Source organism: Stenotrophomonas sp. S4 (genome assembly GCF_054187805.2).
The window spans coordinates 3,373,362-4,270,219 of sequence record NZ_CM196188.1 but is presented as its reverse complement, the minus strand read 5'-3'; the positions used below and the strand labels follow the sequence as shown (position 1 = coordinate 4,270,219).

The following is an 896,858-nucleotide window of genomic DNA, read 5'->3' as shown; positions in this document are numbered from 1 at the left end:
GATCTACTGGACGGGGCGGGGCGGTTGATCGCCGGGGTGGCATCCACGCATGGCGTGGATCTACTGGAGCCGGTAGTGCCGGCCGCTGGCCGGCAACGGCAACATCCTGCCATCGTTCATGGGGTTGCCGGCCAGCGGCCGGCACTACCCGCGCGCGCTTACGCGCTGATGCCGTATTCCTTCAGCTTCTTGCGCAGGGTGGCGCGGTGGATGCCCAGCATCGCGGCGGCACGGCTCTGGTTGCCTTCGCAGTGGTTGAGCACTTCCACGAACAACGGGATTTCCATCTCGCGCAGAACGATCTCGTAGACATCGTCCGCGTCGCAGCCATCGAGGTCACGCAGGTAGCGGCGCACGGACTGGGCGACGTGTTCACGCAGCGGTGGCCGGGGAGCGCCACGACTGTTGTCAGGACGAGAGAGGACAGCGTTCAAGGGGGTTCCCGATCTGGTTGGCCCGTGCGCGCGGAGCGCGCGGCCGGACGAGGTGGTGGCGGCCAGTCTAGCGCGAGCGTGCCCGACCTGCCACGGCTGGTCGCCTCTACCCTGGTCAGAGGAAGTCGAAGGTGAATGCGACGGTGGACGCGGCAGGCTCCTGCACGCGGAACGCGATGCGCGCACTCTGGCCCGGTTCCAGCAGGGCCGCGCCGGGGGCCTCGCCGAGGTACTGCGCCGGTGCGAACACGCCGCTGCCGATCACCCGGCCATCGGCATCGGACAGCGACAGGCGCAGGTCCGGCCAGGCCTGTGCCCAGCGCGCATCGTTGCGGATGCTGGCCTGCACCTGCAGCACGCCGGCCTGGCCCGGCAGCGGTCGGATTTCGCGGCTGGTCATGGTGAACGCGGTGGGCTCGTGCCAGGCCGGCAGGCTGCAGCGCAGTGCGCCGCACAACGCGCCCAGCCAGGCGCGGTTGCCGGCGTCGGCGGCCAGTCGCGCACGATCGGCCAGCACGCTCTGCAGTACCAGCAACAGTGCCAGCCCGGCGACCAGCACCCAGTGCCAGCGCGGCGTCGGCAGCGTGCGCGGCCGCGAAGTGCCCAGGAAGCTCGGCGCATCGCCGGCCACGGCCTGCGCGGCCGGGACGGCAAGGGCGGGTTCGATCACGGCCGCTTTGTCGAGGATGACGGTGTCATCGATCTGTCGCGTCTCCGCCATTGGCGGCAACGCCGCGTCGATCGGATCGCCCGGATCGCCGCTCTCCGCGGCAGGGATGTCATGCACCGCCGGGTCGGGCGTGCGTGCATCGGTCGCAGGTGCGGCCTCGCCTTCCGACGCGGGGCGCAGGAAGGTGGCCAAAGGGCGGCGCGGCGGGTTCGGCTCGGACATGCTCAGGGCGCGGGCTCGGATCCAGCGGTCATTCAATCACGATCAGGCGCGGCGCACGCCGGTGATGCGCATCCAATCGCCATCCTGGGTGGCCTGCAGATCGTCGAACCACGCGGCATAGCGCTGCAGCAGTTCGCCTTCCTGGCCATGCAGGATGCCCGACAGGGCGATGCAACCGCCGGTGGCGACGCGTGCGGCCAGCAGCTCGGCCAGCGCATCCAGCGCCGAGGCAAGGATGTTGGCGACCACGATCGGATAGGTGGCGACCGGTTCGTCCTGCGGCAGGTACACGTGCATGCGGGCCTGCTCGCCATTGCGCTCGGCATTGTCGGCGGTGGCGACCAGCGCCTGCGGGTCGTTGTCCACGCCGATCGCTTCGGCGGCGCCCAGCTTCAGCGCGGCAAGCGCGAGGATGCCCGAGCCGCAACCGAAGTCGAGCACGCGCTGGCCCTGCAGCCGGCCGTCCACGGCCAGCTGGTCCAGCCAGCGCAGGCACAGGGCGGTGGTCGGGTGGGTGCCCGAGCCGAACGCCAGGCCCGGGTCCAGCCGCACCACGGCGGCATCGGCGGCCTGCGCAGCGTCCGGCAGTTCATGGTTCCACGGCACGATCCAGGTGCGGCTGCCGAAATCCATCGGCTGGAACTGGTCCAGCCAGGCGCGTTCCCAGTCTTCGTCTTCGACCGCGCGGAAGCTGCCATTGCTCCAGTCCAGCTCCGGGTCGAAGGATTCCAGTGCGGCCAGCAGCAGCAGCGCATTGCTGTCGGCGGGGAACAGCGCGCTCAGCACCAGAGTGTCCCACAGCGGCGTTTCACCCACGCCGGGTTCGAGGATGGCCTGTTCGTTGCTGGTGTCGGCTTCGGCATCGAGCAGGGTCACGGCCAGTGCGCCGACGTCCTCCAGCGCATTTTCATAGCGGGGCTGGGTGGCTTCGGTGCAGCGCAGGGTCAGTTCCAGGAACGGCATGGCGGTGGGGACAGTCGCGGGAAAGGGGGCCATGCTAGACCATCGGGGCGTCTCCGTATTGCCTGAGATGCTGCCTTGAGATGAACGGGGGCAGTTCAGACAGGCCTGTCAGGCCTTGCTAAACTCGGCGCTTTCCTGTGTGCCGTGAACGCTCACACCCGCCGATGGCCTTCGCTCCGACCCTGAAAACCTGGTTGCTCGTACTGCCGGCGGTGGCCGTGCTGGGCGTGGCCGGGTATCGGGCCAGCGGCCATGCTGCGGGCGAGGCATCGCCGTCGGCGTCGCCGGACCTGCCGCTGGCCGTGGCCAGCCATGACAGCGGAGCGCCGCTGCCGGTGGTGCCGGAAGCACTGGCGCGGCGGCTTGCGGCCTTCGAGCGCGGCAACACGCTGCCGTCGGGCCTGCCGCTGGACCTGCGCGCCGACATCGAAGATGCCAGCGACCTGTATGCCTACGCCCAGCGCCTGCGCGCACAGGCCGACAACGGCAATCACGAGGCGCGCTGGATGCTCAGCCGCGTCTATGACTATTGCGCGCAGTACGCACTCGATCCGGGCGGCTACCGCCTGGACAACAACGTACTGAGTGGGTTGGGCCTGACGGCGGCGCCGGCGATGATCGAGGCGCGTGAGCGCGTGGCGCAGCGCTGCGGCGGATTCGTGCCGGGCGACAAGCTGGGTGCGGCGCTGGTGCTGTCCGAGCGCCGCAAAGCGGCCGCACAGGGCAACCTGGCCGCGGAAGCAGCGCTGTTCGCCGAAGGTGAGCCGCTGAAAGACAGTGCCGAATACCGTCGCGACCTGGTCGAGCGCGTGCGCACCTCGCGCGACCCGGAGGCCTACATGGCCATCGCGCCGGCCATGGGCGTGCGTGCTGCCGGTGACCGCGCGCTTGACGGCCTGGTGGCGGGCGAGCAGCTCAGTGAACTTGCATGGCGGCTTGCGGCCTGTGAACTCGGTCTAGCCTGTGGAGCGGACAGCGTGCTGGTCAACAATTTTTGTGCGAACGGAGGGATCTGTTCGCAGGATGGAGCGCAGGATTTCCGGGATTTCGTGTATGACGCTGCGGTATCGCGGCAAGGTGCTGGGAAAATGAAGGAATGGATCAAGCGATTGGTTGGAAAGAGGGACGGGCGATGAATTACCGTCGATTCCTGCATGGGGCCAAGTTCTGGTTCTGGGTGGCGCTGTTCGTGGCCTACTCGGCCGGCGCGGTCGGCCTGCTGATGATCGATACCTACGAGGACCGCTACCGGCATCTGTCGAAGGTGGAGCTGACCACGGTGAAGGCGCAGGAAGACGTGCGCCGTGCCGGTGCCAGCCAGGTCGCTGCGGTCTATCGCGCGCAGAGTGGCATGCCATTCGCTTCACTGCCGGCCGGCAGCACCTTCCAGGTGGTGTGGCCCGATGGTTCCACCGAAACCATGGTGATCGTCGACCCCACTTCGCCCAATGGCGTGCGGCCGCTGGCCAACTCGCAGATCCCGGCGACGGCGGCGGACGCGCGCTGAGCCTGCCTGGGTAGAGCCGGGCAGGCCCCGGCTGTGCTTTCCGGCAAGCCGGGCATGGGCTCGGCTCTACAGAAACAGAAAAGGGCGGGGAGATCCCCGCCCTTTTCATGTCCAGCACCTGGCGCCGATCAGGTCAGTGCGATCGGCTTGTTCTTGCGCTCGGCAAGGCGCTTTTCCAGGTAGTGGATGTTCTGGCCACCGGCCTGGAAGCCCTTGTCACGCATGATCCGCTGCTGCAGGGCGATGTTGGTCTTGATGCCATCGACCACCATTTCGCTCAGTGCCACCCGCATGCGGGCGATGGCGGTTTCGCGGTCCGGGCCGTGCACGATCAGCTTGCCGATCATCGAGTCGTAGTTCGACGGCACGCGGTAGCCACTGTAGATGTGGGTATCCACGCGCACGCCGGGGCCACCCGGCGGATGGAAGCCGGTGATGGTGCCCGGGCTCGGCACGAAGGTCTCGGCGTCTTCGGCGTTGATGCGGCATTCGATGGCATGGCCGGTCAGCACCACGTCGCTCTGCTTGATCGACAGCTTCTGGCCGGCGGCGATCTTCAGCTGCTCGGCCACCAGGTCGATGCCGGTGACCATTTCGGTGACCGGATGCTCCACCTGGATGCGGGTGTTCATTTCGATGAAGTAGAAGCGGCCGTCCTCGTACAGGAACTCGAACGTGCCGGCACCGCGGTAACCGATGCGCACGCAGGCTTCGGTGCACACCTTGCCGATCTGCTCGCGCTGCTCTGCGCTGATGCCCGGTGCCGGTGCTTCTTCCACCACCTTCTGGTGGCGGCGCTGCATCGAGCAGTCACGCTCACCCAGGTGGATGGCGTTGCCCTGGCCGTCGGCCAGGACCTGGATCTCCACGTGGCGCGGATTCTCCAGGAACTTCTCCATGTAGACCTCGCCATTGCCGAACGCGGCCTTGGCCTCGCTCTTGGTGGTTTCGATCGAGGTCTTCAGCGAGGCTTCGGCGTGCACCACGCGCATGCCGCGGCCACCGCCGCCACCGGCCGCCTTGATGATGACCGGGTAGCCGATCTCACGGGCGATCTTGGTGTTGGCGACGATGTCCTCGCCCAGCGGGCCGCCCGAGCCGGGCACGCACGGCACGCCGGCGGACTTCATCGCGCGGATGGCTTCGACCTTGTCACCCATCATGCGGATGGTGTCGGCCTTGGGGCCGATGAAGATGAAGCCGGACTCTTCCACGCGTTCGGCGAAGTCGGCGTTCTCCGACAGGAAGCCGTAACCCGGGTGGATGGCCTGGGCGTCGGTGACTTCCGCCGCGGCGATCAGCGCCGGGATGTTGAGGTAGCTCTGCGGCGACGGCGCCGGACCGATGCAGACCGACTCGTCGGCCATGGCCACGTGCTTGAGGTTGCGGTCGACCGTGGAGTGCACGGCCACCGTGCGGATGCCGAGGGTATGGCACGCGCGCAGGATGCGCAGCGCGATTTCCCCTCGGTTGGCGATGACGACTTTGTCGAGCATGGCGTGCCCCTCAGCCGATCACGAACAGCGGCTGGTCGAATTCCACCGGCTGGCCGTTCTCGCCGAGGATGGCGACGATGGTGCCGGACTTGTCGGCTTCGATCGGGTTGAACATCTTCATCGCTTCGATGATGGCCAGGGTTTCGCCTTCCTTGACCTGCTGGCCAACGGTGACGAAGGCCGGCTTGTCCGGGGCGGACGAGGCGTAGAAGGTGCCGACCATCGGCGAGCGCAGCACGTGGCCTTCCGGCAGCGCCGGGCCCGGCTTGGCGGTGCCGCCGGTGGAGGCTTCGGTCGGCGACTGCATCGGCATCGCCTGCGGCGCCGGAGCGGCCGGAGCGGCATACACCGGGGCCGCAATCGGGGCGGCATAGCCGGCCACCGGGGCGCGCGACAGGCGCACCGACTCTTCGCCTTCCTTGATTTCGATTTCAGCCAGGTTCGACTCTTCCAGCAGGTCGATCAGCTTCTTGATTTTGCGGAGATCCATGGTGGCCTCTTTGCTCGTGATGTCAGTGTGGTGGGAAGCGCATCGCGCTCGGGTCAAAGCAGTTCGTAGAACTCGCGCAGCTGCCGCGTACGGTCGCGCGCGAGGGTGGTCAGGCAGCGCATCTGTGCGCCGTTGCGTGCCGTGCCATCGGAATTGAGGGCATAGACCGCGTTGCAGTCGTGGTCGCGCAGCTGGATCCAGGCACGCTGGGCCAGTACCAGCTCCTGCTCGGCATCGCCGCAATAGCTGCAGGTGCCACCGCGGGCCGGGGTACGCAGCTGGCGACGCGCCTGTGCATAGACGGTATTGAGTTCGGCATCAGCGGCGGCGGCCACGTCCGAGGCGCACAGGTCGCTCTCCATCGTGGTACCCGGATGGGCGCAGTCGATGCCTTCGTCCTTGCGGTCGAACGCGGCGGCGGCACCGCAGATGCCGGCCCACGCCACAACGCCGGCGAGCACGCGCGGCAGCATCTTCACGCGCTGGCCGCCTGCACGCGCAGCAGTGCCGCGTCCATCGCGTAGCGGTAGCTGTCGGCACCGAAGCCGCATACCACGCCCACGGCCTTGTCACTGAAGTAGCTGTGCTGGCGGAACGGCTCGCGGGTATGCGGGTTGGACAGGTGGATCTCGATGAACGGCACCGCCACCGCCGCCAGCGCATCGCGCAGGGCCACCGAGGTGTGGGTGAAGGCGGCGGGGTTGATCAGGATGAAAGCGGTTCCGTCACTGCGCGCGGCCTGCACGCGGTCCACCAGCACATGCTCGGCGTTGGACTGCAGGCTGTCCACGGTGTGCCCGGCGGCCGATGCCTGGGCAGCCAGGGCCTGGTCGATGTCGGCCAGCGTGGTGTGGCCGTAGACCTCCGGCTCGCGGGTGCCGAGCAGGTTGAGGTTGGGGCCGTGCAGGACCAGCAGCTTCGCCATGGGATCCGGAAGACGGGAAAGGGCGGCAGTCTGGCGGAACCGGCGGATGCTGTCCAGTTCGGCGAAGTTTGCAGCGTTTCAATCGATCGTTTGAAATCTGCCGGAGTGCTTGTGGCCGTATGGCGGGCGCTGGATCAAGGCGCGCTGAACGTGGTGCTGGCCGGGGATGCTGGCACGTAGGCCGACGATGCCGGCAAGGCTGGGCGCTGACCGATGCCGCAATGGGCCGTGATGCGGCGGATCCACGCCATGCGTGGATGAAGGAAGTTCGGTGCGCAGCAAGCTACGCACCCACCGAGGGGCAGCCCGAGGCGCGCTGCACGCCACCCACCGCCCCCGCCACGCACCCGCTCAGGTCTCCAGCGGCACCGTCGGCACCACGTTCGGGAACACCTCCTCCAGCGGCTCCCGTTCCCCCGGCTTCGGCGTCGGCCAGTTGTAGGCGTTCACCGGCTGCGCGCGATTCACCCATAACGCGTAATACAGATGGTCGGCGCGGCCATCACCGGTGTTGGGGTGGATCAGGATGGTCAGCCCCAGGCTGTTGAGCTGCAGCCAGGGCACCAGCACCGGCAGCAGGTCGTTGGTGAAGCCGAAATAGAACGAGGGAGTGACGTGCGGTCCGCGCGGCTCAAGGTTCCAGTTGCCCAGCTCGACCGGGAAGCGCTCGGCGGCCCAGTGCCGCAGCAGCGCGGCCTTCTCGAAGCTGTCCTCGTCGAAGTAGATATGCGCGTGGTAGCTCTTGATGGCGGTGTAGGCGCGTGGCCGGGTGGGCAGCGTGGCCTCGCCGGGGCGCACGCTGGCCGGGCGCGGGGTCGGTTCGCTGGCGGTGGCCTGGCCCCAGGGGCTGCGGCCCTCCGGCGCCGGCGGGATGATGGTGCGGAAGCCAGGGCGCCCGGGTTCGGTGGTGTTCACCGTGCTGTCGCTGCGCGCGGCTGCGGTGGCGGTCGACGCGCTGGCCAGCCCACCGGCGGCCAGTCCGGCCGAGGCGATCAGGCGACGCCGTGCGGGCGAGAGCAGGTCGGCCCAGTGGGCGTCATCGTCGCCGGCGTCGATGAGGGTCGGCGGGTCCGGGTGCATGAAGGGCTCCGTGGCGGCATTGTGTGGGCAGGCAAGCACGCTCGGGCACCTGCATCCACAGCGTCCAATAAGCAGGCGGCATCACCTCATGCACGGCTGCCTTCATCGCCATTGAGCGCGACCGGGCGGCGGGCTAGGGTGCAGGTCTGCCGCCCCGGAGCCCGCCATGACCTCGTCCGATGCCGATACCCAACGCAAGCGCGCGGCCTTCCGCCAGCTGCATGCAGCAGGGTGCTTCGTCCTGCCCAATCCGTGGGACGTGGGCAGTGCACGCTACCTGCAGCGGCAGGGCTTCCAGGCACTGGCCACGACCAGTGCCGGCTGCGCCTGGAGTGAAGGGCGGCCGGATGGGGCGGTTTCGCTGCAGGCCACGCTGGAACATCTGCGGCTGATGGCGGCAGCGACACCGCTGCCGTTGAACGCCGATTTCGGTGATGGCTTCGGCGCCACGCCACAGGCAGTGGGGGAGGCGGTGGCGGCGGCGATCGATACCGGCATCGCGGCGTTGTCGATCGAGGATGCCAGTGGCGTAGCTGATGCGCCGCTGCGGCCGATCGGGCAGGCGGTCGAGCGACTGCGCGCGGCACGTGCGGCCATCGACCACGCGGGTGGCGATGTGCTGCTGGTCGGGCGGGCCGAGAACTTCTTCGTCGGCGTGCCGGATCTGCAGGACACCCTGCAGCGCCTGCGCGCCTACGCCGAGGCCGGCGCCGATGTGCTGTATGCACCGGGCATCAGCACGCGTGAACAGATCAGCGCGGTGGTCGCCGCTGCGGGGCCGAAGCCAGTGAACCTGCTGGTCGGTGGACCGACACCGCTGAGCCTGCAGGACATCGCCGCACTCGGCGTGCGCCGGGTCAGCCTGGGCGGTGCGCTGGCGCGTGCGGCGTGGGGTGGGCTGATGCAGGCGACCCAGCCGATCGCGCAGGACGGCCGCTTCGATGGCCTGCAGCAGGCGGCCTCGGGTGCGGCGTTGAACGCGCTGTTCCGTTGACGGAAACCCCGGTGCGGACTCTGGCCAGCAGGGACAGTGGATCCACGCCATGCGTGGATGGATGCGCCTACGCCTACAGCGCTTCCGTCTCACTCTCCGGCAGGACCACGCCCGGTTCCAGGTCGGGCAGCAGCTGCTGCAACAGCCCGGGGTTGTCCGGCAGCGCGGCGCCATCCAGATAGCGCCATTGCGTGGTACCGACGCTCCGCACAGCGACCATGAATGACGTGCTGCGCATCGGCGCCTCGCGCACGCGCAGCAGCGACTGGCGCGGCACGAAGCAGACTTCCTCGTCACCGGCCGCATAAGTGCGGCCCGGCACGCCCGCTTCGTCGCTGATGATGGTGACGCCGGCCTTGCGCAGCGCCTTCACCGTGTCGCGGGTCGCCCGCGCATAGGCCTCGTCGCCGCCGGCCAGCTGCTTCAGGCTGGGATGGGTGCGCGCGATGATCAGCTCGGTATCGCCCCGGGCGAAGGCGTCCATCATCGCCTGCACCTCCTTGCGCAATGCGGCCGAGTCTTCCGGACTGAGCTCACCGGCCAGCGCTGGCGCAACGGCCATTGCCACGGGCAGGGCCAGCAGAAGGGCAAGCAGATATCGGTACATCGTCGGGTATCTCAGCGGGAACCGCCGCACTATACGGTGGATGCGGAAACAGCGTCCCACGCATGGCGCTGGTATCCCGGCCGCCACTACTTACTATTAGTAGTTAGTGAATTCCGGACATCCCCCATGCACACCCTCATCGTTACCGCCCATCCTGAATCCGGCGCGTTGACCCATGCCATTGCCAGGCGCATCGGCGAAGCCATCACCGCGTCGGACGCCGCCAACCGCGTGACCCACGCCGATCTGATGGCCGAAGACTTCGATCCGCGCTTCAACATGCAGGACCAGGCGCTGTTCCGTGGCACCGGCGCAACGCCGGCCGACGTCGCCGCCGAGCAGGCGCGGCTGGAGGCTGCCGACACACTGGTACTGGTCTACCCGCTGTACTGGTGGTCGTTCCCCGCGCTGCTGAAGGGCTGGATCGATCGTGTGTTCACCCAGGGCTGGGCCTACCAGGACGGTGCCGACGGCAAGGTGCAGAAAAAGCTGCAGTGGTTGCGCGTGCACCTGGTCGGCATCGGCGGGGCCGGCGCGGACATGATCGAACGGCGCGGCTACGGTGCGGCGATGAAGACCCAGATCGACATGGGCATCTTCGACTACTGCGGCGCGCGCGTGCTGTCGTCCGACCTGCTGCTGGACGCCGATTCTGGTGCAGCTGAAGCGCATCTGCAGACCGCGCTGGCGATCGGCCGTAAAATCGGTACTCCGATGCGCTGACCGCCGTGCTCCACCGATGCCTGCCAACGCCGCACCCACGCGCCGCCGATTGACCCGTGAGCAACGCGCCCGCCAGTTGCTGGACGTGGCCTGGGCGCTGGTCGGCGACGAAGGTACCGATGCGCTGACGCTGGGGCGGCTGGCCGAGGCTGCGGGTGTGACCAAGCCGGTGGCCTACGATCACTTCGTGACCCGCAATGGGCTGCTGGCCGCGCTCTACGATGACTACGACGGCCGCCAGACGATGGTCTTCAACGAGCGCATCGGCCGCGCCCGGGCGCAGTTGGCCGATCGTGCGGCGGCCATTGCCTCCGGCTACATCGACTGCATCCTCAGCCAGGGCAGCGAAGTGCAGGGCATCCTTGCCGCGCTGGTCGGTGCACCCGAACTGCGCGAGGTGAGGCGGCGCTACCAGCAGGATTTCATCGACAACTGCGACATCTGGCTGGGCCCATTTGCGGCCGACGGCACGGTGCCACTGGCCGGGTGCTGGGCGATTCTCGGTGCGGCCGAGGCCCTGTCCGAAGCCGTGGCAGCAGGCGCGCTGGACAAGGCCGACGCCGAGGCCGAGCTGCAGCACTTGATCGTGGCGACGGTCAAGCGACGCTGAGCCGCTCAGGCGTCGGCGGTGTTGCCGGCCAGCGCTGTGAACCCGGCGGCCAGACGCTCGCGCACAAGGGCATCGCGTGCGTCACGGCTTTCAGAACCCAGCACCACGGTGATCAAGCGTACCGGCTGATCCCGCCCGGGCACTGACCGGCATGCGGTGGCGGCCAGGCAGAAGCCTGCTGCCTGGGTGTAGCCGGTCTTCAATCCATCCACGCCGTTTTCGCCAAGCAGGGCGTTCTGGTTGCTGCGGCTGAAGCTGCCATGCGCGAACGCGCGCTGCGCGGTGATTGCCAGTATCTGCGGATGGTCATTCAGCAGGCAGGCGGCGAGTACCGCCATGTCGCGCGCGCTGGAGGCATGGTGCGCGGTGGTGATGCCGGACACGCTGGCGAACCACGTGCTGCGCAGGCCGAGCTGGCGCGCGTGCCGGTTCATGCGGTCCAGGAATGCGGGCTGTGATCCGTCCAGATGGCGCGCGATGGCCAGCGCCGCATCATTGCCGGAGACGATCATCAACCCTTCCAGCAGGCGTGCCAGGCTGACCGTTTCGCCGGGCGCCAGGCCCATGCGCGTTTCATCCTCGGCCACCGCGTGCACATCTTCGGCGGCGATGGTGACCACTTCGTCCCACGCACGACCGTTCTCTTCGACGCATTCGTAAGCGGCGTAGGCGGTCATCAGCTTGGTCAGCGAGGCCGGTTGCCGCGCGATGTCCGCGTTGTGCTGGTGGATCACCGCGAAGGTGCTGGCTTCGATGGTGATCGAGGAGTGCGCAGTCGGCGATGGCGACATGTCGGAAAGGCTGTGCTGGGATGCCGCACGAGGATAGCGGATCGCGGGTGTGCAGACCGGCTTCCGGCATGAATCTTGCCTCTGCATCGACCCGTACGAATGTGCCGGCAAGTACGCTAACGTTGCGCCTCCGCCGGGCCGGAAAGCCCGATTTTTCAGTAGCGAAGGGACATCCATGAAGAAGCGTCTGATCGTCACCGGCCTGGCCTGCCTGATGCTGGTGGCATGCGCCAACCCGAAGAACACCGTGATTCCGCAGGACGTGGACCAGTTGGCCACGATCAAGCCCGAGCTGGAGAAGCTCACCCCTGAAGAACAGCAGTTGGCTGCAGCCTACATCGTGCGTGTGACCCTGACGTCGAAGATGGCCGGAGTGTTCGGTGGCAAGGAAGGCCAGGGCATTCCGCCGGGCATGACGCTGGGCAAGGCCGTGGAAGAGCAGCGCCGCTTTGTCGAAGAGCGGAAGGCCGAGGAAGCGCGCCAGGCCGCGTTGAAGGCGGAACTTGAAGCACGTCGCGAAGCGGCGATGAAGCCGCTGCGCGAGGCGGTCACCGTCACCGTGGTGTCCAAGGACATCGAAGTGCAGCGTTCGCACGGCATCACCACCGACGAACTGCTGGTCGTGGATTTTGGGTACCAGAACAACACCGGCAAGGACATCGCCGGCGTGAAGGGCTATGTGTCGGTACGCGATCTGTTTGGCGAGGAGATTTCTGGATTCGCCATCACCAATGACGTGACCATTCCGGCTGGCCAGAGCGTGATCTGGCAGGGCAGTCGCTCGGTGCGCTTCTCGCAGACCAAGAGTAATGACCGCAAGCTGGCCAGCCTGGATGAGAGCAAGTACACGGTGGTGTGGACGCCGGAAGCCGTGGTGTTCGTTGATGGCAGCTCGCTGACGTTGCCGCAGGACGCGGCGTCCTGAGGCCGTCGGCCGGACCTGATGGCGGGTCCGGCCCCTTGGGCGCTGCCGCCCGCACACTCCTGCAATATAGCAATGCTATAACGTTGCAAAAGCGGCGCGATCCGCCGCTGAGCCGTCTGCAGGAGCCCATGACCCGACCCGTTGCGCGACGTTGGCTGTGCCCGTCGATCCTGGCCGTACTGGCCGCGCTGAGCGGCTGCCAGCCGAATCTGCGCACCGATGCTGTTCCCACCGCCGAAGCGCGCCCGCACAACGTGATCGTGATGATCAACGACGGTGCCGGCTGGGGCACCTGGGACGCCGCCGCCTACTGGCAATACGGCAGCCGCGAAGGCGCGCCGTATGCGGATTTCCCACAGCGCCTGGCGGTAACCACCTTCCCGTTGAACGCCAGCAGCCAGCCGACCCGCGACAACGCACAGACCCTGGGCTACGACGCGGGCAAGGCCTGGGACAGCGAACCGGTGCCGGCGCAGGACCTGCCGTTCGTCGGCTACCAGTATCTGGCGGCGGTCGCGACCGACAGTGCTGCGGCCGGTACGGCGTTGTCCTCGGGCATCAAGACCTACAACAACGCCATCAATTACAACAACGATGGCAATCCGGTCGAGTTCAATACGCTGCGCGCCAAGCGCCTGGGCATGGCGACCGGCGTGGTGACCTCGGTGCCGTTCGCGCATGCAACGCCGGCGGCGTTCGCGGCGCAGAACGAATCGCGCAACAACTATCACGCGATTGCGCACCAGATGCTGGCGCAGGGCCACATGGACCTGGTGATGGGCACCGGCGGTCCCGGCTACAGCGTTGATGGTCACGCCTGTGACGAGGGGGCCGGCTCGGCGAAGGCCGAGGGCTGCGCGAACCCGTGGGAATGGGTCTCCCCGCAGGATTGGCAGCAGCTGGAAGCGGGCAGCACCATTGCCGGCAATCCGGCGGGGCCGTGGCGCCTGATCCGCAGCAAGGAAGAGTTCACTGCATTGGCGCAGGGTCGGTTGCCGGCCGACCGGCCGCTGATCGGCGTGCCGCACGTGGCCAATACGCTCCAGCAGGCGCGCCAGCTGCAGGTGCTGGACAAGGATGCGGCCACGCCTTCCGGTGTGAGGAAGATCGACAGCGTGCCCGATCTTGCGACCATGACGCGTGGCGCGCTGCGGTTCCTGCAGCAGCGTTCGGCCAAGGGCCTGTTCCTGATGGTGGAAGGCGGTGCCACCGACTGGGCCGCGCACACCAGCGCCTGCGGCACCGAATGGCACTACGGCCAATGCAGCGACCAGCCGCAGTACGGCCGCCTGATCGAGGAAACCGTGGAGTTCAACGACGCAGTGGCAGCAGTGGTTGAATGGATCGAGCGCAACGGCGGTTGGGAGCGCAACCTGCTGATCGTCACCACTGACCATGACAACAGCATGCCGATGGGCCCGGATGCACAGAACGTTGCCTTCGCGCCGGTACGCAACAACGGCCGTGGACGCATGCCGGGGATGAGCTTCCGGCCCACCGGCAACCACTCCAATGCGCTGGTGCCGCTGTGGGCCAAGGGCGCAGGTGCGGAGCTGCTTGGAAAGCGCGTACGGGGCGTCGATGCCGGTTACCGCCAGCACGTGCGCTGGAATGACGGCAGCTACATCGACAACACCGACGTGGCTGCGGCGGTGCAGGAGGCACTGCAGCGTCCACGGTAACGCCCGGTTGCACCCGGGCTGTCGTCGAGGCAGCCTGCGCACATGCAGTCGGATATCCGCATCGACGGTCGTGTCTTCGCCTACGTCTTCCCCTGTGCGTGGGAAGACTACGCGAAGATCGGTTTCTCGCGTGATCCGCTCGGACGCATCAGCGCATTGCACCGGCGTTGGTTCGAGTTCTTCGATCTCGACGCCGGTGCACTGGTGGAAGCGGAAAGCGAGCGCGATGCAAGAGATCTGGAACTGCAGCTGCGTTCGCCGTTCAAGGCGCACCGCGCGCCGGCGCCGATGACGGTCCAGGACAAGGCTGGGGGGCGCACCGAATGGGTACGTGGTGCCAACCAGGCTTTGTCGCTTGCGATTGCCGCGTTGGGCGAACAAGGCTATCGCTGTTATCCATTGAAGGCGTGGCTGCGGGCCGCCCTGCGCCTGCGCCTGGATCGGCTGCACGACTGGGCTGCGGTGCAGCTTCCGGAAGAGGAGGGCCTGCGGATGCCCGGTGGCCCCGGCGAGGGCGTGCTGCGTGACACCCTCGACGGTTGTCGGGCATTGGATATCGATCCGACCCCGTGGCTGCCTGAACACGTCCAGCGCTGGTATGCAGGCTGAGGGGCGCTCAACGGGCTCGCGGCGGCTGAACCGGCGCAGCCGGTTGCCGCGGGCACTGCGGGGCAGGTGTGGACGGGCTGGCCAGCTGCCGTGCCAGCTCGGCGTTGGCCACGTGGCCGTGCAGGAACAACAGGCTGCCGTAGATGTTCATGAGCGTGCCTCCACTTGAGTGGATTGCACGATACGGGCAGCATGGACGGGCAAAAAGCGACATTTCCGCAAGGTGGCCTTGAGAGGAATTCAAGCCTTATGTCCCGTCCGCCCCTTCATGCCCTGCAAGGTTTCGTGGCTGCCGCCCGGCTCGGCAACCTGTCGCGCGCGGCGGCGTCGATGAACCTGACCGTCAGTGCGCTCAGCCATCAGATGCGCCAGCTTGAAGAGCGGCTGGGGCAGCCGCTGCTGGTCCGCCAGCCGCGTGGCGTCACCCTCACTCTGGAAGGGCAGCGCCTGCTCGACCAGGTCGGCCCGCATCTGGATGCGATCAACGAAGCCTTCCAACCCTATGCGGCACGCGCCGAGCACGTGCTGACGATCAGCGCGGTACCGTCGATGGCGTCGGCGTGGCTGGTGCCGCGGCTGGGGCACTTCGTGGCTGAGCACCCGCAGATCGAGATCAACCTGCAGTCGAGTGAACGCCTGGTTGATTTCGAGCGGCAGCGCCAGTTCGATGCCGCGCTGCGGCTGGGCAGCGGGCAGTGGCCGGGCCTGGTGGTGGAGCCGCTGTTCGACGAGTGGCTGCTGCCGATGGCCAGCCCGGCGTTGATCGAACGCATGGGAGGGATCGACCGCGTGCCGCTGAACCAGTGGCCGCTGTTGGGTGATCCCGATGGTGCGTGGGGCGCCTGGTTCGCGCTGAGTGGGCAGAACCCGCCGCCACGCTTCGTGGCGGTGCTGGATGATTCGGAGGCGCATCACCGCGCGGCGCTGGACGGGGTAGGCGTGGCGCTGGGACGGGTGACGCGGGCGCGCCTGCTGCTGGATTCCGGCCAGCTGGTGGCGCTGTCCAGCCTGCGATTGAAAACCGCCTGGCCGCATTGGCTGGTCTACCCGCAGCGCTCGGCCCGCCATCGCGGCTTCCTGGCCTTCCGCGACTGGCTGCACGCTCAGGCCGCCGAGCACGTGCGGCACATGGCAGACGCACATCTTTAGCGTTGAGCCATGCTCGACTGCTTGTGCTCGACTCTACAGTCATCGCACCAGCGTGACGTCCTGCCCGGCACGGGCGAAGGCTTCGCCCAGCAACGAGCCTGCCTTGATCGCCTCCACGTCCTCGAACAGCGCCTGCAATGCATCGGCCGGGCGCGAGGCCGGCGCCGCGACCGCCTGCTGGATCGCGGTGAAGCGGTCGGCCAGTACGCGGTGGCCGGGATGGGCCTGTGCCCATGCCGCCAACGGTTGGCGCACGCCGGCGGCGGCATCCAGGCGCTGCTGCTCGAACAGGGTGATCGCCGCCGCCGACGTCTCGGTCCGCTCGATCACGGCGTGGCGCAGTTCGCGGCTGAGGAACAGATCGTAGGCCGCGCCACGACCGACCGCGATGCGCAGGCCATCGCGGTCCAGGTCGGCCACCTGCTGCGCAGGGCTGTCCTCGCGCACCAGGTAGGTGCCTTCGATCTCCACATAGGGGGCACTGAAGGCAATGCGGTCGGCGCGTGCAGGATCGATGGCCAGGAAGGCCAGGTCCCAACCGTCTTCGCCTGCCGCGGCGACCACCGAGGCTGCGGCATCGTGGCAGGTGAAGCGTGCCTGCACCCCCATCCGTTGCGCCAACGCTGTGGCCAGTTCCAGCGAGGGGCCGCGCGGTGAGCGCGCATCGCCCTGCGCCAGTACCGGATTGCCCAGGTTGATGGCCACGCGCAGGAAACCCAGCGGTGCCAGCGCACTACGATGATCGGCCAGGGACATGCAGGACTCCGCGGGGAAAGGGCGGTCCAGCATGCCAGTGCCGCCCTGCAAGGCCGTGTCAGTATCGGGTTATCCTGCGGACATGAACCCCATCCTGCATGTCGAGATCCCGGCCACTGACCTGGCCCGGGCCATCACGTTCTACCAGCAATGGCTGCAGGTGGCGGTGGACGAACCGATCCTGCTGCACGACTGCAGGATGGCGTACCTGCCGTTTGCCGATGCGGCCGCCGGCGCCAGCATGTCGCTGGTGCAGGGTGCGGATTACCGGCCCTCCGAACAGGGCGCGCGCATCTACATCGGTGTCGATGACCTGGACGCCAGCCTCGAGCGTGCCCTGCAGGCCGGGGCCGAGCTGCGCTTCGGCCCGGCCGATGCCGGTGACTGGCGCGTGGCCGAGATCCGCGACAGCGAAGGCAACCGGATCGCATTGCAGGCGCGCACGGTTCTGTAGCGTCGAGCGATGCTCGACTGACGCGTTCCCCGCGCCGCCAACAGCAGTCGAGCATGGCTCGACGCTACACGTGGGTCGCGGCACGCGAGCGCTGCAGCCAGTCGTTGATCGCCGGATCCAGCCGTGGATCGTCCGGCAACTGCATGCCGAAGCGTTGCTGCAACACTTCGCGCACGTCGCCAACATCATGCAGCGGGCGCTTGTCCGGTGCCTGGCCAGGGCGGTACTCGGTGTAGTTGCCGCTGCCGATGGTGCGTCGCCAGTCCGGCCCGGTCAGTGACGCGCGCAGCTGGCCGGGGAAACTGGAATCGGGATGGGTGCACACGTACCAGTTGCCCACCACGTTGTCGATCGGTGCCGGCGCGTGCAGGTCGAAGCGATACATCGCCCGCCAGCCATCGCTGGACTCGGCGGACAGCACGAAATCCCCCTCGCCGGGCAGGCGCTGCAGCAGGAAGCGCTCGTGAGGCGTGGCCTGCGGCTGTGGATCACGCAGGCGCAGCGGCACGGTCGGGGTCAGGCTGCCGAAACCGGCATCCACCAGCCAGTCATCGCCGTCCACCTGCACGCGCAGCAGCAGGTGGGTCCGTGCGGTCAGTTCGCCGTCCTGGGCGGCCAGCAGCACGCGCGCGCTCAACGGCTGCGCATCGAAGCCCAGCGCCTGCAGCAGCGCCAGCAGGCCGCCATTGAGTTCGAAGCAGTAGCCGCCACGGTGGTCGTCGAGCAGCTTGCGCTGCACGCTGTCCAGGTCGATCGGCACTGCATCGCGCAGCAGGCAGCTGAGGGTTTCGAACGGCAGCAGTGCGTTGTGGCGCTGCTGCAGCAGCGTCAGGCCCGCCAGCGTCAGCGGTGGCGGTGCATCCAGCTGCAGGCGTTGCAGGTAGCGGGGGACATCGAGCGTCGTCATGGGGGCACCGGGCGGGGAGGGAGGTCCACTGTGCTCCCCCAACCGGGGTTGAGGTCAAGCACTGCGCGGGTGTCATCCCCCCGTCGCCTGTGCCGGGTACAAAGGCCGCGTCCGCCAGCAATCGGTGGAACTGCACCAAGAACGCCCTAAAGTTGCTCCATTTCCAGCCGATACAGGTGCGTCCTTCCGCCTGGAGTCTGTCATGTCGGCCGTTGCCCCCCACCTCCGGTCCCTGCGCATGCGGCTTGCCGCGCTGCGCTCGGCGTCCCCCGGCCTGCTGCTGTGGCTGCAGCCGCACCGGCTCAGCGTAGCCAACAAGCTCAAGGCGACCCTGTGGGTCTGTGGCCTGGGCCTGATCGCGATCGCTGCGGTCTACGCCTGGACCGGCCATGCCAGCACGCAGGCGGCACGCAGCCAGGCCAGCTACCAGCACGGCAGCGATCTGGCCGCGAGCCTGGCGACACGGGTGGCCGAGGCGCGTCGTCTGCAGACCCAGTATGCACGCAGTTTCGACGATGCCGACCGCGCGCAGCTGCTGGCGACGCAGAAGGCGCTGCAGGCCGATCTTCAGGCGCTGCGCGCGATGCCGATGGATGCCGGCCGGCGCAAGGCGCTGCAGGCGCTGACCGAAGCTGCCGGTGCATTCTCGCAGGGTGTGGCCGCCCTGTTCGAACGCGTCGATGAGATGGGTCGTGGCGATGCCGGCCTCGCCGCGCAGCTGCAGCAGGCCGCCGACACCCTGCAGGCGCAGGTGGATGCGCTGCAGCGGCCTTCGTTGGCGTTGTCCCTGCAGAAGATGCGCCGACAGGAGGCGCTGCTGCTGCTCGATGGCGATTCCACCCATGCCGACCGTGCGAGCGAAGAGAAACTGCCGTTCGATCTCGCGCTGGTGGGCCTGCCGACCGATGCGCAGGATGCCCTTCGCAACGGCATGGAGGCCTATCAGGTCGCGTTGCTGGGCTATACCGCCGCCCGCGTTGGCCTGGATGTGGAGGCGCAATCGTTGCTGGATACCGCCGCAGGCGTGGCGCCGGCGCTGGCCGCCTTCCAGCAGGCCCAGATGGCGGTGCTGGCCGAGGCACAGGCGCGCCAGCAGGCCGGCACGCGCACCATGAGCGTGCTGTTCGCAGTGACCCTGCTGCTGGTCGCCGGCGTGTTGATCACCAGCCTGGTGCTGGTGCTGCGTGCGGTGCGCCAGCCGATCCAGGACACCCTGCGTTTCGCCAGCGATATCGCCGACGACCGCCTGGATACCACCCTGCGCGTGTACAACGCCAACGACGAGATCGGACAGCTGGCACAGCGCCTGGTCGACATGCAGCAGCGCCTGCGTGCGCGCATCGAGACCGAGCGTGCCGGTGCGCGCGGCAATACCCGCGTGCGCCAGGCGCTGGACAGCGCGCAGACCGGGCTGATGGTGATCGATGCCGAGGGCCAGGTGGCCTACGTCAATCCGGCACTGCTGCAGCAACTCGAACGCCAGCTCGAAGACCTGGTGGGCAGCGATGCAGTGCGCCTGCATCCGGCGTTGGCCAGCCTGGCCGGCGTGCGTCAGCGCGAGGAGCGCGAGATCGGTCATGTCGGTGTGCGCTACCAGCTGATTGCCAACCCCATCATCGACGAAGGGCAGTTCCTCGGCGTAGCGGTGGAATGGCGCAGTCGTGCGCTGGAGACGCTGCTGGAAACCGAAGTGGCTGCCCTGGTCGATGCGGCGGCACACGGTGACCTGCATGGCCGTATCGCGCTGGAGGGCAAGCAGGGCTTCGTGCGCACGTTGTCGACCAGCATCAATCGCCTGCTGGCCACCTTTGAAACCAACCTCGGTGACCTGCAGGCACTGCTCGCTGCACTGGCCCGCGGCGACCTCAGCGTGCGCATGGAGGGGGACCTGCAGGGCGTGTTCGCGCGCATGCGGGACGATGCCAATGCCACCGTCGCGCAGCTGGGCCGCATCGTCACCCGCATCCAGCAGGCCACGTCCAGCCTCGATACCGGTGTCGGTGAGATCGTTGCCGGTCATCACGATCTGTCGCAGCGCACCGAGCAACAGGCCGCCAACCTGGAAGAGACCGCAGCGTCGATGCATGAGCTGACCGACACCGTTGGCCGCAACGCCGATGCCGCCGGTCGCGCCGATGCCCTGGTGCAGGGCGCGGCAGCAGTGGCGCAGCGCGGCGGTGAGGCTGTTGGCCAGGTGGTGGCAACCATGCATGGCATCAGTGAAGCGTCACGGCGGATCGGTGACATCACCCAGCTGATTGATGGCATCGCCTTCCAGACCAACATCCTTGCGCTCAACGCGGCGGTGGAAGCGGCGCGCGCCGGCGAGCAGGGCCGCAGCTTCGCCGTGGTGGCTGCCGAAGTACGCCTGCTGGCGCAGCGCAGTGCCGAGGCGGCCAAGCAGATCAAGGGCCTGATCGAGGATTCGGTGGCGCGCGTCGGGCAGGGCAACCGGCAGGCCGAGCAGGCCGGCACCACGATGGGCGAGATCGTCGGCAGCGTGCAGCAGCTGGCCGACCTGCTGGCTGGCATCCGCAGTGCGTCGCAGGACCAGCATGCCGGCATCGCCCAGGTGAACCAGACCATCGTGCAGATGGAAGCCAGCACCCAGCGCAACGCCAGCCTGGTGGAAGAGGCCGGTGCCTCGACTGCGCAGATGCAGGCGCAGGTACATGCCCTGGCCGAAGCAGTGGGCGCGTTCCGTCTGCAGTCGATACCGCAGGCGCGTGCGGCGGCCTGAAGCTGCCCCGGTAGTGCCGGCCGCTGGCCGGCACCACCCTTGTGGCTCAATACACGTCGCGGCGGTAGCGCCCGTTTTCCAGCAGCGTTTCCACCACTTCATCACCCAGCGCGGTACGCAGCACCTGGTCCACGCCTTCGGCCATGCCCTGCAGCGAGCCGCAGACATGGATCACCGCACCGCGCTGCATCCACTCGCGCAGCGCATCGGTGGCCGCCCGCAGGTAATCCTGCACGTAACTACCCTTGCCATCGCGTGAGAACGCCAGGTCCACCCGCGTGAGATGGCCCTGGGCCCGCCAGGCCTCGATCTCGTCGGCGAACAGGAAGTCGTGTGCGCGCTGGCGCTCACCGAACAGCAGCCAGTGCCCGTGCTCGCCTGCGTGGGCGGCTTCGCGCAACAGGCTGCGCAGCCCAGCGATGCCGGTGCCGTTGCCGATCAGCACCATCGGGGCGCCACTGACACGATGGAAACCGGGGTTGCGATGCACACGGGCAACGATGCTGGCACCGATCGGCGCATGCAACGACAGCCAGCCCGAGCCCAGCCCGGCTCGACCGGAGGCGTCATGCACCAGCCGCACCACCAGCTCCACCACGCCATCATCCGTGCAGGAGGCGACCGAATACTCGCGGCTGGGCAGCAGCGGCAGCCCGGCCAGCCACAGGCAGGCATCCTGCACCGCCAGCGCAGCATCGGCCTCGGGCAGCTCGCGTTCGCTGGCCAGCGCCAGCAGCGTGCGCGGATGGCCGTCGACCAGTAGTGGCTGCAGCGGGTCCAGCCCATGTGCCTTCAACACGGCACCGGCATGCCGCGCGTTGTGGCGGGGCGCGATGTGCAGGATGTCACCCGCCTGCCACTGCATGTCGGCCGGTGTGGCAAGACGGATACGCCAGATGGCTCCGCCGATGCTGCCCGGGTTGAGGCGGTCGCGGCCGAGCAGCCGCCACTCATGCATCTGCGTCGCCGCAGGCAGCACGCTGTCATCGGTGGGGATGCCGGTCAGCGCACCCAGCTGCTGCTGCCACTGGCGCAGCGCCGGCACCGAAGCGGCATCGACATCGATGCGCTCGAACAGCGGACGCGCGCCGTTGTCGATCAGCCAGCCATCGAACTGGCGGCCGAAGCCGCAGTAATGCGGGTACTGGCGGTCACCCAGCGCGAGCAGGCCGAACTGCAGGCGCGACAGGTCCAGACGTTGCGCGAGCAGCAGCCGTACCGCGCGGCGCGCTGCATCCGGTGGCTCGCCGTCGCCGAAGGTGCTCAGCACGAGCAGGGCCTGGGAGGTGGCCTGCAGCCTCGCGGCATCGACGCGGGCCAGCGGCAGTACCTGCACCGCATGACCGGACGCCTGCAGCTGCGCGGCCGCACGCCACGCCAGTTGTTCGCCCAGTCCGCTCTGGCTGGCATGCACCACCAGCCACGGCAAACCACCGCCATCGGTGGTCGTTGTCGGCAGCGACCGGCGCAGCCCTCGCGCTGCACGCTGGCTGCGGCGGCGGTCCAGGTACAGCATCCAGCCGGTGATGAAGAACAGGCTCATGCCCAGGCTGCTGAGCATCACCACCACGCGCCCGGGCACACCGAAGTAGCTGCCAGAATGCAGCGCGAACACGCTGGTGGCCAGCTGTCCGCCCGCGCCCTGGCGTGCGTACGGGCGGGCATCGAGAACCGCACCGCTGGCCGGATCGAGCTGCAGCAGGTCATGTGCACGATCGTGGTGGCCACCGCGCTGCGACGGATCACCGGCCATCACCCGCACGTTCAGCGCCTGCCCCGGCTTCTCCGGAAGGCGCAGGTCGATGAAGCCGGTGCGCACGCCGGGCAGCGCGTACAGCGTGGCCTCGATGCGATCCAGGTCCAGTGCAGCGTCGGCGGCCACCTTGTGCTTTGCCGCCGGCGCCACGCCCAGCAGCGTGTTGGCCGCGTTGCGGTACCAGTCGAACGACCACCACAGGCCGGTCAGTGCACTCATCAGGTAGATCAGCAGCACCCAGGTGCCGATCACCGAGTGCAGGCTCCACAGGAAGCCACGGCCGCTGCGCGTCCACTCCACCGCCAGCCAGCTGCGCCAGTGCCACCAGCGGCGTGGCCAGCGCAGGTAAAGGCCGGACAGGGTGAAGAACAGCAGCGCGATCGCACAGCTGCCGGTGATCCACTTGCCGCGCTCACCGGCGGCGAGGTGGCGATGCAGGTCTTCGACGAAGTCGAAGAACGCCTGCCCGCGCAGGGCGCTGAAGCGCTCGCCGCTGTACGGATCGAAGTACACCCAGTGGTCCTTGCCGCCGGCAAATCGCGCAACCGACGGCCGCTGTCCCGTGGCGTCCACGCGCAGGCGTTGCAGGGGCCGCTCGCTGCCGGCCTGCAGCAACGGCACCAGTTCACTGAGTGCGAGGGGATGCTGGCCGTCCGCATGGTGCTCGGCGATTTCGGCGAAGCCGGGATTGGCCGCGCGCAGCAGCTCGTCCTCGAAGGACAGCACGGCGCCGCTGAGGCCCATCACGGCCAGGACGGCACCGGCGGTGATGCCCAGCAGCCAATGCAGTTGGAACAGGACGTTCTTGAACATCGAAGGAGAGGGGCCCGGGAGGCTGCCGCCCGCATCCTGCGCAACAGCAAATGAGAATTAGTCGCGGAATTCTCCGTGGCGCCCTGCCTGCGGTCAAGCGGAGGGATCGGCCGGGCGGCGCCCGGCACCTGCGGTAGTGGCCGGCCGCTGGCCGGCAACAGCAACAGCAGGTTGCCACTCCACCATGGACAGATTTCCGCGATCTGGTGGAACGGCAGTGGGGTCAGATCCGTTTTCCGCAGGAAAACGGATCTGACCCCGGATTTATTTCGATATCTGACAGATGTGTCGACCAAGGTCGACACCTACCAACAGCTGCGGGAGTCTGTCAGAGGCGGGGCGGTGTGGGTGGTCAGGACCGTTGGCGCCATGGATGGCGCCATCGAGCCCCCATGGATGGGTTTACGGCGTGTCCTGCCCAGCCACACCGCCCCGCCAGGCCATCAGCAATCCGGAGCCGCATTGGCTTTGGCTTTGGCTGTTGCCGTGGCTTGAAGGCCTCTGCAGGTGCAGGGTGCAACCCTGCCGGACCCTCACTTCACCCAGCCGTCGATCTCACCGTGCTCGAACGGCCCCAGCTTTGCCTTCACCAGCCGCCCCTGTGCATCGAACAGCACGCTGTAGGGCAGCAGGCCCTGCGTATTGCCCAACTGCACGCTGGCATCGCGTGGCCCCGGCGTCTCGACCACGATCGGGTAGTCCACCGGCACCCGCAGCAGGAAAGCGCGCACGTCGTCCGGGGTATCCAGCGCAATGCCCAGCACCTGCACGCCGTTGTCGCCCTGGGCATCGGCGAAGCGCGCCAGTTCGGGCATCTCTTCCACACAGGGCGCACACCAGCTGGCCCAGACGTTGATCAGCAGCGGGCGACCGGCGAAGCGAGCGCGCAGGTCCAGCGGCTGTCCCGCCAGGTCCGGCAGCGTCAGCGCCGGCAAGGGATCACCTACCTGCAGCGTGGGGGTCACGGCCGTCGCTGGCGCGGCCGGTGCAGACGGGCCAGGTGACAATCGATGCCCGGCCCACAGGCCGAGGCCGGCGGCCAGCACCGCTGTCCACAGCAGCGCTGGCCGTTGCCACTTCATCGTGCGGTGCGCAGCAGTGCTTCCTCGACCACCGCCTGGGTCAGCAGGGTCGGCAGCACGGTCGGTGGCGCGCCGGGGCCGTACACCACGTACAGCGGCACGCCCACGGCCTTGTGTTCTTCCAGGAACGTGGTGATCTGCGGGTCGACATTGGTGTAGTCACCACGCATGTACACCGCATTGGTGCGCTTGAGCAGTTCCTTGAACTCCGGCCGCGACAGCACGGCGCGTTCATTGGCCTTGCAGCTCACGCACCAGTCGGCGGTCATGTTGACGAACACCACGCGGTTGTCGGCGCGCAGGCGGTCCAGCAACTGCGGCGAATACTCGACCACGTTCTCGCTGGCCGCCTGTGCGGCCCGTGCCGGCGGTGCCAGCTGGGTGACGCCCCAGGCGGGAACCAGTGCACCGATCGCCAGCAACACGCCGAGCAGGGTCACCGCGCGCGAGCCGGTCCAGCGGTTGCGCTCGAACAGCCACAGGCCGAAGGCGAACAGCAGCAGGCCACCCAGCACCAGCGCCATGCCGTCCACGCCGCGCTGCTTGCCCAGCACCCACAGCAGCCACAGCGCGGTGGCATACATCGGGAAGGCCAGCACGTGCTTGAGCGTTTCCATCCACGGGCCGGGCTTGGGCAGGCGGCGTGCCAGCGCCGGCACGAAGCCGATCAGCAGGAACGGCAGCGCCAGGCCCAGGCCGAGGAACAGGAACACGGTCATCGCCTTCAACGGCGGGGCGATGAAGGCATAGGCAATCGCCCCGCCCATGAACGGGCCGACACAGGCGCTGCCGACCAGGCAGGCCAGCGCACCGGTGAAGAAATCACCGGCCGGGCCGCTGCGGCTGGCCAGCGACTGGCCGAGGTTGCCGATGCCACCGCCGAGGGTGAACACGCCCGACAGGCTCAGGCCCACCGCGAACATGATGTACGCCAGCGCCGCCACCACGCCCGGGTGCTGCAGCTGGAAGCCGATGCCGACCGCGTTGCCGATCGCGCGCAGGCCCACCATCAGCGCGCCGATCACCGCGAAGGCGACCAGCACGCCCAGCGTGTACCAGAGGGCATGGCTGCGCGCACGCTCGGGGCTTTCGCCACTCTGCGCCAGGCTCAGCACCTTCAGCGAGAGGATCGGCAGCACGCAGGGCATCAGATTCAGCACCAGGCCACCGGCCAGCGCCAGCAGCAGTACCCAGACGAACGAGCGGTCCGGATTCGGCGTGGTCACCGGTGGCCGCGTGCGCAGGGCGTTGCCATCGCGCGCGTCGGCGGCGAACTCATTGCGTGCGCCCTCACTGCCACTGGCGGCGGGAGCGGCGCTGCCGTCGTTGGGCACGGTCGGCAGCAGGCGCAGCGGTGCGCCGTTGGCGGATTCACGTGGCGCGCCGGCGGCGCGCAGCGGGCTGATCACCTCATTGCGCGCTGGCGCCTGGTCAGTGCTGGCGGAGAGCTTGCCCGCCGGAATCGACAGCTTCACCCGGCGGGTCATCGGCGGGTAGCAGATGCCATCGGTCTGGCAGCCCTGGAAGGTCACCACCAGGGTGCTGTCGACTGCATCAGTGACAGTGCGGCGCAGCGGCAGCGGCACTTCCACCTGGTTGAAATAGACCGAGACATCGCCGAAGTGCTCGTCGCGATGCGATTGCGCGGCCGGCCAGCGCGGCTTGTCGGCCAGCACGCCTGCGCTGCCTTCCAGCTTCAGCGAAGTGCGGTCGCGATACAGGTAATAGCCTGGCGCTGGGCTGAAGCGCAGCAGCAGGGTGTTGCCGTCACTGGCGATGGCATCGAAGCCGAACGCCTGTTCCGACGGCAGCGGCAGGGCCTGGCTGTTGTTGGCCGCGCCCGGCAGGCGCAGGCCACCGCTGTTGCCGGCACCGGCCAGCGGGTTGTTGAACGGGCTTGCCGCACCGGCACGCGCGGCAGGCACCGCGGCCGCCGCACCGGCGCCCGGCAGGGTGACCTGCACCACGCGCTTCTGCGGCGGGTAGCAGACACCGGCATCGGCGCAGCCCTGGTAACGCACTTCCAGGCTGATGGTGCCGGCGGCGTCGGTCGGCGTGCCGGGCAGGGTGGCCTGCAGGCGCTCGCGATAGGTCTCGACCTCGCCGAAGAAATCGTCGTGATGCCTGTCGCCCTTGGGCATCTGCAGCGCGCCGGCATTGAAGGCCGGGTCGGCCTTGACGCTGGTGCGGTGGCGATACAGGTAATAGCCCGGTGCGATCTTGAACTGCAGTTGCACCTGGCCCCGTTCGGGGGCACTGGCGGTCAGCGCGAACGCCTGGTCCACCGGCAGCAGGTCCTTCTCATCCAGCGCGAAGGCCGGCAGCGAGAGCCACAACAGGGCGCACAAGGCGGCGCCGCGCGCAAACAGAGTCTTCAATCAGTGTCCTCCCGGGTCTGTGCCCGGATCCAGTCCAGATACGCCGGCAGGCCGGCCCGGGTTTCGACCGCGATGCACTCCGGGAGTTCATACGGATGCAGTGCGACGATCCGGGCAATCGCGTCATCGACGCGGCTCGCGGTGGTTTTCACCAGCAGCTGCAGTTCGGCGTCGGTGGTCACCTCGCCCTGCCAGCGGTAGGTCGACTGCGCGCCATCGAGGCGGGTTACGCACGCCGCCAGGCGCTCGCCGACCAGCGCGTGCGCGATGCGCTCGGCACTGGCCCGGTCCGGGCAGGTGGTCAACAGCAGCAGGACGGGATCGACGGTCGACATGACCGTCGAGTATAGGGCCGCCGCCGGGTCAGGGCCCGGCGGCGGCAGTGGACCGCTGCGTTGCGTGATCAGTTGGCCAGCTGGCAGGTGGCCGGCTTGGCCGAGGTGAACAGGGCCGGGGTTGCCCACTCGGGGTGGTCGATGAACGGGTTGCGGTTGCCCTGGAAGCTGTAGACCACGTCATTGCGCGCACGCTCGGCATCATCCGGCGGATCGGACAGGTGCCAGTCGATCAGCGTCGACAGCAGGCCCATGTAGGCGGGCGAACTGCTGGTCTTGACGATCTTGCTGCGGTCGTCGGTCAGCTCCAGATCCGGCTCGGACTGGCCGGTGGCCGCATCCTTGCCACCCTCGTAGCGGATCGCCATGTACATCACCGCACGCGCCATGTCGCCCTTGCGCTTGCCCCACACCTCGAAGGTGCCGGTGTTGCCGTCCGGCGTGCGCACCCAGTTGGAGTTGCCGGGATAGCCACCGCTGCCGCCGCCCTGGCCGTTGTTGGCCTCGGTGGCGCGCTCGCCGCAATTGGCGTCGCACTTGCCGAACGGCTTGTTGCCACGGTCGGCGTTCCACTGCGCGTCGGTCAGGTACAGCATGTGGGTGTCGGTGTACGGCGCGTAGGGCAGGCCCTTGTCGCCGGTGGTGCTGGCAAAGCCCAGCGAGTTCGGCCAGGTGTGCTCGCGGTTGTACTTCAGGCCACTGCCGCTGCCGGCGCGATCGGTCACCTTGGCGTAGCTGTGGTTGCGATACGCATCCAGGATCCTGCCGGAATTGTTCGGATCCTCGTCGGCGATTTCCAGGATGGTCCAGGTACTGGTGCCCGAGCCACTGTACGGATAGGCGGTGTGGCCCTTGATGGTGGCGTGCAGCGAGCAGCGCAGCTGGCTGGGGCTGCTGGTGTTGACCTTGGAGTAGTAGCCGGCCGGCACGCCCGGGTTGCCCGGGTCCGGATTGCCGCCGGTGCTGGCCACGGTGAAGGCGATGCGGCTGTCGGCGGCCGGGTGCGCGCCCTGCAGGTCGGTGATGCGCGCGGCACGGATATCGAAGCGGCAGGCTTCACCGGCCACCAGCGCGGTGTTGGTGGACAGCTTCACGCTGCGGCCGCTGGCCGGGAAAGTCAGCGGCACGCTGCCGGAGGTGCCGCAGCTCAGGGCGAAGGCGCCACTGGCCAGGTTCACCGTCTCGCTGAACACCACTTCCAGGTCGGCGGCGGCCGGGAAGGTGCTGCTGCCCTGCGCCGGGGTGGTGGTGGAGACCGACGGCGGCGTGTTCGGGCCCGGGGTGCCACCGCCGCTGAAGGTCTGGCCGTTGTTGCAGCTGCCAAACGTCTGCTTGGCCGACTCGGCCCAAGTGAAGTGGGCGTACTGGCTGCCGCTGCCGGTCAGCTGCAGCGAGGTGCCCGGCGCCGTGCTGTTGGTCTCGGCCACCGGGATGTTCTGGCTGGTCATGCCGGCGGCAGGGCCGCCGGAGGCGGTGATGGCGCCCTCGTAGCTGAGGAACTGGACCACCTTGCCGCTGGCATCGACCAGGGCGATGCCGTCGTTGGGGCCGTTCTGGATGCCGTTGGTCGGGTAGTTGACCACGGCGATCGTGGCGCTGCCGCAGCCGGCGGCGCTGCCAGCCGGCACCGGCTTGTTGTCGTACACCACGGCGGCCGAGGCGTTGGCGCCGTTGTACAGGTACAGGCGGTAGCCGGACAGGTCCTCACCGGCGGTGGCCACGACCTCGATCGCTTCGCCGACGTCACCGGCGGCGGTGCTGTCGTCGTAGTGCAGTTCATTGATGAAGACCTCGGCCTGGGCCGGCGCGGCGGCCAGGGCCAGCAGGCAGGCGGCGGCAAGCGGGGACAGCAATCGCATCGACTACTCCTTGTGATTGGGAATGCGCGGCCGAGCCTAAGGCCGATCCAGTGACACTTTGTCGTAAATGAACGTCAGATATCTGACAGTGCGACGCGGGTCACCAAATGTCGAGGGTTTTGGGCACGGGGTTGTCGCGTTGCACCGGCCTGAATGCCTTCACGCAGGGCGGGAATCCGCGCATCCCGGGGCGGCGAAAATTTTTCCTCGCCCGGCCTTGAAAGGTCCGGGCGCAGCTCCATCTCTGTCCTGCTCCCGATTCATCGGGCTTTTTCGCGAGCAATGCTGGCAGTCACCTGGGGTGAGTGCTAACATCGCCAGACTTTTTCAGACCAATCAATAACTTAAGAGGTCTCTCATGAGCATCAAGCCGCTGCACGACCGCGTTGTGGTCAAGCCGATCGAAGCCGACGAAATCTCCGCCGGTGGCATCGTCATTCCGGATTCGGCCAAGGAAAAGTCCACCAAGGGTGAAGTCGTGGCCGTCGGCCCGGGCAAGCCGCTGGACAACGGCAGCGTGCGCGCTCCGTCGCTGAAGGTCGGCGACAAGGTCATCTACGGCCAGTACGCCGGCAGCTCGTACAAGAGCGAAGGCGTCGAGTACAAGGTCCTGCGCGAAGACGACGTGCTCGCCGTCATCGGCTGAGCCCCGGCGCGACCTGTTTCAACCTGATCCCCAAATCCCAGCCGCCGGGCCTCGTCCGGCGCTACCAATGAGGTAAATGCAATGGCTGCCAAGGATATTCGTTTCGGTGAAGACGCCCGTTCGCGCATGGTGCGCGGCGTCAACGTTCTCGCCAATGCCGTCAAGGCCACCCTGGGCCCGAAGGGCCGCAACGTCGTGCTGGAAAAGAGCTTCGGCGCGCCGACCATCACCAAGGACGGCGTCTCCGTCGCCAAGGAAATCGAACTGGCTGACAAGTTCGAGAACATGGGCGCGCAGATGGTGAAGGAAGTTGCTTCGCGCACCAACGATGACGCGGGCGACGGCACCACCACCGCCACCGTGCTGGCCCAGGCCCTGATCCGCGAAGGTGCCAAGGCGGTTGCCGCCGGCATGAACCCGATGGACCTGAAGCGTGGTATCGACAAGGCCGTCGTGGCCGCCGTTGCCGAACTGAAGACCATCTCCAAGCCGACCGCCGACGACAAGGCGATTGCCCAGGTCGGTACCATCTCGGCCAACTCGGACGAGTCGATCGGCCAGATCATCGCCGACGCGATGAAGGAAGTCGGCAAGGAAGGCGTGATCACCGTTGAAGAAGGCTCGGGCCTGGACAACGAGCTGGACGTGGTCAAGGGCATGCAGTTCGACCGCGGCTACCTGTCCCCGTACTTCATCAACAACCAGCAGTCGCAGACCGCTGATCTGGATGACCCGTTCATCCTGCTGCACGACAAGAAGATCTCCAACGTCCGTGACCTGCTGCCGGTGCTGGAAGGCGTCGCCAAGGCCGGCAAGCCGCTGCTGATCGTGGCCGAAGAAGTTGAAGGCGAAGCGCTGGCGACCCTGGTGGTCAACACCATCCGTGGCATCGTCAAGGTCGTGGCCGTCAAGGCTCCGGGCTTCGGCGACCGTCGCAAGGCGATGCTGGAAGACATGGCCGTGCTGACCGGCGGCACCGTGATCTCCGAAGAAGTCGGCCTGTCGCTGGAAAAGGCCACCATCAAGGACCTGGGCCGCGCCAAGAAGGTGCAGGTTTCCAAGGAAAACACCACCATCATCGATGGCGTGGGTGACAAGGCTGCCGTCGATGCACGCGTCGGCCAGATCAAGACCCAGATCCAGGACACCTCCTCGGATTACGACCGCGAGAAGCTGCAGGAACGCGTGGCCAAGCTGGCCGGCGGCGTTGCCGTGATCAAGGTCGGCGCGTCGACCGAAATCGAAATGAAGGAAAAGAAGGATCGCGTCGACGACGCCCTGCACGCCACCCGTGCAGCCGTTGAAGAAGGCGTGGTCCCGGGCGGCGGCGTGGCCCTGGTCCGTGCGGTCACCGCACTGGCCGGCCTGAAGGGTGCCAACGAAGACCAGAACCACGGCATCCAGATCGCCCTGCGCGCGATGGAAGCCCCGCTGCGCGAAATCGTGGCCAACGCCGGCGAAGAGCCGTCGGTCATCATCAACAAGGTCAAGGAAGGCACCGGCAGCTTCGGCTACAACGCCGCCACCGGCGAGTTCGGCGACATGCTGCAGTTCGGCATCCTGGACCCGACCAAGGTGACCCGTTCGGCGCTGCAGAACGCCGCTTCGATTGCTGGCCTGATGATCACCACCGAAGCCATGGTTGCCGAAGCTCCGAAGAAGGACGAGCCGGCCATGGGTGGCGCCGGTGGCATGGGCGGCATGGGTGGCATGGGCGGCATGGACTTCTAAGTCCACGTCCCCGGCGGTCGTTGCCGACCCTGGTCGGCACGCCTTCCCGATGCAAGGAAGAACCCCGCCGCGAGGCGGGGTTTTTCGTTGCCCGGTTGCTGCCGCCGCAGCGCATCGCTACGCTCGGTGGCCATGCCTACCTCGTTCATCATCGTTGACGACTTCCTTTCTCCTGCCGATGCGCAGGGGTTGCGCCAGGCGGCGCTGGGCCTGACCTATCCCGTGCAGGAGGGCGCGTTTCCCGGCCGCAATTCGCAGCAGCGGCTGGATCTGGATGGACTGTCCGGCGCGGTCTCGCGGCTGGTCAACGAACCGCTGCGGCCGGTCAACCCGCTGCAGTCGCACGGCAAGTTCCGGATCACCCTGGCCGGTGATACCGGCCGCGCCAAGGTGCACGCCGACCACTCGCACTGGTCGGGCATCCTCTACCTGAGTGCACCGGAGCACTGCGAGGGCGGCACCGAGTTCTTCCGCCACCGCCGCACCGGCACCGAGCGCATGGCCCTGGATGCAGCGGAGCTGGCCGCATTAGGCTATGCCAACGGCGGCGACATGCATCGCGACATCATCGAGCGCGACAGCAACGACGACAGCCAGTGGGAAATGACCATGCGCATCCCGATGCGCTTCAACCGGCTGGTGCTGCTGCGCCCCTGGTTCTGGCACACCGCCGGGCCCGCGTTCGGCGACTGCCTGGAGAATGGCCGGCTGGTGTACCTGATGTTCTTCGAACAGGCGCGCTGAGCGGGGCAGGCATCCACGCATGGCGTGGATCTACAGGTGCACGGTTTCGCTGGTAGATCCGCGCCATGCGTGGATGCACCCGTCCAGCCGCACTTGCCATGCAGGCGTCAACGCGCCCTCATTCGACGAATGCCTTCGCCACGCCGTACTCCCACTGCCATGGCACGCCGGTATCGCCCAGCACGAACGCCACCAGTGCCGGGAACGTAGCCTCCGCCCGTACATCGTTGCCCAGGATCACCACGCAGCGTTTGTGCCGCTCGATGCACACCAGGGTGTTGCCGACCGCATCGTCGTGGCCGCCCTTGTAGAAGCCTGCACCCTGGGGACCACGGAAGGTCACTACGCCCAGGCCCGCGGCCAGATCCCTGTGCTGCTGCGCAACGGGCAGCTCCGGCTGCAGTGTTGGGAACTGGCTGGCGGTGGTGATCGGTAGCTGTGGCCGCACCAGCTCCCTGCGCATTGCCGGGGACAGCCCATCGCCGCGCACATAGCCGGCGGCGAAGTGGGCCATGTCGGTGATGGTGGTATCCATCGACCCCGCCGCCCGCACACGGCTGCGTTCATCGTGCGGCTCTGAATTGCCTTCGGCCGTCCAGCCATCGGCCAGGTTGCCGGCGAAATCCGCGCGCCACACCATGCTGGTGCGCGCCATGCCGAAGCGATCGAACACGCACTGCTGCATCAACGCACCCACATCCTCGCCCAGTCGCCCGCGTTCGATCACGAACTGCAGCAGGATCAGGCCCTCACCGGAATAGGCGTAGCGGCTGCCGGGCTCGAAGTGGAACTTCAACCGGCCATCCGGTTCGAGAAAGCCGAAATTGGCAAAGCCGCTGGCGTGGTTGAGCAGCAGGCGTGGCGTGAGCTGGCGCCAGCGGGCATCGCTGGCCAGCACGCTGTAGTCGGCGTACTTCTTCGGTTCCGGTGGATAGTCCGGCAGCGGTTTGTCCAGGGCGGTAGCAATGCTGGCGTCCAGATCGATACGCGCGTCCTGCACCAGTTGTGCGACCAGGTACCCGAACGCCATCTTGGTCAGCGATGCGGCGTACATCACAGTGTCGGTGCGCAGCGGCTCGCCCGCGGCGTTGCGTTCACCGTAGGCGGCCACGTGCACCACCTTGCCGTCGTCGATCACCGCCAGCGCCATCCCGCGCGCATGGGCCGCCTGCATCAGCCGCTGTGCTTCGGCATCGATGCGAGCCGGCGTGGGCACGGGTGGCGGCGCGGCCAGTACCGCCAGCGGGAGCAGCGTCAGCAACATCAGGGTGGCACGGCACATGCGTGGAACTCCTGGTGGGGCGCACGGCGATGCTACGCCAGGCTGCCGCTGGCGTCATTGCCAGATGTCAGCTGGCCTGCGGCCGGCGCAGGCAGATCCGGGCCGCGCCGGCACCGAAGTCCACCTGGCCTCCGCGCATTGCATCGGCACCGAGGATCAGCGCCGGCCGCGCCTCCAGGCCGATCGCCTTGAACACCGGTAGTTCGCTGATGCGGACCTCCATCGACGGGTGCTTCCAGCCGCTGCCGGTCATCCCGGGCAGGGTGTACAGCCAGGTGGCCTGCGCGCCGCCGCCCAGCCCCTCGGTGCCCTTTTCGCGCATGCTTACCCGTGCGTCGCTGCCGTCGGTGCGCAACCCCAGTGCGCGGGCCGCTTCAGCGTTGAGAACAGTCTGCGCCGCGCCGGTGTCGACCACGGCAATGGCCTCCACACCCGGCGTGCCCAGTGCCAGTGTGATGAAGCCGAACTGGCGCAGGCTGGCAGTGCGCTCGGGCAGCGCATTGGGCTGGCAACCCGGTCCTTCCAGGTTCAATCGGCCAGGCGTCCATAGCGCCAGGCGATTGCCGCCGAAGTCCCAGCGCGTGTCCCAGCGTCCGGTCAGGTCATTGCCGATCAAACCGTCGATGGCCGGATCATCGTCCTTGGCCAGGGAGGACAGGTCGACCTGCATGCCACGGGCCTGCAGCTGCCAGCTGCCCAGCTGCCAGGACGTGCTGCGCGTGCGCTGCAACCGGGCCGCCTTCGCACTTGCGCCCTGGGCGTGCGATACCGCCGCATCCGCATCCTCCAGGCCATAGCGCCTCGCCACACGGGCATCGACCAGCGTTGCCCCGGCGGCACTGTCGACCACGAAGCGCAGCGGTTCGGCGCGTCCGTCCAGCAGGACGGCCACCGCCGGATGACCACCCTGCATCCACATTGGCAGCACGTGTTCGGGGGCATCGGACGCCAACGCAAGCAGCGGCGCAGCAAGCAGGGACAGGAGGATGAGGCGCAAGGGAAATCTCCGCAGTGATCATGGGCGCCCATTGGCGCGCAGCGGCGTATCGCGGGAATATCGCTGTTGATACCGTCCTGATACAGACCGGCCCGATACTGCCCGCATGACGACTCCCGCCCGTGTCATCGTTGTCGATGACGACGCCAGCATCCGCGATGCCATCGCCGATTGCCTGTTGCTGCATGGCTACCAGGTGCGGGTGGCCGCGGACGCGACGGCGCTCGACATGGTGCTGCAGAGCGAACGGCCCGACCTGATCATCCTTGACTGGATGATGCCCGGCGAGGACGGGCTTTCGGTCTGCCGCCGGCTGCAGGCACGCGCCATCCCGATCCTGATGCTGTCGGCGATGGGCAGCGCGCCGGATCGGGTGATCGGACTGGAGATGGGTGCGGACGACTACCTGGCCAAGCCGTTCGATCCGCGGGAGCTGCTGGCACGGGTACGCGCGCTGCTGCGCCGCCAGCACAAGCTGCGCGCGCAGGTGGCCAGCGAACTGCGCTTTGCCGGTTGGCGGCTGCTGCCTGATCAACGTCGCCTGTTCGCGCCGGACGGAAACGAACTGATGCTCAGCCGCGGTGAGTTCAGCCTGCTGCTGGCGCTGGCCGAACGTCCCGGGCGGGTGCTGGGGCGTGAGCAGCTGCTGCAGCTGAGCCGCGGTGAACCCACCGACAGCGTCGATCGTGCGGTCGACCTGGCGATCAGTCGGCTGCGACGCAAGCTGGGGCAGGCCTCACCCGGTGCTGAAGCCCTGGTGCAGACCTTGCGCGGTGAAGGCTACCGCTTCGACGCCGAGGTACAGGTGTTGTGAGCAGCCGGTGGCCGACCGCGCGCTGGATCGCGATGCTGGCCCTGGCCAGCCTGCTGCTGGCGACATTGGTCAGCGTGGCCGTGGTTGGCTGGATGCCCCGGCCCGCGCCTCCGCCGATGCGGTTGGACCAGGCCGTGCAGGTGCTGCGCGGCGAACAGGCCGCAGCGCCATTGGGCCTGCATCTGGCGACACAGGACGCACCACCACAGGGCAGCGCCAGCGACTGGCTCACCCAGTTGGCGGCGCTGCAGATGGGTTTGCCGGCGAAGGAGGTACGCCTGGTCTGGAGTGGGCAGGGCAAGGCGCCGGACGTGCAGGTCATCGAGGGGGGTACCGTGCTCGATGCCACGGCGCGGGCCGGTGTACTGAAGGCGCAGGCGGCGGTACTGACCGCCATGCAATGGCCGCCGTTTGAACTGGGCGTACGCCAGGCCGATGGCCGTTGGCAGGTGGTCGGCAGCGATCACAGCGATCTGGCGGCCTGGCGCCGCCAGGTGGTGCTTGCGCTGCTGGGTGGTGCGGTCCTGCTGGCGCCGCTGGCGGCGTGGGCATCGATCCGGCTGGGACGCCCGCTGCACCGCCTGGCCGAAGCCAGCGCACGGGTGGACCTGCAGGCCGCAGCGCCCTTGCCGGATGACGGCCCACGCGAGGTACAGATGCTGGCCGCTGCGATCAGCACCGGTCGCGATCGCCTGCATGCGCAGGCACAGGACATGACCCACATGCTGGCCGCAGTGGCGCATGATCTGCGCACGCCGTTGACCGGCCTGCGCCTACGCGCCGAGTTTGCGCCTGCGCCACAGGCGGCACGGATGGTGGCGGACATCGAACGCATGGATACGATGATCGAGCAGGTGCTCGACTACGCACGTGGTGAACTGCAGCCGTTGCAGATGCACTCGCTGGATCTGGCTGCGCTGCTGGAGGAGTGCGTGCAGGCGGCGCTGCTGCGCGGAGCCGGCATCTCCATCCAGGGGCCGGACACGCTGCGCTGGAACGGCGATGCGCTGCTGATCCGGCGCGCGGTCGACAATCTCATCGACAACGCCGAGCGCTACGCCGGGGCCGTGGAGCTGCAGCTCGCCATGGCCGGCCACAGGGTGCAGCTGGATGTGATGGACCGCGGCCCGGGCATCGCCGAGGCCGACCGTGCACGCCTGCTGCAACCGTTCCAGCGCAGCGAGAGCTCGCGCAGCCGCGCCACCGGTGGCGCCGGGTTGGGGTTGGCTGTGGCCGCCAATGTGGCCAGGCGGCACGCAGGCGAACTGCAGCTGCTGCACCGTGAGGGCGGCGGGCTGATCGCACGCCTGTTGCTGGGGACGTTCTCCTGAAAATCGGTGTAGTTCATGGATGACTTATTTTTATAATATGATTAGGCGGCTAATCATATTGGAGGGGTGCCATGATCGAAGCCAAGCACCATGCCCTGATGGATGAGGCGCAGCGACGCGGCCACGCCAACGTCGCGCAGCTGCGCCTGTGTTTCCAGCTGCTCTCGCTGGCCTCGTCGATCGATCGCGACTGCGCTGCCCGGCTTGCACCGCACGGGCTCAGCGAGGGCCGCTTCATCGTGCTGTTCCTGCTACACGGGGCGGGCGGCACGCTGCCGCCCCATGAACTGGCAGAGCGTGCCGGCGTGACCCGTGCCACCATCAGCGGCCTGCTCGACGGCATGCAACGCGAAGGCCTGCTGCAGCGTCGCAGCGATGCCGAGGATGGCCGCCGCCTGCAGATCGTGTTGACCGCAAAGGGGGCGCGCCTGGCCGAAGCGCTGTTCGAGCAGCACACACAGTGGATCGGCGGCCTGTTCAACGGCCTGGATGCGGATGAACAGCAACAGCTGTCACGGCTGCTGCACAAGGTCTGGCAGCACACGGACGCCGGGCGGGAATCCGCAGCATGAGCACGCCCATTCCAGCGGAACGGCGGCGCGCACTCAACAGCGGCAACGCCGCCGCTACCCATCTGGCCGAATGCCTGGCAGTGGATTTCGCCGAGCTGTTGCAAGGGGTAGCGCCTGCGCTTGAACCCGAAGCGCTGCACCGCATGCACGAAGCCTCAGGCAAGGGCATCACCCAGCGCATGGCCTTGGCCGCGCAGTTGCTGCGCGGGGCGGGGCAGGGCGCGCCTGCACTCTGGCAGCATCACAGCTCCGATACCGTGCGCGGCTGGGCCTGTTATCTGATCGGCAGCGATGCTCGCGCAACGTTGGCAGAGAAGCTGCAGCAGATGCGCACGCTGGCCGACGACCCACACTTCGGAGTGCGCGAATGGGCGTGGCTGGCGCTACGCACGGACATTGTTTCCGCGCCGGTGCAGGCGCTCGGGTACCTGCAACCGTGGACACAGGAAACATCGCCGTACCTGCGCCGCTTCGCCTGCGAAGCACTGCGCCCGCGTGGTGTCTGGGCCACGCACATCGCCCTGTTCAAGCAACATCCGGAACATGCAGTGGCGCTGCTGGAAGCACTGGCCGATGACCCGGAACGCTATGTGCAGGATTCCGTCGGCAACTGGCTCAATGATGCCGGAAAGACAAAGCCGCAGTGGCTGCGCGAACTCTGCGCGCGCTGGCAGCGCGAGCACGACAGCACCGCCAACGCCTACATCCGCAAACGCGCGATGCGCTCGCTTCGGTAGTGCCGGCCGCTGGCCGGCAACCCCAGGCCATTCAAGCGAGCATGGCACATGCGCCTGTCACCCGGACGCGGTAAACAGTGCATTGCCCATGTCCATCCGCAGGGAAGTTGATCATGCAGAGCACGCTCCAGGTCACGCTGTTCGGCCCGCTTGGCGACAGCCCGGCATTGCAGTTGCCGGGGCTGGAAGGGCCGTCGGTCGCCATCCCGGAAGCGGCCCTGCGGCGGTTGGTCTCCGACCTCTACACCGCCCGTTCCCTGCTCAACCCCGAGCAGCTGGACGAGGCCAGGCAGGAGCTGGATCGCGTGCTGGAACGCTGGGCCGACATCCACGAAGGCCTGCTGCTGGACGTGGAAGTGCATGGCAAATGAGCGACTCTGCGTGGCTGCTGCCAGGTAGGCAGCGCTGGCGCGCACCTCGCTGAACCGGGTCCCCAGTTGCGGATGAAACATTTTGCACTGCGCAAAAGCTGTGCTATCAATACACCCCATGAACGCAGCCGCTACCCGCTTTTACTGGTATTACTTTCCGAAGCCACTGGCGGAGGAAGGACTGCGCTCACCCTGAAGAAAGCTTCAGACGCATTCCCGAAAGCCGCCAGCGAACCTGGCGGCTTTTTTCATGCCGCCACGCTGGGGACCCCCAACGTTCCGGAGATCTCCTGCAATGCCCCCGCACACCGACGACCTGCGTATCCGCACCATCGAACCGCTGACACCGCCCGCCCAGCTGCTGGCGATGCTGCCCTGTGACGATGAAGCCTCCGACACCGTCAGCGCCTCGCGCGCGGCCCTGCACCAGATCCTGCATGGCCGTGACGATCGCCTTGCGGTGGTGGTGGGCCCGTGCTCGATCCACGACCCGAAGGCCGCCATCGAATACGCCCAGCGCCTCAAGCCGCTGCGCGACGCGCTGGCCGGCGAACTGGAAATCGTCATGCGCGTGTACTTCGAGAAGCCGCGCACCACGGTGGGCTGGAAGGGCCTGATCAACGATCCGGACCTGGATGGCAGCTTCAGGATCGACAAGGGCCTGCGCATCGCCCGCGGCCTGCTGCGCGACATCAACAAGCTCGGCCTGCCAGCCGGTGTCGAGTTCCTTGACGTGATCTCGCCGCAGTACATCGCCGACCTGGTGGCGTGGGGCGCGATCGGTGCACGCACCACCGAAAGCCAGGTGCATCGCGAGCTGGCGTCGGGGCTGTCGTGCCCGGTCGGCTTCAAGAACGGCACCGATGGCAACGTGAAGATCGCCGCCGACGCGGTGGGTGCAGCGTCCAATCCGCACCACTTCCTGTCGGTCACCAAGCAGGGCGGTACCGCCATCGTATCGACCGCCGGCAATCCGGATTGCCATGTGATCCTGCGCGGCGGCAAGCAGCCGAACTACGACGCAGGCAGCGTCGCCGACGCCTGCCAGGTGCTGGCCAAGGCCAGGCTGCCGACGCGCCTGATGATCGACGCCAGCCATGCCAACAGCCTGAAGAATCCGGAAAACCAGCCGAAGGTGATCGAGGACATCGCCGTTCAGTTGGAAGACGGCGAACAGCGCATCGTTGGTGTGATGATCGAGAGCCATCTGGTTGGTGGCCGCCAGGAACTGGTGGAAGGCCAGCCGCTGGTCTACGGGCAGAGCATCACCGATGGCTGCATCGACTGGGACACCACCGTGACGGTGTTGCAGCGACTGGCTGCGGCCGTGCGCGCCCGTCGCGACGTGAAGGTGTCCGAAGCCGCTTGAGTGCGGCACGTGTGTGGATGGCGGCCAGCGCCTGCGGGGGTGCGGCCGCGATCAGGGCCGGCCGGAGTTGGAGACCGGCCCATCTGCACCGGCGATGCGCCTGGCGCTGCGCATGAGCGACAGCGCCAGGTACATCGCCGGGGTGGTGCAGTAGATCCGCGCCAAGCCTGGAACCCCATGCTCGGCGAACGCGAACCTCAATGCACTTCGTCGTGGTACACGAACTTCGGCATTTCCCAGCGGTAGTGGATCGCCAGCAGGCGCAGCGCGAAGCCGCCGCCCAGGCAGCACAGGATCGCAGTGGCATCGGCCACGCCCCAATGCAGCAGCAACAGATAGGCCGCGCCGGTCAGCAGCGCGATGATCGCGTACAGCTCCTTCTGGAAGATCAGCGGCACCTCGTTGCAGAGGATGTCGCGCAGCACGCCGCCGAACGCGCCGGTCAGCATGCCGGCGATCAGCACGATCGGCATCGCATGGCCGGCCTCGCGCGCGATCGAGCAGCCGATCAGGGTGAAGGCGATCAGGCCCAGGCCATCGAGCACCAGGAAGGTGCGGCGGAAGTGGTGCATCCAGCGTGCGACCCAGGTGGCGATCAGCGCCGCGCATACGGTGAAGCCCAGGTACTCGGGATGCTTCACCCAGCCCAGCGGGTAATGGCCGAGCAGGATGTCGCGCAGCGAGCCGCCGCCGAGGGCGGTGACGCAGGCGATCATGACCACGCCGAACAGGTCCATGCGGCGGCGGCCGGCGGACAGCGCGCCGGTCATGGCTTCGGCGGAAATGGCGATCAGGTAGATGATGGACAGCAGCATGGGGCAGGCTCCGGGCGCGGTGGGGCCGGCCATGCGCGTATACCGCCACTGCCTGCGCAATGACGGGATGACGATGACCGGTGCCGCTCCCGCTGTCCTTTTGCCTGAGAGTTCAGCGGCGTGGGCCGCGTGCCCCTTCGGCGGATCGTCCCGGGCGTGCCCGGTGACCTCTCTCCAGCTCGGCGAGTCGAATGCATGGTTGGTGGGATTCCACCCCACCGGCCTGAGCGATCATGGGAGCCTGCGCCTTCGGCGGGCGCCAGCGCGGCGCCTCTCTCCTGCATTCGGGCGCCAGTATATCCGCTGCAGTGCAGCACGGCATAATCCGGGCATGGCCCCGTCCCTCCGCCCGTGGTTCCTGTACCTGCTCGAATGCCGCGATGGCAGCTATTACGCCGGCATCAGCACCGATGTGGAGGCGCGTTTCGCCGCCCACCAGGCCGGCAAGGGCGCGCGCTACACCCGGGCACGGCCACCGCTGCGCGTGCTGGCCGTGCGCGAGTACCCGGACCGGGCCGCCGCCTCACGCGCCGAGTGGCAACTCAAGCAGCAGCCGCGCGAACGCAAGCTGGCCTGGCTGCAGGCACCAGCCGAGACGCTTCTGTAGATCCACGCCCACGCTCGGCTCCGGCCTGCCGACATCGCCGGTCCCAGTAGAGCCACGCCATGCGTGGATGGGCTGCCCGGCCCATGCGATGATCGCCCCGCGCCCAGCCCTGGAGACCCGGATGTCCACGATCGCCCTGCTGTTCGCTCTCTCCGCATCAACAAGTCCCGCCGCAGACCCGGCCACCATCGCGGCCATCGAAGCTACCTGCCACGATTACGTCGACGGCCAGCTGGAGGCCGACCCGCAGCGCGTCGCCCGCTCCCTGCATCCGGATCTGGCCAAGCGCGCGGTCCTCGGCGATACACCCGATGAACGCCTGGGCCTGCGCCGGATGTCGAAGGAAGAGCTGGTCTCGCTGACGAAGCAGGGCGCGTTGAAGACGCCGAAGGATCAATGGGACCGCCGCTGCACGGTGCTGGACGTGACCGGCAACGCGGCCTCGGTGCGGCTGGAAACCCCGTGGTTCGTCGACTACTTCCACATGGGGCGCTTCGACCAGCGCTGGGTCATCGTCAACGCACTGTGGTATCCAAAACCAAAGGCGAAGTGAGCGCGATGCGCGCTGCTGGCAAGGCATTGATCTCCGTCGTCGTAGTGGTCGCCGGTATCGCGCTGCTGCCTGGCCTGCTGTACCTGCTCGGACTGGCGCTGGTGGAAGGCCGGCCGAAGCCGGCGGACCGCGCGCCCAGTGGTGTGGCTGCGTGCAGTAGTGAACCACGGGCGGGATACCAGCCGATGAACCCCTGGCGCTTCGCCGCGCAGTTCTTCGACAAGGACGTGATGCAGAAGAAGGTGCCGGAAGTGGAGCGGGAGGCCTTCTGGATTGCCCGACGCCATCTGTGGCGACAGCCTCGGCACGGCATGCTGCGCTGGCATCTGAGCAGCACCGCGTTGACGATCTGGATCACCCGGCATTGGAGTACCGCGCAGATTGCCGATACCGCAAGGAAGGAGGACTTCTGCCGCACCTGGTCGAAACGGCGGGTGCCAGGTGGCCCGATGAGGCAGTAGAGCCACGCCATGCGTGGCTGAGCTCGATGCGTCCTGCACAGACATTCATCCACGCATGGCGTGGATCTACTCCCAGGCAGAGAACCCGTGTCCGTCTTCGGCCCTAGCGCTTCGGCCGCCGGTCATCCTGGTCATCACCGAAGATGATGCGCGCGCTGCGCTGGTAACTCCAGTACGCGACCGCCCAGTTCAGCAGCACCACGATGCGGTTGCGGAAGCCGATCAGGAAGAACACGTGCGCGGCCAGCCAGAACCACCAGGCCAGGATGCCCGACAGCTGCAGCCGGCCCAGGTGCACGATCGCGGCCATGCGGCCGATGGTGGCCAGGTTGCCGTAGTCGGCGTACTTGAACGGCCCCGGTGCCGCCTTGGCATGCAGCCGCGCGCGGATCACCTCGGCCACGTACTTGCCCATCTGCTTGGCGGCAGGCGCCACGCCGGGCACCGGCTTGCCGTTGGCCTGGTTCAGTGCGGCCAGATCGCCGGCCACGAACAGCTCCGGGTGGTCGGGCAGGGTCAGGTCCGGTTGCACCTGCACGCGGCCGGCGCGGTCCAGCGGCACGTCCAGCGTGCGCGCCAGCGGCGAAGCAGCCACGCCGGCGGCCCAGACCACGGTGCGTGCCGGCACGAACTGGTCACCGAGCTTGAAGCCCTGGCTGTCGATGTCGCTCACCGGGGTACCGGTCAGCACTTCCACGCCCAGCTTTTCAAGCTGCCGGCGCGCCTTCAGCGAAAGCACTTCCGGGAACGAGGACAGCACGCGCGGGCCGGCCTCGACCAGCCGCACCTTGGCGCTGGCCGGGTCGATGTGGCGGAATTCGTTGCGCAGCGTATGCCGCGCGATCTCGGCCAGGGTGCCGGCCAGTTCGACGCCGGTGGGACCGCCGCCGACCACCGCGAAGCTCAGCCATGCCGCCTTCTTCGCCGGGTCCGGTTCGGCCTCGGCGCGCTCGAATGCCAGCAGCAGCTTGCGGCGCAGCGCGATGGCATCGTCCAGCGTCTTCAGGCCGGGCGCATCATCGGCCCACTGGTCGTTGCCGAAGTAGGCGTGGGTGGCGCCGGTGGCCAGCAGCAGGCTGTCGTAGTCCAGCGTGCTGCCATCGGCCATGCGGATCTGCCGGGCCTGCTTGTCGATGGCGGTCACTTCGCCCAGGCGTACTTCCACGTTGCGCTGGTGGCCGAGGATGTGGCGCAGCGGCGCGGCGATGTCCGGCGCGGACAGGCCGGCAGTGGCCACCTGGTACAGCAGTGGCTGGAACAGGTGATGGTTGCGGCGGTCGACCAGGGTGATGCGTATGCGCTCGCGGGCCAGGGCACGGGTGGCCCAGAGGCCGGCAAAACCGCCGCCGACAACGACCAGGTGGGGAACGCGCTCGCGACTCATCGACTCACTCCAGTGGGGGCATTGGGGGAAGCGCCTGGCATCTTCGCACGGCGGCCACCTGTCACGTCAGCGCCCGCGTGGATCGGCGATACTCGGGTTCAGGCAACCGCCCGCGAGGAATCCATGAGCGAACCGGAAAAGCGCATCGCCCTGTTGATCGACGCCGACAATGCGCCGGCCTCGAAGATCGACGAGGTCCTGGCCGAAGTCGCCCGCTACGGCGTGGCCAACGTGCGCCGCGCCTATGGCAACTGGAAGAGCCCGCGGCTGAAGGGCTGGGAAGCGGTGCTGCACGAATACGCGATCCGCCCGATCCAGCAGTTCGCCTACAGCAAGGGCAAGAATGCCTCCGACATGGCGATGGTGATCGATGCCATGGACCTGCTGTACGCGCGCAACCTTGATGGGTTCGCCATCGTGTCCAGCGATGCCGATTTCACCCCGATGGTGATGCGCCTGCTGACCGATGGCGTGAAGGTGTATGGCTTCGGCGAAAAGAAGACGCCCGAACCGTTCGTCAACGCGTGCTCGAAGTTCACCTATCTGGAAGCGTTGGGCCAGACCCATGCCAGCGTGCCGGATGCGGAGCAGGCATCGAGCGAACAGGCGTCGAACGAGCCCGTCGCTAATGATGATGCACGCCCGCGCAAGAGCGGTGCGGAGATGCGCAGCGACACCCGGCTGGTGAAGATGTTGCGCCGTGCGGTGTCCTCCGCCGAGGGCGAGGATGGCTGGTCGCACCTGGGGCCGGTCGGCAGCCAGATCGGCAACCAGGCCTCGTTCGATCCGCGCAACTACGGCTACGGCAAGCTCAGTGATCTGCTGGCAGCAATCGGGCTGTTCGAGCTGAAGAAGGACGGCAAGTCGTCCTACGTGCGCGCGCTGCCAAAGAAGAACAGGTAGTGCCGGCCGCTGGCCGGCAAGCCCCAGATGCCTGGTCCCGCATCCGGCACGCACATCTCCACTCCGATCAGGCGTATCGTTGCCGCTCGCATTGCCAGCAAGGAAAACCCGCATGTTGAAGATCTGGGGCCGCCGCAATTCCAGCAACGTCCGCAAGGTACTGTGGTGCGCCGAGGAGATCGGCCTGCCGTATGAGTCCATCGAGGTCGGCGGCAGCCATGGTGGTACGCAGACGCCGGAGTACCAGGCGATGAATCCCAACAGCCTGGTGCCGGTGATCGAAGACCACGGCCTGCCGCTGTGGGAATCGAATGCCATCGTGCGCTACCTCAGTGCGCGCTACGCGCTGGGTACCCTGTACGCCGAAGATCCGATGGAACGCGCCCAGGCCGAGAAGTGGATGGACTGGAGCACGTCGCGGATGGCGCCGCTGTACAGCGACCTGGTCTGGGGCATCATGCGCACCGCGCCGGCCGACCGCGACGAAGCGCGCATCAGCGCCGCCATCGTCCGCGCCGGTGACTACCTGGCAATGGCCGATGCCACCCTGGCGAAACAGCCATGGCTGTCGGGCGAGAAATTCGCGATGGGTGACATTCCACTGGGCTCGCTGATCTACGCCTGGTTCGAACTGCCGATCCAGCGCCCGGAGCTGCCGCATCTGGCTGACTGGTATGCGCGGCTGCGGGAGCGGCCGGCCTACCAGCGCGGCGTGATGTCGCCGCTGACGTAAGCGGTGGCGTTCGGGGTCAGAGCCCTTTTCTGCGAAAAGGGATCCGACCCCCTGGCCATCGGGGTCGGATCCCACCCAGCGGGTGGGCTCCGACCCCTCAATACAGATCCGTCGGATCCACATCCAGCGACCAGCGCACCTTGCGTGCTTCCGGCAGTGCATACAGCTGCGGCACCAACTGCGAAAGCACACCATGCAGCGGCGGCCGCTGCATGGCCGACAGCAGCAGCTGCGTGCGCTGGTAGCCAGCACGCCGTGGCATCGGTGCCGGCATCGGGCCGTAGGCTTCGACCACGTTCTGCTCGCCCAGCAACTGCCGAGCGGCCAGCAGGAACGCGTTGGCATGCTCCACCTGCTGCGCTTCGGCGCGCATCAGCGCCAGATGCGCGAACGGCGGGAATCCGGCCGCCTGGCGCTGGTTCAACTCGGCCTGCGCGAACGGCTGGTAGCCACCGCTCACCAGGGTTTCCAGCAGCGGGTGCCCGGGGTGATGAGTCTGCAGCCAGACCTCGCCGGGGTCACGTGCACGTCCGGCGCGACCGGCCACCTGGATCAGCTGCTGGGCCAGTTTCTCGCTGGCGCGGAAGTCGGCGGAGAACAGACCTTCGTCGATGCCGACCACCACCACCAGCGTCAGCTTGGGCAGGTCGTGGCCCTTGGCCAGGATCTGCGTGCCGACCAGGATGCCGGGCTGGTCGCCCAGTTTCGCCAGCTGCTGTTCCAGCGCGTCGCGCCGTGAGGTGGTGCCGCGGTCGATGCGTACCACGGGGAAGTCGGCGAAGGCGGCGGTGAGGTGTTCTTCCAGGCGTTCGGTGCCGATGCCCTGCGGCTGCAGCGCCAGGCTGCCGCAGGCCGGGCACGCGAGCGGCGCCGGTTGCCGCGCACCGCAGTGGTGGCACTGCAGGCGACGACCGCCACCATGCACCGTCATCGGCGCATCGCAGCGCTGGCATGGCGCGGTCCAGCCGCAGTCGTGGCAAAGCAGCACCGGCGCATAGCCGCGGCGGTTCTTGAAGACCAGTACCTGCTGGCCGCGCTGCAGGTGCTCGCCGATGCCGGCCAGCACATCGGCGGAGAGACCGTCATGCAGCGGGCGCTTGCGTACGTCCAGGATGCGCACGCGCGGTGGCCGCGCATCGCCGGCGCGCTGTTTCAGGCGCAGGTGGGTGTAACGCCCGGCGTAGGCGTTGTGCAGGGTTTCCAGCGAGGGCGTGGCACTGCCCAGCAGAACCGGAATGCCCAGCGACTTGGCCCGGACCAGGGCGAAATCGCGCGCGTGGTAACGGATGCCGTCCTGCTGCTTGTAGCTGCCGTCGTGTTCCTCGTCGACGATCAGCAGGCCGGCCTGGGGCAGCGGCGTGAACACTGCCGAGCGGGTGCCGACGATGACGCGTGCTTCGCCGCGTGAGGCCGCTGCCCAGACGCGCGCGCGCTCGTTGTCGTTCAACCCCGAATGCAGCGCATGCACGGCGATGCCGAGGCGGCCGCGGAAGCGTGCCAGGGTCTGCGGGGTCAGGCCGATTTCCGGCACCAGCACCAGCGCCTGCTTGCCCTGTGCCAGGCAATGGATGATCGCCTGCAGATAGACCTCGGTCTTGCCGCTGCCGGTCACGCCATCCAGCAGGAACGGCTGGAAGCCGTCGGCGGCATTGATCGCGGCCACGGCCTCGGCCTGGTCCGGGTTGAGCGTGGGGCCGGGCAGTGGCTGCGCGTGCTGGGGAGCCACGCTCAGCGCAACGCGCTCGGCCAGCCCGCGCTTGGCCAGGCTGCGGGCGGCGGTGCGCCAGTCCTCCATGCGTTCGCCCAGCACGTCCTCATCCACGATGGCCTCGGCCAGCAGTTCGGCCAGTTGCCGCGGGCGGCTGCCGGCGCGCAGCCTGTCGCGCTGATCGCGGCCTTCCGGGGTCAGCTGCCAGCCCCAGTGGTGGGTGTCCGGCAGGGGCTCGCCATGGCGCAGCGGGCCGGGAAGGGCGGTGCTCAGCACCTCGCCCAGGGGGGCGTGGGTGTAGCGCGCCAGCCATTGCAGGCTCTGCCACAGCTCACCCTGCAGCAGCGGCTGCGGGTCGCACCAGGCCAGGGCCTGGCGCAGTCCCTGGCCGTCGTCGATCTGGCCGTGACCGACCACCACACCGACCAGCTCCCGGTTGCCGAATGGCACCTTCAGGCGGCAGCCGACCGCGACCGCCGGGCCATCACCCTCAGGCGACAGGTAGTCGAACAGGCGGGGCAGGGGGACGGGCAGGGCGACCTGCAGGGTCGGAATCGGTGAAAGCATCGGGCCAGTGTAACGGGCCATGCGCGCGCGAATGGCAGAAGAGGGAGCGGCCGGGCGGCGCCCGTTGAATCATAAATGTCACCTAAATATCGGTGTCCATTGGAGATTCAGTCTTATCCACATGTTCTGTGGATAACGTTGTGCGTTAACGGTCAGCGGAAACGCAGAAGGCCGATGGCGACGGCCTCACGCTTGGGTTGGTCAAAAAATCGCCACATAGTAAAAACATTCAAAATCAACAACTTAAGTGTGAAACAATGCTGAAACAGAGTGAATTCAGCTGGATGCCCCAGTTTTCCGCTGCGGGGGCGTGGTGCTGTGCACAACCTGCAGCACGAAGTGCCTGTGGGCGCAAGTCCTACGGGCGTCGATGGCCTGCCGCTATCATGCCGGCAGACCTTTGGAGTGACCGATGACGGCTGTGCCCGCCCCTGTTTCCTCGACCGCGGCCGGCGCGCTGTCGGCGTTCCTGCGTGGCGTCGAGCGCCGTGCCCTGGTGGTCGCTGAACTGCAGTGCGGCGATGCCGCGCGCGCCGAGCAGACCCTGGTGGCGGTGATGCGCGCCTTTGCCGCCGTCGCCAGCGACCTGCCGATGGCGCAGTGGCCGACCCGCTTCTGGACCCTGCTGGGCCAGCGCCAGGCGTTGCGCGAGCCGGCGGGCGGGCAGTGGGGGCCGCCGTTGGCCGCGCTGGGCGCGATGCCACCGCTGCCGCGCCTGGCGCTGCTGCTGCGGGTGGGCGGCAGCCTGGATGAGGGCATCGCCATGCGCGTGCTCGACCAGGACGAGGCCGGCTACCAGCACCTGCTGGCCGACGCCTGCCCGCGTGATGCCCACGGCCAGCCGGATGCCTCGGCCTGGCGCCAGCTGGCCGAACAGGTGCAGGCGCGCATCCGTGAGCTGCCGGCCGCGCGCCTGCAGCAGTTGCAGCAGCCGGCTGCACCTACCGCCCACAATGAAGCCCCGTCTTCCAGCTGGCGCGCACCGCAGCGGGACGAGCGTGCGGCCGCCAACGGCAAGCGCCGTCGTGCGAATGCCAAACCGCGCTGGCGCGGTCCGCTGATCCTGCTGGTGACCGTGGCGGTACTGCTGGCCGCTGCGCTGGGCTGGCGCTACTGGCAGGGGCATTCCTTCGGCAGTGATGCACCGCTGCCGGAGGGTGTGGTGGGCGAAGCCGGTCCGGTGACGGTGGAAGCCCTGCCACCAAGCAAGGTCAACGCCACGCCGGATGCGACCACGGCCCAGGCCACGGACGACGCCACGATGCTGGCCGACCGCGACTACCCGCTGGTGGCCGATGCCGACCTGTACGCGTGGACTGCCGCGGGCGGTCCGCTGCCGGTAGACGAATCGCAATCCAAGCCGAGCCGGCCGGAGCCGGCCAGCGCCACGCTGGAAACCGCTGCTGCCGATGAATAAGTCCTGGTTCGCCAGCCTGTTGCTGGCCCTGCCGTTGTCGCTGTCTGCGGCACCGCAATCGTTGAACGTGCCGTTGCCGCCACCGTCGTCGCCGGCCACGCCGGTGGCTTCGCCGGCATCGACGACGGCAGCACCCGCTGCCTTCGCCCAGCTCGATGCGCAGCAGCAGCGCCAACGCCGCGCCGACTACGCCGCGTGGCGCGCGTTGCCGGAAGGAGAGCGCGAGCGCATCCGCCAGGCAGCTGCGCGATTCAATGCGCTGCCTGCGGACCAGCAGCAGCGCCTGCGCCAACAGTTCCGCGACCAGGACCAGGCGTTCCGCGACGGGTGGCGGCTGGGCCCGCAACTGGGCCTGGAATTCCCCAAGCTGCATGGCTTGTTCGGCTTCGTGCCCCCGGAACAGCGCGAGACCGCGCTGGCCGTACTGCGCCAGCTCAGCCCGGCGCAGCTGGCCCAGCTGACCCTGGTCGCGCAGCGCACGCCACCGCAGGAACGCGACACCGTGCGCAGCGCCTTCCTCGCCGTGCCCGCCGCCGAGCGCGACAGCTGGCTCAAGCGCCAGGCCGGCCAGTAAAAAAGGGGACGGAGGGGATTAAGTCGTTTCAGGCCCGCTAGTGCCGGATGCGACTTAATCCCCTCCGTCCCCTTTTTGTGTGGGGCGGCTGAAACCCAGCATTCACGCCATGTCATGGGAATGCACGCGCCGCCCGCGTAAGATGGGCGCCCGCAACCCGGTGCCTGTGCCCTTCGCGCGCAACCGCAGTTCGCGTCAAGCACCTTATGTCTACTGCAACCTCCACGCCGCGCTTCAGCAAGGAAGTCGGCGCCACCGGTCTGCTCGCCCTGCCGCTCGTGCTGGGTCATGTGTCCACCGGTCTGATCTCCTTCGTCGACAACGTGATTGCCGGCCACCACGCCACGGCCACGCTGGCCGCCGTCACCATCGGTACGGCGCTGCTGTGGCTGCCGATGCTGATTCCGATCGGCACCCTGATCTCGCTCACCGCCTCGGTGTCGCAGCTGCATGGCGCCGGCCGCGAGCGCGAGATCGGCCCGCTGTTCCGCCAGGCACTGTGGCTGGCGCTGGGGCTGGGGCTGATCATGTTCACCTTCCTCACCGTGGTGCCACCGCTGCTGCCGGCATTCGGCATTGCGCCGGACATCGTGCCGGGGGCCACCGCGTTCCTGCATGCGGTGCGCTGGGGCGGACCTGCGCTGACCCTGTATTTCTGCATGCGCTATCTCAGCGAGGGCATGCACTGGACGCTGCCGACCATGCTGCTCGGCTTCGGTGGCCTGCTGGTGCTGGCACCGATGGGCTATGTGCTGGCCAACGGCAAGCTCGGCTTCCCGGAAATGGGCGCCGAAGGCCTGGGCATCGCCTCGGCGGTGATGATGTGGCTGCAGGCGATCGCCTTCGCCACCTACCTGTGGTTCACCAAGCGCTTCGCCCACCTGCAGCTGTTCTCGCACTTCGAAGGACCGCGCTGGAAGGCGATCTGGGAGCTGCTGCGCACCGGCCTGCCGATCGGCATCACCGTGCTGATGGAAGGCGGCCTGTTCATCGTCACCGCGCTGCTGATCGGCCGCCTCGGTGCCAATGAAGCGGCCGCGCACCAGATCGCGATCAATGTCGCCCAGCTGTGCTTCATGATCCCGATGGGCGTGGCCGAGGCCACCACCGTCCGCGTCGGCCATGCGGTCGGCCGTGGTGACGGCTTCGGCGTGCGGCGCGCGGCCTGGGCCGGCTACGCGATCATCATGGGCACGCAGACGTTGTCGGCGGCGGTGCTGCTGTTCGGCCACGATGCCATCGTCGGTGTGTACACCAACGACCTGGCGGTGGCCGGGCTGGCCTCGACCCTGCTGCTGTACGCGGCCACCTTCCAGTTCCCGGACGGCATCCAGGTGTTGTCGGCCGGCGCGCTGCGTGGCCTGAAGGACACCCGCGTGCCGATGTTCATCGCCATGTTCGCGTACTGGGGCCTGGGCATGCCGCTCGGCGCCGGGCTCGGCCTGGGGCTGGGCATGGGCCCGCAGGGCATGTGGATCGGCCTGATCGTCGGCCTGACCGCCGCTGCCATCCTGATGGGCTGGCGCCTGCGCCGCAGCAGCCTGCGCATCGGCCAGTCGATGTTGTCCTGATCGTCCTGCCCGCCCTGCCGACCCATGGCGGGCGATCCCCTGACTTGTGTCCGATGCCGCATCACGCGGCACCGGCTATGCTGGTACCACGGCAAGAAGCCATCCGGAGCGTTCCATGAATCAACCCGTGCCCCCGCTGCCCCCGGCGCGTCGCAATCCCGTCGCCAGCTTCTTCATCGGGCTGTGGGACGTCATGAACTTCACCCGCCGGTTGATCCTCAACCTGGTGTTCTTCGGCCTGCTGTTCCTGCTGCTGGTGATGTTCGTCATCGCTGCCGGCATGGGCGCCGGTGCCAGCAAGTCGCTACAGGACCGCACGACGCTCGTGATCGCGCCGGAAGGCCGCCTGGTCGAGCAGTTCAGTGCCGATCCGGTCAGCCGCGCGCTGGCCAAGGCGGTGGGTGACAACGGTGCCGAAGAGATCCAGCTGCGCGACCTGCTGCGGGTGATCGAGTCGGCCAAGGAAGACAAGAAGATCGAACGCGTGGTGCTGGAGCTGGACAAGCTGCAGCCGTCCGGCTTCGCCTCGCTGCGTGAAGTGGCCGCCGCACTGCAGGACCTGCGCGCCTCCGGCAAGCAGCTGGTGGCCTACAGCGAGAGCATGGGCCAGTCGCAGTACCTGCTGGCCGCGCAGGCCGACGAGGTGTACCTGGACCCGATGGGTTCGGTCGTGCTCGAAGGCCTGGGCCGCTACCGCCAGTACTTCCGCACCGGCCTGCAGGACAAGCTGGGCGTGGACGTGCACCTGTTCAAGGTGGGCGAGTACAAGTCCGCGGCCGAGCCGTACGTGCTCGATGCTGCGTCGCCGGCCTCCAAGGAAGCCGACCTGTTCTGGATGAACGATGTGTGGCAGCGCTACCTGGGCGACATCGCCAAGGCCCGCCGCCTGGATCCGGCACAGCTGGCCGCCGGCATCGACACGCTGCCGGAAGGCATCGCTGCCGCCGGTGGCGACCTGGCCAAGTTCGCCCTGCAGCAGAAGCTGGTGACCGCGCTGAAGACCCGCGAGGAATTCGAGGATCTGATGATCGAGCGCGGCGTGGCCGACGAGGATGCCGATGGCGGTTTCCGCAACGTCGACTTCGGCCGCTACCTGGCCCTGCTCGACGCGCGCCGCAACCCGGTGGACTCGCGTCCGCAGGTGGCCGTGGTGGTGGCCGCCGGCGAAATCAGTGGCGGTGACCTGCCGGCCGGTCGCATCGGTGGCGAGTCGACCTCGGCGCTGCTGCGCGCCGCGCGCGACGACGACAACGTGAAGTCGGTGGTGCTGCGCGTGGATTCGCCGGGCGGTGAAGTGTTCGCCTCCGAGCAGATCCGCCGCGAAGTGGTGGCGCTGCAGGCCGCCGGCAAGCCGGTGGTGGTGTCGATGGGTGACCTGGCCGCCTCCGGTGGCTACTGGATCAGCATGAATGCCGATCGCATCTATGCCGATCCGTCGACCATCACCGGTTCGATCGGCATCTTCGGCATGGTGCCGAACTTCAGCCGCGCGCTGGACAAGATCGGCGTGCACACCGACGGCGTCGGCACCACCCGTTTTGCCGGTGCCTTCGACGTCACCCGCCCGATGGACCCGGCCGTGGGCCAGGTCATCCAGACGGTGATCAACAAGGGCTACGCCGACTTCACCGGTCGCGTCGCCGACGCCCGCAAGAAGCCGGTCGAGGCCGTGGACGAGGTGGCCCGCGGCCGCGTGTGGAGCGGTGCACAGGCCAAGGAACGCGGCCTGGTCGATGCCTTCGGTGGCCTGAAGGATGCGGTGGCCGATGCGGCCAGCCGCGCCAAGCTGGGCAAGGCCGATGCCTATCGCGTGCGCTACATCGAGAAGGCAGCCACGCCGTTCGCGCAGTTCGTCAGCGGTTTCGCCGGCAGTCGCGCCGGTGCCTGGATGCTGTCCGATTCGGGCATGGCGCGGATGATGCTGGCGCGCACGATGCCGGAAGTGGATACGCAGCTGCGCTTCGTCGAGAACGCGGCCCGCGAGAAGGGCAATGGCGCACCGGTGAAGGCGCTGGCGTACTGCTTCTGCGGGTTCTGACCGGCAACGGTATCGAATGAAAACGCCCGGCTCAGGCCGGGCGTTTTCGTTCATGGGGCCGGATCCCTTTGCAGCGCAAAGGGCTCTGACCCCACCGGTCATTGCGTCGCGTCGGCCTCGGCCTTGCGCTCACGCGCGGCGGCATCATCGACGGTTTTCTGCACGTCCTTGGCGCGGTCCAGCGGTTCGTTGATCGCACGCGACATCGCTCGTGGCACCGGTGGCTTCTCCGGGTTCGGCGTCGGCGGACGCTGGCAGGCCGCCAGCAGCAGGCTGGCCAGCAGCGACGTGGACAGGATCAGGATGCGCATGGCAGCTCTCCGCGGTGGGCGTATGGGCAAGTGTCGCATCCCCGGCCGAGCGCCGCCGTGAGCGCGTATCCTTGCGGCATTGAAATGCAGTGGGCACGGCCCCGGAGGACACATGACCCAGCAACGGTGGCGCCTGGACGGCCAGACGGCCCTGATCACCGGCGCCAGCGCCGGCATCGGCCTGGCCATCGCGCATGAACTGGCGGGGCTCGGCGCCGATCTGATGATCGTCGGCCGCGATATCGACATGCTGGAGACCGCGCGCGACGAACTGCTGGATGTGTATCCGCAGCACCAGGTGCATGCGCTGGCCGCCGACGTCTCCGATGACGAGGACCGCCGCCAGATCCTGGACTGGGTGGAAGACCACAGTGATGGCCTGCACATCCTGGTCAACAATGCCGGTGGCAACGTCACCAAGGCGGCCACGGAGTATTCCGAGGACGAGTGGCGCAAGATCTTCGAGACCAACCTGTTCTCGGCCTTCGAGCTGTCGCGCTACGCGCATCCGCTGCTGGCCCGGCACGCGTCGTCGTCGATCGTCAATGTCGGCAGCGTGTCCGGGCTGACCCACGTACGCAGTGGTGTGGTCTACGGCATGACCAAGGCCGCGATGCACCAGATGACCCGCAACCTGGCCGTCGAGTGGGCCGAGGATGGCATCCGGGTCAACGCGGTGGCGCCCTGGTACATCCGCACGCGGCGCACGTCCGGTCCATTGTCGGACCCGGACTACTACGAAGAAGTGATCAACCGCACGCCGATGCGCCGCATCGGCGAGCCGGAGGAAGTGGCCGCGGCCGTGGGCTTCCTGTGCCTGCCGGCGGCCAGCTATGTCACCGGCGAATGCATCGCAGTGGATGGCGGTTTCCTGCGTTACGGCTTCTGATCATGCGGTGGTAGTGCCGGCCGCTGGCCGGCAACCACAGGATCTTCAGATGATTGCAGTTGCCGGCCAGCGGCCGGCACTACCGGTGGCTGTCACCCCGGTACCGGGCAGTTGCTGGCCTCCAGCACGCCCTGCAGCCGTTCGCGTTCCCCACGGGCGTTGTCGCGGTTTTCCGGCGAGGCGAACCGTTCACGGCCGCGCGCGTCGCGGAAGCGTTGCTGCCAGCTGCTGCAGCGCTGCGCCTCCGGCAGTTCCTCGCAGCGGTCGCGCACCACTTCGCAGCCGGCGGCGTTGACCGGGGTGGCGCCGCCCAGACCCTGCACGGTCATCAGTTCGCAGCGGCCGGGAGCAGCTTCGTATTCGTGCAGATAGCCCCCGCCCTGGCTGTCGGTGCACTGGAAGATCGGTGGCAGCGGCGGTTTCGGCGGCGCATTGCTGTCCGGCGCGGCATCGGCCTGGCGTGGCAGCGATGCACTGTCGAGTATCAGATCGCCGCCTTCGCGTTCGACCATGCCGGCTTCCATGATCGTGCGTCCTTCGCCGGGGCGGCGGGGGCTGGGCGCCGAAGCGGGCGATGTACCCGCCGTCGCCGGTTCGGGTGGCGGCGGCACCGGGGCTGGTGTGGCCGGCGCAGGTGGCGCACTGGTGGCCGCCGGAATCCGCACCACCTGCTGCTTGCTGCCGGCAGGGCAGGGCGTACGTTGCAGGGTGGGCACATCGCTGCTGCTGGAAGTACAGCGGTAGATCACCCCGTCGTCGGCCACTGCGTTGCCGGCGAACAGGCCCATGGCCAGCCAGATCAGGTTCTTCATGTGCACAGCGTACATGCCACGGCAGGCGCTGCGCTCAGCGTTCGCAGTCCCGCGACAGTCGTGCGTCGATGCCACGCTGTTCGTTGCTGATGGCAGTGCGCTCGCTCTGCAGCGCACTGTTGTAGCGACGATCGAGTTCCCAGCGGCGGTCACGCAGGCGCGCACAGACTTCCTGCGGCGGCAGGGCATGACAGCTGTCGCGGACCAGCACGCTGCCGGCCGGGACCTGCACACCGACACCCACCGCGGGCGGCCGGTAGCCGGTTCCTTCACCGATGGGGGTGCCGACCGGCGTGCCGAAGGCCGGGCGTGGGCCGGGATGGACCGGGCCGTGGTGCCCGTGCGGAAGCCAGACGCTGGTCCACAACGGTACCCAGCGCGGATTGCCCTCGTTGTTGTCGCTGGTGTAGCGACGACCGTCGTCGCTCACGCACTCGTACAACGGCTGCGGCGGCTGGATGTAGACGTGACGGACCTCGCGATCACGCATCACCGGCGCCTCATCCGGCGGCGCGGCTGTCGCGTCGCTGCGCACCACCCGTGGTGCCGGGTCGCGCGGGCGCTGCAGGTCACGCACTTCCTGCCGACCACTGCTGCATGGCTTGTCCTGCAGGGCCACGGCGCCGTTGCTGGCGACACAGCGGTACACGCGCACGTCCTCGGCGGCCGGTGCGGTCCATGGCAGCAACAGGCACAGGCCCAGGGCGGTGCGCAGCAGGTTCATGGCGGCAGGGTGCGCGATTGTACGCGGCAGTGCAATCGTCGGTTCAGGAGCGCAGCACGTTGCCGCTGAGCGCGTCGCGGATCGGGGTTGGCTGGGCCAGGCCGCCGGTCTCGCCATCAAGGATGCCATCGAGCAGGCGCAACAGGCGCGGATCCAGCTCGGCACGGCTGCGTGCCGGTGGTTCACCGGCCAGGTTGGCGCTGGTGGAGACCAGGGGGCCACCCCAGGCGCGGCACAGGGCGGCGACCAGTGGGTGGGCGCTGATGCGTACGGCGATGCCGCTGTGTTCACCGGTGACCCACGGTTGGGCGCGCGGACCGGCCGGCAGGATCCAGGTGTTGGCGCCCGGCCAGCTGGCCAGAACCGCACGCTGGCGGGCGTCGGGCAGCGCCTGCAGGCGCACCCAGCCCTCCAGCTGCGACAGTTCGGCGGCGACCAGGATCATGCCCTTCTCGATCGGGCGCTGCTTCAGCCGCAGCACCATGTGCACCGCCGCCTCATGCGACGGATCGCAGCCCAGGCCCCAGACCGCTTCGGTCGGATAGGCGATCACGCCGCCGGCGCGGAGCGTGGCGACAGCAGAGTCCAGGGTGAGTTCTTTCATGGCGGCGACCGGCCCGACGTGGGCCTTCATTATCCCCCTGCCGCGTGCAGAAGGGGTGGTGGGTGCGGACGGTAGGTGCGGACCGTAGGTGCGGACCGTTGGTCCGCACACCTTGACCCTCATCCACGCATGGCGTGGATCTACTTCTTGGCAGCGGCCTTCTTCGCCGGGGCCTTCTTTGCGGCCGCCTTCTTTACTGCTTTCTTGGCCGGGGCCTTCTTGGCAGGCGCTTTCTTTGCGGCGGCCTTCTTCGGCGCGGCTTCCTTCTTCACCGCCGCCTTCTTGGCCGGTGCCTTCTTCGCAGCGGCCTTCTTGGCGCCGAAGCCCTTGCGCACCGGCTTGCCGGTTTCTTCCATCAGCTGCTGCACTTCGGCCAGGGTCAGCGAGGCCGGCTCACGATCCTTGGGGATCTTGCCGTTCATCCTGCCGTCGCTGATGTACGGGCCGAAGCGGCCGTTCAGCACCTGGATGTCGCTGCCCTCGAACTCCTTGATGATCCGGTTGCGCGCGATCTCTTCCTTCTCTTCGATCAGGAACACGGCGCGGGCCAGGTCGATGGTGTACGGGTTGTCTTCCTTCTTCAGCGAGGCATAGGTGCTGCCGCGCTTGGCGAACGGGCCGAAGCGGCCGATGCCGACGCTGACCGGCTCGCCGTTGTCCTCGCCCAGCGCGCGTGGCATCAGGAACAGTTCCAGCGCGTCTTCCAGCGAGATGGTGTGCATCGACTGGCCGGGGCGCAGCGAGGCGAACTTCGGCTTCTCCTCGGCGTCCTCGGCGGTGCTGCCGATGGCGGCGTAAGGCCCGAAGCGGCCCAGCCGCACGCTGACCGGCTTGCCGGTCTTCGGGTCGGTGCCGAGCTCGCGCGCGCCACTGGCCTCGGCACGGTCCACCGATTCCTTCTTGTCTTCCACCAGCTCCTTGAACGGCTCCCAGAAGCGGGCCATCAGCGGGATCCACTCTTCTTCGCCACGCGAGACGGCGTCGAGCTCGTCTTCGAGCTTGGCGGTGAAGTCGTAGTCCACGTACCGGGTGAAGTGGCTGGACAGGAACTTGGACACCGCGCGGCCGACGTCGGACGGACGGAAGCTGCGGCCTTCCATTTCCACGTACTTGCGGAACAGCAGGGTCTGGATGATCGAGGCGTAGGTCGAGGGACGGCCGATGCCGTACTCTTCCAGCGCCTTCACCAGCGCCGCTTCGGTGTAGCGCGGCGGCGGCTGGGTGAAATGCTGCTCGGCCTGGATGCGTTCCAGCGGCACGCGGTCGCCAGGCTTCATCGCCGGCAGCTTGCGGCCTTCGTCTTCGTCTTCGGCGCTCTTGTTGTCCTTGCCTTCCTCGTATACGGCGAGGAAGCCGGGCACCACCACGGTGGTGCCGCTGGCACGGAACACGTGCTCGCTGCCAGCCGACAGGTCGACGCTGACCGTGTTGAGCGTGGCCGGAATCATCTGGCAGGCGACTGCGCGCTTCCAGATCAGTTCGTACAGGCGGCGCTCGTCTTCGGTCAGGAAGCGCGCCACCTGGGCCGGGGTGCGCAGGGCCGAGGTCGGGCGCACCGCTTCGTGCGCTTCCTGGGCGTTCTTCGACTTGGTCTGGTAGGTGTTCGGCTGGTCAGGCAGCGAGGCGATGCCGTAATCACGGGCGATCACGTCGCGGATTTCGGCCAGCGCGTCCTGCGACAGGTTCACCGAGTCGGTACGCATGTACGAGATCAGGCCGACGGTGCCTTCGTCACCGATCGCCACGCCTTCGTACAGCTTCTGCGCCACCTGCATGGTCTTGCGGGTGGTGAAGCCGAGCTTGCGCGAGGCTTCCTGCTGCAGGGTGGAGGTGGTGAACGGCGGTGCCGGGCGGCGCTTGCGCTCCTTGCTGGCCACGTCGGTGACATGCAGCGAGCCCTGCGCGGCCTGCTGGATGCGCAGGCGGGCGGCCTCGGCGGTGTCGCCGTCGGTGATGGTGAACTGTTCGAACTTCTGCCCGTCCAGCTTGATCAGCTTGGCGTTGAAGTGCTGCGACGGGTGTGCGCACTCGGCGGCGATCGACCAGTACTCGCGGGCGATGAAGGCTTCGATCTCTTCCTCGCGCTCGACGATCATGCGCAGCGCCGGGCTCTGCACGCGGCCGGCGGACAGGCCGCGCTGGACCTTGCGCCACAGCACCGGCGACAGGTTGAAGCCGACCAGGTAGTCCAGCGCGCGGCGCGCCTGCTGGGCATCGACCAGGTCGCTGGCGATCGCGCGCGGCTGGCTGATCGCTTCCTTGATGGCGCGCGGGGTGATCTCGGTGAACACCACGCGCTGCATCGGCTTGTCCTTGACCAGCCCGCGTTCCTTCAGGATCTCGGCGATATGCCAGCTGATCGCTTCACCCTCGCGATCCGGGTCGGTTGCCAGCAGGATGTCGTCGGCGCCCTTGGCGGCCTTGGCGATCGCGTCGACATGCTTTTCGTTCTTGTCGATCACGTCGTAGTGCATGGCGAACCCGTTGTCCGGGTCGACCGCGCCTTCCTTCGGAATCAGGTCACGCACATGCCCATACGAGGCCAGGACGGTGTAGTCCTTGCCGAGGTATTTGTTGATCGTCTTGGCCTTGGCCGGCGATTCGACGATGAGCAGGTGCTTGGGCATGGCAGCAGTGTCTGTGGGGCGAGCCGCAGGGGAGGGGCCGCTAGGGTGGAGCAAACGGCCGCATTAGTGAAGCGGCCACGGACAAATCAATACGCTGAACGCCCGGTAGTGTGCCGGGCGTTCAGGTTTCACCTTATTAGAGGAATCACGCCCGGCCAGCCCGTGTCAAGCAGCCAGACGTGAGGATGGCCGTTCATGAGGCCATCTTGGCGATGAAGCCGACCGCGGCCACCAGCAGCACCAGGCCCGCCAGCGACAGCAGGCCGGTCAGCACCAGGATCACGATGGTGACCGTACCCAGCTCATGGCGCTGCAGGTGCGGCTGGTCGGTGTAGGCCCAGCGATCGACCACCAGGGTGTCGCAGATCATGTCGTGCAGGCCCTGCTTGCGCTCGGTGAAGGCGGCCATCAGGAAGCCGATGCCGAGGGTGAAGCTGCTCAGCAGCATGGCCCAGTAGCGACCGAAGGCGCGGCCCTTGGTCAGGCGGTCACCGTTGCTGCGCACGACCTTGATGCCGACCGCCATCTTGCCCAGCGTGGCGCCACCCTGCGAGGAATGGAACCAGGTGTAGTAGGCAACGCCGATGGCCATGTTGATCAGCGCGCTGGCCACCTGCGCGACGATTTCGATGGAGGTCTCGCCACTGCCCACCGCGCCCATGCTGGCGCCAAGCACCACGCCGATGATGGCGCCGATGATGCCGCCCGGAATGGCCAGCACGAAGTAGTCGATCATGTACGCCGCTACGCGCTTCCAGAAGCCGGCATAGACCACCTCGCCGCCGATCACCGGCTGCGGGCCACCGGCACCGGCAGCGGCCGGCGCGCTGTAGGGCGAGCTGCTGAGCGCACCCGTGCCAGGCAGCGGTGCGGTGCCGTTGTCGATGGCGGCGTAGTCGCTGCGCAGGTCGAAGCCGCCACTGGCGGTGGCCGTGCTGGCGTCGGCCAGCGTCTGCAGGCCAAGCTCATCGACCACCTGGCGCAGTGCAGCCCACTGGGCCATGCCTTCGCGCCAGACCAGGGTGTCCAGGTTCAGTTCGCCGCGCTGGAAGCGCTGGCGGATTTCCTGGACCGGCAGCGGGCCCTGGCGTTGCTGTCCTTCGGCGTAGTACCACTCAGTCATTGCATGTTCCCTGTTGGATCGTCCTTGGAGGTGCTGCCGTGCGCGTGGCTCAGCCGCGGCACGACGGCGGCAGGTACTTGTCGTCGCTTTCACCGCTGCATTCCCAGCGGCCGCTGTCGCGATCATATTCCAGCCACAGCAGGTCGCCATCGAGGCTCTTGCCAGGCACGGCCAGCGTTGCTTCGATGCCACAGTGGCCGTTGTTGAAGCGGCCGATGTTCACCGCCGACAGGCCGGCCTGGGTGAAATCACCCGGGGCCGGGAAACCGGCATCGTTGGCACCGGGGCAGCGGCCTTCGTCGTCGGCGAAGTGCTGCACCTGCTGTTTCAGCGGCTGCAGGGCATTGACCGCGGTGGCGACCTTGGCACGCACGGTGTAGTCGTTGTACGCGGGCAGGGCGATCGCCGCGAGGATGGCCACGATCGGCACCAGCACCAGCAGCAGGCCGCCGCCGATGATCGCGGTCAGGGCGCAACCGGAGAGCTTCTTTTTCGGGGGCGGTAGCACCCCGGCCGGGGTCTGCGTGGCATAGGGCGTGGACGGTGGCAGCACCGGTGGCTGCGGCGGAGGCGGCGCCACCGGTTCCGGTTCGGGTTCCGGCTCGGGTTCCACGGCCGGCGCGGCGACGTCCAGTGCCGGCACGATCAGGCCCAGCTCGTCGACGACGCTGCGCAACGGCTGCCATTGCGGCAGGCCGTCGCGCCAGACCAGGGTGTCCAGGGAGATCTGGTTGTTGCGGAACAACTCGACCAACTGTTCCGCCGGCAGCGGGCCTTGCTGCCGGTTGCCTTCTGCGTGGAACCACTCGCTCACGGGGACGCTCCTGAATGCGCTATGCCCCCAAGTGTACGGTCAGTGCAGGGGTTCTGGCTCGTCCATGAACATCTGCGTCTCCATCCAGGCATAGGCCGCTTCGGAGCCGGGCTGGTTGAACAGCACCATCAGCACGACCCACTTCAGGTCGTCCAGGTCCAGTTCGTCCTGGTCCAGGGCCATCGCCCGGTCCAGCACCAGCTCGCGCTGATCGGCGTCGAGGATGCCGTGCTGTTCCAGGTACAGCAGGAAGCCGCGGCATTCCACGTCCAGCTTGTCCAGCTCGGGGCCATGGTAGATGCGCACGGGGCCATCGACCCGCGCCTGGGCCACGCTCGGCCGCTGCGCAGCCAGGGCATCGAGCCAGTCGAACGCCTTGTTGATCTCGGTGGGGCTGAAACCGGCCTGGATCAGGCCGTTCTGGAGCGAATCGCGGTCACGGATCAGGTCCGCATCTTCGCTGAAATAGTGTTCAAACAGGTACAGCAGTACGTCCAGGATGCTCTCTTTCATTGCCCCTCGGCCTGCGTCGCGCGACGCTGTGGAGGTGAAGAAACTAGGGAGTTCGACAGTAGCGGCCGTGTACGCACACCACGATTCCCGCCAGTTCCATGGCCAGCAGCATGGAGGACACCTGTGACGCCGTCAATCCACAGCGCGTGATCAGTGAATCCATACCGCTTGGGTTGTGGTCCAGGGCCCGCCACAAGCACTGGTAGTCAGGGTTGTCGGCCCAGCGCGCCGGCAGGAGCGCCGGCGGTGCCTGTTCAGTGGGGGTGGCCAACCGCGATTGCAAGCCCGGCAGTTGCTGGCGAAGGGCGGGGGCGAGCAGTTCCAGGACCTCCTCGGGACGCTCGACCAGCGCCGCGCCCTCACGGATCAGGCGGTGGCAGCCGGCCGCACGTGGGTTGAGCACCGACCCGGGCAGGGCACAGACCTCGCGGCCCGCCTCGGCGGCCAGGCGCGCGGTGATCAGCGCGCCCGAGCGCTGGGCGGCCTCGACCACCACCGTGGCCAGCGCCAGCCCGGCCACCAGCCGGTTGCGCGCGGGGAAGTGGCCGGGGCGGGCAGCCGTGCCCGGCAGGTACTCGCTGAGCACCACGCCTTCGGCGGCGATCCGCGCCTGCAGCCGGGCGTGGCTGTCCGGATAGGCCCGGTCAGGGCCGGTGCCGATCACCGCCACGGTGCAGCCGCCGGCCTCCAGCGTGGCCTGGTGCGCGGCCGCATCGATGCCTGCGGCCAGGCCACTGGTCACCGCCAGGCCCGCCTCGACGAAGCAGCCGGCAAAACGTGCGGCCAGTGCGCGCCCGCCCGGGGTGGGTGAGCGGCTGCCGACCAGCGCCACCGAGGGGCGCCAGGCCAGGCTGGGGTCGCCGGCCACGAACAGGGCCAGCGGCGGATTGGGTACCTCCAGCAGTGATGGCGGAAAGGCCGGATCGGTGCAGGGCAGCAGGTGATGGTTGTCCTGTTCCAGCCAGCGCCGGGCGGCTGTCCAGGCCCGGGTATCGGGGCGGTCCAGCGCGGCGCACTGCTCCGGCGTGCAACCGTGCGCGCGCCAGGTCGCAGTGCCTTGCGCGATGGCGGCTTCCGCATCGCCCGCGGCCTGCAGCAGGGCCCGTCGGGGCGCCAGTGCGCCTCCCGCCATCAGCAGGCGCAGCAGCGCCTCATATGCATGCGTGGTCATCCCCCACTATCGGCCGCACGCAACAAAGGCGCCCTAGGGCGCCTTCGCGTGTGGCTGTCAGGTTTTGCCGGAGGTGCCTGCCGGTCCGCGGCCGGCACTCCCTGCGGTGGCCGGGGCAGCCCGGCAACCGTTACTTCGCATCCGGGTGCAGCGCGTTGTAGCCCACCCGCACCGGCTTCACGCCCTGCATCACCAGCGCGTAGCTGACGTTGTCGAAGGTGCGGAACACCATCGCATGCGCGGCGTATTCGTCCGGCAGCGAGACCCGGCCCGCGCCGGTGCTGAGCGAGTCGTCCATGCGCGAGGAGGTCGGATACTTCATGCGGTGCGCCACATGGCGGCCCGGGCGCCACAGCGAGAACACGGTGCCGTTGTCCACGCCCTGGGCGCGGCCGGCCGAGATCGCGATCACGTCGCGCGGACCACCGGCGGTGAACATGTCGGTGACGGCCAGCACGCGCACGTCCACGCCCTCGACACCCGCGGCGGGCACGTGGGGCACGAACTGCAGGTCGTACGGCCTGGCTTCGACCGGCACCAGGCGGTCGCCGGCGCGCACTTCGCGGCCGCCGACGTTCTTGTCCAGCACCAGCGTGGAGGCCTCGACCTTGCCGCCGGCGATCTGGGTGATGGTGCCGGTGGCGACCTGGGCCAGCTCGTAGCCGAGCACGCCACGGCGGGCGTTGGGCGCGTTGTAGGCCTTCCACAGGTTGCCGCTGCCCGGGGTGACGTCGCCATTGGCGGTAAGGTCCTCGGTCGGCTTGGGCTGGGCGTAACGCACGGTCGGGCGTACCACGGCCCAGCGCTGGCCCACCTGGGCATCAGCCAGGCGCACGTAGACGGTGTCGCCGCCGGACACGCGCAGGCGGCTGTCCTCCAGGCCGACCACGTAGGGCAGCTGCTTGACGCTGTCGACAACGCTCAGCTGCTTCAGGAACGGCTCGACCTGGGCCAGCGGAATGGCGTCGATCGGGGCCTCCTGGCGCGGACCGGCCTGGGACACGGTCACCCGGTCCAGGTAGGCCAGGCTCAGCACGTCACCTGGATAGATCAGGTGCGGGTTGGCGATCTGCGGATTGGCTTGCCAGATCTCCGGCCACAGCCAAGGCTTCTGCAGGAAACGTGCGGCGATATCCCACAACGTATCCCCTTTTCGGACCACATAGGTGTCCGGGTGCCCGCCATTCACTTCCACGGCGGTAGCATAGGCAGCCACGGTCAGCATCGCCGCGGCGACGACCGTACGAAAACGAAGCAACATAGGTGTGAAGCCCTGATTCCCCAACAGGTCCGCGCACTATAGTCCAGAAACCGGGGCGCAAGGCAAGCGTTGGAGCTAGAATCTGCGACGTATGCCGGCGTGCCGGCCCCCTATCCGGAAACAGCCATGGCCCTTCTCCCCATTCTCGAGTTCCCCGATCCGCGCCTGCGTACCAAGGCTGCGTTGATCGAAGCCGCCGAAGTCACCACGCCGGCCTTCCAGGAACTGATCGACAACATGTTCCTGACCATGTACGACGCCCCGGGCATCGGCCTGGCCGCCACCCAGGTGGACGTGCACAAGCGCTTCATGGTCATCGATGTCAGCGAAGAGAAGAATGAACCGCATGTGTTCATCAACCCGGAAATCGTCGCCAAGGACGGGGGGCGGGTGTACCAGGAGGGCTGCCTGTCGGTCCCGGGCATCTTCGCCGACGTGACCCGCGCCGATACCATCACCGTGAAGTACCTGGACCGCAACGGCCAGGAGCAGCAGCTGGAGGCCGGCGAAGTGCTGGCCACCTGCATCCAGCACGAGATGGACCACCTGGACGGCAAGCTGTTCATCGACTATCTGTCGCCGCTCAAGCGCGAGATGGTCCGCAAGAAGCTGGCCAAGCAGCGCAAGCACGTGGCGTGATCGCCAATCCGGGCCGCCCTTCGGGTGGCCCGTGCCTGCGCGACGCGCGCGGGCTGTACGGCGCCGGCCGACGGCGCCGTTTTCTTTCCTGCACGAATCCATCCTGCAAGTGGGGTAGCCATGAGGATTGTCTTTGCCGGTACGCCGGAATTCGCGGTGTCGTCGCTGCGCGCTGCGGCGCGCCACCATGAGGTCGTGGCCGTCTATACCCAGCCTGATCGCCCGGCCGGCCGCGGCCGTGGCCTGGCGCCGTCGCCGGTCAAGCTCGAGGCCGTGGCCCGTGGCATTCCGGTCTACCAGCCCGAATCGCTGAAGGATGAGGCTGCCCAGCAGCAGCTGCGCGACCTGCAGCCGGACCTGATGGTGGTGGTGGCCTACGGTCTGATCCTGCCCAAGGCGGTACTGGCGATCCCGACCCACGGCTGCTGGAACGTGCATGCCTCGCTGCTGCCGCGCTGGCGCGGTGCCGCGCCGATCCAGCGCGCGATCCAGGCCGGTGATGCAAAGACCGGCGTGTGCCTGATGCAGATGGAAGCCGGCCTGGATACCGGCCCGGTGCTGCTGCACCAGGAGCTGCCGATCGCGGCCACCGATACCGGCGGCCAGCTGCATGACAAGCTGGCCGAACTGGGCGCACAGGTGCTGTCCGACGGCCTGGGCCTGCTGCGTGCCGGCATCAAGCCGATCGCGCGGCCGCAGCCCGAGCAGGGCGTGACCTACGCGCACAAGCTGGACAAGGCCGAAGCCCGCCTGGACTGGGCGCAGGACGCCGATGCACTGGCGCGCACCGTGCGTGCCTTCAATCCGTGGCCGATCGCCGAGGCCACGCTGGCCGGCGAGCGCGTGCGCATCCACGGCGCGGTCGCCCTTGACCTGGCCCATGGCCAGGCGCCGGGGACGGTGCTGGCGGCCAGCCGCGATGGCATCGACATCGCCTGCGGCCAGGGCGCGCTGCGCCTGCGCACGCTGCAGCGCGAAGGCGGCAAGGCGATCACCGCCGCCGACTACCTCAATGCCCGCCGCGACCTGCACGTGGGGGCATAAGCGGTGTCGAAGCAGAATGATTTCTCCGTCGCCAAGGCGGCGCCGGGCGCGGCCACCCGCATGCTGGCCGCACGCGTGCTGGCGCAGGTGTTCACCCGTGGCCGCTCGCTGAAGGCGGAACTGGCCTGGGCGCTGCCCAAGCTGGCCGACAGCCGCGATCGTGCGCTGCTGGAAGCGCTGTGCTTTGCAGTCCTGCGCCGTCGTAGTACCTATGACGCGGCCTTGCAGTCGTGGATGCAGAAGCCGCTGTCGGCACGCGACGCCGACCTGCGCACCCTGTTGATGGTGGGCTTCGCCCAGCTGGACGTGCTGGAACTGCCGGCGCATGCGGCGCTGTCGGCCACGGTCGACGCCGCCCGCGCGCTGGGCCGTGAGCGCCAGGCCGGCCTGGTCAACGCGATCCTGCGCCGCGCGCAGCGTGAGGGATTCCCGGAACAGCCGGCGCGCGATGCCTTCCCGGAGTGGCTGGCCGATGCCGTCGAGCGCGACTGGCCGGCCCAGGCCGAGGCGATCTTCGCCGCCAGCCTGCAGCCGGCGCCGTTGTGGCTGCGGGCCAACCGCCAACAGGGGGGGCGTGACAAGGCGCTGGCCACGCTGGCCGAGGCCGGCATTGCCGCCGAAGCCAGCCCGCTCAGCGCCGACGCGCTGCGCCTGGCGGCGCCGATCGCGGTGAACCAGCTGCCGGGGTTCGCCGACGGTGCGCTGTCGGTGCAGGACCTGTCGGCGCAATGTGCGGCGGACGCGCTGGCACCGGCGTCCGGCGCCCGCGTGCTGGACGCCTGCGCGGCACCGGGTGGCAAGTCGGCGCACCTGCTGGAACGTGACCCGAGCCTGCGCCTGCTGGCGCTGGATATCGATGCGCGCCGCCTGGCGCGTGCCCGCGATACCTACACCCGCACCGGTGTGGGTGACGGGGCGCAGACCCGGGTGGCCGATGCCAGCGACCCCGGTGCCTGGTGGGATGGCACCCCGTTCGACGCCATCCTGCTGGATGCGCCGTGTTCGGCCACCGGCGTGATCCGCCGCCAGCCGGACGTGATGTTCCACCGCCGCGCCGAGGATATCGATGCGCTGGTCGGCGTGCAGGCCCGCCTGCTGGAGGCCTGCTGGTCGATGCTGCGCCCGGGCGGCGTGCTTTTGTACGCCACCTGTTCGATCCTGCGCGCCGAGAACGTCGATCAGGTGCGGGCCTTCCTGAAGTGGCATCCGGACGCGGTGGCACAGCCTCTGGATGACACATTCGGCCTGGACTGCGAGGGGATCGCGCGCCAGCGACTGCCGGGTGACAGCGATGCTGACGGTTTCTTTTACGCGCGTCTGCTAAAAACAGCCTGACCCCCGCTGACGTTCCGAGTCCCATGCTGAAATCCCGCGCGTCGCGCGAGACGTGGTTGTTCGTGGTGATGGCCCTGCTGGTGCTGGGGGCCGGGCTGGGCCTTCGTGATCCGTGGCCGTCGGACGAACCGCGCTTCGCGCTGGTGGCCAAGCAGATGTTCGACAGCGGCCATTGGCTGTTCCCGCACCGCGGGACCGAGCTGTACTCGGACAAGCCGCCGATGCTGATGTGGTGGCAGGCCACGCTGTACAGCCTGATCGGGCAGTGGCGCGTGGCCTTCCTGCTGCCCTCGCTGCTGGCGGCACTGGGCACGCTGTGGTGCGTGGTCGACCTGGGGCGGCGGCTGTGGACGCGGCGGGTGGGACTGTATGCCGGCTGGGCGCTGCTGTTCGCGCTGCAGTTCACCTTCCAGGCGAAGAAGGCGCAGATCGATCCACTGCTGCTGCTGTTCATCACCCTGGCCAACTACGGCCTGCTGCGTCACCTGCTGCTGGGGCCCGCCTGGCGCTGGTGGTGGCTGGGCTGGTTCTTCGCCGGCATCGGCGTGATCACCAAGGGCGTGGGCATGCTGGCGCTGCTGATGATCGTACCCGCGGCAATCGCCGCGGCACTGCAGTGGCCACGGGTGGGCCTGCACGCGCGCGATGCGCGCTTCTGGCTGGCGCCGCTGGCCTTCCTGCTGGCGGTGTCGTTGTGGCTGGCGCCGATGCTGCTGGCCGGCTTTGCCACCGGCTCGGACGAGTACCGCGCCTACATGGACGACATCCTGTTCCAGCAGACGGCGCAGCGCTACACCCATTCCTGGGACCACCACCAGCCCGCCTGGTACTTCCTGGCGACGATGCCGCTGATGTGGATCCCGGCGTTCCTGGCCCTGCCCTGGGCGATTCCGGCCTGGCGCCGCCGGCTGCAACGCCGCGACCCGCGCTATCTGCTGCCGCTGGCCTGGTGGCTGATGGTGGTGCTGTTCTTCTCGATTCCCGCCGGCAAGCGCGACGTCTACATCCTGCCGGCGCTGCCGATGTTCTGCCTGGTGCTGGCACCGCTGTTGCCGGGGTTGCTGAAGCGGCGCGATGTGCAGGCCGTGGTGGGGCTGTTCACCGGCCTGCTGTCACTGGGCCTGGCGGTGGCCGGCGCGATGGCGGTGCTGGGTGACCCGGCCTTCGAGCTGCGCCTGACCCACAGCCGCGGGCTGGCCCCCGGGGCCGTCGACGCGCTGGCGTGGACGATCCTGGCGATGGGCCTGTGGGGCGGATTGAGTCTGCTGGCCTGCGGCCGTCGCCGACAGCTTGCGCTGGTGTCGACCCTGGCGATGGTCTGGGTGCTGTACAGCCTGGTCGGCTACCCGCTGCTGAACGATTCCAGTTCCGCCCGTGGCCTGATGCGCACGGTCGGTACCCGTCTGGGCCCCGATGCCGAGCTGGGGCTGGTGGCCTGGAAGGAGCAGCACCTGCTGCTGGCCGACCGACCCGCGGCGACCTTCGGTTTCGAGACTGACTGGGACGAGCAGCTGGTGGCGGCCACGCGCTGGCAGCGGCTGGTTCCCGGACGTCGTTGGCTGCTGGTCCACGAGTACGCGATGCTGTCGTGCGTCGACCGCAACCGCTCTGAACTGGCCGGCGTGGCCAACCGGCGGCGCTGGTGGCTGGTGCCGGCGGCGGCGGTGACGGTGCCCTGCGTGGTCACTGCCGAGGAGCGGGAACGTGAACGGCGTTTGCAGGAACATGACTAGCCAGCACGATTTCCGCTTGTCCAGTCTGCCCAAGCGGGCCCAAAGGCAGTAAAACAGCAGGCTGGGACGGCCCCCGTTGGTCCTTCCCGTTCTTCCAGCAGATTGCAGCGATACTTCCCGACGTGCCAGCTTCACCGGACAACCTGAACTTCATGGCCGGCGACCCGCTGGGCGTTCCCGTCGGTGGGCGCCAGGGGGTTGCACACGGGCTGGCCCAGCTGGGCCTGTTCTGCCTGCCGGCACTGGTGCTGACCGTGCCGATCAACCTGTTGCCGTACGGTCTCCTGCTGCTGCTCAGCACCCTGCTGGCGCCGGAGCTGCTGTGGCGCGCGCGCGGCATGGCCGGCCAGCCAGTGAAGGTACTGGCCTGGCTGATGCTGGCGGTGCTGGCGCTCGGCGTACTGTCGGTGGTGCTGTTCGAACAGGGCCTGCGTGACGTCGACAACCGTTCGCGGTTCGTGGTGATCCCATGGATCGCGCTGTGGGTCTGCGCGCTGCGTCCCAACCTGCGGTGGCTCTGGTACGGATCATTGACCGGCCTGCTCGCCACCTTTGCGATGTCGCTGTGGCAGGTGCTGGGCGGCGCCCCGCGCGCGGAGCTGTTCACCAACGCCATCGTGCTGGCCGACATCGTGATGGTGTTGATGGTGCTGCTGGTGTTCTGCCGCCCATCGCGGCGCTGGTCGCTGGTGATCCTCGGCATGGCCGCCGGCTGCGGCACCATCGTGCTGACCGGCAGCCGCGGTGTGTTCGCCGCCTTGCTGGCGCTGCTGGTGGTGCTGGCGCTGAGCCTGCGCTGGCGCACCGGTGCGGCGCGCCTGTCGGTGCTGGCCGGCATGCTGGCGATCGGTGCGACGCTGCTGCTGTCGGTACCGGAGCTGCGCCACCAGGTCCGCCTGAGCGAGCTGCACAGCGACGTGCAGCGGATGGAGCTGGGCGACAGTGATTCTTCCGCCGGCGCCCGCGTCGAGCGCCTGCAGGTGGCCTGGCAGACCTTCCTCGATCATCCGCTGGTGGGTGTTGGCATCGGTCATTTCGACAGTGCGATGCAGCGCGTGCCGGTCTGCCGGGAGAACCCGGCAGAATTGCGCTGCCACCTGGGGCATGCACACAACGACGTGGCCGAATGGGCGGCGACCCAGGGCGTACCGGGCCTGCTGCTGTTGCTGGCGGTGTATGGCATCCCGCTGTGGTTGTTCGTGCGCCTGCATCGCCGCAGTGGACGGGCGACCTTCCGGGGGCCGGCCGCAGCCGGCGTCATGCTGGTGATCACCTACGCGCTGTGCGGGCTGACCCAGTCGATGTTCGCGCACCAGATGACGGCCAGTTTCTACGTGACCCTGGTCGGCCTGCTGACCGGCCTGTCGATCGTCGAAGGCACGCGCCACCGGGCGATCACCGGGTCGTGATGCCGCGTCGCGCCGGGCAGGGCCCGGCGATCAGCGGTTCGGCGGGTCGGCCACGGCCTGGCCGTTGCCCAGCATCCACAGCATGATGGTCTTCTGGCGCACGTAGTTGGCGCGCACATAGGCGTAGACCAGACCGTGCCAGCCGTCGCGGAAGCCACCGCGGAACACGAAGCCGCGCCAGAACCGCCAGGCCGGGGCCAGCACCAGCTTGCCCAGCGTGGCCCGCTTGCCGCGTGCGAACTCGTGCTCGGCCATCATCCGCGCGTACTTCTCGGTCTTGGCCAGCTGCTGCTGCAGGGAGCGGTACGGGTAATGGACCAGATCGCCGCGCAGGGTGCCGACACTGCCGTCGACGCTGGCCGCCTCGTGGATCTCGCGCTTGCCGCGCCAGCCGCCGCGGCGGCGGTCGAACAGGCGCATCACCCGGTCCGGGTAGGCGTTGCCATGGCGCAGGAACTTGCCGAAGTACTCCGACAGGCGCGCGAAGCGATAGCCGGCATGGCCGGCGAAGCCACCGTCGCGGGCCTGTTCGATGGCCGCGCGCAGTTCCGGGCTGATCCGCTCATCGGCATCCAGGCACAGCACCCAGTCGTGGCGGGCCTGCTCCACACAGAATGCCTTCTGGCTGCGGAAACCATCGAACGCGCGCTGCAGCACGCGGGCGCCTGCGGCCTCGGCGATGGCCACGGTGGCATCGGTGGAGCACGAGTCCACGACGATGATCTCGTCGCAGAAGGCCAGCGAGGCCAGGCAGTCGCCGATGCGGCCGGCCTCGTTGAACGCGATAATGCAGGCCGAGATGCGAGGCCGTTCGATGGGAGCGGTCGTGGAGGACATGATGGCCGGGTACCTGTTGTTTGCGACGGAGCGCTATGCGCTGCCTATTCTCGCCCCGTTGGCGCAGGCCTTGCACGCCTCCGGGCAGGAGGTGGCGGCCTGGTTCGAGGACGGCGCGGCCGGCAGCAGCCTGCCGGGTGTGCCCAACATTGGCCTGAAACAGGCCCTGGCGATGCGGCCGCGTGCCGTGTTCAGCGCCGCCAACTGGGTGCCGACCTTCCTGTCCGGCGCCAAGGTGCAGCTGTTCCATGGCTTCAACGTGGAGAAGCGGGACAGTGCGCGCGGCCACTTCCGGGTGCGCGGCATGTTCGACCTGTACTGCACGCAGGGGCCGGCCACCACCGGGCCGTTCCGTGAGATCGCCGCCCTGCAGGGCCACTTCGCGGTGGCCGAGACCGGCTGGCCGAAGCTGGACCCGTTGTTCCGCGACGACGGTGGCGAGAGCGCCGCGTTGCGCGCAGCGGCGGGCGGGCGTCCGGTGATCCTGTTCGGTTCGACCTTCACCGAGCGCCTGAGTGCAGCGCCACACCTGCATGCGCAGATCGCCGCTGACATCGCCGAGGGCAACCGCTACTGGCTGCTGACCCTGCACCCGAAGTGCCCACCGGAACTGTTCGAGCGCTACCGCGCGCTGGCCGGTGCCAATGCCCGCTTCATCGAGCCCGAGCAGGTGATGGCCGCGCAACGCGCCGCCGATGTGCTGGTGTCGGACACCTCGTCGATCGTTTCGGAGTTCATCGTCCAGCACAAGCCGGTGGTGACCTTCCGCAACCGCGTGCCCAAGCCGCACATGATCGACTTCGACGACCCGGCGCAGCTGCCGGTGATGCTGCAGCGTGCGCTGCATCCGGACGCCGCGCTGCAGGCGGAGATCGTGCGCTACGCCGACGCCATCCATCCATACCGCGATGGCCTGTCCAGCGAGCGGGTGATCGCGGCCACCGAGGATTTCCTGTCCGGTGAAATGGGTGTGTTGCGGCGCAAGCCATTCGGCAGCTGGGTGCGCGACCTGCAGATCCGCAAGGACCTGGGGTACTGGGGCCCGTCGCAGCGCTGATCGGGTTGATGTGGATCCACGCCATGCGTGGATGCACGGCCCCGCTCGCGGTAGTGCCGGCCGCTGGCCGGCAACCTCGGGAATGTCTCCGGTTGCCGGCCAGCGGCCGGCACTACCTGTATTGCTTACCAGCGCAGCTTGCGCCGTGCCAGCGCCGCCGCCAGCTGCTCCATCACGTGTTGCGCCTGCGCCTGCGGCAGGTAGTGAAGGGTCAACGCCACATCACCGTGTGCACCGGCGGTATCCAGCTGCAGGCTGCTGGTGCCGAGCAGCTTGTCCAGCGGTGAACGCTGCAGGCGCAGGCCCTGCACCTTGTCCAGCTCGGCCCAGCGCCACCAGCGCTTCCACCAGCCGCCGCGCACGGCCACGTAGTGGTCATCCAGGTACCAGCCCATGCGCGCCATCTGCCGATGTGCCACCAGCAGCGCCACCGGCAGCCATGCGAGCACGACCAGCCCCCACGATCCCCAGCGCCAGTACGCGGCCGCTGCCAGCAACGGCACCAGCACCAGCGCGCCCAGGCACAGCCGCCACCAGCCACGCTGCGGGATGGACTGCCACTGCGCCGGTGGCCACTGCAGTTGTGGCAGCAGGTGCTGCACCAGCTGCGTGCAGCGCTCCTGGGTTGCCAGCGGCGCCAGCTCGCGCAGGGCGCGATCCTCATCGCGCGAAGGGCCGCCGGCAGCGCTGTCGATGCGCAGCTGGCGCAGGCCGAACCAGCGATGCAGGGTGCTTTCGCGCAGCGTCCAGGCCTGGATGCGGCGACGCGCGACACTACTGCGGGTGCGGCTGAGCAGGCCGGCCGACACGGTCAGGCGGCGATCCTGCTCGCTGAGGGTGAAGCCGTGATAGCGCAACAGGGTCAGCACCACCGACAGCGCTCGCAGCGCCAGCCAGCCCAGCAGCAGTGCGGCAGCCAGCAGCAGGAAGGCGCCGGCCACGCCGGGATGCAGGTGGCTGGCATAGCCGAAGGCTTCCTGGCCGCCACGCTGGATGGCCGCGTCCATCACCGGTCGCGGCACGGTCTGGAACAGCACACCGAAGGCGGCGATCGCCAGTGCCCAACCGCGGTTGGAGAGCAGGCCCATGCGCACCACGTCCCAGCTCGACAGGCGCAGCAGCACCTGTTCGGTGTCGGCGTTGGTGAGCGAGGGGGCGGCGGCAACGTCAGCGGCCTGCGGTGCCTGCCCACGCTGGCGCACCAGTCGTTCCAGCGCCAGCGCCTGGTCCAGCTTCAGCACGCGCATCTCCGCTTCCGGGCGCACGCCGCCGGCCGATTCCAGGCGCAGCTCGGCCACGCCGAACAGGCGGTGCAGCGGGTTCTGCCGCACTTCCACGTTGTGGATGCGGGCGAATGGGATCTCGCGGCGGTTGCGCGCCAGCAGCCCGCTGCGCACGGTGATCGCATCGCTGCCGATGCGGTAGCGGTAGCTGAGGTACTGCAGCACCGAGACCAGCACCAGCGCGGCAATCGCAGACAGCGGAATCAGCTGCGCCCACATCGGGTCGCGATCGCCGCGCTGGCCGAACACAAGCAGCGCGACCAGCGGCAGGAAGTAGTGGCGCAGCTGCATCAGCAGCACGAACAACCACGACCACGGGTGCAGGCGATGGTCCTCGCCACCGGCAGGTAGCGATGCGGGCAGGGGCGGCGGCAGGCTCACAGGGCGTCGGCGTCCTGGTCGAGCTGATGGGACAGGGTGTCACGCAGGCGCTCGGCGTCGGCCTCGTCCAGTCCGCTTACGGTCACTGCGCTCATGCGGGTCCCGGCGGTGTGCACGATCAGCGTGGCCAGGCCGGCACGGCGTTCCAGCGGGCCGCGGCGCAGGTCCAGGTGCTGCACGCGCGAAATGGGGATGCGCGTTTCCAGCTGCCACATCAGGTCGCGGCGCAGGCCCAGGCCCTGGGCATCCAGCCGCCAGCGGGTGCGGGTCAAGCGCCGACGGCCGAGCCAGGCGCCGAAGACGATGCCGATCAGCAGCCCAAGGGCGGCCGTCCACAGGCCGCCGGGCAGATCGAAGAACCACGCGGCCGCGGCCAGCGGCAGTCCCGGCACGAACAGGCCGCCGAAGGCGCCTTCCAGTGCAGCGAGGCGGGCAGCGCGTTGCGGCAGCGACTGCCAGGCATCGGTGGGCGGGGAGGGCAGGAGGACGTCGGTCACGCGGGCTCCGTCAGGCGGCAGGGCGGGCGATGGCGGCCGAGACCGCACCGCGCAGACGGTAGCAGGTCGGCTGCGTTACTGGGCAGCCTGGATCAGCGCGTCGACATCCAGCATGTGGCCTGCGCGATCGGCCTTGGTGCGCAGGTAATGCTCGTTCTCGGCGGTGATCTCGCCGGTGACCGGAATGCAGTCCAGCACCTCGATGCCGGCGTTGCGCAGGCGCTGTGCCTTGGTCGGGTTGTTGCTGAGCAGGGCCACGCGCGAAATGCCCAGGCCATGCAGCATCGCCACCGCACTGCCGTAGCGGCGCTCGTCGGCACCGAAGCCCAGCTGTGCATCGGCATCGATGGTGTCCAGGCCGTCGTGCTGGTAGCCGTAGGCGCGCATCTTGGCGGCGATGCCGGTGCCGCGGCCTTCCTGGTCCAGGTACAGCAGCACACCGCCGCCCAGTTCCTTCAGCTTGCGCAGGCCGCGCCGCAGCTGGTCGCCGCAGTCGCACTTGAGTGAGCCGAACAGGTCGCCGGTCAGGCACGAGGAGTGCACGCGTACAGGCACCACCGCCGACAGGTCTGGTTCGCCGACGATGATCGCGACCTGGTCGCGCTGGGCCACGCCGCCGCGGAACACCGCGAAGGTGGTCATGCCGACGTCGCGCAGCGGCACCGGCGAGCGCGCCACCAGTTCGTAGTCGTGGGTGGCGTGGGCCGCGCCCTCGGCCAGATCGCAAAGCGCCACTTCAGCAGCGCCATTGAAGGTGCTGTCATCTGCATCCAGGCGCACAGCCACCATTGCCGGCAGCAGCAGGCCCAGCCGGGCCAGCTCCACCGCGCCGGCATCGAAGGCGTCACCAGCGCTCCAGCCATCCGGCATCGGGCCGGGCTCGCGCAGGTAGCCCAGCGAGGGCAGGGCATCGAAGGCGACACCGGCCAGCGGCAGGCGCGCGCCTTCCGGGGCCTCCACGCCGAGCACGCGGGCGCGGGTGGCGGTCAGGAACAGGTAGTGGCGTTCGCGCGCGGCAGCGGCGAAGGCAGCGAAGCTGCTGGCGGTGGCACTGTCCAAGGCGATCACCGCCAGGCGCTGGCCCTGGCCATCGTGGAGCAGCACCGGGCGGCCGGCACGCAGTTCGGCCACCGCGCGTTCGCAGCGGATCGCGGCGGGATCGCCGAACAGGGAAGAGGCAGCAGGCATGGCAGGACCGGGGGAGGCGGACATCGCAGTCTCTATGGGGGCGCCGGCGTCGTATTCAACGTGGTGCGGCCGCCGGTCGCAGGTGACCGGACAGCCGTCAGTGCGGATGCTCTTCGGTCGCGTATGGGTCTTCCTCGCCGCTGCCCGGTGGCCGCAGCGTATAGCGCTTGTAGGTCCACTGGTACTGCGTCGGGTCGCGGCGGGCGATGCGCTCGATGCCAGCATTGAGCGCGGTGGCCGCCACCTGCGGGTCCGGATCAGCAACAGCCGGGTCGGTCGGCTCGATGTGCAGGGCGAATTCCATGTCCGGCCCGATGCGTTCGCACCAGCCATACAGCACGGTGGCGCCGGTGCGCTCGGCCAGCCGGTTGACCAGGGTCATGGTCAGTGCCTGCACGCCGAAGAACGGCACGAACACGCCGTCGCCGGCCTTGGGCTGCTGGTCGGGCAGGATGCCGGTGGCACCGCCGTCCTTGAGTACCTTGAACAGCTGGCGCACGGCCGGACCCTCGGCGCGCACCTGCTGCACGTTCTGGCCGCCCCGCACCAGCTGCAGGAAGGCATCGCTGGCCTCGTCTTCCGGTGGCTTGTAGACGATGGCGATCTGCCCGCGCGAGGCCAGCCACTGGTTCAGCAGCTCCCAGTTGCCGAAGTGCGGCGCGGCCACGATCACGCCCTTGCCGCTGGCCAGGGCCGCGTCGTACAGGGCTTCGCCGTGGCGCTGCTTCAGGTGCAGGCGCAGGTTGTCGGCCGGTTGCTGGCTCCACAGGCGCAGGGTCTCGATGGCCTGCAGCGCGGTGGAGCGCAGCAGTTCGCGGTGCAGGCGGTCGCGTGCAGGACCGTCCAGCTCCGGGTAGGCCAGTTCGAGGTTACGCCGGGTGACGCGGCTCTCACGAGCGTTGAGACGGACCCACGTCCACGCCAGGGCGTACGCGAACCCCCGCAGCAGCGGCCAGGGCAGGCGGGCGAACAGGGTGGTGGCGCGGTAGACCAGCCGGGCTTTGCGTTGCGGATTCATCGGCGCCAGTTTAGCCAAGGGCGCTGCTATCGTGGCCGGCCCCGTTCATTGGAAGCCCACGATGCTCGTCCTGATCCAGCGTGTCAGCCAGGCCGCCGTCCATGTCGACGAGGAGGTGGTGGGGCAGATCGGCCCCGGCCTGCTGGCCCTGGTCGGCATGGAACCGGGCGATACCGAGGCCCAGCTGCAGCGGATGGCCGAGCGCCTGCTGGGCTACCGGGTGTTCGCCGACGAGGCCGGAAAGATGAACCGGTCGCTGAGCGATACCGGCGGCGGGCTGCTGCTGGTCAGCCAGTTCACCCTGGCGGCCGATACCCGTTCGGGCATGCGGCCCAGCTTCACCAGCGCCGCGCCGCCGGACGAGGCTGAACGCGGGTTCAATCGATTTGTCGACATCTGCCGTGAAAATCACGCGCCAGGGGTGGAAACGGGCCGGTTTGGTGCCCATATGGTCGTCAGCCTGGTCAATGACGGTCCCGTGACCTTCCTTCTCAGGCCCTGAGCCTGCGGGACCACCGCCCGGCAGGCAGGGCCCCGGGCTGGTATAATGCTACGTTCCCTATTTCTCCCTAGCCGGTGGCGCGAGCACTACATGGCCAACGAACGTCCTGCCCAATCCGAAATCAAGCAACTGATCAGCAAGGGCCTGGAACAGGGCTACCTGACCTACGCCGAAGTCAATGACCATCTGCCGGACGACATGGTCGACCCGGAACAGATCGAAGACATCATCGGCATGATCAACGGCATGGGCATCGATGTCCATGAAGTTGCGCCGGATGTGGAAACCCTGCTTCTCAACGACGGCAACACCGGTAACCGCGAAGTCGATGACACCGCGGCCGAAGAAGCCGCCGCTGCGCTGAGCGCGCTCGACACCGAAGGTGGCCGTACCACCGACCCGGTGCGCATGTACATGCGCGAAATGGGCACCGTCGAGCTGCTGACCCGCGAAGGCGAAATCGCCATCGCCAAGCGCATCGAGGAAGGCCTTTCGCAGGTCCAGGCCGCCCTCGGCCAGTTCCCGGTCTCGGTCGAGTCGCTGCTGACCGACTACGAAGCCCACAAGGAAGGCAAGAAGCGCCTGGCCGAAGTGATCGTTGGCTTCAACGACCTGGCCGACGAAGAGCCGGCGCCGCCGGCGGCTGCTGCCGATGACAGCAGCGATGCCGACGCCGAAGGCGACGAGGACGAGGACGATGATGTCGAGGGTGGCGAGGAAGAAGCCGCACCGACCGGTCCGGATCCGGAGGAAGTCGCTGCGCGCATGCAGGCGCTGAGCGATGCCTTCAATGCCTTCAAGAAGGCGGCGACCAAGGGCGACAAGAAGAACCTGCCGCGCCTGCGCGAAGAGATGTCCGCGGTGTTCGTCACCCTGAAGCTGCCGCTGCCGCTGACCGACGTGCTGACCAAGCAGCTGCGCGACACCATGGCGTCGATCAAGGCCCATGAGCGCCGCGTGCTGAACCTGGCGACCGTTACTGCCCGCATGCCGCGCAAGGACTTCATCCGCTCCTGGGAAGGCAACCAGACCAACCTGGAGTGGGTGGAAGACGCACTGAAGCGCAAGCAGAAGTGGTCTTCGGCCCTGCGCGAAGTGAAGGACCAGATCATCGCCGAACAGCAGGCGACGATCGACATCGAGAAGCTGACCCAGCTGGACCTGGAAGAGCTGAAGGAAATCAGCCGTGCCATGGCCTACGGTGAAGCCAAGGCGCGCAAGGCCAAGAAGGAAATGGTCGAGGCCAACCTGCGCCTGGTGATCTCGATCGCCAAGAAGTACACCAACCGCGGCCTGCAGTTCCTCGACCTGATCCAGGAAGGCAACATCGGCCTGATGAAGGCCGTGGACAAGTTCGAGTACCGCCGCGGTTACAAGTTCTCGACCTACGCCACCTGGTGGATCCGCCAGGCGATCACCCGCTCGATCGCCGACCAGGCGCGCACCATCCGTATTCCGGTGCACATGATCGAGACGATCAACAAGTTGAACCGCATTTCCCGCCAGATGCTCCAGCAGTACGGCCGCGAGGCTACGCCGGAGGAGCTGGCCAAGGAAATGGACATGCCGGAAGACAAGATCCGCAAGGTGATGAAGATCGCCAAGGAGCCGATCTCGATGGAAACCCCGATCGGCGACGACGAGGATTCCCATCTGGGCGACTTCATCGAGGACACCAACGTGGAGTCCCCGATCGAGAACACCACCAACATCAACCTGTCTGAAACCGTGCGCGACGTGCTGGCCGGCCTCACCCCGAGGGAAGCCAAGGTGCTGCGCATGCGCTTCGGCATCGACATGAACACCGACCACACGCTGGAAGAGGTCGGCAAGCAGTTCGACGTGACCCGCGAGCGCATCCGCCAGATCGAAGCGAAGGCCCTGCGCAAGCTGCGTCACCCGAGCCGCTCGGAGCAGCTGCGCAGCTTCCTGGATATCGATTGACGCGTATCCGCTGCACATGAAGCACCTGACAGACCCCGCGCAAGCGGGGTTTGTTTTTTGCCTGCGATCATCCGCGTTGCAGGCGACGGGATAGGATACGTGTCCTGTTTTCGCCCTGGTCAATGGAATGCCGATGAAACTGCCGATCCTGCTGCTCTCGCTGTCACCGCTGGTTGCCTGGGCGGATACTCCGCAACCACCGCCATGCAATGCCGAGAGTTTCTTCAGCAGCCAGTTCGACTATGCCGTGGGCCGCGTGGTCGACGCCGGGCAGGTGCTGCTGCTGGGCGAGGCAGAAGGCTGCCTGGACGAGGAACGGGACGGGTGCCGCAGTGGCGAGGAGATGGAACCGGGCACCGGCCTGGTGATCGGCGACCGCTGGAACAGCTACTACTGCGTGAAAGCACGTCCGCCGAGCAAGGAGGTGGTGGGCTGGGCGCCGGAGTCGCGCGTGATGAAAACGAGCAGCTACGTCGAGACCAGCCTGACCGACTGGGTCGCCCATTGGGAACGCAGCGACGGAAATGCCATCGACATCGCAGCCAAGGGCGACGCATTCGAACTGAGCGTGCCCGGTAGCGACGAGGGAGCGGCGCCGCGGGTTCTGGGCCGTGCTGCAGCAGAGGAGGATGAGGACGTGCTGCATCTGCATCAGGGGCGCTGCACGACGCGAGTACTGCTGCGCGGCACCGACCTGGTGGTGGCCGACAACGGACAGTGCGACGAGCGCGAGCGCAGCCTGCGCGGGGAATACCACAACCGTGCGCCGTTGGAGCGGTTGATGCAGCGCCTGGGGCAGTAATGGCGTGAGGGCCTGGGGTGGCGCGCAGTGGAATCCCGATGGCGGCCTCACTACACTGTGAGGCTGCGCAGGGCCTATAGCTCAACGGTTAGAGCAGGGGACTCATAATCCCTTGGTTCCAGGTTCGAATCCTGGTGGGCCCACCAACTCATCCAGTGGCTTACATCATTTCAAAGGCACCGCTATGCGGTGCCTTTTGCGTTCGATGCCTATGCAGTGTCTACATTTCAGTTGATACCGATGCCGGTGCCTGGGAAGGGTCATTCGTTGCGCATCCACTGCTGCACATCCGGGGCGCCTCGATGCGGGATCCGGTCGTCGCGCTTCCACTACTTCTCGCCGTTGCAGGATCAATGCTGATGTTCATGCAAGCGGGAGGTGCTGTTCCCGCTTGCCTGATCTGTTCTGCGCTTCCAATGCTACTTCGGGCGAATAGGAGTAATCGGTTTGATCGTTACCTTTCCGCTGCCGCTGCCTCCGCAGTTGCCGTGGCAGCCTCCACCCAGGTTGGCTCCGCCCGTGCCACCACTACCTCCTCCGCTGCCGCCGCCAGCGCTGCCGCGACTGGAGGGCGGACGCGTGATGGGCTCCTGGTTGGTTCCGTTCCAGTCATTGCTGTCTGTCAACTCGTAGGTGGCGCAGTGCGTCGCGTTGCAGACGATGACTTTGGAACCTGCCTGAATTGAGAATTCGAATCCCCCCTTTCTCTGCTCGTTCGTTACATCTCTGTATCTATTCAGGAACGCCTTCGTGGCGTTGTCTGGAATTCGAGCCTGCAACTGACACGTACTACAGTTGACTGGGCCAAAGACGGTGGGGGCAGGATCAAAGGGCCAAATCGCATAAGCCATGGGAAGGGCTGCAATTGCGACCACCAGGGAAGTTGCAATCAACCATTTCTTCGAAATCATTGCTTTCATCGTGCGCCATGTTGGGTGAGTAGGAAACTTTTGTTGGATTACAAGCAGCAGGATCTGTATATAGCCTCAGACATCTCGTTGGATCGCTCTATCTGGTTGGGCTGTAACAGTTTGGAGAGCCTCGCAATGGACGCCGCCGATTGGCTGTTGGGTTGCGCGCGCTGATATGCGAGCCAGTATGCAAGGCTCTTTTCAGGGGATTTATCGGCAATGATCCCTCGGTCATGGATGTCAGCAAGGGCTTCAATCGAGTCGACGCTTCCCAGTGATACCGACTCACTAAGATAATCAATCGCATCCCTTCGATAATTGGTTATCCGCTCCGGATCCTTGAGCGCCTCAGTCAAGTCGCCAATGATGGCTTTCGGGTCTTTGGCGAAAATCAGTCTCGCTTCGACCGATCCTTGGGCGGCAGCAAGAGAGAGCCAATTCTCATCTCCGATTTCCGTTCGCCCTATCAGTCCTTGGCAGTGGTCAATCTCCTGTTCGATCTTCCTTGAGTACTGCTCCCCCAGGCCCACTGATGCGTAGGCCTTGTACTCATCGGCATCACCTGAGTTAAGCGCCCGCTTGCAGCTGGCAATGCGGTTGTGGATCTCATAGCTCGACTGGGCATCGCCCGCCCGTGCAGCCGCGATGCGCCTGTCAATGTATTCCGAGGCATCGCCTTCGTAGTGAGGTGCTTCGATCTTGAGCAGAAATGCCTTCCCACTCAAAGCCACTTTTGATTCGATGGATTGGGGTGGAGAACGCAAGGATTGATGAATGCTTGATTCAGATGCGACATCCGTTGGCGAAGTGCTTTTTTCACTGCGAGGAGCCTCATGCCCTTTGCTTCCTGTGACATCGGATGGTCTGCAGGCCAGCCAGGAAATGGTTGCGACTACGCCGATGACGACCATTCCATATCCGAGACTTCTACTCATCTTCACCTGATTCCTTTCCCTTGTCGTGGCAGAGCTTTGCGATGGGCTGGACCTCGGGCCGTGGTGATAACGGATTTTGGCGCTGATCCCCTGCCTCTCGATTCCCGCGGTTTCATATTGCGGGTTGATATTCACTGTCAACCAGAAATTTGTTGTGGCTGGCTACACTTGCTTCTTGCGTGTTCTCAGTCACGCATCACTGGACGTAAAGCGACAAATGCCCTTCTTCGGGAGGCGAGTGCATGAGTGGCAAAATGGCCATTCCGTGCCGCGGTAGGACTTGGCTTCGTTCGCTCGTTCGCCCGGCGGCGGCCGCCGCAGTTGCGATCTCATCGCGAAGGTTGCGCCCTCACTTCTGGTGCGGCCGCGACGCGATCGCGTTGACCGTTGGCCTTGGTGTATCTGTAGCGGAACTTCAGCCCACCGCCGGCGAGCTTCCGCACATCCGGGCAGCCCACACCATGCGACGCTGGATCCGAGGCCCATTTGACGATCGGCAAAGTGGCCAGTCCGTTCTCTCTGAGCATTCCCTTCATTGCGCCCATTGGCGATCGCTCGGCGGCCTTCTGTCAGCGGAAAGAGGTAGACAATGATGAGCGAAGATGGTCGCGCGGCCTGGGAAAATCAGCCGCTTGGTTTACAGCCGGAACGTCTGTGGTGACGCGTGGAGGCCCTGTAGAATCCTCAAAATGCTTCGGTTCCAGGTTCCAATCCTGGTGCGACCAGAAAATGGAAGACACTTGGGCTTCGGTCTCAGTGCCTTTTTTGTGCCGCCGGCAGAATTCACGTGGCGCAGAAGCGCGTGGCTGCCAGTGGTGTAGTCGAACATGATCGTCGATAACGCCATGAGGAATGGCTCAATCACTATGGCAACGATTCACCTGGTCGAAGGGCCCGTCGGTGCGGGCAAATCCACGTTTGTTGCCGAGCTGCGAAGTCTGCACACGGCGGCAGGATTCATTCTGGACGCGTGGTTCGTACGGCTGTACAGCCCGGACCGTCCCGCCGCCAACCTGATGGAATGGTATGCCGCAAGGAAGGCGCGTTGCATGGCGCAGATATGGATCACAGCCTGCGAAGTGCTCGATACGGGTCGCGACGTTGTACTCGAGCTGGGCCTGGTGGAGAGAGCCAGCCGCGAGAGCTTCTACGCGCAGGTCAGGGAGGCGGGCTACGATCTGGCCGTGTATCTCCTGGATGCCCCACGTGACGTTCGTCGTGATCGCATCCGCCAGCGCAATCGGGAGAAAGGCCCAACGTTTTCCATGGATGTGCCGGATGCCTTCTTTGAGTTGGCGAGCGACCATTGGGAGCCCATGGACCAAACCGAATGCGAGATCTACGACGTCCAGGTAGTCACCTGGAATCCAGGGTCTGCTTCTGGTGGATGAGGGATATCAAGGCTGCCGGGCGCTTCAGGAGCGATGTGATGGCGTGTCATCTGCCCCGCAGCCGCGATTCTGGTTCAAGGAGGGCGACAGCGGCAGCCGCTACGCGACTGCCGCTCATGTGGACGTCCTGCTGCGTGCAGCTACTTCGGCATCAACACGGTGTCGATCACGTGGATCACGCCATTGGACTGGCCGACATCGGCAATGCTGATGCCCGCCTTGCCGCCCTTGGCATCGATGACCCACAGCTTGCCATCGTGCAGAGCGACGGTGAGCGATTCACCTTCAACGGTCTTCAGCATGGCCTTGCCGCCGTGCTTCCTGGCATCGGCCATCAGCTGCGCGGAACTGTAGTTGCCCGGCACTACGTGGTAGGTCAGGATCTTGGTCAGTTGTGCCTTGTTTTCAGGCTTCACCAGCGTATCGACCGTGCCGGCAGGCAGCTTGTTGAAGGCCGCATTGGTGGGCGCGAAAACGGTGAAGGGGCCGGCTCCATTGAGTGTATCGACCAAGCCTGCGGCCTTGACTGCCGCAACCAGGGTCGTGTGGTCCTTGGAGTTGATGGCGTTCTGGACGATGGTCCTGGTGGGATACATCTCCGCTCCGCCGACCATCACGGTGTTGGCGGCGAAGCTGGCTGAAGTGGCTGAAACGAGTACGGCGAAGCTTACGGTGGCGGCTATCCGCTGAAGAGCTTTCACGGCGCGTTCCTCTATGGGAGGCCCGCAAGGCGCGGGCATCCTACATACGCGCTGGCGCGGCCGTTGGATGCAGGTAGATGCGTCCGGGGCTTCCTGGCCTGGAGTGGCGATGCGTTGTAAAAGCCGAGTGAACGTCTGCTTCTGCCGGTTCGCTACGCAGTACGAGCCCGGTGTCCTTCAGCGGCGCGGATGGCGGATGTCCGATGGGCAGATCGAAAGGCGCGCGTTGCTGATGGCCTGGCGGACACCACAGGTGCGGCATGAGAGCACGGTTCCACCGGCAACGTGTTCCATCTCATGCTCGCCCCAGATGCTCGTGGATCCGCACGCAGTGCAGGTGGCGACGATCTGCAGTGCGCGGGCCAGCGTGCCCTGCTCTCCAGGCGTGTAGGTGAGATCGGTGATCTGAAAAATGCCGGTATGACTCATGGGAATGCCGGGATGGTGCCTGTTGACGAACGATAGAGCCAACCAGGTATCGGTCGTGTCGGTGCCGCGTTGATGGATGGTTGAAGTGCAGGCTATTCGTCGTTGCGTCGGTTGAGCTCTTCAAGCCGTGCGCGGCTGACTGACTGGTGATTGCCGCAGGTGGGGCAGCTGAGGGCCGCCGCACCGTCGAGATCGACCAGGCCATGGTTGGGAATGGCCCTGAATTGCCAGGAACACTTGATGCAGGAGCAATCGATCCGGGTGACCTGCAGCAGGGTGCCGTCCGCCCGCGTCACTCCCTCGACGCTGATTACGTAGAACTGTCCGATGTCACGCATGAAGATGAACGAAACCCCTGAATCCGTAGGGCGCCCATCATGCTGTTTTGAGGGCCATCTGGGACAAAGGTGGTTTGATCGAATTCTGAAGAGTTAAGAATTCGAGTGACGGTGCGGACTTGTTCCCGGTGCTAGGGTATGAATAGGTGCCGTCCCGGCACATCCTTCAAGGCAGAAGCCATGCCCCTTCGGGCTGTTGTTTACGCAAGTCAGGTTGCCGCGGATCTCTCCGCGGAACGTTTGGAGTCGTTGGTAGCAGATGCCGCCAGGTTCAACAGGATGGCCGGGGTTACCGGTGTCCTGCTGCACGACGGTGATCGATTCGTGCAGTACTTCGAAGGGCCTGAAGACGGCGTTGCGAGTGTCTACGAGCGTGTGATGCAGTCGACGAGTCACACCGGCATCGTTGAGCTGGCGCGAGGTCGTGTGTCTTCGCGACAGTTCCCCTATTGGGCGATGCATCGGCTGCCGGCAGATCAACTGCTGGTGGGGAAGCTGGCGAGGGCGGATTGGTCGCGCTTCAAGAAGAGCGGGCCAGACGACATCGCCGGCTCAATGCGGGGAATCGACGTGCTGGCCGTTGCAGTAGCACCGTACGTTGAGGCCGCGTAGGGACTGAGCTGGTTCCAGAGATGGGAAGGCTCACGTCGCAGTGGGACAAGCAATCCAACGCCGCCCGAGTGAGAGTTGGGATACGAGGACTGAGCGCCTTCCGCACGGCGTTCCAGGGCGTTATCAGCATGTCCCCGTCCGCTTGCCGGGATCATTTCCGTATCCGGCGGCGTGCGCAGGAGTGAATACAGACCGCGGGGGGGCGTGGTTGACGGCATGGTGTCGATCCATCGCCAGCACGCCCGTGTCACCGCGAGGGGGGGCGTCGACCACAGGTATGCTGGGCGTGCAGATGTTGATTCCGATCCCGACAGGAGACCGCATGATGCACAGTACTTGTACGTTCTTCCTTCTGGTTGCATTGCAATGCGTTCCGGCATTCGCGTCCGACGCTGGCGAATCACCCAAGCGCCCGTCTGTTGAAACCTTGAAACGCCTGATTGTCGACAAGGCACCGCAGACGCGCGTGCAGACACCGGACCATGAGCGGATCACTGCACGGCGCATCGACATCATCGATGACACGGGCGTGATCCGCATGACGCTGTCCGGCAAGACGCCGGCGCCGATCATCGATGGCCTGCAGTACAAGCGCGCCTTCAACGTGGCCGGCATGGTGCTGTATGACGATAAGGGCAGCGAGCGCGGTGGCTTCGGTACTGCCGATGTCGACGGTGGAATGGCGGTGCTGGCACTGGATCATCCGGCGATGGATGCGATCGGCTGGCGGGTCTCGCCGGACGGGGCGGTGAGTTTTTCGATCAACCAGGCGCCAAAGCTGATCCGCGAGCCTGCGCTGGGCAACAAGCTGATTCCCGGCGTGCAGGCACCGACCCGAATCGGCCTGGTGGTCGGCTCTGACGGCACGCCGGCCATTGCGTTGAATGACAAGGCCGACCGTACGCGGTTGCGGCTGACCGTCACTGCGGAAGGCTATGGTGCGATCGAGTTTCTGGATGCGCAGGGCAAGGTGATCCACACGCTGGCGCCAGAGGCCGAACTTCGCCGCTAGCGCGTGCCGACCACGGATCGACGCTTACCCGCGCCGCCCTCTGCCATCAACGCTGTAGCGCCCGGCCCCGGTGCAGGCCAGCAGCAGGAACCCACCGGCCAGCCCCAGGTTCTTCAGGAACATGATCTGCTGGGTCTGGTCGGCGAGGTTGTGGTGGAAGATGAAAGCGGTGACCAGGCTGAATCCCACCAGCACGATCGACACCAGCCGGGTCTGAAAGCCAAGCAGGATGCACAGGCCGCTGCCGATCTCGAAGGCGATGGTCGGCCACAGCAGGATGCCGGGCACGCCCATCGCTTCCATGTAGCCCTGGGTGCCGCTGAGATCGCCGAGCTTGCCCAGCCCGGAGACCAGGAACAGCGCCATCAGCAGGATGCGTGCAAGCAGGTAGGCGAGCGAATGCGATGAAGTGCTCAAAGGGATGTCCTCGGGGATGGCCGACGCAGGCGATCGGAGCCCACCGGCGGTGAAGCCCGTGTCTACGCGGAGGCAAGCCGCCTTGACACGGGCCGCGCGGCAGTAGACCTTTCCAGCATGACGATCGATATTGAATCGCTCAGCCTTCGGGAGCTGGGCGCCTTGGTGGTTGCCGCTGAACAGCGGAAACAGCTCATTTCCAACCGCCGTCCAGCCAGCGCGGTGCGGCGGATGTTGAAGGCCGCCGCGGCCGAAGCGGGGTATACCCTCGAAGAGCTGTTCGGTGGAGAGGCCATCGAAGCGGACGCACCCAGCCGGAAACCGGCACGGCGCAGAACCGGGAAAGTAGCCGCCAAATACCGTGATCCGGAGTACAAGCGACTGACCTGGTCCGGCCGTGGGCGCATGCCGCGCTGGCTGGCCTCCAAGGTCCAGAAGGGCTACAAGGTCACCGACTTCCTGATTCCCGGCCTGGCCCGGCCCACGGCGCGCAAGAGCAGTCCGATCGGCAAGCGTACGGTCTTCAAGAAGGATTGAGCCTGCCACGCTGCTACCCTGCCGGGGTCTTTGAACGAAGGAGCACGGGATGGCACACGATGGCAGCATGATGGTCTCGCCCAGAGTCCTCTACATCGCGGCAGGCGCTGCGGTGCTGGTCAGCGTGCTGGCCTGGGCGGTGGAATGGAGCGGAATGGCCTATGTCTGCCCGTACTGCCGCGTGCAGCGCACGGTCATCGGCGTGCTGGGTCTGCTGACGCTGTTCGCGCGCCCGGGCGGTCTCATCGTGCCCTGGTTGTCGTACACCGCAGGTGGCTTCGCGTTCGTGGTCGCGGCGATGCAGCACTTCAACGGCTGGAAGCGCATATCGGCGGGCGACTTCAGTTTCAACGATCAGTGGTACATCGATCCCTGGCTGTTGTCGGGCTGTGCGATGCTGATCCTGGTGGCACAGCTGACGCTGGTGCAGGCCGCCTGCCGGCGCAGGCGGCACTGAAGACCCCGCGCGGGGCGGAGCGCTAGGCGTTCTGGAATACCGCCAGCTGCGCGGCGAAGGCGCGCTGGTAGGCGGGCCGCTGCGTGGCCCGGGCCACATAGGCGGCCACCTGCGGGTACTCGTCGAGCAGGCCGCTGCTCTTCAGGCGCAGCAGTACCGAGACCATCATCAGGTCGCCGACGCTGAACTCGCCGTCCAGCCATTCCGCCCTGGCCAGCCACGTCGACAGCTGTGCCAGCCGCGTCCGGACCCGCTCATCGAGCATCACCTGCCGCTGCCCATACCAGGGTTGCTCGCGCTCAAGCACCCAGGCCATGGAGCGCTCGACGATGGGGGGCTCTACCGTGCTCAGTGCAGCGAACAGCCACATGATCGCGCGCATGCGGGCGTCCGGGTCGCGCGGCAGCAGGCCGGCATGCTGCTCAGCCAGATGCAGGACGATGGCGCCGGATTCGAACAGGGTCCGGTCGCCCTCCTGCCAGGTGGGAATCTGCCCGAACGGATTCCGTGCCAGGTGCGCGGGCTGCTTCAGCTCGGCGAAGCTGAGCAGTTGCACGTCATAGGCTACGGCCAGTTCCTCCAGTGCCCAGCGCACGCGCATGTCGCGGGCCAGGCCCTGGCCGCGGTCGGGGGAAGTAGCGAAGGCGGTGAGGATCGGGGGCATTGGAGCGCTCCTGCAGGCAGAGGGGCCTGCTTTTCCTGTTCCGACGAACAACGGGGCGGGAATTCGACACTCGAGTCTGTGCCCGTGTGCAGGTCACGCCTACAATTGCCAGCTTCCTTCACCGGCAGGATGCCATGCGCGGTCATTCCCGTTTACCACCCTTCTGGATGCTGGCCTCGGCGCAACTGCTGATCGCGGTGATCCTGGCCTCATCGTGGTTCTACGTGAATGCGAAGGCTGTCCTGGCGGGTCCGCCGAACCCCGATCAGTACGTGAACACCTGGGACTTTCAGATTGCGGTGTTCCTGTTCTACTGGCTACCCGCAGTGCTTCTGTTCATGGGCATTCTGCTGGGCATCGAACGGTTGGCGCTGGCGCCTCGGTATGCACGCCAGAAGGCCGCTGCCAGGCAGGATGCCAACTGACGCCACCTCTACCCGGCCCGATGCTGCTTCCGGTACTGATCGGGCGTGCACTGCGCGTGCCGCTTGAACATTTCGGCAAACGCGCTGACGCCTGAATAGCCCAGCTCCTCGGCGATGCGGCCGATCGGCTTGCGTGTGCACAGCGCCTCGGTGGCGCGCACGAACTTCACCCGTCCACGCCAGTCGCCGAGTGACATGCCCAGTTCACTGCGCGCCATGCGCTCCAGCTTGCGCACGCTCATGTGATGCCGCTGCGCGATCTCGGCCACGGATTCGGCCGTGGACAGGTGTTTCTCCACGTATGCCATCACCTGCTTCAGTGCATCACTGCTGGCGATCGGCAGGAAGCTGGGCAGAACGGCGGCGTTGATGATCTGGTCGATCACCACCGCGGCCATGCGCCGTTGGCCAGGCGTCTGCGGATCGGTCACGCCCTGGCGCGCCAGTTCGTGCAGCAGTTCACGCAGAAGGGGCGTGACCTCCAGCGCCCGGCAGCGCGTGGGCAAGCGGCGCGACAACGCTGGCGACAGGTAAGCCGATCGATAGGCCAGCACCGATCGGTTGCGCGAGTAGTGGGCCACGCCAGGCGGAATCCAGAGCGCATAGTGCGGCGGGGATACCATCCACTCACCCTCGATCTTCATTTCCATCACGCCCTGCGCAACGAAGTTGAACTGTCCCCAGGGATGGCTGTGCGTGCCCCAGTCGGTGGGTTCCATCGCACCCTGCCGGAAGTAGATCGGGCCGGGCAGCTGGCGGAAGGTGGGGATGGGTTCCAACGGTTGCCGCAAGCCTGGGTCGGAGTGGCGCATTTTCGGGATGTCCTTGATATGCGCCAAGCGTACGCTGGCCATTCCCCCGCGTACACCTGCCGTCTTGAACTATCTCTTCCCGATCCTCGCCTGCCTGCTGTGGGGCGCCAACACGATTGTCACCAAGCTGGCCTCCGGCTCGGTCGGTCCCATCGACATCGGCTTCTTCCGCTGGCTGGTGGCCGCGATCATCCTGCTGCCCTTCGCATGGCCACGGCTGCGCGGCCATCTACCGATCGTGCGCGCCAATCTGGGGCGCTTCCTGGTGCTGGGCTGCCTGGGCGGGGTGATGTACCAGTGCCTGGCGTACTATGCGGCGCACTTCACCTCGGCCACCAACATGGGCGTGATCCAGGCGCTGATTCCGTTGATCGCGCTGGCGCTGTCACGTCTTTTCATGGGCCATCCGGTGCGCGGTGCCGCCATCGTCGGTGCGGTGATCTCCACGGTCGGTGTGGTGGCTGTGGTGTCGCAGGGCGACCTGGCGCGGCTGGCGGTGCACGGCCTGAACCGCGGTGATGCGATCATGCTGATCGGCGCGTTGGCATTTGCCGCCTACAACGTGCTCATGCAGCGCTGGAAGATTCCGCTGTCGGTGCTGGAGTCACTGTTCCTGCAGGCCACGGCCGCATCGCTGATCCTGTTGCCACTGCAGCTGCTGGTCGGCAGCGGGGTGAACAACCTGACCGCTGTGGGCTGTATCGGTTTCGCTGCCGTATGTGCGTCGATCCTTGCACCCCTGACCTGGATGACCGGTCTTTCGCGGTTGGGTGCGGCGCGCGTTTCGGGCTTCTTCAACCTGGTGCCGATCGTGACGGCCGCACTGGCGGTGCTGCTGCTGGGCGAGTCACTCAGCGGATGGGTGCTGGGTGGCGGCCTGCTGGCAGTGTCGGGCGTGGTATTTGCTGAGTTCAGTGCCAAGCGCGCGACGCAGGCCACGGCGGAATCGCAGGCGTAGGCTGAAATGGGCGATCAGGCGTGCTGCGCGGTCGCCAGTGCCTGTTCGATCCGCAATTCCAGGGTATCGCTGTCGTGGCCGCGCTTGCCCTGCAGGCTGAGGTACAGCGACAGCGGGTCGATCACCGCGCCGACGCCGGTGAACGCCGGTGGATAGGCCCATATCTGCAACCGCACCTGCTGCGCGCAACCGGGGGCGACCGCCGGCTGCGCAGCAAGCGCGCGCCAGGCATCGATATGCAGTGCACGGGTGGTCACCACCGCTGGCGATCCGTCCGCGTCCAGTGCATCCCGACCTGCACGCGGCGCGGGTTGGCCCGCATCGGCCAGCAGGGTACCTACCAGGTCCCAGCAGACATCGACTTCTTTCAGTACCGGTGAGCGCAGGAAGGGTTGCGCCCTGGCCCAGACATCACGGCGATCGCCTGCCAGGCGCAGGAAACGTTCGCGGCCGCCCGTGGAGCGTTCGGCCAGGCCGCGCCCGACCAGCTCGGCGGACAACCGCGATGCGGTCATCGAGGTATAGCCTGCGGTGGCGCTGATCTCGCGGGGCGACCACCAGCGCGGCTGCCCGGACAACAGTACGTGGATCAGCACGGCCTGCGCCGAAGGCAGCAGCGAGATCGTCTTCTTCTCGTGGTCGGGCGCGTCGCGGAACTCGATGGCCAGGCTCGGTGCGAACAGCTGTGCGTGCGGCACCACGAAGTCGATGTGGTTCTCGACCAGGAAGCGTCGCTGTGTCGGGGTGAGGTAGGGCGAGACATACAGCACCAATGCGTTTGCTGCCGAGCGCAGGCTGCGTACGTCCTGGATGACGCGGCTGCTGGACTCGCCCGGCTCGCGGGCCACGGCGAGCATGGCAGGGGTTTCACCGTACAGGGTCAGCTCGGCGATGTGGTAGCGCGACGCCATCGCGCGCGGAATGGCGTGTGCCACCGTGACCGGATGCACCGCCGAGGCAAGCCCCGGCAGGACCCTGCGCAGGTAGCGCTGCGCGTCAGCGACCAGGTCGGCCAGGCCGGTGCGAACTGCCGTTGTCATCTCGTACTTCCCTAGCAACGGTCTGACCGGCATTGACGCACCGGGCCGTACCATTGCATGCAGTGGTGAACCTGGAGACGGGCATGCAGCATCGGTGCGCGTGGCCATCCATGCGGTCCAGCTCCCTTGCCGTCATGACATCAGTGTTGCCGGAAACCTTGGAGATTCCGTCGAAGAACGATGGAGATTGGGTGGAGGAAGTGTGCAGCGTGGCCGGCGGACTCCCCTGCCGCCGGCCACGCGCACGGCCCGTTCAGGTCAGAAGCGCTGCGAGTACTTCACGTACACGGTGCGGCCGATATCGAACCCTCCGTAGTAGGGGAAGGAGCTGGACGGCTTGGAGAACATGATCGGTCCCTGGTGGTTGAACACGTTGTTCGAACCCAGCGCCACGGTGCCGTCCCACGGCAGCTTGTAGCTGACCTGGATGTCATGGAAGGCGTTGCCACCCACCCTGCGCTGCGCATCCGGTTCGCCATAGGCGTAGCGGTCGGGCAGGGTGCAGGGGCGATTCGGCACGCAGCTCTCCACCATGCCGGAGTAGTAGCGCAGGGTGTACTGGGTAGTGAAGTTGCCCAGCTGCCAGTTCACGCCGAGATTGGAGCGCAGGCGGAAGATGCCCGGCTGGCCGACGCGGCCCATCATGATCGTTTCGCCGGCCGAGTTCTGGTTCTGCTCGTCGTAGCTGGAGACGTAGCTGTTCTGGAGGTCGAGGGTGAAACGGCCGAACGAGAATTCCGGCAGCCGGTAGCGGATGCCCAGGTCCCAGCCTTCGGTTTCCATGGCGCCGAGATTGGCCAGGCCATAGAACATGCTGGTGATATGACCGTCGCCCGCGCGCTTGACGCTGCCGCAGCGCGGCGCATTGCCGAGCACGTAGCAGTCACGCAGGATGCGGTCGACGCTGTCCTGGATGATCATGTTGGTGATCTTGTAGCTGTACCAGTCCAGGTTGATGTCCAGCCCGTCGACCCAGCGCGGGCTCCAGACCACACCCACCGTCTTGCTCTTGGACTCTTCCGGGCGCAGCTTCGGGTTGGAGCCGGTGGTGAACTCGTCGGGGGTGGCACACGGGTAGCTGGCGCAGGGCTTGAGACTCTGGTTCAGCTGCTGGTAGCCCAGCGGAACGCCGGCCGCATTGCATGCCGCATTGCCGTTGACGCTGTTGGTGGCTCCCGTGCCACAGGGATCGACGTAGGTCTGGAAGCTGGTACCCAGCCCACCGTAGAGGTCGGAGATGCTCGGTGCACGGAAGCCCTCGGCGAAGGTGCCGCGGATCATCAGCTCCTCGATCGGGCGCCAGGCAAAGCTCGCCTTGGAGTTGGTGGTGCTGCCGAAGTTGCTGTAGTCGGAATAGCGCGTGGCCAGGTTCACGGTCAGCTCCCTGGCGAACGGCAGGTCGCGCAGCACCGGCACGTTCACTTCGGCAAAGAATTCATTGAGGCTGTAGTCGCCGGCGGTGGTTGATGCGCCCAGCGCGGTGCTCTGGCGCGACTGCGCGAAGGCGTCGGGCACGAAGCGCCCTTCTTCCTTGCGGTACTGGTAGCCCAGCGCCACCGACAGCTCGCCGGCGGGCAGGTCGATCACCGGGCCGGAGATGTTGGCGAAGTAGCTGCGGGTCTTGGTGATGCCGGTATCGGTGAAGGTGGGGAACAAGAAGCGCTGCAATTCGGGGTCGGAGAGAGAGCCTGCCCCCGCGACACCGAATGGCAGCAAAGGATTCCAGGCCAGGCAGCCGGAGACCGGCGATGCCGCCGTGCCACACCGTGCCACGCCGTTGGCATCGAGGTAGGAAGCCCCCAATGCCTGCCGGGAAGCGATCAGGCTCATGTCGCCACGGCCTGTTTTTGTGACTTCATTGCGGTTGAACAGAGCGCCCACTTCCCAGTCATAGGCCTTGGTGGCCAGCTCGAAATAGCCGGACAGGCTGGGGGCGATGCGCAGTGACTTCAGCTTGCTTTCGGTGGTGCGCGGCAGCTCCCACAGGCGGCGATTGAACTCGACGTTGCGCCCGACCGGGTTGAACACGCTGCCGGCCGACAGCGGTGTGCCGAACTTGGTGGACTGGTACGGGTAGCCTGCGATCTGCTGGTCGGTGATGCGCTCGTTGTAGCCGATGTCGGTGCTGAACTTGATCTGGTCGGTCAGCGCATAGTCGGTACTGAGGAACAACGAGCGGCGCTCGATGCCGGTCTGCAGGTGCATCTGATCGTTGCCATTGGCGAACTCGGCCGGGGTGATCGGGTGGTAGTCGTTGGGGTTCTTCGGGTTGCCGCCAGGGTTGAGCGTCTTGAACACGGCATCGCCGGTGTTGCACTTGTAGAGCGCGGGGTCGCACCAGGAACCGTTCTGGCTGATGTTGCTCCAGTCCGCGCCGGGATAGTCGGGGCCGGCACCGCCATACTTCGAGAATGAACGGTCGCGCGCGAACACGGGATCGGACTTCTGGTACTCCAGGGCCAGCGTGTAGCCACCGCGCTCGCCGCGTGCGCCGGTAACCAGCGAGAACGTGCTGTCCTTGCCGTCGCCCTGGCTGAACTGGCCGTGCTGCACGGAGACTTCCAGGCCGTCGTAGTCCTTGCGGGTGATGATGTTGACCACGCCGGCGATGGCATCGGAGCCGTACAGTGCGGAGGCGCCGTCCTTCAGGACATCGATGCGCTCGACCGCACTCATCGGGATCTGGCTCAGGTCCTGCATGCCGCCGGTGGTTGCCCCCAATCGCTTGCCGTTGACCAGTACCAGCGTGCGGGTGGCGCCGAGGTTGCGGATGTCGGCGTAGTAGCCGCCGACATTCTCGCCGGACGCCAGCGCACGCGCGCGGGAGATGGCCGGTGAGCCGGTGGATGTCAGGTTCTGCAGCAGGTCGGCAATGGTGGTGAAGCCCTGGTGCTCGATCATCGAACGGGTGATGGCGATGATCGGCTGTTGGGTTTCGATGTCCACGCTGCGGATGGCCGAGCCGGTGACCTGGATGCGGTCGAGGTTCTTCGGTGTCTTGTCGCCGTCGGTCTGTGCGTGCGCGGCCGGTGCCCAGGCAGCGGCCAGCGCGGTGCCCACTGCCAGCGAAAGCAGGGTGTACGAGTGATGCATTTGGCTCTCTCCAAATCCAGTTGTATGGGCTCCGCACATCGCTGTGTCGAAACCGATCTGAAACTCCGCTATGCGGAATCGAGAGGAACCTAACATTCCGTTTACACGTCAATTACGTTATGGACGCGTTATCGTCAGCGCGCCGCGCCGTTGGTCGTGCACGAGGCATCCACGCTCCGTCCACGGGACGGGATGCTGCTCTGCATCAGTCTGCCTCTGCACCCATAAACGATGAAGGAGAGGTTGCATGAATGCCCCGGGAAAGCCGAAGCCCAGCTGGCGGCAGTGGCACGTTCTGCTTCTCGTTCTGGCGATCGTGCTGGTGATCGCATTGCTCGTCGTCACCGCGCCCTGGTGAATGCCGGACTGTTTGCTCAGTTCCCGTGAACGTTGTCGGGTCCGTGCATGAAGAAGTCAGTAAGTGTTGTGGATGGTGACGCGCGGATCAATCGGCGCTCACCCTGGGCCCACATCCCCAACGCCACAGTGGACACGCAGGCAACGCAGATGCGTTTGCCGGTTTCCCACAGAATTTCAAGCGAACAGGAGTGATTTCCATGAGCACCCAGTCCACCATCGAGCATCGCCTCAACGACCTGATTGAAATCGCCCGCGATGGCAAGTCCTTCTATGAAGAAGCCGCCACCAAGGTCAAGGATGCCGAGCTGTCGGCACTGTTCACCCGCATTGCTGGCGTCAAGGGCCGCATCGTGGCGGCGCTGAGCGGCTCGGTGGCCGCCAGCGGTGGCAAGCCGGCCGAGCATGGCACTGTGGTCGGTTCGATGCAGCAGTTCTATGGCAAGGTGCGTGCTGCCTTCGGTGACACCAACTATGGCTACGTGGCCGAGCTGGAAGAATCGGAGGACCGTCTGCTGGGCGCGTTCAAGGACGTGTTGAAGGACAACGAGCTTCCGCCGGCGGTACGCCAGGAAGTGACCCAGTTGCTGCCCGAAGTGCAGGAGTGCCACAACGTCATGCGTGCGCGGAAGCATGCGATGCAGGCTGCCTGACGGTTGAAGGCGGCCTTCTCCCCGGGGCCGCCGCGGCCGGGGCAGTACGCTGCCCCGGCCACCTTTCCCGGTGTGGCATAAAAAAGGGGCGGCCGTGAGGCCGCCCCAACGCTTCAAGCGCACACTGCTTCGGAATCAGAAGCGCACGGACCAGCGTGCGTTTGCACCGTGGTCGCGGCTTTCGCTGCCGAACTGGCCGCTGTAGCCCAGCTCCAGCTGCTGTCGCGGTGTCAGCCAGGCTGACAGGCCGAGCTCTGCCACCACCGCGTTGTCGGCGATCGGTGCGCCGCTGACGGCGAAGGCGGTGCCGCCGTTGGCGAAGGCGAGGTTGGCAACCTGGCTGCGATCCCCCGAGGCACGGCGATAGCCGACGCCACCGCGCAGGTGCAGCCAGCTATCCTGCTGGAACGAAGCCTTAAGCCCCTTGTCGAAGCGCACGCCGGCGGTGGCGATCGTGGTTCCGGTGTCGTCCACCTTGCCCTGCAGCGCCGCCGCTCCGCCGCGTTCGTTGATGCGCTTGAGGTCCACTTCCACGCGCGCCACCTGCAGGTACGGTTCCAGCCCCGCTTCCGGGCCACCGAAGCGGTAACCGGCTTCGATGAAGGCCTGGCGGGTACGGGCGTCGTAGCGCGCGCTCAGGCTGTCACTGAAACCTGCGAAGGCGACATCACGCGTACTCTTCACCTCGTGCTTGCTCCACGCCACACCACCGCGCAAGCCGAAGCCGCCCCAGTTGTGGCTGGCATAGGCACCGAAGTGCGTGTTGTCGATCTTGGACTTGGCGCGGCGGTCCTGCTGCTTCACGTCGGTACGGCCGGTGCCGGCCAGAACGCCAACCTGCCAGCCGGAGAACTCGCGGTCGATGCCGACCAGCAGGCCGTTGCTGTTGGCTTCGGTGCGGGCGGTATTGAAGTCACCGTCCAGCTTGCTGTTGCCACCGATGGCCTGCACCCATGCACCCGTCGCATCACCCGCGTCGGTGCCGGGGGCCGCAGCGCCGGCACGGCGTGACAACGCGGCATCGCGCACGTAGCGGCTGCCCTCGACCAGGGCGATGGCCGTGGCCGGATGCAGCTCGCCGCTGAGACCGTCGAGCACGCCACCCACCTGCTGCGGGAACAGCTGGGTCAGCGGCTTGGGCAGGCCCTGGGCGATCGGCAGCAGGTCAGCCACCGCCGCCACTGCACGCTGGTTGGGCGTATTGGCAGCCGTGGTCAGCGAGGCGCCACGGGCGACATCGATACGCGTGCCATTGGCCCCGTAGGCCAGGCTGAACTGCAGGAAGGGCGAGAACGCGCTGAAGTCGGTCTTGGCGAACTGGCCGCTGATGCCGCCGTCGGCACGCAGGAAGTTGAACTGTTCGCCGAGGTAGTACACGCCCGGTTCCGGCAGCGCGACCAGGGTGCCGCCGAGAGTGGCGGTGCCGGTCACATGCAGCTGGTCACTGCGGCCACCCGGTGCCAGCTCCGCTGCATAGACGCCGGTGGCGCCCTGCACGTAGTTGCCGTTGATGGTCAGCGTGCCGATCGAGTTGCCCGGCGCGATGATGCCGTCCACGCGGGTGTTGCCGAGCGTGCCGACGCCCTTCAACAGGCCATTGGCGCCTACCGTGGTGGTGCCACCGGTCTGCGTGCCGTTGAAGGACACCACGCCGCCGTTGACCACCAGGTTGCTGTTGTTCAGTACGCCGCTGGCGCTGACCGTGCTGACGCCACCGGTGCTGGTCAGGGCGGTGGAGACTAGGCTGCCGTTGAGCAGGAACCGGCCACCCTGGACCTCGACCGCCGACGTGAGCGTGTTGGCGCCGTTCAACTCCAGCGTACCGTCCTGCACCACGGCGCCGTTGAAGCTGTTGTTGCCGCTCAGACGCAGCCAGCCGATGCCGGATTTGGTCAGTTTGCCGGGGCCGCCGATATCATTGGTCCAGTTGTCCCAGGCATCACCTTCCCAGACCTTCAGGCCGCCGGCCTTCTGGTTCATCACCACGTTGGTATCCACGCGCAGCGAGCCATAGCCTTCGATGGCCTTGCGCAGGTCGACCATGCCCCAGCCGTAGATCGCGTCGATACCCGGCGCGCCGAGATCGCGTGCGGTGGTCAGCAGCACGTCGCGGACCTGGGCGTTGTCCAGGTACGGGAAGCGCTCCATCAGCAGGCCGAGAGCGCCGGTGATGTGGGGCGCGGCCATCGACGTGCCGGTCTTGGTGCCGTAGACGTAGTTGGTGTTCTCGCTGTCGATGATCAGCCGCACGTAGGCGGAGGTGTTCTCGATGCGGCCCTGGATATCGCCGGAGACGATAGTGCTGACGATGTCGGTGCCGGGGGCCGATATGCACCAGTTGGCGGCAACGCCGCAGATGCTGGAACTGCCATCGATCACGTAGTCGGTTTCACCTGCGGCGGCATTGGGCCTGCGGACGTTGGCGACCGCCAGCCAGTACGGTTCCAGTTCGGGCTTCCAGCGCGGCATCGAGGCGGTGATGCCGGCAACCGCACCGCTGCCGTTGCCGGCCGACCACACCTGGATGAGGGTGGAAGCCGGGGTATCGCCGTTGCTGGTGTAGATGCTGCCGTACACGCCGTAGTCGGCACCGATGCTGGCGTACTGCTGGTCCAGCGCGGCGGCGGTCATGTTGCGGGTGGAAATGCCCCAGCTGTGGTTGATGGCGCGTACACCCTGCGCCTGGATCTGCGCATACATGTCCAACGTGGCGGCGTCATCCGGATCGGTGCGGTACACCGCGCGCGGGCGATAGAAATTGTCGGGGTCCAGGCGCCACTCATAGTAGGTGTCACCGAACACGCGGGCGGCGGTGAGATCTGCACCAAAGGCCACGCCATGCATGCCGGTGCCATTGCGGTTGGCGCCGATGGTGCCAAGCACATGCGTTCCATGGTCGGCGTAGCTGAAGCCATAGGGCTGGCCGGCGGCGATCAGGCGTGCCGCGAGTGCGGCCGGAACGCCGGCGCCGAGTCCGTAGTAGTTGTAGCCGGGCTGTTCGCCGCGGGTCTGCCCGCAGGCACCGGTACCTGCGACGACACCTGGCGTCGCGCAGTCGGCACCGATGGTGATGCTGGAGGTATTGCGTCCTGCAAACTCTGGATGCGCAAGTGCGGAGCCCGAGTCGAACAGCGCCAGGCGCACGCCCTTGCCGGTCAGGCCGCGTGCATAGGCGTAGTCGGCGCCCATCGCACCCAGGCCCCAATCGGCGTTGAATTCATCGCTGCGCCAGCTGGCCGGATCGCCCGGGTTGCCGAGAACGGCGGTGCTGCTGGCGGCAGGTGCAGTGGCCGTGGCTGCAGGTGCCGTGCTGGCAGCGGGCTGCGCCCACGCAGCCTGCAGCTGGCGTTGCTGCTGCCAGGCATCAAGTGATTCGCTGGCCATGGCCGGCAATGCGGCGGCCAGCAGCAGCGAACTGGCGACGGCAAGCGCCAGCGGGCGGTGCGACAGGGAGCGGGACGAACGGCCGTACAGCGGGTGATTCATCGGACAACTTCCTTGGTTGACGGACAACAAGGCCGTTAACGCCAAGGCATGGCGAGATCCCCCAGTAATGTGAAGGGATTTTTATGAACGTGTTAATGTTTTGTGATTGGTGCGTGGCGTGGCTCCGCCATACAGAGCACCGTGATCTTTCCTTCCGAGGCCCTGGAACCGTCCATGCGTACTGAATTCCGTAAACCACAGTTGGCGATATTGGGTAGTGCCGATCCTGGCAGCGACGCGTTCCAACGGGCAGCTGAAGCAGGGCGTTTCCTGGCCATCCAGGGCATCACGGTCGTCAGTGGCTGTGGCAGCGCCGCTACGCGCGTGGCTGCCGAGCAGGCGATCGCCGCCGGTGGCCAGGTGCTCAGCGTCATTCCGGAAAGCAGCATGCCGCCGGCCGATTGGCCGGCCACGGTGGTGGTGCCCTGTGGCATGGGGGATGCGCGCAACCTCATCATGGCCCTGGCCGGTGATGCCTGCATCGTGATCGGCGGGCGTGCCGGCACGATCTCGGAGGTTTGCCTGGCCTGGCTGCACAAGCGGCCGCTGCTGCCGCTTGTGGGGACGGGTGGCTGGTCCGACGCGCTGCCGGACAACCCACCGGACGAGCGTGGCAATTCGCCGATCCTGCCGTGGCGCAACATTGATGAGCTGGCCGAGCAACTGCGTGTCCTGGGGTTGCTGCAACGCTGAGTCGAGCCGCATCTGCCTTCACCCAACGCCCCGTGTGCAGCGCTAAGGTGGCCGGGCCTGGGCTCACCAGGCTTATCAAGGAGCGATGTCGATGCGTACTTTCAGGAAAGTGATCGCCGGTGCCGTGTTCGCGTTGGCCTGCAGCGGCTCGGTGGCCGTGGCAGGACCGATTCCGCCCTGCGATCTGCCCTGCTGGAAGGCCTATCAGGCGTGTGTATCCGGCGGTGGTGATGCCATGGAATGCCAGTACGAATACGATCGATGTGTCATGGAGCGCTGCGGCGCGGTGTAAGCCCAGCCATGATCGGCTGATGACGGGCCCCGTCGGTGACGGGGCTCTTCTGTTTGCGCGCAGGGTCGGGCACTCTCGACGCATTCTTCATGGTGGAATGGAACATGGCCGTCAAGCGCGTCGTCGCCAACATCGCCACCCCCGACCCCGTGCGTGCCGCTGCGTTCTACGGCGAACTGCTTGGCATGCCGGTGGTGATGGACCATGGCTGGATCGTCACCCATGGCGGGCAGGGCAGTGCGCTGGCGCAGGTCAGCTTCGCCAGCGAAGGGGGTTCCGGCACACCGGTGCCGGACCTGTCGATCGAAGTGGACAACCTGCAGGAGGTGCTGGAGCGCATGCGCGCGGCCGGCATCGGGCTGGAATATGGCCCGGCCGACGAGCCTTGGGGCGTGCGGCGCTTCTTCGTCCGCGACCCGTTTGGTCGGTTGTTGAACATCCTCGCCCACGCCTGAGCGACGGCCAGCGCTTCAGCGCCGCGTGCCGCCACGCTTCGGGGCCGGCGACACGCCGACCATGCGCAGGCAATCGGCCACCACCGCCGCAATGAAGGTGTCGGCGTCCTGTGCTGGTGCAGCGATCAGATCGTCGGTGGCGCCGTGCACGCCGGCATAGATCAGCGAGGCTGTGACCTGCGGTGCCGGCAGCTGCCAAAGGCCCGCGTTGACACCTGCTTCGAGGATGCCGAGCAACTGCTGCTGGATCGCGTTGCGCTCGGCATTGCCGCGCTGGTGGTGGTGATGGTTGGCATACACGACGTCGTGCAGCGCGTGCGTGCGGACGTAGGTCACGATGTTGGCGCGGATCCAGGCGCGCAGGCGCGCCACGCCATCGTGGGCAGGCTGCTGCTGCACGGCGTGGTCGACCTCGGCCATGAACTGTTGCGTGTAGCGCAGTGCCAGCGCCTGCAGGATCTCGGTGCGCGAGGCGAAGTAGGTATAGAACGTGCCCTTGGCCACGTCGGCGGCGGCCACGATGTCGCTGATGGTGGTCGCTTCCACGCCCTGTGACAGGAACAGCGCCTGCGCGGCGTCCATCAGCTCTTCCTGGCGGGTTTCAGCGGGTTTGGTACGGGGCCTGGCGGCAGCGGGGATCTGCATGGGGCGGGGTCCGGGTGCGACGGTGCTCATTCTAGCCGTCCTCCCGCATTGACTGACCGCCAGTCATTGACCGACGGTCAGTCAGTCAACTACCATGCGCCCACATCCTCCCCCGGGATCTGTACATGCAACGCTTCCGACGGCCGGCTTTGGTGCTGGCGGCCTATCTGGGCACCTTCCTTGCTTCGCTGGACATCAGCATCGTCAACGTCGCGCTGCCGACACTGCAGCAGGCACTGCACACCGACATGGCGGGACTGCAGTGGGTGATCAATGCCTATGCCATCGCCCTGTCGGCGGTGATGCTGTCGGCGGGACCACTGGGTGACCGCTACGGCCACCGCCGCATGTGGTTGCTCAGCGTGGCGACCTTCATCGCAGGCTCGCTGCTGTGTGCCTGCGCTGGCAGCCTGCCGGCACTGGTGGCGGGGCGGGCGGTGCAGGGTGTGGCCGGTGCCCTGCTGATTCCCAGTGCGATGCCGATCCTCAGCCATGCATTTCCCGAAGCACGCCCGCGTGCACGCGCGATCGGTGGCTGGTCGGCGTTCAGCGCGCTGGCGCTGGTGCTGGGGCCGCTGCTGGGCGGTGAACTGGTGCAGCGCGCCGGTTGGCCCAGCATCTTCCTGATCAACCTGCCGCTGGGCCTGCTTGCATTGGCGTTCGGGGCCTGGGGCATTCCGGAGCGGCGGCATCCGCAGCACGCCGCGCTGGACCCGGTCGGGCAGCTGCTCAGCATTGTCGCGCTGGGTGCGCTCAGCTATGGCCTGATCGCGATCGGCGAGCACGGGCCGCTGGCGCTTGCGACGCTGCTGGCACTCGGCATCGCGGTATTGGGCCTGGCGCTGTTTGCGTCGGTCGAGCGTCGCGTGATGCGGCCGCTGCTGCCGCTGGACCTGTTGGCGATGCCTGGCTTTGGCATGCTCAACCTGGCCTCGTTCGTCCTTGGATTCACCGCCTATGCCAGCCTGTTCTTCCTGTCGCTGTTCTTCCAGCAGGCGCAGGGCCACGATGCGGCGCAGGCGGGCTCGCAGCTGGTACCGCAGTTCCTGCTGATGGGCGTGGTGTCATTGTTGTTCGGCCGTCTGGTGGCACGCATCGGGCTGCATACCGCGCTGGTGTCGGGGTATGTACTGACCGGCGTGGCCCTGTGTGCGATCGCCACGTTTGCGCCGGGCACGGGACGTGGCCACGCCAGCGCCCTGCTGATGCTGCTCGGCGTTGGCATGGGCCTGGCGGTGCCGGCGACCGGTATGGCGGTGATGGCCTGTGTCCCCGTGGAGCGGGCTGGCATTGCGTCGGCCACGATGAACGCGCTGCGCCAGGCGGGCGTGAGCCTGGGCATTGCACTGCTGGGCAGCCTGATGGGCCTGCGCGCGGTGCGACAGTTCGCTGCGGCCGCGCAGGCGGCAGGGCAACCCGCAGTGGCCGCACAGGCGCGCGCGCTGATTCTGCAGCCGTCGTCATTGCTGCCAGGGGCGCAGACGCTGGCCTGGTACCGCGGCGCCATGGCCAGCGGTTTCGGCTGGGCGATGGCCGTCGCCGGCGTGCTGGCCCTGCTGGCGGCGCTGGGTCTGCACCGCCAGCGCCAGCGCGCTTGAGCGCGCCGCAGTCAGCCCTGCTGGCGTTGCGGCCCCTCCGTCGTTGGCGTGGGTTCGGCCGCTGGCTGCTGTTGCTGCTGCCGTGCATTGGCATGGCGAGCGTGCCCGCCTTCGCGGCCGATCGCTGCCATGTGCTGGCGATTGCGGCTGATCGCCTCGCCGCCCTTGCGGCCTGCCACGCGTGCCTCGGCCGGGCTGAACTCATGTGCATTGCCGGACGCATGCGCGGCGCGTCCACCCTTTGCGGCGATCGCGCGCTGCTTGTCCTGGTCCATCGAAGCGAAGCCGCGATGGGAGGTGCCGTGATGCTGGTCAGCCATGTGAAGGCTCCCGGTGCATGGAAGGGAAGCTCATCCTTGCGCGTGCCCGGCTAAGGGAGTGTCCGCGCCGGCGGCGCGGGCTTCACGCCACACCGCACTGCCTTTCACGGCGCAGCTACGCTGCTGCGAGGCGGGCGCGGCTTGGCTAGGATGGGCCGGCATGCCGGATGGCAACCCAGACAGGAAAGGACACCATGAACAGATTCGGATGGCTCGCACTGCTGGCCTGCGCTGCGCCGGCCCATGCGGACAACGTATTGCTGAGCGGTAGTTTCGTCCACTTCGGTTACTCGTCCACCGATGAGCAGTTGCCGGCGGCACAGTTGCCGATGTTCCTCGATGAACTGCAGGACCTGGGCAACGACACGCTCATCATCGGCCAGACCCGCGCCACGCGTGCCGGCGCGGGCTGCGCCAGCAGCGCGCAGGATTTCGAATGGATCGCCGGCTTCCCGGCCAAGCTGGGAACGGTACTGGACGCCGCCGCGGCGCGCGGGATGAAGGTCGTGGTCGGCACCACCTACAGTTCGGGCCAGTGCGCGACGTTCTGGCAGGGGGCGAACGCCGCAGCGGTGGCGCAGGATGCAGCACAGTCAATGGCGCTGCTGGCCCAGCACTACGCAGCGCATCCGGCATTCGGCGGCTGGTACATCACCGATGAGCCCGCGCAGGTGCCGGCCGATCGTGCGTCCTTCTACCGCGCGATCGTCTCCACACTGAAAGCGGCGACGCCGTCCAGGCCGGTGATGGTGGCGCCCTATCTGGCGTCGTCCAGCGTCGACCCGGCCAGTGTGGCCAGCGCTGCAGCGCGGTTCCGCACCGCCACGGGGGTCGACGTGCAGATCTGGCAGGACGGCATCGGCGCGGCGTCGCACGCGAAACTGTTCCAGTGGGATCGACCGGGCTACTCCACCGAGCAGTACTACCAGGCGTTGTCGGCGCAGCTGGGCGCCAGCGCCGTGTGGGCCGACATCGAGCTGTTCAACCATGGCAGCCCGCTGTTCCTGGACACCGGCAACGGCCTGTCCGGTGCATACCGGTCGGCGTCGGTGCAGCGCATCAACCAGCAGTTGTGGAGTGCGCGTTCGGCTGGCAAGCGCGTTGCCTGGCTCAACCAGTACCACATGTCCGAAGTGGTCGGCCCCGGCCAGGGCTACGGCGAGGCGCCGCGGATGATGAACACCTATCGCGGGTTGTACGGGTTGGGTGCCTCGTACCTCGTCGATCCGGTGCAGACCACCTATCGCTACAGCGTGGCGCCGGCAGCCAGCTATCCCGACAGCAGCGGCCATGAGTTGTTCGACCGCCGTGTAGGCGACCCGCGCAATCCGATGGACGCGGGCTGGGTAGGCGTGCACGGCAACGTCAGCATCACCATCGACCTCGGCCAGCGCCGACGGGTCGACTGGATCGGCCTGCACACGATGACCCGCCCGGCCTGGGGCATCGTCACGCCGACGTCGGTGCAGGTGATGTGCGCCGAGCCGGGAACTGCCGCCGTCCCGATCGGCACGCTGTCGGCACCCTTCACCCAGTCCGGCGTGATGGGCTCGACCGAAGAGGAGTACGTGCTCGGCAATGCAGTTCCCCTGGCCGCGCAGTGCCGCACGCTGGAGCTGCGCGTGGCCAACGGCAGCTGGACCTTCCTCAGCGAGATCGAGATGGCCGCAGAGCAGTAGCGCTTCAGCGACGGCGGGCGTCCTGCAGGCGCTGTGCGAAGGGCCGTTGTTCGAGCGCCACCAGTGCTTCGCGCAGCACCTGCTCCAGCGACTGGCCCAGATCGGCATCGAGGCTGCGTGCCGCCACTGCGGTGGCCTGCCATTGCGCCTGCAGCACAGGCGTCGCGCGCTGCGCGCGTGGGCTCAACTGCAGGATGCGTTCGCGCCCGTCGTCACCGTTGGCAGTGTGCAGCCAACCATCGCGCACCATCGCCGCCACGGTCTGGCTGAGCGCAGAATGGCTGAGCCCGCAGGCCAGCGCGAGGTCCTTGATCCGGCAGGGGCCCTGCGCCATCAGCGTGCGCAGCACCGGCGTGTAGCGCGGCCGGTAGTCCAGGTGCAGGTCCTGGTAGGCCTGCTCGACGGCCGGGTCCAGCTGGTCGAGCAGGGCGCGCAGCAGGGTACCCAGCGTGGCGTGTTGGAGATCCATGACCGGGATGATATATAAGCACTTATATATCTTCAATGCGGGGTGGATGATGGCGGTCTCCTGGATGCTCGGCGCGTTGCTGGCGGCGGCCTGCCCCGCGCAGGACGGGGTCCTGCAGGCGGCCGCCAGCGCCGTGCAGGCGCAGTACCTGGACGAGGCGGAGGGCGCCCGCATCGCCGACGCCCTGCGCAGCTGGTCGACGCAGCAGCGCTATGCGGACAGCTGCTCGGATCCTGCTGCGTTCAGCGCACGCCTGAACCAGGACCTGGACATGTTCGATGGCCACTTCCACGTTGAACGCGTGGACGCGGCGGCCGGCCAGGACGACTGGTTGATGGCCTGGCGCGCCGATGCCCGCAGCAACGGCGCCGGCGTGCGCGAGGTGCGGGTGCTGGAGGGCAACGTTGGCTACCTGCGGTTGAGTACCATCTATCCGCTGGATCTGGCGCGGCCGAAGCTTGCTGCGGCCTTCATGCTGCTGGCCGACACCGATGGCCTGGTGCTGGACCTGCGCCAGAACGGCGGCGGCGACGATGCAAGTGCCGATCTGCTGGTACGCACGCTGCTGGACGCGAAGATCGGCACGGTGCAGCAGCTGGACCAGCGCGGCCGGCGCACGCCGGTACCGCTGCCGCCGGCGAGCCTGCCCGCCTACCTGAAACCGCTGGTGGTGCTGATCGACCGCCGCACCGGTTCGGCCGCCGAGTTCGTCGCCTACTCGCTGCAGGCCTTGGGTCGCGCGCGGATTGTCGGCACGCGCAGTGGCGGCGCAGCGCATATGTTTGGTGATCCTGTGCTGCTGCCCGATGGCTATCAGATCAGCATTCCCGACCGGCAACCCATCAATCTGCGCACCGGTGGCAACTGGGAAGGCACCGGCGTGAGGCCTGATGTGGCCGGCGGCGACGATCCGCTGTTCATCGCGCGGCAACTGCTGGCGCCTGCGAAGTCGTCAAGATGAACGCACGATTGCATGGCTGTCCTATCGCAGATGCGCGAATGCATGCCTAGAATCGAGGCATCCCGGTAGTTCCCGGGCGCTTCGAGTGAATGGACTCAATGAAGATTCTGTTGACCGGCAGTTCCGGGCGCATCGGGCGCGCGATCTTCGGTGCATTGGCGGCCGCCCACGAAGTGGTGGGGCTGGACCGCAGCCCGTTCGCCACCACGCGCATCATTGCCGATGTCACCGACCGCCAGGCCGTCGCACGCGCGGTAAAGGGCGTGGACGCGGTCATCCATACCGCGGCCCTGCATGCCCCGCATGTCGGCCTGGTGCCGGACGCGGTGTTCCAGCAGATCAACGTGGAGGCAACCGCGCACCTGCTGCAGGCCGCACGCGAAGCCGGCGCACGGCGTTTCGTGCTGACCAGCACCACGGCGCTGTACGGCCATGCCGTGGTAGCCGGTGGCTGCCGCTGGATCGACGAAGACACCGAGCCGCTGCCGCGCACGATCTACCACCGCACCAAGCTGCAGGCCGAGACCCTGGCTGAAGCTGCCGCCACGCCGGGCTTCAGCGTTCGCGTGCTGCGCATGGGCCGGTGCTTCCCGGAACCGCCCGAACGGATGGCGATGTTCCGCCTGCATCGCGGCATCGACGCCCGCGATGTGGCCAGCGCACATGCTGCACTGCTGCTCGACGAAGGCGCCCGTTTCGCCCGCTACCTCGCCTGCGCGCCGACGCCGTTCCGGCGCGAGGACTGCCTGGAACTGGCCACCCACCCGCGCAGCGTGCTGGCCCGCCGCGCGCCGCAGCTGCTGGCCGAGTTCGAACGCCGTGGCTGGCCGCTGCCATTGAGCATCGACCGTGTCTACGACAGTGCCCGCCTGCGCAGCGAGCTGGGCTGGCAACCGTGCTTCGGGCCGGACGACGTGCTGCAGCAGTACGCCGTCGGCAGCATCGAGGTACTGCCGCGCGCGCAGTGGATCAAGGACCGCGTGGCCGAGTGAGGTCATCGCGACGGGCGGGTAGCTGACCCGACCCTGAGCAGATTCAGGAATGTGCAGGCCGGTCGCCTCAACCTCGTTGGCGGGCGGCCGCTAACCCGGTGCGCTTCCAGCGCCGGGACCACCCCGGCGGCCGGTGGCCTGCGCGACGGATCGCGCGCCTGCGCGGTGCCTTCGTGGTGCCGGTCGTCCTGAACTGCCTCGCGGACCCTCCCATGTCTTCTTCCCGCTCCGCCGCTGCCCGCCGCCCGGGTAGCATCGCCCACAAGCTGATGCTGGGCACCGCCGCGATCGCGCTGCTGTGCTTCGGCCTGACTGCGTTCCTGATCTACCGACAGGCCAGCGCCAGCCTGATCAGCGCTTCGCGCCAGACCATGACCAGCGAGGCCACCGCCGAAGCGCGCCAGGTCTCGGCCGATCTGGGCACCGCCTTCGCCAGCAATGACGCCATGGTCGAGACCGTGCTGGCCCAGCGCGCCCGTGGCGATGTGCCCGATCGCGCCAGCCTGGCCGCCGTGCTGGGTGAGCAGCTGCGCACCCATCCGGAATGGCTGGGCAAGAGCACCATGTGGGAGGCCGACGCCTTCGACGGCAAGGATGCCGCGTTCGTCAACACCGAAGCGCACGACGCCACCGGCCGCTACATGAGCTACTGGGCCTGGCATGACGGCAAGCCGCAGCAGTCGCAGATGACCGACTACACCGAGACTGCCAGTGGTTCCGGTGACTGGTACATCGTGCCCAGCCGCGACAAGCTTCCCAAGGTCAGCGAGCCCTATGCCTATGACATCGCCGGGCAGCAGGTGCTGATGAGTACGCTGAGCACGCCGATCATCGAGAACGACAAGTTCCTCGGTGTATTCACCGTCGACTTCTCGCTGGCGGCACTGCAGAAGCACCTGGCCACGCTGAAGCCGATGGGGGCCGGCCGGATCGAACTGCTGTCGCCGAAGGGCGTGGTGCTGGCCTCGGCCAACGCCGCCGAAATCGGCAAGCCGCGTAACGATGCACTGACCCGCAGCATGCTGACCGAGATCGCCGCCGACCGCCCGTTCGAGGCCTTCAGCCCCGATGCGGCCGGCAACGTGCGCGTGTATGTGCCGCTGCGCGTGGGCGATGCCCCGCAGCGCTTCGCGCTGGGCGTGGTGATGCCGCATGCGGTGATCGTGGCCGAAGCGCGCCAGCTGCTGTGGCTGACCCTGCTGGTCGGCGTGATCGCCGCGCTGACCCTCAGCGCCGGTGTCTATGTACTGCTGCGCCGCCTGGCGATCCGCCCGCTGGCCGAAGCGGTGCGCGTGGCCGGCGACGTCGCCGCCGGCAAGCTGGACAGCACGTTGCCGGCGCGCAGCAATGACGAAGTGGGGCGCCTGCTGGACGCGATGCAGGGCATGCGCGGCCAGCTGCAAGCGGTGATGGCCGCGCAGGCCGAAATGGCGCGCCGCCACGATGCCGGTGAACTCAGCTACCGCATGGATGCCGCGGCGTTCCCGGGCGAGTACGGCCGCATGGTGGCCGACAGCAACCAGCTGGTGGCGTCCAGCAATGCGGTCACCCAGCGCCTGGTTGAAGTGATGCAGCGTTATGCCGTGGGCGACCTCAGCGTGGACATGGAAGCGCTGCCGGGCGAGAAGGCGGTGTTCACCGCCGCGATGGCGACCACCAAGAGCAACCTGGCCGCGATCAACGAGCAGATCCAGCAGCTGGCCGCCGCTGCCGCCGCCGGTGATTTCGCCGTGCGCGGTGATGCACTGCGCTTCGACCACGATTTCCGCCGCATGGTGGAGACCCTGAACACGATGATGCAGGTCAGCGACCACAACCTGGCGGCGCTGTCGACGCTGCTGCGCGCGATCGCCGCCGGTGACCTCAGCGCCCGCATGCAGGGCGACTTCCACGGGGTGTTCGCAGTGATGCGCGACGATGCCAACAGCACCGTGCAGCAGCTGACCCAGATCGTCGGCCAGATCCAGCAGTCGGCGGCCAGCATCCGCCTGGCCGCCGGCGAGATCGCCGCCGGCAACAGCGATCTGTCGCGGCGCACCGAACAGCAGGCCGCCAACCTGGAAGAAACGGCCGCGTCGATGGAAGAGCTGACGTCCACCGTGCGCCAGAATGCCGATCACGCGCTGCAGGCCAACACGCTGGCCGGTTCCGCGGCGGGCGTGGCCAGCGAAGGTGGCCAGGTGGTCAGCCAGGTGGTGCACACCATGGAGCAGATCGAAGCGTCGTCGCAGCGCATCGCCGAGATCATCTCGGTGATCGATGGCATCGCCTTCCAGACCAATATCCTTGCGCTGAACGCGGCAGTGGAAGCGGCGCGCGCCGGTGAGCAGGGCCGCGGCTTCGCCGTGGTCGCCAGCGAAGTGCGCGCACTGGCGCAGCGCTCGGCCGGTGCGGCCAAGGAGATCAAGGAGCTGATCGACGCCTCGGTGGCGCAGGTGGGTGCCGGTGCGCAGCTGGTGCACGGCGCGGGCCGCACCATGCAGGAAATCGTCGGCCAGGTCGGCCGGGTCAACGAGATCATGGCCGAGATCTCGGCGGCCTCGCGCGAGCAGTCGGCCGGCATCGAGCAGGTCAACCAGACCGTGGTGCAGATGGACGAAACCACCCAGCAGAACGCCGCGCTGGTGGAGGAAGCCAGCGCCGCCGCGCGGGCGATGGAAGAGCAGGCCGAGCAGCTGGCGGTGGCGGTATCGCGCTTCCGCCTGCAGGCCGAGCCGCAGGTGCCGTCACGCCGCGCAGCCTGAGGCACTGCATGAACGATGACGCCCGGCCAAGGCCGGGCGTCATCGTTGCTCTCGCTGGTGCACCGGACCGCGTCCGGTGACTGCGGTGGCTTAGAACATGCCTTCGAACGGGTTCCAGCTGGCCTTGCCCTTCACCTGCTCCAGGTAGTAGCTGTAGTTGGTGCTGGAGGCGACCAGGAAGTTCATGGCGATGAACAATGCGCGGGCGATGATCTCCGGCAGGAACAGGGTGACGATGACCAGCACGATGTTGATGCCGATCACCACCAGCGCCTTGCGCCACATGCCCAGGATGAACAGGTAGATGGCGCCGAAGAAGAAGGCGAAGAAGTTGATGTTGACCTTCAGGCGGTCGCCGAAGGACAGCGCCTTCCAGGCCTGCTTGAAACCCGGCTCCTTGGGAGCGCCGTGCTGCTGGAAGAAGTTGAAGCGGAACTGCCACTTCGGGCTGAAGCGGGAGAGGTCGACTGCGTTCATTGACGAATACGTCCTTGTAGGAAAACGGTTACATGATACGGGGCGATCGGTTCAGGAAACCAGCCTCGGGCGTCAAAAATGTGACGGGTGGGCCGGTGTGGGGCTGCGGCAGGGCGCCGCACCGTCACCCACCCGCCTTGTTTTTAGGATAGGGTGCGCAGTTCCGCTGCCGCCCCGGCTGGACCCGTGCGGCGGCGGGATGTCCATGGAGGTTGCATGACCACACCTGCTACACCGGAAAACGCACCGGGACCGGTGCTCCTGCCGACACCTGAAGTGGTGCAGGCACAACAACTGCTCGCACGCCAGCAACTGGCGGTGGCGATGGACCGTGCACGCACGGCCGCCACGCGGGATGCGGCACCGGCCGCGCTGGAAAGCGAGTAACCCGCAACACCGTCGATCGCGCTGGCATGTCGCCAGCGCGATCACGGCGCGCGCCGCCGGTCAGAACCGTGCGGTCATGCTCAGGAAGTAGCTGCGCCCGGCCACGAAGTAGTCGGTGGAGCCTTCGGCATACAGCTTCTTGTCCGCCAGGTTGCTGACGCCACCGCGCAGGGTCAGTACCTCGTTGACGTTCCATGCAGCGGTCAGGTCATACAGCGTGTAGGCCTTGAGGAAGGTCGTGGCGGTGCCGGTCTGCTTGCCGGTGTACTGCGCCGACAGGCTGCTGGAGAACACCGTGTTCGGCGTCCAGTCCAGCGACGAATAGCCTGAGAATTCCGGCGTATCGATCAGGTTGCGGCCGGTGGTCAGGTTCTTGGCTTCCTTCATCCACGTGGCCGAGGTGCGCCAGCGCCACTGCTCGCCGAAGCGGACATTGAAGTTGCCTTCCATGCCGCTGGTGCGCGCGCGCTGCACGTTGCTCATGCGCGTCCACCAGATGCCGTTGAAACGGCCCAGCGGCGCGTACTCGATCTTGTTCCGGAAGTCGGTATGGAAGTAGGTCACGCCGACATCGATCAGGTCATTGTCGAAGCTGATGCCGATCTCGCGGTTGGTGCTGGTTTCCGGATCCAGGTCCGGGTTGCCGGCCATGTAGCAGCCGCCGCGGGTATAGCCCAGCGGGATCAGCGAGGTGCAGCCGCGGCCGCCGGACTGGGTGGCCGCGGTGGCCGAATTCTCGGTCAGGCTGGGCGCCCGGAAGCCCTTGGAGACGCCACCGCGGATCGTCCACTGTTCGGCCGGATGCCAGACCAGGTACGCACGCGGGCTGACGTGGCCGCCGAACTTCTCATGGTGGTCCAGGCGCGCGCCCACGGTCAGGGCCAGGGTGCGGTGCAACTTCAGTTCGTCTTCGACGAACAGCGCCCACGTATCCACTTCCAGGTTGGAGCCGCTGACGGCATTGCCGGCGTAGTCGATCGGCGCGCGGCCGATGGTGTCGGTGTTGGTCAGCTCCTGGCGCTTCCATTGCCCACCCACGGCGAACTGGTGTTCAACGCCCAGCGTGAACGGCGTGGTCAGGCTGCCTTCGATGATCGTGTCGGTGGCCTCGGAACGTCCGGTGGCGCCGATGTCGTTCTTGTATTCGGTCCAGTACGCGCTGAGCTTGGAGGTGCCGAAGCTCCACGTGCCATCATGGTTGAGCGCCAGCGAACTGCGCTTGAGCTCACTAGCACCCCAGGCGCCTTCGTCCTGCTTTTCCAGCGACGCATCGATGAAGGCCTGCTGCACGCCATGGCCGGCTTCCAGCGACAGTTCCTGTGCATCGCTCAGCTTCCACTGCAGCAGCGCATCGACATTGCGGTCCTTCTCGCCGGCGTAGGCATTGCCGTAGACACCGTTGTTGGACTGGTCCGAATCACGGCGCATGCTGTTGGCACCGATGCGCAGGCCGAAGCGTTCGCCCAGCGGGCCGGAGATGGTGGCGCCGATCTGCTGGGTATCGCCGCGCTTGCCATCACCGGGACGGGTATAGCTGTGGGTGGCGCTGCCATTCCATTCGTCGCCGATGCGCCGGGTAATGATGTTGATCACGCCGCCCATCGCGTCAGAGCCGTACAGCGACGACATCGGGCCGCGCACCACTTCGATGCGTTCGATCTGGTCGGGCGAGATCCAGTTCAGGTCCTGGCGGCCGAGGTCGGGGCGATAGTTGGTCGCGGCCGAGCTGCCCATGCGCTTGCCGTCCACCAGCACCAGCGTGTAGTTGGAAGGCATGCCACGCAGCTTGATCTTGGACTGTTCGCCGACGGCGCTGAGGCCGCCGGTCACGCCCGGCACGCGGCTGAGCAGGGTGGCCAGGTCGGGCACCGGCTGGCGCTCGATGTCCTCACGGCTGATCACACTGATGCTGGCCGGGGCATCCTTGATCCATTGCTGGCTGCCCGAGGCGGTGACCACCACGGTATCCAGGTCCTTGGTGGAGGCATCGGCGCTGGCCTCTGCAGCGGCCAGGCCGGGCAGGGCGAGCAGGCAGGCGGTGGTCAGAGCGCTGGCCAGGCGGGTGCGCGGCAGGCGCGCGGAACGGGAACGGGACGACGGGGACATGACGGCTTCCATGGGAGGTGGGGTGACCCTGTGGAAGCAGCAGGCGCAGGCAGACAGCAGGCAGCCACCCCTTCCGTGGGTCGTCGGGCGCGCGGTGTGGACCGGCGCAGCTGGGTGGGTCGCGGCCGTGCGGAAGACGGTGACCTGCCTGGTTGATGAAATGATAACCGTTCGCGTTTGTTACGATCCAGTACTGGGGGCGATGTAATGACATCTGGCCATTCCCCGGCATGATCGCCTGCTATTTGCTGAATGGGGATAAATCCCGGCGTAGACCTTCGCGCTCGGCTTACATTCGGCGCCCTAGACTGGGCCGCATTTTCGATTCCGCCCCGTTGGAGATCGTGTGGGTTCCGGTAGTGACAGACATCGACTGTGCGGCCTGAGGCCGACACAGCCAGGACAAGTGCGGGCGCCGGGAAAGCGCGCCGGGAACCATGGTGCATGCAGCCCGGCCGGGATGGCCGGCCGTGCCGACGGCGCGGAGTAGGCGGCGATGGGGGTGCAGACCATCCATGCGGAAGCAGAAACGCCCCGGCTCGATGCCGGCTGGGCGCTGCTGCCCGCTGAATCTCCCTTGCAGATGCCCGAACAGACCTTGCGCGAAGGCGCGCTGAAGGTCCGGCGGCACCGCACGTCGCCGCGCCTGATCGGCCTGCGCCGGCTGTACATTTTCGGTGGCACGCTCGGCATGACCGCCGTGGCCACGCGGATGATGTGGCGGGTGCTGTCGGCCAATGGCATCAGCGTGCTTGAAGCCTGTCTGCTGGTACTGTTCGTCGGCCTGTTTGCCTGGATCGCGCTGTCTTTCGCCAGCGCCCTGGCCGGCTTCCTGACCGCCGTGTTCGACCGTGGCTACCGCCTCGGCATCGACCCGGACAAGCCGCTGCCGACCGTGCACAGCCGCACCGCACTGCTGATGCCGACCTACAACGAAGACCCGCGCCGCCTGCTGGCGGGCCTGCAGGCGATCTACGAGTCGGTGGCGGCCACCGGCCAGCTCGACCGCTTCGATTTCTTCGTGCTCAGCGATACCCGTCGCGAGGATATCGCCGCTGCCGAGGAGCAGGTGTTCGCCGAGCTGCGCGAGCGGGTGCCGGACGGGCAGACCCGCCTGTTCTACCGTCGCCGTGGTGACAACAGCGGGCGCAAGGCCGGCAACATCGCCGACTGGGTCCGCCGCTTCGGCGGTGCCTACCCGCAGATGCTGATCCTCGACGCCGACAGCCTGATGACCGGCGACAGCATCGTGCGCCTGGTGGCCGGCATGGAGCACAACGCCGACGTCGGCCTGATCCAGACCCTGCCGTCGGTGATCGGCGGCCGTACCCTGTTCGCGCGCATGCAGCAGTTCGGCGGCCGCGTGTACGGGCCGGTGATCGCCCGTGGCGTGGCCTGGTGGCATGGCGCCGAGAGCAACTACTGGGGCCACAACGCCATCATCCGCACCCGCGCCTTCGCCGACCACGCCGGCCTGCCGGCGCTGCCGGGGCGCAAGCCGTTCGGCGGCCACGTGCTCAGCCATGACTTCGTCGAAGCGGCGTTGATGCGGCGTGGCGGCTGGGCCGCGCACATGGTGCCCTACCTCGGTGGCAGCTATGAAGAGGGCCCGCCGACCCTGACCGACCTGCTGGTGCGCGACCGTCGCTGGTGCCAGGGCAACCTGCAGCACGGCAAGGTGGTCGGCAGCCGCGGCCTGCACTGGATCAGCCGCACGCACATGCTGATCGGCATCGGCCACTATTTCACCGCGCCGATGTGGGCAATGCTGATGCTGATCGGCATCGCCATCCCGCTGTTCCAGGAGGGCATCGATTTCAACGCCCTGCTGCACCTGTCGCCCAGCGTGTACTGGCGCGCACAGGACGAAGAGCAGGTGGTGCGCCTGTTCGCCGCCACCATGGCGGTGCTGCTGCTGCCCAAGGTGCTCGGCTACCTGGCGATGCTGCTGGACCCGGTCGACCGCCGTGGCTGCGGCGGTGCGATCCGCGCCTTCGTGTCGATGCTGGTGGAAACCGTGCTGGCCGCACTGATGGCGCCGGTGGTGATGTACGTGCAGTCGCGGGGCGTGGCCGAAGTGTTGTCCGGCCGCGATTCCGGCTGGGATGCGCAGCAGCGTGACGACGGCGGCATTTCGTGGATGGCGCTGATCCGCGGCTACGGTGGCCTGGGTGTGTTCGGCGCCTTCATGGGCGTGCTGGCCTGGGCGGTGTCGCCGTCGCTGGCCGCGTGGATGGCGCCGGTGGTGATCGGCATGGTGCTGGCGGTCCCGGTGGTGGCGTTGACGTCCTCGCGTGGCCCCGGCGCCTTCCTGCACCGTCTTGGCCTGCTCGATATCCCCGAGGAGAACATCCCGCCGCCGGTGCTGGTACGCGCCGCGCAGCTGCGCCGGGAAGCGGCCGCGCAACCGCCGCTGTACTGATTGCCCCGCGCCAGCGGCATAATGCGGCTCGAACTTGAAGGAGCCGCATCATGCTGCAAACGGTGGAACAGGAAACCGGCGCCTCGCCGCAGTGGTCGGTGATCTGGCTGCACGGCCTCGGCGCCGATGGCCATGATTTCGCGCCGATCGTGCCGGAGCTGGTGCGGCCGCATTGGCCGGCGCTGCGCTTCGTGTTCCCGCACGCACCGGTGCGGCCGATCACGATCAACAACGGCGTGCCGATGCGCGGCTGGTACGACATCGTCGGCATGGACTTCCGTTCGCGCGCCGACATGGCCGGCGTGCAGGAATCGGTGGCGCAGCTGGACGCGCTGATCGCGCGTGAGATCGAGCGCGGCATTCCGGCGGAGAAGATCTTCCTGGCCGGCTTCTCGCAGGGTGGCGCGATCATCCTGACCGCTGCGCTGTCGCGCACCGCGCCGCTGGCCGGCCTGATCGCGCTGTCCACCTACCTGCCCGAAGCTGAAAGCGCCACGCGTGTTGACGGTGCCGTGCAGGTGCCGGTGTTCATGGCCCATGGCAGCAGCGACCCGGTGATTCCGCAGGCGGTGGCCGTACACAGCGCGCAGGCGCTGCAGGCGCTGGGCCTGGAGGTGGAATGGCACAGCTACCCGATGGCCCACCAGGTCTGTGCCGAAGAGATCCAGGCACTGGGTGACTGGCTGCAGGAACGCCTGGGCGCGGGCTGAGCCATGTCCCCGGCCAGCACACCGCCATGGATGCCGGAACTGTGCCGCCTGCCGCGGCTGGCGGCGATGCTGGGCCTGGCCGAACTGGTGGTGGTGGTGCTGGCCCTGGCCCCGGATGGCAGCCGCCACTGGACCTTCGGCGAACTGCTGTCGGCCAGTGGATTCGCGCTATGGCTGGCGTTGGCGGTGACCGCCTGCCTGTGCCTGCTGCGGCAGGCGCTGTCCAGGCTGCCGCAGGTGCTGGGGGCGGTCGCCGCCATCGCACTGGCGACCCTGATCGCGGTGGTCTGTGCCGGCATCGTGCACGCCTTGTACGCGGTGCTGGGTGACAGCTTCGCCAGCGGCATCAGCTTCTGGCGCTTCACCCTTGGGAGTGCAGCAACCACGGCGCTGATCACCGCGCTGGCGCTGCGCTACTTCTATGTCAGCGACCGCTGGGCCGCGCAGGTGCAGGCCAATGCACGCGCCCAGGCCGACGCGCTGCAGGCGCGGATCCGCCCGCACTTCCTGTTCAACAGCATGAACCTGATCGCCAGCCTGCTGCATCGCGATCCCGCGGTGGCCGAACGTGCGGTGCTCGATCTGTCCGATCTGTTCCGTGCTGCGCTCGGTGCAGGCGAGGGCGATTCCACCCTGCGCGACGAATGCGAACTGGCCGAGCGCTACCTGTCGATCGAATCGCTGCGCCTGGGCGAACGCCTGCAGGTGCGCTGGCAGCGCGACGAGCCGCTGCCGTGGGACCTGCCATTGCCGAGGCTGGTACTGCAGCCGCTGGTGGAAAACGCCGTGCTGCACGGCATCTCGCGCCTGCCCGACGGCGGCACCATCGAGCTGCAGCTGCTGTGCGAGGGCAACGAGCTGCAGATCCGCGTGCGCAATCCCGCGCCTGATCCGCAGGCGCCCGGGCTGGCCTTGGCGCGGGGGGCCGGCCATGCCCAGCACAGCATCGGCCATCGGCTGGCCTGGCGCTTCGGCAGCGCCGCGCGGATGACGGCTGGCTGGAGCGAAGGCTACTATGCCTGCCAGGTGACAGTGCCGATCCAGTGAGGGAACGATCGTGAGGGTAGTCATCGCCGATGACGAACCACTGGCGCGCGAGCGCCTGCGCAGCCTGTTGGCGGCGCAGGACGGCGTGGACGTGGTGGCCGAGGCCGGCAACGGCGAGCAGGCCCTGCACGCGTGCGCGGAGCTGCAGCCCGACCTGGTCCTGCTGGACATCGCAATGCCTGGGCTGGACGGCCTGGAAGCAGCCCGCCACCTGGCCAGCTTCGAACCGCGGCCGGCGGTGGTGTTCTGCACTGCCTACGATGCGCATGCGCTGTCGGCGTTCGAGGCCGCAGCGATCGACTACCTGATGAAGCCAGTGCGCGCCGAACGACTGGCAGCGGCGATTGCACGTGCACGCACATTCCTGGCCGGCCGCGATGGCCAGCCGCAGGAACATGGCGGGCAGCAGGCACGCAGCGTGCTGTGCGCACGCCTGCGCGGCAGCCTGCGGCTGATTCCGCTGGACGACATCCACTACCTGCAGGCCGAAGAGAAGTACGTGGTAGTGCACCACGCGCGCGGCGAGGACCTGATCGAGGAATCGCTGAAGTCGCTGGAAGAAGAGTTCGCCAGCCGTTTCATCCGCATCCATCGCAACTGCCTGGTGGCGCGCCACGAGCTGGTGGAACTGCGCCGCGGCTCGGGTGGGCAGGTGCAGGCGGTGCTGCGGCATGGCAGGCAGCCGCTGGAAGTCAGCCGCCGCTGCGTGGCGACGCTGAAGCAGGAACTGCGGCATCTGTGAGTGTTCCGCGCGGCCTGCGGCCGCGACTGCTTACAGATCAACATCAAGATCAACAGCAGGTTGGTCGGCTCATTGTTCTTACGTGCTGGGTCGGGTCGGGGTGGGGTGACGGGACACGCCGTAAACCCATCCATGGGGGCTCGATGGCGCCATCCATGGCGCCAACGGTCCCGTCACCCCACCCCGGCCCAACCCTCTCGTTCTTCACTGCATCGGACAGCAAGAGCATTGGTGTTATCGGCTTGGAAAGAGGGGTCAGATCCCTTTTCCTGCGGAAAAGGGATCTGACCCCGGAAGCCGTCGGCTGTTGCTTTTGCTTCTGCTTTTTTTTCTTTTGATCTTCCGTGGCTGACGCGCACGGAAACTGTCAGAGGCCGGGGCGGTGGGGGCAGGCGGGGTGTCCGCGGCATGGATGCCGCGGCCAAGCCCCCAAGGACGGGTTTACGGCGTCCCCGCATGACCCCACCGCCCCGGCCAAGCGCGATAGATCCAGCCGATGCAGCAGCCACGAGGGGCTCCGCCGTTGGCCGTATCCCGCCGATAGGCGCGATAATGACCGGATGGAAACCGTCCGCATCGCCACCCGCAAGAGCCCGCTCGCCCTCTGGCAGAGCGAACACGTCGCCAACCGCCTGCGCCAGGCCCATCCAAGCCTGCATGTGGAACTGGTGCCGATGAGCACCCGCGGTGACGAGGTGCTGGACCGCTCGCTGGCCGCCATCGGTGGCAAGGGCCTGTTCCTGAAGGAGCTGGAGCTGGCCATGCTGCGCGGTGAGGCCGACTGCGCCGTGCACTCGCTGAAGGATGTGCCGATGGAACTGGATGAACCCTTCGCGCTGCCGGCGATGCTGACCCGCCACGATCCGGCCGATGGTTTCGTCTCCAACCTGTACGCCTCGCTGGATGCGCTGCCGATCGGTGCGCGGGTCGGTACCTCGTCGCTGCGCCGCCAGGCCCAGCTGCGCGCGCTGCGCCCGGATCTGGAATTGCTGGACCTGCGCGGCAACGTCAACACCCGCCTGGCCAAGCTCGACAATGGTGGCTACGACGCCATCGTGCTGGCCGTGGCCGGCCTGGAGCGTCTGGGCCTGGGCGAGCGCATCGTCGCGCGCCTGCAACCGCCGCAGTGGCTGCCGGCACCGGCGCAGGGCGCGGTGGCGGTGGAGTGCGACGGTGGCAATACGCGCCTGATGGCGCTGTTCGCCACGCTTGATGACGCAGCTACGCGCGCCTGCGTGGAAGCCGAGCGGGCGATGAACCGTGCGCTGCACGGCAGCTGCCACGTGCCGGTGGCGGCGATCGCGCAGTGGCAGGGCGACGACCTGCACCTGCAGGGCCTGGTCGGCAGTGCCAGCGATGGTCGTGCGGTGCGCGCCGAGGCGGTGGGCCCGGCCCGGGATCCGGAGGCGCTGGGCCAGCGCGTGGCGAAGATGCTGCTGGACGCCGGTGCCGGCGAACTGCTGAACGTCTGATCCATCGCAGGTAGTGCCGGCCATCGGCCGGCAACCTCGTGCCCCAGTTGAATGCAGTTGCCGGCCAGCGGCCGGCACTACCGGAAGCAGAACGGGCGCCCTCGGCGCCCGTTCTGCTTATTTGAACTTGTAGACCACGTTCATCGTGGTCAGCGTATCGGTCTTGCGCTTGTCCACAGCAACGTCACTGTTGTAACGCGCCTGCCAGCCGGCCTTCAGTGCCAGGTGCTCGTTCATGCTCACCGAGACACCGAAGTCGTTCTGGCCGAAGGTGTTGTACGAACCGGATTCGACCAGCAGCGTGTTGACCAGGTCGGTGTTGTCGGTCAGCGAGTACTTCATGTCGAACAGGCCACGGCCGATCAGGCCGGTGCGGGTGCGGTCGTCCTCGGTGCTGTGGGTACGGCGCACACCGGGGCCGATCTGCGCGTCGAACGAGAAGCGCTCGGTGTTCCACAGGCGGGTGCCGTAACCCAGACCGAACGAGCTCTGGCGGTCGTAGGTGGCGAAGTCGTCGCGCTCGGTACGCACCGTGGCGGTCAGCTGGCGGTGTTCGCCCAGCTGCAGCGCGCTGCCGGCACTGCCGGTGTAGCGGTTGGCGGTGGTGTTGTTGCGGCGGGTGGTGGTGCCGTCGTCGTTGGTTTCGGTCACCTTGGAGCTGGAACGCAGGCCGAACAGGTCCATGCTGTGCACCCAGTCGCCGTCGGTGTAGCGCAGGCGCAGGCGGCCGTTGAAGCTCTCGGTGCTGCTGTTGCCGCGTGCCGAGGCAAAGCCGAGCTCGCCACCGCTGCCGCTCCACGGCGAGGACATCGCCGCCAGCTCGGAGGCATCCTGTGCGTATGCGAGCGGCGCACACAGCAGCAGGGGGATCAGCAGGGACACGCGCAGGGACATCGAGGCTTCTCCGAAACGGTTAACAGCCGGTGATGATACTGGAAGCGTGATGGCGGTCCGAATCGATCCAATGCGCGCTTCAGCGAACGTTGCCGCGATCGCCTATTCAGGGCAGATCGACACGCAGTGCGGGGTCGTTGAAGCGCGAATAGCGCAGGCGCAGCTGGAAGCTGCGGCCATTGCTGCTGCCGCTGCGCACGATCTGGCGTGGCAGGCCCTGGGCATCCACCCAGTACTCCAGGCGTTCGCCGGGCTGGGCACCACGCAGCCGGTAGTGCCGGGTCTGGACCCCGTCCAGCGCCTGGCTGCCGAGGTCTTCGGCCTTCAGGTCGGCGGGCAGGGCATCGGCCGGCAGCGGGTTGCGCCACTGCTCGAGCAGGCCGGGCGGGGTCGGCACCTGGCGGATCGCGCCGTCGGCCTGCAGGAACATGGTGTCGCCGATGATGGTCTGCGGCCCCGCCGGCGTCTCCACCCGGAAACGATCGGGCGCGACGAAGTCCATGGCGCTGCGCACCGGCTGCGGTGCGCCCAGCACCTCCAGTTCGGCGTGGAAGCTGCGCAGGGCCGCGAAACGCTGGCTGGCGCCCAGCACCGCCTGCGCCGGATCGGCGACGGGTACCGGGGTCCCGGTGCTGGCCGGCGCCGGCGCGCGATCACAGGCGGCCAGCAGCAGGCAGGCCAGCAGGGACAGGGCAGGCAACCGGCGCATCGGGTATTCCATGGGGGTGGGGGCGACCACGATAGCCCAAACGTCCCACACAAGACCCGCGACTCGGACATAATCGGGGGTATGGACCGATACGAACGCATCACCGCCCTGCATCGTCTGCTCAAGTCCGCGCGCTATCCGGTGACGGTGGCGACCCTGCAGGACAAGCTCGGTTGTTCCCGCGCCACCGTCTACCGCGACCTGGCCTTCCTGCGCGATGCGCTGATGGCACCGATCGAGGGCGACGGCGAGGCGGGCTTCCGCTACCAGGCTGACGAGAGCGACCGTTTCGAGCTGCCCGGCCTGTGGCTCAGCTCGGAGGAGCTGCATGCCCTGCTGGCCTCGCAGCACCTGCTGGCGCGGACCGGCGGTGGTGTGCTGTCGTCGGTGCTGGCACCGCTGCAGCAACGCATCGAGAGCCTGCTGGCGGCCCAGGCCGGCGTGTCCAGCTGGCCGGTCGACCGCGTGCGGGTGATTCCGCACCGAGGCCGCAAGTTCGACGAAGGCAGCTTCCGCAGCGTCGCGTCGGCCGTGCTGGAGCGCCGCCAGCTGGCGTTCGAGTACCGCGCCCGTTCCACCGACGAGCCGACCAAGCGCACCGTCTCACCGCAGCGCCTGACCCACTATCGCGACAACTGGTACCTGGATGCCTGGGACCATGACCGCGACGCCCTGCGCAGTTTCGCGGTGGACCGCATCCACAAGGCGCGGGTGGTCGACAGCACCGCGCGCGATGTCGCCGACAGCGAGCTGGACGAGCAGCTCGGCGCCAGCTACGGCATCTTCTCTGGCGCGCCGAAGGGGTGGGCGACCATCCTGTTCAGCGCCAAGGCCGCGCGCTGGGTGGCCGACGAGCACTGGCATTCCAAGCAGCAGGGCCGCTTCCTGGCCGACGGCCGCTATGAGCTGAAGGTGCCGTACAGCGTCTCGCGCGAGCTGCTGATGGATGTGCTGCATTACGGCTCGGATGCCGAGATCGTCGAGCCGATGATGCTGCGCGAGCAGGCCAAGGCGTTGCTTGAGCTGGCCCTGAGCAACTACGAAAAATCCTGACATTCCCCCCGAGAATCCAATCCCCCATGAAGAAGACCCTGTTGCTGCCCCTGCTCGCCGCTGCGCTGGCCCTGACCGCCTGCGGCAAGTCCGGCGAGCCCTCGCAGAAGCTGGTGGTGGCCGCCACGGCCGTGCCGCATGCCGAGATCCTCGAGGTGGTCAAGCCGATCCTCAAGCAGGAAGGCGTGGACCTGGACGTGCGCGTGTTCAATGACTACGTGCAGCCCAACGACCAGCTGGTGCAGAAGCAGGTGGATGCCAACTACTTCCAGACCGAGCCGTACCTGGATGCCTACAACCGTGACCGCAAGACCGACCTGGTGAAGGTGATCGGCGTGCACATCGAGCCGTTCGGTGCGTACTCGCGCAAGGTCAAGTCGCTGGCCGAGCTGCGCGAAGGCGCCGACGTGGTGATCCCGAACGACCCCAGCAACAACAGCCGCGCGCTGATCCTGCTGCACAAGGCCGGCGTGATCGAGCTGAAGGACCCGACCAACGCACTGTCGACCCAGCGCGACATCATCGCCAACCCGAAGAACCTGAAGTTCCGCGAGCTGGACTCGGCGATGCTGCCGCGCGTGCTGGACCAGGTCGATCTGGCCCTGATCAATACCAACTACGCGCTGGATGCCGGCCTCAACCCGACCAAGGATGCGCTGGCGATCGAGAGCAAGGACTCGCCGTACGTGAACTTCCTGGTCGCGCGCCCGGACAACAAGGACGATGCCCGCGTGCAGAAGCTGGCCAAGGCCCTGACCAGCCCACAGGTGAAGGCCTTCATCGAGACCAAGTACAAGGGCGCGGTGCTGCCGGCGTTCTGACTGCATCTGGCCATGTGGTAGAGCCGGCCGCTGGCCGGCAATCTCCAGGCGCTCCCCCAGACATCATGGGGTTGCCGGCCAGCGGCCGGCACTACCCTCAATCGACGTGGAAGGCGAGGGTGGCGGCCACCGCCTGCTGCCATCCCGCATACAGCTTCTCGCGCCGGGCCACCTCCATCTGTGGCTCGAAACGCCGGTCCAGGCCCCACTGCGCGGCGATCTGTTCGCGGCTGGTCCAGAACCCCAGCGCCAGACCGGCCAGGTAGGCCGCACCCAGCGCGGTGGTCTCGGTCAGTCGCGGCCGCAGCAGCGGCACACCGAGGATGTCGGCCTGGAAACCGGCCAGGAAGTCATTGCCGATCGCACCGCCATCGGCGCGCAGCTCGGTCAGCGCGATACCGGCATCGGACTGCATCGCATCAAGCACGTCCCGGGTCTGGTAGGCCATCGCTTCCAGCGCGGCGCGCACGAAGTGCGCCTTGCGGGTGCCGCGGGTCAACCCGAACATCGCACCGCGTACGTCACTGCGCCAATAGGGCGCGCCGAGGCCGACGAACGCCGGTACCAGGTAAGCGCCGCCACTGTCGGGCACCTGCGCAGCCAGTGCCTGGCTGTCACTTGCACGTTCGATCATGCGCAGCCCATCGCGCAGCCATTGCACCACCGAGCCGGCGATGAAGATCGAGCCTTCCAATGCGTACTCCACGCGCCCGTCCAGGCCCCAGGCAATGGTGGTCAGCAGGCCGTTGCGCGACCGCACCGCCTGCGGACCGGTGTGCATCAGCATGAAGCAACCGGTGCCATAGGTGTTCTTAACCATGCCCGGCTGGAAGCAGGCCTGGCCGAACAGCGCCGCCTGCTGGTCACCGGCGATGCCGGCGATCGGGATCGGGTGGTCGAAGAAGAACTGAGGCCGGGTATGCGCGTATACCGCGCTGGAGTCGCGTACCTGCGGCAGCATCGCGCGTGGGATGTCGAGCAGGGCCAGCAGCTCGTCATCCCAGTCCAGCGTGTGGATGTTGAACAGCAGCGTGCGCGCCGCGTTGCTGTAGTCGGTCACATGCGCCTGGCCACCGCTCAGGTTCCACACCAGCCAGCTGTCGATGGTGCCGAACAGCAGCTCGCCACGTTCGGCGCGCTGCTGCGCACCTTCCACATGGTCGAGGATCCAGCGCACCTTGGTGGCGGAGAAATAGGCATCGATCAGCAGGCCGGTCCGCTCGCGGATCAGCGCTTCATGCCCCTCGGATTTGAGCCGCTCGCAGATGGCGTGGCTCTGCCGCGATTGCCAGACGATGGCATTGTGGATCGGCTGGCCGGTGGCACGGTCCCAGACCACGGTGGTTTCGCGCTGGTTGGTGATGCCCAGCGCGGCGATATGACGCGGATCGATCTGCCCGCGGCTGAGCAGTTCGGTCAACGTGGCATAGACGCTGGTAAGGATCTCGCGCGGGTCATGCTCGACCCAGCCAGGGTGCGGGAAGATCTGCGCGAACTCGCGCTGCGCGCTGCCGACGATGTCGCCGGCACGGTCGAACAGGATCGCGCGGGAACTGGTGGTGCCCTGGTCGATGGCCAGCACGTAGCGGGGCGTCATGCAGCGTCTCCGGTAGCGATGGGGAAATCCTAATGCATCGGTCGCGTCGCTCGCGGCCGCCCAGGTAGCTGCCAACCTTGGTTGGCACACGTTGAAACACTGGGGTCAGAGCCCATTCCGTGGGAAAGGGATCCGACCCCGCATCCACGCCTGCAGCCGTGCCACCTGAGCAGCATCCAGCCGCAACCCCAGCTTGCTCCGGCGCCACAGGATATCGTCGCTGTCGCACGCCCACTCGCGTTCGCGCAGGAAGTCCACTTCGCGCGCATGCAGGCCGCCGCCAAAGTCCTCGCCCAGATCGTGCAGGCCCTGTACACCCTGCAGCAGTTCCGCGCTGCGACTGCCATAGGCCCCGGCCCAGCGTCGCGCGATACCGGCGGGCAACCAGGGTGCCAGCGCCAGCAGGTGCGAGCCTGCCTGTGCGGCGTCGCCCCAGTCGCTGCCCGGCAGCGGGTCTCCGCGCGCCGTCCAGGCCGGTCCCATCTGTGGCAGGGCAGGGCGCAGCAGGTCCAGTGCCTCCTCGGCCAGCACCCGGTAGGTGGTCAGCTTGCCGCCCAGTACGTGCAGCGCTGGTGCCGGGTCCACCTGCACCTGAAGGCGGTAGTCGCGGCTCAGCTTCGCTGCGCGTGGATCCGGGTCAGCCAGCAATGGACGGACACCGGCGAACGCCCAGACCACCTCCTCCGGGGCGATGGGGTCACGCAGGTAGCGATTGGCCGCTTCGCACAGGTAGGTCACCTCGGAGGGCAGCACGCTGCAGCGCGCCGGGTCACCGCGATAGTCGGTATCGGTGGTGCCCACCAGCAGGTGGTCGTGGGCGAAGGGCAGCAGGAATACCACGCGTCCGTCGGGCTGCTGCAGCAGGCAGGCGCTGTCATCGGGCCAGGGCCGGCGCAGCACGATGTGGCTGCCCTGCACCAGGCGCAGCGCGGGGCCGCCGCTGCGCGCCTGCATCCGTTCCAGCAGGCCCCCGGCCCACGGGCCCGCCGCGTTGACCACGGCGCGTGCATTCACGGGGTGCGGCTGGCCATCGGCGGATTCCACAACGGCCCGCCACCGGCCCTGCACGGGGTGCAGGTCGGTGCAGCGGCTGCGCACCCGCACCTGTGCGCCCCGCTGCGCGGCATCCAGGGCGTTGAGCAGTACCAGTCGCGCGTCATCGACCTGCGCATCGGCGTAGCTGAAGGCCTGCCGCAGCGTTGGGGAGAGCCACTGACCGAGCGGATCGCGTTGCAGTTCCAGTGCGCGTGACGCGGGGAAGGCGGGGCCGCGCCGGCCCAGATGGTCGTACAGCCACAGCCCCACGCGCAGCATCCAGCGCGGGCGCAGGTGCGGTTCCCACGGCAGCACGAAGCGCAGCGGATGGACCAGATGGGGCGCCTGCCGGCGGACCACCTCACGTTCGCCCAGCGCCTTGCGCACCAGGCCGAACTCGCCCTGTTCCAGGTAGCGCAGGCCGCCGTGGATCAGTTTGCTGCTGGCACTGGAGGTGTGCGCGGCCAGGTCGTGCTGTTCGCACAGCAGCACGCGCAGGCCGCGGCCGCTGGCGTCACGGGCGATGCCGGCGCCATTGATGCCGCCACCGATCACCAGCAGGTCGACGTCGTCCACCGTGTCTCCGCGTCCCGTGTCTGTAGAGTCGAGCATGGCTCGACCCTACAAAGGGCAATCGAGCAAGCTCGACTCTACAGAACGCAGGTGACGGAAACGACGACGGGCCCCGAAGGGCCCGTCGCGTTGCATCAGTGAAGCGGTGCTGCCTGGATCAGAAGCGGGCGCCGATGCCGAAGCCGACGGTCCACGGATCCATCTTGGCTTCGCCGATCTTCTCGCCGCCAACCTTGATGTCCGGGCGGGCGCGCATGTAGCGGGCGTCAGCACGGGCGAACCAGGTGGAGTTGATGTTCATGTCGACGCCGACGGTGCCGATCACGCCCTTGGCATCCTTGAAGCGGATGTCGGTGTCAGCGCCGTTGCCCAGCTTCTCGTTGCTGAAGCTCGACTGGTAGTAGCCGACGCCCACGAACGGGCGGAACACGTTGTCAGCCTGGCCGAAGTGGTACTGGCCGCTCAGCGCGACCGGCTGCTGCTCGACCGAACCCAGGCGGGCGTTGTTCGGGCCCTTGAACTTGTTGTCGAACTTGTCGGCAGCGCCCCACAGCTCAACGGCCCAGTTGTCGTTGATGTAGTAGCTGAAGCTGACGGTCGGCGCCGGGCCACCGTCGGTCTTCTTCACGCCGGTGATCGGGTCGTTCTTCGGCTGCAGCAGCGAGATGCCGCCAACAACGGCAAAATGCTTGCCCGAAGCGGTATCGGTGGTGCTGCTGTCCTGGGCGAAAGCGGCCGGCGCGAAGGCGGCGGAGGTCAGCAGGGCGAGACTCAGGATACGGATGGAGCGCATGGGGGTATCTCCTAATGTTTCTTGTTTTGGGCCCCCGGTTGCGGGGCGAGCACACCGTAGTCGCCCCAACATGAATCGAATCCGACGCACGTTAAAAAATAGTTTTCCTTGTTCAGCGACGGGTGCGGAATGCCTGTATTCATGGGGTTTTTGGCCGTCGCTGACATTCATGCAGTTGGAGAAGATGTGAGCACAGCAACGTTGTGCATTGGCCTGCAAGCGCAGGTGAACGTGGCATGCCGGGTACTGCTGCTGGGCTCGATGCCAGGCGTGGCATCCCTGCAGGAGCAGCGCTACTACGCGCATCCGCGCAACCGCTTCTGGCCGCTGATGGCCGATATCTGCGGTTTCGACGCGGGTCTGCCCTATGCGCAACGGCTGCAGGCGTTGAACGCCGCGGGCATCGGCCTGTGGGATGTGATCGGGCGCTGCGAGCGACGCGGCAGCCTGGATGCCGACATCGTGCGTGGCACGGAAGTGGCCAATGCACTGCCGGAACTGATCGCCACGCTGCCTGAGCTGACGCTGATCGGCTGCAATGGCGCTGCGTCACTGCAGGCATTCCAGCGCTGGGTGCTGCCGCGGCTGGAGGCCCCACCGAAGGTGGTCGCGTTGCCGTCGACCAGCCCGGCCAATGCGGCGTGGTCGTTGCCGCGCCTGCGCCAGGCGTGGCAGCCGGTGGCCGACGCGCGGGCGACATGAAGCGGACATCGTCCGGACAATACGCTACCGACTGGTCGCAGCCGCGACCCATGGGCAACAGCCTGTCCCGGCTGCGTGCGTACTGAAAACACCTGTAACGGTTGGCGCTGGACCCCGCTGGCCGCACAATAGACGTTTCCCTACACCAGATTGCCGGAGTTATCCCCATGGCCGAAATCAAGGAAGCACTTGTCCCCGATATCGGTGACTACAGCGATATCCCGGTAATCGAGGTGCTTGTCGCCGTCGGCGACACGGTCAAGAAGGACCAGGGCCTGGTGACGCTGGAAAGCGACAAGGCGACCATGGAAGTGCCGTCCTCGGTGGCCGGCGTGGTCAAGGAACTCAAGGTCAAGGTGGGCGACAGCCTGTCCGAAGGCAAGGTCGTGGCACTGATCGAAGTGGCCGAAGGCGAAGCCGAAGCTGCCAAGCCGGCCGCTGCCGCACCGGCACCGGCCAAGGCCGCTGCACCGGCTGCCGCCACCCAGAGCGCGCCGGCCCCGGCCGCAGCTGCACCGGCCGCCCCGGCTGCCAGCGGTGGCGCGGTTGAAGCGCTGGTGCCGGACATCGGCGACTACGCCGGCATTCCGGTCATCGAAGTGCTGGTCGCCGTGGGCGACACGGTCAAGAAGGACCAGGGCCTGGTCACGCTGGAAAGCGACAAGGCCACCATGGAAGTGCCGTCCTCGGTGGCCGGCGTGGTCAAGGAGATCAAGGTCAAGGTCGGCGACAACCTGTCGCAGGGCAACGTGGTTGCCATCATCGAAGCCGAGGGCGCTGCCGCGCCGGCACCGGCCAAGGCCGCTGCGCCCGCTCCGGCGGTTGCAACGCAGGCCCCGCAGGCCGCTGCTCCGGTTGCCGCCGCCGCTCCGGTTGCTGCCGCGCCGTCGGCCGGTACGCCGAGCAGCCCGCCGGTGCAGTTCAACGCCGATGGCGTGCTGCCGGCCAAGGTGCCGTACGCCACCCCGGCGGTGCGCGTGTTCGCCCGCGAGCTGGGCGTGGACCTGCTGCAGATCAACGGCACCGAGAAGGGGGGCCGCATCACCAAGGGTGACGTGCAGAAGTTCGTCAAGGCCGCGCTCAGCGGTGGCGTGCCGGCAGCTGCCGGTGGCGCCGTCGCCGCCGGTGGTGGCCTGAACCTGCTGCCGTGGCCGAAGGTCGACTTCAGCAAGTTCGGCGAGACCGAAGTCCAGCCGCTGTCGCGCATCAAGAAGATCTCGGGTGCGAACCTGGCCCGCAACTGGGCCATGATCCCGCACGTCACCCAGTTCGAGCAGGCCGACATCACCGACCTGGAAGGCCTGCGCGTGGCGCTGAACAAGGAGAACGAGAAGGCCGGCATCAAGCTGACCATGCTTGCCTTCCTGATCAAGGCCAGCGCCGCGGCGCTGAAGAAGTTCCCGGAATTCAACGCCTCGCTCGATGCCAGCGGTGAAAACCTGACCCTGAAGAAGTACTTCCACATCGGCTTTGCCGCCGACACGCCGAACGGTCTGGTCGTGCCGGTCATCCGCGACGTGGACAAGAAGGGCGTGGTGCAGATCGCGCAGGAAACCGGCGAACTGGCCAAGAAGGCACGCGACGGCAAGCTGGGCCCGGCCGACATGAGCGGCGGCTGCTTCTCGATCAGCTCGCTGGGCGGCATCGGCGGCACCGCGTTCACCCCGATCGTCAACGCACCGGAAGTGGCCATCCTCGGCGTCTCCAAGTCGTCCATCCAGCCGGTCTGGAACGGCAAGGAATTCGCACCGAAGCTGATGCTGCCGCTGTCGCTGAGCTACGACCACCGCGTCATCGACGGCGCCCTGGCCGCACGCTTCACCACGTACCTGTCGCAGGTACTGGCCGACATGCGCCGCGTGCTGCTGTAAGGCACCGCTTCGCCCCCACCGTGCGGCCGCAGCCCCTGGCGCGGCCGCGTGAACAGATGCAGTGACAGCCCACCGGCACCGCCGGGCGGGCACGAGGAAAACCCACCATGGCCACGATTGAAGTCAAGGTTCCCGACATCGGCGATTACAGCGATGTGCCGGTGATCGAAGTGTTGGTCGCCGTCGGCGATACGGTGAAGAAGGATCAGGGTCTGGTGACCCTGGAGTCGGACAAGGCCACCCTGGAAGTGCCGTCCTCGGCCGCCGGTGTGGTCAAGGAAATCAAGGTCAAGCTGGGCGACACCCTGTCCGAAGGCGCCGTGGTCGTGGTGCTGGACGCCGAAGGCGCCGCCGAAGCCCCGGCCAAGAGCGCCGCGCCGGCTCCCGCTGCGGCCGCCCCGGCCAGCAAGCCGCCGGTGACCCCGTCGCACCGCGCCCCGGCCGAACCGGCGGCGCCGAAGCCGGCGCTGTCCAGCGGCAAGCCGGCCGACATCGAATGCGAAATGGTCGTGCTGGGCTCCGGCCCGGGCGGCTACACCGCCGCCTTCCGCGCCGCCGACGTCGGCCTGGATACGGTGCTGGTCGAGCGCTACGCCAGCCTCGGCGGCGTCTGTCTCAATGTTGGCTGCATTCCGTCCAAGGCGCTGCTGCACGCCGCCGCGGTCATCGACGAAGTGGCCCATGCCGGTGATTTCGGCGTGGAGTTCGGCAAGCCGACCATCACCCTGGACAAGCTGCGCCAGTACAAGGAAAAGGTCGTCAACCAGCTGACCAAGGGCCTGGCCGGCATGGCCAAGCAGCGCAAGGTCCGCAGCGTGCAGGGCGTCGGCAAGTTCGTTTCGGCCAACGAGCTGGAAATCACCGCGACTGACGGCAGCACCCAGCTGCTGCGCTTCCAGAAGTGCATCATCGCCGCCGGTTCGCAGGCGGTGAAGCTGCCGAACTTCCCGTGGGACGACAAGCGCGTGATGGATTCCACCGACGCGCTGGAGCTGGCCGAAGTGCCGGGCTCGCTGCTGGTCGTCGGCGGCGGCATCATCGGCCTGGAAATGGCCACCGTTTACGGTGCGCTGGGCAGCAAGGTCACCGTGGTCGAGTTCATGGACCAGCTGATGCCGGGCGCCGACAAGGACCTGGTCAAGCCGCTGGCCGACCGCCTGAAGAAGCAGGGCATCGACGTGCACCTGAAGACCAAGGCCTCGGGCGTCACCGCCGATGCCAAGGGCATCACCGTGACCTTCGAAGCCGCCGAGGAAGGCCAGGCGCCTGCGCTGGCGCAGGGCACCTTCGACCGCGTGCTGGTGGCCGTGGGCCGCTCGCCGAACGGCAAGAAGATTGATGCAGAAAAGGCCGGCGTGCAGGTCACCGAGCGTGGCTTCATCCCGGTCGATCGCCAGATGCGCACCAACGTGCCGCACATCTTTGCCATCGGCGACATCGTCGGCAACCCGATGCTGGCGCACAAGGCCACGCACGAAGGCAAGCTGGCTGCTGAAGTGGCCGCTGGCCACAAGAAGGAATGGGTTGCCCGTGTGATTCCGTCGGTGGCCTACACCAACCCGGAAATCGCCTGGGTCGGTGTGACCGAGACCGAAGCCAAGGCCAAGGGCCTGAAGGTCGGCGTGGCCAAGTTCCCGTGGGCCGCCAGTGGACGCGCGATCGGCATCGGCCGCACCGAGGGCTTCACCAAGCTGATCTTCGACGAAGAGACCCACCGCATCATCGGTGGTGCGATCGTCGGCGTGCATGCCGGTGACCTGCTGGCCGAGATCGGCCTGGCGATCGAGATGGGTGCGGAAGCCGAGGACATCGGCCACACCATCCACGCCCACCCGACGCTGAGCGAATCGGTGGCGATGGCCTCGGAAATCTACGACGGCACGATCACCGATCTGTACATGCCGAAGAAGAAGTAAGGCGCCCGCGCCGTTCCGAACGAAAAGCCCTGGCCTCTGCCGGGGCTTTTTTTCTTCGATCAGTGCTGCAGCAAAGGGTGGGGCCGCTGCGCGGGTGGCAGGCATTTCGACAAATGTCCCCCGTCGCCCGCCTGCGGCGGTCGCCTCCTCCTTTACTTTGTCCAAACGCCTGCCACCCGCGCAGCGGCTCGGCTTGCGGACAGTCGAGAGCCAGTACCAAAGCCGCCCGGATGCCTGACACGCGGGGTGAGAGGGGCTTGTGTGCGAAGTAAAGGAGGAGGCGTCGGCCGCAGGCCGGCGCCGGGGGACATTCGCACGCAAGCCCCTCTCTCCCCGCGCTCGACCAACCTGCTTCTCTGCTCGACGATGCAACAAAAAACGCGGCCCCGATGTTCCGGAGGCCGCGCCAGGAGAGAGGATGCCGTGGAAGGGGCGGGGGATCAGAACACGAAGCTGATACCGGCCACCGGGCCCTTGAATTCCTGCTTCAGGCCGACAGTGCCGTCGCTGCCCTTCTTGTCCACGTCCAGCTTGAACCAGTCGTAGCCGGCGAACACACCGAAGTTCTTGGTGAAGCGGTAATCGACGATGGCATTGGCGCGGCTCAGGTCGCCCTTGTAGTCATCGAAGCTGCCCCAACGCGTGTTCAGGTACTGGCCCTGCAGCGTGATCATCCAGCGCTCGCCCGGGGTGAAGGTCATGCGCGCACCCACCACCGGCGCGATGCCGTCAGCCTTCTCGTTGAGGAACTGGCCTTCGTAGACGGTGCCCAGGTCGGCGTAGCCCTTGGTGCTGACCTTGGCGTACTCGCCACCGATCTGCAGGCCGAGGTCGAAGGTGTCGGTATCGACGACCGAGTAATCGTAGACCAGGCTGGCCACCTGGTACTTCAGTTCACCCTTCACGAAGCTGCCGGCCGGCACGTTCTCACCGCCGAAGGAAATGCCCTGGTCGAGGGTCTCGCGGCGGTCCTTGTCGTACTTGAAGTAGTTGAACAGCAGGCGCTGGCGATTGCTGATGCGGAACATGCCATCGATGCGCGGCTCCCATTCCTTGCCCCCCAGCTTGAAGTCCTGGTTCAGGGAGACATCCTGGCCAGCCACATTGGTCTTGCCGCGGATCGTGTTGTCCGAATCGATGTTCATCGCACCCAGGCGGATGGCGAAGCGGTCATCGCCTTCGGCGGCATGGGCGGCAGTGGCGAACGAAGCACCGGCGGCGAGCAGGGAGAGGGCGAGCAGGGTGGGTACGGAGCGCATCGAAGAGTCCTTGCAGTGGTTCATCAGAATGAAAACCACTGTGCCGGACAGGCACGTCCACCATCCGTGAACGTATGGTCCACGAGGTGTGCACGGTTCAGCGCTGTCGCGACGATGCAAAAAGATGGCCCCGGAGCCGGGCTTCGGGGCCATCGTGGGACCTGCGGGGCGGAGCGTCGACGAGGTTGCTGCAGGCAGGTCGCAAGATCGGACCGGCGCATCCGGCGAAAGTTCCGCGCCTGCGACCAAAGTTCAATACTGCGGTGCAGCATCACGCGGACGTCATTGTCCCCTGGGTGGCACGCAAAAATGTAACCGTTACCGCAACTTGCGGCTTCCCGGGATGAACAGGCAGCGGTTGTCTCGCAAATTGTCCCATTGCTATAATTTGGCGGCTCGATGAGGCCCCCCTGCTGTAGCCGCCTCAGCCCTCCACTTGCAACCACGCGGGACGTCCTGTGCTGAACTCCGTTGATGCGGGTCGGCGACTGATGCTGCGCGCCGCGGTCTACCCGCTGGCCGCGGTCGCTGTCCTGGCCCTGGCCTTCCTGCTGGTGGGTCCGAAATATGCCCTCGGCGCGCTGGCGTCCGGTGTGGCCATTTCGGCCGGTGGCTGGGTTGCGGCACGGATGGCACTGGGTGGTGGTGCGGTGGCCGCAGGATCGGCGATGGCTCGCCTGATCATTGCGATCGTAGCCAAGTGGGTCGTGGTTTTCGGCGTCCTGCTGGTGGGGTTCCTGGTCTTCAAGCTGCCTGCATTGGCGCTGTTGGCCGGTATCGCCGTCGGCTTGATGTTCCAGGTCCTGGCCATGGCCAGGCGTTGACAGAATTCAATTAACTGAAGGTTCCGGACACATGGCGGGCGAGGCTCTAACCCCTACCAGCTACATCCAGCATCACCTGCACAACCTGACCGCACCGGTCGGCAAGGGTGAGGGTATGTTCTGGCATATCCACGTCGATACCTTCCTCACCGCCGTCCTGATGGGCCTGGTGATCGTTGTCGCGTTCTGGCTGGGGACCCGCAAGGCCACTGCTGGCGTGCCGGGCAAGTGGCAGGCCTTCGTCGAGATCTGCCTGGAGTTCGTCGACCGCCAGGCCAAGGACACCTACCACGGCAAGAGCAAGCTGGTCACGCCGATCGCCATCACGATCTTCTTCTGGATCCTGTTGATGAATCTGCTGAAGATGATCCCGGCTGATTTCATCGCCAAGCCGCTGGAATGGGTGGGCGTTCACTACTGGAAGCCGGTCCCGACCGCTGACGTCAACGCCACCCTCGGCATGGCCATCAGCGTGTTCTTCCTGATGCTGTTCTTCGCGCTCAAGTCCAAGGGCCTGGTCGGCTTCGTCAAGGAATTCCTGACGGCCCCGTTCGGCAAGTGGATGATGCCGTTCAACCTGATCCTCAACATCGTCGAGTGGCTGAGCAAGCCGATCTCGCTGGCGATGCGACTGTTCGGCAACATGTTCGGCGGCGAAATCGTGTTCCTGCTGATCTGGGTGCTGGGTGGTGCCGGTTTCTTCGGTGCCATCGCAGGTGGTGTGTTCGGCCTTGGCTGGATGCTGTTCCACCTGCTGGTGATCCCGCTGCAGGCCTTCATCTTCATGATGCTGTCGATCGTGTACCTGAGCCTGTCGGAAGACGCTCACTGAGTTTCAAGCTTCAACGCGTTTCAACCTTCATCCGTTTCATCACCCTTAGCAACTTAAGTTCCTGGAGATAACCATGTACTTCGCCGTCCTGACCAACTTCGCGCAGATTCAGAGCTCCACCGCCCTTGCCGTCGGCATCATGATCGGCCTGGCCGCGCTGGGCGCCGGTCTGGGTCTGGCCATCATGGCTGGTAAGTTCCTGGAGTCGGCCGCCCGCCAGCCGGAACTGATCCCGGTCCTGCAGGTCCGCATGTTCATCACCGCCGGCCTGATCGACGCCGCGTTCATCATCTCGGTCGCCGTTGGCCTGCTGCTGGCCTTCGCCAACCCGCTGTCGGCTGCCTTTGCTGGCGCCGTCACCAAGGCTCTGGCCGGCTGATACAGCGGTTTGAGACGACCGGGTGCTGATGCACCCGGTTTCGGATGAAGGCCGGATGCGCCGCTACGGCGGCGCGTCCACCCTGAAACCAGCGATCGAGCTAACCATGAATATCAATTTCACCCTTCTTGCGCAGGCGCTGGCCTTCGCTGGTCTGATCTGGATCATCGCGACCAAGATCTGGCCGCCGCTGATGAACGCGATCGAAGAGCGCCAGCAGAAGATTGCTGAAGGCCTCGCTGCTGCTGACCGCAGCCAGAAAGATCTGGCCCAGGCGCAGGAGAAGGTCAACGAAGCGCTGAAGGAAGCCCGCACCAAGGCTAACGAGATCATCGATCAGGCCCACGCGCGTGCCAACCAGATCGTTGATGCTGCCCGTAACGAAGCGATCACCGAAGCCACCCGTCAGAAGGAACTGGCCCAGGCTGAAATCGACGCCGCCGCCAACCGTGCCCGTGAAGATCTGCGCAAGCAGGTGTCCGCGCTGGCCGTGACCGGTGCCGAAAAGCTGCTCAAGCGCGAAATCGACGCCAACGCCCACAAGGCGCTGCTCGACGAGCTGGCCTCGGAGATCTAAGGATGAGCCAGGCCCTCACGCTTGCCCGCCCGTACGCCCGCGCCGCGTTCGCGACCGCGCGCGACGAAGGCGCGTTCGCGCCGTGGTCGGACGCCCTGGCGTTCTCCGCCCACGTCGCCGCCGACCCGCGCGTGGCGGCCCTGCTGGCCAACCCGGAGCTGGGTCGTGACGACGCCGTCGCCCTGCTGGCGCCGGTGTCCCACGGCGAGACCTACTCGCGCTTCCTGGCCATCCTGGCCGAATCGCATCGTCTGCCGCTGCTGCCGGAAATCTCCGGCATGTTCGACGCCCTGCGCGCCGAAGCCGAGCACGTGGTCAAGGCCACGGTGACCTCGGCGGCCGAACTGTCGGCCGGCGAGCTGGACGCGATCAAGGTCGCGCTGCGCAAGCGCTTCAACCGCGAGGTCGACGTGACCACCGCGGTGGATGCCTCGCTGATCGGCGGCGCCGTGATCGACGCCGGCGACGTGGTCATCGATGGTTCGCTGAAGGGCAAGCTGGCCCGTCTGCAGACCGCGCTCGCTAACTGAATTCATTTAACGTCCGGCCCCGCTGCCGGCACTAGGACTTGACGATGGCAACCACGCTCAACCCCTCCGAAATCAGCGAACTGATCAAGAACCGCATCGAGAAGGTCAAGCTGGCCGCGGAATCGCGCAACGAAGGCACCGTGACCAGCGTGTCCGACGGCATCGTGCGCATCTTCGGTCTGGCCGACGTGATGCAGGGCGAAATGATCGAACTGCCGAACAACACCTTCGCACTGGCCCTGAACCTGGAGCGCGACTCGGTCGGCGCCGTGGTCCTGGGTGACTACGAGCACCTGCGCGAAGGCGACGTCGCCAAGACCACCGGCCGCATCCTGGAAGTGCCGGTCGGTCCGGAACTGCTGGGCCGCGTCGTGAACGCGCTGGGCGAGCCGATCGACGGCAAGGGCCCGCTGGGCACCGACCTGACCGCTCCGGTGGAGCGCGTTGCTCCGGGCGTGATCTGGCGCAAGTCGGTCGACCAGCCGGTGCAGACCGGTTACAAGTCGGTCGACTCGATGATCCCGATCGGCCGTGGCCAGCGCGAGCTGATCATCGGTGACCGCCAGACCGGCAAGACCGCCATGGCGATCGATGCGGTGATCAACCAGAAGGGCACCGGCATCAAGTGCGTGTACGTTGCGATCGGCCAGAAGGCTTCGACCATCGCCAACATCGTGCGCAAGCTGGAAGAGAACGGCGCGCTGGCCCACACCATCGTGGTGGCCGCGACCGCTTCCGAATCGGCTGCCATGCAGTACATCAGCGCCTACTCGGGCTGCACCATGGGTGAGTACTTCATGGACCGCGGCGAAGACGCGCTGATCGTGTACGACGATCTGTCCAAGCAGGCCGTCGCCTACCGCCAGATCTCGCTGCTGCTGAAGCGCCCGCCGGGCCGTGAAGCCTACCCGGGTGACGTGTTCTACCTGCACTCCCGCCTGCTCGAGCGCGCTGCCCGCGTGTCCGAGGAATACGTCGAGAAGTTCACCGAAGGCAAGGTCACCGGCAAGACCGGTTCGCTGACCGCGCTGCCGATCATCGAAACCCAGGCTGGCGACGTGTCCGCCTTCGTTCCGACCAACGTGATCTCGATCACCGACGGCCAGATCTTCCTGGAAACCGACCTGTTCAACGCCGGCATCCGCCCGGCCGTGAACGCCGGTATCTCGGTGTCGCGCGTCGGTGGCTCGGCCCAGACCAAGATCATCAAGAAGCTGTCGGGCGGCATCCGTATCTCGCTGGCCCAGTACCGTGAGCTGGCTGCGTTCGCGCAGTTCGCCTCGGACCTGGACGAAGCGACCCGCAAGCAGCTGGAGCGTGGCCAGCGCGTCACCGAGCTGATGAAGCAGAAGCAGTACGCGCCGATGTCGATCGCCAACCAGGCGCTGTCGATCTACGCCGTCAACGAGGGTTACCTCGACGACGTGCCGGTCAACAAGCTGCTGGCGTTCGAAGAAGGCCTGCACGCCCACTTCGCCAACACCCAGGGCGAACTGGTCAGCAAGGTCAACGCCACCGGCGGTTGGGACAACGACATCGAAGGTGCCTTCAAGAAGGGCATCGCCGAGTTCAAGACCACCGGCAGCTGGTAATCGCGGTCCTGTAGAGCGGAGCCACTGGCTCCGCTGGACCAGATGACAAACGGTTGAACAACGCGGGGCATCAGCCCCGCGCCACGGGAAACAAGAGATGGCAAGCGGACGCGAAATCAAAACCAAGATCAAGAGCGTGCAGAACACCCGCAAGGTGACGCGCGCCCTGGAAATGGTCTCGGCCTCCAAGATCCGCAAGGCGCAGGATCGGATGAAGACCTCGCGTCCGTACGCGCAGGCGATGAAGCAGGTGATCGGCCACCTGGCCCAGGCCAGTACCGATTACCAGCATCCGTTCCTGGTCGAGCGCGAGCAGGTCAAGCGGGTCGGTTTCATCGTGATCTCCTCTGATCGCGGCCTGGCCGGCGGCCTGAACAACAACCTGTTCCGCAAGATGCTGGGCGAAGCCAAGGCATGGCAGGACAAGGGTGCCGAAGTGGACCTGGTGACCATCGGCCAGAAGGCATCGACCTTCTTCCGCCGCGTGAAGGTCAACATGGTCGGCAGCGTGACCCACATCGGCGACGTGCCGAAGCTGGAATCGCTGATCGGTGTGATCAAGGTCATGCTCGACGCCTTCACCGAAGGCAAGGTCGACCGCGTGTACCTGGTCTACAACCGCTTCGTGAACACCATGACGCAGAAGGCCAGCTTCGATCAGCTGCTGCCGCTGCCGCCGGCTGAGAAGCAGGTCGCTCACCACGACTGGGACTACCTGTACGAACCCGATGCCGCGACCGTGCTCGAGCACGTGATGACGCGTTACATCGAGTCGCTGGTGTACCAGGCACTGCTGGAAAACGTCGCCTCCGAGCATGCGGCACGCATGGTTGCGATGAAGGCGGCGAGCGACAACGCCAACAAGCTGATCGGCACCCTGCAGCTCGTCTACAACAAGGCGCGCCAGGCAGCGATCACCCAGGAAATCTCCGAAATCGTCGGCGGCGCGGCAGCAGTCTGACCGCGTTCGTTCAAAGCACACATTTAGAGGATGCAGCAATGAGTCAGGGCAAGATCGTTCAGATCATCGGCGCGGTCGTCGACGTCGAATTCCCGCGTGAGTCGGTGCCGAAGGTGTACGACGCACTGAAGGTCGACAACACCGAAATCACCCTCGAAGTCCAGCAGCAGCTGGGCGACGGCGTGGTGCGTACCATCGCCCTCGGTTCCACCGACGGCCTGAAGCGCAACCTGGTTGCCACCAACACCAACCGCGGCATCTCCGTGCCGGTCGGTGCTGGCACCCTGGGCCGCATCATGGACGTGCTCGGCCGTCCGATCGACGAAGCCGGCCCGGTGGCGGCCAGCGACAGCTGGGAAATCCACCGTGCGGCCCCGTCGTACGAAGACCAGTCCCCGGCCACCGAGCTGCTGGAAACCGGCATCAAGGTCATCGACCTGATGTGCCCGTTCGCCAAGGGCGGCAAGGTCGGCCTGTTCGGCGGCGCCGGCGTCGGCAAGACCGTCAACATGATGGAACTGATCAACAACATCGCCAAGGCGCACAGCGGTCTGTCCGTGTTCGCCGGCGTGGGTGAGCGTACCCGTGAGGGCAACGACTTCTACCACGAAATGAAGGACTCCAACGTCCTGGACAAGGTGGCGATGGTGTACGGCCAGATGAACGAGCCGCCGGGCAACCGTCTGCGCGTCGCCCTGACCGGCCTGACCATGGCCGAGTACTTCCGCGACGAGAAGGACGAAAACGGCAAGGGTAAGGACGTCCTGCTGTTCGTCGACAACATCTACCGCTACACCCTGGCCGGTACCGAAGTGTCGGCACTGCTGGGCCGCATGCCGTCCGCCGTGGGTTACCAGCCGACCCTGGCCGAGGAAATGGGCGTTCTGCAGGAGCGCATCACCTCGACCAAGAACGGTTCGATCACCTCGATCCAGGCCGTCTACGTTCCCGCGGACGACCTGACCGACCCGTCGCCGGCGACCACCTTCGCCCACCTGGACTCGACCGTGACCCTGTCGCGTTCGATCGCCTCGCTGGGTATCTACCCGGCCGTCGATCCGCTGGACTCCACCAGCCGCCAGATGGACCCGCTGGTCATCGGCCACGAGCACTACGACACCGCCCAGCGCGTCCAGCAGACCCTGCAGAAGTACAAGGAACTGAAGGACATCATCGCGATCCTGGGCATGGACGAGCTGTCCGAAGAGGACAAGCAGGCCGTGTCGCGCGCCCGTAAGATCGAGCGCTTCTTCAGCCAGCCGTTCCACGTGGCCGAAGTGTTCACCGGTTCGCCGGGCAAGTACGTGCCGCTGAAGGACACCATCCGTGGCTTCAAGGCCATCGTCGATGGCGAGTACGACCACCTGCCGGAGCAGGCGTTCTACATGGTCGGCGGCATCGAAGAAGCGGTCGAGAAGGCCAAGAAGATGGCCGAGAAGGCCTGATCCGGGACGGGCGGGAGCGATCCTGCCCGACCTGACGCCGGCGCCGGGCAACCGCCCGCGCCGGTGGACCCCCACGGTGGCATTGCGCCGCCGCGAACAGCGAAGAGATTTGCATGAGCACGATCCGTTGCGACATCGTCAGCGCCGAGCAGGAAATCTTCCGTGGCGAAGCGACCCTGGTCGTGGCCACCGGTGAGCTGGGCGAACTGGGCATCGCGCCCAAGCACGCGCCGCTGATCACCCGCCTGAAGCCGGGCAAGGTGGTGGTGACCACGCCGAACGGCGAGCAGCTGGATTTCGCCATTTCCGGCGGTATCCTGGAAGTGCAGCCGCAGGTAGTGACCGTGCTGGCCGACACCGCGATCCGCGCGCAGGACATCGACGAAGCCTCGGTCCGCAAGGCCAAGGAAGAAGCCGAGCGCATCCTGGCCAACCGCGGCGAAGCGATGGAAGTGGCCGAAGCCCAGCAGAAGCTGGCTGAAGCCGTCGTCCAGCTGCAGGCGCTGGAGCGCCTGCGCAAGAATCTCAAGCACTGAGGTTCGCGCTGCACCCACGAGAACGCCGGCCCTGTGCCGGCGTTTTTGTTTGGAGAGTGTGGCTGGGCCGATCGGGTAGCGTCGACCTTCAGCCGACGCTACCGGTCCCGATCCCGACGTCGTATCAGCGGTACACCACGTAGCGCATCAACAGGAACGACACGCACGCCAGCCCGCCTTCCACCAGCGGCTTGGCCAGCCACGTGTACTGCAGGTCCAGCGCCTGGTCGACCAGGCTGACCAGCAGCGTGCTAGCCGCCGTCAGCAGCAGCCACAGCCCGAAGAAGCGTGCAAAGCGCTTCCATCCAAGCTTGCGGGTGCCGGCCTCGGCAAAGGTGTAGCGGCCGTTGAGCCAGAAGCCCAGCAGCATGCCGGCCAGGCGACCGGCGATGTTGGCTGGCGCCACCGGCATGCCCAGCGCGGTGGTGACCACGAACACCAGCCAATCGACCAGCAGCTGCACGAGCCCGATCGCGAGATAGGCGCTTCCCTGGCGGACGAGGCTCATCGGCATGGTGAAGGAGGAGGGATGCCCATGTTAACGGCCCACGCTCTAGAATCATCGGCAACGAACCACGGACTGCCGCTCCCATGACCCAAGCCCTGCACGTCATCATCCTCGCCGCCGGCGCCGGCAAGCGCATGAAGTCGGTGCTGCCGAAGGTGCTGCAGCCGATCGCCGGCCAACCGATGCTGGCGCACGTGATCGATGCGGCCCGCGAGCTGCAGCCGGCGGCCATCCACGTGGTTTACGGCCATGGTGGCGAGGCGGTGCGTCAGTACTTCGCCGACCAGCCCGATCTGCAATGGGCCGAGCAGGCACAGCAGCTCGGTACCGGGCACGCCGTCGCACAGGCGATGCCGCAGGTTCCCGATGCTGCGCAGGTACTGGTGCTGTACGGCGATGTGCCGCTGATCCGCGCGCAGACCCTGCGCGACCTGCTGGCGCAGCCGGGGCGATTGGCGGTGCTGGTGGCCGACGTCGATGACCCGACCGGTTACGGCCGCGTGCTGCGTGATGCGGAGGGCAAGGTGGGCTCGATCGTCGAGCAGAAGGACGCCACCGATGACCAGCTGCGCGTGCGCACGATCAACACCGGCATCATCGCCGCAGAATCGACCGCGCTGCGCCGCTGGCTGTCGCAGCTCTCCAACAGCAACGCGCAGGGCGAGTACTACCTCACCGATGTGTTCGCGTTCGCCGCGCACGAGTACACCCCGGCCGAGATGGCGCTGGTGGCCGACGCGCAGGAAGCCGAGGGGGCAAACGATCCCTGGCAGCTGTCGCAGCTGGAGCGCGCCTGGCAGCGCCGTGCGGTGCGTGCGCTGTGCGCACAGGGCGCACGCGTGCGCGACCCGGCACGACTGGATATCCGTGGCACCGTTACCGTGGGCAGCGACGTGCTGATCGATGTCGATGTCGTCCTTGAAGGCAACATCGTGCTCGGTGACGGCGTCACCATTGGTCCGTTCAACCGGCTGAAGGACGTCACTCTCGGCCCGGGCACCGAAGTACGCGCGCATTGTGATCTGGAAGGCGTGGTCACCGAAGGCGCGGCACTGGTCGGTCCGTTCGCGCGCCTGCGCCCAGGTACCGTGCTGGCCGATGGCGTGCACGTCGGCAACTTCGTCGAGACCAAGAAGGTCACCCTCGGTGTCGGCAGCAAGGCCAATCACCTCACCTATCTGGGTGATGCGGTGATCGGCAGCAGGGTGAACATCGGTGCCGGCACCATCACCTGCAACTACGACGGCGTGAACAAGTCGACCACCACCATCGGCGACAACGCGTTCATCGGCTCCAACAGCTCGCTGGTGGCACCGCTGACGATCGGCGAGGGCGCGACCATCGCCGCCGGCTCGGTCATCACCCGCACCGCTCCGGACGGCAAGTTGACACTGGCACGTGCACGACAGGAAACCATCGATGGCTGGAAGCGCCCGGTCAAGAAGCCCTGAACCACGCCTTCCGCACGCCGACGAGCTTGGCGTGCTGCCGGCGATCGAACAGCGTGCCGGTGAGCTGCTGAAGGGCCACGAAGCCTATCCGGTGTTCGCCGGCCACGGCCTGGACCTGCTGACCCTGCAGGACGGCCTTCAGCGTGGCCAGCTGTGGGTAGTCGATGCCGCTGATGGTGGCGTTGCGGGTTACCTGCTGGCTGGCGAACTGTGCGGTGAGTTCCATGTGCTGCAGATGGACGTGGACCCGGCGCATGCGCGTCGTGGCCACGGCCGTGCATTGCTGCGCCATGCCTTGGCGCAGGCCAGGGCTGCCGGCTTTGCTGCAGCGGTGCTGACCACCTTGAGCGATGTGCCGTGGAATGCAGCCTTCTATGCCAGCGAAGGGTTCGACGTAGTGCCTGAGGCGGAGTGGAACGACGGTCTGCGCGCAGTCATGGCCGAAGAGGCCGCGCTCGGCTTTCCGATGCACCTGCGGGTAGTGATGCGGCGCGTCTGGTAGGTGCCGACCTTGGTCGGCACAGCCACGCATGGCGTGGCTCTACCCGATCGGCCCGCTCAGCCCACCGGCAACAGGATCGACACGCACAACCCGCCATCACCGCGGTTCTGCAGCGACACGCGGCCACCGTGCGCTTCCACGATCTCGCGGGTCAGTGCCAGTCCCAGGCCGGTGCCATTGCGCTTGGTCGAATAGAACGGCATCAGTGCGTTCTGCAGCACCTGCTCGTTCATGCCCTTGCCGCGGTCCAGTACATCCAGGCGCAGCCACTGCGGCAGCCGCGTCAGTTGCACCTGCACGTCATCGTTGGGCGGATCGGCCTCGGCGCAGGCTTCATGCGCGTTCTTCAGAAGATTCAGCAGTGCCTGCCCGAACTGCGCGATGTCGATGCGGCTGCTCAGTTCCTCGTCCGGTTCGCGATCCATGGTGAACGGGATCTGCTGGCGCAGGCTGGACAGGAAGGGTGCCCAGTGCACGGTCTGCAGTTGCGGCTGCGGCAGCTTGGCAAAGCGCGCATAGCCACGGATGAAGCCTTCCAGGTGGCGTGCGCGGTCTTCGATGGTGGTGAAGATCTCGGGCAGCCGATCGAAGCGCTCGCGCTGCACCAGCACGCCACCGGAGTGGGCCAGCGAGGCGATCGGCGCCAGTGAGTTGTTGAGCTCGTGGCTGATCACCCGGATCACCTTCTTCCACGTCTGCACTTCCTGGCGGCGCAGTTCGGCGGTGAGCAGGCGTACCAGCAGCAGGTCGTGCGGACGGCCGTTGAGCTGGAAGGCGCGGCGCGACAGGTGATAGACCTGCTCGTCATCCTCGTCGCCGTCCTCGCCCTCGGCATGCACCGCGAACAGGCTGTCGCCGCCACGGGCGATGGCATCGCGCAGCTCCACCGGCACCTGTTCCAGCACCTCTTCCAGGCGCTGGCCCTCCAGCTTCCAGCCACCATGCAGCAGCTTGCGTGCGGCCAGGTTGGAGAACACCACGCGGGCGATGCCATCGCCGCCGGAAGCAATCAGCAGCATCGCCACCGGTGTGTTCTGCACCATGGTGTCCAGCAGCAGTTCGCGCTGCACCAGGCCCTGCCGCTGCTCGCGCAGTACATCGCCCAGTTCGCGGTGCGCCTGCACCAGGTCGCCCAGTTCGTCGTTGCCCGGCCAGTACACGCCGAAGTTGTACTCGCCGTCGCGGTAGCTGCTGGTGGTGCCGGACAGTGCACGCATCAGCGAGCGCACCGGTGCGGTGGCGCGGAGCAGGGTCCACCACATCAGTGCCAGCAGGATCACCGCCGACACCGTGGTCACCACCCAGCCATGGTCCATCCAGTACGCCAGCAGCCACGGCAAGGCGGCGGCCAGCGCCAGCACCGGCAGCAGGCGCAGGAACAGGCGGAAGGTGAACGAGCGCCGCTTCATTCGCGTGGGATGCCGTGCCGGTCCATGCGCCGGTACAGCGCCTGGCGGCTCAGGCCGAGTTCGGCGGCGGCCTGGGCGATGACGCCGTGGTTGCGCGCCAGCACATCCTCGATGCGCGCACGGTCTGGATCATTGCCGGCGCTCGGTGCCGGGCGCGGTGCAGGTGAAGCACGCGGCAGGTTCAGATCGGCCACTTCGATGTGGTTGCCGGTCGCCAGCAGCTCGGCACGCTGGATCACGTTGCGCAGTTCGCGCACGTTGCCCGGCCACGGGTGCCGTTGCAGGGCCGCGGTTGCAGCATTGGAAAGTGGCTTGCCGGCCGTCAGGAAGCGCTCGGCCAGCGGCACGATGTCGCCCGGGCGCTCGGCCAACGGTGGCAGTACCAGTTCCACCGTATTGAGGCGGTAATACAGGTCTTCGCGGAAGGTGCCGTCGCGGATCATCGCCGGCAGGTCGGCATTGGTCGCGCTGACCACGCGGACTTTGACCTGGCGTTCGCGATTGGAGCCCAGGCGCTCGAAACGACCGGTTTCCAGCACGCGCAACAGCTTCATCTGACCGCCCAGCGACAGGTTGCCGATCTCATCCAGGAACAGCGTGCCTCCGTCGGCAGCTTCGAATTTGCCCTCGCGCGCCTTGCTGGCGCCGGTATACGCGCCTGCTTCGGCACCGAACAGTTCGGCCTCGATCAGTTCCGAGGGCAGGGCGCCACAATTGACTGTGATGAACGAACCCTTGGCCACCAGCGAGTTGGCCTGGATGATCTGCGCGATCTTCTCCTTGCCAGCACCGTTGGGGCCGGTGATCAGCACCGGCAGTTCGGAGCGCGCGACCTGGCAGGCGAGTGCGATGACGCGCTCGCTGGCCGGATCGGCGAACACCGCACCGCACAGCTCGTACTTCTCTTCCAGCGCATTGCGCTGGCGCAGCTCGCGGCTGCGTCGGCGGTCCAGTTCGCGCCGTGCCTCGGACAACTCCAGCAGGTTGTTGACCGTGGTCAGCAGCTTGCGGTCGTCCCAGGGCTTGGCCAGGTAGTCGGCGGCACCGGCCTTGACCAGGTCCACCGCGCTACTCAGGTGCGTCCAGGCGGTCAGCAGGATCACCGGCAGGTCCGGGTGGCGCGCACGGATCTGTGCGAAGAGGACTTCGCCTTCCTCGCCGGAGGTGGTGTCCTCGCTGAAGTTCATGTCCTGGATCACCAGGTCGACCGGCTGCGACTCGAGCAGGGCCAGCCCCTCGGCCGGGCTCTGCGCCTGCAGGGTGTCGATATCGTGCAGGGAGAACAGCACGTCCAGCGCGGTACCCACACTGGCGTTGTCGTCGATGATCAGGATCGAAGGCATCAAGCGGTTCTGCAGAAAGGGATGGGCGGCGCCGATGGAGCCGTGTTCGTGTCCATACGCCGGGAGAGCCCGGCGCCACCCACCAAGCATAGCCAAACCCGTGGCGGCGCAGGGGCCGCCCTCGGGGGGGGAGTCTTGTAAGCCGGGCCGGCAGCGCGGCCCGGCCGGGACGGGCGTGGCCTCAGCTGCCCCGCGTGGCGACAGCTGGCGGCACCGCGGCGGCGCGGCGGGCTGGGCCGAACACCGCAATCTGGCCCAGTGCCCACAGCAGCAGCGCGCCCAGCGGCAGGTACAGCAGCGGCATGCGCGGTAGCTCGTACATGTTCATCAACGCCAGGTTGATCGCATAGGCGGCGAGCATGCCCAGCACGATACCCAGCGTGGCCAGCAGGAAGTTCTCGGTCTGGAAGTAGCGCAGGATCTGCCCGCGGGTGGCACCGAGTGCGCGGCGGATGCCGATCTGCTTGCTGCGCTGCTGTACCCAGAAGCTGGCCAGGCCGATGATGCCCAGTGCCGTGACCACCAGCAGCGAGATGCACACGGTGATCAGCAGCCCGACCATGGCCCTGTCGTTCTTGAAGTAGTCATTGCGCTGCGCCTCATAGGTCAGCTTTTCACGCACCAGCCGGTTGGGGTCGTTGCGTTCAAGCGCGGCGATCGCACCCTTGAGCACTTCCTCGCGCCGTTCCGGAGCGGTGCGCAGGACGTACGGACCCTGGGTGAAGTCAGTCCGCACAGGCAGCACGATCGACAGCGTGGTGTTGTTGTTGTAATCGGTGGGGGTGGCCAATGAAGCGACGATGCCCACCACGTGCAGTGGCTGCTTGCCCATGTAGAACGTTTTCCCCAGCGCATTCTCACCGGGGTACAGCTTGTCGGCGAGCGTGCGACTGATGATCACCGAGGAGGCGGTGTTGGTTGAAGCGTTTTTCTGTGCGTCCTCGAAGTTGCTGTATTCACTGGACTGGAAGTCACGGCCGGCGGTCAGCTGCAGCCCGAGCGTGGGCAGTCCGCCTTCGCCAAACATGTACATGGTGACGAAGGCGGTCGGGCGTTCCTGCTCCTGCTTCAGCGAAACACTGGTATTGGAGGAGTTTGGGCGGAACGGAAGCTGGTTGACCTTGGCCGCAGCGGTCACCCCGGAAACTGCGCGCAGGGCGGACAGGTCTTCCTGGGTGCGGGCCTGGCCATTGGTCTGCTTGCCGATGCCGCTGACGCGGACGAACACCAGCTCGCTTTCGGCCAGGCCGCTGGTCTGGCTGATCCGTTCAACGCGCTGGGTGACCAGGAACAGGGCATTGCAGACGATGGCGCAGGTCAGGGCGACTTCCAGCACGATCAGGGCGGCGGCCGTCTTGTGACGGCGCAGGGTGCTGAGGATGGGGCGGATATCCATGGGAGGTCCTCGTACTCGTGCTTACTGCGACTTGAGCTGGATGGCCGGGGTAACCTGCATCGCGCGCCAGGCGGGCAGGAAACCGGCGGCGAGGCTGGCGCACAGGGTCAGGCCGATGGCCAGCAGAAGCATGCTGCCGTCCAGGTGGGCCAGGTTCGCGTAGTCCACGGGTTGCTGGCGTACCGCATACAGGCCGAGCAGGGCCAGGCCGATGCCGAGCACGCCGCCGGCAGCGCCGACCGCACCGGCTTCAACCAGGCATTGCAGGAAGATCTGCCCACGGCTGGCACCGAGGGCACGGCGCACGCCGATCTCGCCACTGCGACGCAGGAACTTCGCCAGCAGCAGGCCCACCGTGTTGACCAGGCAGACGCCGAGGAAGCCCAATGCCAGCCACATCTGCAGGCGCACGTCGCTGGGCACGGCGTTCTTGAACGTCAACCACTCCATCACCGGGCGCAGCCGCACGTTGGTGGGACGCTCGAAACGGCCCGCCGCGCGCTGCTGGTCCGAGTAGTTGACCAGGTAGCTGCGATAGTCCTCGACCTTGGCCGGGTCAAGTTCCACCCAATACTGGATCCAGCTGCAGGGTGCGCTGATCGAGTTGCTGCTGCCATCCGGATTCTCGCCGAAGCAGTTCATGTTGCCGTTGCTGCCGAACTCCAGGTCCATCGCAGTGGAGAACGGCACCAGCAGGTCTTCATCCTTGCCGTAGTTGCCGGTGGTCAGATCGAAGAAGTGGGGTTCGGGGTTCCACTTCTTCATCACGCCGATCACCCGGAGTGAGTGGCCACTCAGGCGGATCTCGCGACCCGTGCTGTCCGCACCCTGGAACAGCTTGTCGTTGATCGCTTTCGACAGCACCACCACGCGGCTGCGGCTGTCATCGTCGCTGCTGCTCCAGGCGCGCCCGTACTGCATCGGCACGTCGAACATCGGGAAGAAATCAGCCGACGTCCAGCGCGTATCCACCGAGAACGGCTTGAGCGTGCTGAGCTCCGGTTCCACCGTGCCGCCGCCCGCACTCATCATCGCCTGGCGGACGCCGCGCTTCTCGCGCAGCAGGGTCTCGGCATCGCGCCGGGTCATCTGTTCCTCAGGCTCCTCACCCGGGGTGTAGCCGCCACGCGGGCGCGGCTCGACCTGCACATAGAACAGCTGGTCGCTCTTGCCGGGAATCGGGTCGCCGGACAGGACGTGGAACACCGTCAGCGTGGTCATCGAGGCGCCGATGCCCAGCGCGATGGCGACCACCATCAGCGCGGTCAGGATCTTGTTGCGGCGGAAGCTGCGTACCGCCAATCGGGCGTAGTAGGCGAACATGGGAGTGACCTCACTCGTTGACGGCGACGATGTGGCGCGGCGTGGCCAGCACCGGCTCGCGCACCAGGTCGGTAACCTGGCCGTCGACGATGTGTACGTTGCGCTGCGCGCGCGCGGCCAGTTCCGGGTCGTGGGTGACCATCACGATGGTGGTGCCAGCGGCATTGATCTCCTCCAGCAGTTCCATCACGCCGCGCGCCATCTGCGTATCCAGGTTGCCGGTCGGTTCGTCGGCCAGCAGCAGGCGCGGGCTGCCGGCCAGCGCACGCGCGATCGCCGCACGCTGCTGCTGGCCGCCCGACAGTTCATTCGGATAGTGCTTCATGCGCGAGCCCAGGCCGACCTGGGTCAGCGCCTTCTCGATGCGTTCGCGGCGCTCGTTGGCGCTCATCTTCCGATAGCGCAGCGGCACGTCGACGTTGTCGAACAGGTTCAGGTCGGGGATCAGGTTGAAGCCCTGGAAGATGAAGCCGATCTTCTGGTTGCGCAGGCGGCTGCGGGCGTCATCGCCCAGCGTGCTCACGTCCTGGCCGTCAAGCATGTAGGTGCCGCTGGTGAAGGTTTCCAGCAGGCCGGCGATGTTGAGGAAGGTGGTCTTGCCGGAGCCGGACGGACCGGTGACGGCGACGAACTCGCCTTCCTTGACCTGCAGTTCCAGTGAGCGCAACGCGTGGGTTTCCACCTGTTCGGTGCGGAAGACCTTGGCGACCGAACGCATTTCGAGCATGTACATGGGGTGTCCTCTCTCCAGGATTCAGGTATCAGTTGACGGAGACGCGTTCGGCGTCCTTGAACAGGTCGCTGCCGGAGACCACGATGCGGTCGCCCGGCTGCACACCTGACTTGATTTCCACTTCGCCCAGGCTGCTGACGCCCAGTTCCACCGGACGCCGCACTGCGGTGCGGCCATCCATCACGTAGGCCACGCCATTGCCCTGTTCGACGAACGGGCCGCGCTCGACCTTCAGCACGTCCTTGCGGGTATCGAGCAGCACGCGCACCGACATCCGCTGGCTCTGGCGCAGGCCCTCCGGCTGCTCACTGGCGAAGCGCACGCGGGCATTGACCTCGCCGTTGACCACTTCCGGCGACACCGCGCTGATCTCGCCCGGGAACGGCTTGCCGTTGCCGCCGGTCAGCTGCGCCGGCATGCCGATCGCCAGGTCACGGGCGAAGCTTTCCGGCACCTTGATCTCGACCTCGAACTTGGACAGGTCGACCACGCCCAGCACCGGCGCATTGGCGGCCAGGTTGGTGGACTGGATGGCCTGCACCTGGCCGACCTGGCCGTCGAAGGGTGCGCGCAGGGTCAGTGCATCGACCTGGCGCTGTACTTCAGCCACCACGGCCTTCTGGCGGTCGGCCAGCAGGCGCTTGTTGCGGGCATCCAGGTCCGCGCCCTGGCTCTGCAGTCGCGCATCGGTGGTGGCGTTGACCAGAGTGATGTCGGCCTTCTTCAGGGAGTCCTTGGCCTTGGCCAGGTCGATCTGCGGCACCGCACCGCCGTCGTAGCCGCGCTGGTAGCGCTGCAGGTCGCGGTCGGCGGCCTGCCGTTCGATCGTGGCCTGGTCGGTTTCCTTGCGCGACTTGGCCCGGGCCAGGGTGGCATCCAGCGCGGCACGGCTGGCCTCGGCTTCCAGGCCGGCCAGGGTGGCCTGTTCCTGGGCCAGCTTGCTGCGCAGTTCCGGGCTGTCGATGATCGCCAGTTCCTGGCCCTTCTTGACCACGTCACCGGCGACCACCTTCAGGTCCACGGTACCGGCCGAGATGGCGTACAGGATCGGGCTGTTGGCGGCGATCACCCGGCCGTCGGCGGCGATGTCACGGACCAGGTCGCCACGCTTCACTTCGGCGATGCGCACGCGGCTGCTGTCGAAGGAGCGGCTGGCGTTGGACCACGCGTGCACGGCCCAGCCGATGCCGGCCAGCAGCACGATGGCGCCCACTGCCGGCCAGCGGTAACGCTGCCAGTTGGCGCGGGTGGCGCCGGCCGGGGCGGAGGAAACGATCTGGTCCTGTGCGGAAGTGTCGCGGATCATCGGGTGCGTGCCTGACGGTGGTAGTTATTACCAAGCATGTAGCGTGCCAACTTTATTTCCTTTCAGGTCAATGGGTTGGGTGGGGCGCTCAAGTGTCCGGGTGTCCGCGGACACCTTTCCGGACACTTTCATTAAGCGGACAGGAGGGGGAAGCCGGACACGCGGGCTAGAATGCGCCGATCGTCTTCAAGGAAACGCGTGACATGTGTGGAATCGTGGGTGCAATCGCCGATCGCGACGTAGTGCCGGTGCTGATCGAGGGCCTGAAGCGGCTTGAGTACCGTGGTTACGACTCCTCGGGCATCGCGGTGATCGACCATGCCGAGCGCCCCGAAGTACGTCGCGTCCGTCGTACCGGCCGCGTATCGGAAATGGCGATGGCAGCCGAAGCCGAAGGCTTCAATGCGGTGCTGGGCATTGGCCATACCCGCTGGGCCACCCATGGGGGCGTCACCGAGGCCAACGCGCATCCGCACATCAGCCAGGGCGTTGCGCTGGTGCACAACGGCATCATCGAGAACCACGAAGAGCAGCGCGAGAAGCTGCGTGCGATGGGCTACACCTTCGAGTCGCAGACCGATACCGAAGTCATCGCGCACCTGATCCACCATCACCTGAAGGGCGGCGACGACCTGCTGGTGGCGCTGCAGCACACGGTGAAGGAGCTGACCGGCGCCTACGCGCTGGCCGTGGTCAGCCGCGCCGAGCCGGAGCGCTTCGTCTGCGCGCGCATGGGCTGCCCGCTGCTGATCGGCCTGGGCGAGGGCGAGAACTTCGTCGCTTCCGACGTCTCGGCGGTGATCTCGGCCACCCGCAAGGTGATCTTCCTGGAAGAGGGCGACACCGCCGAGATCCGTCGCGATGGCGTGCGCATCTTCGACGAGCATGACCAGCCGATCGAGCGCGACGTGCATCTGTCCGATGTGTCGCTGGCTTCGCTGGAGCTGGGTCCGTACCGCCACTTCATGCAGAAGGAAATCCACGAGCAGCCGCGCGCGCTGGGCGATACCATCGAGGCGGCGATCGACGCCGGTGGCTTCCCGGCCGAACTGTTCGGCAAGAACGCCGAAGCGGTGCTGTCGGGCATCGAGGGCGTGCAGATCATTGCCTGTGGTACCAGCTATTACTCCGGTCTGACCGCGCGCTACTGGATCGAAGCCATCGCCGGCCTGCCGTGCAGTGTGGAAATCGCCAGTGAGTACCGCTACCGCGCCGCGTATGCCAACCCGAAGCACCTGATCGTCACCATTTCCCAGTCCGGCGAAACGCTGGATACGATGGAAGCGTTGAAGTACGCCAAGTCGCTTGGCCACAAGCACACGCTGTCGATCTGCAACGTGCCGGAAAGCGCGATTCCGCGCGCCAGCGAGCTGGTCTGCTACACCCGTGCCGGCGCCGAGATCGGCGTGGCGTCGACCAAGGCCTTCACCACCCAGCTGGCCGCACTGTTCCAGCTGACCGTGGTGCTGGGCAAGCTGCATGGCCGCATCGACGCGGCGCAGGAAGCGGACTACCTGGAGCAGCTGCGCTTCCTGCCGGGCAGCGTGCAGCACGCACTGAACATGGAACCGCAGATCGCCGCCTGGGCCGAGCGTTTCGCGCGCAAGAGCAGCGCGCTGTTCCTCGGTCGTGGCCTGCATTACCCGATCGCGCTGGAAGGCTCGCTCAAGCTCAAGGAGATCTCCTACATCCACGCCGAGGCCTACCCGGCGGGTGAGCTGAAGCACGGCCCGCTGGCGCTGGTGGACGAGGACATGCCGGTGGTGGTGATCGCCCCCAACGACAGCCTGCTGGAGAAGGTGAAGTCGAACATGCAGGAAGTGCGCGCCCGTGGTGGCGAGCTGTTCGTGTTTGCCGACCAGGACAGCAACTTCAACGAGTCCGAAGGCGTGCACGTGATCCGCACGCCGCGCCATGCCGGCGTGCTCAGCCCGATCGTGCACACCATTCCGGTGCAGCTGCTGGCCTACCACACCGCGCTGGCGCGCGGCACCGACGTGGACAAGCCGCGTAACCTGGCCAAGAGCGTGACGGTGGAGTAAGACGCCACGCGGGCATCGGCAACTGCGCAGGCTTCCAGGAGCCTGCGCAGGTACAGGGTGGAAGCCGGCTACGGTGATCAATGAAGGCACGGTGCGGGCGACAGCGTCTTCACTGCTTGTTGCGCCTCAGAAGCCGCCAGTGGCAACGGCGGGTGCTACCGAGGATGCGCGTCGCGCGGGCGACCATACCGCCAGCTGGCCGATAAGCAGCAGCAGCGCCGCGCCGACGGGAAGATAGAGCGCGGGCAGGCGATCCAGCTCGTAGTGGCTCATCAGCACCTGGTTGATTCCGTAGGCGCCAATCATGCCCAGCGCGATGCCGATGCTCACCAACAGGAAATTTTCCAGCTGGAAGTAGCGCAGGATCTGTCTGCGGGTTGCACCGAGCGCGCGCCGGATGCCGATGCTGCGGGTCCGTTGCGAGACCCAGAAACTGGCGATTCCAAACAGCCCCAGCGCGGTGATCGCCAACAGCCCCATCATGAGTATGGCCAGCAGCCACGCCATGTCACGATCCTTCTGGTAGTACTGCCGCATCACGTCGGTGAAGGCGGCGTGCTCCATGATGACGCGACGGTTGCTGCTGCGTTCGAGCGCTGCGATCGCGGCCTTCTCGACCGCCTCACGCTGTGACGGATCGGTCCGGAGCGCGAACCGGCCCATCGTCAGATCCTTCATCGGTAGCAACAGCGAGAAGCCGGCGTTCTCGATGCCGCCATTGTCGTTTGGCCGGATCAGGCGTTCGACCACGCCGACAATGCGGTGTGGAGAATTGTCAGGGTTCCACGCGTAGATTTCCTTGCCAATGGCACTCTGCCCCGGAAACAGCCTCTCCGCCACGTCCCGGGTGATGATGGCCGATGGCACCCGCAGCGCCGGGCCACCGCTATTGAACTGTTCCCAGTCGACGTATTCGGAGGGAGAGAAATCCCGTCCTTCCACCAGCGTGAGTCCAAGGGTATCGAGCAGATCCTTGCCCAGGTACATGGCGACGTTGAGGCTGGGGCCGCGCTGGTTTCGATCCAGCCGAACCGATCCATTCCAGGCGGAATTGTCGAACGGAACATGATTCAGGCTGGTGGCGGCCTTGACGCCGGCGATCGAGCGCAACTCCGCCAGATCCTGCCGCACCTGCGCTCCGGGGTTCTCACTCTCGCCAATACCCGCGACGTTGATCCTCACGACCTGGTCGTCGGCCAAGCCGGTCGCCCGCTCCATGCGCTCCAACCGCTGGCTGATCATGAAGGTCGCATTGGAGACGATCGCACAGCTGAGCGCGATCTCGAGAATGATCAGAACCGCTTGGATCTTGTTGCGTTTGAGACTGGAGAGGATGGGGCCGATACTCATGGAATCTCCGGAACAGAAGGGTGCGACGTTACGGCTGGATGCAGCAGGCGGTTCATGGTGCAGGCGCGGGCACGCACCGCCGCGGTTCTCCTATTGCAGCTTTGCCTGCACCGAAGGACTTACCTGCATTGCTCGCCATGCGGGAAAAATGCCTGCGGCCAGACTGGCAGAAACCGAAAGTACGAACGTTGCAAGCAGCATCGACATGCCCATGTGCACTTCCGATGCATAGCTGTGGGACTGATGGCGAACCGCCCACAGGCCGATGTTGGCGAGCAGCAGCCCGACGCCACCGCCAACCAGACCGATGGTCCCGGCCTCGACCAGGAATTGCCGGAATATGTCCCGACGAGAAGCGCCCAGTGCACGGCGGACGCCGATTTCAGGCGCGCGTCGCATGAACATCGCCATCAGCAGGCCCACCGTGTTGAGCAGGCATACGAGCAGGAAGCCCAGGGCCACCCAGAGCTGCAGCCGCACATCGGCAGGCACCGCACCGCGCTGGTCCAGCCAGTCCATGACGTTGTGCAACCTGACGTTGCTGGGGCGCTGGAATCGCCCGGCCGCCCGTTGTTGCTCGGAGTAGCTCTGCAGGTACCTTTGATAGGCCTGTGCGCGCTCAACGGTCGGAAGCTCGACCCAGTACTGGAGCCAGGAACATGGCGCATTGAGGGCCTGCGCGCCTTCTGGATCCGCGCTGACGTCGCCCCAGCAGTTCATGCTGCCCTGGATGCCCAGTTTCAGCGAAAGCGCGGTCCAGAACGGCACGAAGACCTGTTCCACGTCGCTGAAGCGATCGTTGGTCATGTCGTAGAACTTCGGCATCGGCCGCCATTGGTCAAGAACGCCGATGATCTGGAACCGGCGACCGGCAACCAGAAGGCTCTTGCCGGTGCTGTCGGAACCGCTGAACAGTTTTTCGTTCAGCGCCTTCGAGATGACCGCAACCTGCGCCCGGCCCTGGTCTTCGGTGGCGCTCCAGCCCCCGCCATATCGGAAGGGTGCCTCGAACATGGGGAAGAAGTCTGCCGAGGTGTACCGTGCGTCGACAATGAATGGCCGGATATGGGATGCCTCCGGTTCAACGGCCACACTGCCGCCAACCATCACCGCCTGGCGGTCAGCCTTGCGATCGCGGAGCAGGGCTTCTGCATCGAACCGGGTCAATTGTTCGGCCGGCTCCCCATCAGCGGCCTGATCGCTCTTTGGGCGAGGATCGAGCTGTGGATAGAACAGGCGCTCGCTTTTGGCGGGAATGGGGTTTCCCGACAGGGCGGAGAAGACCGTCAGCGCCGTCATCGAGCCGCCGATACCCACTCCGATGGCCGCAATCATCAACATCGTCAGGCCCTTGTTACGCTTGAAGCTGCGTAGGGCCAGATTCACATAGTAGGCAAGCACACATCGTCTCCAAGTGTCGCACCTGGGCCTGACCATGCAGCCAGGCCCGTCCGTTGGGTCGCTTCCAAGAGTCAGCTTGCCGGCATCGTCGAGAGCATCGCATCCTGGTCCATTGCCGGTGCTGCGCGTTCCCTTTCAAACTCGTCGGTGAATCCATCCAGCAGGCTCTGCAGCATGCGCGAGGACTCCGTTGGGTGATGGCAATCACCCCGGGTGGAGTACCAGGTGCAGATCAGTCGGATCTTCTCCAGCCCGATCCCTGAATCGGTATAGCTGATGCTTGCACGTTTGGGCGGTGCGGCGTTGACCAGCAGCATCGGGATCTTCCGGGAGCTGGTGGGTTCCACCGAAAGTTGCCAGTCGGTCGCGCTCTCATCAACCCGATCAAGGTTGTCCAGCATGTGATAGGCGCGCCGCGTTCCATCCTTGCAGGGAGCACACTTGCCGCAGGAGTTCTGGTGATAGAACCTGGCGAGGTCGCGTGCGACACCCACCATCGAGGTTCTATCGGACAGTACGATGATGACCCCGCTGCCCAGGCTGCCGCCGATGCCGGCCAGGCTGTCATAGTCCAGTTGCAGGTCCGCGTGTTCCGCTCCGACCGCGGTTCCACTCGTGCCGCCAACAAGTGCTGCCTTCAGGGACCCGTTCCCGGAGATGCCACCGGCGTGTTCATGGATGAGGGAGCCGAGCGCAGTGCCCAGCGGAAGCTCATATAGTCCCGGGCGGGCCACATCCCCGACAACACTGAAGATGGTGGTTCCACTGGCGTACCGGCTGCCGACTGCACGGAACTGCTCGGGACCGAGCCGGATGGCCAGCAGGGCCTGCAGAACGGTCTCGAGATTGTTCACTACCGTGGGTTGCTTCTGGAAACCGCTGCGGGTCGGCATCGCTGGCTTGCCACGTGGACGGCCTGGTCGGCCCTCAAGCAGTTCCAGCAGTGCGGTTTCTTCCCCCGCCAGATAGCCACTTTCAGACCGCTCGATTCGGATGTCACAGGCTGCAGGGTCCAGGAGCTTCTGCATGCGCGCCTCCTGCACAGCAGCCTCCAGTAGTTGCTGCTCATGCTCAAGCGACTGCCCGAGGTGGATGAAGGCGACCTGCGCGCCCACGATACTTGCTGCAAGTGCAACAGCCTCGATGACGGCGTGCGGATTCAGCCTGATCAGTGCGGATTCCTTGCCGCCGCCCAGTTGGCCGGTATTGGCATTGCAGACGAAGAAGCGCGCTGCTGCGCTGTTGTCACGGACCTGCTTCCACTTCACTGCGGTGGGAAAGCCACCGCCCGCCCGTCCGCGCAGGCCGGACGCAGCCAGGCGTGCCAATGCATCTGCAGCGCCCCCTCGCATTGCCTGGGCCAGGGTATCGTAGCCGCCGACGCTGAGGTAGCCGGCGAGGCCCCCGCGGCCGCTTCCACGCAGTTCGCCCAGCAGCGGTCCTTCGACGATGATGTCCTGCGTCGAGTGACTGCTCATGCTTTCAAGTGCATTCGATCCCATGGAATCCGTCCTGTCTGATGATGATCTTCTCTGATGCAGGCATGAGCAGATGTGCGGCGGAGAGAGTTCCTCATGTCCCGCTGCGTCAACGGCTGCCTCCGCTACTTGCGTGCAACCTCTCGCATGGGCCAGTCGTACGGCATGCCGGGGTTGTCGCCATAGGCGACTACGGCACGCTTTCCACGCAGGGCGAACGTCCTGTCCACGCTGACCCACGCCACGCTCTCCCCGGAAGCCAGCAGGGGGGACTGGCTGGTCAGGACAAAAGCCTCACCGTCGGCATTGAATCGAAGCGTCTGGTTCTCAATACGCCCGTGCGCCTGGGCCCCGGGGAACGTACTGGTCGAAAGCGTGATCAGGCCGAACTGCGGGACATAGACAAAGAGGTACCCGATCTCGGTTCTGGAGATGGAAAAATGGCTGGCGATCGCGGCGTTGCCACGATAGAGCGTGCCATCGGTGATCGAGAATCCGGCCGAGGGCGTGAATGTTGAATGGGGCGCTGCCGAGGCACTCATGGCTGCCACGGCAAAGACGATTCCCATCAGGTGAACATGGCGTTTCATGCGATGTCCCTAGTGGAATTTTCTGGTGCGTTGTCAGGATCCCCCCTTGAGCATTGGCTCAAGGGGGGATTTTCAGCCGGCTTTACAGCTGCTGCATCGAGTCATCGCCGCTGCCGCTGCCACCACCCGCACCGCCGCCGCTGCATGCACAGCCGCAACCACATGCGCCTGCAGCTGCCTGCAGGTCCTGCGTACCGGTAAACACCTGAGGATTGAACATGCTGTTTTCTCCTTCGTTGTGTACAACCATGAGCCGTGCACATGCACGGCCCGCCTTTAACCGCAACACGGGCTCACGGCACTACGCACAGACACCTTCCGTGGCGTGAAGCGGCAACTCGCAGTTTGCCCACATGCGGTCGACGGCAAGCTTCTCGAGATGCCTGCAGTAGAGTTCGTTGTGCTTTTCGAACTCACCATAGACATTGAAGGCGGTAGACCTGCATCCGCCGTTGCAGAAGTACTTGACGTCGCAATGCCTGCAGACATCCAGATTGTCGACAACCGCCGTCCTGACGCGACGCATGACGGGCGATGTGTCATAGATCTCCTTGATATCCAGTTCCCTGACGTTTCCGCAGATGAACTGGTCGAAATGCATCGTCTGGCACGGGTATACGAATCCCGCCGGATCAACACTGAACTCACCTTCGCCCACGCCACAGTGGTTGCGCGGCACGACGGGGGATGGGGGCGCGGTCTTCACCGGTTGCGGCGTACGGCCTCGCAGATAGTCCCGGGTACGGTTCTGGGCGAGTCCCCATTCGGCCAGGGTGGGGATCTGCTGGATGCTCAGCTCCTGGTGATCGCCGGCCTGGAACAGGATCGGAGCGAGGCCGTCAACACCGAGATCATCGAGCGCGAACTCGTAGATCTCCTTCATGAACCCGATGTTCTTGTCAGTCAGCGCGGGCACCAGCGAGATGCGTGGGCCGGGCTTGCCGCGCCGCTTGCGAACCTCAACCAGCTTGCGGATGCCGCGGATCGTTGGTGCGAACGTGTTGCGTCCCCGGTAGCGCTCATGCATGTGCCGTTCATGCCCATCCAGGCTGATGGTCACCATGTTGACGAACTCGCAGAGCTTCTCGGCGACCGCATCCTTGATCAGGATGCCATTGGTCAGTACCTCGATCTTGAGCGTGCTGCTCAGGGATCGGGCGTGCTCGAACAGTTCCAGCGCGTCTGGTCTCATCAGTGGCTCGCCACCGGTGAAGACCAGGTGCTTGACGCCGTTCTCGACCAGTCGGGTTATCAGCGCCTTGCTCTCGTCGGTGGTCAGGATCGAAGCGATCCTGCCCTGCTTCTCCATCTTGATCTTGTACTCCCGATCACTCTTGTTGTAGCAGTACGGGCACTTGAGGTTGCAGTTGTTGGTGAGGTGCATGTACACCGTGTGTGCGAAAGCACGAGGACCAAAGGTCGGCCGTTCGCCTTCGTCGTACTCGTCGTGGTGCAGGAAGCCGACGCTGGAAAGATCGTCAACGAACTGATGCACTGCCGTGCGCGCAATGTCCTCGGTCATGCCGAAGCGCTCGACGATTTCGCTGACGATGTCCTCGGTGGTCCGGTACAGCTGCAACCGGGTCAGGATGAAGTGGCCGGAATCGTTCACCCGCACCCATTTGAAGTTGTGCGGGTCGAAGTAGAGGTACCAGCCATCCCGATTCCACATGCGGACGCGGGGGGGGAGCATCACCATGTTCATTGTCGATCCTCTCAGGTCGTTTCCATTCCGATGGGGTCTTTCCCGTGGACGTGCTGCGACTGGAACTGTTGCAGGAACAAGCGAGCGTATGCCCCCTGCGAGGCGATGAGTTCTTCGTGGGTCCCCTCTTCGACCAGCACGCCCTTCTCGATGAGGACGATCCTGTCGGCCAGCATCAGGGTCGACAGGCGATGGGCGATGATGATGGTTGTCCTGCCCCGGCATAGCGACTGCAGGCTTCGCTGGATGGCTTCCTCCGACTGCGAATCCAGCGCCGATACCGCCTCATCGAGGATGAGGATCCGGGGGTCACGCAGGAACATGCGGGCGAGTGCGATCCGCTGGCACTCGCCGCCCGACAGGGTGAGCCCACGCTCACCTACGCATGTCTCGTAACCTTGAGGGAGGCTGCTGATGAAGTGGTGGGCATTGGCATTGCGGGCAGCGGCGACCACTTCTTCCTGCGTTGCCATCGGCCGTCCGAGGCGGATGTTGTCCAGGATGCTTCCGGTGAACAGGAACGCTTGCTGCTCGACAATACCGATGGCCGCCCGGAGATCTGGAAGCGCGACACTGCGGATGTCGGATCCATCGATCAGTATCTGTCCTGCCTGGATCTCATTGAGTCTTGGCAGCAGGCGGACCAGCGAGCTTTTCCCCGCGCCCGAATGGCCGACCAGGGCGATCGTTTCGCGCCCAGCGATGGTCAGGCTGAAATCCTGGAATACCTTGGATTCGGGTTTGTAGGCGAAGTCGATGGCGCGGAATTCGACCCGTCCCTGGGAGAGCCTGAAGGTCTCTCCATGAGCTTGCTCGGGTTCTTCGTCGAGGAATTCATAGATCCGCTGCACCGCAGAGGCCGCCTGCTGGATGCCGATGTTGGCGGCAACCAACGCGTTGACCGGGGCATACAGGAAGTTCATCAGCGAAAGAATGCCGACGACCTGGCCGAGCGACATCTCACCCTGTGTTACCAGGTGCAGTCCGTACCACAGCACGAAAGCTGTGCTGAGCGAGGTGACCAGGCTGGTGCCGATGCCGCTGACGACGCCGAACCAGTTGGTCCGCACGTAGACGCCTTTGAGTGTTTCCAGTCGCTGCGTCATCAGTTCGCCCTGGCTGTTCTCCTGGCCGAGCGATTTGATGGTGGCCACACCGGCCAGGCGCTCGCTGATCGCTGCGGATGTGGCCGCCTGTTGTTCCTGCATGTCCGCGCTGAGCGAGCGCATGCGCTGGTTGGTGAAAAGACGAATGCAGCCGAATGGGATGATGGTGAGCAGCAGCACCGCGCCCATTCGGGGCTGCAGGTAAAGGATGATCGCGGCGCCGACGACGAAGGTCAGGGCATTGACCGCGATGGTCACGAAGTTCCTGACCAGCGCGCCTTCGACGGCGCGCGCATCGTTCATGAGGCGGGACTGCAGGTAGGTCGAGTGCTTGTTGGTGAAGAACTTGAGCGGGAGTGACTGCAGGTGCCGGAACAGCGTCGATTGCGCGTCGACGATGATCGACTCCTTCAGCGTCAGCGTTACGCTTTCATTGATGTAGGAGAACGCGTGGCGAAGCAGGATGAGCGCAACCAGTGCCATTCCCAGCTGATTGACGATGCTGAAAGCGCGCTTTTCGACAACGACATCGATGATGTGCATCGTCAGCAGCGGAACGGGCAACTGGAGCAGCACCGACAGGACCATCAGGCTGGCCGCCAGCGTTACGGATGCCTTCCGGTGCCCGATGAAATCCCGCCAGAAGCGCCTGAGCAAAACCGACAGCGCGCTTTGCGAAGCGCGGGGGGCTACATCGGCGTTATGCCGGTTCTTGTCCAATTCCATATGTATGGCTCATGAACATCCTGTTATGAGCGTTAAGTACCTGTGCCATGTAAGGCTGTCAAGGCAGGGTGCGCAATTCTTTTCCTTGTGGATGCGCGAGGAGCGCTGCGGCGCGAGAGCCGATCTGCCCGGATCGGTTGCCGTGCCTCCCTTTCACGCCCTTCAGGCGGGGCGCTCACGGCGGAAGTGGTACGCGGTCGGATGATTTTGTCCGGCCTGTCGGCGCGGAGCACGGGATCTTGAGTGCGCAGATCTCGACGCATTCAGCGTCGGTTTCAACCACGGTGCCATTCTCTGGATCGTCAGTAGGTTCCCACGACGAACTGTCCTATCGATGCCGGTAGTGACCGATGGTCGCAGTCGTAGAATCGATTTGACCGAGGTCCGGGTTGAGCGGTTGAGCCCACCTCGTTCGCGTTGCAGCACGTCGTCTGCCGATCCATTCCAAGCGGCAGAGGGGTGCGCCAGACGTGCGCTGAAAGGTCTGTTCCCGGGGAGGGGGCGTATCGGAAGAGCACACTTTTTTGACTTCAGTGACCTGCACCAGGAAACAAGAATGAACGTCCGCGAACTCCTGCAATCCAAGAAAGAAGCTGTCATCACCATCGACGCCGAAGACACCATCGGTGCCGCCGCCCACAAGATGAGCGCGAACAAGATCGCTGCGCTGGTGGTGATGAAGGACGATGCCCCGGTGGGCATCATTTCCGAAAAGGACATCGTGCGTACCCTGGCCGACGACGGCCCGCAGGCCGGCCGTCGGGTGATTTCCAGCCTGCCGTCCACCGGCCTGGAAGGCATTGCGCCGGAAGCGACCCTGAAGCAGGCCATGTCGTTGATGACGTACTCGCGGCGCCGTCATCTGATGGTCACTGAAGGCGCCCGCCTGGTCGGCATCCTCAGCCTGGGCGATATCGTGAAGAACCTGTTGGGCGAGCTGGAACTGGAAAAGGCCGTGCTTCAGGACATCTACATGGCCGCCCACTGAGGCTGCGGCACTGGAAGCAGAGAAGCCGGGCATTGCCCGGCTTCTTCGTTCACGGCATCGGTGAAATCAGAAAGTGACCTTCACCGAGTCGGCGCTGTAGTTCGCCGGGCCGTGGTAGACCACTTCGATGTTGTTGCCATCCGGATCGAGCACGAAGGCACCGTAGTAGCCCGGATGGTAGGGGCGTTCGCCTGGCGCGCCATTGTCGGTGCCGCCGGCAGCGATTGCGGCGGCATGGAAGGCATCGACGGTGGCGCTGTCGCGCGCCTGGAAGGCCAGGTGGTGGCGGCCGGTCAGCTGGCCGGCGGCGGCCTCGCTGCTGGCGCTGGAAATGAACAGCTCGTCGGCCCAGAAGTAATCATCGCCTTCGCCGGCGATCGGGATGCCGATCGTATCGAACACCGCCTGGTAGAAGCGGCGGCTGGCGGCGAGGTCGCGTACGACCAGCTGGATGTGGTCGATCAGGCGGCCGCGGTGCAGTTCCATCGTTTCCATACGAACCTCGCAAAAAAGGGGACGGAGGGGATTAAGTCGCTTCCGGCCCAATAGTGCCAGAAACGACTTAATCCCCTCCGTCCCCTTTTTGTCAGTTGGCGATGATCTCGACCCAGTAGCCGTCCGGGTCCTTGATGAAGGCCAGGTTCTTCATGCGGCCGTCGGTCAGGCGCTTCTGGAAGGTCACGCCGAGGTCTTCGAAGCGCTGGCAGGCGGCTTCGATGTCCGGCACCGACACGCAGATGTGGCCGAAGCCGCGCGGGTCGCTGTTGCCGTCGTGGTAGACCGCGCCGTCCTGGGCCTCAGTGCCATGGTTGTGGGTCAGTTCCAGCACGCCCGGCAGGCCGGCCATCCACACGCGGCGCTGGGCGTCGTCTTCCGGCACCAGCGCGCCGGCCGGCACGTAGGCCAGGAAGTACAGGCTGAACTGGGCGTCCGGGAAGTCGCGCTTGTCGATCAGCTGGTAGCCGAGCACGCGGGTGTAGAAGTCCAGCGAGGCGGTGATGTCCTTCACCCGCAGCATGGTGTGGTTGAACACGAAGCCGCTGGTTTCGGCCGGGGCCTGGGCGGCGACGCCGGGGACATCGCGCAGGGCGGGAATGGTCATGGGGGAGGTCCTTCAGACAGGGCCGTTGCCGGCCGGATGGCTTCATTCTACCGGCCCGCACCTGACGGCACCGCGACGTACAATGGCCGGATCGCACCGTTCCGTCCTGATAACGATTGCCCGCCATGTCGCAGCGTGAATGGGTGGCCGCCGCCATCCGCAAGATCGAAGCCGATTTCAACCGTTCCGCCGATACCCACCTGATCCCGCTGGCGCTGCCCGGGTTCGAGGGCATCGACCTGTACCTGAAGGACGAGTCGAGCCATCCCACCGGCAGCCTCAAGCACCGGCTGGCGCGCTCGCTGTTCCTGTATGCGTTGACCAACGGCTGGTTGCGCGAGGGCCGGCCGGTGATCGAGGCCTCCAGCGGCTCGACCGCCGTCTCCGAAGCCTATTTCGCGCGCCTGCTGGGCCTGCCGTTCATTGCGGTGATCCCGGCAACCACCTCGCCGGAAAAGATCGCGGCGATCGAGTTCCACGGGGGCCGCTGCCACCTGGTCGAGCGCGCCTGCGACCTCAACTGTGATTCGGAAAAGCTGGCTCGCGAAACCGGCGGCCACTTCATGGACCAGTTCACCTATGCCGAGCGCGCTACCGACTGGCGCGCCAACAACAACATTGCCGAATCCATCTTCAAGCAGATGGCCGAGGAGCCCAGCCCGGTTCCGGAGTGGATCGTGTGCAGTCCCGGCACCGGCGGTACCGCCGCCACGCTGGGGCGTTATGTCAGCTATCGCCGGCATGACACCCGCATCCTGTGCGCGGACCCGGAAGTGTCGGTGTTCTTCGACGGCTACAAGGCTGCCGTGGCCGGTGAACAGGACTGGCGCGGACTGACCTGCAGCGGTGGCTCGCGCGTGGAAGGCATCGGCCGGCCACGCGTGGAGCCGAGTTTCATCCCGACCAGCGTCGATGCGATGGTGAAGGTGCCCGACGCGCTGAGCCTGGCCGCGATGCGCCATGTCAGCCGCCAGCTCGGCCGCCGTGTCGGTGGCTCCACCGGCACCAATTTCATCGGCGTGCTGCAGGCGGCGCAATGGATGCGCGAGGCGGGCCACCAGGGCAGCATCGTCAGCATCCTGTGCGACAGCGGCGAGCGCTACGCGCAAAGCTATTACGATCCGTCGTGGTACGCGCGGCAGGGCATCGATGTCGACGGCGCCGATGCACAGTTGGCCGCAGCGGTGGCCGGGCAGGGGTTGCCGGAACTGCCGTGGTGCAGCCTGGAAGCGTTGTAGCGCCCTTGTAACGTCGAGCCATGCTCGACTCCGGGAAAGAGCCGTCGAGCATGGCTCGACGCTAGAGATTCAATACCCCGCCGCGGTGAACGCATCCAGCACCGCGTCGCGCAGCGCATCCGGCAAGGCCTCGATGTCCATCGCGCGGTCATCCAGGTGCAGGCTGGGGTCCAGGATGCTGGCACGGCCCTGGGCCAATGCCTGCAGCCACAGCAGCACGCAGATCACGAACTCGCGCTCGTGGCCCAGTTGCAGCTGGCTGGCGCCGCGCTCGACCACTTCGAACGGGTACCACTCCTGGGCGTCGTTGAAGGTGCCGCCCTGCTGCAGCACCGCCTGCAGCTGCTGCAGGTGGCGCGGGGCGTCATCGCCGGCATCGCACAGCGCGGCGATCCAGGTCAGTTCGGCCGGGCTGGCGGACAGCGCCAGCGACCGCGCCGGTGAGGTGGATGCAACTGCAGCCAGACCTTCCATGTGGGGCCTCGTTCGGTACCTACCGCTGCGGACTCCCCCGCAGCCAGAGCTTCGGTGCGTGACCGTAAGGCCGATGTGAATGCCGCGCCCCCTTGTCAGCCACGCCTGCCAGCGCCATATCTACCGGGCTGCCCGCCCGCCGGGCCCGTTCCCTGGAGATCTGCCGTGACCGTTGCCAACCCCCTGCTCGATGTTTCCGGCCTGCCGCGCTTCGAGGCGATCCGCCCCGAGCACGTTGCACCGGCGCTGGATGTGCTGCTGGCCGAGGCCGAAGCCGCCGTCAGCAAGGCCGAGCAGGTGCAGCCGGTGCGCTGGGAGACGTTCGTCGCCCCGCTGGACGATGCCACCGAGCGCCTGTGGCGCGCCTGGGGCCTGGTCGGCCACCTGCAGGGCGTGGTCAACACCCCGGAACTGCGTGAGGCCTACAACAGCAACCTGCCGCGGGTGACCCGCTTCGCCAGTGCGCAGGGCCAGAACCTGGCGCTGTACCGCCAGTACCAGGCACTGGCCGCCAGCCCGGAGGCCGCGCAGTTCGACGAGGCCCAGCGCAAGGTGCTGGACAATACGCTGCGTGATTTCCGCCTGGGGGGGGCCGAGCTGGCGCCCGAGGCGCAGCAGCGCTTTGCTGCGATCAAGGAAGAACTGTCGGCGCTGTCGGCGAAGTTCTCGCAGAACGTGCTCGATGCCACCGATGCGTGGTCGCTGATCATCGAGGACGAAGCGCGATTGAACGGCCTGCCGGAGGACGTGAAGGCCGCCGCGCACGCTGCGGCGGAAAAGGAGGGCAAGTCCGGCTGGAAGCTGACCCTGCAGATGCCGTGTTACCTGCCGGTGCAGACCTGGGCCGAAGACCGCGACCTGCGCGAGATCCTGTACCGCGCCAGCGCGCAGCGTGCATCCGAATTCGGCGATGACGCCCTGGACAACAGCAGTAACATCGACCGCATTCTCGCCCTGCGCGCGGAGCTGGCCGAGCTGCTCGGCTTCGCTTCGTACGGCGATTATTCGGTGGCGACCAAGATGGCGCAGGATCCGGCCGAAGTGCTGGGTTTCCTGCGCGACCTGGCCGCGCGCGCCAAGCCGTTCGCCGCCAGGGACCGCGCCGAACTGGAGCAGTTCGCACGCGAACAGCTCGGCATTGACAGCCTGCAGGCCTGGGACCTGGCATTCGCCGCCGACCGCCTGAAGCAGGCGCGCTACAGCTATTCAGAGCAGGAAGTGAAGCAATATTTCACCGAACCGAAGGTGCTGGGCGGCCTGTTCTCGGTGATCGAACAGCTGTACGGCCTGCGCGTGCAGGAGGACAGCGCGCCGGTGTGGCACGAAGATGTGCGCTTCTACCGCCTGGTCGATGCGCAGGGCGCGCTGGTGGGCCAGTTCTACCTGGACTTGTACGCGCGCGAAGGCAAGCGCGGTGGCGCGTGGATGGACGATTGCCGCAACCGTCGCGTGCGTGGGGATGGCAGCGTGCAGACGCCGCTGGTCTACCTGGTGTGCAACTTCGGCCGTGGTGCCAACGGCAAGCCGGCCACCTTCAGCCACAACGAAGTGACCACGCTGTTCCATGAGATGGGCCATGGACTGCACCAGCTGCTGACCCGCATCGGCGAGCTGGGCGTGGCCGGCATCAACGGCGTGGAATGGGACGCGGTGGAGCTGCCCAGCCAGTTCATGGAGAACTTCTGCTGGGAATGGGAGCACCTGCAGGCAATGACCGCGCACGTGGACAGTGGCGAGCCGCTGCCGCGCGCGCTGTACGAGCGCATGCTGGCCGCGCGCAATTTCCACAGCGGCATAGCCACCGTGCGCCAGCTGGAATTCGGCCTGTTCGACATGCTGCTGCACAGCCAGTTCGAACCGGCGCAGGACAGCGTGCTGGCACTGCTGGACCGCGTGCGCGCGGAAGTGGCCGTGAACCACCCGCCGGTCTGGAATCGCTTCCCGCACCAGTTCAGCCATATCTTCGCCGGTGGTTACGCCGCGGGTTACTACAGCTACAAGTGGGCCGAAGTGCTCAGCGCCGATGCCTACGCCGCGTTCGAGGAAGCGCCGCAGGCACTGGCTGAAACCGGTGCACGCTTCCGCGATGAGATCCTGTCGCGTGGTGGCAGCCGCCCGGCGGCGGAGAACTTCAAGGCCTTCCGCGGCCGCGCGCCGCAGATCGACGCGCTGCTGCGCCACTCGGGCATGGCGTAAGCGCAAAAAAAAAGGGGACGGAGGGGATTAAGTCGTTTGTGCACAAACGACTTAATCCCCTCCGTCCCCTTTTTTCCCGGGCCAACCAAGGTTGGCCTCTACCTGGCGTCCCGGCTTGTGATCATTCGGCGTAGATCATCTTCCGGGTCATGCCGCCGTCGACGATGAAATCCTGGCCGGTGCTGAAACCGGACAGTGATGACAGCAGGTACACCGCCAGCGCGCCGATGTCTTCGGGGCGGCCGACCCGGCCGACCGGGTGCTGTGCCTGGTCGATGGCCGAGTACTCCGGCGCGTGTCGTCGCGAGGGGGCCTGCCAGGCGGTGGTTCCGACCCAGCCCGGACTGATGCTGTTGACCCGCACCGTTGGGCCGGCACTGATCGCCAGCGCATGGGTGAACGCCACCAGCCCACCTTTGGCCGCAGCGTAGGCCTCGCTGTGCGCTTCGGATTGCCAGGCGCGGGTCGAGGCGATGTTGATGATCGCGCCGGCAGCACTGGCCGTCAGCGCCGGTAGTGCGTGCTTGCTGCACAGGAAGGCACCGTGCAGCGAGGACAGCCGGCGCTGCCACTCGTCCCAGTCCATGTCCTGCAGCAGCGTGCCATGCGGTCCGGCGATGCCCGCGTTGTTGACCAGCCCGTCGATGCGGCCGAAACGCTGCAAGGCGACGGCGATGAAGTCGCGCACGCTGGCTTCGTCGGTGATGTCCAGGCGCTGGAATGCGGTGTCGTCACCGCGCTGCCATTCCGCCAGACACGCATCGCCGGCCTCCACGTCCAGGTCGCCGATCAGCACGCGTCCGCCGGCACCGAGCACCGCCTGGGCGATGCCACGGCCGATGCCGTTGGCGCCGCCGGTGACCAGCACCACCTTGCCCGACAGCGGCGCGGCCGGCCATGCGGCAATCGGCGGCACCGTGCTCACGTCAGGTCTTCGCCACGCAGGCGGCGATGCCAGCCGTCCACGCCGATGCGGTCCAGGGTCTGGATGTTGCGCTCGACGATCACGTCCGGGTCCGGATAGACATCCACCGCGCGCGCCACGCTGTCTTCGCGCAGCAGGTGCAGGGTGGGGAAGGGCGCGCGATTGGTATAGTTGCTGGCGTCGTCCGCGGCCACGCCGTCGAACTGGTAGTCCGGGTGGAAGCTGGCCACCTGCAGGATGCCCTGCAGGTCCAGTGCCTCGATCGCGGCGTCGGCGTTGTCGAGGAAATCGTTGTAGTCGAGGAAATCGGTCAGCACCTGCGGATGCACGATCAACGTGGTGTCGATCTGTTCGGCCGGCGTATCGCGCAGCAGCACCAGTTCCTCGGCCAGCTGCTCAACCAGGGCTTCTGGCGTGGTCGCATCGCTGAGCACGATGCGGACCTGGTCCTTCACATACACCGCCTTGGCGAACGGACACAGGTTCAGGCCGATGACGATGCGCTCCAGCCACAGGCGGGTGGCGGCGATCGGGTCATCGGTGGGCAGGTGGGAATCGGTCATGGCGGGCACGTCGGCTGGCGGGGCCGCCATTGTAGGCGCGTCGCTGGCAACGCGCCGTCGTACCTGCCGCTGGCAGCGCCGGGGCGTGCCCGGCGGATGCCTCAGTCGCGGAAGTTGTTGAACTGCAGCGGCAGCTCGAACTTGCCGGCCTTGAGCACGGCGATGGCGTCCTGCAGGTCGTCGCGCTTCTTGCCCTGCACGCGCAGCTTGTCGCCGTTGATCTGGCTTTCCACCTTCAGCTTGGCATCCTTCAGCGCCGCCGCGATCTTCTTGGCGATCTTCTGCTCGATGCCCTGCTTGACGGTGATCTTTTGCCGGGCCTGGGCCAGGTTGGTCTCGATGTCGCCGAACTCCAGGCTGAGCACGTCGATGCCGCGTGCGGCCAGGCGTGCGCGCAGGATGTCGTTCATCTGCTTGAGCTGGAACTCGGTCGGCGCGGTCTGGTTGATCACATCGCCATCGCGCTCGAACTTGGCGTCCACGCCCTTGAAGTCGAAGCGGGTGCTCAGTTCGCGGTTGGCCTGGTCGATGGCGTTGGTCAGCTCGTGGGTGTCGACTTCGGACACGACGTCGAAGGAAGGCATGGGCGATGCTCCGCAGGATTCAGTGGTGGCCATTCTATCGCGAGGGCCCGCATGACTGCCTTCTGTAGAGTCGAGCCATGCTCGACCGCTGTGTGAAGAACAGTCGAGCATGGCTCGACTCTACAGAAGGGCGGCAGTTGAGCATGGCTCGACTCTACAAGCCGGTGTGGTCGGCGATAATGGGCCATGAACGTGCAACGCTCCCCCTCGCGTGCGGTGGCCTGGATGGTCGCTGCGGTCGCCTGTTTCTCGCTGATGGACGCTGGCATGAAGCAGCTGTCGGCCAGCTATCCGACCCTGGAAGTGACCTTCCTGCGCGGCGCGGCCTCGTTGCCGTTCGTGCTGGTCTGGGTGCTGGCCAGCGCCGGGCCGCGCTCGCTGGTGCCGCGTCGCTGGGGCCTGCACCTGCTGCGTGGCGCGCTGGGCATGGCGATGATCGGCTGCTTCGTGTTCGCCCTGCGCGACCTGCCGCTGTCCACCGCCTACACCATCTATTTCGTCGCCCCGCTGCTGATCGCCGCACTGTCGGTGCCGCTGCTGGGCGAACGGGTCGGGCCGCGGCGTTGGGTCGCCATCGGCATTGGCCTGGTCGGCGTGCTGGTGGTGCTGCGACCGGGCGTCGACGGTTTCATCTCGGTGCCCGGCCTGATGGTGCTGGCCGCCGCCACCGCCTATGCCGTGGCGGCGATCACGGTCAGCCTGCTGACCCGCACCGATACCTCGCAGTCGATGGTGGTCTGGTTCCTGGTGATCATGGCCATCGGCGCCGGCCTGCTGTCCCTTCCCGGCTGGGTGCCGCTGCAGCTGGCGCATGCGCCGCTGATCGCCGGCATGGGCCTGGCCGGGGCGCTGGGCCAGATCGCCCTGACCAAGGCGTTCCAGCTGGGCGAGGCTTCGATGATCGCGCCCCTGGAATACAGCGGGCTGGTCTGGGTGATCGGCTGGGACCTAGCCTTCTGGGGCCAGCTGCCCGATGGCTATACCTGGGTGGGTGCGGCGATCATCGTCGCTTCCGGCCTGTACCTGCTGCACCGCGAGCGGGTGAACCGGCAGGAACCGCCGAAGCCGCTGGATCATCCCTGAGTCGGCTGGGCCAGGGAATGGGGTCAGAGCCCCTGCGGGGATCCGACCCCGGGGTCGGATCCCCGCAGGGGCTCTGACCCCAGCCAACGCGCCGGTGCGGGTGCCTTAGAACCAAAAGGAATAACATTCTGGCCCATGGCGCGGGCGCGCGACCGCCTGCGCTGGTAGGCTGCACGCCCCCTTCCGTCACCCAGCCGGTGAGCCACGCCCGTGATCGAGTTCCAGCGCCTGCACAAATCCTATGCCGTTGCCGGCCGCGAAGTCAGCGCGCTGCAACCGCTGGACCTGACCATCGAGGCCGGTGAGGTATTCGGCATCATCGGCCATTCCGGCGCTGGCAAGTCGACCCTGATCCGCATGATCAACCGCCTGGAAGAACCCAGCGGCGGACGGCTGCTGATCGGTGGCGAGGATGTCACCGCACTGGACGCGGATGGCCTGCGCACGCTGCGCCGGCGCATCGGCATGATCTTCCAGCACTTCAACCTGCTGTCGTCGCGCACGGTGGCCGGCAATGTCGCCTTCCCGCTGGAGCTGGCCGGCACGCCGAAGGCGGAGATCGACGCGCGCGTGGCCGAGCTGCTGCAGACCGTGGGCCTGGAAGCGCATGCGCAGAAGTACCCCGCACAGCTGTCCGGTGGCCAGAAGCAGCGCGTCGGCATCGCCCGTGCGCTGGCGACCCGCCCGCAGATCCTGCTGTGCGACGAGGCCACCAGCGCGCTGGATCCGCAGACCACGGCCTCGGTGCTGTCGCTGCTGTCGAAGATCAACCGCGAGCTGGGCCTGACCATCGTGCTGATCACCCACGAGATGGACGTGATCCGCCGTGTCTGCGACCGCGTTGCCGTCCTCGACGCCGGCCAGATGGTCGAGACCGGACCGGTTACCCGGGTGTTCCTGCATCCGCAGCACCCGACCACGCGCCGGTTCGTCAGCGAATCGGAGCACGTGGACGAAGGGGCGTTGCACCGCGATTTCGACGTGGTGGGCGGGCGCATCGTGCGCCTGACCTTCCTCGGCGGCGATACCTACGAACCCCTGCTCGGCAGCGTCGCGCGCCAGACCGGGGTCGACTACAACATCCTGTCCGGCCGCATCGACCGGATCAAGGACACCCCCTATGGCCAGCTGGTGGTCGCCCTGGTGGGCGGTGACCAGTCCGCCGCGCAGGCCGCCTTCGTGGCTGCCGGCGTGCATGTCGAGGAGCTGCGTCGATGATCATCGCCACTGCCGGCGGTTTCTTCCGCCACCTGGATGCGGGCAAGTGGGCCGACATCGGCCAGGCCACCATCGACACCCTGCTGATGCTGCTCGGTTCGCTGCCGCTGACCCTGGCCATCGGCCTGCCGCTGGGCGTGCTGCTGTACCTGTTCGGTGCGCCGCAGATGAAGCGCCGTCCGTTCGCCTATGGCGTGCTGGCGCTGGTGGTGAACCTGCTGCGCTCGGTGCCTTTCATCATCCTGATGATCGTGCTGATTCCGGTCACGCTGTTCCTGATGGGAACGTCGCTGGGCGTGCGCGGCGCGATCGTGCCACTAGTGATCGGCGCGGCGCCCTTCTATGCGCGCCTGGTCGAGACCGCGTTGCGCGAAGTGGACCGTGGCGTGATCGAGGCGACCCAGGCGATGGGCGCCACCACCTGGCAGCTGGTCACCCGGGTGCTGCTGCCGGAAGCGCGGCCGGGCCTGATCGCCGGTGCGACGGTCACCACCGTGGCCCTGATCGGCTTCACCGCGATGGGCGGTGCGATCGGTTCCGGCGGCCTTGGTGACCTGGCGTTCCGCGATGGCTACCAGCGTTCGCACACCGACGTGGCCCTGGTTACCGTGGTCCTGCTGCTGGTGCTGGTGCAGCTGCTGCAGATGCTCGGCGACCGCCTGGTCGCGCATTACAGCCGCAAGTAACGGGCGCCGGGCATCGTTCGGGTAGTGCCGGCCGTTGGCCGGCAGCCTGTAGCCTGCAGAGTGTCGATATTGTGCCTGTCATAGCGCCAGGCTCTGGAAGCCGCCACGCCCATCAGGAATCGATATCGCCAGACTGGGACTGGCAGCACATCGCGTTCCTTGGTATGTTCCGTTAAACGTAATACGTTTTGCGGAATGATCCGTTCATTCCGCTGCAAGCAGACCCGCGCCCTGTTTGAAGGAACCTGCCCACGCGCCTGGCGCCAGATCCGGCGAGTGGCGGAACGCAAACTGCAGCTGCTCGACTCGGCACAGACGTTGGCCTTCCTGCGCAGCCCGCCCGGGAATCGTCTTGAGGCGCTGTCAGGCGATCGAAGAGGGCAGTACAGCCTTCGCATCAGCAATCAATGGCGGCTCTGCTTTACCTGGACCGACGGCGGCGCCGATGCCGTGGAAATTGTTGACTATCACTGAGGTGCCCGCCATGAAGCGTCCCCACAACGGCATGCGCGCCATCCATCCTGGCGAGATCCTGCGCGAAGAGTTCCTGCTGCCCCTGGCGCTGAGCGTGAATGCGCTGGCGAAGGCCCTGGATGTGCCCGCAACGCGACTGCACGCCATCGTGCACGGCCAACGCAGCATTTCGGCGGACACTGCAGCGCGGCTGGCGCGGCATTTTGGTGGGGATGCCGCGTCCTGGCTCGCGATGCAGGCGGCCTACGATCTCAAGACATTGCCAACGCGCAGCGAAATCGAACGCCGGGTGCAGCCACGCGCGGCGTGAAGTCCGGGCGCACGGACCCGGTTCCGCACCCGCGATCCGATCAACGCGCGTTCGGTACTTCGTAGCCCAGCTTGCCGACCTGTTCCGGATGCTGCGGCACGCGCTTGAGCTTGTCGGTGTTCACGCCGTACTCGTCGCGCAGGCGCTCGGCCAGCTCCTTGTACAGGGCCTTGTCCATGTCCGGCTTGCGCGCGAAGATCCAGGCCATCTCGCGGCCCGGATAACCGATCAGTGCCCACGAGTAGTCGGGGGCGACTTCCAGCACCCGCGAATGGGTCGGCACCACGCGATAGAACCAAGTTCGCCAGCCGTGGTTGCCGCTGTCCGGATCGACGCTGGCACGTGCGCGTATTTCCTGCAGCGGTTCGCCGAAGCCATCACGGTAGCGGTAGGTGATGCCGACCTTGTGCTCGTCGCGCAGCTCGTACTCGTTGACGCTGGCGACATGCCCGCGTTCGATGAAGTTCGGCACGCGGCCGATCACATACCAGGTGCCCATGAAGCGCTTCAGGTCGATCGGCGCCCCCGGGGCGGCCGCGTCGGTGGCGCTGGCGCGGGGCGACGGCGGCTCACTGGCGGCCATGGCAGGACCTGCCAGGGACAGAGCCAGCAGCACGGCGCAGAACGGGCGGATCGAAGTCATGCGGGAGCGGGCTCCAGTGGGCTTGCACGCGCATGGTCGACTGTGTGCACGCGATCCGTCAATGGTGTCGCATCCTGTGAGAAGGGGCTTGCCCAAGCTGTGTTGCATTGTCTACCGGAGAAGCCCCATGAATGCTCGTTCCGTCCGTCGCCCTGCAACTGAACGCGTCATCGAACGCGCCGACCCGCGCCTGCTGCGCGGCGTGCAACAGCTGGCCCTGGCCGGACTGGCGCTGGTACTGGTCTGGCCGGCGGCACGTGGCAGCAGCGCATGGCTGGGCTGGCTGCCGATGTGGCTGGTGGGCATGCCGCTCACGGCCTGGTGGGCGCTGCTGCGCTTTCCGCTGCCGCGCCTGTCATGGCGGCGGCTGGCGCGGCGTACCGGTGGACAGGCGCGCCGTCGGCCGGCTCCCGCCGCACGCGGCCGGCGCAGTCCGGCGGCCACGGCCTGACCTTCGACACGGGGGAGGCTGCGACATTCCGTGCTAGCGTTCCACGGCTTATGACTGCCTGGAGCTGCAATGTCACGACTCGCTTCCGCCTGCCTGTTGGCCGGCATGATGACCGCTGCCTCGGTGGGGACCGCCGTGGCCGCTGAAGACACCGATCGCTACGCCTGGCTGGAGGACGTCACCGGCGACAAGCCACTGTCCTGGGTCAAGGAACAGAATGCCAAGTCCGAGGCGCGCCTGGCGCAGACTCCGGCCTTCAAGCAGATGGAGACCAGCATCCGCGAGGTGCTCGACTCCGATGCCAAGATCCCCGGCGTGCAGAAGATCGGCGACTACTACTACAACTTCTGGAAGGACCAGCAGCACGAGCGCGGCCTGTGGCGCCGCACCACCCTGGCCGAGTACCGCAAGGCCTCGCCGCAGTGGGAAACCGTGCTCGACCTGGATGCGCTGAACAAGGCCGAGGGTGAGAACTGGGTCTGGCACGGCGCCGATTGCCTGCGCCCGGATTACAGCCGCTGCCTGATCGCGCTGTCGCGCGGCGGCGCCGACGCCGACGTCACCCGTGAGTTCGACCTGGCCAACAAGACCTGGATCAAGGACGGCTTCTTCCGTCCGGAGTCGAAGGGTGGCCTCAACTGGGTCGACCGCGACACCGTGTTCGTCTACACCGACTTCGGTGCCGGCACGATGACCACGTCCGGCTATCCGCGCGTGGCCAAGCTGTGGAAGCGCGGCACGCCGATGGCCTCGGCCACCGTGGTGTACGAAGGCAAGCCGGAAGACATGTACATCGCGGCGATGCACGATGACACCCCGGGCTTCGAGCGCAACCTGGTCAGCCGCACGCTGGCGTTCTACAACAACGAGCTCTACCTGCGTGGCGACGACGGCACGCTGACCAAGATCGACGCGCCGAACTCGGCCGAGAAGGGCCTGCACAAGCAGTGGCTGACCCTGGAACTGCGCGATCCGTGGACCGTGGGCGGCAAGACCTACGCGTCCGGTTCGCTGCTGGCGACGAAGCTGGACGACTTCCTGGCCGGCAAGCGCGACTTCGAGGTGCTGTTCACCCCGACCGCGACCACCTCGCTGGCCAGCGCCATCTGGACCAAAAGCCACCTGGTGCTGAACGTGCTGGACGACGTCAAGAACCGCCTGTCAGTGCTGACCCCGGGCGCAGATGGCTGGAAGACCAGCCGCTTCGTCGGCGCGCCGGCCTTCGGCACGCTGGCCGTGGGCGCGGTGGACAGCAATGACAGCGACGCGGTGTGGCTGACCGCCACCGATTACCTGACCCCGACGACGCTGGCGCTGGCCGAGATCGGCCAGGCACCGGAAACGCTGAAGACCATGCCGGCCTTCTTCGATGCCAAGGGCAAGGTGATCGAGCAGCACTTCGCCACCAGCAAGGACGGCACCCGCGTGCCGTACTTCGTGGTGCACGACAGGGCGATGAAGCTCGATGGCTCCAATCCGACCCTGCTGTACGGCTACGGTGGTTTCGAGATCTCGCTGACCCCGAGCTATTCCGGTGGCATGGGTCGCGCCTGGCTGGAGAAGGGCGGCGTGTACGTGGTCGCCAACATCCGTGGCGGCGGCGAGTACGGCCCGCGCTGGCACCAGGCGGCGCTGAAGCAGAACCGCCACAAGGCCTATGAAGACATGGCCGCGGTGGCGCGCGATCTGGTCAAGCGCAAGATCACCACCGCCAAGCACCTGGGCGTGCAGGGTGGCAGCAACGGAGGCCTGCTGACCGGCAACATGCTGACCCAGTACCCGGAACTGTTCGGTGCGGTGGTGGTGCAGGTACCGCTGCTGGACATGAAGCGCTACAGCCACCTGTTGGCCGGCGCCTCGTGGATGGCCGAGTACGGCAACCCGGACACCAGCGACTGGGAGTTCATCAAGACCTTCTCGCCGTACCACCTGTTCAACGCGAAGAAGAACTACCCGCCGGTGCTGTTCACCACCTCCACCCGCGATGACCGCGTGCACCCGGGCCACGCCCGCAAGATGGCGGCGAAGATGATCGACGCCGGCAAGGACGTGACCTACTACGAGAACATCGAAGGTGGCCACGGCGGCGCAGCCAACAACGCGCAGGCCGCGCACATGTCGGCGCTGGCCTACAGCTTCCTGTGGGAGCGGTTGGGCGGCAAGTAAGCAGAACGGAAAACGCCGCCTTCGGGCGGCGTTTTTCTTTGGGGCCACATATCCACGCATGGCGTGGATCTACCCATGAACGTCACGCATGGCGTGGATCTACCTATGTACCGTGCGCTGGAACAGTAGATCCACGCCATGCGTGGATGCCGTTCGCGCCGGGCGATCAGGCACCCCAGCGCTTCAACCCACGCGCGATGCGCGCCACCGCCTCCTGCAACCGCGGCACTTCCTGGGTGTATGCCAGCCGCACATGCTGGTTGGCGCGGTGGAAGCCGAAGTCCAGGCCCGGGGTGAACGCCACGTGCTCGGTTTCCAGGAAGTGGGCGCAGAACGCCTGCGCGTCGTCGGTGAACGCGCTGACATCGGCGTACAGGTAGAACGCGCCCTGCGGCTCGACTTCAATGCGGAAGCCCAGCTCGCGCAGCGCGGGCAGCAGGAAATCACGGCGCTGCCGGAACGCCTCGCGGCGCTGTTCGAAGATCGCCATCGATTCCTCGCTGAAGCAGGCCAGCGCGGCATGCTGGGCAATGCTCGATGCGCTGATGTACAGGTTCTGCGCCAGCTTCTCCAGATCGGGTACCGCTGACGGCGGTGCCACCAGCCAGCCCAGCCGCCAGCCGGTCATGCCGAAGTACTTGGAGAAACTGTTCAGCACGAACGCGCTGTCATCCACCTGCAGCACGCTGGGTGCATCCAGGCCGTAGGTCAGGCCGTGATAGATCTCGTCCACCACCAGGTGGCCGCCGCGCGCGTGCAGAGTCTGCGACAGGGCGGCCAGTTCGTCGGCGGACAGCACGGTGCCGGTCGGATTGGCCGGTGAGGCGACCAGCGCGCCGACGCTGTCGGCATTCCAGTGCTGTTCCACCAGGGACGGGGTCAGCTGGTAGGCGGTGTCCGGGCCGACCGGCACCAGCTGTGCGCCGCCTTCGACGAGGCGCAGGAAGTGGCGGTTGCAGGGGTAGCCCGGGTCGGCCAGCAGCCAGTGGCGGCCGGGATCGACCAGCAGGCTGCTGGCCAGCAGCAGCGCACCGGACCCGCCCGGGGTGACCAGGATGCGTTCGGGATCGATGTCCAGCCCATAGTGGCTGCGATAGAAGCCGCTGATCGCCTGGCGCAGTGCCGGCAGGCCACGCGCGGCGGTGTAGCGGGTGTGGCCGGCGGCCAATGCGGCCTGGCCGGCACGCACGACGGGTTCGGCAGTGGTGAAGTCCGGTTCGCCGATTTCCAGGTGGATCACATCGTGGCCGGCCTGCTCCAGCGCCTGTGCGCGGGCCAGCAGGGACATCACGTGGAACGGGGCGATTTCATGGCTGCGCCGGCTGTAGCCCGGCGTGTGGGGCAGGGTACTCATGGAGCCCATGGTACGCCGGCCGGCATGGCCCATGACGATCCGCAGGGTTGCCGCTTGGCCGCGATTGGGGTCAGATCCCTTTTCGGGAAAAGGGATCTGACCCCGCCGAAGACCATTGCATTGATGCGCCTGGAACCTTATCTCATGAAATCCACCCTCTGCCTGTTACTCGCCAGCCTGATGACCACCACTGCTACCGCCGCCACGCCGCCCGTTCCGCCGGATGCCGCCAAGCATCCGCATGTGGTCAAGGCGCCGTTCGGCGCGACCCGCAACGATGACTATTACTGGCTGCGCGACGACAAGCGCGAGAACAAGGAGATGCTGGCCTACCTGCAGGCCGAGAATGCCTACGCCGACCAGCTGCTGGCACCACTGAAGCCGCTGGAGGACACCCTGTACAAGGAGATCGTCGGCCGCATCAAGCAGGACGATTCCAGCGTGCCGGCGCGCGAGCGCGGCTACTGGTACTACAGCCGCTTCGAGACCGGCCAGGACTACCCGATCCACGCGCGCCGCAAGGGCAGCATGGAGGCGGCCGAGGAAATCCTGCTGGACGTCAACGCGATGGCCGCCGGCAAGGGCTACTTCAGCGTCGGCTCGATGGAAGTGAGCCAGGACAACCAGCTGCTGGCCTGGGCCGATGACGATGTCGGCCGCCGCCAGTACACGATCCGCTTCAAGGACCTGGCCACCGGCCAGGTGCTGCCCGATGTGATCACCGGCAGTTCCGGCGACCTGGTCTGGGCCGACGACAACCGCACCGTGCTGTACGTCGAGAACGATCCGGAAACGCTGTTGACCGTGCGCGTCAAGAAGCACGTGCTGGGCACCCCGGCCAGCACCGACACCGTCGTCTACGAAGAGAAGGACGACAGCTTCTACATGGGCATCGGCCGCACCCGCGACGATCGCTTCATCACCATCGGCGTGCACAGCACCGTGTCCTCGGAAGAGCGCTACGCGCCGGCCAGCGACCCGACCACCTTCACCGTGCTGGCGCCGCGCCAGCGTGATGTCGAGTACGACGCCGACCACTACGACGGCCGCTGGGTGATCCGCACCAACGACGGTGCGAAGAATTTCAAGCTGGTCACCGCACCGACCGATGCCACCTCGCGCGCGCAGTGGAAGGACTGGATCGCGCACGACGATGCGGTGTTCATCGAAGGCTTCGAGCTGTTCGACAGCTACACCGCCATCGCCGAACGGTCCGAGGGCCTGGAGCGCATCCGCCTGCTGTTCAAGGATGGCCGCAGCGACTACGTGAAGGCCGATGAGCCGGCGTATTCGATGGGCTTGGGCGACAACACCGAGGCCGATACGCCGTGGCTGCGCTACGTCTACACCTCGATGACCACCCCGACCACCGTGTTCGAGCTGAATACCGCCACCGGCGAGCGTCGCCAGCTGAAGCAGCAGCCGGTGATCGGCTATGACGCCTCGAAGTACGAGACCGACCGCGTCTGGATCACCGCTCGCGATGGCGTGAAGGTGCCGGTGTCGCTGGTCTACCGCAAGGGCTACCAGAAGGACGGCAAGGGCGCGCTGTTCCAGTACGCCTACGGCAGCTACGGCATGTCGATGGACCCGTACTTCAACCAGACCGCGGTGAGCCTGCTCGATCGTGGCGTGGTGTATGCCATCGCCCACATCCGCGGCGGCCAGGAGATGGGTCGCGACTGGTACGAGAACGGCAAGCTGCTGCACAAGCAGAACACCTTCAACGACTTCGTCGACGTCACCCGTGGCCTGGTGGCGCAGGGCTGGGCGGCGAAGGATCGCGTGGCCGCGTCCGGCGGCAGCGCCGGTGGCCTGCTGATGGGTGCCGTGGCCAACCAGGCTCCGCAGAATTACCGGGTGATGGTGGCGCAGGTGCCGTTCGTCGACGTGGTCACCACCATGCTCGACCCGACCATTCCGCTGACCACCAACGAATACGACGAGTGGGGCAACCCGGAGCAGAAGCAGTACTACGACTACATGCTGTCCTACTCGCCCTACGACAACGTGAAGCCGCAGGCCTACCCGGCGCTGTTCGTGGGCACCGGCCTGTGGGATTCGCAGGTGCAGTACTGGGAGCCGGCCAAGTGGGTGGCCAAGCTGCGTGACGACAACACCGGCCACTACCCGATCCTGTTCCGCACCAACATGGAAGCCGGCCACGGTGGCAAGTCGGGGCGCTTCCAGCGCTATCGGGAGCTGTCCGAGTCTTACGCGTTCGTGCTGCAGCAGCTGGGCATCGCCCAGCCGTAACGGCGAAGGGGTGCCGGGCGCTGCCGGGCACCCCGAACCGGTATCCTTGCGGCCATGAGCCTGCCCGAGCCATCTGCACCCCGCGATACCGCCACGCCGCCGCGCGTGGTGCGTTTCCGTTGGGCGTGGTGGCTGCTGGCCTACGTCAGCCTCGGTACCGGCATCGTCGGCATCTTCGTTCCGGGCCTGCCGACCACCGTATTCATCCTGATCTCGGCCTGGGCTGCATCACGTGGGTCCGAACGCCTGCACACCTGGCTACTGCAGCATCCGCGTTTCGGCCCGGCCATCGCCAACTGGCAGGCGCACGGTGCGGTCAGCCGCTACGGCAAGTGGATGGCCACGATCACCATGGCGGTGTGCGCCGCGATCATGCTGTGGTGCGTGCCGATCGCCTGGGTGAAGTGGTTCTCGATCGGCAGCATGACCGTGGTGGCGATCTGGCTGTGGACGCGACCGCTGCCACCGCCCGCGGATTGAGCGCCTGCGGGAGTGCCGGCCGCTGGCCGGCAACCCGATCCCCTGCACGAACCGCTCAGCCGCCAATGGCTATACTCGGGGCATGAAGATCCCCCATCGAAACGCCATCCTGATTCCGCTGGCAGCGGCCTCGCTGCTGCTCCTCGCCGCCTGCGGCAACAAGGGCCCGCTGGTACTGCCGCAGAAGCCGGTGCCGGTGGAAGAAACCGTCGAACCCGCAGCCGAGCCCGCCACCGAGGCGACCCCGGCGGAGACCCAGGGAACCGCTACCCCGGCCACGACCGTGGACCCGGCTGCACCGGCCACCCAGCCGGCACCCGCGCCAGCGAAGAAGGCGGGCAGCGGGAATGAGTAAGGCCGGTTCCAAGGCCCTGCGCTTCAGCAAGATGCACGGCGCGGGCAATGATTTCGTAGTGATCGACCTGCGTGACGGCACTGCGCCGCCCACGCCTGAACTGGCCGCGCGCCTGGCCGACCGCCACACCGGCGTCGGCTGCGACCAGATCCTGACCATCGAGGCGCCGCGTGCGGACGGTTCGGTGGCCTCGTACCGCATCTGGAATGCCGACGGTTCCAACTCCGAACAGTGCGGCAACGGCGCGCGCTGCATCGCCGCCTGGCTGGTGCGCGAGGGCAGTGCGCAGGGCGATGCATTCGTCATCGACAGCCCGCTGGCCAGCCATGAAGTGAAGGTGCTCGGTGATGGGCAGTTCGCGGTGACGATGGGCGTGCCCGCCTTCGAGCCGGCCAACGTGCCGCTGATGGGGTTTGCACACCCGCGCGAGGAATACCTGCTGCCGCTGCAGGGCGAGAGCGTACGCTTCGCCGCGGTGTCGATGGGCAACCCGCATGCGGTGATCGAAGTGGGCCTGATCGATGCCGCACCGGTCGAGCGCGTCGGTGCGCTGCTGCAGCAGCATGCATCGTTCCCGCGCTCGGTGAACGTGGGCTTCGCCCAGGTGATGAGCCCGGCGCATGCCCGCCTGCGCGTGTTCGAGCGCGGCGTCGGCGAGACCCTGGCCTGCGGCAGTGGTGCCTGTGCCGCCGCAGTGACCCTGATGCAGCGTGGCCGCCTGCAGCGCGATGCGCGCATCAGCCTGCCCGGCGGCGACCTGCGCATCCAGTGGCCGGGCGATGGCCAGCCGGTGGTGATGGCCGGCCCGACCGCATTCGTGTTCGAAGGGGAGTGGATCGCATGACCGAAACCGTCGACAAGCTCGGGGCCCATGAAGTCGCTGCCTGGTTGCGGCGTCATCCCGGCTTCCTCAAGCAGTTCCCGGACCTGGCCCTGACCCTGGTGGTGCCGCGCGATGACGGCCCGACCGCGTCGCTGGCCAGCTACCAGTTGGAAGTGCTGCGCGAGAAGAACCGCGAGCTGGCACGACGGTTGGCCGATCTGGGCGCGACCGCCCAGGTCAATGAACGCCTGGCGGTGCGCACGCACCAGCTGACTCTGGCACTGATGAAGCAGGACAACGCCGCCGACACCCTGCGTGCGATGGCCGCATCGCTGCAGGAAGACTTCGCCGGTGACCTGGTGCGGTTGGTGGTGCACGCGCCGGTGGCCGGGCTGGAACAGGCCGACTGGCTGCAGGTGATTGCTGCCGACGATCCGCAGCTGGGCCCGTTCCGCGATTGCCTGAACGACGGCGAGCCGATCTGTGGCCGCCTGCAGCCGGAAAAGAATGCCGTGCTGTACGGCGTGCGCAGTGAGGAAGTGCAGACCACCGCATTGCTGCCGCTGCCGGGCGTCGGCCTGATCGCGGTCGGCAGCCACAACCCGAACCGCTTCTACCCGGGCATGGGGACGTTGTTCCTGCGCATGATGGGCGACGCGCTGGTCACTGGCCTGAAGCGCTTCCCCGGCTGAGCAGGGCACGTCGACGATGAGCGCGGTACAGGCCTTCCTGCAGCACCTGCAGGTGGAGCGGCGGATGTCGGCCCATACGCTCGACGCCTACCGCCGCGACCTGGACGCGCTGTCGGCCTGGGCCGCGCCGCGTGGCATGGCAGTGGAGGCACTGGATGCCGACGCGGTGCGCCAGTTCGTCGCCGACGAGCACCGGCGTGGCCTGTCGGCCAAGAGCCTGCAACGCCGCTTGTCGGCCTGCCGCAGTTTCTACGCCTGGCTGCTCAAGCACGGGCGCATCGAGGTCAGTCCGGCAGCGACGCTGAAGGCGCCGCGCGCGCCGCGCCGCTTGCCCCAGGTGCTTGATGCCGACGAAGCCGTGCAGCTGGTCGAGCTGGAGCCGGAAGGTGAACTCGGCCGCCGTGACCGCGCGCTGCTGGAACTGTTCTATTCCTCCGGCCTGCGCCTGAGCGAAGTCTGCGCGCTGACCTGGCGTGACCTGGATTTCGACAGCGGCCTGGTCAACGTGCTGGGCAAGGGCAACCGCCAGCGCCGGGTGCCGTTCGGCCGGCCCGCACGCGAGGCGTTGCAGGCATGGCGTGCGGAAAGTGGCGGCGGTCCGGCCTCGCCGGTGTTCCCCGGCCGCAACGGGCCGATCAGCCAACGCGCGGTGCAGATCCGCATCCGCCAGCTGGCGCAGCGCCAGGGCCTGTTCAAGCACGTGCACCCGCACATGCTGCGGCACAGTTTCGCCAGCCACATCCTGGAATCGTCCGGCGACCTGCGCGGTGTGCAGGAGCTGCTCGGCCACGCCGACATCGCCACCACGCAGATCTACACCCACCTCGATTTCCAGCACCTGGCCAGGGTCTACGACGCTGCGCATCCGCGCGCCAAGCGCCGCAGCAAGGACGACAAGGCTGAATAGCCCGATCTTGATCTGGATCAGGGCAGGTCGGATGCAACCGGCGCACCGTGGCCGCAGGCCACGAGGACACTGCCGCCATGGCGAAGCCCATACCGTTGCATCCCACACACCCCGAGCGCATCTGCTGGGGCTGCGACCGTTACTGCGCCGCTGAAGCGCTGGCCTGCGGCAATGGCTCCGGGCGCACCCAGCATCCGATCGAGACGCAGGGTGAAGACTGGTACCTCGCCTGGGGCATCGAGCCGAATCCGGACCGGCCTTCGCAGGCAAAACGTTGAACGGCAGGCGTTCCACGTCCGGGCGGCGGGGTCCGCGCGCATTGCGATGCGCTCGTTGGAACGGCGCCCTCTGTCCATGGGGCGCGGCCAAGCGCTGAACGGCAGCCATCCGCGCAGGCTTGATCGCACCCGGCGCTGTCCCCATGTCCCGTGAACAGCTATCGGAGGCCGCATGGACCCCAGTCAGAACCCCAACGTTTTCCACGCCACCACCATCGTCTGCGTCCGTCGCGGCGAGCACGTGGCCATTGCCGGCGACGGCCAGGTCACGCTGGGCCACACCGTGATGAAGGGCAATGCGCGCAAGGTGCGCCGCCTCGGTCGTGATGGCCAGGTGCTTGCCGGCTTCGCCGGTGCCGCCGCCGATGCCTTCACCCTGTTCGAACTGTTCGAGGCCAAGCTGGAAAAGCACGGCCAGCTGCAGCGCGCCGCGGTCGAGCTGGCCAAGGATTGGCGCACCGAGCGCCGCCTCGGCAAGCTTGAGGCCCTGCTGGCGGTGGCCGACAAGGAAACCTCGCTGATCATCAGCGGCACCGGTGATGTGATCGAGCCGGAGGACGGCATCATCGCCATCGGTTCCGGTGGTTCCTACGCACTCTCGGCCGCGCGCGCACTGATGGCGCACACCGAACTGGATGCGCGCACCATCGCCAGCGAAGCGATCGGCATCGCCGGCGACATCTGCATCTACACCAACCGCAACGTGGTGGTCGAGGAGCTGTGAGGGTTGTGCCGGCCGATGGCCGGCAACCTCATGAGCCCGGACACACGTGCCTGGTTGCCGGCCAGCGGCCGGCACAACCGACAACGCATTCGTGAGCACATCCATGTCGAAGATCGAAGTTTCCTCCGCCACCATGACCCCGCGCGAGATCGTGCAGGAACTGGACCGGCACATCGTCGGCCAGCACGACGCCAAGCGCGCCGTGGCGATCGCCCTGCGCAACCGCTGGCGCCGCATGCAGCTGGTGCCTGAGCTGCGCAATGAAGTGATGCCGAAGAACATCCTGATGATCGGCCCGACCGGCGTCGGCAAGACCGAGATCGCACGTCGCCTGGCCACCCTGGCCAACGCGCCGTTCGTGAAGGTCGAAGCGACCCGCTTCACCGAAGTCGGCTACGTCGGCAAGGACGTCGAGCAGATCATCCGCGACCTGGCCGATACCGCGGTCAAGCTGTACCGCGAACAGGCCAAGGTGCGCGTGCGTACCCAGGCCGAAGAGCGTGCCGAAGACCGTATCCTCGATGCGCTGCTGCCGCGCCGCAGCGGTGGCATCGGTTTTGATCCGGAAGTCGCCCGCAACGAACCGTCGGCGCAGGACAACGAGACCCGCATCAAGTTCCGCAAGATGCTGCGCAATGGTGAGCTGGACGAACGCGAGATCGAACTCGACCTGGCTGCCAACGTCAGCATGGACATCATGACCCCGCCGGGTATGGAGGAAATGGGCCAGCAGCTGAAGTCGATGTTCGCCAACCTTGGCGGCGGCGCCAAGGCGCACAAGCGCACGCTGACCATCAAGGCTGCACGTCCGCTGCTGATCGAGGAAGAAGCCGGCAAGCTGGTCAACGAGGACGACATCCGCACTGCCGCGATCGAGGCCTGCGAGCAGCACGGCATCGTCTTCATCGACGAGATCGACAAGGTCGCCAAGCGTGGTGACAACGTGGGTGGTGGCGACGTGTCCCGCGAAGGCGTGCAGCGCGACCTGCTGCCGCTGGTGGAAGGCTCCAACGTGTCGACCAAGTACGGCACGATCAAGACCGACCACATCCTGTTCATTGCTTCGGGCGCGTTCCACCTGGCCAAGCCCAGCGATCTGATTCCGGAGCTGCAGGGCCGCTTCCCGATCCGCGTTGAACTGGGAGCGCTGAGCAAGGGTGATTTCGTGCGCATCCTGACCGAGCCGAAGGCCGCGCTGACCAAGCAGTACGAAGCACTGCTGGCCACCGAAGGCGTCAAGGTCAGCTTTACCGCCGACGCCATCGATCGCCTGGCCGAGATCGCCTTCCAGGTGAATGAGCGCCAGGAAAACATCGGTGCGCGTCGCCTGCATACGGTGCTGGAGCGCCTGCTGGATTCACTCAGCTACGAAGCGCCGGACCGCGACGGCGAAACCCTGGCCATCGACAGCGCCTATGTCGATGCGCATCTGGGTGAGCTGGTGCAGGACCCGGACCTGAGCCGCTACATCCTGTAACGCCCGATGGGGTCGGATCCCTCGCCGTGGCGAGGGCTCTGACCCGCTCGCTGCAACAGAAAAGGCCGCCGCAAGGCGGCCTTTTTCCTGTGCGGTCAGCGTGATTGCCGCGCGCGGTAGGCCTGCAGCACCTGGTCGATCACCGCACTGGTGCGGGCGGCGCTGATGCCGTTCGAGGGCGAGCGCCCGTTGCCGCGCAGTTCGTCCACGAGGGAGGCAATCAACGGTTGCTGGATCGACGGCGGGTTGGGGATGTCGAACGTCTGCACACCGGCTTCGGTTTCCAGCTCCATCGGAACGTCCTCGAAGGTGGCAAAGCGCAGCTGCCCACGGTCGCCGGTGATCTCGATCTCATCCTGGCGGCGGAACGCGCAGAAGCTCCATTGCGCGATGCCGTGAGCACCCGTCCCGGTGCGGAAGCACATCGAGACGCTGTCCTCGGCGGCGTAGGCGCCGGTCAACGAACTGGCTAGGCCACGCACATCGCTCAGCGGCCCCAGCAGATGATCCAGCAGGTCCAGGGTGTGCGAGCCCAGGTCGACGAACAGGCCGCCGCCGGCGATCGCCGGATTGGTCCGCCAGAAGTCAGGCGATGCGGCATTCGCCGAATGCGGCCGATGCAGGGTCGCGCGCACGCTGCGCGGCGTGCCGATCGCGCCGCTGTCCAGCAACTGCTTCACCTGTGCGAAGCGGGGCAGGGCGCGGCGGTAGTAGGCCACGAACACCGGTACGCCGCTGCGGGCGCTGGCTTCAATGATGCGCTGGCACTCGCCGTGGTCCATGGCCATCGGCTTTTCGATATAGACCGGCTTGCCCGCGGCAATCGCCTGCAATGCGTACTGCATGTGCGTGGAGGGCGGTGTTGCGACGTACACCGCGTTCACCTCCGGATCGGCGATGAGTGCATCGGCGTCCGCGTACCAGCGGGGAATCGCATGGCGCCGCGCATAATCCTCGGCCAATGCGGCATTGCGGCGCATGACCGCTGCCACCCGCGAGCCGGGTATGCTGGCCAGGGCGGGGCCGCTCTTCTTCTCGGTGACGCTGCCGCAGCCGATGAAGCCCCATACCACGTTGTCCAGGATCATCGATCTGTCCTCACATGGGTGCCGCGGTGGCGGCAGCAACGCCGCTCATGCTTCCGGCAACGGCTCGGGCACCGTTCCGGGAACGAACACGCCATCCTTCACGTAGGCGGCCAGGGTCATGTCCAGCGCGAGCATGCCATCGCGCTTGAGGTCCATCAGTTCCGGTTCGACCATCGCGCCATGCAGTACGCCCAGCACGGTAGCGTGCAGCATGCGCGCGGCGATCTTGGGGTCGGCGCCTTCGCGCAGCTGGCCCAGATCGCGGGCGCGGCGCAGGGCGCGCTCCATCCGGTCCAGCGCATCGCGGAATCCGGCCTGCTGCATCTCGGTCAGCACCTTGGTGTCAGCCGACGCATCGCTGCGCAGCATGATTTCCATGGTCTTGCGCAGGCGCTCGTCCTCGGACAGCTCGATGAACGAGTGGATCATTACCGCGCGCAGGTCGTGCACCGGGGTGTCGCGCTGGTCGGTGGAGGTGCGCTCCAGTTCCTGCATGAAGGGCAGGTGCACGCGCTCGACGATCGCGGCCAGCACCTCGCTCTTGTTCTTGAAGTGCCAGTAGACCGCGCCACGGGTGTAGCCGGCGCGGGCACCGATCATCTCCAGCGTGGTACGGGCCACGCCGTGTTCATGGAAGCAGGCTTCGGCGGCGTCAAGGATGCCTTCCCGGGTTGCCTGGGTGTCCTCTTTGGTCTTGCGGGCCATGGGTGTGGGTACGAGTGCGGGTGAAACGTGGCTGAATTGTACCGGTTTACAAACAAACAAGCATGTATGTATATTTCGCACCCATCATTCCCGTCGTGTGCGTGGCAGGCCGGTCCGGCTCCCACTCCACCCGGGTGGGCGCGATCTGTGGGGCTTTCACCGGAACAAGGGGAAGTCCAGCGGTATCAGCCCCCTCTGAGATTCCTTCCTCCAAGAGCCTTTCCGTCATGTTGCTGAGCCGAATCCGACCCTTTGCACTGTCGCTGGCAATCGCCGCGACCGTGGCTGCCTGCGGCGGCCAACCCCAGGCCCCCGAACAGGGCCCGGGTGACGTCACCGTGGTCACGCTGAAGTCCGAGACCGTGGGCCTGACCCGCGAACTGCCGGGACGTACCAATGCCTTCCTGGTCGCCGAAGTGCGCCCGCAGGTCAACGGCATCGTCGCCAAGCGCCTGTTCACCGAGGGCGGTATGGTCAAGGCCGGCGAGCCGCTGTACCAGCTCGACGACGCCAGCTACCGGGCCCAGGCCAACAACGCCCGCGCCCAGCTGGCCCGCGCCGAAGCCACCGCCAATGCCGCCCGCCTGAGTGCCAAGCGCATCACCGAGCTGGCCAAGGTCGATGCGGTCAGCCAGCAGGACCTGGAAAACGCCGTGGCCGCGCAGAAGCAGGCCGAGGCTGACGTCGGGGCCGCCAAGGCTTCGCTGGATGCGGCCAACGTCACCCTGGGCTACGCCCGCATCACCGCGCCGATCAGCGGCCGCATCGGCAAGTCCAGCGTCACCCAGGGTGCGCTGGTCAGCGCCGGCCAGGCCAATGCGCTGGCCACCGTGCAGCAGCTGGACCCGATCTATGTCGACCTGACCCAGTCCTCGGCCGAGCTGCTGCAGCTGCGCCGCGAACTGGCCGCCGGCCGCCTGCAGGACAACCAGACCCTGCCGGTCAGCATCCTGATGGAAGACGGCAGCACCTTCGAGCACAAGGGCACGCTGGAGTTCTCCGAAGTCAGCGTCGATCCGACCACCGGCAGCTTCGGCCTGCGCGTGAAGGTGGACAACCCGGACGGCCTGCTGATGCCGGGCATGTACGTGCGTGCGGTGATCGGCGGTGGCGTGCGCAGCGACGCGGTGCTGGTCCCGATGCAGGGCATCGCCCGCGATCCGAAGGGCGACACCACGGCGATGGTGGTCGACAAGGACAACAAGGTCGAAGTGCGCCCGGTCAAGGTCAGCCGCACGGTCGGCGACAAGTGGCTGGTCGAGGACGGTCTGAAGGCTGGTGACAAGGTCATCGTCGAAGGCCTGCAGAAGATCGGCCCCGGCATGCCGGTCAAGGCCACCGAGAAGGGCGCTGCGCCGGCCAAGCCGGCAGCGGCCGCCCAGCCTGCCGCCCCGGCCGGCGACGCGAAGTAAGCGGAGAACCCCATGGCACGCTTTTTCATCGATCGACCCATCTTCGCGTGGGTGATCGCCATCATCATCATGCTCGCCGGCGGCCTGGCCCTGTTCAAGCTGCCGGTCTCGATGTACCCCAACGTCGCACCGCCGGCGGTGGAAATCAGCGCCACCTACCCGGGTGCATCGGCCAAGGTGGTCGAGGACTCGGTGACGCAGATCATCGAGCAGAACATGAAGGGCCTTGATGGCCTGATCTACTTCTCCTCCAACAGCTCGTCCAACGGCCAGGCCACCATCACCCTGACCTTCGAGAGCGGCACCAACCCGGACATCGCCCAGGTGCAGGTGCAGAACAAGCTGCAGCTGGCCATGCCGCTGCTGCCGCAGGAAGTGCAGCGGCAGGGCATCAACGTGGCCAAGTCCAGCTCGGGCTTCCTGAACGTCATCGCGTTCGTGTCCGAGAACGGCAGCATGGACGCCAACGACATCGCCGACTACGTCGGTTCCAATGTCGTCGACCGTCTCAGCCGCGTGCCGGGCGTGGGCAACATCCAGGTGTTCGGTGGCAAGTACGCCATGCGCATCTGGCTGGACCCGAACAAGCTGCACACCTATGGCCTGTCGGTGCCGGAAGTGACCGCCGCGATCAAGGCGCAGAACGCCCAGGTGGCGATCGGCCAGCTCGGCGGTGCGCCGTCGGTGAAGGGCCAGCAGCTCAACGCCACGATCAACGCGCAGTCGCGCCTGCAGACCCCGGAACAGTTCCGCAACATCATCGTGCGCGGCGCGCAGGATGGTGCCGAACTGCGCCTGGGCGATGTCGCCCGCGTCGAGCTGGGTGCCGAGTCCTACGACTTCGTCACCCGCTACAACGGCCAGCCGGCCAGCGGCCTGGCGGTCACCCTGGCCACCGGCGCCAACGCGCTTGATACCGCAGCCGGCGTGGATGCCGCGCTGCAGGACATGAAGAGCTTCTTCCCGGCCGGCCTGAAGGCCGAGATCCCGTACGACACCACCCCGTTCGTGCGCGTGTCGATCAAGGGCGTGGTGCAGACCCTGATCGAAGCGATCGTGCTGGTGTTCGTGGTGATGTACCTGTTCCTGCAGAACTTCCGCGCCACCCTGATCCCGACCATCGCCGTGCCGGTGGTGCTGCTGGGTACCTTCGGCGTGCTGGCGATGCTGGGCTTCTCGGTGAACATGCTGACCATGTTCGCGATGGTGCTGGCGATCGGCCTGCTGGTGGACGATGCCATCGTGGTGGTGGAGAACGTCGAGCGCATCATGTCCGAGGAAGGGCTGTCGCCGCTCGAAGCGACCCGCAAGTCGATGGGCCAGATCACCGGCGCACTGGTGGGTATCGGCCTGGTGCTGTCGGCGGTGTTCGTGCCGATGGCTTTCATGAGCGGCTCCACCGGTGTGATCTATCGCCAGTTCTCGGCCACGATTGTCTCTGCGATGGCGTTGTCGGTGCTGGTGGCGATCGTGCTGACGCCTGCGCTGTGCGCGACCATGCTCAAGCCGCTGAAGAAGGGTGAGCACCACGTCGCCCACCGCGGCCTGGCCGGTCGTTTCTTCAACGGCTTCAACCGCGGCTTCGACCGCACCAGCGAAAGCTACCAGCGCGGCGTGCGCGGCATCATCCACCGTCCGTGGCGCTTCATGGGCATCGTGGCGGCGCTGTTCGTGCTGATGGGCGTGCTGTTCGTGCGCCTGCCCAGCTCGTTCCTGCCCAACGAAGACCAGGGTGTGCTGATGGCGCTGGTGCAGGCCCCGGTCGGCGCCACCCAGGAACGTACGCTGGAATCGATCGCGGCACTGGAAAACCACTTCCTGCAGAACGAGAAGGATGCGGTGGACTCGGTGTTCTCGGTGCAGGGCTTCAGCTTCGCCGGCATGGGCCAGAACGCCGGCATGGCCTTCGTCAAGCTGAAGGACTGGAGCGAGCGTGACGCCAACAATGGCGTGATGCCGATCACCGGTCGTGCGATGGCGGCACTGGGACAGATCAAGGATGCCTTCATCTTTGCCTTCCCGCCGCCGGCCATTCCGGAACTGGGTACCGCTTCGGGCTACACCTTCTTCCTGAAGGACAACAGCGGCCAGGGTCACGAGGCACTGGTCGCCGCGCGCAACCAGCTGCTGGGCCTCGCCGCCGGCAGCAAGAAGCTGGCCAACGTGCGCCCGAACGGCCAGGAAGACACGCCGCAGTTCCGCATCGATATCGACGCGGCCAAGGCGACCTCGCTGGGGCTGTCGATCGACCAGATCAACGGCACGCTGGCCGCCGCGTGGGGCAGCTCGTACATCGATGACTTCGTCGATCGCGGCCGCGTCAAGCGTGTGTTCGTGCAGGCCGACCAGGCGTTCCGCATGGTGCCGGAGGACTTCGATCTCTGGTCCGTGAAGAACGACAAGGGCGAGATGGTGCCGTTCAGTGCGTTTGCCACCAAGCACTGGGACTACGGCTCGCCGCGCCTGGAACGCTACAACGGCGTGTCGGCGATGGAAATCCAGGGTGAACCGGCCCCGGGCGTGGCCTCCGGTGATGCCATGGCCGAGATCGAACAGCTGGCCAAGCAGCTGCCGCAGGGCTTCGGCATCGAGTGGACGGCGATGTCCTACCAGGAACGCCAGGCCGGCTCGCAGACGCCGCTGCTGTACACGCTGTCGCTGATGATCGTGTTCCTGTGCCTGGCCGCGATGTACGAAAGCTGGAGCGTGCCGACCGCGGTGCTGCTGGCGGCCCCGCTGGGTATCCTCGGCGCGGTGCTGGCCAACACCTTCAAGGGCCTGGAGCGCGACATCTACTTCCAGGTGGCGATGCTGACCACGGTGGGCCTGACCAGCAAGAACGCGATCCTGATCGTCGAGTTCGCCAAGGAAAACCTGGAGAAGGGCGCCAGCCTGATCGAGTCGATCATGCACGCCGTACGTGACCGCCTGCGCCCGATCGTGATGACCTCGCTGGCCTTCGGCATGGGCGTGGTACCGCTGGCGATCTCCACCGGTGCCGGCTCCGGCGCCAAGCAGGCGATCGGCACCGGCGTGCTCGGCGGCATGATCGTCGGCACCGTGCTCGGCGTGTTCTTCGTACCGCTGTTCTTCGTGGTGGTGCAGCGCCTGTTCAAGCGCAAATCCTCGACGTAAGCGAAACGGTCGTGCCGGCCGCTGGCCGGCACGACCTCCTGCCATCCGGCAGTACCGATGGAAGTCATTCCCATGAAAAGTGCATCCCTGTTCCTTTCCATCGCCGCCGCGCTCGCGCTGGGCGGCTGCTCCACCCTGGCACCGAAGGACACCGCCGTCGCTCCGGCCATTCCGGCGCAGTGGCCGGCCGAGGCCACGCAGGGCCAGGTGGCCGATGTTGCCGCCGTTGGCTGGCGCGATTTCTTCACCGACGCGCGCCTGCAGCAGGTGATCGACCAGTCGCTGCAGAACAACCGCGACCTGCGCGTGGCCGTGCTCAACGTTGAACGCGCGCGCGGCCAGTACCGCGTGCAGCGCGCCGACCGCGTGCCCGGCGTGGCCGTCACCGGCCAGATGCAGCGCCAGGGCACCGACGCCGGTGTCACCGAGCAGTTCACCGCCGGTGTCGGCGTGGCCGAGTTCGAGCTCGACCTGTTCGGTCGCGTGCGCAACCTCAGCGAGGCGGCACTGCAGCAGTACTTCGCCGTGGCTGCCAACCGCCGCAACGCGCAGCTGAGCCTGGTGGCCGAGACCGCGACGGCGTGGCTGACCTATGGCGCCGATGCGCAGCGGCTGAAGATCGCCGACGCCACGCTGAAGACCTACGAGGACTCGCTGCGCCTGGCCGAAGCCCGCCACGAGCGTGGTGGCAGTTCGGCGCTGGAGCTGACCCAGACCCGTACCCTGGTCGAGACCGCGCGCACCGATGCCGCGCGCCTGCGCGGGCAGCTGGCCCAGGACCGCAACGCACTGGCGCTGCTGGCCGGTGGCCAGCTGGATCCGGCGCTGCTGCCGGACAGCATCGAACCGCAGCTGCTGGCGCTGGCACCGCCGCCGGCCGGCCTGCCCAGCGACGTGCTGCTGCAGCGCCCGGACATCATGGCCGCCGAACACCAGCTGCTGGCGGCCAACGCCAACATCGGCGCGGCACGTGCGGCGTTCTTCCCGAGCATCTCGCTGACCGGCAGCATCGGCAGCGGCTCGAGCGAACTGTCCAACCTGTTCGACAGCGGCACCCGCGTGTGGAGCTTCCTGCCGAAGATCACCCTGCCGATCTTCCAGGGTGGCAAGCTGCGCGCCAACCTGGCCATCGCCAACGCGGACCGTGACATCGCGCTGGCGCAGTACGAGAAGTCGATCCAGGTGGGCTTCCGCGAAACCGCCGATGCGCTGGCATTGAATGTCAGCCTGGATGAGCAGGTGAGTTCACAGCAGCGCCTGGTGGAAGCGGCCGAACAGGCCAACCGCCTGTCGCAGGCGCGCTACGACGCTGGCCTGGACAGCTTCGTGACCCTGCTTGATGCGCGGCGTACCGCCTACAACGCGCAGCAGACCCAGCTGCAGGCGCAGCTGGCGCAGCAGGCCAACCGCATCACCCTGTACAAGGTGCTGGGTGGCGGCTGGCACGAGCGCAGCTGAGAGAAGCCGGCCAGCGGCCGGCTCTACCCGGATGATCGATGGTAGTGCCGGCCGCTGGCCGGCAGTGTCATTCCAGGGCCAGCTACACCGCCTCATCGTCGCGCCGCGCCACATGGCAGGCGCGCACCCGCGCCAGCGCGTCGCCGGCTTCGCGGGCCATCTGCTCGTACTCGCGGCGGATCTCTTCCAGCCGCTCTTCGTCCAGTTCTTCCAGATCCAACAGTTCGTTGTTGGCCTCTGCGGTGGCACGGATCAGCTCGTCGAGCTTGATCTGCATCGCGGCGGTATCCGCGTTCTGCGTGTGCTGGATCAGGAACACCATCAGGAAGGTGATGATGGTGGTACCGGTGTTGATCACCAGCTGCCAGGTGTCGTTGAAACCGAACACCGGACCGCTGATGCCCCAGATCACCACGATCGCTACCGCAGCCAGGAAGGTCCACGGCGAACCGGTGGCGGCCGCGGCCTTCTTGGCGATCGTATTGAACAGATTGCGTGCTTTCATCGTCGTCGTCCCACTCAGGTGACGAGGATGATCGGCAGTGGCTCGTGCAGGGGCCGTGCAGCCGTCGCGAGGCAGCTCAGGCGCGCAGGCGCGGCGCGTCCTGCAGGCGCACCGGGCTGGTCTGGTAGACGTGCTGCCAGCAACGGTCGACGAATTCGCGGGCCTGGGCTTCGCTCAGGCGCGGCATGATCTGCAGTGCGTACTGGGTCTGGAACATCTCGTCGCGCTGCGCATTGCTGGCGCGCGGCTGGGTGATCAGCGAATCGCAGGCAAACTTGATCCATGGCACGTACGAGCCGAACGAGTTGTGCGGCAGTGCGCCGTCGGCATGCTGGCGGCGCCAGTGGTCAAGTTCGGCGTCAACGTTGATGACCGGGGGAATGGTGGGGACTTCGGCGTGCATGTCGATCCAATCGGTTGAAGTGGATGGGAGTGGGGGTTCATCGCAGTGTGGCGTATGCGCCGGTGCAAGCCGTGTCAGCGCGGCGTGGAGCCGGCGTTGCGATTGCCTATCAATTGCGCGTGCTCGACCGCACCGAGGTCTTCGGCGATGTCGGCCATCGCGTTGCACAGGCGCTCATGGTCGAGCGGATGGCCACGTACCAGTTCCAGCTGCAGGCCCTGGTAGGCGGTCCAGAACAGCGCGCCGCGCTGGTGCAGCGCGTACTGCTGCTGCAGGCGTTCGCGGATGGCATCGAGAACCGGGTCGGGCGTAGGGCGAACGGCGTGCGCGCACATGGCTGGCTCCGCCGGGGGGAGAAGGCCCCGGTAACCCCACCCTAGGCGCGTTGCCCGGGTGGGGTGTTACCGCTGTGTATGCAGGCCTGGCAGCTGACTGTGCACGGGTTCACGGCAATGGCCGCAAACGCTGCCGGCACAAGGGTGTGCTGGCACTGAAGCGTTCATTAAGCGGGTTCAACAGTATGCTGCGTGGTGCTCATTCACCGATGTCTTCGTTCCAGATATCCGGATGACGGCTGATGAAATCGCCGAGCAGGTCGACGCATTCCTGGTTGTCCAGGTCGATCACGTTGACGCCGTTCTCGCGCAGCCAGTCGATGCCGCCCTGGAAGGTGCGCGATTCGCCCACCACCACGGTGCCGATGTTGAACTGGCGGACCAGGCCCGAGCAGTACCAGCACGGGGCCAGGGTGGTGACCATGATGGTGTCCTGGTAGCGGCGCTGGCGGCCGGCCTTGCGGAAGGCGTCGGTCTCGCCATGCACGGAGGGGTCGCCTTCCTGCACGCGGCGGTTGTGGCCACAGCCGAGCAGGCGGCCATCGTTGTGGTACAGCGCCGCGCCGATCGGTACGCCGCCTTCGGCCAGGCCCTGGCGGGCTTCGGCGATGGCGGTTTGCAGCAGGGCCTGGTAGTCGGGCGTGGTGATCATGCGGGGGCTCCGGTAAGTCGTGGCCCGCCATGATACGGGCAGGGGGTGCCGCTGGCCCCCGGCGATGCGATAATCGGGGCCATGAGCGAATCCCCCTACAAAGCCGGTACCACCCATTTCGGGTTCCGCGACGTCGCCGCCAAGGACAAGCAGAAGCTGGTCGGCCAGGTGTTCACCTCGGTCGCGCGTAACTACGACCTGATGAACGACCTGATGAGCCTGGGCGTGCACCGGGCGTGGAAGCGCTACTACGTGGCGACCGCGCAGGTGAAGCCGGGCGACCGCGTGCTCGACCTGGCCGGCGGCACCGGCGACATCGCCGCCCTGCTGAAGGAGCGCGTCGGCGCCGAGGGCTCGGTGGTGCTGGGCGACATCAACGCCGGCATGCTGTCGGTCGGCCGTGACCGCCTGACCAACCGCGGCCTGGTGCTCGGCCTGGACTACGTGCAGTGCAACGCCGAAGCCCTGCCGTTCCCGGACAACAGCTTCGACCTGGTCACGATTGCCTTTGGCCTGCGCAACGTGACCGACAAGGACGCTGGCCTGCGCGAGATGTACCGCGTGCTGAAGGTGGGCGGCCAGGCCCGCGTGCTGGAGTTCTCCGAAGTCACCGCGGACTGGTTCAAGCCGATCTACGACTTCCACTCGTTCAGGATCCTGCCCAAGCTGGGCAAGCTGTTCGCCAACGATTCGGACAGCTACCAATACCTGGCCGAGAGCATCCGCAAGCACCCACCGCAGGATGAACTGAAGGCGATGATGGGGCAGGCCGGTTTCGAGCGCTGCCACTACAAGAACCTGACCGGCGGCATCGTTTCGATCCACTCCGGCTACAAGCTGTAAAGCGTGTGGGGCCGCCGGGCATGGCCCGGCGCTACCTGTTCTGGTAGGTGCCAACCTTGGTTGGCACACGCTTGCACCGGGCGCTGACACATCCGTGCCAACCAAGGTTGGCACCTACCTGTGGATGCCGACCTTGGTTGGCATGTGCGGGAGGCGCAGGATCAGCCCCGCCCGCCATTACCCCGCACCGCGCAACGCCTGCGGGGCCGCAGGGAGGTACCATTGGGGGTCTGATCCCCGTAACGGTCCCGATTCATGCGTAATCCGCTGATGCTCCTTCCGCTGGCCGTGGCCCTGGCCGCCGGCTGCTCCCAGGAGGCGGCCGCGCCCGCCGCCGCCCCGACTGCCGCAAAGGCTCCCGCCGCCCCCGTGAACGCCGAGAACCGCAGCCACGACGAAAGCTCGTACGCCGAGCCGGACAAGGTCGTCATCAAGGACATCGCGCTGGATCTGAAGCTGGACTTCGACCAGAAGCAGATCGGCGGCACCGCCACCTACACCCTGGAATGGAAGCAGAAGGATGCCAAGCAGCTGGTGCTCGACACCCGCGAGCTGACCGTGTCCAAGGTCGAGGCCGTCGCCGCCGATGGCGCGCGCAGCGCGCTGAAGTTCGAGCTGGCCCCGGTCGACAAGGTGTTCGGCAGCAAGCTGACCATCGAGGCCCCGGAACAGCCGGCCAAGGTGGAAGTGACCTACCACACCGCACCGACCGCTTCGGGCCTGCAGTGGCTGGCGCCGTCGATGACCGAGGGCAAGAAGCTGCCCTTCATGTTCAGCCAGTCGCAGGCCATCCACGCCCGTTCCTGGGTGCCGCTGCAGGACACCCCGAGCGTGCGCTTCACCTACAGCGCGCACGTGGTCTCGCGCCCGGACGTGATGGTGCTGATGAGCGCCGACAACGATCCGAAGGCCGCGCGTGACGGTGACTACACCTTCAAGATGCCGCAGCCGATTCCGTCGTACCTGCTGGCCATCGCCGCCGGTGACCTGGTGTTCGAACCGATCTCCGGCCGCTCCGGCGTCTGGGCCGAGCCGACCATGGTCAACAAGGCCGCCAAGGAATTCGAAGACACCGAGAAGATGATCGGTGCCGCCGAGAAGCTGTACGGCGAATACCGCTGGGGCCGCTACGACATGCTGGTGCTGCCGCCGTCGTTCCCGTTCGGCGGCATGGAGAACCCGCGCCTGACCTTCGCCACCCCGACCGTGATCGTCGGTGACAAGTCGCTGGTCTCGCTGGTCGCACACGAACTGGCGCACAGCTGGTCGGGCAACCTGGTGACCAACGCCAGCTGGAAGGACATCTGGCTCAATGAAGGCTTCACCACCTACGTCCAGGGCCGCATCACCGAAGCCCTGTACGGCAAGGAGATGGCCGAGATGGAGAAGCAGATCGACCAGACCGACCTGCTGGCCGAAGTGAAGGACATGAGCCCGGCCGACCAGGCGCTGGCGCTGCCGCCGCTGAACGAGCGTGACCCCGACGAAGCCCTCAGCCAGGTGGCCTATGTCAAGGGCTCGTGGTTCCTGGAATTCCTGGAACAGCGCTTCGGCCGCGAGACCTTCGATCCGTTCCTGCGCGGTTGGTTCGATGACCACGCATTCCAGAGCGCGAACACCGACCAGTTCGTCGAGTACATGAAGAAGAACCTGCTGCCGAAGAATCCGTCGGCAGTGACCGAGGCCGAACTGAAGGCATGGCTGGACGAGCCGGGCATTCCGGCGTTCGCGGCCAAGGCGCAGTCGCGCAACTTCAGCAGTGTCGATACCGCGCGCATTGCCTTTGCCAGCGCCGGCACCGTGCCGAGCAGCCAGGTCATCGCCGACTGGAGCACGCAGGAATGGGTGCGCTTCATCGACGGCCTGGGCGCGACCCAGCCGCTGGACAAGCTGGCCACGCTGGACAAGGCGTTCCACTTCACCGGCACCCCGAATGGCGAGATCGCCATGCGCTGGTACCCGCTGGCGATCCGCAGCGGTTACGAGCAGGCCAATGAAGGTGCAGCCGCGTTCATCGAGCGCGTCGGTCGTCGCAAGCTGATCATGCCGATCTACGCCGAACTGGTGAAGACGCCGAAGGGTCTGGAGCTGGCCAAGCAGGCCTTCGAAAAGGCCAAGCCGGGCTACCACCCGATCACCACCGCCTCGGTCCAGGACATGCTGGCCAAGGCCGAAGCCAAGTAAGAAGACGCGCCGGGTATCCCCCGGCGCTTTTCTTTGTAGAGTCGAGCCATGCTCGACTGGCTCTTCAACAGCAGTCGAGCATGGCTCGACTCTACAAGAATGCGAAAACACCAAGGACCTCCGCCATGAAACGACTGATCCTGCTCACCGCCTGTGCCCTGGCCCTGGCCGCCTGCAGCAACCCCGAGGAAGAGCGCAAGGCGCAGGAAGCCGCCGCGGCCGCCGTGCAGGCGCAGAAGGAGGCCAAGGCCGAAGACGTGGCCAAGCAGTACGACATGGCCGTGGCCGCGCAGGACTGGGAACGCGCGCGCCTGCATGGCGCCTCGCTGCTGGACCAGTACAAGGACACCGCCGCCGCCGAGCGCATCGCCGCAGGCTTCGACGAGGTCAAGGCCAAGGGCGATGCCGCGCGCGACCTGCGCCGCATGCAGGCGCTGTGGCAGTACAACCAGATCCCGGTAGGCAGCAAGGGCAACCAGGTTTCGGCGCAGATCTACAGCAAGGAACGAGTGGACGTGGATGGCAGCGGCGCCAAGCCGGTGCAGCTGGTGTTCCGCGATCATCCGGAGTGGAAGCGGCATGCCTACCTGGTGCTGCAGGCCGGCGATTTCCGCTGCCCGCAGTGCACGGTGAAGGTGACCGTGGACGACGGCAAGCCGATTTCCATGGCGGCGTGGCGGCCGAAGACCGATGAAGCCATTGCCCTGTTCATCACCGACCAGAAGGCGCTGTGGAAGCTGGCGCGCAAGGGCAAGTCGATCAGCATCGAGTTCCCGGTCAAGGCTGGCGGCACGCGCACGGCCGTGTTCGAAACCGGCGGTGTCGACGCCAGCCGCATGCCGCAGTGGTGGCAGTGATGATCGCGACGGGCAGCGCAGTGCACGCGTTGTCCGCGATCCGGCACTGGGTGTTCGACATGGACGGCACGCTGACGGTGGCCGTGCATGATTTCGCCGCGATCCGCCGCGCGCTGCAGATTGCCGCGGAGGAAGACATCCTCGACCATATCGCAGCGCTGCCGGATGCACCGGCCCAGGCCAAGCGTGAGTGGCTGCTGGATCACGAACGCGCGCTGGCCGAGGACGCACTGCCGGCGCCGGGTGCGGTGAAGCTGCTGCGTGCGCTGGCAGCCGACGGTTGCCGGCTGGGCATCCTGACCCGCAACGATCATGCGCTGGCGAAGCTGACGCTGGACGCGATCGGGGTTGGGGAACTGTTCGACGATGCCGACATCATCGGCCGCGATGAAGCCGTGCCCAAGCCCTCACCGGATGGGCTGCAGCAGCACCTGCGGCATTGGGGCATCGCAGCGTCGGAGGCGGTGATGGTCGGTGACCACGCCTACGACCTCGAGTGTGGCCGCGCCGCGGGCACCCACACCGTGCTGGTCAACCTGCCGGAAAATCCGTGGCCGGGCCGTGCCGACTGGCATTTCGCCGATTGCCGCGACCTGTTGGCCGCCTGGCAGCAGAAGGGGTAGTGCCGGCCGCTGGCCGACAGTGTCGACCAGGGTCGACACCTACCAACAGCATTCCCGATAGCGCATCGGGTGGAAAGCCCCCTTGTTGTTCAAGGGGGCGCGCCGAAGGCGCGGGGATAAGGTGGAATGCGCGAGCAATCTGGTTACGCACTAAGCGCGTAGCCAAATTGCTGCTTGAACTGCTCGTTGAACTCATCAAAGGTGAAGCGCTGGTTCTGCGTGCCCGGGTGCTCGACCTTCAGCGCGCCCATCAGGTTGCCCATGCGGCCGATGGTCAGCCAGTCGTAGCCCTTCTGGATGCCGTAGATCAGGCCGGCGCGGAAGGCGTCGCCACAGCCGGTCGGGTCGACCACACGGCGCTCGTGTGCCGGCGGGATGTCGTAGCTCTTTTCCGGGGTGTGGATGACCGCGCCCTTCGGGCCGCGGGTGGTGATGTAGGCCTTCACCCGGCTGACGATCTCCTTCTCGTCCCAGCCGGTGCGTTCCTGCAGCAGGTTCGACTCGTAGTCGTTGACCACCACGTAGTCGGCCTGCTCGATGAAGGCGCGCAGCTCCGGGCCGTTGAACAGCGGCATGGCCTGGCCCGGGTCGAAGATGAACGGAATGCCGTCTTCGTGGAATTCCTGCGCGTTCTGGATCATGCCTTCGCGGCCGTCCGGGCCGACCAGGCCCAGGGTCACGCCCGGCACGCCACGCACGTGGTTCTCGTAGGAACGCATCATCGCGCCCGGGTGGAAGGCGGTGATCTGGTTGTTGTCGTGATCGGTGGTGATGAACGCCTGCGGGGTGAACAGCTCATCGATCACGCGCACGCGCGACAGGTCGATGCCCAGGCCGTCGAAGTATTCGCGGTACGGGCCGAAGTCCGAACCCACGGTGCCCATCGGGATCGGCTGGCCGCCCAGCAGGTGCAGGTTGTAGGCGATGTTGCCGGCGCAGCCGCCGAACTCGCGGCGCATGCGCGGCACCAGGAAGGACACGTTCAGGATGTGCACCTTGTCCGGCAGGATGTGATTCTTGAACTGGTCCGGGAACACCATGATGGTGTCGAAGGCAAGAGAACCACAGATCAGAGCGGACATCGATGTAAGCCTATGCGGTGAATTTTGGGGTGGGCCGGCCCGGTTCAGCGGGCAAGCAAACGGCGCCCTTGGGCGCCCGACGGCGCAAAGGTTACCCGCTGGTGCCGCTCAGGGCCAGAACCGGGTGAGACCCGATCAGGCCGAAAGCCTGTGAAGACGCGGGTTCAGCTAGTTTTTTCCTTGCTCGGCGGCAGGCGGGTTGCTAGGCTTGTCGGCCTCGAATTCTGCCCATTTTTTCGCCATCCCGCGGCGGGCACGACACCCCTCAGGACTCCTTCCTCAGATGTTCAAGAAACTCCGTGGCATGTTCTCCAACGACCTGTCCATCGACCTGGGCACGGCTAACACCCTCATCTACGTGCGCGGGCAGGGGATCGTGCTGAACGAGCCGTCGGTCGTGGCCGTGCGCCAGGACCGTGCCATCGGTGGCACCCGCTCGGTGGCAGCCGTGGGCGCCGAAGCCAAGCAGATGCTGGGCCGTACCCCGGGCCACATCACCACCATCCGCCCGATGAAGGACGGCGTCATCGCCGACTTCACCTACACCGAGGCGATGCTCAAGCACTTCATCAAGAAGGTGCACAAGTCGCGCGTGCTGCGCCCGAGCCCGCGCGTGCTGGTCTGCGTGCCGGCCGGCTCGACCCAGGTCGAGCGCCGCGCGATCAAGGAATCGGCCGAGGAAGCCGGTGCCCGTGACGTGTTCCTGATCGAAGAGCCGATGGCCGCCGCGATCGGTGCCGGCATGCCGGTCACCGAAGCCCGTGGCTCGATGGTCATCGACATCGGCGGCGGCACCACCGAAGTGGCGGTGATCTCGCTCAACGGCATCGTCTATTCGGCCTCGGTCCGCATCGGCGGCGACCGCTTCGACGAGTCGATCACCAACTACGTGCGCCGCAACCACGGCATGCTGATCGGTGAAGCCACCGCCGAGCGCATCAAGGTCGAGCTGGGCTGCGCCTACCCGCAGGCGGAAGTGATCGAGATGGAAATCTCCGGCCGCAACCTCGCCGAGGGCGTGCCGAAGATGATCAAGATCAGCTCCAACGAGGTGCTTGAAGCCCTGCACGAGCCGCTGTCGGGCATCGTCAGCGCGGTCAAGCTGGCGCTGGAGCAGACCCCGCCGGAACTGTGCGCCGACGTCGCCGAGCGCGGCATCGTGCTGACCGGTGGTGGCGCTCTGCTGCGCGACCTGGACCGCCTGATCTCCGAGGAAACCGGCCTGCACGTGCAGGTGGCCGACGATCCGCTGACCTGCGTGGCCCGCGGTGGCGGCCGTGCGCTGGAGCTGGTGGACATGCACGGCAACGAGTTCTTTGCGCCGGAATAAGCCGTCCCGGCCGTTCCTGCCCGCCGCGCCCTTCCGGGGTGCGGCCCGCCGCGATGGCGGGCCGGCACCGGCGGGGCGCCCGCGTGTTTCCCTTCCGCCTTCTGCCAGTTGAATCGTTGCCGTGCCGCCCTACGCCGGTCCTCCCGTTGCCTCCCGATCCGGTGATGCCGCCAGCCCCCTGAGGTTGCTGGCTTACCTCGCATTGGCCATCACCCTGATCGTGCTCGACGACCAGGCCGGCTGGCTGGCGCGCCTGCGCGAGCAGGCCAACAGCCTGGTGCAACCGGTATGGGCGCTGGCTGGCCTGCCCGGCAAGCTCGGCAACCAGGTCAAGGATTCCGCCGCCAGCCACACCCAGCTGGTGACCGAGAACCGCGAACTGCGCAACCAGCTGCTGCTGGCCAACGCGCGCCTGACCCGCCTGCAGACCGCCGCGCTGGACAACGCCCAGCTGCGCGAACTGCTGAACGTGGCCGAGCGCAGTGGCCTGGACGTGCAGCTGGCGCCGATCCTGGACATCGACCTGGACCCGGTGAAGCAGCGGCTGGTGCTTGATGCCGGCACCCGCGAGGGCGTGCATGTCGGCCAGGCGGTGATCGACGCCGGCGGCTTGATGGGGCAGGTGATCAGCGTCACCGGCGGCACCTCCACCGTGCTGCTGCTGACCGACCCCGACCACGCGGTGCCGGTCACCGTGGCCCGCAACGGCGTGCGCCTGATCGTCTACGGCCGCGGCGACAAGCTGGAGCTGCGCGACATTCCGCTCAGCGCCGGCGTGGAAGTGGGCGATGAGATCGTCACCTCCGGCCTCGGCGGGCGCTTCCCGGCCGGCTTCCCGGTCGGCACCATCACCGGCCTGCGCCCGGACGATACCCATGCCTTCCTGGTCGGCGAACTGAAGCCGGCGGCCCAGCTCGACCGCGGCCGCGACGTGCTGTTGCTGCGCCCGGGCGCGGCGATCCGGATTCCGCCGGAACTGCGCCTGCAACTGGAAGCCACCGCGCCGGGCGGCCCGGCCAGCGCCGCTGCCGCGCCGGCGGGAGCCGTGCCTGCGGCAACCACACCGGCCGCCACCGCGCCGGCACCCGTCCCGGCAACGCCTGCACCGGCCGTGGGCCGGTCACCGGCTCCGTCTGCGACGCCGACGGTGGTCCCGGCCTCCTCGCTTGATCCTGCTGCTCCGGTAGTGCCGGCCGCTGGCCGGCAGCAATCCTCGTCTGTGACGAGGAATGCTGCCCCCGCATCCTCCCTTGCCCCCCCGCCTTCGGCGCGCCCCCTTGAACAACAAGGGGGCTCTCCACCCGATGCTGGGTCGGCCCGGGTAGTGCCGGCCGCTGGCCGGCAACCGGCTCCGTCTTCGACGAAGCCGGTTGTCCCCGCATCCTCCCTTACCCCCGCGCCGTCGGCGCGCCCCCCTCAACAAGAGGGGGGCTCTCCCCCGGCCAGCTCCACGGTAGTGCCGGCCGCTGGCCGGCAACCGACCACGCCGGAGGCCCAGCGATGAGCCGTCTGCGAGACAACCCGTGGGTGCTGCCGGCCAGCCTGGTGGTGGCGCTGCTGCTGGGCCTGCTGCCGTTGCCGGCGCTGCTGCAGCCGCTACGCCCGTACTGGCTGGCGCTGGTGCTGGCGTACTGGGTCATCGAGGCGCCCGAGCGTGTCGGCCTGGGCATCGCCTTCGCCAGCGGCGTGGTCGCCGACCTGCTGTACGGCGGCGTGCTGGGCGAACAGGCGCTGCGGCTGGTGATGCTGGCCTTCATCCTGCAGCGCTTCCGCGCCCGCATCCGCTTCTTCCCGATGTCGCAGCAGATGCTGGCCATCGGCGGCCTGCTGTTCAACGACCGCATCGTCAGCGCGCTGGTCCACATCGTGGTGGATGAGCCGACCCTGCCGTGGTCGTACTGGTGGGCACCGCTGCTGGGCATGGGCCTGTGGCCGCTGGTGTTCGTGCTGCTGGACGCGGTGCGCTTCGGCAAGCGCGGGCGCTGAGCCATGATCCCGCGCCGCCAGGTCAAGAACCCGCACGCCGAAGCCGAACAGTTCCGCCGCCGTGCGGCGCTGGGCTTCCTGGGCGTGCTGGTCTGCCTGCTGGGCCTGGGGGGCTGGTACTTCAAGCTGCAGGTGCTGGACCACGACGTCTACGCCACGCGCTCGGAAGCCAACCGCATCAAGCCGCGGCCGGTGGTGCCCGGGCGCGGCATGATCTACGACCGCAACGGCCGCCTGCTGGCCGAGAACGTGCCGGCGTTCCGCCTGGACGTGACGCCGGACAAGGTCAAGGACATGGACGCCACCCTGGAAGGGTTGGCGAAGATCATCAACATCAGCCCGGAAGAGCTGGAAGCGTTCAACAAGTCGCGCAAGGCGCGCCGCAAGTTCCTGCCGGTCACGCTGAAGCTGCGCATGAGCGACGAGGAGATGGCGCGCTTCGCGGTCGACCGCTGGCGCTTCCCCGGCGTCGAGCTGGAGCCCTACCTGACCCGCCGCTATCCCTACGGCGATCTGTTCGCGCACATCATCGGCTACGTCGGCCGCGTCGATGACAAGGACCTGGAGATCCTCGGCGAAGGCAACGCTGCGCTGACCCACATCGGCAAGTCCGGCCTGGAGCGCTATTACGAGCAGCAGCTGCGCGGCAAGGTCGGCTACGAACAGGTCGAGACCAACGTGCAGGGGCGTGCGATCCGCACCATCGGCCGCGTCGCCGCGCAGTCCGGCGCCGACCTGCGGCTGTCGATCGACGCCGACCTGCAGCGCGCCATGGTGGCTGCCTTCGGCGACCAGGAAGGTTCGGCGGTGGCGATGGACCCGCGCACCGGCGAAGTGCTGGCGATGGTCAGCCTGCCATCCTACGACCCCAACCTGTTCGTCAACGGCATCTCGCATGCCGACTTCAAGGCGCTGAACGAAAACCCGTCGCGGCCGCAGTTCAACCGCCTGGTGCTCGGTGGCGTCGCCCCCGGTTCCACGCTGAAGCCGCTGATCGGCCTGGCCGGCCTCGATTCGGGCGTGCGCCGCCCGGAAGACAAGGTGCTGTCCACCGGCATGTTCTACCTGCCGGGCACCTCGCGCGGCTGGGGTGACGCCCACCGTGGCGGCCACGGCTGGACAGACCTGCGCAAGTCCATCGCCGAATCGGTCAACACCTATTACTACAAGCTGGCGCTGGATCTGGGCATCGAGCGCTTCGACCATTACATGGAGTACTACGGCTTCGGCCAGCCGACCGGCATCGACCTCACCGGCGAGATCGGCGGCATCCTGCCGTCGCCGGCCTACAAGCGGAAGAGCCGCAAGGAAGCCTGGTACCCCGGCGATACGGTCAACATCAGCATCGGCCAGGGCGACTGGAAGGTCACCCCGCTGCAGCTGGCGCGCGGCGTCAGCGCACTGGCTGACGGCCAGCTGCGCACCCCGCACCTGGTGATCCAGCAGCGCGACGGTTTCGACAGCGACTGGTCGGCGATGCCGGCTGGCGAGAGCAAGCCGGTCAGCCCCAACCCCAACAACGTGCAGGCCGTGCGCGAGGGCATGATGGCGACCATGCGGCCCGGCGGCAGTGGCTGGCGCGTGGCGGTGGGTGCGCCGTACGTGATGGCCGGCAAGACCGGTACCGCGCAGGTCATCAGCCGCAAGGGCACCGCCGCCGTGAATCCGAAGAGCTTGCCGATGCACCTGCGCCACCGCGCGCTGTTCGTCGGCTTCGCGCCGGCGGACAATCCGGTCATCGCGATCGCGGTGGCCGTGGAAGGCGGTGGCTACGGTGGTTCGGCGGCCGCGCCGATCGCCCGCAAGGTGTTCGACGCCTACCTGCTGGGCAAGATGCCCGAAGGCATGCAGCCGCTGGACAGCGAGCGCGGCACCACCGCCATCGGCGCCACCGCGTTCGACAACGAAGACGCCGGCGCGCGCCAGGCTGGCGACCTCGCCGCGGCGCAGCTGGGAGAACATCCGGTGCTGGTCGGCGTGCCTGCGCCGGAACCTGCACCCGCACCGCAGCCGGGTACGCCGGCCGCCGCCGCGCTGCCTGCCACGCCGCGCCCGACCCCTGCGGAGCCAGCACGATGAGAGTGTTCCTGCGCTGGGCCGGCGACATGCTGCGCCGCTTCTTCAGCACGCTGGACTGGGTGCTGTGCCTGGCCCTGGGCGCGCTGATGGTGATCGGCCTGGCGACCTTGAAGAGTGCCGGTGGCGACAGCCTGGTGATGGCGCAGGGCGCGCGTTTCGCGGTGGGCATGGCCGCACTGTGGGGCATCTCGCGGGTGCCGATCCTGCGCATCCGCTCGGCCACGCCGATGATCTACGCGATCTCGATGATCCCGTTGCTGGCGGTGTTCGTGCTGGGCACCGGTAAATATGGCCGGCAGTGGCTGGACCTGAAGTTCTTCTACCTGCAGCCGGCCGAACTGCTGAAGGTCAGCCTGCCGATGATGGTGGCGTGGTACCTGCACAAGATGCCGCTGCCGCCGCGCTTCAGCACCGTGCTGACCGCGCTGGTCATCATCGGCGTGCCCACCGGCCTGGTGATGCTGCAGCCGGACTTCGGTACCGGCGTGCTGATTGCCGCCAGCGGCGTGTTCGTACTGCTGCTGGCGGGCCTGCCGTGGTGGTGGGTCGGCCTGGGCGTGGGTGGCGTGGCCGCGGTCGCGCCGGTGGCCTGGTTCTGGTTGCTGCGGCCGTACCAGAAGGACCGCATCATGATGTTCCTCGACCCGGAGATGGATGCACTGGGTGCCGGCTGGAACATCATCCAGTCGAAGATCGCGATCGGTTCCGGCGGCTTCGATGGCAAGGGCTGGGGCGAGGGCTCGCAGTCGCACCTGAACTTCATTCCCGAACAGACCACCGACTTCGCGTTCTCGGTGCTGAGCGAGGAGTTCGGCTGGATCGGCGTGGCCACCGTGCTGGCGCTGTACCTGGTGGTGATCGGGCGCTGCCTGTGGATCGCCAGCCAGTCGCGCGATTCCTATTCACGCCTGCTGGCCGGCGCCACCGGCCTGGCGTTCTTCGTCTATGTGCTGGTGAATGGCGGGATGATTTCCGGGCTGCTGCCGGTGGTCGGCGTGCCGATGCCGCTGATCAGCTACGGTGGTACCTCGGCGGTCTCGCTGCTGGCCGGTTTCGGCCTGGTGATGGCGGTGCGCAGCCACAATCCGGTGCATGGCGGCTACGGTTGAGTCCGGCGTCGGGGTCAGATCCCTTTTCCCACAGGAAAAGGGATCTGACCCCAGAGCTCGGCTACGGAGAGCAGGGGCGTCCTGACAGCTTCACGCAAGCGCCCGTTGCTACCGTGGCCAGCGTGGAATGGAAACGACTGCTTGGCGGCTGCCGTGAGGTGGTGCGCACCATCGATCTGCCGTTGCTGGCTGCCTTGTTGATCCTGATGGGCGCGGGCCTGGCGGTGCTGCACAGCGTGTCCGGGCCGGTGGGTGGCCAGGCAGCGCGCTTTGCCGGTGGGCTGCTGGCCATGTGGCTGCTGTCGCGCGTGTCGCTGCTGCGCCTGCGTGCATGGACACCGGCGTTGTATGCGCTGTCGATGTTGCCGCTGATGGCGGTGTACGTGATCGGCACCGGCAAGTACGGGCAGCGCTGGCTCAACCTGGGCGTGTTCTACCTGCAGCCGTCCGAGCTGCTCAAGCTGAGCCTGCCGTTGATGATGGCGTGGTACCTGCACCGGCAACCGCTGCCGCCGTCGCCGCGCACGGTACTGACCGCCGCAGTGCTGATCGGCGTGCCGGCGGTATTGATCCTGATGCAGCCCAATCTCGGCACCGCCACCTTGGTCACCGCCAGCGGCGTGTTTGCGTTGTTGCTGGCTGGACTGCACTGGGGCTGGGTGGCGACGGGTGCGGCAGGGCTGGCGGTGGCTGCACCCCTGGCCTGGTTCGGTCTGTTGCGGCAGTACCAGAAGGATCGCGTGCTGACTTTCCTCGACCCGGCGGCAGACCCGCTCGGCACCGGCTGGAACATCCTGCAGTCGCGCATCGCGATCGGTTCCGGTGGCTGGGAGGGGCGTGGCTGGGGGCAGGGCACCCAGGCCACGCTGGATTTCCTGCCCGAGTACACCACCGACTTCGCGTTTTCGGTGCTGGCCGAGGAGTTCGGCTGGATCGGCGTGGCGACGCTGTTTGCGCTGTACCTGTTCGTGGTCGGGCGTTGCCTGTGGATTGCAGTGCACGCGCGCGATACGCATGCGCGGTTGCTGGCCGGCAGCCTGGGGCTGGCGTTCTTCGTCTACGTGCTGGTGAACGGTGGAATGATCTCCGGCCTGCTGCCGGTGGTGGGCATTCCGATGCCGCTGATCAGCTACGGCGGGACGTCGGCGGTCTCGTTGCTGGCCGGCATCGGGTTGGTGATGGCGGTACGCGGGCACCGGCCCGTGCACGGGGGATAGGGTTTCCAGCCAACGGCGCAGCCCCTCGTGGGTGGTCGCGCAAAGCAGTTCATGGGTGGGGCCGGGTAGATGGGCTGCGCAGGGGACGCTGCAAGTACGTCCATGTAAGCTCGGTCGCCGCATCCATGCGGCTCACGCCCCTGCGCAGCCCATCTACCCGGCCAGCCCTCAGCAATCCGGCTTTCAGCGACCAATTCCACCCACGAGGGGCTGCGCCGTTGGCTGGAAACTTCCTGACTCTGCGCAATGCCCGTTGTGGAATCGTTCTCACAACGACGCACAGCAGCACGCGCTCTGACCAATTTCCAGAAAAAATGTTAGCTGGTTCACACTTTTACAGCGCGTTGATCTTGATCAATGGACTTGTCGTAATCGGCCTGCACAATGGCGGCCCGTTCGGCACGGCGCGCCGTCAATCGATGCAGCGCGAGGGGGCGTCGGGCGGGAAGCAGTACTGATCCAACGGGTACAGGGAGCGCGGGGTACTGCCACTGGGGAGCGGCAGCCGCGCAGGTACCGACCGGATCCGGTCGCCGGTTGCGTCTGCGGGGATGGGGACGCAACCGGCAACCTCTATCTGAATGGGGCAGGGTGATCACGACGTCTTCACATTTCCCGCTGAACACGGGCAAATCGTTGTGATTCATGGTGTTAGGGGTTTTAATTCATCCATGACCTGCTAACCTGCGACGATGATTCGACGCACTCTGGCCTGCATGCTCACCCTCGGCCTGGTCGCCTGTGCGACCCAGCCGAAGTCCCCACCGTCTTCGCCCCAGGCCAGCAGTACGCCGCGCCAACCCGCCGCCAAGGCCCATGGCCCGGCCGAGGCTGCGCCCGAAGCCACCGCTGCCACCGCGCCGCCGGTCGATCTGACTCCGGTGCCGTTCGAGGTCGCGCGGGCCCGCTTCATTGCCGATACCGCCAAGCGCTATGGCCTGAAGCCGGAGCAGATCAGCAGCGTGCTCGACCAGGCGCAGGTGCGCCAGCCGATCATCGCCGCGATGTCGCGCCCGGCCGAGCGGGTGAAGCCGTGGAACGAATACCGGCCGATGTTCATCAGCAAGGCGCGCATCGATGGCGGCCGCGCGTTCCTGGCCCAGCACCGTGCCGAACTGGATCGCGTGCAGCAGCGCACCGGCGTGCCGGCCGAAGTGATCGTGGCGATCATCGGCGTGGAAACCAGCTACGGCAAGAATGCTGGCAGCCATCGCGTGCTCGATGCGCTGTACACGCTGGCGTTCTATTACCCGCGCAGCGGCGACCCGGCCAAGCTGGAACGCGAAGTGCGCCGCGAGCTGTTCTTCCGCGATGAGCTGGCCAAGCTGTTCGAGCTGGGCCGCGAAGAGAACCTGGACATCACCACGCTCAAGGGCAGCTATGCCGGCGCGATGGGCATGGGCCAGTTCATGCCGTCCAGCTATCTGGATTACGCCGTGGACGGAAACGGTGATGGCCGCCGCGACCTGTTCACCAGCTACGACGACGTGTTCTCGTCCATCGCCAACTACTTCGTGAAGAAGGGCGGCTGGGTGCGTGGCGGACAGGTGGCCGTGCCGGCCACGCTGGCGCCGGGACGCGAGGAGTTCAATCCGACCGAATGGATGCCGACCTGGTCGATGGCCGACCTGGCGCAGCGCGGCTACCAGCCGAGCGCGTCGGTGCAGCCGGGCGCCACCGCCACCCCGATCACGCTTGAAGGCAGCACCGGCAAGCAGTACTGGCTGGGCTTCCAGAACTACTACGCGATCACCCGCTACAACCTCTCGAAGATGTACGCGATGGCCGTGTTCCAGTTGTCCCAGGCCATCGCCGGACAGGAGCTGCCCCCGGCATGAACATCAGATGGCTGGTCCCAGGCTTGATTGTCCTCGCGTTGGCTGCCTGCAGCAGCGCGCCGAAGAAGCCGGCCACGGCCGGCCATGGTGGCAAGTCGGGTGGCACCCTGGTGCAGGGGCGCGGCTCGCGCCCGGCACACTGTCCGGAAGGGTCGCCGTACGCGGCGGCCAAGGAAGACCTGAGTACCCGCGGCAACTACACCGCCGGTGGCCTGTACAAGCCGGGCGTGCGCGACAGCACGCCGGATTACATTCCCAACGTGGCCTGCATTCCCGAGCCGGAAGTGACCGCCGAGGAGCGCTCGGCGATCGGCAACAAGTCGCCGTACGTGGTGCTGGGCAAGTCGTACAAGGTGCTCGACGATACCCATGACTATGTCGAGCGCGGCACCGCGTCGTACTACGGCGCCAAGTTCCATGGTCGCCTGACCTCCAACCGCGAGGTCTACGACATGTACCAGTTCACCGCCGCGCACAAGACGCTGCCGCTGCCCAGCTTCGCCCGCGTGACCAACCTCGACAACGGCGAGTCGGTGATCGTGCGCGTCAACGATCGCGGCCCGTTCCACGATGGCCGCGTGGTCGATCTCAGTTATGCCGCCGCGGTGCGCCTGGGCATCACCCAGCGCGGCACCGGCAACGTCGAAGTGCGCGCGCTGCAGCCGGGCGAGAGCAACCTGCTGGCGCAGAAGCCGTCGCGCCGCGAGCGTCGTGCCGCCGAAGCGGCAGCCGCGGTGGCCAGTGCGCGCCCGGCACCGACCGCGCGCGCAACCGCCGACAGCGATATCGATCGCCTGGTCAAGGGTCTGCCGGCCGATGGCATGCCGGCGCGTGGCCAGCCGGCTACCACCCAGGGTGTGGCCAGCACCGTGCCAGATGTGGCGGTCAGCAGCCTGCCGCCGAGTGCGCCGCTGGTGCGCAGCACTGCACCGGCACCGGTTGCAGTCGCCAGCGCTGCGCCGCGCGCCGTCGCGCCGGCACCGGTGCGCACCGTCGCCGCTACGCCGGCGGCACCCAGCCTGTCGCAGCAGGTGGTGGGCGCGGTGATGGTGCAGGTCGCCAGCTTCTCCAGCCGAGACAACGCCAACCGCGCGATGGGCCAGCTCAATGCCGCCGGCATCGTCGGTGCGACCATCAGCGACATCGCCGCCGGTGGCCGCACGCTGTTCCGCCTGCGCGTTCCCGCCAACGACCATGCCAGTGCTGCGGAACTTGTCGGCCGCATCGCCGGTCTGGGCCTGGGTTCGCCGCAGATCGTCAAGGATTGATCCGCCCGGGCCGGTGCTGCCGGCCCATGCTCCCCCGGCCTTACAATGGCCGTTACGTTCCACCCTCCATTCCCGGCCGTCCCCTGGAGCCTGCTGTCCAATGAATTTCCGTTCCGCCGCCACCGCCCTGGCCGCCACCCTGGTGGTGGGCCTGGCTTCCGCCCAGACGCCGCTGCCGACCCCGGCCACGCCGGCGCCTGCCGCCGCCGCTGCTGCCCCGGCCACCGTCGCCACTCCGCCGGCCCCGGCGCCGAGCGTGTCCAAGGCCTGGGTCCTGATGGATTACGCCACCGGCCAGGTGCTGGCTGGCGAGAACATCCACGAGCAGCTGGCCCCGGCCAGCATCACCAAGGTGATGACGTCCTACGTGATCGCCGCCGAGGTCAAGAACGGCAAGGTCCGTGCGGATGACCAGGTGATGATGAGCGAGCGCGCCTGGCGCGAGGGTGGCGCCGGCACCGATGGCAGCTACAGCGGCTTCCCGGTCAACCAGACCGCACGCCTGGAAGACATGGAAAAGGGCATGGCGATCCAGTCCGGCAATGACGCCGCGATCGCCCTGGCCGAGCACGTGGCCGGCAGCGAAGAAGCCTTTGCGTCGCTGATGAACAGCTACGCCGCCAAGATCGGCATGAAGGACTCGCACTTCGTCAACGCCCATGGCCTGACCGCACAGGGCCACCACAGCACCGCCTACGACCTGGCGCTGCTGGGCCGCGCAATGGTGCGTGATTACCCGGAAACCTACGCGTACAACAAGATCAAGGAATTCCAGGTCGGCAACATCAAGCAGCCGAACCGCAACCTGCTGTTGTGGCGCGATGGCAGCGTGGACGGCATCAAGACCGGCCACACTTCCGAAGCCGGCTACTGCCTGATGAGCTCGGCCCAGCGTGGCGACCAGCGCCTGATCGCCGTGGTGCTGGGTGGTTCGTCGGAGAAGCAGCGTGCCGATGACAGCCTGGCCCTGCTGAACTGGGGCTTCCGCTTCTTCGAGACCCACCGCCTGTACGAACCGGGCAAGGCCGTGGCCGAGCACAAGGTCTGGAAGGGCACCACCGACAAGGTGCAGCTGGGCGTGGCCCAGCCGATGCTGGTGAGCGTGCCGCGCGGCCGCTACAACGACCTGAAGCCGAGCATCGACGTGCCCAAGACCCTGGAAGCACCGTTCACCGCCGGCCAGCAGATCGGCACCGTGAAGGTCACCCTGGATGGCAAGGTCATCGCCGAGGCACCGCTGGTGGCCGTGGCCGCCGTCGAGCAGGCCGGCTTCTTCAAGCGCCTGTGGGACAGCTTCTGGATGTGGTGGGAATCGGAATGATCCACGCCCCGGCGTGGTGAACGGAAAGGCCGGCGAATGCCGGCCTTTTCTGTTTCGGGATGCCGCTTGCGCATGAATCCTGCCGGATGGGGGTAGTGCCGGCCGCTGGCCGGCTCCCCATGAACCCATCCGGATGTGGGTAGTGCCGGCCGCTGGCCGGCACCCCATGAACCCATCCGGATGTGCCAACAGCCGGCCAGCGGCCGGCACTACCTCAGCCCCTCGCTTACAGCGAGCGGCTGATGGTGAAGCTGCCGAACACCGGCGACTGGCGCTGGCCATCGAATTCGCGGGTGCTGTGGTAACGCGCGACTGCGAATTTCCAGCGCCCACGCATCACCGCGATGCCGTAGCCGCCCTGGGCCACCACGTGGCGCTTGTCCACACTGTGGCTGCTGCGGAACGTGTTGCCGTCCAGGGTGATGTCGCGGATCATCCACGCCGCGTCGGTGGTCACGAACAGGTGCCATGACCAGCCGTTGGGACGACCACCACGGGTCGGTGCCGTGTTCTCGCCGGCCGGACGCAACGGTGTGCTGCCGAAATCATCGGGCAGCTTCCAGCCGAAACGCACTTCGCCACCGGCATTGGCCTTGGTTTCCAGGTTGCCGATCGCACCACCGTAGTGGCTGATCGCATCCCAGCCCCAGCCGCCGGCATTGACGCTGGCATCGGCCGGCCAGCGGCGCATGCGCTCGTGGGTCAGCATGAACACCGGTTCGTTGTGCAGCTGGTTGTCCCAGCCCTCGAACTTCTTGTCGCCCAGGAGGTTGTGCACCGCGTCCTGCACCTGCTTGCCCTGAGCCCACGGACCGACCACGCCCAGCGTCAGCTGGGTGGTCTGCAGGCGGTCGCCGCTGCGCGCGTTGAAGCCGAAGCTGGCGATCAGCACGCCGGCATACGGGCGGTCATCCTTGATCAGATCGCGGCGGGCCGGGTCGGTCGGGGTGAAGATGCCCTGGCCGATGCTGAAGATCATGTTCTGCTGTTCGAACCTGCCGGGGTGCAGCCCTTCCAGGTACTGGTTCACCCAGCGCGCCATGCGCGGCAGGCAGGGGTCGTCGGTGTAGTCGACCAGGTTCGGCGAGACCAGGGTCAGCTGCGCGCCGTTGGTGTAGCCCTGGTCCTGGTGGCGGCCACCGAACAGGTCGTTGTCGACGCGGAAATTGATCTGCGGCGGGTGGTCGCGCATGGCGTCCGGGCCACACTGTTCGGCCGCCTGGGCGGCAAGGGGAAGGGTAGCGGCCAGCAGGCCGGCCAGCCCGAGGGCTGCGACACTACGCATGGATGGAATGCTCATGGGGAAGGGGGCGGTTTTCTGTCGTTTTCTGCAACGCCACGGTACTCGCGCCCGCGCGTCGGAACGAGCGCGTTGGGATCACTTGTCTGTTCCGAAAACAACATTGTCCGACGGACACAATTTGTTACCCGATCAGGCGCCGGTACCGTTCCACGCAGGCGCCGCAGCTCGCCCTGGGGGTGCTGTGGCCCGGCCGCAGCGGGGGATTGCAGTCAGCTGCGGTTGGGCCTTCGGCCCGGGCGCCGGGGCCGTCTGCAACGCAGCAGGCCGCCCGTGCCGTCTTTGACGTTGATGAATACTCTTGGGTTTGTCGCCCTGCGGCCCGATAATGGGGCCATGGAAATCAAGTCCGACAACCCCGACCACGGCTTCCAGTTCCCCGGCCAGTTCGAGCTCAGCGCCATGGGCCCGGCCAACCGCGGCCTGGAGCATGAGCTTCCCCGTCTGCTGCTGGCTGCCGGCATCGATGTGGTGAACGAACGCATCAGCTGGAAGCATTCGTCCAACGGCAAGTACGTGTCCGTCCGTATCGTGTTCAAGGCCGAGAGCCGCGAGCAGTACGACCTGGCGCACCAGGCACTGCGCGACCACCCGGAAGTGAAGTGGACGCTGTAGCCGACAGCTGCCCGGCCGAAGCCGCCCCGGAAGACCGCGCGCCGCGTCCGGCGGTGGTCCGTGACCTCGGCCGCCAGGCCTATGAACCGGTGTGGCGCGCCATGCAGCGCTTCACCGACCAGCGCAGCGACGCCGACGCCGACGAGCTGTGGGTAGTCGAGCACGATCCGGTGTTCACCCTGGGCCAGGCCGGCAAGGATGAGCATGTGCTGGCGCCGGGCGATATCCCCGTGCTGCACGTGGACCGTGGCGGCCAGGTGACCTATCACGGCCCCGGCCAGATCGTGGTCTATCCATTGCTGCGCCTGCCGCGGCTGGGCATCGGCGTGCGCGACTACGTGTGCCGCATCGAGCAGGCGCTCATCGATACCCTGGCCGAGTGGAACATCGGCGCCGAACGCCGCGAGGGCGCCCCGGGCGTCTACGTCGGTGGCGCTAAGATCGCCGCGCTCGGCATCCGCGTGCGCCGCGGCTGCACCTTCCATGGCCTGGCCTTCAACGTGGCCATGGACCTGGAACCCTTCCACCGCATCAACCCCTGTGGCTATCAAGGGTTGCAGGTGACCTCGGTGGTAGACTTGGGCGGCCCCTCCGGGATGGATGCCGTCAAGCCGGTGCTGCTGGACCACCTGGCCCGCCAGTTCGGCCTGCTGCTGCAGCACACGCCGGAACTGCCCGATCTTTCTGCGGCCGCCTGACCGCCCCCCGGAACTGCCATGACTGAAACCACCGCCCGTTCCATTCCCCTGCAGATCGTGCAGGGCGACTCTCCGTCCGCCGCGCCGTTGCAGGCCGGGGTCAAGCAGCTGGGCGGTGACAAGATCAACCGTTCGCCGGTGCAGTTCGCCGACGCGCCGGTGCTGCGCAAGCCGTCCTGGATCCGCGTGCGCATTCCCTCGGGCAATGCCGTGCAGAACCTGAAGGCCAAGCTGCGCGAGAACCGCCTCGTGACGGTGTGCGAGGAAGCCAGCTGCCCGAACATCCACGAGTGCTTCGGCCATGGCACCGCCACCTTCATGATCCTCGGCGAGGTCTGCACCCGCCGCTGCTCGTTCTGCGACGTGGCCCACGGCCGCCCGAAGCCGCCGGATGCCAACGAGCCGGCCAGCCTCGGCCAGACCGTGGCCGACATGGGCCTGAAGTACGTGGTGGTGACCAGCGTCGACCGCGATGACCTGCGCGATGGCGGTGCCCAGCACTTCGTCGACTGCATCACCGCCATCCGCGCGAAGTCGCCGGGTACCCGCATCGAAGTGCTGACCCCGGACTTCCGTGGCAAGGGCCGCATGGAGCGCGCGCTGGAGATCCTGGCGCAGAACCCGCCGGACGTGTTCAACCACAACATCGAGACCGTGCCGGACCTGTACCGCAACGTGCGCCCGGGTGCGGACTACCAGTGGTCGCTGAACCTGCTGAAGAACTTCAAGGCGCAGCACCCGGACGTGCCGACCAAGAGCGGCATCATGCTGGGCCTGGGCGAAGAGTTCGAACAGATCAAGGCCACCATGCGCGACCTGCGCGCGCATGACGTGGACATGATCACCATCGGCCAGTACCTGCAGCCGACCGCGCACCACCACCCGGTACTGAAGTACTGGACCCCCGAGGACTACAAGGCGCTGGAAGACTACGGCTACGAGCTGGGCTTCAGCCACGTGGCCTCCGGCCCGATGGTGCGCTCGTCGTACCACGCCGACGTGCAAGCCAAGGGCGCGGGCGTCCGGTAAGCGGTTGCCGCCGGGCCACGGCCCGGCGCTGCCAATGGGTGCCACCACCAGCATGGTGGGTGCGGACCGTTGGTCCGCACGCCTTTGCCTGCATTCACAATTTGCTACACCGGCCCCGCTAGGCTGGTTTTCCACCGAGCGCGGCCGGGTGACAAACCCGGCAACTTTCGGCACTGTCGTGGTGTCTGAACACCCTGCAGTCTCCCCCTTGGCAAGGCGCCTTCGAGCACGTCAATGAAATTCAAAGCCCCCGCATTCCTGATGGCCCTGGCGCTGGTCGCGCCGCTGGCGCTGGCGGCCAAGGCCGACTCGCCCGCATTGCCCGCGGCGGCCACCGCCGATCAGGTGACCACCTCCAAGCTGGTGTACGGCCTGTTGTCCGACAGCCGTTACGCCTACCGCCCGCGTGCGCTGGACGAGGCCACCTCCAAGGACGTGTTCAAGCGCTATCTGGAGACCCTGGACGGCGGCAAGCAGTACTTCACCCAGGCCGACGTGGCGCGCTTCGCGCCGTTCGAAGCCAATATCTCCTCGGCCATCCGTGGCGGCGAGCTGGAGCCGGCGTTCCAGGTGTTCGCGGTCTACAAGCAGCGCGTCGGCGAGCGCGTGGCCTATGCGCGCAAGCTGCTCAAGCAGGAACCGGACTTCACCACCGACGAGCGCTTCGAATACGACCGCAAGAAGGTGCCGTGGGCGGCCAGCAGTGCCGAGCTGGATGAGCTGTGGCGCAAGTCGGTGAAGAACGACTGGCTGCGCCTGAAGCTGGCCGGCAAGAAGCCGGACGACATCCGCAAGACGCTGGACAAGCGCTACGCGACGCTGGAGAAGTCGGTCAACGAACTGAAGGGCGAAGACGTCTTCCAGTTCTTCATGAACTCGTACACCAGCGCGGTTGATCCGCACACCGATTACTTCACCCCGCGCACCGCCGAGAACTTCAACCAGGCGATGTCGCTGTCGCTGGAAGGTATCGGTGCGCAGCTGCAGCGCCAGGACGATGTGGTGGTGATCCGCGAGATCATCGCCGGCGGTCCGGCCGCAGTGGACGGCACGCTGAAGCCGGGTGACCGCATCGTCGGCGTTGGCCAGGGCAAGTCCGGCCTGGTCGAGGATGTGATCGGCTGGCGCATCGACGATGTCGTGGCCAAGATCCGCGGCGCCAAGGACACCCAGGTCAAGCTGGAATTCATTCCAGCTGCCGAAGGTGCCGACGGCAAGCACCACACCCTGGTGCTGACCCGGCAGAAGGTGCGCCTGGCCGAACAGGCCGCCAAGGGCGAGACCATGACCATTCCGGCCGCCAACGGCGAGCCGGCACGGAAGATCGGCGTGATCAAGCTGCCGACCTTCTACCAGGACTTCGAAGGCCGCCGCCGCAATGCCGCCGACTATGCCTCGGCCACCCGCGACGTGGCCAAGCTGCTGGCCGGTTTCAAGAACGACAAGCTGGACGGCGTGGTGCTGGACCTGCGCAACAACGGCGGTGGTTCGCTGGATGAAGCGATCGAACTGACCGGCCTGTTCATCGAGCAGGGCCCGGTGGTGCAGGTGCGCGAGTCCGGTGGCCGCGTCACCGTCAACAGCGACCGCAACCAGGGTGTGGCGTGGGACGGCCCGCTGGCGGTGCTGATCAACCGTGGTTCGGCCTCGGCCTCGGAGATCTTCGCCGGTGCCATCCAGGACTACGGTCGTGGCCTGGTGATCGGTGAAACCAGCTTCGGCAAGGGCACGGTGCAGAACATCGTCGACCTCGACCGTTGGCCGAGCGGCGAGACCCAGCGCTTCGGCCAGGTCAAGCTGACCATCGCCCAGTTCTTCCGCATCAGCGGCAGCAGCACCCAGCACAAGGGGGTAGTGCCGGACCTGGCCTTCCCGGCCAGCGTCGATGCCACCGAATTCGGCGAAAGCACCTACGACAACGCGCTGCCGTGGACCCGCATCGCCGCCGTGCCGCACACCCAGTACGGCAACTTCGCGCCGCTGCTGCCGAAGCTGGAGACCCGTCACGACGCGCGTATCGCCACTGACAAGGAATTCCAGTGGTGGAACGAGGACGTGCAGCAGTTCCGCACTGAAGCGGCGAAGAAGTACATCTCGTTGAACGAAGCGACCCGTCGCGCCGAGCGCGAGCGCCAGGACGCCCAGCGCAAGGAGCGCCAGGTGCAGCGCAAGGAACTGGGCCTGGCCCTGGACCCGCTGGCCGACGACAGCAGCGACGATGGCCTGACCGGCAACGAGCGTGACATCGTGAAGGATGCCGCGCGCGAGAAGGCGGCGGAAAAGCGCCCGGACCCGCTGCTGCGCGAGTCGGCCTCGATCCTCGCCGACGCGGTGAACCTGCTGGCCAACGACCGCCCGCTGTCCGCACAGGTGCTGCCGCAGTCCACCGGCGCGGGGCGTTGGGCGGACTGAGCCGGAGACGGCATGTGATACCCGAGGGGCCGGCATTGCCGGCCCCTTTCTGTTTGGGGACCTCGTTCACGGTAGCGCCGGGCCATGCCCGGCGAGCGAACTGCCACAAACGACTTAATCCCCTCCGTCCCCTTTTTCGTGCATGAACCGGGAGCAACGTGGGGGGGCATGTCGACCTGCCGCACACGGGGGCGGGACTACCCTTGGTGCTTCCGTTCTCGCAGGAGTACCCATGCGGGCCTCCCGTCTTTCCAGCGCTGCCGTGGCGCTTACCAGCGCCCTGATCCTCTCGGCCTGTGGGGGCCGTGCCGCCGACAGCACCGTGCTGCGCGAATCCTTCGATTCCGGCGATACCTTCTCGCGCACGGTCGATGGGCGCCCGGGCGACGCCTGCGAGGCGGCGCGCCGCACCCTGCTCAGCCAGGGCTATGCCATCGCACGTTCCGATGATGCACAGGTGGAGGGCAACAAGAATTTCCAGCCGCGCGAGGATGACCATGAGCAGCTGGTGCTACGGATCTCCTGCGCCCCGCGTGGCAGCCAGACGCTGGTGTTCGTCAGCGCAGTGCAGGATCGCTACGCGCTGAAGAAGAGCCCGACTTCGGCCAGTGTCGGTGTGGGCGCGCTGGGCTCGGTGTCGCTGCCGTTCGGCAGCAACGACGACTCGCTGGTGAAGGTGGCCAGCAGCACGGTCACCGACGCCGAGTTCTATCGTCGCTTCTTCCAGCGCCTGGAGCAGTACCTGCCGGCTGCGGCGGGCAAATCTGCGCCATCGCCATCGCCATCGCCGGCAGCGGCGCCGGAGCCCGCACCGGCGGTCACGGACCAGGGCTGAGCGTGCGCGGCAAGTGGCTGGGTATGGCCCTGCTGCTGGTGCCAGCGTGGGGCGCCACGGCGTCATCCCTGGACTGTGCGCAGGGCCTGCTGCAGCGGCTGGGGTGGCGCTTCGAAGACGCGGATCTCCGTGCGCCGCAGGTACTCAAGGGGCCGGTGTGTACGCGTGCCTCGCTCGCCGCGGCGCAGGCAGCGGGTGATCTGCGCGTACGCTGGCCGACGGATCTGCCTGCGGGCGAACGACAGGCACTGCTGCAGCAGCTGCTGGAAGACCCTGCCACGGTCTGTGCCTATGCCTTCGAGCTGGGGGCGGCCACGCGGCGCGCGACCTCGGCATTGCAGGGCAATGCCACGTTCCGTTTCTCCGGCCCGCAGCTGGGCTGGATCGGCTTTGGTCTGGGTGGCGCGCCGGCACAAGGCTGGCAGCGTACGCGCAGTTTTGGTCGCGGCTTCGTGCCCAGTGCGGGCAACAGCCATGCGCTGCAGGCGTTCTACAGCGGTAGCGTGCGTGCCGAATGCGGTGTCGGCCGCCAGGTCGCGCAGCTGGCCACCCAGCGCGAGCTGTATGGCGATACCGCGTTCGATACGGAGTTCGCAGCGGATGAACTGTCGATCGGCACCTTCCTCGCGCTGCACGATACCGACAGCATCCTGCTCGGCGCGCATGCTGGCGATTTCTTCGCCGACGGCAAGGCGGTGCGCACGTCGGCGATGGGGCGGCAGGCGTTCGTCGGCGTGCCCGGTTTCATCGAACATGTGTACGACAAGGGCATGCTGGACGACCTGAGCAACCAGGCCGAGAACTTCGTGGTGGTCGAGGTGGGCGAGGGTGCTGCGCAGGCGTTGCAGCTGCACGGCGGCCTGGCCTGGTACGACCAGCGCAATGCCGAGCTGTGGAAACTGGCGCAGGACATCCCGCGCATCGGCCAGCGCTACTTCGAGCGCCTGCTGTTCGACCGCGATCCACACCTGCGCGCACGGCTGGCGCCGCGCTACCACGACACGCTGGCACGCATGGACCAGCTGCTGGACGATCCGTTCTACCAGCAGTTCGTGATCTATGTGCATCCGCGCGGTATACGTCCCATCGGCTACCACATCGCCCGCCTGCTCGATCGTAATCCGCGCACGCCGTTTTCGATCGACCTGGCGGTGCACAATCTGCATACCACGCTCTACCGGCGTTGGCGCGAGGCGCAGCTGCGCCACTGCGCGGCTACCGGCAGGCCAGGCAGCCTGACCCTAGACCCCAACTGAAGGTGAAACAATGGACATTGCAATGATCGGCCTCGGCCGCATGGGCGCCAACATGGCCCAGCGCCTGCATCGCGGCGGCCACCGCGTGGTCGGCTACGACCCGGGCGAAGGCGCCCGCCAGCGCGCCGCGGAGGCCGGCCTGGAGGTGGTTGATTCGCTGGCCGCCGCCGTGGCCGCGCTGCCGGTACCGCGCGTGGTGTGGCTGATGGTGCCGGCCGGCGAAACCGTCGACCAGACGCTGGGCCAGCTGACCCCACACCTGGCCGAGGGGGACATCGTCATCGACGGCGGCAACTCCAACTACCAGGACTCGATCCGCCGCGCCAAGGCGCTGTCCGAGGACGACCTGGGCTACGTCGACTGCGGCACCAGCGGTGGCGTGTGGGGCCTGCAGGAAGGCTACAGCCTGATGGTCGGTGGCGAAGCGTCCGTGGTGGAGCAGATCGCACCGCTGCTGCGCACGCTGGCCCCGGCCGAAGACCGCGGCTGGGCGCGTGTCGGCCCGTCCGGCGCCGGCCACTTCACCAAGATGGTCCACAACGGCATCGAGTACGGAATGATGCAGGCCTATGCCGAAGGTTTCGCGCTGATGGAGCGCAAGCAGGAGATGGAGCTGGACCTGGCGCAGGTGGCCGAGGTGTGGCGCCACGGCAGCGTGGTGCGTTCCTGGCTGCTGGACCTGAGCACCGAAGCCCTCAAGCGCAATCCCTCGCTGGATGGCATCGCACCGTACGTGGAAGACTCCGGTGAAGGCCGCTGGACCGTCGCCGAAGCCATCGCGCTGGACGTGCCGGCGCCGGTGATCACGCTGTCGCTGCTCGAACGCCTGCGTTCGCGTGAATCGAATTCGTTCACCGATCGCCTGCTGTCGGCGATGCGCAATGAATTCGGCGGCCACGCCATCAAGAAGTCGTAAGCACTAAGCCGGGGTCGGATCCCTTTCCGCAGGAAAGGGCTCTGACCCCATGCAGCCAGTCGAGCATGGCTCGACTCTACAAAAGCCTTCTCCGATCGTTGCCACGTCATCCGTGCATGGCGTGGATGTGTCGACCAAGGTCGACACCTACCGTCGGGCGCGGGAATCTGTCGAAGGCGGGGTGGGTCCGGTTGCGGGGACGTGAGCGCCATGGGCCCGAGGCATGCCTCGGGCGGGTTGGGCAGGACGCCCAACCCCGGTCTTGCCGTGTGCGCAGGACAGCGCACACGAGCAAGGCGCGACCGAGCCTACAGGGACGTATTTACGGCGTCCCCCGCAACCGGACCCACCCCGCCATCTCACGGACAGCTTGCTTTTGACGTTGACGTTGCCGTCGATTCGGCAGGTGCAGGGCGCAGCCCTGCCGGTCATCCCAACTGCACCCGCCGCCCTTCGCGCGCGCTGTCCATGCCGGCCTGCAGCAACCGCATCAGCTGCAGCGCCTGCACCGGGCTGACCGTGGCTTCGCCATCGCCGTGCATCGCCGCCGCGAACTGCGCATACAACCGCCGGTAGTCGCCCGGCAGGTTGTCGACCGTCGTGCGCTGCACGTTGTCCTCGGCGTCGCAGCGCAGCAGCTCGCCATGCCGCGGATCAATGCCCCAGCCCGGCGCGCCCGGTGCCACGCCACGGCGCAGCTGCGCTTCCTGCACATCCAGTCCGTGCTTGATCCAGCTGCCATCGCGGCCATGCACTGCGAAGTGCGGCGTGGGCGCCGCTACCAGCGAACCGGCATGCACGATCGCGCGATGCCGCGGGTAGTGCAGTACCGCGTGGAAGTAATCGATGCCGCTGCCGCCTTCGCGCTGCACGGCCAGATCGGCATCGATCGCCTCGGGCCAGCCGAACAGCACCAGCATCTGGTCGAGCAGGTGCGGGCCGAGGTCGTACCACAGGCCACTACCCGGCCCGTCCTGCTCGCGCCAGCGGTCGCGCACCTGCGGGCGGTAACGGTCGAAGTGTGCATGGCACTCGGCCACGTCACCGAGTGTGCCTTCGCCCAGCAGCGCCTGCAGCGTGAGGAAGTCGGCATCGAAGCGCCGGTTCTGGAACACGGTCGCGATGCGTCCGGCATCGCGCGCCGCAGCCAGCACCGTTTCCGCTTCGGCCACATCCAGCGCGAACGGCTTGTCGACCAGCACGTGCTTGCCCGCCGCCAGCGCGGCGATCGCCAGCGGCGCGTGCTGTTCGTTCGGTGTGGCGATCACCACCGCATCCACTGCTGGATCGTCGAACACCTCCTGCGGCGTGGCGCGCACGTGCACGTCGCTGAACGCGCGCAGCAGGGTGTCGCGTTGCGAACTGACGATGCTGTGCAGCACCAGCCCGGGCGTGTGCTGGATCAGTGGCGCATGGAAGACGCGGCCGGCGAGGCCGTAGCCGATCAGGGCCAGTTGCAGGTCGGGGCGCATGGCAGGGCTCCGGCAGTGGGAAGGGCAGGGTAAACGACGGGTGCTGGCCGTCCAAAACTGAACCGTTGCCGTTGGAAACGTTTCGATTCACGGCGGCATGACCGCAACGCCACGCCTGCTCTACGGCGGCTTGTCCAGACTGGCAGCACATCCCGAAGGAGTACGACACGATGAGCAATACCACCCGCACGCTGATTGCTTCCGCCCTGACCCTGGGCCTGGCGCTGTCCTCCTCGGCTGCATTCGCCAAGGATCCGGCCGCGAAGAGCCCGCCGGCCAGCACCCATCCGACGACCCATGCCGATCGCCATGACTCCAACGAGCCGGTGACCGATACCTGGATCACCACCAAGGTGAAGGCCGATCTGCTGGCCAGCAGCAACGTTCCGGGCACTGAAATCAAGGTGGAAACCGTGAATGGCGTGGTCAGCCTGAGCGGTGCCGTGGCCACCCAGGCCGAGAAGGACAAGGCGGTCACCACCGCCAAGGGCATCAAGGGCGTGACCCGCGTCGATGCCGCCGCATTGAAGGTCAGCGCCGCTGCCAAGCGCTGACCCCGGTGGGCGCCCCGGCATGGGGCGCCCGCTGCTGTGTAGCGCCGAGCGTGGGCTCGGCGCTACAGCATCGGATTCCGAACCCGTTCAGGCAACGCCGCTGGAAACTCCAGAGTTGTGACCGCCTGCGCTATATTGCCGGTTCCGCCGCAGCCGGGCTCGCCCCGGACCACGCTTCGCGGCTGTGCTGACGAGGAACTATGGCGCTGGTTTTCAGTGACGACATCTGGGACCGCTGGCGGTTGCCGGCCCTGGCGCTGGCCGCTGCCGCGATCATCGTGGTGCCGTGGTTGACCCTGCGCAAACTGCAGCAGGACAGCGAACAGGCGATGGCCTGGGTCAACCATACCCAGGCCGTTGGCGTGGCGCTGCAACAGCTGCAGGCCGACGTGCGCGATGTCGAATCGGCGGCATTGACCCTGTCCAAGGGCGTGGATGCCCCCGGCCTGCGCGAGCGCATGGCCAAGGCCAACGAGATCCCCGGGCGCCTGGCCGAACTGGGCCGGATGACCCGCGACAATCCGGATCAGCTGATCCGCATTGGCCGCATCGAATCGATGCTGGACGGTCGCTTGGCCGTGGCCCGCGAGCTGGCCCGGTCCGAACCGAACAGCGATCAGCGTGAGCTGGTGCAGGACCTGAGCACGCGTTACCCGATCCGGGGCCTGGTGGAAGAGCTGCAGGCCAGCGAGCAGAAGCTGCTGGCGCTGCGCGCCGAGCAGGCCGCGCGCCAGCGCAAGCAGACTGAACTGGTGTCGTGGAGTTCGCTGGTGATCCAGCTGGCGCTGCTCGGCCTGGTGCTGTGGCTGCTGCAGCGGCAGATCGGCCGCCGCCTGCATGCGGAGCGGCAATCGCTGCGCTCGGCTGCACGCGCGGCGTCGGTGCTGCAGACCGTGCGCGAACCGATCGTGCTGCTCGACCGCGACCTGCGCGTGCAGCTGCACAACCCGGCATTCGCTGAGCTGTACGGCCTGCAGGACGAACGTGCCGACGGCCTGCTGCTGGAAACCGTGGGCGACAACGCCTGGCAGGACCCGGTGGTCCGGCAGCGCCTGGCTGACGTGCTGTCGCGCGGTCGCGAACTCTGGGACTTCGAGCACGAGCAGCGCACCGCCGACGGCATGGTGCGCTACATGCTGCTCAACGCGCGGCGCATGCCGTTGCCCGACACCGACGACGAAGTGGTGCTGCTGACCATCAGCGACGTCACCATGCAGCGCGCAGTGCAGCTGCGCGTGGAAGAGCTGAACCGCCAGCTGGAAGGCAAGGTTGCGCAGGTATCCGAGGTCAACCGCGAGCTGGAGGCCTTCAGCTACTCGGTTTCGCATGACCTGCGTGCGCCGCTTCGCCACGTGGCCGGATTCTCCGACAAGCTGTCGCGCCACCTCGGCGAGGCCGCCGATGACAAGAGCCGCCATTACCTGGAAGTGATCTCCAGTTCGGCCCGGCGCATGGCGGCGCTGATCGACGACCTGCTGGTCTACTCGCGGCTGGGCCGCGCGGCGATGCGCCAGCAGGCGGTGGACATGCAGTCGCTGGTGGCCGATACCCGCGCCATGCTCGATTCCAACCTGCAGGCCGAAGCAGAGAACAGCGGCCATGCGCACCACGTGGAGTGGAGCATCGCGCCGCTGCCGATCGTGGTGGGCGATGAGAACATGATCCGCCAAGTCTGGCTGAACCTGCTCGGCAACGCGGTGAAGTACTCGGGCAACCGCGAGCCGGCGAAGATCCGCGTGGATTACCAGCCGCAGCCCGATGGCGGCCATCAGTTCACGGTCAGCGACAATGGTGCAGGCTTTGACATGGCCTACGCCGGCAAGCTGTTTGGTGTGTTCCAACGCCTGCACAAGGCCAGTGACTACCCGGGTACCGGCATCGGCCTGGCCAGCGTGCGTCGCGTGCTGACCCGTCATGGCGGCCGTATCTGGGCCGAGGCTGAACCGGACGTCGGCGCCACCTTCCACTTCTATCTGCCTCCCGCGATCGACGCGGACAAACAAGGGCCTTCTGCATGACCACTCTGCGCACCATTCTTCTCGCCGAAGACAGCCCGGCTGATGCCGAAATGGCGATCGACGCCCTGGAAGAGGCGCGTCTGGCCAATCCCATCGTGCACGTCGAAGACGGCGTGGAAGTGATGGACTACCTGCTGCGCCGCGGCGCCTTCGCCAATCGCGAGGAAGGCCTGCCGGCGGTGCTGCTGCTGGACATCAAGATGCCGCGCATGGATGGCCTGGAAGTGCTGCGGCAGATCCGTGAGCACGAAGAACTCAAGCGCCTGCCGGTGGTGATCCTGTCGTCCTCGCGCGAGGAAAGCGATCTGGCCCGCAGCTGGGACATGGGCGTGAACGCCTACGTGGTCAAGCCGGTGGACGTGGACCAGTTCTTCGGCGCGGTGCAGACCCTGGGCAAGTTCTGGGCGTTGATCAACCAGGCACCGGAACTCGAGTGAGCCCATGCCCCTGACCGGTCCCGCCCTGGGGGCGCTGCGCATCCTGCTGGTGGAAGACTCACCGGAAGATGCCGAGCTGATGTCCGAACAGATGCTCGACGCGGGCCTGGAAGCCCGCTTCGAGCGTGTCGAGAGTGAGGCGGAACTGCGCCAGGCACTGGCTGCGTTCCAGCCGGACATCGTGCTGTCCGACCTGAGCATGCCGGGGTTCTCCGGTGATGACGCGCTGCGCATCGTGCGCGAGACCTCACCGGAAGTGCCCTTCATCTTCGTCTCCGGCACCATGGGTGAGGAGAACGCGGTGGCGGCGCTGCAGAAGGGCGCCAATGACTACATCATCAAGCATCTGCCGGCGCGTCTGCCGTCGGCGGTGGCGCGTGCGATCCGCGATGCACGCAGCGCGGTGGAGCGTGCACGGGTGGAAACCGAACTGATGCGCGCGCAGCGCCTGGAAAGCCTGTCGCTGCTTGCCGCCGGCCTCAGCCACGACCTGCGCAACATCCTGCAGCCGTTGCTGATCATGCCGGACCTGCTGAAGGCGCGCACCGACGATCCGCAGCTGCACCACCTGGCCGACGTCATCGCCGAGTGCGGCCGCCGTGGCCACGAGATGGCCGAATCGATGCTGTCGTTCGTGCGCGGTTCGCGCAAGCCGAGCGAGCGCATCGAGATCGATGGCCTGTTCGATGCGGTGGCACTGCTGTTGCGCAGCAACGTGCCCGATGCCGTGCGCCTGGAACTGCAGGTGCAGGACGAAGGCCTGGTGGTCGACGCCAACTACACCGAGCTGCAGCAGGTGATGTTGAACCTGGCGCTCAACGCGATCCAGGCGATGCCCAACGGTGGCCGCCTGAGCCTGACCGCCAGCCATGCCGGCGAGCGCGATGGCGTGGACTGGATGCAGATCTGCGTGGCCGATGAAGGCATCGGCATGGATGCGGACACGCTGTCGCACCTGTTCAATCCGTTCTTCACCACCAAGGCCGATGGCACCGGCCTGGGCCTGATTTCCTGCAAGCGCATCGTCGAAGGTGCCGGCGGCAGCATCCATGTCAGCAGCCAGCCGGGGCAGGGCACCTGCTTCGAACTGCGCTTGCCGATGCACGAAGCCAGCGACGGCAGTGAGCCGATCGAGCAACTGGTGGCCCTGGGCAGTGGCCAGTCGATCCTGGTGGTCGATGGCGAGGCCACGCGCCTGTCGCTGCTTGGCAATGCGCTGTCCAGCCAGGGGTATCAGCTGCAACTGGCCTCCGATGGCCCGGCAGCGCTGCGCTGGATGCAGCAGGAGGCGTTGCCGGCACTGGTGATCGCCGATGCCGGTTCCAAGCTGCTGCCGGCCAGCCAGCTGCTGGGCGAGATGGCCACGCTGGGCTATCGCGGTCCGGCGCTGGTGCTGGAGGATGCGGCGATAGCGGTGCCCGCCGACGCGTTCCCTGCCGGTGTTGAGGTGCATGTGCTGCGCAAGCCGCTGCAGATGCAGCAGGTGTTTCGCGCAGTGGCCGAAGCGCTGGGCTGATGCCGCGGTAGTGCCGGCCGCTGGCCGGCATCCGCGTGCGGTGGGATCACTGCGGTTGCCGGCCAGCGGCCGGCACTACCGTTCGGCGGTTTCCCACGGAAAGCGCGGCAGGGCGTCCACCGCCTGTTCCAGCCGCCGTGACCAGTTCTGGTGGATGTCCGCATACAGCGCTGAATCCGCGCCCAGCCGCAGCTGCTGGCCGATGCGCAGTTCACCGTCGCGCAGCAGCGCGAGGTCGATCGGCAGGCCCACCGACAGGTTGGAACGGATGGTGGAGTCCAACGAGACGATGGCGGTGCGCGCCGCATCTTCCAGGTGCGTGGCCGGGCTGAGGATGCGGTCGAGGATCGGCTTGCCGTACTTGGATTCACCGATCTGCAGGTACGGCGTCTCCGGCGAGGCGGCGATGGCGTTGCCGAGCGGATAGATCATGTACAGCCCGGGGCGCTCGCCGGCGATCTGGCCGCCGAAGATCAGCGTGGCCTGGGTGTTGACCCCATCGTGGCCATGTTCGCTGTGGTTGCTGTGCACCTGGCTGTCCACCAGCAGCTGGCCGACGTACTCGGCGGCTTCGAACAGGTGGGCCATGTCGCGCAGGTTGGGCGCGCGCCGTTCGTCGGCATCGCGCCCCAGGCGCGACACCAGCAGCTGGGTGGTGGCCAGGTTGCCAGCCGCCATCAGCACGTAGGCTGCCTGGCCGGGATACTCGAACACGTGCAGCTTGCGGTGCACGCGCACATCGTCCAGCGAGGCATTGGTCCGGGTGTCGGCAGCGAAGACCAGGCCTTCGTCCACCTCGATTCCAACGCAATAGGTCATGTCGGTGCCCTATCATGTGCGTCCCGGATTGTAGGCAGGCCGCCGTGACGACGGCATGTCCACGCCCCCCAAGTGCCGTCACCTGAACCGCATGACCACCGTGCTCCTGAGCCTGGGCAGCAACGTCCAGCCCCGTCGCTACCTCCACGCCGCGGTGGCGGCCCTGCGCGAGCGCTTCGGCGCGCTGCAGGTGTCGCCCGCCTACCGTACCGCCGCGGTCGGCTTCGATGGCCCGGCCTTCCTCAACAATGCAGTGGCGATCGAGACCGACCTGCCGCTGCAGGAACTGGACGACTGGCTGCATGCGCTGGAAGACGCGCACGGCCGCGATCGCAGCGGGCCACGCTTCTCCGACCGGACCCTGGACATCGACGTGGTGTTCTACGGCGACCTGGTGGTGGAAGGCCCCGGCCACCTGCGCATTCCGCGCCCGGAGCTGAAGCATGCCTTCGTGCTGAAGCCGCTGGCCGACATCGCGCCGGGCTTCATCGACCCGGTCAGCGGGCAGGACCTGGCCACGCTGTGGCGTGCGCACAGACAGTTTGGCGAGGCGTTCGAGGTGGTGGACCTGGAATGATGGTGGGTGACGGGGTCAGATCCCTTTTCCCGGCGGGAAAAGGGATCTGACCCCATTGTGGATCCCGGCAACATTTCAACTGACTGTACGCCCGCCATCCACGCGCAGGGTATGGCCAGTGACGAAGCTGGCTTCGGCCACCAGCCAGTAAACCGCTTCGGCAATCTCCTCGACAGTACCGATCCGCGCCAAAGGCGTGCGCGCCAGCAGCGCTTCGCGGGCGAAATCATCCTTGCCCTGTTCCGGCCACAGGATCGCACCGGGCGCCACCGCATTGACCCGCACCTTCGGCGCCAGCTCCAGCGCCAGCGAGCGGGTGGCCATCTCCAGCGCGGCCTTGGCCATGGTGTAGGCGATGTGGTCGCGCATCGGGTCGGTGCCGTGCAGGTCGGTCAGGTTGACGATGCAGCCCTGCTGGCGGCGCAGGTAGGGCGCCGCCGCCTGTGACAGCAGCAGCGGCGCGCGTGCATTGACCGCATACAGCTCGTCCATCGCTTCGGCGGTGACCTGGCCGAGCGGGGTGGGGAAGAAGTTGGAGGCGTTGTTGACCAGCGCATCCAGCCGGCCGAAATGGGTGACGGCCTGTTCCACCAGGTCGGCCAGGGCGTCGGCGTCACGCAGGTCGGCCTGCAGGGCCAGCACGCTGCCGGGGCGCACGTTGTCGAAATCGAACGCGGCCTGCTGCAGCTCGGCGCTGGAGGTGTTGGCATGCAGCACCACCGACCAGCCGCAGGCGTGGAACTGGCGGGCAATGGCCGCACCGATCCGGCGCGCGCTGCCGGTGATCAGGACCACGGGGTGGGTGTCGCTCATCGAGGGTCCTCCAAGGCTCGGCTATCCTGTGCACCATTGTCACCGCATTCGAAGACGCCATGCAGCCCACCTTCCCCCTGCCCGAAGCCGATGCCCTGGCCCACAGCGACCAGCTGGCCGCCGCCCTGCGCGCCGAAATCCTTGCCCAGGGCGGGGCGATGCCGTTCTCCCGCTTCATGGAGCTGTGCCTGTACACCCCCGGCTGGGGCTATTACAGCGCCGGCGCCAGCAAGTTTGGTGGCAGTGGTGACTTCACCACCGCGCCCGAGCTCGGCAGCCTGTTCGCCGGCAGTGTGGCCAATGCGCTGGCGCCGGTGTTCGCCCAGCTGGGTGCGCAGGCGCGCATGCTGGAACTGGGCGGCGGTACCGGCGCCTTCGCCGAGGCGGTACTGCTGCGCCTGGCCGAGCTGGACGCGCTGCCGTCGCGCTACGCGATCCTGGAACCCAGCGCCGACCTGCGCGAGCGCCAGCAGCAGCGCCTGCAGCAGAACCTGCCGGCCGAGCTGGCCGCACGCGTGGACTGGGTCGACCGGCCGTTCGAAGAGGACTGGGAAGGTGTGGTGTTCGCCAACGAGGTGATCGACGCGCTGCCGACCCCGCGCTTCCTGATCCGGGACGGCGAGGTCTACGAGGAAACCGTCGAGCTGGACGCCGAGGGCAACTTCATCCGGGGTGCGCAGCCGGCCGACATCCTGCTCAACGGTGCGGTGCGCCATATCGAGCGTTACCTGGAAAAGCCCTTCGCCGAGGGCTACCGTTCCGAGGTGCTGCCGCAGCTGCCGTACTGGCTGCAGGCGGTGGCTGGCGGCCTGCAGCGCGGCGCGATGCTGTTCGTCGATTACGGCTACAACCGCGGCGAGTTCTACCAGCACGACCGCGACGATGGCACCGTGCGCGCGTTCTACCGCCATCACGTGCATAACGACGTGCATCGTTGGCCGGGCCTGCAGGACATCACCGCGTCGGTGGATTTCACCGCGATGGCCGAGGCCGGCGCGCACGGAGGTTTTGAACTGGCCGGCTACTGCAGCCAGGCCAGTTTCCTGCTCGGCAACGGCCTGGACCAGGTGCTGCTGCTGGCCGAGGAACGCACCGACGAGGTCGGCCGCATCCAGCTGCGCGACCAGGTGAAGAAGCTGACCCTGCCGACCGAGATGGGCGAGCGCTTCCAGGCGATCGGCCTGCAGCGTGGCGTCGATTTCGAACCGGCCTTCGAGCTGGGTGACCTGAGCTGGCGCCTGTGAGCCACGCGTTGCCGGTGATCAAGCCGCTGCGGCGGCCGCGGTTGTGGACCACACTGTGGGCGACGGCGGTGCTGCTGGTGATCGTGGTCTGCCTGATCCCACCGCCACCGATTCCGCTGCCGGAAAACAGCGACAAGGGCGAGCACTTCCTCGCCTATTTCATCCTCGCCGGCAGCGCGGTGCAGCTGTTCCGGCGCGGACGTCCGCTGCTGTGGGTGGGCGTGGGCCTGGTGCTGATGGGGATCGGCATTGAGTTCGCGCAGGGCGCGCTGACCAGCAACCGCACTGCTGACCCGATGGATGCGCTGGCCAACACGATCGGCGTGCTGGCCGGCATGGCCACGGCATTGACGCCGCTGCGCGACCTGCTGCTGCGCTGGCGCGGGTAAAGGCGTGCCAACCAAGGTTGGCACCTACCGGTAGATCCACGCCGCGCGTGGATGGAGTCAGTAGATCCACGCCGCGCGTGGATGGAATTTCAGTAGATCCACGCCATGCGTGGATGAACTGCCCGGGGTGCCGACCAAGGTCGGCACCCACCAGGACAGACCTGCCGTCATTTCCCCAGCGTGACCTCATCCAGCACCCACATCGCCGGGCGCGTATCGCCGGTGAAGTTGATGCACAGGTCACTGGTGCCCTGGGTGCCCTTCGGCAGCGTCGCACGCAGGGTCACGAAGCCATCGGCATCCGGCTTTGCAGGCAGCGGCACTTCGGCCAGCACCTTGCCGCTGCAGTCGCCGCGACGCACCAGCATCTCGCCATGCGCGCGCTTGGCCTTCTCGAAGCGACGCTTGGGCTCGTCGTGGGCCAGCTGGAAGTAGTACGGGATGCGACCTGCACGCACTTCCACGCTGCCGATGCCGTCCAGCTGCACCTGCGGCCAGCGCCAGCACGGCTGGAAGATGTCCACGTTGAACACCGCACGGGCGCCCTCGCGTGGGCCATCGTCTTCCAGGCGCAGCACCAGCCCCTTCTTGCCTACGCAGCTGAGCAGTTCATCACTGCGGCGGCTGAGCAGCGATTGCGCAGTGAAGTCTGCGACCGTCGGCTTCGCGGCCAGCATCTGGCCCTGGTAGAACGCGGCGGCCCGCACGGTCGCGGGCAGCTGCGCCGTCAGCGGCTGCTGGTACAGCGGCGACTGCGCGGTCACCGGCTGGCCATCGGTGCTGTAGCGCACTTCATAACCCAGCGGATTGGCCAGCGAAACGGTCACGGTGTTCTTCGCGCGATCATCGGTGTAGTCCACGCCTACTTCGAACGGGGTCTGCGCATAGGCCAGGCCCCAGGCACGGTAGCGCTGCAGCTGCGCCGGCAGGCGTGCGAGGAAATCGCGGAAATCGCGGTGTTCCGGCGTGCTCCAGCCGGTCTCGGCCACGGCGGCCAGGCGCGGGAACAGGTTGTGCTGCAGGCGTGCATAGCTGCGCGTGTGTTCGGTGAACATGTTGGCCTGCAGGCCGAGGATGTGCCCGCGCTTGTCGGCGGCCAGTTCGGCCGGCACCGGCTCGAAGTTGTAGAGCTTGCCGAGATTGACCTGGGTCGGACGGCCCGGCGGTTCGTTCGGTGAGGCCGTCTGCAGGTAGTCCAGGTACAGGTAGCCGACCGGCGACATGATCACGTCATGCCCGGCACTGGCCGCAGCCAGGCCACCTTCGGTGCCCTGCCACGACATCACCGTGGCCTGTGGCGGCAGACCGCCTTCGAGGATTTCATCCCAGCCGATCAGGCGCCGGTCGTGTTCCTCCAGGAACGTCTCCAGGCGCTTGATGATGTGGCTCTGCATGGCCATCTCATCCTTGATGCCCAGTGCACGCATGCGCTGCTGTACCTGCTTCGAGGCTTCCCACTGGTCCTTGACCGCCTCGTCGCCACCCACGTGCACGTACCTGGCCGGGAACAGTTCGATCACTTCCTCCAGCACGTTCTCGAGGAAGGTGAGGGTGCTGTCTTCCACGTTGAACAGGTTCGGGAACACGCCCCATTCGCTGATCGGCTTCAGCGGGGTATTGATCGAACCCAGTTCCGGATACGCGGCGATCGCTGCGGTCGCGTGCCCCGGCACATCGATTTCCGGAATCACCTGGATATGCAGCTTCGCGGCATAGGCGATCACTTCGCGGATGTGGTCCTGCGTGTAGAAGCCGCAGTACGGATGCTCCTGGCCGCTGGCCGGATCGATGCCGCCGTCGCCGGCCGGCAGGCGGCAGCTGCCCACTTCGGTCAGCTTCGGGTAGCGCTTGATCTCCATGCGCCAGCCCTGGTCATCGGTGAGGTGCCAGTGGAAGGTATTGAGCTTGTGCGCGGCCATTGCGTCGAGCACGCGCTTGATCTCGTCCAGGCTCTGGAAATGCCGTGCCGAGTCGAGCATGAAACCGCGCCAGCTGAAGCGTGGCGCATCCTGGATCTGCACCGCTGGCAGCACTCCGTTACCGCCGCCGGTAGCGAGCTGGGCGAGCGTGGTCGCGCCATAGAACAGGCCGGTTTCGTTGCCGGCCTGCACCAGCACGCCCTGCGCGGTGCTTTCCAGCGTATAGCCTTCGCCGCTGTCGCGGAAGGTCGGGACGATCTGGAAGCGGATGCTGCCGGTCTTGGCTGCGGCCTTGCCCTTGGCCAGTGCCAGTCGCGGGCCACCGCTGCGGGCCAGTAGATCGGCGAACTGGCTGGCGACGCGCTGCGCGGCTTCGCCTTCGGCCTGCAGCACGGTATCGGCGCGCACGGTGATGCCGCTGCCCTGGCCGGGCCGCACCGTGGCCGGAGCGGGAATCAGCATCAGGCTGCCGGCACGCAGCTGCGGACCCGGTGCTTCAGCAGCCGGCGTGGGATCGGCGGCGAGTGCCGGCAGTGCCGGCAACATCGCGAGCAGGCTGCCCAGCAGCAGTGCGCTGCGCATCCGGGCGCGGGAAGGCTTGACCATCGGAACGACTCCTTGGAACGGTGCGATGAACGCTATACATGAAAAACGCCGGGCCCGGAATGACCCAGGCCCGGCGTGCGTGCACGACTCGGCGATGTTGCCGCCGCTGGATCAGTACTTGAAGCGGAAGTTGAGGTAGTACTGGCGACCGTTGCTGTAGAACGAGGTCGGGATGGCCGCGGTCTGGTAGTACTTGTAGGTCGGGTTGTTGAGGTTCAGGCCATCCAGGGTGATGCTCAGCCAGTCGGTGGCCTTGTAGCTCAGCGAAGCCGACAGCGTGCCGAAGTCATCCTGGTAGTACGGGTTGGTGCCCGACAGGCTGATCAGGAACGAGGAACGGCGGGTATAGCTGACGCGGGCGCCAAAGCGCTCGTTCTCGAAGTAGGCACCCACGTTGTAGGTGTTCTTCGAGGTGCCCAGCAGGTTGTGCGAGCCGTCCGACCAGGTGTGCGAGGTGGTGCCGTTGGCGTAGGTGTAGTTTGCATTGACGCCGAAGTACTCGCCGATCGGCTGTTCGTAGGCCACTTCCACGCCGGTGACCTTGCCGTCGGCATTGATCGGAGTGGAGATCTGGTAGGTCTCAAGCTGGTTGGTCAGTTCGCTGTACAGCTGGCGCGAGACCACGTCGAAGGCGATGTAGTCCTTCAGGTTCATGTGGTACGCGCCCACCGACAGCAGGCCGCGCGGCATGAAGTACCACTCCAGGTTGGCATCCAGATTGGTCGACAGGGTCGGCTTGAGGTTCGGATTGCCACCGCCGCCGGTGCGGTTCAGGTCCGAACCGTACGAGGAGGCACCCAGTGCCGAGTAGTCCGGCAGGGTCTGGGTCTGCGAGGCGGCGACGCGCAGCACCAGCGAGTCATCCAGGTCGAACTTGATGTTGGCGCTGGGCAGTACACGGTTGCGCTTGTTCTGGAAGGCCAGGCGCTCCCACATGCCGAACAGGCTGCTGACATCGGCGTCGGCGGCCTTGCTGACGGCGTTGTAGGTGTCGATGTCCTGCTTGATGTTGACGTAGCGCAGGCCGACGTTGCCGCTCCACCAGTCGCCGCGGAAGTTGGCCTGCACGTAGCCGGCGAAGTTCTTCTCCTTCACCTTCCACTCGGCGCCATAGTTATGGCGACCGGTCGGGCCATCATTGCCGGCCAGCCAGGTGGAGTTGTTGGTCACCGCGTCCTTCAGCGCGCCCGGGGTGAAGTACCAGAGGTTGCGCGGGAAGGTGCCGCCGATGTCACCGGCAAAGCCACTCGGATAGTTGGCCGTGGCACCGTTCTTCAGCGCGCTCCAGATGTCACCCGGGGTTGCACCTTCCGGCGACAGCGCTTCGCGCTTGTGGTCGGCGAAACGCAGGCCGAAGTCGATCGAGCTCAGCACGCCGCCATCATTGAAGTACTGGTTGAAGTCGAGCGTGGCCCACTTCTCCTTGTCTTCAGCCGTGACCTGCTGGTTGCCCCAGGTGCCGAAGCTGGTCACGCCGTTGGGCGAGAGGTCGCCGCCGACATTCCAGTCGATCGGCGAGCCATTGCCGTGGGTGGCCCAGCTGGCGCCGCCGCCGTTGGCCAGGGTGACCTCGGCGATGTACTGGCGCGGCGTCTCGCCGGTGCCCTTGGTGCTGCCGGCCTGGAACTTGGCGGTCAGGCTGTCGCTGATCTGCCAGTCGGCATCGAAGGTGACATAGCTCGACTTGGCCTTCGACTCGCGGTAGATCATGTCGTACACCGCATAGTTGGTGCCCGGCACGCCCTTGTAGTTGGCGTTGGTCAGCACGCCGTCCTTGACCACATAGCCCGGATCCGGCGCCTGCGACTTGGCGAAGCTGTTGCCGAACATCATGAAGTTGCGGTTGTAGTTGTTCGCCTTCAGCTCGGAGCTGAAACCATTCAGGCCCAGGGTGAGGCTGTCGCTCGGCTTGAACTGCAGCGAGACCAGGCCACCCTTGCGCTCACGGGTCTGTTCGAACAAGGTCGAACCCAGCAGGCCCGGGACGTTGACGCCGATCAGGTCCGGATTGGTCTTGGCGACCGGATCGTCCGCGCCGATCTTGAAGAAGCCACCCGGGATTTCCTGCGCTTCACGGCGCAGTTCGCGCTTCTGGCTGAAGCCCTGCACCATCACGCCGAAGGTGCCTTCGTCGTTCTTGTAGTTGAACAGTGCCGAGTACTGCGGGTCGTTCGACTTGGCCTGGTCCGAACGGACCATGCCGATCGAGCCTTCAGCGGTGAACTGCTTGGAGAATTCCAGCGGCTTGCGGGTGATGATGTTGACGGTACCGGTGGTGCCGCCGTCCTGCAGCTTAGCCTGCGAGGACTTGTTCACTTCCACCGAGCTGACCAGTTCCGACGGCAGCAGCGAGTAGCTGACGCTGCGGCCGACGTTGTTGCCCTGGCTGAGCACGAACCAGTCGGCCGAGCCGACGGTGTGGCCGTTGATCAGGGTCTGGGTCAGGCTCGGGCTGGTGCCGCGCAGGCTGACACGGTCGGCTTCATCGAAGCCGCCTTCATCGGCGCTGGACGAACTGATGTTGACGCCCGGCAGGCGCTGCAGGGTGTCAGCGACGTTGTGCGCCGGCAGCTTGCCCACGTCCTCGGCGGTGACCACTTCCACGCGCGCATTGGCTTCGCGCTTGGTATCCAGCGACTTCTCCATCGAACCACGGATGCCCGTGACAGTCACGGTGTCCAGGTCGGTGGCGGTCGGGGCGGCCTGCTGCGCGTGCGCACTGAAGACGATGCAGCTGACGATGGCGGCCGAAAGCAGGGTCTTGCGGGTGTTCATGATGTCTCTCCTCATCACTCGATTGGATGCCGGCGGCGGTGTTCGATTACGGTTGCGAAGACAGGCGCGGGGCGGCGGCGAAGTCCCGTGCGTTGGCGTGCCACGTACAGCGTGCTGCGATTGCGTTGAAGCCTGTTGCGGTGTCAGGCGGCCGACTGCTGCAGGTACCAGCTGGCAGCGCCGACCACGCCCAGCTGGCCGTGCTCGACGACCTTCACCGGGATGCGTGCCAGCGCTTCGCCCATCGGCCCCTTCTGCAGGTAGCGTTCGACGAACGTGCTGGCGTGCAGGTATTCGCGGATCTGCGGCAGGATGCCGCCGGCCAGGTAGACGCCACCGTGGGCACCATAGAACAGGGCCATGTCGCCGATGGTGCTGCCGAGCAGGCCGCAGAACACATCCAGCGCCTGGCGCGCATGCGCATCGGTATCGGCCATGGCCGCGGCGGTGACCGCATCGGGGCTGGCCAGCGTCGGTGCCTGCCCCTGCAGCGCGCACACCGCACGGTACAGGTTCATCAGGCCCGGGCCGGAGATCGCATGCTCGATCGACACGTGCGCGCGGTCGCGCTGCATGTGGCGGACGATCGCCATTTCCAGTTCGGTGCTGGCGGCCAGGGTCGGCTGGCCGGCTTCGGTGGGAAGCACCACCGGGCCGTGCGCAGTGGGGATCCACAGCGCGGCGCCGAGGCCGGTGCCGGGACCGACCACCAGGGTCGGGCCACGCGCGGCGGTGTCCGGCCCGCACAGGTGCAGCACGCCGCTGGCGTCCACCTGTGCGGCGGCATAGGCCACCGCTTCGAAGTCGTTGACGATGTAGACCCGCTGCAGGCCGACATCGGCCTCCACCTGGCGTGCCGACAGCGGCCACGGCAGGTTGGCGGTGATCACCGTGCCGTCCTCGCGGGCGTAGCCGGCGCTGGCGACCACGCAATGCGTGGGCCGCGGGCCCTCGCCGAGGAAGTCGGACAGGATTGCGCTGAGGCCGGCATGGTCGGCGTTGCGGTACTTGCGGTATTCCAGCACCTGCACCGGATGGGCGGCATCACCGCTGGCCTGGACCCGGGCCACGCGCACATGGGTGCCACCGACGTCGGCGGCCAGGAACGAGGGCGCGACGCGGGACAGGACATGCGAGGGGGCGGGGTGGCTGGCGGTCACGCGGGCTCCTGCTGCAGGTGGGGCCGGCCCCGGGATCGGGGGCGGCGATTGGGGCGGAGTCTGTAACCGCGCTGACAACGATGTCAACGAGTTCGTGACACTTTCGTTGCTGCGCCGCAACGAATGCGGCATGCGGTAAACGTTTACATGGCGTGAGTGCTGGATTCACATGGGAACCGTTGCAGCACGGGGCTCAAGGCCCGCAGCGCATTCAGCGCGGTGCACGGCAATCGGCTTGCGCAGTGCAGCACGAGGTTCACGGGGGCGTGCAGGGAAGTTGACAAACCGCTGTTGTCCATCGAAAGAATGTGACAACGTTGTTCCCAGCCACTCTCCGACGCCGCGTTCTGCGGCCGTCGCCGCAGGAGCCCTCCTGATGTCCGCCGTCCCCGCTGCAAGCGCGCGCCCGAACGTGGCCACCTCCATCGCCATCGTTGGCGTGTTGTTCTTCCTGATCGGCTTCTTCACCTGGCTCAACGGCCCGCTGATCACCTTCGTCAAGTTGGCCTTCGAACTCAGCGAGGTCGGCGCCTTCCTGGTGCTGATGGTGTTCTACCTGTCCTACTTCTTCCTGGCCCTGCCAGCGTCGTGGATCCTGCGCCGCACCGGCATGAAGAAGGGCCTCAGCCTGAGCCTGCTGGTGATGGCCGGTGGTGCTGCGTTGTTCGGTGAATTCGCCACCCAGCGCTGGTATCCGGGGGCGCTCGGCGGCCTGTTCGTGATCGGTAGCGGCCTGGCGCTGCTGCAGACCGCGATCAACCCCTACATCTCCATCCTCGGCCCGATCGAGACGGCGGCACGCCGCATCGCGCTGATGGGCATCTGCAACAAGATCGCCGGCATGCTGGCGCCGGTGCTGATCGGCACCGTGGTGCTGCATGGCATCGGTGATCTCTCGGCCACGGTGGCCGCTGCGGATGAAGCCACCAAAGCGCAGTTGTTGAACGAATTCGCTGCCAAGATCCACACGCCGTATCTGGCCATGGCGGGTCTGCTGGTGGTGCTGGCAGTGGCCGTGCTGTTCTCACCGCTGCCGGAAATCAAGTCGTCCGAAGCCAACGCCACGCCGGTCGCGGCCGGTGCCGCCGAGCGCCGCAGCATCTTCCAGTTCCCGCATCTGTGGCTGGGTGTGCTGTGCCTGTTCGTCTACGTGGGCGTGGAGGTGATGGCCGGTGATGCGATCGGTACCTACGGCCATGGTTTCGACCTGCCGCTGGACCAGACCAAGATGTTCACCTCGCTCACTCTGGGCGCGATGCTGGTCGGCTACGTGGTCGGCCTGCTGGTGATTCCCACCGTGGTGTCGCAGTCGCGCTACCTGACCTTCTCGGCGGTGCTGGGCGTGGTGTTCTGCCTCGGCGCCTGGGCTACCCACGGCTACGTATCGGTGGCCTTCGTGGCCCTGCTGGGCTTCGCCAACGCCATGATGTGGCCGGCGATCTTCCCGCTGGCCATCCGCGGCCTTGGCCGCTTCACCGAGACCGGCTCGGCCCTGCTGGTGATGGGTATTGCCGGCGGCGCGATCATTCCGCAGCTGTTCGCCGTGCTCAAGCAGCACATCGACTTCCAGCTGGTGTTCGTGCTGCTGATGGTGCCCTGCTACCTGTACATCCTGTTCTACTCGGTGATCGGCCATCGCGCCGGCCTGCCGCAGGACAAGGCCTGATCGGCGATGATGGACGGCAGCCAACCCCAGGGAAAACCCATGCGCAGAGCGACCATCAAGGACGTTGCGGAGAAGGCCAAGGTCTCGCTGAAGACGGTCTCGCGGGTGATCAACAACGAGCCCTCGGTGATGCAGGCCACCCGTGCGCGGGTGCTGCGTGCCATCGCCGAACTCGATTACGAGCCCGATCCGTCCGCGCGCAACCTGCGCAGCGGCACCACCTTCGTGATCGGGCTGGTCTACGACAACCCGAACCCGTACCACATCATCGGCGTGCAGAACGGCGTGCTGGCCGCCTGCCGCGAGACCGGCTTCGGCCTGCAGATCCATCCCTGCGATTCCAGCTCGCCGCTGCTGGCCGATGAACTGGCCGACTGGGTGCAGCGTTCGCGCCTGGCCGGACTGGTGCTGACCGCGCCGATGTCCGAGCGCCGCGACCTGATACAGGCGTTGACCGCGCGTGGCATCAAGCTGGTGCGCATCATCGCCGCCACCGAAGACCCGGCCGACGGTGCCTGCGTATTCGTCGACGACCGCGAGGCCGCCTACGAGATCACCGAGCACCTGATCCAGCTGGGTCACCAGCGCATCGGCTTCCTCTGGGGCGGCATCTCGCACCGTTCCTCGGGCGAGCGCTATGCCGGTTACGAAGCCGCGCTGAAGGACTACGGCATGACCGTGGACAAGCATCTGGTGGTGCAGGGCGACTACACCTTCGACGATGGTTTCCGCGGCGCGCGCCGCCTGCTGGCGCTGCGCGAGCCGCCCACCGCCATCTTCGGTTCCAACGACGAAATCGCCGCCGGTGTGCTGGCCGCCGCGAAGTCGGCCGGCATGAACGTGCCGTACGACCTGTCCATCGCCGGTTTCGAGGACAGTCCGTTCTCGCGCCAGTCGTGGCCGCCGCTGACCACCGCCAAGCAGGCCACCGAGGACATCGCCCGCCATGCCGCGCGCCTGCTGATCGCGCAGCTGCGCAGCGACGCCTACGACGATGCGCCGGCACCGCTGCACAACCAGGGCTTCGTGCCGCAGCTGGTGGTGCGCGGTTCGACCGCGCCGATGCGCCCGGCCGGCGCACGCCCCCTTCCTTCCGATCCTGCCTGAGCCCGCCATGTCGCTGTCAGACCCCACGTCCACCCTGATGTTCGCCGAAGCCGCTGAAGCGGCCGACGTGGTCGCGCGCCAGTTCTCGCGCAACCACGCCACCATGGAAACCCTGGCCGCCAGCCTGCGCGCCGCGCCGCCGCCGTTCGTGGTCACCTGCGCACGCGGCAGCTCCGACCATGCCGCCACCTATGGCAAATACCTGCTGGAAACCCAGCTGGGCCTGGTGGTCGCATCGGCTTCGCCGTCGGTGGGGTCGGTCTATGCTGCGCCGCTGCAGTTGCGCGGTGCGCTGTTCATCGTCATTTCGCAGTCGGGCAAGAGCCCGGACCTGCTGCGCAACGCGGAAGCTGCCAAGGCCGCCGGTGCGCGCGTGATCGCGCTGGTCAACGTCGAGGATTCGCCGCTGGCGCAGCTGGCCGACACGGTCATTCCGCTGCATGCCGGTGCCGAAAAGAGCGTGGCGGCCACCAAGAGCTACTTGGCCTCGTTGGCGGCATTGCTGCAGCTGGCCGCGTACTGGAAGCAGGACAGCAGCCTGCGCGCCGCGCTGGATCTGTTGCCGGATGCGATGCGCGAGGCCTGGCAGTGCGACTGGAGCGTGGTGACCGAAGGCCTGGTCGATGCCACCAACCTGTTCGTGCTCGGCCGTGGCCTGGGCCTGGGCGCGGCGCAGGAAGCGGCGCTGAAGTTCAAGGAAACCTGCAGCCTGCACGCCGAAGCCTACAGCTCGGCCGAGGTCAAGCACGGCCCGATGGCGCTGGTCGGTCGTGGCTTCCCGGTGCTGGCCTTCGCTCAGCCGGATGAGACCGGAGCCGGTACCCGCGCGGTGGTCGATGAGTTCACTGCACGTGGCGCGCAGGTGTGGATGGCCGGTGCCGGTGGCAACCTGCCGGTGGCCGCCGCGCCGCACCCGCTGTGCGCACCGCTGCTGACCGTGCAGAGCTTCTATCGCGCGATCAACGCGTTGGCGCTGCGTCGTGGCTTCAACCCGGATCTGCCGCCGCACCTGAACAAGGTTACGGAGACGGTGTGATGGCAACGGTGCTGCGCAACGCCCGCATTCTCGCCGGCGATGAGTTCCGCGACGATCTGGCGGTCGTGATCGAGGATGGCCGCATCAGCGCGCTGCTGCCTGACGCTGCACCGCAGCTGGGCCAGGCCGCCGAGCAGGTGGACCTGGGCGGGGGCTGGCTGCTGCCCGGTTTCATTGATGTGCAGGTCAACGGTGGCGGCGGTGCGCTGTTCAACAACACGCCGGACGTGGCGGCACTGCGTACCATCGCGCAGGCGCATCGTCGCTTCGGCACCACCGCGATGCTGCCCACGCTGATCAGCGATGACGTGGGCGTGATGCGCGAGGCGATCGGTGCGATGCGCGAGGCGATCGCGCAGGGGGTGCCGGGCGTGATCGGCATCCATCTGGAAGGCCCGTACATCGCGCCGGCGCGCAAGGGCACGCACGATGCCAGCAAGTTCCGCGTGCCCGACGAAGAGGAGATCGCACTGGCCGCATCGCTCGACAACGGCGTGACCCTGCTGACGCTGGCGCCTGAGCGGGTGCCGCTGGAGACGATCCGTGCGCTGGTCGAGCGCGGCGTGATCGTTGCCGCCGGCCACACGGCAGGCACCTACGAGGAGATCCGCGAGGGTCTGGATGCCGGCGTGCGCGGCTTCACCCACCTGTACAACGCGATGTCGCCGCTGCAGGGCCGTGAGCCCGGCGCGGTGGGCGCTGCGCTGGAAGACCGCGACAGCTGGATCGGCATCATCGTCGATGGCGTGCATGTGCATCCGGCCAGCCTGCGCGTGGCGCTGGCGGCCAAGCCGCGCGGCCGCCTGCTGCTGGTGACCGATGCAATGCCGCCGGTCGGTGCGGATGATCCCAGCTACGTGCTGTATGGCGAAACCATCACCGCCATCGATGGCGTGGTGCGCAATGCCGCCGGTTCGCTGGCCGGTTCTGCACTGGACATGGCCACCGCCGTGCGCAATACCGTGCAGCTGCTGGGCCAACCGCTGGCCGAAGCGGCGCGCATGGCCTCGACCTATCCGGCGCAGTTCCTCAACGTCGACGACCGCCTCGGCCACATCGCCGAGGGCTACCAGGCCGACCTGGTCCTGCTGGATGACGCCCTGCAGGTGCGTGGCACCTGGATTGCCGGACAGTACGAGGCCGCCTGATGGCCGATCCCTTGAAGGGAAGTATGCCGCCGCGCCGCCTGGGCTCGGTCGATGCCCTGCGCGGCATCACCGTGGCGGCGATGCTGCTGGTCAACAACCCGGGTGACTGGAGTGCGGTGTTCGCACCGCTGCGCCATTCGGAATGGCATGGCTGCACGCCCACCGACCTGGTGTTCCCGTTCTTCCTGTTCCTGGTAGGCGTGTCGATGGCCTTCAGCGTGGCACCGCGCGCGCTGGATGCCGCTGCACGTCCAGCGCTGGCGCGTGGCGTGCTGGAGCGCGCGCTGCGCATCCTGCTAGCGGGTGTGTTACTGCACCTGTTGATCTGGTGGGCACTGCATACCCATCACTTCCGCATCTGGGGCGTGCTGCAGCGAATCGCGGTATGTGCGGCGCTGGTGGGGGTGTTGGCCGTGTATGCCCGTCCGCGCGCACAGGCGGCCGTACTGGTCAGTCTGCTGGTGGGGTATACCGTGCTGCTGCTGGGCGTCGGCGATCTGGCGCCGTGGACCAATCCGGCCAGCCGCCTGGATACCACGCTGTTCGCACCGTGGATCTACCAGTGGCATGCCGATACCGGGCTCGGACATGACCCGGAAGGATTGCTGAGCACGCTGGGCGCGCTGGCCAGCACGGTGCTTGGCCTGCTTGCCGGAGGCCTGCTGCGCAATGGGCGTTCGGCGGCATTGGCCGGGCTGGGCGTGGCGACCGGCGTGCTGGGCCTGCTGCTGGCTACGGTGCTGCCGCTGAACAAGCAGCTGTGGACGCCCAGCTATGTGCTGTGGACCGGCGGCCTGGCCGCGCTGGCGCTGTGGCTGGGTCACGTGCTGATCGACCAGAAGAGCTGGCCGGCGCTGGGCCGGCGCTTCGGTGTCAACGCGATCACCGCGTACCTGGGGGCATCGGTGATGTCGGTGGTGCTGATGGCGACCGGCGCCTGGGGCTGGATCTGGCAGCAGCTGGCCAACGCGATGCCGCAGGCGCTTGAGCTGGCGTCGATGCTGCAGGCGCTGGTGTTCGTCGCGCTGTGGTGGGGCGTGGCGTGGTGGCTGGACCGGCGGAAGATCTATCTGAAGATCTGACGGCACGGAGTCGGATCCCTTTCCGCAGGAAGGGGGTCTGACCCTTCCCGGGAGGGCACCTCATCCACGCATGGCGTGGATCTACTGTGTGCTGTGTTTCCTCGGTGCATGGGGTGGATCAACCCGGTGTGTCGGCGGTCTCATCCACGCATGGCGTGGATCTACTGTGCGATGTGTTTCATCGGTGAATGGGGTGGATCTACCGGGCGAGGGGCGAACGCGATGGAGGCGGAATGGTCAGTAGATCCACGCCATGCGTGGATGCTCTCCGCGGGCTTGCGATCGCCGCCTTGATGAACGGTTTCAGCCACGTAGAGTCGAGGTGATGCCCGATCAAGTTCGCATCTGAACTGTGATAACTGGCACTCAATTTCACCTATCGAAACCATTCACCACACGGCAGACTGCCTTCGCAGTACCGCATCCCCGCAGTTCCTGATCCCCTGTCCAGGAGTGCTGTATGTCCCGTGCCGTCCCGCGCGCTTTCCGCCCGCGCCGCCTCACTGTTTCCGTGTGGCAGGCCCTAGCTGTCCCGTCCGTCATGCTGCTGACCGCCAGTGTCGCCTGGGCCGGCTGTGACAATGCCACCCCGACCGCAGGCCAGACGGTCACCTGCGATGCCAACGCGCCGAATCCGCAGACCGTCCCCGTCGCTGCCACTGGTGCGGCCGGCATCACCGTCAATGTCGCCAGCACGGCACAACTGCAACAGAGCAGTGGTGGCAGCGCGATTTCGCTGGTCGGGGCCGGCGGGCACCTGCTGTCCAACCTCGGCGCGATCAGTTCGGTGGGTGGCGTGGCGGTCCAGCTTGGCGGTGGCAGCCGCGTCGAAAATACCGGCAGCATCAGCACCGGCAACAACACGGCCCTGCAGTTCGTTGGCGCCGGCGACAGCGTGCTGGTCAACAGCGGAACGATCAGCGGGCGCACCGGCGTACAGTTCGATGCGGGCAACGATCGCCTGGAAATGCAGGCCGGCAGCATCACCGGCGGTGTCCTGCAGGGGGAGGGCAATGATGTGCTGCTGCTGAGCAATGGCACCATCGACAGCGTCGACCAGGGCAGCGGCGATGACCAGATGACCGTCACTGGCGGCACCGTCACCGGTGTGGTGGCGCAGGGCAGTGGCCGCGACGATTTCGTCATGAGTGGCGGCACGATCGGCGCGCTGCAGCAGGGCGACAACATCGATACGTTCCGCATGAGCGGTGGCCGCATCATCGGCGCGTTCGAGGATGGCGACCAGGCGTGGATGACCGGTGGCCGCATCGGCCGCGTCAACATGAAGCTGGACAAGAACCTGTGGGACCAGTCCGGCGGCACCGTGGACGGCAACGTGGTGACCGGCTTCGATACCGACACCATCATCATCTCGGGTACGGCCTACATCGGTGGCAACATCAGCGTCAGCGGCGGCAATGACAGCGTGACCATCACCGACGGCACCGTGCGTGGCCAGGTGCTGCTCAGTACCGGCAACGACACCTTCAACTGGAATGGCGGCGGCATCGTCTACGGCGCGATCGACATGGGCCCGGACAATGACGTGGCCAACCTCAGCAACCTCAACCAGGGCAACCTCGGTGCGATACCGCTGTTCGATGGTGGCAGTGGCATCGACCAGCTCAACCTGAGCAACGTCAAGACCGCGGGCGTAGGGCGTTTCCAGAACTGGGAGACGATCCGCCTGGCCAACAGCACCGAGCTGAGCTTCGATGGTGATCTGGTGCTGGGCGACAGCGGCACCGGCACCGGCACGCTCACGGTGGATGACACCAGTACCGTCTACGCGGGCAGTGGGGGGCATGCCATCCGCCCGTTCAACAGTGGTGCACTGGTGGAGATGGTCAATGCCGGACGCATCGACCTGACCGGTGCCGGCGCCGGGGATGTGTTCACCGTGCGCGGCAACTATCGCGGTGACGGTGGTGGCCTGTACCTGCGCACCGTGCTGGGCGCGGACAATTCCACCAGCGACCGCCTGGTGGTTGATGGCGGTACTGCCACCGGTACCACCGGCATCGGCGTGCTCAATGCCGGCGGCAGCGGCGCGGCCACGCTGGCCGATGGCATCCTGGTGGTGCGGACCTTGAATGGTGGCCGTACCGCGCCGGGCGCGTTCTCGCTGTTCGCACCGGTCGCGGCCGGTGCCTACGAGTACTTCCTGTTCAAGGGCGGTGTCAGTGCCGGTACCAGCGAAAACTGGTACCTGCGCTCGACGCTGGTGACCGGGCCGACGCCGGCACCCAATGGCGGCGGCAGTGCCACGCCACCGCCACTGACGCCGCCGGTGGCGCCGCCACCGCCGATCACCCCGGCGCCGCCACCGCCGCCCGAAGGCGCTACCGATCCGGACCTGACCGCGGGCGAGACCGCGCCGCCACCGCCGCCACCGGAACCGGCGCCGGTGGCACCGCCCAGCGATCCGGCGGTGCCGGACGTGCCGGTGGCCGGTGGTGCATTGCCCGGTACCGGTGCGCCGCCGACGCCGGGTGCACGCCCCGCCGAGGGCGCAGTGGTGCCGCTGTACCGCGTGGAGACCGCCACCTACGCCGTGGTGCCGCCGCTGCTGCGCGAGACCTCGCTGGCCAGCCTCGGCACGTTCCACGAACGGCAGGGCGAGCAGCGCCTGCTGTACAACCAGGGCGCATTCCGCACTGCCTGGGGCCGGTTGGTGGGGCAGAGCAGCGAGATCCACTGGAAGGGTGATGCGCAGCCGGGCTTCGATGGCGATGTGATGGGCCTGCAGGCCGGTCTGGATGTGTGGGCCGCAGCGTCTGACAATCATCGCAACCAGATCGGTGTATTCGTCGGCCGCACCCGCGCGCAGGGCAAGACCACCGGCCTGGCACTGGGCTGGGAGAACGTGCAGGTGGGCCAGAACCGGCTGGACGACAAGCACGTGGGCCTGTACTGGACGTTCACCGACAGCAGCGGCGGCTATATCGACGCCGTGGCGATGCAGAGCCGCTACGACGGCCGCGTACGTTCCTCGCGCGGGCTTGGCTTCGGCATCAAGGGCGATGGCACCAGCGTATCGGTGGAAGCCGGCAAGCCGCTGCTGCACTTCGGTCAGTCCGCTTGGTGGCTGGAACCGCAGGTGCAGGTGATCTGGCAGCGCACCGCGCTGGACGACCGCCGCGATGAGGTGTCGAGCGTGCGTTTCGACAACGACAATGCCTGGACGGGCCGTGTCGGACTGCGCCTGGCCGGCGATTACCAGTTGGCCGACAACGGCTGGCAGCCGTATTTCAAGCTCAATTACTGGCATGGCCGTTCCGGCGAGGATCGCATCGGCTTCGACGATAACGTGATCGTCAATTCGCAGCGCTCGCGCGCACTGGAAGCCGGCGTGGGTGTGGTCGGGCGCTTCAACCGGACCATCAGCGCCTATGCCGTGGCCGATTACACACGCGAACTGGGCGGCGACCGCAACGAGAAGCGCCGCATCATCGAAGGCAACATCGGCCTGCGCGCGGATTGGTGACAAGCGCAGGCCTGGGTAGGTGCCGACCTGGGTCGGCACTCATCCCGTCACGGCCCACGATCCGCTCTGGTAGGTGTCGACCTTGGTCGACACGAATCCAACGACGTCACGCTCCCGCGCCTGCACCCGGCGCCACCAATCCACCCGCATGATCGGCCAGCGCCACCACCGCGTGCAGCAACCCTTCCTCCACCTGCGGCGGGCACTGCGTCGCCGCATCATCCATCTCGCGTGCCGACTGTGCGGCCAGCAACACAGCACCACACGCAGACAACGCCGCCAGACAGCGCGTGGCCTCGGCCAGTTCCCGACCACGCGCCTCGCTGAGTTGCCGCTCGCGCCACGGCTGCCCATCGGCCGCGTGGTTGTGCGCGATACCACGCAACCGCGCGAAGAATGCCGATGGCGGCGCCTGTTCGTGGACTTCGGCGAGCGCATCTTCCAATGCTTCGGCGGCGGTAGTGGACAGCTGCAGGCCGGGTAAGGCTGCGCCGAGCAGTGCCTGCAGGCGTGGATAGGTGGGGAAGGACGTGTTCATGGCGGCAACCTCACAGGGCAAGGCCACCTGCGGGATGCAAGGTGGCGGGCGGTGCGGGTTGGCGTGCCGGTGAAGCTCTTCACGAGGAATGACGCCGGCGGATCCGGGGATCCCCACGCACCGCCCGCCGCAGAACGACGGACGGTGCATTGTTCGGGCCGGCAACGACGTTGCAAGCCCGCTCGTGAAAAGCTTCATTCAGGACGCCAATCCCGGCCAGCGCAGGAAGCGCCGACGGGGCCACCTTGGCGCGTTGTATGCCGCGATGACATGGGCAAAGTTGCAATGTTGTGATCGCCTGGCGCCTGCTTTGCTGCAGGTCGCGGCAGGGTCAGATACGACAGTTCGCGCGTGGCGCAAGCGATCATGCCCCGGTTATGCTGCGGTCCTGATTCAACGACAAGGAAGCGTCGCATGCAGGTTCGCAAGGGAGTGCGTCGCATCGGCGCGCTGATGTTCGTGTTGCTGGCGACCGGCGCCATGGCCGATACGCCAGGCGCGGTCGAGGTACCCTCGCCGGAGGCCCAGGCCGAGATCCTCAACCTGCTTGAACGCCAGGCGCTGTATCGCGACCGGGTGGACTGGCCTGCCACCCGCGTACGCCTGCAATCGGTGCAGGGCGACCCCGTGCGACGGCTGGCCGTTCTGCGCGAAGCCATTGCGCTCAGCACCGGCCACCATGGTGCATGGACCACGCCCCAGCGCCAGCGCGAATCCCTTGCACGTGCGCAGCAGGCCGGCGCCGCCGCCGTGGACCGGGCCAAGGCCGCTGATGCGGTGGATGCGCGCATCGGCTGGGTGGTCATCGAGGGCTACGCCTCCACGCCCGGCGCGACGCCGCAGGAAAAGTTCCGTCAGGACATCCAGCGTGCCGCGCGCTGGCAGCAGGTCATCCGCAGCAAGGACGACGGCGCGCGCTGTGGCTGGATCGTCGACCTGCGGGACAACGGCGGTGGCGCCATGTGGCCGATGCTGCTGGGCATGGCCCCGCTGCTGCGCACCTCGGTGGTGAACAACGAGGACGTCGGCTCGTTCGAAACCGCGCACGGGCCGCAGCGCTGGACGTTGACGGCGACCGCTGTGCAGCTGGCAGGCAAGCCATTGCTGGATTTCGGCCAGTCCGGTTATGTGCTGCGGCAGCCTGGCGCGCCGGTGGCGGTGCTGTTCGGGCCCCGCACCGGCAGTTCGGGCGAGGCCTCGGTGCTGGCGTGGCGTGGCCGCCCGCAGGCGCGGAGTTTCGGCCAGCCAACCGCAGGTGTCTCCACCGGCAATGTCGTGCACACGCTTGCCGATGGCAGTCGCCTGCTGCTGACCACCAGCGTGATGCGGGACCGCAATGATCGTGGTGATGGCTTGAAGATCGAGCCCGACCAGCGCGCGGAGGGGGAGGCCGCCACCGTGGCTGCCGCCCAAGCGTGGCTGCTGGCCCAGCCCGCCTGCCAGGGCCACTGAGCCATGATCCTGATCGGCCAACAGGAACGGGTGGTGATCGTCGGCCCCACCGAAGCGCATCACTGCCTGCGCTGCCAGACGGAAACCGAGTTCGCCCCGCAGCTGCGCTACAAGATGGCGCGCATCGACCTGCTGTTTGGCTTCACCTACCAGCGCCGCTACGAACTGGCCTGCACCCGGTGCGAGCACGGCTGGGTGCTGGATACCGAGTCCATGGACCAGCAGCTGGGCGGGGTACCGATCCCGTGGCGGCACCGCTTTGGCCTGCCGTTGATGCTGGTGGGGGTGGCCGGGCTGGCCGCGCTTGGCTGGCTGTGGCGGCACGGGTACATCGGCCGCTGATGAAGATGAAACTGTTGCTTATGTCCCATATTGGGACTAGGATGTCCGAATGAAAGTGGTTGCTTTGGCGACGCTGAAACGATTCTGGGAACGCCACCCTGATTCGGAAGCAGCGCTGAGGTCCTGGTACGACGAAGTCAGGCACGCCGTATGGGACACGCCGCACGACGTACGCCAACGTTATGCAAGCGCAAGTTTCGTGGCGAACAGTCGTGTGGTGTTCAACATAAAGGGCAACAGCTACAGGCTCATCGTCGCTGTGGGTTACAGGTTTCAAGTGGTCTACATCAAGTTCATCGGCACCCACGCCGAATACGACCGGATCGACGCCGACACTGTGGAGCTTCTATGAACATCCAGCCCATCCGTACGGAAAGCGACTACGAGAACGCTCTGCGCGAGATTTCGGCCTATGTAGACAACGAGCCGGAGCCGGGAAGCGAGGATGGCGATCGATTCGAAATTCTCGTAACGCTGGTTGAAGCCTACGAAGCGAAGCACTACCCGATCGAACCGCCAGATCCCATCGACGCAATCCGCTTCCGCATGGAGCAGGGCGGTCTGACAGTGAAGGATCTGGTGCCGTCCATCGGCCAGCTCAACCGTGTCTATGAGGTGTTGAATCGCAAGCGCGGCCTGACTCTGGAAATGATCCGGAAGCTTCACCGCAACCTGGGCATTCCCGCGGAAAGTCTCATCGGCCGCTGAAGCCCTGCGAGTCCCCGCCGATGCGCTGCCGTGCCTCACCCCCGGCCTGCTAGAGTTGCAGCCTGCAATCACGTACCGGAACCGACCATGGACCACGACACCCCGTTCGAACCCCTCAACGACCTCGAGGTGCGCCTGCTGCAGGCCCAGGACGGCACGCTGACCGCAGCGCAGTTCCTCGACGGCCTGCTGACCTCGACGGCGTTCGTGCTGCTGGACAAGGCCATTGGTGAAGATGGCGCCTGGGACGAGAGCATCTCGCCGCTGGTGCTGACCAGCGAGAGCGGTGAGCCGATGTTCGCGGTGTTCACCGCCCCCGAGCGCGCGGGCCTGTGGCACGAGCAGCTGCCGCAGTTTGCCCATGCCATGCCGATCGCGGTGCACGCGCTGCTGGCCGGAATCGGCGACGGCGTCGGCCTGGTGCTGAACCCGGGCCTGGACGTGGGCATGGAGATGATTCCCGATGCCGTGGCCCAGCTGAAGCAGCGTGCGGCGGCGATCACCCGCGGCATGGCGCACTGAATCCACGGATTGTCTGGTTGCCGGCCAGCGGCCGGCACTACCCATAGCAGTGCGCGTGGCCGTTGCGGATCAGCGGGCGGCGGCAATAGCCCTCACACGCGCCTTGGCCAGTGCTTCACCGATGGCCGGGCCATTCAGATGCGTGGTATCCAGATCCCGCGCCTGCACTGACAGCGCCGCCTGATGCAGGCGCTTGAGCGTTTCGCCCTGTGGGTAGTCGGCGTCCTCGAAGCCGAGCCGGCCGCGCTTGTCGGCCTCGCAGCACAGTGCGATACGGGCCACGCGTTCCGGCCGGCGCAGCGCATCGCAGCGGCCCAGCAGTTCCAGCACGGTGGCATCGCGCAGTTCGTCGATGCGGTGCACGTTCAAGTGCTCGCGGCACACCGCTTCGGCCAGCTGCTGGTGCTCGGAGGGAATCTTCAACCGCGCGCACAAAGTCTTCAGGGGTTTGATGCCGCGCTGCTCATGCATGATGTGGCGCGGCCATTCCTCCGGCGGGGTCAGGCCCTTGCCGAGATCGTGGGTGAGGGCCGCGAAGCCGACCAGGTCATCACCCGGCGCCAGTTTCGCGGCCATGTCGCTGACCATTTCCTGGTGGATGCCGGTATCGACTTCCGGGTGGAATTCGGCACGCTGCGGCACGCCATACAGCGCTTCCAGCTCGGGCAGTATCGGGCCCAGGGCCTGCGCATCGTGCAGCGTGCGCAGGAAGGCGGAGGGCCGTTCACTGACCAGAGCCTTGCGCAGTTCCTGCCAGACGCGTTCCGGCACCAGCGCGTCCAGCTCGCCACTGGCGGCGACCTCGCGCATCAGCGCCATGGTATCTTCGGCGACGGTGAAGCCCAGTGGCGCGAAGCGCGCCATGAAGCGCGCCGCGCGCAGCACGCGCAGTGGGTCTTCCACGAACGCAGGGCCGACGTGGCGCAACACGCGCTGCTCAAGATCGCGAACGCCACCGTAAGGATCGACCAGCGTGCCGGTCTCCTCATCGCAGGCGATCGCGTTGATGGTGAAGTCGCGCCGCTGCAGGTCTTCTTCCAGCGTCACCGCTGGATCAGCATCGACCACGAAGCCGCGATAGCCACGGCCGGATTTGCGCTCGGTGCGCGCCAGCGCGTATTCCTCGCCGGTCTTCGGGTGCAGGAATACCGGGAAATCGCGGCCGACGGCGGTGTAGCCCTGCGCTTCCATCTGCGCGGGCGTGGCACCGACCACCACCCAGTCGCGGTCGCCGGCAGGGCGCTGCAGCAGGCGGTCGCGTACGGCGCCGCCGACAAGATAGATCTTCATGGGGGGATGATCGCATGGCAGGCGCAGATGTTCCGGCACGACCGATGCAGCGGCATCACGGCAGGCCGCGCCACTCCGGCACGAACAGGCCGGCCACGAACCAAAGCCCGTAGACGATCCACAGGCAGAGGAAATACAGCTTGATCTGCGCTTCGTCCCACAGGCTGCCCCAGCTGTCGATGAAGGCCAGCGACTTCCAGCCTTCCATCCAGGCCGCGCCACCCCAGCGCAGCACCCAGGTGGCGAGCAGGCTCCAGGCGGCGAATATCCCGATCCAGGCCAGCAGGCTCATTGTCTTCCCCTCCCCGGGAGTGGATACCGGATCGTGCCGGCCAGCGGCCGGCACGACCGTGTTGCGATCAATCGCCGCCCTGGTCGGCGTTGGCGGCGCAGCTGAAGCTCTTGCGCTTGTCCACCAGGCGGCCCATCAGACGGTCGCTCAGCGGCAGCGCATCACCATTGAGGCGCCAGTCGTAGATCACGCTGAAGGCCAGCACGCGGGCGACGTACTCGCGGGTTTCCTTGTAGCTGATGGTCTCGATCCACAGGTCCGGATCAAAGCCCGGGCGCTGGCCCTGCCAACGCGCGGTCGGGGTCGGGCCGGCGTTGTAGGCGGCGATGGTCACGTACGGCAGGCCGTCGTACTTGTTCATCAGCTGGCGCAGGTAGGCGGTACCGATGGCGATGTTGGTGTCCGGGTTGTACAGGCTGTCGGCACCGCCGTAGCCGGTCAGGCCGATCGACTTGGCCACGCCGGCACCGGTGGCCGGCAACACCTGCATCAGGCCCATGGCGTTGGCAGGCGAGCGCGCACGCGGGGTGAAGGTGCTCTCGGCGCGGATCTCCGCGGCCACCCAGGCCGGATCGATCGCGTTGCGCGCCGATTCGCGGCGGATGGTGGCGTCGTGGTGCAGCGGGAAGCGCAGGTCGTACAGGCGCTGTTCCTGCGGCTGCTTGCCGAGCGCGAACACGGCGCGGTCGAACCAGCCGTTGTCCTGCGCCACACGCACGGCGAGGCGACGCTGGGTGTCATCGAAGCGCGACAGCGCGCTGTTCCATTCGGCCACGGCCCAGCCGGCGCGATCGATCTGGTACAGCGCCATCGCACGCTGGATGGCCGGATCGCGCGCGATCACCGCCTGTGCCTGCGCGCTGTCGTTCGGCTTCCAGGGGCACAGGGTATAGCCCTGCTGCAGCTTGTCGGCGGCCAGGAAACCGTGGAAGGTCGGTGCACGCGCGGCCTCGCGGAACAGCGGCTGCGCCTGCTGGGCCTGGCCGGTCTTCTCCAGCATGCGGCCTTCGAAGTAGCGCCAGCGCGGATCGCTGCGCTGCTTGCTGCCCATCTTGCGGATCGCGGCCAGCGCCGCTGGCCAGTCGCCGCGCGACATCGCTTCGCGCACGCGCCATTCGTGCAGGCGCTCGTCATACGCCGATTCGGGCACCGCGTTGAGGCGGCGCGCCGAATCCGGAAGGTAGGACGCCACCGTCCACAGTGCGATCTGGTAGAGCACCTGGCCCTGCTGGTCGGCACTCAGGCCCAGTGCCTGCGCATACTGCGGCAGCTGCTGTTCGGTGGCGCCGGGATCGGCCTTGGCCAGCTTGGCCAGGCCATCGGTGGCGATGCGCCGGCTGCGCTCGTTGCGCGGCCAGTTCAACGCGCTGGCGTTGGGCTTGTCGACAAAGGCAGCGTAGTTGTTGGCCAGTGCCAGGTCGGTGGCGGGCAGGCCGCGTGCGGCGCTGCGCATCACTGCCGGCTGTTGCGCGTCGGCGGCGGCATCGATGCGTTCCCAGCGCAGGGCGTCGCTCAGCCCACCCTGGGCCTGCAGCACGGCGAAAACGGCATCACAGCCGTCCGGCAGCGACTTGCCGTTCTTGCGCCACAGGTCCTGCGCTTCACTGATCCACTGCGGATCAACCTTGCCGGTCACCTGCCGTGCGGTCAGCTGCGCACAGCGCAGGCCGGCGTTGTCGGTGGGCACCCAGTTGGCGAGCAGGGTCGGCCAGTCCTGGCGGCGTGCGACCGAGGGCAGCCACACGCTGCGGAAGGTATTGGCCACCGCCTGGCCGTCATAGCGCTTGAGGAAAGCCTGGGCCTGCGCGGTATCGACGGTGTCGATGTTGCGGCGCAGGTTGGCGTACTCCAGCCAGCCATAAGCCGGATGGCGGCTGAGTGCAGCGGCCTGGCCGGGATCGAACTGGCCGCGCTCGGCGGCTGCGATCGCGGCCTTGAGCTGCGCGTTCTGGGCATCGAGGGACTGGGCATTGGCGCAGCCGATCAGCAGCGTGGTGGCCAAGGGCAGCAGGGACAGGGCGGTCGAAGAGCGTCGGGTCATGGCGGGCAGCATAGCGGGCAATGGCTGAATTCAGTTTCGCATTGCGTGCACGCCGGGCGTCGGCAACGACAGCTGAATGAACCCGCGCAGGCCACTGCCGCAGGTGATCGCAGGCGTCGTAACGTCGGTCTTGGGCGAACGGCCCGGCTGCAGGGAGCGGCACATGGCGTTCAGTAGCGCAGGAAGAAGCGGCCCGCTGGCGGACATCAATGTCACGCCACTGGTGGATGTGATGCTGGTGCTGTTGATCATCTTCATCGTGACCGCGCCGATCGTGGCCCGGCCGATTGCCGTGCAGTTGCCACAGGCCACCGATCGCACGATCGATCGCCCCGAACCGCCGCCGCCGATCGAGCTGCGCCTGGATGCGTCGAACCAGCTGAGCTGGGATGGCCAGCCGATGGCCATCGGCGATCTGCAGGCGCGCCTGCAGGCGCAGGCCGGCGAGCATGCCGGCAACCTGCCGGAGCTGCGCATCGCCACCGATCCGTCGGCCGAGTACGAAGGCATGGCGCGGATCCTGGCTGCGGCCGAGGCCACCGGCATGGAGCGCATCGCCTTCGTGCGGTGAGTTTCATGCGGTGAATCCCGCAACGGGCGGCCTGCCATCGGCGGGCCGCTCTTCCTGCGAGGGAACGTGGCATGCGATACGGGACACAGCGCGCGACCTCACTGATGGCCACCCCCAATCTGGCACCGCTGGTGGATGTGTTGCTGGTGCTGCTGGCATTGGTGGTCACCACGCTGCCGATGGCGCAGGCGACCGGCCTGCTGGCGTTCCAGCAGCGCACCTCGTGCCCACCCTGGCCGGCGTCCTCGCCCCAGCCGATCAACCTGCGCATCGACGCAGCGGGCGCGGTGTTCTGGAATGGCCAGCCGCTGGATGCCCCCGCATTGCAGCAGTACCTTGCGCAGGCGCAACAGATGCCGCAGCAGCATCGCCCCTGGGTGCACCTGGCGACCGCCGACGACACCGACTACGGAGACATGGCGCGCGTGCTGCTGGCCGTGAGCCAGCATGGGCTACGCGTCGACGCGCCCGGCCACTAGCGCCTGCACCGACAAGTCCCCTTGATGAGCTGTGGCGGATCTCGGCGCGCGCTGTCGCAGCCGGCATCAACGTGGAGGGCGGTGAACAGTACCGTCCGGTTCTAAACGGCCCTCATCTGTCGCAAATGGCCGTCAATTGCGTCAATTCCGCGTGAAAGAGTGTCGATCATCACGCCGTGATTTTTACCGCTTGTTTACAAAGGAGACGCTGCCGCCATGCAGGGGGGAGCGCGGCAGCCCATGTCCCGACATTCCTTTGGAGAGAGAGCGAATGAAGCACCTGCACCACCGCCCGTTGGCGGTTGCCGTCACGCTGTGCGTGATGGCCCTGGCACCCTTGGGTGCCGCTGCACAATCCACCACCAACCTCGACGCGGTGGAAGTCACCGGTACCCGCATCAAGCGCGCTGAGGTCGAGGGCCAGGTCCCGATCCAGACGCTGACCCGCGGCGACATCGAACGCACCGGCCTGAACTCGATCAGCGAGGTGCTGCAGCAGCTCACCGGTTCCGGTTCGGCGCTCAATGCCAAGTTCAATTCATCCGGCAACTTCGGCTTCCCGCCGGATGGCAGCGGCGTGGGTGCTGGTTCGGCACAGGTCGACCTGCGCCACCTCGGTGCCAAGCGCGTGCTGGTGCTGGTCGACGGCATCCGCTGGGTCAATGAGTCGTCGGCATCGGGCGTGGGCGCGGCTACCGACCTCAACACCATTCCGCTGGCCATCGTCGAGCGTATCGAGGTGCTGGAAGACGGTGCATCGTCGCTGTATGGCTCCGACGCCATCGCCGGCGTGGTCAACATCATCACCCGCCGCGACTTCGATGGCGGCCAGGTGACCCTGAACTACGGCGAATACAGCAAGGGCGACGGCACGCAGAAGGGCGTGGACCTGGCGTGGGGCAAGAGTGGCGATCGCTACAGCCTGTTCCTGGGCGCCAGCTGGACCAAGCAGGACCCGGTGTTCGCCCGCGACCGCGAGCAGTCGCGCTTCCCGATTCCGGGCACCGGCCTGGCCTTTGGCAGCGGCGGCATTCCGCAGGGCCGCTTCGCCTTCGTCGACCCCAATACCGGCGCCGAGCAGGACATCGTGCCCAATACCGGTGTGAGCAGCCCACGCTACGACGGCAGCGCCGGCTGCAACCGCACCGACGACTACCACTGCTTCACCAGCGCCGACCGCTTCAACTTCGCCGAATACAACATGGTGTTAACCCCGTCCGAGCGTAAGGGCCTGTTCGGCCAGTTCCGCTTCGACATCACCGACAACGTGCAGTGGTACATCAAGGCGCTGGGCAACCGCCGCGAGTCGACCAACCAGGCCGGCCCCGAGCCGCTGTTCTTCGGCCCCGATGGTGCCACCGGCAACCCGCTGGCCGACAACATCGTGGTCTCGCGCCTGAACCCGTACAACCCGTTCGGCTTCGACCTGGTGTCCTCGGGCAACATGAGCCTGATCGGCCGCCGTCCGGTCGAAGGTGGCGCGCGCGTGTTCAAGCAGGAGGTCAACACGACCTACGTGGCCACCGGCCTGGTCGGCAACTTCCATGCCGCCGACCGCAGCTGGTACTGGGATGTCAACGGCATGTACAGCAAGAACAAGGCCGAACAGACCAACTACGGCAGCTACAACATCTACAACGTCAACATGGCGCTGGGTGATCCGGCGGTGTGCGCGGCGACGCCGGGCTGCGTGCCGCTGAACATCTTCGGCGGCGTCGGCTCGATCACCCCGGACATGCTGAAGTGGATCCAGCCGGTGGTGCGTGATCGCAGCCAGAATGAGCTGAGCCTGTTCACCGCCAACCTGTCCAGCGACCTGTTCACCCTGCCGGCCGGTCCGGTGTCGTTCGCCAGCGGCTACGAGTACCGCAAGTACAAGGGCTGGTACCAGCCTGATCCGCTGACGGTGATCGGCCACTACAACGGCGTGCCGTCGCAGCCGACGTCTGGTTCGTATGACGTCAACGAAGCGTACCTGGAGTTGAGCGTCCCGATCTTCGCCGACTCGCCGCTGGGCAAGAAGCTGGACCTGAGCCTGGCTGGCCGCTACTCGGACTACTCCACTTTCGGCGGCGAGTTCACGCCCAAGTACGGCCTGCGCTGGCAGGTGACCGACGACTTCGTGCTGCGCACCACCTATGCTGAGGGCTTCCGTGCGCCGTCGATCGGCGAACTGTACGGCTCGGCCGCGCGCGCCGACCTGCAGCTGTTCGACCCGTGCTCGGTGGGCCTGGGCGGTACGCCGCCGCGTGGTAGCGCCGGCAACTGTGCCGCGCTGGGCGTGCCGGCCGGCTTCCAGCAGGCCAATTCGCAGATCTCGGTGACCACCGGCGGCAACCGCGAGCTGGAACCCGAGCGCTCGCGCAGCTTCAGCGCCGGCTTCGTGTGGAGCCCGTGGTTCGGCAACAACGCATCGTGGTCGGAGCGCTTCGACGTGGAAGTGACCTTCTACCGCCACGCCATCGATGGTGCGATCCAGGCCATCAACGCGCAGACCCAGCTGGACCTGTGCGTGGACACGCTCGATCCGGTGTACTGCAATGGCATCACCCGCGCCAGCACCGGTGCGGTCAGCAGCTTCAACAACCGCCTGACCAACCTCGGCTCGATCAAGACCGACGGCTGGGACGTGGACCTGTTCTGGACGTTGCCGCAGACTTCCGTCGGCCAGTTCAAGCTGGCCTGGAAGAACACCTTCGTCGGCCGTTACGAAGCCACCGGCGCGGCCGGGCAGAAGCAGCCGCAGAAGCCGGGCGTGGAAGTGGCCGACAGCTCCATTCCGGAGTGGACCAGCAACGCCAGCATCGCCTGGACGATGGACCGCTGGAGTGCGAACTGGACGGTGCGGCACATCTCCGAGCTGACCGAGAACTGCGGCGATGCCGTTGCATTCCCGGTGTGCAGCAACCAGGCCGCCGGCACCAACACGCTCTCGGCCACCACCTTCCACGACATGCAGGTGGGCTACAAGATCGACTGGATGAAGGGGCTGCAGCTGACCGCGGGCCTGAACAACGTGTTCGACAAGGATCCGCCGATCTGCCTGTCGTGCTCGTTGAACGGGTACGACGCCTCGACCTACGACATCCCGCGTGGCCGTTACTGGTACCTGCGCGCGGACCTGCGGTTCTGATGCAAGCGGCCGGTGCCGGGATGTTCCCGGCACCGGCCATCATCGGCGGTCAATCCGGAATGTCCTGGTCCGGAGCCTCCTGTTCGACACTGTCATGCTGGGGCGCCACGCGGCGAAACGCGGTGCGGGCCCAACCCAGCCCAATCACGATCATCATCGGCCCGACTGCGAACCCTGGCAGTGACGGAACGCGGAAGTGCGGCCGGGATTCGATCAACAGGTTGTACAGGATCCAGATCACCAGGATCAGGCCGATTCCCGCGCACGACAGCCCGAACAGCACCTGCGGAACGCCCATTGCCAGACCCAGCGCCCGCTCAGCGCGGCTGGGTGTGGGGAGGGCCCGCAGTTCCCGGCCGAGGTCGAACCAGAACAGGATCGCGGCAGGTAGTCCGACCAACAGCAGCAGGATGAAATAGCCATTGCCCGTGATGATCATCAGGGGCAGCGACAGGAGCAGTGCCGTGAGCGAGAGACCGAGTTTCGTACCGGTACGCATGGCCGGTCGTCCTTGAGAGTGGAAGCGCATCATGTGTCCGCATGGCACGGGGCAGGACTGCTGGCCACCGTGTGCGCGAAGCTACACCTGCAAGGTCGCCGCCGCAACGCGATGGCGCCGGGGCAGGCCCGGCGCCATTTCCATCAGAACGCCCAGGTGAACGTCAGTGAGCCATTGCGGCCATCGCCGTACGCACCGTAGCCGTTGATCTGCGACAGGTACTTCTTGTCCAGCAGGTTGTTGAGGTTGGCCTGCACGCTGAACTCCGGCGAGATGCGGTAGCGCACGAAGGCGCTGACCAGTGCGTAGCCGCTCTGCTCGATGCGGCCGTAGGCCGGTACCGGGTAGTAGATGCGGTTCTGCCAGTTGGCACCGCCACCGACGGTCAGTTCCTGCAGCGACTGCGGGGTGTAGCTGGTGAACAGCTTCAGTGCGGTCTGGGGCAGGTTGGTGTTGATGTCGGCGCCGTTGATGTCCTTGGCCACATAGCGCGAAGCACCGAAAGTCGCGTTCCAGCCGGGTGCCAGCTCGCCGTTCAGCTCGAACTCGAAGCCACGGCTGACCGTGCCACGCGCGGCGCGATAGGCGAACTCGTTCTGGCTGCCCTGCACGGGTTCACCGGTGGCCTGGCCGACGTTGTCCTGTTCGATGCGGAACACGGCCAGCGAGGCGTTCAGGCGATTGTCGAACCATGCGCCCTTGACGCCCACTTCGTAGCTCTTGCCATCGACCGGATCGAGGTAGCTGCCGTTGCGGTCCTTCAGCGTCTGCGGCTGGAAGATCTCGGTGTAGCTGGCATAGGTGGAGTACGTACCGTTGATGTCGAACACCAGGCCGGCGTAGGGCGTGGTGACCTTGTGCGCGCGGTCGGCGCCTTCGCCCTCGCTCTTCCAGTCGGTGTAGCGGGCGCCGATGATCAGCTTCAGGGGGGCGGCCAGTGACAGGCGGGCGGCCGCGTAGCCGGCCTTCTGGGTGATGGTGCCCTCGCTGGCCAGTGCCAGCGGGTTCCAGTTCGGTTCGCTGATGTTGCCCGTCCAGTTCAGATAGCTGGCGAACGGGTCCCAGGTCTGGCCGGCGCCACCGACCTGGTAGTCGCCGTAGTTGGCGTACTCGCGCTTGTTGTAGCTCAGGCCGGCCATGAACTGGTGCTCGCGGCCGAACAGCTGGAACGGACCATCAACGTAGCCGTCGACGCCGGTGACCTTGCGCTCGGTGTTGTAGAAGCCCGCGGACGGCGAGATGCCTGTGCCGGTGGCCTTGTCGAAGTTCGATGCGCCCGTGGTCCAGTCGTTGTAGGCCGGGTAGAACAGCTTGTCGTCGGCCTTGGTCTCATCGTGCGTGGCACCCACCTTGAACTTCCAGCCGTTGCTGAAGGCGTGCTGCAGGGTGGCGAAGGCGCGCTTGCTGGTGGTATCCCAGTAGGTCCAGTTCGGGCTGGCGTTGAACGATTCGTCGTAGCCCGTGCGCGAGCCATCGGAGTACAGCATCGGGAAGCCGCCCCAGGTCGCGCCATTGGCGCGCTTCTGCTGGTAGTCGTAGCCCACGCTCAACTGCGTATCCGGGGTCAGGTCGGCGTCGATGACGGCGTAGCCCAGCGTCTTGCGCTGGTTGTAGCGGTCCATCTGGCCGTCGGTGTCCAGGTAGCTGCCGATCACGCGGCCGCGCACCGTGCCACTGGCGTTCAGTGCGCTGCCCACGTCCACCGTGGTGCGGGTGCGGCCCCAGCTGCCCACGTTTACCGATACGCTGCCGGCCAGCTCGGCGCTGTCGGCGTGCTTGCGCACCAGGTTCACCGATGCCGACGGGTTGCCGGCGCCGCTGAGCAGGCCGGTGGCACCGCGCACCACTTCCACGCGGTCGTACAGGGCCAGATCGAGGCCGGAGTCACCATAGCTCCAGTTCTGCACCATCTGCGTGGGCAGGCCATCGAACTGGTAGGCGTCGATGTAGAACCCGCGCGCGTAGAACTCGGTGCGCTCGCTGTCGGACTGGGTGCTGGTCACGCCGGTGGTGTTGGCCAGCACGTCGATGATGTCGTCCAGCTTCTGATCTTCGATGCGCTGGTGGCTGATGATGCTGACCGACTGCGGGATCTCGCGCGGCGCCAGGTCGAAGCGGGTACCGGCCGAGGTGCGGCGCACCGAATAGCCTTCGGCGCGTTCGCCCTTGACCACCACCTTGTCGAGCGTGGTCGGGTCGGCGGCGGTGTCGGCGAAGGCGGCCGGGGCCAGGGTGCAGAGTGCAACGAGCACGGCGACGGACAGCCGCTGCGGCTGCGGGGTACGGATGGCGGAACGGGTCATGGGGGTCCTGGACGAGCACGCGCGCTCGGCCGGCATCCAGAAGGCGAGGCGCTACGGGTGGGAAACGGGCGGGTAGGCCGTCCTGGCACCACCGGAAACGAAAGAAATGGTAATACGAACTATTCCTATTTACAAATCGTGAACGAATGGGCCCGCTGCCCCGTGGTATCGAGCTGGCTTGGCGCTACAAACCGGGTTCAGCGCAGCAGCGGCAGTGGATCGCGGGCGCCATCGGCGCCGTAGATGCCCCAGTGCAGGTGCGGCGGCGTGCCCCTGGCATTGCCGCTGTCGCCGACGTGGCCGAGAAGGTCGCCGGCCTGGACCACCTGGCCGCGCGCCAGGCCCTCGGCCCAGTCGTCCAGATGGGCGTAGTAGTAGCGCTCGCGCCCGGGCCCGATCACCCACACCTGGCGGCCACCGAGCCCGCGCTCGCTGACATCCGCGATGACGCCGGCGGTGGCACTGCGTACCGGGGTACCGCGCTTGGCGAAGATGTCGATGCCGGCGTGGGAGCGGTCACGGCCACGCGGTGCGCCGAAGGTATCGGCGATCTGGCGGGGGCGCACACCCTCCACCGGCACCGGAAGTTCGGTGGCCGGAGGCATCCGTGAGAGTGTCCACAGCAGCTTCGGTGCAGCGGCCCACGGGCTGTTCCACAGCATCAACGCGGCGACGATGGCGATGGCCAGCCATAGGCCACGCAGCAGCCAGCGGCGCAGGCGACGGGCAGGGGAGGGCGATGTGTTCATGATCTCCGACGCTACGGAACCGGTAGTAGCGGCACTTCGAAACTGCGCTTCAACGTACCCAGCGCGACCGACGTACGGAAGCGCTCGATGTTGTCATCGCCGCCGAACAACCGCTCTGTGATCGCCTCGTACTCTTCCATCGATGCCGCCGAAAGCAGCAGCAGGAAATCGCCGTCACCGGTGATCGAGTAGCACTGCTGCACGGCAGGATCGTCCTGCACGCGGCGCTTGAACGGCGCCACGCGCTCGCGCTGCTCGCTGACCACGCGCACCTCGACGATGATGGTCAGCGGCCGGCCGATCTTTGCGGCATCGATCACTGCCACATTGGCCGCGATCACGCCGCTGTCCTGCAGCCGCTTGATGCGGCGTTGCACGGCCGGGGGGGACAGGTGCACGGCCTCGGCGATTTCGCGCTGCGGCAGGGTGTTGTCCCGCTGCAGCAGGTCGAGGATGGCGCGGTCGAAGCTGTCGAGCACGGGGGCGGTGGCCATGGCGAGCAGAAGTTGCACGAACGGGCTGTCAATTGAGCCAAGTGCTCGGCGCTGGCGCAATAGACTTTGCCCATGCAGACCTCACGACTTGCGCCGATGTTGCCGGCGCTGGCGGTGCTTGGCTCGGTCACCTCGCTGGCCATCGGCACCTCCTACGCAAAACACCTGTTCCCGCTGATCGGCGCCCAGGGCACCAGCGCGCTGCGCGTGGGCTTCTCGGCGCTGTTGCTGCTGCTGTTCTGGCGGCCGTGGCGCTGGAAGACCAGCCGCGTGGATGCGATCACGATCCTGCGCTACGGGCTCACCCTGGGCCTGATGAACCTGCTGTTCTACATGGCCCTGCGCACGATTCCCTTCGGCATCGCGGTGGCCATCGAGTTCACCGGGCCGCTGACGGTGGCGATGCTGTCATCACGACGACCGATCGACTTCCTCTGGGTGGGCTGTGCGGCGGTGGGGTTGCTGTTGTTGCTGCCGATCGGCGGCGGCCCGGCGCTGGATCCGGCCGGCGTGCTGTATGCGATGGGCGCAGCGGCGTGCTGGGGCCTGTACATCGTGTTCGGCAAGCGTGCCGGCCACCTGCACGCCGGCCATTCGGTGTCGCTGGGGTTGCTGGCGGCCTCGCTGGTGGTGGTGCCGGTGGGCGTGGTGCATGCCGGTGCCGCGCTGCTCGATCCGAAGATCCTGGCGGCCGGCCTGCTGGTGGCGCTGGTGTCCAGCGCGATCCCGATGTCGCTGGAGATGATGGCGCTCAAGCGCCTGCCGAAGGAGACCTTCGGCATCCTGATCAGCATGGAGCCGGCGGTGGCCGCGCTGTGGGCGATGCTGCTGCTGCACGAGCACCTGCACGGGTTGCAGTGGCTGGCGATCGGCTGCACGGTGCTGGCCTCGGTGGGCAGCACGATGACCGCGCGGCGGTTGAAGGTACCGGTGGTGCAGGCCGGGTAGCGCCGGGCCATGCCCGGCGGAGAGCGTGCCAACCAAGGTTGGCACCCACCAGGAATGGTCAGCGCAGGGCGTTGGCCGGGACGTCGATCTGCATCGCCAGCGCGAGGTGATCGGAGAACGCGGCCGGTACGGCTTCCACGGTGCGGGTCTGCAGGCCGCTGCTGACCAGGATATGGTCGATGGCGCGGTCGGGGCGCCAGCTGGGGAAGGTCGGCACGATGCAGCCGGGGGGCTGCAGCCGGGTCTTCTGGTACAGCACCTGCATTTCCGGGCGTTCGGCCAGGCAGTTGAAGTCGCCCATCAACACGGCGTTGGGATGGTCGGACAGCAGCTCGGCGATGAAACCCAGCTGCGACATCCGCGATCCCGCGCCCAGCGACAGATGGGCCACCGCCACCGCCAGGCCATCGGCACCGTCGCCGAACTTGGCCAGCAGCACGCCACGCCCGCCGATGCGGCCGGGCAGGGCGTGGTCCTGCACTTCCACCGGTTCCAGCTTGCTCAGCAGGCCATTGGCGCTGGAGGCGACCCCGCCCATGCGCCGGTTCGGCTGGTGACTCCAGTAGTTGAAGCCGGCGCGCTGGGCGAGGTAGTGAGTCTGGTTGGTGAAGCCCGAGCGCAGGCTGCCCGGGTCGGCCTCCTGCAGGCCGACGATGTCATGTTCGCGCGCCAGGGTGGCGATCGCGTCCAGGCTGCTGCGCTTGCGACCCGCCGGCAGCGCATGTGACCAGCTGCGGGTCACATAGTCGCTGTAGCGGCGGGTACTTGAGCCGGCCTGGATGTTGGCCGTCAGCAAGCGCAGGGTCCGTGTACGGGGGGAATTCACGGCCGGGAAACGCTTCTCTTGGATCAGTGAGCCTGGGCCGCACCGCGTTCGCGGGCGATCAGGTGGTCGGCGATGCGCAGCATGTCCGGGAAGCTCTTGCCCTTCACCAGGTACTTGCCGTTGACGATGATCGACGGGGTGCCGCTGATCTGGCTGCGCTGGGCGAACTGCTTGGCCGAGTTGGTCTTGGCATTCACTGCGAAGCTGCCCATGGTGGCGGCGAACTGCTTCGGATCCACGCCGTAGGCGGTGTAGAACTTGGCGATGTCTTCCACCGAGTCACGGCCGCGCTCGCCCTTCAGGGTCTTCTGCGAGTGGATGGCGGCGTACAGCGCTTCGTGGGTCTTCTCCTGCACGCCCAGGGTCTGCGCGGCGTAGAAGGCACGGGCGTAGTCATCCCAGGTGCCGCCGAACATGGCCGGCACGTAGACGAAGTTCACGTCGCTCGGCAGGCCGGCCTTCCACGGGCCGACCAGCGGCTGGAACGCGGCGCAGGCCGGGCAGACGTAGCCGAAGATCTCGGTTACTTCGATCTTGCCGGCAGCCGGCTGGAACGGCTGGCCGTTCGGGATCACCTGGTAATCGGCGCCTTCCACCGGGGCCGGGCCGGTCAGCGCGGCGGTGGTCGGGGCCGGCGCCGCGGCGGGGGCGGCTTCGGCCGGGGCCTTCTCGCCTTCGGCGGCAGCCGGAGCGGCGCCTTCGCTGCCCGCGGCCGGTGCAGCAGCCGGTTCAGTGGTGGCGGCCGGGGCGGCTGCCGGTTCGGCCGGGGCCGCGGTGGTGTTGGTGCTGCCGTCGTCGGCCTTGCAGGCGGCCAGGATCGGCAGCAGCGCTGCGAGGGCGAGGGCGTAACGGATCTTCATGGAAACGTCTCCAGCATCTGGAATGGTGGGGCCGGCGGCAGGCGCCGGCCAGAGGGAAATGATGACACGCGGCGGCGACAGCGCCGTGTCGGTGGTGGGGCTGGGTTCAGCGGCCGCGGGCAGCGCGGGCCTGGGCGATCAGCGCCGAGGCGATGCGCAGCTGGTCGTCGAAGCTGTTGCCGCGCACCAGGTACTGGCCGTTGATGATGATGGCCGGGGTGCCCGGAATCTTGGTGCGCTGGGCGAACGCGCGCGCGGCCTCGACCTTCTTCTGCACGGCATCGCCGCGCAGGGCGTGGATGTAGCGGTCCGGGGTCACGCCGTAAGCCTTGTAGAAGGTGGCGAGCTCATCGGCCGAGACGTTCTGCATCGGCAGCGAACCCTGTTCGTGCAGGGCCTTGAACACGGCGGCATGGCTGCGCTTGGCCACGCCGACTTCGTCTGCGGCGTAGTAGGCCAGTGCCCAGGCATCCCAGGCACCACCGAAGGCGGCCGGGACCGGGGTGAAGCGCACGTCGGCCGGCAGCTTGGCCGCCCAGGCTTCCAGCTGCGGTTCGAAATGGGCGCAGTGCGGGCAGGTGTAGCCGAAGACCTCGACCACCTCGATCTTGCCGGCCAGCGGCTGGAACGGGCCCGGCTGGGCGATGCGCTCGTAGTCTTTGCCCTCGACCAGCGGGGCATTGGCGGGGGTGGCGGCGTAGGCTGCCAGCGGCAGCAGCACCAGCACGGACAACAGCAGGCGGGAAATCAACCTCATCGACACGCATCTCCGTTGAAAAAAGCAACGCCGGCGCAGCCGCCGGCGTGAAGGAAACATACCGCAGCCGTGGGCCGACGTGGCGGCCCGGGCCGACCAGTGGTGGTCAGGGGGCGGCAGCCGGTTGCACCGGCGGGGTGGCCGCGGCTACGTCATCGGCCTTGTTGTGCAGGCCCTGCAGGTAGCTCGACAGCGCCTGCACCTCCTGCTCGCTGAGCTTCTGGGCAACCGTGGCCATGATCTGGAAGTGCGCCTTGTCGGTCTCGTTGGTCTGGCCGGCCTGGTACTCCTGCAGGCGGCGCGCGACATAGCTGGCGTGCTGCCCACCGAGGTGCGGATAGGCCGGGCCGGGATTGCCGGCACCGCTGGGGCCGTGGCAGGCCATGCAGGCCGGCAGGCCGCGCTTGGCATCGCCGCCGCGGTACAACTGCTGGCCGATCTCGTAGAACTTCATGCCCTTGTAGGGGCCATCGGTCACCGCCGTGTCATCGGCGATGCCGGCGGTGGCCTTCTGCGTGGCGAAGAACGCGCCGATGTCGCGCATGTCCTGCGGGGTGAGGTTCTGCACGAACGGCACCATCGCCACCGCCGCGCCCGAGCTGCGCTGGCCGTTGGCGATCAGGGCCATCTGCTGGGCCACGTAGCGTTCGCTCTGGCCGGCGATGGACGGGTACATCTCCACCGTGGAATTGCCGTCGGCACCATGACAGGCGGCGCAGGCCGTCGCCTTGGTCTGGCCGGCCTTGGCATCGCCCCAGTGGGTCTTGCTGAAATCCACCTCCAGCGAGGCGGTACGGATCGGCCCGTTGTCGGGTAGCGGGGTCAACGTGGTCTGCGCGAACGCAGCAGCGGCAACGACTACAGCAGTGGCAAGGGCGGATACGGCAAGAACGCGAGCGTGGCGCATGCTAAAGCTCCGTATGGACCGGGCCGGGCGGTGGCCGCCGGCATCGCCCGGATTATCAACGCCGTTTCCGCGCACGGTCAACGCAGCAGTGCAGCAAAATGGCCGCAGCGGCCGCCGGCACGGGCGCGCGGCGCCGCAACATGCGATCCTAGGCACATGTCATTGCTCATCGAACGCGCCCGTTACCACCTTTCGGCCCACAACGTGCGGCAGCTGCCGCCCGATGAAGGGGCCGAAGTGGCCTTTGCCGGCCGCTCCAACGCCGGCAAGTCCAGTGCGCTCAACGCGCTGACCCGCCAGAACGCCCTGGCCCGTGTCTCCAAGACCCCCGGCCGCACCCAGCAGCTGGTGTTCTTCCAGGTCACCCCGGAAGCCCATCTGGTCGATCTGCCCGGTTACGGCTACGCCAAGGTGCCGCTGGACCTGCAGGCGCATTGGCAGGCCTTCATCGACAAGTACTTCCGCACCCGCGAGGCCCTGAAGGGGCTGGTGGTGGTGATGGACATCCGCCATCCGCTGAAGGATTACGACCGGCAGATGCTGTCCTACGCCGTGCAGCGTGGCCTGCCGGCGCACGCGCTGCTGACCAAGGCCGACAAGCTCAGCCGCAGCCAGCAGATGCAGTCCCTGCAGAAGGTGCGCAAGGAACTGCACTCGGCCTATGGCGACAGCGTGAGCGTGCAGGTGTTCTCCGGCGAGGACCGCACCGGCGTGGACGAAGCCCGCGGCGTGATCGGCGGCTGGCTGGGGCTGGAATAAGGCCTTTCCGGTCGCCCGGCTGGCAGCCGGGCGCTACCCGATCGGGTGGGTGCCGACCTGGGTCGGCACACCCTCACAACGGCGAATACTCCGCCGGCACCCAGGCATAGGCCTGGCCCTCGCCACGCACATGGCCGAGGCCGGGGAACGGCAGATGCGCACCGGCCACCCACCAACCGTTGGCGGTGGCCTGCTGCAGCAGCCCGCGACGGCTGGCGATGGCCGCCTTGCGGTCCGAATCGGCTTCGAACGCGGCCTCCGGGTGGGCGAACTGCACCGCATGGAAGTGCAGCACATCACCCCATACCAGCAGCGACTGGCCCTGGCTGTCGAACCGGTAGGAGACATGGCCGGGGGTATGGCCATGGGTGTCCATCGCCACCGCGCCACCGGGCAGCGCATCGCCGGGGCTGAAAGTGCGCAGGTGGCCGCTGGCCTGGTACGGCGCGACCGCGTTGCGCGCCAGCGGGAAGGCGAAGCGCACGCCCTTCGGCGCCGTGGCCTCGCTGGCCGGGTTGAGCCAGTAGTCGGCATCGGCCTTGGACAGCCACACGGTGGCATTCGGGTAGGCCGGCTTGCCCTGCGCGTCGAGCACCCCGCACAGATGGTCCGGATGGGCGTGGGTCAGCAGCACCTCGTCCACCTCGGCCGGGTCCACGCCGGAGGCACGCAGGTTGCCGAGCACCTGGCCCAGGCCGGGGCCGAAGCACTGCGCGGTGCCGGTATCGACCAGGGTCAGGTGGTTGCCCTGGCGCACCAGGAAGGCGTTGATCGCGGTCTGCAGGCCCTTCTTGTCTTCGGGTACGTAGCGGCCTTCCAACAGGCGGCTGACCAGCGTTGGCGGCACGTCGACCACTTCCTGCCGGCCCAATGCGACCACGCCATCGAACAGGGCGGTGACCTGCAGCGCACCGACGCGCTGGTGGTAGACACCGGGCACCTGCTGGGTGGGAGCGGGCGAGGTGGCTTCGGCCAGTGCGGCCAGCGGCAGGGACGACAGGGCCAGCAGCAGGGCGCCGCGCAGCGGCAGGTAACGCAGGGTCATGGCGGTTCTCGGTGGATGACGGGCGGTTCCGTTGTGCCCAGCGTGCCGTGGCCGGCGTGTGCACGGCGCTCAAACCACTACGCGGAATGCTCAGGGAGGGGGGGGCTGCAGGGCTGCGCCCTGCACCCGCTACGAGCCAGAGCAACAGCCGAAGCAACAGCGGCTATCCGTGGGATGGCGGGGTGGGTCCGGTTGCGGGAGACGCCGTAAACCCCGCTCCGCGGTCCGGCCCAGCCGCTGGCGGCTGTGCGTTCGGGCGCTTGCGAAGCAGTGCTTCGCAAGCAAAGCGCCCTCACCCATGGGGGCTTGGCCGCGGCATCCATGCCGCGGACACTCCCGCAACCGGACCCACCCCGCCTTCGACAGTTTTCCGCGATCTGTTGGAAATGCTCTTGGGGTCAGATCCGTTTTCCGGAGGAAAACGGATCTGACCCGGGAATTTCATTCGATATCTGACAGATGTGTCGACCAAGGTCGACACCTACCAACAGCCGCCGGAATCTGTCGAAGGCGGGGCGGTGTGGGTGGGCAGGACCGTTGGCGCCATGGATGGCGCCATCGAGCCCCCAGGGATGGGTTTACGGCGTGTCCTGCCCACCCACACCGCCCCGCCCCGCCATCCCACGGATAGCCGCTGTTGCTGTTGCTCCGGCTCTTGCACTCGCTTCTGCGGGTGCAGGGCGCAGCCCTGCCGAACCCCCCTCAAATGTCTGTGGGAGCCAGCCCGTACTGCTCGGCGAAGCGCTTGCTGAAACTGGCCGCAGACCGGTAGCCCGCGCGTGCGGCGACGGTCTTCAACGGCAGGTCGGTGGTGTAGAGCAGCTGCATGCCATGCGCCAGCCGGGCCTCGGTGAGCAGCTGGCGCAGGCTGGTGTCCTCGGCCGCCAGGCGACGACGCAGGGTCGCACCGCTCAGCGCGAACTGTTCTTCCACATCACGCGATTGCCAGTCGCGTGCTGGTTCGGCGGCGATGCGATCGCGGATCTGTTCGCCCAGGCTCGGCGCCTGCGGCAGCAGCAGGTTGCCGTGGCCCTGCCGGCACAGGGTCAACACCAGCGAGGCCAGGGCCAGCCGCGCGTCGCTGTAACGACCGTCCTGCAGCGCTTGGCGCCACTGGCGCAGCACCGCGCCATGGTCGATCAGCGGCAGTCGTGCCATCGCCTGGCCAGGGGCGGGGAGTTCCTCGCTCCACAGCGTGCGTGCGGCCGCCAGCACTTCGGCACACAGCGGCACGATCGCGCTGAGGTAGCGGCCACTGCGCGGATCGGGGCTGTTGACCACATCGATGCGGCAGCGCTGGGTCAGCAGCAGGATGTCGCCGGGGAAGAATTCCAGTGACTGGTGTGCGGTGCGCACCTGCTTGCGGCCTTCTAGCAGGATCGCGAACTGCGGCTGCGGAATCTCCACCGAACTGGCGCCATGTTCCCGGCGAGCGGTGATGCACGCATAGCCCTCGGCGCGTGCGCAGCCAGCCAGGCTGGCCATCTCGGCCAGCAGTGCGGTGGCCGGGGGCAGCATGCCGGTCACGAGACGTGGGCACCGAGCAGGCGACCGACGCCTGCGGCCGCGGCCATCGCCAACGCGCCCCAGAACATCACCCGGATTGCGCCGCGAACAGGCGGGGCGCCGCCGGCCTGCGCCGCCATCGCGCCGGTCAGGCACAGGCCGAGCAGGGTACTGGCGGTGGTCATCATCGCGACCTTGTCGACCGGCGCGAGCAGGGCGGTCAGCACCGGCAGCGCCGCGCCACAGGTGAACGCACCGGCCGAGGCCAGCGCCGCCTGCAACGGGCGCGCGCGCAGGGTATCGGTGATGCCGAGTTCGTCGCGGGCATGGGCGCCCAGCGCGTCGTGGGCGGTGAGCTGTTCGGCCACCTGCCGTGCCAGGGCAGGCTCCAGGCCGCGGTGGCGGTAGATCGCGGCCAGCTCTTCCAGCTCGCTGTGCGGGTCTTCGTGCAGTTCGCGCTTTTCCATCGCCAGGTCGGCGTCTTCGGTGTCGGCCTGGGTCTGCACCGAGACATACTCGCCGGCGGCCATCGACATCGCGCCGGCCACGGTGCCAGCCACGCCGGTGGCCAGGATGGTCGTAGCGGAGGCGCCGCTGGCGGCCACGCCGACCACCAGGCCGGCCACCGAGACGATGCCATCGTTTGCCCCCAGCACGGCGGCACGCAGCCAGCCGACGCGCTCGGAGCGGTGCAGTTCGGGGTGTCGTGAATGACGGCTCATGGCTCTGAGTGTACGAGGGTCAAGTGGGCGTCGGTAGGATGCTGAAACCTGCCACCGTCGCATGACGCAACGGGTCGCCACGCTATAGTGCGCCCTTGCGATGGAAGGCCCCGGGCCCCACATCCCCCGCCACTGTCCAGCGAGCCTTCCCCTTGTCGAGCCCCAGCCACGTCGCCGATACCCCCATTACCGACCGCTCGCAGCTGGTGGAGGTGATCGCCTCCGGCGAGAAGCCCCGCGCGCAGTGGCGCATCGGTACCGAGCACGAGAAGTTCGGGTTCCGCCTGGATGACCTGCGCCCGCCGACCTTCGAGGGCGAGCGCGGCATCGAAGCCCTGCTCAACGGCCTGGTCCGCTTCGGCTGGGAGCCGGTGCAGGAAAACGGCAACACGATCGCCCTGCTGCGCGATGGCGCCTCGGTGACGCTGGAACCGGCCGGTCAGTTGGAACTGTCCGGAGCGGCGCTGGAGACCATCCACCAGACCTGCGTGGAGACTGGCACCCACCTCAATGAAGTGGCCCAGGTGGCCGGCGAACTGCAGCTGGGTTTCCTCGGCATGGGTTTCCAGCCGAAGTGGAAGCGCGATGAGATGCCGTGGATGCCGAAGGGCCGCTACAAGATCATGCGCGCGTACATGCCCAAGGTCGGCTCGCTCGGCCTGGACATGATGACCCGCACCTGCACGGTGCAGGTGAACCTGGACTACGCCACCGAAGCGGACATGGTGAAGAAGTTCCGCGTGTCGCTGGCGCTGCAGCCGATCGCCACCGCGCTGTTCGCCGATTCGCCGTTCACCGAAGGCAAGCCGAACGGCTACCTGAGCTACCGCTCGCACATCTGGACCGACACCGACGCCGACCGCACCGGCATGCTCGACTTCGTGTTCGAGGATGGCTTCGGTTACGAGCGCTATGTCGACTACCTGCTCGACGTGCCGATGTATTTCTCCTACCGCGATGGCATCTACCACGACGCCAGCGGGCAGAGCTTCCGCGATTTCATGCAGGCCAGGCTGCCGGTGCTGCCCGGTGCGCTGCCCACGCTGCGCGACTGGTCGGACCACATGACCACCGCGTTCCCGGAAGTGCGCCTGAAGAAGTACCTGGAGATGCGTGGCGCCGACGGTGGCCCGTGGAGCCGCCTGTGTGCGCTGCCGGCATTCTGGGTGGGCCTGCTGTACGACGACACCGCACTGGATGCCGCCTGGGACCTAGTGCGGGACTTCACCCTGGCCGAGCGTCATGCACTGCGCGATGGCGTGCCGAAGCATGCGATGAACCTGCCGTTCCGTAATGGCAGCGTGCGCGACCTGGCCCGCGAAGCGGTGAAGATTTCCGTCGAAGGCCTCAAGCGCCGCGCGGCGCGCAACGCCGACGGCCAGGACGAGAGCAAGTTCCTGGACGTGCTGCAGGAGATCGTCGAGTCCGGCCTGACCCCGGCCGAGCGCAAGCTGGCGCTGTTCCATGGCCGCTGGCACGGCGATGTGGATCCGGTGTTCCGCGAGTTCGCGTACTGACCGCGATGCGGGGTTGCCCGCCAGCGACCGGCACTACCAGAAGAAAAACCCCGGCATTGCCGGGGTTTTTCGTTTCCACATCTACCTTGGATCAGGCGGCGTTCTTCATCGTCGCCATGTCGATCACGAAGCGGTAGCGAACATCGTTCTTTGCCATGCGTTCCCAGGCCTCGTTGACGTTCTTGATGTCGATCATCTCGACGTCGCTGACGATGCCGTGCTCGGCACAGAAGTCCATCATTTCCTGGGTCTCGGCCATGCCGCCGATTGCCGAGCCGGTCAGGTGCTTGCGGCCGAAGATCACGCTGCCGCCGGTCAGCGGCGGGTCCAGTTCGGTCAGTACGCCGACCAGGCACATGGTGGCCTCGCGCTTGAGCAGGCCCATGTACGGGTTGGTGTCATGGCCAACCGGGATGGTGTTGAGCAGGAAGTCGAAGCTGCCGGCGTGCGCCTTCATCTGCGCGGCGTCGCGCGAGACCAGCACTTCGTCGGCGCCCAGGCGCTTGGCGTCGGCACCCTTTTCCGGCGTGGTGGTGATCATCACCACGTGCGCGCCGAGTGCCTTGGCGAACTTCACGCCCATGTGGCCGAGGCCACCGAGGCCGATCACGCCGACCTTCTGGCCCGGGCCGACCTTCCAGTGGCGCAGCGGCGACCAGGTGGTGATGCCGGCGCACAGCAGCGGCGCGGCCGCCTTCAGGTCGAGGGTGTCGGACACCTTCACCACGAAGCGCTGCTCGACCACCACGTGGTCGGAATAGCCGCCGTAGGTCGGCGCACCGCTTTCGCGTTCACGGCCGTTGTAGGTCCAGGTCGCGCCTTCGGCGCAGTACTGCTCCAGATCGTGCTCGCAGGCGTCGCAGTGGCGGCAGGAGTCGACCATGCAGCCGACGCCGGCGTGGTCGCCGACCTTGAAGCGGGTGACGTTGCTGCCGACCTCGGTCACGCGGCCGATGATCTCGTGGCCCGGCACCATCGGGTAGATCGAGCCACCCCAGTCGTCGCGGGCCTGGTGCAGGTCGGAGTGGCAGATGCCGCTGTAGAGGATCTCGATACGCACATCGTCCGGGCCGACCGCGCGGCGTTCGAACTCGTACGGGATCAGTGGGTCGGTATGTGAATGGGCGGCGTAACCACGGGCGAGGGACATGGGGAATCCTTGGCAGGGTTTGTCGAAAGGCGTTTTACAATACGCCCCGTGCCCAGCCGCAAGAAGCCCGGATATCGGCATGATTCATCAAGTGAAATTGCACAATCATGGCCACTGACAACCTCTCCCACCTGGCCGCGTTCGCGGCGGTCGCCCGCCACCGCAGCTTCCGCCGCGCCGGCGCCGAGCTGGCGCTGTCGACCTCGGCGGTGAGCTATGCGATCCGCGCGCTGGAAGAACGCCTGGGCGTAGGCCTGTTCCATCGCACCACCCGCAGCGTGGCCCTGACCGAGGCCGGACAGCGCCTGCTCGAGCGCCTGCAACCGGCACTGGGGCAGGTGCATGACGCGCTGGAAGAGATGAACCAGTTCCGCGCCGCTCCGGCGGGCCTGCTGCGCATCAACGCCACCCGTGCGGCGGTGGCGACCCAGCTGGGGCCGCGGCTGGCGCGCTTCCTGCACGCCCATCCCGACGTGCGGGTGGAGCTGACCGAGAACGATGGCCTGGTCGACATCGTCGCCGAGGGTTACGACGCCGGCGTGCGCCTGCATGAGTTCATCCCCGAGGACATGGTGGCGGTGCCGATGGGGCCGCCGTTGCGTGGGCTGATCGTCGGCTCGCCGGACTACCTGCGCAGACGCTCGGCGCCGCAGCATCCACGCGACCTGGCCACGCACGAGTGCATCCGCTTCCGCTTCGCCAGCGGCCATCTGTACAAGTGGCAGTTCGAACGCGAGGGGCAGGCGCTGGAGATCGACGTGCCGGGGCGGTTGACCCTGGGCGAGCAGGGCACCGTGGTCAGTGCCGTGCTCGATGGCATCGGCCTGGCCTATGTGCTGGAAGACACGGCAAGGCCGTACATCGAATCCGGGCAGATGGTGGCGGTGCTGGAAGACTGGAACGAACCGTTCGCCGGTTTCGCCCTGTACTACCCGAAGCAGCGGCAGATGCCCGGTGCGCTGCGTGCGTTCGTGGACATGCTGCGCGAGTGAGTTGCTGCAGGAGTGCCGACCAACGGTCGGCACCCACCGGGGCAGGCCATTGCCGACCGACGAATCGGGATCGGCCGGTAGATCCACGCCATGCGTGGATGGCACCACGCTACGGCCCCTGCAGCACCGGCGCCAACAACACCAGGCAATCACGCAGGTGCACCTCCACCGGCGCATCCTCGGCCACCACGCCGATCACGCGTTCGCGCAGCGGCTCGGCCACGGCCATCGCCAGGATCAGCCGCGCCATGCACGCGGCATCTCCCTTCCGCAGCAGCCCACGCTGCTGCTGCCGCGCCAGCCAGTCGGCCAGCAGCGAACGGCCGCGTTCGATGCCGTTGTCCAGATAGGCCTGCAGCAGCGCGTCCTTGCCGGGAAAGTCGGTGGCCAGCAGCCGGAACACCTGCACCGCCTGCGCCGACAGCGCCTGTGCGCACACCGCTTGCAGGATCGCCTGCAGCAGCGGCAGCACTTCGTCGGCGTTGCGGGCATCACGCTGCAGTTGTGGCGCGAAGCCGTCGGTCCACTCGCGCACCGCCAATCCGACCAGTTCCTCGCGGTTGCTGGCATGGCGGTACACGGTCTTCTTCGCCACCCCGGCGTGCGCCGCCACCGCTTCGATGGTGGTGGCCTCGTAACCCTGTGACAGCAACAGCGCCAGCGTGGCCTGCAGCACCGCGTGGCGGACTTCGGCTTCCGGTCGCGCAGGGCGGCCGCGGCGGCGGGTCGGCGTTGTGGGCTCGGGCAGGGCGGTGCTGTTCATTGCGCCCATCTTACCGCATTGGGTTAATTGCGAAACGTTGAACGTTTCCGTATTGTCAGGCCTCCCAACCCCGCAGGAAACCCCCGATGGATACCGCTGTGAACGCCCGCGCCTGGCTGGACCACCACGATCTGCTGGACCCAGCGCCGATGCACCTGGAAACCGGCATCCAGCGCCGCGAAGACGGCACGCTGCTGGTGGCGGTGCGCACCGATCTGCACGGCTGCAAGGGCCGCATGCTGGACTGGTGGTTCACCTTCTTCGAGACCACCCAGCACATCCGCTGGTGGCATCCGGTCGACCATGTCGAGCATCGCGGCTGGGACGCGGCCTGGCAGCGCGGGCGCAGCTACCACGGCGCTAGCATCCACGCGGTGGAATCGCTCGCTGACATTCCGCCGGTGGCGGCGCGGCTGAAGTTCCATGACCCGCGCACGCTGCTGGTGCCCGAGCGCCTGCAGGTGGCACAGGATGCCGGTGATGTGTCGGCAGTGATCGCCGCACGCATCGGCTTCGGCGATCACGTGCGCCTGGATGCGCACGGTGACCCTTGCGACGGGCAGATGCTGCATGTCGCACGCGATACGCCGTTTGGCTGCGTGCTGCGCAGCCGCTTCGTACTCGGCCTGGACAGCGCCGATCCGCAGCGCGATGCCGGCGATGCAGTCGGCCTGGGCCTGCTCAGGCACTGCTACACGGAGTTCAGTTTCCTGTCGCGCCTGCTGCCGTCGCTGTACTACGGCGAGCGTGCCAACGGCGAAGCAGTGCCGTTGCCGTGGTGAACGGCGCGCCGGTCAGTCAACCAGCGCGTCGTAGCCTTCGCCACTGAACTGGATCAGGCAGAAGCCATGCCCGAACGGATCGGCCAGCACGGCGATGCGGCCCCAGCGACGCTCGCGCACAGGCTGTTCGAGCGTCGCCCCGGCCGCAACCGCACGTGCCAGTGCGGCCTCGATGTCATCCACCACCCAGTCCAGGTGCAGCGGGGTCCAGTGGCGCTCGTAGTCGCGCACGTCGCCATCCTCGGTGGCGGCGCTGCCGGCCTCGTTCTGCAGCAGGTAGAGCGGGGTTGGCCCACCGAGCAGCTCCACGGCGCCCGGGCCGAGGCGGCGGCCGATGCGCAGGCCGAAGGCTGTGGTGTAGAAGGCTTCGGCTGCGGCGAGATCGGGGACGTCGAGGTTGACGATGAATGATGCGGTGGGCGTATCCATGGGCAGATCCGCTGGATGCGGGTGGGCAGTGTACGCCCGCATCCACGCAGGGCGTGGGTCTACTGCGCGCGCGGGTAGTCGAGGTAGCCCGCTTCGCCGCCACCGTAGTAGCTGCTGCGGTCCGGAGTGGCCAGCGCGATGTCGCGCTGCAGGCGCTCGACCAGATCCGGGTTGGCGATGAACGGCTGGCCGAACGCGGCCAGGTCGATGGTGCCGGCCTCGACCAGCTGCAGGGCGCGCTCGCGGGTCATGCCACCGGCCAGGATCACGTTGCCACCGTAGGCCCGCTTGAACTGCTGCAGGAACGTTTCGCCCAGCACCGACTGCCCCGCCTGCAGGTTGTCGTTGAGATGCACATAGGCCAGCCCGCGCTTGCCCAGTTCCTCGGCCAGGTACAGATAGGTGGCCTCGTTGTCGGGGTAGTACGGCATGTCGAAGGTGAGGTTGTTCGGCGCCAGGCGCACGCCGATGCGGTGGGCGCCGATGCGCTCGGCCATCGCATCGACCGTCTCCAGGATCAACCGCGCACGGTTCGGCAATGAGCCGCCGTAGCGGTCCTCGCGTTCGTTGATGAGCGGGTTGAGGAACTGCTCGAACAGGTAGCCGTTGGCGGCATGCAGTTCGATGCCATCGAAACCGGCGGCGATCGCGTTGTCGGCGCCGCGTGCGAAGTCGGCAATGATGCCGGGGATCTCTTCGGTGGCCAGCGCACGCGCCGGGGTGGGATCGGCATGGCCGCGGCTGCCGTCTTCCAGATAGACGAACGAGGTGTTCTTCGCTGCGCTGGCGACCGGCCGGGTACCGGCGCTGACCGGTTGCCCACCCCCGGGCTGCAGCGAGGAATGCGACATGCGGCCGACGTGCCAGAGCTGGGCGAAGATCGTGCCCTGCGCGGCATGCACCGCCTCGGTGACCAGCTTCCACCCGGCCACCTGCTCGGCCGACCAGATGCCCGGCACGTCGATGTAGCCCTGGCCCTGCGGCGAGACCGGCGTGCCTTCGCTGATGATCAGGCCGGCGCTGGCGCGCTGCCGGTAGTACTGCGCGGTGAGCTCATTGGCGACCGAGCCGGGGTTGCGGGCACGGGTCATCGGGGCCATCGCGATGCGGTTGCGCAGGGCGATGCCTGTCAGGTCGAACGGACGGAACAGGGCGGCGGTCATGTTGGTCATCTCGGTGCGGGGAAGAGCGCCAGCGGCGCGATGCACACAGGATGGAGTTGACATGCGGGCGCATAAAGCGCTTCGATCTCCCTTGGTGCGGGACTATTTGTCCCCAATGTGGGATGAGATGATGCTGCCGCTGGAATCGTTGAATGGCCTGGTGACCTTCGTCACCACGGCCCGCTCGGGCAGCTTCACCGAGGCTGCCGACGCGCTGGGCATCTCGCGCTCGGCGGTGGGCAAGGCCATCGCCCGGCTGGAAGCGCGGCTGGGCGTGCGCCTGTTCCACCGCACCACGCGGCGCATCGCGCTGACCACCGATGGCGAGGCGTACTACGCGTCGTGTGCGGCGGCACTGGAAGAAATCTCCGCGGCCGAGGCCTGCCTGGGGTCGGCTGGCCTGCCCAGCGGGCGGCTGCGCATCGACATGCCGTCCTCGTTCGGGCGGCTGGTGGTGCTGCCGGTGCTGTTGCGCCTGTGCCGGCAGTACCCGGACCTGCAGCTGACGATGACCTTCACCGATCACTTCGTCGATCCGGTCGAAGAGGGCATCGACCTGCTGATCCGCTTCGGCGGATTGCACCAGGCCGAGCATCTGGTCGCGCGCCGGCTGGGTCGCCAGCGTCTGGTCACCTGCGCATCGCCGGAGTACCTGCAGGCGCACGGCGTGCCGGCGACCGTCGAGGACCTGGCGCAGCACCGCAGCATCGTTGGTTTCCGCCACGGGCAGCCGGTGGCGTGGCGGGTCGGCAGCGACGATGCCGAGGCCACCTTCATTCCGAACGCGGCCTACCAGCTCAACGACGGCGACGCGGTCATCGAAGGCGCCATCGCCGGGCTGGGCATCTGCCAGATGCCCATTTCACTGGTGCGCCGCCATCTGGATTCCGGCGCGCTGCAATCGGTGCTGGACGAACACATGCAGCGGCACATCGACATCCATGCCCTGTGGCCGCCAACCCGGCACCTGCGGCCGAAAGTTCGCTATGTGGTGGATGAGCTGGCGCGGCTGGCGGGCGAGGGATTGTTCGATTGAGCCGGCCGGGATTGAGTCCGTGACCGTGGCTTGTATACTATCCCCCAGTATAGTTCCGAGGTGGCCCCGCCATGCCGCACTCCCCCGAAGAGAAGAAGAAGGTCCTGGCCCGCGTGCGCCGCATCCGCGGCCAGTGCGATGCGCTGGACCGCGCGCTGGAAGCCGGTGCCGACTGCGGGCCGGTGCTGCAGCAGATCGCCGCCATCCGTGGCGCGGTCAATGGCCTGATGTCCGAGGTGATGGAGGCCCATCTGCGCGAGGAGTTCGGGCAACCCGCAGCCTCCGACGAACAACGCGCCGAGCGCGTGCGCGACATGAGCGCGTTGATCCGCTCGTACCTGAAATAAACGACGGCGCAACATTGCGCTGATCACGCTGTACCCCATTCCCGCCTGATCCTGGAGAAGCCACCATGAAGTCCCGTGCCGCCGTCGCCTTTGGTCCCGGCCAGCCGCTGCAGATCGTCGAGATCGACGTCGCCCCGCCGAAGAAGGGCGAAGTGCTGGTGAAGATCACCCATACCGGTGTCTGCCACACCGATGCGTTCACCCTGTCCGGCGATGATCCGGAAGGCCTGTTCCCGGTGGTGCTGGGCCATGAAGGAGCCGGCATCGTGATGGAAGTGGGCGAGGGCGTGACCAGCGTCAAGCCGGGCGACCACGTGATTCCGCTGTACACCGCCGAGTGCGGCGAGTGCCTGTTCTGCAAGAGCGGCAAGACCAACCTGTGCGTGTCGGTGCGCGCTACCCAGGGCAAGGGCGTGATGCCCGACGGCACCAGCCGCTTCAGCTACAACGGCGAGCCGCTGTACCACTACATGGGTTGCTCGACCTTCAGTGAGTACACCGTGGTGGCCGAGGTGTCGCTGGCGAAGATCAATCCGGACGCCAACCCGGAGCACGTCTGCCTGCTGGGTTGCGGCGTCACCACCGGCATCGGCGCGGTACACAACACCGCCAAGGTGCAGGAAGGCGACAGCGTGGCGGTGTTCGGCCTCGGTGGCATTGGCCTGGCGGTGATCCAGGGCGCGCGCCAGGCCAAGGCCGGCCGCATCATCGCGGTGGACACCAATCCGTCCAAGTTCGAGCTGGCCCGCGAATTCGGCGCCACCGACTGCATCAATCCGAAGGATTTCGACAAGCCGATCCAGCAGGTCATCGTCGAGATGACCACCTGGGGCGTGGACCACAGCTTCGAGTGCATCGGCAACGTCAACGTGATGCGCGCGGCGCTGGAATGCGCGCACCGTGGCTGGGGCCAGAGCGTGGTGATCGGCGTGGCCGGTTCGGGCCAGGAGATCTCCACCCGTCCGTTCCAGCTGGTGACCGGCCGCAAGTGGTTGGGCACCGCCTTCGGTGGCGTGAAGGGCCGCAGCCAGCTGCCCGGCATGGTCGAGGACGCGATGAAGGGCGATATCGAACTGGCGCCGTTCGTCACCCACACCATGGACCTGGACAAGATCAACGATGCCTTCGACCTGATGCATGAAGGCAAGTCGATCCGTTCGGTGGTCCACTACTGAGCCGCGGCATGGGCTGGTTCGATGCCCTGCGCAGGCCGCGTGCGGACGATCCGCGCGCGGCCCTGGTCGATCCGATCGAGCAGGCCCTGCGTGCACTGGGCTGGGTCGAGGGTGTGGTCGGGCCGCCGCGCGCGGTGGATTCCGCCTTCGGCATCGACGAGATGCCGTTCGAGCACTGGCTGGCGCAGGTGTTCCTGCCGCGCCTGCACGAAGCCCGCGCGGATGGCCAATGGCCGCCACACAGCAACGTGGCGGTGGCGGCATATCGCAACCTGGACGGCCAGCCCGGTGTCGAACCCCTGCTGCAGCTGTTGTCGCAGTTGGATGAACTGATCAATACACGCGCCGGCTGAGGCCGGTACGCAGGAGAGTGCCATGGAACGCATTGAACACCGCGCCTGTTTCGGCGGCTGGCAGGACGTCTACCGCCATCATTCGACCGCGCTGGGCTGCGACATGCAGTTCGCCGTGTACCTGCCACCGCAGGCGGAAACGCAGAAGCTGCCGGTGCTGTACTGGCTGAGCGGCCTGACCTGCACCGAGCAGAATTTCATCACCAAGGCCGGGGCGCAGCGTTATGCGGCCGAGCACGGTGTGATCATCGTCGCGCCCGACACCAGCCCGCGTGGTGATGACGTGGCCGATGCCGAGGGCTACGACCTGGGCAAGGGGGCAGGCTTCTACCTCAATGCCACCCGCGCACCGTGGGCGAAGCACTACCGCATGCACGACTACGTGGCGCAGGAACTGCCGGCGCTGATCGAGGCGAACTTCGCGGTGACCGATGCACGCGCGATCAGTGGCCATTCGATGGGCGGCCATGGCGCGCTGGTGATCGCGCTGCGCAACCCGGGGCGCTACCGCAGCGTGTCGGCGTTCTCGCCGATCGTCGCGCCCAGCCACGTGCCGTGGGGGCAGAAGGCGTTCACCGCCTATCTGGGCGACAACCCGGCCGACTGGACGCAGTGGGATACCTGCGCGCTGGTGGCGACGGCCAGTGAGCGCCTGCCGCTGCTGGTCGACCAGGGCGAGGCGGACGAGTTCCTGCAGACCCAGCTGCAGCCGCAGCGTCTGCAGGAGGCCTGCGCAGCCGCCGGCCATCCGCTGACCCTGCGCCTGCAGCCCGGTTACGACCACAGCTACTACTTCATTGGCAGCTTCATCGGCGAGCACATCGCGCACCACGCCCGCGCCCTGCACGGCTGACCGCTTTCCGGTAGTGCCGGCCGCTGGCCGGCAACCTGCAGTCCAGTGGTTCCCCGGGATTGCCGGCCAGCGGCCGGCACTACCCTGGCGGGCACGCGGCGTGTCGTCTTGCCGCAGTGGATCACGCCGCTGTGGCGCGGGCGGGGCTATGGTGCGCGCGTACGGCCTTGTGGATCGGGGGATGCATGCCGGTAGTGCTGGCGCTGCTGTATGTGCTGTGCCATGGCCTGGTGCTGACCCTGTGGCCGGGCCCCGCCGGGGTGGGATCGTTCGTGTTCCTGACCGGTGCACCGTTGCTGGCGGCGGCCGCCTGCCTGTGGCGGGCGCGCCGCGACCGGGCGGCCCTGGGCTGGCGCGCCACCGCGCTGGCGCTGCTGCTGTGGGCGGGCGGCATGGCCTTCAACATGATCGATGCGCTGGGGGCCGGCCGTGCCGATATCACCCCGCAGGCAAGCCTGCTCCTGTACGTGCTGTACGGCGTGCCGCTGGTATTCATCCTTGCCCGCGCGCGGCGCGAGCGGCTCAGCATCAGCCTGATCGATGCGGCGATGGCGGCGCTGCTGGGCGTGCTGTTCTTCGTGCACACGCAGTCCTTCGCCGACCGGGTGGAGGTCGACCCGATGGCGATGGTCAGCATGCAGCGCATGTTCGACATCCAGAACCTGTGCATTGCCGGCTTTGCGGTGGTGCGATGGCTGGCCGGCGATGTGCCCGAGCGGCGCAGCGTGTTCCGCGCGCTGGCGCTGTACGCGCTGGCGTACCTGGTGGTGGCGTTCTACATCAACCACTACACCTCGGGGGATGCATTCGGCGCCTACAACGACCTGCTGATCGACCTGCCATTCCTGCTGCTGGCGTTGCTGGCGCTGAGCCAGGCGCCCGCGCCGGTGTTCGTGCCGCACCCGCGGATGGCGCGCACCGTGCAGGCGGCGGGCCCGATGATCCTGCCGTTGCTGCTGTTGGTGGTCGGCACCCTGGTGGTCGACCATGCACGCCCCCTGGCGGTGGCCGGATTCGTGGTGGCGACGCTTGGTTTCGGCCTGCGCAGCATCCTGCTGCAGACCGACCTGCTGGAACGGCAGGCGGCGCTGGATCAGCTGGCGCGACGGGACGGTCTGACCGGGGTGGCCAACCGCCGCGAGTTCGATGCCCTGCTGTTGGCCGAGTGGAACCGTGCACGGCGCAGTGGTACCGAGCTGGGCCTGCTGCTGCTGGATATCGATCATTTCAAGGTCTTCAACGACCGCTACGGTCATCCCGCCGGCGACCGCTGCCTGCAGGCCGTGGCTGCGGTGCTGAAGGCAAGTGCCGGCCGCGCCGGTGACAGCGTCGCGCGTTATGGCGGCGAGGAATTCGCGGTGATCGTGCCCGGAAGCGCGCTGTCGGGCGTGCTGGCGCTGGCCGAGCGCCTGCGCGAGGCGGTGGAAGCGCTGCCGTTGCCGGAAGGATCGGTCAGCATCAGTATTGGCGTGGGCTACCTGCATCCACCGGCCCTGGCCAGTGCCGATCAGTTGCTGGCCGACGCCGATGCCGGCCTGTATGCCGCCAAGCGTGCCGGCCGCAATCAGGTGATCCTTCATGCGCATGTGCTGGACGACGAGGGCAGTGCGCACGGAAGGATGGATTGCTGACCTCGTTCTGTGTCCCGCCCCGGTATGCGATGGCGCGGTCGTACAGCGGTTGGCTCATCGCTGTCGCACCCAGCCGCCGGGATCGAGCAGCCTCAACCCGACCGGTGACAACGAGCGCTGCCGCAGCGGCAGGCTTGCCGCCTGCACGGCGCTGGCGCAGCGGGCCAGCTGTTGGCGCAGCGCTGCCAGCGGTTGATCCTCGCGAGGCCGTGCATGCCGCCATTGCGCGATGCGCAGCAGGCAGACCAGCAGGTCCAGTTCGCTGGCGGCAATGAACGGCGAGCCGGCCGGCAGCAGGTCGATGGGGGCGGCGGGCGTGGTCAGCAGCGGCAGCAGGCCGATGAAGGCGTCGCAGCCCGCCGCATCGAGCCCGAGCGCGCTCAGCTGGGCGAGGCCGTCAGGCTGCAGATCGGGATCGCGCAGCTGGCGGATCGCGCTCAGCAGTGCCTGTTCGCCGCGGCCGAACTGGCGGCCGAAGGCGCGGTAGCTGACCCGGGTAGGAAACAACGGGGAACGTGGGGCCATGGGGGCTAGAGGTGTGGGTCGCGGGTTTCCACCAGCACGGGGCAGGGCGCGTGGTCGATGGTCCATTGCCCGATCGAGGGTTCGAACAGGCGTTCCAGGCGGGACAGGTGGCGATGGCCGATGACGATCAGGTCGCACTTCAGGCGCCGCGCCTGTTGGCTGATCACTTCGCCGGGGTCGCCGGTGGGAATCTGTGCGATTGCATCGACGCCGCGCTCGCGCAGCTCGGCCAGCGCCTGGGCCAGCACCGCCTCGGCCTGCGAGCGCTGCCGCGCGGCTTCCGGATACTCGATGCGGTCGGCTTCGCTGGCATCGGCGGCCAGCGCGAATTCGGGATCGAGCACGCACAGCAGGTGCAGGCGACTACGCGGGCCGGCGATGGCCGCGGCGAGGTCCAGCACACGCGCGTGCTGGGGGCCGCCGTCCAGGGCGACCAGCAGGGTATTGAACATGGATGTCTCCTTGGCAGGCCGGGGATGGTCGCCGATGTCGCCGCGCGCACCCATGCCGTGCGCGGCAGTCAATGAGTGCGTATAACGCAATCCATGGTGGTTACACGTGCCGTAGAGTCATCTGATTTACTGGAGACTGTCATGCCCCTGCCGGACCTGAACCTGTTGCTGGCACTGGACGTGCTGATCGACGAATGCAGCGTGGCCGCCGCCGCACGGCGGATGAACCTGAGCGCGCCGGCGATGAGCCGTACCTTGGGCCGGATCCGCGTGGCGCTGGGCGACCCGGTGCTGGTGCGTGCCGGTCGCGGGTTGGCACCGACGCCGCGCGCCCTGCAGCTGCGCGAACAGGTGCGCGACGTCATCGAACAGGCCCACCGTGTTTTCCATGCGGGCCGCGAGATCGACGTGGGTACCCTGGAGCGCACCTTCAACGTGCGTGCCAACGATGTCTTCATCGGTGGCTTTGGCGGTCGCCTGCGCGAGATATTCCGCCAGCAGGCGCCGCGCGCGGTACTGCGCTTCGTGCCCGAAGGCGATACCGATGACGATGCGATGGCGCAGGGCCGGATCGATCTGTACATCAGCACCGCCGGCAAGCACGCACCCGACACCAAGGTGCAGAACCTGTTCAGTACCTCGTTCATGGGCGCCGCGCGTGAGGACCATCCGCTGTTCGATGAGGAGATCAGCGCCGAGCGCTTTGCCGCCTGCGACCATATTGCGGTGTCGCGGCGGGGGTTGCCACGCGGACCGATCGATGACGACCTGGCCACGCTCGGCCTGCAGCGGCGGGTGGCGCTGATCAGCCCGACCTTCCACGGTGCGATCTTCGCGGCGGCCGAATCGGACCTGATCCTGCCGCAGATGCCGAGCGTGATGCTGGAGCGCATCGTCAGCATGCGCCTGCCGCTGCGGCTGTTCCCGCTGCCGATCCCGGTGCGCACCGCCGCCATCGTCCAGGCCTGGCACCCGCGGCTGGACAACGATGCTGCGCACCAGTGGCTGCGCCGCTCGATCAAGACCATGTGCGAGCGCGTCGAGGACACCTACCGCTGATACCTGCAGGCGTGCGCCCGACGCACGCCTGGGATGCCGGTGGCACCATTTTTCGCAGGGTACCGGCTCCCTAGACTGCGCTCCCCGGAGTTTCACTGAGCGCATTCCAATGACCCCCAACATGCCGTGCCCTGCACGGATCGGTGCCCGGCGATGAGCATGCCGGCCGCCGCTGTCCCAGCCGCCGCAGCGCCCCGTCCTGCCGCCGCCCCCGGGCTCGACCGCCGCATTCTGGTCGGCCTGTGTGGCGTGCTGCTGGCGGTGCTGGTGTCGGGCTTCAACGAGAACGTCACCAAGGTCGCCCTGGCCGACATCCGCGGTGCGATGGGTTTCAGCGTCGATGACGGCAGCTGGATCGTCGCCCTCTACAGCGCGATGTCGGTCAGCGCGATGGCGTTCGCGCCGTGGTGCGCCGCCACCTTCTCGCTGCGCCGCTTCGCGCTGGTGATGATCGGTGGCTTCATGGTGCTGGGCGTGCTCTGCCCGCTTGCCCCCAACCTGCAGGTGTTCCTGCTGCTGCGCGCGCTGCAGGGCCTGTGCGGTGGTGCGCTGCCGCCGCTGCTGATGAGCGTGGCGCTGCGCTTCCTGCCGCCGGGCATCAAGCTGTATGGCCTGGCCGGCTACGCGCTGACGGCGACGTTCGGCCCGAGCATGGGCACGCCGCTGGCCGCGTTCTGGGTCGAGCAGGTGGGCTGGCACTGGGCGTTCTGGCAGATCGTGCCGTACTGCCTGGCCGCGATGGCGATGGTCAGCTGGGGCCTGCCGCAGGACCCGCTGCGGCTGGAACGGTTTGCCCAGTTCGATGGCGTCGGCCTGCTGCTGGGCCTGCCCGCGCTGGTGCTGCTGGTGCTGGGCCTGGTGCAGGGCCCGCGGCTGAACTGGTTCGACTCGCCGATGATCGCGCTGATGATCGGTGGCGGTGCCGGACTGATGGTGCTGTTCATGATCAATGAATGGTTCCACCCGCTGCCGTTCTTCAAGCTGCAGCTGCTGGCCAACCGCAACCTCAGCTATTCGCTGGTGACGCTGGGCGGCGTGCTGTTCGTGCTGCTGGCGGTGATCTCGATCCCGTCCGGCTTCCTGGCCAGCGTGCAGGGCTACCGGCCGCTGCAGACCGCGCCGATGCTGCTGTGGGTGGCGTTGCCGCAGGTGATCGCGCTGCCGCTGGTGGCGGCGTTGTTGAACATCCGCGCGGTGGACTGCCGCTGGGTGCAGGCCACCGGTCTGGCGATGCTGGCGCTGGCCTGCTGGCTGGGCTCACACCTGGATGTGGCCTGGATCCGCGACAACTTCCTGTGGGTGCAGTTGCTGCAGGTGTTCGCCCAGCCGATGGCGGTGCTGCCGTTGCTGATGCTGGCGACCAACGGCCTGCCGCCGCAGGACGGCCCGTTTGCCTCGGCGTGGTTCAACACGGTCAAGGGCTTCGCTGCCGTGCTCGCCAGTGGCGTGCTGGATGCCGTCGCCCAGGGCCGCCGTCATTTTCATTCCACCGTGCTGGTCGACCGCCTCGGCGAGCAGCCGTGGCTGGCCGAGGGCCCGCAGCTGGGCGCGCGCCTGCATGCACAGGTGCAGGCGCTGACTTCATCCGACCTGTACTGGATGGTCGCGCTGGTGGCGCTGGCCTTCATTCCCCTCATTGCCTGGATGCCCACCCGCATCCATCCGCCACGTGCCGTGGCCTGAACCTTTCGCAGGAATTCCCTCATGACGATCAATCGAACCACTCTCAACACCGGGCTGGGGCTGGGCGTGCTGGCGCTGGCCATCGGCGCCTGGCTGCTGTTGCGCGATGGCAGCCACCAGAGCACCAACAATGCGTACGTGGTGGCCGACTACACGCTGGTGGCGCCGAAGATTCCTGGCTTCGTCAGTGCCGTGGAAGTAGAGGACAACCAGTCGGTGAAGGCCGGCGACGTGCTCGCCCGCATCGACGACCGCGACTATCAGGTCGCCCTGCAGGCAGCCCGCGCCGACCTCGCCAATGCCCGTGCACAGCTGGCCAACGCACAGGCTGCACTGGCCCAGCAGGACTCGCTGATCGAGCAGGCCAGGGCCAGTGTCGATGTCAGCCGGTCCGAACTGACCCTGGCCAGCGCCGACCAGCAGCGCTACCGCGAACTGGCCCGCGACGGCGCCGGCACCGTACAGAACGCGCAGCAGGCGCAATCGAAGCAGGCCGTGGCCAGTGCCCATCTGCAGCAGGGCCAGGCCGCACTGTCGACCGCACGCCAGCGCACCGACATCCTGACCGCCGGCGTGCAGGCCGCGCAGGCGGCGGTGCAGCGCGCAGAAGCGGCGCAGGCACGCGCCGAACTGGATCTGTCGCACACCGTGCTGCGCGCGCCGATCGATGGCATGGTCGGTCGTCGTGCAGTGCGCGTGGGTGCCTACCTGACCCCGGGGACGCCGGTGGCTGCGGTGGTGCCGCTGAAGCGCGCCTTCGTGGTCGCCAACTTCCAGGAAACGCAGATGACCCGCATGCAGGCCGGCCAGCAGGTCGAACTGAAGGTGGACGTGTTCCCGGGCACGCCGCTGCGCGGGCACATCGACAGCATCGCGCCGGCCACCGGCGTCACCTTTGCAGCCGTCGCGCCGGAAAACGCCACCGGCAACTTCACCAAGGTGGTGCAGCGTATTCCGGTGAAGATCGTGCTGGAGCCGGGCCAGCCGCTGCTGGACCAGCTGCGTGCCGGCATGTCGGTGGAAGCCAGCGTTGACCTGGGCAGCCGCGCACGCGCACAGAGCGTGCAGCACGGACCGGGCCACAAGGGCGGGGAGGGCGCATGAGCGCCGCCACCGTGTTCCGCACCATCGTTGCGGCCACCCTGTGCACGGCCCTGGCTGCCTGCACGATGGGTCCGGACTTCGTACGCCCGCAGGCGGAGCTGCCCGGCCACTGGCAGGGTGAGGCTGTCGCCGGCAACGCCATCGATCGGGACGCCGCATGGTGGGCCGGCTTCGACGACCCGCTGCTGGGACAGCTTGCCAGCCAGGTGCTGGAGGCCAACCTGGACCTGCAGCTGGCGGCCAACCGCGTGCAGCAGAGCCGCGCCGCGCGTGGCATCAGCGCGGCCGATCGCCTGCCCAGTGTCAGTGCAAGTGCCAGTGGCGTGCGTGCACGCAACAGCGAAGTGGGCCTGAACGATCCGTCCGGCAACGGTGGCCGTGACGACTACGGGCTGTTCCAGGCCGGCATTGGCCTGAGCTGGGAACTGGATCTGTGGGGCCGCGTGCGCCGCCAGGTGGAAGCGGCCGATGCACGCGTGCAGATGGCCGAGGAAGATGCACACGCGGTGCGCATCGCGCTGCTGGCGGAAACCGCGCGAGATTACCTGCAGCTGCGCGCGACCCGGCAGCTGCGGGCGATCACCGAGGACAACCTCAGCATCGCGCATGACATCAAGCGCCTGACCGAGGCGCGCCAGCGCCAGGGCGTGGCCAGCACGCTGCAGGTGTCCAGCGCATCAGCGCAGGTGGCATCGCTGCAGGCGCGCATCGCGCCGCTGCGGCATCGTGAATCGCAGCTGCGCAATGCACTGGCGTTCCTGCTGGCACAGCCGCCGCAGGCGCTGGACGCGCAGCTGCAGGATGTACGCCGTGACTGGCCGTCGTTGCCGGCCTTGGCGGTGGGCGTGCCCAGCGAACTGGCCGAGCGTCGCCCGGATATCCGTCGTGCCGAAGCGGCACTGCATGCGGCAACGGCCGGCATCGGCGTGGCCAAGGCCAGTTTCCTGCCGCGCATCACCTTGAATGGCGACGCTGGTTTCCAGGCCAAGCAGCTGGATGATCTGGACGGTTGGAACGCACATCGCTTCAGCATCGGGCCGTCGATCAGCCTGCCGATCTTCCAGGGTGGCCGGTTGAAGGCCAATCTGGCGCTGAGCCGGCTGCAGCAGCAACAATCGGCGCTGCAGTTCCGCCGCACCGTGCTGCAGGCGTGGCATGAAGTGGACGACGCCATCGATGGCTACGCAGCGGAGCAGCAGCGCACCGTGCAGCTGCACGTGGCGGTGGACGAGAGCGAGACCGCACTGGGTGCCGCGCGCCGGCAATACCAGGCCGGTGTGGTCGACATGCTGGATGTGCTGAGTACCCAGCGCATTGCGCTGGACAACCAGGCCGCGCTGGCCAACAGCCAGGCCACGGCCGCGATCGCACGGGTGGAGCTGTACCGCGCGCTGGGCGGCGGCTGGTAGGGAATCGTTGGGGTAGTGCCGGCCGCTGGCCGGCACCTTGATGGCTGCTGCAGTTGCCGGCCAGCGGCCGGCACTACCAGGGCCTGGCCTCAACGCACGTCGCGCAGTTCCCAGTGGTGGCCGGCCAGCAGGCGCAGGCGCTGCTTGAACACGTCACTGTCGATGCGGGTGATGGCGACCAGGTTGATGCGCAGGTCCTTCTGCTCGCCGGTCACGATGGCATCCGGGTCGGTCACGCCCCACTGCGGTTCCACCGCATCCGGGTCGGGCTGCTTGGCCTTCCAGCGCTCGAACAGCGTGCCGCTGCGCAGGGCGTCCTGCAGCTCCTCGGCGAAACCGGCGGCGCCCTGCGAATGGAAGGACAGGTCGGGGTCGTTGCCGCGGGCCTTGGACGGGTCGGGCAGGCTGATGTGGTACTGCGCAGGCATGGAGTTCTCCTTGAAGTGCGGCAAGGCTGGCACAACTGCGGTGGAATCGATGTGCAGATTCCGGCCGTGGCCAGCGCTCATTCGAACCGATGCGGCCCATCGGCAAAGCCCACGGTGACCGCGCCCTTGCCGACGTTGACCATGCCGGTCAGGCTCATCACCGATTCGTACACGGTCACGCCGTGGCCGGCGCAGACCTCCTTCATCTGTGCATAGCCGGGCAGGGTACGCAGCTCGTCCAGTTCGCCGCCGTAGCTGACGCACACCGTCGGCGTCATCAGCCCGGCACGCACGCGCTGGCTGACCACCGCGAACAGCTTCTGCACGGCGCTGTCGAAACCCTTGATCTTGGCCACCGGCCCGGTCTCGCCCCGGTAGCCGTGCAGCACCGGCTTGATGTCCAGCGCGCTGCCCAGCGCCGCGCTGAGCAGGCCGACACTGCGGTCACCCTTGTGCCGAGCGCGTGCGCGCATGTAGTACAGGTCGCGGGTGATCATGTAGCCGTGCACGTTGCCGGCCAGTTCTTCCAGCCGTTCGCGGATCTGCTGCACGCTGGCGCCGCTGTCACGCAGGCGCACCGCCTCCACCGCGGTCACGGCCTGCGCGGCGAACAGGTTCTGGGTATCGAGCACGCGCAGCGCGAATGGCGAGTTGTAGCCCGCTGCCTGCCGCACCGGTTTGTAATCATTGAGGATGGCGAAGCTGGCCTGCAGCGCATTGTCGTGGATGGGGCTGCGGGTCTTGGTGATGGTCATGCAGAACACGTGGTCGTAATCGATCACCAGCTGCTGCAGGAACAGGTCGCGGATCTGGTTGACGCTGAAGGGGATGGTCTCCGCTTCAGCGCCATGTTCGGCCACATGCGCGTGCAGGAAGCTCAGGGTGGCCTGCTCATCGCGATGATCGGCCAGCACGGCTTCACCGATCCGTACGGTGATCGGCAGCAGCACGATGTTGTGCTCGGCAATGAAGTCCTGCGGCAGGTCGCAGGCCGAGTCGACGACGATTCCGATGCGCATCCGCGGCTCCCCCTCCAGGGCGGTTGTAGGTTCGGAAACGTGAAATCTATCTCAAATCCTGGCGTGGCGCGCGAGGGAAACGCGCCACGCCCTGTTCAGCGACTGCGCTGCACCGCTACCGGCAGGCTGGCCAGGCGCTGCCATTCGGGTTGCTGCAGCAGGCCTGGATCGGCCAGCACCGCCGCCATCAGCGGGTGGGCGTCGTTGCCCCAGAACAGTTCGTCATCGATGGCCAGGGTCGGCACGCCGAACACGCCGGCAGCAATGGCGGCCTCGGTGTTGCGCCGCAGCTGCTCCTTGACCGCCGGGTCGGCGATGGCGCTGGCGACATCCTCGATCCCCAGTCGCGCAGCTGGTTCGCGCAGGGCCTCGGCGCTGTCGGCGGCATTGCCGTCGCGCCAGATCCAGTCGAACAGCACGTCCACCGCCTGCACGCTGCCACCCGCGGCCAGGCAGAGGCGCAGGGCGGACAACGGATTGAACGGGTGGCCCGGCGGGAACCGCAGCGGTGTGCCCTCGGCCTGCGCAGTCCACTGCAGCTGGCGGTAGATGAAGCGGCGCTTGGCCGGAATCTCGGCCGGCCCGAGGTTGCCCAGGTGGTGCAGCACGGCACCGAAGGCAATCGGCACGGTCTGGATCCGGGCAAACTGTGGCAACCGCTTCAGCTTCTGCCAGTGCAGGTAGGAATAGGGCGAGACGAAGTCGAAGTACCAGCGCAGCGTGGCCATTGGCGGTTCCTTGCAAGAGGTCAGGGCTGCGCGTTGCGCAGCAGGTAGCGGTCCCGCAGTTCGGTCTGGCGCGAGCGCATCGGCATCGCCCGGCCGCCCAGCCAGACCTGTTCGGCATAGTGCGCCACGTCGAGCGGGTCACCTTCCCACAGCACCAGGTCGGCGCGCTTGCCCGGTTCGATGCTGCCGATCTGGTCGCCCACGCCGAACGCCTGCGCCGGCACCCGGGTCAGGCCGGCCAGGCCGTCGGCCCAGGGCAGGCCATTGGCCACGGCATTGCCCGCCAGCTGGCGCATCTTGCGTGCATTGTGCGAGGCGTCGCCACGCTGCACGAACGAGATGGCCACGCCGGAACGTTGCAGGCGTGCCGCGTTTTCCAGCGTTGCACCGATCTGGTCGAAGCTGGCTGGCAGGTTGGACAGCACGTCGACGAACACCGGCACCTGCGCGGCTGCCAGCTCCGGCGCCAGCTGCCAGGCTTCGCTGCCACCGGCAATGGCGATCTTCACCTTCTCGCGGGCGGCCCAGCGCAGCAGCTGGCGGATGTCCGCCGCGCGGTCCACCTCCACCACGATGCGGCCCTGGCCTGCCAGGTAGCGGCTCAGCGTGCGGCGCCCGGCCGGCGTCAGCAGTGCATGCGGTGAGTCTGCGGCGACCTGGCCGCGCGCCTCGTCCACCATCTGCTGCAGCAGCATCCATTGCGCCGCACGCGAATGCCCGGTCAGCTCCACTGCGGCCGACCCCAGGCGCAGGAACAGCGCGCGCGGCCCGAGTGGATCGGCGCTGCCGTCCAGCCGCATCACACCGCCCTGGCCTGCAACGAAGCCGCCACCGGTGGCCGCCCCCAGGGCGGTGAAGCCGATGCCGTCCAGGCGTGCCACCGGGATCAGCACCGAGGCCGGGTTGTAGGCCAGGGTGACATCGAATTCGGGGCGCAACGGTTGTTCGCCGATCTTCAACGTGCTGTCGACCGTACTCGCTTCGCCGGAGACTTCTTCGATGCCGATCTCGGTGATGCCGCCGAACAGCGCCGGTGTCAGCGGGCGACCATCGGCCTCGACCACGCTGGCCCCGGCCGGTGCGGACAGCCCGCTGCCGACTGCGCGGATGATGCCGCCCTGCACCAGCACATCGGTGTGCTGCAGGCTGCCGCGCGCGCCGGCGGTATGCACGGTGGCGTTGCGCACCAGCAGGTCCTGCGCCTGTGCGGATGCGGAGATGCAGGCCAGCACCATGAGCGTAGCGCCAAGCCATGCCCGGCGACGCTTGTTCAACGCGCCCATCAGTGCACCTCCTGGCCAAGCTGGAAATCGGAACGTGGTGTCGCCGCCGGTGCGCGGCGGTCGTACAACCTGCGGCCATCGATGAAGACCTGCTCGGCCAGTGCGTAGGAACTGAAGGGGTTGCCATTCCACAGCACCACATCGGCCATCTTTCCGGCCTCCAGGGTGCCGGTCTGGCCTTCAATGCCCAGCGCCTTGGCGGCGTTGGCGGTCATCCAGGTGATGGCGTGTTCGGGGGGGATCTCCGGCATGTGCGCGCGGCGCGCGGCGGCGATCACCTTGGCCGCTTCCTGGTTCAGGCGCTGGATGCCTTCGGGTGAATCGGAATGGACGATGGCACAGCTGTTCTTCGGCCGGTCGACCAGTGCGATGTTCTCCGGGATGCCGTCGAAGGCTTCCATCTTGAAGCCCCACCAGTCAGCCCACAGCGCACCGCAGACGCCGTCGGCGGCCAGCCGGTCGGCCAGCTTGTAGGCCTCCACGCCGTGGTGGAAGGCGGCCACCTTGAAGCCGAATTCCTTGGCCAGGTCGAGCATGGTGGCCATCTCGTCGGCACGGTAGCAGTGGATATGCACGCGGATGTCGCCTTCGATCGCGCCGGCCAGCGTGTCCAGCTTGAGATCGCGCTTGCCGCCGGCATCACCGGCGCTGTCGCCCTTGTCGCTGCCGAACCAGCCCGTGCGCTTGGCCGGCTTGGGTTTGTTCTTGGCGATGTAGTCGGCGGCATCGATGAAGGCGGCGCGATAGCCGGCGACGTTGCCCATCCGCGTGGCCGGGGCGACGCCCTTGCCTTCGCCGTAGACCCGTTTCGGGTTTTCGCCGCAGGCCATCTTCAGCCCCCACGGAGCACCCGGGAATTTCATCGCCTGGTAGGTGATGGCCGGTACGTTCTTCAGGGTCACGCCACGGCCACCGACCAGGTTGGCCGAGCCCGGCAGCACCTGCATGCTGGTCACGCCGCCGGCCAATGCGGTGGCGAAGCCCGGGTCCTGCGGCCACACCGAGTGCTCGGCCCAGACGTTGGCGGTGACCGGTGCGGTCATCTCGTTGCCGTCGCTGTGCGCGCCGACGCCCGGGCTGGGGTACACGCCCAGGTGCGAATGCACGTCGATCAGGCCCGGGGTGACCCACTTGCCCTGCGCATCGATGCGGGTGACGCCGGCATCGGCCTGCAGCTGGCGGCCCACGGCGACGATGCGGCCCTCGCGCAGCAGCACGTCGGCGTTGTCCAGGCGCTGGCCGGTGCCGGTCAGCACGGTGGCGTTCTGGATCAGTACCGGCGCATCGGGATGGGCCTGGTAGGTACTGGGGTAGGGATCAGCCACGAAGCGCGAGGCGCCTACTGCGGGCGCGGTGCTCAATGAAAGCAGCGCCAGTGTTACTCCGGCGCGCAACAACGTCGATGCCATGCAGTTCCCCTCGCAGCGTAGTCCAGCCGCCGACGCTAGCCGGACGGCGGCGTGCTTGCCAAGTGACCTTCTTCACACGCGTGCCGGCAATGCCTCGACGGGGCCGCCCGGCTGGCTGAAAATAGCCGGTCCCCACGCCGTACACCGGACCACCGCCCATGAAGAGCAAGCAGGAAATCGTCGACAACTGGCTGCCGCGCTACACCGGCGTGCCCCTCGACCAGTTCGGCCAGCACATCCTGCTGACCAACTTCGGGGGCTACCTGCATACCTTTTCCGAGCTGACCGGCGCCCCCGTCATCGGCCTGGACCGGCCGATGGCCAGTGCCACCATCGACGGCATCACCATGATCAACTTCGGCATGGGCAGCCCCAATGCCGCGATCATCATGGACCTGCTGTCGGCGGTGATGCCCAAGGCGGTGCTGTTCCTGGGCAAGTGTGGTGGCCTGAAGCGCAAGAACCAGCTGGGTGACCTGGTGCTGCCGATCGCGGCGATCCGCGGCGAGGGCACCTCGGGCGACTACCTGCCGCCGGAAGTGCCGGCCTTGCCGGCGTTCGCGCTGCAGCGTGCGGTCTCGACCATGATCCGCGACCTCGGCCACGACTATTGGACCGGCACCGTCTACACCACCAACCGCCGGGTCTGGGAGCACGACGAGGCGTTCAAGGAGCGGCTGCGGGCGATGCGCTGCATGGCCATCGACATGGAAACCGCCACCGTGTTCGCCGCCGGCTTCGCCAACCACATCCCCAGCGGTGCGCTGCTGCTGGTGTCGGACCAGCCGATGATCCCCGACGGGGTCAAGACCGAGGCCTCCGATGCCAAGGTCAGCTCCCAGTTCGTGGAAAACCATATCCAGATCGGTATCGAGGCGCTTAAGCTTATCCGGCGCAACGGCAAGTCGGTCCGCCACCTGCGCTTCGACGAATGATGATGATGGCCTGGCGCGGCGCGCCGGCCCTGGGGAGTAGGTGATGGACGTTGCCGCGCAAGTGGTGGAATTCTGGAAGGAGGCGGGCCCTGCGAAGTGGTTCGCCCGCGACGATGCGTTCGACGCGCAGTTCCGCCAGTTGTTCCTGGATGAGCATTTCGCAGCCGCTTCGCGCGCGCGCGAACACTGGCTGGCCAGTGCCGAGGGCGCACTGGCGCTGATGCTGCTGCTGGACCAGTTCCCGCGCAACTGCTTCCGCGGTAGCGCCCATTCCTATGCCACCGACGGCCTGGCCCGGCACTACGCCATGCGCGCCATCGAGGAAGGCCTGGACCTGCAGCTGGTACCCAAGCTGCGCGCCTTCATCTACCTGCCGTTCGAGCACTCCGAGGATCCGCTGGACCAGGACCGCTCGGTAGCGATGTTCGATGTGCTGGGCGACAAGGAATACCTGCAGTACGCCGAGCTGCACCGCGACATCATCCGCCGCTTCGGTCGCTTCCCGCACCGTAACGCCGTGCTGGGCCGCATTCCTTCGCCGGAAGAGCTGGACTACCTGGCCGAAGGCGGGTTTGCGGGGTAGATCCACGCCGTGCGTGGATGCAAAAAAAACGCCGGCGTTCGCCGGCGTTTTTCGCAGGTTTCAACCGCTGCCGATCAGTACTTCGGCACGCCGTTGTCGACGTCTTCCGACCAGGCGTTGATGCCGCCGGTGACGTTGAACACCTTGGTGAAGCCCAGGGCGCGGAACTGCTCGGCGGCCTGCGCGCTGCGGCCACCGTGGTGGCACATGAAGGCCAGCGCGGTGTCCTTGGGCAGGGCTTCCAGCGCGGCGCGGCCGGTGCCGTCAAAGGTCTTGAACGGCACGCCCACGGCGGCGATTTCACGCTCGTCGGCCGGGCGCACGTCCACCAGGGTGATGTTGCCGGCACGCACCAGGTCGTCGGCATCACGCACGCTGATTTCCTGCACCGGCTTGGGCGCATTCGGGTTGTCGATGGCCAGGCCCTTGCCGCGGATGTCGTCCACCCAGTCGATGGTGATGCCGTTGGCGCGACGGGCGCTGGCCAGGTCGAACTGCACGCGCAGGCCGTTGGACTCGGCGGCGATGGCGCCTTCGTCGTGCGGGGCCAGCTGGAAGTTCGGCTGGAAACCGGCGTCGATGGACAGCTGCAGGGCCGCGCCCGGGGCATCGGCCAGCGCGCCCTTGAGCATTTCCACGGCTGCCGGGGTGATGGTGATGCTCGGCGGGGTACGGTCCGGCGCGGCCAGGCCCAGCACGCTGCTCAGCTCGCCGCTGGCCGCCATCTGCAGCACGATGTCGCTGCCGCCGACCAGTTCGCCGTCGATGTACAGCTGCGGGATGGTCGGCCAGTCGCCATAGGCCTTGATGCCTTCACGGATTTCCTGGTCGGCCAGCACGTTGACGTGGGCGAACTCGACGCCGAGGTCCTGCAGGGCGCCCACGGCCTTGGCCGAGAAACCACACTGCGGCATCGACGGCTGGCCCTTCATGAACAGCACGACGCGGTTGGCGTTGAGGATGGATTCGATGCGCGAACGCAGGGCGGGATCGAGGGACATGGACGTCGGGGTTCCGGGAATTCGAATCATCAATTCTAACCCTCATGGCATCATGGGGGATGAGCAACGCAGGAACATTGCATCGCATCCCGACCCGGCCCTGGCGCTGGCTGCCCTGGCTGGTGGCGTCGCAGCTGGCCGTGATCCTGGCCTGGGCGTTGGCCGGCTGGCACTGGGGGCTGCCGCTGATGGTGGCCAGCCACGCACTGTTCATGGTGCCGGTGTTCCTGCCCAACAGCCGCTTCTACGCGCCGGTGCTGAGCCGGATGCCGGAGGCCGGGGACAGCGTCTGGTTGACCATCGATGACGGTCCTGGCCCGGAAACCCGTGCCGTGCTCGACCTGCTGGACCGCCACCAGGCCCGTGCCACCTTCTTCCTGGTGGGCGAGCGCGCGCTGGCGCAGCCGGAACTGGTGCAGGAGATCCTGCGCCGCGGCCACGACCTGGGCAACCACAGCCACAGCCATCCGCAGGCGCGCTTCTGGCGGCTGGGCCCGGCGGCGATGCGCGCCGAGATCGAGGGCTGCCAGCATGCCCTGCAGGCAGTAAGCGGCCGCCCGGTGCGCTGGTACCGTTCGGTGGTGGGCATGACCAATCCGTTCGTGGCACCGGTGCTGCAGCGGCTGGGCCTGGTCCGGGTCGGTTGGAGCGCGCGCGGCTTCGACGGTATCGGCTGCACGGCGCAGGGCGTGCTCGACCGCCTGCTGCCGGACCTGCGCCCGGGCGCCATCGTGCTGCTGCATGAGGGGGCCGCCCACGGCCACAACCTGGCGATCATCGAGCACGTGCTGCAGGCGCTGGACGAGCGCGGCCTGAAGGCGCAGCTGCCGGCGCTGTAACTCTGGGTTCTGGTCGCTTGGGGCAGACGAGCATGGGCTCGGCTCTACAGCACAGGGCGTTCGGCCACCAGCAACCAGCTGTTGAACGGGGTGCGCCCATGCAGCGGCCGGGGCGCCGTCACCTGCAATCCGGCCTCGATCAATGTCGCCTGCAGCACCTGCGGGTCGGGGTAATGACGCGGCCGCGTGCCCATCCAGCCGACCAGCCAGGCCAGCCGGTCGGCCACCCGGGTGGTGCGGTCGCGGCCATCGCCGGTGGCCAGTGGCGTGCGCAGCAGCAGGCGGCCGCCGGGAGCGACCCGTGCACTGGCTGCGCGCAGCAGTGCCTGCTGTGGGCCCGCATCCAGGTACTGCAGTACATCCAGCAGCAGCACGTGCCCGACCTGCGCCGGCAGCGGTGCCTGCACGTCCAGGCAGTCGAAGCGCACATCGTGCAGGCCGGTGGCGGCACGCTGGGCGCGGGTGATCTTGCCGGCATCCACGTCCACGCCCAGGTAGCGCTGGGTACTGCCGCGCTGGCGCAGCACATGGGCGAACAGGCCCAGCCCGCAGCCCAGGTCCAGCAGTGGATGCCCGTCGTCGGGCAGATGCTGCAGCACGCCGTCGTACAACGGGTCGCTGCCGAGTTTGCCGCGGGTGTAGTAGTAGTCGCGGCGGCTGCCCCAGGCCTGTACCGGGCGGAACGCCTCGGCGATCGCGCGGGCCTGCGCGGCGCTCAGGGGTGTGCAGGGCAGGGGCGTGCCGTTCCGTGGCGTGCCATCCATCGCCTCAGTCCGTTCCGCCGAGCAGGTGTGCGGCGACCGGCAGCGCGCGCGCGCTCCACAGTGCGTACATCCGCGCCGACGGGTGCAGGCCGTCCTCGGCGATCATCGCCGGGTCGTCACCGTGGTCACGGCTGATGTCGGTGATGTCGACGAAGGCCACGCCCTGCTGGGTGCTGATCACCTCGGCAGCCGCATTGAATTCGTCGGTTTCGATCTCGATGGTGGCCAGGTCGCGGCCACTGCCCGTGCCAAACGGGGTCGCGCCCCAGTCGGGGAAGGACAACACCAGCACCCGCCCGGGTCGGCCGCCGGCGAAGCCGATCGCCCGCTGCAGCAGGGCCTGGAACTGGATGCGGTACTCGTCCAGCGGACGGCCGCGGTACTGGTTGTTGACGCCGATCAGCAGGCTGACGAAATCGAACGGGCCCTGTGGTGCGGCCGCATCGATGCCGGCGTCCAGCTCGTCGGTGGTCCAGCCGGTGGTGGCGATGGTCTGCGGGTCGGCCAGCGCCACCTCCTGCGCACGCAGTGCGGCGGCCAGCTGGTGCGGCCAGCGGCCTTCGACTGCAACCGCTTCACCGATGGTGTACGAGTCGCCCAGCGCCAGGTAGGACAGCGCCACGGCTCAGGCCACCGAACGGCGTGGCTTCAGCGGCACGACCTTGGTGGCGTCCTCGGCACGGCGGGCCAGCACGCGGTCGATGCGGGCGAACACATCGCGCATCACCGAGGCTTCCGGCAGCAGGGTCACGCGGAAATGATGGCGGTAGGGCACGTTGAAGCTGGAACCCGGTACCACCAGCACGCCTTCGTTGTTCATCAGGTCCAGCGCGAAGTTGTGGTCGTCGAAGCCCTTGGCGGCGGCACCGACCACGGCCGGGAACGCGTACAGCGCACCGGCCGGCGCAACCAGCGACAGGTGCTCGCTGGCTTCGCAGGCTTCGATCACCGCGCGGCGGGTTTCATACAGGCGGCCACCCGGGGTGCACAGCTCGGAGATGGTGTCCGGGCCATTCACTGCGGCCTCGATGGCGTACTGGCCCGGCACGTTGGCGCACAGGCGCAGCGCGCCGAGCAGGTCCAGCGCGGCGCGGAAGTCGCCCAGGCGCGCGTCGTCGCCGCTGAGGTGGGCCCAGCCCACGCGCCAGCCGCAGGCACGGTGCACCTTGCTCAGGCCGCTGAAGGTCAGGCACGGGTGGTCGCCGGCCAGCGGCGCGACCGGCTGGAACACCGCATCGTCGTACAGGATCTGGTCGTAGATCTCATCGACCAGCAGCAGCAGGTTGTGGCGGCGCGCGATCTCGACCACGCGCTCGAGCAGTTCACGCGGGTAGCTGGCGCCGCTGGGGTTGTTCGGGTTGATCAGCACGATGGCGCGGGTGCGCGAGGACACCAGCGTCTCGATCTCGCTCGGGTCCGGCTGGAAGCCGTTCTCGGCAGCGCAGCGGTAGTACACCGGGCGGCCATCATTGAGGATGGTCGAGGCCGACCACAGCGGGTAGTCCGGCGAGGGCACCAGGACTTCGTCGCCCGGGTTGAGCAGCGCGCGCAGCGACAGGTCGATCAGTTCGCTGACGCCGTTGCCGACGAACACACGGTCGGGATGCGCATCCGGTGCGCCACGGCGGGCGTAGTACGCCGCGATGGCTTCGCGTGCCACCGGCAGGCCCTGCTGGTGGGTGTACGGGTCGGTGCGGCCCATGTCGTCGGCGATCGCGCGCTGCAGGTGCTCGGGCGCGCGGAAACCGAAGTTGCCCGGGTTGCCGATGTTGAGCTTGATCAGCTTGCGGCCCTGCGCCTCCAGCTCCCGGGCTCGCCGCGCCAGTTCTCCGCGGATTTCGTAGCGCACTTCGGAAAGGCGCTCGCGGATGGCCAGGGGCTTGGGCGAGAGGGTGGACATGGGGGCTGGGCCGTCAAAAGGCATGGGGATTCCATCCTACCGGAATTGCTGCAGTGCATGGCAAGGGCTCCGGGCTTGTCATTGCTGGGCTGGCAGGGCGCCGGCGCAGGTAGAATGGCGGCGATGACCCAGACCCCCGATTTCATCGCCCTGCAGACCATCGGCTGGCCCTGGCCGGGCCCGGCGCAGCAGGCCGACTGGCAGGCCATGATGGCCGCGCACCCGCAGGCCCGCCCGGCGCGGGTGATCGAACAGCACCGCACCCACTACGTGGTGGCCGATGGCCCGGATGCGGCGATCAAGGCCGAGTCGTTGCCGGAATGGCAGCGCCCGCGCTTCCCCAGCCATGAGCGGCCGGCCGTGGGTGACTGGGTGCTGCTGGACGGCATCCGCATCGTCGCGCTGCTGCCGCGTCGCACCGCGATCAAGCGTGGCGCCGCCGGTGAGCACTACCACCAGCAGGTGATCGCGGCCAACATCGATACGGTGTTCATCGTCTGCGGCCTGGATGCCGACTTCAATCCGCGCCGCATCGAACGCTACCTCCTGCTGGTCGGCGGTGGCGGTGCCGAACCGGTGGTGGTGCTGACCAAGGCCGACCAGACCGAGTACAGCGAGGATGCGCTGGCGGTGCTGGAAGAGCTGGAGATGCAGGGCATCGCGCTGCATGCGATCAATGGCCTGGATGCCGGCAGCGTGGCGGTGCTGCAACCGTGGCTGGGCCCGGGCCGCACCGTGGTGCTGGTCGGTTCCTCCGGTGCCGGCAAGTCCACATTGACCAACACCCTGCTCGGCGAGCAGCGGATGAAGACCAACGCGGTGCGTGCCAATGATTCGCGCGGCCGCCACACCACCACCCATCGCGCGCTGATGCCGCTGCCGACCGGCGCCTGCCTGATCGACACCCCCGGCATGCGCGAGCTGAAGCCGACCGGCGAAGAAACGCTGTCCGAAGGTGGCTTCGCCGACATCGAAGCGCTGGCCGCACAGTGCCGTTTCAACGACTGCAAGCACCAGCAGGAACCGGGCTGTGCCGTACGTGCGGCGATCGAGGCGGGTGAGATCGAAGAAAGCCGGCTGCTGAACTACTTCAAACTGAAGGAAGAAGTGGCCGCCGCTGCCGCCAAGCTGGCAGTACGCCAGGCCGAGACCGCGCAGGAGCGCGGCGGCAAGAAGGGCAAGGGCCAGCAGTTCCGTCCGGCAGGCAAGCCGCGCCGGCGCTGACTCCGCGGTGCCGGAAACCTGTTCCTGGTGGGTGCCAACCTTGGTTGGCACGAATGGGTCCGAAGCCTGCCTTTGCCCGCTCATGGTAGGTGCCAACCTTGGTTGGCACGAATGTGTCCGAAGCCTGCCTTTGCCTGCTCATGGTAGGTGCCAACCAAGGCTGGCAGCTGCCCGATGCTCCGCCCGTCCCAAAGCAAGAGCAGAGCGCTATAGTCCGCGCATGGAACCGACCGCGACGCTGGACCGTGAGGTGGCCCACCATGCAGCGCTCGATGCGCGCCTGGTCGAGGCCGTGGGAGGCATCCGGCTGCTGGGTCTGACCAGTTGGCCGGCCACGCTGCAGGCACCGTTCCTGGACAGCGTGGCGCGCGGCCAGCCGGTGCTGCCAAAGGTGGATTACCCCCGGCTCGACTTCAGCGAAGAGCGCCGCGCGCTGGCCGCGATCGCTGCCGACTGCGACGACAGCCATCCACTCGGCCACTACGTGCGGCAGTCGGCGCAGAGCTGGGACCTGGCCGCGCAGCTGCTTGAGGGGCTGGGTACCGCCGCCGTCGATACCTGTTCGGTGCAGCTGTTCGGCGCGCCGGAGCAACCGCTGCCGGGCAATGGCCCGAGCACGCGCGAAGCGGCGCGCCACTTCATCCAGATCGCCGCCGAGCTGGACCACGAACTGCTGGCACCGGAAGAGCAGGTGCCGGTCTCGGCCATTGCGTTGCAGCTGCAGCTGCAGAACGATCTGGACGCCTTCTTCGAATCACGCATCATCCAGGTGCAGCTCGACCCGGAACTGGTGTCCAAGGCCGCTGCCGGCCCGACCCGCATCCGCCTGCGCACCAGTGCGCGCTTCAGCGCCTACGACCGCGCGCAGCTGTTCCACCATGAAGCGCTGGTGCATTCGCTGACCGCGTTGAACGGGCGCGAACAGCCGGTGCTGCCGAGCCTGGCATTGTCCTCGCCGCGGGTGACGGCAACCCAGGAAGGGTTGGCCACCTTCGCCGAGCAGATCACCGGCAGCATCGACATCGAACGCCTGAAGCGCATCAGCCTGCGTACCGAAGCGATTGCGATGGCACGCGAAGGCGCTGATTTCATCGAAGTGTTCCGCTATTTCTGCGATGCCGGGCAGAACACGGAAGAGAGCTTCGCCTCGGCACAGCGCGTGTTCCGCGGCGTGCCGCCGAGTGGCGGCCTGGCGTTCACCAAGGACACGGTGTACCTGCGCGGCCTGGTGTCGGTGCACACCTTCTTCCGCCACATGCTGGCCGAGGATCGCCTGCAGGTCTGCCGCTGGTTGTTCGCGGGCAAGATGAGCCTGACCGATGCGATCGCGTTCGCGCCGCTGTTCGAGGCGGGTGTACTGAAGCCACCGCGCTGGCTGCCGCACTGGGTGAGCCGGGCGAACGGCCTGGCCGGCATGCTGGCGTTCTCGCTGTTCGCCAACCGGATACGGATGGACCAGCTGGCGCCGGAATGAAATGCGTTGGCGGCTTGTGGCGTCTCGATTGATATCGGGGAGAGCGGGGGGCATGCGCTGGCCAGGACGCGCCGCAAGTACGTCCCTGTAGGCTCGGCCACGGCATCCATGCCGTGGACGGTCCTGGCCAGCGCAAGCCCCCCGCTCCAGACAATTTCCCGCGAGACGGCCAGCAATCCACCAGAGGGATTGCGCTTGAAGAGCTTGAAAAGCAAAGAGCCGGGCAATGCCCGGCTCTTTGCTTTTGCTCTTGCTTTTCATTGCCTCCGCGCCGGCGCGGGGAACTGTCCAGCGTGGGTAGGCAGGCCCATGCAGGACCGTGAGGCGCATGGATGCGCCGATCGAGCCCCCATGGATGGATTTACGGCGTGTCCTGCATGGGCCTGCCTACCCACGCCATGCAGGAACAATCAACGCGCCGCAGCGCCCGCTTTCGATTTAGAACTCCGCCGCCACCGTCATGAACAGCTGCCGCGGTGCACTCGCATGGATCGCATAGCGCGTGCCCTTCGGATCAGTCGGTGCGAACGAGCTCAGCTGGCCGGCGTAGCGCTTGTTGGTCAGGTTGGTCGCGTTCAACGACACCCGCACGTTGCGCAGGCCCAGGCCCGGGCCGAAGTCGTAGCCCGCACCGGCGTCGAAGGTGGTCACGCCCGGCACCGACTGGTCGTTGGTGTAGGTGTAGTAGCGCTTGCCGGTGTACTTCGCACGCAGGCTGGCGAAGAAGCCGTCGCGGTTCCAGCTGATTTCGCTGGAGGCCATGCGCTGCGGCGTATCCACCGTGATCTTGCCGGCCACCGGAACGATCGCGCCGCCCGAGGTGTAGTCATCCTCGTAGGTGGTCTTGTTCCAGGACAGCGCGTTGTACCACTGCAGGCCGTCGATCGGCTTGAAGATGAAGGTCAGTTCCGCACCGTAGCTCTTCACCGAACCGACGTTGATGAAGCGCGTCACGCACTCCGGACGCGTGCCGACTTCGATGCTCGAGCACGGGTTCAGCGACAGCAGGCGGTTGTCGAACTTCACGTTGTAGGCGGCGATCGAGGCCTGGTATTTCTCGCCGAAGGTACGGAAGCCGGCTTCCAGGCTCTTGGACTTCTCCGGTTCCAGCCCGGCGCTGGCCGCGAACGATTCCGGCGACACCTGCAGCGGGCCGCCGCTGCCACCGCCGACGAAGGCGGCGATGTTCTCGGCATACGAGGCGAACAGCTCGTTGTTGGCGTTGAGCTTGAAGCCCACGCCCACCTGCGGCAGCACCGATTCCTTGGCGGTCAGCGTGCCCGAGGCGATGCTGGTTTCTACGCCCGGCTTGGCAGTGGCGCGCATGCGGGTGTTGGGGCTCTTGATGCCCACGTCCACGGTCAGGCGCTGGTCCAGGAAGCGCATGCGGTCCTGCACGTAGAACTGGCGCGTGCGGATGTCGAAGTCCTGGTTGAACAGCAGGCGGTCCGGGTTCTTCAGGTACAGGTCGTCCAGGAACGGGCCACTGATGTAGTAGAAGTTGCGCGAGACGTTGTGGTCGTTCTGCTCGTACCACAGGCCGGCTTCCAGTTCGTGGATGCCCACCGTCCACGACAGCGCGGCGGTCAGGCCATCGCGGTTGATCGTGTAGTTGGTGCTGCGGATCGAGATCGGCAGCATCTTGTCGGTGCCCGGGTAGGACGGCTGGCCCGGTGCCCACCAGTGGCCCTGGCCACGGTTGTCGTGGTGGTAAGCCAGCAGCTTCAGGCGGCCCTGCTCGCCCAGGCGCAGGTCGGCATCCACCGAATACAGGTTGTCGTCACGCAGCGCGCGGCTCTGGTAGTACGCATCGTCGATGCTGTTGACGCCGCCGCTGAACGCGCAGCGTGCCTTGTTGTAGGTGCCCGGCGCGCAGTACGCGGCAGCGACGGCGCGATCCCAGTCCGGTGCGTAGATGTTCCAGTCATAGCCCAGGCCGCGGGCCAGCATGTCCTTGGACAGGTAGGCGTAGTTGGCCTGGCTGGCGCGCGAGGTGGCCACGAACGCACCGAAGCGGTGGTCGCCGACATTCCACACCGCCTTGGCGTTGAACTGGCGGGTGGTCTGGTTCTGGTACGGCGCGGCCCACATGTCCTGGTCCTGGTGCACGCCGGACACATAGGCCGAGAAGCCGTTGATGTCGCCGGTATCTACGCGCAGGTAGCCACGGCGCTGGTTGTTGTCGCCGACGGTGACGCTGGCGCGACCACCGAATTCGGTGGAGGGGTCCATCGAGAAGTACTGGATGGTGCCGCCCAGGTTGCTGGTCGAGGCCACGCCCAGTGAACCGATGCCCTGCGACAGCTCGGCACCGGCCAGGTTCTCGGCGATGATCGCGCGGGCGATGCTCAGGCCGTTGTAGTTGCCGTAGCTGTTGTCGCCCAGCGGGATGCCGTCCAGCGTGTAGCCGAGGCGGCTCTTGTCGAAGCCACGCAGGCTGATGGTCTGCGATTCCTCGTTGGCGCCGAAGGCATCGTTGGACTGCACCGACACGCCCGGCAGGCGATCGAGGATCTTCTGGCCGCTGGTGCCCGGCGGCAGCACCTGCTTGTCGACGGCGGTGATGCGCTGCACCTGGCGGGTCTCGCCCTGGCCGATCACGGAGACGGTATCCAGCGTCTGCGCGCTCAGCGCGGCCTCGGTGCTGGCGCCGGTATCGGCGGCGTTGGCGGCATGGGCGCTGGCGGCGGCGGAGAGCGCGATCGCCACGGCGATCGTCAGGTGTCGGGTCTGCATGGTGGTCCGTTGCATTGGGGGTGGTCACCGGCATGCGTGCGCGGTGCATGGCCACTATGCGAACGGAACATGAAACCTTCTTTACGAAAAACCAACGAACGGTGCAGGGCTGTGGTGCGTGTCCTGCAACATGTTCGTCATGGCGGTGTGCCGGTGGGAATCAGAAGCGCTCACCGGGCCAGCCGAATTTGAGCTGGTCCATGCAGTCACGATCATGTTCGGAGAATGAGAACCCGATCTGGATGCCGTTCACTACCGTGCCGAACACCGTCGACTCGTCCAGACTATGCCCGGACGGGACGGAAAGGACGTTGAAGTCGGGGTAGCGACGACCCATCTGCCTTCGCGAGATGCAGGCGCCGCCCAGCGACAGCGTGATGCCTTTGATGATTCGCCCCGACGCATCGGTGTAGATCTGGCCAGAAGGCCCCTTGATCCTCCCAGCGACCACGAATGGCGCCAGATCGATGGTGGCGCTGTCGCCCCGGCCCATTCTTGCTTCCGAACGCGAGCCGACCGGGACCAGAGGTGATAGCTGCGCGACAAGGTCAGAGCGTGACAGCTGCAAGGACCAGCGCTCCACCAGCCGCCATGTTGCATCCGCCTCATCCGCACTGGCAGCAGGTGGGGTGGCCGCCAGTGGCGGGGTGGCGACCACAAGAAGCGCAATCAGCAATGCACGCATGCCAACCTCCTTGATCCGCGATTCCGGCCGTTCATCCATCGGGCTCAGCGAGCGTTGGCAGGTATAGCACCGGTTCTGCCGATGTATCGGGCAATGCGTCCCGAAAATGCAGAAACAAAAAAGGGGCCGGATCCCCCTCGCGAGCGAAGGTTCTCCGGCCCCGGCGCACTCCGTGGGGGAGGCGCTCCACGCGTCGCGTGGAGGAGGGCTCAACCCATGTACAGGCCACCGTTGACCGGATAGTCGGCACCGGTCACATACGAGGCCTCATCCGACGCCAGCCAGGCGCACAGGCCGGCCACTTCCTCGGGACGGCCCAAGCGACGCACCGGCACCGAAGCGGCCAGCCGATCCAGTACATCCGGCGGGAAGCTGCTGATCGCCTGGCTGGCGATGTAGCCCGGCGACAGCGTGTTGACGGTCACCCCGCGCGAGGCCACTTCCGCGGCCAGCGCACGGCTGAATCCATGCATCGCGGCCTTGGCGGTGGCGTAGTTCACCTGTCCGATCTGGCCCTTGTGCGCACTGACCGAACCGATGTTGATGATGCGGCCCCAGCCGCGCGTGGCCATGCCGTCGACCACCTGCTTGGTCAGGTTGAACAGCGAATTGAGGTTGGAGGCGATCACCGCGTTCCAGTCCTCCACCGTCATCTGCCGGAACAGCAGGTCGCGGCTGCCGCCGGAGTTGTTGACCAGTACATCCACTTCACCGACTTCGGCGCGCACCTTGGCGAACGCGGCGCTGGTCGAGGCCCAGTCGGTCGCGTTGCCTTCGGAGGCGATGAAGTCGAAGCCCTGTTCGCGCTGCTCGCGCAGCCAGTTGGCCTTGCGCGGCGAGTTCGGCGCGCAACCGGCGACCACGGTGTGGCCGCTGCGGGCCAGGCTCTGGCAGATGGCAGTGCCGACACTGCCCATGCCGCTGGTGACGTAAGCGATTCGAAGCGTCATTGCAGAAGGCTCCTTGCAAAGGGTCAGGCGGCGAGGGGGTACAGGCCGAACAGCAGGCTGCCGACCATCAGCAGCATCGAGATGGCGATGGCCCACTTCAGGGTGAACTTCTGGTGGTCGGCGAACTCGACCTTGGCCAGGCCCACCAGCAGGTAGGTGGACGGCACCAGCGGGCTGAGCAGGTGCACCGGCTGGCCGGCCAGCGAGGCGCGCGCCATTTCCACCGGGGTGATGCCGTAGTTGCCGGCGGCCTCGGACAGGATCGGCAGCACGCCGAAGTAGAACGCGTCGTTGGACATGAAGAAGGTGAACGGCATCGACGCCACTGCGGTGATCACCGCCAGGTACGGACCCCACGATTCCGGAATCACCGCCAGGAAGCTGTGCGACATCGCTTCGACCATGCCGGTGTTGTTGAGGATGCCGGTGAAGATGCCTGCAGCGAAGATCAGCGACACCACCGACAGTACGTTGCCGGCATGGTTGACCACGCGGCGGCGCTGCTCGGCCAGGTTCGGGTAGTTGATCACCAGGGCGATGGCGAAGCCGACCATGAACAGCACCGGCATCGGCAGCACGCCGATGATCAGCGCGGTCATCAGCGCCACGGTCAGGGCCAGGTTGACCCACAGCAGCTTCGGACGCTTGATGTCCTCGGCGTCTTCCACGGTCGGCAGCGGGTTGCTGTCGTCGGACACGCTGTTGTCCATCCAGCTGCCGCCCTTGGGCAGGGTCACCACGCCGAGGCGACGGCGTTCCTTCAGGCCCAGGTACCAGGCCAGCAGCAGCACGCCGGCACAGGCGATCACCATCGACGGGATCAGCGGCACGAACACATCGGCCGGGTCCACGTGCAGCGCGGTGGCCGCGCGTGCGGTCGGGCCGCCCCACGGGGTCAGGTTCATCACGCCGCCGGCGAGGATGGTCACGCAGGTCATGTTCAGCGCGTTCATGCCGAGGCGCTGGTACAGCGGCAGCATCGCCGAGACGGTGATCATGTAGGTGGTCGAGCCATCGCCGTCGAGCGAGATCAGCATCGCCAGCACCGCGGTGCCGAGCACGATCTTCATCGGATCACCCTTGACGAAGCGCAGGATCACCCGCACCAGCGGATCGAACAGGCCGGCGTCGATCATCACGCCGAAGTAGAGGATGGCGAACATCAGCATCACGCCGGTCGGCGCGATCTTCTTGATGCCCTCCAGCATCATCTCGTCGATGCCGGCGCCGAAGCCACCGATCAGCGCGAACAGGATGGGGATGGTGATCAGGGCGACGAGCGGCGACAGGCGTTTGCTCATGATCAAGTACATGAACGTAATGACCATGCCAAAGCCGAGGATGCTCAGCATCATCTGCGGACTCCTTGCGAAAACAGGACGTGGGGGAGTGGAAGGGGCCCGGGCGGCGTGCCCGGGATGCCGGGCTTAGAAGTCGTACTGCAGGCGGCCGGTGACCGCGCGCGTGCGGTCCACCGTGACCCCGGCCAGGCGGTCGCGGTTGCGGCTTTCGATCACGTTGAGCATGAAGCGCAGGTTGTCGCGCAGGTACCAGTTGCCGCCCAGCGTCCACGCTTCGGTGCTGCCGCGGCGCAGGTCGGGTGCACCGTCGAGGTGCTGTGCGCCCCACATCTGGTCGTAGCGCAGCGCCACTTCGAAGGCACCGGCCTTGTGGCGGATGTCCTTCACCCGCGCGAAGCGGCCGGTCTTGCGGTCGTAGGCGCGGCTTTCGCCGGTGACGAACCAGCTGAGCATGCCGTAGGCCGCCATCACGTCGCCACGCTGGGCGCCGTCATCGAAGGTGGCGCCACTGAATTCGCCCTGCCACGACAGCGGGCCGCGCACCTGCGCGTATTCCAGCGACCACTTGTTGACGTCGGTATCGCGGCCGGCGGAGAAGTTGACCAGGGTCAGGCGGCTTTCATCGGACAGATGGCCGGCCGGGCGCGGGCGGATGCTCAGGCCCGGGGTGCCGTTGGCGCCGGGGTTGTCATAGGCCTCGCGGGCCAGCGACAGGCCCAGGTGCAGCACGTCGCCCTCGCTGGGCGAAGGTGCCCAGGTGACGCGGCCACCGGCGGCGCGGCCCTTCACCTGCCAGGCGTCGATGCTCTCCAGGCTGTAGAGGCTGGCGGCCCAGGTGAAGTCCCCCGGGTTGGCCTGCCACGACGCACCCAGGCGGTACAGCGGCGCCAGCGTGGTGCCGGCGTTGCCGCGCTCCAGGAAGCTGCCGTAGTTGGAGCTCGTGCGGTCATCCAGCGAGAAGTACTGCTTGAACTGGCCGACGGTCAGCTTGCCGGCCTTGCCGAAGCTGCGTGCCAGGTACACGTCCTTGGCCTCGACGCGGTCGCCGGAGAAGTCGGCTTCCAGCTTGTAGTCGACCACGAAGAACTTGCCGGACACATCGACCCAGGCACGGCGGATCTCGGTGTCGTCCTTGTTCGGCGTGCCGCGGTTGTCGTTGTCGAAGGTGGCGAAGTCCAGGTGCAGGCGGCCACCGAGGGTGGCGGTGACCGGACGGTCGTCTTCGGCGGCGAAGGCCGGCGCCGACAGGGCAGCCAGAGCCATCATGGCGGCAGGACGCCGCCAGGCAAACGTGAATTCCACAAACCCTCCCAGGTGCGCGCCAGGCGCGCGGCAATCGTGGGCACCGGACGGTGCGCGGCCGCAGTCTGGGTCGGGCAAGCTGTCATCGTCCTGTCAACGGTTTGTGCGGTGCAGCGTAAAACCGGCCGCTGCGCTCACGGGGCCACGCCCGGCAAGGTCAGCGGCGGCATGCGGTAGCATTCGTTTCCCCTCCCACCCGTGTGCCCATGCGCCTGCTGCTGGTCGAAGACAACCCGGATCTGGCCGATGCGATCATCCGTCGCATGCGCCGCAGCGGGCATGCCGTGGACTGGCAGGCCGATGGCCTGGCCGCCGCCAGCGTGCTGCGCTACCAGAGCTTCGACCTGGTGGTGCTGGATATCGGCCTGCCCAAGCTCGATGGCCTGCGCGTGCTGGCCGGCATGCGCGAGCGCGGCGATAGCACGCCGGTGCTGATGCTGACCGCGCGCGATGGCATCGAAGATCGCGTGCAGGCGCTGGACGTCGGCGCCGACGACTACCTGGGCAAGCCGTTCGATTTCCGCGAGTTCGAAGCGCGCTGCCGCGTGCTGCTGCGGCGTGCGCGCGGCCAGGCCAGCGAAGTGGTGCAGATCGGCGGCTTCCAGTTCGACAATGCTGCGCACCGGGTCAGCCTCGACGGGGAGCCGATCGAACTGCCCAACCGCGAATACCGCCTGCTGGAGATCCTGGTCGGCCGCCTTGGCCAGGTGGTCGGCAAGGACGAGATCGGCAACGGCCTGTTCGGCTTCGATGACGAAGCGGGCCCGAATGCCATCGAGTTGTACGTTGGCCGCCTGAGAAAGAAGCTGGCCGGCGCACCGCTGCGTATCACTACGGTGCGTGGCGTGGGCTATCTGCTGGAAGCCAGCGACGCCAGTGCCGACGCCGATGGCTGACATGCGCGCTGCAACGGCCGCGCCGGGCTCGCTGCGGCGCACGCTGCTGCTCTACCTCGGTGTGCTGCTGGCGGTGTTCGCAGTGGCCCTGCTGTTCGCCGCGCGCGATTACGGCCAGCGCGCCGCCAATCGATCCTACGATCACCTGCTGGTGTCCTCGGCGCTGTCCATTGCCGATTCGGTGGCCCTGGTCGATGGCCAGTGGCAGGTCGATCTGCCGTATGCGGCGTTGGACCTGCTGGCGATGGCGCCGGAAGACCGCGTGTTCTATCGGGTGGCCGACAACCGCGGCAACCTGATCACCGGCTACGGCGATCTGCCGGCACCGCCGCGCCGGCCCGGCACGCAACCGCAGCTGTTTGACGCCCCCTACAGCGGCGAGACCGTGCGCTTCGTGGTGGTCGGCCGCAGTTTCGCCGCCGCGTCGGCGCAGGGCGAGGTACAGGTCCAGGTTGGCCAGACCCGGCGTGCACGGGAAGCCGTCGCGCAGGACATGGTCAATCGCGCGCTGTTGGCGATCGGCGTGCTGTCCGGCCTGCTGCTGGCGCTGGTGGCCTTCGGCGTGCATCGCGCATTCCGTCCGCTGGTGCGGGTGGAACGCGAGCTGTCGCGACGGGAGCCTTCCGACCTGAAGCCGCTGGATGCCCGCGTGCCGCGTGAGATGGACCAGATGGTGGCCGCGTTGAACCGCTTCATGGAGCGCCTGTCCAGCAGCAACGAGACACTGCGCGCGTTCATGGCCGAGGCCGCACACCAGATGCGTACGCCACTGGCGGCATTGCGTGCACAGGCGCAGTTGGCGCTGGACGACGACGATCCTGAGGACATGCGGCGCAGCCTGCAGGCGATCGAGCGCAACGCCACCCACATGAGCCGGCTGCTCAACCAGCTGCTCAGCGATGCCAGCGTGATCCATCGTTCGCACCTGCAGCGCTTTGCTGCAGTGGACCTGGCCGAGACCGTGCACCAGGCCCTGCATGAAGCGCTGCCGCAGGCCGCCCCTGCGCCTCGTGTGCAACTGGCGATGACCGCCGAACCCGTACAGGTGCACGGCGATGCACTGCTGCTGCGCGAGGCGATCAAGAACCTGGTCGACAACGCATTGAAGTATGGCGGCGAGGGCCCGTTGCAGATCGCGCTGACCGTGGAAGGCGGGCAGGCCGTGCTGACCATCGCCGACCATGGCGCAGGCATCGCGGCCGCCGATGCCGAACGCGTGTTCGAACGCTTCGCGCGTGGCGAAGGCGCGCCGTCCGGCGGTGCCGGGCTAGGCCTGGCCATCGTCAAGCGCGTGGTCGACAGCCATGGCGGCCGCATCGACCTCAGCAACCGCCCGCAGGGCGGGCTGATCGCCACCATCCGCCTGCCCCGGAGCAGTTCATGATCCGCCTGTTCGCCACGGCCGTTGCCCTGCTGCTGGCCCTGCCGGTGCTGGCCGCACCGGGCGATGTGCGCCGTTTCCCTGCGCAGGGAGCCGCCACCGCGCAGCTGCGCATCCACGGCACCACCGACATCGAAGTGTTCGCGGTGGTCATCGCCGACTACCAGCGCCTGCACCCGGGCACCGAGGTGGTGTACGAGGACATCATCACCCAGGACCTGTACGCGCGGTACCTGCATGATCGTGCCGGGCAGGCATCGCCGGACCTGCTGATCTCCAGCGGCATGGACCTGCAGACCAAGCTGGTCAACGATGGCCACGCGCTGCCACATCGCTCGGCGCAGACCGCTGCGCTGCCGGCCTGGGCACAGTGGCGCAACGAGGCGTTCGGCATCAGCTACGAGCCGGTGGTGATGGTCTACAACACCCGTGCACTGCCGTCGGCGAAGGTGCCGCACACGCGCCGCCAGCTGCTGGACCGGCTGCGCGCCGAGGGCGCACCGCTGCGCGGGAAGGTCGGCACCTATGACATCGAGCGCAGCAGTGTCGGCTACCTGCTGGCGACCCAGGATGCGCAGCGTGGCAGCATCGCCGGCGCGTTGCTGGGTGCGCTCGGCGACAACGACGTGGTCCGCGAGGAGCGCACCGGCGTACTGCTGGACAAGGTGGCCAGCGGCCAGCTGTCGCTGGTCTACAACGTGCTCGGCTCCTATGCGCAGGCACGCGTCGATGCCGGCGCGCCGCTGGCCATCGTCGAGCCCGAGGACTACACGCTGGTGGTGCTGCGCACCGCGGTGATTCCGCGTACCGGCCCACACCCGGAAGAAGCCCGGCGCTTCCTCGATTACCTGCTGTCACCGCGTGGCCAGCAGGTGCTGTCGCGCGAGGCGCGGCTGATGCCGATCGTGACCGGCAACGCACGTGGCGACGATGCGCCCGGCCGCAGCCGTCGTCCGATCCAGCTCGGCCCGGGCCTGCTGGTGTACCTGGATGCGCTCAAGCGCCGCCAGTTCCTTGATGCCTGGCGCAGCAGCGTGGAGCCGGCAGGGCGCTGACGCGGCGGCCTGCCCGTACAATGGCGGCATGAGCGAATACACCATCCTGATCGCCGATGACCACCCGCTGCTGCGTTCGGCGGTGGTGCAGTCATTGCGACAGAGCCTGCCGCTGGCGCAGGTACGCGAGGTCGCCAGCGCTGAGGCATTGGCTGAGGCGCTCGACGCGCAGCCGGATGTGGACCTGGTGCTGCTCGACCTGACCATGCCCGGTGCACATGGTTTTTCCGCGCTGCTGCACGTGCGTGGCTCGCATCCGGACATTCCGGTGGTGATCCTCTCGTCCAATGACCATCCGCGGGTGATCCGCCGCGCGCAGCAGTTCGGCGCGGCCGGTTTCATCCCGAAGTCTGCCCCGGCGGAGACCATCGGCGAGGCCGTGCAGACGGTGCTGGATGGTGGCCTGTGGTTCCCGGCGATGGCCGCCGAACGCTCGGAGGCCGACGCACTGCTGGCCAGCCGCCTAGCCCAGCTGACCCCGCAGCAGTTCCGCGTGCTGCTGTGCCTGGCCGATGGCCTGCTCAACAAGCAGATCGCCTACACGCTGGGGCTGGCCGAGAACACGGTGAAGGTGCACGTCACCGCGATCCTGAAGAAGCTCGAGTGCCATAGCCGAACGCAGGCGGCAGTGCTGGTGAAGGCGCTGGAGCCCGAGGGCGACGCCGGCATCGGGTTGTAGTTTCCAGCCAACGGCGAAGCCCCTCGTGGGTGGACACGTAGAGTAGTTCATGAGTGAGGCCGGGCAGGTGGACTGCGCAGGGGCCGCTGCAAGTACGTCCATGTAAGCTCGGTCGCCGCATCCATGCGGCTCACGCCCCTGCGCAGCCCACCTGCCCGGCCACGGACAGGTTCCGTGCGCATCCATCCACGGAAGAGAAAGGAAGATCAAAAGCAAAGGCAGCCTGGCAGGCTGCCTTTTGTAGAGCCGAGCCCACGCTCGGCTGCTTTGCGGCCGGTCCGCGAAGCCGAGCATGGGCTCGGCTTTACACGAGCAAGCGCAGCGCGCGATCCGCTTTTGATCTTCTTTTTCTTCTCCGTGGGTGGCAGGCCACCGAAATCTGTCAGAGGCCGGTCGGGTTGGGTTCGCGGGGGTGTCTGATCTGGCCCCCTGAAAACGGACGCCATGAAGCCGTTTCAGGCGGCAGCCCGGAGCTGCCGGGCGTAGTTGTTAGGCGAGTGGTAGCCCAGCGCCGAGTGTAGCCGGGCTGGATTGTAGAAGCCGTGGATGTAAGCAGCGATGGACTGGCTGGCTTGTTCCTTACTGGCGTAAGGCTCGGCAGCCTCTTCTGTCTTGAGCGTCGCAAAGAAGCTCTCGACCACGGCGTTGTCCCAGCAATTGCCAGGCCGGCTCATGCTTTGGACCACGTCATGGGACTGCAGCAGCTGGCGAAACTCGTTCCCCCAGTACTGCCCGCCACGATCGGAATGGAAGATCAGGCCAGGTCGTTGTGGATGCAGAGCCCAGGCATTGGCGAATGCTTTCACTACCAGTTCTTCAGTCAGGCGCCTGGAAACGCTGTAGCCCAGCACCTGCCGGGTCTGGACGCTGATGACCACGGCCAGATGCAGCCATCCCTGGCGGGTGGGGACATACGTGATATCTCCGACCCACGCCGTCGGTCCGGTTCCGGGGGCAAATTGCCGATCCAGCAGGTTGGGGGCGAGCTGAGATGAGCCGCCGGAGGATTTGGGCCGGAATCGGCCTTTGGTCTTGCCCTGGATTCGCTCCTCGGCCATTAACCGTGCCACGCGCTTGTGGCCAACTGGATGATTCCTGGCTCGTAAGGCCCTGACCAGCCGACGCCGCCCATAACTGCGTTTGCTGGCCACATGGATGGCCCGAAGCTCGGTACGGAGGGCCGAATCGACATCGCACGTTTGGGCACACTGGCGGCGCAGGTAGTCATGGAATCCAGAGACAGAAACCCCAAAAAGCCGACACAGCAACCTGGTCGGGTAGCGAGTCCTTTGACTGGCGACGAAGGCGTACCTCACTTGGACTCTCTGGCAAAGAACGCCGCCGCTTTTTTTAGGATTTCCCGCTCCATCTTCAGATTGGCGTTCTCGGCCCGAAGGCGGCTGATCTCGCTTTCCAGGTCAGTGGCCGGCCTGCGGGCCTCAGAGGTCAACGACCGGCCAGCACGGACCGCGTCAATCCAATTTGCCAGCGTCTTGACCGACATCTCCAGCTGACGGGCCGCTGCGGCAGGCCCGAGCGACTCGGCCAACTCCACGGCTTGGTGCTTGAACTCATCGGTGTAGCTACGACGGGTGATACGGGACATAAGGGGACCTCCAAGTGCGATCAAAGTATCGCCTCTTGGCGTCCGCGGACGGGGGGCCAGATCAGTCAGCCGCATGGATGCGGCTGCCAAGCCTCCAGGGATGGATTCACGGCGTCCCCCGCGCACCCAACCCGACCGGCCCACCCACGGCTTTTGCTTTTCACGAGCAACCAGACACCACCCACGAGGGGCTGTGCCGTTGGCTGGAATCACCCGCGATGCCGGACCAGCAACTGACTCATCAGCGCCCGCAGCGCCGGCGGCTTCACTGGCTTGGCCATCATTCCCCAGCCACGCTCGGCGGCCATCTCACGCAATCCCGCATCGCGTTCGGCGGTGACCAGCACCACTGGCGGGCGTGCCTGCCACAGCTCCGCCAACGTCTCGTACAGCACCGGGCCGTGGTGATCGCCCATGCGCACATCCAGCAGCACCAGCTCCGGCACGGTCGTGGTACTGGCCAGCTGCAGCGCGGCCTGCGGGCCATCGGCCAGCATCACCTCGCAGCCCCAGCGCTCCAGCAACGCGCGGCTGGCTGCGCAGACGTGGGGATCGTCGTCGATCACCCACACCCGGCGCCCGCGCAGCGGATTGTCCGCGGCCGGTTCCTGCACCAGTACCGGCGCGGGTGCAGAAGCGGGAATCGCGCTGGCTTCACCGAATGGCACGCCTACGGCGAACACGCTGCCGTGGCCCAGCTGCGAGCGCAGCCGGATCGGATGTCCCAGCAGGCGGCCGATGCGGTCGACAATGGCCAGGCCAAGGCCGGCGCCGCGCTGCTGCCCGTCGTGCAGGCGGCGGAACTCCTCGAAGATCTCGCTCTGCAACGCGTCGGGAATGCCGGGACCCTGATCGTGCACTTCGATCCACAGCATGCCTTCGCGGCGACGGCAGCCGAGCAGCACGCGGCCGCGTTCGCTGTAGCGCAGTGCATTGGACAGGAAATTCTGCAGGATGCGCCGCAGCAGTGCTTCGTCGCTGACCACCACCGCATCGGTATCGATCCAGTCGACCACCAAGCCGCGTGAGTGCGCGGCGATACCGAACTCGCGCGCCAGCGTCTGCAGCAAAGGTCCGAGCCGGAACGCCTGCACACGGGTCGGCAGGCTGCCCGATTCCAGCCGCGCAATGTCGAGCAGGCTGTTGAGAATCGCGTCCTGCGCGGCCAATGCAGCGTCGATGTGATCGCTGGTCTGCTGCTGCGCAGGGTCGCTCAGCTTGCCGCGCAGCACCGAGACGAACATGCGCGCCGCATTGAGCGGTTGCAGCAGGTCGTGCACCGCCGAGGCCACGAAGCGGGTCTTGTAGCGGTTGGCCTGTTCGGCTTCGCGGCGTGCTTCGTCCAGATCGTGGGTGCGTTCGGCAATACGGTGTTCCAGTGCATCGGCCAGCGAGCGCAGTTCGCGCGCAGCGTTCTTGTAGCTGGTGATGTCGGCGTAGCTGGTGACGAAGCCGCCATCGGGCAGGGGATTGCCGCGGATCTCCAGCACCGTGCCGTCGTCCTTCTCGCTTTCGCGCATGTGCGGGCGGCCGCTGCGCAGGTGGTTCAGGCGGCGCTCGATGGCCTCGTCCACCGGGCCGGGACCGAGCAGGCCACGGCGTGCATTGAAGCGGAACAGGTCTTCGATCGGCCGGCCCACGCGTACCAGGTCCAACGGGAAGCGGAACAGTTCCAGATAGCGCGAATTCCACGCGACCAGGCGCAGTTCGCGGTCGATCACCACCACGCCCTGGGGCAGGTGTTCGAGGCTGCGGCTGAGGCCGCTGTCGGCATCGGTGGCGGCCTGCAGCAGGCCATCCTGCGCGGTGCGCAGTTCCTGTGCATGCTGCTTGAGCAGGGTTTCCAGCTCGCGGCGGCTGCGCAGGCGATGCTTGGCCAGGCGCCGGCGCTGCTGCACGAACAGCACCAGGAAGCCCAACGCCAGCCATGCGGCGCCACCGGTGAGTGCCGCGGCGCGGCCGGCAGCGGTGGCGGCACTGGCGTCGTGCAGCAGGTGCAGGTTCCAGCCTTCGGCGGGCAGCGGCAGGCTTTGCCACAGCATTGGCTGCGGAAGCGCTGGATCCAGCAGGCGCACCATGCGGCCGCCGTCGGCCAGCACGTCTTCGGTGCGTGCGCGCAGCGGCTGCAATGTGCGGTCGGCGTACTGGCGGGCGTCCAGCATCTCGCGGCGTTCATCGGCGCCCAGCGGGCGCAGCAGCCGGTAACGCCAGCTGTCACGGTTGGCCAGGAACACCACGTCGTGGTCGTCGCTGGCCAGCACCACGTCGGGGCTGCTCAACCATTCCTGTTCCAGCGCGGACAGCTCGACCTTGATCACCACCACGCCCAGCCGCTTGCCGTCTTCTTCGATGGCCTGCGAAAGGTAATAGCCGGGCACGCCGGTGGTCATGCCGATGCCGTAGAAGCGGCCACGGCCCTTCGCCAGCGCCTGGCGATAGTAGGGGCGGTAGCTGTAGTTCTCGCCGACATTGGTGGTCGGCTGGTCCCAGTTGCTGGCCGCCACCGCCACGCCGTCATGGCCGACCAGGGTCAGCGTCGAAGCACGGGTGACTTCATTGGCGCGTTGCAGCTTGAGGTTCAGCCGCTGCCGTTCGGTGGGCGAGGGCGGCACGCGCAGTGCGTGCAGAAGATCCGGGTCCAGCGCCAGCACCTGCGGCAAGGTGCCGAAGCGGTCGATGCGCTGCTGCAGGCCCTGGCCGTACAACTGCAGCTGGCGCTGCACCTGGCTGCTTTCCTCGCCGAGCGCGCGCCGCCAGGCGTAGTGGCCAGCGGCGACCGCGCACAGCACGGTGCCACCGACCATCACCAGGATCGTCAGCAACAGCATCCGATGGCGGCTGAGCCAGTACATGGCGGCAGTCTACGCAGGGCCGGCGGGCGTGGCGTGCACGCCCGCCGGGGTCTGACGTGGAAGGGGTCAGAAGTGCATCTGCGCGCGCAGTTCGAAGATCTCCGGCGTGCTGTGCACACCACGACGGCTGGCGTCGACCTTCACGTAGTTGGCCTGGAACTTGAAGTGGCTGGTCAGGTACCAGTTCGCACCCAGGGTGAGGTCATGCTGGCGGCCACCGAGGATGTCGCCGTCATCGAGATCCAGGCGGCTGTAGCGTGCCACCAGTTCGACCGCGCCGTAGTTGTGCGCCGGTTTGATGTTGGCCACCGCGCCGGCGTTGTACGGGCGCGATTCGCCGGTCAGCACCCAGCTGGCCATCGCGTACTGGCCACTGCCGGTGTAGTCGGGCTTGCCGTCATGACGGGTGACCGTGGCGCGCAGCGCTTCGGCCTGCACCGAGAACGGGCCGCGGATCCAGATGCCTTCCAGGCCGGTGCGGCGGATCTGGTCGGCGGTGACCAGCGCACCGGAATCGACGTAGCGGATGTCGGTCAGGCCGGCTTCCGGGCGCGCGCGCAGGCGGGCGCTGGCCTCGTGGTGCACGTCGCGGCCATCGCTGTAGCCACGCGGGTTTTCCTGCGAGTAGGCCAGGCCCAGGTGGATCACATCACCCGGTGCCTTCACCGGCGTCCACACCGCACGCACGGCCTGGGTGGTGCCGGGGTTGTCGCCCTGCAGGTCCTTGCCGCCATAGGCGCCGGCCTGCAGCAGGTACTGCGGGCGCTCCAGCACCCACTCCACACCGGTGCGGCGGCCTTCGTAGAAGGCCTGCACCGGCAGCGAGGTTTCCAGGAAGCTGCCGGCACGCGAAGAGGTGTTCGCATCCAGGCCGACCGGGGTCTTCATGTAGCCGAAGCGGAAGCGGCCGACGTCACGGCCGAAGAAGGCCTTGCTCTCGAAGCGCACGAACACGTCCAGCCAGGTGTCGGCCTGGAAGTCGTAGTAGACCATCGCATCGTAGACGCCCTTCTTTTTCAGCGTCGCGCCGAATTCCTTGCGGCGCACGGCATCGTCGTCCTCAAGGCCACTGGCCGAGGAGAAGTCGTTGTAGTCGTAGGCGATGTTGGCGGTGGCCGCCAGCTCGGTGCCATCACCGAAGGTGTACTTGGTCGGCCAGTTGTCGAAATCGGCGGCCGAGGCGAAGGCGGGAAGGGCGGCCAGCGACAGGGCCAGCAAGGTGGGATTCGGGCGCATGTTGGGTGCGGCTCTCTCAGATTGCGTGTGGACAGGACATCAACGGCCGCGAGGGCCGGAACTTTCGCAAAGACTCGCCCAGCCGTTCAGCCCGGGCCACCAGCCTCCCCAGGATCGGGCGGTGCGGCGCCAGTGTAGGCACCTGTGCCACCTGAACCGGGGGGCTAGTACCAATAGGTTATCTGCGCCGGCGTGCCTGGCGCGTACAAAGGCGTCCATTGGTCGCACCCCCTGTGCGTGCTGCACAGGGCCTGCGAGCAGTTTCCACGGTAACGGCTCCCGTGCAGTCCCGGGGCCGTACGTGCCTGAAAACGCCCCTTCCGGAGTCCGCCATGCACATCCCGACCGCAGCACCGGTGCCTGCAAAGCCGTTGCCGATCTATCGCCAGCTGTACTTCCAGGTGATCGTGGCGATCGTCCTGGGCGCCATCCTCGGCCACTACGAGCCGCTGATCGGCGAGAAGATGAAGCCGCTCGGTGATGCCTTCATCAACCTGGTGAAGATGATCATCGCGCCGGTGATCTTCCTCACCATCGTCACCGGCATCGCCAGCATGACCCACCTGCGCACGGTGGGCCGGGTGTTCGCCAAGGCGATGGCGTACTTCCTGTTCTTCTCCACGCTGGCGTTGATCGTCGGCATGATCGTGGCGCACGTGGTGCAGCCCGGCGCGGGCATGAACATCAACCCGGCCGAGCTGGACCAGACCGCGGTGCACAGCTACGTCGAGAAGTCGCACGACCTGACCCTGGTCGGCTTCCTGATGGACATCATTCCGAAGACGCTGCTCAGCGCCTTCGTCGATGGCAACATCCTGCAGGTGCTGTTCGTGGCCGTGCTGTTCGGCATCGCGCTGGCGATGGTGGGCGAGAAGGGCAAGCCGGTGCTGAACTTCCTGGAGGCGCTGGTCGCCCCGGTGTTCAAGCTGGTGCACATCCTGATGAAGGCCGCCCCGATCGGTGCCTTCGGTGCGATCGCCTTCACCATCGGCAAGTACGGCGTCGGTTCGCTGATCAACCTGGCCTGGCTGGTGGGCTCGTTCTACCTCACTGCGTTCCTGTTCGTCGCGGTGATCCTGGGCCTGGTCTGCCGCCTGTGCGGTTTCTCGGTGTTCAAGCTGGCGCGCTACCTGAAGGCCGAACTGCTGCTGGTGCTCGGCACCTCCTCGTCGGAGTCGGCCCTGCCGTCGCTGATGGAGAAGATGGAACGCGCCGGCTGCAGCAAGTCGGTGGTGGGCCTGGTGGTCCCGACCGGCTACTCGTTCAACCTGGACGGCACCAACATCTACATGACCCTGGCGGCACTGTTCATCGCCCAGGCCACCAACACCGAACTGACCCTGGGCCACCAGATCGCCCTGCTGCTGGTCGCCATGCTCAGCTCCAAGGGCGCGGCCGGCGTCACCGGTGCCGGCTTCATCACCCTGGCCGCCACCCTGGCCGTGGTGCCGGAAGTGCCGGTGGCCGGCATGGCGTTGATCCTGGGCGTGGACCGCTTCATGAGCGAATGCCGCTCGCTGACCAACTTCATCGGCAATGCCGTGGCCACCGTGGTGGTCTCGCGCTGGGAAGGCGCGCTGGACCGCAACCGCCTGAAGCTGGCGCTGGATGGCCGCGAAAGCGAACTGCCGCCGCCGGTCGATGCGCTGCCCGAGGCACTGCCGGCCAAGGGCTGATCCAGGTGTGTGGTACCGCGGGGCCGGTCACGACAGTGGTACGGCCCCGCGGCGTTTCAGGGCGTCCCATGGCTGTCATGGGCAGCGCCGAAGCTGGTGTCGCGGTACCGTCGCATACGGCACGGAATTGTGCGGTCGCAGCATGTCTGCGACAGGATAGCGACAGGTCCAGACGCTCCAACGGGGGTATCATCCCCTGTCCCTTCTGCCCATTCATGTAACCCACATCGATGTCCAACGAAGATTTCAAACAGGCCGCCCTCGATTACCACCGGATGTCCCCGCCGGGAAAGATCAAGGTTTCCGCTACCAAGCCCATGCTGACCCAGCGCGACCTGTCGCTGGCGTATTCGCCGGGCGTGGCGTACGCCTGTGAAGCGATCAAGGCCGACCCGCAGCAGGCCAGCGAGCTGACCGCCCGCGGCAACCTGGTGGCGGTGATCTCCAACGGCACCGCGGTGCTGGGCCTGGGCAACATCGGCGCGCTGGCCGGCAAGCCGGTGATGGAAGGCAAGGGCGTGCTGTTCCAGAAGTTCGCCGGCATCGATGTGTTCGACATCGAAGTCGATGAGACCGACCCGGACAAGCTGGTCGACATCATCGCCTCGCTGGAGCCGACCTTCGGCGGCATCAACCTGGAAGACATCAAGGCGCCGGAATGCTTCGTGGTCGAGCGCAAGCTGCGCGAGCGCATGAAGATCCCGGTGTTCCATGACGACCAGCACGGCACGGCGATCATCGTCGGCGCGGCGGTGCTCAACGCCATGGCGATCACCGGCAAGAAGATCGAGGAAGTGAAGCTGGCGACCACGGGCATGGGCGCGGCCGGCATTTCCTGCGTGAACATGCTGGTGCAGTTGGGCCTGAAGCCGGAGAACATCCTGGCCTTCGACCGCGAGGGCGTGATCCACACCGGTCGTACCGACCTTGACCCGGAAAAGCAGCGCTATGCGCGCGACACCGACAAGCGCACCCTGGCCGAGATCGTCGACGGCGCGGACATCTTCCTGGGCCTGTCGGCGCCGGGCATCCTGACTGCCGACATGGTCAAGACCATGGCGCCGGATCCGGTGATCTTCGCACTGGCCAACCCGACCCCGGAAATCATGCCGGAACTGGCGCGTGCCGCCCGTCCGGACGCGATCATCGGCACCGGCCGTTCGGACTACCCGAACCAGGTCAACAACGTGCTGTGCTTCCCGTACCTGTTCCGTGGTGCGCTGGACGTGGGCGCCACCGCGATCAACGAGGAAATGAAGATCGCCTGCGTGCGTGCCATCGCTGCACTGGCCCGCCGCGCCGCCACCGACATGGGCTCGGCCTATGGCGGCGACACCCCGAGCTTCGGCCGTGAATACCTGATCCCGCGTCCGTTCGACCGCCGCCTGCTGGTGGAGCTGTCGGCCGCCGTGGCCCAGGCCGCGATGGACTCGGGCGTGGCCTCGCGCCCGATCGAGGACATGGGCGCCTACCGCGACAAGCTGGCCCAGTTCGTCTACCGCACCAGCCTGATGATGAAGCCGGTCTACGACCGCGCGCGCAGCGACAAGCAGCGCGTGGTGTACGCCGAAGGCGAAGAGGAAGTGGTGCTGCAGGCGGTGCAGAACGTGGTCGATGACGGCCTGGCGCACCCGATCCTGATCGGCCGCCCGGAAGTGATCGAATCGCGCATCGAGCGCCTCGGCCTGCGCCTGAAGATCGGCGAGAACGTTGAAGTCACCAACATCAACGACGATCCGCGCTTCAACGAGTACTGGCAGTACTACCACGGCCTGACCGGCCGTCGTGGCGTGACCGTGGCCGCGGCGAAGAACCTGATGCGTTCGCGCCCGACCCTGATCGCTGCAGTGATGGTGGCGCGTGGCGAAGCCGATGCGATGCTGACCGGCATCGTCGGCCGCTTCCACAAGAAGCTGGGCTACGTGCGCAGCGTGCTGCCGCTGGAGCCGAAGGTCACCTCGACCTCGGCGATGACCGGCGTGATCAACCAGCAGGGCGTGTTCTTCTTCGTCGATACCCACGTGCAGGAAGACCCGACCGCCGAGCAGCTGTGCGAAGCAACCCTGCAGGCGGCCTACCGCATGAAGCTGTTCGGCATCGAGCCCAAGGTCGCGCTGCTGTCGCACTCCAACTTCGGCAGCCATGATTCGAAGGACGCGCTGAAGATGCGCCAGGTGCGCGAGCTGCTGCTCAAGCGCAACCCGCGTCTGAACGTGGATGGCGAAATGCAGGGCGACACCGCGTGGGATGAAGCGCTGCGCCAGAAGCTGCTGCCGGGCTCGACCCTGCAGGGCCGCGCCAACCTGTTCGTGCTGCCGAACCTGGAAGCGGCCAACATCGCCTACAACCTGGTGCGCGTGTTCACCGACGGCGTGGCGATCGGCCCGATCCTGATGGGCGTGAACAAGCCGGTGCACATCCTGACCACCAGCGCGACCTCGCGCCGGATCCTGAACATGACCGCGATCGCCGCGGTCGATGCGCAGATCCGCAAGCAGCTGGAAGCGGAAAAGAAGGCGTAAGCCTTCTTTCCGATTCCAGCTGCAGAAGCGCGCCCTCCGGGGCGCGTTTCTGTTTCCGCGCAGCGGAAACGGGTAGTGCCGGCCGCTGGCCGGCAACGCCAATGATGTCCTGGTACACGACGGCAGCCGGCCAGCGGCCGGCTCTACCCCGGTCTGTGCCAACGGCCGCCGAACCTGCCACACGCGCTACGCAGCCCGGTCATTTCCCTGAAACGCCATTGCGGCCCAATACGCCCACGCGGCCCGGCCGTGGGAAGGGACCGGACCGGCCTTCCCACCCTGGGCCCGACCACCTCCCCATCGGCGAAAGTGTCATGCGCAATCGAGTGACCCGGCGGTATTTCCAGCAGCTGTTCGCGCTCTACGCAGGTTTCGTGCGGTCGCGCTGAGGCCGCGATGCGGTAGCGCCGGGCAATGCCCGGCGATCATGTGGTGCGTGGGTGTCAGTGCCGCTTGCCGCGGCGTGCCGGGGCCGGCGGTGGTGCGTCGGAACGCGGCTTGGCGTACTGCGCCCACAACGCCGGCAGTGCCTTGCCGGTGTGCTTCTGCCACAGCGCCGGTGCATAGCGGCCATCGCGCAGGGCCTTGTCCAGTGCCAGCACCAGGCCCGGGTGTTCGGCGTCGGCCCACTTCAGGAACGCGCCGGTGACACGGTAGCCGCTGTCGAAGTTCTGACCCTTCTCGACCTTGCCCGGCAGTGCCCAACCGGCCGCGGCGTTGTCCATGCCGTAGCGGTCGCGTGCGTAGTCGGCGATGCCTTCCACCAGCCAGCCCGGCACCCGCGCGTCGCCGTAGCCCGGATAGCCCTGCACGATGTGCATGGCCTCATGGGTGACCAGGTCGATGTCGTTCGGGTGCTGCGCCAGCCAACCCGGGTTGATGGTGATCGTCGCCGCCTGGTCCTTGTCACCAACGAAGGCGATCCCGGTGTAGGCCGGATCGATCACGATGCGCACCATCGACGGCGCGGCCGGGTGGAAGTCCGCACGTTCGCGCAGGTAGGCGAAGTAGAACGTATCGATCACCCGCTTGCGCTGCGGCGCGGCCAGGGCGCCACGGGCGTCCTGGTAGTTCAGCGTCACGCCGTCGCGGGTCAGCTGCGCATCAAAGGCCTGGGTCTGGCCGAAGCTGGAGAAGGAAAGGGCAACGAGGGCCAGAGGCAACAGACGGTAGCGCATGGGGCTCATTGTACGGCGCTGGGCGCCAACAGTTCGATCTCCGCCAGCGGCAGCCGGCCCGGTGCGGCCAGGCGCAGCCGGTACTCGCTGTAACGACCGGGTTTGGCGATGCGGAACGGACGGGTCTGGCGGGCGGATTCGAAGGCTTCGCCGCTGCGCTGGTCGAGCACGATCCAGCGGCCGCTGCCGTTGCGCGCTTCCAGCGCCCACTCCCCGCCCTGGATGCGGCCGTCACCGCTGGTCAGCGTGTACATCGTCGGCGTGCCGTCACTCAGGCCGGTCAGCGCGATGGTTGCACCGCCGCTCAGGCCGACGCTGGTGGCCGCGTCGTCATCGACCAGCGCCGGCAGCGCGCGGCCATCGGCCAGCGTTGCCTTCGCGCCGCTGCCGAGCAGGTCGTGCAGCAGTTGCGGACGCTGGCCACGCGCGGTCAGCGAGCGCGGCACGTCATCCACGCCGCTGCCCCAGCGCGATGGCTGCGGCCCCATTACGAAGTCCAGCGTCGCACCCTTGGCAATCAGGGCGTGCGGCACCCAGGTCTTCGTCCAGGGCTGGCCGTTGATCTTCAGCGACTGCACATAGACGTTCTCACGCGAGTTGTTGGCCGCGTTCACGGTCAGCACCGCGCCGCCCTGCAGTTCCACCCGTGCATGCCGGAAGGCGGGCGAACCGATCACGTACTCCGGCGCACCCATGCGCAGCGGGTACAGGCCCAGCGAGGCCAGCACGTACCACGCCGAGGTCTCGCCGTTGTCCTCGTCGCCTGGATAGCCCTGGCCGATCTCGCTGCCGACGTACAGCCGCGACAGGATCTCGCGCACGTGCTGCTGGGTCTTCCACGGCTGCCCGGCGTACAGGTACATCCACGGGATGTGGTGCGCCGGCTGGTTGCTGTGCGCGTACATGCCCATGCGCACGTCGCGCGCTTCGGTCATCTCGTGGATGGTGCCGCCGTAGGAGCCGGCCAGTGCCGGGTCCGCGGTTTCCGGCGTGGCGAAGAAGGCATCCAGCTTCGCCGCCAGCTTGTCGCGGCCACCGTACAGCGCGGCCAGGCCTTCGCCATCGTGGGCGGCGGTGAAGGCGAAGGTCCAGCCATTGGATTCGGTGTAGTCATGGCCCCACACGCGCGGGTCATAGTCCTTGGCGTCCACGCGCCAATGGCCATCGGCAGTGCGGCCCTGGAAGAAGCCGGCCGCCGGATCGAACATCGTTGCGTAGCTGGCGGCGCGGTAGCGGAAGTAGTCGGCCTCGGTGCTGTAGCGCTCGCGTGCGGCCGGCGTTGCGGCGCGCCTGGCCAGCGCATCTGCCATGTTGGCGATGCCGAAATCGTTGAGCGCCCCTTCCATCGTCCACGACATGCCTTCGTGCACGTCCGCGCTGGCGTAGCCACGGAAGGTCGAACGGTCCATGCCCTTGCGGCCGACATGGCGGTCGGGCGGGACCACGGTCGCGTTCTTCAGTGCGGCGGCATAGGCCTCGGCCGGATCGAAGCCGCCGATGCCCTTCAGCCATGCATCGGCGAAGGCCACGTCCGAGCTGGTGCCGACCATCAGGTCGGCGTAGCCCGGCGACGACCAGCGCGCGATCCAGCCACCGGCGCGGTACTGCTCGATGAAGCCCTGCACCATCTGCCCGGCATCGTCGGGCGTGAACAGTGCATAGGCCGGCCAGGTGGTGCGGAAGGTGTCCCAGAAGCCGTTGTTGACGAACACCCTGCCATCGCGCACGCCGGTGAAGCTGCGGTTTGCGCTGCCTTCGGTGTTGTCATCGCTGGCGCTGGCCTGGTTGGCGTAGCGCCAGTCCGGTGCGGCCGCGCTGCCGGCATTCTCGTGGCCGGAATTGGGGTACAGGTACAGCCGGTACAGGCTGGAGTACAGCGTGGTCTTCTGGTCGTCGCTGGCATCGCCGATGTCGAAGCGGGCCAGGCGCGCGTCCCATGCATCCTGCGCGCGGCCGGCCACGCTCTCCAGCGTATCGGTGGCGGCGATCTCCAGTGCCAGGTTGTGCCGCGCCTGCTCCAGCGAGATCAGCGAGGTGGCGATGCGCATCGTCACCCGCCGGTCGCTGCCGGCGTCGAACTTGATGTAGCCGGTCGGGCGCCCGGTGTCGAGACGGCCGCTGCTGCGCCAGGGCTTGTCGAAGCTGGCCACCACGTACATGCGGCTGGCGCCGTTGGACAGGCCGCTGCGCGTATCGGTGTAGCCGGACAGCGTCTGCGTGGCGGCGTCCAGGGTCAGGCCGCCACGCGCATCGACGTTGTCGAACAACAGGTTGGCGTCACCGTCCTCGGGGAAGTCGAAGCGGAACAACGCGGCATGATCGGTCGGCGCGATGGCGGCGGCGATGCCAGTGTCGAAGCGCACGTCGTAGCGGTAGGGGCGCGCGCTTTCATGGCTGCGGTCGAACGACAACGCGCGCTTGCGGCGGTCGGCGTCCGGCGCGCCACGGCTGGACGAGGGCATCACCTGGAAGGTCTGGCGGTCGCCCATCCACGGGCTGGGCTGGTGGCTCAGCGCAAGCGCCTGCAGCTGCGGACGGTTCTGCGCATCGTTCTGCTCGTTCCAGCGGTACAGCCAGTTCAGTGCGCCGGCATCGGTCACCGGGGTCCAGAAGTTGAACCCGTGCGGCACCGCCGTGGCCGGGAAATTGTTGCCGCGCGAGAAGGTGCCGTTGGCCTGGGTGCCGCGGGTGGTCAGCACCCAGTCGGAGACGCGCTGTGGCTGCTGCCTCGGCTGTGCGTCCAGGCGCACATCGTCGATCCAACCAGAGACCGGCGCGCCCTCGGCACTGGCCACCTCCAGTTCGATCGCCACCACGCGGCGACCCTTCAGCGTGGGTACGTCGCCCAGCCGCACCGCCTTGCGTGCCCACTGCTGCGGGTAAAGCGTCTTCGACTCGCCCTGCGCGCGTGCGCCGATCGCCACGCCATGCTGGTCCCGCGCCGCACCGGCCGAAACGCGGCTGCCATCGTCCAGCAGCAGGTCCAGCGAGACATAGGTCGAGGCGACGGTGTCCTTGCCGACGATCTCCGGCAGCACGAGCCAGGACAGGGTGGTATCGGCCTCGATGGGCAGGTCGGCCTTGAACAGTTCGCGCCGCGCGCTGCCGCCCTCGCTGCTGTAGTGCAGTGCATGCAGGCCGCTGTAGCCGGCGTTGCGCTTGGCGGTGTAGGGGGCGGCCGGTCCATTGCCGATCGTGACCTGAAGTGCACCCGCGGCCTGCGTCGGGGCAGGTTCGCCCGGTTCGAACGAGGTCTGCAGCCCCTGTGCCAGCACCGGCATCGCAGTGGTCGCACAGGCCAGGGCCAGGGCGAGTGGAAGCAGGGCGCGGCGCGGATCGGACAGGGTCATGCAAGGGTCTCCCGGAAGGGCTGGCGGCGGGCAGAACCCGCATCGGCGGACACCACGGACAGCATCGCTCCGCCCGCCAGGCTGGCAGTGGAAGAGGCGATGCCGGTCCGGTGGGGGCGGGCCATGCGATCGGGTCGGATTGGAGGGGTCGGGGTGCGACCTGGCCCGATCCTGCAACAGCCGCCGCGCGCTGACAAGTGCCATTTAGTTCGATCCAAATGCGGGAAATATCGCTGGAGGCGATTCCGGCGAGCGAACCTGCCGGAACCACCGCGAAATCCCGCTTGGCGCCGCCGCCCGGCGTGCGGCGGGGCGGTGTGCGGCATCGACGGGTGCATGCGAAGACCCGTTGCGGCGCAATGTCGGTGCGGCCCAGATGCTAGAATCACAGGCCTCGCAACCCGTTCACCGACATCCGCCATGAGCCATACCGCCACCGCGCCCGCCAACGCCGAGAAGCGCTACACCGTGCACCGCAGCGATCTGCCGCTGAGCTGCCCGACCCCGGAAATGGCGCTGTGGAACTCGCATCCGCGCGTGTACCTGCCGATCGAAGACGAGCCCAACGGCGAAGCGCAGTGCCCGTACTGCGGTTCCGTGTTCGTGCTGGCCGACTAAACGGCGGCCCCTTCGATGCGCCGATTGACCGTGGTGCAGTTGCTGCCGGCGCTGCACTCCGGCGGTGTCGAGCGCTCGACCCTTGAAATTGCTGCGGCCCTGGTTGCCGCCGGCCATCGCGCGCTGGTCGTATCCGCGGGCGGCCGCCTGGTGCAGCCGCTGCTGGACAGCGGTGCCGAGCACCTCACCCTGGACATTGGCCGCAAGTCGCTGCTGACCCTGCGCCACCTGCCGACCCTGCGCCGGCTGTTTGCCGAGGTTGGCGCGGACATCGTGCATGCCCGTTCGCGGCTGCCGGCCTGGCTGGGCCTGTACGCGATCCGCGCCATGCCCGCCGCACAGCGCCCGCATTGGGTGACCACCGTGCACGGGTTGAATTCGCCCAGCCGCTACAGCGCGGTGATGACCAGCGGCGAACGCGTGATCTGCGTGTCCAATACCGTGCGCGCCTACGTGCAACGCCACTACCCGACGGTGCCGGAAGAGAAACTGCAGGTCATTCCCCGTGGTGTCGATGTCGGCCAGTTCCCACGCGTAGCGCGTGCCGACCGTCGCCCGCGGCTGGCCCTGGCGGCCGATTACCCCTGGCTGGCCCAGGTTGAAGGCCCGCTGCTGCTGCTGCCCGGGCGCGGCACCCGGCTGAAGGGCCACGCCCACGCGCTGCAGCTGCTGGCCGACGTGCGTGCCGCCGGCGTGCCTGCGCAGCTGTGGATGCTGGGCACCGACGAACCCGGGCGCGAGGCCTATGTGGCTGAGCTGCGCCGCCAGGCTGCGGCATTGGGCGTGGCCGAGGCCGTACAGATCAGCACGCCGACCGCACGCATCGCCCAGGCTTACGCCGCCAGCGATCTGGTGCTGCAGCTGTCGGACAAGCCGGAAGCCTTTGGCCGCACCGTGGTCGAGGCGCTGTCGGTCGGCCGCCCGGTGCTGGGCTGGGACCACGGTGGCGTCGGCGAACTGCTGCAGCAGCTGCAGCCCAGCGGCGCGGTACCGCTCGGTGATGCGCGCGCGCTGGGTGAACGTGCGCTGGCCCTGCTGGCGCAGCCGCCGTCCTTGCCGACCCGCATCCCGCTTACCCTGCAGGCCATGCAGCGCGATACCCTCCGCCTCTATGCCGATCTCGCCGGCTGACCCCGCTGCCATCGTGCGCGACGACCGTGCCGGGCGCTGGGCGCCGTGGTGGGTGCTGGCGTACGTGACGATGTGGCCGTTGCCGGGCATCGCCGAAACCGTGCTGGGCCTTGGCGCGCTCTATGCCGCCGCGCGCATGGTCATGCGCCGGCTGCAGCGCCGCCCGCACCTGTTGAGCACGGCAGCCTGGGCGCTGACCTCGATCCTGTTCCTTGGCTACTGGCTGCCGCAGGCGTTCTCGGCCATCGATGCCATCGATCCGTCGGCCTCGTGGACCAAGGCCGCTGCCGGACTGCGCTACCTGCCCTTCATGTGGCTGGTGGCGATCGCGGTGGCCACACCGGAACGGCGGCGGCTGACCTTCGGTGGCCTGGCACTGATCACCGGCGCGTGGACGCTGGACGCACTGGTGCAGGCGCTGGCCGGCACCAGCCCATGGTTCTGGTCGTTGGAACAACTGAAGCTGGCCGTGAGTGGCCACGCGCTGTGCCCGGCCGACGAAGCCGCGCTGGCCGACCGCCTCAGCGGCGCGCTCGGGCCGTGCAACCTGAAATTCGGCCAGGTGCTGGCCAGCCTGTCACCGTTCCTGCTGCTGCCGATGGCGCGGCGGTTCGGCAGCGCGGGGTGGCTGCTGGCCGCTGCCGCACTGGGATGCGTGTTGCTGTTGGCCGGTTCGCGCGCCTCGTGGATCACCTTTGCACTGGTGCTGGCCTACAGCGGCGTGCGCCAGTTCGGCTGGAAGCGGCTGCTCCTGCTTGCCCTGGTGGCAGCGCTGGGCACGGCCGCACTGACAGTGGGCGTGCCGCAGCTGCGCGAGCGTGTTGCGCGCACGGCCCAGGCATGGAACGAAGACGGGCAGGGCGTTGACGAAGCGCTTTCGGGACGCGCGCGGATCTGGACCGCGGCCGTGTGCATGATCGAGGAGCATCCGGTCAACGGTGTCGGTGCGCGCGGCTTCCGCGATGCGTATCCGGCCTGCGTGGCCGACGAAGGCCCCGCCGTGTGGGGCAACCAACCGGCATTGCACGCCCACCAGATCGTGCTGGAAATCCTTGCCGAGACCGGCGTGCTGGGCCTGCTGCTGTGGTTGGCGGCAGTGGCGCAGGCCTGGCGGGCCTGGCGCTATGCTCCGCCGGCCGCGCGTGACCGCGCCCGACCGGCGATGCTGGCGCTGGCGGTCACGGTGTTCCCGCTCAATACACACCTGGCGTTCTATTCCGCGTTCTGGGGTGGCCTGACCGTGCTGCTGGCGGCCCTGTTCGCCGGCAGCCTGCTGGCCCGCGACGCAGATGATTCCCCGCCGCTGAAGTGACCGCGCACCCGCGCATGGCAGGGATCAACCATGGCGCCGATCAGTAGATCCACGCCATGCGTGGATGGGGCTTTCCCGACCCGAACACGGCGACATCTCCAATATCGGTGTCCTCACCGGTCGCGCACGCTGGAGGCATGGCCAGCCCCAGACTCCGCTACGGTCGATTTTCCCGATCCGGGAACGTGTATTCACTGACCACGGCAACCCTTGGACGCGAACCGCTCTTCGCCGACGCCGCCAACGTGGCGATCCTGGTTGACTGCCTGCGCTTCGTTGAGCGCCGCGGTATCAGCCACAGCCTCGCCTGGGTGGTGATGCCCGACCATCTGCACTGGCTGATGGAGCTGCGCAGCGAAACCCTGGCCGAGTGCATGGCCCTGCTGAAGTCGCGCAGCAGTCGGCTGCTGAACCGGCGATTGGAGCGGCGAGGGGCGCTGTGGCAGCACGGGTACCACGATCACGCCGTACGCAGTGATGAATCCCTTCATGAGAAGGCGATGTACATCCTGGCCAATCCGGTCCGTGCGGGCCTGGCCAGCGCGTTGGGTGAGTACCCGCACGCATGGTGCCGTTGGCCGTTGTAGGTGCCGGTGCCCGAATGTAGAGCATCCACGCATGGCGTGGATCTACTTGTAGAAATCGCTCCGGCCGCCGGGCTGGCGCTTGAAACGGCGGTGGATCCACAGGTACTGGTCGGGGGCCTCGCGCACCATCTCCTCGATGGCCTGGTTGACCCGCGTGGTATCGGCTTCCACATCCTCGCTGGGGAAATTCTCCAGCGGGGCACCAATCTTCAGGATGTACTTCCCGCCTTCGCGGCGGTGGAAGTACGGAATCACCGCACAACCGGTCATCCGCGCCAGCTGGTGGGTGGCGGTGATGGTCGACGCGGTGTGGCCGAAGAACGGCACGAACACGGTGTCCTTGCCACGCATGTCCTGGTCCGGCGCGTACCAGAGGAAACCACCCTTCTTCAGATGGCGCACGGTCGCGCGGATGTCCTCGTTGGCGAACATCGCCTTGGCATAGCGCAGGCGGCCGAACTTCACCGCCCACTCGTACACCGGGTTCTTGTGCTTGCGGTACATGCCGGACAGGTCGACGTAGTCGCACAGCAGGCGTCCGCACATTTCCAGGGTCATGAAGTGGCCGGAGACCAGCAGCACGCCGCGGCCTTCAGCCTGCATCTGCCGCAGGTGTTCCAGGCCTTCGATCCGTACCTGCGGGCGGATGCGGTCAATGCTGCCCCACCAGGCACGGATGCACTCGAACACGCCGACGCCCAGCGCATCGAAACTGTCGCGCACCAGGCGCTGGCGCCAGGCTTCGTCCTTCTCGGGGAAGCACAGCTGCAGGTTGACCTCGGCGGCGCGGCGGCGGCTGCCGAGCAGGCGCCAGGTGATCCAGCCGACGCCCCGGCCCAGCGCGCGCTGCAGCATCCACGGCAGGCGGGCGATGGCGAAGGCGCCGAACATGGCGGCGAACATCGGCCAGTTGCGCGGATCGCGCAGCGATGGGCGGACGGCGGTGGAGGCATCTGACATGGGTCCATTCTACCAAGGCGGCCGCGTGTCTTTCCCCGGGGGCTCCCGTATCCTTGCCGCATGCGTAAAGACCCTGTCGAATGGATCCTGCGCGGCCTGTATTCGGTCGTGCTCTACATCCTGCTGCCGATCACCGTGTACCACCTGGTCTGGCGCGGCTTCCGGGTCCGTGAATACTTCCGGCGCTGGGATGAACGCTACGCCTCCTATCCGCAGCCGACCGGCCAGCCGCGGGTCTGGCTGCATGCGGTCTCGGTAGGCGAGGTCAATGCCGCCGCACCGCTGGTCAATGCCCTGCGCCAGCAGCGCCCGGACATCCGCTGGGTGATCACCACCATCACCCCGACCGGCTCCGAGCGCGTACGCGCGCTGTGGGGCGACGCCCTGGACCACGTCTACCTGCCGTACGACGTGCCGGGCAGCGTCAACCGCTTCCTCGGCCATTTCCAGCCCAGCCTGGCGCTGATCCTGGAAACCGAGCTGTGGCCGAACATGCTGTTCGGCTGCCGTGACCGCGGTATTCCGGTGTACATCCTCAACGCCCGGTTGTCGGCGCGTTCGCTGCGCGGCTACCGGTTGCTGGCCGCACTGATCCGCCGCGCGCTGCGCACCGTCACCTGCGTGGCCGCGCAGTCGCAGGACGATGCCGAGCGCTTCGTGCAGCTGGGGGCGGAGCCTGGCCAGGTGCAGGCGCTGGGCAACCTGAAGTTCGACATCGCCACGCCGGATGTGCAGGGCTTCGTCGAACAGTTCCATGCGCGGGTACCGGCCGCTCGCCCGGTATGGATCGCCGCCAGTACCCATGACGGCGAGGAGCAGGCGGTGATCGACCTGCACCGGCGCCTGCGCCAGCAGCATCCGGACCTGCTGCTGCTGTGGGCACCGCGACATCCCGAGCGTTTCCCGAAGGTGGAAGCGTTGGCGCGCGAACAGGGCTGGAGCGTGGCGACCCGCCGCGTGGACCAGTGGCCGCACGCGGCCACCGATGTGTTCGTCATCGATACCCTCGGCGAGCTGATGCCGTTCTATGCCTGCGCCCAGGTCGCCTTCGTCGGCGGCAGCCTGCAGGCCATCGGCGGCCACAACCTGCTGGAGCCGGCCGCGATGGGAACGGCGGCGGTGACCGGTCCGCACCTGCACAACTTTGCGGAAATCTCCCGGCGCATGCGCGAGGCCGGTGCGCTGCTGATCGGCGAGGATGCGCAGGCGGTGGGCGATCTGCTGCAGCACCTGCTCGACGATGCCCAGGCCCGCGAGGACATGGCACGCGCCGGTTGTACGCTGGTCAGCAATGGCCGCGGCGCGCTGCAGCGCACGCTTGCCCTGGTCGCGCCGCACCTGCCACCGCCGCGCGAGTGATCGCGGCAGCGCGGCGTCAGCGGCGCTGTCGAGCATTGTCGTGATCAACTTCATCAATTCTGCTTAGCGACGATTTTTCTGTCGTTGCTGGACCGACCCTGCCACTGGCAGCGTGCCTGCCATCACATCGTGGCGCACACGGCACCGATTCTGATTCCGCAGGGCGACGCAGGCTGCCAGCCTGCTGTCGACCGCGCTTGGGCGGATATCAAGGGAACTTGCGATGGACGGCGACAGGGGCAGGGACGGCACCGGTGGGGCCCGGCTGGGCATGGACCATCTGGCGGTGGTGGCGCTGACGCTGCTGGTGGGCGGCAGCGTGATCGCGCTGGTGGGCCAGCAAACGGCGGCGCAGGCCGGCCCGGCCATCGTGCTGAGCCTGCTGCTGGCCGCACTGGGGGCTGGCCTGGTGCTGTGCTGCCTGCAGGATCTGGTGCTGCAGCTGCCTGCGGCCGAGGGCCTGCATGGGCTGCTGGCCACCAGCTGGGGGCCGCGGGTGGCTGGCGTGTTGGGCGTGGCCCTGCTGCTGGAGCTGGTGGCGACCACGGCGGGCGTGGCGCAGTCCATGGCCCACCATGTACACGCGGTGCTGGCCGCGGGAGGCCTCCAGGCCAGCGACTGGCTGCCGGAACAGGTGACGGCGGTGGTGGGTCTGCTGGTGCTGGGCGCGCTGGCGTTGCTGCCGCCTCGGCGTGCGGTGCTGGTGGCCTGTGCCCTGCTGACGGTGAAGATCGGTGTCGGGGTATTGCTGCTGGCGCTGGCGGCACGTCATGTGCACTACGCGCACTGGATTCCCTGGCTGCCACCGGCGACCGCGCCGTATCGCTTCGGGCTGGGCGGTGTGCTGGCGGCTGCGGTGCCGCTGCTGGGGGTATTTGCCAGCGTCGGCTTGGCACTGGGCTTTCCTGCGCTGCGCCGCCAGGGCGCGATGTGGCAGCCGGCTGTGCTGGCGCTGGTCTCGTTGCTGGCGATGTTGCTGCTGATCGTGCTGGCGGCACTGCAGGCCGGGCTGGTCGAGTTTTCCGCGCTGGCCAGTACCCGGCCCCTGTCCGTGGCGCTGCAGATGCATCCGCAGTTGCAGTGGATGCTGCCGTTGTTGCCCCTGGCTGGGGCAGCGGGCCTGGCCGCCCTGCAGCTGGTGCTGCTGATGCTGGCCGTGCGGCTGGCAACGTCGCTATGGCCGGGGGAGAGGGAAGCAGTGGGACGTTCCCGCGGCCTGATCGCGGCGGGGGTCGGGCTGCCGGCGGTGATGCTGGTGCTGTGGCTGCCGTTGGGCAGCCTGCCGGCGCTGCCGGGTCCGGCAACCCTGTTGGTGATGGCGGCGCTGTGCCTGGCGGTGCTGCGGCGGCGGAGTGGCACGGGGCAGGGGGCAATCGGTCGCGAACTGGTGCTGCCGATGCTGGCGCCCGTGGCGGCCGCGCTATGCCTGCTTGCGGCGCTGGAGCGACTGCGGGCATGGCCGGGCTGACGGTTCGCGGGGCCACCCAACGGGTCGGTGCGTGTGGATGCACCGCCTGCAAAAAAGCCACCCTTGCGGGTGGCTTCTTCGTTGCCGGCAGGGCGACGGATCAGTGCGTGGTCGTTGCCGGGTTGCCCGCGTCCTGGGTCAGCAGGCGGTTGACGTCCTGCAGTTCGGCCACGTCCAGCGCACCCAGCGACTGGCTCAGCAGCAGGCGGTTCTGCAGGAAGGTGTAGCGGGCCTGGGCGTAGTCCAGCTGCGCCGAGAACAGGATGCGCTGGTTCTGGATCACGTCCAGCACGGTACGGGTACCGACTTCCAGGCCGACCTGCGAGGCGTCGTATGCGCTCTGCGCCGAGACTACCGCCAGGCGGCGTGCCTCCACTTCGCTGATGCCCTGAACCAGGGTCTGGTAGGCATTGCGGGTGTTGCGGTCCAGGGCGCGCTTCTGCTGCTCGTAGCCGTCCTGGGCGATGTCACGCTGGGCCAGCGCCTGGCGCACGCCGGACTGGGTGGCACCACCGGAGAAGATCGGCACGCTCAGGGTCAGGCCGATGCTGTTGGTGCGTGCATCCGGCGACAACGATCCGGCGCCGGTACTGTCACCCCAGGTCGCGCTCTTGCCCCAGCTGCCGCCCAGCGACAGGGTCGGGTAATGGCCGCCACGGGCAGCCTGCACGCCGGCTTCGGCGGCGCTGACCTTCAGTTCCTGCGCCTTCAGCGCCGGATTCTGGTTGGTGGCCTGGTGCACCAGCTCATCGATGTTGCCGCGGTTGGCCGGCACTTCCGGACGGAAGTCGGCCGGCAGGCCGCGCAGGTTGACCACCGGCTGGCCGGTCAGTTCGGTCAGGGCCTGGTAGTTATCGGCCAGGGTGTTCTGCGCAACGATGGTGTTGGCGCGCGCCTGGTCGTACTGGGCGCGTGCTTCGTGCACGTCGGTGATCGGCGCCAGGCCCACTTCCAGGCGCTTGTCGGCGAAGTCGAACTGCTTCTTCGCGGCCGCTTCATTGGTCTGTGCGGCGTTCAGCGATTCGATCGCCACCAGCACGTTGAAGTAGGCCGCCGAGGTGCGCACGATCAGGCTGTCGTTGGCCGAATCGAGGGTGAAGTCCGCCGCCTTGCTCAGCTCACGCTGCGAGCGCAGGTTGTTGATCTGGGTCCAGTTGAACAGCGTCTGGCTGCCGTCGATCGTGTAGGTGCGGCGCTTGCTGGTGAACGAGCCGGAGTTGGCGTCGGCATTGGGCTCGCTGCGCGTGCGGTTCAGCTGGGCCTGGCCGTTGATCTGCGGCAGCAGGGCAGCGCGGGCCTGCACGGCGCCTTCCTTGTCGTACAGCCGGGTCGATTCGGCGGCGGACAGCTGCGGATCGCCATTGCGCGCCATTTCGTAGACCTGCAGCAGGTCGGCGGCATGGGCGGACAACGGCAGCAGGGCAGTGGCCAGCGCAACAGCGAGGGATCGGCGGATCATTGCGGCTTCCTTGGACTCAGAGGTGGAACTGGGGGGCCGGGGCGGCACCACGCAGGTAATCGATATCGGTCTCGAACAGGGACTCGCTGCTTCCGTCGGCCTTGACCAGCAGGGCCTCCATCGCCGGCGAACGGCCATGGATCACGAACAGGCGACCACCCGGACGCAGCCACGAAGCGAACTGTGACGGCACCACGTCGACCGCACCAGTGACACAGATCACGTCAAAGCGGCGTTCGGTCTGCCAGGACAGGGCGTCGGCCACTTCTACGCGGACGTTGGTGCCCAGGCCGGAGGCGTCCAGGCGGGCGCGCGCGGCGGCGGCCAGTTCCGGGTCGATTTCCAGGCTCAGCACGTCGCGTGCCAGCGCGCCGATGCAGGCCGACAGGAAGCCGCTGCCGGTGCCGATTTCCAGCACTTCGTCACCCGGCTGCAGGTCCAGCGCCTGCAGGGTACGGCCCTCGATGACCGGCTTCATCATCTTCTGGCCATGGCCGATCGGCAGTTCGACATCGGCGTAGGCCAGTGCCCGGTGTGCATCGGCGACAAAGGCCTCGCGCGGCAGGCGGGCCAGGACGTCGAGCACCTTGATGTCCAGCACGTCCCAGGGACGGATCTGCTGTTCCACCATCAGTTCGCGGGCGTGGGCGTAATCAATCGTCATGAGGTTCAAATCCAGCGCAGTGGGCCGGCCATTTTACCGGTGCCGGAGGCCGGCGGCGCGCCCAGAGCATCAGCTGCCGGGTGGCCGGGGTCGCAGTGCCGGAAGTCATCGCGACCTCCGGTTCGTTCAGTTTTGGTTATTCAGCCGTCCCGGCCCCTCGCGGCGCATAGGCGCGCAGGAAGAAGTCGATGCTGGCGGTCACATGGGTGAGAGGGTCGCACTCCACCGGTGACAGTGGCATGCCGCACATCATATGCATGTGCACTTCGCCCTTGACCAGGGTCAGGAACTGCTGGCCAGCCAGGTAATAGTCGGGGATCTCCAGCTCGCCGCGTTCGCCGCGGGCGCGCAGGAAGTCGGCCAGGGCCTCGCAGGTACGCTCCGGGCCGGCCTGCCAGAACAGCTCGCGCAGGTGTTCGTCGGTCTCCGGCGCCATCATCATGCGCTGGATCGAGATCGCCGCGTCGGAGGTGATCAGCTCGAAGAAGGCCAGGCCGATGCCGATCAGCTGGTCGCGCAGCGGACCGTCCGCGTCGGCCACGAACAGCGCGTCGGGCAGCATTTCGATGCACTTTGACTGCACGGCCTCGGAGAACAGGGTCTCCTTGTCGCCGAAGTGGCTGTACACAGTCAGCTTCGAGACGCCGGCCTGAGCGGCGATGGTGTCCATGCTCACGCCGGTATAGCCCTGTTCGATGAACAGTGCCTTGGCTGCTTCAAGGATCGCCGCGCGCTTGCCGAGGTCCTTGGGGCGCCCGGGTCCGGCGGCCTTGGCAGCGGGCTTGGCCGACGGCTTGCGGGAAGTGTGAGAACTCATCACGACAATACTAGACCAAGCGGTTCGATATTTATACTATACCGGCCGGTTTATTAAATTGGGCCGGCAGTCGCGGCTCCTCCCTTAGTTGCAACCCTGCGTTTTCAGGACGTTGACCGATGAAGATCGTGCGCTGGATGGGCGGTATGGTGTGGATGGCTGCGCTGGCAGCCTGTTCGGGACAGGAACAGGCGCCCCAGGCGGCCGTGCCGGTGCTGGTGGTTCACCCCGGCGAGCAGGCCGGGCAGGCGCCGGCGGCTTTCCCGGGCACGGTGCGTGCGCGGCAGGAAAGTCCGCTGTCGTTCCGCGTCGGCGGCAACCTGGTCAAGCGCCACGTCGATGCCGGGCAACGGGTGAAGAAGGGCGACGTGCTGGCCGAACTGGACGTGGCCGACTTCGCGCTGCAGGCGCGCGCCTCGCAGGCGCAGCTGGCGGCGGCCGAAGCCGATCTGGTGCGTGCCCGCGATGACCTCAAGCGCTACCAGGTGCTGGCCGACCAGCAACTGGTCAGCCGCTCGCAGCTGGACCAGCAGTCCGCCGCCTTCAAGGCCGCGCAGGGGCAGGCCAACGCGGCCCGCGCCAACCTCGATGTGCTGCGCAACCAGGCCGACTACGCACAGCTGCGCGCGCCGGCCGACGGCGTGATCGCCAGCCGCGAGGCCGAAGCCGGGCAGGTGGTGTCGGCCGGCCAGACCATTTTCAACCTGGCCGCCGACGGTGCGCGCGAAGTGCTGATCGACCTGCCCGAGGCCACCATCCGCGACTATGCGGTGGGCCAGCCGGTCGAGGTGGAGCTGTGGAACCGCCCCGGCCAGCGCCTGCCGGGCACGATCCGCGAGATCGCTGCCGCCGCCGATCCGCAGGCACGTACCTATGCAACCCGGGTCAGCCTGCCCGCCGATGCGCTGGCCGATGTCGAACTGGGCCAGAGCGCGCGCGTCTACAGCAGCGCCGGCCGCCACGGCACCCTGCAGCTGCCGCTCGGCGCGCTGCAGCGCGGTGCCAACGGTGCCGCCAGCGTATGGGTGGTCGATCCGGCCAACAGCACGCTGAAGGCCGCAGCAGTCACCACCGGTGCCTACGGCAGTGAGACGGTGCCGGTGCTGTCCGGCGTGGGTGCCGCTGACTGGGTGGTCGCTGCCGGCGGACACCTGTTGCGCGCCGGCCAGCCGGTGATCGCCGTGGACCGCCAGAACCGCCCGGTGCTGAAGCCGGCCACGCCGGCCGCTGCCGCCAAGGCCAAGGAGTAAGCCGGTGCGCCGCTTCAATCTTTCCGAGTGGGCGTTGTCCAACCGTCCGCTGGTGCTGTTCGCGATGCTTGCCTTCGCGCTGATCGGCGCATGGTCGTACAAGCATCTGGGCCAGTCCGAGGATCCGCCATTCACCTTCAAGGCGATGGTGGTGCGCACGCTGTGGCCGGGCGCCACCGCCGAACAGGTCTCGCGGCAGGTGACCGAGCCGATCGAGAAGGCGCTGATGAACACCGGCGAGTACGAGTTCATCCGCTCGTATTCGCGCCCCGGCGAATCGCAGGTCATCTTCATGGCGCGCGACAGCCTGCGTTCCAGGCAGATCCCGGACCTGTGGTACCAGGTACGCAAGCGCGTGGGCGACATCCGTGCGACGCTGCCGCGCGAGATTGTCGGCCCGTTCTTCAACGATGAGTTCGGCGACACCTACGGCAACATCTATGCGTTGACCGGCAAGGGCTTCGACTACGCGGTGATGCGCGACTACGCCGACCGCATCCAGCTGGAACTGCAGCGCGTGCCCGATGTCGGCAAGATCGATCTGGTCGGCCTGCAGGACGAGAAGGTGTGGATCGAGCTGTCCAACACCCGGCTGGCGACGCTGGGTGTGTCGATGCAGCAGGTACAGCAGGCGCTGGCCGACCAGAATGCGATCACCGGCACCAGTTTCTTCGAGACCGCCACCGATCGCGTGCAGTTGCGCGTAACTGGCCAGTTCAACGATATCGAAGCGATCCGCCAGTTCCCGATCCGTGCTGGCGACCGCACCGTGCACCTGGGCGACATCGCCGAGGTCAAGCGTGGCTTCGCCGACCCGGCATCGCCGAAGATGCGCTTCATGGGCGAGGAGGCGATCGGCCTGGCGGTGGCGATGAAGGATGGCGGTGACATCCTCAAGCTGGGCGCCAACCTCGATGCCGAGTTCGAGCGGCTGCAGAAGACCCTGCCGGCCGGCATGCAGCTGCGCAAGGTGTCCGACCAGCCGCAGTCGGTGGAGGAGTCGGTCGGCGAGTTCGTGCAGGTGCTGACCGAAGCGGTGGTGATCGTGCTGCTGGTCAGTTTCTTCTCGCTGGGCCTGCGCACCGGCCTGGTGGTGGGTGTGACCATTCCGCTGGTGCTGGCGATGACGTTCTTCGTCATGCACTACTTCGACATCGGGCTGCACAAGATCTCGCTGGGTGCGCTGGTGCTGGCGCTGGGCCTGCTGGTGGACGATGCGATCATCGCGGTGGAGATGATGGCCACCAAGATGGAGCAGGGCTTCGATCGCCTGCGCGCGGCCAGTTTCGCCTGGGAATCGACCGCATTCCCGATGCTGACCGGCACATTGATCACGGCGGCCGGCTTCCTGCCGATCGCCACGGCGGCATCGAGCACCGGTGAATACACCCGTTCGCTGTTCCAGGTGGTGACCATCGCGCTGGTGGTGTCGTGGATCGCGGCGGTGCTGTTCATCCCGTACCTGGGCGACAAGATGCTGCCGGACCTGTTCAATCCGCAGCCGCCGAAGCCGGGCAGCCTGTCCGCGCGCTGGCTGGCCAAGCGCCAGCAGTGGGCCGACCGCTATCCGGCGCTGGCCAACCTGATCGTACCGCCGCAGCACGGGCACGACCACGATCCCTACCAGCGCCCGTTCTACCGCAGCTTCCGGCGCTTCCTCGACGCCTGCCTGCGCCGCCGCTGGTGGGTGATCGCCGCGACCATCGCGCTGTTCGTGTTCTCGCTGATGATGTTCCGCTTCGTGCCGCAGCAGTTCTTCCCGGACTCGACCCGGCCGGAACTGATGGTGGACATCGAGCTGGCCGAGGGGGCGTCGCTGCGCTCGACCCAGGCCCAGGCCGAGAAGCTGGAGAAGCTGCTCTCCAGCCGCGAGGGCATCGCCAACTATGTATCCTACGTGGGCACCGGTTCGCCGCGCTTCTACCTGCCGCTGGACCAGCAGCTGCCGGCGACCAACTTCGCCCAGTTCGTGGTGCTGGCCAAGGACATCAAATCGCGCGAAAGCACCCGTGACTGGCTGCTGCACGAGGTGATCCCGAAATTCCCGGACGTGCAGATGCGCGTGACCCGCCTGGAGAACGGCCCGCCGGTCGGTTATCCGGTGCAGATGCGCATCTCCGGCGAGCACATCGAGAAGGTGCAGGCGATCGCGCGCCAGGTCGAGGCCAAGGTGCGTGAGAACCCGCACGTGATGAACGTCAACCTGGACTGGAGCGAGCCGAGCAAGGTGGTGCGGCTGGTGATCGACCAGGAGCGTGCCCGCGCGCTGGGCGTGAGCAGCGCCCAGGTCAGCCAGTTCCTGGCCAGTTCGCTGGCCGGCCAGTCGGTGAGCGTGTATCGCGAAGGCAACCGCCAGATCGAGATGCTGCTGCGTGGACCGGCCGATGAACGCAACCAGCTGGAGCTGCTGTCCAGCCTGTCGATGCCGACCGCCAACGGCGGCAGCATCACGCTGTCGCAGGTGGCGACGATGGAGTACGGCTTCGAGGACGGCATCATCTGGCACCGCAACCGGTTGCCGACCGTGACCGTGCGCGCCGACATCAGCGATGGCATGCAGGCGCTGGACGTGGTGCACCAGATCGTGCCCACGCTGGATGACATCCGTGCCGAGCTGCCCAGCGGCTATCTGCTGGAGACCGGCGGCACCGTGGAGGATTCGGCGCGTGGCCAGAACTCGATCAAGGCCGGCATGCCGCTGTTCCTGGTGGTGGTGGCCACGCTGCTGATGCTGCAGCTGCGCAGCTTCTCGCGTGCGGCGATGGTGCTGGTGACCGCGCCGCTGGGCATCATCGGTGCGACCCTGTTCCTGCTGCTGTTCCGCGCGCCGTTCGGCTTCGTCGCGCTGCTGGGCACGATCGCACTGGCCGGCATGATCATGCGCAACTCGGTGATCCTGATCGACCAGATCCAGCAGGACATCGATGCCGGGCATGACCGCTGGCATTCGATCATCGATGCCACCGTGCGCCGTTTCCGCCCGATCGTGCTGACCGCGCTGGCGGCCGTGCTGGCGATGATTCCGCTGTCGCGCAGTGCGTTCTACGGCTCGATGGCGATCTCGATCATGGGTGGCCTGATCGTGGGCACGGTACTGACCCTGGTGTTCCTGCCGGCGCTGTACGCGGCGTGGTTCCGGGTCAAGCCGGATGAATCCGGGGCTTGATGCCCCGGGTTTTCAGGCCCGGGTCAGAGCCCTTTCCCGCTGGGAAAGGGCTCTGACCCCATCCACGTTGTGCACATCCACGCATGGCGTGGATCTACCGCGGTGGGCCTGGTAGGTGCCAACCTTGGTTGGCACTGATGCGTGCATCCATGCATGGCGTGGATCTACTGATCTGCGCGGCGTGCATCCACGCATGGTGTGGATCTACTGCAGCCGCAGGCCGCTCCGCAGCACTGGCAGCAACCATTCGATGAACACCTGCACGCGTTGCGCGCGGTGCTGCCGATGCGGTTGCAACAGGGTCACCGGCAGCGGTTGCGCCACGTGCTGTGGCATCACTTCAACCAGCGCACCGGATTGCAGTTCGGCCTGCACGTCGTAGCGCGGAATCTGCAGCAGGCCGAGCCCCGCCACGCAGCACGCGATCGAGGCCTCGGCGCTGTTCACCCGTACCCAGCCAGGCATCGGCAGCGTGCGCAGCTGGCCACTGTCCTGCCATTCCCACGGTTCCACCCGCGCCGTGGTCGGCGATGCGTAGTTCACCGCGCGGTGCTGCTGCAGGTCGGCAGGATGCTGCGGTACGCCGTGCTCGCGAAGGTAGGCCGGCGCGGCGACGTTGACGAAGTCGAGCTGTCCCAGCATGCGCGCGACCAGGCTGGAATCACCCAGCTGGCCGACCCGCAGCACCGCGTCACAGCCGTCTTCGATCAGGTTCACCGCGCGGTCGGTCATGCCCAGGTCCACTTCCACCTGCGGATGGCGCGCGAAGAAGTCGGGCAGCGCCGGGGCGAGGATGCGGCGGCCGATGCGGCTGGGCACATCGATCTTCAGCAGGCCCACCGGCTGCGCGTCGTCCTGCCGGAACAGCGATTCGGCGTCTTCAACTTCGGCGATCAGGCGCAGGCAGCGGGCATGGAACACGTCGCCGTCGTGGGTGGTGGAGACCCGCCGGGTCGAGCGCTGCAGCAGGCGGGTGCCGAGGCGCTGCTCCAGCTCGGCTACTGCCGCGGAAACGGTGGAGCGGGGCAGGCCGAGCTGGTCGGCGGCGCGGGTGAAGCTGGCGCATTCCACGACCCGGGTGAAGATGCGGAAGCGATCGATCCGGTCCATTGTTCGCTTGCTCTGGAAAGTTAAGTCAATGTGGCGGGCTTTATCCGCATTTTCTGCACGATATCGTCGGCAGGGCAGGGTTGCCACCCCGGGCAGCCCCCTCCCGAGACAGACGCCATGACCGACCATTCCCTCAAGGGCAAGACCGTGCTGATCGCCGGTGGCGCCAAGAACCTGGGCGGCCTGCTGGCCCGCGACTTCGCCAGCCAGGGCGCCAAAGCCATCGTCATCCACTACAACAGCGCCGCCACCCAGGCCGATGCAGAGGCGACCGTTGCCGCCGTGCAGGCCGCCGGCAGCACGGCCGTTGCCTTTCAGGGTGACCTGACGTCGGCCGCAGCGATGGAGCGCCTGTTCGCCGATGCCGTGGCAGCGGTCGGTCGCCCTGACATCGCCATCAACACGGTCGGCAAGGTACTGAAGAAGCCGCTGCTGGAGATCAGCGAAGCGGAGTACGACGAAATGAGCGCGGTCAACGCCAAGGCTGCCTTCTTCTTCCTGAAGGAGGCCGGCCGCCACGTCAACGACGGTGGCCGCATCTGCACCCTGGTCACCTCACTGCTGGGCGCATTCACGCCGTTCTATTCCAGCTACGCCGGCACCAAGGCACCGGTCGAGCACTTCACCCGCGCGGCGTCGAAGGAGTTCGGCGAACGCGGCATCTCGGTGACCGCGATCGGCCCGGGTCCGATGGACACGCCTTTCTTCTATCCGGCCGAGAGCGCCGATGCGCAGGCGTATCACAAGACCGCGGCGGCGCTTTCGGCGTTCACCCGTACCGGCCTGACCGACATCGCCGACATCGTGCCGTGGATCCGCTTCCTGGTCACCGAAGGTTGGTGGATGACCGGGCAGACCATCCTGGTCAATGGCGGTTACACCACCAAATAACGCAGCCACGCATGGGCGTGGCTCTACTGCGGTGGTGGGTGCCAACCTTGGTTGGCACGGATGGCTGCTCCACGCATGGCGTGGATCTACAGTAGAGCCACCCCACGGGTGGCTGCGCACAATGTCCAAAGGGAGAGGCGCCACGCATGGCGTGGCGCTATCGGATCAGTTGAGTCTGGCCAGCACCGCATCCGTGGCGGCGGCGGTGCTCACCGCGTGGCCCTTTGCCGCCAGGTCGGCGGTGAACACGCCGTCGTCCAGCACGGCGTGCACGGCGGCTTCCACCGCGGCGGCTTCCGCTTCCAGCCCCAGCGAATGGCGCAGCAGCATCGCCGCGCTGAAGATCGTCGCGTACGGATTGGCGATGCCCTTGCCGGCGATGTCCGGGGCCGAACCATGGATCGGCTCGTAGATGCCGACCGCACCGGGTTCGCCCAGCGAGGCCGACGGCAGCAGGCCCAGCGAGCCGGCCAGCATCGACGCCTCATCGGTGAGGATGTCGCCGAACATGTTCTCGGTGACGATCACGTCGTACTCGCGCGGCTTGGCCAGCAGGTGCATCGCCATCGAATCGACCAGCTGGTGTTCCAGTGCCACGTCCGGGAACTCCTCGCGGCCGATGCGTGCCGCCACGTCACGCCACAGGCGCGAGGTTTCCAGCACGTTGGCCTTGTCCACCGAGGTGACCTTGCCGCGACGCTGTTGCGCCAGACGGAACGCACTGCGCAGCACGCGCTCGATCTCGGCCACGGTGTAGCGGCACAGGTCGCTGGCGCTGTCGGCATCGCGGGTCTTGTCGCCGAAGTAGATGCCGCCGGTCAGTTCACGCACCACCACGAAGTCCACCCCCTGCAGCAGCTCCGCCTTGATCGGCGAAGCGTGCAGGGCGGCTTCATGGGTACGCACCGGGCGCAGGTTGGCATACAGGCCCAGCGCCTTGCGGATCGCCAGCAGGCCCTGCTCCGGGCGCACCTTGGCGTTCGGGTCGGACCACTTCGGGCCGCCGACCGCGCCCAGCAGCACCGCATTCGCGGCCTGGCAAGCCGCCAGGGTCGACGCCGGCAGCGGCTCGCCGTGGCGGTCGATGGCGATGCCACCGATGTCGTGCTCGCTGAAGGTGAAGGTGTGGTTGAAGCGTTCGGCGACCGCCTTCAGGACGGCCACTGCCGCGGCGGCCACTTCCGGGCCGATGCCATCACCGGGCAGGACAACAATTTCAGCGTGCATGCTCACTCTCGTAGCGTTCGATTTCAGGGACACGGCCCAACAGATACCCCAACTGGTCGACGCCTTCCAGCAGGCAGGTCTGCGAGAAGCCATCCAGCGGGAAGGAATAGACGCGGCCATCCGGGGTGCGCAGTTCGCGCGAGGCCACGTCGATGGTCAGCTCATCATCCGGGCGCTGCATCAGCGCCTGCACGTCGGCCTCGTCCAGCACGATCGGCAGCAGGCCGTTCTTCAGCGAGTTGCCGCGGAAGATGTCGGCGATCTCGCTGCTGACGATGGCGCGCAGGCCCAGGTCGGTCAGTGCCCACGGCGCATGCTCGCGCGAGGAGCCGCAGCCGAAGTTGCGGCCGGCCAGCAGGATACTGCGGCCGGCGTTGTGCGGCTGGTTGAAGGCGAAGTCGGCCACCGGTGCGCCGTCGGCCTGCCAGCGCCAGTCATTGAACGCATTGCGGCCCAGGCCGGCGCGCTCGGTGGTGGACAGGAACCGCGCCGGAATGATCTGGTCGGTGTCGATGTTGGTCTGGCGCAGCACCACGCTGGCCGAGGTCAGGGTACGGAAGCCGGCCATCACGCCACCTCCTGTGCGAACAGTTCGCGGGTATCGGCAACGTGCCCGTTCACCGCGGCCCATGCCGCGCTCATCGGCGAGGCCAGCAGCGTGCGCGAACCGGGGCCCTGGCGGCCTTCGAAATTGCGGTTGCTGGTGCTCACGGCCAGCTGGCCGGGCGCAACCAGATCGCCGTTCATGGCGATGCACATCGAACAGCCCGGCTCGCGCCACTCGGCACCGGCCGCGCGCACGATCTCGTGGATGCCTTCGGCCTCGGCCTCGCGCTTGACGATCTCCGAGCCCGGTACCACCAGCATGCGTACCCGCTCGGCGACGCGACGGCCGCGCAGCACCTGAGCCACTTCGCGCATGTCGCTCAGGCGGCCATTGGTGCACGAGCCGACGAACACCACGTCCACCGGCGTGCCCGCCAGCGCCCTGCCGGCCTGGAAGTGCATGTAGTCCAGGCCCTTCTGTGCGGCGGCATCGTTGGCCGCCGGAATCGGCGCATCCACTGCGATGGCGGTGCCCGGATGGGTGCCCCAGGTCAGGGTCGGACGGATATCAGCGGCGTCGATGTGCACTTCGCTGTCGAAGCGTGCGCCCTCATCGCTGCGCAGCTGCTGCCAGCGCGCCACTGCGGCGTCGAAGTCGGCGCCCTTGGGACCACGCGGGGTCGCGGCGACGAAGTCGAAGGTGACCTGGTCCGGCGCCACCATGCCGGCGCGTGCGCCGGCCTCGATCGACATGTTGCACAGGGTCATGCGCTGTTCCATGTCCATCGCTTCGATGGTGCTGCCTCGGAACTCGATCACGTGGCCGGTGCCACCGTTGACGCCGATCACGCCGATGATGTGCAGGACCACGTCCTTGGCGCCGACGCCTGGCGCCAGTGGGCCATCGACGGTGATGGCGAACGTCTTGGCCTTGCGCTGCAGCAGGCACTGCGTGGCCAGCACGTGGCCGACTTCACTGGTGCCGATGCCGAACGCCAGCGAGCCGAACGCACCATGGGTGGAGGTGTGGCTGTCGCCACAGACGATGGTCATGCCGGGTTGGGTAAAGCCCTGTTCCGGCGCGATCACGTGGACGATGCCGCGGTTGTCCGAGGCCATGTCGAACAGTTCGATGCCGTGCTCGGCGCAATTGCGCGCCAGCGTGGCGACCTGCGCCTCGGAGGCGGCGCTGGCGTAGGGCAGCGTGCCGTCCGCGGCGGCCGGCAGGGTCGGCGTGGAGTGGTCCATCGTCGCCTTGGTGCGGTCCGGCCTGCGCGGTGACAGGCCGCGTTCGCGCAGCTCGGTGAACGCCTGCGGCGAGGTCACCTCGTGGATCAGGTGCAGGTCGATGTACAGCACGGCGGGCGCGCTGTCGGATTCAGGGACAACCACGTGGGCGTCCCACAGTTTGTCGTACAGGGTGCGGGGTGCGGAGGTCATGCGTGTGCCTGGCAGAAGTACGAAGGTGCGGACATCGGGAAAGATAACGAATGGATCATGTCAGCGGCGACGGGCGAGTACCCGCAGCCGCACGTAGTCGGCCAGCGGCTGGCCAGCAGCATTGCGCGGCAGATCGGCCAGCAGTGCGGTGGCGGCCTCGCGCACGGTGGCGCGTGCCTCGGCCGGCAGGTCGTCCAGCAGCGGTGCGGCGAACACGCGCAGCCAGCCGGCCACGCCGGTCGGCAGTGCGGTCGGGCGCGGCGTGCACTCGATCAGCTGCACCTGGAAGCCATGCTGGCGCAGGCGATCGGCGTAGGCATCGGCAGTGGGGAAGTACCACTGGAAGGCGCTGGCACCATGGCCGTGGGCCACTCGCGCGGCCTGCACCGCCGCGATGATCGTGGCCACGTTGCCATGGCCACCGAACTCGGCGACGAAGCGGCCGCCGGTGCGCAGCGCGCGGCGCACACCTTCCAGCACGCGGTCCGGGGTGCCCATCCAGTGCAGTGCCGCATTGCTGAACACCGCATCGAACTCAGCGTTGAAGGTCAGTGCGTGGCCATCCATCACCTGCGCATCGACGCCGCGCGCACGCGCGGCGATCACCAGTTCCGGTGAGGCATCCACACCGTGGATGTGCGCGCCGCTGAGCGCCAGCTCGGTGCTGAGCACGCCATCGCCACAGCCCAGGTCGAGGATGCGTTCACCGGCGCGCGGGTCGAGCAGGCGCGATACCGCGCCGCCGAGCAGCGGCACGAAGCCGGCGTCGATCGCATAATCCTGGGCGTTCCACTGCTGGCCAGCGGCGCTGGTCGGGGTGGGGGTGTCGAAGGCGCTCATGTCGGGTTCCTCAGGCGGTGGCGGGGGTGGGAACGTTGGTGCTGCTGTGGGTGGTGGCCTGGCGCTGGCGCAGCAGGCGGTTGGCCACATCCAGCCAGGCCAGCGCGGAGGCTTCGATGATGTCCTTGCTGGTGCCGGTGCCGTCGTACTCCACGCCCTCGTGGCGCACGCTCAGGTTGGCTTCGCCGCGCGCATCGGCGCCGATGCCGACGCTGTGCACGTGGTAGCTGTCCAGCATCAGCTGCACGCCGGTGGCAGCCGACAGCGCGCCGAACAGCGCATCGACCGGGCCGTCGCCCTGCGCGGTCTCGGCCACGCGGTTGCCGTCCGGGTCGGACAGTTCGACCAGTGCATTGGCGCGGCTGCCGACGTCGCTGATGGTCATCGACGCCAGGCGATAGCCCTGCGCGTTGGAGCCGCCCTGCATCAAGGTTTGCAGGTCGGCATCGGTGACCACGCGCTGCTGTTCGCACAGGCCCTTGAACTGCTCGAACACCAGCTTCAGTTCGTCTTCGTCCAGCCAGAAGCCCAGCGCACGCAGGCGCGCTTCGACGGCGGCGCGGCCACTGTGGCGGCCCAGCACCATCTGCGAATCCTCCCAGCCCACGTCTTCCGGACGCATGATTTCGTAGGTGCCGCGATGACGCAGCATGCCGTGCTGGTGGATGCCCGATTCGTGGGCGAACGCGTTGGCACCGACGATGGCCTTGTTGCGCTGTACCGGCATGCCGACCAGGCGCTGCAGCAGCTGCGAGGTGCCGACGATGCGCGGGGTGTTGATCGAGCTGTCCTGCTCGTAGAAGGCCTGGCGTACCTTCAGCACCATCGCGATCTCTTCCAGCGAGCAGTTGCCGGCGCGCTCGCCGATGCCGTTGACGGTGCACTCGACCTGGCGTGCACCGCCTTCGATGGCGGCCAGCGAGTTGGCCACCGCCAGGCCCAGGTCGTTGTGGCAGTGCGCGCTGAAGATCACATTGGCGGCATTGGGCACGTCGGCGACGCCGGCGATGACCTGCTGGAACATCGCGCGGATCTCTTCCGGCGTGGTGAAGCCGACGGTGTCGGGCAGGTTGATGGTGGTGGCGCCGGCGGCAATGGCCACGCGCGAAACCTCGATCAGGTAGTCCAGCTCGGTACGGGTGGCATCCTCGGCCGAGAACTCGACGTCGTCGATGTAGGAGCGGGCCAGCGAGACGTGCTTGCGTACCGACTCCAGTACCTGCTCGCGGGTCATCCGCAGCTTGTGCTCGCGGTGCAGCGGGCTGGTCGACAGGAACACGTGCAGGCGCGGGTTGGCTGCGGCCTCCAGCGCACGTGCGGAGGTCTCGATGTCGGCCTGCAGGCAGCGCGACAGCACCGCCAGGCTCAGGCTCGGGCGGCGCAGTTCGCGGCCGATCAGTGCCATCGCCTCACGGTCGGACTGCGAGCTGGCCGGGAAGCCGGTCTCGATGATGTCCACGCCCAGTTCGTCCAGCGCACGCGCCATCACCAGCTTCTGCGGCGGGCTCATGCTGCAGCCGGGGGACTGCTCGCCGTCACGCAGGGTGGTGTCGAAGATGCGGATGCGCGGGGTGGTAATTCGTTCGATGGTGGTCACAGGGAAATCTCCTCGACAGCGGGTGCGACGGCTTGCAGGGGGGAAGGGGAAGACGTGGGGGATGCGGGAGCGCTGGCCTTGGCCGGCGAGCGCGGGGTTTCACTGCGCCGTCGCCGCGGTTTGCGTGGCGGGCGCGGACGGATGTCGGTGAGCAGGCCGGCCAGGACACCGGCATCGATGTTGCCGCCGGAGACCACCGCGCACTTGCGGCGACCGGCGACGCGGCGGCCGGCCGCCAGCGCCAACGCACCCGCGCCCTCGGCGATGATGTGTTCCTCCAGCGCCAGCCGGACCAGGGTTTCGCGCAGTTCGGCCTCGCGCACGATCACCACATCGTCCAGCAGCGAGGTGCACAGGCGGCGGGTCAGGAAGCCGGGAATCTTCACCCGCACGCCATCGGCCAGCGAGGCGACGGGGGCGATCTCGCGCACGTCGCCACGGATCGCACGCGCCATCGAATCCACGCCCTCCACCTGCGCGCCGACCACGCGCACGCCCTGTGACTTCAACGCCAGAGCAACGCCGGAGGCCAGGCCGCCGCCGCCGATCGGCACGATCACCACATCCGGCGCGTGCGCGGCCAGCTCGATGCCGACCGTGCCCTGGCCGGCGATCACGTCGGCATCGTCGAACGCGGACAGGAAGCGGTAGCCGTGGCGTTGTGCCAGTTCAACCGCGAAGGCGTAGGCCTCGTCATAGCTGGTGCCGTGCTGGCGCACGGTCGCGCCCCAGTGGGCGACGCCGGCGATCTTGGTGGCGGGCGCGCCGTGCGGCATCACGGTGATGGCCGGCACGTCCAGGCGGTAGGCCGCCCACGCCACGCCCTGGGCATGGTTGCCGGCCGAGGCGCAGATCACCGGCCGGGTATCGCCGCGCTCGCGGCCGGCCAGCAGCGCATTCAATGCGCCGCGTACCTTGTAGGAACCGGTGCGCTGCAGGTTCTCCAGCTTCAGCCAGGTGCCGAAGCGCTCGGCATGGTGCAGCGGGGTGGGTGGCAGGAAGCGGCGCAGCCGGGCCTGCGCCGCCAGTACGTCGGCGACGCTTACGTCGCCGACATCGCTTTCCTGGCTGGCATCAGCGGCCGGCATGGGCCACCAGCGGGGTGCAGGCGACCGCCGCATGCGGGCACGGGCGGCGAAGAAGACGCCTCCGTACCGGCACCGTGGTCACTACGGTACGGGTGTTCATACGGATGCTCCTTCCACGGCGGTGACCTGCACGGACACGCAGTCGTAGATCTTCTCGATCTGCCGGCACAGCGTTTCCGCCGGGCGCTGGCCATCCACCACCAGCTGCAGGTGCCAGCGGCCATCGTCGGCGGCCACCGGCGCACCGCTGATCGCACGCGGTGCGAAGCCACGGCGTTCGGCCATGCCGATCACGCGCAGCAGCGCGCCTTCGGCCGGGTGCAGCACCAGGTCAAGCCGGTATTGCATTGGGGGTCTCCTGGCGGGCATGGGCAGGGTTGCTTTCCAGCATCGTGCTGTTGGCGGTGTTCGGCGGCACCAGCGGCCACACGTTGGCGCGTGCATCGATGGCCACGTGCAGCAGCGCGGGGCCGGGCTCGGCCAGCAGCGCGGCCAGCCCACCCTCGACGTCATCGCGTGCATCGATGCGGGTCGCGGCAATGCCGAACACCTGCGCCAGCGCCACGAAGTCCGGGTTGTCGGACAGGTCGATCTCGCTGTAACGCTCGGCGAAGAACAGCTCCTGCCACTGCCGCACCATGCCCAGCGAACTGTTGTCCAGCAGCACGATCTTCACCGGCAGGCGGCAACGCGCGATGGTCGCCAGCTCCTGCACGTTCATCATGAAGCTGCCGTCGCCGGACACCAGCACCACGGTGCGATCGGGGCAGGCGAACTGCGCACCCATCGCTGCCGGCAGGCCGAAGCCCATGGTGCCCAGCGCGCCACTGGTCAGGTGGTTGCGCGGGTGGTTGAAGCGGCAGTGCTGCGCCACCCACATCTGGTGCTGGCCGACATCGCAGGCGATCACCGCATCGGCCGGTGCCAGCTCGCTCAGGCGCTTCAGCAGCGCCGGGGCGTAGATGTGCTGGCCCGGTGCGTCGTAGCGCGCTGCGAAACGATCGCGATGCTGTGCACAGCGCCTGCGCCATGCGTCCTGGTGGGCCTTGGGGGAGGGGAAGGCCGCACGCAGGGCGCGGATGGCATGGCCGACATTGCCGGGCACGGCGACATCGGCGCTGCGCAGCTTGGAGATCTCGTAGGCGTCGGCATCGATGTGGACGACACGGGCGAACGGTGCGAACTCCGCCAGCTTGCCGGTGGCGCGGTCATCGAAACGCGCCCCCAGCACCAGCAGCAGGTCGCTTTCCTGCACCGCCATGTTGGCTGCGCGGGTGCCGTGCATGCCCAGCATCCCCAGCGACTGCGGGTGGTTGGCCGGCAGCGCGCCCAGCCCGCGCAGGGTCATCACGGTGGGGATGGCGCTGGCTTCGACGAAAGCGCGCAGGTCCTGCACCGCATCGCCCAGCGCGATGCCGCCACCGGCGTAGACCACCGGCTTTTCGGCGGCCGCCAGTGCGGCGATGGCTTCGGCGATGGCCGCTTCGGCCGGCGCAGGCGGCGGCTCGACGCTGCTCGGCACGTGCGCCGGCAGATGACTGGCATCGGCCAGCTGCACGTCCTTGGGCAGGTCGATCAGCACCGGGCCGGGCCGGCCCTCGCGGGCGATGCGGAACGCATCGGCGACCACGCGCGGCAGGTCGTCGACACTGCGCACCAGCCAGCTGTGCTTGACGATCGGCAGGGTCAGGCCGAACACATCCAGTTCCTGGAAGGCGTCAGTGCCCAGCAGCGGCGTGGCGACCTGGCCGGTGATGCAGACCATCGGCACCGAATCCAGCATCGCGTCGGCGATGCCGGTGACCAGGTTGGAGGCGCCCGGGCCGGAGGTGGCCACGCAGACGCCCACCTGGTTGCTGGCGCGGGCAAAGCCATTAGCGGCCAGTGCCGCGCCCTGCTCATGGCGCACCAGGACGTGCTTCAGCGACGAATCCACCAGCGCGTCGTAGAACGGCATGATGGTGCCGCCGGGATAGCCGAACAGCGTGTGGACGCCCTCGGCCTCCAGCGCCTGGGTCAGCCAGCGCGCGCCGTTGGGCGGCGCGCTGCGATGTGTGGAAGAGTTCATGGGGGAACCTTGCAAAGCGGGTGGGGGAGGCCGCGCGGTTACGCGGCCTGTCCTTGCAACCAGACCATCTTGGCGCGCAGTTCCTTGCCCACCTTTTCGATCGGGTGCTCCAGGTCGGCCTGCTTGAACTTGTTGTAGTTCGGCAGGCCCGCTTCGTACTCGGCCACCCAGTTCTTGGTGAAGGTGCCGTCCTGGATGTCCTTCAAGACCTCCTTCATGCGCGCCTTGGTGCCGGCGTCGATCACCCGCGGGCCGCTGACGTAGTCGCCGTACTGCGCGGTCTCGGAGATGAACTCCAGCATGCGCGAGATACCGCCTTCATAGAACAGGTCGACGATCAGCTTCAGCTCGTGCAGTACTTCGTAATAGGCGATCTCCGGCTGATAGCCGGCTTCGACCAGGGTTTCGAAACCGGCCTGCACCAGTGCCGAGGCACCGCCGCACAGCACCGCCTGCTCGCCGAACAGATCGGTCTCTGTCTCTTCCTTGAAGGTGGTCTGGATCAGGTTGGCGCGGGCGCCACCCAGTCCGGCCGCATAGGCCAGGGCGTACTCGGCCGCCTTGCCGCTCTTGTCCTGATAGACCGCCCAGATGCACGGCACGCCACGGCCGATTTCATACTCGCGGCGCACCAGCGCACCCGGGCCCTTCGGCGCGACCAGTACGACATCCAGGTCCTCGCGCGGCTTGATCATGTCGAAGTGCACGTTCAGGCCGTGCGCGAACAACAGCACCGCACCCTGTTTCATGTTCGCGGCCAACACATCGTCGTAGAGCTTCTTCTGCACCATGTCCGGGGTCAGCACGGCAACCAGATCGGCATCCTTCACCGCGTCGGCCGGTGCTTTCACGGTGAAGCCATCGGCCTGTGCCTTGACCTCGGTCGGGCCACCCGGACGCAGGCCTACCACCACGTCGAAGCCGGATTCGCGCAGGTTCAGTGCGTGGGCGCGGCCCTGGCTGCCGTAGCCGATGACGGCGATCTTGGTCTGGGGCAGGTCGTTGGTGCTCATGGGGGAGGTTCCTTGCGGTGGGAAGAAAAAGAACGGCCGGTCGTCGAGGTGACGTGCCGGCCGGTCAGGGGAAAGCGGTGGAGGAGGCGCCGTGCATCGCACAGGCACAGCCACCACGAGGCGTCGTGGTGGTGTGGGTCCGGGTTTTGCGTTGGGCGTTGTGCATGGTGGTTGCGTCTGAAACCAGGTCCTGAAATGAAAAAACCCGCACCGGGGCGGGTGCGGGTTTTTGAAGAGTTCCGGTGTGTTTGTTGCTTACACGCTGGCTCGTCCCGCACCTGTTGGTTGGGTAATAAGTACGAGCACAAGAATCGAACGCAGCGAGGCGGCGCCGGTGTCGGCGGCTTCGATGTGGGTTCGCGGTGGCGTGTTGTGATGCAACATGTGATCGAGAGAAACACAGCCGTTTCGGCGATGTCAACCCTCGCGACGGAATTCTTGTCGGTTTCCGTTGCATCCAGCGGAATTGCTTGTGGCGCAAGGATGGTTGCCGCTGAAAGTGTTTCGGTGAACCCGAATTCACTCTTTTCAACGCGGTTTTTGCGCGGAATCCGGCGGGTTTTCGCCTTGGCGGGTGCGGACCTTCCGCACCCACCCCAGGATCAACGTCCATGACCTCTGCCCGATACCGCATGAAGGCCGCAGCGGCGAAGATCGAGGGACCACCCTTCCATCGGAACCCGACCGTGTCCCGACGCCTTGCCCGTTCCCTGCTGGCCGCTGCTCTGCTGGCCGCTGTGCCCGCACTGTCTTCCGCCGCCGACCGCATCACCGGCCACACCTTTGCCACGCGTTCGGAGGTGATCGCCCCGCATGCGATGGCTGCCACCTCACAGCCGCTGGCCACCCAGATCGCGCTGGACGTGATGAAGGGCGGTGGCTCGGCGGTGGACGCGGCGATCGCCGCCAATGCCGCGCTTGGCCTGATGGAGCCCACCGGCAACGGCATCGGCGGCGACCTGTTCGCCATCGTCTGGGATCCGAAGACGCAGAAGCTCTATGGCTACAACGGCTCGGGCCGTTCGCCGAAGTCGCTCACCCTGGCCGAGTTCCAGCGCCGTGGTCTGAAGGACATCCCGGCGACCGGCCCGCTGCCGGTCTCCGTGCCCGGCGCAGTCGATGGCTGGTTCGCGCTGCACGACCGCTTCGGCCGCAAGCCGATGGCCGACAACCTGGCGCCGGCGATCCGCTACGCCCGCGAGGGCCATCCGGTAGCCGAGGTGATCGCCTACTACTGGGACCGCTCGGTGCCCAAGCTGTCGCAGTACCCGGGTTTCAAGGAACAGTTCACGATCAACGGCCACGCCCCGCGCAAGGGCGAGATGTGGAAAAACCCGAATCTGGCCAGCACGCTGCAGAAGATCGCCGACGGCGGCCGCGATGCCTTCTACAAGGGCGATATCGCCCGCACCATCGGCGACTACTTCAAGGCCAACGGTGGCTACCTGAGCTACCAGGACATGGCCGACCACCACGGTGAGTGGGTCGAACCGGTCAGCAGCAATTACCGTGGCTACGACGTGTGGGAGTTGCCGCCGAACAGCCAGGGCATCGCTGCGCTGCAGATCCTCAACGTGCTGGAAGGCTACGACTTCTCGAAGATCCCGTTCGGATCACCGGAACACGTGCACCTGTTCGTCGAAGCGAAGAAGCTTGCCTTCGCCGACCGTGCGCGCTTCTACGCCGACATGGCGTTCCAGCCGGCGCCGGTGCAGAAGCTGATCTCCAAGGAGTACGCCGCACAGCGCCGCGCGCTGATCTCGATGGACAAGGCGCTGAAGGAAGTGCAGCCGGGCACGCCGAAGCAGCTGGAAGAGGGCGACACCATCTACATGACCGTGGCCGACGCCGACGGCATGATGGTGTCGCTGATCCAGTCCAATTACCGCGGCATGGGCAGCGGCATGGCGCCGCCGGGGCTGGGCTTCATCCTGCAGGACCGTGGCGAGATGTTCGTGCTGCAGAAGAATCATCCCAACGGCTATGCACCGGGCAAGCGGCCGTTCCAGACGATCATCCCGGCGTTCATCACCAAGAGCGGCAAGCCGTACGCCAGCTTCGGCGTGATGGGCGGCGCGATGCAGCCGCAGGGCCACGCGCAGATCGTGATGAACCTGGTGGACTTCGGCATGAACCTGCAGGAGGCCGGTGATGCACCGCGCATCCAGCATGAGGGCTCGACCGAACCGACCGGGCAGGCCACGGCGATGACCGACGGTGGTGAGGTGAATCTGGAAACCGGCTTCCCGTATGAAACGGTGCGTGCGTTGATGCGCAAGGGACATCGCATCGTGTTCGCCGATGGTCCTTATGGCGGATACCAGGCGATCATGCGTGATCCCGAGACCGGGGTTTACTACGGTGCTTCGGAGAGCCGCAAGGATGGGCAGGCGGCGGGGTATTGAGGTTTTCCGGCCAACGGGCGCAGCCCCCTCTGCGGTGGTGATTCAGCGATGCTTGGCTTGGCCGGGCGGGTGGGCTGGTCGGGGGACGCCGTGAATCCGTCCCTGGAGGCTTGGCCGCGGCATCCATGCCGCGGACACCCCCGCCCAGCCCACCCGCCCGGCCCCTGACCGTTTCCGTGGCCATCACCGCAGGAAGAGAAAGAAGAAGATCAACAGCAACAGCAAGAGCAACAGCAACAGCCGCGTGCTGTGAGTTGGGGTCGGATCCGTTTTCCAAAGGAAAACGGATCCGACCCCTTCCTGTTTTCCGATACACCTCATCCACGCATGGCGTGGAAAACCCACCGTCACACGGAAACTGTCGGGGGTGGGTCGGTGTGGGCTGGCAGGACCGTTGGCGCCATGGATGGCGCCATCGAGCCCCCAGGGACGGGTTTACGGCGTGTCCTGCCAACCCACACCGCCCCGCCCAACCAGCAGAAACCCAGAGCCGCTTTGGCTCCTGCACTTGCACTTGCCTGAAAGAAGCGGTGCAGCCGCAGGCTGCAAAACACTCTCAATCCGAATCCTGCGCGCGTGCGGCCTCCGCCTGCGTCTCTTCCTGCGCCGCCATCTCGCGTGCGATCCACGCATCGATCATGTGCCGCTGGCGCTGCGCCTGCCGCCGCTCACGCGTGTACTCCTGGTCCAGCACCCGGTACAGCGACACCATTACCAGCACCATCAGCAGCGCGAATGGCAACGCCGCAATCGTGATCATGCCCTGCAGTGCATCCAGGCCACCGGCCAGCAGCAACGCCGCTGCGATCAACGCCACCGCGATGCCCCAGGCCAGCTTGCGCTTCAACGGAGGATCGCCTGCTTCGTCAGTGGACATGCTGGCCAGCACCAGCACCGCCGAGTCGGCCGAGGTCACGAAGAAGATCATCAGCAGTACCAGTGCGATGCACGACAGCAGCAGCGGCAGCGGCATGCTGTCGAACAGCGTGAACAGCACTGTCTCGTAGCCATTGCCCAGCGCCTGCACCAGGTCGGCATGGCCGAAGATCTGCGCCCACAGCGCGGTGCCACCGAATACCGCGAACCAGAAGAAGCCCAGCAGAGTCGGCGCGAGCACTACGCCGATAACGAACTCGCGCACGCTGCGGCCGCGCGAGATGCGTGCGATGAACGACCCCACGAACGGTGCCCACGAGATCCACCAGGCCCAGTAGAAGATCGTCCAGTCCGCCACCCAGGTGCTGCCGGAGAACGGTGACATGCGCAGGCTCATCGTCACCAGCTGGTTGAGGTAGGAGCCCAGCGTGGTGGTGAACGTATCGAAGATGAAGCCGGTCGGCCCCAGCACCAGCAGGATGGCTGCCAGCAGGGCAGCCAATGCCAGGTTGAAGTTGGACAGCCACTTCACACCTCGCTCCACGCCACTGGCGGTGGATGCCATGTACAGCACGAAGGCGACCGCAATGATGGTCATCTGCACTGCGACGGTCGCCTGCACGCCGAACGCGCGCTCGATGCCGGCGGCGATCTGGATGGTGCCGAAGCCCAGCGTAGTCGCGACACCGATCGCCGTGGCGACCACTGCAGCGATGTTGACCACGCGCCCGATCCATCCACGATGGTGGCGGCCGATGATCGGCTGCAGCATGTCGCTGACCAGGCCGCGGCCGTTGCGGTTGAACTGGAACCAGGCCATCGCCAGGCCGATCAGCGCGTAGATGGCCCACGGATGCAGGCCCCAGTGGAAGAATGCATAGCGCATCGAGGCGCGTGCCGCATCCAGGCTCTGCGGAGCAAGCCCTTCCGGTGGCTTGCTGAAGTGCGAGATGGGCTCGGCGGCGCCCCAGAACACCAGGCCGATGCCCATGCCGGCGGCGAACAGCATCGACATCCAGCTGGCCCGCGAGAACTCGGGCTCGGCGTCTTCGCCACCGATGCGCAGGTTGCCGAAGCGGCCGAAGGCCAGGTACATCAGGAACACCAGGGCCAGGAACACCACCAGCAGGTACAGCCAGCCGACGCTGCGGATGACTTCTGCCAGCATCGACTGCACCACGGCATTGAAGGGGCCCGGTGCAATACCGGCAAGCAGCACCAGCAGCAGAACCAGTGCGATGGAAACGCGAAACACCATGAAGGAGCTTCTCCGATCAAGGGATTGAGGGGAGCGAGCAGAGCTTGCAGCGAAGGGCCGGTGGCATGCATCGCGAACCGGGCAGGGGCCGCGAAGGCGGCGAAGGAAGCATCGGTCGCTGGAACGCGACGGACGTGCACGTTACTGAACGCGATGTCACGGTTCTGTTAATACAGAAACTGCGGATCCACGCGATGCGCGGCTGCAACCGCCATGAGCTGCAGTGCTTTCTATGCTCTAATGCACGCCAAGAAGCGGGGGTACCGCGGCCAGGTGGCCACGGTTGAGACAGTCCCTTGGAACCTGATCCGGCTCATACCGGCGTAGGGAAGCTTTGCAGTGCAGCCGTGCCCGGACTCCGCCCAAGGACCGTCCGCGCGCGGGCGCAGTGCGCCGCCGCTTCGTCCCTGACCTTCCTGGACGATGCCCGATGAACGCACAGCTCTCCGCCCTGCAGCAACAGGCCCAGCAACTCTCCGAATCCGTGACCCGGCCGATTCCCGGTTCGCGCAAGATCCACGTACCCGGTTCGCGTCCGGATCTGCAGGTGCCGATGCGCGAGATCGCGTTGACCCGCACGCCGACGTTGTTCGGCGGCGAAGAGAATGCACCGGTCACGGTCTACGATACGTCGGGCCCCTACACCGATCCGGATGTGCGTATCGATCTGTCGGCGGGCCTGCCGGCGCTGCGTCGTGGCTGGGTGGAGGAGCGCGGCGATACCGAACAACTCGACGGCCTGAGTTCGTCGTTCGGCCGCGACCGCGAGCATGATCCGAAGCTCGATGCCGTGCGTTTCCCTGCGCGCAGCCTGCCGCGCCGTGCACGTACAGGCGCCAACGTCACCCAGATGCACTACGCGCGCCGCGGCATCATCACGCCGGAAATGGAATTCGTCGCCATCCGCGAGAACCAGCGGATGGAAGCGATCCGTGATGCCGGCCTGTTGCAGCAGCACCCGGGCGAGGCATTTGGGGCTTCGATCCAGAAGATCATCACACCGGAGTTCGTGCGCGATGAAATCGCGCGCGGCCGCGCGGTGCTGCCCAACAACATCAACCATCCGGAAAGCGAGCCGATGATCATCGGCCGAAATTTCCTGACCAAGATCAATGCCAACATCGGCAACAGCGCCGTGTCCTCGGGCATTGCCGAGGAAGTGGAGAAACTGGTGTGGGCGATCCGCTGGGGCGGTGACACGGTGATGGACCTGTCCACCGGCAAGCACATCCACGAAACCCGCGAGTGGATCATCCGCAATTCGCCGGTGGCGATCGGTACCGTGCCGATCTACCAGGCGCTGGAGAAGGTCGATGGCCGTGCCGAAGCACTCACCTGGGAGATCTTCCGCGACACGCTGATCGAGCAGGCCGAACAGGGCGTGGACTACTTCACCATCCACGCCGGCGTGCTGCTGCGCTATGTGCCGCTCACCGCCAAGCGGGTCACCGGCATCGTCAGCCGCGGTGGCTCGATCATGGCCAAGTGGTGCCTGGCGCACCACAAGGAGAATTTCCTCTACACGCACTTCGAAGAGATCTGCGAGATCATGAAGGCCTACGACGTGACCTTCTCGCTGGGTGACGGCCTGCGCCCGGGCTGCATCGCCGATGCCAACGACGCGGCGCAGTTCGGTGAGCTGGAGACGCTGGGTGAGCTGACGAAGATCGCCTGGAAGCATGATGTGCAGACCATGATCGAAGGCCCCGGCCACGTGCCGATGCAGCTGATCAAGGAGAACATGGAAAAGCAGTTGCGCGAGTGTGGCGAAGCACCGTTCTATACGCTGGGGCCGCTGACCACCGATATCGCACCGGGCTACGACCACATCACCAGCGCGATCGGTGCGGCGATGATCGGCTGGTTCGGCACGGCGATGCTCTGCTACGTGACGCCGAAGGAGCACCTCGGCCTGCCCAATCGCCAGGACGTGCGTGACGGCATCATGGCCTACCGCATCGCCGCGCACGCCGCTGATCTGGCCAAGGGCCATCCAGGTGCGCAGGTGCGCGACAACGCGCTGAGCAAGGCGCGCTTCGAGTTCCGCTGGGAGGACCAGTTCCACCTTGGCCTGGATCCGGAGAAGGCCAAGGAGTTCCACGACGAGACGCTGCCGAAGGATGCGCACAAGCTGGCGCACTTCTGCTCGATGTGCGGCCCGCACTTCTGTTCGATGAAGATCACCCAGGACGTGCGTGATTACGCCGAGGCCGGCATGAAGGAGAAGTCGGAGGAGTTCCGCGCCGCCGGCGCCGAGGTCTACCACCAGGGCTGATGCGGAAACGGTCGTGCCGGCCAACGGCCGGCACGACCGTTCATCACGCCGTGCCCGGCTATGCTGCGTCCATCGCCCAGGGGGAAAGGACGCCATGCCCGTTGCCATGACCACCCGTTGGCTGGCCATCGCCCGCCGTCATCCTTCGGCCTGGTTGCTGGGCGCGCAGCTGCTGGCGGTGCTGCTGTATCCCGCGCTGGATGACACCGCTGCGGGCCGCGCCGCACTGGGCATGTTCGGCATGGCGGTACTCGGCCTGGCGCTGTGGGTGGTCCAGCGCAGCCCGCTGGGCACCTGGCTGGCGCTGTTGCTGGCCATTCCCTCGGTGGTGTTCTCGTTGGCAGGCGCATTGCTCGATCGCACCGCAATGCTGACCACCGCGCAGCTGCTGGAGAGCCTGCTGTACTTCTATACGGCCGGCGCCCTGATCGCCTACATGCTCCAGGACCACAAGGTCACCCGCGACGAACTGTTCGCCGCAGGCGCAACCTTCACCCTGCTGGCGTGGGCTTTCGCCTTCGCGTTCGCGGTGTGCCAGCAGTGGTATCCGGGCAGCTTCCAGGGTACTGGCGGGGGTGCGCAGCGCAGCTGGATGGAGTTGCTTTATCTCAGCTTCAGCTTGCTGTCTGGAGTGGGCTTGAGTGACGTCGTACCCCTGCATCCACAGGCACGCGCATTGGTCATGCTGGAGCAGTTTTCCGGCGTGATGTACGTGGCTTTGGTGGTTTCGCGTCTGGTCGGATTGACCATGTTGCGGCGCATGTGAAAATGAACGCCAGATAAAAATTTCGCGCCCAAGAGGGCGCGAATGGTGTCGCGAATTATGTGAATGCGTCGGCGAGAGAGAGCCTGATGTCGACCACGCGATAGGCGAGGTAACTTGCATAGGCTAGTATTCGCGCGCTCGATTGTTTTTGCGGTATGCGCCGATGCTTTGTGCGGAGTCTGGCTTTTCGCTGTTCCCAGGACGGGACCGTAACGAAGGCAAACACTGCCCGGGACCTGTCTCTACTGTGTAGCAGAAAATGAACAGCAGCGAAATACAGCCACCCGTATCCGATCGGATACGGATAGGAGAGTGCATCGTCACTCTGTCCTCGCGCGAAGTCGAGGTCGTCGGTGCGCGTCGCCCGCGCCGGCTGACGCCGAAGGCGTTGGGCGTGCTGCGCGTGCTGCTGCGGCAGCCGGGCCGCGTTGTCACCCGCGACGAGTTGTTCGCCGAGGTGTGGCCGGACACGCTGCCGACCAACGATGTGCTGACCCAGGCCGTCACCCAGCTGCGCAAGGCGTTCAGCAACGACGACGACAACGGCCAGGCCTACATCGAAACCATCGCCAAGACCGGTTATCGGCTTCTGGTACCGGTACAGGCGCTGGACGATGCGGAGCCAACGGCTGCGGGCTTGCCTGACGATGAAGGTGTGGAAGTGCAGCCGGCACCCGCCGACGCCGCGGTGCTGCCCGCGCGCGCGCAGGAATCGCGCCGCCGCTGGCGCCATGTCCGCCGCCGCGTGCTGCTGGCGCTGGGCGTATTGATGCTGGCCACGCTGCTGGTGATGACCACGCTGCTGCTGCGCCGTGCACCGGCCAGCAGTTCACCGGTGGAGGCCGCCGTGGAGAACGGCACGCGGGTGATCGGCAGCCCGCAGCGTCCCTATCGGTTGATCACCGCGACCAGCGGCTTTGAAACCTATCCCACGCTGTCACCGGATGGTTCGCTGGTCGCCTATGAAGGCGCCAACGAAGATGGCAACGGCGGTGGTGCGATCAAGGTGCAGACCTCCGGCAACGCGCCGGCGCGCCAGTTGCTGGTGCCACCGGCCGGCGCGGTCGATCGATTCCCGAACTGGTCGCCGGATGGTCGCGAGATCGCCTTCGCACGGTTTTCCGCCGACGGTGGCTGCCAGGTGCTGATCGCCAGCGCCACCGGCGGCGCACTGCGCCAGGCCACGCGCTGCGATGGCACCGAACTGCTCAGTTTTGACTGGACACCCGATGGTCGCGGCCTGGTGTTCGGCAGCATGGTCGGGCGTTACGCCCACCGTGGCATCCGCGTGCTGGACCTGGCCAGCGGCGAGTGGCGCGCGCTGGCCTACAGCGTCGACCAGGATGACTTCGACTACGCACCGCGTTATTCGCCCGACGGGCAATGGCTGGTGTTCGTGCGCAACCCGCAGCTGGGCGATCTGTGGCGGGTGCCGGCCACGGGCGGTACGCCCGAGCAGTTGACCAACGAAGCGGCAGAGCTGCGCGGCTGGGCCTGGCTGGACGATGGCCGCACCATCGTGTTCGGCCGCCGCGTCGACAGCGAGGCGCGGCTCTATTACCTGGACGTTGAGCGGCACACGCTGCGCGATGCTGGCCTGGATGATGCGCAGTGGCCCGCCGTGTCGCGACGCGGTGGCATGCTGGCCTTCGTCCACCGACGCGCACAGTTCGGCGTGTTCAAGGTGCCGATGCAGGGCAACGGTGCGCCCGAGCGACTGTTTGCCTCCAGTGGCCGCGATGGGCAGCCGATGGCAGCGCCGGATGGCCGCCAGCTGGTCTTCACCTCGGATCGCTCCGGCAGCTTCGCCCTGTGGTGGGCGGACATGCAGCGGCCGGATTCGCTGCGCCCCATTGAAGGGCTGCGGCCGGAAGCGCGGCAGGCACCGGACTGGTCGGCCGACAGCCGTCAGCTGCTCGTGGTCGGCCGCGACGCGCATGGGCGCACGGTGGTCTACGAGATCGCGCCACGCGATGAACGACTGCAACCTTTGCCGATCCCGGCCGAACAGCCGCTGCAGGCGCTGTATGGCGCGTCGCCGGAGCAGTTGTTTGTGGTCGAACGCGATGCCGACCAGCGCACCCGGTTGAGCCTGTTCGACCGCAGCACCCAGCCCTGGCGCCGGTTGGCCAGCATCGATGGGGTGTCGCAGGCGCGCTTCGACCGCAGCAGTGGCCGCGTGTTGTTCACCCGCCTGGCCGCCGGTGGCCTGTGGTCGGCCGATGCCACGTTGTCGTCGGGCAGCGTGCAGCAGATCAGCGATGACCGGCCCAGCCGCTGGCGATACCGGGCCTGGACCGTGGCCGGCAACAGTGGCATCGGTTACCTCGGCACCTCGACCACGTGTGGCACCACCTTCGTGCGCATCCTGCCCGGCCGCGAGGAGCCGGAACGCTGCCTGGACGCAGAACGGCTCAGCGCCGGCAACGGACTCAGCGCCAGCGCTGACGGACATGACCTGTTCGTGGCGATGGCGGTCAGCGATGGTGCCGACATCGGCGTGATGCGGTTGCCCGAACGCCCGCCCGCGCTGTTCCCGGCGTTCTCCAAGTTGTTGTTGTTAAAGGGAAATGGCCCTTCGTAATTTCTTCGTCGGGATCTCGTCGCGAATTCGTGGCGATCTCGTCGGACTTTCCTGACGCGGTGCCACCTGATTAGGCAAAACGGAGTCCTGTACTAGGCAAATCCGTGGTGCCCCCATGCGTCAACTCTCGCTGGCCGATCGCGGCCAAACCGTCTCCCTGGACCGGTCGCTCGACGATGTCGCGCCGACCTGCCTGGGCGTGGCCCGGCTGGGCAGCCTGCAGACCGCCGGCTCCAGCTTCACCGTCTGGATGCAGGTGCGTGGCAGTTCGTGGGTGGAGGCCAAGGAAGGGCGCTTCCGCCTGCGCCAGGGCGAGTGGATCGCCTTCGAGAAGGAATCGCGGCCGTTGGTGCAGGCTGGTCGCAACGGGTTGTGCGTCGGCCTGAACCTGAACGTCGAAGCGCTTCGTGTGCTGACCGAGATGGCCGACTGCGGCCTGTATGCCGGTCGTGGCCGCATGAACCGCAGTGACGCCCGCGTGGCGCTGCGCTTGTGGCGCGATGCGCTGGCCAGCGGCCAGCCGGCCCAGGCCCTGCGTCCGCTGTTGCTGCACCTGGCTGGCCTGCAGCGTGGCCTGGCCGACAACGTACAGCGCTGCCCGGGCCGCTCGCGCAGCCGCAAGCGCCAGGTGTTCGGCCGCATGCAGCGCGCGCGCCTCTATCTGGAAGGCAACAGCCACCGGGTGGTGCGCATCGGCGAACTGGCCGAGCTGACCAACTTCTCCAGCTGGTACCTCTCCAAGACCTTCCAGAGCCTGTACGAGGAAAGCCCGCAGTCGCTTTCGGCACGACTGCGCCTCGAACGCGCTGCTGACCTGCTGCGCGACACCGACATGATGGTGGGCGAGGTCGCCGCCGCCAGTGGCTTCGACAACTGCTGCAGCTTCGCGCGTGCGTTCCGCGCCCGCTACGGCCAGTCCGCATCGCGCTTCAGGGAGAACGGCGGCTTGCTCCCGCCACAATCCGCAAAGTCTCCGGTTGGTTCGCGCAAATACAGCGCTGCAACGCAATCGTAACGTGCTGGGGTGTTTTAACACGCTGCTAACACGTACCTTGGAGAGATAGATGAACGTTCGTAATCCCGCAGTGCGGTTCGGCTTGCTGCCGGCCGGCATTGCGCTGGCGCTGGCGCCGGCCTTTGCTTCGGCTCAGGAAGCAAAGGGCACCACCGACCTGGACCGCATTTCGGTCACCGGCTCGCGCATCCGCGGCGCCTCGGTGGAGACCCAGCAGCCGATCCTGACGATGACCCGCGAATCCCTGGAAAAGCAGGGCTTCTCGAGCGTCGCCGACGTGCTGAACAACCTGACCTCGGCCGGCTCCCCGGCCATCTCGCGCTCGGAATCGCTGGCTTCGGGCGAGAACGTGGGCGGCTACTACGTCGACATCCGTAACCTGGGCGCCCAGCGCACCCTGGTGCTGATGAACGGCAAGCGCCTGGGCGCAACCACCGCCGGTTACCAGGATCTCAGCCAGATCCCGATGTCGGCCGTTGAGCGCATCGAAATCCTGAAGGACGGCGCGTCCTCGATCTACGGTTCCGACGCCATCGCCGGCGTGGTCAACGTGATCACCCGCAAGAACTTCGACGGCGGCGAAGCCAATGTCTACGTCGGCCAGTACGGCAAGGGCGACGGCGACACCGAAACCTATTCGATGACCCTCGGTGCCCGCGGCGAGCGCGGCAGCCTGACCCTGTCGGCCGAGTACTCGAAGCAGGATCCGGTGTGGGCCAAGGACCGCTGGTACAGCCGTGATGGCTCGCTGGGTCCGAACTCGACCTCGGCCACCTGGAGCCCGATCAGCCAGAACGGCAGCTGGTGCAACCCGACCCAGGTCGATTGCAGCGACTCCAAGAAGGCTGTCTGGAAGACCCTGAACGCCGGCGGCAACCCGAAGAACCCGAATGACTACCACGTCATTACGGCGGACGAATTCGCCAACTCCAACGAGCAGATGACGCTGCTCACCGGTGTGAAGCGCAAGTCGGTCTACATCAACGGCACCTACGACTTCACCGACTCGATCAGCCTGAACACCGACGTGCTCTACAACGAGCGCCAGACGTTCCAGCAGATCGCCGGCTACCCGTTCCAGTCGAACTCCTTCGGCACCCCGCTGGAGGGCTCGAGCGCCTTCAACCCGGTCGGCCAGGACGTCAGCTTCCGCCGTCGCCTGTGGGAAGTGCCGCGTACCACTGACAGCCAGCTGAAGACCCTGCGCTTCGCTCCGACCCTGACCGGCTTCTTCGAGCTGGGCGGCAAGACCTTCGACTGGGATGTCGGCGCGCTGTGGAACCGCAACGAGTCGATCAAGACCAACCGCGGTGACATGAGCCTGATCGCTGCAGGCCAGGCCCTGGGCCCGTCGTTCATCGATGCCGGCGGCGTTGCACGCTGCGGTACCTCGGCCAAGCCGATCCTGGGCGACTGCCGCCCGTGGAACCCGCTGCTGCCGTACGGCGTTGACAGCCAGGGTTCGCTGGCGAACCAGGAGCTGCAGGACTTCCTGTTCCCGACCTTCACCACCCGTGGTGTCACCAAGACCACCAGCTTCACCGCCAACCTGTCGGGTTCCATCGTGACCCTGCCGGCCGGCGACCTGGGCTTCGCCCTGGGTGTCGAGCACCGCAAGGAAGAAGGCAGCTACGTGCCGGACGCCTTCGCGCAGTCGGGCGAGTCCACCGGCCTGGGCCAGAAGCCGACCCGCGGCCAGTACGATCTGAACGAGGTCTACCTCGAACTGAACGTGCCGCTGCTGGCCGACATGGCCTTCGCCAAGGAACTGACCCTGAACGTTGCCAGCCGTTACTCGGACTACAGCAACTTCGGTGGCACCACCAACAGCAAGTTCGGCCTGACCTGGCGTCCGCTGGATGAACTGCTGGTCCGCGGCACCTACGCCCAGGGCTTCCGTGCTCCGACCATCAGCGACCTGTACGGTGGCCTGAGCTCGAGCTTCGAGTCGTACATCGATCCGTGCGGCGTGAAGGCTCCGGGCAGCGTTGCCGGCAATGCCGCGTGCACCGCCGCTGGCGCTCCGGCCAACTACGTGCAGCTGGGCCAGGGCAACCTGCCGTGCTCGACCCTGCCGTGCCAGTCGGGTGACCAGTTCGTCTCGGGTGCCAACCCGAACCTGAAGCCGGAAACCTCCAAGAGCACCACCTTCGGCCTGGTGTGGAGCCCGCGTTGGGTGCAGGGCCTGGACCTGTCGCTGGATTGGTACAAGTACGAAATCAGCGACATGATCATCGCTGACAGCGTCGACCGCATCCTGCGTGACTGCTACGTGCTGGGCAACTCCGAGCGTTGCTCGAGCGTGACCCGTGCGGCTGACGGCCACGTCAGTGCGATCACCTACGGCACCGCCAACCTCGGCAAGATGAAGACCGAAGGTTACGACCTGGGCGTCAAGTACCGCCTGCCGGAACTGGCCATCGGTCAGTTCAGCATCGACTGGCAGACCAGCTACACCGCCAAGTACGACGAGCAGGGCCAGAACAGCGCAGGCGACAACATCATGATCGGCCGCGTTGGCGAGCCGGGCCTGTTCCGCGTGCGTTCGAACCTGGGCGTCAACTGGCAGTACGGCGATTTCGGTGTGAACTACACCGCGCGCTACTACTCGGGCATGAAGGAAAGCTGCATCTCGCTGGCTGACGGCTGGTGCGATGCTCCGAACCACATGGCCAACGGTGAGACCGATCCGCTGCGTCACACCGGTTCCAACACCTTCCACGACCTGCAGGTCAGCTGGAAGGCACCGTGGGATGCGACGATCGCCCTGGGCGCGAACAACGTGTTCGACCACAAGGGTCCGCTGCAGTACTCGGCTCCGAACTCGGCGTTCGCCTACTACGGCGGCTTCGACGTGGGTCGCTTCCTGTACATGAAGTACACCCAGCGCTTCTGATCCATCGAAGTGCGGTAGCAACAGAAGGAGGGCGGACCGCAAGGTCCGCCCTTTTTTTTGTAGGGGAATTCCGGAAACTGTTGGAAGGTGAGCGCAGTCACGGTCCCGTCGTGTCGTAATCAACACAGTCAGGAGGTCCACTACCGGACGCTTGCATGTGGAGAGGGATATGAGGAACACGTTGTTGCGCCAGGCATCTGCCGCTGCATTGATCTATGCAACGCTGGTGGGCGCGGTGTTCGCGCAGGGTCTCGGGGTCTGCGGTGGCGGGCTCTATTGCGAAGAGTTCCGCCAGCAGTGCCTGGCCAGTGGCAAGTCAGCGGTCATCTGCGAGTCGCAGTACCGTCGTTGCGTGCAGGACGCCTGCGGTACCCGCTGACGTAGAAAGGGCGCACCTTGCGGGTGCGCCCCCTGTCATCCGGAAATCATGCAACGCGCTCAGGCGTCGCTGGGCACCAGACCCATCAGTGCATTGGCGTGCTCGCGCCATTGCGGCAGCTTGTTCAGCACGCCTGCGCGCTGCAGGTAGTCCTCGTCCACCGGATCGCCATTGACCAGCGCCAGGGCCACGTGCACCGCGCCTGTCACCCAGAAGCTGCGGGTGTTGGCGCGCTGTGGCTGCAGGTGGAATGCCACCGCTTCGATGATCGGCATCGGCAGGCCCCACAGACCCAGCAGGTAGGCGCCGGCTTCGGCATGGCCGGGGCGGGTGTCACCGGCCAGCGACGGCTCGCTGCGCTCGTTGCGCACACCTGGCAGCAGCAGGCCGATGTCGGCCAGCAGCGCAGCGGTCGCCCCCAGTTCGGCACTGGACTCGGGCAGCAGGCGTGCGGCCAGCCGCGAGGCGAGCAGTGCGCGCTGTTGCAGCGAGTTGCGCTCGGCGGCCGACAGCGTCGGTGCGGAGAACACTTCGCTGGCCAGCACCAGGTCACGCAGGGTGGCCAGGCCCAGCCGGGTCACTGCGGTGCGCAGGTCGGCAATGGTGCGGCCTTGGCTGAAGAAGGCCGAGTTCGAAAGTTGCAGCACCTTGGCCGCGATCGCTGGATCGGCGGCGACCAGCTTGGCTACATCGGCACTGTCGGCGTCGTCGTCATGTTCCAGGGCCTGGGTCAGGCTCAGGTACAGGTGCGGTGGCGAGGGCAGTTTCTCGATACGGCCGATGGCATCGCGCAGGCGCGGGCTGTCCAGCACTTCGCGCAGTTCTTCCAGGCTGGTCAGCGCCTCCAGCAGCACTTCCGGTGCCAGCGGCAGCGGCAGGAAGCGGTGGGCGACACCGATCAGGCGCGCCGGCGGCGGGCGGTTGCCATGCTGTGCATCGACCAGCGCGATGCGGATGGTCTCCGGGCGCAACGTCCGGATCTGCCCCAGCAGCGTGGTGGCATTGAGATCTGGCAATTGCGGGCAGACGATCACCGCGTCCACGCCCTGCGTGGCCACCGCGGTCATCGCGGCCTGGCCATCGGTGGCGGTCAACGGCTGCCAGTCTTCCCCAAGATCGGCAATGAATTCGGTCAGCTCGGCCGGCAGGCTGGCTGCATCCCCAACAAGCAGAATACGCACGACACATTCCCCTGGCTGTCTCGACGATGGATGTCGATGACGTGTGAAGTGACGCAATTTACCTAATACGGCAGCAAGAGTGATGTGCCGTCGTCATGAAACGTGACCCGCATCGCTCCGGCAGGGTACCGCCGGAGCGATCCGGTTCAGTCTCAGGCCTTGCTGTCGAGATGGCGCTGATGCGCCTCGATCAGGATCTGCTTGGCCTCAGCGGCGCCGCCCCAACCGTCCAGCTTGACCCACTTGCCCTTCTCCAGGTCCTTGTAGTGCTCGAAGAAGTGGCCGATGCGCTCCAGCCAGTGGCTCGAGACCTGGGCGATGTCTTCGACGTGGGCATAGCCGCTGAAGATCTTCGAGACCGGCACGGCCAGGATCTTCTCGTCGCTGCCCGCCTCATCGCTCATCTTCAGCACGCCGACCGGGCGGCAGCGCACGACCGAGCCCGGCACCAGCGGCAGCGGCAGCACCACCAGCACGTCGGCCGGATCGCCGTCGCCACACAGGGTGCTCGGCACGTAGCCGTAGTTGCACGGGTAGCGCATCGGGGTGGAGAGGATGCGGTCGACGAAGATCGCGCCGGTTTCCTTGTCCACTTCGTACTTCACCGGCTCCGAGTCCTTCGGGATCTCGATGATGACGTTGATTTCTTCCGGCGGGTTCTTGCCGGGCGAGACGAGTTCCAGACCCATGGTGTGCTCCAGGTGGGGGATGTAGACGGATAGCTCACCATTTTATGCCTTTGCCGGGCGCTGTGCAGGGGGAGGGCACCGACCTGCTGGCGCGGCAAGGCCTGACGGGTCGCACCGGCCTTGGCCGATGGGGCCGCGGGGTGTGCCGGCGCAGGCTGGACGCCCATTCCCAAGGAGTACTGCCGATGTCCTGGTATGCCCGATGCATGGCAGCCGTGCTGTTGCTGGCGTCCCTGCCTGTCTTCGCCCGCGGCCTGCACGTGGACCTGATCGATTACCCCCGGCCCGAGGCCAATTGGGAGCGTGGCTACGGGCTGAAGGCCGCCTTGGCCAGGGAGTTCGACCGGCTTTGTGCCGATACCTGGTGCGAAGGTGAGTACAGCAACTACCGGGTGATGGAGTTCCGCTGCGCGGTGCTGGCTCATCGCGGAACGGTGCAGCGATGCGCCTGGGTGGTGGTGGCCAGCGAGCTGGCCGTGCAGGGCGATACGGGGGAGGTGCAGGTCGACAATGGCCGCTGGGCCTGTCCGGTGGAGCTGGGGCCGGGCGTGGCTGTAGAAGCCTTCCACGCTTCGCTGGAAGCGCCTGATGGTCTGACCGCCGCCCTGCCTGGCCTCGACCATGGCCTGTTCGACGCGCTGCCTGACTGCATCCGGAAGACCGGGAGGGTGGGCTGATGCGCATCTTCCCGGCACGATGGCTGGCCTGCGGGCTGCTGATGGCAAGCGGCGCCCAGGCGACCCCTCAATTTGTCGATGCCCGTGACCATCCCGATCCGGCGGCCGGCCGTGAGCGCTTCCTTGCCGCTGAGCGCCTGTTGGTGCGCGGCTTCGACGATATCTGCGGCGATACCTTCTGCGAAGGGCAGTACTACAACCTCCGGCCCATGCGCCTGCGCTGTTCGGTGCATCGAGCCTCCGGCGTCGTGGGTAGCTGCATCTGGACCTTCGCTGGAAGCTATACCCAGGTGCAACAGACCGGGCAGATCGACGTCGACCATGGGACCTATGCCTGCGTGCTCCCGCTTGCACCTGGAACCCGTCTGGCCGAGCTGCTGGCTGTGTGGGATGCAGCAACCGGGTACGACGCCCTGCATGCGACGCTGCCGGGCACCCGGACCCATGTCTATGACGGATTGACTGAATGCCTATGATCCTGAGGATGATGCGAACGTGACTGATTCGCATTAACGGAGTAGCATGCGCGGCGCCCCCGTCTGTCGTCCCGGCTCCGCGCATGTCCTCCAATGCTGCCTCCCTCACCGAACTGCTGATCCGCGAGCGGCCAGCGCTGCTGCGTCGTGTGCAGCGGATACTTGGGGGCGACAACGGCGCCGAAGACGTGATCCAGGCGGTCTGGTTCAAGGCCCGTGGGGTCGATGACAGCCAGGCGATCGACAATCCGCGCGCCTATCTGTATCGGCTGGCCGCCAACCTGGCCACCGACCACGGCCGCGAATCGACCCGCCGCAACCGGCTGCTGGCCGACCACTATCTATGGGGCCCGGACGAGGTGATCTCCACCGAGGAGCAGGCCATGGCGCAGGACGAACTGCAGCGGGTGCTCGATGCAGCCGGCCATTTGCCGGAGCCGACCCGCACCATCTTCCGGCTCAACCGCCTTCAGGGCCTGACCCAGGCCGAGATCGCGCGTCGCCTTGGGGTATCGGTGACCACGGTGGAGAATCACGTACGCACCGCGCTGCAACGCCTGGCCTGGGCGCGCAGCGGTCGATGATCGCGCCAGCTTGGGGCTGGCCTTCGCAGAAACGTCTTGATCACTGGACCGTGGATGCGGTCTAGTTCCCCCGCCCGCGCTTGAATGCGCCTGTCCGCCAGCCGATGAGCCCGCCGAACATGCTGCCCGCCGCCAATGACGATGCCCTGGCCGAACAGGCCCGGGGCTGGATCGCGTGGCTGGCCTCGGGCGATATCAGCGATGCGCGCATGCAGGCGTTCGAATTCTGGCTGCAACAGCCGGGGCACCGTCGGGCCTTCGAACACGAGCGCGCGCTGTGGCGCAGCGTTGGGCCGCGCGTGCCGGCCACGCACGTGGATCGCCGACGCCCGCGCCGACTGCGTTGGGCGATGGCTGCGGCGGCAATGCTGGCGATGCTGGTGGCATGGCCGGAGGCGTGGCTGCGCCTGCAGTCCGATCATCGCAGCACGCACCAGGTGCAGAATGTGCTGCTGCCTGATGGAAGTCGCGCGGTGCTGGATGCCGACAGTGCGATTGCGGTGCGTTTTGATGCGAACGCCCGCCAGGTCGAGCTGCTGCGCGGACGTGCCTGGTTCGAGGTCAGTCCGGATGCGCAGCGACGTTTCAGCGTGCGCGCCGGCAATGGCGTGGTCGAGGACATCTCGACCGCCTTCACTGTGGCGCGGGGCCAGGACCAGGTGGAAACCCAGGTCGGGCAGGGCAGGGTACGGATGGCCAGCCCGGTTGACGGTGGCTGGACCTACCTGCAGCAGGGCCAGCGTGCGGTCTACGGTGAACACAGTGGTGTGAGGCGATTGGGGGACGTGGCGGCCGACAGCGTCGGCGTCTGGCGCCAGGGCGAGCTGCTGCTGGAACAGGCCCGCGTCGCCGACGCGGTGCAGTGGGTGGGACGCTATCGCGCTGGCCCGACCTTCGTGCGTGGTGATCTGTCGCAGCTGCCGGCGGTCAGTGCTGCATTGCGCATCGACCGCCCGGAACAGGCGCTGGATGCGCTGGCCGCGACGGCCGGATTGCAGGTGACCCGGCTGCCGCTCGGCGTCGCCATCGTCCATCGGTAGATCGACGCCATTCCCCCTGTGCCGACCAACGGTCGGCACCCACCACTGAAACCAGCCGACCAACGGTCGGCACCCACCGCTGCAAGCAGCCGGCCAACGTTCGGCACCTACCGCTACAACCGGCCGAGCAACCGTAGGTACCTGCCGCGACTGCAAATCCCCTTGGGGTTGCCACGCTTTCATCCGTCTTACTCCGCGAACGTACCCGCCGCCGCCACGTACGTCGCCGTGTCCGCCCGTGTTGCGGATGACGCCGCGTTCGCGGCACCGATTACCTGACAGGTTTCCCCATGTTCGACTCCCATCGTCCGGGCCGCGCGCTGCGCCCGTCCCGCCTGTGCATCGCGTTGCTGGCGGCCGGCCTGGCCAGTGCTGCGCCGTCCGTACTGGCGCAGAGCGCCAGCGGCGACCACGCTGCCGTGCAACGCTTCGATATTCCGGCGCAACCGCTGGATGACGCGCTGCGCAGCTACATGCGCCAGTCCGGCGTGCAGGTGGTGTACCCCGCATCGCTGGCGCGTGGCGTAACCTCGCGCGCGGTCAGCGGCAGCCTGTCGGCCAACGAGGCGTTGCAGCACCTGCTGCAGGGCAGTGGCCTGGCGGTGCGCCAGGTCAGTGCCGATGCGGTCACTCTGGAAGCGGCGACGTCGGCGCAGGCCGGGGACGGCGTGATTGTCACCGACACGCTGAGCGTGGCCGGCGACCGCGTCGACAGCGGTGCGACCAGTGATGAAGCGCGCCTGCTCGACAGCTACCGCAGCGTGGGCTCCACCACCACGCTCAACCGCACGCACCTGGAGCGTTTCCGTGGTACCTCCAACGGCGACATCGTCAAGGGCGTGGCCGGTGTCACGGCTGGTGATCCGCGCGTGGGCAACGGCTTCGACGTCAACATCCGTGGCATCCAGGGCCAGGGCCGCGTGCCGGTGATCATCGACGGTGGCCAGTCCAGCATGGATACCTACCGTGGCTATGCCGGCCAGTCACAGCGCACCTACCTCGACCCGGACCTGATCTCCAGCCTGACCATCACCAAGGGCCCGAGCCTGCAGGCCAATGCCTCCGGCGGCATCGGCGGCGTGGTCGAGATGGAAACGCTGAAGATCGGTGACGTGCTGCGCGAGGGCCGCGACTTCGGCGTGCGCGTGCGCGGTGGTCTCGCCAACGGTAGTGCCAACAACCTGCCGTCCTACAGTGCTGCGCCGCGCAACGATCGCAGTGCCACCGGCAGCCAGTTCTTCAACGTGGCCGCCGCAGGTCACTGGGACCGCTTCGATCTGGTCGCTGCCTACGCCTACCGCGACAACGGCAACTACTTCTCCGGCCGCCATGGCTACGACGACTTCCCGCAGGACCGACGCACGCTGGCACCGCTGAATCCGCCGCGTACCGAGGTGTTCAATACCTCCTCGCGCTCGAAGTCGGCGCTGCTCAAGGGCACCTGGCGCATCGACGACGCGCAGACGTTGGAGGCCGGCTACCGCCGCTACGAAGGTACCGCTGGCGAGATCATGGCCTCGCAGATCATCCGCGTGGATCGTGACCGCATTCCGCAATGGGATCCGGGCCATGTCGACATGGACAGCTACAGCCTGCGCTACCGCTTCAACCCGGACAGCGAACTGATCGACCTGCGCGTCAATGCCGCGTACACCGACACCGACAGCGTGATGTACAACAGCCTGACCGGCATCACGCCGTGGTACTTCGACCGCCGCACCGAGTGGTATGACGCGCCCAGCTTCAGCGGTGACCCCGGCTACAAGGATGCCTACCGCAATCCGCTGCGGCAGAAGCGCTTCGGCCTGGATGCCAGCAACACGTCCAGGTTTGATACCCGTGCCGGTGCGTTCACGCTCGACTACGGCCTGTCCTACAGTGACGAAGACATCGCGCCGGGCAGTTCGGGGCCGGTCATGCACGACGACCTGGTCAACAACCGTTTCCTGCGCAACGCCGAGCGCAAGGAATACAGTGCCGTGGCCTCGCTGAAGTGGCAGCCCGACGAGCACTGGGAGCTGCTGGCCGGTGGTCGCTGGAACCGCGTGGATGTGCATGACCGCAACCGCCTGGCCACGCCCGATGCCTACGAGGTGCAGGGCCAGTACCGCTACACCGAACTGCTCAATGGCAACCCGGCGCTGCCGTCGTGGCGCGCCAAGCGCATCGCGCTGCTGAACTGGTATCCGGATGCCAACGGCAACTTCACCCAGGCCTCGCTGCTGGCCTCGCCGTACAAGAAGGGCACAGTGGGCGACATCGCCGGCTGGAACTTCTACGACGCCGGCAAGCCGCAGGACCTGGAAGTGCCGGTCAGCTGGAGCTGGTCGCAACCGATCCGCCGTCGCGACAGCGCGTTCTCGCCGACCGCCAGCGTGGCCTACCGCTTCAACGAAGACACCATGGTCTACGTGAAGTACGCCGAAGGCACCAAGCTGCCGAGCCTGTTCGAGACCACGCTGGGCCTGTTCACCGCCGCCAAACCGGTGGGCGAGCTGAAGCCGGAGCGCGCGCGCAGCTGGGAAATCGGCGCCAGCACCATCCGCTATGACCTGTTCACCGCCGGCGACCGCCTGGCGCTGAAGCTGGCGTATTTCGATACCCGCATCGACGACCTGATCACCCGTGACTACCGCACGCTGTCGGCCGGCCTGATCCGCAACGTCGACCAGTTCAAGGTCTCGGGCATGGAGTTCCAGTCCAGCTATGACAGCGGCAAGGTGTTTGCCGATCTGTCCGCGCACTATTACTTCAAGGCCAAGACCTGTGCGCCGGACATCGCCGCCGAGCGCCGCGCCTATGGGGCGCAGCGCAAGAATGGCGAGCTGGCCAACACGCCCAACTGCGTGGACGGCGGCTTCGAGGGTTCGTACACCAATACCCAGAATCCGCCGCGCTATATGGTCAACCTGACCCTGGGCTCGCGCCTGTTCGACGAGCGCCTGACCTTCGGCACCCGCGTGGTCCACAACGCCGGTCCGATCAGCAAGCTGGACAAGGACTGGAACGTGGGCCTGTCGGCGATCCAGCAGCTGTACCGGCCGAACACCCTGGTCGACCTGTTCGCCAGCTGGAGCTTCAACGACCAGCTCTCGGTGGAAGCGGGCGTGGACAACCTGACCGACCGCTATTACCTGGACCCGCTGGCCCTGGGCGTGATGCCGGCCCCGGGCCGTACCGCACGGTTGGCGTTGACCTGGAAGTACTGATCGTCGGGGTCGGATCCCTTTCCTTGGGGAAAGGGCTCTGACCCCAGCGGGAGACAACGGTAGCGCCGGGCCATGCCCGGCGCCTTCCTCCAGGCAGTTACAGCCCGGTCGCCGCCTTCACCGCATCTTCGTGCAGCGACTCGTTCAGCTCATCCACCACCGTGGTCCATGCCGCATCGGCTTGCAGCGACTCGGACAGGAACTGGCGCTGGGCATCGTTCCAGTACGGTGCCTCGACCACTTCCACATCGGTGGCCAGCTGGTGCTCGCGGATGAAGCGGGCGATGCCCTCGGCGCTGGCGTCCAGGCCCAGCTGCAGGAACAGGTTGGTCATGCGCGGTTCGGTGGTGATCATCGTCGGTTCCTGCGGGAAGAAGGGATGCGCCATTATCGGTGCACATGGCCTTGGGGAAAGCCCCATGGCGAACGTCTACAGCAGGACGACCCCCTTGGCATCCCCCGTGAACGCACACATCGCCCCTGAAGACAGCCGCAGCCTGCGGCTCAAGGCCGCCACCCGCGACAGCCATGGCGCGCTGGACAAGCGCATCATGGCCGGCGACATCTTCGCCGACCGCAGCAACTTCGCCCGTTTCCTGCGCGTGCAGTACCGCTTCCATCGCAGCATCGATGCGCTGTATGCCAACCCTGCGCTGGATGCACTGCTGCCGGACCTGGGCGAGCGCCGCCGCCTGACCCAGGTCGCGCGCGACCTGCAGGACCTGGAGCAGACCCTGCCGGCGGCCGACATCGCACCGTTGCCGTCCGATCTTGAGCTGCCCGCCGCATTGGGATGGCTGTATGTGGCTGAAGGCTCCAACCTGGGCGGCACCATTCTGTACAAGATGGCTGCCAAGCTCGGCCTGGATCGTGATTTCGGCGCCCGCCACCTGGCCGCGCACCCCGATGGCGCCGCGCGCCACTGGCGTGAGTTCACCGCCGCGCTGGACGCGGTACCGCTGAGTGCCGAGCAGGAGCAGCAGGTGATCGACGCCGCCGACGCCGCGTTCCGCAGCGTGCACGGCCACGTCGAAGTGGAATTCGCTTGATGCACCGCGCCCGCCCGCAGGCGCAACGCTGATGCGCTGGCTCTGGTTCGCGCTGGGCTGGCTGATGGTCGGCCTCGGGGTGATCGGCGCGCTGCTGCCGGTGATGCCGACCACCATTTTCCTGATCCTTGCCGTGGGCTGCTTCGCGCGCAGTTCGCCGAAGTTCGAGCAGCGCCTGCTGGCGCATCCGCGCTACGGCCCGTCGCTGCGGCTGTGGCGCGAACAGGGCGCGGTGTCGCGCAAGGGCAAGGCGTTCGCCAGCGCCGGCATGGCAGTGGGCTTCGCGCTGTTCTGCTGGGGCGCGCACCCGTCGTGGCGCCTGCTGCTGGGCGTGGGCCTGTTCTTCGCGGTCAGTGCCGGCTACGTGCTCAGTCGGCCCGCACCGCGGCTGGAGCCCAATCCGGTCGTGGAAGTGGACGACGCCAATGATCCGCGCGCGGCCCGTCGTCGCGCCGCGCCCCCTGATGCTGATGGAAACCGAGACGATGCTGCCTGCTGACCTGGCCCCCGTGGCTGCTCCTGCACTGACCCCGTGGGGCATGTACCTGGCCGCCGACGTGGTGGTGAAGACGGTGATGATCGCGCTGGCACTTGCCTCGCTGGCCACCTGGACCGTGCTGCTGGCCAAGGGCTGGGAGCTGGCTCGTCAGGGTCGGCAGCTGCGTGCAGCGCGCGCGCTGTTGCTGCAGGCGCCAAGCCTGCCCGGCGGGAGCGCGGAGGCCAGCCTGCAGCAGGGCACCGCACTCGCCATGCTGGACGCGACGCGAACCGAGCTGCGCCTGTCGCAGGAGCTGGATGGTCGCGACGGCATCAAGGAACGCGTTGCCTCGCGCCTGGACCGCATCGAACTGGAAACCGCGCGCGTGCAACGGCGCGGCATCGGCGTGCTGGCCAGCATCGGCGCGGTTGCGCCGTTCGTCGGCCTGTTCGGCACGGTGTGGGGCATCATGAACAGTTTCATCGGCATCGCCCACAGCAACACCACCAACCTGGCGGTGGTCGCGCCCGGCATCGCCGAGGCCCTGCTGGCGACCGCGCTGGGCCTGGTCGCGGCGATTCCCGCAGTGCTGGTCTACAACCATTTCAGCCGCGTGCTGGCTGGCCTGCGTGGGCTGCTCGGCGATCTGTCGGCGGCCGTGCAGCAGCTGGTCTCGCGTGATCTCGATCGTGCCGTGCCGCGTACCGCAGCGGCACCGCTGCGTGCGGTGCACTGAGGCACGACGATGGCGATCAGGACCGCGTCCGACCGTGACGATGCACCGGAAGAAGCGCACGAGATCAACGTCACGCCCTTCATCGACGTGATGCTGGTGCTGCTGATCATCTTCATGGTGGCCGCACCGCTGGCCACCGTGTCGGTACCGGTGCAGCTGCCGGCCAGTAGTGCCAGCGCCACGCCGCCGGAACAGGCGCCGGTGTACGTGACCGTGCAGGCCGATCTGTCGGTGCGCGTTGGCGAGCAGCCGGTGGCGCGCGACGGGCTGGCCGCTGCTTTGCAGGCAGCCACGCATGGCGATAGTGCGCAGCGCATCTTCCTGCGTGCCGATACCCGTGTGCCCTATGGCGAACTGATGGCTACCCTGGACGCGCTGCGTGCAGCGGGCTACCTGAAGGTGGCGCTGGTTGGCCTGGAGCAGGGCGCACGATGAGTGGACTGCGGCGCTGGGCGACCAGCCTGGCGATCGTGCTGCTGGTGCATGCGCTGTTGATCGGCGCGGCCTGCTGGTGGGCGGCGCGCGCACCGGCGCTGGCTGCGACGGCCCCACCTGCGGCGCTGATGCTGGAACTGGCGCCGATGGCACAGGCACCGCCGGTGCCGCCGCGCGAGGTCGCGACCGGGCCGCTGCAGCAGCAACAGCAGCGGCAGGCGCCGACGCCAGCCGTGCGTGAACAGCCCAAGGCGCCGGTGCAGCCGCAGGGTGACCTGCCACCACCGCGTACACCGGAGCCAACGCCGTCGCCGGATACCGCCGAGGCCAATGTCGCGCAGACCAGCGCACCGCCGCAGGTGGCTGCTGACGCGGCCGCACGCTACACCGCACCGCAGACCACGGCGGGCGAGCGCAGTCGTGCCGAGGCGACCTGGGAAGGGCGCCTGCTCGGGCACCTGCAGAAGCACCGGCGCTATCCGCGCCAGGCCGAGCGGCTGCGCCAGCAGGGCGTGGTCTACGTGCGCTTTGCTGTGGCCCGCGATGGCGCGGTCTCCGCACTGACGCTGGGCCGCAGCAGTGGCTTCGCGCTGCTCGACCAGGAGACTCTGGATACCGTTCAGCGGGCCAGCCCGGTACCGGCGCCGCCGGCCGAAGTGGCCGGCGACCCGGTGGAAGTGATGGTGCCGGTGTCGTTCTTCCTGCGCGGGCGTTGACCAGCCGTGGGGTCGGATCCCTTTCCGCAGGAAAGGGCTCTGACCCCATCGGGCATCCCATCCACGCATGGCGTGGATCTACAACAGCGGCACCAGCAGCAGCGCCACGATGTTGATGATCTTGATCAGCGGATTGATTGCCGGGCCGGCGGTGTCCTTGTACGGGTCACCGACGGTATCGCCGGTCACCGCGGCCTTGTGCGCTTCGCTGCCCTTGCCGCCGAAGTGCCCATCCTCGATGTACTTCTTGGCGTTGTCCCAGGCGCCGCCACCGGTGGTCATCGAGATGGCCACGAACAGGCCGGTCACGATCGTGCCGATCAGCAGCCCGCCCAGTGCCCGCGGCCCCAGCAGCAGGCCGACCACCACCGGTACCGCCACCGGCAGCAGCGACGGCACGATCATTTCGCGGATCGCCGAGCGGGTCAGCATGTCTACCGCCTTGTCGTACTGCGGCTTGCCGGTGCCCTGCATGATGCCGGGGATCTCGCGGAACTGGCGCCGCACCTCTTCCACCACTGCACCCGCCGCGCGGCCGACCGCTTCCATCGCCATCGCACCGAACAGGTAGGGGATCAGGCCGCCGATCAGCAGGCCGATGATCACCGTGTGGTCGCTGAGGTCGAAGCGGAACTCCTGGCCGGGATTGGCCGCCTGCAGGTTGTGGGTGTAGTCGGCGAACAGCACCAGTGCGGCCAGCGCCGCCGAGCCGATTGCATAGCCCTTGGTCACTGCCTTGGTGGTGTTGCCCACCGCATCCAGTGGATCGGTGATGTCGCGGATCTCCGAGGGCAGCTCGGCCATTTCGGCGATGCCGCCGGCGTTGTCGGTGATCGGTCCATAGGCATCAAGGGCAACGATCATTCCCGCCATCGACAGCATCGCGGTGGCGGCGATGGCGATACCGTACAGGCCGGCCAGCGCGAACGCACCCCAGATCGCCGCACACACGGCCACCACCGGCAGCGCGGTCGACTTCATCGAAATGCCGAGGCCGGCGATGATGTTGGTGCCGTGGCCGGTGGTCGATGCCTGTGCCACGTGCTGCACCGGCTTGTACTGCGTGCCGGTGTAGTACTCGGTGATCCAGACGATCAGGCCGGTCAGCACCAGCCCGATCAACGCGCAGCCGTACAGCGCCATCGGCCCATGCACGTTGTCACTCATCAACCCGGTGGTGATCGGGTAGAACGCAATGGCGGCCAGCACGCCGGAGACGATCACGCCCTTGTACAGCGCGCCCATGATCGAACCGCCCGGCTTCACCTTGACGAACAGCGCACCGATGATCGAGGCGATGATCGAGACGCCGCCCAGCACCAGCGGATACAGCACCGCATTGGCGCCTGCCTCGGCCAGCATCAGGCTGCCCAGCAGCATGGTGGCGATCACGGTCACCGCATAGGTTTCGAACAGGTCGGCGGCCATGCCGGCGCAGTCGCCGACGTTGTCACCGACGTTGTCGGCGATCACCGCCGGATTGCGCGGATCGTCCTCGGGAATGCCGGCTTCGACCTTGCCGACCAGATCGGCGCCGACGTCGGCGCCCTTGGTGAAGATGCCGCCGCCCAGGCGCGCGAAGATCGAGATCAGCGAGGAGCCGAAGGCCAGGCCGACCAGCGCGTGCAACGCCTGTTCCATCGGCAGGCCCATCCGCAGCAGCACCGCGTAGTAGCCGGCCACGCCCAGCAGGCCCAGCCCGACCACCAGCATGCCAGTGATGGCGCCGCCGCGGAAGGCGACGTCCATCGCCGCGCTGATGCCGTGACGCGCCGCCTCTGCGGTGCGCACGTTGGCGCGTACCGACACGTTCATGCCGATGTAGCCGGCGGCGCCGGACAGCACCGCGCCGATCGCGAAACCCATCGCGGTGTACCAGCTGAGGAAGATGCCGACCAGCACGAACAGCACCACGCCGGCGATGCCGATGGTCAGGTACTGGCGGTTGAGGTAGGCACGCGCACCTTCCTGGATCGCGGTGGCGATCGCGATCATGCGCTCATTGCCGGTGGGTTGGCGCAGGATCCAGCGCGCCGAGACGATTCCGAACAGGATCGCGAGAATGGCGCAGCCCAGCGCCAGTGACAGCCCGTGACGTTCCAGCATTAGACCCCTCCGCAGAATGGATGTAGGCATCCAGTGGCGATGAACGGCACCACGAGGGGGACGACGGGCTGCAGCCTGGAACCAACCCGTACCGACCTTGGTGGTCGTCCGACGTATGGCGGTGTTCAGCATTCCCTGGTGCCCGCAGTATGCGTGCACCTGCGCCCGGATGGTAGCGCCGGGCCATGCCCGGCGAGCGCGGTGGCTGCTCGATAGATGCGCCTTTGCACCCCGTTAAGCCAGCCTCTGCAAGCCTGCGCACAGCCCCGTAGGAGATCCCCCATGCGCCTGTCCCTGTTGATGCTCGCCGCCCTGGTCCCGGCTGTGCCGGCACTCGCCGCAGAAACCCCGGAACTCCAGCGCGCAGTGGGCGCCCCCCAGGCCGTGGGCGCGGTGCATACGCTGCGGCAGATTCCCGAGGCCTGCGCGCGGCTGGAAGGTGCGTTCACCGGCGATGCCGCTGCGCCGTACCGCTTCTCCGCCGTGCGTACCAGCGAGCAGTGCCAGCCACGTGCACGCTTTGTCGACTACACCAAGGCCCAGCCGAGTGCCGACAAGGGCTGGAAGCTCAATGATGTGATCCGCGTGCCCAACGCCGCGTGCCCGGCGCAGCAGGCGGTGGTACGGGTGTGGCGCCTGCCGTCGAGCAACAAGGTCGAGCTGGATGGGCAGGGCCAGTCGCGCATCTATCTGGAAGAGGCGAAGAAGCAGGCGGCGGCCGGCCAGATTCCGCAGGTGACGATGTTCGCCGCGGAGCTGCAGATGGAAGGCAAGGCCTGCAATTGAGGCCGTCCAGTAGCGCGCATCCACGCATGGCGTGGATCTACTTCGCTGCGCATCGGTAGTGCCGGGCCATGCCCGGCGGGCAACCTGGTAGTGCCGGCCGCTGGCCGGCAACCCTGCCATCATCACTCCGCCAGCTTTGCCCCACGCGCCACCAGCAGCTCGCGCAATGCCCTGCGGTGGCAGTGCGCTTCATCCTCGCAGTAGCACCCCACGCTGATGTCGCTGTGCTGCGACATCGCGGCCAGAAGGTCCAGCGCGTGGGCGGCATCGGGCGCCTTCATCTCGGCCTTGTAGTGGCGGAAGAAAGCAGTCCAGTCGGCGGCGGTCTTCGCTTCATGCGCCCGCTTCACCAGCTCCGCGCTGGGTGACAGGGTCGGAAACCAGACGTCGTACCAGTCCTGTCGGGCGAACTCGCTGCGTGGCACGCCGCGCGGCGGGCGCCTGACGGTGCCGATACGCAGTCCCTCGCCGGGTTGGCGCGGCGTACCCAGTCGAACAACACGCAGTGCCATGATGATCTCCAGGCGGGGCATCCATCATCCTGCGATGCACGTGCGCCAAGCGTGAACCGCTGCGGGAATGAAAAGGCCCGGGCACCTGCGCACCCGGGCCTTCGCTCAAGCCGGCAGCGGTCAGTTGCCGCGGCAGTCCTTCAGCCACAGCACGCGGCCGATCTGGTCGTAATTGTCGACCACGCCGGTCAGCGTGACTTTCTCGCGCGGGCGCAGGGCCAGCGCATACGCGGCCTGGTTGGCTGCGAACGAGCAGGAAATGGCCACGCGCTCAAAGTCGATGCTGCCATCGCTGGGCAGGTCGAAGCTGGTGTTGTAGGTGCCGCCACTGCGCAGCACGGTGGTGATGCGACCGGTGATGGCGTAGGTCTTGCCCTTGTAGCGTGGCTCGATCGCGGCCGGGTTGTCCTTGTTCTGGTTGCGCAGCTGGAAGCCGAAACGGTCGGCGGCAATGGTCACCACCGACGCCTGCGGAGTGGCCTTGGCCGCCTGTTCGCCAGCCTTGCCCGGCTTGATCTGGTTGAGCAGCTTGCACATTTCTTCGCGCACGCCGTCGGCGGGGGCGATGGCGCCCTTGTTGACCTTCACCACCATGCCGACGGTGCCCTGGCCGCCTTCGGAGGTGGCGCTGATGATCATCGGAATCGGCTTGTGGGCCATGGATTCCGGCTCTTCGATCAGCATCGAGCCGCCTTCCACGTCCTCGCTGAGGACGTCCATGTTGGCGTTCTTGGCGATCACCCGCATCTGGCCGATGGCACTGGCCACGGTCAGGTCCGGATGGGTGACCGATGAAGTGAAGGTCGTGCCGACGAAGGGATTGCCCTTCTTCTGGAAGTTGCTTTCGCAGGTCGCAGCGAAGGCCGGCGTGGCAGCACCGCACAGCAGCGCGGCGATCAGGATCGGGTGCTTCATGGTTACAGTCCTTGTGGAATGGCAGCACAGGCCCTGGCCTTGCAGGCCGGGCGGCGTCGAATCTGGCTTGCGTCGGCCCCTTTGCCCCGGGCCGGAGCCCGATTGTGGGGTGCTTCGGCGGTCGCCGCAATGCGCCCCGTGCTCCGCACAGGGCGCAGGTGCACCTCAGCCTTCGAAGGCCGGCAGCTTCTGCTTCACCGCCACGTTCTTCAGGGTGACGTACTTCGGCAGGCCATCGGCGCCATAGGGAAGCGGTGCCTCGCCCTTGATCAGCGGCGACAGGTAGGCGCGTGCCTTGGCGGTGATGCCGAAGCCATCGCGGCGGATGAAGCCGGCCGGCATTTTCTTCTCGTGGTTGGCGATCTTCGACAGCGGCGCCGCTTCGATCTTCCAGCGATAGGGCGCATCGCTGCTGCGCACGATCACCGGCATCACGCCGTTCTGGCCCTTCAACGCCAGCTGCACGGCGGCCTTGCCGACTGCCTGCGCCTGCTCCCAGTCGGTCTTGCTGGCCAGGTGGCGGGCCGAGCGCTGCAGGTAGTCGGGCAGGGCCCAATGCACCTTCAGGCCCAGCTGGTCCTTGACCCGTGCGGCCAGGTGGGCAGCCACGCCGCCCAGCTGCGAATGGCCGAATGAGTCCTTGCCGCCACCGGCGTCGGCGACGAAGCGGCCATCGGCGGTCGCGATACCTTCCGACGCCACCACCACGCAGTAGCCGACGCGCTCGACCACGGCCTTCACCCTGGCCAGGAACGCGGCCTCGTCGTAGGCGCGCTCGGGCAGCAGGATGATGTGCGGCGCTTCGTCATCACCGTTGCCCGCCAGGCCGGCGGCCGCGGCCAGCCAGCCGGCGTGGCGGCCCATCGCCTCGTAGATGAAGACGCGGGTGGAGGTCTCGGCCATCGCCGCCACGTCCAGCGCCGCCTCGCGCACCGAGACGGCGGTGTACTTGGCCGCCGAGCCGAAGCCGGGGCAGGTGTCGGTCACCGCCAGGTCGTTGTCGATGGTCTTGGGCACGCCGATGCAGGTCAGGTCGTAGCCGGAGGCCTTGGCCAGCTGCGAGACCTTCAGCGCGGTATCGGCCGAATCGTTGCCACCGTTGTAGAGGAACCAGCGCACGTCGTGCGCGCGCAGCACCTCCAGCAGGCGGTCGTAGCGGGCGCGGTCGGCGTCCAGCGACTTCAGCTTGACCCGGCACGAGCCGAAGGCGCCGCCCGGGGTGTGGGCCAGCGCGCGGATGGCCGCGGCGCTCTCCTTGCTGGTGTCGATCAGCTCCTCGCGCAGGGCGCCGAGGATGCCGTTGCGGGCGGCCAGGACCTTGATGCCCTTGGCCCGCGCCTGCTCGATCACCGCTGCCGCCGTGGCATTGATGACGGCGGTGACACCGCCGGACTGGGCATAAAGGAGAGTACCGTTGCGCATGCTGCTACCTGCTCGGGGGAGGGGACATTGCAGGGACATTACCCGGATGCGGTAAAGTGGCGCTATTGCGGTGCAGCGATACCGGACCGTCCGGGACGCGAACCTTCTTTGTTTTCAACACGTTGGAGTCAGGTCAATGCGATTGGTTCTGTTGGGACCGCCCGGTTCGGGCAAGGGGACACAGGCGACGCGCCTGAAGGAAAAGCTGGGGATCGCCCACATTTCGACCGGTGACATGCTGCGCGCGGAAATCGCCGCCGGCACGGAGCTGGGCAAGCAGGCCAAGACGGTGATGGATGCCGGCAACCTGGTGTCGGACGACATCCTGCTGGGCATGCTGGAGTCGCGCCTGACCCAGGCTGATGTCGCCAAGGGCTTCATCCTCGATGGCTACCCGCGCAATGTGGCCCAGGCCAATGCGATGGACGGCCTGCTGGCCAAGATCGGCCAGCCGCTGGATGCCGTGGTGCAGCTGGACGTGGCCACCGAGCTGCTGGTCGACCGCATCGCTGGTCGTGCCAAGGAGCAGGGCCGCGCCGATGACAATCCGGAAGCGGTGCGCCAGCGCCTGCAGGTCTACAACGACCAGACCGCCCCGGTGGTCGATTTCTACGCCGGCCGTGGCACCCTGGCCCGCGTCGATGGCGTCGGTGAGCTGGACGAGATCGAAGCCCGCATCCTGGCGGCGATCAAGGCCTGATCCGGCTGGGCCGGCGCGAACTGCCGGCTCATCGGGCGCAAAAAAACACAGGCCTGGTCCGCGAGGATCAGGCCTGTGTCGTTTGATAGGCGCCAGCGAAGGGCTTGCTCAGGGCCCCGCAGCATGAGCTCCCTTGGGGATGGCCTCTTGGGGAGTAGGACCGGTTCGGGTACTGCGGCTGGCAGTTCGAATTGTGTCCGGGTTCACAGAACATCGCTATCGGGAATTCCCTGACAGCTGATTGGAGTTTTCTCACATCCCGTGTAGGGGTTGTCTTACCCGGGATCGGACATTGGCCCTATACAGCCGTCATCGGTCACAATCCTCGGTCATGAGCAGCGTACATATCCTTGCAATCGCCGGCACCTTCATGGGCGGCGTGGCCGCCCTGGCGCGGGAACTGGGCCACTCGGTCAGCGGCAGCGACCAGGCCATCTACCCACCGATGTCGACCCAGCTCGAACAGCTGGGCATCACCCTGGACCAGGGCTACCGCGCCGACAGCGTGCCGGCCGGCACCGACGAGGTGGTGATCGGCAACGCGCTGTCGCGCGGCAATGCCGCGGTCGAGGCCGTGCTCGATGCCGGCCAACGCTACATTTCCGGCGCCCAGTGGCTGTCCGAGCAGGTGCTGCCGGGGCGCGACACGCTGGCCGTGGCCGGCACCCACGGCAAGACCACCACCACCACCATCCTTACCTGGCTGCTGGAAAGCGCCGGGCGATCACCGGGCTTCCTGATCGGCGGCGTCGCCGAGGATTTCGGTGTCTCCGCCCGCGTGGGCCAGGGCCGCGAGTTCGTGGTCGAGGCCGATGAGTACGACACTGCCTTCTTCGACAAGCGCAGCAAGTTCGTGCACTACCGGCCGCTGGTGGCCATCCTCAACAATCTTGAATACGACCACGCCGACATCTTCCCGGACGTGGCGGCGATCCAGCGCCAGTTTCACCACCTTGTGCGTACGGTGCCGGCGCGTGGCCGCCTGATCGTCAACGGCGAGGATCAGCATCTGGCCGAAGTGCTGGCGATGGGCTGCTGGACCCCGGTCGAGCGCTTCGGATTCGATCCGTCGCTGGAATGGCATGCCGAACTGCTGGTCGCCGATGGCAGCGCGTTCCGCGTGCACCATCGTGGGCAGGCGCTGGGCGACGTGCAGTGGTCGCTGCTGGGCCGCCACAACGTGCTCAACGGGCTCGCCGCGCTGGCCGCCGCGCATGCAGTGGGCGTGGCGCCGGCCGAGGTGATTCCGGCGCTGGCGCGCTTCCGCAGCGTCAAGCGCCGCATGGAAGTGATCGGCAGCCATGACGGCATCACCGTCTACGACGATTTCGCCCATCACCCGACCGCAATCGCCACCACGCTGGAAGGCCTGCGTGCCAAGGTGGGCGATGCGCGCATCGTGGTCGCGATGGAACCGCGCAGCAACTCGATGCGGCTGGGCGCGCATGCGCAGGCGCTGGCACCGTCGCTGGCGTTGGCCGATGAAGTCGTCTTCCTGCATCGCCCGGAACTGGCTTGGGATGCCGCTGCGGTGATCGCCGCGGTGCGCGGTGAGGCGCACGCAGTGCCGGACACCGGCGCATTGCTGGCGCAGCTGCAGTCCAGCGTGCGCAGCGGCGACCACGTGGTGTTCATGTCCAACGGTGGCTTCGACGGCGCCCCGCGCCGCTTCCTCGCCGCGCTGCAGGCCCGATGAGCGTCGACAGCCTGCTGCCGCTGTTTCCGCTGCACACCACGCTGGTACCGGGTGCGGCGGTGGGCCTGCGCGTATTCGAGCGGCGCTATCTGGACCTGGTCCGCGACAGCGGCCGCAGTGGTGAGGGGTTTGGTGTCTGCCTGATCCTCGATGGCGAGGAAGTCGGCGCACCAGCGACACCGGCGGCCTATGGCGTGCAGGTGCGCATCGAAGACTTCGATGTCGGCGCCGATGGCGTGCTGCAGCTGCGCCTGCGCGGAACCCGCCGTTTCCACGTCGAGCATACCCGCGTGCGCGACAACGGCCTGGTGGTGGCCGACGTGCGCTGGTGCGAGGAAGACCCCGACGACGAACTGCGGCCGCAGCACGCGCTGCTGGCCACGGTGCTGGGGCACATCATCGAACAGGCCGGCGAGGCCTATGCGCCGGCCAACCCGGCGTTGCTGGACCAGGCCAGCTGGGTCGGCTGGCGGCTGGCCGAGCTGTTGCCGCTGAGCGAGCAGCAGCGCCTGCAGCTGCTGCAGATGGACGACCCGCACCAGCGCCTGCAGCAGTTGCTGGGCTGGATGCCGTAGCAGGTAAACGCCAACCAAGGTTGGCCACTACCAGAGCGCAGCGGAACCGGTAGATGCCAACCTTGGTTGGCAGCTTTCATCCGAAGCGCCAACCAAGGTTGGCGGCTACCAGAGGAGCGCCGGCTCCATCACCGCATGGTCTTCAACCGCAGCACCGGCAACCCGGTTTCGCTGTGCACATCCTCGCGCTGCGGCAGGTCCTGCACGGCGTCCTTCACCGCGTTCAGCGCCGGATCGACGCCACGCAGCGGGTGCCACATGCCGATCCACTCGAAATGACGCTCGTAGCGCAGGGTCTGCGCGCTGCCCAGCCATAGCGGCGTGTTGCCCGGTTGCAGCTGGGCCGGCGCCGGCCACAGGCGCAGCACATAGCGCTCATCCGGCTTCGCACCCTGGCGCACCATCAGCAGCGCTTCCACGCGCGTTTCCAGCGTGGCCGGCAGCACCGGCAGTTCGTCGGCACCGGTGTTCTTGTCCAGCATCAGCAGCGCCTCCTGCCAGCCGGCCTGTTCCTGCCGCTTCCAGCCGCGTGCTTCCAGCTGCGCCTGCAGCGGCGCCAGCGGGCCCGCCACCTGCACGTCCAGCGGCCAGCGCTGGTCGTCGTCGAACTCGTTGCGGCGCGCCGGCAGCTTCGCCCAGTCGTGCTGCCACCAGGCCTGCATGTCCATCGCCTGCGGGGCCGGCAGGGTCGGCTCGAAGCGTTCCAGCTTCACCGGAATATGGCGCGGTGCGTACCACATCGCGGCGACGGCGAAGACGCCGTAGAACAGCCAGGCCACCGGCTTCACCCAGAACGAGCGGTTGAAGCGGCGGCGGTAGGCGATGCCCAGTACCAGCAGCCAGAACGTGCCGAACAGCATGCCGCCGATCACATCGCTGAGCCAATGCGCGCCCAGGTACAGGCGCGAGAAACCGATCAGGCTGACCACGATGCCCGACACCAGGTACGGCCAGACGCGGGTGCGGCCCGGCATCTCGCGGGCGATCAGCACCGCGAAGAAGCCGAAGGTGATGGTGGCCATGGTCACCGACACCGACGGGAAGCCGAAGCCACTGCTGGCATCGATCGGTCGCACCACATCAACGGTGGCACCGAGCAGCATGGTCAATGCCAGGCCGAAGGCGAGGGCGGCCAGCCAGTGCGCGGCCGCCATCCAGCGCCGGCGCCAGATCAGGTAGCCCATCGCCGCCGCGGTGGCCGGCAGCAGTACCTGCCAGGCGCCCAGCGACGCCAGCGCGGCCATCGGGTAATCGGCCAGCGGATTCCGCAGCGCCAGCATGGCCTGGTGCACCAGCAGGTCGATCGCCAGCGGTTCACCGTGCGCGACCACCACGGTCAGCAGTGCGAACCAGCCCCAGCCCAGCACCAGCAGCATCAATGCCAGCATCGCCAGCGGCACCGACTCGCGGCGCTTCGGGTCCAGCACACCGACGGTATAGCGGCCCAGTGTCGGGTGGCGGTTGGACCAGTCCAGCAGGCGCGCCAGCCAGTTGTCCATGCGCGCGGCCGACCAGCGGTAGCCGTACAGCACGATGGCCCAGACCAGGCCGAGAATCACCGCCAGCAGGCCCACCACCACCACCAGTCGCCCGGCCACCGCAGCCACCGCGTCGTAGGCCTCGCCAAGCACCCAGCCCGGTGCCAGGAACAGCACCGCCCACGAAATGCTGGCGATACCACTGGCCTGCATGTAGCGGCTGGCGGGCATCTTCATCATGCCGGCGATGGCCGGCACGAACGGGCGGATGGCGCCGACGTAGCGTGCGATCAGGATGCTCTTGAAGGCATTGCGGCGGAACAGGTTCTCGCCGCGGTCGAGCAGCTGCGGGTAGCGGCTGAACGGCCACACGCCACGCAGGCGGTCGCCCCAGCGGCGGCCGATCCAGTAGCTGATGCCATCACCAGCGAACGCACCCAGTGCCGCCGCCGCCACCGCATACGGCCCGGAGATCTGGCCCAGGCCGATGAACACGCCCACTGCGAACAACAGCGGCAGGGCCGGCACGATGGCACCGAGAATGATCACCGCATCGCAGAAGGCGATGAGGAAGATAACGGCACCCGCCAGCACGGGGTGAGCGGCAATCCACGCGAGGGTGGCGTCGATCCATGAAGAGTCCATTGCCCGATTATAGGGGCGTGAAGGTGACTGGTTCCCAGCCGCTTCGTGACCGTTTGCAACGGGCGCCATCGCCTAGAATGGGCACATGCCGCATTCGCCAGACACGCCCTCGCACGCCCTGAAGGCCGACAGCTTCGGTCGCATCCTCCTTGTGGAAGGGCCTGCCGGCCCCTTCGTACGCCGTGATCTGGGCGCGACGCCGCTGTGGTTGCGGCTGCCGGCCTGGTGGTTGGCCCGCCGCGAAGCACGCGCGCTGCGCCACATCCACGGCATGCCCGATGTGCCGCAGCTGCTGGCGTGGGATGGCCGTCATCTCGACCGCAGCTTCATGGCCGGCGATGCCATGTACCAGCGTCCGCCACGCGGTGACCTGGCCTGGTTCCGCGCCGCGCGTCGCCTGCTGCAGCAGCTGCATCGCAATGGCGTGGCACACAATGATCTGGCCAAGGAAGCCAACTGGCTGGTCACCGACGATGGCCGCCCGGCATTGATCGACTTCCAACTGGCGGTGATCGGCAACCCGCGCTCGCGCTGGATGCGCCTGCTCGCCCGCGAGGACCTGCGCCATCTCCTCAAGCACAAGCGCATGTATTGCCGCGAGTCGCTCACCCCGGTGGAAAAGCGCGTACTCAAGCGCACCTCGTGGGTGCGCGAACTGTGGTTCGCCACCGGCAAGCCGGTCTACCGCTTCGTCACCCGCCGCATCCTGCATTGGGAAGACAACGAGGGGCAGGGGCCGAAGCCGTGAGCCCTGCGCAGGTGGTGACCGGCCCGCCGAGCGCGGGCAGCGTCCTGCGCCCACAGCTGGCCGGCGCCGACTTCGTGCACGCCTGCCAGGCGACGACCCGTCGCGATGGGCGCTCGGCCTTGCAGGCCTATCGCGACATGGCAGCGACCATTCCCGGCTGGTTCGACGGATTGATGGCGCTGCGCAACCACGGCATGCGCCTGCTCGGCATGAAGCACCTGGGCTCGTTGCGAGCGGTGCAGGATGTTGAGGATCCTCAACCGGGCCAGCGGCTGGGCATTTTCACCCTGCAGTCGCTGGACGATGATGCCATCGTGCTGGAAGACGACGACCGCCATCTGCGTGTGCAGCTGGCCCTGCAGTGGCAGGGCGACGTGCTGGAGGTGGCGACGGTGGTGCATACGCACAACGCGTTCGGGCGCGTGTACATGCTGCCGGTCGCACCCGTGCATCGGCTGATCGTGCCGCATCTTCTGGAGAAGCAGGTGCGGTTGTACCGGTAGATCCACGCCATGCGTGGATGCTGTTCGCAATTCAATGGTTGTGCACAGACGCCGGATAATTGGCGCTGAAAACACCTTTCATCTGCTTGTGGCACTCACCTAGAATCGAGAGCGAGGGAGTCGCATGGAAGCGTCGTCACGCCGCCCTTGCGCGGGCTCGCATGCGGACGCGAGGGGAATGCTGTGAGTCGAATTTCTACTTGGCAGTACCGCGCAGTTGCGGTGCTGGTGCTGTGTGTGGGTGCGGGAACGGTCTCGGCGGTCCAGCCGTATCAGGAGTATCGCAAGCTCATCGAGTCCGCACAGAATCTGACCGCGCTGAAGGACGATCTCTTTGGTGAGAGTGTCAGCCTCTACAACGGCAAGACCGAATTTCCGTGACCGATGTCAGCGTTCCCGGCAACAACGCACTGCCTGTGCAGATGCGGCGTCGCTTCAGCGTCGAGGTGGATCTGGTGGGGATTGGAAGCTTCAACGCCAACATCGAGGGAGCCGCCGGAAAGATGAGATGATGATTGATTTTGATGAATTGGCTGATGTGGCGAAAACTATTGCTTGGTACAAGAGCAATTTCTTCGAAGGCTGTGAAGAGGACTTTGTTGCAGACTTTATGGTTTTTTGTTGGCAGGCAGTTGATCCCGGTCGCGTTGCTTCGCTGGATTTAGATGACGAAACTGTAGACGCATGCGCCGACATGCTCTCTGAGTTGAAGCTCTTTGTTGATGAGAGGTGCGGGGAATGGGGGGGCGCCTGCTTTCTGGAGGCGCTATATCGATTGGGCGGATTACGCCGCGGATTTTCCGCTTGATGAGTGCAAGCGATTCATGCGAGAGACTGTTGGTTATCTTGAGCCTTCATTTTTCGTATTTACGACCACCGGTGGCGCCGAGATGAGGTCTGAGGCAATGGCGATTTTTGCCGAGTACTCACAGTCCGGCAAAGCGCGTGCTACCTATGTTAGATCGGTAATTGAAAGCCGGTTGGCGGCTGAATCATTCTATCGACGATCCCTTTGATTCTCTCCGTCGCGAAATATGAGGTACTGCCGCTCTGGTCGTCGTTCGGCTTTTGGTCAGGGGAAAGCCAATATCCATGGTCCGCTCGGTCGATGTCGCCGGGCATGGCCCGGCGATCACAGCATCGCGACGCTCAACGCTTTACGGCGTTGCCGGCACCACCTGCTGGCCGATGAAGTTGCGCTTGGCATCGAAGTCGTAGGCGATCTGCAGCTGGCCCACATCCGGGCAGGCGTGGCAGTCGCGCAGCGGCGTGCGGTACAGCAGGCGGATGCCGCCGTCCTCCAGTGGCGTGGCCCCGGCCGACTGCGCCGGTGCGAACGGCGTGGCCTGCGGGTTGGCCTTCAGCAGTTCCTGCACGCCCGGGTCGGCGCGCAGCGTGTCATCCAACTGCACGGCATCCACATCGATGCGCTTGCCGGTGGCGTCGACCAGGCGGGTGCCCTCGTTGGTGTTGGCGCGGAACGGGTATTCGACCGTGGCCACGCCCAGGCCCTCGTTCTCGTGCCAGGCGGTCACATAGGCCAGCTCGCCGCCGGTGGACAACTGTTCGGCGGCGGTGATCGCATCGGCGCTGGCGCCACCGGCGCGCATCGCATCGCGCAGGCACTCGCGGGTGGCCGCATTCTCGCCCTGGCGGCAGGCGTTGAGGTCGCCATCCCACACCACTGCCTCGCTCCAGCGCAGCTTGCCGTCGGCGGCGGCCTTCTCTGCGCTGGGCGCGTCACCGGCAGGCGGCTCCTTGCCGGGTTCCGGCGAACGGCCCTGGCAGGCGGTCAGCAGGGCAAGCCCCAGGGCAGGCAGCAGCAGGCGGGAACGGCGCATGGCGTGGACCTCGTGCGTTGACTGGAGGCCCGAGTATCGTCAAGGCCGGGTGAACTCCGCGTCGGCGCGGCATACTAGCGGCTCATTGCATACGCTGGAGTGTGGAACGTGGGCAGTCTGCAGGGCAAAACCCTTTTCATCACCGGTGCCTCGCGCGGCATCGGCCTGGCCATCGCACTGCGCGCTGCGCGCGACGGGGCCAACGTGGCGATCGCGGCCAAGTCGTCGGTGCCGAACCCGAAGCTGCCGGGCACCATCCACACCGCGGCCGAGGCCGTTACCGCCGCCGGTGGCCAGGGGCTGGCGCTGAAGTGCGACATCCGCGAGGAGGAGCAGGTACAGGCCGCAGTTGCGGCCACGGTCGACACCTTCGGTGGCATCGACATCCTGATCAACAACGCCAGCGCGATCTGGCTGCGTGGCACGCTGGATACGCCGATGAAGCGCTTCGACCTGATGCAGCAGGTCAATTCGCGTGGCAGCTTCCTGTGTGCGCAGGCCTGCCTGCCGTACCTGCTGCAGGCGCCGAACCCGCACATCCTCACCCTGGCGCCGCCGCCGAGCCTGGAGCCCAAGTGGTGGGGCGCGCATACCGGCTACACGCTGGCGAAGATGGGCATGAGCTTCGTCACGCTCGGCCTGGCCGCGGAATTCGGCCCGCAGGGGTTGGCGGTGAACGCGCTATGGCCGCGCACGGTGATCGCCACGGATGCGATCAACATGATTCCGGGCGTGGATGCGGCCGGCTGCCGTACGCCGCAGATCATGGCCGACGCCGCGCACGCGGTGCTGGTGCGTGAAGCGGCCGGCTTCCATGGCCAGTTCCTGATCGACGATGAAGTGTTGGCGCAGGCCGGTGTCACCGATCTGTCCGGCTATGCAGTGGATCCGTCGCGGCCGTTGCTGCCGGATCTGTTCCTGGATTGAGCGCGCGCCGCGGGATGAGGCCGAGGGCTGCGACCCTCGGCCTGCTACGCTAGAATGCGCGGCTGTAATCGTTTTCAACAGGGATGTGAGCTCATGTCACGCACTCTTTCCGTCGCGGCGCTGGCCGCTTCGCTGTCGTTGATCCTGACCGCCTGCGGTGGCAAGGCCCCCGCAGCTGCGGGCGCCGCCGCTGCCTCCGGCACGCCGGACGCCAGCGCGGCGCCGTCTGACGCACAACAGCAGTTGACCGCAAAGCTCAACGCTTACATCGGTTGCTTCAACGCGCTGGATTCGAAAACCCATGGCAGCATCCAGTCCTACACGCGCTGGATCAAGGACGTGGAGGCCGGCCCGACCGGTCGCGAGACGCATGTGTACGGGCCGTTCGAGATCAGCGACTACGACATGAAGCAGTGCGACGCCCCGGTGACCGAGGCGATTGCTGCCAAGCCGGCGTTGGCCGATCTCGATGCCGCTGCCAGCCATTACCAGCAGGTGCTGAAGGCGCTGGTGCCGCTCAGCAAGGACGCCCACGACTACTACGATCGCCAGGACTACGAAGACGACCAGTTTGCCAAGGGCAAGCAGCTGCACGCGCCCTTGATGGCCGCCTTCAAGGATTTCGTGGTTGCCAGCGAAACGTTCAATGCCGAGCTGGAGCGCCAGAACGATGCTGCCCAGCGCGAGCAGCTCAAGGCGCTGGAGCAGGCCGAGGGGCGCACGCGCGAGTACTACCGTCTGGCAATGATGCTGGAAGCCAAGGCCATCGTGGAGCTGATGACCGAGGACGCGTTTGATCAGGCCAAGGCCCGCGAGCGCCTGGATGCCTTCAACCGCATTTCCGATGAAGCGCACGCCAAGGTTGCCGACCAGGAACCGGGCAAGTCGGACTGGGAAGGCTTCGAACGTGGGGCCGAGAATTTCCGACGCGAGGGCAAGGAGCGGCTGCAGCGCGTCAGTGAGAAAAAGCCTTACAGCGATTTCGAACGACGCATGCTTGATTCGCCGTCGATGGCGCCGCGCGGCTCTGCCAACAAGCTGATGCAGGAATACAACACGCTCGTTTTCCAGAGCAACCGCCAGTAAGCGGAGTGTTCAGCGAATCATTTTTGTCGCAATCGAGCAGGTTGATTGCGGCATGACGCATCGCGTGGCCCTGAATGCCAGCACCTTGGCGAGGTGCTGGAGCGCGTTCTTGCGCCATGCATGACGATGCCTGCAGTTTTCACTTGTGCAAGGAACTGATTTGAACGCATCCACACGCCTGATTCCTGTCCTCCTGCTCGGCGCGCTGGCCGGCTGCAACAACCCGGCAGGCCTGGCTGTTGCCGATCCGGGGTTGGAAAAGATCAACGCCTACATCGAGTGCTACAACGGCGTCGAACAGCCCATCCACGAAGGTTTCCAGACCTACACGGGCTGGATGAAGGACCCCAAGGCGGGGCCGACCGGCAAGGAAGCGCAGCCGCGCTCACCTGGCAAGGTGTTGTCGCACCGCGTCGAGTACTGCGGCCAGCCGCTGACCGATGCGCTGGCAAAGACGCCTGCTACCTCGCTGGATGCGCCTGCGCGGCAGTACCAGCAGGCGTTCCAGGCACTGAACACCCTGGTCGAGCGCGCTGATGGCTATTTCACCCGCGAAGATTATCGTCGCGATGGTGGTGAAGGGATGCGCAGCCAGCATGCCCCGCTGATGCAGGCCTATGCTGATTTCTTCAAGGCCAGCGAAGCGATGGATGCGGCGCTGGAAAAGAACGAGAACGATCGTCGCGCCGCGCAGCTGAAGCAGATCGAGGAACGCGAGGGCCGCTCGCTGGCGTATTACCATCTGCGCCTTGTCGGTGACGGCAAGCAGCTGGCGATGGCGTTCCAGGGCGACGCACCGGATGTGGCGGCATTGCGCGGCCAGCTGGCCGACTATCAGGCGCTGGTGACGGAAATCCAGAATGGCGGTGTCGGCAAGGACGACCCGATGTGGGGCCATGTGCAGCGCTCGGCTGACAAGCTGGTACGCACGGCCGGGCGCGGTCTCGAGCGCCTGGAGCAGGGCAAGCCGATCACCGCCGATGCGCTGGCGGCCGAGCGCAAGGCATCGGGCAGCTGGCTCACCACCGATCCTGAGGGGGCGCAGTCGACGATTCTGGATGCCTACAACGACCTGGTGACCACCAGCAACCGCATGCGTTGAGGAGGATCCACGCATGGCGTGGATCTACCGAGGGTAGTGCCGGCCGCTGACCGGCATCTGCCTCAATGGCTGAACGCATCCGGCAGCTCACCCCCGCACTTGCGGCAGTGGCGCGCATCCGGTTCATGCCCTTCCAGCCCGCAGTGCGGGCAGCCGCGGGAATCCCGACGTGCGGCCAGCTCGGCTTCGCGCATGGTGCTGGCCAGTTCGGCGGTGTAGATGCCGGTGGGCACGGCGATGATGCTGTAGCCGATCAGGATCAGCACCGAGGTGACGAAGCGGCCGAGCACGGTCTGCGGCACGATGTCGCCAAAGCCGACCGTGGCCATGGTCACCACTGCCCAGTACATGCTGGCCGGGATGTTGGTGAAGCCGTGTTCGGGGCCCTCGATCACGTACATCAGTGCGCCGGCAATGATGGTGATGGTGATCACCGTGAACAGGAACACCAGCACCTTGCGCCGGCTGCGCCACAGCGACGTCATCAACACGCCGCTTTCCTCGATGTAGCGGGTCAGCTTGAGGATGCGGAACACGCGCAGGATGCGCAGCGCGCGCACCACCAGCAGGCTCTGCGCGCCGGGGATGAACATCGACAGGTAGGCGGGCAGGATCGACAGCAGGTCGATGATGCCCCAGATGCTCACCGCGTAACGCAGCGGGCGCTTGACCACCGCCAGCCGCAGCAGGTACTCGGCGGTGAAGATGATCGTGAAGGCCCATTCCAGGATGTACAGGCCGGTGGACCATTCGGCGTGCAGGTGCTGCACGCTGTCGATCATCACCACCAGGATGCTGGCGATGATCGCCACCACCAGGATCAGGTCGAAATTGCGCGAGGGCCGCGAGTCGTGGCGGTAGATGATGTCGAACCACCGGCGGCGCCAGCCGGTCTCGGTGGCGGGGTTCAGCTGGGGGGCAGAAAACGGTCGCATGGGCGCATTGTGCCGCAGGGGTTCCGGCGCGAGAATGGGGATTCCTGAACCCTGCCGACTGCCATGACCGCCGCTACCGATCCGCTGATCTCCCTTTCGCACTACTACCTGCCGGTCTACAAGCCCCGCCAGGTGGTTCTGGAGCGAGGCCAGGGCGCCCGCGTGTGGGACAGCCAGGGCCGTGAGTTCATCGACCTGGCCGCCGGCATCGCCGTGTGTGGCCTGGGTCACAACGATCCGGACCTGGTGGCCGCACTGGTCGAGCAGGCCGGCAAGCTCTGGCACACCAGCAACGTGTTCTACAGCGCGCCGCCGCTGCACCTGGCCGAGGAGCTGGTGAAGGCCAGCCGCTTCGCCGAGCGCGTGTTCCTGTGCAATTCCGGCGCCGAAGCCAACGAAGTGGCGATCAAGATGGTCCGCAAGTGGGCCTCCAGCCAGGGCCGCCCGGCCGACAAGCGGGTGATCATCACCTTCCGTGGCAGCTTCCACGGCCGCACCATGGGCGCGGTGACCGCTACCGCCCAGCCGAAGTACCAGGAAGGCTACGAGCCGCTGCCCGGTGGCTTCCGCTACATCGATTTCAACGATGAGGTGCAGCTGGAAACCGCGATGGCCGCCGGCGACGTGGCGGCGGTGATGCTGGAGCCGATCCAGGGCGAGGGCGGCGTGATGCCGGCCAAGTCCGGCTTCCTCAAGCGCGTGCGCGAACTGTGCGACCAGCACAACGCACTGCTGGTGCTGGACGAGATCCAGGCCGGCATGGGCCGCACCGGCACGCTGTTCGCGCACTGGCAGGACGACGTGGTGCCGGACATGGTCACCCTGGCCAAGGCACTCGGTGGCGGCTTCCCGATCGGTGCGATGCTGGCCGGCCCGAAGGTGGCCGAGACCATGCAGTTCGGCGCGCATGGCACCACCTTTGGTGGCAACCCGCTGGCTGCTGCGGTGGCCCGCGTGGCACTGCGCAAGCTGGCCTCGGCGGAGATCGCCGCCAATGTCAGCCGCCAGTCGAAGGCGCTGCGTGATGGCTTTGCCCGCATCAACGACGAGTTCGGCATGTTCAGTGACGTGCGCGGCCGTGGCCTGATGTTGGGCGCGGTGCTGAGCAAGGACTTCGCCGGCCAGGCCGGTGCGATCCTTGACCATGCCGCCGAGCAGGGCCTGCTGACCCTGCAGGCCGGCCCGGACGTGCTGCGCTTCGTGCCGTCGCTGAACATCACCGACGAAGAAGTGGCCGAAGGCCTGAAGCGCCTGCGCGCGGCAATTGCCGCGTTCATCGCTGCGCGCTGAAGCCATGGCGCTTGGGTCGGAGCCCTCTCCTGCGGAGGGGGCTCCGACCCCGATCAGCCCACCGCGTAACGCTTCAACACCTTGCCCAACCCACGGCCATCGCGCACGGTTTCCGCGTGCAGGCCGGCAGCGCGTGCGCCACGCACATTGGCGAACAGATCATCGATGAACAGCGTGCGCGAAGGCGCCACGCCCAGTACGTCGAGTGTGCGCAGGAATACCGCGGGCGCCGGTTTGCGCAGGCCGAAATCCGCGCTGCAGAACACGCGGCCCTGCAGCGCAGGGAACAGTTGCGGCAACAGAGTGGGCAAGGCCTGCTGCATCAGTGCGCCATTGTTGGTCAGCACCGCGATTGGCAGTTGCAGGGCCTGCAGTCGCTGCAGCACCGCGTGCTGCGGATGGCTGGCGGCCTGGCGCGCGGTGGTCCATGTTGTCACATCGACGGGTCTGCCCAGCAGCGCGCCCAGCCGTGCGAGGTAGGCTGGACCGTCCAGCGTGCCATTGTCGTGCGCGGCTTCCAGCCCGCTGTCGTACAGCGCGGCCTGCACGGCCGGCGTAGGAACCTCCAGTGCCTGCGCCAGGTGCAGCACGCGCTGCGCGCGCTGGTACTGCACCAGCACGCCATCCACATCCAGCAGCAACAGGTCGATCCGCATCGGCCGAGCATGCCATTGCAGTGAATGCGTGGGAAACCCTGGAGTTGGCATGCGACAGACGGTCGCAGACGGCGCCGCAGGGGCCTGCCTAGAATGGCGCTTGAATCCGCAGGAGATGCAGCAATGAAGGCTTGGATGGTGGCAGTGGGACTGGGTGCGCTGATGCTGGCGCCGTCGGCGATGGCACGGGTGTGTGCGGTGAGCATCGACAGCACCGACCAGATGAGCTTCAGCAGCCGCGAGATCAAGATTGCTGCCGATTGCAGTGCGGTGGACCTGACCCTGCGCCACACCGGCAAGCTGGCCGCCACCGCGATGGGCCATAACTGGGTGCTGACCCGCACCGCCGATTACCAGCCGGTGGCCATGGCGGGCATGCGCATGACCCTGGCCGACAGCTACCTGCCGAAGGCTGACAAGCGCGTGCTGGCGCACACCAAGGTGATCGGCGGCGGCGAGACCACGCGCGTGCGCTTCTCTACCCAGGGCTTGCAGAAGGGGGGCGATTACACCTTCTTCTGCTCGTTCCCCGGCCACTTCGCGATGATGAAGGGCAAATTCGTCTTCGGTTGAGCAGCCACGCATGGCGTGGCTCTACCAGTAGATCCACGCCATGCGTGGATGAAAAAGGGGACGGAGGGGATTAAGTCGTTTGTGCACTTACGACTTAATCCCCTCCGTCCCCTTTTTGCGATCAGCCCTTGGCGGCCTTGAACGCCATGCGTGCAGCGGCCAGCGTCGCTTCGATCACCGCATCGTCATGCGCGCTGGACAGGAAGCCGGCTTCGTACGCCGACGGCGCCAGGAACACGCCCTGGTCCAGCATCGCGTGGAAGAAGCGGTTGAACGCCGGGATGTCACAGGCGGTGGCCTGCGCATAGGTCTCCACCTTCTCACTGGTGAAGAACAGGCCGAACATCGCGCCCACGCGGGTGGTGGTCACGGCCACGCCGGCTTCGGCAGCGGCCGTTTCCAGGCCGGCACACAGGCGCGCGGTGCGCTCGGCGAGGTCGGCGTGGAAGCCCGGCTGCTGGATCAGCTCCAGCATCGCCAGGCCGGCGGCCATCGCCACCGGGTTGCCGCTCAGCGTACCGGCCTGGTAGATCGGGCCGGCCGGCGCGATCTGCTGCATCAGTTCGCGACGACCGCCGTAGGCACCCACCGGCATGCCGCCGCCGATGATCTTGCCGAAGGTGGTCAGGTCCGGGGTGATGCCGTAGTGCGCCTGCGCTCCGCCGAGGGCCACGCGGAAGCCGGTCATCACTTCGTCGAAGATCAGCAGCGCGCCGTGCTTCGTGCACAGTTCGCGCAGGTGCTGCAGGTAGCCCTCGCGCGGCGGGATGCAGTTGGCGTTGCCGACCACCGGCTCGATGATCAGGCCGGCGATGTCGTCACCCTGCTGCTCGAACAGGGCGGTGGCCGCTTCGAAGTCGTTGTAGGGCAGGGTCAGGGTCAGTTCGCTCAGGCCGGCCGGCACGCCCGGCGAGGTCGGCACGCCCAGGGTCAGCATGCCGCTGCCGGCCTTGACCAGGAACGAGTCGCCATGGCCGTGGTAGCAGCCTTCGAACTTCACGATGCGGTTACGGCCGGTGGCACCACGCGCCAGGCGGATCGCCGACAGCGTGGCCTCGGTGCCGGAGTTGACCATGCGCACCATCTCGCACGACGGCACCAGGCGGGTGATGGTCTCGGCCATGGTCACTTCGGCCGCGCACGGCGCACCGAAGGACAGGCCGTTGTCGATCGCCTTCTTCACCGCCTGGCGCACGGCCGGGTGGTTGTGGCCGACGATCATCGGGCCCCAGGAACCGACGTAGTCGATGTAGCGGTTGCCGTCGACGTCGTACAGGTAGGCGCCGTCGGCGCGCTCGACGAAGAACGGTTCGCCACCGACCGACTTGAACGCGCGTACCGGCGAATTGACGCCGCCCGGCAGCAGCTGCTGGGCGCGGGAGAACAGGGCGTGGGACTGGTCGTGGTTCATGCGGATTTCCTGGGCATTACGCGAACTGGGCGAGGTAGGCGCGCTGGACCGCAACCGGGTCTTCGGCGGCGAACACGCTGCTGACCACGGCGACCAGATCGGCGCCGGCGTCGATGATGGGACCGACATTGTCCGGCGTCAGGCCGCCGATCGCCACCCGCGGCACGCCCAGTGCGGCGCTTTGCCGCAGCAGGTCGGTATGGGCGCGGCTGCTGGTGATCTTGGTGGTGGTCGGGAAGAACGCGCCGAAGGCCACGTAGCTGGCGCCGGCGGCCACGGCCTTTTCGGCATTGGCCAGCTGGTCGTAGCAGGAGGCGCCGATGATGGCCTCGGCACCGAGCAGGGCGCGCGCGCTGGGGATGTCGCCGTCGGTGCCGCCCAGGTGCACGCCGGCCGCGCCGACCGCCTTGGCCAGCGCCGGGTCGTCGTTGACGATCAGCGGCACGCCGTGTTCCACGCACAGCGCCTGCAGGGCGGTGGCCTGCTCGCGCCGCAGCGCGTCACTGGCGGTCTTGTTGCGGTACTGCAGCCAGGTGGCGCCCGCGGCCAGCAGCGGCGCGGTGCGGGCCAGCAGGCGCGCGGTATCGGGCTCGTCCGGGGTGATCAGGTAGACGCCGCGGGGCGCCGGGGAAGCAGAAGTCATCGATGGCTACCGGTGAGTGGACCGCGATGGGACAATGGCGGCCCGTGAATCCAGACCCGATTATCCGATGAGCGATGCCACCCCCACCACCTTGCGCACCTGGATGTGCGTGGTCTGCGGCTTCCTTTACAGCGAAGCGGAAGGCTTGCCGGAGGAGGGCATCGCGCCGGGGACGCGCTGGGAGGACATTCCCGAGACCTGGACCTGCCCGGACTGTGGCGTGACCAAGGCCGATTTCGAGATGGTCGAGGTCGATTGATCGCAATGGCCGCCGGGCATGGCCCGGCGCTAGCGGTGGGTGCGGACCGTTGGTCCGCACACCTGACAGAATCAATGCAGCCGTGGCACCGGCCCGCCGAGGTCGATCAGCTTCTCGCGCAGCCACTGCGCATCGCTGGCTTCCGGGTTGCGCTTCAGGTACTGCCCCAGATCGTGGCGGGCACCGGCCAGGTACTCCAGCTGCAGGTAGGCCAGGCCGCGGTCACGCAGCGCATCGTCCTGCTCCGGGGCGAGCTTCAGCAGGCGGTCGGCACTGCGCGCGGCGCGGTCCCATTCGCCGGCCTCGGCATACACGCCGTGCAGGTTGCGCAGCATGCGCATCAGGATCGCGCGTGCTGGCGCCGGGTCGAGGATCTGCGCCAGCACCTGGTCGTCGGGCATCTGCCCGCCCAGGTGTGACTTGGCCCGCTCGCGCAGTTCGTCCACGTCCAGCGGGCGGCCGCCATTGAACGGGTCCATCACCAGCACGCCGTCGTCCACCGGCAGGCGCACCAGGAAATGGCCGGGGAAGGACACGCCGTCGAGCGGAATGCCCAGCCGGCGCGCGACTTCCATCTGCACCAGTGCCAGCGAGATCGGGTTGCCCAGGCGGCGCTCGAATACCTGGTTGAGGTAGCTGTTGCGCGGGTTGTAGTACTCGTCGTGGTCGCCGCTGTAGCCCAGCTCGTCGAACAGGTGGCGGTTGATCGCCGCCATCTTCAGCGGGCTGTTGTCGATGCTGTCCACTTCCGAACGGAGGTGCTCGACATGGCTCTGGATCAGCGCGTCGTAGGTCGACGGCTGCAGATCGGGGTATTCATCGCGCGCGATCAGCAGCGCGGTCGGCAACAGTGGCAGTGCCTCGTCTTCGAGGTCGGCCAGTGCATCCCAGTCGGGGAGTGTGATCCGGTCCTGCATGGACACAGACTGGCGTCATTCGCAGGCGGTTTCAAGCGGTGCCGCGTGAAAAAGTCAGGGGTCAGATCCCTTTCGCGTGCGAAAGGGATCTGACCCCCGCAGGGTTGCCGGCCAGCGGCCGGCACTACCGCGGGTGCCGGCCGCTGGCCGGCCGCATCGTTTACTACTCGATGCCCGGGCCGAAGGTCAGCTGAGTGCCGTCCTTCAACTGCAGCTTCTCGGCCTGGCCGGCGTTGAGCTCCAGCACGTAGCGCGCCGGGCCACCGCTGGGATAGGGCGGGCACATGTCGCCGGCCGAGCACGGCGGCACATCGCGCTGCTGGCTGACCAGCTTGCGCTGGCTGTCGAAGTACAGGATGTCCAGCGCGATCTTGGTGTTCTTCATCCAGTACGCCTGCATTTCTTCGCGGTCGTGGATGAACAGCATGCCGTGGTCGGCCGACATCTGGTCGCGGAACATCAGCCCGCGCGCGCGGGTTTCATCGTTGGTGGCCAGCTCCACCTGGTAGCGGGCGCCATCCAGCTCGACCCAATGGCGGGCCGCGTCGGTGGCACAGCCGGCCAGAGCCAGCAGCGGAAGCATCAGCAGCGAACGCAACAGCGACATCGTCAGGATCCTTCGGAAGGGTCAGAGCACGATCGGCGGCTCGCCGCCGACGATCACCACGTCGGCGCGACGGCGCGCGAACAGGCCGACGCAGACCACGCCCGGCAGCTGGTTGAGCTCGCGCTCCAGCTTTTCCGGATCGGTGATCTGCAGGTTGTGGATGTCCAGGATCTGGTTGCCGTTGTCGGTGACCACGCCTTCGCGCCAGGTTGGCTGGCCGCCGGTCATGTCGCGGATCTGGCGGGCGACCAGGCTGCGCGCCATCGGGATCACTTCCACCGGAAGCGGGAACCTGCCCAGCACCGGCACCTGCTTGCTCGGGTCGACGATGCAGATGAAGCGCTCGCTGGCCTCGGCGATGATCTTCTCGCGGGTCAGTGCGGCGCCGCCGCCCTTGATCAGGCACTTGTTGGCATCGCACTCATCGGCGCCGTCCACGTACAGCGACAGATTGCCGCTGTGGTTCAGCTCGATCACCTCGATGCCGTGCTGCTTCAGGCGCGCGGTGCTCTGCTCGGAACTGGACACGGCACCCTTGATGCGGTGCTGGATGCGGGCCAGGGCATCGATGAAATAGGCCACGGTGGAACCGGTGCCGACACCGACGATCATGCCGTCTTCGACGTACTCGATGGCTTTCTCGGCGGCCAGGCGCTTGGCTTCGGACATGGGAGAACTCTCAGGCAGGGAATCAGGATTTCTTTTCCAGCGACAGCAGCAGCTTCCACTGCGCGGCGGTCACCGGGAACACCGACAGGCGGTTGCCCTTGGCAACCAGCGGGAAGCCCTCGCCGAGTTCTTCGGCGTGCAGCTTGATCTCGTCCAGCGCGATCACCTGCTTGAGCTTGCGGTCGAAGCCTACGTCCACCAGCATCCAGCGCGGGTTCTCGCGCGTGCTCTTGGGGTCGTGGTAGTCGGATTTCGGGTCGAACTGGGTGTCGTCCGGATAGGCCGGGCTGGCGACGGTGGCCAGGCCGACGATGCCGGGCACCTTGGTATTGGAGTGGTAGAACAGGATGCCGTCGCCCACCTGCATGCCATCGCGCATGAAGTTGCGCGCCTGGTAGTTGCGCACCCCGTTCCAGGGTTCGACCTTGACCTTGGCCAGGTCATCGATGGAGAAGGCGTCCGGTTCGGACTTCATCAGCCAGTAGCGCTTGCGGGCGGTCATGCGTTCACGGGGGCAGCGGAGGGGAACAGGGTGCCGTCTTCGGTGCAGATCGCATCCACCGGCACGTCCCAGGACGCCACCGGCAAGGACTCGACCTGCTGCACCGCGAATGCAGCACCGACCAGCCAGGGCGGCGCCGGCCGGTCGTGGCGGAAGGCGAAGCTGCGATCATACCAGCCGCCCCCCATGCCCAGCCGCCGGCACTGTGTGTCGAAGCCCACCAGCGGGGTCACCACCAGCGCCATCTGCGCCGGTTCCAGGGTGTCTTCCATGGCCACGTCCGGCTCGGGAATGCCATAGCGGTTGCTGGTCAATGCTTGCCCGGGCCGCCACGGTGCGAAGCGCAGCACGTCGCCGGCCAGTACCGGCAGGCAGTAGGTGAGTCCTTCGGGCAGCTGCAGTTGCCAGCGGTGCAGGGCGATTTCGCCATCCAGCGCCCAGTAGCCGGCCACGGCGCCTTCGCGCGGGGCGAACGGCAGGGCCAGCAGGGCATCGGCAAGCGATTCGGCGGCGGCGATGCGCTCAGCGGCGGAAAGGTCGCGGCGGCGTTGCCGCAGGTCGTGGCGCAGGGCCTGGCGCGGGTCGGTCATGGCGGCGTGCGGCAAGGATCAGCCGCCATTGTGCCGGAAAGAACAAGGGCGACGCCCGAAGACGCCGCCCTTGCTGGAATATTGCATTCTCCGCAATGTCGATGCATGCGAAACGACCTTGAACCCGGGGGCTCAAGTGGGAACGCTGGAGAACCATCGGGCTTCCCGCTACAAGGCGGACCTGCACTCCCGGCGCTGTCGCGCTCCCGGTGTCGTTCTTAAGGGACAAGGCGAATGTTTGCACATGCCGTCGAGTACCGCAGAGAACGCGTGGTCATTATAGCCAGCGCGCAGGATCTGGATAGGCCGTTCGTCGGCAACAGTCCGTGCCAATTCAGATACGCGAAAAGGGGACGGAGGGAATCAAGGCGTTTCCAGCACGGAAGGGGCGAATGCGCCTTAATTCCCTCCGTCCCCTTTTTCTATGGGGTGCCGTCGATGGCGCGGTCCAGGCGCCGGTTCAGGTCGGCCAGCGTCTGCTGCAGAGCCACGGCCTGGCGGGCGTTCTCGTCGCGCAGCAGCTGCAGTTCGTGGGCCAGGTTCAGTGCGGCCAGCACCGCGACGCGGTCGACGGCGGCCATGCGGTTGCTGCCGCGGATTTCGCGCATGCGTGCATCGAGCAGGCGCGCGGCGGCCATCAGGCTGTCGCGTTCATCGCCGCCGACACCCACGGTGTATTCACGATCGAGGATGCGGACACTGACCGGTTCGGCGCTCATGTGTGCTGCTCCAGGGATTTGAGCCGGCTGATCATTGCTTCCACCCGCGAGCGTGCCTGCTCGTTCTTGGCCAGCAGCGTGGAACGCTCGGCCACCAGCTGTTCCTGCTGGTGGCGCAGGCTGCGGTTCTCCTCGGCCAGGCGCTGGTTGCGTTCAAGCAACGCTTCCACGCGGGCGGCGAAGTCCTGCAGCTGGGCAAGGGGATCGGCGGGTTCCATGCGGGCACGATAGGCAAGCCGGGTAAGGGCGGTCAAGCGTTGTCGCAGCAAGGCCTGACGGCCGCAGAGAGGATGCCGTGGGGTTGCTACACTACGGGGTCTCACGGGCGCGCGCGTGCGCGCCCCGGGTTTCCTTTCCGAACGAGCCGCACGATGACCGAACTTCCCTCCGTCGACGACGTTACCCGCGCCAGCCAGGAACTGGGCCTGGGCGCCACCGCTGCCGAGCTGCACGGCGCGCTGTGTGGCTGGCTGGCCGCCGGTGGCGCCCCCGGCAACGACTGGCCGGCGCGCGTGCTGGCCGACGACAACCTGCCTCCGGTGGCCGCCGACAGCGTGCTGGGGCAGCTGCTGCAGGCGACCATCAAGCAGCTGGAAGACCGCGACTTCGCCTTCGAACTGCTGCTGACCGACGGCGACGACGTGTCCGCGCAGGCCGATGCCATGTTCAGCTGGACCCGCTCGTTCCTGGGCGGTTTCGGCCTGGGCAGCGGCGGCCGCCGCCCGACCCTGTCCGAAGAGGGCGAAGAAGCGCTGACCGACATGGCCAGCCTGGCCCGTGCCTCCAGCGAGGATTTCGAGGCTGGCGGCGATGACGATGACGAAGCCCTGTCGGAGATCGAGGAATTCATCCGCGTGGCGGTGCTGCTGCTGCACGGTGACGTGGTGCTGGCCTCGCGCCATCGGCAGCGCCTGAACTGATGGATATCAAGCAGCGCACCGGCATCGCGGCCGGCGAATACAAGCGTCGGCGCCGCCAGCTGATGGACATGGCTGGCGAGGACGCGATCCTGGTGCTGCCGGCCGCGGCCGAGAAGGTGCGCAGCCTCGATACCCATTACCCGTTCCGGCAGGATTCGGACTTCCAGTACCTGAGCGGCTTCCCGGAGCCGGAAGCGGTGCTGGTGCTGATCCCGGGGCGACGCCACGGCGAGGCCATCCTGTTCTGCCGCGAGCGTGATGCCGAGCGCGAGGCCTGGGACGGCAGCCGCGCCGGCCAGGAAGGCGCGGTGGCGCAGTACGGCATGGACGATGCGTACCCGATCGACGATCTGGACGACATCCTGCCGGGCCTGCTGGAAGGGCGTTCGCGCGTCTACTACCACTTCGGCCGCGACGCCGATTTCGACCTGAAGCTGATCGGCTGGGTCAACCGTGTTCGCTCGCAGGTGCGCCACGGCGCGCAGCCGCCGCATGAGTTCCTGGAGCTGGGCCACCTGCTGCACGAGCAGCGCCTGTTCAAGTCCGGCGCCGAAGTGGCGTTGATGCACCACGCCGCGCAGATCAGCGTGCGTGCGCATCTGGCGGCGATGAAGGCAGCCAAGGCCGGTATCCACGAGTACGAACTGCAGGCGGAGCTGGAGCGCGTGTTCCGCGCCAACGATGCCGTGCCGGCCTACTGCAGCATCGTCGGTGCGGGCCGCAACGGCTGCATCCTGCATTACCGCGACAACAACGCACGTTCGCGCGACGGCGAGCTGGTGCTGATCGATGCCGGCGCGGAATATCGCGGCTATGCCAGCGACATCACCCGCACCTTCCCGGTGAACGGCCGCTTCAGTGCCGAGCAGCGCGCGCTGCACGACCTGGTCGGCGATGCGCAGGCCGCGGCGCTGGCCCAGGCCAAGCCGGGCGTGCCGTACGAGGCCGGCCACCTGGCGGCGGTGCAGACCCTGACCGAGGGCCTGCTGCGGCTGGGGCTGCTGAAGGGTACGCTGGAAAAGAACCTGTCCGAAGGCCAGTACCAGCGTTTCTACCGGCACAAGACCGGGCACTGGATCGGGCTGGACGTACACGATGTGGGCGATTACCGCCTGGCGGGCGATTCGCGCCTGCTGGAGCCGGGCATGGCGTTCACCATCGAGCCGGGGCTGTATGTCGGCGTGGACGATACGACGGTGGAACCGCGCTGGCGCGGTATCGGCATCCGTACCGAGGATGACGTGCTGATCACCGATGACGGCCATCGCGTGCTGACCGAAGGCCTGGCGCGCAGCGCCGACGAGATCGAAGCGGTGATGGCGGGGTAAGGGGCTTTTCTGCAGGGCTTGCAGCCCTGCACCTGCTACACGCCAGAGCAACAGCAACAGCGGGCATTCCGTGAGACGGCGGGGCACTGTGGGTTTGCGGGGACGCCGTAAACCCGTCCATGGGGGCTTGGTCGCGGCATCCATGCCGCTCACACCCCGCAAGCCCACAGTGCCCCGCCTTCGACAGGTTCACGCGGCTGTTGGTGGGTGCCGACCGTTGGTCGGCACATCTGTCAGATATCGAATGAATCATCCACGCATGGCGTGGATCTACTGGCTGCTGCGGCTGTTGGTAGGTGTCGACCTTGGTCGACACAGAGCGAGCGCAGCGAGCGACCCGCTTTTGCTTTTCCTTTTTCTTTTCCGTGGTTGGACGCGCGCAGGAAACTGTCAAAGGTGGGGCGGGTGGGCCATGCAGGGGCGTTGGCGCCATGGATGGCGCCATCGAGCTTACAGGGACGTACTTGCAGCGTCCCCTGCATGGCCCACCCGCACCGCCAAGCGCGGCTTTTGCTCCAAGCGGCCAACCACGAGGGGCTCAGCCGTTGGCCGCCGCAAACTCCGGCCGCGTCAGGTTGTCCGCTTCGCCCTCGGTGCACAGCACTTCGTCTTCGATGCGGATGCCGCCATACGGACGGAAGAAGTCCACGCGGTCCCAGTTGATCGCATCGCCATGGCCGGCGTCCTTCACTTCGTTCAACAGCATGTCGATGAAGTACAGGCCCGGTTCGATGGTCACCACCATGCCCGGTTCCAGTACGCGGGTCAGGCGCAGGTATGGATGGCCCGCCGGGCGCTCGATGCGGCCACCCTCGTCGCTGGCTGCGAAACCCGCCACGTCGTGCACCTGCAGGCCGATCAGGTGGCCGATGCCGTGCGGGAAGAATGCGGCGCTGACGCCGGTCTCCACTGCCGTCTGCGGCGAGACCTTGATCACGCCGAAGTCCTTCAGCACGCCCATCAGCGAAAGATGCGCGTCCACGTGCAGCTGCTTGTAGTCGAAGCCCGGGCGCACCGCTGCGCACATCTGCTGCTGGGCGGCGTCGACGGCGGCGATCATCGCAGCGAATTCGTCGTGGCCCTGCGCGGCGTAGGTGCGGGTGATGTCGCTGGCATAGCCGTGCGCGCTGGCGCCGGCATCGATCAGGAAGCTGCGCAGCGGCTGCGGTGCCTTGCGGCCCAGCTCGGTGTAATGCAGCACGGCGGCATGTTCGTTCAGCGCCACGATGTTGCCGTAGGGCAGCTCGTTGGCGTCCTGGCCCACCGCCTGGCAGTACGCCATGTGGATGTTGAACTCGTCGGCGCCGTTGCGGAACGCGGCTTCGGCGGCGCGGTGGCCGCGCACGCCCAGCACCTGCGCCTGGCGCATCAGCGCGATTTCATACGGCGTCTTGCTGCCGCGGTGCCATTCCAGGTAGTTCACCACCGGTGCCGGGTTGTTCGGCACGTAGCTGCCCAGCGCGCTCTGCGGCTCGCCGAGGATCGCGCAGCGCGACGGGTCGGCCGGCAGCAGGGCCAGCGCGTCTTCGGGTTTGCGGATGATGTGGATGTCGAAGTGGTCCACCCACCAGCCGCTCGGCGCATCCGGCACCACGTGCCAGTAGTCGAAGGGCTGGTGGAAGATCACCGCCGGGCGCTTGCCGGGGGTGAACACGATCCAGCTGTTGGGCACGCGGGTCAGCGGCAGCCAGGCCTTGAACTGCGGATTGACCGCATACGGGTAGTCGCGATCGTCGAACACCTGGTAATGCAGGGTGCCGCTGGGCACCACCAAGTGATCGAAGCCGCCGCGGGCCAGCGCCTGTTCGGCACGTCGGCACAGCACGGCCAGGTGGTCGGGATACAGGGCGCCGGGGTCTTGCTGGATCATTGCGGTGGCTCGACACGGAAAACGGCCCTAGATTCTGCCGCATACCGGGAAAAACCGCTGTGCTGGAACCGGCACTCAGGCCGTCGAAACCGGCCCCTCGTCGCTGTCTTCGCCTACCCACTGGCGCAGCAGCTGCCGATGCTCGCGTGACAGGGTGAGGAAACGGAAGCCGGTCCAGCTCTGGCCCGGCGCATGCGCCGGTTCGCTCCACAGCAGGTGCACGCCCACGTCGATGGCCTCGTGGCGGCCGTCGCCCATCGGCAACGGGAAGCGGAACTGGTACAGCGCATCCTCGCGCAGCGGCGTGCTGGCCAGCATCAGCATGCCGGTCTCGGAGACATTGCCGAGCCGGCCCACCACGCTTTCGCGCATCTGGTCGGTGACCGGTACCAGGTCCGAGACCTGGCGGCGCGGCGCGCGGCGCGTGTCCTGCGGTGGTTGGGTGTTCAAACGGAGGTCTCCCTGGAACGGCCGCCGGCCAGCGCGCGCAGCGCACCGAGGCTGGCCTGCCACGCGCGATCGACCAGCCGGCCCTTGTCTTCGGTGACCAGCTGCGCGCGCCCGGCGCTGATCTGCCGGGCCAGCGTGTCGAGGTCGGTATCGGCGATCTTCTGCCCGCGCGGATTGACGAACAGGGCGTGGCCGGTCAGCAGGCTGTACCAGGACAGGCGCTGCCGGCGCAGGGTGCCGTCACCGCTGTCGATGTCGAACCAGCTGCCGAAGGGCAGGGTGGCCAGCTGCTGGTAGGCGGCCTCTTCAGCACTGCTGCGCGGTGCCAGCGACGCATTGCCGCCGCCGCTGGCGGCATGTTCGCCCAACCGTGCACGCGCCTTCAGCCGGGCACTGAGTTCAGTACGCGAGGTGCTTTCGTCCTCGCCACCGGGCGTGGCCAGGCGGCGGGCAACGGCGGCTGCTTCTTCGGCGTGATAGCCGACCTGCACCAGCGCGGACTCCACATCGCTGGCCAGCGAGGTATCGGTACCACCGGGCGCGTCGACGGCCTGCGCGGTCACCGCAGCGATGCGCTCGGTCTGGTGCAGGCGCTCCTGCCACTGCGGTGAATCGTCGCCGTGGCGCAGGCGGGTGAGGGTGAGTGCATCGGCCCAGGCCTGGCGCAGCAGGGTCTGCACGAAGCGTGGCGGTTCCTGTGCGTCGCAGCACTGGTCGATCTGCGCATTGGCCTGGCGACGTGCCAGTTCCAGTCGTTCCTTGCCGCGTGCTGCCTCGACGTGGCGGCGCTCGGCCAATTCGGCGCGATGGGCCGCCGCGCGCTGGTGCTGCTGCACGTCTTCGTTGGCGGTGGCGAAGGCCTCGGGCGAGCGCGCGTCCTGGCCGAGCAGGCCCTGCACGCTCTGCGCCATGCGTTGCAGCAGCTGGGGGTCCACATCATCGTCGCCCAGCCAGTTGGCGCCGACTTCGGCAATCTGGTTGAGCAGTTCGCGTGCGGGGTGTTCGTCGCGCACGAAGAAGCCAGGGTCGGCCATCGCCGCACGCGCCAGCGGTACCTGCAGGCGCGCCAGCAGGGCGGCCGGCACCGGGTCGGGGCGCTGCTGTTGCTGCACCTGCTGCATCAGCATGCGCAGCAGGTCGAGGTTGTCGCGGTCGTGGCTGCCCAGCTGGGCCTGCGCGCCGTGCTCGCTGCGCAGCTGGGCGACCACCGCAGCCTGCAGGTCGGCGACGCCGGTGGCCGCGCTGGACTGGGCCTGCAGCCGCGCGAGGACCGCATCGACGGCTGCACTGGGCACGGCAGCGGCATCCGCGGGGGGCGCCGTGGCGTGGCGCGCCTGTTGCAGCAGTTCATGCAGCGCACTGCCGGTGGACGTGGTCACGCCCGGGGCTGCGGCACCCGGGGCGACCGCATCGTTGAAGGCGTCCTGCACCAGGTTCGACCAGGAACCGGCGGGAGCGGAGCCGTTCCAGCCGGTCAACGGCGCGGCGGCACGCTTGGCTGGCTGGGTTGCGCGGCCGCCCCCCACTGACTGGGTGATGATCCGCCGGGTGCTCGACGAGCGCGCCAGGTACGGGGTGTAGACCAGGCCCGGCAGCACGCCGTGCTGGGCCAGCAGCGCATTGGCGCGGTCCAGCACATCGCCCAGGCGTTCCAGCACCTGCCGCTCGAAGCTGCGGTACAGCGCAAGCTGCACCTCCACGCCGAGCGCGTCCTGTTCGGCGATCCGGCGCACCATCGCGCACAGGGCCTGTGGTGCCAGTGGCAGGGTGTCGGCCTCGAACGCCGGCGCCGCTGCAAGCACGCCCAGGCGCTGGCCCAGCAGGTTCAGCGTATTGGTTGAACGCAGCGTCTCGCGCCGGATCATCTCGGTCAGCAGCAGGTCGCGATCCACCTCATGCTCATCGACCAGCGACAGGCCGAGCATGCCCGGCAGCGGCGGCGGCGAAGCATGGGCCGCCGCGGCGGTGGACGGCGCGCGCAGGCCCACCAGCGCCTCGGCCACGGCATCAAGCATGCGGTCGGCGAAGTGGCCGGCGAAGGCGTGCAGCTGGCCGCGCTGGGCCATCAGGTCCGCCTGCTGCATCGGATTGCGTGCGCGGTCGGCGTCGTGCAGCAGCGTCTGCTCCAGCGCTTCGACGGTCAGGATCAGGGGCGCGGCCAGCGTTTGCCGGCACAGGCCGATCAACGCACCCAGCAGCTCACGCACCCGCGGTGGCAGGTCGCTGGCGGCCAGGCGGGCTTTGTCGGCAGAGGTGATGGAAAAGACAGCTGACATCGGCGAGCGGTACCCGGATTCCCGCGGATCGATCCTGTGAATCTACCGTGTCGGCCGCAGTCGGCGCTACTTTAGGGTGAACGTGTCTCACGTTCGCTGGGCAGCGCCGACGGATAAACGGTAGTGCCCGCTGCTGGCCGGCAGCGCTGTCTTCACTGTAATGCCGGCCAGCGGCCGGCACTACCGGCTACGGCGGAAGCCTTATTCCTCCAGGAACAGGCTCACCACATCGTTGGTGAAACGGCGGCCCAGCTCGGTCGGCTGCACATGGCCATCCGTCACGTCCAGCCAGCCGCGCTGAACGGCCTCGGCCAGGGGGGCATCCAGCACGCTGCGTGGCAGCCCGGTGCGCGACTCGAAATCGCGCAGGCCGAAACCTTCGTGCAGGCGCAGCAGGTTGAGCATGTACTCGAACGGCAGGCGCTCTGCTGCGATCACGTCGTCACCACCGAACGAGGCCGGAGTGCCGGCGCTGTCCAGGTAGGCCTGCGGGTGCTTCAGCTTCCAGCGGCGCAGAACGTGTTCCTCGGCGCCCGAGCTGATCTTGCCGTGTGCGCCGGCACCGATGCCCAGGTAATCGCCGAAACGCCAGTAGTTCAGGTTGTGCGCGCTCTGCCGGCCGGGGCGCGCATAGGCGCTGACCTCGTACTGGCCGAAGCCGGCCTGCGCCAGCAGCGCCTGGCAGTGTTCCTGCATGTCCCAGGCGTTGTCTTCGTCGGGAATACCCTGCGGCGGCCGCGCGAAGAACACCGTGTTCGGTTCCAGGGTCAGCTGGTAGTGCGAGATATGCGCCGGCTGCAGCGCGAACGCACGTTCCAGATCAGCCTCGGCACCGGCCAGGGTCTGTTCCGGCAGCGCGTACATCAGGTCGATGTTGAAATTGTCGTAGCCCGCGTCCTGCGCCATCTTCACCGCGCGCTCGGCCTCGCCGCTGTCGTGGATGCGGCCCAGGCGCTTGAGCATGGCGTCGTCGAAACTCTGGATGCCGAAGCTGAGGCGGTTCACGCCGGCCGCGCGGTAGCGGTCGAAACGGCCATGCTCGGCGGTGCCCGGGTTGGTTTCCAGGGTGATTTCTGCGTTGGGTGCGAAGCGCAGGCGTGCGCTGGCCTGCTGCAGGAAGCGGTCGATCGCTTCCGGCGGGAACAGGCTGGGGGTACCGCCACCGAAGAACACGCTGTGCACCACCCGGCCCCAGACCAGCGGCAGGTCCTGGTCGAGGTCGCGCAGCAGGGCATCGATGTAGGCATCGAACGGCAGTTCGCCCTTGGCCTGGTGCGAATTGAAATCGCAGTACGGGCATTTGCGCACGCACCACGGCAGGTGCACGTACAACGACAGCGGTGGTGGCACCAGTCGCGGCGGGCTGTCGTGGTCAGCGGAGCAGGCTTCGCCGGGCAGGTGGTTGCAGTGGTCGTGGGCGTGCGGCATGGGCTTCTTCGGTAGTGCCGGCCGCTGGCCGGCTTCCCTGGTTCGATCGGGTGGCGTCAGTACAGCGTCGCCAGCTGCTGCTTGAGCTGCTGCAGGGCAATGGCACGGTGGCTGATGGCGTTCTTCAGGGCCGGCTCCATCTCCGCGGCGGTCAGGCCGTGGGTGGTGTCCAGGAACACCGGGTTGTAGCCGAAACCATTCGTGCCGCGCAGTTCGCGGATGATCTGCCCTTCCCAGCGGCCTTCGCAGATCAGAGGCTGCGGGTCGGTGGCGTGGCGCAGCAGCACGATCACCGCATAGAAGCGGGCGCCGCGCTGGCCATCGGGAATGTCGGCCATCGCTTCCAGCAGCTTGGCATTGTTGGCTGCGGCGTTGGTCGGGTGGCCGGCATAACGCGCGCTGTACAGGCCCGGTGCACCGCCGAGGGCATCGACGATCAGGCCCGAATCATCGGCCAGCGCCGGCAGGCCGGTCGCTTCGCAGGCCGCGCGCGCCTTCAGCAGCGCGTTCTCGACGAAGGTCAGGCCGGTCTCTTCCACGTCGCCCAGGCCCAGCTCGGCGGCCGAGGTGATCTGCAGCGGCAGGTCGGCGAGGATCTCCTGCATCTCCACCAGCTTGCCGGCATTGTGGCTGGCCAGTACCAGTTTCTTCATTGACGGGGCTCCAGCAGGTCCCAGGTGTTGCCATACAGGTCGCGGAACACCGCGACCGTTGCATAGGGTTCTTCGCGCGGCGCTTCCAGGAACTCGACCCCGGCGGCCAGCATCGCCGCGTGGTCGCGGTGGAAGTCGTCGGTGTTGAGGAAGAAGGCGACGCGGCCACCGGTCTGGTTGCCGATGCGGCTGCGCTGTTCCTCGTCGCTGGCACGGGCCAGCAGCAGGGCGGCAGCGCTGCCGTCGGTCGGCCCCACCACCACCCAGCGCTTGTGGCCCTGGTCGATGTCCTCCAGCAGCGCGAAGCCGAGCTTTCCGGTGTACCAGGCGATGGCTTCGTCATAGTCGGCTACCACCAGGGTGGTCAGGGCGATGCGCCGGTTCATACCGACAGCGCCGCCTGCTGTGCGTCCAGCAGTTCGCGCACGCCCTTTTCGGCCAGGCCCAGCAGCGCGTCCAGCTCGTCGCGACGGAAGGCATGGCCTTCGGCGGTGCCCTGCAGTTCGATGAAGCCGCCACCGTCGTTCATCACCACGTTCATGTCGGTGTCGCAGTCGCTGTCTTCGGCGTAGTCCAGGTCCAGCACCGGGGTGCCGCGGTACACGCCCACCGACACCGCTGCCACTGCGCCCAGGATCGGGTTGCGCTTGATGTCGCCACGCTTCATCAGCACGTTCACCGCATCGACCAGCGCCACGTAGGCGCCGGTGATGGCAGCGGTGCGGGTGCCGCCGTCGGCCTGCAGCACGTCGCAGTCGAGGGTGATGGTGCGCTCGCCCAGCGCGTTGCGGTCCACGCAGGCACGCAGGCTGCGGCCGATCAGGCGCTGGATCTCCAGCGTGCGGCCGCCCTGCTTGCCACGGGCCGCTTCGCGGTCGCTGCGGGTGTGGGTGGCGCGCGGCAGCATGCCGTACTCGGCGGTCACCCAGCCTTCGCCCTTGCCGCGCAGGAAGCCCGGCACGCGGTTCTCGACGCTGGCGGTGCACAGCACGCGGGTTTCACCGAAGCAGACCAGTACCGAACCTTCGGCGTGGCGGGTGAAGCCGCGTTGGATGACGACCGGGCGTAGCTGGTCGGGCTGGCGGCCGCTGGGGCGGGAATCGGACATGGTGCGGGTTCCGTAATGGCGAGGGAGTACGCCGCCACGCCCGCGGCCTTCACGGGGCGGGCAAGGGGGCTCTGGTGAGGGCGCTAGGGTACCATTCCCCCTTTGCACGCACCGGACACAATCCATGATTCGAAGCATGACCGCCTACGCCGGCGGCGAGCGGGTCACCCCGTGGGGCACGCTGGGCTGCGAGCTGCGCTCGGTCAACCACCGCTTCCTGGAGGTCGGCACCCGCCTGCCCGAGGAACTGCGGGCGCTCGAGCCGCAGCTGCGCGAGCGTATCGCCGCGCGCCTGAGCCGCGGCAAGCTGGATCTGGTGATGCGCCTGCGCGCGCCGGAAGCGGCCGCCAACCTGCAGGTGGACGAGGCCCTGCTGGGCCAGCTGGGCCGCCTGGCCCACCGCCTGACCTCCGATTTCCCGAACCTGCAGGTCAGCTTCACCGATCTGCTGCAGTTGCCGGGCGTGACCCGCGGCGAGGCCACGGATGCCGCCGCCCTGCAGGTCGAGGCGTTGGCCCTGCTGGACCAGGTACTGGACGGCTTCGTCGAGGCCCGTGAGCGCGAAGGCGGCAAGTTGTCGGCTGCCATCAGCGAACGCGTGGACGGCATCGAACGCATCGCCACCGAAGTGCGCACCTTGATTCCGGCCATTCGCGACGGCCAGCGCGCCAAGCTGGCCGCACGCCTGGCTGACCTGCCGCACCCGGTCGACCCCGGCCGCGCCGAGCAGGAGCTGGTGCTGTGGCTGCAGAAGCTGGACGTGGATGAGGAACTGGATCGCCTCGGCAGCCACATCGTCGAGATCCGCCGCGTGCTCAAGCAGCGCGAGCCGGTCGGCCGCCGCCTGGACTTCCTGCTGCAGGAGTTCAACCGCGAAGCCAATACGCTGGGGTCGAAGTCGGTGGACAGCCGTACGTCCAATACCGCGGTGGAGCTGAAGGTGCTGATCGACCAGATCCGCGAACAGGTGCAGAACATCGAGTGATGTTGCATCCGGCGATACAGCAGGGGCGCCTTCGGGCGCCCTTGTCGTTTCAGCGCATCAGCGCACGTTGACGCCCGCCGCTCCCTCGCCCAACCGCCCCACCACGGCCGCCTGGCCGAACCCGGCGTCGTGGAAGCAGGCGAGCACCGCATCCACCGCTTCCTGGGCACAGGACACCAGCAGGCCGCCGCTGGTCTGCGGGTCGGTCAGCAGTGGCTGCCAGTGGGCGGCCAAGCCCTCGGCGAAGCGCACCTCGGTGCCATACGAGGCCCAGTTGCGGTTGGAGGCGCCAGTCACGCAGCCGCGCTGCAGCAGCTCCAGCGCCTGTGGCAGCAGCGGTACCTGTGCACTGTCCACCTCGGCAGCGACGCCGCTGGCGCGGCACACTTCCAGCAGGTGGCCGAGCAGGCCGAAGCCGGTGACGTCGGTCATCGCATGCACGCCCTCCAGCGCGGCAAGGGGCACGCCCACGCTGTTCAGGCGGGTGGTCGACTCGATCATCTGCCGGTAGCCGTCGGTGTCCAGCACTTCCTTCTTCAACGCCGACGAATACACGCCCACGCCCAGCGGCTTGCCCAGCACCAGCACATCGCCGGCGCGGGCATCGGCATTGCGCTTGAGCCGCTGCGGATCGAGCACGCCGATCGCGGCCAGGCCGTAGATGGGTTCCACCGAATCGATGCTGTGGCCACCAGCCACCACGATGCCGGCATCGGCGCAGGCGCGTTCGCCGCCCTGCAGGATGCCGCGGATGGTGTCCTGCGGCAGCGTATTGATCGGCATGCCGACGATGGCCAGTGCGAACAGCGGGCGTGCGCCCATCGCGTACAGGTCCGACAAGGCATTGGTGGCGGCGATGCGGCCGAAGTCGAACGGATCGTCGACGATCGGCATGAAGAAATCGGTGGTGGCGACGATCGCCTGTCGGTCATCGAGGCGGTACACCGCCGCGTCGTCGCTGGTCTCACGGCCGACCAGCAGTTCGGCCGGTGCCGGAAGCGCTGGAACGCCGCGCAGCAGTTCGGAAAGCACGCCCGGGGCGATCTTGCAGCCGCAGCCGCCACCGTGGGCCAGCGAGGTCAGTCGTTGCGGGGCATCGGCCGTTGAAGGAGCGGGGGACTGCGCGTGCGTGGCCATGCCGACATCTCCTGCGGAAACACGAATGGCGGAAGGCAGCAGGAGTCGAACCTACCAGGGAACGATCGACGCCCCCTACTGGGTTTGAAGCCCAGCCGCATGCCCGGATGCGCATGCCTTCCGAAAGTACGGCGGTACCGGTGGGCTCAGTCGCGCGCTGCGTTCCACTGCAGGTCGCCGCGCGGACGATGCTGGTCACCGACGCGTCGAGTGTAGCCAACGCGATTGAAGAACTCCAAGATCTGGATGCTGCGTTTGCGGCCCAGGCCGATGGCATCGCGGAAGGCCGCCGCATCCACCGTGCCGGTGGCCTGTGACAGCTGCGCGACGATCGCGGCGAGCTCGGTGATGCGGGCCGGTGCATAGAACAGGTCAGGCACCACCTGGAACAGGTCGCCGCGGGCTGCGGCCCGGCGCAGGATCGCGCGGACCTCGTCTTCGGCCAGGCCGAAGTCGGCGGCCAGGGTGCGCACCCACGGCGGATCGAAACCACCGGCGTGCAGCTGCGGAAGCACACGTTCCAGCAGAAGACGTTCGCGCTCCGGTGGCGCATGGTCATGGCCGGGCAGGCGCCACCAGGCGCCCACGCGCTGCAGCGTGCCATCGGCCAGCAGGTCCTGCAGCAGGGCATTCCACAGGTTGCTCGCCAGTGCGGGCAGGGTGCTGCGCCGCAGGCGGCCGCTGTCGACACCGGGTTCGTCCGGGCGTCGCTCGTGCCAGTCGCGCAGCGAGGCAATCACCTGCTCGCGCAATGCCTGCCAGTGCGAGGCGAGGATGATCACCGTGTCATCGCGGGTGACGATACGCTGTGCGTCCGCAGGCAGATCGATCTGACCGGCGGCGCGCCGGCAGTAACGCTGCAACGCGGCCATCGCAATGCCGAAGGGAGCCTGCTGCAACGGCGGGCCGATTCCCGCACCTGCGGCCAGCTGCTCCAGCGCCCCAAGCCATGCGAGCCGTGCCGGGCTGCGCCGACGCCGCTGTGGCGGGTCCGGGTCGAGCACGACGCCACCGCCCAGCGTGTGGGTCGCGGCGGAATCGCGGGCGATGAAGCGATCACCACACATCGCACAGACCGGCGCCTCGAACACCAGCTGCACGAGCTGCCCATTGCCGTGATCGTCGTCCTCCAGCAGAACCACATGAGCCTGCCGGTGCATCGTGCCCCAATGGATGTGCAGGGGTGCCCAGTCGCGCAGTGGAGCTGCCCGTGGGGACAGCCGAAGGCGCACATCGATGCGGGTGGTGGCCAGCAGCGCGCGCGGGTCGGCAATCCAGTCGCCACGATGAATCTCGTCGCGGGCGATGGCGGCCAGGTTCAACGCGCAGCGCTGCCCGGCCATGGCGTGTTCGCTGGGCTGGTTCTGCGCGTGGATGCTGCGCACGCGGACATCGGTGGCGGCGGGCATCAGTTGCAGGTGCTCGCCCACTGTGGCGACGCCGCCATGCACCGCGCCGGTCACCAATGTGCCGTGGCCCGCCAACGAGAACACGCGGTCCACGGGCATGCGGAACAGCTCGCCGCGTAGCGTGGCCTGGCGCGCGTTGGCATCGCCCGCGGCCCATGCGTGCAGGTGGGCGCGCAAGGCGTTGATGCCTGCGTCATCGGCTGAAGTGCTGTTGCAGGCGAATACGGGGGAATCCTGCAGCGGCGTCGCGGCCAGCAGCGCGGCGATCTCGATCTCGACCCGGGCGATGCGCGCGGCGTCCACGCGGTCGATCTTGGTCAGCGCCACCGCGCCGCGATCCACGCCCAGCAACTGCAGGATCGCCAGATGCTCGCGGGTCTGCGGCATCACGCCGTCGTCGGCGGCGATCACCAGCAGGGCGACATCGATGCCGGTGGCGCCGGCCACCATCGTGTGCACGAAACGCTCATGGCCCGGCACATCGACGAAACCCAGCGTCGCGGCGGGGCCTGTGCCGTCCGAGCTTTCCACCGGGACATAGGCATAGCCCAGTTCGATCGATATGCCGCGCGTGCGCTCTTCCTGCAGGCGATCGGTTTCGATGCCGGTCAGTGCCCGCACCAGGCTTGTCTTGCCATGGTCGATATGCCCGGCGGTGCCGACGATCATGCCTGCAGCGTGCTCCATTGGGCGAGGAAGTCCGCTTCGTCGGCCGGTTCCAGGCAGCGCAGGTCCAGCCACAGCGCGTCATCGGCGATGCGCCCCAGCACGGGGCGCGGCAGCTGACGCAAGCGCTTGGCCAGGCGATCCAGTCCGCCACGGTGCGCAGTGGTGATGCGCAGCCCGGCACTGGCCAGCTGCGCCTGTGGCTGTGCACCGCTGCCGATCTGGCTGTGCATCGATGCCCGTTCAAGACCGTAGTCGGCGGCGAGCGCGGACCGCATCGGCGGCAGCAGGCGCTGGGCCTGCACATCCATGTCATCCTGCGTGCGCGACAGGGTGCGCAGGGTCGGCAGCCGTTTCGCCAGCAGCTCCGCTTCGCGGTACAGCGCCAGCACCGCTTCCAGCGCGGCCAGGCCCATCTTGTCCATGCGCAGCGCGCGCTTGAGCGGGTTGCGGTTGATACGTGCAATCAGATCGGCGCGACCGGCGATGATGCCGGCCTGAGGCCCGCCCAGCAGCTTGTCGCCGCTGAATGAGACCAGATCGGCGCCGGCCGCCAGTGTTTCCTGCACGGTCGGCTCGTGTGGCAGGCCGAATGCCGCCAGGTCACACAGGCTGCCGCTGCCCAGGTCCACCACCAACGGCAGGCCATGGTCGTGCGCGATGGCAGCCATTGCCGCCGTGTCGACCTTGGCGGTGAAGCCGGTGATCGCGTAGTTGCTGGCATGCACTTCCATCAGCAGTGCGGTGCGCGCGCCGATGGCATGGGCGAAGTCGGCCGGATGAGTGCGGTTGGTGGTACCCACTTCCAGCAGCCGCGCGCCGGCACTGCGCATCACATCGGGAATACGGAAGGCACCGCCGATCTCCACCAGTTCGCCGCGCGATACCACCACCTCGCGGCGGTTGGCCAGGCTGTTGAGCAGCAGCAGCACCGCCGCGGCATTGTTGTTGACCACGGTGGCGGCTTCGGCGCCGGTCAGCTCGCAGACCAGCGCCTGGACCCGTGCATCGCGGTCGCCGCGGCGGCCGCGGGTGATGTCGAATTCCAGATCGACCGGCGCGGTCATCGCGCGGGTGACCGCCTGCACGGCAGCATCGGGCAACAGCGCGCGGCCAAGATTGGTATGCAGCACGGTGCCGGTCAGGTTGAACATCGGCTGCAGGTCCAGCCGTGCATCGGCGGCAAGGGCGGCGTCGAGCGCCGCGACCAGAGCCGGGCCTTCAATGGCCTGATGCAACTGCTCGGCGGAGAGCTGCGCGGCACTGATGCGCTCACGCAGCGCCTGCAGGTGCGAACGCAGCAGCAGGGTGACGCGGCTGCGACCGTGATCTTCGATCAGTGCCGACAGCGCCGGCAGGCGCAGCAGCTTGTCCAGCGAAGGCAGGGCGGCGGCCGATGCCGGGGTGCGGGGCGTGCGTGGCATCGGTCAGTCGCTGTCGGATTGCCACAGCAGTGGATTCTGGCTGGCACGCGCGTAGCCTTCCTCGCCCAGCAGCAGGTCCAGCGCCAGTGTGCCGAGGTCATCAGCCACCGGTTCCAGTGACGGGTCCTTTTCCAGATACAGGATCTTGCGGTAGCTGTGGCAGTGGTCGCAGGTTTCCGCGCGCACCGCGCTCTCGCGCACGGCCTGGCCGGTATCGCCGTCGGCATCGGCCAGGGCGCGGTAGGCGATGTCCTTGCCGGCGGCACCACACTGGCTGCACTGCACGCGCACGTAGTGCCACTGGCAGGCGCACAGCGAGCACGACAGGTAGCGGTAGGAGGCGTAGGGCGGACGAGCCTGCACCACGCTGGTCACCGGCAACGTGCCGCACAGCGGGCATAGCCCCGGCGCATCGGCCAGCGGCTTCAGGTCGGTGGGGCGGAAGCTGGCCGCCAGCACTGTCCAGTACACCTGCAATGCATTCATCACCAGCAGCGCAGCGACTGCGTCGACCGCGGGCGCGTCATCGCGTTCCAGCACGGCGTGGGCCTGTGCATCCAACCAGGCATCCTCGGCGGCGGCGACGCGCAGGAGTTCGTGCCGGGTTTCCGCCGGCAGCCTGGCCTCGTCGGCGCAGTGCCGGCACAGCGTGCGCAGCCAGTCGCGCCAACGCCCATCCAGCTGAAGCGTATTGGCAGGTCGCAACGGCATGCCGGCGCCGGCCGCCGCACTCGACTGCTGCGTCCGCGCCTGCGCCTGAAGTTCCTCGCGCTGCTGCGGTGTCAGATCCTCCAGCAGCGCCTGCTGCGCATCGGCCAGTGCCGCCAGCAGCTGCAGGTAACCGCCGATGGCGCTGTTTCCCGCCAGACTGCGCAGCCGGTCCGCGCGCGCGGCGAACAGCGACTCGGTATCGGGCAGGATGATGCGCGGCACGTCGCGCGAGGCTAGCGTCTCGATCTCACCGGGTTCAAGGATGCGTTGCGCCATGCAGGGCCAGCCAGAAGAACCAGCCTCCATCCTCGCCGTTGTCGTCGCTGGCGTCCAGCGTGTTCCAGGTAAAGCAGTCGAGCATGGCTCGACTCTACAAAAAACGGATTCGGTTGTTGCCGTGTTCATCGTGTCGACCAAGGTCGACACCCACCAACAGCAGCGGGAAACTGTCGAAGGCGGGGTGGGTCCGGTTGCGGGGGTGTCCGCGGCATGGATGCCGCGGCCAAGCCCCCATGGACGGGTTTACGGCGTCCCCCGCAACCGGACCCACCCCGCCATCTCGCAGGAGACCTGTCTTTGACGTTGACGTTGACGTTGACGTTGCTTCTGCGGGTGCAGGGCCGCAGGCCCTGCCGCTACCCCTGTTCCCGCCGTCCGCGCAGGATGTCCCGGAACCACTGCCGGTGGTGCTTGTACGCCCACCCGTAGGTCACCTTGCCCTGGGTCATCGCCCGCACCGAGCCCTTGATCCAGATCGCTGCATAGATGTGCACCACGATCGCGCACACCAGCACCCAGCCGAACAACGCATGGGCGAGCACCGAGAAGCGGATCACCCCGATCGGGAAGAAGTGGCTGAAGTACTGCCGCCAGATCACGAAGCCGGTCAGCAGCAGCGCCGACAGGCAACCAATGATGGCCCAGAACAGCAGTTTCTGGCCGGCATTGAAGCGGCCCACCGGCGGCAGCTTCTCATCCTCGTTGCGCAGCACATCGCGCATGCCGCGCATCCACTTGCCATCGTCGGCGGTCGGCAGATTGTCGCGCCACATACGGAAAGCCAGCAGCGCAAAACCCACCACCATGGCCAGGCCGATGAACGGATGCAGGATGCGCGTCCATGGTCCGCCGCCGAACAGCTGGGTCAACGGGAACAGGGCAGGGTGGAACAACGCCAACCCGGACAGTGCCGTCAGCACGAAGCAGATCGCCACGATCCAATGATTGATGCGGGTCGGCGCGCGGTAGCGGATGATCTGCCGCGGGTGCGGGGCGTACTTCATGGCCGCTGCTCCTCTTCGATCTTCTTCGCCTCGTGCTCGGCTTCCTCTTCTTCCTCGTCATTGACCGTGTTGCGGCCGATGCCGATGTAATGCAGGAAGCCGGCGAAGGCGGTAGCGGCAATTGCAAGCACGCCCAGCGGCTTGGCCACGCCCTTCCAGACTTCCACCATCGGGCTGATACGCGGGTCCTTGGGCAGGTCGGCGTACAGCTCGGGCTTGTCCACATGCTGCAGCACGTACATCACGTGGGTGCCGCCCACACCCTGCGGGTCATACAGGCCGGCGTTCTCGTAGCCACGCGATTTCAGGTCCTCCACGCGGCCGGCGGCATGCTCGGTCATCGCCTGCTTGCTGCCGAAGGTGATCGCACCGGTCGGGCAGGTCTTCACGCAGGCCGGTTCCTGGCCCACCGCCACCCGGTCCGAACACAGCGTGCACTTGTAGGCCTTGTGGTCCTTCTTGGAGATGCGCGGCACGTCGAACGGGCAGCCGGTCACGCAGTAGCCGCAGCCGATGCAGTTCTCTTCCTGGAAGTCGACGATGCCGTTGGCGTACTGGATGATCGCGCCCGGCGACGGGCAGGCCTTCAGGCAGCCCGGGTCGCTGCAGTGCATGCAGCCTTCCTTGCGGATCAGCCACTCCAGCTTGCCCTTCTCGTCCTCGTACTCGCGGAACTTCATCACCGTCCACGACTGTTCGCTCAGGTCGGGCGGGTTGTCATAGCTGCCGACGCAGCTGCCGACCTCGTCGCGCAGGTCGTTCCATTCCATGCAGGCGACCTGGCAGGCCTTGCAGCCGATGCACTTGCTCACATCGATCAGCTTGGCGACCTGGCCGGTGTGCGCACCGCGCGCCTCCGGCGAGGGCGTGGTGGTGGCCGAGCGGCGGATGATGTCCAGGGATTGCAGTGACATGGCGTGTCTCCTACACCTTCTCGACCTTGACCAGGATGCACTTCGATTCGGGGGTCTGCGAGTTGCCGTCACCGATGGCGTTGGTCAGCGTATTGGCGATGTATCCGGGCTTGGCCGCACCCAGGAAGCCCCAGTGGATCGGCACGCCCACCTGGTGCACGGTCCGGCCATCGATCTGCAGGGCCTTGATGCGCTTGGTCACCATCGCCACCGCTTCGATATGCCCGCGCTTGGAACTGACCCGCACGCGGCTGCCGTTGTTGATGCCCAGCTCGTCGGCCAGGGCCGCGCCGATCTCGACGAACTGCTCGGGCTGGATGATCGCGTTGAGCTTGCCGTGCTTGGTCCAGAAGTGGAAATGCTCGGTCAGGCGGTAGGTGGTGGCCACATGCGGGAACTCGTCCGGGGAGCCGATCTGTGCGCGATCGCTGGCGAACACGCGTGCCGCCGGGTTGTTCAGCGTCAGTGCCTGCCCCGGGCTGAGCGGGTTGCTGCGCAGCGGGGTGTCGAACGGTTCGTAGTGCTCCGGGAACGGTCCCTCGGCCATGCCGGCCTTGGCGAAGAAGCGGGCGATGCCTTCCGGATTCATGATGAACGGGCCCATGCCGCCGGCGGGATCTTCGTCGGCCTTGAAGTCCGGCACGTCCACGCTGCCCCAGTTCTTGCCGTTCCAGGCCAGCAGCGTGCGGCGCGGATCGAATGGTTGGCCAGCCACGTCGCACGACGCGCGGTTGTACATCACGCGGCGGTTGGCCGGCCACGCCCAGGCCCAGCCCAGCGTGTTGCCGATGCCGGTGGGGTCGCTGTTGTCACGCCGCGCCATCATGTTGCCGGTCGGGCCCCAGGCGCCGATGTAGATCCAGCAGCCGGAGGACGTGCTGCCGTCGTCGCGCAGGTCGCCGAATGCGGCCAGCTGCTCGCCAGCCTTGCGCACCAGCTTGGTCGGGTCCTTCGGATCGAACACGTCGGCCAGCGCCTTGCCGTTGTATTCCATCGCCAGTTCTTCCGGCGTCGGCAGTTCCGGGTTGGAGTACTCCCAGGCCAGGTCGCGCACCGGCTCCCACCATGCACCGCCATCCTTCTCGTACATCGCCTTGATGCGATGGAACAGCTCGGACATGATCTCGATGTCGCTGCGCGCTTCACCCGGCGGATTGGCCCCCTTCCAGTGCCACTGCAGCCAGCGCGAGGAATTCACCACCGCGCCGTTCTCCTCGGCGAAGGAGGTGGTCGGCAGGCGGAATACTTCGGTCTGGATCGTGCTCGGGTCGACGTCGTTCAGCGCGCCATGGTTCTGCCAGAAGGCAATCGTCTCGGTTTCCAGCGGGTCCATGCTGACCATGAACTTCAGCTTGGAGAACGCACTGATCAGCTTGCCCTTGTTCGGCGCCGAAGCCAGCGGGTTGAAACCCTGGCAGATGTAGCCATGGATCTTCCCCTCGTTCATCAGTTCGTACGCCTGCAGCATGTCGTACGGCTTGTCGAGCTTGGGCAGGTGGTCGAAGCACCAGTTGTTGTCGGCGGTGGCGGCGTCGCCCCACCACGACTTCATCAGGCTGACGTGGAACTTCGGGTAGTTCTGCCAGAACGACATCTGGTTGGCGCGCAGCGGCTTCTGCGTGCGCTTGGCGATGTAGGCGTCGTAGTCCTGCTCGTCCTGTTTCGGCAGGGTCAGGTAGCCGGGCAGCAGGTCCGACATCAGGCCGATGTCGGTCAGGCCCTGGATGTTGGAATGCCCGCGCAGCGCGTTCATGCCACCACCGGCCACGCCGATGTTGCCCAGCAGCAGCTGCACCATGGTGCCGGCGCGCACGTTCTGTGCGCCGATCGAGTGCTGCGTCCAGCCCAGCGCGTACAGGATGGTCATCGCCTTGTCCTTGCCGGCGGTGGACGCGATCATCTCCCACACCTGTCGGATGCTGTTGGCCGGCGTGCCGCAGATGCGTTCGACCATCTCCACGGTGTAGCGCGCGTAGTGCTGCTTGAGCAGGTTGTAGACGCAGCGCGGGTCCTTCAGCGTCGGGTCGCTGCGCACGAAGCCATCGTCACCGTACGCGTAGTCCCAGCTGGAGCGGTCGTAGCTGCGCTTCTCCTCGTTGTAGCCCGAATACAGGCCGTCCTTGAAGGCGAATTCGTCCTTCACCAGGAACGACATGTCGGTGTAGTTCAGCACGTACTCGTGCTGGATGCGGTCCTCGGTCAACAGGTAGTTGATCAGGCCGCCCAGGAACACGATGTCGGTGCCGGTACGGATCGGCGCGTACACGTCGGCCACGGCGGCCGAGCGGTTGAAGCGCGGATCGACCACGATCAGCCGGGCCTTGTTGTGTGCCTTGGCCTCGGTCACCCATTTGAACCCGCACGGATGCGCCTCGGCGGCATTGCCACCCATGATCAGGATCAGGTCGGCATTCTTGATGTCGACCCAGTGATTCGTCATCGCACCACGGCCTAGCGTCGGGGCAAGACCTGCCACCGTCGGGCCGTGTCAGACACGTGCCTGGTTGTCGAATGCCAACATGCCAAGGGAGCGCACGACCTTGTGGGTCAGCACCGCGGTTTCATTGCTGGTGGCCGAGGCGGCCAGCATGCCGGTGGTCAGCCAGCGGTTGACCGTCTGCCCGGCCTCGTTCTTCTGCACGAAGTTGGCATCGCGGTCTTCCTTCATCAGCCGCGCGATGCGGTCCAGCGCATCGTCCCAGCTCAGCCGCTTCCACTCGTTCGAGCCCGGTGCGCGGTACTCGGGGTAGAGCAGGCGCGACTTGCTGTGGATGATGTCGGCCAGGCCGGCACCCTTCGGGCACAGCGTGCCGCGGTTGACCGGGTGGTCCGGGTCGCCCTCGATATGGAAGATGCTCGGCTCGGCATTCTTGGCACCGTCGCCGAGGCTGTACATCAGGATGCCGCAGGCCACCGAACAGTACGTACAGGTGTTGCGGGTCTCGGTCGCGCGGGTCAGCTTGTACTGCCTGACCTCCGCGAGCGCGATGCCGGGCGCGAAGCCCATCAATGCCAGGCTGGAGCCGACCAGGGTTGTCCCGGTCACTTTCAGGAACTGGCGGCGGCTCATCGATGGCATGCCGTTCTCCTGGGATGGCGGGGAGGCGCAGGCCTCCGGGCTGTCGTTGGGTACGGCCCGGTTATAGCACAGGCCCCCGGATGCCCATGTGGCACAAGGCCCGGCGCCTGCCGGACGGGCGCGCAACCGGGCCGCTCTGGTAAAGTTGCGTGCCCGCCCCCCGGGGAAGCGTCTGCCGGGCCTGGTTCCAGGATGTTCCGCGCAGCCCCCGCCGTCCTGGCGCGATCCTCCGCGCCGGATCTGGAACATCGAGGAAAAATCTTGCGAAATCAACCCGTTGGATCCCCCGCATGAGCGCCCCGTCGAAGCCGTCGGACGCCGTTGCGCGCGGCACGCTGTACATCGTCGCCGCCCCGTCCGGTGCCGGCAAGAGCAGCATCGTCAATGCCACCCTGGCGCGTGACCCGCAGATCGCCCTGTCGATCTCCTTCACCTCGCGCGCGATGCGCCCGGGTGAGGTGAACGGCCAGCACTACCATTTCGTCTCTGCGGAAAAGTTCGAGGAAATGATCGCCGCTGGCGACTTCTTCGAGCATGCCTGGGTGCACGGCGACTGGAAGGGCACCGCCCGCCAGTCGGTGGAACCGCAGCTGGCCGCCGGCCAGGACGTGCTGCTGGAGATCGACTGGCAGGGCGCGCAGCAGGTGCGCCAGCTGGTGCCGGGCACGGTCACCGTGTTCATCCTGCCGCCGTCCAAGCAGGCCCTGCAGGACCGCATGCGCAAGCGCGGCCAGGACAGCGAGGCGGTCATCGCCCAGCGCCTGGGCGCGGCCCGCGATGAGATGCTGCACTTCAACGAGTTCGACTACGTCATCGTCAACGAGGTGTTCGACACCGCGGTGGACGAGCTGTGCGCCATCTTCACCGCCAGCCGCCTGCGCCGGGAGGCCCAGAAGGTCCGCCACGCCGGCCTGATCCAGGCCCTGTTGACCCCCGATCCGGGCGCAACTGACTGATTCCAAAAGAATCGGGTAGGGGTTGGCTTGATTTTGTCCAGCCCCTGCCAGTACACTCCGTCCCCTTTCCCTCATTCGACTGAGCGGCCGACCGGTCGCCGGGAGCCCGTATGGCCCGCATCACCGTAGAAGATTGCCTGGAAGTCGTTAACAACCGTTTCGAACTGGTCATGATGGCTTCCAAGCGTGCCCGCCAGCTCGCCAACGGCGTGCAGGCCACGCTGGACAACAGCGAGACCGAGGACAAGCCGACCGTGCTGGCGCTGCGCGAAATCGCCGCCCGCAAGATCGACAACGCGCTGATCGACGAAGTCGAGAAGGCCGAGCGTGAGCGCGCCGAGCGCGAAGCGCTGGAGTGGGCCGCCGCGGAAGTGGTCGCCGACGAAGACATGTCCAAGAACGACGATTGATCGCATCGATCAACGTAATCGTTGGATGTGCCAAACAGCCCGCCCCGTGCGGGCTGTTTCGCATTCAGGATTTGCCGTAAACGTCGCGCTGGAATAGGCTGCGGGCATGAACCCAGGCCCCACTGCCAAGGTCGCCGCAGCCCCCACTGCCGCCGTACCCGACTACGTCCTCCAGCTTGAACGCGCCGCCCATTACCTGCCGCCGGAACAGCTGCCGCTGTTGCGCCGTGCCTGGGAAGTCGGAGCCTCCGCGCACGCTGGGCAGACGCGCAAGTCGGGCGAGCCCTATATCACCCATCCGGTGGCCGTGGCCCAGGTGCTGGCCGAGCTCGGCCTGGACGTGGAAGCGCTGATCGCCGCGATCCTGCACGACACCATCGAAGACACCCCGCTGACCCGTGAGGCGCTGGCCGCCGAGTTCGGCGAAGCCGTGGCCGAACTGGTCGACGGCGTCACCAAGCTGGACAAGCTGAAGTTCCGCGACCGCCAGGAGGCTGCCGCCGAGAGCTTCCGCAAGATGCTGCTGGCGATGTCGCGCGACCTGCGCGTGATCATGATCAAGCTGGCCGATCGCCTGCACAACATGCGCACGCTGGGCGCGCAGAGCCGCGAAGCACGCGGCCGCATCGCCCGCGAAACGCTGGAGATATACGCGCCCATCGCCCAGCGCCTGGGCATGAGCCTAGTCAAGAGCGAGCTGCAGAATCTGGGATTCAAGGCGCTGTACCCGTGGCGCCACGCCATCATCGAAAAACACATCCGCAGCCAGCCGGTGGTGCGCCGCGAAGCGATGGCACAGGTGGAAGTGCAGCTGTCGCAGCGCCTGGCCAAGGAGGGGATCGAGCATCGGCTGATCAGCCGCATCAAGACCCCGTGGAGCATCTACAACAAGATGCGCGACGAGAACAAATCCTTCGACCAGGTGATGGATGTGTTCGGCTTCCGCCTGGTCGTGCGCAGCGTGCCCAGCTGCTACCACGCGCTGGGTTCGGTGCACGCCACCTTCAAGCCGCTGGATGGGCGCTTCCGCGATTTCATCGCCATTCCCAAGGCCAACGGCTACCAGTCGCTGCACACCGTGCTGTTCGGGCCGTATGGCTCGCCGATCGAAGTGCAGATCCGTACCGAGGAAATGGACCTGATCGCCGAACGCGGCGTGGCCGCGCACTGGACCTACAAGTTCGGTGGCGATTCGCCCAACAGTGCACAGAGCCGCGCCCACGCCTGGATCGTCGAGCTGATCGACTCGCAGCGCGCCGCCGGTTCCTCGCTTGAGTTCCTCGACAACGTCAAGGTCGACCTGTTCCCGGACGAGGTCTACCTGTTCACCCCGAAGGGCAAGATCCTCGCCCTACCGCGCAACTCCACCGCGCTGGACTTCGCCTACGCCGTGCACACCGACGTCGGCAACATGGCGGTGGCTTCGCGCGTGGACAAGAAACTGGTGCCACTGCGCACCAAGCTGGTGTCGGGCCAGTCGGTGGAGATCATCACCGCGCGCTCGGCCACGCCGAAACCGCAGTGGCTGGAATTCGTGGTCACCAGCAAGGCACGCACCGCCATCCGCCACCAGCTCAAGCAGCTGGAGCACGAAGACGCCGTGCAGCTGGGCCACCGCATGCTCGACCGTGCGCTGGAAGCAATGGATTCGTCGCTGGAGCGGCTGCCGAAGGGGCGCCTGGATGCGTTCCTGGCCGAACACCGCTTCCCGCGCCTGGAGGCGCTGCTGGCCGAGGTCGCACTGGGCAACTGGATGCCGACCCAGGCCGCGCAGGCGCTGATGGCCTACGCCGAACTGCGGGGCGGCCCGCATTCGCGCCACCACTCGCAGGAAAAGATCCTGATCAACGGCAGCGAGCGTGGCGTGGTCACCTTCGCCGGCTGCTGCCAGCCGATTCCGGGCGACGAGATCATGGGATACCACACCGCCGGCAAGGGCATCGTGGTGCATCGCATGGACTGCCCGAACCTGGCCGAGCTGCGCAAGTCGCCCGAGCGCTGGGTGCCGATCGGCTGGGACACCACCGTTTCCGGCGACTACGACACCTCGCTGGTGGTGGAAGTGGAGAACGGCACCGGCGTGCTGGCACAGCTGGCCGCCGCCATCGCGCAGAGCCACTCCAACATCGAGCGCGTGGACTACCTGGACCGCGACTTCAACGCCGCCGTGCTGGCGTTCAACATCCAGGTACGCGACCGCAACCACCTGGCCGAAGTGATGCGCCGCCTGCGCCGCCTGTCGGTCGTGCAATCGGTACGCCGCCAGTAGATCCACGCCATGCGTGGATGTTCCCGGTAGTGCCGGCCGCTGGCCGGCAACCTCGCGATGTCGGCAAACGTTCATGGAGTTGCCGGCCAACGGCCGGCACTACCATCACCGTGCGGGGGCAGAGCCGTTTCCCGCCGGGAAACGGATCCGACCCCAGCCGATACCGCCCCCACCCGGTACAATCACCGCTCTGTTTTCCCCCAAGCACCGGAGCGACCCATGTCCCGCCAGATCATCAACACCGAAAAGGCCCCCGCCGCCATCGGCCCGTACTCGCAGGCCGTGCGCGCCGGCAACACCGTGTACTTCTCCGGCCAGATCCCGCTCGACCCGGCCACCGGCGACATCGTCGGCGCCGGCGACGTCGAAGCGCAGGCCCGTCGCGCCTTCGACAACCTCAAGGCCGTGGCCGAAGCCGCCGGCGGCTCGCTGGACAAGGTCGTGCGCCTGGGCCTGTACCTGACCGACCTGGGCGAGTTCGCCAAGGTCAACGCGGTCATGCAGGACTACTTCCAGGCCCCGTACCCGGCCCGTTCCACCATCGAAGTCTCCGGCCTGCCGAAGGGCGCCAACTTCGAGGTCGACGCGGTGATGGTCATCGACTGACCGCCACGTGGCACGCAAGGCGGCGGTCACCCCGGTCCTGTCACCGTCCGGCGAAGCATCCCTGGCGATGCTTGCGGGCGTGGGCCCGGCCGTGGCCGCCAAACTGCAGGCGCGTGGCCTGGCCACCCTGCAGGATCTCTGGCTTCATCTGCCGCTGCGCTATGAAGACCGGACCCGGCTGACCCGCATCGAAGACCTGCGCAACGGCGTGCCGGCGCAGGTGGAAGGGCGGGTGGTCGCGGTCGAGCGCGGCATGCGCTACCGGCCGATGCTGAAAGTGGCGATGGAAGACGAAGGGCAGGGCACCCTGGTGCTGCGCTTCTTCCATTTCCGCCAGCAGCAGGTCGGCCAGTTCGCGGTCGGCAACCGGCTGCGCTGCTTCGGCACCCCCAAACCCGGCCATCTCGGCCTGGAAATCGTCCATCCCAGCTACCAGGTGCTGGGCCGCAACGACGATCCCGAACTCGGCGACCGCCTCGACCCGGTGTATCCCACCGTCGAAGGCGTGGGCCCGATGACGATGCGCAAGCTGATCGGCCAGGCCCTGGATCGCCTGCCCGAGGAAAGCACGCTGGAACTGCTGCCCAGCGGCTGGCTGGATGGCCTCGGCCTGCCGTCGCTGCGCAGCGCGCTGCTGACCGTGCACCGGCCACCGCCGGATGCCGATCTGGCCGCCTTGGCAGCAGGTACCCACCCGGCGCAGCGTCGCCTGGCGATGGAAGAACTGCTGGCCCATCACCTCAGCCTGCGTCGCCAGCGCATTGCCTTGCAGGCGCACCATGCGCCGCCGCTGGCCGGCCCCGGCAAGCTGGCCAGGGCGCTGCTGAAGCAGCTGCCGTTCGCCCTGACCGGCGCACAGGCGCGCGTGTTCAAGCAGATCCGTGAAGACCTCGCGCGCCCCAGCCCGATGCTGCGGCTGGTGCAGGGCGATGTCGGCTCCGGCAAGACCGTGGTGGCCGCACTGGCCGCGATGCTGGCGGTGGAGCAGGGCAAGCAGGTCGCATTGGCCGCCCCCACCGAACTGCTGGCCGAGCAGCATCTCAACAATCTGCGCGGCTGGCTGGAACCGCTCGGCGTGCGTATCGCCTGGCTGGCCGGCAAGGTCACCGGCAAGGCGCGCGCCAAGGTGATGGAACAGGTCGCCAACGGCGAAGCGCAGGTGGTGGTCGGTACCCACGCGCTGATGCAGGAGGCGGTGGTGTTCCAGGATCTGGCCCTGGCCATCGTCGACGAACAGCACCGCTTCGGCGTGCACCAGCGCTTGGCGCTGCGCGACAAGGGCGCGGGCGGCAACAGCGTGCCGCACCAGCTGGTGATGACCGCCACGCCGATTCCGCGCACGCTGGCGATGTCCGAGTACGCCGACCTGGATGTCTCGGCCATCGACGAACTGCCGCCAGGTCGCACCCCGGTGCAGACCGTGGCACTCAACAACGACCGCCGTCCCGAACTGATCGAGCGCATCGCGCTGGCCTGCCAGGAAGGGCGGCAGGTGTACTGGGTGTGCACGCTCATCGAGGAAAGCGAAGAGCTCGACGCCACCCCGGCACAGGCCACCTACGAGTCGCTGCAGGCGCTGCTGCCGGGCGTGCGCGTCGGGCTGGTGCATGGCCGCCTGAAGGCCGCCGAGAAGCTGGCGACGATGGTGGCGTTCAAGGCCGGTGAGATCGACCTGCTGGTGGCGACCACCGTGATTGAAGTGGGCGTGGACGTACCGAATGCCTCGCTGATGGTGATCGAGAACGCCGAACGCCTCGGCCTGGCGCAGCTGCACCAGCTGCGTGGCCGCGTGGGCCGTGGTTCGGCCGTGTCGCGCTGCGTGCTGCTGTACCAGGCACCGCTCTCGCAGATGGCGCGCGAGCGCCTGCAGACCATGCGCGAAACCAACGATGGTTTCGTCATCGCCGAGAAGGATCTGGAGCTGCGTGGCCCGGGTGAACTGCTGGGCACCCGCCAGACCGGCCTGGCCGGTTTCCGCATTGCTGATCTCGCGCGCGACGCCGGCCTGCTGCCTGGCGTGCATGACCTGGCCGAGCGCCTGCTGGACCAGCAGCCCGCGCTGGCCGACCGCGTGGTGCAGCGCTGGATCGGCACCGCCGTGCGCTACGCCTCGGCGTAAGCGGCGGGGTCAGAGCCCTTTGCACAGCAAAGGGCTCCGACCCCATCCCCGGGACGCTCATCCACGCATGGCGTGGATCTACTGCACGCTGCGCGCGTGAGTCGAGCATGGCTCGACTCTACAGAGAGCCGATTCGATCAATCCGTGGATGTGTCGACCAAGGTCGACACCTACCAGAGCAGAACGCCGTTCCGACAGACCGCGGGAAATTGTCGAAGGCGGGGTGGGTCCGGTGGCGGGGGCGTGAGCGCCATGGATGGCGCGACCGAGGCTACATGGACGTATTCACGCCGTCCCCCGCCATCGGACCCACCCCGCCATCCCACGGATAGCCAGCTTTTGCTCTTGCCGTTGCTCCTGCCTCGGCGGGTGCAGGGCGCAGCCCTGCCAGAACCCCCACACCCGTACTTGCAACGGTCATCATCCCGGTCCACACTTCGTTGCCGATCTGAAGACGGCAACGATGACCCACAAGATCCCCCTGTTGATCGACACCGACCCCGGTGTGGACGACGCCCTGGCCCTGCTGATGGCCTTTGCCGATGAACGGCATGACGTGGTCGCCCTGACCATCGCCGCCGGCAATGTCGGCCTGCAGTACACCGTCCGCAACGCCCTCAAGCTCTGCGACATCGTCGGCCGCGCCGACGTGCCGGTGTTTGCCGGAAGCCCGGATCCGCTGCTGCATCCCTCCGTCGACGCTGCCCATGTGCACGGCCGTGATGGTTACGGCGACGTGGACCTGCCGCCGCCGAGCCGCCAGGCTGAGGCCGAGCACGCTGCGCTGGCCATCCTGCGCCTGTCGCACGAGCATGCCGGCGAACTGATGCTGGTGATGCTTGGCCCGCTGACCAACCTGGCGCTGGCATTGAAGCTGGACCCGACCCTGCCCCAGCGCATCAAGCGCATCGTGGTGATGGGCGGGGCGGTCACCTGCCACGGCAACATCACCCCGGCGGCCGAATTCAACATCGCCTTCGATCCGGAAGCGGCGCATGTGGTGTTTACCTCGTTCAAGCACCTGCTGGTGTCGGACTGGGAGGCCACCGTCGCCCACGGCCTGCCGCTGGAAGAAGCCGAGAAGTGGCTGCAGGCCGACTCCGATCGCGCCCGCTTCTACGAGCTGATCTCGCGCAAGACCCGTGGCCTGTCCGAAGACAGCAAGGGCGGCCGCTGGTACACCGCCGATGCGGTCGCCATGGCCTGGGCGCTGAACCCGGAAGGGCAGCTGCAGGTCGAATCGCGGCCGCTGAACGTGGAGCTGAACGGCACGTTCAGCCGCGGCGCCACCATCGTCGACTGGAACCGCCAGACCGGCCAGCCGGACAACTGCGATCTGCTGATGGCCTACGACCAGCAGCGTTTCGAGGCCCTGGTGCGCCAGGCCCTGGGCGCGGACTGAAGCCGATTGACCGGCACCGGTTGCCCCCGGCGGCAACCGGTGCTTATAATGCCGCTCTTGACCACCAGCCCATTTACGGTGTGAGCCCATGAAGGCCGATATCCATCCGAACTACCGCGACGTCGTCTTCCATGACGTCACCTCCGATTTCAAGATCCTGACCCGCTCGACCATGGCGACGAAGGAAACCATCAAGTGGGAAGACGGCAACGACTACCCGCTGGTGAAGGTTGAAATTTCCTCTGCTTCGCACCCGTTCTACACGGGCAAGCACAAGGTCATCGACACCTCGGGCCGTATCGACAAGTTCCAGAAGCGCTACGCGCGCTGATCTGTCGATCCAGCTTCGAACCGACGGCCGCGCTCTGCGCGGCCGTTTGTTTTTCCCCAACGCCTACCCAACGGGCGTTTGGATGGACGGAACACTGCGTTCGTGTGACAACGCTTTTGCCGATCCGGGCCGCTTGCTGGCCGGGTTCTGGCCGCCTGCCGTCTACGACTTCTGTCTAGCGCCGGGCAAATGCTGCTGTGCGATAATGGCGTGATCCCCGGCACAGGCCGAGGACGTCATTCACGTGCCTGACCAATGCGCTTGGGCAGGCGCCTTCCCATGAAGGAGCGCACACAGTGTCCGATCTTGATCAGGTCACGCTCAACGCCGGCGATAAGTCCGTCGTTCTGCCCGTCATCAAACCCACCCTTGGCAACGACTGCGTCGACATCGCGAAGCTGACCAAGGAAACGGGGTTCTTCACCTACGATTCCGGCTTCACCGCGACGGCCAGCTGCAAGTCCGCCATCACTTACATCGACGGCGACAAGGGCGTGCTGCTGTACCGCGGCTACCCGATCGAACAGCTGTCGGAAAAGTCGAGCTACGTCGAAGTGGCCTACCTGCTGATCAACGGCGAGCGCCCGAGCGCCGAGCAGCTGAAGGCCTTCACCGATGAGCTGACCGCCGAAGCCAACGTCGATGATTCGATCAACACACTGATCGGCAGCTTCGCCAAGGATGCCCACCCGATGGCCATCCTGGCAGCCGCGATCGCGCAGCTGTCGGCCATCTACCACGACTCGCTGGACCTGTCCGACGCCGAACAGCGCCGCCAGGCCGCCGTGCGCCTGATCGCCAAGGTGCCGACCCTGTCGGCGCTGATCTACCGCCACGGCAAGGGCCTGCCGGCCAACAAGCCGGACACCTCGCTGGACTACGTCAGCCGCTTCCTGAAGCAGACCTTCGAGTCGGCTGACGGCCAGTACGATCTGAACCCGGACGTGGTCAAGGCGCTGGACCTGCTGTTCATCCTGCACGCCGACCACGAGCAGAACGCCTCGACCTCGACCGTGCGCCTGGTCGGTTCGACCGGTGCCAACCCGTACGCGTCGGTCGCCGCCGGCGTCACCGCGCTGTGGGGTCCGGCCCACGGCGGTGCCAACGAAGCCGTGCTGAAGATGCTGGAAGAGATCGGCACCGCCGACAACGTCGAGTCCGCCGTGGTCAAGGCCAAGGACAAGACCTCCGGCTTCCGCCTGATGGGCTTCGGCCACCGCGTCTACAAGAACTTCGATCCGCGCGCCAAGGTCATCGGCGAGATGACCAGCAAGGTGCTCAAGCAGCTGGGCGTGCAGGATCCGCTGCTGGACGTGGCCGTGAAGCTGGAACAGGCCGCGCTGCAGGACGAGTACTTCGTCGCCCGCAAGCTGTACCCGAACGTCGATTTCTACAGCGGCATCATCTACAAGGCGCTGCAGATCCCGACCGAAATGTTCACCGTCATGTTCGCCCTGGGCCGTACCTCCGGCTGGGTCTCGCATTGGCTGGAACAGCAGGTTGACCCGGAAATGAAGATCGGCCGTCCGCGCCAGGTCTACACCGGCAGCGACGTGCGCGACTACCAGGGCTGATCGCCCGCGTAGGTTGTGCCGAGAACGCCCCGCATCCGCGGGGCGTTTTTTTTTGCTTCGGCTCTGTTGGCTGCCAACCTTGGTTGGCACGCTTTCGACACTCGCGAAAAACCATCGGTAGGTGCCAACCTTGGTTGGCACGCTCTTCACCGCGGCAAGACCGCGTGATTCAAGGGTCTCGCCAGCTTCACAAGCGCTCGCGCAGCCTCAGGACGCCAGCTGCATCCGCAGCATCTGATCCGGAGCGTCCGTCCCATGAGTACCCGATTCGACCCACCCGAGCGCGGCCCGCTCGGCCCAGACGTCGCCACTGTTGTCACCGCCCCTGTCGTCGCCCCTCCCAGCGAAAGCGCCGTGTCCTGGGGCGCGATCTTCGCCGGTGCCGCCGCCGCCGCTGCACTCTCCCTCATCCTGCTGATTCTCGGCGTGGGCCTGGGGCTCTCCTCAGTGTCGCCGTGGTCGTTCGAAGGCGTCAGCAAGGAAACCTTCGGTTGGTCCAGCATCATCTGGCTCACCTTCACCGCGCTGGCGGCTTCGGGTCTGGGGGGCTATCTGGCCGGTCGCCTGCGTACCAAGTGGACGCAGATCCACGGCGATGAAACCTACTTCCGCGATACCGCGCATGGCTTCGTGTCGTGGGCGGTGGCCACGCTGCTCACCGCCGGTCTGCTCACGTCGGCCATCGGTGGGGTGCTGGGCACGGGCGCGAAGGTGGCAGGTGCCACGGCTGGTGCTGCAGTATCCACCGCCGGCGTTGCCGCAGCGGGCGCCGGTAGCGTTGCGGCGGCTGCGCCGGAAGGCGACCTCAACTACTGGGTGGACTCGCTGTTCCGCAGCGCCACCAGCGCAGGGCCGTCTGATCCTGCAACGCCGCCTCCGCCGGGTGCGCCGATGGATCCGAATGCCGCCCCGCCACCGCCGGTCGCAAGCGTCGACCCGCGCGACGCGCGCATGGCCGCACCGCCGCGTCCGATGCCGGGCAATGGCCCGGTGGCTGACCGCCGTGAAGTGCGTGCCGAGGTGAATCGCATCATCGTCAACAGTCTGCAGGGGGACGGCCTGGACCCGGCCGACACCCAGTACCTGTCCCAGCTGATCGCGCGCGAGACCGGCATGAGTCAGGCCGAAGCGCAGGCGCGCGTGACCGATGTGCAGACGCGCATGCGTGCTGCGCTGGAGAAGACCAAGAACACAGCCAAGCAGGCGGCCGACGACGCCCGCAAGGCAGCAGCATATGCCGCGCTGTGGCTGTTCATCACGCTGCTGATCGGCGCGTTCTTCGCCAGCCTCAGCGCCACCTGGGGCGGCCGCCGTCGCGACCTGTAACCCCCGTTCCATGCAAGGAGACCTGCCATGAAAATGATTCTGCTCTGGTTGTTGGGCGTGCCGATTCCGCTGCTGATCCTGTACGCGATCTTCTTCTGATCGCGCGCCAATGCGAGGTCCACGCATGCGTGGATGGCTATTTGTAGAGTCGAGCGGTGCTCGACTCCCGCGTGCAGCGCGGACAGCAGCCGAGCACAGGCTCGAATCTACAAAACCTTGCTTCAGGATCTGAACGAATTCTGACACTGAGTGTCGCTTTCACATCTTTTCGGATCTATTGCATAGGCGTCACATCCGGGGCGATAGAACCTGAGGGTACCTACCCAGCCATGGAGAACACCCATGAACCGACTGCTTGCCATTGCCCTCATTGCCACACCGTTGGCCCTGCTGAGCCCGCAGGCCTTCGCGCAGTACACCGGTCCAGGTGCAGGAAGCGCTGCAAGTACCGTCGCCGATGCGCGCGCCCAGCGCGACGACCACCCGGTGGTGCTGCGAGGCACCCTGGTTGCCAAGCTTGGCCACGAGCGTTACCAGTTCCGCGACGCCAGTGGCCAGATCGAAGTGGAGATCGACGACGAAGACCTGCCGCCGCAGGCCATCGGTGCCGATACCGTGGTCGAGCTGCGTGGCAAGGTCGACACGCATCGGTTCAAGCCGACCGACATTGATGTTGATCACGTCACCGTGGCGCCCGCCGGTTGAGGATCGCTCGCAATTGCGACATGTAGAGTCGAGCCATGCTCGACTCACGCATGCAGCGCGAACCGCAGTCGAGCACGGCTCGACTCTACAAAAGCAAAGCAATGAGGTTTTTTGCATTTACCGGATGAGGGAAATTGCATAACCCTCAAACATTGAACACCTTCAAGGATTCTCCTTAACGTTCAATGTTTTAGGAAAGCTTGAATGGCCTGCACAGCAAGGGGTTCCTAACATTCTCTCCGTCGCCCGCACCCATCCCCGCGGGCGGCGCTTCCCTCCCTTTTCTCCTTGGGGAGGGGAGCTTTCATATTCCCCCTTGTCCGAGAGAGACAACCCATGCACGCCATTCTCAAGAAGGCCGCGCTCGCTGCAGCGCTGGCCACGGCTTCGCTGTCCGCGTACGCCGTGGAAACCAAGATCTCCGTCTACGCCGACGTCGACCCGACCCTGGCCCTGCTGCGTGATGACGGCAGCGCGCTGCCCGATCTGATCACTCTGACTCATGACCCGATGCGCGGCCTGATTCCGGACACTCAGCGCGTTCGCATCCATACCAACGATCAGGACGCCGATATCGAAGCCAAGATCGGCGGCGCATTCGTGCTCGCCAATGGTGACGGCAAGGTCACCGTGCCGATGACGGTCAGCCTCAACGGTCGCGATCTGGGCCTCACCCCGATTGAGTACGCTGCAGCCGATCTGTTCACCGGTGCCGGCTCCACCCCGGGTGCGTCGATCTCGATGCCGCTGGTCATCTCACAGACCACCCCGGCCCCGATCGCCACCAAGGGTGCGTATACCGGCGTCGTCAACATCGTGTTGAACCAGAAGGCCACCACGCCGTAATTCCCGCGCCGGCCCGTACGCCGGGCCGGCTGCCTTACCCGCGGTACCCCCATGACATCACACGCCCCCGCCATCACCCGGCTGGCGGTCGCGCTCGCCCTGGCGCTGGCAACACCGCTGGTGGCGGCGCGCGGCGTCCCGCCCGGCTTCGAGGATCTGGTCGAAGGCCAGACCGAACAACTCGATATCCAGCTGTTCGGCCGCTCGGCCGGGCTGTCGCCGGTGCGCGTGACCCTGGAACACGTGCAACTGGAAGAGCCAGCCCAGGTGCTGCAGGCGCTCGACCTGCCCGCCGAGGCGCAGGCCACGCTGCTGCCCGCGTTGTCGCAGCCCATGCCGCGCAACAGCCACCTGGCCTGCCGCTTCGGCGGCGCCACTGCCGGCTGCGGCTATCTCGACCCGCCGGAGGACCCCGCCGCCGTGCGCGCGCTGTACGACGAAGGCGAGGGCGCGGTGCGCCTGTTCGTCGCCCGCCAGTGGATTCCCGGCAAGCCGGCTGCCGAGCGCTTCCACACCGTCAGCGCCAACGCCGAGAACGCCTTCCTGCACCAGCAGGTGATCAATGTCAGCGGCAGCCGCGACTACCAGGCGCTGTCCGCGCGTGGCACCGGCGTGCTGGGCCTGTTCGATCGCGGGCATGTTTCCGCCGAATGGAACTTCAACCAGCAGCGCTATCGCAGCCGCGGCAGTGACAGCGCGTTCCAGTTCGACAACGTCTATTACCGCCATGACCTGGGGCAGGCGCACTACCTGCAGGCCGGGCGCATGGACCGCCGCAACCTGTCCAGCCCGCAGGGCGGCACTTTCAGTTTCAGCATGCTGCCGCTGGACCGCCTGCAGGGCCTGCGCGTGGGCACCACTCAGGCCTATGTGGACGCCGATGCCGCCGTGCAGGCCACGCCGCTGACCGTGCTGCTGGCGCGCGATGCACGCGTGGATGCCTACGACGGCACGCGGCTGCTGCAGACCTCCTACCTGCAGGCCGGCATCAACCAGATCGACACCCGTAACTTCCCGTTCGGCAACTACACCATCACCCTGCGCATCTACGAAGACGGCGTGCTGGTGCGCAGCGAAGACGCGCCGTTCGACAAGGGCGGCGACTGGACCAACAGCCAGTGGCAGTGGTTCGTGCAGGGTGGCAAGCGCAACGAGCGCCGCAGTGATCGCTTCGACGGCGAACGCGTGGCGGTGGCCGGCATGCGCGTGCCGCTGGGCCGCGACGTGGCGATGGTGGCCGGCGCCGCCGACCTCGGCGGCTTCCGCTACGGCGAGCTGCGCGTGGACCTGCGCCGCGTGTACGCCACCCAGGAACTGCGCGCCAGTTTCGGCGGCATGCGCGGCAACGATGGCAGCACCGGCCAGCAGCACCAGCTGTCGTACCGCCGCACCGCGTCCTGGAACATCTACCAGCAGCGCATGCGCGGCAAGGCCTGCCAGTTCGAGGCCGACGCCCGCGACCAGCTGGGCTGCACCAACTCGCTCAGCGCTTCGATGGCGCTGCCGCTGGCTGGTGGCAGTGCCTATGTGGGCTACACGCGGCGCCAGACCTGGCGCGCAGGACGCATCCTGCCGGGCGCAGAAGACGATCCGCTGGCCGGGCTGGACCCGCTGCTGCCACCGCCACCGCCGTGGCAACCGCGACGCGAGCCGCAGCTCAGCCGCACTTGGCAGGCCAGCTTCAGCCGCAGCCATCGCTGGCAGGATTTCAGCGTCTCCACCCGCGTGGGTGTGTGGCAGCAGCGTTCCAGCGACAGCCTGCGCGGCAGTGACCAACGCGACCGCGGCATCTACTTCAACCTGAGCCTGACCCGCCTGCTGCGCGGCACCGCCGGCAGCGGCCAGCGCCGCTATAGCGTGGACGTGCGCCAGCCGCAGCATCAGCGCCCGGACATCAACTACAGCGTCGGCCACAGCCTGCGCCAGGAAGTCGATGCGCAGTACCGCGAGCTGTCGGCCGAACTGCGCGCCAACAACAGCGACCGCTACAGCACCACGCTCAGTGGCCAGCTGCAGAACAGCCTGGGCCAGAGCGGCGCCACGCTGGCGCACTACCAGCAGCGCGGCCGCAGCGAGAGCGCCTACAGCGGCATGCACAGCTCCGGCTTTGCACTGGGCAAGCGCGGCTTCTACTGGAGCGGCAGCAACGGCGCCGACGCCGGCCTGGCCGTGCAGGTGGCGGACACCGACGACGTCGACCTGCGTGGAGTGGCGGCCGAACTGCAGGTGGGCGGCCTGCGCAGGCAACGCCTGCAGATTGGTGAGCGCCGGTTGCTGCCGCTGTCGTCGTACCAGTCGCACCGTGCCGAAGTGCAGGACGCCAGCACCCTGGACAGCATCGCCGCCATCCGCGTGACCGGCGTGGGCGGCGCACGGCCGATGTTCCTCACCCCCGGGCGGCTGATGCGCATGCCGGTGCCGATCGAGGTGACCTACACCTTCATCGGCAACGCCAAGGATCTTGCCGGAGCGCCTCTGGGTGGCGCCCGCATCCTCAACGCGCCGGTGCCCGGCACCAGCGCCAACGGCGGCTTCGTCGCCGACTTCCCGCGTCGCGAGACAACGCTGTACCTGCTGCAGGACGACCGCCTGCTGCACTGCCCGCTGCAGGTGCGCGAGCGCCGCCAGGTGGTGCTGCTGGTGGGCGCCGTGCACTGCGAGCCACTGGCCGTGGCCCAGCTGCCGGCAGAGATCCGCCAGCAGGCCCGCGTGACCCGCCTGCTGCAGGAGCGCGCGTTGATTGCCGCCACGCCCCAGACCGCTGCTGCAGGAGGAACGCCATGAACCGGCGTGTGTTGTTGGTGTTGATGCTGGTGTGTGCGCTGGTGGTGCTGGCGCCGAGGGCGTGGGCGCAGTGGCCGCCGGAGACGCATCCGGTGGATCAGAGCCGGGACATCGTGATGACCTGGGATCGCTCGGCGATGCCGGGTGATGTGGAGCTTTGGGCGCCGCGGACGGTGTTGGGATTCAGTCACGACCTGGCGATGAAGTATGGGCAGATCCATGTGGTTTGTGGGTCTGCTTCTGATAGTGAGTTTGGGAAGTGCCCTGTCGATGGTGAGCCGGGAGTGTCGCTTGGTAGTAGCAATGTCGATCTGCTGTTCGTGGAGCAGAGGACTGGCCTGCGCAGTGAACTTCGGGCTCAGGGATATTTGCAGAGAGTCATGTCGGATTGGATTTGCGCTGTCGACTACTGGGACACACTCAGAAGGCAGTTGAATGCGTCCTTTTGGTACATATGCAGTTCGGGTCAGCCAGTTGGCACAGGGGTGCATCTGGAGCTCCCAGCAACCGAGCTTTCCAGACTCGTTGCAGGCCACTGGAAGGCAACGATGCGCCTGAACATCAAAGCCGACCCAGCCGCAGCTCCGGCAGCCACCGCCGTCTTCAACTTCGACTTCACCGTCACCGACTACGACGCCATTTCGATTTACTTCCCCGGTTTCGACGGCGTTGCACCCCTGGTCAATATGGACCTGCGCTACGACCCCATCCGCAAGGTCGTCGCCGGGCGCAAGGACGTGGACATGTGCCTGTACGACGGCGTGGGTTCGCAGAGCGAGTTCCTCGGCGTCACCGTGCGCGACAGCGGGCCACGCCCACCGCCTGGGCGGGACTTCGCGGTCTGGCATCAGGACGGCGGCAGCGACGATACCCAGCGCCTCGACTACCAGGTCGGCCTGAACTACGGCGGCAACCTGCTGGCCATGAAGCACGGTGAGGAACAGCTGCTGCGCGGCATCGACAGCGCACAGCTGCGCATGGTGCTGCTGCCCGGCATCAGCCAACCCGTGTACTGCGTGCCCACGCCACTGACGCTGGAAACACCGCCCACGCCCATCGCCAGCCAGCGCCCCGGTCTCTACGAGGGCGAGCTGACGGTAGAGCTGCGCGTGCCGACCGCCAAACCCTGATCCCCACCGAGGCTCATCATGAAGAAGCTGTTGTTCTGCCTGTTGCCGTTGAGCGCACTGCTGGCCCCGCCGGCACAAGCCAATCTGTCCATTCATCCGATGCGTGCAGCGGTGGACGCCAAGCACGGTACGAAGATCCGCGTGTACTCGCAATCCACCCAGCCGCAGTATGTGCAGGCACGCCTGCTGCGCATCAGCAACCCGGCACAGGTGGGTGAAGAAGAGATTGAAGTGGAGGCCGCCGATGCTGCGATTGCCATCACGCCTGGCAAGTTCGCACTCAGCGGTGGAGGCAATCGCCTGATCCGGGTGATTCCGCTGCAGACGGTGGAGAAAGAGGCGGCCTACCGCATCTACTTCGAAGGGGTGAAGGGCCCCGACGGCACCATTCTGGAAGGCGATGAGCAGGCGGCGCAGGCCAACGTCGGTGTCAGCTTGGTCTGGGGCGCGCTGGTGAACGTAGTGCCCGCCAAGGGCAGCGTGGATCTGCAACTGCAGGGCAACATCCTGCGGAACACCGGGACGCTGCGTGTGGGCATCACCGGTGCTGCTGAGTGCAGCGCCGGTGGCGTGTGCACGCCACTTGAGCTGTCCAGAAGTCTCTACCCCGACGCTGCGCTGACCTTGCCGTTCCAGCTCCAGCCGGGAAGCACTCTGCAGCTGCAGTACCGACTGTCGAACGACAGCTATCGCGATCACGTAACGACCCTGGCGCCAAGCGCCTGACCTTCATCGCCCCGCGCAAGCGCGGGGCTTCATTTCCCTTGTCCTGTTAAGGAAAAAAATGAATCACATCTATCGTCGTATCTGGAATCACGCCAAGCAATGCTGGGTGGTTGGTAGTGAACTGAGTTCTGCGCGCGGAAAACGGGCGAGTGGTCGAGCCACCGCGCATGGGTTGATTGTGCTGTCGGTGATTGGTCTGGTGCCAGCGGGCGTTGCTGCCAGTGAGGTGCAGGAACAGGTGGAAGAGCGGGAATACGCGAAATCACTAGGCCTCCGTAACACGGAAGCCAAGGATATCGTCAGCGTAGCCGTTCCTTTCTCTAGCGCGCTCGGCACTATGTCCGTCTCGCCGCTTTCAGCACAGATGTCCTCACAATACCTTCAGCTCGCCATTGTTTCCGATACCAACTATCGCGATTCGACTATAAGTGGAAACCACATGCTGGTCCTTGGTTCTCGCTCTTCGCTACGAGGGAACTACTCCGTGGGTTACGGAAGCGCGATAAGTACCAGCGGTGAATACAATACTGCGGTTGGCTACAATGCCGTGATAGGCAATGGCTACAGTACAGCGATTGGTGCTCGGGCCCAGACGAGCGGAATCGGCGCTACTGCGCTGGGTAACAACGCACTCGCCATGCAAACCAATTCAGTGGCGATTGGCAGCGGCTCCTACGCTAGTTCGTCCAATTCGATTGCTATCGGTGCCAATTCTGTTGCCGATAGTAGCTATACCGTCTCGGTGGGGAACAGCACTACAAAGCGAAAGATCGTGAATGTCGCCGCAGGCAATACTTCATATGGAAGCTCTGATGCGGTAACCGGTGGGCAGCTATACGAAACCAATCAAGCCGTTAGCTCGGTGAGGAATACTGCGAATTCGGCCTACTCAACCGCAAGTACGGCCCAGACTACGGCCAATTCGGCCAGGACCAATGCCGATAGCGCGCTGAGCAAGGCGAACACGCTGGGTGGATTGCTGAGCCAAACATCTGTGTCTGGGAATGTCCGCCTGGGCGGCGGCAACAGCGGTGCCGTTCTGGACGTCCGCAACAGCGCTAACGCCAACCGCAAGATCACCGGCGTGGCTGATGCCACGCTCAGCGCCACAAGCACTGAGGCCGTTTCGGGCAAGCAGCTCAACGCCACCAACAGCAACCTCACGGCCGCACGATCCGTCGCTGACTCCGCGAAGGTCAACGCGGATAGTGCGTTGTCGAAAGCCAACACGCTCACTGGGCTGCTGAGTCAGGCGTCCGCCTCGGGCAACGTCCGTGTGGGTGCAAGCAATAGCGGCACCGTACTGGACGTCCGCAACAATGCAAACGCCAGCCGCAAGATTACGGGCGTGGCAGATGCCGTGCTCAGTGCCACAAGCACTGAGGCCGTATCTGGCAAGCAGCTCAATGCTACCAACAGCAATGTCACGACCGCCCGATCCGTTGCTGACACCGCGAAGACCAATGCAGACAGTGCGCTGACCAAAGCCAACACTCTCTCCGGGCTTCTGAGCCAGACCTCTGCCTCGGGCAATGTCCGGCTGGGCGAGAAAAACAGCGGCACCGTACTGGACGTGCGGAACAGCGCCAATGCGAGCCGCAAGATCACCGGTGTTGTCGATGCTGCGTTGTCCAGCACCAGCACCGATGCGGTGACGGGCCGGCAGCTCAATGCCACCAACAGCAACGTCAGCACCGCACTGAGTGACGCCAGCGCAGCCAAGACTACTGCGAACACCGCTCTGACCCAGGTGGGAACACTCAACGGGCTGCTCAGCCAGGGCAGTGCCAGCGGTAATGTCCGGATCGGTGAGAAGAACAGCGGCACCGTTCTGGATGTGCGCAACAGCGCAAGCGTGAATCGGAAGCTGACTGGCGTGGCTGATGGAGTGGTCAGCGCCAGCAGCTATGAGGCCGTCAATGGTAGGCAGCTCAATGCCACCAATGACAAGGTGGCGATGGTGGAGGGCATTGCCAAGTCTGCGGGAGCGGAAGCTGCCGCGGCAAAGACGGATGCAGCCAAGGCGCTGGCCGAGACAGCAGTGCTGGGCGGGCTGGTGGCGCAGGTGTCTGCGTCTGGCAGCGTGCGTCTGGGTGAGAAGAACAGCGGTACGACGTTGGATGTGCGCAACAGCGTCAATGCCAATAGGAAGATTAGTGGTGTGGCGGATGGATTGTTGAACGCAAGCAGCAATGAAGCTGTGTCTGGGAAGCAGCTGTACTCAACCAATTCGCGAGTATTGGCTCTGGAGGGCGTAAGTCAATTTGTGAGTATTGGTGTGGCCCCCTCCAGCGAACGTGCTGATGCCGGGCCAGTTGGCGTTGCCTTAGGTAATTCGGCTAAAACGGGGAGCGAAGGTGGGACCGCAGTGGGAACGCACGCGAAGTCACTGGGCAGGAATTCGGTGGCAGTTGGGCGTGCTTCAACCGTGCATGAAGGTTCCGAAAATGGCTTCGCCCTCGGGGTTGGGGCCGAGGTTGGCATTGCGGAAGGTGGTGCGAGGGGAGGGGTTGCGATTGGCGCTGGAGCCAAGGTTGGGAAAGGGGCAGATGGCTCACTGGCGATTGGTGAAGGCTCGCAAGCCAATGAGGCTGGAGTTGCATCATTTGGAAGTGCAACTGCTTATCGCCGCCTAGTGAACGTTGCTCGAGGCACCGCCGACCACAATGCCACCACTGTCTCCCAGCTCAAGGATTCCCTCGCCACCCTTGGCGGCGGTGCCGGTCTGGACGGCAACGGAAGCATCATCGCCCCGACCTACGCGGTGCAGGGCGGAACGCAGAACACTGTCGAAGATGCGCTGATGGCACTCGATGGCGCCGTCATCACCGCCGGCCGCCGTGCAGACAAGGTAGAAAGTCAGCTCAGCTCGATCTTCCAGGATTCACCCTCGGCCCGTGCCGACGGCATGAGCCAGATCGCGCTGAATGGCGTGAACGGCATGGTGCTGACCAATCTTGCCGACGGCCGAGTGGCGCCAGGAAGCCGTGATGCGGTCAACGGTGGCCAGCTGCATTCGATGCAGCAGCAGCTCAACGGCCGCATGGATGGGCTGGAGCAGCGCATCGACGATGCCCCGCCGCCGCGTGCACTGGCGTCGTCCTCGGTACCGAAGCCACAGGCCGAAGACACCCCTGTGGTACCGGAAGGCAAGGACTCCCAGCAGGTCGCCTCGGTAGGCGAGGGTGACAAGCCCACACCGCAGCCGAAGGCCAACAAGGACGACTCACCCAAGCCGCAGGTGGACACCGCCGAGCTGGAGAAGATGCTGGCTCGCGCCAACGAGTACACCGATGGAGCGATCAGCAACTTCGAGCGCCGCCTGGACAAGATGGACAAGCGCTTCAACCGCATGGCGGCGATGAGCAGTGCACAGACGGCGATGGCGATGAACACTGCCGGCCTGGCCACCTACAACCGCCTCGGTGCGGGCGTGGGCTACAGCGAGGGTGAGTCGGCCATGGCGGTGGGCTACCAGCGTGTGCTCAACGAGAAGGGCTCAGCCACCTTCAGCCTCAATGGGGCGTTCACCAACAGCGGTGAGCGCAGCATGGGCGTGGGTGTGGGCATCGGCTGGTAAGCCATGGAGCCCTGGCGTGACGCGCGTAATCCACCCCGTCGCGCCGGGGTCCTTGCCGAGGAGATGGCAATGTATGGTTGGGTAAGCAGATTCATCAGCTACCGCACGTTCTATCTGTGGCGGGCGCGGTACTTCTACTACACCCGCAATCTGGACAGCTGGGTGCTGTTCACCCTGCTGTGCCTGACCGGCATGGTGCTGGTGCTCTGGTACCACTGGCGGGTGGTGAGCGTCCCGCCGCCGCGCGTGCACCCGGAGGTGGCAGCGCTGCGCGTGGAGAACATCACCGGCGAGGCGATCCATCGCATCGTGCTGGTGCAGCATGGCGGCACCACACCCGGCGAGCCGTTCACCACGCCGGAAGAAGTCCGGGCCGGTACGCTGCGCACGATGCGGGTACGGGAGCTGCTGGACAGTGGGATGGTGTGGCAGCTGAAAGCCCATATGCTGGCCGACATGGCGGCGTACATCGAGGCCACGGGAAGCTGCTTCCCGTACCCGTGCTGGCAGCTGAAGCATCGGCTGTCACTGCTCCGCGCAGCGCAGGCGGAAAACACGGCCATCAACGAGGCGCTGGCGCCGGTGCTGGAGGTACCGCTGGACAGGATGCCCAACCTCAACGGGGGGGAGCGCGCGCGGATACAGACGGCCTGGTCCGACACGTTCGGCGACGTCTACAACCAGACCTGGCTGTTGGCTGATCTGCAGGACATGCACGCCCGGATGATGGTGGAGTACCCACGGCGCGCGGGTGCGCCGTGGCTGGCACGCTTGCTGACTGGCGATGCAAAGGAGCCCCATGAGCTCCGGTAGGCAGCGCAAGCGCGCGCACCAGTAGAGTCGAGCCGCGCCGAAGGATCTGTGGGCGCACTCCTGATGAACGCATCGCCATGCGCGCGGAACCTGCCGCCGGGCCCAGGGCATGATTCGCGCTCGACTGCCCTCCGGCCAGACATCCGGACACCTGAAACACCGTGCGGACCAGCGGTCCGCACCTACCAAAGGCAAGAGCCATGCTCGACTGCTCTTCGGTCAGGTATCCGGACGCCTGAAGCACCGTGCGGACCAACGGTCCGCACCCACCAAAAGAACGGCGCTACCGTCACCCGCCGATGTACGCGGTGATCTCCGCCTCGGCCAGCACCTGCCGCAGCTGCGCCACGGACGCGCGCCGCATCGGCTTCTCATCCACCGGTGACAGCGGCGCCTGGCGCAGGGCGTCGTACGGCAACACCGCCAGGTCGAAGGTCAGCTCTTCGGCACTGAATACCCACACCGGCACGTCCAGGCAGCGCTCGCGGTCCATGCGCAGGCGACGCGTCCGCGACTCGGCGGGAATGCCGTGTTCGTCCAGGAAGCGGTGCACGGCCTCCGGGTTGTCGCTGTGCAGGTGCAGCTGCACGGGGCTGTTGGCGTCGGCGGTGCCATCCAGCACGGGACCGGCCAGGCGCGGCGCGAAGCCGTGCAGGAACTCCAGCGCGCGCATCGCGGCTTCGCGGCGGCGCTGCAGTTCGTTGCCATGCTGGGGCCCGGAGAACAGCCGCTGGTACTCGCGCAGGGCGTCCTCGATCTCGGTATTGCGGGGCAGGGAGGCATCATCGTGGATGCCGAGCCGGCTGGCGGCCTTCAACTTGGCCTGGTGGTAGTCGCGGATGCCGCCTTCGGCCATCAGGCGGGCGGCTTCGTGGGCGAGGCGGTGGCGCCGCTCGCGGGTCTGGCTGGCAGCATGCTGACGGGCGCGATGCATGCGATGACTCCCTGTTGCGACCTGGCTACAGACTAGCGCACGGATGTGACATCTGCGTGGGTATGGCGGATGCAACCGCTTTGGTGGGTGCCGACCTTGGTCGGCACGGGGCGCCAATCAAGGTTGGCGGCTACCAGGGGCAGCGTCGATGCCAACCCACGGTTGGCACCCACCAACGCTTCGGTAGGTGCCGACCTTGGTCGGCACGAGGCGCCAACCAAGGTTGGCAGCTACCAGAGCCGCGTTGGCGCCAACCGACGGTTGGCACCCATCAAACCGTTCCTCAGAAGATATCGAACGCGGCGGCGTCGGCCTGCGGCGTATTGAGGTTCAGGTTGTAGTCGGTCAGGCGATCCATGTCTTCCACCTTCACCCACTCGGTCGCGCCGTTGAGGGTGGCCTGGACCATGCCGCTGGGCGGGTCGTTCTGCGCGATCGGGGTGTCCTTCAGCGCGGTGCGCATGTAGTCGATCCAGATCGGCAGGGCGGCCTTGCCACCGTATTCGCGGTAACCCAGCGAGCGGAAGTCGTCGCGGCCCACCCACACGGTGGTCACGTACGGGCCGCCGAAGCCGGAGAACCAGGCGTCGCGGTGGTCGTTGGTGGAGCCGGTCTTGCCGCCCACGTCCTCGCGGCCGAGCACCTTGGCCTGGACGCCGGTGCCGCGCTGGACCACGTCGCGCATCATCGACACCAGCTGGTAGGCAGTGCGGGCATCGATCGCGCGCGGGGCGGTGCGGGCATCCGGGTTGGCCGGTGCCGCCGGGGTTTCGACCTTGGCTTCGGCCTTGGCCGCGGCGGCCGGGTCCACCTTCGGGGCCGGGGCGCCGAAGTTGAAGCCGTCCACCACCTGGTTGACCGGCTGGTCGCTGCTGCCGGCGCAGTCGCGGCAGGCCAGTGCCGGGTTTTCCTTGAACACCAGGTTGCCGTCGCGGTCGTTGACCTGGTCGATCAGCCAGGTATCCACGCGCGAACCGCCATTGGCGAACACGGCGTAGCCACGCGCCACTGACAGCGGGGTCAGCGAGGCGGTGCCCAGCGACATCGACAGGTTCGGCGGCAGCTCCGATTCGGCAAAGCCAAATTCGCTGATGTACTTGCGCGCGTAGTCCACGCCCATGCCATCGAGCAGGCGCACCGAGACCAGGTTGCGCGACTGCACCAGCGCTTCGCGCAGGCGCATCGGGCCACGGAAGCCGCCGCCGTCGTTCTGCGGGGCCCAGGTCTTGCCGCGGCGGTCGCGGAACACGACCGGGGCGTCGAGCACGATCGAGGCCGGGTTGTAGCCCTTGTCGAAAGCGGCTGCGTACACGAACGGTTTGAAGCTCGAGCCCGGCTGGCGACGGGCCTGGGTGGCGCGGTTGAACTTGTTGCCGGAGAAGCTGAAGCCACCGACCAGCGCCTTCAACGCGCCGTTATGGGCATCCAGCGAGACCAGTGCCGACTGGCCACGCGGAATCTGGTCCAGCAGCCACTCACCTTCCTTGGCACCGGCGCGCACGCGCACGATGTCACCGCGCTGCACCAGCTTGCCCGGGGTCTTGTTGGTCCACTTGGCGGCACCGGCCGGCAGCACGATCTCGGTACGGTTGGCCAGCACCACAGTAGCGCTGCCGTCGGCACCGGTGCTGGCGACGATCGCCGGCAGCAGGCCGGCCTGGCCGAACATGCCACGCAGGTGCTCGGCGAGGGCGGCGGTGTCGTCACCGGCACCCAGCTGCACCTGCTTCTCCACGCCGTGCCAGCCGTGGCGGTGGTCGTACAGCAGGAGGCCGTCGCGCACCGACTGGTTCGCGGCGGTCTGCAGGGTGGAGTCGATCGTGGTGGTGACGTGATAACCCTTGTTGACCACGTCGCCGCCGAAGCGGGCGATCATTTCCTGGCGGACCAGCTCGGCCACGTAGGGCGCATCGACCTGCACCGGCGGCTCATGCGCGGTGGCGTGCATCGGCACGGCCTTGGCCGCGTCGGCCTCGGCCTGGCTGACGAACTTCAGGTCGGCCATGCGCTGCAGCACGTAGTTGTCGCGGCGCTGGCGGGCACGTTCCGGGTTGGAGATCGGGTTGCCCGACGAGGGGAACTTGGGGATGCCGGCCAGCGAGGCCATCTCGTCCAGGTCCAGCTCGTTCAGCTTCTTGCCGTAATAGAACTCGGCGGCAGCGGCCACGCCGTAGGCGCGGTTGCCGAAGAAACTCTTGTTCAGGTACAGCTCGAAGATCTCGTCCTTGCTCAGCTCGGACTCGATCTTCCGCGCCAGCAGGATCTCGGCCAGCTTGCGGGTGTAGCTGTACTCGGAACTGAGGAAGAACTGGCGGGCGACCTGCTGGGTGATGGTGGAACCACCCGGCACGCGCTTGTCGTTGGTGGTGGCCAGCAGCCAGACCGCACGGCCGATGCCCATGTAGTCCACGCCGCCGTGCTCGTAGAAGCGGGCATCCTCGGTGGCCAGGAACGCCTGTTTCAGCTTCTCGGGCACGTCCTTCATGGTGATCGGGGTACGCCGGGTCTCGCCGAACACCGCCATCAGCTTGCCGTCGGCAGCATAGACGTACATCGGCTCCTGCATTTCCACGTCGCGCAGGGTCTGCACGTCGGGAAGCTTGGAGGAAACGGCATAGTACAGACCGCCCACGGCGGCCGCGCCGATCAGCGCCAGGACCAGGACAATCAGGAAGATCCAGCGCAGCCAGCGGCGGAGTCGAGTCATCGGGTTCAGATTCCGATTGCGAATTTCGTGGTCGCAGAGTATAGATTACGCAAGGTGGCGGCTGGGGTCGGCACCGGGGAGCGCAAGGGGAATTGCCAGGGGCTGCATCGTGAATCCGTGAGGGATTTCACAGCAGGGCGGTTGCCATTTGCTAAGAATACGTTATTAATGCGCGGACGCAGCTCTTGCGTCCAAGTGCCCGTCGGCAGGGGAGAAACCGTGGGGCTCATCCCAAAAAGTCAGTCGCCGCTTGTTGGCGTCGACATCAGTTCGACTGCGGTAAAGCTTTTGCAGCTGTCCCGCAGCGGCAATCGTTTCCGCGTGGAACATTATGCTGTGGAACCTCTTCCGCCGAATGCGGTGGTGGAGAAGAACATCGTGGAAGTGGAGGCCGTGGGTGAGGCCATCCGCCGCGCGATGAACCGTTCAGGCAGCAAGGCCAAGTTGGCCGCTGCCGCCGTCGCGGGGTCGGCGGTGATCACCAAGGTGATCCCGATGCCGGCCGATCTCGACGAAAACGACATGGAAGCCCAGATCGAGCTGGAAGCGGTCAACTACATTCCGTATCCGATCGAGGAAGTGAACCTGGACTTCGAGGTGATCGGGTCGATCCCGAACAACCCGGAGATGGTCCAGGTGCTGCTGGCCGCGTCGCGTTCGGAGAATGTCGAGCTGCGCCAGTCCGCGCTGGAACTCGGTGGCCTGCAGGCCAAGGTGATGGACGTGGAGGCCTTCGCGGTCGAGAACGCCTACGCTCTGGTCGCCAGCGAGCTGCCGGTGTCCATCGACGGCGTGGTCGCGCTGGTCGACATCGGCGCCACCATGACCACCCTCAATGTCCTGCGCGGCGGCCGTAGCCTCTACAGCCGTGAGCAGGTGTTCGGTGGCAAGCAGCTGACCGACGAGATCATGCGCCGCTACGGCCTGAGCTACGAGGAAGCCGGGCTGGCCAAGCGCCAGGGCGGCCTGCCGGAAAGCTACGAGATGGAAGTGCTGGAGCCGTTCAAGGAAGCCACGGTCCAGCAGATCAGCCGCCTGCTGCAGTTCTTCTATGCAGGCAGCGAATTCAACCGCGTCGATCACATCGTGCTGGCCGGCGGCTGCGCCGTGCTCGGTGGCCTGCCGGAGATGGTCGAGGAACAGCTGGGCGTGCCGACCGTGGTCGCCAACCCGCTGGCGCAGATGACCCTGGGGCCGAAGGTGAACGCGCATGCGTTGGCCCAGGATGCCCCCGCGCTGATGATCGCGACCGGTCTGGCGCTGAGGAGCTTCGACTGATGGCACGCATCAATCTATTGCCCTGGCGCGCCGAGCGGCGCAAGCAACGCCAGCGCGAGTTCTACGCAATGCTGGGCATGGCCGCTGTCGGTGGCCTGCTGCTGTCGCTGATGATCTGGTTCTATTACGACCGCCAGGTGAGCGGCCAGATGGACCGCAACGCCTATCTGGAAGCCGAGATCGAGAAGGTCAAGGAACAGAACAAGGAGATCGATCGTCTCGACGCGCAGAAGGAACGCCTGCTGGCCCGCAAGAAGGTGATCGAGGAACTGCAGGCCAAGCGCTCGCAGATGGTCCACCTGTTCGACGCGCTGGTGCGCACCATCCCCGACGGCGTGGTGCTGACTGCGCTGAAGCAGGAAGGGGATGTGCTGACGCTGGAAGGCCGCACCCAGTCCAACGCCCGCGTTTCGGCCTACATGCGCAACCTTGAGACCTCCGGCTGGATGACCAACCCGGAGCTGTCGATCATCGAAGCGCGTGACCCGGAGAAGGACAAGGACGGCAAGGCCGGCCCGCTGGCCGACATCAAGGCGCTGCCCTACGTGTTCGTGGTCAAGGTGAAGCTGCCGGCACAGAGCGAAGAGGTTTCGGCGACGCCGGGCCTGAACGCCGATGGCTCGGTGGCGACGGCTGCTCCGGCACCGGTGGCTCCGTTGGCCGCAGGTCCGGATACCGCGACGCCTGCGGCTCCGGCAGCGGGCCAGCCGGCAGCGGCTCCCGCCGCACCGGCCGCTGCACCGTCGGCCACTCCGACCACTCCGGCCAAGCCCAACCAGCCGGCCGCACCGGCCGCCGCGCCGGCCCCGGCACCTGCCCCGAAGCCTGAGGGCAGCCGCTTGGCGCAGCCGCCGCAGGCCTTCAATGCGCTGCTGCAGGGGGACCGCGCATGAGCCAGAAGATCGACATCAAGAACCTGGATTTCAACGACATCGGCAACTGGCCGCAGAAGGCCAAGATCGTCTTCTGCTCGTTGCTGGCACTGGTCATCATGTTCGTGGCGTGGATGCTGCTGATCAGCGGCAAGCGCGAGGAACTGGCCGGCCTGGAATCGAAGGAAGTCGAGCTGCGCACCGAGTTCACCAAGCAGCAGGAACGCGCGGTGAACCTGGGGCCGCTGAAGCAGCAGCTGGCGCAGATGGAGCAGGTGCTGCAGCAGATGCTGCGGCAGCTGCCGAGCAAGACCGAAATGCCCGACCTGATCATCGACATCTCGCAGACCGCGCTGTCCAGCGGCCTGACCAACGAGCTGTTCGAGCCGGAGCAGGAGCAGATCAAGGAGTTCTACGCCGAGAAGCCGATCAAGCTGCGCATGGTGGGCAGTTACCATCAGTTCGGCGCGTTCGTCAGTGGCGTGGCCTCGTTGCCGCGGGTGGTGATCCTGACCATGCATGACATCAACCTCAAGCCCAAGGAAAAGACCGGCGGCAACGTCCGCAGCGGTGCACTGGAACTGTCCGGTACGGTCAAGACCTACCGCTACCTGGACGAGACCGAGGTGCAGGCGCAGCAGGCGGCCGACGCTGGCAAGGAGGGCAAGAAGTGATGCGCGCGCAGACCGTACGTGGTGCGATGGTGCTGGCTGTGCTGCTGCTGGCCGGTTGCGGCCGTGGCGTGACCAGCACGCCTGGCGACGCACCTAACCTTGAGAAGTGGGTGGAAGGCGAGCGTGCGCGACCGGCGCAGCCGCTGGAGCCGCTGCCGGTGATGCAGCAGTTCGAGACCTTTGAATACTCCGCGCAGGGCATGCGCGATCCGTTCACCGATGCCTGGACCAATCCGCAGCAGGGGAATGGCGGATTGCGACCGGACCCGAACCGGCGCAAGGAGCCGTTGGAAGGCTTCCCGCTGGATGCGCTGGACATGGTCGGCACCATCGGCACCGGTGCAGGCACCGTGGCGCTGGTGATGGGGCCGGACAAGGTCACCTACCGGGTTCGCCCGGGTGGTTACCTGGGGCAGAGCGACGGGCGGGTCACGGCGGTCTTCGAAGACCGCGTGGAGCTGATCGAACTGGTGCCGGATGGCGCGGGTGGCTGGCTGGAACGGCCGGCAACGCTCTCGCTTGAAGATCAATGATCGTTTACTGGGGATAGCACGATGACCTTTCACCAAGCCAAGGGGCTGCGTCCCATCCGGCGCTCTACCTTGAACCGTGTCAGCGCGCTGGGAGTCGCGCTGATGCTGGCCTGCGCTCCGGCGCTGGCTGCCGCACCGGCGGAAAAGCCGGTGGGCGCCACCGTGGCACCGGCCGCCGCGCCGGCTGGCCTGTCGGTGGCCAAGATCGATTTCAAGCGTGGCGATGACGGTGCCGGGCGCCTGATCGTGCAGTTCGACGGGCAGGGCGCGATCCCTGACCTGCGCACGCAGGGCAACAGCGTGGTGGTCGACGTCGGCAATGCCCGACTGCCGGCCAACCTGCAGAAGCCGATGAACGTCACCGACTTCGCCACGCCGGTGCAGCGCATCGACGCCAAGCCGTCCGGTGCCGGCACCCAGCTGGTGCTGAGCACTGGTGGCGCCGTGGAATCGCTGGCCTACCAGAGCGGCAACGAGTACGTGGTCGAGATCAGCCCGCGGCAGGCCCAGGCCGCCGTCGGCGCGGTCACCGCCGGCAGCGTCACCCAGGCGGCCAAGGCCGTCGGCCAGCGCGGCTTCACCGGCAAGCCGGTGACCTTCAACTTCCAGGACGTGCCGGTGCGCACCGTGCTGCAGTTGATCGCCGAGGAGTCCAACCTGAACGTGGTTGCGTCCGACTCGGTGCAGGGCAATGTGACCCTGCGCCTGGTCAATGTGCCGTGGGACCAGGCGCTGGACATCGTTCTGCGCGCGAAGGGCCTGGACAAGCGTCGCGATGGCAGCGTGATCTGGGTGGCGCCGCAGGCTGAACTGGCCAAGTTCGAGCAGGAGAAGGAAGACGCGCGCATCGCCATCGAGAACCGCGAAGACCTGCAGACCGACTACATCCAGATCAACTACCACAGCGCCACGCAGATCTTCAAAGCGCTGACCGAGGCCAAGGGCATCGGCGGCAGTGGTGGTGGTGGCAGTGGTGGCGGCGGTGGTGGTTCCTCGCAGGAAGACAGTGGCTTCCTGTCCTCGCGCGGCCGCATCGTGGCCGACGAGCGCACCAACACGCTGATGATCAGCGACATTCCGAAGAAGATCGCGCGCATGCGCGAGCTGATCAACGTGATCGACCGCCCGGTCGACCAGGTGCTGATCGAAAGCCGCATCGTCATCGCCACCGATACCTTCGCCCGTGAACTGGGCGCGAAGTTCGGTGTCAGCGGCAGCCGTGACAACGTGTACTTCAGCGGCAGCCTGGATGCCAATGCCAAGACCCGCGAGTCGCAGGTCACGACCGACCTGGCCAATGCCAAGGCCGAGCGTGACTGGGAAGCCGGTGGCCGGGTCGGCCCGCCGCCGGTGAAATCCGGCTCGGCGATCACCCGTGGCCTGAACTGGAACCTGCCGGTGGCCGCCGCCAGCAACCCGGGTTCGCTGGCACTGTCGATCCTCAATGCCGGTTACCTGCTGGACGTGGAGCTTTCGGCCATGCAGCAGGAGTCGCGAGGCGAGGTGATCTCCAACCCGCGCGTGGTCACCACCAATCAGCGCGAAGCGATGATCAAGCAGGGCAAGGAAATCGGCTATGTCACCATCAGCGGTGGTACCGCTGGCGGCGTGGCGACGCCGAACGTGCAGTTCAAGGAAGTGGTGCTGGAGCTGAAGGTCACCCCGACCATCACCAACGACAACCGCGTGTTCCTCAACATGCAGGTGAAGAAGGACGAAGTCGACCAGCTGATCCAGCTGGAGGGCTACGGCACCGTGCCGTCGATCAACCGCCGCGAAGTCAACACCGCGGTGCTGGTCGAGGATGGGCAGACCGTGGTGATCGGTGGCGTCTACGAGTTCACCGATCGCAACAGCATCAGCAAGGTGCCGTTCCTGGGCGACGTGCCCTTCCTGGGCAACCTGTTCAAGAAGCGCGGCCGCAACAAGGACAAGGCCGAGCTGCTGGTGTTCGTCACCCCGAAGGTGCTGCGCGTGGCCAAGCAGAACTGAGCCCGCGCCACCCGCGAAACGAAGAAGGGCCGCCATGCGCGGCCCTTCTTCGTTTCCACAAGTAGATCCACGCCATGCGTGGATGGGCCGTTCAGCCGTTCTTGATGCCAATCGCAAGGCACCCTGCGATGATGTCGGGAACCCGTGCCGTCCTGCGCCGGTCAAAGGCCCCCATGAACCTGCCACCGCCGATGCCCGAAACTGTCTCGCCGCCGCCCGCGCCGGCAACCTCCCGCCTGCATGCGGCGTTCACCCAGTTGCGCGATGCGTTGTCGGCCGAGATCGTCGGCCAGGCGGCACTGGTCGAACGCCTGCTGATCGCGCTGCTGGCCGACGGCCACCTGCTGGTGGAGGGCGCGCCGGGCCTGGCCAAGACCACGGCGATCCGTGCACTGGCCTCGCGCCTGGAAGCGGACTTTGCCCGCGTGCAGTTCACCCCGGACCTGCTGCCGGCCGATCTGACCGGCACCGAGATCTGGCGCCCGCAGGAGGGCCGCTTCGAGTTCGTGCCCGGCCCGATCTTCCACCCGATCCTGCTGGCCGACGAGATCAACCGCGCGCCGGCCAAGGTGCAGTCGGCGCTGCTGGAAGCCATGGGCGAGCGCCAGGTCACCGTTGGCCGCCATACCTATGCGCTGCCGCCGCTGTTCCTGGTGATGGCCACGCAGAACCCGATCGAGCAGGAAGGCACCTTCCCGCTGCCGGAAGCGCAGCTGGACCGCTTCCTGATGCATGTGCGCATCGGCTACCCGGACCAGGCGGCCGAATCGGAAATCCTGCGGCTGGCCCGCGAGCGCGCCCGTGGCGCGTTGGGCGAGGCCGCGCCGGCGCCCGAAAAGATGCCGATGCAGGACGTGTTCGACGCCCGCCGCGAAGTGCTGGACCTGCACATGGCGCCGGCGCTGGAGCGCTACCTGATCGAACTGGTGCTGGCCTCGCGCGATCCATCGCGCTACGACGCCGGCCTCGGCCGCCGCATCGCCTGGGGGGCCAGCCCGCGTGGCTCCATCGCACTGGAACGCTGCGCACGTGCGCGCGCCTGGCTGGCCGGCCGCGACTTCGTCACCCCCGATGATGTGCGTGCGGTGGCCGCCGACGTACTGCGCCATCGCGTGCTGCCCAGCTATGAAGCCACCGCCGAGGGCTGGGACGGCGAGCGCCTGGTGCAGGAGCTGCTGGCCCGGGTGCCGGCACCCTGAGCCTGCGCATGACCGATCCATCCCTGGAACACGCACCGTCTGCGCTCGAAGGTGACGGGCTGCGCCCGCAGCTGGCCGAGCTGGTCGCGCTGCGCCGGCTGGCGCAGCGGCCACCGCCGCCGCGACGTGGACGCACCGGCAATGCAGGGCAGGCGCCGTCCCCGCTGCGCGGCCGCGGCATGGAGTACGCCGAGTCGCGCGAGTACGTGGCCGGCGACGACGCGCGCCACATCGACTGGCGCGTGACCGCACGCACTGGCCGGGCCCACACCAAACTGTTCCAGGCCGAACGCGAGCGGGTCAGCCTGATCGTGGCCGATACCTCGCCGGCGCTGTACTTCGGCACCCGCGTGCGCTTCAAATCAGTGCAGGCCGCACGCGCCGGTGCTGTTGCCGCATGGTCGGCGCAGCGCCGTGGCGACCGTGTGGGCGCGCTGCGTGGCAGCGACCGCGAAGCGCCGATCGCGCCTGCAGGTGGGCCACGCGGCGTATTGCGCGTGCTCGACGCGCTGACCCGCTGGTATGCACAGCCGCCGGCCGATGATCTGGGCCTGGAGCGCGCGCTGGATCATGCCGGTCGTGTGCTGCGCCCCGGGGCACGCATGCTGGTGCTGGCCGATCCGCAGCAGGCCATCCGCATTCCACCTGCGCGCTGGAGCGCGCTGGCCCAGCATCACGACCTCAGCCTGGTGCTGCTGGTCGATCCGCTGGAACTGCATCCTCCCTCGGCGGCGCTGCAGTTCCAGACTGCACAGCAGCGTATCGGTCTCGACCTGCGTCGCAGCGAGGTGCAGGCACATTGGCAGGCGCATTTTGTCGAGCCGCTGCAGGAACTGCGACGCCAGCTCGGCGCGCGCCGCGTCGACGTGCAGGTGCTGTCCTCCGATGCGCCCAGCGACGCCTGGCTGGCGCCGTCGCCGACCGAGGTGCCGGCATGAGCGCGGCTCTGCCGCTGCGCGATGTGCAGCTGCCACCGGCGCCGTCATGGTGGCCGCCCGCCCCCGGTTACCTGATGATCGGCGCGGTGGTCGTGCTGGTGCTGCTGGTGATCGCCGTGGTGATGTGGCGACGTCGCCGCCGTCGCCAGCACTGGTTGCAGCAATTCGATCAGGAACTGGCAACTACCAGCGACGCCGCGGCCGAACTGGCGGCCATTGCGGGGCTGCTGCGCCGTGCCGCACGCCATGCGAAGCCGGGCAGCGAATCGTTGCGCGATGATGCCTGGTGGCAACGCCTGGACCCGCAGGGCACCTTGCCCGATGCGCGCCGCAGTCTGCTTGCCGAAGGCGCCTATCGCCCGCACGTCGACAGCAACGACGTGGCCGCTGTGCGCAGCTGGGCCCGCGAACGCTATCTGGCGATGCTGCTGGAGCGTCGTCGATGAACCTGTGGACGACCTATTGGCCATGGCCGGACCTGCAGCTGGCATGGCCGCTGGCTTTGCTGGCGCTGCCGTTGCCGCTGCTGATGCATTGGTGGAAGCGCCGTGCAGAACCGGGCGCCGCACTGCGTGTGCCTTATGCGGCTGCCGAACTGGAAGCGCTGTCTGGTGGCGGCCGTGTTGACGTGTCGTGGCTGCGCACGTTGCTGCTGTGGCTGGGCTGGTGTGCACTGTGCATCGCGCTGTCGCGACCGCAGCAGCTGGGCGAAGCGATCACGCCGCCGCAGCAGGGGCGGCAGATGATGCTGGCGATGGATGTGTCCGGCAGCATGGGCGAGGGCGACATGGTGCTGGGCGGCCAGGCGGTCGATCGCCTCACCGCGGCCAAGGCCGTGCTGGCCGACTTCCTTGATCGTCGTGCCGGCGACCGCGTCGGCCTGCTGATCTTCGGCGACCGCGCCTACACGCTCACGCCGCTGACCGCAGACTTGGCCAGCGTGCGCGACCAGCTGCGCGACAGCGTGGTCGGCCTGGCCGGGCGCGAGACCGCCATCGGTGATGCCATCGGCCTGGCAGTGAAGCGCCTGCGCAGCCAGCCGGAGGGGCAGCGCGTATTGATCCTGTTGACCGATGGTGTCAGCAATGCCGGTGTGCTGGAGCCGTTGCGCGCTGCGGAAGTGGCGCGCGCCGAGGGCGTGCGCATCCACACGGTCGCGTTTGGCGGCGATGGCAGCATGCGGTTGTTCGGCATTCCGATTTCCACCGACCAGGATCCGGTCGATGAGGCCACCCTGAAGAAGATCGCCAGCATGACCGGTGGCCAGTTCTTCCGTGCGCGGGACACCGCGCAGCTGGCCGGCATCTATGCCGAGCTCGATCGCCTGGAGCCAGTGGCCGCAAAGGGCCCGAGCCTGCGCCCGCGCGAGGAACGCTATGCGTGGCCGTTGGGCCTGGCATTGCTGCTGGGCGCATTGGCATGGCTGTGGCCGGAGCGTCGCCGATGATCGCGTTTGCTTCGAATCTTCCCGATTGGAACGCGCTGCACTTCCTGCGGCCCGAGTGGTTGTGGGCACTGCTGGCGCTGCCACTGATCATCGCGTTGGCGCTGTACCGGCAACGGCGCAGTGATGTGTGGCGGCAGGCGGTGGACGCGCACCTGTTGCCGCACCTGCTGGCCGCCGGTGCAAGGCGGCGGGCACGTTTGCCCTGGGTGTTGCTGCTCGGCTGGACACTGGCGTCGCTGGCCATGGCCGGGCCGAGCTGGCGCCAGCAGGCACAGCCGATGTTCCAGGCCAGCGCACCGTTGCTGGTGGTGCTGGACCTGTCCAGCCGGATCACCGCAACCGATCTGCCACCGTCGCGCCTGCTGCAGGCGCGGGCGAAAGTGGGCGAGCTGCTGCGCGCGCGCCAGGGCGGGCAGGTGGGGCTGGTGGTGTATGCCGATGATGCCTACACGGTGGCACCGCTGACCGACGACGGCAGCAACGTCGCGCTGTATCTGGATGCGCTGTCGCCGGACGTGATGCCGCGCGATGGCCAGCGTGCCGACCGCGGCATCGACTGGGCAACACGCTTGATGCGGCAGATCGGTGCGCTGCAGGGGCAGATCCTGCTGGTCAGCGATCAGGCGGATAGCGAAGCTGCACTGGCGGCGGCACAGGCGCGCGGCCTGGGCTTGCAGGTGTCGGTGCTGGGACTGGGCACGCCTGCCGGTGCGGCCTACCGCGATGGCAGTGGGCAGATCCGCCAGGCTGCGCTGGATGAGGGCAGCCTGCGTGCGGTAGCCACTGCAGGTGGCGGCCGCTATGCACGCATCTCCGCCGATGACAGTGATCTTCGTGCGCTCGGTGTACTCGACGCGCGCGAAGGCACGGCGGCGCAGCGGCCGGGCGAAGGCAAGCAGTGGCGTGACGAAGGCTTCTGGCTGCTGCCGCCGGTGATGCTGCTGGCATTGCTGGCCTTCCGTCGTCGCGCGGTGCTGGCCGCGGTGCTCGCGGTCGGCCTGCTGCCATGGATGAATGACGCGCAGGCGCAGGCCCCTGCGACGCCTGCCTCGCAGCCGGTGCAGGGCACGCTGTGGAAGCGAAGCGACCAGGTGCAGCACCAGCGCCTGGCCGAGGGGGTTCAGGCTTACCGCAAGGGCGACTTCGCCACTGCACGCAAACAGTTCGAAGGCATCGACAACGATGCCGGTTGGTACAACCTGGCCAACACACTGGCACGCGAAGGCAACTACGACGACGCGATTGCTGCCTACGACCGTGCGCTGGCACTGCATCCGGGCATGGCCGATGCGGTGGCCAACCGTGCCGTGGTCGATGCCGCACGCAAGCGCAAGCAATCCGGTGGCGGCCAGGGCCAGGATCAGCAGAAGCCGCCGCAGAACGGGCAGCAGAAGCAACCACAGAGCCCGCAGCGCCAGCAGAACCCACAGGGGCAGCCGCAGCAGGGCCAGCAGAATCCCAGCCAGGGCCAGCCGTCGTCGGGCCCGCAGGACCCGCCCAAGGCGGGTGACAACAACGCGCAGTCGAAGCCTCAGCCTGGCGAGCGTGGCCGCGATGGCCAGCAGGCACCGCCACAGGTGGAGGATGCCAAGGCGCAGGCGCAGGCCGATGAGCAGCAGCGCCAGCGCATGCAGCAGGCAATGCAGCAGGCACGTGAGGGCAAGGGCGAGCAGGAGGGCAAGCCCGTGCCAGGCAGCGAGGGCGCCACCCCGCGCCAGCGCGAGGAGCAACAGGCCGTGGAGGCGTGGATGCGACGTGTGCCGGATGATCCGGGCGCATTGCTGCGGGCCAAGTTCCAGCTGGAAAACGAACGCAGGAAGAGGGAAGGGCGATGACGCGGGCGATCAACATGCACGGGCGCTGGCCACTACAGGTACTGGCGGCACTGCTGCTGTGGCTGCCGCTCCTCGCCTGGGCGCAGCCGCGCGCGTGGCTGGACCGCGACCGCATCGCGATGGGCGATACGGTCACCCTCAATGTCGAGAGCGACCAGGGTGCCCCGGACTTCACGCCATTGCGTACCGACTTCGACCTGAGCGGGCAGACCAGCAGCCGCCAGGTGGAGTGGAGCAATGGCAGCATGCAGCAGCGCAATCTGTATGGCGTGGCGCTGACGCCGCGGCGCAGCGGTGCGCTGGTGGTGCCGGGCCTGCAGGTGGGCAGTGTGCGCACCGCGCCGCTGACGCTGCAGGTGGATGCGGCCGCAGTGGCGGGGCCGGACAGCAATGCGATGGCCTTCATCGAAACCGTTGTCGATGACGATACGCCGTATGTGCAGCAGAGCGTGGGCGTGGTGGTGCGCCTGTATTTCGCCTCGCAGCTGGCCTCCGGCGAACTGGTGCTGGATACCCCCGCGGGCGCGTCGTTGCAGCGCGTAGGCGACGACCGCACCGATGTGCGCCAGGTCAACGGGCGCCGCTACAACGTGGTCGAACGGCGTTTCCTGCTGATCCCCGAGCGCAGTGGCGCGTTGAAGCTGGCCGGTGCGCGTTTCAGTGGCCGCAGCGCCGGTGGCTTCTTCGATGATTTCTTCGGCGGTGGCGACGGTCGCATGAATGCCACCAGCGCCGACCGCACGCTGCAGGTGCAGGCACAGCCGGCGCAGGCGCCGCAGCCGTGGCTGCCCCTGCAGAGCCTGCAGCTGCGCTACACCAGTGCACCGACCAGTGCCCGCACCGGTGAGGCCGCCAACGTGGTGGTCGAAGCGGTTGCCGAAGGCGCGACGCGCGCGCAGTTCACCGACCTGCCGGTGCCGGATGTCGGCGCCAATGCGCAGGTGTTCGCCGAACCGGCACAGTACGAAGAGACCTTCAACGGCAGCACGCCACGCCTGAAGATCACCCGCCGCTATTCGATCGTGCCGCGCCAGCCGGGCGCGCTGGTGGTGCCGGGGCCGCGCCTGCCGTGGTGGGATGTGCGTAACGGCAAGGCGCAGGAGGCGAAGCTGCCGGACCTGACGCTGGCCGTCGCGGCCGGCACCGGTACTGGCACTGCCTCACCGGCACCGTTGCCGCCGATCGACACCGACGCCGCGCTGCCGGGCGCCGATGGCCAGGACAGCCGCATCGCGGCGACCGATCCGCGTGCCAGCGGCCTGTCCGAGCGTCCGTGGCCGTGGATGGCGGCGGCCATCGGCCTGGCGTTGCTGTGGCTGCTGACCCTGCTGTGGGGCTGGCAGCGCGGTCGCCGCCAGCGTACGGCGGCACCTGCAGCCGGCAAACCCTCTGTGCCGACTGTGGCGAGCGGGCGTGCCGGCTTGGCCGAACTGCGCCGCGCGCTGGATGGCGAGGGCTTCGACCAGGTGGAAGCACAGCTGTGTGCGATGGCCGGCGTTGAACGCATCGAGCAGGTCATCGCGCGGCTTGGGGATGCAGCCCAGCGCCAGGTGCTGCAGGACCTGCAGCAGGCACGCTGGGGCGGGCAGGGTGATCTGGCGCCGCTGCGTGCGCGCCTGCGCGAGGTCTTCCGTGACGGACCGCACTGGTCGGCGGCCGCAGGCACCGCCGACACTGGCCTGGCGCCGCTGTATCCACCGCGGCGAACCTGAACCGGCGCCGCTTGCGCGCTTTGTTAGAGTGCATTCATTTTTCGAGGAAACCCGCGTATGACAGCAGCTGCTGCCGACAAGAAGAAGTTGCCCCTGCATTGGAAGATGGGCATCGGCTTTGCGATCGGCCTGGTCCTGGGACTGATCGTGCACGCCCTGGGCGGCAGCGTCGATGGTCTGCAGGCCGGTGCCAAGTGGGTAATGGACTACGTCACCACCCCGGCGTCGGGCCTGTTCCTCAACCTGATCTTCATGCTGATCGTGCCGCTGATCTTCTCGGCGCTGATCATGGGCGTGTCGGAGATGGGCGACATCCGCGCCCTCGGCCGCATCGGCTGGAAGACGCTGGCCTACACCGTGCTGCTGTCCGGCATCGCGGTGGGCATCGGCCTGGTGCTGGTCAACGTGCTCAAGCCGGGCGCCGGTGTCGACCCGCAGGTCGCCGCGATGATGCTGTCGGAGAACGCCGAGCGCAGCAAGGAGATCGTCGCGGGCATCCATGGCACGCCGAAGGGCATGGACATGTTGCTGTCGATCGTGCCGAGCAACGTGCTGCAGGCGGCCTCGGACAACGGCGCGATCCTGTCGCTGATGTTCTTCGCGCTGATGTTCGGCATCGGCATGGTGCTGACCGACAACGAGAAGGTCGCCCCGCTGCGCCGCGCCATCGAAGGCGTGTTCGAAATCTCGATGACCCTGATCAACCTGGTCATCCGCCTGGCCCCGTATGCGGTGGCCTGCTTCATGTTCAACCTGGCTGCACTGTTCGGCTTCGAGCTGATCATCCGCCTCGGTGCCTACGTGGGCGTGGTGGTGCTGGCGCTGGGCCTGCACATGATCGTGACCTACGGTACCGCGGTGTGGTTGTCCGGTCGCTCGCCGCTGTCGTTCTTCCGCGATACCCAGGAAGCGACGGTGATGGCGTTCTCCACCGCCTCCAGCAATGCCACCCTGCCGACCGCACTGCGCGTGGCCGACCAGATGGGCCTGCCGCAGCGCGTGTCGCGCTTCGTGCTGACCGTGGGCGCCACCGCCAACCAGAACGGCACCGCGCTGTTCGAGGGCGTGACGGTGATCTTCCTGGCCCAGTTCTTTGGTGTGGACCTGAGCATTGGCCAGCAGATCATGGTGATGGCGGTCTGCATCCTCGGTGGCATCGGCACCGCCGGCGTACCGTCGGGCTCGCTGCCGGTGGTGGCGATGATCTGCGCGATGGTCGGCGTGAACCCGCTGGGCATCGGCCTGATCCTGGGCGTGAACCACTTCCTGGACATGTGCCGCACGGCGTTGAACGTGACCGGCGACCTGGCCCTGACCACGCTGGTGGCCAAGGGCGAGTCCCACGACGGCCCGGCGCTGGGCCCACAGCAGGACTGAGTCCGGGGCCACTGCTGGCGACCTGATCGGGGTCGGATTCCTTTCCGCAGGGAAAGGGCTCTGACCCCTTTTCACATGCGGAATCCGGCGGAGATCATGAAGTGCCGGCCAGCGACCGGCACGACCAGGCAAGGTGAACCGACCCCCCGCCCGGCGACTATGGGACAATAGGCCGCCCGCACGTCCGCGGCCGCCTCCCGATTCCGACAGAACCATGACGCAGCCTACCCGTCGCCAGTTGGCCAACGCCATCCGCTTCCTTGCCGCCGATGCGGTTGAAACCGCAAAATCCGGCCACCCCGGCATGCCCATGGGCATGGCCGACATCGCCGAAGTCCTCTGGAACGACTATCTCCGCCATAACCCGAGCAATCCGCACTGGTTCAACCGCGACCGTTTCGTGCTGTCCAACGGCCACGGTTCGATGCTGCAGTACGCGCTGCTGCACCTGAGCGGTTACGACCTGCCGATCGAGCAGCTGAAGCTGTTCCGCCAGCTGGGCAGCCACACCGCCGGTCACCCGGAACGCCACGAGACCCCGGGCGTGGAAACCACCACGGGCCCGCTGGGCCAGGGTTTCGCCAACGCCGTGGGCTTCGCTCTGGCCGAGAAGCTGCTGGCACAGCGCTTCAACCGCCCGGAGCTGGAAGTGGTCGACCACCGCACCTGGGTGTTCATGGGCGATGGCTGCCTGATGGAAGGCGTGTCGCATGAAGCGGCCTCGCTGGCTGGCACCTGGGGCCTGCACAAGCTGGTCTGCTTCTGGGACAACAACCACATCTCCATCGACGGCAACGTCGAGGGCTGGTTCACCGACAACACCCCGGAGCGTTTCGAGGCCTACGGCTGGAACGTGGTCCGCGACGTCGATGGCCACGACCCGGAAAGCATCAAGGCCGGCATCGAGGCCGCGCTGTCGCAGAGCGACAAGCCGACCCTGATCTGCTGCCGCACCACCATTGGTTTTGGTTCGCCGAACAAGGCGGGCAAGGAATCCAGCCACGGCGCACCGCTGGGCAAGGACGAGCTGGAAGCCACCCGCAAGCAGCTGGGCTGGGAATACGGTCCGTTCGAGATCCCGCAGGCGATCTACGATGGCTGGCGCGCCAATGGCGCCGGCACCCTGCGCCAGGCCGAGTGGGAACAGCTGTTCGACAAGTACGCCAGCCAGTACCCGGCTGAAGCGTCCGAGCTGACCCGCCGTTCGCACGGCGAGCTGCCGGCCGACTTTGTTGCCAAGGCCGATGCCTACATCGCCCAGGTGGCCGCTGAAGGCCCGACGATCGCCTCGCGCAAGGCCTCGCAGCTGGCCATCGAAGCTTATGCCCCGCTGCTGCCGGAAATCGTCGGCGGCTCGGCCGACCTGGCGCATTCCAACCTGACCCTGTGGAAGGGCAGCAAGTCGGTCGCCAGCGACGACGCCAACGCCAACTACGTGTACTACGGCGTGCGCGAGTTCGGCATGACCGCGATTGCCAATGGCCTGGCCCTGCACGGTGGTTTCATTCCGTTCGACGCCACCTTCCTGGTGTTCAGCGATTACGCCCGCAATGGCGTGCGCATGAGCGCCCTGATCCCGGCCCACGCCATCCACGTGTACACCCACGACTCGATCGGCCTGGGCGAAGACGGCCCGACCCACCAGCCGGTGGAGCACCTGGCCTCGCTGCGCTACATCCCGAACAACGACGTGTGGCGTCCGTGCGATGCGGTCGAGTCGGCGGTGAGCTGGAAGGCCGCGATCACCCGCCAGGACGGCCCGAGCTGCCTGGTGTTCAGCCGCCAGAACCTGCCGCACCAGCCGCGCAACGCCGAGCAGATCGCCCAGATCGAGCGCGGTGGCTACGTGCTGGCCGATGCCGCCGGTACCCCGGACGTGATCCTGATCGCCACCGGTTCGGAAGTCTCGCTGGCCACCGAAGCCAAGGCCCAGCTGGACGCGGCCGGTATCAAGACCCGCGTGGTCTCGATGCCGTCCACCGACGTGTTCCTGCGACAGGATGCGGCCTACCGTGAATCGGTGCTGCCGAACGCCGTGCGCAAGCGCGTGGCCGTGGAAGCCGGCGTCACCGGTTTCTGGCGCCAGTTCGTTGGCCTGGACGGTGCGGTGATCGGTATCGACACCTTCGGTGCCTCGGCCCCGGCCGACCAGCTGTACAAGCACTTCGGCATCACCACTGCCCACGTGGTGGAAGCCGCCAAGGCGCTGTAAGCAGCCTCTCGGCGCAACAAAGGAAAGGCCGGCGCAAGCCGGCCTTTCTCGTTCTCCTGAGTAGAGAAAAAGGGGACGGAGGGGATTAAGTCGTTTGTGCACATGCGACTTAATCCCCTCCGTCCCCTTTTCCTTTGCCCGGAATGCTCCACCCGGCGGCACCAGTGTCGCGTTGGCCTCTTCATCTGACCTGCATTCTTTGCGAAAAGAAGGACCTGCCGAGGGACCCTCAGAAGTGGTCATGGACAAGAAGAGCGGCGCAGAAACCCATGGTGGATTTGCGGGGTGTAAGGTGATGCCTTACATTGGCGCCGCATGATCGTCAGCTTCAGGCATAAGGGCCTGAAGGCGCTCTATGAGCGGGGCGACATTTCCGGAGTCCGTGCCGATCATGTGGCCCGGTTGCGGCGTTTGCTTCTGCAGCTGGATCAGGCCCGCGTGCCTGGGGACATGGGGCTGCCCGGAAATCGCCTGCACCCCCTGCGCGGGAGCTATAGCGGCTACTGGGCTGTAAGTGTCTCGGCGAGTTGGCGACTGGTGTTCCGCTTTCGTGGGCTCGACGTCGAATTGGTTGATTACCTTGATTACCACTAGGAGTCTGCTCGATGCCGTTGCATGATCCGCCGCATCCCGGGGAATCGCTGCGCGAAGACATCCTGCCAGCAATCCGTATGTCGATCAGTGCGCTGGCGCAGCATCTTGGCTACTCGCGCGGACAGCTGTCGACGATCATCAACGGGCACGCCGGCATCTCCGCGGAACTCGCATTCCGCCTTGAGCTTGCAGGTCTGGGCAATGCCCGCATGTGGCTGGCGATGCAGGCGGCATACGACCTGTGGCAGGTCGAGCATCGAGCGCATCCACCGATTGCCCGTCTGTATCTTGAGGATGCAGTGAGGATAGAGCGGTAGATCCACGCCATGCGTGGATGAAAAAGAGGGGACGGAGGGATCAAGTCGTTTGTGCACAAACGACTTGATCCCTCCGTCCCCTTTCTTTCAGGCGGTGCGTGCCAGTGCCAGCCGCAGCAGGCGTGCGTCCAGGCGTTCGGCGAAATCCTTCGGTGCCTGCAGGCCCATGCGCTGCAGGTACACCGCATCGCCATCGCCGGCGGGTTGGCGCAGCGCTGCCCAGACCGTGCGCAGCTTGTCGCCGCGGGTCTGCGTGTTGGCCTTCAGCCAGCCCAGCGCCTTCACCAGCACCTGCTCGATCTCGTTGAAATCGCTGCCCAGTGGATAGTCGGGCAGGCTGCCATCGGCGCGGAATGGGGCCAGTGCCGTCGCCAGTGCCTGCGGCGTGTTGCGCTGCTGGCGCTGCGGATCCGGTTGCGTGGCCGCCAGCAGCTTGCGCGAAGCGTGTGCCTGCTGCAGCAGGCCGCCCTGGAACGGGGCCTCGGTGATCGCGGTCATCGCATGCACGCAGTCCTCGTCGGTCAGGCCGCGCAGATCGGCGATGCCGTATTCGTTGAGGTAGATGTCGCGCAGGTGGCGCGGAATGGTGGTGTGGCCGTAGTTCCAACGCACGTTCGATTCGCGCTGGCCCTTGTCATCGCGCGCGGCGCGGAACATCAGCACGCTGCGGGCTTCCGGCAGCGCATGTGCCATCGCCACGAAGTTGTACTGGCCGCCTACACCGGATACCACGCGTCCATCGTCCAGCGCGTCCGACACCGCCGCGCCCAGCGCGGTGGCCATCATGCAGGAGTTGAAGAAGCGCGCATGGCGGCGCTGCAGGCGCTCCAGCGTCTCGTTGCCGCCGTACAACTGGTTGATCTCGCTGATCCGGCGCATGCCGATCGCACGGCACTCGTCTTCCGGCAGCGTGCGCAGCCATTCGTAGAATTCCGGCGAACCCAGGTAGAACGCGCCGTGGAGGTACTCGCCTTCGGCAGCCAGGGTGGCGTGGTCGATCGACAGCGTGCTGCCATTCTCGATGCGCTGCATCAGCGCCAGGTCGTCGTGCACCTTGCGCTTGATCACCCCGGTCTGCACCAGCCTGCGGAAGCCTTCGTTGAGCATCTCGCTGCAGCCGTACAGTCCCACTTCGAACGGGTCCACACCACCGATTTCCTGCACCAGCGGATGGCTGGCCAGCTGCGGATCCAGCGCATGCAGCACGCGGCGGTAGCGCGCGTTGTCGGTGTGGCGCAGCACCAGCGCATGGCTGAGTGCATCAGCCAACGTGCCGATGCCGATCTGCAGGGTGCCGCCGTCGCGCACCAGCGTGCTGGCGTACAGGCCGATGGCGTAGTCGGCATCGCCGACCGGCTGCCGCGGCAGCCCGAACAGCGCCGGGTACGGCGGAGGCGGAGTGATCACCAGATCGAAGAACGACACATCGACCGTGGCCGTGCCGCCGAGGTAGGGCAGCTGCGGATCGATTTCGGCGATCAGCAGCGGGCGCGGCAGCCCGCGAGCGGTCATCGCATCCAGCGTGTCCTGGGTGATGTCGTTGTTGCACGACAGCGAAAGCCGACGGTCATCCGGCCGCATCGCCACTTTCTGCACGATCACCTGCGGCGCGCGCTGCGCCACCGCATCGGCGGCGTGGGTGTAGTTCAGGCTGGTATAGCTGGACTGCGCCTGGCGCGAACCGAGCAGGGCGCCGGACTGCATGTAGAACTCTTCCTCCTGCACATGCGCTGGCAACGCGTCGCGTGCGATCGCATCGGCATAGGCCAGGCGCGGGAAATCGTCGCCGAAGTGACGCTGCGCGAACGGGGCCATGAAGCGTGCTTCCAGGCCGTTGCCGCGCGCCTTCGGTGGATTCAGTGACAACGCGGTATACAGCTGCAGCGGCCGCGAAGGGTCGTGCTCGACACGTGCGTAGAGGGCATTGAGCAACCGATGCGGCTTGCCCAGTGCCAGCGGTGCCCCGATCCGCAGCGGCCCGTCCACGCGCGCAAACAACCAGTCGACGGCGGCGTCCAGGTCGGTGAGGTGTTCGGTCATGCGCGGCGGTCCTGCGTCTGGGGGAGTGCGGGCATTACAGCATGTCGGGCTTGAACCGCCGTCGACGCGAGACTTCCGCGCCGGACACCATGAACTGCCCATCGCCGCGGTAATGCACCGTGCGCGGCAGCTTCGGCCGGGGCGCAACATGGGCGCGCACGATTTCCCAGATGAACAGGTTGCTCGACGCCACCTGGCTGTCGTCGTACAAGCGGCATTCGAAGCTCGAATGGCATTGGCCGACCAGCGGCGCGCCGACCTCGCGCGCGGGCAGCGCGTCGAGCTTGAAACGGGCGAACTTGTCGACCTCGCGGCCACTGCAGTTGCCGATGTCCACCACCGTATCGAGCAGCTCCACGCCGGGCACGTTGATCACGCACTCGCCGCTGCCACGGGCCAGCGCGTGGCTGTGGTTCGCGTCCCACAGGTAGGTGGCGACCAGCGAAGGCGAGAAGCCCATCACCATGTGCCAGCCCATCGTCATCAGGTTGCGCTGGCCGCGCCAGGCGGTGCTGACCAGCACGATCGGGCCGGGTTCGAGGAAGCGACGGGCCTGCTCGACCGGGAACTCCTTCTTGGGCAGCGCTTTCATCCGGGGCCTGGGGCGGGAGGAATCGATGCTCGCGCAGCCGGGATGAACCCGGAGTCGAGGGGCTTGACAGGAGATTTGATTACGCGCGTAATCGAAACGTCGATTACGGATGTAAACAATGACCCCGATCAGCGAAGCCGAAGCCGTTGTGATGGAGGTGCTGTGGCAGCAGGCACCGCGTAGCGCCGACGAGGTAGTGGCCGCGCTGGCCCATCGTGACTGGGCCGAGCCGACCATCAAGACCCTGCTCAACCGCCTGCTGACCAAGGGCGCGATCGCCGCCGAGCGCGATGGCCGACGCTACCTGTACCGGCCGCTGCTGCAGCGCCAGGCGTGGGTGGAGGCGCAGAGCCAGGACTTCATTGGCCGTGTGTTCGAAGGACGCGTGGCGCCGTTGGTGGCGCACTTCAGCGAGCGCGGCCAGTTGAGCGCGCAGGACATCGCCGAACTGAAGAAGCTTATCCAGGAGCTGGACCATGACTGAGCTGCTCGACGGACTGTGGCAGGCCAGCCTGTGGCTGGCAGTGGGGGTGGTCCTGCTGGCGATGCTGCGGCCATTGCTGGTGCGGATGGGGGGCGCTGGGTTGGCCTACCGCAGCTGGTGGCTGCTGCCGATGCTGCTGGTGGCACTGATGCTGCCGTTGCCACAGGTTGCGTTGTTGCAGCAGGTACCCACGCTGCCGCTGAAAGTGATGCCGGGGGCCACCGACGGTGGAGCGGGTGGGTCGGTGCCTGGGGCTGGACTGTTGCTGCTGGCCTGGGCGCTGGGCATGGGCCTCTGCCTGCTGCGCGACCTGCGCGCACAGCGTCGTTTCGAACGATGCATGGGCCCACTGAAGCCGCGCACCGATGGCAGCTGGCAGGCCAGCGGCGATCCTGGCCTGCCCGCGCTGGTTGGCCTGTGGCGCCCACGGATCGTGGTCGGTCCCGACTTCGACCAGCAGTTCACTGCGCAGGAACAGGGCCTGATCCTGCAGCACGAGCACAGCCACCGGCGCAATGGCGATCACTGGGCCAATGGGGCGCTGCTGCTGGTGCGCGCGGTGTTCTGGTTCCACCCGCTCCTGCCGTGGGCTGCGGGCCGCTTCCTGCGCGACCAGGAACTGGCCTGCGACGCCCGCACCATGGCCCCGCAGCCGGCGCTGCGCGGCCTCTACGCCAGCACGCTGCTGAAGGCGCAGCTGGTCCATCCGGTTGCGCCCGCGGTCTGCCATTGGCGCAGCCAACCCGTGTTGAAGGAGCGTGTTGCCATGTTGAAGCAGTCCAAGCGGAAGGCATTGCCGTGGGTGTCCGGGCAGGTGCTGGTGGTCGGGTTGTGCGTGGGCATGGGAGCGGTGGCGTGGGCGAGCCAGGGCGGCACGGCCGGGAGTCCGAGGATCGGTGTCGAGCCGTACGCGACTGCGGAAGAAGATGCGGCCAAGGCTGGACTGGATCGTCCGATCCAGGTCGACAAGATGCCACCGCCGTCCTATCCGAAGTCTGCGGTCGAGCAGCGCCAGGTGGGCGTGGTGAACCTGCGCGTGGAAGTGGACGCCAAGGGCCATCCCACTGACGTCCAGGTGCTCAGTGCTACCAATCCGGGTGTGTTTGATGCGGTCTCGATTGCTGCGGCGCGCAGCTGGACCTATCGGCCGGCGATCAAGCATGGCCAGCCGGTTGCAGGGGCGGTGAAGATTCCGATCACCTTCGCCATGGACGACGCTGAGGACGCGAAGTGAAGTGTGCGCCGCTGCTCATGACGGTGGCGCTGTTGGCAGGATGCGCGAGCCAGGAGCGGCTGACCATGGTGGATACCCGCAGTGAGAATGTCGGCCATCAGCGCCTGCAGCCACAGGCGGGCGGTGGCAGTGGACAGTTGCAGGTGTATTCGCTGGGTGCGACCGAGGGCTACCGGATGCCACAGCTGTACGCGGCACCGGACCCGGAGGTCGGCGATCGTGACCCGCGCGCGGAACTGGCGCCGACCACCATCTGCCTGCAGGTGGTGGTTGATGCGCAGGGCAGCGTCGAACGCAGCATGCCGCTGACCGATCGCCAGGACTGCGCCGCAGGGGCTGCACGCGAGAATGCGCCTCTGCTGCAAGCTGCTCAGGAGGCGGTGGCGATGTGGAAGTACTCGTCCGCAGCGGTCTGCCACTTCGCGGCTGGCAAGGTGCCTGCCAACCGCGGCGACTGTCGCGGCGCCGAACGGGTCGAGCCGGTGGCGGTGACCCTGCAGTACGCCTTCACCTTCGAGATCGTGAAGGGCCGGCATGTGGTGCGGACGCAGGGAAAATGATCGCTCACGGTCCGTGATGGAAACCGATGGCGCCGGGCTCTGCCCGGCGTACCTCAGGCCCCGCCCTGGATGTTGGCCTTCACCGCCGGTTGCATCAGCTTGGGTTCTTCCAACGTGGCATCGCGTGCCTGGCGCACGCTGACGAACTCCGCCTCGGCCACGCCGTCATGCACGTGGATGTTGTGCGCGCGCTGTTCGCCGACGGTGGTTTCGTTGGCGAAATCACGGCCGCCTGGGCCGTAGTCGTGGCAGACGAACACGCGGGTGGCATCGGGCAGCGCCAGCAGACGCTGGATCGAGCGGTACAGCTGTGCGGCATCACCGCCCGGGAAGTCGCAGCGGGCAGTGCCGCCGTCGGGCATGAACAGCGAGTCGCCGGTGAACAGCGCATCGCCGATCAGGTAGGCGATGCTGTCGCTGGTGTGGCCGGGCACGGCGATCACCTGGCCGCGCAGTTCGCCAAGCGCAAAGGTCTCGCCATCGCTGAACAGATGATCGAAGATCTCATCTGCACCTGGAAGCTGCAGGCCATAGCGTGGCGCGAAGGTCGCCTGCACCGCGCGGATGCCCTCACCGATGGCCAGCGTGGCTTGCGGAAAGCGCTGCTTGAGCCGGCGCCCGGCCGACACATGGTCGGCGTGGGCATGCGTCTCCAGCAGCCAGCGCAGCTGCAGGCCCTGTTGCTCGATGGCCTGCAATGCCGCGCGCAGCGGTGATTCGCTGCTGGCGTCGGTATCCGGGTCGTAGTCCAGGACCGGGTCGATCAGCGCCGCCTCGCCGCTGGCCGGGTCGCTGACCAGGTAGCTGAAGGTATTGCTGTCACGGTGGAAGAACGACTGCACCTGGACCGGCATCGGAACCCTCCTCAGCGCGTGCCGAGCACGCGGTTCAGCAACTGCGCCAGGTTTTCACCGGCCAGTCGCAGCTGCGCTTCGGCCAGCGGCCGGTAGCGCTCGGTATATTCGTCACCGATTTTATGCGAGGCCGGATAAACGCCAGCTTGCATGGAGATGCGGCAGCTGGCTTCGGCCCACGTCTGCGGGTCGCGCTGCGGGTTGGACTGGCGCGCCAGCTTCGGTGCGCGCTGGCTCTGCAGAAGCGGCAGGTAGCCGGCATCGTCCAGCTTGCGGGTGTTGAGCATGCCGCTGTCCCACAGTGAATGCAGGTTGGTACCACGGTTGCCGAACTGCAGCTGGAAATCGTTGCCGCCCTTGTCGTGGGCATAACCGGCGTGCATCGGCTGGTGGATATCGCCGACCAGATGCACGACGAACTTCAGTGCCTGCAGGCGCTCGCCATCGGTCAGGCTGCGATCGCCGAGGATCGCGCTCTGTGCCTTCAGGGCCTCGACGATGCAGTTGCCATTCTTGCAGTGCTTCGGTGCTTCGTAATGGCAGTTGTCTTCGGCGATGTTGACGTAGTGCCAGCCGGCCGAGCGACGGCCCAGGCCCGGATCCTTTGCACGCAGCTGGTCGGCCCACGGCGCGATGCTGGCCAGGGTGGCATCCGGTTCGATGGCCAGCAGGCGGTCCACTTCGGCGCGGGCGGTGGGGGTGAGTCGGGCGTCTGCGACTTCGGCGACAAGGCGGTGGCCTTGCGCGCCCCAGGCATGGGCGGGGGCGGAGACGGACAGCAGGGCCGGCGCCAGGGCGGCGGCGAGGAAGAGGGAGTGCAGGGCTTTCATGCGCACATTCTAGCGGGGTAGGTGGATTGAGGAGCGGCGCGTTCCTGTTCCGAAGTGGGAGCACAGCGGGAGGGGCGGCGTGTCCCGGCTCTGCTCCCCGCCTCGCCCCAGCTCCGGAACCGCTTCAGTCCCAGCAACAAAAAAAGCCCCGGCAATCACCGGGGCAACATGCTGCGAGGGTTTTGCTGGTAGCGGGGGGGCGGGGGCGAAGCCCCCGCACTCAACACACCGCTTAGAACTTGAAGACGTACGACGCGCCGTAGACCAGCGGATCGATGTTGACCGTGCCGATCTTCTCGCCGTTCAACTTCACCTTGCTGTCGATGTCGATCCAGCGCATGTCCACGCGCAGTGCGCCCTTCTCGCCGATCGCGAAGTCCACGCCGGCGTGTGCGGCCAGGCCCCACGAATCCTGCAGCTTCAGCTTGCTGCCAGCCAGCGCACCGGTGGTGTCTTCGCTGAAGAAGGTCGTGTAGTTCACGCCCGCGCCGACGAACGGCGACACCTTGCCCTTGCTGTTGAAGTGGTACTGCAGGGTCACCACCGGCGGCAGCTGCTTGGTGCTGCCCACGCGGCCCAGGCCGTTGATGTTGATGTCGTGCTTGAACGGCAGCGCGGCCAGCACTTCGATACCCAGGTTGTCGGCGATGAAGTACTCACCGGTGATGGTCGGCTTGACGTCGTTGTCGACGTCGACCTTGAGGGTGCCGCCGGCCAGCCAGCCGTTGTTCGACTTCGGCGCCACCTGGTGGACGCCGGCCGAGACGGTCCAGTCGCCCTTGGACTGGGCCATGGCCGGGGCGGCGGCGAGCGACAGGGCGGCGGCCAGGCTGGCCACGATCAGGGGGGAGCTCTTGCGCATGGGGGTGTTCTCGTTGCTGGGTGGATGGGGCCAGTGTCGGCCTCACGCCGCGCTAACGCTTTGATCCGGATCAAATCCTGTCCGCCGGCCTGCTGCCGGCCCCGGCCGGCCCACGGTGGCCAGCCCCGGTTTGCTAGACTTGTGGGCCCTATCCATCCCGCCGCACCTGTCGCGGCCGCAGGAGCTTGAGAACATGGCAATCAAGGTTGGTATCAACGGTTTCGGTCGCATCGGGCGTAACGTCCTGCGCTCGGCGGTGCTGAACTTCGGCGACGACATCGAAATCGTGGCCATCAACGATCTGCTGGAGCCGGACTATCTGGCGTACATGCTCAAGTACGACTCCGTGCACGGCCGCTTCAAGGCCGACGTGGCGGTGCAGGGCAACGATCTGCTGGTCAATGGCAAGAAGATCCGCCTGACCCAGGAACGCGACCCGGCCAACCTGAAGTGGGACGAAGTCGGCGCCGACGTGGTGCTGGAAGCCACCGGCCTGTTCCTGACCAAGGAAACCGCGCAGAAGCACATCGATGCCGGTGCCAAGAAGGTCATCATGTCGGCCCCGTCGAAGGACGACACGCCAATGTTCGTGTTCGGCGTGAACGACAAGACCTACGCCGGCCAGGCGATCATCTCCAACGCCTCGTGCACCACCAACTGCCTGGCCCCGCTGGCCAAGGTCATCAACGACAAGTGGGGCATCAAGCGTGGCCTGATGACCACCGTGCATGCGGCCACCGCCACCCAGAAGACCGTCGATGGCCCGTCCAACAAGGACTGGCGCGGCGGCCGTGGCATCCTGGAAAACATCATTCCCTCGTCCACCGGTGCGGCCAAGGCCGTCGGCGTGGTCATCCCGGAACTGAACAAGAAGCTGACCGGCATGAGCTTCCGCGTCCCGACCTCGGACGTGTCGGTGGTCGACCTGACCGTCGAGCTGGAAAAGGAAGCTACCTACGCCGAGATCTGCGCTGAAGTGAAGGCACAGAGCGAAGGCCCGCTGAAGGGCATCCTGGGCTACACCGAAGACAAGGTCGTGGCCACCGATTTCCGCGGCGAAACCTGCACCTCGGTGTTCGACGCCGATGCCGGCATCGCCCTGGATGGTACCTTCGTCAAGCTGGTGACCTGGTACGACAACGAGTGGGGCTACTCGAACAAGTGCCTGGAAATGGCCAAGGTCATCGCCGCCAAGTAAGGCCGGCGCAGATCGTAGACGGACCCCGGCCTGGCCGGGGTTCGTCGTTTATGGGACCCACCCTGTCGTAGCATGGGGCGGTCGACCGCTGCCGCTGGGGCGCGGGAACGCAATGGAAGCACGCAATGGAAGCACTGATCGCCCTGGTCGTACTGGTCCTGTTGGCCATCCCGCTGCTGCTGGTCGTGGCGCTGGTGATGATTTCCGGCCTGCGCCGCCGCGTCGCGGCGCTGGAAAGCGCCATGGCCGCCGCGCCTGCCACCGCCAGGCCGGCCGCTACCGCGCCCGCGCCTGAACGGCCTGTGGCCACGCCTGCGGCCGGCGCCGATCCACCGTTCCTGCGGCCGGTCGCCGCTGCTGCGCCGCAACCCCCGCAGCCACCGGTGCGCGACGCAGCGCCGACCGAGGCGCCTGTTCCCCGACCTGCTGCGCCACCGCCGGTACCACCCGTTCCGGTGCAGCCGCCGCTGCCTTCCGAACCGGCACTGCCCAACGCCATCGAGCGCGGCATCGGTGCGGTCAAGCGCTGGTTTACCGAAGGCAACGTGCCGGTCAAGATCGGCATGCTGGTGCTGCTGGCCGGTGTCGCGGCACTGCTGAAGTACGTCAGCGACCAAGGCTGGCTGGTGTTGCCGATCGAGCTGCGCCTGGCCGGCATCACCGTGGGTGCGCTGGGCCTGCTGGCCTTCGGCTGGCACCAGCGCGAGCGCCGGCGCCTGTTTGCGCTGGCGTTGCAGGGCGGTGCCATCGGCGTGCTGCTGCTGACCATCTTCGCGGCATTCAAGCGCTTCGACCTGATTCCCCCGGGCTTTGCCTTCGTCAGCTCCATTGCACTGGTGGCCGGGCTGTGCGTGCTGGCGGTGGTGCAGAACTCGCGCACGCTGGCCGTGCTGGGCATCCTGGCCGGCTTCATGGCACCGCTGTGGCTGTCCACCGGCAGTGGCAACCACGTGGGGCTGTTCAGCTATTACGCCGTGCTCAATGCGAGCATCTTCGCCATCGCCTGGTTCCGCCCATGGCGCGCGCTGAACCTGCTGGGCTTCGCCTTCACCTTCGGCATCGGCACGTTCTGGGGCGTGCTGCAGTACGCACCGGACAAGTTCAGCAGCACCGAGCCGTTCCTGGTGCTGTTCTTCGTGTTCTACCTGCTGATACCGCTGCTGTACGCGCGCCGCCAGCCGGCCGGCCGGCGCGACCTGATCGATGGCAGCCTGGTGTTCGGCACGCCGCTGGTCGCGTTCTCGCTGCAGGCGGGCATGCTGCACGAGCAGCCGATGACGCTGGCACTGTGCGCGCTGGGCCTGGCCGCGATCTACGCGGTGCTGGCGCGTGCGCTGATCGCGCGTGCGTCGTACACCGTGCTGGCGCAGTCGCATGCGGTGCTGGCGGTGGGCTTCGCCACGCTGGCGGTGCCGCTGGCATTGTCGGCGCGCGCCACCGGTGCCGTGTTTGCACTGGAAGGTGCAGGCCTGGCCTGGTTGGGGCTGCGCCAGAAGCGCTGGCTGCCGCAGGTGTCCGGAGCGTTGCTGCAGATCGGCGCCGCGTTCGCCTTCGTTGCCGGCGGTGACCACTGGCACGAAGACCTGCGCTTCCTGATCAACCCGACCGCCATTGGCGCGCTGTTGCTGGCCCTGGCCGGCTTCGCGTCGGCGTGGAGCTATCAGCGCAGGCCGCGTCATGAGGTCGCACTGGTGTATTACCTGTGGGGCCTGCTGTGGTGGTTGGGCGGCCTGGTCCATGAGATCACCCGCTTCTTCCCCTACCGCACCGAAGTGGACGCGTTGCTGGTGCTGGCTGCGGTCACTGCCTGGCTGGCCGCCGAAGTGCAGCGTCGCCAGCCGGCGCGTGCGCTGGGCGTGACCGCACTGGCCATGCTCGCGCTGGGCTTCCCGCTGGCGCTGATGCAGAGCGATGCGCACCACCAGCCGTTCGCCGGCTACGGCGCGCTGGCCTGGGCGGTGTTCGCGGTGCTGGGCGTGCGTACCCTGCTGTGCCTGCGCAAGGGCGGTGACACCGTGGCCCGCATCGCGCAGTTCCTGTGGTGGCTGCTGTGGCCGTCGCTGCTTTCGCTGCTGGCCCTGTGGGGCGGTGGCGAAGCCGATCTGGCGCAGGGCTGGACCACCCTGCTGGTGACCTTGCCGTGGCTGCTGATGGCGGCGCTGTCGCTGTGGCGCTGGAACGCGCTGCGCTGGCCGCTGGGGCAGGCCTTCGACAGCGTGCGCGTGCCGCTGCAATGCGTGCTGTTCGGCCTGTTGTCGATCGGATGGTTGTTCGGCCAGCTGCTGCCGGGCGACGCCGCGCCGCTGTTGTGGCTGCCGGTGCTGAATCCGGCCGAGATCGGCCAGTGGTTGAGCCTGCTTCTGCTGGCGCGCTGGCTGTACGGCGATCAGCGACCACAGGCGCCGCAGGCATTGCTGAACATCCGCATGCCGCTGCTGGCACTGGCGGCCTTCGTCGCACTGACCAGCCTGGTGCTGCATGGCGTGCACCAGTGGGGGGGGCTGACCTGGAACGCGTCGATGATGCGCTTCAGCCTGGCGCAGACCAGCCTGACCGTGTTGTGGAGCGTGCTGGGCGTGATTGCCTGGGTGTGGGGTTCGCGTCGTGGCCAGCGTGTGTTGTGGATGGTCGGTGCCGTGCTGATGGGCGTGGTGCTGGCCAAGCTGGTTGTTGTCGATCGCCAGCACCTGGGCAATCTGCTGGGCATCGCATCGTTCATCGCCTATGGCCTGCTGTGCACGGTTGTGGGTTATCTGGCACCGGCACCGCCGAGCGCGGCGCCGTCCGTGGAGGAAAAGCAATGAGGAAGTGGAGCAGGGCGCTGCTGCCGGCGATGTTCGGCATGCTGGCCGCCGTCGTGGTGCAGGCGGCCGACTACCGCACGCAATATGCCGAGCAATGGCCGCTGACGTTGTCCAGCGCGCAGTCCGGTGCTTACCGCATCGTGCTGGAGCCGGCGATCTACCGCCGAGCCGTGAGCCCCGACCTCAGCGATCTGCAGGTGTTCAACGCGGCCAGCCAGTTGTTGCCGTCGGCACTGCTGGCACCGGACCAGCCGCTGGCGCAACCGCCGGTGCAGCGTGAACTGCCGTGGTTCGCGTTGCCGCCGCTGGCCGATGCCCAGCGCAACGACCTGCAGCTGCTTACCGAACGCGATACCGATGGCCGCGTGCGCCGGGTCGAGGCACGGGTGAGTGGCGGGACGGTGGCGAACGGGCAGGGTGGTTGGCTGATCGACGCCAGCATGCTCGACCAGCAGCCGCTGGCAGCGCTGGTGCTGGACTGGGCCGACAGCGGGCAGCCACTGCAGGCACAGGTGCAGCTGGACGCCAGCGACAACCTGCAGCACTGGCGCTCGATTGGCAGCGACGTGCCCCTGGTGGATCTGCAGCGCGCCGGCAAGCGCCTGCTGCAGCGCCGCCTGCAGGTGGACGGCACTGCACGCTACCTGCGCATCCTGGCGCAGGGCGATTCGCGCCTGCCGACCCTGCGTGGCGTACTGGCGGAATTGCCGCCAGCGCCGGCGACGCTGCCGTGGGAATGGCTGTCGCTGGAGCCGACGTCGAAGGGCAAGGGCGAGTACACCTTCGAGATGGATGGCCGGTTCCCGGTGGCGCGCGCCGATGTGGCCAGCACCGACAACAGCCTGGTGCAATGGACGCTGTTCAGCCGCGATGATGAGAGTGCGGAGTGGCAGCGCCGCAGCGCGCCGTGGATCGCGTACCAGGTGCAGCAGGGCACGCAGGGCCAGCGCCAGCAGTCGGCGGCGCAGCCGCTGGGCGGCGTGCACCGCGACCGCTACTGGAAGCTGGTGGCGAATCCGGCGGAAACCGCCACCGCGCCGACACTGCGCCTGGGCTACCAGCCGGAAGTGCTGGTGTTCCTGAGCCAGGGGGCAGCGCCCTACGCACTGGCGGTGGGTAGCGCGACCGCACACCGCACGGACGCGCCGATCGGGGTGCTGATCGAAGAGCTGCGGCAGCGCAATGATCCGTCGTGGCAGCCGACGCTGGCGCGACTGGAAGGCAGCCCGGAGCCGCTGGCGGGCGATGCGGCGCTGAAGCCGCAGCACGATTGGAAGGCGTGGTTGCTGTGGGCGTTGTTGGGGCTGGGTGTGCTGGTGGTGGGTGGCCTGGCGCTCAGCCTGCTTCGGCAGAAGCCTGCGCCTTCGGAATAGGTTCCAGCGAACGGCGCAGCCCCTCGTGGGTGGGGTTGGTCGTGTAAAGCAACAGCCGCGCTTGGCCGGGCGGGGTGGGTTCGCGGGGGACGCCGCGAACCCACCCCGCCCGGCCTCTGACAGTTTCCGTGTGCGTCCATCCACGGAAGAGAAAGAAGAAGAGCAAGAGCGGAAGCGGGTCGCTTCGCTCGACGGCCCTCGGGGTCAGATCCGTTTTCCGCAGGAAAACGGATCTGACCCCTTCCTTTTCCAACCGACATCAGAAACCGCTTCTGCCTTTGCCATCCGCTCCGCCACATGAACCTGTCGAGGCCGGGGTGGTGTGGGCTGGCAGGGGTGTCAGCCGCATGGATGCGGCTGCCAAGCCTCCAAGGACGGATTCACGGCGTCCCCTGCCAGCCCACACCGCCTCGGCCCACCCAAAGCATCGCAAGGCGCCAGCGCCTTGGCTTTGGCCGTTGCCGTTGCTGTTGCTGTTGCCCTGCGCCTCTGCCTGCCGCAGGCATCGGCCCTCCCACCACCCGCGATACAATGGCCGTCTGCCGTACCCGGCATCCCGTCCCTGAGCCAAAGAGTTGCCCATGTCCATCGTCCGCATGACCGACCTCGACCTCTCCGGCAAGCGCGTGCTGATCCGCCAGGATCTGAACGTGCCGATCGAGAATGGCCGCATCACTTCCGAACAGCGCATCACCGCTTCGCTGCCGACGCTCAAGCGCGCGCTGGAGCAGGGTGCGGCGGTGATGGTCACCTCGCACCTGGGGCGCCCGAAGGAAGGCGTGTGGAGCGAGGCAGACTCGCTGGCGCCGGTCGCGCAGCGGCTGTCCGAGCTGCTGGGCCGCGAGGTTCCGCTGGTGCGTGACTGGGTCGACGGTGTCGACGTGCAGCCGGGCCAGTTGGTGCTGCTGGAAAACTGCCGCATGAATGTCGGCGAGGGCAAGGACGACGAAGCCCTGTCGAAGAAGTACGCCGCCCTGTGCGATGTGTTCGTGATGGATGCTTTCGGTACCGCGCACCGCGCGCAGGCCTCGACCCATGGCGTCATCCGCTTCGCCCCGGTGGCGGCCGGTGGCCCGCTGCTGATGGCCGAGCTGGACGCGCTGGCGCAGGCGTTGGACGCACCGGCCAAGCCGCTGCTGGCCATCGTCGCCGGCAGCAAGGTCAGCACCAAGCTGGAACTGCTGGCCAACCTGGTCGGCAAGGTCGACCAGCTGATCGTCGGTGGTGGCATCGCCAACACCTTCATCGCTGCCGCCGGCTACAAGGTCGGCAAGTCGCTGTACGAGCCGGACCTGCTGGACACCGCGAAGAAGATCGTGGCCGACGCCAAGGCGCGTGGCGCCGATATCCCGCTGCCGGTCGACGTGGTCACCGCCAAGCAGTTCATGCCGGATGCTGTTGCCGAAGTGAAGGCGGTCGACGCCGTCGCCGAGGACGATCTGATCCTGGACATCGGCCCGCAGACCGCTGCGCAGTACGCGCAGCTGATCGGGAAGGCCGGCACCGTGGTCTGGAACGGCCCGGTCGGCGTGTTCGAGTTCGAAGCCTTCAGCAAGGGCACCGAAGCGCTGGCCCGCGCCATCGCCAGCTCGCCGGCATTCTCCATCGCCGGCGGTGGTGACACCCTGGCGGCGGTGGACAAGTTCGATATCGCCAAGCAGGTCAGCTACATCTCCACCGGCGGTGGTGCGTTCCTGGAGTTCCTGGAAGGCAAGACCCTGCCGGCCGTCGCCGCGCTCGACGCGCGCGGCGCATGAGTGCCGACCGCAGCAAGGATGTCCTGTTCTTCGACCTCGACGGCACGCTGATCGATTCGCAGGTGGGCATCACCGCCTGCATCGCCTATGCGCTGCAGAAGATGGACCATCCGGTGCCGCCGCAGGAAACGCTGCTGGGCTGGATCGGTCCATCGCTGCGCACCACCTTCGCGCCGCTGTTCGTCGAACCGGCGCGGGTGGAACAGGCGGTGGGCTACTACCGTGAACGCTTCGACGCCGAAGGCTGGCGCGAGCACACGGTGTACCCGCAGGTGGAAGACACCCTGCGCACGTTGCATGGCCGTGGCCACCGCCTGGCGGTGGTCACTGCCAAGAACGAGCCGCACGCGCGTCGCATCCTCGCCCACCTGCCGTTCGGCGGGCTGTTTGAGGAGATCGTTGGTTCGACCCTGGATGGCTCGCGCAGCCACAAGCCGGAACTGGTCGGCGAAGCATTGCGTCGGTTGCAGGTGCAGCCTGCGCAGTGCTGGATGATCGGCGACCGCCGCATGGACATCGAAGGCGCGCGCCATCACGGCCTGCGCAGCGTCGGCGTGCTGTGGGGCTTTGGTGGTGAGGAGGAACTCACTGCCGCCGGTGCTGGCCAGCTCGCCCGTGAGCCGGTACAGCTGGAAACGCTGCTGGCCTAGTCCCCTGTAGAGCCGAGCATGGGCTCGGCTCTACCGAACTCCCTGCGCCAGCGTATGTCCGGACCATGTCCGTTCCATGACCCGCGGAGTCAGGCAGCACAAGGCTGTAACCGTATACATGCGGCGTGAAGGATGTGCTAATTTCCGTTCTTTAACGGGAGAGGCCCATCCACCATGTTCGAGCGTCAGCGTCGCACCAAGATCCTTGCCACCCTCGGTCCGGCCACTGATCCGCCGGGCGTGCTGGAGGATCTGTTCCGCGCCGGCGTCAATGTGGTGCGCCTGAACTTCAGCCATGGCGATCCGTCCGGCCAGGCCAAGCGTGCCGCCGAAGTGCGTGCTGCTGCGGCCCGCGTGGGCGTGGAAGTGGGCATCCTGGCCGACCTGCCGGGCCCGAAGATCCGCATCGAGCGCTTCGCCGAAGGCAAGGTGCAACTGAAGGCGGGCGACCGCTTCGACCTGATCGCCAGCGAGAACGCCGGCCCGGGCACGGCCAGCCAGGTGGGCGTGAGCTACCTCGGCCTGCCGCAGGACGTGGGCCCGGGTGATGTGCTGCTGCTCGACGACGGCCTGATGCAGTTGCAGGTGGTGGAAGTGCAGGGCGACCGCATCGTCAACACCGTGCTCAACGATGGCGTGCTGTCCGACCGCAAGGGCCTGAACAAGCAGGGCGGTGGCCTGTCGCTGGGCGCGCTGACCGAGCGCGACAAGGAACTGATCGGCATCGTTGCCAAGATCGGCGTCGACTTCATTGCCGTGTCGTTCTGCCGCAACGCGCAGGACATGAACGACGCGCGTGACATCGCCCGTTCGCACGGCTGCGATGCCGCGCTGGTGTCGAAGATCGAACGTACCGAAGCGATCGAGAACCTGGAAGAAATCGTCGAGGCCAGCGACGTGGTGATGGTCGCCCGTGGCGACCTCGGCGTGGAAATCGGCGATGCCGAGCTGCCGGGCCTGCAGAAGAAGATCATCAAGGCCTCGCTGGCGCAGAACAAGGTGGTGATCACCGCCACGCAGATGCTGCAGTCGATGGTGGAAAGCCCGATCCCGACCCGCGCCGAAGTGCTGGACGTGGCCAACTCGGTCATCGACGGTACCGATGCGGTGATGCTGTCGGCGGAAACCGCCGCTGGTGCCTATCCGGTCAAGGCCGTGGAAGCGATGGCGCGCATCTGCCTGGGGGCCGAGCGCCAGTTCCAGACCGAGACCGACTTCAACGCCTCGCCGCGCAACCTGGAACGTGCCGACCAGGCGATTGCCATGGCTACCATGTTCCTGTCGCAGCACGTGGGCGTGCGTGCGATCGTGGCGATGACCGAATCCGGCGGCACCGCGCGCTACCTGTCGCGTTTCCGCGCCAAGGCGCCGGTGTTCGCGGTGACCCGCCATGACGGCGCGCGTCGCCAGATGGCGCTGATGCGCGATGTCTACCCGATCAACTTCGACAGCCGCGGCCTGACCCCGCGCGAAGCCGCGCGCGGCAGCATCCGCCTGCTGGTCGAATCCGAGCTGCTGCAGGCCGGTGACCGTGTCGTGTTCACCAGCGGCGAGCACATGGAGACCCTGGGTGCAACCAACACCCTGCGCCTGCTGGAAGTGGGCGAAGATGGCCGCGCCAGCGGCCTGGGCGATCTGTAAGTAGTGTTGGCCCGGGGTCGGAGCCGCGTTGCGGGTCCGACCCCAGGGTCAGATCCCCGCAGGGGCTCCGGCCCCATGCCGCAGGACAACTTTTGTCCTGCGCCAGCGTGGAAGCGTTTCCATCCTGTCCTCCACGGCGAGGCAACGGGCAGCGGGGCTATACTTACGTTTTTCCCGCACCCGCCACAGGAAATACATGAGCATCGAACAGCTGGCTGAAACCGCCCAGGCCATGGTCGCCCCGGGCAAGGGCATCATCGCGATCGACGAATCCACCGCTACCATCGCCAAGCGTTTCGCCGGCGTCGGTATCGAGAACACCGAGGAGAACCGTCGCGCCTACCGCGAGCTGCTGCTGACCACGCCGAAGCTCAACGAGCACATTTCCGGCGCCATCCTGTACGACGAAACCATCCGCCAGTCGACCAAGGACGGCGTGCCGTTCGCCAAGTACATGGCCGACCACGGCATGATTCCGGGCATCAAGGTGGACAAGGGTGCGCACCCGCTGGCCGGCTGCCCGGGCGAGCTGGTCACCGAAGGCCTCGACGGCCTGCGCGAGCGTCTGCAGGAGTACTACAAGCTGGGTGCGCGCTTCGCCAAGTGGCGTGCGGTCATCAACATCGGCGAGAGCATCCCGTCGGGTACCTGCATCGAGTCCAACGCCCACGCGCTGGCCCGCTATGCGGCGCTGTGCCAGGAATGCGGCCTGGTGCCGATGGTCGAGCCGGAAGTGATCATGGACGGCGACCACGACATCGAGACCTGCTACGAAGTCACCGAAGCCACCCTGCGTTCGCTGTTCGATGCCCTGTACCAGCAGAACGTGTTGCTGGAAGGCACCATCCTGAAGGCCTCGATGGTCATCTCCGGCAAGGGCTGCGATGAGCAGGCCGACGTCGAGGAAGTGGCCGAGTCGACCGTTATGTGCCTGAAGAGCACCGTGCCGGCGATCCTGCCGGGCGTGGTGTTCCTGTCCGGTGGCCAGAGCGACGAGCAGTCCACCGAGCACCTGAACGCGATGAACCAGCTGGGCAACCTGCCGTGGCCGCTGAGCTTCTCCTACGGCCGCGCCATGCAGCAGGCCGCGCTGAAGCTGTGGGCCAAGGACATGAAGGGCAACTACGCTGCCGCCCAGAAGACCGTGTACGAGCGCGCCAAGGACAACGGCCTGGCCGCGCTGGGCAAGTGGAACGGTTGATCCGTTCCCTTGCAGGATGAACAGGGCAACGCCGGCTTTACGCCGGCGTTTGCTTTTGCGGGTATCTTTTCCGCCCCCACGTGCCCGGCCGGCATGCGGGAACCACATGGAAGGCCAAGGAGAAACAACATGCGTTTGGCAGCAATCACACTGGCCGTTGCCACGGTCCTGGTCGCCGGCGGTTGCAACCGCATCGGCGGCGGCGCGGATGCGGGCAAGGCCGCGTCACTCGATTTCGACAAGCCGGTGTCCGGCGAGATCACCTCGCGCAGCGGCATCAACTACAACGACGGCAGCCACCACCAGCTCTACCAGATCAAGCTGGAAGACAAGCAGCTGGTCGGGCTGAAACTGACCGGTTCGCTGAGCGGCTCGATCGCCGTGTTCAGCAACGGCAGCCTGGTGGCCAGCAGCAACACCGGCTACGAGCGCGAAGGAGATGTCTCGCTGGCCTTCCGTGCCAACGGTGGCGGCACCTATCAGGTGGCGGTCAACGCCAACGGCTCGACCGATTACGGTCCGTACCGCCTGCGCGCCGAGAAGCTGGTGCCGTATGACGGCAGGCCGCTGGCGGGTGGTGGCGAGATCGTCGACATGCTGGCCGGTGGTTCCCAGGACTACACCCTGCAGGTGGACAAGGCCGGCCTGTACGAGATCCGCCTGGTGTCGGACGTCTTCGATCCGGTGCTGAAGCTGTCGGGCCAGGGCGTGGATGCCGAGAATGACGACGGTGGCGACAGCACCAACTCGCGCCTGACCTTGTCGCTGAAGCCGGGCAAGTACACCCTGACCGCGCGTGGCCTCGGCGACGGTGTCACGGGCATGTTCACCCTGTCGGCCAACCGCATCGAGCTGCCCGGTAATCTGGTCGAGCGCGATGGCACGGCGCTGCCGAAGTCGGGCAGTGTGTACACGATGCTCGACAACGATGGCCGCCGCCGCTTCCTGCTGTCGCTGGACCGCCCGGCCGATGTGCGCCTGGATGCGATCTCCAGCCAGGTCGATACCGTGCTGCGCGTGGTCGGTGGCGATGTCGAACTGACCGATGATGACGGTGGCAACGGTACCAATTCGCGCCTGGAAGAGACCCTGCCGGCCGGTCACTACACGGTCGACGTGTCCAGCCTGAACAATGGTGCGGGCATGGTGGAAGTGCGCGTGCAGGTGGATGGCGCCAGCGCCGATGGGGCTGCGGCCTCCGCGGCACGTGCGGCTGCCGACGCGGCCGCCGTGGCCGATGACGCCGCCGCGGTGGAAGCCGCCAGCCGTTGAGCGTGATCCACGCCGCGCGTGGATGAGGACAATGGTGCAACGGAAAAGGCCGGGCAATGCCCGGCCTTTTCTTTTGCTCGCATCGCTGATTCAGTGCGCGGCGGCAAAGCCTGCATCACCCAGGGGCGGCAGCATCGACACGCGCGGTTCGCTGTCCGCGCTTTGCCCGGCGGCGCTCAACGCCTGCTGGTAGGCCTTGGCCGTAGCGGTATTGAACGCCACCAGCACGATGCGCATCGGTTGTGCATGGCTGCGCTGCCACGCCAGTGTTTCCGTCACTGCGATCTGCGCCGCCTGGTACAGCGGGTAGCCATACACGCCGCAGCTGATCGCGGGGAACGCGATCGACTGTACGCCCAGCGACTCGGCCAGTTGCAGCGATTTCCAGTAGCAGTTGGCCAGCAAGGCCGGTTCGTCGCGCTGGCCGTCGTGCCAGACCGGGCCCACCGTGTGCAGCACATGGCGCGCCGGCAACGCGTGGGCGGCGGTGGCGCGCACTTCGCCGGTCGGGCAACGCACGCCCGGGCGCAGCTCCGGCAACTGCTCGCACTCGGCCAGCAGTGCGGGGCCGGCTGCGCGATGGATCGCGCCGTCGACACCGCCGCCACCGAGCAGTGTTTCATTGGCCGCGTTGACGATCGCATCCACCGCCAGGGTCGTGATGTCGCCCTGCCAAACCTCGATCTTCATGCGTCCGTCTCCTGCCTGTGAGGTGATCCGCGCAGCATCTGCGCCGGCTGTTCCCACGGTAGGGGACAGGGCATCGATACTGCGTCATGACCGTCTCACGCGCTGCGATCCGACGGCCTTCACGCACGATGGCGGGCGACGCCTTCACGCAGGCTGAAGCAGAAAGGGGTCAGATCCTTTTCCGCGCGAAAAGGCTCTGACCCCCGAGTTCCATGGTGAGCTGGCAGGGTCAGAGCCCTTTCCCGACGGGAAAGGGATCCGACCCTGTACATCACGGCAGGCCGGCCAGCCAGTCGTCGTCGGAGCCTTCGTTCACATCGGCGAACAGCGGCGTGGAGAAATAGCGTTCACCGGTGTCCGGCAGCATCGCCAGGATCACCGAGCCCGGTTCAGCGCGCGCGGCCACGTCCAGCGCACTGGCCACGGTGGCGCCGGCGGAGATGCCGACGAAGATGCCTTCCTCGGCGGCCAGGCGGCGCGCGGTGGCGATCGCGCGGTCATCTTCGACCGAGACCAGTTCGTCCACCACATCGCGGTTGAGCACGTCCGGCACGAAGTCCGGGGTCCAGCCCTGGATCTTGTGCGGCTTCCAGTCATCGCCCTTGAGCAGGGCGGCGCCGGCCGGCTCGGTGGCGATGATGCGGGTCTGCGGGCGCGCGACCTTCAGCACTTCGCCAACACCGGTGAGCGTGCCGCCAGTGCCCCAGCCGCTGACGAAATAGTCCAGCCGCTTGCCGGCGAAGTCGCGCAGGATTTCCGCGGCGGTGGTGTTGCGGTGATAGGCCGGGTTGGCCGGGTTGGCGAACTGGCTGGCCAGGAACCAGCCGTGCTGTTCGGCCAGTTCGGCCGCCTTGCGCACCATGCCGCTGCCGCGCTCGGCGGCCGGGGTCAGGATCACCTTGGCACCATAGGCACGCATCAGCTTGCGGCGCTCGACCGAGAAGGTCTCGACCATGGTCGCGACGAACTTGTAGCCGCGCGCGGCGGCGACCATCGCCAGGGCCACGCCGGTGTTGCCCGAGGTGGCCTCCACGATGGTGTCGCCCGGCTTGAGCAGGCCACGCGCTTCGGCGTCGAGGATGATCGCCAGCGCCAGGCGGTCCTTCACCGAGCCGCCCGGATTGAACGACTCGACCTTGGCGTAGACGCTGACCTGCGGCGGTGCCAGACGCTGCAGCTTGACGATGGGGGTGTTGCCGACGGTATCGAGGATGGAGTCGTACAGGGCCATGGAAGCGCTCCGGAAACGGGGCCGCGCCGGGCTTCGGCGGGCGAAGGGGGAGGGCTGGCTGTTCAGGCCAGCGGCTGCCGGCTGACCGTAGCGCCGGCATATGACGCCCGGAAATGACCAGATACCTTTCTTAAACAACCTTTGGTTATAAGCTGGTGACGGCAATTGACCCTAGAGTGGACCTCCGCCCCACGCCGCCTGCCTGCCCATGACGCTGACCCAGCTGCGCTACCTGGTTGCCATCGCCGACGCCGAGCTGAACATCACGCTGGCCGCCTCGCGCGTGCACGCCACCCAGCCCGGCCTGTCCAAGCAGCTCAAGCAGCTGGAGGACGAGCTGGGTTTCCTGTTGTTCGTGCGCAAGGGTCGCAGCCTGGAGTCGGTCACCCCGGCCGGCACCGAGGTCATCGCCCGCGCCCGCGCGGTGCTGGCCGAGGCCAACAACATCCGCACCTACGCGGCCAACCAGCGGCGCGAGAGCCAGGGCCAGCTGATCCTGACCACCACCCACACCCAGGCGCGCTTCGTGCTGCCGCCGGCGGTGGCGGCGATCAAGCAGGCGTATCCGCAGGTGAGCGTGCACCTGCAGCAGGCCGGTGAAGCCGACGCGCTGGATCGCTTGAACCAGGGTGATGCCGACATTGCGATCATCAGCACCGCTGGCGGTGAGCCCACCGATGGCATTGCCGTGCCGCTGTTCCGCTGGCGGCGGCTGGTGGTGGTACCCAAGGGCCACCCGCTGGATCGCGCCGGACGCGCACCGGACCTGGCCGCGTTGGCCCGGCAACCATTGATCAGCTACGAATCCTCGACCCGCCCGAATTCGTCGTTGCAGCGCGCCTTCGCCGCCAATGGGCTGGTGCCGGATCTGGCACTGACCGCGCTTGATGCCGATCTGATCAAGACCTATGTGCGTACCGGCCTGGGTGTGGGCCTGCTGGCCGAAATGGCGGTCAGTTCCAACGACGAAGACCTGAGATCGTGGCCGGCGCCGGACCCGATCAGCGAGTGCATTGCATGGGCAGTGCTGCCGCGCGACCGCGTGCTGCGTGATTACGCGTTGGAGCTGGTGCATGTGCTGGCACCGCAGATTGATCCGCGCGACCTGCGGCGGGTGCTGGATGGCAACCAGGTGGCCGCGTGGCCGGTGCCACCGACCTGGGAGTCGCTGACCCAGACCATCACGGTGTGAGGTGGGTCGAGCAGGGCTTGCAGCCCTGCACCTGCTGCAAACCGGAGCAACAGCAACAGCAACGTCAAAAGCTCGCTATCCGTGGGATGGCGGGGCGGTGTCGGAGTGCGGGGACGCCGTAAACCCATCCCTGGGGGCTTGGCCGCGGCATCCATGCCGCGGACACCCCGCACTCCGACACCGCCCCACCTCTGACAGATTCCGATGGCTGTTGGTAGGTGTCGACCTTGGTCGACACGGTAGATCCACGCCATGCGTGGATGAAGCTGTCAGATATCGAAATACATCTGGGGTCAGATCCGTTTTCCGAAGGAAAACGGATCTGACCCCAAGAGCCGTTCCAACAGACCGCAGGAATCTGTCGAAGGCGGGGTGGGTCCGGTTGCGGGAGTGTCCGCGGCATGGATGCCGCGGCCAAGCCCCCAGGGATGGGTTCACGGCGTCTCCCGCAACCGGACCCGCCCCGCCATCCCACAGGAAGCCAGCTTTTGCTTTTGCTGTTGCTTCGGCTCTTGCCGTGGACGTGGTCTATGCAGGTGCAGGGCGCAGCCCTGCCGAACACCCCCGCGACGGGGTGTCGTAAATGCCTGCGACGGTTCGTCGCACGGGTAACCCTGGACCCGGCTCTACACTAGCGGGGTGACCCGCCTGTCCCGCCCGCAGCGCCTTCTGCTCCAGCTCGCCGTCCTGGCGACGCTGCTGATGGTGCTTGCGCCACTGGTCAGCCGCGCGCTGCAGGCGTCGCCGATGGACCACGCCGCGATGGCCGGCATGGACCACGCTGCCATGGGCCATGACATGCACGACATGGCCATTGCCGGGCACGATCAGCACGGCAGCGCCCCGGCAGAGCGCAACCGCCCGGTCGATCCCCACGCCATGCACGGCGAAGCCTGCGAATACTGCGTGCTGGCCATGCGCCTGCTGCCGTGGCTGGCGGTGCTGGTGCTGCTGTTGCCGCTGCTGTGGCGGCCGCGGCTGGCATTCCCGTGGTCACAGCAGGTACTGCCCGCGCTGCGCTGGCCGGCGCATGCCGCGCGCGGGCCGCCGCGTTTCTCCATCGTTCGCTGATGTCCCTATCGAATCTGCCGCACGACGCCTGACCGGGCGCCGTGCGCGCGTGCGTAACTTGGAGCTGTTCCAATGAAAATGACTTCCCGCCCCGCGGGCGCCTGTGCGCGCCTGCCGGTTGCCCTCGGCCTGGCCGTGGCCGCATCAGTGGCCCACGCCGCGCCCGCCGAAGAGGCGCGCACCCTCGACACGCTGGTGGTGACCGCCGCCGCACCGTCCTCGCCGCTGCACTGGGTGACCGACCCGCGCCTGCCGCGGCAGCCGGTACCCGCCAGCGACGGCGCCGATTACCTGAAGACCGTTCCCGGTTTCTCCGCCATCCGCAACGGCGGCACCAACGGCGACCCGGTGCTGCGCGGCATGTTCGGTTCGCGCCTGAACATCCTCAGCAATGATGGCAACCTGATCGGCGCCTGCCCGTCGCGCATGGACAATCCGCTGTCCTACATCTCACCCGAAAGCTTCGACCGGCTGACCATCATCAAGGGCCCGCAGAGCGTGCGCTGGGGCGCCGGTGCCTCGGCCGGCACCGTGCGCTTCGAGCGCGATACACCGCGCTTCGAGGAACCGGGCCTGCGTGCCGATGCCAGTGCGCTGGTCGGTTCGCGCAACCGCAACGACCAGGTGCTGGACCTGACCCTGGGCAACCCGACCGGTTACGTGCGTGCCAGTGGCAACCGTTCCGAAGCCGATGACTACAAGGACGGCCACGGCGATGTGGTGCCATCGAAGTGGCGCAAGTGGAACGGTGACGTGGCCATCGGCTGGACGCCGGATGCCGACACGCTGCTGGAAATTTCTGCGGGTGCCGGTGATGCCATCGCACGCTACGCGGGACGCGGCATGGACGGGGCTGCGTTCGAACGCACCAGCTATGCCGCGCGCTTCGAGAAGCGCAACCTGCCGGGTGCGTGGGACACGGTGCAGGCCAACGTGTATTACAACGAGGCCGACCACGTGATGGACAACTACACGCTGCGCGCGCCGAACCCGAACAGCATGATGCCGATGCCGATGGCCTCGAACGTGGACCGCCGTACCCAGGGCGGCCGGGTCAGTTCCGAGTGGCGCTGGCAGGACGTGCAGCTGGTGGCGGGCGTGGATGGCGAAGACAGCCGCCATCGTGGCCGCATGGGCATGGGCCGCGGCACCTATCGCCGGGCGGCCTGGGAGACCGATGCCAACTTCCATCGCTATGGCGTGTTCACCGAGTTGACCCTCGGTGCCGGCACCGACCAGCGCTGGATCAGCGGCCTGCGCCTTGATCGCGCCAGCGTGCGCGACGAGCGGCAGTCGATCCGCGGGATGATGGGCAACATGCCCAATCCGACCGCAGGCCAGCGCCGCAAGGAATGGCTCGGTAGTGGTTTCCTGCGCTACGAGCAGGACCTGGCCGACGGCCTGACCTGGTATGCCGGCCTCGGCCACAGTGAACGCATGCCCGACTACTGGGAGCTGTTCTCGCCCGACCACGGCCCGGCCGGTGCGGTGAACGCGTTTGCCGGTATCCAGCCCGAGCGCACCACCCAGCTCGACGTCGGCCTGCAGTACAAGGGACCGCGCGTGCAGGCCTGGGTCTCGGCGTATGCCGGGCAGATCCAGGACTACATCCTGTTCACCTACCACGGCAGCGGCATGATGGGCATGAGCCAGGCCAGCAACGTCGACGCGCGCATTGCCGGTGCCGAGGCGGGGCTGGAAGTAAGCGTGGCCGAACAGTGGAAGCTGGGTGGCACGCTGGCCTATGCCTGGGGCGAGAACCGCGACCAGCAGCGCCCGTTGCCGCAGATGCCTCCGCTGGAAGCGCGCCTGAGTGCCAACTGGGAAGGCCAGCGTTGGAGCGCCGGTGCGCTGCTGCGCGCGGTGACCCACCAGCATCGTGTCGCAGATGGCCAGGGCAATGTCGTCGCGCAGGACCTTGGACCGAGCGCTGGCTTTGCCACCTTCGCGCTCAATGCCGCGTACCGTTTCAGTTCGCAGCTGCAGCTCAGCGCGGGTGTCGACAACCTATTCGACCGTGCCTACAGCGAGCACCTGAATCTGGCGGGCAGCGCCGACTTCGGCTTCCCGGCCGATCCGGTGCGCATCAATGAGCCGGGGCGCAGCGTCTGGATGAAGCTGAATTACCGGTACTGAGGCAACGGGCAAAAAACGGGGCCGGATCCCCGCCAGGATCCGTCCCCGCCCGACGCCCTCCGTCGGGCAGATTCGACTCTACGATGACGGCCCGGGCGGTGCACGGCTGGATACACCCCGACACACGCCGACACCGCCCGTGGCAGCCTTGCACGGAACGGGTTCAAGGCGCTATCGCAGCCTTGGTTCCACGCCGGTAAACGCTTGGCACATACCGCTTTTATGGGCACTTGCCTACACTCGGCGGCCGTGGATCAATCAGGACCGTTCATGTTGGCTCGTATCGCTTCGACCCTGGCCCTTGGCCTCAGCCTGGCCGTGCTGGCCGGGTGCGCAGGCAAACAGGAGGCCGCCGCACGTCGGCAGGGAGAAGCGGTGCCGGTCACCGCGCAGGTCGTGCAGTCCCGTCAGTGGAGCGACACCCTGCAGGCACTGGGCACGGCCAAGGCGCGCGAATCGATCAGCGTGACCGCCAAGGTCAGCGAGATCGTCGAGAAAGTGCATTTCGAAAGCGGCCAGCACATCGCCGCCGGCGCGCCGATCGTGACCCTGCGCGGGCAGGCCCAGGAGGCCGCGCTGGTGCAGGCGCAGGCCACCTTCCACGAGGCCGACCAGCTGTACAAGCGCCAGCGTGAGCTGGCCACGCAGCGGCTGGTGTCGAGTGCCACGCTGGATACGCAGAAGTCGATCCGCGATGCCGCCGAAGCGCGCGTGGCGCAGATGCAGTCGGACATCGGTGACCGCCGCGTGCGTGCGCCGTTCGCCGGTGTGCTCGGCATCCGCCAGGTCAGCCCGGGCACGCTGCTGACGCCGACCACGGTGATCGCCACGCTCGACGATATCGAGCACATGCACATCGATTTCCAGGTGCCGGAAGTGGAGCTGGCCGCACTGGGCGTCGGTGACAAGGTCAGTGCCACCAGCGTGGCATGGCCCGGCCGCACCTTCGAGGGCGTGGTCAGCACCATCGATGCGCGCATCGATCCGGCCACCCGTGCAGTGACGGTGCGCGCCGATTTCGCCAACGGCGACCATGCGCTGCGCCCGGGCATGCTGCTGGACGTGCGCCTGTTCCGCCCCGAACGCCCGGCGCTGGTGATTCCGGAAATCGCCGTGGTGCAGGTCGGCCGCGATACCTACGTGTATCGCATCACCGCAGACGACAGCGTCGAGCGCGTGGACGTGGTGACCGGCGCGCGCCGTGCCGGCGTGGTCGAGATCAGGCAGGGTCTGGAAGCGGGCCAGCGCATCGTGGTCGATGGCACCGGCAAGTTGCGTCCCGGCCTGAAGGTTGCTGCCAAGGACGCGGCACCGGCCAGTGGTGCAAAGCCCGCTGATGCACCGGCACCGGTCGCGGCAGAGGGCCACGGCGGATGAAGCTGTCCGACATCTCCATCCAGCGGCCGGTGTTTGCCGTGGTGATGAGCCTGTTGCTGCTGGTGCTGGGCGTGATGTCCTTCACCCGCCTGACCCTGCGTGAACTGCCGGCCATCGATCCGCCGATCGTTTCGGTGTCGGTGGACTACACCGGCGCCTCGGCGGCGGTCATCGAAAGCCGCATCACCCAGGTGCTGGAAGATGCGCTGGCCGGCATCGAAGGCATCGATACGATCAACGCGCGCAGCACCAACGGCCGCTCGCAGGTCAGCATCGAATTCACTTCCAACCGCGATATCGAAGCGGCGGCCAACGACGTGCGCGATGCGGTCAGCCGTGTTGCCGACCGCATGCCGGAAGAGGCGCGGCCGCCGGAAATCGCCAAGGTCGAAAGCGATGCCGACCCGATCATCTGGTTCAACATGGTCTCCTCGACCATGGACACGCTGGAGCTGAGCGACTACGCCGACCGCTACGTGGTCGATCGCTTCTCCAGCCTTGATGGCGTGGCCCAGGTCCGCATCGGCGGCCGCCAGCGCTATGCGATGCGCATCTGGCTGGACCGCGATCAGCTGGCTGCACGCGGCCTGACCACCGGCGACGTGGAAACCGCGCTGCGCAACGAGAACGTGGAGCTGCCGGCCGGCCGCATCGAGTCGACCGACCGCGATTTCACCCTGCGCGTGGAGCGCAACTACATCAAGCCCGAGGACTTCGCGACCATCCCGCTGGGCAAGGGCCGCGACGGCTACGTGGTGCGCATGGGCGACGTGGCGAAGATCGAGCTGGCCTCGGCCGAACGCCGCGCGTACTACCGCAGCAACGGCGAGCCGGGCATCGGCCTGGGCATCGTCAAGACCTCCACCGCCAACTCGCTGGACGTGGCGCGCACCGCGCGCGCTGAAGCCGAGCGGGTCGCGCTGACCCTGCCCAAGGGTACGCAGATCTTCGTCGCCTTCGACAACACCACCTTCATCGAAGCCGCGGTGGACCGCGTCTACGCCACGCTGGTGGAAGCGATGATCCTGGTGCTGGCGGTGATCTGGCTGTTCCTCGGCAGTTTCCGCGCCGCGTTGATTCCGGCGGTGACGGTGCCGGTCTGCCTGGTCGCGGCGTTCATCGCGCTGTATGCGTTCGATTTCTCGATCAACCTGCTGACCCTGCTGGCGCTGGTGCTGTGCATCGGCCTGGTGGTGGACGACGCGATCGTGGTGGTGGAGAACGTGCAGCGCCGCATCGATCTGGGCGAGCCACCGCTGGTGGCGTCCAAGCGCGGCACTGCGCAGGTCGCCTTCGCGGTGATCGCCACCACCGCCGTGCTGGTGGCGGTGTTCCTGCCGGTCGGGTTCCTGGAAGGCAACACCGGGCGCCTGTTCCGCGAACTGGCAGTGGCGCTGGCCGCCGCCGTGGCGTTGTCCGCGTTTGTGGCACTGACGCTGACGCCGATGATGGCCTCCAAGCTGCTCAAGCCGCACACCGGTCAGGCGCCGCGTGGCCTGCACGGCTTCGTCAACCGCAATCTGGAACGCCTGGCGGGCGCCTATGGTCGCGTGCTGCAGCACCATGTCGACCGCACCTGGATCTACCTGCTGGTGATGGTGGCTGCGCTGGCCGCGAGCTGGGGCCTGCTCAAGCTGCTGCCGTCGGAGCTGGCACCGGCCGAAGACCGCGGTTCGTTCCAGATCATGATCGACGGCCCGGAAGGCGCCGGCTATGACTACACCGTGCAGCAGGTGCAGCAGGTGGAAGCGCTGTTGGCGCCGCATGTCGGCCCGGACAAGCCGATCGTGCGTGCCAATCCGCGCGTGCCCGGTGGCTTTGGTGCCAGCGAGGAAATGCACACCGGCCGCGTCAGCATCTTCCTGCAGCCGTGGCGCCAGCGCAGCGAGGCCACCCCGGACGTGGCCAACGAACTGCAGAAGGAACTGAACACCATCCGTGGCGTGCGCGTGCGTACCCAGGTCGGTGGCGGCCTGGTGCGCAGTGGCGGCCAACCGTTCCAGATCGTGCTGGGCGGGCCGGAATACGCGGAGATCGCGCAGTGGCGCGACCGCATCCTGCTGCGCATGGCCGACAACCCCGGCCTGGTCGGCCCGGACTCGGACTACAAGGAAACCCGGCCGCAGATGCGGGTGAACATCGACCGCCAGCGTGCGGCCGATCTCGGCGTGCCGGTCACTGCGATCGGTTCGGCGCTGGAAACCATGATGGGCTCGCGTCGCGTCACCACCTTCGTCGACAACGGCGAGGAGTACGACGTGCTGGTGCAGGCCGGACGTGACGGCCGCGCCAGCCCGGCCGACCTGGCCGCGATCCGCGTGCGCGCCACTTCCGGCGAGCTGGTGCCGCTGTCCAACCTGGTCACGCTGAGTGAAGTGGCCGAGGCCGGCACCTTGAACCGCTTCAACCGCCTGCGCTCGATCACCATCAGTGCCGGCCTGGCGCCGGGCTATCCGCTGGGCGAGGCCATTGCCTGGGCACAGAACGTGGCGCAGGAAGAACTGCCGCAGTACGCGCAGGTGAACTGGAAGGGCGAATCGCGCGAGTACCAGAGCGCCGGTGGCGCCGTGCTGCTCACCTTCGCCATGGCCCTGCTGGTGGTGTACCTGGTGCTGGCTGCGCAGTTCGAGAGCTTCATCCATCCGCTGACCATCATGCTGACCGTGCCGCTGGGCGTGCTCGGTGCGCTGGTCGGGTTGTGGGTGAGTGGCGGTACCGTGAACCTGTTCAGCCAGATCGGCATCGTGATGCTGGTCGGCCTGGCCGCAAAGAACGGCATCCTCATCGTCGAATTCGCCAACCAGCTGCGCGACGACGGCCGCAGCGTGCGCGAGGCGATCATCGAATCGGCGATGGTGCGACTGCGCCCGATCCTGATGACTTCGATCGCCACCGTGGTCGGCGCCATTCCGCTGGTGGTGGCCGGTGGTCCCGGTTCGGCCAGCCGTGGCACGATCGGCATCGTGATCATCTTCGGCGTGACCCTCTCGACCTTCCTGTCGCTGTTCGTGGTGCCGGCGTTCTACGCGCGGCTGGCTCCGTACACCCGTTCGCCGGAAGCGGTGAAGCGCGAGCTGGAGAAGCAGGAAGCGGAATCGCCGTCGGTGGGCGGTCATGCCTGACCGGCCTGCCGACGGGGTCGGACCAGGGGTCGGATCCCTTTCCGGAACGGAAAGGGCTCTGACCCCGCCACTACAGGGTGAAGGTTTCCTCCTGCGCCCCTGGCGCCCGGACGATCTGGAATCCCTGCTGCACCACGCCAACGACGCCGAGGTGTCGCGCGGCCTGCGCGACCGCTTCCCGTATCCGTACACGCGCGAGGATGGCGAGGCCTTCCTCGCCGGCCGCGTGCTGGCCCCGGGCACCCTGAACCTGGCCATCGAGATCGACGGCCAGGCCTGCGGCAGCGTCGGTGCCCAGCAGGGCGTGGCCGAGCGCGGACACATGGCCGAGCTGGGCTACTGGTTGGGCCAGGCCTACTGGGGCCAAGGAGTGATGACCCGGGTGGTCGGCCTGTTCGCACCCTGGGTGATGGACGAACTTCGCCTGTTCAGGCTGCAGGCCGGGGTGGTCGACTTCAATCTCGGCTCGGCCCGGGTGCTGGAAAAGAACGGCTTCCAGGAGGAGGGCGTGGACCGCTGTGCGGTCTACAAGCGCGGCGTGCTGCACGACCTGCGCCGTTTCGCCCGGGTGCGCATGCAGCTGCCTTGAACAGGCGCGGGGTCGGATCCCTTTTCGCCAGAAAAGGGCTCTGACCCCCAACCCGCCAAACGGTAGAACCAAGGTCAGAGCCCTTGCGCAGCGCGCAAGGGATCCGACCCCATCCTTCTGGCGCTACCGCAGCGGCCTTCGATCAGGGAGAATCGACCGGTCCCTTCCAGCCGACGGGACGTCCTTACAACCCGCCGACTGGAGAGAGCGCGCGTGGAAGCAACCGTACACTTCATCAACAGCATCATCTGGAGCAAGGCACTGATCTTCGTGTGCCTGGGCGCCGGCCTGTTCTTCAGCCTGCGCACGCGCTTCATGCAGATCCGGGGTTTCCTCGAAATGTGCCGCCTCACCGTCAAGGGTGAGAAATCCGACGCCGGCGTGTCTTCCTTCCAGGCGCTGGCCATGTCGATGGCCGGCCGCATGGGCATCGGCAACATCGCTGGCGTGGCCACCGCCATCGCCTTCGGCGGCCCCGGTGCGATCTTCTGGATGTGGGTGATGGGCTTCCTCGGCGCGTCCACCTCGTACGTGGAATGCACCCTGGCGCAGATCTACAAGACCAAGGATGCCGAAGGCCGTTACCGCGGTGGCCCGGCGTACTACATCGAAAAAGCCATGGGCCTGAAGTGGTACGCGCTGGCCTTCGCCTTTGCCACGATCATCGCCGCCGGCTTCCTGATGCCGGGCGTGCAGGCCAACGCCATCGCCGACAGCATCATCAACGCCTGCCGTGGCACCGCACTGTGCGGCCCGCTCGATGGCCAGGCCTTCGGCATGGAGTCGGTGCAGGCGCTGAAGCTGGGCATCGGCATCGTGGTGGCGCTGCTGCTGGGCGTGGTGATCTTCGGTGGCGTCAAGCGCATCGCCAATTTCGCCGAAGTGGTGGTGCCGTTCATGGCAGCCGGCTTCATCCTGATGGCCATCGTCATCATGATCATCAACTACGACCGCGTGCCGGAGATGTTCAACATCATCTTCAGCAGCGCCTTCGGCACTCACGCCGCGTTCGGCGCGATGATGGGCCTGGCGGTGGAGTGGGGTATCAAGCGCGGCATCTACGCCAACGAAGCTGGCCAGGGCTCGGGCCCGCACGCGGCAGCCGCCTCGGAAGTCTCGCACCCGGCCAAGCAGGGCTATGTGCAGGCCTTCGCCATCTACTTCGACACCATGATGGTGTGCACCGCCACCGCGTTCCTGATCCTGGCCAGCGGCACCTACAACGTATATTCGGCGGCAGGCGCCAGTGCCCCGCCGATCTTCCAGGGCCTGGCCGGTATTCCGGAAGGTGCTGGCTACGCGCAGGCTGGTGTGGAAGCCGTGTTGCCGGGCTGGGGCTCGGCGTTCGTGTCCATCGCCATTTTCTTCTTCGCTTTCACCACCATCATGGCGTACTACTACATGGCCGAGACCAACCTCAGCTATGTGAACCACAACAAGAAGCGCCCGCTGACCGTGCTGGTGCTGCGCCTGGGCATCATCGCCATGGTGGTGTTCGGCGCGTTCCATAATGCGACCCTGGCCTGGGCGCTGGGTGACATCGGCGTGGGCCTGATGGCCTGGCTGAACATCATTGCCATCCTCATCATCCAGAGGCCGGCGATGCTGGCCCTGCGTGACTACGAACGACAGAAGAAGCTGGGCCTGGATCCGGTGTTCGACCCTGATGCCCTGGGCATCAAGAACGCCGATTTCTGGCGCCAGCGCAAGCAGGAGAGTGTGTAAGTGAACAACCCTTGGAACAACCGCCGCCCGTCCGCCCGTCCGCCGCGCGCAACGCCGTTGCCGCGCCCGGAGGCGCCGGCTACGGGCGGTGGTGGGCGCGGTGGCAGCGACGAGCTGCGCCTGTACGGTTTGAATGCCGTGCTGGCCGCGTTCGAAGCGCGGCCGCAGGCGCTGCGCAAGCTGTACCTGCTGGAGGCGCGCATTCCGCGCCTGCAGCCGCTGCTGAAGTGGTGCGTGGCCAACCGTGTGGGGTACCGCGTGGTTGAAGACGGCGATCTGAACAAGCTCGCCGGTACCACCCATCACGAAGGCGTGGTGGCCGATGTGCTGCGTGCTCCGGCACTGCCGCTGGCGCAGTGGCTGGAGCAGGTCGGCGACGGCCCGGCGCTGGCGCTGTGGCTGGATGGCGTGGGCAACCCGCATAACCTCGGTGCGATCCTGCGCTCGGCCGCGCACTTCGGCGCCAAGGCGCTGCTGCTGCCGGCCGGCAGCACGCTGGCGCTGTCCGGTGCCGCCGCGCGCGTTGCAGAAGGCGGTGCGGAAGCGGTGCCGCTGGTGCAACTGCCGGATACAGCCCAGGCGATGGCGCAGCTGCGTGCGGCCGGCTTCGGCCTGGCGGCGACCCTGGTGGAGGGCGGTGACGACGTGTTCCGCACTTCGCTGCCGGCCCGCCTGGTGTATGTGATGGGCGCCGAAGGCGAGGGCATGGACCGCAGCCTGGCGGGTGCATGCGACCTGCAGGTCTCGATTCCCGGCAGCGGTGCAGTGGAGAGCCTGAACGTGGCCTCGGCCACGGCGGTGCTGCTGGCGCAGTGGGCGAGCCGTCGCGCCGATTGACGCGGCTGTTTCATCGCGTGGTGACCTGGAACCCGGCCCTCGTGGCCGGGTTTTTTGCGCGGATCCGTCAAGAGGTCAGCATGATCGTGCGGATCGCACGCGGGATGCCGCCCGCAAAGCATGCTGATTGCGACCGATCACGATGCATCAAGCATGCTTGATGCATGAGTACGCGCTTTTAGAATTTGTCTCATTGTTGAGCCGCATCCTGCATCGCACGGTGGACGTCCATCCAACGTCGAACAGGAGTGGTTCCCATGCATCGAATCCAACCCAACGCGATGCGCGCATCCCTGCTGCTGGTGCTGTGCGCGCTTGCAGCCCCCGCGGTGCAGGCCGAAGAGCGCAGCATGGACGGGGTCAATTTCACCGGGCCGTTGATCACCCCCAATCCGGCCGGCCTGCCGCAGGGCAACTGGTACATCGAACCCTATCTGGTGCGGGTCGACAGTCGCGACCACTACGACAACAACGGTGATCGCCGCCGCAGTGCCGAGCACAGCGGCGCATGGGCGACCGTGGTGCCGATCATCTATGGCTTCAGCGACCGCGTGATGGGACAGGTCAATCTCAGCGCCTCGCGCTCGGAGTCCGGTAGTGCGCGCAGCAGCGGCTTCCGCGCCGGTGACACCACCGCGCGGCTGCAGTACCTGCTGCAGGCGCCGAATGCCGATGGCACCCGTCCGGCCATCTCGGTCGCGCTGGTGCAGCGTTTCAGCACCGGCAGCCACGATCGCATCACCGGCAATCCGCTCGATGCGCAGGGCGACGGCGTGCAGCGCACCACCGCAGCGCTGGGCGTGCAGCAGGTCGTGTGGCTGGGCAATGACCGCCCCGTGCGCTGGCGTGCCCAGCTCAGTGCCGGGCCGGCACCGTCGCGCACCGCCATTTCCGGCACCAGCGTCTACGGCACCGATGACAGCTTCCAGGGGCATATCTCCCGCGGGTCGGTGCTGGGCCTGTCGGTCGGCGCCGAGTACAGCTTCAATTCGCGCTGGGTGGGCGTGATGGAGGTGGCCGCCAGCCGCGAGACAGGCCAGCGCCTGAGTGGCTTCGCACGCAACAGCAGCGGTGCGATCGAACGGATCGAAGAGCATCGCCCGGCCAGCCGCAGCGTCACCCTGGCGCCGGCCGTGGAGTACCACTTCAGCCCGTCACTGGGCCTGATCGCGGGCGTGGAGTTCAGCGTGGCCGGCCGCAACACCGGCCGCATCATCAGCCCCCAGGTCGCCCTGGGCATGTTCTTCTGAGGGGCTATCGATGAACATCGAATCCATCGTCAACGCGATCCTCGGCGTCGTCTGGAGCCCCTATCTGGTGGTGCTGTGCCTGCTCACCGGCCTGTACTTCAGCGTGCGCACGCGCTTCATCCAGTTGCGGGCATTGCCTGACATGCTGCGCCTGATGTTCCGCCATGAGCGTTCCGACGCCGGCGTCTCGCCGTTCCAGGCGTTGTCGCTTTCGCTGTCCAGCCGTGTGGGCGTCGGCAACATTGCCGGCGTCGCCATGGCCATCGCCTTCGGCGGTCCTGGTGCGATCTTCTGGATGTGGATCGTTGCCTTCCTCGGTGCGTCCAGTGCCTTCATCGAATCCACGCTTGCGCAGATCTACAAGGATCGCGATGCCAAGGGGCAGTACCGCGGCGGCCCGGCCTACTACATCGAAAAAGGCCTCGGCCAGCGCTGGTATGCGGTGCTGTTCGCACTGGTGACGGTGCTGGCGGGCGCGATGCTGGCCGGCACGCAGTCCAACGCGATCACCAGTGCGGTGAACGAAGCCTGGAACGTGCCGGTGATGACCACTACTGCGGTATTGCTGCTGGTGCTGGGCGCCATCCTCATCGGCGGCGTGCGGCGCATCGCGCGCGTGGCCGAATGGGTGGTGCCGCTGATGGCGGTGGCCTACCTGCTGGTCGCGGCGCTGGTGATGGTGCTCAACGCGGAGAAGGTACCGGAGGTGATCATGCTGGTGCTGCGCAGTGCCTTCGGCGTGGATGCGGCGTTCGGCGCAATGATCGGTACCGCCATCCAGTGGGGCGTGCGTCGTGGCGTGCTGTCCAACGAGGCCGGCATGGGCAGTGGCGCGCATCCGGCCGCCGCCGCCGAAGTCTCGCATCCGGTCAAGCAGGGCCTGGTGCAGTCGTTCTCGGTCTACATCGACACCATGGTGGTGTGCAGCGCCACCGCCTTCCTGATCCTGTCCACCGGCCTGTACAACGTCTACGACCCGGCGGTGAACGGCATTCCGGATGAGGCGCGCCTGCTGCTGGGCAGCCTGCCTGGCGTCGAGGCTGGGCCACGCTTCGTGCAGCATGCGGTGGAATCCGCGCTGCCGGGCTTCGGCCGTTCGTTCGTAGCGCTGGCGATCCTGCCGTTCGCGTTCACCACCATCCTGGCGCTGTACTACATGGCCGAGACCAACGTCAGCTACCTGTGCCGTGATCGTCCCGCGCCGTGGGCGATGGGCGTGTTCCAGCTGCTGTTCCTGGCCGCGACCGGCTACTCGGCGGTGAACAGTGCAACGATCGCGTGGTCGTTGGGCGATATCGGCGTCGGTCTGATGAGCTGGTTGAACATCATTGCCATCCTGCTGCTGCAGAAACCGGCGTTGGCGGCGCTGCGCGACTACGAGCAGCATCGCCAGGCCGGCAAGGATCCGCTGTACAACCCGAAGCTGCTGGGTGTGCGCAACACCAGCGTGTGGGAAGGCTGACAGGATCGGGGTCGGATCCCTCGCCAAGGCGAGGGATCTGACCCGCGCCATTGCCCGGTGGGTGCGAACCTCGGTTCGCACCGCTCTTTCCGCTGCGCTCGCCGGGCATGGCCCGGCACCAGCGCATCACTCGTTCGGCGGCGTGGTCGCCGTGGCCTCGCTACCGAAGCTGCCGTCGGCTTCCGCCGCCAGGTACGCGAACACCGTGTACGCGGCCACGTTCTGTGCCAGCGCCTTCGGGTCGATCTTGTCCAGCGTGTCGTCGGCGGTGTGGTGCAGGTGGAAGTAGTCCGAGCCATCCTGCGCCAGCCACGCCCACGCACCGCCCTTGGCGGCCAGCGGGCCGACGTCCGGGCCCGGGCCACCCTTATCGGCCTGGTACTCGATGCCCAGCGGCTTCATCACTTCGGCAATCTGCTTCGTCGCTTCACGTGAGCCTTCCGGATTCGGCGAACCGGTGTTGAAGGCATAGATGCGGCCGGCACCGAAGTCGCTCTCGGCGGCCAACTGGTGCAGGGCCACGTCCTTGGCGTGTGCCTCGGCATAGGCCTTGCCGCCGTAGAGGCCCTGTTCCTCGTTGGCGAAGGCGATCACGCGGATGGTGCGCTTCGGCGCCTGCTTCAGCTGGCCGATCAGGTGGCCGGCAGCCATGGTGATGCCCACGCCCGCGCCGTCATCCACTGCGCCGGTGCCCAGGTCCCACGAATCCAGGTGACCGCCGATCACCACCACTTCCTTCGGCAGGCTGCGGCCGGTGATCTCGCCGATCACGTTGTACGAGGTGGCGGTGCCATCCCAGCCGCAGTCCAGCGCCACCTTCACCGTGGTGCTGCCACGCGCCAGCAGGCGGGCCAGCTGGTCGGCATCGGGCACCGACAGCGCCGCCGACGGCACCGGCGTCAGGCCGTCGTCGAAGCGGGTGATGCCGGTGTGCGGCACGCGGTGCGAGTCGGTGCCGGCCGAGCGCATCAGGAAGCCGACCGCGCCCTTGCGGATCGCCTCGGACGGGCCTTTGCTGCGGATCGCGCCGCCACGGCCGTAGTCGCGGCCATCGCGGAAGGGCAGCATCTGGTAATCGACGAAGGCGATCTTGCCCTTCAGCGAACCCGCCGGTGCGGCCTGCAGCGCGGCCAGGTCGGCGAAGCGCACCACCTCGGCTTCCACGGTGCCGCCCGGGCTGCCGCCCAGTGCGGTGATCTGCAGCGGCTGCGGGTTCTTGCCGGTCACGGCGGCGTGTTCACTGCGGCGCTCCCACTTCGGGAACGTCACCGGCTCCTTCCACACCTTGTCGAAGCCCAAGTCCTTGAACTTGGCTTCGGCCCACGCCACGGCGCGGGCGTCGGCTTCGCTGCCGGCGATGCGCGGGCCGATCTCGGTGGTGAGCGACTCGACCACCTTCCAGCCGGTGTCATCGGCCAGCGCCTGCTCGCGCAGCTGTGCGGCGGTGGCCAGCGACGCCGGGGGCAGGGTGGTGGTGTGCGGCGCCGCGAAGGCCGGGCCGGCCAGCAGGGCGAGGGAGGATGCGATGGCAAGGAGGCGGCGACGCATGGACAACTCCGGGAAGGGACCTAAGCCTTGGAGCTTAACAGTCGTTCAGCCCGGCGCATGGGCGGGAGGTCATGGCTGGCGCGAACGCTGTTTTCCGCCATGTCCGGCAAAGCGAAAGCCCCGCTGGGGCGGGGCTTTCACATGCTTCCATGGCGCCCGAGGGTGCCGCTGGCAATTACCTGGCTGCGGTATCCAGCTTCATGATGTAGCTGGCCACACCGTTGCCGGCGTTGTTGATGTAGTCGTTCAGGAACTGCTTGTCGAGCGACAACAGTGGCGAACCCTTAAGCGAATCGTAGGTGGCATCGACTGTCAGCAGCCCAAAGCGCTTGGCCAGCGCAGTCACTGCTTCATGGCGGGCCTTTGGCGAATCGCCGGCCTTCTGCAGATCGGTGGCGATCTGGTACTCGGCACTCCTGGCTTCCAGCGCCTCGTTCAGCACGCCGGCCATCGCAAACAGAGACTCGCGGGTCAGCGTCGGATCGAGGCCGCGCGCTTTCATCTGTGCCTCGATCGGCTGCGCGGCCGCCAGCAGCAGGTCGGCGTGGCTGTAGCCGTCCAGCGGCGCGGCTACGCCCTTGGGCAGTGCCATCCCGGGCTTGTAGGGCAGGTAATGGCCCTTGCCATCGGTGACAGAGATATCGCGCGCCTGCGCGGTGCCGGCCACGCACATGCAGACAGACAGTAGCAGGGGTATGGCGAGTGCGCCCATGCGCGGGGTGGGGGTGTTCAAGCGGTGCCTCCTGGCATCCACCGCAAAGTGCGGTGGTTTCGTGCTTCCCGCGCGGTGCGAGGGCACTGCGCGGGTGCACGAGGATAACAGCAACACCGCATGGGCAGCGTCGCAGACACGCAGATGGAAAGGGCGCCCGCAGGAGCCCGTTCCGTTATCTTTTCAGGCTGTCGCGGATCTCGCGGAGCAGCACTACTTCCTCGGTCGGTGCCGCCGGCGCGGCTTCCTTCTTGCGCGACAGGCGGTTGATCACCTTGATGACCAGGAAGATGGCGAAGGCCACGATCACGAACTGGATGAGCGTGTTGATGAAATCGCCGTAGCCGATCACCACCGCCGGGATCTCCTTGCCATCGGCGCCGACGCTGGCCGGTGACAACGTCCAGGCCAGCTGCGAGAAATCCACCTTGCCGATCAGCATGCCCAGCGGCGGCATGATGATCTTCTCGACCAGTGCGGTCACGATCTTGCCGAAGGCCGCGCCGATCACCACGCCGACGGCGAGGTCGATGACGTTGCCGCGCATCGCGAATTCCTTGAACTCGGTGAGCATTCCCATTGTTGTTTTTCTCCGGTGGGGGAAGTGGACAGCGCGCAGGGTAGCGCAGGTGATGTCAGCCGGCGATCACGCCGTGGCGCTCGGCCACGTTTTCCAGGCGGGCACTGAAGCGGTCGCCGGGCTTCAGTGCAGCCACCCCGGACGGGGTGCCCATGAACACCAGGTCGCCGGCACGCAGCTGCCACAGCTTGGACAGCTCATGCAGGATCTCCGGCACGTTCCAGATCATCTGGTCGAGCAGCGCCTGCTGGCGCACCTCGCCGTTGACTTCCAGCGACAGGTTCAGCGCGGCCAGGTCGCCGACTTCCTCGGCGTGGACGATCTCGCTGATCGGCGAGGAGGCATCGAAGCCCTTGGCCGCATCCCATGGGTGGCCCTTGTCCTTGGCGGCGGCCTGAAGGTCGCGGCGGGTCAGGTCCAGGCCGACGGCGTAGCCATAGACCAGTGCGTCGGCATCGGCCACCGACAGCTCGCCGGCGGGCGCATCGCGGCCGATCGCCACCACCAGTTCCACTTCGTGGTGCAGGTTGGCGGTCGCCGGCGGGTACGGGATGGCATCGTCGTGGCCGACCACGATCGCATCGGCCGGCTTGCTGAAGAACATCGGGCGGCCGCGGTCATCGGCCGCCGGCACGGCCGCGCCCATTTCGCGGGCGTGGTCGGCGAAGTTGCGGCCGACGCAGTAGATGCGGTGCACGGGGAAACTGCCGCCACCGGCTACCGGCACACGCGGCAGGGCCACGGCAGGGATCACATCGGAGACATCGGACATGCGGGCATCCAGGAAGGGCGTGCCCGCAGTCTAGAACGCATGGCGCCCGCCGTCAGCGGGCTCGCAACAGGTGGATCAGCGCGAGGCCGGCAACACCGGCTTGCGCACCACGCGGTACTCGCCTTCGACCACGGTCGGGTCGACCGGACGGGCGACGCCCGGCTTGCGCGAGGCCAGCAGCTTCCACGCCAGGCCGACCAGGATCATCGCCGCACCGACGAACACACCGATGAACACCATTGCCGCCAGGATCGCCAGGCCAAGCAGGCCCACGGCAACGCGCACCAGCGGGTGGCGCGGCTTGCGCGGCGCGAACAGGGTGCGGAACTGGTTGAAGGCGGATGCGCGATTGAACATGGCGGCTCGATAGGCTGGGATCAGCGAAACCAGAGTATCGGGACGCGCCACTGTCATTGAGTGAAAAACTCGTTAAATATAGCCTGTGCTTATTACGGATCAATGACTTGTGTTCATGTCGCAGCCAGTCACCTGAGTGGGCGTGCGACAATGCCGGTTTACTGTCCGAGCCTTCGCCATGACTGCCGCTGCTGCCCTGATCGCCCTTGATGCCATTGCCGATGGCACGTTTGCCGAGGTCGAAGCGGTGGTCGATGGCGATGCCGAATCGCTGGTGCTGTACCGCGACGGCGCGCAGGTGCGCGCGTTCCTGAACATCTGCCCGCACGCCGGCCGCCGCCTGGACTGGGCGCCGGGGCAATTCCTGAAGAGCCGCGAGGGTCATCTGGTGTGCGCCGCGCACGGCGCCTCGTTCGCGCTGGACAGTGGTGACTGCATCGCCGGCCCGTGCAAGGGCGACCGCCTGCGTGCGGTGCCGGTGGACGTGCGTGATGGGCAGGTCTACCTGGCTTGAGGCCGGGCCAGGGGGCGGATCCGTTTTCCGCAGGAAAACGGCTCTGACCCCATCAGGCCAGAAGCAGTCGAGCATGGCTCGACTCTACAAAAGCCGTGTCGACCAAGGTCGACAGCTACCAGAGCGAGATCCGTGCCGACCAACGGTCGGCACCCACCACCAGCCGCGTGAAACTGTCGAAGGCGGGGCACTGTGGGTTTGCGGGGTGTGAGCGGCATGGATGCCGCGACCAAGCCCCCATGGATGGGTTTACGGCGTCCCCGCAAACCCACAGTGCCTCGCCATCCCACGGAATGCCCGCTGTTGCTGTTGCTGTTGCTTCGGCTTCTGCGGGTGCAGGGCGCAGCCCTGCCAACAAACCTCAACCTCAGAACATCAGGTTGATCATCAGCACCACCACGCAGGTGTAGATCAGCGACAACGGTCCGCCGACCCGCCACATCTCGCGTGGGGTGTAGTTGGCCGGCCCCGTGATCATCGAGATCACCGGGTTGGAGGCCGTCATCAGATTGTTGGACGCCGACAGCGCCACGATCAGCGCGAACGCAGTCGGGTTGCCACCCGCCGCCAACGCCAGGTTCACCGCGATCGGCACCATCACGATGGTCGCGCCCACATGGCTGATCACCAGCGAGAACGCCGTGGTCAGCAGCGCCAGCGCCACCTCCAGCACCCATACCGGAATGCCGGTCGGCAGCTTGTCGATGGTGTGGCCGGCCACCCACGCCGCCGCGCCACTGGAGTCCATCGCCCAGCCGAGCGGAATCAGCCCGGCCATCATGAATACCGTCTTCCAGTTGATCGAGGCATAGGCCTCGTCCATGCGCAGCACGCCGGTCAGCAGCATGCCGGCCACGCCGGTCATCAGCGTCAGCGCCACCGGCAGCTTGCTGGTCAGCGCAATCAGGATGGTCAGCGCGAAGATCGCCATCGCGATCTTGAACTTGTGCGGGCGCTGCTCGCCGGTCGGGTAGTCGGTCACCACCACGAAGTCGCGGCTGCGGGCGGCCTGCGCCAGGTCGGTCCAGATGCTGTGGAACACCAGCATGTCACCGGCGCGCAGCTGCACGTCGCGCACGTCCTCGCGGATCACCTGCTTGTCGCGGTTGATCGCCAGCAGGCTGATGCCGCGCTCCTTGCGCAGGCGCAGGTCGGCCGCACTCTTGCCGATCACGTTCGAGGTCGGCGGCACCACCGCCTCGGAAATGCCAGCGCGGCTGGGGTTGAACAGGTCGCCCAGGTGCTTCAGGCGCGAGGACATGCGCAGGAACTGGTTCTGCGCGAAGTCGCTGATCTGCTCGCGCGGGCCCATCGCACCGAGCACGCTGCCGACCCAGATGCGCATCTCCGCCGGTGGTGCCAGGCGGGTGTCGTTGCCGGTCTTCAGGGCCAGCAGCAGCGGCGCGTCGTGCAGGGTCTCGGCCTCGCCCAGGGTCATGCCCACCAGCGGGCTTTCGGCGGTCACCACCAGCTCGAACACATCGCCTTCGATGCCGTAGGTCTTGGCGAAGTAGCTCTCGGTGCGCGCCGGGGTGATCCCGTCGTTGACCAGACTTTCCTCTTCGATCAGCTTGCGGTCGCCGTAGTAGCGGAAGTACAGCAGCGAGGCGATCAGCAGCGCCACGCCGATCGGCAACGGCGCGAACATGCGCAGCGGCTCGATCGTGGCCAGGCCGGAGGGAAGGTTGTTGTTGGCCGAGGCCAGCAGATCGTTCAGCAGGATCAGCGGCGAATTGCCGACCATGGTCAGCGCGCCGCCCATCACGATTGCCGCCGAGATCGGCAGCAGCAGCCGCTGCATCGTCAGCCCGGTGCGCGCCGCCAGTCGCGAGGCGACCGGCAGGTACAACGCCATCACTGACGGGTTCTGCATGAAGGACGAGTTCAGGCCGGCAATGGCCGTGGTCATCATCAGCAGCCGCTGCTCGACACCATGGCCGCGCCGCAGCAGCCAGGCGGCCAGCCGGTTCAGCGCCCCGGTGCGGTCCAGGCCCGCACCGAGGATGGTGGTGGCGATGATGCTCATCACCGCGTTACCGGAGAAACCGCCGAAGATCTCCTCCGGCGCGATCAGGCCGGTGACACCGAGCACCACCAGCACCACCAGCGCGACCACGTCGGCGCGGATGCGCTCGAACAGGAACATCGCCATCGTGAAGCCGACCAGCCCGAGCACGAGCTTCATGTCGTTGGTCAGCGTCAGCGCGGTATCCATGTGGGGCGCAGTGTCCTCAGGCGATCGTCAGGTGCGGTCGTACAGCAGGTCCCAGACGCCGTGGCCGAGCTTCTGGCCGCGGGTCTCGAAGTGGGTCTGCGGGCGCCAGTCCGGGCGCGGCACGCTGCCACGCGGGCCGGCGCGGTTGACCAGGCCGGCGGTGGCATCGAGCACGTCCCACATCTGCTCGGCGTAGTCTTCCCAGTCGGTCGCGCAGTGCAGGCGGCCACCGGGGCGCAGCTTGCGCACCAGCAGGTCGGCGAACGCCGGCTGCAGCAGGCGGCGCTTGTTGTGGCGCTTCTTGTGCCACGGGTCCGGGAAGTAGATGCGCACCTCATCGAGCGCGCCGTCGGCGATCTCGTTCTGCAGCACTTCCACCGCATCGTGGTGGTACAGGCGCACGTGGGCGGCGTTGTCGTCGGCCAGCGCGTTCAGCAGCCGGCCCACGCCGGGCGCATGCACTTCGATGCCGATGTAGTCACGCGACGGGTCGTGCTGGGCGGCGAAACGCAGCGCGGCACCGTTGCCGAAGCCGATTTCCAGCACCTTGTGCGCCGGGCGGCCGAAGGTGGCGTCCAGGTCACGCGGCTGGCCGTTGTAGTCGATGCCGAAGCGCGGCCAGCGTTCGTCGAACGCGCGCTGCTGGGCAGGGGTGAAACGGCCCTGGCGCAGCACAAAGCTGCGTACTTCGCGGCGGCCTTCGCTGACGGTGAAGGGCTTGGGCGGGGCCTTGGAACCGGCGCTGTCAAAAGGATTGGTCATCAGCCGATCAGCCCATCCACCGGGGAGGAGGCGCTGGCGTAGCGCTTGCGCGGAATGCGCCCGGCCAGGAAGGCCTCGCGGCCGGCCTCGACCGCCTTGCGCATCGCGCTGGCCATCAGCACCGGGCTGCGTGCGCCGGCGATGGCGGTGTTCATCAGCACGCCGTCGCAGCCCAGCTCCATCGCGATCGCCGCGTCCGACGCGGTGCCGACGCCGGCGTCGACGATGATCGGCACCTTGGCGTCTTCGATGATCTGCAGCAGGTTGTACTTGTTCTGGATGCCCAGGCCCGAGCCGATCGGCGCGGCCAGCGGCATCACCGCAGCACAGCCGATCTCTTCCAGGCGCTTGGCCAGGATCGGGTCGTCGGAGGTGTAGACCATCACTTCGAAGCCGTCCTTGACCAACTGCTCGGCCGCCTTGAGGGTCTGCATCACGTCCGGGTACAGGGTCTTCTGGTCGCCCAGCACTTCCAGCTTGGTCAGGTTGTGGCCGTCCAGCAACTCACGGGCCAGGCGGCAGGTGCGCACCGCGTCCTCGGCGGTGTAGCAGCCGGCGGTGTTGGGCAGGATGGTGAAGCGCTCCGGCGGCAGCACGTCCAGCAGGTTCGGCTCGCCCGGGTTCTGCCCGATGTTGGTGCGGCGGATGGCCACGGTGACGATCTGGGCGCCAGCGGCCTCGGTGGCCAGGCGGGTTTCTTCCAGGTCCTTGAACTTGCCGGTGCCGGTCAGCAGCCGCGAGCCATAGGTCTTGCCGGCGATCACCAGCGAATCGGGGGAGACATGAACGTTCATGGCGCGATTATCGCTTATCCGCCTGAAGATGGGGTCACGCAGAGGGCGGAGTCGAGCGTGGGGTCAGATCCCTTTGCCACCGGCAAACGGATCTGACCCCTGAACACCCGCGCAGGCGTCAGCCCCCACCCAGCGCGTGCACGATCTCCACCACGTCGCCTTCGGCCAGGACGTGCTCGCCATGGCGGCTGCGGCTGACGATCTCGCCGTTGACCTCCACCGCCACCCGGCGCTGCAGCAGCTGCTCGGCCAGCAGCAGGTCGTGGAGAGTCGCCGAAGCGGGCAGGGTACGGGGTTCGCCATTGAGCTGGATGTTCATCCGGTCATTGTCGCTGATAGCCCGCCGGGATCGGAACGTTTGCAATTTGAACCGGGCGCCAGCTCTGGCACAGCGTGTTTTCACGTGGTCAGGCGACAATCCATGCGGCGGCGCAGCGTGAGCAAAACGCGGCGCAGTGAAACCATTCACCGTGCGCCGGCGTACGTCCGCCGGGTCCTCAACGATTTCCCCACAGGAGTTTCTTACATGCTGCTCAGCAAACGCCCGATCCGCTCCCTGATGGCGGCCGCGATCGCGCTGGCCGCGCTTCCGGCCATGGCAGGCGAATCCCCGTATTCCAAGGCCGTGTTCTTCGGTGACAGCCTCACCGATGCCGGCTATTTCCGCCCGCTGCTGCCGGCCGGCGTGCAGCCGGTCACCGGCCAGTTCACCACCAACCCGGGCTGGGTGTGGTCGCAGCAGGTCGCCAACTACTACGGCGTCAACGGCGGCGCCAACGGCAACGGCCAGAGCGGTGACAACTATGCGGTCGGCGGCGCACGCGTCGGCGTGGACGTGCCGAGCGCGATGGGCACCATCCCGTCGCTGAAGTCGCAGGCGGCCCGTTACCTGGCCGCGAATGGCGGCAAGGCTGACGCCAACGTCCTGTACACGGTGTGGGGCGGTGCCAACGACCTGTTTGCAGCCGCTGCTGCGCCGGCGCAGGCACAGGCCATCATCGGCGCGGCCGTCACCGACCAGATCGCCCTGGTGGGCGCGCTGAAGCAGGCCGGTGCCGAATACGTGCTGGTGCCGAACCTGCCCAACGTCGGCCTGACCCCGGCCTTCCGCGGCCCGAATGCCGCCACCGCCACCGCGCTGTCGGCCGGTTACAACAAGGCCCTGTACGGCGGCCTGAAGCAGGCCGGCATCGAGTTCATCCCGCTCGATACCTTCACCGTGCTGGGCGAAGTCGCAGCCAACCCGGGCATGTACGGCTTCACCAACGTCACCAGCACCGGCTGCAAGATCGATCCGGCCAACTCGACGCAGAGCATCCTGACCTGCAACCCGACCAGCTACGTCAGCCCGGATGCGGCCAACACCTACCTGTTCGCCGATGGCGTGCACCCGACCACCGCCGGCCATCAGCTGCTGGGCCAGTACGCGGTCTCGGTGCTGGAAGCGCCGCGCCTGCAGCAGGTGCTGAGCCACTCGGCACAGACCATCGGCCGCTCGCGTGCCGACCAGGTCAGCATGCACCTGGGCGGTCGTCCGGCTGACGGCCTGTCCTGGTGGGGTGGCGTGCGTGGCGACCTGCAGCGCTACGACCACGCCGACCTGTACGACGGCCTGGCCCCGGCCGGCCTGTTCGGTATCGACTGGGCGCGCGATGGCATGGTGTTCGGCGGCTTCGCCGGCTTCGGCCGCCTCAATGCCGACTTCGGCAACAGCCGTGGCGACTTCACCCAGAAGGACACCACCGCCGGTCTGTTCGCCGGCTGGTATGGGGACCGCATCTGGGTGAACGGCCAGGTCAGCTACACCTGGCTGTCCTATGACGTGAACCGCAAGGTCCAGCTGGGCCCGGCCACCCGCGAGCACGGCGGTTCGCCGGACGGCAGCAACCTGACTGCCGCCCTGAACGCCGGTTACGAGTTCGGCACCGAAGGCGGCTTCCGCCACGGCCCGATCGCCTCGGTGATCTGGCAGAAGGTGAAGATCGACGGCTACACCGAAAGCGCCGCGGCCGGCACCCTGGCCACCGCGCTGGGCTACGACCGCCAGAACGTCGATTCGACCGTCGGCCGCATCGGCTGGCAGGCCCGTTTCGATGGCGGCACCGTCAAGCCGTACGCGCAGGTGACCTACGATCATGAGTTCGAGGACACCAAGCAGGCCAGCGCCTGGCTGCAGACCCTGCCGGAACTGGGCAACTACCGCGTGCCGGGCCTGAACTTCGACAAGAACTACGCCACCGTCGTGCTGGGTGCCCGCACCGAACTGTTCGGCCTGCAGAGCAACTTCGGCTTGAGTGCTTCGACCGGCCAGAAGCGCGCGCAGGACGCCACCCTGTTCGCCAACTTCAGCGGCACGTTCTAAGCAGCAACCGCCGGGGTCGGATCCCTTTCCGCAAGGAAAGGGCTCTGACCCCTCGCGGATGCGGTGGCCACCATTGCGCTGCACCGGCCCCACCGCATAGACTTTCATCCGCGCTGCGGGCGTAGCTCAATGGTAGAGCTGTAGCTTCCCAAGCTACTGACGTGGGTTCGATTCCCATCGCCCGCTCCACTTCAATCTCCCAGTTCGCAACGAATTGACCGGATTGAAGATTCAGGCCGATTGATGATTCCGCGCTCATCCGGCGGATATGCGCGCTTCCTTGTTCCCACCGATCTTCGAGCCCTGAGCGACTCGCGTTGCCTCGTGCGCTCGAGGGGGAATCGCCGTGGGACCACGTCCGGCGTGCCCCCGCCGATCAAGACTCAGCTCTTGCGCTTATCCGGCACCGAGGCCAGCACCACCGTCAACAGCAGGGGTTGGCCATCCCCGGCCGCTTCACTGCCTTCCTGGCTGGCCTGTTCGAGTTCGCCTATCAGCGCGTTGATGCGCGCCAACTGGGCAGCGTCGGCACGGAAAGCGAGATGGCGCACGGTGCAGTTGCGCTGGCTTCCCTCGAAGCACGCCGCCGCCTGCGTGGCGGCCGCCGCGAACGCGCGCAGGCTGGCGCCCACCACGCTGCTGGCCACCTTGATCAGGTTCCTGCGCCCACCCGGCGTACGCAGCGCGTCGGCCGAAGACAGCTGCCGCGATACCACGGCATAGACCGCTTCGGGCCGGCGGCCGGTGCTGCGCCGCTCAACCACCTGCACCAGGCCCGCCGCTTCCAGCCGCTCCAGGTGGTGATAGAGCGCGGTGATCGGGCGCCCCAGGCGCTCGCTCAGCTCGCGCGCGGTGGCCTGGCCGTCGACATCCAGGCGCTGCAGGATCGCCAACCGCGGCGAAGACGCCATGGCGCCCAGCTGGTCCGGGGTCAGCTTCAGTGCGCGCGGGGCAGGGGGGCTTGCTGGGGGTCTGCTCATAATTCAAACTATAGATCAAAATTGAATAAATGGCGGCCTGGACATGCGTACTGGATACCTGTGGATCCTTGTCAGCGGCCTTGCTGCCGCTGTCGTCACTTGCGGCGGCGCCTCGGCCTCGCCCCCGATGGCGTCCAGACCTGCCGGCGGCAGTGGCATTCATGCCACCGCCATCGACCCCGCCATGGCACGGCGCATCGATGCCGATATGCAGCAGGTCATGCAGCGCTTCCAGGTGCCTGGTGCGGCCATCGCGGTGACCGTTGACGGCAAGCCTGTCTATTCCAGCGCCTACGGCCTGCGCGATCGCGAGCGCGCGCTGCCGGCGCGTACCGATACACCGTTCGAGATCGGCTCGATCACCAAACAGTTCACCGCCGCAGCCATCGTGCAGCTGCAGGAAGCGGGCAAGCTGCAGCTGGACGACCCGCTGGCACGCTATCAGCCGCATGCGCCGCACGCCAGCGAGGTGACCCTGCGCCAGTTGTTGACCCATACCAGCGGGCTGCACGACTACTTCGACGGGCCGGATGCGGAAGTCGACGCTCTGGTGATCCAACCCATCGACTTCGACCATCTGATCGCGCGCATTGCCGACCAGCCGCTGGACTTTGCGCCGGGCACGCGCTGGTCGTACTCCAATACCGGCTACGCACTGCTCGGCAAGGTGATCGAAACCGTATCGGGCGAGCGCTACCGTGACTACCTGCAGCAGCACCTGCTCGCGCCGCTGGGAATGACGCACACCTTTACCCTGGCCGACACCGACCGCCTGGCCGGCATGGCCGTTGGCTACCGGCATGAGCAAGGCACGCTGCAGCGCGCGCCGTACTTCCACCCGGACTGGAGCGGCGCGGCCGGCTTCCTGGTCAGTACCCTGGACGACCTGGCGCGCTGGGACGCTGGCCTGGGCAGTGGCAAGGTGGTGTCCGCAGCCGGCTATGCGCAGATGAAGACCTCCTTCGCCACCGCCGATGGCAAGCCCGTGGGCTACGGCCTCGGCCTGTTCGTGGATTCGGTGTACGGGCAGGCGCGGGTCGGACACACCGGCGGCACGCAGGGCTTCACCACCGCCGATATGTACTTCCCGGATCTGGGCCTGCGCATCGTGGCCTTCAGCAATCTGGGCGACAAGAAACCCGAGGCCGGCATCACCATGACCAACCTGGTGTTCGCCGCACTGCATCCCGACATCGTCGCGGCCTGGGAACGGCCTGTTGCCGGCGAGGTTGCCGCCATTGGCGAAAGCGCGAAGGCATCGTTCCGCCAGCTGCAGGACGGCACCGATTACAGTGCCTTCAGCGACGACCTGCGTGGCAAGCTGGTGGCCGGCATCGGTGCCGGCATGATGCGTTCCCTGGGCCCCTACGGCGCACCGACCGCCATGGTGTTCAAGGGAACACGCCAGGGCGAAAAAGGAACGATGTACAGCTATGTGGCCGAGTTCGGCCCGGGGGCGTTCATCGGTTACACGGTACGGCTGGACGAGAAAGGCCGTGTTGCGGGATTCGCGATCGAATGACAGGGCCCTGTGCACAGACGTTTGGCGTGCCCAGCAAGGCCACTCATCTGCGGCCTTCTTCATTTCTGATTAGTTTCATATCCACGGCCATCCGCGCCCGGTTAGCGTTGCCGCATTTTCTACACGGGAAGCAGCGCATGGAAACGAAGGACGACGTCGTCGGCAGTATTCACGAGATCTACAAGAACTCCGGTGCCGGCACCTCCCGGCAGCTGGAAGCGCTGCGTGCATTGGGTCGCGCCGGTGGGCCGAAGGCCGCGCAGCTGCTGTGGCAGATCTACAAGAGCACCTCGGCCGGATCGGCTACGCAGATGACCTGCATCGCGGCGCTGGGTGAATCCGCGCGCGGGTTCTGAGTTGACATCATGGCGGATTTGGACAGGGTCGAATGGCTGTCCATTGGAATATCGATCTGAACCGCCTTGTACTCCGAGCAACCTGAAGCAGGGACTGGTTTGCTGTTGGAATTCCATCTCCATCGCTCGCCCTGGCATGCGGTTCACGGCCATGCCGGGGCATCTTGATTGATACTCTGAACGCTTGATTGCCGAATCATTCCGGAAGAACTTCTCCGGATACATATGCGTGCGGCACGCCCTCATGCTGCTGACGTTGACACCAATTTTCTGCTCTGCCACGCTCGCCGGTCGCTGGGGAGCCGCGAGTGTGGACGGGGAGTCCGCGCGGCTGCGACTGGACCTTCTCAGGCTGAATTTGAAAGGTCGGATCGTGCGATCCGAACGACGCCCTCTTCTGCGCACTAGCAAGGTGAACGCTGGCGTTGGAAATCCACGCTGAGTCAATCAGGACGTAACAATCGCTAAAGGAAGGTAGGCAATGGCGTCAAAGATCAATGGCTTCAACTTCGAGTACGACGGAAGCTCGATTACCTTGACCTATAAGCATGGGGAGCTAGGAGGGAAGGCCACATTCGATGTGGAAGGGGCGTCTGCCTCCGTGAGCCACGGCAGAGGATCAGTTGGGGCTTCCTCTGATTATGCCTACTCGACCGATAGCGGATTTGTCGTCTCTGGGCAGGCTGTAACGCTGGGGCTACGGACGCCAAGTGGCGCTGAGATCGGCTTGAAGTTGACTCCCAATGGCGAGTTCAGGCCTCACCCCACGGATCCGTTTGCTCCGCCGATTCCTTCCGCCCAGGTCGATCTGACTTTGGACGGGAAGATGCTCGGCAGTTACGACATCCCGCTTTACGAAGATTTCACGATGGATGATCTTTTCGATCCGGAGCTTGGGGGCCTCGGGTCGCACGGGTTGCTTGGCGACGCGTACGGCTTCCTGCGTCATCGCGATCGCGAGATCAATGACCAATATCGGGATGCGACGGGTGAGAATTTCCAGGATGCCAAGGGCTGGACCCGCCCGGTTGATCCACTGGTCCTGGATCTCGATGGCGATGGTATCGAAACCGTTGCGGCGAATGGTCGTGTGCTGTTTGACCACGAAGGCAACGCGGTGCGTGAGGGTACGGGTTGGATCAGTGCAGACGACGGCATGCTGGTGCTAGATCGCAATGGAAATGGCACGATTGACGATGGTTCTGAGCTTTTCGGTGATCACACGCCGGGAGCTGGGCTCGCACCGGGACAGAGTTCATCGCGATCTGCAGGGCTGCGCGCGCTGGCGACGCTGGATCAGAATGGTGATGGCCGAGTGGATGAATCCGACGAAGCCTTCGCATCGCTTCAGGTTTGGCGGGACTTAAACCAGGATGGTGTAAGTCAGGCGAATGAGCTGTTCTCATTGCGGGATCTCGGCATCCGCAGTATTTCGGTTGACGCTACTTCAACGCAGAACCAGAGTCTTGGAAACGGCAACACAGTTGACAGCTATGGCAGTTTCGAGCGTATCGATGGTACCTCGGGGATTACCGCGGATCTGTTGTTGGCGTCCAATAATTTTCATCGCGACTTCTTGGAAAAGGTACCGCTGAGCGATCTTTCACAGCGGGTAGCCAATCTTCAAGGGTCTGGCATGGTGCGCGATCTGCGGGAGGCCGTCAGTCTCAACCCGGGCATCTTTGATCTCATCAACAAGATCGATTCCACATATTCTCGCAGCCAGGCTCTGCATGCGTTGGACGAGGTGCTGCTGGCTTGGTCCAGCACGTCAAGCATGAAGTCAAGCCTCGAATATCAGCAGGCCGGTGTCGATCGTCCTAGGTTGACTGTAAAGGGCCTTCTTTTGGATTGGGGGACCGCGGACATCTCACAGATTCTCTCTATTCTTGAGAAGTTCAATGGTGAACTGTTCTTTGAGGTGCGTGACGAAGGGCTGTTCACAAAGAACAGGTCGTGGCAGCCGGTTAAGATTGATGGGGAATGGCGTTTTGATGTCGATCTCTCGCAGCCTCAGACTACTCATCTGCTGAAAAGCTATGAGGCACTGAAGATGGGCTTGTATACGGCCATCATGCTCGACACGCGCTTGCGCGACTATGCCCAGGATCTCAGGTTTGGACTCAATGAGGATCTTGAAGTGGTCGTGGACACGGGCGCGGCGGTTAAGCGCCTGATGGATAAGCTGCGGGTGGAAGGTTCCGCGGCGGCGGTGGAGGATTTGCTTGATCTCCGCAGCCTTGCCGCATACATGCCACTGGATTGGAACTGGGTGGATGTACTCGAGGAGATGGGCGCGCGCGCGCCCGATGCGGATGAATTCACCGCGGTTGCAAACCGGCTCCTCGGTGTGCTGAATGGTATTGCTGCTGTGGGAGGTGCCGCCGACGACGTCATTCTAGGCACGTCTGGGGACGATGTGCTTGATGGTGGCGATGGTAATGACGAAATTCGGGGCGGAGCAGGGAATGACTTGATCGAAGGCGGGAAAGGTAGCAACACCCTGTATGGGGGGGCTGGAAATGACACGTTGAGTGTCCACTTTGGAGCTGACAAGAATTTCCTGGCCGGCGGTGCTGGCGATGATGTTCTGATTGGCAGCGCGAAGAGTGATACCTACCTGTTCAATAAGGGGGATGGTCACGACACGATCGTGGAAACAGCCCAATACAGTGTCATTTCGATTGACACACTCGTTTTTGGCGTTGGTCTGAGGGTTCAGGATCTCAAGGTTCTGCGTGAGGGGCGCGATATCCTTCTCGTGTTCGGAGAAGGAGAGGACTCAGTTCGGTTGAAGGATTGGTTGACCGAAAGCCTGCAGGAGGCGCGCTATGCTGGAATTGAGCGATTCCTCTTTGCAGACGGAACTGAATGGTCCCCCGAACTCATCAGGGCGCAGGTGACTACGCTGGGGTCGGATGGTGATGACGTCATTGATGGTTGGTTGGGCAACGATTTGATTCGCGGTGGCGCTGGCAATGACCTGATCGATGGTGGCGGCGGTACCAATGAGCTTTACGGTGAAGCGGGTAATGACACGCTGAAGGTTCACTTCCTTGCCGACAAGAACATTCTGGCCGGTGGCGTCGGCAACGATACGTTGATCGGCAGCAGCAAGAGCGATACGTACCTGTTCAACAAGGGCGATGGTCACGACACGATCGTGGAAACCAGCCAGTACGCCAGCGACTCGGTTGATACGCTGGTGCTGGGCGAAGGCCTGTCCGCCACCGATGTGCGTGTCTTGCGCGAAGGACGTGATGTGGTGCTGAGCTTTGGCGGCGGCAGTGACACGGTGCGGCTGAAGGACTGGCTGACCAGTTCACTGGGCGAGAACACGTCGGCCAGCATCGAGAAGCTGGTGTTTGCCGATGGTACCCAGTGGACGGCAGCCAACATCCGAGCTCGGTTGACGAGCCATGTCGGTGACACTGGTGGTGCGTTTACAGGATGGCAGGGTGATGACCTGATCCTGGGCGGAGAAGGCGACGATGTCATTGAGGGTGGACTGGGCAGCAACGAGCTGCACGGCGGCGCCGGCAATGACACGCTGAGTGTGGCTGCGACGTCCGACCGCAACATTCTGGCCGGTGGCATCGGCAACGATACGTTGATCGGTAGCATCAAGAGCGATACGTACCTGTTCAACAAGGGCGATGGCCACGACACGATCGTGGAAACTGGCCAGTACGCCAGCGACTCGATTGATACGCTGGTGCTGGGCGAAGGCCTGTCCGCCACCGATGTGCGTGTCTTGCGCGAAGGGCGTGATGTGGTGCTGAGCTTCGCCGGCGGCAGTGACATGGTCCGACTGAAGGATTGGCTGACCAGTTCGCTGGGTGAGAACACGTCGGCCAGCATCGAGAAGCTGGTGTTTGCCGACGGTACCCAGTGGACGGCGGCCAACATCCGGGCGCAGCTGACTACGCTGGGCACCTCCGGGGATGACAAGATCGTGGGCTGGAACGGCAACGACCTGATCCTGGGCGGAGAAGGTGACGATTTCATTGAGGGTGGGCTGGGCAGCAACGAGCTGCACGGCGGCGCCGGCAATGACACGCTGAGTGTGGCTGCGACGTCCGACCGCAACATTCTGGCCGGTGGCATCGGCAACGATACGTTGATCGGTAGCATCAAGAGCGATACGTACCTGTTCAACAAGGGCGATGGCCACGACACGATCGTGGAAACTGGCCAGTACGCCAGCGACTCGATTGATACGCTGGTGCTGGGCGAAGGCCTGTCCGCCACCGATGTGCGTGTCTTGCGCGAAGGGCGTGATGTGGTGCTGAGCTTCGCCGGCGGCAGTGACACGGTCCGACTGAAGGATTGGCTGACCAGTTCGCTGGGTGAGAACACGTCGGCCAGCATCGAGAAGCTGGTGTTTGCCGACGGTACCCAGTGGACGGCGGCCAACATCCGGGCGCAGCTGACTACGCTGGGCACCTCCGGGGATGACAAGATCGTGGGCTGGAACGGCAACGACCTGATCCTGGGCGGAGAAGGTGACGATTTCATTGAGGGTGGGCTGGGCAGCAACGAGCTGTACGGTGGCGCCGGCAATGACACGCTGAGTGTGGCTGCGACGTCCGACCAAAACATTCTGGCCGGAGGCATCGGCAACGATACGTTGATCGGCAGCAGCAAGAGCGATACGTACCTGTTCAACAAGGGCGATGGTCACGACACGATCGTGGAAACCAGCCAGTACGCCAGCGACTCGGTTGATACGCTGGTGCTGGGCGAAGGCCTGTCCGCCACCGATGTGCGGGTTCTGCGCGAAGGACGTGATGTGGTGCTGAGCTTTGGCGGCGGCAGTGACACGGTGCGGCTGAAGGACTGGCTGACCAGTTCACTGGGCGAGAACACGTCGGCCAGCATCGAGAAGCTGGTGTTTGCCGACGGTACCCAGTGGACGGCGGCCAACATCCGGGCGCAGCTGACCACGCTGGGCACCTCCGGGGATGACAAGATCGTGGGCTGGAACGGCAACGACCTGATCCTGGGCGGAGAAGGCGACGATGTCATTGACGGTGGACTGGGCAGCAACGAGCTGCACGGCGGCGCCGGCAATGACACGCTGAGCGTGGCGGCAACCTCCGACCGCAACATTCTGGCCGGAGGCATCGGCAACGATACGTTGATCGGCAGCAGCAAGAGCGATACGTACCTGTTCAACAAGGGCGATGGCCACGACACGGTCGTGGAAACCAGCCAGTACGCCAGCGACTCGGTTGATACGCTGGTGCTGGGCGAAGGCCTGTCCGCCACCGATGTGCGGGTTCTGCGCGAAGGACGTGATGTGGTGCTGAGCTTTGGCGGCGGCAGTGACACGGTGCGGCTGAAGGACTGGCTGACCAGTTCACTGGGCGAGAACACGTCGGCCAGCATCGAGAAGCTGGTGTTTGCCGACGGTACCCAGTGGACGGCGGCCAACATCCGGGCGCAGCTGACCACGCTGGGCACCTCCGGGGATGACAAGATCGTGGGCTGGAACGGCAACGACCTGATCCTGGGCGGAGAAGGCGACGATGTCATTGACGGTGGACTGGGCAGCAACGAGCTGCACGGCGGCGCCGGCAATGACACGCTGAGTGTGGCTGCGACGTCCGACCGCAACATTCTGGCCGGAGGCATCGGCAATGACACGTTGATCGGTAGCCTCAAGAGCGATACCTACCTGTTCAACAAGGGCGATGGCCACGACACGATCGTGGAAACTGGCCAGTACGCCAGCGACTCGGTTGATACGCTGGTGCTGGGCGAAGGCCTGTCCGCCACCGATGTGCGTGTCCTGCGCGAAGGGCGTGATGTGGTGCTGAGCTTTGGCGGCGGCAGTGACACGGTCCGACTGAAGGACTGGCTGACCAGTTCACTGGGCGAGAACACGTCGGCCAGCATCGAGAAGCTGGTGTTTGCCGACGGTACCCAGTGGACGGCGGCCAACATCCGGGCGCAGCTGACCACGCTGGGCACCTCCGGGGATGACAAGATCGTGGGCTGGAACGGCAACGACCTGATCCTGGGCGGAGAAGGCGACGATGTCATTGAGGGTGGACTGGGCAGCAACGAGCTGCACGGCGGCGCCGGCAATGACACGCTGAGTGTGGCTGCGACGTCCGACCGCAACATTCTGGCCGGCGGCATCGGCAACGATACGTTGATCGGTAGCCTCAAGAGCGACACGTACCTGTTCAACAAGGGCGATGGCCACGACACGATCGTGGAAACTGGCCAGTACGCCAGCGACTCGGTTGATACGCTGGTGCTGGGCGAAGGCCTGTCCGCCACCGATGTGCGTGTCCTGCGCGAAGGGCGTGATGTGGTGCTGAGCTTTGGCGGCGGCAGTGACACGGTCCGACTGAAGGACTGGCTGACCAGTTCGCTGGGCGAGAATACGTCGGCAAGCATCGAGAAGCTGGTGTTTGCCGACGGTACCCAGTGGACGGCGGCCAACATCCGGGCGCAGCTGACCACGCTGGGCACCTCCGGGGATGACAAGATCGTGGGCTGGAACGGCAACGACCTGATTCTGGGCGGAGAAGGTGACGATGTCATTGAGGGTGGGCTGGGCAGCAACGAGCTGTACGGTGGCGCCGGCAATGACACGCTGAGTGTGGCTGCGACGTCCGACCGCAACATTCTGGCCGGTGGCATCGGCAACGATACGTTGATCGGTAGCATCAAGAGCGATACGTACCTGTTCAACAAGGGCGATGGTCACGACACGATCGTGGAAACTGGCCAGTACGCCAGCGACTCGATTGATACGCTGGTGTTGGGCGAGGGTCTGCAATCAGGCGAGGCACGCTTCCTCAGGCAGGGTAATGATCTTCAGCTGAGCTTCGCTGAAGAGACTGACTCGGTTACTTTCAGGGGGTGGTTCGGATCCACCGGTGCACAGATCGAGGTCCTGAGTTTTGCAGATGGCCGGAATGTAGGTAACGTCGAGTTGAATAGTCTGATTGCGGCAATGGCGCAGAGTGGGTCCGCCGCAGCACTCACGCCATTGACTATTGAGCAAACGCAGAGCGTGAATCTGATTGCGTCGATGTGATGAACTGAAGGTTGCGGAGTTCCCCTGTTGAAAAAAGTCCCCGGGTGTCGATTGGCACCCGGGGCTCGAATGGTAGATATGGCGTCGGGGCGTACTGCCCATTTTGCAGCAGGCATGTGGCGGCTCTCTTTGGGGGGCTGAATAGGGATAGGTGGCGCACCTACGAGGAGACCCCGGGTTAGTTGGGTCCATCCTTGCTGGCATCATCCACCCGCCACACGCCCGCGCTATGCTGCGCGCCTGCCGACCGATCCCACTGCGATGAAGCTCGCCATCCTGTCCCGCAACAGCTCCCTGTATTCCACCCGTCGGCTGGTCGAGGCGGCGCGCGCGCGCGGCCATACCGTGCGCATCCTGGACCCGTTGCGCTGCTACATGCGCATCGCCGCCGATGGCTTTTCCATGCACTACAAGGGCCGGCCGATGACCGGCGTGGACATGGTCATCCCGCGCATCGGTGCCTCGATCACCCGCTACGGCACCGCGGTGCTGCGCCAGTTCGAGCTGATGGGCGCGCGCACGCCCAATCCGTCCGATGCCATCCTGCGTTCGCGCGACAAGCTGCGCGCGCACCAGCTGCTGGCGGCCAAGGGCATCGACATGCCGGTCACCGTGTTCGGCGACAACCCCGACGACACCGTCGATCTGCTGTCCATGCTCGGCCCGCCGCCGCACGTGGTGAAGCTCAATGAAGGCACCCAGGGGCGCGGCGTGATCCTGACCGAGAAGGCCAGTGCCTCGCGCGGCATCGTCGAAGCGCTGCGCGGCCTGTACGCCAACTTCCTGATGCAGGAATTCATCGGCGAAGCCAAGGGCGCCGACCTGCGCTGCTTTGTGGTGGGCGACCAGGTGGTGGCGTCGATGCAGCGGCAGGCACCGGAGGGCGACTTCCGCTCCAACCTGCACGCCGGCGGAACCGCCGTGGCCGCCAAGGCCAGCCGCGCCGAGCAGCAGGTGGCGGTGCGTTCGGCCAAGGCGCTGGGCCTGTCGGTGTGCGGCGTGGACCTGATCCGCTCCGCGCGCGGCCCGCTGGTGCTGGAGGTCAACTCCACGCCCGGGCTGGAAGGCATCGAAGCGGCCTGCGGGGTCGACGTGGCCACACGCATCATCGAGCATGTGGAAAAGATCAAAAAACCTTGATTATTCATTGTGTTATGAATCTCATTGGCAAATGATCCACGGCTTTAACGAGGCTTTAATCGGCCCCGGCGTAGGCTTCAGCGAACCGCAGCTCTGCCTCTCAGCAGGATCGGTATCGGGATACGACTTCAGGCCCAGGCGGGTGCACCGTCTGGGCCTTTTTTATGCCTGTCGGCCCTGTGCCCAAGGTCTCTTGTGGACGCCGCGTGACGGTCGTAGAGTTGGCCCTTCGTTCCGGGATGGATCGGGAGGTTGGCGATGTACCGCATCATGACGATCGCGTTGCTGCTGGGCCTGTCTGGCGCTGTTGCCGCCAAGCCGGAGAAGGTCGCTGTACAGATGGACCGGCAAGGGTCGGTCGCCGAGCAGGTGCGCCAGGTGGAAACCGCCCTGGCCGCCCCCGACTATGCCGAACTGTCTGCCGAGGATCGCGGCCAGGTACAGCAGTCGCTGTTGCGTATCCGCCAGCACATGGGCGAACGCCAGACCGTGCAGGAGCTGCCGCCGCAGCTGCAGGCCGAGGTCTTCAACGAGCAGGAACGCATCAACACCCTGTTGGCGCGTGGCCATGAAGACAGCCGCCAGATCTGCAAGTACGAACGCACCACCGGCAGCAACATGCCCAAGAGCCGCTGCCTGACCGTGGCCGAACGGCGCCGGATCGAAGAGAAAGGCAAGGCGCTGATCAACGACCAGCGCAGCTACAACACGCTCAGCCCACCGCCCGCCGGGCGTTGACCGCACTGCCTTTCGGTCCACCGAGCGTGCGGTCATGGCGTATCGGTGGCACCGCAGGGTCGATGTTCCACTCATGGAAGAACCTGGAGGTAACGATGCAGCGCATGACCCCCGTCGCCCTGATGCTGGGCCTGGCACTGGCCACCACCGTCCACGCCAAGCCCGAGAAAGGGCAGGTGAAGTTCGACGCCAACGCCCCGGTGGCCGAACAGATCCGCAGCGTTGAAGCGGCGATCAACACCGAGGACTACAGCGAGATCGGGCTGGAAGACAAAAGCCGCGTGCAGCAGGCGCTGGGCCGCATCAAGATCAAGATGGGCGACCACGAACGCGTGGAGCAGGTCAGTCCGCAGGACCGCACCGAGATCTTCAACGACCAGGAAGTGATCAACACGATCATGACCCGCGCCCACGCCGACAGCCGCATGGTCTGCCGCCGCGAACGCACCACCGGCAGCAACATGCCGCAGAGCGTCTGCCTGACCGTGGCCCAGCGCCGCAAGGCGCAGGAAGACAGCCGCAAGGCGCTCAACGACAACCAGCGCTTCAACAACTACAAGCCCTGATCGCTGCCGGACCGATCGCATGCCGCCATCGGTCACCCTGCCGTGCGTCCCTTGTGGACGCATCGGCGGAATCGTAAAGTCGAGACCCTATTCATGGACGAACATGGAGCTCGTCATGTACCGCAAGACCACTCTCGCCCTGATGCTGTCGCTGGGCCTGGTTGCCACCGTGCAGGCCAAGGCGCAGAAGGAGACCGTGCAGATGGATTCCTTCACCCCGGTGTCCGAACAGATCCGCCGCGTTGAAACGGCCATGGGCAGCGAGGACTACAGCGAGATCGGGCTGGAGGACAAGAGCCGCGTGCAGCAGGCCTTGAACCGGATCAGGGTCAAGATGAATGGCCGTGAGAAGGTGGACGAACTGGCGCCGCAGGAGCGCAACGACCTGTTCAACGAGCAGGAGATCGTCAACACCATCATGACCCGTGCCCAGGCCGACAGCCGCATGATCTGCCGCCGCGAGCGCCTCACCGGCAGCAACATGCCGACCAGCGTCTGCCTGACGGTCGCCCAGCGTCGCAAGGCCCAGGAAGAAAGCCGCCAGGCGCTGACGGACCAGCAGCGCATCAGCCGCTGAACCGGCTGACGCGGGGGCTTTTGCCGGTGTCGCCCCTTCGGTACGAAATGTTAAGAATGGAACCTGTATCGTTCAGCAGGTAGACGTCGCGTCCACTCGCACAGGGGCATCCTGAGCGGGTGGGCCTGGCCCCCCGACAACCCTTCAAGAACCAGAGGTCCCAGTGCGCATTCTCGTAATCGAAGACAACAGCGACATCGCCGCCAACCTTGGCGACTACCTTGAGGATCGTGGCCACACCGTGGACTTCGCCGCCGACGGCGTGACCGGCCTGCACCTGGCCGTGGTCCACGAGTTCGACGCCATCGTGCTGGACCTGAACCTGCCAGGCATGGACGGCATCGAAGTGTGTCGCAAGCTGCGCAACGAAGCGCGCAAGCAGACTCCGGTGCTGATGCTGACTGCCCGCGACTCGCTGGACAACAAGCTGGCCGGTTTCGATTCCGGCGCCGATGACTATCTGATCAAGCCGTTCGCGCTGCAGGAAGTAGAGGTGCGCTTGAACGCGCTGTCGCGCCGCGGCAAGGGCGTGCAGACCCGCGTGCTGGAAACCGGCGACCTGGAGTACAACCTGGACACGCTGGAAGTGCGCCGCCAGGGCAAGCTGCTGCAGCTCAACCCGACCGCGCTGAAGATCCTGCAGGCCCTGATGGAGGCCGCGCCGGCCGTGGTGACCCGCCAGGAGCTGGAAACCCGCGTCTGGGGCGAAGAGCTGCCCGACTCGGATTCGCTGCGCGTCCACATCCACGGCCTGCGTGCGGTGGTCGACAAGCCGTTTGAAGTGCCGCTGATCCAGACCCGCCATGGCATCGGATACCGCATCGCCACCCCGGAAGCCTGATTCCGTGGCAACCAAGGGGGAGCGCCGGCGTTCGCCGTATCGGCGGCGCCTGCGCAGCCGCATCATCGTCTCGTTCGTGTTGTTGGGCTTCTGCCTGACAACACTGTTCGCGTTCGCCACCAACTGGGCCCGCATGCGCGTGGAAAACCAGCTGGTGGAAGACGTGATGAACCGCAACATCAACGAGTACGTGCGGCGGTTCTACGAGAGCCCGGATCGCAACCCCGACCTGCCCGTGCAGCAGATGCGCGCGCGCCTGATCAAGCCTGACAAGTTTGATGCGCTGCGCGAGGAAGAGCCGGACTGGTACGAGTTCAAGGATGGCCTGTACAACATGGGCGGCGTGGACGAGCGTGGTCAGCGCTATTCCTACAAGCTGGCCGTGCGCAAGACGCCCGACGCCTGGGCATTCCTGGCCTACGACATGACCGACAGCGTGCGCGGTGGGCAGCAGCTCAACCGCGCACTGGTGCTGTCAGTGCTGGTGTTCAGCCTGTTGTCGCTGGTGCTGGGCTGGTGGTCGGCGTCGAAGGTGATGAAGCCGGTCTCGGACCTGGCCGCGCGGCTGCGTGCCTATCGCGGCGGCACCAGTGATCCCGAGCCGCTGGCGCCGCGCTTCCCCGATGACGAAGTGGGGCAGCTGGCACAGGCGCTGGATGATTATTCGTCGCGGCTGACCGAAGTGGTACAGCGCGACCGTGAGTTCAATGCAGACGTCAGCCACGAGCTGCGCACGCCGCTGGCGGTGATCCGTGGCGCCACCGAGCTGCTGCTGACCCGGCCCGGCCTGGATGAGAAGGTGCTGCAGCGCCTGCAGCGCATCCAGCGCGCCGAACAGCAGTGCAGCGACCTGATCGGTGCACTGCTGCTGCTGTCGCGCAATGAACGCGGGCAGGGCACCAGCAACGTCGCCCGTGTGGCCGAGCAGCTGCTGGATGCACACCGCGCGCAGCTGGGCGGCAAGCCGCTGGAACTGGCGCTGGAAGGCGAGCGCAATCTCGTGATCGATGCGCCCGAGGCGGCCTTGTCGGTGGCGCTGGGCAACCTGATCGGCAACGCGGTGAAGTACTCGCAGGATGGCGAAGTGCGCGTCTTTGTCGGCAGCAATTCGGTGTCGGTGACTGACAGCGGCCCGGGCCTGAGCGAAGAGGATGCCGCCAAGCTGTTCCAGCGCGGCTATCGTGGCACGCACGCCGGCCATTCGCAGGGCGGTGGCATCGGCCTGTCGATCGTCAGCCGCCTGTGCGATCTGTACGGCTGGCAGGTGAGCGTGCGCCCCGGCGGCGAGCGCGGCGTGATCGCCACCCTGACGTTCTCGCCGAAGCCGTTGTAAGGGCGGCCCCTGCATTGGTGGGTGCCGACCTTGGTCGGCACGAATCCTGCCGACGCTGCATAGCGCCCTGTGTCGCTTGTGCCATCGAATCCCCCTCGCAGGAACCCCAGGCCCGAAGCCCAACACGACATCACCGTGATCGCCGCCACGCCGCGTGCGTGTCCGCATGCACGCATTCGTGCACCCAACTGCGGCTTGAGAATTTCCTTACAGATCACGCTGCTGCGTGATGGCCAGATGGGGCGGCTGGGGCAGGTGCCCTGGCCGGGATTGGCGTCCTGAAAAAAACCGACAACTCAAAAGCTCCAGATGCGCCGCGGCCATCATGGAAAATGCATCGCCTGCCTCGTTTCGGCGGACGGTGCGTGGGGATTCATCAGAATCCGCTGGAGTCTTTTTCCTTAGCTTTTGAGTTGTTGGGTCTCCGGTACGCCAACCCGCACCGTCCGCCACCTTGCATCCGCAGGTGGCCTGCCGACTGCGAGGAGCCACACCATGTCCGCACGCCCACTGTTCCCCCAACTGCACGCCCTGATTGGCGAAGCCGCCGACCTGCTGCCAGCCGACGTCGCCGAGCGCATCGAAACCCTGCTCGATGATCCCAAGGATCTGCTGCCAGCCCTGCTGGCCCGCATGGATGGCCGCGACGCCGCCGACGGCCGGCGGCTGGAAGCACAGGGCCTCAGCCCGGCCCAGGCGGCCACCATGGCCGGCCTCAGCCGCACCCTGGCCGGCTTGAACGCACTCATGCAGGTCCTGCACGCCGCCGAAGCCGCCCGCGAGCAGGGCGGTGCCCACCAACAGCTCAGCCCGGATGTCGTCGACGGCCTGCTGCTCGGCGCCCGCGAACTGGCCCGCTATGCCCGCCTGCAGCTGGAGTAGATCCTCACCACGCGCGGATGCGCGATCCGGTAGTGCCGGCCGCTGGCCGGCAACCGAGTCGACCAGTAGATCCACGCCATGCGTGGATTGGCTTTGGTAGTGCCGGCCGCTGGCCGGCAATCGAGTCGTCCAGTAGATCCACGCCATGCGTGGATACGCCTTGGTAGTGCCGGCCGCTGGCCGGCAGCCCGGCCTCAACCCCCAGCCAACCCCAGATACCGCTCATGCAGCGCTTCCACCTGCGCCTGCAGGTCCTCGGGGTGGCCATCGTTGACCACCACATCATCGGCCAGTGCCAACCGCTGCGTGCGGCTGGCCTGGGCGGCGATCATCTTGTCGGCCAGCGCGGCGTCGATGCCGTCGCGCTGCATCAGCCGGGCGTGCTGCACGGCTTCCGGCGCATCCACCAGCAGTACACGATCCAACCACGGGTAGGCCTGCCGCCCACCGACCTCGGTCAATAGCGGAATGGCGGCAATCGCATAGGGGCTGGCGGCCTGCTCGCACTGCTGTTGCATCAGCAGGCGGATGGCCGGGTGGGTGATGGCTTCCAGTGCCGCCCGTTCAGTCGGGTCGGCGAACACGTGGGCGCGCAGGCGCGACCGGTTCAGGCTGCCGTCCGCCTGCAGCATGTCGACGCCGAAGCGCTCGGCGATGCGGTTCAGGGCGGGGCTGCCGGCGGCGACCACCGTGCGGGCGGCCAGATCGGCGTCGGCCACCACGATGCCCAGCGCCTCGAAGCGCCGGGTCACCTCGCTCTTGCCGGCGGCAATGCCGCCGGTCAGGCCAACCACATACCGGCTCATGGGGATTCCCCTCAGCGCAGTCCGCTCATCACCAGGTATTGCTCCACCACGGGCGCGCCCCACATGAAGTACAGCCAGCCCGCGATGGCCAGGTAGGGGCCGAACGGGATCGGCGTGGCGCGGTCACGGCCCCGGGTGTACAGCCAGATCGAGCCGATGATGGCGCCCAGCACCGACGACAGCAGGATGATCGGCAGGATGCCCTTCAGCCCGCACCAGGCGCCGAGAGCGGCCAGCAGCTTGAAATCGCCGTGGCCCATGCCTTCCTTGCCAGTCAGCTGCTTGAACAGCCACCAGACCATCCACAGCGACAGATAGCCTACCGCCGCGCCAACCAATGCAGGCTTGGCCGGCATGTACAGGTTGTCGATGTTGCCTATCAGGCCCAGCCACATCAGTGGCAGGGTCAACTGGTCGGGCAGCAGTTGGGTGCGCAGGTCGATGCCGGACAGGGCGATCAGGAAGCAGGTCAGCACGATGGCGCCGAAGCCCTGCCAGCCGAAGCCGAACTGCCAGACGCAGGCCAGCACCAGCACCGAGGTCAGGGCCTCGACCAGCGGGTACTGCAGCGAGATCGGCGCCTTGCAGTGGCGGCACTTGCCGCCCTGGATGATCCAGCTGAACAGCGGGATGTTCTCGTACCAGCTCAGCTTGTGCTTGCAGTGCGGGCAGTGCGAGGGCTCGACCACGATCCCCGGTGGCGGAGGCTCGTAGAAGTCCGGTTCTTCCAGGACCTCGCGCGCATCGCGCTTCCACTGCCACTCCAGCCGCTTGGGCAGGCGCAGGATGACGACGTTGAGGAAACTGCCCAGCAGCAGCCCCAGGGCGGCCGCGGCGGGGTAGCCGAGGCCGGGATGCTGGTCGAGAAATGCCATGTAGTGATTATCCGACGACGGCGCCGAGTTTGAAGATGGGAAGGTACATGCCGATGACCATACTGCCTACGACGACGCCGATGAAGACCATGATCATCGGTTCGAGCAGGCTGCTCAGAGCATCCACGGCATTGTTGACTTCCTGTTCATAATACTCGGCGACTTTGAACAGCATGGCATCCAGTGCGCCGGCTTCCTCACCGATGCCAGTCATCTGGATCACCATGTGCGGGAACAGTGCGGTCTGCTTCATAGCCATGTTGACGGGGTAGCCTACTGCGACATCGTCACGCATGCGCAAGACGGCCTCCTCGTAGACCTTGTTGCCCGTGGCGCCCGCGACGATTCCAAGCGCTTCCACGAGCGGTACACCGGCCTTGAACGTTACGGCAGTTGTTCTCGCGAACCGCGCAACGGCACTGTTGTTCATGATCTGGCCGATAATGGGGATCTTGAGCACAAATCGATCAAGCGTGTGCTGCATTTTTAGGGAGCGTTTGTAGCTCATGACAAAGCCGGCGACTGCGCCCACCAGGACGATAGCCATCAGCCACCACCATGAAACCATGAATCTTGAGAGGTCTACGATCAGCTGGGTGAAGGCAGGCAAGTCCGCGCCAAAGCTCTTGAAGACTTCCTCAAACTGCGGCACCACGAAAATCAACATGATCGCACTGACCAGCAGCGCGACAACGACCACCATGGCGGGGTAGAACAATGCCTTCTTGATTTTTCCCTTTAGCCCTTCGATGTTCTCTTTGTATGTCGCTACGGTGTCCAGCACAGTCTCCAGCACGCCGGCGCCTTCGCCTGCCCGAACCAGATTTCGATAGAGTTCGTCAAACTGCACTGGATGCCTGCTGACAGACTCGTACAGCGACGAGCCACCTTCGATGTCGGTACGGATCCCGTCGACCATCTTCTTCATACGCGGGTTTTTGTGGCCGCTGCCGATGATGTCCAGCGCCGAAACGATCGGTACGCCAGATTTCATCATCGTCGCCATCTGGCGACTGAAGAACGCGATATCTTTGGGTGTAATTCGACTGCCGGCAGCCCCAAACAGCGGCTTCGGCTTTGGCTTTATCTGGCCTGGGCTGATGCCCTGACGGCGGAGCTCAGCACGGAGGAGGTTGGCGTTCTTTGCCAACTGCTCTCCCTTCATCTTTACGCCCCGCTTGTCGGTCCCCTCCCAGACAAACGGCTGCAACTCCGTGGTACTGCGCGCCACGGGTTCTTTCTTGATTGCACTGCGACTGACAGACATATCGGCTCCCCAGACCCGCCATCCCCAGGCGGGCGTCTAGCCGTGGATGGTAGCGGGTTCATGCCCGTCTGGGCAGTTGCCATGGGGCCTATGATGCGAATTCGTGCCGGGTGCCGACCAAAGGTGACGCACTGCGTCACATTGCCGCGTCCATCGCAGATTCGCATGCGGGGGGTTCCCATCCGTGAAATAGCTGCCATCATGGGCGCGGGGAAATCCAGGGGGAGGCGTGCCGGGGTTGGCACGCAACCTGCGTTGATCCACCCGCAGGGGGCAGGACCCGCTCAGCTGGCCGCTGGCCAGACCGATCCTGTGCTCTGAAATCAACCACCACTATCTTGGGGATGTACCAAAATGAAGAACCAGAAGGGCTTCACCCTTATCGAACTGATGATCGTCGTTGCGATCATCGCCATCCTGGCCGCCATCGCGATCCCGCAGTACAACGACTACACCGCCCGCGCCCAGATGTCTGAGGCTTACACGCTGGCCAGTGGTCTGAAGACTCCGGTTGTTGAAGCTTTTGCGCAGGACGATGACGCCGCCAAGTCGTGCGTCGTTCCGGCCAGCTCCGTGCAGAAGGGCAAGTACGTCGCCACGGTCGTTGCCAACGGTGCGTCGCCCTGCGTTATCACTGCCACCATGGGTACCACCGGCGTGAACGCCAAGGCTTCGGGTAAGAAGGTTGAACTCACCTTTACCCCGGCGACTGGTGCGTGGACCTGCTCGACCGACGTCGACGCGTCCGTCAAGCCGAAGGCCTGCGTCTAATCGACCAACTTCGCTGTACAGAAAGGCCCCGGCTCAGCCGGGGCTTTTTTTTACGGAGCCAGATGTGTTCTCGATGAAAGGTAAGTCTCGTCGAACATCGTTGACACTGCGCATTGGGGAGCGCATTTATGAAGAATGAAGCCGGTTTTACCTTGATCGAACTGATGATCGTCGTGGCGATCATCGCCATTCTTGCAGCGATCGCAATACCTCAATACAACGATTACACGGCACGGGCTCAACTGTCTGAGGCTGTCGTACTGATGGGCGGGCTGAAGATCCCAGTGGGGGAACAATTCGCCAACGCGAATGATGCCAGCTCGTGCGCGTTGCCCAATACCGCCGTTACGCAAGGGAAGTACGTGGCCAGCATTTCAGCCGCGGCTGCCACTCCTTGTGTCATTACTGCTCAGATGAAGGCTACTGGTGTAAACGGCAAGGTTGCGTCGGCCTCGGTTGTTATCACTTATGCACCTGCAACCGGTGTATGGGACTGCACCACCACTGCGCCCGCCGAAGTTGCACCCAAGGGTTGCCCTCACAAGTAAGTGTTGCTGAGGTTCCTGTCGAAGCGGCGGTGGGGTACGCTTCCTGCGGGAGTAGGAGTATTTCATGAACGCAAGCATCACCGCCAATCTCGTCGGCATCACCGGCCTGGCCCGTCGCCTGGTCCAGGATGGTGCGCTGGACGAGGCTTCCGCCCGCGATGCCATGGCCAAGGCCGCTGCCGCCCGGCAGCCGCTGCCGACCTGGTTCGCGCAGAACAAGGTGGTTGGGGCGGCCCAGTTGGCGGCCGCCAACGCGGTCGAGTTCGGCATGCCGCTGTTCGACGTGTCCACGTTCGATGCCAGCCAGAACGCAATGAGCCTGGTCAGCGAGGAGCTGCTGCGCAAGCACAACGTGCTGCCGCTGTTCAAACGCGGCGGCAAGCTGTTCGTGGGCACCAGCAACCCGACCCATTCGCTGGACGAGATCAAGTTCCACACCAACCTGGTGGTGGAGCCGATCCTGGTCGATGAGGACCAGATCCGCCGCACGCTCGAGCAGTGGCATGCCAGCCATGACACGCTGGGCGACGCGTTGGGTGGCGACGACGATGGCATGGGCAACCTGGATGTGTCGGCCGGAGACGAGGATCTCGGCGCCGGAGGCGACTCCGGCATCGACGCCAAGGGCGATGACACCCCGGTGGTGAAGTTCGTCAACAAGGTGCTGGTGGACGCGATCCGCAAAGGCGCCTCGGACATCCACTTCGAGCCCTATGAAGACGACTACCGCGTGCGCCTGCGCATCGACGGCCTGCTGAAGATGGTGGCGCGCGCGCCGGTGAAGTTGAACCAGCGCATCGCCGCGCGCCTGAAGGTGATGGCGCAGCTGGATATCGCCGAGAAGCGCGTGCCGCAGGACGGACGCATCAAGCTCAACCTGTCCAAGACCAAGCAGATCGACTTCCGCGTGAGCACGCTGCCGACCCTGTTCGGCGAGAAGGTGGTGCTGCGTATCCTGGACGGCAGCGCGGCCAAGCTGGGCATCGACAAGCTGGGTTATGAGCCGGACCAGCAGAAGCTGTTCCTGGAAGCCATCCACAAGCCCTACGGCATGGTGCTGGTGACCGGCCCGACCGGTTCGGGCAAGACGGTGTCGCTGTATACGGCGCTGGGCATCCTCAACGACGAGACCCGCAACATCTCCACCGCCGAAGACCCGGTGGAAATCCGCCTGCCCGGCGTCAACCAGGTGCAGCAGAACAACAAGCGCGGCATGACCTTCGCCGCAGCGTTGCGCTCGTTCCTGCGACAGGATCCGGACATCATCATGGTCGGCGAAATCCGCGACCTGGAGACGGCCGAGATTGCGATCAAGGCGGCGCAGACCGGCCACATGGTGCTGTCCACGCTGCATACCAACGATGCACCGCAGACCATCGCGCGCCTGATGAACATGGGCATCGCGCCGTACAACATCACCAGCTCGGTGACCCTGGTGATCGCCCAGCGCCTGGCGCGCCGGCTGTGCAACAACTGCAAGCGCCCATCCAACCTGCCCGAGCACGCGCTGCTGGCCGAAGGCTTCACCCAGGCGCAGCTGGATGCCGGTATCGAACTGTACGAGGCAGTGGGCTGCGATGAGTGCACCGAGGGCTACAAAGGCCGTACCGGTCTCTACCAGGTGATGCCGATGACCGACGAGATCGCCACCATCGTGCTGGCCGGTGGCAATGCGTTGCAGATTGCCGAGGCCGCACAGCAGATCGGGGTGAACGATCTGCGCCAGTCGGCGTTGAAGAAGGCGGCTGCGGGCGTCACCAGCCTGGCCGAGATCAACCGCGTTACCAAGGATTGAGGTAGATCCACGCCATGCGTGGATGTCGCGATGCATGAGGTTGCCGGCCAGCGGCCGGCACTGCCAGATTGGTGGGTAGATCCACGCCGTGCGTGGATGTCGCGATGCATGGGGTTGCCGGCCAGCGGCCGGCACTACCAGGTTGGTGGTACGCGCCGGGTCAGAGCCCTTTCCTGCGGAAAGGGATCCGACCCTGTCCTTATTCCATCCCCAGCTTCTTCAGCTTGTAGCGCAGCGCGCGGAAGGTGATGCCCAGCTGCGCGGCGGTGCGGGTCTTGTTCCAGCGGTTCTCTTCCAGCGCGCGCTGGATGGCGCTGCGTTCGAGCTGTTCGATGTACGAGGGCAGGGCGGCGCTGCCGGGCTGCAGGTCCACCACGGCTTCGGCGTGCGCTGCGCTGCCGGGCGTGCGCGGGGCATGCTGCGGCAGGCGCAGGTCGTCGGCGCCGATGCGGTCTTCTTCGGCCAGGGCCAGCGCGCGTTCCAGGATGTTCTCCAGTTCGCGCACGTTGCCGGGGAAGGCGTACTGGGCCAGTGCGTCCAATGCCGACGGTGCCAGCAACGGCGTCGGGCGGCCATGGCTGCGGGCCAGCCGTGCCAGCACCGACGCGGCCAGTTCCGGCAGGTCCTGGCGACGCTCGCGCAGCGGCGGCACCTTCAGTTCGATCACGTTGATGCGGTAGTAGAGGTCGTGGCGGAAGCGCCCGTCCTCGACCAGCTCGGCCAGGTCCTTGTGGGTGGCCGAGAGGATGCGCACGTCCACCGGTTCCTCGTTGGCGGCGCCGACCGCGCGCACCGATTTTTCCTGGATCGCACGCAGCAGCTTCACCTGCATCTGCAGTGGCAGTTCGGCCACTTCGTCGAGGAACAGGGTGCCGCCATGCGCGGCCTGGAACAGCCCGGGCTTGTCGGCGTGGGCGCCACTGAAGCTGCCCTTGCGGTGGCCGAAGAATTCGCTCTCCATCAGCTCGCCGGGAATGGCGCCGCAGTTGACCGGCACGAACGGGCCGGCCGCACGGGCGCCCTGGGCATGGATGGTGCGCGCGACCAGCTCCTTGCCCACGCCGGATTCACCGAGGATGTAGACCGGCGCCTGGCTGCGCGCGACCTTGCCGATGGTGGTGCGCAGCACGTCCATGGCCGGCGAGTCGCCAAGCAGGCGCGCGCCCTGTTCGGCGGCGGGCCCGGGTGCGGGGCGTTCGGTGTTGTTGAGCTCCAGCGCATGCTTGACCAGGCCACGCAGCACGGCGATGTCCACCGGCTTGCTGACGAAGTCGAAGGCGCCGGCCTTCAGCGCTTCCACGGCCAGGTCCATGCTGCCGAAGGCGGTGATCATCGCTACCGGCGTGCGCGGGTAGTGCTGGGCGATCTCGCTGACCAGCTCGATGCCATTGCCGTCCGGCAGGCGCATGTCGGTGATGCACAGGTCGTACGGATTGCTGGCCAGCAGTTCGCGCGCTTCGGCAAGGTTGGCTGCCGTACTGATGCGCAGCCCCATGCGGCCGAGCGTCAGTACCAGCAGTTCGCGGATGTCGCGTTCATCGTCGACGACGAGGGCGCTGCGGGTTTCGTTCATGGGCGTGAAAGATAAACGAGGGGGGCTGGAAGCGACAAATGTTTGACGCACAGAATCGGGATCAGGTGGGCAACAACGTATGCGGGCCGGGCAGCACCAGACGGAAGCAGGAGCCACCGGCGGGCACCGGGATGTAGTCCAGTCGTGCCTGGTTGGCCCGGCACAGCTCGCGGGCGATGTACAGGCCCAGCCCGGTGCCGTGCTCGGAGGTGGTGAAGAACGGCCTGAACAACTGCGCGGCCACGCTTTCGGGAATACCGGGGCCGCGATCCATCACGTCGATGACCGCACTGCGCTCGTGCTGGGCCACGCGCAGGCGCACCCGCGCCGGTTGCTGGCCGATGCGCCCGTACTTGAGCGCGTTGTGCACCAGCACGGTCAGCACCTGGTAAAGGTGCTTGGTGTCGACCTGGGCCAGCACCGAGGTGTCGTTGATGATCGGCTCGATGCTGTCGGTCTCCAGCGTCTGCCCCTGCTTGTACTCCAGCACGAAGCGGCGCACGAAGGCGGCCAGGTCGACGTTCTCGGGCGTGGCGCGCTCGCGCCGGGCCAGGCCCAGCACGCTTTCGACGATGCCATTGGTGCGCTGGCACTGCTGGCGGATGATCTGCAGCAGGCGGCGGTCGCTTTCGTTGAAGCCGGTCCCTTCTTCCAGCAGTTGCACTGCGTAGTTGATCGCGGCCAGCGGATTGCGGATCTCGTGGGCGAGGCTGGCCGAGAAGCGCCCCATCGCCGACAGGGTGAGCGACTCGGCGCGGCGCGAGACCACGCTGGAATCATCCAGGAACACCAGGGCCAGCTCGCTGCCGGCCAGCAGGCGTGCAAAGCGCGGCTGCACTTCAGGCTGGTCGGGGTTGAGCTGCAGCGGCAGTTCGTCCTGGGCCCAGCCGTTGCGCCAGCGCTGCAGGCGACGGGCGAGTTCCGGGGCGGCGCTGGCCAGGTCCAGGCGGCCGCTTTCGCCGCTGCCGTCGCTGTCACCGAGCAGCATCGAGGCGGCCTCGTTGGCCAGGGTGACGCGGTTGTCGGCGTCGACCACCAGCACGCCGGTACGCATGCGGCGGATGATCAGCTCGTTGATCTGGAACAGGTTGGCCACTTCATCGCCGCGCTGGTTGGCCAGCTGCTGGTTGCGGCGCGCGCGGCTGCCGACCTGGTAGCTGATGAAGGCCAGCGCCAGGTAGCTGGTGGCGAACATCGCCAGTTCGGCCAGGGTGCGGGTGGGGTCGCCGCCTTCCAGCAGTTTCCAGGTGTATTCGACGCCGGTGGCGAGGCTGGCGGCCAGCGCCAGGCCCAGCCCCAGGCTGAGCGGGAGCAGGGTGGCGGCGGCGGCGATGTTGAACAGCAGCGACATCGAGATGCCGGCGCTGGCACCGGGCAGGGCATGTGACAGCAGGGTGGCGGCGACGATGTCCACCAGCACGCCGCTGACCACGATCGGGCGCAGCCAGCGTTCGTTGCGGCCGATCACCAGGGCCAGCAGCGAGAGCACCAGGTAGATGGCGGCGACGGTGTCGGCCAGCCGCGGGTGGTGGGCTTCGCCGACCATGGCCGACAGCGGGCTGTAGAGCAGGGCGGCGATGACCGAGGCGATCAGCACCCGGTACAGCGCGAAGAAATACAGCTCACGCCGCGGAATCGATTCGATGCGGTCGATCAATGAAGCACTGGGTGACACGCCGGAACTCCCCTTCTGGCTGCCTGGGTCTGGAATCTGCGGCGGGCCTGCCCGGCGTCCCCTGAAGCCGGTCCGGCACGTCGCTTCGATGTGGCCTGCGGAGGAAGCCGTCGACCTGGCTCGACTCTACACACCTTGGTTGACCAGTATAGGGCGCCCGGCCCGGCGCCGTCGGAGCGGGCCGGATCGCGCATTTGGCCCGGGATGGATACCGGTGGCCAGTGGGCCCCCGGGCGCAACTGCCTGAATGACGGCGGAAATCTGGCCGGGTCTGGCGTTTTGTACAGACTTCTTTGCGCCCCGGCGCTGGCTCGGCCACAATAGTGGGCCCGCCGCGGTCCATGCCGGCGCCCCGCCGGGGCCCTGAGGAATTGCGTGCGGTCGTTCCTATTCCCACGGTGACGCATGAATTTCCACGAATACCAGTCAAAACAACTGCTTGCCGAGTACGGCATCCCGGTCCCGGCCGGCAAGGTCGCTGCGACCCCGGACGAAGCGGTTGCCGCTGCCAACTCCCTGGGCCAGGGCCCCTGGATGGTCAAGGCGCAGATCCACGCTGGCGGCCGCGGCAAGGCTGGCGGCGTCAAGTTCTGCAAGACCACCGACGACGTGAAGGCCGCTGCGGCCAAGATGCTCGGCACCAAGATGGCCACCTACCAGACCGCTGGCGTTGAACTGCCGGTCAACCTGGTGCTGGTGACCACCGCCGGCGAGATCGTCAAGGAACTGTACCTGTCGGTGCTGGTCGACCGTGGCACCAAGACCATCACCTACATCGCCTCTTCGGAAGGCGGCGTGGAAATCGAGCAGGTCGCTGCTGAAACCCCGGAGCTGATCCACTCGCTGAACGTCGACTTCGTCGAAGGCGTGCAGGGTTACCACGGCCGTGATTTCGGCTTCAAGCTGGGCCTGACCGCCAAGCAGGCCGGCCAGTTCGCCAGCATCATGGTGAACCTGTACCGCCTGTTCAACGAAAAGGACCTGGCCCTGGTTGAAATCAACCCGCTGGCCATCCTGGACGACGGCAACCTGTACGCGCTGGACGGCAAGTTCGACAGCGACGACAACGCCGCGTTCCGCCAGAAGGCCCTGGTCGCCATGCGCGACAAGACCCAGGAAGATCCGACCGAAGTGATCGCTTCGGAGCTGGACATCAACTACGTCACCATGGACGGCAACATCGGCTGCATGGTGAACGGCGCCGGCCTGGCCATGGCCACCATGGACGTCATCAAGCTCAACGGCGGCGAGCCGGCGAACTTCCTGGACGTGGGCGGCGGTGCCAACAAGCAGCGCGTCATCGAAGCGTTCAAGCTGATCCTGTCCTCGGACAAGGTTGAAGGCATCTTCGTCAACATCTTCGGCGGCATCGTCCGCTGCGACATGATTGCCGAAGGCATCATCGCCGCCGTGAAGGAAGTGGGCGTCAAGGTTCCGGTCGTGGTGCGCCTGGAAGGCACCAACGTGGAAGAAGGCAAGCAGCTGCTGCGCGACAGCGGCATGGCCATCATCCCGGCTGACAACATCAACGATGGCGCCAAGAAGATCGTTGAAGCTGTCAAGAACGCTGCCTGATTCGACACCAAGGAATTCCCATGTCTGTTTTGATTAACAAGAACACCAAGGTGATCGTGCAGGGCTTCACCGGCCAGCAGGGCACCTTCCACGCCACTCAGATGATCGAGTACGGCACCCAGGTTGTTGGCGGCGTGACCCCGGGCAAGGGTGGCACCACCCACATCGACCTGCCGGTCTTCAACACCGTTGCCGACGCCGTGCAGAGCACCGGCGCCAACGCTTCGGTCATCTACGTGCCGCCGCCGTACGCGGCCGACGCGATCCTGGAAGCCGCTGCTGCCGGCATCAAGGTCATCGTCTGCATCACCGAAGGCATCCCGGTGCTGGACATGCTGCGCGTCAAGAACGTGCTGACCCGTTCGCATCCGGACACCGTGCTGATCGGGCCGAACTGCCCGGGCGTCATCACCCCGGGTGAGTGCAAGATCGGCATCATGCCGGGCCACATCCACCAGCCGGGCAAGATCGGCATCGTGTCGCGTTCGGGCACCCTGACCTATGAAGCGGTCAAGCAGACCACCGAAGTTGGCCTGGGCCAGTCCACCTGCATCGGCATCGGTGGTGACCCGATCAACGGCCTGAACTTCGTTGACTGCCTGAAGCTGTTCAACGAAGACCCGCAGACCGAAGGCATCATCATGGTTGGCGAAATCGGCGGTGACGCTGAAGAAGCCGGCGCCGAGTACATCAAGAACCACGTGAAGAAGCCGGTCGTCGGTTTCATCGCCGGTGCGTCGGCTCCGGCCGGCAAGCGCATGGGCCACGCCGGTGCGATTGCTTCGGGCGGCAAGGGCACCGCGGAAGGCAAGTTCGCCGCGATGGAAGCCGCTGGCGTCGTCACCGTCCGTTCGCCGGGCGACCTGGGCGCTGCCATCGCCAAGCTGGTGAAATAAGATCGACTGCCTCTGGCAGACGATGCTGTAGAGCCGGCCGCTGGCCGGCTGCTGAAACAGAAAGGCCGCCTCCGGGCGGCCTTTCTGCGTCTGGTGCGGGGTCAGATCCCTTTCGCGCAGCAAAAGGGATCTGAGCCCAGGTACCCGGCGCGCGCATGGCGCGGCGCTACAATGGCGGCATTGCAACCACAGGCTGGATTCCCATGGCTTCGATCCGCATCGCGATGGCGCAGTTCGACTTCCCGGTCGGCGATGTCGCCGGCAACACCGAGCGCATCATCGAGATGATCGGCCAGGCGCGCGACGAGTACGGCGCCGAGCTGGTGATGTTCCCCGAGCTGGCGGTGAGCGGCTACCCGCCGGAGGACCTGCTGCTGCGCCCGGGCTTCCTGTACGAATGCGAGCAGGCGATGGGCCGCATCGCCACCGCCTGCCGTGGCATCACCGCCGTGGTCGGTTGGCCGCAGGCCGCCGGCGCGGTGGTCTACAACGCCGCCAGCGTGCTGCGTGACGGCCTGGTCGAGCAGACCTACCGCAAGCGCGAGCTGCCCAACTATGCGGTGTTCGACGAGCGCCGCTACTTCGATGTCGATCCGGACGGCGGCAGCTGCGTGTTCGAGGTCAATGGCATTCCGGTGGGCCTGCTGATCTGCGAGGACCTGTGGTTTGCCGAGCCGCTGGCCGACACCATGCGCGCCGGTGCGCAGCTGGTGGTGGTGCCGAATGCTTCGCCGTACGAGCGTGGCAAGCACGCCCAGCGCGACGCGGTGCTGGCCGCACGTACCCGCGAAAGCGGGGCTGCGATCGCCTATCTCAACGTGGTCGGTGGCCAGGATGCGCTGGTGTTTGACGGCGCTTCGGTGGTGGCCGACGGTGACGGCACGGTGCACCCGGCTGCCGCCGCCTTCGTCGACCAGTGGCTGGTGGTGGAGTACGACGGTGAAACCCGCCGCTTCATGCCGCACGTGTGGATGGACGACGGCGACGAGAGCATGGACGCGCTGGCTTGGCGCGCGGTGACCCGTGGCATCCAGGATTACTGCCGCAAGAACGGCTTCAAGAAGGTGTGGCTGGGCCTGTCCGGCGGCATCGACTCGGCGATCGTGCTGGCCATGGCGGTGGACGCGATGGGTGCGGAGAACGTGACCGCCGTGCGCCTGCCCTCGCGCTATACCGCTGGCCTGTCCAACGATCTGGCGGCCGAGCAGTGCCAGGCGCTGGGCGTGAAGCTGGAGGCGGTGTCGATCGAGCCGGCGTTCAAGGGCCTGATGGAAGCATTGGCGCCGATGTTCGAGGGCACCGCGCCGGACGTGACCGAAGAGAACCTGCAGTCGCGCAGCCGTGGCGTGATCCTGATGGCGCTGGCCAACAAGTTCGGTGGCCTGCTGCTGACCACCGGCAACAAAAGCGAGTACGCGGTCGGCTACGCCACCATCTACGGCGACATGTGCGGTGGCTATGCGCCGTTGAAGGACCTGTACAAGACCGAGGTGTTCGGCCTGTCCAAGTGGCGCAACACCGTGGGCGGCGCGCCGGTGATTCCGCCGGCGGTGATCAGCCGTCCGCCGTCGGCCGAGCTGCGCGAGAATCAGCTGGATCAGGACTCGCTGCCGGCCTATGACGTGCTGGACGGCATCCTGTACCGCTACATCGACCAGGAGCAGTCGCGCACGGAGATCGTGGCGGCCGGCTATGACGCGGCCGTGGTCGACCGCGTGCTGCGGCTGGTGCGCATCAGCGAGTGGAAGCGGCACCAGGCCGCGCCGGGGCCGAAGGTCTCGCGCCGCGCCTTCGGCCGCGAGCGTCGTTACCCGATCAGCAACGGCTACAAGGGCTGAGGCAGCGGTTGGCAGGTAGTGCCGGCCGCTGGCCGGCAACTCGTACATCGCGTATCCACGCATGGCGTGGATCTACCGGGATCGGTAGTGCCGGCCGCTGGCCGGCAACCCCGTACACCGCGTATCCACGCATGGCGTGGATCTACCGGGATCGGTAGTGCCGGCCGCTGGCCGGCAACCCCGTACACCGCGTATCCACGCATGGCGTGGATCTACCGGGATCGGTAGTGCCGGCCGCTGGCCGGCAACCCCGTACACCGCGTATCCGCGCATGGCGTGGATCTACCGGGATCGGTAGTGCCGGCCGCTGGCCGGCAATCCCGTACACCGCGTATCCACGCATGGCGTGGATCTACCGGGATCGGTAGTGCCGGCCGCTGGCCGGCAACTCGTACATCGCGCATCCACGCATGGCGTGGATCTACCGAACGTCGTCGAGCAGTTGTTCGAGGCCGGCGGTTTCGGCAGCTTCATCGAACTGGCCGTCCCCCAGTCGTGCACGCACGAACGCCAGGCCATCGGCCGCTGCTGCGTCCAGCGTGCCGCGATGGTCGACCGGGTAGCGCTGGAACGCGACCGGCTCGCCACGCAGGGCCAGGCCTGCGGCATACAGCAGGGTGGTCAGATAGGGCACATCGCGATCCTCGCTGCCATGGCCGAGCATCAGCGGTTGGCCGAAGCTGCGGCGCGGTACGCCGAGATAGTCGTACAGCACAGCCCAGATGCTTGGCACGCTGGTCAGCGGTGCGGTGAACATGCTGCCGGTATCCGCGCCGTCCAGGGTGGCAGCCAGTTCGCCCAGGCACTGCTCGCGTGCCACTGCCACGCGGGCGCGGCCTGTGTCGCTGAGGACGCGATCGATCTGCGGTGCGACCTGCAGCAGCCCGTCGAGCAGATACGCGTGATACGCATTGAGTGCGCCAGGATTGGCGGTGCGGTTGTCCGGCGTCATCACCAATGCGGTCAATTCAACCGCCGTGGGCGTGCCGGTGGTGAAGCTGCCACGGTACTGCAACGACGGCCCACCGTAGCTGGACGCCAGATGCCCGGCCGTGAGCGCGGCGGCACCGCCCTGCGAATGGCCGACCGAGACCCAGCGCGGCGACAGCGTTGCGTTGCCCAGGTACTGGCGGCTGGCCTTGACCAGATCGATGGCGTTGCGTGCCGCCGTGCGGACATGCAGATAGGCATGGTTGCGCGGACTTCCTAGCCCCTGGTAGTCCGCGGCGACCACGGCATAGCCCTGGGCCAGGAACTGATCGAGGAAACGCCCATCGCGTTCGGGTTGGTAGGGTCCGGACACCGAGGGCGCACAGCGATCCGCAATGCCCTGGGTGCCATGTGCCCAGGACACCACCGGCCACCCGCCTGCAGGCGCCGCGCCGGCGGGCAGGTACACCAGGCCCGTGCCTTCGGCCAGCTGGCCGCGATGGTCCGGGGTGCGGTAGTGCAGCTTGTAGGCCTGCGCGGCCTGGGTCGGAACCCAGGACGCGCGATAGGGGGAGGCAGACAGCAGGTCGCCCGGTGCGACCGGTGCAGCTGTCAGGGGGGCCGAGGGCAGCGCCAGCAGGGCGGTGGCGAGGACGGACGAGAGAGGCCGGAAACGCAGGGGCAGTGGGGACATGGGCGCTCCTTGACGGCCGGGATGGCCGTTGCGCCGCAGTGTGGAGGGCCTCGCCCGGGCGGGCTGCGACCGGCGTCGCATCCGCCGGGGATTCGTAGAACTCCTAGTGTCGTGGTCCATCTGCGCCCGAACCATCCACGCATGGCGTGGATCTACCGATAAAGAAAAGGCCCCTTTCGGGGCCCTCTCTTACTTCTTTTCCAGTCGCGCGTTGCGCTGGCCGGTGCTGGCGGACTTCTCGCCGGCGAACGGGTTCAGCTTGCGGACCATCCACGGGTACTTCGGCCACTTGCCTTCCAGCCACGGGTGGTCCGGCTGGTTCAGCTGCAGGACGCGACGGGCGTCGTCGGCCAGGGTCTTGTTGCCCAGGTGGGTGTAGGAATCGGCCAGCACGGCCACGGCGTCGTACTGGAAGGCGCTCTGCGGGTAGGTTTCCAGCAGGTAGTTGGCGCGACCCACGGCCGAGACCCAGGCGCCGCGGCGCATGTAGTACAGGGCGTTGTCCAGCTCGTGCTGGGCGAACACGTCGCGCAGCTCCAGCATGCGCTGGCGCGCATCGGCGGCGTAGCGGCTGTTCGGGTAGCGATCAACCACGATGTTGAAGTCCGAGTACGCCTGGTGCGGCGTGGACAGATCGCGGCGGCTGGCGTCCAGCGACCATACGCGGCGCAGGAAAACCGTACTGCGGTTGGAGTTGGCCAGGCCGCGCAGGTAGTACAGGTAGGCGATGTTGCGGTGTGTCGGGTAGGTACGGATGAAGCGGTCGATGCTGGACACCGCGTCATCGTGCTTGCCGGCCTTGTACTGGGCGTAGGCGGTTTCGATCATCGCCTGCTCGGTGTAGGGGCCGTAGGGGTACTGGGCCACCAGGCGGCGGAAGCTGGCTTCGGCGCCGCTCCAGTTGCCGCCCTGCATCAGCTTGTGGCTTTTCTCGTACAGCTGTTCGACCGGCGTCCCTTCATCGGGGCGATCACCCTTCTTGGCGCCGCGATGGCAGCCGGTTGCGGCGATGACCAGCACCAGCAGCAGGGCGGTGAGGCGGACGGGCGCGGAGAGCATGGCGGAGCGTCGGATCATGGGGTCGAGGCGGGACGCGGCTGGAATACGAAGGGTCGATGATAGCCTAGTGTCCTGTCCAGCGACTGAAACCGGCCGCCGGGACCCCAAAATTTCAAAGAATGCCCCCTGCCATGTCTGAACAACCCTCTGAATCGGCCCGCCAGGCCATCGTCCCCGACACCGCTGCCGGCCGTCGTTTCGACGCCGTCGTGGCCGAACTGTTCCCCGAATACTCGCGTTCACGCCTGACCGAGTGGATCAAGTCCGGTGACGTCCTGCTGGACGGTGCCCAGGTGCGCCCGCGCGATCCGCTGCGCGGCGGCGAGGTGGTGACCCTCCATGTGGTGCTGGAAACCCAGACCGACGCGCAGCCGGAGGACATTCCGCTGGACGTGCTGTTCGAGGACGAGCACGTGCTGGTGATCAACAAGCCGGTCGGCCTGGTGGTCCATCCCGGCGCCGGCAACCACAGCGGCACCCTGGTCAACGCCCTGCTGTTCCGCGACCCGTCGGTGGCGGTGCTGCCGCGCGCGGGCATCGTGCACCGCCTGGACAAGGACACCAGCGGCGTGATGGTGGTGGCCAAGACCCTGGAAGCGCAGACCGCGCTGGTCGAGCAGCTGGCGGCCCGTGACGTGCACCGCCAGTACCTGGCCATCGTGATGGGCGCGCTGGTGGCGGGCGGTACCGCCGATGCCCCGATCGACCGCCACCCGCGTGATCGCCTGAAGATGGCGGTGCGCGAGGACGGCAAGGAAGCAGTGACCCACTACCGCCTGCGCGAGCGCTTCCGTGCGCACACTGCGCTGGAGTGCCGCCTGGAAACCGGCCGTACCCACCAGATCCGCGTGCACATGGCGCACGTGCGCCACCCGATCATCGGCGACCCGCTGTACGGCGGCGCGCTGAAGCTGCCCAAGGGCGCGAGTGACGAGCTGGTGGCCGCGCTGCGCGGCTTCAAGCGCCAGGCCCTGCACGCCGAGACCCTGGAGTTCATGCACCCGATCACCGGTGAGCCGGTGCGCAATACCGCGCCGGTGCCGGAGGACATGCTGTACCTGATGAAGGTGCTGCGCGAAGACAGCGAAGCCTTCGCTGCCCGCGAGCGGGACCGCTGGTGATGGCGGCCGCGCTGCCGTTGCTGCAGGCGGACTGGCCGGCGCCGGCAGGCGTCCATGCGCTGACCACGCGCCGGCACGGTGCGGGCATTTCGCCGGCGCCGTTCGCGCAGTTCAACCTGGGCAACCGGCACGCGGCCGATGGTGATACCCCGGCCAACGTGGAGCACAACCGCCAGCTGCTGCAGCAGGGGCTGGCGCTGCCCTCGGCACCGCACTGGCTACGCCAGGTGCACAGCAGCACCGTGCTGCGCTTCACCGCGCCGCCGGTGGCCGGCGCCAGCGAACCGGTGGCCGACGCCGCGGTGACCTCGGTGCCGGGCGTGGTGCTGGCGATCCTGACCGCCGACTGCCTGCCCGTGGTGTTTGCCGCGGCCAATGGCAGCGAGGTGGGCGCGGCCCATGCCGGCTGGCGTGGGCTGGCCGACGGCATGCTGGAGGCCACGGTGGCCGCCATGCAGACGTCGCCGGCGCAGCTGCGCGCGTGGCTGGGCCCGGCCGCCGGGCCGGCCGACTACGAGATCGGCGAGGAGGTCTACCACGCCTTCGTCGGCCATGATCCGGCCGCCGAGGCGGCGTTCGTGGCCACCCGCGCCGGCCACTGGAAGGTGGACCTGTTCGCGCTGGCGCGGCAGCGCTTGCAGGCGGCGGGAATGGACCCGGCGCAGGTGTATGGCGGCACGGTGTCGACCATGGCCGATCCGGACCTGTATTCGCACCGGCGCGACCGTCGTACCGGGCGCATGGCGACCCTGGCCTGGATCGCGCCCTGACGCCGCCGCTGTTCGCGCGTGTGCTGGGGCCGGCCTTCGCCACCCTGGCAGCGCCGGTGCAGGCGCTGCATGCCACACCGTTGCCCTGCCGCTACGTGGGGCAGGCGCGCATCGAGCGTGGGCGGCACTGGCTGGTGCCGCTGCTGGCCGCGCTGGCGCGGTTGCCGAAAGACGGTGACGCGCTGCCCACCGAAGTGGCGTTCAGTGCATGCGGGCAGGGCGAGCAATGGGCGCGGCGGTTTGGCCGCTGGCCGATGGTGTCGCGGCTGTGGGCGCACGAAGGGTATCTGCGCGAGCAACTGGGTGCAGTGCGCTTCGAGTTCGACCTGCAGGCCCGCGACGGTGGCATCGAATGGTCGGTGCGGCGGGTCTGGGCCTTCGGGCTGCTGCCGCTGCCGACGCGCTGGTTTGGCGGTGTGCGCTGCCGTGAAGCCTGGCAGGGCGAGCGTTACACTTTCCTGGTCGATGTGACGCTGCCCTGGGCCGGAGCCCTGATCCGCTATGAAGGCTGGCTCGAACCGCAGTGAGGCTGCCGCCGAGGCGGGCAGCGCGGTGATCGTGTTCGATGGCGTATGCGCGCTGTGCAACCGCTGGGTGCGCTTCCTGCTGCGTTTCGACCGCAAGGGGCGCTACCGCTTTGCGGCGATGCAGGGGGAGCAGGGCAGCGCGATGCTGCGCGCGCATGGGCTTGACCCGCAGGACCCAATGTCGTTCCTGCTGCTGGACGCACAGGGCGCCTGGACCGATACCGATGCCATCCTGCGCGTACTGGCTGGGCTGGGTGGCGTCTGGCGCCTGAGCGCCGTGCTGAAGGTGCTGCCGCGCGGCCTGCGCGACGTGGCGTACCGCGCGCTGGCGCGCAATCGCTATCGCTGGTTCGGACGGCATGACGCCTGCCATCTGCCTCCACCGGAACACGCCGCGCGGTTCCTGGATTGAAGAAAAGGGGACGGAGGGGATCAAGTCGCTTGTGCACAAACGACTTGATCCCCTCCGTCCCCTTTTTTCCTCAACCTTCCAGTGCGTCCAGGTAGCTGCGTCGCCAGTGGTTGATGTCGTAGGTGCGCAGGTGCTCCATCATCGCGTGCCAGCGTTCCTTGCGCCGGCGCAGCGACATTGTTGCCGCAGTGGCGATGGCGTCGGCCACGCCGTCCAGGTCGTGCGGGTTCACCAGCAGCGCCTGCTTCAGTTCGTCGGCGGCGCCGGCCAGCAGTGACAGCACCAGCACGCCGGGATCTTCCGGATCCTGTGAGGCCACGTATTCCTTGGCCACCAGGTTCATGCCATCGCGCAGCGGCGTGACCAGGCCGACTGCCGCCGCACGGTAGAAACCGGTGAGGGTGGCATGGGTGAAGTTCTGGTTGACGTAGCGCAGCGGCGTCCAGTCCGGCTCGGCGTGGCCACCGTTGATGTGGCCGGCGATCTGCTCCAGCTGGCTGCGCAGCTGCCGGTACTCGGTGACATCGCCGCGCGAGACCGGGGCGATCTGCAGGTAGGTCAGCGAGCCGCGCTGGTCGGGATGGCGCTCAAGATACCGTTCGAAGCCGAGGAAGCGCTCGGGCAGGCCCTTGGAATAATCCAGGCGGTCCACGCCGATCGCCAGCTGGCGATCACGCAGGCTGGCGCGCAGGTTCTTTACGGCGGCCTTGGTGGCGGCGGTACCGGCCTGGCGCGCGATCAGCTCGGTGTCGATGCCGATCGGGAACGCCGCTGCGCGGAAACGGCGCCCACCTGGGGCTTCCAGTTCGCCGTTGTCGAGCACGCGACCGCCGCCGAACAGGCGCAGGTAGGTCTGGAAACGATCGGCGTCGCGCTGGGTCTGGAAGCCGACCAGGTCGTAGGCGTACAGAGCGGAGAACAACCGCAGGTGATCAGGCATCGCCTGCAGCAGGTCGGCCGACGGCATTGGGATATGCAGGAAGAAGCCGATGCGGCAGCCGATACCACGCTCGCGCAGCAGCGCGCCGAGCGGGATCAGGTGGTAGTCGTGGATCCAGACGATGTCATCTTCGCGCAGCAGCGGCGCGAGCTTGTCGGCGAACAGCGCGTTGACCTTGTGGTAGGTCTCGCGGGTGCCCCGGTCGTAGTCGACCAGATCGAGGCGGAAGTGCAGCAGTGGCCACAGCGTGCGGTTGGCGAAGCCGTTGTAGTAGCCATCGACCTCGCGCTTGCTCAGGTCGAGGGTGACGAATTCGATGTCGCCGTCCTTCTGCGTGTGCAGCGTGCCACTGCCGTCGCGCACGCTCTTGCCGCTCCAGCCGAACCACATGCCGCCGCGTTCCTTCAGCGCGGCCAGCAGGCCCACCGCCAGGCCGCCGGCACGGTTCTCGCCCGGCACGGCCACGCGGTTTGAAACCACGACCAGACGACTCACGATGCCTCCTGCCAGGACCGCGACAGGCGCATCGCGGCGGTGATCAGGCCGACGTGCGAATAGGTCTGCGGGAAGTTGCCCCAGGCTTCGCCGCTGTCGAAGGCCAGATCCTCCGACAGCAGGCCCAGATGGTTGCGCTGCTTCAACAGCAGTTCGAACATCCCGCGTGCCTCGTCGAGGCGCCCGATGGCGGCCAGCGCATCGATGTACCAGAAGGTGCAGATAGTGAAGCTGGTTTCTGGCTCACCGAAGTCATCTGGTGCGACATAGCGGTACAGCGAATTGCCATGCTTGAGGTCGCGGCCGATGGCTTCGACGGTGGCGATGAAGCGCGCGTCTAGCGCATCGATGAAGCCGATGTCGGCCAGCAGCAGCAGCGAAGCGTCCAGCCGATGGCCGCCGAAAGTATCGGTGAAGTGGCCCAGCTCTTCACTCCAGGACTCGGCCATGATGCGCGCGTGGATGGTGTCGGCGCGCTCGCGCCAGTAATGGGCGCGGTCATCGCGCTTCAGGCGTACAGCGATCTTGCACAGGCGGTCGCACGCCGCCCAGCACATCGCGCTGGTGTAGGTATGCACTTCGGTGCGGCCGCGGAACTCCCACAGGCCGGCATCGGGTACGTCGTGCAGGGCGAACGCCTGTTCGCCCAAGGGTTCCAGACGGGCAAAGGTGTGCGCATCCCCCGGGTCCTGCAGGCGGCGGTCGAAGAACAGCTGAGTGGAGGCCAGCACCACGCTGCCGTAGACATCGTGCTGGCGCTGCACCCAGGCCAGGTTGCCGCGCCGCACCGGGCCCATGCCGCGGTAGCCGGACAGGCTGGGGACTTCGTCTTCGTCCAGCTTGGCCTCGAAGCCGATGCCATACAGCGGCTGCAGCGTGCCGTCGGTGGTTGCCAGGTTGAAGATGTAGCCGAGGAACTGTTCCATCGTGCGCGTTGCACCGAGGCGGTTCAGCGCACGCACCACGAACGCCGCATCACGCAGCCAGCAGTAGCGGTAGTCCCAGTTGCGCACGCTGCCGGGGGCTTCCGGAATGGAGGTGGTCATCGCCGCGATGATCGCGCCGCTGTCCTCGTACTGGCACAGCTTCAGGGTGATCGCGCTGCGGATCACCGCGTCCTGCCATTCCAGCGGAATGGACAGGTAACGCACCCATTCGCGCCAGTAGTCGCGGGTGCGCTGGAAGGCCTCCTGCACGTAGCCGCTGATCGAGCGGTTGAGCGACTCATCCACGCCCAGGATCAGGTGGATGGGATGGTTGAGCACGAACGGCAGGCCATCGCGGATGAAGCGCACCGGCACATCGGTGGTCAGCCGCAGCACGTGCTCGGGCAGGATCCAGCGCACGTGATTGCTGCCCCAGGTGGACTCGGGCACGCGCGCGCCCCAGTCCGCCAGCGGCCGTGCGCGCACGGTGATGCGTGGGCTGCCGGCCAGCGGGCGCACCTGGCGGATCAGGCTGACCGGGCGGTAGAAGCGGTCGTTCTGCCGCCAGCGCGGGGCGAAATCGAGGATTTCCAGTTCACCGCCGTGCGCGTCGCGCAGCACTGTGCGCAGGATAGCGGTGTTGGTCAGGTACTCCTGCTCGCTGCTGGCGAAGTCCTCCAGCTCGATAGCGAAGTAGCCACCGGCCTGCTGGTTGGGGCCGAGCAGGGCACAGAAGGTGGGGTCGCCGTCGAAGGTGGGCAGGCAGCTCCAGACAACGCGGGCACGTTTGTCGACCAGGGCGCCGAAGCTGCCGTTGCCGACCACGCCCAGATCAAGATCGGGTTGGGTCATCACGCGGTACATCTCGGTTGCGGCCGTGGGGTGGCCGGGTCAATAGGCATTCTCACGCAGCCAGGCGTGCACGCTGCGTATGTCGGGCAGCGCGAACACCGCCTTGCTGGGTTCACGTTCGCCCACCAGCACGCTCCAGCCATGCTGGCCGTTGGCGGCGTCGAAGCCGAACTCATCGGTCAGGTCATCGCCGAGGAACACCGGCAGGCGGCCACGGAAGGGCAGGTACTGCATCATCCGCCGCACGGCGCGGCCCTTGTCGGTGCCAACGGGAACGAACTCGACCACGTGGTCGCCCGGTTGCAGGCGGTAGCTGGCACGGCCACGCACATGGCGGTCGGCGAAGGCGCGCACATCACTTGCTGCATGCGGCGCACCGCGCCAATGCAGCGCCAGGCCGACGCCCTTGTCTTCCACCAGCACGCCGGGATGGCCGTGGGCAAAGCGCATCGCCTGCTGGTGCAGCGCGTGCAGCCACTCGGCGGTGTCGTCGTCGTGCTCGTCGCGCAGCACACGACCGTCCTCGCCACGCAGTTCGTGCCCATGAAGGCCGGCGGCGGGAAGTTTCAACGGTGCGAACAGCTGGTCCAGCTGTGCAAGCGGGCGACCACTGACCAGTGCCACGGCACCTTCCAGGCGGTCGCTGATGCGGCCGATGGCTTCACGCACATCCGGCAGCAGCTGCACGGCATCCGGGCGTGCAGCGAATTCGATGAGGGTGCCGTCGACATCGAGGAACAACGCGCAGGCGTCGTCCAGCAATGGCGGTGGCGGACGTAGGGGGAGCGGTTCAGCCATGACGCCCAGCTTGCCAGCGTGGGCGTGTACGTGGGGTCGAGGGCAGGCTACGGATTGGGTAGTGCCGGCCGCTGGCCGGCAACCACAGGGTGCATCCGCGGACCACGAGGTTGCCGGCCAGCGGCCGGCACTACCGTACAGCTGAATCAGAACGTATAGCGGACCCGGCCGTAGTAGTACGCGCCGTTGCTGCCGATCGGCGACAGCACGTCGTACGGCAGGTTGCCGAAGTAGTGGATATCGCTGTTGGATCGATCCGGGTAGTTGTCGGTCAGGTTCTGGCCGCCGATGGCCACGCTCCAGCGCGGGGTGATGCGGTACTCCACTTCCGCATCCAGCTGCCATTCGGCCTGGTAGGTCTGGCGCGGGATGTAGCCATCACCGAAGTTGAACACGCGGGTGGCGCTGCCATAGCGGTTCACGCGGGTGCTCAGCGACCAGTGGTCGTTGCTCCATGCGGCCGAGAAGCTGCCGCGCGTACGCGGGGTGGCATCGGTGAGGGTGTTGGTCTCTTCGATGCCGAACAGCACGTAGTCCGGGTTCAGCGCGCGCAGCTGCGCCGGCGTGGCCAACACGTTCTTCAGCGTGGTCTTGGTGTACGCATAGGTGCCGGTCAGCAGCAGCTGGCCATCGCCCAGCGACTGGCGCCAGTTGCTCACCAGCTCGGCGCCGCGGGTGCGGGTATCGGCGGCATTGACGAAGAAGCTGGCGCTCTGCAGGCCGCTGACGCCGTAGTTGGCCGCCACGTAGTCGGTCAGCGCATCGCCGGTGATGCTCTCCGACAGCGCGATGCGGTCGTCGATGTCGATCTGGAAGAAGTCCAGCGACAGGTCGAAGTGCTCACCGATGCGGCTGGTGAAGCCCAGCGAGGTGTTGATCGATTTTTCCGGCTTCAGGTCCTGCGCACCGAGGCCGCGTGCGATCGGATTGTTGACCGACAGCAGGCGGCCCTGCACCAGCTGTCCGCCGGCGTTGTAGCCGGTGGAGGTGGACTCGTAACCGATCTGCGCCAGCGACGGCGCGCGGAAATTGTTGGAGATGGCACCGCGCAACGCGAACGCCGGGGTGAATTCATAGCGCAGGCCGAGCTTGCCGGTCAGTTCACCGCCGAAGTCGTCGTTGTGCTCGTAGCGCGCGGCCAGATCAGTGGAGAACTTCTCGCCGAACTGGCTGGACAGGCTGGCGTAGGCACTGGCCACGTCGCGCGACAGGCGGGCCGCATCCTGCGGCGTCAGGCCACCACCGGCCTGCGAGCCGGTCGGGCGATCGGTGTAGGGGCCGGCGGCGTAGCTGGCCGGGTCGCCGGGACGGGTCTGGTAGCGCTCATGGCGCGCTTCCACGCCCAGGCCCAGGGTGTGGCTGATGCTGTCGCTCTGGGTGAACACGCGGCTCAGGTCGAGGTTGCCCACGGTCTGCGCGTACTCGTAGTCGGCGGTCTTGAAGCGGGTCGGGCTGGTCGGGCCCAGCGAGGCGTTGAGCGAATCACGCAGGCGGTAGGTGAAGTCATTCTGGCCGTAATCCAGGCTGCCGTCGTAGCTCCATTCACCCCACTGGCCGCGCACGCCGGCCACGGCCTGCACGTCGCGGTTCTCGCCCTCGGAGATCGGCCGGTAGCCGTTCGGATAGACCTGCTTCCAGTTGGCATCGCCATCGGGATAGCGGAAGTAGTTCGCGCCTTCGGTATCCCGCTGGTTGAAGGTGCCGAACGCGTAGAACGTCGACGTCTGGCCCACCGGAATCTCGGTGTTCAGCCACAGGTTGATGTCCTTGCTCTTGCCATCGCCCAGCACATAGTTGCGCTTGCCCTGCAGCGCCAGGTTGTCCGGCGTCTGGTCCCACGGCGGAATCTGGTCGAAGCCGGCGCGGTTGGTGCCGTTGCGGTGCTTGTATTCCAGGCCGACGCGCAGGAAGCCGCCGTCCTCGCCCAGCGAGGTGCCGACCTTGGCGCTGATGTTGCCGGTCTGGCCGTCGGTGAGGGTGCGCCCGATCGGCTTGAGGTCGGTGTGGTTGGCACCGTAGCTGGCCTCGATCTCGCCGCCGTCGCCGCCGTTGTCGAGGATCACGTTGATCACGCCGGCCACGGCGTCCGAGCCGTACAGGGCACCGGCGCCGTCGCGCAGCACTTCGATGCGCTTGATCGCGCTGACCGGGATCGAATTGAAGTCGACCGGCGTGGTGCCCTTGCCGATCTTGCTGTCGGTGTTGACCAGCGCGGTGTGGTGGCGGCGCTTGCCATTGACCAGCACCAGCACCTGGTCCGGCGACAGGCCACGCAGCTGCGCCGCGCGCACATGGTCGGCGCCGCCGGAATTGGACTGGCGCGGGAAGTTGAACGACGGCAGCAACGCCTGCAGCGCACTGCCCAGCTCACCATTGACCACGCCGGCCTTGCGGATGTCCTCGGCGCTGAGCACATCCACCGGCGAGGTGGATTCGAGCACGGTGCGGTCGGCGGCACGGGTGCCGGTGACAATCACCGTGTCCAGGTTGGTGGCGTCCTGGGCCAGGGCCGGGACGGCAGCGGAGGAAAGCGCGAGGGCGATGGCGAGGCCGAGCGGCGACGCGGGCAGGCGGGCGGACATGGGGGCTCCAGCAACAACGACGACGGGGAAGGGGGAGATAGTTTCACTTACATCCATCCGGATGAAGCGATATATTATCTTCGCGTGATGACCGGTGCCGATGCAAGCCCCTGCCGGTCCGGCATGAGCTGATGCCCGGTTGGCATCAGCACGCCGGGCCGGTGGCGCTGTACGCTGCCGGCTCGCCTTGTCCCCCTTCCCCGGAGCTGTACCGATGAAACACCTTGGCCTCGTCTTCGCCGTGCTGCTGGCCACCAGTGGCTGCGCCAGCCTGTCCTCGCAGGCGCCCAGCGCCTATGCCACGGCCACCACCGCCGAACTGAAGGGCGATGCCGCACGCCCTTCCGCCGGCCACGGCTGGGTGCGCAGCGAGCTGTACTTCGGCGTGGGTGAAGAGCAGGGCGCCGGCAACCGCCCGCAGGCCGACACCATCAGCGAGACGCAGTGGCGCACCTTCCTGGACAAGGAAGTCACCCCGCGCTTCCCGGATGGCCTGACCGTGTTCGATGCCTACGGCCAGTGGCTGTTCCGCGGCGATGCCTCGCCCAACCGCCTGCGCACCAAGGTGCTGGTGGTGCTGCACGAGGACACCCCGCAGCGCCGCGCAGACATCGAGGCGATCCGCCTGGCGTGGAAGCAGCAGACCAAGCATCAATCGGTGCTGTGGTCGCGGCAGCCGGTCGAGGTATCGTTCTGAGGTGAAGGTGCCAGCGCGGTGCCGCAGGGAGCGATGATGAACTACAGGGAATGCATGCTGGGCCTGGTGTTGGCAGGCGTGCTGGCACCGACGGCGCAGGCGCGTGGGGATGACGGCGAAACGCTGCGGTTCCAGGTGGCCGCTCACGTGCAGGCGCACGCCGATCCCCAGCAGGACGGCAGCATCGTGGTGCAGCTGTCACCGTCGGGCAAGCGCCAGACGCTGGCGGGTGCGGCGGACGCCGACGGCAATTCGCAATGGTCGCTGGAAGACGTCGATTTCGATGGCTACCCGGAACTGGTCGCGCGCGCCTCGGTAGGCATGGTCAACGAGGCGGTGGCGGTGTACCGCTTCGATCCGGCCAGTGCCGGGTTCCGCGCGCTGCAGGCCGACACCCATGGCAAGGACAGCTGCGGTGACCTGATGGGGCTGAGCGTCGACCGTCCGAGCCGCACCCTGACCAGCAGCTGCCGCAGCGGCCCGATGTGGTACACCGACCAGTACCGGTTTTCGGGTGCAACGCTCTACCTCTACCGCAGCGAGACTGTGCTGATGCTGGGCGATACGCTGAATGCCGCCCTGCATTGGGAACAGACCGACGAGCAGGGGCCGCTGGCGGTCTGGCGCACCTATGATCCCGCTGGTCGTGTGTTGGAGAGCGCGATTGCCGATGGCCTGGGCGCACCTCCGGATGGGCCGCTGCGTGGCCAGCAGGCCACCGTGGTGCCCGCGCGGCTGTTCCTGTTCGACCGACCCGGCGCATCCAGCACGAAGCGCTATCTGGTGCAGGGCGACCGCGTGGAGATGCTGGATGAACAGGACGGCTGGGTGAAGCTGCGCTACCGCAACCCGAAGCAGGGCGCGGTGGAAGGTTGGATCAACGTCAACGATTGAAGAAAAAAGGGGACGGAGGGAATTAAGTCGTTAACGGCACAAACGACTTGATTCCCTCCGTCCCCTTTTTTTGCGGTGGCATCACTTCACCGGGTCTAGCCTCGGACGTTCCCCCGTTCGAGGATGTATCCGATGAGCAAGCGCGTGGCCGAAATCGTGGTGGACGCCCTGCAGCAGGCTGGTGTCCGCCGTTGCTACGGCATCGTGGGCGATACGCTCAACCATGTGACCGATGCGATGCATGGCAGCGAGATCGCGTGGGTGCACGTGCGCCATGAGGAAGTGGCAGCGTTCGCTGCAGGCGCCGATTCGCTGGTGAGCGGCGAGCTGACCGCCTGCGCCGGTTCCTGCGGCCCCGGCAGCCTGCATTTCATCAACGGCGTGTTCGAGAGCAACCGCAACCGCGCGCCGATGGTGTTGATCGCCAGCCAAGTGGTGACCAGCGAGCTGGGCATGGAATTCCCGCAGGAAGTGGACTTCAAGGCGGTGTACGCCAGTTGTTCGGTGTTCTGCGAGCAGGTGCACAGCGCCGAACAGGCGCGCCGCGTGGTCACGCTGGCCTGCCAGGCCGCGATCAGCCGCCGCGGCGTGGCGGTGGTGATCCTGCCCGCCGATATCAGCCAAGCCGAGGTGAAGCACGATGTGCCGTTCTCGGTGCACTACACCCAGCCGGTGCTGCGCCCGTCGGATGCCGAGCTGCAGCGCATCGCTGAGCTGCTGGGGCAGGGCAAGCGCATCGGCATCTATGCCGGTGCCGGTTGCCAGGGCGCACACCCGCAGTTGCTGGAGCTGGCCCGGCGCCTGCAGGCCCCGATCGCGCACACCTCGCGCGCCAAGGACTTCGTCGAGCCGGACAACCCTTACAACATGGGCATGACCGGCATCTTCGGCATCGAATCCGGCTTCCACACGCTGATGGAGTGCGACACGCTGCTGCTGCTCGGCGCCGATTTCGCGTGGGGCCAGTTCTATCCGGACAAGGCCACGATCATCCAGGTCGACCGTGATGGCAGCCACCTCGGCCGCCGCCATCCGGTGAACCTGGGCGTGGTCGGTGACATCGCACCGACGCTGGACGCCTTGCTGCCGATGCTGCCGCCGCGCGAGGACAGCAGTTTCCTGGACGAGTGCATCGAGCGCCGTGACAAGGCGCTGAAGAAGCGCGAACAGGAAGAACAACCGGGCGAAGGCGAGTTGATCCACCCGCAGCACCTGACCGCGCTGCTGTCGAAGTACGCGACAGACGACGCGCTGTTCACCGCCGACGGCGGCTCGCCGATGGTGTGGGTGCTGCGGCATATCCGGGTAAATGGTCGCCGCCGCACGCTGACCAGCCTGCTGCACGGCACGATGGCCAACGCGATGCCGCAGGCACTCGGCCTGCAGAAGGCGTTCCCCGGCCGCCAGGTGATTTCGCTGTCCGGTGACGGTGGCCTGGCAATGCTGCTGGGCGACCTGCTGACGGCGGTACAGGAGAATCTGCCGATCAAGGTGGTGGTGTTCAACAACGGCTCGCTGAATTTCGTCGAGCTGGAGCAGAAGGTGGAGGGCCTTCTGGACAACTACACCGACCTGAAGAACCCGGACTTCGGCCGCCTGGCCGAGGTGATCGGCTTCCACGGCCGCACGGTGACACGCAGCGAGGATCTGGAGGAGGCGGTGCAGGACTTCCTGGTGCAGCGCGGCCCGGCGCTGCTGGACGTGCATACCAGCCGCGCCGAGCTGGTGATGCCGCCGCAGATCGAGGCGAAGCAGGTGGCCGGTACGGCGCTGTACGCCGCCAAGGCCGTGTTGAACGGCCGCTTCGACGACGTGAAGCATCTGCTGGTGGACAACTTCCTGAAAAAGTAGGGGGTTGGTCGATGCAGGGCTGCGCCCTGCACCCGCCGAAACCACGGCAACCGCCGAAGCAAGATCAAAAGCAGGTTTGGCGTGGGTAGGCGAGGTGGATCCGGTTGCGGGGGACGCCGTAAACCCGTCCCTGGGGGCTTGGCCGCGGCATCCATGCCGCGGACACCCCCGCAACCGGACCCACCCCGCCTTCGACAGTTTCCTGCGATCTGTCGGAACGGCATATTGCACTGGTGGGTGTCGACCTTGGTCGACACGGTGGATCCACGCCATATGTGGATAACGGAAGAACGATCGAAATGATCTTCTGTAGGGCCGAGCCATGCTCGGCTCAGCGCGAAGCGACCCGCTTTTGCTTTTTGATCTTTTGATTCTCTTCCGTGGCTGGCACGCGCAGGAAACTGTCAGGGGCCGGTCGGGATGGGCTGCGCAGGACCGTTGGCGCCATGGATGGCGCCATCGAGCCCCCAGGGATGGGTTTACGGCGTGTCCTGCGCAGCCCATCCCGACCGGCCCAACCCAGAAATCGCTGTTCGCGCCCCAGCCACGAGGGGCTCCGCCGTTGGCTGGAACCCATCATTCCACGACGGAATTGGCGCGCTGGCCCCGCTGGGCCTACCATCGGCGGTCCCCACCCCCACCGCCCCTTCCATGTCCGCTCCCGCTTCCGCCGCACCGCGTCGCTGGTTCGTCGCTGGCGACTTCAACGGCTTCTTCGGCCTGGTCGTCGACAACCTCTCCATCCTCGGCTTCATCGCCATGGCCCTGGTCGGGATCTTCCAGTTCCCCGCCGACGTGGTGTTCGGCCGCATGTTCCCCGGCACCGCCTTTGGCGTGCTGGTCGGCAACCTGCTGTACACCCTGATGGCGCGCCGGCTGGCCGCGCGTACCGGCCGCGATGATGTCACCGCCATGCCGCTGGGCCTGGATGCACCCACCAGCATCGGCATGGCCCTGCTGGTGCTCGGCCCGGCCTTCCTCGCGTTCAAGCAGCAGGGCATGGATCCGCATGCCGCGGGCATCGCTACCTGGCAGCTGGGCATGGCTGCGCTGGTGATCATGGGCGTGCTCAAGTTCGTGCTGTCGTTCTTCGGCGAAGCGGTCACCCGCGCGCTGCCGCGTGCCGCACTGCTGGGTTCCATCGCCGGCATCGCGCTGGTGCTGATGGGCCTGCTGCCGCTGCTGGAAACGCTGCGCTCGCCGCTGGTCGGCTTCACCACGCTGGGCCTGCTGCTGTACGTGCTGATCGCCAAGGGCAAGCTGCCGGTGCGTGGCCCGGGCGTGCTGCTGGCCTTCGTGTTCGGCACCGTGCTGTATTACGGCCTCGGCCTGGCCGGCTTGGGCGCACCGGGCTTCCATGTGCCGGCGTGGGTGCCGCCGCAGGTGGTGCTGCCGCTGCCGACGCTGGGCTTCCTCGACGGCCTGCCCACCGCGATGACCTACCTGCCGCTGCTGCTGCCGTTCGGCCTGCTGATGGTGGTCGGTGGCATCAACGTGTCCGAAAGCGCGCGCGCGGCCGGCGATGACTACCGCACCCGCGACATCCTGCTGGTGGAAGCGGTGGCCACGCTGGTGGCCGGTGTCTGCGGCGGCGTGGCGCAGACCACACCGTACATCGGCCAGCCGGCGTACAAGCACATGGGCGCCCGCAGCGGCTACACGCTGCTGACCGGCCTGTTCGTCGGCATCGGCGGCATGCTCGGCATCATCTCCGGGCTGGTGCAGTGGCTGCCGTTGGCGGTGCTGGCACCGATCATCGTGTACGTGGCCATCGACATCACCACCCAGGCCTTCCAGGCCACGCCGCGCCACCACACCGGCGCGATGGTGTTCGGTTTCCTGCCGTCGGTGGCGTACCTGCTGGCGATCAAGGCGCCGGGCTGGATCGCGCCGGACCAGCTGCCGCAACTGCTGACCAAACTGGATGGCCACGGATTGCCTGAGCTGGCGGTGATCTTCACCCTCGGCAACGGCTTCATCATCACGTCGATGCTGTGGATCTCGGCGGTAGCCGCGATGGTCGATGGCCGCCTGCGCCGTGCCTGCGGCTTCCTGCTGGTGGCCGCAGGTCTGACCCTGTTCGGCCTGATCCATTCGGTGGATCCGCGTGGTGGCATCTACCTGCCGTGGGACCTGGACGGGCTGGCACGCATCATCAGCTGGCAGTTCGCCGGTGCCTACGTGGCATTGGCGCTGCTGCTGGGCCTGCTGTCACTGCAGAAGCAGGCGGTGAAGCCGCTGGGTGAGAACCGCTGACCCCACGGTAGTGCCGGTCGCTGGCCGGCATGCTCATGGACCTCGGACGCAGTGTGCAGTTGCCGGCCAGCGGCCGGCACTACCGCTCCGCATCCAGCTCGGGGTAGTGGCGGAAGATGCCGTTGGTGTTGAACGGCAACCGCCGCGCCGAGGCCAGATAGGCGGCAATGTTGGGTCGTTTCGCCACCCGCTCCTGCAGCGCGCGCAGCCGGGGCAGGGTGGGGCCGAGCGCCTGCATGCGGCGCGGGAACATGTAGTCCAGCCCGCTCAGCAGCTGGAACAGCGACAGATCCACATACGAATGCTCGCGCAGTGCATGGCGTCCACCGTTGGCGGCCAGCACGTGTTCGAAGTAGCCCAGGAACTTCGGCAGTCGTTCGCTGCGCAGGGACGCGGCGCGTGCCTTGGCTTCGGTCTTCTGCTCTTCGTAGTACTTCGACGCGGCGATCGGATGGTGGGTGTCGTGCACCTCGGCCACCAGGTCTGCGATGGTCAGCTGCAGTTGCAGCGCCTGCAGCCGGCGTGAGGCGGCCTGCGGCACCAGGTCCAGCGACGGGCCGAGGAAATCCAGGATGGCCGCGACCTGTGCGATGACCTGGCGGCCCGCTTTGAGGAACGGCGGCGCGAAGGGCTGCGGGCCCTCGCTGCTGCCATCCAGGAATGGCTGCATCACCGCATCGCCGTGCACCCGTGCCATGTCGATGTAGTCGGCGCCGGCATCTTCCAGCGCCAGGCGCACGAACTCGCCACGACCCTGGATGCCGGTCCAGTAATACAGCGCGTACTGCATGGCAGCGTCTCCACAGGACAGAACTTATAGCCTCGCGCGGGCAGTGCAAAGCAGGCGTGAGCGCGGTTCTGGTGCAGGCCTGAACCCGAACGGCAGCGGAACAGGCGGGGAACCGGCTGCAATCGATGGGGTCACACCTTCTCCATGCGTGTGAAACGAGGTGCTGCATCATGCAGAGTGGAAAGGCGGTTTGGCCCTGGGTGCTGGGCGTGGTGGTGATCGGTGGCGCGGGTGGTTGGTTGTTCCGCGATCAGCTGAAGAGCCTGGCAGACGGTGTTTCGGTGCCGGTGCAATCGACCCCCGCCAGTACCGGCACACCGCCACAACCGACGGCAGCTGCAGAGCCCGCGCCGGCACCACCATCAATCAGGCATCCGCTGGATACCGAGGCCGCGGCGGATCCGGCACTGCCGAAGCTGGCTGACAGCGATGCCGCGGCCTGGGGCGCATTGAGCCAGCTGTTCCAGGGCGAGGGGCCGCTGACCCTGCTGCTGCGTGATCATCTGATCCAGCGCCTGGTCACCCAGGTCGACAACCTGGACAAGCCCAGCGTGCCGCCGACCGCGTTGGCCGCGCGCCCGCTGCCGGGCAACCTGCAGGTCGAGCCGGGCGAGGGTGGCGAACGCATCGCCGCCAGCAATGCGGCGCGCTATGCGCCCTACGTGCAGGCGTTCACTGCGCTGGACCCGGCGGCAACGGCTACCGCTTACAAACGCTTCTATCCGCTGATCCAGCAGGCCTATGTCGACCTTGGGCGGCCCGAGGGCTATTTCAACGACCGCCTGGTCACGGTGATCGACCACCTGCTGGAGACCCCGGAACTGGCCCAGGCGCCACTGGTGCAGCGCGATGAACGCGGCCGCTATCGATTCGTCGATCCCACCCTGCAGTCACGCTCGATCGGGCAGAAGGCCCTGCTGCGCATGGACCCGGCGCAGGCGCGGGCGGTCAAGCAGCAGATGCGGGCGATCCGCAGCGCGATCACGCGCTGAGCCCGTCCACCGCACGGAACTGATCGGGATCAACGCGCCGACCACACCCGTTCCGGCATGCTGGCCACAGGCTGACTGGCCTCGGGGTGCAGTCGCAGCCACCCTTGAAACGGGGTGGGGCAACCGCATCTTTCCAGCATCGCCGGCGCGGGCCGGCCCTGATGACCGATGAGGATTCGCAATGCGGATGGACAAGCTCACCTCGCGTTTCCAGCAGGCGCTGGCAGACGCACAGTCGCTGGCCGTGGGCCGCGACAACAGCATCATCGAACCGGTTCACCTGTTCAGCGCACTGCTGGACCAGCAGGGCGGCAGCACGCGCCCGCTGCTGGCCCAGGCCGGGGTGAACGTGCCGGTGCTGCGCGAGCGCCTGACCGAGGCGCTGGACGCACTGCCCAAGGTGTCCGGGCAGGCCGGCAACGTCTCGATGGGCAATGACCTGGGGCGCCTGCTGAACCAGACCGACAAGCTCGCCCAGCAGAATGGCGATGCCTTTATCGCCAGCGAGTGGTTCGTGCTGGCGGCGCTGGACGACGGCGGCACGCTGGGCATGGCGTTGCGCGCCGCCGGTGCCGACAAGACCCGCCTGCAGGCCGCGATCGACAAGCTGCGTGGCGGCGAGAACGTGCAGTCGGAGAATGCCGAGGAACAGCGGCAGGCGCTGGAGAAGTACACCATCGACCTGACCGCGCGTGCCGAGAGCGGCAAGCTCGATCCGGTGATCGGCCGTGACGAGGAAATCCGCCGCACCATCCAGGTGCTGCAGCGCCGGACCAAGAACAACCCGGTGCTGATCGGCGAACCTGGCGTTGGCAAGACCGCGATCGTGGAAGGCCTGGCCCAGCGCATCATCAACGACGAAGTGCCCGAGGGCCTGCGCGGCAAGCGCGTGCTGTCGCTGGACATGGGCGCGCTGATCGCCGGCGCCAAGTTCCGTGGCGAATTCGAGGAACGCCTGAAGGGCGTGCTCAACGACCTCGCCAAGAGCGAAGGGCAGATCATCCTGTTCATCGATGAGCTGCACACCATGGTCGGCGCCGGCAAGGCCGACGGTGCGATGGATGCCGGCAACATGCTCAAGCCGGCGCTGGCACGTGGCGAACTGCACTGCGTGGGCGCCACTACGCTGGATGAGTACCGCAAGTACATCGAAAAGGACGCTGCGCTGGAGCGCCGTTTCCAGAAGGTGTTCGTGGGTGAGCCGTCGGTGGAGGACACCATCGCCATCCTGCGCGGGCTGAAGGAAAAGTATGCGGTGCACCACGGGGTGGAGATCACCGACCCGGCCATCGTTGCCGCTGCGACGCTGTCCAACCGCTACATCACCGACCGCCAGCTGCCGGACAAGGCCATCGACCTGATGGACGAGGCCGCCTCGCGCCTGCGCATGGAGATCGACTCCAAGCCGGAGGAGCTGGACCGCCTGGAACGCCGGGTGATCCAGCTGAAGATCCAGCGCGAGATGCTGAAGAAGGAGAAGGACGAGGCCTCGCGGCAGCGCCTGGCTGACCTGGAGAACGACATCGATGCGCTGGAGCGCGAGTTCTCCGACCTCAATGAAATCTGGAAGTCGGAGAAGGCCGCGCTGCAGGGTGCAACGAAGATCAAGGAGCAGGTCGAGCAGGCCAAGCTGGAGCTGGAATCGGCGCAGCGCCGCCAGGATTTCGCCAAGATGAGCGAGATCCAGTACGGCCTGCTGCCGCAGCTGGAAAAGCAGCTGGCCGCTGCGCAGGAGGCCGAACACAAGGACTTCAAGCTGGTGCAGGACCGGGTCACCGACGAGGAAATCGCCGAGGTCGTCTCGCGCTGGACCGGCATTCCGGTCAACAAGATGCTCGAAGGCGAGCGCGACAAGCTGCTGCGCATGGAAGAGGTGCTGCACAACCGCGTGGTCGGCCAGGAAGAAGCGATCAGGGTCGTCTCCGATGCCGTGCGCCGTTCGCGCGCTGGCCTGTCCGATCCGAATCGCCCGGCCGGTTCGTTCCTGTTCCTCGGCCCGACCGGCGTCGGCAAGACCGAACTGTGCAAGTCGCTGGCCGAGTTCCTGTTCGACAGTGCCGACGCGATGATCCGCATCGACATGAGCGAGTTCATGGAGAAGCACAGCGTCGCCCGCCTGATCGGTGCCCCCCCGGGCTACGTCGGCTACGAGGAAGGCGGTTACCTGACCGAAGCGGTGCGTCGCCGTCCGTATTCGTTGATCCTGCTGGACGAAGTGGAGAAGGCGCATCCGGATGTGTTCAACATCCTGCTGCAGGTGCTGGACGACGGCCGCCTGACCGATGGCCAGGGCCGTACCGTGGACTTCCGCAACACCGTCATCGTGATGACCTCGAACCTGGGTTCGCACCAGATCCAGGACATGAGCGCCGACGACAGTCCGGAGGCCTACACGCAGATGAAGGCGGCGGTGATGGGCGTGGTGCAGGCGCACTTCCGCCCGGAGTTCATCAACCGCCTGGACGACATCGTGGTGTTCCACCCATTGGACAAGCAGCAGATCAAGCAGATCGCGCGCATCCAGATGCGTGGCCTGGAAAAGCGCCTGGCCGAGCGTGGCTTGAAGCTGATGGTGTCCGACGCAGCGTTCGACCTGCTTGGCAACGTTGGCTTCGATCCGGTGTATGGCGCGCGCCCGTTGAAGCGCGCGATCCAGGCGCAGCTGGAAAACCCGTTGGCGCAGAAGATCCTGTCCGGCGCCTTCGTCAACGGCGACACCATCGAAGTCGGCAACGACGGTGGCCATCTGGTGTTCGCCAAGGCGTGAGTCCATCGGGGCGCTGCCTGACCGCAGCGCCCCGTTTCCTGTGAGTAACGCCGGGCCCGGCCCGGCGCGTCCTCAGAAGCGGTGTGTGTACCCGCTCATCAGCCCGAACTGGTTGGGTTTCTGCACGATCGGGCTGTTGGCCGCATCGCCGAGCAGGCGCGTGCCTTCGGCCGAGATGTACCAGTTGCCGTTGCGGCCCGCGCGGTGGCTCCACTTCAGGCCGACACCGGCGCTGACCAGGCCGGCCTTCGGTTTGTGCTCGGCGAAGCCCGTGCGTTTGGCCTGTTCCGGGCTGACGCCGTACCAGGTCTGCATGTAGCCACGGTTGCCGTAGTCGGTGGACACGCTGCCGCTGACCACGCCTCCGGCCAGGTCGAACAGCGGCAGGGTCAGGTTCAGGTGGATCTGCTGGGTGGCCAGGCCGTTCTCGGCCTTGTCCTCGTCCTTGCGGGTGAACTGCCAGGAGCCGCTCAGCACGGCTTCGCCCAGCGTATAACCAGCCGAGACACCGACTAGGGGACGGGTATCGATATCGCCCATGCCGCGCAGGAAGTCCGAACCGCCGAGCAGCGAGTCCTTGTCCTTGCGGATGCCGCTGGCGCCGACGTAGGCGCGCACGCGGGTGTGCTCGCCGAGGGCGGTGCCCCAGCCGATGCCACTGGTGCCCAGAAACCAGCCCCCCGGCGAGGTGACATCGAAGGACAGCGACGGCGTCGCACGATACTCCTCGCTGCCGCTGTAACGCGGGGTCACGCCACCACCGGCGGCGAGCTCGAAGGTCCAGTGGTCATCCTTGGCGTGGGCGATCGGCGTGGCAAACAGCGGCAGCAGGGCCAGGCAGAGCAGGGTGGGGGAACGGCGAAGCTGGGACATGGAAACTCTCGGCAATGGGAGGAAAGCAGCGCGCGCATCCGGCGAGTGCTGCAGGGTCGCCAGCGTGGCGATACGCCGGCGACCGATCCGTCCGCAGTTGTGCGGGAGTTGTAATCAACTGTAATCGCGGCCCAGCGCGTTCAGCTGGCAGCCAGCGGCCAGTGCATTTCCAGGCGTGCGCCGCCCAGCGTGGCGCGACTGATGCGCAGCTCGCCGCCGTGGCGGGCTGCAATGCGGCCGACGATGGCCAGGCCCAGGCCGAAGCCGCCGGTGTCGCGGCTGCGGCTGTCATCCAGGCGGGTGAACGGGCGCATCACCTTTTCGTGGTCGGCCTCGGCGATGCCCGGGCCGTCATCGTCCACGCGCAGGCAGGCGCGTCCGCCCACACCCACCAGCGACACTTCCACCTGCGAGCGCGCGTGGCGCAGCGCATTGCCGACCAGGTTGCTCAGCGCCAGCTGCAGCAGGCGTGGCTCGGCATCCACGCGCTGCAGGGCGCTGGGCTGCACGCGCAACACCAGGCCGGCACGTTCGGCATCGCGGCGGGCATCGGCCAGGCAGGCCTGCAGCCAGTCGTTGGCTTCAATCCGCTGCATTGGTTCGCCTTCGCTGGGATGCTCCAGCCGTTCGTAGGCCAGCAGTTCGCTGACCAGCCGGTTGAGCTCGGCCAGGTCGCCGTGCAGGCCTTGTGCCAGCCGTACGCGGCGATCGCGATCATCGCTGTCCTGCATCAGGTCCAGGCCGAAGGCCACGCGTGCGATGGGCGTGCGCAGTTCGTGCGAAATGGCATGGGTGAGGTCGCGCTGGCGCTGCACCAGCTCGGCCACGCGCGCGGCCATGCGGTTGGAATGGTCGACGATGACGCGTATCTGCGAGCGTGGCGAAACCTGCGCGCGCGCCTGCAGATCGCCGGCACCGATGCGATCGGCGTGCCGGCGCAGGGCTTCCAGATCGCGCCAGAGCAGGCGTACCCAGGCATACAGGCTGGCGCCGACCAGCAGCAGGATGCTGAGGTAGGCCGCGATGGTCATGTACATCGTCATCTGCACCGCGCCGGGCAGGCGCAGGTGCAGCCAGCGGCCGCCGATGCCCTCGATGGGCAGCAGGACCTGCTGGTACTGATCGCGCACGATGAAGCCATCGGCCTGCACGGCCGCCTGTTCCTGCGGTGTGAGCGCGGGAGGATTGTCGAGCAGGGTCAGGGCGATGCCGTAGTGTGGTTGCAACTGCTGCAGGCGCTCACGCTGCTGGCCGGCGTCCAGGCCCGCAAGGCCACTGCGCAGGGCGTACACCTGCCCGCGTACCTGCTCCACGAACACGCGATCCTGCACGGGCGTGTAGATGCCATCCAGGATGTGGTTGAGGAAGAACACCGAGACCAGGAAGCAGGCGCCGGTGACGAACCACAGCCACAGGAACAGCCGCTTCATTCCGACCAGGCCGCAGGATTGAACTGGTAGCCGCGCCCCCACACGGTCTTGATCCGCCGCGGTTCGCGCGCATCGTCGCCGAGCTTGCGGCGCAGCTTGCCGATGCAGACGTCAACGCTGCGGTCCAGGCCGTCGAAGCCGATGCCGCGCACCGCCTGCAGGATCTGGTCACGCGACAGAATCTGCCCCGGCTGGCTGGCCAGCAGCCACAGGATCTCGAACTCGGTGGTGCCCACATCCACCGCCGCACCGTGCAGATGCACTTCACGCTGCATGCGATCGATCAGCAGTTGCCCATGCATCAGCCGGCTGGGCGTGCCGGTGTTGCTGCTGCCATGGCGGCGGCGCAGCAGGGCGCGCAGGCGGGCCAGCAGCAGGCGTGGTTCGATCGGCTTGTGCACATAGTCATCGGCACCCGATTCCAGGCCCAGCACCTGTTCGATGTCGTCCTCGCAAGCGGTCAGCATCAGGATCGGCACATCGGAGAAGCTGCGGATCTGCCGGCACACATCGATGCCCCCGAGGCCGGGCAGCATCAGGTCCAGCACCACCAGTTCCGGGGCATGCTGCCGGCAGGCCGCACCGGCAAGGTCACCACGGGGCACGTGCTGCACGGCGAAGCCATGTTCGTGCAGGTAGTCGCTCACCAGTTCGGCCAGGCGACGGTCGTCCTCCACCAGCAGGACCGACGTGGGCGAACTGCTGGCAGGGGGAGTCCAGGGGGATGGCTGCATGCGTGGGGCCTCCGTGCCCGGGCAGGAGCGCCCGGCGGCGAAGCCTAGCAACGGCCCATGACGGCTGCCTGAATCGCGGCCAACCTGATAACCGCGGGTACGGACGTCATCGCCAGCGGCTTTCAGCGGCCGGCCCCGGCTGGCCTATGGTGGCGGTTTCCCCGGATGGAGCCTGGTGCAATGAGCGACCCGCAGTGGCAACTGGAAACCCTGGCCGTGCACGGCGGCTACCGTCCCGACCCGACCACCCGCGCGGTGGCGGTACCGATCTACCAGACCGTAGCGTATGCGTTCGATGACACCCAGCACGGTGCCGACCTGTTCGACCTCAAGGTGCCGGGCAACATCTACACCCGCATCATGAACCCCACTACTGACGTGCTGGAGCAGCGCCTGGCCGCGCTGGAAGGCGGCATCGGCGCGCTGGCGCTTGCCTCGGGACAGGCCGCGATCACCTATGCCATCCAGACCATTGCCGAGGCCGGCGACAACATCGTCGCCTCCAGTGCGCTGTACGGTGGCAGCCTCAACCTGCTGGCGCACACGCTGCCGCAGTACGGCATCCAGGCGCGTTTCGCCGATCCGGCCGATCCAGCCGCGTTCGCCACCCTGATCGACGAACGCACCAAGGCGGTGTTCGTCGAATCCATCGGCAACCCGCGCGGCAACGTCACCGACATCGCCGCCATCGCCGAGGTCGCGCATGCCGCCGGCGTGCCGCTGATCGTCGACAACACGGTGGCCACGCCGTTCCTGCTGCGCCCGTTCGAGCACGGTGCCGACATCGTGGTGCATTCGCTGACCAAGTACCTCGGCGGCCACGGCACCAGCCTGGGCGGCGCGATCATCGATTCCGGCCGCTTCGACTGGGCCGCGCAACCCAACCGCTTCGCGCGCCTCAACCAGCCAGACCCCAGTTACCACGGCGTGGTCTATACCGAAGCACTGGGGCCGGCGGCCTACATCGGCCGCGCGCGCGTGGTGCCACTGCGCAATACCGGCGCGGCGCTGTCGCCGTTCAATGCCTTCCTGATCCTGCAGGGCATCGAGACCCTGGCCCTGCGCATGGAACGCATCAATGCCAATGCGCTGGCCGTCGCGCAGTTCCTGAAGGCGCATGCCAAGGTGGCCTGGGTGCGCTACGCCGGACTGGCCGACGACCCGGAGCATGCCGCCGCGCAGCGCTACCTGGGTGGGCACGGCTCGGGCGTGTTGACCTTCGGCCTGCCCGGTGGGCGCGAGGCCGGCGCGCGCTTCCTCGATGCACTGAAGCTGTTCACCCGCCTGGTCAACCTGGGCGATGCGAAGTCACTGGCCACCCATCCGGCCTCGACCACCCATCGCCAGCTGGATGCAGCGGAGCTGGCAAAGGCCGGTGTCAGCGAGGACACCGTGCGGCTGTCGATCGGCATCGAACACATCGGCGACCTGCGCGCCGACCTGGAGCAGGCCCTGGCCGGCGCCTGATAGCCGCACGCTTGGTGCATATCGCCACAGGCGATCACCACTGGCAACGCGATGCGCTACGGTGGAACTGCCTCTCCAAGGCAGTGGCAACGTGGCGATCCAGATCCCCGGTCGATGCGGGTCGACCGGGGATTTTTTGTTTCCCATGCACCGTTGGCCGGCATCCAACCCGGTAGATCCACGCCATGCGTGGATGTATCTCCATCGGAATCGAACATTCCGACATTTCATCGAACAGCATCCACGCATGGCGTGGATCTACTGCAGATCGCAGGAAATTGTCGAAGGCGGGGTAGGTCCGGTTGCAGGGGCGTGAGCGCCATGGATGGCGCGACCGAGCCTCCATGGACGGATTCACGGCGTCCCCTGCAACCGGACCCGCCCCGCCATCCCACGGAATGCCAGCTTTTGCTGTTGCCGTTGCCGTTGCCGTTGCAGTTGAAGTTGTCTCGGCAGGTGCAGGGCTGCAAGCCCTGCCGCACGCACACCCCTCACACCACCGGAATGCTGTGCTGCCCCAGATTCCGGTACGGCGGCGTGGACATGATCATCTCCGCCAGCGAATACGCCAGCTCGCGCTCGGCCATCACCGTGCCATCGGCGCCGTGCTCCAGCAGATGCTTCACTTCGGCATCGCTGTGCGCACGCGCCAGCAGGGTCAGCTCCGGGTTGATCGCACGCAGCTTGGCCAGCGCCTCGCCGGCTTCCAGCGGCTGCGGAATCGCCAGCACTGCGATCTTCGCGCGCTCGGGATGGGCCTCGGCCAGTACCCGGTCGGCGGCGGCGCTGCCACGGATCGCCGCGATGCCATTGGCATGCGCTCGCTCCACGTGGTCCTTGTTGTCATCGATCACCAGCACCGGTACGCCGCGATCCCGCAGCACCTGCGCCAGCTCGCTGCCGACCCGGCCGTAGCCGATCACGATGGCGTGCGCGTTCAGGTCACGCGACGGGCCGATGGCTTCTTCCGGCTCGGCCGGCTGCGGCTGCTGTTCCTGCTTGGCCTGCCAACGGTCCAGCAGGCCGAACACCAGCGGGTTGAGCATGATCGACACCAGCGCACCGGCCAGCACCAGCGACTGGCCTTCCTTCGGCAGGATCTGCAGTGCCACGCCGAGGCCGGCGATGATGAAGGCGAATTCGCCGATCTGCGCCAGGCTGGCCGAGATGGTCAGTGCGGTGCTGGTCGGGTGGCCGAATGCACGCACGATGAAGAAGGCGGCGGCCGACTTGCCGAACATGATGATCAGCACGGTGGCCAGCACCTGCCACGGGTGCTGGATGAGGATGTTGGGGTCGAACAGCATGCCGACCGAGACGAAGAACAGCACCGCGAACGCATCGCGCAGCGGCAGCGAATCATGCGCGGCCTTGTGGCTCAGCTCCGATTCGTTGAGCAGCATGCCGGCGAAGAACGCGCCCAGCGCGAACGAGACGCCGAACAGCATCGCCGAGCCGAACGCCACGCCCAGCGCGATCGCCAGCACCGACAGGGTGAACAGTTCGCGCGAACCGGTACCGGCGATACGTTCGAGGATCCACGGAATGACCCGGCGCCCGACCACCAGCATCACCGCCACGAACAGGCCCAGCTGCACGAAGGTCCAGCCGATGTCGGCCAGCACGCTGCCCAGCGAGTGCGATTCCTTGGCCGCGTCGGGGCCGAACACACCGGCCATCACCGGCATCATCACCAGCGCCAGCACACAGGCCAGGTCTTCCACGATCAGCCAGCCGACCGCGATCTTGCCGCGCATGGTCTCCAGCAGGCGGCGTTCCTCCATCGCCCGCAGCAGTACCACGGTACTGGCGGTGGCCAGCGAGAAACCGAAGATGACGCCATGGATGGCGGGCCAGCCCATCAGCGAGGCCACGCCCCAGCCGAGCAGGGTGGCCACGGCGATCTGGCCGATGGCACCGGGGATGGCGATGGCCTTGACCGCCATCAGGTCCTTCAGCGAGAAGTGCAGGCCGACGCCGAACATCAGCAGCATCACGCCCAGCTCGGCCAGCTGGTTGGCCAGCGCCTGGTCGGCGACGAAGCCGGGAGTGAACGGACCTACGCAGATGCCAGCAACCAGGTAACCGACCAGGGGAGACAAGCGGAGCTTGTTGGCCAGCGCGCCGAAGATGAAGGCGAGCCCGAGGCCAACGGCAACGATGTTGATCAGGTCGGTGTCATGGTGCATCGGCACTCGCAGGCAATCGGGGGTATCCCGATTTTCACCGATGAGGCCAGATACGGCAAACCTTAAATGCGAATGGGGTCAGATCCCTTTTCCGCAGGAAAAGGGATCTGACCCCACCAGGGGATTGCCGGCCAGCGGCCGGCGCTACCACTTACCAGGTGTACTTGACCCGCCCGTACACGTACGCGCCGTTGAAGCCGAACGGCGAGTAGTTGCTGTACGGCAGCATGCCGAAGGTGGAGTTCTGCAGGTCTTCGGTGCGGTCCGGGTACTCGTTCAGCAGGTTGTCGGCACCGACGGTCAGCGTCCAGTTGCTGCTCGGCTTGTAGCTGGCCGAGGCATCCAGCACCCACTTGTCACCGTAGGTCTGGTCGCGCAGCGCGGTGGCCGAGTTGCGCACGGTGAACTTGCCGTAGCGGGTTGCGGCCAGGCCCAGTTCCCAGTGATCCGAACGCCAGGTGCCGCTCAGGATCGCCTTGTCGCGTGGGTAGCTGTCCTCGATGCGGCCGATCTCATCGCGGCCGATCAGCGACTGGTTCAGGCCCAGCGTGCCGAATACCGCCGGGGTGCCGCCGACGCGGCGCACTTCAGTGTCGTTGTAGCTGTACGCGGCGGTCAGTTCCAGGCTGCTGGCACTGAACGGCACCGTGTAGCTGGACACGAAGTCGACGCCACGGGTGCGCGTATCCAGGCCGTTGGTGAAGTACGAGAACGCGGTCACCTGCGGCAGGCCGAGCGTGGTCAGCAGCGCGCTGCTGGCGGCATTGGTGGTGATGCTCGATGACAGCGCGATGCGGTCGTCGATGTCGATCTGATACGCATCAACGGTGATGTACAGGCGGTCGACCGGCTGCAGCACCAGGCCCAGGCTGTAGGAGGTGGAGGTCTCGGCCTTCAGCGGCGAGGCGCCCAGTGCCTGTGCGGCCTGGCTGGTGGTCGGGAAGGTACCGCGCTCGACGAACACGCCGTTGGTGAACTGGCTGGTGACCGCCTGGTAGCCCTGCTGCGCCAGCGACGGTGCACGGAAGCCGCTGGAGGCGGTGGCCCGCAGCGCGACCTTGTCGGTGAACGCATAGCGCGCCGACAGCTTGCCGGAGAAGCGGTCGCCGAAGTCCGAGTAGTCCTCGTAGCGGCCGGTGATGCCAGCCGAGAACTTCTCGGTCAGGTCGGCTTCCAGACCCGCATAGACCGCGTAGTTGTGGCGGTCGGCATGCACTTCATTGGTCGGGGTGAAGCCGCCGAAGCCCTGCGCGCCACTGCCGGTGTACGAGTTCAGCTCGCCCGGCTTCTGGTCCCACTTCTCCTTGCGGTACTCACCGCCGAAGGACAACGTGACCGGGTAGGCCAGGCCCCAGTCCAGCGACTTGGTCAGGTCGGCATTGAAGATGTCCTGCTGGTACTTCAGCGTGCCGTCGTAGAACGAGCGCGGGCTGGTTGCGCCGAGGCTGTAGTTGATGCTGTTGCGGGTGTGGAAGTCGAGGGTGTTCTCGCCGTGATTCAGGCTCAGGTCCCAGGTCCAGCCGTTGTCGGTGTTGCCCTTGACCCCGGCCACCAGCGAGCGGTCCTTGGAGTACTGGTTGATCTCCGGCACGAAGCCGTCCGGATAGGTCTGCGCCAGCAGCGCCGTCTGCCCGTTGTGGTTGCGCGAGCGGTAGAACGCGAAGGAGGTGATGTCGCGGTTGCTGAGCAGCGCGCTGGCGTAGCCGGTCACGCGGTCGCTGAAATCGAAGCTGGCATTGACCGAGGCAGCGGTGGCATCCACGCGCGGGTCGCCGACGATGAAGGTCTTCTGGCCGACGCTCGGGTAGTTGCCGGTGTTCGGGGTGGTGCCGCGGTACGGGCCGGCACGGTTGCTCTCGTCCTGCTGGCTGATCTGGCCGGCCACGTGCACGCGGCCACGGCCGTTGCCGAACTCGACGCCGGTATCGCCGGAAAGCTGGTACTTGTTGCCGTCACCGGCCGAGTACTGGCCGTAGTCCACCGCCAGGCTGCCGCCACTGCCGCTGCCCTTGAGCACGATGTTGATGACGCCGGCGATGGCGTCCGAGCCGTACTGCGCCGACGCACCGTCGCGCAGCACTTCCACGCGCTCGATGGCGGCGATCGGGATCGCGTTGATGTCCACTGCCGACGAACCACGGCCGATGCTGCCGTTGACGTTGATCATCGCCGAGGTATGGCGGCGCTTGCCGTTGACCAGCACCAGCACCTGGTCCGGCGACAGGCCGCGCAGCTGCGCCGGGCGCACGCCGCTGGTGCCGTCGGTCAGGGCCGGGCGCGGGAAGTTCAGCGAGGGCAGCGCGCGCGACAGCGCGGTGGCCAGTTCGCTGGTGCCGGTGGACTGCAGGGCTTCGCGGGTGATGATGTCGATCGGCGACTGCGATTCGGCGACCGTGCGGTCGGCCACGCGGGTGCCGGTGACGATCACCGTGTCCAGGGTGTTGGCGGCGGTGCCGGTCTGCTGGGCAGCGGCGACGAACGGAGAGCCACCGAGTGCGACAGCGACGGCGGCGGCGATCAGGCTGGTCTTGCGGGTCATCGGGATGGGGCTCCGGTTGGCGGGGGCGGCACCGGAATCGACATCACGGGGGTGAGGCGGACGGCGGTTGTTGCGGTGCGCAAAGCAGGAATTAACGGGATATTCAGTGGCTGTCAAATGCCGGTCATCGGAAAAAACGTTGCAGCAGCAACCATTTAGCCCGGATCGGCACTCGCGGGGAGGGGGCCCGGGAGGCGCGCGGCGAGGACGTGGGAGAGAGGAACGCCGGCCGCCGCGCATCCCGGGGCGCGTCAAGTATTCGTTAACGCTAGAATTGCGTCGCAGGAACAGTGCTCACCAGCACATTCCATTCGGTTATATGGACGCCTTCCCCCATGATTTCGCTTCGTAATTTCGCCTTGCGCCGCGGCGAGCGGCTGCTGTTGTCCAATGTCGACCTGACCCTGCATGCCGGTTACCGGGTGGGTGTGGTCGGCCGCAACGGTGCTGGCAAGTCCAGCCTGTTCGCGGCGGTGAAGGGCGAGCTGGAGGCAGACAAGGGCGATGTCGACCTGCCCGGCAAGGTGCGCATCGCCAGCGTTGCCCAGGAAACCCCGTCGCTGCCCGACCCGGCGCTGAGCTTCGTGCTGGGCGGTGACATCGAGGTGGCCGCGGTGCTGGCCGCCGAGGCCGACGCGACCGCCCGCGAAGACTGGGAAGCGGTGGCCGAGGCGCACACCAAGATGGCCGAGCTCAATGCCTACGACGCCGAAGCGCGCGCCGGCAAGCTGCTGCACGGCCTCGGTTTCCCGGCAGAGACCCACCACCGCGCGGTGTCCTCGTTCTCCGGCGGCTGGCGCGTGCGCCTGAACCTGGCCCGCGCGCTGATGATGCCAAGCGACCTGCTGCTGCTGGACGAACCGACCAACCACCTGGATCTGGACGCGGTGTACTGGCTGGAGCAGTGGCTGCTGAAGTATCCGGGCACCCTGCTGCTGATCTCGCATGACCGCGAGTTCCTCGACAACGTGGCCACCCACACCCTGCACCTGCACGGTGGCGGCGCCAAGCTCTATCCGGGCGGCTACACCGACTTCGAGCGCCAGCGCGCCGAACAGCTGCGCCAGCAGCAGATCGCGCACGAGAAGGAACAGGCCGAGCGTGCCCACCTGCAGAGCTTCATCGACCGCTTCAAGGCGCAGGCCAGCAAGGCCGCGCAGGCGCAGAGCCGCATGAAGCGCCTGGCCAAGCTGGCCGGCACCGAAGCGGTGCGTGCCGAGCGCGAGTTCCGCATCGAGTTCGCGCCGCCGGCCAAGCTGCCGTTCTCGCTGATCCGCCTGAACCACGTCGAGGCCGGCTACGGCAAGGACGCGGTGATCCTGCACAACGTCGGCTTCGGCCTGGAAGCGGGCCAGCGCATCGGCCTGCTCGGCCCCAACGGTGCCGGTAAGACCACCCTGGTGAAGACCCTGGTGGGCGAGCTGGCGCCGATCGTCGGCGAGCGCATGGCGCACCCGGACCTGAAGATCGGCTACTTCGCCCAGCACACGGTGGAGTCGCTGCACGAAGGCCAGTCGCCGATGGAGCATTTCCGCGAGATCGCGCCGGACGCACCGAACCAGTCGTTCCGCGATTTCCTTGGCAAGTGGAACTTCCCGGGCGACCGCGCGTTCGAGCCGGTCGATGGTTTCTCCGGCGGCGAGCGCGCGCGCCTGGCGCTGGCGCTGATCGCCTGGCAGCAGCCGAATGTGCTGCTGCTGGACGAACCGACCAACCACCTTGACCTGGAAATGCGCGAAGCGCTGGCCGAAGCACTGGCCACCTTCGAAGGCGCGATCGTGATGGTCTCGCATGACCGCCATCTGATCGGCCTGGTCTGCGATACCTACTGGCGCGTGGCCGATGGCGTGGTCGAGCCGTTCGACGGCGACCTGGATGCGTACGCCGCATGGCTGCGCACCCGTCCGCAGGCGCAGGGCACCAAGGCGCGCATGGAACAGGTGGAAGAGCCGGTGGTGGTCAAGACCGCCCCGGTGGCGCAGGTGGTGCAGAAGAAGCCGGTGAACCCGCACAAGCTGGCTGCCGCCGAGGCCAAGGTGGCCGAGCTGGAAGGCGCGGTGGCCGAGCTGGACCGCCAGCTGGCCGACCCGGCCAACTACGCCGACGCCACCCGCATGGCAGTGATCGGCCGCGACCGCGAAACCGCCGCCGCGCAGCTGGAAAAGGCCGAAGCCGCCTGGATGGAGCTGCTGGAGTCCTGACTCCGCGAAAAAGGGGACGGAGGGGATTAAGTCGTATGTGCACATACGACTTAATCCCCTCCGTCCCCTTTTTGTTATGTGCCCTGCGCCTGCAGCCACTCGCGGAAGCGCTTGGCCGGCTCGCGCTCGGCGCGCGAGCGCAGCCGCGTCAGCCAGTAACGGCCCAGCTCCAGGGTGGTGCCGAAGGGCTGCAGCAGGCGGCCTTCGGCCAGTTCCTGCTCGAACATGCGCAAGGGCAGCAAGGCCACGCCGGCACCCCCGGCGGCAGCCATCGCCACCGTCAGCGACGAATCAAACACCGGCCCGCGGGCTTCCACGCCGCTGACCCCGGCTGCCTGCAGCCAGCGCGGCCATTCGTCGCTGCGGTAGGAACGCAACAACGGCAGTGTGGCGAGGTCGCGCGGTTGCTTCAGTCGCCGCGCCAATGCCGGGGCGCACAGCGGTGTGAACGGCGCATCGAGGATCGCCGTGCAGGCCTGACCCTGCCAGTCGCCATCGCCGAAGCGGATCGCCAGGTCCAGCCCTTCGCCGGCCAGGTCGATGCGGTTGTTGTGGGTCTGCAGGCGCAGCTCGATGTCCGGGTGCGCGGCCTCGAACGCCGCCAGCCGTGGCAGCAGCCAACCGGTGGCGAAGGTGCCGACCACGCCCAGCGTCAGTACTTCGCGGGCCGGCCCGCCGGTGTAGCGCGCGATGCTGGCCGAGATGCGCTCGAACGATTCGTTGAGTACCGGATACAGCGCCGCGCCCTCGTCGGTCAGCGCCACGCCGCGCGGCAGGCGATGGAACAGGCGGATGCCGAGTCGGTCCTCCAGCCCCCGGATCTGGTGGCTCAGCGCGGCCTGGCTGACGCACAGCTCGAGCGCGGCACGGGTGAAGTTCTGGTGGCGGGCGGCGGCTTCGAAAGCGCGCAGCGCGTTCAGCGGCAGGGTCGGGTGCAGCATCGGAAAGCCGTGAGCCAGGGTGATGGCTGATCCTACCCGTTCACTGAGGAATTTCGTAAATCTCAATGAGTTGATTGCGACAGGTATGAATTCAACTTATGGCTTGCCTTGATTTTTCGCGCTGGTCGGCTGCAGTGGAGGGGCCAATAATCGAGCGGTCACCAGGAGAACCCCTATGCTCGCCCGTCGCCGATTCCTGCAGTTCAGTGGTGCTGCCGTTGCTTCCTCGCTGCTTGCCCCGGCGTTGGCGCGAGCTGTTGCCCCTTCGTCCGGCACACCCGCCGCGAACGCCGCCATTGCCGGCGCCGCCGATTTCGCCGCGCTGGAGAAAGCCAGCGGTGGCCGCCTGGGCGTCACCGTGCTGAACACCGGTAATGGCCGTCGCATCGGCGGGCATCGGCAGGACGAGCGCTTCCCGATGTGCAGCACGTTCAAGTCGATGCTGGTTGCCCATGTGCTGAGCCTTGCCGATGCAGGCCGCGTTTCGCTCGACACCCGTGTGCCGATCGCCGAAAAGGATCTGCTGTCCTACGCCCCGGTGGCGCGCCGCCATGTGGGCAAGGACCTGACGGTGCGCGACCTGTGCCGGGGCACGCTGACCACCAGCGACAACACCGCGGCCAACCTGCTGCTGGACGTGGTGGGCGGGCCGTCGGCGCTGACGGCATTCCTGCGCGGGCAGGGCGACAGCGTTACCCGCAATGACCGCAACGAGCCGGACGTGAATCTGTTCGCGAAAGGAGACCCGCGCGATACCACCAGCCCGGCCGCGATGGCCACCAGCCTGGCCCGCTTCGCGGTGGGCAATGGCCTGCAGCCGGCATCGCGCCAGCAGTTCGCCGATTGGCTCATCGACAACCAGACCGGCGATGCCTGCCTGCGCGCCGGGCTGGGCAAGCGCTGGCGGGTGGGGGACAAGACCGGCAGCAACGGTGATGACACGCGCAACGACATCGCCGTGCTGTGGCCGCATGCGGGCGGCGCGGCGTGGGTGGTCACCGCCTACCTGCAGGGCGCATCGGTCGATGACGATCAGCGTGCAGCGGTGCTTGCACGGGTGGGGGCGCTGGCCGATGCGATGATCGGATGAGGTAACCGGGGTCATTCGAAAATGGCTTGCCGGATCGGTCGGGCACGCGCATCCTGCGCGCGTTCGAACCCCACGGAAGACCCCGATGAGCCATGAGTTGATCTACCTGCTGCTGATCTTCGCGCTGCTGGTGATCCCGCGCGCGCTGCAGCGCTTCAGCCTGCCGGCGCCGTTGACCTGCCTGCTGTTCGGCATCATCGGCATGCTCTGGCTGGGCGACCAGGCACACGACGCGGTGATCGGTCTGCTGGCCACGCTGGGCATTTCCTCGCTGTTCCTGTTTGCCGGCCTGGAAGTGGATCTGCAGGCGTTGCGCCGTGGCATGTGGCCGCTGCTGGCGCACCTGGTGATCCGTACCGGCACGCTGTTCGGCGTGGGCTGGCTGGCCTGGCGCTACGCGGGGCTGCCGTGGCAGGCCGCCGGGCTGCTGGCGCTGGCGCTGCTGACGCCCTCCACCGGCTTCATCATGGATTCGCTGTCGCGGCTGGGCCTGAGCGAAGACGAGCGGTTCTGGGTGACCAGCAAGGCCATCGCCGGCGAACTGCTGGCGCTGGCGGCGTTGTTCATCGTGCTGCAGGCCGGCGACCCGGGGCACATGGCGCTGTCCAGCCTGGCCCTGCTGGCGATGATGGTCGGCCTGCCGCTGCTGTTCATCGCGCTGGGCCGCTGGGTGGCGCCGCACGCGCCGGGTTCGGAGTTCTCGCTGCTGGTCATGGTCGGCATGGTCGCGGCGTACATCACCTATCTGCTGGGTGTGTATTACCTGGTCGGTGCCTTCATCGCCGGCCTGGTCGCGCGCCTGCTGCACCAGCGCATGCCGCTGCTGGCCTCGCACGAGAACCTGCATGCGCTGCGCCTGTTCGCCTCGTTTTTCGTGCCGTTCTATTTCTTCAACGCCGGCACCAAGGTGCCCAGTGAAGCGCTCAGCTTCGAGGCGCTGGGGCTGGGCATCGTGATCACCCTGGTGGTGCTGCCGCTGCGCATCGGCGTGGTCTGGCTGCAGCGCCGGGTGATGTTCGGCGAGAGCTTCCGCAGCAGCCTGCGGGTCTCGCTGGCGCTGGCCCCGACCCTGATCTTCACCCTGGTGCTGGCGGCGATCATGCGCGAGCGTTTCCAGATTCCGGCGGTACTGTTCGGCGCGCTGCTGCTGTACGCCGCACTGACCACGCTGCTGCCGTCGCTGGTGTTCCGCACGCCGTTCGACGTCGATCCGGTGGAGCAGGAGCCGGCGGGCGAGGGCGAGGCCGCGCCGGTCGCGGCCACCGAAGTCATCCACGCCGCGCCGCTGAAGGCGTCGCTGCCACCGCAGGGCTGAGCCGCAGCCGCGCGCAGCGGCTTGCACTCGCGTGCGCCAACACAGACACTGCGCGCCCGTGAAGCGCGCCCTGTCGTGGGCGGCCACAGTCAGGAGCAACAGGCGTGACCCAGGAAAGCAACCCAGACCGCAGCCTGTTGCCGGGCAAGATCCTGTTGTGGTTTTCGGCGGTCGCGCTGCTGATCCTGCTGGTCTGCAGCTGGTCGATGCCACCGGTCGATGCTTCCGGTTTCCGGCAGACGCAGACTGCACTGTCGATCGACTGGTTGCTGCGCGGCGGCCCCTGGCTGGACTACGTGACCCCGGTGCTGGGTGCGCCCTGGTCGATTCCATTCGAGTTCCCGTTCTACCAGTGGTTGGCGGCATTGCTGTCCAGCATCACCGGCATGAGTGCCGACAACAGCGGGCGGCTGGTCTCCACCGTCTTCCATGTCGGCTGCATCTGGCTGGTCTACCGCACGCTGCTGGCGTGGCGCCCTGACCGCACGCTGGCGCTGTGCGTGGCCGGCGCCTTTGCCGTCTCGCCGTACGCGCAGTTCTGGGGGCGCTCGGTGATGATGGAGTCCAGCGCCGTGTTCTTCGGCCTGCTCTTCGTCTGGGCGATGGCACGCCTGCGTAGCCAGTCGCGCGCGTGGGTGGGCCTGGTCGCCATCGTCGCAGCCGTGCTGTCGGCGGCCATCAAGGTCACCTCGTTCTTCGGCTTTGCCGCGTTCGTTGCGCTGGCCTTCCTGTGGCTGGCCCTGCGCGAGCATGGCTGGCGCCCGCAGTGGCTGCAGCAGCATTGGCGGCTGCTGTTCTGGGGTGGCCTGTCCGCGCTTGCCGTGCTGGCCACGCTCAGCCTGTGGCTGCAGCATGCCGACGCGCTGAAGGCGCAGTCGGCGCTGGGCCAGCACATCACCTCCGATGCGCTGTCCGCGTGGAATTACGGCACCCTGCAGCAGCGCCTGGATCCGGCCACCTGGTGGGGCACCGTGTTCAAAAAGCGCTTCTCCGGTGCGATCGGCTCCAACTGGATCTTCCTGATCTTCGTCATCGCCGGGCTGTGGCAGAAGCGCACGCGCGTGGCGGTGGGGATCCTGCTGCTGGCCTACCTGGCGCCGTTCCTGGTCTTCACCAACCTGCACATCGCCCATCCCTACTACCAGGCGGCCAACATCGTGTTCGCCACTTCGATCATCGGCCTGGTGCTGTGGTCGACGGTGCTGGCGGCCGAAGCGGCGGGCAAGCCTCGCCGTGGCGTCGCGCTGGCGATCTTCCTGTGCGTGCTGTCGGTGGGCTTTGGCCTGGTGAAGTCGCTGAAGGACATCAAGGAAGCACGCCAGCCGACACCGGTTTCGCAGATCGCCGATGTCATCCGCGCCGGTACGACGGCGCAGGGCGTGGTGATCGCATTCGGACAGGACTGGTCCTCCGAACTGCCGTATTTCTCCGGCCGCCGCGCCGTGATGATTCCGGACTGGGCATCGGACGACGTACTCGCATCGCTGGCTGCAGATGACGCGGCACTGGGTGGATTGCCGCTAGCCGCACTGGTCAACTGCCCCAACCAGCTGGGCAGCAGCCCCGAGCGCGTGCAATGGCTGGCCGAGATCACCCGCCGCTATGCCGCCGGTGGCCAGAAGCAGGAGCTGGGTGGCTGCGAGGTCTGGCTGCACCCCTGAGGTGACGTGGCCGGTCCGCGCGGTTTGCGTGCTCCGGCCCGGGTGGTTAGGGTTGGGGCATGAGACTGCCTGCCGTTGTTACCGCTTCCGCCCTCCTGCTCAGCCTCGCTGCCTGTTCGCAGCGTTCCGATACAGTCGCCCATGATCTGGCGACCGCACCGGCCGATGCCTTCATGGCCGCCATCGCCGCCCATTGCGGCCAGGCCTATGAGGGCCGGGTGGTGGAGGACACGCCGGCACCGACCGGCAAGGACCCGTTCGCCGGCCAGCGCCTGGTGATGCATGTGCGCGGCTGTGCCGATCCTGCCCATGAATTGCGGATTCCCTTCCATGTGGGGGATGACCACTCGCGCACCTGGGTGCTGACCCGCACCGAAAACGGCCTGCGCCTGAAGCACGATCACCGCCATCAGGATGGCAGCGCGGATGCGATCACCCTCTACGGCGGTGACAGCACGCCACCGGGCACCGCCGAGCGCCAGCAGTTCCCGGCCGACGCCGACTCGGTGGCGATGTTCCGTCGTGCCGACATGCTGGCCTCCACGCACAATACCTGGGCGATGGAGATCGACCCCGACCAGACCTTCGTCTACGAACTGACGCGCCCGGAGGGCCGCCGTTTCCGCGTGAAGTTCGACCTGAGCAAGCCGGTCGACCTGCCCCCCGCACCGTGGGGCGACGAGAAGGCGCCCGCACCCTGATCCCGGGGTCGGATCCCTCCCGAGGAGGGCTCCGAGCCCGGAAAAATTCCCAGTAGAGCCATGCCATGCGTGGATGCGGGATACCTGGCCGGGGCCCTGGCCGTCGGCCAGGGATCCGACCCCATGCTCAAACCAGCACTCAGCGCGCGCCGAAGCGCGCCCGGCAACCATTGCTCACCCACACCTGGCCGCGTGCGTAGCCCCAGCTGCGGCCCTCCTGGCAGGCGCTGCCGGACAGCTGCTGCTGCAGCACCGGCCGACCCTGGCGCTCATCCCAGTCGCAGTTCTGCGTGCGGTTGTTGTTGCTGCTGCAGGTGATCGAGTAGTTGCTGTTGCCGCCGCCCCAACCACCACCGCCGCCACCGCCCCAGCCGCGGGCCTCGGCGAATTCGGCGCGGCAGCCGCCACTGACCCAGATCGCGCCATTGCGCACGCCCCAGGTGCGGCCTTCGTTGCAGGGGCTGCCGGACAGCTGGCGGACCAGCCGGGCATTGCGCCAGCCGACCGGGCAGCTGCGCTCGCGGTTGTTCTGGCTCTCGCAGCGTATGGTTTCGCCGGGCCGGCCGTTGTTGCCACCCCAGCCGCCGCCATTGCCGCCGCCCCAGCCACCACGGGCCTCGACGAATTCGGCACGGCAGCCATTGGTGACCCAGATGCTGCCATTGCGGCTGCCCCAGGTGCGGCCTTCGTCGCAGGCGCTGCCGGACAGCTGGCGGACCAGCTGCGCATTGCGCCAGCCGGTGTTGCAGACCCGTTCGCGGTTGTTCTGGCTCTCGCAGCGGATCACCCCGTCCTGCGCGGCGGCCGGGGCGGAGGGCAGGGCGAGCGTGGCGATGGTGCCCAGGCTCAGGGTCACGGCCAGGCTGGCCAGGGACAGCGGTTTCATGGCGGCATCCCATACGGTGGCAGGTGCCTGACTATAGGGAAGGGGGCGATCAAGCCGGTGTGACTGGCCGGATTTGCCCCGGCCGGGGCCTCGGCCGCAGAATACGAGGCTTTCCGGCCCCCATCCGGTGCCGGCGTTCTCCAGCGGAGCTTCCCCCCATGCGTACCCACTTCTGCGGCCTGGTCGACGAGACCCTGATTGGCCAGACTGTCACCCTCGCCGGCTGGACCGACGTGGCCCGTAACCAGGGCGGCGTCTGCTTCATCGATCTCCGGGATCATGAAGGCATCGTGCAGGTGACCGTGGAGGTCGACAACGCCGAAGTGTTCGCCGTGGCCGCGTCGCTGGGCTATGAGGACGTGCTGCAGGTGGAAGGCGTCGTGCGCGCCCGCCACGCGGTGAACGACAAGATGCGCACTGGCAAGGTGGAAGTGATCGCCACCGCCATCACCGTGCTGAACAAGGCCGCGCCGCTGCCGTTCCACGCCCACGAGAACCCGGGCGAGGAAACCCGCCTGAAGTACCGTTACCTGGACCTGCGCCGCCCGGAAATGCAGCGCATGCAGCGCACCCGCATCAAGCTGGTGCAGGCGCTGCGCCGCCATCTGGACGAAAAGGGCTTCCAGGACATCGAGACCCCGATCCTGACCAAGGCCACTCCGGAAGGCGCGCGCGACTTCCTGGTGCCGGCGCGCATGCACCCGGGCGAGTTCTACGCCCTGCCGCAGAGCCCGCAGCTGTTCAAGCAGATCCTGATGGTGGCCGGCTTCGACCGCTACTACCAGATCGCGCGCTGCTTCCGCGATGAAGCCCTGCGTGCCGACCGCCAGCTGGAATTCACCCAGCTGGACATGGAGTTCGCCTTCGTCCGCGAACGCGACGTGCAGGACTTCGTCGAAGACATGATCCGCGCCATCTTCAAGGAAGTGGTCGACGTGCAGCTGGATGCCAGCTTCCCGCGCATGACCTGGGCCGAGGCGATGCGTCGCTACGGTTCGGACAAGCCGGACCTGCGCATCGCGCTGGAGCTGGTCGACGTGGCCGAGCTGGTCAAGGACAGTGAGTTCCCGGTGTTCACCGGCCCGGCCAATGATGCCGAAGGCCGCGTCGCCGCGCTGCGCATCCCGGGCGGTGCGTCGCTGAGCCGCAAGCAGATCGACGAGTACGCCGCGCATGCCGCCAAGTACGGCGCCAAGGGCCTGGCCTACATCAAGATCGCCGACAACGGCGAAGTCAGCTCGCCGATCCAGAAGTTCTTCAGCGAGGAATCCTTCGCTGCGCTGGTGGCCCACGTCGGCGCCGGCAACGGCGACATCGTGTTCTTCGGCGCCGGTGGCTACAACAAGGTCTCCGACTTCATGGGCGCGCTGCGCCTGAAGGCCGGCAAGGACTTCGGCCTGGTCGCCGACGGCTGGGCCCCGCTGTGGGTCACCGACTTCCCGATGTTCGAGTGGGACGAGGAAGAACAGCGCTACGTCGCCCTGCATCACCCCTTCACCGCACCGGCCGTGGACGACATCGCCGACCTGCGCGCCAATGCCCGTACCGCCGTCTCGCGCGGCTACGACATGGTGCTCAACGGCAATGAAATCGGCGGCGGTTCCATCCGTATCCACCGTCCGGACATGCAGAGCGCGGTGTTCGAGCTGCTCGGCATCGGTGCCGAGGAAGCCCGCGCCAAGTTCGGCTTCCTGCTCGACGCGCTGAACTACGGCGCGCCGCCGCACGGTGGCATTGCCTTCGGCATCGACCGCATCGCTGCGCTGATGGCCGGCACCGAATCGATCCGCGACGTCATCCCGTTCCCGAAGACCACCGGTGCACAGGATCTGATGACCGACGCGCCGTCGCCGATCGTCGATACGCAGCTGGCCGAAGTGCACATCCAGGTTCGCCCCAAGACCAACTGATCAGGAGATCCAGGCAATGACCGAGTTTGCGTTTTCGCTGGAGTGGGAAAAGCTGGGCAATGAAGGCTCCGAGGCCACCCTGGTCACCGAGCGTGCACGCGTGTTCGGTGGTTGGCTGGTCCGCGTCGGTACCAACCCGGCGGCGATGGCCCTGACCTTCGTCGCCGACGGCGAAGGCCGTTGGGACGGTGAAGACTTCGGCGTCGAGGATTACGAGGACGACGAAGAGGAAGAGTACGACGAGGACGAGGAAGGCGAGGAAGAAGAGGACGAAGACGAAGAGGAATACGAGGAAGAGGACGAGGAAGAAGCAGCGGAATCGTCTGAAAAGGCTTGACCCGCGCTTCGCCCTGACGTCAACTTCCTGCATGTATTCGATCCGCCGCGCCACTGTGGACGACGCGCCGACCCTGTCGGCGCTGGCCGCGCGCACGTTCACCGAAACCTTCGGCCATCTGTATCCGCCGCAGGACCTGCAGGCCTTCCTCGAGGAGGCCTACACGGTCGAGCGCCAGCGCGTGATCCTGGCCCACCCGGACTACGCGGTGTGGCTGCTGGAACTGGATGGGGAGGCGGTCGGCCACGCCGCCGCCGGCCCCTGTGGCCTGCCGCATCCGGATGTGAAACCCGGTGACGGCGAACTCAAGCGCCTGTACCTGATCAAGACGCAGCAGAGCTGCGGCTGGGGCAGCCGCCTGCTGGAAACCGCGCTGGCCTGGCTGGAACACGAAGGCCCGCGCACGCTGTGGCTAGGCGTGTGGTCGGAGAACTTCGGCGCGCAACGCTTCTACGCCCGCTACGGTTTCGAGAAGGCCGGCGAGTACCTGTTCCCGGTCGGTGACACCCAGGACCTCGAATTCATCCTGCGCCGCGCGCCGCGCGCGGCCTGACGTTCACCGCCGCTTGCTGCGCGCGCGTGTTCAATCACCTCACGTTCCTGCCCCGCTGACCGCCAGGCTGTTTGCATGACTCCCCCCGTATTGCTGCTGCATGGCATCTGGAATGCCCGTGCCTGGGTCGGGCCGCTGGCCTGGCGCCTGCGCGCGCGTGGTTTCCAGGTGCACGCGTTCGGCTATTCCTCGGTGTTCGGTGGCCCCGACGTGGCCGTGCCGCAGCTGCTGGAACGCCTGGCCGATGCCGGACCGCTGTCGCTGGTCGGTCACAGCCTGGGCGGATTGCTCGCGCTGGAGGCCTTGCGCCGCCAGCCGCAGCTGGACGTGCAGCGCGTGGTCTGCCTGGGCTCGCCGCTGCGCGGCAGCGGCACTGCGCGTTCATTGTCCGAGCACGGGTGGGGCCTGGCGCTGGGCCGCAGCAGCGAACTGTTGCTCGATGGCCTGCCGGACTGGCAGGGCAAGGCCGAAGTCGGGCTGATCGCCGGCTCGGTACCGCATGGGCTGGGCAGCCTGCTGGGGGCGATCGACGATGCCTCTGATGGCACCGTGGCATTGGCCGAGACCCGCCTGCCGGGCCTGGCCGACCATTGCGTGGTGCGTACCAGCCACAGTGGCCTGGTGGTGTCGCCCGATGCCGCGCGGCAGACCGCGCATTTCCTGCGCCACGGCCAGTTCGACCACAGCCGCGACGCCGCCGCCGCATGATTGAGTGGGTGCGACCGGCCTGCCTCGGTGGGTGCGAACCGATGGTTCGCACGCTCTACGCCGGGCATGACCTGGCAGCATCCCTCCGCCCTAGACACGGTTGCAGCGCCCGATCAGGTAGAATCCGCGCCTTGATCCTGAAGCAGCCAGACGGTAGCACCCATGGGTAGAGGCCCCTCCATCGAAGCCCGCAAGAACGCGTCCGACGCGAAGCGCGGCAAGATTTTCACCAAGATCATCCGCGAGATCGGCGTGGCCGCGCGCGGCGGTGGAGGCGACCCCAACAACAACCCGCGCCTGCGCGTGGCCGTGGACAAGGGCCTGGCCGTGAACATGTCCAAGGACGTGATCGAGCGCGCCATCAAGAAGGCCACCGGTGAACTGGAAGGCGTCGACTACGAGGAAATCCGCTACGAGGGCTACGCCCCGGGTGGCGTTGCCGTGATCGTCGACTGCCTGACCGACAACCGCGTGCGCACCGTGGCCGATGTCCGCCATGCGTTCAGCAAGTGCGGCGGCAACATGGGCACCGAAGGCTCGGTCGCCTTCATGTTCAAGCGCCTGGGCGTGCTCAGCTTCGCCCCGGGTGCCGACGAGGAAGCCATCACCGAAGCGGCCATCGAGGCCGGCGCCGATGACATCGTGGTCTACCCGGACGACGGCTCGATCGACGTGGTCACCAGCCCTGACGCGTTCAACGCGGTCAAGGACGCAATGGCCGCCGCCGGCCATGTCGCCGACCACGCCGAGGTCACCTTCCGCGCGGACAACGACATCAAGGTCGAAGGCGACGTCGCCCTGCAGGTCAAGAAGCTGCTCGACATGCTCGAAGACCTGGACGACGTGCAGGACGTGTATTCCAACGCCGAACTCGGCGCCGACGCCTACGCCTGAGCCGTCCTCGACGGCCTGGGCGCGGGCCGTTGAACGGTCACCGCGGACAGTCATGAGCCCATACGCCTGCCAGCGCACCCCGTTCCGCCCCGCCAGGAGTGCCGCATGACCCGCATCCTCGGCATCGACCCCGGTTCGCAGCGGACCGGGGTCGGCATCATCGATGTCGACGCCACCGGCCGCGTCAGCCACGTGCACCACCAGCCGCTGGTGCTGCTGGGTGCCGACGACTTCCCGCAGCGCATGAAGCTGCTGGTGCTGGGCCTGGCTGACCTGTGCCGGGAATACCAGCCCAATGAAGTGGCCATCGAAAAGGTGTTCATGGCCCGCAATCCCGATTCGGCGCTGAAGCTGGGCCAGGCCCGGGGCGCGGCGATCTCGGCCGTGGTGCTGCGCGACCTGCCGGTGCACGAATACGCCGCCAGCGAGATCAAGCTCGCAGTGGTCGGGCGCGGTGGCGCCGAAAAGCAACAGGTTCAACACATGGTCGGGCTCATGCTCAACCTGAAAACCAAGCTGCAGGCCGACGCGGCCGACGCGTTGGCGGTGGCGATCACCCATGCCCACGTAAGGGCGACGGCCAACCGCCTGGGGCTCAGTGCCCGCCAGGCGTGGGGCCGCAAATGAGGAGCTGCACGCAATGATCGGTCGACTGCGCGGCATCGTCGCCTACAAGGCGCCGCCGTGGCTGGTGGTGGACGTGAACGGAGTGGGCTACGAACTGGAGGCGCCGATGAGTACCTTCTACGACCTGCCCGAGCTCGGCCGCGAGGTCACCCTGTACACCCATTACTCGCAGAAGGAAGACAGCGTCTCGCTGTACGGCTTCCTGCGCGAGGGTGAGCGGCGCCTGTTCCGCGACGTGCAGAAGGTCAGCGGCATCGGCGCGAAGATCGCGCTGGCCGTGCTGTCCGGTGTCAGCGTCGAGGAGTTCGCGCGCATGGTCCAGGCCGGCGACATCACCGCGCTGACCCGCATCCCCGGCATCGGCAAGAAGACCGCCGAACGCATGGTGCTGGAGCTGCGTGACCGCGCCGCCCAGTTCGGTGCCGGCGGCGCGCTGCCCACCGGCAGTGGCCCGGCGCCGGCCGATCCGCTGTCCGATGCCACCGTGGCCCTGCAGCAGCTGGGCTACAAGCCGGCCGAAGCGGCACGCATGGCCCGCGACGCCTTCAATGAAGGCGACGAAGTGGCCACCGTGATCCGCAAGGCGCTGCAGTCGGCGCTGCGCTGACCCGCCTCCCTTTCCCTCAACGAACCGCCTGAGCTTCGCCAGGAGTCCCATGTCCAGCAGTCAAACCCCGCACGCAGCTGCCCCCGGCGGCCACGGTCACGCCCCTCCCGCCGGAGGCATGGCGCTGATCATCGGTGCGATCGGCGTGGTCTTCGGCGATATCGGTACCAGCCCGCTGTACACCCTGAAGGAGGCGTTCTCGCCGCACTACGGGCTCAACAGTGACCATGACACCGTGCTGGGCGTGCTGTCGCTGGCGTTCTGGGCGCTGAACATCGTGGTCACGCTGAAGTACGTGACCATCATCATGCGCGCCGACAATGACGGCGAGGGCGGCATCATGGCGCTGATGGCGCTGACCCAGCGCACGCTGCGCAACGGGTCGCGCTCGGCCTACGTGGTCGGCATCCTCGGTATCTTCGGTGCCTCGCTGTTCTTCGGTGACGGCGTGATCACCCCGGCGATTTCCGTGCTTGGCGCGGTCGAGGGCCTGGAGGTGGCCGCGCCCGGCCTGCATGCCTTCATCGTGCCGATCACCGTGGTGGTGCTGCTGATGGTGTTTGCCGCGCAGCGCTTCGGTACCGAAAAGATCGGCAAGGCGTTCGGCCCGATCACCTCGGTCTGGTTCATCTCGCTGGCCGCGATCGGCATCTACAACATCGTCGACGCGCCGGAAGTGCTGAAGGCCTTCAACCCGTGGTGGGCGATCCGCTTCTTCATGGAGCACAGCTGGCACGGCATCTTCATCCTTGGCGCGGTGGTGCTGGCGGTGACCGGTGGCGAGGCGCTGTACGCCGACATGGGCCACTTCGGCGCCAAACCCATCCGCCACGCCTGGTATTTCTTCGTGCTGCCGTGCCTGGTGCTGAACTACCTGGGGCAGGGCGCACTGGTGCTCAACCACCCCGAAGCGCTGAAGAATCCGTTCTTCGAGGCGGTGCCGCCGTGGGCGCTGTACCCGATGATCATCCTGGCCACAATGGCGGCGGTGATCGCGTCGCAGTCGGTCATCACCGGTGCGTTCTCGGTCTCGCGCCAGGCCATGCAGCTGGGTTACATCCCGCGCATGCGCATCAAGCACACCTCGCACGACACCATCGGCCAGATCTACATCCCGGGCATCAACTGGGGTATCGCGGTGATGGTGATCGGCCTGGTACTGGCCTTCCGCAGCTCGTCGAACCTGGCCGTGGCCTACGGCATCTCGGTGTCGGCCACGATGCTGATCGACACCCTGCTGTTGGCCCTGGTGGCCCGCTCGCTGTGGCCGAAGGCCCGCAAGTGGATCCTGCCGTTGTGCGTGGTGTTCTTCATCATCGACCTCGGCTTCGTCATCGCCAACGGTGCCAAGCTGCTGCAGGGCGCCTGGTTCCCGGTGGTGCTGGGCATCTTCCTGTTCACCATGATGCGCACCTGGCGCCGTGGCCGCGAGCTGCTGCGCGATGAGATCCGCAAGGACGGCATCCGCCTGGACACCTTCCTGCCGGGCCTGATGCTGGCGCCGCCGGTACGCGTGCCGGGCACCGCGGTGTTCCTCACCGCCGACCCGACCGTGGCCCCGCACGCGCTGATGCACAACCTCAAGCACAACAAGGTGCTGCACGAGCGCAACGTGTTCCTGCACGTGGAAACCCTGCCGATCCCGTATGCGATGGAAGGGCAGCGGCTGAAGATCGAATCGGTGGGCGACGAGTTCTATCGCGTCTACGTCCGCTTCGGTTTCATGGAGACCCCGGACGTGCCACTGGCGCTGATGCGCTCGTGCGACCACGGCGGCATCTACTTCGACCCGATGGACACCACCTTCTTCGCCAGCCGCGAGACCATCGTCGCCACCGCCAACCGCGGCATGCCGATCTGGCGTGACAAGCTGTTCGCGCTGATGCATCGCAACGCCGCCCCGGCCACGGGCTTCTTCCGTATTCCGGGCAACCGCCTCGTGGAACTCGGCGCGCAGGTGGAGATTTAATCTCCACCTGCGCTACGTCCCACGATTTGCTGCGCAAACCGTGGGCTCCGCACGCATTCCACCTAATCCCCCCGCCTGTCGGCGCACCCCCTTGAACAACAAGGGGGCTCCGCTTGCGGAGATGCCGCGTGCTTGAAGCTTGGCCCACTCTGCTCTCCAGTTTCCTCCACGCCTGGATCTACCGTGCCGACCAACGGTCGGCACCCACCAAAGCAGAACGCCGTTCCGACAGACCGCAGGAAACTGTCGAAGGCGGGGTGGGGCCGGTTGCGGGGGCGTGAGCCGCATGGATGCGGCGACCGAGCTTGCATGGACGTACTTGCAGCGTCCCCCGCAACCGGACCCACCCCGCCATTCCCCAGGAAGCCCGCTTCGGCTGTTGCTCTGGATGTTGCCGTTGCCGTTGCCTCTGCGGGTGCCGGGCGCAGCCCGGCCGAAACCCGCGCTTTTGCCGCATAATCAGCACATGACCGACGACCGCATCATCGGCGCCGGCGCCACCCGCGAGGATGACGCCGCCGACGCCAGCATCCGCCCCAAGCGCTTGGCCGACTACCTCGGCCAGGCCCCGGTGCGCGAGCAGCTGGAGATCTACATCGAAGCGGCCAAGGCCCGTGGCGACGCGCTCGACCATGTGCTGATCTTCGGGCCGCCCGGCCTGGGCAAGACCACCCTCAGCCACGTCATCGCCAACGAACTGGGCGTGGCCCTGCGGGTCACCTCCGGCCCGGTGATCGAGAAGGCCGGCGACCTTGCCGCACTGCTCACCAACCTGCAGCCGCACGACGTGCTGTTCGTGGACGAGATCCACCGCCTGTCGCCGGTGGTCGAGGAAGTGCTGTACCCGGCGATGGAAGATTTCCAGATCGACATCATGATCGGCGAGGGCCCCGCGGCCCGTTCGATCAAGATCGACCTGCCGCCGTTCACCCTGATCGGCGCCACCACCCGCGCCGGCCTGCTGACCGCGCCGCTGCGCGACCGCTTCGGCATCGTCCAGCGCCTGGAGTTCTACAGCGTCGAAGAGCTGACCCGGATCGTGCGCCGCTCGGCCACCATCCTCGGCATCGACTGCACCGCCGATGGCGCCGGCGAGATCGCTCGCCGCGCGCGTGGCACCCCGCGTATCGCCAACCGCCTGCTGCGCCGCGTGCGCGATTATGCGCAGGTGAAGGCGGGCGGCCACATCGACGAGGCCGTGGCACAGGCCGCGATGAAAATGCTCAAGGTTGATCCGGAGGGCTTCGACGAGCTCGACCGGCGCCTGCTCAAGACCATGGTCGACTACTTCGACGGCGGTCCGGTCGGCATCGAATCGCTGGCCGCGGCGCTGTCCGAAGAGCGCGGCACGCTGGAAGACGTGGTCGAGCCCTACCTGATCCAGCAGGGCTTCCTGGTGCGCACCGCGCGTGGCCGCATGGCCACCCACAAGGCCTACCGGCACATGGGCCTGAAGCCCAAGAACCCGCCGCAGGACCTGTTCGCGGAGGTTCCCGATGTCGGTTGAGCCCCGATTCAGTTGGCCGACACGCATTTACTGGGAAGATACCGACGCAGGTGGCGTGGTCTACCACGCCCGCTACGTGGCCTTCATGGAACGGGCCCGGACCGAATGGATGCGTGCGCTGGGCTACGGCCAGGAGCGCATGCGCGCCGAGCACGGGATGGTCTTCGCGGTGCGCTCGATGCAGATGGATTTCATCAGGCCGGCACGGCTGGATGACACCCTGCAGGTGAGCGCCCGCCTGGTCCAGCTGAAGAAGGCCAGCATGGTCTTCGACCAGCAGATCCTGCGCGACGGCGAGCTGCTGCTGTCGGCGCAGGTCCGTATTGCCGCACTGGAAGCGGCCAGTTTCCGCCCGCGTGGCATGGACGACGCCGTCCTTGCCGTGCTGCAACCCCACCTCCACCCCGAATCCGAACACTGAGGAACAACGGATGATCGCAACGCTCCTGGCCCTGCAGGCCACGGTCACCGAGGCACTGCCGGCCGACGTCAGCAACGCCGCGACACAGACCCTTGCCCAGGCCACCACCGGCGGCGGCATCAACTACCTCGAACTGATGGCCAAGGCCAGCCTGCCGGTGAAGATCATCGTGCTGCTGCTGCTGGTCGGCTCGTTCGTCAGCTGGGTGATCATTTTCCGCAAGGCCCGCGTGTTCAAGCAGGCCACCCGCGAAGCCGACGAGTTCGAGAACCGCTTCTGGTCCGGCGCCGACCTGGGCAAGCTGTACAGCTCGGCCACCGACCGCAGCCGCAATGTCGGCGGCCTGGAAGCCATCTTCGAAGCCGGTTTCCGCGAATACACCCGCCTGCGCGACAAGCGCCGCCTGGACGGTCGTGCGCAGCTGGAAGGCGCGCAGCGCGCCATGCGCACCACCTACACCCGTGAAGTGGACCAGCTCGAGCGCAACCTGGAGCTGCTGGCCAACATCGGCTCGACCGCGCCGTACGTGGGCCTGGTCGGTACCGTGTTCGGCATCATGGTGACCATGCACGACATGATCAGCAGCGGTGCGCAGGCCGGTATCGCCGCCGTCGCGCCGGGCATCTCCGAAGCGCTGTTCGCCACCGCCATCGGCCTGTTCGTGGCGATCCCGGCGGTGTGGGCCTACAACCGCTTCACCACCCGCGTGGAGCGCATGTCGGTGCGGTTCGAAACCTTCGCCGAAGAGTTCAGCTCCATCCTGCAGCGCCAGAGCGCTGGCGACGAGTAAGCGCCTGACCCGGGAGTCCAAGCCATGTCCGCTGCCATCGGTCGCCGCAAGCGCCGCAAGCTGAAATCGGAAATCAACGTCGTTCCCTACATCGACGTCATGCTGGTGCTGCTGATCATCTTCATGGTCACCGCACCGCTGCTCACCCTGAGCTTCGACGTCGACCTGCCGCAGTCCAACGCCAAGGCGCTGGAGAGCAAGCAGGACCCGGTGATCGTCTCGGTGCGCCAGGACGGCCAGCTCAGCCTGAAGCTGCCCGACGCCAAGGAACCGGCCGCCGTGTCGGCCGAGGAACTGGAAGGTCGCCTGGCCGGCATCGCCGCCCAGGACAAGGGCGTGCGCGTGATCGTCGCCGCCGACCGCGCCGTGGCCTATGAAAAGGTCATCGCCGCGATGGATGTGATCAAGCGCGCCAAGGTAGACAAGGTAGGCCTGGCCACCGATGCACGCTGACGCCCTGCCACCTCCGCATCAGCGCGAACCCGGCTGGGGCCTGCCCCTGGCGCTGGCGTTGCTGGTGCACCTGCTGGTTGCGCTGGTCTTCATCGGCGCCTGGCTGTGGTCGCCCGAGCGCAACACCGATGCCGCCGCCGGCGATCCCTCGGTCGAGGCCAGCCTGGCGCTGTCCGCATCCGAGGCCTCCGCTGCGCGCCAGGCCCTGCGCCAGTCGGAAAAGCTGGAGGACCTGCCGCCGCCGGTCGCCGAGCCGATTCCGGTCCCTGAAGACACCATTCCGCCGCCGCAGCCGATTCCCGAACCGCGCCCGCAGGACGCCCCCACGCCGCAGCAGCAACAGGCGCAGGAGCGTGTCGCGCAGCCGGATACCAAGGACCAGGAAGCGGTGAGTGCGCTGGCCATCTCGCAGGAGAAGGCCAAGCAGGAACAGGAAGCCAAGCGCCGCCAGGAGCAGATCGACCTGACCGAACGCAAGCGCCAGGAGGAAGCGGAGCAGAAGCTGCGCCTGGCCAAGCAGCAGGAAGCCGACGAGAAGAAGAAGCAGGCCGAGCAGGAGCGCGTGGCGGCTGACAAGGCCGAGGCCGAGAAGCAGAAGAAGATCGCCGAGATCCGTGCCCGCCGCGAGCAGGCCGAGAAGGAAGCCAAGCTGGCCGAGCGGAAGCTGCGCGAGGTCGCCGCCGCGCGCAACGCGGCCGGCAGTGCGGCTGCCGGTGCCACTGGCGCCTCCCGGCCGGCCGCCGGTGGGGGCGGCAGCAGCGATGATCTGACCGCCAAGTACGCTGCGGCGATCCAGGCCAAGGTGCGTGACACCTGGACCCGCCCGGACAGCGTGCCGCTGGGGCAGAAGTGCCAGGTGACCATCACCCAGATCCCGGGTGGGCAGGTGCTGCAGGCCAAGGTCGGCGCGAACTGCCCCTATGACGAGGCCGGCAAGCGCTCGATCGAGGCCGCCGTGCTCAACGCCCAGCCGCTGCCATACCGGGGCTTCGAGTCGGTGTTCAACCGCACGCTCAACCTGACCTTCACTGCACAGGATTGATCGAGTGGGGCAGGGCGGTCATCAGGCCGCCCGCGCCCACGGCTGTCGCGCTTGCCTCTGGTGCGCTCGGTTTCGACCGGGCAGGCTGTGGGCTGCTGTCGAACACTGCCTGCTAGGGGCGGTGTGGCCGGGGCAGGCAGGTGCGATGTTAGCCACGACGTTAACGGTACGTGAGAAGACGGGCTGGAACTGACCCGGAATTCACGTACCCTTGGTTCATGATTGCGAAGCGGTTCACTCCCGCTTTGTTATCCCTCGTTCCGGTTTCCCCCTATTGAGCGCTCCATGAAAAAGATGCCTCGCTGGCTTGCCGTGTTTGCGGCCCTGTTGCTGCCCTTTGCTGCCGTCGCGCAGCAGAAGGGGCTGGATATCGACATCATCGGCGGCAATGCCTCCGCCCTGCCGATCACCATCGTGCCGATGCCCTACCAGGGTTCGTCGGCCGCTCCGCAGACCGACGTCGCCGGCGTGGTCCGCGCCGACCTGGAGCGCTCGGGCCAGTTCCGCACGCTGCCGGAAGCGCAGATCGTCGAGAAGCCCGTGCGTGGCGGCGACATCCAGTTCGCCACCTGGCGTGCGCTGAAGCAGAATTACATCGTGGTCGGCCGCGTGCTCGACGCCGGTGCCGGCGCCTATCGCGTCGAGTACGAACTGTTCGACGTGCCCAAGGGCGAGCGCCTGCTGGGCCTGGCGATGACCGCCCGTGGCAACGCCATGCGCGACGTCGCCCACCAGATGGCCGACGCCATCTACGAAAAGATCACCGGTGTGCGCGGCGCCTTCTGGACCCGCATCGCCTACGTGACCGCCAGCGGCAAGGGCGACGCCATGCGCTATGCGCTGATGGTGGCCGACTCCGACGGCTACAACCCGCAGACCATCGTGCGTTCGGCCGAGCCGCTGCTGTCGCCGTCGTGGAGCCCGGATGGCAGCAAGCTGGCCTACGTCAGCTTCGAGCGTGGCAATTCGGCGATCTACATCCAGAACATCGGCACCGGCGCGCGCGAGCTGGTCACCAGCTTCCGCGGCATCAACAGCGCCCCGGCGTTCTCGCCGGACGGCCGCAAGCTGGCCCTGACCCTGTCGCGTTCGGGCAATCCGGAAATCTACGTGATGGACCTGGGCAGCAAGCAGCTGACCCAGCTGACCAACCACTTCGCCATCGATACCGAGCCGACCTGGGCGCCGGATGGCAGCGCGGTGTACTTCACCTCCGACCGTGGCGGCCGTCCGCAGGTCTACAAGGTCGGTGCAGGTGGCGGCAGCGCCGAGCGCGTGACCTTCCAGGGCAACTACAATGCCAAGCCCTCGGTGTCCTACGACGGCAAGAAGATCGCCGTCGCGCAGGGCTCGGGCAACAGCTACAAGATCGCGATGATGGACAGCTCGCTGGGTTCGCCCCGCTGGAGCACGCTGTCCCCGGGTTCGCTGGATGAATCTCCGAGCTTTGCGCCCAACGCAAGCATGGTGTTGTACGCCGCCCGCGAGGGTGGCCGTGGCGTGCTGTACGCCGTTTCCGCCGATGCGCGCGTGCGCCAGCGGTTGGTTCTGGCTGACGGAGATGTGCGCGAACCGGCATGGTCCCCATACCGTACCCAGCGCTAAAAGAGTGTTAATATTTTCGCTGTCTTGAACCCCTCATCGGCCTAGGAGCCACAAAGGTATCGCCATGAACAAGTCCACCCGCGTTCTGCTTGTTTCCCTGCTGTCTGTGGCCGTCCTGGCCGGTTGCTCGAAGAAGGTCAAGGAAGAAGTGCCGGCTCCGGTCGACACCGGCACCTCGACCACCACCCCGACCGGTCCGTCGACCTCCGGCCTGTACGGCCCGGGCGACCTGGACACCGACGCTTGCCTGCGCCAGCGCGTTGTCTACTTCGACCTGGACAAGGAAGACGTGAAGCCGGAATTCCAGGCCATCATGGCTTGCCACGCTAAGTACCTGCGTGACCGTCCGTCCTCGCGCATCACCCTGCAGGGCCACACCGACGAGCGCGGTTCGCGCGCGTACAACCAGGCCCTGGGTGAGCGTCGTGGCAACGGCGTCAACTCGGCCCTGCAGGCCAACGGTGGCTCGGCTTCGCAGCTGACCGTCGTGTCCTACGGTGAAGAGCGTCCGGTCTGCACCGAGTCGAACGAGTCCTGCTGGTCGCAGAACCGTCGCGTCGAAATCGTCTACACCGCGCAGTAATCCATGCGCATTGGCATCAAATTGATGCTGGTTGTTGCGGCAGCCCTCGTGGCTGCCGCACCGGCGCATGCACAGCGACAGAGCCTGGCCGATCGTGTCGGCGCGCTCGAGCAGCAGATGTACAACAACAGTGCCAACCAGGACCTGTTGAACCAGATCAATCAGCTGCGGCAGCAGGTCACCAGCCTGCAGGCCTCGATCGAGCAGTTGCAGCACGACAACGCCCAGCTCAAGCAGTCCGCCCAGGACCAGTACCTGGATCTGGACAGCCGCCTGAACCGGTTGGAAGGGGGCAATGCCGCCCCGGCCCTGCCGCCCGTTCCGGCGAGCGCGCCGAAGGCCGCCCCGGCCCCGGTAAAACCCGCAGCGGCGGCCACTTCCGAGCGGCCGCCTTCCGTCCATGGTGATGCCGGCAGCCTTGCCGCCACCGGCGACGAGCGCACCTCCTACAACGTTGCCTTCGAATCACTGAAGGCCGGCAAGTACGATGATTCGGCGCAGTTGTTCCTGAGCTTCCTGCAGCTGTACCCGAACGGCGTCTACGCGCCGAACGCGCTGTACTGGCTGGGCGAGAGCTACTACGCCACCCGCAATTTCCCGATGGCCGAGACCCAGTTCCGTGAACTGCTCTCGCGCTATCCGACCCACGACAAGGCCGCAGGCGGCCTGCTCAAGGTCGGCCTCTCGCAGTATGGCGAGGGCAAGGTCGACCAGGCCCAGCAGACGCTGGAGGCCGTCGTGGCGCAGTACCCCGGCTCGGACGCCGCGCGCACCGCGCAGGACCGCCTGCAGTCGATCCGCCTCGGCAGGCAGATCCGCTGATCCGCTGACCGGGCGTACAATACGTGTCCTGTAGAGCCGAGCCCACGCTCGGCTGCTTTCGTTTCCGGCTCGGCAAACCCGCCCGGATCCGGCAGCGCCGGGCCATGCCCGACGGCTCGCATTACCGGCTGGGCCACACCCGACCGGCTGCTGTTGCAGCGCCGAGCCATGCTCGGCTGCTTTCGTTACCGGATGGGTTCACCCGCCCGGTTGCTGTTGTAGAGCCGAGCCATGCTCGGCTGCTTTCGTTACCGGCCACGGTAGCTCCCCCGCCACGTGTCCCTCCAAGAAGTACCCGCCATGACCGCCGTTACCCCGTCCAGCGCCGCCGCCACGCCCAGTGAGATCGTGCAGTCGCCCCTGCCACGCCTGAAGATCACCGAGATCTTCACCTCGCTGCAGGGCGAAGCCGATACCGCCGGCTGGCCGACCGTGTTCGTGCGCCTGACTGGCTGCCCGCTGCGCTGCCAGTACTGCGACACCGCCTATGCCTTCCACGGCGGCACCTGGTGGGATATCGACGACATCGTAGCCGAGGTGCTGGCCCAGGGCGTGCGCCACGTCTGCGTGACCGGTGGCGAGCCGCTGGCACAGAAGCGTTGCCTGGTGCTGCTGCAGAAGCTGTGCGACGCCGGCATGGACGTCTCGCTGGAAACCTCCGGCGCGCTGGACGTCAGCGCTGTGGACCCGCGCGTGTCGCGCGTGGTCGACATCAAGACGCCAGGCTCGGCCGAAGCCGCCCGCAACCGCCTGGAAAACCTGCCGCTGCTGACCGCACGCGACCAGATCAAGTTCGTCATCTGCAACCGTGAGGATTACGACTGGGCCAAGGCCATGGTCGCCGAGCACGGCCTGGTGAAGCGCTGCACCGTGTTCTTCTCGCCGAGCAAGGGCGAGATCACCGCGCGGCAGCTGGCCGACTGGATCGTCGAAGACCGGCTGCCGGTGCGCTTCCAGATGCAGTTGCATAAAATCCTGTGGAACGACGAGCCGGGTCGATGAGCCGGCGCAGCGTTCCCTGATGTAGCTCCGGCGCGGGACAGCGTGCTGGCTTTCCCCTCCCAACCGGATGTTTTTCCCATGAAGAAGGCAGTCGTGCTTCTCTCCGGCGGCATGGATTCAGCCGCCGTCATCGCCATGGCCCAGGAACAGGGCTTTGCCGTGCATGCCCTGAGCGTGCGCTATGGCCAGCGCCATACCTCCGAACTGGATGCCGCCGCCCGCGTGGCGAAGGCCCAGGGCGTGGTCGCGCACAAGACCGTGGATGTGGACCTGCGCAGCATCGGCGGCTCGGCGCTGACCGACGACATCGACGTGCCCGAGGCCGGCGGTGCCGGCATCCCGGTCACCTACGTGCCGGCACGCAACACCATCATGCTGTCGCTGGCCCTGGGCTGGGCCGAAGTGCTCGGCGCCAACGACATCTTCTGCGGCGTCAACGCCGTGGACTATTCCGGCTATCCGGACTGCCGCCCCGAGTTCGTAGCGGCCTTCCAGGCACTGGCCAACCTGGCCACCAAGTCGGGCGTGGAAGGTGCGGGCATCAAGGTGCACGCACCGCTGCAGTTCCTCAGCAAGGGCCAGATCGTCAGCGAAGGCGTGCGCCTGGGCGTGGACTTCGGCCTGACCGTGTCCTGCTACAACGCCGACGCCAACGGCGCCGCCTGCGGCCACTGCGACGCCTGCCGCCTGCGCGCGCAGGGCTTCGCCGAGGCCGGCGTCGCCGACCCGACGCTGTACGCCTGACCATGCGGTAGAGCCGGCCGCTGGCCGGCATTCCCGTGGGTGCGAATCGCTCTCCCGGTGGGTGCGAACCGTTGGTTCGCACTCCTTGACCTACCGGGCCTGCAACCACCCCGACGCTTCAATAAACGCCCGCACCGCCTCCGGATCGGCATAATCCAGCTCGATCATCCGCGCGATACCCGCCTTCTCGTCCGACTGCCGGCGCATGTACTCCTGCGCGATGCGATAGCCGGCGTAGTAGCCCACATCACTGACACCGAATGGATTACGGGCGCTGTTGTAGAGCCAGTTGTCCAGGTCATCGCTGTCCATCGCGGCGATGAAGCGCGCGCGGATCCCCGCCTCGTGGGTTGCACCATAGTCGTAGAAGGGCAGCGCCGGCCGACGCCCGCTGATGCGTTCGGCCACGTACTCGGCCACGCCTTCGCGCACCGCGTACTGGGCCAGGTTGCCGGTGGTCTCGCGCTGCTGGGTATGCACGTATTCGTGCAGGTTGTTCTGCGCGTTGTTCGCACCGGGGCGGCTGTCGTAGAAGATCCGCAGCCGGCTGCGCATCGGCTCGGGCAGCTCGCTCACGTCCACACGCTCGTCGCCCAGCGCCATCTCCGCGCCGATCAGCACCTTGTCGCCCAGCGTGGTGCCACCGGTACGCAGCACGCCGACCGCATAGGTGATGGTGGCCGGGCGCAGGGCAGGGTAGAGCGCGCGGAAGGCGGCGAGGTCCCGCTCCAACGTGGCGCTGGCCTGCTGCGCGTTGGCGGTCAACGGCCGTACCGAAGACCAGAAGCGTGGCCAGGTGCGCATGGCCTCGGCGTATTCGCGGGCGGTGTAGTTGCGGACCTGCATCAGTGCATGCAGTCCCGGGCTGCCCGGATCGATGTAGCGCTGCTGCACCAGGGCCACCTGTTGGGCTGCATCGGGTTCGGCGCGCACCGCATCGTAGGTGGCCCAGAAGCGGGCGATGTCGTCAGTGACGACCTGGGACGGGGCGGCCAGAGCGCTGCAGGGCAACAGCAGGGCGACGAGCAGGATGAAGGGCAGACGCATCCGAAGTTCCGCGGTGGGGATCGCTGATGGGATGCGTAGAGGGGCCGGAAGGTTTAAGTGGGCTGGCCCGATCGGGTAGTGCCGGCCGCTGGCCGGCAGTCTCGACACACCGTGGTTTCGCGCGACCCAGCAAAGTAGGGTAGAATGCGGACCCCGCCGAAAGGCCGGGGCAATGCAGCGGGCCGTTAGCTCAGTCGGTAGAGCAGAAGACTTTTAATCTTTTGGTCGAAGGTTCGAATCCTTCACGGCCCACCATTGCAGTGATGATCAAGGCGCCCATGGGGCGCCTTTTTTTATTGCCCCCTCGAAAGCACGTCTGCAATGCGCGGAAGTGCCGCAGCAACGAAGCAGTGCTGCAGGTGCCATAGGCTCCCGGGTACCGACCCAGCGTGCGGCATCAGGTCGGCAGTCGCGGGAAAGGGGTGCTTTGCACGCGCTCCCATCACTGCTGGCGCCATGTCGTCTGCGTCAATCTTTGCGCCTAAATGGTAATGTTTAGGTAACTTTTGGTAATGAATGCGTGGCCCAAGCCGGCCGTTGCCGGCCGGTCAGGGCCGCCGTCAGCCGTAATGCGCGCGCAACAGCCCGGCGTCGTGGAAGGAAATACCCTCCCGGATGCACTCCTCCGCGCGCTCCATGTCCTTGTGCAACTGGATCAGTGCGTCGTCGGCAAGCTGCTCGATGTTGACCACACCGCAACAGGCCTGGTCGATCACATGCTGCATGGGCTCGCCCCAGCGCCGGCGTACGTTGCGGATCATGCGGCAATGCCACTCGCGCATGATCGCGTCCATGCGCCTCTCCCCGCGAACCACATGTGCGTCTCCCGCCACCACCCGCAGTGCAGGGGCCGGGGTGCGCTCGCCGCGCAGTTCCTGGGTCCTAGCGGCCAACCGCTGTGCGAGCTCCTCGAGTCGCGTGTGAGTCATCCTTTGCCTCCCTGATCCGTCTTGCCAGAAGCTTCGTCAGGTCGAGCACATTGTCCGGCGCAGAGGGCTGACCGAACTCGTCCACGACCATGAATGCGGTCTCCAGCAGCACGGGATCGTAGATCCATTCCGGTGGATCGCCGACCAGCTCCAGGTAGTGCGAAAGCACCTTGACCGCAGCGCTCATTTTCGCGAAATCCAGTCCCGTAGATTGAGACTGAAGCGACACGTCCCCGTCCTGATCGACGCGATCCAGCGTTCCATGCGGAAGCTGCATCACTGATTCAAGGTCGCGCGCAAGACGATGGCCGATGCTCTTCGGGTTGCTCTCGGAAATCCACTGGCTGACCTGGGGCTGCGCCCAGCGGGTGCCACCGAACAGGCGGGCCCATTCGGCCGGGCCGCCGGCGGCGGCCACGCGTAGGCGCATGTTGAGGGTGCGAGCGGTACTGGCGTCCATCTGTAGATGGTGCGCTGCATTACCAATCCAGCAAATGACCAAAACGGTATTGACTACTCATTACCTTGACGGTAATGTGTGGGCCATGAACCTCATCGACTACGCCATCTCCCAAGGGGGCTACGGCACCCCCAGCTGCCCCGTCATGCGCCGCCTGGCCCACCAGACCGGTTGCGCGCTGCGGACCCTCTACATGATCGCCCGCGGCCACAAGCTGCCCGGCGCGCGACTGTGCCGGCGCATCGAGCTGGCCACGGCAGGCGCCGTGCGCCGCGAAACCCTGCGCCCGGATGTGTTCGGTCCGGCCCCGTCGTCCCTCAAAGGAGAAGCCCCCCATGCAGCTTGATACGTTCGGTGAGTATGTCCGCAGCCGCCTGGAGCACTGGGGCGGCGAATATGCGCTGCATCGCGACTGCGAATACCTCGGCTTCCAGTCGCGCAACCTGCTGGCGGTGCTGATCGAGCATCGTGGTGACATGCCGGGGCGGGCCCAGGGCTACAAGCCTCTGGAAACCGATCAGCTGGCGCAGCAGATCGAAGACATCATCACGGCGGTCGCGCGTGACAACGTGGCGATGGCCTGTGCGCTGCGCGGCTACTACTGCGGCCGTGGCCGACGCAAGGTCGAACGATTCGAAACGGCGAATCTGCTGCTGGCCAACAGCGGGCAGCGACCGGTATCCAACCGGCATTACCTCAACCTGGTCGAACTTGGCTTCCAGCGCGTGCGCGGCTGGATGGAGGGTATCGCCCAGGCCGCATGAGCGGCGGATCCGATCTTTCGCCCGCCTCCCGACCGGAACAACCCTCGTGCCGAGCCGGCAGCGGGGCGGGCATCTCTTCGGGCCATGTCGATGCGACGCGGCCTGCATTCCTTCCAGGACCCATCATGAAAGAAGAAATCATCAGTACGGCCGGCGCGGCGGCCATCAAGTCGGCGCCGCCGGTCACCGTCGCCGGTGCGCTTGCAGCCGGCATCACCCTGGACCGCCTGGTCGTTGTCCTCACCATCATCTACCTGGCGGCGCAGATTGCCTATCTGGGCTGGCGCTGGCTGCGCGAATGGCGCCGCAGGGAGCGCGAATGAGCCGGCCCAGCAGTACATTGCCGGTGCGCAGCCTGGTCGCCGCGCTTGCGCTGAGTGCTGCGGGCCTGATCGCCATCGTTGACCGCGAGGGATACACCGACGCCGCAGTGGTACCGACGCGCAATGACCGTCCAACCTATGGCTTCGGCTCGACCGTTCGCGAGGATGGCACTCCGGTGAGAATGGGCGACCGCACCACGCCAGTACGTGCGCTGCATACCGTGCAGGCCCACCTGGCCAGGGAGGAAGGGCAGTTCCGCGCGTCGCTGCCCGGCGTGGCGCTCAGCCAGGGCGAGTACGACGTCTATGTCGACTTCCTCTACCAGTACGGCATCGGCAACTGGCGCGCTTCGTCGATGCGCCGGCATCTGCTGCAGGGTGAATATCGCCGGGCCTGCGATGCGTTGCTGCTGTGGAAGCGGGCAGGGGGCTACGACTGTTCGGCCCGCATCGATGGTCGGCCCAACACCGTGTGCTGGGGGGTGTGGGAGCGCCAGCAGCAGCGCCATGCGCGTTGCCTCGCGGAGCAGTGACACATGCCACGCATGTTGATGGTGATGGCGTCGCTGCTGCTGTGGTCGCTGCTGATGTTCGTGGCCGGCTGGCGCTGGCGCGGTGATCGCAGTGATCTGGCGATGGCGCGGGCTGATGCGGCACGTCACGCCGGCGCGGTGCAGTCCGAGCAACGGTTGCGCCGGGATCAGGAAGAACGGAGCGAGGCGATGGCCTCACTGGGGGAACAACATGAACATGATCGTGAGCGCGCGGCGGCGGTGGATGCCGATGTGGTGGCTGCCCTGCGTGCTGGCACTCTCCGCCTGCGCGACGACCTTGCCGCGTGCCACACCGGCCGTCTGTCCGAAGCCGCCGCCCGCACCGGCGAACGTGATGCGGGCGCCCAGTTACGAGCAGAGGTTGCGGCAGCGCTTGTTCGAATCGGACGCGATGCCGACGACCAGCTCCGCGCGTGCCAGGCCGTGATCGAGCTGGATCGCCGTTGAGGACACCGGTGCAGTTATGCTGGCCGTTCTCTCGAAAATGGAAGTTCGCATGCGCGTCGTTGTTTTGTCCGCCTTGATCCTGCTGGCCACCGCCGGGCCATGTATTGCTGCTGTACCCGCCGCGCAGGCGACGTCGCCGGACCCGGTCACGGCGGCGGCACCGTTGGTGATCGGCGAGACCTTCACCATCGAGTCGAAGGCGATGGGCGAAACCCGCCGTATCAATGTCTATCGACCGCAGCCCTGGGGCCTGGATCCGAAGGCGCCGCTGCCGGTGCTGTATATGGCCGATGGCGGTATCGGCGAGGACTTCCTGCATGTGGCAGGGCTGGTGCAGGTGCTGACCGGCAACGGCAGCATGCGTCCGTTCCTGCTGGTCGGCATCGAGAACACCGAGCGCCGCCGCGACATGACCGGCCCCAGCAGCGACCCGCAGGACCAGAAGATCGCGCCGCGCATCGGTGGCTCGGCGGCCTACCGCAGCTTCCTGCGCGATGAACTGATGCCGCAGGTACGCCAGCGCTACCCGACCACCGACGAGCGCGCGCTGATCGGTGAGTCGCTGGCTGGCCTGTTCGTGGTCGAGACGTTGCTGCAGGAGCCGACGCTGTTCAACAGCTATATCGCGCTGGACCCCAGCCTGTGGTGGAACCGTGGCGCGATGCTGGCCGGGGCGGCCAAGCAGCTACCGGCGGTGACGCGTGCACAGCCGCACGTGTTCCTGGCCAGCAGCGGGCAGCCGGAACTGGCCGCCTCCACGGCACGACTGGCTGCGCTGCTGCAGCAGGCTTCGCCGTCGCCGCTGGTGAAGTACCTGCCGCTGCCGGAGGAAACCCACGCGACGATCTACCACCCGGCCGCATTGCAGGCGCTGCGCACCCTTTTTCCGGCGCCGCCGCCGGCCTCGCCCTGACCGCGCGTGGCGCGGCGCCGCGCGACGTGTGAGGATGCGGTAGCGACGCCACCCGGGTGCGTCGCCCGCAACGGGAGAGTGTGGATGCAGCGTGTGCGTGGATGGAGTGTGGCGGCCTGCCTGGCCGTGAGTGGTTGTGCGATGTCGGTGGCGCCACCAGCAACCCAGAAGGAAGCGAAGGAAAGCGCGGCCACCGCCGCGCCGGGCGTGGTGCTGCCGGATACCGAGGCGCTGCGCGTGCACGATCCGGTCGGCCGCGATTACCCGATCTGGGTGGCGTTGCCGGCCGACTACGCCGCACATCCGGAAAAGCACTATCCGGTGCTGTACGTGACCGATGCGCTGTACAGCTTCCCGCTGGTGCGCAGCGTGCGCAACATGGTCGGGCAGAAGGGCGTCAACATCGAGGATTTCATCCTGGTCGGGCTGCCGCCGCAGGAAGGCCTGACGTCCAAGCAGAGCCGCTCGCGGGATTACACGCCCAGCGACCCAGCGCGTACCGATCCGCGTGACTACAGCGATGACGTCAGTTACGGCGGTGCCGCACATTACCGCGACTTCCTCGCTGAGCGCGTGCTGCCGATGATCGATGCGCGCTACCGCACCGATCCGGCACGGCGTGCCTATGCCGGTCATTCCTATGGCGGCCTGTTCGGTGCCTACGTGCTGACCACGCGTCCGGACATGTTCCGTACCTACATCCTGTCCAGCCCGTCGCTGTGGTTCGACAACCACCTTGTGCCGCGCCTGCAGGCCGAGGCCAAGGCGCCCACGCAGTCGACCACGGTGATGCTGTCGATCGGCAGCTTTGAAACGGTCAAGCCGGAGCCGCGCTATTTCACCCGCAACGACATGCTGCGGCACAACGCCGAGTTCGCCGAGCAGCTGCGCGGCAGTGGCCGCTCGCTGACGGTGGACAACATGGTGATCGACGACGAGGACCACTTCACGGTGTACCCGGACATGATCACCCGCGCGCTGTTGAAGGTGTTCCCGGGCACGGGGCCGTACAGCAGCGGTTGATCGCAGGTTCAATCCACGCCATGCGTGGATGATTGCCTCAGGCCGCGCTGGCCTGCGGCGGCGGCATCAACGTGGCATCCGCTGCATGGCGGAAGCACAGGCGGATGGCATCGAGCAGTTCGCTCATGCTGTACGGTTTGGGCAGAAAGTGGATGCCGGCGCGCAGCTGCGGCAGCACGCGGTGCTGGTCCATGCCAGAGGTGACCAGGATCGGCAGCTGCGGCAGGTGCTCGCGCACGCGGTTGGCGGTTTCGATGCCGCTGATGCCGCCCAGGCAGACGTCGGTGAACAGCAGGTCGAACGGTTCACCGGCGTTGAGCAGGCCCAGCGCGGCCTCGGCGCTGCTGACAGCGGTGACCTGGCAGGCCTGGCTTTCCAGGGCGAGGCGACTGAGTTCCTGGGTTTCCTCGGCGTCCTCGATCAGCAGGACGCGTGGTTCCACAAAGCGCTTGGACAGCAACATGACGCGGCAACTCCGGACAACAGGGGGAGCAAAAGGCGCGCAAGTATGCGCAAGCCGGTAGTGAGCCCGGCGTGCACGGCAGGCTAAGTGGGCGTTACAGGCGTGTCTGGCGCCGACGTCGCACGTGCCAGGCCAGTACCGCGACCGCCAGCAGCGCGGTGCCGATGCGCAGGCTGGTGGCCTGCCAACCCAGTGCGACGGCGTCGTCGAGGCTGAACACGTTCCAGGCGAGGTTCATCGAAACATGCAGGACCAGGCCGCACCACAGGGTGTCGCCGTCGAAGTGGTCGAGCCAGGCGAAGATGAAGCCGCCCAGCGCGATCACCGCGCCAATGAACAGTGCGATGCCGCCGCCGTCGAACCCGCCGAAGCCGAGCCAATGCACCATGCCGAACAGCAGTGCCTGCGGCAGCGCGAGCAGCGGCCACGGACCGCGCACGATCTTCACCAGCAGCACGAAGCCCAGGCCACGGAACAGCACTTCCTCAGCCAGCGGGAACAGCACGGCCAGCATCGTGGCATCCAGCGCGGTCAGCGCCGTGTTCGGAGTACCGAGCAGCGCCAGTCCCAGCCAGCAGGGCAGGCTGGCCAGCAGCACCCACAACGGTCCGGCCCAGCCGTTGCCGCACAGCCCGAGGCTGGCCAACAGACCCATGCCACGGGGCCGCAGCAGCACGGCCAGCAGCAGTGCCACCAGCACGGCCAGTGCGTTGTCCAGCAGGCTGCCGCCGTAGGGCATGGGCAGGGCAGGAATCGGAGTCCCTGCGGCTGCGGCGATGTCGCGCAGGTTCAGGCCCAGGGCGACGCCGGACAGCACCAGCACCAGGCGCGCCGCAGTGGGCAGGCGGGACAGCACAGTCATGTACGTACTTCCTGCGGGGTGAGGCCGCAGTGTGCTGCGCGGCATGCAGGCGGGCACGCGCCGGAAGTCCCTGTGCCTTCGGTCATGCGTTGCCGCACAGTCATCACCACGCAGGTACAGTCGAGGCCAGACCGACAGGAGCGACGCCGATGCTGTGCCCCGTGTGCAAGACCCAGACCCTGCAGATGGCCGAACGCCACGGCATCGAGATTGACTACTGCCCGGGCTGCCGAGGCGTATGGCTGGATCGTGGCGAGCTGGACAAGATCATCGAACGTGCAGGTACGGCCGTGCCGCCGCCAGCGCCCGTGCAGGCTCAGCCAGCATCCGCGCCGCCACCGGTGATGCACCGTGATACCCGCCACCTCGGCCAGCGCTACGAGGACAACCGTGGCCACGGTTACAAGAAAAAGAAGAAGGACAGCTTCCTGTCGGAGCTGTTCGATTTCTAATTTGTAGCGTCGAGCATGGCTCGACGCTGCATGGATCGCATGATCACGCCCGGCGCAGGATGAACTCGCGGTCGTGGGTGTCGCCGACGATGAAGTCGTACTCGCCAGCCTTTTCGCAGCCATAGCGTGCATAGAAGCGCTGCGCACCGAAGTTCTCCTCCCACACGCCCACCCACAGGGTGCGGCGCTGCGGCTGGTCCAGCCAGGTCATGAACGCGTCCATCAGGCGCGCGCCGTGGCCGCCGTTCTGGTGCGCGGCCAGGATGTAGAACCGCTTCAGCTCGATATCGCCTTCGCGTGCATCCGCATGCGGCAGGGTGTTGGCACCGGCCGCCAGATAGCCGACCACGGTTTCATCGTCCATCAGCAGCCAGATGGCACTGCGTGGGTCGGACAGTTCGATGCGCTGCGGTTCGCGGCTGTAGTGCGCCTGCAGGAAATCATGCAGCTCCTGCGCCGGGTACGAGTCGCCCCAGGTTTCGTTGTAGGTGGTGATGGCGATCGCCGACAGGGCGTCGACATCGGCAAGGGTGGCGCGGCGGATCTGCAACGACATGGCGGGGCCTGCAATGGAGCGTGGCGCAGTGTAGCCGGCCCCGGCGACTGCCGGGGCTGGCCATTGCTCACGAACCGCTGCTCAGAACCACATGCGCACGCCGGCCACCCAGCGTGTGTCGCGCGCGTGGTCACCGGCGTAGTCGGCGGTGTCGCCAAACGTGCGTTCGTGGCTGATGCCGATGTACGGCGCGAAGCGGCGGCTGAACTCATAGCGCAGGCGCAGACCGGCCTCCACCTTGTTCAGTCCGCGACCAATGCCGTACTCCGGTTCATCCCTGGCCGCGACGGTGGCTTCCAGCAGCGGTTGCAGGATCAAACGGTTGGTCAGCAGCACGTCATACTCAACCTCGGCCTTGGCCAGCACCTGGCCACCGGAGCCCATGTACAACGTGGCCGAGCTTTCGAACTTGTACGGCGCCAGGCCCTGGATGCCGACCGCTGCCCAGGTGCGCGAGTCGGCCGGGCGGAAGTCCTGGCGCACGCCGACCAGCACGTCCCACCACGGCGACACGCTGCGGCCGTACAGCGCTTCCAGTGACGACGATTCGGTGCGGCCACGACTGCGTTCGCCATCGGTGCGCAGCCACAGGCGGTTGATGTTGCCGCCGATCCAGCCGGTTGCCTCCCAGGCCTGGCCATTGCTGCTCTTGCCATCCCAGTGTTCGAGGCGGTCGATCAGCAGCAGGCTGTTGATCTCCGGCGCATGCTCCATCGCACCGTGGGCGATGGGCGGGAAGGCAGCGGCGCGGTCGGCATCGGTCGGCACCGGGATGGGTTCGCGCGGCTCAGTGGGTGCGGGCGCGGCGTGACCCATCGCCGCATGATCCATCCTGGAAGGGGCCATCGTGGTGTTGTCCATCGCCGCCGGTTGCATCGCGCCATGGTCCATCTTCGAGTGATCCATGGCTGAGTGGTCCATCGCGCCCGGATCCATCTTCGAATGATCGACCGGTGCGACCGGCGTCTTCGCGGTCGTTGCGGGCGGATCCATCGCGGCCATGTCATGGCCTTCGTGCGACTGCGCGAACACCGGCAGCGCGGCGGCCAGGCCCAGCGCCAGCAGGCTGGGGGAAAGCAGTGAGCGGCTCATTCTTCGATCCTCACTTCGCGCATCATGCCCGCTTCCATGTGGTACAGCAGATGGCAGTGGTAGGCCCAGCGGCCGAGCGCATCGGCGCGCACGCGGTAGCTGCGGCGGGTGCCGGGTGGCATGTCGATGGTGTGCTTGCGCAGCTGGAACTCGCCCTGCGCGTTTTCCAGATCGCTCCACACGCCGTGCAGGTGGATCGGGTGCTGCATCATCGTGTCGTTGACCAGCACGATGCGCATGCGCTCGCCGTAGTTCAGCCGCAGCGGTTCGGCGCTGGCGAACGGGACGCCATCGAACGACCAGGAGAACTTCTCCATGTGGCCGGTCAGGTGCAGTTCGATCTCGCGGCTCGGCTCGCGGCCATCGGGATCCTCGAACAGGCTGCGCATCGCACCGTAGGTCAACACCTGGCGGCCGTTGTCGCGCAGGCCGATGCCGGGGTCTTCCAGCTTCGGTTCGGTGGCCGAACTCTGCATGTCCACCAGCGGGTTGTTGCGCTCGCTGGCCGGGTGCTTCGGCGCCTTGCTGGCGTCGCCGCCGGCGGACGCGCCGTGGCCCATGCTGGCGCCGCAGCCGCCTTCCATGCCCTTCATCGCGGCCATGTCGTGGCCGCCGTGGCCACCAGCGCCCATGTCGTGCCCCGACATGCCGTGGCCCATGTCGGCCATGGTCAGCAGCACGCGTGGGTCGCGCTCGGGAATCGGCGCCTGCAGGCCGTGGCGAACCGCCAGCGTGCCGGCGGCGTAGCCGGTGCGGCCCATGTCCTGGCAGAAGATGGTGTAGGCATCCTGGCCGCTCGGTTCGACGATCACATCGTAGGTTTCGGCCGGGGCGATGCGGAACTCATCGATGCTGACCGGGTGGATGTACTGGCCATCGGCAGCGACCACGGTCATCTTCAAACCAGGAATGCGCACGTCGAAGTAGGTCATCGACCCGCCATTGATGAAGCGCAGCAGCACCTTCTCGCCACTGCGGAACAGGCCGGTCCAGTTGCCGGCCGGGGCAGTGCCGTTCATCAGGTAGGTATAGGTGTTGGCGTTGACGTCGGACAGGTCGGTCGGTGTCATCCGCATCCGTCCCCACATGCCACGGTCGGACAGCGCCGCCGACCAGCCGTCGCGCTTCACGTCGCGCAGGAAATCCGGCAGCGTGCGCATGTAGTAGTTGTCGTACGCCGCCAGCTTCTTCATGCGGCGGAACAGCGCGCCCGGGTCCATGTCGGTCCAGTCGGACAGCATGATCACGTGCTCGCGGTCGTGCCGGTACGGCGCCGGCTCGGCGGGATCGATGATCAGCGCGCCGTACAGGCCGGCCTGCTCCTGGAACATCGAGTGGCTGTGGTACCAGTAGGTACCCGACTGCTTCAGCTCGAAGTGGTAGTGGTAGGTCTCACCGGGGCCGATGCCGTTGAAGCTCAGGCCCGGCACGCCGTCCATGTTGGCCGGCAGCAGGATGCCGTGCCAGTGGATCGAGCTCGGGTGGCGTTCCAGCGTGTTGCGCACGAACAGGTCCACGGTCTGGCCCTCGCGCCAGCGCAGGATCGGTGCAGGCAGCGATCCATTGACGGTGATCGCCGGGCGGGTGCGGCCGGTGAAGTTGGCCAGCGATTCGCCGATGGCCAGTTCGATGCGGGTGTCGCTGAGCACGGCGGGGGCGCCGGCCAGGCGCGGGGCGGCCGTGGCGGCGGCGAGCGCGCGCTGCGGCACACCGACAGCGGCGACGCCGGCAACCACGCCACCGGCGGCCAGGCCCTGTACGAACAGGCGGCGCGACGGCATGGGCACAGCGCCCGGACCGGGGGGAACGCGGGTATTCATGGTGGTGACTCCAGACACGTAAAGACGCCGGCAGGCGGCCGGCTACGGTGCGCAGGGCGCACGGTGCGTGTGGAATCAGCCGATGGGAGGACGAGAGATCGGCGGCAGCGGCGGCGCCGGACGGCCAGTGGCCGGCATCGGCTGCGGTGCCAGTGACAATGCCGGGCCGGCCATGACCGGCAGCGGCAGCACCACCAGCAGCGGGTGCTGGGCGCAGCTGCGCACGCAGTCCTTGATCTGGCAGTGGGCGTCGTGGGGCGGGGCCTTGGCCTGTGGGGCCGGGTCGGCCTGCATGCCGGCGTGGTGGTGGCAATCAGGGGTGCCGCCATCAACAGCAGCGGCTGCGGCGTGGGCCATCCGGCCCATTTCCTCGTGACCGCTGGCCATGGCCGCGTTCAGCCCGTTGAGCAACAGGCTGAGCATGAGCACGACACGGAGCAGGGTCGAGGCCAGGGACATGGCGCTAATCTAGCTGCAAGTGGGCGCGGATGCACTTCCGGCTGAATGGCCGGTTCAAGATTGGAGCAGCACCAGTGTAGAGCCGAGCCCATGCTCGGCTGCTTCTGCGGCAACGGCAGCCGAGCGTCGCCCCGGCTCTGCAGGAAGCCCGGCGTCAACCTTCTTCGCGCACGATCTCGACCAGGCGCGGGCCGTAGCGGCTCAGCTTGGTGCCACCGATGCCGCCGACCCGGGCCAGCGCATCCAGGCTGGTCGGGCGCTGTTCGGCAATGTTGCGCAGGGTGCTGTCGTGGAAGATCACGAACGCCGGCACGTTCTGTTCGCGGGCCAGTTCGGCACGCAGGCCGCGCAGGGCGTTGAACAGGGCCAGATCCTGCGGCAGCACCGACAAGCCGGTGCGCTGCGCACTGCGCTCGCGGCCACTGGTGCTGCTGGCGGGATCGCGGCGCATGCTGATCTGGCGACGGCCGGTCAGCACGTCGCGGCTGGCATCGGTCAGGCGCAGGCCACCGTGGCCCTCGCTGTCCACTTCCAGCAGGCTGGCGGCGACCAACTGGCGGAACACGCTGCGCCAGGTGCGTGCATCCAGGTCGCGGCCGATCGCATAGGTGCTGAGCTTGTCATGGCCCTGCTGCTTCACCTTCTCGTTCTCGCTGCCACGCAGGATGTCGATCAGGTGGCCGACACCGAAGCGCTGGCCGCTGCGGTAGACGCAGCTCAGCGCTTTCTGTGCAGGAATGGTGGCGTCCCAGGAGGCCGGTGGTGTCAGGCAGTTGTCGCAGTTGCCGCAGGGCTGGGGGTAGGTCTCGCCGAAGCCGGCCAGCAGCACCTGGCGGCGGCATTGCATGGATTCGCAGTAGCCCAGCAGGTGGTCGAGCTTGCCCCGCTCCAGCTGCTTGCGCTCTTCACCGGCCTCGGACTGCTCGATCATCTGCTTGAGCAGCACCACGTCGCCGAGGCCGTAGCACAGCCAGGCTTCGGCGGCCTCACCATCGCGGCCGGCGCGGCCGGTTTCCTGGTAGTAGCCTTCCATCGACTTCGGCAGGTCGGTATGCGCCACGAAGCGCACGTCCGGCTTGTCGATGCCCATGCCGAAGGCGATGGTGGCGCACATCACGATGCCGTCCTCGCGCAGGAAGCGGCGCTGGTTGTTCGCGCGCACGTCCGGCGGCAGGCCGGCATGGTAGGGCAGGGCGTTGAAGCCCTGTCCGCAGAGGAATTCGGCGGTCTCCTCGACCTTGCGCCGCGACATGCAGTAGACGATGCCGGCCTCGCCACGGTGGCCGCGCAGGAAATCGGTCAGCTGCTTGCGGGCGTTGTCCTTCTGCACCACGGTGTAGCGGATGTTGGGGCGGTCGAAGGAGCTGACGAAGTGGCGCGCTTCCTGCAGATCGAGGCGCTCGGCGATCTCGCGCTGGGTCGGCGGATCGGCGGTCGCGGTCAGCGCGATGCGCGGGATCTGCGGCCAGCGTTCGTGCAGCACGGTCAGCTGGCGGTACTCGGGGCGGAAATCATGGCCCCACTGCGACACGCAGTGTGCTTCGTCGATGGCGAACAGGGCGATCTGGCTGCGCGACAGCAGCGACAGGAAGCGACCGGTCAGCAGCCGCTCGGGGGCGACATAGAGCATGTCCAGCTCACCCGCGAGCAGCTCGCGCTCGACGCGGCCGGCGGTCTCGGCGTCGAGGGTCGAGTTCAGGTATTCGGCACGCACGCCGAGCTGGCGCAGGGCTTCGACCTGGTCCTGCATCAGCGCGATCAGCGGCGAGATGACGATGCCGCAACCGTCACGCAGCAGGGCCGGGACCTGGTAGCACAGCGATTTGCCACCGCCGGTGGGCATCAGCACGAGGGCATCGTGACCGGCAGCCACATGCTCCACGATGTCCTGCTGGGGACCACGGAAATCGTCGTAACCAAAGACGCGTTGGAGCAGGTCGTGCGCGGGACGGGAAGCCATCCGGCTAGTTTACCCCGGCGGGGGTGTCTCGGCAGGGCTGCGCCCTGGGAACGCGCCATCGCATGCGCGCTGCCGCTCCCACGCTTCGCTGCGCGAAACGCGGGCCCACTTACCAGCTCCCAGACCCCCGCCGCTTCGCGGCCGCCCCCTGACTCAGGGGGCTCTCCCCCAGACTTGGCCCGGTGGCCAGTAGATCCACGCCATGCGTGGATGAAATCTGTCAGATATCGACAAACAAAATGGGTCAGATCCATTTTCCGCAGGAAAACGGATCTGACCCCAATGGCTTTGCTGGCAGATCGCGGAGACCTGTCGAAGGCGGGGTGGGTCCGGTGGCAGGGGTGTCCGCGGCATGGATGCCGCGGCCAAGCCCCCATGGGTGAGGGCGCTTTGCTTGCGAAGCACTGCTTCGCAAGCGCCCGAACGCACAGCCGCCAGCGGCTGGGCCGGACCGCGGAGCGGGGTTTACGGCGTCCCCTGCCACCGGACCCACCCCGCCTACCCACAGGAAACCAGCTTTTGCTCCGGCTGTTGCCGTTGCCGTTGCCTCTGCGGGTGCAGGGCTGCAAGCCCTGCCGCCCCCCCTCAAACCTTACTGGAGCAGGGAACGCAGCATCCAGGCGTACTTCTCGTGCGTCTGCAGGCGTTGGGTCATCAGATCCTCGGTCGGGGCGTCGTCACCCCTGGCCGCCACGTCCAGCACTTCACGTGCCGTACGGCAGACCGCTTCGTTGGCGACCACCAACTGGCGTACCATTTCACGCCAGTCCGCACTGTCGGTCAGGCCCGGTTCCTCGGCGATCGAGGTCAACGCAGCGAATTCCCGGTAGGAGCCCGGGGCATTGAAGCCCAGCGCGCGGATGCGCTCGGCCACGTCGTCCAGTGCAGCCCACTGCTCGGTGTACTGCGTCTCGAACATGGTGTGCAGCGAGTTGAACATCGACCCGGTCACGTTCCAGTGGAAGTTGTGCGTCTTCAGGTAGAGCGTGAACGCATCGGCCTGGAAGCGCGACAGACCGTCGGCGATCTTCTTGCGGTCGCCCTGGGTGATCCCGATATCGATGTTCGGCGCCGACGGTGCCGCCGCTGCAAGCTTCTGCTTGCCGGTCTTGGCCTTGGTCGTGCTCTTGGTCTTCGCCATGGGGTTCCTCCTTGTGGAATCGTTGGCCTTCACAATAAACCGGTCGTGATGACTGGTCGCTTTCAAAGTTTTGAACGAACCGATTGATGAACTCTATCGATAAAAATCCATCGCCCCGCCTGCGCCAACAGCGTGCCGCCATCGACGGCGCCATGAGCCGCGACCGGGGCCGTTTGCTGGGGATGCTCTCGCGTTGCCAAGCCAAGCCACAGGATGCGGCACTGGCCGCCACCTTCGAGCAGGCCTTGCAGGCATCGGTGCAGCGCCGAATGACACGGGCGCAGCAGCAGCCGTCCATTACTCTGGACCCGCAGCTGCCGATTGCGCGTGAAGCCGACGCCATCATCGGGCTGATCCGCGACCACCAGGTGGTGGTGATCGCCGGTGAAACCGGCTCGGGCAAGACCACCCAGCTGCCGAAACTGTGCCTGGCCGCAGGCCGTGGCCAGGCCGGCATGATCGGCTGCACCCAGCCGCGACGGATTGCCGCACGTGCGGTGGCCAGCCGCGTGGCGCAGGAACTGCAGAGCGAACTGGGCCAGCTGGTCGGCTACCAGGTGCGCTTCAACGACAAGGTCAGCGAAGACAGCCGCATCAAGTTCATGACCGACGGCATCCTGCTGGCGGAGATCGCCAGTGACCGCTGGCTGTCGAACTACGACACGATCATTGTCGACGAGGCGCACGAACGCAGCCTCAACATCGACTTCCTGCTGGGCTACCTGAAGCAGCTGCTGCGCAAGCGCCCGGACCTGAAGCTGATCGTGACCTCGGCCACCATCGACACCGAACGCTTCGCCCAGCATTTCGACAATGCGCCGGTGATCAGCGTTGAAGGCCGCACCTACCCGGTGGAAGTGCGCTATCGCGCGCTGGAAGGCGAGGGCGAAGACCAGGGCGAACGCACCGTCAACGACGCCATCGTGTCGGCCATCGACGAGATCACCCGCCTGGATGCGCGTGGCGATGTGCTGATCTTCCTGCCGGGCGAGCGCGAGATCCGCGATGCGCACCAGTCGCTGGAACGGCGCAAGTACCGTAATACCGAGGTACTGCCGCTGTACGCGCGCCTGTCCAACCAGGACCAGGACCGGGTGTTCAATCCCGGGCCGAACCGGCGCATCGTGCTGGCCACCAACGTGGCGGAAACCTCGCTGACGGTGCCGCGCATCCGTTACGTGGTCGATCCGGGCTTCGCCCGCGTCAAGCGCTACAGCCCGCGCAACAAGCTGGACCGCCTGCACATCGAGCCGATCTCGCAGGCCAGCGCAAACCAGCGCAAGGGCCGCTGCGGCCGTATCGCCGAGGGCATCTGCTACCGCCTGTACGCCGAGGCCGACTTCCAGGCACGGCCGGAATTCACCGATCCGGAAATCCGCCGCTCCAGCCTGGCCGGGGTGATCCTGCGCATGCTGCAGCTGGGCCTGGGCCGCATCGAGGAGTTTCCGTTCCTGGAAGCGCCGGATGAGCGCGCGGTGGCCGACGGCTGGCAGCAACTGACCGAACTGGGCGCGATCGACGCCGAGCGGCGAATGACCACCATCGGCAAGCAGATGGCACGCCTGCCGGTGGACGTGAAGCTGGCGCGCATGCTGGTCGCCGCGCAGGCCGCCGGCTGCCTGCGGCCGATGCTGGTGATTGCCTCGTTCCTGGGCATCCAGGACCCGCGCGAACGCCCGCCCGAAGCGCGCGGCGCGGCCGACAGCGCGCATGCGCAGTTCGCCGATGGGCGTTCGGAATTCGTCGGAGTGCTGCGCCTGTGGGACGCCTACCGGCAGGCCCACGAAGACCTGACCCAATCCAAGCTGCGCGACTGGTGCGGTCGTCACTTCCTCGGCTTCCTGCGTATGCGCGAGTGGCGCGAGCTGCACCGCCAGCTGCGCCTGCTGTGCGAGGAACTGGGCTGGAAGGATGAGGCCAGTGATGCCTCGATGGCACCGCTGCTGGCCGGCAGCAGTGCACCGGCCCCGGCGCGTGATGATGCCGCCGCAGTGAAAGCCACCCGTGGCCAGCTGCACCGTGCCGCGCGGCTGGCCCGCGAAGGCAAGGCCGAAGCGGCGCCGGCGCCATTGGCCGTGCGTGCACAGAAGGAACAGGCGCCGGTGGGCGGCGGTTTCAGCGAGCGCGTGCGTGCCGCTGCGTACCAGACCCTGCACCGCGCGCTGGTGGCAGGCCTGCCGACGCAGATCGGTCACCGCACCGAGAAGGGCGATTTCCAGGCGCCACGCCAGCGCCGTTTCCTGCCGTTCCCGGGTTCGGCGCTGTCCAAGCGGCCGCCGCCGTGGCTGCTGGTGGCCAACCTGCTGGATACGCAGAAGGTGTGGGGCATGACCCTGGCCGCGATCGAGCCGGACTGGGTCATCGCCGAGTTGCCGCACCTGCTGCTGCGCAAGCACTTCGATTCGCACTGGTCGCGCGCGCAGGGCCAGGTGCTGGCCTCCGAGCAGATCAGCCTGTTCGGCCTGGTGCTGGCGCCAAAGAAGCCGGTGCACTACGGCCGCATCGAACCGGGCGAAGCGCATGACATCTTCGTGCGCCAGGCGCTGGTGACCGGCGAGATCAACACCCGCGCCAGTTTCGTGGCCGACAACCAGAAAGTGCTGGAGATCGCCCGCGAGGAAGAAGCCAAGCTGCGCCGCGCCGGCATCGTGGCCGACGAGGACTGGCAGGCGCGCTGGTACCTGGACCGGGTGCCGCCGCAGATCCATTCGGCCGCAGGACTGGATACCTGGTGGAAGGGGCTTGCACCGGAACAGCGCAAGACCCTGCACTGGTCGCTGGTCGACCTGTTGCCGGGCGAGGGCAGCGAACAGGAGCGCTACCCGAAGTACCTGGCGCTGGGCCAGGCACGCCTGCCGCTGCATTACCGCTTCGAGCCGGGGGCCGACGATGACGGCGTGACCCTGGACGTGCCGCTGCACCTGCTCAATGCGCTGGATCCGGTGCAGCTGGGCTGGCTGGCGCCGGGCTTCGTTGCCGACAAGGCCTCGGCACTGATCCGCAGCCTGCCCAAGGCGATGCGCCGCAACTACGTGCCGGCGCCGGACTTCGGCCGCGCGTTCTACGAAGCGTTCCCGCAGCCCAGCGCCGATGCCATCACCGGCGAACTGGCGCGCTTCCTGTCACGCGCCACCGGCGCCACGGTGACCGCGCTCGATTTCGAACCCGGTTCGATCGAACCGCACCTGCACATGAATCTGCGCCTGCGCGACGAACAGGGCAAGGTGCTCGCGACCTCGCGCGACCTCGATGCGTTGCGCGCGAAGTTCGGCGGCCGTGCCGGCGATGCCTTCGCTGCACGTGCTGGCCGCGAGATGGCGGCCGATGGCCTGCGCACGTTCCCGGCCACACCGGTTCCGCTGCAGGTGCCCGGCGAAGCCGGCGTACCGGCCTATCCGGCGCTGCTGGACGAGGGCGACAGCGTGGCGCTGCGCATCTTCGCCGACCGCCTGCAGGCGCAGGAGGCCCACCCGCTGGGTGTGCGCCGGCTGCTGGAGATCGCGTTGGCCGAAAAGGTGAAGCAGGCACGCAAGCAGTTGCCGGTCGGTGCCAAGACCGGCCTGCTGTATGCCGCCATCGAATCGCAGGAGCGCCTGCGCGGTGACCTGGTCGATGCGGCGATGAACGCAGTGCTGGCCGAGGGCCTGGAAGACATCCGCGATGCGGCGGCTTTCGAGCAGCGCCGCGAGCATGCCGCCAAGGCCCTGTTTGGCGAGGCGATGTCGCGACTGAAGCTGGCCGAGAGCATCCTGGCGCTGGTGGCAGAACTGAAGCCGATGCTGGAAGCACCGTTGATGGGCTGGGCGCGCGGCAACCTGGACGATATGGAAGCGCAGCTGGTCGGCCTGATCCATCCCGGCTTCCTGCGCGATACGCCGGCCGACGCGCTGGCGCAGTACCCGCGCTACCTGAAGGCGATGATCCTGCGCACCGAGCGCGCCAAGCGTGATCCGCCGCGCGACCAGGCGCGCATGCTGGAACTGCATCCGTTCCTGGAGGCGCTGGAGACGGGCGAGCAGCAGGGGTTGCGCGAGCGGCCGCAGTGGCAGGCCCTGCGCTGGGACCTGGAAGAACTGCGGGTATCGCTGTTCGCCCAGGAGCTGGGCGCACGTACCGGCATCTCGGCGAAGAAGCTGGCGCAGCGGGTGGCCGCACTGCGCCAGGCGTAAAAGCGTGCAATGGCCGCCCCATCGGGCGGCCATTGCCGCCGGGCATGGACCCGGCGCGGCTGGAATGCCCGGGTGTTACTTGGCGCGGCGAACCTTCGGCTGCACGTTCACACCGTCCACCTTCATGTACCAGGCCCCCATCACGCCCGGGCGCATGCTGACCTTCGGAGCTTCCTTGCGGCCACCGGAATAGTGCGTGGCATCAATCTGCTCCCACTCCTGGCCGTTCTGCAGCACGTAGCGGCGGCCCTGGCTGAAGCCACGGAATTCGCCCTGCAGGGTGCTTTCGATCGGCTCGCTGCTGCCGAAATCGAAGAAGCCGCGGTTCTTCTTGATCACTTCCTGGCGGCCTTCTTCGCGCGCTGCGGCGACGGCCTGGGTGGTGGCCGCCTCCACTTTGCCCTGCAGCCAGCGATTGAGCGTGGCCAGTTCGTTGGCACTGAGCTTTTCCAGACCGGCGGCCTTGAACTCAGCGGGCGACATCTGCTGCTGCAGGTCGCCCTCCACCACGCGCTGGGCCAGCGCTGGCGCGGAAAGGGACAGCAGCACGGCGGCACAGGCCAGCATCCGGGGACGGACGCGCAGGGCAATCGAAGGCATGGCAGGTCTCTCCTGGGTGTGCTGGCGAGTGTAGCGGCATGTCTTCATGCCGGGTGATGGTGGCCGCGGTGATTGTCCCTGAACGGCGCCGGCGCTAGTGTAGGGGCCTCTGTCTTGCCTGCTCGATGCTGTGAACCGCGCTTCCGTCCCTGGCCTGGATGCCTTGTTGAACCGTCCCTCGGCAGCCGTGCTGCCTGCTCCGCTGCGCCAGGCCCTGCGCGAGCATTGGGAAGCGCCGGACTGCGACCACCAGATGCGCGCCACCTGGTCGGTGCTGGGCGATACCCTCGATGCGCTGGCGATGCTCTCGGCTGACGAGGGAGCGGTGGTGGCAGCATTGCTGTTCGACCTGCCGGGCCTGCGCGCCAGCCTGGACCAGCTGCCGCTGGGCAGCCACAAGGCGGCAGTGATCGGCCTGCTTGATGGCCAGGACGCCGCCGACCCGGTGTGGGCACTGCATGCCGGCCGCGAGGCCGGACGCAACAGTGAAGGCCTGCGCCGGCTGCTGCTGGCGATCATCCGCGACCTGCGCGTGGTGCCGATCCTGCTGGCACGCCAGCTGGCGCGGATGCGTGCGGCCGACAAGCTGGACGAAGAGCAGCGCCGTGCGCTGGCCCAGCTGACCCGCGATATCCACGCGCCCCTGGCCAACCGCCTGGGCATCTGGCAGCTGAAGTGGGAGCTGGAGGACCTGGCATTCCGCCACCTGGAGCCGGAGACCTACCGCCGCATCGCCCGCGAGGTGGACGAAACCCGCATCGCCCGCGAGCGCTACGTCGAGAACGTCAAGAAGGTGTTGTCGCGCGAGCTGGTCGCCCAGGGCATCAAGGCCGAAGTCAGTGGCCGCCCGAAGCACATCTACAGCATCTGGCGGAAGATGCAGAAGAAGCGGCTGGCCTTCGACCAGCTGTATGACATCCGTGCGGTGCGCGTGATGGTCGACGACGTCGCCGCCTGCTACGCCGCGCTGGGCGTGGTGCACGCGCTGTGGGCGCCGGTGCCGAGCGAATTCGATGATTACATCGCCCGGCCCAAGGCCAATGACTATCGCTCGCTGCACACCGCCGTGGTCGGTCCGGAAGGGCGCACCATCGAAGTACAGATCCGTACCCACGAGATGCACTCGCAGGCCGAGCTGGGCGTGGCCGCGCACTGGAAGTACAAGGAAGGTGGCAAGGGCGCGGAGAAGTCCTTCGACCGCAAGATCACCTGGATGCGCCAGCTGCTGGAACAGGCGCAGGACGGGCAGGGCAATGAACTGGCCGGGGCGCTCGATGCCGAGCTGACCGAGGACCGGGTCTACGCGCTGAGCCCGAAGGACGAAGTGCTGGACCTGCCGCAGGGTGCTACGCCGCTCGATTTCGCCTACCAGGTGCACACCATGGTCGGGCACCGCTGCCGCGGCGCCAAGGTCAACGGCCGTATCGTGCCGCTGACCTATCGGCTGCGCAGTGGCGATCGCGTCGAGATCCTGACCGGCAAGGAGGCCGACCCGCGCCGCGACTGGCTGATGCCAGCCAACGGCTTCCTGGCCAGCAACCGCTCGCGCGAGAAGGTACGCAGCTGGTTCCACAAGCTCGACCGTGCGCGCAACGTGCAGGCCGGTCGCGAGCTGCTCGAGCGCGAACTGAAGCGGCTGGGCCTGCAGCACTCGGACCTGGCCGTCGCCGCGAAGAAGTTCCATGCCGACAGTGTCGATGACCTGTACATCCAGGTGGCGCTGGGCGATACCGGCCCGAACCAGGTCAGCCGTACGCTGCTGGAAGCAGAGCGTGCCGCCAGCCAGCCGGCGCCCGCGCCGAGCCTGCCGCGGCCGACCGCGCGCCGCGAGAACCTGGGCAAGTCCAAGTTCACCGTGCAGGGCGTGGGCAACCTGCTGGTGCAGCTGGCACGCTGCTGCCAGCCGGTGGCCGGCGAGCCGATCGTCGGTTACCTGACCCGTAGCCGTGGTGTCACCGTGCACCGTGCAGACTGTGCCGCGCTGGCCCGGCTGGCCGCCACCAGCCCGCAGCGCATCCTGCCGGTGGAATGGGGCCAGGCCGGCGGTGGCTATGAAGTGGACGTGGTGGTCACTGCTGTCGACCGCCGCTGGCTGCTGAAGGACATCACCAACCTGATCGCCCAGGAAGACGCCTACGTGCTCGACATCCACAGTGACAACGTGCGCAACAGTGGCCGCGCCCATCTGCGGCTGCGGCTGAAGGTCAGCGACTACGGGCAGTTGTCGACCCTGCTGGGCAAGCTGGATGCGCTGCCGGGCGTGAGTGAGGCGCGTCGCCTCGGCTGAGCTTCACGCTGCCCCGGCTACCCTGCACGCATGGAACGCGAGCCCCCGCATCGCCCGCATGGCGCTGAACATCCTGCGCTGGACCGCGTCCGTCGCGAGGGCCGTTGGTGGTGGCTGCAGGCGCGCCATGCGCGCCGGATCTGGCGCTGGGCGCTGCTCGCAGCGCTGGCCGTGTTCGTGCTGCTGGTGCTGCTGCGCAAGCCGTTGGCAGACTGGTTCTGGGACGAGCCGCAGATCGAACAACTGCTGGCCGAGGGGGATCGTGCATTGGCCGCCGGTCGCCTGAGCGATGCCGACGGCAGTGGTGCGCGTGAGCGCTACCAGGCAGTGCTGGCGCTGGACGGTGATCGTCCGCAGGCGCGCCAGGGCCTGGCCAATACCGGTGCGGCAGCGCTGCAACAGGCGCGCGATCGCCTGCAGGCCGATGACCTGGACGGCAGCGCGCAGGCACTGGCACTGGCGCGTGAGCTGCAGGTGCCGCAGGGCGAAGCCGATGCGGTCGCCCGCCAGCTGCAGGCGCGACGCAGTGCCGGAGCGGGCATTGGTGCGTTGTTGGCACAGGCGCGCAACGCGTTCGCTGCTGGACGCCTGGATGACGGCGACAGCAGTGCGCTGCCCTTGTTCCAGCGCATCCTGGCCCTGCAGCCGGACAACCTGCCGGCGCTGGAAGGGCGCGAGGATGCGCTGAGCGACCTGCTGCTGCAGGCGCGCACGCTGGCGGGGCGTGGGGAGCTGGCCGAGGCGGCCGCGATCCTGCGTCGTGCCCGCCAGTTCGATGCCGGTCATGCCGATCTGCCGGCCAGCGAGGAAGCCCTGGCGCGCGCGGTGGACCAGCGCTTGCGGCAGGCGCAGCGTGCGTTGCAGCGGCAGCAGCTGGAAGCCGCGGCCAAGGGCTTCCTGGCAGTGCTTGCGGTGGCTGCCGATGATCCGAATGCACAGCGCGGGCGTGAGCAGGCACTGCAGGCAGTGGTCGCGCGTAGCCAGACATCCGCCGACGACTTCCAGTTCGATGCGGCGCAACGCGATGCGGCCCTGGCGGCGGAGCTGGGGGCTTCGCAGGCAATCCGACAGCAATTGACGCAGCGCCTGCAGCGCGCGCAGCAGGCACAACGGGCCCTGCAGCAGCCGGCGATCAGCACGGCGCAGCGCGAACGCCAGCTGCGCGACCATCTGCGGAAGATCGAGCATGCCGAGCGTGCAGGGCAATGGATCAGCCCACCGGGGCACAGCGCATTCGACGCGCTGCGCGAAGCCCAGTCACTGGCCCCTCGCGACGTGCGGGTGAAGGCCGCCGCCGCGCGCCTGCTGCCCGCCAGCCGCCGCTGCTTCGACGACAATCTGCGTCAGAATCGTGTACAGGCGGCAGGCGCCTGCCTGCAGGCCTGGCAGACCCTGTCACCGACTGCGGCCGGGCTGCCCTCGGCGCGGCTGCGGTTGGCCCAGCGCTGGCTGGCGATCGGCAGCGAACGGCTCGGCAATGGCGACCTGGCCTTCGCTGCGCACGCCGCCGAACAGGCGCGCTTGCTGCAACCCGACCTGGCCGAACTGCCGGCATTCGAAGACCGCCTGCGCCGCGCCGGTGGTGAGCTGCGACCACACTGATATCGACAGGATTCGTGCAGGTCGTACTGGTCGGGTATAGTCCAGCCGCTGCATCACGCTCAAGCGGTGCAGTGAGTTGTCAGTCTTGCTGTCAATGTTATTGCTGCAGGTTTGGCGGGAGATGGCCTTCGGTCGTTTTCATCGTTTTTCACACAGCCTGCGTTCCGCAGCCAGCGACATGACGTCATGAATCCAGTGATTCCGCAGGGACCCGGTCCGGGGTCCGCCTTCGATGCCTCCCTTGTCTGCGCTGTCATCGTCACCTATGGGCCCGAGCCGGACCTGTTGCGGCGGGTGGTTGACAGTGTGCTGCAGCAGGTGGGGCATCTTGTGGTGTTCGACAATGGCAGCACGGGTGTTGATGTCGACGAACTGCTGGCCGGAAAGGGCGGAATCAGCGTAGTTGCCTCGGCGCACAACGTTGGCCTCGGGAGTGCCTTGAACCGGGCCTATGAGCGGGCACAGGCGCTCGGCTTTGCCTATGTGCTGCTGATGGATCAGGACAGTGTGCTGGCGCCAGGGATGGTGGATGTCCTGGGGACTGCACTGATCGAATTGGCCCGCGCAGAGCGCGTGGCCGCTGTCGGCCCGCAGTTCCGCGATTCGCGCAGTGGCATGCTTGCCCCGTTCGTTCGCTTTGGCTTCCCGTTCAACCACAAGTTGCGGGGGGGAGCGGGCCAGCGCATCTCCTGCGATTTCCTCATTACCTCCGGTTCGCTGGTGCCGATGTCGGCATTGCAGGATATCGGTGCAATGGACGAATCCCTGTTCATTGACAACCTGGACATGGACTGGTGTTTCAGGGCCAAGCGCCATGGTTATTCCCTGTATGGCATCTGCGACGCGCAGATGACCCATAGCATCGGCGAGGAGCTGCTGCCATCACGTACGAAGCCGGATGGCGTGATCGTGCACAAGCCCTTCCGCCTTTACTTCATCATGCGCAATCGCGTTCTGCTCTACGCGCGTGCCTATACGCCACGGGTGTGGATTGCCCAGGATGTGCCGCGCCTGCTGCTGAAGCTGGTAGGCAACGGCGTGTTCCTCGCCCCTCGCTGGATTCGGTTGCGGTTCATGTTGAGAGGGCTGTGGGATGGGCTTCGGGGCAAGGCCGGGCCCCTGCCTCCGGTAAATCACTGAACAGGCAGTTTGGTGAACCTGCCTTGGGGAAATGGGCTGGGGTAGACTCCGCTGACGCCCCTGCCATGCTTCTCCCGTGCCCCGACGCTACGATTCCGACGACATCGACGATTTCGACGACGACGACCAGCAGGACAACGGTCCGCTGTGGCGGCGCCGGCTGATCACCTGGAGCATGGCTGCGGTCGCGTTGGGATTGGGTTTCCTCATCCCCTATACGCTGTACCTGAACCAACAGGTGACCCAGCGTTTCGGTGAACTGCGCTGGCAGATCCCGACGCGCGTGTACGCGCGCCCGCTGGTGCTGACTCCCGGCAAGGCGATGGATGCGTCCACGCTGAAGACCGAGCTGGCAGCCTCTGCCTACCGCGATGACGGGCAGGGCAAGGAGCCGGCCACCTATGCGGTGAACGGCGGGCGCTTCGTCATCTCCAGCCGCGGCTTCAACGACGTTGACGGCCGGGTGGCCCCGCGCCGGGTGGAGCTGTCGCTGGCCGACGGCGGCGTGGCCTCGCTGCGCGACGCTGACAACCGCAAGGCGCTGAAGGCCGCGCGGCTGGATCCGGCGCGCATCGCCACCCTGTACGGCCAGAAGCAGGAAGAGCGCCGCCTGATCCGCATGGACGAGGCGCCGGACCTGCTGGTGACCGGCCTGCAGGCAGTGGAAGACAAGGATTTCAACCGCCATCACGGCATCGACCTGTCCGGCATCGCGCGCGCGGTGTGGGTGACGATCCGTTCCGGTGGCCAGAGCCGCCAGGGCGCTTCGACGCTGACCCAGCAGCTGGCCCGCAGCGGCCTGCTCGGCATCGGCAAGGAACAGACGGTCACCCGCAAGTTCAATGAGGTGCTGTACGCACTGATCATGGAAGCGCGCTACGACAAGCGCACCATTTTCGAGGCCTACCTCAACCAGGTGTACCTGGGCCAGCGCGGCAGCCAGGCGATCCATGGCATGTCCTCCGGCGCCGAGTTCTGGTTCGGCCGTGACCTGCAGTCGCTGGAGACCGAGCAGATCGCACTGCTGATCGGCCTGGTCAAGGGCCCGTCCTTCTACGACCCGCGGCGCAACCCGGAGCGCGCGCTGGATCGCCGCAACTTCGTGCTGGGCAAGCTGCACGAGGCCACGCTGATCGACGATTCCGAGTACCAGCGCGCGCTGAAGGCACCGCTGGGCGTGCCCAAGACGCCGGGCCTGGTGGCAGCCAACCGCTTCCCCGCCTACGTTGACCTGGTTCGCCGCCAGCTCGGCCATGACTATCCGGAATCGGCGCTGCAGGGCGCGGGCCTGAGCGTGATGACCGGCATGTCGCCGTCCGCGCAGGCCTATGCCGAAGGCGCGGTGACCCGCACCATCAAGTCGCTGGAAAGCCAGCGCCGCCCTGAACTGCAGGCCGGCATGGTGTTGACCGACGTGCACAACGGTGACGTGCTGGCGGTGATCGGCAGCCGCGAGGTGTCCGAGGTCGGCTTCAACCGCGCGATCGAGGCACAGCGCCCGGTCGGTTCGCTGCTCAAGCCGTTCGTGTACCTGCTGGCCCTGGCGCAGCCGGACCGCTATTCGCTGGCCAGCTGGGTGGATGATTCGCCGGTGACGGTGCAGCTCGGCCGCGGCCGCAACTGGAACCCCGGCAATGCGGACAACCGCAGCCACGGCACGGTGCGCCTGATCGACGCACTGGCGCATTCCTACAACCAGGCCACGGTGCGCGTGGGCATGCAGGTCGGCCCCGAGCGCGTGACCCAGCTGATCCACGTGCTGGCCGGGATCAAGGCCGAGGCCAACCCGGCGGTGATCCTCGGCTCGACCGACCAGAGCCCGTACGCGATGGCGCAGCTGTACCAGTTCCTTGCGTCCGGCGGCGAGATCCAGCCGCTGCACGCGGTGCGTGGCGTGCTCGATCCGCAGGGCAAGCTGCTCAAGCGATACGACAAGACCCCGGCACCGGCGCAGGAAGGCGATTCGATTGCCGCCAACCTGATCAGTGTCGGCCTGCAGCAGGTGGTCGCCAGCGGTACCGCGCAGCGGCTCAATGCCGATGGCCTCGGCCGCCTGCAGCCCGCCGGCAAGACCGGCACCACCAACGATGGCCGTGACAGCTGGTATGCCGGCTACACCGGTGATCATCTGGCGGTGATCTGGATCGGCAACGATCAGAACGAGCAGGCCGGCCTGTATGGCGCCACCGGCGCGATGCGGGTCTGGTCGGGCATCTTCCAGCGCCTGCCGAGCGCGCCGCTGCGGGTCAGCAACAAGGGCCTGGATTGGCAGTCGGTGGCGCCCACCGGCCTCAACAGCACCGATGAAGGCTGCCCCGGCGCGCGTCGTTTCCCGTTCGTGGTTGGCTATGCGCCGGCCTATGCGCCGTGCGCACCGGCGGTGTCGCCGGACGGGCAGGGCGGGGCCGAAGGCGAGGGCGGTGGCTGGCGCAGCTGGTTCGGCCTGGACCGCAAGCCGGAAGCACCTGCCGAACCTGCCGCGGCACCCGCCGCCGCTACTCCTCCCCCGAGCCGATGATGCCGATGAACATGCGATCCCTGCTGCAGCCCCTGGCCCTGACCGGCCTCAGCCTGGCCCTGGCCGCCTGCGTGAGCAGCGCACCGCCGGTGGTCAAGCCGGTCGACACCACCACGCCGGCGCAGCGCCTGGCTGCCGTGGATGCAGCAGCAGGCCCGGACGACAAGGAACTGTCGGTGCAGCCGCTGCGTGATTCGCAGGTGGAAGACCTGCGGTTGACCGCACAGGCGCAGCGCCAGGCAAACGATCTGGCCGGCGCGGCCAGCAGCCTGGACCATGCGCTGGAAATCGTCGCCGGCGACCCGGCGGTTTTGCAGGAACGTGCCGAGCTGGCACTGCTGCAGGGCCAGTGGGCACAGGCGGAGACGTTCGCGCGCAAGGCGGTGGATCTGGGTTCGAAGACCGGGCCGCTGTGCCGCCGGCACTGGGCGACGATCGAGCAGTCGCGCCTGGCGCGGGGCGAGAAGGAGAATGCGGTGTCGGCGCATGCGCAGCTGGAAGGCTGCACCGTGCCGGGGATCAAGCGGTACTGAGTTATTCCACTCCATCGGGCGCTGCCCCCTCTGCGGCAAGCGCTCGCACTGATGGATGGTCGTGATGGGCCGTGTGGGTGGGGCGTGCAGGACGCGCCGTAAACCCATCCCTGGGGGCTCGATGGCGCCATCCATGGCGCCAACGGTCCTGCACGCCCCACCCACCCGGCCCGCCATACATCGCGCGGGCCGCAGGCAAGAACAAAATCAAAATCAAAAGCGGGTCGCACGCTGCGCGCACTCGCGGTAACTCATCGTTCTTCCCGTTCCCTCCACCGCTTTTGACATCCCAGTCGAGCAAGCTCGACGCTACGAAGTGCGTCCCTCCGTCACCGGGAAACTGTCGGAGGCGGGGGACTGTGGGTTTGCGGGGTGTCCGCGGCATGGATGCCGCGGCCAAGCCCCCAGGGACGGGTTTACGGCGTCCCCGCAAACCCACAGTCCCCCGCCAGTCCCCAGTACAACCCAGAGCCATGAACACCGCTGTTGCTGTTGCTGTTGCTCCGGCTTGAAACGGGTGCCGGGCAGCGCCCGGCCGGGTATCCTTTCCCTCTGATGTCCGACCTTGTCCATGCCAGCCGCGAAGCCCTCAGCGAAGGCGGCGCGCTCGCCTCGCACCTGGATGCCTTTGTCCCGCGTCCGGCACAGCTGCACCTGACCGAAGCCATCGCCGATGCGCTGCAGCAGCGGGACCTGCTGCTGGCCGAGGCTGGTACCGGCACCGGCAAGACCTTCGCCTATCTGGTGCCGGTGCTGCTGTCCGGGTTGCGCACCATCATCTCCACCGGCACCCGCGCGCTGCAGGACCAGCTCTATCACCGCGATCTGCCGCGCGTGCGCCAGGCGCTGGGCGTCGGCCTGCGCAGCGCGCTGTTGAAAGGGCGCGCGAATTACCTGTGCCGCTACCGACTGCAGCAGGCGCGGGGTGAACCGCGGTTTTCCAGCCCCGAGCAGGCCGCGCAGTTCCAGCGCATCCTGGCCTGGTCCGGCCGCTCGGAGTTCGGCGACATCGCCGAACTGGAAGGCCTGGCCGATGACTCGCCGCTGCTGCCGATGGTCACCTCCACCGTCGACAACTGTCTGGGTACCGATTGCCCGTTCTGGGATGACTGTTTCGTGGTGCGTGCGCGCCAGCGTGCGCAGGCGGCCGACGTGGTGGTGGTCAACCATCACCTGCTGCTGGCCGACCTGGCACTGAAGCAGGATGGCTTCGGTGAGTTGCTGCCGGGGGCGCAGGCCTTTGTCATCGACGAGGCGCATCAGCTGCCCGAGTTGGCCGCGCAGTTCTTCGGCGAAGGCTTCGGCATGCGTCCGTGGCAGGAGCTGGGCCGCGACTGCCTGGCCGAAGCTCGCGGCGTGGGCGGTGCGCAGTCGGCCCTGCAGGAACCGGTCGACCAGTTGCAGCAGGCGTTGCTGGCGTTGCGTTCGGCGATGGAGGGGCTGCCGCCACGTGGTACGCAGTGGCGCGCGCTGGCGATGCCACAGGTGCGCGATGGATTCGATACGGTGATGGCCGGCCTGGTGACGCTGGAGCAGGCATTGCAGCCGCTGCGGGAAGCGGCGGCGGGCCTGGACGCCTGTCATGCGCGGGCGCGCGAAGCTGTGTCGCGGCTCCAGCGCTGGCTGGGCGATGATGAGCCCACCCTCGATTTCGATACCGATCCGGCGGAGACTCCCAGTGCCGCCGATGTGCTCTGGTATGAGCTCACCCCGCGGGGTTTCCGCTGCCAGCGTACGCCGATGGATGTGTCCGGCCCGCTGCGCGAGCATCGCGAGCGCAGCCGCGCGGCGTGGATTTTCACCTCGGCCACGCTGACCGTTGGCGGTGGCTTCGACCACATCGCCACGCGCCTGGGCCTGGACGATCCGCACACGCTGGTCCAGCCGAGTCCGTTCAATTGGCCCGAGCAGGCATTGTGTTACCTGCCCGAAGGCCTGCCCGATCCGGCGGCGCGCGGGTTTGGCACCGCGCTGATCCAGACTCTACGGCCGGTGTTGCAGGCCTCGCAGGGCAGGGCGTTCCTGTTGTTCGCCTCGCACCGTGCATTGCGTGAGGCCGCCGAGGCACTGCGCGACGGGCCGTGGCCGTTGTTCGTGCAGGGCGAGGCGCCACGCGCGACGCTGCTGCAGCGCTTCCGCGAATCGGGCAATGGCGTGCTGCTGGGCTCGGCCAGTTTCCGCGAGGGCGTGGACGTGGTCGGCGAAGCGCTGAGCGTGGTGATGATCGACAAGCTGCCGTTCGCGGCGCCGGATGACCCGGTCTACGAGGCGCGGCTGGAGGCGATCCGCAGCCAGGGCGGCAATCCGTTCCGCGACGAACAGCTGCCGCAGGCAGTGATCGCACTGAAGCAGGGCGTCGGCCGCCTGATCCGCAGCGAAAGCGACCGGGGCGTGCTGGTGCTGTGCGACCCGCGCCTGCTCAACCGCGGCTATGGCCGGGTCTTCCTTGAGTCGCTGCCGCCATTCCGGCGCACCCGCAGCCTGGCCGATGTGCAGGCCTTCTTTACGCCACAATGGCTACCCGTGGCCGATGATGCGGCTGCCCCGGCCGCCGTTGCGGCAGGGCCGGAGCCGGCTCCCGGTGCCACGTTCCCCTTGTTCTGACCTGATCCGATGAAACTGCTCGCCTTTGAAACCGCCACCGAAGCCTGTTCCGTTGCCCTGCATGTCGATGGGCAGGTGCTGGAACGCTTCGAGATCGCCCCGCGCCGGCACGCCGAACTGAGCCTGCCGTGGGCCGAGGCGCTGCTGGCCGACGCCGGCATCAGCCGTCGCCAGCTCGATGGCATCGCGCTCAGTCGCGGTCCGGGTGCGTTCACTGGCGTGCGCCTGGCGATTGCCATCGCCCAGGGCATCGCACTGGCACTGGACCGCCCGCTGCTGCCGGTCTCGACGCTGCAGGTGCTGGCGCTGCGGGCACCGGCGGAAGAAACGCAGATCCTGTCGGCGATCGATGCGCGGATGGGCGAACTCTACGTCGCACGTTTCGAGCGTGTGGACGGCCTGCCGGTCGCGCGCGATGCCGAGCGCGTATGCGCGCCTGCCGCGGTGACGCTGCCAGAAGGGCTGTCCGCCTACGGTGTGGGTACCGGTTTCGGCGCAGCCGAGGGCGCACTGGTGGCGCAACTTGGGGCTGGCCTGAGTGGATTCGATGCCGCCGCTTTGCCGCGCGCGTCGGACGTACTGGCACTGGCGGTGCCGGCCTTCGCGCGCGGTGAAGCCATCGCACCGGAGAAGGTCGAGCCGGCCTACCTGCGCGACAACGTGGCACTGACCCTGGTCGAGCAGCAGGCGGCGCGCGAGGCGAAGGCGAAGGCCAACGGCTGAGCCCCTCGTGGCGGGGGTGGTTGCGTAGATCAAAAGCCGTGGTTTGGCCGGGCGGGTGGGCTGCGCAGGGGGCGCTGCAAGTACGTCCCTGTAAGCTCGGTCGCCGCATCCATGCGGCTCACGCCCCTGCGCAGCCCACCCGCCCGACCTCTGACAGTTTCCTTGTGCGTCCGCCACGGAAAATCAAAAGAAAATCAAAGTCAAAAGCGGGTCGCTTCGCTCGCATCCACGCATAGCGTGGATGTGTGTCGACCAAGGTCGACACCTACCAACAGCGGAGCGGGACGCGATGCGCCGGGATCTGTCAGAGGTGGGGCGGTGTGGGCTTGCAGGACCGTTGGCGCCATGGGCCCGAGGCATGCCTCGGGCGGGTTGGGCAGGACGCCCAACCCCGGTCTTGCCGTGTGCGCAGGACAGCGCACACGAGCAAGGCGCCATCGAGCCCCCATGGGTGAGGGCGCTTTGCTTGCGAAGCATTGCTTCGCAAGCGCCCGAACGCACAGCCGCCAGCGGCTGGGCCGGACCGCGGAGCGGGGTTTACGGCGTGTCCTGCAAGCCCACACCGCCCCGCCAAACCCAAAGCCCAACCGCCGCTTTTGACGTTGACGTTGACGTCCAGCGGGTCCCGGGCCGCAGGCCCGGGCAACAAAACCCTACCGGTCGTCGTGCAGGGTGCCACCGGGCAGGAACACCCACGTGCGGGTGACCTGCAGGATGTCGATCTCGTCCTCGGTCTTCGGCAGCGGCGGGAACGGCTGCGCCAGCTGCACCACCCGCAGCGCCGCCTCATCCAGCAACGGCGTCCCGCTTGAACGCAGGATCCGGCTGCTTTCCACGCTGCCATCGCGGCGCACGCCCACGCTGATCACCACCTGGCCGCCGAGCCGGCGCTGCCGGGCCTCGTCCGGGTAGTTCAGGTTGCCGACGCGCTCGGCGCGGTCGACCCAGGCGCGCAGGTAGTTGGCATAGGCATATTCGCGCGTGCTGGCCGACACGAACTTGCGGTTCGGGCGCTTGGCGTACTGCGCGGAACGCAGATGCACCTCGGCCGCCAGCCGTGCCATCTCGGCGTCGCGCTGTTCGCGCGCGGTCAGCGGTGCATCCGGTTCGGGCTGCTCCGGTGTCGGCCGCGGCTGGGCCTGGGCCACCGTCTCTTCGCCATTGCGGCTGCTTACCACGCGTGCCTGCGGCGGCGGAACCGGCGCGGCCGACTGCTGCTGTTGTGGCACTGGGCTCAGCCCCGCCTGCGCCTGCGGCACGATGCCGGCCTGGTTGTCGCGCGGGCGCTGCGCACGGTCGTGCTCGCCACCACCTTCCTGGCTCGCGGCGGCAAGGAAGTCGGCCTGCTTCGGCGTCAGTGCGGTGCGGGTCTGGCTGAAGATCACCTCCAGCGTCGGCACCAGCGGTGCGTCGCCCTTCACCGCAAAGCCCACGCCCAGGATCAGCAGGGCGTGGACCACGACCGACAGCGCGATGGTCGCACCCAGCCGTTGCGCTTCGCGAGGCGGCGGGGGCAGGACGGCAGGTGCGGCCGCCATCAGCGCAGGCCGGCCTCGAGCGCGTCGAACAGGGTGCCGGCGATGTTCAGGCCGTACTGCGCGTCCAGCTCGCGCACGCAGGTCGGGCTGGTCACGTTGACCTCGGTCAGGTAATCGCCGATCACGTCCAGGCCGACGAAGCGCATGCCACGACGCTTCATCTCCGGGCCAACCTGGCCGGCGATCCAGCGGTCACGCTCGCTCAGCGGGCGCCCTTCGCCACGGCCGCCGGCCGCCAGGTTGCCGCGGAACTCGTCACCCTGGGGAATGCGCGCCAGGCAGTAGTCGACCGGTTCGCCGTCGACCAGCAGGATGCGCTTGTCGCCGGCCGTGATGTCGGGAATGAACTTCTGGGCCAGCGCCAGCTTGCGGCCGCCGTCGGTCAGGGTTTCCAGGATCACGTTCAGGTTCGGATCGCCCTGGCCGCTGCGGAAGATCGGGCGGCCACCCATGCCATCCAGCGGCTTCAGCACGGCCTGGCCGTGTTCCAGGGCGAAGGCCTTCAACGCCTTGGCATCGCGGCTGACCAGGGTCGGCGGGCAGCACTGCGGGAACAGCAGGGCGGCCAGCTTCTCGTTGTAGTCGCGCAGGCCCTGCGGGTTGTTGACCACGCAGGCACCGGCAGCGGCGGCCACATCCAGCACCTGGGTGTCGTAGATGTACTCGGCGTCGACCGGCGGGTCCTTGCGCATCAGCACGATCTGGCCGGGACCGAACTCGGTACGGCTGAACGCGCCCAGCTCATACCAGCCGGCCGGGTTGTCGCGAACCTGCAGCGGTGCGGTCTGGGCCACCGCCACGCCACCTTCCAGGGCCAGTCCGCCCGGCCGCACGTAGTGCAGGGCATGGCCGCGGCGCTGGGCTTCCAGCAGCATGGCGAAGGTGGTGTCCTTGGCGATCTTGATGTGGGCGATGGGGTCCATCACCACGATGACGTTCAACGGCATGGGCGCACCTGTCAGGCAAGGCGTTGATGGTAGCGGCAACGCCGGCCGCGCGCCTCCCCGCCGTACTGCAACGCAGCGTCCGCCTGCCGGCAGCGCAGTCATTGCGAACCCGGTCACGTTCAGCCGGGCGCCACCCCCTGCGCGGTAAGCCGGCCTTGAAGCGGGCGCGGAAAGTGCGATATAGATACGCTTTCGCAGCGGCTCCCGCCAGAGATTGGGCCGTGCGCTTGGGGATAGGCAATGACTGAAAACACGACTGCGGGCGGGGAACTCGCAGGACTCCGGGTGATGGTCATCGATGATTCGAAGACCATCCGCAGGACTGCGGAAACGCTGCTCAAGCGCGAAGGCTGCGAGGTGGTTACCGCCACCGACGGCTTCGAAGCGCTTGCCAAGATCGCAGACCAGCAGCCGCAGATCATCTTCGTCGACATCATGATGCCGCGCCTGGATGGCTACCAGACCTGTGCGCTGATCAAGGGCAACCAGCTGTTCAAGGCGACCCCGGTGATCATGCTGTCATCCAAGGATGGTCTGTTCGACAAGGCGCGGGGGCGCATCGTCGGCTCGGAGCAATACCTGACCAAGCCTTTCACGCGCGAAGAACTGCTGGGTGCCATCCGCACATACGTCAACGCCTGACCAGGGGGGAAAGGCACAATGGCTCGTATCGTCCTGATCGAGGATTCACCGACCGACCGCGCGGTGTTCACCCAGTGGCTGCGCCGTGCCGGCCACGAGGTGCTGGAAGCGGACAACGCCGAGGATGGCCTGCAGCTGGTCCGCGACCAGGTGCCGCAGCTGGTGCTGATGGACGTGGTCCTGCCCGGCATGAGCGGTTTCCAGGCCACCCGTGCAATGGCCCGTGATGCGGCGATCAAGCACATCCCGGTGATCATCGTCAGCACCAAGGCGATGGAAACCGACAAGGCCTGGGGCCTGCGCCAGGGCGCAGCCGATTACATCGTCAAGCCGCCGCGCGAGGATGAACTGATCGCGCGGATCAACGAACTGGTGGCCTGATGCGCTCGCCCTTCGACATCCTTGAAGCCTACGAACGGCGCAGCCTGGCCCACGCGGTGCAGCTGCCGGGGCGGCAGTTCGCCCAGGACCTGTGGCGTGGCGTCGGTTTCCGCGTCGGCCAGCGCCGGCTGGTGTCTGATTTCCGCGAAGTGGTGGAAATCGTACCGATGCCGCCGGTGACCCCGGTGCCCTGCGCGCAGCCCTGGCTGCTGGGCGTGGGCAACCTGCGCGGCAACCTGTTCCCGGTGGTCGACCTGAAGTACTTCCTGGAAGGCACGCGCACCGTGCAGCAGGAAGGCCAGCGCGTGCTGATCATGCGCCAGGCCGGCGGCGACGTCGCACTGACCATCGATGAACTGTTCGGCCAGCGCAGCTTCGAGCTGGAACAGCAGATCGAGGCTGGCACCCTGGCCGAAGGTCGCTACGGCCATTTCGTTGACCGTGCCTTCCATGCCGACGGCCATGACTGGGGCGTGTTCTCGCTCTCGCTGCTGTCGCGCACCCCTGAATTCCGGCAAGCCGCGGCCTGAGGCCGGGCATCGCCCCCTGCATTGAAGATCGAGGTTGAACGATGAGTACTGCTTCGGACGCCACCAAGACCGGCAAGCTGCGGCTGGGCGGCAGCAACCTCTGGCTGTTCCTGCTGCTGGCATCGATGATCCTGTTCGGCGTCAACACCGGCGTCGCCACTTGGCAGGGCAGCCGCCTTGCCGACGCCGGCTCCAAGGCCGCCGACCTGCAGGTGCTGTCGCAGCAGCTGGCCAACCAGGGACGTGACGCGGTCGGCGGCAACGCCCAGGCCTTCACCGCCTTCAAGGCCACCCGCAACGCGATCGAACAGAACGTGTCGACGCTGCAGGGCCGCTATGGCAAGGAGCCGGGCGTGTCCGGTGCCATCGCCACCCTGGGCGAGACCTGGGCACCGTTGGGCAAGCAGGCCGGGCAGCTGGTGGCCAGCGAGCCCGCCGTGCTGGCGCTGGCTGGCAATGCCAACAACTTCACCGGCGCGGTGCCGGGCCTGCAGGCCCAGCTGAACGAGCTGGTGCGCGCGATGTCCGCCTCCGGCGCGCCGTCGTCGCAGGTGTACAGCGCACTGCAGCAGGTCGTGGTGGCCGGTTCGATGGCCCGCCGCGTGACTGAAATGCGTGCCGGTGGCAGCGCCGCGGCGACCTCCGGCGATGCGCTGGCGCGTGACATCACCGTGTTCTCGCAGGTGCTCGACGGCCTGCGCAACGGCAACGAGGAACTGGGCATCACCGCCGTGCGCGGTGCCGCTGCCGTGGCCGCGCTGGAGCAGTCGCAGCAGAAGTGGGAAGCGATGAAGCAGGACGCCGACGCGATCCTGGCCAGCTCGCGCCAGCTGTTCGCGGCGCAGTCCGCCGCCACCGCGCTGGGCCAGGGTTCGGCACACATGCTGGACGACAGCCGCAAGCTGTTCGATGCGTTCTCCTCGTTCGGCTCGGTGTCCGACACCCGCCTGTTCCCGAATTTCTGGATCGGCGTGGTGTCCGGTGCGCTGTCGCTGATCGCGATCATCGGCTTCGTCTCCACCAACGTGCGCAGCCGCTCGCGCGAGCAGGAACTGCGTTACCAGACCCAGGTGGAATTCAACAGCCGCAACCAGCAGGCGATCATGCGGCTGCTGGACGAAATCTCCTCGCTCGGTGAGGGCGACCTGACGGTGAAGGCCTCGGTGACCGAGGACATGACCGGCGCGATCGCCGACGCGATCAACTACGCGGTGGACGAGCTGCGCCACCTGGTGACCACCATCAACGACACCTCGGCCAAGGTCGCGATGTCCACCCAGGAAACGCAGGCCACCGCCATGCAGCTGGCAGAGGCGGCGGGCCACCAGGCCAACCAGATCACCTCGGCCTCGGACCGCATCGGCGAAATCGCGGCGAGCATCGAGCAGGTGTCGCGCAACTCGGCCGAGTCGGCCGACGTGGCACAGCGTTCGGTGGTGATCGCCGCCGAAGGTGCCGGCGTGGTGCGCGAGACCATCCAGGGCATGGACCAGATCCGTGACCAGATCCAGGAAACCTCCAAGCGCATCAAGCGACTGGGCGAGTCGTCGCAGGAAATCGGCTCGATCGTGGAACTGATCAACGACATTTCCGAGCAGACCAACATCCTGGCGTTGAACGCGGCCGTGCAGGCGGCGTCGGCCGGTGAAGCGGGCCGCGGTTTCGCGGTCGTGGCCGACGAAGTGCAGCGCCTGGCAGAACGTACCTCGGGTGCGACCCGACGCATCGAAAACCTGGTCCAGGCCATTCAGGCCGACACCAACGAAGCGGTCACCTCGATGGAGCAGACCACGGCCGAAGTGGTGTCCGGTGCGCGCCTGGCCGAGGACGCCGGTACCGCGCTGACCGAGATCGAGCGCGTGTCCAACGCCCTGAACACCCTCATCAAGAACATCTCCATCGCCGCCCAGCAGCAGTCGGCTGCCGCCTCGGACATCACCCGCACCATGGGCGTGATCCGGCAGATCACCGGCCAGACGTCGCAGGGTGCCGGGCAGACGGCAGAGTCGATCGGCCACCTCGCGCAGCTGGCGGCGGACCTGCGCCGTTCGGTCGCCGACTTCAAGCTGCCGGCGTGACGCGGGCAGGGCGGCGAGCAAGGAACCAGTCGATGAAGCATTTCCATTCCCCACGCCAGAACTCGCGCGGCTTCCGCGCGGCGGCGAACGGAGCGCGTCCATGAGCAGTCTGCGCGATGCGATGAGCCACGCAGCGCTGGGCTGGGTCAAGCCCGAGCTGGACGAGACCCTGCGCCAGGTGCGCAACGAGGTCGAGTACTACGCGGAAGATCCCACCGATGCCAGCCGCATGCGCATCTGCGCCGGCTACCTGCACCAGGTGCAGGGCACCCTGCGCATGGTCGAGCTGTATGCCCCGGCGATGGTGGCCGAAGAGCTGGAACAGCTGGCCAACGCCATCGGCGCCGGCCGTGTGGCCGACCGTGATGAAGCCTGCGCGACCCTGATGCGCGGCAGCGTGCTGCTGCCGGACTATCTGGAACGCCTGCAGAACGGCCATCGCGACATTCCGATCGTGCTGATGCCGCTGCTCAACGAGATCCGCGCGTCGCGTGGCGAAGAGGGCGTCAATGACAGCGTGCTGCTGGCCTTTGCGCCGGACAGCGTCACCGCCACCGAGGCCGAGCTGGACCATGCCCGTGGCAGCCTGAGCGGGCGCAACCGCGAGCTGCTCGACACGGTCGGCAGCGCGGTGAAGGAAGAACTGCTGCGCATCAAGGATGCGCTTGACCTGCACCTGCGCACCGGCGGTGCGCCGGAACAGCTGCAGACCCAGGCCAACGAGCTGGGCGCGGTAGCCGATACGCTGGGCATGATGGGCCTGGGCGTGGCCCGCGGCGTGGTCGTGCAGCAGCGCGACGCGCTGCGTGGCGTGGTCGAGGGGCGCCAGCAGATCGACGAGAACCTGCTGCTGGATATCGCCGGTGCGCTGCTGTACGTCGATGCCTCGCTGGACGACCAGGTTGCCCATCTGGGCGCCGGCGGCAGTGGCGAGGACGATCCGAGCGCGGTGGAGAACCGGCGCACGGTGGAAGTGCTGGCCCATGAAGCCATCGCCAACTTTGCCGCCGCCCGCGAGCATTTCGTCGCCTTCATCGAAACCAGCTGGAACCATGCCGAGCTGCAGGACGTGCCGCGCCTGCTGGGCGATGTGTCCGGCGCCCTGCGCATGCTCGACCTGGGCACCGCCGCCGATTACCTGCGTGGCGTGCAGCAGTACATCGAGGCCGAACTGATCGGCCGCCAGCGCGTGCCCAGCGGCCGCCAGCTGGACACCCTGGCCGATGCCATGGCCAGCCTGGAGTACTACCTGGAAGCCCTGCGCGATCGTCGCCCGGGCCGCGAAGACATCCTCGAAATCACCCGCAGCAGCCTCGAGGCGCTGCGCTACTGGCCGCTGCCCGAGCGTAATGCCGTCGCGCCGGATGCGCTGGCGGTACTGGCGGTCGAACCGGAGCCGGTTACCCTGCAGGCCGAACCGCTGCAGCCGGAACGCATCGAGATTCCGGTGCAGCCTGCCGCGCCCGCTGCCGGCGACATGCCGACGCCGCTGCCGGACTTCACCTTTGATCCGCCGCCGGCCACCCCGGCGCCGATGGTGTCCGACAACCGCCTGATGTTCGGTGCATTGGGCACTGTGGCCGCCGTGGCCGCCAGCACCGGTGATGCCGACGCCTCGCCGTTGCCGACGCACGATGATGCCGAGGCATCGCTGGTCTTCGCGGCGTCCAGCGCACCTGCACCGGATGTCCCGCAGTGGGAGTTGGCGCCGTTCCACTCGGAGGGCGACGTGGTCGCGCCTGCCGATGACGAACGCAGCCCGACCTTCGCCAGTTTCGATCCGGTCAGCTTCGAGCTGGCAGACAGTGGCCACTCCGGTGCACCGCAGTGGTCGCTGTCCGAGGCACCGCAGGTGCTTGAGGAAACCGTAGCGCCTGCGATCGACGAGACGACGGACGCCGTGGTTTCGTCCGCGACCGGATTCGATGCTGCACCGGTGTTCGATCCGGTAGCGGCCGAGCAGGACGCGGTTGCCGAGTCCGACGACGTGGTGTTCCGCTTTGACGCCGACGCATTGGACAACGCTGACGACGTACTGTCGCTGCATGCGATGGAAACGCTGTCGCTGGACGATGACGCCGGGTTGCATCCGGCGCTGGAGATCGTCGATGCCGTGGTGCTGCCGCCGGTCGATGCATCGCCTGCGGCGGAGGTCGAGGTGGACGAAGCTCCGGATGACCTGCCGGCACCGTCGTTCACGCCGCCGCCGATCGAAGCGCCCGCCCCGGCAGCGGAAATCTCGGCACCGGCCGTGTCGGTGATCGATATCGACACCATCGCGCCGATCGATTTCAGCGAAGCCGATGCCCAGTTCTTCGCCGAGCTGAGTGCAGCTGCTGCCGGCTTCAATCCGCAGGCGATGCCTGCGGCGGCGGCACCGGAGCAGGTGGTTGCGACCGACGCCGACACCAATGCCGACGCGAATGCGGGCTTCGACGCCGGCTTCGACGACGACGCCGAGAACATCGACGAGGACATCCGCGAGGTGTTCCTGGAAGAGTTCGACGACGAGCTGGCCAATCTCGGCACGCTGCTGCCGGCGTGGCGCGTGCAGCCGGACAACATGGACCGGCTGCGTCCGATCCGCCGCATCTTCCATACCCTGAAGGGCAGTGGCCGCCTGGTGGGCGCGCGCACGCTGGGCGAGTTCGCGTGGAAGATCGAAGGCATGCTCAACCGCGTGCTGGATGGCAGCCGCGCCGCGTCGCCGGCGGTGCTGGCGATGGTCGACAACGCACATGCGGCGCTGCCGCAACTGAACGCGGCGCTGCGCCATGGCCAGCGCATCAGCGTTGACCTGCAGGCCATGCAGGCCATCGCCGATCGTGTCGGTGCAGGCGAGGAAACCTACTACGTACCGCTGCCGGGTGCGGCTGCGCCGGTTGTACCGGTTGCCGAAGCCGACGGTGAAGACGAGATCAGCCGCATTCTCGACGCCGAGTCCGCCGCTTCGGCGCCGACCGATGCCGTCGTGGAGGCCGAAGTCGTCGGCACGCCGGCCAACATCGACAGCGTGCTGCGCGAGATTCTCGAGGCCGAGGTGGAAGTCCACCAGGCCACCCTGCAGGACTGGCTGCGTTCGGCGCAGCAGGCACCGCAACCGGTCAGCGATGCACTGCTGCGCGCGGTGCACACCATGAACGGCGCCTTCGCGATGACCGAAGTGCCCGAGATCACGGCTGTGACCGGCGGCGCGGAGTCCTACATCAAGCGCGCACTGGCCGCCGAGGTGGTCCCGGGTGATGAAGGCGTGGCCGCCCTGGATGCGACCGCGCAGGCGATCACCGCCACCATGGAAGCATTGCAGGCCGAACAGCCGCGCATTGCGCCGCAACAGGTGCTGGCACAGCGCCTGCAGGCGCTCGCCGGCGAGTTGCCGGAAGCGCGCTGGCCGATGGTGGGCCTGGAAGACGAAGAAGACGATCTGGCACTGGATGACGAACCCACAGCCGAATCGGATGTGGAGGCATCGACGGCCATCGCGTCCGGAACCGATGCGGTGCCGCTTTCGTTTGTCGCACCGGAGCGGGAACCGGAGGCACATGACGATGCTGCGCAAGCTCCGGTCGCCGACGTGGCGATCGAAGCCGGGCTGGAGGTCGGTGAGCTGACGGCCAGCGACGATCTGTCGCGCTACTTCGATGCCGGATGGCCGTCCGTGCCGGGTGAGCAGGAGGCGTCGCTGCCGGTGGTCGAATCGATCCAGGTGGCCGACGATGTTCCAGGCGTTGCCGTAGCCGGCGCCGAGGCGGAGTCCGAAAGCGTGCCGCCGTTGTCCGACGATGCCGGTTTGACCGTCGTGGATGATCTGTCGCCATACCTGGATGCCAGTGCGCTGCCGGTCGACGACCGCGACGCCGAAGAGATCCCGGTCGCTGTCGAAGCCGTCGCATCTGACCTGAATGCGCCCTCGGCCGATCACGCGCACGCCGTTGATGCCGTGGCGTTCGAAATGCCTGCTGCACTGCCACTCGACAGCGAGCTGTCGAGCCTGCAGGATGAAATGGCTGCGCCGGGGTTTGCAGAACCGGTCTCGCTGGAAGCCGCGCTCGAGGCCGGCCTGCACGTGATCGACGAAGAGCAGCCCCTGGCCGACGACGGGCAATGGCCCGTGCTCGGCCTGCAGGCCAGCGAACTCGCGCCGGGCGAGGCGGAAGCCTTTGCCGAGGATGCGGACGTCGGCGGGGAGGCGGCGATCGGTGAAGGAGAGAGCGCCGATCAGCCGTCCCCGGCGACGGTGAATGAGGAGATCGCGGAGTCCGCTGCGCCGGCCACCGCCGAACCGGTGCGCTTCTTCGAACTGGAAGACGCGCCGGGCCAGGCGGATGTCCACGCCGAAGCCGAAGCCGCCGACGTCGATGCGGTTGCCGTGTCGGATGCCGTGGCAGCCGGCACGCCTGAAGCCGACGTGCCTGAAACCGTGACACCTGACGTCCTTGCCATGCCGGTGCTGGAAGACAGCGCCGATGCGCTCGACTTCAGCGTCTACGATCGCGAGCTGGTCGACATCTTCGTCGAGGAAGGCAAGGACCTGCTCGACCACTGCGATGGCCTGATCAGCGAGCTGCGTGATGCACCGCAGGACCGCGAGGTGCTGGCCGGCCTGCAGCGTGACCTGCATACCCTGAAGGGTGGTGCACGCATGGCTGGCATCAACGCCATCGGCGATCTCGGCCACAGCATCGAATCGTTGCTGGAAGCCGTCGCCGCCGGTCGCACCGAGATCGAACGCCGCGATGTGCAGTTGCTGGAGCGCGGATTCGATCGCCTGCACCAGCTGCTGACCCGCACCGGTGACCACCGCGTGGTGGAACCGGCGCAGGATCTGGTCGACGCGTTCGAAGTGCGTACCACGACCGATATCGCTGCTGCGGCGGCGGCAGCGGCAGCCAACGTGGCGAACGTCGCAGAAGCCGCGTCGGCACCGGTCGCCAGCCCGGCGCCGGCACTGCTCGATGCGCCGTTGTCGGCACCGCTGCCGGCCGAAGGCGTTGTCGATGAAGATCCGCTGGCGCGCCCGCAGCAGGAACAGGTGCGCGTGCGCGCGGATCTGCTCGACCGCCTGGTCAACCATGCCGGTGAAGTGGCGATCTACCGCTCGCGCCTGGAACAGCAGCTTGGCGCCTTCCGCGGCGCGATGGGCGAACTGGAGCGCACCAATGCGCGACTGCGCGACCAGCTGCGCCGCCTCGACCTGGAAACCGAAGCGCAGATCGTCGCCCGCTACCAGCGTGAGCAGGACCAGGCCGATCAGAAGTTCGATCCGCTGGAACTGGACCGCTTCTCCACCCTGCAGCAGCTCAGCCGTGCGCTGAACGAATCGGCGGCCGACCTTGGCGGCCTGCAGGGCGTACTCGACGATCTGTCACGCCAGTACGACTCGCTGCTGCAGCAGCAGTCGCGCGTCAGCTCCGAGCTGCAGGACGGCCTGATGCGTGCGCGCATGGTGCCGTTCGATGGCCTGGTCCCGCGCCTGCGCCGCGTGGTCCGCCAGTCCGGCATGGATACCGGCAAGCAGGTGCACCTGACCCTGGAAGGCACCCACGGCGAACTGGACCGCAACGTTCTCGACCGCATGGTCGCGCCGCTGGAGCACATGCTGCGCAACTCGGTGGCCCACGGCCTGGAAGCGCCGGAACAGCGTCGTGCCGCCGGCAAGCCGGAAGAGGGCGAGGTCGCCATCCGCCTGCACCGTGAAGGCTCGGAAATCGTGCTGGAAGTGGCCGATGACGGTGCCGGCCTGGACCGCGAAGCGATCCGCCGCCGTGCCATCGACCGTGGCCTGTTGGCCGCCGATGCACAGCCGAACGAGCAGGAACTGGACAACCTGATCTTCGCGTCCGGTTTCTCCACCGCCGACCAGGTCAGCCAGCTGGCCGGTCGCGGTGTGGGCATGGACGTGGTGCGCAACGAAGTGCGCCAGCTCGGCGGCTCGGTCGACATCCAGTCGGTGCGTGGCCAGGGCGTGCGCTTCACCCTGCGCCTGCCGCAGACGCTGGCCGTCACCCAGGCGGTGTTCGTGCAGATCGGCGAAACCACCTTCGCCGTGCCGGTGGCCTCGGTCAGCGGTATCGGCCGCCTGTCGCGCGAACGCTTCGAGGCCGCCGACAGCAGCTACCGCTACAGCGGCGAAGACTATCCGCTGTACGACCTCGGCAGCCTGGTCGGGCAGGCCCCGGCGCGTGCCGATGGCCAGGACCAGGTGCCGCTGCTGCTGGTCCGCGCCGGTGACCTGCGCGCTGCCGTGGCGATCGACCAGGTGCTGGGCAACCGCGAAATCGTGGTCAAGCCGGTCGGCCTGCAGATCGCATCGGTACCGGGCATCTACGGTGCCACCATCACCGGCGATGGCCGCGTGGTGGTGATCCTGGACGTCGCGCCGCTGGTGCGCCGTTTCCTGGCCAATCCGACGGCACCGGTGCTGGCCAATGCGCCGCGCGACGAACGCCAGGTACCGCTGGTGATGGTGGTCGATGACTCGCTGACCATGCGCAAGGTGACCGGCCGCATCCTGGAACGCCACAACTTCGAAGTCAGTGTCGCCCGCGATGGCGTGGAAGCACTGGAGCGGCTGGAAGAGCGCGTGCCGGACCTGATGCTGCTGGATATCGAGATGCCGCGCATGGACGGTTACGAGCTGGCCACCGCGATGCGCGCCGACCCGCGCTACAAGGATGTGCCGATCGTGATGATCACCTCGCGCAGCGGCGACAAGCACCGCCAGCGCGCCTTCGAGATCGGTGTCCAGCGTTATCTGGGCAAGCCGTACCAGGAACTGGACCTGATGCGTAACGTGTACGACCTGCTGGGGATCGCCCGTGTCCGTGAGTGAAACCCATCCGGCCCCGGCCGTTGCCCTGCTGGCCCGCCCTGGTGCGGCGCGCGAACGCCTGCGCGAGGCGCTGTCGCATGCAGATGTGCAGCTGGTCCTGGAAGATGATCCGAACGGCCTGGAGCCACAGGTCCTGCAGGCTGCGGATCCACAGTTCGTGGTGATCGCGCTGGAAGCTGCCATCGAGGACGCACTGGAACGGCTGGAAGCCGTGCTCTCGGCACCGGGGCTGACCCTGGTGTTCGATGAGGCCGAGCTGGCCGCACGCCGCGACGGCTGGGAGGCCCAGCGTTGGGGGCGCCATCTGGCCGCCAAGCTGCATGGCCACCAGCAGGTGTTGCCGCCGGGTGCCGAGGAAGAGCCCAGCCTGCAGCTGGAGCCCGGCCATCCGGCGCCCGCGCCGGCGCCGCAGGAAGAAGCCCTGCAGCCGCACCTGGAGCAGGCGCTGAGCTGGGCCGATGAGGTTCCGGCAGACGGCCTGTATTCGCCTCCGGCACACCTGCACGAACCGATCGCGTTGGAGCAGGCCCTGGCGGCGCTGCAGCCGGTCGTGCCCGAACCCCTGGAGCCGCCTTCGCCGCCGCAGGCGCTGGCCGAACCGGTGGCGCCTGCGGCACCGCCGATCTCCTTCGATCACACCGCCTGGTCGCTGGTCGAGGAATCGATCGAAGCGCCGGTACCGGCAGAAGCCGTGGCATCGGTCGCCGTGCCGCAGCCCTCCTTCGATACCGATCATCTGAGCCTGGTCGATCTGGATGCCACCGCCCCGGCCGGTGCGCGCGCCGCATCGCTGCTGGTGCTGGCCGGCATCGGTGGCCCGGATGCCTTGCGTCGCCTGCTCGGCGCGCTGCCCGCGTCGTTGAGCGTGCCGGTGCTGGTGCACATGCGCCTGGATGGTGGCCGCTACGGCAACCTGGTCAAGCAGATGTCGCGCGTTTCGCCGTTGCCGGTGCAGCTGGCCGAGGCCGGCCAGCACGCCGTGCCGGGCGAGGTCCACGTGCTGGCCGATGATATCGGCGTGCGCGCGGCCAGCGATGGCCTGCATTTCCAGAGCGATGCCACTGGTATTTCGCTCGCTGCATTGCCGGCCGAACACACCGCGCTGGTGCTGCTCAGCGGTGCCGACCTGGCTCACGTCGGCCCGGCGCTGGACCTGGCGGCTGCCGGTGCCTGGGTGGCCGGGCAGGTGGGCGAGGGCTGCTACGACCCGGCTGCAGCCACTGCGGTGGTTGCTGCCGGCATGGTGGCCGGTGAACCGCAGGAACTGGCGCAGGCGATTGCCGCGCGCTGGGGTGAGCAGGACGACAACGGAGAAGCACCATGAGCTACGCCAGCAATGACGAAATCCGCGGCGTCCTGATCCAGGCCGGCAACGAGCGCGTGCTGCTGCCCAATGCCACCGTGGCCGAAATGATGTCGCGCGTGCCGGTGCAGCCGGTCTCCGATGCGCCGCGCTGGCTGGTCGGCGAGATCGGCTGGCATGGCTGGCAGGTACCGCTGGTGTCGTTCGCACGTCTTTCCGGGCTGGGCGAAGAGACGGTGGCCGGCCACAACAAAGTGGTGGTACTGAAGTCCCTCAGCGGCAATGCGCAGCGCCCGTACTACGCGCTGCTGACGCAGAACTTCCCGCAGCTGATCTCGGTGCCGCGCGACGGCCTGCTGGCCGACGCCTCCGAAGAAACCCTGCCGCAGATCGTGCACATGCGCGTGCTGCTGGGTGAGCAGAGCGCGCTGCTGCCGAACCTGGACGCGCTGGAAGCGGCGCTGGATTCGCTGGCGGCCTGATCGGGAACCCGCCGGTCGGATTCCCGGTCGTGCCGGCCGCTGGCCGGCAATCTCGTTATTCCCTGGATGCCGGCCAGCGGCCGGCACTACCACGAACCAGCATTACCCCAGATCGCCCAACCGCGCCTGCAACGCCGCGATCGCGGCCAGCCCGGCCGTTTCCGTGCGCAGGATCCGCGGCCCCAGTTGCAGCCCCTGGAATCCTGCCGCGGCCAGTTGATCGCGGTCGCGCGGCGACCAGCCGCCTTCCGGGCCGATCGCAATCACGATGCCGCCGGCCGGAGCGGCTTCCAGCGTCGACAGGCGATGCGCCCCCTGCGGATCCAGGGTCAGCCGCAGCGAATCGGCTGGCAGCGCCGCCGCAGCCTGCGCCAGCGACAGCGGGGATCCCACCTGCGGAATGCGCGCACGCCCGGACTGGCCGCAGGCCGAGGTCACCACGTTGTTCCAGTGCGCCACGCGCTTCTCGGCCCGTGCCGCATCCAGCTTCACCTCGGTGCGCTCGGCGTTGACCGGAATGATCGAGGCCACGCCCAGTTCGGTCGCCTTCTGCAGGATCAGGTCCATCTTCTCGCCACGGGCGATGCCCTGCAGCAGGGTGATCGCCAGCGGCGATTCGTTGTCGATGGCCTGCACCGCGTCGATGCGCACCTGCACTTCGCGCTTGCCGGCCACGGTCAGCGTGGCGCTGTAGTCATGGCCGTCGCCGTTGAACAGCACGCAGGTGTCTCCCTCGCGCAGGCGCATCACCCGCACCAGATGGTTGGCGGTCTCTTCCGGCAGGGTCACGGTCTGGCCGCTGTGCAGCGCCAGGTCGATGGGGCAGCGGGTCACGCGCATGCAATCGCCTCGTCGATGGCCGCCAGCGTGGTGTGTGCCAGCAGCTCCAGTTGTTCGTCATCCACGCAATAGGGTGGCATCCAGTACAGCACGTCGCCCAGCGGGCGCAGCACCACGCCGCGCTTGAGCGCGGCCTTGTAGGCCTGCAGGCCCAGCCGCAGGCCCGGATCGAACGGCGTGCGCTTGTCGCCGTCGCGCGACAGCTCGAAGGCCACCACCATGCCGGCCTGGCGCACGTCGGCCACGTGCGGGTGGTCGGCAAACGGTGCCGCCAGCGTGCCCATCACCGAGGCGATGCCCCGGTTGCGCGCGATCACATCGTCGTCGCGGAAGATGTCCAGCGTCGCCAGCGCTGCGGCGCAGGCCAGTGGGTTGCCGGTGTAGCTGTGCGAATGCAGGAAGGCGCGCTCGCGCGAGTCGTCGAGGAAGGCGTCGTACAGTGCCTGCGTGGCCAGTACCGCGGCCAGCGGCAGGAAGCCGCCGGTCAGTCCCTTGGACAGGCACATCAGGTCCGGCATCACCCCGGCCTGCTCGCAGGCGAACAGGGTGCCGGTGCGGCCGAAGCCGGTGGCGATCTCGTCGGCGATCATGAACGCGCCATGGGCATCGCACAGTTCGCGCACGCGCTGCAGGTAGACCGGGTCATGCATGCGCATGCCGCCGGCACACTGCAGGCGCGGTTCCAGGATCACCGCGCAGATCTCGCCCGGGTGCTGGTCGAACAGCGTGGCCAGGCCATCGGCCGCCTGCCGCGCGCGATCGGCCGCGCTCTGGCCGGGTTCGGCCAGGTAGGCATCGGGTGAGGGTGCGAACAGGCCTTCGGCCAGCAGCGGTGCATAGACGCGGCGATACAGCGGAATGTCGCCCAGCGCCAGCGCGCCCAGGGTCTCGCCGTGGTAGCCATTCTCGAGCGCGATGAAGCGCGTGCGGCGCGGCTCTCCGCGGTTCTGGAAATACTGGAAGGCCATCTTCAGCGCCACTTCCACGCCGGCTGAACCATTGTCGGCATAGAACACCTTGGCCAGCGGCGCGCGGCCGGGCTGGCGGGGGGCCAGTGCCAGCAGGCGTTCGGCCAGGGTGATCGCAGGCTCGTGGCCGAAGCCGGCCAGCATCACCTGTTCCAGCTGCCCGGCCTGGGCGGCGATGGCGCCACCGATGCGTGGTTCGGCGTGGCCGAACAGATTGGTCCACCAGCTGCTCACCGCATCCAGATAGCGGTTGCCGTCGTGGTCGATCAGCCAGGCACCTTCGCCACGGGCGATCGGCACCAGCGGCAGGGTGTCCGGATGCTCACGCATCTGCGTGCACGGGTGCCACAGCACCTGCAGGTCGCGCTGCCGCCAGTGGCGGGCCAGCGGGGAGGGGGTTGGGTCTGCTAGCATTTCGGGCTCATGAACATGTTGCTGCCTGCACATTCTATCGGCCCCGGCGCAGCCGCCGGGCGCCGCGGAGATTCCGCATGAACGATGACCGTGCCGGCCGTCGCTTGCCGATCATCCATCGGATCACCGATGAGGAGAACGGCCCCTTCCAGCGCCAGCACCTGGACCTGGAGTTCTCCAACGGCGAACGCCGCCGCTTCGAGCGCCTCGTCAGCCGTGGGCGCGGTGCGGTGGTGGTGGTGCCGATGCTCGATGACGAAACCGTGCTGCTGGTGCGTGAATACGCCGCCGGCATGCACCGTTACGAGCTGGGGCTGGTGAAGGGCCGTATCGATGCCGGCGAGACGCCTGAGCAGGCGGCCGACCGCGAACTGAAGGAAGAAGCCGGTTATGGTGCGCGCCGGGTCGACGTGCTGCGCGCGATGACCCTGGCCCCGACCTACATGAGCCACCAGTCGTGGCTGGTGGTGGCGCGCGACCTGTACCCGGAAAAACTGGCCGGCGACGAGCCCGAAGAGCTGGAAGTGGTGCCGTGGAAGCTGGCCGAACTGGACCAGCTGATGCTGCGCGAGGACTTCTCCGAGGGACGCTCGCTGGCGGCGCTGTTCATTGCCCGCCAGTGGCTGCAGGGAACGCGATGATCAAGCTGACGACGGACCTGCGCGAGACCGCCATCGCCATCGCCCAGGAAGCCGGACAGGCCATCATGCAGGTGTATGCCGATGGCTTCGACGTGCAGATCAAGGACGACAACAGCCCGGTCACCGCCGCTGACCTGGCCGCCAACCAGGTCATCGAACTGGGCCTGCGCCAGCTGACCCCGGACCTGCCGATCCTGTCCGAGGAATCGGCGCAGGTGGGCTGGGAGCAGCGCCGCCACTGGGGCGCCTACTGGCTGGTGGACCCGCTCGACGGCACCCGCGAGTTCGTCAAGCGCAACGGTGAGTTCAGCGTCAACATCGCCTTGATCTACCAGGGCGCGCCGGCCTTCGGCGTGGTGCTGGCGCCGGTCACCGGCATCGTCTGGCATGCCATGCGCGGTGAACTTGCCTATCGGCGGCAGGGCCTGCACGACACCGTGCTGCGTACCCGCACGCCGGCCACTGCTCCGCTGCGCGTCGCCGCCAGCCGTTCGCACCGCTCGCCGGAAACCGAGGCGCTGCTGGCGCGCATGGGCCGCATCGAGACCATCGCGCAGGGCTCGTCGCTGAAATTCTGCCGGATTGCCGAAGGCGGCCTGGATGTCTATCCGCGGCTCGGCCCGACCTCTGAATGGGATACCGCCGCCGGCCAGTGCGTGCTGCATGCCGCCGGTGGCGCGGTGCTGTCGGCGGCGACCGGCAAGCCCTTCCGCTACAACCGCCGCGAGACCCTGTTGAACGGCGATTTCATTGCCCTTGGTGATACCAGTCTGCCGTGGCGCGACTGGTTATCCGACTGAACCTGGAGCCCGCATGAGCGCGCACGATACCCCCACCACCGGCAGTGCCGCCAGCAACGAACTCGAGCGCCTGCTGTCGATCATGGCGCGACTGCGCGATCCGCAGGGCGGCTGCCCGTGGGACCTGGAACAGGACTTCGCGACCATCGCGCCGTACACCATCGAGGAAGCCTACGAGGTCGCCGATGCGATCGACCGGGGGGACCTGGACGATCTCTGCGACGAGCTCGGCGACCTGCTGCTGCAGGTGGTGTTCCACGCACGCATGGCCGAGGAGCAGGGGGCATTCGCCTTCGCCGAGGTCGCCCGTGCGATCAGCGACAAGATGCAGCGCCGTCACCCGCACGTGTTCGCCGATGTCAGCGTCGACGATGCCGATGGGGTGATGCGCAACTGGGAGGCGATCAAGCGCGCAGAGCGTGCCGCCAAGGGCGAGCAGGACACCTCCGCACTGGCCGGTATCTCGCGTGGCCTGCCGGAATGGCAGCGCGCCGTGAAGCTGCAGTCGCGCGCGGCCAAGGTCGGGTTCGACTGGCCGGGCCCGTTGCCGGTGCTGGACAAGGCGGCCGAGGAGCTGCAGGAGCTGCGCGAGGAATTCGAGCGCGGAGATATCGCCGGCAACAAGGCGCGCCTGCAGGAAGAACTGGGCGACCTGCTGTTCGTCTGCGCCAACCTTGCCCGGCACGCCGATATCGATCTGGGCGCCGCACTGCGCGGGGCCAACCACAAGTTCGAGCGGCGCTTCCGCGCGATGGAAGCGCAGGCCGCCGCCCAGGGCGAGGCGCTGGCCGCACTGGACCTGGATGCGCAGGAAGCACTGTGGCAGCACGCCAAGGCAGCGGAAAAAGCGTGAAGACGCTCGGCCTGTTCCTGCTGACCGCGCTGGCCGAGATCATCGGTTGCTATCTGCCGTGGCTGTGGCTGCGCAAGGGCGGCAGTATCTGGCTGCTGCTGCCGGCGGCGGCCAGCCTGGCCCTGTTCGCCTGGCTGCTGACCCTGCACCCCACCGCCAGTGGACGGGTCTATGCCGCCTACGGTGGCGTCTACATCGGCACCGCGCTGTTCTGGTTGTGGCTGGTCGACGGCATCCGCCCCAGCCGCTGGGACCTGTTCGGTGCAGCCCTGTGCCTGGCCGGCATGGCGGTGATCATGTTCGGTCCACGCACGCCCCCGGTGTAACGTCGAGCCAGGCTCTACAACGGCCGCCGGGCCACGCCCGGCAAGCGCGCAGCGGCGCCTCCGCGGAAGGCGCATGATGGCAGTGACCACGGCCCCGGAGCACGCACATGTCCCGCTTCGCCAGCTTCCGCGAGTTCTACCCGTTCTACCTCAGCGAGCACCGCCACCCGGTCTCGCGGCGACTGCATTTCATCGGCAGCTGCGGAGTGCTGCTGCTGGTGGCTGCTGCCGTGCTGCGCGGCCAGCCGCTGCTCCTGCTGGCCGCGTTGTTCTGCGGTTACGGATTCGCCTGGGTCGGTCATTTCTTCTTCGAGAAGAACCGCCCGGCGACCTTTCGGCATCCGCTGTATTCATTCATGGGTGACTGGGTGATGTTCGCCGACATCCTGCGCGGGCGGGTGCGCCTGTAGCAGGCGGTTGCGGGGGAAGCCATTGCCTCGCCCGAAAGGGAAAGGGTGGGGCGGGCCGCGCTTCCGCTTCCACGAACCGCTGCGCTGCGGCACGCCTGCGGGCGACCGATCTGGGATAATGGGGATTCTTGTTTCCTCTGCTGCCGGATCCGGTCATGACCCAGAAGACGCTGCTCAACGATACCCACCGCGCCCTTGGCGCCAAGATGGTCGATTTCGGGGGTTGGGACATGCCCATCCACTACGGCTCGCAGCTGGACGAGCACCACCTGGTGCGCCGCGAGTCCGGTGTGTTCGACGTCAGCCACATGACCGTGGTCGACCTGCGCGGTGACCAGGTCAAGCCGTTCCTGCGCCGCCTGCTGGCCAACTCGGTCGACAAGCTGAAGGTGACCGGCAAGGCGCTGTACTCGTGCATGCTGAACCCGCGCGGCGGCGTCATCGACGACCTGATCGTCTACTACCTGGGCGACGATTTCTTCCGCATGGTGGTCAATGCCTCCACCCGCGAGAAGGACCTGGCCTGGCTGCGCGAGCAGGCGGCACCGTTCGGCGTTTCCGTCGAGCAGCGCCCGGACCTGGCCATCCTCGCCGTGCAGGGCCCGCAGGCGCGCGACATCGTGATCGGCCTGGCCCGCGAAGCCGACCGTGCAGCGTTGACCAAGCTGGGCCGCTTCGCCGCCCTGCAGGCGCAGTCCGACGACGGCGTCGAGCTGTTCGTCGCCCGCACCGGCTACACCGGTGAAGACGGTTTCGAGATCCTGCTGCCGCAGGATGCCGTGGTCGCCTTCTGGAACCGCCTGCTGGCGGCAGGCGTGAAGCCGGCCGGGCTCGGCGCGCGCGACACCCTGCGCCTGGAAGCCGGCATGAACCTGTACGGCCAGGACATGGACGAAGCGATCAGCCCGTATGAAGCGGCGCTGGCCTGGACCGTGTCGCTGGATGAAGGCCGCGACTTCATCGGCCGCGACGTGCTGGAGGCGCAGAAGGCCGCCGGCACCGCGCGCCAGATGATCGGCCTGGTGATGGACGAGAAGGGCGTGCTGCGCCACGGCCAGGCGGTGACCACCGCAGGCGGCCAGGGCGAGATCCTGTCCGGTACCTTCTCGCCGACCCTGGCCAAGGGCATCGCCTTCGCCCGCGTGCCGGCCGGTGAACTCGGCGAGGTCACCGTCGACATCCGCGGCCGGCAGGTGCCGGTGCGCGTGGTCAAGTTCCCGTTCGTGCGCGAAGGCCAGGCCCAGCCCGGCGTGCTCGCCGACGCCTGATCCGAACGTGCCGGTCGTCACTGACAGCAGTGGCGGCCGGTTGGTTACACTAGCCCCGTTTTTTCCACCCCTGCATATCTCTGGAGCAGTCCCATGAGCGAGATCCCCGGCGACCTCAAGTTCCTCAAGTCCCATGAGTGGGCCCGTGTCGAAGGCAATGGCCGCGTCACCGTCGGTATTTCCGACCACGCCCAGGGCCTGCTGGGTGACCTGGTCTACGTCGAACTGCCGGAAGTCGGCGCCGACGCCAAGGCCGGCGAGCAGATCGCCGTCGTCGAGTCGGTGAAGGCCGCCTCGGACGTCTACAGCCCGATCAGCGGCAAGGTCGTCGAGGTCAACTCGGCACTGTCCGACAAGCCGGAAACCATCAACGAAGATGCCTACGGCGAAGGCTGGATGTTCGTGGTCGAACTGACCAACGCCGAAGAGGTCAACGAGCTGCTGGACCCGGACGCGTACGCTGAAGCCCTGGAGAACGAAGACCACTGAGTCGTCGTTTCCGGATTCTGGAACGGCCACCTTCGGGTGGCCGTTTTTGTTTTGGCGACCGCGTCGGACTCATGACGCGGGGTTCGCTGCGCACCCTCGGCGTGGCATCAGCCGACAGACGAACGGTGCCGATGGGCGTGCGCAGTTTTGCGCAAATCCGCGTTTCAGCCCCGCGCCGAAGCGTTCGAATGTGAAAACTTTTCGCCCCCCGTTGCGGCGCCGTTGTGCTGGCGTTGGCGGCGGTGCCGGTGACCATCGACGTTGCGCGTGCGCTGTTGTGCCCAACCTGCGCCTATCTGCGCGGAGTGCTTATTTCAAGTGTTTTTTGATCAACGCCTGCATTGGCATCGATGCAGGCAACGCGCGTGCGCGCCGCTTCCGCCGTCGTTGCAGGCCGTGCAGAGTGGTGGCGCCGGCGGCGCCCGGGACGGCGCGGATGTGAAAATTTTTCGCGGGGGTTGTTGACAGTAAAAAAAACCGTGATTAGGTTTCGCCTCAGCAGACCTTGCCTGCCCAACCGAGTGCGCAGAATCAATCGTCCGATGCGAAGCAGCCCCTTCAAGACCACCGCGACCCTGATGACGGTGGACATGGCCCCGCTTCCCCCGGAGAAATGCAAGGCAACTCCCGTTCCGATGCCCGCTCCGCCGATCGAGGCGGGCATTGCCGCATCCGTAACGGCGCGCCTGACGCGCCGGCGGTCCCCGCACGCAGCATCCGCGGGTTTGATCCAACTGGGCGTTTCAACTCCCTATCACTGACGAGGAGCCATCCCATGGCAACCAAGAAAGCTGCGAAGAAGAAGCCCGCCGCCAAGAAAGCGGTGAAGAAGGTCGCGAAGAAGGCCGCTGCCAAGAAGGCAGTGAAGAAGGTCGCGAAGAAGGCGACCGCCAAGAAGGCAGTGAAGAAGGCTGCGAAGAAGGTCGCCAAGAAGACCACTGCGAAGAAGGCAGTGAAGAAGGCGGCGAAGAAGGTAGCCAAGAAGTCCACTGCCAAGAAGGCCGTCAAGAAGACCGCGAAGAAGGCCGTCAAGAAGGTAGCCAAGAAGGCCACCAAGAAGACTGCCAAGAAGGCTACGGCCCGCAAGCCGGCCAAGAAGGTCGCAAAGAAGGCGACTGCCAAGAAGGCCGTCAAGAAGACCGCCAAGAAGGCAGTAAAGAAGACCGCGAAGAAGGCCACCAAGAAGGCTGCCCCGAAGAAGGCAGCGAAGAAGGTTGCCAAGCGCAAGCCGGCCGCCCGCAAGAAGAAGGCCGCTCCGGTCGCTCTGCCGGCAACCCCGGCGCCGCTGATCTAAGTACTTCCCGATAGCCGCATCCTGAAACCCCCTTCCCTGGCTGCCCAGCGGGGAGGGGGTTTTTTTATGGGCCGTTTGTAGCGTCGAGCCAGGCTCGACTGTTTTGCTGACGATCGGCGCTAGCCCTGCGGCGCCGCTGGAAAGCGCTCCACCAGGAAGTCGAGGAAGCTGCGCAGGCGGGTGGAGTGGTAACGGTCGTGCGCATAGACCACGTGCATCGGCCGACCGGCCTGGCCGTGTTCTGGCAGCAGCTGCACCAGGCGGCCCGCCTCGACATCGGCGGCCAGCAGCAGCGTCGATTGCAGGACGATGCCCAGACCTTGCAGCGCCGCCGAACGCAGGGCTTCGCCATTGTTGATCTGCAGCCTGCCATCGGGCACGCGGTCGAGCCCGCCAGCATCGGCCTGCAGCCACTGTGCAAGTGCGCTGGGTTCGAACGACAGGCATTGATGGCCGGCAAGTGCCTGCACGCTGAGTGGCGTGCCATGCCTGGCCAGGTACGCCGGCGAGGCGCACATCATCAGGCGATAAGGGGTCAGCGCACGCGCCACCAGCATGCTGCTGTCGGCCAGCGTGCCGATCCGAAGCGCCGCTTCGAAGCCCTCTTCTGCAAGGTCGACCACACGATCGGTCAGCGTGGCGTCGACCCGGACATCCGGATGGCGCGCCATGTACTCGGCCAGTGCCGGTACCAGCGCATGCGTGCCGAAGATCACCGGTGCACTGATGCGCAGCGTGCCCGCCGGTGCCAGGTGCTGGTGCTGCGCCTGCGCGTCGGTTTCATCCACCAGGCGCAGGATCTCCCGGCAGCGGGTGTAGTAGTCCTCGCCGAACGGCGTCATGTGCTGGCGGCGCGTGGTACGGCTCAACAGCTGCATGCCCAGCCGTGCTTCCAATGCTCGCAGGTGCTTGCCGGCCATCGTCGCCGAGATGTCCATCGCCGCGGCTGCGGCACTGAGGCTGCCCTTGTCCACGATCAGCACGTAGACCTGCATGCTTTCCAGCAGGTTCATCTGACACCCCGGGTGTTGAATGCTGAAACCTGCGCGGAGTTTATCAATCAGGGGTGATCAAACAGCATGTCGTGCAGGGGCCGGATGTGCCGGCCATGCTGACAGGAGAACACCATGGACTTGAATCTTGCAGGCCGTACCGCGTTGGTGACGGGCGCGGCCAGTGGCATCGGTGCTGCCGTCGCCAGGCAGCTGGCGGCCCAGGGCGTGCGCGTTGCCATCACCTCGCGTCAGCAGGCACCCCTGCAGGCGTTGGCGGCACGGATCGAAGCCGAAGGCGGCGCCACACCTGTCATCGTGGCTGGCGATGTCACGGTTGCCGGCGACGTCCGGCGCATCGCGGACGCATCCCGAGAGGCATTGCAACGTGTCGACATCCTGGTCAATGCCGCAGGCGGTTCCCGGCCGACCACGGTCGATGCCGATGACGATATCTGGGAGGAAGCGATCGCCCTGAACTTCTCCGCCGCGCGACGGCTGACCCAGGCGCTGTTGCCCGGCATGCAGGCGCAGGCTTGGGGACGGGTGATCAATTTCAGCGGTTCGATGGAACCGCGGGCGGTGAACGCTGCCACCGCGGCGAAGGCGGCATTGCACCTGTGGAGCAAGGGCCTGTCGTCGGAGGTGGCCGGGCAGGGCATCACGGTGAACGCGATTGCACCGGGGCGCATCAACAGCGCGCAGATCCTGGACCGCCTGCACCCCTCCGAGGAAAGCCGACGCGCGTTCATCGCCCGCAACATCCCGATCGGACGCTTCGGTGAACCGGAGGAAGTGGCGCCGCTGGTGGCGTTCCTGGCCTCGCCGCTGGCCGCCTACATCACCGGTGCGGTGATTCCGGTGGACGGCGGCATGCACTACTTCGCGCACTAGTTCCGCATGTGTAGCGTCGAGCCGTGCTCGACTGCTTCTTCGTGTCTGTAGAGTCGAGCCGTGCTCGACTGCTTTGCACGAACAGTCGAGCAGGGCTCGACGCTACAACGGCCAACAAAAAGGGCGGCCCGCAGGCCGCCCTTCATGCTCACTGTCGAGCCCGGCTGATCAGCGCGGCGAAGCCACCGCGCGATTGCCCGAGGCGCCCTTGCCCTTGCGCTTGTCCTGCTGCGCCGGGCTGGCGCCCTCGGCCATCAGGTTGTCGCTGCCGAAGTCAGTGTCCACGTCCAGCCAGCGCTGCGCCGGCAGGCCGAGCGCGGAGTCGAGCACGGTCGGCAGCAGGCCGCTGGGCAGGCCGCTTTCGCCATTCCAGAGGATGGCGATGCCGAGATCGCGTTCCGGCACCAGTGCGACCAGGCCGCGATAGCCCTGCACGGCACCGGCATGGAACACCACGTCGTGGCCGGCGTAGTCGAAGGTACGCCAGCCCAGTGCGTAGCCGGCCGAATGCAGGCGCTCGCGGCGCCAGCCCGAACGCATCTCGCCGGGGGTGTTGATCAGGCTCGAATGCAGGGTGGCCAGCAGGGGGGCCGGCAGTACGTCGGGGCGATGGCCGGTGTGGGCCAGCAGCCACTGCGCCATGTCGCTGGCGCTGGCGTTGACGCCGGCCGCCGGAGCAACGCGGTAGTAGGTCGGCTTCGGCGTCAGCGAAACCCAGCCGTTACGGCTGCGCACGTGTGGGCGCGCCCAGCGCGAGCTGGCCTGGATGCCGGCCAGGCCGAGGCTGGCATCGTTCATGCCCAGTGGCTTGAAGATGCGGCGCTCGACCGACTGCTCGTAGAAGCTGCCGGAGGCCGCATAGACGACGTCGCCGATCAGGCTGAAGGCCACGTTCTGGTAGGCGTAGCAGTCGCCCGGCAGGCACTTCAGGCTGGTGTTGGCCAGCTTCTGGGTCAGCGAGTAGTACTCGGCGTTGCCTTCGATGTCGCGGTCGTAGGCGTTGTACGGCAGGCCGACGCGATGGCTGAGCACGTCGGCCACGGTCAGGCGATCGGTGGCTTCCGGCGAGTTCAAGCGGAAGCCCGGCACGTAATCGGTGACCTTGCTGTCCCAGCGCAGCGTGCCGTCGTTGACCAGCAGGCCGGCCATGGTGCCGGCGAAGGCCTTGGACAGCGAGGCCAGGCGGAACACGGTGTGCGCATCGACCGGCAGCGGGTTGTTGACGTCGGTGACGCCATAGCCGCGCGCGCTGAGGATGCGGCCGCCCTGCACGATCGCCACCGCCATGCCTGGCACGCGCTCGCCATAGGTCAGCTGCTGCGCCATCGATTCGATGTTGGCGACGTTGAAGCCAGCCGCCGGCGCCTGGACGTGCGGCACCAGGCCGGTGCGGTAGGCCGCAGGCTGGGTGTGGGCGACGGTGGGAGCCGTCGCGGATTCGATGTTGGTCGGCATCGGCGGCAATGCCGGCGGTGTCTGCGCGGTGGTGGACAAGGCAACGGGCATCAACATGCCCAGCAAACCGGTGGCCGCCGAACGGATCGGACGACGCAGGCTGTTCTTTTTCATCGGTTGGACCCGTGCGCGACTGCTGATGGCGATTCTAGCGCCGCTTTTCCCCTGTGCACAAACAAAGCGAAGATGAATGCGCATCTTGTTGAAAAAGTTGGAATTTTGACGCCCCGAAAGTGTGTATCGGAACGTGTCATCCCGGCCGGTCGTCGTGCCCATCCGCAGGCGCGGGGGCGCGTCACGCTGGCGATGTTGCGGTGCATTGGCTAACGTACGCGCTTCACTGCCCCGGAGCCTGCCATGCTGCTGTCCAACCGCCGTCTGTGGGCGAGGGGCGCTGCGTGAGCGCTGCACCGGGCAAGGGGCCGCTGCGAGGCCTGACGGCGGCGCTGCGCGAGTCGCCGGCGCTGTGGTGGTCGTTCCTGTACTTCTTCTGCCTGCTCAGCGGCTACTACGTGCTGCGCCCGGTGCGTGAGGCCATGGCCGCCTCGGCGGACCTGGAAACGGTGTTCCCGCCCGTGCTGATCGCCTGGTTCGCCAGCCACGGCGTCGCGTTGAAGGACTTCGTCCTGCAGTTCCTGTTCTCCTGCGTGTTCGTGATCATGCTGGCGCTGCAGCCGGTGTACGGCTGGCTGGTCAGCCGCTTCCCGCGGCGGGTGTTCCTGCCGGCGGTGTATGGCTTCTTCATCGTCACCCTGCTGGGGTTCTACGTGCTGTTCGACAGCGGCATACCCGGCCGGGGCATGGCCTTCTTCTTCTGGGTCATGGTGTTCAACCTGTTTGCGGTGGCGGTGTTCTGGAGCTTCATGGCCGATGTGTTCTCCAATGCGCAGGCGCGTGCCTACTACGGCTACATCGGCGCCGCCGGTACCCTCGGTGCCTTCCTGGGCCCGTTGATCACCAGTGCGCTGGTGCAGCGCGTGGGCATCGCCAACCTGATGCTGGTCTCGGCAGGGTTCCTGGTCGTGTGCCTGCTGTGCATCTGGCGGCTGCGTCACTGGGCGGTGCTGCGCGAGCGCGAACAGCAACTGGTCTCCGGCGAGCAGCCGATGGGCGGCAGCGTGCTCGACGGCCTGAAACTGATCGTGCGCGAGCCGCTGCTGCGTTGGCTGGCGGTGATGGTGGTGTTCGGCGTGGGCGTCGGCACGCTGCTGTACAACCAGCAGGCCAGCATCGTGCGCGCGTCCTTCACCGACCCGGCGGCCAGTACCGCGTTCTTCTCGCGCATCGATCTGGCAGTGAATGCATTGGCGCTGCTGATGCAGGTGGGCCTGACCCGCTGGCTGTTGTCACGCCATGGCATCGCGCCGGCGCTGCTGATTCCCGGGTTCGCGATCCTGATCGGCTTCTCGGTGCTGGCAGCCTCGCCGATGCCGTTGATGGTCGCAGTGGTGCAGGTGATGACCCGCGCCAGCGAGTTCGCACTGGCCAAGCCGGCACGCGAGACGATCTACACGCGCGTGGACCGGCAGTGGCGCTACAAGGCCGGCGCGGCGATCGATACCGTGGTGTACCGCGGCGCGGACCTGGGTTTCACCTGGGTCCACAAGGCGCTGACCCTGTTCGGTTCGCACGTGGTGTTCATCGGCGGCGTGCTGGTGGCCGGCTTCATGACCCTGGCTGCGTTCGGCGTGCTGCGCGAAGAAAAGAAACTGCCGCGCGACCGCTGACGCGGCCCCATCTTCCCGAGGAGAGAAACGATGTCGCTGATCGCGCTGCTGCTGACCGTACTGGTCGCGGTGCTTCACCTGTACTTCCTGGTGCTGGAGATGTTCCTGTGGACCCGCCCGCTGGGCCTGAAGACCTTCCGCAACACGCCGGAGAAGGCCGAGACCACGCGCGTGCTGGCGGCCAACCAGGGCCTGTACAACGGCTTCCTGGCGGCGGGCATCGTGGTGGGGCTGGTGATCGAGCAACCGGTGCTGGTGACGTTCTCGCTGGCCTGCGTGGTGGTGGCCGGGTGCTATGGCGCCTACAGCGTGAGCCGCCGCATTTTCATGATCCAGGCGGTGCCTGCGATCCTGGCGTTGGTGTTTCGCGCGGTAGCGTAGTTTCCAGCCAACGGCGCAGCCCCTCGTGGGTTGGTCGCGTGAAGCTTGTCATGGGGTTGGCCGGGCGGGTTGGGTTCGCGGGGGACGCCGCAAGTACGTCCCTGTGGGCTTGGCCGCGGCATCCATGCCGCGGACACCCCCGCGAACCCAACCCGCCCGGCCCCTGACAGTTTCCGTGCGCGGCCAGCCCACGGAGAAGAAAAAGAAGATCAAGAGCAACAGCAACAGCAACAGCAAAAAGCGGCCGGTGGGCCGCTTTTGCTGTTGCTCTTCTTTTTTCTCTTCCGTGGCTGGACGCCGCAGTGATCTGTCCGAGGCCGGAGGGGTGGGGCCGGGCGGGGTATCCGCGCCATGGATGGCGCGGCTAAGCCTACAGGGACGTACTTGCGGCGTCCCCGCATGGACCCATCCCTCCGGCCCAACCGATAAACCGCTTTCGCCGTCCACCCACGAGGGGCTGCGCCGTTCGCGGGAACCTCACTTCGCCGGCGACATCCACATGTCGATGACCGCGCTGAACACCTCGTTGCCCGCACGGTCGCGCACGCTCACTGTCACCGGCAGCGCATAGCCCTCGGCCGCGACGACAATCGGCTGTGCCGGCAGCGCCACCGCCTGCAGCGTGCCGCGTGCCTTGGCCAGGTACTGCACCTGCATCCCCTTCGGGATCCAACGCATGCCCTTTGGCAGCGACGCGTCGACCATCAACCCGGCGGTCAGTTCGGCCAGGTTGCACATCGCGATCGCGTGCACCGTGCCGATGTGGTTGCGCACCCTGCGGCGGTCGGCCAGCGTGCCTTCGCAGCGGCCGTGCTCCAGGCGGGTGATGCGCGGCGCGATGCTGGCGAAGTAGGGCGCCTTGAAGCACACCGCGCGCGAGAACAGCCAGTTGCCCGCGGGCCAGCGCTGCAGGCGGTGGTAGAGCGAGAGCAGGGGCGTGGACATGAGGGGTATTCCGGTCGGCGGATAAAGCGACGGCGGGCCGAGGCCCGCCGTCGAGGCAGCGCGTTTCGCGGGCGATCAGGCCGCCTGCGAATGCGGATCCTTGTGCTGGCGGTCGTAGTAGCTGGCCGCGCGCAGTTCGTGGGTGTCGAAGTCGTCCACGGTGATGGTGTCCAGGGTCAGCGTACGCAGCTCTTCCAGCAGGCTGCGCTCGTCCTGGGTGATCACGCCCTCGGCCACGGCTTCGTCCAGCTGCGCCTTGAAGTCCAGCGCCTCGATGCCCTTGCTCTTCAGTGCCTTCAGGAACTTGCGCTCCACCGGCTCGGCCATGATCGCCTTGCTCAGGTAGCTGTTGATGCGGCCGCCCGGGTTGTTCTCGCACGGGGTCAGGAACACGCCACTGGCCAGACGGTCGCGGGCTTCATTCGGCGCCATCAGCAGGGCGGCGACACGGCGGCTCAGGCGATCTCCCGGAGCCTCGGCGCGACGGCCCAGCGGGAAGATCAGCGCCCACATCAGCCAGCCGATCGGACGGATCGGAAAGTTGCGCAGTGCGGCCGACAGCGACTCTTCGATCTTGTGCACGCTGTCATGGAAGGCCCACGCCAGCAGCGGCTGGTCGGCCTGCGGTGCGCCTTCGTCGTGGTAGCGCTTGAGCATGGCGCTGGTCATGTAGACGTGGCTCAGCACATCGCCCAGGCGGCCGGACAGCGATTCCTTGAACTTCAGCTTGCCGCCGAGGGTCATCATCGAGATGTCGGCCATCAGCGCCAGGTTGGCCGAGTAGCGGTCCAGCTTGCGGAAGTAGCGGCGGGTATAGGCATCGCCCGGGGCGGCACCGAAGCGCGCGCCGGTCAGGCCGAACCAGAACGAACGCACGGCATTGGAGATGCCGAAGCGGATGTGGCCGAACAGGCTGCGGTCGAAGTCCTGCAGGCCGGCACGGGTATCCGGATCCTGCGCGGCCTTCATTTCCTTCAGCACCCACGGGTGGCAGAGGATCGCACCCTGGCCGAAGATCAGCAGGCTGCGGGTCATGATGTTGGCGCCTTCCACGGTGATCGCGATCGGCGCGGCCTGCCAGCTGCGGCCGGCGAAGTTGCGCGGCCCCAGGATGATGCCCTTGCCGCCGATCACGTCCATCATGTCCGAGATCACTTCGCGACTCATGTTGGTGCAGTGATACTTGGCGATCGCCGACGGCACCGACGGCACGTCACCACGATCGACCGCGGCGGCGGTGGCCTGCGACAGTGCGCTGATCTTGTAGGCCTTGCCGCCGATGCGGGCCAGCGCTTCTTCCACGCCCTCGAAGCGGCCGACCGACAGGCCGAACTGCTTGCGGATGCGCGCATAGGCGCCGGTCACCGCAGCACCGGCCTTGGCACCGCCGCTGGCGGTGGACGGCAGGGTGATCGAGCGACCCACGGCCAGGCACTCGTTGAGCATGTTCCAGCCCTTGCCGGCCATGGCAGCGCCACCGATCAGCTGGGTCAGCGGGATGAACACGTCCTTGCCGCGGATCGGACCGTTCTGGAAGGTCGAGTTCAGCGGGAAGTGGCGACGGCCGATTTCAACGCCGGCGGTGTCGCGCGGCAGCAGGCCCAGGGTGATGCCGATGTCGCGGGTTTCGCCGATCAGGCCATCCGGGTCGTACATGCGGAAGGCCAGGCCGATCAGCGAAGCGACCGGGGCCAGGGTGATGTAGCGCTTGTCGAAGGTCAGCTTGACGCCGAGCACCTGCTCGCCGTTCCACTCGCCCTTGCAGACGATGCCGTAGTCCGGGATCGAGGTGGCGTCGGAGCCGGCGAACGGACCGGTCAGGCCGAAGCAGGGAACTTCGCGGCCATCGGCCAGGCGCGGCAGGTACTGGTCCTTCTGTTCCTGGGTGCCGTAATGCACCAGCAGTTCACCCGGGCCCAGCGAGTTGGGCACGCCGACGGTGGAGCTGACCACCGAGGACACCGAGGCCAGCTTCTGGATGACCTTGTGGTGAGCCAGCGCGGAGAAGCCCAGGCCGCCATATTCCTTCGGGATGATCATGCCGAAGAACTTGTTCTTCTTGATGAAGGCCCACAGTTCCGGCGGCAGGTCGGCGTGGACATGGGTGATTTCCCAGTCGTTGACCATCGTGCACAGCTCTTCCACCGGGCCATCAAGGAAGGCCTGTTCTTCGGCGGTCAGCTGCGGCTTGGGATAGTTCAGCAGGATGTTCCAGTCCGGATCACCGGTGAACAGTTCGCCCTCGAAACCGACCGAACCGGTTTCCAGCGCGATGCGCTCGGTCTGCGACAGCGGCGGCAGCACCTTGCGGAACACCTTCATCATCGGGCCGGTCAGCAGCGGCTTGCGGATGAACGGCAGCAGCAGCGGCACGGCGATGACGGCCAACACAGCGGCCGCGACGATCGTGGCGGTCTGGTTGACGTAGGGAATGAACCAGCAGGCGGCCAGCAGGGCCACGCTGATCAGCGTCCAGGTAACCAGCCGCATGCGGTGGTAGGCGACGAACGCGCCTGCCAGCAGCAGGGCGAGGAAGGGAAGAACGATGCTCATGAGCGTGCTCCGGTGACGTGCTCGTTTGTGGCGGACGAAGCCGCAGCGTCCGCTGCGGGCAACACGTCCAGATAGTCCAACACAGTAGCGGTAAAGGCGTCGTTGTCATCGCCGGCGACCATGTGCGTGGCCTGCGGCAGCTGTACATGGCGCGCATGCGGCGCCAACGCCAGGAATTCGGCCACGGTCTGCGGCGTGACCAGGTCACTGCGTCCGCCGCTGACCAGCAGCAGCGGGCACTTCACCTGGCGCGCGGCCTCGGCCAGCGCATCCTGGTGCTGTTCGCTGTCGCGGGCCAGCTCGGCCACCAGGCGCGGGTCCCAATGCCAGCGCCAGCGGCCGTGGCCGTCCTCGCGCAGCAGGGCACGCAGCGACTGCTCGGATTTGCGCGGACGGTGCGGCATGTACGCCGAGATCACGTCGGCGGCCTGGGTCAGCGAGGCGAAGCCGTCGGGATGGGCGGTCATGAAGGCCAGGATGCGCTCGACGCCGGCGGTGTCCCAGCGCGGGGTGATGTCGACCAGCACCATCGCCGAGAACAGGCCCGGCCAGCGTGATTCGGCCAGCAGGCCGAACAGCCCGCCCATCGATGCTGCAACCAGTACCGGCGGGCGCGGCTGCTCGCCGGCCAGCACGATCAGGTCATCGGCGAACTGTTCGCCGTGATAGGGCAGGTCGGCGGCATTCCAGTCCGAATCGCCGTGGCCGCGGGCGTCATAGGCCAGCGTCTGCAGGCCGGCCGCGTTCAGTGCGCGGGCGGTGGCATTCCAGGCGTGGCGGGTCTGGCCGAAGCCATGCGCGAACAGCACCCGGCCGCGCCGGCCATGGTCGCTGGCGGTGGCTGCCAGGCGGGCGCCATGGGCGGCGTCCAGGCGCAGGTCATGGAACGCAGCGGGAGGTGGGGACGTAACCATACTTGCTAGTATGGATCGCTTCGGGGGGAAGTCAATACTGCACGGTATGGTGCGCTGCGGAACGCGCCTGAATTGACCCTCCCGAGGGATCTGCGACGGTTTCGACCGCAACCGCGTACTGCAACGAACCCCGGCGTATGGTTAAATCAGCCCATGAATCAACCTGACGCTTCCGCCGGCGAACCGCGCGCCGGCCGCAACAGCCGCCTGAGTGCCGAAGACTGGGCCCAGGCGGCCCTCGATCTGATTGCTGAACAAGGTGTCGGCGCCGTCGCGGTGGAGCCGCTGGCACGGCGGCTCGGCGTCACCAAGGGCAGTTTCTATTGGCATTTCCCTTCGCGCGATGCCTTGCTGCAGGCGGCGCTGGAACGCTGGGAACTGTTCGAACAGGAACAGGTGTTCGGCAGCCTGGAAGACGTGCCGGATCCGCGCGTGCGCCTGCGCCAGCTGTTCCAGATGGTGGCGCATGAAGTGCAGCCGCACATCATCTACAGCGAGCTGCTGAAGGCACTGGATCATCCGATGGTGCGGCCGGTGATCGACCGCGTCTCGCAGCGCCGCCTTGATTATCTGGTCGCCTCGTTCCGCCAGGCCGGGCTCAGCTCGACCGATGCGCGTCATCGCGCACGTCTTGCCTACGCCGCCTATGTCGGCTTCCTGCAGTTGTCGTTGCAGCTGCAGCAACCCAAGCAGGCGCGCGAGGATTTCGAGGCGTACGTCGAGCATCTGATCGAGACGCTGATTCCGAACGGATGAGCGCCAGGGAATGATGTCGAAGCAAGGCCGCGGCGATGCCGCGGCCTTTTTTGTTGCGCGCTGGCCAGCTGTTTCCATGCGGCACAAAGAACAACGGCCCCTTGCGGGGCCGTTGCTGCATCAGCTGATCAGGCTGCCGATCAGAACTTCTGCTTGTACTGCATGTACATGAAGCGACCGATGTCGTAACCACCGTAGTAGGAGTACTGCGAGTTCGGTGCCGAGTACATCTGCGGGCCGTAATGGTCGAACACGTTACGCGCGCCCACGGCGATGGTTGCATTCCACGGTGCGTTCCAGGAGACCTGGACGTCGTGGAAGGTGGTGGCGCCACGGCGGTTCATCGGCTGGTTGCGTGCCGGATCCGGCGAGCCGAAGTCAGGCAGGCTGCACTCGGTCGAGAAGTAGCACTGTTCCTTCACGCTGGAGAAGTAACGGGTACCCCAGGTGATGCCCCAATCGCCATATTCCCAGCCCAGCACCAGGTTCGAACGCAGGCGGAAGTTGCTGCTGAAGCCATTGAGCACCGACACCGGAACCGACTCGGCATTGGTGGTCTTCAGCACGTTCTTGCTGACGTAGGTGTTCTGCAGGTTGGCGTTGAAGCTGCCCCAGCTGCTGGTTTCGAAGCGATAGGCCACATCGAAGTCGAAGCCTTCGGTTTCCTGGTAACCGGCATTACGCGGTGCGTACGTCAGGTTCGTCACGATGCCGCGGGTTGCGTCGCGGGTGAACGAGTTGCAGCGGTCGGCGATGCCGAGCACGTAGCAGTCGTTGAGCTGGGTGGTCGGATCGTCGGTGACGATGGTGTTGGTGATCTTGATGTTCCACCAGTCCAGGCTCATGTTCAGGCCCTGGGCGAAGGTCGGGCTCCACACCAGGCCGACGGTCTTGGACTTGGACTTTTCCGGAGTCAGGTTCGGGTTGGAGACGGCGTTGAACGGCACCGGGCTCTGCTCATCCTGGCCTTCCGCCGGGACGTAACCCTGCTTCAGCTGGCGGAAATTCGGGGCCAGTGCGCCCAGGGCGGCGGCGCAACGCTGGGCGGTGGCCGGATCGCTGGCAGCCAGACCGAAATCGGTATCGCACGGATCGGTGAAGTAGGCGAAGGTCTGCGAGCTGCCGCCGTACAGGTTGTCGATGGTCGGCGCGCGGAAGCCTTCGGCGTAGGTTGCACGCACCAGCAGCTGGTCGATCGGCTTCCACTTCAGGCCGAACTTGTTGTTGGTGGTGTTGCCGAAGGTGTTGTACTTCGAGTAGCGCGATGCGGCGTTGAAGCTCAGTTCCTTGGCACCCGGCAGGTCAGCCAGGATCGGAACGTTCAGCTCCAGATAGACTTCGTTGACGTTGTAGCCACCACCGGTCGGGCCGGCGGCCAGATCGGTCGAGTAGCCCGACTGCGACAGCGCATCCGGAACGTAGGTGCCCTTGTCTTCGCGGTACTCGTAACCCAGTGCGAAGCCCAGGTCGCCGGCGGGCAGGGTGAACAGGCTGCCGGCGATGTTCGCGTAGTAGGTCTTGGTGGTGACTTCACCGGTGTTCTTGGTGGTCGGGAACAGGAACTGCTGCAGGGCAGGATTGCCGGTCAGGCCGCCGTCGCCGGTACGTCCGTACGGAATGGCCGGATTCCACGGAATGCAGCCGCCCGGGCCCGGGCCATAGATCGGGTTGGTGCCTGCGGCCAGGCCGGCGGCTGTGCCGCACTCGACGCGGCCGGTGGCCGGGTTGAGGAACGACGCACCGGTGGCCTGGGTGACCGCCAGCATGTTGTAGTTGCCGGTCTGGGTCTGCAGGTTCTCCGAATTCTGGTAGATGTAGCCGGCTTCCCAGTCGAAGTACTTGTCATTGAACTGGAAGCTGCCCTGCAGGGCGCCAGTGAAGCGGAAGGTGGTCAGCTTGTTGGTCGACAGGCGCGGCACTTCCCAGCCACGGCGGATGAAGCCCATGTCGGTGCCGAACGGGTTGTAGTAGCTGTCCTGCGAGAGCACGGTACCCAGCTGGCGCTCGTAGTCGGCCGACTGCAGCGGATAACCGGCGACCTGGGCCTGCGACTCGCGACGGGTGTACAGCAGGTCGGAGACGAAGCGGATGTTGTCGGTCAGGTCGTACTGCACGTTTGCGAACACCGAGCGACGCTTGGTCGGCGTCAGCAGGTGCATCTGCTCGTTCGAGTTGCTGACGTCACCGGTGATCGGGGTGAGGTCGGTCTCGTGATAGGCGTTCGGATCGAACGGATTTCCGCCACGGTTCAGCGTCAGCAGCGGTGCTTCTTCATCATTCAGATCATAGAGCGCGCCCCACTGACTGACCGAGGTCCAACCGCGGTCGGGGTGGCGGTTGGTGCGCTGGGACTTACTGAACCAGCGATCCTTGGCCCAGACGGCCTTTTCTTCGGCGTATTCGGCGCCGATGGTGACCGAACCACGATCACCGGTGAAGCCGGCCACGAAGTCGAAGCTGCTCTTCTGGCCATCGCCTTCGCCGTACTGGCCGACGTAGGCATTGGCTTCCAGGCCCTGGAAGTTCTTGCGGGTGATGATGTTGATCACGCCGGCAATCGCGTCGGAGCCGTAGATCGACGAGGCGCCGTCCTTCAGCACGTCGATGCGTTCGACGATGGAGGACGGAATCTGCGACACGTCCTGCAGGCCACTGACGCTGGCGCCGAGGCGCTTGCCGTCGACCAGCACCAGCGTGCGTTCGGCACCGAGGTTGCGCAGGTCGATGTAGAAGCCACCGACGGCTTCACCGGAGGACAGCGGCTCGGAACGGCTGATGGCCGGGCTGCCGGCGGCAGAGATGTTCTGCAGGACGTCGGCAACCGTCTTGAAGCCGCTCTTCTCGATCGAAGCGCGGCTGATGCTCAGGACGGGCTGGGCGGTTTCGGTATCGACCTGACGGATGCGCGAACCGGTGACCTCGATACGGTCGAGGTTGGTGGCTTCCTGGGCGTGGGCCGTCGCGGTGGTGGCACCGGCGACAAGCGCGATCACAACTGCGTCACGCAGCTGGCTGGACTTGAGTTTCATTGGCTCTCTCTCTCTCCAAGAAATCTTGGCTGGGGTTAATGCCCGGCGGGGGAGCGAAAAAGCGCTCCCAAATCGCGAGGCTGACCCGATAGTAACGGGCGTTCGCCAAGAATTAAAGCTGTGTTAATCAAGTCTGTGATTTTGGTAAAAATGCGCTTTCTCCATGCCAATCAAAAGGTTGCTGGTATGGGCATGACGTTCTGCCTCGTTTGTTAACGCAGAATGATGAAAAAAGTTTCGATTGAAATGTATCTCACTATGTCGATGCGCACTGTTTCATCGCCCAGTGGCGATACCGATTACGTAAGTGCGTAGCAGGCATGCTTATGCAAAAGGCGCCTTTCGGCGCCTTTGGGAATATCGTTGCTGAGCCTGTTTACCGGGATCAGAGATCCTGTTCGTAACGCACATACGGCACGGTGCCGTCGTCGTTGCTTTCGTTGCGCGGGGAGAACGGATTCTTGCCGCGGCTGATCACATTCTCGGCGCCGACGGTGAGCTGGCCGGACCACGGGGTACGCCAGGTCAGGCCGATGCCCAGGCCTTCCCACTTGCCGGGCTTGCCCGGGACGTCGACCACGCGGCCGATGATGCTGCCGGTGAAGTTGCCGTAACCGGCGCCGATGCTCAGGCTCTTGCTGTCCCAGCGGTCGACGATGGCCGGCGAGGCGTCGGCCAGCGGAACCAGGCGCGCCTTGGCGTAGGTACCGGCAATGGAGACGAAGCCTTCGCGACCGATGTTCTTCTGCGCGAACACGGTCAGATCGTTCTGCTCGGCGCGCAGCGAGGGTGTCTTGTTCGGGCCCGACAACCAGGCGGGCAGGGTTTCACGGCCGGTGCCGGCGGTGATGCCAAGGCGGCTGTTGCCCCGGTTCAGCGCGGCGGTACCGCTGAAACGACGGCTGTTCAGATCATCCTCGTCGCCCAGGCTGGCCAGCATGCAATGGCTGGCCAGGCCGCTGATGCTGGTGCCGCTGCTGCTGTTGCAGAGCAGGCCCAGCGAATCGCCGGAGGACAGGCCAAAGGCCGCGTCCAGCGAATTGCGGCCGAAATGCCAGCGGGCGCCGGCTGCCTGTTCACCGGTCGGTTCCAGGTACAGCAGCGCCTCGACCTTGCCGCTGCCCTTGTTCCATACCGGCAGGACGGTGCGGGTGTCCTTGCTCTGCGCATGCACGCCCGTGATCGCGCCAAGGGCGATCAGCAGGGCCAGCGGTAGACGCAGGTAGGTACGCATCGGACCAGTTCAGACAGGGACGGACAACGGAAGTTCCCGTGGGGACGGGAACCTGATCCTAGGGTGTTTATGAATTCTTAACAAGCCTTGATCCTCCCCAGGTACAAGACTGCCGTTTACTGAAGTCGTTCAGGCGCCGGTACAACCCCCTGGGCGCCGTGGAACAGTATGCCGAACTCCGTCAATGGAAAGTGATACTCGCGCCCGCAGAATTCGCAACGCACCTCGACGGCGCCAGTGTCCTCGGCGGCCGCACGGGCCTCCTCTTCCCCCAGCGACTGCAGCATGCCGGCCACCCGCTCGCGCGAGCAGGAGCAGGCGAAGGACAGCGGCTTGTCGCCCAGCAGTTCCGGCCGCTCCTCGTGGAACAGGCGGTGCAGCAGCTGCTCGGCCGGGGTCGCCAGCAGCTCGGCCTTGCCCAGGGTCTCGAACAAGGCGCTGGCGCGGGCCCAGCCATCCTCGTCGCCTTCGTCGCCCGGCAGCTTCTGCAGCAGCAGGCCAGCGGCACCGTTGCGGTCGGCCGCCAGCAGCAGGCGGGTCGGCAGCTGCTCCGACTGGCGGAAGTAGTCCTCGAAGGCCTCGTCCAGTTCCGGCGCGGTCAGCGCGACCAGGCTCTGGTAGCGCTGCGGCTCGCGCGGGTCCAGGCCGGGGTTCTCGATGGTGATGGCCAGGATGGCGTCCTCGCCGAGGCTGGACAGGTCACGCGGCGCGTCGGCGCCTTCGCTGAGCTGGGCGATGCCGCGCAGGGTGCCGGCGGCGGTGCATTCGGCGAACAGGGTGCGCAGGGCGGTGCTGCTGCGCAGCTGCACCGACAGGCGGCCGTCGATCTTGGTGTGGCCGGTGAACAGTGCCGAGGCGACACAGGCCTCGCCGAGCAGCTCGGCAGCGGCGTCCGGGTACGCGGCGTGGGACAGGATTTCCTGCCAGGTGGCCTGCAGGCGCACATGCACGCCGCGGACGCCGGCGTCGGGGAGCAGGAAACGGATCAGGGAATCGGAGTTGGCGGTCATCGGCTCACATCGCGCGTAAACGGGGGCGGTTGCCGGATAATGCGCCGACAACCAGACAGAAGAAGGATGCACCAGTAATGGGGGCAGCGGGAGAGCAGCACAAGGTAGAGGCGGTGGTGGCCGCGCCGCGCCGGCGACGCTGGCGCTGGAAGCGGCTGCTGTGGCTGCCGGTGCTGCTGGCCGCCTTCAGCTGCCTGCAGGTGCTGGTGCTGCGGTTCATCGACCCGCCGGTGTCCACGGTGATGCTGTGGCGCTATGGCGAGGCGCTGGGCGAGGCCGACTGGTCCTATCGGCTGCATTACCAGTGGCGCGACCTCGACCAGATGGCCCCGAGCCTGCCGATCTCGCTGGTGGCGGCCGAGGACCAGCGCTTCCCCGACCACAATGGCTTCGACCTGCAGGCCATCGAAAAGGCCCGCGACCACAACGCCAGGGGCGGGCGCCTGCGCGGCGCCAGCACGATCAGCCAGCAGGTGGCCAAGAACCTGTTCCTGTGGCAGGGCCGCAGCTGGATCCGCAAGGGCCTGGAAGTCTGGTACACGGTGCTGATCGAGGCGCTGTGGCCGAAGGAGCGCATCCTGGAGATGTACGTCAACATCGCCGAATTCGGTGATGGTGTGTACGGCGCGCAGGCGGCAGCGCAGAAATACTGGGGCAAGGACGCGGCCCGGCTGAGCCCGGCCGAGAGCGCGCGACTGGCGGCGGTACTGCCGGCACCGCGACGCTACAACGCGGCCGCACCGGGGCCGTATGTGCAGCGGCGCGCCGCATGGATCCAGCGCCAGGCGCGCCAGCTGGGGGGCGCGTCATACCTGTCGGAGGACTGAGACAGGCGTGGCGTGATCGACAGGCGACGGGCCGTGCGCCCGGCGGGCAACGTACAATCCGGGCATGACCCGCGAACGGCTCACTTTTGTCATCGCCGCCTACAACGAGGCCCTGGCACTGCCGCTGCTGCATCCGCGGTTGTGCGCGGTGCTGGACGGCCTGCCCGACATCGACGGCCACATCCTCTATGTGGATGACGGCAGCCACGATCGCACCTGGGAGGTGATCGCCGGGCTGGCCCAGGCCGATGCGCGCGTCTCGGCGCTGAAGCTGTCGCGCAACTTCGGCAAGGAGGCGGCGCTGACCGCAGGCCTGGATCTGGTGCACGAGGGTGCTGCGATGATCCTCGATGCCGACGGCCAGGATCCGCCGGAGCTGGTGCCGCAGTTCGTCGCGCGCTGGCGCGAGGGCCATGACAATGTCTACGGCACGCGCATGGCCCGCGATGGCGAGGCCTGGATCAAGCGCGCCACGGCAGCGGTGTTCTATCGGGTGATGGGCCGCCTGTCGCGTACGCCGATTCCGGCTGATACCGGAGATTTCCGCCTGCTGTCGCCGCGCGCGCTGAGCGCCCTGCGCGGGATGCGTGAGCGCCACCGCTTCATGAAGGGGCTTTTCAGCTGGGTAGGCTTCAAGCGGATTGCCGTGCCCTATCACCGCCACGCGCGCGTGGCCGGCACCAGCAAATTCAGCCTGTGGCGGCTGTGGAATTTCGCCCTTGAAGGCATCACCGGGTTCTCGACCGTGCCGCTGCGAGCCGCCACCTACCTGGGCCTGGCAACCGCAGCGGTCGCGTTCGTGTTCGGCCTGTGGGTGATCGTGAAGGCGGCGCTGTATGGCGACCGGGTGGCGGGTTGGCCGACGATGATGGCGGTGATCCTGTTCCTGGGTGGGGTGCAGCTGATCGCGCTGGGCCTGATCGGCGAGTACCTGGGGCGGCTGTACGAAGAGTCCAAGCAGCGGCCGTTGTACCTGGTTGACGCGTGGCTAGCATCCGCCGTGGCAGACTCGGCCCTGCAACCCACCCTCGGAGGGCAGGCAGATGACGACGGTACGGCAACTGTTGGACGGCAAGTCTCCTGAAGTACATGCGGTCGCGCCGGATGCGGCGGTGATCGATGCGATCCGGTTGATGGCGGAAAAGGGCATCGGTGCGGTGCTGGTGATGGACGGGCCGCGGCTGGTCGGGATCCTGTCCGAGCGTGATTACGCGCGCAAGATCGTGCTGCGTGATCGTTCGTCGCGCGATACCGCGGTGGCGGAGATCATGACGGCGCAGGTGGTGACCGTGTCGCCGGGCGAGAAGGTGGAGCACTGCCTGGAACTGGTGACCGACTACCGCATCCGCCACTTGCCGGTGGTCGAGGGCGCGCAGGTGCTGGGGGTGATCTCCATCGGCGATCTGGTGAAGTCGGTGATCGATGCGCAGCGGCGCGAGCTGGACCAGCTGCAGCAGTACATCGTGGCAGGGTGAGTTGTTCGCTGGCGGGCCTGCGGCCCGCCGGCCCGCTTTTTGAAGCTCAAAGCCAAAGCCAAAGCCAAAGCAGCGCCTTCCTGATACGTCGGTAGGCTGAGGGCATGGGCGTGCAGGACACGCCGCAAGTACATCCCTGTAGGCTCGATGGCGCCATCCATGGCGCCAACGGTCCTGCACGCCCATGCCCTCAGCCTCTGGATACATTGCCGCGAGCGCGGTGAGCTTTGTCGCAGGCGATCTGCTTTTGGTAGCTGCCAACCTTGGTTGGCAACCGCTTTTGACTTTGCTTTTTTCTTTTGACTTTGAATTTCCGCTCTCGTTCCGCGCGCTGGAAACTGTCCGGAGCCGGAGCAAGGCGGCAGGCAGGACCGTGAGGCGCATGGATGCGCCGACCGAGCCTACAGGGACGTATTTACGGCGTGTCCTGCCTGTCGCCTTGCTCCGGCTCTACGCGCGGAAAAACGAGGCGCCGCGAACACCCGCTCCTACTTCGCATACTGCCCGCCGCAGTCGGCATCCTTGCCCGGCCCCAGTTCGATGGTCGCCAGCAATGCCGCCGGCGGGGCGATGCTGCCCAGTGCCAGAGCCACCGCGCCGCGGATGCCCAGCGCCTTGAAGTCCGGGCGGAACGACGGGTCCTTGAAGGTGCCGGCGATGTGCAATGGCGAGCGCAGCACCAGGATGCTTTTGTCCTTCGGGCGCGGTTTCAGCAGCAGGTCCAGGGTCTCATCGCGCAGGCTGACCGTACCCTCGCCGATGATGATCGTGTCGGTGGTATCCACCGCCAGCGCCTGGCTGGTCATCAGGCCGTCGCGCACGCCGAAGTCGGCGAAGGCGCAGCGCAGGGGGATCTGCTTGTCGCCGGTCACCAGGAATTTCAGCGACTCGGTGATATCCAGGCCGGCCAGCTCCATCACCAGGTTGCCGACATGGCCACGGCCCATCGCCAGGCCGACCTTGCCGTTGCTGCTGCCGAGCATCGCGGCGATCGAATTGCCGCGGCCACTCAGGTCCACCTCGCCGCCGATGCCGCCCTTGGCCTGTTCGGCCAGCTTGGCGTCGGGGAACAACTGGCCGAGCTGCACGCCGCGCACGCTGGCCTTCAGCGCGGTACTGATCTGCGGCTGGCGCGCGTCCATGCGGATCGTGCTGCGGATGTCGCCGCCGGCGACGCCGAAGTTCAGTGGGTCCAGCCGCAGCACGCCGTCATCCAGCAACAGGTGTGCATCCATGTCGTCAAGCGGCAACGAGGGCGCGTTGATGCGATGGGCCTTCCAGCGCACGTCGGCATCCATCGCACGCAGCTTGCCGAGGTTGTAGGGCGTGTCGGGCAGCACGCGCGCACGGGCAGCCACCCGTGCGGCCTCGGCCTTCTGCTGCGCATTGGCGGTTTCGCCGCCGCCGGTCTTCGGTGGCGCACCGACGAAGCCGGCCAGGTCATCGAAGTCCAGGCGTTTGGATTCCAGCGTGGCCGTCAGTCGCGGGCGCGCGCCGCCCACTTCGAACTGCAGGTTGCCGCCGAGGTCGCTGTCGCCGACCTTGCCGGTGAACTGCTCATAACGCCAGAGGTTGTGGTCACGCTTGAGCCGACCGTTCAACGCATAGGGCGGGGACGGCGGAATGGCGATGCCGAGCAAGGGGTAGAGGTCGGCCAGGTCCTGGCCGCTGAGCGCGAACTGCAGGTCGAACACACGCAGCTGGAAGGGGTTGGTCAATGTGCCGCTGGCGACGGCGTGGGTGGCGCCGGCGCGGCCGTCGAGGTGGATGCGGAACGGGTGGTCGCTGTCGGTCAGCTGCAGTGGAGATTCGGTGCCGCCGCGAAGGGTGAACGGATTGCCCTGCCAGTGCCCTTTACCCTGCACCAGCAGAGGCGGTGCGGCGTCGGCCTGCTTCGGCTGGCCGCTGCGCACGTCCACGCGGATATCGGTGCGGCCGAGCGCATCGAGGAACTGCAGGCGGCCGTCATCGATGCGCAGCCGTTTGAGCTGCGGGCTTGCCCCGCCGGCGCTGTCACCGAGGAAATCCCAGTTGCCCGGTTCGCCCTTGCGCGGGGCGGTTTCCAGCAGCACGTCCGGCCGGGTCAGGCGCACTTCGGGCAGCTGCACGCTGCCGCGCAGCAGGGGCCAGACCCGCACGTCGATCTCGACGCGGTCGGCGCTGGCCATGTTCGGCTGCTTCGCCCAGCCTGCATTGGCGAAGGTGATCGCATCGGCGCGGATCGTACTGGTACGGCCGAGGTCGACATCAAGGTTCCCGATGTGCAGCACACGGCCGGTACGCGCCTGCACGGCACGCTCGACCGGTCCCTTGAACCAGTTCCAGTCCCACAGGGCGATCAGCACCAGGATCGCCGCCAGCAGAAAGACCAGGGCGGTCAGCCAGCGTCGGCCACGTGGGCCGGGTCGACGGAGGCGCCAGCGCGAGGTGCGCGGCGCGGCGGGGGAGGCGGCGGCATTCACGCGGCCATGGTTGCTCCCTCATCGTGGACGGGGCGCGAAGCGTCCATGTGCGCGGTGTGCACGCACACATGGACTGGGATCTACAGCACCTGCATGGTGACCGCGACGAAGTGGCAGACGCTGCCACCGATCACGAACAGGTGCCAGATCGCATGCGAATAGGGGATCGATTCGCGGTGGTAGAAATAGGTGCCCAGCGTGTACGACAGGCCGCCGGCCAGCAGCCAGCCCAGCGTCCAGCCGTCGATCGAGGCCAGCATCGGCTTGACCGCCACGATCACCAGCCAGCCCATGGCCACGTAGATGGCGGTGGACAGGCGCTTGAAACGGCCGGTGTAGAACAGCTTGAACACCACGCCGGCCAGGGCCAGGGTCCAGATCGCGGCGAACAGGCCCCAGCCCCACGGGCCGCGCAGGCCGATCAGGGTGAATGGGGTGTAGGTGCCGGCGATCAGCACGTAGATCGCGCAGTGGTCGAACACCTTGAGCCGCCCCTTGGCGACCGGGTGCTGGATGGCGTGGTAGAGGGTGGAGGCGGTGTACAGCAGCAGCAGCGCGATGCCGAACACGATGGCACCGGCCAGCTGCCAGCCATCGCTGTAGATGGCGGCCAGGGTGATCAGCACCGCGCCGGCACCCAGCGCGAACACGGCACCGAGGCCGTGGGTCAGGGCGCTGGCGATTTCTTCGCGGATCGAAGCAACGGAAGTCGTGGACATGACGTAGGCATCGTTCGCGGGGAGGGGGACCCGCACCCCCCTATCATCGCCGCGATGGGCGACATGTGCACGCCCGTCACCGTATGGTCGGTGAATCCCTGTGTTGCGTGGATGAACCGCCCGCGACGGCTGGGGTCAGAGCTCTTTCCTGCCGGAAAGGGATCCGACCCCGTGGCATCAGCCTACCGAAACGGTATGCGCTGCTTCGCGGGTGGCCGAGAAGCGCACGTCCGGCGAGCGTTCCTGGGCCAGCTGCAGGTTGACCCGGGTCGGTGCCAGGTAGACCAGGTGGCCGGCCGCATCCAGCGCCAGGTTCAGCGCGTTCTTCTCGCGGAACTCTTCCAGCTTCTTCTCGTTGCTGCAGTGGACCCAACGCGCCGTGGTCACGCTGACCGGCTCGAAGGTGGCTTCCACACCGTACTCATCCTTCAGGCGGTAGGCGGCCACGTCGAACTGCAGCACGCCGACGGCACCCAGGATCAGGTCGTTGCTGGTGAGCGGGCGGAAGAACTGGGTCGCGCCTTCCTCGGACAGCTGGGCCAGGCCCTTCTGCAGCTGCTTGAGCTTGAGCGGATCGCGCAGGCGGGCGCGGCGGAACAGTTCCGGGGCGAAGTTGGGGATGCCGGTGAAGGTCACCGCTTCGCCTTCGGTGAAGGTGTCGCCGATGGAGATGGTGCCGTGGTTGTGGATACCGATCACATCGCCCGGCCACGCCTCGGCGGCGATCTCGCGGTCGCTGGCCATGAAGGTCAGCGCGTTGGCCAGCTTCATTTCCTTGCCGGTACGCACGTGGAAGGTCTTCATGCCAGCGCTGAAACGGCCCGAGCAGACCCGCATGAAGGCCACGCGGTCGCGGTGCTGCGGGTCCATGTTGGCCTGGATCTTGAACACGAAGCCGGTCAGCTTGTTTTCTTCCGGGGCGATCTCGCGGCCGGTGGTGGAGCGCGCCTGCGGCGACGGTGCGTGCTCGACGAAGAAGTCCAGCAGCGGCTGCACGCCGAAATTGTTCACGCCGGACCCGAAGAACACCGGGGTCTGCTTGCCGGCGCGGTAGGCGTCCAGGTCGAACGGGTGGCTGGCGCCCTGCACCAGTTCCAGTTCGTCGCGCAGGTCGGCCAGCATCTGTGCACCGATCTTCTCGGCCAGGCCCGGGGCATCGATGGACGGGAAGATGGTCGAGTCCTGGCGGGTGAAGTTGCGGCCCGGTTCGTACAGGTGCACTTCGCCGGTCAGCAGGTGGACCACGCCCTTCAGGCGCTGGCCCATGCCGATCGGCCAGGTGACCGGCGCGCACTGGATGCCGAGCACGGTTTCCACTTCATCCAGCAGCTCGATCGGGTCCTTGCCCTCGCGGTCGAGCTTGTTGATGAAGGTCATGATCGGGGTGTCGCGCAGGCGGCAGACTTCCATCAGCTTGATGGTGCGCTCTTCCACGCCCTTGGCCACGTCGATCACCATCAGCGCCGAGTCCACCGCGGTCAGCACGCGGTAGGTGTCTTCGCCGAAGTCGGCGTGGCCGGGGGTGTCGAGCAGGTTGACGATCTTGCCTTCGTACGGGAACTGCATCACCGAGGAGGTGACGGAGATGCCGCGCTCCTTTTCCAGCGCCATCCAGTCGGACGTGGCGTGGCGGGCGGCCTTGCGGCCCTTGACCGAACCGGCCATCTGGATCGCGCCTCCGAACAGCAGCAGCTTTTCGGTCAGCGTGGTCTTGCCGGCGTCAGGGTGGGAAATGATGGCGAAGGTGCGGCGACGCGACGCTTCGTTGGCGACTTCGGACATGGCAGTGGCGCCCGCCCGGGGCGCTTTTCAAAGAGATAAGCGCCCGATTATACCGGCCAGGGGCGGTCAGCGCCCGGTACCGCCTTCGGCCTCGCCCTGGCGGGCGAACTGCAGCTGGCCCTGCTCGGCGAAGATGCGCACCGGCACCGAGTGCAGGCCCATGCCGCGGTTGACCTGCACCACGAAGTGCAGGTGCGGGGCACTGCTGTAGCCGCTGTTGCCGGACAGGCCGATCGGCTGTCCGGCCCCTATCGCCTGGCCGCGACGCACGCGCATGCCGCCGGCCTGCAGGTGGCCGTACAGGGCCATGCTGCCGTCGCTGTGCAGCACGCGGATGAAGTTGGCGCGGGCACCATCGCGTTCGCGGTCCTGGCCGTTGCCACGGAAGCCATCCTGGATCTGCATCACCGTGCCCTCGCGCGCGGCCAGCACCAGGGTACCCTCCGGCAGCGCGAAGTCGACCGCGTCGCGGTTCTCCTCGTCGTCATGGCTGAAGCGTCCCTGCGGCGCCTGGTCCACGCGCAGGCGGGCCGCATCGAAAGGCAGGCGGTAGGCGATATCTTCGGCCTGTGCGGCCGGGTTGCCCGGCACCGACTGCAGACGCAGGTCCAGCGTGCGGCCATCGATCGGGGCGGTCAGGTGGCCGACCACCAGGCTGCTGTCGCCCTGGATCAGCGATTCGACCGGGAGGCCTTCGACCGGGTGTCCGGGGGCGGCGCGCAGCTGGATCTGCAGCGGCCCTGCCAGCCCGTTGTCGATCCGGGCCTGCCATTGCGTACCGACCGGCTGCAGGCGCAACTGGGCCATGGGGGCGGCGCCTCCGGCGCTGCCTGAGCGGGTTGCCGAGGCAGGCGAGGCAACCAGTCCCCAGCCCTGGCGCCAGTCGCCGGCGTGTGCGGTCGCGCTCGCCAGCAGAGGCAGCAGCAGGCAGGACAGGGGCAGGCGCGGCATCGGCGTTTCCAGCGAAAAGGACCGCCGGGACTGTAGCTGATCCTGAACGGGGCGACCGGGACCGCCCTCGCAGAGTGGATCTGAAAATATTCATCGCTTTATCCGCATGAAGGGATTGACAGTGCCGGAAAGGGCTGGCATCGTGGCCCCACCATCGAGACCGGCAGAGGGACAGGCCCTTTGAAGCCGGGGCAGCCCGCAGGCGCGCAAGCGTCTGCGTAGGTGCCAAATCCTGCGGGGACCGTGGCGTCCACCGAAAGATGGTTCGAACCATGCACCACACGTGCATCTCGAACGCGGGCCCCGCGAAGGCTCGATGGCCGATTCCCCAACCGGATCCCGCCATGAGCTTCGCCGCCAGTACCGCGCTTCGCCCCGAACCCTTTGTCCCCGTCAGCGTGCCGGTTGAAGACCGCGTGCATGCCGAGCGCGGTGAGTTCGCCGCGGTGCTGTCGATGCGCCACGCCGGCCCCAGCCCGGTGCGCCTGCGCTATGAGTGGGTCGGCCCGGCCAACGCACCGGTGGTGGTGCTGGCCGGCGGCATTTCCGCCCATCGCCACGTGGCGTCCAACGCGCAGTTCAGCGAGAAGGGCTGGGCCGAAGACCTGGTGGGCAGCGGCCGCGCGCTGGATCCGCAGCAGCTGCGCGTGCTGGCCTTCGATTTCATCGGTGCCGACGGTGCACTGGATGTGCCGATCGATACCGCCGACCAGGCCGATGCCTTGGCGCTGCTGCTGGACCATCTCGGTATCCGCGCGCTGAAGGCCTTCGTCGGCTATTCGTATGGTGCGCTGGTCGGCCAGCAGTTCGCGATCCGGCATCGTGCCCGCGTGCGCCAACTGGTGCTGGCCAGCGGTGCGCATCGCCCGCATCCGTATGCCGCCGCCTGGCGCGCATTGCAGCGCCGCGCGGTCGCGCTGGGCCAGCTGCAGTGCGGCGAAGACCACGGCCTGGCCCTGGCCCGGCAGTTCGCCATGCTCAGCTATCGCACGCCGGAGGAATTCGGCGAGCGCTTCGATGCCGCGCCGGAGGTCATCAATGGCCGTGTACGTGTAGCCGCCGAAGACTATCTCGATGCGGCCGGTGCGCAGTACGTCGCGCGCACGCCGGTGACCGCCTACCTGCGCCTGTCCGAATCGATCGACCTGCACCGCGTCGACCCCACCGCGATCCTGCCGCCGACCGTGGTGGTGGCCGTGGAGGGCGACCGCCTGGTGCCGCTGGCCGACCTGGTCGGCCTGGTCGAAGGGCTGGGCCCGCGTGGCAGCCTGCGCGTGCTGCGCTCGCCCTATGGCCACGACGCCTTCCTCAAAGAAACCGATCGCATCGACGCGATCCTCGCCACCGCCTTCCGCACTTCTGGAGAGTCCACATGAGCCTGCACGCCAACGAGCCGTCCTGTAGTCGTACCACTGCCGCCGTCCGTGCGGGCATCGATCGGGACACCGCGCATGGCGCAGTCACGCCGCCGATCGTGCTGTCGTCGAACTTCAGCTTTGAAGGCTTCGGCAACAAGCGCCAGTACGACTACACGCGCAGTGGCAACCCCACCCGCGATCTGCTGGGTGAAGCGCTGGCCGAACTGGAGGGCGGCGCCGGCGGCGTCATCACCGCGACGGGCATGGGCGCGATCAATCTGGTGCTGAACGCGCTGCTGCAGCCGGGCGACACCCTGGTGGTGCCGCACGATGCCTACGGCGGCAGCTGGCGCCTGTTCAATGCGCTGGCGAAGAAGGGCCACTTCGAACTGGTCACCGCCGACCTGACCGATCCGCGCGCGCTGGCGCAGGCGCTGGCCACGCAGCCGAAGCTGGTGCTGGTGGAAACCCCGTCCAACCCGCTGCTGCGCATCACCGACCTGCGCTTCGTCATCGATGCCGCGCACAAGGCCGGTGCACTCGTGGTGGTCGACAACACCTTCCTGTCGCCGGCGCTGCAGCAGCCGCTGTCGTTTGGTGCGGACCTGGTGCTGCATTCCACCACCAAGTACATCAATGGCCACAGCGATGTGGTCGGCGGTGCGGTGGTCGCGCGCGATCCGGCGCTGCACGAGCAACTGGTGTGGTGGGGCAACGCGCTGGGCCTGACCGGTTCGCCGTTCGATGCGTTCCTGACCCTGCGCGGCCTGCGCACGCTGGATGCGCGCCTGCGCGTGCACCAGGAAAACACGGCGTCGATCGTTGCCCTGCTGGACCAGCATCCGGCGGTCGGTGCGGTGTACTACCCGGGCCTAGCCGATCACCCGGGCCACGCCATCGCCGCGCGCCAGCAACATGGCTTCGGCGCGATGCTGTCGTTCGAACTGGCCGACTGCGAAGGCGATGATCCGCACGCGGCAGTGCGTGCGTTTGTCGACGGGCTGCGCTGTTTCACCCTGGCCGAATCGCTGGGCGGCGTCGAAAGCCTGATCGCGCATCCGGCCACCATGACCCATGCAGCGATGACGGCCGAAGCACGCGCGGCGGCCGGCATCAGCGAAGGACTGCTGCGCCTGTCGGTCGGTATCGAGGCCGAACGTGACCTGCTGGCCGATCTCGGTGCCGCGCTGCAGCGCGCCGAAGCGGTGATCGATGCCGCCGCACGTCGCAAACAGGTGGTGGACGCATGAGCGCACTCGCCGCTGACATTCCTGCGCTGGGCGCGGGACGCCTGGCATTGCTCGGTACCGGTACGGTCGGCTCGGCCTTCGTGCAGCGCTACCAGGCGCTGCAGGCACGCGGGTTGGAACTGCCCAGCGTGCAGTGGCTGGCCAACTCGCGCACCGCGCTGGAGATCGATCGCGACCTGGCGTTGCCGCTGGAACTGGCACGCCGTGCACCGCGTGGCGGCCTCAACTCGCCGCCGTGGGCCAGCGCCGAAGGACTGGAGCGTGGCGACGTGGTGGTCGATGCCACGGCCAGTGAAGACGTGGCCGCCCGCCACGTGCAATGGCTGGCGCGCGGCGTGCACGTGGTGACCGCCAACAAGCTGGGCCGAGGCGCGCAGCTCGCCCGCGCGCAGGCCATTGCCGAAAGCTGTGCCGACAGTGGCGCGCGGTATGGCGACAGCGCCACCGTGGGCGCCGGCCTGCCGCTGCTGAGCAGCCTGCGCGCGCTGGTGGCCGGTGGTGATCACATCCACGCCATCGAAGGCGTGCTGTCCGGTTCGCTGGCGTGGCTGTTCCATCGCTATGACGGCCAGTCGCCGTTTTCGGCTGCGGTGCGTGAGGCACTGGCGGCCGGCTATACCGAACCGGACCCGCGCCTGGACCTGTCCGGCGAGGACGTGCGCCGCAAGCTGCTGATCCTGGCGCGCAGCAGCGGGCTGGCGCTGGATGCTTCGCAGGTGCAGGTGGATTCACTGGTGCCTGATGCGCTGGCGGCGTTGCCACTGGAAGATGCCGTGGCTGCCTTGGAGCAGCTGGATGCGCCGCTGCAGGCGCGTTGGCAGCAGGCACGTGACAACGGTCGCGTGCTGCGTTTCGTTGGCCGTGTTGACGGCGAAGGTGCGCAGGTGGGCCTGCGCGAGCTGCCTGCCGATCATCCCTTGGCGCAGGGCGCGGGCACCGACAACCGCGTGGCCATCCACAGCGATCGCTACCGCCGCCAGCCGTTGTTGATCCAGGGGCCGGGCGCCGGCGCGGAAGTCACTGCGGCCGCGTTGCTGGATGACGTGCTGCGGATCGTGGGTTGATCGCACCGCTTCTGTAGAGCCGAGCCTACGCTCGGCTGCTGCTGGCAAAATCCCCTCCTGCCGGATGAGCCGAGCGTGGGCTCGGCTCTACAGGGGAGGGCTGCCGTTCAATGCGCTTTCAATGCCTTCAGCAACGCCGCATTGAACTGCTTCGGGTCCTGCACCTGCGGCGAATGGCCCAGTTCGGCGAACTCGACCAGCGTCGCGCCGGGAATCGCTGCGGCCGCCGCCTTGCCGAGTGCCGGATAGTTGCCCAGCGCCGCCTTCACCGCAGGCGGTGCCTGGTCACGGCCGATCGCGGTGCGGTCCTTCTGGCCGATGAACAGCGTGGTCGGCACCTGCAGGTTTTTCAGTTCGTACACCACCGGTTGGTTGAACACCATGTCCGAGGCCAGCGCCTGGCTCCATGCAACGGCCTGCCTGCCCGGGCCTTCGTACATGCCCGACTGCATCCGCGCCCACGGTTCGTAGGCCGGCTTCCATTTGCCGTCGTAGTACACCTCCAGCTGGTAGCGGCGGATGCTGTCATAGCTGATGTTCATTTCGCCGGCGTACCACGCGTCGACGCTGCGCCAGGGGACGCCCAGCGCCTTCCAGTCTTCCAGGCCGATCGGGTTGACCAGCGACAGGCTGCGCAGGTCCTGCGGGAACATCAGCGCGTAGCGCACCGCCAGCATGCCACCCATCGAGTGCCCGACCAGGTGCACCGGTACATCACCCAGCTGCAGTTGCTGCAACAGCGCATGGGTGTTGGCGGCCAGCTGCGCGAACGTGTACTGATAGCGCTCCGGCTTGCTGGACTTGCAGAACCCCACCTGGTCCGGGGCGATCACCCGGTAGCCGGCGTTCAACAGCGGCGCGATGGTCTGCTGCCAGGTGGCTGCGCAGAAATTCTTGCCGTGCAGCAGCACCACCACGCCGATGGCGCGGCGTTTGGGCAGGACATCCAGGTAGGCCATTTCCAGTGGCTGCCGCTGCGACTCCAGCGCGAAGATCTTCACCGGATAGCCGTAGTCGAAGCCCTCCAGCCGCGGACCATAGGTCGGCGCGGCAAACGCGGACAGCGGCAGGCAGGCAAGCAGGGCAGCAGCGATCACGCGCATGGGGCAAATCCGGGGCAGGGTAGCCCCGAGCCTAACCGGAACGCGGTGACGGTGTCGTCCGATGTAGAGCCGAGCAGGGGCCCGGCTCCACAACTCAGCACTCGATGACGTTCACCGCCAGGCCACCGCGGCTGGTTTCCTTGTACTTGTCCTGCATGTCGCGGCCGGTATCGCGCATGGTCTTGATGACCTTGTCCAGCGACACCTTGTGCTTGCCGTCGCCACGCATCGCCATGCGCGAGGCATTGATCGCCTTCACCGCGCCCATCGCATTGCGTTCGATGCAGGGGATCTGCACCAGGCCGCCGATCGGGTCGCAGGTCAGGCCGAGGTTGTGTTCCATGCCGATTTCCGCGGCGTTCTCGATCTGGCTGGGATTGCCGCCCAGCGCCGCGACCAGGCCACCGGCCGCCATCGAGCAGGCCACGCCCACTTCGCCCTGGCAGCCGACTTCGGCGCCGGAAATCGAAGCGTTTTCCTTGTACAGGATGCCGATCGCCGCCGAGGTCAGCAGGAAGTCGAACACGCGCTGCTCGTTGGCGCCGGGGCAGAAACGGTCGAAGTAATGCAGCACCGCCGGCAGCACGCCGGCGGCGCCGTTGGTCGGTGCGGTCACCACGCGGCCACCGGCGGCGTTTTCTTCGTTCACCGCCAGTGCGTACAGGTTGACCCAGTCCAGCGTGGTCAGCGGGTCGCGCATCGCCGCTTCCGGCTTCGACGACAGTTCGCGGTACAGCGCCGGTGCGCGACGGCCGACCTTCAGGCCACCCGGCAGCACGCCTTCCTCGCGGATGCCACGCGCGACGCACGACTGCATCGCGCTCCAGATCTCGCGCAGGTTGGCGCGGATCTCGTCTTCGCTGCGCCAGCACTTCTCGTTCTCGAACATCAGCTGGGCGATGCTCAGGCCGCTGCGCGCGGTCTGCGCCAGCAGCTCGTCGCCGCTCTTGAACGGGTAGGGCAGCGGGGTCTCGTCGGGCACGATGCGGTCATCGGCCGCGTCGTCCTGGTTGACCACGAAGCCGCCACCGACCGAGTAGTAATCGCGGGTGGCGATCACTTCATCGTCGGCGTTGTACGCGGTGAAGCGCATGCCGTTGGTGTGGTACGGCAGCTTCTGGCGCTTGTTCATGCCGAGGTCGCGCTTCTCGTCGAAGGCGATCTCGTGCTGGCCCATCAGCTGGATGCGCTTGCTGCTGCGGATGCGCTCCAGGGTGGCCGGGATGATGTCCGGATCGATCAGGTTCGGCCGCTGGCCCTCCAGGCCCAGCAGGATCGCTTTGTCGGTGCCATGGCCGCGGCCGGTCAGCGCCAGCGAGCCATAGACATCGGAGCGGATGCGCGCGACCTCGTGCAGGCGGCCCGGATCGAGCAGCCAGCGATGGATGAATCGCTCGGCGGCCTTCATCGGCCCGACGGTGTGCGAGGAACTCGGACCAATGCCGATCTTGAAAACGTCGAACGTGCTGACAGCCATGGATGCCAAACTGCGGGTACCGGACAAGCGGCTATTCTAGCGGCTTGCCGGGCCATCCGATGGCTGCGGCGCAGCATTTCCACCACGGGAGCCTGACTGGTGTTGACCCTGATCCAGCGTGACGATTGCCACCTGTGCGACCTGGCCCTGGCCGAACTGGCCAAAGCGCGGGCGCCGGAGTTCGAATCGGTGTTCCTGGATGACCAGCCGGCGCTGGAAGCGCGCTATGGCGCGCGGGTGCCGGTGCTGCGCGACGAGCGCGGCGAGCGCGAGCTGGACTGGCCGTTCGATGCGGCCACGGTGCAGGCGTGGTTGGCCGAAGGCGGTCAGGTAGTGCCGTCCGCTGGCCGGCAACCACCCGATATCCGTTAATGCCGGCCAGCGGCCGGCACTACCGGAAGCGTCTTATTTCGCGTCGAACTTCACGATCGTGCTGATCGCGGTGTCGTCCGGAATGGTCTTGGTATCGGCCCAGTCACCGCCGCCGACGCCGAAGTCCAGACGCTTGACCGTGGCCTTGCCGGTCAGCACCGGCTGTGTGCCCGGCTTCCAGGTGAAGGTGAGGGTGACCGGCTTGCTGACACCGCGCAGTTCCAGGGTGCCATCGGCGGCGAACTGGTCGTTGCCCACGGCGCGGAAGCCCTTGGCGGTGTAACGCGCAGTAGCGAACTTGCCGACATTGAAGAAGTCGGCACCCTGCAGGGTCGAGTCACGGTCGCTGTTGCCGCTCTTGGCGCCTGCCAGCGGAATCACCACATCCAGCGAGCCGACGGCCGGGTTGGCCGGGTCGAAGCTGAGCTTGGTGGCGAAGCCCGGGAAGCTGCCGGTGAACACTTCGCCGTCGTACTTGGTGGCGAACACCAGGATCGAGCCGGCACCCGGGGCCTGCGCATAGTCCGCAGCGAGCGCCGGGGCGGTGGCCAGCATGCCGGCCAGGGCGGCGGCCACGGCGGCCGGAGTGGTCAGTTTCAGGTTCATCGGTCAGTCCTTCTGAGGGGAGGCGAGCCAGCCGCGCGGCAACATGCGGGACAGCGTTGCATCGCGCTGGAACAGGTGGTGGTAGAAAGCAGCGCCGGCATGGGCCAGCACCACCGCGATCAACAGCCAGAAGCCGTACTCGTGGAGGGCATGGGATACCGCGACGACCTGCGGGTCGGGGCCGCTCAGCTTGGGCACGTCGACCAGGCCGAACCAACGGAACGGGCGCAGGCCACTGGCCGAATCGTACAGCCAGCCCGACAGCGGGATGGCGAACATCAGCACATACAGCAGCACGTGGGTGGCACTGGCGATGCGCTCCTGCCAGCTGGGCACGCCCGGCACCGGCTTCGGTGCACCGGCATACAGGCGCCAGCCGAGACGGAACAGCACCAGCGCCAGCACGGTGATGCCGATCGACTTGTGCGCGGTGTAGACCCAGAAGTACTTGGGCGTCTTGGGCAGTTCGCCCATGGTCAGGCCAACCACGCCCAAGGCGAGGATCAGCAGTGCGATCAACCAGTGCAGGATCTGGCTGACACTCCCCCAGGCGGCGGGGGTGTTCTTGGCGGTCATGAAGGGTCCTTGGGGGCCGTCGTGTGGTCGGAGTGTGGAACGGGAGCGGGAGTTCCCGGGGCGTCGCTGCGGTCGAGGGTGGCCTCAGCCTCGATCCGCACCTGTACCGCATCACCGATGACGCCCGGCCAGGCGGTGATGCCGAACGCGCGCCGGCTCAGCGTCGTGCTGGCGGAAAACCCGGCGGTGCGTCGGAAGGGAGGGAGCGGGTAGCGCTTGAGCGCGTTGAGGGTCACGTCCAGGGTGACTTCCTGGCTGACCCCGCGCAGGGTCAGCGTGCCGATCACATGCGCATGCTTGGCGTCGATCGGTTCGACCCGGCTGGAGACAAAACGCGCGGTCGGGAATCGCTCGCCATCGAGCAGGCTGCGGGCCAGCGTGGCCTGGTTCCACTTGGCGTCGCCAAGGTCCAGACGCGACACAGGAATGTCCACTTCCAGGGTGGCATCGCGCCAGTTGTCGGGATCGAACAGCACGCGGCCTTCGCTGCCGGACACCGTGCCCATGGCCTGCGAGTAGCCCGCGTGGTCGATGGAGAACAGCACCCGCGTGTGCACCGGATCGAGGCGATAGGTGTCAGCGGCCGCCCAGGCAGGGGCGGTGGCGAGCAGCATCGGCAGCAGGGCCAGGCAGGGACGCATCGATGGCGGGCTCCGGAAGGGGACGCTGTGATCATACGCACAGCCCCCTGCCAACGTTGCGTGCATGGCTGCAACAGTTCGTGGTGGTGCCACCGCTGGAAACAGCCTGTTGCAGCCATGAACCCGGCCCTGTGTGACAATCGGCCCAGGACAGGGGGTTCAGGATGACGAGCGGCTGGCGCCGGTGGTGCCGTGGCATCGCAGGTATGGGACTGCTGCTGATGGCGATGGCCACGGCGGCTGCGACCCTGGACATGGCAGAAACACCGCGCCTGCGCCGCTTCGGTGCCGCCGAAGGCTTGCCGTCGCGCATGGTGGTGGCGCTGGCCGAGGACCGCCAGGGCCACATCTGGGCCGCCACCGATGGTGGGCTCGCCCGTTATGACGGCAACAGCCTGCGAGTCTGGGAGCACGATCCGGAACAGCCGGGCTCGCTGCCTGGCAACGAGATCGAGACCCTGCTGATCGATCCGCTGGACCGGGTCTGGGTGGGCATCAACGGCAAGGGCGTGGCCCGCCTGGATGCCGACCGCGAGCGCTTCCGGACCTTCGACACGGTCAATTCCACCTGCCAGGGGCAGTTCTGGGCACTGGCCTATGTCGACGATGCCTTGTGGATCGGGACCAACAACCATGGCGTCTGCCGGCTTGGCGAAGACGGCAGCGTGCGCCTCTACACCCATGATCCAGCGCAGCCGGGGGGCCTGCCCAGCAACAGCATCTTCACCAGCCTGGTCGATACGCGGGGCCGCCTGTGGGTGGGCACCGAAGCCGGCGTGGCGCGTTGGAACGGCAGCGGGTTCGAGCCGGTGGCCGCGCGGGAACTGGGCACGCTGAGCGTGCTCCGGTTGAGCCGTGATGCGGAGGGTTCGATCTGGGTGGGCAGCCAGAACGATGGCCTGTACCGCATCGACGGGCAGGACCGGGTCAGTCGTCCGCGATGGGCCGACAGCGCCCAGCTGCGCTCGGCCCTGGTCCTGGCCGATCGCCAGGGGGGCTACTGGGCCGGCACCTCCGATGGTTTGTTGCGGGGGGATGCGGCGGCGCTGCGCCGGCTGGAGGGCGACCGCGGCAGCGGCTTCCTGACCGCGCACAGCGGTGTGCTCGATCTGCTGCAGGACCACGAGGGCGGATTGTGGGTGGCGCTGCTGACCCAGGGCCTGGCCTATCTGCCACCGGACTGGCGGCGCTTCTCGATCTGGAACCAGCTCGACGGCAAGCCGCTGGACAGCCAGTACCTGTTGAGCGCGGCCAGCGACGGCAAGAACTACTACGTCGGCTCGGCGCGAGGGGTCTATCAGCTGGATGCGCAGGGCACCCTGCGCCTGCTGGCCAGCGACCGGCAGCTGGGCAACGGCGTGGTGTGGTCGGTGCTGCCGCGCCCGGATGGTCGCCTGTGGCTGGGGCGCGGCGGTCGCATCACCGTCTACGATCCGGCCACCGGCGCGCTGCGCGATCTGCGGATCGATGGCAGTGCCGATCTGCGCCAGCGCATCGACCTGATGCGGCAGGCGCCCGACGGCACGGTGTGGGTGTCGGTGATGGGCCTGGACCTGCAGCAGCGCAATGCAGAGGGCCGGCTGCTGCACAGCTATCCGCTGGAGCATTTCCGCGGGACCGCCGATGCGCCGATCGAGCAGATCCGCTTCGACGCCCATGGCCGGCCCTGGGTGATGGGCGACATGGGCATCTGGCGCGAGCAGGCTGGACGCTTCGAGGCAGTGCCGGGTGTTTCGCGCGGGCCCATCTACGACCTGGTGTGGATCGATCCGCAGCAGTTGTGGCTGGCGCGCCAAGGCGCCTTCGAGCGCTACCAGTGGGATGGCATGAGCCTGCGCCTGATCCAGCGCATCGACGGCAGTGCAGGCGTGCCGCCGGTCACCATGGGTGGGCTGGCGCTGGCCGACAATGGCCAGCTGTGGGCCACCACGCCGCGCGGCCTGCTGCGTTGGGACCCTAAATCGCGGCGCCTGCAGCAGTTCAACGAGCGCGATGGACTGTCCGATGCGGAGTTCACCGGCCGGCCACCAGCAGTGAATGCCGATGGCCGCGTGCTGGCCGTCACCCAGACCGGGTTGGTTGCCTTCGATGTGAATGCCGACGACACCGTGCTGCCGTCGTCATCGCTGGTGATCGCCGAAGTGCGGGTACGCCGCGACGACGCGCGCGGCTGGCAACCGTTGCCGCTCACCGGCACCCTGTTGCTGGGACCGGATGACCGCGATCTGCAGATCGATGCGCGGCTGCTGTCCTATGCCAGCCCGCAGGGCAACCGCTACCGCTTCCGCGTGCAGGGCTACGACCAGGACTGGGTGGAGCAGGGCGGCGATGGCCAGCGCACCCTGTCGCGGCTGCCGACCGGCAGCTACGTCATCGAGGTGCAGGCAGCGACCGCCCGGGGCGCGTGGACACCTTCGCAGCAGTTGCAGGTGAAGGTGCTGCCGCCGTGGTGGCGCAGCGGCATGGCGATCTTCGGCTACATCCTGCTGGGGTCGCTGCTGCTGGTGGTCCTGGTCTGGTCGGTCCGCGCGCGGCTGCGCCGTCGCCAGCAATGGCAGCTGACGGTGCACAAGCAGCAGCTGGCCGAACAGGCCTCGCAGGCCAAGAGCCGTTTCCTGGCCACGCTGGGCCACGAAGTGCGCACGCCGATGACTGGCGTGCTGGGCATGAGCGAGCTGCTGCTGGCGACCCCGCTGGATCCGGTGCAGCGCGGCTACGCGGGGTCGATCCAGCAGGCCGGTAGTCATCTGCTGCGGCTGGTCAACGATGCGCTGGACCTGGCCCGCATCGAAGCCGGGCGGCTGGAGCTGGACCTGCGTCCGTTCGATCTGGGGGAGCTGCTCGACCAGGTGCAGGGCCTGATGCAGCCGATGGCGCAGCAGCGCCAGCTGGAGTTCCAGCGCGGCGAAGATCCGCCCGGGCCGGTGAGTGTCAGCGGCGACGAGATGCGCGTGCGCCAGATCCTGCTGAACCTGCTCGGCAACGCGATCAAGTTCACCGAGCGTGGCCACGTCGGCCTGGCCGTGCGCCTGGAAGAAAAGGGCGGGCTGTGTTTCGAAGTGCATGACAGTGGCCCGGGCATCAATGCCGAACAGCAGCAGCGCCTGTTCCATCGTTTTGAACAGGCCGACGGCCCGCGCACCGCGTCGCGCTACGGGGGCAGCGGGCTGGGGCTGGCGATCTGCCAGGAGCTGGCGATGGCGATGGGCGGGTGCATCGAAGTAGACAGCCAGCCGGGCAAGGGCGCGCGGTTCCGCGTGCGCCTGCCGTTGCCCTGGACGCGCCAGGCCGCCAGCACCGCGGGCGAGGTCGCGGCCCTGCCGGAACTGCCGCCGCTGCGCATCCTGCTGGTCGAGGACGATGCCACGGTGGCCGAGGTCATCGCCGGCCTGCTGCGGGTGCGCGGGCATGAGGTGGTCCACGTGCTGCATGGCCTGGGCGCGCTGTCGGAGATCGCCACCGATGGTTTCGACGTCGGCCTGCTCGATCTCGATCTGCCCGCGCTGGACGGTACGGCCATCGCCCGCCAGCTGCGCACCATGGGCTATGAACTGCCGCTGGTGGCAGTGACTGCCCGTTCCGATGCCTACGCTGAAACCCAGGTGCTGGCCGCAGGCTTCGATGGCTTCCTGCGCAAGCCGGTGACCGGCGATCTGCTGGTGGCGGCCATCGCCCAGGCGCGTGCGAAACGGCAAGCGACTGCGTGACTGTGCCGGCGCCGGGCGTGAACGGCGCGACTTTCGGTTTACCATGCCGACGCCCGCAGCGCGGGAATCATCAGGACCAGCGTGAGGAGGCAATCGGTGGTGTATCTGCGGGCGGCGATGCTGCTGCTGGTCCTCCTGTGCTGCGCGTTGCCCGCTGCGGCACAGCCGGTGCCTCCGAGCCCGCGGCAGGTGACGGTGTTCGATGGCCTGCCGTCCAATACCGTCAACCGCATGGCCGAGGACCGGTACGGCTACCTGTGGATCGCCACCAACGATGGCCTGGCCCGCTATGACGGTCGCACCTACCGGGTGTGGCGCTCGGAGGACGGGCTGCGTGACAACCGCATCTGGACGGTGCTGGTCGATGCCCGCAACCAGCTGTGGATAGGCACCGAGAATGCCGGCCTGGTGCGGATGTCCGCCGACCGCCGGCAGCTGCACTTCTACGACCGCAGCAGCCAGCCGTTGATGGGCACCAACACGGTCTGGAGCCTGGCCAGCACGCCTGATGGCTCGATCTGGTTCGGTACCCATGAGGGCGGCCTGTACCGCCTGGACAGCCAGGACCGCCTGCAGCGCTTCCTGCCCGAGCCGAACAATCCGCGCAGCCTGCCCTCGTCGTCGGTGCCCTACCTGGCCACGCTGGCCGATGGCAGCCTGTGGATCGGCACCAAGCATGGCGTGGCGCGCTGGACCGGGACCGACTTCGAGCGTGTCGGTACGGACATCATCCCCAGCCTGCTGATCAACGGGCTGACCGCCGAACCGGATGGCAGCCTGTGGATCAGCACGATGGCCGGGGCCACCGTGCGCCGTCCGGATGGGCGCTTCGAAGCCCCTCCGTGGAAGCTGCCGCCGGGCGAGCAGGTGCTGGGCATGATGCTGCGCGACGAGCAGGGCGGGCACTGGCTGGACACGCGCACTGGGCTGGGGCGTGCGGTCGATGGCCAGTACCAGACCGTGCCGCTGTACAGCGCGATCGCGCGCGGTCCGGTGCGGCCGAACTGGACCGGTGCCTACGAGGACCGCGAAGGTGGCATCTGGTTGGCCAGCACCAATGCCGGGCTGTGGCACCTGCTGCCACGCTGGTGGCAGTTCTCGGTGCTGTCGCGCCTGGAGGACGACCCCAGCTCGCTGCGCAATGCGCTCGTGCTGGGCACCAGCCCATCCAGCAATGGCGGTGTCTGGACGGTGGGCAGCCATGGCGCGCTGGATCGCTTCGATCCGAAAACCGGCAGGATCGAGCAGCACCGTACCTGGGTCAACGGCATGCACTGGCTGTCGTCGGTGCGCGAGGACCGGCGTGGCCAGGTCTGGATCGGATCGACCGATGCGCTGGTGCGCTACGACCCGCAACGGCGCGAGCTGCGTCGCTGGGGGCGTGACGCCGGTGCCGATGCAGCGATGGAAGGGGTCATCGAAGCGATGATGACCTGCGACGGCGACAGCCTCTGGTTGATGCTGCCCGTAGGCCTGCAGCAGCGCGACCTCGATGGGCGCGTGCGGCGCGAGCTGGACAATGGCCAGCGTGGCCTGCAGCAGGGCCAGCTCAACCTCGATGTGGAATGCGGTCCGCAGGACCATATCTGGCTGGCCAGCAGCCGTGGCCTGCTGCAGTGGCTGCCGGAAAGCGAGCGCTTCCAGCCGGTGCCGGGTGCGCCGGCAACGGCCATCCATGCGCTGCACGTGGGCCGCGATGGCCAGGTCTGGTTGTCCGAGGACGGGCGCCTGTCGCGATACCGCTGGAGCCAGGGGCGCCTGGAACGGCAGGCGGTGGTCGGTGCCGAACAGGGCTATCCGGCGATCTCCGCCTCTGGCCTGGTGGTGGATGCGCAGGGCGTGGCCTGGGCGACCAGCGCACGCGGCCTGGTCCGTGTCAGTGCCGATGGGCAGAGCGTGCGCCTGTACGGCGTGCACGACGGCCTGCCGAGCCAGGAATTCCGCGAACACACCTTGATCGCGGCGGCCGATGGCCACCTGGTGGCCGGAACGGCGGCAGGCGCAGTGGTGTTCGACCCGGAGCAGGTGCGGCCTTCAGTACGCCGCGCGCCACTGGTGATCGAGCGGGTGGAAGTGCGCCGCAATGAGCAGGTGCTGGACATGACCCACGATGCACCGTTGCAGATCGCCGATGGCGACCGCGACCTGCGCATCGTCGCGCGATTGCTGTCCTTCGCCGACTCGGCGTCCAATACCTACCGTTACCGCCTGGCCGGCTACGACCCGGATTGGGTCGAAGTGGGTCCGGCGGGCGAGCGCCTGTTCTCGCGCCTGGCGCCCGGCAGCTACCGGCTGGAAGTGCAGGCACGCTCGGCCGACCATGTGTGGTCGCGGGTGCAGAGCCTGGAATTCCGCGTGCAACCGCCATGGTGGCGCAGCCTGTCCGGCCTGCTGGTGCTGGCGTCGGTCGGGTTGCTGCTGACCAGCTGGTTCGCCTGGTTGTACCGACGCCGCCTGCAGCGGCGCCACGCCTACCAGCTGGCGCTGCACAAGCAGGAACTGGCCGAGCAGGCCTCGGCGGCCAAGACCCGCTTCCTGGCCAACCTTGGGCATGAGATCCGTACGCCGATGACCGGCGTGCTGGGCATGAGCGAGCTGCTGCTGGCCTCGCCACTGGACCCGCAGCAGCGCGGCTACACGCAGTCGATCCGGCATGCTGGCGAACACCTGCTGCACCTGGTCAACGATGCGCTGGACCTGGCGCGGATCGAGTCCGGGCGCCTGGAACTGCAGTCGCAGTCGTTTGCGTTGAATGGCCTGTTGCAGGATCTGGCGGCGCTGATGGGCCCGCTGGCCGCCCAGAAGGGCCTGCGCTTCACCCTCGACAACCAGCTGCCGCCGGGCCTGCAGGCGACCGGTGACGCCATGCGCGTGCGGCAGATCCTGCTCAACCTGCTGTCGAATGCAGTGAAATTCACCAGCCGCGGCACCATCACCCTGCACGCACGTTGCGATGGCGAGCTGCGCGCGCTGCATTTCGAAGTGCGCGATACCGGCCCCGGCATCAGCCAGGAACAGCAGCAGCGCCTGTTCCGCCGCTTCGAGCAGGCCGATGGTGCACGTACCGCTGCGCAGTACGGTGGCAGCGGCCTCGGCCTGGCGATCTGCCGCGAGCTGGCACATGCGATGCAGGGGCGGATCCAGGTGGAGAGCCAGCTGGGCCGAGGCACCTGTTTTGGCGTGACCCTGCCGTTGCCACTGGTGGTGGACAGTGATGCCGAGGCGTCCGCCGAAGGGCATCGCGACGAGGCGACGAACATGCCACCGCTGCGGGTGCTGCTGGTCGAGGACGATGCCACCGTGGCCGATGTGGTGCGGGGGCTGCTGAGCGCACGCGGCCACGAGGTGGTGCATGCCGGCCATGCGCTGGCGGCGCTGCGCGAGATCAGTGCCGGCGATTTCGACGTCGGCCTGCTGGATCTGGATCTGCCGGGCCTGAGCGGCTTCGAACTGGCCCAGCACCTGCGCAACCAGGGCTACATGCTGCCGTTGCTGGCGGTGACCGCGCGCACTGATCCGGACCTGCAGCAGCAGGTGGAAGCGGCCGGCATCGGCGGCTTCCTGCGCAAGCCGGTGACCGGCGAACTGCTGGTGGAAGCGATTGCCAGGGTGATGGGGAGGTAGGTTCGGCAGGGCCTGCGGCCCTGCACCTGCTGCAAGCCGGAGCAACAGCAACAGCCGAAGCAAAAGCTGGCTTCCTGTGGGATGGCGGGGTGGATCCGGTTGCGGGAGACGCCGTAAACCCATCCATGGGGGCTTGGCCGCGGCATCCATGCCGCGGACACTCCCGCAACCGGACCCACCCCGCCTTCGACAGTTTTCCGCGATCTGTCGGATCTGACCCCAGATGTATTTCGATATCTGACAGATGTGTCGACCAAGGTCGACACCCACCAACAGCAGCGACCATCTGTCAGAGGTGGGGTGGTGTCACAGTGCGGGGTGTCAGCCGCATGGATGCGGCTGCCAAGCCTACAGGGACGTACTTGCGGCGTCCCCGCGCTGCGACACCGCCTCGCCAACCCACGGAATGCTCGCTGTTGCTGTTGCTGTTGCTGTTGCTTCGGCTTCGGCCTCTGCGGGTGCAGGGCCGCAGGCCCTGCCGAACCCCTCACTCCGCGACGTGCTCGACCTGCCGTGGCTCCGGCTTGGTGTCGGGCAGCTGCCAGAAGATCATTGTCGAGGTCAGCGTGATCGCACCCACGCACAGGAACGTGGCATGCAACGCCGCAGTGGCGTCGGTGCTGTCCAGGTGGGTGCCGAACGCGGCCAGCAGGCTGCCGGCGGCTGCGGCGCCGAAACCGGCGGCCAGCATCATCACCATCGACAGCAGGCTGTTGCCGGAACTGGCGAATTCGCGATCGAGATCGCGCAGGGTCACGGTGTTCATCACGGTGAACTGCAGGGAATTGACCGCACCGAAGAACGCCAGCTGCATCAGGCGCCAGGCCAGGTGCTGGCCGGGTGTCATCAGGATGAAGCTGGCCATCGCCAGGCCGACCAGCACGGTGTTGACCATCAGCACGCGGCGGTAACCGTAGCGTTCGACCAGCTTCACCGCCAGCTGCTTGGAGACCATGCCGGCCGCCGCCACCGGCACCATCATCAGGCCGGCATGCATCGGGCCCAGGCCGAGGCCGACCTGCAGCAGCAGCGGGATCAGCATCGGCATGGCGCTGCTGCCGATGCGCGAGAACAGGTTGCCGAGAATACCGATGCGGTAGCTGGGCACGCGGAACAGTGCCAGCGAGAACAACGGCGCAGTCGAATTGGCGGCGTGCAGCCAGTAGCCCACCAGCGCGGCCAGGCCGGCCACGGTCATCAGCATCACCAGTGCGTGTGGCGTGCCGAGCCCGGAGATGCCGTCCAGTGCCAGCGACAGCACCACCATCGCGAAGGCCAGCATGATGTAGCCGCGCAGGTCGAAGCGGGTGCGATGGCTGGCGTAATGGTCGGGCATGATCTTCATCGCGGCGATGAAACCGATCACGCCGATCGGCAGGTTGATCAGGAACACCCAGTGCCATGAGGCGATCTCGACCAGCCAGCCGCCGAGTGTCGGGCCGATCAGCGGACCGACCAGCGCGGGGATGGCGATGAAGCTCATCGCGCGCAGGAAATCCTCGCGCGGCACCGAACGCATCACCGCCAGCCGACCGACCGGCAGCAGCATCGCACCGCCGATGCCCTGCAGCACGCGTGCACCGACCAGCTGGTGCAGGTGCTGGGCCAGCGCGCAGGCCAGCGAGCCGAGGGTGAACAGGATGATCGCCACCAGGAAGGTGCGCCGGGTGCCATAGCGGTCGGCGATCCAGCCCGAGGCGGGAATGAAGGTGGCGACCGCCAGCGCATAGCTGAACACCACCGATTGCATCTGCAGCGGGCTCTCGCCCAGGCTGGCCGCCATCGCCGGCAACGCCGTGTTGACGATGGTCGAGTCCAGCATCTGCATGAAAATCGCCAAGGACACCAGCCACAGCAGGGGGCGGTGGCGGTTGTAGGTCGATGACGATGTAGGCATGGCGTGCGGCCGGTGCAGCGTGGGGGCCGCCATGATCGCGCAATGCGGGTCACGGCGCGATCAAGGTCGCGCCGTACCTGCATGCGGAATGCTCAGCGTTGGCTGTGCGCGTGCACCGCGTCGACCAGCACCTGTACATGCGCAGGGTCCATGTCCGGCGACATGCCATGGCCGAGGTTGAACACATGGCCCTCGCGCGAACCGCCGTTGCCGGCCGCATAGGTGTCGAGCACGCGCGCGGCGGCCGCGGCGATCGCATCCGGTGAGGCGTACAGCGTGGTCGGGTCGAGGTTGCCCTGCAGGGCGACGCGGCCACCGGTGCGGCGCATCGCTTCGTCCAGGTCCAGCGTCCAGTCCAGGCCCAGTGCATCGGCGCCGGTCTGCGACAGCGCTTCCAGGTGCAGGCCGGTGCCCTTGCCGAACAGGATCAGCGGGGTGCGCTCGCTGCCCTCGCCACGGTCCAGGCCCTGCGCAATCCGCTGCAGGTAACGCAGCGAGAACTCGCGGTACATCGCCGGCGACAGCACGCCGCCCCAGGTGTCGAACACCTGCAGCGCCTGTGCGCCGGCCGCGCGCTGCGCGCCGAGGTAGGCGATCACCGCGTCGGTGGTGACTTCCAGCAGGCGGTGCAGGGCCTGCGGATGGTTCAGCGCCATCGCCTTGATGCGCGCGAAATCCTTGCTGCCGCCGCCTTCCACCATGTAGCAGGCCAGCGTCCACGGGCTGCCGGAGAAGCCGATCAGCGGCACCTGGCCGTCCAGCTCGCGGCGGATCAGGCGTACCGCATCCATCACGTAGCCCAGGTCCTGTTCCATGTCCGGCACCGCCAGCCTGGCGATGGCCGCTTCATCACGCACCGGATGGCGGAACTTCGGGCCTTCGCCTTCGACGAAGTACAGCTCCAGGCCCATCGCATCGGGAATGGTGAGGATGTCCGAGAACAGGATGGCCGCGTCCAGCGGGAACCGGCGCAGCGGCTGCAGGGTGACTTCGCAGGCGATCTCCGGGGTCTTGGCCATGGCCAGGAAACTGCCGGCCTTGGCCCGGGTCGCGCGGTATTCCGGCAGGTAGCGGCCGGCCTGGCGCATCAGCCAGACGGGGGTGCAGTCCACCGGTTCGCGGCGCAGGGCGCGCAGCAGGCGATCGTTGCGGAGAGGGCTGGTCACGATGGGCATTCCTTGGACGGGAGGAGCAGCGGCGTCAGTCGCCGTGCGAAAGGATCTGGAAGCCGCGATGCAGTTCAGCATCGCGGGCCTTCTCGAAGGCGTGGCGGGCTTCGTCGGCCTGCAGGAACAGCTCGCGCCGCAGCTGCGAGCGGCTGCCGACGCGGCCGCTCTCGCGCAGCAGCTCCCAGCCGCCGAACAGGTCCGGCAGCAGGCTCAGGCGCAGGAAGCGCGGTGCCTGCGCACCGGCGTCGGGATGTTGCAGGTAGACGTGCATGGCGCCGATTGTAGCGGGGCACGGGTGACCCCTGCCGCAACGTGGTGGTGCCGGCCGCTGGCCAGCAACGTCATCAACGGGGAAGCCGGCCAGCGGCCGGCACTACCAGGCTGCGCGGCAGGATTGCCGGCCAGCGGCCGGCACTACCGGGCCGACAGCACCTTCAGCACCGCCGCTTCATCCACGTCCGGCACCACTTCAGCGCGGCCCATGCCACGCCACAGCACCAGGCGCAGGCGGCCGGCCACGTTCTTCTTGTCCAGGCGCATGCGGCCGAGCAGGGCCTGCGGGTCCAGCCCGGCCGGGATCGCCACCGGCAGGCCGAGGCGTTCCAGCAGGGCCTGCAGGCGTGCGCGGTCGGCATCGTCGGCCAGGCCCAGGTCGGTGGACAGCTTCGCCGCCAGCACCATGCCCACCGCCACCGCTTCGCCATGGTTCAGCGCATCGCGGCCTGGGGCCGAATAGCCCTGTTCGGTCTCGATGGCGTGGCCGAAGGTGTGGCCGAGGTTGAGCAGGGCACGCTCGCCCTTCTCGAACGGGTCGCGCTCGACGATGGCGGCCTTGTGCCGGCAGCTGCGCGCGATGGCCTCGGCCAGCACCGCATCCTCGCCGGCCAGCAGCGCATCGGCATGCTGCTGCAGCCACTCGAAGAACACCGCATCACCCAATGCACCGTACTTCACCACTTCGGCCAGGCCGGCGCGCAGCTCGCGAGGCGGCAGGGTGGCCAGCACGCGGGTATCGGCGATGACCGCACGCGGCGGATGGAAGGCGCCGACCAGGTTCTTGCCGGCCGGGATGTCGACGGCGGTCTTGCCGCCCACCGACGAATCGACCATCGCCAGCAGGGTGGTCGGCAGCTGCACGCAGTCCACGCCGCGCATCCAGCAGGCGGCAGCGAAACCGGCAAGGTCACCGACCACGCCGCCGCCGAGGGCGAACACGCAGGCGTCGCGGGTGGCACCGAGCGCGGCCAGCGCTTCGATCGCGCGGCCGAACTCGGCCAGGGTCTTGGAGGCCTCGCCGGCGGCCAGCACGTGCTCGCCGATGATCAGGTCCGCGCGTGCGGCCAGCAGCGTCTGTTTGACCGATGCCAGATAGCGCGGGGCGACTTCGCTGTCGCTGAGCAGCAGCACATGACGGCCGCGCACGTGCGAGGCCAGCGCGGTGCCGTCGGCCTGGGCGCCGGCGCCGATGGTGATGGAGTAGGGGCGGTCGCCGCCAACGGCGACCTGCAGCAGGGCGGGGGAGGTCATGCGGTCAGGTCCTGGCGCTGCCATTGCGTGGCCAGCTTGACCACCAGCTGGGCGGTCGCATCGGCAGCGGTATACGGGTCGGTGTCGAGGGTGAGGTCGGCCAGTTCGCGGTACAGCGGGTCGCGGTGTGCGGCCAGATCGTGCAGCACCTGCTCGCGGTCCGGACGCTGCAGCAGCGGCCGGCCCTTGTCGCGGGCCAGGCGCTCGAGCTGTTCGGCCACGCTCACCCGCAGATAGACCACGAAGCCGCGCCGGGCGATCAGTGCGCGGTTGTCCGGATCCAGTACGGCGCCACCACCGGTGGAGACCAGCTGGCCGCGGCCTTCCAGCACCCGCGCAAGCGCCTGGCGTTCATGGCTGCGGAAGCCGGCTTCGCCGGAGTGCTCGAAGATGGTCGGAATGCTGGCGCCGGCGGCATCGACGATGGCTTGGTCGACATCGACGAAATCCAGCGTGAAACGCTCGGCCAGGCGGCGGCCGATGCAGGTTTTGCCGGCGCCCATCGGGCCGATCAGGATCAGGTTCGGAGCAGGATTCATGCCCTCTGATGCTAACACCTCCGTGCCCCGGCCTTTACGTTCTTCACGTCAGGGTAGGCGTTCCTGCGGGGTCTCCCGCGCCAGCCGGAGTACAGGCCATGACGGTCGCCAAGGTCATCGAAATCACCGCCTCCTCGCCGAAGAGCGTGGAAGACGCCGTGCGCAGCGGGCTGAAGAAGGTCTCCGAGACGGTCAAGGGCATCCAGGGCGCCTGGGTGAACGAGACCAAGGTGGTCACCAACGGCAGCGGCGAGATCACCGAATGGCGGGTCAACCTGCGGGTGACCTTCCTGGTGGAGTAGTCGCGCTCAGCGCACGTCCTGCACCTGGCGCTGGCCGTCCAGCACCACCACATGGTCGGCGAGGGGGGGCAGGGCGTGCAGCGCCTGCCGGCTGACCCGCTCGTAGTACTGCACGAAACGCTCCAGCTGTGGCCGGCTCATGCCGTGCCGGCCCGGCTGCGCGGCCTGCAGGTTCTGCTCCTGCTGCCAGCGCCAGCGTGGCACCACCGAGAAATCCGGTGGCTGCAGGAACCACAGGCGGTTGCAGCGCTGCCACAGTGCCGGGTAGTCGCGGGCCAGCGCCTGGTTGCACCAGCGTCGCCAGCGGCCATCGGTGTCGGCCTCGCGCTCCAGCGCGTTCAGCGGGCTGTCCAGCGCGTCGTCATCCTGCGCAGGCGTGCCCAGGAACCAGCCTTCGAATACCAGCAGGTCCAGCGGTTGTTGCAGCTGCGGCCATTGCGCTTCGGGCAGGCGTTCATCGGCCAGCTTGTCGAAGCGCGGCATCGCGAAAGGCTGGCGTGCGGCCACCGCGTCCAGCACGGCGTGGGCCAGCGGGAGGTCATGGGTGCCCGGCGGGCCGCGGGTGATCAACAGCGGGTGCACCTGGCGCGCCAGTCGCTGGCGCTGTGCGCGGGTCAGGTAGACGTCATCGATCGACAGCGTGGCCGCGTTCAGGCCGCGTGCCTGGGCGCGCGCCACCACCTGCGCAGCCAGCGTCGATTTGCCGCTCCCCTGCAGGCCGCTGATCGCCAATACTGGAACCGCTGCACCGCTGGCCAGTGCATCGTCCAGCGCCTGTTCGGCCAATGTTTCGGGGAATCCTTTCGCCTGGGGCATATACGCAGCAGCGGCCATGCAGCCACAATAGCCCAATCCGTGTGAGAAGAACGCAATCATGAGCGACCTGTACGCCGAAGCCCTGTCCACGTTTGCCGGCCTGTTCGAAGAGGCCAAACAGAGCCGCGAGGTCGAGCCGAACGCGATGACCGTGGCCACCGCCGATGCGCAGGGCCGTCCCTCGGCGCGTACCGTGCTGCTGAAGGCCTTCGACGAGCGCGGCTTTGTCTTCTACACCCACCTGGACAGCCACAAGGGCCAGGAACTGCAGGCCAATCCGCAGGCCGCACTGCTGTTCCTGTGGCGCAGCCTGCGCGAGGCTGGCATCCAGGTGCGCATCGAAGGCCGTGTCGAGCAGGTGGCAGACACAGAGGCCGATGCCTATTTCGCCAGCCGCCCGCGCATGAGCCAGATCGGTGCGTGGGCCTCGCAACAGTCGAAGACGCTGGCAAGCCGCGAGGAATTCGACGCGCGCGTGGCCGAAATCGAAGCCCGTTTCGAGGGCAAGGACGTACCGCGCCCGGCCGGCTGGAGCGGCCTGCGGGTGGTGCCTGACCGTATCGAGTTCTGGTACGGCGCGCAGTTCCGCCTGCATGAACGCTGGTGCTATGAAGCCGGTGCCGAAGGGCGCTGGAGCAAGCGCCTGCTGTACCCGTGATCGACAGTGTGCCCACGATCCGCCAGGCCACGCCGGCCGATGTGGCCGCGTGGGCGCAGTTGCGTCTCGGCCTGTGGCCCGATGCCGATGATCCGCTGGAGGAACTGGCGGAGTCGCTGGCCGATGCCGAAGGCGCGGTATTCCTTGCCTGTCTGGCCGGTGGCGAAGCGGTGGGGTTCGCCGAAGTGCGCCTGCGCCACGACTACGTGAATGGCACCGAGTCTTCGCCGGTCGGCTTCCTGGAAGGCTGGTACGTGCAGCCGCAGTGGCAGGGCCACGCCGTGGGCCGCGCTCTGCTGGCGGCAGTGCAGGCGTGGACGCGCACGGCCGGCTGCAGCGAGCTGGCGTCTGACAGTCGCGTGGAAGACGTACAGGCGCATGCCGCGCATCGTGCGTGTGGTTTCGAGGAAACCGAGCGCGTGGTGTATTTCCGCATGGTGTTGGACGCCGAGCTGCCCCGGTAGCCGCCAACCTTGGTTGGCGACGCTACAGGAGCAGATTGTCGCGAACCGACGGGTTCGCTTCATCTGCGAGCAGGCCAGCGACCGGCACACTCGGCTGGATGCCCTCGACTTCCGGAGTCGCCATGCCCTCTTGGCGTTGCCTGTTTGCCGTGCCGCCGCCACGCCGCGGCATGGAAGCCTTCCTGCTGCTGCTTGCCCGCATCGTCGCCGGCGTGATGTTCTGCGTATCCGGCTGGAACAAGGTGTTTACCGACGCAGGGCGCGAGCGCATGGTGCATACGCTGGTTGATGCGGGCATCCCGTTCCCGATATTCAGTGCGCCGGTGCTCGGTGCGATCGAATGGATCGCCGGCGGCCTGCTGGTGCTGGGTCTGTTGAGCCGCCCCTCGGCGCTGCTGCTGGCGGGCATCTGTGCGGTGGCCGCAATGACTGATGGCATCGCGCGCATTCCGGCGGGATTGAGCGTGCCCGATTGGCTGAGCTGGTTCTTCTACCTGAGCGAAGTGCCGCTGGGCGTGCTGCTGCTATGGGTTGCGGCGGTAGGGAGCGGTCGGTTCGCCATCGAGGCGCGTTGGGCACGGTGAGCGTTCCTCGTCCGCACGCAGCCGGAGCGCGTCTGTAGCATTTGGTATGTTCCGGTAGATCCACGCCATGCGTGGATGAGATGCTTGACGGAAGAGCGTTGCGAACCAAGGTTCGCACCCACCAGGCAACGAGTGGTTATAACCCCTCCGCGCGCAGCCAGCGCCACAGCGTAGTGCGTGAGACGCCCAGCGCCTGCGCCATCCCCTCGCGATCATTGCGATGTTTCTGCAGTAGCGTCTCCAGCTGCGCACGCGGCGGGCGCTTGCCGTTGCTTTCCACCGGCAATGCTGCAGCGCCCTCATTCACCAGTTCGGGGGCCAACTGCAGCAGTCGTGCAGCATCAATCAGGCCTTCTCCTGGCTGCCAGTGGATGCGCAGGCGATCCACCAGATTACGCAGCTCACGCACGTTGCCGGGCCACTCGGCGGCGGTCAGCACCGCCAGCGTATCCTCATCCAATGGCGCGTCGATGCCACGCAGCTGGCGGAAGAAATGCTGCGCCAGCAGCGGGATGTCGCCGCGTCGGGCGCGCAGCGGCGGCAGCACGATGCGCAGTGCTGCCAGCCGATAGTAGAGGTCGCGGCGGAAGCTGCCGACGGCCGCGCGCTGCTCCAGCGACTGCAGGGTGGCGGCGACCACACGCAGGTCCACCGGCGTCGGTTCGGTGGCACCCACGCGCAGCACTTCACGTTCCTCCAGCACGCGCAGCAGGCGGGTCTGCAGCGGCAGCGGCAGTTCGCCGATTTCGTCCAGGAACAGGGTGCCGCCGTCTGCGGCTTCAACCAGGCCAACGCGGCCGCCACGGCGTGCGCCGGTGAAGGCGCCATCGCTGTAGCCGAACAGCTCCGCTTCCAGCAGTGATTCGCTGATCGCGCCGCAGTTCAGCGCCACGAAGCGTCCGCGACGACCGCTGGCGGCGTGCAGCTGGCGCGCCACCAGTTCCTTGCCAGTGCCGGTTTCGCCGCTGACCAGCACGGTGCTGTCATGTGGGGCGTAGAGCGCGATCTGCGCGCGCACCTGCGCCATCGCGTCGCTGTCGCCGAGCAGTTCATGCGCATCGGCACGCGCTGCCGGGCGCCGGCGCGGGGCAGGGCGGTTGCTGCCGGAACGTGCCAGGGTCTGGGTCAGTTCCAGCGCATGTTCGAACGCCTGCCGCACCGAGTCGGCCGAATACAGCAGCACCCCGGGCAGGCCGGCCTGCTCGGCATGGTCGATGGCCATGCCGGTGCCGACGATCACTTCGATGCCGTTGGCGCGCAGGTCGGCGATGCAGTCGCGAGCGTCCTCGCGGGTGACGAAGCGGCGATGCTCGATATCCAGGCCGAAACTCTGCTGGAAGTTGCTGAACACCGGTACGTCGCTGGCGTGGGTGACCAGGCCGATGCGGCTGGCGATGCGGCGGGCGCGGGCCAGCGCCTCCATCAGGTCGAAGCCGTTGGCCTGGATCGGCACCAGCGGCAGCTCCAGCCGGCCGCGCAGCCAGGCGGCGTTGGAGCCACCCGCGATCACCACATCGCAGTGCTCGCGACGCAGGCGCTGGCCGATCACCTCCACCGCTTCCTCGAAGCCGAGGTTGATCTGCTCGATGCGCGCGCGGCGGTCGAACTCGGGAATGACGTCGCCGAGCAGGCCGGTCAGCCGCGAGACGCTGACCGTCCAGATCACCGGGCGGCCGGGGTCGGCATCTGCATGGCGCAGGGGTGAGCGGGGCAGATACATGGCGGCGGGTCCGGGTGGGGTGTTTCATGATACATCTGTTTCAATGTTTCATTTGTTTCACTGCTGCATGCCGGTCATCCCCGTGAAATCAACTGCTTGCAGCTTGGCATGGTGCTTGCGCCTACCCATCCGTTCTTCAACCTGGATTGCCGCATGACTGCTTCCGCCCCTTTCTCTGCCGGTGCCCGCTTCCGTGAGGCGCTGGTTGCCGAATCGCCGCTGCAGGTGATCGGCGCGATCAACGCCAACCACGCCCTGCTGGCCAAGCGCGCCGGCTTCCGCGCCATCTACCTGTCCGGCGGCGGCGTTGCCGCGGGCTCGCTGGGCCTGCCGGACCTGGGCATCAACACCCTGGAAGACGTGCTGGTTGATGTGCGCCGCATCACCGATGTCTGCGACCTGCCGCTGATGGTCGACATCGATACCGGCTTCGGCCCGAGCGCGTTCAATATCGCGCGCACCGTGAAGTCGCTGATCAAGGCCGGCGCAGCCGCCTGCCACATCGAGGACCAGGTCGGCGCCAAGCGCTGCGGCCACCGTCCGGGCAAGGAGATCGTCTCGCAGGGGGAAATGGTCGACCGCGTGAAGGCCGCCGCCGATGCCAAGACCGATCCGGGCTTCTTCCTGATCGCACGCACCGACGCCATCCAGGTGGACGGCGTGGACAAGGCCATCGAGCGCGCCATCGCCTGTGTCGAGGCCGGTGCCGATGGCATCTTCGCCGAGGCTGCCTACGACCTGGATACCTACCGCCGCTTCGTCGACGCGGTGAAGGTGCCGGTGCTGGCAAACATCACCGAATTCGGCGCCACCCCGCTGTTCAGCCGCGATGAACTGGCCTCGGCCGGCGTTGCCATCCAGCTGTTCCCGCTGTCGGCGTTCCGTGCCGCCAACAAGGCCGCCGAGAACGTCTACCAGGCGGTGCGCCGTGATGGCCACCAGCGCAATGTGGTCGAGACCATGCAGACCCGCGAAGAACTCTACGACCGCATCGGCTACCACGCGTTCGAGCAGCAGCTCGATGCACTGTTCGCCGCCAAGAAATAAGCAGTACCCTGCACCATCAAGTTTTCGGAGGGAAACATGAACGATACGACCGCAACCCCGACCTTCAAGCCGAAGAAGTCCGTCGCCCTGTCCGGCACCGCTGCCGGCAACACCGCGCTGTGCAGCGTGGGCCGCAGTGGCAACGATCTGCACTACCGTGGCTATGACATCCTGGACCTGGCCAACACCAGCGAGTTCGAGGAAATCGCCTACCTGCTGGTGCACGGCAAGCTGCCGACCCGCGCCGAGCTGGTTTCCTACAAGGCCAAGCTGAAGTCGCTGCGTGGCATCCCGGCCGCGGTGAAGGCGGCGCTGGAAGAACTGCCGCCGTCGGCGCACCCGATGGACGTGATGCGCACCGGCGTGTCCGTGCTCGGCTGCGTGGCGCCTGAGAAGGACGACCACAACCATCCGGGCGCGCGCGACATCGCCGACAAGCTGATGGCCTGCCTCGGTTCGATGCTGCTGTACTGGTACCACTGGAGCCACAACGGCCGCGCCATCGACGTGGAAACCGACGACGACTCGATCGGTGGCCACTTCCTGCACCTGCTGCACGGCGAGAAGCCGCAGGAGTCGTGGGTGAAGGCGATGCACACCTCGCTGATCCTGTACGCCGAACACGAGTTCAACGCCTCGACCTTCACCTGCCGTGTCATCGCCGGTACCGGCAGCGACATGTACAGCGCGATCTGCGGTGGCATCGGCGCGCTGCGCGGCCCGAAGCATGGCGGCGCCAACGAAGTGGCGTTCGAAGTGCAGAAGCGCTACGACAACCCGGATGAGGCCGAGGAAGACATCAAGGCGCGCGTTGAGCGCAAGGAAGTGGTGATCGGTTTCGGCCACCCGGTCTACACCGTCTCCGATCCGCGCAACAAGGTGATCAAGGATGTGGCCCGCGAGCTGTCCGAAGAGCAGTCGAGCATGAAGATGTACGACATCGCCGAGCGCCTGGAATCGGTGATGTGGGACATCAAGAAGATGTTCCCGAACCTGGACTGGTTCAGCGCCGTCAGCTACCACATGATGGGCGTGCCGACCGCGATGTTCACTCCCCTGTTCGTGATCGCCCGCACCGCCGGCTGGAGCGCGCACATCGTCGAGCAGCGCATCGACGGCAAGATCATCCGCCCGAGCGCCAACTACATCGGTCCGGAAGACCGCGACTTCGTCGCCATCGACAAGCGCGTCTGATCCACCTGCTGTACCCATCCGGCCGGCCGCGTGCCGGCCGGATGCTTTCGCCGCCGCACCGCCGGCACCCGGCCCGCCCCAAGCACTCCGCCAGCCCATGAATACCGATTACCGCAAGAACCTCCCCGGCAGCGCGCTGGACTATTTCGATGCGCGTGCCGCCGTCGATGCGATCCAGCCCGGCGCCTATGCCACCCTGCCGTACACCTCGCGCGTGCTGGCCGAGAACCTGGTGCGCCGCTGCGATCCGGCCACGCTCGGCGATTCGCTGAAGCAGCTGATCGAGCGCCGCCGCGACCTCGATTTCCCGTGGTTCCCTGCACGCGTTGTGTGCCACGACATCCTCGGCCAGACCGCGCTGGTCGATCTGGCCGGCCTGCGTGATGCGATCGCCGACAAGGGCGGTGACCCGGCCAAGGTGAATCCGGTGGTGCCGGTGCAGCTGATCGTCGATCACTCGCTGGCAGTGGAGTGCGGTGGTTTCGATCCGCAGGCGTTCGAGAAGAACCGCGCCATCGAAGATCGCCGCAACGAAGACCGATTCCACTTCATCGACTGGACCAAGCTGGCGTTCGAGAACGTGGACGTGATTCCGCCGGGCAACGGCATCATGCACCAGATCAACCTGGAGAAGATGTCGCCGGTGGTCTACGTGCAGGACGGCGTGGCCTTCCCGGATACCTGCGTGGGTACCGACAGCCATACCCCGCACGTGGATGCGCTGGGCGTGATCGCGATTGGTGTTGGCGGCCTGGAAGCCGAGAACGTGATGCTGGGCCGTGCCTCGTGGATGCGCCTGCCGGACATCATCGGCGTCGAGCTGACCGGCAGGCCGCAGCCGGGCATCACCGCCACCGACGTGGTGCTGGCACTGACCGAGTTCCTGCGCAAGGAACGCGTGGTGGGTGCGTATCTTGAATTCTTCGGCGAGGGTGCTGCGGCACTGACCATCGGTGACCGCGCCACCATTTCCAACATGTGCCCCGAATACGGCGCCACCGCCGCGATGTTCTACATCGACGGGCAGACCATCGATTACCTGCGCCTGACCGGCCGCGAGGAATCGCAGGTGGCGCTGGTGGAGAACTACGCCCGTACCACCGGCCTGTGGGCTGACGATCTGGCCACCGCGCAGTACGAGCGCGTGCTGCGCTTCGACCTGTCCAGCGTGGTGCGCAACATGGCCGGCCCGTCCAACCCGCACAAGCGCGTGGCGACCGCCGAGCTGGCCGAGCGCGGCATCGCCGACGAAGCCAAGCTGGAAGCGGGCAAGGCCGAGCAGGCGCAGGGGCTGATGCCCGATGGCGCGGTGATCATTGCCGCCATCACCAGCTGCACCAATACGTCCAATCCGCGCAACGTGATCGCCGCCGCACTGCTGGCGCGCAAGGCCAACGAGCGTGGCCTGCTGCGCAAGCCGTGGGTGAAGTCGTCGCTGGCGCCGGGCTCGAAGGCGGTGCAGCTGTACCTGGAAGAGGCGGGCCTGCTGCCGGACCTGGAAAAGCTCGGCTTCGGCATCGTCGCCTTCGCCTGCACCACCTGCAACGGCATGAGTGGCGCGCTGGATCCGGCGATCCAGCAGGAGATCATCGACCGTGACCTGTATTCCACCGCCGTGTTGTCGGGCAACCGCAACTTCGATGGCCGCATCCACCCGTATGCGAAGCAGGCCTTCCTGGCCTCGCCGCCGCTGGTGATCGCCTACGCCATCGCCGGCACCGTGCGCTTCGATATCGAGAAGGACGTGCTGGGCGTGGACGCCGACGGCAACGAGGTGCGCCTGAAGGACATCTGGCCGAGCGACGCCGAGATCGACGCGGTGGTGAAGGCCTCGGTGAAGCCGGAGCAGTTCCGCCGCGTCTACAACCCGATGTTCAACGTGCGCGTGGAGCACGGTGCGGCGGTCAGCCCGCTGTACGACTGGCGCCCGCAGAGCACCTACATCCGCCGTCCGCCTTACTGGGAGGGCGCACTGGCCGGTGAGCGCACGCTGTCTGGCATGCGCGCGCTGGCGGTGCTGCCGGACAACATCACCACCGACCACCTGTCGCCGTCCAACGCCATCCTGGCGTCCAGTGCCGCCGGCGAGTACCTGGCGAAGATGGGCCTGCCGGAAGAGGACTTCAATTCCTACGCCACCCACCGCGGCGACCACCTGACCGCGCAGCGTGCCACCTTCGCCAACCCGAAGCTGTTCAACGAGATGGTGCGCAACGACGACGGCAGCGTGAAGCAGGGTTCGCTGGCGCGCGTGGAGCCGGAAGGCAAGGTGATGCGCATGTGGGAAGCGATCGAGACCTACATGGATCGCAAGCAGCCACTGATCATCATTGCCGGTGCCGACTATGGCCAGGGCAGCTCGCGTGACTGGGCCGCCAAGGGCGTGCGCCTGGCTGGCGTGGAGGCGATCGTGGCCGAAGGCTTCGAGCGCATCCACCGCACCAACCTGATCGGCATGGGCGTGCTGCCGCTGGAGTTCAAGCCGGGCACCACCCGCCTGACCCTGGGCATTGACGGCACCGAGACCTTCGATGTGATCGGCGAGCGCACCCCGCGCGCCGACCTGACCCTGGTCATTCACCGCCGCGACGGCCAGGACGTAATCGTGCCGGTCACCTGCCGGCTGGACAGCGACGAGGAAGTGGCGATCTACGAAGCCGGTGGCGTGCTGCAGCGCTTCGCCCAGGACTTCCTGGAAGGCGCCAAGGTGGCGTGATGCCGTGCTGAATGCCTGCCCCCCGGCCGCCGGGGGCGGGCTTGTCCGATACCAGGACGGGGCGCACACTGACTTGGCAAAAACTGCCAAAGGAGAGTTTCATGGCCACCATGAACATTTCGCTGACCGATCCGCTCAAGCAGTTCGTGGACGAGGAAGTGCGCGAAGGCGGCTACTCCAGTACGTCGGATTATGTGCGTGATCTGATCCGCCAGCGTCAGCGCAGCAAGGCCGAAGAACTGCTCAAGCAGCTGATTGCCGAGGGGCTGGCGTCGGGGCCTGCCGTTCCGGTGACAGCGGCTACATTCGAGCGGATGCGTCGCGAACTGACCGAAAGGATGGAGCGTGAAGGCGATTGAATGGAGGCCCCGGGCCGAAGCCGACGCAGCCGATGCCGCGCTGTGGTTCGCACGGCAGGGTGGCCTGGTACTGGGTCGGCGCTTTCTCGCCGAGTTGGAGGCCACGCTTCAACGCATCGCGGTGTTTCCAGGCTCGGGTTCCACCCGGCACGCCGATCTTGCAGCACAGCTGCCGGTGCCGTTGCGCTTCATGCTGGTTCCGGGCTTCGAACGCTACCTCGTCTATTACCTCGATCTACCGGACCGCGTGGACATCATGCGTGTGTGGTGCGTTGACCGTGGCCTTGTCGCACTGATGCAAGACATTTCCTGAAATTCAAACGCGTGGATTCGACGATGACCTTCCTCCCGCAACTCCGTATTCCCGCCACCTACATGCGCGGCGGCACCAGCAAGGGCGTGTTCTTCCGCCTGCAGGACCTGCCCGAGGCCGCGCAGGTGCCCGGCGCCGCGCGCGATGCGCTGCTGATGCGCGTGATCGGTTCGCCCGATCCGTATGGCAAGCAGACCGACGGCATGGGCGGCGCCACCTCCAGCACCAGCAAGTGCGTGATCATTTCCACCGCCTCGGTGCCTGACCACGACGTGGACTACCTGTACGGCCAGGTCTCGATCGACACCGCCTTCGTCGACTGGAGCGGCAACTGCGGCAACCTCAGTACTGCAGTGGGTCCGTTCGCGATCGCCAATGGGCTGATCGATCCGGCCCGCGTACCGCGCGATGGCCTGTGCACCGTGCGCATCTGGCAGGCCAACATCGGAAAGACCATCATCGCCCACGTGCCGATGCGCGATGGCGAAGTGCAGGAGATCGGCGATTTCGAGCTGGACGGCGTGACCTTCCCGGCCGCCGAGATCCAGCTGGAATTCATCGATCCGTCCGATGACGGCGATGCGGGCGCGATGTTCCCGACCGGCAACCTGGTCGACACCCTCGATGTTCCCGGCGTGGGCAGTTTCGAGGTGACGATGATCACCGCGGGCATCCCGACCATCTTCCTCAACGCCGCCGACCTGGGCTACACCGGCACCGAGCTGCAGCCGGCGATCAACGAAGACAAGGCTGCGCTGCAGAAGTTCGAGACCATCCGCGCCTACGGCGCCTTGCGCATGGGGTTGATCAAGAGCCTGGAAGACGCGGCGACCCGCCAGCACACGCCGAAGGTGGCTTTCGTGGCGCCGGCACAGGACTACGTTTCGTCCAGCGGCAAGGCCATTCCGGCGTCGGCGATCGACCTGCATGCGCGTGCGCTGTCGATGGGCAAGCTGCACCACGCGATGATGGGAACTGCCGCCGTGGCGATCGGCACCGCAGCAGCGATTCCGGGCACCCTGGTCAACCGTGCCGCCGGTGGTGGCGAACGCGAATCGGTGACCTTCGGTCATCCCTCCGGCACGCTGCGCGTGGGCGCGCAGGCCGGACGCGTTGACGGCCAGTGGACGGTGACCAAGGCCATCATGAGCCGCAGCGCCCGCGTGCTGATGGAAGGCAAGGTGCGGGTACCGGCCGAGTAGTGCTCTGGTAGATGCCAACCTTGGTTGGCCTGGTGCACGGGCAACCGTGCACCGCAATGAGGAGATCGACGATGTCCAGCAACCCCATTCCATCCAACGAGCGTGCAGCGTGGGATGCGCTGCTGGTGGACATCGTCGACTACGTGCGCGACGCGCGCATCGATTCACCCCTGGCGTTCCAGACCGCACATCACTGCCTGCTCGATACGCTGGGCTGTGGCCTGGAAGCGCTGTCCTTCCCAGCCTGCAGCAAGCTGCTCGGTCCTCTGGTGCCGGGTATCAGTGTGGTCAACGGTGCGCGCGTGCCGGGTACGCACTACGTGCTGGACCCGGTGCAGGCGGCCTTCAACCTGGGCGCGATGGTGCGCTGGCTGGATTTCAACGACACCTGGCTGGCCGCCGAATGGGGCCACCCGTCGGACAACCTGGGCGGCATCCTGTCTGTCTGCGATTGGCTGGGGCGCAACGCACAGGCCCTGCATCGCCCCGCGCCGACCCTGCATGACGTGCTGCTGGCGATGATCAAGGCGCACGAAATCCAGGGCGTGCTGGCCCTGCAGAATTCCTTCAACCGGGTTGGGCTGGACCACGTGGTGCTGGTCAAGGTGGCCACCACCGCAGTGGTCGCGCAGTTGCTCGGTCTGGATCGCGAACGCATGCTCAATGCGCTGTCGCTGGCCTGGGTCGATGGCCAGGCGCTGCGCACCTACCGGCACGCGCCCAACACCGGTTCGCGCAAGAGCTGGGCGGCTGGCGACGCCACCAGCCGTGGCGTGCGCCTGGCGCTGATGGCGGCCAGCGGCGAGATGGGCTATCCCAGCGTGCTGAGCGCGCCGACCTGGGGCTTCGAGGCGGTGTCCATGCATGGCCAGAGGCTGACGCTGGGGCGACCGCTGGGCAGCTACGTGATGGAGAACGTGCTGTTCAAGATCAGCTACCCGGCCGAGTTCCACGGCCAGACCGCGGTGGAGGCAGCGATCGCGCTGCACCAGCAGCTGCGTGCGACGGGGCGGCGGGTCGAGGACATCGCGCACATCGCGATCCGCACCCAGGAAGCCTGCATCCGCATCATCGACAAGCAGGGGCCGCTGCACAACCCGGCCGACCGCGACCACTGCGTGCAGTACATGGTCGCCATCGCGCTGCTGCATGGGCGGCTGGTGGCCGAGGACTATGAGGACGACGTGGCGGCGGATCCACGCATCGACGCCCTGCGCGCGAAGATGGCCTGCCATGAGGATCCACGGCTCAGCGCCGACTACCTGGACCCGGACAAGCGCAGCATCGCCAACGGCCTGAGCGTGCGCTTCGCTGATGGCACCGAACTGCCGGAGGTACTGGTGGAGTACCCACTCGGCCACGCCCGACGCCGCGAGGAAGGCATTCCGCTGCTGATGGACAAGTTCCGCCGGCACCTGGCCCACCGCTTCCCGACCGCCCAGCAGCAGCGCATCCTGGCCGCATCGCTGGACCCGGTGGCGCTGGCCGCGATGCCGGTGACCGACTACGTGGACCTGTACCTGCCGGGGTAGGGGCGCTCTGGCAGATGCCAACCTTGGTTGGCAGGAGGGCGCCAACCAAGGTTGGCGGCTACCAGGGTGTGCGCCGGATCAAATCGCATATGTGGAAAGGCATCCATAGTCGGTGCGCACCGAAATGGCATTGTCTCCCGTCCATGCAATATGCGCGGTACGGACCACATGATCTACGGGAAAGCGTCGAATTTCCCTCATATCCGTGAAGTCATGAAGGGCAATATGTCCACGGTGCAGGATGGCGAGTCGCTTGCTATCGCTATCCAGCGCAAAGTCAGTTCGCGTCATGTCAGCGAACTTCGGCCACCCGGGACGGCATTCTCCCGTTGCCGCATCCAGGCACAATAGGCGCCATTTTCCATACTGCTCCAACGCCAGCATCCAACGCCCGTCGGCACTCCACTCCATCTTGGTGATCATTTCGAAGTCACTTCGATGTCGGCGGACAGTATCCGCTTGAGCAATATCGATGCACTCGATCTCACCGGGAGTGGCGCAGCAGGCTAGCGTCGTGGCATCCGGAGAGAGCGCGCCCATCATCTGCCTCGAATGCCCACCCACCATCGCTGGGGTACGTGCCAACTGCAGGAAGCGCTGTCCATCGGCGAGTCTCATTACCGTTACATGATCACCGTCATGCCACGCGACGTATCCGTTTGAGGTTGTCAGGAACGGCGATGACATCACCGTTGCATCGCTGATCCGCTGGGGAGTACGGCCATCGGATGGCCAAAGGTAAATGCCGGAGTCGAGTCGGATCAGGAACCCTTTGCCGTCATCTGCAGGGAGTGCCGACCATGCAAGGTCCGTTTTGCCGGGTCGCCAATCATGGAGGATCCCGGCGTCGTCACCAACGAGCAGCAGCATGTCGGTCGCTGCACCAGACGCATCCTCATCCTGATAACGGTTGGTCACCATCCTGCCATGGCGCCCGGCAATCGTCAGTGCCCCCGTATAGCCACCGCCGATGTACCTGTGCATGCTCGGTTGCCCAGCCTCGGCGACAGGGTTTACCAGTACGAAGCCCTTTTTCAGCCGCGACCACTCCTGTTTGATGGCCCATTTCAGTGCCTCGTCGGGACTCGGGAAGTCTTTCAACTGTGACTTCAGCTTCCCAGGGCTTCCAGAGGTGACTTCGACAGTACCTCGGTCACATCGTGTACCCCAGACCTTACCGGTCGCTGGATCCTGAATCATGCGTACTCGTGTCATTGCAATGTTCACTGTTGTCCAGAAGGCCTGATGCCGATGCTACAGCGGCGACTGAAGGCCGATTGGGAAGTCGCTCAATCGAGGGTTGAACCCGTCACTTTGGGGCGGCTTCAGCCTTCTCTCCCGCCGGGACATTGCGCGCCACGATTGGGGGAGCGCCCGATCCCAAGCCAGACAGGTTGCCGGCATCGGCCTGTGCCTGGCGCGGCGGGGGAGGGGCGCTTGGGTAGGTGCCAACCCTGGTTGCCACGGCTATCGCCAACCAAGGTTGGCGGCTACCGGTCCTTCCGGCCAGCGGCCGGCACTACCCGTCCCGGGTAATTGCCGGATTCGCGTCAACACCTTGACGCGGCCTGCCTATAATGGCCGCCTCGATCAAGGAGTGACGACATGAGCGGTCCGGCACGGCGGAAGCGGTGGGGATGGGCGGCGGCGATACTGGCAGGAGGCCTGTTGCTGGGCCTGGCCGGCTGCCGCAACGACAGCGGGCAGCTGCCCAAGGCCAGTGGTGAAGCCATCACCACCAAGGCCGAGCAGGTGAAGGAGTTCACCCTGCTGCGCGCCTACCCGGACCAGAAGAATGACGGCCTGTCGCTGGCGCTGGAGTTCTCGCGCCCGCTGGTCGGCACCCAGGATTTCGACAAACTGGTGCGCTTCGAGGAGAAGGTCGGCACCGACGACAGCAGCTGGACGCTGTCCGATGACGGCCTGACCCTGCGTTACCCGTTCGTAGAGGCCGGCAAGGAGTTCAGCCTGGTGGTCTCGCCGGACCTGCTGGCCGCCGATGGCAGCCGCCTGGGCAAGGAACTGAAGCAGAAGGTGTTCAGTGGCGAACTGAAGCCGGTGGTGGGTTTCGCGTCGCAGGGCAGCGTGCTGCCGGCCAAGGACAGCCGCGGCCTGCCCGTGGTCTCGGTGAACGTGCCGGAAGTCGACGTCGAATTCCTGCGCGTGCGCGAGAAGGACCTGCCGACCTTCTTCAGCCAGTACCAGCGCGGCGGCCGCCGTGGCAGCTGGGAACTGAGCAGCGACTACGAACGCAGCCCGATCAACAAGCTGGCCGAGCCGGTCTACGTCAACCGCTTCATCCTTGGCGGCAAGAAGAACGAGCGGGTGCTGACCTACCTGCCGACCCAGGACATCAAGGAACTGCAGGAGCCGGGCCTGTACTTCGCCCTGCTCAAGCGCACCGGTGACTACGAAGGCGAGTTCGATACCGCGTTCTTCTCGGTCAGCGACATCGGCCTGCATACCCGCGCCTACAAGGACAAGCTGTTCGTGCACACCGCCGGCCTCAAGGACGGTGCGCCGCTGAAGGGCATCGACCTGCGCGTGCTCGACGCCAAGGGCGAGGTGGTACTGAAGGGCAGCACCGACGGCAATGGCAACGCACTGCTGAACTACACCCTGGACGCCACCCACGTGCTGGTCGCCAGCAGTGGCAAGGACACCAGCTTCCTGCCGTTCAACCAGCCGGCGCTGGACCTGAGCGAATTCGCCGTGGCCGGCCGTGACAATGCCTGGTTCGACGTCTATGCCTGGTCCGGGCGCGACCTGTACCGGCCGGGCGAGACCGTGCGCCTGTCCGCGCTGCTGCGCGACAACGACGGCAAGCCGGTCAAGGCCCAGCCGGTGTTCCTGCGCCTGAAGCAGCCCGATGGCAAGACCTTCCGCGAGACCCGGCTGCAGCCGGGTGACCAGGGCTACATCAATTTCGAGCAGGTCATCCCCGCCGAGGCGCCGACCGGGCGTTGGCAGGTCGAGTTCCGCACCGACCCGGCCAGCAAGGAAGCGATCCAGGGCATGACCCTGCGCATCGAGGAGTTCCTGCCCGAGCGCATGAAGCTGGACCTGGACAGCGCGCAGAAGACGCTGAAGCCGGGTGAGGACCTGCGCCTGCAGGCCAATGGCGCCTATCTGTATGGCGCGCCGGCCGATGGCAACCGCTTCACCGCGCGCATGGCGGTGGCCGCCGAGCAGAAGCCGGTGGACGGTCTGCCGGGCTATTTCTTCGGTGACCCGACCCTGCAGCTGCCGCGCGAGGCCAAGGACGTGATCGATACCACGCTGCCGGGCAATGGCCAGCTGCGTGAGGACGTGGCGTTGCCGGAAGAGGCGGCCAAGGCCAAGGCACCGATCGCCGTGGTGCTGTCCGGCAGCCTGTATGAAACCGGTGGCCGCACGGTCACCCGTACCCTGAAGCGGGTGATGTGGCCGGCCAACGCGCTGGTCGGCGTGCGGCCGCTGTTCAACCCCGACGATGGCGCTGATTCCAACGGCAACGCACGCTTCGAACTGATGCGCGTGGATGCCGCCGGCACACCGCAGCCAGCCAAGGGCCTGAAGATCACCCTGGTGCGCGAACTGCGCGACTACCACTGGACCTTCAACGACAATCGCTGGGATTACGATTTCACCCGCCGTTTCGAGAACAAGGAAACCCGCACCGTCGATGCCGGCAGCAGCGCGGTCGCCTTCGATTTCCCGGTGGAGTGGGGTGAGTACCGGGTGGACGTGTTCGATCCGTCCACCGGCCTGACCAGCCGCTACCCGTTCCGCGCCGGCTGGAGCTGGGGCGATGACAACCGTGGCCTGGACGCGCGCCCGGACAAGGTCAAGCTGGGCTTGGACAAGACCGGCTACAAGGTCGGTGACACCCTGGAGGTGACGGTGACCCCGCCGCACGCCGGCAAGGGCATCCTGATGGTCGAGACCGACCGCATGCTGTACGTGCAGGACATCGAGGCCAAGCCGGGTTCGACCTTCAAGATTCCGGTCACCGCCGACTGGGAGCGCCACGACGTCTACATCACCGCGCTGGTGTTCCGTGGCGGCAGTGCACCGAGCAGGATCACCCCGGCCCGCGCCGTGGGCGTGGTGCATGTGCCGATGGACCGCAAGGGCCGCACCGTGGCCGTCGGCCTGGTCGCGCCCAAGCAGATGCGGCCGGAACAGGACCTGCCGGTGACGGTCAGTGCGCCGCAGCTGGCCGGCAAGACCGCGCACGTGACCGTCTCGGCGGTGGACGTGGGCATCCTCAACATCACCCGTTTCCCGGTGCCCGACGCCGGTGCGCACTTCTTCGCCCAGCGTCGCCTCGGCATCGATGCCTATGACATCTACAGCCGGGTGATCGAGAGCTTCGATGGTGGCAGCGGCAAGCTGAAGTTCGGTGGTGACATGGCGCTGCAGGCATTGCCGCAGGCCAAGCGCCCGACGGCACGCGTGCAGACCGTGGACCTGTTCTCCGGCCCGGTGCAGCTCGATGCCAAGGGCAATGCCCGCATCCGCCTGAAGGTGCCGGACTTCAACGGCACCCTGCGCGTGTCGGCGCTGGTCTACAGCGATGACCAGTATGGCAAGCGCGATGTGGAAACCGTGGTGCGCGCGCCGATCCTGGCCGAAGCCAGCATGCCACGCGTGCTGGCCCCGGGCGACCGCAGCACCGTGACCCTGGACGTGCAGAACTTCACCGGCAAGCCGGGCCAGTTCAACGTGAAGGTGGAGAGCGAAGGCCCGTTGAACCTGGGCGAGGGCAGCCGCAGCGTGCAGTTGAATGCCGATGCCAAGACCACGCTGAGCTTCCCCTTGTCGGCACGCGAAGGCCACAGCGTGGCCAAGGTGCGGGTGCGGGTGGACGGCAACGGCTTCAAGGCCGATCGCCGCTACGACCTGCCAGTGCGTGCGGCGTGGCCGCAGGTGCTGCGTTCGCAGGTGCGCACGCTTGATCCGCTGGCTGCGGTCAGTCTCGACAACAGCCTGACCGATGGCCTGATGTCCGAGTCGGTGAATGCCCGCCTGCTGGTCAGCCCGCTGCCGCCGATCCCGTTCGCCAGTGCGCTGCAGGGCGCGCTGAACTACCCGTACGGCTGTGCCGAGCAGACCACCAGCAAGGGCTACGCCGCGCTGATCCTGGACCAGGCGACGTCGTCGATGCTCGGTGCCGACGGCCTGGATGCCAAGACCCGTCGCGAGCGCATGGAAGGCGCGTTCGGTCGCCTGGCGTCGATGCAGGTGGCCAACGGCAACTTCTCGATGTGGGGTGACGACGGCTACGTGAACCCGTGGCTGACCCCGTACATCACCGAGTTCCTGCTCGATGCCAAGGACGCCGGTTTCGCGGTGCCGGACAACGTGCTGCAGAAGGCACTGAACCGGCTCAGCGAGGACCTGCTGTCCGGTGGCAACCAGTTCTACGGCCAGGACGACCGCGAGAAGCTGAAGTTCGCCAACCAGGCGTATTCGGGCTACGTGCTGGCCCGGGTCAACCGTGCGCCGCTGGGTACCCTGCGCACGCTGTACGACAACGAGCGCAGCAAGGCGGTCGGTGGCCTGTCGCTGGTCCATCTGGGCGTGGCGCTCTCGCTGCAGGGCGATGCCAAGCGTGGCCAGGCCGCGCTGGCCGCGGCCTTCGCCAAGTCCAGCAGCGAACGCCCGTCCTATTTCGGCGACTACGGCAGCGCCATCCGTGATGACGCGCTGATGATCGCGCTGACCCACGAAAACAAGCTGGCCAAGCCGGCCTGGGATGCGCGTGCGGTGGATCTCGGCCGTGGCCTGGATGCGCGCCGCAATGCCGGCTGGATGTGGCTGAGCACGCAGGAACAGGTGGCGATTGCCCGCCTCGGCAAGGCGCTCGCCGCCAACCAGAAGGCGCTGGTGGCCGGTGAGCTGGTGATTGGAGGCAACACCGAAGCCATCGGCGAGCGCAAGCTGTTCGGCCGCACCTTCAGCGCCAGCGAACTGGCCAGCGGCGTACGCTTCACCCCGCAGGGCCAGCCGCCGATGTTCGCCAGCATCGACGTGGCCGGTATTCCGCGCAGCGCACCGGCACCGGACAACAGCGTGCTGGGCGTTGAGCGCAGCTACTACGGCACCGATGGCAAGCCGTGGTCGCCGCGCCCGCTGAAGGAAGGCGAAGCGCTGATCGTGCGCGTCACCGTCACCGGCGACACTACGATGCCGGACGCACTGCTGACCGACCTGCTGCCGGCCGGCCTGGAGATCGAGAACTTCAACCTGGGCGACGCCAAGCAGTGGGCCGACGTGGTGGTCGATGGCATCACCATCAGCGACCGCGGCGAAGCTGCCGATACCAAGCATGAGGAGTTCCGCGACGATCGCTATGTGGCCGCGCTGAAGCTCTCGCGTGGCAGCAAGGCCAACGTGTTCTACCTGGTGCGTGCGGTGACGCCGGGAACCTACTCGGTGCCGCCGCCGCTGGTGGAGGACATGTACCGGCCGCAGCTGCGTGGCGTCGGCCGCAGCAACCCGACCACGATCACGGTGGTGCAGCCGTGACCGCGCGGACGGGCCGCGACGGCGCGGCCCGTCCCGCTGGCAAGCTCCAATCCGGCACGCTGCAATGAAGAACACGATGACGACCCGGCTGGCGGCCCTGCGCCGCTGGCTGCGGCCGCTGTGGCCGTGGCTGCGCTGGGGCACGGCCGCCACGCTGGCGCTGCTGCTGGTGCTGGATGTCGTCTTCCCGCCGCCGCTGCCGAAGCAGCGCGATACCAGCACCCTGGTGGTGGCTGCCGACGGCACGCCATTGCGCGCGTTTGCCGATGCCGAGGGCGTGTGGCGCTATCCGGCATCGATCGACAGCGTCTCGCCGCTGTATCTGCAGGCGCTGCTGACCTACGAGGACCGCTGGTTCTGGCGCCATCCGGGCATCAACCCGCTGGCGATCCTGCGTGCCAGCGGCCAGCTGCTGCGCGGTGGCCGCATTGTTTCCGGTGGCTCGACCCTGACCATGCAGGTCGCCCGCATCCTCGACCCGCACACGCGCACGCCGTGGGGCAAGCTCAAGCAGATGCTGCGCGCGGTGCAGCTGGAAGTGCACCTGAGCAAGCGGCAGATCCTGGCCCTGTACCTGGAGCGCGCGCCTTACGGGGGAACCATCGAGGGCGTGGAAGCGGCCAGCTGGGCCTATCTGGGCAAGCCGGCGGCGCAGCTGTCGCATGCCGAAGCCGCGTTGCTGGCGGTGCTGCCACAGGCGCCGAGCCGGCTGCGCCCGGACCGCCATCCGGAAGCCGCGCAGAAGGCACGCGACAAGGTGCTGTCACGCATGGCCGAACTGGGCGCGTGGACACCGGAAGAGGTGGAGGACGCGCGCATCGAGAACGTGGTGGCGCGCTCGTTGCGGCCTCCACTGCATGCCGCACTGCTGGCGCAACGACTTCACTCGGCGTACCCCGGCCAGGCACGCATCCAGAGCAGCATCGACATCGGCCTGCAACGCACGCTGGAAGAACGCGTGGCCAGCTATTTCTCGACGCTGCCCGAGCGCACCTCGGCCGCCTTGCTGGTGGTCGACAACCAGACCCTGCAGGCGCGTGCCTATGTCGGCACCTTGGCGTTCGGTGACCGCCAGCGGCTGGGCCACGTGGACATGGTGCAGGCCTGGCGTTCGCCGGGCTCCACGCTCAAGCCGTTCCTGTATGCAATGGCGCTGGATGATGGCCTGATCCATTCGGAAAGCCTGCTGGTCGATGCGCCGCAGAGTTTCGGCAGCTACCGCCCCGGCAACTTCGACATGGCCTTCAATGGGCCGATTGGTGCTTCCAGCGCATTGCGGCTGTCGCTCAATGTGCCCTCGGTGGACCTGCTGCAGCGGGTCGGGGCCGCGCGCTTCGCCGCGCGCCTGTCGCACGCCGGCATCCAGCTGCGCTTCCCACCGGGCAGCACGCCCAACCTGTCGCTGATCCTGGGTGGCACCGGTGCGCGGCTGGAAGATCTGGTCGGTGCGTTCGCCGCGCTCAACCGCAACGGCATCGCCGGCCGCGTGCGCTACACCGATGACGAGCCGATGATCGAGCGGCGCCTGGCCTCGCCGGGCGCCAGCTGGATCGTGCGCGAGATGCTGGAATCGAACCCGCGTCCGGGCTACAGCGTCGGCACCTTCGATGTCGGTGGCCGCCCGCGCGTGGCGTGGAAGACCGGCACCAGCTATGGCTATCGCGATGCGTGGGCGATCGGCAGTACCCGCCACTACACCGTGGGCGTGTGGGTGGGTCGGCCGGACGGCACGCCGTTGCCGGGCCAGTATGGCGCGGTCACCGCACTGCCGCTGATGTTCGAGGTGGTGGACAGCCTGCCGCGCCAGCGCGGCGATTCGGCGGCCGCACCGATGCCGGCCAGTGTCAGCCAGGAAGACATCTGCTGGCCCACCGGCGAACGCGCCGAGGGCCTGCCGGCGGCGCTGTGCCAACGTCGGATGTCGGCCTATCTGCTGGACGGTGCGGCGCCGCCGACCTTCCCCGAGCGCGAGGCGCGGCGCTGGCAGCCGGGGCGGCAGCGTTACCTGGCCGACGCGCGGACCGGACTGCGTGTATCCGCGGATTGCCGTTTGCCGCATGAGGAAGTCGCGCGGGAGATCGCGCGCTGGCCGGCGTTGTTGTCCCCATGGCTACCCAAGGCCACGCGCGAGGCCTCGCAGCTGCCGGCGCTGTCGCCGGACTGCCGCGACGACGGGCGGGAGGCCAGCGTCGCGCTGCACGTGGACGGACTCAATGATGGCGCCACGCTGGCGCGCGCGCCGAATTCGGAACATGGCGTACGCCTGCAGCTGCGCGCGCTGGGCAGCGAGCAGGCAGTGGACTGGTTGCTGGATGGACGCTGGATCGCGCAGACCCACGGCGCGCAGCTGATGCAGCGCGAATTCGCCGAACCGGGCGCACACACCCTGACCGCGCTGGCGGCCGACGGCGCGTGGACGCAGGTGCGGTTCAACGTCCTCCGCTAGATGCCAACCTTGGTCGGCGCGCGGCCCAACGCCAACGACACCGCCGTGCTCTGGTAGGTGCCAACCTTGGTTGGCACGCGGCAAAGGCGCCCACCAAGGTGGGCATCTACCAGCTCATTCCCCGATCCACCCATCCAGCAGGTCGGCAAACTCGTCGGCGTGTTCCTCTTCCTGCGCCAGGATCTCTTCGAGGATGCGCTTGGTGGTGGTGTCGCGGTCGCCGATGAAGTTGATCATCTCGCGGTAGCTGTCGATGGCAATCCGTTCGGCCACCAGGTTCTCGCGGACCATGTCGCGCAGGTCGCTGCCTTCCTTGTATTCGGCATGCGAGCGTGCGGTCAGCGTATCCGGGTTGAGGTCGGGCTCGCCGCCAAGCTGGACGATGCGCTCGGCCAGCTTGCCGGCGTGCGCCTGTTCCTGCTGTGCATGCTCGAGGAACTCGGCCTTGACCGCGTCGGCCAGCATGCCCTTGGCCATGAAGTAATGCCGGTAGTAGCGCAGCACGCATACGTACTCGGTGGCCAGTGCATCGTTGAGCAGCTTGATCACCACCTTGCGGTCGGCGCTGTAGCTGTCGGTGATCGCACCGTCTTCGATGTTGCGCCGGGCGCGTTCGCGCAGGGTCTTGCGGTCGCTGATGCCGGGAACCCTGGCGGCGGGCTTTGCGGCTTTGGCTGGCTTGCTGGACATGGCTGGCCGTTTCCTCTTGCGGTGGGGAATCAGGTAGGCAGGTGCTCCAGCACGTACTCGGCGGAAGACACCTCGAACTGGCCCGGCTGCTCGATCCAGGCCGCACGCACCACGCCATCCACCACGTACAGGGCGAACCGGCGTGAGCGGATGCCCATGCCCGAGGCGCTGGCGTCGAGCTCCAGGCCGAGCGCGCGGGTCAGTTCGGCATTGCCGTCGGACAGCATCAGCAGGCCGTCGGGCACGCTCTGGTCGGCAGCCCAGGCCTTCATCACGAACGGGTCGTTGACGGCCATGCAGTAGACATCGATGCCGCGCTGGCGGAACGCCTGGAACTTCTCGACGTAGCCGGGCAGGTGGCGCGCCGAGCAGGTCGGGGTGAACGCGCCGGGCACGGCGAACAGAACCACTTTGCGCGCGTCGAACAGCGAATGCGTATCGAGCGTTTCGATGCCCTCGCGGATGCGCTTGAGGGTCACTTCCGGAATGCGGTCGCCGACATGGATGGTCATGGGGAACTCCTTGCTGGGGCAGGCTAGTGGGCCGGATGGGACAGGGGCGTCAAGACATTGGAAAACCCGTGTGCAGGCCCCATCTTCAGGCTTTGCGGCGGGGGCTTCCAGCCACAGCCTGGGGTATCGGGATGGCAGCCGCATTGCGCAGGATCAGTCGGCCTCACCGGGGCCGCACGAGGGGCGGCGTAGCATCGCCGGCGCGTAGAATGAACCCGGGGCGGCGCCACCGGCGCGGCCGAAGCAGATCGAGGTAGCTGGATGGAATTCAAGGATTACTACGCCACCCTGGGGGTGGAACCGAGCGCGGGCGAGGCGGAGATCAAGACCGCCTACCGCCGGCTGGCACGCAAGTACCACCCGGACGTCAGCAAGGAGGCCGGGGCGGAAGACAAGTTCAAGGCGGTCAACGAGGCCTACGAGGCGCTGCGCGATCCGGAAAAGCGCGCGGCCTACGACCAGCTGCGCGCGCAGGGCTATCGCCCGGGCGAGGAGTTCAACGTGCCGCCGAACTACGGCGGCGCCGGTGGTTTCAATTTCGAGGAAGTGTTCGGCGGTGGTGGCCCCAACGGCGGCTTCAGCGACTTCTTCGAAAGCCTGTTCGCGCGCCAGCGTGGCGGTGGCGGTGGCGGTCCGGGCCCGGGCTTCAGCAGCCAGGGCCACGCGCCCAACCGCGACACCCGCGCCAAGCTGTCGGTACCGCTGGAAGCGGCCTACAGCGGCGACAGCCTGCGCATCACCGTCAACGGCAAGCAGCTGGACGTGCGCGTGCCCAAAGGCATCCGTCCGGGCCAGGTGATCCGCCTGGCCGGGCAGGGCAACCATGGCGGCAACCTGCTGCTGGAAGTCGAGTACGCCGCCCACCCGCAGTTCGAGGTCGATGGCCGCAACATCCTCTATACGTTGCCGGTCACGCCGTGGCAGGCCGCGCTGGGCACCAGCCTGAGCGTCCCGACGCTGGGCGGCACGGTGGAGCTGAAGATTCCCGCCGATTCCGATGCAGGTCGCAAGCTGCGCCTGCGTGGCCGTGGCCTGCCGGGCAGCCCGGACGGCGACCAGATCGTCGAAATCGAGATCGTGGCTCCGGCTGCGACCGACGAGGCGCAGAAGAAGGCGTACCGGAACCTGGCCAAGGCGTTCGGCGAGTCAATCTGAGGCCGATTCTGGTGGGTGCGGACCTTGGTCCGCACGCCTTCCGGTAGTGCCGGCCGCTGGCCGGCAATTTCATGACCCGGGACGGTGATACGTGGTTGCCGGCCAGCGGCCGGCACTACCAGGCGCCGTCTCAGCCCTGCCCGGCGAACACGCGCTCCAGCACCTCGGACAGCTCGTCTTCCGAGAACGGCTTGGTGATGTAGGCCTTGGCGCCCTGGCGCATGCCCCACATGCGGTCGGTGTCCTGGTCCTTGGTGGTCACCAGGATCACCGGGATATGCCGGGTCGCCTCGTCGCGGGCGAGGGTACGGGTGGCCTGGAAGCCGTTGAGGTTGGGCATCACCACGTCCATCAGGACCAGGTCGGGCAGCTCGGCCTTGGCGGTTTCGACCCCGGCGGCGCCATCGGTGGCGGTCAGGATCTGGTGCCCGAGCTTCTCGACGATGCGCTGTATCCCCAACAGCTGCGACGGTGAGTCGTCGACGATCAGAATGCGTGCCATGTTGTTCCCCATGTAATGCCCGCAGTGTAGTGCGGGCTCATTACCGGCGGGAGGGGGGCATCTGCCGTCCGTCGCCTGCCTGCGACGTTCAGTCGATCCGCACTACCGTGCGGCCCAGCGAGCCACCGCCCAGCATCCGCTCGAACACTGCCGGCAGGCCATCAAGGCCGACCTCGGCGGTGCAGATGCGGTCCAGGTGCTGCGGCTTCCACTCAGTGCCCAGGCGCGACCACACCTCTTCGCGCAGCGGGCGCGGTGCATTGGCCGAAGACACTCCGAGCAGCGACACACCGCGCAGGATGAAGGGCATCACCGTCATGTCCAGCGTCGGGCTGGCCGCCAGGCCGGCGCTGACCACGCTGCCGTAGGGCACGGTCTGCGCCAGCAGGCTGGCGAGCATGGCGCCGCCGGCATTGTCGAGGCCCCCGCCGAAGCGCGCCGACTGCAGCGGGCCGGTGTCGCTCAGTGCCTTGCGCGGCAGCACCTCGGTGGCGCCGATGGCGCGCAGGAAGTCGGTCTGCTCCGGCTTGCCACTGACCGCGTGCACGGTGTAGCCGGCACGGCTGAAGATCGACAGCGCCAGCGCACCGACGCCACCACTGGCGCCGGTGACCGCCAGCGGGCCGAGATCCGGGGTCTGCCGGTTGTCCTGCATGCGCAGCAGGGCCAGCGCCGCCGTGAAGCCGGCGGTGCCCAGCACCATCGCCTCGCGCGGGCTCAGCCCGGTCGGCTGGGCAATCACCGCACGCGACTCCAGCCGCACATACTGGCTGTAACCGCCGTCACGGGTCTCGCTGAGGCCGCAGCCGGTGGCCAGCACGGCATCGCCTTCACGCCAGTCCGGGTCGGTGCTGGCGACCACGATGCCGGCCACGTCGATGCCGCCCACCAGCGGGAAGCGGCGCAGGATCTTCCCCTTGCCGGTGCCGGCCAGGGCGTCCTTGTAGTTGACCGAGGACCAGTGGGCGCGGATCAGCACCTGTCCCGGGTTGAGGTCGTCCACCCTGAGCTGGGCCAGGCCGCTGCGGTAGCCGGCGTCGTCGTTTTCGATGCGGAAGGCGGTGAACGGGGTGGTGGGGGCCATCGGCGTTGCCTGACTTCGAGGAAAACGCCACCTTACCCCGTCGCCCCCCTTTCGATCCTGCCGATCCGCCCCATCTTGTATGATCGGTAATGGTTTCACGGCTGGCGCCGCGGGAAGGGCCCGCGCCGCAGCCCACATCTTGATGGAGCGTGCATGGCCTGGAATACACCCGGCGGCAACAAGGGCGGACAAGGCCCCGAGGACAATCGACGCGGGCCGTTCGGGTCGCGCGGCGGTGGCAATGGTGGTGGCTGGGGCGGACTGCCCGGGCCGCTGAAGGACCTGTTCGACGGCGGCATCATGCGTTGGGTGGTGGCAGCCGTGGTGCTGCTGGTGCTGTTCTCCAGCTTCCAGCTGATCGGCGAACAGCAGCGTGGCGTGGTGCTGCGCTTCGGCCAGTTCTCGCGCATCCTGCAGCCCGGCCCGAACTTCAAGCTGCCGTGGCCGATCGAATCGGTCACCAAGGTCAACGCCACCGAGATCAAGACCTTCTCGATCCAGGTGCCGGTGCTGACCCGCGACGAGAACATCGTCAACGTCTCGCTGAACGTCCAGTACCGCATCGACGACCCGCAGCAGTACCTGTTCGGCACGGTCGATGCCAACCAGGTGCTGGAGCAGTCGGCGCAGAGCGCGGTGCGCGAGGAAGTCGGCCGTGCCGACCTCAACGCCGTGCTGAACAACCGTGGCCCGCTGGCCGTGGCTGCCGAGGAGCGCTTGCAGGCGCTGCTGAAGGCGTTCAAGACCGGCCTGACCGTGACCGGCCTGACCCTGCAGGACGCCCGTCCGCCGGAAGAAGTGAAGCCGGCCTTCGACGAGGTCAACGGTGCCCAGCAGGTCAAGGAACGCCTGATCAACGAAGCCCAGGCCTACGCCGCCAAGGTCGTGCCGGAAGCCCGAGGCCAGGCCTCGCGCGCCCGTACCACCGCCGAAGGCTACAAGCAGGCCGTGGTCTCCAAGGCCGAGGGTGACGCGCAGCGCTTCAGCCTGTTGCAGGCCCAGTACAAGGACGCCCCGGAAGTGACCCGCAAGCGCCTGTGGCTGGAGACCGTGCAGCAGGTGCTGAGCGAGAACCGCAAGGTGATCGGTGGCGATGGCCGCCAGCTGATCTACGTGCCGATGACCGGCGACACCCGTCCCACCACCTCGGCCCCGGCCGCAGTGGCGAACCCGGATGTGGTGATGCCGTCGCTGCCGGGTGCAGCGGTGGAAGCTTCCCGTGATCCGGGCCGGCCGGTGGGCCGCCCGACCGGGCGACCGAGCGGCCGTGAGGAGGGCAGCCGATGAAGAGTCCTATCTGGATCGCCGTGATCGTGGCGGTGGTGCTGGGCCTGCTCGGCTCGGTGTACGTGGTCCGTGAGGACCAGACCGCCATGGTGCTGAACCTGGGCAAGGTGGTGCGTTCGGACATCAAGCCGGGCCTGCACTTCAAGGTGCCGGTGGTGGAAACGGTGAAGGTCTTCGACCGCCGCTTCCAGGTGCTCGACACCGCGCCGGCGCGTTACTTCACCGCCGAGCAGAAGGACGTCAGCGTCGACTTCTTCGCCATCGGCTACATCTCCAACGTGGGTGACTACTTCCGTGCCACCGGCGGCGATCCGCGCATCGCCAATGCCCGCCTGGCACCGATCATCACCGACTCGCTGCGCAACCAGATCAACTCGCGCACCCTGCAGCAGCTGGTGTCCGGCGACCGCAGCGAGCTGATCGCCGAGCAGCTGAAGGGGATCAACGAAGCCGTGGCCGGGCTGGGCATGCAGATGATCGACCTGCGCATCAAGCAGGTGGACCTGCCGACCGACAGCCAGGTGATCAACGACGTGTACGAGCGCATGCGCGCCCAGCGCAAGCAGGAAGCAGCGAAGCTGCGCGCGGAGGGCGAGGAGCAGTCGCTGACCATCCGCGCCCAGGCCGACCGTGACAGCACCGTGCTGATCGCCGAAGCCGAGCGTGATGCACAGCGCCTGCGTGGTGAAGGCGATGCCGATGCGGCCCGCATCTACGGCAAGGCCGGCTCGGCCGACCCGTCGTTCTATGCGTTCTACCGCAGCCTGGAGGCCTACCGTGGCTCCATGACCGACGGCAACGGCGTGATCGTGCTCGACAAGAACGACCCGTTCCTGCAGTACCTGAAGAACGACCGCTGAGGTCGCAGGGCAGTACCCCACGGGGCCCGGCCAGATGCCGGGCCCCGTGCTTTTTCCGGAGTCCCCCATGAAAGATCTGTTCGCTGCCGTCTGCCTGGTGGCGGTGCTGGAAGGCCTGTTCCTGTTCGCCGCCCCGTTCGCCTGGAAGCGCATGGCCGAACGCCTGCTGGACCTGCCCAGCCCGGCCCTGCGCAGCTTCGGCGGACTGGTGCTGTTGGCCGGCCTTAGCCTGCTGTGGTGGGTGCGGCATTGAAAGGGTAGTGCCGGCCAGCGGCCGGCACTACCGGGAGGCGCCTGACCGGCCGGCACATGCGTGGTCCGGCTCTGGTAGATGCGAACCTTGGTTGGCATTGCCGGCCAACGGCCGGCACGACCGGGCGGGGCGCCTGACCGGCCGGTGAAGCCGTCCGTCGGAAAGGTGGCAGCGGACCCCGGAAACCCGGATAATGCACAAAAGCCGGACGGGCCTCCCCGTTCGGCTTTTTCCGTGTCTGGGCCTTCCATCGCCGGCCGCTCCCCGTTTGGAGCCGCCCTCCAGGTGCTGGCCAGCCCCGCCACGGTTTACCCGTCCGCGGCCCCGATGGCCGCAACAAATCGAGGAGCCCGTCATGGGTCAGTCTGTCGTAGTGTTGGGTGCCCAGTGGGGCGATGAAGGCAAGGGCAAGATCGTCGATCTGCTCACTGAGGAAATCGGCGCCGTCGTGCGCTTCCAGGGCGGCCACAATGCCGGCCACACCCTGGTCATCAACGGTAAGAAGACCGTCCTGCACCTGATCCCGTCGGGCATCCTGCGTGACGATGCGCTGTGCCTGATCGGCAACGGCGTGGTGATCTCGCCGGCCGCGCTGCAGAAGGAAATCGCCGAGCTGGAAGCCTCCGGCGTGGAAGTGCGTTCGCGCCTGAAGATCTCCCCGGCCGCGCCGCTGATCATGCCGTACCACATCGCCCTGGACCAGGCGCGCGAGCGCGCAGCCGGTGGCAAGGCGATCGGCACCACCGGCCGTGGCATCGGCCCGGCCTACGAAGACAAGGTGGCGCGTCGCGGCATCCGCATCGCCGACCTGCATTACCCGAAGCAGCTGGAAGAACTGCTGCGCACCGCGCTGGATTACCACAACTTCGTGCTGACCAAGTATCTGAACACCGATGCGGTCGATTTCCAGAAGACCTTCGACGAAGCGCTGGCCTTCGGCGAATACGTGCAGCCGATGAAGTCCGACGTGGCCGGCATCCTGCACGACCTGCGCAAGCAGGGTAAGCGCGTGCTGTTCGAAGGTGCGCAGGGTGCGCTGCTGGACATCGACCACGGCACCTACCCGTACGTCACCAGCTCCAACACCACCGTCGGTGGTGCGCTGGCCGGTTCCGGCGTCGGTGCCGATTCGATCGACTACGTGCTGGGTATCGCCAAGGCCTACGCCACCCGCGTCGGCGGCGGCCCGTTCCCGACCGAGCTGGACGACGAAGTCGGCCAGGGCATCCGTGACCGCGGCGCCGAGTACGGTGCCTCGACCGGTCGTCCGCGTCGTTGCGGCTGGATGGACATCGTTGCGCTGAAGCGCGCCGTGGCCATCAACGGCATCAGCGGCCTGTGCATCACCAAGCTGGACGTGCTGGATGGCATGGAAAAGCTGAAGGTCTGCATCGCCTACGAATACAACGGCAAGCGCACCGAGTACGCGCCGCTGGACGCGCAGGGCTGGGAAGACTGCACCCCGGTGTACCTGGAGTTCCCGGGCTGGAGCGAGAACACCCACGGCATCACCAACTGGGACGAGCTGCCGCCGGCCGCGCGTGCCTACCTGCGTTCGCTGGAAGAGCTGGCCGGCTGCCCGATCAGCATCGTCTCCACCGGCCCGGACCGCGACCACACCATGGTCCTGCAGGATCCGTTCGCCTGAGGTAGCGCCGGGCGCTGCCCGGCGTAGGTGACAGGAAAAGCCCCGCGCAAGCGGGGCTTTTTCGTTACTGTGTCGCCAGGGCCAGCGGGAAGCGACGCAATGACCAGGATGTCAGCGTGAAGGGCGAGACGGTCGTGCGGATCACCCTGTGGGTGCTGTGGAGCCTGTGGGGCATCGCCTGCCTGGTACTGGTGCTGGGTGCGGCTGCCAATACCCTGGCTTCGCGCACGCAGACGGTGCCGTTGGTGCTGAGTCCTGGCGCAACCGCCCAGATCACCGTCTACCGCCTCATCGATGACCAACTGCGGTTGCGCCTGCGCTATGCCGCGGACGGTACGGAGGCTGACCCCGAGGTGCTGCTGCGCATCGAAACTCCGACCGATCAGGGAGACTTCCGTGCAGGGGAGCGTTCGGGTGTGGCCGGGCAGGGCATCAATCGCGCGCTGGCTTCGGTTGAGTCCAGCGGCCTCACGGCGTTCTACTTTGGCTACGGCCGCGGCGACGCATTGCCACGCGGCCGCTCATGGCTACGGGTAACCGTGCTGGAGGTGGACCCGGCCCTGGCCGGGCACGCGGCAGACATCGAGCTGCAGCCACCGCTGGACCTGCTGAAGCTGACCGACCTGGACTACATCTGGCTGTGGCCGTTCTTCTTCTGGAAGATGGCGGCGCTGTTCCTGCTGATTCCAGGGGCTGCGTTGGCTGTCTTTACTCTGGTGTTGCGGCGCTGGCAGCGCCGGGCATCAGCGCCGCCGACTTCAGCAGGGGGTAGGGATTGATGGACTCTCCCTTCCACCACTGTTTTTCCGGCCCCAGCACATGCACCTCGAAATGCAGATGCGGCGCGTCGGCACTGGCGTTGCCGGTGCTGCCGACGTAACCGATCACATCCCCGCGTTTGATCACCTGCTTTTCCGCCAGGCCATCGGCATAGCGCTGCAGATGCGCGTAGTAGTAGCACCAGCGTCCGCTGGGTTCGAACTGGTAGATCGTCAAGCCGCCGCGCTCGCTGTCGAACAGTTTTTCCACCGTGCCATCGGCCACCGCGAGTACCGGGGTACCGGCATCGGCCATGATGTCGATGGCATCGTGCACACGGCCCTCGCTGCGCGCATCGGTGAAGGTGTCGCGCAGCTGAGAGGGCAGTACGCCCTGCAGCGGCAGCAGCAGACCGGACGGTGCATCCGCAGCCTGCGCGGCCGACTGCGCGGTGGCGGCGGGTGGGGTTGTTGCGCGCGGCGCTACTGGTTCCGTCACCGGCGCGGCGGCCAACGTCGATGGCGCTGCCGGCAGCGAGGCGGCTACCGGCTCACTCGCGTCGCGGCGCAGCCACCAACCTGCACCCAGTCCCAGCAGAACGCCCAGTACGATCAGCTGCGGAAGGCGCATCGGCTCACTCCTGCATCACCACGGGGACCAAAGTGTCCACCGCATCGGCCACACGCAGCGCATCCCAGTTGGTCATGCGTACGCAGCCATGCGATTCGGTCTTGCCCACGTGGCCGGGTTCAGACGTGCCGTGCAGGCCGTAATGCGGTTTGGACAGGTCGATCCAGACCCGCCCGACCGGATTGTTCGGGCCCGGTGGCAGGGTGGCCTTCTTTTCGCCCTTGCGGGCATCCCAGAACAGCTTCGGGTTGTAGTGGAACGGCGGGTCGCGGTACACGCCCTGGATCTTCCATTCGCCGATCGGTAACGGGTCGTGCTGGCTGCCCGACGACACCGGGACCTGTGCAATCACCTTGCCCTGCGCATCCAGCAACTGCAGGGTGGAGTCGGATTTATCGACCACGATCTTCGCCGCCTTTGGCAATGCGGCGGGTGCGATGTTGGGTACCTGGATGCGGCCGCCTGCCTTGGCAAGATCCACGCCTGGATTGAGCAGCTTCAGCAGCTCAGGGGATGCATGGAAGCGCTCGCCCAGGGCCTCTTCCACACTGCCGTATCCCAGCGATTTGAGCTTGGCCTGGGCGGCGGGCCCTTTGGGTGTGGCCTGGAACGGACCGGCAACATCCTCAGCAGTCAGCGTGTAGCTGGCCAGCGGCGTGATCGTATCGGCCTGCAGAGCCTTCCAGGTGGCGTCATCCAGTTCACCCGTTACGGTCAGCCCATGCGCCGCCTGGAAGCCCGACACCGCGCGTCGCTGGTTGCTGCCCACTTCGCCATCGATCTGGCCGGGAGAGAAATTCGCACGATCCAGCAGCACCTGGGCGTGCAGCGCGGAGCGTGGGGCCACATCCGGCCCGGCTTTCTCGGCAATGGGGGCGGGCAGCTCGGGCGGCGGCGCCTGTGCGAAGGCTGGCGACGCCAGCAGTGAGAGAGCGAGCAGGGTGGATCGGGACACGGGCAAGGGCATTGGGATCTCCAGCAGGTCACGCCACCACCTTGCCCGCAGCCGCTGCCGAGCCGTCGTGAAAGGAATCTGATGCCGGCATGAGCAGCCATCGCCATCGCAGCCGTTTCCAGTGCGCAGGTGCCGCTGGGCCGCAGGCTCACCAAGGTGAACGGTGGCCGACGCCGTCGATGGACGGCGATCAAGATCGCGTGCCGGGCCGCCGATAAGGCCTCATCCCCCCGTTTTGGATACCCCCATGAACTACTTGAGGAACGTCAGGGTTGCCTGGCGTCTTGGGCTGGGCTTTGGCCTGTTGCTGCTGCTGGTCGCCGCCGTGGTGGCCACCGGCGCCACCGCCAGTGTCGTGCAGAAGCGCGCGATGCAGCAGGTGGTCGACGTCAGCGTGGCCAAGGTGCGCCTGCTGTCGCAGATGCTCGATGCCAACAACCAGATGATGGTGGTGCGGCGCGAGATGCTGATCCGCCAGGGCGATGACCGCGGCCACGATGAGCAGCGCATCGCCGATCTGGTCAAGCGCTACGAGGCCAGCTGGACCGCCTACCAGGCGCTGCCCAGCGACGCCGAGGGCAAGGCCATTGCGGAAACCATCGCAGCCAAGCGTGCCATCGCGCGCCCGCTCAACAAGCAGACCAGCGAACTGATGGAGCAGGGCGACTACCCGGGCGCCGTGGCGCTGACCCTGGGCCCGGTGCAGGAAGCGGCCAACGGCTGGAACAAGGCACTGTCCGATGGCGTGGACTTTGAGGAGAAGGAAAGCCGCAAGGCCGCCGCCGAGGCGATCCGCCTGGGTGAGCGCAGCCTGCTGCAGCTGCTGGTGCTGGGCGGCGTCGCGCTGCTGGTGGGCATCGGTGCCTCGGTGATGATCGGCCGCAGCCTGACCGGCCCGCTGGCCCGCGCGGTGAACCTGGCCGAGCGCCTGTCCAAGGGCCAGCTGGACCAGGAGTTCCGTCTTGGTGGCCGTGACGAACTGACCCAACTGGGCGAGGCAATGGCCAGCGTTCGGCAGAGCGTGCAGGCGGCGATCGGCGCGCAGCTGCAGATGGCCGAGCAGCACGAAGCGGGGGCGATCCGCTATCGCATGGACGCCGGTGCATTCCCGGGTGACTTCGGCCGCATGGTGCAGGCGACCAACAGCCTGGTCGAATCGCACGTGCAGGTGGAACTGCTGATGGCCGAGGTGATGCAGCGCTACGCCATCGGCGACCTCAGCCGCGACCTGCCGGACTACCCGGGCGAGAAGGGCACGCTGACCCGGACCCTGGCCGCAGTGAAGCAGAGCCTGATGGCGATCAACGCGCAGATCGACGAACTGGCCCGCGCCGCCCGCGCCGGCGATTTCAGCATGCGTGGCGATGCCGCTGCGTTCCAGTACCAGTTCAAGGCGATGGTCGAGTACCTCAACGGCATGATGGCCAGTTCGCAGGCCAGCATCGCCGATGTCTCCGACGTGCTGCGCGCGATCTCGCACGGCGACCTGACCGCACGCATGGACGGCGAGTACGACGGCGTGTTCGCCCGTATGCGCGACGACGCGAACACCACCACCGCACAGCTGACCGGCATCGTGCGGGGCATCCAGGTGGCTGCCGACAGCATCAACAACGCGGCGCAGGAACTGGCCGCCGGTAACAACGACCTGTCGCGCCGCACCGAGCAGCAGGCGGCCAACCTGGAAGAGGCCGCCGCATCGATGGAGGAGCTGACCTCCACCGTGCGCCAGAACGCCGAGCTGGCGCGTCAGGCCGACAGCGAAGCGCATGCGGCCGGCGCCGCCGTGCGCGAGACCGAGCAGGCGATGGCACAGATGGCCTCGGTGATGGGTGAGATCGACCAGTCGTCGGCACGCATCTCGGAAATCTCCACGGTGATCGACGGCATCGCGTTCCAGACCAACATCCTGGCGCTGAACGCGGCGGTGGAAGCCGCACGTGCAGGCGAGCAGGGCCGCGGTTTTGCCGTGGTCGCCAGCGAAGTGCGCACGCTCGCGCAGCGTGCCGGTGTCGCCGCCAAGGAGATCAAGGAGCTGATCGAAGACGCCGCCGCCAAGGTGAAGAGTGGCCTGGCGGTGACCGTTGAATCGGAAGCCGCGATCGCGCGTGTGGCCCAGGCAAGTTCGCGCACGACCCAGCTGATGAGCGACATCGCAGCGGCCAGCAAGGAACAGGCCGCCGGCATCGAGCAGGTCAACCAGGTGGTGGTGCAGATGGACCAGGTGACCCAGCAGAACGCCGCGCTGGTGGAAGAAGCCACCGCGGCCAGCCGCGCGCTGGAAGAACAGGCGCATGCACTGACCACGTCGGTGTCGGTGTTCAAGGTGGAAGGCGCAGCGGCTTCGGCCGTGCCGCGTCGCGCAGCCTGAGCAGACTGCTGAACCCGTGACAGGAATACGGCCGCCCTGGGCGGCCGTATTCCCATTGCCTGCTCAGACAGGCCGACACATCACCATCATTGTTCAAGAACACTGCCGAGCATGGCCCCCACGGCATACAGCACGACCAGGGTAGGGGGCATCACCAGCAGGTAGACGGTCGTCCAGGTCTTTCCGGAAAGCCACCCACCCATGCCGATGACGTTGAGTGCTGCGGTCTGCAGCATCACCGGCAGCTGCATGAGGATGTAGGCGCCCTTGGGGTCGCTGTTGGCCTGGGCATCGAGCACCAGCCAGGTGGTCAGCGCGAGATAGAGTGTGCATACGGCGATGCCGGTCCAGCTGAGCCAGCGTGGCTTGCGCATGCCGCCTTCTCCGTTCCGTCGGGACCACCAGCGTAGCGCCGCGTGTGCCGCCGTGCACTTCCTTGGGCCGAGCCAATGCGTGAAGCTGCAGGCAGGGAGCCGTGCGAAGAAACCTGAAGGGTGATCAACGTGATGAATGCCGTGATGCTGCCGGTCGTGATGCTGCCAGGCCTGGATGGCACCGGCCTGCTGTCGGCGCACTTCGTAGAGGCAATGCAGGCGCGGGGCATGCAGATGCAGGTACTGCCGATGCCCGCGCAGGGGCCGCAGGACTACTCCACGTTGGCGTCGATCCTGCGCCCGCAGCTTCCGGCATCTCCTTTTGTGCTGCTGGCCGAGTCGTTCGCCGGACCATTGGCCATCGAACTGGCGGTGGCCGGGCTACCTGGATTGCATGGGTTGGTACTGAGTACGACCTTCGCACGGCGGCCGGTGCCGCTGCCTGCGGCGAGCGCACGGATACTGGCCCCGGCATGGCCGTTGCCGCCACTGGCGTTGATGGCCCGGTTGCTGCTGGGGCAATGGCGGACGCGTGCGAACCTGCGCGAGCTGAGCCTGGCAATCACGCAGGTGCCAGCGGCAACCCTGCGCCAGCGTGCTGCGGCGACGCTGCGGGTCGACGTACGCGCATTGCTGCCAGGAATCGAAGTGCCGACGCTGTGCCTGCATGCCCGGCAGGACCGCCTGCTGTGGCCGCCCAGCGTGGCCGAGCTGCAGGCCTTGTTGCCCGATGCCCGCCATGTGTCGTTGGAGGGGCCACATCTGCTGCTGCAGGCGCGCGCCGACGCAGCTGCAGCCGAAGTTGCCGCGTGGATGAGGACGCTGTCGCCCTGATCGAAGGATTCAGCCGCGCGCGCGGGTACGTGCTGCTTTCTTCGCCGCCACCTTGCGCACGGTCTTCTTTGCCGCACGGGTCTTCGCTGCCTTCTTCGCGGCGGCGCTGCGTGAGGCGGTGGTGCTGGCTTTCTTGGCTACCGTCTTCTTTGCTGCCTTCTTCGTGGCCGTCGTGCGGGCCGGCGCCTTCTTCGCCGTTGCCTTCTTCGCCACCTTGCGCCCGCTATCACTACGTTTGCCGCCACCATCCCGCTTGTTCACAGTGGCCCAGGCGATGCGCTCTGCGGTGCTTTCGCTGGCGCCGCGTTCGCGCTCGCTCTCTTCGATGTGCTCGGCCTGGCGCTTCTGCTTTTCGGTATAGGCGGACTTGTCACCGCGGGGCATGGCCGGTTCTCCGGTGGGGGCTGGCCCCCACGGTGGGCCTGGCGGCGTTAAGCGCAAGTCCCGCAAGGGTGATCGCACCGGCAAGGGGCCTCGGCTATGCTTGTGGCATGCGAGTCGAGCCCGCCGACATCGAAGCCCTGTTCGACGCCATCCCGGATGTGCTGTTCTTCATCAAGGACCGCCAGGGGCGTTACACCCACGTCAACCAGACCATGCTGCGGCGGCTGGGCCTGCGCGCGCGCAAGGACGTGATCGGGCGTACCGCGGCCGAGATCTACCCGACCGGCCTCAGTGCGGACTACGTCGACCAGGACGCCCGCGTGCTGTCCGGCGAGGTGATCGAGAACCTGATGGAGCTGCACCTGTTCGCCAACCGCGAACCGGGCTGGTGTCTGACCTGCAAGCGCCCGCTGGTGGTCGATGGGGCCATCGAGGGGCTGATCGGCATTTCCCGCGACCTCGGCCAGAAGGACAGCCTCGGCACCCAGTACGAGCAGCTGCGGCTGGCGCTGGCCCACCTCAATGCGCACTACGCCGAGAATGTGCGCATGCAGACCCTGCTGGACATCACCGGTTTCTCGCTGTCCAAGCTGGAGCGCAGCTTCCGCAAGGTGTTCCAGATGACCCCGCAGCAGGTGCTGACCCGGCTGCGGATCCAGATGGCCATGCACCTGCTGCATGGCGACGACAGCATCGCCTGCATCGGCCAGGCCTGCGGTTTCAGCGACCAGAGCGCCTTCACCCGCAAGTTCAAGGCTGAAACCGGTTTCTCGCCGCGTGCCTATCGTGCCCGTATCGGTGGGAACGTCGGCGAGCCGGCGCTGGCCTGAGCCGCCTGCTGCGCTGTGCCTATCCCCGTGGGCACGGGACAGGGTAAGGTGTCGCCCCTGTAGCCCGCCGCCAGCCCCGCCGATGCCCAACTCGATTCCGACCGCTTCGCCGTCCCGCCTCGGACATTCGCTCAAGCCCCGCCAGCTGATCATGATGGGCCTGGGCAGCGCCATCGGCGCCGGCCTGTTCCTCGGCTCGGGCGTGGGTGTGCAGGCGGCCGGCCCGGCGGTGCTGGTGTCGTATCTGGTGGCCGGCGCGCTGGTGATCATCGTGATGAACGCGCTGGGTGAGATGGCGGCGGCCAAGCCCACCAGTGGCGCGTTCTCGGTGTATGCAGCCGACGCCATGGGCGCTACCGCCGGTGCCACCGTGGGCTGGCTGTGGTGGGTGCAGCTGGTGATCGTGATCGCCGCCGAAGCCGTGGGTGCAGCCGGGCTGCTGGCCACGGTCTGGCCGGCGATACCGGTACCGATGGCGGCGCTGGCCTTCATGCTGTTCTTCACCGCGATCAACCTGCTCGGAGTGAAGAACTTCGGCGAGTTCGAATTCTGGTTCGCCATCCTCAAGGTGGCGGCGATCCTGGCCTTCATCGCCATTGGCGTGGCGCTGCTGATGGGGTGGCTGCCGCAGGTGACCTCGCCGGGCCTGAGCAACTTCACCGAACACGGTGGCTTCGCACCGAAGGGCCTGGCCGGGATCGGTGCAGCGCTGCTGGTTGTCGTTTTTGCCTTTGGTGGCACCGAGATCGTGGCCGTGGCGGCGGCCGAAACCGAAGACCCCGAGCGCAGCATTGCCCGAGCCATCCGCACCGTGGCCTGGCGCATCCTGGTGTTCTACATCGGCTCGCTGAGCGTGATCATCGCCGTGGTGCCATGGACCAGCGAGGCGCTGAAGTCGCCGTTCGCCGCGGTGCTGGACATCGCCCGCATCCCGGGCGCCGGTACCGCCATCACCCTGATTGCCGTGATCGCGCTGCTGTCGGCGCTCAATGCCAACCTCTACGGCGCCTCGCGCATGATGTATTCGCTGGCGCAGCGCCGCGAAGCGCCGGCCGTGCTTGGCTGGACCGACCCGCGTCAGGTGCCGGTGATCGCCGTGCTGGCCAGCGTGCTGTTCGGCTTTGCCGCCACGGTGATGGAACTGCTGTTCCCGGACCGGGTGCTGCCGGTGCTGCTGAACATCGTCGGTTCCACCTGCCTGCTGGTGTGGACGCTGTCGCTGGTCTCGCAGCTGGTGCTGCGCCGGCGCGCGGATCGCCTGGGCACCCGCCTGCCGTTCCGCATGGCCGGCTTCCCGTGGCTGACCTGCTGTGCACTGGCGATCCTGGCGCTGATCTTCGGCCTGCTGCTGAGTGAGTCGCACACCCGCCTGCAGTTCCTGTCGATGGTGGCGTTGACCGCCACGATCGCCGCCAGCAGCGCCATCGCACGGCGCATGCGCGAGGCCTGATTGAAGCTGCCGGCCAGCGGCCGGCACTACCACGGGGGCTGCACATCCGCCGTGCCATCCTGATCGCGTGGGCCGTCACTGGCCCGTCGACCAGGAGCACCGCATGCTGCGCAGCCGTCCCTTCCTGATGTTCACCGGCCAGGCCGAGGCCGCGCTGGCCCTGTACGCCGAAGCCTTTGCCGATTTCCGCCTGCTGGCCCTGCAACGCCACCCCGAGGGCGCCGGCGCCGGCGTGCCCGGGCAGGTCCGCCAGGCCATCTTCCTGCTCGGTGGCACCCACTACCTGTGCTTCGACAGCCTGGACGTGCACGATTTCACCTTCTCGCCGTCGATCTCGCTGTTCGTCGAGTGTTCCGGCGCCGAGCAGTTCGAACGTGCCGCACGCGTACTGGGCGAGGGTGGCCATTGGTTGATGCCGGTGGGCGACTATGACTTCAGCAACCGCTACGGCTGGGTGCAGGACCGCTTCGGCGTGTCGTGGCAGTTGAGCCTGGGGCAGATGCCGGACCCGTGACCGGATGTGTGTGGGTGTGGACCTTGGTCCACACGCCCTTATGAAAACGGCCCGCTTGCGCGGGCCGTTTTCTTTACCGGTGCAGTGAGGAATCAAGCCTCGACTTCATCATCCTTGTAGGCATCGACCGGGATGCAGGCGCACATCACGTTCTTGTCGCCGTACACGTTGTCCACACGCGCCACCGGCGGCCAGTACTTGCTCTGCTTCAGGCTGGCCAGCGGGAAGGCGGCCAGTTCGCGCGGGTAGGCGTGGGTCCACTCGCTGGCGGTCACTGCGGTGGCAGTGTGCGGCGCGTTCTTCAGCGGGTTGTCCTCGCGGTCCAGGCGGCCGTCTTCGATCGCGGTGATTTCCTCGCGGATCTGGATCATCGCGTTGATGAAGCGATCCAGTTCGTGCAGCGATTCGCTCTCGGTCGGCTCCACCATCAGCGTGCCGGCCACCGGGAAGCTCAGCGTCGGGGCATGGAAGCCGAAGTCGATCAGGCGCTTGGCCACGTCCTCGGCACCGATGCCGCTGGTCTTCTCCAGCGGGCGCACGTCCAGGATGCACTCGTGTGCCACCAGACCGTTGCGGCCCGTGTACAGGGTCTTGAAGTGCGGGGCCAGGCGCTTGGCGATGTAGTTGGCGTTGAGCTGCGCGACCTGGGTGGCCTTGCGCAGACCGCCGCGGCCCATCATCGCGATGTACATCCAGCTGATCGGCAGGATCGAAGCGCTGCCGAAGCTGGCCGCGCTGACCATGCCGACCGGGCCGTTGTCACCCAGCTTGCCCGGCAGGAACGGGGCAAGGTGCTCCTTGACCGCGCACGGGCCGACGCCCGGGCCGCCACCGCCGTGCGGGATGCAGAAGGTCTTGTGCAGGTTCAGGTGCGAAACATCCGAACCCCACTTGCCCGGCTTGGCCACGCCGACCAGGGCGTTCATGTTGGCACCGTCGGTGTACACCTGGCCGCCGTGCTTGTGGATGATCTCGCAGATCTCCACCACCTCTTCCTCGAACACGCCGTGCGTGGACGGGTAGGTCATCATGATCGCGGCCAGGCGGTCGCTGTACTTCTCGGCGTTGAGGCGGATGTCCTCGACATCGACGTTGCCGTTGGCATCGGTCTTGGTCACCACCACCTTCATGCCGCACATCTGCGCCGACGCCGGGTTGGTGCCGTGCGCCGAGTCCGGGATCAGGCAGATGTCGCGGTGGTCTTCGCCGCGCGAGCGGTGGTAGGCGCGGATCGCCAGCAGGCCGGCGTACTCGCCCTGTGCGCCGGAGTTCGGCTGCAGGCTGACCGCGTCGTAGCCGGTGCATTCCACCAGCATCGCTTCCAGCGTGTCGATCAGTTCCTTGTAGCCCAGCGCCTGGTCGGCCGGCACCAGCGGGTGGATCTGCGAGAACTCCGGCCAGGTCACCGGGATCATCTCGGCGGTGGCGTTGAGCTTCATGGTGCACGAGCCCAGCGGGATCATCGTGCGGTCCATCGCCAGGTCCTTGTCGGCCAGCGAGCGCAGGTAGCGCAGCAGTTCGTGCTCGCTGTGGTGGGTGTTGAACACCGGGTGGGTCAGGAACGCGGACTGGCGCAGCAGGCCGGCCGGCAGCGCATCGGCGGTGCTGGCATCCAGCGCGTCGACGTCGGCCTGCGCACCGAACACGGCGGCCAGCGCGACCACGTCGGCGCGGGTGGCGGTCTCGTCCAGGCTGATGCCGACCGAATCGCTGTCGATCGCGCGCAGGTTGTAACCGGCGGCGCGGGCCTTGGCGTGGATCTCATCGGCGTGCACGCCGGTGACATGCAGGGTGTCGAAGAAGTCGCCACCGACCTGCACGCCGGCCGTGCGCAGTGCCGCGGCCAGGATCGAGGCTAGGCGGTGGGTGCGACGGGCGATGCGGGTCAGGCCTTCCGGGCCGTGGTAGACGGCATACATCGAGGCCATCACCGCCAGCAGCACCTGTGCGGTACAGATGTTGGAGGTGGCCTTCTCGCGGCGGATGTGCTGCTCGCGGGTCTGCAGGGTCAGGCGGTAGGCCGGGTTGCCCTGCGCATCGACCGAGACGCCGATCAGGCGGCCTGGCATCGAGCGCTTGTAGGCGTCACGGCAGGCCATGAACGCGGCGTGCGGGCCGCCGAAGCCGAACGGCACGCCGAAACGCTGGCTGTTGCCGACCACGATGTCCGCGCCCCATTCGCCCGGGGCGGCCAGCAGGGTCAGCGCCAGCAGGTCGCTGGCCACGGCCACCAGGCCGCCGCGTGCGTGCACGGCATCGACCAGCGCCTTGTAGTCGCCGACCTGGCCGAAGGTGTCCGGGTACTGCAGCAGCAGGCCGAAGGCTTCCGCTTCCAGTGCCTCGGCCGGGGTGCCGACGCGCAGCACGATGCCCATGGGCTCGGCGCGGGTGCGCAGCAGCTCCAGGGTCTGCGGGTGCACGGCGTCGTGCACGAAGAAGGTGTCCGACTTCGACTTGGCCGAACGCTTGGCCAGGGTCATCGCTTCAGCGGCGGCGGTGGCTTCGTCCAGCAGCGAGGCGTTGGCAATTTCCATGCCGGTGAGGTCGGCGCACAGGGTCTGGAAGTTGATCAGTGCTTCCATGCGGCCCTGCGAGATTTCCGCTTGGTACGGAGTGTAGGCGGTGTACCAGGCCGGGTTTTCCAGGATGTTGCGCAGGATCACGTTCGGCGTGTGGGTACCGTAGTAGCCCTGGCCGATGAAGCTGCGCAGCACGGTGTTCTTGTCGGCGATCGCACGGATCTTCGCCAGTGCCTGCACTTCGGTCATCGATTCCGGCAGTGCCAGCGGCGCCGGCGACTTGATCTTGGCCGGTACGATGGCATCGGTCATCGCATCCAGCGATGCATGGCCGACGACGTCGAGCATCTGCGCGATCTCGGCATCGTTGGGGCCGATGTGGCGCTCGACGAACGCATTGTGGTGCTCGAGCTCACGCAGGGAAGGGGTGTTCTGGGACATGGCGAAGGATCCGTCAGGAAAGGGCACACGCACGGGCACAAGCCGCCGGTCGGCGGTCTGCGGGGCGCCCCTCTGTCCTTTTGCCTGAGAGTTTGGAAGCGCGGAAAAAACCGCGGCTTCGTGCCCCTTCGGCGCCGGATCGAACCGGTCTCTCCAGAGTTGTGTTACGGGTGGTATCGGGCCTGAGCGATTACGGGCGTTGCGCCTTCGGCAGCGGTGTTCCGCTTCTCCCACCGTGTTGCCCGCCGATTATAGCCCGTTGCGGGCGCGCCAGCCGCCTCCGGGCCCGGCCGCGGCGCCTGAATGGCCGATGGCCCGTCCGTGCGTTTTGTGCACTGCTGCATGGCGTCAGGCGCAATCCCCACCTATGATGGGCGAATACCCGAATTCATCTGGCGCCGTCCCTGCTGCAGGGGACCGGCGCCCGCCGTGCGTGCCGCGCATGGCCCTGCCGGACGCCTTCTCCATGACCGCCGCTGTTGCTCCTTCCACCCGCCGCATGGCCCTGCTGCTCGCCGGCCTGGCCATGTTCGGTCCGTTCTCGATCGACACCATCTTCCCGGCGTTCCCGCAGCTGGCCCAGCGCCTGGCGGTGGACGAGGTGGCGGTGCAGCAGACCATCAGTGTGTACCTGCTGTTCTACGGCCTGATGAGCCTGGCACACGGCCCGCTGTCCGATGCCTGGGGCCGCAAGCGGGTGATCCTCGGCGGCCTGGTGGTGTTCGTCGGCGCCTCGGTCGGCTGTGCGCTGTCCACCGACCTGACCACGCTGCTGGCGTTCCGCGCGCTGCAGGGCCTGTCCGCGGGCGTCGGCATGATCGTCGGCCGCGCGGTGATCCGCGACCTGTACCATGGCCACGACGCGCAGCGGCTGATGAGCCAGGTGTCGATGCTGTTCGGCATCGCCCCGGCCATCGCGCCGATCATCGGTGGCTGGATCCTGCTCAGTGGCGCGGGCTGGTCGCTGATCTTCTGGTTCCTGGTGGTGTTCGCACTGGTCCTGCTGGCAGCCACCGCACGCTATCTGCCGGAAACCCATCCGGTCGAGGCTCGGGTGCCGCTGTCGCCGCGCGTGCTGATGCGCGACTACGTGCGCATCGGTTTCAATCCGCGTTTCCTGCGCCTGGCGCTGGCCGGCAGCATCGGTTTCGGCGGCATCTTCCTGTACATCTCCTCGGCGCCGGTGTTCGTGATGCAGCACCTGCACCTGGGCGAGGGCGGCTTCGCCTGGCTGTTCATTCCCACCATCGGCGGCATGACCACCGGCTCGTTCCTGTCCGGGCGCATGGCCGGGCACACCACGCCCACCCGCCAGGTCGCCATCGGTTTCGGCCTGTGCGCGCTGTCGGTGCTGCTGAACGTCGGCTACGTGGCGCTGGCGCCGCAGTTCGTGCTGCCGTGGGCGGTGCTGCCGATCTTCCTGGGCGGCATGGGCATGGCATTGATCTTCCCGATCCTGGCGCTCGCGGTGCTGGACATGTACCCGCACCAGCGTGGCCTGGCCTCGTCGCTGCAGGCGTTCGTGCAGCTGATGATCAGCACCGTGGTGGCCGGCGTGGTGTCGCCGCTGCTCAGCGCCAGCCCGTTGCACCTGGCGCTGGGCCAGGCCGCGTTCTTCGGCGCCGGCTTCGTGTTCTGGTACTGGGAACACCAGCGTGAACGCACGGCGCAGGCGGCCTGCACGGGTCACTGAGCAGCGTGCAGGGGTAGGGCAGGCCGCGACGCCCGCAGCGCTTGCGACGGGAAACCACCGGACTAGGCTGGGCACTCCAGCCAGCCGGTGCACAGGTGCACGACAGCCAGCCGATCCAATGTCGTTGCATGAGGTTCCCCCATGGCTGCGCAGCAGACCTACCGCCTGTTCGAGGTGGCGCTGAAGGAGCGCCGCGTTCTTTCCCCTTCCCTGGACCGCATGGTGTTCATCGGTGCCGACGTGGCGCGGATGAAGACCGAAGGGCCGGACCAGCGCATCAAGGTGTTCTTCCCCTTGCCCGGCCAGGAGGTGCCGCAGGTCCCCAGCGGCGACGACTGGTATCCACGCTACCGGGCCCTGCCGGACGATCAGCGCCCGCCGATGCGCACCTACACCATCCGCCAGCTGCGTGCGGAGCAGGGCGAGGTCGATGTCGATTTCGTCATCCACGGCGTGACCGGTCCCGCCTCGCGCTGGGCCATGCATGCCCGGCCGGGCGACCGCGTGGTGCTGCTGGCCCCGGATGCCGACTGCGCCGACAGCAGCGAGGGCTGGGAATGGAAGCCGCCGACGGGCGTTGGCCAGGTGCTGCTGGTGGCTGACGAGACCGCGTTGCCGGCAGTGGCCGGGATTCTCGAGGAACTGGCGGCCATGGTGGATCCGCCGCGCACGCTGGCCCTGCTGGAAGTGGCGCAGGCCGGTGATGCGGTTCCCCTGAAGGCGCCGGCCACGGCCGAGCTGGTCTGGTTGCCGCGCGGGCAGGCGGCGTACGGGCAGCCCCTGCTGCAGGCAGTCCAGGCAAGGTTGGCTGCGGCCTCGGGCGTGGCTGCCGGCGATGCGTTGGAGGAGATCGACGTCGATACGCAGATCCTCTGGGAGCAGGCCGATAGCCGCGTGGCGGGGCCGCTGTACGCCTGGGTCGCAGGTGAGGCCGGGGCCGTGATGGCGATCCGTCGCCATCTGGTCCGTGACTGCGGGCTGGACCGCCGCGCGATCACCTTCATGGGGTACTGGCGCCACGGCAAAGTGCTGGACTGAGGCGACGTGAAGCAGCGCTGCGGGCGGGGTGCGCTATCCTTGCGCCCCCCTCGCAGCGGTACCGCACCATGTCCACCAGCTCCAAGACCCGCCGCGACCAGCGCCGTCGCCAGGAAAAGCAGGCCGCCAACAAGGCCGCTGCCCAGGCCTCGCCGGTGGAGCCGCATGCCGAACTGCGCGACGCGCAGCGCACCCTGCTGGCCGGTGTCGTGCGCCGTGATGGCGAATGGGTGCTGGGCATGGATGGCCGCATCGCGGGCCACAGCGAGAGCGCTGCGCAGGTGCTGGCGCTGATCATGCAGGCCGGTGAGCTGCACGAGCGCAACGGCACGCCGGTGCGCCTGATGTACTCCGATGCGCTGCGTGATGCCGCACAGGCCGAAGCGAAGGAAAAGGGCCAGACCTTCGAGGAATTCAAGGCCGAGCTGGCTGCAGCGATGGCGGCGAAGAAGAACAGCTGACAGACATTTCGGTAGAGCCGGCCGCTGGCCGGCTGCCCGTTGGGTCTTCATCGCGTGGTTGCCGGCCAGCGGCCGGCACTACCGGAAAGGGGCGGATCCTCGCGGATCCGCCCCTTTTTTCATTTCGCCGCCGGTGCTGCGTTGGCCTGCCAGCCACACATCTGGCCTTCGTTCTGCTGCTTCAGCCACTCGTTGACCGGGGTGAAGTACTCGATCATCGGGCCGGCATCGAGCTTGTCGGTGCCGGTCAGCTCCTTCAGCGTGGCCTGCCACGGCTGGCTGGCACCCTTGCTCAGCATCGCCCAGTACTTCTGGCCGGCTTCCTTGTTGCCGTAGAAGGTGCACTCATGCAGCGGGCCCTTGTAGCCGGCCGCGTCGCACAGGCCCTTGTAGAACTGGAACTGCAGGATGCGCGCCAGGAAGTAACGCGTGTACGGGGTGTTGCCCGGCACGTGGTACTTCGCGCCCGGGTCGAAGAATTCTTCGCCACGGGTGCTGGCCGGCGCCACGCCCTGGTACTTGGCCTTCAGGTCCCACCATGCCTTGTTGTAGTTGTCGGCGGTGATCGAGCCATCGAACACGCCCCAGCGCCAGCGATCGATCATCAGCCCGAACGGCAGGAACGACACGCCCGACAGCGCCATGCGCATCTGGTTGTTGATGACCGCTTCGCGGCTCTCGGTCGGCGCGTCGACCAGGCCGATCGAGCTGAGGTACTTGGGCGTCATCGCCAGCACGATGGTGTCGCCGATCGCTTCATGGAAGCCATCGTTGGCACCGCCCTGGAACAGCGGCGGCAGCGGGTTGTAGGCCAGGTCGTAATAGATGTGGCCCAGCTCGTGGTAGATGGTGGTGAAGTTCTCTTCGTTCGGCTTGATGCACATCTTGGTGCGCACGTCGCCTTCCATGTTCATGTCCCAGGCGCTGGCGTGGCAGACCACGTCGCGGTCGTCGGGCTTGATGAACTGGGTGCGTTCCCAGTACGACTGCGGCAGCGACGGCATGCCCAGCGACACGTAGAAGTCCTGCGCCCGTTCGGTCATCTGCTTGGCGGTACGCAGTTCGGCCTCGCGCTGCGCCTTGTACTGCGCGGCCACGTTGGCGTCCTTGCCGGCCTTGGCCAGCGCTGCGCTCAGGTTGGTCTGGTACTGCTTTTCCAGCGCCGCGGTGATGTCCAGGCTGCCGGCACCCGGGTACGGTTCCAGCTGGTCCCACAGGTTCGACCAGTCCTGCTGCCACATGTTGCCGAGCAGATGCGCGGCGATCAGGCCATTGCCCACTTCGGCCTTGTCCTTGCCGTAGGTCTTGTCCAGCTTCCCGCGTGCGTAGCAGTGCAGCTGCTCGTACATCGGCTTGACCTGTTCCCACAGGCGGTCGGTTTCCGGACCGATCTGTTCCGGCGGCATGTCATAGCCGCTGCGCCACATCTGGCCGGCATCGGTGAAACCCATGCCCTTGGCGCCTTCGTTCACCAGGCCGACGAACTTCTGGTAGTCGCCGCGCATGCTCTTGGTGGTGCTGTGCCAGCCCTGCCAGGCATCGAGCTGCTTGTCGTAGTCGCGGCTGCGTGCCAGCACCTGCTCCAGCTCGCCCAACTGGCGGCAGGAGTTCGGATCGTTGGCATCGGTGCAGTACTTGCCGGCGCCGTAGCTGCCTTCCATGCGCGTGGCGATCTGGGTCAGCTCGGCCAGCTTGGCCGGGTCGCGCGGTGCCGGCATCGACGACATCAGCTTCAGCAGGTGGATCGCACGCTTGCTGTCCTCGCTCATCGGCTTGCCGTCGAACGTGGCCGCCTGTTCGATCCAGCTGTTGAGCTGGGTCAGCGAGCGCTCGTTGGCCTTGGCCGCGATGCGTTCCGAATCACTGTTGATGTAGGTGGAGGACAGCCACTGCGCCGAGGTCATCTCCGGGTAGGCGGCCTTGAATTCGGCATTGATGCGGGCCACGAACTGGTCGGCGGTTTCGCCGGCCGGGGCACTGCTGCTGGCGGTATCGGTGCCTGGGGCAGCTTCCTTCTTGCAGGCGGCCAGGGCCAGCGTGGCGGCGGCGATTGCCGAGGCCAGCAGGAGATGACGGTGTTTCACGGGCGGTCCTTGGGTGGTGAACGACGGCCGAAGGCTAGTGGGCAGTCGCTGCCACCGCAAGTGGCGGAAGTCGGCCGGGCGGCGCCCGGCACCCGCAGAGGCCTTCAAGCAACGGCAAAGGCCGAAGCAACAGCAACAGCGGACTACCCGTGGTTTGGCGGGGCGGTGTCGGACTGCGGGGACGCCGCAAGTACGTCCCTGTAGGCTTGGCAGCCGCATCCATGCGGCTGACACCCCGCACTCCGACACCGCCCCACCTCTGACAGATTCCGTGTGCTGTCGGTAGGTGTCGACCTTGGTCGACACATCTGTCAGGTATCGACAATCAAAATGGGGTCAGATCCGTTTTCCTCCGGAAAACGGATCTGACCCCAAGGTCGTTCCAACCGATTGCGGAAAACTGTCGAAGGCGGGGCGGGTCCGGTGGCGGGGGCGTGAGCCGCATGGATGCGGCGACCGAGCCTACATGGACGTATTCACGGCGTCCCCCGCCACCGGACCCACCCCGCCATCCCACGGAATGCACGCTGTTGCTGTTGCTTCGGCCGCTGCGGTTGCAGTTGCCTCTGCGGGTGCAGGGCTGCAAGCCCTGCCGAACAACCCTCAACCTTCGCAGCTGGCGAACACGTCGCGGTCGCGCTCGTACAGCGAGGTCTTCACCTGCATCAGGCCCAGCACCGACGGGAACAGGTTGTCATGGTCGGTGTAGGCCGCCGAACGCTTGCGCACGCACTGCAGGTCCAGCCCGCGGCTGCTGGCAAAGCCCGGCGAGAACCACATCGTCATCGGTACCCGGGTCTGCTCGGCCGGGGCGATGGCGTAGGGCACGCCATGCAGGAACAGGCCCTTCTCGCCCAGTGACTCGCCGTGGTCGGACAGGTAGATCATCGCTGTATCGTAGTCCTGCATGCCCTGCAGCGTGCCGATGGTCTTGGTCAGGAAGTGATCGGTGTACAGCACGGCATTGTCGTAGCTGTTGGTGATCTCTTCGCGCGAGCAACGGCCGATGTCACGGGTATCGCAGGTCGGGGTGAAGCGGCGGAACGCGGGCGGATAGCGCTCGAAGTAGGCCGGGCCGTGGTTGCCCAGCTGGTGCAGCACCACCACCCGGTCACCGGTCCTGGCACGTACCTGGGTGGCCAGGTCCTGCAGCAGGATCTCATCCATGCAGCGGCCATCGGCACACAGGCCCGGTGTGGTGGCATCGGACAGCGACTGGAAGTCCAGGCCTTCGCACACGCCCTTGCAGCCGGACTGGTTGTCACGCCACAACGGCGCGATGCCGGCGCGGTTCAGGACGTGCAGCAGCGACTGGTGCGCGCGGATCTTCTTTTCGTCGTAGTCGTGGCGACCCCATGGCGAGAACAGGCACGGCAGCGAAACCTCGGTGCTGGTGCCGCACGAGTGCATGTCCGGGAAATTGATCACGCTGGCCTGCGCCAGTTCCGGGGTGGTGTTGCGGCCACCGTTGAGCCCCCAGTTCTGCGCGCGCACGGTCTCGCCCATGACGATCACCAGCAGGCGGGGCTTGCTGGCAGGCGCGCGCGGGGTGGCCTTGGCATCGGTGCCGATCGGCAGCTTCGGCGCGCGCTGCACCGGGTTGTCACCGCGCAGTGCACGCGGCATGCCCAGCAGCACGTTGGCCGGTGTCGCCAGGTAGCGCACTTCGCGCTGGTTGCGCATCAGTGCCGAGACATCCTGGAACGAGATCAACGCGCCGCCGACGGCAGTCACCGCCGCCACTACCAGGAAGCCCAGCCGCCACAACAGGCTGCGGCCCCAGCTGCGCCGACGCAGCTGCACACGCCACAGCACGATCATCGGCAGCACCGCCAGCAGCAGTACCGGCCACAGCAGTGACACGGTCATCAGCTCGCGGCTTTCCTTGGGGTCGGTCGCCAGCACGTTACGCAGCATGTCCGCATCCAGGTAGATGTGGTAGCGGCTCATGTAGTGCGCGGCGAATGCGGTTACCAGCAGCAGCAGGCTGATCACCACCTTGGCGTTCCAGCGCCAGACCAGGATGCCCAGCAGCACGCCGTGTGCACCCAGCAGCAACAGCAGCAGCGACAGCGCGTAGCGGAGGCTGCCCGGATGGCTGGCCATCGCGCTGTGCCAGAACAGGCCGTTGCCGGCCACCGCGAAGAACAGGCTGGTCAGTGCGATCAGTGCTTCGGTGGACAGCTGCGGCCGCCAGCGGCGAAGACTCGCCAACGCGGGAAGGCGGGCGGGGCGTTGGACCGATGCACTCATGCGTTTGCCTCCTGGCGGTTGGGACGGTCCAGCTGACGGCGGATCAGGACATACAGGCCGAGCGAAAGCAGCCAACATATCAATGCAGTGGCAACGTCATGCGAAAGGAAATGCGCGCCCCGGAGCTGCTGGCTGATGCCGAACACCAGGCCGGTGCCAAGGCCGATCCACAACCCGGCCCAGCGCCACGACGGGCGCCACAGCAGGGCGAAATAGTACAGGCACAGCCAGGCATAGCCCGCACTGGCGTGGCCGGCCGGGAAGCAGGCCCGAGGGGCCATACCGTCGGGGCGCAGCGTGAACAGCCCGATGAAGGGCTCATGGCCGCCGTAGCGCAGCAGATCCCACGGGCATTCCATCGGCACCAGCGCCTTCAGCAGGGAGATCACGCCGGTGCCCAGTGCCATGGCAATCACGATATAGAGCAACGCCCATCGCAGGGTGCGATCGCGTCCCTTGCGCCAGTGGTGGAAGCACAGCAGGATCGCCACCAGCGCCGCTGCCGTGCTCAGCCATTTGCCCACCTTGTGCACCACCGTGCGGGTGATCCAGGCGTCCTGCAATGCCCAGTGGCCACCTTCAAGGCGGAACAGGTGATCGGCCACCCATTGGTCGCCGCCGAAGCCCATCAGCAGCGTAAACACGGGTAGACCGATTGCGACAGGCAGCCAAAGGTGGGTTACGGCAAATCTTGACGCCAGTGGTGATGTCGCAAGCGGCGCTACCGCATCAATGGGACGAACAGGCATGCTGGGAAGGGGCGGTTCGGGAATCCGCAGTCATGCTCGTCACCTGGATGTCGGAGAAGGGTCGGACGCTCGTTCGTGCCGGGTTAATGTTTGCCCGGCACATGTCAACGTTCAGTCTTCTTCGGCGGTCGATCCTGTCCGCTCGGCGTGGCACTCCGGGTCCCAGGCCGTACCAGGAAGCAGTTGCCAACGATTCCTGTTGGCAATGCCGATGTCGATCACCTTGGCCGGGTCCACGCAGGGGCTCATCGCATCGTCCAGCACCAGCAGCCAGCGCTTGCCCGGTGCCTCGGCCAGCCACGGGCCGGCGTCATGCCACTGCTCGGCCCACGGGCGCTTGAAACCGAACTCGCGCACCGGCCGATCTGCCTGCAGCAGGTTCTGTTCGCGCCAGGCGACCAGTGCCAGCTCGGCGTCCGGGCCGATCCGCGCGCCCACCCGGCGCATCACCGCCGACGCCGACGCGTACGGATCCAGTGCCGGGATCAGCACCAGGCCGTAGAGCATCCACAGCATGCCGTGGGTCAGCAGCACCAGCGTTGCGGCACGGCGCACCCGCAGCCACACGATCAACGTGGCCAGGGCAATGGCAAAGGTCAGCAAGCCATCCCCCAGCACCGGCAGCAGCGAATCGGGCATCGCCCGCCGTTCCAGCTGCGCCACGGCCCACGAATGCTCGGTCATCAGCATCACGCCGAGCACGCCGGTGGCCAGCATCAGCACCACGCTGTAGCCGAACAGGTAGCGCCGAACGCACAGCCGGCGCAACAGGCCCGGCAACAGCGGGGCCACCGCCAGCGCCATCGCCGGCAGCATCGGCAGCACATAGACCTCGCGCTTGCCGGGGCTGGCGCTGAAGAACACCAGCACCAGCAGCGCCCAGCCCAGCAACAGCCACTGCCGTCGGTCGCCACGGCGGATGCGGCGCCACCAGGGTTTGAACAGCATCGGCAGCAACAGGCTGCCCGGCAGCCACAAGGTCAGGATCACCTGCAGGTAGTACCAGGCCGGCTGGCGGTGGTGCCAGGCGTTGGCATAGCGGGTGCCGGTCTGCTTGAACAGCAGTTCGTGGGCATAGGACTGCAGGGACGCGCTGGGCTCATGCAGCAATGCCCAGCCCAGCGGGGCAAGCCACACCGCCACGCCCACCAGGAAGGCCGGGATCAGCCACAGCAGCGTTGCCGGGTGCGGACCGTCCACGCTGCGCCCGCGGCGGCGCTGGTACAGCCACCAGCCGAACCACGGCAGCACCATCAGCAGCGGCAGGAAACCCACGCCCTTGGTCACCGTGCCGAGGCCAGCGGCGAAACCGGCCAGCCACAGCGCGGGCAGGTTGCGGCGCTCGCACAGGTGGCGCATCAATCCCCACAGGGCTACCGTGGTCATGCCGACCAGCACCATGTCGATCTGCGCGCGCTTGGCCATCAGGCCGAACTGCAGGGTGCAGAACAGCGCCGCCAGGGCGTACAGGGAATGCCGCGGTGACCACAGCCGGCGTGCCAGGTCCGAGACCAGCCACAGGCTGAGCAGGGCGCCCAGCAGCGACGGCAGCAGGAACGACCACTGCCAGCTGCCGACGATCTCGTAGGCGGCCGCCTGCAGCCACATGAAGACCGGCGGCTTCTCCGCGTACAGCTCCACGCCCCGGTGCGGCAGCAGCCATTCCCCGCTTTCGACCATGGTGCGGGCCGCCAGCACGAAGCGCGGCTCGTCCGGCGGTTGCGGCTGGCGCAGGCCGATACCGGCCGCCAACGCAGCGATGATCAGCAGCCACAACAGGGGCAGGCGCCAATGACGGGGCAGGGCTACGGGCACGGCAGGCTCCGGGAGCAAAACGGCCACTCTGACGTGGCTGGGGTAGGAAAGGCGTCGGAGCGGGCGCACGGCGACCGCATTCCGACATGGTCGGCGCTACCATGGTACGAACTTCCGTGGATCTTTCGTGCATGCGTCTGTTGGTGATCGAGGACAACCGCCAGCTGGTGGCCAACCTGTTCGACTATTTCGAGTCGCGCGGGCACGTGCTCGACGTGGCCCCGGATGGCATCACCGGCCTGCACCTGGCCGGCAGCCACCCTTACGATGCGGTGATCCTGGACTGGATGCTGCCGCGCATGGAGGGGCCGGAGGTGCTGCGTCGCCTGCGCGCCGAGCACGCGTCGGAGGTGCCGGTGATCATGCTGACCGCGCGCGACGAGCTGCCGGACAAGATCGCCGGCTTCCGTGCCGGCGCCGACGACTACCTGACCAAGCCGTTCGCCCTGCCCGAGCTGGAGGTGCGGCTGGAGGCGCTGCTGCTGCGTGCGCAGGGCCGCAATCCGCGCAAGCGCCTGCAGGTGGGCGACCTGGTGCTGGACCTGGCAACCCTGGAGGCGCAGCGCGGCAGCCAGGTGCTGCATCTGTACCCGGCCTGCCGCAAGCTGCTGGAAGTGCTGATGCGCGCGAGCCCGGGGGCGGTGACCCGCCAGCAGCTGGAATTCGCCCTGTGGGGCGACGAGCCACCGGATGGCGACCTGCTGCGCTCGCATGTCTACGAGCTGCGCCGCAGCGTTGATGGCCCGTTCGCCGACAAGCTGATCCACACCCTGCCGCGGGTCGGTTATCGCCTGGCGGTGACTGCGGCCAGCGACGCAGCCCGGGAAGACGATGAAGGCGCGTAAGCCGGGCCCGCTGTACCGGCGCGTGGTGTGGTGGTTGCTGGGCTACCTGGCCCTGCTGTCGATTGCCGTGTTCAGCGTCGGCAACTATGTGCACGAACATGCCGAGCACGCCGCCTGGCGCGCGCTGCTCAATTCCGAACTGGACAGCATTGTCGACCACACCGAGCACGAGCCGCATTACCGCTGGCAGGATTCGGACACGCTCAGCCTGTTCCGCTTCGACGAGGGCAACATGCCCGAGAGCGTGCGCACGCTGCATCCCGGGCTGCACGACGGCGTGTCGATCAAGGATCGGCAGACTGCGGTGATGGTGCGTGACACCGGCTCGATGGGGCGGGTGGCGCTGGCGCTGGACATCTCCGATTTCCATGACCTGGAACAGTTCGCCACGCGCTGGGTGATGCTGGCCGGGGTGATCATGATCTTCGTCACCGTGCTGATGGCCTCGTTCGGCATGGAGCGGATGGTGCGTCCGTTGAGCCTGCTGGCACAGCACATTGCCGGGCTGCGGCCGGGCGTGCAGGGCCAGCGTATCGAGGTCGATCCGCGCGGCAGCTCCGAACTGCATACCATCGCCGGTGCGTTGAACGACTACCTGGACCGCAACGAGCAGTTCGTCGAGCGCGAGCGGGTCTTCATCAGCACCGCCAGCCACGAACTGCGCACGCCGATCGCGGTGATGACCGGTGCCGCTGAGCTCGCGCTGGAGCAACCGGGCCTGCCCGAGCGTGCCCGCCAGCAGATGCAGCGGGTGTTGCGCACGGCGCAGAGCGTGGAGCAGCTGATCGAGCTGCTGTTGGTGTTGGCGCGTGATCCGGCGCGCCTGGCTGCGCGTGCCGAGCGCATCGCCCTGGACCAGCTGCTGCCGGAGATCGTCGACGACCATCGCCACCTGCTCGGTGACAAGGACCTGAGCATCGGCATCCAGGCGGCGCCGGTGGATATCGTTGCACCGATGGCGGTGGTGCAGGCGGCGATCGGCAACCTGCTGCGCAATGCCATCGAGAACAGCGGCCGCGGCCATATCGAGCTGCAGCTGGATTCGTCGGCGGTGCTGACCCTGCAGGATCCTGGGCATGGCATGAGCCCGGAGGAGATCGCGGCCATCCACGCGCGCATGGCCCGCGGCGAGCGCGCCGATCGTGGCGGTGGCATCGGCCTGGACCTGATCGCGCGGTTGTGCGAGCACCTCGGCTGGACCCTGCAGCTGCAGCCCTGCGAGCCTCGCGGGACACGCGTCACCCTGGACTTCGGCGCTTCGCGCCCGGCCTGACCGGCGTCCCGACCTGCTTCGCGCTGCGGCATGACCCGGCGTGAAGACAATGTTAATCTCGACCTGCGCCGCTTTAAGCGGCGCTTTTTTTTCTCCGCTCTTTCGATCGACAGAGGATCCCATGCCGACCGAACCCGCTACTGCCCTGATCAGCAACGACATCGTTGGACTGGGCCTGATTGCCGCCACCCTGGCCCTGATCTTCTGGGCTGCCAGTGGTCCGACCCCGTTGTTGAAGAAGATCTTCGCCTGGGTGCCAGCACTGCTGCTGTGCTACTTCATCCCCGCCATCTACAACACCGCCGGTGTCATCGATGGCCACAACACCTCGCTGTACAACCCGGTCGCGCGCGACGTGCTGCTGCCGGCGGCGCTGGTCCTGCTGACGCTTTCGATCGACCTGAAGGGCGTCATCAAGCTCGGCCCGAAGCTGCTGATCGTGTTCTGCGCCGGTACCGCCGGTATCATGCTCGGCGCCATCGTTTCATTCCAGCTGATGAAGCTGATCCACCCGGAAACCGTGGCCGGTGATACCTGGGCCGGCATGGCCGCGCTGGCCGGCAGCTGGATCGGCGGCGGCGCCAACATGGTCGCCATGCGCGAAGTGTTCGGCACCGATGCCACCACCTTCGGCCAGTTCGCGGTGGTCGACGTGGCCTGCGCCAGCCTGTGGATGGCGATCCTGCTGTTCCTGGCCAACCGCGCGCAGCAGATCGACACCCGCAACGGTGCCGACACCCGTGCCATCGATGAGATGAAGGCACGCATCAGCGCCTACGAGGCACAGAACGCGCGCATTCCCAGCATGACCGACCTGATGGTGATCGTTGGCGTGGCCTTGGGTGGCGTCGGCCTGGCCCACGCCATCGCCGCGCCGCTGTCGGGCTGGTTCAAGGCCAATGTCAGCTGGGCCAGCCAGTTCAGCCTCGACAGTCAGTTCGTCTGGGTGATCCTGCTGTCCACGGCGATGGGCCTGGGCCTGAGCTTCACCCGTGCACGCCGGCTGGAAGCGGCTGGTGCTTCGCGGCTGGGCACGGTGTTCCTGTACTTCCTGATCGCCTGCATCGGCATGCAGATGAACCTGCTGTCGCTGCTGGATCGGCCGTGGCTGTTCCTGCTGGGCGCGATCTGGATGGCCACGCATGTGCTGGTGCTGTGGGTGGTGGCCAAGCTGCTGCGCGCGCCGCTGTTCTTCTTCGCGATCGGTTCGCAGGGCAACATCGGTGCGGCCGCCTCGGCCCCCGTGGTGGCCGCAGCCTTCCATCCGACGCTGGCCCCGGTGGGCGTGCTGCTGGGCACGGTGGGCTATGCCACCGGCACCGGCCTGGCCTACGTCACCGGTTTGATCCTGAAGTGGATGGCCATCGGCTGAGTTCGGACCGCCCTGGCGTCATGCTTCCGTAGATCCACGCCATGCGTGGATGCATTTCATGGGTCTCCATGAACAAGGAAGGGGTCGGATCCGTTTCCCGCAGGAAACGGATCCGACCCCGGATTCAACTCGATATCTGCCAGGTTTCATCCACGCGTGGCGTGGATCTACTCAACGTCACTCGAGAGCTGTTGAACCCGACCCTCAACAGCAGCGGCCGCCGTTGCGCCCGCCGTAACGCGCTTCCTGGCGTTCGCGGAAGAACGTCTTGTAGTCCATCGGCTCCTGGTCCGGGTGCTTTTCCAGCATGTGCCGGACGTAGTTGTCGTAATCAGGAATGCCACAGCACAGTCGTGCGGTCTGCACCAGGCGCCGCCAGATGCGGCGGTGGGCCTGGTACTGGCCGGCGGGAACCAGTTGCGTACTCATCACAGATCCACCATTTCATGTGGCTTCAGCGCCACGTACGGGGTCTCGCGGTCGGTACGCTGCGGGTTGCGGCGTGCCGCCAGGATGGTCTTGATCGAATACACCAGCACCGCGCCCACCACCAGCAGGAACAGCGCGGTCAGGCCAGTGTTGACGTAGGCGTTGACCACGATCTGCTTCATCTGCGCCACCGATTTGGCCGGTGCGGTGATCGTGTCGCTGGCGAGCGCAGCCTGGAACTTGTGTGCCTGCGCCAGGAAGCCCTGTGCCGGGTTGCTGTCGAAGATCTTGATGAAGCCGGCATAGGTGGTGCAGATCAGCAGCCACACCGCCGGTACCGCGGTGACCCACGCATAGCGGTCACGCTTCATCTTGAACAGCACCACCGTGCCCAGCATCAGCGCGATGCCAGCCAGCATCTGGTTGGAGATGCCGAACAGCGGCCACAGCGTCTGGATGCCACCGAACGGATCGACCACGCCGGTGTAGAGCAGGTAGCCCCACAGCGCCACGCAGCCGGCGGTACCGATGATGTTGGCGGTCCACGATTCGGTCTTCTTCAGGGCTGGCACAAAGTTGCCCAGCAGGTCCTGCAGCATGAAGCGCCCGGCACGGGTACCGGCATCCACCGCGGTCAGGATGAACAGCGCTTCGAACAGGATCGCGAAGTGGTACCAGAACGCCATCATCGCGTCGCTGCCACTGGGAATCGCCTCGTGCAGGATCTGCGCGATGCCCACCGCCAGTGTCGGCGCACCACCGGCGCGGTGCAGGATGGTCGGTTCACCGATCGCCGCCGCAGTCGCGGTCAGCTGTTCGGGCGTGATGGTGAAGCCCCAGGTGTTGGTGATGTAGTGCGCCGCGGAGGCCGCATCGGCACCGATCACCGCCGCCGGGCTGTTCATCGCGAAGTAGATGCCCGGATCGATGATCGAGGCCGCCACCAGCGCCATCACCGCTACGAACGATTCCATCAGCATGCCGCCGTAGCCGATGTAGCGCATGTGCGCTTCATTGGCCAGCAGCTTCGGCGTGGTGCCGGAGGAGATCAGCGCATGGAAACCGGAGACCGCACCGCAGGCGATGGTGATGAACAGGAACGGGAACATGCCGCCCTTCCACACCGGGCCATCGCCGCTGGCGGCGAACTGGGTCAGTGCCGGCATCTTCAGCTCCGGCATCACCACCAGGATGCCGATGGCCAGCGCGATGATGGTGCCGATCTTGAGGAAGGTCGACAGGTAATCACGCGGGGCCAGCAGCAGCCACACCGGCAGCACCGAGGCGACGAAGCCGTAGCCGATCAACATCCAGGTGATCTGGGTGCCGGTGAAGGTGAACGCCGGGCCCCACACCGGGTCGGCGGCGACCTTGCCGCCGTACCAGATCGCAGCCAGCAGCAGGATCAGGCCGACCACCGAGATCTCGCCGATCTTGCCGGGGCGGATGTAGCGCATGTACACGCCCATCAGGATCGCGATGGGCATCGTCGCGATCACCGTGAACATGCCCCACGGGCTTTCGGCCAGTGCCTTGACCACCACCATCGCCAGCACCGCCAGGATGATGATCATGATCAGGAACGCACCGAACAGGGCGATGGTGCCGGGCACCTGGCCCATCTCCTCGCGGACGAGGTCACCCAGCGAGCGGCCGTTGCGGCGGCTGGACAGGAACAGCACCATGAAGTCCTGTACTGCACCTGCCAGTACCACACCCACCACCAGCCACAGCAGGCCGGGCAGGTAGCCCATCTGCGCGGCCAGGACCGGGCCGACCAGCGGACCGGCACCGGCAATGGCGGCGAAGTGGTGGCCGAACAACACGTGCTTGTTGGTCGGCACGTAATCCAGGCCATCGTTGTTGATCACCGCCGGGGTGGCCCGGGTCGGATCCAGCTGCATCACCTTGTTGGCGATGAACAGGCTGTAGAAGCGATAGGCGACGAGGTACAGCGACACCGCTGCGACGACGATCCACAGGGCATTGATGTGTTCGCCGCGGCGCAGCGCCACGGTGCCCAGACAGAACGCGCCGAGCAGGGCGAGTACCGCCCAGCCCAGTTTGGAAAACCCTTTCATGAGGTGCTCTCTCCCGGAAAGACAGTCAAAGAGTCCTGCTTGCCCACGACAGGGTCAATTGGCACAGGACGAATCTGCGGTAGTACTTTGGTCGTACGGCGGTTGCGCTGACGTGCAGCGAACATCAGGGATGGAACAATCGGTTGCGGTGCCATCCATTGGCGTACGGCCATGTGGCGTCCATCTTCACTGGCATCCATCCAACAGGAGTCGCCATGAGCTTTCCCGAACCGGTCCGCGTGCTGCGGACCATCCGTGGCATGCCCACCTCCGACGGTGCCGGCGTGCGCCTGACCCGCGTCATCGGCGGCCCCACGCTGCCCGACCTGGACCCGTTCCTGCTGCTTGATGAGTTCGGTACCGACCGCGCCGAGGACTACATCGCAGGCTTCCCGGAGCATCCGCACCGTGGCTTCGAGACCGTTACCTACATGCTCGACGGACGCATGCGGCATCGCGACAACCACGGCAACGAAGGCCTGCTGACCCCGGGCAGCGTGCAGTGGATGACCGCCGGCCGCGGCCTGGTGCATTCGGAGATGCCCGAGCAGGAAAGCGGGCAGATGCGCGGCTTCCAGCTGTGGGTGAACCTGCCGGCGAAGGAGAAGATGACCGAGCCGAAGTACCAGGAGTTCGCGCCCGAGCGCATTCCCGTGGTGCAGCCGGACGCCGGCGTGGAAGTGAAGGTGATCGCCGGCACGGTCGACGGCACCCGCGGCCCGATCGTCCAGCCGGCCACCGAGCCGCTCTATCTGGACATCACGCTGGCGCCCGACCGGGCCTGGACCTACACGCTGCCGGAAGGCCACAACGCCTTCGCCTATGTCTTCGAAGGTGCGCTGACGGTGGGTGAGCAGGATGCTGCGCGCGATGTCGCGCGCCAGGAACTGGCGGTGCTGGGCGGCGGCGAACAGCTGCATGTTTCGGCCGGCGGCGAAGGCGCGCGGCTGATCCTTGTAGCAGGCCGTCCGCTGCGTGAGCCGGTGATGCGCCACGGCCCGTTCGTGATGAACACGCGGCAGGAACTGATGCAGGCCTTCGTTGATTTCCAGGAAGGCAAGTTCTGAGGTAGTGCCGGCCGCTGGCCGGCAGCAGCCTCGGACGAAGGCGGATCGGTGTGCCGGCCAGCGGCCGGCACTACCGTCGGATCGGCGGGTCGCGTTGCGGGGACGCTGCCAGGCAGTCATCCCCATCACCGTCAGCGCCCGGCGGCCACGGCCGACGGGGTCAGGCTCATGCCCTGCGCCAGTTGTTGCAGTGAGCCCAGCTCCTGCGCGCTGTCCGGATACAGCGAAATCTGCGCGTAACGCCCTTTGTCGATCTTGACCACGCTGATGCGCCGTTCGGCATACCCCGGCGGTTGCTGGCCGCCCAGGTCGGGCTGGTACCAGTACAGTGATTCACCGCCGAAACTGCCTTTTTCCTGGCGCAGCGAGCGGCTCAGCGGAATGGCGGGATCACGCGCGCTGAGCATGAGGCTCAGCACTTCGCGGCCATCCGTGGTGCTGGCGCGGCAGACCAGGAAATCGGCCTGCACCTGCTGCTGCCACTGCAGGCCACTGCTGGCTGGCAGCGAAGGACATTCGGACGGCGCCTGCGCGGCGGCCTGGGCCGCGGCGAACAGCAGGCTCGACAACATGACAGGCACGAACTTCATGCATCCCCCAAGGTGATGAGTTGTTTGGCTCCGCCAGCAGGGCCGGCGGCCATGGCATCCCATCCCCGGATGCCGCCCCATCCGGCATGTGCACGGACGGTCAACTCAACCTTAACGGAACGTGAGCGATCGCACAATTCGCGGTTACAGAAGTAACCATTGCGGCCGACGGTCGGCCGCAATGGGTGCCGCGTGGATCAGCGGTCGCTGCCGATCCACTTGTAGATGATGCCGCCGATCGCGCCGCCCAGCAGCGGGGCGACCCAGAACAGCCACAGCTGGCTGACCGCGCCACTGCCGGCGAAGAAGGCTACGGCGGTGGAGCGGGCCGGGTTCACCGAGGTGTTGGTGACCGGAATGCTGATCAGGTGGATCAGGGTCAGCGACAGGCCGATCGCCAGCGGGGCGAAACCGGCCGGTGCCTTGCCGTGGGTGGAACCCATGATCACGATCAGGAACACCGCGGTCAGCACCACTTCGCACAGGAAGGCGGCCGCCACGCTGTAGCCGCCGGGCGACAGCGCGCCATAGCCATTGCTGGCGAACGCACCGGCCTGGCTGCCATCGATGGCGAAGCCGCTGGCGCCGGAGGCGATCTGCAGCAGGATGAAGCCGGCCAGCAGGCCGCCGGCGACCTGGGCGATGATGTACGGCACCAGGTCCTTGGTCGGGAAACGACCACCGGCCCACAGCCCGACGCTGACCGCCGGATTGAAGTGTGCGCCGGAGATATGGCCGAACGCATAGGCGCCGGTCACCACGGTCAGGCCGAAGGCGAGCGCCACGCCGAGGAAGCCGATACCCAGCGGATTGCCGTCGCCACCGAACTTGGCGGCCAGCACCGCACTGCCACAGCCACCCAGAACCAGCCAGAACGTGCCGAGGAACTCGGCGGACAAGCGTTTACCCATGCTCATGTGTTGCACTCCTTTGACGTCGAAAGTGTGATTTATGTCACATTTCAATGATCAGCGGGTGACTGTAGCGTCAACGCCAGGTGCAGGGATACACCTTCGGATGTGTGCAACACGCGATGTTCAGTACTGCGGCAGCGGGATGAACTCCTTGTCGTCGCCCGGGATGGTGCCGAAGCGGCCGGCTTCCCAATCGTGCTTGGCCTGCTCGATGCGCTCCTTCGAGCTGGACACGAAGTTCCACCACAGGTGGCGTGGGCCATCCAGCGGCTCGCCACCGAACAGCATCGCCTTCACCGGCGTCTTCGCACGCAGGCGGCCACGTGCGCCGGCTTCGGGGATGACCAGGTGCTGTGCGGGGATGTCCACGCCATCGAGCTGCGCCTCGCCTTCGAGGATGTACAACGCGCGCTCTCGGTGCCCGTCGTCGATATCGATCTCCGCCTCCGGGTCGAGATCGATCGCCACATTGAGCGTGTCGGCGAACACCTTCACCGGCGATTCCTCGCCATAGGCGCGGCCGGCGATCACCCGCAGCCAGGCGCCGTTGCGGCGCTGCTCGGGCAGGGTGGCAGCGGCGTGGTGGTAGAACGCCGGCTCGATTTCCTCGTGCGACTTCGGCAGCGCGACCCAGGTCTGCATGCCGTGGATGGGGTTGTCATGGTCGCGGTCCGGCTGCGGCGTGCGCTCGGAATGGGCGATGCCGCGGCCGGCGGTCATCCAGTTGACGTCACCGGGACGGATCACCTGATCCGAACCCAGCGTGTCGCGGTGGCCGATCGCGCCCGACCACAGATAGGTGACGGTGGCCAGGCCGATATGCGGATGCGGGCGCACGTCGATGGCGGTGCCGGGGTGCATGAGTGCCGGGCCCATCTGGTCGACGAACACGAACGAGCCGATGCTGCGCGCCTGCAGGGTGGGTACGGCGCGACGGACTTCGAGGCCGCCGATGTCGTGCACGCGCGGGGCGATGATGGTGGTCATGCGGGCGTTCTCGCTGGCAGGGATCAGGCGATCAGCATCGCATGCAGCTGTGACGGGGACATGCCCTGTATGGGTAACAGGTTGTTCCAGCCAACGGCGCAGCCCCTCGTGGCTGAACGATCGGTAGAGTCGACTGTTAGTCGACTTGCGCTTGGCCGGGCGGGTGGGTTGCGCAGGACACGCCGTAAACCCGTCCATGGGGGCTCGATGGCGCCATCCATGGCGCCAACGGTCCTGCGCAACCCACCCGCCCGGCCTCTGACAGTTTCCGTGTGCGTCCAGCCACGGAGAAGAAGAAAGAAAATCAAAATCAAACGCCGGTCGCTTCGCTCCTGGTGGTGACCAAGGTAGCCACCCACCAGTTCGTAGTGATCCACACCGGAATCGAGATTAACCGACCGTCACCGGGAAACTGTCAGGGGTGGGGCGGTGTGGGCAGGCAGGACCGTTGGCGCCATGGATGGCGCCATCGAGCCCCCATGGACGGGTTTACGGCGTGTCCTGCCTGCCCACACCGCCCCGCCCAACAAACAGAAAAGCCAGAGCCGGCTGTTGCTCCGGCTCTGGCTCTGGCTCTGGCTCTGGCTTTTGCTTCGGCGGTTGCCTCTGCGGGTGCCGGGCCGCAGGCCCGGCTGATCAACTCACACCGCCGGTTCGCGCAGGGCCGGGTTGTCCCAGCCCGGGCGCGGTGCGAAACGATCGCCGTGGCGCTGCTGCAGGGCCTTCAGCCGCTCGACGATCGCATCGGCACCCACCGCGCGGATGTGCTGGATGGGACCGCCGCGGAACGGTGCAAAACCGGTGCCGAAGATCACGCCGGCATCCAGCAGGTCCGCATCCGCCACCACGCCTTCGTGCAGGCACGCCACCGCTTCGTTCAACAGCGGCAGGATCAGGCGGTCCTCCAGATCGGCCGGGGCCTGGTAGTCGCTGGCCACGTCCGGCTTCTTCGGCTTGCCGTTCTCCCAGGTGTAGATGCCCTGGCCATCCTTCTTGCCACGCTTGTCCGGTTCCACCGTCTGCAGCGCGGCCGGAATCTGCAGGCCCAGGAACGGCGCCAGTTCGCGGCCGACACCGGCGGCCACGTCCAGACCGACGGTGTCGATCAGTTCGATCGGGCCCATCGGCATGCCGAACTTCACGGCGGCCTTGTCGATCACCGGGCCTGGGATGCCTTCGGCGTAGGCAGTGGCGGCTTCCAGCATGTACGGGAACAGCACGCGGTTGACCAGGAAGCCCGGGCTGCCGGCCACCGGCACCGGGAACTTGCCCAGCGCCTTGCAGAACGCGGCCAGGCGGCGCTCGGTCTCCGGCGCCATGCCGTCGTGATGGATGATCTCCACCAACGGCATCTGCGCGACCGGATTGAAGTAGTGCAGGCCGGCGAACTGTGCCGGTCGCTGGATATGGTCGCGCAGTTCCACCAACGGAATCGACGAGGTGTTGGTGGTCAGCAGCGCATCCAGCTTCATCTTCGGTTCGAGCGTCTGGTACAGCGCACGCTTGGCTTCGGGGTTCTCGATGATCGCCTCGATCACCAGGTCGGCCTCGGCCACGCCGTTGCCTTCCAGGTCGGCACGCAGGCGCGCGGCCACGGCAGGGCGCTTGCTCTCGTCGCGCACCTTCTTGGCGAACAGCGCCTGCGCGCGTTCCATGGCCGGGTCGATGAAGCGCTGCTCACGGTCCTGCAGGGTCACTTCGAAGCCCTTGTAGGCGGCCCACGCGGCGATGTCGCCGCCCATCACGCCGGCGCCGACCACGTGCACGTGGCGGATGCCGGACTCACCACCACCGAGGCCCTTCAGGCGCTCGGTCAGGAAGAAGATGCGGATCAGGTTGCGCGCGGTCGGTGTACTGGCCAGCTTCACCACGGCCCGCCGTTCGGCGTCGAGGCGTGCCTGGATCGGCTTGCCGCCGCTGCGCTGCCAGGTGCTGATCAGCGCGTACGGCGCCGGGTACTGGTCCTTCCTGGCCTTGCGGGCGACCTGCTTGACCATCTGCGGTGCCAGCAGCGTGCGTGCCAGCCAGGTGTTGGTGGCCCAGGCCGTCGCGCGCTGCTTGAACGGGCGGGTGGTGCCGGACAGCGCCAGTGCGACGGCAGTGTCGAGCACCACTGCCGGTGCCACCACCTTGTCGACCAGGCCGATGCCACGCGCGGCCGAGGCCGACAGAGTGCGGCCGGTCAGCATCATGTCCATCGCCGCCGGTGCGCCGACCAGCTGCGGCAGGCGGGCGCTGCCACCCCAGCCCGGGAAGATGCCCAGCTGGGTTTCCGGCAGGCCGATGCGGGTGCTGCTGTCATTGGAGGCCACGCGATAGCGGCAGGCCAGGGCAAGCTCGGTGCCGCCGCCCAGGCAGTGGCCGTGGATGGCCGCCACGGTGGGGCAGGGCAGCTCGGCCAGCTTCTGGTAGGTGGCCTGGCCACGACGGATCGCGTCGTTGACGGTGCCGCGACGGTCGAATTCCTGGAACTCCTTCAGATCCGCGCCAGCGATGAAGCCGGCCTTCTTCAGCGACTGGATCACCACTCCCTTGGGCGGGTCCAGCGCGATGCGCTCAAGCAGGTCGCCCAGTTCCAGCAGCACGTCCTGCGACATCGCGTTGACGCTGCTGTCCTGACGATCCAGGGAGAGAACCACCACGCCGTCGTCGCGGATCTCGGGGTGCCAGTGGCTGAAGCGGAGACCATCGAAGCCTGAGAGCATGGACGTTCCATCCGGTTGTGTATGGAGAAGCGGCTATGATCCAGAGGTTGTTTCCCCCGCGTCAAATCCCAATAGCAGGGGAGTGGCGCCCCCGGATCCATGGCCGTGGACCGGGACGCTAACGGAACGGTGGTTAAAAGCTGGTGCGGCGCCAGGTGATCGGCGACTGAACTTTTCCCGGGATTGGCAGTCTCATTGCCCGACGTCGGTTGGGCTGACAGGAGTGCGGCCCCTCATGGCCGATGTTGATACACCTCAGGAGCTGGATCTGGAGCTGGTCCGGCGCGTGCAGCACGGCGAGAGTGCCGCGTTCGATGTCCTGGTGCGCAAGTACCAGCATCGGGTCGTGGCCCTGGTCGGTCGCTACATCGCCGACTGGAGCGAATGTCAGGACGTCGCCCAGGACACTTTCATCCGTGCCTACCGCGCGATCGGAAGTTTCCGTGGCGATGCCCAGTTCTCAACCTGGTTGCATCGAATCGCCGTGAATACCGCCAAAAACTACCTGGCTTCACACAATCGACGGCCGCCGACCGATGACATCGACATCGGCGATGCCGAACAGTTCGACAGCGGTACCCGCCTGCGGGACACCGACACGCCCGAGCGCGAGTTGATGCGCCAGGAGCTGGAACAGACGGTCATGAAGGCCGTCAACGCGCTGCCGGAAGAACTCCGGTCGGCGATCACCCTGCGCGAGGTGGAAGGCCTGAGCTACGAGGATATCGCGCAGAAGATGGGGTGCCCGATCGGCACCGTGCGTTCACGGATCTTCCGGGCGCGCGAGGCGATCGACACCGAACTCCGGCCGCTGTTGGACATCGGCAGCGCCACCCGTGAGAAGAGCCGCGTATGACCAGTAATCCGTTCAACGAATCGCAGAACCATCAATCGCCCGCCGGGCAGCGCCTGGACCAGCGCCATCGCGAGCAGCTGTCGGCCCTGGTCGATGGCGAGCTGGGCGCCGATGAAGCGCGCTTCCTGCTGCGCCGGATGGAGCACGACCCCGAACTGGCCGGCTGCCAGGAGCGCTGGCAGCTGCTGGGCGACGTGATGCGCGGGCAGGCCTCGGCATTGGCACCGGCCGGTTTCAGCGCCGCCGTGGCCGCCGCAGTTGCCGCTGAGCCCGTGCCGCAGGCCGAGCCCCGTCGCCAGGTGCGGCGCAGCGGTTGGCGGGCCTGGGGCGGTGGTGCCGCACTGGCCGCCTCGGTGGCGGCCGTGGCGCTGTTCATGGGCGGCGAGAAGCTGCAGGAAGCCACGCCGGGCGAGCCGCTGGCACCGCAGGTGATCGCCAGCGAGGCCCGGCTGGCGCCGGCACCGACCCAGCCGGCGCCGGTCACCGAGGCATCGGTGGATACCGCGGCAATGGCCGTGGTGGCTGCGCCGGCCGTGGCGATGGCGGCCAGCCGCCGCCAGGATGCCCGCCGCGCCAGTGCCACCCGCAGCCAGCAGGCCGCGCGTGCCGCCCAGCGTGACGATCTTCCGCAGCGTGCCGTGGCATCCACGCAGGCACCATTGACCCCGACCGTGCCGGCCAACGCCAACCGCAACCTGCCGTTTGGTGAGGTCGGTGGGCTGCAGGCCCGGCCATGGCCGCGCTCCAGCCTGGCGCCCGCCGCCGGTGGTGCGCTCAATGCCAGCTTCCCGGCCCATGCCGGTGGTGCCGCGTTCTACCCGTTCGAGCCGCGCCTGCAGGACGACCTGCCGGTGCCGCCGCGCCCGCGCGACTGAGCCGGGCGCCTTCACGCCCCGCCGTCGGCGGGGACCGTATTCCTCTTCCATCCGACCCGGAGGTTGCCGTCCGATGACTCCCCGACTCCGCACGCAGGCCATTGGCCTGCTGGCCCTGACCCTTCCCCTGATGGCCTGCGCGCAGGCGCCGGCGCCTGCCGCGCAGACCCAGCCTGCGCCGGCCGCGGCACCGCGGGCGCCCGCGCAGCCGCTGGTCAGCGGCCTGCCCGACTTCACCAACCTGGTCGAACAGGTTGGCCCGGGCGTGGTCAACGTCGACACCACCATCGTCCGCAACAACCGCCAGGCCTCGCGGGGCCCGATGGGCGGCGACGATGACATGCCGGAGTTCTTCCGCCGCTTCTTTGGCCCTGACTTCCCGATGCCGGGACAGGGGCCGGGCGGGCAGGATGGCGGTCCCAGCATCAAGGGCCGTGGCATGGGTTCGGGCTTCATCATCTCGCCCGATGGCTACGTGCTGACCAACTACCACGTGGTGGCCGATGCCAGTGACGTGAAGGTCAAGCTGGGCGACAGCCGCGAGTTCACCGCCAAGGTGGTGGGCAGCGACCAGCAGTACGACGTGGCCCTGCTGAAGATCGACGGCAAGAACCTGCCGACCGTACGCGTGGGTGACTCCAACACCCTGAAGCCGGGACAGTGGGTTGTCGCGATCGGTTCGCCGTTCGGCCTCGACCACTCGGTCACGGCCGGTATCGTCAGCGCGCTGGGCCGCAGCACCGGCGGTGCCGATCAGCGCTACGTGCCGTTCATCCAGACCGACGTGGCGATCAACCAGGGCAATTCCGGTGGCCCGCTGCTGAACACCCGCGGCGAAGTGGTCGGCATCAACTCGCAGATCTTCTCCGCCTCCGGCGGCTACATGGGCATCAGCTTCGCGATCCCGATCGACCTGGCGATGAGCGCGGTCGAGCAGATCAAGAAGAGCGGCAAGGTCACCCGCGGCCAGCTCGGCGCGGTGGTCGAGCCGATCGATTCGCTGAAGGCGCAGGGCCTGGGCCTGCCGGACAGCCGTGGCGCCCTGGTCAACCAGATCGTGGCAGGCAGTGCGGCCGCCAAGGCCGGAGTGCAGGTGGGCGATGTCATCCGCTCGGTCAACGGCAGCGCGGTCAACAGCTGGTCCGACCTGCCGCCGCTGATCGGTGCGATGGCACCGGGCAGCAAGGTGAACCTGGTGGTGTACCGCGACGGCAAGCCGCATGACCTCAGTGCCACGCTGACCGCCCTGAGTGAAGACGGGCAGGCCAATGCCCGCGGGCCGTCGGCCGGCAGTGCCGAGGCGGCTCCGCAGACCGGCGCCAATGCCCTGCTGGGGCTGGACGTCAGCGATCTGAACGCGGCCCAGCGCAAGCAGTTCGGGCTCAACGGCAACGAAGGCGTGCGCATCACCGGGGTCAAGGGCCAGGCGGCGCGTGATGCCGGCCTGTCGCCGGGCATGGTGATCCTGCAGGTCGGCCGCGTCGCGGTCGGCAGCGTGGATGCCCTGAACCGGGCGCTGTCCAGCTTCAAGAAGGACGACGTGGTGATGCTGCTGGTCCGCACGGCCAATGGCAACAGCGCCTTCGTGGCGGTCAAGGCCGGCCAGTAAGGCCTGCCGGGGTCGCTGCGGCGGCCCCTGCGTCTCCCCCGAAGCCCCGCCCCGGCGGGGCTTCGGTCGTTCAGCGTCCGGCCCGATGAGGCAGTTTTCGCGGCGGGGCGCCGGGCGTGCGATAATCGACCGTTACCCTGACGACGCCGCGCGCCGCCGCCACCTATGTCTTCTGATTCGATGCGGAACATCCGCAACTTCTCCATCATCGCCCATGTCGACCACGGCAAGTCCACGCTGGCCGACCGCATCATCCAGCTCTGCGGTGGCCTGCAGGCCCGCGAGATGGAAGCGCAGGTGCTCGATTCCAACCCGATCGAGCGCGAGCGTGGCATCACGATCAAGGCGCAGTCGGTGTCACTGCCGTACGTGGCCAAGGACGGGCAGACCTACCACCTGAACTTCATCGATACCCCCGGCCACGTCGACTTCTCCTATGAAGTCAGCCGCTCGCTGGCCGCCTGCGAAGGCGCGCTGCTGGTGGTCGACGCGGCCCAGGGCGTGGAAGCGCAGTCGGTGGCCAACTGCTACACCGCGGTGGAGCAGGGCCTGGAAGTGGTGCCGGTGATCAACAAGATCGACCTGCCCACCGCCGATATCGAGCGCGCCAAGGCCGAGATCGAGGCCGTGATCGGCATCGACGCCTCCGACGCCGTGCCGGTCAGCGCCAAGACCGGCCTCAACGTGCAGGACGTGCTGGAAGCGATCGTCCATCGCATCCCGCCGCCGGCACCGCGCGACACCGACAAGCTGCAGGCGCTGATCATCGACTCGTGGTTCGACAACTACCTGGGCGTGGTCTCGCTGGTGCGCGTGATGCAGGGCGAGATCAAGGCCGGTGACAAGCTGCAGGTGATGTCGACCGGCCGCAACCACCAGGTCGACAACGTCGGCGTGTTCACCCCGAAGCGCAAGGTGCTGCCGGCGCTGCGTGCCGGTGAAGTGGGCTGGGTCACCGCCAGCATCAAGGACGTGCACGGTGCGCCGGTCGGCGACACCCTCACCCTGGCCGGCGACCCGGCGCCGAAGCCGCTGCCGGGCTTCCAGGAAATGCAGCCGCGCGTGTTCGCCGGCCTGTTCCCGGTTGATGCCGAAGACTACCCGGACCTGCGCGAAGCGCTGGACAAGCTGCGCCTGAACGATGCCGCGCTGCGTTTCGAGCCGGAAAGCTCCGAAGCGATGGGCTTCGGCTTCCGTTGCGGCTTCCTTGGCATGCTGCACATGGAAATCGTGCAGGAGCGCCTGGAGCGCGAATACAACCTGGACCTGATCAGCACCGCGCCGACGGTGGTGTATGAAGTCCTGAAGACCGATGGCTCGATCATCAACATGGACAACCCGGCCAAGCTGCCGCCGGTGAACCAGGTCGAGGAGATCCGCGAGCCGATCATCCGTGCCAACGTGCTCACCCCCGAGGAGTACATCGGCAACATCATCAAGCTGTGCGAAGAAAAGCGCGGCAGCCAGATCGGCATCAACTACCTGGGCAGCCAGGTGCAGATCAGCTACGAGCTGCCGATGGCCGAAGTGGTGCTGGACTTCTTCGACAAGCTGAAGTCGGTCAGCCGTGGCTATGCCTCGCTGGACTACCACTTCGTGCGCTTCGACGCGGGCCCGTTCGTACGCGTGGACGTGCTGATCAATGGCGACAAGGTCGATGCGCTGTCGCTGATCGTGCACCGCAGCCATGCCGATCGCCGCGGCCGCGAGCTGTGCGAGAAGATGAAGGACCTGATCCCGCGCCAGATGTTCGACGTGGCCATCCAGGCCGCCGTCGGCTCGCAGATCATCGCCCGCACCACGGTCAAGGCCATGCGCAAGAACGTGCTGGCCAAGTGCTATGGTGGCGACGTTTCGCGCAAGAAGAAGCTTCTGGAAAAGCAGAAGGAAGGCAAGAAGCGCATGAAGCAGGTCGGACGCGTGGAGATTCCGCAGGAAGCGTTCCTGGCCGTCCTGCAGATGGACAACAAGTAAGCCCGCACCGGCCCTGCGGGCCGGTCGTCTGGTGACGTTGCAAAGGACCCTGAATGAAACTGTTTGAGATCCTCCTGGTCGTGCTGACCCTGGCCTCGGGCCTGATCCTGCTCGCGGACAAGCTGTATCTCGCCAAGCGTCGCGCCCAGCGCGCGGGCCTGCTCGATTCCGAGCCGGTGCTGGTGGATTATTCGCGTGCGTTCTTCCCGGTGCTGGCGATCGTGCTGATCGTGCGCAGTTTCATCGCCGAGCCGTACAAGATCCCGTCCAGCTCGATGATGCCGAACCTGCTGATCGGCGATTTCATCCTGGTCAACAAGTTCTCCTACGGCCTGCGCCTGCCGATCAGCAACACCAAGATCGTGCCGTTCGGCGAGCCGTCGCGCGGTGACGTGGTGGTGTTCCACTTCCCCGGCCACAGCGACAACGACCCGGCCAAGGGCGAGAACTTCATCAAGCGCGTGATCGGCGTGCCGGGTGACACCGTGGTCTTCGAAGGCGACGGCGTGATCCTCAACGGCGAACCGCTGAAGTACGACAACAAGGGCATCTATGCCGGCCACAAGGGCCAGGGCGAGGGCGCCAACCTGCTGGTCGAGCACCTGCCGGGCCGTACCCACACCGTGCTGGAGACCGACTACCCGCGTGGCCAGGGCCAGTGGACCGTGCCGGCCGGCAAGTACCTGGTGATGGGCGACAACCGTGACAACAGCGACGACGGCCGTTTCTGGGGCCTGCTGCCGGAAGAAAACCTGCGCGGCAAGGCCTTCCTGATCTGGCTGAACTGCCAGGGCTGGTTCTGCAAGGATGGCTTCGAGCCGTCGCGGATCGGCTCGAGCATCAACTGATCGGGCACCAACCGAGTATTTTCACATCCAACGCGTATCTGGGGAGAACGCAATGAAGACGATGAACACGCAGCGTGGCATGACCCTGACCTCGTTCCTGGCGGTCCTGATCGTGGTCGGTTTCTTCCTTTACATCGGCATGAAGCTGTTCCCGATGTACCAGGAGTATTACGCGGTGCGCTCGGCGATGAAGAGCCTGGCCAAGGAGCCTGGGGTGGGCAGCATGGAGCCGGCCCGGATCCAGGATCTGTTCTTCAAGCGCCTGTACATCAACTACTCGGAAAACGTGAAGCCGGCCAACGTGAAGTTCGACCGTCGCGACAATGGCTGGACCCTCAAGGTCAACTACGAAGTGCGCCGTCCGCTGGTCGGCAACCTGGACGTGGTTGGCAAATTCGATTCATCCCAGGACCTGACCCGAAGCGGTGCCGAATAAACCTTTCCAACGTGGTGACCTGATCGGTCATCCCTTCCGCGACCCGGCGCTGCTGAAGCAGGCGCTGACGCATCGCAGTGCCGGTGCGCCACACAACGAGCGCCTGGAATTCCTGGGCGACAGCATCGTCAACATGATGGCGGCCGAGGCGTTGTACCAACGCTGGCCCAAGGCTGACGAAGGCGCGATGACCCGTGCCCGCGCCGAGCTGGTGCGTGAAGGCGCGCTGGCGGTGATCGGGCGCACCCTGGAACTGGGCGATCGACTGATCCTGGGCCCGGGCGAAATGAAGTCCGGCGGCCATCGTCGTGATTCGATCCTGGCCGACGCGGTGGAAGCCGTGGTGGCTGCGATCTACCTGGATGCCGGCTTCGAGGCCTGCCGGGCGGTGGTACTGCCCTGGTTCAGCGCTTCGATCGAGGCACTGCCGGCCTCCGGCCGGCCCGAGAAGGACCCCAAGACCCGCCTGCAGGAATGGCTGCAGGCCCGACAGAAGGCGTTGCCGCAGTATGAACTGGTGTCAGAATCCGGTGACGACCACGCCAAGCACTTCCGGGTACGCTGCAACGTAGCCGACCCGGCCGCCAGCACCGAGGGCGAAGGCGCCTCGCGGCGGCTTGCCGAACAACAGGCGGCTGCGGCCGTCCTAGAACAACTGGATTCCAAGTGAGCGAACAAACTCCCCATCATTGCGGCAGCGTGGCCGTCATCGGCCGCCCGAACGTGGGCAAGTCGACCCTGACCAATGCCCTGGTCGGCGCCAAGGTCAGCATCGTCTCCAACCGCCCGCAGACCACGCGCCATCGCCTGCTGGGCATCGCCACCTATCCGGAAGGCCAGCTGGTGCTGGTCGACACCCCCGGCCTGCACAAGGTGCAGAAGCGGGCGATGAACCGGGTGATGAACCGCGCCGCGCGCGGTTCGCTGGAAGGCGTCGATGCCGGCCTGCTGGTGATCGAAGCCGGTCGCTGGGATGAAGAGGACAGCCTGGCGTTCAATGTGCTGCGTGACGCCGGCATTCCGGTCGTTCTGGTGGTCAACAAGATCGATCGCCTGAAGGAAAAGGGCGCGCTGCTGCCGTTCCTGCAGCAGGTGACCGAAGGTCGGGATTTCGCCGCCGTGCACCCGATCTCCGCGCAGAAGCGCAACGGCCTGGAAGCGCTGGTGCGCGACGTGCTGAAGCTGCTGCCGGAAGCCCCGCCGATGTTCGGCGAGGACGAGATCACCGACCGCAGCCAGCGTTTCCTGGCTGGTGAACTGGTGCGCGAGCAGCTCATGCGCCAGCTCGGCGAGGAACTGCCGTACGCCACCACCGTCGAGATCGAGCGCTTCACCGAGGATGGCAACCTGCTGCGCATCGGTGCGGTGATCTGGGTCGAGCGCGAGGGCCAGAAGGCCATCGTGATCGGCAAGGGCGGCGCCCGCCTGAAGGAGATCGGCGCCAAGTCCCGCCTGCAGATGGAGCGTCTGTTCGGGGCCAAGGTGTTCCTGGAAACCTGGGTGCGCGTGCGTGAAGGCTGGTCCGACGACGAGGCCGCGCTGAAGGCCTTCGGTTACGAGTAACGCGTTGCGGTCGCTTCGATGATGATCGAGGACGACACCGGCTTCGTGCTGCACGCACGGGCCTACCGCGAGACCAGCCTGCTGGTCGAAGTGTTGAGCGCGCAGCATGGCCGTATCGGCCTGCTCGCGCGTGGCGTGTCCACCGCAAAGGGTCAGGTGCTGCGTGCTGCCCTGCAGCCGTTGCAGTGGATCCGCTTCAGTGCCCAGCAGCGGGGTGAACTGGCCCAGCTGCGTGGTGCAGAGGCATTGGATGCGGCGCCACGCCTGGTCGGCCAGGCGATGCTGGCCGGCTTCTACCTGAGTGAACTGACCCTGCGCCTGGCTCCGCGCCAGGACCCGCTGCCGGAACTGTACCTCGCCTATGGCGAGGCACGCGCGCGGCTGGCGGTGGGCGCTGGTCTGGCCTGGACACTGCGCCGTTTTGAACGCGAACTGCTGTCCGCGCTGGGCCTGGGCTTCGAGCTGGACAGTGCCAGCGATGGCCAGCCGATCGACCCGGCGGCGCGCTACGAACTGGATCCGCAGGAGGGCGCGCAACGCCTGCTGAGCGAGCGCGGCGGGGAACGCCGGGCAGCGGCCACTGGCTCGGCGCTGCTGGCTTTGGCGGCAGATGAAGAGCCGGATGCCGCCGACCTGGCCAGCCTGCGCCTGCCGATGCGGCGGGTGCTGGCCCATCACCTGGGGCCGCGCGGCCTGAAGTCCTGGGAAATGCTCGAGCAGCTCGCGCCCAGGCGTTGAGGGGTGTTCGGCAGGGCTTGCAGCCCTGCACCCGCTGAATCAACGTCAACGTCAACTGCAAAAGCTGGCTATCTGTGGGTAGGCGGGGTGGGTCCGGTTGCGGGAGACGCCGTAAACCCCGCTCCGCCCAACAAGCAGAAAGCCAGAGCCGCTCTGGCTCTGGCCCTTGGTGTTGCCCTGGCTTGAAGCATCTGCAGGTGCAGGGCTGCAAGCCCTGCCGAGCAACCCTCAGTGCAGCAGGGCAGCCACCGCGGCGCGGAATCCATCCTGGGCCTGCCCGGACTCGGGCGCATGATGCAGCTGGCGCACCGCCCGTCCCAACCGTGCCGCCCCCACGAAGCCACAGCTCGCCTGCAACCGGTGCAGCTGACTGCGCAGCTGGCGCTCGTCGTGCTGGTCCACCGCCTGCTCCACCGCATCACGCACGCCCGGCAACTCGGCCAGGAACAGCTCGCGCAGGGCGATCAGGTGGTTGCGCTGGCCATTGAGCGCGGCCAGGGCTGCGGTCTCGTCCCAGTCCTGCACGGCCAGCTCGACCGCGGCCGGGGCCTGTGCCACGAAGATTCCCGCCGGGCTGTTGACCAGCGCACGGCGCACCGCCTTCAGCAGCTGGTCGCGGCCCAGTGGCTTGACCAGGGTGTCGCTGAAACCGGCTTCGCGCAGGCGGGCGTGGATGGAGGTATCGCCGTCGGCGGTATGTGCCAGCGCCGGCGTGTCGGGGTGTGAACGGCGCAGCTCACGCAGCAGCTGCGCGCCATTGCCATCCGGCAGGTTGACGTCGATCAGCCACAGGTCGTGCGCGCCGGGTTCGGCACTGGCCAGGGCGCTGGCCAGCGAATCTGCGGTATCCACATCCGCCGGTAACGTTTCCAACGCCGCCTTGAAAAAACCGCGGCTGATGATGTCGTCCTCGACAAGCAGGAAGCGGGGCCGTGCGGCCCGCGGGGTCATCTGCATCAGGGCTGCCTCCATGTCAGCTGTCCCAATCATCAAGCACGGCGGCCACGGGCGCAAGCGGGTCCGGGCCCCGCCGGTCAGGATCTGCGACAATACGCCCCCATTTTTGCCCGCAGCCTGTTGCCACGTGGCCCGATCCCGTTCCCGCACCGACCGTACCCCATTCCAGACCGAGATCCTCGACCTCAGCCATGATGGTCGCGGTGTCGCCCGCCGTGAAGGCGAGGGCGGCAAGGTCACCTTCGTCAGTGGCGCCCTGCCCGGCGAGGTGGTGATGGCTGAACAGACCGCCCGCAGCCGCCATTTCGACGAGGCGCGCACCGTGGAGGTGCTGCAGGCCTCGCCGCAGCGGGTGAGCCCCAAGTGCCCTCATTTCGGTACCTGCGCCGGTTGCGTGCTGCAGCACCTGGACGAGGACCAGCAGATCGTCGCCAAGCAGCGCGTGCTGATGGACAACCTGGAGCGGATCGGCCATGTGAAGCCGGGCACCGTGCTGGCGCCGCTGGTCGGTGAGAGCTGGGGCTACCGCCGCAAGGGCCGCTTCTCGGTGCGCCGGGTCGAGAAGAAGGACAAGACCCTGGTCGGCTTCCGTGAACAGGATCCGCGCTTCGTCGCCGACCTCAGCCAGTGCCTGACCGTGATCCCCGAGATCGGCACCAAGGTCGAGGCGCTGTCCACCTTCATCGAGTCACTCGATGGCAAGCGTGACATCCCGCAGATCGAATTCATCGCCGGTGACCAGGCCGTGGTCCTGACCGTGCGCCACCTGCAGCCGCTCAGCGATGCCGACCGCGTGGCCTGGGCGGCCTTCGGCCAGCAGCATGGCTTCGTGATCTACCTGCAGTCCGGCGGCGTGGACACCGTGCAGCCGCTGGACGGGCAGGGCGTGCCGCTGTCGTTCCGTCTGGCGCCGTGGGATGTCGAGCTGGCGTTCCGCCCGCTGGACTTCATCCAGGTCAATGCCAAGCTCAACGAGAAGATGATCGCCCACGCCCTGGACCTGCTGGAACCGGGCGAGGACGAGCGCGTGCTGGACCTGTTCTGCGGCCTGGGCAACTTCACCCTGCCGCTGGCGCGCCGCGTGCGCGAGGTGGTCGGCGTGGAAGGCGATGCCGGCCTGGTGGCGCGTGCGCGTGAGAACGCCGAGCGCAACGGCCTGGCCAACGCGCAGTTCTTCAGCGCCGACCTGACCCAGGACCAGCGCAGCACCCCGTGGATGCGCCAGGGCTTCGACAAGCTGCTGCTGGACCCGCCGCGCTCGGGTGCGATCGAAGTGCTGCAGCAGCTGCCGCTGAAGCAGTTCAAGCGCATCGTCTACGTCAGCTGCCACCCCGGCTCGCTGGCGCGCGATGCCGGCTACCTGGTCAACGAACAGGGCTTCACCCTGGTCAGCGCCGGTGCCATGGACATGTTCCCGCACACCGCGCACGTGGAAAGCATCGCGGTGTTCGAGAAGCGCTGATCGGCTGTCATGCCCATCGCGCATAATGGCGCGATGGGCATCGAAATCGAACGCAAATTCCTCGTCAGCAGTGATGGCTGGCGCACCGCCGCGCACCGGGTGATCCCGATGGCGCAGGGCTACATCAACGACATGGGCGCGCTGGACCGCGGCACCCAGAATGCTTCGGTACGCGTGCGCATCGAAGGCGACCACGCCGCGCTGAACCTGAAGTCGCGCACCATCGGCCATACCCGCCAGGAGTTCGACTACCCGATCCCGGTGGACGATGCTCGCGCACTGCTGGCGTTGTGCGTGGGGGGCCTGATCGACAAGCGCCGCCATCTGGTCGAACACGCCGGCCTGACCTGGGAAGTGGACGAGTTCCTCGGCGACAACGCCGGCCTGGTGGTGGCCGAAGTCGAGCTGGACAGCGCCGACCAGGCGATCGACCTGCCGGACTGGGTGGGTGCCGAAGTCACCGACGATGCGCGCTACTACAACGTCGCGCTGGCCAGTCACCCCTATTCACAGTGGTGAAGCCCCCAAAAAGGGGACGGAGGGGATTAAGTCGTCTTTACCCCAGCTGTGCTGGAAACGACTTAATCCCCTCCGTCCCCTTTTTTCGAGGGAGGCGGGCCCCATGTGGTGGGGATGAGAATCGACATCTACTCCGACGTGGTCTGCCCCTGGTGCTGGATCGGCAAGCATCGCTTCCAGCAGGGTGTGCAGTTGCTGGGCGCCAACGCGCCTGAACTCGATATCCACTGGCAGCCGTTCCAGCTGGACCCGGACGCGGACGACACTCCGGTGCCGCTGCGCGAGGCCTATGTGCGCAAGTTCGGTGGCGTCGAGCGCACCGAGCAGATCCTCGGCCAGACCCAGACCACCGCGCGGGGCGAGGGCCTGCCGATGGATTTCAGCCAGGGCCAGGTGCGGGTGACCACGCTGCCGGCGCATCGGGTGTTGTGGCTGGCCGGCGAGCACGGCGTGCAGGATGCAGTCGGCGAAGCACTGTTCCGTGCCCACTTCGAGCATGGCCAGAATCTGGCCGATACCGCGGTGCTGGTGAAGGCCGGCGTGGCGGGCGGCCTGGACGGTGGTGAAATCGCGCAGATGCTGGCCTCCGACCGCGGCCTGGCCGAGGTCGAAGCCAAGCTTGCACAGGCCCATGCATTGGGCATTTCCTCGGTGCCGACCTTCGTCATCGATGGGAAGTGGGCCATTTCCGGGGCCCAGCCGCCGGAAGCGTTCGCCCAGGCCCTGCAGCAGATCGCGGCCGAACAGGGCGCCCCGGCCACCCCGGCTGACGGCGACGAGGCCTGCGGCCCGGACGGCTGCAAGGTCTGAGCAGATCGGGGTCAGAGCCCCTGTGGGGATCTGACCCCACACCTCGCTTTTGCCTTGACCACTGCGCCTGTCGGCCGGTTCTGCGACAATGCGGCACTGCGCCATCCGGGCGCGCGTTGTGGAGATCGACCATGCTGCTGATCGGCGTTGCCGGCACCGAACTGACCGCCCAGGAACGTGACTGGCTGCAGCACGATGCCGTGGCCGGGGTGGTGCTGTTCAAGCGCAACTTCGCCTCGCGCCAGCAGGTGACCGATCTGAGCGCGGCGATCCGTGCCGCTGCCCCGCGCCCGCAGTTGATCTGCGTGGACCAGGAAGGCGGTCGCGTGCAGCGCTTCCGCGAAGGCTACAGCGAGCTGCCGCCGCTGCAGGACATCGGTGCACTGTACGCCACCGACCCGCAGCAGGCCCTGGCCCTGGCCGAGCAGCACGCCTGGCTGATGGCCAGCGAAGTGCGCGCCAGCGGCCTGGACCTGAGCTTCGCGCCGGTGGTCGACCTTGGCCGCGGCAACCGCGCCATCGGCAACCGCGCCTTCAGTGAAGACCCGCAGGTGGTAGCCGCGTTCACCGCCGCCTATGTGCGTGGCATGCATGCGGTCGGCATGGCCGCCACGCTCAAGCATTTCCCCGGCCACGGCACCGTGCTGGAAGACACCCACGTCGATACTGCGATCGATCCGCGCGCGCTGGACGAACTGCGCGCGCAGGACCTGGTGCCGTTCCAGGCCGGCATCGCCGCCGGTGCCGATGCAGTGATGATGGCCCACGTGATCTATCCGCAGGTGGCACCGGAGCCGGCCGGCTACTCGCCGCGCTGGATCCAGGACATCCTGCGCGGTGAGCTCGGCTTCCGCGGCGTGGTGTTCTCCGATGACATCGGCATGGCCGCCTCGCACAGCGCCGGTGGCGTGCCGGCACGCGTGCACGCGCACCTGGATGCCGGCTGCGACGTGGTGCTGGTCTGCCACCCGGAACTGGTCGATGAAGCCCTGCACGCGGTGCAGGGACGCTCCCTCAATACTGCTGCGCTGCTCGGCCTGCTGGGCCGCGGCGCGCTCGGCTGGGACGGCCTGCTGGCCGATGCCCGCCATGGCGACACCCAATCCCGTCTGCTTGAAACCCTTGGAAGAACCGTCTGATGCCCAACCTCACCATTTCCCAGGCCCTGGCCCAGGCTGACCTGCTGGTCGACCGCCCCACCATCGACAAGGCCATCGCTGGTATCGCCGACGCCATCGCGCGCGATTACAAGGGCGAGGTGCCGCTGTTCCTGTCGATCATGCATGGTGCGCTGCCGTTCGCCGGCCAGCTGGCGCTGGAACTGGGCGCGCGCGGCCAGGACGTGCAGTTCGATTACCTGCACGCGACCCGCTACCGCGGTGAAACCACCGGCGGCGACCTGGTCTGGAAGCACAAGCCGGCTACCTCGCTGTTCGGCCGCCGCGTGCTGCTGATCGACGACATCCTCGACGAGGGCTACACCCTGCAGGGCGTGCGCACCTGGTGCCTGGAGCAGGGCGCGACCGACGTGCGCATCGCCGCGATGACCGTGAAGAAGCACGACCGCGCATTGCCGGACGTGACCGCCGACTACGCCGGCATCGAGCTGCCGGACCGCTACGTGTTCGGCTTCGGCATGGACGTCAACGAGACCCTGCGCTGCGTGCCGGCCATCTACGCAATGAAGGAATAACGGCGCAGCCGCCCACAGCGCGTCTTCTTCCATCGGCGGCATCCTCGGGTGCCGGCGTTCGTCTTTTCATGGAGTGCTTCGAATGCAACAGATCGCCCTGGCCGTGATCGGCGGTACCGGTGTCTACAACCTAGCCAAGCTTGACGACGTGCAGACCCACGAGGTCGACACCCGCTTCGGCCGCCCGTCCGGCCCGGTGCGCGTGGGCACGCTGCTCGGCCATCGCGTGGCGTTCCTGGCGCGGCATGGCGAGGGGCATTCACTGCCGCCGCACAAGATCAACTACCGTGCCAACCTGGCCGCGCTGCAGCAGCTGGGCGCGCAGCGGGTGCTGGCATTGAACACGGTGGGTGGCATCACCGAAGACTTCGGCCCGCGCGTGCTGGCCTGCCCGGACCAGATCATCGACTACACCTGGGGCCGCATCAGCACGATCTGTGAAGAAGAGGGCACCGACGTGGCCCACGTCGATTTCGGCCATCCCTACACGCCGATGCTGCGCAGCAAGATCCTGGCGGCAGCCAAAGTGACCGGTGTCACGGTCCATGACGGTGGCTGCTATGGCGCAACACAGGGCCCGCGCCTGGAGACCATCGCCGAAATCGCCCGCATGCGCCGTGACGGCTGCGACCTGGTGGGCATGACCGGCATGCCGGAGGCCGCGCTGGCACGCGAGCTGGGGCTGGATTACGCCTGCCTGGCGATCATCGCCAACTGGGCCGCCGGCTGCGGTGATGGCGAGGAGATTACGATGGCCGAAGTGCTGGCCAATGTGCAGGCGGCAAGCAACGGACTTCCGGAACTGGTGGGCGAATTGGCGCGGGGGTGATTGTCTTCCCCGAGCAAGCTTTGCATACTCAGCTTGTGCGCGGGTTCAGCGTACACCACCCATTCATTGCATAAGGTCTCGCATCACCATGCCGAACGGTACCGTCAAGTGGTTCAACGACGCCAAGGGATTTGGCTTCATCTCGCCGGAGGATGGCAGCGCCGACGTGTTCGCGCACTTCTCCGCCATCAACTCCAAGGGCTTCCGCAGCCTGCAGGAAGGCCAGCGTGTCACCTATGACGTGACCCAGGGCCCGAAGGGTGCCCAGGCTTCGAACATCACGCCGGCCGAGTGATCCACTCGACAGTGCGTTGAAAACCCCGCTTCGGCGGGGTTTTTTTTGCGCAGTAGATCCACGCCATGCGTGGATGCCGTGCGCGGCCTCCCTTCTCCATTCGCAACCCACCTCGGGCACAATGCGCCCATGAAGGAACGACTGCGCATCGCCGTGATCGGCTACGGTACTGCTGGCCAGGCATTGGCCATCCTGCTCACCCGTGATGGCCACGAGGTGGAGATCTTCGAACGCGTGCCCACGCCGGGGCCGGTTGGCGCCGGTTTCCTGCTGCAACCCAGCGGCCTGCAGGTGCTGTGGCAGATGGGCCTGCTCGATGCAGTTCGTGCGCATGCCGCGCCGGTGCACCGCCTGTATGGCGATACGCCGTGCGAACGCGCGGTGATGGACATGCGCTACGACGGCCTGGATGCGCGCCTGCACGGCCTCGGCATGCAGCGCGGAGCGTTGTTCTCGTTGCTGGACCAAGCGCGTGCAGGTGCGGGCCAGCTGCATGCCGGCGTCTCCATTGCCGCGGTGGATGCCGAGCAGGGCCGCCTGCGCGACAGCGAAGGGCGCATGCATGGTCCATTCGACCTGGTGGTGGCTGCCGATGGCGCGGCCTCGACGTTGCGCGGCACGATCGAAGGCGGTGCCGGGCTGGATCGCGTGTATCCATGGGGTGCGCTGTGGTGCCTGTTGCCGGCCGAAGACTGGCCGCACCTGCAGGAGCTGCGGCAGCGCTACGTGGCCGCGCGCAAGATGATCGGGCTGCTGCCGGTCGGCACGCGGCCCGGTGACGACACGCCGCGCCTGAGCTTCTTCTGGAGCCTACCACGCGCCGACTTCGAACGTTGGCAGGCGGAGGGCATGACGCCCTGGCTGGACGAACTGCACACCCTGTGGCCGCAGGCCAGTGCACGCTTCGCGCATCTGCGTGACGCTGGCCAGCTCGCGCGCGCGGTCTACCGCGACGCTGTGATGACGCGTTGGCATTGCGGCCGCATGGTGCTGGCCGGCGATGCCGCACATGCGATGAGCCCGCAGCTGGGGCAGGGCGTGAACATGGCGCTGCTCGATGCGTTGGCGCTGCGCGATGCCATGCGCGCGCATGGCGGTGGTGCCGCTGCATTGCAGGCCTACCAGGCGCAACGCAGGGCCCACGTTGCGGTCTACCAGCGCTGGAGCCGTTGGCTCACGCCGCTGTTCCAGTCCGACCGCGATGCCTGGGCGAAGGCGCGCGACGTACTGCTCGGCCCGATGGGGCGCCTGCCGGGTGGGCGTGGCCACATGCTGCGCGTGCTCAGCGGTACCCAGCATGGCTGGTTCGGTTCGCTTGTGCTGGATCCGGCCTTCATCGATGCGCTGGCCACTGCGGCCGAACCGCCTCGCGCACACGTGGCTGCGGCAACGGCGTGAAGTACGCCGTCACGTGAATTAACGGTTGCCTCACCGCGGATATGCGAGAAGTAGGTTGCACGCGATTGCGCGTCGCCCGTTTTCCTTTCCGTGATCAATATCGCGCGTGGCCCGGGAGGCGCTGCCGTTGCGGCCTGTTGCGGCCCGGACGTGCCGCCTGTCGTTGAAGAGGAGGACGCCATGTTGTTCGCGGTCGAGGAGCTGGAATCGGAAATCTGCAAGCTGCGCGGACTGTTGCAGATGCTGCACGAGGACCAGCCCGACGTACTGGAGGATGTGTTCGAGTTCCATGTCGGCAGCCTGATCAGTCATGCGCCAGCGGAGCACCACGCACGCATCCGCACCTGCGCGCAGGAAATGCTGGCGGCGGTCCAGGCATTGCCGCGACGACGTGAAGATGACACGCCTGAGTTCCAGTTGATGCCGCAGCTGGGCGTTCGTCCGGCTTGATTCAAGCCACCGGCAGTTCCACCAGGCCGTTTTCCACGCAGGCGACCATCTGTTCGCCACCGTTGGGAACAGGCACGAGTCCGGCGGTGAACGCGGAAAAGGCCGGCAGCACCGTCATCCTGTCACGCAGCCAGAATGCGGGGAAGCGCCTTCGCAATGGCGTCAAGGCGACCTGCGGATGCAGATGTCCGGCGATCACATGCAGGTCTGCATCGGGTATCGGCTCATGGCGGAGCAGGAACGGCTGCAGCCGTACTTCGTCGTGGATCTGTACCTGCAGCTGGGCATGCGGCAGCTGCAGGTCATGATTTCCGCGCAGGACATGCACGTCCAGTGCGATGTTGCGTTCGCGCCAGCCGAGCCATTGCTGGTACCAGGCGGCGCGATGCGCCGGCCCATGCAGGATGTCGCCCAGGATCCACAGCTCGCGGCAGGCATGCCTGTCCAGCAGACCCTGCAGGCGGTGCAGGTCTTCGCCGGTGCCGCCGGCGGGCAGCGCGATGCCGGCGCGGCGGAATACATCGGCTTTGCCCAGGTGCAGGTCGGCGATCAACAACGCCTGCCGCGCGGGCCAGTAAAGTGCACGCGCGCCAAGCAGAATCAGCGATTCGCCCGCGCGCAGCAGCGGCAGTTCATCGGCCATGGCGACGCTCCAGCTGCAGGGCCGCGCGTTGCACGCGGGTACGCCAGTCCTCGTTGCTGAACTGCCCACGCAGGCGTTCGGCCCACAACGGGAAGCCCAGTGGCGTGAGTGACGATGGACGCTGCATCGAGAGAATCCGTGTGCCGATCCTTGCCAGTACCTGCTGTAGTCCGGCCAGATCGAGGCTGTCGTGCAGCACCTCGCGTTCGGCCAGCGCCAGCAGAAGATGGTCAGGATCGTGCTCGCGCAGTACGTCGAAGAGCAGGCCTGCCGAGGCCTGCAACTGGCGCAGTGATCGCGGCATGCCGCCGGGCAGGCTGGGCACCAGCAGGCCCGCTACGCGTGCGATGCCACGGAACTGGCGCCGCGCCAGCTCGCCCAGGTTCACTGCGGCACGCAGGTCGTCCAGCAGCTGATCGGTGGTGAACAGCGCCCTCCATTCCGCCGCATCCAGATCAATCGCCTGCGCCGGTGCCAGCACTAGGCCATGATCGTTCACTGCGTAGCCGATGCTGTTGCGCTGCCGGCGGGTACAGCGCAGTGCCAGCAAGGCGGCCAGCGCCTCGTGCACGTGACGGCCGGCAAAAGGGTAGACGAACAGGAACTGGCCTTCGCGGCGCCGCACCTCTTCGACCAGCAGATGCTCTGGGCCGGGAAGCGCCGACAACTGCTGCTGCAGTGCCAGCAAGGGGGACAACCAGCGTGATTCGGCACTGTCGTCGGCGCCGGACAGGACCCACTCCAGCTCGCGGCCGAGCGGCATCGACAGCGGCAACTGGCCTCCCTGCCAGCGTGGCACCACACCATCACCGCGCCCTCGTGCCAGCCGCACGAAGGCGGTCATGTCGCGTAGTTGCACCAGCTCCAGCAGGCGCCCGGCGAACTGGAAGCGATCGCCACGGCGCAGGCGGCTGGCGAACTGTTCTTCTACGGCGCCCAGGCTGCCGCCGCGCAGGAACTGCACGCGCACGCTGCCATCGCTGCTGATGGTGCCGATCGACAGCCGATGACGCAGCGCCTGGCGACGGTCGTGCATGCGGTACCGGCCATCGGCATCACGCACGACCTTGTGGAAATCGGGGTACTGGGCCAGCGCCTGGCCGCCCTGCACGATGAACGTGAGCACGGCCTGCCATTGATCGTCGCCGAGAGACGCGAAGGCATGGGTACGCCGTACCTGCGCCAGCAGCGCGGCGCTGTCGAAGCCGCCCGCCAGCGCGCGGCTGACCGCATGCTGGGCCAGCACATCCAGCGGCAGCGTCGGCGGCCTGCGTGCTTCGACCACGCCTTCGGCCAACGCACGGCGTACCGAGGCGTATTCGGCCAGCTCCAGTGCATGGCTGGGCACGCACAGGATGGAACCGCTGGCGCCCGGGCGGTGACGTGCACGTCCAGCGCGTTGGCGCAGGCGGGCCACGCCCTTCGGGCTGCCCAGCTGCAGTACCTGCTCAACCTCTGGGAAGTCCACGCCGAGGTCGAGGCTGGAGGTGGCAACCACGCAGCGCAGCGTGCCCGCGCGCAGTCCGTCTTCCACCTGTTGGCGCAGCGCCGGATCCAGCGAGCCGTGGTGCAGCGCAAGCGTGCCCTGGTCTTCCGGCCAGACCGCGGCAAGCGCCTGATGCCATAGTTCTGCCTGCGCACGGGTGTTGGTGAACAGCAGGCTGCTGCGCGCCCGCATCAACGCATCCAGCACGCGCGGCAGCTGCGCCAGTCCCAGGTGCCCCGCCCAGGGGAAACGTTCGCCAGGGTCCGGCAGCAGGCTGCGCACGCTGATCGCGCGCGGGCGCACGCCCTGCACGATCGCCGCGTCGGGCTGTCCGGGCAGCAGCACGTCGCGCGCCTCATCCAGATTGCCCAGCGTGGCCGACAGCCCCCACAGCTGCACTGCAGGCGCGGCATCGCGTAGCACGGCCAGATTCAACTGCAGCAGCACACCGCGCTTGTTTCCCAGCAGCTCATGCCATTCGTCCACCACCACGCAGCGCAGCTGGCGCATGCGCGGCAACGTATCCGCATAGCTCAGCAGCAGCGCCAGTGATTCCGGCGTGGTGACCAGTACGTCGATGCGGCCCTCGCGCGCCTGCCGTCGTTCGCGGTTGCTGGCGTCACCACTGCGCAGGCCGACACGCCATCCAAGCCCGAGCCCATCGACCACGGCCTGCAGTGCGCGCGCGGTGTCGCTGGCCAATGCGCGCAAGGGCGTCACCCACAGCACCTGCAGCGGGCGTACCGCACTGGCGCGGCGGGGCGAAGGCGGAGGGTCGATCATGGCCTGCAGCAGCGGTCCCCCGAACATCGCCAGTGTCTTGCCGCTGCCCGTGGGGGTGTGCAGCAACCCGGATCCGCCGGCGAGATAGCGCCGCCACATCGCGCGCTGGAACGGTAACGAGCGCCAGCCTTTCGACGCGAACCAGTCTTCCAGCCGGCGTAGTGCCTGGCTGCGGTTCATCGCGCCAGCGCCTGCAGGGTAGCCAGCTGATCGGCCTCGCTGGCCGGCTTGTCGTGGCGCCAGCGCAGGATGCGTGGAAAGCGTACGGCGATACCGGACTTGTGCCGGCTGCTGCGGTTGACCGCCTCGAAGCCCAGTTCAAAGACATGTTCGGCGCGGACGCTGCGCACCGGGCCGAAGCGCTCGCGGGTGTTGGCGCGGATCCAGCGATCGAGCGCGAGGATTTCCTTGTCATCCAGGCCCGAATAGGCCTTGGCTACCGGTACCAGCGTGTCGCCGTCCCAGACGCCGAAGGTGTAGTCGGTATACAGCGTGCTGCGCCGCCCATGGCCGGCCTGCGCGTACAGGAGTACCGCATCGATGGTGAGCGGATCGACCTTCCATTTCCACCAGTCACCGCGGCGTCGCCCGGCCTGGTAGGGCGAGGCACGACGTTTCAGCATCAGCCCTTCCACGCCGCGGTCGCGTGCCATGTCACGCATCGCTGCCGCCTGCGGCCAGTCTTCGGCGGCAACGCCGGGTGAGAGCTGGATCCGTGCATCACCCAGGGCACCGACGATGTCGGCAAGCCGTGCACGCCGTTCCCGCAACGGCAGCTCACGCAGGTCCGCGCCATCGTGTTCCAGCAGGTCATAGGCGAGCACGCGCACCGGCGTGTTGCGCAGGGTGGCCGCACCGGGCTTGCGGCGCTGGATGCGGGTCTGGAGCGCGGTGAAGGCACGCGGCAGGTCCGTGGCTTCGTCCCAGGCCAGCAGCTCTCCGTCCAGCACGCAGCCATCGGGAAGCGCCATCGCCGCCTGTTCGATTTCGGGGAAGCGGCCATCCAGCCGCTCTTCGCCGCGCGACCACAATGCGACCTCGCCGCGCCGGCGCAGCAGCTGCAGGCGGATGCCATCCCACTTCCATTCCAGCAGCCACTCTTCGACAGGGCCGAGGCGTTCGGCAGGGTCGCCTTCCAGGGGGGAGGCGAGGAAGAACGGGTAGGGTTGCTGCCGGTCCAGTGGTAGTTCATCCGGCGACAGCAGCTGGCCCAGCAGTCCGGGCGAGGGCACCCACTCGCCCAGCATGCGCTGGGCGATGCGCGCGATGTCCAGGCCGGACCACTCCGCCAGTGCCTGCTGCACCAGCCGCTGCGAGACGCCAACGCGCAGGGCGCCGGTCAGCAGCTTGTTGAACACCAGGCGTTCGCTGTTGTACAGCTGCTGCCAGCCCGCGACGACCGCCGCGCGGCGCACTGCTTCGGGCTGGTTGGCCACCGCCAGCAGATGCTGTTCGATCCATTCGGCCAATGGGCGGTCGGGCGAAGGCTGCGGTGGATCATCCAGCAGCAGGGTCAGTGTCTCGGCGAGGTCACCGACCTGCGCATAGCTGTCTTCCACCAGCCATGGCGGCAAGCCGGATTCTTCGGCAATCCAGGCGCGCAGTTCGCCGCTGGCGGCGATCTTGCGGCGTGCGCCGCCCACCTTGCCACCGCTGAGCAGGTACAGCGCCCACGCCGCATCATGCGCGCCTGCCTGGCGGAAGTAATCGATCAGCGCTGCGCGCTTGTCCAGCGTGGCGGTGCTGCGATCCAGCCGCTGGTAGAGCGCCGCGAAGGCCTTCATTCCTCGCTCCCGAAATCGGTACGGAAGGCTTCAGCCGCTACGCCGCGCTCGCGCAGGAAGGGAATCAACGCATCGGTATTGCCATGGGTGGCGATCACCCGCTGCGCGCCGGTCTGTTCGATGGTCTGCAGCAGTGCGGGCCAATCGGCGTGATCGGAAATGACGAAACCGCGATCGACGTTGCGGCGCCGCCGGTTGCCGCGCAGCTGCATCCAACCGGATGCAAAGCCCAGCTGGTGGCGACCGAAGCGGCGCATCCACGGTGTGCCGGCGGCCGAGGGCGGGGCGAGGATCAACTGGCCGGCGGCATCCGGCTGGCGACCCTGCTCGGCCACCGCCAGCGTCTCCAGCATTGGTACGTTGGCCTGCCGGTACACCTCCACACCATTGGCGATGGCACCGTGCAGCCAGGCCGGGCGGTCCTCCAGCGGCAGCAGTTCGGCCAGCACCCGTTGCGCCTTGCCCAGTGCATAGCACAGCAGGATGGCAGCTTCGCCGCGCTGTTCGCATTCGCGGCGCCACGCCACGATCTCCGCAGCGACGGCGGGCGTGTCCGGCCATCGGTAGATCGGCAGGGCGAAGGTGGCCTCGGTGATGAAGGTATCGCAGGACACCACTTCGAATGGCGCACAGGTTGGGTCAGCTTGGCGCTTGTAGTCGCCGGACGCCACCCAGACCTGCCGCCCGTCGTCGATGCGCACCTGCGAAGACCCCAGCACATGGCCGGCGGGATGCAGCGACACCTGCACCTGGCCCAGGCGGAACGGTACGCCCTCGGCATGCGCCTGCACCGGCACATCGCCCAGGCGCCAGCGCAGGATCGGCAGGCTGCCGTCACTGCAGTGGTATTCACCCATGCCGGGGCGTGCGTGATCGCCGTGGCCATGGGTGATGACCGCGCGCGCTACCGGTCGCCAGGGATCGATGTGGAAATCACCGGCGGCGCAGTACAGCCCTTCCGGGCGCAGGACCACCAGATCGTCGTTGACTGCCATTCGGTCACTGTGGCCGGCCGCTCGTGCACAGGGTGAGAATCGGCCTGAACACGGGCTTGGCAGGCGATGCGGCACAATCGAACCGCACACCTCTTGCCGCCAGGACGGACCGGATGAGTGGACCCAGCTTCAGCAGCAGCGCGCCGTACGAAACCCACGTGGTGCTGAACCAGCCGCCGCCATTCGCGGGGCGCCAGTTGTGGACCGATGACGTGGCGCTGATGGAGGCGGTGCAGCGCGAAGGTGCTGGCAGCTTCGCGCCGCGGCTGGCGGTCTATGGCGGGCTGGCGGGTGACGAGCTGTACCGGCTCGGCTTCGATGCCAACCGCGATCGGCCGCGCCTGCGCACGCATGATGCGCAGGGCCATCGCATCGATACGGTGGAGTTCCATCCGGCCTATCACCAGTTGATGGGCACGGCGAAATCGCACGGCGTCGCCGGGTTGTCCTGGCACGAGCCGCAACCCGGCGCGCATGTCGCGCGTGCGGTGTTGAGCTACCTGCACCACCAGGCCGAGGCCGGCACCAGTTGCCCGTTGACGATGACCCATGCGGCAGTAGCGGTGCTGCACACGCAGCCACACCTGGCCGAGTGGGCACGCAAGGCCGCAGCACCGGTCTATGACCCGCGCGATGTGCCGGTGGCGGACAAGGCCGGCATCACGTTGGGCATGGGCATGACCGAAAAGCAGGGAGGCTCGGATGTGCGCGCCAACAGCACGCGCGCCGAACCGATCGATGGCGAGCGCTATCGCCTGGTCGGTCACAAGTGGTTCTTTTCCGCACCGATGTGCGATGGCTTCCTGGTACTGGCGCAGGCGCCGGGAGGACTGACCTGCCTGTTGATGCCGCGCCGGCTGGCCGACGGTGACCGCAACGCCTTCCGGTTGATGCGCTTGAAGGACAAGCTCGGCGATTGGGCCAATGCCTCCAGCGAAGTCGAGTTCTGCGGGGCGCAGGCGTGGCGCGTGGGTGAGGAAGGACGCGGCGTGGCCACCATCATCGGCATGGTGATGATGACCCGCCTGGACTGCATGCTGGGTGCGGCGGCGGAAATGCGCATGGCGCTTGCGCAGGCGCTGCATCACGCACGGCATCGCCGCACGTTCGGCAAGCTGCTGGTCGAGCATCCGTTGATGACCAATGTGCTGGCCGACCTGGCACTGGAGTCGGAAGCGGCCACGGTGCTGTCGATGCGCATCGCGCGTGCGGTGGACCGGGCCGGCGTGGATGCCAACGAAGCTGCATTGGCACGGGTGGGGACGGCGCTGGGCAAGTACTGGCTGTGCAAGCGCGCGCCGGCCTTCGTCAATGAAGCACAGGAATGCCTGGGCGGTGCGGGCTATGTGGAGGAATCGATGCTGCCACGGCTGTACCGGCAGGCACCGTTGAATTCGATCTGGGAAGGAAGCGGCAACATCCAGTGCCTGGACGTGCTGCGCGCGCTGGCGCGCGAACCGGAGACGCTGGCGGCGCTGCGCGCTGAGCTGGCGGCGGTGGCTGATCGTGATGCGCGCTACGCAGCGGCTTTGCAGCGTTGGGCAGCGGCGCCGCCACCGGATGAGTCGCAGGCGCGGCTGTTCTGCGAGCGCACTGCGCTGTTGTTGCAGGCCGCGCTGCTGTTGCGTGCGCGGAGTCCGATGGCAGAGGCGTTCGTGCGCAGCCGGCTGCAAGGGGAGCATGGGCTGGTGTTCGGGACCCTGCCGATGGGCGTGGATCTGTTGGCGATGCTGGTGCGCGCGATGCCGTAGGAGGCGGCCAACGGCGGAGCCCCTCGTGGCGGGCGGCGCGGAGTCTGCGTCGTGAGCGGGCCGCGCGGGTGGGGTGCGCAGGGGGCGCTGCAAGTACGTCCATGTAAGCTCGGTCGCCACATCCATGCGGCTCACGCCCCTGCGCAACCCACCCGCGCGGCCTTGGACGGTTTCCGTGCCGTCCACCACGGAATCAAAAGAAAGAGCGGAGAGCGAAAAGCAGAAAAGCCGCGGCAATGCCGCGGCTTTTCCTGTGGAGCCGAGCCGATGCTCGGCTGGTCGGTAGCGCCGGGCCATGCCCGGCGAACGAACCGTTAGTGCTTGGCTTCTTCCTTGGCCGCGTTCGCCTTCGCGTCATTGGCGACGTCGCGGGCCTTGTCGGCCACCTTTTGCGCGGCGTTGGCGGTGGCGTCGCTGGCGTGAGCAGCGGCGTCGGTCGCGGCGACCTTGGCCTTGTCAGCGGCGTTGGCGGTGGCGTCTGCGGCCTTGTCCAGTGCCTGCTGGGTATCGGCGGCGGCCTGCTCGGAGGCTGCAGCGGTCTTGTCGGCGGCGTCGCGGGTGGCTTCCGCTGCCTTGTCGACGGCATCGCGGGCAGCCGCGCCGGCGCTGTCGGCAGCCTGCTGCGCGTCCTGCTTGGCCTGTTCGGCTTCCGGGCCCTTGCAGGCGGCCAGGGCCAGCAGCAGGGAGGCGGCCAGCAGCGTGGTGGTGATCGGGCGAATCTTCATGGCGGTCTCCAGTACTGCAATGGATGGGGACGCCAGCCTATTCATGCCGTTGTGAAGACGGGGTCGCGATGCCTGCGCTGTGCGGTGGCATCGGCGCAAAGAAAAAGCCGCTGGCGAACCAGCGGCTTTTCCAGAACAGCGTGAAGAAAGAAGTTATTACTTCTTGGCTTCTTCAGCAGCGTCCTTGGCCTTCTCGGCGGTGCCTTCGGCAGCCTTGGCAGCGTCGGCAGCAGCGCCGGCAGCAGCGTCGGTGGCAGCAGCAGCGGTGTTGGCAGCAGCGTCGGTCGCAGCGTCAGCAGCGGTGGCGGCGGTGTTGGCAGCCTGCTGGGCAGCGTCGGCGGTCTGGGCGCCGGCAGCGGCGGCCTGGTCGGCAGCAGCCTGGGCTTCGGTGGCGGCTTCGTTGGCCGAAGCAGCGGCGTCCTGGGCAGCTTCCTGCTTCGAGCAGGCGGCCAGGGCCAGAGCCAGGGACATCGCGACCAGCAGCTTGTTGATGCTCATTGTGTAAATCCTCGTCGTTAGAATTAGGCAACGCGCATGCTGCGCGCCGACAACATGATGACAAGCCAAGATTGGGTGTCAAGCGATCCCGCATTCATTTTTGCGAAATCATCGTTAAATCTTTTTAAATCAATTCGATGGCGATTGCCGTTGCTTCGCCGCCACCGATGCACAGGGTGGCAATGCCGCGCTTGCCACCGCGCGTGCGCAGCGCGTTGACCAGGGTCACCACCAGACGTGCACCGGAGGCACCGATGGGATGACCCAGCGCGCAGGCACCGCCATTCACGTTGAGCTTGTCGTGCGGGATGCCCAGCTCACGCATCGGCGCCATTGCCACCACGGCAAAGGCTTCGTTGATTTCGAACAGGTCGATCTGGTCCAGCGACCAGCCGGTCTTGGCCAGCAGCGCGTGGATCGCGCCGATCGGGGCGGTGGTGAACCACTCCGGTTCCTGCGAATGGGTGGCGTGGCCGACGATGCGGGCCAGCGGGGTGATGCCACGTGCGGCCGCGTCTTCCTCGGTCAGCAGGACTACCGCGGCGGCGCCGTCGGAGATGCTGGAGGAACTGGCGGCGGTGACGCTGCCGTCCTTCTTGAAGGCCGGGCGCAGGGTCGGGATCTTGGCAATGTCGGAGCGGCCGGGCTGCTCGTCGGTGGCGACCTCGACCTCGCCCTTGCGGGTGGCGACCTTCACCGCGACGATCTCGTCGGCGAACGCACCGTTGGCCTGTGCCGCCTGCGCGCGCTTGACCGATTCGATCGCGTAGGCGTCCTGCTCCTCGCGGCTGAACTGGTACTTGTCCACGGCGCATTCGGCGAATTCACCCATGGCCTTGCCGTCGTAGGCGTTGATCAGGCCGTCGTGGGCCATGTGGTCGATCGCCTGGAAGTTGCCGAAGCGGTTGCCCGTACGCGAGTTCGGCAGCAGGTGCGGGGCGTTGGACATCGATTCCATGCCACCGGCGACCACGATGCTGGCCGAACCGGCCTTGATCAGGTCATGGCCGAGCATGATGGTCTTCATGCCCGAGCCGCACACCTTGTTGAGGGTGGTGGCACCGGTCGACACCGGAATGCCGGCGGCGATCGCCGCCTGGCGGGCGGGCGCCTGGCCGAGGTTGGCCGGCAGCACGCAGCCCATGAGGACCTCGGAGACGTCGCTGGCCGGCACGCCCGACTGTTCCAGGGCGGCAGCGATGGCGGCCGCGCCGAGGGTGGGGGTCGGCACGCCGTTGAACTGGCCGAGGAAGGAGCCGATGGCGGTGCGCTTGGCGGCGGCGATGACGATGTTGGACATGGCAATCTCGTTGATGCGTAAGCAATGTTCGGAAAGGAGACCGCGGACGTTGGAAGCGCCCCGGTTTCCCGGCAGACTGCGTGGGGGTCGGCCCAAGTATAGAGGGTCGGGGAGGGCCGCCGCTGGGCGGCACCGCACGCCTGCCGGGATGTAGGCAGGCCAACGTTCATGGGAAGGAATCGATGGAACGCACGATGATGGTGAGGTCCGCGCTGGCAACGGCGCTGGCGATGGCAATGACGGCATGTGGCGGTGGCGGAGGCGGCGGCAATGTCCGCATCGATCCCCCCCCGACCACCCCGACACCTCCAACCACGCCCCCTCCGACGACGCCGCCGCCGGCCAAGCCGCAGGAACCGGCCTTCGATGCGCACCTGTCAGTGACCAATGCGCGTGCCGCACAGGCCGCCGGCCTGACCGGGCAGGGCGTGCGCATCGGCATCGTCGATTCGGGCGTGCAGCGCAACGCCGCAGCGCTGAACGGGCGCGTGATCGCCAACCTCAACTACATCGATCCAGCCCGCAACAACCTGCAGGTCGACGACGTGGTCGGCCACGGCACGGCGGTGGCCAGCCTGGCCGCCGGTGCCTCGGTGGGCTCCTGGCCGGGCGGCATCGCCCCCGGCGCACAGATCGTCTCGGCGCGGATCATCGCCGACAAGCCGCCCGTCGATGACGGCAGCGGCAAGGGCAATTCCTTCAGTGGCCCGCTGGGCGTGGCGCAGGTCCACCAGGACCTGATCAGCTACAACGTGAAGGTGATGAACAACTCGTGGGGCGGCCTGTACTGGACCGACCTGCCGACCACCGCGCAGGTGGCGGCCGAGTACCGTCCGTTCGTCATCAACCATGGCGGCCTGGTGGTGTTCGCAGCCGGCAACGATGCGCGCACCGAACCGAGCAGCCTGGCCGCCCTGCCCAGCCAGCAGGGCGTTGCCGGCTCGTTGCCGGCGGCCGACCTGGAGCGCGGCTGGCTGGTGGCGACTGCGGTGGATCCCTACGCACCGGGTACGCTGGCCAGCTATGCCAATGCCTGCGGCCAGGCGGCGCGCTACTGCCTGGCGGCGCCGGGCAGCGCGGTCTATCCCGATGCCAACGGCAGCACCTACTACTGGAACTACGGGACGTCCTTCGCCGCCCCGTTGATCTCCGGCGCCGCTGCGCTGGTCTGGCAGCGCTACCCGTACTTCGACAACAACCTGGTGCGGCAGACCCTGCTGGGCACCGCCAAGGACATCGGCGCGCCCGGCGTGGATGCCGTGTTCGGCTACGGCCTGCTCGACATCTCGCGGGCGATCAAGGGCCCGGGCCGCTTCGACTGGGGCGATGTGGTGGCCAATGTCGATGCGCCATCGAGTGGTTCGCTGTGGAGCAACGACATCGTCGGCAGCGGTGGCCTGGTCAAGCAGGGCGGGGGCACCCTGGTGCTCGCGGGCAACAACAGCTACAGCGGCGCCACCCGCATCGAGCGCGGCATCCTGTCGCTGCAGAACGGCGGTGTCATCCGTTCCAACGTGACCATCCTCGGCCAGGCCGATCCGGATTCGACCGGCCTGCAGTTCAATGGTGGCACGCCGCGCGTGATCGGCAACGTGGTCAACGGCAGCAGCGTGTTCCTGACCACCGGCAGCACCACCGGCACCATCGAGGGCAACTACACCCAGCAGGCCGGCGCACAGCTGATGATCGCGCTCGGGGCCAATGCGCTGCAGGTGACCGGCACCGCCTCGATCAATGGTGGCGTGCGCGTGCATGGCTTCGTCTCCGGCTATGTGCCGCAGAACGGCAGCCGCCAGGATCTGGTCCATGCGGCCGGTGGCCTGAGCGGCACCTTCAGCAGCCCGGCCACCTCCAGCGGCCTGCAGGGCCTGTCGCTGCTGCAGAGCAGCTATGGCTATGACAGCAACAATGCCTGGTTGAACCTGACCCAGGTCAGCGTCACGGCGGCGGCGAGCGGGCTCACGGCCTCGGCGCAGTCCGCGGCGCAACGACTGGAAGGTGCGTTCAGCGCGCTCGATGGCAGTCCCGCCCTGCAGGGCTCGGCCTTCGGTACGGCGGCCGGTGCGCTGCAGTGGACCGGTGGTGGCAGCGAGGGCCTGGCAGCCAGCCTGCAGAGCCTGTCCGGACAGGCGCATGCGCGGGCCGAGTCGGCCACCTTCGACAGCATCGACATGTCGCGCCGTGCCATCGCCGAGCGCTTCGATCGCGTGCAGGCGGCGCCGCGCCTGCGCGGGGCCTGGCAGAGCGCGCTCGGTGAGGCCGGGCAGGGCAGTTTTGCAGGCAATGCCGCCGACAGCCGCGGTTGGATGGCCGGTCAGGACCTGCCGCTGGGCAGCGATGGGCTGATGGGCGTGGCCTTTGGCGAGACCCGCAGCAATGGTGGCAGCAGCTTCGGCGGTGATCGTGGGCGTGATCGCCAGGCGCAGGCGCAGCTGTACGCCGGCTGGAACCTGGGCCGGGGCTATGCGCTGGCGCAGGTCGGCAGCGGCCAGTTCACCCGTGCGCTGGATCGGCAGTTGCTGCTGGGCGCCGGTGCCTACGGTGTTTCCGCACGTTATGGCGGACGCTTCAGCAGTGCCAGCGTCGAAGGCGGCTATCGTTTCGGCCGCGCGGGCGCGTCGTTGACACCGTACCTGGGCGCCAGCACCACGCGCGTGGATACCGATGCCTTCAACGAGCTGGGTGGTTTCGGTTTCGGCCTGCGTGGCGATGCCAACCGCGTACAGCGCAGCCAGATGCTGGCCGGTATCCGCGGCGAACGCGGTTGGGGGCGCTGGACCCTGCGTGGGCATGCCGAGTGGCAGCAGCGGCTCGATGGTGCCGATGCGGATTGGCAGGCCAGTTTCGTCGGTGTCGATGCCTGGGCGCCGCTGGCGGGCTGGAACGCGCCGCGCGGCAGTGCGCTGTTCGGCGTGGCGCTGGAGTCGTGGTGGGGCCGTAATGGCCGCCTGAGCCTGGGCTTCGACCAGCGCGTCGGTGGCGAGGGCGCGCGCCAGGCGGCGCTGCGCTACAGCACCGGGTTCTGAGGGGGTGGTCGCGCCGGGACGTCAGCCCCGGCGCGACATCGCAGGCTCAGCCGCCGCGCAGGTTGCCCAGGCGCGGGGTACTGCGGCCCAGCGGCATCTTCAGCTTGCCGATCGACAGGATGCGGCTTTCGGCGATGCGGTCGGCCGCACGCTGCGGCGCGATGTTCTCGCGCTGCGACAGTTCGAAGATGCGGGTGAGGTTGTGATAGATGCTGCGGATCAGGCGCATCGCACGTTCGCGGTTGTAGCCATCGATCTCCAGCGACACGTTCATCACGCCACCGGCGTTGACCGCATAGTCCGGTGCATACAGGATGCCGCGCGCGTGCAGTTCATCGCCGATTTCCAGGCTCGACAGCTGGTTGTTGGCGGTACCGCAGATGATCTTCGCCTTGATCCGCGGCAGGGTGTCGGCGTTGATGGCGCCTTCCAGCGCGCACGGTGCGAACACGTCGGCGTTCACTTCGTGGATCTCGTCCGGCTTGACCGCTTCGGCGCCGAAATCGCTGACCGCGCGATCAACCAGCGCGCTGTCCAGGTCGGTGACATACAGCTTGGCACCGCGGTCGCGCAGCAGCTTCACCAGCTCCATGCCGATGTGGCCCAGGCCCTGCACCGCGATGCTGGTCTTGCCCACTTCCTCATGGCCGAACTTGAAGCGCATCGCTGCCATCAGCGCCTGCAGCGCACCGTAGGCGGTGAACGGGGCCGGATCGCCTGAGCCGCCATGGACCTGGTGCACGCCGGTCACGAACTGGCTCTCCAGGTAGATGTTCTCCATGTCGTTGACGTCGGTGCCGACGTCTTCGGCGGTGATGTAGCGGCCGCCCAGCGAGTCGACGTAACGGCCGAAGGCGCGGAACAGCACCTCGGTCTTGTCCACCTTCGGGTCGCCGATGATCACCGCCTTGCCGCCACCGACGTTGAGGCCGGCCAGCGCATTCTTGTAGGTCATCGTCCGGCTCAGCCGCAGCACGTCGGCCAGTGCTTCGTCGGTGCTGGCGTAGGGGCGCATGCGCACGCCGCCCAGGGCCGGGCCCAGGGTGGTGTTGTGGATGGCGATGATCGCCTTCAGGCCGGCATCGTGGTTGTGGCAGAACACCACTTGTTCGTGGCCGGTGGTGGCGAGGGTTTCGAATAGCATGGCGTCTCCGATGGCGCGAACAGCGGCGAACTGCAGCGAACGGCCAGTGAACGGTAGGGTCCCAAAACAAAAAAAGCGACGTCGTCATGGCTGGGGGACGGGTCGCGCGGCGCCATTCTAGTCCATTCCCCCGGCCGGTGCCGTCGACGTTGGCGGCCGTCCGGTTAAAGAAGATGAAAGTGCGGCCGATGCTGCGACGACGGCGGGTGGCCGGATGGGCGTGAAGAGGCAGGGCGGTCAGTGACGGCAAGGGCATCACAACGACAGGACGGGCGGCGATGACAGCGGCCTGGTGGCGCTCGCTGCGCGGCTGGCTGACACGTTCGACCGGGACGGCACCGGCGCGGCTGGTTGCCGCGTCCCGCCAGGCGGTGGCCGCCGCAGCCGCAAGCCTGCAGGGCGAGGCGCTGCCCTCGGCGGAGATCGCCGCTCACCTGCAACGCGGGCTGCATGCGCTCGCCCTGTACCCGAGGCTGGCCGGCGAGCCGACGCCGGTGCAGGACCCGGGCCTGGGCGAGGCGGTGGCACGCGCGCTGCAGGATCGCGACTGGGCGGCCAGGCAGCTGCCCCGCCGGCCGCAGCTGTTGCCGCAGCTGATCCAGACCGTCAACGACGATGCCGCCTCGGCCCGCGTGATGGCCGCGATCATCGGCCAGGACCCGGTGCTGACCGGCAACCTGCTGCGCATCGCCAACAGCCCGGCCTACAAGGTCCACGAGCGCCCGGTAGAGAGCCTGCAGCGGGCGGTGACCCTGGTCGGCACCGAGGGCGTGCGGCAGATCATCAGTGCGGTACTGGTGCAGCCGGTGATGCAGGTGCAATGCGAGGTATTCCCGCAGTTCAGCACGATCATCTGGGAGCACGCGCTGCTGGCATCGCGTGCAGCGGCCGACCACGCACGCACGGTCACCTTCGGCGATGCCTTCGCCGCGCAGTGGCTGGGCCTGGTGCAGGGGCTCGGTGCGGCACTGGTGATGCGCCAGCTGCTGCAGGAGGCACAGGCCCGTGGCGAGGCCGTGGAGCCGGCCCTGGCCCTGCAGCTGCTGCAGCAGTGGTCGTTGCCGTTGGCGCAGCGGGTCGCCGCCGCATGGGAGTTGCCTGAGCCGGTTCACCAGGCCTTGGCAGTGGATGCGGAAGGACCATTGGCCGACAGCCTGCGCCTGGCCAGCGCGGCCGCAGCGGCCAGCCTGTTGTGCCGCCATGGGCATGCCAGCCAGAGCCGCATGCTGGCCCTGCTGGAGCAGCTGCCTTCGGCACCGCCGCATGCATTGCGCTGGATCTGGCGGCGCCTGCATGGGCGTAACGTGGAAACGCTGGATGAGGCCGGGCAGGACGAGGCCAGTCCGGCGGCCTGAGCGCTACAGCTGCGATTCCACCGGCAGCCAGCTGATCACCCGCGCGGTCCAACGCTTGCCCAGGCTCGCCCCGGGTTCGGCCTCCACCCAATGCGGTGGCGGCTGCCGCTGCAGCCAGCGCAGCCCATCATCGCGCCCCAGGGCCAGCCACCAGCTGTGGTCCGGACTGGCCAGGCGCAGGTACTCGTCGCGCAGCTGCGCGCCCAGCACCGGATCGTCGAACAGCACGCCCATCTCGGTGTTGAGGTAGGCCGAGCGCGGGTCGAGGTTGAACGAGCCGACGAAGCCACGGCGACCATCGACCACGAACGCCTTGGTGTGCAGGCTGGCGCCACTGCTGCCGAACAGGCTGGTATCCAGCTGGCCGTGCGCCTTCAGTTCGTACAGCTGCACACCGGCCTTCAGCAGTGGAACGCGGTAACCCATGTAGCCGCCGTGCACTGCCGCCACGTCGTTGGCGGCCAGTGAGTTGGTCACCACCCCGACCTGCGCACCGCGCGCGGCCAGCGCCGACAGGCCTTCAACGCCTTCGCTGCCAGGGACGAAGTAGGGCGAGATCAGCAGTGCGCTGTGACGGGAGGTTGCCAGCTCGTCGCTGAGCGTGTTGACCAGCCAGTTGCGGCGATCATCGTCGCGGTGCTTCATCGGCGGATCGGAGGCGATGCGCACGTTCGCGCTCCAGTGCAGCGGCTCCGGGCTGGGGCGTTGCAGGCGGCGCGAATCTGCCACGCGCTGCAGGTAGGGCTGCGCCTTGGCATGCATCGCATCCAGGTCCGACTGCCGCACGAGTTGCCGCAGCTGTTCATCGCTGTACGAAGCCAGCGCGGAGATCGGGATCGCCGCGCTGCTGTTCCAGTAGTCGTCGAAGATCCGGTTGGCCTGCTGCACGGCGGGGCCGGCCACCACCAGGTCGAGGTCCTGGAAGTTCACATCGTTGCGCGCGCTGAAGTACTCCTCGCCGATGTTGCGGCCACCGACGATCGCAACGCGGCCATCGGCGATCCAGCTCTTGTTGTGCATGCGGTGGTTCACGCTGAAGGCGCGTTGCACCAGTTCCAGCGTGCGTGCGATGCCGCTGCGGTTGCGGAACGGGTTGTACAGGCGGATCTCGATGTTCGGGTGCGCATCGAGTGCCATCATCAACGCGTCCTTGTCCTTGGCGTTCATGTCGTCGAGCAGGATGCGCACGCGCACACCGCGCTCGGCGGCGTCATACAGCGCCTTGGCCATCAGGTGGCCGATCAGGTCGTCGTGCCAGATGTAGTACTGCAGGTCCAGGCTGCGGCCGGCGTGGGTGGTGATCAGCGCGCGCGCGGCGAACGCATCCATGCCATCGCTGAGGAACGCCACGCCCGACTGGCCGGGATGGGCCTCCTGCAACGGCACGATCTGCTGGTCGATACGGGTCTGCGCGGGTTGTAGTGGCAGCACCTGCGAGGGCGCGCCGTGCGCCTGCGGCGTGAGGTGGTCGGCCAGCAGCAGGCCGGACAGGACCAGCAGCAACAATGCGGCGATGACGATCGCAGCGACGCGCAGCAGGCGTCGCCACAAGGGTGTGGGCAGGCTCATGCCCCGATGGTAGATCCACGCCATGCGTGGATGAAAGCCGACAGACCCATTGCTGTGGATGCGCGCCATGCATGGATGGGGTCAGAGCCCTTTCCCGCGGAAAGGGATCCGCCCCCGAGGGATGAAGGGTCAGAACCGCTCGTCGCTGCCCAGATAACGCCACTGCGCCGGCGGCAGCGGCCCCAGCGCCACGCGCCCGATACGCAGGCGGCGCACGGCCGTGACCTGCAGGCCGGCGGCGCTGACCGCTACACGCAGCCCCTTGGCTGTCAGCCCCTTGCCGGCAAAGCGCAGGCGCTGCTCGCTCTGCCAGCTGACCTTGGCACCGCCCGATTCCTGCTGCAGCCGCGCCATCAGCCAGGGGCCGCGCTCGGGACCGCCTTCGGCCACTTCGATCAGGTATTCCTGCTCGGTGCGGCCCAGGTTGCGCTGCAGGTGGGCCAGCGTGGCCGGATCCTGGCTGACCACCACCAGCCCGCTGTCGCTGGCCGGAAGCGAAGCGGCCAGCTGCAGGCCGTGGAAGTGACGCTGCAGCGGGCGGATGTCGCTGGCATCAAGTTCGCTGCGGCTGTCACTGCTGACCAGGGCACACAGGGTTTCAGCGGCGACACCGGCCGGCTTGTGCAGCAGCATGCTGACCCGCTCGGCCTTTTCATCGCTGGCCTGTTCGGCCACCACGATCACCGCGCTGTCATCGACCGGGCGCTGCGGCTGTTCCACCACTTCGCCGTTGACCGTGACCCAGCCGCCTTCGATGTAGCGCCGCGCTTCGCCGCGCGGGATGCCGAGCAGGGCGGACAGGCGTTTGTCGAGACGGATCGGTTCCATGGCAGGCAGGTCGGGCAGGGGGCGCGCAGTGTAGCTGCTGCGGCCGGTCAGCGCTGGCCGCGGTTGGCCAGCTCGGTCAGGTACAGGCGGGTATCGAACTCCAGCTGCAGGTAATCGGGTTCCATGTGTTGGCACAGCTGGTAGAAGGCCTTGTTGTGGTCGGCTTCCTTCAGGTGGGCGAGCTCATGCACCACGATCATGCGCAGGAACGCCGCTGGCGCCTGGCGGAACACAGTAGCGATGCGGATCTCGCGGCTGGCCTTCAGGCGGCCGCCGTGCACGCGGGAAATGGCGGTATGGGTGCCCAGCGCGTGCTTGATCACTTCCAGCGTGTTGTCGTAGCAGACCTTGTTGAGCGGCACCGACTTGCGCAGGTAACGGTCCTTCAGCTCCTGGGTGTAGTCGTACAGCTGGCGGTCGCTGCGCACCTCATGCGGGTCCGGGTAGCGCTGTTGCAGCCAGGGGCCCAGCTTGCCCTGCGCCAGCAGTTCGCTGACCTGGGCGACCAGGGGTTCGGGATAGCCGGTGAGGTACTTCAGGACTGCCATGCAGGGGCGGCGGGGCGTCGGTAGAATGGGGACATCCAAGATTACACGCGGTACGCACCGACCATGGCAAAGCCCAACGCGCTGCAGGAACAATTGCTCAAGGCCGGCCTGGCCAAGAAGTCGCAGGCCAGCGCTGCCGCGAGCGCGCAGGCCAAGGCCCGCCAGGGCAAGGCCGAATCGACCTCGGCCGAGGTCCAGCGTGAGGCTGAACGTGCCCGCGCCGAGAAGGTCGAGCGCGACCGCGCACTGGCCGCCGAACGCAATGCCCAGGCCAGGCTGGCTGAACAGAAGGCCCAGGCCAGGCAGATCATCACGGCCCACGCCGTACCCCACAAAGGCGACGACGAGTACCGCTTCAGCGACGGCGCAGCGATCCGTACCCTGCTGATCGACCCCAAGCTGCGCAAGGCGCTGTCGGTGGGCGTGCTGGTCATCGTTGCCCATGGCGAGGGCTACGCCCTGCTGCCGCGTGCTGCCGCCGAGAAGGTGCGTGAGCGCGCGCCGGAGGCAATCATCGTCGATCACGGCCAGCCGGGCTCGACCGCCGAGATCTCCACCGGCAACGCCGAGGACGACGCCTATTACGCGCAGTTCCAGGTGCCGGACGACCTGGTCTGGTAAGCAAAAAGGGGACGGAGGGGATTAAGCCGCAATCGGCCTGATCGGACCCGCCCACGTTCTGTTCGTCATCCTGAAGCGCAGCCGAGCGTGGCTCGGCTCTACATGAAGGCCTGTCTTTTTGCCGAGGTGTATCGTCCCCACATCAGGCGACACACCTGCGGAGGATGGCCATGGCCACCGGTTGGGCGGGAGACGGCGCGGTCCAGGACCAGATCGACGCCACCGTCGACGATGCGATCGCCCGCGCGCGGCGCCAGCTGCGCGAGGGCCCGGGTCTGGAACACTGTGAGGAATGCGACGCGCCGATCCCGTTGGCGCGGCGCCAGGCCGTGCCTGGTGTTCGGCTGTGCGTGGCGTGCCAGCAGGCACATGATGATGAAGCGCAGGCGCATGCCGGTTACAACCGGCGCGGCAGCAAGGACAGCCAGTTGAGGTGAAGGTTGCTCGGCAGGGCTGCGCCCTGCACCCGCAGATGCTTCAAGCCAAGGCAACATCAACAGCAAAAGCAAAAGCTGGCATTCCGCGGGATGGCGGGGCGGTGTCGGAGCGCGGGGACGCCGTAAACCCGTCCATGGGGGCTTGGCCGCGGCATCCATGCCGCGGACACCCCGCACTCCGACACCGCCCCACCTTCGACGGGTTCACGCGGCTGTTGGAACGCGCGGCTGTTGGTAGGTGTCGACCTTGGTCGACACGATTTTGCTGCCAGATATCGAATGAATCATCCACGCATGGCGTGGCTCTACTGTGTCGACCAAGGTCGACACCCATCAGAGCGGAACGCCGTTCCGGCAGATCGCGGGAAACTGTCGAGGGCGGGGTGGGTCCGGTTGAGGGGGGCGTGAGCCGCATGGATGCGGCGACCGAGCCTACATGGACGTATTTACGGCGCCCCCCTCAACCGGACCCACCCCGCCATCCCACGGAATGCCCGTTCTTGATGTTGAAGTTGACGTTGTTTCGGCAGGTGCAGGGCGCAGCCCTGCCGAAAACCACCCTCAGCCGTCGCCCTGGATGCCGCCGGGGGCCTGCGCCGGGTCGCGCCAGCGGCGCACCGTGCGCTGGAAGAACAGGTTGTTCGGCAGCTGCAGCACCGTGCCCTCGTGGCCGTCGCCGGTCTCCTGCAGCGTGGTGTAGATCAGGTTCACGTCGATCACCCGGCCCTTCAGGCCCGGCTTCTCGCCGTTCTCCAGCACCTCGATGTAGTCGTGCAGGCGGAACGGACGGGTGGTGAAGATCAGCAGCGTGCAGAAGATGTTGGACAGCACGCTCCAGGCCGCGAAGAAGGCCACCGCGCCCACGGCCGCGAAGCCGGTGAAGGCGGTCCACAGGACCGATGGCGATGCGCCGAGCAGGCTGAGGATGTACAGCAGGGCACTGAAATAGACCACGAAACTGGTGATGCGGCGCGCGCCCATCGCCATCTCCGGTGGCAGCGTGTAGTGCTCTGCGAAGCGGCGGATCAGGCGCCGTGCCAGCACTCGCAGCAGCCAGGCCGCCAGCAGGGTCAGCAGGATCTTCACGGCGATGCCCACGTCATTCAGCCAGGGGTGGGTCCAAGGCGGCAGGTGATCCTTCAGTGACAACATCATGGAGTGACTACGGAGGGGGAAACGGCCCCCGATGTTACCCGGCGTGTGATCCGGTTTCGACCGCCGGTACCCAGGCCAGGCAGACCAGCTCCTGGCGATGCTGCTGCAGGCAGGCGTGGCCGTTGTCGGGGTGCAGGTGCAGCGACAGGCCCAGCGCCTGCAGCACGACACAGGCGGCGATCACCAGCAGGGCGGCGCAGGATGGGCTGGACATGCAGGGACTCCTGGACGGCAATTTCGCGAAGGACCTTCCATGGATGCAGCAGCCATCAAAAAGGTTGCACGGCAGTGATCGTCGTCCGGCTCTAAACCTTTTCCCGGGCCGCCGCATCCAAGCGATATGCTCGACACCACCATGCCCGCGCCGCCTGCCGCCCACGACGCCGTCGATGAACCCGCTCTGGTGCGGGCGGCGGCCGCCGGCGATACCTCGGCCTATGAACTGCTGTACCGGCGGCATGCGCCGCGCGTGTTCGCCGTGCTGTGGCGCCTGTGCGGGGGCCAGCAGGCGCGTGCCGAAGATGCCTTGCAGGAAGCGTTCCTGCAGGCGTGGAAGGCGCTGCCCGGGTTCCGTTTCGAGAGCAGCCTGTCGACTTGGCTGCATCGCCTGGGCGTCAACGCTGCGCTGATGGAACTGCGTGGGCGCGCCGCCGGGCAGGACCACGACAGTCTTGAGGATGTGGACGGAGGACTGCAGGAACTGGCGGTGCATGACAGTTGTGCCGGCACCGAACGCGACCTCGAACGGGCGCTGTCGACGCTGCCACCACGGGCGCGCGCGGTACTGGTGCTGCATGACATCGAAGGCTGGAAACACCACGAGATCGCCGAGCAGCTGCAGATGGCCGTCGGCAGTTCCAAGGCACAGTTGCATCGTGCGCGCGGCCTGTTGCGCGCACGGCTGGGAGACATGACATGAATACACACGAACACGATTCCGACCACGATCTGGCGGCCCGACTACGCGCGCTGCCACCCGAACGCAGCCTGCCCGCCGATGGCTGGGCGCGGTTGTCGGCGCAGCTGCCGCCGCGCGAGCCACAGGCGGCGCCTGTGCCGGCCGACAACGTTGTGGCGATGCCTGCACGTTCGCGCCGGCGCTGGTGGTTGCCGGTGGGGGCCGCACTGGCCGCAAGCCTGGCGCTCTACGCGGTGGCGCCGTGGCGCCATGCGCAGCCCGACGCGCCGGTGCCGTCTACCCTGCAGTTGCAGGCCGCGGCGATGACCCAGCAGTACCAGCAGGCAGTGGCCTCGTTGCCCGCAGGCCGGGCGCCGGAATGGCAGCCGGCGCTGCACGAACTCGATGAAAGCGCGGCACAGATCCAGGCCGCGCTGGCGCAGGATCCACGTGCGCCGCATCTGCTTGGCCAGCTCAAGCGCACCTATGCGCTGCGGCTGGAATTGACCCGGCAGGCGGCCTATGCCGCCGAGTCCGGCCTGACAACCTGAGGAGACCCCTGATGACACGATCCCTGATGACCTGCTGCGCCGCGCTGTTGCTGCTGCCGGCGGTGGCCCTGGCTGACACCCAGATCGACGAGCGCCACAACCTGGCCGCCGGTGGCCGCATCGAACTGAGCAACGTGGCCGGCAAAGTGACCGTGCGTGGCTGGGACCGCAATGACGTGCAGCTCACCGGTACGCTCAGCGATGGCCTGCAGCTGCGCCAGGAGAAGAGTGCCAACCGCGTGCGCTGGGAGATCGAGTACCCGCGTCGCAACAACAACGGCGGCGCGACGCTGGTGCTGAACGTGCCGCGCTCGGTGGAACTGCTGCTGAGCACGGTCAGTGCCAGCCAGGACATCAGCGGCATCGATGTGCGCCGCCTGCAGGCCGACACGGTCAGCGGCAGCCTGAGCGCCTCCGGTCGCAGTGGCGACAGCAAGCTCAATACGGTCAGCGGCGGTGTCATCGCGCGCCTGCAGACGCCGAAGCTGGACGTGAACACGGTCAGTGGCCGCATCGAAGCTGGCGGCGGCGTGTCCGGTGACATCGGTGCGCAGACGGTATCCGGCCGGGTCGAGGTCGATGCCGGGCGGGTGCAGCGGCTGGCGGTGGAAACAGTGTCGGGCAGCATCGACCTGTCGGCGGCCGGGCTGGCACCGGGGGGCCGTATCAATGTCGAATCGGTGAGTGCGTCGGTCAACCTGCGCCTGCCACGCACGGTCTCGGCGCAGCTGTCGGTGAACAGCTTCAGCGGGTCGATCAACAGCGACGCCGGCCAGGTGGAGCGGCCGCGCTACGGCCCCGGCAGCCATCTCGATACACGGCTCGGCAATGGCGACGGTGACATCCGCATCCAGTCGCATTCGGGCAGTGTCCGGGTACGCCTGGATCGCTGAGCGCGATCCGGCAGGCCGCGGCGGCAGCGCCGCCGCGGTCGGAGCTGGGTCAGCTGGCTTTCTTCAGCGCCCAGGTAGTGCCGAGGACTTCGATCTTGCCACCGGCCTTGCGGAACGCTGCCAGGTCCGAAGCGATCGAATCGCTGCTGACCACGGTGCTGGCGGCCGCGCCCTTGCGTTCGCTGCGGATGCTGTTGCTGGCCTTCGCGGGGGTCTTTGCCTTGCGGGGCATGGTTGCTCCTGTCAGGTGGAAGGGGAGGAAAGCGCCCAGGCATCGGCCTGGCGCAGGTAGTCCTGCCGCTCGCGGCGGCAGTCATCGCCGCCCATCGAAAACTGGCGGCAGATCGCCGGGCGCTGCGAATAGATCGTGCAGCGCAGGTGATAGGGATCGATCGCCGCGCACCAGCCTTCCTCGTTGCGCGCCATCACGGCACGGCCGTGGGTGTCGCGTGACAGGAACTGGCCGGGCACGTGGTCGCCGGGCTGCAGCAGCACGGGCAACCGGCAACAGACCGCGTCACAACGGCGGCAGTCGATGGGTGCAGGTGCTGCGTCAGGTTGTAAGGCCTCAGGGGCCTGGCGGGTGCCCAAAGCGGGTCTCGATGGCGGCTCAGGTGCTGCGCGGACCATGAACGAGCCAGGAAGGCATGGCCGCTAGGCCCGCTGGGCGGGCCAGGCTGCACCGTGGACACACACCGGCGTGGCCAGTGGAAGGTGCAGCAGGGTTCTAGCCGACCAAGAGTAACTTAGACCGCGTAACGTTTTGTTAATCCTGGCTGGCTGCCGCCAGCGCAAGGCCCTGCACCACCCCGAGCGAGGGCTCGCCGTGGACCATGCGGGCGCCCGGGAAGGCGGCCGCCACCGCCTGGCGCAGGTAGCCGGCGCGGGACATGCCACCGGTCAGGAACACCGCATCCGGGTCGCCGCCGATGTCGTTGCGGACCAGGGCCAGCAGCTCCCGGATCTGCTCCAGGTAGCCATGGGCGGCGGCGGCCAGGCCGTCGGCGCTGCTGTCGGCATGCAGGTCGCGGGCGATGTAGTCCAGCGTGCTGCGGTGCTCGCTGGCAGCGCTGAGGGCGATCTTGGCGCGTTCCACGTCGCGGTACAGGCGGGCGGTGTTGCCGGTGTCCTGCAGGGCCTGCAGGCGGTCGCCCCAGGGCGCGTCCACATGGTCGTACTTGTGCAGGCGGAAGTCGCGCTGGCGGGTCATGTCCTGCACGGTGGCCGCTTCCACGTAATGATGGGCGGGCACGCGGGTGATGCCGCGACCGAACAGCGGCATGTAGCTGGACAGGCTCAGCGCCAGATCGATATCGGTACCGCCACGGGCGATACCCCAGGCGCGGTGGATGTGCGGGGCGTCGTCGCCGCCGACCTCGGCATGGGCAATGTCGGTGGTGCCGCCGCCGATATCGACGATCACCGCCTGGTGCCGCTCGCGGCTTTCGGCGTGGTAGTGCATGGCCGCTGCGGCCGGTTCCTCGAGGAAATCGATCTGGTCGAAGCCGGCCTGGGTGGCCGCTTCGCGCAGGATGTCCAGCGCCTGGTCGTTGCCGGCTGCGCCGATCGAACTGCGGAACTGCACCGGACGCCCGAGCAGGGCGGCACGCAGCGGCTGGCCGAGCTGGGCGCTGGCGGTCAGGCGGATGTGTTCGAGGATGTGCGCGGCGATGCCGGTGATGGTCTGCTTCGCGCGCGGGTGCAGGTTGTAGCCGAGCATCGACTTCGGGCTCTGCACCAGGTTGCCTTCGTGTTCCTCGAAATAGGCTTCCAGCGCTTCGTCGCCGTAGACCGCGTTCTGCAGCAGGTCGTTGGCGCTGCGTTCCTTGCCGGCGCGGGCTTCCATCCATTCCCGGCGCAGCGCGCGCAGGGCTTCGCGGCGCAGCGCCTGCGGCGTGCGTTCCTGGCCGGCGGCACGCGCCGCGCGCGCGGCGCTGTCGATCATCTGCTGCAGCTGGTGTTCCTGGCCGTCGTCGAGCTGGAAGTCGTCCGGGTCGGGCACCACGCCGGGGAAATACACGCTGGTGCGGAACTGCTCGGCGTCGCCGAAGCGGATCGGCAGCAGTTTCCCCTCATGCACGATGGCGGCGGCGGAATTGCTGGTACCGAAGTCGATGCCGAGGCGCATGGGGAGTTCCGGGGGCGATCAGGGGCCGCGCACTCTGCTGCAGTTCGCCGCCGACTGCAAGTTCCTGCGGCCTCCCGTTCCGGATCGGGGTTCCGGATCGGGTCATACGGTCCGCCGGGCGCCGCCCGGAAAAGGGCAGGGGAGCCGGGCGGTTACAATGGCGGCTGTTGATTCACTTTGAGGTACTTGCTGATGTCTTCTGCCCCCGCCTGCCCGCAGTGCACCCTGGAAAATACCTATGCCGATGGCGCGCTGTGGATCTGCGCCGATTGCGGCTTCGAATGGACCGCCAAGGAAGGTGCCGGTTCGACCCTGGTCGTGCGTGACAGCAACGGCAATACCCTGCAGGCCGGTGACACCGTCACCGTGATCAAGGACCTGAAGGTGAAGGGCTCCTCGATCCCGCTCAAGCAGGGCACCGTGATCCGCAACATCCGCCTGGTCGAGGACGATGCCGAGCACATCGAAGGCAACTCGGACAAGATCAAGGGCCTGGTCCTGAAGACCTGCTTCCTCAAGAAGGCCTGACCGGCTTTCAGCGCCTGGCCTGCTGCTGTGCGCGCCAGCGGGCCAGGCTGTCCAGCTTGGCCTGGTAGCGCGCCTGCTGCGGGGCACCGCCCAGCTCCTGCGCGCGCAGCAGTTCACGATCGGCGCGCTTGAACTGGCCGGCCAGAAAATAGGCCCGCGCCAGCCCGAAGTGGAATTGGTGTGCGGTGTCGTACAGGCGCACGGCCTGCCGGTAATAGCGGATCGCCTGATCCAGTTGGCCGGCGCGTTCGGCTTCGGCGCCGAGCATGTACTGCGCGAACGGATCCTCGCGCTGCACCGACTGCAGCCGCTGCTCCAGCGCCTGCGCCTGCACGACCATGCCCAGCTTTCGGTACAACGTGCTGGCGTTGGTCAGTGCAGCGTCCTGGCGGCCGTCCAGTCGCAGCGCCGTTTCCAGTGCCCGGCGCGCGGCGGCGGTATCGCCCGTACGGTTTTCCAGCACGCCCAGGTTGTTCCAGGTGGCGGCGAAGCTGTTGTCCTGTGCCAGCGCGGCATTGAAGAAGATGCGTGCACCCACCAGGTCGCCGCTGGCCATGCGTTCCGCGCCGCGGTTGTTGTAGAAGTGTGCCAATGCCCTTGCCTGGCTGATCGGCAGCGGCCCGCGGCGGTCGTACAGCACGTTGCGATCCAGATCGACGGTGGCGAAGCGGCCGGCGAAGCCGACCCCGGCATTGACGTGGCCGACGCTGTAGACCAGGCCCTGGGCCTGGTCCTGGTACCACGACACCACCTGGCCGACTTCCTGCACGCGCGCCTGGATGCCGGCTTCGCGTGCCAGCGCGACGAACATCAGGGTGAAGGCCAGGCAGTTGGCGCGCCGCTGCTGCCAGATTTCGCTGACGGTGAGGGTCGCGTCGGCGTCGTACTGCAGGTCCAGGCCGTGGCGGTCGAAGATCATTTCCACCAGCGCCTGCAGGCGCTGCTCGCGCGAGTAGCTGCGATTGATCACCTGCGTGCGCAGCATGTCGCGCATCGCCGTTGGAATCGCGAACACCTGCTGCGGCGTCGGAATCGTCGGCGCGGCGGTGCTGGCAACCACCGTGGGGGCTTCGGTCGCGGCAGGGTTCAGTGCGATCGCGGACGGTGCGGCCAGTGCGGCCAGTGCCAGCAGAACGGATCGGGCGGCAGGACGGTACATGACGGCTCCCGGCAGCGGCGGGCGCTCCCGCCTGAGGCGAGTGTAGACCTGTGCGCGCACCGCTGCAGTGACCGCTGGTCGGTCCGCGCGTTCATCCACAGCCGGTGTGGACCAGCGCTCGACAAAGCTGTGGACAACCGCGTTGCGGCCCCGTGGAAAGGGCGTTGTGAGGGTGTGGTGAAAAAACCGCCAGCTTGCCCGCCACAGGCGCAGGCGGGATGATCCAGGCATGGACTTCTCCCCGCTGACGCTTGCTCCGGCGCAGTGGCAGGCGCTGCAGCACAGCTATGCAACGCCGCCACGGGCCTACCACCACTTCGGCCACGTGCGCGCGGTGCTGCAGCACTGCCAGGAGGTTGCCGACGGCCCCGGCTGGCAGCAGCCGGCCGAGGTCTACCTGGCCGTGCTCTACCACGATGCGATCTACGTGGCGGGGCGAAAGGACAACGAGGCGCGTTCGGCGCAGCTGGCCCTGCAGGCGATCGCGCAGGCGCCGGAACTCGTCGCCGTCGATGCCGCCCGGGTCGAGCAGCTGATCCTGCTGACCGCCCGCCATGGCGCGCTCGGCCCGGACGATGTCGATGCCGAGGCCGCGTTGTTCCTGGACTGCGACATGGCGATCCTGGCCGCGCCGGAACCGGTGTTCGCCGCGTATGACCGTGGCGTGGCCGAGGAGTACAAGGGCGTGGTGCCGGGCTTCCTGTATCGCGCCGGTCGCCGCCGTTTCCTGCAGGGCCTGCTGCGCGCACCGCGCATCTTCCTCAGCGAATTCTTCCACCAGCGCCTCGACGCGGCCGCGCGCGACAACCTGCGCCGCCAGCTGGACCACTGAGCCGGCCCGGTACACTGGTGCCCGTTTCCATCGATCGCCGCTTCCAATCGTGTCCGTCCCTGATCCCGATCCCCGTCCGATGCCGCCCGAAGAGCCCGGTCCCAACGAATGCTGCGGCAGCGGTTGCCCGCTGTGCGTGCTGGATCTGTATGCCGATGAGCTGCAGCGCTATCGCAAGGCGTTGGCCGAATGGCAGGCGCGGCACCCGGAGGCGTCCGCATGAGCCGCGCGCGTCCGGCGGCGCTGCTGGCGCTGGTGGCGCTGCTGCTATTCGTGGCCACCGCGCTGTGGACCCAGTTCGCGCGCACCGATCTGGATTGGGTGCGTGCCACGCTCAGCCTCTACCTGCACGGGCCGTGGGGGCTGGCGTTGCGCGCGGCCTACTGCCTGTTGGCGCTGGCGATTGCCCTGCTCGGCATCGCCCTTTATCGCTGTAGCATCGGCCCGCGGCGCAGCGCGGCGGCGCCGCTGCTGTTCACGGTCTCGGCACTGGGCCTGGCCACGGTCGCCATCGGCGACAGCTGGCTGCCCGAAGCCACGCCGCTGCTGGCACCGTTCATCCATGGGCTGGCGGCCAACACCGCGTTCCTGTGCGCCAGCGTCGGCATGCTGCTGCAGGCCTGGTACCTGCGCCGCGAACGGGGCTGGCAATCCGCCGCTGGCCTGCTCTGGGGCTGGGCCTGGCTGGCCTTCGTGCTGCTGTGGCTGCACGTGCTGTGGCGTGGCGGGCCGCCGCGCGGGCTGGGGCAGAAAGTGGTGATCGTGGTGATCGTGGGCTGGCTGTTGTATCTGGCACTGGCGCTGTATCGACGCAGTCGTCGCGCCGCGGCCTGCTGAAAGCCCAACGGCCTGCACCGGTACGTGCCGTGCACGTGGAGGCAGCGTATCGTGTGCGCATTCCATCGGGGCTGCGATATGAAGCGTGCAGGGCTGGTCAGGGTAATGGGTGTGGTGCTGGCGCTGGCCGCACTGCCGGCAACCGCGGCAGCGACCGTGCAGCAGTTCAGCCACGGACGGTTCGAACAGATTCCGGTGCACATGCCATCGGGAACGCCGCAGCGGGTGGTGATCTGGTTCCATGAACCTTCCGCCGGCGGCGATACCAGCCGTCTGCCGATCGAGGCCCTGCGTGCCGATGGCGCGATGGTCGCAGCCGTGGACATCGCGCACCTGCGCGGGGTGCTCAAGCGTGAGGGCGACCCCACCTGTTCGTTCGGCTCCGGCGACGTCGAGAACTTCTCGCGCTGGCTGCAGGCCTCCCTGCATCTGCCCGGCTACCACCTGCCGCTGGTCGGCGGCGATGGCGAAGGTGCAGAAATGGCCTACTCGCTGGCCGCGCAGGCCGACACCCAGGTGTTCGCCGGTCTGCTCACCACCGGCTTCTGCCCGGACCACAACCACGAGCGCATGGTCTGCGGCGATGGTGTGAAGCGCAACACGCTGCAACCCGCCGAACTGAACTTCCCGTGGTTGAGTGCAGCCGGTGATCACGGTTGCAAGGTGGGTGAGGCCAACGGGTTCGTGCAGCAGGTCGCGATGGCGCGCGAGTTCAAGCGCACCGCGCGTGGTGATGCCTCACCGGGCCTGGTGGCTGCGGCACGGGTGATGGGTGCGCAGGCGGGCGTCAGCCTGGCACCGCCGCCGGCCGCGCTGAAGGGCCTGCCGGTGGTGGAAGTACCGGCGACCGGCAACGGCGACACGCTGGCCGTGTTCGTTTCCGGCGATGGTGGCTGGGCCGGCCTGGACAAGGACGTGGCATCGTCGCTCAACGAGCATGGCGTGGCGGTGGTCGGCATCGACTCGCTGCGCTACTTCTGGAGCGAGCGCACGCCGAAGGGCTTCGCTGCTGACCTGCAGAAGATCATCGACCACTACCGCCAGCAGTGGCACCGCGACAAGGTGATGCTGATCGGTTTCTCGCAGGGCGCCGACGTGCTGCCGGCGACCATCAACCAGCTCGACGCCGATACCCGTGCGGCGCTGGACCGTATCGTGCTGCTGTCGGTAGGCAAGAAGGCCGACTTCGAATTCCACGTCAGCAACTGGCTGGGCGGTGGCGGCGACGGCCTGCCGATCGCGCCGGAAGTGGCCAGACTCCCGACTGGCAAGACGCTGTGCGTGTACGGCCAGGACGACGATGACGCGCTGTGCCCCGGCCTGCCGGCCAACGACGGCGTGCAGAAGGTGAAGCTGCCCGGCGACCATCACTTCAATGGTGATTACGACCGCCTGGCCGAAGTGATCCTCAAGGGCGGGGCGTGAACCGGAGAGCGTGCGAACCAACGGTTCGCACCCACCAGAACGAGCCGCGGTAGCGTCGAGCCATGCCCGACGCTACCGCGGCCTCAGTTGCGCCGCGGGTCCAGCGAGATCAGGCGCGTGGCATCGAGCAGCGCCGCCGGCAGGTGCATGCCACCCGGCGCAGCGAGATAGCGTGGCCGCCACTGCGGGTCGAACTTCGACTTGAAGCGGCGCAGGCCACTGAACCCGTAGAAGCGTTCGCCGTGCCGCGCCAGCAGGCCGGCCAGGCGGTTCCAGCGGCCGGCCAGGCGATGCTGTGCCAGCCCGGACAGTGGCGCCATGCCCAGCGAGAAGCGTGCGTAGCCCTGCGCGCGGCCCCACAGGAACAGCTCGATGAAGAGGAAGTCCATCGTGCCCTTCGGCGCCTCGTTGACGTGGCGCATCAGGTCCACTGACAGCTCGGCACCGGCCGGTGCCTGCCACAGGTTGGCGAACGCCACGATCTGGCCTTCGGCCTCGACCAGCGCCACCGGGAAGCGCACCAGGTAGTCCGGGTCGTAGCTGCCCAGCGAGAAGCCCTTTTCGTCGCCGGCCTTGTCTTCCAGCCATGCGTTGGAGATCGCGTGCAGGCGTGGCAGCAGGCTGGGAATCTCCTCCACCGGCGCCACGCGGAACGACAGGCCGCTGCGCTTGCCGCGGTTCCAGGCCTGGCGCAGGTCTGCACGTTCGCGGCCTTCCAGGCCGAAGTCGTGCAGCGGCACCATCGCTTCTTCGCCCAGCTTGACCAGCCCCAGGCCGAGGTCAAGGTAGGTCTGCCAGTAGGTCTCGCCGACCTGGTAGAAGACCGGGCGCAGGCCGAGCCGGTCGGCTTCCTCGCGGAAGCGCCAGATCAGTGCGCGGGCGACCTCCGGCGGGCCGACCGGATCGCCCATCGCGATCAGCGAACCGCCGTAGCGCTGCATCATCACGAAGCCCTGCTTTGCATCATCGCGCAGCACCGCCTTGTCGGCGGTCAGCACCAGGCAGGCCTGGGTATCGGTAGCGCCGGCCAGCACCGGTGCCAATGACTGCAGCGTGGCTTCGTCGGCGGGTTGCAGTGGGCTGCGCGTGCTGTGCAGCAACCGCGCAAGGCCGAACATCACCAGTGCGATGGCCACCACCAGCAGTGCACGCAACGCGCGCGGTGCGTTGCCCGACACCGCGAACTGCCACCACAACTCGTTCTGGTATTCGACATGGCTGTAGGTGAAGAACAGCAGCCAGGTCACCGCCACCAGCACCAGGCCGAGGTTGCGCAGCCACGGCCACGACCAGGCTTCGTCCAGCAGCGCACCCTGGCGGTAGAACTCGCGACGCGCGGCCCACAGTGCCATCGCCACAAGCACTGCCGAGACCGCGATCAACAGTTGCCCACCACGCAGCCACAGCGGCAGTGGGGTGATCACGCATACCGCCATCGCCAGCATCCACGCCGCGTGGCTACGCCGGGCCAGGCCCTGGCCGATCAGCAGCAGCGCGACACCGCTGAGGCTGCCGATCAGGTGCGAGGTTTCCAGGATCGGCAGCGAGGCGTTCACCAGGTGACGGCGCGGCGTCGGCAGCGTGCCGTCGATGACCAGCGCCGCGCCGATGCTGAACACCGCCAGCGCGATGATCTGCGGCAGCCATGGGCGCAGCGCGTTCCAGCCGGCGCGGGTTGCCCCGGCGCTGGCCTGCAACGGCTGCCGCAGGGCAGGCGCAAGTGCGAGCAGGGTGGCCAGCACCAGCGGCAGCACGTAGTAGGTAACGCGGTAGATCAGCGCCGCCGCCAGCACCGCCGCCGGTGCCACCTGTGGCAGCAGCTTCAACAGGCTCCACTCGAACACGCCCAGGCCGGCCGGCACGGTCGAGACCAGGCCGGCCAGCACCGCCACCAGGTACAGGCCGACGAAGCCGGGCAGGCCGGTCGGCGTGGAGTCCGGCAGCAGCACGTAGAACGCGGCACTGGCCAGCACCAGCTCGATCACGCTGAGCACGGTGACGCCGATCATGGTGCGGCGGTCGGGCAGCCACAACGCATGGCCGAGCACGCTGAACTGCCGTCCATCGCGGCCGACCAGCAGCACGGTACCCAGATAGGCGAGCAGGGCGACGATGCCGACGATGCGCACGGCATCGGGATTCAATGGCAATGCCAACGCCGCTGCCGCCGGTTCCATGCACAACGCCAGGCTGATCAGCAGCCACGCACCGAACACGAAGCCGAGCGTGCTCATCAGCACCACCTGGCCGATCTGCGCCAGGTCGAGGCCGGCGCTGCGGTAGCCGCGCAGGCGCACTGCGCCACCGGTCAACGCGGCAAAGCCCACGGTCTGGCCCAGCGTGTGCGCGAGGAAGGCGGTGATGCCGATGCGCGCCGGATGCACACGGATGCCGCTGCGGCGCAGGCCGATGGCATCGAAGCCGATCAGGCAGGCGTAGCTGGCAAGGCCGAGCACCACGGTGAGCGCGATCTGGGCGCCGCTGAGCTGGCGGAACGCCTGGCGGATGGCACGGTAGCCGTGCTCATCGAATTCACCGGCCAGGCCATGCAGGGCCAGCGAGAGGATCAGCAGGGGAACGACGATGGTGAGGACCCGCTTCCATGCCGGGGTGGAGGAAGCGGTGGCGGGGTCGGTGGCTGGGGTCATCGGCGCAAGGGTGCGTCAGGGGGGGCGAGTGCGGTGTCAACGCGGGCGTGGCGCATCGTGCGCCTGTCGCCGCCATTTGACCAGCGGGTGTGTCGGAGCCCGGTAGTGACGTGTCGCGCGGGGGACCCGTGCACCCACCGTTGACCGGTTTGGAGGACAATGCAGGCCTGATCACCCGCAGGAGCCACGCCCATGATGGAGCGTTACGACGTCGGACCGCGCATGTCCGAAATGACCGTGTACAACAAGGTCGCCTATCTCTCCGGCCAGATTCCGGAAGACACCAGCCAGGACATCACCGGGCAGACCCGGCAGGTGCTGGCGGAGATCGACAAGCTGCTGGCGCTGGTCGCCAGTGATCGCCAGCACGTGCTGCGCGCGGAAGTGTTCCTGGCCGACATCGCCGACTTCGACGGCATGAACAAGGCATGGGACGAGTGGGTGGTCGAGGGCGCGACCCCGGCCCGCGCTACGTTCGAAGCCAAGCTGGCCCATGCCGAGTGGAAGGTCGAGATCGTGGTGACGGCAGCGGTGCCGTAACCGCGGGATGGGGTCAGATCCCTTTCCTGCGGAAAGGGATCTGACCCCTGTTACAGGGGCAGTAACTCGATGCAATCCACCGGGCACGGTGGAATGCACAGCTCGCAACCGGTGCACAGATCGGCAATGACCGTGTGCATGTACTTGGCGCCGCCGACGATGGCGTCCACCGGGCAGGCCTGGATGCACTTGGTGCAGCCGATGCAGTCGGCTTCCACGATCAGCGCCACCTGCGGCGCCTTGTGTTCGCCACGCGAACGATCAAACGGAATGGCGGGCACGCCCAGTACCTGCGCCAGTGCGCGCGCGCCGGCATCGCCGCCCGGCGGGCAGCGGTCCACGCCCGCCTCGCCGCGCGCCATCGCCTGCGCGTACGGGCGGCAGCCGTCGTAGCCGCATTGCCCGCATTGGGTCTGCGGCAGCAGGCGGTCGAGGCGTTCGGTCAGGGGCGGGATCAGGCTCATGCGTGGCGAAGGCTGCGCGTTGGGATTACTTCAGGGGTTTGCCACGGAACCAGCGCTCGTGCGCCAGCGCCAGCATCGGCTTGTCTTCTGAACTGTCACCGTAGGCATGGATGCGCACGTAGCGCGACAGATCGAACTGGCGGCGGATGTGCTCGACCTTGCGCGGGCCGCAGTCGCCGCCGGCATAACGACCGGTCAGGCGGCCGTCCTGGCTTTCCAGCCGGTTGCAGATCAGCTGCAGGCCCAGCTGCTCGCACCACGGCCGCAGGTACAGGTCCAGCGAGCCGGACACGATCACCACGGTGTGCTGCTGTTCCTTGTGCCAGCGGATCTGTTCCAGCATCTCCGGGCGCACAACCTCGGGCAGGAACTCACGCGAGAAGCCGGCCGCCAGCGTGGCGATGTCATCGCTGTGGCGGTCGCTGAAGGTCAGGCGGGTGACGCGTGCACGGATGCGTTCGGCCGAGATCAGTTTCAGCTTGTACGCGGCCAGCCACGGGCCGACCTTCCACCACGCCTGCGCCAGCTGTTCGGCCGTGGCCACGCGGCGCAGGAAACGGCCATAGGTATCGCAGGTGGTCACGGTGTGGTCGAAGTCGAACAGCGCCAGTTCCATTCCGTTGCTTCCCATCGCGTTGCGTCCGGTGGCCGGTGCTGCCGGCGGGCGCGGCGATAACCGCGCCCGCTGCGGGCATCAGCGGACCGGCATGCCCGGCTGTGCGCCGCTGTCGGCGTCCAGCAGCGCCAGCGCGCCGCCGTCGAAACCGGCCGACAGGATCATGCCTTCGCTCAGGCCGAAGCGCATCTTGCGCGGGGCCAGGTTGGCGATGAACACCACGCTGCGGCCGACCAGGGCTTCCGGCTCGCCGTAGCTGCCACGGATGCCGGAGAAGATCTGGCGCTTGCCCAGTTCGCCGGCGTCCAGTTCGAAGCGCAGCAGCTTGTCCGAGCCTTCCACGAACTCGCACACCAGCACCTTGCCGATGCGCAGGTCGAGCTTGGCGAAATCGTCGATGCCGATGTAGGCCGGGGCGTCGGTGCTCTTGGCTTCTTCCTTGGCCGGTGCCGGTGCGGCCGGCTTGACCGCATCGGTCTTGGCGGCGGGGGCGGCAGCGGCGGCCGGCTGCAGGGTGTCCTTGGAGGCGTCGATCATGGCGTCAATCTTCTTCGGGTCGATACGGGTGAACAGCGGGGTGTAGTCGGTGATGCGGTGGCCCAGCAGCGGCTGCACCAGGTCGGTCCAGTCGTTTGCCGGCGCGGCCAGGAAGGCCTCGGCCTGCGCGGCGGTGGCCGGCAGCACCGGCTTCAGTGCGGTGACCAGCACGCGGAACAGGTTCAGGCCCTGGCTGCATACGGCCTGCAGCTGTGCGTCGGCACCTTCCTGCTTGGCGATGACCCACGGCTTGACGTCGTCGATGTAGCGGTTGGCTTCGTCAGCCAGGGTCATGGTCAGGCGGATCGCCGCGGCCGGGTCATTGCGCTCGTAGGCTTCACGGATCGGCGCCAGGCCATCGACGAAGCGCTGGTATTGCGCCGCATCGGGCAGCTGCGCGGCCAACAGGCCGTCGAAGCGCTTGCTGATGAAGCCGGCGCAGCGGCTGGCCAGGTTGACGAACTTGCCGACCAGATCGGCGTTGACGCGGGCGATGAAGTCACCCAGGTTCAGGTCGAGATCGTCGACGCCGCCGCCGGACTTGGCGGCGTAGTAATAGCGCAGCGCTTCCGGCTCCAGGCCGGCATCGAGGAAGGTACGGGCCATCACGAAGGTGCCACGCGACTTGCTCATCTTGGCGCCGTCCACGGTCAGGTAGCCGTTGACGTGCAGGCGGGTCGGCGCGCGGTGGCCGGTACCGTGCAGCACCGCCGGCCAGAACAGGCCGTGGAAGTTGACGATGTCCTTGCCGATGAAGTGGTGCAGCTCGGTGCTGGTGCCGGCACGCAGGTGCGCTTCGAAGTCCTCGCCGAGCTTGCCGCACAAGGTCTGGAAGCTGGACAGGTAGCCGATCGGCGCATCCAGCCAGACGTAGAAGTACTTGCCCGGCTGGCCGGGAATCTGGAAACCGAAGTACGGCGCATCGCGCGAGATGTCCCACGCGCGCAGGCCACCTTCGGCATTGAGCCACTCACCGAGCTTGGCCTTCACGCCCGGCAGGGCGACATCGCCGGCCAGCCATTCGCGCAGGAACGCATCGAAGTGGCCCACCTCGAAGAAGAAGTGCTCCGAATCGCGCATTTCCGGCGTGGCACCGGAGATGACCGAACGCGGCTCCTTCAGGTCGGTCGGCGCATAGGTGGCGCCGCAGACTTCGCAGTTGTCGCCGTACTGGTCGGGGCTGCCGCAGTTCGGGCAGATGCCCTTGACGTAGCGGTCGGGCAGGAACATGCCCTTGGCCGGGTCGTAGAACTGCGCCACCGAACGGCGGCTGATGTGGCCGGCCGCTTCCAGCTTCAGGTAGAACTGCTCGGTCAGCGCCTGGTTGGCCGCCGAGTTGGTCGAGTCGTAATGGTCGAAGGCCACGCCGAAGGCGGCGAAGTCACGTTCGTGGCTGGCCTGGATGTTGGCGATGAAGGTTTCCGGGGTAACCCCGGCCTTTTCCGCAGCCAGCATGATCGGCGTGCCGTGGGTGTCGTCGGCGCAGACGAACCAGGCCTTGCCGCCGCTCATTCGCCGCGCACGCACCCAGATGTCGGCCTGGATGTAGCCGACCAGGTGGCCCAGATGCAGCGGGCCGTTGGCGTAGGGCAGGGCGGTGGTGACGAGCGCGGTACGGGTCATGGTCGCGGGGTGAAGCCGAGGGGAACCGCAGAGTATCGCATGCCCGCAACGAGGTGACCCGGCCGGGGCCGGGTCACGGGGATGAAGCGGGAACGGGGGCGCTTATTCGCGCTGCCAGGTCTGCGCGCGGCAGATGAAGGCGATGCAGCCGGACACGTCCAACTTGGTGCCACCCGGCTGCAGCTCCATCTTCGACTTGTAGGTCTTGCCGTTGGCCGGGTCGAGGATGGTGCCGCCGGACCACTTGTTGGCGCCGTCGGCCTTCAGGTTCCAGAGGATGGTCATGCCCTTCACCGGCTTGTTCTTGTTGGCGCCTTCACATCCATCGCAGACCGGGTTGGGGCCCTTGTCCGAGTGCAGGATGTCGACCACCTTGCCGGTCAGTGTGCCGTTGGCGGCCTCGGTGATCTCGACGATCGACTTCACCTTGCCGGTCTTGTCGTCGATGGTCTTCCAGCGGCCGGCGGCGCCGTCGGCGGCCTGGGCCGACAGGGCGGCCAGGCACAGCGGCAGTGCCAGCAGCAGGGTCTTGAAGGTGTTGCGCATGGTCCCCTCCCAGGGTTCATTCCGGCACGCTGCCGGCATGGGTCGACTGTATACCCATTCGGCGGGGTATGGGGAAGGGGGGCTTTGCAGGGCTGCGCCCTGCACCCGCGGTAGTGCCGGCCGCTGGCCGGCAACCTCAACAGCAACAGCCAGCATTCCGCGGTATGGCGGGGTGGGTCCGGTTGCGGGGGACGCCGTGAACCCGTCCCTGGGGGCTTGGCCGCGGCATCCATGCCGCGGACACCCCCGCAACCGGACCCACCCCGCCTTCGACAGGTTCCGTGTGCTGTGGGTAGGTGTCGACCTTGGTCGACACGGTAGATCCACGCCATGCGTGGATGGCGTTTCCGGTGACGCCCGGGGGCGTCAACCGACTTCGTACAGCTCCAGCGGCAGGTCGTCGGGGTCGGCGAAGAAGGTGAAGCGGCGGCCGGTGTACTCGTCCACGCGGATCGGCTCGCACGCCACGCCATGCGCGGCCAGGCGCTGGATGAATGGCTCCAGCGCGGCCACGCAGAACGCGAGGTGGCGCAGGCCCTGGGCTTCCGGGCGGCTGGGCCGGGGCGGCGGGGAGGGGAAGGAGAACAGTTCCAGCTGCCCGCCGTCGGGCAGGGCCAGGTCCAGCTTCCAGGAATCGCGCGCGCTGCGGTGGTTCTCGGCCAGCACGCGCAGGCCGAGGATGCGCACGTAGAAGTCCTTCGAGCGTGCGTAGTCGCTGCAGATCAGTGCGGCGTGGTGGATGCCCAGCAGGGCGTCGGCATCGCGGGTCATTGCAGGGTGTCCAGCCAGCGCTGGGCGATCTTCAGCGCCAGCGGATAGGGTTCGGGGTCGTTGCGGTTGGTCAGCACGATCACGGTCAGGTGCTTCTCCGGGTGGCGCACGATCACGTTGCGGAAGCCGATGCTCTCGCCGCTGTGCCATTGCACCGGGCCATTCAGGCGCCAGCCGAAGCCGTAGTGCGGTACGTCCGGTTCGGGTGTTGCCGTGGCCGGGCTGAACATCGCGCGGCGCGAGGCCTTCGACAGCAGGCGGTCGTCGTACAGCGCCGCATCCCAGCGGGCCAGGTCGTCCAGCGAGGAATAGATGCCGCCATCGCCGAGCACGGCGCTGGTGGTGCTCTGGTCCGTGCGTTGCCAACGGCCATCGATCCAGCTGTAGCCATAGGCGCGTGCGGCGATGGTATCGACGCCGTCCTGGTGGGCCACGGTGTGCGCCATGCCCAGTGGGCGGAAGATGCGCTGCTGCAGGAAGGCTGCGAAATCCTGGCCGGAGGCACGTCCGACGATCAGTGCCAGCAGCGCATAGCCGCTGTTGCTGTAGTGGTACTGCGTGCCGGGCGCGAAGTTCAGCCGGTCCTGGTGCGACAGCAGGGTCAGTACATCGGCGTCGTGCACCTGGCGGCTGTCGGCCGGGTCCATCAGGTCTTCGTAGTCGAGCAGGCCACCGGTGTGCGAGAGCAGCTGGCGGATGGTGATGGCGGCGGCAGCCGGTGGCAGTTCGGGCAGCCATTGCCGGGCAGGTTGATCCAGCCCGAGCCGGCCATCTTCCACCAGCAGCAGTACCGCCGCAGCGGTGAACTGCTTGCTGACCGAGGCCAGCCGGAAGTTGCTGGCCGCGGTGACCGCGGTGCCGTCCTCGACCACCGCCAGGCCATAGCCGCGGCGGAATACCGGCTTTCCGTCATGCAGCACCAGTACGGCGGCGCCGGGCACCTGGCCGTCGTAGGCCTGCATCAGGCCGTCGATGCCCGCATCCGGTGGGGTCAGCACCGGAGCGGCGGAGGTGGCCAGCGGCAGCAGGCCCAGCACGACGGCGAACAGGGCGACGGCAGGACGCATGGCGGCTCCGGAAGGGTCAGGGTGACGGGGCGGGCGTGGCGCTGGCGGGCTGAACCATCCAGCGCTCCATCTTGCGGTCCAGCACATCCAGCGGCATCGAGCCGTCCTTCAGCAGTTCGGCATGGAAGCGGCGCAGGTCGAAGGCGGCGCCCTGGCGTGCCTTGGCCTTGTCGCGCAGGGCAACAATGGTGGTCAGGCCAGCCACGTTGGACAGCGCCTGGCCGGGCTGGGCCATGATCCGCTCGACTTCGGCGTTGGCATCGTCGCTGCTCATGTCCACGGTCTTCTGCAGGTAGGCGACGGCCTGCTGCTTGCTCCAGCCCTGGGCGTTCACGCCGGTATCGGCCACCACGCGGGCGGCGCGCAGCAGGCGCGAGTACAGGTAGCCGATGCGGTCGTAGGGATCGGTGTAGATGCCCAGGTCTTCGCCCAGCGTTTCGGCGTACAGGCCCCAGCCTTCGACGAAGGCAAGATCGCCACCGAGGCGGCGGAAGCGCGGCAGCTTGGCCAGCTCCTGCTGCAGGCCCAGCTGCACGTGGTGGCCTGGGATCGCTTCATGCAGGTACTGCACCGGCACGTTCCAGCGCTTGCGGCTGGGCAGGTCGCGGGTGTTCACGTACAGCACCGCGGATTGCCCGGGCAGTGCCGGCTGGTAGGCCGCGGCAGCGGCGGTCAGTGCGCGCTCCGGTTCCACCGCGCGTACGTCCAGCGGCGCCTTCGGCATCGTATCCAGCACCTGCGGCAGGCGTGCGTTGACCTGCTGCTGCACCTGGCGGTAGCGGTTGATCAGCGCGTTGGCATCGCCGTACTGGAACTGGCGGTCGTTGCGCATGCTGCGCAGCAGCTTGGTGGGGGTACCGCGCAGCTTGGCATCCTTCATCACCGTGGCGATCTGGGCCTGCAGTTCCTGCACGCGTTGTTCGCCCAGCGCGTGCAGCTGCGCGGCGGTCTGGTCGCTGGCGGTGGTCTGCACGATCAGGTTGGCGTACCAGGCCTGGCCATCGGGCAGTGCGCCCAGACCGCTGCTGGCGCGGGTGGCGGGCAGGTATTCGGTGGCGATGAAGCCGCGCAGGGCGCGGTAGGCCGGCATGATGCGCAGTTCGATCATGCGCTTGTACTCGGCGCTGATGCGCGCCTTGTCCTCAGCCGGGATGGTGTTCGGCATGGTGCGGATCGGCGACCAGAAGATGCTTTCCTCGGCGGTCGGCTTGATCACTGCATCCAGCTGCGGCAGCACTTTTTCCATCAGGTCGCGCGGCTGTACCACGCCGGCCTTCATGCCCTGGCGCATGTTGTCGATGGCCTGGTCGAACAGCTCGGGAATGCCCAGCGAACGGCGCGACCAGGTGTCGTAGTCCTGCACGGTGTTGAACGGCTGCGCGCCGGCGCCGGCACCGAGGATCGCCATGATGCTGCCGATGTTGTAGTACTGGCTGATCGGCATCATCCAGCTCGGGTAGCGCTCGGCGGCCAGCGAGGCGCGTGCGTCGCGCACGAAGATCTCGTAGCTGAGCAGGTCCTGGCCCTGCAGACCGTCACTGCCGAGCTTCTCGACCTTGCCCAGCCATTGCGTGGTGAAGTCGTGCGACTGCTGGCGCCAGGCGGCGGAGAGGATGTTGGGCAGCTGGTCGTTGTAGCGGGGTTCGCCCTGGAAGGTGGCCTGCAGCGGGTTCAACCGCATCGAGGCATCCCAGTATTCGTCGTACAGGCGTTCCAGCTGTACCTGCTTGGGTACGGCACGGGCCGGTGCGACCGGGCGCGGCGCGGCGCGGCGTGCCGAGCTGCCACGCGCCGGCGCGGTGGCGCGGGCGGGCTTGGCCTTGGGCTTGGCAGCCTGGCGGGTCTGCGCGGCGGCAGGGCGGCTGGCCTTCTTCTTCGCTGCTTCGGCCGACGGCACGGCACTGAACAGGAACAACGCGGCGATGGCGGCGGCCAGGGCGCGGGTGGGATGCGGCATCAGGAGCTTCCGTGGAACACAGACCGTGGAGCTTGCACGATCCGGCCGCGTACGGCCAGCGTGAAGGCGCAGTCAGCTTGCCGCCGCTGGGGCTTCAGTCAGCCGCCGCAGCAGCGCGCAACGCAGCGGCCCTGTCTGCGCCCAGATAGCGGGTGATCGCGCGCCGCATCAGGTACAGCAGCGGAATCAAGGCAATCGCAAAGCCCATCTTGTAGATGTAGTTGACGCTGCTGACGGCCAGGAACAGCGAGGTCGGCCAGTGCTGCGGGCCGAGCACGAAGGCAATCCAGATCACCACGAAGCTGTCCACCACCTGCGAGATCGCGGTGGACCCGGTCGCACGCAACCACACGTGGCGCTCGCCGGTGGCTTGGCGGATGCGATGGAATACCGCCACGTCGATCAACTGGCCGAGCAGGAAGGCCACCAGTGAACCGGCGATGGTCCACATGCCCTGGCCGAACACCGCTGCGAATGCGGCCTGGTAGTCCGGCACGCCGTGGCCGTCCATCGAGGTGACCCACCAGCTGGCCGGCGCCAGCGATATCGCCGCGAAGGCGAACAGGAAGCCATAGGCGATCAGCACCACGGCCAGCCACGAGATGAAGCGCACGCCGCGCTTGCCGAAAAACTCGTTGATGGTGTCGGTCATGATGAACACCACCGGCCACAGCAGGGTGCCGGCGGTGAAGCTGAGCGAGCCGGTCTGGCCGAACAGGTTCCAGTTCAACGGATCGATGCCCAGGGTGTCTTCCAGCGCGAAGATCTTCACCCCGATCAGTTCGGCCAGCACCGCGTTGCCGCAGAAGAACGCGGCCAACACGATGAACAGCAGGACCGCGCGGTCCTGCAGCGGGCGCTCGATCGGCGCCGCGGTCATTCGCTGCGATCGCCGGCGCGCGTGAACGGAACGCTGGACGGCGCGACGGCGCCGCCGGAAATGATGAAGCTCATGGCCTGGTCGACGGTCCAGTCGGTCGGGGTCAGCAGCTCCACCGGCACGATTTCCAGGTAACCCGAAGTCGGGTTCGGCGTGGTTGGCACGTACACCGCGGCCAGTTCACGGTCGGTGCCGTGTTCCTTGATCACGCGGGTGACCAGCCCGACCGACTTCATGTCGCGGTGCGGGAAGTCGATCAGCACCACGCGCTGGGTGCTGCCCGGTTCGGTCTGCAACATGTCCAGCAGTTTCTTGGCGCTGTCATAGATGATGCTGGCCAGCGGAATGCGCTTGATGACCGCGCCCACCCAGCGCAGCAGGCGCTGGCCCAGCACGCGGCGGCTGGCCACGCCCACCGCCAGGATCACCAGCAGGGTGGCCAGCAGGGCGATGGTGTCCTGGATCCACTCGGCACGGACCCAGCCGAGGTAATGCGGGAAGCTTGTCGCGATCTGCTCGGAAAGCGGCACCACCAACGGGCTGGAGATGCCCGACAGCAGCACGAACACGAACTTGACCACGACCCAGGTCAGCCAGATCGGCAGCAGGGTGAGCAGGCCGGTCAGGAACAGGCGCTGCAGGGAGGGGCGGGGGACCAGGGCGGGGGCTTCGAGCGACATGTGCGCATTGTAGCGGTCACGGCCGGTCGATTACGCTGGGGAATCGACTGCGGCAACGGCACATGGAAGGGAAGCTGTGTTGAAGATTCTGCGCGGACTGGGTTGGACCCTGGCAGGCCTGCTGGTGCTGGCCATCGTGGTGTGGTGCGCCTCGCGCATGTGGCCGGTGCCGGAATCGCGGCTGCAGGCCCAGCAGCGCTTGCAGGCCCGCCTGCCCGTCCACGGCCACAACGGCTTCGCGCTGCTGTGGACGCTCGCGTTCGACGATCTCGACACACGCCAGCGCGAACAGGCGTTGGCCCGCGATGTGCAGCGTTGGGAGGCGGATCCGCGCGGCAATGGCGGCGCCGGACCGCAGCTGGCAGAGGACCGCGACGAGCTGCGATCGCGGCCTGCGGCCAGCTGCGGACCGACCGCCAGCGACTGCCTGGGCCAGGTGCGCGCCGACCCGCAGCGCTTCATTGATGCCCACGCTGGCCACCAGCAGTTGCATGTGCGCCTGGACCAGCTGGCCGATGCGGACCACTTCGCATCGCCGTTCCAGCCCAAGGGCGACGGCATCCTGGTGCCGCTGCCGACCTATGGCCTGATGATCGATGCCACCAGCGCGCGCGCGCTGGCCTATGTGCAGGGCGATATCGATGGCGCGCTGCGTGGCAGCTGCCGTGGGCTGCAACTGGGCCGCCGGCTGGTGACGGGCGGCAGTTACCTGGTGGAGAGCATCATCGGTACCAGCCTGGTGCAGGCCAATGCCCAGCTGCTGGCCGACATGCTGGTCGAGCTGCCGGCCGACCATCCGCTGCCAGCGGAATGCGAGCAGGCGATGCAGCCGATGCTGGCTGCCGAACAGAGCCTGTGCCGTGCGATGCAGGGTGAGTACGCGATGAGCCGGGCCGCGATCGAAACCTCGGCGCAGGAATTCGGCGGGGTGCTGGTACTCGATCGCAGCAGCACCCTGGCGCGCGCGGCGGGCAATCTGGGCTGGGCATGCGGCGCGGCGGCGATGGCCGCGCTGGAAGCGGATCGCCCGCTGCCGGTTCCGGCACCGCCGCAGCATGACTTCGGCTGCCTGTCGAACATCATGGGGTGCGTGCTGACCGATATCGCCCGCCCGGTCTATCCCGCCTATTCGTCAAGGACCCAGGATGCCGCCGCGATGGTGCGGCTGATCGGCGCGCAGCGCTGGTTGCGGCAGCAGGCGGAGGACCCGGTGGATGCGCTGCAGCGCCTGCCTGCCCAGTTCCGCTCGCCGGTGCGGGCACCGCAGCTGTCGGCCGATGGTCGCCGCCTGCAGGTGCCGCGGCGTTCACCGTCGCGCAGCAGCGACGAGAGCCCATGGCTGTCGGTGCCGCTGGTGATGGAGAACGCCCCGGGCGCTGCTGCGCGCGACTGATCAGCGGCTCAGTCACTGCCCGCCAGCGGATCGAATGCCCAGCCATCACCGATGGTCTGAAGTGTCCAGCGGCGACGGCTGTGCAGGGGCTCCCAGCGCACGCTGTCCTTGTCGTTCTCGATGCTGCCTTCGCTCCGCTTTACCTTGCGGGTAGAGAAGTTCACGCTCATCGACTCGGTCTGCCCGGAATTGCGCATCACCGAATTCTGGTCGTAGCCGATCAGCGCAAAGGCATCGTCCTGCCAGCGGAAGGTGAAGGCGGTCGTGCCCATTGACCAGCTTCCCGCGCTGGCGAATGAAAACAGCGCGACCTTCAGGGTGCCGCGCTGGATGCTGACGCTGCCGTCTTCGAGCGGGTCGCTCATCACCGGATTGTCCGGGCGCGGTATCAGCTGGTGGTCCTGCACCGCCAGCACATAGCCGGAGGGGCGCGACCACGCCACGGCGAGAATGCGCGGGTTGCTGTCGTACGGCGAGGGTCCGAATCCATCGTGCTCGATGACGTTGCGCGGCTCCTGCTGGCGCAGCACCAGCACCAGGTCCGCGCGGCCATCCTGGTCGAGATCGCCTTCGACACTCGATTCAAGCGTCCAGCCCTGGGGTACGAAACCGGCGGCATTGGCCGCCTGTGCCGGCAGCGTCGGATACCGCACCGGCGGCAGGTCCAAGGCGTGGGCGGCGAAGGGCAGGGTGGTCAGCAGTGTGGCGAGAGCATACGGGCGCATCGGAGCCTCCATGGCAGGGAGGCAGAGGATAGCGCCCGCGTACTGGATCAGCGTGCGTGCGGCTTCAACCGCAGGTAGACCTGCTTGCGTACCTGGGCGACCACCTCGCCGCTTTCGTCGACGACATCGTTGCTGAACCAGCGCAGCACCTTCTCACCGCCGGCCGCTTCGGCACGCAGTTCAGCCAGCAATGCATCGTCGATGCGGAACGAGGTGCGCACCGTGCCCCGGCCAGGCTTGAGGAAATCGATCGCACCGGCCCGGTCCCACACATAGTAGTCACGGCCCAGGATGTGCAGCAGGCCAAGCATCCAGAACGGATCGGTCATCGCGAACAGGCTGCCGCCGAAATGCGTGCCCACGTAATTGCGGTTCCAGGGCCGCATCCGCAGCGCCACGTCGATCTGCCGGTAATCGGGCGTGATCCGGGTGACGTGGATGCCGGTGAACAGGAACGGCGGCCAGAGGTTGATGCCGAAGCGGAACAGGCGGGCGTTCATGCGGGTCCGGGGCGCGAGGCGAGGCGCCCAGTCTAACCATTCGCATGCGTATGTTGCACCCCGGGGTCACGTCCCGCCGTCGATCATGTACCCGTCGCGGCCGTTGGCCTTGGCCTGGTACAGGGCGGTGTCGGCGCCCTCCACGAAATGGTGCGGCTGCAGGCCACCGTCGGGCACGCGGGTGAATACACCGATGGTGAGCGTGACGCCGTCATCGCTGCGATCGCCCGGCGCCGGCAGTGCACGCACGCAGGCAATCAGGTCCTCGATCACCCGGCGCGCGCCCTCGGCCGGCGTATCCGGCAGCACCAGTGCGAATTCGTCGCCACCGTAGCGCGCTGCCATGTCGCGCGGGCGACGGGCATGCGCGCCGATCAGGCGGGCGACATCACGCAGCACGCGGTCACCGACCTGGTGGCCATGGCGGTCGTTGTGGCGCTTGAAGTGGTCGACGTCGATCAGCGCCAGGCTCAATGGCTTGCCACTGCGCCGCGCGGCATCGCATTCCTGCTGCAGTGACTGCTCGAAGCGCAGGCGGTTGCCCAGGCCGGTGAGGGCATCGCGGTTGGCCAGGCGGTGCCAGGCCGAGATCCGCCACACCGCCCAGACCAGCAGTGCCAGCACCACGCCCAGCATCGCGCTGGCCGGTGCCCACCACAGGTCTCCGGTGCGCAGCAGCAGCCAGCTCAGCAGCGGTGGCATCGGCAATGAACACAGCGCGGCGAGCCAGGGCAGGCGCAGGCCGAGCAGGATCACGCACAGCGCCACCAGCACGCCGCCGATGGCGTGCTGCCACGCGTGCGGCAGCACATCGATCTGCTTGTGCTGCAGCAGCATCGAGGTGATGTTGGCCTGGTATTCGCTGCCGCTCATCCAGAATTCGCGGGTGGTCGGGGTCAGCAGGCGAGGGGCGATGCCGCTCGCCGTCATGCCGACCACGATGCGGCGGCCATGCAGCATCGCCATGTCCACGTGGCCATCGAGCACGTCCGCATAGGACACCTGCGGCAACCGCTCGGGCGGGCCGGCGTAGCGCACGCGGACGTAATCGTCGCGACGCCATTGATAGGGCGAGCCCAGCGCCGGGTCGGGGTCGGGCAGGCCGCGTACCGCACCCGCAGGCAGGTCGGCCAGTGCCAGGCCCAGTGCCGGCCAATGCGGCTTGCCGATGCCGGCGTGCAGATAGACGCCGCGGGCGACGCCGTCACCATCCACCTCGACATCGGTGTGGCCGATCGCGGCGGCACTGGCGGCGATCTGCGGGATCGGCAGCATTTCCTCGGCCATGCGGTCGCCGGCCGCCGGTGCCGCCAGCACCGGCAGCACCACCCGGCCATTGCGTCGGATCGCGGCCGCCAGCTCGTCATCCTGGCGGCTGTCGCGACGGTCGGGTTCGGACAGCATCAGGTCCAGCGCAACGCGTTCGGCGCCGGCATCGGTCAGGCGATCCAGCAGGCGGGCATGCACCGAGCGCGGCCAGGGCCACTGGCCGATACGCTGCAGGCTGCCTTCGTCGATGGCCACGATCAGCACGCTGGGGTCGGGGCGGTAGTCCCAGTTGCCGACCAGCGCGTCATAGGCCGCCTCGTCCTGCCGCCACAGCCATTGGCCCTGGCTGGCCACGATGGTCAGCACGCCGGCCAGCAGGGCCAGCAGGATCCGCTTCGACCATGGCAGCGGCGAGCGCCTCACAACAACAACCAGAGCAGCAGCGCACCGCCACCGGCGCCATAGCACAGGCGGCATGGCAGCGGGATCTGTTGGGCCGGGGAGAACTCGCCGGCGTGGCCGTCATCGTCGACGTACTGCACGCGTACGTGCAGGGTGCCGCTCCACGGGCGCTTGAAGCTCACCTGCGGCTGGGCCACGGTCTCGTCGACCAGCGGCGCCTTGAAGTCGCCGCGGCGATCCACCTGCACCCGGTAGCGCTGGCCTTCGCTGCCGGCCTGCCAGCGCAGGGTGAGCTCGCCATGCGCGGCCTCGGGCGGCTGCAGGGCCGGGTCCACCGGTTCATTGCTCAGCTGCAGCGGCAGCGCCTGGCCGTAGCGGCCCTGGTGGCCTCCGGCATCGCGCGAGGCCACGCGCCAGTAGTACTGGCCGGGCGGCAGCGGTTGCGCCAGGCGCAGGTCGGTCGCATGGGTGGCCTGCTCCTGCAATGGCTGCTGGAAGCCGGGTTCGGCGGCGATCTGCAGCACGCTGCTGCGCGCACCGGGGGCCTGGCTCCAGCGGAAACGCGGGCGGTCGCTGTTGATCGTCTGCCCATGCAGCGGCGATACCGTCAGCGGTGGCGGTGGCTGGTCACCGAGCTCGAAATCGGCGCTGGCATCCAGGCCTTCGACGCCCTGTGCGTCAACCGCGCGCAACAGGATGCGCAGCTGGCCGGGCGGCAGGTCGCCGATCGCCAGCCGGGTGTCGGCAGTGGTGGCGGCGAACAGCAGGATCTCCGGCGTTGCCGCCTGCACCACTTCCACCCGGTAGTGATCGGCGCCAGCGACCGGTTCCCAGGCAAGCAGGGTCGGCAGCGGCGCCAGGCGCAGCGCGTCATTGCGCAGTGCCGGCGCCGGCAGCAGTGCGGAGACTGCAGCGGGGGCCGCATCGGCGCTGCTGCTGCGGGTGGCCTGGCCCGGCCGGACCAGGCGCTGGCCATGGGGGTTGCCGACCTGCACCTTGCCCTGCAGGACCTCGGTGGCACCGACGTGCCCGGTATCCCCGGCGCTGACCCGGAACACCGTGCCGCGCACGCTGCTGGTCGCGGTGGGCGCATCGATGATGTAACGCGAGGCCGGACCGCGCGCTGGCGTTACCCGGTTGCTGGCACGCCCCTGCTGCAGGCGCAGGCGGGTGTCGACCATGCCGGTGTGGCCGTAGCGGCTCAGCTGGTCCAGGCGCAGGCGCGAGTATTCGCGCAGCTGCAGGCGCGAGGCATCGGCGAATTCCAGGGTGATGCTGGAATCGCCTTCGGTTTCCACGGTGTCACCGATATGCAGCTGCTCGCCGGCCTGGATGGCACGGGTCGCGGTGCCATCGGCACCGGACAGCTCGACCTTGCCGCGCACGGACAGCACCCGGGCCGGCGCCGGTTCGGTGCGCAGCCAGCTGATCGGGAAGCGCAGCAGCTGGCCCGGCGGCAACTGGTAGGGGTTGTCGATGCGGTTGTGCTGCTGCAGCTGCTGCCAGCGTACCGAGGGTTTCAGGTACAGCCCACCCAGGTCCCACAGGGTGTCGCCGGGCCGGACCCGGTAGTTCCAGTCCTGGGCGCCGGCGATGGCAGGCAGCAGGAAGAGGGCGCAGAGCAGGGCGCCCGTTAAACGCATGGCGAACGACAGAGAGCGGACGACGGTCACAGTTTGCAATCCCGGCAATGCGGGGGTGCAGCTGCAAGACCCCATGGCCCCGACCTCATCCCCCCGAACGGATCGCGGCGACCGCAAGGCCGCCAGCGCGCGCATTATTGCCCGCGTTCAGTGCAGGGATTCTGAACGGAGCGGGCTCCCGTTCAGAACAGCAGCGACGCCATCCTGCGGCGGTACTGGCCCACCAGGTCCTCGTCGGAGATCACATTGAAGGCGTCGATCAGGGCTTTGCGTGGCAGGCCTTCCTCGAATCCACGGTCGATCCGCAGCATTTCCAGGAACTGCGCCAGTGCGGCCTCGTCATGGCCGCCGAGCAGCAGCTGCACGCCGCGCAGGTGGCGGGCCTTGAGATCCTTGCCATCGGCGGCGATGCGGGCTTCCAGCACCTCGGCCGCCGGGGCATCCTTCAGCGCGGCGGCGAAGGCCAGGCGGGCGCGGGCGCGCACGGCGCGGTCGTCGGTTGCCAGATTGGCCGGCAGGCCGTCGATCAGGGTGCCGGCCTCGTCCACGCCGCCGATCTGCAGCAGGGCCAGGGCCAGGTCGAGTTTCAGCTCATCCTTGTCCGGCTCGGCGGCGATCTGCGCGCGCAGTACGTCGACCTGCGCCTGCGGGTCCAGCGGGGCATCATCTTCAGGGGCCGCATCGCCGACATCGGCCGGCACAATGCCGTGCTGGGCCAGGAACTCACGCAGCTGGCCTTCCGGAATGGCACCGGGGAAGCCATCCACCAGCTGGCCGCCCTTGACCAGGAACACGGTCGGCACCGAGCGGATCTGGAAGGCCGCAGCGATCTGCTGTTCCTTGTCGACATCGACCTTGGCCAGCTCGAAGGCACCGTTGTACTCGGCAGCCAGCTTTTCCAGCATCGGGCCCAGGGTCTTGCACGGCCCGCACCAGGTGGCCCAGAAGTCGACCAGCACCGGCGTCTGCAGCGACTTCTGCAGGACTTCGGCCTCGAAGGTCGCAGTGGTGGCGTCGAATACGTAGGTCGTCTCGGTCATGGGGGAGGCATCGCTTGGCATCTGGAGACCGATTCTATGGTGACGATCGATGTCGGTCTCAACCCTGCCATCACGGAGTACGCCCTCGAGGTGGTGTTGGCGGGCCCGCAGGCCCGCCGTGACACCCTCATGAGCGCGGCATGCAGTACAGCTCGTGGATCACCCACCTGCCCGCGCTGACCGGCTTGCTGGTCGAGGTGCGCCGGTGGTACTCGGCCTCGGCCGCCTGCAGGCCGCCGGCGCTGACGCTGCCCATCAGGATGCTGCTGTTCTGGCCGGCGCTGGGCGGGCCGACCCTGGCGAAGCAGCTGAACTCGGCTGCCTGGGCAGCACTGGCCAGGCCCAGGCTGAGCGCGGCGGCGAGGATGCGTCGGATCATGGGGGAATTCCCTGCATGGCAGAACTGCCACTCCGCGAGCATCGTTGGAGGAGGCGCGCGCGGATATCGAAATGATCTGAAATGCGCGGCGCTTGGCGCATCGCGTCGCTGCCGCGACAATGCGGTGATCCATTCCTTTCCGGGTGATTGCGCGCAATGTCCGTGGTCCGGCTTGATCGTTGGTTGGGGCTGCTTGCGGCCGTCGTATTCGTCCTGGCTGTGGCCGGCTTCGGTGCCGGCCTGGAGGGTTATGCGCAGGCCCGCCACCCGGTGGCGTTGCTGGGCGCGCGCGGTGTGCCGCATGCGCTGCCTTTCAATCTGCTGGGTTTCGTGCTGCCCGGCGTGCTAGCCGTGGTGGTGGCTGAGCGCTTGCGCCGCGGCCTGCCCACGACCGCCGGCTGGGCGCCGCGGGTCGGCAGCCAGATGCTGCTGCTGGCCGGTCTGGCCTTTGCCGCGATGGGGCTGCTGCCACTGGACGTGGATGACCTGCACGGGCCCGCCAGCCAGCTGCATGCGAGCGCCTGGATGATCTGGGTGCTGGGTTTCGTCGCCGGCACCGTGCTGCTGGGCGTGTCCCATCTGCGCCAGGCGCATGGCCGGGCCTTGGGCACAGTGGCCCTGGGCTGCGGCGTGCTGGCCGCGCTGGCGGCGTTTGCCCTGCAGGGCACGCTGCCGGCGCCGATGGCACAACGGCTCGCCTTCGCCTGCTGGCTGGTCTGGCTGGCGGCGGCCCTGCCGCTGTCGCGACCGCGCTGAGACGCCTCCCCGAGCGCCGCGGCGCCGGCGTCCGGCAGGCAGGATTGGAGCCATTTGCCGCACTGCGGTACGCTGTACCGCTTTGCCGCCGCATCCGCGTGTTCCATGACCAGCGCTGAAACCAACGCCTACGACCCGCAGCAGGTTGAATCCGCCGCCCAGCAGTACTGGGACGCCACCCGTGCCTTCGAGGTCGACGAGACTTCGGACAAGCCGAAGTACTACTGCCTGTCGATGCTTCCGTACCCGTCCGGTGCGCTGCACATGGGCCACGTGCGCAATTACACGATCGGCGACGTGATCAGCCGCTACAAGCGCATGACCGGCCACAACGTGCTGCAGCCGATGGGCTGGGACGCGTTCGGCCTGCCGGCGGAAAACGCTGCGATCAAGAACAAGACCGCGCCGGCGGCGTGGACCTACAAGAACATCGACCACATGCGCAGCCAGCTGAAGTCGCTGGGCTATGCCATCGACTGGTCGCGCGAGTTCGCCACCTGCCGCCCGGACTATTACGTCCACGAGCAGCGCATGTTCACCCGCCTGATGCGCAAGGGCCTGGCCTATCGCCGCAACGCGGTGGTGAACTGGGACCCGGTCGACCAGACCGTGCTGGCCAACGAGCAGGTCATCGACGGCCGCGGCTGGCGCTCCGGTGCGCTGGTGGAGAAGCGCGAGATCCCGCAGTGGTTCCTGCGCATCACCGACTACGCCCAGGAACTGCTGGACGGCCTGGATGAGCTGGAGGGCTGGCCGGAATCGGTCAAGACCATGCAGCGCAACTGGATCGGCCGTTCCGAAGGCCTGGAGATCCAGTTCGACGTGCGCGATGTCGATGGCAGCGCGCTGGACCCGCTGCGCGTGTTCACCACCCGCCCGGACACGGTGATGGGCGTGACCTTCGTGTCGATCGCCGCCGAGCATCCGCTGGCGCTGCATGCGGCGAAGAACAACCCGGAGCTGGCGGCGATGCTGGCCGACCTGAAGCAGGGCGGCGTGTCCGAGGCTGAACTGGAAACCCAGGAAAAGCGCGGCATGGACACCGGCCTGCGCGCGCTGCACCCGGTCACCGGCGAGCCGGTGCCGGTGTGGGTCGCCAACTTCGTGCTGATGGGCTACGGCACCGGCGCGGTGATGGCCGTTCCGGGCCATGACCAGCGCGACAATGAAGTGGCCAACAAGTACGGCCTGCCGATCAAGCAGGTCATCGCCCTGAAGGATGCGCGCACCGAAGAGGAGCGCAGCTGGGACGGCAGCCGCTGGCAGGACTGGTACAGCGACAAGAGCCGTGCCTTCGAGCTGGTGAATTCGGCCGAGTTCGACGGGCTGGATTTCCAGGGCGCTTTCGAAGCCCTGGCCGAACGTTTCGAGCGCAAGGCCCAGGGCCAGCGCCGCGTCAACTACCGCCTTCGCGACTGGGGTGTGAGCCGCCAGCGCTACTGGGGCTGCCCGATTCCGGTGATCTACTGCGCCAAGTGCGGCGCGGTGCCGGTGCCGGAAGAACAGCTGCCGGTGGTGCTGCCGGAAGACGTGGCCTTCGCCGGTACCGGCTCGCCGATCAAGACCGACCCGGAATGGCGCAAGACCACCTGCCCGGACTGCGGCGGCGCGGCCGAGCGCGAGACCGACACCTTCGACACCTTCATGGAGTCGAGCTGGTACTACGCCCGCTACACCTCGCCGGGTGCCCGTGATGCGGTCGACAAGCGCGGCAACTACTGGCTGCCGGTCGACCAGTACATCGGTGGCATCGAGCACGCGATCCTGCACCTGATGTATTTCCGCTTCTACCACAAGCTGCTGCGCGACGCGCGGATGGTGGACAGCAACGAGCCGGCGCGCAACCTGCTGTGCCAGGGCATGGTGATCGCCGAAACCTATTACCGCCCGAACCCGGACGGCTCGAAGGACTGGATCAACCCGGCCGATGTGGAAGTGCAGCGCGACGAGCGCGGCCGCATCACCGGCGCCACCCTGATCGCCGACGGCCAGCCGGTGGTGGTCGGTGGCACCGAGAAGATGTCCAAGTCGAAGAACAACGGCGTGGACCCGCAGGCGATGGTCGGCAAGTACGGCGCCGACACCGTGCGCCTGTTCTCGATGTTCGCCGCGCCGCCGGAACAGTCGCTGGAGTGGAACGAGGCCGGCGTGGACGGCATGGCCCGCTTCCTGCGTCGCCTGTGGGCCCAGGTGCAGAAGCACGCCGCCGACGGTGCCGCCCCGGCACTGGATGCCGCGGTGCTGGATGCCAACCAGAAGGCGCTGCGCCGCAAGACCCACGAAACCATCGGCAAGGTCGGTGACGACTATGGCCGCCGCCACAGCTTCAATACCGCGATCGCGGCGGTGATGGAGCTGATGAACGCGCTGGCCAAGTTCGAGGACGGCAGCGAGCAGGGCCGCGCGGTGCGCCAGGAAGCGCTGCAGGCCATCGTGCTGCTGCTCAACCCGATCACCCCGCATGCCAGCCACGCCCTGTGGCAGGTGCTGGGCCATGGCGAGACGCTGCTGGAAGACCAGCCGTTCCCGCAGGCCGACAGCAGCGCGCTGGTGCGCGATGCGCTGACCCTGGCGGTACAGGTCAACGGCAAGCTGCGTGGCACCATCGAGGTGGCGGCCGATGCCGCGCGCGAGCAGGTCGAGGCGCTGGCCCTTGCCGAGCCCAACGCGGCCAAGTTCATGGAAGGCCTGACGGTGCGCAAGATCATCATCGTCCCGGGCAAGATCGTGAACATCGTCGCTGCCTGATGTCCCCCGCACCGGTCACCCGCGCGGTGGCCGGTGCCTTTCCAGAAGCAGGGCCGGGTGCCTGATGGCCCTGCATTCACGCGGCTTAGGGCACGCTGTGTGTTGCCGTGATCGCCCGGCTCCGCCAGACTGTCTCCATGACCCGAATCCTGCTTGCCCTCGTTCTTGTCCTCGGCCTCGCCGGCTGCGGTTTCCATCTGCGCAACAAGCTGATGCTGCCGACCGACACCGCCCCGGTGAAGGTGGTCTCCACCGCCCCGTACAGCGAACTGGTCAAGCTGCTCAACCGCAGCCTGCTGGCCTCCGGTGCCAAGCTGGCCGATGAGGACAGCAAGGAACCCAGCGCCCAGCTGCAGGTGCTGTCCGAGCGCTGGGGTGACCTGCCGATCGCCATCGACTCGCAGGGCCGTGCACAGGAATACAGCCTGCGCTACGCCGTGATCTTCATCTTCCGCCGCGAGGATGGCAGCGAACTGGTGCCGCAGCAGGTGATCGAACTGTCGCGCGACTATGTGTCGCCGCCGACCGACGCCACCGGTACCACCACCGAACGCGAAATCCTGGCCACGGAGCTGCGCCGGGAAATGTCCGCCTCGATCATCCGCCGTATCGACAGCGTGGTCCGTGCTGAGATCGAGAAGGGTGGCAGCCTGTCCGCGCCGAAGGCCAAGCCGATCGAGGGTGCGGTGCCGGCCGCGCCGGCCGCTGCCGTCAAGCACTGAGCGGCAGCGACGATGGAACTGCGTCCGGAGCAGCTGGCCAGCCAGGGCGCTGATACCCCGTTGGCGCCGGTTTACCTGATCGCAGGCCCGGAAACGCTGCGCGTGCTGGAGGCGGCAGATGCCATCCGCGCGCGCGCGCGCGCCGCGGGCATCGGCGAACGCGAGGTGTTCGACGCCGACGGGCGAGATTTCGACTGGAACCAGCTCGACGCCAGCTTCAATGCGCCCAGCCTGTTCAGCGCCCGCCGCCTGGTCGAGGTGCGCCTGCCCAGCGGCAAGCCCGGCAAGGACGGCGCCGAGGTGATCAGCCAGTTCTGCGCCAATCCGGCGCCGGACGTGGTGCTGATGATCACCGCCAATGAATGGAGCAAGGCCCATCAGGGCAAGTGGGCCGAGGCGGTCAGCCGCATCGGCGTGCTGTCGGTGGCCTGGGCGATCAAGCCGCACGAACTGCCGGACTGGATCGAGCGCCGCCTGCGCGGCAAGGGCCTGCGTGCCGACCCGGCCGCCGTGCAGCGCCTGGCCGAGCGGGTGGAGGGCAACCTGCTGGCCGCCGCCCAGGAAATCGACAAGCTGGCGCTGTTGGCCGATGGCCAGCCGCTGGATGTGGAGCGGATGGAATCGCTGGTGGCTGATGCTGCCCGCTACGACGTGTTCCGGCTGGTGGAGGCGACGTTCTCCGGCCAGCCGCCAGCCGTGCTGCGCATGCTGGCTGGCCTGCGCGGTGAAGGCGAGGCAGTGGCCGCACTGATGCCGATCGTGATCCGTGAACTGCTGGCCGGTGCCGGCCTGGCCCGGGTGCAGGCCCGTGGCGGCAACCTGGCCGCCGAAATGAAATCGCGTGGTATCTGGGAATCGCGGCAGGCGCCCTACAAGCGCGCGCTGCAGCGGCACCCGGAAGGCAAGCGCTGGGAACGCTTCGTGGCCGAAGCCGGTCTGGTCGACCGCATCGCCAAGGGGCGGGCCGACGGCGATGCCTGGCTGGCGCTGGAGCGCCTGCTGGTGGCCGTGGCCGAACCGCGTGCCGTGCGCCTGCTGGCGCGGGCCTGAGCGATGAGCCTGCGGATCTATTACGGGGGCACCTTCGATCCGGTGCACCTGGGGCACCTGGCAATCGCGCGGGCCGCCCGGGACGAACTGCAGGTGGCCGTGCGCATGTTGCCGGCAGGCGATCCGCCGCACCGTGCGGTGCCCGGCGCCACCGCCGAGCAGCGCTGCACCATGTTGTCGCTGGCCATCGGCGACGAGCCGGGCCTGCTGCTGGACCGCCGTGAACTGGACCGTGCCACGCGCTATCCCGGTCGTCCGTCCTACACCGTCGATACCCTGCGCGAGCTGCGTGGCGAGCTGGGCCCGAGCCGGCCGCTGGCCTGGCTGGTGGGCGCCGACAGCCTGCTGGGCCTGTCCGGCTGGCACGAATGGGAGGCCCTGTTCGGGCTGGCCCACTTCGTGGTGGCCGAACGGCCGGGCAGTCCGCTGCAGGCGTCGATCGACGGCGAACTGGGGCGTGCCCTGCAGGGGCGCTGGGCCGACAATGAGCAGGCCCTGTTCGCCAGCCCAGCCGGGCGCATCCTGCGCCTGCACCACCCGCTGCGCGAGGAGTCGGCCAGCGCCGTGCGCTCGCAGATCGCCGCCGGTGGCCCCTGGCGCGCCCTGCTGCCGCCGGCCGTCGCGGACTACGTCGCTGCACACGGGCTGTACCGCCCGGCCACAGCGTGAATGGCGCGGCCGCGCCATCCCCGTATAATCGCCCCCACGTTTATCGAGTCGATCCACTTTGAGCAACCAGACCCAGCCCCAGACCATCAAGGTCGATCTGCCCAGCCCGCCGCCGTCCGTGCCGGAACTGCTGGCCAGCGTCCGCCAAGCCACCGAAGACCTGAAGGCCAAGGACCTGGTCGAGATCGACGTGCGCGGCCGGTCCAGCGTTGCCGACTACATGATCGTCGTTTCGGGCACCTCGACCCGCCACGTCAAGTCGATCGCCGATGAAGTCGTGCGCTTCGCCAAGAACATCGACGTGATGCCGCTGGGTGTTGAAGGCGAGCGCGAAGCCGAGTGGGTGCTGGTCGACCTGGGCGACGTGATCGTTCACGTGATGCTGCCGCGCGTGCGTGAGTTCTACGCCCTCGAGCGCCTGTGGACCGTTGGCGACCAGCCGCCGTCCAGCGACGACGAAGTGGCCTGAGCCGCACGTTGATGCATCCCTTCGACGGCGCCGATGGCGCCGTCGACGTTTTGGAGGACCGTGTAGATGAAAGCCCGCCTGATCGCCACCGGTGAACGCGCACCCAGCTGGGTCGCGCAGGGCTTCGCCGAGTACCAGAAGCGGCTGTCGCACTGGCTGCCGTTCGAGCTGGTGGAAATCGAGCCCGGCCTGCGCGGCAAGGGGCGTGATCCGCGCCGCGCCACTGAAGATGAAGGCAGGCGGGTCATCTCTGCGCTGCCGAAGAACGCCTATGTGGTGGCACTGGATGTGCCGGGGCGGCAGCTGAGTTCCGAACAGCTGGCACAGCGGCTGGAGCATTGGCGCGGGCAGGGCCGCGACCTGGCGTTCCTGATTGGTGGCCCGGAAGGGCATTCGCCGGAGGTGTCCGCGCTGGCCGATGAGAAGTGGTCGATCGGACCGCTGACGCTGCCGCACATGCTGGTGCGCCTGGTGGTGGCCGAGCAGTTGTATCGGGCCGCCGCAATGATTGCCAATCACCCCTACCATCGCGCGTGAAGAGTGGTTATACTAGTCGTCTGCCCGAATAGCTCAGCCGGTTAGAGCACTTGACTGTTAATCAGGGGGTCGTTGGTTCGAGTCCAACTTCGGGCGCCACCTTGAAGAGACCTGCATCGCAAGATGCAGGTCTTTTTTTTGCGTTGCGCATCGTCAGCGCGTAATGGCGTCTGCGGGGCCAGCGGACCACGCTCCCCGACCGTTGAATGTTCAAAGGGCGCCTTGAATGATGGGAAGATGAGGTCTGGTCGCAAAGAGGCGCTGAATGAGTACCGTCCGCGAAGACTTTGAAAGAAGCTTTTGGATGCTTGTCGAAGACAGTCTGCTTTTGATTGAAGCCTCAGAGCTGAACCCGGGTACGGAGCTTGCAAATTCGCTTGCACGCGCAGCTCTTTTGAATACTTTGGTACTCCCAGAGGTGGTCGCCAATTGCTGTATAGACGACCTCCGTCTGGAGAGCTCCGTATACAAGGAGGTTGATCGTCTGTCGGTCATCGCCAAGTTCGATTTCTACCTGAGAACGAAGTTTCGGAACAAGTCCATCTCTCGTGGCGATAGGCACGTGCAGTCTATTGGCGAATTGAAGAAGCTAAGAGATGACTACGTGCATCCAAAATCAAGACGAGTGCGGTGGATCGGAGATCCTGATGGCGAGCAAACAGCTGAGCGTCCACTAACACCGATTCTGGGTATCGCGAAGAATCCTAGAGACTGGTGGCATGAGGACGCGGTACTCGCAATGCGTGCCACCCACGGTTTCCTTGCCCACTTCTTTAAGGAGCGCTGCCGTTACAGCCGAGTTGCGGTGGCAAGCATTGTTGCTTGTGAGTGTGAGTCTCCAGTGAGGGGGGACTACTACGTGCCCTACTTGCCTCGCCGATTGAAATCAAACCTTGAACATTGGGAAATCAATCTGGATTACGTAAAACACGGCTGGCTCTAGCGACCAAGATGAAAAAGCACTGATGTGTGGGCTTGCCTAGCCTTCAGCTCTACATGGCCAGACGCCAGGGTGATGAGTCGAGCACGGCTCGGCTCTACAGTGCCAGCTCACCTCTGCAGAACGCCACCAGCGTGGCGATCGCCACCGCCAGGATCGCGCCGAACAGGACCCACTCCCAGCGCGTGAATACCTGCTCGCCGCGCTGGCGCCGGGTCAATGCGAACAACACCACGCCGGGCACGTACAGCAGTACCGACAGCAGCAGGTTGTCCAGGCCGCCGGCATACACCAGCCACAGCGCATAGGCGCTGGCCAGCAGTGCGACCACGAAATCGCGCCAGCGCACGCCTGGTTCACCGGCATAGGTCTGCCCACGCCAGGCCAGTTGCACGCCGAACGCGGTGGACAGGAAGTAGGGCACCAGACTCATCGACGCGGCCAGCAACACCAACCCGGTGTAGCTGCCCGAATTGACCAGCACCAGCAGCAGGAACAGCTGGATCAGGCCGTTGCTCAACCAGAGCGCATTGGCCGGCACGCCGCGCGCATTCTCGCGGCCGAGGAAGGCCGGCATGGTGCCGTCGCCGGCCGCGGCGTACAGCACTTCGGCGCACAGCAGCACCCACGCCAGCAGTGCACCGAGTACTGAAATGATCGAACCGATGATGATCACCGTTGCGCCCCATTCGCCGACGATGGCGCGCAGCACATAGGCCATCGACGGATTGGGCAGCCCGGCCAGTTCTGCCTGCGACAGCACGCCCATCGACAGCAGGCTGACCAGTACCAGCAGCAGCCAGACCCCCAGGAAACCGATTACCGTGGCACGGCCGACGTCGGCACGTCGCGCGGCACGCCGCGAATAGATGCTGGCGCCTTCGATGCCGATGAACACCCACACGGTCACCAGCATCATGCCGCGCAGCTGCTGGCCGAGGTCGCCGAGTGCGGGCCTGCCGAGGAAATCGGCACGGAACACGTCCATGCGGAACGCGCCTGCCGCCAGGATCAGGAACAGCGCGATCGGCAGCAGCTTGGCCACGGTCACCAGGCCGTTGACGATGGCGGCCGTGCGCAGGCCGCGCAGCACCAGCAGGTGCACGGTCCACAGCAGCAGTGATGAAGCGGCCACGGCGGCGGGTGTATTGCCTTCACCGAAGACCGGTATGAAGTGGCCGAGGCCACTGAAGATCAGCACGAAGAAGCTGGCGTTGCCGAGCACCGACGCCACCCAGTAGCCCCACGCCGCAGAGAAGCCGATGTAGTTGCCGAAGCCCTCGCGCGCATAGGCGTAGATGCCGGTATCCAGGTCGGGGCGACGATTGGCCAGGGCCTGGAACACGAAGGCCAGCATCAGCATGCCGGCGCCACTGACCGCCCAGCCGATCAAGGCGGCGGCCGGGCCGGCGCTGCGCGCGACGTTCTGCGGCAGTGAAAAGATGCCGGCGCCGACCATCGAGCCGACTACCAGTGCAGTCAACGCGGGCAGGCCCAGCCGTTGCGATGTCGCGGCCATGGAGATCCCCTGCGGCGCGGATGCCGCGAGCACACGGTAGCCATGTACTCGTGAACATGTCCGCAAGAGGCGTGCAGGAACCGGCCCGCATGAAAACGACGAAGGCCCGGGCAACGGCCCGGGCCTTCGAGGGTGACGCTGCAACCGGTATTACTTGAACGTGTACTTGAAGCCGACGGTGTAGTAACGACCCAGCGCACCGGAGAAGTGCATCGGGTTGTAGTTCACCGCACCGTAGGTGGTCGGGTCGAGCGGGGCGATGCGGTCGAACACGTTGGCCACCGAGGCATTGAGTTCGAACGAATCGTTGATGCTCCAGCGACCGGACAGGTCCATCGTGGTGAACGAGGAGATCTTCGTCACCGGCGTGCCGTCAGCGTAGAAGGCCAGGTAGCTGCCACCACGGCTGTCGATGTTGTCCATCTTGCTGATGTAGTTGACGATGCCGCTGACGCTCCACGGGCCCTGCTTCCAGGTGGTGCCGAAGTTGACCTTGTCCTTCGGCGTACCGATGCAGTTGGTGACGTCGCAGTTGCCGTGGGTACCCACGTAATCAACCGTGTCGCCGCCTTCGGTGCGCTCGAACTTCAGGATGTGGCTCCACTGCAGGTCCAGTTCCAGCTGGCCCGGGCCGATCTCGAAGGTCTGGCGGATATCGGTATCGATACCACGGACGCGCGAGGAGCTGGCATTCACGTAGCCGGTGTTGACCGCCAGGATGGTGCCGCTGTTGGCCACGCCATTGAGATTGTTGCTGTCGCGCAGCACGTTGCCGGCGAGGATCGCCGCCGCCGTGCTGCCCTGCACGATCTCGTTGGTGCGCTTGATCTGCCAGGCATCGACGGTCATCGAGGTGGTCGAAGTCGGCTGCAGCACGATGCCGACCGAGTAGCTCTTGGACTCTTCCGGCTTCAGCAGCTTGTTCGGCTTGGTGATGATCGCCACCGAATTGGCGCCACATTCGCTGGCCGCGCCGCCGCTGATCTGGCAACGCACCGGGTCGACCGCAGTGGAGAAGGCGGCCAGGCCACCGTCACCGTTCTCGGCCGGGTTCGGCGCGCGGAAACCTTCGGCGTAGCTGGCGCGCAGGGCGATCCAGTCGGCCGGGGTCCACTTCACGCCCAGCTTCGGCGTGGCCTTGCCTTCACCGCTTTCGTACTTGTCATAGCGCACAGCGCCGGACAGTTCCAGCTGTTCCAGCACCGGTGCCGACAGTTCGACGTAGCCGGCATACACGTTCTGGGTGCCGTCATAGGCCGAGTAGCCCAGGCCGATGATGTCGCCCTGGTCGGTGTAGGTCTGCGGGGTCAGGCTGTTGCTGGTCTTGCGCCACTCGGTACCGATCGCCAGGCCCAGCGGGCCACCCTTCAGGTCCGCCAGGCTGCGCGAGACGGTGAAGTCGAACATGTCAAGGCTGGACTTGGCGCGGGCACTGATCGTGGGCGAGATGTAGTCGTACAGGGCCTGCGAGTTCTTGCCCGCATCGTCACCGATGCGCCACACGCCACCGGCGCAGTTGGCATTGCCCAGCGCACAGCGAACGGCGCTGTAGCGCAGGAAGCCTGTGCGCTTGTTGGTCAGGTCGGTGCCCGAGTGCAGGTAGGCGGTGTCGTAGGTCCAGTCACCCCAGTTGCCCTTGACGCCGACCAGGAAGCGGTTGAACTCATTGGTGTTGTCGGTGACGCGCGGGCCGACATCCCAGGCGGAGTAGCGCACGCGGCGCGCGGTGCCGGGGGTCGGGTTGTCCGGGTGGTTCGGGCCGAGCACGGTCGCGCCGTCGCCGCTGTTGGCGTTGACCGGGCCGCCCGGGTAGCCCCAGCCGCCCGACACGCCGGACGGGGTGTTGCTGAAGATGGTTTCCTTCTTCGAGTAGCCGATCTCGGTGTAGATCTCGCCGCCTTCGCCGAAGGCGAAGCTGGCGCGGCCGAACACGTTGACGTACTTCTCTTCCGGAATCAGGTCGCGGTACTGCTGCGCCGGATCGAACAGGCAGCCGTCAGCGGCAATGCTGGCCGGGGTCTGTCCACCGATGGTGGTCAGGCCGGCACAACCCGGCAGCGGAACCAGGTGCCCGGTGGCGTCGAGGTAGGAGCCGTTCGGGCCAGAGCCGCCGGAGGTGCCGCCACGGGTGTAGGCACCGCCGAGGAACTGGGCGGTCTTGTCATAGCCCCACGGGCGGGTGTCACCGGTTCCGATCCACTTGCGGTTCTTGCGGTCGCTGATCTTGATCGCGTCGGTCTTGCCGACGTCCAGGCTGAAGAACGCGTTCCAGCCATCGGTGGCCAGGTCGCCGGTACCGGCGGTCAGGGTCGCCTTCCTGGCGTCGCCATCGCTGTCACCGGACAGGCCGTAGGAGCCACGCAGGATGGCGCCCTGGAAGTCGCTGCGCAGGATGATGTTGACCACGCCGGCGATGGCATCGGAGCCGTAGATCGCCGAGGCGCCGTCCTTCAGCACTTCCACGCGCTCGACGGCATCGAGCGGAATGGTGCTGAGGTCGGTGAAGACCTTCTGGCCGTCATCAGCCAGGCCGTAGGTGGCCATGCGGCGGCCGTTCAACAGCACCAGCGTCGAGCCGGCGCCCAGGCCGCGCAGCGAGATGCCGGCGCCACCGCCGGCGAAACCGTTGCCGAAGGTCTTGGGAATCGAGCCAGCGCCATCGGCGGTGATGGTCTGCAGGTACTCGGCCAGCGAGGTCTTGCCGGTGCGGTCGATTTCCTGGCGGGTCACCACCTGCACCGGCGACGGTGTCTCGGTGTTGGTGCGCGGGATGTTGGAGCCGGTGACCGTGATGCGGTCGAGGTTGGTGGCCTTTTCCTGCGCGAAGGCGGAGGAGGAAGCGACGGCGCCGGCCAGCAGCAGGGCGCCGCCGGTGAGGATGTGGGTGATGGACGATGCCAGGGTGCTGCTGCGGCGGCTGGCGGGCCGTTGGATCGGGTGTTTCACAGCTTCTCTCCTAACTGGAAAACCGTAGCGTTGAGGGCTGTCGCCGGATCGATACCGGGACGCGCCAATCTAGGTTTCCAGCAGGTGACGAAGTCGTGAATTTTTGCTTAATCGGTAACGCTTGGTCCTCGACTGTCCGCATTCCCTACGGCTGAGGCAGGGGCCGGCCCGGCGCAAGGCCGGGCCGGTGGGGTCGCTCAGTCCGGCAGCGAGAACTGCACCGGCACCATGCCGATGGCCGGAACCGCCACGCCGTCACGCTGGGCAGGCTCGAAGCGCCAGTGCTTGAGCACCTGCTGGCGGGCGGCCTGGTCCAGGTTGCGCGAGCCGCTGCTGCGCTCGACGCTGACGGCGACCGGCTGGCCACGGGTGTCCACTTCCACCCGCAACAGCACCGTGCCCTGTTCGTGGTTGCGCAGGGACTGGATCGGGTAGGTCGGCGGCGGGGCGCTGCGGTACTGCAGCTGGGCGCCAGCCAATGGGGTGGAGGTGTCGATGCTGGGCGCCAGCTGCGGCGGGGCCGGTTCGGCGGCCGGCAACGCGATGCCCTGCGTCTCTTCCACGGTCGCGGTGGGGGCGGGCAGTGGCGGTACCACCGGCTGCGTCCGCGGTTTAGGCACCACCTGGACGATCTCTTTCGGCGGGACCGGAACCGGCGGTGTCGGCGGCGGCGGGATCTTCTCGATCAGCCGGATCGGGGTCTTGTCACGCGGTGCCTGCACGGCCTGGTAGGTCGCAGGGATGAGCAACAACAGGAAGGCCAGCAGATGCAGGGCGATCGCCGCACTCCAGGCGGCTACGCGGGCGGGGTCGAAGTGCGGGGATGCAACGGGATACGTACGAACCATGATCCACCTCCATGCCAGTGACGAAGTCCTCAACGCACCAGGGCCCGTGGCGGGGTTGCCGCACGCGGCTGGCAGTCCATCAGTAGCGCGGCATGGCGGCCACTGCCTAGAGGCAGGGGCATGATCGTTGGGCTGGCCTTCAGCCAGCGCCGGCACCGCGCATGAAAAAGGCGGGCCCCCTGCGGGACCCGCCTGTGCCGGCCGTGGTGGACGCGATCAGCGGCCCAGTTCGAACACCACGTCCAGGTTGACCGAGACGGTCGATTCACCCGGTGCGACCGGGGTGGCCTTGTCCATCGCCGCACCGGCGGCCATGGTGCGCATCATCGGCATCGGGCGGAAACCGCCGTTGCTGTTCTCGGAAATGCTGACGATGCGGCGCACCTGCAGGCCCAGCGACTTGGCATAGGTCTGGGCACGGGCCTGGGCCTTCTTCAGGGCAGCCAGGCGGGCTTCGTCATAGACCGGTTCCGGCTGGTCGATCTCGAAGCTGGGGCCGTTGATCTGGTTGGCGCCCTGCGCGGCCAGCGCATCGAGTACCTTGCCGAGCTTGGCGATGTCGCGGACCTTCAGGCTGACCGTATTGCTGGCCTGGTAGCCGGTGATCTTCGGTGCTTCATTGTCGGCATAGCGGTACTGCGGGTTGAGGCTGACGCCACTGGTCTGCACGTCGCGTTCGGCGATGCCGGCGGCCTTGATCGCGGCCAGCACCTTGTCCATCTGCTGGGCGTTCTGGCGCATGGCGCTGTTGCCGTCGGCGGCCTGGGTGACCACGCCGGCCGACAGGGTGGCGACGTCCGGCACGCGGGTCGCCTCGGCGTTGGCCGAAATGTTCAGCAGGGTGCCTTCGGCCGCGGCGGCGATCGACGGCGACGACGGAGCGGCATGGGCGGTCATCGAGGTTCCAAGGGCAAGGGACAGGGCAAGCAGCAGCGGGGTGGCGGTCAGGCGCATGGGATCTCCTTGTTGTGGCAGTGAGGGTGGTGTCGTAGCGATGAACGCGCTGTGAGCCTGTTCGGGGTTGTACGCGTTCCGTAACGGGTTGCCGACGATTCAGGTGGCGGCCTCAGGTTATGCTGTGCCGATGCTCTATCTTGCTTCCCGCTCCCCCCGACGCAACCAGCTGCTGGCCCGACTCGGACGCCCCTTCCAGGCCCTTGACCTGGAGGTCGTCGAGCAGCGCGCGGCGACTGAAAGTGCCGAGCAGTACGTGTGCCGGGTCGCCGCCGACAAGGCGCGCGCCGGCCTGGCCCAGGTGCTGGCCGACGACCCGCAGGCACGCGTGCTCGGGTCGGACACCGAGGTGGTGCTGGAGGGCGAGGTCTTCGGCAAGCCGGCCGATGCCGCCGACGCGCGGGCGATGCTGGCGCGACTGGCCGGGCGCACCCACCAGGTGATGACCGCGGTGGTGGTGGTCGATGCCACCGGCCTGGACAGCGAGCTGGTCATATCCGAGGTGACCTTCGCCCCGATCGACGCCACCGACATCGCTGCCTATGTCGCCACCGGCGAGCCGCTGGACAAGGCCGGTGCCTACGCCATCCAGGGCGGGGCCGAACGCTGGATCGAACACCTTTCCGGCAGCTACTCCGGCGTCATGGGGTTGCCGCTGCTGCACACCGATCGTCTGCTGGCGCGCTGCGGCGTGCCGGCCCCCACTGCCGATGCCGCCAGGGAGGCTGCCGATGTCTGAGGAAATCCTGGTCAATGTGACCCCGCGCGAGACCCGGGTTGCGGTGATCGAAAATGGCATGCTGCAGGAACTGCACATCGAGCGCGGTTGGCGCCGTGGCGTGGTCGGCAACATCTACAAGGGCAAGGTACAGCGGGTCATGCCCGGCATGCAGGCCGCCTTCGTCGAAGTCGGCCTGGAGCGCGCCGCATTCCTGCACGCCAACGACGTGGTGCGCCCGGCACCGGTGGCCAGCGCCGACACCGAGAACACCACCCTGCCGCCGCCGGCCAGCGTGCCGATCGTCGAGCTGCTGCGTGACGGCCAGGACATCGTGGTGCAGGTGGTGAAGGACCCGATCGGCACCAAGGGCGCACGCCTGACCACGCAGATCAGCATTCCCTCGCGCTACATGGTGCTGCTGCCGCAGTCAAAGGTGGTGGGCGTGTCGGCGCGCATCGAGGACGAAACCGAGCGCGCCCGCCTGAAGGCGCTGGTGACTGAATTGTCGGCGCAGCATGGTGGCTACGGTTACATCGTGCGCACCAACGCCGAAGGCCAGCCGGCCGAGGCCATCGCCGAGGACATCGCCTACCTGTCGCGCGTATGGAACGTGGTCGAACGCCGCGGCCGCGAAGCGCCGTCGTGCAGCATCATCTATGAAGACCTGAGCCTGCCGCTGCGGTCGGTGCGCGACCTGATCCGCAAGGACGTGGACAAGGTGAAGGTGGACTCGAAGGAGACCTTCGGCCAGCTGCAGGCCTTCGTCGCCAAGTACATGCCGGTGCTGGCCGAGAAGCTGGAGCTGTATTCCGGTGACCGCCCGATCTTCGACATGTTCGGCGTGGAGGACGAGATCGGCCGCGCGCTGGACAAGCAGGTGCCGCTGAAATCCGGTGGCTACCTGGTGATCGACCAGACCGAGGCGATGACCACCATCGACGTCAACACCGGTTCGTTCCTCGGCCAGCGCAACCTGGAAGAAACGGTGTTCCGCACCAACCTGGAAGCGGCGCAGGCGGTGGCGCGGCAGCTGCGGCTGCGCAACCTGGGCGGCATCATCATCATCGACTTCATCGACATGGATGATGCAGAGCATCGCCGCCAGGTGCTGCGCACGCTGGAGAAGGCGCTGGCCCGCGACCATGCCAAGACCACGGTCTATGATTTTTCGCCGCTGGGCCTGGTGGAGATGACCCGCAAGCGCACGGTGGAAAGCCTGGAACGCCAGCTGTCGGAGACCTGCCCGCAGTGCAGCGGCCGCGGCAGCATCAAGACCACCGAGACGGTGACCTACGAGATCTTCCGCGAGATCACCCGTGCCGTGCGCCAGTTCGATGCCGCGCGCCTGCTGGTGATCGCATCGACCAAGGTGGTCGCGCGCATCACCGATGAGGAATCCTCGGCGGTGGCCGAGCTGGAAGAGTTCCTCGGCAAGAGCATCCGCTTCCAGGCGGACGAGCAGTACCTGCAGGAGCAATTCGATGTCGTTCTGCTCTGATCCTCGCCGGCTGCAGGCCGGCGGTGGCCGATGAGCGCGCCGCCGCGCCTGCGACTGCGAAGGATCCGCCGTCATTTCATTGCCGCCTGTGCGGTGGGCCTGGTCGGGCTTGCACTGCTGGTGGGCACGCTCAGCCAGCTGCTGCCGCTGGCTGAGCGACATCCCGACAGGATTGCCGCCTGGCTGAGTGAGCGTGCCGGCCAACCGGTGCGTTTCGACCAGCTGCAGACAGCCTGGACCCGTCGTGGCCCGCTGCTGCAGCTGAAGGGCCTGCGCATCGGCACCGGGCAGGGCCTGGCGATCGGCGAGGCCGAGGTGCTGGTATCGATGTACAGCGGGCTGCTGCCCGGGCGCTCGCTGACCGAGCTGCGCCTGCGTGGCCTGGCGCTGGACCTGCAGCAGGGCGAGGACGGACGCTGGACGGTGCGGGGGCTGCCGCAGTCCGACAACGGCGGTGATCCGCTGGATGCATTGCGCCGGCTGGGCGAGCTGCAGGTGATCGGGGGCCGCCTGGGCGTGCACGCGCCAGCGCTGGGCATCGACACCACGCTGCCGCGCATCGACCTGCGCATGCGGGTCAATGGCGATCGCCTGCGCGTGGGTGTACGCGCCTGGGCGCAGGCCGAAGCGCTGCCGCTGACCGCGGTACTGGACGTGGACCGCATGCGCGGCAACGGCCAGGCCTGGCTGGGTGCCGACCCGGTCGATTTCCATGCCTGGTCGCCCTTGCTGGCGGCCGGCGGTGTGCGCCTGCGCGAGGGCAAGGGCGAGCTCAACCTGTGGCTGACCCTGCGTGATTTCGCGCCGGTGGCGTTGACCACCGATTCGGACCTGCGGGACGTGCGTATCGACGGCGCCCCGATGCCCGGCGTGGCGGCACCCCAGCTGCAGCTGCAACGGTTGCAGGCCCGCCTGCGCTGGCAGCGCCAGGCCGATGGCTGGGCGCTGCTGGTGCCGCGCCTGCGCCTGAAGACCGAAGACGGCGAACAGCAGCTCGATGGCCTGCAGCTCCAGGTCGGCCAGCAGCTGCGGGTGAACGCCGGTGCGGTGCAGGCCGGAACCGCGCTGCGCGGACTGGCCCTGAGCAGTCTCCTTGAGCCGGGGCTGCGGCACTGGCTGTTCCTGTCCAAGCCACAGTTGGACATTCGCGAGCTGCAGCTGGCAGGCAAACGCGATGGCCCGTTGTGGGCACAGGGCGAGCTGCAGTCGCTGGGCTTTGCCAGCGTCGGCGATTCCCCGGGCCTGCGCGGCCTGGGCGGGCGTTTCGAAGGCGATGCCGATGGCTTCAGCCTGCAGCTGCTGCCGCAACGCCAGCTGCAGTTCGATTGGCCGACCGGCTTCGGCGTGCGCCATGACCTGCACCTGGCCGGACAGATCGTGGGCTGGCGCGACGAGGGTGGCGGTTGGCGGATCGGAACGCCGGCCATGCGCGTGGAAGGCACCGACTACGCGGCCGACGTGCGTGGCGGGGTCTGGTTCCAGGGCGATGGCACGCGGCCGTGGCTGCAGCTGGCCGCGAAGCTGGACGACGTGCCGATGACGGCGGCCAAGCGCTTCTGGATCCACTCCAAGATGAGCAAGGGCGCCACCGACTGGCTGGACATGGCGCTGGCCGGCGGCCAGGTACGCGGCGGCGTCGGCCTGGTCACCGGTGACCTGGACGACTGGCCGTTCGACAACAACGATGGCCGCTTCGAGGCGACCGGCCACATCACCAATGGCGACATCCGGTTCCAGCACGACTGGCCGCTGATGAGCCAGGTCGATGCCGATATCGCCTTCATCGGCCCTGGCTTCGACATGCGTGGACGGGGCGACCTGGCGGGCGTGGCGGTGCAGAAGTTCGAAGCCGGCATTCCGGACTTCGGCCACCAGCCGCTGTACGTGCGCGCCGATGCGCCGAGCGAGGCCGGCAAGCTGCTGGCGATGCTGCGCCAGAGCCCGCTGCACAAGGACTACGGCGATACCCTGGACAATCTGGTCGCCAGTGGTCCGGCGCATGTGACCTTCGACCTGCTGCAGCCGCTGCACCTGGACGAAGGCGAGGGCCACCTGCAGGGCACGGTCGACCTGGCCGGCGTGAAGCTGGTCGACAAGCGCTTCCAGCTGACCTTCGACAACATGCATGGGCAGGCGCGCTACAGCAATGGCGGCTTCGACGCCGAGGAACTGGCGGTGCGCCACCTCGGCCAGGACGGTCGCCTGAGCCTGCGTGCCGGCGGCTACGTGCACGACAGCACGCGGGCCTTCGAGTCGCAGCTGACGGCCCATCTTGATGCCGGCGTACTGATCGACCGTGCTCCGGAAATGGCCTGGCTCAAGCCTTACATCTCCGGCAATTCGGCGTGGACCATCGCGGTCAACCTGCCCAAGGTGGCCCCGGGCGCGCCGGCGCCGCCGAGCGAGCTGCGGTTGAGTTCGGACCTGGTCGGCACCCGGCTGGACCTGCCGGCGCCGCTGGACAAGCCGGCCTCCGAGCCGCTGGCGACCACGGTGGCCGCGCAGCTGCCGATGGGGGCTGGCCGCATCGATGTGGCCTTCGGCCAGCGCCTGGCCCTGGCCGCACGCAGCCACAACAATCAGACCGGCGTGCAGGTCACCCTGGGCAGCGATCATGTCGACCGTGAGCCGCCACCGAACGGACTGTCGGTCAATGGCCGCAGCCCGACCCTGGATGCGCTGGAGTGGATCAGCCTGGCGCGCGGCGGCGGTGACGACGATGCCATGCCGCTGCGTGCGGTGGATGTGCAGGTCGGCCAGCTGAAGCTGATCGGCGGGGTGTTCGAGCAGACCCGGCTGCAGCTGCACCCGGGCCCGCAGGCACTGGATGTGCGCCTGGACGGCCCGTCGCTGGCCGGGCGCCTGACCGTCCCCAATGCCGAGGGCGGCACGATCAGTGGCCAGCTTGACCGCGTGCACTGGCAGTCACTGCCGACGGCACCGGGTGCGCCGGCCGCACCGGCGCGGGTGCAGGCCGGTGCCAATGACATGGATCCGGCCAAGCTGCCGCCGTTCGCGCTGGACATCGCCGACCTGAAGTTCGGCAAGGTGGTGCTGGGCCAGGCGGTACTGCGCACGCGACCGCTGGCCAATGGCCTGAACGTGGACGAGCTGCGTTTCCGTGCGCCGGACCAGGAGATCGACATCAGCGGTCGCTGGCTGGGCCGTACCGGTGGTGCGCGTACCGAGCTGACTGCACAGGTGCGCAGCGAGGACCTGGGCGGGTTGATGCAGAACCTCGATTACGGCGGCCAGTTGCGCGGTGGTTCCGGCCAGGCGCAGCTGCAGGCCTCGTGGAGCGGTGGTCCGTCGGACTTCCAGCTGGGCAACCTGCAGGGCAGCCTCGACCTGCACGCGCGCAATGGCCAGCTGCTGGAGCTGGATCCGGGCGCCGGCCGCGTGCTGGGCCTGCTCAGCGTCGCGCAGCTGCCGCGGCGGCTGATGTTCGACTTCCGCGACTTCTTCTCCAAGGGCTTCGCGTTCAACCAGATCGACGGCAGCATGCAGTTCGGCCAGGGCATGGCGCGCACCGACAAGGTGCTGATCGAAGGCCCCGCGGCCAACATCACCATCCGTGGCCAGGCCGACCTGCGCAACCAGCAGTTCGACCAGACCATCGACGTCAACCCGCGCGCGGGCAACCTGCTGACCGTGGTCGGTGCGGTGGCCGGTGGCCCGGTGGGCGCCGCGCTGGGTGCGGCCACCAATGCGGTATTGTCCAAGCCGCTGGGCGAGATCGGCGCCCGTACCTACAAGGTGACCGGTCCATGGAAGGAGCCGAAGGTGGAAGTGATCGAGCGCAGCCGCGACAAGACCCCATCACCGCCCGTGCCGGCACCTGCACCGGCCATTCCGCCGACCGTCACCGACCTGCCGCGCTCGCGCTGAGCGCGTTTCCCTGTTAACGGGGCTTGCCTGAGCGCCCCCGCACCCCCAGATCGAGACCATGACTGATATCGCCCTGACGCTTGCCCAAGATCGCCTGCTGCGCCCCGGCGGCCTGGATACCGCTGGTCTGGAGCGCACCTTCGGCCAGCTGCTCGGCCCCGGTGTCGACTTCGGCGACCTTTATTTCCAGCACGCCCGCCGCGAGAGCTGGAGCGTGGAAGACGGCATCGTCAAGGACGGCGCCCATTCCATCGAGCAGGGCGTGGGCGTGCGGGCGATCTCCGGCGAGAAGACCGGCTTCGCCTACTCCGATGACATCCATGCCGACGCGCTGCTGGCGGCGGCGCAGTCGGCGCGCGCGATCTCGCGCGAGGGCGGCGCCCAGTCCGGGCGATCGCTGCTGCGCGGCAATGCGCGCGCGCTGTACCCGGCGCTGGACCCGATCGACGGCATCGGCAACGAGGCCAAGGTCGAGGTGCTCAAGCGCCTGGATGGCTACCTGCGTGCCGCCGATCCCCGCGTGAAGCAGGTGATGGTCAGCCTGTCCGGCGGCGTCGACACGGTGTTGATCGCCCGCAGCGACGGCGTGCTGGTGGCCGACGTGCGCCCGTTGGTGCGCCTGAACGTGCAGGTGATCGTCGAGCACAACGGCCGTCGCGAGTCCGGCTATGCCGGTGGCGGTGGCCGCTATGGCTACGAAGACCTGTTTGCCAGCGGCCGCCCCGAAGCGCTCGCCCAGGAAGCGCTGCGCCAAGCGCTGGTGAACCTGGAAGCGGTGCCGGCGCCGGCCGGCATGATGCCGGTGGTGCTTGGTCCGGGCTGGCCCGGCGTGCTGCTGCATGAAGCGGTCGGCCATGGCCTGGAAGGCGACTTCAACCGCAAGGGCACCAGCGTCTACGCGGGCCGCATCGGCGAGCGCGTTGCCGCCCCGGGCGTGACCATCGTCGATGACGGCACGCTGGACGGACGCCGTGGTTCGTTGAACATCGACGACGAAGGCCACCCGAGCCAGTGCACCACGCTGATCGAGGACGGCATCCTGGTCGGCTACATGCAGGACAGCCTCAATGCGCGGCTGATGGGCATGGCGCCGACCGGCAACGGGCGCCGCGAATCCTTCGCGCACCTGACCATGCCGCGCATGACCAATACCTACATGCGCGCCGGCCAGCATGACCCGCAGGAGATGATCCGCTCGGTGAAGAAGGGCCTGTACGCAGTCAACTTCGGTGGTGGCCAGGTCGACATCACCAGCGGCAAGTACGTGTTCTCGGCCACCGAGGCCTACCTGATCGAGGATGGCCGCATCACCACGCCGGTGAAGGGCGCGACGCTGATCGGCAACGGCCCGGAAACCATGCAGAAGGTGCGCATGGTCGGCAACGACCTGGCCCTGGACGAGGGCGTGGGCATCTGCGGCAAGGACGGGCAGAGTGTGCCCGTGGGTGTCGGCCAGCCCTCGCTGTTGATCGAGGGCATCACCGTCGGCGGTACCCAGGCCTGAGCATGGCGATGGCCGCGGCCACCGCCCTGGCCGGCGCGGACTCAGTCCTCGTCGGCCTCGTCGACCGGATCGCCGGCGTGTTCGTCGCCCGCCGTCTTCAGGCCCAGCGCCGCCGGCAGCATCAGCGTACGCAGCACCTGGAAGATCTCGCGGTAGGCGCGCGGCGGCTTGTTCTTCGCCTTCTCGGTCTGCGCGTTGCGCAGCAGGGTGCGCAGCTGCTGGCGGTCGGCCTGCGGGTAGTCGTCGAGCAGGGCGGCCAGCGCCTTGTCACCCTCGGCCAGCAGGCGGTCGCGCCAGTCTTCCACGCGGTGCATCATCGCCACTTCGCGGCGGCCGGTTTCGCTGTTGGCGTCCAGCGCATCGCGGATCGCGTCCAGCGTGGCGTCTTCCTCGCGGCGCATGTGCTTGGCCAGGAACGCCAGCTGGCGCTTGTGGGCGATATGGGCGGTGATGCGCTTGCACTCGGCGATGTGCGGCAGCAGGTCTTCCGGAATCGGCAGGCGCGCCAGCTGGGCCGGGGTCAGCGACACCAGCTTCTCGCCCAGGGCCAGCACGTCGAGTGCGTCGCGCCGGTTCTGGCTGCGGCTCTTGTCGTGGAATTCACCGGTTTCTTCGTCGCGTCCGCGCATCGTCCCTACCTGATCTCAAAAAAAGTCGCCCGGCGTGATGCCGGGCCCAACCCGTACAGGATAAAGCATTGAACGTGATCGCCCCTGAAGTGGCCGTCGGCGACGACAGCCCGGCCCGGCTGGAACGGCTGGCCGACCTCTCCCAGCAGCTGCTCGACCGCGCCCGCGCGCTGGGCGCCAGCCAGGCCGAGGTCAGCTGCAGCGAGGACCGCGGCCTGGAGGTCAATGTCCGCCTCGGCGAGGTCGAGACCGTGCAGTCCACGCGTGACCGCGGCATCGCCGTGACCGTCTATTTCGGCCAGCGCAAGGGCAGTGCCAGCACCGGTGACCTGAACGAGGCGAGCCTGACCGCTACGGTCGAGCAGGCCTGCGCGATTGCCCGGCATACCGAGGATGACCCGGCTGCCGGCCTGGCCGAGGCCGCACTGATGGCCACCGACTTCCCGGAGCTGGACGGTTGGCACCCGTGGGCGCTGCAGGCCGATGAGGCAGTGGACCTGGCCCTGGCGTGCGAGGTCGCCGGCCGCGAGGCCGATGCGCAGATCCGCAATTCCGATGGCGCTTCGGTGTCGAGCATGCAGAGCCTGTCGGTGTACGCCAATTCGCACGGCTTCTTCGGCCGTGAGCGCGGCACCCACCATTCGGTCGGCTGCGCGCTGATCGCCGGGCAGGGCGATGGCATGCAGCGCGATGGCTGGTACACCAGCGCGCTGGCCCGGGAGGACCTGGAAGACGTGGGCCTGGTCGGCCGTCGCGCCGCCGAGCGCACCGTGGCCCGCCTGCAGCCGCGTTCGCTGGCCACCGGCAGCATGCCGGTGCTGTTCGCCCCGGAAGTGGCACGCAGCCTGGTCGGCCACCTGCTGTCGGCGGTGTCCGGCGGCGCCTTGTACCGCCAGGCCAGCTTCCTGCTGGACAGCGTCGGCCAGCGCCTGTTCCCGGAATGGATGCAGATCGACGAACTGCCGCACCTGCGTCGCGGCCTGCGCTCGGCCGCGTTCGACGGCGATGGCGTGGCCACCCGTGCTTCGGCGCTGGTCCGTGACGGCGTGCTGCAGCGCTACGTGCTGGGCAGCTATTCGGCGCGCAAGCTGGGCCTGCAGACCACCGCCAATGCCGGCGGCGTGCACAACCTGCAGCTGGCGGCCAATGCCGGCCCGCTGGAGGAGATCGCCCGGCAGATGGGCGATGGCCTGCTGGTGACCGAGCTGATGGGGCAGGGCGTGAACGGGGTGACCGGCGATTACTCGCGGGGCGCGGGCGGCTTCCGTGTCGAGAACGGCGAGATCCTGTACCCGGTGGATGGCATCACCATCGCCGGCAACCTGCGCGAGATGTTCAGCAGCATCGAGGCGGTCGGCAGCGACGTCGACCCGCGCTCGCACATCCGGACCGGTTCGATCCTGCTGGGGCGGATGACCATCGCCGGTAATGATTGATGGCATTGATGGCGTAAGCTATGCGCGCCTGACGCAACCAGCTTGGTGCTGGTGGGTCAAGACCACCCAATGAAAAGGAGTTTTGTCGTGAGTGAATTCGATAACGTCCCGCCGCCGCCGGCCACCACCGAGGCTCCGGCCGACCAGCGCACCATGGCGCTGGCTGCGCACCTGCTGGGCATCTTCACCTGGTTCATCGGTCCGCTGATCATCTGGCTGATCAACAAGGATGACGCCAGCAAGGCTTTCGTGACCGACCAGGCCAAGGAAGCGCTGAACTTCCAGATCACCATCACCATCGCGATGCTGATCTGCATCGTGCTGACCATCGTGATCATCGGCGGCATCCTGGCCCCGATCGTCGGCATCCTGAACCTGGTGTTCTGCATCATTGCCGCAGTCAAGGCCAACAACGGCGAAGCCTACCGCTACCCGTTCGCGCTGCGCCTGGTCAAGTAAGACCGGCCACATGCGGATACGAAAACGCCCGGCAGTGCCGGGCGTTTTTGTTGGATGGCAGGGCCGGGCCCTGTCCGGCGGGTGGATTCAATGATCGCGTTCCACCGCCAGCGTCGCCAGTGCGCGCAGCGCATCGGCCTCTTCGCCATAGCCGGCCAACGTGGCCTGCATGCGTGCCGCCAGTTCGCGCAGCTGCGCCTTCGCACCGTCCATGCCGAGCAGCGCGGGGAAGGTGCTCTTGTCCTGCGCCTGGTCCTTGCCGGCGGTCTTGCCCAGCTGTTCGGAACTGGCTTCGACATCGAGGATGTCGTCGCGCACCTGGAAGGCCAGGCCGAGCGCGTCGGCGAAGCCGTCCAGCTGGGCCAGCTGCGGTTCGTGGGCCTGGCCACACAGCGCCCCCATGCGCACCGCTGCACGGATCAGCGCGCCGGTCTTCAGTGCATGCATGCGGGTCAGTGCCGCCAGGGTCTGCTGCTGGCCGGTGGCATCGATGTCCAGCGCCTGGCCGCCACACATGCCGGAGGCACCGGACGCGTGGGCCAGGGTCTGCAGGCAGGCTACGCGCAGCGTGGCCGGCAGCGGCGCATCGGCCAGCAGGCCGAAGGCACGGGTCTGCAGGGCGTCGCCGGCCAGGATCGCGGTGGCTTCGTCGAAGGCGATGTGGGTGGTCGGCTTGCCGCGTCGGAGGGCGTCATCGTCCATCGCCGGCAGGTCGTCATGCACCAGCGAATAGGCGTGGATGAGCTCGACAGCCATCGCCGCCGCATCCAGGTTTTCAGGCAGTGCGCCGAACAGGTGGCCACTGGCGTACACCAGCAGCGGGCGCATGCGCTTGCCGCCACCCAGCACGGAATAGCGCATGGCCTGGTGCAGGCCCTGCGGGGCTTCGGCAGGCGAGGGCAGGGCAGCGTCGAGCTGGCTTTCGATACGGTCGCGCCAGCGCGCGAACAGAACCTCAGCCGTCATGGCTGGGCGGATCGAAAGGCTCGGCCGTTTCCGGCTGGGCCGGATCGCTGAGCAGGCGGACACGCAGTTCTGCCTGCTCCAGCGCCTGCTGGCACTGGCGGTACAGACCGACGCCACGTTCGTAAGCACTGAGCGACGCTTCCAGGCTCAGCTCGCCGGTTTCCATCTGCTCCACCAGCTGCTCCAGCGATTCGAGCGACTGCTCGAACTGGGCGACCGGGGAGGCGTTTTCGGGGGACTTCTTGGCCATGCGGCAAGTGTGGACGGGCTGCGCGCGGGGGTCAATTCACCAGCCGCCCGGACGCCACTGCAGCTGCGCGTCGTGGGCCTGCAACCAGGCCTGCAGGGGAGCTGCGATGACCACGTCGGCGGCGGCGAGCAGCTGTGGTCCATCGAAGACCAGCGGTAGCTGGGCGCGTCGCCAGGGCGCGAGGTGTTCGCGTTGCAGGCAGTCCTTCAGCGCATGCGAATGCTGGCGACCGGGCAGCAGGATGCGTTCGCCGCCCACACGCGCACGCACCTGGAGCGGGCGTTCGAAGGCCACGGCGCCCTGCAGGCGCAGCTGACCGCCATCGGGCAGCGCCAATGGCGCGCGTCCATCCCATCCGGCCTGCCAATCATGGGGAAGCGCCGGCAGCTGCGCGGGCAGGAGATAGGCATGATCGCGCCATTGCTGGATCGCATGATCGTGCCAGCGTACCCGCGCCTGGCGATCGTTGCCGGCCGGCAGCAGCTCGTCCAGTGCCTGCTGCAGCACGGTGGCCGGCAGTGGCGCGGCCCCATGGCCGATCACCCAGGCACGGAGCACGCGCGCCGCGCGGCCCGGTGACACCTGGCGCAGCAGCTGCAGCGACAGCACGCGCGGTGCCACCTCCAGGTGCGCGATCAGCTCGGCGTCTTCCTCGTCCAGCAGCTCGCGGGTCTGCCGGCAATGCAGGGCGCTGCCCGCCAGTGCCGCGGCGGCATGCGGCCAGCGCTGGCGCAGCAACGGCAGCACCTGCAGACGCAGGAAGTTGCGATCGGCGTGATCGTCGGCGTTGCTGGGGTCTTCGATCCAGCGCAGCGCGTGCTGGCGTGCGTAGTCGAGCAGTGCACTGCGTGGCACCGCCAGCAGCGGCCGCCATAGAGGCTGTTCGCCAAGGCAGCTGTGCGCGGACATCGCGGCAAGGCCATCGACGCCGGATCCGCGCAGGACCCGCAGCAGGAAGGTCTCGGCCTGGTCGTCCAGGTGCTGCGCCAGCGCCAGCGTTTCGCCGTCGCGCAGTTCGGCGGCGAACGCGGCGCGTCGCGCCTGCCGTGCCGCACCTTCAAGGCCAAGGCCCGCGCTGTTGTCGACCTGCACGCGATGCACGGCCAGTTCGATGCCCCGTGCTGCGCATTGCTGCTGGCAATGCAGCACCCAGCCGTCCGCATCGGGTTGCAGGCCATGGTGTATATGCACCGCACGCAACGCAGTGCCGGAAGCCTGGGCGCAGCGCCACAGCCAGTGCAGCAGCACGGTCGAGTCGACACCGCCGCTGTAGCCCACCAGCAGCGGCGCATCCAGCGGAACGAGGGCAGGGAAGGCAGTCACGGGGCAAGTATAGGGTTGCTCGGCAGGGCTGCGCCCTGCACCTGCTACGATCCAGAGCAACAGCAACAGCAACAGCAGAAGCTGGTTTCCTGAGGGTTGGCGGGGTGGGTCCGGTTGCGGGAGACGCCGTAAACCCGTCCATGGGGGCTTGGCCGCGGCATCCATGCCGCGGACACTCCCGCAACCGGACCCACCCCGCCTTCGACAGATATTCGCGATCTGTCGGAAATGCTCTTGGGGTCAGATCCGTTTTCCGCAGGAAAACGGATCTGACCCCGGATTCAATTCGATATCTGACAGATTTCATCCACGCATGGCGTGGATCTACTGGCCGCCGACCAACGGTCGAAGGTGGGGCGCTGTGGGTTTGCGGGGTGTGAGCCGCATGGATGCGGCGACCAAGCCCCCATGGACGGGTTTACGGCGTCCCCGCAAACCCACAGTGCCCCGCCATCCCACGGAATTCCGCTCTGGCTTTGGCTGTTGCTGTTGCTCTGGCTTGTAGCAGGTGCAGGGCGCAGCCCTGCCGAAAAACCTACTTCACCCGACGGCCCGAGCGGTCGATCCGGAACCGCTCTCCGCCTTCCATCGGCGTGTGGCCATCGGCATCCGGCGTGCCGCGCCGGCAGCCGTTGCAGACCTCGGCCACGCCATCCTGGAACGGCCAGCCGAAATCGAAGGTGCCGGGCACCACCTGGCGGAACTTCAGGTCGAAGTAGCCGACGCGGTGGCCGACGCGGGCGCGCAGCAGGCCTTCCTGCGGCGTTTCCGGGCCGTTGTCCCAGGTCAGCACCGGCAGGCTGCGGCCCTTGCGGTCGACGTAGTGGAAGCCCTGGTCGGCATACACCACGGCCAGGCCGTGGTCGTCGTAGTTCAGGTCCTTCAGCGTGTCGGCGCTGATCTTCGGCCGGTGATCGACCACCTCGCAGTTGGGCAGCGGCCACAACCCGTGTTCGTCGGTCAGCAGCTTGCAGGCCGGTGCCTGCGCCAGCGCGCTGGAACTGGCCAGCGCGCCGAGCAGGGCCAGCGACCGTGCGAAACGGCCGCGGGCGGGGGCAGGGTGGGCCTGCTGCACGATCACTTGGCCTCGGCCTTGCGTTCGAAGGCCGTCGGTGCCGGCAGCTGCACCGGCACGCCCTTGTCATCGCAGGTGCCGGCCTGGCACAGGCGCTCGCGCAGCGCCGGGGTGGCCTGCACGATCATGTGGTAGATCGCGTTCTGTTCCAGCGTGCCGCGGATCGCCTTGCTGCCCGGGCCGCGCGCCCAGATGCCGACGTCTTCACCGCCGTGCGATTCGGCCTTCATCGGCACCAGCGCTTCCTGCATGTAGTCCGGATGCTCGGTGTCGACCTCGCGCAGGTTCGGGCGGCCGTTGGCAGGCTCGAAGCTGCTCGGGTTGTGCGGGTAGCGCTTGGCGCCGGCCGGTTGCTGGTTGCTGGCGCCGGTATGTCCCGGGCCATTGGCGTAGGTCAGGGTGGTGTACGGCTGGCCGCTGCCGTCCAGCGCGTAGTCCAGCTTGCCGGCGCCGTCTTCGCCACCCTTGTCCTTCACCTTGCCCAGGATCGGGTTGCCGCGTGCCGGGTAGCCGACGAAGTTCAGCGTGTGCGAGTGGTCGGCGGTGACGATGATCAGGGTGTCGTCGGCCGAGGTCAGCTCGTTGGCCACGCGCACCGCGTCGGACAGCGCCACGGTCTCGGTCAGGGCACGGTAGGCGTTGCCGCTGTGGTTGGCGTGGTCGATGCGCGCGCCTTCGATCATCAGCACGTAGCCTTCCTGGTGCTTGGCCAGATTCTTGATCGCTGCGGCCGTCAGTTCGGCCAGGCTCGGCTCACCGCCCGGATCCTGCGGGCGCTCGTACTCGTAGCGCATGTGGTCCGGTTCGAACAGGCCAAGGATGGCCGGCGCGTTGGCGGCGGCGGCCAGCTGCTTGCTGTTCCACACGTAGGCACCCTGCGGGTGCGCCTGCTGCCATTCCTGCACCAGGCTGCGGCCATCCAGGCGCTGGCCGACCTTGTCGTCGTATTCCGGATCGCGCTCTTCCACGGTGGTGAATTCACCGCGACCGCCGCCGAGGGCGACCAGCGGGCCGCGCCCGTAGCGCGAGGTCGACAGCAGCTGCTGGGCGATGTCCTTGCAGCCTGCAGCCTTGGCCGCTTCAGTCAGGTCGGTATCGTTTTCCCAGTTGCGTTCGGGCGAGTGCGCATAGGTGGCGGCCGGGGTGGCATGGGTCAGGCGCGCGGTGGACACCACGCCGGTGGCCAGGCCGGCGCTGTCGGCCAGCTGCAGCCAGGTCAGCAGGCCCTTGGACAGGCTGTCGGCGCAGTCGGTGCGGCTGCCGGCGCTGACGCCGATCGCGCCCATGTGGGTCTTCACGCCGGTGGTGATGGCGGTCATGGTGCCGGCCGAATCCGGGGTCTGCGAATCGGTGTTGTAGGTCTTGCTGAACGCCGTGGCCGGGAAGCGCTCCCAGGACAGCAGGTTCTCCTCGCCCGAGCCACCCTTCTGCTGGCCTTCGTAGATGCGCGAGGCCGCCACGGTGGTCAGGCTCATGCCGTCGCCGAGGAACAGGATGACGTTCTTGGCCTTGCCGGACATCGCACCGTTGGCGGCGGCCTGGGCGGCGCCGCTGCGGTACCACCACTGCGGGGTCTCGCCGGCCGGATGGGCGACGGGATCGACGGCGACCTTCAGGCCGGCCGGGGCGGACGCGGGGGCGGTGCTGGCGCAGGCGCCCAGCAGCAGGGTGGTGGCGCAGGCGGCCAACAGGGAGACGGAACGGCGCATGGACGCTGGGATCTCACAAACTGTAACGGGACGTTCATTATGCCCGCCCCTGCAAGGCACGCCGATGACACACTGATTTGCCGGCCGGGCGGTCGTTCTGCGGGCCGCCTTGGGCTATCGTGCCAGCATCCCTTCCTTCCCCTCTGGATTGCCTATGAAGCTGGTCTCTGCCTGGCTGCGGATTCCATTCTGGCAGCGCGTGGTCGGCGGCTTCGTGCTCGGCGCGCTGGCCGGCTGGGCGCTTGGCCCGGCCGCGGAAACGTGGTTCGGCCCGCTCGGTGAACTGTACGTCACCCTGATCAAGATGATTGCGGTGCCGCTGGTGTTCTTCGCGGTCATCAACGCGATCTCGTCGCTGCACGGACAGAAATCGGTCGCTGCGCTCAGTGGCCGCACCTTCCTGTGGTTCGTGATCACCGCTGCGTTGGCGGTGTGCGTGGGCCTGGGCGTGGGCACCGTGCTGCAGCCCGGCGCCGGTGGCCTGCAGCTGTCGATGGCCAGCAACTACGTGCCGCGTGAAGTGCCCAGCGTGGTGCAGGTGCTGCTGGACGTGGTGCCGGCCAATGTCTTCTATGCGCTGTCCGGCATCGGCACCAAGGTCAATGCGGCCGGTGAAACCGTGCTGGCTGCCGGTCGCGGCTCGATCCTGCCGGTGATCTTCTTCGCCGGCCTGGTGGGCTTTGCCATCGTCAAGCTGGGCGAGAAGGTGACCGAGGCGCGCAAGCTGGTCGGCCAGATGAGCGACATCATGATCCAGGTGACCCGCTTCGTGCTGGAAGTCACCCCGATCGGTACCTTCGGCCTGATCGCCGGCCTGGTCGGCAGCTACGGGTTCGAGAAGCTGCTGCCGCTGGGGCATTTCGTGCTGGCGCTGTACGTGGCCTGCGCCCTGCACATCGTGGTGGTCTACAGCGCACTGCTGCTGGCGCACGGACTGAACCCGCTGAAGTTCTTCCGTGGCGCGGCGCCGGGCATGCAGGTCGCCTTCGTCAGCTCGTCCAGCTTCGCCGCGATGCCGGTGGCGCTGCGTTCGATCACCCACAACCTGGGCGTGAACAAGGACTACGGTTCGTTCGCGGTGCCGCTGGGCGCCAGCATCAAGATGGACGGCTGCGGTGCGATCTATCCGGCGCTGTGCGCAGTGTTCATCGCGCAGTACAGCGGTGTGCCGCTGACCCCGGAGCAGTACGTGGTGGTGCTGATCGCGTCGGTGCTGGGCAGCTTCGGTACGGCCGGCGTGCCGGGTACCGCGGTGATCATGGCCACGGTGGTGCTGAGCGCAGCCAACCTGCCGCTGGAGACCATCGGCTACCTGTATGCCATCGACCGCATCCTGGACATGATGCGCACGATGACCAATGTGACCGGCCAGATGCTGGTGCCGGTGATCGTGGCCAAGGAAACCGGGCTGCTCGACCAGGCGGTGTATGACAACCCGTCCAGCAATGTGGGTGTGGACGATCCTGACCCGACACCGCCACGCGGCTGAGGTTGCGTGGAGACGAAAGGCCCGCCCTGACCGGCGGGCCTTTTGTTTGGGAGATGGCCGACGCGGTACCGGCCGAGGCGGGCACCTGGTGGATCCACGCCATGCGTGGATGGCGGCAGTGCCGACCAACGGTCGGCACCCACCAGAGGTCAGTAGATCCACGCCATGCGTGGATGGCACCCACCGGGGCCGACCGGCGCCCATCCGTCATTGTGGGCCCAACAAAAAAGCCGCTGCAAGGCAGCGGCTTTTCTCGTGTCAGGCGGCGCGGTAGCGCCAACCGCTCAGATCAGAGATCGACCCGGCGGGCCTGCATGAACTTGTTGCCCCAGTAGCCGCTGAGCAGGGTGTCCACGCGGACGTCCTTGCCTGAGCTCGGTGCGTGCAGGAAGCGGCCGTCGCCGACATAGATGCCGACGTGGTCAACACGGCCCTTGCGGCCGAAGAACACCAGGTCACCGGCAGCCAGCGCGGTGCGGTCGTTGATCAGTTCGGCGTTGTCATCGTGGGCCATCTCGCGCGAGACGCGCGGCAGCTCGATACCCAGGGCCGAACGGAACACATAGCCGACCAGGCCGCTGCAGTCGAAACCGCTGTCCGGGTTGCTGCCACCCCAACGGTACGGGGTGCCCAGCAGGGTCATCGCGCGGCGCAGCAGCGACTGCACCTTGCCGTTGTCGGCGGCGGTACCGACAACGCTGCCATTGGCGGCGCTGCTGGTGTCGTAGTTGGCGAGCAGGCGGCTGAGATCACCGGCCACCACGGCCGAGCGGTCCATCAGCGGAATGGTGTCGTTGGCGGCCAGGTGCGGCAGCAGGGCGGCCAGCGTGGCACTGGCGGCGGCATCGACGCGGCTGCGCTGCGGAGCGGCAGCCTCGGCCTTGGCGGCCGGTCGGGCGGTGCTCTCGGCCACCGGGGCCGGGGTCACATCGGAACGGTTCGGAGCAGTCTGCGACCAGGCCGGAAGGCTGGTCAGACACAGTGCCAGGCCAAGCAACAGCGGGCGGGCACTACGTGAAGATACGGAAGTCTGGCCTTCGCTTTTCAGGTCGTCAGTCGTCACGCGTCGGTCACAGGAAAAAAACGATGGGGCATCATGCCCTGTAAAAGCGGCAATAAGTTAAAAATTCCGTTAGTAAACCGTTAGTTTCAGGGTGATGTGCGTCACAGTTTTGAACATATCGCCTGTTCATTTTAGCGAAGGACACGTTTCGCGCCGGTGTAGTGGTCCTTCCAGTAGGGGCCGCTGAGCGAGTCCAGGCGCACGGTGCCGCCGGTGCTCGGCGCATGCACGAAACGCCCTTCACCTACATAGATGCCGACATGGGTGACGCTGCCGCGGCTGCCGAAGAACACCAGGTCGCCGGTGGCCAGGCGCTGCGGGTCGATCTTCGGGCCCTGTACCGCCGCCAGGTCGCGCGAGGTGCGCGGCAGCCGCAGGTCCAGCATCTCGCGATAGACATAGGCGACCAGGCCGCTGCAGTCGAAGCCCGAATCCGGGGTGTTGCCGCCGTAGCGGTAGGGCGTGCCGACCAGGCTGATGGCGCGCATCAGCACCGAGTTGGCAGCCTCGGGGTTGTCCGGCACGGTCTTTGGCCAGTTCGCCGTGGGCGGGGGCGGCGCCGGGCGGGTGGCCTTGCCACCGCCACAGGCGGTCATCAACAGGGGCAGGGCCAGCAGCAGGGCCGGGGCGAGGAACCGGCGCAGGCCGGACGAAACTGGCGTGATGTGCATGATCTCCGGATAATGCGCCACCTTGGATTGGCCGTCATGATGGCGGCGTCCCCGTCGGGCGACAACCCGCCCCAACCCGCCTGCCTCCGGCAGATCCAGACAGAGTTGCGCATGAAGATCGAAAAAGACCGCGTTGTCCGCTTCCACTACACCGTTTCCGAAGTCGGCCAGGAGCCGATCGAATCGTCCAAGGACCGCGGCGAGCCGCTGGCGATCCTGATCGGTCACGGCAACATCATCCCGGGCCTGGAAAACGCCATGATGGACAAGGAAGCCGGCGCGACCTTCAACGTCGACGTCAAGGCGGCCGATGCCTACGGCGAGCGTCGTGAAGGCCTGTCCCAGCGCGTGCCGAAGAAGCACTTCGGCAACACCAAGCTGGCTCCGGGCCAGCAGGTCGTGCTGCAGACCAACTTCGGCCCGCGTGCGGTGACCGTGCAGAAGGTCGGCATGAGCGTCGTCGACGTTGACCTGAACCATCCGATGGCCGGCAAGGACCTGCACTTCGACGTCGAAATCGTCGACGTGCGCGAAGCCGGCAAGGAAGAGCTGGACCACGGCCACGTCCACGGTGACGGCGGCCACCAGCACTGATCGCAGTGCGATCGTGATGGCAGCAACGGCCCGCTTCGGCGGGCCGTTGCGTATGTGGAACACGGCGCGGCCATCCATGGTGCACGGGCCGGCGGCATAATGGCGGACCTGTCCGACGGACCCCCCGTGAACGCCGCTTTTCCTTCCCTGCAGCCGGTGGCTTCCGGCGAACGCATCGCCGTGCTGGACGTGCTGCGCGGTGCCGCGTTGCTGGGCATCCTGCTGATGAACATCGAGGCCTTCAGTGGCCCGCTGGATCTGGCCTTCACCGGCATCGACGTGCACTGGCGGGGCATCGACTACTGGGCCGACGCCTTCGTCTACGTGTTCGTGCAGGGGAAGTTCTTCACCCTGTTCTCGCTGCTGTTCGGCGCCGGCTTTGCGGTGATGGCGCAACGCGCCGAGGTGGCCGGGCGCGACTTCACCCCGTTCTACCTGCGCCGCAGCGCCGGCCTGCTGCTGATCGGCCTGTGCCATGCACTGCTGGTCTGGTCCGGTGACATCCTGGTGATGTATGCACTGATCTCGCTGCCGCTGCTGGCCTGCCGCGAGGCGCCGCGCAGCTGGCTGCCGTGGATGGGCGTGATCGTCTACCTCGGCGGTGTAGCGATGATGCTGCTGGTGGGCGCGATGGTGTCGATGGCTTCGGCCGAAGAGGTGCGGGGCATGCTTGCCGAGGCGCAGCAGAGCATCGACCTGCAGCGGCAGGTGTACGGGCAGGGCAGCTGGGCGCAGGCCACCGTGCAGCGCCTGAGCGAGTTCGGCACCTCGATGGGCGCGCTGCTGATCACCGGCCCGGAAGTGCTGGGCATGTTCCTGATCGGTAGCTGGTTCGCCAGGAGTGGTGCGCTGGCGACGCCGGAGCGCTTCCCGCGGCTGTACGCGTCGCTGCGCTGGATCGCACTGCCGCTGGGCCTGCTGGTCACGCTGCTGGGGGTCGCCTGGAAACCCTACCTGGCCCCCGGCGCGTACAACCTGCCAGTGACGGCGGCGATGGCCCTGGTCACGGTTGGCGGGCTGCCGATGTGCCTGGGCTACCTGGCGTGGATCGTGCACTGGCGCACGCGGCTGGCGTGGCTGGCGCCGGTGGGGCGCATGGCGTTGACCCACTATCTTGGCCAGTCGCTGCTGTGTACCTGGACCTTCTACCACTATGGGCTGGGCAGGTTCGAGATGATGCCGCGCAGCGTGCAGCTGCTGTTCGCGCTGCTGCTGTTTGCCGCCCAGGTGGTGATTTCGCACCTGTGGCTGCGTCATTTCCGCTTCGGCCCGATCGAGTGGGTATGGCGTGCGATGACCTATCGGCAATGGCCACCGATGCGGCGTGGGGCCGCGCAGGGCTGATCGATGCAGGGCGCACACGAGGACGTGATCGTGGTCGGCGCCGGTGCCATTGGACTGGCCGCCGCGCTCGCGCTGCGTGCGCAGGGGCGGCAGGTGCGGGTGATCGACCGTGGGCGCGTCGGCGGTGCGACGTCGCATGGCAACTGCGGCACCGTCACGCCCAGCCATGCGCCACCGCTGGCGGCCCCCGGCGTGCCGTTGCGTGCGCTGCGCTGGATGCTCGATCCGCGTGCGCCGTTGTACGTGCGTACGCGGCTGGATCCGACGCTGTGGCGTTGGTTGCTGCAGTTCGGGGCGCGCTGCAATGCGCGCGACTGGCTGCACTCCACACGGGCACGCGGCGCGTTGTTGAATGATTCACGGCTGCGCCTGGCCCATTGGGTGCAGACGCATGCGCTGGACTGCGAATTCGCTGCGCGCGGGCTGGACTATGTGTTCGGTGACGCCCGCAACTTCGACCATCATGCGGCCGAGTGCGAGGCGCTGAACGCGCAGGGCATTGTCACGGCCTGCATCGATGGCGGCGACTATGCGCGCGACAATCCCGCGTTCCATGATCGCCTCGCCGGTGCGATCCACTTTCCTGGCGATGCGCAGCTGCGTCCGGACCGCTACACCGCTGAGCTGGCGCGCGTGCTGCGCGCGCAGGGCGTAGTGATCGACGAACAGGTGGACGTGCAGGGATTCAGTGACGATGCGCAGGGCGTACGCGTGCAGGCCGGCCAGCAGACCGTGCGGGCGCGTGAGCTGGTGCTGGCCACCGGCCCGTGGTCGCGCGACTGGGCACGGCAGCTGGACCTGCGCGTGCCGATCCAGCCCGGCAAGGGCTATTCGCTGACCTGGTCACGACCGGAGCAGGTGCCGCAGCGTCCGGTCGTGCTGAAGGATCATTCCGTGTTCGTGATTGCCTGGCGCGACGCGCTGCGCCTGGGCGGCACCATGGAGTTCGCCGGCGCCGACCCGCAGCTGCGCACGCGTCGCCTGCAGGCCCTGCAGCAGGCCGCCGACCACTACCTGCGCGCGCCGCGCGGTGCGCAGCTGCAGGAGCAGTGGTGCGGGTGGCGCCCCATGAGCGTGGACGACGTGCCGCTGATCGGCCGCGCGCCCGCGCATCCTCACGTCTGGCTTGCAGCGGGGCATGGCATGCTCGGCATCAGCATGAGCGCCGGCACCGGCCAGCTGATCGCCGATCTCGTCTGCGGCCGCACGCCAGCGATCGATCCTGCCCCTTACCGACCCGAGCGATTCCGATGAGCACTGCATCCTATGATTACGACCTGATCGTCCTTGGTGGCGGCTCCGCCGGCCTGGCCGGTGCGATCCGCGCCGCGCAGCACGGCAAGCGCGTGGCAATGCTGGAACCCGGTGAGCTGGGCGGGACCTGCGTCAATGTTGGCTGCGTGCCGAAGAAGGCGATGTGGCTGGCGGCTGACCTGCATGAGCGCATCGGCCTGGCCAGCGCGATGGGGTTCGATGTTCAAGCGCGCCCGGCGCTGTCGTGGAAGGAACTGGTGATCCATCGCCAGGCCTACATCAGCAACATCCATACCAGCTACCACAAGCGCCTGGACGAAACCGGCGTGGTGCGCATTCCGGCACGTGGTCATCTGCTTGATGCGCATACCGTGGCCTGCAGCGATGGCGTGCGCTACAGCGCCGAGCACATCCTGATCGCCACCGGCGCGCATCCGCTGCGCCCCGACATTCCCGGTGCCGAACTTGGCCTGGTCTCCGATGATTTCTTCGACCTGCGTGCAGCGCCGGCCGAGGTGGCGATCATCGGCGGTGGCTACATCGCGGTGGAACTGGCTGGCCTGCTGCAGGCACTCGGCAGCCGCGTGAGCCTGCTGGTGCGCGGCAAGCGGCTGCTGGAGCGCTTCGACTACGAGCTGACCGACCAGTTGGCCGAGAACCTGAAGCAGCAGGGCGTGCGCATCCATTTCGACTACCGCCTGCGCGAGCTGCAGCGCGATGGCGAACGCGTGCGCGCGTTCGGCAACGACGGCCCGCTCGACAACGTGTTCGATGCCGTGTTCTTCGCGACCGGCCGCCGCGGCAACAGTCGTGACCTTGGCCTGGAAGCGCTCGGCATCGGCATCGGCGAACACCAGCAGGTGCAGGTGGACGAATGGCAGACCACAAGCGTGCCGAGCGTGCATGCGGTGGGTGACATCGCCGGCAAGGTCGGATTGACGCCGGTGGCTGTAGCCGCATCGCGGCGGCTGATGGATCGGCTGTTCGGGGGGCGCCCGCAGTCGAAGATGGATTACGGGAATGTGGCCAGCGTGGTGTTCTCGCATCCGCCGCTCGGCGCGGTGGGCATGAGCGAAGAGGAAGCGCGCGCGCGTTTCGAGCAGGTGAGCGTGTACCACAGCCGCTTCCGTCCGATGCTGCAGGCGCTGGCCAACGGCACCCAACGCAGCCTGTTCAAGATGGTCTGCGCCGGCCCGGACGAACGGGTAGTGGGCATCCACCTGCTGGGTGAAGCGGCCGACGAGATCCTGCAGGGCTTCGCGGTGGCGGTGAAGATGGGCGCGACCAAGGCCCAGTTCGACGACACCGTGGCGATCCACCCGACCTCGGCCGAGGAAGTGGTGCTGATGCGCTGACCTGCGGTTGTAGAGTCGAGCCATGCTCGACTGCCGTGCGAAAGCAGTCGAGCATGGCTCGACTCTACAGAAGGCGGCATTCGGGCACGCTCAGCGCTACCGGGGCGGGCACCGGACGCCCCCATGCGACAATGGCCGCCCCCACGCTTTTCCCAGCCGCTCCACGCGGCCCGCCGTCGTCCTGATGTCCAACACCGCTTCCCGTATCGCTACCGCCTCCCCTCGCATCGCGCTGGGGGGTATCGGCCTGGCCGCGATCGGCGCCATCGCTGCTTCCGGCAAGGCGATCATCGTCAAGCTCGGGCTGCGCCATGGCGTGGATGCCACCACGCTGCTCGCGCTACGCATGCTGATGGCGCTGCCCCTGTTCGCGTTGATGGCCGTGTGGGCCGCGCGCCGGGCCGAGCCGCTGTCCTGGGCTGACCGTACCCGCGTGCTGTGGCTGGGCTTCACCGGCTACTACCTGTCCAGCCTGCTCGACTTCCAGGGGCTGCAGTACATCAGCGTGACCCTGGAACGGCTGATCCTGTACTTGAACCCGACCCTGGTGCTGCTGATCAACGTGCTGCTGGCGCGCCAGCGACCGGGCCGCTGGCAGATCGGCGCGCTGGTGCTGAGCTACCTGGGCGTGCTGCTGGCCTTCGGCCATGACCTGCAGCGCGAGGGTGGGCAGATCATCGTCGGCAGCCTGCTGGTGCTGGGCAGCGCGCTCAGCTATGCGCTGTACCTGTTCGGCAGTGGGCAGGTGGTCGCGCGCATCGGGGCGGTGCGGCTGACCGCCTATGCCAGCTGCGTGGCCAGCGTGCTGGTGCTGCTGCATTTCGCGGTGACCCATCCGCTGCCACTGCTGTGGCAGGCACCGGCACCGGTGCAGTGGCTGTCGCTGGTCAATGCCACCGTGTGCACGGTGCTGCCGGTGCTGGCGATCATGCTGGCGGTGCAGCGCGTGGGTTCGTCGCTGGCCGCGCAGGTCGGTATGCTGGGCCCTGTTTCCACGATCGTGATGAGCCTATGGCTGCTCGACGAACCGATGGGGCCGGCGCAGATCGCCGGCACCGTGCTGGTGCTGATCGGCGTTCTGCTGGTGACCCGCCTGCGGCGCTGACGCCGGAGCAGGCGCGTGCGCGCATCCTGGCGGTGATCCGCGCGATCCCGGCGGGGCAGGTGATGGGCTACGGCCAGGTGGCGATGCGTGCAGGCCTGCCCGGGCGTGCACGCCTGACCGCGCGCATCCTTGGCCAGAACGACGACCCGGACCTGCCCTGGCACCGCGTGCTGCGCTCGGATGGGCGCATTGCCATGGAAGAAGGGTCGGCCGGCTGGCGCGAGCAGTCACAGCGGTTGCGCGCCGAGGGCGTGGTGGTGGAGAACGGCCGGGTGCGGATGCCGGCGACCGATCCGGCGGCGGCGCTGGACGCGGCCGTGTGGGGCCCGGGCTGAGCATCGCTGGCGACTGAACAGGCCGGACCTGCGGGTCGCCAACAAGACACGATGCTGCGGCTATGATGGAGGCCGTTCCATGCCGGTGCTCCCATGTTCCCGCGACTGCCAACCGTCACCAAGGCCCTGCTGATCGCCAACGCGATCCTGTTCCTGCTGCAGCAGCCGTTCCTGCTCGGCATGCAGACCTTCGAGCCCTTCATGCTGCAACCGTTGCAGCAGGGCTTCGACGCATTCTCGCCGGGCGGCAACTTCCAGCCCTGGCAGCTGCTGACCTACGGCTTCCTGCATGGCAGCTTCGGCCATCTGTTCTTCAACATGCTGGCGGTCTTCATGTTTGGCGCGCCGCTGGAGCAGACCTGGGGCGAGAAGCGCTTCCTGCTGTACTACCTGGTGTGCGTGGCCGGTGCCGGTGTCTGCCAGCTGCTGGTGGGGACGCTGCTGGAAAACCCGGCCACGGTGCTGGGCGCTTCCGGCGGCGTGTTCGGCCTGCTGCTGGCCTACGGCATGCTGTTCCCCAACCAGCGGGTGATGCTGCTGTTCCCGCCGATCCCGATGAAGGCACGGACCTTTGTGATCCTGTTCGGCGTGGGTGAGCTGGTGCTGGGCATGACCGGCTGGCAGCCGGGCGTGGCCCACTTCGCGCACCTGGGCGGCATGCTGTTCGGCTGGTTGCTGATCCGCTACTGGCGGGGGCAGTCGCCGTTCAACAAGCGCCGCCCGCCCGGCCCACCGAAGCGCCCGAACCATCTGCGCAGCGTCAAATGATCCGAAGGATCATTTGACGCGGTAGGTGCCAACCTTGGTTGGCGTTCGCTCTGCCGCTCTGTGCCAACCAAGGTTGGCACCTACCCATCCTGCAACACCACCTGCGCGGCATTGTGCCCCGGTGCGCCGGTGACGCCGCCGCCCGGATGGGTGCCCGAACCGCACAGGTACAGCCCGGGCAGGGCGCCGCGATAGCCGGCCTGGCCGACCATCGGCCGCGCCGAGAACAACTGGTTGGCACTCAGTGCGCCGTGGAAGATGTCGCCGCCGACCAGGCCGAAGGTGCGTTCCAGATCCAGCGGCGACAGCACCTGCCGACCGAGCACGCTGGCGGTGAAGCCGGGCGCATGCCGTTCGACGGTGGCGATCATCAGGTCGGCCACGGTCTCCCGGTGATCATCCCAATGGCGGCCTTCAGGCAACACCGGCGCCACGTGTTGGCAGAACAGGCTGGCCACATGCTGCCCGGGCGGCGCCAGCGAATCGTCCAGCGTGCTGGGGATCAGCATCTCCACGATCGGTTCGCGCGACCAGCCGTCGCGGCGCGCGTCCAGCCAGGCGCGGTCCATGTAGTCCAGGCTGGGTGCCATGATGATGCCGGCGCTGAGGTGATCGCCGGGGCCGGGCAGGGCGCTGAAATCCGGCAGCCGCGACAGCGCCACGTTCATCCGGAACGTGCCCGAACCGCAGCGCCAGTTCGCCATGCGTTCGCGCGTTGCGTTGGGTACCTGTGCCGGTTCCAGCAATTGTTCGTACAGCAGCTTCGGATTGACGTTGGCGACCACCGCGCGTGCGCGCAGGATCTCGCCGTTGGCCAGTTCCACACCCACCGCGCGGCCCTGTTCAATCCGCACGCGCTGCACCCCGGCCTCCACGCGCAGTTCCGCACCGGCCTCGCGTGCCGAGGCCGCAATCGCCTGGCTGATTGCGCCCATGCCGCCGATCGCGTGGCCCCATGCACCTTTCACGCCATTGCACTGGCCGAATACGTGGTGCAGCAGTACGTAGGCACTGCCCGGTGTATACGGGCTTGCGTAGTTGCCGACGATGCCATCGAAGCCGAACAGCGCCTTGATCGGCTCGTTCTCGAACCAGCGGTCCAGGTACTCGGCGGCCGACAGCGTGAACAGGTCCAGCAGTTCTTGCCGAAGCGAGGCATCCAGCGTCGCCAGTTCACGACCGAGACGGCCCATCTGCCACAGCGCAGGCAGCGCGCGCCAACCACCGGCAACGCCGACATCCGGTGGCGCGCGCAGAGCCCACGCGCGCAGCACGTCGGCGAAGATCTCCAGGCGCGCTTCGTATTCGGGTAGCCGCTGCGCATCCCGCTCGGAGAACTTCGCGACCTCGGCCTGGGTGCGGCCCGGGGCCGACAGCAGGTAACGACCATCCTCCAGCGGCAGGAAGTTGTTGGCCGGACGATTGACGATGCGCAGCCCATGCGCATGCAGCTGCAGGTCGTCGATCACCTTTGGCTGCAGCAATGACACCGTGTACGACGCCACCGAGTTGCGGAAGCCGGGATGGAACTCCTCGGTGACTGCGGCACCGCCGAGAACGCCACGACGTTCCAGCACCAGCACCTTCTTTCCAGCGCGCGCCAGATAGGCCGCGCAGACCAGGCCGTTGTGGCCACCACCAACGACGATCGCATCCCAGGTCATCAGCACCTCGCAAAAAGGGGACGGAGGGGATTAAGTCGCAATCTGCATCTGCGCACAGGGATGGGGAGAAACGACTTAATCCCCTCCGTCCCCTTTTTTGATTGCCGCTTCGATGGTGGCGATGTCGATCTTCTTCATCGGCATCATCGCGTTGAAGGCGCGCTTGGCCAATGCCTTGTCCTTGCTGGTCACCGCTTCGATCAGCATGCGTGGGCTGATCTGCCAGGAGATGCCCCAGCGATCCTTGCACCAGCCGCATTGGCTCTCCTGGCCACCGTTGCCGACGATCGCATTCCACAGGCGGTCGGTTTCGGCCTGGTCCTCGGTCTGGATCTGGAAGGAGAACGCTTCGCTGTGCTTGAACGCGGTGCCGCCGTTGAGGCCGACGCAGGGAATGCCGCAGACCGTGAACTCGACTGTCAGCACGTTGCCTTCCCTGCCGTCCGGAAAGTCACCGGGGGCGTGATGCACGGCGGTCACCGCACTGTCGGGCAGGATGCTGGCGTAGAAGGTGGCGGCCTCGAGCGCGCCGTTGTCGTACCAGACACAGATCGTGTTCTTGTGTGCCATGTCGGGGCTCCGCGATGGACGAAGGCGCAGCGATAGCATGCGCGGTGTTAACCCGGGATCGTGCTGCACCCGCAAAAAAAGGGCGCCCGAAGGCGCCCTCTGTATTACGGGTACGGCGGTTGGCTCAGCGCCAGACCTTGATCTGGTCGGCTTCGCTGCGCTGCATCGGCTGGCCGGCCTTGCAGCTGAAGGTGGCACCGAAGGCCGGCAGATTGGCCAGCGTGCCATTGCTGCGCCACAGGCCCGGCGCGCGGATGTCGGCGGTCAGGCGGCGCACCGCTTCGTTCGGCGACAGCTGCTGTGCCCACAGGGTCGACCAGGCGCGGAAGAAGCCCTGCTGCTGCGCCTGCTTGGCCTTCGGCTCCTGCGCGGTATAGGCCGCCCAGGCCAGCTCCAGGCCGGCGATGTCGGCCAGGTTCTCTTCCTGGGTGAGCGTGCCGTTGACCTTGGCACCCTTCACGCCCGGGAAGTCGTAGGCGCTGTACTGCGCGGCCACGCGGTTGCCGAGCAGGGTCCAGGCGGTCTTGTCGGCCGGGGTCCACCAGCTGCGCAGTTCGCCCTTGGCGTCGACCAGCGCGCCCTTGGCGTCGATCGCACGGGTCAGCTCATGGCCGACCAGACCACCGAAGCTGCCGAACTTGTCGGCGGCGTCGGCCTTGGCGTTGAACACCGGGCCCTGCAGGATCGCGGCGGTGACGATCAGGCGGTTCTGTGCCAGGTCGTAGGCCAGCGACGGCTGCTGCGGCAGCACATCCCAACGGCGGTCGGCGTTGCCCTTGCCGATGCGCTTCATTTCCTCGCGGTGGCGCCAGGTCGAAGCGATCAGCATGTTGCCGCCGAACGAGCCGCGGCCCATCGGCTGCACGCTGTAGTCGAGGTCGCGCAGCGGGGTGCCGATCTCGATCTTCAGCGCGGCCAGCTTGGCCTGCGCTTCGGTCTTGGCTTCGGCGCTCATCCAGCTGTTGTTCTTGACCGCCTCGATCTGCACTTCGCGCAGCTTGTCGACGATCCACGCCGCCTGGCGACGGTCTTCGGCCGACAGGTAACGGGCCGCATACTCGCGGCCGACCATCGGGCCGGCGGCCACGTTGATCGCGTCCAGCACGTCTTCCCAGCGCTGCGGCGGCAGGGTTTCGCCACGCAGCACGCCGCCACGGAACTCAAACTCTGCGTCGCGGTAGGCCTTGGACAGGTACGGCGCCATCGAGTCGCCCACGCGCCAGCGCAGGTAGGCCTTCCACTGGTCCGGCTTGAGCTTGGTGACCATGCCATCGAGCTGCTTGAACAGGCCCGGGTCGGCCAGCGAGACCAGGTCGTCGTCCACGCCCTGTGCCTTCAGGAACGCGTCCAGCTGCAGGTTGCGGTAACGGCTGTTGAGCTCCTTGGTGGAGATCGGCGCGTAGTTGTTGAACGGGTTGTTGATGCCGGCCAGCGACTGCGCATTGCGCGCCAGCTCGGTCTCCAGCGCGATGACCGACTGCGATTCGGCATCCAGCTTGGCCGCCGGGGTGCCGGTCAGCGCCAGGATCTGCTTGACGTAGTTGCGGTAGCGGCCCATCAGCGCCACGGTGTCGGCGTCGGTGCGGGTATAGAACGCCGGATCCGGCAGGCCCATGCCGCCCTGCATGAAGTAACCGATGTGGCGGTCCAGTGCCTTCAGGTCGACGTCCGGGCCGAAGTTGAAGGCGACCGGGATGCCGATCTGGTGCAGCGCGGCGATCGAGGCCGGCACATCCTTGGCCTTCTTGATGGCGTTGATGCGGGTCAGCAGCGGCGCGATCGGGTTGGAACCGTCCGCTTCCACGGCGGCTTCGTCCAGGCCGCTGGCCCAGAAGTCGCCCAGCAGCTTCTGCACGTTGCCCTGCGGCGACTTCATTGCGGCGTCGAGCAGTTCACGCTGCTGCTGGCGGCTGCGGTCGACCAGCTGGCCGAGCGCGGTGGTGGCACCGGTCTGCGGCACCGGGTTGGCCTTCAGCCAGCCTGCATTGGTGGCGTCGTAGAAGTCGCTGCACTGGGCGCTGACGGCCGGGGCGCGCGCGGCCTTCTTCTTGGCGGCGGCGAACGCATCGTGGGTCGGGACCAGGGTCGCCAGGCTGATGCCCAGGGCGATGGCAAGCGGACGGAAATTGGGCATGTGGAACGAATCCGTGATGGATTGAGGGCGCGCGCACTATAGCAAGCCGGGCATGGGCGCGGCATGCACGCATCACGCTGCTTTCGCCGACCAAGGTCGGCCGCTACCGGGGAGTGCCGAGATCAGTAGATCCACGCCATGCGTGGATGAAAAACACCCCGGAAAAACAAAGGCCCGGGAATTCCCGGGCCTTTGCAGGTCTGCCGCAGCGTCAGCCGTGGCTTACCAGATCACCACCTGCTGCTCGCCGGTGCGGGCCATCGGCGAACCGGCCTTGCACTGGAACGCGGCAGCGAAGGTCGGCAGGTTCGACGGCGCACCCATGGCGCGGAACTGCGCCGGGGCGTGCGGGTCGGTGGCCAGGCGGACCTTGGCGTTTTCCGGGGTGTACTTGGTGCGCCACACGGTGGCCCAGTTGAAGAAGAAGCGCTGGTCGCGGGTGAAGCCGTCGACCTTCGCATCTTCCTTGCCGGCGGTGGCCTTCTGCAGGGCGTCGTAGGCGGTGGCCAGGCCGCCCAGGTCGGCGATGTTCTCGCCCAGGGTCAGGTGGCCGTTCACTGCCTGGCCGTCGACCTTGTACTGGTCGAACTGCTTGACCAGCTTGCCGGTGAGGCCTTCGAAGTTCTTCTTGTCGGCTGGGGTCCACCAGTCTTCCATGTTGCCGGTCGGCCCGAAGCGTGCGCCCTGGTCGTCGTAACCGTGGGTCATTTCATGGCCGATCACCGCACCGATGCCGCCGTAGTTCAGCGCGTCGTCGGCCTTCGGGTCGAAGAACGGCGGCTGCAGGATGGCGGCCGGGAACACGATCTCGTTCTGCAGCGGGTTGTAGTAGGCGTTGACGGTCTGCGGGGTCATGCCCCACTCGGTCTTGTCCACCGGCTTGCCGATCTTGGACAGGTTGAACTTGTAGTTGAACTCGTTGGCCGCGCGCACGTTGCCCAGGAAGCTGTCGCGCTGGGTCTGCAGGCCCGCCCAGTCACGCCACTTGTCCGGGTAACCGATCTTCGGGGTGAAGGTTTCCCACTTGGCGATGGCCTTGGCCTTGGTTTCTTCGCTCATCCAGCTCAGGCCCTGGATGCGGTCCTTCAGCGAGGCGGCGAGGTTCTTCACCAGTTCTTCCATCTTCGCCTTGGCTTCCGGCGAGAAGGCAACCTTCACGTACAGCTGGCCGAAGGCTTCACCGGCATCATTCTCGATGGTGCCCAGCACGCGCTTCCAGCGCGGCTTCTGTTCCTTCTGGCCGTTGAGGGTCTTGCCGTAGAACTCGTAGTTCTCCTGCACGAAGGCATCGGCCAGGTACGGCGAGGCGCTGTCCACGGTGTGGAAGCGCAGGTAGGCGCGCCACACCGACGGATCGGTGTCGGCCAGCGACTTGCTCACTTCCTCATGGAAGGCCGGCATGGCCAGCGAGAACTTCTCCGGCGCGGCCACGCCCTGCGACTTGAAGAACTCGGTCCAGCTGAAGTTCGGGGTCAGCTTGTCGGCGTCGGCCAGGGTGACCGGGTTGTAGTACAGCTCGACGTTGCGCGACAGCTCCACGCGCGACTTGGAGGCCTTGGCCAGGCGGGTTTCGAACTTGACCACGTCCTCGGCCTGCTTGGCCGCATCGGCCGCGGCCACGCCGGACAGCTCCAGCACCTTGGCGACGTGCGCCTGGTAGGCCTTCAGCTTGTCGGCGTTCTTGGCATCGGTGTAGTAGGTGGTATCCGGCAGGCCCAGGCCGCCCTGGCTGGCATAGGCCATGTTCATGGCGGAGTTCTTGAAGTCCGCTTCGGCGCCGAAGCCGAACAGGATGTTGTCACCCTTGGCGGCGCTGGTGCGCAGGTAGTTGGCGATGGCCGCCTTGTCCTGCAGGCCGTCGATCGCAGCCAGGTCGGCCTTCAGCGGCTCGATGCCCTGGGCATTGATCTTTGCCTCGTCCATGCCGGTGGCCCACAGGTCACCGACGATCTTCTCGATGTGGTTCGGATTCTTGACCTGCGCGACCTGTTCGGCCAGCTGGTGCTGCACGGCCACCGAGCGCTCGTCGAGGATGGTGAACGCGCCCCAGCTGGTGCGGTCGCCCGGGATTTCGTTGGCGGCCAGCCACTTGCTGTTGACGTAGTCGCCGAAGGCGGTGCAGGCGTCCTTGGTGGTGTCCAGGTCGCTCGGCTGGAAGGCGTTGTAGGCCGGCAGCTTGCTGTCGTCCAAGGTGTAGTTGGTGGCTTCGGCGGTGGCCGGGGCGGAGGCGGCGGCGTCCTTGGCCGGGGTTTCAGTCTTGCCGCAGCCAACCAGCGCGGCCGAAACGGCCAGGGTCAGCAGCACGATCTTGGGAGTACGGGTCACTTGAATGGCCTCCAGGCCGAGTGAGTCAGGGAGTGGCCGCAGGTGCGACCGTGGGCCGAACGATACGCCGCCGGCCAGACCTGCAAGGGTGTCGAAGGTCATGCCCCTGCGCAAGGGGCGCACAGACGCCAGAAGGGCGGCGCAGAAGGGCACCCCAGGCTCCGCCGAAGCGCCGAACGAAGGCCGGCCCTCTCCAGTTGCATTGGGTGAATTGATTATGAATCCGTGTTCGCAGTTGCCGAGGATGCAGGCGCTGGATGGCTGCCGGGACAGGACGTGTCCGGAACCCTGTCCAGGGCGTGCGATGGTTGCCGCGGGTTCTGGTGGTGTCGACTCAAGGTGCTGATTGGAAAGGATTATTGGAGAAATCCTCGGGCCAGCTCACGCCCTCATGCTCTATTCCACGGTGTGTCATATGAAATTGAACTTTTGCTGAATGTTGCCGTTTCGTGTCGATCTGTGTATGAATTCCGTTATCGGCACGTGAACAGTTGCTGACTACTTTTCCTCTGTCTTGCCGATGCAGAGCTTTTTATGCCTTCACTTTCAGAGAGAGAGACATGGAGAAGACTCGCCCACTACCCCGTAATCCGTTGAGTCTCGCGCTCACCTCGGCCATCCTGCTTGCCGTCGCCCTGCCTGCCTTCGCGCAGGAGGGAGAGGCTGCCAAGGAGACTGCCGAGAGCGCGAAGAAGGCTTCCAATGAAGCCGCGGCCACCCAGCTGGACCGCATCACGGTAACGGGCTCGCACATCTACCGCGCCGGCTATGACACCCTGGAACCGGCCGCCGTGGTGTCCCGCCAGGACATCGAGGCGTACGGGCACACCAACCTGATCGATGCGCTGACCAAGATTCCCGGTGTTTCTGCCGGCGTCTCCTCGCGCGGTGATCAGGCCGGCTTCGGCGCAGGCGTGAACTTCGCCAGCCGCTTCGGTCTCGGCAGCAACCGCCTGCTGACCCTGGTCAACGGTCGCCGCTTCGTGACCTCCGCACCGCCAACCGTGTTCGGTGCGGGCGGTGGCTCGGGCATCCAGGTCGACATGAACTCGATCCCGACCGTGATGGTCGAGCGTGTGGAAAGTCTGAGCATCGGTGGCGCCCCCACGTATGGTTCCGACGCCATCTCCGGCGTGAACAACATCATCCTGCGTGACAAGTTTGAAGGCGCTGAAGTTGAGATCGGCTTTGGCAGGACCACCAAGAACGACAATGACCGTTACTCGTGGTCCGCCATTTTCGGCAGCGGTTTCGCCGATGGTCGTGGCCACTTCACCATCGCTGCCGAACTGGACAACAGCGAAGGCGTGAACGCGCTCCAGCGCGACTTCTACCGCAACGGCTACAGCCTGCAGACCAATCCGACGGCAGCGAACGTGGCGCGCTTCCAACCATGGCGTACCCCGGGCAATGACGGCCGCATCGATCCCAGCATCCCGTTCAATACCGGGCCGGCTGACGGCATCGCCGACCAGGTCTGGATCCGCAACCGGCGCATCTCCAGCATGACCTTCGGTGGCTTGATCATGCCATCGGACATCCAGGTGCGGCGCAGCTACCAGCGTAATGCCACGGGTGAGTTGAACGGCTTCGGCCCGAACAACAAGCTCTGGCACTTCAACAACAAGGGCGACCTGGTTGCCTTCGATCCGGGCATCTCCTATCCCAGCGGCAATGCGTCCGGTGGCGATGGCCTCAACCTCAATGAGACCGTCCCGCTGATCGCTGACCTCGAACGCCGTACGGTCTATTCGACCGGCAGCTTCGACTTCAACGACAACGTGCGTGGCTTCTTCGAACTGTCGCACTACAGCGCCACCGCGCGCGAGACGTTGGACCAGAACGTCTACAACGCCGCCGGCTTTGGTGCCGCAAACCCCGATGGCAGTGGTGACCAGAGCGGCGCGATGCTGTTCAGCGCGAACAATCCGTTCCTCAGTGCCGAGTCGCGCCGCATCCTGGCTGAGAACGGCATCACCTCGTTCCGCCTGTCGCGCTCCTCGCGCGACCTGAGCATGAACAACGCCAGCACCGATACGCGCCTGAGCCGCATCGTGCTCGGCCTGGACGGCTTCTTCGATATCGGCGAGCGCCGCTTCAACTGGGAAACCAGCGTGACCCACGGTCGAGGCGACTTCGACTACAAGGGAACCGGCCTGATCCAGCAGAACTTCATCAATGCGCTCAACGTGAAGCGCGATGCCAGCGGCAACATCGTCTGTGATGCATCCGCCCCGGGCACCACTGCCGATCCGAACTGCCGCCCGCTGAACCTGTTCGGCGAGAACCAGGCATCGCCTGAAGCACTGGCCTATGTGTCGACGCCGACCCTGGCCAAGGCACGGACGCGCCAGACTGTGTTCAACGCGTCGGTGACCGGTGGCCTGTTCGACCTGCCGGGCGGCGAGTTCTCCTTCGCCGCAGGCGTGGAGCATCGTCGCGAAGAAGGTTCATTTACTCCGAGCGAGTACCAGCGGCTGGGGCAGGGGCGTTCGGTGCCGATCCAGGGCGCCAAGGGCGACTATCACACCAATGAAATCTTCGCCGAGTTCCTTGCACCGCTGTTCAATCCCGACTGGGATCTGCCGGGCCTGCACCGCCTGGACGTGACCCTGAAGGGCCGCCGTGTGGTCAACTCGGTGGCCGGTGGCTTCAATGCGTACACCTATGGCATCCAGTACGAGCCGTTCGCGGGAATCCAGCTGCGCGGCAGCAAGACCCAGTCGCTGCGTGCACCTTCGATTGCCGAGCTCTACACCTCGCTGCAGCCTGCGTACTACAACATCCCGGAAGTGTGCTCGGTGTCGGCCATCAACGGCGGCACCAATCCCGCGATTCGCCGCCGCAACTGCGAAGCCTTCTTCCAGGCCTACCCGGGTGCGGACCCGGCAACGTTCCAGGCGTCGCCGACCAACACCCTCGGCTCGGTCAACGGCTATACCGGCCTGAAGAACGAGAAGGCAAAGTCCTGGACAGCGGGCATCGTGTTCGCACCGGACTGGGCGAAGGGCCTGCGGGTCGCGGCCGACTGGTATGACATCAAGATCACCGATGTGATCACCAGCCTCAGCCCGACCGACATCATCACCGGCTGCTTCGACAACCCGGACTTCAATGCCTCCGACGTGCCCAACGCCAACCGCTTCTGCAGCCTGGTGACGCGTAATCCGCTGAGTGGTGCGGCCACCGATATCCGTACCGAGTACGGCAATGGCCCGGTGCTGATGTTCCGCGGCTGGACGGCCGAAGTGGACTACAACTGGGACATGGGCCGATTCGGCCAGGTGGCACTGGGCTTCTACGGCTACATGCCGAAGAACCGTGGCCAGGCCGCCAACGCGGATGTGCCGTTCGTGGAGCGCGTGGGTACGTTCGACGAGCCCAAGCGCCAGTTCCGCTGGACGGCGCAGCATGCCATCGGCAAGTGGAGCTATGGCGTGACGTCCAACTACACCAGCGGCTCGCAGTTCAGCCTGACTGCAACCCCGGAAAGCCGGCAGTACTTCAAGCGTGACAGCTGGACGACCTGGGATGCCAATGTCAGCTACCGCCTGACCGACAACGCACGCGTGAACCTGTCGGTGCTGAACCTGTCCGACGACATCGGTCCGTTCCCGTACGTGCTGGACGCGCTGGGCCGTCGCTACATGGCCAGCCTGCGCTACAGCTTCCGCTGAGCGGAAGGGCCGGAAATCGGCAGGCCCTGGTGTACCAGGGCCTGTTCTTCCGAACGGTCATGCTGGACACGAAAAAGCCCCGCCATGGCGGGGCTTTTCCGTTGCTACGGTTGCTGGATTACTTCACGCCGAACGCGTACTTGGCCTGCACGTAGATCGCGCGCCCGTAGGCGTTGTACAGGTAGTTGTTGTACGGCTGGCCGCTGGTGCCGGCGTAGCTGTAGCGCTGGTTGTCCGGCATCTTGTTGAACACGTTGTTGACCATCAGCGACAGGGTCAGGTTCTCCATCGCGCGGTAGTTCACGCTCAGGTTGTAGGTGGTGTAGGAGCCCCACTTGCCAGCCTTGTAGCCGGAGCTGTGGACGTAGTCATAACCATTGCCCACGTAAGCCATGTAGTTCGGCGTCTTGCCGATGTAGTTGGCGTACAGGGTGGTGGTCCAGTTGTCCTTGGCCCAGCCGATCGAGCCGTCCGCGCGCACCTTGGCGTACGAGTCGTACACCCACATCGCGTATGGGTCGTGCAGCAGGTCCAGGTACTCGTCACCCGGCTGCGGCTGCAGCTTGCGCTTGAGCATGTCGGTGTAGTTGGCCGAGAACTGCAGCGAGCCGAAGCGACCGATGTCCTGCACGTACTTGAAGCTGGCGGTCAGCGCTTCCAGGTTCTGGCGGGCGACGTTCATCTTCGGCGTGTAGATCTCATCGAGCACGCCCGATGCATCACGGGTGATCCAGTCACTGACGTTCTGGCAGCTGGCCGAGGTGTTGTTGGACTGGCCGTTGCGGCAGTAGTACTCGGCCAGCAGCAGCTGGTCGGAGCTGAGCGTGTCGACCTCGTTCTTGATCTTCCAGTTGTAGTAGTCGACCGACAGCGACAGGTTGTTGATCGGTGCCCAGACCACGCCTGCGTTCCAGACATCGGCGGTGATCGGCTCCAGGTCCGGGTTGCCCGAGCGGGTGCCGAACACCGAGACGCTGTCGTACGGGCAGCCGGTGGTGTTGGCCGGGTCGTAGCCCAGCTGGCCGCAGCGGTAGTAGTCGGTGGAGCCGTTGGCGTAGTAACCACTGCGACCCTGGAAGGCATCGGAGAGGGTCGGTGCGCGGAAGGCGGTGCCGTACTTGCCGCGGAACAACAGGCTTTCGATCGGACGGAACTCGATGCCGACGCTGTAGGTGGCCTTGTCGACGGTGTTGCTGCCGATCTTGAAGGCGTCATAGCGGCCGGAACCGGTGACGGTCAGCGTTTCCAGCAGCGGCATGCGCAGTTCGGTGGTCACCGCGTAGTTGCTGCGATGGCCGGCACCGGACACGGCGGTGGTGCCCCACACGCTGCCGTCCATCAGGCCCGGGTCGGGCGTGTAATCCCAGCCTTCGCTGCCACCTTCGACAACCACGGCGAAGCCGGCATCGCCACCGGGCAGCTTGAACAGCGAGCCATTGGTGACCTGGGCACGGGCCAGGTTCTGCCAGGTGCGGCTTTCGCTGTAGCTGTAGCCGGTGAAGCTCTGGAAGTCGCCGGCGGGCAGCGGCGCATAGAACGCTTCCCAGTTCGGGCTGTAGATGTCATAGCCGGTGCTGGTGGTGCCCAGTACCGGGCCCAGCACGCGCTGCTCGAAGTAATCGTTGATCGGGTCGTTCCAGCGCACGAAATTGCGCTCGGTCAGCTTGTACTCGCCACGGGTGAAGCTGAGGCTGTAGTCCCAGTTGCCTGCGGTCCCGCGGCCGCCGAGGGTGACCTGGTAGGCCTTGTTGCGGTCGGTGTTCATGATGTCGCGGTAACCACCGCCACCGATGTCCTCTGGCGCGAACACGCGCTGCAGGTTCATGTACTGGCCGCTGGCCTGGTCATAGAAGCGGCCCCACCCCGAGGAGGTGCCCCACCAGGTGTAGCCGGAACCGGTTGCGTACTTGACCTCTTCCAGGCTGTACAGCGCATCGCCGAACAGCTGGAAATTGTCGTTCACGTCGAAGGTGGCCGAGCTGTAGATCTGCCCGCTTTCCTTGCCGTTCTTGATGGTCTTGTAACCGGTGCCGTAGACCGAGCCGCAGGCCTGGCCGGTCGGCCGGGTGCCGAGCACGGTGGTGCCGTCGAACTGGCCCGCCACGTTGGCGCACAGGTTCGGGTCCATCATCGCGTAGCGGTTGTTGGCGGCCGGCAGCAGAACCAGGAAATCATTGGAGACGTACTGCGGGCTGTAGCCGTCGGGGTTGTTGACCTTGGTCAGGTCACGCTGGTAACCCCAGATCGGGCTGGTCTTTTCATACTGCACGTTGACCAGTGCATGGAAGCGGTCGTCCTTCGAATTGAAGCCGCGTGCACCGCTGAGGCGGAAACTGTTGCCGCCGCCTTCGCTGTAGGCGCCACCACGCACATTGAGCACGCCGCCATCCATGCGCTCCTTGAGGATGATGTTGACCACGCCGGCGATCGCGTCCGAACCGTACAGCGAGGACTGGCCGCCCGGCAGGATCTCGATGCGCTCGACGATGTCGATCGGGATGCCGCTGATGTTGTTGAAGGTATCGCCGCCGTTGTACAGCGCCGGATACGAGAGCATCGGGCGGCCGTTGATCAGGTACTTGGTGTAGCCCGGGCTGAGGCCGAACATGCCGGCCGCTTCGGCGCCCTGGGTGAAGGATGCGGAGGTCTGGCCGCCCTGCAGGCCGCCGGTGGACAGCGAGGACTGCTGCAGGACATCGGCGACGCTGGTGAAACCGCGGGTCTGGATATCCTCGGCGGTGACGGTCAGGACCGGCGTGTGGTTCTCGATCTCGGTCTGCGGAATCAGCGATCCGGTGACGGTCACACGGTCAAGCTGGGTCGGCGCATTGCCGTCCTGGGCCAGGGCGGTACCAGAGGCCAGGAGGGTGCCGAGCAGGGCGAGGGTCAGAGGGTGGCGCGACAGCGTGGAACGTTGGCGAGACATGGTGGATCCCCGTAGTGAGCAATGTCTTGGCGGCGCACTCCCTGCGCATTAATGATTCGTTCAGTGTGATTCCATTCAGGTCGACCGTAACACGTCGTTAACGTTGCCAACACGGGCCTGTCACATCCACGTGCGTCCGTAGAGCGGAAAAAAGCTTCTGAATCAATGGGTAAGGTGATTTGTTTTGGCATGTTTCAAAAGATGGCGACGTGCAAGGGAGCATGTCGACGTTGCGAATGTCCCTTCAGAATCAATGCGTTGTGATCCACCGGCGTTCCCTTGAACGCAGATGTTTGTGCGGTGTCGATCACGCTTTTTGCTGCAGGCCGGTCGAGGCGTTCAGCGCTCCAAAAAAAAAGGCCCCGCCGAAGCGGGGCCTGGTCCAGACACGGAGTCCGGAATACGACGGGGATTAGAAGTCGTACTTGACCTGGGCCGAGATCTGACGGCCGTAGACGCTGTAGAAGCCGTCGTTGAACGGGGTCGATTCGTTGCCCGGGTAGTTGTAGCGCTGGCCTTCCGGCAGCTTGTTGAACACGTTGTTGACCATCAGCGACAGGGTCAGATCGTCCTGCGCCTGGTAGTTCAGGCTCATGTTGTACGTGGTGTACGAGCCCCACTTGCCGGCCTTGGCGCCGGAGGAGTGGACATAGTCATAGCTGCGGCCGGTGTAGGCCAGGTAGTTCGGGGTGCTGCCGACGTAGTTGGCGTACACGGTGGTGGTGAACTTGGAGATGGCCCAGCCCACCGACACGTCGCCACGGACCTTGGCGAAGTTGTCGTAGTACCACATGTTGTACGGATCGCTCAGCAGGTCCAGCTTCTGCGCACCCGGCAGGGCCACCACTTCACGCTTCAGCATGTTGGTGTAGTTGCCGGAGAACATCAGCGAACCGAAGCGGCCCAGATCCTGCTGGTACTTGGCACCGACGGTCACCGCTTCCAGGTTCTGGCTGGCCACGTTGAGCTTCGGGGTGTACACGCGGGTCAGGTTGCCACCGGCGTCGCGGGTCACCCAGTCGGTCACGTTCTGGCAGCTGGCCGAGGTGTTGTTCGGCAGGCCGTTGTGGCACTGGTACTCGGCCAGCAGCAGCTGGTCGGTGCTCAGCGTCTTGACCTCGTTCTTGATCTTCCAGTTGTAGTAGTCGACCGACAGCGAGAAGTTGCTCACCGGGGCCCACACCACGCCTGCGCTCCACACGTCGGCGGTGATCGGCTTCAGGTCCGGGTTGCCGGACTTTTCGCTGTACACCGAGGTGGTCTTGTAGAACGAGCAGGCTTCGTCACGCAGGGCGTAACCCATCTGGCTGCAGCGGTAGTAATCGTTCTGGCCGGAGGCGAACGAGCCGCTCATGCCCTGGAAGGCATCGGACAGGGTCGGCGCGCGGAACGCGGTGCCGTACTTGCCGCGCAGCAGCAGGCTTTCAACCGGGCGGTATTCCAGGCCGATGCTGTAGGTGGCCTTGTCGACGGTCTTGTCGGCGATCTTGAAGGCGTCATAGCGGCCCGAGGCGCTGATGGTCAGCGACTCGAACACCGGCATGCGCAGTTCGCTGGTCACCGCGTAGTTGCTGCGGTGGCCGGCACCGGCCACGGCGCTGGCGCCCCAGGCGTTGCCATCGATGAAGGCCTGGTCGGGCGAGTAGTCCCAACCTTCGCTGCCGCCTTCCAGCACGACGGCCAGGCCGGCGTCGCCGCCCGGCAGGGAGAACAGCGAACCGTTGGTCACCTGCACGCGACCCAGGTTCTGCCAGGTCTTGCTGCGGTGGGTGCCATAGCCGGTGAAATTGGCGAACTGGTCCGGGGTGATCGGCGAATAGAACGCGGCGTAGTTCGGGTTGTAGATGCCGAAACCATCGGCGGTGGTGCCCAGGCGCGGGCCCAGCACGGTGTCGCCGAAGAAGCCTTCGATCTTGTCCTTCCAGCGCGCGAAGCGGTTCTGGTCCAGGCGGTATTCGCCGCGGGTGAAGCTGGCGCTGTAGTCCCAGTCGCCGACCATGCCCTTGCCGCCCAGGGTGACCTGGTAGGAACGGCTCTCATCGGAGTTCAGGATGTTGTTGTAGTGGCCCGGGCCGATTTCTTCCGGTGCGAACGCGCGCTGCAGGTTCACGACCTTGCCCAGGCCCTGGTCGTAGAAGCCGCCCATCACCGACTTGGTGCCCCACCACAGGGCGCTGGAGCCAGAGGTGAACTCGGTCTTTTCCTTGCTGTACAGCACGTCGGCGAACAGCTGGAAATTGTCGTTCACGTCGAAGGTCATCGACGAGTAGAACTGGCCGCTGTTCTTGCCGTTCTTCAGGGTCTTGTAGCCGGCGCTGTACACCGAGCCGCACGATTCGCCCGATGCACGCTTGCCGACGGTGGTGGTGCCGTCGTACAGGCCTGCCACGTTGGCGCAGCGGGTCGGGTCCATCATGTACAGCTTGTTGTCGGCGTTGCCGATGACGGCAAAGTCGTTCGACGGCAGCTGCGCGGTGTAACCGACCGGGTTGTTCTGCTTGGTGATGTCACGCTGGTAGCCCCAGATCGGGCTGCCGTTTTCGATCTGCACGTTGACCAGCGCGTGGAAGCGGTCGTCGAACGCGTTGAAGCCCTTGGCGGCGCTGAAGCGGATGTTGCTGCCACCACCTTCGGTGTAGGTGCCGCCACGGATCGACATCGTGCCGCCGTCCATGCGTTCCTTCAGGATGATGTTGACCACGCCGGCGATCGCGTCCGAACCGTACAGCGACGACTGGCCGCCCGGCAGGACTTCGATGCGCTCGACGATGTCGATCGGGATGCCGCTGATGTTGTTGAACGACTCGCTGCCGTTGTACAGCGCCGGATACGAGAGCATCGGGCGGCCGTTGATCAGGTACTTGGTGTAGCCCGGGTTCAGGCCGAACATGCCGGCGGCTTCGGCGCCCTGGGTGAACGCACCCGAGGTCTGGCCACCCTGCAGGCCGCCGGTGGTCAGCGACGACTGCTGCAGCACTTCAGCAACGCTGCTGAAGCCGCGGGTCTGGATGTCTTCGGCGGTGATGGACATCACCGGGGTCTGGGTTTCAACCTGGGTCTGCGGGATCAGCGAACCGGTGACGGTGATCTTGTCCAGGTTGGTCGCCTTGTCCTGAGCCATTGCCGGGGCGGCGGCCATCAGAGCGGAAATCAGGGCGACGGTGAGCGTGTTGCGACGTGCGGTATTGCTGACGTGTTTCATGTAGTTCCATTGGAGAGCAAAAACAAAAACGGCACTGCGCATGCGCCATCGCGCGGGCCGGAACAACCGGCTCCACAGCTCAAAACAGTGCTTATCGAACGTAACATGAACTTAACAATCTGTGCACGAATCTGTCGCAATCCTGAATTTCAGTCAGGTTACGTCCAGCTTGTATGATGTCGGGTTATCCCCCTGACCCCGCCGGTGCTCGTTGTGAACAGTTCTCCCCGCCGTCCCCATGTCAGCCAGGTCCAGAAGGGACTTACGCCGCATGCCCGCATCCGCAACGTGATCGCGGTCGGTTCGGGCAAGGGCGGCGTCGGCAAGTCCACCACCTCGGTGAACCTGGCCGTGGCGCTGCAGCAGCTTGGCGCGCGCGTGGGCGTGCTCGACGCCGACATCTATGGCCCCAGCGTGCCGGCCATGCTGGGCCTGTCCGGCCGCCCGGAAAGCCCGGACAACAAGAGCATCGAGCCGCTGCGTGCGTTCGGCGTGGAGACCATGTCGATCGGCTACCTGATCGAAGAGGACACGCCGATGATCTGGCGTGGCCCGATGGCCACCTCGGCGATGACGCAGCTGTTCAACGATACCCTGTGGGACGACCTGGATTTCCTGCTGATCGACCTGCCGCCGGGCACCGGTGACATCCAGCTGACCCTGACCCAGAAGATTCCGCTGGCCGGTGCAGTGATCGTCACCACGCCGCAGGACATCGCCACGCTGGATGCGAAGAAGGCGTTGAAGATGTTCGAGAAGGTCGAGGTGCCGGTGCTGGGCATCGTGGAGAACATGGCGGTGCACACCTGCAGCAGCTGCGGGCACATCGAGCACCTGTTCGGCGAGGGCGGTGGCGAGCGCATGGCCGCGCAGTACGGCGTGCCGCTGCTGGGTTCGCTGCCGCTGCAGATCGGCATCCGTGAACAGGGCGATGCAGGCACCCCGATCACCGTCGCCCAGCCGGATTCGGCGCCGGCCCAGGCCTACCGCCATGCCGCACAGCGCCTGATCGAGGAAGTCGGCAAGCGCCCACGGGCCTCGATCCCGATCCTGTCGTCGCTGCTGTAAGTGCGGGTGCAGGGGCCGCCGGCGCAGGCCGGGCCCCTGCTAGAATCCTCGCGCCCCCTCGTACCCCCAGGACAAAGCATGAGCATCAAGAGTGACCGTTGGATCCGCCGCATGTCCGAGCAGCACGGCATGATCGAGCCGTTCGAGGCCGGGCAGGTGAAGCAGGCCAACGGCCAGCGCATCGTCAGCTATGGCACGTCCAGCTATGGCTACGACGTGCGCTGCTCGCGCGAGTTCAAGGTGTTCACCAACATCAACTCGACGATTGTCGACCCCAAGCATTTCGACTCGGGCAGCTTCGTCGACATCACCGCCGACGAGTGCATCATCCCGCCGAACAGCTTCGCGCTGGCGCGTACCGTCGAGTACTTCCGCATTCCGCGCGATACGCTGGTGGTGTGCCTGGGCAAGAGCACCTACGCGCGCTGCGGCATCATCGTCAACGTGACGCCGCTGGAGCCGGAATGGGAAGGCCACGTCACCCTGGAATTCAGCAACACCACGCCGCTGCCGGCGCGCATCTATGCCAACGAAGGCGTGGCGCAGATGCTGTTCTTCCAGGCGGCCGCCGATGACGTCTGCGAGACGTCGTACCGCGATCGCGGCGGCAAGTACCAGGGCCAGACCGGCGTGACCCTGCCGCGGACCTGAGTTGTTCTGGAGCCGAGCAAGGCTCGGCTCTGCATGGGCGAAGGCGGCGCTTGCGCCGCCTTTGCTTATTTGCCGCGACCGAACAGCATCGCGATGCCGACACCCACCAGGGCCACCGGCCACCAGGTCAGCAGCAGCTTGGACAGGTTCAGGTGCGTCCAGCCGAGATTGCTGGCGAGCATGAACAGGCCGATCAGGATCAGCAGGACGGCGGCAACGAGGTTGAATCGCATCGGGTCGGCGAAGGCTCAGGACTGGGCCGGATATCCTAGCCGTTCCTTCCAGTAGGCGACATGCTGGTCCAGCGCCGCCGGCTCGTAACGGTGCGCCGGGCCGCTGCCCCAGACCGGGCCCGGCCAGGCCGGATCACCGTCATGGCGGCCGATCACATGGAAGTGCAGCTGGCGCACGATGTTGCCCAGCGCCCCGATGTTGATCTTTTCCACCCCGTCGGAGCCCTTCAGGGCCTTGCAGGCGCGGTTGAGCTCGGTGCGCAGCTTGTCCTGCTGCTCGCCGTCCAGCTCGATCCACTCGGTCACCCCGGCCAGGCGCGGTACCAGTACCAGCCAGGGGAATCGTTCGTCGTTCATCAGCCGCACTTGCGACAACGGTCCTTCCGCCACCAGCACGCTATCGGTGGCCAGGCGTGAATCGAGTTCGAATTCGCTCATCCAAGATGCTCCGAGAAGAAGTCCAGGGTGCGTTGCAGCGCCAGGGCGGCGCTGTCTGGATCATACGCATGTCCGACCTCCCGGTTGAAGGCGTGATCGGCCGGATAGACATAGGTGGCCATCTGCGGCAGCTTCTCACGGTGGGCCTGGACCGCTTCCGGCGGGATGCTGCGGTCCTGGGCACCGAAGTGGAAGATCACCGGGGCCTTGGGCGTTTCGTCGAGGAACTGCACGTTGCGCGCACCGTAGTAGCTGACCGACGGCAGCCCCAGGCGCACTGCGGACAGCATCGCCACCGTGCCACCCCAGCAGTAGCCGACGGTGCCGACCTTGCCCTGCGGTGCCAGCCGGGTTGCCGCGGCCCGCACCACCTCCAGCGCCCGTTCCATGCCCAGCGCGCCAACCCGTTCCAGGCCCTGTTTCACGCCTTCGGCGTCGTAGGGCAACGCGTCCGGATCGGCGTCGGGGCCGTCGAGCAGGTCGAAGAACGAGGGCGCCAGCACCGCATAGCCTTCAGCCGCGAAGCGCTCGGCCACGCTGCGGATGTGCGGATTGGCGCCGAAAATTTCCTGCACCACCACCAGGCCGCCGCGCGCGGTGCCTTCCGGCAGGGCCTGCCAGGCCCGTACCGGGCCGTGATGCGTATCCAGGGTGATCCACTCGGCCATCGTCATCTTCCTCGTTGCTGGGAACAGAGCTGCATTGTCGGTGCTGCGCCGGTTAGCGCGGCGTCAGCGGCTGTGCCGGATCGGGCGGCTGCGGGCGTGCGGCAGTGCGTTCCCAAGGCGGTGCAGAGGGCTGTTTCTGCATTGACCGGTGCACACCCGCAGCCTAAGCTTTCAGCCACGATGACATACAAGCCTCCGGCGCGAGCCGGGGGCTTTTTTGTTGTCCGCGTGTTGCCGATCGCAACACGCAACCGGTGGCTGTGACGGGCCAGCCACGATGACCCACTGCAGGCAGCCCCGAGCCTGATCACCCCGAACCCCAGCCGCCGCAAGGCGGCTTTTTCATTTCCAGGAGATTCAACACCATGTCCATCAATCAAGCCATTTCCGCCCAGGACTCCGCGCTGTACGTGAAGGCCGGCACCGCCCCGACCGCGCCGAACAATCCGGCCGGCTATACCGAAATCGACGGCCTGACTGCCTTCCCGTTCGGCCGCGGCCAGGCCAACACCCTCGATGCCACCAACCTGCGTTCGAAGCAGATGGAGAACATCGCGGGCCTGTCCGGCGGCCAGGCCGTGCAGGTGTCCGGCCACCGCTGGCCGGTCGGCAGCTCGGCAGGCCAGGAGATCCTGCGCGACGCCGATCCGGATGCCGACCTGCATTTCCTGATGGTGCTGCCCACCGGCGATGCGGCCACCTTCGTCGCCAAGGTCGCCGCCTTCAACGTGGCCCCGGGTACCAACCAGGTGCTGACCTTCACTGCGGACCTGCTGCCGCGTGAGTTCGCGCTGGTCACCGTGGCCGCTGGCGGCACCCCGTGATGCTGTTGGGCAAGCAGCAGATCCTGGACGCACAGGATCGCCGGCACGAGGACGTCGCCGTACCCGAATGGGGCGGCAACGTGCGCGTGGCGATGATGTCGGCCCGCGACCGTGATCGCTGGGAGCAGGAGACCTATGGCGGCGACACGCCCAAGGTGGATGACTTCCGTGCGCGATTCGTCGGCCTGTGCCTGGTCGATGAAATGGGCGAGCGCCTGTTCTCCGACCATGAGGTGGCCCAGCTGGGCACCAAATCGGCCGCGGCGCTGGATCGCGTGTTCCGTGTCGCACAGACGCTCAATGCGCTCGGCGATGCGGCCGTGGGAGAGCTGGAAAAAAACTGATCCGCCGGCCTGAGCGCCGGCTTCAGTTCCGGATCGCGTGGAGGCTGGGCCTCCCGCATCCGGACCACCTGCTGGCGGGAGTGACTTCCCGCCAGCTCTCGGAGATGTACGCGTTCGCACGCCTGGAGCCGTTGGACCAGCCCCTGCAGGGGATGCTCGCCCAGCTGACCAGCGTGCTGGCGCAGGTGCACGGCAATACGACCACTGCCGAAGACTTCCTGCTGGTGCGTCCCCGCACTTCGCCCGAGAAGGCGGCAAAGGAGCGCTCGCAGCAGCTGCTTGAACTGTTCGGCAGCGCATCGCGACGCAACGCTGCGGCGTGATTCCGGGCGGGGCAGGGCAGTGCTTCTCCGATGTGTGGCATGCAATCGAACCTGGGGCCCTGCGGGGCCCCTCATCATTCTTGGAGGAACGCGTATGGCGTCCACTAACCAGAATCTAGACGTAGTACTGCGGGTCAATACGACGGGCTTCCGTACCGCAATGGCGGAGGCCAGTCGCCTGGCGACGCAGAATCTCAAGACACTGCGCGCGGAGGCCGAGCGGACGGCCGCCGCGCTGGCGCGCGTGCATGCGGCACCGGAGGGCGCAACGGGCAAGGCCGGGACAAAGGCAAAGGCCAACGTCGGCGGCGATGTGCTCGGCAGCGGCTTGAAGGAGCTGGGCAGCGGCCTGCTGACGGCCGCCGGTGGCCCATGGGGCATCGCCATCGCGTCGGTGCAGAAGCTGGGCGAAGCGTACGTGGACATGGTCAAGGCGTCCGAACGTGCGCGCGCCGAGTACAAGGAGCAGATGCAGTCGCTGCAGCAGATGTCGTTCTCGATGGACCAGGCCGGCCTCGGCATGGGGGCGGGCACGCTGCCCCTGGAGCAGGCGGTCGCCACGCTGCATGAGCAGGCCAAGGCGCTGCGCGAGCTGGAGGCGCGCGAGAAGGCGTTGCAGGGCTCGGTCGTCCATTGGGAAGGTCGAGTGAGTAATGGCCAGCGATCGGGACGCGAAGGTGCGGGCCTGAGTGCGGCCTCGGATTACGCTGAGCTGGAGAAGGCCAGGGCGAACCTGGAAGCGTTCCAGGCGGAGGTCGCGCCGGTCCAGGAGAAGTTCCGGGGCCTGAAAGAAACGATCCGGGGCTCCCTTGACGAGAAGTTGTTCAATGCGATTGCCACGGCCATCCAGAACGTGGACAACCAGACGCTTGACCAGCTCATCGCGTCTCTGGGTGCGACGGAATGGAACGCATTGAAGGCAACCGATGCCTTCAACGGCATGCTGGGCGCCATGCGCGGAGAAGCGTGGCGGGACGAAGTCGAGTGGATCCGGCTGACCCGTGGCGAATATGCCGCCTGGATGGCCGAACGCGGCGCGGAGATCAACGCCAGAGGTGGCCCGGACAAGATGGACCCGGCCCAGCGTGCCGAGTTCAACAGGGACGCCGCGCGCAAGAAGGCCGACATCGAACGCAAGGCCCAGTTCCGCGAACAGCAGCAGGCCGCCCAGCAGTCGGTCAGGGGCCTGAACGAGCAGGCTGATGCGTACGCCGGGCTGATGGATCGCATCGAGAAGCAGATCGCCCAGGACCGGGTGCGCCAGAAGCTGAAGGAGGGGATGACAGAGGCGGAAAAGCTGCAGGTCACCCTCCTTGACGAGATGGAGCA

792 protein-coding genes, 5 tRNA genes, 1 other RNA gene, 1 pseudogene and 4 riboswitches (1 of these 803 only partly in view) are annotated in these 896,858 nt (G+C 67.1%); of the genes and pseudogenes, 457 read left to right on the top strand and 342 right to left on the bottom strand.

Features of this window, described 5'->3' with window-relative positions; genetic code table 11:
- Positions 1–158: 158 nt before the first annotated feature.
- The 3 genes from fis to prmA all read right to left on the bottom strand — a co-directional run bounded on the left by fis (position 159) and on the right by prmA (position 2,289).
- Complete coding sequence (fis, locus tag ACUZUJ_RS19875) at positions 159–434, bottom strand: DNA-binding transcriptional regulator Fis (protein WP_005419706.1); 276 nt, start codon at positions 432–434, stop codon at positions 159–161.
- A 115-nt stretch (positions 435–549) separates the two neighbouring features.
- A complete protein-coding gene (locus ACUZUJ_RS19870) occupies positions 550–1,326 on the bottom strand; it encodes a DUF3426 domain-containing protein (protein ID WP_458220596.1) in 777 nt (258 codons plus the stop codon).
- A 42-nt stretch (positions 1,327–1,368) separates the two neighbouring features.
- Positions 1,369–2,289, bottom strand: coding sequence for a 50S ribosomal protein L11 methyltransferase (gene prmA, locus ACUZUJ_RS19865; protein ID WP_458220606.1), 921 nt, complete (start codon positions 2,287–2,289; stop codon positions 1,369–1,371).
- A gap of 164 nt (positions 2,290–2,453) precedes the next feature.
- Between prmA and ACUZUJ_RS19860 the strand changes: the two genes are divergently transcribed.
- Together ACUZUJ_RS19860 and ACUZUJ_RS19855 are read left to right on the top strand one after the other, a co-directional pair.
- Entirely contained in the window at positions 2,454–3,425 is a 972-nt protein-coding gene (locus ACUZUJ_RS19860; RefSeq protein WP_119006830.1) for a hypothetical protein, read from the top strand.
- Positions 3,422–3,796 carry a hypothetical protein gene (locus ACUZUJ_RS19855; RefSeq protein ID WP_014038687.1) on the top strand — a complete coding sequence of 125 codons (375 nt, stop codon included), beginning with the start codon at positions 3,422–3,424 and terminating at the stop codon, positions 3,794–3,796. Before ACUZUJ_RS19860 ends, ACUZUJ_RS19855 begins: the two co-directional genes overlap by 4 nt.
- Before the next feature lie 128 nt (positions 3,797–3,924).
- Here ACUZUJ_RS19855 and accC read toward each other — a convergent pair whose 3' ends face one another.
- The 5 genes from accC to ACUZUJ_RS19830 form a co-directional block, all read right to left on the bottom strand.
- Positions 3,925–5,292 (bottom strand): acetyl-CoA carboxylase biotin carboxylase subunit, encoded by a 1,368-nt coding sequence (gene accC, locus ACUZUJ_RS19850; RefSeq protein WP_006473295.1) that lies wholly within the window; start codon positions 5,290–5,292, stop codon positions 3,925–3,927.
- A gap of 10 nt (positions 5,293–5,302) precedes the next feature.
- Positions 5,303–5,782, bottom strand: a complete 480-nt coding sequence (accB, locus tag ACUZUJ_RS19845; RefSeq protein ID WP_049443248.1) for an acetyl-CoA carboxylase biotin carboxyl carrier protein — start codon at positions 5,780–5,782, stop codon at positions 5,303–5,305.
- 53 nt (positions 5,783–5,835) lie between these two features.
- The gene (locus ACUZUJ_RS19840) at positions 5,836–6,255 is read right to left on the bottom strand and encodes a lysozyme inhibitor LprI family protein (RefSeq protein ID WP_432592961.1); all 420 of its coding nucleotides are present in this window, start codon (positions 6,253–6,255) and stop codon (positions 5,836–5,838) included.
- A gap of 2 nt (positions 6,256–6,257) precedes the next feature.
- Positions 6,258–6,707, bottom strand: coding sequence for a type II 3-dehydroquinate dehydratase (gene aroQ, locus ACUZUJ_RS19835; RefSeq protein WP_014038684.1), 450 nt, complete (start codon positions 6,705–6,707; stop codon positions 6,258–6,260).
- A 351-nt stretch (positions 6,708–7,058) separates the two neighbouring features.
- Positions 7,059–7,787 carry a DOPA 4,5-dioxygenase family protein gene (locus ACUZUJ_RS19830; protein WP_458220595.1) on the bottom strand — a complete coding sequence of 243 codons (729 nt, stop codon included), beginning with the start codon at positions 7,785–7,787 and terminating at the stop codon, positions 7,059–7,061.
- 166 nt (positions 7,788–7,953) lie between these two features.
- Here ACUZUJ_RS19830 and ACUZUJ_RS19825 point away from each other — a divergent pair, with 166 nt between their 5' ends.
- Positions 7,954–8,781, top strand: a complete 828-nt coding sequence (locus ACUZUJ_RS19825) for an isocitrate lyase/PEP mutase family protein (protein WP_049443250.1) — start codon at positions 7,954–7,956, stop codon at positions 8,779–8,781.
- 73 nt (positions 8,782–8,854) lie between these two features.
- Here the strand turns inward: ACUZUJ_RS19825 and ACUZUJ_RS19820 are convergent, their stop codons facing one another.
- Entirely contained in the window at positions 8,855–9,388 is a 534-nt protein-coding gene (locus ACUZUJ_RS19820; RefSeq protein WP_197587368.1) for a hypothetical protein, read from the bottom strand.
- 126 nt (positions 9,389–9,514) lie between these two features.
- On the opposite strand from ACUZUJ_RS19820, the gene ACUZUJ_RS19815 reads away from it, so the two are divergent.
- Positions 9,515–10,111, top strand: coding sequence for an NAD(P)H-dependent oxidoreductase (locus ACUZUJ_RS19815; RefSeq protein WP_197587369.1), 597 nt, complete (start codon positions 9,515–9,517; stop codon positions 10,109–10,111).
- 16 nt (positions 10,112–10,127) lie between these two features.
- Positions 10,128–10,721, top strand: a complete 594-nt coding sequence (locus tag ACUZUJ_RS19810; RefSeq protein ID WP_458220594.1) for a TetR/AcrR family transcriptional regulator — start codon at positions 10,128–10,130, stop codon at positions 10,719–10,721.
- A 5-nt stretch (positions 10,722–10,726) separates the two neighbouring features.
- On the opposite strand, the gene ACUZUJ_RS19805 is transcribed toward ACUZUJ_RS19810, so the two are convergent.
- Positions 10,727–11,512 carry a D-alanyl-D-alanine carboxypeptidase family protein gene (locus tag ACUZUJ_RS19805; protein ID WP_458220593.1) on the bottom strand — a complete coding sequence of 262 codons (786 nt, stop codon included), beginning with the start codon at positions 11,510–11,512 and terminating at the stop codon, positions 10,727–10,729.
- A gap of 175 nt (positions 11,513–11,687) precedes the next feature.
- Between ACUZUJ_RS19805 and ACUZUJ_RS19800 the strand changes: the two genes are divergently transcribed.
- The 3 genes from ACUZUJ_RS19800 (at position 11,688) to ACUZUJ_RS19790 (ending at position 14,728) form a co-directional block, all read left to right on the top strand.
- A complete protein-coding gene (locus ACUZUJ_RS19800) occupies positions 11,688–12,437 on the top strand; it encodes a hypothetical protein (protein WP_430346544.1) in 750 nt (249 codons plus the stop codon).
- Positions 12,438–12,565: 128 nt separating this feature from the next.
- Positions 12,566–14,119: an alkaline phosphatase gene (locus ACUZUJ_RS19795; protein ID WP_458220592.1), complete on the top strand. Its 1,554-nt coding sequence runs from the start codon at positions 12,566–12,568 to the stop codon at positions 14,117–14,119.
- A gap of 42 nt (positions 14,120–14,161) precedes the next feature.
- A complete protein-coding gene (locus tag ACUZUJ_RS19790) occupies positions 14,162–14,728 on the top strand; it encodes a GIY-YIG nuclease family protein (RefSeq protein WP_101766168.1) in 567 nt (188 codons plus the stop codon).
- A 7-nt stretch (positions 14,729–14,735) separates the two neighbouring features.
- Here the strand turns inward: ACUZUJ_RS19790 and ACUZUJ_RS19785 are convergent, their stop codons facing one another.
- Positions 14,736–14,879: a hypothetical protein gene (locus tag ACUZUJ_RS19785; RefSeq protein ID WP_458220591.1), complete on the bottom strand. Its 144-nt coding sequence runs from the start codon at positions 14,877–14,879 to the stop codon at positions 14,736–14,738.
- 98 nt (positions 14,880–14,977) lie between these two features.
- Between ACUZUJ_RS19785 and ACUZUJ_RS19780 the strand changes: the two genes are divergently transcribed.
- On the top strand, positions 14,978–15,877 hold the full coding sequence (locus ACUZUJ_RS19780) for a LysR substrate-binding domain-containing protein (RefSeq protein ID WP_101766167.1): 900 nt from the start codon (positions 14,978–14,980) through the stop codon (positions 15,875–15,877).
- Positions 15,878–15,916: 39 nt separating this feature from the next.
- Here the strand turns inward: ACUZUJ_RS19780 and ACUZUJ_RS19775 are convergent, their stop codons facing one another.
- Positions 15,917–16,633 carry a transporter substrate-binding domain-containing protein gene (locus tag ACUZUJ_RS19775; RefSeq protein ID WP_458220590.1) on the bottom strand — a complete coding sequence of 239 codons (717 nt, stop codon included), beginning with the start codon at positions 16,631–16,633 and terminating at the stop codon, positions 15,917–15,919.
- An 82-nt stretch (positions 16,634–16,715) separates the two neighbouring features.
- Between ACUZUJ_RS19775 and ACUZUJ_RS19770 the strand changes: the two genes are divergently transcribed.
- Positions 16,716–17,087 carry a VOC family protein gene (locus ACUZUJ_RS19770; protein WP_458220589.1) on the top strand — a complete coding sequence of 124 codons (372 nt, stop codon included), beginning with the start codon at positions 16,716–16,718 and terminating at the stop codon, positions 17,085–17,087.
- A gap of 64 nt (positions 17,088–17,151) precedes the next feature.
- On the opposite strand, the gene ACUZUJ_RS19765 is transcribed toward ACUZUJ_RS19770, so the two are convergent.
- Positions 17,152–17,994: an arylamine N-acetyltransferase family protein gene (locus tag ACUZUJ_RS19765; protein WP_101766164.1), complete on the bottom strand. Its 843-nt coding sequence runs from the start codon at positions 17,992–17,994 to the stop codon at positions 17,152–17,154.
- A 202-nt stretch (positions 17,995–18,196) separates the two neighbouring features.
- Here ACUZUJ_RS19765 and ACUZUJ_RS19760 point away from each other — a divergent pair, with 202 nt between their 5' ends.
- Positions 18,197–20,734: a methyl-accepting chemotaxis protein gene (locus ACUZUJ_RS19760; RefSeq protein WP_101766163.1), complete on the top strand. Its 2,538-nt coding sequence runs from the start codon at positions 18,197–18,199 to the stop codon at positions 20,732–20,734.
- A 46-nt stretch (positions 20,735–20,780) separates the two neighbouring features.
- Here the strand turns inward: ACUZUJ_RS19760 and ACUZUJ_RS19755 are convergent, their stop codons facing one another.
- The 5 genes from ACUZUJ_RS19755 to ACUZUJ_RS19735 all read right to left on the bottom strand — a co-directional run bounded on the left by ACUZUJ_RS19755 (position 20,781) and on the right by ACUZUJ_RS19735 (position 28,957).
- Positions 20,781–23,303, bottom strand: coding sequence for a PepSY domain-containing protein (locus ACUZUJ_RS19755; protein ID WP_458220588.1), 2,523 nt, complete (start codon positions 23,301–23,303; stop codon positions 20,781–20,783).
- Between the two features lie 533 nt (positions 23,304–23,836).
- Positions 23,837–24,385, bottom strand: coding sequence for a TlpA family protein disulfide reductase (locus ACUZUJ_RS19750; RefSeq protein WP_049443263.1), 549 nt, complete (start codon positions 24,383–24,385; stop codon positions 23,837–23,839).
- Positions 24,382–26,763 carry a protein-disulfide reductase DsbD family protein gene (locus ACUZUJ_RS19745; protein ID WP_049443264.1) on the bottom strand — a complete coding sequence of 794 codons (2,382 nt, stop codon included), beginning with the start codon at positions 26,761–26,763 and terminating at the stop codon, positions 24,382–24,384. The genes ACUZUJ_RS19750 and ACUZUJ_RS19745 overlap by 4 nt, the downstream gene beginning before the upstream one ends.
- A complete protein-coding gene (gene cutA, locus ACUZUJ_RS19740) occupies positions 26,760–27,098 on the bottom strand; it encodes a divalent-cation tolerance protein CutA (RefSeq protein WP_014648595.1) in 339 nt (112 codons plus the stop codon). The genes ACUZUJ_RS19745 and cutA overlap by 4 nt, the downstream gene beginning before the upstream one ends.
- Before the next feature lie 68 nt (positions 27,099–27,166).
- The gene (locus ACUZUJ_RS19735) at positions 27,167–28,957 is read right to left on the bottom strand and encodes an endonuclease (RefSeq protein WP_049443265.1); all 1,791 of its coding nucleotides are present in this window, start codon (positions 28,955–28,957) and stop codon (positions 27,167–27,169) included.
- A 358-nt stretch (positions 28,958–29,315) separates the two neighbouring features.
- On the opposite strand from ACUZUJ_RS19735, the gene ACUZUJ_RS19730 reads away from it, so the two are divergent.
- From ACUZUJ_RS19730 to ACUZUJ_RS19720, 3 genes are all read left to right on the top strand, one after another.
- Entirely contained in the window at positions 29,316–29,603 is a 288-nt protein-coding gene (locus ACUZUJ_RS19730; RefSeq protein WP_006396661.1) for a co-chaperone GroES, read from the top strand.
- Positions 29,604–29,684: 81 nt separating this feature from the next.
- Positions 29,685–31,334 carry a chaperonin GroEL gene (groL, locus tag ACUZUJ_RS19725; RefSeq protein WP_014038666.1) on the top strand — a complete coding sequence of 550 codons (1,650 nt, stop codon included), beginning with the start codon at positions 29,685–29,687 and terminating at the stop codon, positions 31,332–31,334.
- 132 nt (positions 31,335–31,466) lie between these two features.
- A complete protein-coding gene (locus ACUZUJ_RS19720) occupies positions 31,467–32,078 on the top strand; it encodes a DUF6445 family protein (RefSeq protein ID WP_014038665.1) in 612 nt (203 codons plus the stop codon).
- A gap of 118 nt (positions 32,079–32,196) precedes the next feature.
- Here ACUZUJ_RS19720 and ACUZUJ_RS19715 read toward each other — a convergent pair whose 3' ends face one another.
- Together ACUZUJ_RS19715 and ACUZUJ_RS19710 are read right to left on the bottom strand one after the other, a co-directional pair.
- Complete coding sequence (locus ACUZUJ_RS19715) at positions 32,197–33,360, bottom strand: serine hydrolase domain-containing protein (protein ID WP_119006825.1); 1,164 nt, start codon at positions 33,358–33,360, stop codon at positions 32,197–32,199.
- 67 nt (positions 33,361–33,427) lie between these two features.
- Complete coding sequence (locus ACUZUJ_RS19710; RefSeq protein WP_458220587.1) at positions 33,428–34,357, bottom strand: pepsin/retropepsin-like aspartic protease family protein; 930 nt, start codon at positions 34,355–34,357, stop codon at positions 33,428–33,430.
- A 106-nt stretch (positions 34,358–34,463) separates the two neighbouring features.
- On the opposite strand from ACUZUJ_RS19710, the gene ACUZUJ_RS19705 reads away from it, so the two are divergent.
- The 6 genes from ACUZUJ_RS19705 (at position 34,464) to ACUZUJ_RS19680 (ending at position 39,551) form a co-directional block, all read left to right on the top strand.
- Positions 34,464–35,171, top strand: a complete 708-nt coding sequence (locus ACUZUJ_RS19705; protein ID WP_049443268.1) for a response regulator — start codon at positions 34,464–34,466, stop codon at positions 35,169–35,171.
- A 32-nt stretch (positions 35,172–35,203) separates the two neighbouring features.
- Positions 35,204–36,502 (top strand): sensor histidine kinase, encoded by a 1,299-nt coding sequence (locus ACUZUJ_RS19700; RefSeq protein WP_049443321.1) that lies wholly within the window; start codon positions 35,204–35,206, stop codon positions 36,500–36,502.
- A 71-nt stretch (positions 36,503–36,573) separates the two neighbouring features.
- Positions 36,574–37,074 carry a MarR family winged helix-turn-helix transcriptional regulator gene (locus ACUZUJ_RS19695; RefSeq protein ID WP_119006823.1) on the top strand — a complete coding sequence of 167 codons (501 nt, stop codon included), beginning with the start codon at positions 36,574–36,576 and terminating at the stop codon, positions 37,072–37,074.
- On the top strand, positions 37,071–37,811 hold the full coding sequence (locus tag ACUZUJ_RS19690; RefSeq protein WP_101766157.1) for a DNA alkylation repair protein: 741 nt from the start codon (positions 37,071–37,073) through the stop codon (positions 37,809–37,811). Before ACUZUJ_RS19695 ends, ACUZUJ_RS19690 begins: the two co-directional genes overlap by 4 nt.
- A 113-nt stretch (positions 37,812–37,924) precedes the next feature.
- Complete coding sequence (locus tag ACUZUJ_RS19685) at positions 37,925–38,182, top strand: hypothetical protein (RefSeq protein WP_049443322.1); 258 nt, start codon at positions 37,925–37,927, stop codon at positions 38,180–38,182.
- Between the two features lie 295 nt (positions 38,183–38,477).
- The gene (locus tag ACUZUJ_RS19680; protein WP_101766156.1) at positions 38,478–39,551 is read left to right on the top strand and encodes a 3-deoxy-7-phosphoheptulonate synthase; all 1,074 of its coding nucleotides are present in this window, start codon (positions 38,478–38,480) and stop codon (positions 39,549–39,551) included.
- A 197-nt stretch (positions 39,552–39,748) separates the two neighbouring features.
- Here ACUZUJ_RS19680 and ACUZUJ_RS19675 read toward each other — a convergent pair whose 3' ends face one another.
- Positions 39,749–40,366, bottom strand: coding sequence for a trimeric intracellular cation channel family protein (locus tag ACUZUJ_RS19675; protein WP_005411215.1), 618 nt, complete (start codon positions 40,364–40,366; stop codon positions 39,749–39,751).
- An 84-nt stretch (positions 40,367–40,450) separates the two neighbouring features.
- Positions 40,451–40,554, bottom strand: a riboswitch (glycine riboswitch).
- 143 nt (positions 40,555–40,697) lie between these two features.
- Between ACUZUJ_RS19675 and ACUZUJ_RS19670 the strand changes: the two genes are divergently transcribed.
- From ACUZUJ_RS19670 to ACUZUJ_RS19660, 3 genes are all read left to right on the top strand, one after another.
- Positions 40,698–40,973: a GIY-YIG nuclease family protein gene (locus ACUZUJ_RS19670; RefSeq protein WP_049443272.1), complete on the top strand. Its 276-nt coding sequence runs from the start codon at positions 40,698–40,700 to the stop codon at positions 40,971–40,973.
- Positions 40,974–41,094: 121 nt separating this feature from the next.
- Complete coding sequence (locus tag ACUZUJ_RS19665) at positions 41,095–41,526, top strand: nuclear transport factor 2 family protein (RefSeq protein ID WP_075676067.1); 432 nt, start codon at positions 41,095–41,097, stop codon at positions 41,524–41,526.
- Positions 41,527–41,531: 5 nt separating this feature from the next.
- Positions 41,532–41,987 carry a hypothetical protein gene (locus ACUZUJ_RS19660; protein ID WP_101766155.1) on the top strand — a complete coding sequence of 152 codons (456 nt, stop codon included), beginning with the start codon at positions 41,532–41,534 and terminating at the stop codon, positions 41,985–41,987.
- Positions 41,988–42,090: 103 nt separating this feature from the next.
- On the opposite strand, the gene ACUZUJ_RS19655 is transcribed toward ACUZUJ_RS19660, so the two are convergent.
- Positions 42,091–43,371: an NAD(P)/FAD-dependent oxidoreductase gene (locus ACUZUJ_RS19655; RefSeq protein WP_458220586.1), complete on the bottom strand. Its 1,281-nt coding sequence runs from the start codon at positions 43,369–43,371 to the stop codon at positions 42,091–42,093.
- 123 nt (positions 43,372–43,494) lie between these two features.
- Here ACUZUJ_RS19655 and ACUZUJ_RS19650 point away from each other — a divergent pair, with 123 nt between their 5' ends.
- Both ACUZUJ_RS19650 and ACUZUJ_RS19645 read left to right on the top strand, forming a co-directional pair.
- Positions 43,495–44,274, top strand: a complete 780-nt coding sequence (locus ACUZUJ_RS19650; RefSeq protein WP_014648580.1) for an NYN domain-containing protein — start codon at positions 43,495–43,497, stop codon at positions 44,272–44,274.
- 112 nt (positions 44,275–44,386) lie between these two features.
- The gene (locus tag ACUZUJ_RS19645) at positions 44,387–45,007 is read left to right on the top strand and encodes a glutathione S-transferase family protein (RefSeq protein WP_014038651.1); all 621 of its coding nucleotides are present in this window, start codon (positions 44,387–44,389) and stop codon (positions 45,005–45,007) included.
- Between the two features lie 97 nt (positions 45,008–45,104).
- Here ACUZUJ_RS19645 and ACUZUJ_RS19640 read toward each other — a convergent pair whose 3' ends face one another.
- A complete protein-coding gene (locus ACUZUJ_RS19640) occupies positions 45,105–47,282 on the bottom strand; it encodes a primosomal protein N' (RefSeq protein ID WP_101766151.1) in 2,178 nt (725 codons plus the stop codon).
- 412 nt (positions 47,283–47,694) lie between these two features.
- On the opposite strand from ACUZUJ_RS19640, the gene ACUZUJ_RS19635 reads away from it, so the two are divergent.
- The 4 genes from ACUZUJ_RS19635 (at position 47,695) to sppA (ending at position 52,882) form a co-directional block, all read left to right on the top strand.
- Positions 47,695–48,699: a hypothetical protein gene (locus tag ACUZUJ_RS19635; RefSeq protein WP_458220585.1), complete on the top strand. Its 1,005-nt coding sequence runs from the start codon at positions 47,695–47,697 to the stop codon at positions 48,697–48,699.
- Complete coding sequence (locus ACUZUJ_RS19630) at positions 48,692–49,273, top strand: DUF3106 domain-containing protein (protein WP_049443277.1); 582 nt, start codon at positions 48,692–48,694, stop codon at positions 49,271–49,273. Before ACUZUJ_RS19635 ends, ACUZUJ_RS19630 begins: the two co-directional genes overlap by 8 nt.
- A 206-nt stretch (positions 49,274–49,479) precedes the next feature.
- Positions 49,480–50,844: an MATE family efflux transporter gene (locus tag ACUZUJ_RS19625; protein ID WP_014038646.1), complete on the top strand. Its 1,365-nt coding sequence runs from the start codon at positions 49,480–49,482 to the stop codon at positions 50,842–50,844.
- Between the two features lie 115 nt (positions 50,845–50,959).
- Positions 50,960–52,882: a signal peptide peptidase SppA gene (gene sppA, locus ACUZUJ_RS19620; protein WP_032958263.1), complete on the top strand. Its 1,923-nt coding sequence runs from the start codon at positions 50,960–50,962 to the stop codon at positions 52,880–52,882.
- Positions 52,883–52,980: 98 nt separating this feature from the next.
- On the opposite strand, the gene ACUZUJ_RS19615 is transcribed toward sppA, so the two are convergent.
- The gene (locus tag ACUZUJ_RS19615) at positions 52,981–53,193 is read right to left on the bottom strand and encodes a hypothetical protein (RefSeq protein WP_014038644.1); all 213 of its coding nucleotides are present in this window, start codon (positions 53,191–53,193) and stop codon (positions 52,981–52,983) included.
- 112 nt (positions 53,194–53,305) lie between these two features.
- Here ACUZUJ_RS19615 and ACUZUJ_RS19610 point away from each other — a divergent pair, with 112 nt between their 5' ends.
- On the top strand, positions 53,306–54,082 hold the full coding sequence (locus ACUZUJ_RS19610; protein WP_014038643.1) for an SDR family oxidoreductase: 777 nt from the start codon (positions 53,306–53,308) through the stop codon (positions 54,080–54,082).
- 92 nt (positions 54,083–54,174) lie between these two features.
- Here ACUZUJ_RS19610 and ACUZUJ_RS19605 read toward each other — a convergent pair whose 3' ends face one another.
- From ACUZUJ_RS19605 to ACUZUJ_RS19565, 9 genes are all read right to left on the bottom strand, one after another.
- A complete protein-coding gene (locus ACUZUJ_RS19605; protein ID WP_049443325.1) occupies positions 54,175–54,894 on the bottom strand; it encodes a hypothetical protein in 720 nt (239 codons plus the stop codon).
- Between the two features lie 34 nt (positions 54,895–54,928).
- On the bottom strand, positions 54,929–55,618 hold the full coding sequence (locus tag ACUZUJ_RS19600) for a hypothetical protein (RefSeq protein ID WP_049443278.1): 690 nt from the start codon (positions 55,616–55,618) through the stop codon (positions 54,929–54,931).
- 43 nt (positions 55,619–55,661) lie between these two features.
- Entirely contained in the window at positions 55,662–56,252 is a 591-nt protein-coding gene (tsaC, locus tag ACUZUJ_RS19595) for an L-threonylcarbamoyladenylate synthase type 1 TsaC (protein WP_080347457.1), read from the bottom strand.
- A 110-nt stretch (positions 56,253–56,362) separates the two neighbouring features.
- Positions 56,363–58,849, bottom strand: a complete 2,487-nt coding sequence (locus tag ACUZUJ_RS19590) for a DNA topoisomerase I (protein ID WP_510468056.1) — start codon at positions 58,847–58,849, stop codon at positions 56,363–56,365.
- A gap of 193 nt (positions 58,850–59,042) precedes the next feature.
- Positions 59,043–59,972 (bottom strand): RDD family protein, encoded by a 930-nt coding sequence (locus ACUZUJ_RS19585; RefSeq protein ID WP_014038638.1) that lies wholly within the window; start codon positions 59,970–59,972, stop codon positions 59,043–59,045.
- A 49-nt stretch (positions 59,973–60,021) separates the two neighbouring features.
- Entirely contained in the window at positions 60,022–60,786 is a 765-nt protein-coding gene (locus ACUZUJ_RS19580; protein ID WP_119006817.1) for a pilin, read from the bottom strand.
- Positions 60,787–60,825: 39 nt separating this feature from the next.
- Complete coding sequence (locus ACUZUJ_RS19575) at positions 60,826–61,299, bottom strand: DUF494 family protein (RefSeq protein WP_005419622.1); 474 nt, start codon at positions 61,297–61,299, stop codon at positions 60,826–60,828.
- Between the two features lie 43 nt (positions 61,300–61,342).
- Positions 61,343–62,470, bottom strand: a complete 1,128-nt coding sequence (gene dprA / locus ACUZUJ_RS19570) for a DNA-processing protein DprA (protein WP_510468055.1) — start codon at positions 62,468–62,470, stop codon at positions 61,343–61,345.
- 130 nt (positions 62,471–62,600) lie between these two features.
- Entirely contained in the window at positions 62,601–63,731 is a 1,131-nt protein-coding gene (locus ACUZUJ_RS19565; RefSeq protein WP_014038635.1) for a LysM peptidoglycan-binding domain-containing protein, read from the bottom strand.
- 126 nt (positions 63,732–63,857) lie between these two features.
- Between ACUZUJ_RS19565 and def the strand changes: the two genes are divergently transcribed.
- From def to ACUZUJ_RS19540, 5 genes are all read left to right on the top strand, one after another.
- Entirely contained in the window at positions 63,858–64,370 is a 513-nt protein-coding gene (gene def, locus ACUZUJ_RS19560; protein ID WP_008267110.1) for a peptide deformylase, read from the top strand.
- Positions 64,371–64,490: 120 nt separating this feature from the next.
- Positions 64,491–65,414 (top strand): methionyl-tRNA formyltransferase, encoded by a 924-nt coding sequence (fmt, locus tag ACUZUJ_RS19555; protein WP_075676082.1) that lies wholly within the window; start codon positions 64,491–64,493, stop codon positions 65,412–65,414.
- A gap of 3 nt (positions 65,415–65,417) precedes the next feature.
- Positions 65,418–66,749 carry a 16S rRNA (cytosine(967)-C(5))-methyltransferase RsmB gene (rsmB, locus tag ACUZUJ_RS19550; protein ID WP_049443285.1) on the top strand — a complete coding sequence of 444 codons (1,332 nt, stop codon included), beginning with the start codon at positions 65,418–65,420 and terminating at the stop codon, positions 66,747–66,749.
- 23 nt (positions 66,750–66,772) lie between these two features.
- A complete protein-coding gene (locus tag ACUZUJ_RS19545) occupies positions 66,773–68,482 on the top strand; it encodes an ArnT family glycosyltransferase (protein WP_049443286.1) in 1,710 nt (569 codons plus the stop codon).
- 152 nt (positions 68,483–68,634) lie between these two features.
- Positions 68,635–69,891 carry an O-antigen ligase family protein gene (locus tag ACUZUJ_RS19540; RefSeq protein ID WP_101766143.1) on the top strand — a complete coding sequence of 419 codons (1,257 nt, stop codon included), beginning with the start codon at positions 68,635–68,637 and terminating at the stop codon, positions 69,889–69,891.
- Between the two features lie 30 nt (positions 69,892–69,921).
- Here the strand turns inward: ACUZUJ_RS19540 and ACUZUJ_RS19535 are convergent, their stop codons facing one another.
- Positions 69,922–70,728, bottom strand: a complete 807-nt coding sequence (locus ACUZUJ_RS19535) for a glycosyltransferase family 2 protein (protein ID WP_101766142.1) — start codon at positions 70,726–70,728, stop codon at positions 69,922–69,924.
- Between ACUZUJ_RS19535 and ACUZUJ_RS19530 the strand changes: the two genes are divergently transcribed.
- Complete coding sequence (locus tag ACUZUJ_RS19530) at positions 70,727–71,785, top strand: CDP-glycerol glycerophosphotransferase family protein (protein WP_101766141.1); 1,059 nt, start codon at positions 70,727–70,729, stop codon at positions 71,783–71,785. The genes ACUZUJ_RS19535 and ACUZUJ_RS19530 overlap by 2 nt on opposite strands.
- A 125-nt stretch (positions 71,786–71,910) precedes the next feature.
- Here the strand turns inward: ACUZUJ_RS19530 and ACUZUJ_RS19525 are convergent, their stop codons facing one another.
- The 4 genes from ACUZUJ_RS19525 to ACUZUJ_RS19510 form a co-directional block, all read right to left on the bottom strand.
- Positions 71,911–73,449, bottom strand: coding sequence for a PH domain-containing protein (locus ACUZUJ_RS19525; RefSeq protein WP_458220793.1), 1,539 nt, complete (start codon positions 73,447–73,449; stop codon positions 71,911–71,913).
- Positions 73,446–73,946 (bottom strand): PH domain-containing protein, encoded by a 501-nt coding sequence (locus ACUZUJ_RS19520; protein WP_119006813.1) that lies wholly within the window; start codon positions 73,944–73,946, stop codon positions 73,446–73,448. Before ACUZUJ_RS19520 ends, ACUZUJ_RS19525 begins: the two co-directional genes overlap by 4 nt.
- Before the next feature lie 75 nt (positions 73,947–74,021).
- A complete protein-coding gene (gene ribA, locus ACUZUJ_RS19515) occupies positions 74,022–75,158 on the bottom strand; it encodes a GTP cyclohydrolase II RibA (protein WP_014038626.1) in 1,137 nt (378 codons plus the stop codon).
- A 73-nt stretch (positions 75,159–75,231) separates the two neighbouring features.
- A complete protein-coding gene (locus tag ACUZUJ_RS19510) occupies positions 75,232–76,152 on the bottom strand; it encodes a lauroyl acyltransferase (protein WP_049443290.1) in 921 nt (306 codons plus the stop codon).
- A gap of 61 nt (positions 76,153–76,213) precedes the next feature.
- On the opposite strand from ACUZUJ_RS19510, the gene dtd reads away from it, so the two are divergent.
- The 4 genes from dtd to ACUZUJ_RS19490 all read left to right on the top strand — a co-directional run bounded on the left by dtd (position 76,214) and on the right by ACUZUJ_RS19490 (position 79,546).
- Positions 76,214–76,654 carry a D-aminoacyl-tRNA deacylase gene (dtd, locus tag ACUZUJ_RS19505; RefSeq protein ID WP_458220792.1) on the top strand — a complete coding sequence of 147 codons (441 nt, stop codon included), beginning with the start codon at positions 76,214–76,216 and terminating at the stop codon, positions 76,652–76,654.
- 90 nt (positions 76,655–76,744) lie between these two features.
- The gene (rpoD, locus tag ACUZUJ_RS19500; RefSeq protein ID WP_014038623.1) at positions 76,745–78,598 is read left to right on the top strand and encodes an RNA polymerase sigma factor RpoD; all 1,854 of its coding nucleotides are present in this window, start codon (positions 76,745–76,747) and stop codon (positions 78,596–78,598) included.
- Positions 78,599–78,731: 133 nt separating this feature from the next.
- On the top strand, positions 78,732–79,400 hold the full coding sequence (locus tag ACUZUJ_RS19495; protein ID WP_049443292.1) for a hypothetical protein: 669 nt from the start codon (positions 78,732–78,734) through the stop codon (positions 79,398–79,400).
- Positions 79,401–79,470: 70 nt separating this feature from the next.
- Positions 79,471–79,546, top strand: a tRNA-Ile gene (locus tag ACUZUJ_RS19490).
- A 273-nt stretch (positions 79,547–79,819) separates the two neighbouring features.
- Here ACUZUJ_RS19490 and ACUZUJ_RS19485 read toward each other — a convergent pair.
- Both ACUZUJ_RS19485 and ACUZUJ_RS19480 read right to left on the bottom strand, forming a co-directional pair.
- A complete protein-coding gene (locus tag ACUZUJ_RS19485; protein WP_147416426.1) occupies positions 79,820–80,320 on the bottom strand; it encodes a hypothetical protein in 501 nt (166 codons plus the stop codon).
- 38 nt (positions 80,321–80,358) lie between these two features.
- Positions 80,359–81,246, bottom strand: a complete 888-nt coding sequence (locus ACUZUJ_RS19480; RefSeq protein WP_135968301.1) for a hypothetical protein — start codon at positions 81,244–81,246, stop codon at positions 80,359–80,361.
- Between the two features lie 827 nt (positions 81,247–82,073).
- Between ACUZUJ_RS19480 and ACUZUJ_RS19475 the strand changes: the two genes are divergently transcribed.
- Positions 82,074–82,637, top strand: a complete 564-nt coding sequence (locus tag ACUZUJ_RS19475; protein ID WP_458220791.1) for a P-loop nucleotide/nucleoside kinase family protein — start codon at positions 82,074–82,076, stop codon at positions 82,635–82,637.
- Between the two features lie 140 nt (positions 82,638–82,777).
- Here the strand turns inward: ACUZUJ_RS19475 and ACUZUJ_RS19470 are convergent, their stop codons facing one another.
- From ACUZUJ_RS19470 to ACUZUJ_RS19460, 3 genes are all read right to left on the bottom strand, one after another.
- Positions 82,778–83,338, bottom strand: a complete 561-nt coding sequence (locus tag ACUZUJ_RS19470) for a fasciclin domain-containing protein (RefSeq protein ID WP_030002864.1) — start codon at positions 83,336–83,338, stop codon at positions 82,778–82,780.
- 177 nt (positions 83,339–83,515) lie between these two features.
- On the bottom strand, positions 83,516–83,767 hold the full coding sequence (locus ACUZUJ_RS19465; protein WP_030002865.1) for a hypothetical protein: 252 nt from the start codon (positions 83,765–83,767) through the stop codon (positions 83,516–83,518).
- 92 nt (positions 83,768–83,859) lie between these two features.
- Positions 83,860–84,105, bottom strand: a complete 246-nt coding sequence (locus ACUZUJ_RS19460) for a hypothetical protein (RefSeq protein ID WP_030002866.1) — start codon at positions 84,103–84,105, stop codon at positions 83,860–83,862.
- A 180-nt stretch (positions 84,106–84,285) separates the two neighbouring features.
- Here ACUZUJ_RS19460 and ACUZUJ_RS19455 point away from each other — a divergent pair, with 180 nt between their 5' ends.
- Complete coding sequence (locus ACUZUJ_RS19455; RefSeq protein ID WP_030002867.1) at positions 84,286–84,717, top strand: BLUF domain-containing protein; 432 nt, start codon at positions 84,286–84,288, stop codon at positions 84,715–84,717.
- A gap of 292 nt (positions 84,718–85,009) precedes the next feature.
- A complete protein-coding gene (locus tag ACUZUJ_RS19450) occupies positions 85,010–85,729 on the top strand; it encodes a hypothetical protein (RefSeq protein WP_233490880.1) in 720 nt (239 codons plus the stop codon).
- A 24-nt stretch (positions 85,730–85,753) separates the two neighbouring features.
- Here the strand turns inward: ACUZUJ_RS19450 and ACUZUJ_RS19445 are convergent, their stop codons facing one another.
- Positions 85,754–86,146, bottom strand: a complete 393-nt coding sequence (locus ACUZUJ_RS19445) for a DoxX family protein (RefSeq protein ID WP_030002869.1) — start codon at positions 86,144–86,146, stop codon at positions 85,754–85,756.
- Positions 86,147–86,263: 117 nt separating this feature from the next.
- Here ACUZUJ_RS19445 and ACUZUJ_RS19440 point away from each other — a divergent pair, with 117 nt between their 5' ends.
- Positions 86,264–86,683, top strand: coding sequence for an H-NS histone family protein (locus ACUZUJ_RS19440; protein ID WP_030002870.1), 420 nt, complete (start codon positions 86,264–86,266; stop codon positions 86,681–86,683).
- A gap of 49 nt (positions 86,684–86,732) precedes the next feature.
- Positions 86,733–87,140 carry a hypothetical protein gene (locus tag ACUZUJ_RS19435; RefSeq protein ID WP_049443294.1) on the top strand — a complete coding sequence of 136 codons (408 nt, stop codon included), beginning with the start codon at positions 86,733–86,735 and terminating at the stop codon, positions 87,138–87,140.
- Positions 87,141–87,162: 22 nt separating this feature from the next.
- On the opposite strand, the gene ACUZUJ_RS19430 is transcribed toward ACUZUJ_RS19435, so the two are convergent.
- Entirely contained in the window at positions 87,163–87,804 is a 642-nt protein-coding gene (locus tag ACUZUJ_RS19430) for a glutathione S-transferase family protein (protein WP_049443295.1), read from the bottom strand.
- Between the two features lie 134 nt (positions 87,805–87,938).
- Here ACUZUJ_RS19430 and ACUZUJ_RS19425 point away from each other — a divergent pair, with 134 nt between their 5' ends.
- Positions 87,939–88,229, top strand: a complete 291-nt coding sequence (locus tag ACUZUJ_RS19425; RefSeq protein ID WP_049443296.1) for a hypothetical protein — start codon at positions 87,939–87,941, stop codon at positions 88,227–88,229.
- Between the two features lie 8 nt (positions 88,230–88,237).
- Here ACUZUJ_RS19425 and ACUZUJ_RS19420 read toward each other — a convergent pair whose 3' ends face one another.
- Positions 88,238–89,041 carry an AraC family transcriptional regulator gene (locus ACUZUJ_RS19420; protein WP_458220790.1) on the bottom strand — a complete coding sequence of 268 codons (804 nt, stop codon included), beginning with the start codon at positions 89,039–89,041 and terminating at the stop codon, positions 88,238–88,240.
- A gap of 7 nt (positions 89,042–89,048) precedes the next feature.
- Here ACUZUJ_RS19420 and ACUZUJ_RS19415 point away from each other — a divergent pair, with 7 nt between their 5' ends.
- Positions 89,049–89,999 (top strand): DMT family transporter, encoded by a 951-nt coding sequence (locus tag ACUZUJ_RS19415; protein ID WP_182474400.1) that lies wholly within the window; start codon positions 89,049–89,051, stop codon positions 89,997–89,999.
- A 14-nt stretch (positions 90,000–90,013) separates the two neighbouring features.
- On the opposite strand, the gene ACUZUJ_RS19410 is transcribed toward ACUZUJ_RS19415, so the two are convergent.
- Together ACUZUJ_RS19410 and ACUZUJ_RS19405 are read right to left on the bottom strand one after the other, a co-directional pair.
- Positions 90,014–91,039: an IclR family transcriptional regulator gene (locus tag ACUZUJ_RS19410; RefSeq protein WP_458220789.1), complete on the bottom strand. Its 1,026-nt coding sequence runs from the start codon at positions 91,037–91,039 to the stop codon at positions 90,014–90,016.
- Between the two features lie 258 nt (positions 91,040–91,297).
- Positions 91,298–94,132, bottom strand: a complete 2,835-nt coding sequence (locus ACUZUJ_RS19405; protein ID WP_458220788.1) for a TonB-dependent receptor domain-containing protein — start codon at positions 94,130–94,132, stop codon at positions 91,298–91,300.
- 557 nt (positions 94,133–94,689) lie between these two features.
- On the opposite strand from ACUZUJ_RS19405, the gene ACUZUJ_RS19400 reads away from it, so the two are divergent.
- The gene (locus tag ACUZUJ_RS19400) at positions 94,690–95,142 is read left to right on the top strand and encodes a PA2169 family four-helix-bundle protein (RefSeq protein WP_101766135.1); all 453 of its coding nucleotides are present in this window, start codon (positions 94,690–94,692) and stop codon (positions 95,140–95,142) included.
- A gap of 135 nt (positions 95,143–95,277) precedes the next feature.
- Here ACUZUJ_RS19400 and ACUZUJ_RS19395 read toward each other — a convergent pair whose 3' ends face one another.
- Positions 95,278–98,628 carry an autotransporter domain-containing protein gene (locus ACUZUJ_RS19395; RefSeq protein ID WP_197622023.1) on the bottom strand — a complete coding sequence of 1,117 codons (3,351 nt, stop codon included), beginning with the start codon at positions 98,626–98,628 and terminating at the stop codon, positions 95,278–95,280.
- A gap of 174 nt (positions 98,629–98,802) precedes the next feature.
- Here ACUZUJ_RS19395 and ACUZUJ_RS19390 point away from each other — a divergent pair, with 174 nt between their 5' ends.
- The 3 genes from ACUZUJ_RS19390 (at position 98,803) to ACUZUJ_RS19380 (ending at position 100,068) form a co-directional block, all read left to right on the top strand.
- A complete protein-coding gene (locus ACUZUJ_RS19390) occupies positions 98,803–99,321 on the top strand; it encodes an SLOG cluster 4 domain-containing protein (RefSeq protein WP_049443301.1) in 519 nt (172 codons plus the stop codon).
- Positions 99,322–99,412: 91 nt separating this feature from the next.
- On the top strand, positions 99,413–99,613 hold the full coding sequence (locus ACUZUJ_RS19385; protein ID WP_049443328.1) for a hypothetical protein: 201 nt from the start codon (positions 99,413–99,415) through the stop codon (positions 99,611–99,613).
- Between the two features lie 104 nt (positions 99,614–99,717).
- Positions 99,718–100,068, top strand: a complete 351-nt coding sequence (locus tag ACUZUJ_RS19380) for a VOC family protein (RefSeq protein WP_049443329.1) — start codon at positions 99,718–99,720, stop codon at positions 100,066–100,068.
- A 15-nt stretch (positions 100,069–100,083) separates the two neighbouring features.
- Here the strand turns inward: ACUZUJ_RS19380 and ACUZUJ_RS19375 are convergent, their stop codons facing one another.
- Positions 100,084–100,713, bottom strand: a complete 630-nt coding sequence (locus ACUZUJ_RS19375; RefSeq protein ID WP_049443302.1) for a TetR/AcrR family transcriptional regulator — start codon at positions 100,711–100,713, stop codon at positions 100,084–100,086.
- A 125-nt stretch (positions 100,714–100,838) separates the two neighbouring features.
- On the opposite strand from ACUZUJ_RS19375, the gene ACUZUJ_RS19370 reads away from it, so the two are divergent.
- Complete coding sequence (locus ACUZUJ_RS19370) at positions 100,839–102,311, top strand: MFS transporter (protein ID WP_458220787.1); 1,473 nt, start codon at positions 100,839–100,841, stop codon at positions 102,309–102,311.
- An 11-nt stretch (positions 102,312–102,322) separates the two neighbouring features.
- On the opposite strand, the gene ACUZUJ_RS19365 is transcribed toward ACUZUJ_RS19370, so the two are convergent.
- Positions 102,323–102,631: a KGG domain-containing protein gene (locus tag ACUZUJ_RS19365; RefSeq protein WP_188486155.1), complete on the bottom strand. Its 309-nt coding sequence runs from the start codon at positions 102,629–102,631 to the stop codon at positions 102,323–102,325.
- 194 nt (positions 102,632–102,825) lie between these two features.
- Here ACUZUJ_RS19365 and ACUZUJ_RS19360 point away from each other — a divergent pair, with 194 nt between their 5' ends.
- Positions 102,826–104,310, top strand: a complete 1,485-nt coding sequence (locus ACUZUJ_RS19360) for a DUF4434 domain-containing protein (protein ID WP_458220786.1) — start codon at positions 102,826–102,828, stop codon at positions 104,308–104,310.
- A 4-nt stretch (positions 104,311–104,314) separates the two neighbouring features.
- On the opposite strand, the gene ACUZUJ_RS19355 is transcribed toward ACUZUJ_RS19360, so the two are convergent.
- Positions 104,315–104,779 (bottom strand): MarR family winged helix-turn-helix transcriptional regulator, encoded by a 465-nt coding sequence (locus ACUZUJ_RS19355; RefSeq protein WP_458220785.1) that lies wholly within the window; start codon positions 104,777–104,779, stop codon positions 104,315–104,317.
- A gap of 49 nt (positions 104,780–104,828) precedes the next feature.
- Here ACUZUJ_RS19355 and ACUZUJ_RS19350 point away from each other — a divergent pair, with 49 nt between their 5' ends.
- From ACUZUJ_RS19350 to ACUZUJ_RS19340, 3 genes are all read left to right on the top strand, one after another.
- Entirely contained in the window at positions 104,829–105,740 is a 912-nt protein-coding gene (locus ACUZUJ_RS19350; RefSeq protein ID WP_458220794.1) for a S41 family peptidase, read from the top strand.
- Positions 105,741–105,838: 98 nt separating this feature from the next.
- Complete coding sequence (locus ACUZUJ_RS19345) at positions 105,839–106,732, top strand: NAD-dependent epimerase/dehydratase family protein (RefSeq protein ID WP_014038589.1); 894 nt, start codon at positions 105,839–105,841, stop codon at positions 106,730–106,732.
- A gap of 212 nt (positions 106,733–106,944) precedes the next feature.
- Complete coding sequence (locus ACUZUJ_RS19340; protein WP_101766129.1) at positions 106,945–109,476, top strand: methyl-accepting chemotaxis protein; 2,532 nt, start codon at positions 106,945–106,947, stop codon at positions 109,474–109,476.
- A 90-nt stretch (positions 109,477–109,566) separates the two neighbouring features.
- Here ACUZUJ_RS19340 and ACUZUJ_RS19335 read toward each other — a convergent pair whose 3' ends face one another.
- Positions 109,567–109,953, bottom strand: a complete 387-nt coding sequence (locus ACUZUJ_RS19335; RefSeq protein ID WP_049443308.1) for a DUF2628 domain-containing protein — start codon at positions 109,951–109,953, stop codon at positions 109,567–109,569.
- Positions 109,954–110,169: 216 nt separating this feature from the next.
- On the opposite strand from ACUZUJ_RS19335, the gene ACUZUJ_RS19330 reads away from it, so the two are divergent.
- The gene (locus ACUZUJ_RS19330) at positions 110,170–110,340 is read left to right on the top strand and encodes a hypothetical protein (RefSeq protein ID WP_005419553.1); all 171 of its coding nucleotides are present in this window, start codon (positions 110,170–110,172) and stop codon (positions 110,338–110,340) included.
- 60 nt (positions 110,341–110,400) lie between these two features.
- Here ACUZUJ_RS19330 and ACUZUJ_RS19325 read toward each other — a convergent pair whose 3' ends face one another.
- A complete protein-coding gene (locus tag ACUZUJ_RS19325) occupies positions 110,401–112,446 on the bottom strand; it encodes a TonB-dependent receptor domain-containing protein (RefSeq protein ID WP_458220784.1) in 2,046 nt (681 codons plus the stop codon).
- Between the two features lie 496 nt (positions 112,447–112,942).
- Between ACUZUJ_RS19325 and mdoH the strand changes: the two genes are divergently transcribed.
- The 5 genes from mdoH (at position 112,943) to hemC (ending at position 118,839) form a co-directional block, all read left to right on the top strand.
- Entirely contained in the window at positions 112,943–114,868 is a 1,926-nt protein-coding gene (gene mdoH, locus ACUZUJ_RS19320; protein ID WP_135968321.1) for a glucans biosynthesis glucosyltransferase MdoH, read from the top strand.
- A gap of 50 nt (positions 114,869–114,918) precedes the next feature.
- Positions 114,919–115,578 carry an alpha/beta hydrolase gene (locus ACUZUJ_RS19315; protein WP_101766126.1) on the top strand — a complete coding sequence of 220 codons (660 nt, stop codon included), beginning with the start codon at positions 114,919–114,921 and terminating at the stop codon, positions 115,576–115,578.
- Between the two features lie 3 nt (positions 115,579–115,581).
- Positions 115,582–116,625 (top strand): sensor histidine kinase, encoded by a 1,044-nt coding sequence (locus ACUZUJ_RS19310; protein ID WP_049443311.1) that lies wholly within the window; start codon positions 115,582–115,584, stop codon positions 116,623–116,625.
- Between the two features lie 10 nt (positions 116,626–116,635).
- Complete coding sequence (locus tag ACUZUJ_RS19305) at positions 116,636–117,367, top strand: LytR/AlgR family response regulator transcription factor (protein WP_049443312.1); 732 nt, start codon at positions 116,636–116,638, stop codon at positions 117,365–117,367.
- A gap of 560 nt (positions 117,368–117,927) precedes the next feature.
- Positions 117,928–118,839, top strand: coding sequence for a hydroxymethylbilane synthase (gene hemC, locus ACUZUJ_RS19300; RefSeq protein WP_049445905.1), 912 nt, complete (start codon positions 117,928–117,930; stop codon positions 118,837–118,839).
- Positions 118,840–118,956: 117 nt separating this feature from the next.
- On the opposite strand, the gene ACUZUJ_RS19295 is transcribed toward hemC, so the two are convergent.
- The gene (locus ACUZUJ_RS19295) at positions 118,957–119,733 is read right to left on the bottom strand and encodes a DUF481 domain-containing protein (RefSeq protein WP_049445907.1); all 777 of its coding nucleotides are present in this window, start codon (positions 119,731–119,733) and stop codon (positions 118,957–118,959) included.
- 106 nt (positions 119,734–119,839) lie between these two features.
- Entirely contained in the window at positions 119,840–120,442 is a 603-nt protein-coding gene (locus tag ACUZUJ_RS19290; RefSeq protein ID WP_458220699.1) for a LolA family protein, read from the bottom strand.
- 81 nt (positions 120,443–120,523) lie between these two features.
- Here ACUZUJ_RS19290 and ACUZUJ_RS19285 point away from each other — a divergent pair, with 81 nt between their 5' ends.
- Positions 120,524–121,495, top strand: coding sequence for a helix-turn-helix transcriptional regulator (locus ACUZUJ_RS19285; protein ID WP_014038578.1), 972 nt, complete (start codon positions 120,524–120,526; stop codon positions 121,493–121,495).
- A 26-nt stretch (positions 121,496–121,521) separates the two neighbouring features.
- Complete coding sequence (locus tag ACUZUJ_RS19280; RefSeq protein WP_014038577.1) at positions 121,522–122,316, top strand: MetQ/NlpA family ABC transporter substrate-binding protein; 795 nt, start codon at positions 121,522–121,524, stop codon at positions 122,314–122,316.
- A 97-nt stretch (positions 122,317–122,413) separates the two neighbouring features.
- On the opposite strand, the gene glpK is transcribed toward ACUZUJ_RS19280, so the two are convergent.
- The 3 genes from glpK to ACUZUJ_RS19265 form a co-directional block, all read right to left on the bottom strand.
- Positions 122,414–123,913 (bottom strand): glycerol kinase GlpK, encoded by a 1,500-nt coding sequence (glpK, locus tag ACUZUJ_RS19275; protein ID WP_458220700.1) that lies wholly within the window; start codon positions 123,911–123,913, stop codon positions 122,414–122,416.
- A 105-nt stretch (positions 123,914–124,018) separates the two neighbouring features.
- Entirely contained in the window at positions 124,019–125,524 is a 1,506-nt protein-coding gene (glpD, locus tag ACUZUJ_RS19270; RefSeq protein WP_197588922.1) for a glycerol-3-phosphate dehydrogenase, read from the bottom strand.
- Between the two features lie 154 nt (positions 125,525–125,678).
- A complete protein-coding gene (locus tag ACUZUJ_RS19265) occupies positions 125,679–126,314 on the bottom strand; it encodes an OmpW/AlkL family protein (protein WP_014038574.1) in 636 nt (211 codons plus the stop codon).
- A gap of 186 nt (positions 126,315–126,500) precedes the next feature.
- Between ACUZUJ_RS19265 and ACUZUJ_RS19260 the strand changes: the two genes are divergently transcribed.
- The 3 genes from ACUZUJ_RS19260 to lpdA all read left to right on the top strand — a co-directional run bounded on the left by ACUZUJ_RS19260 (position 126,501) and on the right by lpdA (position 130,803).
- Entirely contained in the window at positions 126,501–127,016 is a 516-nt protein-coding gene (locus ACUZUJ_RS19260; RefSeq protein WP_049445913.1) for a DNA-deoxyinosine glycosylase, read from the top strand.
- Between the two features lie 167 nt (positions 127,017–127,183).
- On the top strand, positions 127,184–128,887 hold the full coding sequence (gene aceF / locus ACUZUJ_RS19255; protein ID WP_101766121.1) for a dihydrolipoyllysine-residue acetyltransferase: 1,704 nt from the start codon (positions 127,184–127,186) through the stop codon (positions 128,885–128,887).
- Between the two features lie 107 nt (positions 128,888–128,994).
- A complete protein-coding gene (gene lpdA, locus ACUZUJ_RS19250; protein WP_049445918.1) occupies positions 128,995–130,803 on the top strand; it encodes a dihydrolipoyl dehydrogenase in 1,809 nt (602 codons plus the stop codon).
- Between the two features lie 440 nt (positions 130,804–131,243).
- On the opposite strand, the gene ACUZUJ_RS19245 is transcribed toward lpdA, so the two are convergent.
- Positions 131,244–132,062 (bottom strand): hypothetical protein, encoded by an 819-nt coding sequence (locus tag ACUZUJ_RS19245; protein ID WP_049445989.1) that lies wholly within the window; start codon positions 132,060–132,062, stop codon positions 131,244–131,246.
- Between the two features lie 458 nt (positions 132,063–132,520).
- Between ACUZUJ_RS19245 and ACUZUJ_RS19240 the strand changes: the two genes are divergently transcribed.
- The 9 genes from ACUZUJ_RS19240 (at position 132,521) to ACUZUJ_RS19200 (ending at position 139,738) form a co-directional block, all read left to right on the top strand.
- Positions 132,521–132,886 (top strand): hypothetical protein, encoded by a 366-nt coding sequence (locus ACUZUJ_RS19240; RefSeq protein ID WP_014648497.1) that lies wholly within the window; start codon positions 132,521–132,523, stop codon positions 132,884–132,886.
- A gap of 31 nt (positions 132,887–132,917) precedes the next feature.
- A complete protein-coding gene (gene atpB / locus ACUZUJ_RS19235; protein ID WP_014038569.1) occupies positions 132,918–133,718 on the top strand; it encodes a F0F1 ATP synthase subunit A in 801 nt (266 codons plus the stop codon).
- Positions 133,719–133,791: 73 nt separating this feature from the next.
- Positions 133,792–134,097 (top strand): F0F1 ATP synthase subunit C, encoded by a 306-nt coding sequence (gene atpE / locus ACUZUJ_RS19230; protein ID WP_005411133.1) that lies wholly within the window; start codon positions 133,792–133,794, stop codon positions 134,095–134,097.
- Between the two features lie 106 nt (positions 134,098–134,203).
- A complete protein-coding gene (locus ACUZUJ_RS19225) occupies positions 134,204–134,674 on the top strand; it encodes a F0F1 ATP synthase subunit B (protein ID WP_005419512.1) in 471 nt (156 codons plus the stop codon).
- Positions 134,675–134,676: 2 nt separating this feature from the next.
- On the top strand, positions 134,677–135,204 hold the full coding sequence (locus tag ACUZUJ_RS19220) for a F0F1 ATP synthase subunit delta (RefSeq protein ID WP_005411131.1): 528 nt from the start codon (positions 134,677–134,679) through the stop codon (positions 135,202–135,204).
- A 44-nt stretch (positions 135,205–135,248) separates the two neighbouring features.
- Entirely contained in the window at positions 135,249–136,796 is a 1,548-nt protein-coding gene (gene atpA, locus ACUZUJ_RS19215) for a F0F1 ATP synthase subunit alpha (protein ID WP_005411130.1), read from the top strand.
- A gap of 97 nt (positions 136,797–136,893) precedes the next feature.
- Positions 136,894–137,757 (top strand): F0F1 ATP synthase subunit gamma, encoded by an 864-nt coding sequence (atpG, locus tag ACUZUJ_RS19210; RefSeq protein ID WP_006471334.1) that lies wholly within the window; start codon positions 136,894–136,896, stop codon positions 137,755–137,757.
- 38 nt (positions 137,758–137,795) lie between these two features.
- Complete coding sequence (gene atpD, locus ACUZUJ_RS19205) at positions 137,796–139,202, top strand: F0F1 ATP synthase subunit beta (RefSeq protein ID WP_010481327.1); 1,407 nt, start codon at positions 137,796–137,798, stop codon at positions 139,200–139,202.
- 113 nt (positions 139,203–139,315) lie between these two features.
- Positions 139,316–139,738 carry a F0F1 ATP synthase subunit epsilon gene (locus ACUZUJ_RS19200; RefSeq protein WP_005419509.1) on the top strand — a complete coding sequence of 141 codons (423 nt, stop codon included), beginning with the start codon at positions 139,316–139,318 and terminating at the stop codon, positions 139,736–139,738.
- A 124-nt stretch (positions 139,739–139,862) separates the two neighbouring features.
- On the opposite strand, the gene ACUZUJ_RS19195 is transcribed toward ACUZUJ_RS19200, so the two are convergent.
- Entirely contained in the window at positions 139,863–140,246 is a 384-nt protein-coding gene (locus ACUZUJ_RS19195) for a GtrA family protein (protein WP_458220701.1), read from the bottom strand.
- An 83-nt stretch (positions 140,247–140,329) separates the two neighbouring features.
- Here ACUZUJ_RS19195 and glmU point away from each other — a divergent pair, with 83 nt between their 5' ends.
- Together glmU and ACUZUJ_RS19185 are read left to right on the top strand one after the other, a co-directional pair.
- The gene (glmU, locus tag ACUZUJ_RS19190; RefSeq protein WP_049445924.1) at positions 140,330–141,697 is read left to right on the top strand and encodes a bifunctional UDP-N-acetylglucosamine diphosphorylase/glucosamine-1-phosphate N-acetyltransferase GlmU; all 1,368 of its coding nucleotides are present in this window, start codon (positions 140,330–140,332) and stop codon (positions 141,695–141,697) included.
- Positions 141,666–142,199, top strand: coding sequence for a GNAT family N-acetyltransferase (locus tag ACUZUJ_RS19185; RefSeq protein WP_049445926.1), 534 nt, complete (start codon positions 141,666–141,668; stop codon positions 142,197–142,199). Before glmU ends, ACUZUJ_RS19185 begins: the two co-directional genes overlap by 32 nt.
- Before the next feature lie 56 nt (positions 142,200–142,255).
- Here ACUZUJ_RS19185 and ACUZUJ_RS19180 read toward each other — a convergent pair whose 3' ends face one another.
- The 6 genes from ACUZUJ_RS19180 to ACUZUJ_RS19155 all read right to left on the bottom strand — a co-directional run bounded on the left by ACUZUJ_RS19180 (position 142,256) and on the right by ACUZUJ_RS19155 (position 149,709).
- Positions 142,256–143,608 carry a sensor histidine kinase gene (locus tag ACUZUJ_RS19180; RefSeq protein ID WP_119006798.1) on the bottom strand — a complete coding sequence of 451 codons (1,353 nt, stop codon included), beginning with the start codon at positions 143,606–143,608 and terminating at the stop codon, positions 142,256–142,258.
- On the bottom strand, positions 143,605–144,951 hold the full coding sequence (locus ACUZUJ_RS19175) for a sigma-54-dependent transcriptional regulator (RefSeq protein ID WP_101766117.1): 1,347 nt from the start codon (positions 144,949–144,951) through the stop codon (positions 143,605–143,607). The genes ACUZUJ_RS19180 and ACUZUJ_RS19175 overlap by 4 nt, the downstream gene beginning before the upstream one ends.
- Positions 144,952–145,132: 181 nt before the next feature.
- On the bottom strand, positions 145,133–146,347 hold the full coding sequence (locus ACUZUJ_RS19170; RefSeq protein WP_101766116.1) for an ABC transporter permease: 1,215 nt from the start codon (positions 146,345–146,347) through the stop codon (positions 145,133–145,135).
- A 21-nt stretch (positions 146,348–146,368) separates the two neighbouring features.
- Positions 146,369–147,670 (bottom strand): ABC transporter permease, encoded by a 1,302-nt coding sequence (locus ACUZUJ_RS19165; RefSeq protein WP_049445932.1) that lies wholly within the window; start codon positions 147,668–147,670, stop codon positions 146,369–146,371.
- Between the two features lie 10 nt (positions 147,671–147,680).
- Positions 147,681–148,403 carry an ABC transporter ATP-binding protein gene (locus ACUZUJ_RS19160; RefSeq protein ID WP_005419487.1) on the bottom strand — a complete coding sequence of 241 codons (723 nt, stop codon included), beginning with the start codon at positions 148,401–148,403 and terminating at the stop codon, positions 147,681–147,683.
- A gap of 28 nt (positions 148,404–148,431) precedes the next feature.
- Positions 148,432–149,709, bottom strand: a complete 1,278-nt coding sequence (locus ACUZUJ_RS19155) for an efflux RND transporter periplasmic adaptor subunit (RefSeq protein ID WP_049445934.1) — start codon at positions 149,707–149,709, stop codon at positions 148,432–148,434.
- 203 nt (positions 149,710–149,912) lie between these two features.
- Here ACUZUJ_RS19155 and glmS point away from each other — a divergent pair, with 203 nt between their 5' ends.
- The gene (gene glmS, locus ACUZUJ_RS19150) at positions 149,913–151,751 is read left to right on the top strand and encodes a glutamine--fructose-6-phosphate transaminase (isomerizing) (RefSeq protein WP_049445935.1); all 1,839 of its coding nucleotides are present in this window, start codon (positions 149,913–149,915) and stop codon (positions 151,749–151,751) included.
- Between the two features lie 126 nt (positions 151,752–151,877).
- Here the strand turns inward: glmS and ACUZUJ_RS19145 are convergent, their stop codons facing one another.
- From ACUZUJ_RS19145 to ACUZUJ_RS19115, 7 genes are all read right to left on the bottom strand, one after another.
- Complete coding sequence (locus tag ACUZUJ_RS19145) at positions 151,878–153,101, bottom strand: ABC transporter permease (RefSeq protein ID WP_049445938.1); 1,224 nt, start codon at positions 153,099–153,101, stop codon at positions 151,878–151,880.
- Between the two features lie 90 nt (positions 153,102–153,191).
- The gene (locus ACUZUJ_RS19140) at positions 153,192–154,502 is read right to left on the bottom strand and encodes an ABC transporter permease (protein ID WP_101766113.1); all 1,311 of its coding nucleotides are present in this window, start codon (positions 154,500–154,502) and stop codon (positions 153,192–153,194) included.
- Positions 154,503–154,573: 71 nt separating this feature from the next.
- Positions 154,574–156,004, bottom strand: a complete 1,431-nt coding sequence (locus tag ACUZUJ_RS19135; RefSeq protein ID WP_080347529.1) for an NADH-ubiquinone oxidoreductase-F iron-sulfur binding region domain-containing protein — start codon at positions 156,002–156,004, stop codon at positions 154,574–154,576.
- A 101-nt stretch (positions 156,005–156,105) separates the two neighbouring features.
- A complete protein-coding gene (locus tag ACUZUJ_RS19130) occupies positions 156,106–156,570 on the bottom strand; it encodes a hypothetical protein (protein WP_049445945.1) in 465 nt (154 codons plus the stop codon).
- 82 nt (positions 156,571–156,652) lie between these two features.
- Positions 156,653–156,790 carry a hypothetical protein gene (locus ACUZUJ_RS19125; protein WP_157804500.1) on the bottom strand — a complete coding sequence of 46 codons (138 nt, stop codon included), beginning with the start codon at positions 156,788–156,790 and terminating at the stop codon, positions 156,653–156,655.
- Between the two features lie 81 nt (positions 156,791–156,871).
- Positions 156,872–158,275: a PqqD family peptide modification chaperone gene (locus tag ACUZUJ_RS19120; RefSeq protein ID WP_158298010.1), complete on the bottom strand. Its 1,404-nt coding sequence runs from the start codon at positions 158,273–158,275 to the stop codon at positions 156,872–156,874.
- Positions 158,276–158,286: 11 nt separating this feature from the next.
- Positions 158,287–160,107: an ABC transporter ATP-binding protein gene (locus ACUZUJ_RS19115; protein ID WP_458220702.1), complete on the bottom strand. Its 1,821-nt coding sequence runs from the start codon at positions 160,105–160,107 to the stop codon at positions 158,287–158,289.
- A gap of 556 nt (positions 160,108–160,663) precedes the next feature.
- Here ACUZUJ_RS19115 and ACUZUJ_RS19110 point away from each other — a divergent pair.
- Positions 160,664–161,095, top strand: coding sequence for a CBS domain-containing protein (locus tag ACUZUJ_RS19110; protein ID WP_049421412.1), 432 nt, complete (start codon positions 160,664–160,666; stop codon positions 161,093–161,095).
- A gap of 66 nt (positions 161,096–161,161) precedes the next feature.
- Here ACUZUJ_RS19110 and ACUZUJ_RS19105 read toward each other — a convergent pair whose 3' ends face one another.
- Entirely contained in the window at positions 161,162–161,590 is a 429-nt protein-coding gene (locus ACUZUJ_RS19105) for a VOC family protein (protein ID WP_101766109.1), read from the bottom strand.
- Positions 161,591–161,681: 91 nt separating this feature from the next.
- Entirely contained in the window at positions 161,682–162,197 is a 516-nt protein-coding gene (gloA, locus tag ACUZUJ_RS19100; RefSeq protein ID WP_135967698.1) for a lactoylglutathione lyase, read from the bottom strand.
- 125 nt (positions 162,198–162,322) lie between these two features.
- On the opposite strand from gloA, the gene ACUZUJ_RS19095 reads away from it, so the two are divergent.
- Positions 162,323–163,435, top strand: a complete 1,113-nt coding sequence (locus tag ACUZUJ_RS19095) for a PLP-dependent cysteine synthase family protein (RefSeq protein ID WP_049444934.1) — start codon at positions 162,323–162,325, stop codon at positions 163,433–163,435.
- A gap of 69 nt (positions 163,436–163,504) precedes the next feature.
- Here the strand turns inward: ACUZUJ_RS19095 and ACUZUJ_RS19090 are convergent, their stop codons facing one another.
- Positions 163,505–163,909, bottom strand: a complete 405-nt coding sequence (locus ACUZUJ_RS19090) for a hypothetical protein (RefSeq protein ID WP_014038551.1) — start codon at positions 163,907–163,909, stop codon at positions 163,505–163,507.
- A 165-nt stretch (positions 163,910–164,074) separates the two neighbouring features.
- Between ACUZUJ_RS19090 and ACUZUJ_RS19085 the strand changes: the two genes are divergently transcribed.
- Positions 164,075–166,105 carry a M3 family metallopeptidase gene (locus ACUZUJ_RS19085; RefSeq protein WP_458220703.1) on the top strand — a complete coding sequence of 677 codons (2,031 nt, stop codon included), beginning with the start codon at positions 164,075–164,077 and terminating at the stop codon, positions 166,103–166,105.
- A gap of 121 nt (positions 166,106–166,226) precedes the next feature.
- On the opposite strand, the gene ACUZUJ_RS19080 is transcribed toward ACUZUJ_RS19085, so the two are convergent.
- From ACUZUJ_RS19080 to ACUZUJ_RS19070, 3 genes are all read right to left on the bottom strand, one after another.
- Positions 166,227–167,030, bottom strand: coding sequence for an SDR family oxidoreductase (locus tag ACUZUJ_RS19080; RefSeq protein WP_049444936.1), 804 nt, complete (start codon positions 167,028–167,030; stop codon positions 166,227–166,229).
- Positions 167,027–167,593 (bottom strand): DUF1415 domain-containing protein, encoded by a 567-nt coding sequence (locus tag ACUZUJ_RS19075; protein WP_032129027.1) that lies wholly within the window; start codon positions 167,591–167,593, stop codon positions 167,027–167,029. Before ACUZUJ_RS19075 ends, ACUZUJ_RS19080 begins: the two co-directional genes overlap by 4 nt.
- 101 nt (positions 167,594–167,694) lie before the next feature.
- Positions 167,695–168,177, bottom strand: coding sequence for a YajQ family cyclic di-GMP-binding protein (locus ACUZUJ_RS19070; RefSeq protein WP_014038547.1), 483 nt, complete (start codon positions 168,175–168,177; stop codon positions 167,695–167,697).
- Positions 168,178–168,363: 186 nt separating this feature from the next.
- Between ACUZUJ_RS19070 and ACUZUJ_RS19065 the strand changes: the two genes are divergently transcribed.
- The 5 genes from ACUZUJ_RS19065 to ACUZUJ_RS19045 all read left to right on the top strand — a co-directional run bounded on the left by ACUZUJ_RS19065 (position 168,364) and on the right by ACUZUJ_RS19045 (position 171,948).
- Positions 168,364–169,260 carry a DMT family transporter gene (locus tag ACUZUJ_RS19065; RefSeq protein ID WP_049444938.1) on the top strand — a complete coding sequence of 299 codons (897 nt, stop codon included), beginning with the start codon at positions 168,364–168,366 and terminating at the stop codon, positions 169,258–169,260.
- Between the two features lie 210 nt (positions 169,261–169,470).
- Positions 169,471–170,478, top strand: a complete 1,008-nt coding sequence (locus ACUZUJ_RS19060) for a methionine ABC transporter ATP-binding protein (protein WP_014038545.1) — start codon at positions 169,471–169,473, stop codon at positions 170,476–170,478.
- Entirely contained in the window at positions 170,475–171,164 is a 690-nt protein-coding gene (locus tag ACUZUJ_RS19055) for a methionine ABC transporter permease (protein ID WP_014038544.1), read from the top strand. The genes ACUZUJ_RS19060 and ACUZUJ_RS19055 overlap by 4 nt, the downstream gene beginning before the upstream one ends.
- A 195-nt stretch (positions 171,165–171,359) precedes the next feature.
- Positions 171,360–171,638, top strand: a complete 279-nt coding sequence (locus ACUZUJ_RS19050; RefSeq protein WP_049444941.1) for a type II toxin-antitoxin system RelE/ParE family toxin — start codon at positions 171,360–171,362, stop codon at positions 171,636–171,638.
- 10 nt (positions 171,639–171,648) lie between these two features.
- Positions 171,649–171,948, top strand: coding sequence for a HigA family addiction module antitoxin (locus ACUZUJ_RS19045; protein ID WP_006471116.1), 300 nt, complete (start codon positions 171,649–171,651; stop codon positions 171,946–171,948).
- Between the two features lie 40 nt (positions 171,949–171,988).
- On the opposite strand, the gene ACUZUJ_RS19040 is transcribed toward ACUZUJ_RS19045, so the two are convergent.
- Positions 171,989–172,591 carry a lipocalin family protein gene (locus ACUZUJ_RS19040; protein WP_049444944.1) on the bottom strand — a complete coding sequence of 201 codons (603 nt, stop codon included), beginning with the start codon at positions 172,589–172,591 and terminating at the stop codon, positions 171,989–171,991.
- A gap of 127 nt (positions 172,592–172,718) precedes the next feature.
- Between ACUZUJ_RS19040 and ACUZUJ_RS19035 the strand changes: the two genes are divergently transcribed.
- Together ACUZUJ_RS19035 and ACUZUJ_RS19030 are read left to right on the top strand one after the other, a co-directional pair.
- Entirely contained in the window at positions 172,719–173,042 is a 324-nt protein-coding gene (locus tag ACUZUJ_RS19035) for a hypothetical protein (protein WP_049444946.1), read from the top strand.
- Positions 173,043–173,111: 69 nt separating this feature from the next.
- Positions 173,112–175,208: a prolyl oligopeptidase family serine peptidase gene (locus ACUZUJ_RS19030; RefSeq protein ID WP_458220704.1), complete on the top strand. Its 2,097-nt coding sequence runs from the start codon at positions 173,112–173,114 to the stop codon at positions 175,206–175,208.
- 166 nt (positions 175,209–175,374) lie between these two features.
- Here the strand turns inward: ACUZUJ_RS19030 and ACUZUJ_RS19025 are convergent, their stop codons facing one another.
- Positions 175,375–176,562, bottom strand: coding sequence for a pyridoxal phosphate-dependent aminotransferase (locus ACUZUJ_RS19025; protein WP_458220705.1), 1,188 nt, complete (start codon positions 176,560–176,562; stop codon positions 175,375–175,377).
- A gap of 144 nt (positions 176,563–176,706) precedes the next feature.
- On the opposite strand from ACUZUJ_RS19025, the gene ACUZUJ_RS19020 reads away from it, so the two are divergent.
- From ACUZUJ_RS19020 to hslU, 9 genes are all read left to right on the top strand, one after another.
- Complete coding sequence (locus ACUZUJ_RS19020) at positions 176,707–178,818, top strand: S9 family peptidase (protein WP_049443715.1); 2,112 nt, start codon at positions 176,707–176,709, stop codon at positions 178,816–178,818.
- Between the two features lie 54 nt (positions 178,819–178,872).
- Positions 178,873–179,298, top strand: a complete 426-nt coding sequence (locus ACUZUJ_RS19015; protein WP_014038537.1) for a YbaN family protein — start codon at positions 178,873–178,875, stop codon at positions 179,296–179,298.
- A gap of 82 nt (positions 179,299–179,380) precedes the next feature.
- Complete coding sequence (lptM, locus tag ACUZUJ_RS19010; RefSeq protein WP_049443713.1) at positions 179,381–179,653, top strand: LPS translocon maturation chaperone LptM; 273 nt, start codon at positions 179,381–179,383, stop codon at positions 179,651–179,653.
- Positions 179,646–180,497 (top strand): diaminopimelate epimerase, encoded by an 852-nt coding sequence (gene dapF, locus ACUZUJ_RS19005; protein WP_101766103.1) that lies wholly within the window; start codon positions 179,646–179,648, stop codon positions 180,495–180,497. Before lptM ends, dapF begins: the two co-directional genes overlap by 8 nt.
- On the top strand, positions 180,494–181,168 hold the full coding sequence (locus ACUZUJ_RS19000; protein ID WP_510468054.1) for a DUF484 family protein: 675 nt from the start codon (positions 180,494–180,496) through the stop codon (positions 181,166–181,168). Before dapF ends, ACUZUJ_RS19000 begins: the two co-directional genes overlap by 4 nt.
- A 16-nt stretch (positions 181,169–181,184) precedes the next feature.
- Positions 181,185–182,075: a tyrosine recombinase XerC gene (xerC, locus tag ACUZUJ_RS18995; RefSeq protein WP_458220706.1), complete on the top strand. Its 891-nt coding sequence runs from the start codon at positions 181,185–181,187 to the stop codon at positions 182,073–182,075.
- A 77-nt stretch (positions 182,076–182,152) separates the two neighbouring features.
- On the top strand, positions 182,153–182,353 hold the full coding sequence (locus ACUZUJ_RS18990) for a DUF3079 domain-containing protein (RefSeq protein ID WP_458220707.1): 201 nt from the start codon (positions 182,153–182,155) through the stop codon (positions 182,351–182,353).
- A 172-nt stretch (positions 182,354–182,525) separates the two neighbouring features.
- Complete coding sequence (hslV, locus tag ACUZUJ_RS18985; RefSeq protein ID WP_005411093.1) at positions 182,526–183,077, top strand: ATP-dependent protease subunit HslV; 552 nt, start codon at positions 182,526–182,528, stop codon at positions 183,075–183,077.
- A 103-nt stretch (positions 183,078–183,180) separates the two neighbouring features.
- A complete protein-coding gene (gene hslU / locus ACUZUJ_RS18980) occupies positions 183,181–184,554 on the top strand; it encodes an ATP-dependent protease ATPase subunit HslU (RefSeq protein WP_014038532.1) in 1,374 nt (457 codons plus the stop codon).
- A gap of 95 nt (positions 184,555–184,649) precedes the next feature.
- Here the strand turns inward: hslU and ACUZUJ_RS18975 are convergent, their stop codons facing one another.
- Positions 184,650–185,642, bottom strand: a complete 993-nt coding sequence (locus ACUZUJ_RS18975) for a Gfo/Idh/MocA family protein (protein WP_458220708.1) — start codon at positions 185,640–185,642, stop codon at positions 184,650–184,652.
- Between the two features lie 45 nt (positions 185,643–185,687).
- Positions 185,688–186,347, bottom strand: coding sequence for an efflux transporter SmeDEF transcriptional repressor SmeT (smeT, locus tag ACUZUJ_RS18970; protein WP_005419430.1), 660 nt, complete (start codon positions 186,345–186,347; stop codon positions 185,688–185,690).
- Between the two features lie 227 nt (positions 186,348–186,574).
- Between smeT and smeD the strand changes: the two genes are divergently transcribed.
- The 3 genes from smeD to smeF are packed head-to-tail and all read left to right on the top strand — an operon-like array spanning position 186,575 to position 192,352.
- Positions 186,575–187,759 (top strand): multidrug efflux RND transporter periplasmic adaptor subunit SmeD, encoded by a 1,185-nt coding sequence (smeD, locus tag ACUZUJ_RS18965; protein WP_135967709.1) that lies wholly within the window; start codon positions 186,575–186,577, stop codon positions 187,757–187,759.
- A 12-nt stretch (positions 187,760–187,771) separates the two neighbouring features.
- A complete protein-coding gene (gene smeE, locus ACUZUJ_RS18960) occupies positions 187,772–190,894 on the top strand; it encodes a multidrug efflux RND transporter permease subunit SmeE (protein ID WP_101766098.1) in 3,123 nt (1,040 codons plus the stop codon).
- Positions 190,895–190,951: 57 nt separating this feature from the next.
- The gene (gene smeF, locus ACUZUJ_RS18955; RefSeq protein WP_458220890.1) at positions 190,952–192,352 is read left to right on the top strand and encodes a multidrug efflux RND transporter outer membrane subunit SmeF; all 1,401 of its coding nucleotides are present in this window, start codon (positions 190,952–190,954) and stop codon (positions 192,350–192,352) included.
- An 82-nt stretch (positions 192,353–192,434) separates the two neighbouring features.
- Here the strand turns inward: smeF and ACUZUJ_RS18950 are convergent, their stop codons facing one another.
- From ACUZUJ_RS18950 to ACUZUJ_RS18935, 4 genes are all read right to left on the bottom strand, one after another.
- Complete coding sequence (locus ACUZUJ_RS18950) at positions 192,435–192,857, bottom strand: low affinity iron permease family protein (RefSeq protein ID WP_014038527.1); 423 nt, start codon at positions 192,855–192,857, stop codon at positions 192,435–192,437.
- Between the two features lie 76 nt (positions 192,858–192,933).
- Positions 192,934–193,260: a hypothetical protein gene (locus tag ACUZUJ_RS18945; RefSeq protein ID WP_014038526.1), complete on the bottom strand. Its 327-nt coding sequence runs from the start codon at positions 193,258–193,260 to the stop codon at positions 192,934–192,936.
- A gap of 74 nt (positions 193,261–193,334) precedes the next feature.
- The gene (locus ACUZUJ_RS18940; protein WP_014038525.1) at positions 193,335–193,595 is read right to left on the bottom strand and encodes a hypothetical protein; all 261 of its coding nucleotides are present in this window, start codon (positions 193,593–193,595) and stop codon (positions 193,335–193,337) included.
- 199 nt (positions 193,596–193,794) lie between these two features.
- Positions 193,795–194,247, bottom strand: coding sequence for a nucleoside deaminase (locus tag ACUZUJ_RS18935; RefSeq protein WP_005419409.1), 453 nt, complete (start codon positions 194,245–194,247; stop codon positions 193,795–193,797).
- Positions 194,248–194,328: 81 nt separating this feature from the next.
- On the opposite strand from ACUZUJ_RS18935, the gene ubiE reads away from it, so the two are divergent.
- The 4 genes from ubiE (at position 194,329) to ACUZUJ_RS18915 (ending at position 198,754) form a co-directional block, all read left to right on the top strand.
- The gene (ubiE, locus tag ACUZUJ_RS18930) at positions 194,329–195,090 is read left to right on the top strand and encodes a bifunctional demethylmenaquinone methyltransferase/2-methoxy-6-polyprenyl-1,4-benzoquinol methylase UbiE (RefSeq protein ID WP_006471026.1); all 762 of its coding nucleotides are present in this window, start codon (positions 194,329–194,331) and stop codon (positions 195,088–195,090) included.
- Positions 195,091–195,345: 255 nt separating this feature from the next.
- Positions 195,346–197,274, top strand: a complete 1,929-nt coding sequence (locus ACUZUJ_RS18925; protein WP_014038524.1) for a M1 family metallopeptidase — start codon at positions 195,346–195,348, stop codon at positions 197,272–197,274.
- A 125-nt stretch (positions 197,275–197,399) separates the two neighbouring features.
- A complete protein-coding gene (locus tag ACUZUJ_RS18920; protein WP_049443690.1) occupies positions 197,400–198,131 on the top strand; it encodes a hypothetical protein in 732 nt (243 codons plus the stop codon).
- Positions 198,131–198,754, top strand: coding sequence for an HAD family hydrolase (locus ACUZUJ_RS18915; RefSeq protein WP_049443688.1), 624 nt, complete (start codon positions 198,131–198,133; stop codon positions 198,752–198,754). The genes ACUZUJ_RS18920 and ACUZUJ_RS18915 overlap by 1 nt, the downstream gene beginning before the upstream one ends.
- 143 nt (positions 198,755–198,897) lie before the next feature.
- On the opposite strand, the gene ACUZUJ_RS18910 is transcribed toward ACUZUJ_RS18915, so the two are convergent.
- On the bottom strand, positions 198,898–199,836 hold the full coding sequence (locus tag ACUZUJ_RS18910) for a carbohydrate kinase family protein (protein ID WP_049443686.1): 939 nt from the start codon (positions 199,834–199,836) through the stop codon (positions 198,898–198,900).
- Between the two features lie 283 nt (positions 199,837–200,119).
- Between ACUZUJ_RS18910 and ACUZUJ_RS18905 the strand changes: the two genes are divergently transcribed.
- The 9 genes from ACUZUJ_RS18905 (at position 200,120) to ACUZUJ_RS18865 (ending at position 211,984) form a co-directional block, all read left to right on the top strand.
- Positions 200,120–201,166, top strand: a complete 1,047-nt coding sequence (locus tag ACUZUJ_RS18905; RefSeq protein WP_005419402.1) for a rod shape-determining protein — start codon at positions 200,120–200,122, stop codon at positions 201,164–201,166.
- Positions 201,167–201,287: 121 nt separating this feature from the next.
- Positions 201,288–202,670: a rod shape-determining protein MreC gene (gene mreC, locus ACUZUJ_RS18900; RefSeq protein WP_458220891.1), complete on the top strand. Its 1,383-nt coding sequence runs from the start codon at positions 201,288–201,290 to the stop codon at positions 202,668–202,670.
- Positions 202,667–203,152, top strand: a complete 486-nt coding sequence (gene mreD, locus ACUZUJ_RS18895) for a rod shape-determining protein MreD (RefSeq protein ID WP_005419400.1) — start codon at positions 202,667–202,669, stop codon at positions 203,150–203,152. Before mreC ends, mreD begins: the two co-directional genes overlap by 4 nt.
- A gap of 3 nt (positions 203,153–203,155) precedes the next feature.
- Positions 203,156–205,231, top strand: coding sequence for a penicillin-binding protein 2 (gene mrdA / locus ACUZUJ_RS18890; RefSeq protein WP_049443684.1), 2,076 nt, complete (start codon positions 203,156–203,158; stop codon positions 205,229–205,231).
- The gene (gene rodA / locus ACUZUJ_RS18885) at positions 205,228–206,340 is read left to right on the top strand and encodes a rod shape-determining protein RodA (protein ID WP_049443682.1); all 1,113 of its coding nucleotides are present in this window, start codon (positions 205,228–205,230) and stop codon (positions 206,338–206,340) included. Before mrdA ends, rodA (ACUZUJ_RS18885) begins: the two co-directional genes overlap by 4 nt.
- A gap of 122 nt (positions 206,341–206,462) precedes the next feature.
- Positions 206,463–207,557, top strand: coding sequence for a rod shape-determining protein RodA (gene rodA / locus ACUZUJ_RS18880; RefSeq protein ID WP_170871752.1), 1,095 nt, complete (start codon positions 206,463–206,465; stop codon positions 207,555–207,557).
- A 692-nt stretch (positions 207,558–208,249) separates the two neighbouring features.
- Positions 208,250–209,395 carry a lytic murein transglycosylase B gene (gene mltB, locus ACUZUJ_RS18875; protein ID WP_101766094.1) on the top strand — a complete coding sequence of 382 codons (1,146 nt, stop codon included), beginning with the start codon at positions 208,250–208,252 and terminating at the stop codon, positions 209,393–209,395.
- Positions 209,392–210,663: a septal ring lytic transglycosylase RlpA family protein gene (locus tag ACUZUJ_RS18870; RefSeq protein WP_049443676.1), complete on the top strand. Its 1,272-nt coding sequence runs from the start codon at positions 209,392–209,394 to the stop codon at positions 210,661–210,663. The genes mltB and ACUZUJ_RS18870 overlap by 4 nt, the downstream gene beginning before the upstream one ends.
- Before the next feature lie 100 nt (positions 210,664–210,763).
- A complete protein-coding gene (locus ACUZUJ_RS18865; RefSeq protein ID WP_101766093.1) occupies positions 210,764–211,984 on the top strand; it encodes a D-alanyl-D-alanine carboxypeptidase family protein in 1,221 nt (406 codons plus the stop codon).
- A 226-nt stretch (positions 211,985–212,210) separates the two neighbouring features.
- Here the strand turns inward: ACUZUJ_RS18865 and ACUZUJ_RS18860 are convergent, their stop codons facing one another.
- Positions 212,211–213,269: a lipid A deacylase LpxR family protein gene (locus tag ACUZUJ_RS18860; RefSeq protein WP_197622230.1), complete on the bottom strand. Its 1,059-nt coding sequence runs from the start codon at positions 213,267–213,269 to the stop codon at positions 212,211–212,213.
- Between the two features lie 351 nt (positions 213,270–213,620).
- Here ACUZUJ_RS18860 and ACUZUJ_RS18855 point away from each other — a divergent pair, with 351 nt between their 5' ends.
- From ACUZUJ_RS18855 to gnd, 7 genes are all read left to right on the top strand, one after another.
- Positions 213,621–213,899: a YbeD family protein gene (locus ACUZUJ_RS18855; protein WP_005411067.1), complete on the top strand. Its 279-nt coding sequence runs from the start codon at positions 213,621–213,623 to the stop codon at positions 213,897–213,899.
- Positions 213,887–214,597, top strand: a complete 711-nt coding sequence (lipB, locus tag ACUZUJ_RS18850) for a lipoyl(octanoyl) transferase LipB (RefSeq protein ID WP_014038512.1) — start codon at positions 213,887–213,889, stop codon at positions 214,595–214,597. Before ACUZUJ_RS18855 ends, lipB begins: the two co-directional genes overlap by 13 nt.
- Before the next feature lie 18 nt (positions 214,598–214,615).
- Positions 214,616–215,626 carry a lipoyl synthase gene (lipA, locus tag ACUZUJ_RS18845; protein WP_049442836.1) on the top strand — a complete coding sequence of 337 codons (1,011 nt, stop codon included), beginning with the start codon at positions 214,616–214,618 and terminating at the stop codon, positions 215,624–215,626.
- Between the two features lie 234 nt (positions 215,627–215,860).
- Positions 215,861–218,038 carry a carboxy terminal-processing peptidase gene (locus ACUZUJ_RS18840; protein WP_049442837.1) on the top strand — a complete coding sequence of 726 codons (2,178 nt, stop codon included), beginning with the start codon at positions 215,861–215,863 and terminating at the stop codon, positions 218,036–218,038.
- A gap of 232 nt (positions 218,039–218,270) precedes the next feature.
- The gene (locus tag ACUZUJ_RS18835; protein WP_458220892.1) at positions 218,271–218,873 is read left to right on the top strand and encodes a DUF2242 domain-containing protein; all 603 of its coding nucleotides are present in this window, start codon (positions 218,271–218,273) and stop codon (positions 218,871–218,873) included.
- A gap of 23 nt (positions 218,874–218,896) precedes the next feature.
- On the top strand, positions 218,897–220,129 hold the full coding sequence (locus tag ACUZUJ_RS18830) for a hypothetical protein (protein ID WP_182474397.1): 1,233 nt from the start codon (positions 218,897–218,899) through the stop codon (positions 220,127–220,129).
- Between the two features lie 10 nt (positions 220,130–220,139).
- The gene (gene gnd / locus ACUZUJ_RS18825) at positions 220,140–221,045 is read left to right on the top strand and encodes a phosphogluconate dehydrogenase (NAD(+)-dependent, decarboxylating) (protein ID WP_049442839.1); all 906 of its coding nucleotides are present in this window, start codon (positions 220,140–220,142) and stop codon (positions 221,043–221,045) included.
- 428 nt (positions 221,046–221,473) lie between these two features.
- Here the strand turns inward: gnd and ACUZUJ_RS18820 are convergent, their stop codons facing one another.
- Positions 221,474–222,517 (bottom strand): oxidoreductase, encoded by a 1,044-nt coding sequence (locus tag ACUZUJ_RS18820; protein ID WP_101766090.1) that lies wholly within the window; start codon positions 222,515–222,517, stop codon positions 221,474–221,476.
- Positions 222,518–222,687: 170 nt separating this feature from the next.
- Between ACUZUJ_RS18820 and ACUZUJ_RS18815 the strand changes: the two genes are divergently transcribed.
- From ACUZUJ_RS18815 to ACUZUJ_RS18800, 4 genes are all read left to right on the top strand, one after another.
- On the top strand, positions 222,688–223,071 hold the full coding sequence (locus ACUZUJ_RS18815) for a BON domain-containing protein (RefSeq protein WP_049442841.1): 384 nt from the start codon (positions 222,688–222,690) through the stop codon (positions 223,069–223,071).
- 200 nt (positions 223,072–223,271) lie between these two features.
- Positions 223,272–225,089, top strand: a complete 1,818-nt coding sequence (locus ACUZUJ_RS18810; RefSeq protein ID WP_101766089.1) for a sensor histidine kinase — start codon at positions 223,272–223,274, stop codon at positions 225,087–225,089.
- Entirely contained in the window at positions 225,086–225,526 is a 441-nt protein-coding gene (locus ACUZUJ_RS18805) for a response regulator (RefSeq protein ID WP_005411057.1), read from the top strand. Before ACUZUJ_RS18810 ends, ACUZUJ_RS18805 begins: the two co-directional genes overlap by 4 nt.
- Positions 225,527–225,530: 4 nt before the next feature.
- The gene (locus ACUZUJ_RS18800; protein ID WP_101766088.1) at positions 225,531–227,042 is read left to right on the top strand and encodes an ATP-binding response regulator; all 1,512 of its coding nucleotides are present in this window, start codon (positions 225,531–225,533) and stop codon (positions 227,040–227,042) included.
- 75 nt (positions 227,043–227,117) lie between these two features.
- On the opposite strand, the gene ACUZUJ_RS18795 is transcribed toward ACUZUJ_RS18800, so the two are convergent.
- The gene (locus tag ACUZUJ_RS18795) at positions 227,118–227,861 is read right to left on the bottom strand and encodes a proteasome-type protease (RefSeq protein ID WP_049442844.1); all 744 of its coding nucleotides are present in this window, start codon (positions 227,859–227,861) and stop codon (positions 227,118–227,120) included.
- A 91-nt stretch (positions 227,862–227,952) separates the two neighbouring features.
- Between ACUZUJ_RS18795 and folK the strand changes: the two genes are divergently transcribed.
- Positions 227,953–228,438, top strand: a complete 486-nt coding sequence (gene folK / locus ACUZUJ_RS18790; RefSeq protein ID WP_032130416.1) for a 2-amino-4-hydroxy-6-hydroxymethyldihydropteridine diphosphokinase — start codon at positions 227,953–227,955, stop codon at positions 228,436–228,438.
- A 75-nt stretch (positions 228,439–228,513) separates the two neighbouring features.
- Here the strand turns inward: folK and ACUZUJ_RS18785 are convergent, their stop codons facing one another.
- Complete coding sequence (locus ACUZUJ_RS18785; RefSeq protein WP_024957037.1) at positions 228,514–229,251, bottom strand: pteridine reductase; 738 nt, start codon at positions 229,249–229,251, stop codon at positions 228,514–228,516.
- Between the two features lie 59 nt (positions 229,252–229,310).
- Here ACUZUJ_RS18785 and ACUZUJ_RS18780 point away from each other — a divergent pair, with 59 nt between their 5' ends.
- Positions 229,311–230,495: a class I SAM-dependent methyltransferase gene (locus ACUZUJ_RS18780; RefSeq protein WP_049442845.1), complete on the top strand. Its 1,185-nt coding sequence runs from the start codon at positions 229,311–229,313 to the stop codon at positions 230,493–230,495.
- The gene (locus ACUZUJ_RS18775) at positions 230,492–230,884 is read left to right on the top strand and encodes a VanZ family protein (RefSeq protein WP_014038500.1); all 393 of its coding nucleotides are present in this window, start codon (positions 230,492–230,494) and stop codon (positions 230,882–230,884) included. The genes ACUZUJ_RS18780 and ACUZUJ_RS18775 overlap by 4 nt, the downstream gene beginning before the upstream one ends.
- Positions 230,885–231,051: 167 nt before the next feature.
- On the opposite strand, the gene nagX is transcribed toward ACUZUJ_RS18775, so the two are convergent.
- The 3 genes from nagX to ACUZUJ_RS18760 form a co-directional block, all read right to left on the bottom strand.
- Positions 231,052–233,409 (bottom strand): beta-N-acetylglucosaminidase NagX, encoded by a 2,358-nt coding sequence (gene nagX, locus ACUZUJ_RS18770; protein ID WP_458220884.1) that lies wholly within the window; start codon positions 233,407–233,409, stop codon positions 231,052–231,054.
- 111 nt (positions 233,410–233,520) lie between these two features.
- Positions 233,521–236,184, bottom strand: coding sequence for a TonB-dependent receptor (locus tag ACUZUJ_RS18765; RefSeq protein WP_119006784.1), 2,664 nt, complete (start codon positions 236,182–236,184; stop codon positions 233,521–233,523).
- Between the two features lie 143 nt (positions 236,185–236,327).
- On the bottom strand, positions 236,328–237,344 hold the full coding sequence (locus ACUZUJ_RS18760) for a glucokinase family protein (RefSeq protein ID WP_101766085.1): 1,017 nt from the start codon (positions 237,342–237,344) through the stop codon (positions 236,328–236,330).
- 376 nt (positions 237,345–237,720) lie between these two features.
- On the opposite strand from ACUZUJ_RS18760, the gene ACUZUJ_RS18755 reads away from it, so the two are divergent.
- From ACUZUJ_RS18755 to ACUZUJ_RS18730, 6 genes are all read left to right on the top strand, one after another.
- The gene (locus ACUZUJ_RS18755; RefSeq protein ID WP_049442850.1) at positions 237,721–239,010 is read left to right on the top strand and encodes a sugar MFS transporter; all 1,290 of its coding nucleotides are present in this window, start codon (positions 237,721–237,723) and stop codon (positions 239,008–239,010) included.
- A 39-nt stretch (positions 239,011–239,049) separates the two neighbouring features.
- A complete protein-coding gene (locus ACUZUJ_RS18750) occupies positions 239,050–240,117 on the top strand; it encodes a LacI family DNA-binding transcriptional regulator (RefSeq protein ID WP_006391719.1) in 1,068 nt (355 codons plus the stop codon).
- 7 nt (positions 240,118–240,124) lie between these two features.
- Positions 240,125–241,153 (top strand): SIS domain-containing protein, encoded by a 1,029-nt coding sequence (locus ACUZUJ_RS18745; RefSeq protein ID WP_049442851.1) that lies wholly within the window; start codon positions 240,125–240,127, stop codon positions 241,151–241,153.
- Positions 241,153–242,301, top strand: a complete 1,149-nt coding sequence (nagA, locus tag ACUZUJ_RS18740) for an N-acetylglucosamine-6-phosphate deacetylase (protein ID WP_049442852.1) — start codon at positions 241,153–241,155, stop codon at positions 242,299–242,301. The genes ACUZUJ_RS18745 and nagA overlap by 1 nt, the downstream gene beginning before the upstream one ends.
- A complete protein-coding gene (locus ACUZUJ_RS18735; protein WP_458220885.1) occupies positions 242,301–243,383 on the top strand; it encodes an acyltransferase family protein in 1,083 nt (360 codons plus the stop codon). The genes nagA and ACUZUJ_RS18735 overlap by 1 nt, the downstream gene beginning before the upstream one ends.
- A 460-nt stretch (positions 243,384–243,843) precedes the next feature.
- Positions 243,844–246,870, top strand: a complete 3,027-nt coding sequence (locus tag ACUZUJ_RS18730) for an autotransporter family protein (protein ID WP_458220886.1) — start codon at positions 243,844–243,846, stop codon at positions 246,868–246,870.
- A 106-nt stretch (positions 246,871–246,976) separates the two neighbouring features.
- Here the strand turns inward: ACUZUJ_RS18730 and ACUZUJ_RS18725 are convergent, their stop codons facing one another.
- Positions 246,977–247,408: a hypothetical protein gene (locus ACUZUJ_RS18725; RefSeq protein WP_458220887.1), complete on the bottom strand. Its 432-nt coding sequence runs from the start codon at positions 247,406–247,408 to the stop codon at positions 246,977–246,979.
- Between the two features lie 414 nt (positions 247,409–247,822).
- Between ACUZUJ_RS18725 and ACUZUJ_RS18720 the strand changes: the two genes are divergently transcribed.
- The 5 genes from ACUZUJ_RS18720 to ACUZUJ_RS18700 all read left to right on the top strand — a co-directional run bounded on the left by ACUZUJ_RS18720 (position 247,823) and on the right by ACUZUJ_RS18700 (position 250,432).
- A complete protein-coding gene (locus ACUZUJ_RS18720; RefSeq protein ID WP_458220888.1) occupies positions 247,823–248,860 on the top strand; it encodes a S41 family peptidase in 1,038 nt (345 codons plus the stop codon).
- A gap of 3 nt (positions 248,861–248,863) precedes the next feature.
- The gene (locus ACUZUJ_RS18715) at positions 248,864–249,202 is read left to right on the top strand and encodes a hypothetical protein (protein ID WP_097048883.1); all 339 of its coding nucleotides are present in this window, start codon (positions 248,864–248,866) and stop codon (positions 249,200–249,202) included.
- A gap of 49 nt (positions 249,203–249,251) precedes the next feature.
- Positions 249,252–249,554, top strand: a complete 303-nt coding sequence (locus ACUZUJ_RS18710; RefSeq protein ID WP_065178056.1) for a type II toxin-antitoxin system HigB family toxin — start codon at positions 249,252–249,254, stop codon at positions 249,552–249,554.
- A complete protein-coding gene (locus ACUZUJ_RS18705) occupies positions 249,551–249,910 on the top strand; it encodes a helix-turn-helix domain-containing protein (RefSeq protein ID WP_097048884.1) in 360 nt (119 codons plus the stop codon). The genes ACUZUJ_RS18710 and ACUZUJ_RS18705 overlap by 4 nt, the downstream gene beginning before the upstream one ends.
- Before the next feature lie 87 nt (positions 249,911–249,997).
- Positions 249,998–250,432: an SseB family protein gene (locus ACUZUJ_RS18700; RefSeq protein ID WP_005419309.1), complete on the top strand. Its 435-nt coding sequence runs from the start codon at positions 249,998–250,000 to the stop codon at positions 250,430–250,432.
- A 69-nt stretch (positions 250,433–250,501) separates the two neighbouring features.
- Here ACUZUJ_RS18700 and ACUZUJ_RS18695 read toward each other — a convergent pair whose 3' ends face one another.
- The 3 genes from ACUZUJ_RS18695 to ACUZUJ_RS18685 all read right to left on the bottom strand — a co-directional run bounded on the left by ACUZUJ_RS18695 (position 250,502) and on the right by ACUZUJ_RS18685 (position 254,067).
- Complete coding sequence (locus tag ACUZUJ_RS18695) at positions 250,502–251,722, bottom strand: multifunctional CCA addition/repair protein (RefSeq protein ID WP_458220889.1); 1,221 nt, start codon at positions 251,720–251,722, stop codon at positions 250,502–250,504.
- 55 nt (positions 251,723–251,777) lie between these two features.
- Positions 251,778–252,014, bottom strand: a complete 237-nt coding sequence (locus ACUZUJ_RS18690; protein WP_101766077.1) for a hypothetical protein — start codon at positions 252,012–252,014, stop codon at positions 251,778–251,780.
- Positions 252,015–252,081: 67 nt separating this feature from the next.
- Positions 252,082–254,067, bottom strand: coding sequence for a transglycosylase SLT domain-containing protein (locus ACUZUJ_RS18685; RefSeq protein ID WP_510468087.1), 1,986 nt, complete (start codon positions 254,065–254,067; stop codon positions 252,082–252,084).
- A 151-nt stretch (positions 254,068–254,218) separates the two neighbouring features.
- On the opposite strand from ACUZUJ_RS18685, the gene ACUZUJ_RS18680 reads away from it, so the two are divergent.
- From ACUZUJ_RS18680 to ACUZUJ_RS18670, 3 genes are all read left to right on the top strand, one after another.
- Positions 254,219–254,626 (top strand): ExbD/TolR family protein, encoded by a 408-nt coding sequence (locus tag ACUZUJ_RS18680; RefSeq protein WP_014038483.1) that lies wholly within the window; start codon positions 254,219–254,221, stop codon positions 254,624–254,626.
- Between the two features lie 104 nt (positions 254,627–254,730).
- On the top strand, positions 254,731–255,105 hold the full coding sequence (locus ACUZUJ_RS18675) for an ExbD/TolR family protein (RefSeq protein WP_233490800.1): 375 nt from the start codon (positions 254,731–254,733) through the stop codon (positions 255,103–255,105).
- Between the two features lie 271 nt (positions 255,106–255,376).
- Complete coding sequence (locus ACUZUJ_RS18670) at positions 255,377–258,238, top strand: TonB-dependent receptor (protein WP_049442864.1); 2,862 nt, start codon at positions 255,377–255,379, stop codon at positions 258,236–258,238.
- A gap of 49 nt (positions 258,239–258,287) precedes the next feature.
- Here ACUZUJ_RS18670 and ACUZUJ_RS18665 read toward each other — a convergent pair whose 3' ends face one another.
- The 4 genes from ACUZUJ_RS18665 to ACUZUJ_RS18650 all read right to left on the bottom strand — a co-directional run bounded on the left by ACUZUJ_RS18665 (position 258,288) and on the right by ACUZUJ_RS18650 (position 262,283).
- Positions 258,288–258,737, bottom strand: a complete 450-nt coding sequence (locus tag ACUZUJ_RS18665; RefSeq protein ID WP_119006779.1) for a hypothetical protein — start codon at positions 258,735–258,737, stop codon at positions 258,288–258,290.
- A gap of 143 nt (positions 258,738–258,880) precedes the next feature.
- Entirely contained in the window at positions 258,881–261,040 is a 2,160-nt protein-coding gene (gene fhuE, locus ACUZUJ_RS18660; protein WP_101766073.1) for a ferric-rhodotorulic acid/ferric-coprogen receptor FhuE, read from the bottom strand.
- 197 nt (positions 261,041–261,237) lie between these two features.
- Positions 261,238–261,789 (bottom strand): M23 family metallopeptidase, encoded by a 552-nt coding sequence (locus ACUZUJ_RS18655; RefSeq protein ID WP_049442867.1) that lies wholly within the window; start codon positions 261,787–261,789, stop codon positions 261,238–261,240.
- A gap of 11 nt (positions 261,790–261,800) precedes the next feature.
- A complete protein-coding gene (locus ACUZUJ_RS18650) occupies positions 261,801–262,283 on the bottom strand; it encodes an Lrp/AsnC family transcriptional regulator (RefSeq protein ID WP_049442868.1) in 483 nt (160 codons plus the stop codon).
- Positions 262,284–262,355: 72 nt separating this feature from the next.
- On the opposite strand from ACUZUJ_RS18650, the gene ACUZUJ_RS18645 reads away from it, so the two are divergent.
- Positions 262,356–263,231, top strand: coding sequence for an EamA family transporter (locus tag ACUZUJ_RS18645; protein WP_032128972.1), 876 nt, complete (start codon positions 262,356–262,358; stop codon positions 263,229–263,231).
- Positions 263,232–263,289: 58 nt separating this feature from the next.
- Here ACUZUJ_RS18645 and ACUZUJ_RS18640 read toward each other — a convergent pair whose 3' ends face one another.
- The 4 genes from ACUZUJ_RS18640 to ACUZUJ_RS18625 all read right to left on the bottom strand — a co-directional run bounded on the left by ACUZUJ_RS18640 (position 263,290) and on the right by ACUZUJ_RS18625 (position 266,581).
- Positions 263,290–264,027 carry an endonuclease/exonuclease/phosphatase family protein gene (locus ACUZUJ_RS18640; protein WP_182474396.1) on the bottom strand — a complete coding sequence of 246 codons (738 nt, stop codon included), beginning with the start codon at positions 264,025–264,027 and terminating at the stop codon, positions 263,290–263,292.
- A 53-nt stretch (positions 264,028–264,080) separates the two neighbouring features.
- A complete protein-coding gene (locus tag ACUZUJ_RS18635) occupies positions 264,081–264,917 on the bottom strand; it encodes a thiol:disulfide interchange protein DsbA/DsbL (protein WP_101766072.1) in 837 nt (278 codons plus the stop codon).
- Positions 264,918–265,023: 106 nt separating this feature from the next.
- The gene (locus ACUZUJ_RS18630; RefSeq protein WP_101766071.1) at positions 265,024–265,674 is read right to left on the bottom strand and encodes a thiol:disulfide interchange protein DsbA/DsbL; all 651 of its coding nucleotides are present in this window, start codon (positions 265,672–265,674) and stop codon (positions 265,024–265,026) included.
- Between the two features lie 106 nt (positions 265,675–265,780).
- Positions 265,781–266,581: a c-type cytochrome gene (locus ACUZUJ_RS18625; protein ID WP_101766070.1), complete on the bottom strand. Its 801-nt coding sequence runs from the start codon at positions 266,579–266,581 to the stop codon at positions 265,781–265,783.
- A 156-nt stretch (positions 266,582–266,737) separates the two neighbouring features.
- On the opposite strand from ACUZUJ_RS18625, the gene yihA reads away from it, so the two are divergent.
- Positions 266,738–267,340: a ribosome biogenesis GTP-binding protein YihA/YsxC gene (yihA, locus tag ACUZUJ_RS18620; RefSeq protein ID WP_049442873.1), complete on the top strand. Its 603-nt coding sequence runs from the start codon at positions 266,738–266,740 to the stop codon at positions 267,338–267,340.
- 73 nt (positions 267,341–267,413) lie between these two features.
- Here the strand turns inward: yihA and ACUZUJ_RS18615 are convergent, their stop codons facing one another.
- From ACUZUJ_RS18615 to ACUZUJ_RS18605, 3 genes are all read right to left on the bottom strand, one after another.
- Entirely contained in the window at positions 267,414–268,385 is a 972-nt protein-coding gene (locus ACUZUJ_RS18615; RefSeq protein WP_101766069.1) for an MBL fold metallo-hydrolase, read from the bottom strand.
- A 702-nt stretch (positions 268,386–269,087) separates the two neighbouring features.
- Positions 269,088–269,912, bottom strand: a complete 825-nt coding sequence (locus ACUZUJ_RS18610) for a helix-turn-helix transcriptional regulator (protein WP_080347445.1) — start codon at positions 269,910–269,912, stop codon at positions 269,088–269,090.
- A complete protein-coding gene (locus tag ACUZUJ_RS18605) occupies positions 269,909–270,613 on the bottom strand; it encodes a VIT1/CCC1 transporter family protein (RefSeq protein ID WP_049442874.1) in 705 nt (234 codons plus the stop codon). The genes ACUZUJ_RS18610 and ACUZUJ_RS18605 overlap by 4 nt, the downstream gene beginning before the upstream one ends.
- A gap of 152 nt (positions 270,614–270,765) precedes the next feature.
- On the opposite strand from ACUZUJ_RS18605, the gene ACUZUJ_RS18600 reads away from it, so the two are divergent.
- Positions 270,766–272,130, top strand: coding sequence for a glutamate--cysteine ligase (locus tag ACUZUJ_RS18600; RefSeq protein WP_014038468.1), 1,365 nt, complete (start codon positions 270,766–270,768; stop codon positions 272,128–272,130).
- A gap of 91 nt (positions 272,131–272,221) precedes the next feature.
- On the opposite strand, the gene ACUZUJ_RS18595 is transcribed toward ACUZUJ_RS18600, so the two are convergent.
- Entirely contained in the window at positions 272,222–273,280 is a 1,059-nt protein-coding gene (locus tag ACUZUJ_RS18595) for an NAD(P)-dependent alcohol dehydrogenase (RefSeq protein WP_005419275.1), read from the bottom strand.
- Between the two features lie 107 nt (positions 273,281–273,387).
- Here ACUZUJ_RS18595 and ACUZUJ_RS18590 point away from each other — a divergent pair, with 107 nt between their 5' ends.
- Positions 273,388–274,272 carry a LysR family transcriptional regulator gene (locus ACUZUJ_RS18590; protein WP_101766068.1) on the top strand — a complete coding sequence of 295 codons (885 nt, stop codon included), beginning with the start codon at positions 273,388–273,390 and terminating at the stop codon, positions 274,270–274,272.
- Positions 274,273–274,381: 109 nt separating this feature from the next.
- Here the strand turns inward: ACUZUJ_RS18590 and ACUZUJ_RS18585 are convergent, their stop codons facing one another.
- Positions 274,382–275,044 carry a TetR/AcrR family transcriptional regulator gene (locus ACUZUJ_RS18585; protein WP_101766067.1) on the bottom strand — a complete coding sequence of 221 codons (663 nt, stop codon included), beginning with the start codon at positions 275,042–275,044 and terminating at the stop codon, positions 274,382–274,384.
- A gap of 77 nt (positions 275,045–275,121) precedes the next feature.
- Between ACUZUJ_RS18585 and ACUZUJ_RS18580 the strand changes: the two genes are divergently transcribed.
- The gene (locus tag ACUZUJ_RS18580) at positions 275,122–275,817 is read left to right on the top strand and encodes a DAPG hydrolase family protein (protein ID WP_101766066.1); all 696 of its coding nucleotides are present in this window, start codon (positions 275,122–275,124) and stop codon (positions 275,815–275,817) included.
- 12 nt (positions 275,818–275,829) lie between these two features.
- On the opposite strand, the gene ACUZUJ_RS18575 is transcribed toward ACUZUJ_RS18580, so the two are convergent.
- Complete coding sequence (locus ACUZUJ_RS18575; protein ID WP_049442878.1) at positions 275,830–276,246, bottom strand: VOC family protein; 417 nt, start codon at positions 276,244–276,246, stop codon at positions 275,830–275,832.
- Between the two features lie 59 nt (positions 276,247–276,305).
- Positions 276,306–277,409: an alkene reductase gene (locus tag ACUZUJ_RS18570; protein WP_049442932.1), complete on the bottom strand. Its 1,104-nt coding sequence runs from the start codon at positions 277,407–277,409 to the stop codon at positions 276,306–276,308.
- Between the two features lie 130 nt (positions 277,410–277,539).
- Between ACUZUJ_RS18570 and ACUZUJ_RS18565 the strand changes: the two genes are divergently transcribed.
- The 6 genes from ACUZUJ_RS18565 (at position 277,540) to ACUZUJ_RS18540 (ending at position 282,804) form a co-directional block, all read left to right on the top strand.
- Positions 277,540–278,445 carry a LysR family transcriptional regulator gene (locus ACUZUJ_RS18565; RefSeq protein ID WP_049442933.1) on the top strand — a complete coding sequence of 302 codons (906 nt, stop codon included), beginning with the start codon at positions 277,540–277,542 and terminating at the stop codon, positions 278,443–278,445.
- A gap of 71 nt (positions 278,446–278,516) precedes the next feature.
- Positions 278,517–278,792, top strand: coding sequence for a formaldehyde-responsive transcriptional repressor FrmR (frmR, locus tag ACUZUJ_RS18560; protein ID WP_005411009.1), 276 nt, complete (start codon positions 278,517–278,519; stop codon positions 278,790–278,792).
- 65 nt (positions 278,793–278,857) lie between these two features.
- Complete coding sequence (locus ACUZUJ_RS18555; protein ID WP_049442879.1) at positions 278,858–279,967, top strand: S-(hydroxymethyl)glutathione dehydrogenase/class III alcohol dehydrogenase; 1,110 nt, start codon at positions 278,858–278,860, stop codon at positions 279,965–279,967.
- Between the two features lie 8 nt (positions 279,968–279,975).
- Positions 279,976–280,320, top strand: a complete 345-nt coding sequence (locus ACUZUJ_RS18550) for a YqcC family protein (RefSeq protein ID WP_049442880.1) — start codon at positions 279,976–279,978, stop codon at positions 280,318–280,320.
- A gap of 22 nt (positions 280,321–280,342) precedes the next feature.
- Positions 280,343–281,173: an S-formylglutathione hydrolase gene (gene fghA, locus ACUZUJ_RS18545; protein WP_049442881.1), complete on the top strand. Its 831-nt coding sequence runs from the start codon at positions 280,343–280,345 to the stop codon at positions 281,171–281,173.
- Between the two features lie 185 nt (positions 281,174–281,358).
- Positions 281,359–282,804 (top strand): GGDEF domain-containing protein, encoded by a 1,446-nt coding sequence (locus ACUZUJ_RS18540; RefSeq protein ID WP_049442882.1) that lies wholly within the window; start codon positions 281,359–281,361, stop codon positions 282,802–282,804.
- A gap of 54 nt (positions 282,805–282,858) precedes the next feature.
- Here ACUZUJ_RS18540 and ACUZUJ_RS18535 read toward each other — a convergent pair whose 3' ends face one another.
- Both ACUZUJ_RS18535 and ACUZUJ_RS18530 read right to left on the bottom strand, forming a co-directional pair.
- Positions 282,859–283,329 (bottom strand): hypothetical protein, encoded by a 471-nt coding sequence (locus ACUZUJ_RS18535; RefSeq protein WP_458220803.1) that lies wholly within the window; start codon positions 283,327–283,329, stop codon positions 282,859–282,861.
- A gap of 5 nt (positions 283,330–283,334) precedes the next feature.
- Positions 283,335–283,781 (bottom strand): universal stress protein, encoded by a 447-nt coding sequence (locus ACUZUJ_RS18530; RefSeq protein ID WP_432592912.1) that lies wholly within the window; start codon positions 283,779–283,781, stop codon positions 283,335–283,337.
- A gap of 141 nt (positions 283,782–283,922) precedes the next feature.
- Here ACUZUJ_RS18530 and ACUZUJ_RS18525 point away from each other — a divergent pair, with 141 nt between their 5' ends.
- The 4 genes from ACUZUJ_RS18525 to ACUZUJ_RS18510 all read left to right on the top strand — a co-directional run bounded on the left by ACUZUJ_RS18525 (position 283,923) and on the right by ACUZUJ_RS18510 (position 289,036).
- A complete protein-coding gene (locus tag ACUZUJ_RS18525; protein ID WP_101766060.1) occupies positions 283,923–284,840 on the top strand; it encodes a LysR family transcriptional regulator in 918 nt (305 codons plus the stop codon).
- Positions 284,841–284,993: 153 nt separating this feature from the next.
- On the top strand, positions 284,994–286,523 hold the full coding sequence (locus tag ACUZUJ_RS18520; protein WP_101766059.1) for an MFS transporter: 1,530 nt from the start codon (positions 284,994–284,996) through the stop codon (positions 286,521–286,523).
- 21 nt (positions 286,524–286,544) lie between these two features.
- Positions 286,545–287,627 (top strand): HlyD family secretion protein, encoded by a 1,083-nt coding sequence (locus ACUZUJ_RS18515; RefSeq protein ID WP_458220802.1) that lies wholly within the window; start codon positions 286,545–286,547, stop codon positions 287,625–287,627.
- Positions 287,624–289,036 carry an efflux transporter outer membrane subunit gene (locus tag ACUZUJ_RS18510; protein ID WP_458220801.1) on the top strand — a complete coding sequence of 471 codons (1,413 nt, stop codon included), beginning with the start codon at positions 287,624–287,626 and terminating at the stop codon, positions 289,034–289,036. The genes ACUZUJ_RS18515 and ACUZUJ_RS18510 overlap by 4 nt, the downstream gene beginning before the upstream one ends.
- A gap of 89 nt (positions 289,037–289,125) precedes the next feature.
- On the opposite strand, the gene ACUZUJ_RS18505 is transcribed toward ACUZUJ_RS18510, so the two are convergent.
- The 5 genes from ACUZUJ_RS18505 to ACUZUJ_RS18485 form a co-directional block, all read right to left on the bottom strand.
- The gene (locus ACUZUJ_RS18505) at positions 289,126–289,464 is read right to left on the bottom strand and encodes a hypothetical protein (protein ID WP_049442934.1); all 339 of its coding nucleotides are present in this window, start codon (positions 289,462–289,464) and stop codon (positions 289,126–289,128) included.
- Between the two features lie 77 nt (positions 289,465–289,541).
- Positions 289,542–290,483 carry a DegV family protein gene (locus tag ACUZUJ_RS18500; protein WP_101766056.1) on the bottom strand — a complete coding sequence of 314 codons (942 nt, stop codon included), beginning with the start codon at positions 290,481–290,483 and terminating at the stop codon, positions 289,542–289,544.
- 95 nt (positions 290,484–290,578) lie between these two features.
- Positions 290,579–291,211 (bottom strand): 2-hydroxychromene-2-carboxylate isomerase, encoded by a 633-nt coding sequence (locus tag ACUZUJ_RS18495; protein WP_432592917.1) that lies wholly within the window; start codon positions 291,209–291,211, stop codon positions 290,579–290,581.
- Between the two features lie 20 nt (positions 291,212–291,231).
- On the bottom strand, positions 291,232–292,494 hold the full coding sequence (locus ACUZUJ_RS18490; protein ID WP_458220800.1) for an amidohydrolase family protein: 1,263 nt from the start codon (positions 292,492–292,494) through the stop codon (positions 291,232–291,234).
- Positions 292,494–293,903, bottom strand: a complete 1,410-nt coding sequence (locus ACUZUJ_RS18485) for an amidohydrolase (RefSeq protein WP_458220799.1) — start codon at positions 293,901–293,903, stop codon at positions 292,494–292,496. The genes ACUZUJ_RS18490 and ACUZUJ_RS18485 overlap by 1 nt, the downstream gene beginning before the upstream one ends.
- Positions 293,904–294,061: 158 nt before the next feature.
- Here ACUZUJ_RS18485 and ACUZUJ_RS18480 point away from each other — a divergent pair, with 158 nt between their 5' ends.
- Together ACUZUJ_RS18480 and ACUZUJ_RS18475 are read left to right on the top strand one after the other, a co-directional pair.
- The gene (locus tag ACUZUJ_RS18480) at positions 294,062–294,838 is read left to right on the top strand and encodes an AMP nucleosidase (RefSeq protein ID WP_005414446.1); all 777 of its coding nucleotides are present in this window, start codon (positions 294,062–294,064) and stop codon (positions 294,836–294,838) included.
- 43 nt (positions 294,839–294,881) lie between these two features.
- Positions 294,882–295,421: a DUF924 family protein gene (locus ACUZUJ_RS18475; protein WP_049442892.1), complete on the top strand. Its 540-nt coding sequence runs from the start codon at positions 294,882–294,884 to the stop codon at positions 295,419–295,421.
- A gap of 74 nt (positions 295,422–295,495) precedes the next feature.
- Here the strand turns inward: ACUZUJ_RS18475 and grxD are convergent, their stop codons facing one another.
- Positions 295,496–296,422, bottom strand: a complete 927-nt coding sequence (gene grxD, locus ACUZUJ_RS18470) for a Grx4 family monothiol glutaredoxin (RefSeq protein WP_458220798.1) — start codon at positions 296,420–296,422, stop codon at positions 295,496–295,498.
- A gap of 59 nt (positions 296,423–296,481) precedes the next feature.
- On the opposite strand from grxD, the gene ACUZUJ_RS18465 reads away from it, so the two are divergent.
- On the top strand, positions 296,482–297,261 hold the full coding sequence (locus tag ACUZUJ_RS18465) for a polysaccharide deacetylase family protein (RefSeq protein WP_458220797.1): 780 nt from the start codon (positions 296,482–296,484) through the stop codon (positions 297,259–297,261).
- Positions 297,262–297,305: 44 nt separating this feature from the next.
- Here ACUZUJ_RS18465 and ACUZUJ_RS18460 read toward each other — a convergent pair whose 3' ends face one another.
- Genes ACUZUJ_RS18460 through ACUZUJ_RS18450 form a run of 3 tightly spaced genes read right to left on the bottom strand, consistent with a single transcriptional unit; the run spans position 297,306 to position 299,925 of the window.
- Entirely contained in the window at positions 297,306–298,025 is a 720-nt protein-coding gene (locus ACUZUJ_RS18460) for a class I SAM-dependent methyltransferase (protein WP_458220796.1), read from the bottom strand.
- A 4-nt stretch (positions 298,026–298,029) separates the two neighbouring features.
- Positions 298,030–298,647, bottom strand: a complete 618-nt coding sequence (locus tag ACUZUJ_RS18455) for an SGNH/GDSL hydrolase family protein (protein ID WP_458220795.1) — start codon at positions 298,645–298,647, stop codon at positions 298,030–298,032.
- 3 nt (positions 298,648–298,650) lie between these two features.
- Entirely contained in the window at positions 298,651–299,925 is a 1,275-nt protein-coding gene (locus tag ACUZUJ_RS18450; RefSeq protein WP_432592924.1) for a pyridoxal phosphate-dependent aminotransferase, read from the bottom strand.
- A 114-nt stretch (positions 299,926–300,039) separates the two neighbouring features.
- On the opposite strand from ACUZUJ_RS18450, the gene rsgA reads away from it, so the two are divergent.
- Together rsgA and ACUZUJ_RS18440 are read left to right on the top strand one after the other, a co-directional pair.
- Positions 300,040–301,149, top strand: coding sequence for a ribosome small subunit-dependent GTPase A (gene rsgA / locus ACUZUJ_RS18445; RefSeq protein WP_119006768.1), 1,110 nt, complete (start codon positions 300,040–300,042; stop codon positions 301,147–301,149).
- Positions 301,150–301,369: 220 nt separating this feature from the next.
- On the top strand, positions 301,370–302,623 hold the full coding sequence (locus ACUZUJ_RS18440; RefSeq protein WP_049442898.1) for a flavohemoglobin expression-modulating QEGLA motif protein: 1,254 nt from the start codon (positions 301,370–301,372) through the stop codon (positions 302,621–302,623).
- Positions 302,624–303,061: 438 nt separating this feature from the next.
- Here the strand turns inward: ACUZUJ_RS18440 and ACUZUJ_RS18435 are convergent, their stop codons facing one another.
- The 5 genes from ACUZUJ_RS18435 to ACUZUJ_RS18415 all read right to left on the bottom strand — a co-directional run bounded on the left by ACUZUJ_RS18435 (position 303,062) and on the right by ACUZUJ_RS18415 (position 309,561).
- Positions 303,062–305,359, bottom strand: coding sequence for a TonB-dependent receptor (locus tag ACUZUJ_RS18435; protein ID WP_101766051.1), 2,298 nt, complete (start codon positions 305,357–305,359; stop codon positions 303,062–303,064).
- A 160-nt stretch (positions 305,360–305,519) separates the two neighbouring features.
- Complete coding sequence (locus ACUZUJ_RS18430) at positions 305,520–306,044, bottom strand: hypothetical protein (RefSeq protein WP_135966809.1); 525 nt, start codon at positions 306,042–306,044, stop codon at positions 305,520–305,522.
- A 209-nt stretch (positions 306,045–306,253) separates the two neighbouring features.
- Entirely contained in the window at positions 306,254–306,994 is a 741-nt protein-coding gene (gene phbB, locus ACUZUJ_RS18425) for an acetoacetyl-CoA reductase (RefSeq protein ID WP_012481221.1), read from the bottom strand.
- 23 nt (positions 306,995–307,017) lie between these two features.
- Positions 307,018–308,346, bottom strand: a complete 1,329-nt coding sequence (locus ACUZUJ_RS18420) for a CitMHS family transporter (protein ID WP_012481220.1) — start codon at positions 308,344–308,346, stop codon at positions 307,018–307,020.
- 75 nt (positions 308,347–308,421) lie between these two features.
- The gene (locus tag ACUZUJ_RS18415; RefSeq protein ID WP_101766050.1) at positions 308,422–309,561 is read right to left on the bottom strand and encodes an OprO/OprP family phosphate-selective porin; all 1,140 of its coding nucleotides are present in this window, start codon (positions 309,559–309,561) and stop codon (positions 308,422–308,424) included.
- Between the two features lie 242 nt (positions 309,562–309,803).
- On the opposite strand from ACUZUJ_RS18415, the gene ACUZUJ_RS18410 reads away from it, so the two are divergent.
- Genes ACUZUJ_RS18410 through ACUZUJ_RS18395 form a run of 4 tightly spaced genes read left to right on the top strand, consistent with a single transcriptional unit; the run spans position 309,804 to position 313,608 of the window.
- Positions 309,804–310,493, top strand: a complete 690-nt coding sequence (locus tag ACUZUJ_RS18410; RefSeq protein ID WP_014038433.1) for a response regulator transcription factor — start codon at positions 309,804–309,806, stop codon at positions 310,491–310,493.
- On the top strand, positions 310,486–311,877 hold the full coding sequence (locus ACUZUJ_RS18405; protein WP_101766049.1) for a sensor histidine kinase: 1,392 nt from the start codon (positions 310,486–310,488) through the stop codon (positions 311,875–311,877). Before ACUZUJ_RS18410 ends, ACUZUJ_RS18405 begins: the two co-directional genes overlap by 8 nt.
- A complete protein-coding gene (locus ACUZUJ_RS18400; RefSeq protein ID WP_049442903.1) occupies positions 311,874–312,929 on the top strand; it encodes an ABC transporter substrate-binding protein in 1,056 nt (351 codons plus the stop codon). Before ACUZUJ_RS18405 ends, ACUZUJ_RS18400 begins: the two co-directional genes overlap by 4 nt.
- A gap of 28 nt (positions 312,930–312,957) precedes the next feature.
- Positions 312,958–313,608, top strand: a complete 651-nt coding sequence (locus ACUZUJ_RS18395; RefSeq protein ID WP_049442935.1) for a response regulator — start codon at positions 312,958–312,960, stop codon at positions 313,606–313,608.
- Positions 313,609–314,063: 455 nt separating this feature from the next.
- On the opposite strand, the gene ACUZUJ_RS18390 is transcribed toward ACUZUJ_RS18395, so the two are convergent.
- The 4 genes from ACUZUJ_RS18390 to ACUZUJ_RS18375 form a co-directional block, all read right to left on the bottom strand.
- Positions 314,064–314,924 carry an IS3 family transposase gene (locus ACUZUJ_RS18390; protein WP_101764920.1) on the bottom strand — a complete coding sequence of 287 codons (861 nt, stop codon included), beginning with the start codon at positions 314,922–314,924 and terminating at the stop codon, positions 314,064–314,066.
- The gene (locus ACUZUJ_RS18385; RefSeq protein WP_087921478.1) at positions 314,921–315,214 is read right to left on the bottom strand and encodes a transposase; all 294 of its coding nucleotides are present in this window, start codon (positions 315,212–315,214) and stop codon (positions 314,921–314,923) included. The genes ACUZUJ_RS18390 and ACUZUJ_RS18385 overlap by 4 nt, the downstream gene beginning before the upstream one ends.
- Before the next feature lie 209 nt (positions 315,215–315,423).
- The gene (locus ACUZUJ_RS18380) at positions 315,424–318,066 is read right to left on the bottom strand and encodes a hybrid sensor histidine kinase/response regulator (RefSeq protein WP_119006763.1); all 2,643 of its coding nucleotides are present in this window, start codon (positions 318,064–318,066) and stop codon (positions 315,424–315,426) included.
- A gap of 66 nt (positions 318,067–318,132) precedes the next feature.
- Entirely contained in the window at positions 318,133–319,302 is a 1,170-nt protein-coding gene (locus ACUZUJ_RS18375) for an OprO/OprP family phosphate-selective porin (protein ID WP_049442905.1), read from the bottom strand.
- A 332-nt stretch (positions 319,303–319,634) separates the two neighbouring features.
- Between ACUZUJ_RS18375 and ACUZUJ_RS18370 the strand changes: the two genes are divergently transcribed.
- Both ACUZUJ_RS18370 and ACUZUJ_RS18365 read left to right on the top strand, forming a co-directional pair.
- On the top strand, positions 319,635–320,978 hold the full coding sequence (locus tag ACUZUJ_RS18370) for a dicarboxylate/amino acid:cation symporter (RefSeq protein ID WP_014038427.1): 1,344 nt from the start codon (positions 319,635–319,637) through the stop codon (positions 320,976–320,978).
- Positions 320,979–321,208: 230 nt separating this feature from the next.
- Positions 321,209–323,500 (top strand): NADP-dependent malic enzyme, encoded by a 2,292-nt coding sequence (locus ACUZUJ_RS18365; protein ID WP_087923578.1) that lies wholly within the window; start codon positions 321,209–321,211, stop codon positions 323,498–323,500.
- Between the two features lie 443 nt (positions 323,501–323,943).
- On the opposite strand, the gene ACUZUJ_RS18360 is transcribed toward ACUZUJ_RS18365, so the two are convergent.
- The gene (locus ACUZUJ_RS18360) at positions 323,944–324,687 is read right to left on the bottom strand and encodes a basic secretory protein-like protein (RefSeq protein WP_014038425.1); all 744 of its coding nucleotides are present in this window, start codon (positions 324,685–324,687) and stop codon (positions 323,944–323,946) included.
- The gene (locus ACUZUJ_RS18355; protein ID WP_458220583.1) at positions 324,684–328,028 is read right to left on the bottom strand and encodes a GH92 family glycosyl hydrolase; all 3,345 of its coding nucleotides are present in this window, start codon (positions 328,026–328,028) and stop codon (positions 324,684–324,686) included. Before ACUZUJ_RS18355 ends, ACUZUJ_RS18360 begins: the two co-directional genes overlap by 4 nt.
- A 420-nt stretch (positions 328,029–328,448) precedes the next feature.
- Between ACUZUJ_RS18355 and ACUZUJ_RS18350 the strand changes: the two genes are divergently transcribed.
- The 4 genes from ACUZUJ_RS18350 to ACUZUJ_RS18335 all read left to right on the top strand — a co-directional run bounded on the left by ACUZUJ_RS18350 (position 328,449) and on the right by ACUZUJ_RS18335 (position 331,676).
- A complete protein-coding gene (locus tag ACUZUJ_RS18350) occupies positions 328,449–328,646 on the top strand; it encodes a zinc-finger domain-containing protein (RefSeq protein WP_005410967.1) in 198 nt (65 codons plus the stop codon).
- A 15-nt stretch (positions 328,647–328,661) separates the two neighbouring features.
- Positions 328,662–329,777, top strand: coding sequence for a glycosyltransferase (locus tag ACUZUJ_RS18345; protein WP_049442909.1), 1,116 nt, complete (start codon positions 328,662–328,664; stop codon positions 329,775–329,777).
- A complete protein-coding gene (locus ACUZUJ_RS18340; RefSeq protein ID WP_049442910.1) occupies positions 329,758–331,089 on the top strand; it encodes an O-antigen ligase family protein in 1,332 nt (443 codons plus the stop codon). Before ACUZUJ_RS18345 ends, ACUZUJ_RS18340 begins: the two co-directional genes overlap by 20 nt.
- Positions 331,090–331,226: 137 nt before the next feature.
- A complete protein-coding gene (locus ACUZUJ_RS18335) occupies positions 331,227–331,676 on the top strand; it encodes an REP-associated tyrosine transposase (RefSeq protein ID WP_049442911.1) in 450 nt (149 codons plus the stop codon).
- A gap of 42 nt (positions 331,677–331,718) precedes the next feature.
- Here the strand turns inward: ACUZUJ_RS18335 and ACUZUJ_RS18330 are convergent, their stop codons facing one another.
- Complete coding sequence (locus ACUZUJ_RS18330; RefSeq protein WP_049442912.1) at positions 331,719–332,636, bottom strand: LpxL/LpxP family Kdo(2)-lipid IV(A) lauroyl/palmitoleoyl acyltransferase; 918 nt, start codon at positions 332,634–332,636, stop codon at positions 331,719–331,721.
- Between the two features lie 60 nt (positions 332,637–332,696).
- Here ACUZUJ_RS18330 and waaA point away from each other — a divergent pair, with 60 nt between their 5' ends.
- Both waaA and ACUZUJ_RS18320 read left to right on the top strand, forming a co-directional pair.
- Positions 332,697–333,995 (top strand): lipid IV(A) 3-deoxy-D-manno-octulosonic acid transferase, encoded by a 1,299-nt coding sequence (waaA, locus tag ACUZUJ_RS18325; protein WP_049442913.1) that lies wholly within the window; start codon positions 332,697–332,699, stop codon positions 333,993–333,995.
- A 223-nt stretch (positions 333,996–334,218) separates the two neighbouring features.
- On the top strand, positions 334,219–335,463 hold the full coding sequence (locus ACUZUJ_RS18320; protein ID WP_101766044.1) for an amino acid transporter: 1,245 nt from the start codon (positions 334,219–334,221) through the stop codon (positions 335,461–335,463).
- Positions 335,464–335,563: 100 nt separating this feature from the next.
- Here the strand turns inward: ACUZUJ_RS18320 and ACUZUJ_RS18315 are convergent, their stop codons facing one another.
- The 3 genes from ACUZUJ_RS18315 to ACUZUJ_RS18305 form a co-directional block, all read right to left on the bottom strand.
- A complete protein-coding gene (locus ACUZUJ_RS18315; protein ID WP_049442915.1) occupies positions 335,564–336,922 on the bottom strand; it encodes a TolC family outer membrane protein in 1,359 nt (452 codons plus the stop codon).
- A 16-nt stretch (positions 336,923–336,938) separates the two neighbouring features.
- Positions 336,939–337,586: a protein-L-isoaspartate O-methyltransferase family protein gene (locus ACUZUJ_RS18310; protein ID WP_014648346.1), complete on the bottom strand. Its 648-nt coding sequence runs from the start codon at positions 337,584–337,586 to the stop codon at positions 336,939–336,941.
- A 136-nt stretch (positions 337,587–337,722) separates the two neighbouring features.
- Positions 337,723–338,403 carry a TetR/AcrR family transcriptional regulator gene (locus ACUZUJ_RS18305; RefSeq protein ID WP_458220582.1) on the bottom strand — a complete coding sequence of 227 codons (681 nt, stop codon included), beginning with the start codon at positions 338,401–338,403 and terminating at the stop codon, positions 337,723–337,725.
- Between the two features lie 119 nt (positions 338,404–338,522).
- Here ACUZUJ_RS18305 and ACUZUJ_RS18300 point away from each other — a divergent pair, with 119 nt between their 5' ends.
- Both ACUZUJ_RS18300 and ACUZUJ_RS18295 read left to right on the top strand, forming a co-directional pair.
- Positions 338,523–339,653 (top strand): efflux RND transporter periplasmic adaptor subunit, encoded by a 1,131-nt coding sequence (locus tag ACUZUJ_RS18300; RefSeq protein WP_458220581.1) that lies wholly within the window; start codon positions 338,523–338,525, stop codon positions 339,651–339,653.
- A 4-nt stretch (positions 339,654–339,657) separates the two neighbouring features.
- Complete coding sequence (locus tag ACUZUJ_RS18295) at positions 339,658–342,819, top strand: efflux RND transporter permease subunit (protein ID WP_458220580.1); 3,162 nt, start codon at positions 339,658–339,660, stop codon at positions 342,817–342,819.
- 204 nt (positions 342,820–343,023) lie between these two features.
- Here the strand turns inward: ACUZUJ_RS18295 and ACUZUJ_RS18290 are convergent, their stop codons facing one another.
- Positions 343,024–343,929, bottom strand: coding sequence for a LysR family transcriptional regulator (locus tag ACUZUJ_RS18290; protein WP_458220579.1), 906 nt, complete (start codon positions 343,927–343,929; stop codon positions 343,024–343,026).
- 117 nt (positions 343,930–344,046) lie between these two features.
- Between ACUZUJ_RS18290 and ACUZUJ_RS18285 the strand changes: the two genes are divergently transcribed.
- Entirely contained in the window at positions 344,047–344,820 is a 774-nt protein-coding gene (locus ACUZUJ_RS18285) for an SDR family oxidoreductase (protein ID WP_049442920.1), read from the top strand.
- A gap of 165 nt (positions 344,821–344,985) precedes the next feature.
- On the opposite strand, the gene leuB is transcribed toward ACUZUJ_RS18285, so the two are convergent.
- From leuB to ilvC, 9 genes are all read right to left on the bottom strand, one after another.
- The gene (leuB, locus tag ACUZUJ_RS18280; RefSeq protein WP_049442921.1) at positions 344,986–346,047 is read right to left on the bottom strand and encodes a 3-isopropylmalate dehydrogenase; all 1,062 of its coding nucleotides are present in this window, start codon (positions 346,045–346,047) and stop codon (positions 344,986–344,988) included.
- Positions 346,037–346,615, bottom strand: coding sequence for a 3-isopropylmalate dehydratase small subunit (leuD, locus tag ACUZUJ_RS18275; RefSeq protein ID WP_049442922.1), 579 nt, complete (start codon positions 346,613–346,615; stop codon positions 346,037–346,039). Before leuD ends, leuB begins: the two co-directional genes overlap by 11 nt.
- Entirely contained in the window at positions 346,615–348,033 is a 1,419-nt protein-coding gene (gene leuC, locus ACUZUJ_RS18270) for a 3-isopropylmalate dehydratase large subunit (RefSeq protein ID WP_049442923.1), read from the bottom strand. The genes leuD and leuC overlap by 1 nt, the downstream gene beginning before the upstream one ends.
- 60 nt (positions 348,034–348,093) lie before the next feature.
- A complete protein-coding gene (locus tag ACUZUJ_RS18265; protein ID WP_049442924.1) occupies positions 348,094–348,873 on the bottom strand; it encodes a class I SAM-dependent methyltransferase in 780 nt (259 codons plus the stop codon).
- Between the two features lie 10 nt (positions 348,874–348,883).
- The gene (locus ACUZUJ_RS18260; protein WP_458220578.1) at positions 348,884–350,470 is read right to left on the bottom strand and encodes a 2-isopropylmalate synthase; all 1,587 of its coding nucleotides are present in this window, start codon (positions 350,468–350,470) and stop codon (positions 348,884–348,886) included.
- Positions 350,467–351,558, bottom strand: a complete 1,092-nt coding sequence (locus ACUZUJ_RS18255; protein ID WP_049442926.1) for a threonine dehydratase — start codon at positions 351,556–351,558, stop codon at positions 350,467–350,469. The genes ACUZUJ_RS18260 and ACUZUJ_RS18255 overlap by 4 nt, the downstream gene beginning before the upstream one ends.
- 96 nt (positions 351,559–351,654) lie before the next feature.
- Positions 351,655–351,906 carry an ACT domain-containing protein gene (locus tag ACUZUJ_RS18250; protein ID WP_014038403.1) on the bottom strand — a complete coding sequence of 84 codons (252 nt, stop codon included), beginning with the start codon at positions 351,904–351,906 and terminating at the stop codon, positions 351,655–351,657.
- The gene (ilvG, locus tag ACUZUJ_RS18245) at positions 351,890–353,626 is read right to left on the bottom strand and encodes an acetolactate synthase 2 catalytic subunit (RefSeq protein ID WP_049442927.1); all 1,737 of its coding nucleotides are present in this window, start codon (positions 353,624–353,626) and stop codon (positions 351,890–351,892) included. The genes ACUZUJ_RS18250 and ilvG overlap by 17 nt, the downstream gene beginning before the upstream one ends.
- A gap of 38 nt (positions 353,627–353,664) precedes the next feature.
- Positions 353,665–354,639 carry a ketol-acid reductoisomerase gene (gene ilvC, locus ACUZUJ_RS18240; protein ID WP_049442928.1) on the bottom strand — a complete coding sequence of 325 codons (975 nt, stop codon included), beginning with the start codon at positions 354,637–354,639 and terminating at the stop codon, positions 353,665–353,667.
- 611 nt (positions 354,640–355,250) lie between these two features.
- On the opposite strand from ilvC, the gene ggt reads away from it, so the two are divergent.
- Positions 355,251–357,044, top strand: coding sequence for a gamma-glutamyltransferase (ggt, locus tag ACUZUJ_RS18235; protein WP_458220577.1), 1,794 nt, complete (start codon positions 355,251–355,253; stop codon positions 357,042–357,044).
- Between the two features lie 556 nt (positions 357,045–357,600).
- Here the strand turns inward: ggt and ACUZUJ_RS18230 are convergent.
- On the bottom strand, positions 357,601–359,178 hold the full coding sequence (locus ACUZUJ_RS18230) for a BCCT family transporter (RefSeq protein WP_458220576.1): 1,578 nt from the start codon (positions 359,176–359,178) through the stop codon (positions 357,601–357,603).
- A 246-nt stretch (positions 359,179–359,424) separates the two neighbouring features.
- Positions 359,425–359,526: riboswitch (TPP riboswitch) on the top strand.
- Between the two features lie 82 nt (positions 359,527–359,608).
- On the opposite strand from ACUZUJ_RS18230, the gene thiC reads away from it, so the two are divergent.
- From thiC to ACUZUJ_RS18200, 6 genes are all read left to right on the top strand, one after another.
- The gene (gene thiC, locus ACUZUJ_RS18225) at positions 359,609–361,453 is read left to right on the top strand and encodes a phosphomethylpyrimidine synthase ThiC (protein WP_458220575.1); all 1,845 of its coding nucleotides are present in this window, start codon (positions 359,609–359,611) and stop codon (positions 361,451–361,453) included.
- A gap of 94 nt (positions 361,454–361,547) precedes the next feature.
- Positions 361,548–362,219: an ion channel gene (locus tag ACUZUJ_RS18220; RefSeq protein WP_135966832.1), complete on the top strand. Its 672-nt coding sequence runs from the start codon at positions 361,548–361,550 to the stop codon at positions 362,217–362,219.
- 259 nt (positions 362,220–362,478) lie between these two features.
- Positions 362,479–364,803, top strand: coding sequence for a winged helix-turn-helix domain-containing protein (locus ACUZUJ_RS18215; RefSeq protein WP_458220574.1), 2,325 nt, complete (start codon positions 362,479–362,481; stop codon positions 364,801–364,803).
- Positions 364,804–364,918: 115 nt separating this feature from the next.
- Positions 364,919–365,818 (top strand): helix-turn-helix transcriptional regulator, encoded by a 900-nt coding sequence (locus tag ACUZUJ_RS18210; RefSeq protein WP_049446610.1) that lies wholly within the window; start codon positions 364,919–364,921, stop codon positions 365,816–365,818.
- A gap of 49 nt (positions 365,819–365,867) precedes the next feature.
- Entirely contained in the window at positions 365,868–368,714 is a 2,847-nt protein-coding gene (locus ACUZUJ_RS18205) for a TonB-dependent receptor (RefSeq protein WP_432592942.1), read from the top strand.
- A gap of 184 nt (positions 368,715–368,898) precedes the next feature.
- On the top strand, positions 368,899–369,093 hold the full coding sequence (locus tag ACUZUJ_RS18200) for a hypothetical protein (protein ID WP_233490798.1): 195 nt from the start codon (positions 368,899–368,901) through the stop codon (positions 369,091–369,093).
- Between the two features lie 59 nt (positions 369,094–369,152).
- Here the strand turns inward: ACUZUJ_RS18200 and ACUZUJ_RS18195 are convergent, their stop codons facing one another.
- Both ACUZUJ_RS18195 and ppa read right to left on the bottom strand, forming a co-directional pair.
- On the bottom strand, positions 369,153–370,274 hold the full coding sequence (locus ACUZUJ_RS18195) for an HDOD domain-containing protein (protein WP_014038392.1): 1,122 nt from the start codon (positions 370,272–370,274) through the stop codon (positions 369,153–369,155).
- A gap of 152 nt (positions 370,275–370,426) precedes the next feature.
- Positions 370,427–370,963, bottom strand: a complete 537-nt coding sequence (gene ppa / locus ACUZUJ_RS18190) for an inorganic diphosphatase (RefSeq protein ID WP_005410935.1) — start codon at positions 370,961–370,963, stop codon at positions 370,427–370,429.
- Positions 370,964–371,148: 185 nt separating this feature from the next.
- Here ppa and ACUZUJ_RS18185 point away from each other — a divergent pair, with 185 nt between their 5' ends.
- The 5 genes from ACUZUJ_RS18185 to ACUZUJ_RS18165 all read left to right on the top strand — a co-directional run bounded on the left by ACUZUJ_RS18185 (position 371,149) and on the right by ACUZUJ_RS18165 (position 376,949).
- Entirely contained in the window at positions 371,149–371,640 is a 492-nt protein-coding gene (locus ACUZUJ_RS18185; RefSeq protein WP_049446604.1) for a hypothetical protein, read from the top strand.
- Complete coding sequence (locus ACUZUJ_RS18180; protein WP_049446602.1) at positions 371,640–372,116, top strand: hypothetical protein; 477 nt, start codon at positions 371,640–371,642, stop codon at positions 372,114–372,116. Before ACUZUJ_RS18185 ends, ACUZUJ_RS18180 begins: the two co-directional genes overlap by 1 nt.
- Positions 372,117–372,199: 83 nt before the next feature.
- Positions 372,200–372,700 carry an RNA polymerase sigma factor gene (locus tag ACUZUJ_RS18175; protein WP_014038389.1) on the top strand — a complete coding sequence of 167 codons (501 nt, stop codon included), beginning with the start codon at positions 372,200–372,202 and terminating at the stop codon, positions 372,698–372,700.
- Positions 372,701–372,804: 104 nt separating this feature from the next.
- On the top strand, positions 372,805–373,740 hold the full coding sequence (locus ACUZUJ_RS18170; protein WP_049446600.1) for a FecR family protein: 936 nt from the start codon (positions 372,805–372,807) through the stop codon (positions 373,738–373,740).
- Positions 373,741–374,030: 290 nt separating this feature from the next.
- Positions 374,031–376,949, top strand: a complete 2,919-nt coding sequence (locus tag ACUZUJ_RS18165) for a TonB-dependent receptor (protein ID WP_458220573.1) — start codon at positions 374,031–374,033, stop codon at positions 376,947–376,949.
- 97 nt (positions 376,950–377,046) lie between these two features.
- Here ACUZUJ_RS18165 and ACUZUJ_RS18160 read toward each other — a convergent pair whose 3' ends face one another.
- Positions 377,047–377,304, bottom strand: coding sequence for a DUF2789 domain-containing protein (locus ACUZUJ_RS18160; RefSeq protein ID WP_006390068.1), 258 nt, complete (start codon positions 377,302–377,304; stop codon positions 377,047–377,049).
- A gap of 106 nt (positions 377,305–377,410) precedes the next feature.
- Here ACUZUJ_RS18160 and ACUZUJ_RS18155 point away from each other — a divergent pair, with 106 nt between their 5' ends.
- Genes ACUZUJ_RS18155 through ACUZUJ_RS18135 form a run of 5 tightly spaced genes read left to right on the top strand, consistent with a single transcriptional unit; the run spans position 377,411 to position 380,363 of the window.
- A complete protein-coding gene (locus ACUZUJ_RS18155; RefSeq protein WP_101766032.1) occupies positions 377,411–377,998 on the top strand; it encodes a biliverdin-producing heme oxygenase in 588 nt (195 codons plus the stop codon).
- Positions 377,999–378,029: 31 nt separating this feature from the next.
- Positions 378,030–378,497, top strand: a complete 468-nt coding sequence (locus ACUZUJ_RS18150) for a YbaN family protein (protein WP_101766031.1) — start codon at positions 378,030–378,032, stop codon at positions 378,495–378,497.
- Positions 378,484–379,212, top strand: coding sequence for a tonB-system energizer ExbB (gene exbB, locus ACUZUJ_RS18145; protein ID WP_101766447.1), 729 nt, complete (start codon positions 378,484–378,486; stop codon positions 379,210–379,212). The genes ACUZUJ_RS18150 and exbB overlap by 14 nt, the downstream gene beginning before the upstream one ends.
- A gap of 9 nt (positions 379,213–379,221) precedes the next feature.
- Positions 379,222–379,647, top strand: a complete 426-nt coding sequence (gene exbD, locus ACUZUJ_RS18140; RefSeq protein ID WP_101766030.1) for a TonB system transport protein ExbD — start codon at positions 379,222–379,224, stop codon at positions 379,645–379,647.
- Positions 379,644–380,363 (top strand): energy transducer TonB, encoded by a 720-nt coding sequence (locus ACUZUJ_RS18135; protein WP_049446590.1) that lies wholly within the window; start codon positions 379,644–379,646, stop codon positions 380,361–380,363. The genes exbD and ACUZUJ_RS18135 overlap by 4 nt, the downstream gene beginning before the upstream one ends.
- A gap of 78 nt (positions 380,364–380,441) precedes the next feature.
- Here the strand turns inward: ACUZUJ_RS18135 and ACUZUJ_RS18130 are convergent, their stop codons facing one another.
- A complete protein-coding gene (locus tag ACUZUJ_RS18130; protein WP_049446588.1) occupies positions 380,442–382,469 on the bottom strand; it encodes a sodium-translocating pyrophosphatase in 2,028 nt (675 codons plus the stop codon).
- Positions 382,470–382,751: 282 nt separating this feature from the next.
- On the opposite strand from ACUZUJ_RS18130, the gene ACUZUJ_RS18125 reads away from it, so the two are divergent.
- Positions 382,752–383,255 carry a hypothetical protein gene (locus tag ACUZUJ_RS18125; RefSeq protein WP_049446586.1) on the top strand — a complete coding sequence of 168 codons (504 nt, stop codon included), beginning with the start codon at positions 382,752–382,754 and terminating at the stop codon, positions 383,253–383,255.
- A gap of 122 nt (positions 383,256–383,377) precedes the next feature.
- On the opposite strand, the gene ACUZUJ_RS18120 is transcribed toward ACUZUJ_RS18125, so the two are convergent.
- From ACUZUJ_RS18120 to ACUZUJ_RS18110, 3 genes are all read right to left on the bottom strand, one after another.
- Positions 383,378–383,767, bottom strand: a complete 390-nt coding sequence (locus tag ACUZUJ_RS18120) for a DUF488 domain-containing protein (RefSeq protein ID WP_049446624.1) — start codon at positions 383,765–383,767, stop codon at positions 383,378–383,380.
- 120 nt (positions 383,768–383,887) lie between these two features.
- Entirely contained in the window at positions 383,888–384,682 is a 795-nt protein-coding gene (locus ACUZUJ_RS18115; protein ID WP_049446584.1) for a hypothetical protein, read from the bottom strand.
- A 165-nt stretch (positions 384,683–384,847) separates the two neighbouring features.
- Positions 384,848–386,104, bottom strand: a complete 1,257-nt coding sequence (locus ACUZUJ_RS18110; protein WP_049446582.1) for a 6-phosphofructokinase — start codon at positions 386,102–386,104, stop codon at positions 384,848–384,850.
- Between the two features lie 136 nt (positions 386,105–386,240).
- Here ACUZUJ_RS18110 and ACUZUJ_RS18105 point away from each other — a divergent pair, with 136 nt between their 5' ends.
- The 3 genes from ACUZUJ_RS18105 to ACUZUJ_RS18095 all read left to right on the top strand — a co-directional run bounded on the left by ACUZUJ_RS18105 (position 386,241) and on the right by ACUZUJ_RS18095 (position 389,075).
- Positions 386,241–386,804, top strand: a complete 564-nt coding sequence (locus ACUZUJ_RS18105) for an adenylate kinase (protein ID WP_014038375.1) — start codon at positions 386,241–386,243, stop codon at positions 386,802–386,804.
- 331 nt (positions 386,805–387,135) lie between these two features.
- Positions 387,136–388,500, top strand: a complete 1,365-nt coding sequence (gene mpl, locus ACUZUJ_RS18100; protein ID WP_049446580.1) for a UDP-N-acetylmuramate:L-alanyl-gamma-D-glutamyl-meso-diaminopimelate ligase — start codon at positions 387,136–387,138, stop codon at positions 388,498–388,500.
- Positions 388,497–389,075, top strand: coding sequence for an LON peptidase substrate-binding domain-containing protein (locus tag ACUZUJ_RS18095; protein ID WP_049446578.1), 579 nt, complete (start codon positions 388,497–388,499; stop codon positions 389,073–389,075). The genes mpl and ACUZUJ_RS18095 overlap by 4 nt, the downstream gene beginning before the upstream one ends.
- Before the next feature lie 128 nt (positions 389,076–389,203).
- On the opposite strand, the gene ACUZUJ_RS18090 is transcribed toward ACUZUJ_RS18095, so the two are convergent.
- Positions 389,204–391,198, bottom strand: coding sequence for a bifunctional DedA family/phosphatase PAP2 family protein (locus tag ACUZUJ_RS18090; protein WP_049446576.1), 1,995 nt, complete (start codon positions 391,196–391,198; stop codon positions 389,204–389,206).
- Positions 391,199–391,283: 85 nt separating this feature from the next.
- Between ACUZUJ_RS18090 and ACUZUJ_RS18085 the strand changes: the two genes are divergently transcribed.
- From ACUZUJ_RS18085 to ACUZUJ_RS18065, 5 genes are all read left to right on the top strand, one after another.
- On the top strand, positions 391,284–391,946 hold the full coding sequence (locus tag ACUZUJ_RS18085; RefSeq protein WP_049446575.1) for a serine/threonine-protein kinase: 663 nt from the start codon (positions 391,284–391,286) through the stop codon (positions 391,944–391,946).
- The gene (locus ACUZUJ_RS18080; RefSeq protein WP_101766028.1) at positions 391,943–392,449 is read left to right on the top strand and encodes a DUF2867 domain-containing protein; all 507 of its coding nucleotides are present in this window, start codon (positions 391,943–391,945) and stop codon (positions 392,447–392,449) included. The genes ACUZUJ_RS18085 and ACUZUJ_RS18080 overlap by 4 nt, the downstream gene beginning before the upstream one ends.
- Positions 392,450–392,632: 183 nt before the next feature.
- The gene (locus ACUZUJ_RS18075; RefSeq protein WP_014038369.1) at positions 392,633–392,830 is read left to right on the top strand and encodes a hypothetical protein; all 198 of its coding nucleotides are present in this window, start codon (positions 392,633–392,635) and stop codon (positions 392,828–392,830) included.
- On the top strand, positions 392,827–392,961 hold the full coding sequence (locus tag ACUZUJ_RS18070; RefSeq protein WP_259337410.1) for a hypothetical protein: 135 nt from the start codon (positions 392,827–392,829) through the stop codon (positions 392,959–392,961). The genes ACUZUJ_RS18075 and ACUZUJ_RS18070 overlap by 4 nt, the downstream gene beginning before the upstream one ends.
- Positions 392,958–393,257: a hypothetical protein gene (locus ACUZUJ_RS18065; RefSeq protein ID WP_101766027.1), complete on the top strand. Its 300-nt coding sequence runs from the start codon at positions 392,958–392,960 to the stop codon at positions 393,255–393,257. The genes ACUZUJ_RS18070 and ACUZUJ_RS18065 overlap by 4 nt, the downstream gene beginning before the upstream one ends.
- A gap of 349 nt (positions 393,258–393,606) precedes the next feature.
- Here the strand turns inward: ACUZUJ_RS18065 and ACUZUJ_RS18060 are convergent, their stop codons facing one another.
- Positions 393,607–394,290, bottom strand: coding sequence for a hypothetical protein (locus ACUZUJ_RS18060; RefSeq protein ID WP_049446569.1), 684 nt, complete (start codon positions 394,288–394,290; stop codon positions 393,607–393,609).
- 108 nt (positions 394,291–394,398) lie between these two features.
- On the opposite strand from ACUZUJ_RS18060, the gene ACUZUJ_RS18055 reads away from it, so the two are divergent.
- From ACUZUJ_RS18055 to ACUZUJ_RS18045, 3 genes are all read left to right on the top strand, one after another.
- The gene (locus ACUZUJ_RS18055; protein ID WP_049446621.1) at positions 394,399–395,217 is read left to right on the top strand and encodes an SDR family oxidoreductase; all 819 of its coding nucleotides are present in this window, start codon (positions 394,399–394,401) and stop codon (positions 395,215–395,217) included.
- A 93-nt stretch (positions 395,218–395,310) separates the two neighbouring features.
- A complete protein-coding gene (locus ACUZUJ_RS18050; protein ID WP_049446568.1) occupies positions 395,311–396,303 on the top strand; it encodes a YiiG family protein in 993 nt (330 codons plus the stop codon).
- 160 nt (positions 396,304–396,463) lie between these two features.
- Positions 396,464–397,405, top strand: coding sequence for a YiiG family protein (locus ACUZUJ_RS18045; RefSeq protein ID WP_014038364.1), 942 nt, complete (start codon positions 396,464–396,466; stop codon positions 397,403–397,405).
- A gap of 62 nt (positions 397,406–397,467) precedes the next feature.
- Here ACUZUJ_RS18045 and ACUZUJ_RS18040 read toward each other — a convergent pair whose 3' ends face one another.
- Positions 397,468–398,340 carry an ion transporter gene (locus tag ACUZUJ_RS18040; RefSeq protein WP_014038363.1) on the bottom strand — a complete coding sequence of 291 codons (873 nt, stop codon included), beginning with the start codon at positions 398,338–398,340 and terminating at the stop codon, positions 397,468–397,470.
- A 63-nt stretch (positions 398,341–398,403) separates the two neighbouring features.
- Here ACUZUJ_RS18040 and ACUZUJ_RS18035 point away from each other — a divergent pair, with 63 nt between their 5' ends.
- Complete coding sequence (locus ACUZUJ_RS18035) at positions 398,404–399,630, top strand: acetylornithine transaminase (protein WP_049446564.1); 1,227 nt, start codon at positions 398,404–398,406, stop codon at positions 399,628–399,630.
- Between the two features lie 53 nt (positions 399,631–399,683).
- Here ACUZUJ_RS18035 and ACUZUJ_RS18030 read toward each other — a convergent pair whose 3' ends face one another.
- Complete coding sequence (locus tag ACUZUJ_RS18030; RefSeq protein WP_049446562.1) at positions 399,684–400,286, bottom strand: HAD-IA family hydrolase; 603 nt, start codon at positions 400,284–400,286, stop codon at positions 399,684–399,686.
- A gap of 123 nt (positions 400,287–400,409) precedes the next feature.
- On the opposite strand from ACUZUJ_RS18030, the gene azu reads away from it, so the two are divergent.
- Positions 400,410–400,859: an azurin gene (azu, locus tag ACUZUJ_RS18025; protein ID WP_049446560.1), complete on the top strand. Its 450-nt coding sequence runs from the start codon at positions 400,410–400,412 to the stop codon at positions 400,857–400,859.
- 121 nt (positions 400,860–400,980) lie between these two features.
- Here azu and hemL read toward each other — a convergent pair whose 3' ends face one another.
- A complete protein-coding gene (gene hemL, locus ACUZUJ_RS18020; protein ID WP_049446559.1) occupies positions 400,981–402,270 on the bottom strand; it encodes a glutamate-1-semialdehyde 2,1-aminomutase in 1,290 nt (429 codons plus the stop codon).
- 16 nt (positions 402,271–402,286) lie between these two features.
- On the bottom strand, positions 402,287–402,913 hold the full coding sequence (gene thiE / locus ACUZUJ_RS18015; RefSeq protein ID WP_049446557.1) for a thiamine phosphate synthase: 627 nt from the start codon (positions 402,911–402,913) through the stop codon (positions 402,287–402,289).
- 34 nt (positions 402,914–402,947) lie between these two features.
- Here thiE and ACUZUJ_RS18010 point away from each other — a divergent pair, with 34 nt between their 5' ends.
- A complete protein-coding gene (locus ACUZUJ_RS18010) occupies positions 402,948–403,172 on the top strand; it encodes a rubredoxin (RefSeq protein ID WP_080347542.1) in 225 nt (74 codons plus the stop codon).
- A gap of 71 nt (positions 403,173–403,243) precedes the next feature.
- Here the strand turns inward: ACUZUJ_RS18010 and ACUZUJ_RS18005 are convergent, their stop codons facing one another.
- The 8 genes from ACUZUJ_RS18005 to ACUZUJ_RS17970 all read right to left on the bottom strand — a co-directional run bounded on the left by ACUZUJ_RS18005 (position 403,244) and on the right by ACUZUJ_RS17970 (position 407,394).
- On the bottom strand, positions 403,244–404,089 hold the full coding sequence (locus tag ACUZUJ_RS18005; RefSeq protein ID WP_510468053.1) for a SirB1 family protein: 846 nt from the start codon (positions 404,087–404,089) through the stop codon (positions 403,244–403,246).
- Between the two features lie 163 nt (positions 404,090–404,252).
- The gene (locus ACUZUJ_RS18000; RefSeq protein ID WP_014038356.1) at positions 404,253–404,696 is read right to left on the bottom strand and encodes a DUF192 domain-containing protein; all 444 of its coding nucleotides are present in this window, start codon (positions 404,694–404,696) and stop codon (positions 404,253–404,255) included.
- A 21-nt stretch (positions 404,697–404,717) separates the two neighbouring features.
- On the bottom strand, positions 404,718–405,365 hold the full coding sequence (gene rpiA / locus ACUZUJ_RS17995) for a ribose-5-phosphate isomerase RpiA (RefSeq protein ID WP_049446551.1): 648 nt from the start codon (positions 405,363–405,365) through the stop codon (positions 404,718–404,720).
- Positions 405,366–405,387: 22 nt separating this feature from the next.
- On the bottom strand, positions 405,388–405,867 hold the full coding sequence (locus ACUZUJ_RS17990) for an EVE domain-containing protein (RefSeq protein ID WP_049446548.1): 480 nt from the start codon (positions 405,865–405,867) through the stop codon (positions 405,388–405,390).
- Positions 405,864–406,457, bottom strand: a complete 594-nt coding sequence (locus tag ACUZUJ_RS17985; protein WP_014038353.1) for a 5-formyltetrahydrofolate cyclo-ligase — start codon at positions 406,455–406,457, stop codon at positions 405,864–405,866. The genes ACUZUJ_RS17990 and ACUZUJ_RS17985 overlap by 4 nt, the downstream gene beginning before the upstream one ends.
- Positions 406,458–406,540: 83 nt before the next feature.
- A non-coding RNA gene (ssrS, locus tag ACUZUJ_RS17980) (6S RNA) lies at positions 406,541–406,726 on the bottom strand.
- A gap of 153 nt (positions 406,727–406,879) precedes the next feature.
- The gene (locus ACUZUJ_RS17975; protein WP_005410899.1) at positions 406,880–407,176 is read right to left on the bottom strand and encodes a cell division protein ZapA; all 297 of its coding nucleotides are present in this window, start codon (positions 407,174–407,176) and stop codon (positions 406,880–406,882) included.
- Complete coding sequence (locus tag ACUZUJ_RS17970; RefSeq protein ID WP_005410898.1) at positions 407,173–407,394, bottom strand: TIGR02449 family protein; 222 nt, start codon at positions 407,392–407,394, stop codon at positions 407,173–407,175. The genes ACUZUJ_RS17975 and ACUZUJ_RS17970 overlap by 4 nt, the downstream gene beginning before the upstream one ends.
- 153 nt (positions 407,395–407,547) lie before the next feature.
- Between ACUZUJ_RS17970 and ACUZUJ_RS17965 the strand changes: the two genes are divergently transcribed.
- Positions 407,548–408,096: a YecA/YgfB family protein gene (locus ACUZUJ_RS17965; protein ID WP_014648288.1), complete on the top strand. Its 549-nt coding sequence runs from the start codon at positions 407,548–407,550 to the stop codon at positions 408,094–408,096.
- Positions 408,097–408,101: 5 nt separating this feature from the next.
- Positions 408,102–409,424 (top strand): aminopeptidase P N-terminal domain-containing protein, encoded by a 1,323-nt coding sequence (locus ACUZUJ_RS17960; RefSeq protein ID WP_101766445.1) that lies wholly within the window; start codon positions 408,102–408,104, stop codon positions 409,422–409,424.
- A 538-nt stretch (positions 409,425–409,962) separates the two neighbouring features.
- Here ACUZUJ_RS17960 and pepQ read toward each other — a convergent pair.
- From pepQ to rph, 7 genes are all read right to left on the bottom strand, one after another.
- Positions 409,963–411,294 (bottom strand): Xaa-Pro dipeptidase, encoded by a 1,332-nt coding sequence (gene pepQ / locus ACUZUJ_RS17955; RefSeq protein ID WP_049446546.1) that lies wholly within the window; start codon positions 411,292–411,294, stop codon positions 409,963–409,965.
- A 75-nt stretch (positions 411,295–411,369) separates the two neighbouring features.
- A complete protein-coding gene (locus ACUZUJ_RS17950) occupies positions 411,370–411,744 on the bottom strand; it encodes a PilZ domain-containing protein (RefSeq protein WP_014038349.1) in 375 nt (124 codons plus the stop codon).
- Positions 411,741–414,020 carry a DUF1631 family protein gene (locus ACUZUJ_RS17945; RefSeq protein WP_049446545.1) on the bottom strand — a complete coding sequence of 760 codons (2,280 nt, stop codon included), beginning with the start codon at positions 414,018–414,020 and terminating at the stop codon, positions 411,741–411,743. Before ACUZUJ_RS17945 ends, ACUZUJ_RS17950 begins: the two co-directional genes overlap by 4 nt.
- Positions 414,021–414,221: 201 nt before the next feature.
- Positions 414,222–415,448: a radical SAM family heme chaperone HemW gene (hemW, locus tag ACUZUJ_RS17940; RefSeq protein ID WP_049446544.1), complete on the bottom strand. Its 1,227-nt coding sequence runs from the start codon at positions 415,446–415,448 to the stop codon at positions 414,222–414,224.
- A 56-nt stretch (positions 415,449–415,504) separates the two neighbouring features.
- Positions 415,505–416,101 (bottom strand): RdgB/HAM1 family non-canonical purine NTP pyrophosphatase, encoded by a 597-nt coding sequence (gene rdgB / locus ACUZUJ_RS17935; RefSeq protein ID WP_049446541.1) that lies wholly within the window; start codon positions 416,099–416,101, stop codon positions 415,505–415,507.
- Entirely contained in the window at positions 416,098–416,487 is a 390-nt protein-coding gene (locus ACUZUJ_RS17930) for a VOC family protein (RefSeq protein WP_032956062.1), read from the bottom strand. Before ACUZUJ_RS17930 ends, rdgB begins: the two co-directional genes overlap by 4 nt.
- The gene (gene rph, locus ACUZUJ_RS17925; RefSeq protein ID WP_049446539.1) at positions 416,484–417,209 is read right to left on the bottom strand and encodes a ribonuclease PH; all 726 of its coding nucleotides are present in this window, start codon (positions 417,207–417,209) and stop codon (positions 416,484–416,486) included. Before rph ends, ACUZUJ_RS17930 begins: the two co-directional genes overlap by 4 nt.
- A gap of 124 nt (positions 417,210–417,333) precedes the next feature.
- Between rph and ACUZUJ_RS17920 the strand changes: the two genes are divergently transcribed.
- A complete protein-coding gene (locus tag ACUZUJ_RS17920) occupies positions 417,334–418,194 on the top strand; it encodes a YicC/YloC family endoribonuclease (protein WP_458220571.1) in 861 nt (286 codons plus the stop codon).
- Positions 418,195–418,251: 57 nt separating this feature from the next.
- On the opposite strand, the gene selD is transcribed toward ACUZUJ_RS17920, so the two are convergent.
- From selD to fdnG, 8 genes are all read right to left on the bottom strand, one after another.
- Positions 418,252–419,331 (bottom strand): selenide, water dikinase SelD, encoded by a 1,080-nt coding sequence (gene selD, locus ACUZUJ_RS17915; RefSeq protein WP_049446536.1) that lies wholly within the window; start codon positions 419,329–419,331, stop codon positions 418,252–418,254.
- A 26-nt stretch (positions 419,332–419,357) separates the two neighbouring features.
- A tRNA-Sec gene (locus ACUZUJ_RS17910) sits at positions 419,358–419,453 on the bottom strand.
- Between the two features lie 24 nt (positions 419,454–419,477).
- Complete coding sequence (gene selB / locus ACUZUJ_RS17905) at positions 419,478–421,409, bottom strand: selenocysteine-specific translation elongation factor (protein WP_458220570.1); 1,932 nt, start codon at positions 421,407–421,409, stop codon at positions 419,478–419,480.
- Complete coding sequence (gene selA, locus ACUZUJ_RS17900) at positions 421,406–422,830, bottom strand: L-seryl-tRNA(Sec) selenium transferase (protein ID WP_101766019.1); 1,425 nt, start codon at positions 422,828–422,830, stop codon at positions 421,406–421,408. Before selA ends, selB begins: the two co-directional genes overlap by 4 nt.
- Positions 422,831–422,833: 3 nt before the next feature.
- Positions 422,834–423,817, bottom strand: coding sequence for a formate dehydrogenase accessory protein FdhE (fdhE, locus tag ACUZUJ_RS17895; protein WP_049446530.1), 984 nt, complete (start codon positions 423,815–423,817; stop codon positions 422,834–422,836).
- Between the two features lie 359 nt (positions 423,818–424,176).
- Complete coding sequence (locus ACUZUJ_RS17890) at positions 424,177–424,824, bottom strand: formate dehydrogenase subunit gamma (RefSeq protein WP_014038337.1); 648 nt, start codon at positions 424,822–424,824, stop codon at positions 424,177–424,179.
- Entirely contained in the window at positions 424,821–425,738 is a 918-nt protein-coding gene (gene fdxH, locus ACUZUJ_RS17885) for a formate dehydrogenase subunit beta (RefSeq protein WP_012481154.1), read from the bottom strand. The genes ACUZUJ_RS17890 and fdxH overlap by 4 nt, the downstream gene beginning before the upstream one ends.
- Before the next feature lie 10 nt (positions 425,739–425,748).
- A complete protein-coding gene (gene fdnG / locus ACUZUJ_RS17880) occupies positions 425,749–428,817 on the bottom strand; it encodes a formate dehydrogenase-N subunit alpha (protein ID WP_458220739.1) in 3,069 nt (1,022 codons plus the stop codon).
- Between the two features lie 290 nt (positions 428,818–429,107).
- Between fdnG and gmk the strand changes: the two genes are divergently transcribed.
- From gmk to ACUZUJ_RS17800, 16 genes are all read left to right on the top strand, one after another.
- On the top strand, positions 429,108–429,773 hold the full coding sequence (gene gmk / locus ACUZUJ_RS17875) for a guanylate kinase (protein ID WP_014038334.1): 666 nt from the start codon (positions 429,108–429,110) through the stop codon (positions 429,771–429,773).
- A gap of 110 nt (positions 429,774–429,883) precedes the next feature.
- Positions 429,884–430,183, top strand: a complete 300-nt coding sequence (gene rpoZ, locus ACUZUJ_RS17870) for a DNA-directed RNA polymerase subunit omega (protein WP_005410877.1) — start codon at positions 429,884–429,886, stop codon at positions 430,181–430,183.
- Positions 430,184–430,289: 106 nt separating this feature from the next.
- Positions 430,290–432,452: a RelA/SpoT family protein gene (locus tag ACUZUJ_RS17865; RefSeq protein WP_005418955.1), complete on the top strand. Its 2,163-nt coding sequence runs from the start codon at positions 430,290–430,292 to the stop codon at positions 432,450–432,452.
- Between the two features lie 219 nt (positions 432,453–432,671).
- Positions 432,672–433,058: a RidA family protein gene (locus tag ACUZUJ_RS17860; protein WP_005410875.1), complete on the top strand. Its 387-nt coding sequence runs from the start codon at positions 432,672–432,674 to the stop codon at positions 433,056–433,058.
- A 7-nt stretch (positions 433,059–433,065) separates the two neighbouring features.
- Positions 433,066–435,177, top strand: coding sequence for an ATP-dependent DNA helicase RecG (recG, locus tag ACUZUJ_RS17855; RefSeq protein ID WP_101766018.1), 2,112 nt, complete (start codon positions 433,066–433,068; stop codon positions 435,175–435,177).
- 463 nt (positions 435,178–435,640) lie between these two features.
- The gene (locus ACUZUJ_RS17850) at positions 435,641–436,579 is read left to right on the top strand and encodes a nucleoside hydrolase (RefSeq protein ID WP_049442726.1); all 939 of its coding nucleotides are present in this window, start codon (positions 435,641–435,643) and stop codon (positions 436,577–436,579) included.
- 88 nt (positions 436,580–436,667) lie between these two features.
- Complete coding sequence (locus ACUZUJ_RS17845; RefSeq protein ID WP_010484049.1) at positions 436,668–436,910, top strand: type B 50S ribosomal protein L31; 243 nt, start codon at positions 436,668–436,670, stop codon at positions 436,908–436,910.
- Positions 436,911–437,206: 296 nt separating this feature from the next.
- A complete protein-coding gene (locus tag ACUZUJ_RS17840) occupies positions 437,207–438,484 on the top strand; it encodes a citrate synthase (protein ID WP_053461289.1) in 1,278 nt (425 codons plus the stop codon).
- Positions 438,485–438,739: 255 nt separating this feature from the next.
- Positions 438,740–439,810 carry a hypothetical protein gene (locus ACUZUJ_RS17835; RefSeq protein WP_458220740.1) on the top strand — a complete coding sequence of 357 codons (1,071 nt, stop codon included), beginning with the start codon at positions 438,740–438,742 and terminating at the stop codon, positions 439,808–439,810.
- 342 nt (positions 439,811–440,152) lie between these two features.
- Complete coding sequence (locus tag ACUZUJ_RS17830) at positions 440,153–440,515, top strand: NirD/YgiW/YdeI family stress tolerance protein (protein WP_101766016.1); 363 nt, start codon at positions 440,153–440,155, stop codon at positions 440,513–440,515.
- A gap of 336 nt (positions 440,516–440,851) precedes the next feature.
- On the top strand, positions 440,852–441,361 hold the full coding sequence (locus ACUZUJ_RS17825) for a CS1 type fimbrial major subunit (RefSeq protein ID WP_458220741.1): 510 nt from the start codon (positions 440,852–440,854) through the stop codon (positions 441,359–441,361).
- A 51-nt stretch (positions 441,362–441,412) separates the two neighbouring features.
- Complete coding sequence (locus tag ACUZUJ_RS17820; protein ID WP_458220742.1) at positions 441,413–444,145, top strand: TcfC E-set like domain-containing protein; 2,733 nt, start codon at positions 441,413–441,415, stop codon at positions 444,143–444,145.
- The gene (locus ACUZUJ_RS17815; RefSeq protein ID WP_049442721.1) at positions 444,142–445,275 is read left to right on the top strand and encodes a CblD like pilus biogenesis initiator family protein; all 1,134 of its coding nucleotides are present in this window, start codon (positions 444,142–444,144) and stop codon (positions 445,273–445,275) included. Before ACUZUJ_RS17820 ends, ACUZUJ_RS17815 begins: the two co-directional genes overlap by 4 nt.
- Before the next feature lie 18 nt (positions 445,276–445,293).
- Positions 445,294–446,001 carry a pilus assembly protein gene (locus tag ACUZUJ_RS17810; RefSeq protein WP_101766012.1) on the top strand — a complete coding sequence of 236 codons (708 nt, stop codon included), beginning with the start codon at positions 445,294–445,296 and terminating at the stop codon, positions 445,999–446,001.
- Between the two features lie 58 nt (positions 446,002–446,059).
- A complete protein-coding gene (locus tag ACUZUJ_RS17805) occupies positions 446,060–449,581 on the top strand; it encodes an ESPR-type extended signal peptide-containing protein (RefSeq protein ID WP_049442719.1) in 3,522 nt (1,173 codons plus the stop codon).
- Positions 449,582–449,650: 69 nt separating this feature from the next.
- Positions 449,651–450,394, top strand: coding sequence for a hypothetical protein (locus tag ACUZUJ_RS17800; RefSeq protein WP_119006730.1), 744 nt, complete (start codon positions 449,651–449,653; stop codon positions 450,392–450,394).
- 289 nt (positions 450,395–450,683) lie between these two features.
- On the opposite strand, the gene ACUZUJ_RS17795 is transcribed toward ACUZUJ_RS17800, so the two are convergent.
- On the bottom strand, positions 450,684–451,328 hold the full coding sequence (locus ACUZUJ_RS17795; protein WP_510468052.1) for a hypothetical protein: 645 nt from the start codon (positions 451,326–451,328) through the stop codon (positions 450,684–450,686).
- A gap of 283 nt (positions 451,329–451,611) precedes the next feature.
- Complete coding sequence (locus ACUZUJ_RS17790) at positions 451,612–454,035, bottom strand: penicillin-binding protein 1A (protein ID WP_510468051.1); 2,424 nt, start codon at positions 454,033–454,035, stop codon at positions 451,612–451,614.
- Between the two features lie 219 nt (positions 454,036–454,254).
- Between ACUZUJ_RS17790 and ACUZUJ_RS17785 the strand changes: the two genes are divergently transcribed.
- The 15 genes from ACUZUJ_RS17785 to ACUZUJ_RS17715 all read left to right on the top strand — a co-directional run bounded on the left by ACUZUJ_RS17785 (position 454,255) and on the right by ACUZUJ_RS17715 (position 471,015).
- The gene (locus ACUZUJ_RS17785) at positions 454,255–455,313 is read left to right on the top strand and encodes a pilus assembly protein PilM (RefSeq protein ID WP_014038321.1); all 1,059 of its coding nucleotides are present in this window, start codon (positions 454,255–454,257) and stop codon (positions 455,311–455,313) included.
- Positions 455,313–456,206, top strand: coding sequence for a PilN domain-containing protein (locus ACUZUJ_RS17780; RefSeq protein ID WP_049442716.1), 894 nt, complete (start codon positions 455,313–455,315; stop codon positions 456,204–456,206). Before ACUZUJ_RS17785 ends, ACUZUJ_RS17780 begins: the two co-directional genes overlap by 1 nt.
- Positions 456,203–456,859 carry a type IV pilus inner membrane component PilO gene (locus ACUZUJ_RS17775; RefSeq protein ID WP_005418916.1) on the top strand — a complete coding sequence of 219 codons (657 nt, stop codon included), beginning with the start codon at positions 456,203–456,205 and terminating at the stop codon, positions 456,857–456,859. The genes ACUZUJ_RS17780 and ACUZUJ_RS17775 overlap by 4 nt, the downstream gene beginning before the upstream one ends.
- A complete protein-coding gene (locus tag ACUZUJ_RS17770) occupies positions 456,859–457,392 on the top strand; it encodes a pilus assembly protein PilP (protein ID WP_005418914.1) in 534 nt (177 codons plus the stop codon). The genes ACUZUJ_RS17775 and ACUZUJ_RS17770 overlap by 1 nt, the downstream gene beginning before the upstream one ends.
- A 21-nt stretch (positions 457,393–457,413) precedes the next feature.
- Positions 457,414–459,384 (top strand): type IV pilus secretin PilQ, encoded by a 1,971-nt coding sequence (locus tag ACUZUJ_RS17765; RefSeq protein ID WP_049442715.1) that lies wholly within the window; start codon positions 457,414–457,416, stop codon positions 459,382–459,384.
- A 173-nt stretch (positions 459,385–459,557) separates the two neighbouring features.
- Positions 459,558–460,583, top strand: a complete 1,026-nt coding sequence (locus ACUZUJ_RS17760; RefSeq protein WP_049442714.1) for an AAA family ATPase — start codon at positions 459,558–459,560, stop codon at positions 460,581–460,583.
- An 8-nt stretch (positions 460,584–460,591) separates the two neighbouring features.
- Entirely contained in the window at positions 460,592–461,521 is a 930-nt protein-coding gene (locus ACUZUJ_RS17755) for a DUF58 domain-containing protein (RefSeq protein WP_049442713.1), read from the top strand.
- Positions 461,518–461,967, top strand: coding sequence for a DUF4381 family protein (locus ACUZUJ_RS17750; RefSeq protein WP_049442712.1), 450 nt, complete (start codon positions 461,518–461,520; stop codon positions 461,965–461,967). The genes ACUZUJ_RS17755 and ACUZUJ_RS17750 overlap by 4 nt, the downstream gene beginning before the upstream one ends.
- On the top strand, positions 461,964–462,968 hold the full coding sequence (locus ACUZUJ_RS17745; protein WP_049442711.1) for a vWA domain-containing protein: 1,005 nt from the start codon (positions 461,964–461,966) through the stop codon (positions 462,966–462,968). Before ACUZUJ_RS17750 ends, ACUZUJ_RS17745 begins: the two co-directional genes overlap by 4 nt.
- Positions 462,965–464,803, top strand: a complete 1,839-nt coding sequence (locus ACUZUJ_RS17740; protein WP_049442761.1) for a VWA domain-containing protein — start codon at positions 462,965–462,967, stop codon at positions 464,801–464,803. The genes ACUZUJ_RS17745 and ACUZUJ_RS17740 overlap by 4 nt, the downstream gene beginning before the upstream one ends.
- Positions 464,800–466,515 (top strand): BatD family protein, encoded by a 1,716-nt coding sequence (locus tag ACUZUJ_RS17735; RefSeq protein ID WP_458220743.1) that lies wholly within the window; start codon positions 464,800–464,802, stop codon positions 466,513–466,515. The genes ACUZUJ_RS17740 and ACUZUJ_RS17735 overlap by 4 nt, the downstream gene beginning before the upstream one ends.
- Before the next feature lie 57 nt (positions 466,516–466,572).
- Positions 466,573–467,892, top strand: coding sequence for a dicarboxylate/amino acid:cation symporter (locus tag ACUZUJ_RS17730; protein ID WP_014038312.1), 1,320 nt, complete (start codon positions 466,573–466,575; stop codon positions 467,890–467,892).
- 214 nt (positions 467,893–468,106) lie between these two features.
- Entirely contained in the window at positions 468,107–470,104 is a 1,998-nt protein-coding gene (tkt, locus tag ACUZUJ_RS17725) for a transketolase (RefSeq protein WP_049442708.1), read from the top strand.
- Positions 470,105–470,419: 315 nt separating this feature from the next.
- Positions 470,420–470,698: a type II toxin-antitoxin system RelE/ParE family toxin gene (locus ACUZUJ_RS17720; protein WP_093999576.1), complete on the top strand. Its 279-nt coding sequence runs from the start codon at positions 470,420–470,422 to the stop codon at positions 470,696–470,698.
- Between the two features lie 11 nt (positions 470,699–470,709).
- Positions 470,710–471,015, top strand: a complete 306-nt coding sequence (locus tag ACUZUJ_RS17715) for a HigA family addiction module antitoxin (protein ID WP_049442706.1) — start codon at positions 470,710–470,712, stop codon at positions 471,013–471,015.
- Between the two features lie 87 nt (positions 471,016–471,102).
- Here the strand turns inward: ACUZUJ_RS17715 and ACUZUJ_RS17710 are convergent, their stop codons facing one another.
- Positions 471,103–473,055 (bottom strand): acetyl-CoA hydrolase/transferase C-terminal domain-containing protein, encoded by a 1,953-nt coding sequence (locus ACUZUJ_RS17710; protein ID WP_458220744.1) that lies wholly within the window; start codon positions 473,053–473,055, stop codon positions 471,103–471,105.
- A gap of 34 nt (positions 473,056–473,089) precedes the next feature.
- Positions 473,090–473,647 (bottom strand): flavin reductase family protein, encoded by a 558-nt coding sequence (locus ACUZUJ_RS17705; RefSeq protein WP_101766006.1) that lies wholly within the window; start codon positions 473,645–473,647, stop codon positions 473,090–473,092.
- Positions 473,648–473,765: 118 nt separating this feature from the next.
- Here ACUZUJ_RS17705 and ACUZUJ_RS17700 point away from each other — a divergent pair, with 118 nt between their 5' ends.
- From ACUZUJ_RS17700 to ACUZUJ_RS17690, 3 genes are read left to right on the top strand one after another with little or no spacing between them, the layout of a single operon-like run.
- Complete coding sequence (locus ACUZUJ_RS17700; RefSeq protein ID WP_012481135.1) at positions 473,766–474,131, top strand: BlaI/MecI/CopY family transcriptional regulator; 366 nt, start codon at positions 473,766–473,768, stop codon at positions 474,129–474,131.
- Positions 474,124–475,365, top strand: a complete 1,242-nt coding sequence (locus tag ACUZUJ_RS17695) for a M56 family metallopeptidase (RefSeq protein WP_049442703.1) — start codon at positions 474,124–474,126, stop codon at positions 475,363–475,365. The genes ACUZUJ_RS17700 and ACUZUJ_RS17695 overlap by 8 nt, the downstream gene beginning before the upstream one ends.
- The gene (locus ACUZUJ_RS17690; protein ID WP_049442702.1) at positions 475,362–475,925 is read left to right on the top strand and encodes a hypothetical protein; all 564 of its coding nucleotides are present in this window, start codon (positions 475,362–475,364) and stop codon (positions 475,923–475,925) included. The genes ACUZUJ_RS17695 and ACUZUJ_RS17690 overlap by 4 nt, the downstream gene beginning before the upstream one ends.
- Positions 475,926–475,978: 53 nt before the next feature.
- Here the strand turns inward: ACUZUJ_RS17690 and ACUZUJ_RS17685 are convergent, their stop codons facing one another.
- From ACUZUJ_RS17685 to ACUZUJ_RS17675, 3 genes are all read right to left on the bottom strand, one after another.
- Entirely contained in the window at positions 475,979–476,779 is an 801-nt protein-coding gene (locus ACUZUJ_RS17685; protein WP_049442701.1) for an MBL fold metallo-hydrolase, read from the bottom strand.
- A gap of 11 nt (positions 476,780–476,790) precedes the next feature.
- Positions 476,791–477,609, bottom strand: a complete 819-nt coding sequence (locus ACUZUJ_RS17680) for a S1/P1 nuclease (RefSeq protein WP_101766004.1) — start codon at positions 477,607–477,609, stop codon at positions 476,791–476,793.
- A 232-nt stretch (positions 477,610–477,841) separates the two neighbouring features.
- Complete coding sequence (locus ACUZUJ_RS17675; RefSeq protein ID WP_049442699.1) at positions 477,842–478,471, bottom strand: OmpW/AlkL family protein; 630 nt, start codon at positions 478,469–478,471, stop codon at positions 477,842–477,844.
- A 193-nt stretch (positions 478,472–478,664) separates the two neighbouring features.
- Between ACUZUJ_RS17675 and gap the strand changes: the two genes are divergently transcribed.
- From gap to ACUZUJ_RS17635, 8 genes are all read left to right on the top strand, one after another.
- Positions 478,665–479,669 carry a type I glyceraldehyde-3-phosphate dehydrogenase gene (gene gap / locus ACUZUJ_RS17670; protein WP_049465610.1) on the top strand — a complete coding sequence of 335 codons (1,005 nt, stop codon included), beginning with the start codon at positions 478,665–478,667 and terminating at the stop codon, positions 479,667–479,669.
- 125 nt (positions 479,670–479,794) lie between these two features.
- Positions 479,795–482,473, top strand: a complete 2,679-nt coding sequence (locus ACUZUJ_RS17665) for a DUF2339 domain-containing protein (RefSeq protein ID WP_458220745.1) — start codon at positions 479,795–479,797, stop codon at positions 482,471–482,473.
- Positions 482,470–483,846 carry a DUF3999 domain-containing protein gene (locus tag ACUZUJ_RS17660; protein ID WP_510468050.1) on the top strand — a complete coding sequence of 459 codons (1,377 nt, stop codon included), beginning with the start codon at positions 482,470–482,472 and terminating at the stop codon, positions 483,844–483,846. Before ACUZUJ_RS17665 ends, ACUZUJ_RS17660 begins: the two co-directional genes overlap by 4 nt.
- A gap of 581 nt (positions 483,847–484,427) precedes the next feature.
- The gene (locus ACUZUJ_RS17655) at positions 484,428–485,603 is read left to right on the top strand and encodes a phosphoglycerate kinase (protein WP_049442696.1); all 1,176 of its coding nucleotides are present in this window, start codon (positions 484,428–484,430) and stop codon (positions 485,601–485,603) included.
- Positions 485,600–486,253 carry an HAD hydrolase-like protein gene (locus tag ACUZUJ_RS17650; RefSeq protein WP_014038298.1) on the top strand — a complete coding sequence of 218 codons (654 nt, stop codon included), beginning with the start codon at positions 485,600–485,602 and terminating at the stop codon, positions 486,251–486,253. The genes ACUZUJ_RS17655 and ACUZUJ_RS17650 overlap by 4 nt, the downstream gene beginning before the upstream one ends.
- 174 nt (positions 486,254–486,427) lie before the next feature.
- Positions 486,428–487,894 (top strand): pyruvate kinase, encoded by a 1,467-nt coding sequence (gene pyk / locus ACUZUJ_RS17645; protein ID WP_049442695.1) that lies wholly within the window; start codon positions 486,428–486,430, stop codon positions 487,892–487,894.
- Between the two features lie 196 nt (positions 487,895–488,090).
- Positions 488,091–489,095, top strand: a complete 1,005-nt coding sequence (locus ACUZUJ_RS17640) for a class I fructose-bisphosphate aldolase (RefSeq protein ID WP_006465625.1) — start codon at positions 488,091–488,093, stop codon at positions 489,093–489,095.
- A gap of 129 nt (positions 489,096–489,224) precedes the next feature.
- The gene (locus ACUZUJ_RS17635) at positions 489,225–490,367 is read left to right on the top strand and encodes a hypothetical protein (protein ID WP_049442694.1); all 1,143 of its coding nucleotides are present in this window, start codon (positions 489,225–489,227) and stop codon (positions 490,365–490,367) included.
- 90 nt (positions 490,368–490,457) lie between these two features.
- Here ACUZUJ_RS17635 and ACUZUJ_RS17630 read toward each other — a convergent pair whose 3' ends face one another.
- Both ACUZUJ_RS17630 and cysK read right to left on the bottom strand, forming a co-directional pair.
- Positions 490,458–491,057, bottom strand: a complete 600-nt coding sequence (locus ACUZUJ_RS17630; protein ID WP_014038294.1) for an O-acetyl-ADP-ribose deacetylase — start codon at positions 491,055–491,057, stop codon at positions 490,458–490,460.
- 271 nt (positions 491,058–491,328) lie between these two features.
- Positions 491,329–492,288 carry a cysteine synthase A gene (gene cysK, locus ACUZUJ_RS17625; RefSeq protein ID WP_046432270.1) on the bottom strand — a complete coding sequence of 320 codons (960 nt, stop codon included), beginning with the start codon at positions 492,286–492,288 and terminating at the stop codon, positions 491,329–491,331.
- Positions 492,289–492,496: 208 nt separating this feature from the next.
- Between cysK and ACUZUJ_RS17620 the strand changes: the two genes are divergently transcribed.
- The 10 genes from ACUZUJ_RS17620 (at position 492,497) to ACUZUJ_RS17575 (ending at position 507,049) form a co-directional block, all read left to right on the top strand.
- Positions 492,497–493,480, top strand: a complete 984-nt coding sequence (locus tag ACUZUJ_RS17620) for a LysR family transcriptional regulator (protein ID WP_101765999.1) — start codon at positions 492,497–492,499, stop codon at positions 493,478–493,480.
- 639 nt (positions 493,481–494,119) lie between these two features.
- A complete protein-coding gene (locus ACUZUJ_RS17615; RefSeq protein ID WP_101765998.1) occupies positions 494,120–494,551 on the top strand; it encodes a DUF2946 domain-containing protein in 432 nt (143 codons plus the stop codon).
- Positions 494,552–494,623: 72 nt separating this feature from the next.
- Positions 494,624–496,687 carry a TonB-dependent copper receptor gene (locus ACUZUJ_RS17610; RefSeq protein ID WP_458220893.1) on the top strand — a complete coding sequence of 688 codons (2,064 nt, stop codon included), beginning with the start codon at positions 494,624–494,626 and terminating at the stop codon, positions 496,685–496,687.
- A gap of 270 nt (positions 496,688–496,957) precedes the next feature.
- A complete protein-coding gene (locus tag ACUZUJ_RS17605) occupies positions 496,958–498,064 on the top strand; it encodes an efflux RND transporter periplasmic adaptor subunit (RefSeq protein WP_014038290.1) in 1,107 nt (368 codons plus the stop codon).
- Positions 498,061–501,186, top strand: coding sequence for an efflux RND transporter permease subunit (locus ACUZUJ_RS17600; RefSeq protein WP_135967206.1), 3,126 nt, complete (start codon positions 498,061–498,063; stop codon positions 501,184–501,186). Before ACUZUJ_RS17605 ends, ACUZUJ_RS17600 begins: the two co-directional genes overlap by 4 nt.
- Positions 501,179–501,775, top strand: a complete 597-nt coding sequence (locus ACUZUJ_RS17595; RefSeq protein WP_458220894.1) for a GNAT family N-acetyltransferase — start codon at positions 501,179–501,181, stop codon at positions 501,773–501,775. Before ACUZUJ_RS17600 ends, ACUZUJ_RS17595 begins: the two co-directional genes overlap by 8 nt.
- A gap of 213 nt (positions 501,776–501,988) precedes the next feature.
- Positions 501,989–503,500, top strand: coding sequence for an alanine/glycine:cation symporter family protein (locus ACUZUJ_RS17590; RefSeq protein WP_049442688.1), 1,512 nt, complete (start codon positions 501,989–501,991; stop codon positions 503,498–503,500).
- Entirely contained in the window at positions 503,501–504,337 is an 837-nt protein-coding gene (locus ACUZUJ_RS17585; RefSeq protein ID WP_101765994.1) for a TrmH family RNA methyltransferase, read from the top strand. It begins immediately after the preceding gene.
- A 257-nt stretch (positions 504,338–504,594) separates the two neighbouring features.
- On the top strand, positions 504,595–505,587 hold the full coding sequence (locus ACUZUJ_RS17580; RefSeq protein WP_101765993.1) for a hypothetical protein: 993 nt from the start codon (positions 504,595–504,597) through the stop codon (positions 505,585–505,587).
- Positions 505,588–505,597: 10 nt separating this feature from the next.
- Positions 505,598–507,049 carry an alanine/glycine:cation symporter family protein gene (locus tag ACUZUJ_RS17575; protein ID WP_049442685.1) on the top strand — a complete coding sequence of 484 codons (1,452 nt, stop codon included), beginning with the start codon at positions 505,598–505,600 and terminating at the stop codon, positions 507,047–507,049.
- Positions 507,050–507,175: 126 nt separating this feature from the next.
- On the opposite strand, the gene ACUZUJ_RS17570 is transcribed toward ACUZUJ_RS17575, so the two are convergent.
- The 5 genes from ACUZUJ_RS17570 to ACUZUJ_RS17550 all read right to left on the bottom strand — a co-directional run bounded on the left by ACUZUJ_RS17570 (position 507,176) and on the right by ACUZUJ_RS17550 (position 511,018).
- Positions 507,176–508,597, bottom strand: a complete 1,422-nt coding sequence (locus ACUZUJ_RS17570) for a M28 family peptidase (RefSeq protein WP_458220895.1) — start codon at positions 508,595–508,597, stop codon at positions 507,176–507,178.
- Positions 508,598–508,772: 175 nt separating this feature from the next.
- Positions 508,773–509,330, bottom strand: coding sequence for a hypothetical protein (locus tag ACUZUJ_RS17565; protein WP_458220896.1), 558 nt, complete (start codon positions 509,328–509,330; stop codon positions 508,773–508,775).
- 154 nt (positions 509,331–509,484) lie between these two features.
- Positions 509,485–509,889 (bottom strand): large-conductance mechanosensitive channel protein MscL, encoded by a 405-nt coding sequence (gene mscL / locus ACUZUJ_RS17560; RefSeq protein WP_049442682.1) that lies wholly within the window; start codon positions 509,887–509,889, stop codon positions 509,485–509,487.
- Positions 509,890–509,944: 55 nt separating this feature from the next.
- The gene (locus tag ACUZUJ_RS17555; protein ID WP_458220897.1) at positions 509,945–510,661 is read right to left on the bottom strand and encodes a fumarylacetoacetate hydrolase family protein; all 717 of its coding nucleotides are present in this window, start codon (positions 510,659–510,661) and stop codon (positions 509,945–509,947) included.
- Between the two features lie 75 nt (positions 510,662–510,736).
- Entirely contained in the window at positions 510,737–511,018 is a 282-nt protein-coding gene (locus ACUZUJ_RS17550) for a hypothetical protein (protein WP_005410817.1), read from the bottom strand.
- A gap of 178 nt (positions 511,019–511,196) precedes the next feature.
- Between ACUZUJ_RS17550 and ACUZUJ_RS17545 the strand changes: the two genes are divergently transcribed.
- Positions 511,197–511,532 (top strand): Rieske (2Fe-2S) protein, encoded by a 336-nt coding sequence (locus ACUZUJ_RS17545; protein ID WP_049442681.1) that lies wholly within the window; start codon positions 511,197–511,199, stop codon positions 511,530–511,532.
- Positions 511,533–511,899: 367 nt separating this feature from the next.
- On the opposite strand, the gene ACUZUJ_RS17540 is transcribed toward ACUZUJ_RS17545, so the two are convergent.
- The 4 genes from ACUZUJ_RS17540 to thiS form a co-directional block, all read right to left on the bottom strand.
- Complete coding sequence (locus ACUZUJ_RS17540; RefSeq protein ID WP_458220898.1) at positions 511,900–513,747, bottom strand: SLC13 family permease; 1,848 nt, start codon at positions 513,745–513,747, stop codon at positions 511,900–511,902.
- A gap of 27 nt (positions 513,748–513,774) precedes the next feature.
- The gene (trmB, locus tag ACUZUJ_RS17535; protein WP_458220899.1) at positions 513,775–514,509 is read right to left on the bottom strand and encodes a tRNA (guanosine(46)-N7)-methyltransferase TrmB; all 735 of its coding nucleotides are present in this window, start codon (positions 514,507–514,509) and stop codon (positions 513,775–513,777) included.
- A complete protein-coding gene (locus tag ACUZUJ_RS17530) occupies positions 514,509–515,303 on the bottom strand; it encodes a thiazole synthase (protein ID WP_005418798.1) in 795 nt (264 codons plus the stop codon). Before ACUZUJ_RS17530 ends, trmB begins: the two co-directional genes overlap by 1 nt.
- A 118-nt stretch (positions 515,304–515,421) precedes the next feature.
- Positions 515,422–515,622 (bottom strand): sulfur carrier protein ThiS, encoded by a 201-nt coding sequence (gene thiS / locus ACUZUJ_RS17525; protein ID WP_014038278.1) that lies wholly within the window; start codon positions 515,620–515,622, stop codon positions 515,422–515,424.
- A 207-nt stretch (positions 515,623–515,829) separates the two neighbouring features.
- Here thiS and ACUZUJ_RS17520 point away from each other — a divergent pair, with 207 nt between their 5' ends.
- From ACUZUJ_RS17520 to ACUZUJ_RS17510, 3 genes and pseudogenes are all read left to right on the top strand, one after another.
- A complete protein-coding gene (locus tag ACUZUJ_RS17520) occupies positions 515,830–517,665 on the top strand; it encodes an autotransporter domain-containing esterase (RefSeq protein WP_049442679.1) in 1,836 nt (611 codons plus the stop codon).
- 115 nt (positions 517,666–517,780) lie between these two features.
- Positions 517,781–517,854 (top strand) — tRNA-Gly (locus ACUZUJ_RS17515).
- 54 nt (positions 517,855–517,908) lie between these two features.
- A pseudogene (locus tag ACUZUJ_RS17510) lies at positions 517,909–518,063 on the top strand (integrase); the annotation flags it as partial.
- On the opposite strand, the gene ACUZUJ_RS17505 reads toward ACUZUJ_RS17510, so the two are convergent.
- A complete protein-coding gene (locus tag ACUZUJ_RS17505) occupies positions 518,049–518,576 on the bottom strand; it encodes an ArsR/SmtB family transcription factor (RefSeq protein ID WP_233490876.1) in 528 nt (175 codons plus the stop codon). The pseudogene ACUZUJ_RS17510 and the gene ACUZUJ_RS17505 sit on opposite strands and share 15 nt — an antisense overlap.
- Positions 518,577–518,688: 112 nt before the next feature.
- On the opposite strand from ACUZUJ_RS17505, the gene ACUZUJ_RS17500 reads away from it, so the two are divergent.
- From ACUZUJ_RS17500 to ACUZUJ_RS17455, 10 genes are all read left to right on the top strand, one after another.
- Positions 518,689–520,167, top strand: a complete 1,479-nt coding sequence (locus ACUZUJ_RS17500; RefSeq protein WP_458220900.1) for a serine hydrolase domain-containing protein — start codon at positions 518,689–518,691, stop codon at positions 520,165–520,167.
- A 137-nt stretch (positions 520,168–520,304) separates the two neighbouring features.
- Positions 520,305–520,523: a hypothetical protein gene (locus tag ACUZUJ_RS17495; protein WP_041863763.1), complete on the top strand. Its 219-nt coding sequence runs from the start codon at positions 520,305–520,307 to the stop codon at positions 520,521–520,523.
- A gap of 481 nt (positions 520,524–521,004) precedes the next feature.
- Positions 521,005–527,580, top strand: coding sequence for a calcium-binding protein (locus ACUZUJ_RS17490; RefSeq protein WP_510468049.1), 6,576 nt, complete (start codon positions 521,005–521,007; stop codon positions 527,578–527,580).
- A 261-nt stretch (positions 527,581–527,841) separates the two neighbouring features.
- Positions 527,842–528,720 carry a 30S ribosomal protein S6--L-glutamate ligase gene (gene rimK / locus ACUZUJ_RS17485; RefSeq protein ID WP_005418651.1) on the top strand — a complete coding sequence of 293 codons (879 nt, stop codon included), beginning with the start codon at positions 527,842–527,844 and terminating at the stop codon, positions 528,718–528,720.
- A gap of 258 nt (positions 528,721–528,978) precedes the next feature.
- A complete protein-coding gene (locus tag ACUZUJ_RS17480; protein ID WP_049442673.1) occupies positions 528,979–529,458 on the top strand; it encodes a hypothetical protein in 480 nt (159 codons plus the stop codon).
- 95 nt (positions 529,459–529,553) lie between these two features.
- Positions 529,554–530,024 carry a hypothetical protein gene (locus ACUZUJ_RS17475; protein ID WP_049442672.1) on the top strand — a complete coding sequence of 157 codons (471 nt, stop codon included), beginning with the start codon at positions 529,554–529,556 and terminating at the stop codon, positions 530,022–530,024.
- A gap of 115 nt (positions 530,025–530,139) precedes the next feature.
- Positions 530,140–530,601, top strand: a complete 462-nt coding sequence (locus tag ACUZUJ_RS17470; protein WP_049442760.1) for a hypothetical protein — start codon at positions 530,140–530,142, stop codon at positions 530,599–530,601.
- A 163-nt stretch (positions 530,602–530,764) separates the two neighbouring features.
- On the top strand, positions 530,765–531,442 hold the full coding sequence (locus ACUZUJ_RS17465) for a response regulator transcription factor (protein ID WP_005410804.1): 678 nt from the start codon (positions 530,765–530,767) through the stop codon (positions 531,440–531,442).
- Positions 531,405–532,775 (top strand): sensor histidine kinase, encoded by a 1,371-nt coding sequence (locus tag ACUZUJ_RS17460; RefSeq protein ID WP_032957212.1) that lies wholly within the window; start codon positions 531,405–531,407, stop codon positions 532,773–532,775. Before ACUZUJ_RS17465 ends, ACUZUJ_RS17460 begins: the two co-directional genes overlap by 38 nt.
- 495 nt (positions 532,776–533,270) lie before the next feature.
- Positions 533,271–533,657, top strand: a complete 387-nt coding sequence (locus ACUZUJ_RS17455; protein ID WP_049442671.1) for a hypothetical protein — start codon at positions 533,271–533,273, stop codon at positions 533,655–533,657.
- A gap of 194 nt (positions 533,658–533,851) precedes the next feature.
- Here ACUZUJ_RS17455 and coaE read toward each other — a convergent pair whose 3' ends face one another.
- Genes coaE through ACUZUJ_RS17440 form a run of 3 tightly spaced genes read right to left on the bottom strand, consistent with a single transcriptional unit; the run spans position 533,852 to position 536,605 of the window.
- On the bottom strand, positions 533,852–534,463 hold the full coding sequence (gene coaE, locus ACUZUJ_RS17450) for a dephospho-CoA kinase (RefSeq protein ID WP_458220934.1): 612 nt from the start codon (positions 534,461–534,463) through the stop codon (positions 533,852–533,854).
- Between the two features lie 11 nt (positions 534,464–534,474).
- A complete protein-coding gene (locus tag ACUZUJ_RS17445) occupies positions 534,475–535,338 on the bottom strand; it encodes a prepilin peptidase (RefSeq protein ID WP_049416956.1) in 864 nt (287 codons plus the stop codon).
- A gap of 7 nt (positions 535,339–535,345) precedes the next feature.
- Complete coding sequence (locus ACUZUJ_RS17440) at positions 535,346–536,605, bottom strand: type II secretion system F family protein (RefSeq protein ID WP_458220935.1); 1,260 nt, start codon at positions 536,603–536,605, stop codon at positions 535,346–535,348.
- 354 nt (positions 536,606–536,959) lie between these two features.
- Between ACUZUJ_RS17440 and ACUZUJ_RS17435 the strand changes: the two genes are divergently transcribed.
- The 3 genes from ACUZUJ_RS17435 to pilB all read left to right on the top strand — a co-directional run bounded on the left by ACUZUJ_RS17435 (position 536,960) and on the right by pilB (position 539,719).
- Positions 536,960–537,376, top strand: a complete 417-nt coding sequence (locus ACUZUJ_RS17435) for a pilin (protein ID WP_458220936.1) — start codon at positions 536,960–536,962, stop codon at positions 537,374–537,376.
- 128 nt (positions 537,377–537,504) lie between these two features.
- Entirely contained in the window at positions 537,505–537,924 is a 420-nt protein-coding gene (locus ACUZUJ_RS17430; RefSeq protein ID WP_458220937.1) for a pilin, read from the top strand.
- 64 nt (positions 537,925–537,988) lie between these two features.
- Entirely contained in the window at positions 537,989–539,719 is a 1,731-nt protein-coding gene (pilB, locus tag ACUZUJ_RS17425) for a type IV-A pilus assembly ATPase PilB (RefSeq protein WP_458220938.1), read from the top strand.
- A gap of 199 nt (positions 539,720–539,918) precedes the next feature.
- Here pilB and ACUZUJ_RS17420 read toward each other — a convergent pair whose 3' ends face one another.
- Both ACUZUJ_RS17420 and ACUZUJ_RS17415 read right to left on the bottom strand, forming a co-directional pair.
- The gene (locus tag ACUZUJ_RS17420) at positions 539,919–541,292 is read right to left on the bottom strand and encodes a sigma-54-dependent transcriptional regulator (protein WP_014038262.1); all 1,374 of its coding nucleotides are present in this window, start codon (positions 541,290–541,292) and stop codon (positions 539,919–539,921) included.
- A 61-nt stretch (positions 541,293–541,353) separates the two neighbouring features.
- Positions 541,354–542,967 carry a sensor histidine kinase gene (locus ACUZUJ_RS17415; protein ID WP_087923443.1) on the bottom strand — a complete coding sequence of 538 codons (1,614 nt, stop codon included), beginning with the start codon at positions 542,965–542,967 and terminating at the stop codon, positions 541,354–541,356.
- A gap of 405 nt (positions 542,968–543,372) precedes the next feature.
- On the opposite strand from ACUZUJ_RS17415, the gene sucC reads away from it, so the two are divergent.
- The 3 genes from sucC to ACUZUJ_RS17400 all read left to right on the top strand — a co-directional run bounded on the left by sucC (position 543,373) and on the right by ACUZUJ_RS17400 (position 547,276).
- A complete protein-coding gene (gene sucC / locus ACUZUJ_RS17410) occupies positions 543,373–544,542 on the top strand; it encodes an ADP-forming succinate--CoA ligase subunit beta (protein ID WP_004154430.1) in 1,170 nt (389 codons plus the stop codon).
- A gap of 20 nt (positions 544,543–544,562) precedes the next feature.
- Positions 544,563–545,438 (top strand): succinate--CoA ligase subunit alpha, encoded by an 876-nt coding sequence (gene sucD, locus ACUZUJ_RS17405; protein WP_005410793.1) that lies wholly within the window; start codon positions 544,563–544,565, stop codon positions 545,436–545,438.
- A gap of 203 nt (positions 545,439–545,641) precedes the next feature.
- Entirely contained in the window at positions 545,642–547,276 is a 1,635-nt protein-coding gene (locus ACUZUJ_RS17400; protein ID WP_458220939.1) for an NAD+ synthase, read from the top strand.
- A gap of 421 nt (positions 547,277–547,697) precedes the next feature.
- Here ACUZUJ_RS17400 and ACUZUJ_RS17395 read toward each other — a convergent pair whose 3' ends face one another.
- On the bottom strand, positions 547,698–548,900 hold the full coding sequence (locus tag ACUZUJ_RS17395; RefSeq protein WP_458220959.1) for a lipase family protein: 1,203 nt from the start codon (positions 548,898–548,900) through the stop codon (positions 547,698–547,700).
- A 189-nt stretch (positions 548,901–549,089) separates the two neighbouring features.
- Complete coding sequence (locus ACUZUJ_RS17390) at positions 549,090–549,977, bottom strand: outer membrane protein assembly factor BamD (protein ID WP_101765979.1); 888 nt, start codon at positions 549,975–549,977, stop codon at positions 549,090–549,092.
- 113 nt (positions 549,978–550,090) lie between these two features.
- On the opposite strand from ACUZUJ_RS17390, the gene rluD reads away from it, so the two are divergent.
- From rluD to ACUZUJ_RS17370, 4 genes are read left to right on the top strand one after another with little or no spacing between them, the layout of a single operon-like run.
- The gene (gene rluD / locus ACUZUJ_RS17385; protein ID WP_119006709.1) at positions 550,091–551,080 is read left to right on the top strand and encodes a 23S rRNA pseudouridine(1911/1915/1917) synthase RluD; all 990 of its coding nucleotides are present in this window, start codon (positions 550,091–550,093) and stop codon (positions 551,078–551,080) included.
- Complete coding sequence (gene pgeF / locus ACUZUJ_RS17380) at positions 551,080–551,850, top strand: peptidoglycan editing factor PgeF (RefSeq protein WP_119006708.1); 771 nt, start codon at positions 551,080–551,082, stop codon at positions 551,848–551,850. The genes rluD and pgeF overlap by 1 nt, the downstream gene beginning before the upstream one ends.
- A 20-nt stretch (positions 551,851–551,870) precedes the next feature.
- The gene (locus ACUZUJ_RS17375) at positions 551,871–552,377 is read left to right on the top strand and encodes a DUF4166 domain-containing protein (RefSeq protein ID WP_119006707.1); all 507 of its coding nucleotides are present in this window, start codon (positions 551,871–551,873) and stop codon (positions 552,375–552,377) included.
- Positions 552,352–552,789 carry a thiol-disulfide oxidoreductase DCC family protein gene (locus tag ACUZUJ_RS17370; protein WP_119006706.1) on the top strand — a complete coding sequence of 146 codons (438 nt, stop codon included), beginning with the start codon at positions 552,352–552,354 and terminating at the stop codon, positions 552,787–552,789. Before ACUZUJ_RS17375 ends, ACUZUJ_RS17370 begins: the two co-directional genes overlap by 26 nt.
- 70 nt (positions 552,790–552,859) lie before the next feature.
- Here the strand turns inward: ACUZUJ_RS17370 and otsA are convergent, their stop codons facing one another.
- The 4 genes from otsA to ACUZUJ_RS17350 form a co-directional block, all read right to left on the bottom strand.
- A complete protein-coding gene (otsA, locus tag ACUZUJ_RS17365) occupies positions 552,860–554,224 on the bottom strand; it encodes an alpha,alpha-trehalose-phosphate synthase (UDP-forming) (protein ID WP_014038253.1) in 1,365 nt (454 codons plus the stop codon).
- Positions 554,221–556,002, bottom strand: coding sequence for a glycoside hydrolase family 15 protein (locus ACUZUJ_RS17360; protein WP_458220960.1), 1,782 nt, complete (start codon positions 556,000–556,002; stop codon positions 554,221–554,223). The genes otsA and ACUZUJ_RS17360 overlap by 4 nt, the downstream gene beginning before the upstream one ends.
- Positions 556,003–556,041: 39 nt before the next feature.
- The gene (gene otsB, locus ACUZUJ_RS17355) at positions 556,042–556,800 is read right to left on the bottom strand and encodes a trehalose-phosphatase (protein WP_101765975.1); all 759 of its coding nucleotides are present in this window, start codon (positions 556,798–556,800) and stop codon (positions 556,042–556,044) included.
- Positions 556,801–556,946: 146 nt separating this feature from the next.
- Positions 556,947–559,382, bottom strand: a complete 2,436-nt coding sequence (locus tag ACUZUJ_RS17350; RefSeq protein WP_458220961.1) for a TonB-dependent receptor plug domain-containing protein — start codon at positions 559,380–559,382, stop codon at positions 556,947–556,949.
- Between the two features lie 214 nt (positions 559,383–559,596).
- Between ACUZUJ_RS17350 and ACUZUJ_RS17345 the strand changes: the two genes are divergently transcribed.
- The 4 genes from ACUZUJ_RS17345 (at position 559,597) to ACUZUJ_RS17330 (ending at position 565,080) form a co-directional block, all read left to right on the top strand.
- The gene (locus ACUZUJ_RS17345; protein ID WP_075676432.1) at positions 559,597–560,079 is read left to right on the top strand and encodes a DUF3574 domain-containing protein; all 483 of its coding nucleotides are present in this window, start codon (positions 559,597–559,599) and stop codon (positions 560,077–560,079) included.
- A gap of 36 nt (positions 560,080–560,115) precedes the next feature.
- Complete coding sequence (locus tag ACUZUJ_RS17340) at positions 560,116–560,973, top strand: SH3 domain-containing protein (protein ID WP_458220962.1); 858 nt, start codon at positions 560,116–560,118, stop codon at positions 560,971–560,973.
- Positions 560,974–561,105: 132 nt separating this feature from the next.
- Positions 561,106–562,824 (top strand): thiamine pyrophosphate-dependent enzyme, encoded by a 1,719-nt coding sequence (locus ACUZUJ_RS17335; RefSeq protein ID WP_101765971.1) that lies wholly within the window; start codon positions 561,106–561,108, stop codon positions 562,822–562,824.
- Positions 562,825–563,475: 651 nt separating this feature from the next.
- Positions 563,476–565,080, top strand: a complete 1,605-nt coding sequence (locus ACUZUJ_RS17330; RefSeq protein ID WP_101765970.1) for a SulP family inorganic anion transporter — start codon at positions 563,476–563,478, stop codon at positions 565,078–565,080.
- Between the two features lie 79 nt (positions 565,081–565,159).
- Here ACUZUJ_RS17330 and ACUZUJ_RS17325 read toward each other — a convergent pair whose 3' ends face one another.
- Complete coding sequence (locus ACUZUJ_RS17325) at positions 565,160–565,870, bottom strand: glutathione S-transferase (protein ID WP_101765969.1); 711 nt, start codon at positions 565,868–565,870, stop codon at positions 565,160–565,162.
- Between the two features lie 170 nt (positions 565,871–566,040).
- On the opposite strand from ACUZUJ_RS17325, the gene ACUZUJ_RS17320 reads away from it, so the two are divergent.
- The gene (locus ACUZUJ_RS17320) at positions 566,041–566,862 is read left to right on the top strand and encodes a DUF3014 domain-containing protein (protein WP_119006703.1); all 822 of its coding nucleotides are present in this window, start codon (positions 566,041–566,043) and stop codon (positions 566,860–566,862) included.
- 181 nt (positions 566,863–567,043) lie between these two features.
- Positions 567,044–569,629: an ATP-dependent chaperone ClpB gene (gene clpB / locus ACUZUJ_RS17315; protein WP_101765967.1), complete on the top strand. Its 2,586-nt coding sequence runs from the start codon at positions 567,044–567,046 to the stop codon at positions 569,627–569,629.
- 72 nt (positions 569,630–569,701) lie between these two features.
- Here the strand turns inward: clpB and ACUZUJ_RS17310 are convergent, their stop codons facing one another.
- The 3 genes from ACUZUJ_RS17310 to ACUZUJ_RS17300 form a co-directional block, all read right to left on the bottom strand.
- Complete coding sequence (locus ACUZUJ_RS17310; RefSeq protein ID WP_014038243.1) at positions 569,702–570,502, bottom strand: MipA/OmpV family protein; 801 nt, start codon at positions 570,500–570,502, stop codon at positions 569,702–569,704.
- A gap of 140 nt (positions 570,503–570,642) precedes the next feature.
- A complete protein-coding gene (locus tag ACUZUJ_RS17305) occupies positions 570,643–571,932 on the bottom strand; it encodes an ATP-binding protein (protein WP_119006702.1) in 1,290 nt (429 codons plus the stop codon).
- A complete protein-coding gene (locus ACUZUJ_RS17300) occupies positions 571,929–572,666 on the bottom strand; it encodes a winged helix-turn-helix domain-containing protein (RefSeq protein ID WP_075676450.1) in 738 nt (245 codons plus the stop codon). Before ACUZUJ_RS17300 ends, ACUZUJ_RS17305 begins: the two co-directional genes overlap by 4 nt.
- Positions 572,667–572,846: 180 nt before the next feature.
- Here ACUZUJ_RS17300 and ACUZUJ_RS17295 point away from each other — a divergent pair, with 180 nt between their 5' ends.
- On the top strand, positions 572,847–574,133 hold the full coding sequence (locus tag ACUZUJ_RS17295) for an O-acetylhomoserine aminocarboxypropyltransferase/cysteine synthase family protein (RefSeq protein ID WP_049443066.1): 1,287 nt from the start codon (positions 572,847–572,849) through the stop codon (positions 574,131–574,133).
- A 491-nt stretch (positions 574,134–574,624) separates the two neighbouring features.
- Here the strand turns inward: ACUZUJ_RS17295 and ybaL are convergent, their stop codons facing one another.
- Both ybaL and ACUZUJ_RS17285 read right to left on the bottom strand, forming a co-directional pair.
- A complete protein-coding gene (gene ybaL, locus ACUZUJ_RS17290; RefSeq protein WP_049443065.1) occupies positions 574,625–576,322 on the bottom strand; it encodes a YbaL family putative K(+) efflux transporter in 1,698 nt (565 codons plus the stop codon).
- 151 nt (positions 576,323–576,473) lie between these two features.
- Positions 576,474–578,861 carry a TonB-dependent receptor plug domain-containing protein gene (locus tag ACUZUJ_RS17285; RefSeq protein WP_458220760.1) on the bottom strand — a complete coding sequence of 796 codons (2,388 nt, stop codon included), beginning with the start codon at positions 578,859–578,861 and terminating at the stop codon, positions 576,474–576,476.
- A 335-nt stretch (positions 578,862–579,196) separates the two neighbouring features.
- On the opposite strand from ACUZUJ_RS17285, the gene ACUZUJ_RS17280 reads away from it, so the two are divergent.
- Complete coding sequence (locus ACUZUJ_RS17280) at positions 579,197–581,062, top strand: ABC-F family ATP-binding cassette domain-containing protein (RefSeq protein WP_075676456.1); 1,866 nt, start codon at positions 579,197–579,199, stop codon at positions 581,060–581,062.
- Between the two features lie 74 nt (positions 581,063–581,136).
- Here the strand turns inward: ACUZUJ_RS17280 and ampR are convergent, their stop codons facing one another.
- Complete coding sequence (ampR, locus tag ACUZUJ_RS17275; RefSeq protein ID WP_119006699.1) at positions 581,137–582,003, bottom strand: LysR family transcriptional regulator AmpR; 867 nt, start codon at positions 582,001–582,003, stop codon at positions 581,137–581,139.
- Positions 582,004–582,178: 175 nt separating this feature from the next.
- On the opposite strand from ampR, the gene blaL2 reads away from it, so the two are divergent.
- The 4 genes from blaL2 to ACUZUJ_RS17255 all read left to right on the top strand — a co-directional run bounded on the left by blaL2 (position 582,179) and on the right by ACUZUJ_RS17255 (position 586,770).
- Positions 582,179–583,093: a L2 family extended-spectrum class A beta-lactamase gene (blaL2, locus tag ACUZUJ_RS17270; protein ID WP_432592323.1), complete on the top strand. Its 915-nt coding sequence runs from the start codon at positions 582,179–582,181 to the stop codon at positions 583,091–583,093.
- 85 nt (positions 583,094–583,178) lie between these two features.
- The gene (locus ACUZUJ_RS17265) at positions 583,179–584,408 is read left to right on the top strand and encodes a cation:proton antiporter (RefSeq protein WP_049442647.1); all 1,230 of its coding nucleotides are present in this window, start codon (positions 583,179–583,181) and stop codon (positions 584,406–584,408) included.
- 104 nt (positions 584,409–584,512) lie between these two features.
- Positions 584,513–586,069: an ArnT family glycosyltransferase gene (locus ACUZUJ_RS17260; protein ID WP_119006697.1), complete on the top strand. Its 1,557-nt coding sequence runs from the start codon at positions 584,513–584,515 to the stop codon at positions 586,067–586,069.
- Positions 586,070–586,128: 59 nt separating this feature from the next.
- Positions 586,129–586,770 (top strand): hypothetical protein, encoded by a 642-nt coding sequence (locus tag ACUZUJ_RS17255; protein WP_014038233.1) that lies wholly within the window; start codon positions 586,129–586,131, stop codon positions 586,768–586,770.
- Positions 586,771–586,909: 139 nt separating this feature from the next.
- Here the strand turns inward: ACUZUJ_RS17255 and ACUZUJ_RS17250 are convergent, their stop codons facing one another.
- Positions 586,910–587,656 carry a DUF3011 domain-containing protein gene (locus ACUZUJ_RS17250; protein ID WP_119006696.1) on the bottom strand — a complete coding sequence of 249 codons (747 nt, stop codon included), beginning with the start codon at positions 587,654–587,656 and terminating at the stop codon, positions 586,910–586,912.
- Positions 587,657–587,814: 158 nt separating this feature from the next.
- Between ACUZUJ_RS17250 and aspS the strand changes: the two genes are divergently transcribed.
- From aspS to queC, 18 genes are all read left to right on the top strand, one after another.
- Positions 587,815–589,566 carry an aspartate--tRNA ligase gene (gene aspS, locus ACUZUJ_RS17245; RefSeq protein WP_049442644.1) on the top strand — a complete coding sequence of 584 codons (1,752 nt, stop codon included), beginning with the start codon at positions 587,815–587,817 and terminating at the stop codon, positions 589,564–589,566.
- 16 nt (positions 589,567–589,582) lie between these two features.
- Positions 589,583–589,903 (top strand): hypothetical protein, encoded by a 321-nt coding sequence (locus ACUZUJ_RS17240; RefSeq protein ID WP_049442643.1) that lies wholly within the window; start codon positions 589,583–589,585, stop codon positions 589,901–589,903.
- Between the two features lie 31 nt (positions 589,904–589,934).
- A complete protein-coding gene (locus tag ACUZUJ_RS17235) occupies positions 589,935–590,456 on the top strand; it encodes a GNAT family N-acetyltransferase (RefSeq protein ID WP_014038229.1) in 522 nt (173 codons plus the stop codon).
- Between the two features lie 75 nt (positions 590,457–590,531).
- Complete coding sequence (locus ACUZUJ_RS17230; RefSeq protein ID WP_014038228.1) at positions 590,532–591,164, top strand: esterase/lipase family protein; 633 nt, start codon at positions 590,532–590,534, stop codon at positions 591,162–591,164.
- A 162-nt stretch (positions 591,165–591,326) separates the two neighbouring features.
- A complete protein-coding gene (locus ACUZUJ_RS17225; RefSeq protein WP_014038227.1) occupies positions 591,327–592,058 on the top strand; it encodes a YebC/PmpR family DNA-binding transcriptional regulator in 732 nt (243 codons plus the stop codon).
- 105 nt (positions 592,059–592,163) lie between these two features.
- Complete coding sequence (gene ruvC / locus ACUZUJ_RS17220) at positions 592,164–592,685, top strand: crossover junction endodeoxyribonuclease RuvC (protein ID WP_049442642.1); 522 nt, start codon at positions 592,164–592,166, stop codon at positions 592,683–592,685.
- A 13-nt stretch (positions 592,686–592,698) separates the two neighbouring features.
- Entirely contained in the window at positions 592,699–593,292 is a 594-nt protein-coding gene (gene ruvA / locus ACUZUJ_RS17215; RefSeq protein WP_014648163.1) for a Holliday junction branch migration protein RuvA, read from the top strand.
- A gap of 49 nt (positions 593,293–593,341) precedes the next feature.
- Positions 593,342–595,261: a potassium transporter Kup gene (locus ACUZUJ_RS17210; protein ID WP_014038224.1), complete on the top strand. Its 1,920-nt coding sequence runs from the start codon at positions 593,342–593,344 to the stop codon at positions 595,259–595,261.
- 466 nt (positions 595,262–595,727) lie between these two features.
- Positions 595,728–596,768: a Holliday junction branch migration DNA helicase RuvB gene (ruvB, locus tag ACUZUJ_RS17205; protein ID WP_014038223.1), complete on the top strand. Its 1,041-nt coding sequence runs from the start codon at positions 595,728–595,730 to the stop codon at positions 596,766–596,768.
- Positions 596,758–597,189, top strand: coding sequence for a tol-pal system-associated acyl-CoA thioesterase (gene ybgC, locus ACUZUJ_RS17200; protein ID WP_014038222.1), 432 nt, complete (start codon positions 596,758–596,760; stop codon positions 597,187–597,189). Before ruvB ends, ybgC begins: the two co-directional genes overlap by 11 nt.
- Positions 597,190–597,199: 10 nt before the next feature.
- Positions 597,200–597,979 carry a protein TolQ gene (gene tolQ, locus ACUZUJ_RS17195; RefSeq protein ID WP_006438802.1) on the top strand — a complete coding sequence of 260 codons (780 nt, stop codon included), beginning with the start codon at positions 597,200–597,202 and terminating at the stop codon, positions 597,977–597,979.
- Positions 597,980–598,003: 24 nt separating this feature from the next.
- Positions 598,004–598,432, top strand: a complete 429-nt coding sequence (gene tolR, locus ACUZUJ_RS17190) for a protein TolR (RefSeq protein WP_006438804.1) — start codon at positions 598,004–598,006, stop codon at positions 598,430–598,432.
- Positions 598,422–599,474, top strand: coding sequence for a cell envelope integrity protein TolA (gene tolA / locus ACUZUJ_RS17185; RefSeq protein WP_049442640.1), 1,053 nt, complete (start codon positions 598,422–598,424; stop codon positions 599,472–599,474). Before tolR ends, tolA begins: the two co-directional genes overlap by 11 nt.
- Positions 599,475–599,759: 285 nt before the next feature.
- Positions 599,760–601,079 (top strand): Tol-Pal system beta propeller repeat protein TolB, encoded by a 1,320-nt coding sequence (tolB, locus tag ACUZUJ_RS17180; protein ID WP_014038220.1) that lies wholly within the window; start codon positions 599,760–599,762, stop codon positions 601,077–601,079.
- 64 nt (positions 601,080–601,143) lie between these two features.
- Complete coding sequence (gene pal, locus ACUZUJ_RS17175; protein ID WP_014038219.1) at positions 601,144–601,662, top strand: peptidoglycan-associated lipoprotein Pal; 519 nt, start codon at positions 601,144–601,146, stop codon at positions 601,660–601,662.
- A 3-nt stretch (positions 601,663–601,665) separates the two neighbouring features.
- Positions 601,666–602,484 (top strand): tol-pal system protein YbgF, encoded by an 819-nt coding sequence (gene ybgF, locus ACUZUJ_RS17170; protein WP_101765957.1) that lies wholly within the window; start codon positions 601,666–601,668, stop codon positions 602,482–602,484.
- A gap of 300 nt (positions 602,485–602,784) precedes the next feature.
- A complete protein-coding gene (gene queE, locus ACUZUJ_RS17165; RefSeq protein WP_014038217.1) occupies positions 602,785–603,486 on the top strand; it encodes a 7-carboxy-7-deazaguanine synthase QueE in 702 nt (233 codons plus the stop codon).
- Positions 603,487–603,564: 78 nt separating this feature from the next.
- Positions 603,565–604,230: a 7-cyano-7-deazaguanine synthase QueC gene (gene queC / locus ACUZUJ_RS17160; protein ID WP_014038216.1), complete on the top strand. Its 666-nt coding sequence runs from the start codon at positions 603,565–603,567 to the stop codon at positions 604,228–604,230.
- Positions 604,231–604,320: 90 nt separating this feature from the next.
- Here queC and ACUZUJ_RS17155 read toward each other — a convergent pair whose 3' ends face one another.
- Positions 604,321–605,277, bottom strand: coding sequence for a DUF2268 domain-containing putative Zn-dependent protease (locus ACUZUJ_RS17155; protein WP_101765956.1), 957 nt, complete (start codon positions 605,275–605,277; stop codon positions 604,321–604,323).
- 179 nt (positions 605,278–605,456) lie between these two features.
- On the opposite strand from ACUZUJ_RS17155, the gene ACUZUJ_RS17150 reads away from it, so the two are divergent.
- A tRNA-Lys gene (locus ACUZUJ_RS17150) sits at positions 605,457–605,532 on the top strand.
- Between the two features lie 305 nt (positions 605,533–605,837).
- On the opposite strand, the gene ACUZUJ_RS17145 is transcribed toward ACUZUJ_RS17150, so the two are convergent.
- On the bottom strand, positions 605,838–606,071 hold the full coding sequence (locus ACUZUJ_RS17145) for a hypothetical protein (RefSeq protein WP_032958956.1): 234 nt from the start codon (positions 606,069–606,071) through the stop codon (positions 605,838–605,840).
- Between the two features lie 88 nt (positions 606,072–606,159).
- Entirely contained in the window at positions 606,160–606,666 is a 507-nt protein-coding gene (locus ACUZUJ_RS17140) for a hypothetical protein (RefSeq protein WP_014038213.1), read from the bottom strand.
- 85 nt (positions 606,667–606,751) lie between these two features.
- On the opposite strand from ACUZUJ_RS17140, the gene ACUZUJ_RS17135 reads away from it, so the two are divergent.
- The 7 genes from ACUZUJ_RS17135 (at position 606,752) to ACUZUJ_RS17105 (ending at position 610,690) form a co-directional block, all read left to right on the top strand.
- The gene (locus ACUZUJ_RS17135) at positions 606,752–607,012 is read left to right on the top strand and encodes a helix-turn-helix domain-containing protein (protein WP_049443441.1); all 261 of its coding nucleotides are present in this window, start codon (positions 606,752–606,754) and stop codon (positions 607,010–607,012) included.
- The gene (locus ACUZUJ_RS17130) at positions 607,002–607,430 is read left to right on the top strand and encodes a hypothetical protein (RefSeq protein ID WP_014038211.1); all 429 of its coding nucleotides are present in this window, start codon (positions 607,002–607,004) and stop codon (positions 607,428–607,430) included. Before ACUZUJ_RS17135 ends, ACUZUJ_RS17130 begins: the two co-directional genes overlap by 11 nt.
- Positions 607,431–607,555: 125 nt before the next feature.
- Positions 607,556–607,753 carry a hypothetical protein gene (locus tag ACUZUJ_RS17125; RefSeq protein ID WP_014038210.1) on the top strand — a complete coding sequence of 66 codons (198 nt, stop codon included), beginning with the start codon at positions 607,556–607,558 and terminating at the stop codon, positions 607,751–607,753.
- A complete protein-coding gene (locus ACUZUJ_RS17120; RefSeq protein WP_101765955.1) occupies positions 607,750–608,286 on the top strand; it encodes a glycoside hydrolase family protein in 537 nt (178 codons plus the stop codon). The genes ACUZUJ_RS17125 and ACUZUJ_RS17120 overlap by 4 nt, the downstream gene beginning before the upstream one ends.
- A 3-nt stretch (positions 608,287–608,289) precedes the next feature.
- Positions 608,290–608,754 carry a lysozyme gene (locus ACUZUJ_RS17115; RefSeq protein ID WP_197587960.1) on the top strand — a complete coding sequence of 155 codons (465 nt, stop codon included), beginning with the start codon at positions 608,290–608,292 and terminating at the stop codon, positions 608,752–608,754.
- A 49-nt stretch (positions 608,755–608,803) separates the two neighbouring features.
- Positions 608,804–609,667 carry an alpha/beta hydrolase gene (locus tag ACUZUJ_RS17110; protein ID WP_101765953.1) on the top strand — a complete coding sequence of 288 codons (864 nt, stop codon included), beginning with the start codon at positions 608,804–608,806 and terminating at the stop codon, positions 609,665–609,667.
- Between the two features lie 84 nt (positions 609,668–609,751).
- The gene (locus ACUZUJ_RS17105; protein ID WP_119006652.1) at positions 609,752–610,690 is read left to right on the top strand and encodes an alpha/beta hydrolase; all 939 of its coding nucleotides are present in this window, start codon (positions 609,752–609,754) and stop codon (positions 610,688–610,690) included.
- 37 nt (positions 610,691–610,727) lie between these two features.
- Here ACUZUJ_RS17105 and ACUZUJ_RS17100 read toward each other — a convergent pair whose 3' ends face one another.
- Together ACUZUJ_RS17100 and ACUZUJ_RS17095 are read right to left on the bottom strand one after the other, a co-directional pair.
- Entirely contained in the window at positions 610,728–611,153 is a 426-nt protein-coding gene (locus tag ACUZUJ_RS17100) for a response regulator (protein WP_006385818.1), read from the bottom strand.
- Positions 611,154–611,247: 94 nt separating this feature from the next.
- Positions 611,248–612,015: a CPBP family glutamic-type intramembrane protease gene (locus tag ACUZUJ_RS17095; protein ID WP_119006651.1), complete on the bottom strand. Its 768-nt coding sequence runs from the start codon at positions 612,013–612,015 to the stop codon at positions 611,248–611,250.
- Positions 612,016–612,164: 149 nt separating this feature from the next.
- Between ACUZUJ_RS17095 and ACUZUJ_RS17090 the strand changes: the two genes are divergently transcribed.
- Positions 612,165–612,467, top strand: a complete 303-nt coding sequence (locus tag ACUZUJ_RS17090) for a TFIIB-type zinc ribbon-containing protein (protein ID WP_119006650.1) — start codon at positions 612,165–612,167, stop codon at positions 612,465–612,467.
- Positions 612,468–612,510: 43 nt separating this feature from the next.
- Here ACUZUJ_RS17090 and ACUZUJ_RS17085 read toward each other — a convergent pair whose 3' ends face one another.
- The 6 genes from ACUZUJ_RS17085 to ACUZUJ_RS17060 form a co-directional block, all read right to left on the bottom strand.
- Complete coding sequence (locus tag ACUZUJ_RS17085; protein ID WP_101765950.1) at positions 612,511–613,023, bottom strand: GNAT family N-acetyltransferase; 513 nt, start codon at positions 613,021–613,023, stop codon at positions 612,511–612,513.
- Positions 613,024–613,104: 81 nt separating this feature from the next.
- On the bottom strand, positions 613,105–614,115 hold the full coding sequence (locus ACUZUJ_RS17080) for a copper resistance protein B (protein ID WP_458220761.1): 1,011 nt from the start codon (positions 614,113–614,115) through the stop codon (positions 613,105–613,107).
- Positions 614,112–615,935 (bottom strand): copper resistance system multicopper oxidase, encoded by a 1,824-nt coding sequence (locus tag ACUZUJ_RS17075; protein WP_458220762.1) that lies wholly within the window; start codon positions 615,933–615,935, stop codon positions 614,112–614,114. Before ACUZUJ_RS17075 ends, ACUZUJ_RS17080 begins: the two co-directional genes overlap by 4 nt.
- Before the next feature lie 75 nt (positions 615,936–616,010).
- A complete protein-coding gene (locus ACUZUJ_RS17070) occupies positions 616,011–616,394 on the bottom strand; it encodes a CopL family metal-binding regulatory protein (protein ID WP_049442964.1) in 384 nt (127 codons plus the stop codon).
- A 154-nt stretch (positions 616,395–616,548) separates the two neighbouring features.
- On the bottom strand, positions 616,549–618,354 hold the full coding sequence (gene recQ / locus ACUZUJ_RS17065) for a DNA helicase RecQ (protein ID WP_458220763.1): 1,806 nt from the start codon (positions 618,352–618,354) through the stop codon (positions 616,549–616,551).
- Between the two features lie 592 nt (positions 618,355–618,946).
- On the bottom strand, positions 618,947–619,495 hold the full coding sequence (locus tag ACUZUJ_RS17060; RefSeq protein WP_458220963.1) for a Dps family protein: 549 nt from the start codon (positions 619,493–619,495) through the stop codon (positions 618,947–618,949).
- Between the two features lie 86 nt (positions 619,496–619,581).
- Here ACUZUJ_RS17060 and hrpA point away from each other — a divergent pair, with 86 nt between their 5' ends.
- A complete protein-coding gene (hrpA, locus tag ACUZUJ_RS17055; protein WP_458220964.1) occupies positions 619,582–623,664 on the top strand; it encodes an ATP-dependent RNA helicase HrpA in 4,083 nt (1,360 codons plus the stop codon).
- A gap of 75 nt (positions 623,665–623,739) precedes the next feature.
- Here hrpA and ACUZUJ_RS17050 read toward each other — a convergent pair whose 3' ends face one another.
- Positions 623,740–624,264, bottom strand: a complete 525-nt coding sequence (locus ACUZUJ_RS17050) for a hypothetical protein (protein WP_049442966.1) — start codon at positions 624,262–624,264, stop codon at positions 623,740–623,742.
- 130 nt (positions 624,265–624,394) lie between these two features.
- Here ACUZUJ_RS17050 and ACUZUJ_RS17045 point away from each other — a divergent pair, with 130 nt between their 5' ends.
- The 7 genes from ACUZUJ_RS17045 (at position 624,395) to tsaB (ending at position 635,671) form a co-directional block, all read left to right on the top strand.
- Positions 624,395–626,551: a RelA/SpoT family protein gene (locus ACUZUJ_RS17045; protein ID WP_075676820.1), complete on the top strand. Its 2,157-nt coding sequence runs from the start codon at positions 624,395–624,397 to the stop codon at positions 626,549–626,551.
- A 30-nt stretch (positions 626,552–626,581) separates the two neighbouring features.
- Complete coding sequence (locus ACUZUJ_RS17040; protein WP_101765946.1) at positions 626,582–628,153, top strand: hypothetical protein; 1,572 nt, start codon at positions 626,582–626,584, stop codon at positions 628,151–628,153.
- 186 nt (positions 628,154–628,339) lie between these two features.
- Positions 628,340–629,293: a glycosyltransferase family 2 protein gene (locus ACUZUJ_RS17035; protein ID WP_049442969.1), complete on the top strand. Its 954-nt coding sequence runs from the start codon at positions 628,340–628,342 to the stop codon at positions 629,291–629,293.
- 76 nt (positions 629,294–629,369) lie between these two features.
- On the top strand, positions 629,370–631,811 hold the full coding sequence (mrcB, locus tag ACUZUJ_RS17030; RefSeq protein WP_458220965.1) for a penicillin-binding protein 1B: 2,442 nt from the start codon (positions 629,370–629,372) through the stop codon (positions 631,809–631,811).
- Positions 631,808–632,344 carry a hypothetical protein gene (locus ACUZUJ_RS17025; RefSeq protein ID WP_049442971.1) on the top strand — a complete coding sequence of 179 codons (537 nt, stop codon included), beginning with the start codon at positions 631,808–631,810 and terminating at the stop codon, positions 632,342–632,344. The genes mrcB and ACUZUJ_RS17025 overlap by 4 nt, the downstream gene beginning before the upstream one ends.
- A gap of 555 nt (positions 632,345–632,899) precedes the next feature.
- Complete coding sequence (gene yoaA, locus ACUZUJ_RS17020) at positions 632,900–634,948, top strand: DNA repair helicase YoaA (protein ID WP_101766440.1); 2,049 nt, start codon at positions 632,900–632,902, stop codon at positions 634,946–634,948.
- Positions 634,949–634,957: 9 nt separating this feature from the next.
- Entirely contained in the window at positions 634,958–635,671 is a 714-nt protein-coding gene (gene tsaB / locus ACUZUJ_RS17015; protein WP_101765943.1) for a tRNA (adenosine(37)-N6)-threonylcarbamoyltransferase complex dimerization subunit type 1 TsaB, read from the top strand.
- A gap of 653 nt (positions 635,672–636,324) precedes the next feature.
- Here the strand turns inward: tsaB and ACUZUJ_RS17010 are convergent.
- Positions 636,325–637,209, bottom strand: coding sequence for an energy transducer TonB (locus ACUZUJ_RS17010; RefSeq protein WP_049442974.1), 885 nt, complete (start codon positions 637,207–637,209; stop codon positions 636,325–636,327).
- Complete coding sequence (gene gshB / locus ACUZUJ_RS17005; RefSeq protein WP_510468048.1) at positions 637,209–638,156, bottom strand: glutathione synthase; 948 nt, start codon at positions 638,154–638,156, stop codon at positions 637,209–637,211. The genes ACUZUJ_RS17010 and gshB overlap by 1 nt, the downstream gene beginning before the upstream one ends.
- A gap of 240 nt (positions 638,157–638,396) precedes the next feature.
- On the opposite strand from gshB, the gene pilG reads away from it, so the two are divergent.
- The 7 genes from pilG (at position 638,397) to ACUZUJ_RS16970 (ending at position 650,404) form a co-directional block, all read left to right on the top strand.
- On the top strand, positions 638,397–638,798 hold the full coding sequence (gene pilG / locus ACUZUJ_RS17000) for a twitching motility response regulator PilG (RefSeq protein ID WP_005418455.1): 402 nt from the start codon (positions 638,397–638,399) through the stop codon (positions 638,796–638,798).
- Between the two features lie 18 nt (positions 638,799–638,816).
- Positions 638,817–639,179 carry a response regulator gene (locus ACUZUJ_RS16995; protein WP_005410717.1) on the top strand — a complete coding sequence of 121 codons (363 nt, stop codon included), beginning with the start codon at positions 638,817–638,819 and terminating at the stop codon, positions 639,177–639,179.
- Positions 639,179–639,709, top strand: coding sequence for a chemotaxis protein CheW (locus ACUZUJ_RS16990; protein ID WP_014038186.1), 531 nt, complete (start codon positions 639,179–639,181; stop codon positions 639,707–639,709). The genes ACUZUJ_RS16995 and ACUZUJ_RS16990 overlap by 1 nt, the downstream gene beginning before the upstream one ends.
- Positions 639,710–639,750: 41 nt before the next feature.
- Positions 639,751–641,787, top strand: a complete 2,037-nt coding sequence (locus ACUZUJ_RS16985; protein ID WP_014038185.1) for a methyl-accepting chemotaxis protein — start codon at positions 639,751–639,753, stop codon at positions 641,785–641,787.
- A 100-nt stretch (positions 641,788–641,887) separates the two neighbouring features.
- The gene (locus ACUZUJ_RS16980) at positions 641,888–648,619 is read left to right on the top strand and encodes an Hpt domain-containing protein (RefSeq protein WP_458220272.1); all 6,732 of its coding nucleotides are present in this window, start codon (positions 641,888–641,890) and stop codon (positions 648,617–648,619) included.
- Positions 648,606–649,943, top strand: coding sequence for a chemotaxis protein CheB (locus ACUZUJ_RS16975; RefSeq protein WP_197622086.1), 1,338 nt, complete (start codon positions 648,606–648,608; stop codon positions 649,941–649,943). The genes ACUZUJ_RS16980 and ACUZUJ_RS16975 overlap by 14 nt, the downstream gene beginning before the upstream one ends.
- On the top strand, positions 649,940–650,404 hold the full coding sequence (locus ACUZUJ_RS16970) for a chemotaxis protein CheW (RefSeq protein WP_014648089.1): 465 nt from the start codon (positions 649,940–649,942) through the stop codon (positions 650,402–650,404). The genes ACUZUJ_RS16975 and ACUZUJ_RS16970 overlap by 4 nt, the downstream gene beginning before the upstream one ends.
- 102 nt (positions 650,405–650,506) lie before the next feature.
- On the opposite strand, the gene ACUZUJ_RS16965 is transcribed toward ACUZUJ_RS16970, so the two are convergent.
- Both ACUZUJ_RS16965 and bioA read right to left on the bottom strand, forming a co-directional pair.
- A complete protein-coding gene (locus ACUZUJ_RS16965) occupies positions 650,507–651,244 on the bottom strand; it encodes a 16S rRNA (uracil(1498)-N(3))-methyltransferase (protein ID WP_049442978.1) in 738 nt (245 codons plus the stop codon).
- The gene (bioA, locus tag ACUZUJ_RS16960) at positions 651,235–652,626 is read right to left on the bottom strand and encodes an adenosylmethionine--8-amino-7-oxononanoate transaminase (protein WP_049442979.1); all 1,392 of its coding nucleotides are present in this window, start codon (positions 652,624–652,626) and stop codon (positions 651,235–651,237) included. The genes ACUZUJ_RS16965 and bioA overlap by 10 nt, the downstream gene beginning before the upstream one ends.
- A 77-nt stretch (positions 652,627–652,703) precedes the next feature.
- Here bioA and nudE point away from each other — a divergent pair, with 77 nt between their 5' ends.
- The 7 genes from nudE (at position 652,704) to gcvH (ending at position 657,413) form a co-directional block, all read left to right on the top strand.
- Positions 652,704–653,267, top strand: coding sequence for an ADP compounds hydrolase NudE (gene nudE / locus ACUZUJ_RS16955; protein ID WP_458220273.1), 564 nt, complete (start codon positions 652,704–652,706; stop codon positions 653,265–653,267).
- Positions 653,264–654,067, top strand: a complete 804-nt coding sequence (gene cysQ, locus ACUZUJ_RS16950) for a 3'(2'),5'-bisphosphate nucleotidase CysQ (protein WP_014038179.1) — start codon at positions 653,264–653,266, stop codon at positions 654,065–654,067. Before nudE ends, cysQ begins: the two co-directional genes overlap by 4 nt.
- A 13-nt stretch (positions 654,068–654,080) precedes the next feature.
- Positions 654,081–654,920, top strand: coding sequence for a nucleoside triphosphate pyrophosphohydrolase (mazG, locus tag ACUZUJ_RS16945; protein ID WP_049442980.1), 840 nt, complete (start codon positions 654,081–654,083; stop codon positions 654,918–654,920).
- On the top strand, positions 654,917–655,246 hold the full coding sequence (locus ACUZUJ_RS16940) for a YnfA family protein (RefSeq protein WP_049442981.1): 330 nt from the start codon (positions 654,917–654,919) through the stop codon (positions 655,244–655,246). The genes mazG and ACUZUJ_RS16940 overlap by 4 nt, the downstream gene beginning before the upstream one ends.
- Positions 655,247–655,353: 107 nt before the next feature.
- Positions 655,354–655,656 (top strand): Mpo1-like protein, encoded by a 303-nt coding sequence (locus ACUZUJ_RS16935; RefSeq protein WP_049442982.1) that lies wholly within the window; start codon positions 655,354–655,356, stop codon positions 655,654–655,656.
- Between the two features lie 155 nt (positions 655,657–655,811).
- Entirely contained in the window at positions 655,812–656,924 is a 1,113-nt protein-coding gene (gene gcvT, locus ACUZUJ_RS16930) for a glycine cleavage system aminomethyltransferase GcvT (protein ID WP_014038175.1), read from the top strand.
- Positions 656,925–657,017: 93 nt separating this feature from the next.
- The gene (gcvH, locus tag ACUZUJ_RS16925; RefSeq protein WP_006464497.1) at positions 657,018–657,413 is read left to right on the top strand and encodes a glycine cleavage system protein GcvH; all 396 of its coding nucleotides are present in this window, start codon (positions 657,018–657,020) and stop codon (positions 657,411–657,413) included.
- 292 nt (positions 657,414–657,705) lie between these two features.
- Here gcvH and ACUZUJ_RS16920 read toward each other — a convergent pair whose 3' ends face one another.
- Complete coding sequence (locus ACUZUJ_RS16920; protein WP_135967637.1) at positions 657,706–658,005, bottom strand: hypothetical protein; 300 nt, start codon at positions 658,003–658,005, stop codon at positions 657,706–657,708.
- A gap of 183 nt (positions 658,006–658,188) precedes the next feature.
- On the opposite strand from ACUZUJ_RS16920, the gene ACUZUJ_RS16915 reads away from it, so the two are divergent.
- Complete coding sequence (locus ACUZUJ_RS16915) at positions 658,189–658,707, top strand: hypothetical protein (RefSeq protein ID WP_032130057.1); 519 nt, start codon at positions 658,189–658,191, stop codon at positions 658,705–658,707.
- Between the two features lie 119 nt (positions 658,708–658,826).
- Here the strand turns inward: ACUZUJ_RS16915 and ACUZUJ_RS16910 are convergent, their stop codons facing one another.
- The gene (locus tag ACUZUJ_RS16910) at positions 658,827–659,720 is read right to left on the bottom strand and encodes a LysR family transcriptional regulator (RefSeq protein ID WP_101765940.1); all 894 of its coding nucleotides are present in this window, start codon (positions 659,718–659,720) and stop codon (positions 658,827–658,829) included.
- A gap of 114 nt (positions 659,721–659,834) precedes the next feature.
- On the opposite strand from ACUZUJ_RS16910, the gene ACUZUJ_RS16905 reads away from it, so the two are divergent.
- Entirely contained in the window at positions 659,835–660,593 is a 759-nt protein-coding gene (locus tag ACUZUJ_RS16905; protein WP_101765939.1) for an SDR family NAD(P)-dependent oxidoreductase, read from the top strand.
- 168 nt (positions 660,594–660,761) lie between these two features.
- Here the strand turns inward: ACUZUJ_RS16905 and ACUZUJ_RS16900 are convergent, their stop codons facing one another.
- Positions 660,762–662,162 (bottom strand): serine hydrolase domain-containing protein, encoded by a 1,401-nt coding sequence (locus ACUZUJ_RS16900; protein ID WP_075676850.1) that lies wholly within the window; start codon positions 662,160–662,162, stop codon positions 660,762–660,764.
- Positions 662,163–662,446: 284 nt separating this feature from the next.
- On the opposite strand from ACUZUJ_RS16900, the gene ACUZUJ_RS16895 reads away from it, so the two are divergent.
- Positions 662,447–663,775 (top strand): NTP/NDP exchange transporter, encoded by a 1,329-nt coding sequence (locus tag ACUZUJ_RS16895; protein WP_119006994.1) that lies wholly within the window; start codon positions 662,447–662,449, stop codon positions 663,773–663,775.
- A gap of 30 nt (positions 663,776–663,805) precedes the next feature.
- Positions 663,806–664,156, top strand: a complete 351-nt coding sequence (locus ACUZUJ_RS16890) for a DUF1304 domain-containing protein (RefSeq protein ID WP_101765938.1) — start codon at positions 663,806–663,808, stop codon at positions 664,154–664,156.
- Between the two features lie 477 nt (positions 664,157–664,633).
- Here ACUZUJ_RS16890 and ACUZUJ_RS16885 read toward each other — a convergent pair whose 3' ends face one another.
- From ACUZUJ_RS16885 to ACUZUJ_RS16875, 3 genes are all read right to left on the bottom strand, one after another.
- On the bottom strand, positions 664,634–665,101 hold the full coding sequence (locus ACUZUJ_RS16885) for a hotdog fold domain-containing protein (protein WP_101765937.1): 468 nt from the start codon (positions 665,099–665,101) through the stop codon (positions 664,634–664,636).
- Positions 665,102–665,176: 75 nt separating this feature from the next.
- A complete protein-coding gene (locus tag ACUZUJ_RS16880) occupies positions 665,177–667,654 on the bottom strand; it encodes an acyl-CoA dehydrogenase (protein WP_014038165.1) in 2,478 nt (825 codons plus the stop codon).
- Entirely contained in the window at positions 667,651–668,568 is a 918-nt protein-coding gene (locus ACUZUJ_RS16875; RefSeq protein ID WP_014038164.1) for an alpha/beta fold hydrolase, read from the bottom strand. Before ACUZUJ_RS16875 ends, ACUZUJ_RS16880 begins: the two co-directional genes overlap by 4 nt.
- A gap of 153 nt (positions 668,569–668,721) precedes the next feature.
- Here ACUZUJ_RS16875 and ACUZUJ_RS16870 point away from each other — a divergent pair, with 153 nt between their 5' ends.
- A complete protein-coding gene (locus ACUZUJ_RS16870) occupies positions 668,722–669,324 on the top strand; it encodes a TetR/AcrR family transcriptional regulator (protein ID WP_005418411.1) in 603 nt (200 codons plus the stop codon).
- A gap of 140 nt (positions 669,325–669,464) precedes the next feature.
- On the opposite strand, the gene ACUZUJ_RS16865 is transcribed toward ACUZUJ_RS16870, so the two are convergent.
- From ACUZUJ_RS16865 to hslO, 3 genes are all read right to left on the bottom strand, one after another.
- Complete coding sequence (locus tag ACUZUJ_RS16865) at positions 669,465–672,353, bottom strand: TonB-dependent receptor domain-containing protein (RefSeq protein ID WP_049442991.1); 2,889 nt, start codon at positions 672,351–672,353, stop codon at positions 669,465–669,467.
- A gap of 385 nt (positions 672,354–672,738) precedes the next feature.
- A complete protein-coding gene (locus ACUZUJ_RS16860; RefSeq protein WP_014038162.1) occupies positions 672,739–673,587 on the bottom strand; it encodes an XOO1806 family protein in 849 nt (282 codons plus the stop codon).
- Between the two features lie 116 nt (positions 673,588–673,703).
- Complete coding sequence (gene hslO, locus ACUZUJ_RS16855; protein WP_049442992.1) at positions 673,704–674,597, bottom strand: Hsp33 family molecular chaperone HslO; 894 nt, start codon at positions 674,595–674,597, stop codon at positions 673,704–673,706.
- 77 nt (positions 674,598–674,674) lie between these two features.
- Between hslO and mtgA the strand changes: the two genes are divergently transcribed.
- From mtgA to ACUZUJ_RS16840, 3 genes are all read left to right on the top strand, one after another.
- Positions 674,675–675,424: a monofunctional biosynthetic peptidoglycan transglycosylase gene (gene mtgA, locus ACUZUJ_RS16850; RefSeq protein WP_458220274.1), complete on the top strand. Its 750-nt coding sequence runs from the start codon at positions 674,675–674,677 to the stop codon at positions 675,422–675,424.
- A gap of 64 nt (positions 675,425–675,488) precedes the next feature.
- The gene (locus ACUZUJ_RS16845; RefSeq protein ID WP_101765936.1) at positions 675,489–676,508 is read left to right on the top strand and encodes a glycosyltransferase family 2 protein; all 1,020 of its coding nucleotides are present in this window, start codon (positions 675,489–675,491) and stop codon (positions 676,506–676,508) included.
- Entirely contained in the window at positions 676,468–676,899 is a 432-nt protein-coding gene (locus ACUZUJ_RS16840) for a CBS domain-containing protein (protein WP_458220275.1), read from the top strand. Before ACUZUJ_RS16845 ends, ACUZUJ_RS16840 begins: the two co-directional genes overlap by 41 nt.
- A 488-nt stretch (positions 676,900–677,387) precedes the next feature.
- Here the strand turns inward: ACUZUJ_RS16840 and ACUZUJ_RS16835 are convergent, their stop codons facing one another.
- The 4 genes from ACUZUJ_RS16835 to ACUZUJ_RS16820 form a co-directional block, all read right to left on the bottom strand.
- Positions 677,388–679,361: an AsmA family protein gene (locus ACUZUJ_RS16835; RefSeq protein WP_049442994.1), complete on the bottom strand. Its 1,974-nt coding sequence runs from the start codon at positions 679,359–679,361 to the stop codon at positions 677,388–677,390.
- An 80-nt stretch (positions 679,362–679,441) separates the two neighbouring features.
- Positions 679,442–680,080 (bottom strand): PAQR family membrane homeostasis protein TrhA, encoded by a 639-nt coding sequence (gene trhA / locus ACUZUJ_RS16830; RefSeq protein ID WP_014038156.1) that lies wholly within the window; start codon positions 680,078–680,080, stop codon positions 679,442–679,444.
- A gap of 177 nt (positions 680,081–680,257) precedes the next feature.
- On the bottom strand, positions 680,258–681,862 hold the full coding sequence (locus ACUZUJ_RS16825) for a peptide chain release factor 3 (protein ID WP_014038155.1): 1,605 nt from the start codon (positions 681,860–681,862) through the stop codon (positions 680,258–680,260).
- Between the two features lie 66 nt (positions 681,863–681,928).
- The gene (locus ACUZUJ_RS16820) at positions 681,929–682,813 is read right to left on the bottom strand and encodes a M23 family metallopeptidase (RefSeq protein WP_458220276.1); all 885 of its coding nucleotides are present in this window, start codon (positions 682,811–682,813) and stop codon (positions 681,929–681,931) included.
- Positions 682,814–682,961: 148 nt separating this feature from the next.
- Positions 682,962–683,080: riboswitch (SAM riboswitch) on the top strand.
- 77 nt (positions 683,081–683,157) lie between these two features.
- Between ACUZUJ_RS16820 and metX the strand changes: the two genes are divergently transcribed.
- Genes metX through ACUZUJ_RS16805 form a run of 3 tightly spaced genes read left to right on the top strand, consistent with a single transcriptional unit; the run spans position 683,158 to position 686,485 of the window.
- Positions 683,158–684,189 carry a homoserine O-succinyltransferase MetX gene (gene metX, locus ACUZUJ_RS16815; RefSeq protein WP_049442996.1) on the top strand — a complete coding sequence of 344 codons (1,032 nt, stop codon included), beginning with the start codon at positions 683,158–683,160 and terminating at the stop codon, positions 684,187–684,189.
- Positions 684,186–685,421: an O-succinylhomoserine (thiol)-lyase gene (locus ACUZUJ_RS16810; RefSeq protein WP_101765934.1), complete on the top strand. Its 1,236-nt coding sequence runs from the start codon at positions 684,186–684,188 to the stop codon at positions 685,419–685,421. The genes metX and ACUZUJ_RS16810 overlap by 4 nt, the downstream gene beginning before the upstream one ends.
- Positions 685,418–686,485: a homoserine dehydrogenase family protein gene (locus ACUZUJ_RS16805; RefSeq protein WP_049442998.1), complete on the top strand. Its 1,068-nt coding sequence runs from the start codon at positions 685,418–685,420 to the stop codon at positions 686,483–686,485. Before ACUZUJ_RS16810 ends, ACUZUJ_RS16805 begins: the two co-directional genes overlap by 4 nt.
- A gap of 107 nt (positions 686,486–686,592) precedes the next feature.
- Here the strand turns inward: ACUZUJ_RS16805 and ACUZUJ_RS16800 are convergent, their stop codons facing one another.
- Both ACUZUJ_RS16800 and ACUZUJ_RS16795 read right to left on the bottom strand, forming a co-directional pair.
- Positions 686,593–687,588, bottom strand: a complete 996-nt coding sequence (locus ACUZUJ_RS16800) for an alpha/beta fold hydrolase (RefSeq protein WP_049442999.1) — start codon at positions 687,586–687,588, stop codon at positions 686,593–686,595.
- 94 nt (positions 687,589–687,682) lie between these two features.
- A complete protein-coding gene (locus tag ACUZUJ_RS16795; protein ID WP_049443000.1) occupies positions 687,683–689,065 on the bottom strand; it encodes an L-serine ammonia-lyase in 1,383 nt (460 codons plus the stop codon).
- 99 nt (positions 689,066–689,164) lie between these two features.
- On the opposite strand from ACUZUJ_RS16795, the gene ACUZUJ_RS16790 reads away from it, so the two are divergent.
- On the top strand, positions 689,165–689,437 hold the full coding sequence (locus ACUZUJ_RS16790; RefSeq protein ID WP_080347449.1) for a glutaredoxin family protein: 273 nt from the start codon (positions 689,165–689,167) through the stop codon (positions 689,435–689,437).
- A gap of 33 nt (positions 689,438–689,470) precedes the next feature.
- On the opposite strand, the gene ACUZUJ_RS16785 is transcribed toward ACUZUJ_RS16790, so the two are convergent.
- The 3 genes from ACUZUJ_RS16785 to ACUZUJ_RS16775 are packed head-to-tail and all read right to left on the bottom strand — an operon-like array spanning position 689,471 to position 691,260.
- Positions 689,471–690,043 (bottom strand): YceI family protein, encoded by a 573-nt coding sequence (locus ACUZUJ_RS16785; RefSeq protein ID WP_049443002.1) that lies wholly within the window; start codon positions 690,041–690,043, stop codon positions 689,471–689,473.
- 3 nt (positions 690,044–690,046) lie between these two features.
- Positions 690,047–690,619 carry a cytochrome b gene (locus ACUZUJ_RS16780; protein WP_005418388.1) on the bottom strand — a complete coding sequence of 191 codons (573 nt, stop codon included), beginning with the start codon at positions 690,617–690,619 and terminating at the stop codon, positions 690,047–690,049.
- Positions 690,616–691,260: a YceI family protein gene (locus ACUZUJ_RS16775; protein ID WP_014038146.1), complete on the bottom strand. Its 645-nt coding sequence runs from the start codon at positions 691,258–691,260 to the stop codon at positions 690,616–690,618. The genes ACUZUJ_RS16780 and ACUZUJ_RS16775 overlap by 4 nt, the downstream gene beginning before the upstream one ends.
- 164 nt (positions 691,261–691,424) lie before the next feature.
- Here ACUZUJ_RS16775 and ACUZUJ_RS16770 point away from each other — a divergent pair, with 164 nt between their 5' ends.
- Both ACUZUJ_RS16770 and ACUZUJ_RS16765 read left to right on the top strand, forming a co-directional pair.
- Entirely contained in the window at positions 691,425–694,967 is a 3,543-nt protein-coding gene (locus ACUZUJ_RS16770; RefSeq protein WP_458220277.1) for a sensor histidine kinase, read from the top strand.
- Positions 694,968–695,063: 96 nt separating this feature from the next.
- Positions 695,064–698,591 carry a hybrid sensor histidine kinase/response regulator gene (locus ACUZUJ_RS16765; protein ID WP_458220278.1) on the top strand — a complete coding sequence of 1,176 codons (3,528 nt, stop codon included), beginning with the start codon at positions 695,064–695,066 and terminating at the stop codon, positions 698,589–698,591.
- 487 nt (positions 698,592–699,078) lie between these two features.
- Here ACUZUJ_RS16765 and mdtD read toward each other — a convergent pair whose 3' ends face one another.
- The 5 genes from mdtD to ACUZUJ_RS16740 all read right to left on the bottom strand — a co-directional run bounded on the left by mdtD (position 699,079) and on the right by ACUZUJ_RS16740 (position 703,723).
- Entirely contained in the window at positions 699,079–700,488 is a 1,410-nt protein-coding gene (gene mdtD, locus ACUZUJ_RS16760; RefSeq protein WP_101766438.1) for a multidrug transporter subunit MdtD, read from the bottom strand.
- 92 nt (positions 700,489–700,580) lie between these two features.
- The gene (gene hemE, locus ACUZUJ_RS16755) at positions 700,581–701,663 is read right to left on the bottom strand and encodes a uroporphyrinogen decarboxylase (RefSeq protein ID WP_049443006.1); all 1,083 of its coding nucleotides are present in this window, start codon (positions 701,661–701,663) and stop codon (positions 700,581–700,583) included.
- Positions 701,664–701,688: 25 nt separating this feature from the next.
- Complete coding sequence (locus tag ACUZUJ_RS16750; RefSeq protein WP_014038141.1) at positions 701,689–701,928, bottom strand: WGR domain-containing protein; 240 nt, start codon at positions 701,926–701,928, stop codon at positions 701,689–701,691.
- A gap of 143 nt (positions 701,929–702,071) precedes the next feature.
- On the bottom strand, positions 702,072–703,184 hold the full coding sequence (aroB, locus tag ACUZUJ_RS16745; RefSeq protein WP_049443007.1) for a 3-dehydroquinate synthase: 1,113 nt from the start codon (positions 703,182–703,184) through the stop codon (positions 702,072–702,074).
- The gene (locus tag ACUZUJ_RS16740; RefSeq protein ID WP_014648049.1) at positions 703,181–703,723 is read right to left on the bottom strand and encodes a shikimate kinase; all 543 of its coding nucleotides are present in this window, start codon (positions 703,721–703,723) and stop codon (positions 703,181–703,183) included. Before ACUZUJ_RS16740 ends, aroB begins: the two co-directional genes overlap by 4 nt.
- 98 nt (positions 703,724–703,821) lie before the next feature.
- On the opposite strand from ACUZUJ_RS16740, the gene ACUZUJ_RS16735 reads away from it, so the two are divergent.
- Positions 703,822–704,025 carry a dodecin family protein gene (locus ACUZUJ_RS16735; protein ID WP_005410663.1) on the top strand — a complete coding sequence of 68 codons (204 nt, stop codon included), beginning with the start codon at positions 703,822–703,824 and terminating at the stop codon, positions 704,023–704,025.
- Between the two features lie 6 nt (positions 704,026–704,031).
- Here ACUZUJ_RS16735 and ACUZUJ_RS16730 read toward each other — a convergent pair whose 3' ends face one another.
- On the bottom strand, positions 704,032–704,859 hold the full coding sequence (locus ACUZUJ_RS16730; protein ID WP_049443008.1) for a kinase: 828 nt from the start codon (positions 704,857–704,859) through the stop codon (positions 704,032–704,034).
- A 40-nt stretch (positions 704,860–704,899) separates the two neighbouring features.
- On the opposite strand from ACUZUJ_RS16730, the gene pdxH reads away from it, so the two are divergent.
- The 3 genes from pdxH to ACUZUJ_RS16715 all read left to right on the top strand — a co-directional run bounded on the left by pdxH (position 704,900) and on the right by ACUZUJ_RS16715 (position 706,547).
- On the top strand, positions 704,900–705,499 hold the full coding sequence (gene pdxH, locus ACUZUJ_RS16725) for a pyridoxamine 5'-phosphate oxidase (protein WP_049443009.1): 600 nt from the start codon (positions 704,900–704,902) through the stop codon (positions 705,497–705,499).
- Entirely contained in the window at positions 705,496–705,963 is a 468-nt protein-coding gene (aacA, locus tag ACUZUJ_RS16720) for an aminoglycoside 6'-N-acetyltransferase (RefSeq protein WP_049443010.1), read from the top strand. Before pdxH ends, aacA begins: the two co-directional genes overlap by 4 nt.
- 122 nt (positions 705,964–706,085) lie before the next feature.
- Complete coding sequence (locus ACUZUJ_RS16715) at positions 706,086–706,547, top strand: DoxX family protein (protein WP_049443011.1); 462 nt, start codon at positions 706,086–706,088, stop codon at positions 706,545–706,547.
- Positions 706,548–706,683: 136 nt separating this feature from the next.
- Here ACUZUJ_RS16715 and prpR read toward each other — a convergent pair whose 3' ends face one another.
- Positions 706,684–708,267: a propionate catabolism operon regulatory protein PrpR gene (gene prpR, locus ACUZUJ_RS16710; protein ID WP_049443012.1), complete on the bottom strand. Its 1,584-nt coding sequence runs from the start codon at positions 708,265–708,267 to the stop codon at positions 706,684–706,686.
- Positions 708,268–708,420: 153 nt separating this feature from the next.
- Between prpR and prpB the strand changes: the two genes are divergently transcribed.
- From prpB to ACUZUJ_RS16675, 7 genes are all read left to right on the top strand, one after another.
- Positions 708,421–709,314 carry a methylisocitrate lyase gene (gene prpB, locus ACUZUJ_RS16705; RefSeq protein ID WP_049443047.1) on the top strand — a complete coding sequence of 298 codons (894 nt, stop codon included), beginning with the start codon at positions 708,421–708,423 and terminating at the stop codon, positions 709,312–709,314.
- A 36-nt stretch (positions 709,315–709,350) separates the two neighbouring features.
- Complete coding sequence (gene prpC, locus ACUZUJ_RS16700; RefSeq protein ID WP_014038133.1) at positions 709,351–710,508, top strand: bifunctional 2-methylcitrate synthase/citrate synthase; 1,158 nt, start codon at positions 709,351–709,353, stop codon at positions 710,506–710,508.
- Between the two features lie 97 nt (positions 710,509–710,605).
- Positions 710,606–713,224, top strand: a complete 2,619-nt coding sequence (gene acnD, locus ACUZUJ_RS16695; RefSeq protein ID WP_101765928.1) for a Fe/S-dependent 2-methylisocitrate dehydratase AcnD — start codon at positions 710,606–710,608, stop codon at positions 713,222–713,224.
- Between the two features lie 101 nt (positions 713,225–713,325).
- On the top strand, positions 713,326–713,583 hold the full coding sequence (locus ACUZUJ_RS16690; protein ID WP_006384133.1) for a type II toxin-antitoxin system ParD family antitoxin: 258 nt from the start codon (positions 713,326–713,328) through the stop codon (positions 713,581–713,583).
- Complete coding sequence (locus ACUZUJ_RS16685; RefSeq protein WP_049443014.1) at positions 713,570–713,896, top strand: type II toxin-antitoxin system RelE/ParE family toxin; 327 nt, start codon at positions 713,570–713,572, stop codon at positions 713,894–713,896. Before ACUZUJ_RS16690 ends, ACUZUJ_RS16685 begins: the two co-directional genes overlap by 14 nt.
- Before the next feature lie 23 nt (positions 713,897–713,919).
- Positions 713,920–715,098: a 2-methylaconitate cis-trans isomerase PrpF gene (prpF, locus tag ACUZUJ_RS16680; protein WP_049443015.1), complete on the top strand. Its 1,179-nt coding sequence runs from the start codon at positions 713,920–713,922 to the stop codon at positions 715,096–715,098.
- 71 nt (positions 715,099–715,169) lie between these two features.
- Positions 715,170–716,630: a bifunctional 2-methylcitrate dehydratase/aconitate hydratase gene (locus ACUZUJ_RS16675; RefSeq protein ID WP_049443016.1), complete on the top strand. Its 1,461-nt coding sequence runs from the start codon at positions 715,170–715,172 to the stop codon at positions 716,628–716,630.
- A 78-nt stretch (positions 716,631–716,708) separates the two neighbouring features.
- On the opposite strand, the gene ACUZUJ_RS16670 is transcribed toward ACUZUJ_RS16675, so the two are convergent.
- Positions 716,709–717,731 (bottom strand): WD40 repeat domain-containing protein, encoded by a 1,023-nt coding sequence (locus tag ACUZUJ_RS16670; protein WP_458220279.1) that lies wholly within the window; start codon positions 717,729–717,731, stop codon positions 716,709–716,711.
- Positions 717,732–718,235: 504 nt separating this feature from the next.
- On the opposite strand from ACUZUJ_RS16670, the gene ACUZUJ_RS16665 reads away from it, so the two are divergent.
- Together ACUZUJ_RS16665 and pbpC are read left to right on the top strand one after the other, a co-directional pair.
- The gene (locus tag ACUZUJ_RS16665; RefSeq protein ID WP_049443018.1) at positions 718,236–723,143 is read left to right on the top strand and encodes an alpha-2-macroglobulin family protein; all 4,908 of its coding nucleotides are present in this window, start codon (positions 718,236–718,238) and stop codon (positions 723,141–723,143) included.
- Between the two features lie 64 nt (positions 723,144–723,207).
- A complete protein-coding gene (gene pbpC / locus ACUZUJ_RS16660; RefSeq protein ID WP_049443019.1) occupies positions 723,208–725,589 on the top strand; it encodes a penicillin-binding protein 1C in 2,382 nt (793 codons plus the stop codon).
- A gap of 114 nt (positions 725,590–725,703) precedes the next feature.
- On the opposite strand, the gene ACUZUJ_RS16655 is transcribed toward pbpC, so the two are convergent.
- Complete coding sequence (locus ACUZUJ_RS16655) at positions 725,704–726,279, bottom strand: ferritin-like domain-containing protein (RefSeq protein ID WP_049443020.1); 576 nt, start codon at positions 726,277–726,279, stop codon at positions 725,704–725,706.
- A gap of 29 nt (positions 726,280–726,308) precedes the next feature.
- Positions 726,309–726,791 carry a peroxiredoxin gene (locus ACUZUJ_RS16650; RefSeq protein ID WP_032127816.1) on the bottom strand — a complete coding sequence of 161 codons (483 nt, stop codon included), beginning with the start codon at positions 726,789–726,791 and terminating at the stop codon, positions 726,309–726,311.
- Positions 726,792–727,052: 261 nt separating this feature from the next.
- Here ACUZUJ_RS16650 and ACUZUJ_RS16645 point away from each other — a divergent pair, with 261 nt between their 5' ends.
- The gene (locus tag ACUZUJ_RS16645) at positions 727,053–727,946 is read left to right on the top strand and encodes a DnaJ C-terminal domain-containing protein (RefSeq protein WP_049443022.1); all 894 of its coding nucleotides are present in this window, start codon (positions 727,053–727,055) and stop codon (positions 727,944–727,946) included.
- Between the two features lie 130 nt (positions 727,947–728,076).
- On the opposite strand, the gene pilH is transcribed toward ACUZUJ_RS16645, so the two are convergent.
- Positions 728,077–728,448: a twitching motility response regulator PilH gene (gene pilH / locus ACUZUJ_RS16640; RefSeq protein WP_005410644.1), complete on the bottom strand. Its 372-nt coding sequence runs from the start codon at positions 728,446–728,448 to the stop codon at positions 728,077–728,079.
- Between the two features lie 88 nt (positions 728,449–728,536).
- Positions 728,537–729,532 carry a YhdH/YhfP family quinone oxidoreductase gene (locus ACUZUJ_RS16635; RefSeq protein WP_119006622.1) on the bottom strand — a complete coding sequence of 332 codons (996 nt, stop codon included), beginning with the start codon at positions 729,530–729,532 and terminating at the stop codon, positions 728,537–728,539.
- A 153-nt stretch (positions 729,533–729,685) separates the two neighbouring features.
- Between ACUZUJ_RS16635 and hflK the strand changes: the two genes are divergently transcribed.
- The 5 genes from hflK (at position 729,686) to ACUZUJ_RS16610 (ending at position 734,359) form a co-directional block, all read left to right on the top strand.
- A complete protein-coding gene (hflK, locus tag ACUZUJ_RS16630; protein ID WP_032127819.1) occupies positions 729,686–730,819 on the top strand; it encodes an FtsH protease activity modulator HflK in 1,134 nt (377 codons plus the stop codon).
- A complete protein-coding gene (gene hflC / locus ACUZUJ_RS16625) occupies positions 730,816–731,679 on the top strand; it encodes a protease modulator HflC (protein ID WP_010482785.1) in 864 nt (287 codons plus the stop codon). Before hflK ends, hflC begins: the two co-directional genes overlap by 4 nt.
- A 67-nt stretch (positions 731,680–731,746) precedes the next feature.
- Positions 731,747–731,932 (top strand): DUF2065 domain-containing protein, encoded by a 186-nt coding sequence (locus tag ACUZUJ_RS16620; RefSeq protein ID WP_049443025.1) that lies wholly within the window; start codon positions 731,747–731,749, stop codon positions 731,930–731,932.
- 355 nt (positions 731,933–732,287) lie between these two features.
- Entirely contained in the window at positions 732,288–733,580 is a 1,293-nt protein-coding gene (locus ACUZUJ_RS16615) for an adenylosuccinate synthase (protein WP_006463282.1), read from the top strand.
- A gap of 116 nt (positions 733,581–733,696) precedes the next feature.
- Positions 733,697–734,359, top strand: coding sequence for a hypothetical protein (locus ACUZUJ_RS16610; protein WP_049443026.1), 663 nt, complete (start codon positions 733,697–733,699; stop codon positions 734,357–734,359).
- On the opposite strand, the gene ACUZUJ_RS16605 is transcribed toward ACUZUJ_RS16610, so the two are convergent.
- Both ACUZUJ_RS16605 and ACUZUJ_RS16600 read right to left on the bottom strand, forming a co-directional pair.
- A complete protein-coding gene (locus ACUZUJ_RS16605; protein WP_119006620.1) occupies positions 734,289–734,969 on the bottom strand; it encodes a M23 family metallopeptidase in 681 nt (226 codons plus the stop codon). The genes ACUZUJ_RS16610 and ACUZUJ_RS16605 overlap by 71 nt on opposite strands.
- Positions 734,970–734,973: 4 nt before the next feature.
- A complete protein-coding gene (locus ACUZUJ_RS16600; protein WP_119006619.1) occupies positions 734,974–735,936 on the bottom strand; it encodes a L,D-transpeptidase family protein in 963 nt (320 codons plus the stop codon).
- 235 nt (positions 735,937–736,171) lie between these two features.
- On the opposite strand from ACUZUJ_RS16600, the gene ACUZUJ_RS16595 reads away from it, so the two are divergent.
- Positions 736,172–738,295, top strand: coding sequence for a methyl-accepting chemotaxis protein (locus ACUZUJ_RS16595; RefSeq protein WP_458220280.1), 2,124 nt, complete (start codon positions 736,172–736,174; stop codon positions 738,293–738,295).
- 86 nt (positions 738,296–738,381) lie between these two features.
- Here ACUZUJ_RS16595 and ACUZUJ_RS16590 read toward each other — a convergent pair whose 3' ends face one another.
- Entirely contained in the window at positions 738,382–738,669 is a 288-nt protein-coding gene (locus tag ACUZUJ_RS16590) for a hypothetical protein (RefSeq protein WP_119006617.1), read from the bottom strand.
- Positions 738,670–738,801: 132 nt separating this feature from the next.
- Here ACUZUJ_RS16590 and ACUZUJ_RS16585 point away from each other — a divergent pair, with 132 nt between their 5' ends.
- Positions 738,802–739,503, top strand: a complete 702-nt coding sequence (locus tag ACUZUJ_RS16585) for an alpha/beta fold hydrolase (RefSeq protein ID WP_119006992.1) — start codon at positions 738,802–738,804, stop codon at positions 739,501–739,503.
- Positions 739,504–739,512: 9 nt separating this feature from the next.
- Here ACUZUJ_RS16585 and ACUZUJ_RS16580 read toward each other — a convergent pair whose 3' ends face one another.
- Entirely contained in the window at positions 739,513–739,887 is a 375-nt protein-coding gene (locus ACUZUJ_RS16580; RefSeq protein WP_458220281.1) for a hypothetical protein, read from the bottom strand.
- Between the two features lie 107 nt (positions 739,888–739,994).
- On the opposite strand from ACUZUJ_RS16580, the gene ACUZUJ_RS16575 reads away from it, so the two are divergent.
- From ACUZUJ_RS16575 to ACUZUJ_RS16565, 3 genes are all read left to right on the top strand, one after another.
- The gene (locus ACUZUJ_RS16575; RefSeq protein WP_014038112.1) at positions 739,995–740,717 is read left to right on the top strand and encodes an AraC family transcriptional regulator; all 723 of its coding nucleotides are present in this window, start codon (positions 739,995–739,997) and stop codon (positions 740,715–740,717) included.
- 82 nt (positions 740,718–740,799) lie between these two features.
- A complete protein-coding gene (locus ACUZUJ_RS16570) occupies positions 740,800–742,167 on the top strand; it encodes an amino acid permease (protein ID WP_014038111.1) in 1,368 nt (455 codons plus the stop codon).
- 103 nt (positions 742,168–742,270) lie between these two features.
- Complete coding sequence (locus tag ACUZUJ_RS16565; protein ID WP_005418291.1) at positions 742,271–742,681, top strand: VOC family protein; 411 nt, start codon at positions 742,271–742,273, stop codon at positions 742,679–742,681.
- Between the two features lie 92 nt (positions 742,682–742,773).
- Here ACUZUJ_RS16565 and gcvP read toward each other — a convergent pair whose 3' ends face one another.
- A complete protein-coding gene (gene gcvP / locus ACUZUJ_RS16560) occupies positions 742,774–745,641 on the bottom strand; it encodes an aminomethyl-transferring glycine dehydrogenase (protein WP_458220282.1) in 2,868 nt (955 codons plus the stop codon).
- Between the two features lie 62 nt (positions 745,642–745,703).
- Positions 745,704–745,808: riboswitch (glycine riboswitch) on the bottom strand.
- A gap of 299 nt (positions 745,809–746,107) precedes the next feature.
- On the opposite strand from gcvP, the gene ACUZUJ_RS16555 reads away from it, so the two are divergent.
- From ACUZUJ_RS16555 to ACUZUJ_RS16545, 3 genes are all read left to right on the top strand, one after another.
- Positions 746,108–747,334 (top strand): multidrug effflux MFS transporter, encoded by a 1,227-nt coding sequence (locus ACUZUJ_RS16555; protein WP_458220283.1) that lies wholly within the window; start codon positions 746,108–746,110, stop codon positions 747,332–747,334.
- Positions 747,335–747,475: 141 nt separating this feature from the next.
- Positions 747,476–748,372 (top strand): siderophore-interacting protein, encoded by an 897-nt coding sequence (locus tag ACUZUJ_RS16550; RefSeq protein WP_458220284.1) that lies wholly within the window; start codon positions 747,476–747,478, stop codon positions 748,370–748,372.
- Positions 748,373–748,440: 68 nt separating this feature from the next.
- Positions 748,441–748,833, top strand: coding sequence for a hypothetical protein (locus ACUZUJ_RS16545; protein WP_008265644.1), 393 nt, complete (start codon positions 748,441–748,443; stop codon positions 748,831–748,833).
- A 119-nt stretch (positions 748,834–748,952) separates the two neighbouring features.
- Here the strand turns inward: ACUZUJ_RS16545 and ACUZUJ_RS16540 are convergent, their stop codons facing one another.
- From ACUZUJ_RS16540 to ACUZUJ_RS16525, 4 genes are all read right to left on the bottom strand, one after another.
- Complete coding sequence (locus ACUZUJ_RS16540; RefSeq protein WP_014038105.1) at positions 748,953–750,917, bottom strand: M2 family metallopeptidase; 1,965 nt, start codon at positions 750,915–750,917, stop codon at positions 748,953–748,955.
- 603 nt (positions 750,918–751,520) lie between these two features.
- On the bottom strand, positions 751,521–753,170 hold the full coding sequence (locus ACUZUJ_RS16535) for a phosphoethanolamine transferase (protein ID WP_458220285.1): 1,650 nt from the start codon (positions 753,168–753,170) through the stop codon (positions 751,521–751,523).
- Positions 753,167–753,919, bottom strand: coding sequence for a phosphatase PAP2 family protein (locus tag ACUZUJ_RS16530; protein ID WP_049443037.1), 753 nt, complete (start codon positions 753,917–753,919; stop codon positions 753,167–753,169). Before ACUZUJ_RS16530 ends, ACUZUJ_RS16535 begins: the two co-directional genes overlap by 4 nt.
- A gap of 111 nt (positions 753,920–754,030) precedes the next feature.
- Positions 754,031–755,734 (bottom strand): ArnT family glycosyltransferase, encoded by a 1,704-nt coding sequence (locus ACUZUJ_RS16525; RefSeq protein ID WP_049443049.1) that lies wholly within the window; start codon positions 755,732–755,734, stop codon positions 754,031–754,033.
- A gap of 131 nt (positions 755,735–755,865) precedes the next feature.
- Here ACUZUJ_RS16525 and ACUZUJ_RS16520 point away from each other — a divergent pair, with 131 nt between their 5' ends.
- From ACUZUJ_RS16520 to ACUZUJ_RS16510, 3 genes are all read left to right on the top strand, one after another.
- Positions 755,866–756,579, top strand: coding sequence for a response regulator transcription factor (locus ACUZUJ_RS16520; RefSeq protein WP_049443038.1), 714 nt, complete (start codon positions 755,866–755,868; stop codon positions 756,577–756,579).
- Complete coding sequence (locus tag ACUZUJ_RS16515; RefSeq protein ID WP_458220286.1) at positions 756,566–757,852, top strand: sensor histidine kinase; 1,287 nt, start codon at positions 756,566–756,568, stop codon at positions 757,850–757,852. Before ACUZUJ_RS16520 ends, ACUZUJ_RS16515 begins: the two co-directional genes overlap by 14 nt.
- A 121-nt stretch (positions 757,853–757,973) precedes the next feature.
- Positions 757,974–759,224, top strand: a complete 1,251-nt coding sequence (locus ACUZUJ_RS16510; protein WP_049443040.1) for a DUF819 family protein — start codon at positions 757,974–757,976, stop codon at positions 759,222–759,224.
- A 204-nt stretch (positions 759,225–759,428) separates the two neighbouring features.
- Here ACUZUJ_RS16510 and ACUZUJ_RS16505 read toward each other — a convergent pair whose 3' ends face one another.
- Complete coding sequence (locus tag ACUZUJ_RS16505; protein WP_005410613.1) at positions 759,429–759,653, bottom strand: YbdD/YjiX family protein; 225 nt, start codon at positions 759,651–759,653, stop codon at positions 759,429–759,431.
- Complete coding sequence (locus ACUZUJ_RS16500; protein ID WP_049401342.1) at positions 759,653–761,734, bottom strand: carbon starvation CstA family protein; 2,082 nt, start codon at positions 761,732–761,734, stop codon at positions 759,653–759,655. The genes ACUZUJ_RS16505 and ACUZUJ_RS16500 overlap by 1 nt, the downstream gene beginning before the upstream one ends.
- Positions 761,735–761,949: 215 nt before the next feature.
- On the opposite strand from ACUZUJ_RS16500, the gene ACUZUJ_RS16495 reads away from it, so the two are divergent.
- On the top strand, positions 761,950–762,801 hold the full coding sequence (locus tag ACUZUJ_RS16495; RefSeq protein ID WP_014038096.1) for a pirin family protein: 852 nt from the start codon (positions 761,950–761,952) through the stop codon (positions 762,799–762,801).
- Positions 762,802–762,932: 131 nt separating this feature from the next.
- Here the strand turns inward: ACUZUJ_RS16495 and ACUZUJ_RS16490 are convergent, their stop codons facing one another.
- The 4 genes from ACUZUJ_RS16490 to ACUZUJ_RS16475 all read right to left on the bottom strand — a co-directional run bounded on the left by ACUZUJ_RS16490 (position 762,933) and on the right by ACUZUJ_RS16475 (position 767,997).
- On the bottom strand, positions 762,933–763,391 hold the full coding sequence (locus ACUZUJ_RS16490) for a hypothetical protein (protein ID WP_049443041.1): 459 nt from the start codon (positions 763,389–763,391) through the stop codon (positions 762,933–762,935).
- Between the two features lie 197 nt (positions 763,392–763,588).
- Complete coding sequence (gene aqpZ, locus ACUZUJ_RS16485) at positions 763,589–764,308, bottom strand: aquaporin Z (protein ID WP_049443042.1); 720 nt, start codon at positions 764,306–764,308, stop codon at positions 763,589–763,591.
- A 120-nt stretch (positions 764,309–764,428) separates the two neighbouring features.
- Positions 764,429–765,292 (bottom strand): pirin family protein, encoded by an 864-nt coding sequence (locus tag ACUZUJ_RS16480; RefSeq protein WP_049443043.1) that lies wholly within the window; start codon positions 765,290–765,292, stop codon positions 764,429–764,431.
- Positions 765,293–765,933: 641 nt separating this feature from the next.
- Positions 765,934–767,997 carry a 3-hydroxyacyl-CoA dehydrogenase NAD-binding domain-containing protein gene (locus tag ACUZUJ_RS16475; RefSeq protein ID WP_101765911.1) on the bottom strand — a complete coding sequence of 688 codons (2,064 nt, stop codon included), beginning with the start codon at positions 767,995–767,997 and terminating at the stop codon, positions 765,934–765,936.
- 235 nt (positions 767,998–768,232) lie between these two features.
- Here ACUZUJ_RS16475 and rpoE point away from each other — a divergent pair, with 235 nt between their 5' ends.
- The 9 genes from rpoE to recO all read left to right on the top strand — a co-directional run bounded on the left by rpoE (position 768,233) and on the right by recO (position 776,896).
- Positions 768,233–768,853, top strand: coding sequence for an RNA polymerase sigma factor RpoE (gene rpoE / locus ACUZUJ_RS16470; RefSeq protein WP_014038091.1), 621 nt, complete (start codon positions 768,233–768,235; stop codon positions 768,851–768,853).
- Positions 768,850–769,728 (top strand): sigma-E factor negative regulatory protein, encoded by an 879-nt coding sequence (locus tag ACUZUJ_RS16465; protein ID WP_014038090.1) that lies wholly within the window; start codon positions 768,850–768,852, stop codon positions 769,726–769,728. Before rpoE ends, ACUZUJ_RS16465 begins: the two co-directional genes overlap by 4 nt.
- Positions 769,729–769,801: 73 nt before the next feature.
- Positions 769,802–771,337: a DegQ family serine endoprotease gene (locus tag ACUZUJ_RS16460; RefSeq protein WP_101765910.1), complete on the top strand. Its 1,536-nt coding sequence runs from the start codon at positions 769,802–769,804 to the stop codon at positions 771,335–771,337.
- A 180-nt stretch (positions 771,338–771,517) separates the two neighbouring features.
- Positions 771,518–773,311: a translation elongation factor 4 gene (gene lepA, locus ACUZUJ_RS16455; RefSeq protein WP_014038088.1), complete on the top strand. Its 1,794-nt coding sequence runs from the start codon at positions 771,518–771,520 to the stop codon at positions 773,309–773,311.
- Between the two features lie 53 nt (positions 773,312–773,364).
- A complete protein-coding gene (gene lepB / locus ACUZUJ_RS16450) occupies positions 773,365–774,159 on the top strand; it encodes a signal peptidase I (protein WP_014038087.1) in 795 nt (264 codons plus the stop codon).
- Between the two features lie 52 nt (positions 774,160–774,211).
- Positions 774,212–774,595 carry a DUF4845 domain-containing protein gene (locus tag ACUZUJ_RS16445; RefSeq protein ID WP_014038086.1) on the top strand — a complete coding sequence of 128 codons (384 nt, stop codon included), beginning with the start codon at positions 774,212–774,214 and terminating at the stop codon, positions 774,593–774,595.
- On the top strand, positions 774,585–775,265 hold the full coding sequence (rnc, locus tag ACUZUJ_RS16440; protein WP_046431951.1) for a ribonuclease III: 681 nt from the start codon (positions 774,585–774,587) through the stop codon (positions 775,263–775,265). Before ACUZUJ_RS16445 ends, rnc begins: the two co-directional genes overlap by 11 nt.
- Positions 775,262–776,158 carry a GTPase Era gene (era, locus tag ACUZUJ_RS16435; RefSeq protein WP_005410599.1) on the top strand — a complete coding sequence of 299 codons (897 nt, stop codon included), beginning with the start codon at positions 775,262–775,264 and terminating at the stop codon, positions 776,156–776,158. The genes rnc and era overlap by 4 nt, the downstream gene beginning before the upstream one ends.
- 18 nt (positions 776,159–776,176) lie before the next feature.
- Positions 776,177–776,896 carry a DNA repair protein RecO gene (gene recO / locus ACUZUJ_RS16430; RefSeq protein ID WP_049447075.1) on the top strand — a complete coding sequence of 240 codons (720 nt, stop codon included), beginning with the start codon at positions 776,177–776,179 and terminating at the stop codon, positions 776,894–776,896.
- Positions 776,897–777,124: 228 nt separating this feature from the next.
- Here recO and ACUZUJ_RS16425 read toward each other — a convergent pair whose 3' ends face one another.
- The gene (locus ACUZUJ_RS16425) at positions 777,125–777,853 is read right to left on the bottom strand and encodes a response regulator (protein WP_014647994.1); all 729 of its coding nucleotides are present in this window, start codon (positions 777,851–777,853) and stop codon (positions 777,125–777,127) included.
- 127 nt (positions 777,854–777,980) lie between these two features.
- On the opposite strand from ACUZUJ_RS16425, the gene rlmD reads away from it, so the two are divergent.
- The 9 genes from rlmD (at position 777,981) to ACUZUJ_RS16380 (ending at position 785,309) form a co-directional block, all read left to right on the top strand.
- Positions 777,981–779,315, top strand: coding sequence for a 23S rRNA (uracil(1939)-C(5))-methyltransferase RlmD (gene rlmD / locus ACUZUJ_RS16420; protein ID WP_049447078.1), 1,335 nt, complete (start codon positions 777,981–777,983; stop codon positions 779,313–779,315).
- A 33-nt stretch (positions 779,316–779,348) separates the two neighbouring features.
- Positions 779,349–779,834 (top strand): CYTH domain-containing protein, encoded by a 486-nt coding sequence (locus ACUZUJ_RS16415; protein WP_049447080.1) that lies wholly within the window; start codon positions 779,349–779,351, stop codon positions 779,832–779,834.
- A gap of 114 nt (positions 779,835–779,948) precedes the next feature.
- Positions 779,949–780,644 carry a DsbA family oxidoreductase gene (locus ACUZUJ_RS16410; RefSeq protein ID WP_101765908.1) on the top strand — a complete coding sequence of 232 codons (696 nt, stop codon included), beginning with the start codon at positions 779,949–779,951 and terminating at the stop codon, positions 780,642–780,644.
- Positions 780,645–780,775: 131 nt separating this feature from the next.
- On the top strand, positions 780,776–781,783 hold the full coding sequence (gene nagZ, locus ACUZUJ_RS16405; RefSeq protein ID WP_049447084.1) for a beta-N-acetylhexosaminidase: 1,008 nt from the start codon (positions 780,776–780,778) through the stop codon (positions 781,781–781,783).
- Positions 781,783–782,337, top strand: coding sequence for a hypoxanthine-guanine phosphoribosyltransferase (locus ACUZUJ_RS16400; protein WP_014038078.1), 555 nt, complete (start codon positions 781,783–781,785; stop codon positions 782,335–782,337). The genes nagZ and ACUZUJ_RS16400 overlap by 1 nt, the downstream gene beginning before the upstream one ends.
- A gap of 82 nt (positions 782,338–782,419) precedes the next feature.
- On the top strand, positions 782,420–783,166 hold the full coding sequence (locus ACUZUJ_RS16395) for an S-methyl-5'-thioinosine phosphorylase (protein WP_101765907.1): 747 nt from the start codon (positions 782,420–782,422) through the stop codon (positions 783,164–783,166).
- 88 nt (positions 783,167–783,254) lie between these two features.
- Entirely contained in the window at positions 783,255–783,461 is a 207-nt protein-coding gene (locus tag ACUZUJ_RS16390; protein WP_005410590.1) for a cold-shock protein, read from the top strand.
- A gap of 129 nt (positions 783,462–783,590) precedes the next feature.
- Entirely contained in the window at positions 783,591–784,859 is a 1,269-nt protein-coding gene (locus ACUZUJ_RS16385; RefSeq protein WP_101765906.1) for an FAD-dependent oxidoreductase, read from the top strand.
- Positions 784,860–785,039: 180 nt separating this feature from the next.
- Entirely contained in the window at positions 785,040–785,309 is a 270-nt protein-coding gene (locus ACUZUJ_RS16380) for a hypothetical protein (protein WP_014038076.1), read from the top strand.
- A gap of 1 nt (position 785,310) precedes the next feature.
- Here ACUZUJ_RS16380 and pdeM read toward each other — a convergent pair whose 3' ends face one another.
- The 4 genes from pdeM to ACUZUJ_RS16360 are packed head-to-tail and all read right to left on the bottom strand — an operon-like array spanning position 785,311 to position 791,000.
- A complete protein-coding gene (pdeM, locus tag ACUZUJ_RS16375; protein WP_049447088.1) occupies positions 785,311–785,952 on the bottom strand; it encodes a ligase-associated DNA damage response endonuclease PdeM in 642 nt (213 codons plus the stop codon).
- Positions 785,942–788,401, bottom strand: a complete 2,460-nt coding sequence (locus tag ACUZUJ_RS16370) for a ligase-associated DNA damage response DEXH box helicase (protein WP_101765904.1) — start codon at positions 788,399–788,401, stop codon at positions 785,942–785,944. The genes pdeM and ACUZUJ_RS16370 overlap by 11 nt, the downstream gene beginning before the upstream one ends.
- A complete protein-coding gene (locus tag ACUZUJ_RS16365; RefSeq protein ID WP_049447092.1) occupies positions 788,398–790,005 on the bottom strand; it encodes an ATP-dependent DNA ligase in 1,608 nt (535 codons plus the stop codon). Before ACUZUJ_RS16365 ends, ACUZUJ_RS16370 begins: the two co-directional genes overlap by 4 nt.
- Positions 790,002–791,000: a ligase-associated DNA damage response exonuclease gene (locus tag ACUZUJ_RS16360; RefSeq protein WP_049447093.1), complete on the bottom strand. Its 999-nt coding sequence runs from the start codon at positions 790,998–791,000 to the stop codon at positions 790,002–790,004. Before ACUZUJ_RS16360 ends, ACUZUJ_RS16365 begins: the two co-directional genes overlap by 4 nt.
- Before the next feature lie 113 nt (positions 791,001–791,113).
- Here ACUZUJ_RS16360 and ACUZUJ_RS16355 point away from each other — a divergent pair, with 113 nt between their 5' ends.
- On the top strand, positions 791,114–792,751 hold the full coding sequence (locus tag ACUZUJ_RS16355; protein WP_049447094.1) for an acyl-CoA dehydrogenase family protein: 1,638 nt from the start codon (positions 791,114–791,116) through the stop codon (positions 792,749–792,751).
- Between the two features lie 314 nt (positions 792,752–793,065).
- Here ACUZUJ_RS16355 and ACUZUJ_RS16350 read toward each other — a convergent pair whose 3' ends face one another.
- The 3 genes from ACUZUJ_RS16350 to ACUZUJ_RS16340 all read right to left on the bottom strand — a co-directional run bounded on the left by ACUZUJ_RS16350 (position 793,066) and on the right by ACUZUJ_RS16340 (position 795,274).
- A complete protein-coding gene (locus ACUZUJ_RS16350; protein ID WP_049447096.1) occupies positions 793,066–793,476 on the bottom strand; it encodes a hypothetical protein in 411 nt (136 codons plus the stop codon).
- 156 nt (positions 793,477–793,632) lie between these two features.
- Entirely contained in the window at positions 793,633–793,974 is a 342-nt protein-coding gene (locus ACUZUJ_RS16345; RefSeq protein ID WP_014038070.1) for a hypothetical protein, read from the bottom strand.
- 124 nt (positions 793,975–794,098) lie between these two features.
- Positions 794,099–795,274 (bottom strand): thiolase family protein, encoded by a 1,176-nt coding sequence (locus ACUZUJ_RS16340; protein ID WP_049447097.1) that lies wholly within the window; start codon positions 795,272–795,274, stop codon positions 794,099–794,101.
- A gap of 182 nt (positions 795,275–795,456) precedes the next feature.
- Between ACUZUJ_RS16340 and ACUZUJ_RS16335 the strand changes: the two genes are divergently transcribed.
- A complete protein-coding gene (locus ACUZUJ_RS16335; RefSeq protein WP_049447099.1) occupies positions 795,457–798,300 on the top strand; it encodes an autotransporter serine protease in 2,844 nt (947 codons plus the stop codon).
- 46 nt (positions 798,301–798,346) lie between these two features.
- On the opposite strand, the gene ACUZUJ_RS16330 is transcribed toward ACUZUJ_RS16335, so the two are convergent.
- Positions 798,347–799,444: a Glu/Leu/Phe/Val dehydrogenase dimerization domain-containing protein gene (locus ACUZUJ_RS16330; RefSeq protein WP_008264553.1), complete on the bottom strand. Its 1,098-nt coding sequence runs from the start codon at positions 799,442–799,444 to the stop codon at positions 798,347–798,349.
- 278 nt (positions 799,445–799,722) lie between these two features.
- Between ACUZUJ_RS16330 and ACUZUJ_RS16325 the strand changes: the two genes are divergently transcribed.
- Positions 799,723–800,799 (top strand): HDOD domain-containing protein, encoded by a 1,077-nt coding sequence (locus ACUZUJ_RS16325; RefSeq protein ID WP_049447102.1) that lies wholly within the window; start codon positions 799,723–799,725, stop codon positions 800,797–800,799.
- Positions 800,800–800,802: 3 nt separating this feature from the next.
- Here the strand turns inward: ACUZUJ_RS16325 and ACUZUJ_RS16320 are convergent, their stop codons facing one another.
- From ACUZUJ_RS16320 to ACUZUJ_RS16310, 3 genes are all read right to left on the bottom strand, one after another.
- On the bottom strand, positions 800,803–802,392 hold the full coding sequence (locus tag ACUZUJ_RS16320) for a phospholipase D family protein (RefSeq protein ID WP_049447103.1): 1,590 nt from the start codon (positions 802,390–802,392) through the stop codon (positions 800,803–800,805).
- Positions 802,393–802,497: 105 nt separating this feature from the next.
- On the bottom strand, positions 802,498–803,196 hold the full coding sequence (locus ACUZUJ_RS16315; RefSeq protein ID WP_014038065.1) for an RNA pseudouridine synthase: 699 nt from the start codon (positions 803,194–803,196) through the stop codon (positions 802,498–802,500).
- A gap of 47 nt (positions 803,197–803,243) precedes the next feature.
- Complete coding sequence (locus ACUZUJ_RS16310) at positions 803,244–803,744, bottom strand: M48 metallopeptidase family protein (RefSeq protein ID WP_043035443.1); 501 nt, start codon at positions 803,742–803,744, stop codon at positions 803,244–803,246.
- Between the two features lie 63 nt (positions 803,745–803,807).
- Here ACUZUJ_RS16310 and ACUZUJ_RS16305 point away from each other — a divergent pair, with 63 nt between their 5' ends.
- The gene (locus tag ACUZUJ_RS16305; protein ID WP_049447105.1) at positions 803,808–804,365 is read left to right on the top strand and encodes a DUF2058 domain-containing protein; all 558 of its coding nucleotides are present in this window, start codon (positions 803,808–803,810) and stop codon (positions 804,363–804,365) included.
- A gap of 170 nt (positions 804,366–804,535) precedes the next feature.
- Positions 804,536–804,802 carry a DksA/TraR family C4-type zinc finger protein gene (locus ACUZUJ_RS16300; RefSeq protein ID WP_032129365.1) on the top strand — a complete coding sequence of 89 codons (267 nt, stop codon included), beginning with the start codon at positions 804,536–804,538 and terminating at the stop codon, positions 804,800–804,802.
- Positions 804,803–805,363: 561 nt separating this feature from the next.
- Here ACUZUJ_RS16300 and ACUZUJ_RS16295 read toward each other — a convergent pair.
- Positions 805,364–805,957, bottom strand: a complete 594-nt coding sequence (locus ACUZUJ_RS16295; protein WP_014038061.1) for a mechanosensitive ion channel domain-containing protein — start codon at positions 805,955–805,957, stop codon at positions 805,364–805,366.
- 34 nt (positions 805,958–805,991) lie between these two features.
- Complete coding sequence (locus ACUZUJ_RS16290) at positions 805,992–806,171, bottom strand: hypothetical protein (protein ID WP_458220950.1); 180 nt, start codon at positions 806,169–806,171, stop codon at positions 805,992–805,994.
- Positions 806,172–806,297: 126 nt separating this feature from the next.
- Between ACUZUJ_RS16290 and ACUZUJ_RS16285 the strand changes: the two genes are divergently transcribed.
- From ACUZUJ_RS16285 to ACUZUJ_RS16275, 3 genes are read left to right on the top strand one after another with little or no spacing between them, the layout of a single operon-like run.
- On the top strand, positions 806,298–806,876 hold the full coding sequence (locus ACUZUJ_RS16285) for an RNA polymerase sigma factor (protein WP_014038059.1): 579 nt from the start codon (positions 806,298–806,300) through the stop codon (positions 806,874–806,876).
- The gene (locus ACUZUJ_RS16280; RefSeq protein WP_458220949.1) at positions 806,873–807,406 is read left to right on the top strand and encodes a hypothetical protein; all 534 of its coding nucleotides are present in this window, start codon (positions 806,873–806,875) and stop codon (positions 807,404–807,406) included. The genes ACUZUJ_RS16285 and ACUZUJ_RS16280 overlap by 4 nt, the downstream gene beginning before the upstream one ends.
- 11 nt (positions 807,407–807,417) lie before the next feature.
- Complete coding sequence (locus tag ACUZUJ_RS16275; RefSeq protein ID WP_014038057.1) at positions 807,418–808,299, top strand: DUF4097 family beta strand repeat-containing protein; 882 nt, start codon at positions 807,418–807,420, stop codon at positions 808,297–808,299.
- 49 nt (positions 808,300–808,348) lie between these two features.
- Here ACUZUJ_RS16275 and ACUZUJ_RS16270 read toward each other — a convergent pair whose 3' ends face one another.
- From ACUZUJ_RS16270 to ACUZUJ_RS16260, 3 genes are all read right to left on the bottom strand, one after another.
- Positions 808,349–808,531 carry a hypothetical protein gene (locus ACUZUJ_RS16270; RefSeq protein ID WP_005410566.1) on the bottom strand — a complete coding sequence of 61 codons (183 nt, stop codon included), beginning with the start codon at positions 808,529–808,531 and terminating at the stop codon, positions 808,349–808,351.
- An 11-nt stretch (positions 808,532–808,542) separates the two neighbouring features.
- Positions 808,543–808,794 carry a YkgJ family cysteine cluster protein gene (locus ACUZUJ_RS16265; protein ID WP_005410565.1) on the bottom strand — a complete coding sequence of 84 codons (252 nt, stop codon included), beginning with the start codon at positions 808,792–808,794 and terminating at the stop codon, positions 808,543–808,545.
- Positions 808,795–809,065: 271 nt separating this feature from the next.
- Positions 809,066–810,427 (bottom strand): Hsp70 family protein, encoded by a 1,362-nt coding sequence (locus ACUZUJ_RS16260; protein WP_458220948.1) that lies wholly within the window; start codon positions 810,425–810,427, stop codon positions 809,066–809,068.
- A 192-nt stretch (positions 810,428–810,619) separates the two neighbouring features.
- On the opposite strand from ACUZUJ_RS16260, the gene ACUZUJ_RS16255 reads away from it, so the two are divergent.
- Entirely contained in the window at positions 810,620–810,955 is a 336-nt protein-coding gene (locus ACUZUJ_RS16255) for a zinc ribbon domain-containing protein YjdM (protein ID WP_458220947.1), read from the top strand.
- Between the two features lie 7 nt (positions 810,956–810,962).
- Here the strand turns inward: ACUZUJ_RS16255 and ACUZUJ_RS16250 are convergent, their stop codons facing one another.
- Complete coding sequence (locus ACUZUJ_RS16250; RefSeq protein ID WP_458220946.1) at positions 810,963–812,114, bottom strand: transglutaminase-like domain-containing protein; 1,152 nt, start codon at positions 812,112–812,114, stop codon at positions 810,963–810,965.
- Positions 812,115–812,343: 229 nt separating this feature from the next.
- On the opposite strand from ACUZUJ_RS16250, the gene ACUZUJ_RS16245 reads away from it, so the two are divergent.
- From ACUZUJ_RS16245 to ACUZUJ_RS16230, 4 genes are all read left to right on the top strand, one after another.
- On the top strand, positions 812,344–812,946 hold the full coding sequence (locus ACUZUJ_RS16245; protein ID WP_101765896.1) for an HD domain-containing protein: 603 nt from the start codon (positions 812,344–812,346) through the stop codon (positions 812,944–812,946).
- Positions 812,947–813,025: 79 nt separating this feature from the next.
- Complete coding sequence (locus ACUZUJ_RS16240) at positions 813,026–813,169, top strand: oxidoreductase-like domain-containing protein (RefSeq protein ID WP_087923267.1); 144 nt, start codon at positions 813,026–813,028, stop codon at positions 813,167–813,169.
- Positions 813,166–813,783, top strand: coding sequence for a DUF998 domain-containing protein (locus ACUZUJ_RS16235; RefSeq protein ID WP_458220945.1), 618 nt, complete (start codon positions 813,166–813,168; stop codon positions 813,781–813,783). The genes ACUZUJ_RS16240 and ACUZUJ_RS16235 overlap by 4 nt, the downstream gene beginning before the upstream one ends.
- A gap of 78 nt (positions 813,784–813,861) precedes the next feature.
- Positions 813,862–815,208, top strand: coding sequence for a virulence factor family protein (locus ACUZUJ_RS16230; RefSeq protein ID WP_458220944.1), 1,347 nt, complete (start codon positions 813,862–813,864; stop codon positions 815,206–815,208).
- Positions 815,209–815,291: 83 nt separating this feature from the next.
- On the opposite strand, the gene mprF is transcribed toward ACUZUJ_RS16230, so the two are convergent.
- Positions 815,292–817,856 carry a bifunctional lysylphosphatidylglycerol flippase/synthetase MprF gene (gene mprF, locus ACUZUJ_RS16225; RefSeq protein WP_049447123.1) on the bottom strand — a complete coding sequence of 855 codons (2,565 nt, stop codon included), beginning with the start codon at positions 817,854–817,856 and terminating at the stop codon, positions 815,292–815,294.
- Between the two features lie 192 nt (positions 817,857–818,048).
- Here mprF and ACUZUJ_RS16220 point away from each other — a divergent pair, with 192 nt between their 5' ends.
- Positions 818,049–818,396 carry a RidA family protein gene (locus ACUZUJ_RS16220; protein ID WP_005418155.1) on the top strand — a complete coding sequence of 116 codons (348 nt, stop codon included), beginning with the start codon at positions 818,049–818,051 and terminating at the stop codon, positions 818,394–818,396.
- Between the two features lie 50 nt (positions 818,397–818,446).
- Here ACUZUJ_RS16220 and rnfB read toward each other — a convergent pair whose 3' ends face one another.
- The 9 genes from rnfB to ACUZUJ_RS16175 form a co-directional block, all read right to left on the bottom strand.
- Positions 818,447–818,860 (bottom strand): Rnf electron transport complex subunit RnfB, encoded by a 414-nt coding sequence (gene rnfB, locus ACUZUJ_RS16215; RefSeq protein WP_458220943.1) that lies wholly within the window; start codon positions 818,858–818,860, stop codon positions 818,447–818,449.
- A gap of 25 nt (positions 818,861–818,885) precedes the next feature.
- Positions 818,886–819,476, bottom strand: a complete 591-nt coding sequence (locus tag ACUZUJ_RS16210) for an HAD family hydrolase (RefSeq protein WP_049447126.1) — start codon at positions 819,474–819,476, stop codon at positions 818,886–818,888.
- A 78-nt stretch (positions 819,477–819,554) separates the two neighbouring features.
- Positions 819,555–821,636, bottom strand: a complete 2,082-nt coding sequence (metG, locus tag ACUZUJ_RS16205; RefSeq protein ID WP_101765892.1) for a methionine--tRNA ligase — start codon at positions 821,634–821,636, stop codon at positions 819,555–819,557.
- Positions 821,637–821,738: 102 nt separating this feature from the next.
- Positions 821,739–822,182 carry a DUF2147 domain-containing protein gene (locus tag ACUZUJ_RS16200; protein ID WP_014038046.1) on the bottom strand — a complete coding sequence of 148 codons (444 nt, stop codon included), beginning with the start codon at positions 822,180–822,182 and terminating at the stop codon, positions 821,739–821,741.
- A 366-nt stretch (positions 822,183–822,548) separates the two neighbouring features.
- Complete coding sequence (gloA2, locus tag ACUZUJ_RS16195) at positions 822,549–822,953, bottom strand: SMU1112c/YaeR family gloxylase I-like metalloprotein (protein ID WP_458220495.1); 405 nt, start codon at positions 822,951–822,953, stop codon at positions 822,549–822,551.
- The gene (locus tag ACUZUJ_RS16190) at positions 822,950–824,020 is read right to left on the bottom strand and encodes a serine hydrolase domain-containing protein (RefSeq protein ID WP_049447132.1); all 1,071 of its coding nucleotides are present in this window, start codon (positions 824,018–824,020) and stop codon (positions 822,950–822,952) included. The genes gloA2 and ACUZUJ_RS16190 overlap by 4 nt, the downstream gene beginning before the upstream one ends.
- Positions 824,021–824,036: 16 nt before the next feature.
- A complete protein-coding gene (locus ACUZUJ_RS16185; RefSeq protein ID WP_458220494.1) occupies positions 824,037–825,977 on the bottom strand; it encodes a DUF885 domain-containing protein in 1,941 nt (646 codons plus the stop codon).
- A gap of 94 nt (positions 825,978–826,071) precedes the next feature.
- Positions 826,072–826,857 carry a queuosine precursor transporter gene (locus ACUZUJ_RS16180; RefSeq protein WP_014038042.1) on the bottom strand — a complete coding sequence of 262 codons (786 nt, stop codon included), beginning with the start codon at positions 826,855–826,857 and terminating at the stop codon, positions 826,072–826,074.
- Complete coding sequence (locus ACUZUJ_RS16175) at positions 826,854–827,537, bottom strand: DUF502 domain-containing protein (protein ID WP_014038041.1); 684 nt, start codon at positions 827,535–827,537, stop codon at positions 826,854–826,856. Before ACUZUJ_RS16175 ends, ACUZUJ_RS16180 begins: the two co-directional genes overlap by 4 nt.
- A 76-nt stretch (positions 827,538–827,613) precedes the next feature.
- On the opposite strand from ACUZUJ_RS16175, the gene ACUZUJ_RS16170 reads away from it, so the two are divergent.
- A complete protein-coding gene (locus tag ACUZUJ_RS16170; protein ID WP_432592392.1) occupies positions 827,614–828,930 on the top strand; it encodes a hypothetical protein in 1,317 nt (438 codons plus the stop codon).
- Between the two features lie 8 nt (positions 828,931–828,938).
- On the opposite strand, the gene ACUZUJ_RS16165 is transcribed toward ACUZUJ_RS16170, so the two are convergent.
- The 6 genes from ACUZUJ_RS16165 to ACUZUJ_RS16140 all read right to left on the bottom strand — a co-directional run bounded on the left by ACUZUJ_RS16165 (position 828,939) and on the right by ACUZUJ_RS16140 (position 834,888).
- Positions 828,939–829,655: a hypothetical protein gene (locus ACUZUJ_RS16165; RefSeq protein WP_458220493.1), complete on the bottom strand. Its 717-nt coding sequence runs from the start codon at positions 829,653–829,655 to the stop codon at positions 828,939–828,941.
- A 47-nt stretch (positions 829,656–829,702) separates the two neighbouring features.
- Positions 829,703–830,155 (bottom strand): DUF4442 domain-containing protein, encoded by a 453-nt coding sequence (locus tag ACUZUJ_RS16160; RefSeq protein WP_049447139.1) that lies wholly within the window; start codon positions 830,153–830,155, stop codon positions 829,703–829,705.
- A gap of 66 nt (positions 830,156–830,221) precedes the next feature.
- Complete coding sequence (locus ACUZUJ_RS16155; protein WP_458220492.1) at positions 830,222–831,847, bottom strand: CHASE2 domain-containing protein; 1,626 nt, start codon at positions 831,845–831,847, stop codon at positions 830,222–830,224.
- Positions 831,844–833,544 carry a FecR family protein gene (locus tag ACUZUJ_RS16150; RefSeq protein ID WP_049447144.1) on the bottom strand — a complete coding sequence of 567 codons (1,701 nt, stop codon included), beginning with the start codon at positions 833,542–833,544 and terminating at the stop codon, positions 831,844–831,846. The genes ACUZUJ_RS16155 and ACUZUJ_RS16150 overlap by 4 nt, the downstream gene beginning before the upstream one ends.
- Before the next feature lie 107 nt (positions 833,545–833,651).
- The gene (gene trxA, locus ACUZUJ_RS16145) at positions 833,652–834,509 is read right to left on the bottom strand and encodes a thioredoxin (protein WP_014038035.1); all 858 of its coding nucleotides are present in this window, start codon (positions 834,507–834,509) and stop codon (positions 833,652–833,654) included.
- A gap of 127 nt (positions 834,510–834,636) precedes the next feature.
- Complete coding sequence (locus ACUZUJ_RS16140; protein ID WP_049447147.1) at positions 834,637–834,888, bottom strand: hypothetical protein; 252 nt, start codon at positions 834,886–834,888, stop codon at positions 834,637–834,639.
- Positions 834,889–835,044: 156 nt separating this feature from the next.
- On the opposite strand from ACUZUJ_RS16140, the gene ACUZUJ_RS16135 reads away from it, so the two are divergent.
- The 9 genes from ACUZUJ_RS16135 to ACUZUJ_RS16095 all read left to right on the top strand — a co-directional run bounded on the left by ACUZUJ_RS16135 (position 835,045) and on the right by ACUZUJ_RS16095 (position 842,782).
- A complete protein-coding gene (locus ACUZUJ_RS16135) occupies positions 835,045–835,644 on the top strand; it encodes a DUF998 domain-containing protein (protein WP_119006588.1) in 600 nt (199 codons plus the stop codon).
- A gap of 105 nt (positions 835,645–835,749) precedes the next feature.
- Positions 835,750–838,392 (top strand): leucine--tRNA ligase, encoded by a 2,643-nt coding sequence (gene leuS / locus ACUZUJ_RS16130; protein ID WP_049447151.1) that lies wholly within the window; start codon positions 835,750–835,752, stop codon positions 838,390–838,392.
- 137 nt (positions 838,393–838,529) lie between these two features.
- Positions 838,530–839,114 carry an LPS-assembly lipoprotein LptE gene (locus ACUZUJ_RS16125; RefSeq protein ID WP_014038032.1) on the top strand — a complete coding sequence of 195 codons (585 nt, stop codon included), beginning with the start codon at positions 838,530–838,532 and terminating at the stop codon, positions 839,112–839,114.
- 12 nt (positions 839,115–839,126) lie between these two features.
- Entirely contained in the window at positions 839,127–840,164 is a 1,038-nt protein-coding gene (gene holA, locus ACUZUJ_RS16120) for a DNA polymerase III subunit delta (RefSeq protein WP_049447154.1), read from the top strand.
- Positions 840,165–840,167: 3 nt separating this feature from the next.
- Complete coding sequence (nadD, locus tag ACUZUJ_RS16115; protein WP_014647945.1) at positions 840,168–840,833, top strand: nicotinate-nucleotide adenylyltransferase; 666 nt, start codon at positions 840,168–840,170, stop codon at positions 840,831–840,833.
- A gap of 58 nt (positions 840,834–840,891) precedes the next feature.
- Positions 840,892–841,302, top strand: a complete 411-nt coding sequence (gene rsfS, locus ACUZUJ_RS16110) for a ribosome silencing factor (RefSeq protein ID WP_005418109.1) — start codon at positions 840,892–840,894, stop codon at positions 841,300–841,302.
- 66 nt (positions 841,303–841,368) lie between these two features.
- On the top strand, positions 841,369–841,839 hold the full coding sequence (gene rlmH, locus ACUZUJ_RS16105; protein WP_014038029.1) for a 23S rRNA (pseudouridine(1915)-N(3))-methyltransferase RlmH: 471 nt from the start codon (positions 841,369–841,371) through the stop codon (positions 841,837–841,839).
- Positions 841,840–841,861: 22 nt separating this feature from the next.
- Positions 841,862–841,938: transfer RNA gene (locus ACUZUJ_RS16100), tRNA-Asn, on the top strand.
- 166 nt (positions 841,939–842,104) lie between these two features.
- Complete coding sequence (locus tag ACUZUJ_RS16095) at positions 842,105–842,782, top strand: hypothetical protein (RefSeq protein ID WP_152682165.1); 678 nt, start codon at positions 842,105–842,107, stop codon at positions 842,780–842,782.
- Between the two features lie 94 nt (positions 842,783–842,876).
- On the opposite strand, the gene arcD is transcribed toward ACUZUJ_RS16095, so the two are convergent.
- The 4 genes from arcD to ACUZUJ_RS16075 all read right to left on the bottom strand — a co-directional run bounded on the left by arcD (position 842,877) and on the right by ACUZUJ_RS16075 (position 849,046).
- A complete protein-coding gene (arcD, locus tag ACUZUJ_RS16090; RefSeq protein ID WP_458220491.1) occupies positions 842,877–844,298 on the bottom strand; it encodes an arginine-ornithine antiporter in 1,422 nt (473 codons plus the stop codon).
- Positions 844,299–844,448: 150 nt separating this feature from the next.
- Positions 844,449–847,244 carry a TonB-dependent receptor gene (locus tag ACUZUJ_RS16085; protein ID WP_458220490.1) on the bottom strand — a complete coding sequence of 932 codons (2,796 nt, stop codon included), beginning with the start codon at positions 847,242–847,244 and terminating at the stop codon, positions 844,449–844,451.
- Between the two features lie 197 nt (positions 847,245–847,441).
- Positions 847,442–848,092, bottom strand: a complete 651-nt coding sequence (locus ACUZUJ_RS16080; RefSeq protein ID WP_101765887.1) for an energy transducer TonB — start codon at positions 848,090–848,092, stop codon at positions 847,442–847,444.
- 216 nt (positions 848,093–848,308) lie between these two features.
- Complete coding sequence (locus tag ACUZUJ_RS16075; RefSeq protein ID WP_101765886.1) at positions 848,309–849,046, bottom strand: SIMPL domain-containing protein; 738 nt, start codon at positions 849,044–849,046, stop codon at positions 848,309–848,311.
- A 130-nt stretch (positions 849,047–849,176) separates the two neighbouring features.
- Here ACUZUJ_RS16075 and ACUZUJ_RS16070 point away from each other — a divergent pair, with 130 nt between their 5' ends.
- The 4 genes from ACUZUJ_RS16070 to tldD are packed head-to-tail and all read left to right on the top strand — an operon-like array spanning position 849,177 to position 856,657.
- The gene (locus tag ACUZUJ_RS16070; protein ID WP_101765885.1) at positions 849,177–849,785 is read left to right on the top strand and encodes a Maf family nucleotide pyrophosphatase; all 609 of its coding nucleotides are present in this window, start codon (positions 849,177–849,179) and stop codon (positions 849,783–849,785) included.
- A complete protein-coding gene (gene rng / locus ACUZUJ_RS16065; protein WP_005418079.1) occupies positions 849,778–851,265 on the top strand; it encodes a ribonuclease G in 1,488 nt (495 codons plus the stop codon). Before ACUZUJ_RS16070 ends, rng begins: the two co-directional genes overlap by 8 nt.
- Positions 851,266–851,295: 30 nt before the next feature.
- Positions 851,296–855,153, top strand: a complete 3,858-nt coding sequence (locus ACUZUJ_RS16060) for a YhdP family protein (RefSeq protein WP_458220489.1) — start codon at positions 851,296–851,298, stop codon at positions 855,151–855,153.
- Between the two features lie 58 nt (positions 855,154–855,211).
- Entirely contained in the window at positions 855,212–856,657 is a 1,446-nt protein-coding gene (tldD, locus tag ACUZUJ_RS16055) for a metalloprotease TldD (protein WP_049447167.1), read from the top strand.
- A gap of 41 nt (positions 856,658–856,698) precedes the next feature.
- On the opposite strand, the gene yjgA is transcribed toward tldD, so the two are convergent.
- On the bottom strand, positions 856,699–857,286 hold the full coding sequence (gene yjgA, locus ACUZUJ_RS16050) for a ribosome biogenesis factor YjgA (protein ID WP_014038020.1): 588 nt from the start codon (positions 857,284–857,286) through the stop codon (positions 856,699–856,701).
- A gap of 68 nt (positions 857,287–857,354) precedes the next feature.
- On the opposite strand from yjgA, the gene pmbA reads away from it, so the two are divergent.
- A complete protein-coding gene (gene pmbA / locus ACUZUJ_RS16045; RefSeq protein ID WP_049447169.1) occupies positions 857,355–858,722 on the top strand; it encodes a metalloprotease PmbA in 1,368 nt (455 codons plus the stop codon).
- Positions 858,723–858,809: 87 nt separating this feature from the next.
- On the top strand, positions 858,810–859,181 hold the full coding sequence (locus ACUZUJ_RS16040) for a DUF4870 domain-containing protein (protein ID WP_014038018.1): 372 nt from the start codon (positions 858,810–858,812) through the stop codon (positions 859,179–859,181).
- Between the two features lie 87 nt (positions 859,182–859,268).
- Here ACUZUJ_RS16040 and ACUZUJ_RS16035 read toward each other — a convergent pair whose 3' ends face one another.
- The 5 genes from ACUZUJ_RS16035 to ACUZUJ_RS16015 form a co-directional block, all read right to left on the bottom strand.
- Positions 859,269–860,147 (bottom strand): polyprenyl synthetase family protein, encoded by an 879-nt coding sequence (locus tag ACUZUJ_RS16035; protein WP_049447171.1) that lies wholly within the window; start codon positions 860,145–860,147, stop codon positions 859,269–859,271.
- Entirely contained in the window at positions 860,137–860,397 is a 261-nt protein-coding gene (locus ACUZUJ_RS16030) for an exodeoxyribonuclease VII small subunit (RefSeq protein ID WP_006381978.1), read from the bottom strand. The genes ACUZUJ_RS16035 and ACUZUJ_RS16030 overlap by 11 nt, the downstream gene beginning before the upstream one ends.
- A 36-nt stretch (positions 860,398–860,433) precedes the next feature.
- Positions 860,434–861,720, bottom strand: a complete 1,287-nt coding sequence (gene tilS, locus ACUZUJ_RS16025) for a tRNA lysidine(34) synthetase TilS (RefSeq protein ID WP_119006582.1) — start codon at positions 861,718–861,720, stop codon at positions 860,434–860,436.
- A gap of 535 nt (positions 861,721–862,255) precedes the next feature.
- Complete coding sequence (locus ACUZUJ_RS16020) at positions 862,256–862,801, bottom strand: WG repeat-containing protein (RefSeq protein ID WP_119006581.1); 546 nt, start codon at positions 862,799–862,801, stop codon at positions 862,256–862,258.
- A complete protein-coding gene (locus ACUZUJ_RS16015; RefSeq protein ID WP_014038013.1) occupies positions 862,798–864,504 on the bottom strand; it encodes an alkaline phosphatase in 1,707 nt (568 codons plus the stop codon). Before ACUZUJ_RS16015 ends, ACUZUJ_RS16020 begins: the two co-directional genes overlap by 4 nt.
- Positions 864,505–864,658: 154 nt before the next feature.
- Between ACUZUJ_RS16015 and ACUZUJ_RS16010 the strand changes: the two genes are divergently transcribed.
- Entirely contained in the window at positions 864,659–865,993 is a 1,335-nt protein-coding gene (locus ACUZUJ_RS16010; RefSeq protein ID WP_046988032.1) for a dicarboxylate/amino acid:cation symporter, read from the top strand.
- A gap of 289 nt (positions 865,994–866,282) precedes the next feature.
- Here ACUZUJ_RS16010 and ACUZUJ_RS16005 read toward each other — a convergent pair whose 3' ends face one another.
- Positions 866,283–867,056 (bottom strand): C40 family peptidase, encoded by a 774-nt coding sequence (locus ACUZUJ_RS16005; protein ID WP_005414115.1) that lies wholly within the window; start codon positions 867,054–867,056, stop codon positions 866,283–866,285.
- Between the two features lie 131 nt (positions 867,057–867,187).
- Positions 867,188–867,727, bottom strand: a complete 540-nt coding sequence (locus tag ACUZUJ_RS16000) for a C40 family peptidase (protein ID WP_049445709.1) — start codon at positions 867,725–867,727, stop codon at positions 867,188–867,190.
- A 111-nt stretch (positions 867,728–867,838) separates the two neighbouring features.
- Here ACUZUJ_RS16000 and ACUZUJ_RS15995 point away from each other — a divergent pair, with 111 nt between their 5' ends.
- The 7 genes from ACUZUJ_RS15995 to ACUZUJ_RS15965 all read left to right on the top strand — a co-directional run bounded on the left by ACUZUJ_RS15995 (position 867,839) and on the right by ACUZUJ_RS15965 (position 874,482).
- A complete protein-coding gene (locus ACUZUJ_RS15995) occupies positions 867,839–868,321 on the top strand; it encodes an FKBP-type peptidyl-prolyl cis-trans isomerase (protein WP_014647924.1) in 483 nt (160 codons plus the stop codon).
- Positions 868,322–868,420: 99 nt separating this feature from the next.
- The gene (locus ACUZUJ_RS15990; protein ID WP_119006580.1) at positions 868,421–869,665 is read left to right on the top strand and encodes a DUF418 domain-containing protein; all 1,245 of its coding nucleotides are present in this window, start codon (positions 868,421–868,423) and stop codon (positions 869,663–869,665) included.
- Between the two features lie 3 nt (positions 869,666–869,668).
- Entirely contained in the window at positions 869,669–870,919 is a 1,251-nt protein-coding gene (locus tag ACUZUJ_RS15985) for an NAD(P)/FAD-dependent oxidoreductase (RefSeq protein WP_049445618.1), read from the top strand.
- Complete coding sequence (gene gorA / locus ACUZUJ_RS15980; RefSeq protein ID WP_049445616.1) at positions 870,916–872,274, top strand: glutathione-disulfide reductase; 1,359 nt, start codon at positions 870,916–870,918, stop codon at positions 872,272–872,274. Before ACUZUJ_RS15985 ends, gorA begins: the two co-directional genes overlap by 4 nt.
- A 184-nt stretch (positions 872,275–872,458) precedes the next feature.
- Positions 872,459–873,379, top strand: a complete 921-nt coding sequence (locus ACUZUJ_RS15975; protein WP_049445615.1) for a DMT family transporter — start codon at positions 872,459–872,461, stop codon at positions 873,377–873,379.
- Positions 873,286–873,714 carry an MGMT family protein gene (locus ACUZUJ_RS15970; protein WP_406753028.1) on the top strand — a complete coding sequence of 143 codons (429 nt, stop codon included), beginning with the start codon at positions 873,286–873,288 and terminating at the stop codon, positions 873,712–873,714. The genes ACUZUJ_RS15975 and ACUZUJ_RS15970 overlap by 94 nt, the downstream gene beginning before the upstream one ends.
- 93 nt (positions 873,715–873,807) lie before the next feature.
- A complete protein-coding gene (locus ACUZUJ_RS15965) occupies positions 873,808–874,482 on the top strand; it encodes a rhomboid family intramembrane serine protease (RefSeq protein WP_032128229.1) in 675 nt (224 codons plus the stop codon).
- Positions 874,483–874,562: 80 nt separating this feature from the next.
- Here ACUZUJ_RS15965 and ACUZUJ_RS15960 read toward each other — a convergent pair whose 3' ends face one another.
- The 4 genes from ACUZUJ_RS15960 to ACUZUJ_RS15945 all read right to left on the bottom strand — a co-directional run bounded on the left by ACUZUJ_RS15960 (position 874,563) and on the right by ACUZUJ_RS15945 (position 881,175).
- Positions 874,563–876,146 (bottom strand): phytoene desaturase family protein, encoded by a 1,584-nt coding sequence (locus ACUZUJ_RS15960; protein ID WP_119006990.1) that lies wholly within the window; start codon positions 876,144–876,146, stop codon positions 874,563–874,565.
- Between the two features lie 75 nt (positions 876,147–876,221).
- Positions 876,222–876,716, bottom strand: coding sequence for a VOC family protein (locus tag ACUZUJ_RS15955; protein WP_119006578.1), 495 nt, complete (start codon positions 876,714–876,716; stop codon positions 876,222–876,224).
- Positions 876,717–876,840: 124 nt separating this feature from the next.
- Positions 876,841–878,850: a M13 family metallopeptidase gene (locus tag ACUZUJ_RS15950; RefSeq protein WP_119006577.1), complete on the bottom strand. Its 2,010-nt coding sequence runs from the start codon at positions 878,848–878,850 to the stop codon at positions 876,841–876,843.
- Positions 878,851–879,072: 222 nt separating this feature from the next.
- Entirely contained in the window at positions 879,073–881,175 is a 2,103-nt protein-coding gene (locus ACUZUJ_RS15945; protein ID WP_049445607.1) for a M13 family metallopeptidase, read from the bottom strand.
- Positions 881,176–881,735: 560 nt separating this feature from the next.
- On the opposite strand from ACUZUJ_RS15945, the gene ACUZUJ_RS15940 reads away from it, so the two are divergent.
- Positions 881,736–884,852 (top strand): TonB-dependent receptor domain-containing protein, encoded by a 3,117-nt coding sequence (locus ACUZUJ_RS15940; RefSeq protein WP_049445606.1) that lies wholly within the window; start codon positions 881,736–881,738, stop codon positions 884,850–884,852.
- Positions 884,853–884,970: 118 nt separating this feature from the next.
- Here the strand turns inward: ACUZUJ_RS15940 and ACUZUJ_RS15935 are convergent, their stop codons facing one another.
- Together ACUZUJ_RS15935 and ACUZUJ_RS15930 are read right to left on the bottom strand one after the other, a co-directional pair.
- The gene (locus ACUZUJ_RS15935) at positions 884,971–887,778 is read right to left on the bottom strand and encodes a TonB-dependent receptor domain-containing protein (protein WP_049445604.1); all 2,808 of its coding nucleotides are present in this window, start codon (positions 887,776–887,778) and stop codon (positions 884,971–884,973) included.
- A gap of 412 nt (positions 887,779–888,190) precedes the next feature.
- Entirely contained in the window at positions 888,191–890,980 is a 2,790-nt protein-coding gene (locus tag ACUZUJ_RS15930; RefSeq protein ID WP_458220487.1) for a TonB-dependent receptor plug domain-containing protein, read from the bottom strand.
- A gap of 213 nt (positions 890,981–891,193) precedes the next feature.
- Here ACUZUJ_RS15930 and apbC point away from each other — a divergent pair, with 213 nt between their 5' ends.
- Positions 891,194–892,048, top strand: a complete 855-nt coding sequence (gene apbC / locus ACUZUJ_RS15925) for an iron-sulfur cluster carrier protein ApbC (protein WP_049445600.1) — start codon at positions 891,194–891,196, stop codon at positions 892,046–892,048.
- 78 nt (positions 892,049–892,126) lie between these two features.
- Entirely contained in the window at positions 892,127–892,699 is a 573-nt protein-coding gene (dcd, locus tag ACUZUJ_RS15920; protein WP_014037995.1) for a dCTP deaminase, read from the top strand.
- A gap of 65 nt (positions 892,700–892,764) precedes the next feature.
- On the opposite strand, the gene ACUZUJ_RS15915 is transcribed toward dcd, so the two are convergent.
- From ACUZUJ_RS15915 to ACUZUJ_RS15905, 3 genes are read right to left on the bottom strand one after another with little or no spacing between them, the layout of a single operon-like run.
- Positions 892,765–892,932 (bottom strand): LiaI-LiaF-like domain-containing protein, encoded by a 168-nt coding sequence (locus ACUZUJ_RS15915; RefSeq protein WP_005418011.1) that lies wholly within the window; start codon positions 892,930–892,932, stop codon positions 892,765–892,767.
- Between the two features lie 15 nt (positions 892,933–892,947).
- Positions 892,948–893,370, bottom strand: a complete 423-nt coding sequence (locus tag ACUZUJ_RS15910) for an HIT domain-containing protein (RefSeq protein WP_014037994.1) — start codon at positions 893,368–893,370, stop codon at positions 892,948–892,950.
- Positions 893,367–894,038 (bottom strand): dienelactone hydrolase family protein, encoded by a 672-nt coding sequence (locus tag ACUZUJ_RS15905; RefSeq protein ID WP_049445708.1) that lies wholly within the window; start codon positions 894,036–894,038, stop codon positions 893,367–893,369. Before ACUZUJ_RS15905 ends, ACUZUJ_RS15910 begins: the two co-directional genes overlap by 4 nt.
- 365 nt (positions 894,039–894,403) lie before the next feature.
- On the opposite strand from ACUZUJ_RS15905, the gene ACUZUJ_RS15900 reads away from it, so the two are divergent.
- From ACUZUJ_RS15900 to ACUZUJ_RS15885, 4 genes are all read left to right on the top strand, one after another.
- Entirely contained in the window at positions 894,404–894,862 is a 459-nt protein-coding gene (locus tag ACUZUJ_RS15900) for a hypothetical protein (RefSeq protein ID WP_014037992.1), read from the top strand.
- Entirely contained in the window at positions 894,862–895,206 is a 345-nt protein-coding gene (locus ACUZUJ_RS15895) for a hypothetical protein (protein ID WP_014037991.1), read from the top strand. Before ACUZUJ_RS15900 ends, ACUZUJ_RS15895 begins: the two co-directional genes overlap by 1 nt.
- 80 nt (positions 895,207–895,286) lie before the next feature.
- The gene (locus ACUZUJ_RS15890) at positions 895,287–895,529 is read left to right on the top strand and encodes a phage tail assembly protein T (protein WP_233490795.1); all 243 of its coding nucleotides are present in this window, start codon (positions 895,287–895,289) and stop codon (positions 895,527–895,529) included.
- A 34-nt stretch (positions 895,530–895,563) separates the two neighbouring features.
- Positions 895,564–896,858, top strand: partial view of a phage tail tape measure protein gene (locus ACUZUJ_RS15885; RefSeq protein ID WP_233490794.1) — the 5' portion only. It continues 1,081 nt past the right edge of the window; the window shows 1,295 of its 2,376 coding nt (coding positions 1–1,295); the start codon lies at positions 895,564–895,566; its stop codon lies off the right edge, out of view.

Excerpts from the sequence above, each read along its gene's own strand:
- ACUZUJ_RS19870 (WP_458220596.1), bottom strand. The coding sequence starts at position 1,326 with ATGTCCGAGCCGAACCCGCCGCGCCGCCCTTTGGCCACCTTCCTGCGC.
- prmA (WP_458220606.1), bottom strand. The coding sequence starts at position 2,289 with ATGCCGTTCCTGGAACTGACCCTGCGCTGCACCGAAGCCACCCAGCCC.
- ACUZUJ_RS19860 (WP_119006830.1), top strand. The coding sequence starts at position 2,454 with ATGGCCTTCGCTCCGACCCTGAAAACCTGGTTGCTCGTACTGCCGGCG.
- ACUZUJ_RS19855 (WP_014038687.1), top strand. The coding sequence starts at position 3,422 with ATGAATTACCGTCGATTCCTGCATGGGGCCAAGTTCTGGTTCTGGGTG.
- accC (WP_006473295.1), bottom strand. The coding sequence starts at position 5,292 with ATGCTCGACAAAGTCGTCATCGCCAACCGAGGGGAAATCGCGCTGCGC.
- accB (WP_049443248.1), bottom strand. The coding sequence starts at position 5,782 with ATGGATCTCCGCAAAATCAAGAAGCTGATCGACCTGCTGGAAGAGTCG.
- ACUZUJ_RS19840 (WP_432592961.1), bottom strand. The coding sequence starts at position 6,255 with ATGCTGCCGCGCGTGCTCGCCGGCGTTGTGGCGTGGGCCGGCATCTGC.
- aroQ (WP_014038684.1), bottom strand. The coding sequence starts at position 6,707 with ATGGCGAAGCTGCTGGTCCTGCACGGCCCCAACCTCAACCTGCTCGGC.
- ACUZUJ_RS19830 (WP_458220595.1), bottom strand. The coding sequence starts at position 7,787 with ATGCACCCGGACCCGCCGACCCTCATCGACGCCGGCGACGATGACGCC.
- ACUZUJ_RS19825 (WP_049443250.1), top strand. The coding sequence starts at position 7,954 with ATGACCTCGTCCGATGCCGATACCCAACGCAAGCGCGCGGCCTTCCGC.
- ACUZUJ_RS19820 (WP_197587368.1), bottom strand. The coding sequence starts at position 9,388 with ATGTACCGATATCTGCTTGCCCTTCTGCTGGCCCTGCCCGTGGCAATG.
- ACUZUJ_RS19815 (WP_197587369.1), top strand. The coding sequence starts at position 9,515 with ATGCACACCCTCATCGTTACCGCCCATCCTGAATCCGGCGCGTTGACC.
- ACUZUJ_RS19810 (WP_458220594.1), top strand. The coding sequence starts at position 10,128 with ATGCCTGCCAACGCCGCACCCACGCGCCGCCGATTGACCCGTGAGCAA.
- ACUZUJ_RS19805 (WP_458220593.1), bottom strand. The coding sequence starts at position 11,512 with ATGTCGCCATCGCCGACTGCGCACTCCTCGATCACCATCGAAGCCAGC.
- ACUZUJ_RS19800 (WP_430346544.1), top strand. The coding sequence starts at position 11,688 with ATGAAGAAGCGTCTGATCGTCACCGGCCTGGCCTGCCTGATGCTGGTG.
- ACUZUJ_RS19795 (WP_458220592.1), top strand. The coding sequence starts at position 12,566 with ATGACCCGACCCGTTGCGCGACGTTGGCTGTGCCCGTCGATCCTGGCC.
- ACUZUJ_RS19790 (WP_101766168.1), top strand. The coding sequence starts at position 14,162 with ATGCAGTCGGATATCCGCATCGACGGTCGTGTCTTCGCCTACGTCTTC.
- ACUZUJ_RS19785 (WP_458220591.1), bottom strand. The coding sequence starts at position 14,879 with ATGAACATCTACGGCAGCCTGTTGTTCCTGCACGGCCACGTGGCCAAC.
- ACUZUJ_RS19780 (WP_101766167.1), top strand. The coding sequence starts at position 14,978 with ATGTCCCGTCCGCCCCTTCATGCCCTGCAAGGTTTCGTGGCTGCCGCC.
- ACUZUJ_RS19775 (WP_458220590.1), bottom strand. The coding sequence starts at position 16,633 with ATGTCCCTGGCCGATCATCGTAGTGCGCTGGCACCGCTGGGTTTCCTG.
- ACUZUJ_RS19770 (WP_458220589.1), top strand. The coding sequence starts at position 16,716 with ATGAACCCCATCCTGCATGTCGAGATCCCGGCCACTGACCTGGCCCGG.
- ACUZUJ_RS19765 (WP_101766164.1), bottom strand. The coding sequence starts at position 17,994 with ATGACGACGCTCGATGTCCCCCGCTACCTGCAACGCCTGCAGCTGGAT.
- ACUZUJ_RS19760 (WP_101766163.1), top strand. The coding sequence starts at position 18,197 with ATGTCGGCCGTTGCCCCCCACCTCCGGTCCCTGCGCATGCGGCTTGCC.
- ACUZUJ_RS19755 (WP_458220588.1), bottom strand. The coding sequence starts at position 23,303 with ATGTTCAAGAACGTCCTGTTCCAACTGCATTGGCTGCTGGGCATCACC.
- ACUZUJ_RS19750 (WP_049443263.1), bottom strand. The coding sequence starts at position 24,385 with ATGAAGTGGCAACGGCCAGCGCTGCTGTGGACAGCGGTGCTGGCCGCC.
- cutA (WP_014648595.1), bottom strand. The coding sequence starts at position 27,098 with ATGTCGACCGTCGATCCCGTCCTGCTGCTGTTGACCACCTGCCCGGAC.
- ACUZUJ_RS19735 (WP_049443265.1), bottom strand. The coding sequence starts at position 28,957 with ATGCGATTGCTGTCCCCGCTTGCCGCCGCCTGCCTGCTGGCCCTGGCC.
- ACUZUJ_RS19730 (WP_006396661.1), top strand. The coding sequence starts at position 29,316 with ATGAGCATCAAGCCGCTGCACGACCGCGTTGTGGTCAAGCCGATCGAA.
- groL (WP_014038666.1), top strand. The coding sequence starts at position 29,685 with ATGGCTGCCAAGGATATTCGTTTCGGTGAAGACGCCCGTTCGCGCATG.
- ACUZUJ_RS19720 (WP_014038665.1), top strand. The coding sequence starts at position 31,467 with ATGCCTACCTCGTTCATCATCGTTGACGACTTCCTTTCTCCTGCCGAT.
- ACUZUJ_RS19715 (WP_119006825.1), bottom strand. The coding sequence starts at position 33,360 with ATGTGCCGTGCCACCCTGATGTTGCTGACGCTGCTCCCGCTGGCGGTA.
- ACUZUJ_RS19705 (WP_049443268.1), top strand. The coding sequence starts at position 34,464 with ATGACGACTCCCGCCCGTGTCATCGTTGTCGATGACGACGCCAGCATC.
- ACUZUJ_RS19700 (WP_049443321.1), top strand. The coding sequence starts at position 35,204 with ATGCTGGCCCTGGCCAGCCTGCTGCTGGCGACATTGGTCAGCGTGGCC.
- ACUZUJ_RS19695 (WP_119006823.1), top strand. The coding sequence starts at position 36,574 with ATGATCGAAGCCAAGCACCATGCCCTGATGGATGAGGCGCAGCGACGC.
- ACUZUJ_RS19690 (WP_101766157.1), top strand. The coding sequence starts at position 37,071 with ATGAGCACGCCCATTCCAGCGGAACGGCGGCGCGCACTCAACAGCGGC.
- ACUZUJ_RS19685 (WP_049443322.1), top strand. The coding sequence starts at position 37,925 with ATGCAGAGCACGCTCCAGGTCACGCTGTTCGGCCCGCTTGGCGACAGC.
- ACUZUJ_RS19680 (WP_101766156.1), top strand. The coding sequence starts at position 38,478 with ATGCCCCCGCACACCGACGACCTGCGTATCCGCACCATCGAACCGCTG.
- ACUZUJ_RS19675 (WP_005411215.1), bottom strand. The coding sequence starts at position 40,366 with ATGCTGCTGTCCATCATCTACCTGATCGCCATTTCCGCCGAAGCCATG.
- ACUZUJ_RS19670 (WP_049443272.1), top strand. The coding sequence starts at position 40,698 with ATGGCCCCGTCCCTCCGCCCGTGGTTCCTGTACCTGCTCGAATGCCGC.
- ACUZUJ_RS19665 (WP_075676067.1), top strand. The coding sequence starts at position 41,095 with ATGTCCACGATCGCCCTGCTGTTCGCTCTCTCCGCATCAACAAGTCCC.
- ACUZUJ_RS19660 (WP_101766155.1), top strand. The coding sequence starts at position 41,532 with ATGCGCGCTGCTGGCAAGGCATTGATCTCCGTCGTCGTAGTGGTCGCC.
- ACUZUJ_RS19655 (WP_458220586.1), bottom strand. The coding sequence starts at position 43,371 with ATGAGTCGCGAGCGCGTTCCCCACCTGGTCGTTGTCGGCGGCGGTTTT.
- ACUZUJ_RS19650 (WP_014648580.1), top strand. The coding sequence starts at position 43,495 with ATGAGCGAACCGGAAAAGCGCATCGCCCTGTTGATCGACGCCGACAAT.
- ACUZUJ_RS19645 (WP_014038651.1), top strand. The coding sequence starts at position 44,387 with ATGTTGAAGATCTGGGGCCGCCGCAATTCCAGCAACGTCCGCAAGGTA.
- ACUZUJ_RS19640 (WP_101766151.1), bottom strand. The coding sequence starts at position 47,282 with ATGCTTTCACCGATTCCGACCCTGCAGGTCGCCCTGCCCGTCCCCCTG.
- ACUZUJ_RS19635 (WP_458220585.1), top strand. The coding sequence starts at position 47,695 with ATGACGGCTGTGCCCGCCCCTGTTTCCTCGACCGCGGCCGGCGCGCTG.
- ACUZUJ_RS19630 (WP_049443277.1), top strand. The coding sequence starts at position 48,692 with ATGAATAAGTCCTGGTTCGCCAGCCTGTTGCTGGCCCTGCCGTTGTCG.
- ACUZUJ_RS19625 (WP_014038646.1), top strand. The coding sequence starts at position 49,480 with ATGTCTACTGCAACCTCCACGCCGCGCTTCAGCAAGGAAGTCGGCGCC.
- sppA (WP_032958263.1), top strand. The coding sequence starts at position 50,960 with ATGAATCAACCCGTGCCCCCGCTGCCCCCGGCGCGTCGCAATCCCGTC.
- ACUZUJ_RS19615 (WP_014038644.1), bottom strand. The coding sequence starts at position 53,193 with ATGCGCATCCTGATCCTGTCCACGTCGCTGCTGGCCAGCCTGCTGCTG.
- ACUZUJ_RS19610 (WP_014038643.1), top strand. The coding sequence starts at position 53,306 with ATGACCCAGCAACGGTGGCGCCTGGACGGCCAGACGGCCCTGATCACC.
- ACUZUJ_RS19605 (WP_049443325.1), bottom strand. The coding sequence starts at position 54,894 with ATGAAGAACCTGATCTGGCTGGCCATGGGCCTGTTCGCCGGCAACGCA.
- ACUZUJ_RS19600 (WP_049443278.1), bottom strand. The coding sequence starts at position 55,618 with ATGAACCTGCTGCGCACCGCCCTGGGCCTGTGCCTGTTGCTGCCATGG.
- tsaC (WP_080347457.1), bottom strand. The coding sequence starts at position 56,252 with ATGAAGGCCCACGTCGGGCCGGTCGCCGCCATGAAAGAACTCACCCTG.
- ACUZUJ_RS19590 (WP_510468056.1), bottom strand. The coding sequence starts at position 58,849 with ATGCCCAAGCACCTGCTCATCGTCGAATCGCCGGCCAAGGCCAAGACG.
- ACUZUJ_RS19585 (WP_014038638.1), bottom strand. The coding sequence starts at position 59,972 with ATGACTGAGTGGTACTACGCCGAAGGACAGCAACGCCAGGGCCCGCTG.
- ACUZUJ_RS19575 (WP_005419622.1), bottom strand. The coding sequence starts at position 61,299 with ATGAAAGAGAGCATCCTGGACGTACTGCTGTACCTGTTTGAACACTAT.
- dprA (WP_510468055.1), bottom strand. The coding sequence starts at position 62,470 with ATGACCACGCATGCATATGAGGCGCTGCTGCGCCTGCTGATGGCGGGA.
- ACUZUJ_RS19565 (WP_014038635.1), bottom strand. The coding sequence starts at position 63,731 with ATGTTGCTTCGTTTTCGTACGGTCGTCGCCGCGGCGATGCTGACCGTG.
- def (WP_008267110.1), top strand. The coding sequence starts at position 63,858 with ATGGCCCTTCTCCCCATTCTCGAGTTCCCCGATCCGCGCCTGCGTACC.
- fmt (WP_075676082.1), top strand. The coding sequence starts at position 64,491 with ATGAGGATTGTCTTTGCCGGTACGCCGGAATTCGCGGTGTCGTCGCTG.
- ACUZUJ_RS19545 (WP_049443286.1), top strand. The coding sequence starts at position 66,773 with ATGCTGAAATCCCGCGCGTCGCGCGAGACGTGGTTGTTCGTGGTGATG.
- ACUZUJ_RS19540 (WP_101766143.1), top strand. The coding sequence starts at position 68,635 with ATGGCCGGCGACCCGCTGGGCGTTCCCGTCGGTGGGCGCCAGGGGGTT.
- ACUZUJ_RS19530 (WP_101766141.1), top strand. The coding sequence starts at position 70,727 with ATGATGGCCGGGTACCTGTTGTTTGCGACGGAGCGCTATGCGCTGCCT.
- ACUZUJ_RS19535 (WP_101766142.1), bottom strand. The coding sequence starts at position 70,728 with ATGTCCTCCACGACCGCTCCCATCGAACGGCCTCGCATCTCGGCCTGC.
- ribA (WP_014038626.1), bottom strand. The coding sequence starts at position 75,158 with ATGTCCGCCTCCCCCGGTCCTGCCATGCCTGCTGCCTCTTCCCTGTTC.
- ACUZUJ_RS19510 (WP_049443290.1), bottom strand. The coding sequence starts at position 76,152 with ATGAATCCGCAACGCAAAGCCCGGCTGGTCTACCGCGCCACCACCCTG.
- dtd (WP_458220792.1), top strand. The coding sequence starts at position 76,214 with ATGCTCGTCCTGATCCAGCGTGTCAGCCAGGCCGCCGTCCATGTCGAC.
- rpoD (WP_014038623.1), top strand. The coding sequence starts at position 76,745 with ATGGCCAACGAACGTCCTGCCCAATCCGAAATCAAGCAACTGATCAGC.
- ACUZUJ_RS19495 (WP_049443292.1), top strand. The coding sequence starts at position 78,732 with ATGAAACTGCCGATCCTGCTGCTCTCGCTGTCACCGCTGGTTGCCTGG.
- ACUZUJ_RS19485 (WP_147416426.1), bottom strand. The coding sequence starts at position 80,320 with ATGAAAGCAATGATTTCGAAGAAATGGTTGATTGCAACTTCCCTGGTG.
- ACUZUJ_RS19480 (WP_135968301.1), bottom strand. The coding sequence starts at position 81,246 with ATGAGTAGAAGTCTCGGATATGGAATGGTCGTCATCGGCGTAGTCGCA.
- ACUZUJ_RS19475 (WP_458220791.1), top strand. The coding sequence starts at position 82,074 with ATGATCGTCGATAACGCCATGAGGAATGGCTCAATCACTATGGCAACG.
- ACUZUJ_RS19465 (WP_030002865.1), bottom strand. The coding sequence starts at position 83,767 with ATGAGTCATACCGGCATTTTTCAGATCACCGATCTCACCTACACGCCT.
- ACUZUJ_RS19460 (WP_030002866.1), bottom strand. The coding sequence starts at position 84,105 with ATGCGTGACATCGGACAGTTCTACGTAATCAGCGTCGAGGGAGTGACG.
- ACUZUJ_RS19455 (WP_030002867.1), top strand. The coding sequence starts at position 84,286 with ATGCCCCTTCGGGCTGTTGTTTACGCAAGTCAGGTTGCCGCGGATCTC.
- ACUZUJ_RS19450 (WP_233490880.1), top strand. The coding sequence starts at position 85,010 with ATGTTGATTCCGATCCCGACAGGAGACCGCATGATGCACAGTACTTGT.
- ACUZUJ_RS19440 (WP_030002870.1), top strand. The coding sequence starts at position 86,264 with ATGACGATCGATATTGAATCGCTCAGCCTTCGGGAGCTGGGCGCCTTG.
- ACUZUJ_RS19435 (WP_049443294.1), top strand. The coding sequence starts at position 86,733 with ATGGCACACGATGGCAGCATGATGGTCTCGCCCAGAGTCCTCTACATC.
- ACUZUJ_RS19430 (WP_049443295.1), bottom strand. The coding sequence starts at position 87,804 with ATGCCCCCGATCCTCACCGCCTTCGCTACTTCCCCCGACCGCGGCCAG.
- ACUZUJ_RS19425 (WP_049443296.1), top strand. The coding sequence starts at position 87,939 with ATGCGCGGTCATTCCCGTTTACCACCCTTCTGGATGCTGGCCTCGGCG.
- ACUZUJ_RS19420 (WP_458220790.1), bottom strand. The coding sequence starts at position 89,041 with ATGCGCCACTCCGACCCAGGCTTGCGGCAACCGTTGGAACCCATCCCC.
- ACUZUJ_RS19415 (WP_182474400.1), top strand. The coding sequence starts at position 89,049 with ATGTCCTTGATATGCGCCAAGCGTACGCTGGCCATTCCCCCGCGTACA.
- ACUZUJ_RS19410 (WP_458220789.1), bottom strand. The coding sequence starts at position 91,039 with ATGACAACGGCAGTTCGCACCGGCCTGGCCGACCTGGTCGCTGACGCG.
- ACUZUJ_RS19405 (WP_458220788.1), bottom strand. The coding sequence starts at position 94,132 with ATGCATCACTCGTACACCCTGCTTTCGCTGGCAGTGGGCACCGCGCTG.
- ACUZUJ_RS19400 (WP_101766135.1), top strand. The coding sequence starts at position 94,690 with ATGAGCACCCAGTCCACCATCGAGCATCGCCTCAACGACCTGATTGAA.
- ACUZUJ_RS19395 (WP_197622023.1), bottom strand. The coding sequence starts at position 98,628 with ATGAATCACCCGCTGTACGGCCGTTCGTCCCGCTCCCTGTCGCACCGC.
- ACUZUJ_RS19390 (WP_049443301.1), top strand. The coding sequence starts at position 98,803 with ATGCGTACTGAATTCCGTAAACCACAGTTGGCGATATTGGGTAGTGCC.
- ACUZUJ_RS19385 (WP_049443328.1), top strand. The coding sequence starts at position 99,413 with ATGCGTACTTTCAGGAAAGTGATCGCCGGTGCCGTGTTCGCGTTGGCC.
- ACUZUJ_RS19380 (WP_049443329.1), top strand. The coding sequence starts at position 99,718 with ATGGCCGTCAAGCGCGTCGTCGCCAACATCGCCACCCCCGACCCCGTG.
- ACUZUJ_RS19375 (WP_049443302.1), bottom strand. The coding sequence starts at position 100,713 with ATGCAGATCCCCGCTGCCGCCAGGCCCCGTACCAAACCCGCTGAAACC.
- ACUZUJ_RS19370 (WP_458220787.1), top strand. The coding sequence starts at position 100,839 with ATGCAACGCTTCCGACGGCCGGCTTTGGTGCTGGCGGCCTATCTGGGC.
- ACUZUJ_RS19365 (WP_188486155.1), bottom strand. The coding sequence starts at position 102,631 with ATGGCTGACCAGCATCACGGCACCTCCCATCGCGGCTTCGCTTCGATG.
- ACUZUJ_RS19360 (WP_458220786.1), top strand. The coding sequence starts at position 102,826 with ATGAACAGATTCGGATGGCTCGCACTGCTGGCCTGCGCTGCGCCGGCC.
- ACUZUJ_RS19355 (WP_458220785.1), bottom strand. The coding sequence starts at position 104,779 with ATGGATCTCCAACACGCCACGCTGGGTACCCTGCTGCGCGCCCTGCTC.
- ACUZUJ_RS19350 (WP_458220794.1), top strand. The coding sequence starts at position 104,829 with ATGGCGGTCTCCTGGATGCTCGGCGCGTTGCTGGCGGCGGCCTGCCCC.
- ACUZUJ_RS19345 (WP_014038589.1), top strand. The coding sequence starts at position 105,839 with ATGAAGATTCTGTTGACCGGCAGTTCCGGGCGCATCGGGCGCGCGATC.
- ACUZUJ_RS19340 (WP_101766129.1), top strand. The coding sequence starts at position 106,945 with ATGTCTTCTTCCCGCTCCGCCGCTGCCCGCCGCCCGGGTAGCATCGCC.
- ACUZUJ_RS19335 (WP_049443308.1), bottom strand. The coding sequence starts at position 109,953 with ATGAACGCAGTCGACCTCTCCCGCTTCAGCCCGAAGTGGCAGTTCCGC.
- ACUZUJ_RS19330 (WP_005419553.1), top strand. The coding sequence starts at position 110,170 with ATGACCACACCTGCTACACCGGAAAACGCACCGGGACCGGTGCTCCTG.
- ACUZUJ_RS19325 (WP_458220784.1), bottom strand. The coding sequence starts at position 112,446 with ATGTCCCCGTCGTCCCGTTCCCGTTCCGCGCGCCTGCCGCGCACCCGC.
- mdoH (WP_135968321.1), top strand. The coding sequence starts at position 112,943 with ATGGGGGTGCAGACCATCCATGCGGAAGCAGAAACGCCCCGGCTCGAT.
- ACUZUJ_RS19315 (WP_101766126.1), top strand. The coding sequence starts at position 114,919 with ATGCTGCAAACGGTGGAACAGGAAACCGGCGCCTCGCCGCAGTGGTCG.
- ACUZUJ_RS19310 (WP_049443311.1), top strand. The coding sequence starts at position 115,582 with ATGTCCCCGGCCAGCACACCGCCATGGATGCCGGAACTGTGCCGCCTG.
- hemC (WP_049445905.1), top strand. The coding sequence starts at position 117,928 with ATGGAAACCGTCCGCATCGCCACCCGCAAGAGCCCGCTCGCCCTCTGG.
- ACUZUJ_RS19295 (WP_049445907.1), bottom strand. The coding sequence starts at position 119,733 with ATGTCCCTGCGCGTGTCCCTGCTGATCCCCCTGCTGCTGTGTGCGCCG.
- ACUZUJ_RS19290 (WP_458220699.1), bottom strand. The coding sequence starts at position 120,442 with ATGCGCCGGTTGCCTGCCCTGTCCCTGCTGGCCTGCCTGCTGCTGGCC.
- ACUZUJ_RS19285 (WP_014038578.1), top strand. The coding sequence starts at position 120,524 with ATGGACCGATACGAACGCATCACCGCCCTGCATCGTCTGCTCAAGTCC.
- ACUZUJ_RS19280 (WP_014038577.1), top strand. The coding sequence starts at position 121,522 with ATGAAGAAGACCCTGTTGCTGCCCCTGCTCGCCGCTGCGCTGGCCCTG.
- glpK (WP_458220700.1), bottom strand. The coding sequence starts at position 123,913 with ATGACGCCCCGCTACGTGCTGGCCATCGACCAGGGCACCACCAGTTCC.
- ACUZUJ_RS19265 (WP_014038574.1), bottom strand. The coding sequence starts at position 126,314 with ATGCGCTCCATCCGTATCCTGAGTCTCGCCCTGCTGACCTCCGCCGCC.
- aceF (WP_101766121.1), top strand. The coding sequence starts at position 127,184 with ATGGCCGAAATCAAGGAAGCACTTGTCCCCGATATCGGTGACTACAGC.
- lpdA (WP_049445918.1), top strand. The coding sequence starts at position 128,995 with ATGGCCACGATTGAAGTCAAGGTTCCCGACATCGGCGATTACAGCGAT.
- ACUZUJ_RS19245 (WP_049445989.1), bottom strand. The coding sequence starts at position 132,062 with ATGCGCTCCGTACCCACCCTGCTCGCCCTCTCCCTGCTCGCCGCCGGT.
- atpB (WP_014038569.1), top strand. The coding sequence starts at position 132,918 with ATGGCGGGCGAGGCTCTAACCCCTACCAGCTACATCCAGCATCACCTG.
- atpE (WP_005411133.1), top strand. The coding sequence starts at position 133,792 with ATGTACTTCGCCGTCCTGACCAACTTCGCGCAGATTCAGAGCTCCACC.
- ACUZUJ_RS19225 (WP_005419512.1), top strand. The coding sequence starts at position 134,204 with ATGAATATCAATTTCACCCTTCTTGCGCAGGCGCTGGCCTTCGCTGGT.
- ACUZUJ_RS19220 (WP_005411131.1), top strand. The coding sequence starts at position 134,677 with ATGAGCCAGGCCCTCACGCTTGCCCGCCCGTACGCCCGCGCCGCGTTC.
- atpA (WP_005411130.1), top strand. The coding sequence starts at position 135,249 with ATGGCAACCACGCTCAACCCCTCCGAAATCAGCGAACTGATCAAGAAC.
- atpG (WP_006471334.1), top strand. The coding sequence starts at position 136,894 with ATGGCAAGCGGACGCGAAATCAAAACCAAGATCAAGAGCGTGCAGAAC.
- atpD (WP_010481327.1), top strand. The coding sequence starts at position 137,796 with ATGAGTCAGGGCAAGATCGTTCAGATCATCGGCGCGGTCGTCGACGTC.
- ACUZUJ_RS19200 (WP_005419509.1), top strand. The coding sequence starts at position 139,316 with ATGAGCACGATCCGTTGCGACATCGTCAGCGCCGAGCAGGAAATCTTC.
- ACUZUJ_RS19195 (WP_458220701.1), bottom strand. The coding sequence starts at position 140,246 with ATGAGCCTCGTCCGCCAGGGAAGCGCCTATCTCGCGATCGGGCTCGTG.
- glmU (WP_049445924.1), top strand. The coding sequence starts at position 140,330 with ATGACCCAAGCCCTGCACGTCATCATCCTCGCCGCCGGCGCCGGCAAG.
- ACUZUJ_RS19185 (WP_049445926.1), top strand. The coding sequence starts at position 141,666 with ATGGCTGGAAGCGCCCGGTCAAGAAGCCCTGAACCACGCCTTCCGCAC.
- ACUZUJ_RS19180 (WP_119006798.1), bottom strand. The coding sequence starts at position 143,608 with ATGAAGCGGCGCTCGTTCACCTTCCGCCTGTTCCTGCGCCTGCTGCCG.
- ACUZUJ_RS19175 (WP_101766117.1), bottom strand. The coding sequence starts at position 144,951 with ATGCCTTCGATCCTGATCATCGACGACAACGCCAGTGTGGGTACCGCG.
- ACUZUJ_RS19170 (WP_101766116.1), bottom strand. The coding sequence starts at position 146,347 with ATGGATATCCGCCCCATCCTCAGCACCCTGCGCCGTCACAAGACGGCC.
- ACUZUJ_RS19165 (WP_049445932.1), bottom strand. The coding sequence starts at position 147,670 with ATGTTCGCCTACTACGCCCGATTGGCGGTACGCAGCTTCCGCCGCAAC.
- ACUZUJ_RS19160 (WP_005419487.1), bottom strand. The coding sequence starts at position 148,403 with ATGTACATGCTCGAAATGCGTTCGGTCGCCAAGGTCTTCCGCACCGAA.
- ACUZUJ_RS19155 (WP_049445934.1), bottom strand. The coding sequence starts at position 149,709 with ATGATCCGCGACACTTCCGCACAGGACCAGATCGTTTCCTCCGCCCCG.
- glmS (WP_049445935.1), top strand. The coding sequence starts at position 149,913 with ATGTGTGGAATCGTGGGTGCAATCGCCGATCGCGACGTAGTGCCGGTG.
- ACUZUJ_RS19145 (WP_049445938.1), bottom strand. The coding sequence starts at position 153,101 with ATGAGTATCGGCCCCATCCTCTCCAGTCTCAAACGCAACAAGATCCAA.
- ACUZUJ_RS19135 (WP_080347529.1), bottom strand. The coding sequence starts at position 156,004 with ATGGGATCGAATGCACTTGAAAGCATGAGCAGTCACTCGACGCAGGAC.
- ACUZUJ_RS19130 (WP_049445945.1), bottom strand. The coding sequence starts at position 156,570 with ATGAAACGCCATGTTCACCTGATGGGAATCGTCTTTGCCGTGGCAGCC.
- ACUZUJ_RS19125 (WP_157804500.1), bottom strand. The coding sequence starts at position 156,790 with ATGTTCAATCCTCAGGTGTTTACCGGTACGCAGGACCTGCAGGCAGCT.
- ACUZUJ_RS19120 (WP_158298010.1), bottom strand. The coding sequence starts at position 158,275 with ATGAACATGGTGATGCTCCCCCCCCGCGTCCGCATGTGGAATCGGGAT.
- ACUZUJ_RS19115 (WP_458220702.1), bottom strand. The coding sequence starts at position 160,107 with ATGGAATTGGACAAGAACCGGCATAACGCCGATGTAGCCCCCCGCGCT.
- ACUZUJ_RS19110 (WP_049421412.1), top strand. The coding sequence starts at position 160,664 with ATGAACGTCCGCGAACTCCTGCAATCCAAGAAAGAAGCTGTCATCACC.
- ACUZUJ_RS19105 (WP_101766109.1), bottom strand. The coding sequence starts at position 161,590 with ATGGAAACGATGGAACTGCACCGCGGCCGCCTGATCGACCACATCCAG.
- gloA (WP_135967698.1), bottom strand. The coding sequence starts at position 162,197 with ATGACCATTCCCGCCCTGCGCGATGTCCCCGGCGTCGCCGCCCAGGCC.
- ACUZUJ_RS19095 (WP_049444934.1), top strand. The coding sequence starts at position 162,323 with ATGTCGCAGCGTGAATGGGTGGCCGCCGCCATCCGCAAGATCGAAGCC.
- ACUZUJ_RS19090 (WP_014038551.1), bottom strand. The coding sequence starts at position 163,909 with ATGGAAGGTCTGGCTGCAGTTGCATCCACCTCACCGGCGCGGTCGCTG.
- ACUZUJ_RS19075 (WP_032129027.1), bottom strand. The coding sequence starts at position 167,593 with ATGACCGATTCCCACCTGCCCACCGATGACCCGATCGCCGCCACCCGC.
- ACUZUJ_RS19070 (WP_014038547.1), bottom strand. The coding sequence starts at position 168,177 with ATGCCTTCCTTCGACGTCGTGTCCGAAGTCGACACCCACGAGCTGACC.
- ACUZUJ_RS19065 (WP_049444938.1), top strand. The coding sequence starts at position 168,364 with ATGAACGTGCAACGCTCCCCCTCGCGTGCGGTGGCCTGGATGGTCGCT.
- ACUZUJ_RS19055 (WP_014038544.1), top strand. The coding sequence starts at position 170,475 with ATGATCATCGCCACTGCCGGCGGTTTCTTCCGCCACCTGGATGCGGGC.
- ACUZUJ_RS19050 (WP_049444941.1), top strand. The coding sequence starts at position 171,360 with ATGATCCGTTCATTCCGCTGCAAGCAGACCCGCGCCCTGTTTGAAGGA.
- ACUZUJ_RS19045 (WP_006471116.1), top strand. The coding sequence starts at position 171,649 with ATGAAGCGTCCCCACAACGGCATGCGCGCCATCCATCCTGGCGAGATC.
- ACUZUJ_RS19040 (WP_049444944.1), bottom strand. The coding sequence starts at position 172,591 with ATGACTTCGATCCGCCCGTTCTGCGCCGTGCTGCTGGCTCTGTCCCTG.
- ACUZUJ_RS19035 (WP_049444946.1), top strand. The coding sequence starts at position 172,719 with ATGAATGCTCGTTCCGTCCGTCGCCCTGCAACTGAACGCGTCATCGAA.
- ACUZUJ_RS19030 (WP_458220704.1), top strand. The coding sequence starts at position 173,112 with ATGTCACGACTCGCTTCCGCCTGCCTGTTGGCCGGCATGATGACCGCT.
- ACUZUJ_RS19025 (WP_458220705.1), bottom strand. The coding sequence starts at position 176,562 with ATGAGTACCCTGCCCCACACGCCGGGCTACAGCCGGCGCAGCCATGAA.
- ACUZUJ_RS19020 (WP_049443715.1), top strand. The coding sequence starts at position 176,707 with ATGAAATCCACCCTCTGCCTGTTACTCGCCAGCCTGATGACCACCACT.
- ACUZUJ_RS19015 (WP_014038537.1), top strand. The coding sequence starts at position 178,873 with ATGAGCCTGCCCGAGCCATCTGCACCCCGCGATACCGCCACGCCGCCG.
- lptM (WP_049443713.1), top strand. The coding sequence starts at position 179,381 with ATGAAGATCCCCCATCGAAACGCCATCCTGATTCCGCTGGCAGCGGCC.
- dapF (WP_101766103.1), top strand. The coding sequence starts at position 179,646 with ATGAGTAAGGCCGGTTCCAAGGCCCTGCGCTTCAGCAAGATGCACGGC.
- ACUZUJ_RS19000 (WP_510468054.1), top strand. The coding sequence starts at position 180,494 with ATGACCGAAACCGTCGACAAGCTCGGGGCCCATGAAGTCGCTGCCTGG.
- xerC (WP_458220706.1), top strand. The coding sequence starts at position 181,185 with ATGAGCGCGGTACAGGCCTTCCTGCAGCACCTGCAGGTGGAGCGGCGG.
- ACUZUJ_RS18990 (WP_458220707.1), top strand. The coding sequence starts at position 182,153 with ATGGCGAAGCCCATACCGTTGCATCCCACACACCCCGAGCGCATCTGC.
- hslV (WP_005411093.1), top strand. The coding sequence starts at position 182,526 with ATGGACCCCAGTCAGAACCCCAACGTTTTCCACGCCACCACCATCGTC.
- hslU (WP_014038532.1), top strand. The coding sequence starts at position 183,181 with ATGTCGAAGATCGAAGTTTCCTCCGCCACCATGACCCCGCGCGAGATC.
- ACUZUJ_RS18975 (WP_458220708.1), bottom strand. The coding sequence starts at position 185,642 with ATGATCCTGGACAACGTGGTATGGGGCTTCATCGGCTGCGGCAGCGTC.
- smeT (WP_005419430.1), bottom strand. The coding sequence starts at position 186,347 with ATGGCCCGCAAGACCAAAGAGGACACCCAGGCAACCCGGGAAGGCATC.
- smeD (WP_135967709.1), top strand. The coding sequence starts at position 186,575 with ATGTTGCTGAGCCGAATCCGACCCTTTGCACTGTCGCTGGCAATCGCC.
- smeE (WP_101766098.1), top strand. The coding sequence starts at position 187,772 with ATGGCACGCTTTTTCATCGATCGACCCATCTTCGCGTGGGTGATCGCC.
- smeF (WP_458220890.1), top strand. The coding sequence starts at position 190,952 with ATGGAAGTCATTCCCATGAAAAGTGCATCCCTGTTCCTTTCCATCGCC.
- ACUZUJ_RS18950 (WP_014038527.1), bottom strand. The coding sequence starts at position 192,857 with ATGAAAGCACGCAATCTGTTCAATACGATCGCCAAGAAGGCCGCGGCC.
- ACUZUJ_RS18945 (WP_014038526.1), bottom strand. The coding sequence starts at position 193,260 with ATGCACGCCGAAGTCCCCACCATTCCCCCGGTCATCAACGTTGACGCC.
- ACUZUJ_RS18940 (WP_014038525.1), bottom strand. The coding sequence starts at position 193,595 with ATGTGCGCGCACGCCGTTCGCCCTACGCCCGACCCGGTTCTCGATGCC.
- ACUZUJ_RS18935 (WP_005419409.1), bottom strand. The coding sequence starts at position 194,247 with ATGATCACCACGCCCGACTACCAGGCCCTGCTGCAAACCGCCATCGCC.
- ubiE (WP_006471026.1), top strand. The coding sequence starts at position 194,329 with ATGAGCGAATCCCCCTACAAAGCCGGTACCACCCATTTCGGGTTCCGC.
- ACUZUJ_RS18925 (WP_014038524.1), top strand. The coding sequence starts at position 195,346 with ATGCGTAATCCGCTGATGCTCCTTCCGCTGGCCGTGGCCCTGGCCGCC.
- ACUZUJ_RS18920 (WP_049443690.1), top strand. The coding sequence starts at position 197,400 with ATGAAACGACTGATCCTGCTCACCGCCTGTGCCCTGGCCCTGGCCGCC.
- ACUZUJ_RS18915 (WP_049443688.1), top strand. The coding sequence starts at position 198,131 with ATGATCGCGACGGGCAGCGCAGTGCACGCGTTGTCCGCGATCCGGCAC.
- ACUZUJ_RS18910 (WP_049443686.1), bottom strand. The coding sequence starts at position 199,836 with ATGTCCGCTCTGATCTGTGGTTCTCTTGCCTTCGACACCATCATGGTG.
- ACUZUJ_RS18905 (WP_005419402.1), top strand. The coding sequence starts at position 200,120 with ATGTTCAAGAAACTCCGTGGCATGTTCTCCAACGACCTGTCCATCGAC.
- mreD (WP_005419400.1), top strand. The coding sequence starts at position 202,667 with ATGAGCCGTCTGCGAGACAACCCGTGGGTGCTGCCGGCCAGCCTGGTG.
- mrdA (WP_049443684.1), top strand. The coding sequence starts at position 203,156 with ATGATCCCGCGCCGCCAGGTCAAGAACCCGCACGCCGAAGCCGAACAG.
- rodA (WP_049443682.1), top strand. The coding sequence starts at position 205,228 with ATGAGAGTGTTCCTGCGCTGGGCCGGCGACATGCTGCGCCGCTTCTTC.
- mltB (WP_101766094.1), top strand. The coding sequence starts at position 208,250 with ATGATTCGACGCACTCTGGCCTGCATGCTCACCCTCGGCCTGGTCGCC.
- ACUZUJ_RS18870 (WP_049443676.1), top strand. The coding sequence starts at position 209,392 with ATGAACATCAGATGGCTGGTCCCAGGCTTGATTGTCCTCGCGTTGGCT.
- ACUZUJ_RS18865 (WP_101766093.1), top strand. The coding sequence starts at position 210,764 with ATGAATTTCCGTTCCGCCGCCACCGCCCTGGCCGCCACCCTGGTGGTG.
- ACUZUJ_RS18860 (WP_197622230.1), bottom strand. The coding sequence starts at position 213,269 with ATGCGTAGTGTCGCAGCCCTCGGGCTGGCCGGCCTGCTGGCCGCTACC.
- ACUZUJ_RS18855 (WP_005411067.1), top strand. The coding sequence starts at position 213,621 with ATGGAAATCAAGTCCGACAACCCCGACCACGGCTTCCAGTTCCCCGGC.
- lipA (WP_049442836.1), top strand. The coding sequence starts at position 214,616 with ATGACTGAAACCACCGCCCGTTCCATTCCCCTGCAGATCGTGCAGGGC.
- ACUZUJ_RS18840 (WP_049442837.1), top strand. The coding sequence starts at position 215,861 with ATGAAATTCAAAGCCCCCGCATTCCTGATGGCCCTGGCGCTGGTCGCG.
- ACUZUJ_RS18835 (WP_458220892.1), top strand. The coding sequence starts at position 218,271 with ATGCGGGCCTCCCGTCTTTCCAGCGCTGCCGTGGCGCTTACCAGCGCC.
- ACUZUJ_RS18830 (WP_182474397.1), top strand. The coding sequence starts at position 218,897 with ATGGCCCTGCTGCTGGTGCCAGCGTGGGGCGCCACGGCGTCATCCCTG.
- gnd (WP_049442839.1), top strand. The coding sequence starts at position 220,140 with ATGGACATTGCAATGATCGGCCTCGGCCGCATGGGCGCCAACATGGCC.
- ACUZUJ_RS18820 (WP_101766090.1), bottom strand. The coding sequence starts at position 222,517 with ATGCGCCCCGACCTGCAACTGGCCCTGATCGGCTACGGCCTCGCCGGC.
- ACUZUJ_RS18815 (WP_049442841.1), top strand. The coding sequence starts at position 222,688 with ATGAGCAATACCACCCGCACGCTGATTGCTTCCGCCCTGACCCTGGGC.
- ACUZUJ_RS18810 (WP_101766089.1), top strand. The coding sequence starts at position 223,272 with ATGGCGCTGGTTTTCAGTGACGACATCTGGGACCGCTGGCGGTTGCCG.
- ACUZUJ_RS18805 (WP_005411057.1), top strand. The coding sequence starts at position 225,086 with ATGACCACTCTGCGCACCATTCTTCTCGCCGAAGACAGCCCGGCTGAT.
- ACUZUJ_RS18800 (WP_101766088.1), top strand. The coding sequence starts at position 225,531 with ATGCCCCTGACCGGTCCCGCCCTGGGGGCGCTGCGCATCCTGCTGGTG.
- ACUZUJ_RS18795 (WP_049442844.1), bottom strand. The coding sequence starts at position 227,861 with ATGACCTATTGCGTTGGAATCGAGGTGGACGAAGGCCTGGTCTTCGCT.
- folK (WP_032130416.1), top strand. The coding sequence starts at position 227,953 with ATGACCACCGTGCTCCTGAGCCTGGGCAGCAACGTCCAGCCCCGTCGC.
- ACUZUJ_RS18785 (WP_024957037.1), bottom strand. The coding sequence starts at position 229,251 with ATGAGCGACACCCACCCCGTGGTCCTGATCACCGGCAGCGCGCGCCGG.
- ACUZUJ_RS18780 (WP_049442845.1), top strand. The coding sequence starts at position 229,311 with ATGCAGCCCACCTTCCCCCTGCCCGAAGCCGATGCCCTGGCCCACAGC.
- nagX (WP_458220884.1), bottom strand. The coding sequence starts at position 233,409 with ATGGTCAAGCCTTCCCGCGCCCGGATGCGCAGCGCACTGCTGCTGGGC.
- ACUZUJ_RS18765 (WP_119006784.1), bottom strand. The coding sequence starts at position 236,184 with ATGAACACCCGCAAGACCCTGCTTTCGGCCGCCATCGTCAGCTGCATC.
- ACUZUJ_RS18755 (WP_049442850.1), top strand. The coding sequence starts at position 237,721 with ATGTCCGCCGTCCCCGCTGCAAGCGCGCGCCCGAACGTGGCCACCTCC.
- ACUZUJ_RS18750 (WP_006391719.1), top strand. The coding sequence starts at position 239,050 with ATGCGCAGAGCGACCATCAAGGACGTTGCGGAGAAGGCCAAGGTCTCG.
- ACUZUJ_RS18745 (WP_049442851.1), top strand. The coding sequence starts at position 240,125 with ATGTCGCTGTCAGACCCCACGTCCACCCTGATGTTCGCCGAAGCCGCT.
- nagA (WP_049442852.1), top strand. The coding sequence starts at position 241,153 with ATGGCAACGGTGCTGCGCAACGCCCGCATTCTCGCCGGCGATGAGTTC.
- ACUZUJ_RS18735 (WP_458220885.1), top strand. The coding sequence starts at position 242,301 with ATGGCCGATCCCTTGAAGGGAAGTATGCCGCCGCGCCGCCTGGGCTCG.
- ACUZUJ_RS18730 (WP_458220886.1), top strand. The coding sequence starts at position 243,844 with ATGTCCCGTGCCGTCCCGCGCGCTTTCCGCCCGCGCCGCCTCACTGTT.
- ACUZUJ_RS18725 (WP_458220887.1), bottom strand. The coding sequence starts at position 247,408 with ATGAACACGTCCTTCCCCACCTATCCACGCCTGCAGGCACTGCTCGGC.
- ACUZUJ_RS18720 (WP_458220888.1), top strand. The coding sequence starts at position 247,823 with ATGCAGGTTCGCAAGGGAGTGCGTCGCATCGGCGCGCTGATGTTCGTG.
- ACUZUJ_RS18715 (WP_097048883.1), top strand. The coding sequence starts at position 248,864 with ATGATCCTGATCGGCCAACAGGAACGGGTGGTGATCGTCGGCCCCACC.
- ACUZUJ_RS18710 (WP_065178056.1), top strand. The coding sequence starts at position 249,252 with ATGAAAGTGGTTGCTTTGGCGACGCTGAAACGATTCTGGGAACGCCAC.
- ACUZUJ_RS18705 (WP_097048884.1), top strand. The coding sequence starts at position 249,551 with ATGAACATCCAGCCCATCCGTACGGAAAGCGACTACGAGAACGCTCTG.
- ACUZUJ_RS18700 (WP_005419309.1), top strand. The coding sequence starts at position 249,998 with ATGGACCACGACACCCCGTTCGAACCCCTCAACGACCTCGAGGTGCGC.
- ACUZUJ_RS18695 (WP_458220889.1), bottom strand. The coding sequence starts at position 251,722 with ATGAAGATCTATCTTGTCGGCGGCGCCGTACGCGACCGCCTGCTGCAG.
- ACUZUJ_RS18690 (WP_101766077.1), bottom strand. The coding sequence starts at position 252,014 with ATGAGCCTGCTGGCCTGGATCGGGATATTCGCCGCCTGGAGCCTGCTC.
- ACUZUJ_RS18685 (WP_510468087.1), bottom strand. The coding sequence starts at position 254,067 with ATGCTGCCCGCCATGACCCGACGCTCTTCGACCGCCCTGTCCCTGCTG.
- ACUZUJ_RS18680 (WP_014038483.1), top strand. The coding sequence starts at position 254,219 with ATGGCGTTCAGTAGCGCAGGAAGAAGCGGCCCGCTGGCGGACATCAAT.
- ACUZUJ_RS18675 (WP_233490800.1), top strand. The coding sequence starts at position 254,731 with ATGGCCACCCCCAATCTGGCACCGCTGGTGGATGTGTTGCTGGTGCTG.
- ACUZUJ_RS18670 (WP_049442864.1), top strand. The coding sequence starts at position 255,377 with ATGAAGCACCTGCACCACCGCCCGTTGGCGGTTGCCGTCACGCTGTGC.
- ACUZUJ_RS18665 (WP_119006779.1), bottom strand. The coding sequence starts at position 258,737 with ATGCGTACCGGTACGAAACTCGGTCTCTCGCTCACGGCACTGCTCCTG.
- fhuE (WP_101766073.1), bottom strand. The coding sequence starts at position 261,040 with ATGACCCGTTCCGCCATCCGTACCCCGCAGCCGCAGCGGCTGTCCGTC.
- ACUZUJ_RS18655 (WP_049442867.1), bottom strand. The coding sequence starts at position 261,789 with ATGAACACATCGCCCTCCCCTGCCCGTCGCCTGCGCCGCTGGCTGCTG.
- ACUZUJ_RS18650 (WP_049442868.1), bottom strand. The coding sequence starts at position 262,283 with ATGGCCACCGCCCCCGTGCTCGACAGCTTCGACCGCGCCATCCTCGAC.
- ACUZUJ_RS18645 (WP_032128972.1), top strand. The coding sequence starts at position 262,356 with ATGCAGACCTCACGACTTGCGCCGATGTTGCCGGCGCTGGCGGTGCTT.
- ACUZUJ_RS18635 (WP_101766072.1), bottom strand. The coding sequence starts at position 264,917 with ATGAAGATCCGTTACGCCCTCGCCCTCGCAGCGCTGCTGCCGATCCTG.
- ACUZUJ_RS18630 (WP_101766071.1), bottom strand. The coding sequence starts at position 265,674 with ATGAGGTTGATTTCCCGCCTGCTGTTGTCCGTGCTGGTGCTGCTGCCG.
- ACUZUJ_RS18625 (WP_101766070.1), bottom strand. The coding sequence starts at position 266,581 with ATGCGCCACGCTCGCGTTCTTGCCGTATCCGCCCTTGCCACTGCTGTA.
- yihA (WP_049442873.1), top strand. The coding sequence starts at position 266,738 with ATGTCATTGCTCATCGAACGCGCCCGTTACCACCTTTCGGCCCACAAC.
- ACUZUJ_RS18615 (WP_101766069.1), bottom strand. The coding sequence starts at position 268,385 with ATGACCCTGCGTTACCTGCCGCTGCGCGGCGCCCTGCTGCTGGCCCTG.
- ACUZUJ_RS18605 (WP_049442874.1), bottom strand. The coding sequence starts at position 270,613 with ATGAGCCGTCATTCACGACACCCCGAACTGCACCGCTCCGAGCGCGTC.
- ACUZUJ_RS18595 (WP_005419275.1), bottom strand. The coding sequence starts at position 273,280 with ATGTCCCTCGCCCGTGGTTACGCCGCCCATTCACATACCGACCCACTG.
- ACUZUJ_RS18590 (WP_101766068.1), top strand. The coding sequence starts at position 273,388 with ATGGCCACTGACAACCTCTCCCACCTGGCCGCGTTCGCGGCGGTCGCC.
- ACUZUJ_RS18585 (WP_101766067.1), bottom strand. The coding sequence starts at position 275,044 with ATGGGCGCAATGAACAGCACCGCCCTGCCCGAGCCCACAACGCCGACC.
- ACUZUJ_RS18580 (WP_101766066.1), top strand. The coding sequence starts at position 275,122 with ATGGATACCGCTGTGAACGCCCGCGCCTGGCTGGACCACCACGATCTG.
- ACUZUJ_RS18575 (WP_049442878.1), bottom strand. The coding sequence starts at position 276,246 with ATGGATACGCCCACCGCATCATTCATCGTCAACCTCGACGTCCCCGAT.
- ACUZUJ_RS18570 (WP_049442932.1), bottom strand. The coding sequence starts at position 277,409 with ATGACCGCCGCCCTGTTCCGTCCGTTCGACCTGACAGGCATCGCCCTG.
- ACUZUJ_RS18565 (WP_049442933.1), top strand. The coding sequence starts at position 277,540 with ATGCTGCCGCTGGAATCGTTGAATGGCCTGGTGACCTTCGTCACCACG.
- frmR (WP_005411009.1), top strand. The coding sequence starts at position 278,517 with ATGCCGCACTCCCCCGAAGAGAAGAAGAAGGTCCTGGCCCGCGTGCGC.
- ACUZUJ_RS18555 (WP_049442879.1), top strand. The coding sequence starts at position 278,858 with ATGAAGTCCCGTGCCGCCGTCGCCTTTGGTCCCGGCCAGCCGCTGCAG.
- ACUZUJ_RS18550 (WP_049442880.1), top strand. The coding sequence starts at position 279,976 with ATGGGCTGGTTCGATGCCCTGCGCAGGCCGCGTGCGGACGATCCGCGC.
- fghA (WP_049442881.1), top strand. The coding sequence starts at position 280,343 with ATGGAACGCATTGAACACCGCGCCTGTTTCGGCGGCTGGCAGGACGTC.
- ACUZUJ_RS18540 (WP_049442882.1), top strand. The coding sequence starts at position 281,359 with ATGCCGGTAGTGCTGGCGCTGCTGTATGTGCTGTGCCATGGCCTGGTG.
- ACUZUJ_RS18535 (WP_458220803.1), bottom strand. The coding sequence starts at position 283,329 with ATGGCCCCACGTTCCCCGTTGTTTCCTACCCGGGTCAGCTACCGCGCC.
- ACUZUJ_RS18530 (WP_432592912.1), bottom strand. The coding sequence starts at position 283,781 with ATGTTCAATACCCTGCTGGTCGCCCTGGACGGCGGCCCCCAGCACGCG.
- ACUZUJ_RS18525 (WP_101766060.1), top strand. The coding sequence starts at position 283,923 with ATGCCCCTGCCGGACCTGAACCTGTTGCTGGCACTGGACGTGCTGATC.
- ACUZUJ_RS18520 (WP_101766059.1), top strand. The coding sequence starts at position 284,994 with ATGAGCATGCCGGCCGCCGCTGTCCCAGCCGCCGCAGCGCCCCGTCCT.
- ACUZUJ_RS18515 (WP_458220802.1), top strand. The coding sequence starts at position 286,545 with ATGACGATCAATCGAACCACTCTCAACACCGGGCTGGGGCTGGGCGTG.
- ACUZUJ_RS18510 (WP_458220801.1), top strand. The coding sequence starts at position 287,624 with ATGAGCGCCGCCACCGTGTTCCGCACCATCGTTGCGGCCACCCTGTGC.
- ACUZUJ_RS18505 (WP_049442934.1), bottom strand. The coding sequence starts at position 289,464 with ATGCCTGCGCAGTACCACATCAGCCTGCCCGACCCGTCCAAGGCCCGC.
- ACUZUJ_RS18500 (WP_101766056.1), bottom strand. The coding sequence starts at position 290,483 with ATGCGCATCGGAATCGTCGTCGACTCGGCCTGCGACCTGCCGCAGGAC.
- ACUZUJ_RS18495 (WP_432592917.1), bottom strand. The coding sequence starts at position 291,211 with ATGGCCACGCTGCGCTGGTACTTCGACTTCGTCTCGCCCTATTCCTAC.
- ACUZUJ_RS18490 (WP_458220800.1), bottom strand. The coding sequence starts at position 292,494 with ATGGGCGCGTTGAACAAGCGTCGCCGGGCATGGCTTGGCGCTACGCTC.
- ACUZUJ_RS18485 (WP_458220799.1), bottom strand. The coding sequence starts at position 293,903 with ATGGCATCGACGTTGTTGCGCGCCGGAGTAACACTGGCGCTGCTTTCA.
- ACUZUJ_RS18480 (WP_005414446.1), top strand. The coding sequence starts at position 294,062 with ATGAAGAGCAAGCAGGAAATCGTCGACAACTGGCTGCCGCGCTACACC.
- ACUZUJ_RS18475 (WP_049442892.1), top strand. The coding sequence starts at position 294,882 with ATGGACGTTGCCGCGCAAGTGGTGGAATTCTGGAAGGAGGCGGGCCCT.
- grxD (WP_458220798.1), bottom strand. The coding sequence starts at position 296,422 with ATGTCCCTCGATCCCGCCCTGCGTTCGCGCATCGAATCCATCCTCAAC.
- ACUZUJ_RS18465 (WP_458220797.1), top strand. The coding sequence starts at position 296,482 with ATGAGCAACGCAGGAACATTGCATCGCATCCCGACCCGGCCCTGGCGC.
- ACUZUJ_RS18460 (WP_458220796.1), bottom strand. The coding sequence starts at position 298,025 with ATGGATGGCACGCCACGGAACGGCACGCCCCTGCCCTGCACACCCCTG.
- ACUZUJ_RS18450 (WP_432592924.1), bottom strand. The coding sequence starts at position 299,925 with ATGTCCACCCTCTCGCCCAAGCCCCTGGCCATCCGCGAGCGCCTTTCC.
- rsgA (WP_119006768.1), top strand. The coding sequence starts at position 300,040 with ATGGCGGCGATGACCCAGACCCCCGATTTCATCGCCCTGCAGACCATC.
- ACUZUJ_RS18440 (WP_049442898.1), top strand. The coding sequence starts at position 301,370 with ATGGAACCGACCGCGACGCTGGACCGTGAGGTGGCCCACCATGCAGCG.
- ACUZUJ_RS18435 (WP_101766051.1), bottom strand. The coding sequence starts at position 305,359 with ATGCAGACCCGACACCTGACGATCGCCGTGGCGATCGCGCTCTCCGCC.
- ACUZUJ_RS18430 (WP_135966809.1), bottom strand. The coding sequence starts at position 306,044 with ATGCGTGCATTGCTGATTGCGCTTCTTGTGGTCGCCACCCCGCCACTG.
- phbB (WP_012481221.1), bottom strand. The coding sequence starts at position 306,994 with ATGACGCTTCGAATCGCTTACGTCACCAGCGGCATGGGCAGTGTCGGC.
- ACUZUJ_RS18420 (WP_012481220.1), bottom strand. The coding sequence starts at position 308,346 with ATGCTGAGCATCCTCGGCTTTGGCATGGTCATTACGTTCATGTACTTG.
- ACUZUJ_RS18415 (WP_101766050.1), bottom strand. The coding sequence starts at position 309,561 with ATGATGGCTCTGGCTGCCCTGTCGGCGCCGGCCTTCGCCGCCGAAGAC.
- ACUZUJ_RS18410 (WP_014038433.1), top strand. The coding sequence starts at position 309,804 with ATGCGCCTGCTGCTGGTCGAAGACAACCCGGATCTGGCCGATGCGATC.
- ACUZUJ_RS18405 (WP_101766049.1), top strand. The coding sequence starts at position 310,486 with ATGGCTGACATGCGCGCTGCAACGGCCGCGCCGGGCTCGCTGCGGCGC.
- ACUZUJ_RS18400 (WP_049442903.1), top strand. The coding sequence starts at position 311,874 with ATGATCCGCCTGTTCGCCACGGCCGTTGCCCTGCTGCTGGCCCTGCCG.
- ACUZUJ_RS18395 (WP_049442935.1), top strand. The coding sequence starts at position 312,958 with ATGAGCGAATACACCATCCTGATCGCCGATGACCACCCGCTGCTGCGT.
- ACUZUJ_RS18385 (WP_087921478.1), bottom strand. The coding sequence starts at position 315,214 with ATGTCCCGTATCACCCGTCGTAGCTACACCGATGAGTTCAAGCACCAA.
- ACUZUJ_RS18380 (WP_119006763.1), bottom strand. The coding sequence starts at position 318,066 with ATGTACTGGCTCAGCCGCCATCGGATGCTGTTGCTGACGATCCTGGTG.
- ACUZUJ_RS18375 (WP_049442905.1), bottom strand. The coding sequence starts at position 319,302 with ATGCGCCCGAATCCCACCTTGCTGGCCCTGTCGCTGGCCGCCCTTCCC.
- ACUZUJ_RS18370 (WP_014038427.1), top strand. The coding sequence starts at position 319,635 with ATGCACATCCCGACCGCAGCACCGGTGCCTGCAAAGCCGTTGCCGATC.
- ACUZUJ_RS18365 (WP_087923578.1), top strand. The coding sequence starts at position 321,209 with ATGTCCAACGAAGATTTCAAACAGGCCGCCCTCGATTACCACCGGATG.
- ACUZUJ_RS18360 (WP_014038425.1), bottom strand. The coding sequence starts at position 324,687 with ATGAGCCCCATGCGCTACCGTCTGTTGCCTCTGGCCCTCGTTGCCCTT.
- ACUZUJ_RS18355 (WP_458220583.1), bottom strand. The coding sequence starts at position 328,028 with ATGACCCTGTCCGATCCGCGCCGCGCCCTGCTTCCACTCGCCCTGGCC.
- ACUZUJ_RS18350 (WP_005410967.1), top strand. The coding sequence starts at position 328,449 with ATGAGCCATACCGCCACCGCGCCCGCCAACGCCGAGAAGCGCTACACC.
- ACUZUJ_RS18345 (WP_049442909.1), top strand. The coding sequence starts at position 328,662 with ATGCGCCGATTGACCGTGGTGCAGTTGCTGCCGGCGCTGCACTCCGGC.
- ACUZUJ_RS18340 (WP_049442910.1), top strand. The coding sequence starts at position 329,758 with ATGCCGATCTCGCCGGCTGACCCCGCTGCCATCGTGCGCGACGACCGT.
- ACUZUJ_RS18335 (WP_049442911.1), top strand. The coding sequence starts at position 331,227 with ATGGCCAGCCCCAGACTCCGCTACGGTCGATTTTCCCGATCCGGGAAC.
- ACUZUJ_RS18330 (WP_049442912.1), bottom strand. The coding sequence starts at position 332,636 with ATGTCAGATGCCTCCACCGCCGTCCGCCCATCGCTGCGCGATCCGCGC.
- waaA (WP_049442913.1), top strand. The coding sequence starts at position 332,697 with ATGCGTAAAGACCCTGTCGAATGGATCCTGCGCGGCCTGTATTCGGTC.
- ACUZUJ_RS18320 (WP_101766044.1), top strand. The coding sequence starts at position 334,219 with ATGGACGGCGACAGGGGCAGGGACGGCACCGGTGGGGCCCGGCTGGGC.
- ACUZUJ_RS18315 (WP_049442915.1), bottom strand. The coding sequence starts at position 336,922 with ATGATCCGCCGATCCCTCGCTGTTGCGCTGGCCACTGCCCTGCTGCCG.
- ACUZUJ_RS18310 (WP_014648346.1), bottom strand. The coding sequence starts at position 337,586 with ATGACGATTGATTACGCCCACGCCCGCGAACTGATGGTGGAACAGCAG.
- ACUZUJ_RS18305 (WP_458220582.1), bottom strand. The coding sequence starts at position 338,403 with ATGAGTTCTCACACTTCCCGCAAGCCGTCGGCCAAGCCCGCTGCCAAG.
- ACUZUJ_RS18300 (WP_458220581.1), top strand. The coding sequence starts at position 338,523 with ATGAAGATCGTGCGCTGGATGGGCGGTATGGTGTGGATGGCTGCGCTG.
- ACUZUJ_RS18290 (WP_458220579.1), bottom strand. The coding sequence starts at position 343,929 with ATGGACCGGATCGATCGCTTCCGCATCTTCACCCGGGTCGTGGAATGC.
- ACUZUJ_RS18285 (WP_049442920.1), top strand. The coding sequence starts at position 344,047 with ATGACCGACCATTCCCTCAAGGGCAAGACCGTGCTGATCGCCGGTGGC.
- leuB (WP_049442921.1), bottom strand. The coding sequence starts at position 346,047 with ATGCACGCTGAAATTGTTGTCCTGCCCGGTGATGGCATCGGCCCGGAA.
- leuD (WP_049442922.1), bottom strand. The coding sequence starts at position 346,615 with ATGGCCGGCTTCCGTACCCTGACCTCGGCCAGCGTGGTGCTGCGCCAG.
- leuC (WP_049442923.1), bottom strand. The coding sequence starts at position 348,033 with ATGACCTCCGCACCCCGCACCCTGTACGACAAACTGTGGGACGCCCAC.
- ACUZUJ_RS18265 (WP_049442924.1), bottom strand. The coding sequence starts at position 348,873 with ATGAGCGCCTTCGACACCCCCACCCCGACCAGCGCCGCTGGCCAGCAG.
- ACUZUJ_RS18255 (WP_049442926.1), bottom strand. The coding sequence starts at position 351,558 with ATGCCGGCCGCTGATGCCAGCCAGGAAAGCGATGTCGGCGACGTAAGC.
- ACUZUJ_RS18250 (WP_014038403.1), bottom strand. The coding sequence starts at position 351,906 with ATGCAATACCGGCTTGACCTGGTGCTGCACCCGGCCGAAGGCGCGCTG.
- ilvG (WP_049442927.1), bottom strand. The coding sequence starts at position 353,626 with ATGAACTCTTCCACACATCGCAGCGCGCCGCCCAACGGCGCGCGCTGG.
- ilvC (WP_049442928.1), bottom strand. The coding sequence starts at position 354,639 with ATGAGCACCAACGACCTGCCCCAGACCAAGATCGCCGTCATCGGCTAC.
- ggt (WP_458220577.1), top strand. The coding sequence starts at position 355,251 with ATGACCTCTGCCCGATACCGCATGAAGGCCGCAGCGGCGAAGATCGAG.
- ACUZUJ_RS18230 (WP_458220576.1), bottom strand. The coding sequence starts at position 359,178 with ATGGTGTTTCGCGTTTCCATCGCACTGGTTCTGCTGCTGGTGCTGCTT.
- thiC (WP_458220575.1), top strand. The coding sequence starts at position 359,609 with ATGAACGCACAGCTCTCCGCCCTGCAGCAACAGGCCCAGCAACTCTCC.
- ACUZUJ_RS18220 (WP_135966832.1), top strand. The coding sequence starts at position 361,548 with ATGCCCGTTGCCATGACCACCCGTTGGCTGGCCATCGCCCGCCGTCAT.
- ACUZUJ_RS18215 (WP_458220574.1), top strand. The coding sequence starts at position 362,479 with ATGAACAGCAGCGAAATACAGCCACCCGTATCCGATCGGATACGGATA.
- ACUZUJ_RS18210 (WP_049446610.1), top strand. The coding sequence starts at position 364,919 with ATGCGTCAACTCTCGCTGGCCGATCGCGGCCAAACCGTCTCCCTGGAC.
- ACUZUJ_RS18205 (WP_432592942.1), top strand. The coding sequence starts at position 365,868 with ATGAACGTTCGTAATCCCGCAGTGCGGTTCGGCTTGCTGCCGGCCGGC.
- ppa (WP_005410935.1), bottom strand. The coding sequence starts at position 370,963 with ATGGGTCTGGAACTCGTCTCGCCCGGCAAGAACCCGCCGGAAGAAATC.
- ACUZUJ_RS18185 (WP_049446604.1), top strand. The coding sequence starts at position 371,149 with ATGTCCTGGTATGCCCGATGCATGGCAGCCGTGCTGTTGCTGGCGTCC.
- ACUZUJ_RS18180 (WP_049446602.1), top strand. The coding sequence starts at position 371,640 with ATGCGCATCTTCCCGGCACGATGGCTGGCCTGCGGGCTGCTGATGGCA.
- ACUZUJ_RS18175 (WP_014038389.1), top strand. The coding sequence starts at position 372,200 with ATGTCCTCCAATGCTGCCTCCCTCACCGAACTGCTGATCCGCGAGCGG.
- ACUZUJ_RS18170 (WP_049446600.1), top strand. The coding sequence starts at position 372,805 with ATGAGCCCGCCGAACATGCTGCCCGCCGCCAATGACGATGCCCTGGCC.
- ACUZUJ_RS18165 (WP_458220573.1), top strand. The coding sequence starts at position 374,031 with ATGTTCGACTCCCATCGTCCGGGCCGCGCGCTGCGCCCGTCCCGCCTG.
- ACUZUJ_RS18160 (WP_006390068.1), bottom strand. The coding sequence starts at position 377,304 with ATGATCACCACCGAACCGCGCATGACCAACCTGTTCCTGCAGCTGGGC.
- ACUZUJ_RS18150 (WP_101766031.1), top strand. The coding sequence starts at position 378,030 with ATGCGCTGGCTCTGGTTCGCGCTGGGCTGGCTGATGGTCGGCCTCGGG.
- exbB (WP_101766447.1), top strand. The coding sequence starts at position 378,484 with ATGCTGCCTGCTGACCTGGCCCCCGTGGCTGCTCCTGCACTGACCCCG.
- exbD (WP_101766030.1), top strand. The coding sequence starts at position 379,222 with ATGGCGATCAGGACCGCGTCCGACCGTGACGATGCACCGGAAGAAGCG.
- ACUZUJ_RS18135 (WP_049446590.1), top strand. The coding sequence starts at position 379,644 with ATGAGTGGACTGCGGCGCTGGGCGACCAGCCTGGCGATCGTGCTGCTG.
- ACUZUJ_RS18130 (WP_049446588.1), bottom strand. The coding sequence starts at position 382,469 with ATGCTGGAACGTCACGGGCTGTCACTGGCGCTGGGCTGCGCCATTCTC.
- ACUZUJ_RS18125 (WP_049446586.1), top strand. The coding sequence starts at position 382,752 with ATGCGCCTGTCCCTGTTGATGCTCGCCGCCCTGGTCCCGGCTGTGCCG.
- ACUZUJ_RS18120 (WP_049446624.1), bottom strand. The coding sequence starts at position 383,767 with ATGGCACTGCGTGTTGTTCGACTGGGTACGCCGCGCCAACCCGGCGAG.
- ACUZUJ_RS18115 (WP_049446584.1), bottom strand. The coding sequence starts at position 384,682 with ATGAAGCACCCGATCCTGATCGCCGCGCTGCTGTGCGGTGCTGCCACG.
- ACUZUJ_RS18110 (WP_049446582.1), bottom strand. The coding sequence starts at position 386,104 with ATGCGCAACGGTACTCTCCTTTATGCCCAGTCCGGCGGTGTCACCGCC.
- ACUZUJ_RS18105 (WP_014038375.1), top strand. The coding sequence starts at position 386,241 with ATGCGATTGGTTCTGTTGGGACCGCCCGGTTCGGGCAAGGGGACACAG.
- mpl (WP_049446580.1), top strand. The coding sequence starts at position 387,136 with ATGAGCAGCGTACATATCCTTGCAATCGCCGGCACCTTCATGGGCGGC.
- ACUZUJ_RS18095 (WP_049446578.1), top strand. The coding sequence starts at position 388,497 with ATGAGCGTCGACAGCCTGCTGCCGCTGTTTCCGCTGCACACCACGCTG.
- ACUZUJ_RS18090 (WP_049446576.1), bottom strand. The coding sequence starts at position 391,198 with ATGGACTCTTCATGGATCGACGCCACCCTCGCGTGGATTGCCGCTCAC.
- ACUZUJ_RS18085 (WP_049446575.1), top strand. The coding sequence starts at position 391,284 with ATGCCGCATTCGCCAGACACGCCCTCGCACGCCCTGAAGGCCGACAGC.
- ACUZUJ_RS18065 (WP_101766027.1), top strand. The coding sequence starts at position 392,958 with ATGATGATTGATTTTGATGAATTGGCTGATGTGGCGAAAACTATTGCT.
- ACUZUJ_RS18060 (WP_049446569.1), bottom strand. The coding sequence starts at position 394,290 with ATGCGCCGTTCCCGCCTGCTGCTGCCTGCCCTGGGGCTTGCCCTGCTG.
- ACUZUJ_RS18050 (WP_049446568.1), top strand. The coding sequence starts at position 395,311 with ATGTCACGCACTCTTTCCGTCGCGGCGCTGGCCGCTTCGCTGTCGTTG.
- ACUZUJ_RS18040 (WP_014038363.1), bottom strand. The coding sequence starts at position 398,340 with ATGCGACCGTTTTCTGCCCCCCAGCTGAACCCCGCCACCGAGACCGGC.
- ACUZUJ_RS18035 (WP_049446564.1), top strand. The coding sequence starts at position 398,404 with ATGACCGCCGCTACCGATCCGCTGATCTCCCTTTCGCACTACTACCTG.
- ACUZUJ_RS18030 (WP_049446562.1), bottom strand. The coding sequence starts at position 400,286 with ATGCGGATCGACCTGTTGCTGCTGGATGTGGATGGCGTGCTGGTGCAG.
- azu (WP_049446560.1), top strand. The coding sequence starts at position 400,410 with ATGAAGGCTTGGATGGTGGCAGTGGGACTGGGTGCGCTGATGCTGGCG.
- hemL (WP_049446559.1), bottom strand. The coding sequence starts at position 402,270 with ATGAACCACGACCAGTCCCACGCCCTGTTCTCCCGCGCCCAGCAGCTG.
- thiE (WP_049446557.1), bottom strand. The coding sequence starts at position 402,913 with ATGACTTCTGCTTCCCCGGCGCCCCGCGGCGTCTACCTGATCACCCCG.
- ACUZUJ_RS18010 (WP_080347542.1), top strand. The coding sequence starts at position 402,948 with ATGGCGGCCCGTGAATCCAGACCCGATTATCCGATGAGCGATGCCACC.
- ACUZUJ_RS18005 (WP_510468053.1), bottom strand. The coding sequence starts at position 404,089 with ATGCAGGACCGGATCACACTCCCCGACTGGGATGCACTGGCCGACCTC.
- ACUZUJ_RS18000 (WP_014038356.1), bottom strand. The coding sequence starts at position 404,696 with ATGTCGCTGTTGCGTTCGCTGCTGATGCTTCCGCTGCTGGCTCTGGCC.
- rpiA (WP_049446551.1), bottom strand. The coding sequence starts at position 405,365 with ATGTCCGAAGCCAAGCGCCTGGCCGCCGAGAAAGCCATCGAGTACGTC.
- ACUZUJ_RS17990 (WP_049446548.1), bottom strand. The coding sequence starts at position 405,867 with ATGACCGCCCGCAAGCGCTACTGGCTGATGAAGTCCGAACCGGACGCC.
- ACUZUJ_RS17985 (WP_014038353.1), bottom strand. The coding sequence starts at position 406,457 with ATGACCGACCCGCGCCAGGCCCTGCGCCACGACCTGCGGCAACGCCGC.
- ACUZUJ_RS17975 (WP_005410899.1), bottom strand. The coding sequence starts at position 407,176 with ATGAGCGCCGAACCGGTCAGTGTCCGCATCCTCGATCGTGAATACACC.
- ACUZUJ_RS17970 (WP_005410898.1), bottom strand. The coding sequence starts at position 407,394 with ATGGAACCCGCCGATCCCCTTGCCCAGCTGCAGGACTTCGCCGCCCGC.
- ACUZUJ_RS17965 (WP_014648288.1), top strand. The coding sequence starts at position 407,548 with ATGACCGAACTTCCCTCCGTCGACGACGTTACCCGCGCCAGCCAGGAA.
- pepQ (WP_049446546.1), bottom strand. The coding sequence starts at position 411,294 with ATGATCCAGCAAGACCCCGGCGCCCTGTATCCCGACCACCTGGCCGTG.
- ACUZUJ_RS17945 (WP_049446545.1), bottom strand. The coding sequence starts at position 414,020 with ATGTCAGCTGTCTTTTCCATCACCTCTGCCGACAAAGCCCGCCTGGCC.
- hemW (WP_049446544.1), bottom strand. The coding sequence starts at position 415,448 with ATGCCGCACGCCCACGACCACTGCAACCACCTGCCCGGCGAAGCCTGC.
- rdgB (WP_049446541.1), bottom strand. The coding sequence starts at position 416,101 with ATGAAGAAACTGGTACTGGCCAGCCACAATGCCGGCAAGCTGGTGGAG.
- ACUZUJ_RS17930 (WP_032956062.1), bottom strand. The coding sequence starts at position 416,487 with ATGAACCGGCGCATCGCCCTGACCACCCTGGTGGTAGCCGACTATGAC.
- rph (WP_049446539.1), bottom strand. The coding sequence starts at position 417,209 with ATGTCCGATTCCCGCCCCAGCGGCCGCCAGCCCGACCAGCTACGCCCG.
- ACUZUJ_RS17920 (WP_458220571.1), top strand. The coding sequence starts at position 417,334 with ATGATTCGAAGCATGACCGCCTACGCCGGCGGCGAGCGGGTCACCCCG.
- selD (WP_049446536.1), bottom strand. The coding sequence starts at position 419,331 with ATGGCCACGCACGCGCAGTCCCCCGCTCCTTCAACGGCCGATGCCCCG.
- selB (WP_458220570.1), bottom strand. The coding sequence starts at position 421,409 with ATGATCGTCGGCACCGCCGGGCATATCGACCATGGCAAGACAAGCCTG.
- selA (WP_101766019.1), bottom strand. The coding sequence starts at position 422,830 with ATGCCACGCACGCCCCGCACCCCGGCATCGGCCGCCGCCCTGCCTTCG.
- fdhE (WP_049446530.1), bottom strand. The coding sequence starts at position 423,817 with ATGGCGCAACGCATCCTTGAACCCGGTGAGATCGAGACGCTAGCCTCG.
- ACUZUJ_RS17890 (WP_014038337.1), bottom strand. The coding sequence starts at position 424,824 with ATGAAGTACGCCCCGCACCCGCGGCAGATCATCCGCTACCGCGCGCCG.
- fdxH (WP_012481154.1), bottom strand. The coding sequence starts at position 425,738 with ATGTCACTGCAATCCCTGGACATCATCCGCCGCTCGGCCACCACCACG.
- gmk (WP_014038334.1), top strand. The coding sequence starts at position 429,108 with ATGAGCGCCCCGTCGAAGCCGTCGGACGCCGTTGCGCGCGGCACGCTG.
- rpoZ (WP_005410877.1), top strand. The coding sequence starts at position 429,884 with ATGGCCCGCATCACCGTAGAAGATTGCCTGGAAGTCGTTAACAACCGT.
- ACUZUJ_RS17865 (WP_005418955.1), top strand. The coding sequence starts at position 430,290 with ATGAACCCAGGCCCCACTGCCAAGGTCGCCGCAGCCCCCACTGCCGCC.
- ACUZUJ_RS17860 (WP_005410875.1), top strand. The coding sequence starts at position 432,672 with ATGTCCCGCCAGATCATCAACACCGAAAAGGCCCCCGCCGCCATCGGC.
- ACUZUJ_RS17850 (WP_049442726.1), top strand. The coding sequence starts at position 435,641 with ATGACCCACAAGATCCCCCTGTTGATCGACACCGACCCCGGTGTGGAC.
- ACUZUJ_RS17845 (WP_010484049.1), top strand. The coding sequence starts at position 436,668 with ATGAAGGCCGATATCCATCCGAACTACCGCGACGTCGTCTTCCATGAC.
- ACUZUJ_RS17835 (WP_458220740.1), top strand. The coding sequence starts at position 438,740 with ATGAGTACCCGATTCGACCCACCCGAGCGCGGCCCGCTCGGCCCAGAC.
- ACUZUJ_RS17830 (WP_101766016.1), top strand. The coding sequence starts at position 440,153 with ATGAACCGACTGCTTGCCATTGCCCTCATTGCCACACCGTTGGCCCTG.
- ACUZUJ_RS17825 (WP_458220741.1), top strand. The coding sequence starts at position 440,852 with ATGCACGCCATTCTCAAGAAGGCCGCGCTCGCTGCAGCGCTGGCCACG.
- ACUZUJ_RS17820 (WP_458220742.1), top strand. The coding sequence starts at position 441,413 with ATGACATCACACGCCCCCGCCATCACCCGGCTGGCGGTCGCGCTCGCC.
- ACUZUJ_RS17815 (WP_049442721.1), top strand. The coding sequence starts at position 444,142 with ATGAACCGGCGTGTGTTGTTGGTGTTGATGCTGGTGTGTGCGCTGGTG.
- ACUZUJ_RS17810 (WP_101766012.1), top strand. The coding sequence starts at position 445,294 with ATGAAGAAGCTGTTGTTCTGCCTGTTGCCGTTGAGCGCACTGCTGGCC.
- ACUZUJ_RS17805 (WP_049442719.1), top strand. The coding sequence starts at position 446,060 with ATGAATCACATCTATCGTCGTATCTGGAATCACGCCAAGCAATGCTGG.
- ACUZUJ_RS17800 (WP_119006730.1), top strand. The coding sequence starts at position 449,651 with ATGTATGGTTGGGTAAGCAGATTCATCAGCTACCGCACGTTCTATCTG.
- ACUZUJ_RS17795 (WP_510468052.1), bottom strand. The coding sequence starts at position 451,328 with ATGCATCGCGCCCGTCAGCATGCTGCCAGCCAGACCCGCGAGCGGCGC.
- ACUZUJ_RS17790 (WP_510468051.1), bottom strand. The coding sequence starts at position 454,035 with ATGACTCGACTCCGCCGCTGGCTGCGCTGGATCTTCCTGATTGTCCTG.
- ACUZUJ_RS17780 (WP_049442716.1), top strand. The coding sequence starts at position 455,313 with ATGGCACGCATCAATCTATTGCCCTGGCGCGCCGAGCGGCGCAAGCAA.
- ACUZUJ_RS17775 (WP_005418916.1), top strand. The coding sequence starts at position 456,203 with ATGAGCCAGAAGATCGACATCAAGAACCTGGATTTCAACGACATCGGC.
- ACUZUJ_RS17770 (WP_005418914.1), top strand. The coding sequence starts at position 456,859 with ATGCGCGCGCAGACCGTACGTGGTGCGATGGTGCTGGCTGTGCTGCTG.
- ACUZUJ_RS17765 (WP_049442715.1), top strand. The coding sequence starts at position 457,414 with ATGACCTTTCACCAAGCCAAGGGGCTGCGTCCCATCCGGCGCTCTACC.
- ACUZUJ_RS17760 (WP_049442714.1), top strand. The coding sequence starts at position 459,558 with ATGAACCTGCCACCGCCGATGCCCGAAACTGTCTCGCCGCCGCCCGCG.
- ACUZUJ_RS17755 (WP_049442713.1), top strand. The coding sequence starts at position 460,592 with ATGACCGATCCATCCCTGGAACACGCACCGTCTGCGCTCGAAGGTGAC.
- ACUZUJ_RS17750 (WP_049442712.1), top strand. The coding sequence starts at position 461,518 with ATGAGCGCGGCTCTGCCGCTGCGCGATGTGCAGCTGCCACCGGCGCCG.
- ACUZUJ_RS17745 (WP_049442711.1), top strand. The coding sequence starts at position 461,964 with ATGAACCTGTGGACGACCTATTGGCCATGGCCGGACCTGCAGCTGGCA.
- ACUZUJ_RS17740 (WP_049442761.1), top strand. The coding sequence starts at position 462,965 with ATGATCGCGTTTGCTTCGAATCTTCCCGATTGGAACGCGCTGCACTTC.
- ACUZUJ_RS17735 (WP_458220743.1), top strand. The coding sequence starts at position 464,800 with ATGACGCGGGCGATCAACATGCACGGGCGCTGGCCACTACAGGTACTG.
- ACUZUJ_RS17730 (WP_014038312.1), top strand. The coding sequence starts at position 466,573 with ATGACAGCAGCTGCTGCCGACAAGAAGAAGTTGCCCCTGCATTGGAAG.
- tkt (WP_049442708.1), top strand. The coding sequence starts at position 468,107 with ATGACGCAGCCTACCCGTCGCCAGTTGGCCAACGCCATCCGCTTCCTT.
- ACUZUJ_RS17720 (WP_093999576.1), top strand. The coding sequence starts at position 470,420 with ATGATCGTCAGCTTCAGGCATAAGGGCCTGAAGGCGCTCTATGAGCGG.
- ACUZUJ_RS17715 (WP_049442706.1), top strand. The coding sequence starts at position 470,710 with ATGCCGTTGCATGATCCGCCGCATCCCGGGGAATCGCTGCGCGAAGAC.
- ACUZUJ_RS17710 (WP_458220744.1), bottom strand. The coding sequence starts at position 473,055 with ATGACCGAACACCTCACCGACCTGGACGCCGCCGTCGACTGGTTGTTT.
- ACUZUJ_RS17705 (WP_101766006.1), bottom strand. The coding sequence starts at position 473,647 with ATGAAAGCGCTGCCCAAGAAGGAGTTCCCGGTCGAGCAGGCCCGTCGC.
- ACUZUJ_RS17700 (WP_012481135.1), top strand. The coding sequence starts at position 473,766 with ATGACCCCGATCAGCGAAGCCGAAGCCGTTGTGATGGAGGTGCTGTGG.
- ACUZUJ_RS17695 (WP_049442703.1), top strand. The coding sequence starts at position 474,124 with ATGACTGAGCTGCTCGACGGACTGTGGCAGGCCAGCCTGTGGCTGGCA.
- ACUZUJ_RS17685 (WP_049442701.1), bottom strand. The coding sequence starts at position 476,779 with ATGCCGGTCCAGGTGCAGTCGTTCTTCCACCGTGACAGCAATACCTTC.
- ACUZUJ_RS17680 (WP_101766004.1), bottom strand. The coding sequence starts at position 477,609 with ATGAAAGCCCTGCACTCCCTCTTCCTCGCCGCCGCCCTGGCGCCGGCC.
- ACUZUJ_RS17675 (WP_049442699.1), bottom strand. The coding sequence starts at position 478,471 with ATGCGCAAGAGCTCCCCCCTGATCGTGGCCAGCCTGGCCGCCGCCCTG.
- gap (WP_049465610.1), top strand. The coding sequence starts at position 478,665 with ATGGCAATCAAGGTTGGTATCAACGGTTTCGGTCGCATCGGGCGTAAC.
- ACUZUJ_RS17665 (WP_458220745.1), top strand. The coding sequence starts at position 479,795 with ATGGAAGCACTGATCGCCCTGGTCGTACTGGTCCTGTTGGCCATCCCG.
- ACUZUJ_RS17660 (WP_510468050.1), top strand. The coding sequence starts at position 482,470 with ATGAGGAAGTGGAGCAGGGCGCTGCTGCCGGCGATGTTCGGCATGCTG.
- ACUZUJ_RS17655 (WP_049442696.1), top strand. The coding sequence starts at position 484,428 with ATGTCCATCGTCCGCATGACCGACCTCGACCTCTCCGGCAAGCGCGTG.
- ACUZUJ_RS17650 (WP_014038298.1), top strand. The coding sequence starts at position 485,600 with ATGAGTGCCGACCGCAGCAAGGATGTCCTGTTCTTCGACCTCGACGGC.
- pyk (WP_049442695.1), top strand. The coding sequence starts at position 486,428 with ATGTTCGAGCGTCAGCGTCGCACCAAGATCCTTGCCACCCTCGGTCCG.
- ACUZUJ_RS17640 (WP_006465625.1), top strand. The coding sequence starts at position 488,091 with ATGAGCATCGAACAGCTGGCTGAAACCGCCCAGGCCATGGTCGCCCCG.
- ACUZUJ_RS17635 (WP_049442694.1), top strand. The coding sequence starts at position 489,225 with ATGCGTTTGGCAGCAATCACACTGGCCGTTGCCACGGTCCTGGTCGCC.
- ACUZUJ_RS17630 (WP_014038294.1), bottom strand. The coding sequence starts at position 491,057 with ATGAAGATCGAGGTTTGGCAGGGCGACATCACGACCCTGGCGGTGGAT.
- cysK (WP_046432270.1), bottom strand. The coding sequence starts at position 492,288 with ATGGCCCTGTACGACTCCATCCTCGATACCGTCGGCAACACCCCCATC.
- ACUZUJ_RS17620 (WP_101765999.1), top strand. The coding sequence starts at position 492,497 with ATGACGCTGACCCAGCTGCGCTACCTGGTTGCCATCGCCGACGCCGAG.
- ACUZUJ_RS17610 (WP_458220893.1), top strand. The coding sequence starts at position 494,624 with ATGAAAATGACTTCCCGCCCCGCGGGCGCCTGTGCGCGCCTGCCGGTT.
- ACUZUJ_RS17605 (WP_014038290.1), top strand. The coding sequence starts at position 496,958 with ATGTTGGCTCGTATCGCTTCGACCCTGGCCCTTGGCCTCAGCCTGGCC.
- ACUZUJ_RS17600 (WP_135967206.1), top strand. The coding sequence starts at position 498,061 with ATGAAGCTGTCCGACATCTCCATCCAGCGGCCGGTGTTTGCCGTGGTG.
- ACUZUJ_RS17595 (WP_458220894.1), top strand. The coding sequence starts at position 501,179 with ATGCCTGACCGGCCTGCCGACGGGGTCGGACCAGGGGTCGGATCCCTT.
- ACUZUJ_RS17580 (WP_101765993.1), top strand. The coding sequence starts at position 504,595 with ATGCATCGAATCCAACCCAACGCGATGCGCGCATCCCTGCTGCTGGTG.
- ACUZUJ_RS17575 (WP_049442685.1), top strand. The coding sequence starts at position 505,598 with ATGAACATCGAATCCATCGTCAACGCGATCCTCGGCGTCGTCTGGAGC.
- ACUZUJ_RS17570 (WP_458220895.1), bottom strand. The coding sequence starts at position 508,597 with ATGCGTCGCCGCCTCCTTGCCATCGCATCCTCCCTCGCCCTGCTGGCC.
- mscL (WP_049442682.1), bottom strand. The coding sequence starts at position 509,889 with ATGGGAATGCTCACCGAGTTCAAGGAATTCGCGATGCGCGGCAACGTC.
- ACUZUJ_RS17555 (WP_458220897.1), bottom strand. The coding sequence starts at position 510,661 with ATGTCCGATGTCTCCGATGTGATCCCTGCCGTGGCCCTGCCGCGTGTG.
- ACUZUJ_RS17550 (WP_005410817.1), bottom strand. The coding sequence starts at position 511,018 with ATGTTCAATCGCGCATCCGCCTTCAACCAGTTCCGCACCCTGTTCGCG.
- ACUZUJ_RS17545 (WP_049442681.1), top strand. The coding sequence starts at position 511,197 with ATGACTGCCGCTGCTGCCCTGATCGCCCTTGATGCCATTGCCGATGGC.
- ACUZUJ_RS17540 (WP_458220898.1), bottom strand. The coding sequence starts at position 513,747 with ATGGATACCGCGCTGACGCTGACCAACGACATGAAGCTCGTGCTCGGG.
- trmB (WP_458220899.1), bottom strand. The coding sequence starts at position 514,509 with ATGACCAATCCTTTTGACAGCGCCGGTTCCAAGGCCCCGCCCAAGCCC.
- ACUZUJ_RS17530 (WP_005418798.1), bottom strand. The coding sequence starts at position 515,303 with ATGAACGTTCATGTCTCCCCCGATTCGCTGGTGATCGCCGGCAAGACC.
- thiS (WP_014038278.1), bottom strand. The coding sequence starts at position 515,622 with ATGAACATCCAGCTCAATGGCGAACCCCGTACCCTGCCCGCTTCGGCG.
- ACUZUJ_RS17520 (WP_049442679.1), top strand. The coding sequence starts at position 515,830 with ATGCTGCTCAGCAAACGCCCGATCCGCTCCCTGATGGCGGCCGCGATC.
- ACUZUJ_RS17505 (WP_233490876.1), bottom strand. The coding sequence starts at position 518,576 with ATGGCGTCTTCGCCGCGGTTGGCGATCCTGCAGCGCCTGGATGTCGAC.
- ACUZUJ_RS17500 (WP_458220900.1), top strand. The coding sequence starts at position 518,689 with ATGCGTACTGGATACCTGTGGATCCTTGTCAGCGGCCTTGCTGCCGCT.
- ACUZUJ_RS17495 (WP_041863763.1), top strand. The coding sequence starts at position 520,305 with ATGGAAACGAAGGACGACGTCGTCGGCAGTATTCACGAGATCTACAAG.
- ACUZUJ_RS17490 (WP_510468049.1), top strand. The coding sequence starts at position 521,005 with ATGGCGTCAAAGATCAATGGCTTCAACTTCGAGTACGACGGAAGCTCG.
- rimK (WP_005418651.1), top strand. The coding sequence starts at position 527,842 with ATGAAGCTCGCCATCCTGTCCCGCAACAGCTCCCTGTATTCCACCCGT.
- ACUZUJ_RS17480 (WP_049442673.1), top strand. The coding sequence starts at position 528,979 with ATGTACCGCATCATGACGATCGCGTTGCTGCTGGGCCTGTCTGGCGCT.
- ACUZUJ_RS17475 (WP_049442672.1), top strand. The coding sequence starts at position 529,554 with ATGCAGCGCATGACCCCCGTCGCCCTGATGCTGGGCCTGGCACTGGCC.
- ACUZUJ_RS17470 (WP_049442760.1), top strand. The coding sequence starts at position 530,140 with ATGTACCGCAAGACCACTCTCGCCCTGATGCTGTCGCTGGGCCTGGTT.
- ACUZUJ_RS17460 (WP_032957212.1), top strand. The coding sequence starts at position 531,405 with ATGGCATCGGATACCGCATCGCCACCCCGGAAGCCTGATTCCGTGGCA.
- ACUZUJ_RS17455 (WP_049442671.1), top strand. The coding sequence starts at position 533,271 with ATGTCCGCACGCCCACTGTTCCCCCAACTGCACGCCCTGATTGGCGAA.
- coaE (WP_458220934.1), bottom strand. The coding sequence starts at position 534,463 with ATGAGCCGGTATGTGGTTGGCCTGACCGGCGGCATTGCCGCCGGCAAG.
- ACUZUJ_RS17445 (WP_049416956.1), bottom strand. The coding sequence starts at position 535,338 with ATGGCATTTCTCGACCAGCATCCCGGCCTCGGCTACCCCGCCGCGGCC.
- ACUZUJ_RS17440 (WP_458220935.1), bottom strand. The coding sequence starts at position 536,605 with ATGTCTGTCAGTCGCAGTGCAATCAAGAAAGAACCCGTGGCGCGCAGT.
- ACUZUJ_RS17435 (WP_458220936.1), top strand. The coding sequence starts at position 536,960 with ATGAAGAACCAGAAGGGCTTCACCCTTATCGAACTGATGATCGTCGTT.
- ACUZUJ_RS17430 (WP_458220937.1), top strand. The coding sequence starts at position 537,505 with ATGAAGAATGAAGCCGGTTTTACCTTGATCGAACTGATGATCGTCGTG.
- pilB (WP_458220938.1), top strand. The coding sequence starts at position 537,989 with ATGAACGCAAGCATCACCGCCAATCTCGTCGGCATCACCGGCCTGGCC.
- ACUZUJ_RS17420 (WP_014038262.1), bottom strand. The coding sequence starts at position 541,292 with ATGAACGAAACCCGCAGCGCCCTCGTCGTCGACGATGAACGCGACATC.
- sucC (WP_004154430.1), top strand. The coding sequence starts at position 543,373 with ATGAATTTCCACGAATACCAGTCAAAACAACTGCTTGCCGAGTACGGC.
- sucD (WP_005410793.1), top strand. The coding sequence starts at position 544,563 with ATGTCTGTTTTGATTAACAAGAACACCAAGGTGATCGTGCAGGGCTTC.
- ACUZUJ_RS17400 (WP_458220939.1), top strand. The coding sequence starts at position 545,642 with ATGGCTTCGATCCGCATCGCGATGGCGCAGTTCGACTTCCCGGTCGGC.
- ACUZUJ_RS17395 (WP_458220959.1), bottom strand. The coding sequence starts at position 548,900 with ATGTCCCCACTGCCCCTGCGTTTCCGGCCTCTCTCGTCCGTCCTCGCC.
- ACUZUJ_RS17390 (WP_101765979.1), bottom strand. The coding sequence starts at position 549,977 with ATGATCCGACGCTCCGCCATGCTCTCCGCGCCCGTCCGCCTCACCGCC.
- rluD (WP_119006709.1), top strand. The coding sequence starts at position 550,091 with ATGTCTGAACAACCCTCTGAATCGGCCCGCCAGGCCATCGTCCCCGAC.
- pgeF (WP_119006708.1), top strand. The coding sequence starts at position 551,080 with ATGGCGGCCGCGCTGCCGTTGCTGCAGGCGGACTGGCCGGCGCCGGCA.
- ACUZUJ_RS17370 (WP_119006706.1), top strand. The coding sequence starts at position 552,352 with ATGAAGGCTGGCTCGAACCGCAGTGAGGCTGCCGCCGAGGCGGGCAGC.
- ACUZUJ_RS17360 (WP_458220960.1), bottom strand. The coding sequence starts at position 556,002 with ATGACCCAACCCGATCTTGATCTGGGCGTGGTCGGCAACGGCAGCTTC.
- otsB (WP_101765975.1), bottom strand. The coding sequence starts at position 556,800 with ATGGCTGAACCGCTCCCCCTACGTCCGCCACCGCCATTGCTGGACGAC.
- ACUZUJ_RS17350 (WP_458220961.1), bottom strand. The coding sequence starts at position 559,382 with ATGTCCGCCCGCCTGCCCGCGTCGCCGCTCGGCCTCGCCATCGCCCTC.
- ACUZUJ_RS17345 (WP_075676432.1), top strand. The coding sequence starts at position 559,597 with ATGAAACACCTTGGCCTCGTCTTCGCCGTGCTGCTGGCCACCAGTGGC.
- ACUZUJ_RS17340 (WP_458220962.1), top strand. The coding sequence starts at position 560,116 with ATGAACTACAGGGAATGCATGCTGGGCCTGGTGTTGGCAGGCGTGCTG.
- ACUZUJ_RS17335 (WP_101765971.1), top strand. The coding sequence starts at position 561,106 with ATGAGCAAGCGCGTGGCCGAAATCGTGGTGGACGCCCTGCAGCAGGCT.
- ACUZUJ_RS17330 (WP_101765970.1), top strand. The coding sequence starts at position 563,476 with ATGTCCGCTCCCGCTTCCGCCGCACCGCGTCGCTGGTTCGTCGCTGGC.
- ACUZUJ_RS17325 (WP_101765969.1), bottom strand. The coding sequence starts at position 565,870 with ATGCAGTACGCGCTGTATTACTGGACCGGCATCCAGGGTCGTGGCGAG.
- ACUZUJ_RS17320 (WP_119006703.1), top strand. The coding sequence starts at position 566,041 with ATGCAGAGTGGAAAGGCGGTTTGGCCCTGGGTGCTGGGCGTGGTGGTG.
- clpB (WP_101765967.1), top strand. The coding sequence starts at position 567,044 with ATGCGGATGGACAAGCTCACCTCGCGTTTCCAGCAGGCGCTGGCAGAC.
- ACUZUJ_RS17310 (WP_014038243.1), bottom strand. The coding sequence starts at position 570,502 with ATGTCCCAGCTTCGCCGTTCCCCCACCCTGCTCTGCCTGGCCCTGCTG.
- ACUZUJ_RS17305 (WP_119006702.1), bottom strand. The coding sequence starts at position 571,932 with ATGAAGCGGCTGTTCCTGTGGCTGTGGTTCGTCACCGGCGCCTGCTTC.
- ACUZUJ_RS17300 (WP_075676450.1), bottom strand. The coding sequence starts at position 572,666 with ATGCAGCCATCCCCCTGGACTCCCCCTGCCAGCAGTTCGCCCACGTCG.
- ACUZUJ_RS17295 (WP_049443066.1), top strand. The coding sequence starts at position 572,847 with ATGAGCGACCCGCAGTGGCAACTGGAAACCCTGGCCGTGCACGGCGGC.
- ybaL (WP_049443065.1), bottom strand. The coding sequence starts at position 576,322 with ATGCACCATGACACCGACCTGATCAACATCGTTGCCGTTGGCCTCGGG.
- ACUZUJ_RS17285 (WP_458220760.1), bottom strand. The coding sequence starts at position 578,861 with ATGACCCGCAAGACCAGCCTGATCGCCGCCGCCGTCGCTGTCGCACTC.
- ACUZUJ_RS17280 (WP_075676456.1), top strand. The coding sequence starts at position 579,197 with ATGATTTCGCTTCGTAATTTCGCCTTGCGCCGCGGCGAGCGGCTGCTG.
- ampR (WP_119006699.1), bottom strand. The coding sequence starts at position 582,003 with ATGCTGCACCCGACCCTGCCGCTGAACGCGCTGCGCGCTTTCGAAGCC.
- blaL2 (WP_432592323.1), top strand. The coding sequence starts at position 582,179 with ATGCTCGCCCGTCGCCGATTCCTGCAGTTCAGTGGTGCTGCCGTTGCT.
- ACUZUJ_RS17265 (WP_049442647.1), top strand. The coding sequence starts at position 583,179 with ATGAGCCATGAGTTGATCTACCTGCTGCTGATCTTCGCGCTGCTGGTG.
- ACUZUJ_RS17255 (WP_014038233.1), top strand. The coding sequence starts at position 586,129 with ATGAGACTGCCTGCCGTTGTTACCGCTTCCGCCCTCCTGCTCAGCCTC.
- ACUZUJ_RS17250 (WP_119006696.1), bottom strand. The coding sequence starts at position 587,656 with ATGAAACCGCTGTCCCTGGCCAGCCTGGCCGTGACCCTGAGCCTGGGC.
- aspS (WP_049442644.1), top strand. The coding sequence starts at position 587,815 with ATGCGTACCCACTTCTGCGGCCTGGTCGACGAGACCCTGATTGGCCAG.
- ACUZUJ_RS17240 (WP_049442643.1), top strand. The coding sequence starts at position 589,583 with ATGACCGAGTTTGCGTTTTCGCTGGAGTGGGAAAAGCTGGGCAATGAA.
- ACUZUJ_RS17235 (WP_014038229.1), top strand. The coding sequence starts at position 589,935 with ATGTATTCGATCCGCCGCGCCACTGTGGACGACGCGCCGACCCTGTCG.
- ACUZUJ_RS17230 (WP_014038228.1), top strand. The coding sequence starts at position 590,532 with ATGACTCCCCCCGTATTGCTGCTGCATGGCATCTGGAATGCCCGTGCC.
- ACUZUJ_RS17225 (WP_014038227.1), top strand. The coding sequence starts at position 591,327 with ATGGGTAGAGGCCCCTCCATCGAAGCCCGCAAGAACGCGTCCGACGCG.
- ruvC (WP_049442642.1), top strand. The coding sequence starts at position 592,164 with ATGACCCGCATCCTCGGCATCGACCCCGGTTCGCAGCGGACCGGGGTC.
- ruvA (WP_014648163.1), top strand. The coding sequence starts at position 592,699 with ATGATCGGTCGACTGCGCGGCATCGTCGCCTACAAGGCGCCGCCGTGG.
- ACUZUJ_RS17210 (WP_014038224.1), top strand. The coding sequence starts at position 593,342 with ATGTCCAGCAGTCAAACCCCGCACGCAGCTGCCCCCGGCGGCCACGGT.
- ruvB (WP_014038223.1), top strand. The coding sequence starts at position 595,728 with ATGACCGACGACCGCATCATCGGCGCCGGCGCCACCCGCGAGGATGAC.
- ybgC (WP_014038222.1), top strand. The coding sequence starts at position 596,758 with ATGTCGGTTGAGCCCCGATTCAGTTGGCCGACACGCATTTACTGGGAA.
- tolQ (WP_006438802.1), top strand. The coding sequence starts at position 597,200 with ATGATCGCAACGCTCCTGGCCCTGCAGGCCACGGTCACCGAGGCACTG.
- tolR (WP_006438804.1), top strand. The coding sequence starts at position 598,004 with ATGTCCGCTGCCATCGGTCGCCGCAAGCGCCGCAAGCTGAAATCGGAA.
- tolA (WP_049442640.1), top strand. The coding sequence starts at position 598,422 with ATGCACGCTGACGCCCTGCCACCTCCGCATCAGCGCGAACCCGGCTGG.
- tolB (WP_014038220.1), top strand. The coding sequence starts at position 599,760 with ATGAAAAAGATGCCTCGCTGGCTTGCCGTGTTTGCGGCCCTGTTGCTG.
- pal (WP_014038219.1), top strand. The coding sequence starts at position 601,144 with ATGAACAAGTCCACCCGCGTTCTGCTTGTTTCCCTGCTGTCTGTGGCC.
- ybgF (WP_101765957.1), top strand. The coding sequence starts at position 601,666 with ATGCGCATTGGCATCAAATTGATGCTGGTTGTTGCGGCAGCCCTCGTG.
- queE (WP_014038217.1), top strand. The coding sequence starts at position 602,785 with ATGACCGCCGTTACCCCGTCCAGCGCCGCCGCCACGCCCAGTGAGATC.
- queC (WP_014038216.1), top strand. The coding sequence starts at position 603,565 with ATGAAGAAGGCAGTCGTGCTTCTCTCCGGCGGCATGGATTCAGCCGCC.
- ACUZUJ_RS17155 (WP_101765956.1), bottom strand. The coding sequence starts at position 605,277 with ATGCGTCTGCCCTTCATCCTGCTCGTCGCCCTGCTGTTGCCCTGCAGC.
- ACUZUJ_RS17145 (WP_032958956.1), bottom strand. The coding sequence starts at position 606,071 with ATGGACGCGATCATGCGCGAGTGGCATTGCCGCATGATCCGCAACGTA.
- ACUZUJ_RS17140 (WP_014038213.1), bottom strand. The coding sequence starts at position 606,666 with ATGGACGCCAGTACCGCTCGCACCCTCAACATGCGCCTACGCGTGGCC.
- ACUZUJ_RS17135 (WP_049443441.1), top strand. The coding sequence starts at position 606,752 with ATGAACCTCATCGACTACGCCATCTCCCAAGGGGGCTACGGCACCCCC.
- ACUZUJ_RS17130 (WP_014038211.1), top strand. The coding sequence starts at position 607,002 with ATGCAGCTTGATACGTTCGGTGAGTATGTCCGCAGCCGCCTGGAGCAC.
- ACUZUJ_RS17125 (WP_014038210.1), top strand. The coding sequence starts at position 607,556 with ATGAAAGAAGAAATCATCAGTACGGCCGGCGCGGCGGCCATCAAGTCG.
- ACUZUJ_RS17120 (WP_101765955.1), top strand. The coding sequence starts at position 607,750 with ATGAGCCGGCCCAGCAGTACATTGCCGGTGCGCAGCCTGGTCGCCGCG.
- ACUZUJ_RS17115 (WP_197587960.1), top strand. The coding sequence starts at position 608,290 with ATGCCACGCATGTTGATGGTGATGGCGTCGCTGCTGCTGTGGTCGCTG.
- ACUZUJ_RS17110 (WP_101765953.1), top strand. The coding sequence starts at position 608,804 with ATGCGCGTCGTTGTTTTGTCCGCCTTGATCCTGCTGGCCACCGCCGGG.
- ACUZUJ_RS17105 (WP_119006652.1), top strand. The coding sequence starts at position 609,752 with ATGCAGCGTGTGCGTGGATGGAGTGTGGCGGCCTGCCTGGCCGTGAGT.
- ACUZUJ_RS17100 (WP_006385818.1), bottom strand. The coding sequence starts at position 611,153 with ATGTTGCTGTCCAAGCGCTTTGTGGAACCACGCGTCCTGCTGATCGAG.
- ACUZUJ_RS17095 (WP_119006651.1), bottom strand. The coding sequence starts at position 612,015 with ATGACTGTGCTGTCCCGCCTGCCCACTGCGGCGCGCCTGGTGCTGGTG.
- ACUZUJ_RS17090 (WP_119006650.1), top strand. The coding sequence starts at position 612,165 with ATGCTGTGCCCCGTGTGCAAGACCCAGACCCTGCAGATGGCCGAACGC.
- ACUZUJ_RS17085 (WP_101765950.1), bottom strand. The coding sequence starts at position 613,023 with ATGTCGTTGCAGATCCGCCGCGCCACCCTTGCCGATGTCGACGCCCTG.
- ACUZUJ_RS17080 (WP_458220761.1), bottom strand. The coding sequence starts at position 614,115 with ATGAGCCGCTCACTGCTTTCCCCCAGCCTGCTGGCGCTGGGCCTGGCC.
- ACUZUJ_RS17075 (WP_458220762.1), bottom strand. The coding sequence starts at position 615,935 with ATGAATACCCGCGTTCCCCCCGGTCCGGGCGCTGTGCCCATGCCGTCG.
- ACUZUJ_RS17070 (WP_049442964.1), bottom strand. The coding sequence starts at position 616,394 with ATGTCCCTGGCCTCGACCCTGCTCCGTGTCGTGCTCATGCTCAGCCTG.
- recQ (WP_458220763.1), bottom strand. The coding sequence starts at position 618,354 with ATGGCTTCCCGTCCCGCGCACGACCTGCTCCAACGCGTCTTTGGTTAC.
- ACUZUJ_RS17060 (WP_458220963.1), bottom strand. The coding sequence starts at position 619,495 with ATGGCGAAGACCAAGAGCACGACCAAGGCCAAGACCGGCAAGCAGAAG.
- hrpA (WP_458220964.1), top strand. The coding sequence starts at position 619,582 with ATGAACTCTATCGATAAAAATCCATCGCCCCGCCTGCGCCAACAGCGT.
- ACUZUJ_RS17050 (WP_049442966.1), bottom strand. The coding sequence starts at position 624,264 with ATGCCTTCGATTGCCCTGCGCGTCCGTCCCCGGATGCTGGCCTGTGCC.
- ACUZUJ_RS17040 (WP_101765946.1), top strand. The coding sequence starts at position 626,582 with ATGGAACGCGAGCCCCCGCATCGCCCGCATGGCGCTGAACATCCTGCG.
- ACUZUJ_RS17035 (WP_049442969.1), top strand. The coding sequence starts at position 628,340 with ATGAATCCAGTGATTCCGCAGGGACCCGGTCCGGGGTCCGCCTTCGAT.
- ACUZUJ_RS17025 (WP_049442971.1), top strand. The coding sequence starts at position 631,808 with ATGATGCCGATGAACATGCGATCCCTGCTGCAGCCCCTGGCCCTGACC.
- yoaA (WP_101766440.1), top strand. The coding sequence starts at position 632,900 with ATGTCCGACCTTGTCCATGCCAGCCGCGAAGCCCTCAGCGAAGGCGGC.
- tsaB (WP_101765943.1), top strand. The coding sequence starts at position 634,958 with ATGAAACTGCTCGCCTTTGAAACCGCCACCGAAGCCTGTTCCGTTGCC.
- ACUZUJ_RS17010 (WP_049442974.1), bottom strand. The coding sequence starts at position 637,209 with ATGGCGGCCGCACCTGCCGTCCTGCCCCCGCCGCCTCGCGAAGCGCAA.
- gshB (WP_510468048.1), bottom strand. The coding sequence starts at position 638,156 with ATGCCGTTGAACGTCATCGTGGTGATGGACCCCATCGCCCACATCAAG.
- pilG (WP_005418455.1), top strand. The coding sequence starts at position 638,397 with ATGACTGAAAACACGACTGCGGGCGGGGAACTCGCAGGACTCCGGGTG.
- ACUZUJ_RS16995 (WP_005410717.1), top strand. The coding sequence starts at position 638,817 with ATGGCTCGTATCGTCCTGATCGAGGATTCACCGACCGACCGCGCGGTG.
- ACUZUJ_RS16990 (WP_014038186.1), top strand. The coding sequence starts at position 639,179 with ATGCGCTCGCCCTTCGACATCCTTGAAGCCTACGAACGGCGCAGCCTG.
- ACUZUJ_RS16985 (WP_014038185.1), top strand. The coding sequence starts at position 639,751 with ATGAGTACTGCTTCGGACGCCACCAAGACCGGCAAGCTGCGGCTGGGC.
- ACUZUJ_RS16980 (WP_458220272.1), top strand. The coding sequence starts at position 641,888 with ATGAGCAGTCTGCGCGATGCGATGAGCCACGCAGCGCTGGGCTGGGTC.
- ACUZUJ_RS16970 (WP_014648089.1), top strand. The coding sequence starts at position 649,940 with ATGAGCTACGCCAGCAATGACGAAATCCGCGGCGTCCTGATCCAGGCC.
- ACUZUJ_RS16965 (WP_049442978.1), bottom strand. The coding sequence starts at position 651,244 with ATGCGCGTGACCCGCTGCCCCATCGACCTGGCGCTGCACAGCGGCCAG.
- bioA (WP_049442979.1), bottom strand. The coding sequence starts at position 652,626 with ATGCTAGCAGACCCAACCCCCTCCCCGCTGGCCCGCCACTGGCGGCAG.
- nudE (WP_458220273.1), top strand. The coding sequence starts at position 652,704 with ATGAACGATGACCGTGCCGGCCGTCGCTTGCCGATCATCCATCGGATC.
- cysQ (WP_014038179.1), top strand. The coding sequence starts at position 653,264 with ATGATCAAGCTGACGACGGACCTGCGCGAGACCGCCATCGCCATCGCC.
- mazG (WP_049442980.1), top strand. The coding sequence starts at position 654,081 with ATGAGCGCGCACGATACCCCCACCACCGGCAGTGCCGCCAGCAACGAA.
- ACUZUJ_RS16935 (WP_049442982.1), top strand. The coding sequence starts at position 655,354 with ATGTCCCGCTTCGCCAGCTTCCGCGAGTTCTACCCGTTCTACCTCAGC.
- gcvT (WP_014038175.1), top strand. The coding sequence starts at position 655,812 with ATGACCCAGAAGACGCTGCTCAACGATACCCACCGCGCCCTTGGCGCC.
- gcvH (WP_006464497.1), top strand. The coding sequence starts at position 657,018 with ATGAGCGAGATCCCCGGCGACCTCAAGTTCCTCAAGTCCCATGAGTGG.
- ACUZUJ_RS16920 (WP_135967637.1), bottom strand. The coding sequence starts at position 658,005 with ATGTCCACCGTCATCAGGGTCGCGGTGGTCTTGAAGGGGCTGCTTCGC.
- ACUZUJ_RS16915 (WP_032130057.1), top strand. The coding sequence starts at position 658,189 with ATGGCAACCAAGAAAGCTGCGAAGAAGAAGCCCGCCGCCAAGAAAGCG.
- ACUZUJ_RS16910 (WP_101765940.1), bottom strand. The coding sequence starts at position 659,720 with ATGAACCTGCTGGAAAGCATGCAGGTCTACGTGCTGATCGTGGACAAG.
- ACUZUJ_RS16905 (WP_101765939.1), top strand. The coding sequence starts at position 659,835 with ATGGACTTGAATCTTGCAGGCCGTACCGCGTTGGTGACGGGCGCGGCC.
- ACUZUJ_RS16900 (WP_075676850.1), bottom strand. The coding sequence starts at position 662,162 with ATGAAAAAGAACAGCCTGCGTCGTCCGATCCGTTCGGCGGCCACCGGT.
- ACUZUJ_RS16890 (WP_101765938.1), top strand. The coding sequence starts at position 663,806 with ATGTCGCTGATCGCGCTGCTGCTGACCGTACTGGTCGCGGTGCTTCAC.
- ACUZUJ_RS16885 (WP_101765937.1), bottom strand. The coding sequence starts at position 665,101 with ATGTCCACGCCCCTGCTCTCGCTCTACCACCGCCTGCAGCGCTGGCCC.
- ACUZUJ_RS16880 (WP_014038165.1), bottom strand. The coding sequence starts at position 667,654 with ATGAGCATCGTTCTTCCCTTCCTCGCCCTGCTGCTGGCAGGCGCGTTC.
- ACUZUJ_RS16875 (WP_014038164.1), bottom strand. The coding sequence starts at position 668,568 with ATGGTTACGTCCCCACCTCCCGCTGCGTTCCATGACCTGCGCCTGGAC.
- ACUZUJ_RS16870 (WP_005418411.1), top strand. The coding sequence starts at position 668,722 with ATGAATCAACCTGACGCTTCCGCCGGCGAACCGCGCGCCGGCCGCAAC.
- ACUZUJ_RS16865 (WP_049442991.1), bottom strand. The coding sequence starts at position 672,353 with ATGAAACTCAAGTCCAGCCAGCTGCGTGACGCAGTTGTGATCGCGCTT.
- ACUZUJ_RS16860 (WP_014038162.1), bottom strand. The coding sequence starts at position 673,587 with ATGCGTACCTACCTGCGTCTACCGCTGGCCCTGCTGATCGCCCTTGGC.
- hslO (WP_049442992.1), bottom strand. The coding sequence starts at position 674,597 with ATGACCGCCAACTCCGATTCCCTGATCCGTTTCCTGCTCCCCGACGCC.
- mtgA (WP_458220274.1), top strand. The coding sequence starts at position 674,675 with ATGGGGGCAGCGGGAGAGCAGCACAAGGTAGAGGCGGTGGTGGCCGCG.
- ACUZUJ_RS16845 (WP_101765936.1), top strand. The coding sequence starts at position 675,489 with ATGACCCGCGAACGGCTCACTTTTGTCATCGCCGCCTACAACGAGGCC.
- ACUZUJ_RS16840 (WP_458220275.1), top strand. The coding sequence starts at position 676,468 with ATGACGACGGTACGGCAACTGTTGGACGGCAAGTCTCCTGAAGTACAT.
- trhA (WP_014038156.1), bottom strand. The coding sequence starts at position 680,080 with ATGTCCACGACTTCCGTTGCTTCGATCCGCGAAGAAATCGCCAGCGCC.
- ACUZUJ_RS16825 (WP_014038155.1), bottom strand. The coding sequence starts at position 681,862 with ATGTCCGAAGTCGCCAACGAAGCGTCGCGTCGCCGCACCTTCGCCATC.
- ACUZUJ_RS16820 (WP_458220276.1), bottom strand. The coding sequence starts at position 682,813 with ATGCCGCGCCTGCCCCTGTCCTGCCTGCTGCTGCCTCTGCTGGCGAGC.
- metX (WP_049442996.1), top strand. The coding sequence starts at position 683,158 with ATGAGCTTCGCCGCCAGTACCGCGCTTCGCCCCGAACCCTTTGTCCCC.
- ACUZUJ_RS16810 (WP_101765934.1), top strand. The coding sequence starts at position 684,186 with ATGAGCCTGCACGCCAACGAGCCGTCCTGTAGTCGTACCACTGCCGCC.
- ACUZUJ_RS16805 (WP_049442998.1), top strand. The coding sequence starts at position 685,418 with ATGAGCGCACTCGCCGCTGACATTCCTGCGCTGGGCGCGGGACGCCTG.
- ACUZUJ_RS16800 (WP_049442999.1), bottom strand. The coding sequence starts at position 687,588 with ATGCGCGTGATCGCTGCTGCCCTGCTTGCCTGCCTGCCGCTGTCCGCG.
- ACUZUJ_RS16795 (WP_049443000.1), bottom strand. The coding sequence starts at position 689,065 with ATGGCTGTCAGCACGTTCGACGTTTTCAAGATCGGCATTGGTCCGAGT.
- ACUZUJ_RS16785 (WP_049443002.1), bottom strand. The coding sequence starts at position 690,043 with ATGAACCTGAAACTGACCACTCCGGCCGCCGTGGCCGCCGCCCTGGCC.
- ACUZUJ_RS16780 (WP_005418388.1), bottom strand. The coding sequence starts at position 690,619 with ATGACCGCCAAGAACACCCCCGCCGCCTGGGGGAGTGTCAGCCAGATC.
- ACUZUJ_RS16775 (WP_014038146.1), bottom strand. The coding sequence starts at position 691,260 with ATGCGTCCCTGCCTGGCCCTGCTGCCGATGCTGCTCGCCACCGCCCCT.
- ACUZUJ_RS16770 (WP_458220277.1), top strand. The coding sequence starts at position 691,425 with ATGACGAGCGGCTGGCGCCGGTGGTGCCGTGGCATCGCAGGTATGGGA.
- mdtD (WP_101766438.1), bottom strand. The coding sequence starts at position 700,488 with ATGCCTACATCGTCATCGACCTACAACCGCCACCGCCCCCTGCTGTGG.
- hemE (WP_049443006.1), bottom strand. The coding sequence starts at position 701,663 with ATGCCCATCGTGACCAGCCCTCTCCGCAACGATCGCCTGCTGCGCGCC.
- ACUZUJ_RS16750 (WP_014038141.1), bottom strand. The coding sequence starts at position 701,928 with ATGCACGTCTACCTGCAACATCCCGACGCCGGTGCGCAGGCACCGCGC.
- aroB (WP_049443007.1), bottom strand. The coding sequence starts at position 703,184 with ATGACCTCCCCCGCCCTGCTGCAGGTCGCCGTTGGCGGCGACCGCCCC.
- ACUZUJ_RS16740 (WP_014648049.1), bottom strand. The coding sequence starts at position 703,723 with ATGAATCCTGCTCCGAACCTGATCCTGATCGGCCCGATGGGCGCCGGC.
- ACUZUJ_RS16735 (WP_005410663.1), top strand. The coding sequence starts at position 703,822 with ATGACGGTCGCCAAGGTCATCGAAATCACCGCCTCCTCGCCGAAGAGC.
- ACUZUJ_RS16730 (WP_049443008.1), bottom strand. The coding sequence starts at position 704,859 with ATGGCCGCTGCTGCGTATATGCCCCAGGCGAAAGGATTCCCCGAAACA.
- pdxH (WP_049443009.1), top strand. The coding sequence starts at position 704,900 with ATGAGCGACCTGTACGCCGAAGCCCTGTCCACGTTTGCCGGCCTGTTC.
- ACUZUJ_RS16715 (WP_049443011.1), top strand. The coding sequence starts at position 706,086 with ATGCCCTCTTGGCGTTGCCTGTTTGCCGTGCCGCCGCCACGCCGCGGC.
- prpR (WP_049443012.1), bottom strand. The coding sequence starts at position 708,267 with ATGTATCTGCCCCGCTCACCCCTGCGCCATGCAGATGCCGACCCCGGC.
- prpB (WP_049443047.1), top strand. The coding sequence starts at position 708,421 with ATGACTGCTTCCGCCCCTTTCTCTGCCGGTGCCCGCTTCCGTGAGGCG.
- prpC (WP_014038133.1), top strand. The coding sequence starts at position 709,351 with ATGAACGATACGACCGCAACCCCGACCTTCAAGCCGAAGAAGTCCGTC.
- acnD (WP_101765928.1), top strand. The coding sequence starts at position 710,606 with ATGAATACCGATTACCGCAAGAACCTCCCCGGCAGCGCGCTGGACTAT.
- ACUZUJ_RS16690 (WP_006384133.1), top strand. The coding sequence starts at position 713,326 with ATGGCCACCATGAACATTTCGCTGACCGATCCGCTCAAGCAGTTCGTG.
- prpF (WP_049443015.1), top strand. The coding sequence starts at position 713,920 with ATGACCTTCCTCCCGCAACTCCGTATTCCCGCCACCTACATGCGCGGC.
- ACUZUJ_RS16675 (WP_049443016.1), top strand. The coding sequence starts at position 715,170 with ATGTCCAGCAACCCCATTCCATCCAACGAGCGTGCAGCGTGGGATGCG.
- ACUZUJ_RS16665 (WP_049443018.1), top strand. The coding sequence starts at position 718,236 with ATGAGCGGTCCGGCACGGCGGAAGCGGTGGGGATGGGCGGCGGCGATA.
- pbpC (WP_049443019.1), top strand. The coding sequence starts at position 723,208 with ATGAAGAACACGATGACGACCCGGCTGGCGGCCCTGCGCCGCTGGCTG.
- ACUZUJ_RS16655 (WP_049443020.1), bottom strand. The coding sequence starts at position 726,279 with ATGTCCAGCAAGCCAGCCAAAGCCGCAAAGCCCGCCGCCAGGGTTCCC.
- ACUZUJ_RS16650 (WP_032127816.1), bottom strand. The coding sequence starts at position 726,791 with ATGACCATCCATGTCGGCGACCGCATTCCGGAAGTGACCCTCAAGCGC.
- ACUZUJ_RS16645 (WP_049443022.1), top strand. The coding sequence starts at position 727,053 with ATGGAATTCAAGGATTACTACGCCACCCTGGGGGTGGAACCGAGCGCG.
- pilH (WP_005410644.1), bottom strand. The coding sequence starts at position 728,448 with ATGGCACGCATTCTGATCGTCGACGACTCACCGTCGCAGCTGTTGGGG.
- ACUZUJ_RS16635 (WP_119006622.1), bottom strand. The coding sequence starts at position 729,532 with ATGGCCCCCACCACCCCGTTCACCGCCTTCCGCATCGAAAACGACGAC.
- hflK (WP_032127819.1), top strand. The coding sequence starts at position 729,686 with ATGGCCTGGAATACACCCGGCGGCAACAAGGGCGGACAAGGCCCCGAG.
- hflC (WP_010482785.1), top strand. The coding sequence starts at position 730,816 with ATGAAGAGTCCTATCTGGATCGCCGTGATCGTGGCGGTGGTGCTGGGC.
- ACUZUJ_RS16620 (WP_049443025.1), top strand. The coding sequence starts at position 731,747 with ATGAAAGATCTGTTCGCTGCCGTCTGCCTGGTGGCGGTGCTGGAAGGC.
- ACUZUJ_RS16615 (WP_006463282.1), top strand. The coding sequence starts at position 732,288 with ATGGGTCAGTCTGTCGTAGTGTTGGGTGCCCAGTGGGGCGATGAAGGC.
- ACUZUJ_RS16605 (WP_119006620.1), bottom strand. The coding sequence starts at position 734,969 with ATGCGCCTTCCGCAGCTGATCGTACTGGGCGTTCTGCTGGGACTGGGT.
- ACUZUJ_RS16600 (WP_119006619.1), bottom strand. The coding sequence starts at position 735,936 with ATGCCCTTGCCCGTGTCCCGATCCACCCTGCTCGCTCTCTCACTGCTG.
- ACUZUJ_RS16595 (WP_458220280.1), top strand. The coding sequence starts at position 736,172 with ATGAACTACTTGAGGAACGTCAGGGTTGCCTGGCGTCTTGGGCTGGGC.
- ACUZUJ_RS16590 (WP_119006617.1), bottom strand. The coding sequence starts at position 738,669 with ATGCGCAAGCCACGCTGGCTCAGCTGGACCGGCATCGCCGTATGCACA.
- ACUZUJ_RS16585 (WP_119006992.1), top strand. The coding sequence starts at position 738,802 with ATGAATGCCGTGATGCTGCCGGTCGTGATGCTGCCAGGCCTGGATGGC.
- ACUZUJ_RS16580 (WP_458220281.1), bottom strand. The coding sequence starts at position 739,887 with ATGCCCCGCGGTGACAAGTCCGCCTATACCGAAAAGCAGAAGCGCCAG.
- ACUZUJ_RS16575 (WP_014038112.1), top strand. The coding sequence starts at position 739,995 with ATGCGAGTCGAGCCCGCCGACATCGAAGCCCTGTTCGACGCCATCCCG.
- ACUZUJ_RS16570 (WP_014038111.1), top strand. The coding sequence starts at position 740,800 with ATGCCCAACTCGATTCCGACCGCTTCGCCGTCCCGCCTCGGACATTCG.
- ACUZUJ_RS16565 (WP_005418291.1), top strand. The coding sequence starts at position 742,271 with ATGCTGCGCAGCCGTCCCTTCCTGATGTTCACCGGCCAGGCCGAGGCC.
- gcvP (WP_458220282.1), bottom strand. The coding sequence starts at position 745,641 with ATGTCCCAGAACACCCCTTCCCTGCGTGAGCTCGAGCACCACAATGCG.
- ACUZUJ_RS16555 (WP_458220283.1), top strand. The coding sequence starts at position 746,108 with ATGACCGCCGCTGTTGCTCCTTCCACCCGCCGCATGGCCCTGCTGCTC.
- ACUZUJ_RS16550 (WP_458220284.1), top strand. The coding sequence starts at position 747,476 with ATGGCTGCGCAGCAGACCTACCGCCTGTTCGAGGTGGCGCTGAAGGAG.
- ACUZUJ_RS16545 (WP_008265644.1), top strand. The coding sequence starts at position 748,441 with ATGTCCACCAGCTCCAAGACCCGCCGCGACCAGCGCCGTCGCCAGGAA.
- ACUZUJ_RS16535 (WP_458220285.1), bottom strand. The coding sequence starts at position 753,170 with ATGAGTGCATCGGTCCAACGCCCCGCCCGCCTTCCCGCGTTGGCGAGT.
- ACUZUJ_RS16530 (WP_049443037.1), bottom strand. The coding sequence starts at position 753,919 with ATGCCTGTTCGTCCCATTGATGCGGTAGCGCCGCTTGCGACATCACCA.
- ACUZUJ_RS16520 (WP_049443038.1), top strand. The coding sequence starts at position 755,866 with ATGCGTCTGTTGGTGATCGAGGACAACCGCCAGCTGGTGGCCAACCTG.
- ACUZUJ_RS16515 (WP_458220286.1), top strand. The coding sequence starts at position 756,566 with ATGAAGGCGCGTAAGCCGGGCCCGCTGTACCGGCGCGTGGTGTGGTGG.
- ACUZUJ_RS16510 (WP_049443040.1), top strand. The coding sequence starts at position 757,974 with ATGCCGACCGAACCCGCTACTGCCCTGATCAGCAACGACATCGTTGGA.
- ACUZUJ_RS16505 (WP_005410613.1), bottom strand. The coding sequence starts at position 759,653 with ATGAGTACGCAACTGGTTCCCGCCGGCCAGTACCAGGCCCACCGCCGC.
- ACUZUJ_RS16500 (WP_049401342.1), bottom strand. The coding sequence starts at position 761,734 with ATGAAAGGGTTTTCCAAACTGGGCTGGGCGGTACTCGCCCTGCTCGGC.
- ACUZUJ_RS16495 (WP_014038096.1), top strand. The coding sequence starts at position 761,950 with ATGAGCTTTCCCGAACCGGTCCGCGTGCTGCGGACCATCCGTGGCATG.
- ACUZUJ_RS16490 (WP_049443041.1), bottom strand. The coding sequence starts at position 763,391 with ATGAAGTTCGTGCCTGTCATGTTGTCGAGCCTGCTGTTCGCCGCGGCC.
- aqpZ (WP_049443042.1), bottom strand. The coding sequence starts at position 764,308 with ATGAGCATGGGTAAACGCTTGTCCGCCGAGTTCCTCGGCACGTTCTGG.
- ACUZUJ_RS16480 (WP_049443043.1), bottom strand. The coding sequence starts at position 765,292 with ATGACCACCATCATCGCCCCGCGCGTGCACGACATCGGCGGCCTCGAA.
- ACUZUJ_RS16475 (WP_101765911.1), bottom strand. The coding sequence starts at position 767,997 with ATGCTCTCAGGCTTCGATGGTCTCCGCTTCAGCCACTGGCACCCCGAG.
- rpoE (WP_014038091.1), top strand. The coding sequence starts at position 768,233 with ATGGCCGATGTTGATACACCTCAGGAGCTGGATCTGGAGCTGGTCCGG.
- ACUZUJ_RS16465 (WP_014038090.1), top strand. The coding sequence starts at position 768,850 with ATGACCAGTAATCCGTTCAACGAATCGCAGAACCATCAATCGCCCGCC.
- ACUZUJ_RS16460 (WP_101765910.1), top strand. The coding sequence starts at position 769,802 with ATGACTCCCCGACTCCGCACGCAGGCCATTGGCCTGCTGGCCCTGACC.
- lepA (WP_014038088.1), top strand. The coding sequence starts at position 771,518 with ATGCGGAACATCCGCAACTTCTCCATCATCGCCCATGTCGACCACGGC.
- lepB (WP_014038087.1), top strand. The coding sequence starts at position 773,365 with ATGAAACTGTTTGAGATCCTCCTGGTCGTGCTGACCCTGGCCTCGGGC.
- ACUZUJ_RS16445 (WP_014038086.1), top strand. The coding sequence starts at position 774,212 with ATGAAGACGATGAACACGCAGCGTGGCATGACCCTGACCTCGTTCCTG.
- recO (WP_049447075.1), top strand. The coding sequence starts at position 776,177 with ATGATGATCGAGGACGACACCGGCTTCGTGCTGCACGCACGGGCCTAC.
- ACUZUJ_RS16425 (WP_014647994.1), bottom strand. The coding sequence starts at position 777,853 with ATGCAGATGACCCCGCGGGCCGCACGGCCCCGCTTCCTGCTTGTCGAG.
- ACUZUJ_RS16415 (WP_049447080.1), top strand. The coding sequence starts at position 779,349 with ATGGGCATCGAAATCGAACGCAAATTCCTCGTCAGCAGTGATGGCTGG.
- ACUZUJ_RS16410 (WP_101765908.1), top strand. The coding sequence starts at position 779,949 with ATGAGAATCGACATCTACTCCGACGTGGTCTGCCCCTGGTGCTGGATC.
- nagZ (WP_049447084.1), top strand. The coding sequence starts at position 780,776 with ATGCTGCTGATCGGCGTTGCCGGCACCGAACTGACCGCCCAGGAACGT.
- ACUZUJ_RS16400 (WP_014038078.1), top strand. The coding sequence starts at position 781,783 with ATGCCCAACCTCACCATTTCCCAGGCCCTGGCCCAGGCTGACCTGCTG.
- ACUZUJ_RS16395 (WP_101765907.1), top strand. The coding sequence starts at position 782,420 with ATGCAACAGATCGCCCTGGCCGTGATCGGCGGTACCGGTGTCTACAAC.
- ACUZUJ_RS16390 (WP_005410590.1), top strand. The coding sequence starts at position 783,255 with ATGCCGAACGGTACCGTCAAGTGGTTCAACGACGCCAAGGGATTTGGC.
- ACUZUJ_RS16385 (WP_101765906.1), top strand. The coding sequence starts at position 783,591 with ATGAAGGAACGACTGCGCATCGCCGTGATCGGCTACGGTACTGCTGGC.
- ACUZUJ_RS16380 (WP_014038076.1), top strand. The coding sequence starts at position 785,040 with ATGTTGTTCGCGGTCGAGGAGCTGGAATCGGAAATCTGCAAGCTGCGC.
- pdeM (WP_049447088.1), bottom strand. The coding sequence starts at position 785,952 with ATGGCCGATGAACTGCCGCTGCTGCGCGCGGGCGAATCGCTGATTCTG.
- ACUZUJ_RS16370 (WP_101765904.1), bottom strand. The coding sequence starts at position 788,401 with ATGAACCGCAGCCAGGCACTACGCCGGCTGGAAGACTGGTTCGCGTCG.
- ACUZUJ_RS16365 (WP_049447092.1), bottom strand. The coding sequence starts at position 790,005 with ATGAAGGCCTTCGCGGCGCTCTACCAGCGGCTGGATCGCAGCACCGCC.
- ACUZUJ_RS16360 (WP_049447093.1), bottom strand. The coding sequence starts at position 791,000 with ATGGCAGTCAACGACGATCTGGTGGTCCTGCGCCCGGAAGGGCTGTAC.
- ACUZUJ_RS16355 (WP_049447094.1), top strand. The coding sequence starts at position 791,114 with ATGAGTGGACCCAGCTTCAGCAGCAGCGCGCCGTACGAAACCCACGTG.
- ACUZUJ_RS16350 (WP_049447096.1), bottom strand. The coding sequence starts at position 793,476 with ATGAAGATTCGCCCGATCACCACCACGCTGCTGGCCGCCTCCCTGCTG.
- ACUZUJ_RS16345 (WP_014038070.1), bottom strand. The coding sequence starts at position 793,974 with ATGAGCATCAACAAGCTGCTGGTCGCGATGTCCCTGGCTCTGGCCCTG.
- ACUZUJ_RS16340 (WP_049447097.1), bottom strand. The coding sequence starts at position 795,274 with ATGTCCAACATCGTCATCGCCGCCGCCAAGCGCACCGCCATCGGCTCC.
- ACUZUJ_RS16335 (WP_049447099.1), top strand. The coding sequence starts at position 795,457 with ATGGAACGCACGATGATGGTGAGGTCCGCGCTGGCAACGGCGCTGGCG.
- ACUZUJ_RS16330 (WP_008264553.1), bottom strand. The coding sequence starts at position 799,444 with ATGCTATTCGAAACCCTCGCCACCACCGGCCACGAACAAGTGGTGTTC.
- ACUZUJ_RS16325 (WP_049447102.1), top strand. The coding sequence starts at position 799,723 with ATGACAGCGGCCTGGTGGCGCTCGCTGCGCGGCTGGCTGACACGTTCG.
- ACUZUJ_RS16320 (WP_049447103.1), bottom strand. The coding sequence starts at position 802,392 with ATGGCGTGGATCTACCATCGGGGCATGAGCCTGCCCACACCCTTGTGG.
- ACUZUJ_RS16315 (WP_014038065.1), bottom strand. The coding sequence starts at position 803,196 with ATGGAACCGATCCGTCTCGACAAACGCCTGTCCGCCCTGCTCGGCATC.
- ACUZUJ_RS16310 (WP_043035443.1), bottom strand. The coding sequence starts at position 803,744 with ATGGCAGTCCTGAAGTACCTCACCGGCTATCCCGAACCCCTGGTCGCC.
- ACUZUJ_RS16305 (WP_049447105.1), top strand. The coding sequence starts at position 803,808 with ATGGCAAAGCCCAACGCGCTGCAGGAACAATTGCTCAAGGCCGGCCTG.
- ACUZUJ_RS16300 (WP_032129365.1), top strand. The coding sequence starts at position 804,536 with ATGGCCACCGGTTGGGCGGGAGACGGCGCGGTCCAGGACCAGATCGAC.
- ACUZUJ_RS16295 (WP_014038061.1), bottom strand. The coding sequence starts at position 805,957 with ATGATGTTGTCACTGAAGGATCACCTGCCGCCTTGGACCCACCCCTGG.
- ACUZUJ_RS16290 (WP_458220950.1), bottom strand. The coding sequence starts at position 806,171 with ATGTCCAGCCCATCCTGCGCCGCCCTGCTGGTGATCGCCGCCTGTGTC.
- ACUZUJ_RS16285 (WP_014038059.1), top strand. The coding sequence starts at position 806,298 with ATGCTCGACACCACCATGCCCGCGCCGCCTGCCGCCCACGACGCCGTC.
- ACUZUJ_RS16280 (WP_458220949.1), top strand. The coding sequence starts at position 806,873 with ATGAATACACACGAACACGATTCCGACCACGATCTGGCGGCCCGACTA.
- ACUZUJ_RS16275 (WP_014038057.1), top strand. The coding sequence starts at position 807,418 with ATGACACGATCCCTGATGACCTGCTGCGCCGCGCTGTTGCTGCTGCCG.
- ACUZUJ_RS16270 (WP_005410566.1), bottom strand. The coding sequence starts at position 808,531 with ATGCCCCGCAAGGCAAAGACCCCCGCGAAGGCCAGCAACAGCATCCGC.
- ACUZUJ_RS16260 (WP_458220948.1), bottom strand. The coding sequence starts at position 810,427 with ATGCGCCTCGGCATCGACTTCGGTACCAGCAATTCCGCCGCCGCCATC.
- ACUZUJ_RS16255 (WP_458220947.1), top strand. The coding sequence starts at position 810,620 with ATGTCTTCTGCCCCCGCCTGCCCGCAGTGCACCCTGGAAAATACCTAT.
- ACUZUJ_RS16250 (WP_458220946.1), bottom strand. The coding sequence starts at position 812,114 with ATGTACCGTCCTGCCGCCCGATCCGTTCTGCTGGCACTGGCCGCACTG.
- ACUZUJ_RS16245 (WP_101765896.1), top strand. The coding sequence starts at position 812,344 with ATGGACTTCTCCCCGCTGACGCTTGCTCCGGCGCAGTGGCAGGCGCTG.
- ACUZUJ_RS16240 (WP_087923267.1), top strand. The coding sequence starts at position 813,026 with ATGCCGCCCGAAGAGCCCGGTCCCAACGAATGCTGCGGCAGCGGTTGC.
- ACUZUJ_RS16235 (WP_458220945.1), top strand. The coding sequence starts at position 813,166 with ATGAGCCGCGCGCGTCCGGCGGCGCTGCTGGCGCTGGTGGCGCTGCTG.
- ACUZUJ_RS16230 (WP_458220944.1), top strand. The coding sequence starts at position 813,862 with ATGAAGCGTGCAGGGCTGGTCAGGGTAATGGGTGTGGTGCTGGCGCTG.
- mprF (WP_049447123.1), bottom strand. The coding sequence starts at position 817,856 with ATGACCCCAGCCACCGACCCCGCCACCGCTTCCTCCACCCCGGCATGG.
- ACUZUJ_RS16220 (WP_005418155.1), top strand. The coding sequence starts at position 818,049 with ATGATGGAGCGTTACGACGTCGGACCGCGCATGTCCGAAATGACCGTG.
- rnfB (WP_458220943.1), bottom strand. The coding sequence starts at position 818,860 with ATGAGCCTGATCCCGCCCCTGACCGAACGCCTCGACCGCCTGCTGCCG.
- ACUZUJ_RS16210 (WP_049447126.1), bottom strand. The coding sequence starts at position 819,476 with ATGGAACTGGCGCTGTTCGACTTCGACCACACCGTGACCACCTGCGAT.
- metG (WP_101765892.1), bottom strand. The coding sequence starts at position 821,636 with ATGACCCGTACCGCGCTCGTCACCACCGCCCTGCCCTACGCCAACGGC.
- ACUZUJ_RS16200 (WP_014038046.1), bottom strand. The coding sequence starts at position 822,182 with ATGCGCAACACCTTCAAGACCCTGCTGCTGGCACTGCCGCTGTGCCTG.
- gloA2 (WP_458220495.1), bottom strand. The coding sequence starts at position 822,953 with ATGACCCGCGATGCCGACGCCCTGCTGGGCATCCACCACGCCGCACTG.
- ACUZUJ_RS16190 (WP_049447132.1), bottom strand. The coding sequence starts at position 824,020 with ATGCGTCCTGCCGTCGCCCTGTTCGCCGTCGTGCTGGGCCTGCTGCCG.
- ACUZUJ_RS16185 (WP_458220494.1), bottom strand. The coding sequence starts at position 825,977 with ATGCCGCATCCCACCCGCGCCCTGGCCGCCGCCATCGCCGCGTTGTTC.
- ACUZUJ_RS16180 (WP_014038042.1), bottom strand. The coding sequence starts at position 826,857 with ATGACCGCGGCGCCGATCGAGCGCCCGCTGCAGGACCGCGCGGTCCTG.
- ACUZUJ_RS16175 (WP_014038041.1), bottom strand. The coding sequence starts at position 827,537 with ATGTCGCTCGAAGCCCCCGCCCTGGTCCCCCGCCCCTCCCTGCAGCGC.
- ACUZUJ_RS16165 (WP_458220493.1), bottom strand. The coding sequence starts at position 829,655 with ATGCGCCCGTATGCTCTCGCCACACTGCTGACCACCCTGCCCTTCGCC.
- ACUZUJ_RS16160 (WP_049447139.1), bottom strand. The coding sequence starts at position 830,155 with ATGAACGCCCGCCTGTTCCGCTTCGGCATCAACCTCTGGCCGCCGTTC.
- ACUZUJ_RS16150 (WP_049447144.1), bottom strand. The coding sequence starts at position 833,544 with ATGGGGTCTTGCAGCTGCACCCCCGCATTGCCGGGATTGCAAACTGTG.
- trxA (WP_014038035.1), bottom strand. The coding sequence starts at position 834,509 with ATGACCGAGACGACCTACGTATTCGACGCCACCACTGCGACCTTCGAG.
- ACUZUJ_RS16140 (WP_049447147.1), bottom strand. The coding sequence starts at position 834,888 with ATGATCCGACGCATCCTCGCCGCCGCGCTCAGCCTGGGCCTGGCCAGT.
- ACUZUJ_RS16135 (WP_119006588.1), top strand. The coding sequence starts at position 835,045 with ATGTCCGTGGTCCGGCTTGATCGTTGGTTGGGGCTGCTTGCGGCCGTC.
- leuS (WP_049447151.1), top strand. The coding sequence starts at position 835,750 with ATGACCAGCGCTGAAACCAACGCCTACGACCCGCAGCAGGTTGAATCC.
- ACUZUJ_RS16125 (WP_014038032.1), top strand. The coding sequence starts at position 838,530 with ATGACCCGAATCCTGCTTGCCCTCGTTCTTGTCCTCGGCCTCGCCGGC.
- holA (WP_049447154.1), top strand. The coding sequence starts at position 839,127 with ATGGAACTGCGTCCGGAGCAGCTGGCCAGCCAGGGCGCTGATACCCCG.
- nadD (WP_014647945.1), top strand. The coding sequence starts at position 840,168 with ATGAGCCTGCGGATCTATTACGGGGGCACCTTCGATCCGGTGCACCTG.
- rlmH (WP_014038029.1), top strand. The coding sequence starts at position 841,369 with ATGAAAGCCCGCCTGATCGCCACCGGTGAACGCGCACCCAGCTGGGTC.
- ACUZUJ_RS16095 (WP_152682165.1), top strand. The coding sequence starts at position 842,105 with ATGAGTACCGTCCGCGAAGACTTTGAAAGAAGCTTTTGGATGCTTGTC.
- arcD (WP_458220491.1), bottom strand. The coding sequence starts at position 844,298 with ATGGCCGCGACATCGCAACGGCTGGGCCTGCCCGCGTTGACTGCACTG.
- ACUZUJ_RS16080 (WP_101765887.1), bottom strand. The coding sequence starts at position 848,092 with ATGGTTCGTACGTATCCCGTTGCATCCCCGCACTTCGACCCCGCCCGC.
- ACUZUJ_RS16075 (WP_101765886.1), bottom strand. The coding sequence starts at position 849,046 with ATGCGCCTGACCGCCACCCCGCTGCTGCTTGCCCTGTCCCTTGCCCTT.
- ACUZUJ_RS16070 (WP_101765885.1), top strand. The coding sequence starts at position 849,177 with ATGCTCTATCTTGCTTCCCGCTCCCCCCGACGCAACCAGCTGCTGGCC.
- rng (WP_005418079.1), top strand. The coding sequence starts at position 849,778 with ATGTCTGAGGAAATCCTGGTCAATGTGACCCCGCGCGAGACCCGGGTT.
- ACUZUJ_RS16060 (WP_458220489.1), top strand. The coding sequence starts at position 851,296 with ATGAGCGCGCCGCCGCGCCTGCGACTGCGAAGGATCCGCCGTCATTTC.
- tldD (WP_049447167.1), top strand. The coding sequence starts at position 855,212 with ATGACTGATATCGCCCTGACGCTTGCCCAAGATCGCCTGCTGCGCCCC.
- yjgA (WP_014038020.1), bottom strand. The coding sequence starts at position 857,286 with ATGCGCGGACGCGACGAAGAAACCGGTGAATTCCACGACAAGAGCCGC.
- ACUZUJ_RS16035 (WP_049447171.1), bottom strand. The coding sequence starts at position 860,147 with ATGACGGCTGAGGTTCTGTTCGCGCGCTGGCGCGACCGTATCGAAAGC.
- ACUZUJ_RS16030 (WP_006381978.1), bottom strand. The coding sequence starts at position 860,397 with ATGGCCAAGAAGTCCCCCGAAAACGCCTCCCCGGTCGCCCAGTTCGAG.
- ACUZUJ_RS16015 (WP_014038013.1), bottom strand. The coding sequence starts at position 864,504 with ATGCGCCGTTCCGTCTCCCTGTTGGCCGCCTGCGCCACCACCCTGCTG.
- ACUZUJ_RS16010 (WP_046988032.1), top strand. The coding sequence starts at position 864,659 with ATGAAGCTGGTCTCTGCCTGGCTGCGGATTCCATTCTGGCAGCGCGTG.
- ACUZUJ_RS16000 (WP_049445709.1), bottom strand. The coding sequence starts at position 867,727 with ATGCACATCACGCCAGTTTCGTCCGGCCTGCGCCGGTTCCTCGCCCCG.
- ACUZUJ_RS15995 (WP_014647924.1), top strand. The coding sequence starts at position 867,839 with ATGAAGATCGAAAAAGACCGCGTTGTCCGCTTCCACTACACCGTTTCC.
- ACUZUJ_RS15990 (WP_119006580.1), top strand. The coding sequence starts at position 868,421 with ATGGCGGACCTGTCCGACGGACCCCCCGTGAACGCCGCTTTTCCTTCC.
- ACUZUJ_RS15985 (WP_049445618.1), top strand. The coding sequence starts at position 869,669 with ATGCAGGGCGCACACGAGGACGTGATCGTGGTCGGCGCCGGTGCCATT.
- gorA (WP_049445616.1), top strand. The coding sequence starts at position 870,916 with ATGAGCACTGCATCCTATGATTACGACCTGATCGTCCTTGGTGGCGGC.
- ACUZUJ_RS15975 (WP_049445615.1), top strand. The coding sequence starts at position 872,459 with ATGTCCAACACCGCTTCCCGTATCGCTACCGCCTCCCCTCGCATCGCG.
- ACUZUJ_RS15970 (WP_406753028.1), top strand. The coding sequence starts at position 873,286 with ATGGCTGCTCGACGAACCGATGGGGCCGGCGCAGATCGCCGGCACCGT.
- ACUZUJ_RS15965 (WP_032128229.1), top strand. The coding sequence starts at position 873,808 with ATGTTCCCGCGACTGCCAACCGTCACCAAGGCCCTGCTGATCGCCAAC.
- ACUZUJ_RS15960 (WP_119006990.1), bottom strand. The coding sequence starts at position 876,146 with ATGACCTGGGATGCGATCGTCGTTGGTGGTGGCCACAACGGCCTGGTC.
- ACUZUJ_RS15955 (WP_119006578.1), bottom strand. The coding sequence starts at position 876,716 with ATGGCACACAAGAACACGATCTGTGTCTGGTACGACAACGGCGCGCTC.
- ACUZUJ_RS15950 (WP_119006577.1), bottom strand. The coding sequence starts at position 878,850 with ATGCCCAATTTCCGTCCGCTTGCCATCGCCCTGGGCATCAGCCTGGCG.
- ACUZUJ_RS15940 (WP_049445606.1), top strand. The coding sequence starts at position 881,736 with ATGGAGAAGACTCGCCCACTACCCCGTAATCCGTTGAGTCTCGCGCTC.
- ACUZUJ_RS15935 (WP_049445604.1), bottom strand. The coding sequence starts at position 887,778 with ATGTCTCGCCAACGTTCCACGCTGTCGCGCCACCCTCTGACCCTCGCC.
- ACUZUJ_RS15930 (WP_458220487.1), bottom strand. The coding sequence starts at position 890,980 with ATGAAACACGTCAGCAATACCGCACGTCGCAACACGCTCACCGTCGCC.
- dcd (WP_014037995.1), top strand. The coding sequence starts at position 892,127 with ATGAGCATCAAGAGTGACCGTTGGATCCGCCGCATGTCCGAGCAGCAC.
- ACUZUJ_RS15915 (WP_005418011.1), bottom strand. The coding sequence starts at position 892,932 with ATGCGATTCAACCTCGTTGCCGCCGTCCTGCTGATCCTGATCGGCCTG.
- ACUZUJ_RS15910 (WP_014037994.1), bottom strand. The coding sequence starts at position 893,370 with ATGAGCGAATTCGAACTCGATTCACGCCTGGCCACCGATAGCGTGCTG.
- ACUZUJ_RS15905 (WP_049445708.1), bottom strand. The coding sequence starts at position 894,038 with ATGGCCGAGTGGATCACCCTGGATACGCATCACGGCCCGGTACGGGCC.
- ACUZUJ_RS15900 (WP_014037992.1), top strand. The coding sequence starts at position 894,404 with ATGTCCATCAATCAAGCCATTTCCGCCCAGGACTCCGCGCTGTACGTG.
- ACUZUJ_RS15895 (WP_014037991.1), top strand. The coding sequence starts at position 894,862 with ATGCTGTTGGGCAAGCAGCAGATCCTGGACGCACAGGATCGCCGGCAC.